Consider the following 913,820-nt stretch of genomic DNA (forward strand, 5'->3'; position numbering starts at 1 on the left):
GGCCCTCGCCCGGCGGGTCGGCGTCCGGGTCGAACGGCACAGCGTCGCCGAGGTCGGCGGGCGCGGTGACGCGGAGACCGAGCTCGTACCCGTCGGTCGTGGCCTCGACGCCCGCCGGCCACTGCGATCCGCAGGCGCCGAGGTTCTCGAGGGGATCGGCGGTGCCCACGCGGAGACCCGCGGGCGCCGAGAGGACCACGGACGGCGCGGGGTCCTCCACGTTGCCCGGGCGGGCGGCGACAGCGGCGACGAGCTCGTACTCGCCCGTCGGCACAGCCCCGGCGAGGCTCTCGCCGTCGCACCCCCAGAGCTGGTACGCCCCGTCGATCCACACGTCCGCCTCGGGCGTCACCGACGTCGTCTCGAGCTGACCCACGGTGTCCGGGACCGCCACGCCCACGACCAGACCGTCGTCGTCGACGAGCCAGATCGCGGCATACGACCCGTCCGCATCAGGCACGAGCTCGTAGGAGTCGACGCCGCTCGCGGCGTAGGAGACGCCGACGCCGACGGCGAGGTCGTCCCCGCTCTCGACCGTCGCGTTGGCGCCGGCGCCCACCGCAACCGGACCGTCCTCACCGAGGACCTCGGCGCCGTCGAACGCCTCACCCGCGGCAGTCTCGACCGGCCGCCCGCACGCCGTGCCGGACGCGGGCGTGGCCCCGTCGCGCCACAGCTGGACGGCGGGCGGCACGAGGAGCGCGGCGGCCGCGACCACTGCGACACCCGCCACGGCCGGCACGGTGCGGCGCACGACCCGACGTCGTCGGGCACGCCTGAGGACCTCGCCGACGGGCGCGTCCCCCGCCGCCCGGGCGGCGGCGTCGGCGAGCCCGTCCAGGCGCCTGCTCAGCTCGTTCATGGGACCCTCCCCGACGACGGGCGATCGGGATCGAGCCGACCCGCGTCGTCGACGGCGGTGCCGCCAGGGCCCAGGACCCCTTCGAGCCGCCGGACTCCCTGACTCAGGTACCGCTTCACCGCGCCCTCGCTGACGCCCAGCTGTTCGGCGATCTGCCGGACCGTGAGGTCGGAGTAGTAGCGCAGGACGACGCAGGCGCGCTCACGTCGGGGAAGCGTGCTCAGCGCGCCGCGGACGTCGAGCTGGGCCGCCGTGAGCTCGACGTCCCCGCCGTGCTCCTGGGTGACGACGAGGTGCCGGACGTCGAGCCATCGCCGTCGTCGGCGGTACCCGTCCACGTACAGGCGCAGGATCGACCGCCGGACGTACGGCTCGGCGTCGTGGACGTCGGCGCCGCGGCCGAGCCGCACGTACGTGCGCATCAGTGACTCCTGCACGAGCTCCTCCGCCTCCGCGAGAGACCCGCACAGCAGGTACGCGTACCCGACCAGCGCTCGCCGCCGCTCGCTCACGAGCACGGTCAGCACCTCGTCGGGCGTCATGGGTCTCCTCGCCGGTCGACCCGTGGCCGGGTCCGTCCACCCGTGTCGACGAACACGTCGGGCAGAACGTTGTCCGGGGCGGTTCAGGGAGGGAGCTGGGAGCCCGCCCCGCGGGAGGACGCCTCAGCTCGCGCGCGGGAGACGTCGGCGTGCATCGCGAAGAACAGGGAGAGCGGCTCGCCGTCGACGTCGTCGTCGCGGTCCGCGTACTCCTGGAACAGGGAGTTGAGACGTCGCCGCAGCTCGTCCCGGTGCTCCGGCGTGAGACGGACGCCGAGGCGGGTCATCATCGCGGCCTCGCCTCCGGCGAGCGCGAACTCGTCGAGGAAGGTCTGCACCATCGTGCGGGTGGTCCCCGGGGCGGACGGGGACCGCCACGACTTCCCGGTCGAGAGGTACGGCCGCTCACGCGACCCGCGGGCCCCTCGCCGGACCGGCAGCGACTCCAGGAACCCGCGCTCCACGAGGAGCCGGACGTGGTGCAGCAGCGTCGCGGGTGGCACGCCCAGGGCGTCGGCCATCTGCTGGTTGGTCAGGGGCGTGTCCTTGACGAGCCGGATGATGCGCAACCGGAGCGTCGAGGCGAGCGCCTTCGCGTCGGCGTCGCGCTCGTCCGCAAGGGCCTCCTCCGACACTGGCTCGGCACTCTTCTCCGCGCTCACACGCCGATCGTAGCCCGGATCGCGCGACTGATTGAGATTTCCCTACCAGTGGCGCTACGCTCCGTGACGTGAGCGCAGAACCCGTCCCTCCGCCGTCGTCCACCGAGGACGCGCCGCCCCGCCGATCGCTCCTGCACCACCGGGACTTCCGCCAGCTCTGGGCCGGGGATGCGCTGGGGCAGCTCGGCGCCCAGCTGACGGGACTCGCGATGCCGGTGCTGGCGGTCCAGGTGCTGGGTGCGAGCGAGTGGGAGATGGGCCTGCTCAACGCGGCCACGATGGCGGCGTTCCTCGTCATCGGCCTGCCGGCCGGCGCCTGGGTCGACCGCATGCGCAAGCGGCGCGTGCTCATCGTGGCCGACCTCGTCCGGGCCGTCGTCCTCGCCGGCGTCGTGGCAGCGGCCCTGACCGGCGTCGCCTCGATGCCGCTGCTCTACGTGGCCGCGCTCGCGATCAGCGCCGCCACCGTGTTCTTCGACGTCTCGCACCAGAGCTACGTGCCCGGCCTCGTGGGGCTCGACCACGTCGTCGAGGGGAACTCGAAGCTGCAGTCGACGGCATCGGTCGCGATGGTGGCCGGCCCGGCGCTCGGCGGCCAGCTGCTCCGCATCGTCAGCGCCCCGTTCCTCATCGGCATCAACGCCGTGCTGTACGCGTTCTCGGCCTTCTACGTCGCCCGGATCCGTCACGTCGAGGAGCTGCCGGCCCGGGAGAGCCGGCGGCCGCTCGTCGTCGAGATCCGGGAGGGGCTCGCGTTCGTGGGGCGCCAGCCGCTGCTGCGACGGATGGTGGCGTGCACGTCCATCGGGAACCTGTTCGGCAGCATCGGCGGAGCACTCGAGGCCATCTACATCTTGCGACTCCTCGGGATCTCCGAGGCGACGTTCGGCACGATCCTGTCCGCCGGCGCGATCGGCGGGCTGCTCGGCGCTGTGTCGGCGGAGCGCATCGCGCGCTGGGTCGGCGAGGCGCGCGTCATCCCGGTCACGGCGATCGGCTGGGCGGCACCGCTCGCCCTCGTGCCGCTCGCCTCCGTGCTCCCGATCCCGCGGGCCGTCACGCTCGTGGCCGCGCTCGGACTGACGTCGTTCCTGGTCGTCGTGTACAACGTCGCCACGGTGAGCTTCCGGCAGCGGCTGTGTCCCCCGGCGCTGCTCGGCCGCATGAACGCGTCAGTTCGCTTCATCGTGTGGGGCAGCGCGCCGCTCGGCGGCCTGCTCGGCGGGTGGCTCGGCACGTCGCTCGGCGTCGTGCCCGCGCTGTGGATCGGCGTCGCGGGCGCGCTCATCGCCGCCGTCCCGGTCCTGCCGCTGCTGCGGATGACCGAGCTGCCGACGCCGGAAGGGCCGCCGGCAGCACCGCCGCCCGTCGCTCCAGAGGCTCCGGTCGCCTGACGCCTATCGGACCCTGCCGAGGATCGCGAGCACGCGCGTCGACCGGTCGGCGTCCGTCGGAGCCTCGACCCCCGGCTTGCAGATCCCCTCGTCGTAGAGGTGCTCGCCGAAGCCGGCGACCGACGCCTCGATGGTGTCGAGCTCGGCGTCGGTGAACGGCAGGTCCCGGCCCGAGGCGCGGCCGACGTCCCACCGGTGGACCATGAGGTCGAACCCGTAGAACCGCAGGAAGCTCGCTCCGATCGTCGTCGGCCCGAAGAAGCCCTCGTACTCGGCGTCGGCGACGCCCGGATCGGCCAGGAGCTCTCCGACCAGCGAGGCGTGGTCGCGCCACGCCGCGCCGGGGCCGGTGGCGACGTCGGGAGCCGGCGGGAGCGGGACTCCACGTTCGGCGAGGAAGTCCCGCTCCGTCGTGATGAGGTGCGCGATGACGTCGGCGGCGCTCCAGCCCTCGCAGGGGGACGGCGCCGACCAGTCGTCGACCTCGTCGGCGACACGCTGGACCCGGTCGGCGAGCTCGGCGAACGCGGCGGACGGGTCGGTGGGGGTGGTCTGATCTGTCATGGCACGACCGTAGGCCGGTGGGGCAGGCTGGCGATTGATGAAACCCGACAGCCCGCTCGACGACGTCGGTCGCGCCCACCTGGTCGATCCGGACGACCACTCGTTCACGATCGCGCGACGAACACCCGCCAGGGACCTCACCGACCTCGCGCGGCGGTTCTGGATCCCGGTCTGGTCGGTGCCGGCCGGCCTCGAGGCCCCGCAGCACGTGCTGCAGTACCCGGTCTGCCTCATCGTCGTCGCCGCCCACTACGCGCGGTTCTACGGCGTCGCCAGCGGGCTCTCGACGACGACGCTCGTCGGGTCGGGCTGGGGCGTGGGGCTCATGCTGCAGCCTGCCGCCGGGCACCTGCTGACGGGCCGCCCCGTCAGCGATCTCACGGATCGCTTCGAGGACCTGGGCGACGCCGTGCCGGGCGGGGAGTCGCTGACGCGTGCCGTCCGCGCGGCGATGGCACCCGCCCCGCACGACCCCGCTGCGCAGGAGACGGCCGCTCACGCCGTCGAGGACCTCGTCCGCACCCACCTGCCCGTCGACGCGGAGGGTCTGCTCGTCAACCGGGTCGTCGCGCGGGCCGAGGGGGACCCGGGCATCACCCGCGTGGCGCACCTGTGCGAGGCCTACGACCTCTCCGAACGGTCGCTGCAACGACTCACGCGCCGCCGCGTGGGCCTCACGCCCAAGTGGCTCATCCAGCGGCGTCGTCTCCAGGAGGCGTCGGAGCAGCTGCGCGACCCCGAGCTGTCCGCCACGGCGATCGCGGCCGACCTGGGCTACGCCGACCAGGCGCACTTCACCCGGGACTTCCGCCGGGTCACGGGCCTCACGCCAGGCGCGTTCGCCGCCCGGTTCCGTGCTCGCGGGTAGTCAGCCCGCGGCGAGCACGTCGGCCAGGCTGGGCAGCCCGGCATCCTTCGCGGACAACCGCTCCCGGTCAGCGGGGTCGACGGCGATCGGCCACGCGATCCCCAGAGCCGGATCGAGCGGGTGCACCGCCCTGCCGGGCATCCCGGGCACCCACTCGGCGTCGAAGCAGTACAGGTACTGCGTGCCGTCCGCGAGCGCCTGGAAGCCGTTGCACACGCCGGGCGGCACGAGCACCTGGACGCCGAGCGTCAGCGGGACGGTGACGACGGCGCCGGCCGTCGCCGAGCCCGGCCGCGCGTCGACGTAGGCGCCGAACGCCTGACCCGCGACGACGGAGACGAGCTTCGTCATCTGCTCCCCGTGCAGGCCGCGGATCGCTCCACGTGACGTCTCGGTGAGGTTGAGCTGCTGCCACGCGCCTCCGTGCAGCCCTGCCTCGGCCATCGCGCTCGCGCGGAAGAACTCGCGGATCGTGCCGCGCTCGTCGTGGATCTCCTTGACGTGGAGCACGTGGAGCCCGTCGATCGCCGTGGGCTCGTGGCGACGGTCGACGATGCGCGGTGACGGCACGATGACGCTCCTTCGTGGGATCCGGTTCGTCCGCATCGTAGTGACGCCCCGGGTCGGGTTTCCCCCCGCACCGCCGCACCAGCAGGATGGAGGCATGACGCTCGACGACGCGCCCACACCCTCGCCCGCCGCTCCCGAGATCGACGGCCCGTGGGTCCGACCCTCCGCCGCGGAACCCGCCGAACCGCGCTGGGGCCACGCCGACGGCCTGCAGATCGGGCTGCACCCGCTGCGTGGTCCGCGTGGCCTGCTGCGCGTGTACGCCCCGTACCTCGGGCACGCGCGGGACCGGGTCGTGAACTTCGTGGCCGTGGAGCCGATCCCCGCCGGCGAGACCCGGCGCGGCTACTCCGAGCTCGAGCCGAGCGAGCTCGACGGTGTCGCCGGGAAGCGGTTCTGGAGCTGCGACGACGCCGACCAGGCCGCGTCCGGTGAGCCGCTGCGCCCTGACGCGCCCGCCCGCGGCGTCGTCGAGACGCGTGACGGCGTCGCACGCCTCAGCGTCTACGTCGGCGTGGAGCCTTTCGCCAACGGCTCGCGCGTGCACCTGCGGCTGACGTTCCGGGCCGACGCCCCGCACGAGGTGACGATCGCGACGTATGCGGCGCCGTCGTCGGCCCCGCTGGACTCCTGCATCGTGACGGCGACCATGGGGAACTACGCGCGGCTGCGGCGGCTGGAGCTCGCGGACCGGGTCGTCACGCCGGCCGAGCTGTGGCCCGACCTCGAGGGGGCCGGGTTCGCACCGCACGCGCGCTTCCCGCTCGGCGAGCTGAGGCGCGACGCGAACGGCGACGTCGTCGTCGATGCCACGCCCGACGAGGCGGACCCGAGCTCCGCGACGTACGCGGCCGCCGTCGCCGAGCACTGGAAGTACACGGGCGCCCTGGCGCGCCAGACGTGGCGGGCCGACGACCCGGACCCGGGGCTCCAGGCGTACGTCAACGGGCGGCGCGCCTACTGGGCGTCGACGGCCCCGATCCCCGGCGGGACGGCGTACGAGAACGTCGAGCTGGTCGAGCCGTTCCGGCAGGGCCGGGAGTTCACGTTCGCGGTCGAGCCGCTGGCCTGACTAGGAGGACGTTGCCAGCCACACCGGCGACGGCACCGACACCCGACCGCTCGGGCCTACGACGAGGTCGTCGTCACGCAGCGCGACGTAGGGCTTGTCGTCCTGCAGCAGCACGTGCTGGGGCCAGGCGCCGCCGACGTCGGTCTCCGAGTCCCATGACAGGCAGGCCGCGCCGTCCGCGACATCGAGCACGCCGAGAGTGCCGGCGCCGCGATTGGCGACGTACACCCGCCCGGTGCTCGCCACCACGATCTCGCCCGGATGGGTGAGCCGCTCGCCACCGTCGCGCGCCGCGCTGAGGTCGGTGCCGCTCGCAGGCACAGCGCTCCAGCCCGCCTCACCCGCCAGCACGTCGGCAAGCGGAGCGGCCAGGACCTCATTGGACAGCTCGGCGCTGGCCACCACCACCTCGTCGTAGATCGCGAGGTGCCGCGGACCGGACCCGGGCGGAGTAGCGCAGGAACCGGCCTGCTCGAGCGTGCCGTCCCGCCAGCGGAGCCGGAGCAGCCGGTCGCGGCCGAGGTCGGAGACCAGTACGTTCTCGTCGTCCACCACCAGCGCGAAGTGGGGATGCGGGGCCTCCTGCCGGTCGACCACCACGCCGGCTCCCGGCCCGTCGAGCGCGATGTGCTGCACGACCCGCGGACCTCCGGCGAGCGCGACCACCAGCACGGAACCCTCCAGGTGGTAGTTCACGACCACCAGGTGCTCGCCGTCCGGCAGCAGGGCCGCATGGCAGGGCTCACCGCCCCCGGTCGCGATCTCCGCGACGACGGCGTACGCGTCGCCTGTGCGCTCGAGGAGCCGGAGGTGACCCTCCTCCTCGCCGCCGAGGGTGACGACCCGACCGTCCGCCAGCGGCAGTGCGAACGCCGTGTCCGGCGCGACAGCGACCTGGCGCGCAGGTGCGTCACCGCCGTCCCAGCGCCACAGCCCGCCCGTCGGTGTGCGCGACGCAATCAGCATGCTCACCCCTGCGCCATGATGTCGTCGGCCAGCAGGGCGTTTCCTGCCAGGAGGCCGCCGTCGACCACGAGGGTCGTGCCGGTGATCCAGGACGCTTCGGCAGAGCACAGGAACAGCGCCGCGTGCGCGACGTCGTCCGGCTGGCCCAGGCGACCGAGCGGGTACCACTTCGTCGCCGCGTCGAGCACGTGCGGATCACGCTCCAACCGGTCGTCCCAGATCGGCGTCACGATCGTGGCCGGAGCGATCGCGTTGGCGCGCAAGCCCTGGGGACCGTAGGTGACCGCGAGCGACCGCGTGAGCGCCATCAGGCCAGCCTTCGACACCGAGTAGCTCTCGTTGCCGAAGTGGGTCAGACCGTTCACGCTGACGATGTTCAGGACGTTGCCGCGCGCCCGCAGCAGGTCCGGCAGCGCCTCCTGGACCAGCCGGTACGGCCCGCTCAGGTCGACCGCCAGGTCCCTCTCCCACTCGTGGTCGGGGATCCTGTCGAACGGCGTGTCCGAGCACGTCGCGGCGTTGTTGACGACGATGTCCAGCCTCCCCCACCGCTCGCGCACGAGATCCAGGGCCTCCCGGATCGCCGCTCGACTGCTGACGTCGACCCCGACCGCGAGTGCGTCGGGGAGCCGCTGCGCCATCGCCGTCGCACCGGCCTCGTCGACGTCGAGCAGCGCGACCCGCGCCCCCTCGGTGGCGAACCGTTCGGCGAGGTGGGCACCGATGCCCGATGCGGCGCCGGTGATGAGCACCACCTGCTCGGCGAAACGTTCTCTGCTCATCGGTGCACGCCCTCCACGTCGGCTGCTGGCTTCCATTGGTCAGTACGGCCGACGATCCGCTGCAGTCTCTGCATCAGTCGCACCGTCTCCTCCTTCGTGATCGGGTCCAGCCCGGCCATCCCGGGGCCGAACCGACGGGCTGAGGTGAACACCCCCTGCTCAACCAGCAGATGCTTCTCGACGGCGATGTAGCGGTCGAGAGCGGAGACGTGCGAGAGCAGCGCCGCCACCCCGGCACCTACCTCGTCCGCGCGCACCAGGTCGCCTGCCCGCAGTGCTCTCCACATCGCAACGATCGCCCATGCGACGTCGGATCCGGGCATGGTGCCGACCGCGCCACGACGCGCGCTCTCCACCAGCGCGAGCCCCCCGCTGCCTTCGAACACCCGGGCGCGGCCCCCGCTGGTCTCGATCAGCTCGCTGACGCGCGGTCCCAGCGGGATCGCCTCGGGCTTGAACTGCGCCTTGTCGGGCCCGAACTCGTCCAGCAGCCGGAGCATGAGCCGCATCGACAGCGGCCGCCCGACGTAGCCTGAAGCGTCCTGCACGACGACGGGCAACGCGCCGCTCGCCTCGGCGATCGCCACGAAGTGCGACTCCAGCGACGCGGGATCGGCGAGGCTCGTGATGGGAGCGTTCGCCATCACGGCGGTCGCGCCGATGCGCGCAGCGTGGGTGGCAAGCCTGGTCGCGCCCGGGGTCGACTCCGCGCTCACGGCGATCACCGTGGCGCCGCGCCCGCCGACCTCCGACACGACGAGCTCGGCGAACCGCTCCCGCTCGGCGAGATCGAGGCGCAAGATCTCCGACACCATGCCGATGACGACGCCGTCGCACCCGAGCTCGAGCAGCCAGTCGATCTCGCGGCGCAAGGCGAGCGAGTCGATCTGCCACTCCTCGTCCAGTGGCAGGCTGAGAACCGGCAGCACTCCACCCAGAGGTCGATTCTGCCGGTCAGCACGGTCTGTCACTTCGCGGTGCCTTCCCAGAGCTGACGCGCCTGCGCGAGCTCGGCGATCGCCGCGAGGTGGACGTCGAGGTGAGCGGGCAGCAGCGGCAGCCAGGTCGAGTGCAGGAAGCCGAGCACCTTGTCATGGGTGAGCCGCTCCTTGGCGAAGCGCACCGTGGCGAGCAGGTTCTCCTCCTCGTAGAAGGTGCTCGCGGTCGGAATCTGGTCGAAGCCGCGCTCGTCGAGGTCGAGGTAGGTCAGGTAGGCGGTGTTCTCGGCATGGTCGACCACCTTCGGCCGGCCGCTCTCGTCACCGGTGAAGACGTTGTTGTAGTACCAGTTCGACTGCACGACGTCCGTGCTCATCCGGTCGAAGTACTCGCCCGCCTTGCGCCATGCGGCGTCCGCCCACATCCAGGGCCGCGCGCCGGTGGCTCGCACCTTGTCCGCGATGAGCTCCAGGTCGTGCCACCACAGCTCGCCCTGGCGGATCACCACCAGGTCGAGCAGCGCCTGGTGCTCGTAGGTCTCCTCGTCCATGCCGATGTGGAAGAGGTCGGGCGTGCCGAAGATGTCCGCGACCTCCTCGATCAGGTCGCCCACGACCTCGTAGTACGTGCGGCTCGAGACCATGCGCGAGTACTCGCCCATCCAGACGTCGTGCCCGGCTCCGAAGTTCAGCTTGGGCTGCGGCTCGATGCCCAGCTCACGAAGGCGAGCCAGCTCCTCGCGCAGCCTGCTGACCGACCAGGCCCCAGGCGTCGCGATCTCCGGGTGGGAGTCGTAGACGACACCGTCGGCAGGCGCGATCACCAGGGAGTTCAGACCCGCGGCCGCGGTGGCGTCCACGACGGCGTTCCAGACGCCGTCGTCGATCCGGGCGTACGGCTTCCAGCGGAAGTAGTCGGCCGGAGCGTTGCGGGCCGCGAGCGCGTCCTCGTGAACGTCTTCGCGATCGAGGTTCAGGTTATAGCCGAGGTGGATGAGGTTCGACCAGAGCATGCAACTGCCCTTCGGGACGGGAGGCGAGCGGCGCAACCGCCGTCGCGTCGTGTGAATGTGTCGCTGAAGTTTCAGTGGTTGACATAGCCTTCCACACAGCGCCAGACTCTGGCAACCGGTGGTCGGCGCGGCGAGGATGCGCCCGGCCCGCACCCCAGCGAGGAGAGCTCATGCCATCCCACCGTCCGATTGCTGCCGTCTCAGCCGCCGCGGCCGCCGCCGCACTGGTCCTGGCTGGCTGCTCCTCGTCGTCCGGCGACGACGACACCTTGTCGGTCTGGCTCCCGCCGTTCGCAGCCGAGGATGCCGGGGTCAGTGACCTCGAGCTGTGGAACGAGATCATCACGCCGTTCGAGGAGGAGCACGACGTCGACGTCGACGTCACCATCGTCCCCTGGGAGAACTTCGAGGAGCGTTTCCTCACGGGCTTCTCGAGCGGCGACGGCCCCGACATCGGCTACATGTACGCCGAGATGATCGGCGACTACATCTCGCGCGGTCAGCTCGCGACGTTCACGGTCTCCGACGAGCAGCGGGAGACGTTCTACTTCACCGACATGGGCCAGTACGGCGACGGGCAGTACGGCCTCCCGATGGTCGTCGGTGGCGCCCGTGTCCTGTTCTACAACAAGGCGATCCTCGACGAGGTCGGCGTCGAGCCACCCCAGACCTGGGAGGACCTGGTCAGCGTCTCGAGCGCGGTGCAGGCCGCCGGGTACGACCCGCTGCTCATGGCGTGGGGCGAGCCTGGAGTCGGCGTGCTCGCCCAGAACTACGTCAACTTCCTGTGGCAGGCGGGCGGCGATCTGATCGACGAGGACGGAACCGCTGCCACGTTCAACTCGCCGGAAGGCCTCGAGGCCGCGCAGTTCCTCTACGACCTGCGCTTCACGAACGGCATCCTCCCCGAGAGCACCACGGCGCTGAACGGCGCCGATCTCAACGCCCAGTTCGCCGCGGGGGACGCAGCCTTCGCGTTCGGTGCAGACGGCGAAGCCACGACGTACGAGGAAGCGGGCATCGACGTCGGAGCCGTAGTCCTGGAGAACGCCGAGCGGTACACGTTCGTCGCCACGGACGTGCTCGTGATGGCCGAGTCCTCGCCCAACAAGGACCTGGCGGAGCAGCTGGCATGGTTCCTGCTGTCCGGTCCGTCGATGGACCAGTTCGGCACGATCACCTCCTATCCGCCGATCTCCACGGAGCAGACCACCGAGGCGCACCCGCTCTTCGCCGACCTGTACTCCGCCGATGCTGACGTGCTGCGCGAGTACCCGGTGGTCCCGAACTCGGCGACGCTGTACACGAGCCTGTACGAGAATCTGCAGCAGATGCTGCTGGGCAGCAAGACTCCCGAGCAGGCGTTGGCCGACGCCGAGGTCGCGGCGAACGAGTCGCTGGCCCGCAACGAGCAGTGACAGCGGACACCGCTGTGGGCTCGCCCCAGCGCTCCACGCGAACGTCTGGGGGCCGGTCCGTGCCGGCCCCCAGGCGGCACCGATGGTCCGGCCTCGCGTACGTGCTGCCGTCGCTGCTGATCCTGCTCGTGACGGCGCTCGTACCGGTGGTCATGACCGTCGGTTACAGCTTCACCGACTACTCGATCCTCGAGGACGGCGAGTTCGTCGGGTTCGACAACTACAGCCGGATGTTCTCCGATCCCGTCTTCCTCAGCGCGTTGCGGGTCACGATCGTGTTCACGCTGATCTCCGTGCCGTTGCAGACCATCGGCGCGCTCGTCCTGGCAGAGGCACTCGCCAAGCGGTTCCGGAACCGGTTCGGCCAGGTCACCCGCTCCGTGCTGTTCATCCCGTCGATCGCCTCGATGGTGGTGGCGGGAACCGTGTGGCGGATGCTGCTCGGCGACACGGGACTGATCAACGAGATGCTGCGCTGGGTCGGGTTCGAGGGCTCGAACTTCCTCGGTCGTCCGACGTCCGCGCTGATCGCCGTCTCGCTCATCGCGGTGTGGGCCAACGTCGGTTATTTCGTCGTCATCTACTACGCGGGCATCCTCGAGGTGCCGGCGTCGGTGTACGAGGCGTCCGCTCTCGACGGCGCCGGCGGGTTCCGCCAGTTCGTCCACATCACGATGCCGAGCGTGTCCGCCTCCACCGTCGTCGTGGTCGTCCTCGGGACCATCTGGTCGTTCCAGACCTTCGATCTCATCTACGTCATGACGGGGGGCGGCCCCGGCGGCGCCACCTCGACCCTGGTGTTTGCCATCTACCGGTTCGGGTTCCAGAACTTCCAGATGGGGTACGCCAGCGCGGTGGCCGTCGTCCTGCTCGTCGGCGTGCTCGCGATCAGCGTCGTCCAGAACCGCCTGCTGACGAGGAAGGCCTGACCCATGCTCCGACGCCTCTCGAGCGCCGCCCTCACCCTGGTGCTGGTGTCGATGGCGGTGGCCGCGGCGCTCCCGTTCCTGTTGATGGCGCTGACATCGCTGCGCACCACCCGGACCTTCACTCTCTCCTTCGACTTCGCTGCGTACCACCTGGAGAACTACGCGTCGTTGTTCAGCACGCACGAGTTCTTCCAGCGGTTGGTCACCACGATCGTGGTCGTGCTGATCGCCTGCGTCCTCAATGTCGGAACCGCGACGTTGGCGGCGTTCGGGTTCGCCAAGAAGCCGTTCCCCGGCTCGACGGCACTGTTCTGGGGCATCATCGCCTCGATGATGGTGCCCATCCAAGCGACCTTGATCCCGCTCTACACGATCATGCGCGACCTCGGTCTGCTCAACACCTACATCGGGCTGGCCCTCCCTCTCGTGGGCGGCTTCGGCGTCTTCCTGATGAAGCAGTTCGCCACGGGGATCCCGGACGAGCTCATCGACGCCGCACGCATCGACGGGGCACCCGACCGCACGGTGTTCCTGCGGATCGCGGTGCCTCTGATGCAGCCGGCGATCATCGCGCTGCTGATCTTCACCTTCCTGGCGGCGTGGAACGACTTCCTGTGGCCGCTGGTGTCGATCACGAAGCCCGACATGGCGACCATCACCTACGCGATCGCCACGCTGAGTGGCCGGTCATCGACCAACTACGGCTTGCTCACCGCGGCCGCGACGATCTCGTTCCTCGGACCGTTCCTCGCCTACGTGCTCTTCCAGCGCCGGTTCGTGGAGGGCATCGCGCTGTCGGGGTCGAAGGCATGACGGCGACCCTGCTGCTGTCGGGCGGGATCGTCGTCGCTGGTCCCGACTCCGTTCCCGGCCGCAGCGACCTGCTCGTGCGCGACGGCGTCGTGGTGGAGATCGGCCCGGCGCTCGACGCTCCCGGCGCCCATCGCGTCGACTGCACCGGCCGGGTGGTGATGCCGGGGTTCGTGGACGCGCACTCTCACGCGGACGGCGTCGCACACACCGAGGACGTCCAGCTGGCCAACCTGCGCCAGGGCGTGACGACGGTGATCACCGGTCAGGACGGCGTCGGTCAGGCGCCGGGAGACGGCACCTACGCCGACTCCTACTTCGGAGCGCTCAACGGCGCCAACCCGAGGTACCGGGGCGATGGTATCGCCGGTCTGCTCGCTAGCTACGACGGCTCCGGCTCGCTCAACGTCGGCTATCTCGTCCCGGCCGGGACGGTGAGGCACGAGGTGCTCGGCCTGGAGCGGCGGAGCCCGACCGCTCACGAGCTGCAGCGCATGATCGAGCTGGTCGAGCTCGGGATGCGCCAGGGCGCGCTCGGCCTCTCGACCGGGCTGGACTACGTCCCCGGCATCTTCGCCGACGCCGTCGAGCTGGCCGCGCTCTGCGGCCCGGTGGCACGGCATGACGGCGTGCATGTCTCGCACATGCGTGGCGGGTACGAGCAGGCGGCACCGCTCGGGATCGCGGAGCTGCGCACGATCGCCGACCTCAGCGGGGTCCGGACCCATGTCTCGCACTTTCACGGTCCGGCCCAACTGATCCGTTCGCTCATGGCGGCGTTCGCGGCGGCGTCGGAGGTCACGTTCGACGCCTACCCCTACCGGCGCGGTTGCACGCTGCTGGCGATGCCCCTGGTGCCGCCGGAGCTGCTCGAGCGCGGCCCCGACGCGGTCGCGGAGCACCTGCGCGATCCCGAGCTGCGCGCAGCCCTGGTGAGCAGCTACGGACCCGTGATCGCGGAGCGACCCGACATGGCGACAACCTGGGCGGAGCGGACCACCCTCGTGCACGTGGCGGACGCGAAGCACGCCTGGGTAGCCGGCCTGACGCTGGCCGACGCCGCCGTCCGGTTGGGGCGGCACCCGCTCGACCTCGCTTACGACCTGCTCGGTCGCAGCGCCCTCCAGGTGAGCGCGGTGATCGCGACTCCGGTACAACGCGACGTCGACGAGCTCGCGTCGATCTTCACCGACCCGCGCCACGCCGCCGGGTCCGACGGCATCTACGTGGGTGCGCACCCGCACCCGCGCGGCTGGGGCACGTTCGCACGGTTTCTGGGCAGGTACACCCGCGATCGGGGCGACTACGACCTCCCGACCGCGGCCGCTCACCTGTCCACCACTGCGGCGCGCGCCTTCAGGCTCGGGCGTCGCGGTCGGATCGCGCCCGGCTGGGTCGCCGATCTCGCCGTCATCGACCTCGCACGGGTGCAGGACGCGGCCGACTACGGTAACCCCAGGCAGGCGGCCCTCGGGATCGACGACGTCGTGGTGGCCGGGGCACACGTGCTCGCTGACGGTCGCCTCACGGGGATCCCGGCTGGGCGTGGTGTCCGACGAGAGCGACGCGAAGCGAGGACAAGATGACTGACGCGCAGCCAGACGCACCAGCCCTCAGCGCCCAGAACACCGGCTTCCAGGGCATCGACCGGATGGTCGCGATCGTCGACGGCGTTCGCGAGGCCCAGCCGGCGACACTCGCCCAGGTCGCTCGTGCCTCCGGCCTGAGCGAGCCGACGGCGCTGCGGTATCTCCACGCTCTGCGGGACCACCGCATCGTGCGCCGCGACCCTGAGACCGGGGCCTACACCCTCGGAATGCGCCTCTACGAGTGGGGCGAGTCGGCCGAGGGCGCCTACGACCCGATCCAGGCGGCGGGGCCGTTGCTGGAGCGACTGGTCGACGAGCACGGCGAGACCGTCGAGCTCGCCGGCCTCGAGTCTGGCGGTCGGCTCATCGTGCTCGATGCGCGACCCGGCACGCACGGCATCAGCAAGACCGCGCGCGTCGGCGACGACGAGGAGTGGCACGCCACATCTGTCGGCAAGGCGTTGCTTGCCGCCATGCCGATCGCCCAGTCCGACGCGCTGATCCGCGGTGTGCGGTTGCGTCGGTTCACCGAGAACTCGCTCACGAGCGTCGCCAACCTGCAACGCGACCTCGAGCTCAGCCGGCAGCGCGGCTACTCGATCGACAACGAGGAGAGCGAGATCGGGCTGCGCTGCGTCGGCGTCGCCGCGCGCGACCGGAACGGCGACCCAGCGTTCGCGTTCTCCGTGAGCGGTCCGAGCTACCGCATGACCGACACGGCGATCCCCCAGATCGCGCAGTCGCTCGCCCGCGCGGCTGCCCAGCTCGAACGCGGCTGGGGTCTGACGCCCCGCGCTCCCGAACCGGCCGACGACCAACCCGTCCAGCACGACGCGAAGGAGCAACTATGAAGTCCGCCGTCACCGGCTCGACGCCCTCTGGCGCCTACTCCCCGGGCATCTTCGCCGAAGGTCGCTTCGTGTTCGTCTCCGGGCAGGGTCCGCTGCGGGACGGCGAGGTCGTCGGCGACACCATCGAGACCCAGACCCGCATCACGCTCGACAACGTCCGTGCCGTCCTGGAGGCCGCCGGCCTGTCGATGGCCGACGTCGTCCGGTGCGGTGTCTTCCTGGCGGACCTCGGCGACTTCGACCGGATGGATGCCGTGTACCGGGAGCACTTCCCCGACCCCTTGCCCGCGCGCACCACCGTCGGTGCCGGCTTGCTGGACATCCTGGTCGAGATCGACTGCATCGCGCTCGCTCCCGGTGAGGGCTGAGTCGTTGGACCTGTCCGATCTCAGCCGGCTGCCGCCCGATCCGCTGGGCAAGGTGCTCGGCCCCGGCTTCGACGGCGTCGCGCGCGCTGACCTGAGCGCGACGACGCCGCCGGTCGCCGCGCTCACGACGCCGTTCCTGAGCCTCGACCGAACCGCCGTCACCGACAACATCGCCGCCCTCCAGGGCTGGTGCGACGAGCGCGGCTACCTGCTGGCGCCGCACGGCAAGACGACGATGGCGCCTCAGCTGTGGTCCCGACAGCTGCGGGCCGGCGCCTGGGGCATGAGTGTAGCGACCCAGGCACAGCTTCAGGTCGCGCTCACGTTCGGGGTCAGGCGCATCCTGCTGGCGAACCCGCTCACCACCCGGGCCGGAGTCGAACGGGCCAGGGCGGCGCTGGTTCGCGACCCGCAGCTCGAGATCCTGTCGTGGGTGGACAGCGAGGCCGTCGTCGACGTCCTGGGTTCCCGGACCGGACCCGACCTTCCGGTGCTGCTCGACATCGGTCGCAGAGGCGGCCGCACCGGCGTGCGCGACGTCGACGCTGCTCGCGCCGTGGTCGATCGTGTTCACGCCACCCCGGGTACTCGGCTCGCGGGTTCGGCCGCCTACGAAGGTGCGATCGGCGGCGATCCGAGCCGTTCCGCCATCGCGGCGTTCGCCACCCACGTGCTCCAGATGCACCGGGAGGTCGTGCTGCCGCGCGTCGGGCCGGGGGCGTACCTGAGCATCGGCGGGAGCGACCATCTCGCCGAGGTCGACGACGGGTTGGCGGACCTCTCCCCCGCGGACGGCCGGGTGGTGGTGCGTTCCGGCGTCAGCATCGCCCACGACGACTGGCACTACAGCCACGCGCAGGAGGAGGCACCGCCGAACGCACCGCGGTTCCGCTCCGCTCTACGACTGGTGGCCACCGTGCTCGCGGTTCACGACGACGGCGTCGCCCTGCTCGATGCCGGGAGGCGCGACGCCGGGCACGACCACGGGCTGCCGGTCGTACTCGAGCTCTGGCGCGCCGGCCAGGTCGTCGATGTGGTCGACGGTCCACTGCCGACGGCGTCGATGAACGACCAGCACACGTTCGTCGAGGCGGGCGTCTTCGGGACGCCCCCAGTCGTGGGTGACAACGTCGTGCTCGGGATCTCACACCCGTGCACAACCTTCGACAAGTGGCGCGACATCGTCGAGGTCGACGGTCGCCTGACGCCCCGCTCGGTCGCCGTGGGCCTCGTCCGCACCTACTTCTGAGCCGGCGTCAGTACGTGGCGCGACCGCCGCTGATGTCGTAGACCGCGCCGGTGGAGAAGCTCACGTTCTCCGAGCACAACCACGCGATCAGCTCGGCCACCTCCGTTGCCGTGCCGACCCGCTTCATCGGGATGAGGCTTGTGATGTGCGCCAGCACGTCCGGCGCCGTCGTCGCATTCATCGGCGTTGCGATGACGGCGGGCGCTACCGCATTGACCAGGACGCCGGTGGTCGCGAGCTCCTTCCCCGCCGACTTGGTGAGCGCGATCACCGCGGCCTTGGAGGCGGAGTAGATCGACAGGTTCGGGTTGCCGTCCTTGCCGGCCATGCTCGCCAGGTTGACGACCCGACCCCAGCCGGCGCCGACCATCCCAGGCACGAACGCCCGCATCATCGCCACGGTGCCGACCACGTTGACGTCGAGCACCTGCCGCCACTGCTGCGAGGTGGTCTCCACCAGCGGGGCGTTGGGTCCGACCACCCCGGCCGAGTTCACGAGCACGTCGACCGGACCCACCCGTTGCGCGAGTGCGGCGACCGCGTCGTCGTCGGTGACGTCCAGCACGTGGTCGGCCCCGTTCGCCATGTCGACGGTGACAACCTCCAGACCGTCCTCGGCAAGCCGGACGGCGGCGGCAGCGCCCAGGCCGCTCGCGCCGCCGGTGACCAGTGCTCGTCGCATCGTGCGTCCTCTCGAGTGTCTCGCGTCGGTGCTGCGGCCCAGCCTAGGGTTTCGCTTGTTCGAATCCAACTCCACCCATCGGAAGGCTGTGGTGACGGCCCCGCGACTAGAGGTCGTACGCGACGGCGAGAGGTGCGTGGTCGCTGAACCGCTCGGCGTAGGAGGAGGCGCGGTCGACGACGGCCTCCACGGCGCGCGCCGCGAGGTCGGACGTGGCGATCTGGTAGTCGATGCGCCAGCCGGCGTCGTTGTCGAACGCCTTGCCGCGCCAGCTCCACCACGTGTATGGACCGTCGACCTCACCGGCCTGGGCACGGGCCACGTCCACCCAGCCGTCGGCGAACCAGCGGTCGAGGTAGCCGCGCTCCTCCGGCAGGAAGCCCGCGGAGCGGAGGTTGCCCTTCCAGTTGCGGATGTCGAGCTCGCGGTGCGCGACGTTGACGTCGCCGGCGACGACGGCGAAGCCGCCGCGGGACGCGAGGTCGCCCATGCGGGTGGTCACCCGCTCGAGGTAGGCGTACTTGGCGGCCAACGACGGCGTCCCGACCGTCGCGGAGTGGAGGTAGAGCGAGGCCGTGGTGACGGTGTCGCCGGCCGGGAGCTGCACGTCCGCCTCGATCCAGCGGCCCGTGTCGATCGCCTCGTCCGTGACGCCGTCTCCGAGGCCGATGCGGACCGCAGTCACAGGCAGCCTGGACGCGACAGCGACGCCCGCCCGGCCCTTGGCGTCGCTAGCGGCATGCGCGATGTGCCAGCCCTCGCCCAGCAGCTGGTGCACGGTCTCGTCCGGCGCGCGCAGCTCCTGCAGCAGCAGCACGTCGGGCTCGCGCTTCGCGAGCCACTCCCCCATGCCGCGGCGGTAGGCGGCCCTGATCCCGTTGACGTTGACCGTCGCGACACTCAGCACACGGGTCATCCCATCACGGCCCGACGACAGCCCCGGACCGCCGGGTCACGGCATCTGCTCGAGGCTGACGATCTCGGCCGACCACGGGCAGTACTGATCGGACGTGACTGTCCCGTCCTCGACGAACGACGGCAGGCCGTCACACACCTCCGTCGTGGCGAACGCGAACTCCACAGTGGCGGGGTCGAGGTGCCAGGACCACGGGGAGTTGACACCGGGATCGTCTCGGACGACATCGCCCAGCGGGATCGCGGCGATGTCCTCGCCGTCGAGCAGCTGCTGCGCGTGCGCCACGAGCTCCTCGGTGACGAGCTCGACCCGGAACTCCTCGTCCACCACCGCGAACGTCGCGACGGCATGGTCGACGACGGCGTCCGTCGGGTCCGCCGTCGAGCTTGCCTCGTCCGAGGGGTCGGCTGTGCCGCCGTCGCCGTCCGGCGACGTGCACGCAGCGAGGACGGCGGCCGCGGCGCCGACGACGACGAGGGTTCGGGCCATGCGGCGCATTCTCATGGCTGCACCCTGTCGTCGATCGGCACGAGCCGCTAGTTCAGGCCCTCGATGATGCGGAAGTCGCGCTCGAAGCCTTCGGGGAGCGCGGCCAGCGCCTCTTGATAGGCCGCGCTCGCGCGTGCGGCGACCGCCTGTTCGAAGCTGTCGAACTCGATCAGGACGACTCGCTCCGCTATTCCGGCTTCGTGTGCGTCGACCCGGCTGCCGATGCTGGCGAGCACCCGCCCGCCCGCGGCCCTGACGGCCACACCCGCCAGTTCGTTGTAGACATCAAGCCTCGCGGGGTCCTCGATGGTGGGGTAGACGCTGACCCAGTAGCCCTTGGCCACGGTTCCTCCTGTGCTCGGAGTTGATGCTCAGAAACAACTCAGATCCATCGCCGGTGTGATCACCTACCGCGCCCGATCCGCAGCGCAGCGCCAGAACCGCCCGTCAGGCGACGCGGCGCTCCGCGGCCTCGACGGCGTTGCGGAACAGCAGCGCGATCGTCGTCGGCCCGACGCCGCCGACGCGCGGGGTGATCGCGCCGGCCACCGCCTCGCAGGACTCGTCGACGTCGGGCAGCAGCCGCCGTCCTTCGTACCGCACGCCGCCCCCGACCACCGTCACGCCCGGCGTCAGGTGCTCCGGTTGCAGGATCCCCGGCACGCCCGCGGCGGCGATCACGATCTCGGCCCGTCGCGTGTAGTCCGGCCAGTTCGGCACCCCGGTGTGGACCACCGTGACGGCGGCGTTCGCCGTCGGCCGCTTCTGCGACAGCAGCAGCGCAAGCGGTCGACCGAGCGTCGTGCCGCGCCCCAGGATGCACACCTCGCGGCCCGATACCGGGATCTCGTAGTGCGCGAGCAGCGCCTCGATCCCGGCGGGCGTGCACGGCACCGGTCCCGGCATGCCGAGGGCGAGCCGACCCATGTTGACCGGGTGGAGCCCGTCCACGTCCTTGTCCGGGTCGAGCTCGAGCAGCGCGGCGTCGAAGTCGATCTGCGGCGGGGTCGGGTGCTGCACGAGCACGGCGTCGACGTCGTCGGCCTCGTTGAACTCCCGCACCGCGGCCAGCAGGTCGGCCTGCGTCGCGTCCTGACCGAGGTGGATGTGCGGCGACGTGAAGCCGAGCTCGCTCGCCTTTTCCTGCTTCATGCGGATGTAGCCCGCGCTGGCGGAGTCGTCCCCGACGAGGATCGTGCCGAGCCCCGGACGATGCCCGGCCCCGACCAGCGAAGTGATCCGGGGCGCCAGGTCGGCGAACACGGCGTCCGCGACCGGGCGCCCGGGCATCATGCGTGCAGCCATCGGCGCGGCCCCCTACTGCTGGAGGCCGGGGTAGAGCGGGAAGGCCGCCGTCAGCCGGTCCACCCGGGCGCGCAGGCCTTCGACGTCGGCTCCGGCCCCGTCGGTGAGCGCCGTCGCGATGATGTCGGCCACCTCCGTGAACTCGGCGTCGCCGAACCCGCGGGTCGCGAGCGCCGGCGTGCCGATCCGCAGGCCGGACGTCACCCGCGGCGGGCGCGGGTCGAACGGCACGGCGTTGCGGTTCACGGTGATGCCGGCGTCGTGCAGGAGATCCTCCGCCTGCTGGCCGTCGAGCGCGGAGTCGCGCAGGTCGACCAGCACGAGGTGCACGTCGGTGCCGCCGGTGACGACGCTGACGCCCGCCTCCCGCACCTTCGGCTCCAGCAGGCGCTCGGCGATGAGGCGCGCGCCGGACAGCGTGCGGGCCTGGCGGTCCCGGAACTCCTCGCCCGCGGCGACCTTGAGCGCCACGGCCTTCGCCGCGATCACGTGCATGAGCGGGCCACCCTGCTGGCCCGGGAACACCGCGGAGTTGAGCTTCTTCCCCAGCGGCTCGGAGTCACGTGCGAGCAGCAGACCCGAGCGCGGGCCGCCGAGCGTCTTGTGCACGGTGGTGGAGACGACGTCGGAGTCCGGCACCGGCGACGGGTGCAGGTCGGCCGCGACGAGCCCCGCGAAGTGCGCCATGTCGGTCCAGAGGTAGGCGCCGACCTCGTCGGCGATGCTGCGGAACGCCGCGAAGTCCAGGTGCCGGGGGTAGGCGGACCAGCCGGCGATGATGACCTTGGGGCGCGCCTCGAGAGCCGCGGCGCGCAGCGCCTCGTACTCGATGCGGTGGGTCTGCTCGTCCACCCCGTACGCGGCGACCTGGTAGAGCTTGCCGGAGAAGTTGATCTTCATCCCGTGCGTGAGGTGCCCGCCGTGGGCGAGCGACAGGCCGAGGATCGTGTCGCCCGGCGTCGCGAGCGCGTGCAGGACGGCGGCGTTCGCCGTCGCCCCGGAGTGCGGCTGCACGTTGGCGTACCCGGCCCCGAACAGCGACTTCGCCCGGTCGATCGCGAGGTTCTCGGCGATGTCGACCTGCTCGCAGCCGCCGTAGTAGCGCCGGCCGGGATAGCCCTCGGCGTACTTGTTGGTCAGCACGCTGCCCTGCGCCTGCAGCACCGCGCGGGGCACGAAGTTCTCGCTTGCGATCATCTCGAGCGTGTCACGCTGCCGGGTCAGCTCGCCGTCGAGGACGGCGGCGATCTCCGGGTCCAGCTGGGCGAGCGTGGCGTCCATGACGGCGCTCGTGTCCGCTGGCGTGGTGGGGGTGGCAGGTGTCGTCGGGGGCATGCGCACTCCTAGCGTCCGGTCGGCTCGCGCGCACCGGCGTGCCCGCGAGTTGACCCTCGGCCCAGGCGGGCGACCTCGAGGTCCGTGCGTCCGGGTCCGTCCGTGCCGTGGCCGGTCCCGTCGGCGGTGCGTCGCTCCCCGGTGGTGATCCACCTCGGCGCCAGTCGCGACCCGGTCAGCGTAACAACTTCGGCCGCCCTCCGCGTCGAGCCTCAGGCGCTCGTCAGGCGGCCGATGACGGTCGTCCGTCCGCCGCCCGCTCTCGCCGAGTGCGTGATGTGTCCCGCCCGGCGTCGGCGTGTCGCGCGAGACATCACGCACTCGGCCGTGGGGAGACCTGGATCGCGCTCAGGCGTCCGACGACGGCCGCCGCTTCTGCGGGTAGATCGTCTCCCCGCGGGCGAGCATGGCGACGTCCTCGGCGATCCGGCGCTCCCGCGTCTCGGCCCGCTTGAGCGCGCCCAGGCGATGCAGCATCGCGAAGCGGTTCTGCGACGTCAGCACGTCGAACATCGCCTGCGCGCGCGGGTCGGCGGCGATCGCCGCCGCCAGCTCGGGAGGCACCTCGGCCCGAGCCGGACCCTCGTACGCCGCCGCCCACCGCCCGTCGGCCTGCGCTGCCCGAACGGCGGCACGCCCGGCCTCGCGCATCCGGCCCTCGCTCTCGAGCCGGTCGATGTACGTCACGTTCCGCGCGGACCACCGCGAGCGGGAGGTGCGCGGCGTGAAGCGCTGGAACGTGCTCGCGTCGTCGCGGCGGCGCGCCTGGCCGTCGATCCACCCGAAGCAGAGCGCCTCGTCGAGGGCCGCGGCATACGTCAGCTCCGTCACGTCGCCGCCCTTCTTGTGCAGCACGAGCCACACGCCGGGCGAGTCCGCGTGATGCTCGTCGAGCCACGCCCGCCACGCCGCCGCGTCCGCCACCACGAGCTCCGCCAGCTCCGCACTCATCCCGCAACCTCCGTCCGCAGCGCCCGCCGCGCCGCCGTCGTCGCCCGTGGCACGACCCCGCTCACGCGGGGGCGCCCTCGCCTCGCACCATCGCCTCACGTCGTGCGGTGAACGTCTCCTCCGGCCATGCCGTCCCACCGCCGATGCGCACGGAGCTGACGCTGACGCCGTCGTCGTCCTCCGAGAACGTGTACGTGATCCGCTCCCCCACGTTCCCAAAGCCCGGCTCGGGTCGCAGCCTCAGCGTGGCGTCGTCGATCACCTCGAGCTCGTCCACGGACTCGACCGGGTTCGGCGCGGTCGGGTGGAGCAGGACCAGCCGATCGCCGAGGCGGACCACGTCGGTGACGCCCCACAGGTTGACGAACCGGCCGGTGAACCGGTCGAGATCGACGCCGTCAGGCACCGCGGGGAGGTCGTCCGGCACGTCGAGCGCGAGGTCGATGATCCGGATGAGGCCCTCGGCCAGCTCGGTCGCCGGCCCTTCGAGCACGTTCGTGAGCACGCTGACGACGAGGCCGTCCTCCGGGTCGATCCACGTGCGCGTGATGTGGCCCGGATAGCCGCCGGAGTGCCCGACGACCTGCCGTTCGCCGACCTCGCCGAGCTCGATGCCGACGCCGTACCGCCCGACGTCCTTGCCGCGCCGCCGGACCACGGACTCGAGTCGCTGCATGAGTCGCTTGCTCCGGTCCTCCAGGAGCGCCTCGGAGCCGAGCACGTGGGCGGCGCCGTACGTCGTGAGGTCCCGGGCCGTGGAGTAGAAGCCCGTCGCGGCCGCGAGCGCGCGCGTGTCCACGTGGCGGATGGTCCAGCGTTCGTCGTCGCCGGCGATGAGTCCGGTGTGGCCGCCCGCGTACTCCGCGGCGCGCGAGTTGTCGAGCTCCGGACCGGTGCGCTCCAGGCCGAGCCGGTCGACGATGTGCTCGCCCACGTACTCCGCGTACGACTGCCCGGACGCCGCCTCGATGACGAGCCCGAGCAGCCCGTAGCCGATGTTGGAGTACTTGAAGTGCTCGTTCGGCGCGTAGACGACGCCGGCCTCGCGGGCGAGGGCGAGCAGCATCTCGCGGTCCGGGAATGGGCCGATGAGCTGCCAGAAGTCGCTGTCGGCGCCGTCGCGGATCACGCCGGCCTGGTGGCCGAGCAGCTCACGCAGCGTGACCGGGCCGACCTCCGCGCCGGCGAGCTCCGGCACCCACTGCTGTACGGGGTCGTCCAGGCGCAGGCGGCCGTCCTCGAGCAGCTGGAAGATCGCCGTCGCGGTGAACGTCTTCGAGTGGGAGGCGATCCGGAACAGGTGCTCGGTGGTGAGGGGCTCGCCGGAGTCGAGGTCGCTGAGCCCGAGCGCGACATCGAGCACGACCTCGTCGCCCGCGCGGATCGCCGCCTGGATCCCGGGCGTGCGACGCCGACGGCGCTGCAGCTCGAGCCAGGAGGCGAGGTAGTCGGAGAGGTCGCGAACCAGGTCGGGAGTCAGCTTCGTCACGGTTCGTCATCCTGCCGCATGCCCGGGGGCGTCAGCGCACGCTTTCTCTCGCTGAGGCGCCGGGCCTCTCGGCGAGAGGCGTCAGGCCGAGGCGACGTCGTCGGCCGCCGGACCCGTCGGCATCTCACCGAGGATCTTGCGCAGGTACGCGTACGTCAGGTCGCCCGCGTTCTGGTCGTACTGGTGCTCGAAGCCGTGCTTGGCGTACAACGACAGGTTCTGCTTGGAGTCCTGGCCCGTGAACACCCAGACCTCCTGCGTCTGCTCGGGCAGGTAGTGCAGGACGGCGAGCAGCAGCTGGGTGCCGATCCCCTGGCCCTGCAGGTCCGGCACGACGGCGAGCCGGCCGAGCAGCGCCCGGTCCTCCTCGAGTCCCACCCGGACCGAGCCCACGAGGCGCTGACCCATCCAGGCGCCGAGCGTGACCACGTCGGCCCGCGCGAGGTCCGTCTCGAGCTCGGCCAGCGTCTGCGTGAGCGCGGGGATGTTCGGGTCGTCGTACAGCTGTGCCTCGGTGACGAACGCCGCGCGGCGCACCGTGAGCAGCTCACCCGCGTGAGCTGTGTCGACGACGTCGATCCGCAGCCCGGCCGACGGCGTGGCGTCGTGGTCCGCACTCATGCGTTTGCTCCTGACTCGCGCGGGACGTCGAACAACCTCTCGTGCTCATCCTTCCATGTCACGGCCCGGTGCCCGGGTACCGTCGCCCGGCGAGACGCCCGGGGCTGCCCCGCCCGCGGCGGGTAGCCTCCATCCGGTGACGCACTGGGTCCTCACGTTGTCCTGCCCCGACCGTCCGGGCATCGTCTCGGCCGTGGCCGGTGTGCTCGCGGGCCTGGGCGGCAACATCACGGAGTCGCAGCAGTTCGGCGACGCCGACACCGGCCTGTACTTCATGCGGGTTCAGGTCGAGTGCGACGCGTCCCGCGAGGTCCTCGACCGCGCGGTGGGCGGCGTCGCCGAGCAGTTCGGCATGTCGTGGGAGCTCGACGTCGTGGGCCGCCCGGTGCGGACGGTGGTCATGGTCTCGACGGCGGCGCACTGCCTCAACGATCTCCTGTTCCGGCAGCGCTCGGAACGGCTGCCGATCGAGATCGTCGCCGTGGTGTCGAACCACACGATGCTCGCGGAGCTCGCCGCGTTCTACGGCATCGACTTCCACCACGTCCCGGTGACGCGCGAGACGCGCGTCGACGCGGAGGCGCAGCTCCTCGAGCTCGTGCACGCCCTGGACGCCGAGCTCGTGGTGCTGGCGCGGTACATGCAGATCCTGTCGGACGACCTGTGCCGCGACCTCGAGGGGCGGATCATCAACATCCACCACTCGTTCCTGCCGAGCTTCAAGGGGGCGCGGCCGTACGCGCAGGCCCACGAGCGCGGCGTGAAGCTCATCGGCGCGACGGCGCACTACGCCACCGCCGATCTCGACGAGGGCCCGATCATCGAGCAGGACGTCGAACGCGTGCGGCACGACGACACGGTGGAGGACCTCGTCGCGATGGGGCAGGACGTCGAGCGCCGCGTCCTCGCGCGCGCCGTGCGCTGGCACGCCGAGCACCGGGTGCTGCTCGACCGCACGCGGACGGTCGTCTTCCGCTGACCCCGGCCGGGCCGTCCGCCGTCAGCGCATCGTCGGCATCGCGTGCCGGTGGCTCGCGCTCGGCGGCGCGACCATGCGTGCACCCGTGATCGCGGCGATGATCTCCTCCGAGCCCGTGGACGGGCCGTGGAACGACCCGTTGTTGCGCCCGTGCCGCAGCACCTCGATCCGGTCGCCCACCGCACGGACGTCGTTCATGTTGTGGCTGATGAGGATCACCCCGAGCCCGAGCTCCCGCAGCCGCTCGATGTGCACGAGCACCTCCGCCGTCTGCGCCACCGACAGCGACGCCGTCGGCTCGTCGAGGACGACGATGCGCGGGTTCCCGATCAGCGTGCGCGCGATCGCGACGGACTGGCGCTGACCCGCGGACAGCTGGGAGAGCGGCGTCCGCACCGAGGCGATCTGCGAGGAGAGGTCACGCAGCACGCGGCGGGCGATCTGCTCCATGCGACCGTCGTCGAGCACGCGGCCGGTGCGCAGCTCCCGGCCGAGGAACAGGTTCGCCGTCACGTCGAGGTTGTCGCACACGGCGAGGTCCTGGAACACCGTGGCGATCCCGAGGTCGTGCGCGGCGGACGGCGACGGGACCTGCACCGGCGCGCCGTCGATCTCGATCAGCCCGGTGTCGGGCGTGAGGACGCCCGCGACGATCTTCGCCAGCGTCGACTTGCCGGCGGCATTGTCGCCGACGAGGGCGACGACCTCGTGGGCGTGGACGTCGAGGTCGACGTCCACGAGTGCCTCGACCGCGCCGAACCGCTTCCCGATCCCCCGGACCGAGAGCAGCGGCACGGGAACCTCCGTGATCATGACTGCCTCACCCGCCCGTCGTCGCGCACGTCCATCATCGGTCCTCACCTCGGATGTCGACATCGGTGGACTGCAGCACGTGCACGAGCGCGCCGAGCACCTCTGCCCTCGGCCCGAGCTCCGCTGCCACCACCTCGAGCGGGGCGATCTGGTTCCGCAGGACGCCGCGCCGGACGGCGTCGCGGAGCGGGCCGAGGAGGATCTCCCCGGTCTCCGCCAGCTCCCCGCCCACCACCACGACCTGCGGGTTCACGGCGGCGCACAGTCCGGCGACGACGGTGCCGATCGCCTCCCCCGCGTCCGCCACCAGCCGGGCGCAGCCCCGGTCGCCGTCGGTGGCGAGCGCGATGACGTCGCGCAGCGTGAGGTTCCCGTGGCTCGCCCGCAGCGAGGCGAGCAGGGCGTCCGCGCCGACGACGGTGTCGAGGCAACCCCGGTTGCCGCAGCGGCAGATCGCGCCCTGCGGGTCGACCTGCACGTGCCCGATCTCGCCGGCCGTCCCGGCGTACCCGCGGTACACCGCCCCGTTGAGGACGACGCCCGCCCCGATCCCGTACGAGGCGCGCACGTAGACGCTGTCCAGGTGCTCGCGCGACGCGCCGAGCGTGTGCTCGGCGAGGGCGCCGAGGTTCGCGTCGTTGTCGACGTGCACCGGGCGCGCGAGGCGCTTCGACATGACGTGCGCGAGGTGCTCGCCGTCCCACCCGCGCATCACGCCGCGCACCGAGATCATGCCCGTGGCACCGTCCACCGGTGCGGGCAGTCCGAGCCCGACGCCGACGAGCTCGTCGATCGGCGAGCCGACCCGCTCGAGCAGGTCGGCGATGAGCAGCGACGCCCGGTCGAGCCCGGTGTCGAGGAGGTGTTCGTGTGGCAGCGGCAGGGACTGCTCCGCCACGACCGTGTGGCTGAAGTCGCCGAGCACGACTCGCATGCTCCGGTGCCCGACCTGGACCCCGGCGGCCAGACCGACCCGCCGGGCGAGCGTCACCATCTGCGCCCGGCGCCCGCTGCGGGACGTCGGGCGCACCTCGACGACGCCCGCTCCGAGCAGCTCCTTGACGATCGTCGAGATCGTCGCGGCCGAGAGGCCCGTGGCGCCGGCGAGCTCGACCTGCGTCAGGCCGCCGAACTGCTTCACCGTGTCGACGATCAGCGACCGGTTCGCCTCCCGCAGGGAGGACTGCGACCCGGACGTCGCTGCTCGGCCGATCACGGCCGGAGCCTATCGGCCGGATGCCGCGGCACCGGCGTCAGCGCGCGACACCGGCCCGCCTCTTGTTGTACACGTCGAACGCGACGGCGAGCAGGAGCACCAGGCCCTTGACCACCTGCTGCACGGCGGTCTCGATCCCCATGAGCTGCATCCCGTTGCTCATCACGGCCATGATGAGGCCGCCGACCATGGCGCCGGTGACGCGCCCGACGCCGCCCGTCACCGCCGCGCCGCCGATGAAGCAGGCGGCGATCGCGTCGAGCTCGAACATGTTGCCCGCACCGGGCTGAGCACCGTTCGACCGCGAGGAGTAGACGACGCCCGCGATCCCCGCGAGGAAGCCCATGTTGACGAAGATCCAGAAGTTGACCCGGCGCACCTTGACGCCGGACAGCTGCGCCGCGTTGAGGTTGCCCCCGATGGCGTAGACGTGGCGGCCGAACACGGACTTCTGCGTCACGAGCGTGTACGCGATGATCAGCACGGCCAGGATGATGAGCACGTTCGGGAGCCCTCGGTAGTTCGCGAGCTGCCACGCGAACCACATCGCGATGATGCCGACGAGCACGATCTTCGCGACGAAGAGCCACATCGCCTCGACCACCTGCTGGTAGCGCAGGCGGGCCTGCCGGCTGCGCCACTGGCTGACGGCGTAGCCGGCCACGGCGATCGCGAAGATGAGCAGGGTGAAGACGTCGTAGCCCTGACCCCCGAGGAGCCCGTTCTGGAAGCCGTTCGCGATGAGGTAGTACGAACCGCCGAACGGTGAGAGCGACACGCTGTCGAGCACCTGATACGTCAGACCGCGGAACAGGAGCATCCCGGCCAGCGTGACGATGAACGCGGGGATGCCGACGACGGCGACCCAGAACCCCTGCCAGGCGCCGACGAGGAGCCCGACGACGATGGCCGCGGCGACGCCGACCCACCACGGGTACCCGTTCCGGACGACGAGGACGGCCGCGACAGCACCCGTGAGCGCGACGACGGACCCGACGGACAGGTCGATGTGCCCGCCGACGATGACGATGAGCATCCCGATCGCGAGGATGAGGATGTAGGAGTACTGCAGGACGATGTTGGTGAGGTTGCCCGGGCTCAGGAAGTTCGAGTTGAGCACCGAGAACAGCACCACGATCGCGACGAACGCGACGACGATGCCGCTCTGCCGCATGTTGCGGCGGGCGAGCTCACCGATGTTGGCGACGACAGTCATCTCTGGAGGACGTCCCTTTCCGTGGTGCGGCGTTCGGCGGTCATGAGCTCCATGAGCCGTTCCTGCGTGGCCCCTGCCACGGGGACGTCACCGGTGATCCGACCGGACGCGAGCGTGTAGATGCGGTCGCAGATGCCCATGAGCTCGGGCAGCTCCGACGAGATGACGACGACGGCCTTCCCCGCCGCGACCATGCGGTTGACGATCGTGTAGATCTCGTACTTGGCGCCGACGTCGATGCCCCGGGTCGGCTCGTCGAGGATGAGGACGTCGGCGTCCGTGTAGATCCACTTCGACAGGACGACCTTCTGCTGGTTCCCGCCGGACAGCTTGCCGACGACGGCGAGCACGCTCGGGGTGCGGATGTTCAGGCTCGAGCGGTACTCCTCCGCGACCTTGAGCTCCTCGTTGTCGTTGACCCACCCGCGCCGCGACACCTTGCCCAGTGCGGCGGCCGTGATGTTGTGCCGGATGTCGTCGATGAGGTTGAGGCCGTATCGCTTGCGGTCCTCGGTGGCGTACGCGAGTCCGTTCGCGATGGCGTCGTCGACCGTGCGGGTCGAGACGACGCGACCGCGCATCCGGACGGTGCCCGAGATGTCCCGGCCGTAGCTGTGGCCGAAGATGCTCATCGCGAGCTCCGTGCGGCCCGCACCCATGAGGCCCGCGATCCCGACGACCTCGCCCGCGTGCACCACGAGGTTGGCGTCGGACACGACCACGCGGTCGGACTGCGTGGGGTGGTGGACCGTCCAGTTCTCGACCCGCAGCACCTCCTCGCCGATGGCCGGCACGCGTTCCGGGAACCGGTGGTCGAGGTCCCGGCCGACCATGCCCCGGATGATGCGCGCCTGGGTGGCCTCCGGGGACGCCATGTCGAGCGTCTCGATCGTGCGCCCGTCGCGGATGACTGTCGTCGAGTCCGCGATCTCGGCGATCTCGGCGAGCTTGTGGGAGATCATGATCGACGTGATGCCCTGGGCCTGGAGCTGGCGGAGCAGGCCCAGGAGGTGCTCGGAGTCCGTGTCGTTCAGGGCAGCTGTCGGCTCGTCGAGGATGAGCAGCCGCACCCGCTTGGACAGCGCCTTCGCGATCTCGATGAGCTGCTGCTTGCCGACGCCGAGAGAGGCGACCTGCACGGTGGGGTTCTCGTCCAGCCCCACCTGCTCGAGCAGCTGCGCGGCCTCCGCGTTCGTGCGGTTCCAGTCGATGAGGCGGTCGGGCCCGCGCCGCTCGTTGCCGAGGAAGATGTTCTCGGCGACGGAGAGGTACGGCACCAGCGCCAGCTCCTGGTGGATGATGACGACGCCGCGCGCCTCGCTGTCGTTGATGGAGCCGAAGGCGACCTCATCGCCGTCGAGCACGATCTGACCCGCGTAGTCCCCGTGCGGGTACACGCCCGACAGCACCTTCATCAGCGTGGACTTGCCGGCGCCGTTCTCCCCGCAGATCGCGTGGATCTCGCCGCGCCGCACGGTGAGGGAGACGTCGTCGAGCGCGCGGACGCCCGGGAACGTCTTCGTGATGGAACGCATCTCGAGGATGGTGTCGGTCATCAGTGGGTCCTCGTCGCCTGGAGGGTACTCGCGTGGGGCGTCACGGACGGGATCGCCGCCCGGGCGCCGGCCCGGCTGCTGGCCGGACCGGCGCCGGCGACGGCGTCAGTCGGCGACGCCCGCGTCGATCTCCTCCTGCGTCCAGTACCCCGTGTCCACGAGGGCCTCGGTGATGTTGTCGGCCGTGACGACCTCGACCTCGAGCAGGTAGGACGGGACGACGAGCACGCCGTTGTCGTACGACTCCGTGTCGTTCGCCTCCGGCTCCTCGCCCGCGAGGAACGCCTCGGCGGCGACGATCGCCTGCTCCGCCAGCAGCCGGGTGTCCTTGAAGATCGTCGAGAACTGGACGTCGTCCTGGATGAGCTTCACGGACGCGATCTCGGCGTCCTGACCGGTGACGACGGGAAGACCCTCGGTGAGGCCGGGGCCCATGCCGACACCCTGGAGCGCGGTGATGATGCCGCGGGAGAGGCCGTCGTACGGCGCGAGGACGCCGTGCAGCTCGGTCCCGTCGGAGTACGCAGCGGTGAGCAGGTCCTCCATGCGGCGCTGCGCCGTCTCCTGCTGCCACCGGAGGATCGCCGCCTGCTCGATGTCCGTCTGACCGGACGGGACGACGAGCGTGCCGTCGTCGAGGTACGGCTGGAGGACCGACATGGCGCCGTTCCAGAAGAAGTGCGCGTTGTTGTCGTCCAGCGACCCGGCGAACAGCTCGACGTTGAACGGGCCGGCGGCGTCGCCCTCGGACCCGTCGGCGTTCAGCACGCCCAGGCCGACGAGCAGCGACGTCGCCTGCTCCACCCCGACCTGGAAGTTGTCGAACGTCACGTAGAAGTCGACGTTCTCGCTGTCCCGGATGAGCCGGTCGTAGGAGATCACCGGGATGTCGGCCGCCGCGGCCGCCTCGAGCTGCCCGGTGAGCGCCGTGCCGTCGATCGCCGCGATGATGAGGACGTCGGCGCCCTGAGTGATCATCTGGTCGATCTGCTGCGACTGGGTCGGGATGTCGTCGTTGGCGAACTGCAGGTCGACCTCGTAGCCGAGGTCCGACAGCCCGGCCTCGACGGCCTCGCCGTCCTGGATCCACCGCTCCGAGGTCTGGGTCGGCATCGAGACGCCGACCAGCACGTCCTCCGCGGCGGGAGCCTCGCCGCCGCCGTCCTCCGTGGGGTCCTCGCCGCTGCCGGCCCCGCCCCCCGAGCACGCGGCCAGGCCCAGCACGACTGCCGTGCCGAGTGCCGCGAATCCGAACTTCCGCATGCTGTGCTCCTTCGTCGTCGAAAGGACTACGTGCCGCCCGGCACGGGGCGTGCCGCCTAGCCGGGGTACGGCGTCGCCGACCGGGTCGGAACGTCACCGTTCCGAGCCGCTGGCCGACAGCGACACACTCTCCATCCGTTCACTTCTCGAAGTCAAGGGGTCAGATGGAGCAGGAGGTCACAGCTCGGTCACGATCTGCGGGCACAAGGGCCCGATAACGCCGCGACCCCTGGGGACAGAGCCCAGGGGTCGCGGTGGTTGTCTTCGAGGCGCGTACTCAGCGCTTGCGGTGAGCGCTCAGGCGCCGGGCCACTGCCCGGGCTGGGGCGCGGACGGCGCCGGGGCCGCCACACCGAGCTGCTGGCGGACCTTCCTCTCGGCCGTTCCCATCTGGATGGCACCACGGATCGCGTAGACGACGCCGACGAGGGGGAGGGCCCAGAACACCGAGAAGCGACCGCCGGCAGGCGTGCTGGCGTACGAGACGACGGTGATGACGACGCCCACGACGACGAGGCCGACGCCGATGAGGATCTGCTTGAGGCCGCTCGACCGGACCTGCGTGATCGCGGCCTGGACGTCGGCCTCGCTGGCTGTACCCGGGGTGCCCGCGTAGGGCGACTGACCGGCGTCGGTGCCCGCGTACGGCACCGCAGGAGTCGGTGCCATCGACGTCGGCGCCGCCGGGGACGCGCTCGTGACGGGCGGCGCGGCGGGCGTTCCGTCGGCGTTCAGCCAGAGGTTCCAGCCGGGAGGGGCCGGCGGCCAGCTCGGGTCCGGCTGCCAGCCCGGGGGCGGGGTCCACCCCGCGGGGGGGACGGGCCAGCCTGGTGCGGGGTTGAAACGCGCGTCGCTCACGGCCGGTGAGCCTACTCCCGGCCGCGAGCGGCGGGGGCACTCGCCGATGGGGACATCTCCCCGACGCGCGTGCGTACCGCAGCGTGACGATCTGGAACGGCCGCAACGCAAGATCCACGGCGCCGTCGTCCGCCACCGTGACGCCGGGCGCCTCTGCGTCGCGCTCCAGCAGGTCCGTCGCGCGGGCACCGGCGACGGCGAACGTCGGCGTGACCCGCGCGCTCGCCCGGCCGCCGCGCGACTCGTACAGCCGCACGACGACGTCGCCGCTCCCGTCCCGGGCCAGCTTCACGGCCTCGACGACGACGGCGGGGTCGCTCACCCGCAGCAGCGGCTCCACCTCGCTCGCCCCGCGCACGCGGCGCAGCGGCAGGTTGATCCGGTAGCCCTCCTCGACGGCGTCGGCGATCTCGGCGCCGACGACGAGCGAGCTGCGCAGCACGTGCTCGCCCTGGTCGGCGTCCGGGTCGGGGAACATCGGCGCGCGCAGGAGCGACTGCCGCACGAGCGTCGTCGTCCCGCCGTCCTCCCGCGTGGTCCGCGTGATGTCGTGCCCGTACGTCTGGTCGTTCCCGACGGCGACGCCGTAGCCCGGCTCTCCGACGTGCACCCAGCGATGCGCGACGGTCTCGAACCGCGCGTGGTCCCATGACGTGTTGACGGCCGTCGCGCGGTGGACGTGACCGAACTGGATCTCGGACGTCGCCCGGTCGGCGTGCACGTCGAGCGCGAACGCGAGCTTGAGCAGCTTGCGCCGCTCGCGCCAGTCGACGCTCGTCGTCAGGTCGAGCACGGCGGCCTCGGGCCGGAGGACGAACCGCTGCACGAGGCGGGACGTGCCGTAGGACCGCGCCACCTCGACGCCCACGGCGCCCGGCTCGCCGTCGACGTCGTCGAGCACCGTGACGGCATCGACGTCGACGAGGTCCGTGACGTCCCTGCGGTAGTGCTCGTCGATGTCCCACGCCTCCCACTCGTTCGGGATGTCGCGGTGCACCTGGAGCAGCCCGGCCACGGAGCCCGGGGCGAGCACCTCCCGGTCGGCGGCCAGGTCGCGCACCGACGTCACGAGACCGCGGGCGTCGACGCGGACGCGGATGCGGCCGTTGTCCAGCACCACGTCGTCGCCCTCGCGGGTGAGCGCGGCACCGGAAGCAGGCGCTGCCGGCGCAGTGGCTCCGCCGAGCGCCGGCACACCCTCCCGCGCGAACGGTCCGGCGTTGACGACGACGTCCCGCTCGCCGTCGCCGGCCACCGTCGCGATCGCCGTGGCGATCATCTGCTCCAGCTCCGCCGCGATCTCGGCGTAGTTGCGCTCCGCCTCGCGGTGCACCCACGCGATCGACGAGCCGGGGAGGATGTCGTGGAACTGCTGGAGCAGGACCAGCCGCCACAGCCGCTGCAGCGCCTCGTACGGGTACGCCGCCCCGGTGCGCACCGTCGCCGTCGACGCCCACAGCTCCGCCTCACGCAGGAGGTGCTCGCTGCGACGGTTGCCCGCCTTCGTGCGGTGCTGCGACGTGTACGTCCCGCGGTGGTACTCCAGGTACAGCTCACCGGACCAGACCGGCGGGCGGCTGTACTCGGCCCGGGCGACGTCGAAGAACTCCGCCGGGGAGGACAGGACGACGCGCGGGGAGCCCTCGAGGTCGGCGGTGCGGCGCGCGGCGGCGACCATCTCCCGGGTGGGCCCGCCGCCGCCGTCGCCGTGCCCGAACGGCGCCAGCGAGGTGTTCGCGCGACCCTTCTCGGCGTACTGCCGCTGCGCGCGGGCGAGCTCCTCGCCGGACAGCGACGCGTTGTACGTGTCGACGGGCGGGAAGTGGGTGAAGATCCGGCTCCCGTCCGTGCCCTCCCAGTCGAACGTGTGGTGCGGCATCGTGTTCGTGTCGTTCCACGAGATCTTCTGCGTGAGGAAGAACTCCTTGCCCGCCGCGCGCGCGATCTGCGGCAGCGCACCCGAGTACCCGAAGGAGTCGGGCAGCCAGACGTCGCGCGGCTCCACGCCGAGCTCGTCCATGAAGAAGCCCGTCCCCTCCACGAACTGCCGGGCCATGGCCTCGCTGCCGGGCATGTTCGTGTCGGACTCGACCCACATGCCGCCGACCGGCACGAACCGGCCCTCGCGCACGCGCTCCGCGATCCGCGCGAACAGCTCCGGGTAGTACTCCTGGATCCAGGCGTACTGCTGCGCGGAGGAGCACGCGAACGTGAAGTCCGGGTCGGCGTCCATGAGCGCGAGCACGTTGGAGAACGTGCGCGCGCACTTGCGGACCGTCTCGCGGACCGGCCACAGCCACGCGGAGTCGATGTGGGCGTGGCCGACGGCGTGCACCCGGTGGGCGCTCGCGTACGCCGGGGAGGCGAGCACGCCGGCCAGCGCCGCCCGCCCGTCGCGGGCGGTGCCGGGCAGGTCCTCGGGGTCGACGGCGTCGAGCATGTTCTCGAGGGCGCGCAGGATCTCGGCCCGGCGCGGCAGGTCGGCGGGCAGCACGCGCATGAGGCCGTCGAGCGTCCACACGTCCTGCGCCAGCTCCCACGTCGGCACGTCGAGCAGGGCGATGTCCACGGCCTTGAGCGTGTAGATCGGGTCCGGCCCCGCCGTGGCCTTGTCGCCCATCGGCGTCGGACGCCACCACGAGCCGCCGGGCACGTCCGGGTTCGCGGCCGCCTCGACGTACACGTCGATCTCGCCACCCGGCCCGATCGTCAGCGGGACGTACTGGTTGAGCGGCTCGACCGCCTTGAGGATCGCCCCGTCCGGCGCGTACACCGTGCCCTCGGCCTGGAAGCCGGGTCCGGCACCCGAGAAGCCGAGGTCGACGACGAGCTCCAGTCGGGAGAGCGCCGCGCCGTCGTCGTCGGTCGCCGCGAGCAGGTCGGCCCAGTGCGCGGGCACCGTCCCGGTCACGTGGAACCAGACGGTCCCCCACGGCTTCCCCCACGGCGTCCCGACCTCGAACGGCGTGTACTGCGCCTCGCGTGCCTGCGCGAACGGCACGGGCTCGTCCGGCACCTCCCAGGCGCTCACCGTCAGCTGGGCACGATCGCGATACGTGGCGGAGCTCAGCCAGCCCCGCACGAAGCGCTCGAGGCGCTGGGTGGTCCTGGTGGTCGTGTCGTGCATGGTTCTCCCCACGGGGGCACGTTGGCCCCCGGTTGTCGTCGGGCGGAGGTTCGACGCGGAGCCGGTGGTCGGCACCGCTGCGTGCATGGCCGCGAGCAGGCGCGGCGTTCGACATATCGAATCGATTCGTGCGCCGTCAGCCTAGCGCCGTCGCGGCGGGCGGAAGCACCCGCCCACCGCGACGGACGGCGTCAGGCTCCGGTGGTCCCGAAGCCCGGCGGGAGCTCGAACGGGCAGTACAGGTCCATCTGCGGCGTGACCCGCGCCTGCGCACGTTCCGCGGCCGTCTGCGCGTCGGCGGAACCGATGAGCACGCTCTGCTGCGCCTGCACCAGGGAGTCCCAGAACAGCGACCCGATCGGCAGCGGCGGGCGCGACGTCGAGAACTCCAGCTGGTCGGCGAAGAAGCTGAGGTTCTGGTCGAACCCTTCCGGGTCCGCGAGCACGTCCAGGTGCGTCGGGATCTTCTTGAGCGGAGTCATCGCGATCCGCTGCCCGGGGGCACCGCAGTAGAACTTGATGAACTCCCACACGGCCGGCGAGAGCGACGAGCCGCGCGGCGCCACCAGCGAGAAGCCACCCGACCACGTGTACGGGTCGTCCCCCTCGTTCCACAGCGGAAGGTACGTGAACCCGTAGTCCAGGTCGGGCACGTACGTCGCGATCGAGTTGATCGTGAACGGGCCGGAGATCTGCATCCCCTGCTGACCGCCGAAGAACGACGTCTGTGCCGGCGGGGCGTTCGGCGGCTGGTACGTCGCCTTGAACGCGTCGACGCGCGGGTAGTCCATCTCGCGCGCCCACGTGTAGAAGGAGTCGAGCACGCCGACCACCTCGTCGGAGCTGACGTCGACGGCGCACGTCGCGTCGTCGAAGAACACCGCACCCTTGCCGAACATCCAGGTGAGCGCCCACCCCTCGGCGTCCCAGGGGATGAGGCCGAGACGCGTGTAGTTGCCCCGGTCGTCCTCCTGGGCGATCTGGCCGTTCATCTCCAGGACCCGGTCGAGCGTCACCGGCCCGTTGGACGGGTCGAGCTCGTCCGGGTCGAGCCCGGAGTCCGCCAGCGTCGTCCGGTTGTAGAACACGCCGCGGGAGTCCGTGTCGAACGGCAGGCCGTAGATCTGCCCGTCGTAGCGCAGCTCGTTGAGCGCGAACGGCATCCACTGGTCGAGGAAGTCGTCGTTCTCGTGCTGCGCGATGAGCGGGTCCAGGGGTTCCAGGAGCCCGAGCGAGGCGTACTGCGCCACGGCGAATCGGTCCATGAGCCACAGGTCCGGCGCGGTGCCGCCGCGGACCGCGGTGATGGCCGCCGTCGCGTCGCCGGTCCCGGTCGAGGGCACGAGGCTCTGGCTCACCGTCACCGACGGGTTCTCGGCCGTGAACGCGTCCACGATCTGCTGCTGGGCCTCGGCCTCGACGCCGCCCATGCCCCAGAGCCGGACCTCGTTGGGACCGCTGCCCGACCGGTTCGCGCACCCGGTGATGAGCGCGCCGGCGCCGGCAGCGCCGGTGAGAGCGAGGAAGGTACGTCTGTCGATCACTTGAACCCTCCGATGGTGATGCCACTGATGAAGTAGCGCTGGAAGACGAAGAACAGGACGATCAGCGGCAGGATCACCAGGAACGACGCCGCCATGAGCAGGTTGAAGCTGATGTCCTGCGCGTTCGTCATGCGGAACACCTGCATCCCGATGGACAGGGTCTGGACGTTGGTCTCCTGCAGGTAGATGAGCGGTCCCATGAAGTCGTTCCACGCACCGACGGCGGAGAAGATCGCGACGGCGGTGAGCGCCGGGCGGGCCGACGGGAACACGATGCGCCACGCGATCCGCCACTCGCTGGCGCCGTCCACGCGCGCGGCGTTGAGCATGTCCTGAGGAACTTGCAGCAGGAACTGTCTCAGCAGGAACGTGAAGAATGCGGACGCGAACATGTTCGGCACGATGAGCGGCAGCCAGGTGTTCACCCAGCCGAGGTTGGCCCACAGGTCGAACATCGGGATGAGCGTGATGGGGAACGGCAGGAACAGCGTGGCGATGACGATGTAGAAGACCTTGTCCCGGCCGCGCCACTCGATGCACCCGAACCCGTACGCGACGACGAAGTTCGCGATGACGGCGAGGATCACCGACGAGACGGTGATCACCGTGGTGTTGCGGAAGAACAGCCAGAACGGCATGGCCGCGATCGCCTGCGAGAAGTTCTCCCACATCGGCGACGACGGCCAGAGCGTCGGCGGGTAGATCGCGAGCTCCTCGTTGCTCTTGAGCGCCGAGGCGACCATCCAGTAGAGCGGCGTGAGGAAGAGCAGGCTCAGTGCGATGAGCACGATCCGCGACGTGACGGACGAGTACCACTTCTGCCGTGAGCCGTCGGCGCGGCGGCCGCGCCGGTCCGGGGGCGGCGCGTCGGCGAGCACGTCGCCCGTGAGCTGCCGCGTGGCCTGAGTCGATTGCAGTGCCATGGTTCCTCCCTCAGCCCGCGGACACGTCGTAGTGGACGAACCGGCGTGACAGCCAGTACACGAGCCCGGCCAGCGCGATCCCGACGACGAACAGGAGCACAGCGAGCGCCGAGGCGTACCCGAGCTGGGCGTAGCTGAACGCGTTCTTGTACAGGTAGAGCATGTAGAACAACGTCCCGTTGTCCGGGCCGCCGGCGCCGTTCGTCAGGACGTAGGCCTCCGTGAAGATCTGCAACGCCCCGGAGATGCCGGTGATGAGGTTGAACAGGATCACCGGTGACAGCAGCGGCAGGGTGATCGACCGGAACTGGCGCCATGCGCTCGCGCCGTCGACGCGCGCTGCCTCGTAGAGCGTCACCGGGATGTTGCGGAGCCCGGCGAGATAGATGAGGGCTGCATTGCCCGCACCCAGCTGAGCCATGAGGACGATGACGATCTTCGCCGTCGTCGGCTCGCCGAGCAGGTTGACGTTCTCCCCGCCGAAGATCGACAGCACCTGGTTGAACAGGCCGAACTGGGGGTTGACGAACACGATGAAGATGAACGACATCGCGAACGCCGGCACCAGGGACGGCACGTACAGCGCCGTCCGATACACCGCGACCTCGCGCACGTTCCGGTTCATCGCCATCGCGAGAACCAGCGCGACGACGAGGCCGATCGGCACCGCGAGGCCCGCATAGAAGAGCGTGTTCCGCACCGAGATCCCGGTGAGCGGGTCGGCGAACGCCGTGATGTAGTTCCCGAGACCCACCCACACCGGTGTCTGCATGCCGGAGTAGCGCGTCAACGAGATGACAAGCGAGTACACCAGCGGATACAGGACGAAGACGAGCACGCCCACGAGCCAGGGGGAGATGAACAGCAGGCCCAGCCTGAGCTGGCGCCTTTCCCGGGCCGACCAGGGTCGTCGATGCTCCTTCGCTCCCCGGACGGCACGCGCCGCCGGGGCTGTTGCTGTGGCCGTGACCATGTCGCTCCTTCGCGCCGAGGATCGGTGTGTGGGACTATGGCACCAACCACGCCACCTGACAAGATCACTCGCGTAAATTATATTGAATATGCCTTCCCCTCGAGCCTCGCTCGCCGCCGTCGCCGACCACCACGAGGACGCTGCTGTGCACACTCCGGCCCCTGTCCAGATCACCCTCTCTGCGCCGGCTCCCGGGCCGTTCGGCGAGATCGACTCGGGCATCCTCAAGGTCCGCGCCGCCGCCGTGCCGGAGGGTGCACCCCCGGCCAGAGCCGTCCTCGACGGCGACCTCGATCTCCCGCTCGGCCCGCGCGCCGAGCTGCGCTACGCGGTGCGCCCGCACGTCTCCCCCGGCGACCCCGCGTACTCCGCGACCTGGGTCGCCGTGGACGTCGAGCTCGACGACGGCACCACGCTCGCCGCCAGCGGCGCCACGGATGCCCGCGGCGTGGCGCTGACGCCCGCGGCGCAGGCGGCGGCGCGGCACCTCGTGGCCGGGCAGTGGAACCTCGTGCGCGTCCCGCTCGGTCCCGTGGCGGGCCGGCGCGTGCGCGCGATCCACCTCGCGTGCTCCCCGCCCGCCGACGCGGAGCTCGACCTCGCCGCCGTCGAGGTCGTCGACTCCTTCGCCGCCGACGACGCGCGCTCTCTCGTCGATCGCGTCGAGACACGGCGCGGCACCCACTCCGACGGCTCCTTCTCGCGCGGGAACACCGTGCCCGCCGTGGCGAGGCCCAACGGGTTCCAGCTCGTCGTCCCCATGACCGACGCCACGACCGACCGCTGGCTGTACGAGTGGGGTCCCGCCGGCGGCCTGGCGCTCCAGGGCATCGGCGTCTCGCACATCCCCAGCCCGTGGATGGGCGACCGGAACCAGCTCGCGATCATGCCCGTGCCGCTGCCCGGGCCGGACGCGCGCGCGAGCGACGTGCCGCGCGAGCCCGGCGCCCGAGCCCTGCCGTTCTCCCACGCCGAGGAGGAGGCGCGGGCGCACCTCTACCGCGTGCGGCTGCATCCCGACTCCGGCGACGCGCTCGACGTCGCCGTCACGTCCGCCGAACGCGCCCTCGTGCTGCGCACGACGCTGCCGGCGGCGGGCGGCGCCGTCGTCCTCGATCTCGTCCGCGGCGACGGCGAGCTGCGGATCGCCGCGGACGGCACCGTGAGCGGGTGGGTCGACGGCGGCTCGCGGCTGTCCGCGGGCCGGAGCCGCATGTTCGTGGCCGGGTCGTTCGACACCGCGCCGGACGACGTGGCCGGGACGGACGACGCGCAGCCGGGCTCCGCCGTCGCGAGCTTCAGCGCGCCTGTCGTCGAGTTGCGCCTGGCCACCTCGTTCCTCGGCGCCGAGCAGGCGGCCGCGAACCTGACCGAGGTGAGCGGCTCGTTCGACGACGTGGCCTCGGCGACCCGAGCCGCCTGGGCGCAGCGGCTGGGCGGCTGGAGCGTCGAGGGCGCGAGCGACGACGAGCTCACGACCCTCGCGTCGAACCTGTACCGGCTGCACCTGTACCCGAACGCGCACCACGAGCCGGTGGAGACCGGCGGCTCGCCGGCACCGTGGCACGCCAGCCCGGTGCTCGACGGCGCCCCAGCGGTTCCCGGCGAGCTGTACGTCAACAACGGGTTCTGGGACACGTACCGGACGGCGTGGCCCGCGTACGCGCTGCTCGAGCCCACGCGCGCTGCGAGGCTCGTCGACGGGTTCGTCCAGCAGTACCGGGAGGGCGGCTGGGTCGCGCGCTGGTCCTCCCCCGGCTACGCGGACCTCATGACGGGCACGAGCTCCGACGCGGCGTTCGCGGACGCCGTGCTCAAGGGCGTCACGGTGCCGGACCTCCCGGCTCTCTACGCGGCCGCGCTGCGCAACGCCACCGTCGTGCCGCCGTCGCCCGGCGTGGGCCGCAAGGGCCTCGCCACGTCCGCGTTCCGGGGGTACGTCGACCGGCGTACGCCGGAGTCCGTGTCGTGGGCGCTGGAGAGCTACCTCAACGACGACGCGATCGCCCGCCTGGCCGACCACCTGGCGGAGCACGCGAGCGACGCCCTCGAGCGCCGGCGCCTCGCGGACGAGGCCGCGTACCTGCGGACCCGGGCGGCGGAGTACGTCACGCTGTTCGACGCCGGCACCGGCTTCTTCCGGGGCCGCTCCGTGGGCGGCGCGTTCGACCCTGCCGACGATCCGGCGTTCGACCCGAGGACCTGGGGCGGCGACTACACGGAGACGAACGCGTGGACGCACCTGTTCGGCGTCCCGCACGACGTCGCGGGCCTCGCGGCGCTGCTCGGCGGGCGCACCGCGTTCCTGGAGCGCCTCGGCGAGTTCCTCGGCACGCCGGAGACCGGGGACACCCCGGGTCACTACTCCGGCGTCATCCACGAGATGGTGGAGGCGCGCGAGGTCCGGCTGGGGCAGCTCGGGATGAGCAACCAGCCGGCGCACCACATCCCGTACCTGTGGGCGGCCGCGGGCGACCCGGCGACGACGCAGCGCCTCGTGCGGGAGATCCTGGACCGCCTGTTCGTGGGCAGCGAGATCGGCCAGGGCTACCTCGGCGACGAGGACAACGGCGAGATGTCGGCGTGGTGGCTCTTCTCGGCGCTCGGGTTCTACCCGATGCAGGTCGGCGCCCCGGTGTACGTGATCGGTTCGCCGCTGTTCCGGTCCGCGCGGGTGCGCCTGCCGGGCGGGGACCTGGTGGTGGACGCGCCCGAGAACTCGCGGGAGAACGTGTACGTGCAGTCGCTCCGCGTCAACGGTGTGGAGCAGGCGGACGCGTGGATCGCGCACGACGTGCTCGCCGCCGGCGCGCACCTCGAGTTCGAGATGGGGCCCACGCCGTCGGCCTGGGGGACGCCGGAGGCCGGCGCGACCCTGCCGCCGTCGCTCACCCCGTGGGGCTCGACGCCGGCCGCGCGCGTCGACCTGACGCGCGACGCCGTCGTGACCTGCGGTGGCGAGAAGGTGCCGTGGCTCGTCGACGACGACGCGACGAGCGACGGCGAGCTGCGCGGAGCCGTCGAGGTCGCGCTCGCCGCGCCCGCCGTCGTCGGCGCCTACACCCTGACGTCGGCGTCGGACGAGGCCGCTGATCCCGCGTCGTGGGTGCTGGAGGGCGCCACCGACGACGGCATCTGGCGGGTTCTCGACGCGCGCGACGGCGAGGGGTTCCCCTGGCGCCGTCAGGTGCGCCCGTTCGGGGTCGCGACGCCGGGCGGCCCGGTCGCGCGCGTGCGCCTGCGCGTGCTCGCGACGGCGGGTGGGGCGGCTCCCCGGCTCGCCGAGCTGGAGCTCACCGCCGGCTGACCGCCGCTACGGCGCGAGGACGCGGACGGCCGCGGCGACCGCGTCCGCCAGCACGTCGGGGTCCTCCACCTCCGGCAGGACGAGAGCGCGGGTGAGTCCGCCGACGGCGACCGCCGTGCGGACCCGCGTGCGCGACGAGGGCGTCGTCGCGGGCTCGGCGAGCAGGTCGGCGAGCGCGGCGAGCCACCGCCGGCTCGCGCCCTCGAGGTCGAGGTCCGCCGCCGCACCGGGGTCGCGCAGCATCGCGGCCAGGACCGCTCGGTGCGGCAGGAGTGCCTGCACGTACGCCGTCAGGACGTCCTGGCGAGGCAGCGTGCGGCCCGAGAGCTCCGCCAGCGTGCGGTCCACGTCGTCGATGAACGGCTGGAAGACGCTGCGCGCCAGGTCCGCCTTGGCCGGGAAGTGGTAGTAGAGCGCCGCCTTCGTGACGCCGAGCTCGCGGGCGATGTCCTGCAGGCTGGTCGCCTCGAAACCCCGCGTGGCGAAGAGCTCGAGGGCGACGGCCTGGGCCCGACGGCGGGTGTCGGTGGTGCGCCCGTCCCGTCGCGGCGAGGGGGTCGCGGTCATGCGCCACGGCCCGAGGGGTAGATTCCTAGCCGGTCGGCAAGTAATCTGACGTTCATGACCACGAGCGTACTCATCTCCGGCGCCGGGATCGCCGGATCAGTGGCAGCGTTCTGGCTCGCCCGCGCCGGGCTGGACGTGACGGTGGTGGAGCGCGCCCCGCGGGAGCGCCGGACCGGCGGGCACGCCGTCGACCTGGCGGACGCGGCGACCGAGGTCGTCGATCGGATGGGGCTCCGGGCCGCGGTCGAGGCTGCGCAGGTGCACCACGAGCGCCTCACGTTCGTCGGGCGGGGTGGCCGAACCCTCCAGATGTCACGGCTCAGCGACCGGATGTCGAACGACCACGTCGAGATCCAGCGCGACGAGCTCATCGCGATCCTGCGCGGTGCCGCGGACGTCGCGTACGTCTTCGACGACGAGATCACCGCGATGACGCAGAGGAGCGACGCCGTCGAGGTGACGTTCGCCCGGTCTCCCGGCCGCTCGTTCGACGTCGTCGTGGGCGCCGACGGCATCCACTCGGGCGTCCGGCGCCTCGCGTTCGGACCCGAGGAGCGGTACGCCGAACCGCTCGGCGCCGGGCTTGCCGTCTTCACGTACCCGAACACCGCACGGCTGGACGGCGAGGTGCGCGCGATCGCCGACGTCGACCGCGCCGCCTTCACCTACCCCGTGGGCGACGGGCGCGAGGCGCGCGCCCTGCTCCTGTTCCGGTCCGAGGAGCCCGCGCGCATCCACCACCGCGACTCAGGTCGGCAGCGCTCGTTCACCGCCGGCGTGATCGAAGCGCTCAAGCCGAGCCCGGTCTTCACCCGCCTCGACCTCGAGCAGGCGGACGACTTCTACTTCGACTCCATCACCCGGATCCGGATGCCGTCGTGGTCGACCGCCCGGGTGGCGCTGGTCGGCGACGCCGCGTGGTCGCCCGGTCCCGCCGTCGGGGGCGGTACGGCGCTCGCCGTGCTGGGCGGGTACGTGCTGGCCAACGAGCTCGTCCTCGCCGGCGGCGACCCCGCGCGCGGCCTCCGGAGCGCGGAGCGCATCATGTCCGGACCCGTCGCGGAGGCACGGAAGGTCGGGCCGGCGGCGCTCCGACAACTGGTCCCGGGCAGCCGGGCGGCGGCGTGGGCGCTACCCCGGACGATCCGGATGCTCACCCGGCTCCCGCCGGCCCTGTCCCGACTGGCATTCTCGCTGCGCGCCTCCGAGCGCCGCACGCTCGACGACTTCGCCTCCACCGCGGCGCCGTCGCCGCCCGCGGCGACCGCGCCGTCGTCGTCCGCGGTCTAGACGAGTCCCAGCGAGGCGACGGCGTCGCGCTCCTCGACGAGCTCGGCCACCGAGGCGTCGATCCGCTCGCGGGAGAACGCGTCGACCTCGAGGCCCTGGACGATCTGCCACGCACCGCCGGACGACGTCACGGGGAACGAGGAGATGAGGCCCTCCGGCACGCCGTAGGAGCCGTCGGACACGACTCCGGCGCTGGTCCAGTCGCCCTCGGGCGTGCCGTGGGTCCACGTGTGCACGTGGTCGATCGCGGCGTTCGCGGCCGACGCGGCGCTCGAGGCCCCGCGCGCCGCGATGATCGCGGCGCCACGCTTCGCGACGGTGGGGATGAAGTCGTCGGCGACCCAGGCGTCGTCGGACACGACCTCGAGGGCCGGGCGGCCGGCGATCGTCGCGTGGGTGAGGTCCGGGTACTGCGTCGCCGAGTGGTTGCCCCAGATCGCGAGGCGGGCGATGTCGGAGACGGCCGCGCCGGTCTTCGTCGCGAGCTGGCTGAGGGCCCGGTTGTGGTCGAGGCGCGTCATCGCCGTGAAGCGGTCGGCCGGCACGTCCGGCGCGTGGCTCTTCGCGATGTACGCGTTCGTGTTCGCGGGGTTGCCGACGACGAGGACGCGGACGTCGTCGGCGGCGCCGTCGTTGATCGCCTTGCCCTGCGGACCGAAGATGCCGCCGTTGGCCTCGAGCAGGTCGCCGCGCTCCATGCCGGCGGTACGCGGGCGGGCCCCGACGAGCAGGGCGACGTTCGTGCCGTCGAACGCGGCCGCGACGTCGTCGGTGATGTCGGTGCCGGCGAGAAGGGGGAACGCGCAGTCCTCGAGCTCCAGGGCCACGCCCTCGGCAGCCTGGACGGCGGGCGTGATCTCCAGGAGGCGGAGGCGGACCGGGGTGTCCGGGCCGAGCAGCTGGCCGGAGGCGATGCGGAACAGGAGCGCGTAACCGATCTGGCCCGCGGCTCCCGTGACGGTGACGGTCACAGGCGTGGTCATGGCGACAACTCTTCCACACCCACGACCGCGAGAGGTCCGTGGCCCGTCCCCGAGAGGGTCGTGGCGCCACGACCCTCTCGGGGACGCGCCACGACCCTCTCGCGGATGGTCAGGCGAGGCGCGCGGCGAGGTTCTCGTCGAGCGTGGCGAGGAACTCCTCGGTCGTCTGCCACGCCTGGTCCGGGCCGACGAGCAGCGCGAGGTCCTTCGTCATGGCACCGGCCTCGACGGACTTCACGACGACGTCCTCGAGCGCCTCGGCGAACCCGGTCACCTCGGGGGTGCCGTCCAGCTTGCCGCGGTGCTTGAGGCCGCCCGTCCACGCGAAGATCGACGCGATCGGGTTGGTCGACGTCGGCTTGCCGGCCTGGTGCTGCCGGTAGTGGCGCGTGACGGTGCCGTGCGCGGCCTCGGCCTCGACCGTCTGGCCGTCCGGCGTCATGAGCACGGAGGTCATGAGGCCGAGCGAGCCGAAGCCCTGCGCCACGGTGTCCGACTGGACGTCGCCGTCATAGTTCTTGCAGGCCCAGACGTAGCCGCCCTCCCACTTCATGGCCGAGGCGACCATGTCGTCGATGAGGCGGTGCTCGTAGGTGAGGCCCGCGGCGTCGAAGTCCGCCTTGAACTCGGTCTCGAACACGTCGGCGAACAGGTCCTTGAAGCGGCCGTCGTACGCCTTGAGGATCGTGTTCTTCGTCGACAGGTACACGGGGTAGCTGCGCTGCAGGCCGTAGGAGAACGACGCCCGGGCGAAGTCCCGGATCGAGTCGTCGTAGTTGTACATGCCCATCGCGACGCCGCCGTCGGCTCCGTACTCGGCGATGACGTGCTGGATCGGCTCCGAGCCGTCGGCCGGCGTGAACGTGACGGTCAGCTCGCCGGCACCGGGCACGCGGAAGTCCGTCGCCTTGTACTGGTCGCCGTGGGCGTGACGGCCGATGATGATCGGCTTCGTCCAGCCCGGCACCAGCCGCGGCACGTTCGAGATGATGATCGGCTCGCGGAAGACGACGCCGCCCAGGATGTTGCGGATCGTGCCGTTCGGGGAGCGCCACATCTTCTTGAGGCCGAACTCCTCGACGCGCGCCTCGTCCGGCGTGATCGTGGCGCACTTGACGCCGACGTGGTGCTCCTTGATGGCGTTCGCCGCGTCGATGGTGATCTGGTCGTCCGTCGCGTCCCGGCTCTCGATCGACAGGTCGTAGTAGCGCAGGTCGACGTCGAGGTACGGGTGGATCAGGCGGTCCTTGATGAACTGCCAGATGATCCGCGTCATCTCGTCGCCGTCGAGCTCGACGACCGGTCCCGCGACCTTGATCTTCGCCATGCGTCCTCACTCCTGCGCCGCTCGGCGCTCCTCGTGGTGGTCCGCGCCCGACCCGCGAGCGCCGCCCCAAGATTACTCGACGTCAAGATATCTGCTCCCGAGACGTCGGCGAGTGGGCGTGCGCCCTGTACGGGCATGGTGGGAGGATCATCGCCGGTGCCGCGCGGACGGCGCCGGCACCGCATCGACGAGGGGACGACCCATGGCAGACGCGACCACTCCGCGCCCGCTGAGCACCGACGCCGAGCTCCCTGACGAGCTCGAGGATTACGACGAGGAGTTCGTCGTCGAGGAGGCGCCCGCCTACGGGCTCGGCGCGAGGCTCGGCGCGGAGGCCTTCGGCACGTTCGTGCTCGTCTTCATCGGTGTCGGTGTCGCTCTCTTCTCCGGAGTCAGCACCGGCGTCGGCGCGCTCGGCATCGGGCTCGCGTTCGGCATCGCCGTCCTCGGCGCGGCGAGCGCCGTCGGCCACATCTCCGGCGGCCACTTCAACCCGGCGGTCACGCTCGGGGCGGCGATCTCCGGTCGGACGTCCTGGGGCGACCTCCTCCCCTACTGGCTGGCGCAGCTCGTGGGCGGCGCGGTCGCGGCGGGCGTGCTGTTCGTCACCGTCCCGTCCGGCCTGCCCGGCCTGTTCGCCCAGGACGGCACGGCGCGCGGCTTCTTCTCGGCGGTGAGCAACGGGTTCGGCGAGCACTCGCCCACCTACGCCCTCATCGCGTCCTCCGGGCAGATCCCCGCCGAGCAGGCGACGGCCGGCGCGTTCGGACTGCTGGGCGCCGCGGTCATCGAGATCGTCGGCACGGCGATCTTCGTCGGCGTGATCCTCGGCGTCACCGACGTGCGCAGCAACGTGAAGTTCGGCCCGGTCGCGATCGGCCTGACGCTGGCCGCCGTGCTCCTCGTGGCCATCCCCGTCACGAACGGCTCGATCAACCCGGCGCGCTCCACGGCCACGGCGATCTTCTCCGAGGGCTGGGCGTTCGGGCAGCTGTGGCTGTTCTGGGTCGCCCCGCTGCTCGGCGCGGCGATCGCCGGGCTCGTCTACAGCGCGTTCGCCCCGGCGCCGGTCACCGAGTACGCGTGGGCCGAGGACGGTGCCGAGGAGGATGCGGTGGACGACGCCGACGCGCTGGCCGAGGCCGAGACCGCTGTGCGTGACTCCGACGCCGCCGCGTCGACCGCCCTCTTCGACGAGCCCGAGGAGCCGGAGGAGGGCGAGGAGCCCGAAGAGGCCGACGTCGAGGTGATCGAGGTCGTCGAGGTCATCGAGGAGCCCGACGGCACGGAGACGGTCGAGGTCACCGAGGTCGTCGCCGTCGAGGAGCCGGAGACGGGCGAGGAGGCCGACACGGACGAGGGCACCGACGGGAAGCCCGCGGGCGGCTCGAAGGCCTGACACCGCCGGCCGTCACGGCCGGACGACGCCGCACCCGGACGGGCGCCACCTGCACAGGTGGCGCCCGTCCGGCCGTCTCAGGCCGGCGCGATGTTCGGCGCGAGCGACAGCGCGAGCACCGCGAGCGCGGCGACGGCGAGGAAGACGACGTCGAACGCCTTCGACCGCGCGGTGACGCCGACCGGCCCGGGCGGCGGGGCGACCAGGCGGACGACGGCGAGCACCGCGAGCTCGACGCCGAGCACCCGCACGGCGACCAGTGCGTCGACGAGCACGGCGAGCGCGCACACGAGCAGGACGCCGGCGAGCGCGCACCACATCACGCGCTGGCTCGGCGCGGAGGGCGCGGTCCGGCCGGCGCCGGATCGGGGTGGGGCGGACGTGGTCATCGAGGTCAGACCCTATCCCCGCGGCGTACGGTGAGGACGTGAGCCGAGATCCCCGCGCGCCGCGGCGCGTCGTCGTCGTCGGTGCCGGGCTCGCAGGGTTGCGCACGGCCAGCGAGCTACGGACCCAGGGGTTCGGCGGCCACGTGGTCGTGCTCGGGGCGGAGGGCGTCCCGCCGTACGACCGGCCCCCGCTGTCGAAGCACCTGCTCGACGTCCCCCAGCCGGTCTGGCTGGCCGACGACCTCGGCACCGACCTCGCCGACGTCGCGGACGCCGTCCATCTCGACGACCCTGCCGAGCGGCTCGAGGTCGGCGACGGCCAGCGCCCCGCCACCGTGACGACCCGCAGCGGGGCGGTGCACACGGCCGACGCCGTCGTGCTCGCGTGCGGCTCGCACCCGGTGCGGCCCGCGGGGTGGGACGGCGCGCTCGTGCTGCACACCGCCGCCGACGCCGCCGCCCTCCGCTCGCGGATCGCGGCCGGCGCCCGCCTGGTGATCGCCGGGGCGGGCTGGATCGGGGCCGAGGTCGCGACGGTGGCCGCGGCCGCCGGGGCCGACGTCACGGTGCTCGAGGCCGGCCGGACTCCGCTCGAGCGTCAGCTCGGCCCGGCGGTCGGCGGCCGGTTCGCGCGGTCGTACGCCGCTGCGGGCATCGACCTACGCCTGGAGACGCCGGTGGCCTCGGCGACGGCCCGCGAGGCCGGCGTGAGGGTGACGGCGGCGGACGGCACGGAGCTCGACGCGGACGTCGCGCTCGCCGCGGTCGGCGTGCGGCCGGCGACGGCGTGGCTGACGGGCGTCGTGCCCCTGACGCCGTCCGGGTACGTGGCGGCCGGGCCGGACGGCGCGGTCGAGGGGCTCGAGGATCGCGGCGTCTGGGCGGTGGGCGACTGCGCGCTGCGCAACTCGACGCGGCACGGCCTCGTGCCGGGCGGGCACTGGACGGCCGCCCTCGAGGACCCGGCCCGCCTCGTCCGGTCACTCCTGGCCGGGTGGGCGGGTGGCGACGTCGGCCCCGCGCCGGGCGTCGTGCCGCCCGAGCCTGCGCCGTACGTCTTCTCCACGCAGCTCGGACACGAGGTCGCCGCGTTCGGACGCACGAGCGCCGACAGCCGGGTCGTGCTGCGCGGGGAGGATCCCCAGGAGTGGACGGCCCTGTACCTGGAGGCCGACGCCGATCTCACCGAACGGCTGGTCGGCGTCGTCGTGGTGGACCGCCCGCGGGACGTCGGACAGGCGCGCAAGCTGCTCGCCCAGCCGGAGCCGCCGGCGCTCGACCTCGCCCGTGCCGCCGACCCTGCCGTGCCGCTCCGCTCGACCGTGCTCGCCTGACGCGTCTCGCTCGCGACCGGCCCGCCGCGAGCCGTCGACTGCTCGACCCCTCCCGCGACACGCCCCCAGCGGCGGGAGGGATCACGCAGTCGACGTCGGGCTCAGTGCGCGAAGTGGCGCGTGCCGGTGAAGTACATCGTCACGCCGGCCGCCTGGGCGGCCGCGATGACCTCCTCGTCGCGCACGGAGCCACCGGGCTGGACGACCGCGCGCACGCCGGCGTCGAGCAGCACCTGCAGGCCGTCGGCGAACGGGAAGAACGCGTCCGAGGCGGCGACGGCCCCACGCGCCCGCTGCGCGCCGTCGGCGAGCGTGTTGGCGCGCTCGACGGCGAGGCGGCACGAGTCGACCCGGTTCACCTGGCCCATGCCGACACCGACGGCAGCACCGCCGTCCGCGAGCAGGATCGCGTTCGACTTCGCGGCCCGGACGGCGCGCCACGCGAAGGCGAGGTCCGCCAGCGTCGAGGGGTCCGCGGCCGATCCCGCGGCGAGCGTCCAGGTCGCCGGGTCGTCGCCCGGCGCGTCCAGCGCGTCCTTCGCCTGCATGAGCATCCCGCCGGAGATCGGTCGGGTCTCGACGCCGCCGCGCCCGGGGGCCTCGGCGGTGAGGATCCGGAGGTTCTTCTTGCGCTGCAGGATCTCCAGCGCCTCGGGCGAGAACGACGGCGCGAGGATCACCTCGGTGAACACCGGCGCGAGAGCCTCGGCCAGCTCCGCCGTCACCTCACCGTTCGCGGCCACCACGCCGCCGTACGCCGAGACCGGGTCGGTGGCGTGCGCCTTCCGGTACGCGTCGGCGACGTCGGTCCCCGTGGCGATCCCGCACGGGTTCGCGTGCTTGATGATGGCCACCGCGGCGTCGTCGTGGTCGTGCGCGGCGCGCCAGGCGGCGTCGGCGTCGACGTAGTTGTTGTAGCTCATGGCCTTGCCGTGCAGCTGCGTCGCCTGCGCGAGACCCGGCGCCCCGTACCCGTGCGTGTACAGCGCGGCCCGCTGGTGCGGGTTCTCGCCGTAGCGCAGCACGTCGGCGCGGTCCCACGTGGCGCCCACCCAGCCCGGGAAGCCCGTGCTCGTGCCCTCGACCTCGTCGTCGGGGGCGACGACGTTGCCGAGCCACGAGGCGACGGCCACGTCGTAGGTGGCGGTGTGCCGGAACGCCGCCGCGGCGAGCGACTGCCGCTGCGCGAGGGTGAACCCGCCGCCCGCGACGGCGCTGACGACGTCCCCGTAGCTCGCCGGGTCGACGACGACGGCGACGTTGGCGTGGTTCTTCGCGGCGCCGCGCACCATGGAGGGCCCGCCGATGTCGATGAGCTCGATGCACTCGTCCTGCGACGCGCCGGACGCCACGGTGGCGGTGAACGGGTACAGGTTGCTGACCAGCAGGTCGAACGGGGCGATCCCGTGCTCGGCGAGCTGGCGCACATGGTCCGGCAGCCGCACGTCCGCGAGCAGGCCGCCGTGCACGCGCGGGTGCAGCGTCTTGACGCGGCCGTCCAGCATCTCGGGGAAGCCGGTCACGTCCTCGACGGCGGTGACGGCGATCCCGGCGTCGGCGATCGTCCTGGCGGTGGAGCCCGTGGAGACGAGCTCGACGCCCGCGTCCGCGAGCGCGCGGGCGAGCTCGACGAGGCCGGTCTTGTCGTAGACGGAGACGAGCGCGCGCCGAACGGGGCGGCGCTCGTCGGCGGGGCTGGCGGGGGCGGTGGTGGTCATCGGGATCCTCCTGATCGCGGACGCGGTCTCGCCCGTGCGGGGCGTGGACCCGGCGCCCAGGCGGACGACGACGGGATCAGGACTCCTCGGCCGCTCCCCGGTGGTCGGTCCCACCCGCGCCAGTCACGGCCGAGACGAGTCTAGCGGCGGTCGCCTACCCGCCGGCCGCCCGCGCGACGTGCTCGACGAACCGGACGAGCGTCGGCACGTAGTCGGGCGCCAGCTCGTCGGTCTCGGGGTGCTCCAGGCGGTGCCCGCCGTCCAGCACGACGACGTCGAGCAGGTCCGGGCGTACCTCCTCGCGCAGCACCTCGAGGCTGCGCTGCACGGGGACGGCCGGGTCCTGGGCGCCGAAGACGGCGAGCAGCGGCACCCGCAGCGCGCGGAGGTCGGGCGCCGGGTCGGCGTCGACGAGCCGCACCGCGAGCCCCCACAGGTCGTCGCCGTCGGGCACGAACGCCCCGAGCGCACGCAGCCGGTCGAGCCCCGGCGCGCGATCGGGCTGCTCCAGCCACGCGCGCGCCTCGCTCGCCGACGCACCGGCCGAGGCGAGATCCATGAGCTCGTCGAAAAGGGCGGCGTCGGCGGCGGCGTGCGGGGCGTCCCCCAGGTGGCGGCGCGTCGCGTGACGCTCCTGCACGCCGGGACTCACCCCGGGTCCGGAGCTCGTGACGACGGCGTCCGCGCCCGCGGCACCGGCCGCGGCGAGCACCACCCACCCGCCCTGGCTGTGCCCGAACAGGATCACGGGCACACCGCCCACGTGGGGCCGCGCGGCCGCGAGACCCGCGACGACGTCGTCCGCCTGCTCCGGGATGCCGGCGGTGAGCCAGTCTCCCCCGGAGCCGCCGACGCCACGCTTGTCGTAGGAGCAGACGGCGGCGCCCGCCGCGAGCAGGGCGGCCCGGATCGGCGGGAAGAAGACGTCGTTGTGCCGGTCCGACGGCCCGGACCCCGGGTGCATCAGCACGAGCGCGCCCGGGTCGCCGTCCGGGAGCCACAGGCTGCCGGCGAGCGTGACGTCGCCGGACGTCGCCGTCAGCTCGCGAGCGGGGCTCATGCGCCGAACCTGACGTGCCGACCGTCCACCGTCCAGCCCTCGCGGGCGAGCCGCCCGACGGCGTCGACCAGCTGCGCGCGTTCGGCGACCTTGATGCGCTCCGTGAGCGTCTCGACGTCGTCGTCGTCGAGCACGGGCACCGCGACCTGCGCGACGATCGGGCCGGCGTCGACCCCGGCGTCGACCACGAACAGCGTGGCACCGGCGACCTTGACGCCGTGCACGAGGGCGTCGGCCGGCGCGCGCATCCCGGGGAACGCGGGCAGCAGCGAGTTGTGCGTGTTGAGGTAGCGCCCCTCGAACCGCGCGAGGAACGTGGCGCCGACCAGCTTGAGGAAGCCGGCGGAGACGACGAGGTCGGGCGCGTGGGCGGCGACCTGGTCGGTGAGGGCCGCGTCCCAGGCCTCGCGGCTCGCGTGGTCCTTGACCACCTCCACGAACGTCGGGATGTCGCGCTCCTGCGCCATCGCGGCGCCGCCGGTGCCGGGTCGATCGGCGCCGACGCCGACGACCTGGACGCCGTAGGCGGGCTCCTCGGCGGCCGCGAGCAACGCCGCGAGGTTGGATCCGCCGCCGGAGAGGAGGACGACGACGCGCGCGGGGGCGCCAGGGCTGCTCAGTGGTCCGGGCACGAGACCCGAGCCTAGCCGCCGCCCGCGGGCGAGAGCGGCCTGGGCGTACGCGAGAATGGGAGCGACTCCGCGCCGCCTCCGGCGCACGAAGGGACGAGACGACGTGAGCGACCCGCACACCCGGGCCGAGGCCGACGACGCAGGCGGTCCCGACCCCGCGGACGTCGTCGCACCGCACCTCCCGCAGGCCTACCCGCCGGCCCCGGACCGCACCGCGGCGCCCCCGCCGGCCGCGCCGCCAGCACCCGCTCCCGCCCCGCCGGCACCCGAGGCTGAGCCGCGAGCCGGCCACGCGCCGCCGAGCCCGGCTCACCACGCGCCCCGCGCCGCTCTCCCGCCCCCGCCCGAGACCGGGCCGCAGCCGACGTGGCGGCCGCCTGCCGCGCGCCCCGTGCCGCCCGCCGTGTCTCCGGAACGCCCGGCGCCGACGCCGGAGGATGCGAGAGCCTTCGCGCGTTCGGTCGGCCTCTTCGCGCTGCTGGTCCTCGGCGCCATGCTCGCGGGGACCCTCCGCCTGCCGTGGCTCGTGATCGCGCCGGTCGTGGCGGTCGCCGCCATCGTGGTGGGCGTCCGGGCGCTCCTGGCCGGGCGGCGGCTCGGGTCCCGCGGAGCGATGGCGCTCCTGGCCGTCGGGCTCGTGCTCAGCACGATGTTCCTGGTCTCGTCCGCGTCGACGCTCGTGCTGTGGCCGGTCCAGGTCGAGCGCCAGGAGTGCCTCGACCGTGCCCTGACCCACGGCGCGCGGGACGCGTGCGAGGCGACCTACACCGAGAACCTCAACGACCTGCTGGATCGGGTCTCCGGCTGACGGGCCAGCGCAGGCCCGTCGGCAGCAGCCTGGCAGCCGCGGCACCGGCGGCGACGCCGACGGCCACCTCCACGGCGAGCGCCGGCATCACGAGCAGGGCCGACGGCCCCACCGCCACGAGGGGTCCGACGACGCCGCTCGCGGCCCAGCAGGCCAGCCCCACGGCGGCGACGACGACGCCGAGGGCGACGCCCGCCGTCGTCGCCTGCTGCCGCCACGTGGCGGACCGCCCACGCGTGGCACGCCACGCGGCGACGGCGGCGAGCAGCACCGGGACGAGCACGACCCAGCCGGCGGACGCCCACGCGGTACCGGGCTCCGGCAGCGCGGCGAGCGCCGGGATCGCGGGCAGCGGTCCGGCGACGACGGCGTCCGGGGCCACGGAGACGTCGGGGCCGAGCGTGAAGCCCGGTCCGGCGAGCCACGCCACCGCCCAGACGGCCGCCGTCGGGAGCACGAGGAGCTGCGCGCCCACGAGCACGACGGCGCTCACGGCGTCGGGGGCGAGGGCGTCGTGCACCTCGCGCACCTCACCGGCGGCGCCGAGAAGGGCGGCGACGACGACGACGGCGCCGGCCGCGCCGAGCAGGACGAGCACCCGCACACCGAGGCGCATGCCCGCGATGACGTCGGTGGGGATCCGGCCGGGCACCCGGAGCGCGTCGGGCCAGCCGGACCTGGCAAGTCCGATCGCGATGCCGCCGGCGACGACGGCGAGGGCGCCGACGACGCCCCGCACGCCGGGTGTGACGTCGGCGAACGCGTAGGCGCCGACGACGACGGCGAGCCCGGCCCCGGCGGCGGACGCCACGCCGGCGAGGCTCGTCAGCCGTGCCCGGCGCACGCTCGCCGCCAGGAGCACGAGGCACAGCAGCGTGACGCCCAGCGGCACCACCGACACCGGTGCACCGAGGTCGAGCACCTGGCCCAACCCCAGCAGCCACGCAGCCGCACCGGCACGCGCGGCGTCGATCCAGCTCGCCTCGCCGAGCACCGGGGAGCTCACGGTGGCCACGTACGTCGCGACCGCGGGGATCGCCACGATGAGCAGCGACCCGAGCATGCCCTCCAACCCGGCCAGCACACCGCGCGGCAGCTCGTCGGGGACACGCAGGCGCCGGACCGCGTACTCGGTCGTGGCGTCGGGCGCCTCGACGACGCGGCGCGCGTCGGTCCCGCCGGGTCGGACGGGTGAGGTGGGGCGCGTGGGCGTGGACGTCATCGCTCCCATGGTCCGACGGCGCACGGGAGTTGCGCGGGACGCTCGGCTCCGGCGTGTCCCCGGCGGTGCGCGACACGGACGCAGAACGCCCGGGACGCGAGGCGCGTCCCGGGCGTCCGGAAGATCCGGCTACCAGCTCAGGACAGCAGCGCCCGCACGAGCTCGGCGGTCTCGGACGGCGTCTTGCCGACCTTGACGCCGGCGGCCTCGAGGGCCTCCTTCTTGGCCTGCGCGGTGCCCGACGAGCCGGACACGATGGCTCCGGCGTGGCCCATCGTCTTGCCCTCCGGCGCCGTGAACCCGGCGACGTAGCCGACGACCGGCTTCGTGACGTTGGCCTTGATGAACTCGGCGGCCCGCTCCTCGGCGTCTCCCCCGATCTCGCCGATCATGACGATCGCCTCGGTCTCGGGGTCCGCCTCGAACGCCGCGAGGGCGTCGATGTGCGTGGTGCCGATGACCGGGTCGCCGCCGATGCCGACGGCCGTCGAGAACCCGAAGTCCCGCAGCTCGTACATCATCTGGTAGGTCAGCGTGCCGGACTTCGAGACCAGCCCGACCTTGCCCGGGCCCGTGATGTTCGCCGGGATGATGCCGACGTTCGAGAGCCCGGGGCTGATCACGCCGGGGCAGTTCGGACCGATGAGCCGCACGCCGCGCTCGTGCGCGAGCGTGAAGAACTCGGCGGTGTCCGCGACCGGCACGCCCTCGGTGATGATGACGACGAGCGGCACGCCGGCCTCGATCGCCTCGACCACCGCCGCCTTGGTGAACGCGGGCGGGACGAAGATCACGGAGACGTTCGCGCCCGTGGCGGCGACGGCGTCGGCCACCGTGCCGAACACGGGCACGTCGACCTCCCCGCCGTCCGGCGCCGGGAACGTCTGCGACTGGCCGGCCTTGCGCGGGTTGACGCCGCCGACGATGTTCGTGCCGGACGCGAGCATGCGCGTCGTGTGCTTGGTGCCCTCCGAGCCGGTCATCCCCTGGACGATGACGGTGGAGCTTGCGTCGATGAAGATCGCCATGAGTCTGTCGTGGTCCTCGTGTCTCGTTCGGGCGGGATCAGGCGGTGACGGCGGAGTGGGCCGCGGCGGCGGCAGCGTCGGCCCCGCCGTCCATGGTCTCGGCGAGCGTCACCAGCGGGTGGTTCGCCTCGGCGAGGATCGCCCGGCCCTCCTCGACGGCGTTGCCGTCCAGCCGCACGACGAGGGGCTTGTTCTCCTTGTCGCCGAGGATCTCCAGCGCCTGCACGATGCCACGGGCGACCTCGTCGCACGCGGTGATCCCGCCGAACACGTTGACGAACACGCTCTTGACCTGCGGGTCGCCGAGGATGACGTCGAGACCGGCGGCCATCACGGCCGCCGAGGCGCCGCCGCCGATGTCCAGGAAGTTGGCGGGCTTGACGCCGCCGTGCCGCTCCCCCGCGTACGCGACGACGTCGAGCGTGCTCATGACGAGGCCCGCGCCGTTGCCGATGATGCCGACCTCACCGTCGAGCTTGACGTAGTTGAGGTCGTGCGCCTTCGCCTTGGCCTCGAGCGGGTCCGCGGAGGCGGCGTCCTCGAGCTCCGCGTGCTCCGGGTGCCGGAACTCGGCGTTGTCGTCGAGCGTCACCTTGCCGTCGAGGGCGATGACCCGGCCGTCGGTCGTCCGCACGAGCGGGTTGACCTCGACGAGCGTCGCGTCCTCGGCGTCGTAGACGGTCCACAGCTTCTGGATCACGTCGGCGACGGCGCCCGCGACGTCGTCGGCGAAGCCCGCCGCGGCCACGATCTCCGCCGCCTTGGCGGCGTCGATGCCGACGAGCGGGTCGACGGCGACGCGCGCCAGCGCCTCCGGACGCTCGACGGCGAGCTGCTCGATCTCCACGCCGCCCTCGACGCTCGCCATGGCGAGATAGCTGCGGTTCGCGCGGTCGAGCAGCACGGAGAAGTAGTACTCCTCGGCGATGCTCGCACCCTCGGCGATCATCACGCGGTGCACCGTGTGCCCCTTGATGTCCATCCCGAGGATCTGCTCGGCGGCCTCGGCGGCCTCCTCGGGCGAACGCGCCAGCTTGACGCCACCCGCCTTGCCACGGCCCCCGGTCTTCACCTGGGCCTTGACGACCACGACAGAACCGGCGCCGCTCGTCAGCGTCTCGGCCGCCGCCCGCGCCTCGTCGACCGTCGTGGCGACGATGCCGCCGAGCACGGGGACACCGTGCTTCTCGAACACGTCCCGTGCCTGGTACTCGAACAGGTCCACCGGTGCCTGGTCCTTCCGTCGCCGCGACCGCAGGTCGCGGCCGTGTCTGGTGCCTGGAGCGATGCCTCGACGTCGAGACATCCCTCGGAAGGGTAGTCCCCTTCCGCTGCGCGAGGACACGCGGGGCGGACGACGGCGGGTGTTCCGTTGGCCACATCGCCGCCAGAACCTGCCGGCACAGCGGCCCGGCAGGAGCGTCAGGAGTCGGCGACGACGAGCGCCACGACCAGGACGGCGAACGCCACCAGCAGGGCGCCGACGGCGAGCAGCACCACGCCGAGCGCGCGGAGGCCGCCGCCCGGCGGCGTCAGCGAGGCGACGGCCGGCCGTCGCGGCGAGACGTAGACCGGCAGGACGGCCCCGGGCTGCGGCGCACCGGCCGCCCGTGCGTCGAGGGCCACCCGGCGGGGCACCCCGCGCGGGTCGACGAGATCGACCTGGACGTGCCCGGCCGGGGCGCCGGGCACCGAGCCCGCGACGCGGGCCGGGACGACGCCCACCACCGCGGCGCTCGAGCGCCACAGGAGGTACCATCCGAACCCGACAGCCGCCAGCACCAGCGGGCCGACGACCACGACGAGGCCAACGATCACGTAGGCGATCGCCTCGCCCGAACCCGGCGCGCGCATGGCGCCCTCCTCTCGCTCCCGTCCGGCGCGTCCGTCCCGCCGGGTCGCTCGATCGCCCATCCTGGCGCACCCGCCCACCATCCGGCCGTCAACCGTAGTTGACATCTCGAGCGGTGTCAACCTAGATTGACGCTATGACCACGGAGATGGATGCGGCGACGAGCGACGACCCGGCCGTCGGGCTCCGCGCGGTCCGCTCGCTGCGGGAGCTCGCGGACCGGCTCGAGTCCCTCCAGGTCGAGCGAGCCCGCGCGCTCGGCTGGTCCTGGCAGGACGTGGCGGAGGCGCTCGGCGTCTCCCGGCAGGCGGTGCACAAGAAGCACGGGGCCCGCGGCCCCCTCGGCAGGAAGGGCTGACATGTTCGAGAGGTTCACGGACCCGGCGCGGGCCGCCGTCGTCCACGCCCAGGAGCGTGCCCGCGCGATGCGGGCGCCGCGGGTCGGGTCGGAGCACCTGCTCCTCGGAGTCGCCGACACCGGCGGCGCCGGCGGCGCGGCCCTGCGCACCGCCGGGCTCGACACCCCGCGTCTCGCGGAGCTCGCTGCCGGAGCCGCCGAGGACGACCTCGACCCCGAGGCTCTCGCCACCCTCGGGATCGACCTCGATGCCGTGCGGGCGCGCACCGACGCCCTCTTCGGATCCGGTGCGCTCGAGCGCGCCGGATCACGGCGCCCGCGCGGCGGGCACATCCCGTTCGAGCAAGAGACGAAGAAGGCCCTCGAGCTCGCCCTGCGGGAGGCCATCCGGCTGCGCCAGCGGCACATCGACACGGGGCACCTGCTCCTCGGGATCCTGCGCGCCGACTGCACCGGCCGCCGCGTGCTGCAGCGTGCAGGCGCGGACGTCGACGACCTCCGCGCGATCACCGTGACGGCGATCGCCGAGGCGGCGGCCTGAGGTGCCCGCCTACCGCGTGCGCCTCCGCCGGTACGACGACGCCGGCGTCGCCCGCTGGGCGCGCACCGTCCGCGCCGCCCGGCTCGAGGACGCCGTCGACCTCGCCTGCCTCGGAGCGGGACTGCGGCGGCGGGACCCCGCCCACGCGGACCCGCTGCAGCTCGTCGGGACGTGGAGCGCTCGCCGCGTCGGGCCTGCCGGCCGACGCGACCGGCGCGTGGGCCAGCTCGTCCGCCGCGAGCCCCCGGCACTCGTGCTGGCCGCGCTCGCTCGCGGAGGTCCTGGACCCGGACCGCTGCGAGCCGCCCGGCGTCGGCGCCGTCCGCGGTCCTGACGCCGCGCCCTCAGCCCTGCGGCGTCAGCCCTGCGGCGGCGGCCCGAGCTCGGCCAGTGCCGCCTGGACGACGTCGGCGTACACCTCGGTCCCGGCCATCGTCGGGTGCGTGCGGTCGGAGTGGAGCAGCTCCGGTCGGTCGGCGACGGCGGCGTGCCAGTCGGCGACGACGACGTTCGGGTAGTCAGCGGCGATCGCCGCCAGGAGTGCGTTCGCGTCAGGCACCCAGTAGCTGACGCCGACCGTGTTCACGAGCACGACGCGGCGCTCGGGCCCGATGAGGTCGAGCACCTGGCGCATCGCGTCCTCGGACCCGTCGAACTGGAACCCCCCGTTCGTGCCGAAGTTCAGCACGACGACGTCCCGCAGGGTTCCGGCGTCGAGCGCCGCCTGCACGAGCGCGGGGGCGTCGAGCCACTTGCGGATCGGCTCGGCGTCCAGGGCGATCCCCGGGAACCTGGTGAGGACGGCCGGCGCGGCGCCGGACAGCACCGAGTCGCCGAAGGCGCTGATCTGCTCGCCGGTGACCGGCGGCGGCGCCTCGGGCGCGGCGTCGGGTGGCGTGCCCGCTGACGGCGCGGCATCCGGCGGGACGTCCGTGCCGGGGTCGGCGGCGGCGTCGCCGTCGGGAGACGAAGCGGAGGAGTCGGCGATCGCGGCGAGACCCGCCTCCACGGACTGCTGAGCGCCCGAGGAGCGGGGCGCCGTCGCCGTCGCCACCATCGCGCAGACGACGGCGAGCGACACGAGGGCCGCCGCGAGCCGCGGGGCGGGGCGGCGCGAGGCGGTGGCGACCCTGGCGAGAGTCGCGCGAAACCCGTCGCGCCGCACGGGCGCCTCGACCCACCGGTACGACGCCGCGGCGAGCCCGAACGTGGCAGCCAGGGCGAGCGCCGTCGTCGCCCACCAGGAAGGCGAACGCGGGGGCGCGTCCGCGGCCGCCGCGACCACGAGGAGCAGCGGCCAGTGCCACAGGTAGATCCCGTAGGAGCGCTCACCCACCCACACGAGAGGTCGGGACTCGAGCACGCGCACGTACGGTCCGCGACCGGCGGCGCAGCCGAGCACGGCGAGCAGCGCGAGCACGGAGGCGAGCAGGATGCCGCCGCGGTAGGTGAACGCCGCGTCGCTGTGCAGGAGCGCCATGAGCGCGACGAGGGCGACGACGGCCACGGGCGCGAGCCGGCGCAACGGCAGCGGGAGGCCACGCCCCGCGCGTCCGGAGAGCCAGAACGCGGCGCCGACGCCGAGGAGCAGACCCACGACGTGGGTGTCCGTGCCGTAGTACACGCGTGTCGGGTCGGCGCCCGGCGCGTAGAGCACCGCCATCGCCACGGCCGACGCGAGCGCCGCGGCGCCGGCCACGGCCACCCGGGCGCGCCAGGTCCGGACCACCGCGAGCAGGACGGCGAGCGCCACCGGCCAGATCAGGTAGAACTGCTCCTCGATGGCCAGCGACCAGAACGTCGCGAACAGCTGCGGCGCGGTCTGGTCGAAGTAGCTCGCCTCCGCGGCGACGGCGAGCCAGTTGCTCGAGAAGGTCGCGGCGCCGAGCACCTGCCGCCCGATGCCGACGAGCAGATCGGGCTCGACGAGACGTGCGAGCAGCACCCCCGTCACGACGACCGTCGCGAGAGCGGGCAGCAGCCGCCGCGCCCGGCGCGCCCAGAACCGGCGCAGGTCGAGGCGACCCGCGTCCCGCACCTCCCGGAGCAGGAGGGTCGTGATGAGGAACCCGCTCACGACGAAGAACACGTCCACGCCGAGAAAGCCGCCAGGCAGGGCCTGCGGCCACGTGTGATAGACGAGCACGGCGAGCACGGCGAGAGCGCGCAGCCCGTCGAGACCCCGGATCCGGGACGACGACGGCCGGCTCGGAGCGTGCGGCGCCGTCGTCGTGCGCCCCGACCGCCCCGGCGACGGCGCGGCAGGCTCGGGGCGGGCGCGAGTCAGCGTCGTGCTCACACCGACCTCCCGACACCGCGGCGACCCATCGCGACTCCTGGCCCGGGCGCACGCTATCGCCAGTGCACCCGCATCGTCGGCGCGACGCGGCGGCGGAGACCGGATCGTGTCATCGGCGTTCTGCTAGGCCGGAGTGTGACATCGGCGGGCGCCCGGCCTGGTGCGCCTCAGAGCTTGGTGACCGGCGAGTAGCGCAGCAGGAGGCGCTTCACGCCGTCCGTCCCGAAGTCGATCTTCGCGACCTGGCTCGACCCGGCGCCCTCGAGCGCGACGACCGTGCCGAGGCCGTACGCGTCGTGCGTCACCCGGTCGCCGACGTCGAGGCTCGGCACGTCCGCGCGCGGCGTCGCGGACCCGAACGTCGCCCCGGTGGCCTGGCTCGGCGCGGTGCGCGGCCCCGTCCCTCCGGTGACGCCCGACCGGACTCGGCCGGACCCGACGCTGCCGCTCCCCCACGACCCGCGGAGCTGCTGCATGCTCGACTCCGCCCGCCGCCAGTCCAGGAGCTCGTCCGGGATGTCGTCGAGGAACCGGGACGCCGGCAGCTCGTGCGGTACGCCGAACGCTGTACGCACGGCGGCACGCGAGATGTACAAACGCTCCCGGGCGCGGGTCAGGGCGACGTAGGCCAGACGGCGCTCCTCGCTGAGCTCCGCCGGGTCGGCCAGCGACCGGGCGTGCGGGAACGTGCCGTCCTCCAGCCCGGTCACGAACACGACGGGGAACTCCAGACCCTTCGCCGTGTGGACCGTCATGAGCGTGACCACGCCGCCCGACGCGTCGTCGTCCGGGAGCTGGTCGGTGTCTGCGACGAGCGCCACGCGCTCGAGGAAGTCGCCGAGGTCGCCGTCCGGGTCGGCCTCGGAGAACTCGGCCGCCACCGCGTGCAGCTCGGCCAGGTTCTCGACACGCGTGGCGTCCTGCGGGTCGTCGCTCGCGCGCAGCTCGGCGAGGTATCCCGACCGGTCGAGCGCGGAGTCCAGCACCTCGGCAGGCGTGGCACCGCCGGCGGCCATCGCACGCAGGTCGGCCAGCAGCCGCGCGAACTCCGTGACGATGCCGAGAGCGCGCGTCGCCAGGCCGGGCACGTCGGCGGCCGCCTCGAGCGCCATCGCGACCAGGTCCCCCGTGATCGCGACTCGTAGTAACCACTCCGCGTCGAGAACGTTGTCGGCCGTCGCGGAGGCGTCACCGGGGACGATCAACCGCGGGAGCACCTGGACGGTCGCCGTGCCGGCGATGACGAGATTGACCAGGTACAGCCAGCCCGTGACCCGGTACAGGGAGCGCGCATCGGAGAACGAGCCGCGCATCCGCGTGCTCTCTTCTCCTCCGACTCCAGCGTGGGCACGCACGAGGTCAGCTCGACCGCACGGCGCGAGCCGTCGTCGCCAGCACGACCGCCGCCACGGCGTCGGGGGCGTCGGGCATCGGGACGTGTCCAGCGCCGCGGAGCTCTGCGGCGATCGTCTGCGGAGGCAGCTCGTGGGTGAACCGGCTCTGCCACGGGAGCAGGATGCGGTCGCGCGTGCCGAACGCCAGCGTGACCGGAGCGTCGATTTCGCCGTGCCGGACGAACCGGATCGGGAGCGTGGCGGCGAGCGTCGAGCGGAAGCCCCCTCCGGTGCCCATCGCCGTGACGAGACCCTGCGCGCCACCGGGCGTGGCCAGCTCGGGGTGACCGAGGATCTGCCAGAAGACGAGTCGCCGGGACCACGGCCACCGCGACAACGCATGGAGGACGCCGGCGCCGCGGCGGCACGCCCACCAGGTGCCGAGCAGGCTGACCCGGCAGTACGCCGGGGTCCGCCGTCGCCAGAGCCCGGCCGGGCTGAGGAGCGTCACGCTGGCGACCGGCCGCCGCTGGGCGAGCTCGAGCGCGATCCAGCCGCCGAGCGAGTTCCCGACCAGATGGGGGCGCTCGATGCGGAGCTCGTCGAGCGTCGCGGCGACGGCGGCGGCGAGGCGCCTCGGGCTCGGCTCGTCACCGGGCGCGAGAGTCGGCGAGTCGCCGAAACCCGGGAGGTCGACCGCCAGCACGTCATGGTGCCCGGCGAGCATCGGGATCACGCGGTCCCAGACGCCGCGGTCGCCACCGATGCCGTGCAGCAGGACGACGGGCTCGCCGCTCCCGCGCCGCACGTGCGCCAGGACCGTGCGGCCGGCGGGTGCGGTGCTCATGATGCCGCTCCGCTGCGCCAGGCGCGCTCGAGCTTCGCCGGCGCTCGTACGAAGTCGACCCGCGAGACGAGCCCACCGGAGACCGTGAGCGCGATGACGTCCGTGAGCGCGGCGGCGCGGAACACGGCCAGACCGGGCGCTCCGTTGACCGAGACGACGACGACGCGTTCGTCGGGTCGGACCCGCCCGGCGATCCCCACCAGGAACCGGGCGACCCGATCCGCGCCGACGACGGGGCGCCGGACCGCGCTGACCTCCCCGCCGCCGTCACTGGTCAGCACGACGTCGGGGTCGAGGTATCTGACGAGATCGGCGAGGCTGCCGCCCGTCGCGGCCGCGAGGAACCGCTCCACCACCGCACGGTGCTCCGCCGGGGCGATGTCGAACCGCGGAGCACGCTCGGCCACGTGCCGGCGTGCGCGGGCTGCGAGCTGCCGCACGGCCGCCGGCGATCGACCGACGACCCGAGCGACGTCCGCGAACGTCAGCTCGAACAGGTCGTGCAGCACCCACGCCGTCCGCTCGGCCGGCGAGAGCGACTCGAGGACGACGAGGAGCGCGTAGCGGAGGCGATCGTCGAGCGTCACCCGGTCCGCAGGGTCCGGGTCCGCCGCATCGACCACCGGCTCCGGCAACCAGGAACCGGGATACGACTCGCGGCGATGGTGAGCGGACCGCAGGACGTCGATCGCCGCGCGCGACACCGCGACGATCGACCACCCCTCGACGTCCAGCACCGGCTGACCCGCGTCCGCCTCCACGAGCCGCATCCAGCACTCCGAGACGATGTCTTCGGCCTCGGCGTAGCTCCCGAGGATCGCGTAGGCCACGCCGACCAGCCGCGGCCGCGCCTCGTCGTAGAGCTCCGCGAGGATCTGGCAGCGCGCACTCACCGTGCCACGTCCGGCTGTCGCGCGACGAGACGGAGAGGCGGAGTCGTGTTCCGTGCCGTGCTCTCACTCATGGCTACAGGACGAGACTGCTAGGCCGGAGTGTGACATCGGCGGGCGCCCCGGCCTGGTGCGCCTCAGAGCTTGGTGACCGGCGAGTAGCGCAGCAGGAGGCGCTTCACGCCGTCCGTCCCGAAGTCGATCTTCGCGACCTGGCTCGACCCGGCGCCCTCGAGCGCGACGACCGTGCCGAGGCCGTAGGCGTCGTGCGTCACCCGGTCGCCGACGTCGAGGCTCGGCACGTCCGCGCGCGGCGTCGCGGACCCGAACGTCGCCCCTGTGGCCTGGCTCGGCGCGGTGCGCGGCCCCGTCCCTCCGGTGGCGCCCGACCGGACTCGGCCGGACCCGACGCCGCCGCTCCCCCACGACCCGCGGAGCTGCTGCATGCTCGACTCCGCCCGCCGCCAGTCCAGGAGCTCGTCCGGGATGTCGTCGAGGAACCGGGACGCCGGCAGCTCGTGCGGTACGCCGAACGCTGTACGCACGGCGGCACGCGAGATGTACAAGCGCTCCCGGGCGCGGGTCAGGGCGACGTAGGCCAGACGGCGCTCCTCGCTGAGCTCCGCCGGGTCGGCCAGCGACCGGGCGTGCGGGAACGTGCCGTCCTCCAGCCCGGTCACGAACACGACGGGGAACTCCAGACCCTTCGCCGTGTGGACCGTCATGAGCGTGACGACGCCGCCCGACGCGTCGTCGTCCGGGAGCTGGTCGGTGTCTGCGACGAGCGCCACGCGCTCGAGGAAGTCGCCGAGGTCGCCGTCCGGGTCGGCCTCGGAGAACTCGGCCGCCACCGCGTGCAGCTCGGCCAGGTTCTCGACACGCGTGGCGTCCTGCGGGTCGTCGCTCGCGCGCAGCTCGGCGAGGTATCCCGACCGGTCGAGCGCGGAGTCCAGCACCTCGGCGGGCGTGGCACCGCCGGCGGCCATCGCACGGAGGTCGGCCAGCAGCCGCGCGAACTCCGTGACGATGCCGAGAGCGCGCGTCGCCAGGCCGGGCACGTCGGCGGCCGCCTCGAGCGCCGCGCCGAAGGAGATCCGCTCCCGCTCCGCGTACGCGGCGATGACGGCCTCGCTGCGCTCCCCCAGGCCGCGCTTGGGCACGTTGAGGATGCGGCGGACGTTGACGGCGTCGTCCGGGTTCGCGATGGCCCTCAGGTAGGCGATCGCGTCCTTGACCTCACGCCGTTCGTAGAACCGCGTGCCGCCGACCACCTTGTACGGGATGCCGGCGCGGATCAGGACCTCCTCCAGCGCCCGCGACTGCGCGTTCGTGCGGTAGAAGACGGCGACGTCGCCCGGCCGGACGCCGCTCGCGTCGCCGAGCCGGTCGATCTCCTCGGCGACGAAGCGCGCCTCCTCGTGGTCGGAGTCGGCGACGTAGCCGATGATCTTCGGCCCGGCGCCGGCCGCCGTCCACAGGTTCTTGGCCTTGCGGTCGGGGTTGCGGGCGATGACGGCGTTCGCCGCGGAGAGGATGTTCTGCGTCGAGCGGTAGTTCTGCTCGAGCAGGATCGTCGTCGCGTCCGGGTAGTCGGCCTCGAACTCGAGGATGTTGCGGATCGTGGCGCCGCGGAACGCGTAGATGGACTGGTCGGCGTCGCCGACGACGGTCAGCTCCGCGGGGAGCACGGGCGCCGGGCCACGGTCGAGGTCGGAGTCGCCGCCGTCGTCGTACGCCTGCGTGGCGACGCCCGCGAGCTCGCGCACCAGGACGTACTGCGCGTGGTTGGTGTCCTGGTACTCGTCCACGAGCACGTGGCGGAACCTGCGGCGATAGTGCTCCGCGACGGCCGGGAACGCCTGGAGCAGGTTCACCGTGGTCATGATGAGGTCGTCGAAGTCCAGCGCGTTCGCCTGCCGCAGCCGCTGCGCGTACATCCGGTAGGCCTCGGCGAGGTTCTCCTCGTACGGGTTCGAGCCACCCACGCCCGCCGCGAACGCGTCCGGGTCCACGAGCTCGTTCTTCAGGTCGGAGACGCGGTGGATGAAGGCCTTGGGCGGGTACCGCTTCGGGTCCAGACCCAGCTCGCGGCACACGAGGGTCATGAGACGCAGGGAGTCGGCGGCGTCGTAGATGGAGAAGCTCGACCGGAGGCCGAGCACCGCGTGCTCGCGGCGCAGGATGCGCACGCAGGCGGAGTGGAACGTCGACACCCACATCGCGCGGGCCGGTGGACCCACGAGCGCCTCCACCCGCTCGCGCATCTCGGCCGCCGCCTTGTTCGTGAACGTGATCGCGAGGATCTCGCCCGGGCGCGCGCGCCGCGTCGCCAGCAGGTACGCGATGCGGTGCGTGAGCACACGCGTCTTGCCCGAGCCGGCACCGGCGATGATGAGCAGCGGAGGGCCGGAGTGCACGACAGCCGCCCGCTGGTGCGGGTTCAGCCCCTCGAGCAGCGCCTCGGCGTCGCGGCCGCGGCCGCCGCGGACGGGCTCGGGTTGTGCGTCTTCCCGGGGCGGGACGAGGCCCGGGAGGCGCGCGCCGTCGGCCGTCACGGCGCTGTGCGCCGTCGCGGTGTCGGCGGCGAGAGCGCCGGTGAGCGGGAGGTTGTCGAAGAGCGAGGTCATGGCGGTCCCAGCGTAGGCGCCGCTGCCCACATCGCGGCCCGCGCCCGGCACTAGCGTGGATGCCGTGACGACGTCGGATGCTCGGGACGCGGCCGCCACGAGCGTGCCCCCGAACGACCCTGCCGCCGTCGTCGGCCGCGCGCATCCACCCGCGCCCGAGGGCGCCCCGGATCCGGAGACCGCCGAGTGGCGGCGGCCGCCGGCCACGCCGGCGCAGCGACGGAACGACGCGCTCGGCGCCGCCGGGCTCTTCGCCGGCGCCGTGCTCTCGATGCTCCTGTACCGCGCGACGAACATGCTGCCCGACCCCGCGTCGCCGCAGGTGTCCGTGCTGGTCCTGGCCGCGGCCATCGCCCCTCTCGCGTGGCGGCGCCGGTGGCCGAGCGCCGTCGCCGGCGTGGTGGCCGCCGCGTTCGTCGTCGCGGGCGAGATCGCGGTCCCGGAGACCGTCTTCCTCAACATCGCCCTGTTCTGCGCCATCTACACGGTCGGCGCGTGGGAGCTGAACCGCCGGCGGGCGGTCGTCGTCCGGGCGCTCGTCGTCGACCTGATGCTGCTCTGGCTCCTCACCAGCTTCTTCCGCGTCGCCACCGACCCGCCCGAGGGCGAGGAGGTGGCGTTCGGACCCGGCGGCCTGACGCCGCTGGCGGCGTACCTGCTCATCCAGCTGATGATCAACGTCCTGTACTTCGCCGGCGCGTACTGGTTCGGCAACCACGCGTGGGCGGCCGCGCGGAACCGGGCGCGGCTCGAGGAACGGGCCCGCCAGCTCGTCGCGGAACGCGCGAAGGTCGAGGCGCAGGCCGTGACGATCGAACGGCTCCGCCTCGCGCGGGAGCTGCACGACGCCGTCGCGCACCACGTCTCGCTCATGGGCGTGCAGGCCGCCGCGGCGCGCACGCTGGCGGCCACCGATCCCGCCCGCTCCGCGGTCGCCCTGGAGCATGTCGAGGACTCCGCCCGCGAGGCGGTCTCCGAGCTCCACGGCCTGCTCGGCACGCTGCGCGAGGACGCTCCCGCTCCCGGCGGCGACGAACCCGTCGGCTCCCTCGGCGTCGAACGCCTCGAGGAGCTCGTCGCCGACGCGCGGGTCGCCGGCACGCCGGTGCGGTTCGAGGTGGTCGGCGAGGAGGTGCGCCTGCCGCCGCTGGTCTCGCTCAACCTGTACCGCATCGCGCAGGAGGGGCTCACGAACGTCCGCAAGCACGCCGGCCGCGGCGCGAGCGCGGACGTGCGCCTGCGCTATCTCGTCGGTGCCGTGGAGCTGGAGGTGACCGACGACGGCGCCGGTCGCCGTCGCCGGCAGGCACCCGCGGGGACGGGCGGGCTGGGCGTGCTCGGCATGCGCGAACGGGTCGCCGCGGACGGGGGCACGCTCCACGTCGGCCCGCGGCGCGGCGGCGGCTACGTCCTCCGCGCCCACGTGCCGCTGCCGACCGGCGGGCCCGCGTGAGCGCGCGGGCCGACGCCGTCCGCATCGTCCTCGTCGACGACCAGGTGCTGCTCCGCGAGGGCATCGCGACGATCCTCGGCGCGCAGCCCGGCCTCGAGGTCGTCGGGCAGGCGGGCTCGGGTGCGGAGGCGCTCGACGTCGTCGCGGGCACACAGCCCGACGTCGTCTGCATGGACGTGGAGATGCCCGGGATGGACGGCATCGAGGCGACCCGACGGATCGTCGCCGACCCCCGCTCCCACGCACGTGTGCTCGTGCTCACCACGTTCAACCGCGACGACTACCTGCACGCGGCCCTGGCCGCCGGCGCCAGCGGGTTCCTGCTCAAGACGTCCCGCCCGGACCAGCTCGCGGCGGCCGTCCGGTCGGTCGCCGCGGGAGACGCGCTCCTCTCGCCCGAGGTGACCCGCGCCGTCATCGAACGCGCTGTCGCCCGCGAAGCCGGACCGCCGCCGGCACCGTCGCCGGCAGCGCAGGCGCTCACGGAACGTGAGCTGGTCGTCCTGCGCCTGCTCGCCCGCGGGCTCAACAACGACGAGATCGCCGCCGAGCTCGTCGTCGGGCGGGCCACGGTGAAGACCCACGTCTCGAACGTGCTCGCCAAGCTCCAGCTGCGGGACCGGGTGCAGGCCGTGGCCTACGCCTACCGGCACGGTCTGGCCGGAGGGGACTGAGCCGCCCTCTCCGCCGCGCGGCGGAGAGGGAAGATCCGTCGCACGCCGGAGGCGCCGCCACGCCGTCGCGCCCTACCGTCGAGGTACCACCCGACGAGAGGCGAACCATGCTGCGCTTGGACGGCATCGACCGGTCCTTCGGGGACCGGCAGGTGCTCCACGACGTGTCCTTCACCGTCGAACGGGGCTTGCTGACGGGTTTCGTGGGCGGGAACGGCGCGGGCAAGACGACGACGATGCGGATCATCCTCGGGGTGCTCGCCGCGAACGCGGGGTCGGTGACGCTCGACGGCCGGCCGCTCGGCGGCGAGCAGCGGCGCACGTTCGGGTACATGCCCGAGGAGCGCGGGCTCTACCCGAAGATGAAGGCCGCGGAACAGCTCACCTACCTCGCCCGCCTGCACGGGTTCGAGCGGCACGCGGCGGAGGACCAGGCGCGCGCGCTGCTGGACCGGCTCGGCCTGACCGAACGGGCCGACGACCCGCTCGAGTCGCTCTCGCTGGGAAACCAGCAACGCGTGCAGATCGCCGCGGCGCTCGTGCACGACCCCGCCGTCCTCATCCTCGACGAGCCGTTCTCCGGGCTGGACCCGCTCGCCGTCGACGTCGTCGTGGCGGTGCTGGCCGAGCATGCCGAGCGCTGCGTCCCCGTGCTGTTCTCCTCGCACCAGCTCGATCTCGTCGAGCGGCTGTGCGACCGGCTCGTCATCATCTCGGGCGGACGCATCCGGGCCGCCGGCTCCCGCGACAGCCTGCGCGACCAGTTCTCCGCGAGCCGGTACGAGCTCACCGCGGCGACCGACGTCGGTTGGGTCCGAGGCGTGCCCGGGGTCGAGGTCGTCGAGTTCGACGGCGGCTCCGCGCTCTTCGAGGCCGACGACGCCGCAGCCCAGCACGTGCTGCGCGCTGCCGTCGAGCGGGGTCCCGTCACGTCCTTCACGCCGATCCGGCCCACGCTCGGCGAGATCTTCCGCGACGTCGTCACCGACGAGTCGCCCGACAGCGATGAGAAGGGTGCCGCATGACCACGCAGACCCCCACGCGGGAACGTACAGGCGCCGGGGGGCGCCGCCCCATGTCGTTCGGCGCGGCGTCGCTGCTCGTCGCCGAGCGGGAGATCACCACGCAGGTGAGGAGCAAGTCGTTCCTCATCTCGACGGCGATCACACTCGTCATCGTGCTCGGCGGCATCATCGTCTCGAGCCTCATCGGCGGCGGGCCGCAGGACGACACGCGGGTCGCCGTCGTCGCGGGGACCGCTGACGCCGTCTCCTCCGTCGAGGGCATCGAGGCGGTTCCCGCCGACGACGCCGCGGCGGCCGAGGAGCTCGTCCGGTCGGGCGACGTCGCCGCCGCGCTCGTGCCGGACGCCGAGTCCGAGCTCGGGTTCACCGTGGTCGCGCTGACCGAGGCGCCGGCCGACGTGCTCTCCGCGCTGTCGGTGACCCCGCCCGTCGAGCTGCTCGAGGAGACGGCGACCAACGACGGCATCCGCTACCTCGTGTCGCTGGCGTTCGGGCTCGTCTTCATGATGTCGGCGATCGGCTCCGGCTCGATGATCGCCCAGAACACGGTCCAGGAGAAGCAGACCCGGATCGTCGAGATCCTGCTCTCCGCCGTGCCGGCGCGCGCGCTGCTCGCGGGGAAGGTGCTCGGCAACAGCGTCGTCGCCGTCGGGCAGACGGCGGCCATCGGCGCCGTGGCCGCGCTCGGCCTCGTGCTGACGGGCCAGAACGAGCTGCTCGACCTGCTCAGTGCGCCACTCGTGTGGTTCGTCGTGTTCTTCCTGGTCGGCTTCGTGCTCGTCGCGGCGATCTTCGCCGCCGGGGCGTCGCTCGTGTCGCGGCAGGAGGACATCGGGTCGGTGATGATGCCGGCGATGATGCTCGTGATGATCCCGTACTTCGTGGTCGTCTTCCTCAACGACAACCCGGTCGCGATGACCATCGCGTCCTACGTGCCGTTCAGCGCGCCGGTCGCGATGCCGGTGCGACTGTTCCTGGGCGAGGCCGCGTGGTGGGAGCCGCTGCTCTCGCTGGCCGTCCTCGTGGTGACGACGCTCGGCGTCGTCGCCGTCGCCGCCCGGATCTACACGGGATCGCTGCTACGGACGGGGCCGAGGGTGTCGGTGCGCGCGGCGCTCGGCCGCGACTGACTCCTGCGGGAGCCGCCGGCACGACGTCCGTCGGCCCGAACGCCGTCGAGTGCGTGATGTCTCCCGATCCCGCCCGGCGGGTCGCGCGAGAGGTCACGCACTCGGCGGAGCGCTCAGCGCCAGAGGACGGCGATCGCGATGTTGACGACGGTGAGCCCGGCGATCGAGCCGAGGAGCCCAGCGGTGACCTTCTCGGGCCGGCGGGCGCCGAAGATCACGAGGCCCGTGACGAGCAGCGCGATGACGAGCTTGACGCCGATCTTCATGTTGTTCGGGTCGTCGACGGCGTCGCTGGCGGAGGCGATCCCGACCATGAGGATGCCGGTGACGAGAGCCGTGAGGATGCCGTGCATGACCCCCGTCGCGATCCGTGGCGGGCGGAAGTTCACGAGCACGCCGCCCAGCGTGATCGCCCATCCGATGAGGTGCAGGACGAGGAGGACGTAGTACAGGGTCTGCATGGCCGTGACGCTACGCCAGGGGGCGCGGCAGCCGCCATTCCGTGCGGCGTCACGGCGGCCGGGCCGTCGGTCTGCCGGGCGACGGCGAGGGGACGGCGAGGCGACGGCGAGGCGACGGCGACCGGTACGGTCGGACCCGACGCGAGGAGGAAGCGTGCAGCGACGCGACGTGATGGTGCTGAACGGGCCGAACCTCAACCGGTTGGGTGTGCGGCAGCCGGAGATCTACGGCACCGCGACGCTCGCCGACCTGGCGCGCTTCTGCCGGGAGTGGGGCGACGCGCTGGGTCTGACGGTGCGCTTCGAGCAGACGAACCACGAGGGGGTCATGGTCGACCTGCTCAACGAGGCGGCCGACGGCGCGCTGCCCGTCGTCCTGAACGCGGCGGCCTGGACGCACTACTCGTACGCGATCGCTGACGCGTGCGCTCAGCTGGTCGCGCCGCTCGTCGAGGTGCACCTGTCCGACCCCTCGTCGCGCCCGGAGGTGTGGCGGCACACGTCGGTCGTGACGCCGTACGCCTCGAGCGTGATCGCGGGTCGCGGCTTCGACGGGTACCGGCTCGCGCTCGAGCACCTCGCCGGCGCCTGAGGCGGGCAGCGTCGTCGGCCCGCGCGCCACCTCACATGCCGCCCCCGCCGTTCGCCGTCGCTTCCTCCCCCTGGTTGAAACGATCCAGTGGGCTCACGTGGTCGCTTGCGCGCCGTCCAGGCCGCAAATCGCGACGTTTGGATCGATTCGCCGCCTACAGGAGCCGGCGCTGCGCCGCCCACCGCGTCAGCTCGTGCCGCGACGACAGCTGCAGCTTCCGCAGCACGGCGGAGACGTGCGTCTCCACGGTCTTGATCGAGATGAACAGCTCGCTCGCCACCTCGCGGTACGTGTAGCCGCGGGCGATGAGCCGCATGACCTCGCGCTCCCGGGCGGTCAGCTTGTCGAGCTCGTCGCCGGTCGCGACGTCGCCGCCGATCGCCCCGAACGCGTCCAGCACGAACCCCGCGAGCCGAGGCGAGAACACCGCGTCTCCCCCGGCGACGCGCACGACGGCGTCGGACAGGTCCGTCCCGGTGATCGACTTCGTCACGTACCCGCGCGCGCCGGCGCGGATCACGGCGACCACGTCCTCCGCGGCGTCGGACACCGAGAGTGCGAGGAACCGCACGTCGGGCGCCAGCTCCGCGCACGCGCGGGCCACCTCGGCCCCGCCCCCGCCGTCGCCGCCGGGGAGATGGACGTCGAGCAGCACCACCGGCGGCCGCAGCGAGCGGACGAGCGCGATCGCCTCGTCGACCGTCTCGGCCTCCCCCACGATCCGCACCCGCTCGTCGAGGGAGGCGCGCACGCCGGTGCGGAACATGAGGTGGTCGTCCACGAGCACCACGTCGACGGGCAGCTGCGCCGGGGCGGCTCCCTCCGTCGGCCCGTGGCCGGTCGGCTCCGTCATGTCTCCTCCTCCTGGCGGCCTGCGGCCGTGGCGGTCGTCGCCGCGGGTCCGGCGCTCCCGTCCCGCGCCGGCGCCGGGACGCGAAGACGCACCTCCGTGCCGGCGTCCGACGATCGTACGGACGCGTCGCCACCACGCCGTCGCACCCGGCCGATGATCGACTCCCGCACCCCGAACCGGTCGGACGGGACGGCGTCGAGATCGAAGCCGTCACCGCGGTCACGGACGAACACCTCGACGTCCTGCGCGCCCACCTCGACATAGAGCGACACGGGCGGGCGGCCGTGCGCGACGGCGTTCACGAGCGCCTCGCGCGTCGCGAGCAGCAGGGCGTGGGTCGTCTCGTCCGGGATGCAGTCGCCGACAACGACGGTCTCGACGGCGACGGCGCTCCCGTCGGGCGCGGACCGGGTGTCCTCGACGTGCGCGACGACGTCCGCCACCTCCGCGGCGAGCGACGTGCCGGGGGCCGAGCGGTCGTCGTAGAGCCACGTCCGCAGCTCGCGCTCCTGGGCCCGCGCGAGCCGCGCGACGTCCGCGTCCGTCGCCCGGGCGCGGATGAGGGCGAGCGTCTGGAGCACGGAGTCGTGCAGGTGGGCGGCGATGTCGGCGCGCTCCGACTCGCGCGCCCGCGCGGCGCGTTCGTCGCCGAGCTCGCGGACCAGCCGGAGCCACCACGGTGCGAGCACGAGCGCGACACCCGCGAGGACGGCGAGCGCGGCCACGGCCGACTGCAGCAGCAGCGCCGGGTCGGCCTCCTGGCCGACGAGGAGCAGGACCCCCGCGGCTGCGATGACGAGACCGCCGACGAGGCGCAGCCGGCTGACCCGCGGGCTGTCCGCCCCCGAGCGCCGCGCGTCGAGCTGGCTCCACGCCAACGCGGTACCGGCCAGCAGCAGGAGGACCGGCACGTACCAGCGGGTCTCCGTGCTCATGCCGGAGCGCTGCGCCAGGACGACCACCGCGACCGCCAGCAGCCCCAGCGCGATCCCGATGTCGGCCACGCGGATCCGGCGCGGCGGCACGGCGGCGGCGTCCGGGTCCTGCGGTGGGCGCACGAGGCGGGTCCACGTGCTCGGCCGTTCCCGCGCGAGCGCGTCGGCAGGGTTCCCGGGCGGGATCGTGACCCACCAGAAGACGTACAGCACGAGGCCCGCACCCCCGAGCAGGCCGAGCGCCACGAACGCCCACCGGACGAGGTCCACGCGGATCCGCAGGTGCACGGAGAGCCCGCGGGCGACACCACCGATCCACCGGCCCTCATCGGGACGGCGCAGCGGGAGTCGGGCCTCGGTCATCCCCCGATCGTGGCACGAGGTGCGAGGCCCGGACCCCGGGCTCGGGGTCGAACCAGGGTGCGTGCCGGCCGAACTCAGGGGGAGGTTCAGGGTGTCCCCGGATGTCCCGACGGCGCCCCGGAGCGGGACGATCGTGGCATGAGCACGAACCTGCCCCCCGACCCGCCGACCGACCCTGCCGCGCCCGGCGTCCCACCGGCCGCCACCAGCGCCACCGGCCCCGCCACCGGCTTCTTCGACGCCGTGCGCCGGGTGGGCGTCACGCGCTCGGAGGATCGCTGGATCGGCGGCGTCGGCGGGGGGCTCGCCGACCGGTTCGGCGTCGACCCCCTGCTCGTCCGGGGGATCTTCGCCGTCAGCGTGCTCTTCGGAGGCCTCGGGCTCGTCCTCTACGGCGTCGCCTGGGCGCTGCTCCCGGAGCGCCGCGACGGCCGCATCCATCTGCAGGAGACCCTGCGCGGCACGTTCGACGTCGCGATCCTCGGTGCGCTGGCCTTCGTGGTCGTCGGCCTGAGCGTCGGCAACCGGTGGGTGTGGTGGTGGACGCCGCCGGGCTTCGGCTGGGTGTGGACGCTCGGCTGGATCGCTACCGTCGCCGTCGCGATCGTGCTCCTGGTCGCCCTCGTGAGCGGCCGACGCCGGGATGGCGGTGGCGGTGGCGGCACGCAGGTGCCGACGCCGCCCGCCGGACCGAGCCCGTGGGCCGGCGCCGGTCCGGCGCCGTCGAGCTCGTCGCCCGCCACGGGCCAGCCCCCGCTGGGCGGGACGACCTCGCCCGTGCCGCCGCCTGCGCCCGCCGGGCCGGAGCGCACCTCGGCCGCGTTCGCCGCGCCGACGTCCGCGGCCTCCGGCTCCCCGGCGCCGCAGGTCTCGTACCCGGTCCCGGGTGCCGGCCGGACGCCGCAGCCGCCCCGGCCGCCGCAACCGCCCCGACCCCCGCGCCCCCCGCGGCCCCCGCGACCACCCCGCCCGCGTCCTCTGGGACCCGGATCGACGACGGTGGGTGTCGTCGTCGCCCTGGCGGTCCTCGCCACCGCCGCCCTGCTCGTGGCCGACCGCATGAACGTGCTCGACGGCCGCGTGGTGCCCCTGGCCGTGGCCGCCGCGGTCGTCCTGATCGGCGCCGGGATCGTCGTGTCGGGCTTGCGCGGCCGGACGAGCGGAGTGCTCGGCTTCCTCGCGATCGTCGGCATCCTGCTCGGGTTCCCGGTGGCGTACAGCACCCACCGCCCGTGGTCCTGGGCGGACGCCGAGGGGCACGTGGCGGGCACCACCGACGTGACCTGGACGTCGCGGGACCAGGCCGCGGACGGATTCTGGCTGGGCGTCGGGTCTGCCCGGCTCGACCTGAGCGAGATCGAGCTCACGACCACCCCGCTCGACGTCCCGATCCGGGTCGCTGCCGGCGACGTCACCATCGTCGTCCCGCCGGACGCCGCCGTGCGTGCGGAGGTCACCACCGCCGACTCGACAGTCCTCTGGGCCGTCGACGACGACGTCGATCGCGTCAGCGACGTCACCGGCACCCGGCACTTCGTCAGCGACGAGGTCGCTGACGGTACGCCCGCCGAGCTGGTCCTGACGGTCGACGTCGGGGCCGGCAACGTCACGATCACAGAGGAGGACCGATGAGCAGCGACGACCGCACCCCGCCGGCCGACGAGGCGAACGAGGCGAACGAGCTGAACGAGGCGAATGACGAGCGCGCGACGGCGGCGGAGCCTGCGGCGGGGCACGAGCTCGCGCCCGAGGAGCCCACCGACGTCCTGCTGCCCACGCCTGAGCCCTACCCGCAGCCCTACTCGGAGCCCGAGCGGCCTCCGGAGCCGGAGCCGGAGGCAGGGAGCGAGCCGATCTTCCCGACAACCCCGACGCCCGTGGAGCCGACGGCGTGGGATGTGCCGCCCACGGGCGAGGCGACACCGTCGACACCCCCGGTCCGTGACGAGCCGGTCGTCATCACGCCCCCCGTCGCGCCGGTGCTCCGGTCGCGGGGTCCGCGCCCCGGGACCGTCGTGTGGGGCCTCGTCATCATGGCGGTGGGGATCGTGCTGATCGCGATCGCCTCCGGCGCGCGGATCGACCTGCAGCTCACCTTCATCGTGCTGCTGACCGGCGCAGGGCTCGCGCTCCTGATCGGCGCGCTGCTCGCCGGCCGACGCCGCGGCGCAAGCCGGGACGACGCGTCCGGTCCGCGGGTCACCGTCACTCGCGACTGACCCCGACTCCACCTTTCGCGACTCAGACCCCTGCGGCCGAGTCAGACCCTCGGGAGGGTCTGACTCGGCCGCACGGGTCTGAGTGAACGGGGCGGCGGCCCAGGTGTGGCCAGCGGGCGCGGGCCGGCCGGGCTCAGTAGCGCACGAGGCGCCGCGCCCGCGCGTACTCCCGCTCCGCGGCGGCCAGCACGTCGAGCCAGTCCGCCTCGGGAGGCGTGGCCGCGTTGTGCGCGTGGATCGCGGCCCGGAGGTCGGGCTCGGTGGCGAGGCGCACGACGGCGTCGGCGAGCGCGTCGTCGTCGTCGGCCAGCAGCCCGTCGCGGCCGTCGGCGACGAACCCGCTGATCCCGGTGCCCGTCCGCGCGACCACGGCAAGTCCGGCGGCACGTGCCTCCAACGCCGCGATGCCGAAGGCCTCGAGCTGCGCGGGTGAGAGGAACGCGTCCTGCTCCCGGTAGAGCGCCGGCAGGTCGGCGCGCGGCACTCGGCCGAGCAGCTCGACGTCGTCGGCGACGCCCAGCCGGGCGGCCTCGGCCCGCACGGCGCCGGCGTCGGGGCCGTCGCCGGCCACGGTGAGCCGCACCCGGCCCGGGCCGATGCGTTCCGCCACGTCGGCGACGACGCGCACGAGCACGCGTGCCCTCTTGCGCGGCGCGAGCCTCTGGGTCGCGACCACCCGGAGCGGCGCATCCGCCGCTCGGTCCGCCCGCGGGCCGGTCGGCGCCCACACCGCGACGTCGAGCCCGTTCGGCAGGACGCCGACGTCGGCCGGCTCGCCGTCGGGGAGCGGGAGCGCCCGCGCCACGCGCTCCGCCGCCACCGCGCTGACCGCCGACAGGGCGGCGCTCTCACCGTCCCAGCCGATCAGGGACGCGCCTCGGCGCAGCACCCCCTCGACGCCGTCGAGCATGCAGTGCCACGTGATCGCGAGCGGCAGGTCCAGGTCGCGCGCCGCCCGCGCGCCGTCGAACGCGAACGGGCTGAGCACGCCCGCGTGCACGTGGACGACGTCCGGGGCGAGCGCCGAGAGCGCCCGCGAGACGAGCGCGTGCCCCCGCGGGTGGATCGGCACGCCGAACGTGACGCGCGAGGCGACGCGATGCACGCGGACGCCGTCGGCGCTCGTCGCCGTCGACCGGTACCTGTTCCGCCCGCGGTGCGGCAGGGCCGCCGTCGCCGTCAGGACGTGGACGTCGTGACCGGCGCGGGCCTGGTGAGCGGCGAGGTCACCCACCTGCGTCTCGATGCCGCCGACCCGGGGCGCGAAGCAGTCGGAGACGTGGACGATGCGCACGTCACTCCCACTCGATGGTGCCCGGCGGCTTGCTGGTGACGTCGAGGACCACGCGGTTGACCTCGGCCACCTCGTTCGTGATGCGGGTCGAGATCGTGGCGAGGACGTCGTATGGGACGCGCGTCCAGTCCGCCGTCATCGCGTCCTCGCTGGAGACGGGCCGGAGCACCACGGGGTGGCCGTACGTGCGGCCGTCGCCCTGGACACCCACCGACCGCACGTCGGCGAGCAGCACCACGGGGCACTGCCAGATGTCGCGGTCGAGGCCCGCCCGGGTGAGCTCCTCGCGCGCGATCGCATCGGCGGCGCGCAGGACGTCGAGCCGGTCCGCCGTGACCTCGCCGACGATCCGGATGCCGAGGCCGGGGCCCGGGAACGGCTGGCGCCAGACGATCTCCTCGGGCACCCCGAGCTCGAGGCCGACGGCGCGGACCTCGTCCTTGAACAGGGTGCGCAGCGGCTCGACCAGCTCGAACTCGAGGTCCTCGGGCAGGCCGCCGACGTTGTGGTGGCTCTTGATGTTGGCCGCGCCCTCGCCGCCCCCGGACTCGACGACGTCGGGGTACAGGGTGCCCTGGACGAGGAAGCGCACGTCGGCGCCGTCCTCGCCCGCCTGGGCCACCAGGTCGCGCGCCGCCGCCTCGAACACCCGGATGAACTCGCGGCCGATGATCTTCCGCTTCTGCTCCGGGTCGCTGATGCCGGCCAGCGCCGTCAGGAACCGCTCCCGCGCGTCGACGACCATGAGGTGCACGCCGGTCGCGTCGACGAAGTCGCGTTCGACCTGCTCCGCCTCGCCGGCGCGGAGCAGCCCGTGGTCCACGAAGACGCACGTGAGCTGGTCACCGATCGCGCGCTGCACGAGGGCGGCGGCGACGGCGGAGTCGACGCCGCCCGAGAGCCCGCAGATCGCCCGCGCGTCACCGACCTGCGCCCGGATCGCCGCCACCTGGTCGGCGATCACGTTGCCCGGCGTCCAGTCCGGGCTCAGGCCCGCACCGTCGTACAGGAACCGCTCCAGCACCTCCTGGCCGTGCGCCGAGTGCCGCACCTCCGGGTGCCACTGCACGCCGTACAGCCGCCGCGCGCGGTCCTCGAACGCCGCCACCGGCGAGCCGGACGACGTCGCCAGCACCTCGAACCCGTCCGGCGCCCGATGGACGGCGTCGCCGTGGCTCATCCACGCCGTCTGGCGCTCGGGCGTCCCGGCGAGCAGGACGCCGGCGGCGCACACCTCGACCTCGGTGCCGCCGAACTCACGCAGCCCGGTCTGCGCCACGTCGCCGCCGAGTGCCTGCGCCATCGCCTGGAACCCGTAGCAGATCCCGAGCACCGGCACCCCGGCGGCGAACAGCTCGGGGTCGACGAACGGGGCCCCGGTCGCGTACACCGAGGACGGCCCGCCGGACAGGATGATCGCCGCGGGGTTGCGTTCGAGCATCTGGGCCGGGGTCCACGTGTGGGGCACGATCTCGGAGTAGACGTTCGCCTCGCGCACGCGCCGGGCGATGAGCTGGGCGTACTGGGCCCCGAAGTCGACGACGAGCACGGGCCGCGGGGTCGCCGGCGAGGGCGGTGGCGGCGGGGTCGGGGACTCCGACGTCGATGTGGCCGGGACGGTCTGCGCGGATGCGGTCACGCACCCAGGATAGGCGGCTGCTCTACCCCTCGGTCGCGGCTCCGGAGCGCTGCGCCAGCGTCTCGGCGACCCAGCCCTTCGCCCGGTGCTCGACGACGAACGACAGCACGGGGACGATGCCGCCGGCGATCATCACGGCGAGCCGCCCGAGGGTCCACCGCATCCGCGACCAGAGGTCGAACACCGTGACGGCGTAGATCACGTAGATCCAGCCGTGCACGATCGCGATCCAGTTCCCGATCACCGGCCGGGCCGCTCCGGTGGCCGGGTCGACGCCGCTCGCGTGGAACACGTACTTGAGCAGCATCTCCAGGCACAGCAGGAGCAGCATGCCGCCGGTGACGAACGCCATGATCCGGTACCGGCCGAACGCGCTCCGGACCTTCGTGGCGTCGTCGCGGACCTCCGCGCGCACCGCTGCGGCCTCGTCGCCCGTGAGCCGGTCCGGGTCGGACGGAGTGGACATGCGTACCTCTTTCGCCGGAGTCGTACCGCCATTCTCGCAGCCCGCGATGGCAGGCTGGTCGTCGATCCCGGCCCCCAGGAGAGGACGTCCCATGCCCGAGCCGACCAGGCGACGGCGCCTGCTGGCCGCGGGCGCGGTGCTCGGTGTCCTCGCGCTCGTGGCGGCTGGCGTGTGGTGGAACGCGCACCAGCGCGAGGTGCAGCGCCAGGCGGAGCTCCTCGCGACGTGGCAGGGCGAGCTCGACGCCTGGGAGGACGGCACGATCGCCCTCCTGCCCGACCCGCCGCTGCGGCTGTCCGCCCAGGTCGACGGCTTCGCCACGGAGCCCGTCGAGCAGCTGGACGAGATCAACGCCACGTGCGCGCGGGCGAACCAGCACGCCGAGGCGGTGGCGTCGGCTCCGCCGCCTCCGGGACCACCGGCGGAGCTGAGCGAGACAGCCGCGAACAGGGACGACGTCGAGGCCCGGGCTGCCGCCGACGACGACGCAGTGGCCGCCTACCAGTCGGCCGTCGCCGAGCCGAGCTCCGTGCTGGCCCGGTTCTGCGGCGTGTACCCGGCGATCGCCCAGGTGCATGCCGACCAGCGCGCCGCCCTGGACTCGTTCGGTGCCCTGCTCAGCGCGTGCGACGTGGCGACCACGGGCTGCCTGCCGGACGATCCCTCGTCCTGGCCGGAGGTGGCGGACGCCGTCGAGGCGGCCTACCTGGAACCGACCCGTCGGCTCGCTGAGATCTACGCCGGCGGGTGCCCGGTCGCAGAGCTCGAGCCGGCCTGCGCCGCACGGGCCGACGACGCGGACGCGAGCGTGCCGCTGTACGAGGAGTACGTCGCGGCGCTCCGGGACGGCGACCCGGCCGCTGCGGGCGCGGCACGCGACGCGATCGCGCAGCAGCGCGAAGCAGGGGCGACGGCGATCGCGGCGGCGGTGTCGGAAGCCGTCAGCGCCGCCGGGGGTGAGCCGAGCGACGACGCCGCGGCGGACGCGGCCGCCCTGGTGCGCTCGGTGCTCACGTCCGCGGAGAACGCGCTGCTCGACGCGGACGACGCCCTGGTCGCCACGCTCGCGTGACGCGGCGCCCGCTGGCCCCGACCCTGCGCCCGGACCGTCGGAGACCCCACAGCGGGCGGTGGAACGGGGGACGGAACCGACCTCGGCCGTCGGGGACATGGATCACGCACGCGCCCCAAGGTCGTCGCCGGTCGACCGGGCGTGACACCTCTTGACCTCAACCATGCTCGAGGTTGCACGCTGGGGCCTCGAGGACGTGCGGCTCGGGGGTCGCGGCGGTTCCCGGAACGCCATATGCTCTTCGGTGGCCCGCATCCGGTAGCCGGCCGATCCCCCCTTCGTGGCGACGCCGCATATTCCCTCGCCCTGCCCTGATCCCCTCCGTACGGTGGTCTCTCGTGCTCGACTTCGCCCGTCCCTACTCCGACCCCCCTCCGCTGACGGGGCCGGGGGCGTTCATCCGCTGGCAGGCACGCCACCAGTGGGGCCTCGTGCTCGGCGGCGCGCTGTGCGGCGTCGTCGGCGCCGTGGCTCAGGCGGCTGGCCCGTTCGTGCTCGGCAACACGATCGACGACGGGCTCACGCACGGCCTGTCGGAGCCCCTGTTCCGCTGGTGCCTCATCCTGCTCGCCGTCGGCATCGTCCAGGTCGGGGCGAACGTCATCGGTCACCGGATCGACGTCGTCAACTGGCTCCGTGCGTCTCTCGGCGCCTCGCGCCTCATCGGCCACCACGTCACCCGGACCGGTGAGTCGATCCGCCGCGAGCTGCCCACCGGCGAGGTCGTCGCGACCGTCGCGTCCGACGCACTGCGGCTCGGTGAGGTCTTCGCGTTCGCCGGGCGCGCGATCGGCGGCGGCGTGGCGTACATCGTCGTGGCGTTCGTGCTGCTGGACAGCTCGACGACGCTCGGGCTGTCGGTGCTCATCGGCCTCCCGGTCGTGGCCGGCCTGCTCGCGCTTCTCGTGCGCCCGCTGCAGCGGCGTCAGGCCGCCCAGCGTGAAGCGAACGGGCGGCTCACGACCCTCGGTTCCGACACCGTCTCCGGTCTGCGCATCCTGCGCGGCATCGGCGGCGAGGACGTGTTCACGGGCCGATACCGCGTGCAGTCGCAGAAGGTGCGGCACGCCGGCGTCGCCGTCGCGCAGACGCAATCGATCCTCGACGGGCTCCAGGCACTCCTGCCTGGCCTCTTCCTGGCGGGCGTCGTCTGGTACGGCGCGCGTCTCGCGATCGCCGGCGAGATCACGCCCGGTCAGCTCGTGACGTTCTACGGGTACGCGGCGTTCCTCACCGAGCCGCTGCGCTCCGCGACGCAGGCCGTGCAGATCCTCACCCGCGCGCGCATCGCGGCGGGGAAGATCGTCAAGGTCCTGGCCGTCACGTCGGCCGTGTCCGACCGCGCGAAGCCCGAGGCCATGCCGGAACCCGGCTCGGTGCTCGTGGACGAGGCGAGCGGGCTCGTCGTCCGGCGCGGCGAGCTGGTCGCGCTCGTCGACGTCGACCCGGACTCGAGCGCCGCGATCGCCACCCGCCTGGGCCGGTTCGACGACGACGCCGAGCGCGCCACCCCGGTGCGCCTGGGCGGCACGCTGCTCGCCGACCTGCGGGTGGAGGACATCCGGAACCGGATCGTCGTCGCGGAGGCCACGCCCACGCTGTTCACCGGCACGCTCGCCGACGAGATCGACGCCCGGAGCCACGCGTCCCGCGAGGAGATGCTCGAGGCGATGCGGATCGCTGACGCCGCCGACGTCCTCGACTCCGTGCCGGACGGCCTCGACGGCGAGATCGCCGAGAAGGGGCGGTCGCTCTCGGGCGGGCAGCGGCAGCGCGTCGCGCTCGCGCGGGCTCTGCTCACGGAGGCCGAGGTGCTCGTGCTGATCGAGCCGACGTCTGCCGTCGACGCCCACACGGAGGCGCGCATCGCGACCCGGCTCGCCGAGGCGCGGCGCGGCCGCACGACGGTCGTCGTCACCGCCAGCCCGCTCGTGCTCGACCAGTGCGACGACGTCGCGTTCGTCGAGGACGGGCGCGTCCGGACCCGCGGGACCCACCGCGAGCTCATCAGCGCCGGCGAGAGCGCGGCCCGCGGCGAACCCACGGAGCTCGGCATCGACCCCGACGCGGCGATCGCCTACCGGCGCGTGGTGAGCCGCGCCGTCGCCGACTCGCCCGCCGAGACACCCGGCACGCTCACCGAGGACACCCACGACGCCACCGAACCGGAAGGAGCCACGCGATGAACCTCCCCGTCGCCGACGGCGCCGCGCTGCGCGCGCGGACCGCCGAGATGCTCCGCGAGCACCGGGGCGGCCTGACCCGCGTCGTGCTGCTGCACATCGTCGCCGCCACGGCCGGCCTCGCCGGACCGTGGCTGCTCGGCCGGATCGTCGACGACGTCGCGGGCGGCACGAACGTCGCGGCGATCGACCAGGCCGTGCTCATCCTCGTGGTCGCCGTCATCGCGCAGACCATCTTCGTGCGGTACGCGCAGCGGGCGTCGATGATCCTCGGCGAGAGCGTGTTCGCGGACCTGCGCGAGTCGTTCATCCAGACCGTGACGTCGCTGCCGCTCTCGACGGTCGAGCGGGCCGGGACGGGCGACCTGGTCGCGCGCACCACGAACGACATCGACCGCGTGCAGTACACGGTGCGGTTCGGCGTCCCGCGGGTCCTCGTGGCCGTGTCGACGATCCTCCTCACGGTCACGGCCGGTGTGCTGACGAACTGGACGGTCGCCCTCGCGATGTTCCTCGGCGTCCCGCTGCTCGTCGCCGGGTCGCGGTGGTACCTCAAGCGCGCCACGCCGGCGTACCTGCGGGAGTCGGCGGCCTACGCGACGATCAACGGCACCATCACGGAGTCGGTCGAGGGCTCGCGGACCACCGACGCGCTCAGCCTCGGCGCCCGGCGGCGCGCGCGGATGGACGCCGACATCGACGAGACCCTCGACGCCGAGCGCAAGACGCTGTACCTGCGGACCTGGCTGTTCCCCGCCATCGACTCCGCCTTCGTGCTGCCGATGATCGGCGTGCTGGTCTGGGGTGCGTACCTGGTGTCGACCGGGCACGCGACGCTCGGTGCCGTCACGACGATCGCGCTGTACTCGATGCAGGTCATCGGCCCGATCGGCGAGCTGATCTTCTGGCTGGACGAGATCCAGGTCGGGACCGTCTCGCTCGCGCGGATCTTCGGCGTGTCCGACGTCCCGGCGGACCGGACCGCCACGGACGAGCAGCCGGAGGACGAGCACCTGGTCGCGCAGGACGTGCGGTACGCGTACCGCGAGGGCGTGAACGTGCTGCACGGCATCGACCTCGACCTGGGCGTCGGTGAGCGGCTCGCGATCGTCGGTCCGTCCGGCGCGGGCAAGTCGACGTTCGGCCGGATGCTCGCCGGGATCCACCCGCCCACCGGCGGCACGGTGAAGGTCGGCGGCGTCGACCTCGTGGACCTGCCGCTGGAGGACCTGCGCTCGCACGTCGCGCTGGTCACGCAGGAGCACCACGTGTTCGTGGGCACGCTCGCGGAGAACCTGCGCCTCGCGAAGGTCGGCGCCGACGACGCCGAGCTCGAGCGGGCGCTGGACGCCGTCGACGCGCTCGGCTGGGCGCGGGCTCTGCCCGACGGCCTCGAGACCGAGGTCGGATCGGGGGGCGCAGCACTCACGCCGGCGCAGGCACAGCAGATCGCGCTCGCCCGCCTCGTGCTGCTCGACCCGCACACCCTGGTGCTCGACGAGGCGACGTCGCTGCTGGATCCCCGCGCCGCGCGTCACCTGGAGTCGTCGCTGGCGGCCGTGCTCGAGGGCCGGACCGTCGTCGCGATCGCCCACCGGCTCTACACGGCGCACGACGCCGACCGGGTGGCGGTCATCGAGGAGGGCCGGATCGCCGAGATCGGCTCACATGACGAACTCGTCGTCGCCGGTCGCGAGTATGCGGCACTGTGGCACTCGTGGCAGCAGGACTGAACTCCCTCTTCCCCCGTCCGCGCAGCATCACGTCGCTCGACGGCGACGACGTCCCCGCCGGCGTCGTCGCCGTCGAGACGCCCGACGCGTCGCTGCCCCCGCAGGGCTACGTCCTGCGCGTGGCCGACGGCGAGGTGCGGCTCGCGTACGCCGACGACGCCGGACGGCGGTACGGCCGGGCGACGCTCGCCCAGCTCGCCGCGGGCGGCGAAGCCCTTCCCGCCGTCGAGATCACCGACTGGCCGGACCTCCCGGACCGCGGGTTCATGCTCGACGTCAGCCGCGACCGCGTCCCCACCCGGGAGACGCTGACCCGGATCCTGGACCTGCTCGAGGCGGCGCGGTACACGCAGCTCCAGCTGTACACGGAGCACACGTTCGCGTACGCGGGGCACGAGGAGGTGTGGGCCGACGCGTCGCCTCTGACGCCCGACGACGTCCGGTGGCTCGACGCCTCCTGCGCCGCGCGCGGGATCGAGCTCGTGCCGAACCAGAACGTGTTCGGGCACATGGAGCGGTGGCTCGCCCACGACACCTACGCCGACCGCGCCGAGTCCCCGGGCGGGTACACGCTCGCGGGGTCGGTCCGGAAGCCGGCGGTGCTGGAGCCGACGGCGGACAACGCGGCGTTCGCGCTCGGCCTGCTGGAGGAGCTGCTGCCGAACTTCTCCTCCCGGCGCGTCAACATCGGCGCCGACGAGACGTTCGAGCTCGGCCTCGGGCGTTCGCGGGACCGCGTGGCCGCCGAGGGGCGCGGTGCGGTGTACGTGGAGTACGTGCAGCGCATCCTGGGCCCGCTCGTCGAGCGCGGGTACGAGGTGCAGTACTGGGCCGATGTGCTCGCCCACCACCCGGAGTACGCGGCCGCCCTGGGCGGCGTGCCGATCGTGTGGCTGTACGACTCGCCGTCCGCGATCGAGCGGGCGCTCGACCTGCCCGCCGCGACCAAGGAGCGGATGGCCGCGTTCGACGCCTCCCCCGAGCAACAGCTCGGAGGGTTCGCGACTCGCGGCGCCGCCGTCATCGCGGCCGGCATCCCGTTCTGGGTGGCGCCCGGCACGGGCACCTGGCAGTCCATCGTGGGACGGCTGGACAACGCGCGCGAGAACATCCTCGACGCCGCGACCACGGCGCTCGCGCACGGCGGCACGGGCTTCCTGCTCACCCAGTGGGGCGACCACGGGATGGTCGAGCCGCCGCCGGTCGCGTTCGCACCGCTGCTGTACGGGGGCGCCGTCGCGTGGTGCTCCGCGGCGAACGCCGACCTCGACCTGGCGACGACGACGGCGGAGCTCGCCTTCGGCGACGCGACGCACCGCACGGGCGACGCGCTCGTCCGGCTCGGGACGCTCGGCACCGACCTGGGGATGCCGGCGCTCAACGCGACGCTGCTGTTCGCGTCGCTGTTCCCGGGTCGCTCCGGGATGGTGACGACCGACGGGTTGACGGCCGACGCCGTCGAGCGCGTGCTCGGCACGATCGACGCGCAGCTCGCGAGCCTCGACCTCGCGACGCCGCAGGGCCCCGACGCCGACCTGGTGCTCGCGGAGCTCCAGCACGCCGCGCGGCTCGCCCGGTTCGGGGCGCGGGTGCTGCTCGCGGACGTCGGTGGCGGTGCGCTGCCGTCGGTGGCGGAGCTCGACGACCTGCTCGTGACCCAGCGGGAGCTGTGGCTGGCGCGCTCGCGGCCCGGTGGGCTCTCCGACTCCCTCGCGAAGTTCGGGCCGCTGCGGGAGAAGCTCGCCGCCGGCTGACCCGACCGTGCGGTTCGTCCCCTGAACCGGCCCGACCGTGTGGTTGGTCCCCTGAACCGACCCGACCGTGTGGTTAGTCCCCTGAACCGGCTCGACCGTGTGGTTGGTCCCCCGAACCGACCCGCTCGGGGGATCAACCACACGGTGGACGTTGTGCCCGCAGCCCGCCCAACTAGCCAAACTCGGCTAGTAGCTCTAGCCTAGTTTGGCTAGCCGCGCCGCGCGGCGCCCACCCAGAAGGAGCGCACCCATGTCCGTGACCCCGTACCTCATGGTCCCGAAGGCCACCGAGCTCATCGCGTTCGTCGAGAACGTCTTCGACGCGGAGATCCTCGCCCGCGTCCCGCTCGACTCCGACCCGGAGCGCGTCACCCACGGCGAGGCTCGCCTCGGCGACGGGAGCCTGTTCTTCGCCGACGGCGGCGCGGACGGCAGTCAGTGCCAGGAGCTCCCCGTCGAACCCGCGCACCTCCAGCTCTGGGTCACGGTGCCGGACCCGACCGCGACGCTCGAGCGCGCCACGGCGGCCGGCGGCCAGGTGGTCGTCCCGGTGTCGGAGGACATGGGCGGCATGGGCGGCTTCATCGCGTTCGGTGCGCTGTGGTGGGTCAGCACGACGACGCCGTGAGCCGCGCCGGCAGACTCCCGCACCCGTCGCGCGGTTGGCCGACCCCGCTCGGCCGGCCAACCGCGTGCGCGCCGCCGTCGGGCAGGATGATCCCGTGTCGACGATCCGCCTCCTGACGCTCGGCGCTGTCCGGCGCCGGGGACGCGCCCACGGCTACCAGGTCCGTGCGGACCTGGAGTCGTGGGGTGCTCACGAGTGGTCGACCGCCCGCTCCGGGTCCGTCTACCACGCCCTCGGGATCCTCGCCCGCGACGGGCTCCTGCTGGCGCACGACGTCGCACCGAGCGAAGCGGGCGGGCCTCCGCGGGTCGAGTACGAGCTGACTCCCGACGGCGACAGCACCTACCTCGAGCTCCTGCGCGGGGCACTCGCGAGCCGTGACCCGCGCCTCGATCAGCTCTCCGCCGCCGTCGGCCTCATCGACGACCTGCCTCGGGAGGAGGCAGTGACACTCCTGCGGCGTCGCGTCGAGGCCCTCGACGCCTGGCACGCGACGATCGCCGACGCGGCGCCGGCCGACCTGGAGGCCCAGGAGTGGGGTCCGATCGGCGCCGTGCTCGGGCTGTGGCTCCACGAGGCCGCCAGCCGGGCGGACTGGACGCGCCGACTGCTCGAACGGCTGGAGGCGGGGGCCTTCACCATGGCCGACGAGCGCTGACCGCGCAGGGACGTCACGCGAGGGCGGCGCCGTCGTCCTCGCGCCGGTGCCGCACCTCGTCGCGCACGAGCCGCACCCACAGCAGCACGGCGAAGCCACCGAACACCCACCACTCGGCGGCGTAGGCGATGTTGCGCCAGTTCAGCCCGCCACCACCCTCGGCGGGCGGGGGCGGCGGCCCCACCAGGACCGCGGCGGCCGGCGCCGGGGACGTCTCCTGCGCCACGACGTACATCCCGTACATCGGCACGCCCCACGTGTTCGCCAGCTGAGCCGGGCTGACCGACAGCACCTCGCCGTCCCCCCGCTCCCCCGGTTCGTACGCCTCGCCCGAACCGAGCTGCCCGACGATCGACACCTCGCCCTCGGGGAGCTGCCCGGCGTCCTCGGGCGAGGCCACCCAGCCACGCACCACGGTGACCAGCGCGTCCGAGGACTCCACCACGAGCGGAGCCAGCACCAGGTACCCGGAACGACCGTCGCGCTCGACGCCCGGGACGAACAGCTGCTCAGCGGCGTCGAACGTCCCGGTGACGTCGACCCGCACCCCGATCATCGTGGCCAGCACCGGCTCACCCGGCCGGGTGACGTCGTCCAGCGGGACGGGCGCCGCGTTCGCCTCGGCGGCGTCGGCGATCTCCTGCGCCATCTCGGCGGACTGCCGCGCCCGGTCGAGCTGCCACGCGCCGAGCCGTCCGCACACCAGGGCGGCCACGAGGAACAGCGCGAGGAGCGCCAGCATGCGCGGCGTCCGGGCCGCCGACAGGAAGTCGGCAACCCCCGAACCGCGCGTCGAGCTCACCCAGCTAGCGTACGTGGGGCAGCGCTCACCCAGGACCTTCAGGGCTCGCGGCAGTCCATCCCGCAGGGCAGGCTGGGACCCGGTCACTCGACGACATCGGAGGACGGCATGACGACGACGGCGGATCCCGCCACCGCGTGGCGGCTCGGCTCGGGCGAGGGTGTGAGCGAGGAGACTCTGGAGCGCGTCGACCGCTGGTGGCGCGCGGCGAACTACCTGTCGGTGGGCCAGATCTACCTGCTCGCGAACCCCCTGCTGCGCACGCCGCTCACGCGGGACGACGTCAAGCCCCGGCTCCTCGGTCACTGGGGCACGACCCCCGGCCTGAACTTCCTGTACGCGCACACGAACCGCGCGATCGTCGAGCGCGACCTCGACGCCATCTACATCGCCGGGCCGGGCCACGGCGGGCCGGGCCTCGTGGCGAACACCTACCTCGATGGCACGTACAGCGAGGTGTACTCCCACATCACCCCGGACGAGGAGGGGCTGCGCCAGCTCTTCCGGCAGTTCTCCTTCCCCGGTGGCGTGCCCAGCCACGTCGCCCCCGAGACGCCGGGTTCGATCCACGAGGGCGGCGAGCTCGGCTACGCGCTCTCCCACGCCTACGGTGCCGTGTTCGACAACCCCGAGCTGCTGGTGCTCGCCGTCGTCGGCGACGGCGAGGCCGAGACCGGCCCGCTCGCCACCAGCTGGCACTCCAACAAGTTCGTCAACCCGGCGCGCGACGGCGTCGTCCTGCCCGTCCTGCACCTCAACGGCTTCAAGATCGCGAACCCGACGGTCCTCGACCGGATCACCGACGACGAGCTCGTCGCCCTCATGCGGGGGTACGGCCACGAGCCGTACCTGTTCGTCGGCGGGTTCGACGACGAGGACCACCTCACGGCGCACGCGCGGTTCGCGACGCTGCTGGACGAGGTGCTCGACGACATCGCCAGGATCAAGGAACGCGCGCGTGCCGGTGACCTGACCCGTCCGCGCTGGCCGATGATCATCTTCCGCACCCCGAAGGGCTGGACCTGCCCGCCCGAGATCGACGGCAAGCAGACCGAGGGCTCCTGGCGGGCGCACCAAGTGCCGCTCGCGAACGCACGGGACACGCCGGAGCACCTCGACGTGCTGCGCGGCTGGCTCGAGTCGTACCGGGCGGAGGAGCTGTTCGACGCCACCGGGCGACTGGAGCCGGACATCGCGCAGCTCGCCCCGCACGGTGAGCGCCGGATGGGTGCGAACCCGCACGCCAACGGCGGCCTGCTCACCCGTGACCTCCGCCTGCCCGACTTCCGCGGGTTCGCCGTCGACGTCCCGACGCCGGGCGGCGCCATCGCCGAGGCGACGAAGGTCCTCGGCGAGTGGCTGCGGGAGGTCATCCGCGCCAACCCCGACAACTTCCGCATCTTCGGACCGGACGAGACGGCGTCGAACCGGCTCTCCGCCGTCTACGACACCACGAGCAAGCAGTGGAACGCGGAGTACCGCCCGATCGACGACGACGACCACCTGGCCCCCGAGGGTCGCGTCATGGAGATGCTGTCCGAGCACCAGTGCCAGGGCTGGCTCGAGGGGTATCTGCTGACCGGACGGCACGGCCTGTTCACCAGCTACGAGGCGTTCATCCACATCGTCGACTCGATGTTCAACCAGCACGCGAAGTGGCTCAAGGTGACGCAGCGCATCCCGTGGCGTCGGCCGATCCCGTCGCTCAACTACCTGCTCTCGAGCCATGTGTGGCGCCAGGACCACAACGGCTTCAGCCACCAGGACCCCGGGTTCATCGACCACGTGATGAACAAGAAGGCCGAGATCGTGCGCGTCTACCTGCCGCCGGACGCGAACACGCTGCTGAGCACGTACGACCACTGCCTCCGCAGTCGCGACTACGTCAACGTCGTCGTCGCCGGGAAGCAGCCCGCGCCGCAGTTCCTCACGATGGAGCAGGCGGTCGCCCACTGCACCCGCGGGCTCGGGATCTGGGAGTGGGCAGGCACGGAGGTCGACGGCGAGGACCCGGACGTGGTGCTGGGCTGCGCCGGCGACGTGCCGACCCTCGAGACGCTGGCCGCCGCCGACCTGCTGCGCCGGAACATCCCGGACCTCAAGGTGCGTGTCGTCAACGTCGTGGACCTCATGCGGCTGCAGGACGAGCGGGAGCACCCGCACGGACTGTCGGACCGGGACTTCGACGGTCTGTTCACCGACGACAAGCCCGTCGTCTTCGCCTACCACGGCTACCCGTGGCTCATCCACCGCCTCACGTACCGGCGGGCGGGCCACGCGAACATCCACGTCCGCGGGTACAAGGAGGAGGGCACGACGACGACGCCGTTCGACATGGTCATGCTCAACGACCTGGACCGCTATCACCTCGTCATCGACGTCATCGACCGCGTGCCCGGGCTCGGCTCGCAGTACGCGGGGCTGCGGCAGCGGATGGTCGACGCGCGGCTCGCGGCGCGCCAGTACACGCGCGAGCACGGGGAGGACATCCCGGAGGTGCGGGACTGGGTGTGGCCGGACGCCGGCGACGCCGTGGGCCAGGAGGCGGCCGCCGCGCTCGACACGGGCGGGGACAACGAGTAGATGTCGCGCAACTTCTACGTGACCTCGCCCGAGGGTCACACGGGCAAGTCCGCCATCGCGCTGGGCCTCCTCGACCTGTTCGTGCGGCGCGTCAGCAGGGTGGGGGTGTTCCGCCCGGTGATCCGCGGCGGCGGCCAGCGCGACACCGTGCTCGAGCTGCTGCTCGCGCACGACGGCGTCGACCTCACGTACGACGAGTGCGTGGGCGTGACGTACGACGAGGTCCACGCGGACCCCGACGCCGCGCTCGACACGATCGTCACGCGGTTCCGGCAGGTCGACGCCCGGTGCGAGGTGGTCGTCGTGGTGGGGTCGGACTACACCGACGTCGTCGGCCCCACCGAGCTCAGCTTCAACGCCCGCGTCGCCGCGAACCTGGGCGCCGCCGTCGTCCTCGTGGTGCGAGCCCTGGACCGCACTCCCGACGACGTCCGGCAGGTCGTCGACGTGTCGGTGGCGGAGATCCGCAGCCGCCACGCGGCGGTGGGCGCCGTCGTCGTCAACCGGTCCGCCGAGGCCGACATGGACGACGTCCGTGCCGCTCTGATGAGCGTGGGGCCGGTGTGGGTGCTGCCGGACACCCCGCTGCTCGCGGCGCCGAGCGTGCGCGACCTCATGACGGCGCTCGACGGGTCGTTGCGGAGCGGCGACGAGCAGCTCCTCGACCGCGAGGCCGAGCACATCGTCGTCGGCGCCATGGGCATCGACCACCTGCTCGACCGGATCGTCGAGGGGTCGGTCGTGATCACCCCGGCCGACCGGTCGGACGCGATCCTCGCGCTGATGAGCGCCCACGCGGCGGACGGCTTCCCGACGCTCGCCGCGATCGTCCTCAACGGCGGCTTCGAGCCGTCCGCGCAGGTCGGCCGGCTCGTCGAGGGCCTCGGGCAGCGGCTGCCGGTGGTGACCACGCAGCTCGGCACGTTCGCGGCCGCGAGCGCGGCCGCCGGGGTGCGCGGGCTCCTCAGCACGGGGTCGCAGCGGAAGATCGACGTCGCGCGGTCGCTGTTCGAGACGCACGTCGACGGCGACGCGATCGTGTCGGCGCTCGACCTGCCCGCGACCGACGTCGTCACGCCGCTCATGTTCGAGCACACGCTCATCGAGCGGGCCCGGTCGCACCGACGGCACATCGTCCTGCCCGAGGGCGGTGACGACCGCATCCTGCGTGCCGCCAGCACGCTCCTCGCGCGCGGCGTCGCCGACCTGACGATCCTCGGCGTCGAGTCCGCCGTACGGTCCCGGGCCGCCGAGCTCGGGCTCGACATCGAGGCGGCGGACGTGCTGGACCCCGCGACGTCCGACCTGCTGGAGGAGTTCGCCGCCGAGTACGCCCGGGTGCGCGCCCACAAGGGGATGACGCCCGACCGGGCAAGGGAGATCGTGAGTGACGTCTCCTACTTCGGCACGCTCATGGTGCACACGAAGCGGGCCGACGGCATGGTGTCCGGCGCGCAGCACACCACGGCGCACACCATCAAGCCGTCGTTCGAGATCATCAAGACGGCGCCGGGCGTGGACATCGTGTCGAGCTGCTTCTTCATGTGCCTCGCGGACCGGGTGCTCGTGTACGCCGACTGCGCCGTGAACCCGGACCCGGACGCGACCCAGCTCGCGGACATCGCCATCTCCTCGGCGGACACGGCGCAGCAGTTCGGCGTGAGCCCGCTCATCGCGATGCTGTCGTACTCGACCGGCGAGTCCGGGACCGGCGCGGAGGTGGACAAGGTGCGCTCCGCGACCGGGCTCGTGCGCGAGCGGGCGCCCCAGCTGGTGGTCGAGGGGCCGATCCAGTACGACGCGGCTGTCGACGCCGGGGTGGCGGCCTCGAAGATGCCCGGGTCCGCTGTCGCCGGTCAGGCGACCGTGCTGATCTTCCCCGACCTCAACACGGGCAACAACACGTACAAGGCGGTGCAGCGCAGTGCCGGGGCCGTCGCCGTCGGGCCGGTCCTGCAGGGCCTGGCGAAGCCCGTCAACGACCTCTCCCGAGGAGCGACCGTCAAGGACATCGTCAACACCGTGGCCATCACGGCGATCCAGGCCCAGGCAGCAGAGGGCGCTGCCGACCGGGGCAGCGACGAGAGCTCGGGAGGCAGCGCGTGAGCGCGGGTCCGCACACGGCGTTCGGCGCGCACGACGCCGTCCTCGTCCTCAACTCGGGGTCGAGCTCGCTCAAGTACCAGCTCGTCAACCCGTCCGGCGGGGAGGCGGTCGCGTCCGGGATCGTCGAGCGCATCGGGGAGGGATCCTCGAGCGACATCCGGCACACGTTCGCCGGCAACACCACCTCGCGTGCGGAGCCGGTCGCCGACCACGGGGAGGCCCTGCGAGCGGTGCTCGGCCTGTTCGACGAGGTCGGGCCACGGCTGGCCGAGGCCGGCGTCGTCGCGGTCGGGCACCGGGTGGTGCACGGCGGGACGCGCTTCTCGCGCCCGACCGTCGTGGACGACGACGTCGAGCACGCCATCGACTCGCTCGCTCCCCTCGCGCCGCTGCACAACCCGGCGAACCTGCGCGGGATCGAGGTGGCACGCGAGCTGTTGCCCGACGTGCCGCACGTGGCGGTGTTCGACACCGCGTTCTTCCACACGCTGCCCGAGGCGGCGGCGACGTACGCGATCGACGCCGACGTCGCGCAGCGTCACGGCATCCGGCGGTACGGCTTCCACGGCACGTCCCACCAGTACGTCTCGGGCAAGGTCGCGCGCACGCTCGGGCGGCGTCTCGAGGAGCTCAACCAGATCGTGCTGCACCTCGGGAACGGGGCGTCGGCGTCGGCGGTGCGGGGCGGCGTCGCCGTCGAGACGTCGATGGGCCTCACCCCGCTCGAGGGGCTCGTGATGGGGACGCGGAGCGGCGACGTCGACCCCGCCGTCGTCTTCCACCTCGCCCGCAACGCCGGCATGTCGATCGACGACGTCGACGACCTGCTCAACCGCCGCTCCGGCATCAAGGGCTTCACGGGGCAGAACGACTTCCGCGAGCTGCACCGCATGGTCGCGGCCGGGGATCCCGCCGCGGCGCTGGCCCTCGACGTGTACGTGCACCGGCTGAAGAAGTACATCGGGGCGTACCACGCGGTGCTCGGACGCGTGGACGTCGTCGCGTTCACGGCGGGCGTCGGGGAGAACGACGCCGCCGTGCGTGCGCGCGTCATCGCCGGGCTGGAGCCGCTCGGGCTCGCCGTCGACGACGAGCGCAACGCGCGCGCCGCGGGTCAGCCGACGGTCATCTCGCCGGACTGGACGTCGACGATCGTCATGGTCGTGCCGACGAACGAGGAGCTCGCGATCGCGCGGCAGGCGCTCGCAGCCATCGGCTAGGCATCGCGCGCCCGCCTCTGCGCGGCGCCCTGGCGTCAGCGGCCGTAGCGGTCCTGGCGCTCCCACGGCCAGTCGGCGTCGATCCACGCGGAGACGGCGTCGGCGAGCGGCGTGTCGAGCTCGGCGTGATCCGCGCGCACCCACGACTGCACGCTGACGTCGAACTCCTCGGACCTCGTCGGGTACAGGTAGACGCAGCCGATGACGTCGCCGTCGGCGGGGTCGAGCACCGTGAACGTGAAGCCCCTGCGGGCCGCGAAGTCGGCAGCGTGGCGCGTGAGGTCGGCGAGGTTGGCCTCGGGGGTCATCCCGTCCGGCGGCGGCCAGCGGCCGTCCGGGAACCCGGGGGTGGTGCGGATGTGCTCGATGCTGGAGGTCCACGCCGCGAGGTCGGCGGCGTTGTTCCGCGGCCCCAGCGGTTCGAGCCGGAAGGAGTCGGTGACGAGCGTCGTCGGTGGCGTGAAGGCGTCCGGGACGAACGGATCCGCGGTCATGCGCCGAACGTATCCCCGGCGTCGAGGGCTTTTCGCCCGCGCACCTCGCTGACGGAGCTCAGCCCTGGCCGGTCATGGTGGTGACGTCGAGGGCGGCGTCGAGCTGCTCCTCGGTCACCTCGCCCCGCGCGACGTAGCCGAGGTCGATCGCCGCCTGACGGACGGTCGTCCCCTGTGCCACCGAGTGCTTGGCGATCTTCGCCGCAGCCTCGTAGCCGATGAGCCGGTTGAGCGGCGTGACGATCGACGGCGAGGACTCCGCGAGCTCGAGGCACCGCTCGACGTTCGCGGTGATCCCGTCGATGCACCGGGTCGCCAGCAGCCGCGAGGTGTTCGCGAGGAGGGTGATCGACTCGAGCAGGTTGCGCGCCATGACCGGGAGCATGACGTTGAGCTCGAACGAGCCGGACGCCCCCGCGAACGCGATCGCGGCGTCGTTCCCGATCACCTGGGCGCACACCATGAGCGTGGCCTCGGGGAGCACGGGGTTCACCTTGCCTGGCATGATGGAGGAGCCCGGCTGGAGGTCGGGCAGGGCGATCTCGCCGAGCCCGGCGCGCGGTCCCGAGCCCATCCAGCGCAGGTCGTTGCAGATCTTCACGAGGGAGACGGCGAGCGTGCGCAGCTGGCCCGACGTCTCGACGAACGAGTCCATCGCACCCTGCGCCTCGAAGTGGTCGCTCGCCTCGACGACCGGCAGCCCGGTCTGCTCGGCCACGAGCGCGATCACGCGCTGCGGGAAGCCGGCCGGCGTGTTGATGCCGGTGCCGACGGCGGTCCCGCCGAGCGGGAGCTCCGCGAGCCGGTCGAGCGTGCCGCGCACCCGGGCGATCCCGTGCCGCACCTGGGCGGCGTAGCCGCCGAACTCCTGGCCGAGCGTCACCGGCGTCGCATCCATGAGGTGCGTGCGGCCCGCCTTGACGACGCCGGAGAACTCCGCGGCCTTCGTCTCCAGCGACGCGGCCAGGACCTCGAGGGCCGGCAGGAGCTCGTGCGTGACGGCGCCCAGCGCCGCGACGTGGATCGACGAGGGGAAGACGTCGTTGCTCGACTGCGACGCGTTGACGTGGTCGTTCGGGTGCACGGGGCGGCCGAGCGTGCGGGTCGCGAGTGTCGCGAGCACCTCGTTGGTGTTCATGTTCGACGACGTGCCGGAGCCGGTCTGGAAGACGTCGATCGGGAAGTCCGCGTCGTAGTCACCGGCGACGACGGCGTCGGCAGCGGCGGTGATGGCGGCCGCCACGTCGGCGTCGAGCACCCCGAGCTCGGCGTTGGCCCGCGCCGCGGCCTTCTTGATCTGGGCGAGCGCCGCGATGTGGTGGCGCGCGAGCCGAGTGCCGGAGATGGGGAAGTTCTCGACGGCGCGCTGCGTCTGTGCCGCGTAGGCCGCATCCTTCGGAACCTTGACCTCCCCCATCGTGTCGTGCTCGATGCGGTACTCGGCCTGGTCGGTCATCACTGCTCCGTGGTCGACGGCGAACTCCTGCGTCGGCCAGTATCCCACCGGCAGCAGCCTCCCCAAGACCGCGGGCGGCGTCCCCGGGTCAGGCGCCGGAGCCCTCCTCGAGCCACCGACCCCAGACCGTGGTCTCCTGCCGCTCGTACCCGAGGTGCGGGTACAGCGACTCCGCGGGGTTGCCCGTGCGCACCATGATCTGGACCTTCCTCGCTCCGAGCTCCGCGAGCCACTGCTCCGCGGCTGCCACGAGGGCACGGGCGATGCCCCGGCCCCGCGCGGCCGGCGACGTCGCGAGGTAGTAGATCCACCCGCGGTGGCCGTCGAAACCCGCCATCACCGACCCAACCAGCCCGGCGCCGTCGTCGGCCACGAGGACCGTCGACGTCGGCGATCCGAGGGCGCCCGTGAAGTCCGTGCGCGGGTCGTTCCACGGCCGGGTCAGCCCGGCCGAGCGCCAGAGGGCGACGACGGCGTCCGCCTCCGCCGCGGCGGCGGGCCGGATCGCCGTCCCCGGCGCCGCGCTCACCGCGGGGTGTACGGCGAGACGACGACCTCGACGCGCTGGAACTCCTTGACGTCGGAGTAGCCGGTGGTCGCCATCGCGCGCCGCAGCGCGCCCACGAGGTTGAGCGTGCCGTCGGCGCGCCCACCCGGGCCGTGCAGGATCTCCTCCAGCGTGCCGACCGTGCCGACCCGCACGCGCTCGCCGCGGGGCAGCTCCGGGTGGTGCGCCTCGCTCCCCCAGTGCCAGCCCTTGCCGGGCGCCTCGACGCCGCGCGCCAGCGCCGCACCGAGCATGACGGCGTCGGCGCCGCACGCCACCGCCTTGACGAGGTCGCCGCTGCGACCGACGCCGCCGTCGGCGATCACGTGCACGTACCGGCCACCGGACTCGTCGAGGTAGTCCCGCCGGGCCGCTGCGACGTCGGCGACGGCGCTCGCCATGGGGGCGTGGATGCCGAGGCTCACGCGGGTCGTGTGCGCGGCCCCGCCGCCGAACCCGACGAGGACGCCCGCGGCGCCCGTGCGCATGAGGTGGAGCGCGGCCGTGTACGTGGCTGCGCCGCCGACGATCACCGGGACGTCGAGCTCGTAGATGAAGCGCTTGAGGTTGAGCGGCTCCGCCGCGCTGGAGACGTGCTCGGCGGACACGGTGGTGCCCCTGATGACGAAGAGGTCGACGCCGGCCGCCACCACCGCGCGCCACAGCTGCTGCGTGCGCTGCGGCGAGAGGGCGCCGGCCACCGTCACCCCGCCGCGGCGGATCTCGCCGAGCCGCTCGGTGATGAGCTCGGGGATGACCGGCGCGGCGTAGATCTCCTGCATGCGCCGCGTGGCATCGCCCGCGGGGAGGTTCGCGATCTCCTCGAGGAGGGGCTCCGGGTCCTCGTACCGGGTCCACACACCCTCGAGGTCGAGCACGCCGATGCCGCCGAGCTCACCGAGGCGGATCGCCGTCGCGGGGCTCATGACGGAGTCCATCGGCGCGGCCAGGAGGGGCAGGTCGACGTGGTAGGCATCGATCTGCCAGCCGACGGACACGTCCTCGGGATCGCGGGTGCGACGGCTCGGGACGACGGCGATGTCGTCGAAGGAGTACGCCCGGCGGCCGCGCTTGCCCCGGCCGATCTCGATCTCGTTCGTCACCCGGCAAGGCTATGCCACCCGGGGAGTCGGACGTGCGATGTCGGAGGCCTCTGCGATGCTCGCTCACATGCGCTGGACCGACGGACCGCTCGTGGGCTTCGACACCGAGACCACCGGTGTCGACGTCGCGCACGACCGCATCGTCACCGCGGCCCTCGTGGTGCGGCACGGGCTGCAGGGCCTTCCTCAGGAACGCACGTGGATCATCGATCCCGGCGTCGAGATCCCCGAGGCGGCGAGCGCCATCCACGGCGTCACCACCGAGCACGCTCGCCGGCTCGGCCGTCCGCCGGCGGAGGCGCTGGAGGAGATCGCCGCCGCGCTGGCCGCCGCGATCGCCGACGGCGCGGCCGTCGTCGCGTTCAACGCCTCCTACGACCTGACGATCCTCGAGCACGAGCTCGTCCGCCATCACCTCCCGACGTTGCACGAGCGGCTCGGCCGGCGGCCCGACGCCGTCCTCGACCCCCTGGTGCTCGACAGAGCGCTCGACCGGTTCCGCCCCGGCAAGCGCAAGCTCGTCGATCTCGCGGCGCTCTACGGGGTGAGCACCGGTGAGCTGCACGCGGCGGACGTCGACGTGACGGCGACCCTGGACGTCCTCCGGGCGCTCGTGGGCCGCTTCCCGGAGCTCGCCGAGGTCCCGCTGCCCCAGATGCACGCGCGCCAGATCCGCGCCCACCGTGGCTGGGCGCTCGGGTTCAACCGCTGGCTCCGGGAGCAGGGATTCGACCACCCGGGCGCGGAGACCACCTGGCCGTACCACGACCCGTTCGCACCGCCGTCGGAGGAGATCGAGGCGATCGTCGCCGCGGCTCGCGAGGCGGCGCTCGCGCGCTCGATCGGGCTCACGGCGCCGGCGCCCCGGCGCGCCGAGCCGCCGATGCAGGAGCCGCGGGCGAGCTGAGCGCCGGCTCCCGCTCGGCCGCTGGGAGGCTCGGGCGAGCGGAGCGCAGCCCGGCCCGAAGGCCCGCCCTCAGCGCCGGGTGTAGTTCGGCGAGTCGGCGATCATCTGGACGTCGTGCGGGTGGCTCTCGGTGAGCGAGGCCGACGTGATCCGGACGAAGCGCCCCTTCGACTGCAGCTCGGGGATCGTCCGGGCACCGACGTAGAACATCGACTGGTGCAGGCCGCCGACGAGCTGGTGGGCCACTGCCTGGAGCGTGCCCTTGTACGGCACCTGGCCCTCGATCCCCTCGGGCACGATCATGTCGTCGTCGGTGACCTCAGCCTGGAAGTACCGGTCCTTGGAGTAGGACTTCTTGCCGCGGGAGGACATCGCCCCCATGGAGCCCATGCCGCGATAGGCCTTGTACTGCTTGCCGCTGACGAGGATCGTGTCGCCGGGCGCCTCCTCGGTGCCGGCGAGCATCGAGCCGAGCATGACCGCCTCCGCGCCCGCGACGATCGCCTTGCCGATCTCGCCCGAGTGGCGCATGCCGCCGTCGGCGATCACGGGGACCCCGGCCGCGCGTGCGGACAGGGACGCCTCGTACACGGCGGTGATCTGCGGGACGCCGACGCCGGTGACGACGCGGGTCGTGCAGATCGAGCCCGGGCCCACGCCGACCTTGATGCCGTCGGCGCCGGCGTCGACGAACGACTGCGCCCCCTCGCGCGTCGCGACGTTGCCCCCGATGACCTGGACGTCGCGCGTCGCCGGGTCGCTCTTGAGCCGCTGCACCATCTCGATGAGCATGCGCACGTTGCCGTGCGCCGTGTCGGCCACCAGCACGTCGACGCCGGCCTCGACGAGCGTCGTCGCCCGCTTCCACGCGTCGCCGAAGTAGCCGATCGCCGCCCCGACGAGCAGGCGTCCTTGTCCGTCCTTCGAGGCGTTCGGGAACTGCTCGGACTTGACGAAGTCCTTGACGGTGATGAGGCCGGCGAGCCGACCGCCGTCGTCGACGAGCGGCAGCCGCTCGAGCTTGTGCTTGCGGAGCAGGCCGGTGGCCTCCTCGCGGGTGATGCCCGCCGGGCCGGTGATGAGCGGGGCCGGTGTCATGACCTCGGAGACCTTGGTCCCGGCCCACTCGGCGACCGGTGTGAAGCGCAGGTCGCGGTTGGTGACGATGCCGATGAGGCGACCCTCGGCGTCGAGCACCGGGAAGCCGGAGATGCGGTACTCGCCGGCGAGCGTGTCGAGCTCCTCGAGCGTCGCGTCCGGCCCGATCGTCACCGGGTTGGAGATGATCCCGGTCTGGGTGCGCTTGACCAGGTCGACCTGGTACGCCTGGTCCTCGATCGACAGGTTGCGGTGGAGCACGCCGATGCCGCCCTGCCGCGCCATGGCGATGGCCATGCGCGACTCCGTGACGGTGTCCATCGCGGCGGAGACGAGCGGCACGCGCAGCGAGATCTCCCGCGTCAGGCGCGACGTCGTGTCGATGTCCGACGGCGCCAGGTCCGAGTAGCCGGGGAGCAGCAGGACGTCGTCGTAGGTGAGGCCGGTGAAGCCGAACGGGTCATGGGCGGGGGTGACCGACTCGAGCACGCCCTCAGTCTACGTCGGCTCCGGGTGCCGTCCCGGCGGGGCGGGCGGCACCACCGTCAACGCCGCCGTCGGAGGCGGGGACGCCCGGCCGTTTCGAGGCCTCCGCGCCCCGCTGGGAGGCGACCAGCAGATCGCCGATCTCGTGCACCGCCGCAGCCAGCGTCCGCACGCGGTGGACCCCCGGAAGCCAGATGTCCGGCGATCGCGGACCGACGCAGACCACCTGCGCGAGACCCTCCGCGTGGACGTCGGCCACGAGGCTCTCCGCCCCGGGGGCGCGCCCGAGCACGACGAGCACGTCCGGGTCCGCCGATGCCACGGCGTCGACGGCGCGGCGCGCGCTCTCCTCCGCCCGGTTCGGCCGCAGGATGCGGCAGCGGGCGCCGATCGTCGCCAGGCCGGTGGCGAGCGAGTGTGCCGCGAGGGTGTCCGCGGCGCGGGCGTACAGCAGCACCCGTGGCGCGTCGGACGCGGGTGGGGTGGTGGTGAGCTCGCGCGCGACGGCGAGCACGGCCGCGGCGAGCACGGCCTCGGGCGCACGCCCGGGAGCGTCGGCGCGGTCGCGGCGGGCGAGGATGTCGACCGCGGGTTCGACCAGCTCGGAGAACGCCGCCACCATCCCGTTCGTCCGGGCGGCCCGGAGCAGGACGCGCCGCAACCGCAGCTCGTCCGACTCGATCGCCGCCGCCGCGAGCGAGAGAGGGTCGAGCAGGTCTCCTCCGCTCGGTTGATGCACCAGCGACGACGGCGCGCTCTGCGAGGCGATACGTGCCGCGTCGGCGGGCGCGACGCCGCGCAGCGTCAGCGCGCGCATGGTCTCGAGCCGGGCGACGTCGTCCGGGGTGTACCGCCGGTGGCTGCCCGCCTCCCGGCGGGACGGGCCGAGTCCGTAGCGGCGGTCCCAGGTGCGCAGGGTCGACGCCGCGACGCCGAGCCGAGCCGCGACGGCAGCGACCGTGAGGGGCGCATCCGCCCCGGCAGTGAGGTCTGGCCGCCCGCCTCGCTCGCCCGGGTGCGTCGGTGCCTCCACCGGCTTCACACCGTCTCCGTCCGTGGTGGGCCTGACCGGTTGATTCTGCCCTGTGGGCCGAGCGGTCACCACTCCACGTGCATCACTGCTGAACATCCCGATGCAGAAGTCCTGAACAAGGGGGTTGAACAACTTGTGACGCGTTTGTAGGGTGATCGAACGGATTGGGGCGACCGAAGGAGCTGATCGACCATGGCGGAGCTGTCGCGACTGCCCGGGCCAGTGATGGACCTGTGGGAGTGGCAGTACCAGGGCTCGTGCCGCGAGGCCGAGCCCTCGTTGTTCTTCCACCCCGAGGGCGAGCGAGGCTCTGCACGTCGCCGACGGGACGCCGCCGCCAAGGCGATCTGCGCCGCGTGCCCGGTGCTGCAGCAGTGCCGGGAGCACGCGTTGCGGGTCCGCGAGCCGTACGGGGTCTGGGGCGGCATGAGCGAGGACGAGCGCGTGACGTTCCTCGCCGGCATCGCCGGGGAGATGCCCGCCGCGAGCTGACGAGCCACCCGGCGCGGGCCGAGCACCGCCGTCGACCGAGCAGAGCCGCCGGTCGCGCACCCTCGGGAACGACGAAGCCCCGGTCCTCCGTGGAGGGCCGGGGCTTCGTGCGTGAGACTGCGCCTCAGTGCGTGCGCGTCACTTCTGGACGACGGCGAGGACGTCGCGCGCCGACAGGATGAGGTACTCCTGACCGGCGTACTTCACCTCGGTGCCGCCGTACTTGCTGTAGATGACGACGTCGCCGACCGCGACGTCGACCGGGACCCGGTTGCCGTTGTCGTCGACACGGCCGGGGCCGATCGCCAGGACCTCGCCCTCCTGGGGCTTCTCCTTGGCGGTGTCAGGGATGACCAGGCCGGATGCCGTGGTCTGCTCGGCCTCGAGCGTCTTGACGACGATCCGGTCCTCGAGCGGCTTGATGGAGACCGACACTGCGGACCTCCCCTTCGCATGAGTCAGAGGTGGACTAGGTGGGGCCACATCGCATCCACACCACCACCCGCCGTCGCGGGGGTCGGGCGGTCCGCGGATCCGTTGCGACCGGTGCCGGGCGAGCCCGGCTCCGCGACAAATCTAGGCATCCGATTAGCACTCGGTCAAGGCGAGTGCCAACGAGCTCGTCGTCAGCCGCCGGCGAGCTGGACCCAACCGCACGGCCACAGCCGCTGCTGGTCGGAACCCGGGACGCCGTCGACCGCGTAGCCCACCTGGTTCCAGCCGTCCCGCTCGATCGCCGCGCCTCCGGACGGTTCCGCGCCGAGCACCACCAGGCCCGTGAGCTCGCCGGCCTCCGCGGCGAGCGCACCGCCGGGCACGGCGGCCACGCCGTCCGGCGCCTGCTCCCCCGCCGCGGCGTCGCGCATGATCTCCGACGCCGGGAACCCGCACACGCCACCCCACCCACCGGGGCCGTCGATCCGCACGGGGACACCCTCGGCGATGCCCACGACCCGCGAGCGGTCGAGAGAGCCGGGATCCTCACAGTTCAGGACGTTCCAGCTCTCGGTGAGGGACTCGGCGATCGAGAACCCGCCGTTGGCGGGCGCGACCGAGCTCACGGCGTCGTGGCACATGCCTGCCTGGGCGACGACGTCCACGAGCTGGACCGCCTGCTCAGCCTCGGCGTCCCACTCCCACGCGTACCACTGGGTCGCCGTCTCGTTGCCCATCATGATGAAGAGGGAGGCGAGGGCGTCCTCGTCGCCGTCGCCGTCCGCGTCCGCGTAGACGACCTCGCGCGCCTCGTAGCTCCAGCCCTCGACCGTGCCGGCGCCGTCGGCGAGCGCGACCTCCGCGGGAGGGTTCAGCGGCCAGGCGAGCGGCGACTGATCGAGCGACCACGTCGTGTTCGCCAGGTCCGCGTCGCGGATCGCGCCGGGGTCGGCCGTGGGCTCCGGGCTGGGCGTGGGAGTGGGCGAGGACGACGACGGCGGCTCGGTGGCCTCCGGATCGTCGCCTCCGGAGCATGCGGCGAGCGAGCCGAGCAGCGTCGCGGCGGCGACGAGCGCCGTCGTCCGGGCGCGGAGACGAGTGGACGGTCGTCGTCCCATGCGGGAGTCCCCCTGGCGTGTCGTCCCGACCGGTCGGTGCCGGCCTCGTCCCACACAGCCTGCCACGAACGGCCTGCCGATCCGGGACGGCCGTCGGCCTGGCAGGATCGAGGCGTGGATCCGGAGTCGTTCGCCCAGCTGCTCACCCCGCCGGGGTGGGCGCTGCTCGACGGCCTCCCCCCGTACGACGAGGGGACGGCCATGCACCTCGGTGAGGCCCTCCGCGCGCAAGGGCTCGACCCCGGGCTCGTCGCCGCGGCGCTCACGCAGTCGCGGCTGCGCGCCAGGGCGACGAGCAAGTTCGGGGAGTTCGCGTCGTCGATGCTCTTCACGCCGGACGGCCTCGAGCAGGCGACGCGGCTGTCCGTGGCGGTGCGGCACGCGCGGCGGTACCTCGACGCCGGACTGTCGTACGTCGCCGACCTGGGCTGCGGGATCGGGGGCGACGCGATGGCACTCGCCGGGCTCGAGCTCCGCGTGCTCGCCGTCGAGGCCGACGAGATGACGGCGGCGATCGCCACGGTGAACCTGCGGCAGCTCCCGGAGGCCGAGGTGCGTCACGGCGACGCGTTCGAGGCGGACCTCTCGGGCGTCGACGGCATCTGGGCCGACCCCGCCCGGCGCACCTCCGCCGGCGCGCGGCTGCGGGATCTCCGCTCCTACTCGCCGTCGGTCGAACGCCTGCTCGCCCTGCGCGAGAGCGTGCCGGCGCTCGGCCTCAAGCTCGGCCCCGCGATCGCTCACGGCGACGTCCCGGACGACGCCCACGCCCAGTGGGTCAGCGTCGACGGCACCGTGCTGGAGGCCGACCTGTGGTTCGGTCCGCTCGCCCCTGAGGGGCCCGGGCGCAGCGCGCTCGTGGTGACCGGCGACGACGCGGCCGTCCTCGCCCAGGAGGGGACGCCGTCGTCGCCGGTCGTCACGGCGCCGAGCGGGCCGGTCGCCGAGTACCTCTACGAGCCGGACGGCGCCGTGATCCGTGCGGGCCTCGTCGCCGACCTCGCGCGCGACCTGGACGGGCACCTCCTCGACCCGCGGATCGCCTACGTGACGACGTCGCTGGCCCACCCGACGCCGTTCGCGCACGGCTTCCGGGTGCTCGACGAGTTCGCGTTCTCGCTCAAGCGGCTGCGGGCCTACCTGCGGGAGCGCGACGTCGGCACGCTGGAGATCAAGAAGCGTGGCACGGCCGTCGTCCCCGAACAGCTGCGCTCCCAGCTGCAGCTGCGCGGACGCGCCTCCGCGACGGTGGCTCTCACGCGGATCGGCGGCGCGCCGCGTGTCCTCGTGCTCGAACGACTCGGCCGGGACGGCTGATGGCCGCCCGCCGCGAGCTGGAGTTCGCGCACTCGGAGCGCTCGAGCGTCGGGATCGAGTGGGAGCTCGCGCTCGTCGACGCCGACTCGGGCGACCTGCGGCAGGTCGCCCAGACCGTGCTCGACGCCGTCCGGCCCGACGGCGCGGAGGAGCACCCGCTGATCAAGCAAGAGCTGCTGCTCAACACCGTCGAGGTGGTGTCCGGCGTCCAGCGCACGGTGGCGGACGCGGGCCGCGACCTCGAGCGCGCGATCGACGCGATCCGCGAGGTCACCGACCCCCTCCGTGTCGAGCTCATGTGCGCCGGCAGCCACCCGTTCGCCCGGTGGACCCAGCAGAAGGTCACGAACAAGGAGCGGTACGCGACGCTCATCGACCGGACGCAGTGGTGGGGCCGCCAGATGCTCATCTACGGCGTCCACACGCACGTCGGCATCGAGGACCGCTCCAAGGTGCTGCCGATCGCCCGCGCGATGCTCACGGTGGCGCCGCACCTGCAGTCCCTGTCGGCGTCGTCGCCGTTCTGGGGCGGGAAGGACACCGGGTACGCGTCGAACCGGGCACTGATGTTCCAGCAGCTGCCGACGGCGGGCCTGCCGTTCGCGTTCACCGAGTGGGCCGAGCTCGAGCAGTACGTGGGCGACATGCTGCACACGGGCGTGATCGACGACGTCACCGAGATCCGGTGGGACATCCGGCCGTCGCCGCGGCTCGGCACGCTCGAGGTGCGGGTGTGCGACGGGACCCCGACCCTCGGCGAGCTGCTGGCCCTGTCGGCGTTCACGCACTGCCTCGTGGAGCACTTCTCCTCGATGCTCGACGCCGGGGAGCAGCTCCCCGCGATGCCTCCGTGGTTCGTGCAGGAGAACAAGTGGCGCTCCGCGCGCTACGGCATGGACGCGATCCTCATCCTCGACGCCGACGGCGACGAGCGGCTCGTGACCGACTCCGTGCACGACTGGCTCCAGGTGCTGGAACCCGTCGCGGAGCGCCTGGGGTGCTCCGCCGAGCTCGACGACGTCCGCGCCATCCTCCGCGACGGCGCCTCCTACCAGCGCCAGCGGGCCGCGGCGGAGCGGGCTGGCGGCGAGCTGGACGCCGTCGTCGACCTCCTCGTGCGGGAGATGCGGGCCGGGCGGCCGGCGCCCGGCACTCGGACGTCCTGACGCCGGGGCTTCCACGCCCGCACGCGCGCCCTCGGCCACGCGGCCAGGCGCTACCCGTAGCGCTCGAGGAGCTCCGCCCCGAGGCGGGCGAGCTCCGCGCGCACCTCCTCGGGTTCGACGACGTCGACCGCCCCACCGAACCCGGCGAGCTCCTGGGCCACCCCGACCGGGAGGTGTGCGGCGACCCGGACACGGACCCGCCCGCCGTCGAGCTCCTCCAGCTGTTCGCAGTGCCGGCCGAAGCGGTCCCGCAGCACCGGCAGCAACCGCGCGTCGGTGAGGACCGTCGCGGGGACGAGGGAGCGGCGCTCCTCCATCTCGGCCACGACGCTCTCCCAGACCCGCTCCAGCTCGAGCTCCGCCGGGCGCTCCGCCGCCTCCTCGCTCAGCGTCACGCCGGCGATCCGGTCGACGCGGAACGTCCGCCGACCCTTGTCCGTGCCGGCCACGAGGTACCAGACGTCGTCCTTGTCGACGAGGCCCCAGGGGTCGACCAGCCGCCGGCTGCGCCCGCGCCCGGGGCTGACGTAGTCCAGCGTGACCTTGCGCCGTCGGACGACGGCGTCCTGGAGCGTGTCGACGAGCGGCGGGCGGGTGCGGCTGCGCTCTCCCCACCCCGCGGTGTCGACGACGACGGCGGCCGCGGCCGCTTCGGCGTCGGCCCGGAACGGTGCGGGCAGCGCCCCCACGAGCTTGCGCAGGGCCGACCGCGCACCCGGGTCGCGGGACGCCGCCGGGCCCGCGAGCAAGAAGAGCGCCCGCGCCTCGGACGACGTCAGTCCCGTGAGGTCCGTGCGCGCCCCGCCCACGAGCTGCCACCCGCCGCCACGACCCGGTTGCGGGTAGACGGGAACTCCCGCTGTCGACAGCGCCTCGAGGTCGCGGCGAGCGGTGGCCACCGACACCTCGAGCTCGTCGGCCAGCTGGGCGGCCGTGATCCGCCCCCGGGTCTGCATGAGCAGGAGGGCGGCGACGAGACGGTCGGCGCGCATGCCGACGATCCTCGCAGGAAACGTGCTCACTTGGTGAGCACTTATCGGGCGCAGGATGGACATGTTCAGCAGCGGCCCGCCGAGTCACGCGGCCGCCCGACCCGAGGAGAACCGATGTTCCGAGGATTCGCCACCATGAGCTTCTACGCCGACGACCTCGCCGCCGCGCGCGACTGGTACGCCGAGCTGTTCGGCGTCGAGGCGTACTACGCGTTCCCGCCGGCCCCCCAGGCGCCGGCGTACGTCGAGTTCCGCATCGGCGACGACGCCGACGAGCTCGGGATCATCGACCGCCGGTACGCCCCCGCCGCCGCGCCCCGCGAACCCGGCGGCGCCGTCATGCACTGGCACGTCGACGATCTCGAGGGCACGCATCGCCGGCTGCTCGCGATGGGCGCGACGGAGTACCAGCCGATCACGGAGCAGGGCGGCGGCAGCGGGTTCGTGACGGCGGCGGTCGTCGATCCGTTCGGGAACGTGCTCGGCATCATGCACAACCCGCACTACCTCGAGATGCTCGAGGCGCGGGGCACGGTGGACGGCGTCAGCTGATCCCGAGGAAGTCCCGGACCGCCTCGACGCCGTGCAGCCGCACGTCGTCGAGGCGCACGCCGGCACCCGACTCCCAGTCCGTGCGGTCCAGCCGGTAGTTCTGGTGCTCCGCGGGGCTGCCCTCGCGGGCGTCGACGACGCGTCCGTTCTCGCGGTACCCGATCTTGCGGCTGACGGCGTTCGACGGCGCGTTGTCGGCGAACGCGGCGGTCGTCGCGATCTCGGCGCCGAGTCCGTCGAACGCGAGGTGCAGCACGAGGGCGCGCATGCGGGTGCCGATCCCGCGGCCGTGGACACGGCGGCCGAGCCACGACCCGGTGCCGACGGTGCGCGTGATCGGGAAGTCGCGGGCGCCGATGTCCTGCAGGCCGACAGGCTCTCCGCCGACGAGCACCGCGAAGTGGAAGCTCCACTCGTCCGGCGTCATCGCAGGGCGGCGCGACCAGTTGAACGTCAGCACGCTGCGCGCGACCTCGTCCGGCGTCCCGCGCGTCCACGGGACGTTGAACGGCATCCTCTCGGGTGCGTGCACCCCGCCCTCGCCAGCCAGCCGAGCGAGCGCCACGAGCAGGTCGTCGGAGGCGAAGCGCAGCTCCAGGTCGCCCGAGACGGCGCGCACGCCAGTCGGCGGCCAGAGGTCGACGAGATCGGCGGGCGGGAGCGGGAAGGTCATCGCGGGAGCCTCGCGGGAGGTGGCGAGCGCCGTCAAGCGCGATTCCGGTCGCTCGGATCGCGCCGTCGTCGCCGCCTCGCACCGGCGGGCGTTTCGGCGTGACCCGCTACTTGTCTATACCGGATAGTAGGTCTAGCATGGCACCGTGACCAGGCCGTCCCTCGACCCAGGCGGGCAGCACCACGAGCCCCTCCGGGACACGCAGCTCCTCAAGGGGGTGCTGCCGATGCTCGTGCTGGCGCTGCTCGCCCACTCCGAGTCGTACGGGTACGCGCTCGTGATGCGCCTGCGCGACGCCGGGCTGACCGACATCGCGACGGGCACCGTGTACCCGGTGCTCACCCGCCTCGAGCGCGAGGGGAGCCTGAGCGCGCGGCTCGTGCCGTCGTCGAGCGGTCCGGCCCGGAAGTACTACGCGCCCACCCCCGCCGGGCTGGCTGCCATGGCAGCGCAGCGCACGCAGTGGGACCGCCTGAGCGGCGTCGTCGACGCGGCCGTCCCACGCCCGGCCGGCACCGACCCGGCACCGTCGTCCACCCGCACGGAGGAGTCATGACCCAGTCCACGGTTCCCGCGCCGACGGCCCAGCCGCGGCTCCCCGCACGCGAACGCGCCCGCCGCGAGTGGTACCTCGCCCGACTCGAGCTCTGGCTCGACGCCTACCCCGGGCGGCGCCGGCGCGCGGTCCTCACCGAGCTCCGCGTCGCGATCGACGACGACGCCGCGCGCCGCGGCATGCGGGTGGCGCTGCGGGCGCTCGGGTCCCCCCGCCAGCTCGCGCGCGACTACCTCGAGGCCGAGCCCGGCGACCACCCCCGCTGGAGCCTCGGCGGCGCTGCCGCGCTGGGCGTGCTCCTGGCGTGGTTCATCGCGACGTGCCTGTACGCGCTCGGGATGTTCGGCGCGCTGGAGAGCGTCGGCGGCGGGGTCGCGGAGGCGGGTTTCCTCGGTGTCGGACTGGAGGTCGTGCTGGCACCCGGTGAGCTCGGGGTCGCCTTCACGTACGGGACCTGGATCCCGCTCGCCGTCCTCGCGGCGGTGCTCGTCGTCGTCGCGCAGCCGTGGCGGACGTGGACGTCTCGGGCCGAGCGGCGACGTCGCTCGGCCCTCGGATGAGGCTCGGCGCTCGGACGAGGCGGAGTTCTCACAGCCGGGTCGGGCCGGCTGAGCGAACTCGTTAACCGGACCGACGTCGTGCCCGACACGTGAGGGAAACGAGCGGCTCCTAGCGTCGGCGGCTACCGGCACGCGCCGTCGTCCGCTCCCCGAAAGGCTCAGCGATGTCCTACGTGAAGCCAGCCGAGCTCGTCCCGACGCTCATCGACGCCGGCGTGTCCAAGATCTTCCTGTCGGCCCGGGACACGCTCATCCGCTCGTACATGGGCGGCGCGATCCTCACGCTCGGCGCGGCGTTCGCCGTGACCATCACCGTGCAGACGGGCTCGGCGCTGATCGGCGCCCTCCTGTTCCCCGTCGGGTTCATCATGCTGTACCTGCTCGGGTACGACCTGCTCACCGGGGTGTTCGTCCTCGGCTCGCTGGCCTGGCTCGACAAGCGCCCCGGCGTGACGATGCGGGGCGTCCTGCGCAACTGGGGCCTCGTGTTCCTGGGGAACTTCGCGGGGGCGTTCACCGTGGCGCTGATGATGGCGATCGTCGTCACCTACGGGTTCGACACCCCGCCCAACGAGGTCGGCGAGGCGATCAGCCACATCGGCGAGGGACGCACCGTCGGGTACGCGGAGCACGGGGCGTCGGGCATGCTCACGCTCTTCGTGCGCGGGATGCTGTGCAACTGGATGGTCTCGACCGGCGTCGTCGGCGCCATGCTCGCGAAGGACGTGCCCGGCAAGGCCATCGCCATGTGGATGCCAGTGATGCTCTTCTTCGCGATGGCGTTCGAGCACTCGGTCGTCAACATGTTCCTGTTCCCGTCGGGCCTGCTGCTCGGCGGCGACTTCACGATCATGGACTACCTGGTGTGGAACGAGATCCCGACGGTGCTCGGCAACCTCGTGGGCGGGCTCCTCTTCACGGCACTCCCCCTGTACGCCACGCACGCCCGGACGGCGGCCCGGCGCGACGCCGAGGCAGAGGCCGGGAGGGCCGGCGCCGAGGCCGGGCGGGCCGACGAGACGCTCGAGGCCCCCGCACTCACGCCGAGTGCGTGACACCTCTCGACGTCCTCGGCGAGTCGCCGGGAGGGATCACGCACTCGCGGCGACGCGGGCTCGCCCGCTCGCCGGTGCGGCTCAGGCGACGGCACCCATGACGACCTGCTCGAGAGGCATCTGGGAGTCGGTCGCGAGGTCCAGCGGGGAGGGGGCGACGCCGGAGCGGACGACGGCGGAGCCCAGCGCGGCGATCATGGCGCCGTTGTCGGTGCAGTAGCGGATCGGCGGGATCCGCACGTCCACGCCGGCGGCGGCGCAGCGTTCCGCGGCGAGCTCCCGCAGCCGCGAGTTCGCGGAGAAGCCGCCGCCGATCACGAGCGTGTCGACCTCGTGGGCGCGGCACGCCGCGATGGTCTTGGTGACCAGGACGTCGGCGACGGCCTCCGAGAACGAGGCGGCGACGTCGGCCACGGGCACTCCGGCGCCCGAGTCCTCGCGGGCCTCGACATAGCGCGCGACGGCGGTCTTGAGGCCGGAGAACGAGAAGTCGTACGGGTGGCGCGCGAGGTCCTTGCCGCGGGAGAGTCCGCGCGGGAACGCGATGGCGTCCGGGTCGCCCTCGCGGGCGAGGCGGTCGACGTGCGGTCCGCCCGGGTAGGGCAGGCCGAGGATCCGCCCCACCTTGTCGAAAGCCTCGCCGGCGGCGTCGTCGAGGGTCTGGCCGAGCTCGACGACGTCACGTGCGATGTCGCGCACCATGAGCAGGCTCGAGTGGCCGCCGGACACGACGAGCGCCAGGAACCGCTCGGGGAACGGGCCGTGCACGAGCTCGTCGACGGCCGCGTGCCCGACCACGTGGTTGACGCCGTACAGCGGGACGCCGAGCCCGAGCGCGAGGGCCTTGGCCGCGGCCGAGCCGACGGTGAGCGAGCCCACCAGGCCGGGCCCGGCGGTGACGGCGATCGCGTCGACGTCCGACAGGCCCACCCCGGCCTGGCCGAGCGCCGCGTCGAGCGTCGGCTCTATGGCCTCGAGGTGGGCGCGCGAGGCGATCTCCGGGACGATGCCGCCGAACCGCGCGTGGGAGTCCATGGAGGAGGCGGTGACGTCGGCGAGCAGCTCGCGGCCGCGCACGAGCGCGAGCCCCGTCTCGTCGCACGACGTCTCGATCCCGAGCACGAGGGGTTCCGCTGGCACGGCGTCCAGGGTAGTGCGCCGGCGCGCGTCCGCCGGTGGTCGGGCCGAGGACACGGCTCAGGCCCCGGTGGCCGCCGGACGGTCCGGGTCGTTGGACCACTGCGACCACGATCCCGGGTACAGCGCGGCCGGGATGCCCGCCGCGGCGAGGGCCGCGATCTCGTGCGACGCCGTCACCCCGGAGCCGCAGTACGCGGCCACGGGGACGTCGCCGTCGATCCCGAGCGCCGCGAACCGCGCGCGGAGCGCCTCCGCGCCGAGGAACCGGCCCGCGGGGTCCAGGTTGTCCGACGTCGGCGCGCTGACCGCGCCCGGGATGTGCCCGGCGCGCGGGTCGATCGGCTCGCTCTCGCCGCGGAACCGCTCCCCCGCCCGCGAGTCGAGGAGGATGCCCGCCCAGGCGGCGGCGCCGTCGGCGTCGATGGTCGGCATCCCACCGCCGGCGAGCTCCACGTCGCCGACGTGCGGGCGCACGTCGCCGTCCTCGAGGATCCCGCCGACCCGCGCCCAGGCCGCGAGACCGCCGTCGAGGATCCGCACCGAGGGGTGCCCGCCCCACCGCAGCAGCCACCACGCGCGGGCCGCCGCGGTGCCCCCGGCGTCGTCGTAGACCACGACGTCGGCGCCGTCGTCGACTCCCCAGGAGCGCGCGGCGGCCTGCAGGTCGGCGAGCGTCGGGAGCGGGTGGCGGCCGGCCTCGGGTGAGCCCGGACCCGCCAGCTCGTGCTCGAGGTCGACGTAGACGGCGCCGGGCAGGTGGCCGGCGGAGTACGCCCGGCGGCCGTCCGGCTCCGCGAGGGTCCATCGCACGTCGAGCAGCACGGGGTCCTTCTCGCGCGCCGACGAGAGCCGGGTGTAGAGGTCCGTCGCCGAGACGAGGACGTCGCTCATGGGTGCTCCTTCTCGGGGATGGTGCCGACGGCGTCGGCCCGCAGCATCTCGGCGCCGACGACGCCCGGTGGCGCCGCGAGGGAGAGCCGCATGACGACGGCGTCGGCTCCCTCCGGCTGGTAGTAGCCCTTGCGGATGCCCAGCGGCACGAATCCGGCCCGCTCGTAGAGCCGCTGCGCCCCGGCGTCGTGCGCGCGCACCTCGAGGTAGACCTCGCGGGAGCCCGCGCGCCGCGCCGCGTCCAGGAGCGCGGCGAGGAGCGCGGCGCCGATCCCCCGACGACGGTGCCCCGGCGCGACCCCGACGGTCATGATCTCGGCCTGCGCGGCGACGGCGATGCCGGCCCACCCGACGAGCGCGTCGTCGTCGTCGACGGCCGCGACGTACCGGCGGTCGGGTCGGGCGAGCTCGGCGTCATACGTCGCGCGCGACCAGGCACCCGCCCCGAAGAGCACGGGCTCGAGCTCGACGACGCGATCGAGGTCACGGGCCGTGAGCCGGCGGAGCCGGACGGGTGGGGTCACGAGGCCCTCTTGCGCGGCGCCCGGGGCGCGACGTCGGGACGGCGCAGGTACAGCGGCGTGAGCGCGACGTCGTCGCCGGCGGCGGCGCGCTCGGCGCCGATCCGGGCGAGGAGGGCCGCGTCGAACTCCTCCGGCGCTCCGGGGACCGTCGGCAGCGCGTCCGGGTAGAGGCCGGTCGCCGGGCCGACGCACGGCTCGGCGAGCGTGAGCCGGTCGGGTGCGACGACGTCGGGCCCGTCGGTCCGGACGACGGCGCCGTCGCCGTCGCGCACGTAGCGAGCGGTGTAGACCTCGCGCCGGCGAGCATCGGCCACCACGCGCACGGCGCCGTCGGCAGCCCTGCCCTCGCCGTCGAACCAGGCGCGCGCCCACACGTCCAGGCTCGGCACGCCCCAGACCTCGACGCCGGCCGCCCGGCCGAGCATCCGCGCGGTGACGATCCCGACCCGCAGGCCCGTGAAGGGAGCCGGGCCGGTGCCGACGGCGATGCCGGCGAGGTCGGGAGCGCTCAGCCCCGCGGCGTCGAGCACCTCGGAGATCAGGGGCGTGAGGACCTCGGCGTGGCCGCGCGGGTCCGGGGAGCCAGCGACACCCAGCTGCGTCCAGCCCGCCGCGGCGTCGACGAGGGCGACGGACGTCCCGCCGGAGGTGTCGATGCCGAGCACGGGGCCGGCGACAGGTGGAGTGGGCACGCGCCCAGCGTAACGAGCGAGACTCCGACAGCGAGGAACGAGCGATGACTCAGGCGAGGGCGCCCGCGAGGTCGACCCCCGCCCACCGGCGGCCGTGTGCCCGCAGGACGGCGCGGCGCGGCACGTCCTCGGCGTCGCCGCGGGGCCGGACGAGGTCGATCTCCAGGCGGTCGCCGGCGAGCTGCTCCACGAGTCCAGCGCCCCACTCGACGACCGTGACGGAGTCGGCGAGGGACGTGTCCAGGTCGAGGGCGTCCACCTCGTCCAGGCTGCCGAGGCGGTAGGCGTCGACGTGCACCAGGGCGGGGCCGTCGCCGAGCGAGGGGTGCACGCGTGCGATGACGAACGTGGGCGAGGCGACCTGGCCGCGCACGCCCAGGCCCTTGCCCAGGCCCTGCGTCAGCGTGGTCTTGCCGGCGCCGAGCTCCCCGGTGAGCACGACGAGGTCGCCGGCGCGCAGCAGCGTGGCGAGGCGGCGTCCGAGCGCGCGGGTGGCGTCGGCGTCGGCCAGCTCGAGCTCCACCTCAGGCATCCCGCCCTCCCACGTGCACGCGAGGGACGCGCGGGCCGAGGCGGGTGACGATCTCGTACGTGATGGTGTCGGCGGCGCGCGCCCAGTCGGCCGCCGTGGGTTCGCCGTCGGCGCCCGACCCGAACAGGACGGCGACGTCCCCCGCGTGGGCGTTCGCACCGGCGCCGAGGTCGAGCACGAACTGGTCCATGCAGACCCTGCCGGCGATCCGCGACCAGGTGTCGCCGACCTGCACGGGGCCCGCCCCGCCGGCGTGCCGCGGGATCCCGTCGGCGTACCCGAGCGGGACGACGGCGAGCGAGGTCGCCTCCGACGTCGTGTACTCGTGCCCGTAGGAGACGCCCTGGCCGGCGGGGGCGTGCTTGACGATGGTGAGCTCGGCCTCCAGCCGCATGGCGGGCGTGAGGCCCAGCTCGTCGGCCGTGCGGTCGCCGAACGGGCTGAGGCCGACGACGGCGATGCCCGGGCGGACGAGGTCGAAGTGGGTGGCGGCGTGCGCGAGCGTGCCGGCGGAGTTCGCGAGGTGCCGTACCTCGAGGTGCGCCCCGGCGTCCTCGGCTCGCCGGACCGCCTCCGCGAACACCCGGGTCTGCTCGGCGGTGAGCCCGCTCTCCGCGTCGTCGGCGCTCGCCAGGTGCGACCACACGCCCACGACGTCGATCTCGCCAGCGGCCTGCGCTCGCACGGCGGCGTCGAGCAGCCCGCCCCACTCGTCGAGGAACAGGCCGGAGCGGCCCATCCCGGTGTCGACCTTGAGGTGCACCCGGGCCACGACGCCGCTCTCGCGGGCCGCCCCGACGACCTCGTCGAGGGCCCACGGGGCGGCGACCGACAGGTCCAGGTCGGCGCGCAGGGCCTCGGCGAGCGGAGCGCCGGGGGCGTACAGCCAGGTGAGGGTGCGGGCGTCGACGCCGGCCGCCCGCAGCGTGAGGGCCTCGCCGAGCTGGGCGACGCCGAGCCAGGTGGCCCCGGCGCCGAGGGCGGCGCGCGCGACCGGCACGAGCCCGTGCCCGTAGGCGTCGCCCTTGACGACGGCCATCACCTCGGCGGGGCCGGCCACCTCGCGCAGCCGGGCGACGTTCCCGGCGATCGCGCCGAGGTCGACGACGGCGCGGGCCGGGTAGGTCATCACCCGTCCATCATTTCACCGGTGAGCAGGTCGCGGAGCGTGCCGGGGACGGCGTCGGCCACGTCGAGCGCCGCGATCGGGCCGCCTGCCGAGGCGGCTCGGGCGGCGCGGCCGTGCACGAGGGCGGCGGCGGCGGCCAGCTCGGCGGCGAGCGCCGGCCGCTCGACCACGTCGCCGGACCTGCCCGCGAGCAACGCGCCGAGGACGCCGGCGAGCACGTCGCCGGCCCCCGCCGTCGCGAGCCAGGGCGTCGCGTCGGCCTGCGCGTAGACGGGCGTGCCGGGACCGGCGACGAGCGTGGTCGCACCTTTCAGGAGCACCGTCGCGCCGGTGATCTCGACGGCGCGCCGCAGCGCGGCGACGGGGGCGCCCTCGACGTCCGCACGGCTGGCGTCGTCGCCGGCGTCCGTCAGGAGGCGCGCGAGCTCCCCGGCGTGCGGGGTGAGGACGGCGTGCGCCGGCAGCCCGTCCGGCAGGAGCGGGAGGGCCCCGGCGTCGAGCACCATCGGGACACCTGCGCGGAGGGCGTCCTCGAACGTCCGCTCGACGTCCTCGGCCCGGGCGCCGTCCGCCGGGTCGATGCCCGGCCCCAGCACCCAGGCCTGCACCCTGCCGCGGCCGGCGACGACCTCCGGGTGGCGCGCCTGCACGGCCGCCGTGACGGGTGTCGACCCGAGGTAGCGCACCATGCCGACGCCGCACCGCACGGCTCCGCTCGTCGTGAGGACCGCGGCGCCGGGATAGGCCCCCGAACCGGCGACGACGCCCAGCACCCCGCGGGTGTACTTGTGGTCGTCCGCCGTGGGGACCGGCCAGAGGTCGGCGACGTCCGCTCCCGTGAGCCGCACGGCGTCCGGCGGTTCCGCCGCGAGCGCGTCGAGGCCCAGCTCGACGACCTCGACGCGGCCGGCCGCACCGGCCGCCGGCGGCAGGAGGAGTCCAGGCTTGGCGGCGCCCATCGTGACCGTGCGGTCGGCGACCAGCACGGGACCGGGGACGGCGCCGTCGTCGACGCCGATCCCGCTCGGCACGTCGACGGCCACGACGACGGGCGGTGCCGGCGCCGCGTCGACGGCGTCGCCGAGCGCGGTCACGAGGCCGGCGGCCGGTCCACGCAGGGGACCCCGCGCTCCGATGCCCGTGATCGCGTCGACGACGACGTGCGAGCGCAGGGCGAGGCGGACGGCGACGCTCACGCCGTCGTCGTCGCCGGCCAGGTGGATGCCGACGCCGGCACGGCGGGCGGCGGCCAGGCCGCCCGCGTGCGGGTGCGTACCGACGAGGACGACGTCGCACGCCACACCGCGCCCGGCGAGGAACGCTGCCGCGAACAGCCCGTCACCGCCGTTGTTGCCGCTGCCGACGAGCACGCACACCCGCGCGCCAGCGACGCGACCGCGGGTCACCGGTGCCGTCGGTCGCGATCCTGCTGCGCTCGTCCCGCGCTCCGGAGTCCCCGCTCGGATCTCCTCACGGACCGCCCGCGCGAGGGCGCCCGCGGCCTCCTGCATCAGCGGAGCGCCGGCGGCGAGCAGCGGCTCCTCGGCTCGGCGGACCTGGGCGGCGGAGTAGGCGCGCATCACGCGCCCATCATCCCGAGCCGAGCCCGGCGGCGCAGGGGGACGGCCCTCAGGCGCTCTCCCGCACCACGAGCGTCGCGGGGAACGTGACGGACTTCTGCGGACCCCCGTCGATCACGCTCAGCAGCAGGCTCACGAGTTCGGCACTGATCTGGTCGAAGGGCTGGTGCATGGTGGTGAGCGGCGGATCCAGGGTGGCGGCGAGCCCGGAGTCGTCGAAGCCGCCGACCGCGACGTCACCCGGTACCGATCGGCCGGCTCGGCGCAGGGCGGCGAGCGCGCCCGCGGCCATGACGTCGGAGGCCGCGAACACGGCGTCGAGGTCACTCGCCCGTGCGAGCAGCTGCGAGATCGCGGCAGCCCCGGACTCGGCGCTGTAGTCCCCGTAGGCGACGAGGCGCTCGTCGAAGTCCTCACCGAGCTCGGTCCGGTACCCCTCGAGGCGGTACCGCCCGCCCGGGGTGTCGAGCGGACCGGTGATCATGGCGATCCGGCGTCGGCCGCTCCGACGGAGATGGGCGACCATGGTCCGCGCACCCGCGACCTCGTCCACGGACACGGACGGCACCTGCCGCGCGTGGCCCATCGGGATGCCGCAGGCCACGAGCGGGATGCCCTGCTCCTGGAGCGACTCGAGGAGCGGGTCGCTCTCGTGCGAGGAGATGAGCAGCACGCCGTCCACGTGCCGGGCTCCCACGTAGTGGGCGACGTTCTCGCGCTCCTCGGGCGTGCCGGCGACCAGCAGGATGAGCGTCATGCCGCGGCTCGCGAGCGCTTCCGCCGCTCCGCGCAGGAGGATCGAGAAGGTCGGGTCGGCGAACAGCAGGTGCTGGGGCTCGGTCAGCAGGAACGCGAGCGAGTTCGACCTCCCGGTGACGAGGCTGCGCGCGTGCTGGTTCGCGCGGTAGCCCGTGGACCGGATCGCGCGCTCGACGGCGTCACGCGCCGTCGGGGAGACCCAGTGGCCCCCGTTGATGACCCGCGAGACGGTGCCGCGCGACACGCCCGCGGCGGTGGCGACGTCGCGGATCGTCGGACGCCGAGGGGCGGTTGCGAGGGGGTCCACGGCCTCGACTCTAGACCGCTGTGACGGCGCCGCAGCGGTACAAACGGACCGATTCCTGTGCACGATCACGGTTCGGTCACGAACGCTGTCGGAACGTGACACATCGTGCTCGGTGCTGGATATGCTGTGCACGGTCCCAGCCCGGGACCGTGCCGACTCATGGTGGAGCGGCACGTGCCGTACTGACTCGACGGAGCGTCATGGCGACGAGCACGACCTGGCCCGGTGGCTCCGTCGTCGCGTTCGGTGGCGACTACAACCCCGAGCAGTGGCCGCGCGAGACGTGGGCCGAGGATCTCGCGCTCATGCGCAAGGCCGGTGTGACGCTCGTCAGCGTCGGCATCTTCGCCTGGGCGGCGCTCGAACCTCGTGAGGGAGCGTTCGACTTCTGCTGGCTCGACGACCTTCTCGACCTCCTCCACGCGGGCGGGATCGCCGTCGACCTCGCGACGCCGACGGCGTCACCTCCCGCCTGGTTCTTCGCCACCTACCCCGAGGCACGGGTCGTGACGCGCGACGGCACAGCGCTCGGGTTCGGCTCGCGCGGCATGGCGTCGCCCAGCTCCCCCGCCTACCGCCGGGCGTCCGTGCGCATCGCGACGGCACTCGCGGAGCGCTACGCCGACCACCCTGCCGTCGTCATGTGGCACGTCCACAACGAGTACGGCGCGCCCGTCGGGGAGGACTACTCCCCCGCCGCCGTCACCGCCTTCCGCGCCTGGCTGCGGGCGCGGTACGGCTCGCTGGACGCACTCAACAGCGCCTGGGGCACGGCGTTCTGGGGGCAGACCTACGGGGCGTGGTCGCACGTCGGGGCGCCGGCCGCCACCGCGTCGGTCGCCAACCCCGCGCAGCGACTCGACTTCGCCCGCTTCACCGACCACCAGCTGCGGGCGTGCTTCGTCGCGGAGCGGGACGCGATCCGTGCCCACGCCTCGCAGCCGGTGACCACGAACTTCATGGCAGCCGAGTGCCTGACGACGGACCTGTGGGCCTGGGCGCGCGAGGTCGACATCATCTCGAACGACCACTACCTGACGGCCGCCGACCCGCGGGGACACGTCGGCCTCGCCCTCGCGGCCGACCTGACCCGGTCGGTAGCCGGTGGGCGGCCGTGGCTCCTCATGGAGCACTCGACGTCGGCCGTGAACTGGCAGCCCCGGAACATCGCCAAGAGGCCGGGTGAGATGGCCCGGAACTCGCTCGCGCACCTGGCGCGCGGCGCCGACGGGATCCTCTTCTTCCAGTGGCGGGCGTCACGCGCGGGGGCGGAGAAGTTCCACTCCGCGATGCTGCCGCACGCCGGCACGAGCTCGCGCGTGTGGCACGAGGTGACGGCGCTCGGAGCCGACGTCGCCCGCCTCGCGCCGGTGCAGGGCTCGCGTGTGCGGGCGGACGCCGCGATCCTCTGGGACACGGAGTCGCTCTGGGCCCAGGGGCTCGACTGGCACCCGTCCGTGGACGTGCGCGCCCAGGAACGGATCCGCGCGTACTACGAGCGACTCTGGCTCGACGGCGTCACCGTCGACTTCGCCCATCCGGCGGCCGACCTCGCGAGCTACCGGCTCGTCGTCGCCCCGGCGTCGTACCTGCTCACCCAGGCGGCGGCCGACAACCTGCGGGCGTACGTCGCCGGGGGCGGCACCCTCGTCGTCTCGTTCTTCTCGGCGATCGTCGACGAGAACGACGCGGTCCACCGCGGCGGCTTCGTCGCGCCGCTGCGCGAGGTCCTCGGCCTCACGGTCGAGGAGTTCCTGCCCTTGCGGGCCGCGGAGACCACCCGCCTGGCCTGGGCCGACGGCGACGGCGACGGCGGGCGCGAGCTGGTCGCTGACGTCTGGCAGGAGCACATCGCCCTGGAGGGGGCCGACGTCGTCGCGACGTACCTCGACGGACCGGCGCGAGGTCGCGCGGCGATCACCCGCCGTCGTCACGGGTCCGGCACCGGGTGGTACGTCTCGACCCGCCTCGGGATCCCCGAGCTCGCCCCCGTGCTCCGCGCCGCCTACGCCGACGCGGGGATCGCGCCGTCGGACCGTCCTCAGGACGTCGAGATCGTGACCCGCCACGGCGACGACGCCGACTTCCTGGTGGCGATCAACCACGGCGACGAGGACGTGAAGGTGCACCTCTCCCGCGGCGTCGAGCTGCTCTCCGGTGACCCCGTGACCGGGGCGCTGGACCTCCCGGCCGGCGCCGTCGCCGTCGTACGCGTCGAGCAGGCCGACGCCGGCGGGGGTGGTCGATGACCCTCCCCGCACCACCGCCTCGCCCCTGAGGGCTCTCATCCCCGTCGCAGTGTCGCGATCCCCGATGCGCACCGCGGCTCAACCGGAAGGACACCCACCGCATGCGCAAGACAGCCATCCCGGTCGCCCTCGCGGCGGCCGTCGCCCTTCTCGCCGCCTGCAGTGGCGGCGGCGACCCGGGCAGCGAGGAGACGTCGGCCGAGGAGACGACCGAGGCCGCCCAGTCCGGCGAGGGCGTCGAGCTCACGATCTGGGTCGACGAGAACCGCGAGCCGGCGGTCGCCGCCGCAGCCCAGACGTTCGAGGAGCAGACCGGTGCCACCGTCACCCTGGTCCAGAAGAACTTCGAGGACATCCGGGCGGACTTCCTCGCCCAGGTGCCGACCGGCGAGGGCCCCGACATCACGGTCGGCGCTCACGACTGGCTGGGCTCGTTCATCGTCAACGGGGTCGTCGACTCGGTCGACCTGGCCGACAAGACGTCGGAGTTCCAGGAGGTGGCCCTCGAGGCGTTCACGTACGACGGACAGCTCTACGGCCTGCCGTACGCCGTCGAGAGCGTGGCGCTGATCCGCAACACGGCGCTCGCCCCCGAGCCCGCACCCGCGACGTTCGACGAGATGGTCGCGGCCGGCGAGGCGACCGGCGCCCAGTACCCGTTCCTCATCAAGACCGGTCCCGAGGGTGACCCGTACACGTACTACGGCTTCCAGACGTCGTTCGGGGCGCCGGTGTTCGAGCAGTCGGACGACGGCTCGTACACCTCGACGATCGGCATGGGCGGCGACGCCGGGCACGCCTACGCCGAGTGGCTGGCCGCGAACGGTCCGAACGGCACAGGCGTGTTCAGCACGGACATCACGCTGGACATCGCCGAGGCCGAGTTCATGGCCGGCAACGCGCCGTACACCGTGGACGGGCCGTGGAACATCACGAAGTTCGAGGACGCCGGGCTCACGCTGGCGATCGATCCGATCCCGTCGGCCGGGCCGGAGACGGCGGCGCCGTTCGTGGGCGTGCAGGGCTTCTACCTGAGCGCGCAGAGCGAGAACGCGCTCCTCGCCAACGACTTCCTCACCAACTACATGGCCACGCCCGAGGCGATGATGGCCATGTACGAGGCCGACCCCCGGCTGCCCGCGATGACGTCGGTGGCGGACGAGGTCGCGTCCGACCCGATCATGGAGGGCTTCCTCGCGGCGTCGGAGAACGGCGTGCCGATGCCGTCGATCCCCGAGATGGGTGACGTCTGGGCGTTCTGGGGTGTCACGCAGGCGAACATCATCTCCGGCGCGGCCCAGCCCGTGGAGGCGTGGGACACGATGGTCGCCGACATCGAGGGAGCGATCGGCTGAGGTGCGGGGGCGCCGCGACGACGAGCGGCGCCCCCACCACCGCCCACGCATCGCCGGGCGCCGTCGTCGGCGTTCGCCCGAACCGGAGGGATGAGATGTCCCGGCAGGACACGATCGACCTCACCGGACCCATCGACGTCGAGCCCCCGCTCGGCGAACGAGGCACCGGGGAGTCGCACGCGCGGCGTTGGACCGGGGGGTGGGGGTTCGTCGCGAAGCTCACCCTCATGGCCCTGGTCAACGCGGCGGGGGTCGCGCTCGGCTGGTCGGCGTACGTCGAGGGGTCGTGGGGCATCCTGCTCGGCGCCGTCGCGATCCTCGTCGTCACGAACTGGGTGTACTTCAGCCGGCGCGCGCTGCCGCTGAAGTACCTCCTCCCGGGCCTGCTGTTCCTGCTCGTCTTCCAGCTCTTCACGATCGTGTACACGGGCGTCGTCGCGTTCACCAACTACGGCACGGGGCACAACAGCACTCAGGAGCAGGCCGTCGACGCCGCGCTGATCCAGAGCGAGCGGCGGGTCGAGGGGTCCGAGACCTACCCCCTCACGGTCGTCGAACGGCTCGGCACCGTGGGCTTCGCGATCGTCGACGGAGACGAGGTCCGGGTCGGGACGGCGGAGAGCCCGTTGGCGGCAGCACCGGACGCGAGCGTCGACGACGCAGGCCGGGCCTCCGACGTGCCGGGCTGGGACGTGGTCGCCTACCAGCGGCTCCTCGAGGACCAGGCGCTCCAGGAGGAGGTGCTCGAGCTCCGGGTGCCGGTCTCGGACGACGCGGAGGACGGGTCGATCCGGACCCGCGAGGGGACGACGGGGGCGATCTACCTCTCCACGCTCGAGTGGGACCCCGACGCCCAGACGATGACGGACACGGCGACGGGCGTCGTGTACCGGGCGAACGACGACGGTCAGTTCTCCTCGGACGACGGCGAGACGCTCCCCGTCGGGTGGCGCGTCGGGGTCGGGTTCGAGAACTTCACGCGAGCCATCACCGACACCGACTACTCGGGTCCGCTGCTGCGGATCACGGCATGGACGTTCTCGTTCGCGATCCTCACCGTGGCGACGAGCTTCCTCGTCGGGCTCGTGCTCGCCCTCGTGTTCAACGACGCGCGCGTGCGAGGGCGGAACGTGCTGAGGACGCTGTTCATCCTGCCGTACGCGTTCCCGGCGTTCCTCTCGGCGCTCCTGTGGCAAGGCATGCTCAACCCGAACGCGGACTACGGGCTCATCAACGACTGGTTCTTCTTCGGCGCCTACATCCCCTGGTTGACCGACCCCTGGCTCGCGAAGCTCTCCATCATCCTCGTAAACCTGTGGCTGAGCTTTCCGTACTGGTTCCTGATCTGTACCGGGGCGCTGCAGTCGCTCCCCGACGACGTGCTCGAGGCGGCAAAGATCGACGGGGCCGGGACGTGGCGGACGTGGCGGACCATCATCATGCCGTTGCTGCTCATCTCGACGACCCCGCTGCTGATCGCGTCGTTCGCCTTCAACTTCAACAACTTCGCGATCATCTACCTGCTGACCGGGGGCGGGCCGCGGTTCCCCGACACGTCAGCGCCTCTCGGGCACACCGACATCCTCATCTCGATGATCTACCAGATCTCCGGCGTCGCCGGCGGGCGAGCTGACTACGGGCTCGCGAGCGCCCTGTCGATCATCGTCTTCGTCATCATCGGCACGATCTCCGGGTTGGCCTTCCGGCGCACCCGCAGGCTCGAGGAGGTGCTCTGATGGCCGGCCCGGTCACAGTTCCCGCGCAGACGGCGGCGCCCCGGCGCCGGCGCACCCGCGAGCGCCGGTCCCGATGGCTCCGGGAGGTCGGGTGGAAGTACCCGTTCGCCGCCGTCGTGGTCTTCTACGCGGCCTTCCCGCTGGTGTACGTGCTCTCGGCGGCACTGGCCACGACAGGGACGCTCACCGGCTCGACGTCGCTGTTCACGTCGATCTCCACCGCCAACTTCGAGGCGCTGGGCGGCACGCTGTTCTGGGTCTGGGCCGTGAACTCCGTCGTGATCGGCCTGGCGACGGCGATCGGCTCGGTGCTCATGGGGGCGACGGCGGCGTACGCCTTCTCGCGATTCAGCTTCCGCGGCCGACGAGGCGGACTGACCGCGCTCCTGATCGCGCAGATGTTCCCGCAGATGCTGGCGTTCGTGGCGATCTTCCTGCTGCTCATCGCGCTCGGGAACGTGGCGCCCGTCCTCGGTCTCGACAGCAAGATCGCGCTGATCTGCGTCTACCTCGGCGGCGCGCTCGGCACGAACACGTTCCTCATGTACGGCTTCTTCAACACGGTGCCGAAGGAGCTGGACGAGGCAGCGAAGATCGACGGCGCCACCCACGCGCAGATCTACTGGACGATCATCCTCCGCCTCGTCACGCCGATCCTCGCTGTCGTCGGGCTCCTGAGCTTCATCGGGACGTTCGGCGACTTCATCCTGGCCCGCATCATCCTCACGTCGCAGTCCAACTGGACGCTCGCCGTCGGGATGTACACGTGGGTGTCCTCGCAGCTCAACGCGAACTGGGGCCTGTTCGCGGCCGGGTCCGTGATCGCGAGCATCCCGGTGCTGCTGCTGTTCCTGGGCCTGCAGAAGTACATCGTGGGCGGCCTGACCGCGGGCTCCGTGAAGGGCTGATCGAGACGAAGGGAATGGGACAGTGCACCAAGGAGTGCAGGTCACACGGGCTGCCGCTGCGGCCGTGGCGGCGAGCGCGATGATCCTCCCGGCCCAGGCGGCGTCGGCGCACCGCGACCCGCGGCCCGTCGAGGCGGGGATCGTCGTCGAGCGGGTCGAGGGCATGCCGGAGGACTTCGTCAACGGCGTCGACGTCTCCTCCGTCCTGTCGCTCGAGGAGAGCGGTGTCACCTTCCGCGACCGCCGCGGCCGACCCGCCGACCTCTTCGAGGTGCTGGCGGACGCCGACGTCACGCACGTGCGGATCCGGGTCTGGAACGACCCGTTCGACGCGGAGGGGCACGGGTACGGCGGCGGGAACGTCGACGTCGCCCGGGCCGTGGAGATCGGCCGGCGGGCGACGGCGGAGGGCCTGAGCGTGCTCGTCGACTTCCACTACTCCGACTTCTGGGCCGATCCCGGGAAGCAGCAGTCGCCCAAGGCCTGGGAAGGGCTGGCCATCGAGGCCCGGGCTGCGGCCGCCGGCGAGTTCACCACGAGCGCCCTGACAGCCTTCCGCGACGGCGGCGTCGACGTCGGGATGGTCCAGGTCGGCAACGAGACGAACAACGGCGTCGCCGGCGTGACCGCCTTCGCGGACATGGCGCAGATCTTCAGCGCGGGCAGCGCGGCGGTCCGGACGGTGTTTCCGGACGCGCTCGTGGCCGTGCACTTCACGAACCCCGAGACCGCGGGTCGCTACGCCGGCTACGCCGCCGAGCTCGAGCGGTACGGCGTGGACTACGACGTGTTCGCGAGCTCGTACTACCCGTTCTGGCACGGGACGCTCGAGAACCTCACGTCGGTGCTGTCGCAGGTCGCGACCACCTACGACAAGAAGGTCATGGTGGCCGAGACGTCCTGGAACTCGACGTTCGACGACGGCGACGGTCACCCGAACACGATCACGTCGTCGTCGGGCTTCACGCAGTACCCGGCGAGCGTGCAGGGCCAGGCCATGGCGGTGCGGGACGTGATCGAGGCGGTCGTGAACGTCGGCGACGCCGGGATCGGTGTCTTCTACTGGGAACCGGCGTGGCTGCCGGTCGGCCCGCCCGAGGAGGTCGAGCAGAACCGCCTGCTGTGGGAGCGGGACGGCTCCGGCTGGGCGACGAGCTACGCCGGTGAGTATGACCCGGAGGACGCCGGCGTCTGGTTCGGTGGCTCGTCCTGGGACAACCAGGCGCTGTTCGACTTCTCGGGTCGGCCGCTGGAGTCGCTCATGGTCTTCGCTTACGCCCGCACCGGGGCGACGGCGCCGCGGGCGGTGATCGCCGTCGAGCAGGTGGAGGTGGTGGTCACCGAACGTGAGCCGATCGTGCTGCCTGACGCCGTGGAGGTCACCTACAACGACCGGTCCGTCGAGACCCAGGCCGTCACATGGAGCGACGCGGTGGACTGGATCCGCGGGCCGGGTGAATACCGCATCACCGGGCTCACCGGTGCCGGGGTGCTCGCCGAGGCGAGCGTGACCGTCCAGGCGGTGAACCACGTGCGCAACCCCGGCTTCGAGGATCCTGACCTCAGCATGTGGGTGATCACCGGCGAGGGCGCCGAGGTGGCCGACGATCCCGATGCGTTCGAGGGGTCGCGGGCGCTCAAGTTCTGGGCCGCCACCGACTACTCGTTCGCGATCAGCCAACGTCTCGAGGGAGTTCCGGCCGGCACCTACGCGCTCTCGGCCACGACGCAGGGCGACGACGCCGGGGAGACCGACTCCATGCTCCTGAGCGCGAGCACGGCCGCGGGGGAGGTCAGCGCGCCGCTCGAGCTCGCCGGCTGGCGGAACTGGAGCACCGCGACGATCGATGAGGTCGTCGTCGGCGACGACGGCGTGGTGACGGTGAGCGCGGCCTTCACGGTGCAGGGTGGTGCGTGGGGCAACGTCGACGCCGTCACGCTGTCGCAGGTCGACCGGACCGAGATCGACACCACGGCGCTCGAGGCCGCGCTCGCCGAGGCATGGGCCGTCGACCGCAGCCTGTACACCGCGGAGTCGCTCCGGGTCCTCGACGACGCCGTCGAGAAGGCGGAGGTCGTCCTCGCCGGGAGCCGGGCCGAGCAGGCGGACGCCGATGCGGCGACGTCGCTCCTCGTCGAGGCGTTGGCCGGCCTCGAGCCCGCCGACGACGGGCCCGGCCGGCCGTGCCGCCCGGGTGGCGGTGGGCCGGGGCACCCCGGGCATCCCGGCGGACCCGGGCACCCCGGGCACCCCGGGCACCCCGGACACCCCGGACACCCCGGACACCCCGGACACCCCGGCGGACCCGGACACGCTGGTCATCCGGGCGGAAGTGACGTCGAGCACCGAGGCGGCCCCGGCCATCCCGGAGGCCCCGGAGGCCCCGGCGGCCCTGGCCGCCCCTGCCGGTAGCGAACGCCGAACCACGGAGCTTCGGACCGAGGCCGGCCAGTCACGGCGGGCTGCCAGCGGCGCCGTCCCCTCGAGCGTAAGGAGCGTGTAAGCCCGACCCGTCAGGCTGGGCATGTGCCGAGGAGGAATGCCATGCCCACTGTGATGTCTGCCGAGTTCACCGACCGCGCCCGGACTGCTGCCACGTGCCCGATGTGCGGGACGCAGATGGGTCCGGCCGGCGGGGCACCGCGACGCCACTGCCCCACATGCCTGGCCGCGATCCACACCGGCGAGGCCGATCCCGCGGGCGGGTGCGGCGCGCCGATGTTCGCAACCTGGACGCGCCGCCTGCACACCTGGGTCATCGAGCTGCGCTGCTCGGGATGCGGCGCAGTGGTGCACCAGCAGGCGGAGCTCGACGGGCCGCAGCCGGACTCCATGCGCCGCATCATCGAGCTGCTGCGGATGTGAGGCCGAGGGGACTCGCCCCGACCCCCGCGACGCCGACGCCAGCGCCTCAGGCCGCCTCCCCAAGCCCGACCACCGCTCCGCCAACCCCCGCGACGCCGACGCCAGCGCCGGCCGCCTCCCCAAGCCCGACCACCGCTCCTCCAACCCCCGCCGAAGCGAGCGCCAACGCCAGCGCCTCAGGCCGCCTCGCCAAGGCCAACCGCCGCTCCGCCGGCCCGCGCGGACGCGGCCTGGCGCGTCGTCCCGGCGTATGCCCTCAGTCCAGACTGCCGCGACCATCGCCCTTCGGTGCTGCGGTGGAGCTCCTGCCCGAGCGGGGAGCTCCACGTGAGGGAACCGTCGGGCTCGATCGTGAGCCGGTGCCCTGCGTGGGTCTTCAACAGGTGGTGGCGTCGGCACAGCGGGCGAAGGTTCCATGCATCCGTGGGCCCGAGCGGGAACTCGATCACATGGTCGATGTCGCACGAGGACGACGGCACGGTGCATCCAGTGCCCACGCACGTCGGATCCCGCAAACGCACGAACCGCGTCAGCGCCGCGGGCGGATCGTGGCACTCGCGACCGACGTCCCAAGGAGTTCGTGACCTCGGCACCGCGCTCGCACGCCGACGCGCCTCCTCGACGGGGTCCCAGACCACGACCCGCATCCCACCCTCGGCGGCGAGCATCCGCGCCGTCGCCGGGTCGAGGGCCCCGTACCCCACCAGTTCTGCCACTTCCGGGAGCGCCGCCATCCCCGGCGACGCAGCCGTCCCCGGTAGGTCATCGCTCCCCGGCCCCTCGCTCGCCATCCTGTCTGGCGGTGGTGCCCCGTGCATGTCCGCGAGGAGGTCATCGATCTCTTCTGCGATGTCGGCGGCGGGTCCCCGTTGGGCCTCGCCCTGCAGCACTGCGAGTGGGATCTGCAGGTACAGCCGCGACGCAGGTCCGGAGAACCGGAACCGCTCCGACTCGAGACGGGCCAGCCGCGCCGGCCCAGGTGGGCGGAACGCGAAGCCGCCGACGGGCTCATCCGGCTCAGAAGCGGGCTCATCCGGCTCAGAAGCGGGCTCCTCCAACGCAGCACCGACCGCGTCGTCGGACGCGGCAGCGGGGTCATCGGGCGCAATACCGCCAGCCTGCCCGAGCGTGGTCCCGCCCGGCTCACCGGCTGCGGCCGGGGGCTCCTCGAGAACGGGGTTCTCATCACCGCGCCCGGCAGCGGACGACGTCGCCTGATCCGCGCCCATCACTGCCCCGCCGTCGTCCGGCGGGGCGACCCGCTGATCCTCTGTGCCAGCTCCCGCGCCGTCGTCCGGCGGGGCGACCCGCTGATCCTCTGTGCCAGCTCCCGCGCCCTGGCCCGCCCCGCGAACCACGGACGTGGCGGGGCCGATCCGCCCCTCGACGAGCGCCTGCGCGCCCATGGCGGAGATCGCGTCCGCGCGCAGCTGCTCGAGCGTCCGCCCATCGCCACCCGCCCGGGCCGCGCGTGCTGCCGACTCACACGCGGCCCAGACCCCGGCCGCCTGTGCGGCCGTCAACACGGCCGTGAGCCGGGCCATCCCGTCTGCCATCGCCCGCGGACGCTCCAGACGCCGGCGACTCGCCGCTCGAGCATGGCGCTCGGCTGCCCCGTCCGGATCCACCTGGATGATCGCCCGTTGGATCGCCGCCGCGACTTGCTGTCGCGTCATCGCGGACGCCTGCGGGAGCACCTCCTCGGAGACCGCGAGTGCCGTCGCCGGTTCCTGCTCAGCGAGAGCGTCCACGAACACCCGAGCCTTCCCGGCATCGATCACGCCGCTGCTCAGGGCCTCGCCAACCTCGCCGAGCACGCCCCGGAACGCCTCCCCCTCGGCGATCAGACGTGCCCCCTCCCACCGCGAGACGCCGAGGCGCATGCCGATCTCGTCGCCGGCGACGCTCGGCATCCCGACGCGCCCGCCCCTCAGCAGCCAGTCCGGGCTCATCGACGTGCGGTGCGCGAGCGCGGCCGACCACCGGCGCAGCTCCGCCGCTGCGTGCGCCTGGATCGCCGCCCAGCCGGCGATCACGTCGAGAGCCTGCGCGTCCGACAAGGGCCGGCCGTCGCCAACTGCCAGCGCCGACAACGACGCGAGCGCCTCGAACTCCGCGACCATCCTCCGCGCGGTCGCAGCAACCTGGTCATCGCGGTCGTCGCCCAACCCAGGGTCAGCGGCGCCATCGGGCGCCTCCAACCGATTCCCGGACCCCGCTGCGGGCACGCCGGGCGACGCCGGCGCGGCGGCGTCCACGCGCCGTCCAGAGATCGCCGACACCTCGCCCTTCGGCAACGCGACCACCCCGTCCTCGAACATATGAACGATGATGCCACCGCCGTCCGACACTCGATGGACGTCATCCACAGGGCGACGGGTCACGAGTCCGCGGGGCCTACCTCGACGGCACGCTCGCACTCGTGATCGGTCAGGGCCGCGCGCGCCGGGAACGTGGTGCCGGCAGGCCGGGCGCGACTCCTCAAGCCCCACCCCTGCCCACGATCGCGCGCTGACGTCGCCGTGCGCTCAGCCGCTCAGCCTCACCCGCACCGGCGCCCACGGAGGATCTCAGCCATACGTGAGTCTCAGCCGAGCCTCTCCCCCAGCACCTGCCCGCCCAGCACATGCAGGTGCGGATGAACGATCCGCTGCCGCGTCGCCGGCCCCCAGTTGTACGTCAGCCGGTATCCGTCATGTGCCATCCCCACCGCGCGCGCCGCGTCGTCCGCAGCGACGATCATCTCCCCGGCGAGCTCCGGCGCCGACCGCGCCATCGCGGCCACCGAGTCGAAGTGCTCCCGCGGCACCACCAGCAGATGCACGCGCGCGTGCGCGACGAGCGGTTCGATGACGACGACGGCGTCCGTCGCGTGCCGTACGGTCGCCGGCTCGGTCCCGGCGACGATCCGGCACAGCACGCACGCGGCGACGCCTGTCACCGGCTCACCCGCGCCGTCCGGGCCCACGGGCGCTACCGCTCGGCGACGGCGATCGCCGACGCGATCCCGGCGTCGTGCGACAGCGACAGGTGCCACGAGGTGATCCCCAACCCGTCCGCGACGGCGAGCACCGTGCCGCGCAGCGACACCGCCGGCGCTCCACCGGGCACCCGAGCGACGGTCGCGTCGTGCCAGCGCATCCCGCCCGGCGCCCCGAGCGCCTTCGCGATCGCCTCCTTCGCGGCGAACCGCGCGGCGAGCGACCCTCCCACGAGGTCGCGTTCCTCGGGCGTGAACAGCCGGTCCCGCAGCCGCGGGGAGCGGTCGAGAGCCGCGAGGAAGCGCGCGACGTCCACGACGTCGATCCCGACCCCGACGATCATCGGGCCAGACTACGGCCACGGCGAGAGTCACCTACGGCGGGCGCCACCCCGACCCGTACGCTCCGCGCATGGACTCCCGGGTGCTGCAGCGCGCCGTCGACGCGCTCCGCCGGCTCGGAGAGGACCCGGGAGAAGTGCTCGGTGCCGGGGTCGAGGGCGCGGTGCTGGCACTCGGCCCGGATCGGGTGGCGAAGATCTGGACCGGCCGCTCGGCCGACGAGGTCGAACGACTCCAGGAGTTCACAGCGAGCCTGGACGCAGCGAGCGTGCGACTCGCCACGCCCCGGATCCTCGCGGTCATCGACGACGACGGCCTCCTGCTCACGATCGAGAGGCGGTTGCAGGGCCGCCCCCTCAGGGTCGAGGGTGCGGACCCGACCCCGGTCCGCGACGACGAGACGGCCGTCCTCCTCGACGTGCTCGAGGCACTCGCAGGAGCGGCGGTGCTCCCGGGACTGTCGGCGTTGCCGGTGCTCCCCGGCGAGCGACCGTTCGGCCTCGGTCGCACGTTTCCCGCCAACCTCGCCGACCTCGTCGCACACCGCGTCGAGCGCTCCCGCGACCTCCTCCGACGGCACGTACCGGACATCGACGAGCTGACGGCACGGACGGTCGCGGGCCTGGGCTCGCTCGGACAGCGTCGCGTGGCCCTGGTCCACGGCGACCTCATCCCCGCCAACGTGCTCGTGACCGGCGCGCGCGCGAGCGCCGTGCTCGACTTCGGCTTCCTCACCACGCTCGGCGACCCCGCGTTCGACGCAGCCGTCACGGCCAGCGTCTTCGACATGTACGGCCCGCACGCTCGGCTCAGCGAGTCCCTGCTGGACGACGCGATCCAGGAGCGGTTCGGCGTGGAAGCCCAGGCACGTGGCCTCTACCGGGCCGCGTACGCCCTGGCCACGGCGACGTGCTTCAGCTCCTCGGGCTCGGACGGTCACTTCGCCTGGTGCCTCCGCATGCTCGCTCGCGACGACGTCCGCGACGCCCTGGAGCCCTGAGCGCGCCCTGCGTCGGCGCGACCCTTACGTGCGGGTGACGACCCGCACGCTCCCCTGTGAGACGCCGCCACCGGCGAAGTACCGTCGAACCGTGGCCACCATGCTCCCGGACGAGCTCGCCGGCCGGAGGGTGCTCATCGTCGACGACGACGATGCCCTCGTCGGCGTGCTCGCCGAGTACCTCCGTGCGGCGGGATTCGTGACGTCGGTCGCCGGGGACGGCCTGGGCGCCGTCGAGCGGACCCGCAGCTGGGAGCCGGACCTGATCGTGCTCGACCGCATGCTTCCCGGCATCGACGGCCTCGAGGTGACCCGCCGCGTCCGGGCCATCTGCGACGCCCCGATCATCATGCTCACCGCGCTCGGCACCGGCGACGACCGCATCGCCGGCCTGGAGGTCGGCGCCGACGACTACGTCACCAAGCCCTTCTCGCCGCGGGAGCTCGTGCTGCGCATCCAGTCCGTGCTCCGGCGGGCGCTCGGCCCGCTGAGCGCGCCGAGCGACGCGACCGCGGGGCCGCTCGACCTCGACGGCGCCCGCCGCCGCGTGACGCGCGACGGCGACGTCGTCCCGCTCACGACCCGCGAGTTCGACCTCCTCGCGTTCCTCATGCGCCATCCCGATCGCGCCTTCAGCCGCGAGGAGCTGCTCGAGCACGTCTGGGGCTGGACGTTCGGCGACCTGTCGACGGTCACCGTCCACGTGCGCCGCCTCCGCGCCAAGATCGAGGACGACCCCACCCGGCCGCGGATCGTGCAGACGGTCTGGGGCGTCGGCTACCTCCTGCGGAGCGAGCCGTGAGGCCCGCCGACGTCCTCATCGTCGCCGCCGCCGTCGCCGGGAGCGCCGTCGCCACCGCCCTCCTCGCCCTGCTCGCCCTCCGCCCGACGCGCCGAGCGCCGCTCGCCTGGCGGATCACGCTCGCCGCCGTCGCCGCCGTCGTCTCGACGGCCATCGGCGTCGTCGCCATCGCGCAGGCGATGTTCATCTCGCCGCACGACCTGGCCGTCGTGCTCGCCACCGTCGGCCTCGGCGCGCTCGGCGGCGCCGTCGTCGCCTGGGTCCTCGGCAGCCGCGTGGCACGGGAAGCGCGCGACGTCGCCCGGCTGGCGCACCGGCTCGGCGAGGGCGAGGTGCTCGACGGCGCCACGAACGAGAGCGCCGACGTCGCCACGAGCGCGGAGCTGCGCGTGGTCGCCGCCGAACTGATCGCGGCGAGCGAGCGGCTCGAGGAGGCGCGACGCGCGGGCGAGCGGCTCGAGTCCGCCCGTCGCCAGGTCGTGTCCTGGGTCTCGCACGACCTGCGCACCCCGCTCGCCGGCCTGCGCGCCATGGCGGAGGCCCTGGAGGACGGGATCGTCGACGACCCCCGCCCGTACTACGCCCGCATCCAGCAGCAGGTGGCGGCCATGTCGGCGCTGGTCGACGACCTGCTCGCGTTCTCCACGATCCAAGCCGGCACGCTGCGACTCGCGCTCGAGGACGTCGCCCTCGGCGACCTCATCAGCGACACCCTGGCCGAGGTCTCCCCGCTCGCGGCGGCCGGCGGCGTCCGTGTCGACGGCAGCTCGGCCGACGCCGTCACCGTCCTCGGCGACGCACGCGAGCTCTCGCGTGTCCTGCGCAACCTCGTGACGAACGCGATCCGCTTCACCCCGCCGGACGGGACGGTCGAGATCTCCGCATTCGTCGCCGGCTCCCACGCCGTGGTCCGGGTGACGGACGCCTGCGGCGGCATCGCCGACGACGACGTCCCGCGACTGTTCGAACCCGGCTGGCGGGGCGATGCCGCCCGCACCCCGTCGACGGCCGTGCGCGGGGGCGCCGGCCTGGGCCTGAGCATCGTGCAGGGCATCGTCGAGTCCCACAGCGGGACGGTCGTGGCGCGCAACGTGGACGGGGGCTGCTGCTTCGAGGTCCGGCTGCCGGTGGCCGAGGCCGGGACGTCCGGACGTCGACGCGCGCCCGCGACCTGAGGTCTCAGCGCCCTGCCCGGGGAGCTCCGCCGTCGACGCGGGCCGCGACGTCGGGCGTGCCCTCGCCCGGAAGGGCGAACGGCAGCTCGAAGCCGTCGAGGGCGTGACGGCACCCGCACCCGCCGTCGTGCGGCAGCGCGGTCACCACGTCCGTGAGCGACGCGCGCAGCACCGCCAGGTGCCGGGCGAACTCCTCGAGCACCGCCGCGTGCGTCACCGACTCGCCGCCGTCGACCCCGGCGTCCGCGTCCGTCACGAGAGCGAGGTTGGTGCAGCACATCGCCAGCTCGCGAGCGAGGGCTGCCTCCGGCATGCCCGTCATGCCCACGACCGTGCCTCCGGCCGCCACGTTGCGTCGGGACTCCGCCCGCGTCGAGAACCGCGGGCCGTTGATGACGACGAGCGTTCCGCCGTCCCGCACGTCCAGCGCGCGCCCGCCCAGCGCCGAGAGCGCGGCCGCGCGCCCCCGCGGACAGTACGGGTCGGCGAACGGCACGTGGACGACGGTCCCGACGCCGTCGAACACGGTGTGCTCCCGGCCGCTCGTCAGGTCGATGATTTGGTCCGGGACGACGACCGCCCCGCGAGCCAGGTCCGGCACGAGCGCACCGACGGCGCCGACCGTGACGACCTGACGCACGCCCAGCGCCCGCAGCGCCCACAGGTTCGCGCGGTACGGCACGCGGTGCGGTGGGAAGCGGTGGTCGGCGCCGTGGCGCGGCAGGAACGCCACCTGCCGGCCGCCGAGCTCGCCGAGCACCGGCGCCTCCGACGGCGTCCCGAACGGCGTCGTGACGTCGACAGGAGCCGGGGAGGCGAGCAGCTCGTACAGACCGGAGCCTCCGATGACGCCGATCGGCCGCCGATCTTCTGTCGTGCCCGGCGTGCCCGTACCGACGCCTCCGTCCACGTCCGCCTCCCTCGCTCGTCGCCGATCCTGCCGCTCGCGCCGCCCACGGTAAGCGAGGGCGCCGGCCTCCGGCGCGCCGGACCCCCCGCCATCCCGACATCCGTCACCGACTCGTCATGTCTCCGCGCGCCCACCGGGCGGCCCCCGCCGCCAGGAGCAGCGATGCTGGGAGACGTGCGCATCCTCCTCACCGGCGGCCTCGGCTTCATCGGCTCGCCCACCCGGCGAGCCCTCGTCGCCGCGGGGCACGACATCGTCGTCCTCGATCGGGCCGACACGGCGGATCGGAAGGGCCGGACGGGCCGGACGGAGCCTGCCCCGCCACCGGTCCCGGACGGGGTCGAGGTGATCCGAGCGGACGTGCGCGACCTCCCCGCCGTCCGCGCCGCGACGACGCACGCCGACGCCGTCGTCCACCTCGCCGCCAAGGTCGGGCTCGGCGTGAGCCTCGCCGACCTCGACGACTACGTCTCCGTGAACGACCTCGGGACCGCCGTCGTGCTGCGGGCGGCCGCGGAGGCCGGTGTGGGCGACGTCGTGCTCGCCAGCTCGATGGTCGTCTACGGGGAGGGTCGGTACACGTGCACGAGCGACGGCGTCGTCGCGCCGCTTCCCCGCCGCGCCGCCGACCTGGAGGCGGGCGAGTTCGAGCCCCGGTGCCCGCACTGCGGCGGAACGCTCGAGCCGGGTCTCGTCACCGAGGACGCCGCGCTCGACCCCCGCAACGTGTACGCCGCGACCAAGGTGCACGACGAGCACCTCCTCGCCGTCTGGGCGCGCGAGACGGGTGCGCGGGCCACGGCGCTGCGCTTCCACAACGTGTACGGACCCGGCATGCCGGCCGACACCCCGTACGCCGGCGTCGCGTCGATCTTCGCGTCCGAGCTGGCCGCCGGGCGCCCGCCGCGGGTGACGGAGGACGGTGCCCAGCGGCGCGACTTCGTCCACGTGGACGACGTCGCGGACGCGGTCGTGGCCACGCTCTCTCGCCCCGGCACGCCCGGGACGCTCCGGGCCCTCAACGTCGGCTCCGGCCGGGTCACGACCGTCGGCGAGCTCGCCGCAGCGCTCGCGGACGCGCGCGGCGGTCCTCGCCCCGTCGTCACGGGCTCCTACCGGCTCGGCGACGTGCGGCACGTCGCCGCGTCCAGCGAGCGCGCGGCGCGGGAGCTCGGCTGGCGTGCGCGGATCGCCCTGGCCGACGGCGTGGCCGACCTCTGAGCCGAGGCGCGGGGAGCGCCGTCATCGTTTCGTCACGATTGGCGCGCGCGGCGCACCGGCGAGGACCCTAGCGTCAGGAACGTGCCAGCCGCGCCCCGCGTCGACGTGATCCTGCCGTGCCTGGACGAGGCGGCCGGGCTCGCGTGGCTCCTGCCGCGGCTCCCCGCCGACGCCCGCGCGATCGTCGTGGACAACGGCTCCACCGACGCCTCGTGCGTCGTCGCCCGAGCGCACGGAGCGCTCGTCGTGCACGAACTCCGCCGGGGGTACGGTGCCGCGCGCCACGCCGGGCTGCTCGCGGCGTCAGCCGACGTCGTGGCGTTCTGCGACGCCGACGGCTCCCTCGACCCGGCCGACCTCGCCCGCGTCACCCGGCCGGTGCTCGACGGCGAGGCGGACCTGGTCGTCGGACGGCGCATCCCCGCGCGAGGCGCGTGGCCGTGGCACCTGCGGCTCGCGAACCGCGAGCTCGCGCGGCGCGTCCGCCGTCGCACCGGCGTGCGGCTGCTCGACGTCGGGCCCCTGCGCGCCGCTCGCCGCGTGCCGTTCCTCGACCTGGGCCTGCAGGACCGGCGCTCCGGCTACCCCGTCGAGACGGTCGTGGCCGCCGCGGCAGCCGGGTGGCGGGTCCGCGAGGTGCCGGTGCGGTACCGCCCGCGGTCCGGCCGGTCGAAGGTGACCGGAACACCGCTCGGGGCATGGCGCGCCGTCCGGGACATGACCCGGATCCTGCGGACGCCGCCGGCGCGCGCCAGCGCAGGCGGCGCCGTCGAGCCCCCGCGCACGACGATCGTCCTCGCCAAGGCACCGGTCCCCGGCCGCGCGAAGACCCGCCTCATCGGCGCGTTCTCGCCCGACGACGCCGCTCAGCTCGCCGCCGCCGCCCTCGCCGACACGCTCGACGCCGTCCTGGCCTCCGGCGTCGAGCACTGCGTCCTCGTGCTCGACGGCGAGCCAGGTCCGTGGGTCCCGGCCGGCGTACGCGTGCTCCCGCAACGGCCCGGCGGCCTCGACCGCAGGATCGCCCACGCGTTCGACGACGTCCTGCGCACCTGCGCATCGCCCGCCCTCCTCGTCGGCATGGACACCCCTCAGCTCGGCACCGTCCTGCGCGACGTCGACTTCGCCGGTCACGACGCCGTGCTCGGCCTGGCGGCCGACGGCGGCTTCTGGGCCGTCGGCCTGCGCGAGGCCGACCCGGACCTGTTCCTCGGGGTCGAGATGTCGACGGAGCGCACGGGTGCCGAGCAGCTGGACCGGCTGCGCGCGGCGGGGTTGCGGGTCGCCCTGCTGCCCCCGCTGCGCGACGTCGACGTCCCCGACGACGCGACCGACGTCGCGCGGGCCGCTCCGGGCACCCGTTTCGCCCGGACGTGGCGGGCGCTGACGGGCACGGCGGATCACCGGGTGGGGCACTCGGACGACGAGGTCGAGGCAGGGCCGTGGACATCGCACCGGTGAGTGCCCTCGCCCTGTACGAGGAGGCCCTGCACGGCGCCACGGTGCACGCGGTCCACGCCGTTCACGCGGTGCGCGACCCCGGACCGCGGCTGCTGGACGTGCCCGCCTGGACCGGCGCCCTGACCGGTGCGGACGAGAGCCTGCTCGAGCGGTGCGAGGGGCCGGTCATCGACATCGGGTGCGGACCCGGGCGGCTCGCCGCCGCTCTCACCGGTCGCGGCGTCCCGTGCCTCGGGATCGACATCTCGCGCCGCGCGGTCGCCCGGGCCCGCGCGCGCGGCGCCTCGGCCCTGCTCCGGGCGGTCGAGCGGCGTCTCCCCGGCGAGGGCCGGTGGGGGACGGCGCTGCTCGCCGACGGCAACATCGGGATCGGCGGAGACCCGGAGGCGCTGCTGCGCCGGTGCGCCGACCTCGTGCGCCCGGCCGGCCTCGTGCTGGTCGAGGCTGACCCCGATCCGACGCTCGACGTGCGCGGGCCACTGGTGCTCGAGGCCGCGGACGGGCGCCGCAGCCACCCGGTCCCGTGGGCGCGCCTCGGCGCCACAGGGATCGGGTCCAGGGCCGGCGCCGCTGGCCTGCGCGTCGTGGAGGTGTGGACCCACGACGCGCGGACCTTCCTCAGTCTCGGCCGCGATCGGCAGCGCGCCGACGACGCCGGTCGGTGAGCCGGCCGACCAGCCAGCCGGCCGCCGTCGTCACGGCCACGACGGCGCAGGCGGCCGCGATCGCTGCCCAGGGATCGCGCGGGACGACGCTCGGGTCGCGGCGGCCGGCCGCCCCGGCGAGCACGGCCAGGCCGACCAGGGCCACGATCCCCCACCCGAGCAGTGCGCCACGCAGCGGGGAGCGCCATGCCACCGGCACGCGGGGCAGGAGCGCGAGACCGAGGACGATCGCGAGCGGCGCGAGGAGGACGTCGTGGACGGCGACGCCGCCCGCGAACCACAGCAGCGCCGAGGGCCACTGCCGTGTCGGGACCGTCGCGACGACGAGGTACGCACCCATGCCCATCAGGCCGACGCCGAGGACGCCCAGGGTGTAGCGCCAGGCGCTCACGGCGGCCGACGACTCGCTCACGCGTCGCCGCCGGAGCCGAGGACCTCGATCCGCGCCACCCACTTGGTCTGGCGGACGCCGGGCCGGTTCGGCGCGATGAGGCGGGCCGGAAACCCGTGGTCGAGGTGGAGGTCCTCGCCGTCGATGCGCAGCGCCAGCAGGGTGTCGGGATGCCAGACGTACTCCGGTGCGAGCTCCGACGCGCGGTACAGCCCGCTCTCCTGCAGGCTCTCGACGAGCACGGCGGCATCCTCAGGGGCGCCGACGAGGGCGACGAGGTCCCGCAGGCGGACGCCGCTCCAGGCGGCCGTCGCGCTCCAGCCCTCGACGCACGCGATCGGCAGCACCGCTTCGTGCCGCGGCATGGCCAGCAGCGCGTCGCGGTCCAGGCGGAGGACCCGGTCGGGCCCGACCAGCTCGAGCCGCCAGCCCGGCCCTACGGCCTCCGGGCCGATGCCCGCCCCGCGCGCCGTCTTGTTCACCGGCAGTCCCTGAGGGCCGATCCGGGGATCGCGGGGAGCGAGGACTGCCAGCGGGGCGAGCGGCCGAACCGTCTGTCCGAGCGTCAGTGCGCTCAGTCCCAGCACCCCGGCGCCGATGGCGGCCAGGAAACCGCGGCGTGCCGCTCCGGCGCGTTCAGCGGCGCCGTCGGCCGGCACGCTCGGCTCGGCGACGGCGGGGCTCGCCGTACGCGGCCCAGCCGTGTCTCCCGAGCGCGGCGCGTCGTCGTCGAGCCCGGCGCGGACCACCCGAAGGATGGTCGGCAGCTTCACCGCGACGTGCACGAGCATGCTGCCGACGAGCACCCACGCCACGGCGAAGTGCACCCGCCGGAACGAGAACTCCCACGGGTAGACCTGGAACGTGTTCAGCACGCCCGTGACGACCTGGAAGGACGCCGACGCGACGAGCAGCGCCACCGACGCCCGCTCCAGCGCGTGCGCGGGTCCCCGCACAGCCGGCCGGGCGAACAGCGCGGGATACGCGGCGTACAGCTTCCCCAGCAGGAGCGGGAGGCACACGAGCCCCGCGGCGACGTGCACCCCTTGCGTGACGCGGTAGACCCAGGCGAGGTGCGGGGAGAACGGGCCTTCGCCGAGCGGGAGCCACGGCACCGGATCCTGGGCGAGGTGCGAGAAGACCCCCGTGAGGAAGGCGAGGAGGACGGCGATCCCGAGCCACACCCCCACGCGCGCGACGACGCGCGGGTCGTGGATCGGCGAGGCGAAGGACTCCGGCACCGGTCGCAGAGACCGGGCGGTGTCCCGCACGGACGCGGCTCTACCTCCGGGCTCGCTCCCGTGGACGCCGTCGGACGTGCTCCTGGGCATGTCCCCCATCGTCAGCCGCGGACGACGGCGAACCCAGCGCGGGCGGTGACGATCCGGTGACGCCTCACCGCGGCCCAGCGGCGCCATGCCGGTCGCACTACGGTCAGCGGATGGAGTACGGCGCGCATCTGCCGCTGGTCGATCTCGACGACCGGGGCTGGACGCTGAGCGGCCTGACGTCGTACGCCCGAACAGCACAGCAGCTGGGCTTCCGTGCCCTGGTGGCCAACGACCACCTGGCCTTCCAGCGCCCGTGGCTCGACGGCCTCGTCGCGCTCGCGAGCGTGGTCGAGGCCAGCGGCGACCTGACGCTCGCCACCACCGTCGCACTCCCCGTCGTCCGTGGGCCGGCCGCGCTGTCGAAGGCCGCGGCGGCCCTCGACGTGCTGTCCGGCGGCAGGTTCGTGCTCGGGATGGGACCGGGATCCTCGGTGGCGGACCTCTCGCTCGCCGGGGTGGACATCGGGGAACGCTGGCCGCGGTTCGAGGAGGCGGTCCGCGCGGTGCGCGTCCATCTCGGCGCCCAGGGATGGCCCGAGCCCGATGGTCGGTTCTACCCCGGCGCGGAGGCCCTGTCACCCGGACCGATGCGCCCCGGCGGCCCACCGGTCTGGATCGGCAGCTGGGGCTCCCCGGCCGGCTTGCGACGCGTGGTCCGGCTGGGCGACGGCTGGCTCGCGTCCGCGTACAACACCACACCGCCGCAGGTGGCCGCCGGCCGCACCACCCTGTACGACGCACTCGCCGCCCAGCCGGGCCGGACGCTCACGTGCGCCGTCGCGACGATGTGGACGTGGGTGACGGAGGACGAGCGTGACCGGGCCGAGGTGCTCGCGCGGCTGTCGAGGCTGCTGAACCGCCCCGAGGAGGAGCTGGGCCCTCGCCTCCTCGTCGGATCGGTCGAGACCTGCGCCGAGCTGGCGAGGGCATACGCCGATGCGGGCGTCGACCTGCTCCTGGTGTGGCCGCTCGCCGACCACGAGCGGCAGCTGGAGCTCCTCATGCGGGAGGTCGTGCCACTCGTGCGGCCGGCCGGGGACGAGTGACCGCCCCTCACCACGGCGACAGCAGCACGGTCTCCAGGAGGAGGGCGGTTCCGCCCTGCGCGACGAGCCAGCCGCGGATCCGCGCCCGACCGGACCCGCCGCCGACCGCGCCGGCGCCGGCGCCGTCGCCACCGAGCGTCGCCGCCGCCGGAAGGACCCAGAACGCCAGCGGCAACCAGATGCGCTCCACCTCGCCGCGTTCGAAGCCCCCCAGCGCGCCGATCAGCGCGGCGACGACCGCCACAGCCACCAGCGCCCGCGCAGCTCTGGGCAGGCGCCGCCACCGCGCGAGGCCGCCCACCCCGGCCGGGCCCACGAGCACCGCGAGGAGCACGAGATCGACGACGAGGAAGTACCAGTAGGGGCGGCCCGTACCGGTGCCGGCGTTCCACTCCGCGTGGGTCGCGGCGACGCCGTCCCAGATCCAGAACCCTGCGGCACCCCATGCCAGCACGGCGACGAGCACCAGCGCGCCGGCCGCGAGCGTCGGCCCCCAGCGCCGCGTGACGAACGCGGGGACGAGCGCCAGGAGCCCCATGGGGAGCAGTCCGTAGGACAGGAACGGGCACAGCCCGAGCAGCATGCCCGCTCCCACCGTGGCGACGTTCCGCACCCACGGCGGCTCCGCCGTCGTCGCGATCGCCAGCAGCGCCACCCCCCAGGTGAGGACGGCCGCGAAGAAGGCGTCCGGCGACGTCGCGATCCACAGGGCCGCAGGCGCGAGCACCGCCGCCGGCAGGGCGCGCCGGGCGACCAGCTCCCCGTCGCGACCGCCCAGTCGGCGCAGCGTCACCGCGACGGCGACGACACAGCTGCTGCCCGCGAGCACGATCAGGGCGGCGGCGCACCACTCGCCGCCCAGCCCGATCCGGTCCATCGCCGCGAGGATCACCACGAGGCCGGGCGGGTGGCCGCGCACGTGCAGCGGGTACTCCGCGATCCGGTCGGTGAACGTGCGCACGAACGCGCCCAGGTCCTCGCGCGCGAGAGGCACCGCCGCCAGGTAGTCGTTCGCGTTCCGCAGGGGCTCGACGAGCGTCGTGAAGCGCTGCGTCCACGCGAGCACGACGCACCAGAGCAGGGACGTGCCCCAGCCGGCGAGCAGGAGCGCCGGCCATCGCAGCGTCAGCGAGACCCGGGGACCGAACGCCACCACCGCCGCCAGGATCGCCACGGCCACCGCCGTCGCCCAGCCCCACCGCACCGCCCACCATCCGGTGAACGGCTCCGCGCCGGTGAGTAGCGAGACGCCCGGAACGCCGTCGAGCTCCCGGCCCCACAGCCACAGCAGCCAGACCGCGAGCGCCAGCCCGCCGACGACGGCGAGCGGCTGCCACACGACACGGGCGCGCACCGGCGACGTCCTACTCCGGCCCGGGCGGGAGTGCTACCGGAACGGGCATCTACTCGACGGTGACGGACTTCGCGAGGTTGCGCGGCTGGTCGACGTCGAGGCCCTTCGCCCCGGCCAGTTCGCACGCGAAGATCTGCAGCGGCACGACCGTGACGAGCGGCGCGAGGAGCGTCGGCACCTGCGGCACCCGGAACACGACGTCGGCGTACGGCACGACCGCCTCGTCGCCGTCCTCCGCGATCACGAGCGTCCGTGCCCCGCGCGCGCGCACCTCCTGGATGTTCGACACGACCTTGGAGTGCAGCACGTCCCGCCCGCGCGGCGACGGGACGACGACGAACACCGGCTGCCCCTCCTCGACCAGCGCGATCGGCCCGTGCTTGAGCTCGCCCGCCGCGAACCCCTCCGCGTGGATGTACGCGAGCTCCTTGAGCTTGAGCGCCCCCTCGAGCGCCACCGGGTACCCGACGTGCCGGCCGAGGAACAGCACCGTCGGCTCGTCCTTCATCGCGACGGCGACGTCGCGGACCTCGTCCCACGCGTCCAGCACCCGCTGGATCCCGTCGGGCAGCTCGTGGAGCTGGGCGAGGATCTCCTTCAGCTCGTCCGGGAACTTGTTCCCGCGGATCTGCGCCAGGTACAGGCCGAGCACGTAGCACGCGGTGATCTGCGCGATGAACGCCTTCGTGGACGCCACGGCTACCTCGGGCCCGGCGTGCGTGTAGAGGACGGCGTCGGACTCGCGCGGGATCGTCGACCCGTGCGTGTTCACGATCGCGAGCACCGTCGCGCCCTGCTCCCGCGCGTGCCGCACGGCCATGATCGTGTCCATCGTCTCGCCGGACTGCGAGATCGCGACGACGAGCGTCCGCGAGTCCACGATCGGGTCGCGGTAGCGGAACTCGTGCGCGAGCTCGACCTCCACCGGGATCCGGCACCAGTGCTCGATCGCGTACTTCGCGACGTGCCCGGCGTACGCTGCCGTCCCGCACGCGACGACGACGATCTTGTCGACGGCGCGCAGCACGGCCTCGGAGATGCGCAGCTCGTCGAGCACGAGGGCGCCGGACGGATCGGTCCGCCCCAGCAGCGTGTCGGCGACGGCGTGCGGCTGCTCGTGGATCTCCTTCGCCATGAAGCTGGGGTACCCGCCCTTGACGGCGGCGCTCGCGTCCCAGTCGACGGTGAACTCGCGCGGCGTCACCGGCGCCCCCGCGGCGTCCGTCACGGTGACGCTCTCGGCGCTGATCGTGACGATCTCGTCCTGCCCGAGCTCGAGCGCCGTCGACGTGTGCGCGATGAACGCGGCGACGTCGCTGCCGAGGTAGTTCTCGCCGTCGCCCAGGCCGACGACGAGCGGCGAGTTCCGCCGGGCGCCCACCACGGTGCCGGGCTCGGAGGCGTGCACCGCCAGCAGGGTGAACGCTCCCTCCAGCCGTCCGACGACGGCACGCATCGCCTCGGTCAGCGATCCGTCGTAGGCGGCGGCGAGCAGGTGGGCGACGACCTCCGTGTCCGTCTCGGACGCGAACGCGGCGCCGTCGGCCTCGAGCTCGGTGCGCAGCGCCGCGAAGTTCTCGATGATGCCGTTGTGGATGACGGCGACGTCCCCCGCGAGGTGCGGGTGCGCGTTGACGTCGTTCGGGGCGCCGTGCGTGGCCCACCGGGTGTGCCCGATCGCGGCCGTCGCCGGCGGCAGGGGGTGCTCCGTGAGGTCGTCGAGCAGGTTGGTCAGCTTGCCCGCCCGCTTCGCGCTCGCGATCCCCTGCGGCGTCACGAGGGCGACGCCGGCCGAGTCGTACCCGCGGTACTCCAGGCGTCCGAGCCCACCGAGCACGACCTCGAGAGGGCGCTGCGACGGCGCCGCGGCGCCCACGTACCCGACGATTCCACACATGGCGCTCAGCGTAACCGCGCGGACCGCGATCCCCGGTCGAGGCCGGTGGCCGGCGTCACATGCCGTCGAACGCGGGCAGGTCCTCGGGCGGCTCGCCCCGCATGACCTCGTCGGCGTCCTCCCGCGTGATCCGGCCGAGCTCGATCAGCAGCTCGAGCGAGTCCCACCGCTTCTCTCGCGCGTGTGCCGACCGGCCGACGGCGTCGAGCGCGTTCGCGTGGTTCCACAGGTACAGCGCCGCGTAGGAGGAGATGCCGAGCCGCCGGAACTCCGCGACGCCCTCCTCGTACAGGGGCAGCGCCTGCTCCGAGCGGCCGGCGCGACGGTGGTTGACCGCGATCCCGACGAGGTGCTGCGCCCGGGTGAGGTCTCCGACCCGGTCGAGGTCGGCGGCGTACAGCGCGATCGCGTCCTCGTACCGCCCGAGCGCAGCCACTGTCTTCGCCATGTTCGCCCGGACCACCGGGACCGTGTGGTCGAAGCGCCCGGCGAGCGCCAGCGAGAGTCCTTCCTCCTGCGCCGACAGCGCCGCCTCGAGCCGACCGGCCTTGAGATGACTGGACCCGATCTGGTCCAGGGCGGCGACCGCGAGCTCGCCGTCGCCGAGCGTGCGAGCACCGGCGAGCGCCCGCTCCCCGTAGCCGAGAGTGACCTCCGGATCGGTGCCGACCGAGGCCGCGTCGAACAGCATGAGCACGTCCGCACGGGTCAGGGGCGGACGCGCGGACGTGAACGGCAGGAACAACCGATCGGCGACGGCGTACATCATCTTCGCCTTCAGCACGACCGTGAGCGGGGTGAGCAGGGCCGCGACGTCGGTCCGGTCGCCACCGTGCGCGAGCGCCGCATCCGCCACGGCCTCCACGTTCCCGATCTCCGAGCGCGCCCACCCGGCCGCGGCCGCGCCGTCGGCGAACTCCACGGCGAGCTCGCCCGCGGGGTCCACGGGCGGGACGAGGGAGAACCGGACCGCCCAGGTCCGGCGGTTCGTCGCTCGCGCGACCGACTGCGCCGATGCGAGGTAGTGGGCGTACAGACGGCGGACGGCGAGGCGCCGTTCCTCAGGCGCCAGACGTGCGTCCGCGTGCTCGCGGCCCACGAGGCGCACCAGGTCGTGCCAGCGGTACCGCTCCTCGGCGTCCACGTCGAGGAGTCGCGCGAGCGCGAGGTCGTCGAGCCGGCGTCGCGCGACGCCGAGCGGGAGGTCCGCGAGCCGCGCAGCCGCGGCCGGCGTCACCCACGTCAGACCGACGAGACCGAGGAGCGCGAAGAGGCGGCGGCCGTCGTCGTCCAGCGCCTCCAGCCCGACGGCGAGGCTCGACCGGACGGCGACCTCGTCCAGGGCCAGCTCGTCGAGCCGGGCCTGCGAGTCGTCGAGCCGGTCCGCGAACACGCCGAGCCGGCGGGCCGGCGTGGCGGCCAGGCGCGCGCCGGCGATCCGCACCGCGAGCGGCAGGTGGGCGCACGCGGCGACGATCCGCGCCGCGGCCTCGGGCTCCGCGCCGACGCGCTCCGGTCCGACGAGCCCCGCGAGCACCTCGAGGGCGTCGGCAGGGCTGAGGACGTCGAGGTGGCGACGCGCATCGGACCGGCCGAGCCCACCGAGCACCGGACGCGAGGTGACGACGACGGCGGAACCTCCCGCCGGGACGAGCTGACGGACCTGGGTGGCGGAGGCGGCGTCGTCGAGCACCACGAGCACCCGGGTGGCGGCCGTCCGGGTCCGGTACTCCGCGACCGTCCGGTCCAGGTCGGACGACGTGGCGCCCCCGAGCGCCGCGACGAACCGCTCTAGCACGACCGCCGGGTCGCGGGGAGCGACGCCGGGCGTCGCGCCGCGGAGGTTGACGTACAGGACACCTCCGTCGAACTCCTCGGCGACGGCGTGCGCCACCTCGATCGCGAGCGCCGACTTCCCGACGCCGCCCGGTCCGTCGACCGTCACGACGCCGCCGCGACGCACGCACGCCACGAGCTCCGCGACGTCGCCGTCGCGACCCGCGAACGCCGGGTCGCGCGGCGGCAGCTCCGCCGGCCGGGCGACGTCGCGGTGACGCACCGCGGCCGGGGGCGCCGACAGCGCGGCGTCCTCCGTGAGGATCGCGTGCTCCAGGTCCCGAATCGTCGCACCCGGCTCGACGCCCAGCTCCTCGACGAGCAGGGCACGCGTGGTCCGGTAGGTCTCGAGCGCGTCGGCGGTCCGGCCGGCGCGATAGAGCGCGAGCATGAGCTGCGCCGCGAGCCCCTCGTGCAGCGGGTGCTCCGCCACGGCGGCGACCAGGTCACCGACCAGGTCACCGGAGCGGCCGGCGTCGAGCGCCGCCGAGAATCGCGCCGTGACGCCGTCGAGATAGGTCTCCCGCAGACGCGCGGCCCCGAGCGCGAGCGTCGGCGAGTCCGCCGCCCACGGCGTGTACGGCTCTCCGCGCCACAGCCGCAGGGCCTCGCCGAGCGACGCCTCGCGTGCCCGGGCGTCCTGCGCCGACCCCCGGCCGCGCAGCACCGCCTCGAACGCCTCGGCGTCGACCTCGGCGGTCTCGGCGCGGAGCCGGTACCCGCCCGGCTCCAGCAGCACGCGGTCGGGGCCGAGCCGCCGGCGCAGCCGGTGCACGAGGACCTGGAGCGCAGCACGCGTGCCGGTCCCGTCCGGCCAGATCTCCCCGAGCAGCCGCTCGAAGCCGGCGGGATGCGGCCGCGCGTCCACCAGCAGCGCGAGCAGCACCTGCGAACGACCGGGCGGCAGGCGCACCGCGGCGCCGTCGTCGCCGCGCACCTCGACCGGACCGAGGACGCCGAACCACACCTCAGGCCTCCGATCCTGCCGGGCCGCTGCGCGGCCGACGCCGGCGCGTGGCCCGGTCAGATCTGGCGGAAGACATCGAGCTCCTCGGGTTCGTCCGGCGGGTCGTCCGCGAGGATCCGGTCGGCCTCCTCGGCGGTGATCCGTCCGACGCCGACGACGAGGTCGAGGGAGCGCCGTCGAAGCTCCTGAGCCTCGTCGAGGCGCCCGAGCCGCTTCACGGCTGACGCGTGGTGCCAGGTGTAGATGGCGACGAGCAGGGTGTGCCCGGAGCGAGTGAGCTGCTCGATCGCGTCGGAGTAGAGCGGGAGCGCCGCCTCGGGCCGCCCCACGGCCAGATGGCTCCCCGCGAGGCGCCCGAGATGATGGGCACGCAGCCGTCCCTCGAGACCCTCCAGCTGACTCTCGAGGAGCGTGACCGCCTCCTCGTGCCGGCCGAGGTGCCCGAGCGACTTCGCGAGGTTCGGCATGACCGTGCGCCGGGCGTGCTCGAGGCCCGCTCCCGTGGCGATGTCGACGGCCTCGCGGTACCGCTCGAGGGCGTCGGTGTGCCTGCCGTCCCGGGTGAGCCCGATCGCCAGGACGTTGAGGCAGTGCGCGACCATCTCGTCGTCGCCCAGCGCCCGCGCCGCGGCCAGCGGCCGCTCGGCGGCCCGAGCCATGGCACCCGGTGCCTCACGCATGACGGCGGAGTCCAGCAGCATGAGCACGTCGGCCCTCGTCCGCGCGTCGGGCGCCTCGACGAAGGGGACGTAGAGCTCCGCCGCCGAGGCTCCCATCCCCTGACTGCGGATCGCCGCGAAGAGCGGAGCCAGGAGCGCCGCGACGTCGCTCCGGTCGTGGGTGGCGGCGAGCGTCGCCTGCGCGACGGCGGCGACTGTCGCGATCTCGCCGGTTACCCAGTGGGCGGCGGCGATGCCGTCGGCGACGGTCACCGGCAGGTCGGCCTGGGGATCGGTCTCCTCACCGAGGGCGAGCCGCACCTCCCAGACGTCGGGGTCCATCGCCAGTGCCACGGCTCGCGCAGACGCGAGGTAGTGCCGGTACAGGCGGAGGACGGCCGCGCGGCGCTGCTCGTCGTCGAGGGCCGCCGTCGCCCGTTCGCCGGCGACGAGGCGCACCAGGTCGTGCATGGCGAACGTCTCGTCCCCGAGCTCCACGAGCATGCGCGCCCGCGCGAGGTCGTCCAACCGGCGGCGGGCCACGCCGAGCGGCAGGTCCGCGAGGCGCGCGACCGCGGCGGCCGTCACGCTCGGCAACGGGACGACGCCGAGATACGCGAACAGCGTGGCCGCCTCCCCGGAGACCGCCGACAGACCGAGCTCGAGGGACGAGCGCACCGCGAGGTCGTCGGCCGCCAGCTCGTCCAGCCGCGCCCGCGAGTCACCGAGCCGCTCGGCCGTCGCGGCGAGGCGCCGACGCGGCGCACCGAGCAGCTGGGCGCCGACGATCCGGATCGCCAGTGGCAACCGCCCGCAGGCCGCGACGATCTTGGCCGCGGCCTCGGGCTCGGCCCCGACCCGGTCGTCCTCGAGGATCTGCGCCAGCATGCGGACGCCCACCTCCTCGTCGACGACGTCCAGGTGCACGCGGGCGGAAGCGGTGAAGCCCGTGAGCACGGGACGCGACGTCACCACCGCCGCGGACCCGTCGCCGGGCAGGAGCGGCTGCACCTGCGCGGGCGAGGCGGCGTCGTCGAGCACGACGAGCACCCCCGCGCCGGTGGTCCTGGTACGGAGCTCGGCGGCGGCGTCGTCGACGTCCCCGGTGCCCGCCGTCGTGACGCCCAACGCGTGCAGGAACCGCTCCAGCACCACCGCCGGGTCGCGCGCGGTCACGCCGGGTGTGGCGCCGCGCAGGTTCGCGTAGAGGACCCCGCCCGGAAACTCCTCGGCGACGGCGTGTGCGGCGTGCAGCGCGAGCGCGGACTTCCCGACTCCGCCGGGTCCGTCGATCGCGACCACGCGCCCGCCGTTCGTCAGCGCCCGGGTGAGGACCGCGACGTCGTCGTCGCGACCGACGAACGCCGGGTCCGACGGCGGCAGCTGCGCCGGGCGGACCGGCGCATCCGGACGCGCGAACGGCGCCGGCGGGGCCGAGAGCACCGGGTCCTCGACCAGGATCGCCTGCTCCAGGTCCCGCAGCTCCGTCCCCGGCTCCAACCCCAGCTCCTCCACCAGCACGCCGCGCGCCGTCCGGTAGGCGTCCAGCGCGTCGGCGGTGCGCCCCGACCGGTACAGCGCCAGCATCAGCTGCGCGTGGAACCTCTCCCGCAACGGGTGCGCCGCCACCACCTCACGCAGCTCCCCCACGAGCTCCGCAGACCGGCCGAGCGCCAGCGACGCCGAGAACCGCGCCTCCTCGGCGTCCAGCCGATGACCCTCGAGCCGGACCGCCTCCGTCGCGAGCGTCTCGCTCTCCAGGCCGATCCCGTCGTAGGCCGACCCGCGCCACAGCGCAAGTGCCCCCTCCAGCGTGGCGATCGCCCGCGCCGGATCGAGGTCGACGTCGGACCACGCGGCCTGCACCGCCTCCACGAACACGACGGCGTCCACGTCCCCGGGGTCCGCGACCAACCGGTACCCGCTCACGTCGAGGACGAGGCGGTCCTCCCCGATCCGACGCCGCAACCGGTGGACGATCACCTGGAGCGCCGAACGCGACCCGTCACCCCCCGGCCACAGATCCTCCACCAGCGCGTCCACCGGGACCGGCCGCGGCACCGCCGCCACCAGACGCGCCAGGAGCAGCCGCTGCCGACCCGCCGGGACCGGCACCAGCCCGCCGCCCCCGTCGTCGTCGTCGATGACGCCCAGCTCGCCGAGCACCTCGTACCGCACGCTCACAGCCTCTCGAACCAGTCGAGGTCCTCGGGCGGGTCGCCCGCCATGACCTCCTGCGCCTCGTCGTCCGTCATCACCCCGAGCTCCACGGCTGTGCGCAGGACGTCCCACCGCTTCGCGGTCTCCTCCTCGTGGCGACCGAGCTCCTTCAGGGCGACGGCGTGGTTCCACTCGTACAGCGCTGCCTGGAGCACGTACCCCGCCTCGCGGAGCGCCGGCACGGACTGCGCGAAGATCTCCGCCGCTCGATCCGGCCTGCCCGCGAGCTGGTGCGAGGTCGCGATGTTGACGAGATGGTTCGCGCGGCTCGCCTCGTCGAGCGTCGAGAGGTCCAGCTCGAGGACGGCGATGGCCTCGTCGTAGCGGTGCAGGTCCATCAGGACGACGGCGCTGTTCACGCGCACGGTCGGGACGTGCGTCAGGTCCCCGTCCTCGATCAGGACGGCGAGCGCCGTCTCGAGCTGTGCCAGGGCCTCGTCGAGCCGCTGGAGCCGCCAGAGAGCGAGTCCTTGCTGGTTCAGGGCGTTCGCGACGAGCTGCGGCTCGCCCACCGCGCGCGCGATCGCCTCGGCACGGACCGAGTACTCGTACTTTCGCGCGTGGTCCATCCCGCTCGCCGCGTCGACGAGCACGATCGCGTCGGCGGCGCTCGGCTCGGCCCCCTCCTCGAGGAACGGCTCGTAGAGCGGCGCCGCCTCGCCGTCGAGCGCCTGGTTCCGGATCGTCAGGTGCAGGGGAGCCACCAGCGCGGCCCGGCGGATCCGCCCGGCGGGCACCTGATGGAGCGCCTCCGACAGCGCGAGGAACGTCCGCAGCTCGGCACGGACCCACTCGTCGGCTGCCGCACGATCCGTGAACGTCACGGCGAGCGCCTCGCCGGCGTCGATCGGCGGGCCGATCTCCTCGCGGGCGCTCCACAGCGAGGTCCCGCCGGCCCGCGCCGCGTTCCGGGCGGAGGCGACGGCGTGCTCGGTCAGCCGAACCACCGCTGCCTCCCGCTCACGGGCGGTCAGGCGTGCGCCACGTTCGACGGCCACGAGGCGCACGAGGTCGTGCATCGTGTACCGCTCGTCCTCGTCGACGGCGAGCAGCTGGGCGGCGGCCAGGTCGTCCAGCCGGCGCCGCGTCACACCGAGCGGGAGGTCCGCCAGCCGCGCCGCGGCCGCGGCCGTCGCGTGCGGCAGCGAGACGACACCCAGGTGCGCGAACACGTGCTCCGCCTCGTCGCCGGCGACGTCGAGGCCCACCTCGAGCGAGGACCGCACCGCGAGGTCGTCGGCCTCGAGCTCGTCCAGCCGGGCACGTGAGTCCGCCAGCCGGTCGAGCATGGTGGACAGGGAGCGCCGGGGCGCGGCAGACCACCGCGCGCCGACCACTCGGATGGCGAGCGGGAGGTACCCGCACGCCCGGAGGATCCCGTCGGCCGCGTCCGGCTCCGCCGCCACCCGCTGGCGTCCCACGAACCGCGTGAGCATCGCGAGCGCCGAACCCTCGCCGAGGACGTCGATGTGCAGCGCGTCCGGCGTGAGGTTCGCGAGCACGGAACGCGACGTGACCAGGGCCGCCGAACCCGCACCAGGCAGCAGCGGACGCACCTGCGCTGCCGATGCGGCGTCGTCGAGCACCACGAGCACGGGCCGGGCGCCCGTCGCGGAGCGGAACTGCGACGCCAGCTCCTCGAGGCCGCGGCCATCGGCATCGCTGCCGAGCGAGCGCAGGAACCGCTCCAGCACGACCGCGGGGTCGTGCGGGGCCGTCCCCGGCGTCGCCCCGTGCAGGTTCACGTACAGCACCCCGCCGTCGTACCGGTCGGCGGCGTCGTGGGCGACCTCGAGCGCCAGCGCGGACTTGCCCACGCCCCCCGGGCCGTCGATCGCGACGACGCCGGCACCGCCGGCGAGCGCGGCGACCAGCTGCGCACGTTCGGTCTCCCGCCCGACGAACGCCGGGTCCCGCGGCGGGATCTGGACCGGGCGCGCCGGCGCCCCGCGCCCGGCCAGCGGCGGGGGCACGGCCGCGAGCACCGGGTCCTCGACCAGGATCGCGTGCTCGAGGTCCCGCAGCTCGGGACCCGGCTCGATCCCCAGCTCCTCCACGAGCGTGGCCCGCGCCGCGCGGTAGGCGTCCAGCGCCTCCGCCGTCCGCCCCGACCGGTACAGCGCGAGCATGAGGTGCCCGTGCAGCCGTTCCCGCAGCGGCGCCTCGGCCACAGCTGTCCGCAGATCGCCCACCAGGTCACTCGAACGACCCAGCGCCAGCGCCGCCGCGAACCGCGCCTCGACGGCCTCCGCGTGCAGCTCCTCCAGCCGCGACGTCGCGACGGCGAGGACCTCGTTGCCGCCGCCGAGTCCGGAGAACGGCGTCCCGCGCCAGCGCCCGAGCGCGTCCTCCAGGCGCGCCAGGGCGCCCTCCGGGTCGTGCCCGAGCAGCTCCCGGGCCGCGCACACCTCGGTCTCGAACACCGCCGCGTCGACGTCCTCCGCGGCCACCACGAGCCGGTACCCCGCGGGTTCCAGCACGAGCCGCTCGGCGCCGAGACGTTTGCGCAGCCGGTGCACGAGCACCTGCAGCGCCGCCCGAGAGCCGCTTCCCTCCGACCAGACCTCCGCCACGAGCCGGTCGGCGCTCACCGCTCGGGGGAACGCCTCGACCAGGAGCGAGAGCGCGAGCGCCACCCGACCGGAGGGCAGCACCGACGCAGCGTCGTCGACGACGACGAGCGGCCCCAGCACCCCGACCCTCACGCGCGATTCCCCACCCCGATGCCGCCTCGACGCGGCGGCTCCTGGCGCACGAGGCTATCGGGGTGGGCCACACTATTCGGCGTGGCACTGCCCAAGGACGCCTCCGTCGAGTCCGTACCGTCGTCCACGACGCCGTTCGTGGAGCTGGACCGCGCGGCCTGGAGCCGCCTGTCGGCGTCGACCCCCCTGCCCCTCACGGACGACGACGTCGCCCGGTTGCGCGGCCTGGGCGACCCGATCGACCTCGCGGAGGTGGACACCGTCTACCGTCCGCTGTCCCGCCTGCTCACGCTGTACGTGGACGCCGTCGGCAGCCTCCACCACGCCACGTCGACGTTCCTCGGCGAGCGCACCCACCGCACCCCGTTCGTCATCGGCGTGGCGGGATCCGTCGCCGTCGGGAAGTCGACGGCGTCACGCGTCCTCGCGGAGATGCTGCGCCGCTGGCCGGGCACCCCCCGCGTCGAGCTCGTCACGACCGACGGGTTCCTCTACCCGAACGCCGAGCTCGCCCGCCGCGGGCTGATGAACCGGAAGGGCTTCCCCGAGTCGTACGACCGGCGCGCGCTGCTCCGCTTCCTCGCCGAGGTCAAGAGCGGGGCCGACGTCGTCGAGGCGCCCGTGTACGACCACCTCACGTACGACATCGTGCCGGAGGGCCGCGTTCGGGTGCAGCGCCCCGACGTCCTCATCGTCGAGGGTCTCAACGTGCTGGCACCCGCGCGGACGACGGCGCAGGGCCGCCGCAGCGTGGCCGTGTCCGACTACTTCGACTTCTCGATCTACGTCGACGCCCGCACGTCGGACATCCGCCGCTGGTACGTCGACCGCTTCCTCCGGCTCCGGGAGACCGCGTTCGCCCAGCCGCAGTCCTACTTCCACCGCTATGCGGGGCTCGACGACGCCGAGGCGCGCGCGACGGCGCAGCGCATCTGGGCGGAGATCAACGAACCGAACCTGCGCCAGAACATCCTGCCGACGCGCGGCCGCGCCACGCTCGTCATGACGAAGTCCGCGGACCACCGCCTGCACCGGGTGCTGCTGCGCAAGCTCTGAGGAGCCCGGGCGGCCGAGGGGTCAGCTCATCCCGAAGGCGTCCTCGGCCCCCGACGGATCGGCCAGGGCGGACTCGCCGGCGGCCGGTGTCAGCAGGCCCAGCTCGACGGCGAGGCCGACCGCCTCGGCGCGCGTCTGACGTGCCTCCTCGGTGCGCCCGGCGTCGCCGAGCACCGCGGCGTCGTGCCACAGGCACCGCGCCGTCATGTGCAGGTCGCCGGAGTCCCGCAGCTCCCGCGCGGCCTCGCGGAACTGCTCGTGCGCCTCGTCGAGGCGTCCGCTGCCCGCGCGCAGCATCGCGAGGTTGCACCTCGTGATGGCGCGGGGCATCCCGGTGGACGAGGCGATGTTCGCCTCGGCCACCGCCGCCGCCTCGTCGAGCCTCCCGAGGCCGGTCAGCGCGTCGACGAGGTTGGTGCGCGGATAGGCCGCCGCCGTGTCGTGCCCCGCCGTGGTCAGGATCTCGATGCTCTCCGCGAACGCCTCGGCCGCACGGTCGAACCTGCCGGTGCGGTTGCCGCGGATCCCCCGGACGTTGAGCGCGGTCGCCAGCGCCCTGGCGTCACCGCCGGAGCGCAGCACCTCCAACGCCGCGTCGAGGCGGTCGTCGTTCGCGGGGTCGTGCTGCCGCACGACCACCGAGTCCGCCCACACCAGCGCCTCGGCGGGCGACGTCGGCGCGTCCCGCTCGAGGACGGGCGCGTACATGCGTGCCGCCGGCCCGTGCAGCGCCTGAGCGTCGAAGATCCGGACGAGGGGTGCGAGCATCGCCGCCACGAGCTCCGGGCCGTCGGGCAGGCGCGCGACGCCGTCGACGACCGCCTGGAGGTTCGCGATCTCGGTCCGGACCCACGCGAGTGCGGCCTGCGCGTCGGCGAACTCGACGGCCAGCACGGCGCGCGGCTCGACCGAGGGGCCGACACGCATCCGGAAGTCCGGCAGGTCCGGCGTGAATGCGTGGCTCGCGGCACGCACGGACGCCAGGTAGTGCTCGTACCCGCGGCGCACGAGCGCCGCCCGCTCGTCGTCGTCGAACTCCACGCCGGCACGCTCGGACGCGAAGAAGCGCACGAGCTCGTGCATCGTCACCGACTCGTCGGCACCGGTCACGAGCAGCCGCGCCTCGGCGAGGTCGTCGAGGCGCCGGCGGGCCACGGCCAGCGGGACGTCGGCGAGCCGCGCGGCGGCGACCGGGCTCACCGACGGCATGTCGAGGACGCCGAGCGCCGCGAGCATCCGCGGAGCGAGGGGGTCGAGCCCGCGCAGACCGACGGCGATGCTCGCCCGGACGGCGAGGTCGCCATGGCGCAGCTCGTCGAGCCGGTGGCGCTCGTCGCCGAGGCGGTCCGCGAGCACCGCGAGCCGGCGGTGCGGCGCCGCGGCCAGGCGTGCGCCGGCGATCCGCAGCGCGAGCGGAAGTCGCCCGCAGGCGTCGACGATCCGTCGCGCCGCCGCCTCCTCCGCCCGCACCCGGTCCTCGCCTGCCGCGCGAGCGAGCATCTCGAGGGCCTCGACGTCCGACAGCTCGTCGAGGTGCACGAGCAGGGAGATGGGCAGGCCGAGGACCGGGCGTGACGTGACGATCGCCGCCGACGGTGCGCTCGGGAGCAGGGGGCGCACCTGGGCCAGCGACGCGGCGTCGTCCAGCACCACCAGCACCGGGCTGAGCGCCGTGCGCGTGCGGAGCTCCGCCGCCGCCTCCTCCGGGTCCGACGGCGCGCGCGGCAGGCCGAGCGCGCGCAGGAAGCGTTCCAGCACCTCCTCCACCCCGCGCGGCTCGCCGTCCGGCATCGCCCCACGCAGGTCCACGTACAGCTGCCCGCCGGGGAAGGCGTCGGCGACGGCGTTCGCGACCTCCAGCGCGAGCGCCGACTTCCCGGCACCGCCCGGGCCGGCGACGGCTACGAGCGAGGAGCCGGACCGCAGCTCCCGGGCGAGCAGGTCCACCTCCTCGGGGCGGCCCGTGAACGCGGGGTCGGGACCCGGCAGCTGCGCCGGGCGGACCGGGCGTTCCGGCCCGGTGAGGGGCGCGGGCGGCGCGGCGAGCACGGGATCCTCGAGCAGGATCGCCCGCTCGAGGTCCTTGAGCAGCGGCCCGGGCTCGAGGCCGAGCTCGCCGACCAGCTCACCGCGAGCCGCCCGGTAGGCGTCGAGGGCCGCCGCAGTGCGCCCCGCGCGGTACAGCGCGAGCATGAGGTGGGCGTGGAGGCGCTCCCGCAGCGGGTGCGCCGCGACGGCGTCCCGGAGGTCCGGCACGAGCTCCCCGGCCATCCCCGCCGTCAGCGCGGCCTCGAACCTCGCCTCGAGGGCGTCGACGTGGAGCTCCGACAGCCGGGCGGACTCCGCGGCCAGCTCCGGCGAGGCCGCGGCCAGCTCGCCGAACGGTTCACCCCGCCACAGCCGCAGGGCCGCGTCGAGCTCGGCGAGCGCCTCCCTCGGGGCGACGTCGACCCGGTCCCGGGCGTGCCCGGCCCGCAGCGCGAAGTCCTCCGCCACGAGCTCGGCGGCGCCGAGCCGGTAGCTCTGGCCGACCGACTCCACCGCTCCCTCGCCCAGCCGGCGCCGCACACGGTGGACCAGCACCTGCAGAGCGCCCCGCGTCCCGCCGCCGTCGTCCCAGAGCGCTTCGAGGAGGCGGTCCGCGGACACCGGGTCGGGGGCTGCCACCGCGAGGAGGGCGACGAGCTGCACGCTGCGGCCGGCGGGCAGGGCGACGTCCTCGCCGTCCTGGGTGACGACGAGCGGACCCAGCACATCGACTCGCACTCTTCCCGCAGCCCCCGGCTCGGGCCGGACTCCCCGACCCGCCAGGGTAGCGCGGCAGGGAAGCGCCGCAAGGGGCCGGTTTCGGGTCAGTCCGTGGGTTCCGTGGACCTCGTCGCCGGGACCGGGGCGGCGTCGCCCTCCACGGCCCCGCCTTCAGTGGCGTCACCCTCGGGGGCCTCACCCTCGGCGGGCTTGTCCTCGGTGCGTCCGGAGCGCCGGGACAGGATCGAGTCGACGAGCGTCCCGATGAGGACGCCGCCGACGATGCCGACGACGACGCCCAGCAGCGGGTAGTCGTGGAAGAACCGGCCTGCCGCCAGGCCGATGACCGTGGAGTACACCGCCCAGGTGATCGCCGCCAGGGCGTCGAAGGCGACGAAGCGGCGCAGCGGGAAGCCGACGGCGCCCGCCGTCATGTTGACCGCGACCCTCCCGACCGGGATGTAGCGCGCCGAGAGGATGAACGTGCCGCCACGCCGGGCGAGCTGGCGCTCCGCCCAGGCGAGCGTCGCCTTGCCCTTCCCGGACGAGAACAGGCGCATCGTCCGTACCGGCACACGGCGGCCGATGGAGAAGGCGATGAGGTCGCCGGTCATCGCCCCGGCCGCGGCGACGGGGATGATCGCGAGGATCGGGACGCCGTCGCCCGCCACGGCCAGTGCCGCGAGCGCGATGACGACCGACTCGCTGGGGATCGGCGGGAAGAACCCGTCGATCACGCAGAACGCGAACAGAGCGAGCAGCACCCATGGGGACTCCGCCATGCCGATGACGGCGTCCTGGATCGTGCTGAGGATGTCCACGCGGTGCTCCGGTCTGGTTCTGGACGATCGGGGGACTTCGGTTCGCGCGCCCCCGCTGACGTCTCCCCCATCATCGCCTGCCACCACCGGTGTGGCGCGTCATCCTCAGGTCGGAGCCGACGGTCCGCACTCCCTAGGGAACGCCCCTGGTCCGCCGCGCGTTCCCGACGGCTACGCCCGAGGGGTCGGCTCAGCGCCCTCGAGCGGGAAGCCCAGTACCGTTGCCGCGCCGCGCGGGACGGCCTCGCTCGCCCACCGGGGCGCGTGCGCGTCCGAGGCCAGCGACCGTGGCGCCGCGGCGTCGAGGTACAGCTCTCCCGCGAGGTGGTCGACCTCGTGCTGGACGATCCGCGCCGGCCAGCCTGCGAGCTCCTCGGCGACGGCGTTCCCCGCCTCGTCGGCGGCGAGCAGCCGCACGCGCCGCCATCGCGCCCGTACGGCCACATAGCCGGGCACCGAGAGGCAGCCCTCGTAGAACGACACGCGTTCCGGTCCCGCGGGCGTGTACGTCGGGTTGACGAGCACACGGAACGCGACGGGCACGCGTTCGCGCGCGGCCGCCGTCGCGTCGTCGTCGACGCCTGGGTCCTCGATCACGGCGATCGCGAGCGGCAGCCCGATCTGAGGGGCGGCGAGGCCCACACCCGGTGCGGTGCGCATCGTGACTCGCATCGCCTCGAGGAGCCGGTGGAACCGCTCGGCCCCGAGCTCCCCGCCGTAGCGCGCGGCGGGCGCCCGCAGCACCGGCGCGCCGGCGCTCACGATCGGCAGCACGCCGTCCGGGTGCGCCTCGAGAAGGGCGTCGACGGCAGGGACCAGGTTCACGCGGCGCTCAGAGCGACAGCCGGGTGCGGACCACGTCCGCCAGGGAGGTGGCGACCGACTCGGCCCGCTCGGGCGTGTCGGCCTCCACCATCACGCGCACCAGGGCCTCCGTGCCGGAGGGGCGCAGGAGGACTCGACCCGCGTCGCCGAGGCCGGCCTCCGCGCGCGCGACGGCGTCGGACACCACCTCGTCCGACAGCGCCCGGGAACGGTCGACCCCGGTGACGTTGAGCAGCACCTGGGGCAGCCGGCGCACCGGCGCGGCGAGCTCGGCGAGCGACGCGCCGGTCGTCGCGACCCGCGCCGCGACCTGCAGCGCCGTGAGCAGACCGTCGCCGGTGGTCGCGAACTGCGACATGATGATGTGGCCGGACTGCTCGCCACCGAGCGACGCTCCCGACCGGCGCATCTCCTCGAGCACGTACCTGTCCCCGACCGGGGTCTGGACCGTGCGGATCCCCGCCTCGCGCATCGCGATGAGCAGCCCGAGGTTGCTCATCACCGTGACGACCAACGTGTCGTCGGCGAGGGTGCCCGCATCGCGGAGCGCCACGCCGAGCAGGCCCATCACCTGGTCGCCGTCCACCAGCGCGCCGCTCGCGTCCACGGCGAGGCACCGGTCGGCGTCCCCGTCGAGCGCCACGCCGAGGTGGGCCTCCGAGGCGACGACCGCCGCCTGCAGCTGCTCCGGGTGGGTGGACCCGCACTTCTCGTTGATGTTGCGGCCGTCCGGCGAGGCGTTGATGACGACGACGTCGGCGCCCGCCTCGCGCAGCACCACCGGGCCGACCTCGCTCGCCGCGCCGTTCGCGCAGTCGATGACGATGCGCAGGCCCGACAGGTCGGCGTCGATCGTCGACAGCAGGTGCGCGACGTAGTCGTGGCCGCCGAAGCCGGGGTCGATGCTGATGCGTCCGACGTCGGCCCCCGTGGGCCGATCCCACTGCTGCTCGAGCAGCGCGGTGATGGCGTCCTCGACGTCGTCGCCGAGCTTCTGCCCACCGTGGCCCAGGAACTTGATGCCGTTGTCGGCCATCGGGTTGTGCGATGCCGAGATCACCACGCCGATCTCGGCGTCCTGCGCACCGGTCAGGTAGGCGACGGCCGGCGTCGGGAGCACCCCGAGGTTGGTGACGTCGACCCCGGCGCTCGCGAGGCCGGCGGCGACGGCGGCCGACAGGAACTCACCGGACGCCCTCGGGTCGCGCCCGATCAGCGCACGAGGGCGTCGGTGGAGGTCGGCGCGGGCAGCGGCACCGGTGCCGAGCACCCGCGCCGCCGCCACCCCGAGGTCGAGGGCAAGCTCGGCGGTGACGTCGGCGTTCGCGAGCCCGCGGACACCATCGGTGCCGAAGAGCCTGCCCATCCGCGCGTGCGCGGTCAGCGCTTCGAGTACTGAGGCGCCTTGCGAGCCTTCTTCAGACCCGCCTTCTTGCGCTCCGTCACACGTGCGTCACGCGTGAGGAAGCCGGCCTTCTTCAGGGCCGGACGGTTCGACTCCTCGTCGATCGCGTTGAGCGCGCGCGCGATCCCGAGACGGAGGGCACCGGCCTGGCCGGAGACGCCGCCGCCGTCGATGCGCGCGACGACGTCGAACCGCTCCTCGAGCTCGAGCAGCGTGAACGGCGAGTTCACGAGCTGCTGGTGGAGCTTGTTCGGGAAGTAGTCCTCGAGCGGCCGCCCGTTGATCGTCCACGCGCCGCTGCCCGGCACGAGCCGGACGCGCGCGATGGCCTCCTTGCGACGGCCGATGGCCTGGCCCGGCGCGGTGATGCTCTCGCCGCGGCTGGCGGCGGTCGCTGCCGGCGTCTCGGAGGTGTAGCTGCTGGGGGCGTTCTCGTCCAGCTCGTCGATGGTGGTCTCAGCCACGGTTCTCCTCGTGATTCTTCTGGCGGACGGCCGCGCGACTACTGCGCGATCTGCGTGATCTCGAAGGTCTGCGGCTTCTGCGCGCCGTGCGGGTGCTCGGCACCCGCGTAGACCTTGAGCTTGCGCATCTGCGCACGGCCGAGGCTGTTCTTGGGCACCATGCCGCGGATCGCCTTCTCGACGGCCCGCTCCGGCCGCTTCTCGAGCAGCTCCGCGTAGGACGTCGCCTTGAGGCCCCCGGGGTAGCCCGAGTGGCGGTAGGCGAGCTTCTGCTGCTCCTTGTTGCCCGTGAGCGCCACCTTGTCGGCGTTCACGACGATGACGAAGTCACCGGTGTCCACGTGCGGGGCGAACGTCGCCTTGTGCTTGCCGCGGAGCAGCTTCGCGACCTGCGACGCGAGACGGCCGAGCACGACGTCGGTCGCGTCGATGACGTACCAGGTCCGCTCGGTGTCGGACGGCTTCGGGGTGAACGTACGCACGGTCGTAGCCTTCGTTTCTCTTGCATGCTGGCGGCGCTGCGGCACCAGGCGCTTGTCACGCCAGGCGCCCGACGACACCGAGGTCGGTTCGAGCCTTGCGAGTGCGTCCCCCGCGCGCTGGCCCAGGCGAGTGGGAGACACCCGAGGAGGCGCGGCGTCTCGGCGCGCCGGAGCGACGCCGCCGAGGTCATGGACGCACAACGACGTCCCAGGGTACTCCGGCGCCGGCGGTGCGGTCAAAACGTCCCCGGCGGCGCAGGGTCGCGCGGCGACGACGGCGACCCCACGAGCTCTCATCGGGCCCAGCATCTCACCTGGCACGGCCGGGTCTGCGGTGCGAACCTGGGCTCATGAGCGAGACACCGGGCACCTCCACCGACCCCGCGCTCGGGACGGAGGGCGACGACGACCAGCTGACCCGCGAGGACGCGCTGCTCGACTCCCCCGTCGACGACGTGCTCGACGAGGGCTATTCACCGCCCGAGCGGGACCGCTCGAACCGCTGGGGCGAGACGGCGTACGAGGAGTCGGTGGGGGAACCGCTCGAGCGCCGGCTCGGGGAGGAGGAGCCCGAGGTGTGGGAGGCCGACTACAGCACCCGCCGCGGCCGCGAGTCCGACCGGTCCGGTCGGATCGAGGACACCTCCGACGGCTGGCGCCGGCAGGACGCGTTCGCGCGCGACGCCGGGATCTCGGGCGGCGCAGCGAGCGCCGAGGAAGCGGCGATGCACACGCTCGACGACGACGCCGAGGTGGACGAGCTCGGCGAGGACGAGGAGGACGGCGCCGGCGCCGAGGAGTCCCGCGAGCGCTGAGCGCTCTCCGTCCGGGCTCAGCCCCCGGGTGCCACGTCGTCCCGTGGAGCGCCGACCAGCTCGGCGCTGTCCGCCCACAGCGCGTCGCACAGCGCGTCGTCGCGCGCCAGCTCCGACGGCTGGACCCAGGCGAGGCCTCGCGCCGTCATCCGGCCGTAGTACTCGCCGGGCGGCGGGGCGTCGCCGAGGACGACCTGCGCCAGGCCCGCGCCGGCCGCTGCCGGCGTGGACATCGTCGGCACCAGGCGGCCGAGCCGCCCACCGAACATGGCCCACGGCGGCCGGAGGACGGGCGAGGTCGCCTGGAAGAGCGCCGTGCCCGGCGTCGGACCGGGGTCGTAGCCGATCGCGACGACGTCGCGACCGTCCGACGCCGACCGTGCCATGAGTGCGCGCACGGTCATGATGTTGCACAGCTTCGACGCCGTGTAGGCGTGCTGGCCCGCGTCGCCGGCCCGACGGTGCCGGCCCGGGTCGCGCTCCGGATGCGCGAGAAGGCTCGCGTCGGCGTGCCGCGGCCGCACGATCCGGACCTTCACCGCGGGGTCGTGCGTGCCGCTCGTCGTGAGCACGACCCGCGCGCCGTCGGCCAGCTGCCGGCGCAGCAGCCGGAGCAGCAGGAAGTGGGCGAGGTGGTTGACGGCGAACGTGGTCTCGAACCCGTCCGGGGTGCGGCCGTCGGCGTCCGCGCAGAGCACCCCGGCGTTGAGCACCAGGGCGTCGATCGGAACCTCGTCGAGCGTGCGTCGGACGTTCTCGGCGAACGACCGGACGTCGTCGAGCCGCGTCAGGTCGAGCCGCAACGTCTCGGTTCCTGGCGGACCGGTCCGGCGCGCACCGACGATCACCCTCGACCCGGGTGCGGCCGCCATCGCCGAGGCGGCCACGAGGCCGATCCCCGACGTTCCGCCGGTCATCACGACTGTGACCATGCCCTCTCCCGTGGGACGAGACCCGGTGCGCCGAGCACGAGCGTATCCCGGCGACCTCGAGGCCCCGCGGGCCGTCAGCCGGCGGGCTGGTCCGGCAGCGTCCGCACGGCGCGCGCCGTCCGCGCCCGCTCCGCGAGCTCCTCGTCCGGCGGGTAGCCGATCTCCTCGAGCACGAGCCCGTGCGCGGGCGCGACCTGCACCGCGCTGTCACGGCGCGCGGCGTCGAGGACCGCACGTGGCCACCCGACCTCTCGCCGCGACTCGCCGACCGCGAGGCACGCACCGACGAGCGCGCGCACCATCGAGTGGCAGAACGCGTCGGCCCGCACGTGCGCCACGAGCAGCCCGGCGTCGTCGCGGACCCACGTGAGCTCCTGGAGGGTGCGGATCGTCGTCGCGCCCTCGCGAGGGCGGCAGAACGCGGCGAAGTCGTGCTCACCGAGCAGCCGCCGGGCCGCGGCGTCCATCGCGACGACGTCCAGCGGGCGACGGTGCCACACGGTCCAGCCGCGCCGCAGCGGGTCGTGCAGGGCGCCGTCGTCGGCCACGCGGTAGGCGTACCGGCGCCAGATCGCGGAGAACCGGGCGTCGAATCCCGGCGGGGCCGGCGCGACGTGGCCGACGACGACGTCGGGCGGCAGGACGCCAGCGAGCCGGGTCCGCAGTGCCGCGCCGGGGTCGCGTTCGCTCCGCCCGGGGGCCGCCAGGTACGCCTCGCGCGGCAGGTCGACGTGGGCCACCTGCCCGCGGGCGTGGACGCCGGCGTCGGTCCGCCCCGCCACGGTCAGCCGCGGGGGCTCCGGGAGGCGCAGGACTCGGCCCAGAGCCTCCTCCAGGTCGCCCTGCACCGTGCGCAGGCCGGGCTGCCGCGCCCACCCCGCGAACGCCGCACCGTCGTACGCGAGGTCGAGCCGGACCCGCAGCACGTGCGTCACGACACCCGAGGGTAGCGGCCGACGGCGGTACCCTCGGTGCACCATGGAGCCGATCTCGACGCTGGCGGTCGACTGCGGCGGCGGCGGGATCAAGGCCTCGGTCCTCGACGTCGCCGGCACGATGCATGCCCAGCCCGTGCGCACCGCGACGCCGTATCCCCTGCCCCCCGACCGGCTCGTGGAGACCATCGTCGAGCTGGCCGGCCGGCTGCCCGACGCCCAACGGGTGACCGTGGGCATGCCGGGGATGATCCGCCACGGCGTCGTCGTCGCGACACCGCACTACGTCACGCGGGCCGGGCCCCGCACGAAGGTGCTGCCCGAGCTCGTCGACGCCTGGAGCGGCTTCGACATGGCGAGCGCCGTCTCCCGGGAGCTCGGCATCCCGGCGCTGGTGCTCAACGACGCCGAGGTCCACGGGGCGGGCGTCGTGGCGGGGGCGGGCCTCGAGCTCGTGCTCACGTTCGGCACCGGGCTCGGCAACGCCCTGTTCGACGGCGGCGCGCTCGCTCCTCACCTGGAGCTGAGCCAGGGGCCGGTGCGCTGGGGCCTGACGTACGACGGGTACGTGGGCGAGCACGAGCGCATCCGCCTGGGCGACGCGATGTGGTCGCGGCGGATCCGGCGCGTCGTCGAGGCGCTCCGGCCGATCTTCGTGTGGGACCGGGTGTATCTCGGCGGCGGCAACTCGCGTCGGATCACGCCGCAGACGCTCGACAAGCTCGGGGACGACGTCGTCGTCGTCCCGAACAGCGCCGGGATCATCGGGGGCGTACGGGCCTGGACGCTGCGGACCCCCTGACGCTCACCGGTCGCGGTCGAGGATCCCCAGCAGGGCGCGGTCGTACGCCAGCGGCCGGTGCAGGCTCACGAGGTGCGTCGCGCGTGGCACGACGACGACGTCGCCCCGCCGTGCCGCGCGCTCGAAGGCGCTTTGCTCCGTGCGGAAGTGGTCCCAGCCGCCGAGCAGGAACGTGACCGGCACGTCGATCCGGGCGAGGTCGTCCAGCGGCCGCACCGCGAGCAGTGCGCGGAGCGTCGCGAGCTGAGCCTCGACCGCCACCCCTCCCGCGGCGACGTCCTCGGCGGCGCGCCGTCCGACGAGACCCCGCGCGGCGGCATCGCTCAGCCGCGTCGCGCCGTCGGCCGGGAGCCGGCCGATGACGTCCGACAGGCCGAGGTACGCGCGGTGACCCCACCCCCCTGGGAGCGCCGTGCAGGACGACACGACGAGCCGCGTCGCGGGGTGCGTCGTCCTGGCCGCCCAGTCCAGCGCCAGGTACCCGCCGAGCGACAGGCCGACGACGACGGCGTCCTCCGCCATGCCCGAGCGCGCGCTCTCGATCGACTCGCGCGCGGCGTCGAGCGTGAACGTCTCGCCGCGTCGGGCACCGTGCCCCGGCAGGTCCAGTGCCTCGGCACGGAACCCCAGAGCCCTCAAGACCTCCAGCTGGTGACGCCACATCGTCGACGACGTCCGGATCCCGTGCACCAGGAGCACGTCCGGCCGCCGCTGCCCGTCCGCGGACGCACGCGGGGCCCGGACCGAACCGGTCCGGGCCCCGCGTGCTGCCTGCTGCACTACTTCTCGGTGTCGCTCGACTTCTCGGCGTCGGCCTCGGCGTCGTCCGCCGGGGTCTCGTCCGCCGCGGCCTCGACCTCGTCGGCCGAGTCGTCCTGCGCGGGCGCCTCGTCCTCGACGGACTCGTCGGCGTCGGTCGCCTCGTCGGCGACCGGCTCCTGCGGCGCGTCGGCCTTCTTCGCGGCGCGCTTCGTGGCGGCCGTGGCCTCCGCGACGGTGGCCTGCTTCGGGCTGAGCGGCTCGAGCACGAGCTCGATCACGGCCATGGGGGCGTTGTCGCCCTTGCGGGGGCCGACCTTCGTGATCCGGGTGTAGCCACCCGGACGCTCGGCCATCGCCGGCGCGATCTCGGTGAAGAGCGTGTGCACCACGCCCTTGTCCTTGACGACCGTCAGCACGCGACGACGGGACGCGAGGTCACCGCGCTTCGCGAACGTGATGAGCCGCTCCGCGAGCGGACGCAGACGCTTGGCCTTCGCCTCCGTCGTCGTGATGCGCTCGTGCTCGAAGAGAGCCGTGGCCAGGTTGGCCAGCATCAGCCGCTCGTGCGCCGGTCCACCACCGAGACGGGGGCCCTTGGTGGGCGTAGGCATGGAGTCTCCTTCTCGTTCGTTCGCCGTGGTCCGGCGTCAGTTGTACTGCTCGTCGGCGTAGTCGGCGTCGAGGTCGCCGTCGTACGCGTCGGTGACGAGCGAGGGGTCGAAGTCGGCCGGGCTGTCCTTGAGGGACAGGCCGAGCGCCGCGAGCTTCTCCTTGACCTCGGTGATCGACTTCGCACCGAAGTTCCGGATGTCGAGGAGGTCCGCCTCGCTGCGAGCGACGAGCTCGCCCACCTGGTGGATGCCCTCGCGCTTGAGGCAGTTGTACGAGCGGATCGTGAGGTCGAGATCCTCGATCGGCAGCGCCAGGTCGGCAGCGAGCGCGGCGTCCGTCGGCGACGGGCCGATCTCGATGCCCTCGGCCGCGGTGTTCAGCTCGCGGGCGAGGCCGAACAGCTCGACGAGCGTCTTGCCCGCCGAGGCGACGGCGTCACGCGGCGAGATGGCCGGCTTGGACTCGACGTCGACGATGAGCTTGTCGAAGTCGGTGCGCTGCTCGACACGGGTCGCCTCGACCTTGTACGTCACCTTGAGCACCGGCGAGTAGATCGAGTCGACGGGGATCCGGCCGATCTCGGTGTCGTACGCCTTGTTCTGCTGCGCCGAGACGTAACCGCGCCCACGCTCGACGGTCAGCTCGACCTCGAGCTTGCCCTTGCCGTTGACCGTCGCGATGTGCAGGTCGGGGTTGTGCACCTCGACGCCGGCCGGCGGCGTGATGTCCGCGGCCGTCACGACGCCGGGGCCCTGCTTGCGCAGGTACATGACCACCGGCTCGTCGTTCTCGCTGGAGACGACGATGTTCTTGATGTTGAGGATGATCTCGGTGACATCCTCCTTGACCCCCGGCACGGTGGTGAACTCGTGGAGCACACCGTCGATCCGGATGCTCGTCACCGCTGCGCCCGGGATGGACGACAGCAGGGTGCGGCGCAGGGAGTTGCCGAGGGTGTAGCCGAAACCGGGCTCGAGCGGCTCGATGACGAAACGCGAGCGGTTGTCGGCGACGACCTCTTCGGTCAGGGTGGGGCGCTGTGCGATGAGCACGAGGTGTTCCTTTCAGCGACATCCGCTATATGACGTCGCGGTGAGCCCCGCCGTCCCTCGGTCCGGCCGGCGGGGGTGATGCATCGCCCTCGCGAGGCGAGGGCGCGACTCTCAGACCCGGCGGCGCTTCGGCGGCCGGACCCCGTTGTGCGCCTGGGGCGTCACGTCGGAGATCGAGCCGACCTCGAGGCCGGTGGCCTGCAGCGAACGGATCGCCGTCTCGCGGCCCGAACCCGGGCCCTTGACGAACACGTCCACCTTCTTCATGCCGTGCTCCTGCGCACGGCGGGCGGCGGCCTCGGCGGCGAGCTGCGCCGCGAACGGCGTCGACTTGCGCGAGCCCTTGAAGCCGACCTGACCGGACGACGCCCACGCGATCACGGCACCCGACGGGTCGGTGATGGAGACGATCGTGTTGTTGAAGGTCGACTTGATGTAGGCGTGGCCGTGGGAGACGTTCTTCTTCTCCTTGCGGCGCGTCTTGCGCGCGCCGCCGGCGGTGCGGGACTTGGGAGGCATTCTCTTCGTTCCTTGTGTCGTGGAGGTCGTCGGACCGCGCACCCGGCCGGGCAGGCCGGGGAAGCGGCTACTTGCGGCCGGCCTTCTTCTTGCCGGCCACCGTGCGCTTCGGCCCCTTGCGGGTACGCGCGTTCGTCTTCGTGCGCTGGCCGCGCACCGGCAGGCCGCGGCGGTGCCGCAGACCCTCGTAGCTGCCGATCTCGACCTTGCGCCGGATGTCGGCCGCGACCTCGCGACGGAGGTCACCCTCGATCTTGTAGTTGCCCTCGAGGTGGTCGCGCAGGGCGACGATCTCGGCGTCGCCGAGGTCCTTCACACGCAGGTCCGGGCTGATGCCGGTCGCCTTGAGCGTGTCGGCGGCGCGGGTCCGTCCGACGCCGTAGATGTAGGTGAGCGCCACCTCGAGCCGCTTGTCGCGGGGGAGGTCGACGCCGACGAGTCGTGCCACTCGGGGCCTCCATACAACATCCGGAGGTCTGCCGCTCCACCGTCCCGCTGCTGCGGGCCCCGGCCTCCGGACCGGGGGTTGCGCCGCGCCTGTGGCGCGGAGCGCTGGTGGACCGCTGGTGACGACCCTGGCGGGCCGTCGGGTGGTTCAGCGTGCGTGAGGGCTCAGCCCTGACGCTGCTTGTGACGCAGGTTCTCGCAGATCACCATGACACGACCGTGCCGACGGATCACCTTGCACTTGTCACAGATCGGCTTGACGCTGGGCTTGACCTTCATGACCGTTCCTTGCCGCCGCGCGCTGGGTGCAGCGGCTTCATCCGAGGCGAGATTCTGACTTACTTGTAGCGGTAGACGATGCGGCCGCGCGTGAGGTCGTACGGCGTCAGCTCCACGACCACCCGGTCCTCGGGGAGGATGCGGATGTAGTTCTGGCGCATCTTGCCCGAGATGTGTGCGAGCACCTTGTGACCGTTGCTCAGCTCGACGCGGAACATCGCGTTCGGCAGAGCCTCGATCACGCTGCCCTCGATCTCGATGACACCGTCCTTCTTGCCCATGTCCTCCGCTAACTCCTGATGATCTGGACCGGGTCCGCGACGCGCACCACGCAGGCCGACTCCCGGGTCGAAGACCGGGGGGTGGACGAGCGAGGGCACACGGGTGGCAGGCCCAGCGGTTCATCATACGCGATCGGTCGGGCGAACCCAAACTGCCCCTGGTTCGACGGCGTCGGGCGCCCCGCGGAGCCCGCAGGTCCGGTTGCGTCGGCGCTCCGGCGGTACCCGGGGCACACCCCGGGGGCCTGCCCCCGCATCGGGGGAACGGGGGCAGGCCGTCCGTGGCTCGGCCGAAGCCGATGCATCAGCCGGCGCTGATGCTACGAAGCCGTCCACGCGGGGTCGCGGATCGGCTTCGCCGGACCCGATCGGCGATTCGGGGGAACGCCGACGGGTCGATCTGGTCCCGGCCTGTGGCCGGTGTCCCGGGGCTCACGGTGCCCCGGCCCCGGTCCGCCCGCTGAGCGCGGCCACGAACCACGTGGCGTGCTCCTCACGGCAGACGAGCAGGTGTGCGAGCTCGGCGCTCGCGGTGTTGAACGTGAGCTCGGAGCCGTCCCAGTGGCTGACGTGCAGCCCCACCGCAGCGGCGAGCGCGATCCCGGCCGCGGCCGAGCACTCGGAGACCGGGTCGGCCGAGACGTACGCGTCGACCTCGCCCCGCAGCACGGCGCCGATCCGGTAGCCGACGGATCCCATGGGCGCGAGCTCGACGTTCTGCCGCACGCGAGGCGGGAGCGCCGGCGGCCGCGTGCGCGAGACGGCCACGCGCAACGGCCCGGGGGCGCGGTCCGGCACCTCGAGCGGCGCCGACGTCCCGAAGACCTCGCCCAGTCCGGGCAGGGCGAGCGCACCCGCGCGGAGCTCGCCGTGCTCCCACAGGGCGACGTCGACGGCGAAGTCGGGCCGACCCTCGACGAACTCGGCCGACCCGTCGAGCGGGTCGACGATCCACAGCCGGTCGGCCGCGAGCCGCGCCGGGTAGTCGATGACCCCGGGCACGAGCAGCGCGTCGGACGGCCGCTTGCGACGCAGCGACGCCGTCAGGTACTCCTGCGCCTGGAGATCGGCGCTGCCGCGCAGCTCGGTGCTGCCCAGCAGATCCGTGCCGGCGTCCCGCTGGATCTCCAGCAGCAGCATCCCCGCCCGCCTGGCGAGCAGCTCCGCGAGCTGCCCGTCGGCGCTCGCCGTCCGGGGGATCGTCTCACCCATGTCAGTACGCACCGCGACCTCCGATCACCGCTCCGACCGTGGAGGCGAGAATACGCAGGTCGGTCCAGGTGGTCGCCCTGTCGACGTACTGGAGATCGAGCCGCACGGACTGCTCCCAGGCGAGATCGCTCCGCCCGCTGACCTGCCAGAGTCCGGTGAGGCCCGGCCGCGCGTGCATCCGGCGCGAGGTCGTGGCGTCATAGCGGGCAACCTCGGACGGCAGCGGCGGCCGCGGCCCGACGAGGGACATGTCGCCGCGGACCACGTTCACGAGCTGGGGCAGCTCGTCGATGGAGAAGCGCCGCAGGACGCGCCCCACGCGCGTGAGCCGTGGGTCGCGCCGCATCTTGAACAGCGGGCCGTCGGCCTCGCTGCTGGTCTCGAGCTCGCTCCGCCGGGCCTCGGCGTCCGCCACCATCGTGCGCAGCTTGAGCATCGTGAAGGTGCGGCCGCGCTCTCCGACGCGCTGCTGGCGGAAGATGACCGCACCCCGTGAGGTCAGGCGCACCGCCAGCGCGGCCGGGACGAGCACGACCGACGCCGCGGCGAGCAGGACGACCCCGACGACCCGGTCGAACCACACCTTCGACCGTCGCCGCGCGGGCCGGGCGCCGAGGTCGACCTCGAGCGCCGGCAGGGTGGCGACCCGTCCGAGGCGCAGTCGCGGTGCCGCCAGATCGGCGAGCTCGGGGACGAGGACGAGCTGGGCGGCGGTGCGCTCGAGCTCCCAGGACATCCGCCGCAGCTCGGTCTCGCCGACGTCGCCGGCGACCACCACGACGTCGACCCCGCGTTCGACGACGAGCTCCGGCACGTCGGTGAGCGGGCGGGACGGGGTCCAGAGGGTCGCGACGACCACAGCGCCGTCGGCCCGGGCGGCGTCGAACGCCGAGACGACCCGCGCGACCGCGGCGCCGTCGCTCCCGACGACGAGGACCCGGCGCAGCAGTGCGCCCTCGCGGCGTAGCCGACGCACGACCGCCCGCTGCGTGGACCGCGCCGCGAGGACAGTCGCGACGACGAGGGGCAGTGCGACGAGCAGCAGGACAGGCGGGACGTCGGTCCCGGCGTAGTCGACGACGAGTCCGAGGGCGGCCACCGCCGCGCCCGCCTTGACCGGGGCGAGCAGCTCGCGCCGTCCCGTGGCCAGCGACTCGCGCGAGTAGCCACCGCAGGCGGCGACGGCGACGACGAACAGCGCGGCGGCGACGGCTCCGGCGAGGACCGTGCGGTCGCTCCCCCACCCGGCGACGGCGACCGAGCCCACGAGCGCGAAGGCGATGAGGGCATCACCCCCGGCGGCGATCCGACGGTAGACGCCCTGGGCCTGCGGCCACGTCACCGGGGCAGCCACGCCGGCGACGCGCACGCCCGACGCACCGAGGCGGTCGGCCAGCAGGGACATCCGCGCTCCTCCCGTGCGTCGTTCGTCGGCCCGGTCGGCCGGCAGGGAAGAAGTCCATCAGGTCCGGGCCGCGACGAGCAGACCCTGGCGGGGTGAAGGTGCGGGGCGCCAAAGGTGAAAAGGTCGCGACGCTCAAGGTGAGCCCCCCGGACCGCTCGTGGGTGAGCGGGTCGGCGCGCTCAGACCGACGCGTCGGACGGGTCGAGGAGACCGGCGTCCCGGGCGCGCTGCAGCGTCTCCTCGCGGCTGTGGGTGCCGAGCTTGCGGTAGATCCCGCGGAGCTGCGTCTTCACCGTGTTGGGCGAGACGAACAGCCTCGTCGCGATCTCCGGGACGGACGACGTCGACGCGAGCTCGCCGAGGATCGTCCGCTCCCGCTCGGTCAGGACGACGGCGCTCACCGCCGGGGGCATGACGTCGCCGAACGCCTCGAACGCCGGCTCGCCGAGAAGTTCCCCGAGGTCGGGAAGCTCCGTCGCCAGCGTGGCGAGCTGAGCCCTCGGCACGAACTGGAACGGACGGCGCTGCCCGGTGCCGTGCGCGACCTGGAGTGCCTGCCGCGCGTAGCTCAGCGCCGAGGCGCGGCGGTCCCGGTCGAGGTCGAGCACCGCCATGAGGACCAGGAGCTCGAGCCGGGAGCGCTGAGTGATCGTGGGTCGCTGGAGCGCGTCGACGGCGATCGTCCGCGCCTTGACGCCGTCGCCGTCCTGCCACGCCAGCCGTGCCTTCGCGACGGCGAGGATCGGCGAGTCGGTCGCCGACGCCAGGATCCGGCGGAAGCGGGCGCGTTCGCCCTGGGCCACGAGCACCTCGCCGAGCGTCGAGACGAGGAGCGCCTCGGCGATCCCGCCCCGCGGCGCGCGGGCGAGGCCCTCCTCGCACGCGTCCGCGCACGCCAGCATCGCGCCGGGATCGCCGCCGCTCGCGATGATCTGACCGCGGACGAACGCGACGAGCGCCCAGAGCTCGTCCGGCGACGACCGCTCCGGCAGGTTGTCCGCCAGGAGGGCGGCCTCGTCGGCCAGCATGTCGACGCCGGCGAGCGCCTCCGCGATCACGACTGCGGCGCGTGTCACAGGTTCCTCGACGTCCTCGTCGAGCTCCACGCGGCCGAGCCACTCGTGCGTGAGGAGCGGGACGCCGTTGATCGCGTGCGTGAGCGCGAGGCCGACGGCGCTCGTCCGCCGCACGAGCGCGTCCCCCATGCGCTGCGCCCAGGCGAACGCCTCCGAGAACGCGTACCGGGACCCGATGACGTCGCCGGCGGCGAGGCGTGTGCTCCCCCACTGGAAGAGCAGCGTCGGCACCTCGTGGTCGACGTCGCCGGGCGCCGCCCCGCTGACGTCGGCGGCGCGGCCCCACTGCTGGGCGACCTCCTGCGCGATGTCGACGTAGCCGGTCGCGGACAGCGCGATGACCGTGCTCACCCGGGTGCGCACGGCGTCGCTCTCCGTGCGCGGCGCGACTCCGGCGAGCTCCGCGCGGTGGGTGGAGGCGAGGTCCGTGGGATGGGTCAGCGGCAGGATGAACTCGTGTGCGACCCGGAGCTTCGGGTTCGACGCCACCAGATCCACCGGCATCCCCCGGATCGCGTGGCTCAGGGCGTCGGGGTGCTGGGCGACCAGCTGCACCCAGTGCCGGTCGACCGCGCTGACCGCCTGGTCCCAGTCCCGGGCCCGGACGGCGTGCACGAGGGCGCCGCGCGCGTCGTCCCGGTCGGCGAACCACCGGGTCGCGATCCCGAGGAGCGCCTGGCGCAGCTCGGGGTCGGACTCCGCGAGCAACCGGTCGATCGCGAACCGCACCGCGCGCGGATACGTGTAGACCGGGACGCCGTCGATCACCTGCACGCCGAGCAGGTGCGCCTCCACCATGCGGCTGAGCAGGAACGTCACGTCGCGGTCGGGGTACAGCTCCTGGGCGAGCTCCCGGGTGAACTCGTCGGCGACGGACGTGCGTGCCATGAAGGAGCGCACCGACTCGTCGACGACGCCGGCGAGGACCTCCCGGACGAACAGGTCGACGAGACGCCAGTCGACGTACGTGAACGACTCCCCGACGACGTCGCGCTGCTCGATGCCGTGCAGCAGCGCACGCACGAGGGCCGGCCACCCCCCGACCTCCCCCGCGACCCGGTCGATCTGTGCGCGCGTGAGGTCCAGCCCGATGCCCGCGGCGAGCTCGCCGATCGCGTCGGCGTCGAGCGCGAGGTCGCTGGACAGCACGAGCACCGCGTCGAGCGCGATCACGCCCAGCCGCTCGAGGTCACGGTGCCGGTGCCCGGCGACGGCGAGGTGGATGAGGTCGGACTGCTGGACGAGGTCGACGAGGTCGCCGTCGAGGCTCTCCGGCACCGACGGGAAGTTGTCCATGACCAGCACGAGGCGCCGGGTGAGCGACCGGACGGCGTCGTGCACGGAACGACGAGCGGACGTCGCGCCCACGCCCTCGGCGAGGCCGGCGGATCGGAGCCCGGCGAGCAGCAGCTCCCAGAACTCCGCCTCGGTGACCGCGTGGCGGTCGAGCGTCAGCCAGACGACGTCGTGGTCGGTGTGCTTGGTCGTGCGCAGCCACCAGGACAGCAGGCTCGTCTTCCCGAACCCGCGTGGTGCGCGCACGATGACGAGCGGCGCGAGACGTTCGAGGCGGGCGAGCACGCGAGGCCGCGGCACGTAGCTCTCGGCCACCCGGGGCAGCCGGGGACCAGGGTGCGTACGCCGCACGCGCAGCCCCTCATCCACCATCGTGACCACCGTTCGAGCCCGCCTCGCCGGGTGCGGGCCACGCCGGAGTCTATCGCCAGCGCCAGCCTGTCAACCGACCGGGACGGGCCGGACGCCGTACGGTGCGAGGCCCGCCGTTCCGCCGTCGGCAGCGGTCAGGACCCAGATGCCGCCGTCGTGCACGGCGACCGTGTGCTCGACGTGCGCCGCACGGGAGCCGTCGAGCGTCACGACCGTCCAGTCGTCGTCCAGCACGCGGGTCGCCGGGTCGCCGGCGACCAGCATCGGCTCGATCGCCACGACCAGCCCGGGCACCACCCGCGGCCCGCGGTCCCGCGTCGCGTAGTTGGGGACGTCCGGGCTCTGGTGCATCGCCGTCCCGATGCCGTGACCGACGTACTCGGTGACGATCGCGAAGCCGTCGCCGTCGTCGGCAGCGCCGGTGACGCTGGCCTCGACGGCCGCTCCCACCTCGCCCAGCCGACGCGCGGAGGCCAGCGCCGCGACGCCGGCCCACATCGCCCGCTCGGTCGCGGCGACGAGCGCCGCGTCACGAGGCGCCGCAGCGCCGATCACCGTGGTGAACGCGGAGTCGGAGTGCCAGCCGTCGACGATCGCGCCGGCATCCACCGAGACGACGTCGCCGTCGGCGAGCGGGCGGTCCGACGGGATGCCGTGCACCACCTGGTCGTTGACGCTCGTGCAGATCGTCGCGGGATACCCGTGGTAGCCCAGGAAGTTGGACGTCGCACCGGCGCGCGCCACCGCGGCGGCCGCGACGGCGTCGAGCTCGCGTGTCGTGACACCTGGGCCGAGGTGCGCGCGCACCTCGTCGAGGACACCGGCGAGCACCAGCCCGGACCGCCGCATCGCGACGATCTGCTCGGGCGTCTTGAGCTCGATCCGGGGACTGCGGAACATCAGCGGGCGTGGGCCTCGAGGGCTCCGGCGACCTGCTCGGTGATCGCGTCGACCTCGCCGACCCCGTCCACGCGCACGAGCAGCCCTCGGGCGGCGTACGCCTCGGCGAGCGGCGCCGTCTGCTCGGCATACACCTCGAGCCGACGCCGGATCGCCTCCTCCGTGTCGTCGTCGCGACCCTCGAGCTCCGCGCGGCGGGCGAGCCGCGCGAGCAGCTCCTCCCGGTCCGCGACGAGCTCGATGACGGCGTCGAGCGCCTCGTCGTGCTCCGCGAGGATCCGGTCGAGCTCCTCGACCTGCGCCGCGTTCCGCGGGTAGCCGTCGAGGATGAAGCCGGCCCGGGCGTCGTCGCGGGCGAGCCGGTCACGCACCATGGCGTTCGTGATCTCGTCCGGGACCAGGTCGCCCGCGTCCATGATCGCCTTCGCGGTCCGGCCGAGCTCCGTGCCCTCGGCGACGTTCGACCGGAAGATGTCCCCCGTCGAGATCGCGGGAACCCCGAGGCGGCCGGACAGCCGCGCTGCCTGCGTGCCCTTGCCGGAGCCCTGCGGGCCCATGATCACGTACCTGGCGCTCATCGCAGGAAGCCCTCGTAGTGTCGTTGCTGGAGCTGGGAGTCGATCTGCTTGACGGTCTCGAGCCCGACGCTGACGACGATCAGCAGCGACGTCCCGCCGAACGGGATCGACGTGGAGATCCCCAGGAGCACGAACGCGATCGTCGGCACCATCGCGACGAGCGCGAGGTAGATCGCGCCGGCCGAGGTGATGCGCGTGATCACGTAGTGCAGGTACTCGGCCGTCGGCCGGCCCGCCCGGATGCCCGGGATGAACCCGCCGTAGCGCTTCATGTTGTCGGCGACCTCGTCCGGGTTGAACGTGATCGACGTGTAGAAGAACGCGAAGAACAGGATGAGCACCACGTAGATCGCGAGGTACATCGGCGCACCCGGATCGACGAGGTTCGCCTGGACCCACTGGACCCAGCCCTCGGTCGGGTCCCCGAACTGGGCGGCGAGCGTCGGCAGCGCGAGCAGCGACGACGCGAAGATCACCGGGATCACGCCGGACATGTTGATCTTGATCGGGATGTACGTGCTCGAGCCGCCGTACATGCGACGCCCGACCATCCGCTTCGCGTACTGCACCGGGACGCGACGCTGTGACTGCTCGACGAACACGACGAGCACCACGATCACGAGGGTGAGCAGCAGCACGAGGCCGAACTTCGTGGCGCCGCCCTCGCCCGTGGCGACTGCCCACAGCGCGGTCGGGAAGCTCGCCGCGATCGACGTGAAGATGAGCAGCGACATGCCGTTGCCGACGCCGCGCTCCGTGATGAGCTCGCCGAGCCACATGATGAGCCCGGTACCCGCCGTCATCGTCACGATCATCAGCAGGATCGTGGTGACGCCGTCGTTCGGGATGAGCGGCGTGTTCGAGTCGGACGCCCCGCACCCGTTGAACAGCACGCCGGTGCGCGCCGTCGTGATGATCGTCGTGGCCTGCAGCACCGCGAGGAAGATCGTGAGGTAACGGGTGTACTGCGTGAGCTTCGCGGTGCCGGACTGCCCCTCCTTGTGGAGGGCCTCGAAACGAGGGATCACCACACGGAGCAGCTGGATGATGATGCTCGCCGTGATGTACGGCATGATCCCGAGCGCGAAGATCGACAGCTGGAGCAGCGCACCGCCGCTGAACAGGTTGATGAGGCCGAGGACGTCGTTGTCCTGCGAGGCCGCGGCACAGACCTGCACGTTCGCGTAGTCGATGCCGGGGGTCGGGATGAAGGACCCGAGGCGGAAGATCGCCATGATCCCGAGCGTGAAGAGCAGCTTGCGCCGCAGGTCGGGCGTCCGGAACGCCCGGGCGAATGCGCTCAGCAATGGTCCTCCAGGTCAATGGGATCGCGACGGCGGTGCGTCGGGTAGAGCGTAGCCGTCACGACGTCGTGCCACGGCTGGACCGTGGCCGGAGACGCCGCAGGCGGCGGGCGGAGAGCTCCGCACCGCCGCCCGCGCCGCGTCAGGCCTGCTCGAGCGAGCCGCCCGCCGCCACGATCTTCTCCTTGGCCGACGCGGAGTACGCGTCGACCTTCACGTCGAGCTTCACGTCGACGTCACCCGTGCCCAGCACCTTGACAGGGCGACCGGAGCGCACGGCGCCCTTCGCCACGAGGTCGGCGACGGTGACCTCGCCACCCGTCGGGTACAGCTCGGCGAGCCGACCGAGGTTGACGACCTGGTACTCCGTCCGGAACGGGTTCGTGAACCCGCGCAGCTTCGGCAGCCGCATGTGCATCGGCGTCTGGCCGCCCTCGAACGCTGCGGGCACGTTGCCGCGCGCCTTCGAACCCTTGGTGCCGCGACCAGCGGTCTTGCCCTTGGACGCCTCGCCGCGACCCACGCGGGTCTTGGCGGTGCGTGCGCCGGGGGCCGGCCGCAGGTGGTGGACCTTGAGGGCGTTCGGACGGGTCGCCTCGGCGACCTGCTCGTCGGCCTTCTTCTTCGCCGCGGCCTTCGTGGCCGCGGACTTCGTGTCCGTGGACTTCTCCGTCATGACTCGTCGACCTCCTCGACGCTCACCAGGTGGGCGACCACCCGGATCATGCCGCGCACGCCCGGGGTGTCCTCCTGGACGGTGGACTTCCCGATCCGGCCGAGGCCGAGCGTCGCCAGCGTCTCACGCTGGTTCTGCTTGCCCCCGATCGTGGACCGGGTCTGCGTGACCTTGAGCTGCGCCATCACGCCACTCCCGTCGATGCCTTCGCGGCGGCGTCGGCCCGTCCGCGCGCCTGAGCGCGCAGGATCGGGCCGGGGACGACGTCCTCGAGCGGGAGGCCACGCCGCGCCGCGACAGCGGCCGGCTCCTCGAGCCCCTGGAGCGCCGCGACCGTCGCGTGGACGATGTTGATCGCGTTCGACGAACCGAGCGACTTGCTGAGCACGTCGTGGATCCCCGCGCAGTCGAGCACGGCGCGCACCGGGCCACCGGCGATGACTCCGGTACCCGGGGACGCGGGACGCAGGAAGACGACCCCGGCCGCTGCCTCACCCCGCACCGAGTGGGGGATGGTGCCCTGGATGCGCGGGACGCGGAAGAAGTTCTTCTTCGCCTCCTCGACACCCTTCGCGATGGCGGTCGGGACTTCCTTCGCCTTGCCGTAGCCGACGCCGACGGTGCCGTCGCCGTCGCCCACGACCACGAGTGCCGTGAAGCTGAAGCGACGACCGCCCTTGACGACCTTGGCGACGCGGTTGATCGTGACGACGCGCTCCACGAACTGGTTGCGGTCGTCACCGCCCCGGCGGTCGCCGCCGCGGCGGTCCCCACCCCGACGGTCGCCGCCGCGCCCGCGCTCGTTCTCGCTGGGGCCGCCGCTGCTCGGGGCGCCAGTGGTCCTGCTGCGCTGCGGTGCAGCCATCAGACGTTCCTCTTCATGTCGTGGTTGTGCAGTTCCGGGGTGCTCACAGGGTCAGTCCCCCTTCACGGGCACCGTCGGCGACGGCGGCCACGCGACCGTGGTACGCGTTGCCACCGCGGTCGAAGACGGCAGTCGTCACGCCGGCTGCGGTGCCACGGGCGGCGAGAAGCTCGCCGACCTTGTGCGCCTTGTCGACCTTCGCCCCGTCCGAGGCGCGCAGGTCGGCCTCGAGCGTCGAGGCCGACGCGAGCGTCGTCCCCGTCGAGTCGTCGACGAGCTGCGCGACGATGTGCCGCGACGAACGCGTCACGACGAGGCGGGGGCGCTCCGGCGTCCCGACGATGCGCTTGCGGACACGCAGGTGACGGCGCTTGCGTGCCGTCGCCGTGGACTTGCCCGCTGACTTGATCGTCACAGCCATGGCTACTTCCCAGCCTTTCCGACCTTGCGGCGGACCTGCTCGCCCGCGTAACGCACGCCCTTGCCCTTGTAGGGCTCGGGCTTGCGGATCTTCCTGATGTTCGCGGCGACCTCGCCCACCTGCTGCTTGTCGATGCCGGCGACCGAGAACTTGGTCGGCGACTCGACGGCGAAGGTGATGCCCTCGGGGGCGCTCACCGTCACGGGGTGGCTGAAACCGAGCGCGAACTCGAGCGAGCTCCCCTTGGCGGTCACGCGGTACCCGGTACCGACGATCTCGAGGTTCTTCTGGTAGCCCTGCGTCACCCCGGTGACGAGGTTCGCGAGCAGCGTGCGCGTCAGGCCGTGGAGCGAGCGCGACGTGCGCTCGTCGTCCGGACGCGTGACGACCAGGGCACCGTCGTCGCCGCGTGCGACGACGATCGGCGCCGGCACGCGGTGCGTGAGGGTGCCCTTGGGGCCCTTCACCGTCACCACGCGGTCAGCGATGTCGACGTCGACGCCGGACGGGACCTGGACGGGGATCTTCCCGATGCGGGACATGAGCTCTCCTCCTTACCCGTTCACCAGACGTAGGCGAGGACTTCCCCACCCACGCCCTTCGTGGCCGCCTGACGGTCGGTGAGCAGGCCGGAGGACGTGGACAGGATGGCCACGCCCAGGCCGCCGAGCACCTTCGGCAGGTTGGTCGACTTCGCGTACACCCGCAGACCGGGCTTCGAGACGCGCCGGACACCGGCGAGCGACCGCTCGCGGTTCGGCCCGTACTTGAGGAGGAGCACGAGGTGCTTGCCCACCTCGGCGTCCTCGACACGCCAGCCGACGATGTAGCCCTCCGCCTGGAGGATCTCGGCGATGTGCGACTTCAGCTTCGAGTACGGCATGGTCACCGTCTCGTGGTACGCCGAGTTCGCGTTGCGCAGACGCGTCAGCATGTCTGCGATCGGATCAGTCATTGTCATCGGGCTCGTGCCCTTCCTCACCGCGGTTTCACGCGTCCCGGTGCGGGACGGCGGACCTACGGCGTAGTCGTTACCAGCTGCTCTTCGTGACACCCGGGAGCTGACCGGCGAGGGCCATCTCACGCAGGCAGATCCGGCACAGGCCGAACTTGCGGTACACCGAGCGCGGACGGCCGCACCGGTTGCACCGGGTGTAGGCGCGCACACCGAACTTCGGCTTGCTGTTCGCCTTCTGGATGAGGGCGGTCTTCGCCACGTCAGTTCTCCTTGAACGGGAAGCCGAGACGACGCAGGAGCGAACGGCCCTCGTCGTCGGTGCTGGCCGTGGTCACCACGGTGATGTCCATGCCTCGCACGCGGTCGATGGAGTCCGGGTCGATCTCGTGGAACATCGACTGCTCCACGAGGCCGAACGTGTAGTTGCCGTGCCCGTCGAACTGCCGCGGCTCGAGGCCCCGGAAGTCGCGGATGCGCGGCAGCGCGATCGACAGCAGCCGGTCGAGGAACTCCCACATCCGGTCGCCGCGCAGCGTCGCGTGCGCGCCGATCGGCTGACCCTCGCGCAGCTTGAACTGCGCGATGGACTTGCGGGCCTTCGTCACCTGCGGCTTCTGGCCGGTGATGAGGGAGAGATCGCGGATGGCGCCGTCGATGAGCTTGGAGTCGCGTGCCGCGTCCCCGACGCCCATGTTGACGACGATCTTGGTGAGACCCGGGACCTGGTGGATGTTCGCGAAACCGAACTCCTCCTTCAGGGCCGAGCGGATCTCCTCGCGGTAGCGCAGCTTCAGCCGCGGCGCGGGCGCCGCCGGAGCGGTCGAGCCCTCGACGGCGGTGTTCTCGGTGGTCGTGGCCATCAGACGTCCTTACCGGAGCGCTTGGCGACGCGGACCCGGACGGTCCTCGCGCGCCCGTTGCGCTCGACTTCCTCGGTGCGATAGCCCACCCGGGTGCCCTTCTTGGTCTCCGGGTCGACGAGCATCACGTTGCTGACGTGGATCGGCGCCTCGATGGTCTCGATGCCGCCGGTGCGGCTGCCACGCTGCGTCTGCGACACCTTGGTGTGCTTCTTGACGCGACGGACACCCTCGACGACGACCCGGTTGCTGTCCGTGAGGACCTCGAGCACGCGGCCCTGCTTCCCGCGGTCGTCCCGGTTGCCCGAGATCACGACGACGAGGTCGCCCTTCTTGATCTTCGCCACTCAGATCACCTCCGGAGCCAGCGACACGATGCGCATGAACTTCTTGTCGCGGAGCTCGCGCCCCACGGGACCGAAGATGCGCGTGCCGCGCGGTTCGCCGTCGCTCTTGAGAAGCACGGCAGCGTTCTCGTCGAAGCGGATGTAGGACCCGTCCGGCCGGCGGCGCTCCTTGGCGGTGCGCACGACGACGGCCTTGACGACGTCACCCCTCTTGACGTTGCCGCCCGGGATCGCGTCCTTGACGGTGGCGACGATGACGTCGCCGATGCCGGCGTAGCGGCGTCCGGACCCACCGAGCACACGGATGCAGAGGATCTCCTTCGCACCCGTGTTGTCGGCGACCTTCAGCCGCGACTCCTGCTGGATCATTCCCTACTCCTGTCGTCGTGCCGGTTCTCGCCCGACAGATGCCGGCGCGAGCCTGGCCGAACGGATAGTTACTTGGCCTTCTCGAGGATCTCGACCACACGCCACCGCTTGGTGGCGGACAGCGGCCGGGTCTCCATGATGAGGACGAGGTCGCCGACGCCGGCCGTGGAGGCCTCGTCGTGCGCCTTGACCTTCGTGGTGCGCCGGATGACCTTGCCGTAGAGCGGGTGCTTGACCCGGTCCTCGACCTCCACCACGACGGTCTTCTGCATCTTGTCGCTCACCACGTACCCACGCCGCGTCTTGCGGTTGGGGCGGTGCTCGGCTGCCGCGCTCTCGGCCACGGTGTCCTTCGTCTCGTTCGCCATCGTCTCGCTCACTTCGCGCTCGTCGGAGCCGTGCGGATCCCGAGCTCGCGCTCACGCAGGATCGTGTAGATCCGGGCGATGTCGCGCCGGACCTCCTTGAGGCGTCCGTGGCTCTCGAGCTGGCCGGTGGCCGAGGCGAACCGCAGGTTGAACAGCTCGTCCTTGGCCTTCTTGAGCTCGGCGCCGAGACGCTCGTCGTCCATGCCGTCCAGCTCGGTCGGCGTCAGGTCCTTCGAACCGACTGCCATCACTGGTCACCACCCTCGCGCCGCACGAAGCGGGTCTTCATCGGAAGCTTGTGCTGCGCGCGACGCATCGCCTCGCGCGCCAGTGGCTCGTCGACACCGGCCAGCTCGAACAGGACGCGGCCGGGCTTGATGTTGGCGATCCACCACTCGACGGAACCCTTGCCGGAACCCATGCGGGTCTCGGCCGGCTTCTTCGTCAGCGGACGGTCCGGGTAGATGTTGATCCACACCTTTCCGCCACGCTTGATGTGCCGGGTCATGGCGATACGTGCGGCCTCGATCTGGCGGTTCGTGAGGTACCCGCCCTCGACGGCCTGGATGCCGTAGTCGCCGAACGCGATCGTGGTGCCGCCCGATGCCGCGCCCGTGCGCCTCGGGTGGTGCTGCTTGCGGTGCTTGGTCCGCCGGGGGATGAGCACGGCTCAGGCCTCCGTTCCGGTGGTCGCTGCCGGAGCAGCAGCCTGCTGGGGCGCAGCGCCCTCGTCGCGACGGCCGCGCGGACGGTCAGCCCGACCGCGGGCGCGCGGAGCGGCGCTGGCCTGCTCGCGAGCGAACTCGCGCTCGGTCATGTCGCCCTTGTAGATCCACACCTTCACGCCGATGCGTCCGAAGGTCGTGCGGGCCTCGAAGAACCCGTAGTCGATGTTCGCGCGCAGCGTGTGCAGCGGCACACGACCCTCGCGGTAGAACTCCGAACGGCTCATCTCGGCACCGCCGAGGCGGCCGGAGCACTGCACGCGCACGCCCTTCGCGCCGGCCCGCTGCGCGGACTGCATGCCCTTGCGCATGGCACGGCGGAACGCGACGCGGCTGGCGAGCTGCTCGGCGATCCCCTGCGCGACGAGCTGGGCGTCGAGCTCGGGGTTCTTGACCTCGAGGATGTTGAGCTGCACCTGCTTGCCGGTGAGCTTCTCGAGCTCGCTGCGCAGGCGGTCCGCCTCGGCGCCGCGGCGACCGATGACGATGCCCGGACGCGCGGTGTGCAGGTCGACGCGCACGCGGTCACGGGTGCGCTCGATCTCGACCTTGGAGATCCCGGCGCGCTCGAGCCCGGTGGACATGAGCTTGCGGATCTGCACGTCCTCGCGCACGTAGTCGCGGTAACGCTGACCCGGCTTCGTCGAGTCCGCGAACCAGCGCGAGCGGTGGTCGGTGGTGATCCCGAGTCGGAACCCGAGAGGGTTGACCTTCTGGCCCATCAGCGAGCTCCTTCCTTCTGCCGCTCAGCGACGATCACGGTGATGTGGCTCGTCCTCTTGAGGACCTGGTTCGCACGCCCCTGGGCGCGCGGCCGGAACCGCTTGAGTGTGGGCCCCTCGTCCACGTACGCCTCGGCGATCACGAGATCCGCCGGGTCGAACCGGACGCTCGCCGTGTCCGCCTTCACGCGGGCGTTGGCGACCGCGCTCTCGACGACCTTGCGCACCGTCTCGGCGGCTGCCTGCGGAGCGAAGCTCAGCACGGCGACGGCCTCGGCAGCGCCCTTGCCACGGATGGTGTCCACGACACGGCGAGCCTTCTGGGGCGTGACGCGCACGAATCGCGCCTGCGCCTTGGCTTCCATGGTTGTCCTGCCTGTCTTCTCGTCTGGTCCGTCAGGTCCGCGCCGCCTCAGCGGCGGCGGGCCTTCCGGTCGTCCTTGTCGTGGCCGCGGTACGTGCGGGTGGGGGCGAACTCGCCCAGCTTGTGCCCGACCATCGCCTCGGTGACGAACACCGGGACGTGCTTGCGGCCGTCGTGCACGGCGAAGGTGTGGCCCAGGAAGTCCGGCGTGATGAGCGACCGACGCGACCAGGTCTTGATGACGTTCTTCGTGCCCTTGGTGTTCTGGTCGTCCACCTTCTTCTGCAGGTGGCCGTCGACGAACGGGCCCTTCTTGAGGCTGCGAGGCATTGTCCGTACTCCCTATCAGCGCTTCTTGCCGGTACGCCGACGGCGCACGATGAGCTTGTCGCTCGGCTTGCCGGGGCGGCGGGTGCGGCCCTCAGGCTGCCCCCAGGGGCTCACCGGGTGACGCCCACCGGACGTCTTGCCCTCGCCACCACCGTGCGGGTGGTCGACCGGGTTCATGGCGACACCGCGGACGGACGGGCGCTTGCCCTTCCACCGCATGCGGCCGGCCTTGCCCCAGTTGATGTTCGACTGCTCGGCGTTGCCCACCTCGCCGATCGTCGCGCGGCAGCGTGCGTCGACGTTGCGGATCTCGCCGGACGGCATGCGCAGCTGCGCGTACGGCCCGTCCTTCGCCACGAGCTGGACGGACGAACCGGCCGAACGCGCGATCTTCGCTCCGCCGCCGGGGCGCAGCTCGACGGCGTGGATCACGGTGCCCGTCGGGATGTTGCGCAGCGGCAGGTTGTTGCCCGGCTTGATGTCGGCGGCCGGCCCGTTCTCGATCCGGTCACCCTGCTTCAGGCGGTTCGGCGCGACGATGTAGCGCTTCTCGCCGTCCGCGTAGTGCAGCAGCGCGATGCGTGCCGTGCGGTTCGGGTCGTACTCGATGTGCGCGACCTTCGCGGGCACGCCGTCCTTGTCGTGACGGCGGAAGTCGATCACCCGGTAGGCGCGCTTGTGCCCGCCACCCCGGCGACGGGACGTGATGCGCCCCGTCGAGTTCCGGCCGCCGCTCTTGCTGAGCGGACGGACGAGCGACTTCTCCGGCTCCGAGCGGGTGACCTCGACGAAGTCGGCGACGGACGAGCCGCGCCGGCCCGGCGTCGTCGGCTTGTACTTGCGGATTCCCATGTCCTGCGGTCCTTACCTCTCCTGCGATCTGGCTGACTGACGGCGTCAGCCGATCGGCCCGCCGAAGATGTCGATCGTGCCCTCGCGCAGCGTGACGATCGCGCGCTTGGTGTCCTTGCGCTTGCCGATCCCGAACCGCGTGCGGCGGGACTTGCCCGGCCGGTTGGCGGTGTTGACGGAAGCGACCTTGACCCCGAAGACCTGCTCGACGGCGATCTTGATCTCCGTCTTGTTCGAGCGGGGGTCCACGAGGAACGTGTACTTGCCCTCGTCGAGGAGCCCGTAGCTCTTCTCCGAGACGACCGGCGCGATGAGGACGTCGCGCGGGTCCTTGGCGTGGATCGGGCTCGCGGTCACTTGCCGGCCTCCTCGGCGTCGCCGCCGGCGGCCGGAGCGAGGAACTGCTCGAGCGCGCCGCGGGTGAAGACGACGTCGTCGCTGACGAGGACGTCGTACGTGTTGAGCTGGTCAGGGTGGATGAGGTGCACAGCCGGCACGTTGCGCAGGCTGAGCCACGCGGTGGTGTCGGTGCGCTCGAGCACGACCAGCACCCGCTCCGCCTCCGTGACCTGGCCGAGCACCGCGAGGGCCGCCTTGGTCGACGGCGCGTCGGCGACGAACCCGGAGACCACGTGCACGCGGTCGGCCCGCGCGCGGTCGCTGAGCGCGCCACGCAGCGCGGCGGCCTTCATCTTCTTCGGGGTCCGCTGGCTGTAGTCGCGCGGGACGGGCCCGTGCACGACGCCACCGCCGGCGAACTGCGGAGCGCGGGTCGAACCCTGGCGGGCGCGACCGGTGCCCTTCTGGCGGTACGGCTTCTTGCCGCCGCCGCGGACCTCGCCGCGCGTCTTGGTCTTGTGCGTCCCCTGCCGTGCCGCCGCCAGCTGCGCGACGACGACCTGGTGGATCAGGGGCACGTTCGTCTGGACGTCGAACACGTCGGCGGGCAGGTCGGCGGTGCCGGACTTCTTGCCCTTCGCGTCGATGACGTCGACGGTCAGTGTGCTCTCGGCAGCCATGCTCAGGCCTCCTTCGAGGCGGTCTTGACGACGACGAGCCCGCCGCGCGGGCCGGGGAGGGCCCCGGTCACGAGGAGGAGACCCTTCTCGGCGTCGACCGCGTGGATCTTGAGGTTCTGGACGGTGTGCCGGTCGTTGCCCATGCGACCGGCCATCCGGAGGCCGCGGAACACGCGCGACGGCGTCGAGGCGCCACCGATCGATCCGGCCTTGCGGTGGTTGCGGTGCGCACCGTGCGAAGCCCCGACACCGGAGAACCCGTGCCGCTTCATGACGCCTGCGGTGCCCTTGCCCTTGGTGGTGCCGACGACGTCGACGCCCTGGCCGGCCGCGAACACCTCGACGGTGAGCTCCTGGCCGGGCGTGTACTCGGCGGCGTCGCCCGTGCGGATCTCGGCGACGTGACGGCGAGGCGTGACGCCCGCCTTCGCGAAGTGGCCCTTGAGAGGCTGCGTCACCTTGCGCGGGTCGATCTGGCCGAACGCGAGCTGGACGGCGGAGTAGCCGTCGGTCTCGGGGGTCCGGACCGCGCTGACGACGTTGGTGCCGACCTGGACGACCGTCACGGGCACCAGCCGACCGGCGTCGTCCCAGACCTGGGTCATGCCGAGCTTGGTCCCGAGCAGCGCCGTCACGGCGGCTGCACTGGTGGTGGGTGAAGTCATGGGTCGGATCCTTAGAGCTTGATCTCGATGTTGACGTCGGCCGGGAGGTCGAGGCGCATGAGCGAGTCGACCGCCTTCGGCGTCGGGTCGATGATGTCGATCAGCCGCTTGTGCGTGCGCATCTCGAAGTGGTCGCGGCTGTCCTTGTACTTGTGCGGCGAACGAATGACGCAGAACACGTTCTTCTCCGTCGGCAGCGGCACCGGACCCACGACCGTCGCACCAGCGCGCGTCACCGTGTCGACGATCTTGCGCGCCGAGCTGTCGATGACCTCGTGGTCGTAGGACTTGAGCCGGATGCGGATCTTCTGTCCCGCCATGGCGTCGTCTGACTCTCTCTCGTCGTAACCGCTTGCTTTCACCGACCCCCGCGCTCGGGCGTGTCGCCTTTCAGCGCAGTCCCCGACCGCGGTGCACCGGCAGGTGCGGGCCTGAGTTGTCGATGGGTGCGGCCCCGGTCCCGTTCGGGACCCGCGAGCCACGCGATCGCACTCGCACCGCCGTTGTCCACATCACCGCTCCGGTCCTGCCAGAGCGCACGCGGACCCCGTTCCCACGAGGCAACCTGGACAGTTTGCCACAGTCCTGGCGCTGTGACCAATCCGAGCAGCCCCGGCCGGACGCGACGTCCGTCACTCCGGGGTTCGGGGTCGGGCTCGGGTCAGGCCGTGACGACGCTCCCCCGCTGGGCGGCGCTGCGTGAGACACCACGGAACAGCAGGCCGACCTCCTGGCCGGCCTCCGACGACGGCGGGCCCGGACTCGACCGTGACCGCCCGTGATCCGGCGGAGTGGGGTGGATCCGGGAGCGATAGGCTCCCGGATCCACCCCACTTCCCCAAGGCGACCACGGCGCCGGACACAGACGCACGAAGGGCCCGGCGGCCGAAGCCGCCGGGCCCTTCGTTGGTGATCAGCGAGTGATCACCGATGCCACATCAGGCGAGGATCTTGGTGACCTTGCCGGAGCCGATGGTGCGACCACCCTCACGGATGGCGAACCCGAGGCCCTCTTCCATGGCGATCGGCTGGATCAGGTCGACCGTCATCTCGGTGTTGTCGCCCGGCATGACCATCTGCGTGCCCTCGGGCAGCGTGATGACGCCGGTGACGTCCGTGGTGCGGAAGTAGAACTGCGGGCGGTAGTTCGAGTAGAACGGGTTGTCACGCCCACCCTCAGCCTTGGACAGGATGTAGACCTGCGCCTCGAACTGGGTGTGCGGCGTGTTCGTACCCGGCTTCACGACGACCTGGCCGCGCTCGACGTCCTCACGCTTGGTCCCGCGAAGAAGCAGGCCACAGTTCTCGCCGGCCCACGCCTCGTCCATCTGCTTGTGGAACATCTCGATGCCCGTGACGGTGGTCTTCTGCGCCGGGCGGATGCCGACGATCTCGACCTCGGAGTTGATCGCGAGCTTGCCGCGCTCCACCTTGCCGGTGACGACCGTGCCACGACCGGTGATCGTGAAGACGTCCTCGATCGGCATGAGGAACGGCTTGTCCATGTCGCGCACGGGCTCCGGGACGGACTCGTCCACGGCGTCCATGAGCTCCTCGACGGTCTTGACCCACTCCGGGTCGCCCTCGAGGGCCTTGAGGCCCGAGACGCGGATGACCGGGGCGTCGTCGCCGTCGAAGCCCTGCGACGACAGCAGCTCGCGGACCTCCATCTCGACGAGCTCGAGGATCTCCTCGTCGTCGACCATGTCGGACTTGTTGAGCGCGACGAGCAGGTACGGCACGCCGACCTGGCGGGCGAGCAGCACGTGCTCGCGCGTCTGGGCCATCGGGCCGTCGGTCGCCGCGACCACGAGGATCGCGCCGTCCATCTGCGCGGCACCCGTGATCATGTTCTTGATGTAGTCGGCGTGACCCGGCGCGTCGACGTGCGCGTAGTGACGCTTCTCCGTCTGGTACTCGACGTGCGCGATGTTGATCGTGATGCCGCGCTGCTTCTCCTCCGGCGCCTTGTCGATCTCGTCGAACGGCGTGAAGGGGTTCAGGTCGGGGTACTTGTCGTGCAGCACCTTCGAGATGGCGGCCGTCAGCGTCGTCTTGCCATGGTCGACGTGACCGATGGTGCCGATGTTGACGTGCGGCTTGGTCCGCTCGAACTTGGCCTTCGCCACTTTGGGTTCCTCCTGGAACTCGGGTAGTCGTCTCTCTCCGGTGCGGGATGCCGCCGGTGAGTGGTCCTACGGGTCGGTGTTGATGGTGTGTCGGGTTCGACCTGTGGGACTACTCGCCCCGGGTCTTCTTGATGATCTCCTCGGCGACGTTCCGAGGAACCTCGGCGTAGCTGTCGAACTGCATCGAGTACACCGCACGGCCCTGCGTCTTGCTGCGCAGGTCGCCGATGTAGCCGAACAGCTCCGACAGCGGCACCAGAGCGCGAACAACCTTAACGCCGCTCGCGTCCTGCATCGACTGGATGTGTCCACGTCGCGAGTTCAGGTCGCCGATGACGTCGCCCATGTACTCCTCGGGCGTGCGCACCTCGACGTCCATGAGGGGCTCGAGGAGCACCGGGTCGGCACGCCGCACGCCTTCCTTGAGGACCATCGAGCCGGCGATCTTGAACGCCATCTCCGAGGAGTCGACCTCGTGGTAGGCGCCGTCGAGCAGCGTGGCCTTGACGCCGACGAGCGGGTAGCCCGCCAGCACACCTGCCTGCATCGCGTCCTGGATCCCGTGGTCGACGCTCGGGATGTACTCCCGCGGGATGCGACCACCGGTCACCGAGTTCACGAACTCGTACAGCTCGCCCTCGGCGGTGTCGAGCGGCTCGAACGTCATCTGGACCTTCGCGAACTGGCCCGAACCACCGGTCTGCTTCTTGTGCACGTACTCGACCTTCTCCACCTTGCGGCGGATGGTCTCGCGGTACGCGACCTGCGGCTTGCCGACGTTCGCCTCGACCTTGAACTCGCGACGCATGCGGTCGACGAGGATGTCGAGGTGGAGCTCGCCCATGCCCTTGATGACCGTCTGACCGGTCTCCTGGTCGAGCATGACCTGGAACGTCGGGTCCTCCTCGGCGAGCTTCTGGATCGCCGTGGAGAGCTTCTCCTGGTCACCCTTGGTCTTCGGCTCGATCGCGACCTCGATGACCGGGTCCGGGAACGTCATGGACTCGAGGACCACCGGGTTCGCGATGTCCGAGAGCGTGTCGCCCGTCGTGACGTCCTTGAGGCCGATGAAGGCGTAGATGTGCCCCGCCGTCGCCTCGTCGACCGGGTTCTCCTTGTTGGCGTGCATCTGGAAGAGCTTCCCGATGCGCTCCTTCTTGCCCTTGGTCGCGTTGATGACCTGCGTGCCGGGCGTGACCTTGCCCGAGTACACGCGGACGTAGATGAGCTTGCCGAAGAACGGGTGCGTGGCGATCTTGTACGCGAGCGCCGCGAACGGCGCGCTCGAGTCCGGAGCCCGCGTGATGGTCTCTTCCTCGTCCTTCACCGAGTGGCCCTCGACAGCCGGCACGTCGAGCGGCGACGGGAGGTAGTCCACGACGGCGTCGAGCATCGGCTGGACGCCGCGGTTCTTGAACGCGGAGCCGCACAGCACCGGGTAGATCTCGCTGGCGACGGTGAGCTTCCGGATGCCGGCCTTGATCTCGGCGACCGTGAGCTCCTCGCCCGCGAAGAACTTCTCGAGCAGGGCGTCGTCGGTCTCGGCGACCGTCTCGATGAGCTTGGCGCGGTACTCGTCGGCCTTCTCACGCAGGTCGGCCGGGATCTCCTGCACCTCGTACTTGGCGCCCATGGTCGTGTCGCCCTTGGAGTCCGCGGGCCACACGAGCGCGCGCATCTCGACGAGGTCGACGACGCCGATGAAGTCGTTCTCGGCGCCGATGGGGAGCTGCAGCACGAGCGGACGGGCACCCAGGCGGCCGACGATCGTGTCGACCGTGAAGTAGAAGTCGGCGCCGAGCTTGTCCATCTTGTTGACGAAGCAGATGCGCGGGACGTCGTACTTGTCGGCCTGCCGCCACACGGTCTCCGACTGCGGCTCGACACCCTCCTTGCCGTCGAAGACGGCGACAGCACCGTCGAGCACGCGCAGGCTCCGCTCCACCTCGACGGTGAAGTCGACGTGGCCGGGCGTGTCGATGATGTTGATCTGGGTGCCGTTCCAGAAGCAGGTCACGGCGGCCGACGTGATCGTGATGCCGCGCTCCTGCTCCTGTTCCATCCAGTCGGTCGTCGAGGCGCCGTCGTGGGTCTCGCCGATCTTGTAGTTGACGCCCGTGTAGAACAGGATCCGCTCGGTCGTCGTCGTCTTGCCGGCATCGATGTGCGCCATGATGCCGATGTTGCGGACCTTGGTCAGGTCCGTCAGCACGTCCAGTGCCACAGTTGCTCTCTTCTGGTCGTCTCGAGCGGGGTGCTCCGCCGGTGCCGGGTGGGCGCCGTGGAGGGGTGTCCTACCAGCGGTAGTGCGCGAACGCCTTGTTGGACTCGGCCATCTTGTGGGTGTCCTCGCGACGCTTCACCGCCGCGCCGAGCCCGTTCGAGGCATCGAGGATCTCGTTCATGAGCCGCTCCGTCATCGTCTTCTCACGACGGACGCGGGAGTAGTCGACGAGCCAGCGCATCGCGAGCGCCGTGGCGCGCGACGGGCGAACGTCGACCGGCACCTGGTAGGTGGTGCCGCCGACCCGGCGGGACTTGACCTCGAGCGAGGGGCGGACGTTGTCCAGCGCGCGCTTGAGCACCGTCGCCGGGTCGCCCTGCGTCTTGTCGCGCACACCCTCGAGGGCGCCGTAGACGATCCGCTCGGCGGTGGACTTCTTGCCGTCCACGAGCACACGGTTGACGAGCTGCGTGACTGTCGGCGATCCGTAGACCGGGTCGACGACGAGCGGCCGCTTCGGGGCGGGGCCCTTGCGAGGCATTACTTCTTCTCCTTCTTCGCGCCGTAGCGGCTGCGGGCCTGCTGGCGACCGCGAACTCCCTGGGTGTCCAGTGCGCCGCGCACGATCTTGTAGCGCACGCCCGGCAGGTCGGCGACCCGGCCGCCGCGCACGAGCACGATCGAGTGCTCCTGGAGGTTGTGGCCCACGCCCGGGATGTAGGCAGTGACCTCCATCTGGCTGGACAGCTTGACGCGAGCCACCTTGCGCAGCGCCGAGTTCGGCTTGCGCGGGGTCGTCGTGTACACGCGGGTGCACACGCCACGACGCTGGGGCGAACCCTTGAGCGCCGGGGTCTTCGTCTTGGTGGCCTTGTCCTTGCGGCCCTTGCGGACCAGCTGCTGGATCGTGGGCACTACATCTCCGTCTCGCGAGACCTGCTGGTGTTCTGTCGGTGGTGCGTTCAGTTCGTCGAACTGCTGACCACGCCGACGTCGTCCCCGCGCTCGGGCGTGTCGCCGGGCCGGGGCGCCCGAGAGCCGTCACGATGAGAAACGGTCGGGAGCGCCTGGCGGCGACGGCCACCCGCGCTCACTCCGGGCCGAGTCGATCAGACTCACCGATAGGAGTTCGCGCGCACGCGAGGACCCGCCTTCGCGGGCACTGTCGACCAGGGTACCTGCCGCCGTGCCTGCGGTCAAAGGATGGGACGCGCGTCACGGTGCGGCGGCCCGACGCCGTCGTCGTCGTGCGGCGCCATCATCTCCGCTGCCAGCTCCGCCGGTCCGGGAGCGGCATGCGGACGGCGGCGTGTCCTCCCCTCGGACCCTACCGCGCCGCTAGCGTGAGACCGGCCGCGCCCGTGCGGGCGCCGCGGACGGAGGCCGGCATGACGAACAGCGCCGGGGCCCACGCCCCGTCCGGCGGGGGCGCCCCCGCCGTGGTGGACCCGCGACGCGGTGCGAGCGCACTGCGGTACGGCGTCGGCATGTTCGGCACCTCGCTGCCGATCAATATGTTCCGCGCGTACATGACGATCTACTACGTCGACGAGCTGGGGCTCGACACGTACTGGTACGGGATCGTCATGGTCGCCTACGCGATCATCGACGCCGTCGACAACCCGGTCTTCGGCTACCTCACGGACCGGACCCGGAGCCGATGGGGCAGGCGGAAGCCCTGGCTGGTCGTCGGCGCACCGGTACTGGCCCTCGCGCTCGTCGTGTTCTTCTCCCCGCCCGAGAACGCCAGCGACGTCGTCATCCTCGTCTGGTTCGCGGTGTTCGCGATCGGGATGGAGACCGTCGACTCCCTGATCAACGCGAGCTACGGCGCCCTCCTGCCCGAGATGTTCCCCGGCGAGCGCGAACGGGCGAAGGCCAACGCCGTCCGGCAGGCGTTCCAGCTCGCCGCCATGGTGATCGGCATCGCACTGACGCCGATCGTCGTGGACCTGCTCGGTTACGCGACGACGGCGATCGTGTACGGAGTCGTCGCCGCGGCGGTCATCCTGTGGTCGGCCCTCGGGGCGAAGGAGAACCCCGCCGTCCAGACCGAGCCGGGTCCGCGCATCTGGGACTCGGTCAAGGTCATCTTCAGCACCGCGAAGTTCTGGGCGGTCGCGATCACGGGTGGCCTGTACGCGGGTGCCACGGGACTCATCATCGCGGCCATCCCGTTCCTCGCGGAGTACACGCTCGTCCTGGCCGCCTGGCAGACGTCCGTCCTGTTCGCGTCCGTGCTGCTCGTGGCGGTGGCGTGCCTCCCGCTGTGGACGGCCGTGGTCCGACGGCGCGGCGCGCTCTGGACGTGGCAGTGGGCGCTCGTCGCGTTCGCCGTCGCGATGCTCCCGATGCTGCTCGCCCGCGACTTCGTCGTCGCGGTCGTCTGCGGCATCGTCATCGGTGTCGGGTACTCGGGCGTCCTCGCGACGGCGGACCTCGTCGTCGCGAAGCTGCTGGACGAGGACACCCTGCGGACGGGCGTGCACCGCGAGGGCATGTTCCTCGCGGCGATCGGGTTCTTCAACCGGCTCAACGGACTCGTCCGCGGAGCCGCGTTCGTGCTCGCCGGCGCGCTGTTCGGGTTCCGGAGCGGCGACAACCCCGGTGACCGCCCGGACCAGGCGGGCCTGTTCCTGGCGGTCGTCGCTCCCGCGGCGTTCCTGGCGCTCGCCGCGATCGCCGCCCGGTTCGTCCGCTTCGACGACGACGTCACGCCGCCGGACATCGACGCCGTCATCGCCGCCGAACGGATGGACGAGCAGCGATGACCCGGGAGCTCATCCTCACGGCCGACGACTTCGGCATCGACCCCGAGTCCAACGCCGCCATCACGTCGCTGGCGCGCGACCGCCTCGTCACGGCCACGAGCATCATCACCGTGGCCGACGCCGCCGAGGAGGCCCTCGCCGTCGCCGGCTCGCTCGAGATCGCCGTCGGCCTGCACGTGACGTTCACGTCGACGGCGCCGCACACGCGGTGGCGACCGGCGTCGGGCAGGAGCGCGCTGGCCGACGCCGACGGCTACTTCCCGGTCGAGGTCCGCGACACGCTCGCCACCGCGACCTCGGCCGACGTCCACGCGGAGATCGAGGCCCAGCTGGGCCTGCTGCGCGACGCCGGCATCCGGGTGACGCACCTGGACCTGCACACGGTCGCGCTCTACGGACTCACCGGGCCGGGCGTCGTCGCCGAGGCGCTCGACATCGCCGCGCGCGAGCGCCTCGGGTTCCGCCTCCCCCGCATCTTCGCCGCGTTCGCCTCACCCGATGACGACGAGCCGTCCGCGCCGCACGCGGCCAGCGTCGTCGCCGCCGACGGCCTCGGCGTGCGCCTCCCGCGCATGGTCACGAGCGACCCGCGCCCGGCCGGGCTCATCCCGGACTACGAGAGCCTGCGCGCCTCCTACCTCCTGCAGCTGGAGATGCTCCCCGAGGGACTGAGCGAGATGTTCCTCCACCCCTCGCTCGCCAGCGACCGCCTGGCCGACGACGACGAGGCGCGCAAGCGCGCCTGGGAGCACGCCGTGCTGCGCGACCCCGTGTTCCGGACGGCGCTCGAGGCCTTCACGCTCACGCACTGGTAGGCACCAGCGCACCCGAGGGCCGGGCCGACGACGGCGACACGCCGACACCCTTGACCGCCCCGGGGCGCGCGAGTAAGTTCTCGCGCTCGTGTCCCTGACGCCGCTCCTGGCCCGCCCGCGCGCCCTCGGAGCGTTGACGAGGACGGGCTTCCGGCGCTGGTCCACCTACCGCGCGGCGGCCGCGGCCGGGGCTTTCACCAACACCGTCTTCGGGCTCATCAAGGCAGCCATCACCATGGGCGCGATCGGAGCCGCGGGGGGAACGGTCGCGGGGTACGACCCGATCGCCGGAGCGACGTACGCATGGCTGGCACAGGCGTTCCTCGCGCCGGTCAACGTGTTCGGGTCCTCGGACCTCGCGCAGCGCATCCGCACGGGCGACATCGCCATCGACCTCTCGCGGCCGGTCGACCCGCAGGCCGCGTACCTCGCGGCGGACCTCGGGCGCGCCGCCTACCAGCTCGTGCCGCGCGGGGCTCCCCCGCTTCTCGTCGGCGCGCTCGTCACGGGCCTCGCGCTCCCGGCCCAGCTCCTACCGTACGTGCTCGGCGCGCTCAGCCTCGTGCTCGCCGTCGTCATCTCGTTCGCGTGCACCTGGCTCGTCAACCTCGCCGCGTTCTGGCTCGTCGAGCTGCGCGGGGTCACGACGCTCTACCTCGTCGCGAGCAACGTGCTGTGCGGGCTGATCATCCCGGTGCACTGGTTCCCGGACTGGCTCGCACGCATCGCCGCCGCGACGCCGTTCCCGTCGATGCTGCAGCACCCGATCGACATCGTCATGGGCCGCGCGCAGGGCTCGGCGGCACTGGCGCTGCTCGGCGCGCAGGCCGCCTGGGCGATCGGGCTCCTCCTGGCCGGCCGCTTCCTGCTGACGGCGGGCGCCCGGAAGCTGGTGGTGCAGGGTGGCTGACGGCTTCGCCCCGTACCGCGCGATCCTCGCCAGCCGGCTGAGGTCCCAGCTGACCTACCGCACGTCGTTCGCGATGGACCTGCTCGGCTCGCTCGCGATCGGGCTCCTCGAGTTCGCCGAGGTGTACATCATCTTCGCCCAGGTGGACGTGCTGGGTGAGCTCGACTTCGCCGGCGCGGTCCTGCTCTTCGCCCTCGCGAACATCGGGTTCAGCGTCGCCGATCTCGTCGTCGGGCACATCGACACGATCCCGACGTACATCCGCACGGGCACGCTCGACGCGTTCCTGCTGCGCCCGCTCCCGGTGCTGGCGCAGCTGATCACGAGCGACCTGCAGCTGCGACGGCTCGGCCGCACCGCGTTCGCCGTCGCGATCCTGTTCGTCGCGCTGCCGCTCAACGACATCGACTGGGACGCCGGCCGCGTCGTCCTGCTCGTCCTGACGCCGGTGACCGGGGCGGCGATCTTCGCCGCCCTGTTCGTGTGCGCGGCTGCCCTGCAGTTCTGGCTCGTCGAGGGCCGGGAGTTCGCCAACGCGTTCACGTACGGCGGCTCCTACGCCGCTGGCTACCCGACGAGCATCTTCACGCTGCCGATGCGGGTGCTGTTCACGTTCGTCGTGCCGGCGGCGTTCACGGCGTACCTGCCGACCCTCGCCCTCCTCGGGCTGCCCGGGCCGTTCGGTACGCCGTCCTGGCTGGGCTGGCTCACCCCGCTCGCCGCCATCGGCATCTGGGGCGTCGCGCTGCTCGCGTGGCGTGCGGGACTTCGTCACTACACGGGAGCCGGATCATGACCGAGGCCATCATCTCCGCGCGCGGCCTCGGCCGCGACTTCGTCGTGCGGTCCGGCCGTGGCCTGCGCCGCACGCGCCGGGTGGTCGAGGCCGTGCACGACCTCACGCTCGACGTGGCCGACGGCGCCGCGATCGGCTACCTCGGCGCGAACGGCGCCGGGAAGTCGACGACGATCAAGATGATCACCGGGATCCTCGTGCCGACGGCGGGCACGATCCGCACGTGCGGCCGGGACCCGCACCGGGAGCGCCGCGCCCTCGCCCGCGAGATCGGCGTCGTGTTCGGGCAGCGCTCCCAGCTGTGGTGGGACCTGCCGCTCGCCGAGTCCTACCGTGCGCTCGGCGCGATCCACGGTCTCGCACCTCAGGCGCTGCGACGGCGCACCGACGAGCTCGTCGGCCGCCTCGACCTCGGCTCCTTCCTCGACACCGCGGTGCGCCAGCTGAGCCTCGGGCAGCGGATCCGCGGCGAGATCGCCGCCGCGCTGCTGCACGACCCGCGGCTCCTCGTGCTCGACGAGCCGACCATCGGCCTCGACGTGCTCAGCAAGGAGCGGCTGCGCGAGTTCCTCGTGGAGCGCCGCGCGGAGCACGGCACGACCCTGCTCCTCACGACGCACGACATGGACGACGTCCAGCGCCTCACGGAGCGGATCGTCGTCGTCGACCACGGCCGGTGCATCTTCGACGGCACCCTGCCCGGGCTCGTGCAGCGCGTCGGCGCCGACCGCGTGCTCGTGCTCGACCTGCTCACGCCCACCCGCCCGCTCGACGACATCCCGGGCACGCAGCTCGTCGGCACGGAGTCCGACGGCCTGCGGCAACGCCTGGCGTTCTCCCCCGACGCGACCAGCGCCGTCGACGTCCTCACCGCCGTCACGCCGCGGGCCGCCGTCCGTGACCTCTCGATCGAGGAGCCCGACATCGAGGACGTCGTCCGGCGGCTCTACCTCTCGGCCGGCGGCTGAACGAACGCCGACGACGACGGCCCGGTCACCTTCGGAAGGTGACCGGGCCGTCGTCGTCAGGGACTGTGCGCCTCAGCGATAGTCCGCCTCGTAGCCGCGACCGAGGTCGAGCTCCTCCAGCGCGATCGCCTCGCCGGAGCCGGTGCCGAGGGGGAGGTAGTCGATCTCGTCGTACCCGAAGCTCGGGTACAGCTCGGCCTTCGCCTCCTCGGTCGGCTCCACCCGCACGTTGCGGTACCGCGGAAGACCGGTACCCGCCGGGATGAGCTTGCCCAGGATGACGTTCTCCTTCAGGCCGAGCAGCGAGTCGCTGCGCCCGCTGAGGGCCGCCTCCGTGAGCACCTTCGTCGTCTCCTGGAAGGAGGCCGCCGAGAGCCACGAGTCCGTCGCGAGCGACGCCTTCGTGATGCCCATGAGCTCGGGCCGGCCGGAGGCCGGGGTCCCGCCCTCGGACACGACGCGCCGGTTCTCGTCCTCGAAGCGCCCACGCTCGGCGAGCTCGCCGGGCAGCAGGTTCGCCTCACCGGAGTCGAGCACGGTGACCCGCCGCAGCATCTGCCGGACGATGACCTCGATGTGCTTGTCGTGGATGTCCACGCCCTGCGAGCGGTAGACCTCCTGCACCTCGTCGACCAGGTGCTTCTGCACGGCACGCGGGCCGAGGATGCGCAGCACCTTCTTCGGGTCGACCGCACCGGCGATGAGCTGCTGGCCCACCGCCACGTGGTCGCCGTCGTTCACGAGCAGCCGCGACCGCTTCGTGATCGGGTACACGATCTCCTCGGCGCCGTCGTCCGGCGTGACGACGATCCGACGCGTGCGGTCGGTCTCGTCGATCGCGATCCGGCCGGCGACCTCGCTGATCGGCGCCTCACCCTTGGGGGTGCGGGCCTCGAACAGCTCCTGCACGCGCGGCAGACCCTGCGTGATGTCGTCCGCCGAGGCGACGCCACCGGTGTGGAACGTGCGCATCGTCAGCTGCGTGCCCGGCTCACCGATCGACTGGGCGGCGATGATGCCGACCGCCTCGCCGACGTCGACGAGCTTGCCCGTCGCGAGCGACCGGCCGTAGCACTTCGCGCACGTGCCGACCCGCGAGGCGCACGTGAGGACCGAGCGCACCTTGATCGTGTCGACCCCGGCCTCGACGAGGCGCGAGATGAGCACGTCGCCGACGTCGTCGCCGCCCTCCGCGAGCACGGTGCCGTCCTCGCTCGTGACGGTGGTCGCGAGCGTGCGGGCGTACGCACCGGTCTCGACGGTCTCGGAACGGCGACGGACGCCGTCCGGGCCGACCTCGGCGATCGTCGTGACGAGGCCACGGTCGGTGCCGCAGTCCTCCTCACGGATGATGACGTCCTGCGACACGTCCACCAGACGACGCGTGAGGTACCCGGAGTCGGCGGTCCGCAGCGCGGTGTCCGCCAGACCCTTCCGAGCGCCGTGCGTCGCGATGAAGTACTCGACGACCGACAGACCCTCGCGGTAGTTCGAGAGGATCGGGCGCGGGATGATCTCGCCCTTCGGGTTCGCCACCAGGCCACGCATACCGGCGATCTGGCGCACCTGCATCCAGTTGCCTCGCGCCCCGGAGCCGACCATGCGGTTGACCGTGTTGCGCTCCGGGAAGTTCTCCCGCATCGCCGCGTCGACGTCGTTGGTCGCCTGGGTCCAGATGTCGATGAGCTCCGTACGGCGCTCCTCGTCGGTGATCAGACCCTTCTCGTACTGACCCTGGACCTTGGCGGCCTTCTTCTCGTACGACTCGACGATCTCCTTCTTGCGGGACGGCGTGACGACGTCCGAGATCGCGATGGTGACACCCGACCGGGTGGCCCACGAGAAGCCGGCCTCCTTGAGCGCGTCCAGGCTCGCGGCGACCTCGACCTTCGGGTACCGCTCGGCCAGGTCGTTGACGATCACCGAGAGCTCGCCCTTGCCGACGACCCCGTTCACGAACGGGTAGTCCACGGGCAGCGCCTCGTTGAACAGCGCGCGACCCAGGGTGGTCTCGAACAGCAGCGACTCGCCCTCGGTCCACCCCTCGGGGGCCTCGAACCCGGTCGGCGGCACGAGGTCCGTGAACCGGATCTTGACGACCGCGTTGAGGTCGAGCCCTCCGGCGTCGAACGCCATGATCGCCTCGGCGATCGACGAGAACGAACGCCCGGCGCCGAGCGCCTCGTCCTTGTCGCTCGTCAGGTGGTACAGGCCGATGATCATGTCCTGGGAGGGCATGGTCACCGGACGGCCGTCCGACGGCTTGAGGATGTTGTTGCTCGAGAGCATGAGGATGCGCGCCTCGGCCTGCGCCTCGGCGGACAGGGGCAGGTGGACGGCCATCTGGTCGCCGTCGAAGTCCGCGTTGAACGCGGCGCAGACGAGCGGGTGCAGGTGGATCGCCTTGCCCTCGACGAGCTGCGGCTCGAACGCCTGGATGCCCAGACGGTGCAGCGTGGGCGCCCGGTTGAGCAGCACGGGGTGCTCCGTGATGACCTCTTCCAGCACGTCCCACACGACCGACCGCGCGCGCTCCACCATCCGCTTCGCGGACTTGATGTTCTGCGCGTGGTTGAGGTCGACGAGCCGCTTCATGACGAACGGCTTGAACAGCTCGAGCGCCATCTGCTTCGGCAGGCCGCACTGGTGCAGCTTCAGCTGCGGGCCGACGACGATGACGCTGCGGCCCGAGTAGTCGACGCGCTTGCCGAGCAGGTTCTGGCGGAACCGCCCCTGCTTGCCCTTGAGCATGTCGGAGATCGACTTCAGCGGGCGGTTGCCCGGACCGGTGACCGGTCGGCCGCGGCGGCCGTTGTCGAACAGCGCGTCGACGGCCTCCTGCAGCATCCGCTTCTCGTTGTTCACGATGATCTCGGGCGCGCCGAGGTCGAGCAGACGCTTGAGCCGGTTGTTCCGGTTGATGACCCGGCGGTACAGGTCGTTGAGGTCGCTCGTCGCGAACCGGCCACCGTCGAGCTGCACCATGGGGCGCAGGTCCGGCGGGATGACCGGGATGCAGTCGAGCACCATGCCGAGCGGCGAGTTCGTCGTCGTCATGAACGCGTTGACGACCTTGAGCCGCTTGAGAGCGCGCGTCTTGCGCTGCCCCTTGCCGGAGCGGATCGTCTCGCGCAGCGCCTCGGCCTCGGCGTCCAGGTCGAACGTCTCGAGACGCTTCTGGATCGCCGCGGCGCCCATCGAGCCCGTGAAGTACGAGCCGTAGCGCTGCTCGAGCTCGCGGTACAGGAGCTCGTCGCCCTCGAGGTCGGCGACCTTGAGGTTCTTGAAGCGGTCCCACACGCGCTCGAGCCGGTCGAGCTCGGCGTCGGACCGCTTGCGGATCTGCGCCATCTCGCGCTCGGCGGAGTCGCGCACCTTGCGGCGTGCGTCAGCCTTCGCGCCCTCTGCCTCGAGCTCGGCCAGGTCGGCCTCGAGCCGCTGGGCGCGCGCCTCGATGTCGAGGTCGCGACGCTTCGCCACCTCGCCGCGCTCCAGGTCGATCTCGTTCTGGAGGCTCGGCAGGTCGGTGTGCCGGCGCTCGTCGTCGACCTCGGTGATCATGTACGCCGCGAAGTAGATGACCTTCTCGAGGTCCTTCGGGGCGAGGTCGAGCAGGTAGCCGAGGCGCGACGGGACGCCCTTGAAGTACCAGATGTGCGTGACCGGCGCGGCGAGCTCGATGTGGCCCATCCGCTCACGGCGCACCTTCGAGCGGGTGACCTCGACGCCGCACCGCTCGCAGATGATGCCCTTGAAGCGGACGCGCTTGTACTTCCCGCAGTAGCACTCCCAGTCCCGGGTGGGGCCGAAGATCTTCTCGCAGAAGAGTCCGTCCTTCTCGGGCTTGAGGGTGCGGTAGTTGATCGTCTCGGGCTTCTTGACCTCGCCGTGCGACCAGGCACGGACGTCGTCGGCTGTCGCGAGACCGATGCGCAGCTCGTCGAAGACATTGACGTCGAGCAAGTTCTCCTACTTCCTTCGGTGTGACACCACGAGTAAGGGTGATGACCTGGGCCGCCGGCGTCCGCCCGTGGCGGGCGGACGCCGGACGCGGCTCAGATCTCTTCGACGCTGCTGGCGTCGGGTCGCCGCGAGAGGTCGATCCCGAGCTCCTCGGCGGCCCGGTACACCTCCTCGTCGGTGTCGCGCATCTCGATGGACGTGCCGTCGCTGGACAGCACCTCCACGTTCAGGCAGAGCGACTGCATCTCCTTGATGAGGACCTTGAAGGACTCCGGGATGCCGGGTTCGGGGATGTTCTCCCCCTTGACGATCGCCTCGTAGACCTTCACGCGGCCCGGGACGTCGTCGGACTTGATGGTGAGGAGCTCCTGCAGCGCGTAGGCCGCGCCGTACGCCTCGAGCGCCCACACCTCCATCTCGCCGAACCGCTGACCGCCGAACTGCGCCTTACCGCCCAGCGGCTGCTGCGTGATCATCGAGTACGGACCGGTCGAGCGCGCGTGGATCTTGTCGTCGACCAGGTGGTGCAGCTTGAGGATGTACATGTAGCCGACGGCGATCGGCTCCGGGAACGGCTCACCGCTGCGACCGTCGAACAGCAGCGCCTTGCCGCTGGAGTCCACGAGCCGCTCGCCGTCACGCGTGACGAGCGTGGAGTCCAGGAGACCCGCCAGCTCGTCCTCGCGAACGCCGTCGAAGACCGGCGTGGCGACCGGCGTACCCGGCTCGCCCTGGAGCGCGCCACGGTCGAGGTGCTGCGCCCAGCTCGGGAGCTTGCCCTTCTTGGCGTCCTCGATCCCGGCGTCCCAGCCCTGCTTGGCGACCCACCCGAGGTGCGTCTCGAGGACCTGGCCGACGTTCATCCGGCCCGGCACGCCGAGCGGGTTGAGCACGATGTCGAGCGGCGTGCCGTCGGACAGGAACGGCATGTCCTCGATCGGGAGGATCTTCGAGATGACGCCCTTGTTGCCGTGACGGCCGGCGAGCTTGTCGCCGTCGGTGATCTTCCGGCGCTGCGCCACGTACACCCGCACGAGCTGGTTCACGCCCGGAGGCAGCTCGTCGCCGTCCTCCCGGTTGAACTCGCGCACGCCGATGACCGTGCCGGACTCGCCGTGCGGCACCTTGAGGGACGTGTCGCGGACCTCGCGCGCCTTCTCGCCGAAGATCGCGCGGAGCAGCCGCTCCTCCGGGGTCAGCTCGGTCTCGCCCTTCGGGGTGACCTTGCCGACGAGCACGTCGCCCGCACCGACCTCGGCACCGATCCGGATGATGCCGCGCTCGTCGAGGTCCGCCAGGACCTCCTCGGAGACGTTCGGGATGTCCCGCGTGATCTCCTCGGGGCCGAGCTTCGTGTCGCGGGCGTCGACCTCGTGCTCCTCGATGTGGATCGAGGAGAGCACGTCCTCGGCCACGAGGCGCTGCGACAGGATGATCGCGTCCTCGTAGTTGTGCCCCTCCCAGGACATGAAGCCCACGAGGAGGTTCCGGCCGAGCGCCAGCTCGCCCTCGTCCGTCGCCGGGCCGTCCGCGAGCACCGAGCCGACCTCGACCCGAGCGCCCTCGGAGACCAGCACACGCTGGTTGTAGGAGGTTCCCTGGTTCGAGCGGTGGAACTTCGCGACCTTGTACGTGAACGTCGTCCCGTCGTCCTGGGCGACGACGATCGCGTCGGCTGACACCTCGGCGACGACGCCCGGCTTCGCGGCGACGATGACGTCGCCGGCGTCGACGGCCGCACGACGCTCCATGCCGGTGCCGACCAGCGGCGCCTCGCTCCGGACGAGCGGCACCGCCTGCCGCTGCATGTTCGCGCCCATGAGCGCGCGGTTCGCGTCGTCGTGCTCGAGGAACGGGATCATCGCCGTCGCGACCGACACCATCTGGCGCGGCGAGACGTCCATGTAGTCCACCTCGGCGGCCGGGACGAGCTCCGCCTCGCCGCCACGGGTGCGCACCAGGACGGTGGCCTCGACGAACGTGCTCTTCTCCGACAGCGGCGCGTTGGCCTGGGCGATGACGTGGCGGTCCTCGTCGTCGGCCGTGAGGTAGACGACGTCGTCCGTCACCTTCCCCTTGACGACCTTGCGGTACGGCGTCTCCACGAACCCGAACGGGTTGATGCGCGCGTACGTCGCGAGCGAACCGATGAGGCCGATGTTCGGGCCTTCCGGCGTCTCGATCGGGCACATGCGGCCGTAGTGCGACGGGTGGACGTCCCGGACCTCCATCGAGGCGCGGTCACGGGACAGCCCGCCGGGGCCGAGGGCCGACAGACGCCGCTTGTGCGTCAGGCCCGCGAGCGGGTTGTTCTGGTCCATGAACTGGGACAGCTGCGACGTGCCGAAGAACTCCTTGATCGACGCCACCACGGGGCGGATGTTGATCAGGGTCTGCGGCGTGATCGCCTCGACGTCCTGCGTCGTCATCCGCTCGCGGACGACCCGCTCCATGCGCGACAGCCCGGTGCGGACCTGGTTCTGGATGAGCTCGCCGACGGCGCGGATGCGGCGGTTGCCGAAGTGGTCGATGTCGTCGGTCTCGACGCGCAGGGCGACCTCCTCGCCGGAACGCGTGCCGGTGAGCTCCGTGACGCCCTTGTGCAGCGCGGCGAGGTACTTGATCGTGGCGACGACGTCGGCGACCTGCATCACCGAGTCGGTGAGAGGCGCGTCGAGGCCGAGCTTCTTGTCGATCTTGTAGCGACCGACCTTCGCGAGGTCGTAGCGCTTCGGGTTGAAGTAGAAGTTCTCGAGCAGCGCGGCGCCGGCCTCGACCGTGGGCGGCTCGCCCGGCCGGATCTTCCGGTAGATGTCGAGCAGCGCCTCCTCACGGGTGTTGACCGTGTCCTTCTCGAGCGTCTCGATCACGACCGGGTAGTCGGCGAACTGCTCGCGGATCTCCGCCTCGGACAGGCCGAGCGCCTTGAGGAAGACGGTGATCGACTGCTTGCGCTTGCGGTCGACGCGCACGCCGACGGCGTCACGCTTGTCGATCTCGAACTCGAGCCACGCGCCGCGGCTGGGGATGATCTTCGCGGTGAAGACGTCCTTGTCGGACGTCTTGTCAGGCGTGCGCTCGAAGTAGACGCCCGGCGAACGCACGAGCTGGCTGACGACGACGCGCTCGGTGCCGTTGATGATGAACGTGCCGCGCTCGGTCATCAGCGGGAAGTCGCCCATGAACACGGTCTGCGACTTGATCTCGCCGGTCGTGTAGTTGACGAACTCGGCGGTCACGAAGAGCGGCGCGGAGTAGGTGAAGTCCTTCTCCTTGCACTCCTCCGGCGTGTACTTCGCCGGCTCGAAGCGGTGGTCGCGGAACGAGAGCGACATCGACCCGCCGAAGTCCTCGATCGGGGAGATCTCGGAGAAGATCTCCTCGAGGCCCGACGACGAGGGGACCGAGACGTTCTTGCTCGCCGCCGCGTCGACCCGAGCGCGCCAGCGCTCGTTGCCGAGCAGCCAGTCGAAGCTGTTGGTCTGGAGGCTCAGAAGATCCGGTGCCTGGAGCGGCTCCGTGATCTTCGCGAAGGAAACCCTTCGCGAGGCAGTACGGGTAGCGATGGCGTCAGCGTTCGAAGGGGTGCGCGAGGCAGCCAAGAGGGGTCCTTCCCTGCGAAAAGGGGGTGCACGCGCGCCGTCAGGACCCCGCAGGACCGCACGCCCCGACACGGACCGGACCCAGGGCGCGGGGCATGGTCACGAACCGGACGGAGAGCGGGGAGGCGGGGCACAGGACAGCGCAAAGCGACAGCATACCTGCGGAGCGAAGCATTGTCTACCTCGCGCCGCGATGTCGGTGGGAGCGACACGCGGGCGAACACGCGGCGAGGCCCGCACCGCGTGACGCGGTGCGGGCCTCTGCGCTGTGTCCCCCGGCGCCGCAGCGCCGGGGAGCGGTTCAGCGAGGAGTCACTTGACGGTGACCGTGGCGCCGGCGCCCTCGAGGGCTTCCTTCGCCTTGTCGGCGGCCTCCTTGGTGGCGGCCTCCAGAACCGGCTTCGGCGCGCCGTCGACGAGGTCCTTGGCCTCCTTGAGACCGAGACCCGTGATCGTGCGCACCTCCTTGATGACGGCGATCTTCGCGCTGCCGACCGTCTCGAGGACGACGTCGAACTCCGTCTTCTCCTCCTCGGCCTCCTCGGCGGCGCCGCCTGCCGGAGCGGCGACCGCGACGGCGGCCGGAGCAGCGGCGGTGACCTCGAAGGTCTCCTCGAACTGCTTGACGAACTCCGAGAGCTCGATGAGCGTGAGCTCCTTGAAAGCCTCGATCAGCTCGTCGGTGCTGAGCTTCGCCATGATGGCGTTCCTTCCTGTCGTGTCCCGTGCCTGCTGCGCGAGCACCGGGTGGTGGTGATGGTGGAACGACGTCGCTTACGCGGCGTCTGCCTGCTTCTCGCGCAGGGCGTCGATGGTGCGCACCGCCTGGGACGCGGGCGCCGTGAACAGGTACGCGGCCTGGTACAGCTTGGCCTTGAACGCACCCGCGGCCTTCGCCAGCAGGACCTCACGCGACTCGAGGTCGGCGAGTGCCGTGATCTCGCTGGACGTGATCGCCTTGCCGTCGAGCACGCCGGCCTTGATGACCAGCGCGGGGTTCGCCTTCGCGAAGTCGCGCAGGCCCTTCGCCGCGGCGACCGGGTCGCCCTCGACGAACGCGATCGCCGTCGGGCCGGACAGCTGGCCCTCGAACGCGTCGATGCCGGCCTCCTTCGCCGCGATGGCGGTGAGGGTGTTCTTCACGACGGCGTAGTGCGCCGAGCCCCCGAGCGAGGTCCGCAGCGCCTTGAGCTGCGCGACCGTCAGGCCGCGGTACTCCGTGAGCACGGCGGCGCTCGAGGAACGGAACTTCTCCGTCAGCTCGGCGACGGCGGCCGCCTTGTCAGGCCTCGCCATGGCATTCCTTTCCGGTGGTCGTCCACCGGACGCTCCGACGAGAAGAGCCCCGCGCCGGCGCGGGGCTCGTGGGCGGGCGACACGTCCGGGGACGCGACCCTTCGTCGAGCTCGCACCTGCGCTGGCTTCCCGGAGGAACTTCGCACCCGCCGCGCTTGTGCGCAGCCGGGCGACCGGCGGTCTGAGGTACAGCCGAGAAGTCTACCGGACGCGCGGCGATGCTCCGGACCGGTGCTCGCACCGTCGGCTCGCCGCCGGACCCATCCGTCCGGGGCGCGGCTCCGAACCCAGGGCGAGCCTACGGGCTCCGCCGACCCAGGACGGGCGGCGCGCTGCCGGGCCCGGCCCGGCATGAGGAGAGGAACAGGACATGTCCAGCAGCCCGAATCGCCTGCTCGCCGCCATCTTCGGCAGCGTGTACCTGCTCGTCGGCCTGGCGGGCTTCGCCGTGACCGGCGGAGTCGGCTTCGCGGGAACCGAGGGTGCGACGCTCATCGTCTTCGACGTGAACCCGTTGCACAACATCGTGCACGTCGGCATCGGCGCCGCGCTGCTGATCGCGTCGCGCTCGGTCGCCGGCGGCCGTGCCACGAACACCACCATCGGCGCCGTGTACCTTCTCGTCGGTGTGCTCGGCCTGTTCCTCGCGTCGTCGAGCCTCAACATCCTGGCCCTCAACACGGCCGACAACGTGCTGCACCTGGCCAGCGCCGTCCTCCTGCTGGCGGTCGGACTCAGCCAGGACCGTGCCGCCGTCACCGAGGCGAGCGCGTGAGATGACGACGACGGCGACACTCTCGCCCGCTCGTGGGGCGCCGGAGGCGCAGCCCGCCCAGCGGCTCCGCACCGGCGCCCCGGCGATGGTCGGGTGGCAGGCGCTCAGCGCGCTCGGGGCCGGGCTCGTCGCGTTCGCGTGCGGGGCCGAGCTCGCGTCGTCGTCGGCCATGCTCGCGGCGGTCGCGACCCTCGCCCTCGGGGCGGGCGCCGTCTGCTCGGCGCTCGCCACCCTGGCCACAGGACGCGTCGTGCGTCCCCGCACGGTCGCCGGCCTGGCGGCAGGGAGTGCCGCCGTGTGGGCCGCCGCCTACGCGCTGGCGCCGGGGGCCTTGCTCGTCCTCGTCCCCTCCGCCACGCTGCCGGGTTCCGACGACGCCGCGGCGATCGCGCTGCTCCTGCTCACCGCGTGGTGCTCCGCCCGGTCGGTACGTCACGTGCCGCGCGGCGCCCGGCCGGCGGGCGGCCCGCGCACCCTGGCCGCCCTCACGATCGGGGCGCTGCTCGTCGCCGCGGTGACGACCGCGGGGCTCGCGGCGACCGACGCCGGCGAGCTCGCGGTCCCCCACGGCCACACGGACCACGGCGGCCACGGCTGAGCTCCACCCGGACGGCCGACGGCCCGGACCCTCGCGAGGGTCCGGGCCGTCGGCCGTGGGTGGGGCGACGCCTCAGGCGGCGTCCTCGCCCGTCAGGTTGCGGGTCTTCGACGCGTCCAGCGGGATGCCCGGGCCCATCGTCGTCGACAGCGTGGCCTTGACGATGTACCGGCCCTTCGAGGACGACGGCTTGAGCCGGAGCACCTCGTCGAGCACGGACGCGTAGTTCTCCACGAGCGCCGTCTCGTCGAACGACGCCTTGCCGACGACGACGTGGAGGTTGGCGTGCTTGTCGACGCGGAAGTCGATCTTCCCGCCCTTGATCTCCTCGACGGCCTTCGCCACGTCCATCGTCACCGTGCCGGTGCGCGGGTTCGGCATGAGGCCACGCGGGCCGAGCACGCGGCCGAGGCGGCCGACCTTGCCCATGAGGTCCGGCGTCGCCACGGCGGCGTCGAAGTCGACGTAGCCGCCCGCCACCTTCTCGATGAGCTCGTCGCCGCCGACCTCGTCGGCGCCGGCGGCGCGGGCCTGCTCGGCACGCTCGCCGACGGCGAAGACGAGGACACGGGCGGTCTTGCCCGTGCCGTGCGGCAGGTTCACCGTGCCGCGGACCATCTGGTCCGCCTTGCGGGGGTCGACGCCGAGGCGGAACGCGACCTCGACCGTCGAGTCGAACTTCGTGCTCGCCCCGGCCTTCGCGAGGCGCACGGCCTCGAGGGGGGCGTACAGCCGGTCGCGGTCGATCGCCGAGGCGGCCTTGCGGTAGTTCTTGCTCTGCGCGGTCATGCTCTGCTCCTTCGTTGCAGTCGTGGTCTCGTGGGTCCGCGCGGACCCTGCCACTTCTCGCCCGCCCCGGGTGGGCGGGCGAGGGTCTCGCTGGTGGTGCTGTGGTGTCAGTCGGTAACGGTGACACCCATCGACCGGGCGGTGCCGGCGATGATCTTCTCGGCGGCGTCGATGTCGTTCGCGTTGAGGTCGGCGAGCTTCGTCTGCGCGATCTCACGGACCTGCTCACGAGTGAGCGAGGCGACCTTCGCGGTGTGCGGCGTGGCCGACCCCTTCGCGACGCCGGCGGCCTTCTTGATGAGCTCCGCGGCCGGCGGGGTCTTCGTGATGAACGTGAACGAGCGGTCCTCGTACACGGTGATCTCGACGGGGATGACGTTCCCGCGCTGCGCCTCGGTCGCGGCGTTGTACGCCTTGCAGAACTCCATGATGTTGACGCCGTGCTGACCGAGCGCGGGGCCGATCGGCGGCGCCGGGTTGGCCGCGCCGGCCTGGATCTGGAGCTTGATGAGGCCGGTGACCTTCTTCTTGGGGGGCATGCGTGGTTCCTTGCTGTTCGTGGGCCGACGCCGTGGGCGATGACCCGGTTGCAGTGCCTGACGTGTGCTGTCGTGCGCCGCCTGCGGCGGTCAGATCTTGGCGACCTGGTTGAACGACAGCTCGACCGGGGTCTCCCGGCCGAAGATGGAGACGAGGACCTTGAGCTTCTGCGACTCCGGGGCGATCTCGGAGATCGTCGCCGGGAGTGTGTCGAACGGGCCGTCCGTGACCGTGACGGACTCACCGACGGTGAACTCGACCTCGATCGGCGCGGCGGCCGGAGCGGCACCCGGCTTGGTGGCGGGCGCCTTCGCCTCGAGCGTCGGGGCCAGCATCGAGACGACCTCCGACGTCGTCAGCGGCACGGGCTGGTGGGTGTGACCCACGAAGCCGGTGACGCCGGGCGTGTGCCGCACCGCGCCCCACGACTCGTCGGTGAGGTCCATCCGCACCAGCACGTAGCCGGGGATCCGCACGCGGCGGACCACCTTGCGCTGCGCGTTCTTGATCTCGACGACGTCCTCCTCCGGGACCTCGACCTGGAAGATGTACTCCTCCATGTTGAGGCTCTGCGTCCGGCTCTCGAGGTTCGCCTTCACGCGCTTCTCGTAGCCCGCGTAGGAGTGCACGACGTACCAGTCGCCCGGCTGCGCCTGGAGCTCGCGACGGAACGCCGTCAGCGGGTCTTCCTCGACCTCGACCTCTGCCTCTGCTGCGTCGTCCGCTGCGGGCTCGTCGGAGGTGGGCTCGTCGGAGGTGGGCTCGGCCGGGGTGGGCTCGGCCACATCGACGCCGGCCTCCGCGACCGGGGTCGCGGCAGCGTCGTCGAGGGACTCACCGGTGGTGGGCCCTGTTGTGGACTCGGACACGTCCTGACCTGCTTTCTATCTCGGATGCCGTGAGGGCTGGGTGCTGCGGGACTCTCGGGCCGAGCGGCTACGCGCTGTCCCGGCCGAACACCCAGAGCACGAGCTTGCCGATCCCGAAGTCCAGCACGCCGACGTACAGCATCACGGCGAGGACGAACACGATCACGACCGCCGTGTACGTCATGAGCTCCGACCGGGTGGGCCGGACGACCTTCTTGAGCTCGGCGATGACCTGACGCACGAACAGTGCGATCCGCGCGAAGAGGTTGCGCTTCGCCGGCGGCCCCGCCGCGGGCCGCGACGTGCGGGCGGCATTCGCGGAGTCGGTCACGGGTCCTCGTCTCGGGTCGGATCGGGATGCTGCGTGTTCGGGCGTTCGCTGTTCGAGCGTGCGATCCGCTCGAGCAGGGCAGGCGGGACTCGAACCCACAACCGCCGGTTTTGGAGACCGGTGCGCTACCAATTGCGCCACTGCCCTACGGCGGGACGACCCACCCCGAAGCTGCCTCCAGGGCGCGCTTCAGCGTGATGGTCGGGACCACCGGGGGTCCACTGTACGCGAAGCGGACGGTCGCGGTCGAACCGGTCCACGGGTGCCGAGCGGGCTGCCCGCCGGGAGACGACCGGGCCGCGGACGGGCCGGCGTCTGCCACGATAGAGCACGTGAGCGACGTCACCGCGCAGCCCTCCGCCCCCGTCCACGCCGGCACCAGGAACCGTGTCTCCGCGCGCCTCGCCGCCATCGCGGAGTCGGCGACGCTCGCCGTCGACGCGAAGGCGAAGGCGCTCAAGGCCCAGGGCCGGCCGGTCATCGGGTTCGGCGCGGGCGAACCGGACTTCCCCACGCCTGACTACATCGTCGCCGCCGCTGTCGCCGCCGCGCAGGATCCCGCCAACCACCGGTACTCCCCCGCAGCCGGGCTCCCCGCGCTGCGCGAGGCGGTCGCCGCGAAGACGCTGCGCGACTCCGGCTACGAGGTGTCGCCGTCGAGCGTGCTCGTGACGAACGGCGGGAAGCAGGCCGTGTACCAGGCGTTCGCCGCGATCGTCGACCCCGGCGACGAGGTGCTGCTCCCGGCTCCGTACTGGACGACCTACCCGGAGGCCGTCCGGCTGGCGGGCGGCGTGCCGGTCGAGGTCTTCGCCGGCGCGGACGCCGGGTACCTCGTGACCGTGGAGCAGCTGGAGGCGGCGCGGACCCCCGCGACGAAGGTGCTGCTGTTCTGCTCGCCGTCGAACCCCACCGGCGCCGTGTACTCGCCCGAGCAGACGGCGGCGATCGGCGCCTGGGCGCTCGAGCACGGGATCTGGGTCATCACCGACGAGATCTACGAGCACCTCGTGTACGACGACGCGGTGTTCACCCCGATCGTGCGCGCCGTGCCGGAGCTGGCGGACACGTCGATCGTGCTCAACGGCGTCGCGAAGACCTACGCGATGACCGGGTGGCGCGTCGGCTGGATGATCGGCCCGACCGACGTCGTCAAGGCCGCGACCAACCTGCAGTCGCACCTCACGTCGAACGTCGCGAACGTCTCCCAGCGGGCTGCGATCGCCGCGCTGACCGGGGACCTGTCCGCCGTCGAGCACATGCGCGCCGCCTTCGACCGGCGCCGCCGCACGATCGTGGCGAAGCTGTCGGCGATCGACGGCGTCGTGTGCCCGACGCCGAAGGGCGCGTTCTACGCGTACCCGAGCGTCGAGGGGGTGCTGGGGCGCACGATCCGCGGCGTCACGCCGACGACGTCCGCAGAGCTCGCCTCGCTCATCCTCGACGAGGTCGAGGTCGCCGTGGTGCCCGGCGAGGCGTTCGGCCCGAGCGGGTACCTGCGCTTCTCCTACGCCCTGGGCGACGACGACCTGGCCGAAGGCGTCGACAGGGTCGCCGCCCTGCTCGCCGAGGCCGGCTGAGCCTCTCATCTGCTTCTCATCGCCCGCGTGGATACTCGCGATGTGAGCTCCGGGCCGACGCTGGGACGCCGCCTCGCGACAGCGCTCGCGACGGCGGCGCTCGTCGGCGCGCTCGTGTTCGGGATCGCGCGGGCCGTCGACGGCGTGCGCTCCGGCACGCAGGACGTCGACCTCGGCGAGGTCGTGGTGATCGACGCCCCGACGGTGACGCCGACACCCGACCCGACGCCGACGCCCACGCCGTCGACGACGCCGACGCCGTCCCCCTCACCCACGTCCCCGACGACCGCGCCCGTGCCGGTGCCGCCCCCGCCGCCCGTCGACGACGACGACGATGACGACGACCCCGACGACGATCTCGACGACGACGATGGCTGAGCGGTCGACGGGCCGGACCGAGCCGGCCGAGGCCCCGGCGGCGCGGCGCACCTGGTCGCGCCGCGGCTGGAGCGTGCGCGCCCGGGTGCTCGCCGCGCTGGTCGCGCTGTCGGGCCTGGCCCTCGCCGCGGCCGGAGTGACGGCGTACGGCATCGAGCGCGCCAGGCTGGACGACCGGCTCGACGACACGCTCGAGCGCACCGTCGAGGAGCTGCGGGCGATCGCCGCCGGGGACGTCGACCCGAGCACGGGCGAGCCGTTCACGTCGGCCGAGCAGGTGCTGCGGGTGTCCCTGCAGCGCGTCGTGCCCGCGCGGTACGAGGGCGCGTTCTCGATCGGGACGCGCGCCGACGGCTCCTGGGGCGTCCTGCAGTTCGCCGAGGTCAGCGGCATCCAGCCCCACACCGACGCCGCCTTCGTGAGCGAGCTGGAGGGCGCCGAGCTCGCCGAGCGGGCGACGATCACGCGGACGGTGACGCCGACCGCCGACTACCGGTACGCCGTCGCCCCCGTGCGGGTCGGCGATGCGCCGCCCGCCGCGCTCGTCGTCGCGTTCGATCGCGGCTCCGAGCAGGCCGCCCTGGCCGCGACGTACCGGCAGTACGCGGCCATGGCCGCCGTCGCCCTGGCCGGGATCGCGCTCGTCGGCTGGCTCGTCGTCGGCCGCGTCGTGCGACCGATCCGGCTGGTGCGACGCACGGCGCAGGAGATCTCGGAGTCCGACCTGTCCGCGCGCATCCCCGTGGTCGGCAACGACGACCTCGCCGACCTCACCGTGACCGTCAACGACATGCTGGACCGCCTCGAGACGTCGTTCGCGGACCAGCGGCAGCTGCTCGACGACGTCGGGCACGAGCTCCGGACGCCCCTGACGGTGGTCCGCGGGCACCTCGAGCTCATGGACCCGGCGGATCCCGAGGACGCCGCGCAGACCCGCGCGCTGGCGATGGACGAGCTGGACCGCATGTACGGCCTCGTCGACGACCTCGTGACGCTCGCCCGCGCCGAGCGGCCGGACTTCGTGCGGCGCCGGGAGGTGGACGTGGCGGTGCTCGTGGACGAGGTGCTGGCGAAGGCCCGCCCGCTCGGCGAGCGACGGTGGCGGCTGGACGCGCTTCCCGAGGGCACCGCCGAGCTCGACCCCCAACGCCTGACGCAGGCGCTGCTCCAGCTCGCCTCGAACGCCGTGCGTTTCTCCGACGACGGCTCGACCGTGGGGCTCGGCGGCGCGTGGTCCGGTGACGGCGCGCTCGAGCTGTGGGTGCGAGACGAAGGCATCGGGATCGCCGAGGAGGAGCAGGCCCACGTGTTCCAACGATTCGCTCGAGGCTCGACCGCCCGCGCTCGCGGCGACGGCTCCGGCCTCGGGCTGGCCATCGTCGCCTCCATCGCCCACGCGCACGGCGGGAGCGTGACGCTCGACAGCGCGCCCGGGCGCGGCACCACGGTGACGCTGCGGATCCCGGACGCCGGCCTGCCCGACCCCGACGCCGACGCCCCCCACGACGCCGCGGACCCCCCGGCCAGGCAGCAGGAGGCCCCATGAGCCAGATCCTCATCGCGGAGGACTCCGAACGGATCTCCGCGTTCGTCGCCAAGGGTCTGCGTGCCGCCGGGTTCGTCCCGACGGTGGTGCCGACCGCCCGCGAGGCGTTCGACCTCGCCTCGACCGGCGACTTCGACCTGCTCGTGCTCGACCTCGGGCTCCCCGACGGGGACGGACTGTCGGTCCTGCGGCGACTGCGCGCCCAGGGCAACCCGATCGCCGTCGTCATCCTCACCGCACGGGACTCGGTGACCGACACCGTCGCCGGGCTCGAGGGCGGCGCCGACGACTACATGGCGAAGCCGTTCCGGTTCGAGGAGCTGCTCGCGCGCGTGCGGCTGCGCCTGCGCGGCGCCGTCGCCGACGAGCCGACGGTGCTGCGCCACGGCGAGCTCGAGCTCGACCTGCGGTCCCGGCGTGCCCGGGTCGACGGACGCGAGGTGGACCTCTCGGCGCGCGAGTTCGCGCTCGCCGAGACGTTCCTGCGGCACCCCGGGCAGGTCCTCAGCCGGGAGCAGCTCCTCTCGCGCGTGTGGGGCTACGACTTCGACCCCGGGTCCAACGTCGTGGACGTGTACGTCCGGTACCTGCGCCGCAAGCTCGGGGCCGACCTCGTCACCACCGTCCGCGGCATGGGGTACCGCCTCGACTGACCGATCGCTCGCCGCCCGCGGCAGGATGTCCGGTTCGACCTCGGCAAGAGCGAGGTCTGCGGCCCGCGCGGGGACCCGGACCAGTCCTCAACGCCGCAGCTGATCAGCTCCGCGGCGCGGAGGCACGGCGAACGGCCCCCGGGACTCGCGTCGCCGGGGGCCGTTCGGTTCGGGGTGGCCGGGGCGTCAGTCGCCCGAGGCCGGGCTGGCGGCGGACGTCGCGCTGGCCGGGCTCGCCGGGGTGACCGGTGAGACCGGGCTGGCCGGCGACTGCGCGGTCGCCGGGCTCGCCGGCGTGGCCGGGCTGGCCGGGCTCACTGCCGTGGCCGCGCTGGCCGCCGTCGGCGCCGAGGTCACGGTCACGGCCGTCACCGCGCTGTCCGGTCCGACCTGCGTGGGCGAGACGCTCGGCGTCGTGCCCTGCTCCGCGTTCGAGGCCTCGGTCCCGCTCGACGTCGGGCTCGTCGTGGCGTCCGGGGTGGCCGGCGCGTCGACGACGACGTCGTCACCCGCGTCGCGGTCCGGCAGACCGTCCGCCATCGCTGCCGCCGCGGTCCCGACGACGCCCAGGACGCCGAGGGCTCCGGTGACCATCCAGGTGGTGCGCTTCATGAACTGCTCCTTCTCGTGAGGTGGTGCATCAGGGGGTCGAGACGTGCGGTCTCCGCGCTCACGCACCAGGCGCGCGCGAGTGCGAGGAGTCGCCACCGGTGCGCCGCGCTGGCAGCGACACCGACGAGGGAGAGGACGACGGCGCCCGCACGGGCCGCGAGCGCGGGATACCCGACGCCGCGGGGCAGGTGGGCGACGGCGTCCGGCAGCCAGGCCGTGAGCGTCCGCAGGGCGCCGACGTCGGTCGTGACGGCGGCCTGGCTGAGGTGCGCGAGCAGGCAGGCGACGTCGTCGACGCGGTGCCCGGGGCCGAGGGAGTCGACGTCGATGAGCGCGCTGACCTCACCGTCGGCGACGAAGAGGTTGCCGGGATGGAGGTCGCCGTGCGTCGCGACGAGCGGGCCGGCGTCATGAGCGTCCATGACCCGGCGCAGCCGCGCCGCGAGCTCGAGCGGGCGGGACGACGGCGTCCCGAGAGCTGCGACCGCGCCGTCGGCGTGGACCTCGACGCGGTCCGCCCAGGACGGCCGCGCGGGCAGAGCGAGCGGCTCGGTCCCGAGCTCCTCCAGCACGTCGAGGACGTCAGCCATCCGCGGTCGCACCGGGGCGTCGAGCAGGGGCGTTCCCGGCGCCGGCGTGAGCAGGACGACGCCGGGCGTCGGCGCGGTCAGCACGAGCGGCGCCGGGACGCCTGCGTCGGCGAGCAGGTCGTGCCTCCGCACCAGGTCCGTGGCAGCTCCGGGCCGCACCACCTTGAGGTACCCGACGGCAGCGCCGTCGGCGCCCACGGCGCGCACCACCGCCCGCCGCAGCGGCCGGTACGAGCAGAACTCGAGCGTCGCCGTGCCCGGCAGCCAGCGCGCGACGGTCGCGACGTCGCACGCGGCAGCGAGTCCGGGCAGCGCCGGGTCGTGCGGGTGTCGCCAGGCGTGGAGCACGAGGCCGTCGCGCTCGAGCCGGGCCAGGCCCGCGCCGTCGAGCGGCGCCGACGAGACGACGAGGTAGTCCTGCGCCGCGCCGTAGCGCACGTCGTACCCGACGCTGACACCGAGCCCGACGCGATGCTGCACGCGGTCGACGCGCACGGCGACCGGCTGGTCCGGGCGGGCACCGAGCGCGGCGCGGACGACGTCGTCGCGGCCCGCACCGGTCAGCAGCCCACGCACCCGCGCCTCCGTGGCGACGACGGCGCCCGGCCTGCTCCCGCTCGCGTCTGTGGTGATCATGTGCCCCAGCACATCGCGCGGACGTGAGGCCACGATGAGCGGCCGATGAGAGCCTTCTCATCGCGCGTTCACCGTCGCGTCACGCGGCGCACGGTCCTCACGTCGATCTGTCCTGGCCACGATCGACGTGCCAGAGTTGACCATGGTCAGCGTCGAGGAGGTCGCCGAGCTCGCGACCTCGCTGCCCGAGGTCAGCGAGGGCACCTCCCGTGGCAACCGCTCCTGGGAGGTGGCGGGCACCGGCTTCGCCTGGGTGCGCCCGTTCAGCAAGGCCGACATCAGACGGTTCGGCGAGCACCCGGTGCCGGCCGGACCGATCGTCGCCGTCATGACCGCGGACCTGGCCGAGAAGGAAGCGATCCTCGCCGAAGGGCGGACGGGCTTCTTCACCATCGAGCACTTCGACGGCTACGCCGCGGTCCTGATCGACGTGACGACGGCGAAACAGCGGTGGGTGCGGGAGGCGATCGTCGACGCCTGGCTGGCCAAGGCACCGCGGGAGCTGGCCGATGCCTACGCAGAGCGCGAACTGAGAGGCTGAGGCCCCCGGCCCTCCACCGAACGGTGGAGGGTGCCCCACCGACCGGTCGGTGCTTCGCGGCCACCCGGCGGCGAGGCTGGATCCCATGACCGAGCAGGCCATCCGGGTGCGCCGCCTGACGAAGCGCTACGGCGGACGCCACGCCGTCGCCGGCATCGACCTCGACGTCGACGACGGCGAGATCGTCGCCGTCCTCGGACCGAACGGCGCCGGGAAGACCACCACCGTCGAGATCCTCGAGGGGTACCGGCGTCGGGACTCCGGCGACGTGCGCGTGCTCGGCGAGGACCCCGGGCGCGCGGGCCGGCGGTGGCGCGCCGGGATCGGCGTCGTGCTTCAGTCCACCCACGACATGGCCGAGATGACCGTCCGCGAGCAGGTGCGGCAGTTCGCGCGCTACTACCCCGACCCGAGGGACCCCGACGAGGTGATCGCCGCCGTCGGCCTCGCCGCAGATGCCGGCACCCGCAGCCGGCACCTGTCCGGCGGGCGCCGGCGCCGCCTCGACGTCGCGCTCGGGATCGTGGGCCGGCCCCGCCTGCTCTTCCTCGACGAGCCCACCACCGGCTTCGACCCCGAGGCGCGGCGGGCGTTCTGGGCGCTCATCGGGGAGCTGCGCGCGGCGGGCACGACGATCCTGCTCACCACCCACTACCTCGAGGAGGCGGAGGCGCTCGCCGACCGCGCCGTCGTCGTCGCCCGCGGCCGCGTCGTCGCGACCGGTGCCCCGGCCCGGCTCGGCGACCGGGCGGCGCGCCGCGCCACGGTGCGGTGGACGGAGGGCGGCCGGCGCCACGAGGTCCTGACGGACACCCCCACGCGCGAGGTGTCCAGGCTGGCCGATCGGCTCGGCGCCGAGATCCCGGGCCTCGAGGTGGTCCGACCGACGCTCGAGGACGTGTACCTGGCGCTGGTCGGGCCACCCGCCTCGATCGACTCCGGCGCCGACGCGCGCGAGGCGGCGTCGTGACGACCCGGACAGAGCGGCGCCCGGCCGCGCTCCCGACACCGCTCGCCGTCGGCGGCGCCCGCACCGCGTACGAGCTCCTCGCGTTCGTCCGGGAGCGCGACGCGATGATCTTCATCTTCGGCTACCCGCTCCTCATGCTGCCGATCTTCGCGACGGTGTTCGCCGGGCAGGCCCAGGGCGGCCAGGGTGCGAGCATCCCGTTCGCGCAGTACTTCCTGCCCGGGATGGTCGCGACGGGCGTCATGCTCTCGAGCTTCCAGACGCTGGCGATAGGGATCGCCGCCGAGCGCGACGACGGCACGCTCAAGCGCCTGCGCGCCACGCCCGTGAGCGCCGTCGGCTACTTCCTCGGCAAGACCGGCCAGGTGCTCGTCGTCGGGGTGGTCCAGACGACGCTCCTGCTGATCCTCGCCGCCGTCGCCTTCGACGTCCCGCTGCCCGACTCCCTCGACCGCTGGGCGACGTTCGCCTGGGTCTTCGTTCTCGGCACGGCGACCGGCGCCGTCTGCGGCGTCGCGTTCTCGTCGGTGCCGCGCTCCGGGCGGTCCGCGAGCGCCGTCGTCACGTCGGTCGTCCTCGTGCTGCAGTTCATCTCCGGCGTCTTCTTCCCGTTCTTCGACCTCCCCGGGTGGATGCAGGCCGTCGCGTCCGTCTTCCCGCTGCGGTGGATCGCACAGGGCATGCGCGCCGCGCTGCTGCCCGAGCAGGCGGCGGCTCTCGAGGTCGGCGGCGAGTGGCAGCTCCCGGTGGTCGCGGCGGTCGTGCTCGCCTGGGGCGTCGTGGGGCTCGTGGCCGGTGCGCGCACGTTCCGGTGGCGCCGGCGCGACGACGGCTGACCAGCCCTAGACTCGCCGGGATGCGCGACCTGGCGACCCTCCCCAAGGCGCATCTCCACCTGCACTTCACCGGGTCGATGCGCGTCGCGACCCTGCGCGACCTCGCGCACGAGCAGGGGATCCGCCTCCCGGAGTCCCTCCTGGACCACGACCCGCTGCGCGTGCCGGCCGACGAGCGCGGCTGGTTCCGGTTCCAGCGCAGCTACGACGCCGCGCGCGCCGTCGTCCGATCGGAGGCGGCCATGCGCAGGGTGCTCCGGGAGGCGGTCGAGGACGACGGCGCCGAGGGCTCCCGGCGTCTCGAGATCCAGATCGACCCGACGTCGTACGCCCCGTTCGTCGGTGGCCTCACCCCGGCCCTGGAGATCGTGCTCGACGAGGCGCGGGCGGCGAGCGCGGCGACCGGCGTGAGCGTCGGCGTCGTCGTCGCGTGCTCACGCATGCGGCACCCGCTCGAGGCGCGCACGCTCGCCCGGCTCGCGGCGCGGTACGCGGGCGACGCGCCCGGCGAGGTGGTGGGGTTCGGGCTGAGCAACGACGAGCGGCGCGGGCGGACGAGCGAGTTCGCCCCGGCGTTCGGGATCGCTGCGCGCGCGGGCCTCGCGTCGGTGCCGCACGGCGGCGAGCTGCTCGGGGCCGACCACGTGCGCGTCGTGCTCGCGGAGCTGGCACCGCGTCGCCTGGGGCACGGCGTCCGCGCGAGCGAGGACCCGCGGCTCCTCGAGGCGATCGCGTCGGCGGGGGTCGCGTGCGAGGTGTGCCCAGCATCCAACGTCTCTCTGGGCGTGTACGCCGACGTCGCGTCGGTGCCGCTGCGCACGCTCCTCGACGCCGGCGTGCGCGTGGCGCTCGGCGCCGACGACCCGCTGCTGTTCCTCTCGCGGCTCGTCGACCAGTACGAGGCCGCCCGCACGGAGCACGGGCTGGACGACGCCGCGCTCGCCGGCCTGGCGCGGTCGTCGATCGCCGCGAGCCTCGCCCCTCAGCCGGACCGGTCCCGGTGGTTGGCGGAGGTCGACGCCTGGCTCGCGACGCCCGCGCCGGACGGTCTCGATGCCTCGAGCTCGTACATCCGCGGCGAGCTCGCACTCCCAGGAGTACGAGCTCGGCGGGAAGGTACGAGCTCGTCGTCGGGCGACCGGCAGCTCGGAGGCTGATCGTGGAGCTCCGGCTGGGGGTGCGGGCGGCGGACTACGCGTACGTCGTCGCGCGTCAGCTGGAGAGCGCACGGCACGGGGGCGACGCCGTCCTTCGTCTCGCTCACGTCTCGGCACCGTCCGGCGCTGCCGTGGTGCTGCTGCCGGGGGTGTACGAGACGTGGCACGTCATGGCGCCGCTCGCCTGGGCGCTGCACGACGCCGGGCACCCGGTGCACGTGGTGCCGTCGCTCGGGCGGTCCGGGGCTCCGATCGAGGCGCTCGCGCCGCTGGCGGCTGCGGCGCTCGCCCGCGCCGACCTCCGCGACGTCGTCCTGGTGGCGCACAGCAAGGGCGGGTTGGTGGGAAAGTCCCTCATGGTCGCCGAGGCCGCGGGGGCAGCGGCCGACCGCGGGCAGGAGGCCGCGGCGGCAGCCCAGGTGGCACGGCCGGCGTCCGACGTCCCCGTCCCGCGGATCCGGGGTCTGGTGACGGTGGCGACGCCGTGGGCGGGTTCGCGGTACGCCCCGTGGATCCCGATGCGGGCGGTACGAGCCCTGGGTCCGCGCGCAGCCGCCCTGGTCGCGCTCGGCGCGGAGGTGCACGTCGACTCGCGCATCGTCGCCGTCCGGCCCTCGTGGGACCCGCACATCCCGGATCCGCACCCGCCCGCGGCGGCGCGGGACGTCGTCGTCGACGCGACCGGCCACTTCCGCATCCTCGCTGACCCGGACGTCCACGCGGCGGTGCTCGACGGCGTCGCGAGCCTCAGTCGCTGAGCCCTACTGGGCGAGGCGCCGCACGAGCGGCAGCCGTGACCGCGTCGTGAGCCACGCACCGGCGACGGCCAGTGCCGGGATCCCGAGCGCGATCGCCGCGAGCGCGGGCCACGGCCAGACGAGCAGCCAGGCGCCGCGGTCGTCATAGAGGTTCTCGACGTTGCTCGCCTGCCACGTCACGAGGACCCAGCCCAGCAGCACCCCGGTGAGCACGCCGAGCGCGACGCCGAGGACGGCGATGATCCCCGCCTGGGCGCCGGCCACGCGACGGCGGGTGCGCGGCGAGGCACCGACGGCGGCGAGCGTGGCGAGGTCCGGGCGGGACTCCGCGGCGGCCAGACCGACGCTCATCCACGTCGCGCCGAGCCCGATGATCGCCGCGACGCCGACCACGGCCAGCAGGATCAAGCCGACCTGCGAGCTGTACGCCTCCTGCACGTCGAGGGTGGCGACGCCGATCTCCCCCAGGTCGGCGTTGGCCGCGTCGACCTGCGCCTGCGTCGGCGGCGCGACGGGCTGCGCGATCGCTCCGGACAGCACCGCCACGATGTCGTCACGGGCCTCCACGGCGCTGGTCGGCAGCACGAGCGCGTACCGGTGCCAGTCGACGACGTGCGCCGGGATCTCCAGCTCGATGTCCCGGCTGACTCCGGTGGCGTAGTCGTACGTCGAGACGGTGAGGTGCGCCGACCCGTCCTCCCAGACGTAGCGCTCGTCGGGCACGAGCACCTCGCCGCGCGCCAGCGCCGCAGCGGCGTCGTCGGAACCCGGCAGGCCCCACAGCGCGGCCGCCGACCCGTCGTCGACCACGGTGCCCGATCCCCCGGCGCTGGTCCAGGTGCCCCCGCTGGACCAGCCGGGATGATCGTCGCACCGCGGATCGTCGGCGTACTGCTCGCGCTCCGCCGAGGTCGGTGGGAGCGCGAAGTTGAAGAGCGGGCACACGTGCTCGGGCGCGATCTGGGGCGAGGCGAACACGTGACCCGGATACTCCGCGGCGGCGTCGTCCTCACGGGGCATCTCGAGCGTGTGGACGTTCGCCACGTCGGCGAGCGGGACGTGCCGCCCGAGGACCGCGAGGTCGGCGGCCACGCGCTCGGACGTCAGCGGCGAGCCGTCCGGCGTCCCCGACGTCAGTGCGACGGTCCCGATCCCGAACTGCGGTTCCCACGCGGCCTCCTCCCGGGCCCGGTCGGCGGAGAAGTACATCGCCCCCGCCGTCGCGCCGGCGATCGCCGCGAGCACGGCCGCCACCGCGGGCGCCGTACGGCCCCGCTGCCGCGCGGCGTCCCGAGCGGCGATCCGGCCGGCGAGGCCGAGTCGCCCGGCTGAGCGCCCGACGAGCGTCACGACGCCGCCGACCGCCATGACGAGCCCGATCTCGAGGACGACGACGCCGACGACGAGCGCGACCACCTGGGTGGTCACCGCGCCGACGACGGCGCCGACCAGGCCGAGGACGGCGATGCTGACACCGACCCACGGCACGGCTCGGCGCGGCCGGGCCTCGGCACGGCGCCCAGCGAGCGCAGCGGTGACGTCGGACCGCGCCGCGCCTCTCGCCGGCACCCACGATGCCGCCAGACCGAGCAGGGTGGCCAGGACCACCGCCGCCGCGGCCTCGGGCCAGGGCAGCACGAGGTTGGGCATCGACCCGCTCCCGGTCGCCACGGCGACGGCGTACAACGCGGCCCCGCCGAGCAGGCCCAGTGCCGATCCGACGATCCCGGCAGCGAGGCCGAGTACCAGTCCGGACGCGAGCACGACGCGCCGCATGTCCGTCGGCGCCCCGCCGCTGGCCGCGAGCAGCGCGAGCTGCCGCGTGCTGCGCCGGGCACCGACGGCGAACGCCGGCCCGATGAGGAGCACGACCTCCAGCAGCCCGATCGCCGCGATCGCCGCGACGATGCCCACCGTGCCGAGGTTGGCCGGGCTCCCGACGTCGAACGTCTCGTAGGCAGGGACGGCGCTGCGCGGTGGCGGGTGGAGGATCACGTCTCGGCTCATGACCTCCGCGCCGACCTCGTTGAGCGCGAGCACGTCGTCCCACGTGAGCGGCGCGTCGCCGAGGACGAGCCAGCGCGAGGGCGCGGCGCTCGGGAACGTCCCCTCCACCGTGAGCGCCTCGGCCATCGGGACGTTGCGCGTCCGCAGGATCCCGACCACCCGCGCGTCGAGGCTCGTCTCGCCGGCAGTCAGCTCCACGGCGTCCCCGACACCCACGTCCAGCCGGTGCGCCAACCGCGGGTGCAGGGCGACCTCACCGGGAGCGGTCGGCAGGGCGCCGTCGTCGACGACGTAGATCTCGGGCAGCGCCTCGGCGTCCAGCTGCTGGGTCCACTGCATGCCGGCGAGCCGATCCGCGGTGCCGACGCTGACCATCGTGCCCTGCTCCTCGACGAGCCGGAGGCCGTCCGGCAGGAGGTCCGCGAGCTGCTCCGACGTCAGGTCGGGAACCTGCGTGCCGGTGCATCCGCCGCCGCCGCCGTCGGGCATCTGGAGGTACGGGACGCAGCCGCCGGACCGGATGCTCGCCTGGGCACCCGGACCGAGCTCGATGCTGGCCCGCGCCTCGGGTCCTGGGGCGCCGGAGCGGATCACGGTGGCCAGGAACACGGCACCGAGGACGGGAAGCGCGATCATCGCCAGCACGAGCGCCGTGCGCCCCCGGTGGCGCGTCGCGTCCCGCCGGGCGATCCGCAGGGATGCGCCCCAGCGGGCGATCAGTCGTCCCACGTCGGGTCCTCGCCGGCCGCGCCGGCCGCGGCTCCCACGAGCAGGTCCTCCGCGTCGTCGTCGCGCGAGGCGTCGACGACGACGCCGTCCCGCAGGTACACCGTCCGGTCCGCCCAGGCCGCGAAGCGCGGCTCGTGCGTCACGAGCAGGCCCGCCGCGCCGGCGTCGACCCGTGCGCGCAACAACCGCATGACCGCTTCCCCGGTGTGCGAGTCGAGCGCGCCGGTCGGCTCGTCGGCGAGCACGAGCCGGCGCGGACCGACCAGCGCCCGCGCGATCGCGACCCGCTGCTGCTGCCCGCCGGACATCTCCTCGGGGAAGCGATCCGCGAGATCGGCGAGCCCGACGTCGTCGAGCGCCGCGAGCGCCTCCTTCCGCGCCGCCCGCGCACGCACGCCGTCGAGCTCGCGCGGCAGCGCCACGTTCTCGGCTGCCGTGAGCGCGGGGATGAGGTTGAGGTCCTGGAAGACGTAGCCGACGCGACGACGGCGCAGCGCGGCCCGCTCGGTCGCGCTGACGTCCGAGAGCACGTCCCTGCCGAGCGTCACTCTGCCCGACGTCGGGGTGTCGAGGCCGCCCGCCAGGTTGAGCAGCGTGGACTTCCCCGACCCGGACGGCCCCATCACGGCGACGAGCTCGCCCATCCGCACCCGCAGGTCGACGTCGTCGAGCGCGTGCACGGCCGTCGGCCCGGTGCCGTGGACGCGCGAGACACCCGCGAGCGCCAGGAGCACGGGACCGGTCGCGGCGCCGTCCGGCGAAGGCTCGCGCTCCGCGGCGCGCCGCCCGCGGGTCACCGGCGTGCCCGGTTCGTGACGGCGGTGGCGTCGTCGGTCGCGCTGTCCCCCTGCGACAGCGCGACCACGCCGTGCGCGGCACGGGTGACGACGACCTCGACGTGGTCGAGCCATCGCACCTCTGCCTCGGCGGCGAAGGTGAGGTGGTCGAGCACGAGCGACCAGGCCAGCGTGTCGCGGTCCGCCTGCTCCGGCGCCGGCCCCCCGGCCTTGAGGCGCGTGAAGTCACGGAGCGCGCGCATGGACTCCGCCCGCTGGGCCTGCACGACGGCGCCGACGTCGACCCCGGGCGCGGACACCGCCAGCGCGAGCTTGATGACGAGCTCGTCCCTGCCCGGTGCCGACCGGTCGACCGGGGCGGCCCACCACGCCTCGGCCGCGACATAGCCCGCCTCGGTCAGCCGGAAGAACTCGACGTCGCTGGCGACCTCGTAGTCCTCCGGCAGGGGTTCGACGAGCTCGTCGCGGACGAGCCGCTGCACGGTGGCGTACACCTGACCGATGTTGACCGGCCAGGTTCCGCCGGTGCGCGCGTCGAACTCCTTGCGAAGCTCGTACACGCCCATCGGACGCTCGCTCAGCAGCGCGATCAGCCCGTTCCGCACGCTCATGGCGCTCCCTCCGCCGGCCGTCATGACCGGTAGTTGCCCGGTAACCCGGGCTCATAGTTGCCGAGAAACCTGCACGCGTCAAACAGTGCGTGGCCGCGCGTCGCCGCGCCGCGACGGCCGGCACAGGACAGGGCGACGGCGTCCGGGCAGGTCGATCCGGCGGCGCGGCCTGGGCTACAGCGAGACGCCCACGAGCACGGGCTCCGGCTCGAGCACGACGCCGAACGAGGACTCCACCCCGGACCGCACCTCGCGGGCGAGCCGCACGAGGTCGGCGGTCTTCGCACCGCCGCGATTGGTGAGCGCGAGGACGTGCTTCGTCGACAGCGCGGCCGGACCGGGCAGGCCGTGACCGCGGTCGAACCCGGCGTGCGAGATGAGCCAGGCGGCGCTGGTCTTCACGCGCCCGGATCCGGCGTCGAAGCGCGGCGCGCGCTCCGGGAGGAGAGCCGCGGCGTCGGCGTCCAGCACCGGGTTCGTGAAGAACGACCCGGCGCTCCACGTGTCGTGGTCGGCGCCGTCGAGCACCATGCCCTTCCCCCGCCGCAGCGCGAGCACGGCCTCGCGCACCTCGGCGGCCGGAGCGCGCGCGCCGAGCTCGACGTCGAGAGCCCGCGCGAGCTCCGCGTACCGCACCGGCCCGCTGAGATCGGCGAGGCGGAACTGGAACCCGACCTCGAGCACGACCCAGCGTGGCGTCGGCCCCCACGTGACGCCGTCGTCGTCGGCCACGAGCGACCGCTTGAGCAGCGAGCTGCGGTACCCGAGCCGGAGGTCGCCGACGGCGAGCATCCGCACCCGCCGCAGGGCGCGGTCGTACACGCGGACGGTCGCGAGGACGTCGCCCACCTCCTGCCCGTACGCGCCGACGTTCTGCACGGGCGTGGCGCCCGTCGAGCCGGGGATGCCCGACAGCGCCTCGATCCCGGACCACCCCTCCGCGACGGCGCGGACCACGACGTCGTCCCAGGGCGCGCCCGCGGAGACCACCACGCTCGCGCCGGCGCACGCCGACGCGTCCTCGACCCGCGTCGCGGTGCGGACGTCCCGGACGACGACGCCGTCGAACCCGGCGTCGGCGACCAGGAGGTTCGATCCTCCGCCGAGCACGAGCACCGGCTCGTGGGCGGCGTCGGCCTCGGCCACGGCGGCGACGAGCTCCGCCTCGCTGGCCGCCTCGACGAACCGCGCGCACGGACCGCCGACGCGAAGGGTCGTGAGGTCGGCGAGCAGCGGCACAGCTGCGAGCCTAGCCCCGGGCATCCGGCCGCTCCGGCTCGGGACCCGGCGGTGCCGCCGACCGCGTGACGAGAAGGCTGATGGCGAGCGGGACGAGGATCGCCAGCAGCGCGTTGCGGTACCCCACGTGCTCGGCGAGCAGCCCGAGCAGCGGCGGGCCCGCGAGGAACGCCGTGTAACCGATGGACGCGACGACGGAGACGCGCGCCGCCGCGTGCGCGGGGTCGTCGGACGCGGCGCTCATCCCGACGGGGAACCCGAGCGCGGCGCCGAACCCCCACAGCACAGCACCCGCGACGGCGACCGGCATCCACGGAGCCAGCGCGAACAGGGCGAGCCCGACCAGGGCCAGCGCGATGCACAGCCGGAGCACGGCCACCCGCCCGAACCGGTCGAGGAGCCCCGTGCCGAAGAAGCGCATGCCGGTCATCGACGCCAGGAAGACGGCCAGGACGAGGGCGGCGGCGTCGTCGCGCAGCTCGAAGCCCTCGATGACGGCGAGGCTCAGCCAGTCGTTCGCCGCCCCCTCGGTGAGCGCCGCCGACAGCACGAGGAGCCCGATGAGGAGCGTGCGGGGCTCGAGCCAGGCGCCGAACACGCTGCGGCCCGCGCCGTGCTTCTCGGTCGCCGCGGGTTCCTCACCCGCGTGCTCCAGCGCCGCCGGCAGGAAGAACCGCACGGAGGCGACGACGGCGAGCGCCACGACGGCGAGCACGACGACGAGGTGCACGCTCACGTCGAGACCCAGCCGGGCGCTGAGCGCCCCGAACCCCGCTCCCGCCACGGTGCCGACGGAGAACCCGGCGTGGTACCGCGGCATGATCGCGCGGCCGAGGAGCCGTTCGACGGCGGCTCCCTCGAGGTTCATGGCCACGTCCCAGCCGGCGATGCCGATCTGCGCCACGAACAGGCACGCCGCGAGCATCGGGGCGAGGCCGAGCGCCACGGCGAGGGCCACGAGACCCATCCCCAGGCAGGCGACGCCGGCGGCGACGAGCACGGTGCGCGCGGTCCCGATCCGGACCACGACAGCCCCGGTGAGCGGGAGTGCGAGCACGGAACCGGCGGAGCCGACGAGCAGGATGAGCCCGATCTGCGCCGGCGACAGGCCCAGGAGGTCGCGGACCGCCGGGAGCCGCGAGACCCAACCGGCGAACAGGAACCCGTTGAGCGCGAAGACGGCGAACACCGCGTACGACGCGCGCCCCACCAGCGCCGCCGCGGCGGTCGAGGGGGCGGACGGCGCGCTCATGCGCGGACCTCGAGCTCGGGGGGCATCGCCTCGACCCTCTCACGGACCGGAACGGCGTCCGCGACGGCGGTTCGCCCGGTCTCGGCCACGTCGTCGCGCTGCTGCCGCACGCTCCCGGCGACGAGCAGGGCGAGCGCCAGCGGGACGGCGATCGTCAGCAGCGCGGGCCGGATCCCGACGTCGTGCGCGAGGAGCCCGAGCAGCGGCGGGGCGACGAGCGACGCGAACGACGAGAAGCTCGTGATCACCGACACGCGGCCGGCCGCGCGGAGCGGGTCCTCGGAGGCCGCGGCGACGGCGAGCGGCACGGCGAGCGCGGCGCCGCTCCCCCACGCGATCGCGCCGGCGACGGCGAGCGGGAGCGACGGCGCGAGAGCGAACGCGACCAGCCCGACGAGCGCCACGGCGCCGCTCGCCCGGAGCACCGGGACCCGGCCGTACGTGTCGACCGCGCGCGCGCCGAGCAGGCGCACCGCCGTCATCGCGGAGACGAACGCGGCGAACACCAGGGCGCCGCTCGCCTCGGTGACCCCGAACGCGTCGACGACGCCGAGGCTCAGCCAGTCGTTCGCGGCACCTTCCGAGAGTGCGGCCGCGAGGACGACGACGCCGAGCAGCAGCGTGCGCGGCTCGAGCCACGCGCCCAGCGCGGCACCGGGTGAGCGCCGCCGGCTGCGCACCGCGACCTCCACCCGGTCGAGCTCGGGTGCGGCGTCGGGCGGCAGGAGGTGCCGGACGGCGGCGAGGCGCCACACGAGCGACGCGATCGCGACGCCCGTGAACTGCACGAGCAGCCCGACGCCGAGCGCGGCGGCCGCCGCACCGAGCAGCGAGCCGCCGACGGCCCCGATCGAGAACGCGGCGTGGAACTGCGGGAGCACGGTGCGCCCGAGCCGACGTTCCACGCGCGCCGACTCGAGGTTGAGCGGCACGTTGAGGATCGCGAACGCCACCCCGCTCACGGCGAGCCCGGCAGCGAGCACCGGGACGCTCCGCAGCGCGGGGCCCAGCCCGATCAGGAGGTACGCCACGGCGAACGCGATGCCGCCGAGCCGGATCGCCCAGGCGCTCCCGATCCGCAGGCACAGGGCGCCGGCGAACGGCACGGTGACGAGCGCGCCCGCTGCCCCGAACAGCAGGACGCCGCCGATCTCGGCCTCGGTGAGCGCGAGCGCGTCGCGGACGGCGGGGAGCCGGGCCAGCCAGCTCGAGAACGTGATGCCGTTGAGCGCGAACAGGCCCATGAGCATCCAGCGGGCGCGGGCGAGGCGCGGCGGGTCGGGGTGGCGGGCGATCCAGGCCGGCAGGGTGGCGCGGCGGCGGGGCGACGAGGGCACAGGAATTCCAGCGGTGCGGGCGCCCGGGGGCGCGAGCTGATCGGGGAGGGAGCCGGATCGCCGCTCGTGGTGCCGGCGCCGGTGGTGAGGACGGGACCGTTCGAGGGCGCTGCTGCTGGTCGCTCGAATCGATTCGATCCCGGAGGACAGTGTGCGGTCACCAGGCCCGTCCCGTCAATCCCGAGCGCCGTCCGCGCCTCCGCGCATTCCCGGCCGCTCGCCGAGTCAGACCTTCACGGTCGAGTCAGACCCTCCGGAGGGTCTGACTCGCCCGCTGACGCCTGACTCGGCACCACGGCACGCCGTCGCCACGCCTCGACCGCCAGAACGTCGAATCGATTCGCGCGCCCTGGGCTAGGGTGGCGCTCCGGATGCCGGGAGGCACGCAACGAGAGGTCGACGTGCTCGGCCGCGCCCCAGGAGGTGGCATGGGTCGACCCACGCTGGCCGACGTCGCCGCCGCCGCCGGAGTCTCCCCGTCGACGGCGAGCCTCGCCTTCTCGGGCGCGGGCCCGGTCGCCGCGGCCACCCGCGAACGCGTCATGGCGGCCGCGGCGCAGCTCGGCTACACCGGGCCCAACCCGATCGCCCGGTCGCTGCGCCGGGGCCAGAGCGGCGTCGTCGGTGTCATCACGGGCCGGCACCTCTCGCGCAGCTTCCGCGACCCCGTCTCCGTCCAGACGCTCGACGGCATCGCCGATGCGCTCGGCGCCCGCGACCTCGGCATGCTGCTCATCCCGTTCGACGACGCCGCCCCGGGCGTGCCGCAGCTGGTGGCCCACGCGGCGATGGACGCCGCGATCATGATCGCCACGCCCGCCCCCGGCGACCGGGCTCTGCGCACCCTCCTCGCCCGCGACGTCCCGACGGTCACGCTGGACTCGCGGCACCGCGGCACCGCGAGCGTCCGGATCGCCGACCGCGCCGGGATGCGCGACCTCGCGAGCGAGGTGGTCGCGCTGGGGCACACGCGCATCGCCGTCCTCACGCTCCCGTTCGCACCCGGTCGCGGCACCGGGGAGCTCGACCCCGATCACCTGCCCCGCCCCACCTACACCCCCACGCGGAACCGCCTCGCCGGGGTGCGCGACGCCGGCATCCGGCCGGTCGCCGTCGTCGAGGCGGGTGCGTCGCTCGTCGAGGAGGGGTTCGAGGCCGCTCGGCGGCTGCTGGCGCGCGATCCGCGCCCGACGGCGATCATCGCGTTCTCCGACCTGCTCGCCGCGGGCGTGGTGCTCGCCGCGCGCGAGCTCGGGCTCGACGTCCCCGGGGACCTCACGGTGACGGGGTTCGACGGCGTCGACCTCCCCTGGCTCGCGCCGGACGTGCTCGCCAGCGCGATGCAGCCGTTCGTCCACAAGGGCACGCTCGCCGCCGAGGCAGCGGCTGCCCTCATCGCCGGCGAGGACGTGCGCACCCCGGACCTCACCGTCGTCCCGCGTCCGGGCACGACGACCGGCCCGCCCCCGCACTGACCGCCGGGGCCCCGGACGCCGCCCCCCGCCGAGTGCGTGAGGTGTCCCGCGGACACGCCGGCGATTGCGGGAGAAGTCATGCAGTCGACGCTGGGGAAGCGGACGGCGGACCGCCGCGCGTCAGAGCGTGATGGTCGCCTGGGCCTTGCCGAGCACGGTGACGCCGTCGCACACGGCCCGCAGGTCGACGCGGGCGGTGCCCGCCTCGTCGTCGCGCGCGCCGAGCGTCCCGGTCACGACGAGCGTCGTCGACCCGAGCGCCGGCACCACGATCGGCCGCGAGAACCGCACGCCGTACCGCACGACACGCGCCACGCCGTCGTCGTCGAGGCCCGCGAGCCAGTCCGTGAGCGCGGAACCCGCGAGACCCATGGTGAGCATGCCGTGAGCGATGACGCCGGGCAGACCGGCGGCTTCCGCGACGGCGTCGTTGTAGTGGATCGCGTTGACGTCGCCGCTCGCTCCGGCGTAGCGCACGAGCAGCTCGCGGGTGATCTCGACCTCGCGGACGAACAGCTCCGCCCCGACGTCGGTGGTGCGCAACGGGCTCACGACTCGGCCCCCCGCACAGCGAGCGTCGAGACCACCGTGGCGACGGCGTCGTCGCCGGAGGTGATCTCGGTCCGCGTGGTCACGAGGGCCAGGCCGCCCCGCTCGGTCACGGAGTCGACGTGCACGGCGGTGCGCAGCACGTCGCCGGCGACGATCGGGCGCACGTGCGTGAAGCTCTCCTCCGCGTGGACCACGCGGGAGAAGTCGATGCCGGACGCCGGGTCGGCCACGTACTCCGACTCGGCGCCCTGGGCGATCACGACGGCGAACGTCACCGGGGCGACGACGTCGGCGAAGCCTGCGGCGCGCGCCGCAGTCGGGTCGTGGTGCACAGGTGCGGTCGCCCCGACGACGCCGGCGAACGCGCGGATCGCCGAGCGATCCACCTCGAACGGCGGCGTGGCGGTGAAGACGCGCCCGACGAGGCTCGCGTCGACGCCCGACGTGCCCACGTCGTCAGCGGGTCTCGCGGTGCGCCGTCTTCGCCGTGCAGCGCGGGCAGAACTTCTGGAGCTCGAGCCGGTCGGGGTGGTTCCGACGGTTCTTCGTCGTGATGTAGTTGCGCTCCTTGCAGACCTCGCACGCGAGCGTGATCTTCGGGCGGATGTCAGCCGACTTGCTGGCCACGGGAGTTCCTTCTTCTCGGGTGGCGCTCGCCCACATCGGACGCGCGCCGGCAGGGGACGGAGCCGGTAGCGGGGGCGGGGATCGAACCCGCGACCTCACGATTATGAGTCGTGCGCTCTGACCATCTGAGCTACCCCGCCGCGAGGTTGGCGCTCGGCTGCGGACACAGGTGTCCGCAGCCGCTCACCGACCGGAGCCCCGATAGGGAATCGAACCCTAGACCTTCTCCTTACCATGGAGACGCTCTGCCGACTGAGCTATCGGGGCAGCCATGGAAGGGTACATGGCGGACGCGGCCCAGGCGAAATCCGCTGACCCGCCCGGCGCCGCGGTCTCACTCCGGGGCGAGGCCGACGCGCGCGGCACCCTGCCCGGCGGCCAGGTCGAGGGCCGCATCGACGTCCCGCAGCGGCAGCACGTCGCCGACGAGGCCCTCGAACGGGTAGCGCCGCCAGGACCGCTCGAGGAACGCCACGGCCGCGAGAAGATCCTCGGGCGCGTAGTTGTGGACGCCGCGCACGGTGAGCAGGTTCCGCACGACGCGCTCGGGGTCGAGGTCCACGGTGCCGGCCGGGGAGACCGAGCCCACGAGGACCGCCACGCCGCCCACGCCGAGGTGCTCCAGGGCCGCCGCGACCGCCGCCTTCGCCCCCGACATCTCGAACGCGACGGTGTGCGCGTCGCCGCCGGGGTCCGCGTCGGCGAGCGCGGCCGCCGTCGCCCCGGGGACGGCGGGATCGACAGTGGCGACGGCGCCGAACGCACGCGCGGCCTCGCGACGGCGCGGGTCGGGATCGGACACGACGACGGCGGCTCCCCGGTCGGTCGCGGCGGCGGCGGTCGTGAGGCCGAGCATCCCGGCGCCGGTCACGTGCACGACCTGCCCGGCGAGGGGCTGCACGCGCTCCGCCGCGCGCACGGCCGCGAGCACGGTCGCCGTCGCGCACGACGCCGGGGCGAGGACGCTCGCGGGGACGTCGTCGGGGACCACGACCAGCGCCGTGCCGGCGAGCACGTGCACGTGCGTCGCGAAGCCGCCGGCCAGCTCCCAGTCGGGAGACCACGCGGAGTGGCCGTACTTGCGCAGGTGGGCGCACTTCTGGCCGATCCCGCGCCGGCACCGGGCGCAGTCGCCGCACGAGGCGGCCACCGACCACACGACGCGCGTCCCCGGGGTGACCTGTGCGCCGTCGGCGGTCCGCGCGTGCGGGCCGGCGGCGACGACGCGGCCGACCTGCTCGTGCCCGAGCACGCTCGGCGCCGGGCCGGATCGGTGGCCGAGCGCCGTGTGCACGTCCGAGCCGCAGACGGTGGCGAGCTCCACGCGCACCAGGACGTCGGCGGCGGCGAGCTCGACCGAGGACACGGGGCGCGCCTCGTGCGGCTCGCCGACGCCCGGCCACACCATCGCGACGGCGTCGACGTCCGTCCGGCTCACGCGCCGGACCGGGCGAGGCCGAGCTGCGCCGGCAGGTCGGCGACGGAGTCGAGCACCACGTGGGCACCCGCGGCGAGCAGGTCGTCGTCGGGCACGCCGCCGGTCCGGACGCCGACGACGAGGCCCGCGCCGGCGGCCGCACCGCTGCGCGCGTCCGACGGCGTGTCCCCGACGACGGCCATCGCGCTCACCGCCGAGGCGCCCGTCCGCAGGAGCGCCGTCAGGGGCATGTCCGGGCTCGGCCTGCCGCGGATGCCCTCGCCTGGGCAGAGGACGACGTCGACGACGCCGCCCCACTCGACGGCGGCGAGGATCGCCTCCTGCGTCGCCGACGAGAACCCGGTGGTCAGCGCCGTCGCGACGCCTGCCTCCCGGAGCGTGCCCAGCACCTCGCGCGCGCCGGGGATCGGCTCGCACGCACCGCCGTCGACGAGGTCGGCGTACGCGCGCTCGAACGCTGCGTTCCCGCGCTGCGCGAGCTCCTCGTCACCCGCGGTGAGGTGGCGGAACACCTCGATCTTCGACTGGCCCATCGTGGCGTGGACGTACGCGAGCGCGGTCGCGAGCCCGGCGTCGTCGTCGGCCAGGCCGCACTCCCGCGCGGCGCGCTCGAACGCCGACGTCACCAGTCCGTCGTCGGCGATCGTCGTCCCCGCCATGTCGAAGACGACGAGCTCGACCTGTTGCTTCATGTGGCGTCCTCCTGCGTGGTGGGCCGCGTCGCGGCGGCCCGCTGGGTCGGGCACGCGGTGAGTGCGCGTCCGGTGATCTGATCCGGGAGCGGCAGGCCCAGGGTCACGAGCGCCTGGGCCGCCACGTCCTCGTGGGTGAGGTCCCGCCGGACGGCGGCCTCGCGGAGTCCCGGCCCGCACGCACGGATCCATGCGGCCCGCTCGTCGTCGCTCCGCCCGCCGTGTCCGCCCTCGGGGCGGTGGCCGTGGTCCGTCAGCGCGATCACCGTCCACTCCTCGCGCCCCCGCGAGGGCCTCGACGCGACGGCGTCGAGCACCCGCCCGACCCGGGCGTCGGTGGTCTCGATCGCCGCACGGTAGGGCTCGCCGGTACCGACGTCGTGCCCGACGGCGTCGACGAGGTGGAAGTACACGAACGCGAACGCCACGTCCTCGGCGGCGAGCCGGTCGCAGGCGTGCCTGGTGACGCGCTCGTCGGCCGCGTCGACCCCGCCCACGTCGCCGGGCCAGTACCCGCCGGTGGCGAACAACGGCCCACCGGAGGCCCCCGTCACCAGAGGTGCCCAGTGCGCGGCGACGAGGGTGCGCAGCCCCGGGTCGGCGTCGCCGAGGATCGTGGCGACGTCCGGGTGCTCGCGGCGCGTGTACCGGCTGAGGTCGTTGTCCCGGACGCCGTGGGTCGCCGAGGGCACGCCGGTCATGGCCGAGGTCCAGATGGGCCCGCTGATCGTCGGCTCGCCCTCGCGGATGCGGATGTCGCGCGCGAACCCGCGGGCCGCGACGCCGTCGAGGTGCGGGGTGGCGCACGTCGCGAGGATGCCGGCGTGGACGCCGTCGAGGGCGAGCACCAGCACGTGCTGACGCACCCTGGCCTCCCCTGCCCGATGCCGGCGACGGCGGGGGTCGACGCACCGCCGTGGCGACCCTATCCGGCGATGCCGGCGAGCGGGGAGGCGCGACGCGCCCGGAACGCCGAACGGGGCGCCCGCTCGGGCGCCCCGTTCATCGGTGGCAGGTGAGGGATTCGAACCCCCGAAGCATGACGCGGCTGATTTACAGTCAGCTCCCTTTGGCCGCTCGGGCAACCTGCCGTGGTCGCATCGGACCGGGAGACAGAGTACCAAGCGGCGCACCGTGGGGATGACCACCGCAGGCGCGCCGCATAGGGTGCTGGCATGGCCAGCGACTCCTCGTTCGACATCGTCAGCAAGCTCGATCGGCAGGAGGTCGACAACGCGCTCAACCAGGCGGCGAAGGAGATCTCGCAGCGGTACGACTTCCGCGGCGTCGGCGCGTCGATCACCTGGAGCGGCGACGACGCGATCGTCATGGTCGCGAACTCCGCCGAGCGGGTCCTCGCCGTCCTGGACGTGTTCCAGACCAAGCTCGTCAAGCGCGGCGTGTCCCTCAAGGCGATCGACACGGGCGACGACGAGCCGAAGCCCTCCGGCAAGGAGTACCGCCTCGCGGCGAGCCTCAAGGAAGGGCTCAGCCAGGAGAACGCCAAGAAGATCACCAAGCTCATCCGCGACGAGGGCCCGAAGGGCGTCAAGACGCAGATCACCGGTGACGAGGTGCGGGCGAGCTCGAAGAGCCGCGACGACCTCCAGGAGGTCATCGCCCTGCTCAAGGGCGCCGACGACATCGACGCCGCCCTGCAGTTCGTCAACTACCGGTAGCCCGTCCGGTCACCCGGGCACGCCCGCAGGCCCGGCGTCGGCGCTCGCGCCGGGCCGCCGCGGCACGCTCGGCAGGCTGCCGAGTGCCAGCGCCGCCCCGAAGATCGCGAACGGCACAGCCGCAGCCGGGACGTAGACGAGCACCCACCCGACGGCCTCGTGCAGCCCCCCGCCGAGCACACCGGCGATCGGGTCGCCGTCGATCGGGTGCACGCCCGCCCGGTAGTAGCGAGACGCCTCGACGACGTACGCGGCGAATCCGAAGAGGCATGTGGCCATCAACGCCCACACCGCGCCCTGGAGTCCCGCACGGATCGACCGGTCGGCCAGGCCCACCCCGAGTGCCGTGAAGAAGAGCGCCGCGACCGGGACCGCGAGCACGTACAGGCCGATGCCCTGGCCGGCGTCGATGTCGTTCAGGCGAGCGGCGACCACCAGGCCGCCGGCGACCGCCACGCCGACCCCGATGCCGACGCGCCTGGCACGGCGGCTCGTGGTGAGCGCCCGCGGCGGGGCGAGCGCCAACCAGGTGCCGAGGGCGAGCACGGCCGCGAGCGTGACGGCCGCGACCGGGTCGAGGACCACCACGCCGTCCGTCCCGAGGAAGTAGCCGATGACGGCGATGCAGGCGACGACGCCGGCTAGTCCCATGATCGTGGTGAGCGGGTCGGCCCTGGGAAGGTGCGGCGTCCGCGACACCCCGACGACAGCCAGCACCCCGAGCAGCGCGGCATAGGTCACCGCGAAGACCTGCAACTCCGGCAGCCCGCGGCCGACGGCGACTCCCGCGCCGACCACCAGCGCCGCCGCCAGCGCGGCGACCGCGAGCGCCGGCACCCCGCGCCCGCGCGGCGGCGCCAGCGCGGCGCGGGCGCAGCCGACCGCGAACCGCCACCGCTCCCGGCGACCGGACACCTGCGCGAGCTCGGCGCGCATCGCGGAGCCCCACTCGCGCCGATCGGCGGGCACCGTCGCCGTTGCCGCGGCGAGCAGGCGAGCCGGGGCATCGAGGCCCACCGTCCGGACGCCGATCCGCCGCCACCACACGATCCAGAGCAGAACGCCGGCGAGTGCCGCCGGCCCCGCGAGCGCGGCGCTCGTGACGAGGTATCCGACGAGGTCCTCGCCCGGCGACGGTGGGCTCGCCAGCCAGAGCAGGAACGCGTACGCCACCTCGACGGCCACGAGCACGCCGGCCACACCCCACCACGCGGACCTGCTCATGCCCCCTCCCACCGCGGACGCAGCCGTGCCGGGCCGGCGGCTGCGCGGCTCGCCTGCTCGGCGAGCTCGGTGGCCAGCGCCACTCCCGGGCCGGTCAACCGGTACATGTGCCGGGGCGGGCGGCCGGCCGGCGAGTCTGTCTCCCAGACGGCGTCGAGGAGGCCGCGGTCGCTGAGCCGCATCAGGATCGGGTACATCGACCCGGCCTTGATGTCGAGCAGGCGGCACAGCTCGTAGCCGTAGCGCCAGGTGGCCGGCGACTCGGCGAGAGCCAGCACCACAGCGACGGTCTGCGCCGAGGGTCGTCGGGATCGAGCCATGCTTAACTCTATATACCTAGAGTTGACTCGGCAAGACCTACCAGGACCAGCCCCGCGCGGCGAGCTCCAGCTCGAGCGTGAACCGATCTGCGGAGTCCGCCGCGTCCTCGTCCAACCCGGCCAGTACGCACGCCTCGTGCAGAGCGCCCTCGTACGCGCCCTGGTAAGCGCGCCAGTGATGCACGCGGGCGTAGAGGTCCGGCGTGTTCTCGATCCGGGTGATCGCGCGGGCGAGCTCCGACAACCGCGTCTGCACGTCGAGCGCGCGGAACGGATCCATCGGCGCCGGGTGCCGGCGCGAGCGCGTGATCACGGAACCCTCCAGGCGGGTGACGCAGCGCGAGAAGGCGCACGTCACGCGCCGCTTTCAGCGTACGCCTGTTCGGACGCCGCCGCCCAGGCCATTCCCGACGTCGGCGCCCGGGCCGCTCCGAACTTCACGCCACGAGGTAGCCCAGGAGAGCAGCTACGAACCACGCCGCTCCGATCCAGACGGACGCCGAGACCGGCCGGCGCGGAACCGCCAGGACATTCGGCTCAGCGGACCCGCGTGCAGCTTCCAGCACCACAGAAGCCCGTCTCGGATCGCGCTCGCCGGGCAGGATCACGGGTGCAAGATCGTCATCAGCACGAAGGACGAGGCAGCCGTCGCCGAAATAGACGACGAGCATGGACTCATCGGCCACGGTTCTCAACACGTCCTGCCAGGGCGCCAGGTCGTCGCGCCACGCGCCGACGACCAGCAGCCCGTCCGGACGGATGACGAGGCCGGGCCGACCTTCTCGGGACCATCGCTCACCGAGCGACCCGGCGACGCTTGCGGCCGCGATGACGCCGATCCACTCCAGATCCGCTGAGAGGACGAACGTCGTGACGAACGCGAGACCGGCCCCGAGGATGGTCACCCACATGGGAGTTCGCCGAGCGAGGCGCAGCGCATGTCGCGCCACCGGATGCAGGTCAGGGGCCGCCGTCGGGTCGTCCGGGCCCGCCCCGTCCCCTCCGACCACCACCGCCACGTGCCGACCGGAGGTCCGTCGGACCCACCAGGAACGCCACAGCCGAGCCGGAGTCCTGTCGTCGGTGGACGGCGGACCCGCGAGGCACCATCGTCCGTCGATCAGCAGGACGGGTCGATCCCCGACGGCGCCGAGCCCGACGACGAGAACGTCCGAACGTTCAGACGCGGCCGCAAGCCGCTCGCCGGCGTCCTGCCATGGCGCGTGCGACGCCCACGCCAGAACCTCTGCATCGGAACTCGACGAGGGCTCCGGTGGAGCGTCGTCGCTGCCATCGTCGCTGGAGTCGCCGGATGGCCCGACCCACCCCAGACGCACGTAGGCCAGCGCTACGCCCGAGCCCGGGTCGATCGACTCGAGGCGGTACGCGGCGCCGTCCGGAATCATCGAGACGGAGGCAGCTGGGCCGCCGCGGGTGAGGAGGACTCGCGCTGCGCGCCTGCGCGAGCGTTCGGTGAGGATCGCGGTTCCAGCGAAGCCCGCTGCCGCCGCAGCCGGTACGACGGCTCCCGCTGGGTCGAACACGTCGTCGACCAGTTCGGCCCGGTCGCCCGTCGGGTCGACGCGTACGGCCACGCTCTGGCCAGGTTCGAGATCGAGGACGAGGACCGGGACACGTAGCTCTCGGCCGTCGACCTCCACCACCGCCGCTCCGCCATCCTCCGTCATCGTGACGACCATCCCGGTCCGCACCTCGGCCCGTGCCCGAAACTCGTTGGCCGCTGCGGCGTCGTACCACCAGATGCCGAGCGCGACAGCACACGCGACAAGCGCAACCCCGCTGACGAGACGTGGACCGAGCCGGGGAGCGAGGAGCTCCCGACGCGTCGCGTCGTCAAGCTCCGGCGCGCGGTTTGGCCCCCATGCCGTAGCAAGGGCACGCTGACGAGTGACCTCCCACGCGTCCAGGAGGATCACGCCGACAACGAGCAGCGCCACAGTCACCCAAACCGGGCGCATACCTTCAGTGGTGGGCAGGACGGCGAGGGTGACGGCTCCGAGCGCACCGAGCCAGGCCGCCCAGCGCGGTCGCCACCAGCCGAGCAACAGAGCAGCGAACACCCACCCTTGTCCCGCGGCGTTCACGGCGCCGTCCCATCCCACGTCCGCAAGTCGGATCGGCGAGGTGTCCCCGCGCTCGAGCACGATCGAGATAACGGCGGCGACGAGGAGAGTCGCCGGAAGACCGATCTGGAGGACGGCAGCCGGAACCCGCGGCCGCCACGCGGCAATATCGGCCCCGCTCAGGAATCCTCGATCGGACATGGCGGGACTCTAGGACTCACCGGGGTGCCCCGGCGCCCGTTTCGTCGAGCCGAGTCCTCAGCGCGGGTAGCCCGCCTGCTGCTCGAGGCGCGCGATGCGCTCCGCCATGGGCGGGTGGGTGGCGAACAGCCGCGCCACACCGGCGGCCCGGAACGGGTTCGCGATCATCAGGTGGGAGACGTTCTCGAGCCGCGTGGTCGGCGCCAACGGTCGAGCCGCCGTGCCGGCCTCGAGCTTCCGCAGGGCCGACGCGAGCGCCAGCGGCTCCCCGGTGAGCCGGGCGCCGTCGGCGTCCGCGTCGTACTCGCGGGTACGCGAGATCGCGAGCCGGATGAGCGCGGCCGCGAACGGGGCGAGCAACGCGGCGAGCAGCGCACCGATGAGAGCGATCGGGTTGCCGCCGCGGTCGGAGCTCGAGCCGCCACCGCCGAAGAAGAGGAAGAACTGCGCCACCGAGGAGATGACCCCGGCGACGGCTGCCGCGACCGACGACGTGAGGATGTCGCGGTTGTACACGTGCATCAGCTCGTGCGCGAGCACGCCCCGCAGCTCACGTTCGTCGAGGATCGCGAGGATCCCCTCGGTGCAGCACACCGCGGCGTTGCGCGGGTTGCGACCCGTCGCGAACGCGTTGGGCGACGCCGTCGGGGAGACGTACAGCCGGGGCATCGGCTGGCGGGCGGCGGTCGAGAGCTCGCGGACGATCCGATACATGGCCGGCGCCTCGGCCTCGCTGACCGGCCGCGCCCGCATCGCAGCGATGGCGATCTTGTCGGACCGCCAATAGCCCACGAACGTCGAGAGCACACCGATCCCGGCGAACAGCCAGATGAACGACGCCTGGCCCGTGCCGTTCGCGATGAGCGCGCCGATCCCCAGGAGGATCGCCCACAGCACACCGAACAACCCGACAGTCTTCAGGCCGTTGAAGTGGCGGCGTACCACGGTCCCTCCATCTCGATCTCTCGTCGACATCGTCGCGCATCTCTACGCTCCCCGTATGACGACGCCGCCCCCGCCACAGTTCCCGGCAGCGCAGGTGCCCGCCCGGAAGAGCAGCCGCGGCGTGCTCGTCGCAGGCGCCGCGCTCGTGGTGCTCGCCGTCGCTGCGGCCGTCGGCGTTGCCGTCATGGTCCTCGCGCCCGGCCGGCAGCTCGACGCCCGGGCACCGATGGGCACGGAGATCACCGTCACGCTGCCCGACGACGACGTCCGCACGCTCTACACGACCCATGAGACGTGGGGCGACTTCACGTGCGACGTCCAGGACGGTGCCGGCGCGGAGGTCCAGCTGCGTCCGGACATGACGTCCCTGCCGCTCCCCGGGAGCACGACCTGGTACCCCCGCGGCGGGATCCTGGCGACCGGCGAGGTGACGGTCCGGTGCGACGGCGACGCCGGCGAGTTCGCCGTCGGCCCCACGCTGGCCTTCGTGGACGTGTGGCGGATCTACCTGGTCGGGTGGCTCGGCGGGACGCTCGGCGTCACCGGGATCCTGTGCCTGGTCGTCGGCGTCGCGAGGCGAGCCGGGGTCCGCGGCGCGTAGCCGCTCAGGCTTCCCCGAAGGACACCGCGGTCATCTCCTCGCGCGGCACGACCTTGATGCGCTCCCGGCCCTCGGCAGCGCCGAGCGACCGCTCGTACGCGTCGAGCAGCTCCCAGCCCTGCCAGGTCGTGTAGCGGACGCCCGCGTCGGCCAGGTTCGAGAGCAGCGCCTCGCCGTCAGCGTCCTCGGCGGCGCCCGGGACGCCGTCGCGCAGGCCCGAACCGCCCTCGAGGTCGGCCGCCAGGTGGCGGATGGTCTCGCTCGCGTCGGACTTCGTGTGGCCGATGAGACCCACCGGGCCGCGCTTGATCCAGCCGGTCGTGTAGACGCCGGGGATGTGCCGGCCGTCGAGGTCGAGCACGCGGCCGCCCTCGTTCGGGATGACCCCGGCCACGTCGTCGAACGGGATGTCCACGAGCGGCGAGCCGAAGTACCCGACGGCGCGGTAGACGGCCTGGACCGGGGTGTCGGCGAAGCGGCCGGTCCCCCGCGCGGTGCCGTCGCCGACGAGCTCGGTGCGCTCCGTGCGCAGCCCGGTGACCCGGTCCGTGCCGAGGATCTCGACAGGCCGGTGCAGGAAGTGCAGGTGGATGCGGCGTGACGCCGTGAGCTCGCTCGGATCGCGCAGCGCCCAGTCCGTGAGCGTCTTGACGACCTGCTTGGTCTGGTTGCTCGTCCGCATCGCCTCCTCGGACCCCTCGTCGAAAGCGAAGTCCTCGGGGTACACCACGATGTCGACGTCGGGCACGTGGCCCAGCTCGCGCAGCTCGAGCGGCGTGAACTTGGCCTGGGCCGGCCCGCGCCGGCCGAAGACATGGACGTCCGTCACCGGCGACGCCTCGAGACCGGCGACGACGTTCGCCGGCACCTCGGTCGGCAGCAGGTCCTTCGGGTGCTTCGCGAGGATCCGCGCGACGTCGAGCGCGACGTTGCCCGCGCCGAGCACGGCGATCTGCTCGGCCTCGAGCGGCCACGTCCGCGGGAAGTCCGGGTGCCCGTCGTACCAGGAGACGAAGTCGGCCGCGCCGTAGCTGCCGGGCAGGTCCGCGCCGGGCAGCGCGAGCGGGGCGTCCCGGATCGCGCCGGTGGCGAAGATCACGGCGTCGTAGTGCTCGCGGAGGTGCTCGAGCTTGAGGTCGACGCCGTAGTCCACGTTCCCGATGAGCCGGATGTCGCCGCGGGCGAGCACCTTGTGCAGCGCCACGATGATCTGCTTGATCCGCGGATGATCGGGTGCGACGCCGTAGCGCACCAGCCCGAACGGCGCCGGAAGCCGTTCGAACAGGTCGATCCGGGCGCCGGGGACGGAGCGGGACAGGATGTCGGCGGCGTAGATGCCGGCAGGGCCGGCACCGACGATCGCGACGTGGGCGGGGTGGGAGCTCACACGCACCTTCTCGAGTGGACAACGCATGGACCGCTGAGCGGCCACCAGTGTACGTCGAGGGTTAGGTAGCCCTCACCCATCGCTCAGACGACGGGGCCGCCGAGCGCCGCCTCGGCGGCGTCAGCGACGGCGAGCGCCGAGGCGAGCCGCCTCTCGCCGTCGACCCGGCCGCGCCCCTCGAGCCCGTACACGGTGACCCGGTCGGCGGAGACGACGACGGCGTCCCTCGTGCCGGCCAGCTGCGCCACGATCGGCGCGATGGCGGGCAGGACCGCCTCGGCTCCGGCGTCGAGCCGCGCCACGAGCCCCGCGGGAAGACCGGGCACCCGGTTCGACTCCGCGACGTTGGCGACCGCGGCCGGCGCCCGCCAGCGCGGCTCCGGCCACTTTCCGTCAGTGACGGCGACGACGGGCAGCCGGCGGCGCGTCGTGACGCTCACGAGCTCGACCGCCGCGTCGAGCACAGCTGCCCCGCCGGCGCGCTGCGGCACCTTGGCGGTGAGGCTCGCGACGACGACGTCGCGTGCGCCGATCCGCCCGAAAAGCACGTCGCGCACCTCGCCCGGCCGTGCGACGTGCGGCAGCACCAGCGTCCCCAGCTCCGACGGCGCCGGAGCGCTCTCCGGGGCGAAGGACCAGCCCTGCTCGCGTGCCCACTCCGGGCGTTCGGCAGTCACGACCGCCTGTTCCGCGGCGCGCGTGCGGGCGACGGACCGCCCGTACGGCACGGCGACGGCGACGAGCACCCCGAGCAGCGCGAGTGCCGTGAGGACTCCCGGCCACGGAGCCGGGACTCCGGCGAGCACGCGGGGCAGGCCGAGGCCGACCACGAGCATCCCCGCGACGAGGGCGACGACGGTCAGCACGCCGCGCCGGCGCAGCACGGCGCCCGGCGCCGAGGGATCCGTCACTGCTCGAGCTCCGCGAGCCGCCGACCCACGGTGTCGCGATACGTCGTCACCAGGGAGGCGCGCAGGGGGTCGCCCTCGTCCAGCTCCCGCTCGGCGAGCGCGTCGACGCGCCGCTGCAGCTCCGCGAGGGCCGCGGCGTGTGCCGCACCGACCGATCGACCGAGCGCGAGCGGGGACGACGCCGGCGCCGCCTCGGTGAACTCGACGTCGCGGATCAGGCCCGCCGAGTCCAGCTCGACGCGGACGTCCCGGCGCGGTGACCAGCCCTCGACGACGGTGCGCTCCAGCTCCGCCTGGACCCGGTCGATCGCCGTGACCCTGCGCCGCGAGATGTCCGCCAGGGCCTCGATGTGGGCGAGGCTCGCCTCGTACCCGTCGCGCCAGGACCCGGCGGGGGGCGCCGCGCTCACGCGTTCGCCCCCTGGGCGCTCGTGTTCCCCTGCTGCAGGGCGGCGTTCGCGGCGTTCACCAGGTCGCTCGCACCCCGCTCGAGGTTCTGCAGGATCGTGCCGATGCGCGGGATCGACTGCGCCAGCGCGTCGTTGATCTCGTCGACCTTCGTACACAGGCTGCTGATGGCGTTCGTGAGCTTCGTGATCCACTCCCGGCACCGCTCGACCCACTGGGCGATCGCCCGTACCGCCTTCGGCACCACCCAGGTGGCACCGACGCCGACCGTCGCCGCCACCTGGGCCGCCCACGAGATGAGCTTGCCCACGAGGTCGGCGATGAGGTCGCGCACGAACTGCCGGACCCCGGCCACGACACCGCTCGCGACGGTCATGGCCCCGGACGTGCCGGCCGCGAGCGCCGCGACCTGGTCCATGAAGGACGCCCCGGCGTCGGCGAACGGACGGTACGAGTCGGCGGCCGGGCCCTCCCAGCCGGTGAGCGCCCGAGAGACCTCGTCCCGGTAGTCCTGCGCGACCTGAGTCACGCGTTCGCTGACGTTCATCCAGGTCCCGGCCTTCGCCGCGACCTCCTGCGGCGAGCCCGCGAGCTCGTCGAGGAACTGCGGCAGCGGCGGCATGTAGTCGAGCAGGAACCCGGCGACGCTCGACGCCATCGACGCGATGGGGTCCAGCACGAACTCCGCGATGTCGGCCGCGGTGCCGACGACCCCGGCGAGCCCGTTCACCGTCGCGAACCCGCCGTCAGCGGAGTCGGTGGCGGCCGTGACTCCTGGGCCGATGATCTTCAGGCTCTTGTACCACTCGTCCAGCCCGGGGCGGTCCGCCGGGGCTTCGATCAGGTCGTTCACAACCCCTCCAGGAATCGACTCAGGCGGCCACCGAGTGCCTCGTCCGTCGCGTCGTACAGCTGCGCCGAGCCCGCGACGACGTCGCGCACCCCGCCCATCGCCGACGCCGTCGCCCCGACGGCGGTCACGGCCGCGGCCTGGACCGGCGTCGTGATCGGGACCAGGAACTGGCACAGGAGGCCGAAGGCCTCGTTCGACATCGCGGTCTCGAGCCCGGCCGCCGTGGCCTCGTCGAGCGAGCTGGCAAGCGCCCCCACGTTGGTGGCGTGCGTCCGCATCGCGTCGGTGTCGACGACGTATCCGTCGCCCATCAGTCCTCCCCGGTTCCGTGTGCCGGACGCTCGCCCCGCAGGATCGCGTCCAACGCGTCGATGATGCTCGTGTCGGTCAGGTCCACCGGCCGCGCGACCGGCGGCGACTCGCCCCGCAGGTCGTCGCGCGCCGCCTGGAGCGCCGCGAGGAACACGGTCCGCAGCTCGGCGGCGTCGAGGTCCGCGATGCCGGCGCTGAACTGCACGTCCGCCAGGAAGCCCTGGTGGTCCACGGCGACGCGAGCCACGCCGTCGTCGGAACGGCCCACTCCCTGTGCCGACGCCGGGACGGTCAGGTCGTCCGAGGCACGAACGGCCTCGGCCAGCTGGTCCTCGATCCGCGCACGCAGCGCCGCGTATTCGTTGGGTCCTGTCACAGCGAGCGACCGTAGCCGACCCACCGGCGGCTCGACCATGGGGAGTTCTCCACCTGCCGGGCCCGTAGGCTGGCCGACGTGCCTCCTGCGTCACCGCCGGACCGGTGGGGCGTCCCGCTCGGCGTCTCCGCCTACGTGCTGTGGGGCGTGCTCCCGCTGTACCTCGCGCTCCTCGAGCCCGCCGGGCCGGTCGAGATCATCGCCCACCGGGTCGTGTGGAGCCTGCTGTTCTGCCTGGTGGGCCTCGCTCTCGCCCGCGGGATGCGCTCGTACCTCACGGTGCTGCGCACGCCCCGGCTGCTGCGCCCGCTCGCGGTGGCCGCCGTCCTCGTCGGCGTGAACTGGACGGTGTTCGTGTTCGCCGTCCAGGCCGGCCACGTGATCGACGCCGCCCTGGGCTACTTCATCAACCCGCTGGTCACGGCGCTGCTCGCCGTCCTCGTCCTGCGCGAGCGGCTCCGCCCCGTGCAGTGGGCGGCCCTCGGGCTCTCCGGCGTCGCCGTCGTCGTCATCACCGTCGGCTACGGCACGCTGCCCTGGGTCGCGCTCGCTCTGGCGGGGTCGTTCGGGCTCTACGGGCTCGTGAAGAACCGCGTCGGTCGCGACGTCGGCGCCCTGCCCGGCCTGGCGGCCGAGACGACCGTCCTCGCGCCTCTCGCGCTGGGCTACCTCGTCTGGCTCGCCCTGACCGGGACGGCCGCTTTCGGTCAGCCGGGAGCGGACGCCACTCCGGTGGGGTACGCCCTCCTGCTCATGGCCGCCGGACCCGCGACCGCGATCCCGCTCCTGCTCTTCGCCGGGGCGGCGCGTCGCCTGCCGCTCGCCTCCATGGCGTCGTTGCAGTACCTGGCGCCGCTCATGCAGTTCGGGCTCGGCGTCGTCGTCTTCGGCGAGGAGATGCCGCTCGCCCGGTGGGTCGGGTTCGTGCTCGTGTGGGTGGCGCTCGCGGCGCTCACCGTCGACGGCCTCCGCGCGGCGCGCGCGACCCGGCTGCTGCGCCGGAAGGCTCAGGAGCCCGCGGAGCCCGACGGCCCCGACGGCCCGGCCGTCAGCGCCGGTTCGCCGACGGCCGACGCGTGAGGAGCACGGCACAGACGACGACGGCGCCCACGCCGAGGACCACCCACAGCGTGACCTCCCGGCCGCGCGTCAGAGGGTCGTCGGGGCGCTCGATGACGGCCGGCGGCGCGGTGGACGGCGCCTCGGACGGACGCTCGTGCGTCGGGCTGTCCGGACCGCGCGCCGTCCCGTCGTCGACGAACGTCAGCGCCGCCCACGGCTGGACGACGCCCCACCCGACCGTGTCGTCATGGGTGTCCGGGTCGAGCCGCGACGCCGTCGCGGTCAGCCGGAACGTCCACTGCGCGGGCGTCTCGTCCGGGTACCGCTCCGCGACGAGCGCGGCGGCCGCCGCGGCGTAACCCGTCGCCCAGCTCGTGGTGCCGCCCTCCTCGCCGAAGTCGCAGTCGATGCCCGCGTGGTGCGTCGTCGGCACCGCGACACCCGGCGCAGCGACGTCGGCGTGCGGGCCGACGTGCTGGTCGGGCACGGGCACGAAGCCCTCCGCCACGCTCCCGACGGCGAGCACCCCCGGGTAGGCGGCGGGGAACCGCTCGCGCTCCGGGGTCGGTGCGTCCTCCGTCACGTTCCCCATGCTCGCGACGACGAGGCTCCCCGCGGCCGTCGCGTCGGCGACGGCCGACGCGATGCCGGGGTCGTCGGTGTACTGGCTGATCGCGACGGCGATGATCTGCGCCCCGGCGTCAGCGGCCGCACGGATCCCGGCGGCGATGCGCGCCGACGTGAGCTGGGTCCCGTCGCGGTCGGCCTGGTCGCCGGTCGCGTAATAGACGCGCACCGGGAGGATCCGCGCCTGCGGGGCGAGCCCGACGACCCCGGACCCGTCCACGCCCTGCGCGGCGATGAAGCCGGCCACGGCCGTGCCGTGCCCGAAGGTGTCCGTGCGAGCGTCGTTCGCGATCCCGACGACGTCGATCCCCGGCAGCACGACGTCGCCCGCGAAGTGCGGGTTGCTCGCCTGCACGCCGGAGTCGACGACGGCGACGGTCACGCCGCGTCCCGTGGCGAGCTCGTGCGCCTCGTCGGCGCCCAGCGCGTCGAGCGCCCACGGCCGATCGGGGAGCAGGATCCCCTCGTCGCACTGCCCCGTGGGCTGCGCCGCCGCCGGAGCCTGGGCCGCCGGGGCGAGCAGCGACCCGCCCACGAGCCCCGCGGCGAGCAACCCGACCGCGGCCAGGCGTGCCGGGGCCCGGGCTGGCCACCGCGGCGTCACTCGTCCTCGCCCGCCGCCGGGATCTCCGTCACGCTGTTCTGCGCCGCCGCCGTCGACAGGTTCGGCCCCGCCGCGAACAGGTCGCCCCACGCGTACGGCACGACGGCGACGTCGTCCGTCGCGTAGCCGAGGCGCGCGAGCGTCCCGGTCTGGTCCTCGCCGGTGATCGCATACATCGTGCCGTTCTCGTCGATGAAGCGGACCGGGCCGGACGTCGTCCCCGGGTCGGCCACGAACCGGGCGAGCGCCCCCGCCCCCGGCGCCATGGCCACCCCCGTCCGCTCGGGCACCGGACCCGCGACGAGGGCGGTGCTCCAGTCCTCCCCGGAGGTCAGCAGCGCGCACGGCGCGGCGCCGTCCTCGACGGGCAGCGGCGTCAGCGTCGGCCACGTCTGCGGCACCGGGCTGTCCGCCTCCGGCGTCGTCGCGATCGACGAGATCTCGTTCGTCGTCACCTCGATCGGCGCACGCTCGCCGCCCGGGCCGATGAGGTACATCGCCCGCGCGAACGGCGTCAGCGGCGCCAGCTCGCCGGCGTCGTCGATGACGAACGCGTCGTCGGTGCCGCTCTCGACGAGCACCGAGCCGACGAGCGCGTCCTGGACGTCCCCCGCCGCGCCGGGTGCGGGCTCCCCCGCGCCCGGCACCGTGAACGGCTCGATCGGCTCGCCCTCGTCGAACAGCTGCAGCCAGCGCGGGTCGACCTCCGGGGCGCCCGCACCGTCGAGCCCGAGCTCGCGGAGCACCCCGCCGACGAACTCCGACTCCGGCACCGGGTAGCGACGGTCGCCCTGCACGAGGACGAGCTGCCCGCCCGCCCGGACGAGGGTCCCGACGCCGTCACCGCCCTCGGCGCCCTGATCGGCCTCGGTCTCCCCCTCGGCCGGCAGGTCCAGCGAGGTCAGGAACGCGCCGTTCCCATCGAGGCACGAGCGCCAGCGGTCGCCCACGAGGTCGGCCGGTTCCGGCAGCGCGTCCGGCGCTCCGACGATCCCGACCCGCTCGCCACGCGGGACGTCGGCCAGGTCGGACTCGCTCACGGTGTACATCGGCGCGTCCTGCGGCGCCACCAGCCGGGCGCTCGCCATGTTCTCCACGGGCAGCAGGACGCCGTCCTGGCTCACGTACCGGGCGCCGTTCTCGCTCACCACGATGATCGCGCCGTTCTCCCAGTCCTCGGGAAGGCCCCTGTTGAACAGCCCGAACGCGAGGCTTCCCCCGATGACGAGCACGCTGAGCACCACGCCCGCCACCACACCGCGCATCGGCTTCGCCGGCTCGAGCTCGCGACCGCCAGGCGCACCTGACGTGAACGCGGTGAGCAGGCGCCGTCGGCTGAACGCCTGAGCCTCGACGAGCTCCTTCTTCGTCGCCATCGCTGACCTACAGCAGCCCGGCAGCGACGACGGCAGCCGGCAGCACGAGCGCCAGCAACAGCAGCTCCGCGGTGTCGGCGAGGCGCGCCAGGCGCAGGTGCCGGCCGGGCGCGACGAGCCCGAGCGCCACGACGATCGCCGCGAGCGCCGCGACGGCGACGGCGAGCGCGGAGCGCCACTCCGGGAACAGTGCGGCGGCGGAGATGCCCGTGACGACGACCCCGACGATGCCTGTCGTCATCACGATGACGACGTCCTGGCGCGAGTACGTCTCGCGGACGCTGAGCAGCACGCTGGAGAACGCGAGACACGCCAGGACGACGCCGAACACCCCGGTGCCGACGGCCCACGGCGTCAGCGCCAGCAGCAGCACGCCGGCCCCGGTCCGCAGAGCGATCTGCAGGCGGTGGCCCCCGCGGTACTGGGAACGCACGTCGTCCGGCTCGACGGGCGGCGGGACGGCGAGGATCTCGGCGTCGTCGCGGGGCGAGAGCACGCGCAGCGGCGTCGAGGCGAGGGCGAGCCACGGCACGCCCACGAACCCGAGCGTGACGACGGCGACGCCGATCGCCGCCGCTGACCCGACGGCGTCGGCCCCGAGCAGTCCGGTCGCGAGCCCGATGCCGAACGCGCCGAGCCCGACGAGCAGCGGGCCGGCCATGACCTCCCGCTCGCGGGGCAGGGCCAGCAGCCCGCAGCCCGCCGCCACGACGGCCCCCGCTCCGGCCCAGGCGAGCGGCCAGCCGGTCGGCGCACCGCCACCCGCGCCCAGGTACCCGGCCAGTGCGCCGTACAGGCTCGCGACCACCCCCAGCGTGCCCGGCGCGGAGCTCGGCGCCCCGGTCCGGCCGACGACCGACGCGGCGACCAGCAGCACCGCGGCCACGACGCCGCACACCGCCGCCGCCGTGACGGCGGCCAGCCCGGCGGCCACGACCAGCACCGCGCCCGTCACGAGCAGCGCCGCGGAGGCGAACACCGCCGTCCGGGCGGCGTCGCCGGACGTCCACGCCTGGTGCTCCGACTCGACCGCGTCGGCGACGGCCTCGACGACGTCGTCGTAGGTGCGCTGCTCCGCCTGGTCGAGCCCGGACTCGATGCTCAGCACCGCGCCGTCCTCGACGCCCTGGGCCTGCAGGCTGCGGTCGGGGTCGAGGACGACGCCGTCCGCCCGGACCAGCCCGTACCCGCCGTAGACCGTCTCCGGATCGAGGAGCCCGAGCCCGCGGGCAAGCCCGGGCACGAGCTCCGCGACCGGGATCGCGCCGGGGGCTCCGACGTCCAGACGCCGGTCGCCCGCCGCGATCGTGACACGGACCAGCTGCCCCGCCATGGTGGGCGGCGGCTGGAGATCGGTCATGCGGGAGCCCCTTGTCTCATCCGTGTCGGCGCGCTGCGCGCCCCAGCATAGGAGCCTGCACCACCCCACGATGGGGAGTGGTCCCCATTCCGGGTGTGGTGGGGGTGGTTCTAGCCTGTGGTTCGTTGCCCGTTTCGGGGGCGACGGCGACGCCGGGTTCGGTGGTCGTAACGGAGGCCGCACAGGCCCGGAAGAGGAGAGGTGACGTATGGCTGGCGAGATCAGCGCCGCCGATGGTGCACTCAAGGCTGGTGCCGACGTCGTGGCGACCACGCGCACGGAGCTGCGCAGCGAGCTGTCCGCGCTCGAGGGCAAGCTGTCCGGCCTCGGCGCACAGTGGCAGGGCCTGGGCGCCGCCGCGTTCACGAACCTGATGAACCGGTGGCGCGAGGACGCGACGAAGATCATCGACGCCCTCAACGAGTTCGAGGCCAAGCTCAACGAGTCCCAGACGGCCTACACCAGCACCGACGACGCCTCGCAGGCCACCATGAGCCGCCTGCAGGGCCGGCTCGGCTGACCGCGAGAACGAGGAAGGAACCCACGACATGGTGGACATGAGGGTCAACTTCGGCGCGATCGCCACGGCCGCCGCCGACATCCAGTCCGGCGCCAACGAGGTCCAGTCGACACTCGACTCGATGGACCAGCAGCTCCAGCCCCTGCGGGCCAACTGGACCGGTGAAGCGTCCCAGGCCTACGAGGCCGCCAAGGCCAAGTGGTCCACAGCGATCACCGACATGAAGACCCTGCTGGCCGACATCGGCCGCGAGGTCCAGACCGGCGGCGAGGACTACCAAGCCACCGAGTCCCGCAACACCGCCCGCTGGTAAACCAGCACACGCACCACATCGACCCGTCGGCATGGTCGACGGTCCGTGTCGAAACCACCACACTTCGACACGAGGCCGCCAGCACGCCGGCACGAACTGAGACCACGGAGGAGACGCAGTGGTGGGCAACGGGGTTGAGCTGACGCCGGAGGTCGTCGCGAAGCGGGTGGAGGTCCTCGAGGACCTCCTCACCGACGTCGACACGCACTACGGCAACCTGCTCGGAGCGCGGCAGCGTCAGGGTGACGCGATCTGGACCGACATCTCGTCGTGCCAGGGCTACGCGTACGCCCTGTCGAGCGCCGTCGGCACCTACGCCGTCGCGCTGGACGGCGCACGCGGGCGCATCGCGTACCTGCAGGAGAGCCTCCAGGAGACGGTCCGCACGATGACCGGCCTGGACGAGTCGATCCAGGAGCGACTGACCACTCTCGCCAACCGGATCGCGGAAGGACCGCCCACGGGTCCGGGCCAGTGCACGATCTACGACATCCCGGGTGCGTACGAGACGCCGACAGTCGAGCAGCCGGGACCGACCGTCGTCCCTGAGGTGCCGGAGGCAGGCGACGAGTCCGCACCGGAGCCGCCGACGCCCGAGCCGTCACCCTCGCCGTCGCCGTCGCCGGAGCCCACCCCGACGCCGTCACCCGAGCCGACGGCCACGCCCAGCCCGACGACGACACCCACACCCACCCCGACGCCGTCGGGCAGCGGGTCGTGGTGACGGCGCTCTGACGAGGAGGAGACACAGATGGGTCAGAACGCCGACGAGCTCGCGAAGACGGCGCAGATCAGCCAGGACGCGGTGGACCAGAGCGAGGAGGACGTCGCGAACCTGCGGACGGCTGCCACGTCGTTGGACCAGATGTCGCAGGACCTCCACCGGATGTCCGCAGACCTCGGTATCGAGGGCGACTCCGCCGACGCGGCCGGCATCGCCTTCCGGGACCTCGCGAGCACCCTCGCGACAAACGCCGACGACCTCGACCGCGCGGTCGGCAGTGCCACGTCCGCCCGGCAGGCCATCGTCACGGCCCGGCAGTCGTTCGCCGAGCTCCCGGGTGGTGACCTCAGCCCCGCACAGAAGGCGGCCATCGCTGCCGGCGGGACGATCGTCATGCCCGGCGTGGGCACCGTCGTCGCCGCCGTGGCCGCGGAGATCTGGGGCAACCAGCGCGAGGAGGAGCGCGAGAGCGCGGCGCAGCAGGCGCTCCTCGCGCTGCAGCAGGACATGTCGAGCGCGCAGGGCCAGCTGTACGGGACCGACGTCGCCGACGGCCGCGAGAACGACCCCACCGACCTCCCCGACCGCCCCGGCCCGGACGGCCCCGGAACGGGTCCGTACACGCCTCCCGGTGGTCCGGGCGGTCCCGGAGCCCCCGGCGGACCGGGCGGCCCCGGCGGACCCGGCATCCCCGGCGGACCGGGCGGCCCCGGCCTGCCGGACGGCCCTGGCGGTCCCGGTGGCCCGGACGGTCCCGGCGGACCCGGCATCCCCGGTGGTCCCGGTGGCCCGGACCTGCCGGAGCTGCCCGACTGCCCGCCCGGCCCCGACGGCCCGCCGGACGACGGCGGCCCCTCCCCCGACGGTGAGATCCCCGGCGGCCCTGCGCTGCCCCCGGGCGGTCCGGGCCTGCCCCCGGGAGGTCCTGGGCTGCCCGGCGGACCCGGGCTTCCCGGTGGACCTGGGATCGGCGGGCCCGGCGGACTGCCCGGCGGCGGGGCGGCCGGCATCGGCGGCCTCGCGGCGGCCGGCGTCGGCGGTCTGGCCGGTCGCGGCGTGGGCTCCCTGGGTGCCGCGGCGCCCGGTGGCCTGAGCGGCGCCGTCCTCGGCAGCAACGCGATGGGCAGCGGTGGTCGCGGACCGGGTGCCGGGGCAGGCGCCGGCGGACGCGGCTCCACCGGACCCGCCGCGATCGGCGCCGGCGGCGCGGGCGGCTCCTCACGGCGCAAGAAGAAGCGCCGCGGTGCGGGTGGACTGCTCGGCCCCGACCTCGACGAGGACGAGAACGAGACGTTCGACCAGGGTGCCGGCGCGAGTGCGGGCGGGCGCGGACAGACCCCCGCCCCGATCGCGTTCGAGTCCGACGAGGACTGGTGACGGCGCCCGCGTTCGTGACGCAGCACCGCCCGCAGCGGCGTACGGGAGCATCCCGTGCGCCGCTGCGGCGTGTCACGGCGGCGCTCGCGGTGCTGACGGGCGTCGCCGTTCCGGCGGGGGCGGCGGCTGCCGCCCCGGACGACCCCTCGCAGGGTGGCCTCTGGTACGTCGACGCGATGCAGCTCGACGAGGTCCACGCACAGGCCACCGGGGCGGACGTGACGGTGGCGGTGATCGACTCGCCGGTCAACCCGGACGTCGCCGACCTGGCGGGCACGGATCTCACGGTGAGCGACGAGAACTTCTGCCAGCCCGGCGCACCGGTCACGGGCACCGACGACCGCGCCTCGCACGGCACGAACATGGCCGCCCGGATCGTCGGCACCGGCGCGGGGATCGCCGACCAGCCGGGAATCCGTGGCGTCGCACCCGATGCCCGGGTCCTGTACTACACGGTCGGCGCGGAGGGCGAGACCTGCGAGGGCACGCTGTTCACGGAGGCCGTCGGGCGCGCGATCGACGACGGCGCCGACGTCATCTCCATGTCGACCGCCGTGGGCTTCCGTCCGGCGCTGGCGGAGGCGCTCGCCGAGGCCCAGCGGGCGGGCGTCGTCCTGGTCGCCGCCGTCGCGAACGAGGGCACGCTCACCCCGGACGACTGGCCCACGTACGCGAACGGCGTCGTCACCGTCGAGGCCGGCGACGTCACTGCCACCGTGCAGCCCCCCCGCCTGACCTCGCCCCTGCTCACGCTCGTCGCCCCGGGTGACGAGCTCCTGTCCGTCTACCCGGACGAGGCCAGCGGGGAGTGGACGCACTACATGCTCGGATCGGGGACGTCGCACGCGACGGCGACGACGGCGGCCGCTCTGGCGGTGGCGTGGTCGGCGCACCCGGACGCCACGGCGAACCAGATGATCCAGGCGCTCGTCCGCAACACCGGCACGGAGCCGAAGGCGGACGAGCTCGCCCGGGACGACGACGTCGGCTACGGGTTCCTGTCCCTGCCGCGCATGCTCGCCGCGGACCCCACGACCTACCCCGACGAGAACCCGCTGATCCGGGACGACGCCGACGCGCTGCCCACCCGCGCCCAGATCGAGGGTGACGCGTCCGGCGAACCCACCGGGGAGGGCGGCGAGACACCGGCGGAGGGCGAGCAGCCGTCGTCGGAGGCCACCGACGCCTCCGACAGCTCCGGCTCCGGCTCCGTCACGTTCGTCGTGATCGCTGTGGTGGCCATCGTGCTGGTCGCCGGCGTCGTCGTCGGCCTCGTCATCCGTTCCCGACGCCGCGCCTGAGCCGATGGGGAGTGGTCCCCATTCCGGGTGTGGTGGGGGTGGTTCTAGCCTGTGGTTCGTTGCCCGTTTCGGGGGCGACGGCGACGCCGGGTTCGGTGGTCGTAACGGAGGCCGCACAGGCCCGGAAGAGGAGAGGTGACGTATGGCTGGCGAGATCAGCGCCGCCGATGGTGCACTCAAGGCTGGTGCCGACGTCGTGGCGACCACGCGCACGGAGCTGCGCAGCGAGCTGTCCGCGCTCGAGGGCAAGCTGTCCGGCCTCGGCGCACAGTGGCAGGGCCTGGGCGCCGCCGCGTTCACGAACCTGATGAACCGGTGGCGCGAGGACGCGACGAAGATCATCGACGCCCTCAACGAGTTCGAGGCCAAGCTCAACGAGTCCCAGACGGCCTACACCAGCACCGACGACGCCTCGCAGGCCACCATGAGCCGCCTGCAGGGCCGGCTCGGCTGACCGCGAGAACGAGGAAGGAACCCACGACATGGTGGACATGAGGGTCAACTTCGGCGCGATCGCCACGGCCGCCGCCGACATCCAGTCCGGCGCCAACGAGGTCCAGTCGACACTCGACTCGATGGACCAGCAGCTCCAGCCCCTGCGGGCCAACTGGACCGGTGAAGCGTCCCAGGCCTACGAGGCCGCCAAGGCCAAGTGGTCCACAGCGATCACCGACATGAAGACCCTGCTGGCCGACATCGGCCGCGAGGTCCAGACCGGCGGCGAGGACTACCAAGCCACCGAGTCCCGCAACACCGCCCGCTGGTAAACCAGCACACGCACCACATCGACCCGTCGGCATGGTCGACGGTCCGTGTCGAAACCACCACACTTCGACACGAGGCCGCCAGCACGCCGGCACGAACCGCCCCGGAGCGGCAGATCCTCAGGCCTGCCAGCGCTCCACGACGATCCGCCGTTCGCCGAGGCGGATCTCCCCGCCGCTGACGACGTCGACGCGGCTCCCCTCGCGCACCTGGGTGGTCGCCCCGTCCGGCGCCGCGACCCACGTGCCGTTCGCCGACCCGGCGTCCTCGACCCAGAAGGACCCGTCCGAGACGCCGAACCGGATGTGCGTCCGCGACAGCGACCGGCCCGGGTCCTCCACCTCGATGACGTGGTCGGCCTTCTCGCCGGAGCGCGGCTGGGGGCGGCGGCCCAGCACGCCGGACCCCGTGATGGTGATCGTGCGGCCGGAGTCGAGGGTGAGCACGTAGACGACAGTCAGCTGGTCGTCAGCCGATGCGGGCTCGTCGGGCACGTCCGCAGGTGCGTCGGCCGGGGGCGACGGCTGCGGCGCGACCGGCGCCGGGGTCGGCGCCACCGGGGCCGGCGCCGGCGGCACGGGGGTCGAGACCGTCGGGATCGGGGCCGTCGGTGGCGGGGCGGTCCGCGGGAGGGGCGACGGTGACGCCGGTGCGGTCGGCTGCCGAGGCTGCTCGACCCGCGGCGCGGGCGTCGAGGGCGGGGGCGGCACCGGCGTCCCCGCGGCCGGCGGCGTCCCGGTGCCGCCCAACCGGGCGGCGTAGGGCGGTGGGGACTGCTGCTGCGGCTGCTGCTGCCCCAGGATGCCGGCGGCGATCCGCCGCGCCTCCTGGCCCGACGTCGTCTCGTGCGGGGCAGGGGTCGGGAACGGCAAGGCTCCCGCCGGGGCCGGCGCCTGGGCGGACGGCGCCTGCGGGATGGCGGGCACCACCGGACCGGGGCGCTGCGGCGCCGGGGCGGAGCCCGGAGGTGGGGGCAGGACGACGGGCCGGTGCGCCGTCGCCGGCGCTCGCCCGGCTGGCACCGGAGCGGTCCGGGCGCGGACACCGGGCCGGACGTCGACGACGCGCGTCCGAGCCACGCGATCGTGCCAGCCGCGTCCGAGCCCTTGCCGGTCGCCGGCCGCGCTGAGGATCAGCACGAGCTGCCCGATCCCTGCCACGAGGTGGCCCAGGGCGAGCAGCGACGCACGGACGAGCTCTCGGCCGAGGCCGGGTGCGTACGGCCGATCGACCTGCGCGGCGCGGATCCCGAGCAGGTGCTTGCCGACGGTCCGCCCCGACCTGGCCTCCCACACGACGAGCGCGACGGCGATCTCGGCGCTGACGACCGCCGCCAGCAGCACGCTGGACGTCGCGAACCACACGCCGAGTCCCGGCACCGCGACGACGAGCGCGTCGACGAGGTAGGCGACGAGGCGCCGTCCGACCCCGCCTGCCGGGACGTAGCCCGCGTCGGGTGGGGCAGCTGCCGCGCTCCGGGCCCGTGGCGGCGCCGGCGGTGCGATCGTCATCACCCGGACGCTAGCAGGCGCATCGCTGCCACGACGCCGGCCGCGACGAGTCCCAGCGGGGCGGCGAGCACGACCGCGGTGCTCTCGAGGATGTCGGCGGTGCGGGACCACCGCACCGACCGCCAGCCGGAGGCGAACGGGCGCACCCACGCGGCTGCGAGCAGGCCGGCCCCGATCATGACGAAGGCGGCCGGCGCGACCGCGACGTCGAGCCCGTCGGACCAGCCGACGGCGATCGCCAGCTCGACGAGCAGGGCGAACGCCGCGAGCCGGGGCGCGACGGTCGGGATGATCCCGCGCGCGGTCCGCGGCCCGAGCGCGAACGCGATCGCCACGGCGGCGACGACGGCGAGCGCGGCGTAGGCGGCGAGGCGGTCGACGAGCGGGGCGCTCGCCGGCGCCGCGGAGCCCGCGAGCGTGACGGCGCCCAGCACCGGAGCGAGCACGGCGACCACGAGCGCCCCGGTGTGGCGGCGGGCCTGAGCGGTGCGCACGGCGTGACGCACCGACGCTGCCCGGACCCGCCCCGGCGGCCTGGCCGCGGGCTCGCGGACCGAACCCGCGGTTCGCTGCACGACGCCGACGTCGAGGAGCAGCGCGTCGGGCACGTCGATCGACAGGCTGGGCAGCGCCCGCAGCACGAGCGGCATGGCCCCCAGCAGCACGGCCGCCGCCGACGCGCCCGGGAAGCCGGCGAGCAGCCCGACGCTCGCGAGCGCGGTGCCCACCAGCGTGAGAGCCAGGACGACGCCCGGCGCGGCGGCCGCATCCGGTCGACGCCGGTAGGTGGTGACGTAGCGCAGAGCGACGGCGAGCGAGGCGCCGAGGAGACCGACGACGACGCCGAGCTGGCCGGCGGCGTACGCGGTCGGGTCGACGGCGAGGCAGCCCGCGGCGAACGCGAGGAGCGGGGCCGCCGCGAGCGCTGCCCCTCCGGCGCGGCCCACGGGCGGGGCGGCGAGCGCCGTCACGAGAGCGGCGAGGAACAGCAGAGCCGCCGCAAGGAGCGCGAGGTCACGCTCCGGCCCGGTGCCGTCCAGCACCGACCAGCCGGCGACACCGGCCGCCACCACGCCGAGCCCCGCGGCGAGCACCCACCACGGCGCGCCTCGGTCGGCTCGGGCCTTCGCGGCGCGTCCACCGTCGCGGCGACCGGACCGGGCCGGCGCGCGGGGGGCAGTCGTCACCACGTGGACGAGCGCACCGGTCGCGACGGCGTCGCCGAGCTCGGCGTCGAGCTCGAGGACCCGACCGTCCGAGGCCACGACGCGCAGTCCCGCCGCGCGGGGGTCGACGCCGATCGCGCCGACGAGCGCCCCGACGGACGCGTGCGGCGCCACGACGACGTCGTGTCGCGTGGCGCCCGCCTGGACGCCGACGCGCAGCGAGTCGACGGGCGGTGCTGTCACGTCGCTCTCCTCCTGCCGGGAGGTCCGCGAGCGGACCGTCGGGAAGCCGCGCTCATACTAGTCTGAGGGGTCGCCGCAGGATCGGCTGACCCGGCCTGGGCGACACGTTTCCCGACGGCAGAGGGGTAGCTGCATGACGGTCGCTGCGACGAGCGCGCCCACGCGGCGGGTCGAACCGCCCCGCCTCCCCAGCGGTCAGGTCACCCTCCAGCCGCCCCCCGAGATCATCAAGCCCGAGGGCGCGAGCAACACCCTGACCACGATCATGCCGATGCTCGGCAGCGTCGGGTCCATCGCGATCATCATGCTCGGCTCGGGCGGGGGCGGCCCGCAGCGCATCATCATGGGCGGGGCGATCCTCGTCGCGTCGCTGGGGTTCGTCGTCGTCAACATCATGCGGCAGCGCTCGCAGCACAAGGCCGACGTCATGGCGAGCCGTCGCGAGTACCTCGCCTACCTCGCGGAGCTGCGGGAGACCGTGCGCAAGGCCGGGCGGATGCAGCGGCGGCACGCGGAGTGGATGCTCCCGGACCCTGCCGCGCTGCCCGTCGTCGCCGAGGAGGGTTCCCGGGTCTGGGAGCGCGGGCCCGGCGACCCGGACGTGCTGCACGTGCGGGTGGGCCGCGCGACTCTGCCTCTCGCGCTCGAGCTCCTGCCCCCGGAGACCCCGCCGCTCGCGCAGCTGGACCCGGTCTCGGCGTCCGCCGCGCACCGCTTCCTCGTGACCCACGAGGAACAGCGCGACCTCCCCCTGCCGCTGGACCTGCAGTCCCTGGCTCGCGTGGAGGTCGCCGGCGGCGAGACCGAGGCTCGCGCGCTCACCCGGGCGATGCTCGCCCACCTGGCCACGTTCGTCTCCCCCGAGAGCCTGCAGATCGCCGTCATCGCGAGCGACGCCGCGCTCGGCGAGTGGGAGTGGGCGAAGTGGCTCCCGCACACGTACTCGACGCGCGAGCGCGACGGTCTCGGCGCCGCCCGGATGATCGCGTCCTCGCTCGCCGGCCTCGACGGCATGCTGCCGAAGGGGCTCGAGGAGCGCGGGCGGTTCTCCGTCGCCGGCGCACAGGCCCTCCCCCACGTCATCGTCGTCGTCGACGGCGGGGACGTCTCGGCGCCGCACCCGATCTTCTCGGCCGACGGCGTGCAGGGCGTCACGGTGATCGAGCTCCCGGAGCGGTGGGACGAGCTCACCGACCCGATGACGGCCCGCCTGCTGCTGCACCCGGCGATCGGCAGCGGTCCACAGGCCGGGCGGACGCCGCTCGAGCTGCTCCGCGTCGGCGCGCCGCCCGTGCAGGGGCTCGCCGACCGGCTGTCCGTGTCCGGCGCGGAGGCCACGGCGCGGCGTCTCACCCCGTTGCACGTGTCCGGCGGCGAGGAGGGCAGCGGCCCTCGGCAGCAGGTGTCGTCGGAGCTCGTCGACCTGCTCGGGATCGGCGACATCCGCGACCTCGACGTCGACGTGACCTGGCGTCCGCGGCTGCCGCGCGACCGGCTCCGCGTCCCGATCGGGCTCACCACGCAGGGACAGCCCATCCACCTGGACATCAAGGAGTCGGCCCAGGGCGGCATGGGCCCGCACGGGCTCATCATCGGCGCCACCGGGTCCGGCAAGTCCGAGGTGCTGCGCACGCTCGTCATGGCGCTGGCCGTCACGCACTCGTCGGAGGACCTCAACTTCGTCCTCGTCGACTTCAAGGGCGGCGCCACGTTCGCCGGCATGGCCGAGATGCCGCACGTCTCCGCCGTGATCACCAACCTCGGCGAGGAGCTCACGCTCGTCGACCGCATGCAGGATGCGCTCAAGGGCGAGATGGTCCGCCGCCAGGAGCTGCTGCGCGCCGCCGGGAACTTCGCGAACGTCAGCGAGTACGAGAAGGCGCGCAAGGGCGGCCGCACCGACCTCGCGCCGCTGCCCGCGCTGCTCATCGTGGCCGACGAGTTCTCCGAGCTCCTCGCCGCCAAGCCGGAGTTCACCGAGCTGTTCGTCGCGATCGGGCGACTCGGGCGGTCGCTGCAGATGCACCTCCTGCTCTCGTCGCAGCGCCTCGAGGAGGGCCGCCTGCGCGGGCTCGAGTCGCACCTGTCGTACCGGATCGGCCTGAGGACGTTCTCCGCGGCGGAGTCGCGCACGGTGCTCGGCGTCCCCGACGCGTACACCCTGCCCGGCGTTCCCGGCATGGGGTACCTCAAGCCCGACACGACGACGATGATCCAGTTCCGTGCGTCCTACGTGTCGGGTCCGCCGCCCGCGCGGCGACGCGCCGTCACCGCGTCCGGCGCCACGGGCGGTGTGCGGATCGAGCCGTTCACCGCCGCACCGGTCCTCCTGCCGGAGAGGCCGGACGAGCCGGAACCCGCCGCGCCCGGCGAACCCGCCGAGACCCGGGCGACGTTCGACATCGCCGTCGAGCTGATGGAGGGCCGGGGACCGGCCGCCCACCAGGTGTGGCTCCCGCCGCTCGTCATCCCCAACACGTACGACGACCTCATGCCGGACCTCGCCGTCGACCCCGTCCTCGGTCTGCACTCGGCGGGCTGGCGCGGCGCCGGCGACCTCGTCGTCCCCCTCGGCATCGTCGACCGTCCTCTCGAGCAGCAGCGGGACACGCTCACCATCTCGCTCGGCGGCGCGGGCGGCCACATGGCGATCGTCGGCGGCCCGCGTACCGGGAAGAGCACGGCGCTGCGCTCCGTCGTGACCGGCCTCGCTCTCACCCGCACGCCGGCCGAGGTGCAGTTCTACGTCCTCGACTTCGGCGGCGGCGCGTTCACCCCGTACGCCGACCTGCCCCACGTGGCCGGCGTCGCGAGCCGCGCCGAGCCCGACGTCGTGCGGCGCATCGTGGCGGAGATCGACGGCCTCATCGACGCCCGCGAGCTGTACTTCCGCGAGCACGGCATCGACTCGATCGAGACGTACCGGCAGCGCCGGGCCGCTGGCCGCGTCGACGACGGGTACGGCGACATCTTCCTCGTCGTCGACGGCTGGTCCACGCTCCGCGCGGAGTTCGACCAGCTCGAGATGGAGATCCAGACCCTTGCTGGCAGGGGGCTCACGTTCGGGCTGCACCTGCTCGTCGCGGCGAGCCGCTGGCTCGACTTCCGCACCCAGATCAAGGACGTGTTCGGGACCCGGCTGGAGCTCCGGCTGGGCGACCCGATGGACTCGGAGTTCGACCGCCGGGTCGCCGCGAACGTGCCGAAGGACCGGCCGGGCCGCGGGCTCATCGCGTCGAAGCACCACGTGCTGACGGCCCTGCCGCGGATCGACGGCGACGGCGACGCCGCCACGCTGGGCGGCGGCGTCGAGCACCTCATCGAGGCGGTCACGAAGTCGTGGACCGGGCCCGCCGGGCCGAAGCTGCGCCTGCTGCCCGAGCGCATCGACCTCGACGCCATCCGCGCGACCGCCGGCCCGGAGGATCGCCGCATCCTGCTCGGGATCGACGAGTCCGCCCTCGCTCCCGTGGGCCTGGACCCGCGTGAGGACGCGCACCTGTACGCGTTCGGCGACGGCGGCTCGGGAAAGTCGGCGCTCTTGCGTGGCGTCGCGTCCGAGGTGCGCCGGCTGTACACCCCGGAGCAGGCGCAGATCTTCGTCGTCGACTACCGGCGGTCACTCCTCGCGGAGATCCCGGACGAGTACCTCGCCGGGTACTTCACGACGAACGACCAGGCGCTCGGCGAGATCGACGGTCTCGCGGGCTACCTGCGTGGCCGTCTGCCAGGCCCCGACGTGACGCCGGCGCAGCTCCGTGCCCGCTCCTGGTGGACGGGCGCCGAGGTGTTCGTGCTCGTGGACGACTACGACCTGGTCGCGACGACGCAGGGCAACCCGATCTCGCCGCTCATCACGCTGCTGGCTCAGGCGGGCGACGTCGGGCTCCACCTCGTCGTGACCCGTCGCACGGGCGGCGCGAGCCGGGCGATGTACGACGGCGTCCTGCAGAACCTGCGCGATCTCGCCGCTCCGGGCCTGGTGCTCTCCGGTGACCCGTCGGAGGGTGCCCTGGTGGGGACGGCGAAGCCGCGGCCCGGCGTCCCCGGGCGCGGCCAGCTCGTCACCCGCGAGCACGGCCTGCAGGTCGTGCAGATGGCGTTCTCGCCCCCGACGACCCTCTGACTCCGGACCGAGAGCGACTCGCTCCCGACCACGGCGAGCCCCCACGAAGGCGCAGAGAACCCCTCGCGCGAAGGCGCACAGAACCTCTCGCGGTGCCGCACACAACCTCTCGCGGTGACACACAGAACCTCTCGCGAAGGTGGGACGACCGCGAGGGGTGCGGGCGTCAGGCGAGGCGGTCGACGACGAGCGAGGCGAAGACGGCGAGCGCGCGCTTCACGGGCGAGTCGGGCAGGCCGTCGAGCTCGGCGACGGCGTCGGCCGCCCACGCCCGCGCGAGGTCGCGCGCCTCGTCGAGGACGTCGTGCGCGCGCAGCTCCGCCAGGACGGCGTCGAGCGCGGCGTCGTCGGACAGGTCGCCGTCGAGGCGCTCCAGGACCGCCCGACCCGCGTCGTCGACGGCGCCCCGGTCCGCGCGGGCGCGCAGCAGCAGCACCGGCATCGTGGCGACGCCCTCGCGCAGGTCGGTGCCCGGAGTCTTGCCGGTCACGTCGGCGTCCGAGAGGAGGTCGATGACGTCGTCGGCGAGCTGGAACGCGACGCCGACCTTCTCGCCGTACCTCACGACGGTGCCGAGCGCGTCCGCGCCCACCCCCGAGAACATCGCGCCGTACTGCGCGGAGGCGGCGATGAGCGACCCCGTCTTGCCCGCGAGGACGTCGAGGTAGTGCTCGACGGCGTCCTCGCCGTCCTGCGGCCCGATCGTCTCGTGCAGCTGGCCGAGGCAGAGCCGCTCGAACGTCTCGGCCTGCACCCGGACGGCGTCCGGGCCGAGCTCGGACACCAGCCGGGACGCCCGCGCGAAGAGCAGGTCGCCCGTGAGGATCGCCACCGAGTTCCCCCACACCTCGTGGGCGCTGGGCGCGCCTCGACGCGTGGGGGCGGAGTCCATGACGTCGTCGTGGTACAGGGTCGCGAGGTGCGTGAGCTCGACGGCGACGGCCGCCTCGAGCACGGCGTCCGACGTCCCGCTCCCGAGCTGCGCGGTCAGCAGGGCCAGCGCCGGGCGCATCCGCTTCCCGCCGGCGTTGACCAGGTGGCGCGACGGGGCGTCGGCCAGGATCTCGGTACTGCTCACAGCGGCGGCCAGGCGTCGCTCGACCTCGACCAGGCCGTCGGCGACGACCCGTTCGAGCGCGGCGTCGCCGAGCGGTAGCGGTGCGGTGGTCACACCACGAACTTAGTGGCCTGCGCGAGCAGGTCGAGCACGGGCGTCGGCCAGACGCCGAGCACGAGCGTCGCCGCCGCGGTGAGCGCGACGGCCACCGCCGTGAAGCCCTGCGAACGGACGACGGTGGTGGACGGCGCGCCCGCCTCCTCCGCCGGCGACGTGAAGAACATCAGCACGATGATGCGGACGTAGAAGAACGCGGCGGCGGCACTGGCGAGGACGCCGACGACGACGAGGGGCCACGCGCCGCCGTCGATCGCCGCGGCGAACGCCACGAACTTCCCGACGAAGCCGGACGTGAGCGGGATCCCCGCGAACGACAGCAGGTACAGGGCGAAGACCGTCGCGACCACGGGGCTGCGGCGGCCGAGGCCCGCCCACTGGGCGAGGTGCGACGCCTCGGCGGTCACGTTGCCCTCGGCGTCCCGCTCCCGCACGAGCGCCACCAGGGCGAACGCCCCGATCGTCGCGAGCCCGTACGCGAGCAGGTAGAAGAACACCGACGAGATGCCCTCCGGCGACATCGCGACCACACCCACGAGGAGGAAGCCCGCGTGAGCCACCGAGGAGTACGCGAGCGTCCGCTTCATGTCGGTCTGCACGATCGCCAGGACCGTCCCGACCACCATCGTGAGGACGGCGACGACCCACAGGAACGGCTGGATGTCCCAGGTCATGGCCGGCGCGACGACGTAGACGACGCGGAGCAGCGCGCCGAACGCCGCGACCTTCGTGCACGCGGCCATGAAGCCGGTGATCGGCGTCGGGGCGCCCTGGTACACGTCCGGCGTCCACGCGTGGAACGGCACGGCGCCCACCTTGAACAGCAGGCCGGAGATGAGCAGCACGAGGCCGACGACGAGCAGGCCGTCCATCCCCGTGGTCGCCTGGGTCGCGGCGTGGATCTCGCCGATCGCCACCGACCCCGAGTACCCGTACAGCAGCGCGATGCCGAACAGCAGCAGGGCTGACGAGAACGCACCCAGCAGGAAGTACTTCATCGACGCCTCCTGCGAGAGGAGCCGACGGCGTCGGGCGAGTCCCGAGAGCAGGTACAGCGGCAGCGAGAGCACCTCGAGCGCGATGAACAGCGTGAGCAGGTCGCCGGCCGCCGGGAACACGAGCATGCCGCCGACCGAGAACAGCACGAGCGGGTAGACCTCGGTCTGCACGAGTCCGGCGCGCCGGGCGCGGTCCTCGTAGTCGGAGCCCGGCACCGACGCCCCCTGCGGGGCGAAGGCGTCCTCGCTGCCCGGGGCGCCACGCCGGCCCCGCTCCGCGATGACGAGGATGCCGACGAAGGCGAGGATCGCGATGATGCCCTGCGCCGCGAGGGCCGGCCCGTCCTCGACGAGCTGCCCGACGACGACGGTGCTCGGGGCGCCGCCGCCGCCACCGATGACCTCCGCCCAGCGCCAGGCGATCGCGCCGAAGGCGCCGGCAGCGGCGAGCAGGGCGAGCGTGACCTGGACCGGGCGACGCACGCGGCGCGGCGCGAACGCCTCGATGAGCACGCCGAGCACGGCGGCGCCGAGCACGATGAGGATCGGAGCCAGCGAAGCCCACTGGATGACCGGCTGGACGAAGTTCATCGGGCGCCTCCCGCCAGAGCGAGCACGTCGGAGATCGGCGTGAGCACGTCGAGTGCCGGGGCCGGGTAGAAGCCGAGCACGAGCATGGCGGCGACGATCGGCACCATGACCCACCGCTCGCGCCCGCCGAGGTCGGGCAGGCTCGCGAGCGGTCCGTCACCCGGTGGCGGCCCGGTGAAGATCCGCTGGTAGGTGAGCAGGACATAGATGGCGGCGATGATCACGCCGGCGGTCGCGACGACGCCGGCCACCGCCGACGCGTCGAACGACCCCAGCAGCACGAGGTACTCCGGCACGAAGCCGGACAGTCCGGGCAGCGCGATCGACGCCAGACCGGAGACGAGGAAGATGCCGGCGATGACGGGTGTGACCTTCTGGAGGCCGCCGTAGTCGTCGATCCGGCGGGACTTCCCGCGGTCCGTGAGGAACCCGCTGACGAGGAACAGCCCGGCGGTCGAGATGCCGTGCGCGAGCATGTAGAGCATCGCGCCCGTCAGCGCCACCGAGGACCCGACGTAGATGCCGAGCACGATGAACCCGAAGTGGGACACGGACGTGAACGCCACGAACCGCATGAGGTCCTGCTGGCCGATCGCGACGAGCCCGCCGTAGATGATCGACACCAGCGCGAGCACGATGATCGCCGGGGCCGCCCACGCGGACGCCTCCGGGAACAGCGGCAGGCAGAGCGCGATCATGCCGAACGTGCCGACCTTGTCGAGCACGCCCACGAGCAGCGTCGACGTCCCCGCCGGCGCCTGAGCCGCGGCGTCGGGCAGCCAGGTGTGGACGGGCCACATCGGCGCCTTGACGGCGAACGCGATGAAGAACGCGGCGAACAGCCACCGCTGCAGCACCGGGTCGGCGACCACGCCGGAGAGGTTCGCGATGAGGAAGCCGTCGGGCCCGCCCGGACCCTGGAAGTACACGGCGATGACGCCCGCGAGCATGATGAGCCCGCCGGCGAGCGAGTACAGCAGGAACTTCACGGCGGCGGCGCGACGGGCCGGCCCGCCGTACAGACCGATCAGGAAGTAGACCGGCAGCAGCATCGCCTCGAAGAGGACGTAGAACAGGAACACGTCCTGCGCGGCGAAGACGGCGATCATCATCGCCTCGAGGGCGAGGACGAGCGCGACCATCCCGGCCTGCCGCCGCAGCGCGGCGCGGCTGCCGGGGGCGCCGACGGCGTCGTCGCGCGCGTCGTTCCACCCCGCCGCCAGCACGAGCGGCACGAGGAACGTCGCGAGCAGCACCATGAGCAGGCCGAGGCCGGTGAGGCCGACGGCGTAGCTGGCGCCGATCGCGGGGATCCAGCTGTGCGTCTCGGTGAACTGCGGGACGGCGGCGTCGGCCACCTCGAACTGCGTGGCCATCGCGATCGCCCCGCCGAGGACGGCGACGGAGACGACGAGCCCGATGATGCGGGAGGCCCGGTGCAGGGCAGGGACCAGCCACACCAGCACGGCGGCGACGAGCGGGACGACGATGAGCGTCGTGATCCAGGGCAGGGTGCTCACGACGTCCCTCTCAGACCCGCGCCGCGAGGAGCGCCGCGGCGGCGATGACGGTTCCGGCCAGGATCAGCGCGGCGTAGGAGCGGACGTAGCCGTTCTGCCAGCGACGCCAGCGCTCGCCCGCGCCGACGGTACCGGACGCGAGCGAGGCCACGGCCCCGTCGACGACGGCGGTGTCCGCGTACACGAGCGAGCGGGTGAGGTACTGGCCCGGCCGCATGAAGATCCCTTCGTTGACCTCGTCCTGGTACAGGTCGCGCCGAGCCGCCCGCGTGAGCACGGATCCGGTGGGCGCGAGCTGCGGCACCGGCGCGGCGCCGTACTGCCGCCAGGCCAGCAGGGCTCCGGCGGCGACCAGCACGAGCGTGGCCGTCATGATCGCCGGCACGGGCAGCACGGGGTCGTGGTGCTCGACGTGCCCGGTCACCGGCTCGAGCCACGTGCTGAACCGGCCCCCGGCCGACAGCACCCAGCCCAGGCCGGCGGAACCGATCGCGAGCACCACCATCGGCGCCGTCATCAGCCACGGCGACTCGTGCGGGTGCCGCAGCGGAAGGGCGGTGCCCGGGTTCGCGGATGCGGCGACGACCTCGCGCTGGTCGGTCCAGCGCGCCTTCCCGTGGAACGTCATGAAGAAGACGCGCGACATGTAGAACGCGGTGATCCCGGCGCCGAGCAGGGTGACGGTGCCGAACACCCACGGCTGCCAGCCGTCGCCCACGAACGCGGACTCGATGATCTTGTCCTTGCTCCAGAACCCCGAGAACGGGGGGACGCCGAGGATCGCGAGCCAGCCGAGGCCGAACGTGGCCCAGGTGACGACCATGACCTTGCGCAGCGCCCCGTACCGGCGCATGTCGGTGTCGTCGTCCATGCCGTGCATGACGGAGCCGGCACCGAGGAACAGCCCGGCCTTGAAGAAGCCGTGCGTCACCAGGTGGAAGATCGCGAACGCGTACCCGATCGGCCCGAGGCCGGCGGCCAGCATCATGTACCCGATCTGCGACATGGTCGACGCCGCGAGAGCCTTCTTGATGTCGTCCTTCGCGCAACCGACGATCGCCCCGAACAGCAGCGTGATCGCGCCGACGATGACGACGACGAGCTGCGCCGTCGGCGACGCCTCGAAGATCGGACCGGACCGTACGACGAGGTACACACCCGCCGTGACCATCGTCGCGGCGTGGATGAGCGCCGAGACCGGCGTCGGGCCTGCCATCGCGTCGCCGAGCCACGCCTGCAACGGGAACTGCGCGGACTTGCCGCACGCGGCGAGGAGCAGCATGAGGCCCATCGCCGTCAGCGCACCCTCGGAGAGACCCGGAGCGGCGTCGAGCACCTCGGAGAAGCCCACCCCGCCCACGTGGTGGAACATCAGCATCATCGCGATGAGCAGTCCGACGTCGCCCACGCGGTTCATGACGAACGCCTTCTTCGCCGCGACCGCGTACTCGGTGTTGTGGTTCCAGAAGCCGATGAGCAGGTACGACGCGAGACCGACGCCCTCCCAGCCGACGAACAGCAGCGCGAACGAGTCGGCGAGCACCAGCAGCAGCATGGCCGCGACGAACAGGTTGAGATACGCGAAGAAGCGGCGGCGAGCGGCGTCGTGCGCCATGTACGCCACCGAGTAGACGTGGATCAGGGTGCCGACGACCGTCACGAGCAGCACGAACGTCACGGACAGCGGGTCGATCCGCAGGCCCGCGTCGACGTCGAGGGCACCCGCCGGGATCCACGAGAACAGGTGGACGTCCTGGACGCGCTCGTCGGCGGGCAGGCCGGCGACCTCGAGCGCCACGAGCACCCCGACGACGGCGGCGGCAGCGGAGGCGGCGAGGCCGAGCCAGTGGCCCCACCGGTCGGCGGCGCGGCCGAGCAGCAGGAGCACGCCCGCCGACGCGAGCGGCAGGGCGACGAGCAGCCAGGCAGAAGCGATCATCGTGTCCTCATCAGTTCTTCAGCAGGCTGAGCTCGTCGACGGAGACGGACCTGCGGGCGCGGTAGATCGACACGATGATCGCGAGACCCACGACCACCTCGGCCGCCGCGACGACCATGACGAAGAACGCCACCACCTCGCCGGTGAGCGTGCCGTGCAGCCGGCCGAAGGCCACGAACGCCAGGTTGGACGCGTTGAGCATGAGCTCGACGCCCATGAACATGATGATCGCGTTGCGGCGCACGAGGACCGTGGCGGCCCCGATCGTGAACAGGAGGCCGGACAGCACGAGGTAGTTCACCAGGGTCATCGCTGCTCCCCCTGCTCGGGTTCCGGTGCGGCTGGGCCGGGTGGTTCGTTGCCCGGGACGTCGATCGTGGCGACGAACGGCCCGGCGGCGATGTCGGCCACGCGGCTGTCGATCTGCTCGGGCGTCAGCTCCTGGCCGCGGATCCGGATGACGCGCGGCACCGACTCCTCGATCGGCCGGCCCTGGGCATCGAGCGCGGGCGCGTCGGCCGCGTTGTGCGTCGCGTACACGCCCGGTGCCGGCAGCGGGGTCAGCACCTTCGAGCCCTCGCCGGCGCCGTAGGCCCGCATCCGCAGGTCGAGCGTCGCCCGCTGGTCACGCTTGCGGCCGAGGCGCTCCCGGTGGGTGAGCGTGATCGCGCCGAGCGCGGCCGTGATGAGGAGCGCGCCGACGAGCTCGAACGCGAACACGAACTGGCCGAAGATCAGGCGCGCGACGCCGACCGGGTTGCCGTCGGTGTTCACCTCGGCGAGACCCTGCGCATCCGGCAGCGTCGCCGTCGCGATGACGCCGATGAGGACGCTCGCCAGGCCGACGCCGAACAGGACGGCGATCCACCGCTGCCCCTGGAGCGTCTCGACCACCGAGTCGGACGCGTCGACCCCGACGAGCATGAGCACGAACACGAACAGCGTCATGACGGCGCCCGTGTACACGACGACCTGGGCGACGCCGAGGAACGGTGCCTCGAGCGCCGTGTAGAGGAACGCGAGGGCGACCATGACGAACACGACGCTGATCGCCGCGTGCACGGCCTTGCGAGCGAAGAGCAGCCCGAGGGCGGCGATGACCATGAGCGGCGCGAGGACCCAGAACAGCACCGCCTCGCCCGTGCTGATCTCCAGGGCGCCGCTCACCGGGCGGCCTTCGCGCGTTCGGCGGTGGCCTCGGCGTCCGCGGCCGCTCGGGCGGCGGGCAACGTCGGGTCGTCGGGGCGCTGCTCGGCGACCCAGTCGACCTGGTCGGTGGTGGGGCCGGTGACCTCACCGCGGTAGTAGTCGTCGTCCACCGTGCCGGCGACCATCGGGTGCGGCGCGGCGAGCTGGCCCTCCCGCAGCGGCGCGAGCAGCTCGTCCTTCGTGAAGATGAGCCCCTCGCGCGTCGGGCCGGCGAGCTCGAAGTCGTTCGTCATCGTCAGGGCCCGGGTCGGGCACGCCTCGATGCACAGCCCGCAGAAGATGCACCGCAGGTAGTTGATCTGGTAGACGCGGCCGTACCGCTCGCCCGGGGAGAACTGGGCGTCGGGCGAGTTGTCGGCGCCCTCCACGTAGATCGCGTCGGCCGGGCAGGCCCACGCGCACAGCTCGCACCCGATGCACTTCTCGAGCCCGTCGGCGTACCGGTTCAGCTGGTGCCGCCCGTGGTAGCGCGGCTGGGTCGGCTTCTTCTCGAACGGGTACTGCTCCGTCATCGACGGCCGGAACATCGACGAGAACGTGACGCCGAACCCGGCGACGGGCGCCAGGAGCTCCCCGAGCCCGCCCTTCTCGCCGGACTCCGGCTCGGGTCGCGCGGGCGCCTGGCGCTTCGCGGGCGGCGCTGCGGGACGACGCCGGGCCGGCGCAGCGCCCTTCGGCTGCGGGCGGCCGGTCGCCGGCCGCTTCTTCGGCTCAGCCATCGCTGACCTCCTCCTCGGTCCCGCCGGGTGCGACGGGGCTGGCGCTCGCCCTGGCCATCGGCCGCCGACGCGAGGCGGGCAGCTCCTGACCGGGCAGCGGCGGCACGGGGTACCCGCCGGCGAACGCGTCGAACGGTTCCTTCCGCGGGCGTCTCGGTTCGGGTGGTGCCTTGCGCTCCGGCCACAGGAACGTCGCCAGGAAGACGGCGGCCAGCGCGACGGCGACCACGATGAGCAACGTCCGCAGGTCGACGTCGAGGAACTGGCGGACGGCCTGCACCACCGACACGGCGACGACCCACACGAGCGCGATCGGGATGAGGATCTTCCACCCGAGGTTCATGAACTGGTCGTAGCGGAACCGCAGCAGCGTGCCGCGCAGCCAGAAGAAGAAGAACATGACGAGCCAGAGCTTCGCCAGGAACCACAGGACGGGCCACCAGCCGGTGTTGAGCACGCCGTCGCCGATGAGGTGCAGCGGCGGCGGCACGCGCCAGCCGCCGAGGAACAGCGTGGTCGCCACGGCCGAGACGTTGATCATGTTGATGTACTCCGCGAGGAAGAACCACGCGAACTTCATCGACGAGTACTCGGTCATGTGTCCGGCGACGAGCTCGCCCTCGGCCTCGGGGAGGTCGAAGGGGAGCCGGTTCGTCTCCCCCACCATCGACACGATGTACACCACGAACGCCGGGATGAGCGCGAGCCCCCACCACAGCTGCGCCTGCGCGTCCACGATCTGCGACGTCGACATCGAGCCCGAGACGATGAACACGCTCACCAGCGACAGGCCCATCGCGAGCTCGTAGCTGATGACCTGCGCCGTCGCCCGGACCGAGCCCAGCAGCGGGTACGTCGAGCCGGACGCCCAGCCGCCGAGCATGATCCCGTACACGCCCACGGCGGTGACGGCGAGGATGTACAGGACGGCGACCGGCAGGTCCGTGAGCTGCAGCGGCGTGATGATGCCGAACAGGTTGACCTCGGGGCCGAACGGGATGACGGCGAACACGAGCAGAGCCGAGAAGACGGCGATCAGCGGGGCGAGCAGGTAGACGAACTTGTCGGCCGCCTTGACGGTGATGTCCTCCTTGAAGAGGAGCTTCATCGCGTCGGCGAGGGACTGCAGCAGACCGAACGGACCGTGCACGTTCGGCCCCGTCCGGGTCTGCATCTTCGCCAGGACCTTGCGCTCGGCCCAGATCGCGAACAGCACCGACACCAGCAGGAAGACGAGGATCGCGACACCCTTGACGACCCAGATCCACCAGACGTCGTTGCTGAAGTCCGCGGCGACACCAGCCAGCTGCGAGTTCACCGGACCACCTCCACGACGTCCCCGGCCCCGGCGCCGAGGTCCGAGTGCACCGAGACTCCGGGTGCGTGCTGCGGGAGCCACACGACGTGCTCGGCCATCGGCACGAGCACCAGGGGCAGCGTGACGGCACCACGCGGACCGCGCACGGTGATCTCCGAGGCGTCGGCCAGGCCGAGCGCCTCCGCGGTGCCCGGGGCCAGCCGCGCCACCGGTCGGTGGGCCGTGCCCGCGAGGTGCGGCTCCCCGTCCTGCCCGCGCCCGGCGTCGAGCAGCAGGCGCCACGTGGCGAGCACGACGTGCCCAGCGGGCGGGGCCACCGGCTCGGGCGCGGGGACGGCGGGCGCGAGAGCACGTGCGCCGGTCCAGGCGGGCCAGACCGGGGCGGGAAGTGCACGCCCCATCGCCGCTGCGAGCTCCGTGAGCACGCCGGCGTCGGAGAACGCCGCCGTGTCGAAGACCGCGCCGAACGACCTGGGTCGTCCCTCCCAGGTGAGGAACGTGCCGGCCTTCTCCACCGGCGGGGCGACGGGGAGGACGACGTCGGCGAAGGGGGTCACCGCCGACCTCCGCACCTCCAGCTGGACGACGACGCCACCGGACGCCCGCACGGCCTCCAGCGCCGCACGGGCCGCGGCGGGGTCGGGCAGGTCCTCGAGGTCGAGCCCACCGACGACGAGCCCGGCGAGCTCGCCGGCCTGCGCTGCGGCGAGGATCCCGGTCAGGTCACGCCCGGGCTCGGAAGGCAGCGACGGCACGCCCCAGCGCGCGGCGGCGTCGGCACGGGCCGCGTCGTCGGCGACCGGACGACCGCCGGGCAGCAGCGTCGGCAGGAGGCCCGCCTCGACGGCGCCGCGGTCGCCGGCCCGCCGCGGCACCCACGCCACGCGGGCACCGGTGCGCTGCGCCAGCCGCGCCACGGCCGAGAGCGCGCCCGGCACGGCGCCGAGCCGCTCGCCGACGAGCACGACGGCGCCCGACGGGTCGTCGCCGAGGTCGGCACCGCTCAGCGCGTCCAGGACCTCCGCCTCGGTGCCCGGCGCCGCCGGGAGCCAGCGGGCGCGCAGCTTGCTGGCACCCCGCGAGACGAGCGGCGCGAGCGTGGCGACCTGCACCCGCCCGGCCAGCACCCCCTTGCGGAGCCGCAGGAAGATCGTGGCCGCCTCCTCCTCGGGCTCGAGCCCCGCGAGCAGGACGAACCCGGCGCGCTCCAGGTCGGCGTACGTCACCCCGACGCCGGCCCCGGCGACGGAGGCGGCCAGGAAGTCCGCCTCCTCCGCGGAGTGCGTCCGGGCGCGGAAGTCGACGTCGTTCGTGCCGAGCACGGTGCGGGCGAACGCCCCCCACGCGTGGGCGTCCTCCACCGTGACGCGACCGCCCGGCAGGGCGGCCACCGGTCCGCGCGCGAGCGCACCGGCGAGCGCCGTGGCGGCGGTGTGGAACGCGTCGGGCCAGCTCGTCGGGATGAGCGCGTCGTCCTCCCGGACGAGGGGCGCCTCCAGCCGGTCCGGCATGGTCTGCCAGCGGAACGCGAACCGGTCCTTGTCGCTGATCCACTCCTCGTTGACCGCCGGGTCGTCGCCGGCCAGGCGACGCAGCACGACGCCGCGGCGGTGGTCGATCCGGATCGCGGAGCCGCACGCGTCGTGCTCGGCGATCGACGGCGTCGAGACCAGGTCGAACGGACGCGACCGGAAGCGGTACGCCGCGCTCGTCAGCGCGCCGACGGGGCAGATCTGGATCGTGTTGCCGGAGAAGTACGACGAGAACGGGCGGCCCGACGTGTCCAGCTGTGCCTCGCCTCGGGGCAGCTCGCCCTCGAACCCGAGCACCTGCTCGTCGAACCGGCCGATCTGCTGTGCCGCGCCCCGCATCTGCAGGTCGATGAAGGGGTCGCCGGCGATCTCCGCCGAGAACCGGGTGCACCGCTGGCAGAGGATGCAGCGCTCCCGGTCGAGCAGGACCTGCGTCGAGATCGCGAGCGGCTTGGCGTACGTCCGCTTGACGTCGTGGAACCGGCTCGTCGCGCGGCCGTTCGACATCGCCTGGTTCTGCAGCGGGCACTCGCCGCCCTTGTCGCAGACCGGGCAGTCGAGCGGGTGGTTGATGAGCAGGAATTCCATGACGCCGTGCTGCGCCGTCTCCGCGACCGGCGACGTCAGCTGGGTCTTCACGACCATCCCCGCCGTGACCTCCATCGTGCAGGAGGCCTGGGGCTTCGGCATCGCCGCCAGGTTGCCGTCGCGGCCCGGCATCGCGACCTCGACGAGGCACTGCCGGCAGGCACCCGCGGGAGCGAGCAGGGGGTGGTCGCAGAACCGCGGGATCGCGATCCCGATCTGCTCGGCCGCCCGGATGATCAACGTGCCCTTGGCGACGTGCGTCGTGACGCCGTCGATCGTCACCTCGACGAGGTCGGCAGGGGCGACGTCGGCCTGGGAGCCGGACTGCGTCGTCGTCATGAGCTCACTCCGGAGAAGACTGTCGACGCCGTGTACGGGAAGAGCTCCCGCGCAGGCGTGTGGGTGCCGGCCTCGAACTCCGAGCGGAAGTACTTCATGCCGCTCTGGATCGGCGTGACGGCGGCGTCGCCGAACGCGCAGAAGCTGCGGCCCGCGATGTTCGCCGTGATCTCGTCGAGCGTGTCGAGGTCCTCGGCCGTGCCGCGGCCCTCCTCGAGCCGGTGCAGGATCTGCTTGAGCCAGTACGTGCCCTCGCGGCACGGGGTGCACTTGCCGCAGGACTCGTGCGCGTAGAAGTCGGTCCACCGCGCGACGGCGCGCACCACCGACGTCGTCTCGTCGAAGATCTGCAGCGCCCGCGTGGCGAGCATCGACCCGGCGCCGGCCACCGACTCGTAGTCGAGCGGGACGTCGAGGTGCTCGTCGGTGAGGATCGGCGTCGAGGAGCCGCCCGGCGTCCAGAACTTCAGCTCGTGGCCGTCGCGGACGCCGCCGGCGAGGTCCAGGAGCTCACGCAGCGTGATGCCGAGCGGGGCCTCGTACTGGCCCGGCCGCGTCACGTGCCCCGACAGCGAGAACAGGCCGAAGCCCGCCGACTTCTCGGTGCCCATCGACGTGAACCACTCCGGCCCGCCGAGCACGATGGACGGGACGCTGGCGATCGACTCCACGTTGTTGACGACGGTCGGCCGCGCGTAGAGACCCGCGACGGCGGGGAACGGCGGCTTGAGGCGAGGCTGCCCCCGGAGGCCCTCGAGGGAGTCGAGCAGCGCCGTCTCCTCACCGCAGATGTACGCGCCGGCTCCGGCGTGGACGGTGATCCGCAGGCCGCCCAGCAGGCCGGCGGCCTCCGCCTCGCGCACCGCTGCGAGCAGCCGCCGGTACACGTGCACGACCTCGCCGCGCAGGTAGATGAACGCGTGGTCGCAGCCGATCGCGTACGACGTGATCGCCGAGCCCTCGATGAGCGCGTGCGGGTTCGCGAGCATGAGCGGGATGTCCTTGCACGTGCCCGGCTCGGACTCGTCGGCGTTCACGACCAGGTAGCGCGGCCCGCCGTCGGGCGGCGGCAGGAAGCTCCACTTGAGACCGGTCGGGAACCCGGCACCGCCGCGGCCACGCAGGCCGGACGCCTTGACGGCGTCGACGATCTCCTCGGGCTTGCGCGAGCGCGCCTCCTCGAGCGCGCGGTATCCGCCGCGCTCGCGGTAGGCCTCGAGCGTCCAGGACCTGGGGGCGTCCCAGATGTCCGACAGGACCGGGGTGAGCGTGGGCATGCCCGGCCGGCTCGGCTGCGTCGTCGGGGCGTCGGCCATCACGCGTCACCTTCCTCGGCGGTCGCGGCCGGTGCGTCGTCCGGCCGCTCGCCCGACGCCTCGCTCGGCGTGGGCGGGGTGTGCTGCGTGCTCGACTGCTGCTCCCCCACCGGCGCGGTGCCGGCCGCCTCGGCCGCCGCGACGTCGGCCGTCCCGGTGTCCTCGGCGGTCGCGGCACCCGGGTACTCCGGTGCCGACCAGCCGTGCTCCCGCGCGATCCGGAGCCCGACCAGCGACGCCTCGCCGGCGCCCGGGCCCTCGTCGGCGCGGCCGTCCTCGAAGCCGGCGAGCACGCGGGACGTGGCACGGAAGTCCTGCACCTGCGCCGCGCCCCGGGTCGGGGTGACCGGCTGGTCCGCCGCGAGCGCCTCGACCAGGTCGACGGCCGACGTCGGTGTCTGGTTGTCGAAGAACTCCCAGTTGACCATGAGCACCGGCGCGTAGTCGCACGCGGCGTTGCACTCGATCCGCTCGAGCGTGATCGCGCCGTCCTGCGTGGTCTCGTCGTGCCCGACGCCGAGGCGCTCGCTCACGCGGTCGAAGATCTCGTCGCCGCCCATGACGGCGCACAGGGTGTTCGTGCACACGCCGACCGTGTAGCGGCCGTTCGGGCGCCGCTTGTACTGCGTGTAGAACGTCGCGACGGCGGAGACCTCGGCGTTCGTCAGGCCGAGCAGGTCGGCGCACAGCGCGATGCCGGCCGGGCTGACGTAGGAGTCCTCCGCCTGCACGAGGTGCAGCAGCGGCAGCAGCGCGGAGCGCTGCTCCGGGTAGCGCTCCAGGATGACGGCGGCGTCGGCGCGCAACCGCTCCTCGACGTCGGGCGCGTAGGTCCGTGCGTGTCCGCTCATCGGTCGACTCCTCCCAGCACCGGATCGAGCGAGGCCACGGCGACGACGACGTCGGCCACCTGGCCGCCCTCGCACATCGCGGCGAGCGCCTGCAGGTTGTTGAACGACGGGTCGCGGAAGTGTGCGCGGTACGGCCGTGTGCCGCCGTCGGACACGAGGTGGACCCCGATGACACCGCGCGGGTGCTCCACCTGCGAGAACACCTGCCCGGCCGGGACGCGGAAGCCCTCCGTCACGAGCTTGAAGTGATGGATGAGCGCCTCCATCGACGTGCCCATGATGGTGCGGATGTGCTCGGCCGAGTTCCCCTGACCGTCGGGGCCGAGCGCGAGCTGCGCGGGCCACGCGATCTTCTTGTCCGCGACCATGACCGGGTGCGAGCCCGTCCGGTCCTGCGCGTCGAGGCGTTCGAGCACCTGCCGGACGATCTTGATCGACTCGCGCGCCTCGTCCAGCCGGAGCACGATCCGCGAGTACGCGTCGGAGTCGGTGGACGTCGGCACGTCGAAGTCGTACGTCTCGTAGCCGCAGTACGGCTGGGCCTTGCGCAGGTCGAACGGGAGGCCCGCCGAGCGGAGCACGGGACCGGTGACGCCGAGCGCCATCGCGGCCGAGAGGGACAGGTAGCCGACGCCGACCTGCCGGGCCTTGAAGATCGGGTTGGCGAGCATGAGCTTCGCCAGCTCGTCGAGGCCCCGCTCGATGCGGGGCAACGCGTCGCGGACGGTGTCGGTGGTGCCGGGCGGGATGTCCTGCGCGACGCCGCCGGGCCGGATGTACGCGTGGTTCATCCGCAGACCCGTGATGAGCTCGAAGATCCGCAGGATCTCCTCGCGCTCACGGAAGCCGATCGTCATGATCGTCGTCGCGCCCAGCTCGTTCCCGCCGGTCGCGATCGCCACGAGGTGCGACGAGATCCGGTTGAGCTCCATGAGCAGCACGCGGATGAGCGTGGCCCGCTCCGGCACCTCGACGCCGAGCAGCTTCTCGACCCCGAGGCAGTACGCGGCCTCCTGGAACAGCGGCGCCACGTAGTCCATCCGGGTGCAGAACGTCACGCCCTGCGTCCAGGTCCGGAACTCCATGTTCTTCTCGATGCCCGTGTGGAGGTACCCGATGCCGGCTCGGGCCTCGACGACGGACTCGCCGTCGATCTCGAGCACGAGCCGCAGCACGCCGTGCGTCGACGGGTGCTGCGGGCCCATGTTGACGACGATCCGCTCCTCGCCGAGGCGCGCCGCCTCTTCGGCGATCTGCGCCCAGTCGCCGCCGCTGGCGGTGAACTCGGGCACGTCGTCGTCGGTGGGCGTGGGTGGGGAGGTCTGCGTGGACATCAGCGGTACTCCCTCCGCTCGTCGGGGGGCGGGATCGTCGCGCCCTTGTACTCGACCGGGATCCCGCCGAGCGGGTAGTCCTTGCGCTGCGGGTGTCCCACCCAGTCGTCGGGCATCTCGATGCGCGCGAGCGCCGGGTGACCGTCGAAGACGATCCCGAAGAAGTCCCACGTCTCGCGCTCGTGCCAGTCGTTCGCCGGGTAGACGGCGGTGGTCGACGGGACGTGCGGGTCGGCGTCGGGCACCGCCACCTCGAGCCGCAGCCTGCGGTTGTGGGTGATCGAGTGCAGGTGGTACACGGCGTGCAGCTCACGGCCGGTGTCGGCCGGGTAGTGCACGCCGCTGACGCCGAGGCTGAGGTCGAACCGCAGGTCGGGGTCGTCCCGCAACGACAGAGCCACCAGCACCAGGTGCTCACGGCGGACGTCGAGCGTGAGCTCGTCACGGTCGACGACGACCTTCTCGACGGCGTCGTCGAACGCCACGCCGGCTTCGTCGAGCACCTCGGTGAGGATGTCGACGACCTCGTCGAAGTAGGAACCGTAGGGGCGCTCGGCCGGCGTCGCCGTGATGACCGTGCGGACGAGGCCGCCGTAGCCGGACGTGTCGCCCGTGTCTTGGGCGCCGAACATGCCGCGGCCGGTGGCCACGACGTCGAGACGACGGCGAACCTCGGCCGGCTCCCCGACCTCCGTGTTCGGTTCCTGAGGCAGATCGCTCACGCCAACAGCCCCGTCATCTCGTGCGTGGGCGTGGCGCGCAGGGCCGCCGCCTCGACGGCGCGGGCGGCCTCGGCACGGTTCGCGCCCAGCGGCTCGGACCGGATCTGCTCGTGCAGCTCGAGGATCGCGTTGAGCAGCATCTCCGGCCGGGGCGGGCAGCCGGGGAGGTAGATGTCGACCGGGAGGATGTGGTCGACGCCCTGCACGACGGCGTAGTTGTTGAACATCCCGCCGCTCGAGGCGCACACGCCCATCGACAGGACCCACTTCGGCTCCGACATCTGGTCGTAGACCTGCCGGACGACGGGCGCCATCTTCTGGCTGACCCGGCCCGAGACGATCATCAGGTCGGCCTGGCGCGGCGACGCCCGGAACACCTCCATGCCGAAGCGCGAGATGTCGAACCGCGGCGTACCGGTCGCCATCATCTCGATGGCGCAGCACGCGAGGCCCATCGTGACCGGCCACAGCGACGACTTGCGGATGAGGCCCACCAGGTCCGAGACCTTGGCGAGCATGAAGCCGGACGGTGCCTTCTCCTCGATGCCCATGGTTGCTCCTCTCAGTCCCAGTCCAGCCCGCCGCGGCGCCACTCGTACACGAACGGCACCGTGATGAGGAACAGGAACGCCATCATCGCGACCAGCCCGAACACCGCGAGCTCGGTGAACGCGACGGCCCAGGGGTACAGGAACACGACCTCGATGTCGAAGATGATGAAGGTCATCGCCACCAGGTAGTAGCGGACGTTGAACCGGCCGTGGCCGACGGCGTGGGGAGTCGGCTGGACGCCGCACTCGTACGCCTCGAGCTTCGCGCGGTTGTACCGCTTCGGCCCGATGATCATGCTCGTCGCGACGCCACCGATCGCCATGACGGCGGCGATCGCCATCATGATGAGGATGGGCACGTAGGGGTTCGTCATGCTGCGGGCACCACTTTCGTGAGCGCGGTGATGAGTCGGTCGATCGCATCGCCGCCGCGGCGGTCGTACGAGTCGGAGAGCAGCTTGAGGGTGAACCGCATGAGCAGCGGCCGCGGGAGCCCGTACTTCGTGCAGATCCGCATGACACGGGGGTGCTCGATCAGTCGGACGAAGTGACGGCCCAGCGTGTAGTAGCCGCCGAGGTCGTCGCGCATGCGGCGCGGGTAGGCGGCGAGCGCGCGCTCGCGGGACGGCGCATCGGGCCGGGCGAGCGCCTGGGCGACGACGTCGGCCGCCACCCGGCCCGCCTGCAGCGCGTAGGCGATCCCCTCCCCGTTGAACGGGGAGACCATGCCGCCGGAGTCGCCGACGAGCAGGAGCCCGCGGGTGTAGTGCGGCGTGCGGTTGAACGCCATGGGCAGGGCGGCGCTGCGCAGGTCGCCGACCTGGTTCTCCGGCGTGAAGCCCCACTCGCCGGGCACGTTCTGCATCCACCGAGAGAAGAGCGACTTGTAGTCCAGCTGGGTGGCGCGCGCCGTCGAGCTCACGCTGCCGAGACCCACGTTCGCGAGGCCGTTGCCGAGGCCGAAGATCCAGCCGTAGCCCGGGAGCAGGTCGGACTTCCCGGGCGGGCCGTCCCACAGCTCGAGGTGCGACTCCATCCAGTCGTCGTCGTGCCGCTCGGTGCGGAAGTAGGTGCGCACGGCGACGCCGAGCGGGCGGTCGGACCGCTTCTCGACACCCATCGCGGTGGCGACCCGGGCGGAGACTCCGCCCGCGTCGACGACGAGCGGCGCCGTGAACGTGCGCTGCGCCTCCCCGGTCGCGCGGCCGCGGGAGTCGACCGGCCGCGCCTGCACGCCGACGATCCGGCCGGCGTCGTCGGTCACGGGCTTCGTGACGGCCATCCCCTCGAGCAGCTTCGCCCCGCTGGCGCGTGCGTGGGAGGCGAGCGTGGAGTCGAGGTCGGAGCGGGCGCGGACGAGCCCGTAGTCCGGGTAGCTGGCGACCTGCGGCCACGGCAGCTCGAGCCGGTGCCCGCCGCCGATGACGCGCAGACCCTTGTTCCGGATCCAGCCGTCCTCGGGGCGGGTGGGAACGCCCATCGTGACGAGCTCGGCGACGGCGCGGGGCGTGAGCCCGTCGCCGCAGACCTTGTCGCGCGGGAACGTCGCCTTCTCGAGCAGGAGCACCTCGAGCCCGTGCTGGGCGAGGTAGTGGGCGGTAGCCGAACCCGCGGGGCCGGCGCCGACGACGATCACATCGGCATCGCCGGTGCGATCCGCGACCATCAGCTCACCCCGCCATCAGTGTGACCCTCGTGTGACCATGCCTGTGACCGTCGGGTGACGGTCGGTGGGGAATCAGGGTTCACGCCATGCCCACAACTCCTCGACGAATCACTCTACAAATCGCCCTCGGGGGTGTCTTGCAAGGCTGCCCTAACCTCGGTCCCTGCGCACGCGCCTCGGTCCTCGGACCAGCCCGGACGCGGGCGAGGGGGCCGGCCTCGGCCGGCCCCCTCGCCCACCCGGAGGAGCGACGACGTCACTCGAGCCGGTTCTTCGCCTTGTCCGCGGCGTCCTTGACCGTGTCCTTCGCGTGCTCGGCCTTCTTGCGGGCCTCGGCCTCGGCCTGCTGCGCCTCGCCCTCGGCCTGGAGCCGCTCGTCGTCGGTCGCCTTCCCGACGCCCTCCTTGACCTTGCCCGCCGCGTCCTCGGCGGCGTTCTTGATCTTGTCGCCCAGTCCCATGTCGACTCCCTTCGAGTGCCCGTCCTCGTGAGACGGGGCCGGCGGAGTCACCGACCGTTCCATGGGAACACCGGGCACCCGAGTCCGCATCCGCACCGGTGCGCCTCCCGCTGGGTGGGTGCGCTCGACGCGTTCGCCCCGAGCTCTAGCCGCGTCCCGCGCTCGTGTTCTCGGTCGCGATCTTCCTCGCTCGGTGCAGCGCCACGATGCCGCCGGTGAGGTTGCGGTACCCGACGCCGCGCCACCCGGCCTCGTGCAGGAGAGCGGCGACGCCGAGCTGGTCCGGCCAGTCCCGGATCGACTCCTCGAGGTAGTCGTAGGCCTCCGGGTTGGAGGACACAGCCTTGGCGAGCGGCGTGAGGAACGTCTGCAGGTAGAACCCGTACAGCGCCTCGAACGGCGCCCAGGGCGGGGTCGAGAACTCCGCGACGACGAGGCGCCCTCCCGGCCGCGTCACCCGGAGCATCTCGCTCAGGCCGGCGACCGCCGGCGAGACGTTGCGGAGCCCGAACGAGATCGTCACGGCGTCGAACGAGCCGTCGGCGAACGGCAGCCGCGTCGCGTCGCCGGCGACGAACGCGAGGTCGGGACGCCGTCGCTTGCCCTCCGCGACCATCCCGGTGGAGAAGTCGCAGCTGACGACGTCGACGCCGTCGTCCGCGAGGTCGGCGCTGGACGTTCCGGTGCCGGCCGCCAGGTCGAGCACGCGCTCGCCCGGCCGCGCCCCGAGCGCGTCGAGGGTCGCGCGGCGCCACAGCCGGTCCATGCCGAGCGAGAGCACGTCGTTCGTGAGGTCGTAGCGGCGAGCGACGTCGTCGAACATGCCGGCGACGTCGTGGGGGTCCTTGTCGAGCTGGGCGCGCGGCATGGGTGTCATCCTCGCCCATCGCGAGTGCGTACGCTGAACGCGATGACCGAGCTCGCACCCTCCGACGTCGCCGATCCGCTCGTCGTCCGGACGGTCGCCGTCCCCGACGTGGGTCCGCTCGCCGACCTCCTCCCGCACGACGACCCGCGCGGGGCGATGTCGTGGATCCGACGCGGTGACGGGCTCGTCGCCTGGGGCGAGGCCGCGCGGACCGACGTCGCCGGCCCCGACCGGATGGCCCGGGCTGACGCGTGGTTCGCCGACCTGGGCCGGCGCGCCGTCGTCCGCGACGAGGTCGGCGTACGCGGGACCGGCGCCGTGGCGTTCGGCTCGTTCTCGTTCTCGCCCGACTCCCCCGCCGGCGGATCGCTCGTCGTGCCGCGCGTCGTCATCGGCCGCCGCGACGGCGTCTCCTGGTTGACGACCATCGAGACGGGAGCCCGGGTCGGCCCTCGCCCGTCGCTCGCCCGGGAGCGCTCCGCCGCTGCGCCCGTGCGCGAGCCGCGCGGGGTGCGCTCGCTCGCCGGCGCGCTGGAGCCGGCGGCGTGGCGGCGCGCCGTCGCCGACGTCGTCGCCCGGATCCGGGCCGGGGAGGCGGCCAAGGTCGTGCTCGCGCGCGACTCCTGGGCGAGCGCCGACGAGCCCGTCGACGTCCGCTCCCTCCTCCGCCGGCTCGCCGGCGACTACGACTCGTGCTGGACGTTCGCCGTCGACGGCCTCGTGGGTGCGACACCGGAGCTGCTCGTGCGGCGCGAACGCGGCCTCGTGGCGTCGCGCGTGCTGGCGGGGACCATCCGTCGCACGGGCGACGACGACGCCGACCTCGCGCGTGCGGCGACCCTCGCGAGGTCGTCGAAGGACCTCGAGGAGCACGAGTTCGCCGTGTCGTCCCTCGCCGCTGCGCTCGCGCCGTTCGCGGCCACCGCGAACGTGCCGGAGGTCCCGTCCGTGCTGCACCTGCCGAACGTCATGCACCTCGCGACCGACGTCACCGCCGTCCTGGACGAGGTGGGCGACGAGGCGCCGTCGAGCCTGGCGCTCGCCGCCGCTCTGCACCCGACGGCTGCCGTGTGCGGCACCCCGACCGACGTCGCCGCGCGCATCATCGCGGAGGCCGAGGGCATGGACCGGGGCCGCTACGCGGGTCCCGTGGGATGGCTCGGGGCCGACGGCGACGGCGAGTGGGGCATCGCGCTGCGGTGCGCCGAGGTCTCGACCGACGACCCGCGGCGGCTGCGGCTGTTCGCCGGCTGCGGCATCGTCGCCGCGTCGGACCCCGTGGCCGAGCTGGCCGAGTCCGAGGCGAAGCTCGTGCCCGTGCGGTCGGCGCTCGGCATCGGCTGAGGGCCTCGCGCCGGCTGGGGAGCTGACGACGCCGGGTACCGGACACGGACGCAAAGGGGGAACGTCCGCGCCGACACCCGGCGCCGCTGCCTGAGGGACGGCGTCAGCCGTCGTCACCCCAGGGCAGACCGGGCAGCTGGGGAAGCTGCCCGGGGTCCTCCGACTCGCCCGAGCCCGGCGAACCGGAGTCGGCCGGCGCCTCGTCCGCGGGCCGTGCCGCGAGCGTCGCCGTGACGTCGATCGCCTCGCCGTCGCGGACGACGGTCAGCGTCACCTCGTCGCCGGCCGCGTACTGCCGGACGAAGCCGGTCAGGGACTCGGCCCCGCCGACGGGCTTGCCGTCGATCCCGACGATGACGTCGCCCGGCTGCAGGCCGGCGTCCGCCGCCGGCGTCCCGTCGGTGACCTCCTGGACCTCCGCGCCCTGGCGGGTCACGCCGTCGACTGTCGACGTCGCGTCGCTCAGCGTCACCCCGAGGAACGCGTGCTCGGCGGTCCCGTCCTCGATGAGCTGCTCGGCGACGTCGCGCACCTGGTTGACCGGGATCGCGAAGCCGAGGCCGATGCTGCCGGAGCTGCCGCCGGCCGCGTTCGGCATGGACGCGATCGAGGAGTTGATCCCGATCACCTCGCCGGCGGCGTTGAACAGCGGTCCGCCCGAGTTGCCCGGGTTGATCGCGGCGTCGATCTGGATCGCGTTCGTCACCACCGCGCTGGCGGCGCTGCCGTCCTCCGACGTCGACACGGGGCGGTCGAGCGCCGAGACGATCCCAGTCGTCACGGTGTTGTCCAGGCCGAGCGGGTTGCCGACGGCCATGACCGCCTCGCCGACGGCGACCGCGCCCGAGTCGCCGAGCGTTGCGGCGGCGAGGTCGTCCGGCGCGTCGACGAGCTCGATCACGGCGATGTCGGTGGTCGGGTCGGTCCCGACGACGTTCGCCTCGTAGAGCCGGCCGTCGGCCAGTCGGACCGTGATCTCGCCGTCTCCGGCCCCCGCCACGACGTGGTTGTTCGTCACGACGTAGCCGCTCGCGTCGATGACGACACCCGATCCGGCCACCTCGCCCTGCGCGCTGCTCACGGCGATCGCGACCACGGAGTCCTGGACGGCCGCCGCGACGGCCTGCCAGTCGACGGACCCGTCGGACTGCGTGGGGACGTCCGCCGAGGGCGCGCTGCCGAGGTCCGAGTACGAGGACGACGGCGTCTCCTCGTTGCTGAAGGCCCCGGTGGCCGCCGCCGTGCCGCCAGCGGCGAGCACGGCCGCCACCAGGGCCGCGGCCGCGACGGCCGGCCACGTGCGCCGCTGCTTCGGGGCCGGGGGCTGCTGCGGGGGCGTCGCCCCGCCGAACGTCCCGCCCGGGGGCGGGGGCACGGGGCCGTGCTGGGTCGCCGGGCCGTGCTGGGTCGCCGGTTCGTACGCGAACCCGAGCGGGCTCACGCCGGGGACGGGCTGAGGTGCGTGGGCCGGGGCCGGGTGTGCCTGGCCCGGCGCCTGGGTCGGGGCCGGGTGCTGACCGGGGTGCGCCGCCGGGTGGGCCTGCGGCCGCGCGGGGTGCGCGGCGACGTGCCCGAGCGGCTGCGGTGCCCCGGCGCCGACGAGCACCGGCTCGCCGGCCGGCTGGCGCGCCGTCTCGTGGGCCGCCGATGCGGCGGGCAGCTCCTGCGTGGGCGCGGCCTCGCGGGCGGGCAGCTCCTGAGTGGGCGCGGCCTCGCGGGCGGGCGGCTCCTGGCGCCCGCCCTGCTGGGCCGACGGGTCGACCGACTGCTCCGCAGGGCCGTCCGGCCGCGGCGCGGGGGTCTGGCCCTCGCTGTCGTGCTGTGCGTTCATCTTCGCCTCCGTGGGAAGTGGTCCGACGATGACGAGAAGTGCACACCGCCGGCCTGGCGGGGACCTGAGCGAAGCCTGAGAGCTACCTGGGAACGACTGCTGGCGCCGCCAGCGGCCGGCCGCCCGGCGTCTGCCGGGGTCTGGGCTCAGGAGCGCGGCCGGGTCGGGACCGAGAGCGCAGCCCGGGTCAGGGCTGTGGAGCGCGCCCACTGCGCGACAGGGCAGCTGTCGCCGCCGCGACGATCCGCGCGTCGAGCTCCTGGACGTCGGCGCGCACCTGATCCCGCGCCACGGGCACCTCGACGAGGCTCCGCCCGGGCGCCGGGGCACGCAGCGCGGACTCCAGCGCACGCCTGTCCTCCACACGCACGTGCTCGACGCCGTACGCGGCCGCGAGCGCCGCCAGGTCGACGCCCTGCGGCGTGCCGAAGACCCGCTCGAACTCCCCCGCGAGGCGCTGCTCACCCTGCTCGAGGGTCGCGAAGATCGCGCCGCCGTCGTCGTGCAGGACCACGAGCTGCACCGCGACCTCCCGCTCGAGCGGCCCGCGGGCGAGTCCGCCGGCGTCGTGCAGCAGGGTGAGGTCGCCGAGCAGCGCACGCACCGTCGTACCGGGGCGTGTTGCGATCGCGAGGCCGACGGCGGTCGACACCGTCCCGTCGATCCCCGCGAGCCCGCGGTTGGCGAGGATCTGGGCGTCCGACGGCGCGGCGGCCGTGTCGAGGTGACGCACGGCCATCGACGACCCGGCGAGCAGCACGTCGCCGGACCGCGCGGCAGCGGCGGCCACGAGGCGGGCCACCCCCGGCCCGGTGAGGGCGGCGCGAGCGGCGACGTCGTCGAGCACGAGACCGGCGGCGTCGGACGCGGCACCCCACCGCGCCAGCCACGCCGGGTCGCCGGGCTCGAGCGCGAGAGCGTCAGCCGGCACGTGGAGCGCCCGGGGTGGCGCGAGCCACGGCATCCCCGCGGGGTCGGCCACGACGACCTCGACGTCCGCCCGCCCCAGCAGCCGCGACACCGGCCGGGAGAGCGTCGGCCGGCCGAGGACGACGACGCGCCGGACGGCGTCACCGAGTCCCGGTACGCCGAGGAGCTGTGCCGGGCTGACGACGGCGTTCGGGCCGCCGCGCGCCCCGGACGACGGTTCCGCGAGCAGCGGCAGGCCCGCGGCCTCGGCCAGCCGGCGGGCGGCAGGGCCGGCGGCGTCGCCAGCGATCACGATCGTGCCGGACCCGGCACCGGGCACCGCCCTCGCCGAGAAGTGCGCCGACGCCGACGCATCGGCCGACACCGGCACCGACGCGGAAGGCTCCGTCGGCACGGGGGCCGGCCGCTCCCCGCCCGCCAGCGGCAGGTCCGGCACGAGCGGCTCCCGGAAGGCGACGTTGACGTGCACCGCCCCCGGAACGCCGTCGAGCTCCCGCGCGGACGCCGCGCCGGGAACGCCGCGAGCCGCCGCCACCGCCCGCGCGACGACGTCCCGCACGTCCGGCTCGTGCCCGGGCTCGCCGGGCTCGGCCGGCTCGGACCCACCCGGAGCCGGCATGTCGACGCTCCACCGCGGCCGCGAGACGTCCGTGCCGACCCCGAACAGGTCGACCTGGTCGGTGGTCTGGTTGGCGCCGGTCCCGCGCAGCTCGAGGGGCCGGTCCGCCGAGAGCACGAGCAGCGGCACGCGCGCGTGCCCGGCCTCGAGCACCGCTGGGTGCAGGTTCGCGACCGCCGTGCCCGACGTCGTCACCACCACCGCCGGCTTCCCCGACGCCTTCGCGATCCCGAGCGCGACGAAGCCGGCGCTGCGCTCGTCGATGCGCACGTGCAGCGCGAGGCGCCCGGCGCGTTCCGCGACCAGCAGGGCGTACGCGAGCGGCGCGCTGCGCGAGCCCGGCGCCAGGACGGCGTGCCGCACGCCGTGCTCGACGAGCGCCTCGACGAGCTCCCGCGCCGTGCGCGTCGACGCGTTCTCGCCTCCCGCCGGGGCGCTCACCCGGCCACCTCCGCGAGTCGCGCCCGCCACCGCCGCGCCGTGGCGTCGTCGGCCCCGAGGCCGGCGCTCGACGCCGCCCGCGGCACGACGCGCCGGACGTCCAGCGCACCGTCCGTCGGCAGGAGCGGGTCGGCGACGGCGTCCCGCTCGAACAGGTGGACGGTGGCCAGACCGCACGCGTAGGGCAGCTCCGGCAGCGCGGCGGCGAGCGCGACGCCGGCGGCGATCCCCACGGAGGACTCGAGCGCCGACGACACCACGACCGGCAGCCCCACCTCCTCGGCCAGCCGCAGGCACGCCCGCACGCCACCGAGGGGCTGCACCTTGAGGACGACGACGTCCGCCGCGTCCGCCCGGCGCACGGCCATCGGGTCCGCGGCCCGCCGGATCGACTCGTCGGCGGCGATCGGCACGTGCTGACGACGGCGCAGCGCGGCGAGGTCGGCGACGGCGGCACAGGGCTGCTCGGCGTACTCGAGGCCCCCCGCGGCGCGGTCGAGGAGCGGGAGCCGGTCCAGGGCGGTGCCGAGGTCCCACGCGGCGTTGGCGTCGATCCGCACGGCGCCCTCGGGGCCCAGGGCGTCCCGCACGGCCTCGAGCCGCGCCTGCTCCTGCGCCACGTCCTGCCCCGGCTCCGCGACCTTGACCTTCGCCGTCCGGCAGCCCCCGGACTCGCGGACCAGGCGCGCGGCGTCGTCCGGCCCGACGGCGGGGATCGTGACGTTCACCGGGACCCGGTCGCGCAGCGGCGTGGGCCACCCGACGTCCGCCGCCTCGCGCGCCGCCGCGAGCCACGGCCGCGAGGTGTCGGCGTCGTAGTCCCAGAACGGGGAGAACTCGCCCCACCCGGCGTCGCCGCGCAGCAGGACGCCGTCGCGCACGTCGATGCCGCGGAACCGCTGCCGCAGCGGGGTCGAGTAGACGAGCAGGTCCGCTGGCACGTCCGTCACGATAGGCGGTCGGTACGCCGCACCCGGACGCGGACGATGCGCCGGCCGTCCGTCTCGACGACCTCGAGCACGTGGTCGCCCGCCGGGACGACGTCGCCCGGCTCCGCGACGCGGCCCAGGCGGTCGAGCACGTACCCGCCGACGGTCTCGTAGTCGCCCTCGTCCGCGAGCTCGAAACCGACCTCGTCGGCGAAGTCCTCGAGGTTGAGGCCGGCGTCGACGACGATGTCGCCGTCGCCGGCCTCGTCCGCGACCACCGCCTCGGCGTCGTGCTCGTCGTGGATCTCGCCGACGAGCTCCTCCACGAGGTCCTCGAGCGTGACGATGCCGTCGGTGCCGCCGTACTCGTCGATGACGACGGCGATGTGGATGCGGGCGCGACGCATCATCGACATCGAGGGCAGCAGCGCGTTCGTCGAGGGCAGCACGACGATCTCGCGCACGAGGTCGCGGACGGTGCGGGCCGGCCCGGCACCGGGGGGCGTCAGCGGCAGGGCACCGGCGTCGTCGTCGCCGGCGTGGGTGCCGACCTCGGCGAGGAAGAGGTCGCGCACGTGCACGAAGCCGAGGACGTCGTCGAAGTCCTCGCCGATGACGGGATAGCGCGAGTACGGCTGGCCGACGACGGACCGCGTGGCCTCGTCGATCGCCAGGTCCGCGTCGAGGAAGACGACCTCGTGCCGCGGCCGCATGACCTCGCTGATCGACCGCTCAGCGGCGTCGAAGACGTCCCGCAGGATCCGACGCTCGTCCTCGGGAAGCCCTTCGTGCGCGATGACGAGGTCACGCAGCTCCTCGTCGGACATCTCCTCGCCGGTCGCCGACGGGTCGCCGCCGAACAGGCGGACCACGGCGTTCGTCGAGACCGACAGCAGCCAGATCACCGGCCGCATGAGCGTCGCGAACCGGTCCAGGGTGGGGGCGACGGTGACCGCCACGGAGGACGAGCGCTGCAGCGCTATCCGCTTCGGCACGAGCTCGCCGAGCACCAGGGAGAGGTACGCGATGACGAGCGTGAGGCCCACGAGGGCGAGGGTGTCGGCAAGCGCGTCCGGCACGCCCCAGCCCGCGAGGACGGGGGCGACGTCGGGCGCGATCGTCGAGGCCCCGTAGGCCGCCGAGAAGAACCCTGCGACCGTGACGCCGATCTGGACGGCGGCGAGGAACCGGTTCGGGTCGCGCGCCACGTCGGCGACGCGCGCACCGCGGGCGCTCTTCTTCTCCAGCTGGTCGATCTGGCTCTCGCGGAGCGAGACCAGCGCGATCTCCGTCCCGGCGAAGACGCCACCGATGAGGATGAAGAGCAGGACGAGGCCGACGTTGGCGAGCGTTCCGCCGTCCATCAGGTCCACGCTCCCGTGCGCTCCCGCGGTCCGACAGGGTCGTGGGGTCTTCGATGCGGAGGGTCGTCCATCGCCCCATCGAAGAGCACCACCGGCTCGGCGTGCAACCGCGCCGCCGGTCCGCCCGGACACGCGCCCGGGCGGACCGACGAGGTCAGGCGCCGGGGGCGGCGGTCCCGGACGTGACGGGCTCCGCCGCGCCGTCGCCGGTCACCGCGCGGCGCTGCACCTCGCGGACGACGCGCTCGACGCGCCCGCCGAGCGTCACGTCGACGCTGCTCCAGTAGGCGAACGCCTTGAGCAGGATCGGCTCGGAGACGCCGGCGAGGAGGTGGCCGGCGATGTTGCCCACGAGCCGGTCGCGGGCGGCGTCGTCGAGGACCTCCCGCACGAGCGTGCCCGCCTGGCCGAAGTCGTCGTCGTCCGGCCGCAGCGTGTACGCCCGTCGGACGAACTCGGCGTCGGCGCTCCACGCGTCCGTCTCGGTCACGGCCGCGGGGTCCGCGTGCGGCCCGCCGAAGCTGTTCGGCGCGTACGTCGGGCGGCTCGGCGGGTAGTTCGTGTGCCGCATCGGCCCGGCCTGCGTGTACGACCTCACCTCGACCTCGGGCGCGTTCACCGGCAGCTGCGCGTAGTTCGCCCCGATCCGGTAGCGGTGCGCGTCGCCGTACGCGAAGACCCGGCCGAGCAGCATCTTGTCCGGGGAGAGGCCGATGCCGGGCACCAGGGTCGACGGCGAGAACGCGGCCTGCTCGATCTCGGCGTGGAAGTCCTCGGGGTTGCGGTCGAGCCGCATCGTGCCGACGTCGATGAGCGGGTAGTCCTTCTGCGACCAGACCTTCGTCAGGTCGAACGGGTTGAACCGGTACGCCGCGGCGTCCGCGTACGGCATGACCTGCACCTTGACGCTCCAGCTCGGGAACTCGCCCCGCTCGATCGCCTCGACGAGGTCGCGCCGGTGCGCGTCGGCGTCGATCCCGGCGGTCGCGTCCGCGTCGTCCTGGGTGAGGAACTCGATGCCCTGGTCCGTCTTGAAGTGGTACTTCACCCAGAACCGCTCGCCGCCGGCGTTGACCCACTGGTACGTGTGCGAGCCGAAGCCGTCCATGTGCCGCCACGTGCGCGGGATGCCCCGGTCGCCCATGAGCCACGTGACCTGGTGCGCGGACGCCGGCACCCGCGTCCAGAAGTCCCACTGCATGTCGTGGTCGCGCAGGCCGGTGTCGCTGCGCCGCTTCTGCGAGTGGATGAAGTCCGGGAACTGGATCGAGTCGCGGATGAAGAACACCGGCGTGTTGTTGCCGACGAGGTCGTAGTTCCCCTCCGACGTGTAGAACTTCAGCGCGAAGCCGCGCGGGTCGCGCCACGTGTCCGGCGAACCCTGCTCGCCCGCGACCGTCGAGAACCTGGCGAGCGCGCGCGTCGTCGTCCCGGGCTGGAACAGCGCCGCCTTGGTGTAGCGGCTGACGTCGTGCGTGATCTCGAGCGTGCCGAACGCGCCGCTGCCCTTCGCGTGCACCACGCGCTCCGGCACGCGCTCGCGGTTGAAGTGCGCGAGCTTCTCGACGAGGTAGTGGTCGTGCAGCACGACTGGTCCGTCGGGTCCCGTCGTGAGCGAGTGCTGGTCGCTGCCGACGGGCGCTCCGAAGTCGTTCGTCGTGGCCGGGTGGTGGGACTGGGCGGTCATGTGATCCTTCCGGTGGGAGGTGGCGTCGACGGGGCGCCGACGTCGGCTGGGTCGGTCGAGGAGCTGGCGTCGGCCTGGCAGGCGGGACAGATCCCCCAGTACGTGACCTCGGACTCGGTGAGCGTGAACCCGTGGTCGAGGGACGGCGTCAGGCAGGCGGTGTGCCCGACGGCGCACGGCACATCGACGACGGCGCCGCACCGGCGGCACACGAGGTGGTGGTGGTTGTCGCGCGTGTCGATCTCGTACCGGGCGGACGTGGCGCCGGCGGGGTCGACCCGCCGGACCAGGCCGCCGTCCGTGAGCACGGCGACGACGTCGTAGACGGCCTGGACCGACACGTGCCCGAGGCGGGCGGCGACGTCGCGCACGAGATCCTCGGCCGAGGCGTGCGGGTGCTCGCGCAGGCTGGCGAGGACGGCCACCCGCGGCCGCGTGACACGCAGCCCGCGGGAGCGCAGGGCCGCGACGTCGGCCACGTCAGCGGTCGCGCCCAGGTCACCGCCGCCGTCCGCCATGCTCGCCACCCTACGGACAGAACTGGAATCATTCCACTTTGACCGACCGCCCGGCCCGCGCTAGATGCCCAGCACCGCCCGCGCCGTGAGGAAGTAGATGATGAGCCCGGTGGCGTCGACGAGCGTCGTGACCATCGGCGCCGACACGACGGCCGGGTCGATGCCGAGACGCCGCGCGAGGAGCGGCATCGTGCCGCCGACCGTCGCCGCCCAGGCGCAGATCAGCACGAGGGCGAGGGCGACGACCGCCGCGATCTGCGGGCCGACGAACAACGTCCCGAGGCCGAACGCGAGGGCAGCGAGCAGCAGGCCCAGGAGCAGCCCGACGCGGCACTCGCGCCAGATCACGGCCACGAGGTCCGAGGTGCGCACCTCCCCGACGGCGAGCGCACGCACGCACGACGTCGCCGCCTGGGCGCCGGTGTTGCCGCCCGTCCCGATGAGCAGCGGGATGAACAGGGCGAGCTGGGTCACCTGCTCGAGCGTGCCCTCGAACACCTGCGTGACGCTGACGGTCAGCGTCGCCGCGACGAGCAGCAGGAGCAGCCAGACGACGCGGTAGCGCGCGAGCCGCCACACGGACGCCGCCATGTAGTGCCCGGTCCACGGCTCGGTGCCGGACTGGCGCGCGACGTCCTCGGTGTCCGCGGCCTCGATGACCTCGAGCGCGTCGTCGATGGTGAGGAGCCCGACGACGCGGTCCTCGCTGTCGACCACCGGGAGGTCGAGCACGTTCGTGTCGCGCATCAGCCGTGCGGCGTGCTCGGCGGGGTCGGTCGCGTACGCGCGGGGCGCCGCGGCGTCGACGAGGTCGAGAACGGAACGGTCCGGCGCGCTCAGCACGAGGTCACGCAGGCCGATGACGCCGCGCAGACGGCGCCCGGCGTCCACGACCGGGAGCGTGTACACCGTCTCGGCCGCGTCCCCCCGGTCGCGGATGCGCTGGAGCGACTCGCCCACGGTCAGCCCGTCCGGGAGCGTGAGCACCTCCGGCGTCAGGTAGCGACCGACCGAGCCCTCCGGATAGCCCAGGAGCGCAGACGTCATGTCCCGCTCGCGCGGGCTGAGCCCCGCGAGGACGCGCGTGACGATCGTGGCAGGCGCCTCCTGGAGCATCCGGACCCGGTCGTCCGGATCGAGTCCCTCGACGAGGTCGGCGAACGCCGAGTCGCGCAGGCCGGCGAGGATCGCCTGCTGGTCGATCGGCTCGAGCTCCTCGAACACGGAGATCGCCTGGTCCTTGCCGAGGAGCCGGAAGGCGACCACGGCCTCGACGTTGCTCATGCGGGCGATCTCGTCGGCCACGAGGTGGGCGGGGCGATGATCGAGCAGGTCCTGCGCGCCGCGCAGGTCATGGCGCGCCAACGCGTGCCGGAGGTCGGTGGGCAGGTCGTCGGGCAGCTGGGAGTGCGTCACGGGAGTCACCTCGGCTCATCGGGCTGGTGCCGGCGCGGCGCGGCCGGCGTTGGCTGCAGCCACCGCGCGTCGCCCCGGCAGGAGCGGTCGAGCGAGGTCCCGCCTCGACGGAAGATCAGCGAGGGGTGACGGCGGTGACGAGTAGTCGACTGGGGGGCTCAGCGCGCATCGCCGACCACCTCCTCACACGTCCGCGGCCCGGACTCCTCGGGCCGTCGCCCAGGGTACCCCGGGTCACCACCCGTCGCCGTCAGCGGCGAAGCTCCCGCCGCACCAGCTCCCGGGCCCGCGTGCGCGGGTCGGATCCCTCGCTCAGCGCGCTGATCACCGCGCCGTCGACGACGGCGACCGCCACGTCGGCGTCGAGGCTCACCGCCCCCGCGCCGAGGATCCTGGTGACCGCGGCGTCGATCGCCGGTCGGTGCTCGGCGTACGCCCGCGCCAGGGCGGGCATCGACGCGGCCGCGACCAGGTGCGCGTAGTGCCCGGCGATCTCGCCGTCCGCCGGGAGGATCGCGTCGAGAAGCGCCTCGACGACGTGGCCCTCACGGGCCGGCCGCGCGTCGCCGTCGCGCTCCGCCACCACGCCATCGGCGACCCGCTCGGCACGCTCGACCCAGCCGGCGGCGATCCGGGCCCCGGCGGCAGCGAGGATCGCGTCGAGGTCGGCGAAGTAGTAGGTGGTCGCGGACAGCGACGAGCCCGCGGCCTCCGCGACCGCTCGATGACTGACCGGGGCGCCCGCGAGGACGAGCTCCGTGGCCGCCGCGACGAGCGCGGCCCGCCGGCGCTCGCCCTTCGCGGTCACCATCAGTGCCCGTTGCCGGCGAGGTTGAGGCCGACGATGCCCGCGACGACGAGCACGAGCGACACGACCTTGAGCACCGACACCCCCTCGTCGAGGAAGATCATGCCGACGATCGCCGTGAGGACGGCGCCGACGCCGACCCAGACGGCGTACGCGGTGCCGACGGGCAGCGTGCGCAGGGCGTAGGCGAGCCCGCCCATCGACAGGGCGAGCGTGACGAGGAAGGTGACGGTCGGGACGGGCTTCGAGAAGCCGTCCGACGCCTTGAGGCTGAGTGCCCACGCGGTCTCGAGCATGCCGGACAGGATGAGGACGAACCACGCCATGGGAGTCTCCCGGGGAGCGTGCCGGGGGCGGAGCACGGGGGTCGTGCTGCTGGGCCGGACCGACGCGAGCGACGTTAGCACATTCTGGTACGTTCGTACTAGATCTTGCTCCCGGATACCCTGACGACCGTGAGCGCGCTCCCCTCGGTCTCCGACACGTTCGACCCCACCCGGTGGCGCGAGGTCGACGGGTTCGACCTGACCGACGTCACCTACCACCGCGGGATCGAGCACGTCGGCGGGGACGACGTCGTCCGCGACCTTCCTGTGGTCCGCGTCGCGTTCGACCGGCCCGAGGTGCGCAACGCGTTCCGCCCGCACACCGTGGACGAGCTGTACCGGGTGCTCGACCACGCCCGGATGTCGCCGGACGTGGCCGCCGTGCTGCTGACCGGCAACGGGCCGAGCCCGAAGGACGGCGGCCACGCGTTCTGCTCCGGGGGCGACCAGCGCATCCGCGGCCGCGACGGGTACCGGTACGCGGCCGGGGAGCAGGCCGCCGGAGACGACAGGGCCGCCGGCCCCGATCCCGCACAGGCGGGGCGGCTGCACATCCTCGAGGTGCAGCGACTCATGCGCACGATGCCCAAGGTGGTGATCGCCGTCGTCAACGGCTGGGCGGCCGGCGGCGGGCACAGCCTGCACGTCGTGGCCGACCTCACGATCGCGTCCCGGGAGCACGCCCGGTTCAAGCAGACCGACGCGAACGTCGGCTCGTTCGACGCCGGATACGGCTCCGCGCTGCTGGCGCGGCAGGTGGGCGACAAGCGCGCCCGGGAGATCTTCTTCCTCGCACGCCCGTACGACGCCGAGACGGCGCAGCGGTGGGGTGCGATCAACGAGGCCGTGGATCACGCCCGCCTCGAGGACGTCGCGCTCGAGTACGCGGCGACCATCGCCACGAAGTCGCCGCAGGCGATCCGGATGCTGAAGTTCGCGTTCAACCTCGCCGACGACGGCATGGCCGGCCAGCAGGTCTTCGCCGGCGAGGCAACCCGGCTGGCGTACATGACGGACGAGGCGGTCGAGGGCCGGGACGCGTTCCTCGAGCGGCGCGAACCGGACTGGTCCGCCTTCCCCTACCGCTACTGACGCAGGCAACCTGCGGACCAGCACGCGGGCTGGGCCGATCCAGATCCCCTCCCGCCTCGAACCAGAGGTGTGTGCGCTCATCCCTGGCGCACCCGAGGGACGGAGCACAGTCATGAGGATCATGCGCCGCCGCACCGTCGGGGCGATGCTCGTCAACGGCGCTCTGGTCGCCGGCTCGGTGCTCAGCTCACTGGGGCAGGGCGCTGCGACCGACGTGAGCCCCCAGCACGCACCACGGGGCGACGGGGCGCGCCTGTCCGAGATCGACAGCGGCGTGGACGTGGGTTCCGTCGAGCCGCGACACCTCCCCATGAACGCCGAGGCGCTCGTGGGCCCTGTCGACGACTCGTTCGACGTCGACCTCGGCGTGTGATGAACCGGGCCGTCACGTCGATCTGCGCGGTCGGCGAGCCACGACTCTCGGCCGGCGGGTCCCTCAGCGCCCGCCGAGGAACCTCAGTGCGGCATCGACGAGCATCCCGCCGGCACCCAGCCCGAGGGCGGCGACCCCCGCGAGGATGCCGACCGACAGCACCACCGGCAGCACCGTGCCGAGGCGGCTCGGACGCTCGCCGTCGGAGTCGTCGAGGACCGGGCTCGGGTGTGCGCTCGTCGTGGCCATGCCACGAGCCTCCGCCGGGGCGGCGTGCCGCGTCGTCGGCCCCGAGACCGAACGCTCAACGGCTCCCTCAGCACGGAGGAGGACGGCGCCGTCCACCCTCGGGATGAGGCCGGCTCAGGAGCCCACGGTCGCGATCCTCCTGCGCTCGTCCCTCGCTCCGGGGTCCCTCGCTCCGGAGTCCTCGCTCAGGAGACCTCGACGCTCCCGCCGCTCACCGGCACCAGCTCGACCCACGTGTTGCCGGGCACGAGCTGCACGTCGTTGCCGTCCGCGTCCGTGAGGCGCAGGGGCGAGGCGGTGTCCTCCTTGGACCACGTCACGGCGACCGTCTGTCCCCCGGCCGCCACGAGGCCCTCCCCCTGGCCCGTCATCACGGTCTCGGGCACCGGGTTGCCGCCCGGGTCCAGCGTGCCCGTGTCCTGGACCTGCACGCGCAGCACCACGACGTTCGCCGCCGACAGCTGCTCGCCGGCCGCGGAGACGGCGGCGGAGTCGCCCTCGGACCGCAGCCACCGGCCGGCGTCGGCGCTCCACGCCCACGACGGCCGCGACGACGGGAAAGCCGTGACGATCGTCGACGCCGGGCTGCCGGACCGCACGGCCGTCGCGAGCTCCGGGCGCAGCGCGAACGTGAACTGCGCCGGCGGCGGCGACGTGCGCTCGGCGTCGGCCTGGGCCAGGAAGTCGCCCATGGTGCCGTACACGTTGTGCGGTGCCACCCGGTCGCCCGTGCGGTACATCCCGGCGGCGCCCTCGTCGTGGCTGATCACCTGCAGGCCGGCGTCGCGCATCTGCTGCACGAACTGCGGCTGCCCGCCGGAGAACACGATGAGCCCGTGCAGCGGCCCCGCGATCCCGGCGTCCATCGGGCGCACGGACCGGATCGGCCCCACGGTGTCCGGGATCGTCGAGTGGTAGACCGCGTTGAACCGCGTGATCCCGCCCTCGACGAGCTCCTCCCAGACGACGTCAGCCCCCTCGAGACCCGTCTGCGGCCTGGCCTGCGGGGAGTTCTCGATCTTGACGGCGACGGCGGGGCGGGCCTCCGGCTCGCCGGCCACGCCCGTCAGCGGCCAGGTCGCCGGGATCTCGGGCGCGGGGGGTGCCGTCTTGTCCGTGACCACGGTCGGCTCGATCGTGGTCGGCGGATCCTGGGGAGCCTGCTGCGAGCACGCGGCGAGCGCGAGCGCCCCCGCGAGCACGACGACCCATCCGGCGGCACCTCGGACCTGAGATCTGTCTCGCACGCCCGCCACTGTAACCAGGCGCCACGGGCAGCCTGCTTAGGCTGGCCCGCGTGGGCCACACCGCGTCCGACGACGCCTCGACACTCGACGAGCTCCGCCGCCGCCTCGAGCCGGCGCTCGCCGGCGAGGCGGTGCTCGACCTCACCGAGGAGTCCGGCGGACGCACCGTCGCGCTCCCGGACGGCACGGCCGTCGTGCTCGCGACGTCGGGGTCGACGTCCGGCACCGGCCACCGGGTGGCACTCAGCGCCGACGCGCTGCTCGCCTCGGCGCGAGCCACGCACGCCCGCCTCGGCGGCCCCGGCACGTGGATCCTCGCGCTCGACCCGCGGCACGTCGCCGGGCTGCAGGTGCTGGTCCGGGGCATCGTGGCGGGGAGCTCCCCGGTGGTGGCCGCGGCGTCGCCGTTCGACCCGCACGCGCTCGCCGCGGCGGCCGACGCCGTCCCGGGCGACGGGCCGCTGTACACGTCGCTCGTGCCCACCCAGCTCGTGCGCGCCCTCGCCGCCGGCCGCGACGTCGTCGACCCGCTGCGGCGCCTCGACGCGATCCTGCTCGGCGGGGCCGCCGCGCCGTCCGACCTCCTGGCCAGGGCGGCCGACGCCGGCCTGCGCGTCGTGACGACGTACGGCATGACCGAGACGTGCGGCGGCTGCGTGTACGACGGCGTCCCGCTCGACGGCGTGGATGTCGCCGTCGATGCGGCCGGGCGCATCTCGATCGGCGGTCCGACGCTCGCGCTCGGCTACGTGGGTGGCGACGACGCGGCGGCCGCGACCCGCTCCTCGTTCTCGGACGGCCGGTTCCGCACGTCCGACCGCGGGGAGTACGCGGACGGCGTCCTCCGGGTCCTCGGACGGGTCGACGACGTCGTGGTCACCGGCGGCGTCAACGTCGACCCCCACGTGGTCGAGGACGCTCTCGCCGGCGACGACGCCGTCGGACACGTCGCCGTCGTCGGCGTTCCCGATCCCGAGTGGGGTGCGGTGCTCGTCGCGTGCGTCGTGCCGGCTCGCGGGCCGGCCGCGACCGGGCCGGCCGCGACCGGGCCGGACGCGGCGGAGCTCCTCGCATCGCTGCGGCGCCGCGCCGCCGCAGCGCTCTCCCCCGCGCACGCCCCGCGGCACGTCGTCGTGCTGGACGTCCTGCCCGAACGCGGGCCGGGGAAGGTCGACCGCCGCGCCCTCGCCGCGCTCGCCGCGGCCCGGCTCGCCGAGGGACGGCGCTAGGGTCGTCCGGGCCGATTGCCACGTCCGGCGCGGCCCACGCACCAGGAGGGACACCCGATGGCCTCTGCCGCCCAGTGGATCGAGGGGGCGCGGCTGCGCACGCTGCCCGCGGCGCTGGCGCCCGTCGCCGTCGGTACCGGTGCGGCAGCGGGGATCGACGGCGCCGACGTCCTCACCGCGCTCCTGTGCGCCGGGGTGGCGCTGGCCCTGCAGGTCGGCGTGAACTACGCCAACGACTACTCCGACGGCGTGCGGGGAACCGACGACGTGCGCGCCGGACCCCTGCGCCTCGTCGGGTCGGGTGCGGCGACGCCGGGCGCCGTGCGGAGCGCCGCGTTCGCCGCGTTCGCCGTCGCCGGGATCTTCGGCCTGGCGATCTGCTGGCGTTCGGGCGCCTGGTGGCTGCTCGCCGTCGGAGCCGTGTGCGTCCTCGCGGCGTGGGGCTACACGGGGGGCCGGTCGCCGTACGGCTACCGGGGCCTCGGCGAGGTGGCCGTGTTCACGTTCTTCGGACTCGTCGCGACTCTCGGCACCACGTACGTCCAGGCGCTCACCATCTCGCTCGCCTCCGTGGCCGGCGCGGTCGGGGTCGGCCTGCTCGCGTGCGCCCTGCTCATGGCGAACAACATCCGCGACATCCCGACGGACACGACGTCCGGGAAGCGGACGCTCGCCGTCCGGCTCGGCGACCCACGCGCCCGCGCGACCTACACGTGGTTCCTCGTGATCGCGTTCGCGATGGTCGTCGTCGCCGCGACGCAGCACCCGTGGGCGCTGCTAGCCCTGGCGACCGTTCCCTGGGCCCTCGTGCTCGTGCGGCGCGTCCGCGGCGGGGCCACCGGCCGCGACCTCATCGTCGTCCTGCGGGACACCGGGCTGCTCGAGCTCGGCTACGGCGTCCTGCTCGGCCTCGGCCTCCTGCTCTGACGGACCGCCCGCCGGCTCGTCCAGTGCCGCGTCCTCCGCGAGCTCGTCGGCGCCGTCGTGCGCGGGTTCGCTCCGCCGCTGCGAACGCGCCGCGAGCTCCTCGGCCGCGGCGTCGCGGGGGGCCTTGAGGAACAGGTAGGAGCCGGCGGCGGCGACGGCGATCGCCGCGATGGCGAGGAGCCAGCTGCGCAGTCCGAGCAGGTAGAGGACGCCGGCCGCCACGGCCAGGATGAGCAGGCGCCAGAGGGTGTAGGTCAGCAGGCGCATCGGCTCAGCCTACGACGGCGTCGCAGCCGGATCCGTCGGGACGTCGAGGTCGCGGGCGAACCCGGCTCTCACACGCCCGAATCGGGCATACGCTCGAGGTGTGGGTCGATATCTGCTGGCACTTCTCCTCATCGGCCTCGTCGTGTTCGCGCTCATCGACTGCATCCGCGCCGCCGACGACACCGAGCGCTACGGCCTGCCCAAGGTCGTGTGGGTGATCGTCATCGTCCTGACGGGACCGCTCGGAGCGATCCTCTGGCTCGTGGTGAGCCGGATGGCCGACGCACGAGCGGCGCGCACCGGCGGCCCGTCGGGCTGGAGCGGGCCCACGAGGGGACGCGCACGGCCCCTCGCCCCGGACGACGACCCGGACTTCCTCGCCGGGCTCCGGCCGGGCACCGCCGCGCCGGAACCGGACCGCGGCGACGACACGCCGTCCCCCGATGCCTCCCCCGGACCAGCCGGACCCGCCGACGGTCCTGCTGACGACGCCGGGAACGGCACCACCCCGGAGAACGACCGGCCGAAGAACGGCGACGAGCGACAGTCCTGACCGCCGGCGCCGCGCGGCGTCAGACGCCCGAGTACGTGTGCAGGCTCGTGAAGAAGAAGTTCACCACGTAGTAGTTGATGAGGATCGACGCGAACCCGGCGAGGGAGAAGTACGCGGCACGGCGCCCCTCCCAGCCACGGGTGCTGCGCGCGTGCAGGTACGCCGCGTAGACGACCCAGACGACGAACGTCCAGACCTCCTTCGCGTCCCAGCCCCAGTACCGACCCCAGGCGTGCTCGGCCCAGATCGCCCCGGCGATCAGCGTGAACGTCCACAGGATGAAGCCGACGGCGTTGAGCCGGTAGGAGAACCGCTCGAGGTCGTCGGCGGACGGGAGCGAGGCGAGCACCCGCCGGGCGACGGTCCCGCCACGGGTCGGCCGCGCCGCGGGGGCCCCCGTGGCGCCGCGAGCCGCCTGGCCACCGCGCCCGGCAGTCGCGTTGCGGCCGGGCCGCCCGTCGACCCGTGCGGAGCTGGTGGTGACCGACGTCGCCCCCGCGAGCGCCACGGCCGGCTCGTCGGCCGCGACGGGTGCTGCCGCCCGTGCCGACGCTCGCGTGTCGGAGACGTCCTTCGCGAGCTGCAGGCCCGACGCCACCGCGGCCAGCGCGAAGACGCCGACCGCCGCAGCGGCGATCGACACGTGGATCACGAGCCAGTAGCTCTGGAGCGCCGGCATGACGCCGTCGGGCGCGACGTACAGCACCGACAGCGCGAGGAACAGCGAGAGCACCGACACCAGGGCCACGAACGTCCCGAGGTAGCGGATGTCGCGACGCCGCTGCACCGCGAGGAAGACGGCGACGGCGACGAACGTCGAGGAGATCGTGAACTCGTACATGTTCGCCCAGGGCACCCGGCCGGCGGCGAGCCCGCGGGTCAGGAGGCCGGCGAGGTGGAAGATCGCCCCGAGCCACATCGTGGCCATCGCGATCCCCGCCGCCTTGCGGGGCCGGGCGTCCTCGACGCCGGACCGCAGGCGGGAGAGGTCGATCGCGAACGCGATCATCGCCACCAGGTACGCCGTCATGGCGCCCGTGATGAGGAGCAGGCTGAGGTCGCCCAGGTCGGTCACGCGTCACCCTCTTCTTCCGAGCCCGACGCCGGCGGCGGCGGGACGTCCAACTTCGCGAGCACCCGGCCGAGCTCGCGCCGCAACCCTGGGTCGTCCCCGCGCGCGAGAGCGGCGGCGCTGACCACTGTATTGCTCGCGTCCACCGCGCTCCCACCCGAGCCCTTCCCGCCGGGCTCGAGGCGCACCCAGATGCGGCGCCGGGGCAGGAACAGGGAGGCGGCCAGGCCGCCGAGCGCGAGGAGCGCGAAGACGAGCACCCACCCGACGGTCGGGTCGTACCGCAGGTCCAGCGCGACGAAGCGCGGCAGCTCCCCGAACGCGATCTCCCCCTGCCCGTCCGGCAGCGTGAGGCTCTCGCCGGGCCGCAGCACCACCCGGTACGGCTGCGACGCGTCGTCGGGGTCCATCACCTGCTCGAGGCCGTCGGTGTCGAGCTGGTACACGTTCTGCGGCACGCCGGCGTCCAGGCCGAGGTCCCCGGTCCACATCTCGAGGACCAGCACCGGATCGTTCGGGTTCGGGTCGGTCGAGACCGCGATCTCGCCGTCCGCGAGCAGCTCGCCCGTCGGCAGGAACCAGCCGTTGAAGCCGAGCTGGTCGAGCCCTTCGCTGACGTCCGGGACCTTCACGACCCCCCGGGAGGCGTAGAACGTGTCCTGCGGGAGGAACGGCACCGGCCCGCTGAACGCGATCTCCCCCGCGCCGTCGGTCACGGTGATCTGCGGCGCGTACCCGTTGCCCTGCAGGTACACGGAGGCGCCGCCGAGGCCGAGCGGGTGGTTGACCTTGATCGTCTCGACGCTGGAGGCGCCGTCCGGGTCCGTGACCGTGACGTGGGCGGTGAAGTCGCGGGCCTGGCCGAGCTCGTCGAACTCGGAGTCGAAGCGGTCGAGCGTGAAGCGGAACGGCTCGAGGCTCTCCGGCGAGAACCAGGCGCCGGCGTCGAACGAGTCGTAGTGCACCTGCGAGTTCGCGAAGCTGCGGCCCTCGACGACGATCGCCTGACCGCGGTAGTGCACGAGCGAGCCGAGGGCCACGCTCACGAGCACCCCGACGAGCGCGAGGTGGAACACGATGTTGCCGGTCTCGCGCGCGTAGCCCCGCTCGGCCGAGATGGCCGTGGCCCCGGTTCGCTCGGTCTCGGTGCGCACGCGGTAGCCCCGCAGGCCGGCGACGACGGCGGCGCTCGCCTTCTCCGGCGACGTCGCCACGACCCCCTCCGCACGCACGGGGAAGCGGGTGAACCGGCGCGGGGCCTTCGGGGGCGGCGTGCGCAGCGCCCGGATGTGCACGGCGGCGCGCGGGATGATGCACCCGATCAACGACACGAACAGCAGCAGGTAGATCGCGGAGAACCAGGGCGACGCGTAGACGTCGAAGAACCCGAACCGGTCGAGCCACGGGTAGGTGCCCGGGTTCTCGACGGCGTAGGCCGAGACCTCCTCCGGCGCCTGAGGGCGCTGCGGGAAGAACGTGCCGGGCAGGGCGGCGACGGCGAGCAGCAGCAGGAGCAGGAGCGCCACCCGCATGGACGTGAGCTGCCGCCACATCCAGCGGAGCCAGCCGACGACGCCGAGGCGCGGGCCTGACGGGCCGCCGCCCGCGCTGCCGCCGTCGCTCTCCAGAACCTCGTCGACGTGGCCCACGGGCCGGTACGACTTCACCTCGGCCATCAGACCACCGTCTCGAATCCGTCGACGAGCCCCTGCAGGTACTGCGACCACTGCATCCACAGACCGGACACGAGGGCGATCCCGAGCAGGATGAGCAGGCCGCCGCCGATCCGCATGATCGCCAGGCGGTGCCGGCGGAGGAAGCCGAGCGCGCCGGCGGAGCGACGGAACGCGAGGGCGATGAGCACGAACGGCAGCCCGAGCCCGAGGCAGTACGCGAGCGCGAGCACCGCGCCGCGCGCCGGCTCACCGGTGGGCAGCGCGAGGATCGTGATGGCGCCGAGGGTCGGCCCGATGCACGGCGCCCAGCCGAGCCCGAACACGACGCCGAGCAGCGGCGCGCCCCAGAGCCCGGCGCGGGGGCTGACGTGCAGACGGCGCTCGCGCTGCAGGAACGGCACGAACCCCATGAACGCGAGGCCGAGCAGGATGACGACGACACCCAGCACGCGCAGCACGACGTCCATCCACGGCTGCACCGACGCCCCGATCTGCACGAAGACGAGGCTCAGGGCGACGAACACGGCGCTGAACCCCGCGACGAACATCAGCACGCCCGCGAGCAGTCGGCCACGGGACGCGGGGCCGACGCCCGAGCTGCCGCGCGTCTGCGCAGCGCCCAGGTCGATCCCGGTCATCCCGCCGACGTATCCGAGGTACCCGGGCACGAGCGGCAGCACGCACGGCGACGCGAACGACACGAAGCCGGCGATGAGGGCGACCGGCAGCGCCGCGAGCAGGGAGCCCGAGAGGATCGTCCGCTCGAACGCCGCCGCCACACCGCCGAGGTCCATCAGGCGGCCTCGGCCAGCACGTCGTCGATGAGGAGGCGCAACGTCGTCGGGTCGGCGATCCCGATGACGCGCGCCGCGGGACGACCCTCGGCGTCGAGCACCACGGTCGTGGGCATCGCGCGCAACGGGACGACGCCCTCGAGCGCGGCGACGACGGCGGCGTCGCGGTCGTCGAGGCTCGGGTACGGCACGTCGAACGTGGTCTGGAACGCGAGCGCCGTGTCGGTGTCGTCGGTGCCGTTCACGCCGAGGAAGCGGACGCCGTCGGCGGCGTAGTCGTCCGAGATCTCGGCCAGGTCCCGCGCCTCGGCGCGGCACGGCGGGCACGCGGCGTACCAGAAGTTGAGGACGACGACGTCGCCGCGCCAGTCGGCGAGGTCGACCGCCTCGCCCTCGAACGTGGTGCCGTCGGCCTCCACGGCCGCCGAGCGCTCGCCCTCCGCCCAGCTGGTGAACGTGCCGTCGCCGGCCTGGTAGCCGGCGTCCGGCACCTCGTCCCCGGCGACCGGTCCGCCGTCGTCGCCGGTGGTGCATCCCGCCAGCAGCGCCGCCGCGGCGAGTGCCGCGACGGCGAGCCGGACCAGCCCCTTACGCACCGGGCACCTGCGCCGTCGCACCGATGAGGTCGGCGGCCGGTTCGGCGTAGTCGTGCGCGACGAGCGTGGCGCCGTCGAACGTCAGCGACGTCACGGACGCGAGGGCGCACTGGCGCGCCCGCAGGTCGTGCCACAGCGGGCGCCCGGCGATGGCGAGCCGCGTGATCCAGATCGGCGACTGGTGCGAGACGAGCACCGCCTCGTGGCCGGCCGCGCGCCGCCGGGCGTCGTCGATCGCCGCGAACATCCGCTGCTTCTGCTCGACGTACGGCTCGCCCCACGAGGGCCGGAACGGGTTGCCCGCGTGGCGCAGCACCTCCCAGCGCAGCACGCCGCGCATGCCCTGCCCGAGCCGCATGCCCTCGAGCCGGTTGCCGGCCTCGATGAGTCGGTCGTCGCTGCGCACGTCGAGCCCGTACTCCGCGGCGATCGGCGCCGCCGTCTCCTGCGCGCGCTGCAGCGGGGAGGAGACGACCGTGACGACGTCGGCGCGCGGGTCCGCGACGAGTCGCTCGGCGACGCGTCGCGCCATCGCCTGCCCACGCTCGGACAGACGGTAGGTGGGAAGGCGGCCGTAGAGCACGCCGTCAGGGTTGTGCACCTCGCCGTGGCGCACGAGATGGACGATCGTCCGGGGCATGGGACCTAGTGTCGCAAACCCGCAGGAGTGCTGTGTCGCGCCGTCGGCGGGCCCGCTGTGCAGGCGGACTCAGACGTAGCCGGTGCCGATCGCGTCCTCGTCCACGCCGCCGGCCCGGGCGACGGCGGCCATCGCCTCGCCGAGCGCCTCCATCTGGTCGGGGGTCACGGCGTCGACGAGCCGGTCCCGCACCGAGGCGACGTGGATCGGCGCCGCGGCGACGAGGCGGTCCCAGCCGGCGGGGGTCATCGTCGCGAAGACGCCGCGCCCGTCGTCGCCGCACCGCGCCCGCTCGACCAGCCCAGCCCGCTCCATCCGCGTGATCGTGTGGGTCATCCGGCTGCGCGAGTGCACGAGCCCGTTCGCGAGCGAGGACATGCGCAGCGTGCGCCCGGGCGCCTCGGACAGACGCACGAGGACCTCGTACTCCGGCATCGACAGGCCGGTGGCGGTCTCCAGATCGTGCGACAGGGCTGCCATGAGATAGGTGGTGCCGGCGATGTACGCCCGCCAGCTGCGCTGCTGGTCGGCGTCGAGCCAGCGCACGTCCTCCTGGTGCGCCGCAGTGTCCGACATCACGTACCTCCGGTGCTCGTGAACCCCTTGCCGGGAATGATGACGCCATGATACTAGTTGAGAGTTCAACTACTTTCTCTGGAGGACCACCCATGAGCACGATCCCCGCCGGCACCTACGCCATCGACACCGCCCACAGCGACGTCGCCTTCACGATCCGGCACGCCGGCATCGCCAAGGTCCGCGGCCGCTTCACCGAGTTCGACGGCACCCTCAACGTCGCCGACGCGCTCGCCGACTCCGGCGTTCAGGTGACCATCGCCGCCAGCAGCGTCGACACCGGGAACGACCAGCGCGACGCGCACCTCAAGAGCTCCGACTTCTTCAGCGTCGAGTCGAACCCCACCTGGTCCTTCGTCTCGAAGGCCGCCTCCGGCTCCGACTCGGAGTTCACCCTCGACGGCGAGCTCACGATCAACGGCGTCACCAAGCCGATCGCGCTGGACGTCGAGTTCAACGGCGCCGCCACCGACGCCTTCGGCGCCGAGCGCGTCGGCTTCTCGGCCACGGGCGAGCTGACCCGCGCCGACTTCGGCATCACGTGGAACGCACCGCTCGAGGCGGGCGGCTTCCTGCTCGGCGACAAGGTCAAGCTGCTGCTCGAGGTCTCGGCCGTCAAGCAGGCCTGAGACGCTCCGCGGGGGCTTCCGAGCCCACCCGTTCATCGACGCTGATGGACGGGTGGCTCGACTCCCCACCGTAGTCGGGGCCCGCGGGTGCGTGTGACGAAGATCATCTCGATCCGGTCACGATCCCGTCACATCGACTGCCGCCGCGACCTTGGCCGGGTCGATGCGCCACTGACCGCGCGGGACGCCGTCGACCAGCACCACCGGCACGAGCTCGCCGTACGCGGCGACCAGGTCGGCGCTCTCATCGACGTCCACCGGCACCCAGCGGATCCCACGGGGTCCGCAGACGCCGGCGAGCACCTCACGGGCCTCGGCGCAGAGATGGCATCCGGTGCGCTCGAGCAGCAGCACGCGCACGTCCGGCGGGGCGGGGACGTCCGGGCTGCCGATGGGGGCGGTCATGCGTCTCACTGTAGGAGCGCCTCGGCACCGAGCGCTCGTATCGGGGATCCGCGTCGACGCGCCCCGTCTCGGTCCGCAAGACCGTCTCCCCGGGCCGACGTCCGCCAGCCACCGCCGTCCAGGAGCCGCCGTTACAGTGGCCGGGTGCAGTCGCGAACGGATCGCCCGGCACCGCGCCCGGCGCCCGTGCCGGCCGCCGACCGACCCGCCGTGGCGTTCTTCGACGTCGACAACACGGTGATCCGCGGTGCGAGCGCCTACCACCTCGCGCGCGAGCTGTACCGCCGGCGCTTCTTCACCGCCTGGGACATCCTGTGGTTCGGGGCCCACGCGTTCGCGTACTTCCTGTTCGGGGAGAACAACGTCCGGATCCAGAAGGTGCGACGGCGCGCGCTGGACATCATCGCCGGCCGCACCGAGGCCGAGATGATCTCGATCGGCGAGGACGTCTACGACCAGGTCCTCGGCAGCCGGGTGTTCCCCGGTGCCCGCGCGCTCATCGGGGCGCACCTGGCCGCCGGTCACGAGGTCTGGCTCGTCACCGCCACGCCCCGCGAGATCGGCGACCTCATCGCCCGGCGTCTCGGCGCCACCGGCGCGGTGGGCACCGTCGCCGAGTCGCGCGACGGGATCTACACCGGGCGACTTGTCGGCGACATGATGCACGGGGAGCACAAGGCGGACGCCGTGCGCGAGATCGCGTCCCGGGCCGGCGTGGAGCTCGAGGACTGCTCCGCATACGGCGACTCCATCAACGACGTCCCCATGCTGTCGATCGTCGGGCACCCGTGCGCCATCAACCCGGACCCGAGGCTCCGGCTGCACTGCGCCGGCACGGGCTGGCCGGTCCGCGACTTCCGCCGCCGGAGGCGCTCGGTGAAGCGCGGTGTCACGACGGCGAGCTGGGCCGGCGCGGCGTGGGCGGCCGCCGTCGTGGCGCGCGCGATCCACCGACGGCTCTTCGGCCGCCGCCCCTGACCCCACCCCCTCCGCGAGAGGAAGTCTGCGCCACCGCGAGAGGATGTCTGCGCCACCGCGGGAGCCGCCCGTAGTCGCCCAGCGCATCGCAAGAGGCCTGTGTGACACACCGCACGGCGTCGGAGCCTGGCAATATCTCAGATCCGGTATAGCGTGGCCCGCATGACGGTGATCGACGACACGCAGACCTCACTCGCCGAGATCGGCGCGCTCATCCGCGGCGCCCGCCAGAACAAGGGCCTCACGCAGGCCCAGCTGGCTGAACGCCTGGGCACCAGTCAGAGCGCGATCGCGCGGATCGAGCAGGGCAGCCAGAACCTCTCGGTCGAGCTCCTCACGCGCATCAACCGCGCGCTCGAGGCCGACCTCCTGTCGATCGGCGGCGCCCGAGCGTCGCACCTGCGCGTGACCGGCGGGCACCAGCTGTCCGGCACGATCACCGTCAAGTCCTCGAAGAACGGCGCGGTCGCGCTGCTGTGCGCGTCGCTCCTCAACTCCGGTCGCACGCGCCTGCGCGGCGTCGCCCGGATCGTCGAGGTGGACCGCATCGTCGACGTCCTGCGCTCGATCGGCGTGGTCGTCACCTGGTCCGCCGACGGGCGCGACCTCGACATCCAGCCGCCGGCCAAGCTCGACCTCACGTCGATCGACACGGACGCCGCGCGCCGCACCCGCAGCATCATCATGTTCCTGGGCCCCCTGCTGAACCGGGAGCAGACGTTCGAGCTCCCCTACGCGGGCGGCTGCGACCTCGGGACGCGCACCGTCGAGCCGCACATGATCGCGCTGCGCCCGTTCGGGCTCGACGTCGTCGCGACTGCCGGCGAGTACCACGCCACCGTCGCCACCGACCGGCCCACCGACCTGCGCGTCGTCCTCACCGAGCGTGGCGACACCGTCACCGAGAACGCGATCATGGCCGCCGCCCGGCACGTCGGGACCACCACGATCCGCAACGCGAGCTCGAACTACATGGTCCAGGACCTGTGCTTCTACCTCGAGCTCCTCGGCGTGCGGATCGAGGGCATCGGGACGACGACGCTCGTGGTCCACGGCTCACCCGACATCCGCGCGGACGTCGAGTACGCCGTCTCCGAGGACCCGGTCGAGGCGATGAGCCTGCTCACCGCCGGCATCGTGACGAACTCGGAGATCACCGTGGCCCGGGTGCCGGTCGAGTTCATGGAGATCGAGCTGGCCACGCTCGCGGAGATGGGCCTGCGCTACGCCCTGTCCCCCGAGTACACCGCCGCCAACGGGCGGACGCGGCTCGTCGACATCACCGTCCAGCCGAGCGAGCTGCACGCCCCGATCGACAAGATCCACCCGATGCCGTTCCCCGGCCTCAACATCGACAACCTGCCGTTCTTCGCCGTCATCGCGGCGTGCGCGAGCGGGACGACCCTCATCCACGACTGGGTCTACGACAACCGGGCGATCCACCTCACGGACCTCACGCGTCTCGGCGCGGACGTCCGCATGCTCGACCCGCACCGCCTCGACGTCACGGGCCCGACGCACTGGTCCGGCGCGGAGATCTCGTGCCCGCCGGCGCTGCGCCCCGCCGTCGTCATCCTGCTCGCGATGCTCGCCGCGAAGGGCACGTCCGTGCTGCGCGGCGTCGACATCATCGCCCGCGGCTACGAGCAGCTGCAGGAGCGCCTCATCGAGCTCGGCGCACAGATCGAGACGTTCCGCGACTGAGGTCCCCATTCCGGGACGACGACGGCGCCCCTCACCTTGGGTGGTGAGGGGCGCCGTCGAGCTCGTACCTCGGCGGCGAGCTCGTACTCCCGGGCATACGAACTCGCCGCGGAGGTACGAGCTCGCGCACGGCCTGCGCGGGTCAGCCGAGGCGGACGACGCTCCACGACACGGGCGGGAGCTCCACGCTCAGGCGGCCCTCGGCGATCGCCGCGCTGCCGTTCGCCTGCGGGAGGACGGAGTCGGCGTCGTCGGCGGTCGCAGCCCACGTGTGGTCGGGGTTCGCCAGCGTGAGCGCCTCGAGGACCGACACGTCTCCGACGCCGCGCAGGTCGACGTCGAGCGTCAGCGGCGCGTCGGTCGAGCGGTTGACGACGAACAGCGTGACGGCGCCGGACTCGGCGTCGTGCGTCGCGACGGCGTCGAGCACGCTGACCTCGCCGAAGCGCGACGTGGAGTACGTCGGGGCGTCCAGCGCGACCTGCAGCACCTGGCCCTTCGCGTGCTGTGCGGTCAGCGCGAACGGGTGGAAGATCGTCTGCCGCCACGAGCGGCCGCCGGGCTCCGTCATGATCGGCGCGATGACGTTGACGAGCTGGGCGAGGCTCGCGGCGTGGACCCGGTCGGTGTGCCGCAGCAGCGACACGAGCAGGTTCCCGACGACGACGGCGTCGGCCACGTTGTAGGTGTCCTCGAGCAGCACCGGCGCCACGGGCCAGTCGTCGCCCGACGGCGGGCGTGACTCGGCGCGCTTCTGGTACCAGACGTTCCACTCGTCGAAGCTGATGTGGATCCGCTTCGTGTGCTTGCCGGCCGCCCGCACGGCGTCCGCCGTCGCCGCGACGGAGTCGATGAAGTGGTCCATGTCGACGGCGGAGGCGAGGAACGAGCCGAGGTCGCCGTCGACCTCGTAGTAGTACGCGTGCGCCGACACGAGGTCGACGTGCTCGTACGACTCGGCCAGCACGGTGTGCTCCCAGGCGCCGAACGTCGGCATCGACGAGCTCGACGAGCCGCAGACGACGAGCTCGAGCTCCGGGTCGATCATCCGCATCGCGCGGGCGGCCTCGGTGGCGACGCGGGCGTACTCCTCGGCCGTCTTGTGGCCGATCTGCCACGGGCCGTCCATCTCGTTGCCCAGGCACCACATCTTGATGCGGTACGGCTCGGGGTGGCCGTTCGCGGCGCGCAGGTCGGCGAAGTGCGTGCCGACCGGCGCGTTGCAGTACTCGAGGACGTCGAGCGCCTCCTGCACGCCGCGCGTGCCGAGGTTGATCGCCATCATCGGCTCGACGTCGGCCTTGGCGCACCACGCCATGAACTCGTCGATGCCGACCCAGTTCGGGTCGCTCGAGTGCCAGGCAAGGTCGAGCCGGACGGGCCGCTTCTCGCGCGGGCCGACGCCGTCCTCCCAGCGGTACCCGGACACGAAGTTGCCGCCGGGGTAGCGCACCGTCGAGACGCCGAGCTCACGCGTGAGGTCGAGGACGTCGCTGCGGAAGCCGTCCGCATCCGCGTCCGGGTGCTCCGGCTCGTAGATGCCGGTGTACACGCAACGTCCGAGGTGCTCGACGAACGAGCCGAACGTGCGGGGGCGGACGGGGCCGACGGCGAACGCCGGGTCGATCGTGAGGGTTCCGCGCAGCAAGGGGTTCTCCGTCTCGTCGTCGAGCCGCTGGGCGACCAGGGCCGTGAGGGGTGCTGGACTGCCCGGGTGCGCACAGCGTACGACCGCCCGGGTTCTACATCGATGTAACCGTGGCAGGACGGGCGGTCGTCGTCAAATCGATTCGAGGGTTCGAGTCTCCGGGGTGACGGAGCCACGATGGGACCACCGTGTCGTGGGTCCCCTCAACACCCGGGTTCGAGGGACCAACCACACGGTCGACCGAGCGGGACCCGACAGCGCCCAGGCGGCGGAGACGACTCAGGCCCGGCACATGGCCGGGCCTGGACGTGGAGAGCGCCACCACGCGCACGCCTCGAACGGGCGTGCGCGGTGGCTCACTTCTTGTTGCGACGCTGGTGGCGCGTCTTGCGCAGCAGCTTGCGGTGCTTCTTCTTCGCCATGCGCTTACGGCGCTTCTTGATGACGGAGCCCACGGGACCTCACTCGAGTCGGAATCGGCGACGGGATGACCCGCACGCTACGAGCCGCGGGACAACGATCGCGGTCGATTCTACTCGCCCTCGGCGTGCCGGCGGTCCGCGAGCGGTGCCAGACCGTCGGAGACGAGCGCGTCGACGGCGGCCGCCGGCACGCGATAGGACTTGCCGACGCGGATCGCGGGCAGGTCGCCGGCCTGCACCATGCGGTACACGGTCATGCGGGAGACACGGACCAGCTCCGCCACCTCGGCGACGGTGAGGAAGCGCGGGGCCTCGTCGACTGTCGGCTCCTCAGCCATGCTCACCTCCTGCGCGCCGGTGCGTCCCACCGGCGGCGTGGAGCAGCCTGCCGGATACCAGGGAAGAACCTTACGGCCCCAAGGCATCGCGCGGGAAGTCGGCCGCCCGGCGCGGCGCCGATGACCGGGGTCGCGCCCGCCGCCCGGGCCTGGCGGCTGCGATGATGGTCGGCATGCTCGTCGCGTTCTCCGTCGCCCCGCTCGGCTCGGGCGAGTCCGTGTCCGACGCCGTCGCGGACGCCGTGCGCATCGTGCGTGCGTCCGGCCTCCCCAACCGCACCTCCGCGATGTTCACCGAGATCGAGGGCGAGTGGGACGAGGTGATGGACGTCGTGCGGCGGGCGACCGACGCCGTCGTCGCGCACGGCCACCGCGTGTCGCTCGTGCTGAAGGCCGACATCCGGCCCGGCCACAGCGGTGAGATCGACGGCAAGGTCGCACGGCTCGAGGAGCGCCTGGCCGACTGAGCGCCTCGAGCCGCCAGGGTGCGCCGATACAGTGCCTCGATGCCCGCCATCGCCTGCTACGGCCCGCTCGGCGCTGGACACATCAACCCGACGCTCGGCATCGTCACGGAGCTGGTCCGTCGTGGTCACGACGTGACGTACTACGCTCCTCGGCCGTTCGGCGAGCGGATCACGGAGACGGGCGCCCGGTTCGTCCCGGTGACGTCGACCTGGGAGAGCATGGGCCGGGACACGCTCCCGCAGATGCACGGCGCCGAGCTCGTCCGAGCGATGGGTCTGCTGCTCGACGAGACGCGGGCGCTCGTGCCGACACTGGTCGACGCGAAGGTGCCGGACGTCGTGCTCCACGACGGCACTCTCGCCTGGTGGGGCAGGATCCTCGCCCATCGTTGGGGCGTGCCCGCGATCGAGACCTGGCCGAACCTGGTCAGCAACGGGCACTGGTCGATGAATGCGTACGCCCGGATCAACCCGCTGAGTCCGCGATTCCTGCGGATGGTCCTCCGCATCGGCCGGTACCTCCGCACCCAGGGCATCAAGGACGTCGGCGGGTTCCTGCAGGGCACCCGTGCCGACCTCCGCATCGTCACGATCCCGCGCGCGTTCCAGTACGCGGGCGACACCTTCACCGACGGGTACGCCTTCGTCGGACCCGGCCTGACGGAACGTCGGTTCCAGGCCGCCTGGTCACCACCCGCCGGAGACCCGGCCGTCCTGCTCGTCTCGCTCGGCACCGCGTACAACGACCGCCCGGACTTCTTCCGGATGGTCGCCGAGTCCGCGCGCGGCAGGCCGTGGCACGTCGTGCTGGCCGTGGGCGACCTCGTGGAACCCGAGTCGATCGGCCCGGTCCCGCCGAACGTCGAGGTCCACGCGCAGGCGCCCCAGCTCGCCGTGCTGGAGCACGCGAGCGCCTTCGTCACCCACGCCGGGATGGGCAGCACGATGGAGGGGCTGGCCTTCGGCGTCCCGCTGATCGCTCTCCCGCAGATGGCCGAGCAGCGCGCCAACGCCGACCGGATCGCCGAGCTGGGCCTCGGGCGACGTCTCGATCCTGACGCCGTGACCGCCGAGGAGCTCTGGCGCGCGGTGGACGACGTCGCAGCGGACCCGGGCGTCCGCGACCGCCTGGCCTGGATGCGCGGCGAGATCGAAGCGGCGGGCGGCGCGGCCGCGGCCGCCGACGCCGTCGAGCGAGTTCTGGACCGGTAGCCCGGCCACGGTCTCGGCACCGTGCCGGCGCTCGCCGCCGGTCAGAGCGCGGCCGGCAGCCCCAGCGACGCGAAGTGCTCGACGCCGATGAACGACGTGATGCCGGCGATCCGGTCGCCGCTCAGCGTGAGGACGTTGATCGACCAGGCGTCGTGCGGGCCGTCGGCGTCGTCGCGGCTCAGGTACGACGCCACGGCCGGCTGCCCGTTGGCACGCGTCACCCGGTGTCGCCAGAACCCGCACCGCGTCATCGGCACGCGTCGGGCGAAGTCCAGCACGCGATCGCGCCCGGAGTACCAGTGCGGCAGCGGCGGCATCGACCACGTGACGTCCTCGGTGAGGAGCGCCGCGAGCGCCGCCGTGTCGCCGCGCTCGAACGCACCGGCGTAGTCGGTGACGACGGCGCGGAGCTCGGCGTCGTCGATGGTGCGCAGCACCTGCGCCTGCGAACGCGGCGGCACGCGATCCGCCACCGTGCGGCGCGCACGCTGGAGCGCGCTGGTGACGGACGCCGTCGTCGTGTCCATCAGCTCGGCGATCTCGGCAGCGGAGAAGCCCAGCACGTCGAACAGCAGCAGCGCCGCCCGCTGGTTGCCGGGCAGGTGCTGGCACGCGGCGACGAACGCGAGCTCGACGGCCTCCCGCTGCTCGTACCGGGCAGCCGGTTCCCGGCTCCCGGTCACGTCCGGATACGGCGTGAGCCATGGGACGTCGTCGCGCGGGACGTCGTCGAGCACCGTGTGGTCGCTCGCCGGCCCGAGGTCCATCGGCAGCGCGCGACGACGGCGCCCGGCCACGGCGTCCAGGCACGTGCGCGTCGTCACCGAGTACAGCCACGACCGCAACGAGCTGCGACCCTCGAACCGCGACAGGTGGCGCCACGCCCGCACCATGCCCTCCTGGAGCGCGTCGTCGGCGTCGTGCGCGGACCCGAGCATCCGGTAGCAGTGCGCGTGCAGCTCCCGTCGCAGCGGCGCGACGAGGCGGGTGAAGGCGTCGTCGTCCCCGGCGCGCGCGAGCGCGAGGTCGTCGGTGGCCGAGGAAACGTCCGTCACAACCGATGATTCTGCCCGACGGCGTCGGTCCTACCTGGTGACAGCATCGAACCGAGGAGGAACCCATGACCGAGGCACGGACGACCCAGCCCGTCGCGAGCGACACGCTGCGCACTCCCGACGGCACCCTGTACTACGAGTCGCGCGGCTCCGGCCCGCTCGTGGCCCTCGTCGGCGCGCCGATGGACGCCGCCGCGTTCGCCCCGCTCGCCGACCTGCTGGCAGCCGATCACACGGTGCTCACCACGGACCCCCGCGGCGTCGGCCGCAGCGTCCTCGACGACCCCGGGCAGGACTCCACACCGGCGCTGCGCGCGGCGGACCTGGCCCGGCTCGTCGAGCATCTGGACGCCGGACCGGCCGCGGTCCTCGGGTCCAGCGGAGGGGCCGTGACGGCGCTCGCGCTCGTGGAGTCCCGGCCGGACCTCGTGACGGCGGCGATCGCCCACGAACCGCCGCTGGTCGAGCTCCTCCCCGACCGCGACGAGCTCCACGCCGGCACCCGCGAGCTCATCGCCACGTACGCGTCCGGCGACGTGCCAGGAGCATGGGGCCAGTTCCTGCGTCAGGCGAACATCTACATGCCCGACGAGCTCGTGGCGGAGATCTTCGCCGGCGAGCGCTCGGCGCAGACGGTGTCCGACCAGGACCACTGGTTCCACCACGAGCTGCTGGGGACGACGGCGTGGCGTCCCGACCTCGACGTGCTGCGCTCGGCCGCGACCCGGATCGTCATCGGGATCGGCGCCGACTCCGCCGGTCAGCTGTGCGACCGGGCGTCGCGAGCCCTGGGCTCGGAGCTCGGGCTGGAGCCGACGATCTTCCCGGGCGACCACACGGGCTTCGTGGACGACCCGGCGGCGTTCGCCGAGCGGCTGCGCGGCGTCCTGGCTGCGTGAGGCTCAGAGCATCGGGTCGAGGCCGTGCGCCGGGAACACGGCGTTCCTCGTGGCGAGGACGACGCGGTCGACCGGGTCGTCGGGGTCGAAACCACGGCTCCACGGCACGTACTCGCCGCCGCCCTCACCGAGCGTCTCCGGCGCCGGCACCCGGCACAGCCGGGCGACCGTCTCGCGCCAGAGCGCCGGAGTGGGGGCGGCCGGGTCGACGCCGACGCCCGCGCTGACAGCGGTCAGCGCCGCCCACGCCCGGGGCACCACCTCGACGACGGTGTAGCCGCCCCCGCCCGCGGCGAGCCAGCGGTCCTCCGCGCACTCGGCCGCGAGCCCCGCGACCAGCTCCGCCGCCGCGCGCTGGTGGTCGAGGGAGATCCGGAGGTTCGTCAACGGGTCGGAGCCGTGGCAGTCTGCGCCGTGCTGGCTGACGATCACGTCGGGCTCGAACGCCCGCACGAGCGGCGGGACGACCGCCTCGACGGCGCGCAGCCACGCCGGCCCGCGCGTGCCGGCCGGGAGCGGGATGTTGACGGCCGTGCCCTCGGCGCCGGCACCGCCCGTGTCGGTCGCGTAGCCCGTCCCGGGGAAGAGGGTCCGTCCGCTCTCGTGCACCGACACGGTCAGCACCCGCGGGTCGTCCCAGAACGCGCGCTCGACGCCGTCGCCGTGGTGCGCGTCGAGGTCGACGTACGCGACCCGGCGGGCGCCGGCGTCGAGCAGCCAGCGGATCGCGATCGCGAGGTCGTTGTACACGCAGAACCCCGCCGCGGCGCCGGGCATCGCGTGGTGCATGCCACCCGCGACGCTGACGGCGTGCGTCACCGGCGTCGTCCACACCGAGCGCGCGGCCGCCACCGACGCACCAACGATCCGCGCCGACGCCGAGTGGATCTCCCCGAAGATCGGTGTGTCGGTGGTCCCGAGCCCCCGCGCCGGGTCGGGGACGCCTGACTCGGCCGCCCGGACCGCGGCGATGTACTCGCGGTCGTGGACGGTGGCGAGGAGGTCGTCGTCGACGTCCGCCACGTCGATGACATCGACGACGGCGCCCGGGCCGTCGGTCAGGCCGAGCCGGTCCACGAGGTCCTTCGTCAGCGTGAGGCGCACGGGCGCCATCGGGTGCGCGGGGCCGAAGTCGTAACGGGGCAGGTCCTCGGACCACGCGAACCGTGAACGCGGCGTGCTCGCGGGAGCGGACCGGATCTCGGGCTCGGTCCCGGGCTCGAGGGCTGGCGCAGGCATGGGGTCCAACCTAACTCGCGTGGTGGGCCGCGCCGACGGGCCAGCCGTGCCACAGTAGGCCGGGCCGCCGCCGGGTGGCCCGCGACGACGGAGAGCAGACGTGGAGGGCAGGCGTGGAGGTCCCGGCCGTGCTGCAGGCCGCGCGCGACACCGTCGACCGTGTCGCCCGCCGCTCCCCCGCCAGGCTGGCGCTCGCGACGTTCGCGTCGGTCGTCGCCATCGCGACGGCGCTGCTCTCGCTGCCCGCGGCGACGACGACGGGCGAGCGTGCCCCGTTCGCCGACGCCGTGTTCACGGCGACGTCCGCCGTCTGCGTCACCGGTCTGGTGTCGGTGGACACGGCCACGTTCTGGTCGCCGTTCGGGCAGGTCGTCATCATGATCGCCATCCAGATCGGCGGGCTGGGCGTGATGACGCTCGCGTCGATCCTCGGCCTGGCGGTCTCGCGGCGGATCGGTCTCACGCAGCGGCTCCTCACGGCGTCGGAGACGAAGACGACGCGGCTCGGCGAGGTCGGCAGCCTCATCAGGGCCGTCATCGCCGCCTCGCTGACGCTCGAGATCCTGCTGGCCCTCGTGCTCGTGCCCCGGTTCCTGACGCTCGGCGAGGAGCTCGGGCAGGCGATGTGGCACGGCTCGTTCCTCGCGGTGTCGACGTTCAACAACGCCGGGTTCGTCATCATCGAGGGCGGCATGTCGCCGTACGTCGGCGACTGGTGGATGTGCCTGCCGATCATCGTCGGGACGTTCATCGGCGCCGTCGGCTTCCCCGTGATCCTCAACGTCGCGCAGGCCTGGCGGCGCCCCCGCCGGTTCACGCTGCACACGAAGCTGACGCTGACGACGCACGCCGCCCTCGCCGCCACCTCCGTGCTCATCATCGGCGGGTTCGAGTGGTTCAACGACCGCACGTTCGGTGGGCTGCCGGTCGCCGACCGCATCCTGGCGTCGCTGTTCGCGGGCATCATGCCCCGGTCCAGCGGGTTCTCGACGGTCGACGTCGGCGAGATGCGCGAGGCGACGTGGTTCATGACCGACGCGCTGATGTTCGTCGGCGGCGGCAGCGCGTCGACGGCGGGCGGCATCAAGGTCTCGACGCTCGCCGTCATGCTCCTCGCGATCGTGGCCGAGGCCCGTGGTGATCGCGACGTCGAGGCGTTCGGACGCCGGATCGACCGAGCGACCCTTCGCCTCGCCGTCGCCGTCTCGTTCATCGGCGCGACCCTCGTCGGCATCGCGACGCTGGCGCTGTTGACGATCACCGACCTCCCGCTCGATGTCATCCTCTTCGAGGTGATCTCGGCGTTCGCCACGTGCGGGCTGTCGACGGGCATCACGCCGACCCTGCCCGACTCCGCCCACTACGTGCTGAGCGCGTTGATGTTCGCCGGACGCACCGGCACCATGACACTCGCGGCCGCACTGGCGCTGCGCAGCAGGCGCAGGGTCATCCGGCTGCCCGACGAGAGGCCGATCATTGGCTGAGCCCAGCCCCACTCCCCGCGAGAAGCGCAGCGCGGCCGACGAACGCTCGATCCTCGTCATCGGGCTGGGCCGGTTCGGATCCGCGCTGGCCGTCACGCTCGAGACGCTCGACCGCACCGTCCTCGGCGTCGAGAAGGATCCCGACCTCATCCAGGCGTGGTCCGGCCGCCTCCCGCTCGTCGAGGCGGACGCCACCAACCCCGAGGCGCTCGAGCAGCTGGGGGCGCGGGACTTCGGCACCGTCGTCGTCGGCGTCGGCACGGAGCTCGAGGCGAGCGTCCTCATCACGGGCAACCTCGTCGACATCGGCACACCCCAGATCTGGGCGAAGGCCGTGTCCGCGGAGCACGGCCGCATCCTGCGCCGGATCGGAGCGCACCACGTCGTGTACCCGGAGTACGACGCCGGGCAACGTGTGGCTCACCTCGTCTCCGGCAAGATGCTCGACTACATCGAGATGGAGGACGGCTTCACCATCGTCAAGATGCGGCCGCCGCGCGAGATCCAGGGGTTCACCGTCGGCCAGTCGCAGGTGCGCAAGAAGTACGGCGTGACGATCATCGGCGTGAAGACGCCGGGCCACCCGTTCGAGTACGCCACCGACGAGACCCGGATCGACGCCGAGGACCTCGTCATCGTGTCCGGGGACACCACGCTGCTGGAGCGGTTCGCGGCGCGGCCCTGAGGCCGAACCTGGCCGCACCGGCCTCAGTCGAGGCCGATGACGACCTTGAGCCCGGTGCGCTCGACCGCCTCGGCGAACGCGCGCGGCGCCTCGTCGAGCGGGATGCGCGCCGACACCAGCGAGCGGACGTCCACGATCCCCGTCTCGGCGAGGCGGATCGCGCGCGGGTACATCTCCTTCATCCGCCGCACGAGCAGGAACGTCAGGCCCTTGCGGCGGGCCGTCGACGCCGTGAACGTGGACGTGTCGTCGTCCGGGATCCCAGCGAGCACCACGCGGGCGCCGGGCTTCACGAGGCGCATCGACGTCTCGATCGCGTCGTTCGTGCCGGCGACCTCGAACGCCACGTCCACGCCGAGCTCTCCGGCCCCGAGCTCGGCGACGTCGATCGCGGCGGCCTCCTGGGGCGTGAGCGCGAGGTCGGCGCCGTACCGGAGGGCGGCCTCGCGGCGGTGCGCCAGCGGCTCGACGGCGATGACGCGGCCGCCCGCGAAGTGCCGGGCCAACTGCACGAGCAGCAGGCCGATCGGGCCGGTCCCGACGACGACGACGTCGGACGCCGCGCGCACGTGAGCGAGGTCCCAGGCGTGCAGGGCCACCCCGAGCGGCTCGAGCACCGCGCCGTCGGCGCCGGTCATGCCGTCCGGGAGCGGGAAGAGGCGGTCCGTCGGCCACGCGAGCAGCTCCTGCAGCCCGCCGTCCAGCGCACCGTGCCCGGAGAACCGCACCGTCGGGCAGAGGTTGACCTCGCCCTCCAGGCACATCTCGCACCGCCCGCACGGGATGGCGGGGTCGACGGCGACGAGCCGGCCCGCGTACGGCCCGTCCTGCGCGATCCCGGCCTGCTCGTGCCCGGGCACGATCGGCCGGGTCAGCCGCGCGTCGCCGATACCGCCTTCGCTGAACCAGTGCAGGTCGCTCCCGCACAGACCGACGTCGGTCATCCGGACCAGCGTGAAGCCCTCCGGGACCTCGGGGTCGGGACCTTCCTCGAGTCGCAGGTCCCCGACTCCGTGCAGAACGGCGCGGCGCATCGTCACATCCCTTGGGCGAGGCGGTAGTAGGCGGCGTTCCACCGTAGTTCCTTGCGCAGCTCGCGCAGCCGCGTGTCTCGGTCGATGAGCACGAGCTCGGTGCGGGCGATCTCGGCGAAGTCCTCCCACGCCTCGGCGCCGACCGCCGTGGTGAGCACGGTGTGGTGCGCCCCGCCGGCCGTCAGCCACGCCTGGGCCGACGTCGCGAAGTCCGGCTCCGGGACCCACACGGCCGAGGCCACGGGAAGGTTCGGCAGCGGGGCGTCCGGGCCGACGACGTCGACGACGTTCGCCACAAGACGAAAGCGCTCGCGCAGGTCGGCGAGCGAGACGACGATGCCCGGGCCGGGGTCGGTGTCGAACACGAGGCGCACCGGGTCCTCGCGCCCGCCGATGCCGAGCGGGTGGATCTCGACGCGCGGCTTCGCCGTCGTCAGCGACGGGCAGATCTCGAGCATGTGGGCGCCGAGGATCTTCTCCTCCCCCGGCGTCAGGTGGTACGTGTAGTCCTCCATGAGGGAGGCGCCGCCGGGCAGCCCGTGGCCCATGACCTTCGCGGCGCGCACGAGCACCGCCGTCTTCCAGTCGCCCTCGGCGCCGAAGCCGTAGCCGTCCGCCATGAGGCGCTGCACGGCGAGCCCCGGGAGCTGCCGCAGCCCGCCGAGGTCCTCGAAGTTCGTGGTGAACGCGCCGAACCCACCCTCCGCGAGGAACGTGCGCAGGCCGGCCTCGATGCGGGCGGCGTAGCGCAGGGACTCGTGCCGCTCGCCGCCGCGGCGCAGCTCGGGGGCGACGTCGTAGGCCAGCTCGTACTCGGCGGCGAGCGCGTTGACGATGCCCTCGGGTGCGGCGTCGACCCGCTCCACCAGGTCGTTCACGCCCCACGTGTTGACCTGGACGCCGAAGACCCGCTCCGCCTCCGTCTTGTCACCCTCGGTGACGGCGACGAACCGCATGTTGTCGCCGAACCGGGCGAGCTTGAGCCCGCGCACGTGCGCCCACGCCGTCGCCGCCCGCGCCCACGTGCCGACCTCGCTGCGCACCCGCGCGTCGGACGCGTGCCCGACCACCGTCTTGCGGGCCACGCCGAGCCGCGTCGCGACGTACGCGAACTCGCGGTCCCCGTGCGCGGCCTGGTTGAGGTTCATGAAGTCCATGTCGATGTCGGCCCACGGGAGGCCGACGTTCGCCTGCGTGTGCAGGTGCAGCAGCGGCGTCCGCAGCGCGTCCAGCCCGGTGATCCACATCTTCGCCGGGGAGAACGTGTGCATCCACGCGATGACGCCGACGCACGCCGGGTCCGCGTTCGCCTCGTCCGCGATGCGCCGGATCGCCTCGGTGTCCGTGAGCACCGGCTTGGCGACGATCCGCACCGGGATCTCGGCGGCGTCGTCGAGCGTCGCAATGATCGATCCCGACTGGGAGGCCACCTGCTCGAGCACCTCCGGCCCGTACAGGTGCTGGCTGCCGGTGAGGAACCAGATCTCACGACCGGCGAACGGGTCCTGGGCGGTCGGGTCGGTGGCGGGCACCGCGGGTGACGCTGTCATCGCTGTCCTTCGTGTTGGCCGTAGACGTTCTGGTAGCGCGCGTACAGGGAGTCGACGTCGCTCTGGTCGACGGGGTGCGGGTCGCCGAGCTGCCGCGCGATGTGCACGGTGCGCGCGACCTCCTCGCACATCACGGCGGCCTTGACGGCGGCCCGCGCGTCGGCGCCGATGGTGAACGGTCCGTGGTTCGCCATGAGGACGGCCGGGCTGCGGGAGGAGCGCAGCGTCTCGACGATCCCCCGGCCGATGGAGTCGTCGCCGATGAGCGCGAACGGGCCGATCGGGATCTCGCCGCCGAACTCGTCGGCCATCATCGTGAGCACGCACGGCACGGGCTCGCGACGCGCGGCCCAGGCCGTCGCGTACGTCGAGTGCGTGTGCACGACGCCGCCGACGTCGCGCATGTGGCGATACACGTACGCGTGGGCGGCGGTGTCGGACGACGGCGACCGGTCGCCGTCGAGCAGCTCGCCGTCCAGGTCGCACACGACCATCGCCTCCGGCGTGAGGTCGTCGTAGGAGACGCCGGACGGCTTGATGACGAGGAGGTCGCTGCCGCCGCTCGCGTCGGTCTCGTCGCGCACGCGCTCGGAGACGTTCCCGGCGGTCCACACCACGAGGCCGTAGCGCGGCAGCTCGGCGTGCAGGGCGGCGACGCGGACGCGGGCGGCGGCGACGACGTCGGCCAGGTGGGCGGGGACGCTCATCGAGCGGCCTCGACGGCTGCGTCCGCCGGCGCCGAGCCGCCCTGCGCCGAGGCGACCCGCGCCTCGTGCGCGTCCCGGCGGATCGCCTTGAGGCGGTGCATGACGTCGTTCTCGCCGCGGCCGAAGTAGTCGTGCAGTCGGCGGTACTCGGCGAACAGGACGTCGTAGCGGGCGGTGGCCTCGGCGTCGGGCAGGTAGGCGTCCCGCGTCCGCCCACCCATCGCTCCCCCGGCCGCCGCGACGTCCGGGTACGCCCCGGCCGCGACCGCCGCATGGATCGCCGAGCCGAGGGCCGGGCCCTGCTCGGACGTGATCGTCGAGAGCGGGAGTCCTGTCACGTCGGAGTACATCTGCATGAGGAACGCGTTCTTGAGCAGGCCACCGGCCACGACGAGCTCGGTCACCCCGACGCCCGCCTCCGCGAAGGCCTCGATGATGACGCGGGTGCCGAACGCCGTCGCCTCGAGGAGCGCCCGGTACGTCTCGTCCGGGCGGGTGGCGAGCGTCTGGCCGACGACGACGCCGGACAGGTTGCCGTCGACGAGGACCGAACGGTTGCCGGAGTGCCAGTCGAGCGCGACGAGCCCGTGCTCGCCGATCTCCTGGGCGGCGGCGCGCTCGGTGAGCACGTCGTGCACGGAGACGCCGCGGGCCGTCGCCTCCTCGGCGACCTCGGCCGGTACGTGCGTGGCGGTGTACCAGGCGAAGATGTCGCCGACGCCGCTCTGCCCGGCCTCGTACCCGAACAGGCCGTCCACGATGCCGCCGTCCACCACGCCGCACATGCCCTGCACGGCGTGCACCTGCGGCGCGTTCGTCATGTGGCACGTCGAGGTACCCATGATCATCGTCATGAGGCCGGGCTCGAGGGCGTCCGCGGCCGGGACCGTGACGTGGGCGTCGACGTTGCCGGCGGCGACGGCGATGCCCTCCGGCAGCCCTGTCCACGCGGCGGCCTCCGCCGTCAGGCCGCCCGCGCGGGCACCGAGCGGGATGATCTCGCCCGCGAGCTTGTCCGTGACGAAGCCCGGGAAGCCGGGGTTGAGCGCGGCGAGGAACTCCGGGTCCGGGTAGTGGCCGTCCTGGAGGATGCCCTTGTAGCCGGCCGTGCAGGCGTTCCGGTCCCGGCTGCCGGACAGCTGCCACACGATCCAGTCGGCCGCCTCGACGAAGTGCGTCATCTCGGCGTACAGCTCCGGGTCCTCCTCGAGCAGCTGCAGCCCCTTCGCGAACTGCCACTCGCTGGAGATCGCCCCGCCGTAGCGGGCGAGCCACGACTCGCCGCGCTCGCGGGCGAGGTCGTTGATGCGGTCGGCCTGCCCCTGCGCGGCGTGGTGCTTCCAGAGCTTGACGTAGGCGTGCGGCCGGTCGGGGTGCACGTCGCTCAGCGGGGTGCCGTCCGCGAGCGTCGGGACCATCGTGCAGGCCGTGAAGTCGGTGCCGATGCCGACGACGGCGCTCGGGTCGATCCCCGCGGCGCTGACGGCCGCGGGGACTGCCTGCTTGAGCACGTCGATGTAGTCGCCCGGCACCTGGAGCGCCCACTCCGGGGGCAGCGGCGTGCCGTCCGGCAGGGCGCGGTCGAGGACGGCGTGCGCGTACTCGTGGACGGCAGTGGCGAGCTCGGCGCCGTCGCGCACGCGGACGACGACGGCCCGGCCGGACAGGGTGCCGAAGTCGACCCCGACGACGTACGTCTCGTCGGGTGCCCGGCTCGGCGCCGGCGTGCCGGGCGACCGGTCCGAGGCGGCCGGCGTGGCGGGGTCGGGAGCCCTGTGCTCGGACGACGTCATCGTGGTCTCTCCTGGATCGACTGACTGGGGCGGCTCCGGCGCTCGCGGACACCGTGGTTCGCTGGCCGGCTGCTCACCCTATCGGATGTGAACGTTAACACTTCGCGAGCGGACGGCCCTCGGCGATCGGCCGTGTGGTTCGTCCCCCGGAGCCCGCTCGACCGTGCGGTTCGTCCCCCGAACCCGGCCGGACCGTGCGGTTCGTCCCCCGAACCCGGCCCCACAGGGGACGTTCCACACGGTCGACCCCCCACCACCCACCAGAACCGGCCCGACCGTGCGGCTCGTCCCCCGAACTCCGCCCACACGGGACGTTCCACACGGTCGACCCCCCACCACCCACCAGAACCGGCTCGACCGTGCGGTTCGTCCCCGAACCCGGCCCGACCGTGCGGTTCGTCCCCCGGACCCGGCACCACAGGGGACCTTCCACACGGTCGACCCCCCACCACCCACCGGAGCCGGGCCACGCCAGGCGACGCCCGGAGGGACTCAGCTCGAGGCAGACGGCGGCCCGGTGCTCGACCTGACCACCAGCTCGGGCGCGACGGGCTCGGGAGCGGCGGACGCCGTCGTCGACCCCGCGGCGATCGCCGCCAGCAGCACCTCGAGGCACACCTCGCCGAGTCGGGTGAAGTCCTGCCGCACGGTCGTGAGCGGCGGGAAGAAGTGGGCGGTCCCCTCGATGTCGTCGAAGCCGACGACGCTCACGTCGCCCGGCACCGCCACCCCGGCCTCGGCGAACGCGCGCAGGAGCCCCAGGGCGAGCTGGTCGTTCGCGGCGAAGATCGCGCCCGGGACGCCGTCGGCCACGAGCTGCCGCCCGGCGGTGTAGCCGACGTCGGCCGTCCAGTCGCCCTCCACGAGCTCGCCCTCGAGACCGGCCTCCGCGAGCGCGGACCGCCACCCGGCGAGACGCTCGCGCGCGTCGAACCAGTCGTCCGGGCCGGACACGTGGGCGACCGTGCGGTGCCCGAGCGACACGAGGTGCTCGACGGCGAGCCGCGCACCGCGCGCCTGGTCGACGCTCACCGTCGCGAACCGCTCGTCCGTCCCCACGCCCGCCGCGACGAGGATCACCGGGGCGCGCGAGTCGACAGCCCGGAGCGCCTCGACCGCCGTGGCGCGGGGTGCGATGACGACGACGCCCTCAACCGCCTGCTCGTCGAAGCTCGCGAGGACGGCCCCCATGGACTCCTGCGTCGGCGAGCGCACCACCGCGACGTTCACGGCGTAGCCGGCCGCCCGCGCCGCCTCCTCGACGGCGATGAGCGTGCTCATCGGCCCGTACTTCGCCGACCCGCTGGTCACGACGCCGAGCAGCCCGGAACGTCGCGTCACGAGCGCGCGCGCCAGCCGATTCGGGGTGTACGCGAGCTCCGCCATGGCGTCGAGCACCCGCTGCCGCGTCGCGGGCCGCACGCTCGGGTGGTCGTTGAGCACGCGTGAGACGGTCTGGTGGGAGACGCCGGCGAGCTTCGCGACGTCGGCCATGCCGGCCCGGCGGCGTCGTCCGGGCGGCGTGCTCACCGCGGGGGCCCGGGGTCGAGGTCGGCGGCGAGCTCGCCGGCCCGTCGGACGGCGGCCCGCACGGCCGCGGCGTAGGCGGCGCGCACGCCGCGGTCGTCGAGCTCGGCGAGGGCGGCGAGCGTCGTCCCTCCCGGCGAGGAGACCTGCTCGCGCAGGATGGCCGGGTGCTCCCCGCTGCTCACGGCGAGGGCCCCGGCGCCGGCGACGGTCTGCGCGGCGAGGCGCAGCGCCGTCGCCCGCGGGAGTCCCCCCGCGGTGCCGGCCTCCGCGAGCGCGTCGACGAGGTGGAAGACGTACGCGGGCCCGGAGCCCGAGACGGCGGCGACGACCGACTGCTGCGACTCCGGCACCCGCACCACGAGCCCGGTGCCGGCGAGCAGGCGCTCCAGGAGGGCGAGGTGCGCATCGGTCGCCGCCGCTCCCGCGCTGAGCGCGCTGACGCCCTGCCCGATCGTCGCCGGCGTGTTCGGCATGACGCGGACGACGGGCGTCCCGGCGGGCAGCCGCGCCTCGTAGAACGTCGTGGCGAGCCCGACGGCGAGGCTCGCGACGAGCGTCTCGCCGCCGATCGCCGGGCCGATCTCGTCGAGCAGGGCCGCCATGCCCTGGGGCTTGACGCCGAGGACGACGACGTCGGCGTCCGTCGCGGCCGCCCGGTTGTCGGTTCCGGCGGCGACGCCGAACCGGCTCGCGACGGCCTCGGCTGACGCGTCGCGCGACGTGGTGACGACGACGTCGTCGGCCCCGACGCCGTCGGTCGCCAGGATCGACGTCAGGACGGCACGACCCATGGTCCCGGCGCCGAGCAGTGCGATCCGCATGTCACATCCCGAACGCGTCGTAGAAGGCGACGACGGCGTCCGCGGGCCCGGTGACCTGGAACACGGCGGTGGCGTTCGACCAGGCCGCGACGGCGCCGTCGTCCTCGGTGGCCGAGATCACGACCTGTCCGGCCTCCTCACCGCCGACGAGCACCGGTTCCGCGCGGAGGCTCTCCCCCTCGACCGTGAGCGACTCGCGGGCGGCCGCCGCTCCCTCGGGCGTGGTGAGCTGGGCGGTGCGCAGCACGAGCTCGGTGCCGTCGCCGTCGGAGTAGGTCAGCGTCCACGCCTCGACCGCGCCGGCGTCGAGCAGCCCGGCGTCCTCCGCCTGCGCCGTCACCGCGTACTGCAGCAGCGTGCTGGGCAGGACGGCGAGGAACGCCGTGCCCGTGTCCCGTTCCGCGGGGGTGATCGCCGGGGTGGGCGTCGGCCCCGCCACCGTCTCGCCGGGGGTCGGCTCGGGGTCGGGCCGGGTCAGGAGGAGCACGAGGACCACGACGAGGGCGATCACGACGACCGCTCCGATCCCGACCACGATCCGCCGGCGGCGGATCACCTCGGGCGGGACGGGCGCCGTCGTCGCTCGCTGCGCGCCGTCGCCGTCGTCGGCGGTCTCGTTCGTGTCGTCCTGGCTCACCGTGTCTCCCCGCTGTCGTGGGCGGCAGCCTACCCACGGCGCACCCCGCGCCCGGCGCGAACCGCTGTGCGGCGTCGCCCTCGGTACGGTGGCCGGATGCCCGATCTGCTGACCCTGGTGAACGGCCTGCCGGGATCCGGCAAGACGACCCTCGCGACGGCGCTCGCCCCGGCGCTGAACGCGGCCCTGCTGTCGAAGGACACGGTCAAGGACGCCCTCGTCCCGGTGGTGCCCGCGGCTGCGGCGCCGTGGACCCTGGGGGCGGCGTCGATGGAGGCGATCTGGACGGTGGCCTCCGGGACCCCCGGCGACGTCGTCGTCGAGAGCTGGTTCTTCGCCTCGCGCGACAGCGGGCACGTCGCCGCCGGCCTCGCGCGTGTGCGGCCGACGGCGGTGGTCGAGGTGTGGTGCGACGTCCCCGCCGATCTCGCCGCGAGCCGCTTCCTCGCTCGGTCGCGGCCCGACTGGTACGCCGACCAGGAGCGGTTCGACGGCGACTGGGCCGACTGGGCGGACCGGGCCGAACCCCTCGACGTCGGTCCCGTCGTGCGGGTCGACACGTCTCGCGCGGTGGACGTGGCGCGGGTCGCCGACCTGGTCCGGCTCGCGGCCGTCCACAGCGCGGGCCTGTCCCGCTCGTGATGTCGGCGCCGGGCGTTAACGTCACGGCCATGACCACCACCCCGCGCACCGCGCGCACGCCGAAGGCCGAGTACCGGTGCGCGGAGTGCGGGTGGCAGACGGCGAAGTGGGTCGGCCGGTGCGGTGAGTGCCAGGCCTGGGGCACCGTCGAGGAGGCAGCCGGCGGAAGCGTCGCCGTCGGCCGGGGCACGGCCGCGCTCGCCCCGGCGTCCCCCGCCGTCCCGATCGACCAGGTCGACACCGACCTCGTGCGGCTGCAGCCGACCGGCGTCGGCGAGCTGGACCGCGTGCTCGGGGGTGGGCTCGTGCCCGGGGCTGTCGTGCTGCTCGCCGGCGAACCCGGCGTCGGCAAGTCGACGCTGCTGCTCGACGTCGCCGCCAAGGCCGCGACGAGCGGCACCGGTCGCCGCGTGCTGTACGTGACGGGCGAGGAGTCGGCCTCCCAGGTCCGGCTGCGCGCCGAACGCATCGGTGCCCTGCGGCCGCGCCTGTACCTCGCCGCCGAGTCCGACCTGGCCACCGTGCTCGGCCAGATCGAGGCGTGCGATCCGCAGCTGCTTGTGCTCGACTCGGTGCAGACGATCGCGTCGGCGGACGTCGACGGCGCCGCGGGCGGTGTCGCGCAGGTGCGGGCCGTCGCGGCCGCGATCATCGCCGTCGCCAAGCGCAAGCACCTCCCGGTGCTGCTCGTCGGGCACGTGACGAAGGACGGCGGGATCGCCGGGCCGCGCGTGCTCGAGCACCTCGTCGACGTCGTCTGCCAGTTCGAGGGCGACAGGCACTCCCGGCTCCGCATGGTCCGCGCCGTCAAGAACAGGTACGGCCCGACCGACGAGGTGGGGTGCTTCGACCTGACGGACAGCGGCATCGAGGGTCTGCCGGATCCCAGCGGTCTCTTCCTGTCCGGCAGCGGCCTCGTCCAGCCAGGCACCTGTGCCACCGTCACGCTCGACGGCCGCCGACCCATGCCGATCGAGATCCAGGCTCTGGTCACGCCGGGCACGGAGAAGCACCCGCGCCGGGCGACGTCCGGCGTCGAGTCCTCCCGTGTCAACATGACCCTCGCGGTGCTCCAGGCCCTTCTCGACGTCCGGCTCGGGGGCTGCGACGTGTTCGTGTCGACGATCGGCGGAGCCCGCGCCGTCGAGCCCGCTGCCGACATCGCCGTCGCCCTCGCCGTCGCGAGCGCGGAGACCGGTCGCGTGATCCGAGCCGGCCTCGTCGCGATCGGCGAGGTCAGCCTCGCCGGTGAGCTGCGCCCGACGGTCGGGATCGACCGGAGGCTGGCGGAGGCCGCGCGCCTCGGCTTCACCTCGGCGGTGGTCCCGGCGCGCACCGCCCGTGAGGCGCGGGCTCCGGAAGGGCTGCGCCTCCTCCCCGCGGCGAGCCTCGCCGAGGCCGCTCAGCACGCTCTGGCGGGGCTGTCGCTCGCGTAGAGTGCGCGACATGTCCGAGCTCGTCGCCGATCCCACCGGCCGCGCCGTCCTGCGCGCTGTCGCGCCCGGCACGGAGCTGCGCGACGGCCTCGAGCGCATCCTGCGCGGCCGCACCGGCGCGCTCATCGTGCTCGGGTACGACGAGGTCGTCGAGGAGATGTGCTCCGGCGGCTTCGTGCTCGACGTCGCGTTCTCGGCCACGCGGTTGCGAGAGCTGGCGAAGATGGACGGGGCGATCGTGCTGGACCGCGGCGCGACGCGGGTGCTGCGCGCCGCCGTCCAGCTGCTGCCCGACGCAGCGATCGAGACCGGCGAGTCCGGCACCCGGCACCGCACCGCGGAGCGCGCCGCGAAGCAGACCGGCTTCCCCGTGATCTCCGTCAGCCAGTCGATGCGGATCGTCGCCATCTACTCCGACGGCCGGCGCTGGGTCCTCGAGGACTCCGACGCGATCCTGTCCCGCGCCAACCAGGCGCTCGCGACGCTCGAGCGGTACAAATCCCGGCTCGACGAGGTGTCGGGCACGCTCTCGGCCCTCGAGATCGAGGACCTCGTCACGGTGCGTGACGTGGCGTCGGTCGTGCAGCGCCTCGAGATGGTCCGCCGGATCTCCGTGGAGATCGCCGGGTACGTCGACGAGCTGGGCACCGACGGTCGCCTGCTCTCCCTGCAGCTCGACGAGCTCATCGGCAACGTCGGCCCGGAACGCGAGCTCGTCGTCAGCGACTACGTCGACGCCCGCCGGGCCGCCGCCCTCGACGACGTCCTCGCCGGCCTCGCCCGGCTCGACTCCACCGACCTCATCGACCTCGTCAAGATCGCGCAGGTGCGCGGCCTCGGCGGGCCGGGCGGCGATGCGCTCGACTCCGCCGTCGGGCCGCGCGGCCACCGGATGCTCTCGAAGATCCCCCGGCTCCCCTCGCCGGTCATCGGCGCGATGGTGGACCACTTCGGCACCCTGCAGAAGATGCTCTCGGCGAGCGTCGAGGATCTCCAGCTGGTCGACGGCGTCGGCGCGCTGCGTGCCCGGTCCGTCCGGGAGGGTCTGTCGCGGCTCGCCGAGTCGTCCCTGCTCGAGCGGTTCGTCTGAGCGAGCCGCCCCCCGCTCGGCCCGGCTCACTCCAGCGTGAGCGCCCGTTCCGCGGTGAGCTCCGCGCCGTCCCGCGTCGCCGTCGCGACCACGCGGTAGGCGCCGGCCTCGGCGACCGGGGCGTCGTCCGGGCATCCCTCGGCGGAGCGCCGCCCGGACCACGGCACCGCCTGGTCGTCGGTGCTGTCCGGACCGAGCAGGAGGTCGCGGCTCGTGGGCGTGAACGGGCACTGCGCCGTGGACCAGACGAGGTCCTCGCCCGAGAACACCTCGACCACGAGGTGCTCCGAGCCGAGGTCCACGAGGCAGGTCGCATCGGCGGTCGTCCGGACGCTCACGCGCACGTCGACGCGCCCGCCCGCAGTCGCCGACGCCGGGGCCTCGATCTCGAGCTGGGCCTGCTGCGACGTGCAGGACGTCGGCAGCGGCGGCGTGGCCTGGTTCGTCGGGGTGGGCGACGGCGTCGGGCTGGGCGTCGTGCTCGGCGACGGATCCGGCGTCGCCGAGCCCGTGGCGCCCGGGCCGGCGTCGTCGTCACCGCTCAGCGCCGTCACGAGGCGGACGGCACCGAACGCGACGAGCGCCACGACGAGCGCGGCGAGCACCAGCACGAGCAGCCGCCGGCGGCGGTACACGGCCGACGACGGACGCCGGCCCGCGGCAGGACGTTTCCCGCCCGACGGCGCGGAACTGCGGCGGGCAGCCGACGTCCCCCCGGACGACGTCCTACCCGGCTTCCCAGCGCCCGACGTCCCGGACGACGTCCCACCCGGCTTCCCGCCGGGCGGCCGACCGCTGCCGGGCTTCCGGCCCGAGGACCCGCGCCCGGCGCCGCCGCCCCCACGGCCGGGAGGGGCGGAGCGCGTCACTGTGCGACCGTAGTACAGACTGACGGCGATGGATCCGACCACCCGCGCGGGTGCCAGCACCAGCGCTCTGCACGCGCGGCTGACCGCGTGGTACGCGGCGCACCGGCGCGACCTGCCCTGGCGCGGCGACGGGACCGACGCCTGGGGCGTCCTCGTGAGCGAGGTCATGCTCCAGCAGACCCCCGTGTCGCGGGTCGACCCCGTCTGGCGGGCCTGGATGGAGCGCTGGCCCACGCCGTCGGACCTCGCCGCGGCGAGCCCCGCGGACGTGCTCGTGGCCTGGGACCGCCTCGGCTACCCGCGGCGCGCGCTGCGGCTGCGCGAGTGCGCGACGGCGATCCGGGACACCTGCGGCGGCATCGTGCCCGACGACGAGACGGCCCTCCTCGCGCTGCCCGGCATCGGCCCGTACACGGCAGCGGCGGTGCGGGCGTTCGCGTACGGGCGCCGCGCCGTCGTCCTCGACACGAACGTCCGTCGGGTCCTCGCGCGTGCGCTCGGTGGCGAGGCGCTCCCGGCGCCGTCCCTCACCCGGGCCGAGCAGGACCGCGCAGCGGCGCACCTGCCGCTCGACGACGCGGGGAGCGCGCTGTGGAACGTCGCCCTCATGGAGCTCGGGGCACTCGTGTGCACAGCGCGCTCCCCGCGGTGCGACGTCTGTCCGCTGCGTGAGCTCTGCGCCTGGCGAGCCGCAGGGCACCCGCCGGACGTCCACGCGCACCGGCGCCGGACCCAGGCCTGGCACGGCACCGACCGCCAGGCGCGCGGCGCACTCATGGCCGTCCTGCGCGAGCGGCGGGACGTCGCGCCGGAGACGCTGGCGGACGCGTGGCCACCGCCCGAGCAGCGTCGTCGGGCGCTCGCGTCGCTCGTCGCCGACGGCCTGGTCGTCGCGGTGACCGACGACGACGGCGCCGCCCTCAGCTACGCGTTGCCCTGAGCGGGTGGCACCCGGTGCTCAGGCTGAGGATCGTGTTCGCCGCCATCCCGAAGACGATCTGCCCGCCCCACGCGTCGTGGGCGACGATCTCGACGTCGCGCGGCCGGTTCGCCGTCGCCTCGACGCGATCGAAGCCGTGCGCGGCGGCGGCGGCCGTGACCACGTCCACGGCGAGCGGCCACTGCGCGTCCGGATAGGTCCCGGGGTACGACCACCGGCCGAGCTGCGCGCGCTCCCCGCCGGGGTCCTCACCGGCTCCGCAGCCCGAGCGGACCAGTGATCCCCCGGTCGCCGACGGTGCCCACGGAGCCGGTCCGAGCTCCGTCTCCAGTGCCGCGAGGATCTCCCCGCGCATCCGGGCGTACGCGTCGATGACGTCCTCCAGGCAGGGTCGGGCCGGCGTCGTCATGCGGTCCTCCGTCTCTCAGTAGGTGCCGGGAACGGGCCAGCTGAGCACGTCCCCGGCGCCGCGCCCGTCGTCGTACACGAGCCGGTCGCCCGCGCCGCCGACGACGGCGGCGAGGTTGTGCTGACTCGTGGACGACGCGTCGAGGTAGCCGCTGTGGCCGGTCGACTCGCTGTACAGCGTGCACCCGTCGTCGCCGGTGAGCGCTGCCTCCTCGGCCGACAGCCCTCTCACGCCCTCCAGGTGCGACGGGTCGATCCCGAACCGGCCGAGGTCCGCGACCGGGTCGCCCTTGGCCTCCACCCGGTACAGGTTCCCCTCCGGCACGGCGAGGTAGCCCGCGTCGCTCGTGCCGAGGCCCGGCGAGCCGAAGACGGCGGCGTCGTCGACGCCCGTGGGCTCGGCCAGCGCATACCCCGTGGTCGTCGACCCGTAGGAGTGCCCGAGCGCCGTGAGGTGCGGGTCGTGCTCCCGGGACGCGTTGATGCCGCGCAGGAACTCCGCGAGGTCGGCGCCGCCGCGCTGCGCGAGCTGCGCGCTCGCGACGCTCGTCCGCTCGTCGCCCAACACGTCGAGCACGCTGCCGTCGAGCTGAGGCGCGCGGTAGGCGAGCCACGCGACCGTGGCCACCGTGCCGCCGGTGCCGTACCGCTCCGCCTCGTCCGCGGCACGCTGCGCGAGCGCCGCCATGTCGGCGTCGTACCCACGCAGGCTCGCCCCCACGGTGGTGTCGAGCCCGGGGGTGAAGACGGCGACGTGGTCCGCGGCGTCGACGTCCCCGACGGCGACGGCGGCGAGCAGCTGGTCGCCGTCGTGCGGATCGAGCACCAGCAGCTGCCGCCCACCCCGCGCGAGCGTCGCCTCGACGGCGTCGAGCCCCGCGAGCTTGCCCTCGACCTCGGCGAGCCGGTCGTCGGCGTCGGTGAACAGAGAGCCGAACACGTTGTCGGCGAGGTCCTCCCGGAGCCGCGCCGCCTCTGCCTCGAGCTCGGCCCGGTAGTCGTCGATGAGCGACCGGTTCGCCTCGTCCCGGACGCCGCCCGGGATGCCGTCGAGGTTGCCCACCCACTCGGGGTGCTCGGCGAGCACGCGCGTCCGCTCCCCGTCGGTCAACCCGGCCCACCACCCGGCCGCGTCGCCCGGGCGCGCCTCCTCGGGCGGCGCCAGCAGATCGCGCCGACCCGCGTCCGCTCCGTCCTGCGCGGACGCCGCCAGGTCCGGGCCGCCGTCCAACGCCCCGCGGGCGGCCCTGTCGAGCAGGCCGGCCAGCTCCGCGTCGGCGTGCGCGGCCGTGCGCAGCGCCTGCTCGATCCGGTCCTCGATCTCGGCGGCCAGGATCGACCGCTCGCCCGCCGCCCCGGCGTCGGAGACGGACTCGGGATCGACGACGGCGCCGGTCGAGACGTCGACGTCGTAGCCCTGGCCGCGTGCGAGGCCGAGCACCTCGTCCAGGTCCGCACGCGCCGCGCCGAGGGACTCCGCGGCGTCGTCGAGCGCCGTCACGACGGCGGCCACCTCCGCGACGACGTCGCCCAGCCCGTCCAGGAGTCGTCCGTGGGTCCGCCGGGCCGCTCCGGCCGCCGGGCCCCCCCACCCGGGCGGCGGCGCGCCGTCGTCCATCTCGTCCTGCAGCGCGAGGAGGGTCTGCCGCCGGCCGGCGAGCGCGTCCGCGGCTCCGCCGAGCGCCGTCGGGTCCCAGGACAGCAGGCGCTCGAGGGTCACCGTCACGACGGCGACCCCGCGAGCGCGGACCCGGTGCCGACGTCGCTCGCCTCGTAGGCGTCGGCGGCGCCGGTGAGGGACGCCGCGTGCTCGTCGGCGTCCTCCGCCCAGGCGCGGAACCTCGCGTCCCACGCCTGGCCGAGCCGCCGGGCGGCGGACGAGGCGAGACCGTCAGCGATCGCCGCGGGAACCCCCGACAGGTCGGCGGCGGCGTCGCACGCGCCGACCGCCGAGGCAGCCTCGCCGAGACGCGCCGCGGCTGACCGCAGGGCAGGTGGGTCGACGTCGAACCCCGCCACGTGACGCTCCTTCTCCCGGCAGTCCCCGGCCGCATGCCGGGCCCACGCTAGCCACGGCCGCCGCGGCGGGCGAGCCCCGGCGGGCCACGGACGATGGGGAGAACTCCCCGGCGCAACTACGCTGCGGAGCGTGTCCGACGAACGTGCCATCCCCCCGGACGTCGCCCTCGCCAGATCCGTGCGGGCGGCGACCCAGGCGCTCGGGGTGCTCGCCGCGACCACGCTCGTGCTCGGGCTCGTCGGCGCCGGCGCGCTCCGGATGGCGGGGGTCGAGGCGTCCGCGTCGGACCCGGCGGGCGCCACCCTCCTGCCCGGCGTGACGATGCTGGGTCTCGGGCAGCTCACCGCCCTCGTCGGCGCGGGACTCGCCGGCTGGGTGCTCCTGTACCTCCTGCGCGACCGGGTGACCGACCCGACGCGCGCCGTGCGCGGGCTGTCCCGGGCCCTCGGGATCTGTGCGTGGGTGTGCGTGGCGGCCTGCGTCGTCGGCATCGCCGCCTGGGCGATCGTCCGGCCCGGCGCGATCCTCCCGGCGGTGCTCGGCTCGCTCGTCAGCGTGCAGGTCGCCGTCGTCATCGGTGTGCTCCGCACCCGCGTGCTGCCGCAAGCGACGGCGGCCGCCTGACCCGAGCGGCTCAGGCGAGGGTGAGCAGCATCCGCGTGTTGCCGAGCGTGTTCTGCTTCACGTGGGCGAGGTCGAGGAACTCAGCGACGCCGTCGTCGTGCGAGCGGACGAGCTCGGCGAAGACCTCCGGCTCGACCGGAGCGCCCTCGATGGCCTCGAACCCGTGCCGGGTGAAGAACTCCACCTCGAACGTCAGGCAGAAGACCCGGCTCAGGCCGAGCGCGCGGGCGCGCGCCAGCAGCTCCATCAGCAGCAGGTGACCGATCCCCCGGCTGCGGAAGCCGCCGTCGACGGCGAGAGTGCGCACCTCACCGAGGTCGCTCCACATGACGTGCAGCGCGCCGCACCCGACGACCCGGCGGCCACCGGCGCCGTCGTCGACCTCGGCGACCACGAACTCCTGGATCGCCTCGTAGTACCCGATCATCTCCTTCGCGAGGAGGATGCGAGCCTGGGCGTACGGGATGACGAGGTCGCGGATGGCTCGCGCGTCGCGGGGCAGAGCCGGGCGGATCGTCACGGCGCCGCCGGGCGTGCGGCTCGGCGGGGCCTCGGTTTCGCTCACGCCGGGGATTCTCCCAGGGGCAGGGCGCTGCGGCGCAGCAGTGCCCGCGCCGTGGACTCGTCCACCACCAGGTCGGTCGCCGCTCCGGCGCGCAGCGCCGCGAGGAGCGGCACCACCTTGCTGTCGCCGGCGACGACGCACACGCGCCGCGGGATCCGCCGCAGCTCACGGGGCGTCGGGCCGGTCGCCCTGGCGTTGATCGCGATGTCCTCCCACGAGCCGTCCTCCCGCAGGAAGACCGTGCACACGTCGCCGACCACCCGGTCGCCGGCAAGGGCGCGGCGGTCGGCGTCGTCCAGGTATCCCGAGCTGTACACGTGCGACGGCACGGTCCCCGCGAGCGCGCCGACCCCGAACAGGGCGACGTCCGCCTGCGCCTGGACCTGGAGCACGTGGCGCACGCTGCGCTCGCGCCACATCATCTCCTTCGTCGCCGCGTAGTCGAAGAACGCCGGCACCGGGAAGTGGTGGATCGTCGCGTCGAACGCGCGCGCGATCGAGGACACGAGGTCGTTGGCGTAGGCGAGCCCGCTCGAGTGCGTGTTCGCCGCACCGTTCAGCTGGACCACCGTGGCGTCGTGGATCGGCGTCGGGACGAGCTGCCGGCTCACCGCAGCGACGGTGGTCCCCCACGCGACCCCGAGCGTCATCCCGGACGCGAACCACTCCGCGAGCAGGCGCGCACTCACCCGGGCCACCTCGTCCAGGCGTGCGGCCTGGGACGCAGACGCCCGGATCGGGACGACGTGCGCCCGCACCCCGAACGTGCGGCGCAGGCGTGCCGCGGTGCCCGTCCCCGACGACGGCGAGCGCAGCGAGATCCGCACCAGTCCCTGCGCTCGGGCGGACTTGATGAGCCGGCTCACGGTGGACCGCGAGACCCCGAGCCGGCGCGCGATGCCCTCCATCGTCTGGTCCTGGAGGTAGTACATCGACGCCACCTCGTGCATGAGCTCGTCACGGGCGTCCATCCGACCTCCTTGTGTGATGCACGTTCGTGCAGTCCGGTTGCGCACAGTTGCGGGCCCGAGAAGCATACGAACGTCCGGGCGTGACCCGGTTCATCCCAGGGGAAGGACACCGGTGACCGCATCGACCGTGACGGGGCAGACCCGTCTCGAGGCACTCGCCAGGATGAGCAGCGACGAGCCCCTCGACGTGCTGGTCATCGGAGGCGGGGTGACCGGTGCGGGCATCGCGCTGGACGCCGTGACCCGTGGGCTGCGGACCGGGATCGTCGAGGCCCAGGACTGGGCCAGCGGCACGTCGAGCCGGTCGAGCAAGCTCGTCCACGGTGGCCTGCGCTACCTGCAGATGCTCGACTTCCACCTCGTCCACGAGGCCCTGACGGAGCGCGACCTGCTCATCACGCAGCTCGCGCCGCACCTCGTCAAGCCCGTGTCGTTCCTGTACCCGCTCGAGCACCGCGTGTGGGAGCGCGCCTACGTGGGCGCCGGCGTCGCCCTCTACGACACGCTCGCCTCGATCAACGGACGCCGGCGCGCGCTCCCCCTGCACCGGCACGTGACCCGGTCCGGCATGGAGCGGCTGTTCCCCGACCTGCGCCACGACGCCGCGATCGGCGCCGTCCGGTACTGGGACGCCTCGGTCGACGACGCCCGGCTGGTCATCACGCTCATCCGCACAGCGGCGTCGTACGGCGCTCTCGCGGCGAGCCGCACCCAAGTCGTCTCGCTCACCAAGTCCGGCATCGGCCGCGTCGACGGCGCCATCGTCGCCGACCTGGAGACCGGCGAGCAGCACACGATCCGCGCGACCCACGTCGTCAACGCGACGGGCGTGTGGACGGAGAAGACCGAGGCGCTCGCCGGCACGGAGGGCGGGCTGCGCGTCCTGGCGTCCAAGGGCATCCACATCGTCGTCCCGCGCGAGCGGATCAAGGGCGAGGTCGGACTCATCCTCCAGACCGAGAAGAGCGTCCTGTTCGTGATCCCGTGGTCGCGCTACTGGGTGATCGGGACGACCGACACCCCCTGGGACCTGGACCCGACCCACCCGGTCGCGACCGCAGCGGACATCGACTACGTGCTCGACCACGCGAACGCCGTCCTCGCGGACCCGCTCACGCGCGACGACATCATCGGCACGTGGGCCGGCCTGCGCCCGCTGCTGCAGCCCGGCACCAAGGAGGGGACGTCGTCGGCGAAGGTCTCCCGGGAGCACACGGTGGCCTCGCCCGCGCCCGGGCTGACGGCGATCGCCGGCGGCAAGCTCACGACGTACCGCGTGATGGCGAAGGACGCCGTCGACTTCGCGCTCGGGGAACGGGCTCGCCACCTGCCCTCGATCACGGAGCGGATCCCGCTGATCGGGGCCGTCGGCCTGCAGGCGATGCGACGGCGGTCGCGCGCTCTCGCGAACGAGCACGGCTGGACCAAGGAGATGGTCGCCCATCTCCTGCACCGGTACGGCTCCGGGATCAGCGATCTGCTCGAGTCGATCGCCGACCAGCCCGATCTCGCCCGCCCGCTCGAGCACGCCCCGGCGTACCTGCGCGCCGAGATCGCGTTCGCGGCGACCCACGAGCAGGTGCTGCACCTCGAGGACGTCCTCCTGCACCGCACGCGCCTCAACTACGAGGTCGCCGACCGCGGGCGTGCGGCGCTGCCCGAGATCGCCGAGGTCATCTCGCCGATCCTCGGGTGGGACGACGAACGCCGCGCCGCAGAGATCGCCGCCTACACCGCCCGCGCGGACGCCGAGGACGCCGCCGAGAAGACCTGGTCCGACGCCGACGGGGAGCGCGTCCGGCTCGGCGCAGGCGACGTGGCCCCGATGATCTCTCTCGACGCGCCTTCGACCACGAGGTGATGCCCCACGGCATGATGCGTTCCGTCGGGGTCGCGCCCGCGGCCCTTGCGTACAGATCGCTGTGCGAGAGAGTGAGGGTTGTTCGATGGACTTCTCCACGATCGTGATACCGGAGGCCGCCGGCACCGCCATGCTGGTGCTTCTCGGGTGCGGTGTCGTCGCGAATGTCGTCCTGCCGAGGACGAAGGGCTTCGACGGCGGTTGGCTGCTCGTCAACTTCGGCTGGGGCCTGGCCGTGTTCGCCGGTGTGTACGTGGCGTTCAGCACGGGTGCGCACATCAACCCGGCCGTGACGTTCGGCATCTGGGCGTCCGGGGCCGAGGACTTCTACGTCCCGCCGGAGGGAACCGAGGGCCAGGAGGCGATCCCGGTCACGGCGGGGAACGGCTTCGCGTACATCTTCGCTCAGATGCTCGGGGCCTGTATCGGCGCGATCGTCGTCTACCTCGCGTACAAGAAGCACTTCGACCAGGACGCCGACCCCGCCTCGAAGCTCGCCGTGTTCTCCACCGGCCCCGCGATCCGCTCGTACGGGTGGAACCTCGTGACGGAGATCGTCGGCACGTTCGTCCTCGTGTTCGTGATCCTGCACTTCGCGAAGACGCCCTCCGGGCTCGGACCGCTCGCCGTCGCGCTCCTCGTGCTCGGTATCGGCGCGAGCCTCGGTGGCCCGACGGGGTACGCGATCAACCCCGCGCGTGACCTCGGTCCGCGCATCGCCCACGCGCTGCTGCCCATCAAGGGCAAGGGTTCGAGCGACTGGTCCTACGCCTGGGTCCCGGTGCTCGGCCCGATCCTCGGCGGCGTCCTCGGCGGACTCGCGGCTGCGGGTCTCACGAGCTGACCGATCGACCGCGGCCCGCGCCTGCGAGGTCGTCACACGACGAAGTGGAAAGGAACACCATGGCCGACTACGTCCTCGCTATCGACCAGGGCACGACGAGCTCGCGCGCCATCATCTTCGACCACAGCGGCACCATCGTCGCGACCGGGCAGAAGGAGCACGAGCAGATCTTCCCGAGGGCGGGCTGGGTCGAGCACGACCCGGAGGAGATCTGGACGAACGTGCGCGACGTCGTCGGCCAGGCTCTCGGTCGGGCGAGCGTCCGAGCGTCGAACATCGCCGCGATCGGCATCACCAACCAGCGGGAGACCGCCGTCGTCTGGGACCGCACCACCGGCAAGCCGGTCTACAACGCGATCGTCTGGCAGGACACGCGCACCCAGAGGATCGTCGAGGAGCTCGGGGGATCGGAGGGCGCGGAGAAGTACAAGGCGCGGGTCGGCCTGCCGCTCGCGACGTACTTCTCCGGCCCGAAGATCAAGTGGATCCTCGACAACGTCGACGGCGCCCGCGAGGCGGCGGAGCGCGGCGACCTGCTGTTCGGGAACACGGACACGTGGGTGCTGTGGAACATGACCGGCGGCGTGAACGGCGGCGTGCACGTCACCGACGTCACGAACGCGTCCCGGACGATGCTCATGGACCTCGACACGCTGTCGTGGAACCCCGACATCGCGGCGGACATGGGCATTCCGGTGTCGATGCTGCCGGAGATCAGGTCGTCCTCCGAGGTGTACGGCAAGGACCGTGAGGAAGGACTGCTCGCCGGCGTCCCCATCGCGGGCATCCTCGGCGACCAGCAGGCGGCCACGTTCGGCCAGGCGTGCTTCGAGATCGGCATGGCCAAGAACACGTACGGCACCGGCAACTTCATGCTCATGAACACGGGCACGGAGCAGGTGGCGAGCGAGAACGGCCTCCTGACGACCGTCTGCTACAAGATCGGCGACCAGCCGCAGGTGTACGCGCTCGAGGGATCGATCGCCGTCACCGGCTCGCTCGTGCAGTGGCTGCGCGACAACCTCAAGGTCATCAGCACGGCGCCCGAGATCGAGAACCTCGCGCTGACCGTGGAGGACAACGGCGGCGCCTACTTCGTGCCGGCGTTCTCCGGGCTGTTCGCGCCGTACTGGCGAGCGGACGCGCGCGGTGCTCTGGTGGGTCTCACGCGGTACGTCTCGCTCGGGCACATCGCCCGCGCGGCGCTGGAGGCGACGGCGTTCCAGTCCGCGGAGGTGCTCGACGCGATGAAGGCGGACTCCGGCGTCGATCTCACGGAGCTCAAGGTCGACGGCGGCATGGTGGCCAACGAGGTCCTCATGCAGTTCCAGGCGGACATCCTCGGCGTCGACGTCGTGCGGCCGAAGGTCGCGGAGACGACGGCGCTCGGCGCCGCCTACGCCGCGGGGATCGCCGTCGGGTTCTGGAACGGCGAGCAGGACGTCATCGACAACTGGGCCGAGGACAAGCGCTGGACGCCGCAGATGGACCGTGGCGACCGGGACCGGCTGTACCGGAACTGGAAGAAGGCGGTCACGAAGACGTTCGACTGGGTGGACGACGACGTCGAGAACTGACGTCGCTCGGTTGCCTCACGCGGCGGCCCGGCACCCGTTCGGGTGCCGGGCCGCCGCATGTCGAGCGCACCGCCGTCGACGAGGCGCTGCGCCCCGTCCTCGACCTGTGACCCCTCAGCGGCGCGCGCCCCACACGGACGTGCCGGCGTCGGACACCGCGGAGAACGTCACCGACCACGCCTCGAGATCGGGGTCCCACTGCGTCGCGGCGACACCGGAGTACGTGACGTCGTCGAGCTCGAGGACCACGTGCGAGCGGCCGGTGAGCCGCCAGCGGCCGGTGTGCTCCCCGGTGACGCGTCCGTTCCGCGTCAGCGTCACCGGGCGGGACTCGGCGATCTCGGGGCCGATGGGCTTCGCCATCGTCACCACCTCGTAGTCGCCGGCGACGTCGTGGCGACCGAGGCCACCGAGGCGCTCCCCGGCGTACCGGAACGGGAGGACGACGGGCCAGCCGGACCGGGTCATGGCGAGCCGGTGGACGCGCACGTTGTGGATCTCGCCCGTGCCGGGGAAGCGGGTGTGGAACGCGAGGAACGCGTCGCCCGACTCCTCGTCGTACCAGGGCGAGCAGCCGCCGGGCGAGACGTATCCCGTTCCGGGTGCGCCGTCCGGCGTCCGGAAGCGGACGTTGCCGGCGATCTTCGTGCCGTGGGGCGCGATCGTGACGTCGTCGAACAGCGGCAGGTCGGGATCCGCCTTGACCGTCGACATGTCCGTGCCGGAGATGTCGAACCACGGACCCTCCGGCGTCCGCGCGCGGGACACGCGGATGTTGTAGCCGCCCGCGGCGTCGAGGCCGCCGAACGTCACGAACAGGTAGTAGTAGCGGGTGCCGGGGTGGTACATGATCGCCGGGCCCTCGATGCGGGCGTGGTTGCCGCCCATGAGGTGCCGCCCGTACCCCTGCCCCGGGACGGGCTTCGCCGTCGCCGGGTCGAGCTCGAGCAGGAGGATGCCACCGGAGAACGAGCCGTAGACCATCCACCAGGTGCCGTCGTCGTCGGCGAACACATCGGCGTCGATGACGTTGGGGTGGACCCACGGGTCGTACGCCTCGCCCGGCTCCTCGCTCGTGCCGTCGTCCTGCCCGGAGCGCAGGATGATGCCGAGGTCGCGGTACGGGCCGGTGACCTCGTCGGCGACGGCGACGCCGAGCCCTGACCGCGGCGACGTCCCCTCGCACGCGCAGTAGTAGTAGTAGAAGCGGCCGTCCGGGAGCCGGCTGACGTCCGGCGCCCAGAGCGTCGTCGTCCGGGCCCACTCGAGCACCTCGGCGAGCTCGACGGTGACGTCGTCGAACAGCGGGTTCTCCGGCGTCACGCCGTCGTAGGCGATCTGGTCCCAGGCGAACAGATCTTCCGTGGAAGCGGCGGCGGCGTGGGAACCGAAGACGTAGTAGCGGCCGCCGGTTCGGACGACGTCGGGGTCGTGGACGGTCGCGTCCACATAGGTGGGCGGATGGCCGGGGCGGCCCCCTCCGGCGTGTGCGGCGGCCGGACCGAGGGCGAGAGCGCCGGCGGCTGCGGCCGTGCCGCCGAGCATCACGCGGCGAGTGAGCGGGGCGTCGATCGAGGGCATCTCAACAACTCCTTCGGTGCTGGTGCGATGAGTCACCACCGTAGGAGTCTGGATTACATCGATGCAAGGGTTCGCGGGCGGCCGGATCACGGACCCCGGGGGCGGGGCCACCCGGTCACCCCGCCGTGACCGTGTGATTCGTCCCTCGAGGGCCCGACACGGAGGACGAACCACACGCTCGCACCACCGCCCACACTGACCGTGTGGTTCGTCCTGCGAAGGCCCGACACACAGGACGAACCACACGCTCGCACCACCGCCCACACTGGCCGTGTGGTTCGTCCCGCGAAGGCCCGACACACAGGACGAACCAGAGGGTCGCGCAGGGTGAGAACCCGATCCCTGGACCGCCCTGCGCTTTGACACGTTTCATGACTAGGGTGCTCACAGACAGCACCGGCGCGCGCGCGCCGACCCCAGCCGACGGTGAGGCATCGATGGTCCAGCGCCAGCTCCCGAAGTGGCAGGAGCTCGCACCGCTCCTGCGGACGAAGCCCTTCGACCCCGACCCGGTCCGACGGCGCCTCGCGAAGGCGCTCACGATCCCCGAGCTGCGCCGGCTCGCGCTGCGCCGCACGCCGCGGTCGGTGTTCGACTACACGGACGGTGCCGCCGAGGCCGAGATCAGCCTGCGCCGCGCCCGCGCCGCGTTCCGCTCGGTCGAGTTCCAGCCGTCGATCCTGCACGACGTGTCCGACCTCTCGACGGCGACGCCGATGCTCGGCGTCGACTCGGCCCTGCCGTTCGCGTTCGCCCCCACCGGCTTCACCCGCATGATGCAGACCCAGGGCGAGTCCGCCGTCGTCCGGGTCGCCGGGCGGCGCGGCATCCCCTACGCCCTCTCCACCATGGGCACCACCTCGATCGAGGACGTGGCAGCGGCGTCACCGGAGGCGCGCAAGTGGTTCCAGCTGTACGTGTGGCGCGACCGGTCGGCGGGCGAGGACCTCATGGCCCGCGCCCGCGCGGCCGGGTACGAGGCGCTCGTCCTCACCGTCGACGTCCCCGTGGCGGGCGCCCGGCTGCGTGACGCGCGGAACGGCTTCTCGATCCCGCCGGCGCTCACCCTGAAGACGATCGCGGACGGCGCGACGCACCCCTCGTGGTGGATCGACCTCCTGACGACGCCGCCGCTGCAGTTCGCGTCGCTCGAGTCGTGGGACGGCACCATCGCCGACCTGCTCGACGCGCTGTTCGACCCGACGATGACGATGGCGGACCTCGAGTGGATCCGCTCGCAGTGGGACGGCCCGCTCGTCATCAAGGGCATCCAGACGCTCGACGACGCGCGGCGGGTCGCCGATGCGGGCGCCGACGCGATCATCCTGTCCAACCACGGCGGCCGGCAGCTCGACCGGGCACCGGTCCCGCTGCGGCTGGTGCCGGACACGCGCGAAGCGGTGGGCGACCGCACCGAGGTGTGGGTCGACACCGGCATCCTCTCGGGGGCCGACGTCGTCGCCGCGATCGCTCTCGGCGCCCACGCGACCCTCGTCGGCCGGGCGTACCTGTACGGGCTCATGGCGGGCGGGGAACGCGGCGTCGAGCGCGCCGTCGACATCCTCGAGGCGGAGGTCCGGCGCACGATGAAGCTGCTCGGCGTCAACGACATCGCGTCGCTCGGGCCGCAGCACGTGCGCCTGCCCTGAGCGCCACGTCCCGCGCCGCTCAGTCGGTGGCGAGCTCGGCGAGCCGTTCCGTCGCGAGGCACGAGACGAGGCACCGCTCCTTGCGGTCGCCGAGCAGCTGAGCCGTCCACGTCGTCAACCCGCCGTCGCCGATCTCGGCGGCGCCGTCGTCGGCCACCAGACGCAGCGCGACGCCCGTGTAGTAGCCCCGACCTCGTTCGCGCGACGCGTCCTCGACGACGGGAACCTCGCCGTCGGCCACGGCCGGCAGCACGGCATCGCGCCAGCGTTCCGCGACGACGGCGTCGTCCCCGAGCACCGTGAACTCGATGCGCGGCCGCCGGTGCGGGATCGTGCTGCCGAGCATCGTCTGCCAGACCCGGACGTGCCGCGTCAGCAGCCCCGCCTCCGTGCGCCCGGACCCGGTGTCGCGCGCGCTCGAGACGAGCGCGAGGAGCCGGAAGTGGGACGCGGCGCCCGGGCCGAAGTCCTGGGCGCGGAGCTGACGGTGGATCGCCGCGAGGTGCACCTGCTCGCCGCGAGGCGCTCCCGACCGCCGCGCCGCCGCTTCCACGGCCAGCACGTTCGTGGAGTCGCTCACGACCTCCGTGAGCCGGGTCGTCGTGACGATGCGGCGTTCGCTGACCGGGCCGACGGCGACGGCCGTGCCCAGCGGCGCGACGGGAGAGAGCTCGACGCCGGCGACGTCGTCCGGCACGAGATCCCACAGGCGCGCCTCCAGCGCGGCGACGCGCCGAGGGTCGGACGTCGCCGGGCGGACGAACCGGTCCTGCTGCCATCGCGCGACGACGTCGGCCGGTCGGGTGGCGTGCGCCCGGGCCGCCGTGACGTCCTGCAGCAGCGTGCGAACGTCGGCGGCACCGAGCCCGGCCTCGAGGAGCTCGCGTGTGCCCGGGGCCACCTCGCGCCAGACGCGCGCTGACGCCTGCCGGCCGGTGTTCTCGTCGTCTCCGCGCATCGGGCCATCCCAGCACGCCGACGTCGCCAGGTCCCGCCGATATCGCCGCCACGCGCACGGCCCGCCCGGCCGGGTCGACGCGCGGCGCCCGATGCCGTGGACCCAGCACGCGTGCCGGGAGGCCGCTGCGGATGCCGCGAGCACGCGTTCGCACCAGCATGGGGCGATGACCGACGCCGAGGCACAGCGAGGGGCAGGGGCAGACGCAGGGCCGGAGGACGCGAGTGCGGCGCGGCCGGGCGAGGCGCAGGCGGGCGAGGCGCAGGCGGGCGCGGCCGCCGACGAGGCGCAGACCGACGAGGCGCGGGCGGGCGAGGCGCAGGCGGGCGAGTCGGCCGCCGGCGTGGCGCGGCCGCAGGCGGCCGACGACACCCCCCGCACGACGGACCGCGTCCGGCAGGTCGCCGTCGCCGCGAGCGCCGTGCTCGCCGTGGCCGGCTCCGCGCTCGGCTCGGGCGCCTTCGGAGGCACGCAGATCCAGGACGCGGCGGGCGGCGCGCTCGCCGCCGACGCGACAGTCCTCGCGCCCGGCTCCGGAGCCTTCGCGATCTGGACTGCCGTGTACCTCGGCCTGGTCGCCGTCGCCGTCGTGCAGCTCCTGCCCGGGCGCGGGACGGACGAGGCTCATCGCGCGACCGGCTGGCTGCTCGCCGCCTCGATGCTCCTCAACGCCGCCTGGATCCTGCTCGCCCAGGCGGGTCAGCTCGTGCTGACGGTCGCCGTCATCGTCGTGCTCGTGGTCGTGCTCGGCGCGCTCGCGCACCTCCTGGTGACGCGTCCCGCGCGGCGCCGGCTCGACGTCGTCGTGCTCGAGGCGACCACGGGGCTGTACCTCGGCTGGGCGAGCGTGGCGACGGCGGCCGACGTCGCGGCGACGCTCACCGACGCCGGGCTGACCGCCGAAGGGGCCGCGGAGCACGTCTGGGGAGTGGCCGTCGTCGCGCAGGTCGCCGCGGTGGCCGTGGCCGCGTGCCTCGCGACGGCGAGCCGGCGCCTCCTCGCCGCAGCGATCGGGATCGCCGCGGCGTGGGGACTCGGCTGGATCGCCCTCGGCCGGCTGGCGGCGGGACCCGAGTCGCCGCCGGTGGCGATCGCGGCGACTGTCGCTGCCCTGGTCGTGCTCGTCGTCGCGGTCACCGCCGTCGTCAGGCGGCGGTGACAGCGGTCGCCCGACGGCGCACGCTCAGCGCGTGAGGTCGTCCTTCGCGTCCGTCGCAGCCTCCCGCGCCCCGGCGGCGGCGTCCTGCGCCGTGTCGGCAGCGCCGGCTGCGGCGTCCTGCGCCGTGTCGGCGGCCCCGGCCGCGGCGTCGTCCGCACCGTCGAACATGCCGGACACCTTCTCCTTGGCGTCGTCGAACGCGTCGCTCGCCTTCTCCTTGGCGTCGTCGAACGCGTCGCTCGCCTTGTCCTTCGCCTCCTCGAAGAAGTCGCCGGCCTTCTCGGCGGCGTCTCCGATGGCGTCCTTGGCCTTGTCGAAGAAGTTCTCGGACATCGCCCATCCTCCCGCTCGGTCTCGTGACGAGAGCAAGCATGGAGGTGGGGGCGGTGGGCCACAACCGGAGCGCGGGAGGTCGTCGCCACGGCGGCGGGCGCCGTCGGTGTCGCCGTCGCTCGGTAGACTCCCGTGGTGCCCTTCCCGACGACGCCCGAGCCCGCGTCGCCGGCCGATCCTCCCCTCTTCGACCTGCCGTCCGGCGCCCGCGTCCCGCGCCGCCGAGTCGTGCTCGTGACGGGTCCGTCGGGTTCCGGGAAGACGTCGCTCGCACGCCGGCTCGGCCTGCCCGTGGTCAACCTCGACGACTTCTACCGCGACGCCGACCACCCGGGCCTGCCGCGCCGGCACGGGATCGTCGACTGGGACTCGCCGGCCACCTGGGACGTCGAGGCGGCCCACGCGGCCCTGCTGGACGCCTGCCGGTCCGACCGCGTCGACGTGCCGGTGTACGACATCCCGACCTCGCAGCGCACCGGGACGCAGACCGTCGACCTCGACGCCGCCCCGCTCGTGCTGGCCGAGGGGATCTTCGCCGCCGAGCTGGTCGACCCGCTGAGCCGCGACGGCGTGCTCGCCGACGCCGTCCACCTCACGCAGGGCAGGCTCGTCACGTTCTGGCGGCGGCTCGCGCGCGACGTCGGCGAGTCGCGCAAGCCGATCGCGGCCCTGCTGCGCCGCGGCACCCACCTGCTCCTCGCCGAACCCCGGATGGTGCGCCGGTGGGAGTCCCAGGGCACCCGGCCGCTGGCCGTCGAGGCCGCCGAGCACGAGCTGCGCGCCCTCGCGGCGCACGAGAGGACGCGACATGAGCGCCACCCCACCTGAGCCCGCGCCCGCCGTCGGGCCGGCCCCCGCGACCTGGCCTCTCGGCCTGCCCGGCATCGGGTACGGGGGCGACTACAACCCCGAGCAGTGGCCGCTCGAGGTCCGCGTCGAGGACGTCGAGCTCATGCGCGAGGCCGGCGTCACCATCGTGTCCGTCGGGATCTTCTCGTGGGCGATGCTGGAGCCGCGCGAGGGCGACTACGACTGGGCGTGGCTGGACGACGTCCTCGACCGCCTGGCCACGGGCGGCATCCGCGTCGCGCTCGCGACGGCGACGGCCACGCCGCCGCCGTGGCTGACGACGGCGCACCCCGAGATCCTGCCGCAGCGCGCCGACGGCACCGTGCTGCACCCCGGCGGGCGCGGGGCGTACGCCGTCACCCACCCGACGTACCGCGCCCACGTCCTCCGCATGACGCGCGCCGTCGCGGAGCGCTACGCCGCGCACCCGGCGCTGGCCCTGTGGCACGTGGACAACGAGCTCGGCTGCCACGTCCCGCGCGACTACTCCCCCGCCGCGGCTGCGGCGTTCCGCGCCTGGCTGCGCCGCCGCTACACCGACGTCGACACGCTCAACGCGGCGTGGGGCACCGCGTTCTGGTCGCAGCGCTACTCCGCGTTCGACGAGATCCTGCCGCCGCTCGCCGCGCCGACCTACGCGAACCCCACCCAACAGCTCGACTTCGCCCGGTTCTCCTCCGACGCCTGGCTCGACCACTACCGCGCGATCGTCGGCGTGCTGCGCGAGGTCACCCCGCACGTGCCGGCGACCACGAACCTCATGATGAGCGGCGCCGTCGCGATGGACTACCTGCGGTGGGGTCCGGAGCTCGACGTCGTCGCGAACGACCACTACACGCTGGCAGCCGAGCCCCTGCGCCACGTCGACCTCGCGCTCTCCGCCGACATGACGCGCGGCGCCGCGCGGGGAGCTCCGTGGATCCTCATGGAGCACTCGACCTCGGCCGTGAACTGGCAGCCCCGCAACCGGGCGAAGGCTCCCGGCGAGATGCGCCGCAACTCGCTGGCGCACGTCGCTCGCGGCGCGGACTCGGTGATGTTCTTCCAGTGGCGAGCCTCCGCCGCGGGCGCCGAGAAGTACCACTCGGCGATGCTGCCGCACGCCGGCACCGACACGCGGGTGTGGCGGGAGGTCGTCGCTCTCGGCGAGGACCTGCGCGCGCTCGCGCCGGTGGCGGGATCGCGCACCCAGGCACGGGCCGCCGTGGTCATGGACTACGAGGCGTGGTGGGCGGTCGGGCTGGACTCGCACCCGAGCGTCGACGTCACGCATCGCGACCAGCTCGACGCGTACTACGTGGCGCTGTGGGAGCGCGGGATCACGGTCGACGTCGTGCTCCCGGACGCTGACCTGGCGGGCTACGACCTGCTCGTGGTGCCCACGCTGTACCTCGTGGGCGACGACGGCGCCGCGAACCTGGCGGCCGCGGCGGCGCGTGGCGCCACGGTGCTCGTCACGTACTTCTCGGGCATCGTCGACACCAGCGACCACGTGCGGCTCGGCGGGTACCCCGGGGCGTTCCGCGACGTCCTCGGGGTGCTGACCGAGGAGTTCGCGCCGCTCCAGGAGGGCGAGACGGTCACGCTGGACGACGGCACACGGGCGGACGTGTGGACCGAGCACGTGCGCCTCGACGGCGCTGAGGCCGTGCGCTCGTTCGCCGACGGTCCCGCGGCGGGCGGTCCCGCCGTGACGCGTCGCGCCGTCGGGTCGGGCGCTGCGTGGTACGCCGCGACCCGGTTGGCCGACGACGGCGTGGGGCGCCTGGTCGAGGCGCTGCTCGCCGAGTCCGGGGTCGCTCCCGCCGCCGCGGCGCCCGCCGGGGTCGAGGTCGTGCGGCGGCGGCACGCCGACGACGGCGCGTCCTACCTGTTCGCGATCAACCACACCGGCTCCGACGCGCGCGTGGCGGCGTCAGGCACCGATCTGCTGACCGGCACCGCCTGGGACGGCGAGACGCCCGTGCCGGCGGGCGGCGTCGTCGTCCTCGCCGAACCCGCCTGAGAGCGTCGGACTGGGGTCGATCCGGGAGTCATGTGCTCCCGGATCGACCCCGGTCCTGACCTCCGGGCAGGTCAGCGGTCCCGCCGGCGACGGCGTCCATCCGGAGGAACTCGGTCACGCGGAGAAGTCCCGGCGGGTGCGCCCGGCTGGGGAGGTCTCGGAACGCCTCGACCCGGCCGACCAGGCGCGGGGCGTCCAGGTCCACGTCCGCGCCGTCGACCCGCAGCCGCGCGCGGCCGGACGCCAGCACGTTCCGCACCCAGTCGGAGCCGGATCCGTAGACGAGCACGAACAGATACCCGCCGTCGACCGGGTACGCGTCGAGCGGTGTTCGGTACGTCGTTCCCGAGGTCCGGCCGACGTGGGTCAGCACCGGCCACTTCCCGCTCGCGAGCGCTCGCGGGTTGAAGATGCGCTTGTTGATGTGCCCCCACCAGCCCGGCATCGGCATGTGCTCTCTCCTTCGTCCACGCGTGGTGGGTGCCTCCGTAACAGACGCCCACGTGAGCCTTACAAGCGTAAGGATGACTTACGCATGTAAGGTCGTCAAGACGTCGACCCCCGGGAGCCCTCGTGCCGCCACCTCGCCCGCTGAGCAGGGATCGCGTGCTCCAGGCCGCGATCCGCGTCGCCGACCGCGGCGGCGTCCAGGCGATCACCATGCGGAAGGTGGCACAGGAGCTCGGCGTCGAGGCGATGTCGCTGTACCACCACGTGCCGGGCAAGGAGGCGCTGCTCGACGGCGTCGTGGACACGGTCTTCGCGGCGATCGACCTGCCCGCCACCGGCGGCGACTGGCGCGACGCGATCCGCGCGCGGGCCGCCTCCGCCCGCACGGTGCTGACGGCGCACAGCTGGGCCCTCGGGCTCCTGGACTCGCGTCGCGACCCGGGACCGGCGACGCTGCGCCACCACGACGCCGCCTTGGGCGTCCTGCGCGGCGCTGGCTTCGATCTCCCGATGGCCGCGCACGCCATCTCGCTCATCGACAGCTACGTCAACGGGTGGGTCCTCGCCGAGGCGAACCTGCCGGTGATGACGCCGGGCGACGTCGAGGACGTGGCCGGTGGCATCCTCGAGCACCTGCCGGCGGACGAGCTGCCCCACCTCACGGAGATGATCGTCGACCACGCCCTGCGGCCGGGCTACGACCACACGGCCGAGTTCGGCTGGGGCCTCGACCTCGTGCTGGACGCGCTCGAGGAGCGCCGGACGTAGCGCAGGTCAGTTCACGGGACCGCGCGTCGAGATCTGGTCGAGGTCCTCCTCGTCCGGACGCGGGGTCCGGACGCCGAGCGCGCGGTTGATCAGCATCGTGATCCCCCACAGCACGAGGCCGAGGACGAGGAGCACACCCGCGACGCCGTACTGCGCCGGATCGCGCCCGGTCCACGGCCCGACGAAGTACGCGCACGCCATCGCACCGATGACCGGCACCGCCGTCGGAGCGCGGAAGTGCGCGTGGTCGACCGTGCGGCGCCGGAGCACGAGCACAGCGATGTTGACGATCGTGAACACACCGAGCAGGAGGAGCGCCGTCGTCCCGCCGAGCACCGCCGTCGCCTCCGAATCCGCGAACGACACGTAGACGATGAGCCCGAACGCGAGAGCCGTCGTGAACAGGATCGCCGTCCACGGCGTCCGACGGCGTTCGTGCACCTTCCCGAGGATCGGGGGCAGCACGCGCTGCCGTGCCATCCCGTACAGCAGCCGGCTCGCCATCAGCATGTTGATGAGGGCCGAGTTGGCGACGGCGAACATCGAGATGAACGGGAAGATCTGGTCCACCGGGAGGCCCGGAGCCCCGGCGCGCACGACCTCGAGCAGCGGCGTCTCGCTCGCGGCGAGCTCGCCGACCGGCACCAGTGCGACGGCGGAGATCGCCACCAGCACGTAGATCAGGCCCGTGATCGTCAGGCCCGTGAACATGATCCTCGGGAAGATCCGCGTGGGCTCCTTCGTCTCCTCGGCCATGTTGACCGCGTCCTCGAACCCGACCATCGCGAAGAACGCGAGCGTGGTCGCGGCCGTCACCGCGAGGAACGCGCTCTTGTCGTCAGGAGTCTCGAACGCGACCACCCGGGAGAAGTCGGCCGTCGTCCCGAAGAACGCCCAGATGCCGACGAGGATGACGAGCAGCAGACCCGACAGCTCGATGCACGTGAGGACGACGTTCGCCTTGACGCTCTCGGAGACGCCACGCAGGTTGACGAGCGCCACGAGCGCCATGAAGCCGAGGGCCACCCACACGATCGTGGACGTCGACGGCTCCTCGACGCTCGTGAAGCCGACGATCGCGTTCGCGGCGAACGCCCGCGACGCCGTCGAGGCCGACGTGATGCCCGAGCTCATCACCGTGAAGCAGACCATGAACGTCAGGACGTGGATCCCGAACGCCCGGTGCGTGTACAGCGCGGCGCCGGCGGCGTGCGGGTACTTCGTGACCAGCTCGAGGTAGGAGAACGCCGTCACGAGCGCGACGGCGAAGGCGACGACGAACGGCAGCCACGCGGCGCCGCCCACCTCCGCGGCGACGTCGCCCGTGAGCGCGTAGACGCCCGTCCCGAGGATGTCGCCGACGATGAACAGCAGGAGCAGTCCCGGACCCATGACCCGCTTGAGGCTCGGCCCGTCAGGACCCTGCGCCGTCGTCGTGGTGCCGCCGGACTCCGCCATGTCGCCCTCCGCATCCCGGGGCGACCCTGCCCCGACCGGCCTCAGGATGGCCCCGGTGCCGCGGGTTGTCGAGGACCCGCGCCGATCACTCCTTGACGGCTCCGGCGGTCAGGCCACCGCGCCAGTACCGCTGGAGCACGATCATCGCGATGGCCAGCGGGACCACCGAGACCAGCACCCCGCCCGTGGTGAGCTCGTAGAACTCGGGCAGCCGGTCGACCTGCGCGCGCCAGTTGTTGAGCCCGAGCGTGATCGGGTAGAGGGACTGGTCGGCGAGCATCACGAGCGGCAGGAAGTAGTTGTTCCAGATGCCGACGAGCTGGAACAGGAACACGGTGACGAGTGCCGGCGTCAGGGCGCGCAGACCGAGCTGGTGGAAGATGCGCAGCTCGCCCGCGCCGTCGATCCGGGCGGCCTCGACGATCGAGTCCGGCACGGTCGCCGTCGCGTAGATCCGGCACAGGAACAGCCCGAACGGTGAGACGAGCGACGGGATGAGCACGCTGGCGTACGTGTTCGCGAGGCCGAGCTGGCTGAACAGCAGGAACAGCGGCAGCGCCGTCGCCGTCCCGGGGACGAGCACGCCGCCGAGGATCAGCCCGAACACGAGCTCCCGGCCCCGGAAGGAGTACTTCGCGAGCGCGTAGCCCCCCGCCGCGGCGAAGTACGTCGCGATGAGCCCACCGACACCGGCGTACAGCACGGAGTTCGCGAACCAGCGGACGAAGATCCCGCCGTCGTACGTGAAGACCTGCGCGATGTTGGACCACAGGTTGAACGTGGGCGCGAACCAGAAGCCGTTCGTGGCGAACAGGTCCTCGGTGGTCTTCGTCGCGGCGACGAACACCCAGTACACCGGGACGAGGAAGTAGAGGGCGACGACGACGAGGATCCCCGTCACGATGATCGTGCGGGCCGGGGAGGTGCTCCCGTGCTCCGGGCCGACGTGCCGGCGCTGACGGGTGGGCGTCGCCGTCCGGGTCGTGGCCGGGGCCGACGACGCCGCGGTGCCCGAGGTCGCGGTCACGAGCGTCCCTTCCGGTTCACGAAGCGGAGGAACGCGAACGACAGGATGAACGCGGCGAGCGCGATGATCACGGACTGCGCCGCGGCCACGCCGTACTCGTTGTAGTTGAACGCGGAGTTGAACGCCGAGAGGTTCGGCGTGTAGTCGTTGTTGATCGCCGGCGACACCGTCTGCAGCACCTGAGGCTCCGCGAACAGCTGGAGCGTGCCGATGATCGAGAAGACCGTCGCGAGGACGAGCGCGGGGCGGATGAGCGGGAGCTGCACCGACCGCGCGATCCGCCACGTGCTCGCGCCGTCGACCCGGGCCGCCTCGTACAGCTCGCCCGGGATCGACTTCAGCTGCGCGACGATGATGAGCATGTTGTAGCCCGTGTACGTCCACGTCACGATGTTCGCGATCGACCACAGGACGGTGCTCGGCCCCAAGAAGTCGACGGTGATCCCGAGCCGCTCCGCGAGGTCGACGATCGGGCTCAGGCCGGGCAGGTACAGGAACGACCAGAGGATCGTCGCGATCACGCCGGGCACGCCGTACGGCATGAAGTACGAGGCACGGAAGAACTGCGGCCAGCGAGCCGACGCCGTCTCGAGCAGCAGGGCGAGGATCGTCGCGAAGATGATCATCACCGGCACCTGGACGATCCCGAACAGCAGCACCCGCCAGATCGACGCCACGAACTCGGCGTTCCCGAGAGCCGACGCGTAGTTCGCGAAGCCGACGAACGCCGTCGTGATCCCCTCCTCGCCGAAGAGGCCCTCGCGCTGGACGCCGACGAAGCTCTGCACGATCGCGTAGCCGATCGGCAGCACGAACGCGAACAGGAAGAAGAGCAGGAACGGGGCGAGCAGGATCCACGGAGCCCGCGTCATCGCGGCGTGCTTGCGGCCGGTCACGCCGACCTCACGTTGAGCCCGGAGTCGGCCAGGATGCGGATCGTGGCGTCCTGGGCGTCGCGCACGGCCTGGACGAACGTGTCGCCGGCGGTCAGCTTGCGCCGGAACCCGTCCGCGAGGACGTTGAAGATGCGTTGCGTCGGGGGCGCCCACGTCCAGTCGGTGTTCTGCTCCTGCGCCGCCGGCACGAAGATCTCCTCGTTGTAGCTCTGGCCGCCGAAGAACTCCGACGGCCCCATCCGCGGCGTGCCGATGAAGTCGCGCGCCGGCGACCAGCCGATCCCGCAGTGCTCGATCATCGCGTCGACCCCCTCCTCCGACGTCGTCATCCACACGCAGAAGTCGAGCGCCTCCGCGGGGTGTCGCGAGTTGGCCATGACGGCGGCCGTGGACCCGCCGAGGTAGGTCGAGCCGTAGCCCTGGGGCCAGGTCTGCATCGGCGCGACCTGCCACAGCCCCTCGGTGCTCGCGGCGCTCTGGATGAGCGCGTCGCCCCACGACGCGCTCGTCACCGCGTAGATGCCGTCGTTCGCGACGGCGGCGTACCAGCCGGGCGAGAAGGCGCCGAAGCCGGTGTCCAGCAGGTCCTGGTCGACGGCGCGATCGAAGAAGTCGGCGACCTCCAGCGTGACGTCGTCGGCCATGTCGACGACCCAGGCGTCGCCGTCGATCTGCCACCAGTTCGCACCGGCCTGGGTGGCGAAGGAGCAGAAGCCTGACGTGTCGCCGACGTTGAACGACTCGAGGTAGGCGTCAGCCGACCGGACCTCTGCGGCGAGCTCGGCCCACTCGTCCCAGGTGGTCGGGGCCTGCGCGCCGATGCCCTCGAGCAGGTCGGTGCGGTAGTAGAACGCGCACGGGCCGGAGTCCTGCGGGACGCCGAAGATGCCGTCGTTGAACGTGACCTGGCTGACGAGCGCCTCGTCGTAGCGGTCGGTGACGTCGTTCATCCCGTACCGAGCGACGTCGACCAGGCCGTTGACCAGCATGAACGCCGGAACCTGGCGCAGCTCGACCTGGCCGATGTCCGGTCCGCCGCCGGCCGCGAGCGCCGAGAACATCTTCTGGTAGCCGCCGCCGTTGCCGCCCTGGATCCAGACCGCGTCGACCTGCACGTCCGGGTTCGCGGCGTTCCAGATGTCGCACACGTTCTGCAGGTCCTTGAGCCACGCCCAGTACGTCAGACGGACCGGTCCGTCCGCCCGCGGGATCACCGGCTGGGTGTTGGGGTTCGCCGTCGCCGGCGCACAGGCGGCGAGCGCCGCTCCGGCGCTCGCGCCGAGGCCCAGCTGGAGCGCCCTACGCCTCGAGATGCCGCCCATGTCTCCCGCCGCCGTCGTCCCTCGACCACCTCGTCGGTCCGCTGACGTGTCGACGTAACCACGCGAGCATGGCCCGCGCACCCCGGGGCGGCGTCCGCACGGCCGCGGCAGGGCAGACGGCGCCCGCCCGTCGACGCGCGCCGCTCGCCCTCAGGCGCCGAGCAGCCAGCGCACCTCGCGGAGGAGCAGCTCGCGCCGGTCCGGCGAGTCGTAGGACGTCGCGCCGTGCCCGAGCCCGTCGTACACGGCCCGGCCGTGCGCGCCGTCGTGCACCCAGGCGCAGACGTGGCGGAGCCCGTCGTGGGCGTGGTCGAGGAGCGGGACGACGAACGGGTCGGTCTCGAGACGGCTGTACCGCTCGTCGTCGGCGACGTGGAGCGTGTGCAGGCCGGCGACGATCGGGTGCGGTGGCATGACGACGTCGAACCGCGACTCGCCGCGCTCCGGGTGCATCGACGTCCCCACCACCCAGCGGCCCCCGAGCCTGGCGTGCCACGCGGGCACGTCCGTGAACGTGTTGGCGGCCGCATGGACGCCGAGCACCGGCATGCCGATGGAGAGCGTGGTGGTGAGCGCCGCGTGGGCAGCCGCCCACTCGGTGCCGCCCGTGTCCTCGTGGAGACCGCCGCCCGCGTTCACGACCAGGAGATCGGCGCCGGCGAGGTCGAACGCGTCGGGCTCGGTGGGACGGACCTCGACGGCGTGACCCTCCTTGCGCAGCACGCCGGCGATCGCCTCGCTCGTGCCGGGGAAGTCGTGCCACGGGTCGGCGTACCTGCCCGTACCCGCCAGGACGACGATGCCCACTCCCGCCTCCATGCCCGCGTGTGTCAGCTGCGCTCCACGGTCAGCTCGCGAGCCCGAGCGTAACGCTCGCGGACCTCGGGGGCCTGGGCGGCCTCGTACGTCCTCGAGCGCGACGCCGTCCACTCCGGCGGGGCCTCGCCGCCGGCGAGCACCCACGCGGCCTGACGCGCGGCGCCGTCGGCCACGAACTCGCTCGGCTGCGGGACAACGACCGGCCGGCCCAGCACGGTCGGGGCGATCGCGGTCAGCGCGCGCGAACGTGCCGCACCCCCGACCAGCTGGATCGACGCGACGTCCAGGCCCTGCGTGCGCACGGCGTCGAGCCCGTCGGCGAGCGAGCACAGGACGCCCTCGAACGCGGCCCTGGCGAGGTTCTCCCGGGTCGCGTTCCCCAGCGTGAGGCCGTGGAACGCGCCGGTGGCGAGCGGCTTGTTCGGCGTGCGCTCCCCCGCGAGGTACGGCACGCACACGAGCCCGCCGGCGCCGGGGGACGCCGCGAGCGCGAGCTCGGCGAGGCCGCCGTGGTCGACGCCGAGCAGCCCCGCGACACGGTCGAGCACCTGCGAGGCGTTGAGCGTGACGGCGAGCGGGAGGTATCGGCCGGTGGCGTCCGCGAAACCCGCGACGAGGCCGGTGGGGTCGGCGACCGGGTGGTCGACGACGGCGCTCACCACGCCGGACGTGCCCACGGACAGCGCGACGTCGCCCGGGCCGAGCCCGAGGGCCAGCGCCGCCGCCGCGTTGTCGCCCGCACCGGGGCCGAGCACCGCAGGACTGCTCGCGCCCTCCGCCGTCCCCGCGCGCTCGGCGGGCGCCAGGACGCGCGGGAGCACGACGTCGTCACGGCCCAGCGCACGCGCGAGCAGGTCGGGCCGGTACGCACCCGCGCCCCCGTCGGCCGACGCGTCGAAGTAGCCGGTGCCGGAGGCGTCGGAGCGGTCGGTCGTCAGCTCCTCGACGTCGGTCCCTCCGGACAGCTTCCACGTGAGCCAGTCGTGCGGGAGCGCGAGCGCCGCCACCCGCGCCGCGTGCTCCGGCTCCGCGTCCCGCAGCCAGCGCAGCTTCGTGATCGTGAGCGACGCGACCGGGACGGTGCCGACGGCGCTCGCCCACGCCGCGGCACCGGCCGCCCGGTCGCCGTCGCCCAGCTCGTCGATCAGGTCCTCGGCGGCCGCGGCCGAGCGCGTGTCGTTCCACAGCAGGGCGGGCCGGATCACCTCTCCGGCGGCGTCGAGCGCGACCATGCCGTGCTGCTGCCCGCCGACGGCGACGGCGGCGACGTCGTCCAGCCCGCCCGCGATGCCGATCGCCGCGCCGAGCGCGTCCCACCACGCCGCCGGGTCGACCTCGGTGCCGTCCGGGTGCGGCGCCTGCCCGAACCGGGCGAGCGCGCCCGTCCCGGCCTGCCGGACGACGACCTTGACGGACTGCGTGGAGGAGTCGATGCCCGCGACGAGAGTCATGCGGCCATCCTTCCGGTCATCGTCCCCCTCAGCCGACGAGGTGCGCGATCGCGAGCTGGTTCAGCTCCACGAAGTTCGTCTCGCGGGCGCCGGCGGCGTCAGCGTCGTAGTCCTCGAACGCGCCGCGGTCCGCGAGCAGGTCGGCGATCGACTCGCCGTCGGACAGCGTCGGGGCGCTGAGCTCCAGGACTCCGGACGCCGCGAACGCCTCCTGCACGCGTGGGTCGGCGCGATAGGCGCGCGCCTTCTCGGCGAGCAGGAGGTACGTCTCCATGTTCGCGCGCGCGGACGCCCACACGCCGTCGAAGCCCTCGGTGCGGGACGGCTTGTAGTCGAAGTGGCGCGGGCCGTCGTACGTAGGGCCGCCGGACGGGAAGCCGTTCTCCAGCAGGTCGACGGTGAAGAACGCGCTCAGCAGGTCGCCGTGGCCGAACACGAGGTCCTGGTCGTACTTGATCGAGCGCTGCCCGTTGAGGTCGATGTGGAAGAGCTTGCCGCTCCACAGCGCCTGCGCGATCCCGTGGGTGTAGTTGAGGGCGGCCATCTGCTCGTGCCCGACCTCCGGGTTGAGGCCCACGATGTCGCCGTGCTCGAGCTCGGCGATGAAGCCGAGAGCGTGCCCGACCGTCGGGAGGAAGATGTCGCCGCGCGGCTCGTTCGGCTTCGGCTCGAGCGCGATGCGCAGGTCGTAGCCCTTCTCCTTGATGTACGCGGCGACGGTGTCGATGCCCTCGCGGTACCGGTCGAGCGCCGCGTTCACGTCCTTGGCGCCGTCGTACTCGGCGCCCTCGCGGCCGCCCCACATGACGAACGTCGCCGCGCCGAGCTCGGCCGCGAGGTCGACGTTGCGCAGCACCTTCCGCAGGGCGAAGCGACGGACGCCCCGGTCGTTCGCGGTGAAGCCGCCGTCCTTGAACACCGGGTGGCTGAACAGGTTCGTGGTGACCATCTCGATGACGAGACCGGCGTCGTCGGCCACCTGCTTGAAGCGCGTGAGGATCTGCTCACGCTCGGCGTCGGGCGTGCCGAACGGGACGACGTCGTCGTCGTGGAACGTGATGCCCCACGCACCGGCCTCCGCGAGCGGGCCGAGGTAGTCCCACGGGTCGAGCGCAGGGCGGCTGGCCTCGCCGAACTGGTCGCGGCCGGTCCAGCCGACCGTCCACAGGCCGAACGAGAACTTGTCCTGGGTCGTGGGGGTGCGCGTCATGGTGGGCTCCTCGTCGAGTCGTTCCTGTGGGCGGTCCGATTAGTTGATTGGCTGAATTTATCGCCGTGTTCGGCTACCGTCAACGCCGTGGACGAGGATGCGCGGCGGCTGGGCCGCGGGCGCGGCGGCGAGCCGGCAGCCCGGCAGGCCAGCCTGCGGGCGCACAACCTCTCGCTGCTCCTTCGGCACGTGCCCGCCGGCGCGCCGGGGATCTCGCGCGCGGAGCTCGCGAACCGGACCGGGCTGACGCGGGCGACCGTCTCGACGCTCGTCGAGGCCTTGCTCGCGGCGCGGGTGCTCGCCTGGTTGCCGTTCGCGAGCACGGGGTCGGCCGGCCGGCCGCCGACGCCGGTCGCGCTCGCACGCGGCACCGTCGCCGGGCTCGGGCTCGAGGTGACGCCCGAGCACGTGGCGGCGTGCGCCGTCGACCTCGCCGGCGAGGTCCTCGCCCTCGAGCTGCGCCCCCTCCCCGCGGGAGGGGCCGCGGACGTGCTCGCGGCGACCGCGGCGCTCGGCGCCGACGTCGCGCGGCGCACGTCCGACGGCGGTGCGCGCCTCGTCGGGACCACGCTCGCCGTCCCCGGGATCGTGCGGGACGGCGTCGTCGTCGACGCCCCGAACCTCGGGTGGACGGACGTCGACGCCGACGGCGCGCTGCGGTCCGCTCCGGAGTTCGCGCCGCTCGCGGCGCTCCCGCTCGACGTCGGGAACGAGGCGAGCCTCGGGGCGCTCGCCCAGGCCGACGCGCTCCGGTCGGACGTGCGGACCTTCCTCTACGTGTCGGGCGACGTCGGCGTGGGCGGGTGCGTGGTGCTCGACGGCGTGGCGCTCGGCGGGCAGCACGGCTGGGCCGGGGAGGTGGGGCACGTCGTCGTCGACCCGTCCGGACCGCTCTGCCGGTGCGGCTCGCAGGGCTGCCTGGAGCAGTACGCCGGCGCGGCGGCCCTGAGGCGCTGGCCGACCTCGCGGGTGGGCTCGGCTCTCGGGATCGCGCTCGCGTCGACGATCAACGTGGTGGACGTGAGCACCGTCCTGCTCGGCGGGACGCTGGCGCCGCTCGTGCCCGAGCTCCGGCCCGCTCTCGAGGCGGAGCTCGCACGGCGCGTGCTCGCGTACCCGTGGTCGCCGGTCGCGGTGCTGGCCGCGCCGGTCCGCGAGCACGCCGCTCTCCTCGGCGCGGCGCTGGCGCAGACCTCGGCGGTGCTCGCCGACCCCTCCGGGCGGCTCCTCACCTCCTGACTCCCTCCGCGAGAGGATCTCTGCACTCCCTCCGCGAGAGGATCTCTGCGCGTCCGCGAGAGGATCTCTGCGCGTGACCTGGCGGGTGGGGCCGGGGCACTCGGCGCTACGGCACTGACCCGCCCGGTGGGTCGGCGCCGTAGCACGCTGACAAACGACCACGACCCGGCGCGGACCCATGGTGTGCGGGCCGGTCGCCGTGATACTCATGCGAGATGACCTCCCCCACCCCCGTCGCCGGCCGCTTCGACGGCGCCGTCGCCCTCGTCGTCGGCGCCGCTCACGGCATCGGTCGGGCGTGCGCCCACCGCCTCGCCGCCGAGGGCGCACGGGTCGCCGTCGCGGACCTGGACCACGACGTCGCCGTCACCGTCACCGACGCCCTGCCCGGCGCGGGGCACCTCGCCGTGACGCTCGACGTCACGGACCGCGCCTCCGTCGATGCGGCGGTGGCCGACGTCGTCGCCCGCGCCGGCACGCTCGATCTGCTCGTCCACGTCGCGGGCGCGGACTCCGCGCACCCCGCGTTCGAGGAGACCGACGACGACGTCTGGCGCGCCATGCTCGACCTCAACCTCGTGGGCACCGCACGCACGTGCCGGGCCGCGGTCCCGCACCTGCGGCGCAGCACGTGGGGTCCGGCGATCGTCACGACGAGCAGCGTCAACGCCCTGCTGGCGCTCGGCAGCGAGCCGTACTCGGCGGCGAAGGCCGGCTTGTCGTCGCTCACCCAGAACCTCGCGGCGACGCTCGGCCCGGAGGGCATCCGGATCAACACCGTGGCCCCCGGCACGATCCGCACCCGGAACTGGGACAACCAGCCCGGCGGCGCGGACAGACTGCGCGGCCTGTACCCGCTCGGGCGGGTCGGCGAACCGGAGGACGTGGCCGCCGCCGTCGCGTTCCTCGCCTCGCACGACGCGGCCTGGATCACCGGCGTCACGCTGCCGATCGACGGCGGGCTGCTCACCGGGCCCGGGCTCATCCCCGGCGACGAGCGCACCTGAGGTCAGGCGTCGCGCGCCGGTTCCGGGTCGCCCGCGCGCACGAGGAAGGGCTCCAGCAGGCCGGGCACGGCGTCGGCGGCGACCTGGAGTCCCTGACCCGAGCCGGCATCGACGACGGCGTAGTGCCCCCGGCCCGCCGCCGTCGTCGCCTCGAGCGTCATCAGACCCATCCGACGCTGGAACACCGACTGGCGGATCCGCCAGCCGATGATCCCCGGCCGGTCGAGGTGGACCGTCGCCCGGCGCACGCTCCCCGACCGCGCCACGAGGTGCCGCTCGGTCAGCGCGTGCCCCAGGGAGGCGTAGGCGTCGACGGCGATCGCCACGGCGCCGACGGCGAGGAGCAGCGCAGCGCCGATCGTCACCACGCTCCAGAACGCCGAGGGCGACCACAGCACGTGCACCACCACCGCGACCAGCGCCAGGCCGAGCACCACGACCGCCGCCCACCGCAGGCGCCGCGTGCGGGCTGCGCGCGGGTGCCCGCTCAGCTCCACGTCCACCGGGCCGACGACCGCCTCCGCCGCCGCCAGCGTGACGGCGCGCGGCGCCGGCGGCACCAACGTCGTCAGGTCGCTCCGGCCCTCGTCGGTCTTGAGCCCGATCGCGACGACGTCGAGCCTCGCCGCGCGGGCTGACCGGATCCCGATCGGCTCCACGATCTCGACGCCGCGGATCCGCTCCTCCTCGAGGCTGAGCGACCGCGAGACGAGCAGCCCGCGGCGCACTCGCAGCGTGCCGCCCGGCTCCCGGTCCAGGCGGTGGTTCCACCACGCCTCGGCGTGGATGGCGAGGCTCCCGATCGCGCCGAGCACGACGAACGCCCCGAAACCCAGCAGGAGCACGGGCCACGGCCCGTACGTCTCGACCCAGCCCGCCACGATCTCGACCGGGAGACCGCCGCGACCGAACCAGTCCGCGACCTGGAACGTGAAGCCGACGAGAGCCGTCGGGATCAGCGGCGTGAGGAACGACAGCGGCGCGTAGCGCAGCCACACCGGCTCCCAGGTCGCCAGCCGCTGCTCGTCGGGCGCCGCGCCGTCGCCCTCCACCCCGCGCCGCAACAGCTCGGCGCGCAGGCGATCGCCCTCGGCGCGGGCGACGGAGTCCAGCACCAACGAGCGCTCGGTGGCCGAGCCGGACCCGCTGCCGGTCTCCGCCGTCCCCACCTTGACGGTGACGAGGCCGAAGACGCGCTGCAGCGGGTTCGCGTTGACGTCGACGGAACGGATCCGGTCCCGGGCGAGCGACCGCCGTCGTCGGAACAGGATGCCGGAGCTCATCTCCACCCGGGTCTCCGCGACGCGGTAGCGCGTGAAGCGCACGCGGAGCCCGTCCAGCACGGTCCCGACGGCCACGAGGAGGACGGCGCCGGGCAGGACCCACGCGAGCGCCACGCCCCAGGACGTCCCCGCCGCGACACCCATCGCCGTCGGCACCCCCGCCGCGATCGCGACGCCCACCATGAACAGCGCCGTCACCTTGAGCGTGTCGCGGTGCAGCGCCACCCAGGGGACGCCGTCGTCGGCGGTCTCGGTCTCCGACGGCGCGGCCTCGGTCATGTCGCGTCGCCCGGCGTGGCGTCGGTCAGTCGGGTCAGCTCCGCGGCGAGCTCCGCCGCGGTCTCGGCGTCGAGCCCCTCGAGCTTCACGGCGCCCGCGGAGGACGCCGTCGTGACGACGAGCGTCGCGAGCCCGAACGCGCCCTGGACCGGGCCGCGCGTCGTGTCGACCGTCTGGATGCGCGACATCGGCGCCACGCGCCACGTCCGCCAGAAGTACCCGGTCAGGGCGTACACGGCGTGGTCGGTGATCTCCCAGCGGTGCACGCGGTGCCACCAGATCGGCAGCGCGACCGTCGCCGCCAGCCCGATGACCCCCACGACGGCCGCCGGGAGCAGCAGCCACGTGCGCGCCGGTGCGATGAGCACGCCGAGCACGACGAGCGGCACGACGACGACGGCGGTCGCGATCGCGAGCTGCGTGCGCCACCAGCCGACGGTGCGTGGGTCGTAGCGGTTGCGGGGAGGTCGGAGCGTCACGCCTGACGTCATGCGCCCCACGGTAACGACGGAGGCCGCTCCGGGAATCCTCCTCACGAGGGAGAGGAGTCCTCTCGGGGAGTGCTACTCGAGGCGGAAGACCCGGCGCGGGAGCGGCGCAGCGAGGTCGACGGCGATCGCTGCCGCCTCCTCCTCGCTCAGCTGGTGCGTGACCACGAGCGAGGCGAGGAAGCCGGCGTCCATCCGGCGGGCCATGTCGTGCCGCGCGGGGATCGAGCAGAACGCTCGGGTGTCGTCGATGAAGCCGGACGTCTTGCCGAAGCCGGCGGAGTCCGTGACCGCGCCGCGGTAGCGGGCGATCGCCGACGGGGTGTCGAGGAACCACCACGGCGCCCCGGCGTACACGCTCGGATAGAAGCCGGCGAGCGGCGCGATCTCCCGGGAGAACGTCGTCTCGTCCACGGTGAAGAGCACGAGCCGGAACCGCTGGTTCGTGCCGAACGCCTCGAGCGCCGTCCGCAGCGGCCGCGTGAACGCCCCGACGTCTGGCAGGTCGTGACCGGTGTCCGGCCCGTACCGCTCGAGCGTCGGGCCGTGGTGGTTGCGGATCACGCTCGGGTGCAGCTGCATGACGAGGCCGTCCTCGCTCGCCATCCGCATGAGCTCGAACAGCATGTGGCGGCGGTACGCCGTCGCCTCCTCGGGAGTGCCCGAGGAGGCCAGGAACGCGGCATGGATGCGCTCGGCCTCGGGCGCCCTGAGCGGCAGCGCCCACGCGTCGACGGGACCGGTGTCGGTCGCCGTCGCCCCCCTCTCGGCGAAGTACGCGCGCCGGTTCTCCAGCGCCGCGACGAGACCCGCGTGCGTCCCGGTGTCGATGCCGGCGGCCGCGCCCAGCCGGTCGAGCCGCGCCGGCCAGCCGGGCACCCCCGGGTCGAGGTAGGCGTCGGGGCGGAACGTCGGCAGCACGCGCCCGGCGAACTCCGGGTCGTCCCGCAGCGCGGCGTGATCGGCGAGGTCGTCGGCGGGGTCGTCGGTCGTCGCGAGCACCTCGATGCCGAACCGCTCGAACAGGGCGCGGGGGCGGAACTCCGGGCGCGCGAGAGCGGCGACGAGCTCGTCGTAGAGGGCGTCGGCGGTGGCCGACGACGGCGTCAGGTCCGTGCCGAAGACGTCGGCGAGGATCGCCGTGGTCCAGTACCGCACCGGCGTGCCGGCGAACGCCCCCCAGTGCGCGCAGAACGTCCGCCAGATCTCGCGCGGGTCGGCGCCGGGGGAATCGCCCCGCGGGGCGCGCCCGAGCGCTCCGAGGTCGGCGCCGTGCGCGTGCAGCAGGCGCAGCACGTAGTGGTCGGGCACGACGAGCAGGTCGGCCGGGTCCGTGAACGGCTCGTCGCGCAGGAGCAGCCCGGCGTCGACGTGTCCGTGCGGGGACACGATCGGCGCCGACGCCGCGGCCGCGTACAGGGTGCGCGCCACTCCGCGCGTCGCGGGGTCGGCCGGGAACAGGCGATCGGGGTGCAGGGCCACGGGTCCTCCGGTCATGGGTTGGGCTGGTCACGAGTCGGCAACGGGGTGCGAGGTTCACCCGCACCCGCAGCCAGCGGTCCGCCGGCGGGGCCGGTGGAGGCGCGGATCGTGAGGTGGGTCGGCAGCGCGAGGCGCGGGGCGGCGTCGTCGCCGGTGACCCGCGGCGCGCCGTCGTCGAGCCGCGCGAGCAGCATCGACGTCGCCGCCCGCCCCGCCCGCTCGACGGGAGCCGTGATCGTCGTCAGCGGCGGGTGGGCGAAGTCGGCGCCGAACACGTCGTCGCACCCCACCACGCTGAGGTCCCGCGGCACGGCGAGGCCACGGTCGGCGAGCCGCGCGAGGATCCCGATCGCCATGAGGTCGTTGAACGCGACGACGGCGCTCGCCGCCGCGTGCACGGCGGCGTCGGCGGCGGCCGCGCCGGAGGCCTGGAGCGGCGCGTACGGCCCGAGCACCACGAGCTCCACCCCCAGCCGGCGCGCCCGCGCCCGCGCGACCCGCCGCCGTCGGGCATCCGACCACGATTCAGGCGGCCCGCCCGCGTACGCGATCCGCCGGTGGCCGAGCGAGGCGAGGTGGTCGAGCGCGTGCGCGACGCCGCCGGGCGTGTCGAGCGTGACGCCCGGCACGCCGGGCACGTCGCGGTTGAGGGTGACGAGCGGCAGGCGCGACGCGCGAGCAGCGATCGCGGCGTCGGACAGGCGCGACGCCGCGAGGACCGCCCCGTCGACGCTGCGCTGCAGCCGGTCGAGCCACGCCGCCTCGACGTCCGCCGACTCCTCGGTGTCGACGAGCACGTGGACGTACCCGCGGTCCCGCAGCTGCGCCTGCGTGCCCCGGATCACGCCGAAGTAGAACGGGTTCGTGACGTCCGGGACGACGAGCGCGATCATGCCCGTCCGCCCTGAGCTCAGCGCCCGCGCGGGGCCGCCGGGCGAGTAGCCGAGCTCGTCCGCCGCGGCGCGCACCCGCTCCCTCGTCGCCGCGCTCACGCGGCCCGGGTTCGCGAGCGCGCGGGATGCCGTCGAGATCGCCACTCCGGCGCGCTCGGCGACGTCGCGCAGCGTCACCTGACCCGCACCGGTCACCGCGGGCTCCCGGGGCGGTGCACCGCACGCGGATCGGCGCACGCCGGGCCGAGGGCGGTGCGCGGTGGCGGACGGGTCGACACGGCGGCAAACATACGGCAATCGGTTGCCAGCCGCTAGAGCGACGCCGTACGGTAGCGCCATGACCGACGCGCCACGGTGGCACCTGTCCGGCTTCGGCGACGAGATCGACGCCGACCCGCGCGTCCAGGTCGCGGTGCTGCAGGCACTCGGTGCCCGCCACCTCGAGGTGCGCAGCGCCTGGGGCACGAACGTCGCCGACCTCACCGACGCCCAGGTCCGCGAGCTCGCGCAGATCCTCGACGCCGCCGAGCACCGCGTGAGCGCCATCGGCTCGCCGATCGGCAAGGTCGACATCAGCGAGGCGGCTGGGGAGGTCGCGCGACTGCGTCGGATCGCGGAGATCGCCCACACCCTCGACACCCGCTACGTGCGGATCTTCTCGTTCTACCGCGCCGAGGGCGTCACGCCGGAGCAGATCCGCGACGACGTGATCGCCGCTCTCACCGAGCTCGCCGGCGTCGCCGAGGACGAGGGCCTCGTGCTCCTCCACGAGAACGAGAAGGACATCTACGGCGACACCCCGGACCGCGTCGCCGACCTGGCCCGGCACGTGAGCAGCCCGGCGTTCCGCCTCGCGTGGGACGCGGCGAACTTCGTGCAGGTCGGCGCGCGCCCGCACACCGACGGCTGGGCGGAGCTCGCCCCGCACGTCGAGTACCTGCAGGTCAAGGACGCCGACCTCGCCACCGGCGCCGTCCGCCCCGCCGGCGACGGCGACGGCGAGGTGGAGGCGACGGTCCGTGCCCTCGCCGCGTCCGGGTACGCCGGCTTCGCCTCGCTCGAACCCCACCTGACCGAGGCCGGCCGCATGGGCGGCTTCTCCGGACCTGCCGCGTTCGGGGTCGCCGCCCGCGCGTTCGCCCGCATCACCGACCGAGTAGGAGTCCAGCTCGTATGAGCACCCCATCCACGTCCGCCGGTCCCACGAGGGACGACGGCGCGGCGTCGCCCGCGCCGCTGAAGCTCGCCATCGTCGGGTGCGGCGTCATCGGCCGCCTGCACGCCGAGGTCGCGGCGGCCAGCCCCGACCTGGAGGTCGTCGCCGTCGTCGACCCGCACCCGGAGCGGGCCGGCGAGGTCGCCGCCGTGCTGACCGCCGCAGGCGAGAGGGAACCGCGCAGCCACGGCGACCTCGGCGAGGCCCTGGCCGCGGGCGACGTCGACGTCGTCGCGGTCTGCGTCCCGAGCGGCGAGCACGCCGAGATCGCGATCCAGGCGCTCGAGGCCGGCGCGCACGTCGTCGTCGAGAAGCCGCTCGACGTCGCGCTCCCCCCGGCCCGCCGCCTGCGCGAGGCATCGGCCCAGCGGCCGGGGCAGGTGGTCGCCGTGATCAGCCAGCACCGCCACGACTACTCCTCGCTCGCCGTCCACCGCGCGCTGGAGGCCGGCCGGTTCGGCCGCGTGACCTCCGCCGTCGCCAACATCGACTGGTACCGCACCCAGGAGTACTACGACTCCGGCGACTGGCGCGGCACCTGGGCGCTCGACGGCGGCGGCGCGCTCATGAACCAGGGCGTGCACACGCTCGACCTGCTGCTGTGGTTCCTCGGCGAGCCGATCGACGTCGTCGCGCACACGGCACGCCTCGGCCACGAGCGGATCGAGGTGGAGGACGTCGCCGTCGCGATCATCCGGTTCACGTCCGGCGCGCTGGCCACGCTGCACGCCTCGACCACCGTGTACCCGGACCTCGGCGTGCGGCTCCACGTCCACGGCACGGCCGGGTCCGCCGTCATCGAGGGCGACGACCTCGCGTTCTTCCACGCGCTCGACGCCGAGGACGGCGAGTGGAAGGCGAACCAGGCGCACCTCGAGGTGTCCGAGGCGGGCACGGTCGCGAGCCCGCGCGGCAGCCTCGACCCGTCCGGCTCGCACGCCAGCCAGTACGGCAACTCCCATGCGACGCAGTGGGCCGACGTCGTCGCGGCGATCCGCGAGCACCGCGCCCCCTGGGTGACGCTCGACGACGGCCTGCGCGCCCTCGCCACCGTCCGCGCCGTGTACCTGTCGGCCACGCTCGGCAAGCCGGTGCGCGTGACGGACGTGCTCGACGGCGTCTACGACGACGTCGCCACCCGCACCGGGTCGTCCGACCCGGTCCCCGCCGATCAGCGCACGGAGGTGCTGCGATGAGGTTCTCCGTCTTCACCGCGTCGACGCCGGAGTGGACGCCCGCCGAGGCCGTCGCCCAGCTGGCGGCGCAGGGCTGGGACGGCGTCGAGTGGCGTGTCGTCGATCAGCCGGCGCCCGCGGGCGACGCCGGGTTCTGGTCCGGCAACCGCGCCACCTGGCCGCTCGCGGGCGTCGCCGACGCCGCCGAGGAGATCGCGCGCACGACGACGGACGGCGGCCTGGTGATCTCGGCACTCGCCGGGTACGCGCGCTGCTACGAGCGCGACGACGTCGAACAGCTCCTGCTCGCGACGGCGCGCTCCGGCGCGCAGCGGGTCCGGGTCACAGTCCCGGCGCTCGGCACCGGCACGTACCCGGAGCTGTTCGCGCAGGCGCGCGAGGACTACACCTGGGTCGCGGAACGCGCCGCCGCACACGGCGTCAAGGCGCTCGTCGAGCTGCACCACCAGACGATCACGGCCTCGGCGTCGGCCGCCCTGCGCCTGCTCGACGGCCTCGACCCGGCGCACGTCGGCGTCATCCACGACCTCGGCAACCTCGTCATCGAGGGCTGGGAGGACCCGCAGCCCGCGCTCGAGATGCTCGGCGACTACCTGGCCCACGTGCATCTCAAGAACGCGGTGTGGCGGCCCACGGGCGAGCGCGACGCGAGCGGCGCGACCGTGTGGGAGCACGCGTGGGCGCCGCTGCGCGAGGGGCAGGCGAGCGTGCTCGCGTACTTCCGCGCCCTCGCCGCGGTCGGGTACGACGACTGGGTGACGGTCGAGGACTTCTCGACCGAGGTCCCGCTCGCCGAGCGCACCGCCGACAACCTCGCCTACCTGCGGGCCACCTGGGACCTCTCCCGTGGGTGACGCGTCCGCCGAGTGCGTGATCCCTGCCGCCGACACGCCGGTGATGCCGTGAGCGACCACGCACTCGACGGCGGGGGCGGCGTCGCACGGGTCGCACGGGTCGGTGACGGCGGAGGCGCGCCGGTCCGGATGGTGCACCTCGGGCTCGGCGCGTTCCACCGCGCGCACCAGGCCTGGTACACCCACCGTGCCAACCTCGCGGCGTCCGGTGCCGGCGGACACCCGGCGGACCCGTCGGATGCCGCTGGCGCCGCGGACGCCGCGGACCTGTGGGGCATCGCGGCGTTCACCGGCCGGCGCCCCGACGCCGCCCGCGCCCTCGCGGCCCAGGGCTGCGCGTACACCCTCCTCGTGCGCGAGCCGGACGGCGACGCCGCCGAGCGCATCACGTCGATCTCAGGGGCTTACGACGGCGCCGACACCGCGGCCTGGCGCGGCGCCGTGGCGAACCCGCGGGTCGCCGTCGTCACGCTCACGATCACCGAGCCGGCGTACGGGGCGACGTCGGCGATGCGTCGCCTCGCCGACGGGCTCGCCGCCCGCCGCGACGCCGGGGCGGGCCCGCTCGCCGTCGTCAGCTGCGACAACCTCCCCGCCAACGGGGCGCGCACGCGCGACGCCGTGCTGGGCGCCGCCGACGACCCGCGCCTCGCCCAGTGGATCACCGACCACGTCTCGTTCGTCGACACGGTGGTGGACCGGATCACGCCGGCCGCGACCGACGACGACCGTGCGGCCAGCGGCGACCCGTGCGTCGTCGTGACCGAGCCGTTCACCGAGTGGTACCTCGCCGGCGAGTTCCCGGCCGGCCGTCCCGCGTGGGAGGTCGAGGGCGCCCGGTTCGTGCCGGACGTCGAGGTCTACACGCGCCGCAAGCTGTGGCTGCTCAACGCGGGGCACTCGCTGCTCGCGTACCTCGGGCTCGCCCGCGGGCACACCAGCATCGACGAGGCGATGGCCGACGGCGAGTGCCGGCGTGCGCTCGACGCGCTCTGGGACGACGCCGCACCGGTCCTTCCGCTGCCCGAGCGTGAGATCCGCGACGCGCGGGCGGCGCTGGTGCGCCGGTTCACCAACCCGCGGATCAGGCACCTGCTCGAGCAGATCGCGAAGGACGGCTCGGCGAAGCTGCCTGCGCGGTCGACGCCGGTCGTGGCCGCCCGGCTCGCCGACGGTGCGACGCCCGGCGACGGACAGCTCCGGCTGTGGTCGGCCTGGCTCGCCCACCTCCGCTCGGGCTGGACGAGCGACGCCGACCCCGGCGGCGCACCCCTCGCCGCGCGCGCCCGCACCTCCCTCGCCGACGGTGCAGCCGCCGTCGTCGACCACCTGCTCCCGGCCGCACGGCCCGAGACCATCACCAGCATCGTCGACGACGTCGCGCGCGGCGCGGCGCAGATCGAAGGAACGAGGAGTACCGCATGAGCAGCAGGATCACCGAGGTCGAGGTCCTCGTCACGAGCCCCGACCGCAACTTCGTGACGTTGCGGCTCACGACCGACGACGGCGTCACGGGTCTCGGCGACGCGACGCTCAACGGGCGGGAGCTCGCCGTCGCGAGCTACCTCTCCGACCACGTGGCGCCCCTGCTGGTCGGGCGGGACGCGCACAACATCGAGGACACCTGGCAGTACCTCTACCGCGGCGCGTACTGGCGGCGCGGGCCGGTGACGATGGCCGCGATCGCCGCCGTCGACGTCGCCCTGTGGGACATCAAGGCGAAGGTCGCGGGCCTGCCCCTGTACCAGCTGCTCGGCGGCGCCTCGCGCGCCGGCGCGCTCGCCTACGGGCACGCGTCGGGCCGGGACGTGCCGGAGCTGTTCGACTCGATCCGCGCGCACCTCGAGAAGGGGTACCGCGCGATCCGCGTGCAGACGGCCGTCCCGGGGATCGACGCCGTGTACGGCGTCGCCGCGCAGCCGACGGCCGAGGGTGCGCGCTACGACTACGAGCCCGCCCAGCGCACGGCGCTGCCCGTGGAGGAGGACTGGGACACGCGCGCGTACCTGCGCCACCTCCCGACCGTGTTCGAGGCGGTGCGGAACGAGTTCGGGCCCGAGCTGCCGCTGCTGCACGACGGCCACCACCGCATGACGCCGATCCAGGCCGCGAAGCTCGGCAAGGCGCTCGAGCCGTACGACCTGTTCTGGCTCGAGGACTGCACGCCCGCGGAGAACCAGGACGCGCTCCGGCTGGTGCGGCAGCACACGACGACGCCGCTCGCCATCGGCGAGATCTTCAACACGGTGTGGGACTACCAGACGCTCATCCGCGAGCAGCTCATCGACTACGTGCGCTCCGCCGTCACGCACACGGGCGGCATCTCGGCGCTACGCAAGATCCTCGACTACGCGGCGCAGTACCAGATCAAGTCGGGCATCCACGGGCCGACCGACATCTCGCCGGTCGGCATGGCCGCCGCGCTGCACCTCGACCTGGCCATCCACAACTTCGGGATCCAGGAGTACATGCCGCACGGCGAGCGGACCAACGAGGTGTTCCGGCAGTCGTTCACGTTCGACGGCGGGCTGCTGCACCCGGGCACCGAGCCCGGGCTGGGGATCACGTACGACGACGACGCCGCTGCCGGCTTCGCGTACACCCCGGCCTACCTGCCGGTGAACCGCCTCAAGGACGGCACGATGCACGACTGGTGACGGACGGCGCTGCCCGCCGGCGCACGATCCGAAACTATCGGCTTCGTGCGCCGCGAGCCCGTCCGGCGGATCGCTGATCTCGGACCACGGGTGGTAGCGTCAGCCCGAAAGTTCCGGAGCGAGGGCGGGGTCGATGGCTGAGGACGCGCCACGCGCGACGATCGCGAGCATCGCCGCTGAGGCGGGCGTCTCCGTGCCGACCGTCTCGAAGGTGCTCAACGGCCGGCCTGACGTGGCGCCGGCGACCCGGGCGCTCGTCGAGGAGGTCATCGAGCGGCACTCCTACACGCGCCGGGGCGCCCGCGGGCGGAGCCGGTCGAAGCTCGTGGAGCTCGTGTTCCACGAGCTCGACGCCGGCTGGGCCGCCCAGATCATCCGGGGCGTGGAGCGCGTGGCGGCGGCGGAGCGCCTCGGCGTCGTGCTGTCGGAGCTCGGCGGCGCGCACCGCCCGAGGCAGGAGTGGCTCGACGACGTGTTCGCCCGCGGCTCCATGGGCGTCGTGTTCGTGCTCAGCGAGGTCGACGCCGGGCAGCGGCGCCAGCTGCTGTCGCGGGGGGTGCCGTTCGTCGTCGTCGACACGGCCGGCGAGCAGCCCGCCGACGTGCCCACCGTCGGCTCCGCGAACTGGAGCGGCGGGCTCGCCGCGACCCGCCACCTGCTCTCGCTCGGGCACCGCCGCATCGCCGTCATCTCCGGGCAGCCGGACGTGCTGTGCTCGCGGGCTCGCGTGGACGGCTACCGCAGCGCTCTCGAGGAGGCGGGGATCGCCGTCGACGCCTCCCTCATCCGGTACGGCGACTTCGCCCTCGAGGGCGGCTACCGGCACGGGCTCGAGCTGCTCGGTGCAGCGGACCGCCCGACGGCGGTGTTCGCCGGCAGCGACATGCAGGCGGTCGGGCTCCTGCGAGCGGCGCGCGAGCTCCGGCTGCGCGTGCCCGAGGACCTCTCGGTGGTGGGCTACGACGACCTCCCCGTGGCGGAGTGGATCGGGCCGGCCCTGACGACGATCCGGCAGCCGCTCGGCGAGATGGCCGCCACCGCCACCCGCATGCTGCTCGCGCTCGCGCGCGGCGAGACGCTGCGGAACCCGCGGATGGACCTCGCGGTGGAGCTGGTCGTGCGCGGGAGCACCGCCCCTCCCGAGTGACGGCCGGGCGTGGTGGGCTACGGTGGCCGCCAGGAGGGGGACTGTGCCGGAGCTCGAGACGGCGGGTGCGCACGCCGACGACGAGGCAGCGATCCGCGCCGTCGTGGCCGAGCAGACCGCCGCGTGGAACGCCGGCGACGGCGTCGGCTACGCCCGCCACGTCGCACCCGACGTCTCGTTCACGAACGTCTTCGGGGCGCTCCTGTACGGGGCGTCCGCGTTCGCGACTCGGCACAGCGAGATCCTGGCGACGTTCTACCGCGCGACCACGAAGCACCACGTCATCCGGCGCATCCGATTCGTCACCCCGGACGTCGCGCTCGTCGACGTCGAGAACGAGGTGCGCGGCGTCGTCGAGATGCCGCCCGGGGTCCCCGTCCCGCCGGACGGCGTCCTCACCACCCGGCTGCTCGAGGTGTTCGTGCGGCGGGACGGGCGGTGGTGGGTCGAGGCGTACCACAACGTGCAGGTCGGGACCGGCGCCGGCTCGTGACGCCTGGTCGGCCGCTCAGGACGCCGTGAACGTCGCCTCGGCGTGGGCGAGCACGGGCCGCGCGGCCCGCAGCACGAGCGCCGCGAGCACCGAGGCGAGCGCGGCGAGCACCCAGTCGGACGTCAGGACGACGACGCCGCCCGCCAGGATCGCGAACGACGCGTACTGCAGGGTGACCAGCGGCTTCGCACCGAGGTAGTACAGGGCGAGTCGGGCGACGTCGCGGGTCCGGAACGACATGAGGGCCGCCAGCACGACGGCGTGCACCAGCCAGAGCGCAATGCCCGCCGCGAGCACCGCCAGGACGACGCCGCCCGCCGGCGGCAGGCCCGTCGCCTCCAGGTGGGTGAGGTTGATCCCGAGGACCGCGAGCACGGCCAGGCCGGGGATCCAGATCCTGAGCACGTCGCCGAGGCCGAGCCGGTAGCCGCGGCGGAAGTGCCGCCACGGCGCCAGGTCCCGCTCCCGGGCGGAGGCCCGCCAGGCGAAGACCGTGGCGGCGAACGCCGGGCCCACCGGCACGAGCGCGAGCGCGACGAGCGGGATGTTGCTCGGGTCGGGGACGAGCAGGAACAGCAGCACGAGTCCCGGCGACGCCGCCAGCAGGAAGAGTGCCTCGAGCGCGAGGGTCCAGTACACGACGGCGGAGGCGCGCGAGAGCGGACCGGCGCCGACGATCGGCGATGGTGCCGCCCCGTCGGCCATGGCGCTCACGTCCTTCCGGCCCGCCCCTGGCCCGCTGCTGCTGGGTCAGACGCCTCGACGGTACCGGCCGGCGTCGGCATCGACGCTGCGTCGGCATCGTCGCGGGCGAGGACGACGACGTCGGTCGGCTCGAGCGTCAGGGTCGCCCCGTGCTCGATGCGGCCTCCCGTCAGCAGGTCGGTGCCGCCGGCGTGCGCGACGACCTCGACCGCCTCGTCCCCGTGGTGCAGCACCAGGTCGTACGTGGTCCCGTCGACCTGGCGGACCGCGTGCTCGACGCCCGGCGCGTCGGCGTACGGACCCAGGAGCCCGTGACGCGCGAGCACGCGGCGCACGACCCAGGCGACGCCGTCGCCGTCGAGCATCGTGCCGACGTACCACGCCTCGCCGTCGCCGAAGGTGTTCCGCGTGACCGCCGGCGACCCGGCGTAGAAGTCCGCACCGTACGTGCCGACCACGTCGGCGCCGTCCGGGATGACGAGGTCGAAGACCAGGGTGCCGTCCGAGACCAGGCGGGCCGCGCCGTCGTCCTCCGTCAACGTCACGGAGTTCGCCGCGGCGGGAGGCCGGGCGTCGGTCTCGTCCACCCGGACGCCGAGCAGGCGGGCGAGCGGGCCAGGGACGTCGGAGAGGAACGCGTTGGCGGCCTCGTCCACGCGGCCGGACAGCACGGTCGTCACGACGCTGCCGCCGCGGGCGACGACGGCCTCGAGCCGCGAGGCGAGGTCGCCCTTGACCATGTGCAGCAGCGGGGCGACGACGACGTCGTAGCCCGTGAGGTCGGCGGTCACCGGGACGACGTCGAGCTGAGCGCCCGCCTCCCAGAGCGCGCGGTGGTAGTCGACCAGCACGGCCGGGTACCGCACGTGCCGGTTCGGGCCGTCGGAGATCTCGACGGCCCACCAGGAGTCCCAGTCGAACAGCAGCGCGACCCGGGCCGGTGTACGGCCGCCGAGGAGGGCGTCGCCGAGCCGCTCGAGCTCCTCGCCGAGCGCCGCGACCTCGCGGAAGGAGCGGGTGTCCGTGCGGCCGGCGTGATTGAGGACGGCGCCGTGGTACTTCTCGCACGCGCCGCGGCTCTGGCGCATCTGGAAGAACAGGACGGCGTCGCCGCCGTGGGCGACGGCCTGCCACGACCACAGGCGCATGACGCCGGGCCGTTTCAGCGGGTTCACGTCGCGGCTCGCGGTGACGGTCGGGGTCTGCTCCATGAGCCAGAACGGCTGCCCGCCCTTGAGCCCGCGCATGAGGTCGTGGGCGAGGGCCATGCGCGAGGCCGAGCGCTCGTCGGGCGGGTAGTTGTCCCACGAGACGACGTCGAGGTCGTCGGCCCACCGGTGGTAGTCGATCGGGCGGTACATGCCCATGAAGTTCGTGGTGACGGGGGCGTCGGAGTGCTCCCGGATCGCCGCCTTCTCCTCGCGGAACGTGCGCAGGAGGTTGTCGGAGGTGAAGCGCAGGTAGTCGAGCGTAATGCCCTGGAACGCCGTGTGGTCGGGGCCGCGCCAGTGCTCCGACAGCGCGTTCGGCGGCACGATCTCCTCCCACGCGGTGAAGCGGTGGGACCAGAAGGTGGCGTTCCAGGCGTCGTTCAGCGCGTCCAGGCTGCCGTGGTGCTGACGCAGCCAGGCCCGGAACTCGGCGGCGCACAGGTCGCAGTAGCAGGCGCCGCCGTACTCGTTGTTGACGTGCCAGGCGAGCAGGGCGGGGTGGTCCGCGAACCGCGCGGCGACGGCGCCCGCCAGTGCCGCGGCCAGGCGGCGGTAGGCGGGTGAGCTGGGGCAGGCGTTGTGGCGCTGACCGTAGACGTGGCGCCGGCCCTCGAAGTCGGTGCGGCAGACCTCCGGGTAGGCGCGCGCGAGCCACGGGGGCAGGGCTCCGGTGCCGGTGGCGAGGCAGACCTGGCGGCCCTGCGCGTGCGCACGGTCGAGGATCTGCGCGAGGAGATCGAGGTCGTAGACGTCCTCGCGCGGCTGGGTCAGCGACCAGGCGAAGACGCCGACCGTGAGGGTGTCGATGTGCGCGAGGTCGAAGGCCGCGTCGTCCTCGGCCCAGACCTCCTCGGGCCACTGCTCGGGGTTGTAGTCGCCGCCGTACGGGATCCGGCGTGTGCTCGGCAGGATCATCGGGTCCTCTCCGCGGGCTGGAGGCCCGCCTCACTGGTGTCGCCCGCAGAAACCTCTCGCGGTGGCGCAGAAACCCTCTCGCGGTGACGCCAACTTCCTCTCGCGGTTGCGCAGAAAACCTCTCGCGGTGGCGCAGACTTCCTCTCGCGGTGGCGCAGAGAACCTCTCGCGAAGGTGGGGCGCCCTGCGAGGGTGCGGCGGTGGCGGCCCGTCCCGGAGTGGCTGGGCGTGGGGCGCGACGAAGGAGCGCCCGGGCAGGACGGGCCGCCACCGCCGCACCCGACCCGGGCACGGGCCGCGACCGCCGCGTCCGACCCAGGCACCCCGGCCGCCACCGCCGCACCCGACCCAGGCACCCCAGCCGCCGCACCTACTCGGAGCTGCTCTCCGCGAAACGCTCCTGCGCGGTGTTCGCGACGTCGAGGTACTGCTGCACGTTCAGGCCCTCGAGCTCGGCGACGTAGGCGTCCCACTCGTCGAAGGACCGCTGACCGAGGATGAACGCCGCGGTGTTCTGCCAGACGTGGTCCTTGAGCGCGGTCTGCAGGAGCGAGACCTGCTCGCGTTCCATCTCGTTGAGCGGCCACGGCGGCGGCAGCGTCAGCTCCTCGCGGTTCGACATCGACTCGACGAAGTCGATCACCTCGGGCCGGAGCATCGACTGGTCGAGGTCGTCGGTGGAGCCGTGCTCCAGCATCCACACCCCGTTGTGGAAGCCGTAGTCCACGTTGAGCTGCGTGGGGGCGCCGGGGTTGAGGCCGTTGATGTCGATGTCGTCGACGAGGACGCGCGTCTCGCCGTCCCAGGTGAAGGTCTCGCCCTCGACGCCCCACTTGGCGAACTCGAGGCCCTCGTCGGAGTAGTACAGCCAGTCGATGAACTGCAGCAGCGCGAGGAAGTGGTCGCTGTCGGCGGCGTCGGCGGAGATCATGAGGCCGCTCTGCAGGCGCGTGCCGGCGGGCACGTTGTCACCGGCCGGGCCGGCGGGAACCCGGATCAGCGCCGTCTCGGCGTCCGTCCCGAGCTCGGTGAACGTGTCGCGGTAGCGCAGGATCTCCTGGTCGTTCGCGGCGATCGCCATCGACTGACCGGAGCCGAACTTCTGGATGGCCTGGTCGTCGTCCTGCGTCAGGCTCTCCGGGTCCATGAGGCCGTCGGTGATGAGGCCGTTGTAGTACTCCAGCAGAGCGCGGTACTCCTCCGTGGCCCCCGTGTACACGAACTCCTCGGCGTCGGCGTCCCACGTGACACCCTCGCCGTAACCCCACCCGGCGGACGTGCCGAAGTTCGGGGCGGCGAAGTTGAGGGTCGCCTCGAGCGGCCCGTTCGCGGACCAGCGGTCCGAGAGCGGCCACACGTCCGGGTAGGCCTCGTGGACGGTGCGCAGCTGGTCGGCGAACTCGTCGAAGCTCGCCGGCTCGAGGCTGAGGCCGAGCTCCTCCCAGACGTCGGCCCGCACCGCGTACGTGTACATGGGACGGTCCGACTCCCGCAGGCCGGGCAGCATGTAGAACTTGCCGTCCTCCTGACGGCGCTGGTCGAGCGCCTCCTCGAGGCCCCACTCCTCGACCTTCGCCGTGAAGTTCGGCAGGTACTGCAGGTAGTCGCTGACGGGCAGGATCGCCCCTCCGGCGACGAACTGGACCTCCTGGCCCGGGTAGGTGACCGAGATGATCTCGGGAGCGTCGCCCGCGCCGATGAGCAGGCCCTTGCGCTGGTCCCACTCGGCGAGCGGCGCGCTCGTGATGTCGAAGCTGACGTTGTGGTCCTCCTCGAGCGACTGCAGGAGGAGCCAGTCCTCCTGCAGCGGGTAGTTCGGGTGGTCCCGGTACAGGAGCCCGAACTCCACCGGTTCGGTCGCCACGAACGTCGTCCCGACGTCGTAGTCCTCCATCGCGCCGACCTGACCGAGCTCGCTCTCGTCCGGCGTCTCATCCTCGGATCCCCCGTCGCTGGAACAGGCCGCCAGCGTGATCGCCAGCGCCGCGGCGACGACGGCCGCCGCGTTGCGTCTCCTCGTCGTCCTCATGGTTCTCCTCCTCGGTGATGCCCCGGCTCCGCGATCGAAGCCCGGGCGTGCGGGTGCCTCTTGGCGTGGGTCACTGCTTCACCGCGCCGAGCATCACGCCCGACACGAAGTACTTCTGGATGAACGGGTAGACGCAGATGATCGGCAGGACCGTGAGCAGCATCGTCACGGCCTGCACGTTCGAGGCGATCTGCGCGGCTGAGTCCGAGCCGGCCGCGCCCTGCACGACGGTGGCCGCCGCGATGAGGTTCCGCAGGTACACGGTGACCGGGTACAGCTCCGCGCGGTCCATGTACAGGAACGCCGAGAACCACGAGTTCCAGAACGACACGGAGTAGAACAGCACCATCGTCGCGATGACAGCCTTGCTGAGCGGCAGCACGACGCGCCACAGCTTCCCGTAGGTGCTCAGGCCGTCGATCTCGGCCGCCTCCTCCAGCTCGGTCGAGAAGTTCTCGAAGAACGACTTCATGACGAGCAGGTTGAACACGCTGATCGCGTTGGGGATCACGATCGCCCACAGCGTGTTCTTCATGCCGAGCGTGTTGATGAGCACGTAGTTCGGGATGAGGCCGCCGTTGAAGAACATCGTGAACACGGCGATACCGATGAACACGGTGCGCCCCTTGAGGTGGCGCTTCGAGATCGCGTACGCGAACGTCGTCGTCAGCACCATCGCGATCGCCGTCGCGACCACCGTGTAGACGACGGTGTTGCCGTAGTTGCGCCAGAACATCGGGTCGCTCGTCACGATGTCGAACGTCGTGAGGTTGAACCCGCGCGGCCACAGGTTCACCTGGCCCGAGCGGATGAACGCCTCGGAGCTGAACGCCTGCGCCACCAGGTTGATGAACGGGTAGAGCGTGAGCGCCGCGACCAGGAGCAGGGCTGTCCCGTTGACCACCCGGAACACCGTGTAGCCGCGGGTGTCCTTGATCACCGTCCCCACCGGTCGTTCGACGCGCGGCGCGGAGGCTGGCAGCTCGGTGGTCACCACAGGCTCGCTCCCACCACTCGGCGCGAGATCGCGTTGGCGGACAGGATGAGCGTCAGGCCGATCAGCGCCTCGAAGAGCCCGATCGCCGTCGCGTAGGAGAAGTTGCTCGAGATGATGCCGACCCGGTACAGGTACGTCGAGATCACGTCCGCCGTCGGGTAGAGCAGCGGGTTGTACAGCAGCAGGACCTTCTCGAAACCGACCGCCATGAACGTGCCGATGTTGAGGATGAGCAGCACGACGATGGTCGGCCGGATCCCGGGGAGCGTGACGTGCCAGGTCTGCCGCCACCGGCCGGCGCCGTCGATCCGGGCGGCCTCGTACAGCTGCGGGTCGATCGTCGTGAGCGCCGCGAGGTAGAGGATCGTGCCCCACCCGACCGTCTGCCAGATCTCCGAGCCGACGTAGATGGAGCGGAACCACTCCGCCTGCTGCATGAAGAGGATCGCGTCACCGCCGAGCGCCGTGACGATCTGGTTGATCGTGCCGCGGGCGGCCGTGAGCTGGAAGACGAGCCCGGCGACGATCACGACCGACATGAAGTGCGGCAGGTAGGAGATCGTCTGGATCGACCGCTTGAACGTGCGCGACCGGAGCTCGTTGAGCATGAGCGCGAGGGCGATCGGCAACGGGAAGATGATCACCAGGCTCAGGGCACCCAGGATGAGGGTGTTCCGGAACACGTTCCAGAACGTCGGGTCCTGGATGAACATCTGCACGTAATACAGGCCGACCCATTCCTCGCCGAAGATCGAGCCCCCTGGTCGGAACCGGCGGAACGCGATGACGTTCCCGGCCATCGGCAGGTAGCGGAAGATCACGAAGAACAGGACGGGGAGGATCAGCAGCGAGTACAGCTGCCAGTCCCGGCGGACGGCCTTGCGCCAGCCCTGCCGGATCCGGCGCGGCGGCTGCTGCACCCGCTCCTCGCCCACCGGTTCTCCCATCGCGGCCTCGACCACGGTGGGCGTCATCGCCTTCGGCACGGGCGTCGTCATGCCGGCACCTCCTCGGCGAGCGGGTCCAGGACCCGCACGTCGGCACTCGCCCGGCGTCGACCGGGTCCGACCCGCCGGAGGGCGCCGGTCAGCTCGAGCGGCACGACGGCGTGGACGTCGGCGCTCGACCGCGCCACCCGGAGCTCCACCCCGCCGGGCTCCACGATCCGCTCGCGCCTCAGCCCGGTGAACGACGCGGCGTCCGCGGGCACCGTGAAGCGCACGCGCGCCGAGGCGCCGGCGTCGAGCTCGACACGCGCGAACGCGACGAGGCGGACGACCGGCTGCACGACCTGGGCGGCGACGTCGTGCAGGTACAGCTGCACGACGTCGGCGGCGGCTCGTGCACCGTCGTTGCGGACGGTCAGCTCCAGCGTCACGTCGCCGTCGACCGGCCACGCGACGCGCCCGCCCGCCGGACCGCTGCCCGAGGCTGCGGCGTCGTCGTCACCGAGCACGCTCACGTCACCCCACGCGACGCGCGTGTAGCCGATCCCGTGCCCGAACGGGTACTGCGGCGTGGGATCCGTGGCGGAGACGCCGCTGCGGCGGCCGAGCGGCGCGGCGAGGTACGTGCCGGGCTGGCCGCCGGCGTCGCGCGGCAGGCTGACCGGCAGGCGGCCGGAGGGGTTGACGGCTCCCGTGAGGACCTCCGCGATCGCCTGTCCGCCCGCCTGCCCGGGGAAGAAGGCCTGCACGACGGCGGCCGCGTCGTCGGCGAGGTCGTCCAGCGCGTACGGGCGGCCGCTGAGCACGAGCAGCACCACCGGCGTGCCGGTGTCCAGGACCGCCCGCACGAGGTCGGCCTGCACGCCGGGCAGGCGCAGGTCGCTCGCGTCGCACCCCTCCCCCGACGTGCCGCGGCCGAACAGGCCGGCCCGGTCGCCCACCGCGACCACGCACACCTCCGCGTCCCGCGCCGCGGCGACGGCGGCGTCGAACCCGGACGTGTCGCGCGACGTGACGTCGCACCCGGGCGCGTACGTGACGCCGTCGGCCCGCTCGCGGAGCGCACCCAGCACGGACGGGACCTCGATCCCCATCGGCAGCTCGGGATGACGCACGCCCACGTGGACCGGGAAGGAGTAGCAGCCGAGCATGCCGAGCGGGTCGTCGGCGAGCGGGCCGACGACGGCGATGCGCGCCGCGGGCGGCAGCGGCAGCGTGCCGTCGTTCGCGAGGAGGACGACGCCGCGGCGGGCGATCTCGAGCGCGACGGCGCGGGAGCGCCGGTCGTCGAGCGTCAGCTCCGTGCCGTTCCTCCCTGCGGGATCCCGCACCGCCTCGGGGAGCGGCTCCCAGTCGGCGTCGAGCAGGCCGAGCTCGCACTTCTGCGTGAGCACCCGCCGCAGGGCCCGGTCCACGAGCGCCTCGTCGATGCGGCCCGCGGCCACGCCCGCGCGCAGGAAGTCGCCGTACGCGTGGACGCTCGGCAGCTCGACGTCCACGCCCGCGGCGAGCGCGAGCCCGGCCGCCTCCTCGAGGTCGGCGGCCACGCCGTGCAGGGTGTGCAGGAACGCGATGCCGTAGTAGTCGGCGACGACCGTCCCCCCGAAGCCCCAGCGCTCGCGGAGCAGGTCCGTGAGGAGGTGGACGTCGGCGGCCGCCGGGACGCCGTCGACGTCCGCGTACGAGTGCATGACGGAGCGCGCGCCGCCCTCGCGGAGCGCGACCTCGAAGGGCGGCAGGATGACGTCGGCGAGCTCGCGCGGGCCGAGTCCCGCCGGCGCGAGGTTGCGACCGGCGCGCGAGGCCGAGTAACCGGCGAAGTGCTTGAGCGTGGCGACGACGCCGGCGGACTCGAGCCCGCGCACGTACGCTGCCCCGATCTCCCCGACGAGGTGCGGATCCTCGCCGATGGTCTCCTCCGTGCGACCCCACCGGAAGTCGCGCGTGACGTCGAGGACCGGGGCGAGACCCTGGTGCACGCCGACGGAGCGCATCGAGGCGCCGATCCGGCGGGCCATCTCCTCGACGAGGCCCGGCGAGAACGAGGCGCCCCACGAGAGCGGGACCGGGTAGGCGGTGGCCTGCCAGGCCGCGAACCCGGCGAGGCACTCGTCGTGCACCTGGGCGGGGATGCCGAACCGGTTCGCGGCGACGATCTGCGCCTGCGAGCGGGCGAGCGACCGGGCACCCTGCACCGGGTCCACGGGCGCCGTGCCGAACGGCCGCGTGAGCTGACCGAGCCCGCCGGCGATCACGTCGGCGAACGCCGGGACGTGCCCGCTCATGTCCGCCTGGTGCGGAGCCACGTCACCGCCGTCCGGATCCGCGCCGACCCAGAGGCCGACGAGCTGGGACAGCTTCTCGTCCAACGTCATCGCGCCGACGAGGTGCTCGACGCGTTCGGCCACGCTCCGACCGGGGTCCTGCCACGGGCGCGCGTCTCCTCGCTCGCCCGGACCCGCCGGGTCCACGTCCTGCCCTTGCGCCACCTGGACCCTCCGCCACCGCTCTGTGGTTCGTTCCTGAGGTCGCGATCCTCCTGCGCTCGCTGGCGCTCGCTCCGGATTCCCGCTCGAAACTATCGACGTCCTGATCGATAGCCCGACGGTAAGCGCTCGCCCGGCGATGCGTCAACCCCTCGACCGCAGGTCGGCCGGACGGCAGGCTCGACGGCGTGCGTCGACTGAAAGTTGCGACACGCGTCCGGCAGCACGCGCGGAGGCCACGCCGCGCGGGTCGACGGCGGATCAGCCGCGTCGGAGCCCGTCCGTCAGCACGGCGAACACGCGCTCCCGCACGCCGTCGTCGTCCGCCACCCCGACCGCCACCAGAGCACCCTTGAGCAGCGCGACGAGATCCCTCGTGCCGACGTCGGCGCGCACGGCGCCCGCCGCCTGCGCCCGGGCGAGGAGGACGCCGAGCGCCTCCTGCAGGCTGGGGGCGGACGTGTCGAACGAGGGGCCGGCGTCGAACCCCGCCACCGCGAGCGCGTCGGCAAGGTCTCGCCGCGCGCCCGCCTCCTCCCCGAGGCGGCGCAGGTAGCCGAGGAACGCGTCGCCGGGATCGTCGGACGTCGCGAGCTCGCGCGCGTCGGCGAGAAGGCGGGCGACGTCGTCGTCGATCACCGCCGCGAACAACGCCTCCTTGGAGGGGAAGTGGCGGTACACGGTGCCCGCCCCGACGCCCGCCCGCCGCGCGATCTCGTCGAGCGGCACCGCCGCGCCGTCGGCCGCGAACGCCTCCCGCGCCGCCGCGAGCACGCGCTCACGGTTGCGTCGCGCGTCGGCGCGCGGCTGCCGGGTCACGACGACGCCGCCGTCCGTTGACAAGCGGGGCGCGCGTTCCGTATCGTCAAAGCGGGGCCACCGTTCCGTTTCGCTCCGGTCCCATCGAACCAGGAGGACCGCATGACGTCACAGCCTACGAAGGCCGGCTCGCCTCTCGACGTCGCCGAGCAGGTGCGTCGCATGGTGACCGGCAGGTACGGGATCGCCTTCGCCGACCTGTTCGCGGCCGACGGTGTGCTCGAGTACCCGTTCGCCGCCCCCGGGACGCCGACCCGCCTGGCCGGGCGCGAGCAGATCAGGGCGTACGTCGACGCCGTCTCGGCCCGGTCGCGGCGCGCGATCGAGATCGACGACGTCACCCTTGTCGCGCACGAGGGCGTGGACCCGGAGGTCGTCGTCGTCGAGATCGCGCACTCCGGCACGTCGCACGCCCTGGGCGGGCCGTACCGCTTCGAGGCCGTGGGCGTGATCCGGGTCCGGGACGGCGAGATCGTCCACTACCGGGACTACATGAACCCCGTGGCCATGGCCCAGCTGGTCGGCGCCACCGCGGAGCTCGCGACGGCGCTCGGGGCGGGTTGACGACCGATTGCGGGCACCGCGGCGACGGGTGAGCATCGGTGCATGGACCGAGCGCAGGTCATGGCCTGGGTCGCGGAGTACGAGCGCTACTGGCGTTCGGCTGAGCTCGCCGGCGTCGAGCGGCTGTTCACGCCGGACGCGCGGTACCGGCCCTCGCCGTACGAGGAGAGCGAGGTCGGCCACGACGCCATCAAGGCGTTCTGGGCCGACGACGCCGGCCTGGACTTCACCGTCCGGGCCGAGCCCGTCGCCGTGGACGGCGCCACCGCCGTCGTCCGCCTGGAGGTGCGGTACGGCGATCCTGCACCCCAGGAGTACCGCGACCTGTGGCTCCTGACGTTCGCCGAGGACGGCCGTGTCGCCGACTTCGAGGAGTGGGCGTACTGGCCGGGCAAGCCGTACACCGCGAGCGCCGAGGAGCCGGACGGCGCCACCTAGGTCGGCGGCAGCCCGCCGGCGCCGTCGCTCGTCCTCCGGCGGCGCTACGGTGCTGGCAGGAGCAGCCCACCTGAGGAGCACGCGCACGTGCCGTTCGAACGCGCCACCGCCCGACACCCGCTCGCCGTCCGGCGCGTGCACGTGCACGCCGTCCGCGACCTCACGCCGACCGTGCGCCGGGTGACGTTCCGCGACGGCAGCCCCGACCTCCCGCCGCTCGCGACGATGGTCGCCGACGGGCCGGAGGACCACGTCAAGGTGTTCTTCCCGGACCCGGTCACGGGAGAGCTGCACGCGCCGTCGATCACGGCCGACGGCGGGCTGCAGCGCGCCGTCGGCGGGGTGTCGATCTCGCGGGACTACACGGTGCGGTCCCTGCGGCCGGGCGACGAGGTCGGCGACGACGGCGTCGAGACACCCGGGTACGTGCTCGACGTCGACGTCCTGCTGCACGGCGACGAGGGCCCGGCGTCCGCCTGGGCGGCTCGGGCGTCGGCCGGGGACGAGCTCGCGATCGCCGGGCCGCGCGGCTCCGTCCTCGCGCCGGACGGCATCGCGCGCCTCGTCGTCGTCGCGGACGAGACGGCGCTGCCCGCCGCCGCGCGCTGGGTCGCCGCCGTCGGCCCGGACGTCCCGGTGACGGCGATCCTCGACGTCGCCGACGAGAGCGTGGAACCGTACGGCGCCGAGCTCGGCCACGCGTCGATCGAGTGGCTCTACCGCGAGGACGGTCCGGGGCAGGTGCTCGACGCCGTCCGCTCGCTCGGGCCGCTAGCCCCCGAGGACGTCGTGTTCGCCGCCGGCGAGGCGACGACGCTCGTGCCCGTCCGGGCGTACCTGCGCCACGAGGCCGGGGCGCGGGCCGACCAGCTGTCGGTCAGCGGCTACTGGAAGCGCGGCGTCGTCAACCTCGACCACCACGAGCCGCTCGACCCGTCCGACCCCGACTGAGGTCAGTGCGCGGGAACGGACACGCACACGAGCGTCGTGTCCTCCACCGCCTCGAGCTCACCCGGCGTCTCGCGCGGCACGTGCAGGTACTCCCCGGCCCCGGCGGTGACCACGCCGCCCGGCCCCACGATGCGCAGCCGGCCGCTGACCACCACCCACACCTCGTCGTAGGGCGCCGGGACGTCGGCCCGTTCGCCGCGGCCGAGGTGGGCCGTGTACGCACTGAGCGGGCCGCCCTCAGATGCCTCGACGGCGGGCGTCATCGTGATGCGGCGATCCCCGAGGCGCGGTCCGTTCGCGAGCGCCGAGTCGAACGAGCGGACGGCGGGCTCAGTCATCGTGGTCCTCCTCCAGTCGGGCGTTCCGCAGTCCACGGAACGTCATGAGCGCGACGGCGAGGAGCCCCGCCACCGCGACCAGGTACGCGTCTCGCGTCGCGACCGTGAACGCGGTCTGCGCGGCCTCGGTCAGCTGCGCGGCGACGTCGGGCGGGAGCGCCTCGGCGGCATCGAGCGCGCCCCCGACGCTCTCGACGCTCTGCCGGGCCAGCTCCTCGTCCATCCCGACAGGGAGATCGTCACGCAGCGTGCCCGAGTACGCGAGGTAGGCGACAGTGCCGCCGAGCGCGAGACCCGCGGTGTTGCCGAGGCTGCCGCCGACCTCCTGCGTCGCCTGCGCCGAGCCCGTCCGCTCCACGGGCGCGCTCGACAGGATGACGCCGGTCCCGAGCGCGAACACCGGCGCGACGCCCGCGGCGACGAGGGCGGCCGCCCCGACGAGCAGCGCCGTCGACGCCTCGGTCCCGGCCGTCACCGCCACCACCATGCCGAGGGCGCCGAGGAGCGCGACCCCGGCACCGAGGGCGATGGCGTGCCCCGGGCGCAGCCACCGCAGCAGGGCGGGCGAGGCCGCCGTCGCCGCCACGGACGCCAGCGCGGGCACCACCAGCAGCGCGCCGGCGGTGAGAGCCGAGTGACCGAGCACGACCCGAAGGTGCTGCGCGAACTGGAGGTCGGCGCCGGCGGTCGCGGTGATGACCAGCCAGATCGCGAGCACGCCGAGCGCGAATGGCGCGTACCGGAACAGGCCGAGGTCGAGAAGCGGGTCGGGGAGCGTGCGCTGGCGCAGCACGAAGGCGACGACGAGCACCAGGCCGGCGGCCAGGGCGGCACCGCTCCACGGGTCCCACCCGGTCGCGGCGAGCTCCTGCCCGCCGTAGACGAGACCCGCGATGCCGAGCGAGGAGGCCAGGACGCTCGCGAGGTCGATCCGGCCCTGTCCGGTCCCGGCCACCGCGGGCAGAAGTCGCGGGGCGAGCACCGCCACGGCCACGGCGATCGGCACGTTGACGAGGAAGATCGAACCCCACCAGAAGTTCTCGAGCAGCAGCCCGCCGAGGGGCGGGCCCAGCGCCATCCCGCCGGAGAACGCGGCCATGAACAGCGCCAGCGCTCTGGTGAACTGGCGGGGCGCCGGGAACATGTGGCGCAGCAGCGCCATGCCCGCCGGCGCCATCGTCACCGCCGAGGCCCCGAGGAGCATCCGGGCGAGAATGAGCAGCTCGACGGACGGCGCGAAGGCGGCCATCGCGGAGGCCGAACCGTAGGCGAGCATCCCGACGACGAGCAACGTCCGCGGCCCGAACCGGTCGACGAGCCGCCCCGCGGTGAGCACGAGGCCGGCGCCGGCGATGTCGCCCACGTGCAGCACCCACAGCTGCTGGGTCCCGGTCGGCAGGAGCTCCGCGGCGATCGTCGGGATCGCCAGGAACAGCACGGTCATGTCGAGGGCGGCCATGAAGATCGGCACCATGAGCAGGGCGAGCCCGGCCCGGGCGGGGGTGCTCGTTCCGACGTCCGCGGTCCTGCTCGTCGACATGGATCCCCATTTCCGATACGGTACGACTCGGATCTATTTTATCGACGGGAGGCGGCATGGTCACGGGGCGAGGGCGTCCTCGCGACGCGCACATCGACGAGGCGGTCCTCGAGGCCGCGGCCGGTCTCCTGGACCGGGAGGGCTACGGCGGCCTCGCGATCGAGGAGGTCGCGCGCCGCGCCCAGGTGAGCAAGGCGGCCGTCTACCGCCGCTGGCCGAACCGGCGTCATCTCGCGCTCGCGGTGCTCGGAGACCGGCTCGGCCGGGTCTCGGCGCCGGACTCCGGCTGCACGCTCTGCGACCTCCACGAGTGCCTCGTGCTGGTGACGGAGGCGTTCTGCCGCCTCGGCCCCGGGACCCTCGCGCAGCTCATCGCGGAGGGCGCCGGCGATCCCGCGGCGCACGAGCAGCTGGAGGAGGTCGTGCTCGAGCCGCCGCGGCGCGCCGTGCACCGGACGTTGTTCGCCGCGCTGCGGCGGGGGGACCTGAGGGACGACGTCGATCTGCCCCTCGCCGTGGACGCCCTCACGTCACTCGTGTTCTACCGGCTCCTGCTCGGTGGTGAGCCGATGGAGCCGGACCAGCTGGAGGTCGTGGTCACGGCGACGCTCCGCGGCATCGCGAGCGACGGCGACGCACTCCTGCGCGAGTACAGCGAGCACGAGCAGCACGAGCAGCACGAACCCGCCTGAGCCGTCGCCTGGCTCGCGACGCTCAGCTCTCCCAGGTGAGCGGGACCCGAGCAGGCGCACCGACCACGAGGTCGTAGACGTAGCCGCCGTCCGCGTCGTCGGGATCGGCGAGCCCGCGGACCAGGGTCTGCGCGCCGAGCGACAACCGGAGCCGGTCCCGCCCGGCGAGCCGGGCGCTCTCGATGCGGTAGCTCCCGTTGCGTTCCCCGTCCGTGTCGATGTGGACCCACGCACCCGTCAGGCGGCGGAGGGTGCGGCCCACCCCGCCGCGGATCGGCTCGATCTCCAGCACGACCTCGTTCTCCGGCTCGAGGCCCTGCGTGAACGTCGCCACCACGCCGCGGACCTCGGCGAGCGCCGTCGGGCGGTGCTCGTCGAGCAGCTCGAGGATCCGCGCACCGTGCAGGTGGCGGAGCTCGACCGTGCCGTCCGGCGCGATCCTGATGACGCCGAGCCGGCCGCGGAACCGGATGCGGTCGTCGATGACGTGCTCGACGTCGTCGTCCAGCGAGCTGACGACGTAGTCGACGCGACCGTCCTCCAGCTCGACCCGCACCGCGCTGACGCTCGACGGGTCGGACCCACCGCCGAGCGAGGCGCGCCGCACCGAGCGCAGCCGCGAGGCGCCGACGCACGGCTCGAGGACGCTGGTGAACGTGCTCTCGAGGTCGTCCTCACCGTCGCGGCGCACCAGGGTGTACCGCAGCGACTCGGGGTTGCCGGGCTTGTTGCGCGGGGGGATCCCGTCGGCCAGCGCCACCTCGTGGGACTCGGTGAGCATCGTGAGCCGCAGGTGCGCGTCCGGGTCGCTCGCGTGCACGTCCCACTGGTCCCGGACGGCCCAGTCCACGCTCCAGGTGGCCGGCGGCGCCTGGTCGCGCTCCACCCTGGTGAGGTAGTTGAAGCCGCTGCGCGCCGCGCTGTTGTAGTCCGGGTCCTGGAACGGGACGTCCGGGCCGGCGTACGAGCCGCCGTCCTGCGCCACGAGGGCGAGACCGTCGGCGCTCGCCTCCCCGGGGCCGCCGTGGAAGCTGAACACGTGCGAGCGGCCGCCCCGCACGCGGAACACGTCGACGGCGTAGGCGGCGTCGTCGTCGATCGTGACCAGCGCCGTCGTCCGGCGATAGCGCGAGACGTGCGGGTAGCAGTGGGCCGCCTCCACCTCCGCCGCCGAGACCACCGACCCCGCGTCCAGCAGCGTCGGGACCCCCACCCACTGGGGCGCCTGGGACGCGGCGTCCACGACGACCGTGTTGTGCGAGACGGTGGCGGCCGTCCAGTTCAGACGCTCGGGATCGGTGCCGGTGACCTCCGGGTAGCCGAGGTCGGGCGCCAGGTCCATCCCCGCCCCGAACACGCCGAGGTTGAGGCAGTCGAGGTGCCCGTGCCCCTGGGACCGGCCGTAGTACATCCAGACAGCGCTCCGGGCGTCCCCCGATCCGCTGCGCAGGCCGGAGAACCCGTAGCCGGCCTGGTGGACGGTCGCCGGGTCGAAGGGCCCGTGCTCGGCCACCACCTGGGCGACCTCCGCCTGCACAGCCTCCGGCTCGGCGTCGAACACCGAGCCGTGGACGCCGCTCAGGTCGCCCTGGGCGAGGAGGTGGATCAGCTGCGCCTGGAGCGGGTCGCCCGTCTTGAGGAACCCCGTGGTGGTGGTGGCGAGATTGGCGACCACGCCCGGGCTGCCGGCCTTCCCGCTGTCCCCGATGCTCGGTGTGTAGCGCGAGAGCATCGTGATCGGCGGGTTCGCCCCGAACATCCGCTGGAACTTGAGGTGGCCGAACAGGTCGTAGTCGGGATAGCGCTGGTAGCCGTCCACCGCGTCAGCCATCGGGAGCAACGAGTTCAGCCACAGCACGTTGTAGCCGGGCGCCGCCTCGTTGCCCCAGCCGTCCCTGTCCACCTCCTCGACCAGCAGCCGAGCGAGATCGCCTCCGGTCACCACGCAGCGGCGCCCGTACGGCGCGTCCGGGTCCTCGACCTCCTCCAGACCCCCGGGCTGGAAGCAGAAGTCGAGCATCGCGTCGCTCTCACCGGCTCGGTCGAGGACGACGGCGGCGAGGGCCAGTGTCGCGTGGTGCATCCCCGTGTTGCCCCGGATCTGCGAGTTCTGCACGGCGGGCAGGACCAGCCGCAGCACGTGGTCCTCGATGTGGGCCCGCAGCTCGGCCGGCGTCGACTTCGGCGTCGGGATCCCGAACTCTGCGGTCTTGGCCGCGACGAAGGCCAGCAGCTCGGGGTCCGTGTCGATCGCGGGCCAGAACGCGTCGTACGCCTGGATGAGGTAGTTGGCGACGCCGGTCTCCCAGATGTCGTTCACCGTCTTGCCCTGGGCGGTGTGGATCGCGGGGTCGCCGTTGTCGAAGCCCTCCTCCCACGGGAAGGCGGTGACGTCCATGGCCGGCCACACGTCGGCGATCCGGTCCAGGAGGACGAGGCCCTTGTGGGCGTAGCGCGCGTCGCCGGTGTAGAGGTACGCGTCGCGCAGGGACTGCAGCGCGTGCTGGAAGAGCCCGTACGTCGTCGCCCCGGTGCGGTACCACAGCCCCCAGTGGCAGTAGTAGGCGATGAACGTCCAGACGTTCCCGTCCGGGTCCTGCCAGCCGGAGCCGTCGTCGACGCCCCAACCCTCACCGCGCTCCGGGTACAGCTCGTTGACGAGGTACTGCGACCCGTTCTCGCGGGCGAGCTCCGGGTCGAACTCGCCGTGCTCGTCGATCCCGGCGGCGTAGAACGAGGCGAAGTCGTTGCTCGGGTAACGCTCGCCCGTCACCGGGCTCGTGATCTTCCAGGGCTCGGCGAACTGGTCGATCAGCCAGGGGTAGTTGCCGAACCTGTTGATCTCCGGGCCCTCGGGACCCGGGCTCCCCAGGAGCCTGGCCTGGTAGCGGATGAGCACGCCGAGGCTCCGGCCCACGGTCTGCGCCGGGACCATCGACCACAGCTGGTCGTCCGGCACGGCCAGGTAGGGATCGGCGGCCGTGACCGCGGCGTCGCGCAGGGCCGCCGCCCAGTCGAAGCGCGCGACGTTCGCCCGGGCGTTCGCCACCTTGTCCGGGGTGAAGTAGGTCGGCCCGGTCTTGCCGTCCGCGGCGAACGCCGGCCGGTGCCCCGGGAGCCAGGGTTCGACGCCGACCATCGCGACTCCGGCGGTCGTCGCGCCGAGCCCGAGGAAGGTGCGACGGGCGAGGCCCCGAGGGGCGGGTGTACCGGGCATCGGACTCATCTCCGTGATCGGGGGGGAGGCGTCAGGGGTCGATGCCGAGCGCGGCCCGGCGCGTCGTCGTGTCCCCGGTGTCAGCCGACGGCGCTGGGATCGATGCGCACCAGTCGGGTCGAGGCGTAGGGGACGTAGAGGTTGCCGTAACCGTCCGCGGCGATCCCCGCGTTGGCCCCCGTGAGGAGCACCCGGACGTCCGGTCCGTCGGTGAGGGCGGCGGCGGGATCGAACGCGAACACCCGCCCGGCGGCGTTGCCGTACACGACGCCGTCGCCGCCGAGGATCATCGACGCGTAGTTGCCCGGGATGCGGTCGCCCGGCTTGAGGTCGGGGAACACCTCCTCCTGCACGAGCCACTCGCGCGTGTGCGGGTCCATCGCGAGGAGCCACCCCTCGGCGTAGAACCAGACGGTCCCGTCCGGGGCGGTCACCGCCGCGTTGATCGAGCGGGTGCCCGCGACCGGCCACTCGACGAGCTCGGAGGAGCCGGTGGCCTCGTCGACCACGAGCAGCACGGCCTCCGTCTCGGTCGGCGTGCCGTCGTAGGAGAAGAAGATCGATGTGCCGCCGAACACGAGGCCCGCGCTCGACGTGATCGTGTTGACGGAGCGGTCCCCGGCGATCCCGCGCGACGTGTGGCACTCGCCGGTGGCGAGGTCGACCCAGCCGAACGCGCCCTGGTGCGCGCCGTACGTCGCCTCGGAGCCGTAGTAGAGCCGGTCGCCGACCCCGTGCAGGGCGTACGGCCGGTTCTGCTCCTCGCCGATCTCGCACACCGTGGGCGGCTGGGACGACCCGTCCTGGGTGAGCGGGTCGAACGCGCGGATCTGGCCGTACGGGTAGATGCCCTGGTACACCAGCCCGTCGTGCGCGAGCATGCCCTCGGCCTGGCCGCCGACGGCGTACGAGGTCTGGCGGTCCCCCCGCATCGGGGAGTAGGTGCCCAGCCCGCCGGTGAGGTAGCCCGACGTCCAGATCCGCCCGTCGGGCGCCCCCACCACGGAGTTGATCCCGATGGAGACGTCGGGGATGCCCGTGACGGCGCCCCGCCGGAAGTTTCCGGTCTCGAGGTTGTACATCGCGAGCACCGCCCCCGAGTTCTGCCCGACGATCGTGACGCCCGGCCAGGCGGGGTCGTCGAGCTCCACGACCTCCCACGACCGGGAGAAGATGCCCGTCGGCGCCGCGGCGATCCGCTCCTCCTGGCCCGTGGCGAGCTCGTAGGAGTGCAGCGCCGACTCCGGGTCGCCGGCCTTGGTGTAGTAGATCTTCCCGTCGACCACGCGACTGGACCCGTTGAAGACGACGCCGGGGATCTCGGCGCTCACCTCCGCCTGGAGCGCCCCGGCGGCGTCGCGGGTCACGTCGAGCACCACGAGCCAGTCGTTGCCGAGGCTGTTGCTGTCGCCCGCCCAGACCATGACGTGGCCGTCGCTCGCCGTGCCGCCGTAGACCCACGGCTCGGCCAGGATCTCCGGGCTCAGCAGCTGCGTGAGGTCCACGCACTCGGCGTCGGCGCCGGTGTCGCAGCCGTACAGGTGCGGCACGGTCCCGGTACCGGTGAAGACGGCGTCGGTCGTCTCCTCGTACGCCGTCCACCGCGTGTAGTTGGCGTCGGTGGTCAGCGGGTCGTCGCCGTGCACGCCGAGGAAACCCGCGCTCTCGTCGTACGACCAGAGCACCGCACCCTCGTAGCCCGCGGTCGGCTCGCCCCAGCCGCCGCCGTAGACCGTCCCGTCCGCGCCGAAGCTCAGGCCGTAGACCATCCCGAGGTGCGGCACCGGCGGCGTGCCGATGCGCGTGGCGGACTCGCTGCCGGGCTCCCACGACCACAGCGCGGCGCTCTGGTACGTGCCGATGTAGACGAGGCCGCTCGTCGGGTGCTGGGACACCGTCCACGACCCCGTCGCGCCCGGCAGCGGCACCGTCCGCGTGACCTCGCCGGTGAGGATGTCGCTCACGACGAGCTGGGCGGGCTCCGCCGCCGAGCCCGTGGCCACGGTGAACGTCACCGCCCGGCCGTTCTCGTCGACGCCCGCCTGCGCGGCCAGGAACGTCGCCGGCTTCGTCACCTGGTTCGGCAGCAGCGTGTACGGCGCGGTGAGCAGGACGTTGTCGACGACGGTCTCGGTCCCGGGCCGCCCGGGCCACACGGCGACCTCGACGGCGAGCGCCGCGGCGTCGTCCGGTGCCTCGCCCTGCACCTCGACCACGCCCTCGTGGCGCGCCGGGCGCGGCTGGACGGACGCGACGACGTCGCCGTCGTCGGACAGCCACCGCAGCGCGACCTGCGCCTGCGTGCCGGACCGGACGTCGACGAACGCGCTGTAGGTCTCCCCCGCCACGACGTCGACCGGGGAGCTGAGCAGGCCGAGGCGCCCACATCCCGGCGTCGCCGAGACGACGGCGCTCGCGGCGCCGTCGGCGGCCTGCTCGTCCGACGTGGTCACCGCGTCACCGCACCCGGCGTCGGCGTCGCCGCCGCGCCCGTCGGTGACGCGCCACGCGTCCAGGCCGGACTCGAAGCTGTGGTTCTCGACCAGGACGTCGCCCTCGTGCAGGACCTCGCCGTCCGGCGGACCGGCGACCGCGGGGACGAACGCCGTCGTCGCGGCGAGGGCCGTGAGCGCGAACGACCCCGCGAGCAGCCGCAGCGTGCGCGCGCGGTGCGTCCGCGCTCCCGCGTTCATCGGACGGCGCCCTCGGTCTCGATCCCGAGCGCCGCCCGCCGTGTGGCCGCGTAACCCGGCGCGAACTCGCCGCCGTCGACGTCGCCGGCCGCCAGCCGCTCGTCGTCGCCGTGCAGGCCGATCCAGGCACCGTCGTGCGCCGCCGACGCGCGGGCCGCGAGGATCGCCAGCTCGGGCTCCACGAGCTCCGAGAACGTCAGGCCGAGCTCCGCCTCGCCGTCGAGGTACGCGCACGTGACGTCGAGGAACGCCCCGTAGAGGTCGTCCTTGGACGCGTCCAGCTGGCTGACGCCGCCCTCGCCGACGACGGTGGCGTAGAAGCCGTACCCGCCGCCCGGCTCCTCGACGACGACGACGGCGGTCCGCCCGTCGGCCCACCGCAGCTCGGCTCGCCGGCCCGCGCCGTCCAGCGCGCGGACGGCCTCGATGCCCGGCCCGACCATCCCGTGCACGAGCGAGTACGCGTGGATGCCGTAGTCGAGCAGGTGCCCGTACGTGACGGCGAAGACCGTCCGCGGCGCGAGCGCCGCACCCGCCCGCGCCGTGGCCGACCAGCGCAGGGCCGACCCGCCGGCGATGCGGGCGCCGTCGGCGGCCCAGGCCTCGAGCTGCCGGATGTCGGCGACCCGGCCGGCGAACGGCTTGCACACGTGGACGCCGACGCCGGCCTGGACGAACGGCCGGATCCGCTCGACGTGGTCGTCCCAGTCGACCGAGTGCACGAAGGCGACGTCGACGTCGCCCACGAGGGCCGCCGGGTCGTCCTCCACACGCTCGATGCCGCGCTCGCTCGCGTACTGGGCCGTGTACTCGGGGGTCGCCACGGTGTCGCCGCCGACGACGGCGACGACGTCGTGCCCGCGGGCGAGGAGCAGCGGGTGGAAGGAGGACGGGTGGGAGGTGTCGAGGTCGACGACGCCGATGCGCATGGCGTCGACCCTATGAAGGCCTGTCGTGATTCACAATAGGGCGTGCCCGAAATTCAGCCACGGAAACGCCCGGCGCACAGGACCAGCGCCCCTGCGCCGTCTGCCGCCGCTACGCTCACCTCGTCCGGACGGGAAGCGAGGTTGATGATGGCCGCACTCCACGGTCCTGCGCCCGAGGACGTGACCATCGGGGTGATCGGCGCGGACAAGTTCGTCCATCGGATCGCCGCCGTGGCCCGCGAGGAGACGCGGACCCCGCACCGCCTCCTCACGGCCGTGTACGAGCGGGAGTCCGACGCGCGCGAGAAGGCGATGCGCATCGTCGGCGACGTCGACGTGCTGCTCTTCGCCGGGCCGCTCCCGTACGACGTCGCGATGTCCGGCGGGCCGCTGCCCGTCCCCGCGACGTTCGTGCCGACGGGCGGCGTCGCCCTGCCGACGGCGCTGCTGCGCGGGTCGCTGAGCGGCACGGTGGACCCGGCGCGGGTGAGCATCGACTCCGCGCTCGAGCGCGACGTCCGGGAGACGTACGCGGAGCTCGGGGTCGACATGCGCCACGTGCACGTCATGGAGTACCACGAGTCGGTCGCCCCGGAGCAGTTCCTCGCGTTCCACCGCGACCTCTTCCACGCCGGCCGGACGAGCGGCGCGATCACCACCGTGCCCTCCGTGGCGGCGGCGCTGGCCGACGCCGAGATCCCGAGCCTCACGATGGCGCCGGCCGCGATCAGCCTGCGCAACGCCCTGCGGACGGCCCGGCTGCTGGGCAGCGGCGCCCGACTCGAGGACTCGCGCATCGCGATCGTCATCGCCCGCCTGCCCGCCTCGGCGCTGCCCCACCGCACGAGCTCGAGCAACTACTGGTACCAGGAGCTCAAGCTCTCGCTGCACCGCGCGCTCCTGCACGACGCCCGCCGGATGGACGCGGCGGTGCTCCAGCGCGACGAGCACAGCTACCTCGTCATCACGACCATGGGGTCGCTGCGCTCCGGGACCGACGACCTCACGCGCGCCCCGTTCCTCGCGTCCGTCCGCGACGCGCTGGGGATCGACGCCGAGGTCGGCATCGGGCTCGGCCGCACCACGCTCGAGGCGGAGGAGAACGCCCAGTCGGCCGTCAACCTCGCCGTCGAGTCCGGCGGTGACCTCGCCTACCTCGTCGGCCCGCAGGGCAGCCCGATCGCCCTGCCGGCATCGCACGACGGCGAGGCGCCGGAGCCCGCGCCCGTCGCGGACCGGCAGAACGACACGCTCCGCGAGATCATCACGCTCCTCGACGGCCAGGGCGACGAGGGCCGCGTGGTCGACGCCGAGCGCGTCTCCCAGCTGCAGGGCGTCACGCTCCGGACCGCGCGCCGGACCCTGCGCTCGCTCGTGGACGCCGGCCTCGCGTGGCCGATGCCGCCGGCCCGCGTGCAGAAGGTCGGGCGCCCGCCGGTGCGCTACCAGCTGCTGGACGAGCGCCTGACGGGGTGAGCCCGCCTGCCCTTCGCGACCACCGCGTCCGTGATTACGCATCGTCCAGAACTGTTATTCAGCCCTGTACTTATGCCGCTCGCTCCGGCAGGCTGAGCCAGTGACCACCGCACACCAACACGCCGAAGCCGCACCCACCTCGCCCTCCGCCGTCGGGCCGACAGTGACGATCTGGGCGGCCCAGCCGCCGCCCGGTCCGGCACAGGAGTGGGCGGAGTACGCGACGGAGGTCCTCGCGCACGCCGGGATCTCCCACGCCGGCTCCGACGCCGGCGACGCCCCGTCGGGCGTCGTGCTCGTCACGTCGCCCGTCACGCCGGCCGACGCCGAGACGCTCGCCGCCTGGGTCGAACAGGGCGGCGCGCTCGTCGTCACCGCCGAGCCCGGCCCGCTCTCGGCGCTCGCCGGCGTCACGACCGGCGCGGCGTCGTCGACGGCGCAGGTCACCGTGCACGGCGACGGCACCGACGTCTGGACGCACGTGCCGCCGCGGCCGCTGCGCGCCGTCGGCGGCCTCGCCCTGACCCCGGCCGAGGGCACCACCACGCTCGCCTCGTGGCCGGACGGCAGCGCCGCGATCACGGCGCGGCGCCACGGCGACGGCGTCGTCGTCACGTTCGGCGCCGACGTCCTCCAGTCGATCGTGCGCATCCAGCAGGGCTTCGCCGTCGTCGCCGACGGCGTCCCCGCCTCGGACGGCACCGCGCCGATCGACGACGACATCCTCAAGGCCGAGGACGGGATGGCTCTCGACCTCGAGACCGACCGCGCCCTGCCGCCCGGTGAGGGCCCGGTGCCCGACGACTACACGCACACCTACCCGCCGCCGTCGGCGGTGCCGATGTTCGACCAGCCGCACGCCGACTGGTGGCGCTCCCTGCTGCTGCAGTCGGTGTGGTGGGCCGCCGAGGAGACCGGCGTGCTCGTGCCGTGGCTCGGGTACTGGCCGGAGGGGATCTCGGCGATCGCCCACATGTCGCACGACTCCGACGGGAACAAGCCGGAGGACGGCCAGGCCGCGCTCGACGCGTTCGCCGACGCCGGCGTCCAGGTCACGTGGTGTCAGGTCTTCCCCGGCGGCTACGGGCCCGAGATCTACGAGGCGATCACCGCCGCCGGGCACGAGCACGCGCTGCACTACAACGCGATGCACGACGCCGACCTCGCCTCATGGGGATGGCCCCAGATCCGCGCGCAGTACGCCTGGGCGCAGGCGGTGACGGGCCGCGAGCGCATCGTCTCCAACAAGAACCACTACACGCGCTGGGAGGGCTGGACGGAGTTCTACACCTGGTGCGAGCGGCTCGGGATCGAGATCGACGAGTCCCGCGGGCCGAGCAAGCAGGGCACGGTCGGGTTCCCGTTCGGGACGGCGCACGTGTCCTTCCCCCTGGCGGAGGCCGGCGCGGGGCGCACGTTCCACGACGTGCTCAACCTCCCGCTGCACACCCAGGACCTGGCCTGGGCTGGGCACGCGTCGATCCGCGACGTGATCCTGGACGGCGCGCAGGCGCAGCACGGCGTCGCCCACTTCCTGTTCCACGGCCCGCACCTCAACATCCGGCCGATGACCCGCGCCGCGTGCGTCGAGCTGGCGGACGAGGCCCGCAGCCGCGGCATGCAGTGGTGGACGGCGGAGCGCATCAACACGTGGGAGCGGACCCGCCGTGGTGTGCGCCTCGACGTCACGGCGACGGACGAGGGATGGACGCTGCGCGTCGAGGCGCAGACGCCGGTGACGGGCGCGGCGATCCTGCTCCCGGCCGGCGTGCGGGTGACCGGTCCCGACCACACGCTCACGCAGGCGGTGCGCCACGGCCGGACGTTCACCGAGCTGGCCGTCGACCTCCCGGCGGGCGCCACCACGTGGTCGCTCACGAGGTGACCGCCGCCGACCTGCGGATCGGGACGGACCGGACGGACATCACGCCGACGGCGCCGGTGCCGCTCGCGGGCTACGCGTCCCGCGCGGGGCTCGGCCCGGCCAGCGTGGTCCTCGCCCCGCTGCACGTCCGGTCGCTCGCGCTGCGGGCCGGCGGACGCCCCGCCGTCGTCCTCGTGAGCGCCGACCTGCTGTGGTGGGCCGACGACGTCGTCGCGCCGCTCCGCGCGGCCTTCGCGGAGCGGTTCGGGCTTCCGCCGACGTCGCTCGTGCTCCACGCCACCCACAACCACTCGGGGCCGCAGACGTCGCGGCTCATGACCCCGTCGCTCGGCCCGCCGGACGACGCCTACCTGGACCACCTCGTCGAACGCACCCTCGCGAGCATCGGACGTGCGCTCGACGGTGAGGTCCCGGTGTCGGTCGAGACGGTGCGCACCCCGACGGAGGCCTCGGTCGACCGGCGGTGGGCGCGGACCGCCGGCGAGGTGCCCCGCTCGCCCATCGACCGGGACCTCACGCTCGTGCGGTTCGTCGACGCCTCGGGCGCGACGGCGGCCCTGCTCGCACATTTCGCGTGCCACCCGGTGGTGCACCACGGCAACGCCGTCACGTCCGACCTGGCGGGGACGCTCGCCGACGTGCTCGAGCGGGAGACGACGCCGTTCGCGATGTACCTGCAGGGCTGCTGCGGCGACGTCAACCCCGCCCGCTACGCCGCGGACGGGACGTTCGCCAACGGCGGGCAGGACGACGTCGAGGCGATCGCCGCGGAGCTGGCCCACCTGGCCGCCCGCGCGCTGCCACGGGCGACGTCGGCCGGGCACGCCGCCGTCGCCGTCACGCGCCGCTCGCTGCCGCTCCCCCTGCAGGACCGCCTCCCGCTCCCGCTCGTCGAGCGGATGACAGCCCGCGGCGACGTGCAGGGCGAGTGGGCGCGGATCATGGCGCAGGATCCCGATCGGTACCGGCGTGATCCCGTGCTCGAGCTCGTGAAGCTGCGGCTGACGCCCGACCTGGCGCTGCTCGGCATGTCGGGCGAGCCGGTCAGCAGGTTCGGGCTGCACGCGAAGGAGGTCAGCGGTGGCCGCTGCCTCCCGATGGGGTACACGGACGGCATGACGACGTACCTCGTGACCGCCCGGCACCTCGAGGAGGGCGGGTACGAGCCGTGCGAGGCACCCGTCTACTTCGCGATCCCGGCGCCGCTGGCCCCGGGTGCCGAGCGCGCGGTGCTCGCGGAGATCTCCGCCCTCGCGGCCGAGGGCACCATGGCCGGGTCGACGGTCGGCAACGAGAAGTTGACCTGAAGGTAACCGGAGGTCACACGGAAAGCGTTGACGCCGCCCCCGCCGACGCCATAACGTCAGGGCAGTACCAGATTTACGGACAGACCGAATCTGATCCGAGAGTCGAGGAGGACTCCATGGAACCGTCGACCGAGAGCGAGACCCCGATGCCCGGCACTCCCCGTCTCCGCCGCAAGGTCCAGGCGACTGCCGTCGCCGCGGCCGCAGCGCTGGCACTCACGAGCTGTTCCCTGTTCGGCGACTCCGGAGGCGGAGGCGGTGGCGGCGGCGAGGGCGGTGAGGCCGACGGCGGCAGCATCACCGTCCAGGCGACGAACTTCGCCCACATCGACCCGCAGAGCATCACGTTCGGCATGTGGCTCGTGCAGATGGGCCTTCTCGAAGGGCTCGTGCTGCAGACGCCGGACGGCACCGACGTGCGGCCCGGCGTCGCCGACGAGTGGGAGGTGAGCGAGGACGGCCTCACGTACACGTTCCACCTGCGCGACGGCGTCACGTGGTCCAACGGCGAGCCGCTGACCGCTGCCGACTTCGAGTGGACGTACCAGCGCCTGCTCGACCCGGCCCGCGGCGACAGCGGGGTGACGACCGGAGCGTCGTCGTACCAGGTGCCGCTCGGCATCCTCAACGCCGAGGAGTACAACACCGGCGTCGTCACCGACTACGACGAGGTCGGCATCGAGGCCGTCGACGACCAGACGCTCGAGTTCACGCTCGCGGCGCCCAACCCCGGCTTCGTCATGGGCCTCACGTACCCGTCGATGCTGCCCCTGAACCCGGACGCTGTGGAGGGCGAGGGCGATTGGCAGCAGCCGGAGAACTGGGTGGGCAACGGCCCGTACAACCTCGCCGCGTGGACCGCCAACTCGAGCATGCGTCTCGAGAAGAACCCCGAGTACTGGGACGCGGAGAACGTCGCGCTCGACGAGATCAACGTCCAGCTCATCGAGCAGGGCTCGATCACGACGACGGTCCCGTACGAGAACGGCGAGGTCGACATCCAGGGCCTCGGCGAGCCCGCCGAGATCACGCGGTTCCTCGCCGACCCGGTGCTCAGCGAGCAGATGTACGTGCTCGAGAACTCCGGTACGGCCTACCTCGCGCCGCTGCACAGCTCGAACCCGATCATCGAGGACCCGAACATCCGCCGGGCGCTCAACCTCGGCCTCGGCCGTGAGGAGATCGCCGGGATCAGCGAGATGACGGCGCCCGCCTCGACACTCACGTCGCCGATCGTGCCCGGGTGGAGCGAGGACATGGCCGCCCACGACGCGATGTGGGGCGAGGACGCCGTCGCCGAGGCGCAGCAGCTTCTCGCCGACGCCGGCTACCCCGACGGCGAGGGCTTCCCGACCCTGACGATCCTCGCCGGGTCTGACTTCCCGCAGCTCGACGCGATCATCGACACCTGGGAGACGAACCTCGGCATCCAGGCCGTCAAAGACGTCGTCGAGGTCGGCGTCTACGTCGAACGCCGCTACGAGATGCACGACGACGGCTACGTCGGCTTCTGGTACGGCTCGTTCTCCGGCATCAGCACGTGGCCCTACCAGGTCGAGCAGCTCTGGTCGCCGGACATGATCCGCCAGGCCGGGCTGGACGGCGCGAGCTACGAGCAGTTCCTCGCCGTCCAGAACGACGAGGCCATGAGCCCCGGCGACCGCACCGCGCAGATCGAGGAGATCCTCAGCACGGGCACCATGCCGGAGGCCCAGGCGTTCGCGGAGCGGGTCGCCGAGACCCGCGAGACGAGCGACGAGGCCGAGCAGCAGGAGATCTTCTTCGACGCCGCCAGCCTGCGCGAGGACACGGAGCTGCTGCTCCCCGTCGCGTGGAACCACGTGGTGTACGTCGCCCAGCCCCGCGTCCAGGGCCTGGAGATCCGCGCGCAGGCAGACCGGTACTACTTCAAGGACCTCTGGGTCGACGACTCGGCGGAGTGAGCATGGGTTACCTGGAGTTCGTCGGTCGGCGCCTGCTGCGCATGGTGCTCTCGCTCGTCGTCATCTCGGCGCTGACGTTCACGCTGCTGCAGCTCGCACCGGGCAGCTTCGCGGACATCCAGCGGGCCAACTCCGGCTCGACCGGGATGGCGGGGGCGGCAGCGCAGGAGGTCGCCGGGCAGTTCGCGACGCGGTACGGCGACGACGTCCCCGCCTGGCAGCAGTACCTCGTGTTCATGAAGGGGGCGCTGACCTGGGATCTCGGGCCGTCGTACAAGTACCCGGCCCAGTCGGTGGAGAGCATCATCGCCCAGGGGTTCCCGGTGTCGGCGACGCTCGCGATCCTCGCCACGCTGCTCGCCCTCGCGATCGCCATCCCGATCGGCGTGTTCGCGGCGCTCAAGCAGCGCACGGCGTGGGACACGGGCTCGATGTTCGTGCTGACGCTGGGGCACGCGCTGCCGAGCTACCTCACGGCGGTGTTCCTCGTGCTGATCTTCGCGGGAGCGCTGCACGTGCTCCCGGCGGCGGGGTGGAGCGGGCCGCAGAGCCTGATCCTGCCCGTGGTGGCTCTCGCGATCGGCCCGCTCGCGGTGCTCGCCAGATACGTCCGCTCCTCGATGCTCGACACCCTGAGCGAGGAGTACGTGACGGCGGCCATCGCGAAGGGCGGGCGGCCCGGCGTCGTCATCCGCAAGCACGTGCTGCGCAACTCGCTCATCCCGCTCGTCACGGTGACCGGACCGATGCTCGCCGCGCTCATGACCGGCACGGTGTTCATCGAGACGATGTTCCGGATCCCCGGGCTCGGGCTCTCGTTCACCCAGGCCGCGTCCAGCCGCGACATGCCGCTCCTCATGGGGACGACGCTCTTCTTCGCGATCATCCTCATGGCGACGAACCTCGTGGTCGACCTCGTGTACGGCCTCCTCGACCCGCGCGTGCGCGCAGAAAGTGGGCGAAAGCTCCGTGGCTCTCGTGTCAGCAGGAAGAACGCCGGCGACGCCGGCGCCGGTGGCGGTGAAGGCGGCAGGCCCGTGGTCCAGAGCCTGGGCTAGGTTCCGGGGCAACCGGATGGCCTTCATCAGCCTCTGGGTCGTCCTGCTGCTCTTGCTCGTCGCGATCTTCGCCCCGCTGGTCGCCCCGTACCCCCCGGATGCGACCGACTACGGCCAGCAGCTCGCGCCGATCGGCACCCCGGGCCACCTGCTCGGGACCGACACGCTGGGCCGGGACATCCTGTCCCGGCTGGTGTTCGGCTTCCGGACGGCGTTCCTGGTGGCGTTCGTGGCCGAGGTGATCTCGGTGGCCGTCGCGCTGAGCGTCGGCGTCGTCGCCGGCTACCGCGGCGGCCGGGCGGACGGCGTGCTCATGGCCGCGACCGACGTCATGTACGCCTTCCCGACGTACCTCTTCGCCGTCCTGCTCGTGACGGTCTTCGGCCGCAGCTTCTGGTCGGTGATGGCGGCGATCGCGATCGCCGGATGGGTCACCCAGGCCCGGCTGGTCCGCGCGCAGGTGATGACGCTGAAGAAGCGGGACTTCGTCGAGGCGGCCCAGGGCATGGGCGCGAAGGGGCCGACGATCGCCACCCGCTACATCCTGCCGAACGCGCTCGGCCCGCTGCTCGTGACCACGAGCTTCGCCGTCCCTGCGGCGATCACGACCGAGGCTGGCCTGTCCCTCCTGGGGCTCGGGATCGCCGACATGCCCTCCTGGGGAGCGATGATCAACGAGGGGGTCCGGTTCGCGACGTCGTCGCCGCACATGATCATCTCCCCGGCCATCGCGTTCGCCGTCACGCTGCTCGCGTTCACCTGGATCGGCGACGGCGTCCGCGACGCGTTCGACATCACGTCGGAGGCCCGCGCATGAGCCGCGCGAGCCGCACCGCCCGGATCCGGCTGGACGAGAACGCGCCCCTACTCGACGTCGCGGGGCTGCGGACCGGCTTCCGCCGGGCCGACGGCGACGAGTTCATCGCCGTCGACGGCGTCACGTTCACGCTGCGGCAGGGTCGCGCTCTCGCGATCGTCGGCGAGTCCGGCAGCGGCAAGAGCGTGACCGTGCGCTCGCTGCTGCGGCTGCTGCCGCGCACCGGCCGGATCCTCGACGGCCAGGCGCGGTTCGGCGGGACCGACCTCGTGGGGGCGTCGGACCGGACCCTGCGCACGATCCGCGGCCGCGAGGTCGGGATGGTGTTCCAGAACGCGATGGAGGCCCTCAACCCGACGATCCCGGTCGGCCGCCAGCTGGCCGAGGCGCTGACGTGGCACCGGCTGTGCTCGCGGTCCGAGGCCCGGGAGCGCGCCGTCGCCACGCTCGGCGACGTCGGGATCCCCGACCCGGAGCGCCGGGCGCGGATGTACCCGTTCCAGCTCTCGGGCGGGATGCGGCAGCGCGCGATGATCGCGATGGCCATCATCGCCGGCCCGCGCCTCGTCGTCGCCGACGAGCCGACGACGGCGCTCGACGTCACCGTCCAGGCGCAGGTGCTCGACCTGCTCGCCGAGATCAAGGACAGCGGCACCGGCATGATCATGGTGACCCACGATCTCGGCGTCGCCCGGCGGTTCTGCGACGACGTGCTGGTGATGAACCAGGGCAAGGTCGTCGAGAGCGGCACGATCAGCGAGGTCCTGGACGCCCCGCGCGAGCCGTACACGCAGATGCTCCTCGACGCGACGCTCGAGGTCGGCGACGTCGCTCGCGCGCCGGACGGGTCGGCCACCGCTCCCCCGCGCCTCGTGACGGCGTCGGCCCCTCAGGTGGCGTCCGACGACGACGCGCCGTCGCCGACGCCCATGGCGGCGTCCCTGGTGACGCCCGCGGCGGCGTCCGACGACGCGAGCGCGCCGATCGTGGTCGCGGAGCACCTCGACAAGACCTTCCACTCCCGCGGCGGGGACACCCACGCCGTCCGCGACGTCAGCCTGACGATCGAGCGCGGGCGCACCCTCGGCCTCGTCGGAGAGAGCGGTAGCGGCAAGTCGACCGTCGCGCGCCTCGTCATGGGCCTGTACGAGCCGGACTCCGGGCGCGTGCTCCTGGACGGCCACGACCTGCACGACGAGACGTCGAACGCGCAGCGGCGGCGGATGCAGATGGTGTTCCAGAACCCGTACGGCTCGCTCCTGCCGCACTACACGGCGGGCGCCAACATCACGGAGTCGCTGCGGCTGCAGGACATCGGGACGCCTGCCGAACGCACGGAGCGGGCCGCTGAGCTGCTGCGGCTGGTCGGCCTCTCGCCGGACGACGCTCGGCGCTACCCGCAGCAGTTCAGCGGTGGCCAGCAGCAGCGGATCGCGATCGCCCGGGCGCTCGCCCCGGAGCCCGAGGTGCTGGTGTGCGACGAGCCGACGTCGGCGCTCGACGTCTCCATCCAGGCGCAGATCCTCGACCTGCTCTCGGAGATCCAGGAGCGGCTCGGCGTCGCGTATCTGCTCATCTCCCACAACCTCGCGGTCGTGGAGAGGATGTCCGACGAGGTCGCCGTGATGAAGGACGGCGCGATCGTCGAGCGTGGGGACCGGCGGGCGATCTTCGCCACCCCGCAGCACCCGTACACCCACCAGCTCCTGGACGCGATCCTGCCCGTCCGAGGGGTCGGCGCCACCAGCGCCGCGTTCGCCTGATCACGAGGCCTGGGGTCGGCCGGTCTCGTCGACCGGCCGTCCCGGGCCGTTCGATGACGAGGAGTGCACGTGACGAACGACCCGACCCTCCCCCAGCAGGTGCCCGGCCTGACGCTCAGCCGCCGGACCCTGCTCCAGCTGGCCGCGGCGACCGCCGGCGCCTACGGACTGACGACCCTCACCACGAGCACGGCCGGGGCCGCGCCGGGTGGCGGCGCCGCGCCGTCGACCACGCCGGTGAAGACCCGCGCGACGTACTACACGCCCGAGAAGGTGGCGGCCGCCCGGGCGAACGTCGCCCAGCTCGACTGGGCGGCGGCGATGCGCGACGAGGCGGTGGCGGGCGCGCAGCCGCTGGTCGACGCCGGCGACGACTGGCTGTGGCGCTCGGTCACGAGCCAGGGCGTGCCGCGCAGCTACGCCGTCAACCAGGACCTCGGCTCCCCGGTCACGGGTGAGGAGATCTTCGAGTTCGGCAACTACCCGTGGATCGCCGACCCGTACGCGCGGCCGTGGAAGCTCGAGGACCCGTCCAGCGGCTACCTGTTCCCGACGAACGACTTCGCGGCGTTCTACGCGAGCGCGCTCGACGAGAACGGGAACTTCCAGCGCGAGCTCGGCGACCCGGCGCACCTCGTCAACACGCTGTACCCGGAACGCGGGCCGACCTGGGGTGTCGACGACGGCTGGGGCTGGATCGACGACGACGGCGCCAAGTGGACGTTCTGCGCGTACTACGTGCACTGGTTCGGGTGGTACGGCCCGCCGGCTGACGTCGCCGGCCAGAAGATGACGAGCCTGCGGCAGGGCCTGATGCGGCTGCGGGACGCGTACCTGCTCACGGGCGACGCGCAGTACGCGCGGCTCGGCGTCATCCTCCTCGACCGGTTCGCCGACCTCTACCCGGCCATGGACACCTCGGCGTACCCGCGCGCGGAGGGGTACCTGCACTCCGACGGCCTGCGCGGCGTCGGCAAGGCCGTGGGCTGCATCTGGGAGACGGGCCTCGCGCGGACGCTGGTCGAGTGCTACGACGCGTTCTACCCGGCGATCGCCGAGGGGGACGACGCGGGGGTCGTCGAGTACCTGTCGGCGCGCTCGACCGAGTACGGGCTGGCGCCCAAGGCGAGCGTGGCCGACATCCGCGCGAACATCGAGAACGGCATCCTGCGGCAGATCTTCCCGGCGGTGCAGGACACGTCGATCTTCGGCAACTTCGGGATGCACCAGGCGACGCTCGCGATGGCGGCCGTCGTGCTCGACGAGCCCGCGTCGGGTGTCGAGTGGCTCGACTTCCTGTTCGCGGCCGGCGGTCTGACGGGCAGCGCGGGATCGTGGCGGAACACGGGCGGGAACATCGGGCCGACGCTCGTCGACCAGGTGGACCGGGACGGCTGGTACGGCGAGGGCGCACCGGGGTACAACATCCTGCCGATCGGGAACCTGCAGTCGGTCGCGGACGTGCTCGCGGGGTACGACACGTATCCGGCGGCCGACCTGTACGAGCACCCGAAGTACGCGGCGATGTTCACGGCACGCCCGAGGCTGACGATGCTCGGCGCGTACACGCCGTCGATCGGGGACTCCGGGCAGACGGGCAAGCCGTACCTGCTGGGCCTGGCGACCCAGTACGTCACCGCGTTCGAGCGCTACGACGACCCGGTGGACGCCCAGATGGCGTACCGCATGAACGGCGACTCGACCGACGGGCTGCGGGGCGACGTGTTCAGTGCCGACGCCCCCGGTCTCACGGAACGGATCCAGGCGGTGATCGACGCCGAGGGTCCGCTGGCGCTGGAGTCGGCGAACCTCACCGGGTTCGGTCTGGCGGCGCACCGCACGGGCACCGGGGCGCATGCCCGCGGGCTCACCACGTACTACGGCACGAGCCTGATGCACGGGCACCGGAACACGCTCGCACTGGGGCTGTTCGGCCACGGTCTCGACCTGGCCCCCGGCCTCGGCTACCCGGAGTTCGCCGACAACAAGGCTCGGCGCCGCGAGTGGGAGAGCAACACCGTGGCGAGCAACACCGTCGTCGTCGATGCGACGCCGCAGACTCCCCAGGTGGTGGGGCGGCCGCTGGCGTTCCGGAGCGGCGACGGCGTGCACCTCAGCGACGTCGAGGCGCCGGCCGTGTACCCGGGGGCGTCGCGCTACCGGCGGACCTCGGTGCTCGTGGACACGGGCGAGGAGCGCAGCTATGTGCTCGACGTGTTCCGGGTGAGCGGCGGCGGCGAGCACGTGTTCTCGTTCCACGCGGCCGAGGGGCCGGCGACGGCGAGCGGTGTCTCGCTCGTCGCGCAGCCCACCGGGACCTACGCGGGGCCGGACATCGAGCCGCCGAACCCGACCGGGACCCCGCGGCCAGGGGCGAGCGGGTTCGACTGGCTCACGCGGGTCGAGCGTGGGGCGCCGTCCGGTGCGTTCTCGGTCGACTGGGACGTCACCGACACGTACGACGTCCACGAGGTCGACCCGGACGTCCACGTGCGGCTGACGATGCTGACACCGGTCGAGGAGGTCGCGCTCGCCGACGGCATCCCGCCGCGGAACAAGCCCGGGAACCCGGAGTCGCTGCGCTTCCTGCTGGCGCGGCGCACGGGAGCGGACCTGACGAGCACGTTCACGTCGGTGGTCGAGCCGTATGTCGACGCACCCGTGGTCACGGAGGTGCGGGCGCTGAACGTCAGCCTGTCCGACGGCGAACCTGTCGACGCCGACGACGTCACGGCCGTCGCCGTCACCCTGGCCGACGGGCGGGTCGACTGGCTCGTGCACGACGCTGTCGGCGGTCGGAGGCTCGTGGTGGACGAGCGGATCGTCGTGGACGGCGCGTTCGCTCTCGTGCGGTTCAACTCGCGTGGCCGGCCGGAGCGGGCCGTCGGGTTCGACGCTGCCGAGGTGCGCGACGGACGGCGCGTCCTGGTGCGTCCGCGGGGCGGCGCCGACGGCGTCGTCGTCGAGCGGACGGCGGAGCTGGCGGCGTCGAGCACGCTCGTCGTCGAGCTGGACCGGCCGCGGGACGATCGTGACGTGCAGGCGTTCGTGGGCCGGTACGTGTACGTGGAGGACGACGGCGCCCGGAACGCCGTGTACCGCGTGGCCGCGGCGCGGTGCTCGGGCCGCCGGCTCGAGCTCGACGTGCCGACGACGTTCGTGCGTTCGTACGTCGATGCCGCCGACCCGGATGCCGGGTTCCGGTACGACGTGGAGCCGGGCCGCCGCGTGCGGATCCCGGCCGACGGCGCCTGGGTTCGCTGAGCGCGCGTTCCCCGGCGGAGGACGACGGCGGTGACGGCGGCGGCGGCGTGCGAGTGCACGTCACCGCCGCCGTTGCTGGCGCTGTCGCCGTCGTCGTCATGTGGCGGTGGTGTCGGTGGCGGCGGACGGGTTCGCGGTGGCATTCGCGCGTAGGCCTAGGTACGCCGGGGAGGCACCGGGGGCCGGTGGTAGGTGTTGCGCCGCGGTGCCGATCGTGGGTGGGAGGGGTCGTTCCAGGGCGGCCGGAAGCGCGGCATCCCGGCGACCATCTCGATGCGCCAGTGTCCGTCGTGGACGAGGTGGTGGTGGTAGCCGCAGAGCAGCACCCCGTTGTCGATCGAGCTGACGCCGTCGTTCCACCACTCCTGGACGTGGTGGGCCTCGCACCATGGTGCGGGCATCTGGCACCCCGGGAAGGCGCATCCGCCGTCGCGGGCGACGAGCGCCCTACGGATGCTGTCGCGAAAGAGCCGATTGGCCCGGCCGACGTCGAGCACCCGGCCGCTCGTGCCGAGGACGACCGGGATGACCCCCGCATCGCACGCCAGCCGTCGCACCGCGCGAACCGGCACTGGCCCCGTGTAGGGCAGGTGCGCCGAGCCCAGACCAGCGCGCAGCTCCTCCAACGACATGGTGACCATCACCTGGGTGGGGAGCCCGCCCGTCGCGGGCAGCTCGGCCGACCGCAGCGCAGCACCGCACGCCGCCAACAGGGCGTCCAGGCGGCGCCGCGCCAGGGAACGCCCGTCCCGCGCAACGGGTACCTCCGCAGCGGCTCCGCCCGCGAGGTCTGCGTCGCTCGCCGCGTCTGAGGCGGCGCTTGAATCACTCGAAGCGCCTGAGGCGACACCTGCGTCGCTCGCCACGGGCGAGGCGGCACTTGCATCGCTCGCCACATCTGAGACGTCACCTGCCAAGGTCGCCGCATCCGTACCTGGACCCGGACCCGGACCGGCTGCGGCAGGAGGGACGGCACCGGCCGTGTCCGCGGCGGCGGCGTCCACACCGTCTGCCGCCGCGACGTCGCAGGCGCCGTCGTTCCCGGGCAGGGGTGCGTCGGGGTCGCAGGTCGTGGTGACCACGCGCGGGTTCGTCCCGGTGGCGAAGATCGTCTCGAGGACCTCCCGACCGGCGTCGTCGGTGATGATCCGGATCTGGTGCAGCCCGTCACGCCGACCGCTGAAGAACACACCCTGCAACCGTTCCAGCTCCCCCTCGCTCGGAGCCGGTCCGTCCTGGTCCAGCAGGTGCAGGCATCGATCCGTGAGGCGCCGCACATCGTCCGCGTCGACCTCACGGGCGGCGTCCACCAGCACGCGCTCCATGGCCGCAAGCTGCGCGGAACCGTCCACCGCCTCCGTGCCGCTGGCGCCGTCGCCGTCGTCGCCGGCCTCGCTGTCGCCGTCCGAGACCGTGCCGGACGCGGAGGACGTGCTGGCACGGACGATCCGGCGCGCCTGCGCCAGGCCACGCAGGATGTGGGCGACCGCGTCGACGTCACCGGCACCGTCGCCGACCAGCTCCCCCACGAGCGGGCACACCGGCGCGATCGTCTGACCCACCATCACCGACCCAGGAAGCAGGTCGCGTGCCTGCGCCACTCGCCGCCGCGCCTCAGCACCGGACAGCCGCAACCGCACCCGCAGGATCTCCGCCGGCGACCGGTATCCCGCACGACGACCAGCCGGGCGTGCGCTCGACCGCGCCGGCGCGCGCGTCCCGTCGGGCTCCTCTGACCGCCCCGGCGCGCGCGTCCCGTCGGGCTCCTCTGACCGCCCCGGCGCGCGCGTCCCGTCGGGCTCCTCTGACCGCCCCGGCGCGCGCGTCCCGTCGGGCTCCTCTGACCGCCCCGGCGCACGCGTCCCGTCGGGCTCCTCTGACCGCCCCGGCGCACGTGCCGCGCCTGCTTCTTCCAGCCGCGCTGTGGTCGTGTCCGGGGTGCCTGCAGCGTCGCCCGCCGCCGCGGAGCCGGCCGCCGTGACCGTGGTGTCCGCCGGCTCCGGAGTCGCGAGCGGTTCGCGCGCGGCACCATCACGACGATCCGCACTGGTAACCAACCGGGACGCCGGGCCGAACGTGAGTGGCCCGACGTCCTCAGGTGCGTCCCCGCCGCGCAGCCCGCTCGACGCGAGGTCCGTGGGGCGTTCGTACGCGTCGGCGACAGCACCGGCCGCCACGAGCTGCGCGTGGCGCAGAACGCGAGCAGCGTCCTCCACCGCGGCCGCGAGATCGAGCGCAGCACCCAGCGACAGCCCGCCAGCGCCACGGACCACGGCGTCACGCACGATCCGGGCTTGTTCGACCAGACCCGGCACCACTGCACCCACCCCCAAGGGCGCGCCCACTACCGAAGAAGAGGGCGAGGGTGAACCACTGGACCCCCTCACAGCGTCATCGCGCGAGCGACCGGTCGGATCGGAATCCGAATCCGACGTCGGGACGCTCTCGAGGGCCATGCTCCATTCTGGCGCTTCGAACACCCGTTCGCAAGCGGTTGGCGCGTATTCGCCTGTTAGCGAACAACCATCCACAGAATGTGGAAAACTCCGCTGTCATCACGACCTGGGGACAACTCGTCCCCACCGCACCCGCACTCCCAACGGGCCGGCACGCCAGGCTTCGCAGGCTCACCCGACGACGCGCACTCCACGGGAGCAATCCGTCCGTGCGGGCCTACTTGGCTCCCAAGCCGTATTCCAGAGCCGGTAAGAGCTGCGAACAGATCGGGCACCCGCGACTCACTGGCACCCCAGCATTCCAACGCGCGAACCCGGCAAAGGAAACGGCGCGTCGCGGAATGGCAGCGCTATCGCACAACACATCGCCGCGTGCCGCGAACTCAGTCGAGGCGAAACACCACGAACGGCCGCGAACGCCGCGACACAGCGCATCGACAACGCACCCTCAAGTGCCGCGAGACGACCGCATCCCCACCGCCGGCCGAGCGGCGCGAGACGACCGCACCGGCACCGCCGGCCGAGCGCCCCGCGAGAACCACGCCTCGCCTGGCGCTCACACGCACTCGGCGAGCGCCGGAGGCGACCACCCGCCACGAGCTCGGCGCGGCCGCTTCCAACGCCGCGAGACCACCCGCGCCGCCTCACGCCCCGCTGGGCAACGCGCGGCTCGCGCCCCGTTCGATGGGTGGGCCTCTATCTAGTCCGAGCGCATCCACTTCGCTCGAGCGCAGGTGCCGTACGCCTCGGTCCGCCGAGGCCGCGCCCCGCCGCCCGCGCCGACCTTCGCACTCCACGTCGAGCCTCGTAGTTCGGGGTACGAGGTTCGACGCGGAGTGCGAGGTTCGGCGCGATCAGGCCCGGGAGGCGTGCACCTTCTCGAGCGCGGCGGCGATGTCGGCGACGTCGTCGGAGGTGTACTTCTCGTTCCACGCGATGACGAGCAGCCGCGCGCCGATGAGCTCCTCGGTCACGGGGCAGAGTCCGGGCGCGTACTCCGGCACGGAGTCCGCCGGCGGAACCGAGAGCGGATACCCGGAGGACCCGTACGTCCGGCGCTCGGTGAACACCGGCGTCAGGTAGAGCGGCCGCTGGATGTACCCGCCCGAGGCCGGGATCCCCTCGGCAGCGAGCGCCCGCGCGTACCAGTGCGCGTCGGCGCCCGCGACGTCCGGGTCGATGAAGACCGGGAACTGCCAGTAGCTCATGCCCTCCGAGGCGGCCGCGGTGAGCCCGGCCAGACCCGTCACGACGTCGGTCAGTGCCTTCGCCGAGCGGCGGCGGTCCTCGACGACGCCTGCCAGCTTCGTGAGCTGCACGCGCGCGACGGCGGCCTGCAGCTCCGTCATGCGGTAGTTGAGCCCGAGGAAGAGGTGCGTGCGCTCGTCCGTGTCGCGGGGCCAGGCCTTGTCGGCGAAGAGCCGCGCCCGGCGCGCGAGCGCGTCGTCGGACGTGATCGTCAGCCCGCCGTCGCCGGCGGTGATGTGCTTCGACTGCTGCAGGCTGAAGCAGCCGAGGTGCCCCACGGTGCCGGCGAGCGCGCCGTCCGGGCTCACCGCCGTGAGGTACGCCTGCGCGCAGTCCTCGATGAGCACGATCCCGTGGTCGTCCGCCAGCGCGCGCAGCTCGACCACCGGCGCCGGCTGGCCGAAGAGGTGGACGGCGATGATCGCGCGGGTGCGGGAGGTGATCCGGGCCCGCACCGACTCGACGTCGAGGTTCCCCGTGGCCGGGTCGACGTCGGCGAACACGGGCACCGCGTTCTGCGCGAGGATCGGCAGCACCGTCCCGGCGTCGCTGAGGCCGGTCGTGATGATCTCGTCGCCGGGCTCGGGGTCGACGGCGGCGACCGCCAGGTGGATGGCCGACGTCCCGGAGCCGGAGGCGACCGCGTGCGGCACCCCGTAGTACCTGGCGAAGTCCTGCTCGAAGCCGCGCGTCACGCCGCCGACGGTGGAGTTGAGCTGGCCGCTGCGGACGACGTCGACGACGGCGCGCTCCTCCTCCACGCCGAGCGTGCGGCCCGCGGGCGAGGACACGGACGGGAAGGGTGCGGTGCGGACCGGCGCGCCGCCGTCGAGCGCGAGAACATCGGACATGGGATGGACCTCCGGGTGGACGAGTTCGTCACGACCACCCTATCGACGCCGACGAGTATTGTCGCTAGCCTAATCCGCAATCCGGTACGCCGAAATGGAGCGACGATGACCGTCACCACCCCGTCCCTGGCCGTGCACGGCGGACGCGCCGAGCTCGACGGCCTCCCCGACTTCCCGACCTGGCCGCAGTCCGGCGCGGAGGAGGAGCGCGGGATCCTCGACGTGCTGCACTCCGGGAAGTGGGGCAGCACGCACGGCGACGTCGTCGCGACCTTCGAGCAGGAGTTCGCGCAGGCGCAGCAGGCGAGGCACGCCATCGCCCTGTCCAACGGCACCCTGGCCCTGGCCGCGGCTCTGCGCGCCGCCGGCGTGGGGGTGGGCGACGAGGTGATCGTCCCCCCGTACACGTTCATCGCGACGGCCGCGGCCCCCCTGTTCGTCGGCGCCGTCCCCGTGTTCGCCGACGTCGACGCGTCCACCCACCTGCTCGACCCGGCCGCGACCGAGGCCGCGATCACCGAGCGGACCAAGGCCGTGATGCCCGTCCACCTCGCCGGGAACGTCGCCGATATGACGGCGTTCGCCGAGCTCGGCCGCCGGCACGGGATCGCCGTCATCGAGGACTCCGCGCAGGCGGTCGGCGCGCAGTGGGGGGGCCGCGGCGTCGGCACGCTCGGCGACCTCGGCACGTTCAGCTTCCAGACCTCGAAGAACATGAGTGCCGGCGAGGGCGGCATCGTCACGACCGACGACGACGAGCTCGCGGGCGCCGTGTACTCGCTCGTCAACGTCGGCCGCGTCCCCGGCGGCGGCTGGTACCAGCACGCCGCCGTCGGCTACAACCTGCGCCTCACCGAGTTCCAGGGCGCGATCCTGCGTGCCCAGCTCGCGCGCCTGCCCGAGCAGCAGGCCGTGCGCGAGACGAACGCTCGGGCACTGCAGGAGCAGCTCGCCGGCGTCGAGGGCGTCGCCGTCGCACCGCTGGACCCCTGCGTCACGGCGCACGGACGCCACCTCTTCATCTTCCGCGTGCCGGAGCTCGGCGACGCCGGGCTGCGCGACGCCGCCGCCCGGGCGCTCGCCGCCGAGGGCGTGCCGGGCGTGTCCACCGGGTACGTCCCGCTGCACCGCAACGCAGCGCTCGTCGCCGAGACGCGTGCCCTCGCCCAGCGGCTCGGGCAGCCGGTGCCGGAGGCCGCGTGCCCGCGCGCCGACCAGGTCAGCCGCGACACCCTGTGGCTCCCGCAGCACGTGCTGCTCGGCTCCGCGGAGCAGGTGGCCGCCGTCGGGCGGGCCATCGCGAAGGTCGCGCGCTCGGCCCACGAGCTCGCGTGAGCGAGGTCTCCGGGGACACCGTCCGCGTCGGCATCCTGGGGCTCGGGAGCATCGGACGCACGCACGCCGCGGCGCTCGCCCACCTCGCGGCGGGCGGCGTCGACGTCCGCGTCACCGCCGCGAGCGGCGGCACGCCCGAGGCCCTGCGGACCTCCGGCTGGCCCGACGCCGCGCACGTCCCGGCCGGCGAGCTCCTGGGGCGTGAGCTCGACGTCGTCGTCGTCGCGACGCCGAGCGGGCAGCACGCGGAGCACGCCGTCGCCGCCCTGGAGGCGGGTGCCGACGTCGTCGTCGAGAAGCCGCTCGCCACGACGACGCCCGACGCTACGCGCGTGCTGAGCGTCGCCCGCGAACGGGGGCGCCGCGTCTTCCCGATGGCGCAGCGCCGGCTCGAGGCCCAGCACGTCGCCATCCGGCGCCTGCTCGACGACGGCGCGCTCGGCACCCTCGTGCTCGGTGAGGTGCTCGTGCCGTGGGTGCGCGACGCGGCGTACTACGACGCCGCACCCTGGCGCCGCGAGATGCCCGCGGGCGGCTCGCTCATGAACCAGGGCCTGCACTCCGTCGACCTGCTGTCGTGGTTCCTCGGCCCCCTCGCGAGCGTGACGGCCCAGACGGCGGTACTCGGCGACGGCGGGCCGGCGGAGGACACGGCGGTCGTCACCGTGCGCTCCGCGGCCGGGGCGCTCGGGATCGTCGCGACCTCCACGGCGACCCCGCCCGGCGACGCCGCACGCCTCACCCTGCGCACCGACCGCGGAGTGATCGAGCTCGCGCACACCGACGTCGTGCGGTGGGAGATCGACGGCGTCGACCGGCCGAGCGCGTCCTCCGACGTCGCCGCCGGCTCGAGCGACCCTGCCGCGATCGGCATCGCCGGGCACGTCGAGGCGTGGCGCGACGTGCTCGAGGCGCACGCGACGGGCCGCGAGGCCCGCGTCCGCGCGCTCGACGGGTGGCGAACCGTCGCCCTGATCGACGCCGCGTACCGGTCCGCCGCGACCGGCCGGCTCGTGGACGTGCCCGCCGCACCGGACGGGGCATGATGCGCATCGCCGTCGCCGGCATGGCGCACCCCCACGCCGCCTACGTGCTCGACGAGCTGGCGCACGGGCCGTACGAGCTCGTCGGCACGAGCGACCCCGACCCCGCGAACCGCGAACGCTGGACGCCGCAGGGGGTGCCCAGCTACGCGGACCACCGGGAGCTGCTCGCCGCTCACGCGCCGGACGTCGTCGCCGCGTTCGGGGTGTACGGCGCCCGGGCGGCGATCGTGATCGACGCCCTCGACGCCGGGGCGCACGTCGTCGCCGACAAGCCGTTGTGCACGGACCAGGCCGACCTCGACGCGATCGAGCGGGCCGCCGCGCGGGCGGACCGGCACGTGTCCGTCGTGTTCGAGAAGCGGTGGCACCCGGTGACGCTCGCGGCCCGCAGGCTCGTCGGCGAGGGGGTGCTCGGCGACCTCGCCCTCGTCGCGGCGACCGGTCCGCACAAGCTCCTCGCCCCGACGCGGCCGCCGTGGTTCTTCTCGGCCGACGGGTACGGCGACCTCCTCGGGGACCTGCCGGTCCACGACATCGACCTCGTGCTCGAGCTCACGGGAGCCCGGTCGGGCACCGTGAGCGGGATCGCGGGGCGGCGTCCGCTCCCCGACCACCCCGGATGGACCGACAGCGGTGCCCTCGTGCTCGCCGCCGGCGACGTCGCCGCGACGATCGAGGCGCACTGGCTGTGGCCCGAGGCGTCCGACGTGCACGGGCACTACCGGATGCGGCTCACCGGCACCCGAGGTGTCGCCGAGCTGGACTGGGCGCGGTCCCGCCTCACCGTCCTCACGCACGAGCGGGAGCCCTGGGACGAACCGTTGGGGCCGGGACTCCGGCCGGCCGAGCAGGCCCTTTCGGCACTGGCCGAGGGGCGGGCTCCCGAGGTCACGACCCAGGCGAGCGTGCTCGCGACCCGGGTGGCGCTCCTCGCTGCGCGCAGCGCGCGCGACGGCGGACGTGCGGAGCGGTGGGGATGAGCAGCACCGTGGGGACCGAGACGCAGCGCCCGGTCTGTGATTAGATACAGCAGTAATCGGACGTTATGGACCGCCGCTAATCACGGCAGGGTAGGAGAGCAGATGCGCACGGTCGACGAGCTCGAACGCACGCTCGCCACCCCCAGCGCCGGACTTGTGGCCGATCTGGCCGCGCTCGAGGGCGACATCCTCGTCCTCGGCGCCGCCGGCAAGCTCGGCCCCAGCCTCGTGCGGCTCGCCGTCAACGGCGTCGAGCAGGCCGGCACGGGCGCGCGAGTGACGGCCGTCTCGCGGTTCACGACGCCGGGCTCCGCCGAGCAGCTCGAGGCCGCGGGCGCCCACACGGTCACCGCCGACCTCACGGACGAGACGTCGCTCGCCGGGCTCCCCGACGCCGCGAACGTCGTCTTCCTCGTGGGCGCGAAGTTCGGCTCGGACGGCAACGAGGCCGCCACCTGGCACACGAACACGTACCTGCCCGGGCGGGTCGCCGAGCGGTTCTCGGGTTCCCGCATCTCCGCGCTCTCCACCGGAAACGTCTACCCGCTCGTGCCGGTGGACGGCGGCGGCTCCCGCGAGGGCGACGCCCCCGCCCCGGTCGGCGAGTACGCCATGTCCTGCCTCGGCCGGGAACGGGTGCTCGAGGCCATGGCGCGCCGCAACGGCACGCCGACGGCGATCATCCGGCTCAACTACGCCGTCGAGATGCGGTACGGGGTGCTCGTCGACCTCGGGCAGCAGATCCTGGCAGGGGAGCCGATCGACGTCACGACCGGCGCCGTCAACCTCGTGTGGCAGGGCTACGCGAACGAGGTCACGCTCCGCGCGCTGCGGCACGCGGACGTCCCGCCGTTCGTCCTCAACGTCACCGGCGCCCAGACGCTCCGCGTGCGCGACCTCGCGCTCGCGCTGGGCGAGCGGCTCGGGCGCGACGTCGAGCTCGTCGGGTCGGAGGCGGACACCGCTCTGCTGTCCGACGCGACGGCGAGCCACGAGGAGTTCGGCGAGCCGGCGATCGGCGTCGAGGCGCTGCTGGACCACACAGCCGCGTGGTTGACGGCCGGTGGGCCGGTCCACGGCAAGCCCACGAAGTTCCAGCGCCGCGACGGGAAGTTCTGATGACCGCCACCAGCACCGGCACCAGCGCTGCCGCGAGCATCCCCGCGCGGACCGCGGCGCCCTCCGCAACCGCCGACGCCGTCGGGCGGTTCCGCGCCGGCGGTGTGATCCCGGCGCACCCGCTCGCGCTCACAGCCGAGGGCCGCATCGACGAGCGCCGCCAGCGCGCCCTTAGCCGCTACTACGTCGAGGCGGGCTCGCTGGGGCTCGCCGTCGCCGTCCACACCACGCAGTTCGCCGTGCACGACCCGGCGCGCGGGCTGCTCGCACCCGTGCTCGAGCTCGCCGCCGAGACGGTCGCCGAGTACCCCGAGCGGGACGTCGTGCTCGTCGCCGGGCTGAGCGGCCCGACCGAGCAGGCCGTCGCGGAGGCGGAGCTGGCCGCGTCGCTCGGATACGACCTGTGCCTGCTCGCCCCGCACGGGGTCGGCGACGTCGACGAGAACTACCTGCTCGAGCGCGCCCGCGCCGTGGGCGAGGTGCTCCCCGTGATCGGGTTCTACCTGCAGCTCGCCGTCGGCGGCCGGTACCTCTCGCGCGACTTCTGGCGCCGCCTCGCCGACGTGCCGAGCGTCGTCGGGATCAAGGCTGCGCCGTTCGACAGGTACGCGACCCTCGACGTCGTCCACGGGCTCGCATCCTCCCAGCGCGGCCGCGACGTCGCGCTGTACACCGGGAACGACGACCACATCGTCATGGACCTGCTGACGTCGTTCACCGGCTCCGCGCCGGGCGGCGGCGTCGAGCGGTACGAGATGGTCGGCGGCCTGCTCGGCCAGTGGGCCGTCTGGGTGCGCGAGGCGGTCCGGATGCACGGGCTCGCGCGCGCCGCGAAGGCCGGCGACGGCGGTGCGCTCGCCGAGCTGCTGCGGCTCAACCCCGCGCTCACCGACGCCAACGGCGTGCTGTTCGACGCCGCGAACGCGTTCGTCGGCTGCATCGCGGGCGTGCACGAGGTGCTCCGCCGCCAGGGGCTGCTCGGCAACCTCGTGTTCCTCGACCCGCGCGAGGGCCTCTCGCCGGGGCAGCTCGAGGAGATCGACCGGATCTGGCGCGCCTACCCCGAGCTCCGGGACGACGCGTTCGTGGCGGAGAACCTCGACCGCTGGCTGCGCTGAGCTCACGCCGCACCCACCGGCCCTCGGCCGATCCGGACGCCGCCGACGACGACGTCCCGCACGCCCAGCGAGTCGGCACCCGGTTCGTGGTCGACGAGCAGGACGTCGGCGGGCGCGCCCGGCGTGAGCACGCCGCGTCCGCCGACGACGCGACCCGGGTTCGTCGTCGCGAGGCGCAGCGCACCGGCGAGGTCGAGCCCGGCGAGGCGGGCGGCGCCGGCCACGCCGTCCGCGAGCGTGCGCGCGGCGCCCGCGAGGAACGGCGTGCCGACCTCGGACAGCCGCCCGTCGGCGGACAGGTGCACGCGGCCGCCGACCGGGGTCGTGTACTCGCCCGGCGGCAGGCCGGCCAGCGCCACCGAGTCGGACACGAGCACGGCGCGGTCGGGACCCTTCGCCCGCAGCATCGCCGTCAGCGTGTCCGCCGGGAGATGGTGCCCGTCGGCGATGAAGCACCCCGTCAGCCGGTCGTCGGCGAGCTGGGCCCACACGTAGTTCGGGTGCCGCGGCAGGACCGCGTGCGCCCCGTTGCCGAGGTGGGTCGCGAGGCTCGCTCCGGCCGCGGCGGCCTCGTGCACCTGCTCCGGCGTCGCGTGCGTGTGGCCGATCGCGATCCGCACCCCCGACGCGACGGCGTGGCGCACGTACGCCGTCGAGGCGTCCCAGTGCGGGGAGATCGTCACCAGGCCCACGAGCCCGTCCGCTGCCTCCTGCCACCGCCGCAGCTCGGCCGGGTCCGGCTCGCGCACGTGCTCAGCGGGGTGCACGCCGCGCGGGCCGTCCTCCGCCGAGATGTGCGGACCCTCGAGGTGCACGAACGGGATCGCGTGCCGAGCGCCGTCGTCACGGCGGCGCGCCTCGGCGACGGCGCGCAGCGAGCGCAGCAGGTCGCTCTCGGCGGAGGTGACCACGGTGGGGACGAACGTCGTCGTCCCCGCGCGGGCGAGCGCGCGGACCAGCTCGACCACGACGTCCGGCGTGACGTCCGGACCGTTGACGTCCAGGCCGGCGAAGCCGTTGACCTGGAGGTCGACGAGGCCGGGCACCAGCCACGGCTCGCCACCCGGCTCGGATGACGCCTCGGCGCCGAGCGCGCGCACCTGCGCCACCACGCCGTCGTCGACCAGCACCTCGACGAGCCGGCCCGTGCCCGGGTCCCGCCCGACGACGCGGGCCACCTGCCCCGTCATCCGCCCTCCCGTTCGAAGGCCTCCCGCACCGGTGCGGGCGGGGCCGCGTCGGCGTCCACGTACAGCGTGACGTCCGGGTGCGTGCGCAGCGCCGTCGCCGGGTGCGCCGCCGAGACGGGCTCCGTGAGCGCGTGCTCGACGGCCGCGCGCTTCGCGGGACCGGGGACGACGCAGAAGAGCCGGTCCGCAGCCAGCAGGCGCGGCACCGTGAGGGTGATCGCGTGGGTCGGGACGTCGTCGAACGTCGGGAAGCACTCGTCGTCGACCTGCTGCTGCCGGCAGGCGTCGTCGAGCTCGACGACCTTGACGTCCAGCGGGTCCGCGAGGTCCGCCACGGGCGGGTCGTTGAACGCCAGGTGGCCGTTCTGACCGATGCCGAGGCAGACGACGTCGATCGGCGCCGCGGCGAGTGCCGCCGCGTACTCCTGCGCCGTGCGCTCCGGGTCCGGACCCGGCTCGATCGCGTGCACCGCCGCGAACGGGACGACGCCGAAGATCGCCTCACGCAGCCAGGCGGCGAACCGCTCCGGGGCGTCGGCGGGCAGGCCGAGGTACTCGTCCATGTGGAACGCCTCGACGCGGGTCCAGTCGATCCCCTCGGCCGCGACGAGCGCCTCGAGCACCTCGCGCTGGCTCGGCGCCGCCGCGAACACCATGCGGACCCGCTCCTGCGTGGCGAGCCGCCGACGCAGCTCGGCGGCGACGTCTGACGACGCCGCGGCACCCATCTCCGCGCGCGTCTCGAACACCCGCAGGCGCGGCATGCCGGGGACGACGTCGGTGGGCGTGCCTGTGGGCGTGCGGGTGGACCTGGCGGTCATGCGTGCTCCGATGCTGGTGCTGTCACGGGGAGGCCTGCGGGTGGGTCGAGCTCGACGAGCATGAGCAGCGCACGGGCGATGTGGAAGGGGTCCTTGACGGGCAGCGCGACGGTGCGCGCGTCCGGAGCGCCGGAGCGGTCCCGGATCTGGGTCCACTCCCGGCCGGACCCGTCGGGGAACGTGGCGAACGTGTAGCTCTCGACGCGCTCCGCCCAGGCGGCCAGGGCGGGATCGCCGGTCGCGGACGCGAGCAGGCGCGTCGTGTAGAGCGCCTCGGCGTGCGGCCACCACAGCTTGGTGTCCCACGTGGCGACCACCAGCTCGGTGTACGCCTCGCCGTCGCGCTCCCCCGCCGGCGCGCCGCCCGCCGCGTCGACGTAGCGGAAGAGGCCGCCCCGCTCTTCGTCCCAGCCGAGCGCGAGGGCGCGCCGCGCGATCGCCGCGAGCTCGGCGTCGTCGGCGAGGCGGGCCTCGCCGAGCAGGTCGCGCGCGTGACGGAGGAACCACAGCGCCTCGAGCACGTGACCGGGCGTGCGGTGCCGCGCCAGCAGCGACGGGTCGTCGACGCCGCCCGGGCCGGGCATCTCGACGACGTCGTCGCCGCGCACGAACCGTGCGCCGATGTCCGCCGCGGCAGCACGCACGATCGCTGCCGCCTCCGTGTCCGCCGTCGCCCGGTACACCTGCTCCCCGACGCCGACGAGGATCATCGGCAGCCCGAACGAGCCGTAGCCCGGCGGGACCGGGTAGGGGTCCGAGCGGAACTCCCCCGAGGCGATGCGCTCGGCCGCGGCCCGGAGCACCTCGAGGGAGAGCTCGCCCCAGCCCTCGCCCGGGCGCACGTGCTCCACCCCCGCGAAGCCGAGCGCCGCGAACAGGTCCGCGAACACGCTCGTCGCGAGGCCGCGCCCGGGCACCGGCTCGAACGGCTCGCCGGCCCGCGTGGTGACGTACGCCGTCGTGCGGTCGGCGCACAGCGCGCGGTCGCGGACGAACCGGGCCGTGCGCTCGGCCTGCTCGGCGTACGGCTCAGGGTCGACGGCGAGGACGCCGGCGCGGGCGGCCTGCGCCACCCGGGCGGTCAGCCACGCCCACCGCCCCTGCGACCACGTGTACTTGTCGTGCGAGACGAGCCGGGCGCCGTCGTTGGACCAGCACGTCAGCACGCCGCCGTGCTCGGCGTCCGGGCCGTGCGACATCCACCAGGCGAGGACGTCGTCGACCAGGTGCGCCGCGTAGTCGGCGCCGTCACGCACGGGTGGCCGCCCGCTCGTCGCCGGTGCGCTCGTCCCCGAACACCACCGACGCGTCGATCTCGACGGCGATCGAGTCCACGAGCTCGTCGGACGCGGCGTTGCGCCACGGTGCCACGAGGCCGATCACGAGGAACGTGACGATCGAGCACACGACCGGCCCGCCGACCTGCACGGCCGTGACCTGGTCCGGCGCGAGCGAGGCGATGGCGCCGTCGAACACGTAGCGCGTCAGGGCGAAGACGGCGAGCCCGACGGCCCACGAGGAGATCGCGGCGACCGGCCCGCACCGCTTGAACGCCGGCAGCAGGCCGAGCAGCATCGGGACGGCGATCGGTCCGACCAGCCCGCCGAACCACAGGATGATGAGGCCGAGGACGCCGCCGAAGCTGTCGGCGGTGAGCGCGATGACCATGCTGAGCGCGATGAACGCCGCCACCGCGATGCGGCCGACGGCGAGCTCCGTCCGGGTGTTCATCGCGCGGCCCCGGCGCCAGATCGCCGGGATGATGTCGCGCGTCACGACGGAGCTGATCGCGTTCGCGTCGGACCCGGTCATGGCCATCGTGTGCGCGAACAGGCCGGCGAGCACGAGGCCCACGAGCCCGACCGGGAGGAGCTCCTGCGTGAGCAGCGCGTACGACTGCTGCGGGTCCTCCAGGTCCGGCAGCAGGATCGGCGCCGCCCACATCGGCAGGAACATGACGAGCGGCCACACGAGGTAGAGGGAGGCGGAGAACAGCGCGGCGCGGCGGGCGGTGCTGCCGGTGGGCGACGCGATGAACCGCTGCGCCAGGTTCCACGTGCCGCCGTTGTACGAGAGCGTGTTGATGAGCAGGTACACGAGCACGAACAGCAGCGTGTACTGACCGTTGAACGGCTGGGAGTTCCCCTCCGGCAGGCGGTCCCACATCGTCCAGAGGGTCGGGACGCCGTCGAGCGTGACGAGCACCGTGACGAACATGACGATCCCGGCCACGAGCTGCACCAGGAACTGCCCGAGGTCGGTCAGCGCGTCGGCCCACAGTCCTCCGATGGCCGAGTAGATGAGCGTGACGCCGCCCGTCAACAGGACGCCCGCGGCGATCGGGACGCCGGCGAACACGTTGAGCAGCAGCGCCGTCGCCGTCCACTTCGCGCCGACGTCGAAGACCTTGAGCAGCGTGCCGCTCCACGCGAGCAGCTGCTGCGTGGGCAGCCCGTACCGGGTCTTGAGGTACTCCAGCGGCGAGATGATCCCGAGCCGCTGACGCAGCCGCGGCCAGCGCGGCACGAACAGGAACGCGCCGATCACCATGGCGGCGGAGATCCCGAGCGCCCACCAGATGTAGAGCACGAAGCCCTCGGTGTAGGCGATCGCGGCGTACCCGACGAAGACGGCGGCGCTGTAGCCCGACATGTGGTGCGAGATGCCGGACAGCCACCACGGCATCCGGCCGCCGGCCGTGAAGAAGTCGCGTGAGTCGTGCACGCGCGCCTTCGCCCACCAGCCGATCCCCACCATCAGGAGGAAGTACCCCCCGACCACCATCCAGTCGAGCGCGCCCATGCTTGCTCCGTCCGTGGGGGGCGCCGACGACGGCGCCCGGTTGTCCCGCGATGCTTCCGTGCAACCGGTTGCACGTCAAGGGGTTCCGCCTAGGGTTCTCGTGTGTCCCCTGCCCGGACGCCGCCCGGCGACGGCGGCCCCCGCGTGACGATCCGCACCGTCGCGGCCGCGGCCGGCGTCTCGACGTCGACCGTCTCCCGCGTCTTCTCCCACCCGCACCTCCTGCGGGCGAGCACCGTGGAACGCATCACCGCCCTCGCGGCCGAGCTGGGTTACGTTCCCCACCACGCCGCCCGCGCGCTCAGCACCGGCCGCCTCGGCACGATCGGCGTCGTCGTCCCGGACATCGCCAACCCGTTCTTCCCGCCCGTCATCCGCGCCGCGCAGGCCCGCGCCGCGGACGACGGCGTCAGCACCCTGCTCGCGGACACGGACGAGAGTGCCGAGCGCGAGGCGGACCTGCTGCGCACCCTGTCCTGGCGCACGGACGGCGTCGTGCTCGTCTCCTCCCGACTGCCGGACGACGACGTGCGCGCCCTCGCTGCGCGACGCCATGTGGTGCTCGTGAACCGGGACGTCGACGGCGTCACGCGCGTGCTGCTCGACACCGCCGTCGGGATGGCGCAGGCCGTGGACCACCTCGCGGACCGCGGCCACCGGCGACTCGCCTACGTGGGCGGTCCGGCGCCGTCGTGGTCGGACGACACCCGGCGCGCCGCGGTGCTCGCGCGCGCGGCGGAGCGGTCCGTCGATGTCGTCGACCTCGGCGCGCACCGGCCGGAGCACGACGTCGGCCTCGCCCTCGCGCCCGCTCTGGTGGCCTCCGGGGCGACGGCGGCGATCGCGTTCGACGACGTGCTCGCGCAGGGCGTGCTCGCCGGCCTGCTCGCGGCGGGCGTCGACGTCCCCGGCGACGTGTCGGTCGTCGGCTGCGACGACATCCTTGCGGTGCGGACGGTGCCGCCGCTCACCACGATCCACGGCCCGAGCGACGAGGCCGGCGCCGTCGCCGTCGAGCTGCTGCTCCGCCTCGTCCACCGCGAACCCGGCACGGGCTCGGCTGAGCGGGTGGTCCTCCCGGCGGAGCTCGTGGTCCGTTCCACCACGGGGCCCGCGCCGCGCTGCTGACTCAGCGGTTGGGGCGTACCAGCGGGAACAGGATCGTGTCCCGGATGCTGAGGCCGGTCAGGTTCATGACGAGCCGATCCACGCCGAGGCCCATCCCACCGGTCGGCGGCATGCCGTACTCGAGCGCCTGGATGAAGTCCTCGTCGACCTGCATCGCCTCGGCGTCACCGGCCGCCGCCAGCAGCGACTGCGCGACGAGACGCTCCCGCTGGTCGACCGGGTCGATGAGCTCCGAGTAGGCGGTGCCCTGCTCGGCGCCGAAGATCACGAGGTCCCACTTCTCGCTCAGCCGCGGGTCGCGCCGGTGCTTCCGCGTGAGCGGAGCGTTCTCCGTGGGGAAGTCGGTGTAGAAGACCGGCGTGGTCGTCTGCCCCTCGCACAGCTCGCCGTAGATCTCCTCGAGGACGAACCCCCCACGAGGGGTCGAGGTCCAGCTCGAGCCCGATGCTCTCGGCGTGGCGCAGCAGCTCCGGGAGCGGTGTGTCAGCCGTGATCTCCTCGCCCAACGCCTCGGAGACGGCCTCGCACACCGTCTTCACGGGCCAGTCGCCCGAGAGGTCGTACTCGACCACCGTGCCGTCCGGCCCGGCTCGTCGCGCCGTCGGCGAGCCGTAGACCGCCGTCGCCGCTTCCTGGATCAGACCCTGGGTGAGCACCCGCATCGTGTCGTAGTCGCCGTACGTCTCGTACACCTCGAGCGAGGTGAACTCCGGGTTGTGCTTGAAGTCGACGCCCTCGTTGCGGAACTGGCGGCCCACCTCGAAGACCTTCTCCATGCCTCCGACGAGAAGTCGCTTGAGGTGCAGCTCCGTGGCGATCCGCAGGTAGAGGTCCATGTCGTAGGCGTTGATGTGCGTCTCGAACGGGCGGGCGTTCGCACCGCCGTGGATCGTCTGCAGGACCGGGGTCTCGACCTCCGTGAAACCGCGCGACTGCAGCGAGTCGCGGATGCTGCGCACGACCGCCGAGCGGTGGTACGCCACGGAGCGCGCCTCCGGCCGGACGATCAGGTCGACGTACCGGGTCCGCACCCGGGCGTCCGGGTCGTTGAGGCCGAGGTGCTTGTCGGGCAGCGGGCGCAGCGCCTTGCACGTCAGGGTCGCTTCCTCGGCTCGGACGCTGAGCTCGCCCTTGCGGGTGGTCACGACCTCACCCGTGACCCCGACGTGGTCGCCGAGGTCGATCGAGTGCTCCCAGAACGCGAACACCTCCGGGCTGAGGCGATCGGCCTGGAGCATCACCTGGAGGTCGCCGCTCCCGTCCCGCAACGTCGCGAAGCCGAGACCCCCCATGTCGCGCTTGAGGATCACGCGGCCGACGACGGACACGCGCCGCCCGGTCGCCGTGTCCGGCGGCAGCTCACCCGCCTCCCGACGGACGTCGGCGAGCGTGTGCGTGCGGGGATGCCCCACCGGGTACGGATCCACGCCCGCCGCGCGGATCCGGTCCAGCTTCTGGCGCCGGACCCGCACCTGCTCCGGGAGGTGATCGGTGGCGAGCGCCTCGGCGACGACGTCGCGGGGCGGCGGGATGAGCGCGCGGACCTCGGCGGCGTGCTCCGGTCCGCCGGGTTCGAGGGCACCGCTCGCCGCGCCGGCCTTCCGGCGGAGCATCGCGACGGACGGCCGGGTGAGGAAGCCCTCGGCGCTGCCGGCGGCGACGCCCACCCGAGGCAGGTCGGACGCGAACTCGAAGCCGAGGTACCGCGGGCGCCACTCGGGGAGGTACTTGGCGTTCGACCGGTACAGCGACTCGAGCTGCCAGGTCCTGCTGGCGAGGAGCAGGCCCTGCCGCCACACCCGCGCCAACGGGCCGGCCCCGATCTCGGCGCCACGCTCGAACGCCTCCCGGAACATGGCGAAGTTCAGGGAGACGTTGCCGACGCCGAACGTGGCCGACTTCTCGGCGAGGCTCGCGACCATGAGCTCGACGAGACCGTTGTCCGCCGTCGGGTCGCGGCGCATGAGGTCGAGGGACAGCCCGGTCCGGCCCCACGGGACGAAGCTGAGGAAGCCCCGCAGCCGTCCGTCCGCGTCCCGGGCCTCCACGAGGACGCACGCCTCGTCCAGCGGGTCGTCGAGCCGGCCGAGCGCCATCGAGAAGCCGCGTTCGTCCCCGCCGTCACCACGCCACTGGTCGGCGGCCTCGCCCAGCGCCGCGAAGTCCTCCGCGCCGAGCGCGGCATGTCGCACGACCCGGACGACGTAGCCCCGACGCCGGAGGCGGGCCACGGACTGCCGGACCGCCTTCATCCCGGGCCCGTTGAGCGAGAAGTCCGCGAGGTCGACGATCGCCTCGTCCCCGATGTCGAGCATGGTGAGGCCGGCGCCGTCGTAGGCCACGGCGCCCGCGTGCCCGGCGGCCATGACGGCGAGCGACCACCCTCGCGAGCGGGCCTCGAGCCGCCATCGCTCGATCGCGTCGCCCCAGAACCGCGGATCGCCGAGGGGATCGCCGCTGGCCAGGGACACGGAGCCGATCGCGCGGTAGGAGATCCCGGCCCGAGCGGTGGCCGGGTCACCGGTGTCCCACACGACCCCCTTGTCGCGCCGGGTCGCGAAGTAGCCGAGGGAGTCGTCGTCGCCGAAGTCCCGCAGGAGGGAGCGCACCCTCGCCTCGTCCGGCGGGTCGAGCGTCTGGGAGTCCCGCGGAGCACGGAAGAGGAGATGCGCTGCCGCGAGGACGACGAGCGCGCCCGTCACGCCGATCAGCGCGTGGACCCACCACGGGGCGGTGACCCCGAGGTCGACTCCGACCCGACCGATGTCCGCCAGCATCGCCGACAGGACGAAGACCGCGGACGTCCCGCCGTCCGGGGAGTCGCCGTACGCCGAGACGAGCACCGCCCCACCGACCAGGACGACGAGGCCGCCCACCAGGAAGACGGCGAGCGCGGCCGGCAGGCTCCCGGGCACGCGGCGCGCCACGAACTGCGGCCGGGACCGGATGGCGAGCACGAGGACCACCGCGACCACTCCGAGGCCGACGGCGTTGAGGACGGCGTCGACACCCGCGAGCGACCCGGGCAGGAGGTCCAGCGCGCGGCCGAGGGCGGGCAGGGCGAGCCACCACAGGACCAGGACCCACCAGGCGGCCCGCAGCCTGCGCCGGAGGCCGACCGCGACCACCAGGCACAGGGCGGCGTAGACCAGGCTCGGCACCACCGGGACCAGGAGGAGGGAGACCGCGTCCGTCGTGTGGGCGAAGTACCGGTGCCAGTGCGGCACGACGGCGACGAGCGCCACGAACGCGCTCAGAAGGAGCATCGCGCCGGCGAAGCGATCCGGCCACCGGTCGTCGGCCGGCCGCCGCGACGTCGGGCGGAACGGTTCGTGCGGCCCCCGGTCGTCGGCCGGGTGCGCCGGCGCGCTGTGCGTGGCCGGTCCAGGTGAGTCGGACATGCTCGACCTCGTCTCCCGATGGGACCGTGCGCGGACGCTATCGGACCTCCGGCTCCACGCGCGCGCCGAGAGCCGTAGCGCCGCCGGGCCCGTCCGCCCGTGCCGCGAGGACGCCCAGGCAGACCAGCCACGCGCTCACGGTGAGGATGTGGAGCCGCTGACTGAGCGCGGCCGCGGTGGACGACGTCCCCGGCGTGGCGGTCCACGTGAAGTAGGCGAACATCAGCGCGGACACGACGCCGCCGAGCACGAACACCCACTGCGCGGCGGCGTGGAACCAGGCGGGACCGTCGCGGCGGGTCGCGAACCAGGCTCCGAGCACCCCGCCGAACAGCCCGACCTCCGACACCGCGCTCGCCAGGTCGTGGATCACTACCTCGAGGTCGCCCGAGCCGACACACCTCGTGCCGAGCGGACACGTGCTCGCGGCCAGGGCCGCACCGATGGCGCCCACGGCGAACGCGACGGTGCCCCACGTGACCACCTCGCGCCACGGCCCGGGGCGGAGGGCACGGCGGACGGGCACGACGAGGACGAGGACGAGGACGGCGCACGCCACGTCCGTCGCACGGAGCAACGTCGCGTTCGGCTGCCCGGGGGCGGCGAGCTGGCTGACGATGTACTGCATCCCGTCGCCGCCGCGCAGCACCCAGTCCAGGAGGAAGTTCGCCTGGAACACTGCGGCGAGCGCGGCGACGACGAGGAGCGCCGCGCGCCGCGGCGACCCGTCGCGACTCGTCACAGCCACCAGTCTCACCGCGGATGCGCTCCCACGCCCGCCCACCTACGGTCGTACCGCTCGAGGGCCGCACTCGGCCGCGTCCCCGACGACCCGGGAGGTGCTCGGTGATCCTCGGTCTCGTCACCGCCTTCGCGGCGGCCGTCTGCTACGGCGTCGGCTCCGTGCTCCAGGCGGTCGCCGCACGTGGCACGGACGCCGTCGAGGGTCTCGACCCGCGCCTCCTCGTCCGGCTCGCCCGCTCGTGGCGCTACCTGCTCGGCGTGGGCCTGGACGCACTGGGGTTCGCCCTGTCGCTCGTCGCCGTCCGCACGCTCCCGCTGTTCGTCGTCCAGTCGATCGTCGCCAGCTTCCTCGCGATCACGGCGGTGCTCGGCGCGCTCTTCCTGGCCATGCCGCTCCGGAGGGCCGATCGCATCGGGCTGACCGTCGTCGTCGCCGGCCTCGTCCTCGTGGGCTCCTCGGCGTCGGAGGACTCGGCGGTCGAGGTGGTCCCCGCCGAGCAGTGGGGTGTCCTGGCCGCGGCGCTGCTCCTCGCCGTCCTCGCGATCCCCCTCGGCCGCGTGCCGGGTCCACGCGGTGCCGCAGCGCTGGGCGGCGTGGCCGGTCTCGCGTTCGGTGCGACAGCCGTGGCGTCGCGCATGCTGCCCGGCGCTCCTGGCGGTGGCGGCCTCCTCGCGGAGATCGAGGAGCTGATCGCCTCCCCCGCGCTCTACGCGCTCGCCGTGGCGGCCGTCGTCGCCCTCCTCACCTACTCCATCGCGCTCCAGCGAGGATCCGTCACCCAGGCGACGGCGCCTCTCGTCGTCGGCGAGACCGTCGCTCCCGCACTGGTCGGCGTCCTGCTCCTCGGGGACCGCCCACGCGCCGGCTGGGAGTGGGCGGCGATCCTCGGGTTCGTGCTCTCCGTGTCCGGGGCCGTGGCGCTGGCTCGACACGGCGAGGTCGAGGCACCCGCCGAGGACCCGACCGACGCGCCGGATCCGGGGACGACGTCCCCCCGCGCGCCGTGACGTGGCTGGGCCGGCTCCGCCCGGCCCGACGCGCTGGCTGCCGGCGGGTCGTACGCTGTGCCGGTGCGCACCCGGCCGACCCTGAGCGACGTCGCGCGCGAAGCGGGCGTGTCCCTCGCCACCGCCTCCCGCGCGATCAACGGCTCCCCCACGCGCACCGTGCGGGCCGACCTGCGCGAGCGGGTGCTCGAGGCCGCCGCCCGGCTCGAGTACACCCCCGACGCGAACGCCCAGGCGATGGCACGCGGCCAGACGACGTCGGTCGGCCTCGTCGTGCACGACGTCGCGGACCCGTACTTCTCGACGATCGCCGCCGGCGTGACCGCCGCCGCTGACGACGTCGGCCTCGCCGTCACCCTCGCCGAGACCCGGCACGACCCGCGGCGGGAGGTCGACCTCGTCGAGCTCCTCCACCGCCAGCGCGCCCGGGCCATCGTGCTCGCGGGCGGGCGGCTCGGCGGCGCCGACCGCGCCGAGGAGCTCACCCGCGCGATCGCCGGGCACCGGCGGTCCGGCGGCGGCGTCGCGCTCATCGGCCAGCCGCTCCCCGAGGTGCCGGCCGTGGCGCTGGACAACTCCGGCGGCGCCGCCGCGCTCGCGCGGGCGCTGCACGACGCCGGGCACCGCCGGTTCGGTGTGATCGCCGGCCCCGCCGACCACCTCACCGCACGGCACCGCCAGGCGGGGTTCCGGGAGGCGCTCGCGGAGCTCGGCACGGCCGCGGCGCCCGAGCACGTCGTGCCGTCGGAGTTCAGCCGCGACGGCGGGTACGCCGGGATGACGGCGCTCCTGCCGCACCTGGGCGAGCTGGACGTGGTCTTCGCGGTCACCGACCTCATGGCGGTCGGGGCGATGGCGGCGGTGCGCGATGCGGGGCTCACGGTCCCGACCGACGTCGGAGTCGCCGGGTTCGACGACATCCCGACGCTGCGCGACATCACCCCCGGGCTCACGACGGTCCGGGTCCCCCTCCGCGAGATCGGGGCGCAGGCGCTGCAGCTCGCGCTCGCCCTGGAGCAGGAACCACGGGTGGTCGTCGTGCGGGGCGAGGTCGTGCTGCGCGACTCGACAGCGCGCCCCTGACCCACCTTCGCGAGAGGCTCGTGGCCCCACCGCGAGAGGTTCGTGGCGCCACCGCGAGAGGTTCGTGGCGCTGTACTCCGCGACTGCGCTCGGGCAGGCTGGCGGCGTGGCCACAGCACCGCACCTCCTCGAACCGGTGCCGAGCCCCGGCACGACGACCGACCCGACGCCTGCCGCGCCAGGCGTGACGCTCTGGGCGTCCGACGCCCCGGGCACCCGAGCCCCGTGGGCCGCGTACGCCACCGAGGTCCTGGCGCACGCCGGGATCGCCCACACAGTCTCGTCCGACGCCAGCGGCGTCGTCCTCGTCACGTCGCCCGTCACCGACGACGACGACGCCGCTCGGCTCAGCGTGTTCGTCGCGGCCGGCGGAGCGCTCGTCATCGCGACGGCGCCCGGCGCGCTCGCGGCCCTGGCCGGGGTCGAGGAGGGCGCGACCGTGGAGACCGCCCGGGTGGCGGTCGTGCCGGACGAGGCCTGGACGCACCTGCCGCCGCGACCGCTGCGCGCCGTGGGCGGTGTCGAGCTCACCCCCGCACCGGGCACCCGCACGCTCGCCACCTGGCCGGGCGGAGCGGCGGCGGCGACCGCCCGGACGCACGGCGGCGGCGTCGTCCTCATGTTCGGCGCCGATCTCCTGCAGTCCGTCGTCCGCATCCAGCAGGGCTACCCCGTGACGCAGGACGCCGCGCCGGCGTCCGACGGCACCGCCCCGCGCGACGACGGCGTCCTCAAGACCGAGGACGGGATGGCGCTCGACCTCGAGACGGACCGCGCCCTCCCGCCCGGCGCACCCCCGGTCGGCACCGACTACGGGCACACGCTGCCCGCGCCGTCGCCGGTGCCGATGGTGGACGTCCCGTACGCCGACTGGTGGCGTTCACTCCTGCTGCAGGCGATCTGGTGGGGCGCCGACGCCACCGATGCCGCGGTGCCCTGGCTCGGCTACTGGCCGTCGGGACTCGAGGGGATCGCGCACATGTCGCACGACTCCGACCACAACGAGGCCGCCGACGGCCGCGCGGCTCTCGACGCGTTCGCCGCGGCCGACGTGCGCGTGACCTGGTGCCACATCTACCCCGGCGGATACCCGGCCGAGATGTACGAGGAGATCGCCGCGGCCGGGCACGAGCACGCCCTGCACTACGACGCCATGCACGGTGACGCCCTCACCTCGTGGGGCCGGCCGCAGCTGCGCGCGCAGCACGCGTGGGCGCAGGCGGTCACCGGCCGCGAGCGCATCGTCTCGAACAAGAACCACTGCACGCGATGGGAGGGCTGGTCGGAGCTCTACGCCTGGTGCGAGCAGGTGGGCATCGAGATCGAGGCCTCCCGCGGCCCGAGCAAGCAGGGGCTCGTCGGGTTCCCGTTCGGCACCGCGCACGTCGCGTTCCCCCTCGCCGACGACGGCGTCCGCCGGCACGACGTGCTGATGCTGCCGCTCCACGCGCAGGACCTCGCCTGGGCGGCGCACCCCAGCGTGCGCGACGTGATCCTGGACGGCGCGCAGGAGCAGCACGGGGTCGCGCACTTCCTGTTCCACGGCCCGCACCTGCGGCGGCCCGCGACCCGCGCGGAGTGCCTGGCCCTCGCCGACGCCGCACGCGAGCGCGGCCTGGAGTGGTGGACGTCGGACCGCATCAACTCGTGGGAGCGGAGCCGGCGCGGCGTGCGGGTCACGACGGCGCACGACGGCGGACGGCGGGTGCTGCGGGTCGACGCGGCGGCGCCGGTGGCGGGAGCGTCGATCCTGCTCCCGCCGCGGCTCGCGCCGGAGGGCGTGCCCGTCACGCACGTCACCCGGCACGGCCGCGCGTTCGTGCAGCTCGTCACAGACCTGCCCGCGGGGACCACGACGTGGACCCTCGAGCCGTGAGGTCAGGCCCGGACGTCACGCACCGGCGGTGAGCGCGGTCTCGGAGAACGTCAGCCCCCCGTAGTTGTGGATCTCGTTCGCCTCCTGGTGCCCGTCGACGGCCAGTCCCACGTACGCCTTCTCGGCCAGCGCGATCTCGGCCGTGCCCACGTCGTGCCACGTGACGCCGTCGGCGGAGATCGCCCCGGCGACGAGCGTCCCGGTACGCCGCAGCCGCAGCCAGTACGGCGCCGCGATCGGGTACTCCTCGGCTCTGGCGGGGAACTGGGTCCACTCGGCGGCGGCGCGTTCCGTGGCCCGCGTCACCACACGGGAGACGAGTCCGTTCCCGACCCAGGTGAGCGCGAGCGTCGCGCTCGGCGCCGACGGACCCAGCCCGCGGCGGATCATCAGGCCGCCGAGCAGCTCCGGGTACGCCTTGCGGTAGGAGTCCACGCGCGTGACGAGCTCGCCGTCGCCCACCAGCTCGCGGTACACGAACTGACAGGTGTCGGCGGTGCCGCCGATCGAGCCCGAGCCGCGCACGGCGATCGTCCGGGGTGTGCCGTCCGCCCCGAGCTCCGCGCCGACGGCGCCCGCGGCACCGCGGATCGGGACGCCGCCGAGGTCGTGCGAGCGCCACGGGCCGAGGTCGGTGCCCCGCACCACGTGCACGGCGATCGCGGAGGAGCCGGTGGCGGATCCCGTGGCGTCGATCGCCGTCGCTGTGACGTAGTGCGTGCCCTCCGGCGCGTCGGCCCAGGTCACGGCGTAGGGCGGCGCAGATGCCGTGCCGAGGAGCCGGTCGCCGGCGCGGACCTCGACGGCGGCGATCCTGGCGCCCTGCCCTCTCGCGACGGCCCGCACCGTGAGGGCCGTCGTCGCCCCGGGGTCGGCGCTGCGCAGCCGGACGACGGAGTCGAGCACCGGGGAGACGATCCGCACCTCCGGGTTGGGCGCGCCGATCGCCGTGATCGAGTTCAGGTACCGCTCGAGGTTCGTGTAGCCATCGTCCCCGACGGCGGAGCCGTCGCTCGGGTCGAACGGGTCGAGGCCGTGGGCGATCTCCCACTCGTCGGGGATCCCGTCGCCGTCGGTGTCGAGCAGGGCCGGGGCGGAGTGCAGCTCCGGCCACCCGCCCACCTCGGACTGCGAGTTGATGTGGCGTCCCCGGCCGGCACGCACGTCGGCGACGATCCGCGCGTCGACGGCGTCGCGGCGCGGCAGGATCGCGCCCACGCCGTCGAGCACCCGATCGAGGGCGACGGCGGCGTCGTCGGTCTCGACGCCGTCGGACAGGGTGGCGGGTGCGTCGAGCCGGATGTAGGGCACGTCGCCGTGCACGCCGAGCCAGTTGTCGGCGGTGACGTCGGGGAACCCCTCGACGACGTTGCCGTCGACGAACCAGTCCCCGGGTCCCCCGAGGTTGGTGATGACGGGCTCGACGATGCGCCCCTCCACCTCGGTGAGCGTGTTCGGGCCGGGCCGGTAGTAGTTGCCGATCATGTTGATGCCGTCGGAGCTCTCGCCCCCGTAGGAGGAGTTGAAGCCCCAGTTGTAGATCACGTTGTTGCGGTGGTCGACGAGCAGCGGGGCGTCCACGCCGCTGTCCGCCCGCGGCGCGAACCGCGGGTTGCGGTTCGTGTGATGGGCGATGAGGTTGTGGTGGTACGTGACGTTGTCGCCGCCCCAGATGCCGCCGTAGCCGTGGCGCCCCTTGTGGTTGACCGACATGGTCAGGCTCTCCGCGACGAGGCACCACTGCACCGTGACGTTGACGTTCTCGTACACGGAGAGCGCCTCGTCGGTGCTCCAGGTGAGCGAGCAGTGGTCGATCACGACGTCCTGGGTGCGGCGCGCCCACATCGCGTCCTCCTCGACGCCCGTGACGTCGCCCATGCGGCACCGCAGGTAGCGGACGACGACGTTGCTGCCGGCGACGCGGGTGGGGTAGCCGGCGATGCAGATGCCGTCACCGGGCGCCGTCTGGCCGGCGACGGTGACGTTCGAACCCTTGATGTCGAGCCGGGAGGCCAGCTCGATCGTGCCCGAGACGGCGAAGACGACCGTCCTGTTGCTGGCAGAGACGGCGTCGCGGAGCGATCCCGGGCCGGAGTCGGCGAGCGTCGTGACCACGTACACGCTCCCGCCGCGACCCCCCGTGACCCAGCGGCCGCAGCCCTCGGCACCCGGGAACGCGGGGACGCGCACGGCGTCGTCCGCCTGGGCTGTCTGGAGACCGACCGGCGCCAGGGCGGCGCCGACGCCGAGCGCCGCGCCGATCGAGAACGTGCGGCGGGTGACCGAGAGGCTGGAGTCGGATGACGGCGGTTGCTGCAAGTTGGTCACGAGTCCTCCTTGACGTTGACGTCCTTGCATCATTCCGAGTGCACGGTATTGAAGTCAACGCCTAAGGCGATTGTGGCCTGGTCATAACTTGCAGCAAGAAGGCGCGGGCCCGCGTCCGGTCACCCGGGCGGGAGTGACACCGGGGCGGAGCGATGGCCGGCGGGCCCGACACCTCAGGCGAGCTGCGCCGCCAGGGCGGCAGCGCCGTCGTCGTCGACGATCCCGTCGGCCACGACGACGGCCCAGGCCTGCCGGCTGCTGGACCCGACGGGCACGGTGCGCGGCGCATCCCAGGCCAGGGCGAGCCCGACGCCCGGGTAGCCGGCGACCCGGACGAACCACGGGTCGTCGCCCTCGCGTCGCACGAACACGAGCGTGAACGGCCCCTCCGCCCCCGTGGCCGACCACGCGAGCCACGGGTCGCGCGAGCCGTGCACGCCCTCCTCGCCCCGCGCCGTCGCGGTGCGCACGTCGGGGTCGGAGCATGCGGCGACGCGCCAGAACAGACCGCCGTACCCGGCGCCGTCGCGACCGTTGCTCGCCGGACTGCCCAGCACGAGGGGCTGCTCGCCCGCGGGAGCGACCTGCGACGCCATCTCGAGCACCCGCACGGCGTCGTCGCGGGTCGTCGGCAGGCTCCGCACCGCGAGGGTGCGCGACTCGTGCGCCAGCTCCTCACCGGACGAGGACAGCCACGTGAGCCGTTCGACGACGCCGCTGGCCTCGTGCTGGTCGAAGGCGTCGTGGCGCATCCGGCCGTTGTCGCCACGCCAGCGGTATCCCTCGCCCAGGCGGAACGTGCCGCCTCCCCACAGGTTCGAGCTGCCCACGCCCGCCGAGACGTCGGGCACCGCGACACCCGCCCCGAGGTGCCACGCGTGGTCCGAGGGGGCGACGTCGGTCGTGACGACGCCGTTCGGTGTCCACACGGGGTGGAGGAACGGGCGCGGGCTCACGCCCTGCTCGAGCACGTCGCCGGCGACGTACCTCGCCACCGGCCGGGCGCCGTCGTCCTCCAGCTCCGCGAGCACGCGTTCGGACCGCGCCCACGGCGCGCCGAGCGCGGCGAACGTCGCGAGCTCGGAACCGACCCTGCCGCACCACTCCTCGATGTCGGCGATGACCGGGTGCGCGTCCGGGCCGGAGCCGTGCCAGGTGACGACCTCGTCGGGCATGCGGGCCGGCTCCGGCCCGACGCGCAGCGCCTCGAGCACCCGCATGAACGCGCCCGCGTTCGCGATCGGGTTGAGCAGCTCCGCACCGGTGCCGACGTGCGCGAGCAGGTTCTCGAGCAGCGAGTCGCGCTCGACGGCGATCTCCTCGCGACCCTGCGGCGTCGTGACGACGACGACGTCCCGTCCGTAGTAGAACGCGATCTCGCCCGCGGTCCCGAGCACCGTCACGACGGGGTCGCTGTGGGTGGGAGCGCACGTCGTGAGGCCGAGCGCGAGCCGGGTCCCACGGGTGGTGGTGACGACGACGGCGGTCGTGTCGTCGGTCTCGATCGGGTGGGCGCGGTACGGGTCGACGGTGAGCGCGGCGACGTCCTCGGCGCGCGAGGATCCGTCGAGGGCGAACGCGATGTCGACGGAGTGTGCGAGCGGGTTCGTGGTCACGCCGTCCATGACGATGCGGCCGTCGAGCACGCGGTGGCCGGCCCACGGCGCGCGGTCGTAGTACGCCTGCGTGCGCACCCACGTGCCGACGCCGCCGATCCCGCGGACGTCACCGATCCGGCCGTCCGCCACGAGCTCGCGCACAAGGGAGACGCCGTGGCTGCCGCGCGCCTGGAAACCGACCTGCACGGCACGACCGCACGCCGCGGCGTGGTCCCGGAGCGCCTCGAACTCCGCGAACGACGCCGTGGGCGGCTTCTCCAGGTACACGTGGGCACCGGCGGTGAGGGCCGCCGTCGCGATCGGGGCGTGCGTGTCGATCGGCGTGGCGATCGTGACGACGTCGGGGACCCCCTGCGCGAACAGGTCCTCGAGCGTCGCGAACCGTGGCGTGCCGGCGGGGATCTCCTGGACGTCGTCGGTCGGCGCCGGGTCGACGACGCCGGCGAACCGCGCGCGACCCTCGGCGACGAGCGTCGCGACGGCCACGGCGTGGTTGCGGCCGTACCCACGGGCGCCGACGACGGCGATGCTCGGCGTGCTCGGTGTGCTGGGCGCTGAAGTCATGGTCGCCACCCTAGGGGGAACGCGGCCCGAGGGTAAGCGCCTTCCGGGATCGCCGGACGCGGCACGTCCCGGACCGGGACCGCGGCACGGGACACCGGCGCGGCGAACCCCAGCGGACGGATAGGGTCGCCACGGCACCAGTCGTCGCGAGCCCCTTCGAAGGATCATGACCACCACCACATCGCCCTCGTCCCCTCCCCTGCGCGCCGGCGTCATCGGCCTCGGCTGGGCCGGACAGCAGCACGTCAACGCGTACGCCGCCGCGCCCGGCGTCGAGCTCGTCGCCCTCGCCGCGAAGGAGGAGGAGCTGCTCGCCTCGATCGGTGACGCGCACGGCGTCGCCGGACGGTTCACCGACTGGCAGCAGATGCTCGCCGAGGCGGACCTCGACGTCGTCAGCATCGCGACGCCCACGTTCCTGCACTCTCCGATGACGGTCGCCGCGCTCGAGGCCGGCCTCCACGTGCTGTGCGAGAAGCCGATGGCGGAGAACGCGACGGCGGCGGCGCGCATGGTCGCGGCCGCCGAGTCCGCCGGACGCGTGCTCGACATCGCGTTCAACCACCGGCAGCGCGGGGACGTGGCGGCACTCCGCTCGGTGGTCGAGTCCGGGGTGCTCGGCAAGATCTACTACGCCAAGGCCGGCTGGCTGCGCCGGCAGGGCATCCCCGGCCTCGGGACCTGGTTCACGCGTGCCGACAGCGCGGGCGGCGGCGCGATGATGGACATCGGTGTGCACATGCTCGACATGGCGCTCCACCTCATGGGCGAGCCGACGGTGACCGCCGCCTCCGCGTCCACGCACGCGGAGTTCGGTCCGCTCGGGCGCGGCGGCTCCGGGTTCGGCATCAGCACGGTCGAGGAGGGTGTGCCGTTCGAGGTCGAGGACCTCGCGACGGCGTTCCTGCGGCTCGACGGCGGCGGCACGCTCCTGCTGGAGTCGAGCTGGGCGCAGTGGATCCCGTACGACCAGTGCTACGTCGCGCTCTACGGGTCCGACGGCGGCGCCAGCGTCGAGTGGGGCGGCTCGGCCCAGGAGCCGTACCAGCGGCTGCACGTGTGGACCGAGGTGGCCGGTGTGCCGGCCGAGCTGCAGCCGGCCGTCGGACCGCACGGGCAGCACGCTGCGTCAGTGACGCAGTTCCTGGCGAAGGTGCGCTCCGGCGACGCCGCCGCCCACACCGGTGCGCAGGCGTTGGCGCGGGCTCGCGTGCTCGACGCGTGCTACGCGTCGGCGGCTTCTGGCGCCGAGGTCCCGGTCGGCTGACCCTGCGCCGTGTGGTCGGTCCCCTGACCCCGACCGTGTGGTTGGTCCCCTGAACCTCGAGCTCGCGGGACCAACCCCACAGTCGACCCCTCGCTGACCTCCCCGAGCCCGCGACCGTGTGGTTGGTCCCGCGAGCAGCGAGTTCGAGGGACCAACCACACCCTCGACCCCCTCGCCGACCCTCCCCGAGACCCCGACCGTGTGGTTGGTCCCCTGAACCTCGAGCCCGAGGGACCAACCCCACCGTCGACCCCTTCGCCGACCTGCCCCAGACGCCGACCGTGTGGTTGGTCCCGCGAGCAGCGAGTTCGAGGGACCAACCACACGGTCGAACCCGAACCCGATCCCGAACCCGACCCCGGCTCCGATTCCGACCGCGGTTCGGGCCTCGACGCCGAACCCGAAACCCGACCGCGGCTCCGACTCCGGCCGCGACCCCGACCCCGAGCTGGCGCACCGGCCCCTTGACCGCCGGAAAGCGCATTCCCTAGACTCCGACCTATGACCACCCGCACCCTGCGCATCGCCATGAACGGCATCACCGGCCGCATGGGCTACCGCCAGCACCTGCTCCGCTCGATCCTGCCGATCCGGGACGCGGGCGGCCTCGACCTCCCCGACGGCACCCGCCTCGCCGTCGAACCGGTGCTCGTCGGCCGCAACGAGGAGCGCATCCGCCGGATCGCCGAGCAGCACGACGTCAAGGAGTGGTCCACCGACCTCGACGCGGTCCTCGCGGACCCGAGCATCGACGTCTACTTCGACTCCCAGGTCACCTCGCAGCGCGTCGCGGCGCTCACGAAGGCGATCGACGCCGGCAAGCACATCTACACCGAGAAGCCGACCGCGGAGCGCCTCGACGAGGCCATCGACCTCGCGAAGCGGGGCGCGGCGAGTGGGCTCACGATCGGCGTCGTGCACGACAAGCTCTACCTGCCCGGCCTCGTCAAGCTGCGGAGGCTCGTGGACGAGGGCTTCTTCGGCCGCATCCTGTCGTTGCGGGGCGAGTTCGGGTACTGGGTCTTCGAGGGGGAGATCCAGAGCGCCCAGCGCCCGAGCTGGAACTACCGCGCCGAGGACGGCGGCGGTATCACCACCGACATGTTCTGCCACTGGAACTACGTGCTGGAGGGCATCGTCGGCCGGGTCCGCACCGTGAGCGCGCAGACCGCCACCCACATCCCCACCCGCTGGGACGAGCGCGGCGAGGCGTACCCCGCCACCGCCGACGACGCCGCGTACGGCACGTTCCAGCTCACGACTCCCGACGGCGACGACGTCGTCGCCCAGATCAACTCCTCCTGGGCGGTGCGCGTGCACCGCGACGAGCTCGTCGAGTTCCAGGTCGACGGCACGCACGGCTCGGCGGTCGCCGGCCTGTTCGGCTGCGTCGCGCAGCAGCGCGCCCACACGCCGCGCCCGGTGTGGAACCCGGACCTCCCCACCACGGAGCGCTTCCGCGAGCAGTGGCTCGACGTCCCCGACAACGCCGAGGTCACCAACGGCTTCCGCGTGCAGTGGGAGGAGTTCCTGCGCGACGTCGCCGCGGGGCGTCCGCACCGCTACGACCTCCTCTCCGCCGCGCGCGGGGTGCAGCTCGCCGAGCTGGGCCTCGCGAGCTCCGCGCAGGGCCGGCGGCTCGACGTCCCGGAGATCGTGCTGTGACGGCGACGACGGCGCCCGGCGGCGAGGTGAGTCCGTCACCCGCCGCGGAGCTCCCCGGCAGCGGGTTCCACGTCGATCTCCCGACGGCCGACGGCGGCTGGGAGCATCGCGAGGTCCGCGTGCCTGGGCCGTGGACGACGCCGGATCGTCCGCTCACGTCGCGGGTCGCCTTCGCCGCGGCGCACGTCGTGCCGCGCGCGGCCGCCGACAACACGCCGGGGGCGCCCGCCGACGTCGACTGGGACGCCACGCTCGCGTTCCGGCACCGGATCTGGGACCACGGGCTCGGCGTCGCCGACGCGATGGACACCGCACAGCGGGGCATGGGCCTGGACTGGGCCGCCACCGGCGAGCTCGTCCGCCGCTCGTCGGCCGAGGCCCGGGGCCGCGGGGCGCAGATCGCGTGCGGCGCCGGCACCGACCAGCTGGACCCCGCCACGTACGCCCCCGGCGTCGACCCCGCAGCGGCGCTGGACGCCGTGGTCACCGCGTACCGCGAGCAGGTCGCTCTCGTCCAGGACGCCGGCGCGCAGGTCGTCCTCATGGCCTCCCGGGCTCTCGCGGCCGCGGCGCGCGATCCCGAGGACTACGCCGAGGTGTACGACGCCGTGCTCGAGGACGTCGAGGCACCGGCGATCCTGCACTGGCTCGGCCCCATGTTCGACCCGGCCCTCGAGGGCTACTGGGGCGCGACGGACGTGGCGTCAGCGACGAACGTGTTCGTCGATCTCGTGCGCGCGCATGCCGATCGGATCGACGGCGTCAAGGTCAGCCTCCTCGACGCCGAGCACGAGGTGGCGCTGCGCCGCCGCCTCGCCGCGATCGACGTACAGGGACACCCTGTGCGGTTGTACACGGGCGACGACTTCAACTATCCCGAGCTCATCCTCGGCGACGAGCTGGGCCACTCGGACGCCCTGCTGGGCATCTTCGCGGCGATCTTCCCGGCCGCGTCCACGGCGCTGCAGGCCCTCGACGCGGGCAGCGGCGTCCGGGCCCGCACGATCCTCGACTCCACGCAGGCGCTCGGCCGGCACGTCTTCGCGGCGCCGACGTACTACTACAAGACCGGCATCGCGTTCTGGTCCTGGCTGAACGGCTTCCAGCAGGGGTTCCAGCTGGTCGGCGGCCTGCACGCGGGCCGGTCCGCCGTCCACCTCGTCGAGCTGTTCCGGCTCGCCGACGACGCCGGCCTCCTGCTCGACCCCGCCCTCGCCGCGAGCAGGATGCACGCGTTCCTCGACGTGAACGGGCTCGAGCCGTGACCGGAGCGGGCCTCGAGCGCCTCTCCCTCAACACGGCGACGGTCAAGCGCGCGACTCTCGGCGAGGCCGTGGACGTCGCAGCGCGCGCCGGGTACGGCGCCGTCGGACTGTGGCGCGACCGCGTCGAGGAGGCGGGGGTCGCCCCGACCGCACGGATCGTGCGCGACGCCGGCCTGCGGGTCTCGTCCCTGTGCCGCGGCGGGTTCCTGACGGCGTCGACCGACGACGGCGTCCGCGCGGCTCTCGACGACAACCGTCGGGCGATCGACGACGCGGCAGCGGTGGGGACGACCGAGCTCGTCATGGTCGTGGGCGGGCTGCCCGCCAGCGGCGAGCCCGGTGGCCCGCCGCGCGAGGGCGCCGCACCCGGCGACCGTGACGTCGTCGCCGCCCGCGCCCGCGTCGCGGACCGCCTCGCCGACCTCGCCCCCCACGCGGCCGACGCCGGCGTCCGCCTCGCCCTCGAGCCGCTGCACCCGATGTTCGCCGCGGACCGGGCGGTCATCTCGACGCTCGCCCAGGCCCTGGACCTCGCCGCGCCGCACCCGGCGGACGTCGTCGGCGTCGTCGTCGACACCTACCACGTGTGGTGGGACCCCGCCCTGGAGACGTCGGTCGCGAGAGCCGGCGCGGAGCGCCGGATCGCGTCGTACCAGGTCTGCGACTGGAACCTGCCGCTCGCCGCCGACCCGCTCCTCTCCCGCGGCTACCCGGGCGACGGCTACGTCGACTTCCCGGCGATCACGCGCCTGGTGGCCGACGCCGGCTACGACGGCGACGTCGAGTGCGAGATCTTCCACGCCGACGTGTGGGCGACGCCGGCAGCGGACGTGGCCCGGATCGTCGCCGAGCGGTACGCCACGCACGTGGCACCGCACCTGACCCGAGGGTGACGGGTCAGGTGCGGCACCGGACGGGCGAGAGCGGGTGGCTCAGCCCATCCCCTTGAAGTCGTCCTCGAAGTCCTCGACGAGGCCGTTCTTCCACTTGCGCACCTTCTGCATCGAATAGGCGAAGACGGTCTTCGGTTCGAGGGTGACGAGCGCGTCCTCGTCGCGTCCGCCGCCCTTCGTCGACGTCACCGTCAGGCCGAGGCCGTCGACGATCTCCGCGACGACCGACCCCGCGCTCGTGCCGGCCGCGCTGAACGACTCTGCGATCTGACCGGACACGACGACCCACACGCCGTCGACGACCCTCCCGTCGTTCCCCTCCTTGTCCAGCTCCTTGCGGGCGTGGTCCGCCTCGGTGTTGAGGATCCGCTTGAGCGGCGAGGCCTCGACGACGAAGTGCAGCAGCTCGAGCTGCGCGCTCTTCGCCTTGCCGTAGTCCGCCGTCATGGCGGCCGTGGCCCCGTACTCGAAGTACTTCACCTCGCCCTGGGCCTCGTAGTCCGCCTCGGTCTGCCTCGACCAGTCGATGCGCGCCCGGTTGATGCGCCGGACGTGACCCCGCAGGAGCGAGGGAGCGATGCGCCCCTCGGCCGCGAGGTACGCCTTCGCGCCGATGGGATCCTTCTTCTCGCCCCACGACCCGAGCGTCACTGCCGGCGCGTTGCCCCGGAAGTACCGCTGCGTGCCGTAGACGAACACGTGCTTGCCGACTCTCGTTTCCATGTCTCCACTGCTTTCGGTGTGGCCGGGCCCTGGAGCGGGTCCGGCTGGAGACACGACGCTAGGAATCGGCAGCCAGGGGCCGACACCGTAGGGACTACTCAGATCCGGGCTCGGCACTACCCAGCGTCCGGGCGGACTGCTCATGCCGGCGGAACGTCGCCACCGCGTCGCGGCGGGAGGGGACGCCGAGCGCGGCGAGGACGTCGGCCACGTGGTTGTCGACCGTGCGACGCGACAGGTACAGGCAGTCGGCGATCTCAGGGCTGGTGAGCCCCCGCGCCACCAGGCCGAGGATCTCGTGCTGCCGCGGCGTCAGCCCGAGCGCGGTCGTCGCGCGGGCGGGCGCACTGCGGCGGGGGACCGGCCCGACACCCCGGACCCGGAGATCCTGGCGCACCCGGTCCGCCGTCGCCCGGGCGCCGAGCCGATCGAGGATCGTCACGCCGCGGCCCGCGATCGCCGGATCGTCCGACTCGGCGAGCTCGAGCGCGCACTCGTAGGGGTTGCCCGCCTCCTCCCACGCGGCCGCCGACGCCGCGTGGTCCCCCCGGATGCCCGCCGCGAACCCCTCGGGACAGCCCGGGAACACCTCGACGTCGTCCCCGGCGCGGCGCAGGTACCGCAGGACCTCGCCCCCGAGGTACCGGAGGTGGCCCTGGGCGGCGACGTCGAGGGCATGCTCGCCGAGCGAGCGCACGGCACCCGGATCGCGGCGCAGCCAGGCACGCTCGGTGCGGATCGCCGCGACGGGCGCGATCCGGCGGACCTGGCCGGTGGCGAGGGCCAGCGGCCACGCCTCGTCCACGAGCCGGTCGCCGTCCGCGTCGCCGCGGCGCAGCAGGATGCGTCCGAGAAAGGCCAGCGGGAGCGGGTTGATCGCCGCCCCGAGGTCGACCTGGAGGAGGGGGCGCAGCGCCGCCTCGGCGGCGTCCCACCGGCCCTGGAGCGTGTGGGCGTGCGCCCGGATCGCCACGCCGTGAAGGCGGAGGAGGTCGAACCCGTGCTCCGACGCCACGCGGTCGGTCAGGTCCAGCCACTCGAGCGCTTCCGCCACGCGGCCCCACCAGACGAGCGTGACGGCCATGGCGCCCGTCGCGCGGGCATAAGGCTCGGGGGCGTCGAGCAGCGCCAGCGTCTCGACCGAGCGCCGCAGCGTGCTGAGCGCCTCGGCGTCCTCCCCCAGCCCGGCCAGGGCGATGCCGAGATGCATGTCCGACCGCGCCGCGATCAGGCGTTCCCCGAGGTCGACGGCCATCGCCCGCGCGCGCTCGGCACTCCCCATCGCCGACTCGCTGTCGCCGGCGATCGACTGCAGGTTCGCGAGCATCTCGTGCGCGGTCGCGAGCAGAGGGCTCGCGCCGGCGGGCTCGAGCACCTCGAGCGCACGCCGCACCTGCGCCAGAGAGCTGTCCGGGCGGGCGACCATCGTCTGCATCCGGGCCGAGGTGAGCAGGGCGGCGCCGTACTGGGGATCGGACGGATCGCGCCGTTCCCAGATCGCGACCGCACGATTCGCGCTCCGCGCGGCGTCGGGCAGGCGGCCCGCGGCGTACAGCGCGCGTGCGGCGATGCCGTGCAGCTCAGCCTGCTCCGCGTGGGTGAGCAGGTCCGGACGGCGGAGCGCCAGGCCGCAGATCGTCACCGCCTCGCGGTGCGCGTCGCCGTGGGCGGCGGACCTGGCCGCCTCGGGCGCGTGCCGGGCGACGGCGTCGTCCTCCGACGCCAGGACGGCGTGGTGCAGGAGCACCGCCGGGTCGGCGCGTCGGTCCTCGAACGCGCCGAGGATGCGGCGGTGCAGGTGGACGCGCCGGCTCTGGGGCAGCGACGCCTCCAGCGCCCGCCGCGCGATGTCGTGGCGGAACGCGACGCGGCCCTCGGTGACGCGCACGAGCCCGCTCCGCTCGGCCCGCTCCAGGCTGGCGGTGACGTCTGCGGCGAGCCCGTCGAACAGGCCGAGGTCGGCGTCCCGCGGGACGAGCGCCAGCATCTCGAGGAGGTCCCTGGTCGGGGCAGGCAGCCCGTGCACGCGCCCGACGATCGCGTCGCGCACCGCGCCGGGCAGGTCCGAGTCCGGCGCGGCGAGCACCTCGGTCAGGTAGAACGGGTTCCCGCCCAGACCCGCGAGCCGAGCCGGATCGAGCCCCGAACGTTCCGCGAGAGCCGCCACGGCACCTTCGGACAACCCGTGCAGCTCGAGCCGGTGGACGTGCGCCCCGACCAGGACGCCGAGCGCCCGGCGCATCGGGTGGTCCGCACCGACCTCGTCGGGGCGGTACGCGAGCACGAGCACGAGCGGGAGCGTCTCGGCCCGGCGACCGAGCGACCGGAGAACCTCGAACGTCGCCGCGTCGGCGAGGTGGGCGTCGTCGACCACGAGGGCGAGCGGCCCGGGGCCGGCCCGAGCCTCCGCCTCGACGGCCGCGAGCGCGGCTCCGGGTTCGTGCAGGTCGCGCACGTCCGGGAACATCTCCCGCAGCGGCCCGAGCGTTCGGGCGGCGACGAGGTCCTCGGCGAGACCGACACGTGACCGGACGCCGTCGGCGTCCGCGAGGAACCGGCGGACGAGGCTGGTCTTGCCGACACCGGCCTCACCGGTGATGAGGACGACGCCTCCCTCGCCTTGGCGCGCGCGATCGACGACGGCGGCCAGCACCGCCAGCTCCCGCTCGCGTTCGAGCAGCTGCGGCCCCGTCACCGCACCGCTTCCGGTCACCCGCGACCTCCCCGGCGTCCGGTGTCCATCCTTCCGCGCGTCGGCCGCTGGGTCATCAGGGTTTTCCCGGCTCGGCCCCCAGCTCGCCCCGGCTCCGCGATCAGGGGCTCACCGCGCTCAGGGCCTCAGACCGGCGCCGTCTCCACCCGGCCCGCGACGCCGTCGCCCAGGAACGTCGCCAGCGCGCACCCCTCCGCCTCGACGTCGTCCCGCTCGGTGCGCGAGAACCGGCGCAGCTGTTCCACCTTCACGGTGACGGCGCCGTCGTCGTCCGTCGTGGTGGTCCACGAGCCCGCGACCCGGCCGTCGACGAGCACGAACCGCGTGCCGAGGACGCTGAGCCCGCGGTGCGAGGCGTCGATGAGGCGGGAGCGGTCGTCGTAGCCGAGGACGGCGTTGTCGAACGCGGGCAGGAAGCGAGGCGGTGCCGGCGTGTCCGGATCGGGGAGGTCGAGGCCGTCGACGTCGAGCAGCTCGCGGCCCCGCTCGTCGCGGTAGCTGCGCAGCTGCGGCCGCAGCCGCGCGATGACGGCCGGCAGCCCGGTGAGTCCGGACCACGCACGGACGTCGGCGCTCGCCGCGGGACCGTACGCGCGGAGGTAGCGCAGGACGACGTCGTCGAGCTCCACGGCAGCGGGGGCGTCGGGTGTGGGGTCCGGCCCCCACCACGCGTCGTACGTCGTGAGCCGGGCACGCCCGCTGGCCGCCGGGTCGCCCCACACCCCGCGCGGCGGCACCTGGACGAGCGGCACCCCGCTGGACAGGGCGTCCGCGAGATCACGGACCGAGACCTCGGGCCACCGGTCGGCGAGCGCCCGTGCCACGTCGCCCGAGATGCACGGCTCCTGCTCGAACAGCGCCGCGCCAGCGGCGGCCAGCTCGACCAGGTCGACGCCGGGCATCCGCGGGCCGAGCGTCCCGCGCACCCGCGCGAGGAGCATCACCTCGTGGAGCGGCCGCAGCCCGCGCACGTCGTCGGCCGCGAGGAGGTGCAGCGTGCGGCGCATCATGAGGGCGCGGGCCGCCTCCTTGCGTTCGAGCAGCCCGGCGAGATCCGCGGGGGCGAACGCTGCGAGGCGCGACCAGAGCCCGGTGTACGGCTCGAGCGGCTCCTGCGCCTGGATGCCCACGAGGTGCGCGATCGCGTCCAGCGCCGTCCGGTCCTGCCGCGCGAGCAGCCACTGGCGATCGAGCGTCGCTCGGTTGAGAGTGCGTGCGTCGAGCGTCGTCACGTGCCTACTGTGCCAGCGAGAACCGACATCTCACGGCCCGCCGACCGTGCGCCTCCGGGTCACGACGCCATGTCCTCGCTGACGCGCCACGCGTTCGCGAGCACGGTGAGCACCGGGTTCACGCCGCCGTTCGTGACGTGCGTCGACGCGTCGACGACGCGCACGTTCGCGTGTCCCCACACGCGCCCGGTCGGGTCCACCACCGAGCGCGCCGGGTCGTCGCCCATGCGGCACGTGCCGGCCTGGTGCTGCCCGGTGCTCGGCCCGCCCCCGGCCCGCATCGGACGGTTCGGCACGACGGCGGCGGCGCCGCTCGCCTCGAGCCACGCCGCGGCGCGGGCGGTGAGCTCGTCGTGCATCCGCCGGTCCTCGTCGTGCACCGTTCCGGCGAGGCGGACGACGGCGTTGCCGAAGCGGTCCCGCACGTCGGGGTCGAGGCGCACGCGTGACGACGCCGACGTCACTTCCTGCACCGGCCCGACGACGCGCTGCACGCGCCGGAACAGCTCCCGCATCCCGCGCGCGGCGCGCGGCCCCGTCGCCGGGAGGAGGCCCGCGTCCACCAGGTGCGTGTACGTCGTCGCCGGGGTGGGCACGAACTCGTTCGCGATCATCCCGCCGCCCACGAACCCGGCGTTGCCGTGCCGGAAGTCGGTCGTCGCTATCGCCGGGCCCGGGCCGACGAGGTCCACGACCTCGTCGTCGAACACCCCGAGCGCGCCCGCGTACACGTGCCCCTGCAGGTGCCGCCCGACCTGGTCGGCGCCGTTGCCGACGCCGTCGGGCTCGACGTCGGACGTCGACGCGAGCAGCAGGCGCGCCGTCTCCGTCGCCCCGGCGGCGAGGACCACCTCACCCGCCGCCACCTCGCGACGCCAGACGGCGCCGTCGTCGTCAGCACCCACGAGCGCGACGCCGACGACGGCGCCGGCACCGTTCGTCACGAGCCGCTCCACGGCGGTCCCGGCCAGCAGCGTGGTGCGGCCGGTGGCGAGCGCCCGGGGCAGCACCGTGTTGTGGGTTCCGGCGCGCGCCTCGACCGGGCAGGCGAACCCGACGCACTGCGCGCAGCGCAGGCACGCCGACCGCCCGGCGTACGGGACGGAGTTGGCCAGCAGCGGGACGGCGAGCGTGCCCCAGCCCAGCGCGCGGGCACCGGCGGCGAGCACGGCGGCCGACCGCGTGTCCGACAGCGGCGGCATCGGGTAGGGCCGCGAGCGCTCACGGATCCACGGGTCGCCCGCGACCCCGCTGACGCCCAGCTCCCACTCGACCCGGGTGTAGTACGGCTCCAGGTCGTCGTACGTGAGGGGCCAGTCGGCGAGCGCGCTGCCGTCGGGGACGCCGTAGGTCGAGGCCATGGCGAGGTCCTCGGGGCAGAAGCGCCACGCCTGGGCGCCGTACACGCGCGTGCCGCCGCCGAAGGTCGACGCGTTGTTCCCCCACCCGGCGTCGTGCGGCAGGAGCGTCATGACGTCGCCGGAGCGCTCGAGCGTGCGCGGTCGGCCGGCGGACGGCAGGTCCGCGAGCGAGGCGAACCCGAGGCCGATCCGCGGGTTGCGCAGGTGGTCGTGGGCGATCGCGGACGCGGATGGAGCCTCGCCCGCCTCGACCACGAGCACCCGGCGTCCCGCCGCGGCCAGCACGTACGCCGCGACGCCGCCTCCCGCACCCGACCCGACCACGACGACGTCGTAGCGCGGCGCGAGATCGGCCGGGCTGGCGAACGCCTCGGGCGGGACCGGCGGCGCCGGCAGTGGGTCGGGCCACCCACCCGGAGGGCCGGGCTCCCAGTCGACCTGCGCCCAGGCGTCGGAGGCGGCCATCCCGCCGCCGCCCGCGGCGTAGTAGCCAGCGGCGACGAGCCGCACGAGCCAGGCGGCGTCGGCGTCCTGCGCCGCGGCGGCGTCCACCAGCGGCGTGAGCTCGGCGGCCGCGAGGTCCGCGAGAGGGGCGCCGGCGCCCTGGCTCTCCACCGCGCGGACCGCCGCATCGATCCGGGGCGACCAGTCGGGGCGCTCGCGCACCAGCGTCGCGAGGTAGGCAGCGCTCCCGGACCGGGTGGCGGACGGGTGCGCGTCGTCGCCGGGGACGACGGCGTCGGCGATCGCGTCGAGCGCCGTGCGGTGCGCTGCCCCGGCGCTCGGCTCGTTCACGCCGTCTCCCCCGCGGCGAGGCGGTAGACCCGCTCCGCCGTCGCCCGGTCGATCGCGGCGCGCTCGTCCTCGGTGAGCTCAGCCGTCAGCTCGTCGTAGGCGAGCACCCAGCGCGCGTACCCGCCCGCGAGGTTCACCACCGGCCAGTCCGAGCCGAACACCAGCCGGCCCGGTCCGAACGTGTCGAGCGCATGGACGACGGCGGGGCGCAGGTCGGCCGTCGACCATCCGTCCCAGCGCGCCTCCGTCACGAGCCCCGACACCTTCGCGACGACGTTCGGCGCCTCGGCGAGCGCGCTCAGGTCGCGGCGCCACGCCGCCAGGTCGCCGCCGGCGAGATCGGGTTTCCCGAGGTGGTCGAGCACGAGCCGGACCTGGGGCACCTCGCGCGCGAGGCGCACGACCTGCGGCAGCTGCTCGTGCCGGATCACGACGTCGAACGCGAGACCCGCGTCGGCGACGGCCGCGACGCCCCGCCGCACCTCGGGCCGGTCGAGGAAGCCCGGGTCGTCCTCCCCCTGCACCTGGTGGCGCACGCCGACGAGAGCCTCGCCGCCGGGCGAGCGACGCATCGCGGCGAGCCGTGCGGCGACGTCGTCGGCGGCGAGATCGACCCACCCGACCACGCCGGCGATCAGCCGATCGGTCGCCGCGAGCGCGAGCAGGTCGAGCGTCTCGGCCTCGGAGCTGACCGTCTCGACGACGACGGCGCGGCTGACGCCCTCGGCCGCGGCGAGCGGGGCCAGGTCGGAGATGCCGAAGTCCGCGTCGATCGCCGCCATCGACCCGGGGTCGATCCAGTGTTGCGGGTGGCGCGCACGGTCCCACACGTGGTGGTGTGCGTCGACGCGTCGTCGCTCAGTCGGCACGCACCGACCCTACCGAGCCCGGGAGCCCGCGACCGTCAGTGCGTGACCGCCTTCTCGGCGCCGGCGCCGGTGAGCGACCGCACCTCCATCTCCGCGTACTTCGGGGCGTTGAACTCCTTCGACAGCCGCGCCCCCAGCCACCCGAAGAAGAACCCGGCGGGGATCGAGATGATGCCCGGGTTGTCCAGCGGGAACCAGTGGAAGTCCACGCCGTCGAGCATCGACGCGCTCCGCCCGGTGGCGGGATTGTCGGGCTTGCCCGAGACCACCGGCGAGAACACGATGAGCGTGACGGCGGTGATGAGGCCGCCGTAGATCGCCCAGACCGCACCGCGCGTGTTGAACCGCTTCCAGAACAGCGAGTACAGGATCACCGGGAGATTCGCGCTCGCGGCGACGGCGAACGCGAGCGCCACGAGGAACGCGATGTTCTGCCCGTTCGCGAGCACGCCGCCGACGATCGCGACGGCACCGACGACGAGCGCCGTCGATCGCGCGACCCGCACCTCCTTCTGCGGGCTGACGTCGCCCTTCTTGATCACGTTGGCGTACACGTCGTGCGAGAACGACGCCGACGCCGTGATCGTCAGACCCGCGACCACGGCCAGGATGGTCGCGAACGCGACGGCGGAGATGAACCCGAGCAGGAGAGTCCCGCCGAGCTCGTAGGCGAGCAGCGGTGCCGCGGAGTTCACACCGCCCGGCGCCGCCAGGATCTCGTCGGCACCCACCAGCGCGCCGGCGCCGTAGCCCAGCACGAGCGTGAATAGATAGAACAGCCCGATGAGCGCGATCGCCCAGGTCACGGACTTCCGCGCCGCCTTCGCGGACGGCACCGTGTAGAAGCGCATGAGCACGTGCGGCAGCCCGGCGGTACCGAGCACGAGGGCCAGCGCGAGGGAGATGAAGTCGACCTTCGTCAGCGCGGACGCGCCGTACTGGTTCATGGGCTCGAGCAGGTGCGCGCCCTCGGCTCCCGCGGCGTCGACGGCGGCACCGAGCACGGCCGACAGGTTGAAGTCGTACTTCGCGAGGATCCACAGCGTCATGCCGCCGGCCCCCGCGATGAGCAGCACCGCCTTGACGATCTGCACCCAGGTCGTGCCCTTCATCCCGCCGACCAGCACGTAGAAGACCATGATCGCGCCGACGACGGCGATCACCAGCGACTGCCCTCCGCGATCGGTGATGCCCAGCAGCAGCGCCACGAGGCCGCCCGCCCCGGCCATCTGCGCGAGGAGATAGAAGAACGAGACCGCGAGGGTCGACGTCGCCGCCGCCATCCGCACCGGACGCTGCCGCATGCGGAACGACAGGACGTCCGCCATCGTGAACCGGCCGGTGTTGCGCAGGAGCTCCGCGACGAGCAGGAGCGCGACGAGCCAGGCGACGAGGAACCCGATCGAGTACAGGAACCCGTCGTAGCCGTAGACGGCGATCGCGCCGGCGATGCCGAGGAACGACGCCGCTGAGAGGTAGTCGCCAGCGATCGCTATCCCGTTCTGCTGGCCGGTGAACGCCCGTCCGCCGGCGTAGAAGTCGGCTGTCGTGCGGTTGTTGCGGGAGGCGCGGATGACGATGATCAGGGTCAGTGCGACGAAGCCGCCGAAGATCGCGATGTTGACGACCGGGCTGCCGATGTCCATCAGATCTCGCCCCTCTCCATCTCGTCGCGGATCCGGTCAGCCGCCGGATCGAGGCTGCGGTTCGCGTGGCGCACGTAGAGCCACGTGATGAGGAACGTGCTCACGAACTGCCCGAGCCCGAGCAGCAGCCCGACGTTGACGTTTCCCCACACGGGCGTCGACATGAAGTCGACGGCGTACGTGGACAGCAGCACGTAGAGCAGGTACCAGGCGAGGAAGGCGCCGGTCATCGGGAAGGCGAAGGTGCGGAACCGTCGGCGCAGCTCCTGGAACTCCGGCGACGCCTGCACGCGTTCGTACTCCTCGGGCGACAGCGCGATCGGTGGCGCGCCCGCAGGCGGGTCGGCTGGGGTTGTCACATCGGGCTCCCTCGCTCGAGACGGCGGGCCAGGTGGCAAGCACCCCCGCCGCGGAGTGTGATCGGCGTCACGCTATGGCCGGCGTCGTGCTCGGTGCGAGGGAGCGCGCGGCCCCTCTCGTCGGACGGTGGCACCCGGTCGACGGACGTCGCACGAGCCGCGACGAACGGTCGGTCCCGTACGACGAACGGTCAGCTGCGCTGCCGGCGGAAGCGGGCCTCCGGGTCGAAGTCGCCGCGGTCGAGATGCACGTCCTCCGGGGTGTGCAGCCGCACCATCGAGCGACGCATCCCGACGGGCACCCGGCCCGGCGTCGCGAGCGACACGACGATCATCGTCGCGAACGCGAGAGGGACCGACCAGGCGGCGGGCTGGGCCAGCAGGGCCCCGGCGACTCCGGGTGGGGCTCCGGACACGATGGTCACGAGGACGGCGGCGGACGACGCCCCGCCGCCCACCGCCAGCCCGGCGAGGGCTCCGACGTCGGTGAGGCGCCGCCACCAGATCCCGAGCACGAGGAGCGGGCAGAACGACGACGCGGCGACGGCGAAGGCCAGCCCGACGACGTCGGCGATCCCCAGCGTCGGACCGAGCAGGGCGCCGCACACGGGTGCGACGAGCGCGAGCACGGCCCCGATCCGGAACGCGGTGACGGGCGAGCGCACCCGAGCCGCGAGCATGTCCTGCGAGATCACGCCGGCCACGCTCACCGTGAGCCCGGACGCCGTCGAGAGGAACGCGGCGAACGCGCCGGCCGTGACGAGCACCGTGAGCGCCTCACCCCCGGGACCGTCGACGAGGGCGCCCGGCAGCAGCAGCACGACCGCCTCCGTGCGGCCGGTGAGCAGGAGCTCCGGGGTGTAGAGGCGGCCGAGCGCGCCGTAGATCGTGGGGAACAGGTAGAAGACGCCGAGGAGCCCGAGGACGGTCAGCGTCGTGCGCCGCGCCGCCCGGCCGTCCGGGTTCGTGTAGAACCGCACGAGCACGTGCGGCAGCCCCATCGTGCCGAGGAACAGGGCGAGGATGAGCGAGTACGTGGCGTACAGGGGGTACTCGGAGGCCCCCTGCAGCGGCAGCGTCCACGCCTCGCCGTCCAGCGGGCGGAGCTGCTCGGCGTGCGGGACGGGCGTGCCGGGCTCGAGCACCAGGGTGGTCCCGGCGCCGATCTCGACCGTGCCCGGCTCGAGCGTGACGGTCCCGGCCACGGGGTCGCCGTCGAGCGTGCCGTCGACGGTCAGCGTCGTGGTGTCGGCGACGTCGAGCAGCACCGGGGTGCTCACGCGCACGGTGGTCTGCTCGACGGCACGGACCGGCCCGTCGGGGGCGACGTCGGGAGCCCCGTCCGCCCGCCAGACGACGATGAGCACGAGCGCGGGGATCGCGATCGCGGTGAGCTTGAGCCAGTACTGGAACGCCTGGACGAGCGTGATGCTGCGCATCCCGCCGATGACCACCGACCCCAGGACGACGCCGGCCACCGTGAGCGGGCCCACCCAGTGCGGCGCGCCGGTGACCGTGGTGAGGGTCAGGCCGGCGGCGTGCAACTGGGGCAGGAGGTAGAGCCACCCGATGGCGACGACGAGCAGCGTCGCCGCGCGGCGAACCCGGATGGACTCGAGCCGCGACTCCGCGAAGTCCGGCAGCGTGTACGCGCCCGACCGCCGCAGCGGTGCCGCCACGAGCACGAGCAGCAGGAGATAGCCCGCCGCGTAGCCGACCGGGAACCACAGCATGTCGGCGCCGTAGGCGAGCACGAGGCCGGCGATCCCGAGGAACGAGGCGGCCGACAGGTACTCGCCGCCGATCGCCGACGCGTTCCACCACGGTGTGACGGACCTCGAGGCCACGTAGAAGTCGCTCGTGGTGCGCGAGGCGCGCAGCCCGAACGCGCCCACGAGGAGCGTGAGCAGTGCCGTGCCCACGATGGCGACCACGCCGAGGGCTGAGCTCACGGGCTCACCCGCTCACTCGCTCACCCGACCCACTGGCTCACCGGCTCACCGGCGGTCGACCAGCTCGGCGAAGTCCCTCTCGACCCGCTCCGCCTGGCGCACGTAGATCCAGGCGACGCCCACCAGCAGCGGGTAGACGCCGGCGCCGAGGATCAGCCACGGCATGCCGATGCCGAGCACCGTCCGCTGCGCGGTCTCCGGCGCGAGCGCGAACACGAGCGGCAGGGCGGCGAGCAACCCGAACGTCACGCCGGCCACGGTCAGCCCGAGCCGGAGCTGCGTGCGGACGAGCGAGCGCATGTACACGTCGCCGAGGTGCGTCTGCTCGTCGATGTCGGCGGTCGCGGCTCGACGCCGGGCGCGGGCGGGGTGCCGACGCGGCCCGGTCACCGTGACGCGCTGGTTCATCGCGCCTCCCTCCCTCGCGGGGCGTACGCGGGCGGCCCGCTCCCGGGACCCGTGCGCGCTCCCGCCCGCGCTCCGGCGTCGCCGCGGCGCAGCAGCGACTCGCGCAGGTCGCGAGCGTGTCGCCGGCTCACGGGCAGCGTCTGCCCCGCGACGACGACGGACCAGTGCCCGGAGTCGGAGTGCAGCTCGCGCACGTGCGCGAGCTGCACCAGATGGCTGCGGTGGATGCGCACGAAGCCGGCGTCGACCCACCGCTCGGCGAGCGTGCTGAGCGGGATGCGCACGAGATGCTCGCCCTGCGGCGTGTGCAACCGGGCGTAGTCGCCGTGCGCGCTGACGAACAGGACGTCGCCGCGGCGCACGAACCGGGTGACGCCGGCGAGCTCGACGGCGATCGTCTCGCCGTCGGCCTCCTGCTCGACGACGGCGCCCGCCGCGGCCGCGCGGCGCACCGCGGCGGCGAGCCGCTCGGGGCGGTACGGCTTCATCACGTAGTCGACGGCGCGGACGTCGAACGCGTCGACGGCGTGCTCGTCGTAGGCGGTGACGAACACGATGGCCGGGGGGTGCGCGAACCGGGCGAGCACGCGGGCGAGGTCCAGACCGGACAGGACGGGCGTACGGATGTCGAGGACCGCGACGTCGACGTCCTGGGTCTCCAGCAGGCGGAGCGCCGCCGCGCCGTCGCTCGCCGTCAGCACGCGACCCACGAGCTCGTCCGCCTCGAGCAGGTAGGCGAGCTCCCGCAGGGCCGGCGGCTCGTCGTCGACGGCGAGGACCGTGAGCATGCTCGCGAGCCTAGCGAGCGAGACTCCGACAGCGAGGAACGAGCGCAGGAGGATCGCGACCGAGAAGAACGGCGAGACTCCGACAGCGAGGAACGAGCGCAGGAGGATCGCGACCGACGGCAGCGAGCGAGACTCCGACAGCGAGTGGCGCCGATCCGCGGCCGGCACGTCGGCACTGCCGGCTGCGTCAGGACGCGTGGACGCCCGGGTGGTACTTCGGGACCCGCACGATCACCTTCGCGCCGGCGCCCGGCGCCGTCTCCACGACGAGGCCGTACTCGTCGCCGAACGTGGAGCGCAGGCGTTCGTCGACGTTCGCCAGGCCGAGGTGCTCGCCCGTCTCCTCGCCGGCGAGTCGGGCGCGCAGCCGCTCGGGGTCCATGCCCGCGCCGTCGTCCTCGATGCTGAGGACGGCGTCGTTCCCGGCGTCCTCGGCGATGATCGTGATGTGGCCGCCCTCGACGCGCCCCTCGAGCCCGTGCCGCACGGCGTTCTCCACGAGCGGCTGCAGGCAGAGGAACGGCACCGTGACGGGGAGCACCTCGGGCGCGACCCGGAGCGTGACGTGCAGCCGTCCGGAGAACCGCGCGCGCTCCAGGGTCAGGTAGCGCTCGATGGAGCCGAGCTCGTCGGCCAGCGTCGTGAACTCGCCGTGGCGGCGGAAGGAGTACCGCGTGAAGTCGGCGAAGTCGAGCAGCAGCTCGCGGGCGTGCTCCGGGTCCGTGCGCACGTAGGAGGCGATCGCGCCGAGCGAGTTGTAGATGAAGTGGGGCGAGATCTGGGCGCGGAGCGCGCGCACCTCGGCTTCCGCGAGCGCCGCGCGCGACCGGTCCAGCTCGGCGAGCTCGAGCTGCTCGGACACGAACGTCGCCACCTCCTCGACGGCGCGCACCACGCCAGCCGTCGGCCGCCCCGTCGTGTACGCCACGAGCGCGCCGACCACGTGTTCCTCGGTGGTCAGCGGCGCGACGACGCCGTGCCGCACGGGGCAGTCCCCCTCGGCGCACGCGACGGCGTCCGGTCCGAGCACCTGCACGGTGTCCTGCTCGAGCGCCGCCCGCGCGAGGGTGGGCGCGTCGGCCGCGTGCGGCTCGCCCGGACCGTCCCAGGCCAGCGTGCGCTCGCCGTCGGTCAGGGCCAGCGCAGCGGTCCCCAGCAGCGTGCGCAGGTGCCGGACGGCGCGCGGGGCGCCCACCGCGAGCCCCTCCCGCAGCGGCGGTGACGCGAGCGACGTCAGGTGCAGCGTCCGGTACGTGGCCTGGTCGCCGGGCGAGCCCAGGACGGCGCGGGCGCGCAGCACGCGCACGAGCGCCCACGCGGCGCCGGCGACGAGCAGCGCGGAGCCGATCGCGGCCAGCGCCTCGGGGCCCATGATCCGCGTACCCTAGCCGCTCGCCTCCCCTTGGCGGGGTCGGCCGCGGCGCCGCCGCGCCCGCCCAACCTCAGCGCACGGCGGTGAACCTCAGCCTCAGCTGCGCGGGCGCCGGCCGGAGCACGGCGTTCGGCAGCACCCCGGGCCCGCAGGCCGCCGAGCCCAGCCCGTGCTGGGCGGCGTCGAGATGCAGCCACAGCACGTCGCCGGCGACGAGGTCGTGCGGGTGCGCCGCCGCCGCGAGCGCCGCGTCGGTCCACGGCCGGGCCGACAGCTCGAGGCCGGTCGACGCACGTCCGCCGACGCTCACGCCGTCCGACTCCACCCGCAGCCTTCCCGCACCGAGCACCAGGTCGGCGCGCGTGACGCCGCGTCGCGCGCCGTTCTCCTGCGGGTGCGTGTACCGGGTCTGCAGGTCGGCGACGGTGTGCTGCCACCGTCCGGTGAGCGCCGCCACCTTCGAGTCCGCGTACGACTCACCCGGGCCGAGCCCCACCCAGTCCACGAGGACGTCCGACGGCGCCCCCTCGGCCAGGCCGAGCAGCATCCCGATCCGGGCGAGCGAGCCCGGCCACTCGCCCTCGGGCACGATGTCCAGCTCAAGGTCCACGGCGTCGTCACCGGCGGGTGTCCACCGGTACGTGACGGCGAACCCGCAGTCCGTCGCCGCACCCGCGGTGCGCGCGGTCACGACGAGCGCGTCGCCGTCCACCTCCACCGAGTCCAGCCGCTCGTGCACCCGGTCGAGGCCGGATCGGCGCCACGCCTCGGCGTCCGACATCGCCTCGCCCCACGAGGCGGCCCGGTCGTTGTCCGTCGGCGCGCGCCACGCGTCCACCCGGGCGAGCGTCACCTCGGCACCGCCCAGCCGCACGAGGCGACCCGCGCCGTCGAAGGCCGCCGGGCCGACGGCGTACCCGCCGTCGTCGGACGCCCGCACCTCTCCCCCGACCGCGGCGGGAAGCGGCGCGGCCGCGCGGACGAGGACCTGCCCGGCGCCGAGCCCGAACCCTTCCTCCGCCCACGGCGCGTCGATGGCCACGTCGGGTCGCAGCCGCGCCCGCACGGTCCACCACACGGCCGGCCCGGCAGGTGCGGTCTCCAGGGCAGCGGACGCCTCCGCGGGCAGCTCGGTGAGCAGGAACGCCTCGCCGGCTTCGAGCACACCGAGGTCGTCGTAGTCGCCCGAGGCCAGCACCTCGCCGTCGGCCTCGAGCGCCCACGTGAGCTGCGCGTGCTCGGTGGACCGGAACGCGTACCGGTTCCGCACCAGCAGGGCCGGCACGCCGGCGTCCGGCTCGACGTCGATGCGCACCGGCGCGTACACCGCCGCCATCTCGACCATGCCGGGCGACGGCGTCCGGTCCGGCAGGAGCATCCCGTCGGCGATGAAGGTGCCGTCGTGGATCTCCTCGCCGAAGTCGCCGCCGTAGCCGAAGAACTCGACGCCGTCGGGCGTGCGCGTCGCGATGCCGTGGTCGATCCACTCCCACACGAAGCCGCCCATGAGGCGCGGGTACGTGTCGAACAGCTCGTCGTAGTCGGCGAGGCCGCCGGGGCCGTTGCCCATCGCGTGCGCGTACTCGCACTGGACGAACGGCAGACCCCGACGGCGCGCGTCGAGCTCGCCGTCGGTCAGCTGGTCCTCCTCGCCGCGCCCGATCCGCTCCGTCTCGCCGACCGAGGCGTACATGCGGGAGTAGACGTCGACGTCGGCGCTGGACCGGTCGCCCTCGTAGTGGATCGGCCGCGAGTCGTCGAGCTCGCGGATCGCCGCCGCCATCGCGGCCAGGTTGCGCCCCTCGCCCGCCTCGTTGCCGAGCGACCACATGACGATGCTCGGGTGGTGCGCGTCCCGGCCGATCATGCGTCGCACGCGATCGACGAGCAGCGGCTCCCAGGCGGCGTCGTCGGTCGGGTTGCCGCGCCAGTCGATGACGCCGAAGCCGTGGGTCTCGAGGTCGTTCTCGTCGATGACGTACAGCCCGTACTCGTCGCACAGGTCGAGGAAGTGCGGGTGCGGCGGGTAGTGCGAGGTGCGGACGGCGTTGACGTGGTGCCGCTTCGCGAGGACCACGTCCTCGAGCATCGTCTCGGGCGTGACGGCCCGCCCCCGCGTGGGCTCGAACTCGTGCCGGTTCACGCCGCGCAGCTTGACGGCCGCCCCGTTGACCCGGAACACGCCGTCGTCGATCGTCACCGTGCGGAACCCGACCCGCAGCCGGACGGTCTCCGCGTCGGTGCTCACCTCGGTGTCGTACAGGCGCGGGACCTCCGCCGACCACGGCTCGACGGCGAGCGTCGCCTCCTGACCGGAAGCGAGGTCGATCCCGAGCTCCGGGATCCGGACGCGGGCCTCGCCCAGCGTGGTGACCTCGGCCCGGAACGTGCCCTGACCGCTGGTCGGGTCGTACTCCGCGGCGACGCGCACGTCCGTGATGCCGCCCGCCGGGCGCCGAAGCAGCGCGACGTCACGGAAGATGCCGGAGAGCCACCACTGGTCCTGGTCCTCCACGTAGCTCGCCGCCGACCACTGGTGCACGCGGACCGCGAGCAGGTTCTCGCCGGCGACGACGACGTCGGTCACGTCGATCTCGGTGGGCAGCCGGGAGCCGGACGACGTCGCCAGGGGCGTGCCGTTGACGGCGACGGCGAACCACGAGTCGACGCCCTCGAAGCGGAGGACGACGCGCCCGCCGTCGAGCCACTCCGACGGGACGGCGAACGTGCGTCGGTACTCGCCCGTGGGGTTGTCGCGCGGGACCCGCGGCGGGTCGACCGGGAACGGGAACACGACGTTTGTGTAGGCCGGCGAGCCGTGGCCCTGGAGCTGCCAGTGACCGGGCACGGCGATGCTGCCCCACCCGTCGCCGGTGCCGGGATCGTCCGCGGCGACGCCGGTGACGGCCTCGTCGAACAGGCGGAAGCGCCACTCGCCGTTCAGGTCGGCGCGCGGCGCGTCGCTCGCGAGGTGCGAGCGGGGCGACCGGACGCCGGTCGGCGGCGTGGGGGTCTCGTGCGTGGACGGGGCGGCGGACGCGTCGGCCATGACTGTGCTCCTGGAGCCCTGGGGGCGGTCGATCGTGGTGCGGATCTGTTGCACGGATACGCGCGAGGGCGCGTTCTCGGTCCCGAGCCTAGCCGCGATCCGGCTCCGCCGTGAACGTTCACGGCAGGGTGTCGGCGCAGCGGGGCGCTACCTTCGCCACGGCTCGGTCGCCACCCCTGCCGAGTGCACGCTTTCTCACGCCGACACGCCGCGCGACGCGAGAGATCTCATGCAGTGGGCGCGGGAGTGGGGGCTCGATACGGTCGCGACCATGACTGAAGACACCGACGTCACGCCGTCCACACCGACCCTGCCGACCGGCATCGGTCGCCGCGCCGTCCTCGGCCTCGCCGCCGCCGGCGCCGTCGGCGCCACCGCGCTGCGCTGGGCACCGCCTGCCACGGCCGCCGACGGGACGCCGGTCGTGCTCGACCCGACGAGCTTCCGCCTCGTCGAGTCCGAGCGCAACGCCGGTGCGATCAACAAGCTGCGGCGTGTCCTGCGGCGGGCGAGCGTCACGGAGGTGCTCGACTCCGGTGACCGGACGCTCGCGCCGACCACCGTCGGCCTCCCGCACGAGGTGCGCGCGTGGGCCTACACCGACGACGACGCCACGACCACCGACTGGTACCCGCAGGGGATCACCTCCACGTTCGACGCGACCGGCGAGGACGTCGCCGACGGCCGCTCCGCGCTGCTCACGAGCTGGTACGACAAGGCCGACGTGCAGGGAGCGCGGATCGCCTTCATCGACATCACCGACCCCGACGAGCCGACCTACCGGTACGTCCTCCTCGTGGAGCCGTACATCCGCGAGGACGGGCGCGGTGACTTCCGCCCGGTGCCGGTCCATGCGGGCGGCCTGGTCTGGTACGGGCACTGGCTGTCGGTGGTCGACACCTGGAACGGGGTCCGGGTGTTCGACATGCGCCACCTGTTCGAGGTCGACACCGATCGGCCGGACGCGGTGGGTCGCGCCGACGACGGCACCTACCACGCGTTCGGCCACCGCTACGTGCTCCCGCAGGCGCTGCACCACACCAGCGACGTCGTGGGCGACGAGACCGACTTCCGGTTCTCGTCGATCTCGCTCGACCGCTCGAGCAGCCCGCACAGCGTCGTCATGGCGGAGTACCGCGCCGCCGCGGACGAGGCCGCCGGGCAGGCGGCTCGCGTGATCCGGTTCGACATGCATCCCCGGACGGGCCTGCTCAAGGCGTCCGACGACGGCGTCGCCGTCGCCCGGGAGGTCGCCGACGTCGACATCAACTCCATGCAGTCGGCGACGGCGATCGACGGCGTGTTCGTGATCTCCCGCAGCGCCGGAACGTCGGCGAACGGCCACCTCGTCACGTACACGCCGCCCGAGGAGGTCACCTGGTACCGCGGCCACTTCCCGGTCGGCACCGAGGACCTGACGACGTGGGGCTCGCGTGACGAGCTGTGGACCCTGGCCGAGCACCCCGGGCAGCGCAGCATCGTCGCGGTGCGGGCGTCGGCCTACGTGTCCTGACAGCGGCCGCGCACCTGCCGCGCACCCGCCACCGACAGCCCCGCCGGGACCTCACCGGCGGGGCTGTCGGCGCCGCGGGGCACACTGGGGCGGTGACCGATCGCCCCGACGTGCCCGACCCCTGGATCGACCGCCTCGACGCGACGCTCACGGCGTTCCCGGAGTGCTACCAGGAACGCGCCTGGACGGGCGTGCGGTGGAGCGTCCGCGGGTCGACTGTGGCGCACGTCTTCGGCGGCGAGGACGGCAGGTTCCGGATCACGTTCCGCGCCGAGCCCGACGAGCTGCACGCGCTCGAGCACCTCGGCGAGCCGTACTTCCGCGCCGGATGGGGAGCGAACGTCGTCGGCATGCTCCTGGCCGAGGGCACCGACTGGCAGGAGCTCACCGAGCTGCTGACGGACTCCTACTGCATCCAGGCGCCGGGAGCCCTGGCCGCGCTGGTGGAACGGGGACCGGCCGAGATGTCCTCGGACCGGTAGCGCGCCGGGTTCGCCGGTCTCAGGTGCCGGGCGCGACGACGCGGAGCCCAGCGGCGACGGCGGCCTCGCTCAGCCTCGCGTCGTAGCTGACGACGCTCTCTGCCCCTGCGACGACGGCGCTCGCCACGTGGATCGCATCGAGCGTACGCAGGTTGGCAGGAGCCGCATCGGCCGCCGCCCTGGCGATCGACTCCGTCAGGGCGATCGTGCCCAGGCGGGCGGCGAGGTCGACGGCGCGGAGTCGCTGGGCCGGCCCGAGCCGGGCCCCGACGCGCAACAGCTCGACGATCCCGACGACTGACGTCACGGCCTCGGCGTCGGGCGACGCGCGGAGGTAGTCCGCCAACGCCGCGGACTCGGCTTCCACAGCGATCAGCTTGGCTGACGCCGAGGTGTCGAGGTAGGTCAGCGCCACTCGGCGCGCTCCGCGGCGAGCGCGTCCTCGGTGCTGACGCTGGCCGGCACCGGCGGCACGTCCCACACGCGGCCGCTGCCAGGAGTGAGCACGCCGTCGGCCACGAGCGACTCCCGATGCGAGTGCGCGACGTCGATCGGCGTGATGACGGCGCGGGGCCGCCCGTGAGACGTCACGGTCACCGGCACCTGTGTTCGCATGACGTCCTCCAGGATCGACGAGGCGTTCTGCCGCAGCTCGCGAACACCGACGGTGCGCTCCGGTCTGCCCATACGAGCGAATGTAGCACTTGATGTGCTACACCCTTCGGTACCCGCGCGACACGCCGCACCCCGCGGGACACACCCCGCACTCGGCGGCACGCCAGCCCGAACCGCGCCCTCCCGCGCGCCACACCCCGCACTCGGCGGCACGCCAGCCCGAACCGCGCCCTCCCGCGCGCCCAGTGCGGGATACTTCCCCGCGACACGCCGCACGCCGCGCGACACACCCCGCACTCGGGGGCGCGGGAACGAACGGCGCCGCTCCCACCGCGCAGACGTGACGTTACGTCTACCATGACGCGATGGGCACCCAGAAGGAGATCGCGCGCCGCGCCGGGGTCTCGGTCTCCGTCGTCTCCGCTGTCATCAACGGCACCAAGCACACCCGGATGAGCGACGAGACGCGTGCCCGCGTCGAGGCTGTCATCGAGGAGCTGGGGTACGTCCCGAACGACGCCGCCCGCGCCCTGCGTCGACAGCGCTCGGGCACGATCGCCGTCGTCGTCGAGAAGATCGAGAACCCGATCTACCGCGACATGTTCCACGGCATCTACGACGCCGCCGAGGCGCGGGGATGGGCGGTCGTGCTGGGCGACGCGCGCTGGATGCGCTCGGGGAGCCACTTCCTCGCGCGCCTCCTCGGCCAGGGCTCGATCGACGGCATCATCCTGCGCAGCGAGGGCCTGGTGGACGACGAGGTGGTGGCACACCTGCGCGCCCGTCCCACGCCGGTGATCATGGTCGAGGGTCGGCACGGACTCGACGGGCGCTGGCTCGCCATCGACGACGCCGCTGCGGGGCGGGTGGCGACGCAGCACCTCATCGACCTCGGGCACCGGCAGATCGAGTTCGCCGGCGGCGAGCGCTGGGTCCCGACCGTCGAGCGGCACCGCGGGTACGCCGACGCGATGCGCGACGCCGGGCTTGAGCCGCGTGACGCCATCCGTACCGGGTACGGGTCCCAGGCCGGGACGGAGGCGCTGACCCAGATCATCGCGTCGCGGCGCCGGCCCACGGCGCTCGTGGTCAACAACGTGCTATCCGGGCTCGGCCTCTACGCCGCCGCCCACGACGCCGGCATCGCGATCCCCGACGACCTGTCGGTGGTCGCGATCCACGACGCCGACATCGCCGACGACCTGCGTCCGCCGCTCGCGACCGTGCGGATGCCGATGGCGGAGCTGGGCGCTCGCGCGGTCGAGGCCATCGCGGCGATCCTCGAGGATCAGTCGACCCGGTTCGGGCTCGTCGACGATCCCGCGCCGGTGCTGCTGCCGCGCGCGAGCACGGCTCCGCCGCCGTCGTCGCCGCGCCCCTGGTGACCGTCTGACGCATCGTCGCGTCGCGATTCGGTCACGGCCTTGACGTATCGATGCGTCACCCCATACGTTGACGCATCGATACGTCAGCGTCGTCCATCAGGCTCGGCGCCGAACCCGCGGCACGGGTGCCGCCCCCGGAAGGACACCGTTGACCTCCAGCACCGCCACGCCCCGCTCCGTTCTCCTGCGCTCGTCGTGGGCCAACGTGAACATCGGCGACGTCGCCCACTCGCCCGGCCTGATCACGGCGCTGCACGACGCCGATCCCGACGCGCGCATCACGCTCTGGCCGGTCCGCCTCGGCGAGCGCGAGGAGGCGATGATCCGCCGGGCGAACCCGGGCGTGACGATCGCGAGGGGCGACCTGGACGACAGCGGCGTGCCGACGACGCCGGAGCTCGCCGCCGCGTGGGACTCCGCCGACGTGATGGTGCACGGCTCGGCCGCGAGCGCCACGCTCGCCCCGGAGCTCGCCGCCTGGCGCAAGCAGACCGGTCGACCGTACGGCTACGGCGGCGTGACGTCCGACCCCCTCTGCCCTCCCGGGTGGGGTTCCCTCGACTCCCTGCGCGTCATGACGCAGGACCTGCCTGCGACGTTCCTCGAGGACGGCCCCCGCGAGATCCTCGACGGCGCCGAGTTCCTGTTCGCCAGGGACTCCATCAGTCTCTCCTTCCTGCGCTCCCAGCACGTGACGCCCGGGGTCCTCGAGTTCGGCCCCGACGGCACGTTCGCCTACCGCCACCGCGACGACGCCGCTGCCGACCGCTTCCTGGCGGATCTCGGGCTCGCGGCCGGAGCGTTCGGGTGCTTCGTCCCGCGCCTGCGCTACACCCCGTACCCCGACATCTACGGCACGGAGCGCACGCGCGACTTCGACCGCAAGTACGCGATCAATGCCGGCACCGTGGGGCTCGACCTCGACACGCTCGCCGCCGCGATCGCCACCTGGGTCCGCTCCACCGGCCAGCGCGCCGTCGTCGTCCCCGAGATGAGCTACGAGGTGGAGCTCGCGCAGGACGACCTGCTCCCGCGCGTCCCCGCTGACGTCGTCGAGCACGTCACCGTGCTGGGGCGCTACTGGCCGCTGGAGGAGGCGAGCGCCGTCTACGCACGCGCCCGCGCCGTCGTCAGCATGGAGTGCCACTCGCCGATCCTCGCGTCGGTCCACGGCACGCCGACGCTGTACCTGCGCCAGCCCACCGACACGGTCAAGGGCGAGATGTACGCCGATCTCGGGGCACCCGACGTCGTCGTCGAGATCGAGCCCGACGGGCCCGAGGGCGCCGCCGCGGCCGTCGAGGCGCTGCTGGAGGACGAGGACGCCGCCCGCGCGACGTCGTCGGCCATGAACACCGCGGCCGTCGGCCGCCTGCGCGACGTCGCGCGCACCATCCTGTTCGGCGAGGGGGCATCGGAGTACGCACCAGGCGCCCAGGAGGCAGATCTTGTCCCAGCTCGCTGAACGACCACGCGTGTCTGCGCGGAAGGGCTCGCCGGCGCCGAAGACCGGACCGGCGCGCCCCGCGCGACGCCCTGGTCAGAGCCTCGCCCGGTGGCGGCGCGACAGGCTCCTGCTGCTGCTCGCGCTGCCCGGCGTCGCCGTCGTCCTGCTGTTCCACTACGTGCCGCTGCTCGGCAACGTCATCGCGTTCAAGGACTACCAGCCGTTCCTCACGATCGCCCAGGCGCCGTGGTCGGGGCTCGCGAACTTCGAGGTCATCTTCAGCGGCGACCCGGTCTTCCTCAACGCGCTCGCGAACACGCTCATCATCACGCTGATCCAGGTGCTGTTCGTGTTCCCGCTGCCGTTGGCGCTCGCGCTGCTGCTCAACGAGGTGATCTCGGAGCGCATGCGCCGCACCGTGCAGTCGGTGCTCTACATGCCGCACTTCCTGTCGTGGGTCATCGTCGTGGCCCTGTTCCAGCAGATCCTCGGCAACGCCGGGATGCTCAACTCGTTCCTGCGCGAGCAGGACCTCGCGACGTTCTCCATCATCGGCGTCCCCGAGCTGTTCAAGGTGCTCATCACGAGCCAGGTGATCTGGAAGGACACCGGCTGGGGCACGATCATCTTCCTCGCGGCGATCTCGCGCGTGGACACGTCCCAGTACGAGGCGGCGGCGATGGACGGCGCCGGCGCCCCCCGGCGGCTGTGGCACGTGACGCTCCCCGCCATCCGCTCCGTGTTCATCCTGCTGCTGATCCTGCGGCTCGGGGACGCGCTCACCGTCGGCTTCGAGCAGATCATCCTGCAGCAGGGAGCCGTCGGGTCGACGGCCAGCGAGGTGCTCGACACGTACGTCTACAACCACGGCATCGTCGGCGGGAACTGGGGCCAGGCCGCAGCCGTCGGCCTCACGAAGGGCGTGATCTCCGTGCTGCTCGTGCTCGGCGCGAACAAGCTCGCGCACATGTTCGGCGAGCGGGGGGTGTATCACAAGTGACGACGACGACGTCGCCCCTCGGGCTGCTGGAGAAGCCTCGCCAGATCAGGCCCTCCAACCCGTCCGGCCGGCCACCGTGGATGGGTCGCCCCAGCCGGGTGCTCATGGCGTTCCGCGGGCTCATCCTCGCGATCGGCTGCGCCGCCGTCATCCTGCCGTTCGTCGCCGTGGTCTCCACGTCGCTCGCCACGCAGGAGGAGGTGACGGCGAACGGCGGCTTCGTGTTCCTCGTGCGCGAGCCCACGCTCGCCTCGTATCACGCGATCCTCTCCGGCGGAGTCGTGACCCGGGCGCTGCTCATCAGCATCGGCGTCACGGCGGTCGGCGCCCTGCTCTCGCTGGCGTGCACGATCGGGCTCGCGTACTCGCTGTCGCGACCCGGATCGCTCGGGTCTCGACCGATCCTGCTCGCCACGCTGTTCACGATGCTGTTCAGCCCGGGCATGATCCCGATGTACCTCGTGGTCAAGCAGCTCGGCCTGCTCGACAACCTGCTCGCGCTGATCCTTCCCGTGCTCATCAACGCGTTCAACGTCATCGTGATGCGGGAGTTCTTCCTCGACATCCCGAGCGAGCTCCTCGAGAGCGCCCGCATCGACGGGGCGAACGACCTGACGATCCTCGCGCGCATCGTCCTGCCGCTGTCCAAGGCCGTCATCGCCGTCATCGGCCTGTTCTACGCGGTCGGGTACTGGAACGCGTTCTTCAACGCGCTGCTCTACATCAGCTCACCTGATCGCTGGCCGCTCCAGCTCGTCCTGCGCACGTACGTCGTCAACGAGACGCCGATGGGGGTGGACGAGATCTCCGCCGGGTCGGACTCGCTGCCCCCGCAGCTCTCGATCCAGATGGCGATCCTCGTGATCTCCATCGTCCCGATCCTCCTCGTGTACCCGTTCCTCCAGAAGCACTTCACCAAGGGGCTCATGATCGGCGCCGTCAAGGGCTGATCGTCCGTTCCACCCACCCACTCCTCCTCGATGTAGCGGAAGGACCTCCATGTCCAGCACCCTGTCCCGTCGCACGTTCTTCGGCGTCACGGGCGCCCTCGGCACGATGGGCCTCGCGGCCGCGTGCTCCTCCGGCGGCTCCGGCGACTCCGGGGGCGACTCCGACGCCACCTCAGGCGGTGAGCGCGGCAGCGGCATCCTGCCGACGTACCAGCCGAACGACTCGTTCCCGCCCGACCTCGCCTCCGACAACGCCGACGTCTCGCCGGCGTACTTCACCTACCCGGACCCGCCCCAGGCCGTGACGGACGGCGCCCCGGGCTCGGGCGGCTCGATCAGTGCTCTGACTTTCACGTACGACCCCGTCGCACCGGAGCTGAACAGCAACGCGCTGTGGCAGAACCTCAACGAGGCGCTCGGCGTCGAGCTCGACCTGCAGTACACCCCGGCGGCCGACTACGACGCCCGGTTCGCCACGACGATCGCCGGGAACGACCTGCCCGACCTCGTCGCCATCAAGGGCGCGCAGCAGCAGATGCCCGCGCTGCTGGCGGCGAAGTTCACGGACCTCAGCGAACACCTCGCCGGCGATGCCGTCCTGGACTACCCGAACCTCGCCGCGCTGCCCACCCCGAGCTGGCTGAGCACCGTGTACGAGGGGAAGATCTGGGGCGTCCCGGTGCCGCGCTCCCTCATCGGCACCGTGCTCTACACCCGTGCGGACCTGCTGGAGCAGGCCGGCCTGTCGCTGCAGCCGGAGTCGCTCGAGGAGTTCATCGCAATGGCCGAGGCGCTCACGGACGAACGCTCCGGGAAGTGGGCGTTCGGCCAGACGCCGATCAACGTGATGCTCGAGGTCAACGGCGTGGCGAACGGCTGGTCCGTCGACGACGCCGGCACGTTCACGTACAACAGCACCCGTCCGGAGTACGAGCAGGCTCTCGCCGACGCGCTGGACCTCAACACCCGCGGCGTCGTGCACCCCGACGGCAACGCCGCTCAGAACACGCAGCGCAACGAGTGGATGATGGCCGGGACGACGGCGTTCCAGATCGGTGGGTACGCCGGTTGGGGCAAGTTCTACGTCCAGGGCGCCGGGATCGACGGCTTCCGCCTCACGGGCATGCTGTCGCCGGCCCGCGAGGCGGGCGGCACGATGGTCCGGGCCGCCGGCAACCCGGCGTCGCACTTCTCGGCGATCGCGAAGCAGGACGACCCCGAGCGCCTGCTCGAGATCCTCCGGGTGCTCGACTGGCTGGCCGCGCCGTTCGGCAGCTCGGAGTACGTCACCCGCCGGTTCGGCGTGGAGGGCGAGACGTTCAACTTCGACGGCCCCGACCCGGTGCTCACGTCCGCGGGCGTCAACCAGGCCACGCTCCCGGTCCGCTACGTCACGGAGAACTCGCCGGTCATCTACGAGGCGAACAACGAGCAGGCTGTGCAGGACCAGTTCGACTTCCAGGAGGCGGGGCTCCAGTACACGGTGCCCGACCCGACTGTCGGCCTGTACTCCGAGACGGCCGTGAGCTCCGGTGCGGGACCCTCCACGGAGCTCAACGACGTGCAGACCGAGATCCTGCTCGGCAACCAGCCCGTCTCGACCTGGGCGCCGGCCGTCGAGAAGTACATGGCCGCAGCTGGTGACGCGATCAAGGCCGAGTACGAGGAGGCGTGGGCCCAGCTGAACGGCTGACGACCCGCGTCACGCGGGTAGGTCGGCGGCGGGACCCGCCGCCGACCTACCCCCGCTGTGCCCTGCTGTGGGAACACCGACGTCCGACGCACGGAAGGTGAGCACGATGACGAGCTCCGCGTCCCGCACCACCCAGCACCACCCGGCCGGTCCGCCCGGTGCGACAAGGCGCCGCCGCCGGAGCGGGAGCGCCCGTGCCCGTGCCGTCGCGGCCGCGGTGGTCGGACTGGCTCTCCTCAGCCCAGGACTCGTGTCCGTCCCCGCCGCCGCGCAGGGCGAGTCTGACCTCGGCGAGCTGCTCGACCTGACCCGTCCGGAGCTTGCCGCCGTGGCGGCGCGCCTGGCCGACGGCGACGAGGCGGGAGCCGCTGACGAGGTCCTGCAGTTCTACGCCCATCGCACGGGCATCGAGTTCCCCGCCCCCAGTGGCGGAGGCCTGGGAGACGCGACGGCGGACGAGCTGGCCGCCGGGATCTTCCGCTTCGGAACGGAGACCCGGGACTTCTACGACGACGCCGCGCAACGGATCGACGTCGACTGGCAGGACACCTGGGGAGGCACCGAGGACGTTCCCGGCGGTGCGCAGGTGCTGATGACCGATCTCTCCTTCATGCCGACGCTCGTCTATGCCAGCCTCCACGAGACGGATCCGGAACGACGGCAGGCGTATGCCACCGCGTGGATGCAGATCTCGCTCGACCTGTTCGAGGACGTCACCAGCTGGCCGACGAACAGGAACCTGTCGGCGGCGAAGCGGCTGGCCCAGCTCGTCAGCGCGTTCTCGGTCTTCCGCACCGAGCCGACCCTTGCTGCCGGCGATCTCGTGACGTACCTCGTCGGTGTGCACGCGACGACCGATCGCCTCACCGTGGTCCTGCCGATCCATGGCGGGAACAACCAGTACTTGTCGATCGCCCGCTCGATCTACTACTCGGCGGTGTACTTTCCCGAGTTCTCGGCATCGTTCGTCTGGGAGCCCAACGCCGCACGAGCCGTCGAGTGGTTCGTCGACCGCCATATCAAGAGTGACAGCGTGTACAGCGAGCCCACGGTCAACTATCAGGCGTACGCGGCGGACCTGCTCAACGGCGTCATCACCATGGCTGACCTCAACGGGCGTACCCTGCCGGCTTCGATCGCCCGAGCCTCCGACTGGATCGCTGACTCGCTCTTCGCCACCCGGATGCCGAACCTCCAGGCCGCTCTGGTCGGAGACGCAAAGGATCCCGATGCCGGGATCGGCGCCATCCGGACCAGCGGCGAGCGGAACGGGTGGTCCGACTTCGCTTGGGTGGCCTCCGATCGCACGGAGGGGAGCGCGCCGACTCTCGGATCCACGGTGTACCCCGTCAGCTTCGCGGTCCAACGCTCTGGCTGGGACTCCGACGCCAGGTACATGCTGATCAACAACCAGAACACGACCTACACCGCGTCGCACCGACACCCGGACGACCTCAGCGTCGTCATGGCCGCATACGGACGCCCGCTCATCGTCGACCCCGGGGCGCATGAGTACACCGCCACGCCGACGAACGACTGGATGCGGAAGACGACAGAGGCGCATAACACCGTCGAGGTGGACGGTCTGCCGCAGCGGGCGGGCGTCACCCGAGCCACCTGGCTGTGGCGCTCGAACGCCGGTCTCGACGTCTACCGTGGCGAGGCACTCGGCTACGACCCGGTGTCGCACGACCGCGTCGTGTACTTCGTCAAGCCCGGCTTCTGGATCGTCTCCGACAGCCTGACCGGTGATACCGCCGCGCACGACTACCGACAGCTCTGGCACTTTCCTGGCGACCCGGTCGTCGTGAACCCGAGCACTCACGCCGCCACTGTCGGTTTCGACACCGTGCCGGGCGCCGACCCGGTCGCCGGGGTCCAACTGGTGCCCGTGGCGTCCGGAGGCGCCGATCTCACACCGACCGTCCACGACGACGGCGCCGTGCAGCTGGTGGGTGGCGAGCTGCTGACGGACGTCGACTTCCTGTCGTACGACTGGTCGGCGACCGGGGCGACGGGTGTGGACACGGTCGTCTTCCCCGGCGAGGCAGGCCCCGCCCCGTCCGTGTCCGCGACCCGCATCGAGCTTCCGGGCGTGGATCACTCGGTGGCCACGGCGATGCAGATCGAGCTGCCGGAGTCGGTGGGGCGCTTCTACCTCTCACGAGAAGCGACCCCGACGCCACGAACGTTCGGCACCGCCGCGACCGACGGCGAGTCGGCCTACCTCGAGCGGGACGCGGCGGGCGCGCTGACCAGGTTCGCGCTCACCTCGGGCACGACGCTCGCCGACGACGGAGCGAGCCTCGTCGAGGCCTCGGACGTCGTGTCGGACCTCGATGTCGGGCTGCAGGGCTCGACGGCCACCGTCTCGCTCGGCGACCCCTTCAGCGGCACGATCTCGATCCACGCGCCCGCCGCGAGCGTCGTCATGGTCAACGGGAGCCCGACGACGTTCACGCGGACCGGAGACCTCGTCACGATCACGCTGGCCCCGGATCTCGACCTCCCCACAGTGCTCGAGGAGGAGTTCGACGACGCCGGCCTCGACAGCACCGTCTACGACTTCGCGGACGGCGACCTCGAGGGCTGGACACCGCAGCAGGCCACGTGGTCGCTCGGTGGCCCCGACGGCTCCCGGCTCGCGCAGAGCTCGACGGAGGACGTGCAGTCGTTCGCCGTCCAGCAGGACGTGCCCACCGACCTGGTCATGAGTGCTGAGATCGAACCGGGTGCGGCCGGTCAGGCCACCACGCGGACCGGGCTCGCCTTCAGGTACCGCGACTCGCGGAACTACTATCGCGCGAACCTCCTGAACACGCGGGAGGACGTGACGCTGCAGATCGTCAAGGTCTACAACGGCGAGCAGGAGGTTCTCGCAGAGCGCGGTGTGCCGCTCGACGTCGGTGCTGCGCACCTGTTGACCGTCTCGGCGGTGGGCAGTCATCTCACGGCGACGGTAGGGGACACCTCGATCGCCGCCGACGACACGCGGCTGACGAACGGCGGTGTCGCTGCCTACACGCACCGGCGCGCCGCCACCTTCGACGACATCACGATCTCGGAGGCGATCGACGGGAGCACGTGGCAGGGCATCGGCGGCGAGGTCTCGGTCGAGGAGGGGCAGCTGCACGTCGCGCCCTCGGACGGCCGCGCGCACGTGCTGGCCCGCTCGACCATGCCCGAGCGCTTCTCCGAGCAGTGTGACTACGCGGCCACCGCGACGATCACGCTGGGTGGCGTCGGCCAGGCGGGCATCTCCCTGCGGGACTCCACGGACTCCTACGGGTACCGGATCCACGTCGGAAGGACGAGCGCAGGCACCTGGTACGCGAGCGTGATCCGCGAGGCCCACCGTTCGGGTCCGGTCACGCTGGCGTCGGTGTCGATCCCCGAGCGACCCGACGGCCCGGTCGAGCTCGGCACCACGGTCCACGGCGACCTCATCACCGTGACGATCGACGGCGCCCAGGTGGCCCAGGTGCGCGACACGGTCGTCAGGAGCGGTGGGGTCGGGCTGTACGCCACTGTCGCGAGCACCGTCGACGACCTGACCGTGGCCCGGTCGTGCGGGTCGGACGAACCGGTGCTCGTGCCCGAGCCAGAGGGCTGGGAGGCGGCCACCGCATACGGGGCCGGTGACCTCGTCGCCCACGACGACGCGACCTGGCTGGCGTCGTGGTGGACGCAGGGCGAGGAGCCCGGCCAGCCCTACGGCGCCTGGCAGGAGATCGGTGTGGCCGACGACGGCGCCGCGCTGTGGACGCCGTCGCGCGTGTTCGTCGCGGGCGACGTCGTGGAGCACGAGTCGCTCCGGTACCGGGCGGCGTGGTGGACGAGGAACCAGGTGCCAGGCGACCCCCATGGCCCCTGGCAGCCCACGGATTGACACAGGTCCGTGCCGGTGGTGCACGGACCACGACGTGAGGAGACGCGGATGAGACGAAGGATCGGATGGGTCGCGCCCGTCGTGGCGGGCGCGCTCGTCGTGTCGCTCGCCGGACCTGCGCAGGCCGAGGGTGGCTTCACGCCGGAGATCCCGGAGAGCGTGACGGCGTTGGTCCGCCCCGAGCACCCACGGCTGATCGCCGACGACGACCGGTTGGTCCAGATCCAGCAGTGGGTCACCAGCGACCCGGGTGCCGCAGCCGTGCGGGACGAGCTGCTCGCCGAGGCCGGTGCCATTCTCGAGCTGCCTCCGACCGAGTACGTCTTCTCGAACGGACGGAGCCTGCTGTGGGCCGCGCGCCAGGTCAAGACCCGCGTCTGGACGCTCGCGCTCGCGTACCGGCTGACGGATGACGCGACCTACGCCGAGCGGGCGTACGAGGAGATGGCGGCTGCCGCGGAGTTCCCGGACTGGAACCCGGAGAGCTTCCTCTCCGTCGCCGAGATGCTGAACGGCTTCGCCATCGGGTACGACTGGCTCTACGGCTACCTCGACGAGGAGCAGAGATCGGTCGTCTCCACGGCGATGATCGAGATGGGTCTGCAACCGGCGATGGACGGGTACGAGGCCGGGGACGGGTGGACGACGGCGACGAACAACTGGCAGATCGTCTGCGTGGGCGGCATCGCGATGGCCAGCCTCGCGCTGGCCGACGTGGAACCCGAGCTCGCCGAGTCGCTGCTGCAGCTGGGCCTGCAGCACGTCGGTCCTGCGATCGACGAGTACGCCCCCGACGGCGGCTTCCCCGAGGGGCCCATGTACTGGCGGTACGCGACGCGATTCCTCGTGCAGTACGTCGCGAGCCTGGAGTCCGCCACGGGGACCGATCTCGGGTTCTCGGACGCGCCGGGTCTCGCCGACACCGGCGCGTTCAGCATGAACATGAACGGTGCGAGCGGGCGCAGCTTCAACTTCGCCGATGCGTCGTCGTCCTACGGGGGTCCGCCCGAGCTCTACTGGATGGCCGGTCACTACCAGCGCCCGGAGTATGCCTGGTGGGCGGACGAGGGGCTGGGCCTGAGCGGGAACGACGAGGCGGCCGACACCGCAGCAGCCATGGTCTGGTACGGACTGTCGGAGCGAGCCACGCCCGGGATGGCGGGACTCGATCAGGACGCCCGCTACGACGACGTCGGCGTCGTGCTGTCCCGGTCTGCATGGGCGACGCCGACCGCCTTGTTCACCGGGTTCCGGCCAGGCAACAACGGGGGCAGCCACGGCGACCTCGACATGGGGACCTTCGTGCTCGACGCGTGGGGGATGCGCTGGGCGGACGAGCTGGGCAGCGACTCCTACAGCCTGCCGGGCTACTTCGGCAGCGAGCGCTGGACCTACTACCGCAAGCGCGCGGAGGGACAGAACACGCTGGTCGTCAACCCCGGCAGCGGACCGGACCAGTCGGTGACGGCGACGGGTGAGGTGATCGCGCAAGGCTCCTCCCCCGACGGGGCGTTCACTGTCGCCGACCTGAGCTCGGCCTACGCGGACCGCGGCGTCGAGACCTGGCAGCGGGGCGTCGCGATGGTCGACGGCCGCTCCCGCGTGATCGTGCAGGACGAGGTGGAGGCGTCGGAGCCCGCCGACGCGTTGTGGTTCATGCACACCTCGGCGGACGTCGAGATCGCTGCCGACGGACGATCGGCCGTGCTGACGCGGGACGGCCGGAGCCTGTTGGCCCGCATCGCCGACGGACCCGGGGACGCGGTGTTCTCGGTGATGGCGGCCGAGCCGCTGCCGACCTCCCCCAACCCGGAAGGGCAGGCCGCGAACGGCCAGTCGAAGCTCACCATCCGGGTGAGCGACGCGGCGAGCTTCCGGCTCGCCGTCACGTTCGACCCGGTCGTCGACGGCGTGCCGGTCCCGGACCTGCCCGACGTCACCGCCCTGGCGGACTGGAGCGTGCGCGACGGCGGCTCGGCCACGCTGGCCGACCTCCGGTACGACGGCGTCACGGTGCCCGGGTTCAGCGCCGACACCCGGTCGCTCGCCGTCGAGACGGCGACGCTGGGCACCGTCGAGGCCGTCGCGTCCGACCCGAGCCACGCCGTCGATATCCAGCTGCCCGACTCGGTCCCGGGCATGGCGACGATCTGCGTGGACGACGGGGCCGACGTCTGCGCGACCCGGTACCGGCTCTACCTGATCGGCCAGGCACAGGGCCCGATGACCGGGAGCATCGTCGGGACCAACCCGACGGTCAACGCGATGGACGGCAACCTGGGGACGTTCTGGTCGGCCAACGGCGACGGCCAGTGGCTGCGGGCGAACCTGCCCGCGCCCACGGAGGTCTCCGGGGTCCGGGTCGCCTGGAGCCAGGGGGCCAGCCGGATCTACACCTTCGACGTCGAGACCTCGACGGACGGGGAGACGTGGAGCACGGTGTGGCAGGGGACCAGCAGCGGGACGACGCTCGAGATGGAGGACGTCACGTTCGATCCGGTGACGGCGCGCTACGTGCGCATCGTGAGCCACGGCAACTCCGCGAACACGTGGATGAGCCTGTCCGAGCTGCGGGTCGTCACCGCCGACGGCGTCTGGCCCGAGGTGTCGACGGAGCCGGTGCCGACTGCGCTCACGCTCGACGCCGCCGCCACCATGTCCGTGCAGTCGGCGCAGGCGGTGACCGCCGCCGTCGTCCTCAGCGACGGGACGACCGTGGAACCGGACGGCACTGTCGAGGTCAGCTCCAGCGACCCGGGTGTCGTGCAGGTGGTCGGCGACCTGCTGGTCGCCCGCTCGACGGGTGTCGCGACGGTCGTGGCGTGGTGGCGGGCCGCGAGCGGCCAGCTGCTCCATGCGTCGGTGGAGATCACCGTCGAGGATCCGGGGACCTCGACGCTCCTCGCGACGCAGGACGCGTTCGTGCGGGACGGGACGTACGCGGACGAGACGTACGGCTCGCGGGACACGCTGACGATCAAGGGGGTGGCTGCCGACGACACCGGCTACGAACGGGAAGCGTTCATCGCGTTCGACCTTCCGCACCCCGAGGCGGAGCTGGTGAGCGCCGAGCTGGTGCTCACGACGTACGTCGCCGAGGGACGCACGATGGCCGTCGACCTGTTCAGCGCGGCGGCGGGCTGGGACGAGCACGCGCTCACGTGGAACACCCGCCCAGCGGTCGGTGATCGTCTCGGTGGCTTCACGGCCGGTGAGACCAGCGCACAGGTCGCGCTGTCCGTCACTGACGCCGTCGCCGCAGCTCTGGACGACGGCGCGGTGGGGTTCGCGCTGCGGCAGGACGTGAACGACACCCAGGCGTTCGGGGCGACAGTCATGGCGCACGAGGCCGGCGCTGCCAGTCCGACGCTGAACCTGACGTGGGCGCTCCCGCAGGCCTGCGAGGAGCCGGTCACCGGTGACGTGACCGGACCGCTGCAGCTCTCCGGTCCCTCGGCCTGCCTGGTCGGAGCGGACGTCGGCGGACCCGTCACCGTCGCCCCCGGCACCGCGTTCTCGATGTCCGGCTCGAGCATCGACGGCCCGCTCTTCGCCGCCGGTGCCGCGCTCGTCACCGTGCAGGACAGCACTGTCTCCGGCCCGGTGACGGTGTCCGGTCCGGGGGCGACCTGGTGGGAGAACGTCACAGTGACAGGGCCGGTCTCCCTGGCCTCCGACGACACGGTGGTCCTGATCGACTCCAGCATCGAGGGGCCGCTGAGCTGCGGGCCCGGGGTGTCGGCGCTGATCGACACCACAGTGACCGGTCCCGCGAACGGGTGTGGCTGAGGCATGTGGACACGTGGCGGCTTCACGCCGCAGGCCCCCGCCAGCGTGGTGGAGCTGGTCCGGACCGAGCACCCGCGGCTGATCGCCGACGACGGCCGGCTGGCAGAGATCCGCGGATGGGTCTCCTCCCGCGCGGGTGCGGCAGCCCTGCAGGAACGGCTGGTGGCCGGCGCCGACGCCCTGCTGGACGAGCGGACGACCACCTACGAGTTCACCAACGGGCGGTCGCTGCTGTGGCCGGCGCGCCAGGTCAAGACGCGCGTGTGGCTGCTCGCGCTGGCCTACCGCCTGACCGGGACCGGCGCGTACGCCGAGCGCGCCGCCGTCGAGCTCGAGGCTGCCGCCGCGTTCCCGGACTGGAACCCGGAGAGCTTCCTGTCGACGGCCGAGCTGCTCAACGGCTTCGCCATCGGCTACGACTGGCTCCACGGCTACCTCGGCGAGGAGCGGCGATCGCGCATCGCGACGGCGATGCTCGACAAGGGTCTGAGTCCCGCGCTGGCGGCCTACGAGAACGGAGCCGGCTGGACGAGCGCGACGAACAACTGGCAGATCGTGTGCGTGGGCGGGGTCGCGATGGCGAGCCTGGCCCTGGCCGACGTCGACCCGGAGCTCACGGAGACGCTGCTCCATCTGGGCCTGGCGCACGTCGGTCCGGCGATCGACGAGTACGCGCCGTCCGGCGGGTTCCCGGAGGGGGTCGTCTACTGGAAGTACGCGACCAAGTACCTCGTCCAGTACATCGCGAGCCTGGAGTCGGCAACCGGCAGCGACTTCGGGATCTCGGACGCGCCGGGCCTCGCGGAGACGGCGGGCTTCGGCATCCACATGGCGGGGCCGACCGGCCTCAGCTTCAACTTCGCCGACGCCTCCCCTGCCCAAGGCGGACTCCCCGAGCTGTACTGGATGGCTGATCGGTACGGCCACCCCGAGTACGCGTGGTGGGCGGACGAGGGACTGGCGGTGGCCGATCCCGCCGTCGCGATGGTCTGGTACGGCCTCTCGGCCCGGGCGACGCCGGCGGCGGCGGGGCTGGCACCCGACGCCGTGTACGACGACGTCGGCGTCGTGCTCTCTCGCTCGGCCTGGGGCAGCACGGACGGCCTGTTCGCCGGGTTCCGGCTCGGCGACAACGCGAGCAGCCACGGCGACCTGGACATGGGGAGCTTCGTGCTCGACGCCGGTGGCGTCCGATGGGCGCGGGACCTGGGCGCTGAGTCCTACAGCCTGCCCGGCTACTTCGGGAGCGAGCGCTGGACGTACTACCGCAAGCGCCCCGAGGGCCACAACACGCTCGTCGTCAACCCGGACGCGACGCCGGGCCAGCGGGTCGACGGCGTCGGGACGCTCGTCGCGAGCGGCTCGAGCCCGGAGGCGAGCTTCGCCGTCGCCGACCTCTCCCAGGCCTGCACCGACCAGGGGGTGACGCGCTGGCAGCGCGGGATCGCGATGGTCGACGGGCGCTCCCGCGTCGTCGTCCAGGACGAGCTGACCGCCACCTCGCCCGTCGAGCCGTGGTGGTTCATGCACACCGGCGCCGACGTCACGGTCGACGCCGACGGCCACGGGGCGACGCTCACCCGCGACGGACGGACCATGCGCGCGTCGCTCCTGGACGCCCCTCCCGGCGCCCGGTTCTCGGTGATGGACGCCGTGCCCCTGCCGACGTCACCGAACCCGGACGGCCAGACGAGCAACGACGGCGTCCGGAAGCTTCTGATCACGTCGGACCCGACCGCGCGGTTCCGCCTGAGCGTGCTCCTCGAACCCCTGCAGACCGGCCACCCCGCCCCCAGCCCCACCGTGAAGGACCTCGCGGACTGGTCCGCCCCGATGACGCGCGACGGGAGCGGCGCGTGAGACTCGCCAGCCTGACCACCTACCTCTGCGACGCCTATCGCACCAACTGGGTCTTCGTGCGGCTCGAGACCGACGACGGCCTCGTCGGCTGGGGCGAGGCGACGCTCGAGTACCGCGAGCACACGGTCGAGGCCGCGCTCCGGGCACTCGAGCCGAGCCTCGCCGGGCGCGATCTGGAGGACATCCAGGGCTGGTGGCAGGACGCCTACCGCGACGCGTACTGGCGGGGCGGCGCCGTGCTCACGAGCGCGCTGTCCGGGATCGAGATGGCGCTGTGGGACCTCAAGGGCAAGCTGCTCGGCGTCCCGGTGCACCAGCTACTCGGCGGCACGGTCCGCACGGAGGTGGAGTGCTACGCGAACGCGTGGTTCGCGGGAGCGCGGACCGCGGCGGAGTTCGCCGAGCGCGCCCGGGACGCGGTCGAATGGGGTTACCGGGCCGTCAAGTGGGACCCGTTCGGCTCCGCGTTCCGCACGGTGGACCGCGGCGAGCTGCGCTCCGCCCTGGCTGTCGTCGACGCGGTCGCGGAGGCCGTGGGCGACGACGCGGGGCTCATCGTCGAGGCGCACGGCCGCTTCGAGGTGCCGACGGCGCTGCGCGTCGCGCGGGCACTGGAGCCGTTCGACCTGCTGTGGCTCGAGGAGCCGCTGATCCCCGGCAACACAGCGGCCCTCGCCGAGGTGCGCGCCGCGACATCGACACCGATCGGCGTCGGCGAGCGCCTGTACACGCGGTGGGACTTCCGGGAGGTGTTCGACGCCCGCGCGGCCGACGTCGTGCAGCCGGACGTCTCGCACGTGGGCGGCATCTGGGAAGCCCGGACCGTCGCGAGCCTCGCGGAGCTGTGGCAGGTGGGCTTCGCGCCGCACAACCCGTCGGGCCCGATCGCCAACGCCGCCACTCTCCAGCTCGCGGCGTGCGTCCCGAACTTCACCCTGCTCGAGACCATGGCGACCGACGTGCCCTGGCGCGCCGACGTCGTCGTCTCTGAGCCGTCGATCACGCACGGACGGGCGCCGATCCCGACCGCGCCGGGGCTCGGCGTCGAGCTGGATGCGGAGGCCCTAACGCGCTTCCCGTACGTGCGCCACGACCTGCGGCACTACACCGGCGCGCTGACCGAGATCCGGCCCGAGGACTCGGTGGGCCGGCACGAAATGCCGGCGCCAAGTCTGACAGGATCGCCGTCGTGACTCTCACCATCCCGCGCGGCGGCACCGTCGTGCTCACCGGAGACTCCATCACCGACGCCGGCCGCCGCGAGGACGCGCGCGGGCTCGGCACGGGCTACGCCGCGCTCGTCGCTGACACGCTCGCCGAGCGCCACCCTGACGCCGGGCTGCGCGTGGTGAACACCGGGATCAGCGGCAACAGGGTGGCCGACCTCCGCGGGCGCTGGGCCGACGACGTGCTCGCCCACTCGCCCGCCGTCGTCTCGGTCTTCATCGGCATCAACGACACGTGGCGCCGCTACGACTCGGACCTGGTCACGTCCGTCGCGTCCTACGAGGAGGACTACCGGGCGCTGCTCGAGACGCTGCGCGACGCCGGCGTCGGCATCCTGCTCATCGAGCCGTTCCTGCTGCCCGTCCGCGACGACCAGTGGGCGTGGCGCGAGGACCTCGACCCCCGGATCCAGGTGGTGCGCCGCCTCGCCGCGGAGTTCGACGCCGGGCTGCTCGCGGCCGACGGCCTCTTCGCGGAGACGGCGCGCGACCGCGGCGGCCCCGAGCTCCTCGCCCCGGACGGCGTGCACCCCACGCCGGAGGGCCACGCACTGCTCGCGAACGCGTGGCTGCGCCGGGTCGCCGTCGCTTGACGCGCCGGCCAGCCCGTCAAGCGGGCGGAGTGGGGTGGATCCGGGAGCGCATCGCTCCCGGATCCACCCCACTCCGGGCCCGGGCGGGTCAGGTCTCGGTGGTCGGCGTCGCGACCGTCACGTAGACGTCGCCCTCCTGGACCCAGACCCGCTGACCATCGCGGAACACGTGCAGGCGGCCGCCGTGGCCGCGCGGCTCCGCGAGGTCGTGCTCGGCCGGGTCGTAGCCCGCCGCCTCGAGGACGTCACCCGCGGTGTGGCGCCCCTCGGCGATCTCGCCCGCAACGCCGTCGACGGTGATCGCGACAGCGTCCCTCGCGTCCAGCGGCGCCCCGTAGTGCCGCGTCCCGGCGGACGTCCCGACGGCGAGCCACGGCTCGTCCCTCCGCTCCGGCTCCGGCAGCGACATGCGCTGGCTGACGCTCCCGGCGTCGTCCGCCGTGGCCTCGCCCAGGTAGAGGACGTCGTCCACCGTCGGACGCCGTGCGTCCGAACGGTCCTCGAGGACGAGCAGGCTGACCTGCGCCCCGGCCGCCTCGGCGCCCGCGTGGACGGTGACGGTCGTGACGCCGTCCTGGCCGAGGACCGCCTCGTGGGTGACACCCCGCGGTCCCGGATGATCGACCTGCACGATCGCCGCCCCGGCGTCGGGCTGCGCCGCCGCCCCGTCGACGGACTCCGCGCCCTCCGCGGGCTGCTCCGCGCCCTCCGGCGTCGGCTCCGCCTCAGGTTCGGTCGGCTCCTCCGACGGCGCCGGCTCGCTCGGCGGCTCGCTCGGCTCCTCCGCAGGCTGCGCGCTCGGCTCCTCCGACGGCGCCTGCTCGCTCGGCGCCTCGGCCGGCGCCTCACCGACCGGCGGGGCGTCCTCGACGGCGGTGCGCAGGACGGGCCGGGCGCCGTCTGCGTCCCACTGCCACACGGCGTCGAGGTCCCAGCCGAGCGCGTCTTGCCACCACGCCTGGCTCCGCGCGTCCGCCACGGTCAGGGTCGCGCCGTTGAACGTCGTCGGCCCCACGTCCGTGCTCGTCTGGACGGACGCGACGAGCGTCTCGATCGCATGGTTGTCCGCGAGCGTGCCCGCCTGGCCGGAGGCGAAACGCGCGACGACGCGGTGCGCGATCGACGTCGCCGTCACCGTGGGGTTGAGCGCGACGCTGCTGCGCACCACCGTCTCGCTGTTCCGCGCGTACCCGGTGATCCCACCCGCCGTCGTCCCGGCCGCCTCGACGGCGCCCGTGGCGTAGACGCGCTCGGTCAGGCTCGGGCTGTCCGCGACGCCGATGATGCCGCCCGCGTAGTTCGTCGCCGTCGTGGCGACGTCGGCCGTCGAGTACGCGTCCCGGATCGTCCCGAACGACGTGCCGGCGACACCGGCCGCGTAGCTGGGCCCGCTGACCGTCCCGGCGGTGAACACGCGCTCCAGCGTCCCGCGGTGGGTGTCCACGAGGATCCCGACGATGTTCACCGCGCGCGACACCGTGCCCACGACGCCGAGATCGTGCACCGAGCCCTCCGGACCGATCGCCGCGAACAGGCCACCCTCCGTCGACGTGAAGGAGGTGAGCACGTGGCCCGCGCCGTCGAGCTCGCCCGTGAACGGCGCCTCGGCGCCCAGGCGCGGCACCGCGACACCCGTCAGGTCGAGGTCGGTCGTGAGCCGGAAGCGCTCCGCGGGCCACGCTGCCACCTCGGCGAGGTCGGCGGCGTCGTCGAGCAGGTAGAAGCCGTCGACGTCCTGCTCGAGCTCCGGCGCGGTGGGCTCCTCCGGGGGTGGCGGCACGTCCTCGGGGGCACCGCGCAGGATCGGCCGCAGCCCGTCGGCGTCCCAGTCCCAGACGGAGGCGAAGTCCCACCCGAGGCCCTCGAAGAAGGCCTGGGTCCGGATCTCGGCCACCGGCACGATCGCGCCCTTCCAGTTGTCGGCGGCCGGCGCGTCCGGCAGGCTCTCGCCGTTCACCGGCACGGCGGCGCTCGTGTGGTTGTCCGCCAGCAGCGCCACCTGTCCGTTGGCCACGCGGCCGACGACGGCGTGCGCGTAGCTCGGCGCCGAGACCAGCGAGTTCAGCGAGACGGCGTGCTGCACCCAGGTCTCGTCGTAGCCGTAGCTGACCACGCCGCCCGCGTTGCGCGTGTCGGCGGTGACGGCGCCCGTCGCGAGCACGTTCTCCGTCACCGAGCCGCTCTGGGCGATGCCGACGACGCCGCCGGAGTAGAGCGTGGTGGCGTGCACGTCAGCCGTGGAGTAGCTGTCGCGCACCACGCCGTGGTGGTCGCCGACGATGCCGCCGACCCGCGTGGTGGCGGTGATGGATCCCGACGTGCGGACGCTCTCGATCGTGCCGCGGTTGACGTCGGCCAGCAGACCGGCGTTCGTGGCCTCGGACGTCACCTCGCCGTGGAGCACCAGGTTGCGGATCGTGCCCTGGTTCACCGCGAACAGGCCCACCCCCTGGTCCGGCGGCGCGGTGTACCCGGTGATCGTGTGCCCGCCGCCGTCGAGCACGCCGGTGAACGGCACGAGCCGGCCGAGCTGCGCCATGGGCACGTCGGTGAGATCGAGATCCGTCGTCAGCAGGAACGACCCCGCCGGCTCCTGAGCGATCTTCGGCAGGTCGGCCGCCGACTGGATGAGGTACGGATCGTCAGGCGTGCCGCCGCCGTCGAGACCCTCGCGCACCGTCATCGCCGGTTGCAACGGCACGCCGGACGTGAGCGAGTCCCAGACGAACACGCGCACCGTCTCGCTGGTGTCGACCGGCAGCGGGCTGTCGAACTCGACGAACTGCTCGATCCCCCGGTGGTCGAGCCGCACGTCCTCCACCCGCAGGTCGACCATCGTCTCCTGCGCCCGGTCGTACGTCGCCGCGGCCACGGTCAGCGTGTCCCGGCTTCCCGGGTAGCTGAGGAGGCCGACGCCGTCCATCTCGCGGTCCGCGATGTCGGTCGAGGTCACCTGCCAGTGACCGGCCGGCTTGCGCACGGTGACGGTGTCCACGGGTCGGCCGTCGAGCGTGTACGTGGACATCACGAGGCCGTCGTCCGTCACCTCGAGGACGCTCCCGACCTGGGTGTCCTCGTCGAAGACGACGTCGTCCCACCAGTGCGCCACGTTCTCGTAGAACTTCGGCCCGGCCGAGCCCATCGTCACGAACGTCGTGCCGAGCGCCTCCTCCTCGGGTGTCGTCGCCAGCCGGCCGTCGTAGATCGTCGAGCGCTTGTACAGGTGGTCGTGCGCACCGATGTAGAGGTCGACGCCGAGCCGGTCCAGGGCCGCCGTGATCTTGGGTCGGTCGGCCGCCAGGTCGGCGTCGTCGCCGTGCCGTCCGCCGTAGTACGAGTAGTGGCCGACGACGACGTTCCACTGCCGCGTCGACGCGCGGATGTCCTGGGTCAGCCACTCGAGCTGCGCGTCGATGCCGACGGTGGAGTTGAGCACCGCGATGTGGATGTCGCCGCGGTCGAAGCTGTAGCTGCTCTCGCCGACGGCCCCGCCCTCGGGCAGGTCGTACATGTTGGAGAAGATCGCCGTGCGTTCGGTCGAGAGCGTGTTGTAGTCGAGGTCGCCGTACGTCTCGTGGTTGCCCGCCACCGGGGCGACCTGGACGTCGAGCCCGTCGTAGACGTGGTCGAACACCTCGTCCCAGTACTGCCCGCGGCCGCCGTTGTCGACGAGGTCGCCGGTCTGCAGCACCGTCCCGCCGCCCGGCACCTCGGTCTGCAGACGCCCCAGCATGTCGCGCATGAGGCCGAGCTCGTCGGGGTCGTGCGACGTCGCCTGCAGGTCGCCGAGCACGTACACCGGCTCGTTCCCGGTGCCGCCGGCCACGAACTCGCCCTGGACGTCGGTCCACGCCGCGGCATCGGCGGCCTCGGGCGCCTGACCGTCGGTGGCGACGCCGAAGCGGTACTGATACCGCTCGCCGCCCTCGAGCCCGGTGACGTCGAACTCGTGGCTGCGCAGCGTCTGGCCCGTGATGGAGTGCTGGTACTCCGGCTCGTCGTTGCCGATGGTGTTGACCTCGTACGGCCGGTCGTTCGTCGAGGTGAGCACGTCCGCCGTGGACCAGTCGCTCCCGCCGGCCGGCATGACCTGGGCGTAGACCTGCGCGATGCTCCGGTCGGTCGACACGGCGATGCCCGCCCCGCCGGGCTGCTCCGCGACCGCCGCCGTGCTCCCGAAGTACTGGAACACGCCGTCGGGATCCAGCACCGTCTGGTCCACGGTGATCCGGAACAGCTCGGCGTTCGTGTTCCCGCCCGAGTCCGTCGCCTTGACCACCACGAAGTGGTCGTCGTAGCTGCGCACCTGGAACGTGCCGTCCGTGACCGGGACCTCGCCGGCGGCGTCGTACACCTCGTACGCCACGTCCGGCGTCTCGCCCGAGTCGTCGACGGCGCTCGCCTCGGGGAGGTCGATGGTCTCGCCGTACGCGGCCTGCGCCGGCACGTCGTCGGCGACGGTGATGACCGGCGCGTAGTCGGCGCCGCGCGTCGTCTCCCCGATCCAGATCGGTGCCGAGACCACGAAGTCGCCGTCGGCCTGGTCGGCGCGGACGAAGTAGTAGTCGCCGTCGGCGACCGGGAGGTCCACCGCGAGCACGAGCTCGCTCCCTCCGACACCGTCGAACGTGTGCGCCACCTCGCCGTCGTTGGTGAGCAGCTGCACCGAGGTGAAGGAGTCGCCGTCGTCCGGGTCGCTGAGGTTGACGTCGAAGGACAGCGAGGCGGTGTCGCCGGGGAGGATCGCGCCCATCAGCGCGTCGCCGGCGCCGAACGCCAGCACGGAGTTGACGTCCTGGGTCGTGAAGACGCTGCGCTCCTGCATCGCGCCGTACAGCCCGTCGAGCGACTGCTCGGTCGCCCAGATCCCGGTGATCGACGGGTTCGACGTCACCCAGTTGGCGGCGTGCTCGTCGCCGTTCCAGACCGGACCCAGGTGCCAGCCGGAGTCGAGCGCCGCGAGGAACTCGGCGTACTGGGCGTCGTCCTTGACCTCGATGAGCTCCATGCGGTCGTCCACGACCGGGTCGAGCCCGTTGAAACCGAAGAAGTTCCCCTTGCCCGTCGCACGCGGGTGGTTGAACTGCCCGATCGCGTCCTCGTCGAGCTTCAGGCGGGCGAAGAACGTGTACATGTCGTACTTCATGTCGCCCGTGCCGAACGAGTTGCCGAAGCCGTCGTTGCTCCCCTGCTCGGTCGCGCGGGCCGTGGCGTGCCAGTCGGTGTTGAACACGTTGATGTGGCCGGTGCCGTCGTACCACGTGTTCTCGATCGCGGGGACGACGACGAGCTCGTCCTGACCCGCGTTGTACGCCTCGGACTGCTCGTGCAGCCAGCGCCACTCCTCGGACTCGGCGTCCCGCCAGTCGTCGACGAAGTCGTCGCCGTTGCGCAGGTCCCACATGACGTCGTGCTCGGTGACGGCGAAGAAGTCCGCGTCCGTCTCCCCCGCCACGTGCTCGAACGCGTCGTCCGGCAGCTCGACGCCGTCGCTCACCGACGTGTGCGCGTGGAACTCCCCCGTGTAGAACTCCCGGCCGAGGAAGGTCGGACGCTCCGCCTCGCCCTCGGCAGCAGCCGGCGCGGCGAACGGCACGAGCACCGACACCCCGACCAGGCTCCCGACTGCGAACGCGGCTGTCGCTGCTCGTCGCATGGATGCACCCTCCCCGACCCGCGGCGACGCGGGATCCTGCGGACCGACCGTGCGGCCGAGACCCACCACCGGACCTTAGGGGCGTGCCGGAACCTTGACCAGGGGCTGATCGATTATTAGCCGAGGGTTCATGTTCCGACGACGCCGACCGGCGCGGGTTCGCCGCGTGGCGTCAGCGCGGCGGGAGCGAGCGGGCGTGCGCCCAGCGCTGCTGCACGTGCTCCCCGACGCCGAACCGGCCCTCGAGGTTGACGAGCCCGATGACCAGCCGCGGCCGCGCGGCCCGCGCCCCGTTCAGCTCGTACCCGTGCGGCGTCTCGAGCGAGACGGCGTACGGGCCGACCTTGACGTCGGCGATGTCGTTCCACGCCGCGAACGCCCGGAACGGCCACCCGGTGCGCCGCACCCCAGCGGCGTCGATGACCCAGACGGCGCCGACGTTGCGCCAGCCGAACACGGCGGCGAACGCCCCGACAGCGAGCAGCACGACGCCGAGCACGAGCGAGCCGACCTGCATGTCGGCCGCGACGTCGACGAGCACCGCGACCGCGAGCAGCAGGATGAGCACCGGACCCGCGATCAGCGAGACGCGCGTCCTCGTGCGCATGCGCAGCCGGACGACGTCGCCCGGCGGGCCGACGGGCTGGCCCTCCGCCGTCGGCCGATACTGCTGCTGCTGGTACGGCTGCTGCGCGTGCCGCTGCCCGTACGGCTGCTGCTCGTGCTGCTGCTGGTGCGGCTCTGGCCACTGAGACATGGTGATTTCCCCCTGCGTGATGCTGCTCGACCCGGGCGCCATCGTGCGCCCGGCCACCGCACGCTACCCACCCCCACCTCGCCGGGGCCAGGGAACTTCTCCCCACGACGAACGGCGACGGCGCCGCCCATGCCGGGCGGCGCCGTCGTCGTTGGTGCGGAGGGCTCAGAGCGTCGCGGCGCTCGGGTCCCAGTCCTCGGGCAGGATCGCGCTCGGCTGCACCGTCGAGAGCACGCTCACCGTCTCGCCGGACGCGATCGACTCGCCGATCGCGTCCATGACGTCGAGCACGTGGAACGCGAGCTCCGCGGGGGCCTGCTCGCGCACGCCGGCGCGGATCGACCGGGCGAGGTCGAGCACCCCGGACCCGCGCCCGAACTCCGAGCCGGAGTGGGGCACGACGTCGCCGTCCGGCGTCTCGGACGTGAAGACCGTGCTCGGCCCGGTGAAGGTATTCGGGTCCGGCAGCGTGACGGTCCCGAGCGTGCCCATGACGTCGATGGCTCCCGCGCGGCGCAGGTGCGAGTCGAAGCTGAACACGGCGACCGCCGACGCCCCGGACTCGAACACGAGGAGCGCGTTGACGTTCGTCGGCACCTCCACGGGGAACTCGGTCCCCGCCTTCGGCCCCGAGCCGATGACCCGTGCCTCGCGGGTGCGGGACCCGGTCGCCGTGACGGAGGCGACCGCGCCGAGGTTCTGCACGAGCGCCGTCAGGTAGTACGGGCCGATGTCGAGGAGCGGCCCGCCGCCGACGGCGAACAGGAACTCCGGGCTCGGGTGCCACGACTCCGGGCCGGGCGACTGGAACAGGAACAGCGCCGACTGCGGCTCGCCGATCCGCCCCGACGCGATGACGCGGCGGGCCGTCTGGAGGCCGGCGCCGAGGAACGTGTCCGGCGCGCACGCGACGCGCACGCCCGCCTCGCGCGCGGCCTCGAGCACCTCCTGCCCGGAGGAACGGTCGAGCGCGAACGGCTTCTCGCTCCAGACGTGCTTGCCGGCCGCGATGATCTGGCGGTCGACGTCGGCGTGCACGGCGGGGATGGTGAGGTTGACGACGATCTCGATCTCGGCGTCGGCGAGCAGCTCCTCGACGGTCCCGGCACCCGGCACGCCGAACGCGTCGGCCTGGGTCCGCGCCCGTTCGACGTCGAGGTCCGCGACGAACCGCACGTCGAGGTCGGGGAACGCCGTGAGGTTCTCCAGGTACTGCTTGCTGATGACGCCGGCCCCGATGAGCCCGACGCCGACGCGGCCGGTGCCGCTCATGAGATCCCGTGCTCGCGCAGGTACGCGACGGACGCGGCGATGCCCTCGAGGCGGTCGCCGTCGTAGTCGTCGAACTCGATGACGCGCAGCGCGTCCGGCGCGGCGGCGAGGATGTCGAGCACCGGCACGTCGCCCTGGCCGGCGGGCTGCTGCTTCTTGGTGTCGCGCGAGCGGTCGCCGTCCTTGACGTGGATCGCCACGACGCGCTCGCCGAGACGCCCGAGCAGGCCGACGGCGTCCACGCCACCGACCTCGGCCCAGTACGTGTCGACCTCGAGGACGACGCCGTCGTCCAGCCGGGTGGCGAGCGCCTCGAGCGCCGGGACGCCGTCGACGGTGTTCTCGAGCTCCCACCAGTGGTTGTGGTACCCGACGCGGACCTCGTGCTCGGACGCGAGCGCCGCGGCGGCGTTGAGGTCGGCGGCGATGCCCTCGAGCCCGGCGGCGTCGGTCCACCGCTCCTGGGCGCTGCTCGGCAGGATCACCGTGCGGACGCCGGCGTGCGCGGCGGCGGCGAAGAGCTCGGCCTGGTCGGGGGCGTCGAGGATGCCGGCGTGCGTCGTCGGCGCGGACAGCCCGGTCTCGGCGAACGCCTGCGAGTACGTCAGGGCGACGTCCGGGGTGAACCCGAACGGCTCGACCTGGGTGAACCCGAGGTCGGCCAGCGCGCGCAGCGTGCCGAGGAAGTCCTCGTCGAGGCGCTCACGTACCGAGTAGAGCTGGACGGACAGGGTCGAGGTCGAAGCAGACACGGGTCTCCTCATCGAGGTAGGGGCAGCACGATCCAAACATATGCCGGAGGGCAGGCAAAAGTCTGCGACGAGAAGCAGCTCGCGCGCGGACGACCGACGGGCGTCACTCGCGACCGCCCCGCACCTCGAACGGCCGGTCGGCGTGGGCGGACCTCGGGAGCACGAGCTCCCAGGCGCCCGGCTCGTCGGTGGCCGCGAACGGCACCCCGGCGCCGTCGGGAAGCACCGCACGGGGCGCCTGCGCCAGGTCGCGCAGCCGCACGACGTCCTCCGACTGGGTGGGTGCGAGCCGCAGCACGCCGTCGCCCGCCTCGAGCAGCTCCGCCGTCGAGAAGGCGACGTGCCAGCCGCCGACGCGCAGCCCGATCGGCAGCATCAGGCCGGTCCGGGCGGCGACCTCGACAGCTCGGCCGCCGGCGACCGGGGCGCCGTCCAGGCTCAGGGCAGGCGCGAGCGGGTACCCGGCGACGTTCACGAGGTGCAGCACCCGGCCGTCCGGGTGGGCGCTGGTCGTGGCGACGAGGCCGGGGTCGACGGCGTCGTGCCCGATGCGAGGCCGCACCCCGAGCACCCCGAGCAGCTCGCGCCACACGTCGAGGTGGCACGGATAGTCGCAGCCGACGACGACGGCGCTCCCCCGGCCGGCGCGGACGTGTGCGGCCACGGGGCCGCCCCGACCCACCTCCGTCAGCAGGACGTCCGCACCCTCCGGGACGTCCAGTCGCTGCAGGCCGCTGACGCGGACCTCGACGTCGCGCACCCGCGCGAGCGCGCCGGCGGTGCGCACGGACGGGAAGTACCCCGGCGCCTCGGCCGCTTCCCCGGCGTCGGCCACGCCGAGCGCGTCAGCGAGGATGCGGCACGGCGCGCCCGCGTCGTCGACCTCCGGGAGCCGCCCGACGAGCAGCAGCCGCCCGCCGGCGAGCACGTGGCGGGCCAGCAGCTCCTGGACGGGCGCGCCGAGCACGCGGGACGTCGCGAGCGCCACCACCGGCCCGGACCCGGGCTCCCACGAACGCAGCGCCGCCCCGGCGGCCCAGGGTCCGCCCGGGTCGGCGTGCGCCTGCAGGTCGAGCGCGCCGAACGAGAAGCCGCCGTAGAGCAGGCCGCGGCCCAGCACCGACCGCTCGCCGAGCCCGCGGTACCGCTCGACGGCGGTGCGCTGCTCCTGGCGACCCGTCGCGTCGGGGTGGGCGTACTCCGTGAGGTAGTGGTCGCCGACGAAGCCGAGCACGACGTCGTCGTGCTCCTCCTGCCCCGCGGCCAGAACCCCGCCGAGCGCCCGCGCCCGCCGCACCACGTCCCGGACGCCGTCGAAGCCCGCGGTCCGCCGCCCCTCGGGGTCGATCGGGGCGGCGAAGCCGTGCCGCTCGCCGGTGAACGCCAGCCGGTCGTTGCCGTCGCCGACGGCGACGTCGAGGCGCGGGTTCCGCCCGCCGGCGAACAGGTAGTAGTTGAGCAGTCGCGTCTCCTGGGCGAGCGCGAGCCGCGTCTTGAGGTCCAGCGCCGACGGCGGGACGAGCCGCTCCAGCGCCTCCCCGTAGTCGCCGTTGCCGGCCTCGAACTCCAGGGCCGTGAGCGGCTGGTCCGGGTCGTTCACCGCATGCAGCTGCGCGCCCACGACGTAGAGGTCGGCGGCGTTGCCGACGTCGAGGTCCCCGAGGTACAGGTCCCACCCGGCAGCGACCTGCGGCCGGCCCCGGTACGCCTGGGCGAGCTGGCTGATACCGATCCCGAAGGTGGTCGCGCGGCCCGCGTCGGAGCCGTGGACGTTGACGACGAGCGGGACGTCGACGCCGCGTTCCCGCGCCCGGTCCTCCAGGGCCCGTAGGTACCGCGCGAACCGGTCCCGGTGGAACAGGCCCACGTCGTGGTGCAGCGCGAGCTCGTCCCCTCCGTCCGTCCCGCCGGCGCGGACCGCAGTGGCGAAGTCGGCGTCCGAGGCACCGACGGGCGCGCCCGTCCGGCGGGCGATCTCGGTGGCGTCGTACCGCTCCGAGAGCCAGCCGCGCAGGTCCGCGCACGCGGCGTCCGTGAGGTGCGGCGTGTTCGTGACCCAGGCGAGCATCCCGACCTCGTTGTCGAGCTGGATGCCGGTGACCGGCCCGCCGCGGCTCGCCAGGCGGGGCAGGACGACGTCGAGCACACCGTCGAACCAGGCGAGCCCGGCCGTCAGGAACGCGGGGGCGAGGAGGTCCGCGTCGCGCGTCGGCGCCGGACGGCCCGACCAGCCGACCGGCTGGATCTCGGGGTGGTCGGCGTACACCCGGTACGGGATCCCCTCGTTCTTCAGCTCGGCCATGACGAACGGCCCCGGGCGCACGAGGACGTCGAGGCCGGCCGCGTTCGCGAGGTCGAGGTACGCCGCCAGGTCCCGCTCCGGCCGGGTCGCGCCGCTCAGGTCGAGGGTCCCGTCCGGCAGCTCGTGGAAGATCCACGGGACGTACGTCGCCACGGTGTCGAGGCCGGCGTCGACGACGTCCCGCAGGCGGGCCGGCCACTCGGCCCGCTCGGTGCGGAAGTAGTGCACCTCGCCGGCGAGCACGAGGCGCGGCACGCCGTCGATCTCGATCCGCCCCTGGGCGAGGCGGACGGTCCTCGGACGACTCACGGACATCGGCGTCTCCTGCCGTTCGGCGACGCCGGTCGAGGCGCGCGTCGGGGGTGGGTGGTTGTGAGGGGGGCCACACGTGTGCCACAGTGTCGCCCGCAACTGTAACCGGTTACAGCGAGCCGCGGAAGGAGACGACGATGTCGCCGGAACGTCCCGGAGTCCGCGAGATCGCTCGGCTCGCCGGCGTCTCGACGGCCACCGTGTCGCGCGTCTACCGCGGGGTCGGACAGGTCTCGCCCGAGATGCGCGAACGTGTGCTGTCGGCGATCGAGACGCACGGCTACCGCCCCTCGTCGTTCGGCCGCGCGCTCTCGCGCCGGCGCCACGAAGCCGTCGGGATCGTGTTCCCCGGCCTGTCCGGTCCGTACTTCGCCGAGCTCATCCAGGGCTTCGAGGCCGTCGCGCTCGAGGCCCGGGCGAGCGTCCACGTCGTCGGCACGCACCTGCTCCGCAGCGCCGACGCCGACGTGCGGGCCCTCGCCGACCACGTCGACGGCATCGCCGTGCACGCCGGCACCCTGCCGTCCGAGGTCGTCGACGAGCTGGCCGAGCTCATGCCGCTCGTCGTCCTCGGCGCCACCCCGGACGAGCGCCACACATCGGTCCGCACCGACCATGCACCGGTGCTCGACCTCGTCGAGCACCTCATCACCGACCACGGCCTGCGGGACCTCGTGTTCTTCGGCGACCCGGACGGGCCGCCCGACGTCGCCGCCCGGTGGGACGGCTTCCGCGCCGCGCACGAGCGGCACGGCCTGGTCCCGGTCCGGGAACCCCTCGACCTCGGCCTCGCGTTCGACGACGGGCTGCTCGCCGCCGACGCGGTGCTCGCGCCCGAGCACCGGCGCATCGACGGCGTCGTCTGCGCCAACGACGAGACGGCCCTCGGCTTCCTCATGGGCGCCCTCGGCCGCGGTGTCCGCGTGCCCGAGGACGTCGTCGTCGTCGGGATCGACGACGTGCCGATGAGCTCCGTCGTCCGGCCCGCCCTCACCACCGTCGCCCGACCGCTCCGCGAGCTCGCGGAGACGTCGGCACGGCTCCTGCTCGATCTCGTCGAGGGACGGGACGTCCCCGGCGAGACCGTGCTCCCCAGCTCGCTCGTGATCCGCACGAGCTGCGGCTGCCCACCGGCCGCACCCGCACCGGCGTAGCCGGCGCACCACCGGACGCGCCGAGCCCGGCGCACCCGACACGAGGAGGTGTCTCGAGATGAGCAGTGCACGCAGATGGGGCAGACGTGCGATCGCCGCGATGACGGTGGCCGCCGTCGTCGGCCTGGCCGCCTGCACCGGCACCGAGGGCCAGGACGACGCGACCACCGCCGAGGAGGGCATGGTCCCGTATCTCAACTTCGGCGGCTTCGGCGGCGGGGCGAACCCGCAGGCGAACTACAACCCGTACACGCCGACCACGCGGCTGTCGGCCGTCGACTACGTCTACGAGACGCTGTTCGTCATCAACGACTACACGTGCGAGGAGGTCCCCTGGCTCGCGACGGAGTACGAGTGGGTCGACGACCGCACGGTCGACCTCACGATGCGTGACGGCGTGACGTGGAACGACGGCGAGGCGTTCGACGCCGAGGACGTCGTGTTCACGTTCCAGATGCTCAAGGAGTACCCCGCCCTCGACGAGCAGGGCGTGTGGCGCGTGCTGGAGGACGTCGTCGCCTCCGACGACGGCACCGTCCGGATGACGTTCACCGAGCCCGGTCTCGCGTTCTTCACGCAGATCGCCGTCGTGAAGATCGTGCCGGAGCACATCTGGTCGGCGGTCGAGGACCCGGTGACGTTCACGAACTCCGAGGCGCCGGTCGGCACGGGCCCGATGACCGTCCAGTCGTTCAACGGGCAGCAGCTCGTCATCGAGCGCAACCCCGACCACTGGAACGCCGACGAGATCCGGGTGCAGGAGATCCGGTTCTCCAAGGCCGACGACGGCGGGCAGGTCGACCAGCTCAAGCTCATCCGGGGCGACTACGACATGAACGCGATGTTCATCCCGAACATCGACGAGGTCTACGTGGCCGAGGACCCGGAGAACAACCACTACTGGTTCCCCGCCGGCTCGCCGATCTCGCTGTACCTGAACCTCGAGATGGCGCCGTTCGACGACGTCGCGTTCCGGCAGGCGATCGCCCAGGCGATCAACCGCGACGAGATCATCGAGCGCGCCCAGCAGGGCTACGTCGACGCCGCGAGCCAGACCGGGCTGGTGCTGCCCGGCCAGTCGGACTGGCTGCCCGAGCAGTACGCCGACGGCGCGTACGTCGGCTTCGACGTCGACAGCGCCGCCGCGGACCTCGACGCCGCCGGCTACACCACCGACTCGCAGGGCCGCCGCCTCGACGCCGACGGTCAGCCGATGACGTTCGAGCTCATCGTCCCCGGCGGCTGGAACGACTGGGTGATCGCCGCGGAGGTCATCCGCGACAACCTCGCCGAGGTGGGCATCGGCGTCGACGTCCAGACGCCGACGCCGGAGGTCGTCACGCAGGACCGGCTCCGCGGGAACTACGAGATGACGTTCGGCGTGCGCGGCGGCTCGTGCCACATGCTGCGCAACTTCGCGGAGCCGCTGGGCAGCGCGTCGACGGCGCCGATCGGCGAGGAGACGACGCCGAGCGGCCAGCCGGTCACGAACGAGGTCCGCTGGGTCGACGAGGAGACGGACGCCCTGCTGGAGGAGCTGCGCGTGGCCACGGATCCCGAGGACCAGCGCGCCGCCGTCGCCGGCCTGACCGAGATCATGGTCGAGGAGATGCCGTACATCCAGCTCTGGTACGGCGCCAACTGGTTCCAGTACTCCACCCGGAACGCCGTCGGCTGGCCGAGCGAGGACGACCCGTACGCCAAGCCCAGCAACATGCTGCTCGTCCTGCAGAACCTGCGCCCGGCCTCGACCGGCGACTGAGGGAGCGGCCGTGCTGTACTTCCTGCGCCGGCTGGGGTTCTTCCTCGCCACGCTGTGGGCGGCGGTGACGCTGAACTTCGTCATCCCCCGCCTGCAGCCGGGCGACCCCGCCGAGGCGCTCGTGCAACGGCTGACCGGTGAGGGCACCGCCCTGGACCCGCAACAGGTCCAGGCGGTGCGCCTCATGCTCGGCATCGAGGGCGAGGGCATCGTCCAGCAGTACCTCGACTACCTCGGCGCGGTGGTGCGAGGCGACTTCGGGCCGTCGTACACGTACTTCCCGTACTCCGTGACCGAGGTCATCTCGCAGGCGTTGCCGTGGACGCTCGTGCTCGTCGGGACGACGACGATCATCTCGTTCGTCGTCGGCACGCTGCTCGGCACGTGGGCGGCCTACCGCCGCGGCACGCGCGTGGACTCGGTGCTGACGCTCGGGTCGACGTTCCTCTCGACGCTGCCGTTCTTCTGGATCGCGCTCATGCTCATCTACGTCTTCGCGTTCCAGCTGCAGTGGTTCCCGGAGAGCGGCGGCTACGGGCCGGGATCCACCCCCGGCTGGAACTGGACGTTCATCTCGGACGCGTTCCAGCACTCCGTGCTGCCGGCCCTGTCGCTGCTCATCACGGGGCCGCTCGGCTGGATCCTCGCGATGCGCAACAACATGGTGCAGATGCTCGGCGAGGACCACACGCGGTTCGCCCGCGCCCGCGGGCTCCGGGACCGGCGCATCGCGCTCACCTACGGGGGCCGGATCGCGATCCTGCCGAGCGTCACGGGGTTCGCCCTGGCGCTCGGGGGCCTGCTCGGCGGCACCCTCCTCGTGGAGACGATCTTCAACTACCCCGGGCTGGGCCGCCTGCTGCTGGAGTCGGTGAACAACCGGGACTACCCGCTGCTCCAGGCGCTGTTCCTGCTCACGACGACGGGCGTGCTCCTCGGCAACCTCATGGCCGACTTCCTGTACGGCGTCCTCGATCCACGCGTCCGACGGGAGGTCGCGACATGACCGCCAACCTCACGACCGAGGTCCAGCCGCCGCCACCGGAGGACGAGGCGCGCGTCGACGTCGCGTTCGCCGACGCGGGCCGGCACTCGTGGGTCCCCGGCTGGGCCGTCATCCTCTGGCGGAACAAGAAGTGCCGCGTCGGGCTCCTCATGGTGCTCGCGTTCTGCCTGGTCGCGCTGTTCGCTCCCGTGATCGCGCCGTACGGGCCGCGGGAGGCGACCGGCGACATCAGCGCCGACCCGAGCGGCACGTACTGGCTGGGCACGACGAACCGCGGTGAGGACATCTTCAGCCAGCTCGTCTACGGCGCCCGGACGTCGCTCCTCGTCGGCATCGTCGCGGGGGCGATCTCCACGGTGATCTCGCTCGCCGTCGGCCTCACCGCCGGGTACCGGCAGGGGCTCGTCGACGAGGTGCTGAGCTTCGCGACCAACCTGGCGCTCGTCGTCCCCGTGCTGCCGCTCATCGTCATGCTCGCCGCGTACTCACCGGTCCGCGGGCTGTGGCTCATCATCGGGGTCATCTCGATCACCGGCTGGGCGTACGGCGCCCGGATCAAGCGGTCCCAGGTCATCACCCTGCGCACCCGGGACTACGTGACGGCGGCCCGGCTCGCCGGCGACTCGACGGCGCGGATCATCTGGCGGGAGATCCTGCCGAACATGACGTCGCTCGTCGTCGTCGGGTTCATGGGTGCGGCCCTCGGCGCGATCGGCGGCGAGGCGGGGCTGGCGTTCCTCGGGCTCGGCGACCCGCGCACGACCAGCTGGGGCACGATGCTCAACCAGGCGAACGTGGGCGGCGCGCTCATCACCGGCCAGTGGGCGTGGCTCGGCGCGCCGGGGCTCGCGCTGGCGCTGCTCATCTGCAGCTTCACGCTCATCAACTTCGGCGTCGACGCGCTGAGCAACCCGCACCTGAGGGAGGACTGATGGCGCTCCTCGAGGTCGACCACCTGTCGGTCACGTACGCCCCGCGCGACGGCGTCCCGGTGGACGCCGTGCGCGACGTCAGCCTCGTCGTCGACCAGGGTGAGTTCGTCGGCCTGGTCGGCGAGTCCGGGTCGGGCAAGTCCACGCTCGGCAACGCGATCCTCCAGCTGCTCGACAAGCCGGCCCGGCGCACGGCCGGGTCGGTCCGGTTCGACGGGCAGGATCTCGCCGACCTCGACCCCGAGGAGCTGCGCCGGCTGCGCTGGGTCGACCTGTCGACGGTGTTCCAGTCGAGCATGAACTCGCTGAACCCGGTCATCACCGTCGCGGCGCAGTTCGAGGACACGTTCCGCGCGCACGACGAGCGGCTCTCCCCCGCCGACCTCCGCCGGCGCGCCGTCGAGGCGTTGGCGATGGTGTCGCTCGACGAACGGACGCTCACGTCGTACGCGCACGAGCTGTCCGGCGGGATGCGGCAGCGCGTCTCGCTCGCGCTGGCGCTCGCGCTCCGGCCCCGCTTCGTGCTGCTGGACGAGCCGACCACCGGGCTCGACGTGCTCGTGCAGCGGCGGATCCTCGACCGGCTGCGCGCCCTGCAGGCCGACCTGGGCTTCGCCGTCCTGTTCGTCACGCACGACATCGGCGCCGTCCTCGAGATGGCCGACCGGATGCTCGTGATGACCGAGGGCGAGATCGTCGAGGACGCCGCGGCTGCCGACGTGCTGCTCCGCCCTGCGCACCCGTACACGCAGTCGCTCCTGGCGTCGTACGCAGCGACCCGCACCCCGGTCCCCCACCGGGCCGCGGACGCCGTCGAGCCGGAGGTCGTGCTGCGCGTCGAGGACGTGCGGCGCCGGTACGTCACCGGGCGCGGCCGCAACCGGACGGCGGTCCAGGCTCTCGACGGCGTCTCGCTCGAGCTGCGCTCGGGGAAGGTCACGGCCCTGGTCGGGCAGAGCGGGTCGGGCAAGTCGACGATCGCGCGCATGGTGCTCGGCGTCGAGCGGCCGGACAGCGGCCGGGTGCTGTTCGGCGACGTCCAGGTCGATGCGCTGCGCCGGGCGGGGCTGCGCGACTACCGGCGCCACGTCCAGATGGTGTTCCAGGACCCCTTCGCCTCGCTCAACCCCACGGTACCGGTGGGGGCCGCGCTCGCGCGCCCCCTGCTGAACTTCGGCGGGGCCACACGTGCGGACGTCCGCGACCGCGCCGCGGCCCTGCTCGAGCAGGTCGGGCTCACGCCGACGGCGCACTACCTCGAGCGCCTGCCCCACCAGCTGTCCGGCGGGCAGCGCCAGCGCGTGGTGATCGCCCGGGCGCTCGCGCCGGACCCGGCGATCCTCGTGGCCGACGAGCCCGTCTCGATGCTCGACGTGTCGATCCGCGCCGAGATCCTCGCGCTCCTCGCCTCGCTCGTCGCGGAACGCGAGCTGGCGATGCTGTACATCACCCACGACCTGCTGTCCGCTCGCGCGCTGGCCGACGACGTCGTCGTCCTGTCCGAGGGCGCCGTCGTCGAGCACGGGCCGACGGCGCGGGTGGTCGAGCAACCCGAGCACCCGTACACGCGGGAGCTGCTCGCGGCGATCCCGGACCCGTACGCCGACGCCGGCTGACGGCTCCGGCTGGCGGACGCCGAGTGCGGGGTCAGCGTCCGAGTGCGGAGCGGTGCGCACCGCACTCGGACGCACGCCCCGCACTCGGGCGCGCGTTCGCGAACGGGCCCGGATCCTCGAGCGAGGATCCGGGCCCGTTCTCGCACCGTGCGTGCGGGGCTCAGTCGAGCCGCGGCAGCTCCGCGTCGGTCACCGTGCCACCGGGACCGGCGCCGACGGCGACCGGCTCGGCGTCCGCCGACCGCGGCGAACCGACGAACGTGAACTCGCCCAGCAGGCCTTCGCCGACGGCGTCGACCGTGACCTTCTGGCCGGCCTTGAGCTCCCCGAACAGGATCTTCTCGGACAGCTGGTCCTCGATCTCCCGCTGGATCGCGCGGCGCAGGGGCCGTGCCCCGAGCACCGGGTCGTAGCCCTTCTCGGCGAGCAGGGCCTTCGCGGCGGGCGTGATCTCGATCGCCATGTCCTTGTCGGCCAGGCGCTTGTCCACCTTCGCGATCTCGAAGTCGACGATCGCGAAGATCTCCTCCTGCGAGAGCGTCGGGAAGACGATCACGTCGTCCACGCGGTTGAGGAACTCCGGCCGGAAGTGCTGCTTGAGCTCGTCGTTCACCTTGGCCTTCATGCGCTCGTAGCTCGTCGACAGGTCACCGCCGGCCTGGAACCCCGTCTGGAGCCCCTTGGCGATGTCCCGCGTGCCGAGGTTCGTGGTCATGATGATCACGGTGTTCTTGAAGTCGACGACGCGGCCCTGGCTGTCCGTCAGGCGACCGTCCTCGAGGATCTGCAGCAGCGAGTTGAAGATGTCCGCGTGGGCCTTCTCCACCTCGTCGAACAGCACCACCGAGAACGGACGGCGCCGCACCTTCTCCGTGAGCTGGCCGCCCTCCTCGTACCCGACGTAGCCGGGCGGGGAGCCGAACAGCCGCGAGACCGTGTGCTTCTCGGAGAACTCGCTCATGTCGAGCTGGATGAGCGCGTCCTCGTCGCCGAACAGGAACTCCGCGAGCGTCCGCGCGAGCAGCGTCTTTCCGACGCCGGTCGGGCCGGCGAAGATGAACGACCCACCCGGGCGCTTCGGGTCCTTGAGGCCGGCCCGCGTGCGGCGGATGGCCTGCGACAGCGCCTTGACGGCCGCCTCCTGGCCGACGATCCGCTTGTGCAGCTCGTCCTCCATGCGCAGCAGCCGCGAGGACTCCTCCTCGGTCAGCTTGAACACGGGGATGCCCGTCGAGGCGGCGAGCACCTCGGCGATCAGCTCCTCGTCGACCTCCGCGACGGCGTCGAGGTCACCCGACTTCCACGCCTTCTCGCGGTCGAGACGGCGGTTCGTCAGCTGCTTCTCCTCGTCGCGCAGACGGGCGGCGCGCTCGAAGTCCTGGTCGTCGATCGCCGACTCCTTCGAGCGGCGCGTCTCGGCGATCTGGTCGTCGAGCTCGCGCAGCTCCGGCGGGGCCGTCATCCGGCGGATGCGCAGGCGCGCGCCCGCCTCGTCGATGAGGTCGATCGCCTTGTCGGGCAGGTAGCGGTCGTTGACGTACCGGTCGGCGAGCGTGGCCGCCGCGACGAGCGCGGCGTCGGTGATCGAGACGCGGTGGTGCGCCTCGTACCGGTCGCGCACGCCCTTGAGGATGTCGATGGCGTGCGTGAGGCTCGGCTCGTTGACGGTGATCGGCTGGAACCGACGCTCGAGCGCCGGGTCCTTCTCGACGTACTTGCGGTACTCGTCGAGCGTCGTCGCGCCGATCGTCTGCAGCTCGCCACGCGCCAGCATCGGCTTGAGGATGCTCGCGGCGTCGATCGCGCCCTCCGCGGCGCCCGCCCCGACGAGCGTGTGGATCTCGTCGATGAACAGGATGATGTCGCCGCGCGTGCGGATCTCCTTGAGCACCTTCTTCAGGCGCTCCTCGAAGTCACCGCGGTAGCGCGACCCCGCGACGAGCGCGCCGAGGTCGAGCGTGTACAGCTGCTTGTCCTTGAGCGTCTCGGGCACGTCGCCGCGGACGATGTCCTGCGCGAGGCCCTCGACGACGGCGGTCTTGCCGACGCCGGGCTCGCCGACGAGCACGGGGTTGTTCTTCGTGCGGCGGGACAGGACCTGCATGACCCGCTCGGTCTCCGTCTCGCGCCCGATGACCGGGTCGAGCTTGCCCTCGCGCGCAGCCTGCGTGAGGTTGCGGCCGAACTGGTCGAGCACGGCCGAGCCCGAGGGCTGACCCTCGGTGGGACCGCCGGCTGCCACGGGCTCCTTGCCCTGGTAGCCCTGGACCAGCTGCAGCACCTGCTGGCGGACGCGGTTCAGGTCGGCGCCGAGCTTGCCGAGCACCTGCGCCGCGACTCCCTCGCCCTCCCGGATGAGACCCAGGAGGATGTGCTCGGTGCCGATGTAGTTGTGGCCGAGCTGGAGCGCCTCGCGCAGCGAGAGCTCGAGCACCTTCTTGGCGCGCGGCGTGAACGGGATGTGCCCGGTCGGGGCCTGCTGGCCCTCGCCGATGATCTCGATGACCTGCTGGCGGACGATGTCGAGCGAGATGCCGAGCGACTCCAGCGCCTTGGCGGCGACCCCCTCGCCCTCGTGGATGAGGCCCAGGAGGATGTGCTCGGTCCCGATGTAGTTGTGGTTGAGGAGCCTCGCCTCTTCTTGGGCGAGGACGACGACCCGGCGGGCTCGGTCCGTGAACCTCTCGAACATGGTGCACCTCTCAGGGCGGCTCTGGCCGGGTTCCGACGACGACGGACCCGGCAGCGGCTGCGTTCATCCAGGCTAACCGTGCCGAGGGCTGCGTGATGCCCGTGTTCGCCCGTGGCGTGATATCGCAACGTCACGATCTGGTGAACGCCCGCGTGTCGCCGCCGGGCGGCTCAGCCGGCGCTGCGCTCGTCGTCGTCGTCGCGCACGATGCCCAACGCGGCCTCGAACGCCGCGAGCGCCGCCGCCGAGAACAGCACGAACCGCACGAGCTCGAGCGCGCTCGCCGCCGGGTCGGCACCGTCGAGCCACGTGTCGACGGAGTCGACGGCGATGCGCGCGACCACGTCCACGTCCCACCCGAAGACTCCGGCGCTGACGGCCGGGAACGCGACGGAGCGGGCGCCGAGCCCGCCCGCGACGTCGAGGCTGCGCGTGAAGCACGAGGCCAGGAGCGCCGGGTCGCGCTGGCCGACGTGGGCGTTCGGACCGACCGTGTGCACCACCCATAGCGCGGGGAGGTTGCCGGCGCCGGTGGCGACGGCGTCGCCGACGCTCAGCCCGCGCGGCAGCACGGTACGCCGCAGGTCCTGGCACTCGGCGAGCAGGCTCGGCCCGGCCGCCCGGTGGATCGCGCCGTCGACGCCCCCGCCGCCGAGCAGCGAGGGGTTCGCGGCGTTGACGACGACGTCCACGTCCTGGGCGGTGATGTCGCCGAGCACTGCCTCTCGTCGCACGACCGTCCCGGGGCTCATCCCCTCATCGTGCCCCGGCGACGGCCCGGCCGCCCGTCCGGGTGGCCCGCCGCAGCAGGATCGCCGTGACGATCGCCGCCCCGACGAGGATCACGGCGCCGATGGCCGACGTGAGGTCGACCCCGCGCGAGAACGCCTCCCGCGCCGCGTCGAGCACCGCCTCGCCGAAGGGCACCTCGCCCGCGACGGCGACGGCCCCGCCGAGCGTCTCGGTCGCCGTCGTCGCCTGCTCGGCACTCAGCCCGGCCGGCAGGTCGAGCGCGCCGCGGTACGTCGCGGAGAGGACGCTGCCCAGCACCGCGACCCCCGTGGCCGCCCCGAGCTCGTACGCGGTCTCCGAGATCGCCGACGCCGCCCCGGCCCGCTCGGTGGGCACCGACGCGAGGATCGCGTCGTTCGTGAGCGTCTCGGCGAGCCCGGCCCCCGCGCCCACGAGCGCGAACACGACGACGATCGTGGCCTCCGACGTCGACGTCAGCGTCGTGGCCAGAGCGTACCCGGCCGCCGACAGCAGCAGGCCGGCCGGCACGAGCACGTACAAGGGCGCGTGCCGCGCGAGGACGACGGCGAGCAGACCCATCGCGATCGCGGCCAGCGCGCCCGGGACCAGCCGCAGCCCGGCGTCCATGGGCTCGAGGCCGAGGACGAGCTGCAGGTACTGCGACACGTAGAACACCAGGCCGGCGAGCGCGAAGACCGCGAGCAGGTTCGCCAGCACCGACGCCGTGAACACGCCGCGCGTGAACAGGCGGACGTCGAGCAGCGGCTCGTCGCGGCGGAGCTGCCGCCGGACGAACAGCACCCCGGAGGCGATCGCGACGGCGAGCGCCCCGATCCCGACGCCCGTGACGCCGTCGTGCACGATCGTCTTGATGCCGAACACGAGCGGGAGCATCGCGAGGATCGACAGCGCGACGCTCACGAGGTCGAACCGGCCGGCGCGCGTGCCGCGCGACTCACGCAGGAGCAACGGCGCCGTCACGAGCAGCACGGCGAGCACCGGCACGTTGATGAGGAAGACCGAGCCCCACCAGAAGTGCTCGAGCAGCCATCCACCCACCACGGGGCCGAGCGCCGAGCCGCCCGAGAACGCGGCCGCCCAGACGGCGATGGCGAGGCGACGCTGACCGGCGTCGAGGAACGTCGAGCGCAGCAGGGCGAGGGTCGAGGGCATGAGCGTCGCACCGAACACCCCGAGCAGCGCCCGCGCGACGATGAGCTGCCCGGCGTCGGTGGCGAACGCGGCGTACACGCTCACGAGGCCGAAGCCGGCGGCCCCGACGAGCAGCAGCAGGCGGCGGCCGACCCGGTCGCCGAGCGTGCCCATCGTCACCAGGAGACCGGCGAGGAGCAGCGCGTAGATGTCGACGATCCACAGGAGCTGCGTGGCGCTCGGTCCGAGGTCCTGGCTGATCTGCGGCAGCGCGAACGAGAGCACCGTGTTGTCGATGCTCACGAGCAGCACGGGGAGCATGAGGACGGCGAGAGCCAGCCACTCCCGGCGCCCGGCGCGGGGCGGGGCGCCACCGCCGCGCGCGTCCGCGTGCGCCGGCGTGCTCGTCGCGAGGCTCGTCGACGCGACCTGACTCATGGCTCTGCTCCGTCTGCTCGTACCCGCCGTGCCACACGGGTTCTCTGTACCGTCCGCCCGGTACAGTAGCACTCAACCGTCCAGCCGGTACAGTGCCCTAGGCTCGTGACATGCGCGACACACGGGACCGCCTGCTCGACGCCGTCGAGACGCTGCTCATCGAGTCCGGGCCCGGGTCGACGACCCTCGAGGCGGTAGCCGCGGAGGCCGGGGTCTCCAAGGGCGGGCTGCTCTACCACTTCGGCAGCAAGCGCGACCTCTTCACGGGGCTGCTCGACCGCCTGAACGACGTCGGCGAGCAGGACTTCGCGGCCCTGCGCGCCGCCCCCCGCGGTGCGGTCGCCGGCTTCCTCGAGAGCTCACGCGTCGCCGACGACGGCTTCACCCGGACCCTCCTCGCCGCCACCCGGCTCATCGGGGTCCGCGAGGTCGACGCCGCGGCGGCGCTCACCGCGTCCATCGACGCGTGGGCCGGGGTGATCGCCGACCAGGTGAGCGACCCCGTGCTCGCCCGCCTCGTCCAGCTCGTCGGCGACGGGCTCTACCTGCACGCCCTGCTCGGCGCCGACAGCGAGCCGCTCGACTCCGCGGTCGTGGAGCGCGTCATCGCACTCGTGCCGGCCGCCGGCGACGGTCCCGACGCCTGAGCCGTCGCCGCGCTCTCACCTGCGCCGGAGCATCACGCCGGCACCCACCGCCGCCACGAGCGTGAGCACGAGGCAGACGGCGGACGTCGCCTGGACGCCCGAGGCGAACGCCTCCCGCGCGGAGACCATCAGCTCGTCGCCCAGCTCCGGGTTCCGGTGAGCCACGCCCGACGCGCCGCCGAGCGTGCGCGCGGCCGCGTCCGCGTCACCGGCCGGCAGCGCGCCCGGCACCACGAGTCGCGCCCGGTAGCACGCCGCGAGCACGCTGCCCAGCACCGCGACCCCGAGCGCAGCCCCGAGCTCGAACGCCGTCTCCGCCATGGACGCCGCCGCCCCGGCGCGCGACGGCGGCACCGCGCCGAGGACGGCGTCGCCGGTCAGCGCCTCGGCGAGGCCGGCGCCGAACCCCACGCACGCGAGGATGACGGCGACACTCGCCGCCGACGCGACGCCCGCCGTCGTGAGGGCGTACCCCGCACCCGAGACGAGCAACGCTCCCGGCAGGAGGACGCGCAGCGGGAGGCGCCGCGCGAGCGGCACGACGAGCAGCCCGGCGACGACGGCGCCGGCCGGTCCCGCCACCAGGCCGCGGGCAGCCTCCGCGGGCGTCAGCCCGAGCACGAGCTGCAGGTACTGCGACGTCCACAGCGCCAGGCCGACGAACGCCGCCTGGCTCAGCAGGTTGACGCCGACCGACGCCCCGAGGGCCGGGCAGCGCAGGAGACGCAGGTCGAGCAGCGGCCGAGGCAGGCGGAGCTGGCGGCGCACGAACAGCGCGCCCGCCCCGAGCGCGACGGCGACCGTCGCGACGCCGTCCGGCCCGCCCGCGGCGAGCGACGTCGCGCCGTGGACCAGCGCCGCGAGCGCCACGACGACGCAGACGACGCTCCACCCGTCGAGCGCCCCGGGCCGCTCGCTCCGGGACTCGGCGACCAGGCGGGGCGCGGCGAGCACCACGCCCAGGGCCAGCGGGGCGGCGAGCGCGCGCACCGCGCCTCCGCCCGCGACGTCCAGCACGGCGGCGCCCACGAACGGCGCGGCGCCGGCGCCCACGGCGAACGTCGCCGCCCATGCGGCGACGGCGGCCCGACGGCGCCCGGCGTCCGGGAACGTCGCGCGCAGGAGCGCGAGGGAGGCCGGCATGAGCGTGGCGCCGCACACCCCGAGCAGCGCTCGGGCGACGATGAGGTGGACGGGGTCGGACGCCGTCGCCGCTGCGAGGGTGACGACCGCGAACCCGGCGCACCCGAGCACGAGGAGCCGGCGTCGGCCGATGCGGTCGCCCACGGCCCCCATCGGCACGAGGAGCGCCGCCAGCACCATCGGGTAGGCGTCGGTGATCCACACGAGCTGGGCGGCGGACGGCGCGAGGTCACGGCTCAGCTGCGGCAGCGCGAACGTGAGGAGCGCGCCGTCGAGGCTGACGGCGAGCACGGGCAGGACGAGCACCGCGAGCGCCGCCCACGGCCGCGGGGCGGCGGGCGCGGCACCGCGACCGGCGGCCCGTCCCGCGGGGCGGCGTCCGACGACGACGGCGCCCGGTCGCATCGACGCCGGCGCGGCACCGTCGGCCGTGGTGGCGACGGGCATGGCGTGCCCCCGAGGTTCTCCTGGCGACCGGAGTCGGACCGGTCGGGCGTCGCTGGCCGGCGCCGGGTCCACCGTGCCGAGGCGCGGTTACGCGGCACTTTCAACCCCCCCGGGAGGGGTCCGGGGGACCGTCAGGCCTCGAGGAGGATCGTCACCGGCCCGTCGTTCGTGAGCTCGACGGCCATGTCCGCGCCGAACACGCCGGTCGCGACGACGACTCCCCGTTCCCGGAGCGCCTCCACCAGGGCGTCCACCACCGGCTCGGCCACCGGCCGGGGCGCCGCGGCGCTCCACGTCGGCCGACGGCCCTTGCGGGTGTCGGCGTACAACGTGAACTGGCTGACGACGAGCACGCCCGCACCGGCGTCGAGCACCGACCGCTCGTCGCGGAGGACGCGCAGCTCCGCGATCTTGCGCGCGAGGAGCGCCACCTCGCCCGCGCCGTCGCCCGGCGTCACGCCCACGAAGGCGACGAGTCCCTCGCCGCTCACCTCGCCCACGACCTGCCCGTCCACGAGGACCCGGGCCCGCGAGACCCGCTGCAGCACGACCCTCACGGGAGCTGTTCGTCCCAGGCCAGGACGCTGCCCACGCGCCCGCCGCGGCCGAGGACCGGCGCGTCGGCCCACTCCGTCGGAACCTGGGCGCCGACCGAGCGCAGCGCCGCGGCGACGGCCGGGGCGCACGGGCGCATCGCGCCGTCGGCGGCCTTGACGGCTACGGCGGTGCCGTCGGGGAGCGCCACGGCCAGCACGCCGTCGGCGCCGTCCTTCGCGATCGCCCCGGGCACCGCCGTCATGATCGACGTGGCGAGCCGCCCCGTCCCGGCGACGAGCCACGGCTCGGCCCGCATCGCCGCCGCGACGGCCGCCTCCGGCGTGCCGGCCGGGGCGACCGCGAGCCGTGCGAACGCCCGCGCGAGGCCCGTCAGCGACGCCACGAACGCGGGGGCGCCGCACCCGTCCACGGCGACGCCGCGCGGGTCCTCACCCAGGAGATCGCCCAGGGACTCGCGGATCGCCGCCTGCAGCGGGTGACCCGGGTCGCGGTACGTCGCGGTCGGCCACCCGGCGGCGACGCAGGTCGCGAGCATCGCCGCATGCTTGCCGGAGCACGTGTGTGCGATCGGCTCGGGCCCGCGCCCGGCGGCGAACCACGCCGGCAGGCTCGCCGTGCTCCCGGGCAGCGACGGCGGCGTCTGGAGGTCGGCCGGGCCGAGCCCGGCGCCCTCCAGCGTGGAGCGGGCGACGTCCAGGTGCCGCGGCTCGCCGGCGTGCGACGCCGTCGCGAGCGCCAGCTGCGGCGTCGTCAGCGCCACGCCGGCGCGCAGCATCGCGACGGCCTGCACCGGCTTGAGGCTGGACCGCGGGAGCACGTCCGCGTCCGGCTCTCCCCGCCGCTCCAGGACCCTGCCCGCGGCGTCGACGACGACCACGTGCCCGCGGTGCTCGGACTCGACGTACGAGGCGCCGACCCCGCCGCGCACGACGCGGGCGAGCAGCGCCGCGCCGTCGAACACCCCCGTCACCGCCGCCTCACCAGCCGCGCGGCGGACGACGGCCGCCACCGCCGCCGTACTGCCGCAGAGCCGGGCGGACGTCGGCAAGGTACACGCCGGCGGGCACGATGGCCGCGAGCGTGAGGATGATCGGGAGACCGACGCCGATCGGGGCGGGGATCCCGAGGAACCCGATGACCACGGCGGCCACGAGGATCGCCACCCACTTGCCCTTGGTGAGCTTCCCGGCGGCGGTGTACGTGCCGCTCTTGTGCCGCGCGGCGTCGACGAGAGCCCACACCTCGAGCCCGAGCCCGACGAGTGCGATCGCGAGGAAGAGATAGACCTGGATCGACCCGACGAAGCTCATGCGGCCCAGCGTACGGGCCGATCAGGGCAGGACGCGCAGCCCCTCGGACCGGGCGGCGTCGGCGAGCCGGCCGTCCCAGACCGCCAGCACGGGGTCGACCGGCGCGAGCAGCAGCGCGCCGGCGAGGACGACGGCGTCGCCCGCGCGGATCCCGTGCCGCAGGGCCAGGTCGCCGGCGGTGTCGGCCAGCTCGGGGGTCACCTCGACGACGCGCACCGAGTCGCGGCACTCCGCCCAGCGCTCGAGCGCGGCGTCCCGGGCTGCCTCGCTGAGGTGCCCGGTGCGGCGCCCTGCCTCGAGGACCGCCCGGAGCTCGGCGTCGGCGAGGCGGGACGCGACCACGGAGTCGGCGCGGTTCCAGAGTGCGCAGACGAGGTCGTGACCCGGTTCGGGGTGCACGAGTCGCAGCAGCGCGCTCGTGTCCATGACCACTGTCGCCATGAGCGGTCGCCGTTCAGCGCCGCAGCCGGCGGACCAGCCCGGAGACGCCGGCCGGGCCGGCCGGGCGCGCCTCGACCCGTGGCCGCGGCGTGGTGGGGGCGGCGAGCAGGCCGTCGCGCTCCAGGTCGGCGATGAGATCCGCGCCCGCGACGGGCGTCAGCCTGGCGACCGGCACCCCCCGCTCGGTGATGACCACGTCCTCCCCCTCCCCGGCCAGCGCGATCCAGTGCTTCAGCTCGGCCCTGAGGGTGCTCACCGGCACGTCCATCGCCCCACCGTACATCCGCACGTCTCGGCGTGGTACGTCACACAGCGGGCGACGACGACGGCGGTGGCGCGGCGCCGTCGTCACCCGGGCCGCCGGGGAAGGTGGCGCGCGCCTGGGCGTACGGCATCCCGGTGAGCTGCAGGAGGTCGGTGGTGAGGGACCTCATGAGGATGACGAGCGACTGCTGGCGCCATCCCTCGAAGTCCTCCGGGCGCAGGTGGGCGGCGACATCGGCGAGCGCCGACCGTGCGGCCGCGGCGTCGCTCCCGCTCCCCACCGCCTGCGCCAGCTCCCGGGCGGCGACGGACAGCGCGTGCGTCTGGGCCGGGACGGGACCCGGGTCGAAGCCGTCGCGCACGGCCACGGCGGCGCGGCGGGCGAGCACGCGGGCGTTGCGGATCGCTCGGTCGGCGAGCGTGCACGCGCGGTCGAGCTCCGCGATCTCGCCGGCCCGACGCCGCCAGGCGGGCGAGATGCGTGTCGTCTGCTGGGCCGACGTCACGGCCCCGCGCCAGGAGTCGATCGGGGTCTGGGTCCCGCGCGCCGCGACGAGGGCGTCCTCGATCCGGTGCGCGTCGCCGAGCCGCAGGCCCTCGGTGAGCGCGCCGAGCACGTCGGCGAGCTCGAGCAGCACCTCACGGCCGAGCGCGCGCGGGCGCGTGCGCGGGTCGCCCGGCAGGAACGCCGAGAACAGCAGCGCCACCCCGCCGCCGATGAGGGCGTCGGTCCAACGCCCGACCGGCCCGGACGAGACGGCGATCGCCGGCAGCCCCACGACGACGATCGCCTGGACGCCCGACTGGGTCGTGAACATCTGCCCGGCGTCGAGGAACCGCGCCACGAGCGCGGCCAGGAAGAGGACGACGGCGATCTGCACCGGTCCGGTGCCGAACAGATGGGCGAACAGCTCCCCGAGGCCGACGCCGAGCGAGACGCCCAGCGCGAGCTCGCCGACCCGCCGCGGCTGCACGTCCGGGCTGAAGCCGAGGCAGACCCACGCCGCGATCGCCGCGAAGAACGGGTAGGTGTGGCCGAGCCCGACGTACGCGATCGCGACAGCGACGCCGGCGGCCAGCGACGCCCAGAGCACGGGCACGAACGCCGTCCGGACCCGCACGACACCCTGGCGGGTCCGGGAGCGCGCCGCGACGCGCCACGCTCGCAGCCGGCCGGGCATGCCCGCAGACTAGCCGCGGGGTGTCAGATGACGCGGCGCCGCAACGGCGGCAGCGTGCTCTCGCGCGGGGCCGGGCGGCCGACGGCGATGCCGTCCGTGCCGACGACCTCCTCCTGGGAGGCGGCCACGCCCCCGACGACGAGCTCGGTCTCGAGCGGGAGCGACCGCTTGACGACGGCGAGCCCGATCGGGCCGAGCTCGTGGTGGCGCACGACCGACGTCAGGGTGCCGACGGGCCGCCCCTCGGCCAGCACCTCCGTGCCCGGCTCGGGCAGCACGTCCTCGGACCCGTCGAGGTGCAGCAGCACGAGGCGCCGCGGCGGGCGGCCCATGTTGAACACCCGCGCGACCGTCTCCTGGCCGCGGTAGCACCCCTTGTCGAGATGGACGGCGGTGCGCAGCCAGTCGAGCTCGTGCGGGATGGACCGCTCGTCGACCTCGCGGGCGAACCGGGGCCGGCGCGCCTCCACGCGGAGCGCCTCCCACGCCCACGCCCCGGCGAGCCGCAGCTCCCCCGCCTGCCGCGCGCCGTCGACGACCTCGTTCGCCGTCTCCCACGGCACGAGGACGTACGCACCGGCGAACGCCTCGCCGGGGTGGCTCTCGGCCGAGTAGCGGGTGCCGCCGGCGACGACGGCGGGCCACGGGTCGCGCCAGACGCCGAGCAGGGCGCCGCGCTCCTGCGCCGCAGACGCGATCTTCCGCGCGGCGTCGCCGACCGCGCCCAGCACGGCGACGTCGTCCCGGACGGCCACCTCGACGCGGAGCGTGAAGCGCATGGAGTCGAGGAAGGCGGCGAGCGGCGCGGCGTCGTCCGCCTCCGTGACGAGCCAGGTGGTCGCGCCGTCGTCGACCACCGCCGCGGCGTGCTCCACGTGGCCGTGCGGATCGAGCAGCAGGAGCTCGGCGCCGACGCCGGGGGCGAGGTCGCGCAGCCAGGCGGAGCTCAGCGTGTCGAGCCACGTGAGCCGGTCGACGCCGGCCACCGTCACGACACCGAGGTGCGAGAGGTCGACGACGGCGCGGCCGGCCGCGAGGGCGCGCTGCTCCGCGTAGGGCTCCCCGTAGTGGGCGGCGACGCCCGCGTCCGGGCCGCCCGCCGCCACGGCGCCGGGGGCGGTCAGCACCGGCCGCCGCGTCGCTGCGGGCGGGGCGTCCGAGGTGCGCGCAGAAGTGTCCACGACAGTGCCAACCCCGACGCCGGGGTCAGGCATTCCCTCCTGGGGCACGTCAGGCCATCCGGGCGAGGCGCCCCGAGGAGTAGGACTGCATCTCGTGCCCGAACGCGGCGAGGTCGGTGGCCCACATGAGGTCGCCCTGGACCAGGCCGTACATCCGGGTGGCGGCCGTGACCTCGGCCGCGGTCGAGGTGCGGGCGACGAGGTCGGTGGCGAGGTCGATGCGCGGGCCGCGGACCGAGCCCACGAACACGCTGACGTGCCCGCTCGGCTCCGCGAGCAGCACCTCGACCTCGGTCGACGGGGCACGCCGCCCCGCGGGATCTGGCTCCGCGCCGCCGGGTTCGGTCCTCGTGTCGGAACCCTCCTGGACCACGCCGAACGCGCTCCGCCGCGGGCCGCCCACCACCGGCCGCCAGTAGCCCGACTCGGCCGCCCACAGCTGGCCGGCGGCGAGCGCCTCGGGGTCGAACGGCCGGTCGAGCCCCGCGAGCTCGCCGTCGAGCAGCCAGGTGGTCGACGCGTACGCGAGGTACGGGCCGCCGTCGTGCGTGAACTCCGTCTCGACGACGACCGGCCGCTCCGGGATGTCCGGGTAGGCGAGGAATCCCGGCCCGCGCCAGCGTCCCAGCAGCCACGCGAGCGGGTAGACCTCGGGGGCGAGGTCGTCCGGGATGGCGAACGTCATGTCCTCAGCGCTGGCCCTTGAGCAGGCGGTAGACGACGTACCCCGCGAACCACGCGGAGCCGACGCCGACCGCGATGACCAGGGCGGTGAACACGGCCTCGAGCATGCGTCGATCGTACCGGCCGTGCCGGCGCCCCGAGACCTACAGGAAGAGCCGGTCGACGACGTACACCGGGATCCCGACGACGACGATCGGCAGCATCGCCGCCGCCAGGCCGGCGGGGAAACGCCCCGCGGTCGGGTACCGCCCGAGCAGGATGTGCAGCGCCGCGGTGAGCGTGCCCGTCGCGAGCCCGACGAGCGCGCCGGTCAGGGCGCCGATCGACGTCAGGAGGGCCAGCCCGGCGACCGCGCCCACGACCGTCGTCACGCCCATCGTGATGAGCGCCTCCCGCCACGGCCCGAGCCGGATCGCCGTGCAGGCCGACGCGGCGGCCAGCGCGATGGCCGCGCACAGCACCAGCGCGACCTCGATGACTCCCGGGCCGAGCGCCGCCCAGCCCGCTCCCGAGCACACGACGGCGAGCCCGGTCACGGTGCCGGCGAGCGACTCCACGAGGCGTGGGCGGCCGTCGCGGCGCGCGAGCTCGTGCACGAACGCCGCACCCACCCCGAGCGCCATGACGACGGCGAGGTAGCGCAGGTCGCCCCCGACCAGCACCGCGCCGAACGCGGCGAGCGTCGCGCCGACCAGCACCACGATCGTGCCCCGCGCCGCGGGCAGGCCGAGCAGCATCGCCCAGCCCACGGCGAAGATCAGCGTGGCCGCCCCGGCGGCCGCGACGAAGCCCGGCCAGCTCAGGTACGCGGCCACGGCGAGCCCGGTCGCCGCCAGCGAGGTCAGCACCGCGCGCGTAGAGCTACCCATGAGAGCGGACACGCGCGCTCCTTCGTGTGGTCGGTCGAATCGTCGGTCGCCCGCGGCCGCCCACGGGGCCGGGCAGGCGGTGACGTTCCGGCCCCGGCACTGCAATACAGTAAGCCGACGGTCGGAAGGAGTCCCAGGTGGCGGACCTGTTGCTGCTCACGTCCGAGCCGGGAGGCTCCGCCCAGGTCCTGCCCGCCCTGTCGCTGCTCAACCACCGCATCCGCGTCCTGCCCGTCGAACCCTCCGCTCTCCTCGACGCCCCGGACGCCGACGTCGTGCTGCTCGACGCGCGGCGGGACCTCGTCACCGCGCGCACCACGTGCCGCCTGCTCCGCTCGACGGGCCTGGCCGTGCCGCTGCTCCTCGTGCTGACCGAGGGCGGGCTGACGGTGGTGACGGCTGACTGGGGCACGGACGACATCATCCTCGACACGGCGGGTCCGGCCGAGCTCACGACCCGGCTCCGCCTGCTCGCGGAGCGCGGCGCCACGCAGCGTGGGGCGGACGAGCCGACCGAGATCGAGGCCGGCGAGCTGATGATCGACCCCAGCGGGTACACGGTCCGGCTGCGGGGCCGGCCCCTCGACCTCACGTACAAGGAGTTCGAGCTCCTGAAGTACCTCGTGCAGCATCCCGGCCGGGTGTTCACCCGGGCGCAGCTCCTGCAGGAGGTGTGGGGGTACGACTACTACGGGGGCACGCGCACCGTGGACGTCCACGTGCGGCGGCTGCGCGCGAAGCTCGGCACCGAGCACGAGCAGCTCATCGGCACGGTGCGCAACGTCGGCTACCGGTTCGACCCTCCCCGGGAGCGGCGCGTCGCGGAGCCGCCGCCGGCGTCCGACGGACCGGCCGCCTGATCCGCTGCCCGGGCTGCGAGGGACCGGCCGACGGCGTCCGGACAGACCCCGGCAACCTCCCCGACGGCTCGCCGTCGCCCGAGGGTCGTTCGCGGGTACAGTGTGCAGCGACGTCGGGCCGCGGTAGCCCCGGGCTCCACATACAGCCGCTTCGAGCGGCCACGCGCCGAGAGGCGCTCTGCGGTCCGGCGTCACCTCTGACGTGACAGACGACCCTCCCGTCCCGTCCCCGACGCGAAAGCCCCCGACAGTGCGCCTGCGACTCACGCCCCGCGATGCGACGTTCTTCGACCTCTTCGCCGGCCAGGCGCAGTACCTGGTGACCGGTGCGGACCTGCTGGCACAGATCGTCGGCGCCGACCCGGAGGAGCGCCCCACGATCGCGGGCCGCCTCCGCGACGCCGAGCACGACGCCGACGAGGCCACGCACACGATCATGCGGCGGCTCAACCAGACGTTCGTGACGCCGTTCGACCGGGACGACATCTACGAGCTCGCGTCGAGCCTCGACGACTGCATGGACGAGATGGAGGAGGCCGGCGACCTCATCGTCCTGTACCAGCTCGGGGACCTCCCGAAGCAGGTCGTGCGCCAGGTCGGCGTGCTGCAGCGGTGCGCCGAGCTGACCGCCCTGGCGATGCCGCGCCTGCGGTCGATGCAGGACCTCAGCGACTACTGGGTCGAGGTGAACCGCCTCGAGAACGAGGCCGACCGCGCCTACCGCAAGCTGCTGGCCGGCATCTACGAGGGGAAGACGCCGGCGGGCACCGACCCGCTGGCGATCATGAAGCTCAAGGAGGTCATCGACGTCCTCGAGTCCGCGGCCGATGCGTTCGAGAAGGTGGCGAACACCGTCGAGACGATCGCTCTCAAGGAAGCCTGACCGCGTGGAGATCGCGCTCGTCGTCCTCGTGGTCGCGCTCGCCCTGGCGTTCGACTACACCAACGGCTTCCACGACGCCGCGAACGCCATCGCGACGTCCGTGTCGACCCGGGCCCTGACGCCGCGCGCGGCTCTCATCATGGCCGCGGCGATGAACTTCATCGGGGCGCTCCTCGGCACCGAGGTCGCGGAGACCATCGCCACGCAGATCGTCGCGTTCGACCTCAGCGACTCGGAGCACGCCCACGTGGCGCTCGTCGCGATCCTCGCGGCCCTCATCGGCGCGATCGTGTGGAACCTCATCACCTGGTGGCGCGGCCTGCCGTCGTCGTCGACGCACGCCCTCATCGGCGGCCTGGTGGGTGCGGGGATCGCCGGGAGCTTCATGGTGAAGTGGGACGCCGTCGTCGACAAGGTCGTCCTGCCGATGATCTTCTCCCCGCTCGTCGGCTTCTCGCTCGCGTTCCTGCTCATGGTCGGCGTGCTGTGGCTCTTCCGGAACTCCGCGCCGGCGAAGACGTTCCGGCGCTTCCGTGCGGCGCAGACTGTCTCCGCCGCCGCGATGGCCCTCGGGCACGGGCTGCAGGACGCGCAGAAGACGATGGGCGTGATCTTCCTCGCGCTGCTCACGGCGGGCTGGGCGGAGCGCGAGGACGGCATCCCCCTGTGGGTGAAGCTGGCGGCCGCGGCGGCGATCAGTGCCGGCACGTACTCGGGCGGCTGGCGCATCATGCGCACGCTCGGTCGGCGCATCATCGAGCTCGACCCGGCCCGCGGGTTCGTGGCCGAGTCCGTGGCCGCGGGCGTGCTCTACACGACGGCGTTCTGGCTGCACGCGCCGATCTCGACGACGCACACGATCACCTCGGCGATCATGGGCGTCGGGGCCACGAAGCGGGTCTCCGCGGTGCGCTGGGGCGTGGCCGGCAACATCGCGACGGCGTGGGTCCTCACCATCCCGGCCGCCGCCGCCGTCGCCGCGCTCACGTACTTCCTGCTGAGCCTGGTGCTCCTCTGAACGCCGCCTGACACCCGGGCGAACGCTCGGCGATGGGGAGAACTCCCCTGCCGCGAAGCCGTTCTGGGGGTGAGCACCCGGCCCTTCCTCCGCTACGTTTCTCTCGGCACAGCGCGTGCCGCCCCACGAACTCGAGGAGCTCCATGAACACCCGACGACTCGGCCGCCTGGTCGGAGCCACCGTCGCCGCCGCTGGAACGATCGCTGCGATGTCCGCGTGCGGGATGCTCGGAGGCTCCGTGCCCACCGCAGAGGTCGGCGACTGCACGAACGCCGACGACCTCAACACCCAGTTCACGGAGTTCCCGACGGTCGACTGCTCCGAGGAGCACGACGCGGAGGTCTTCTACAAGTTCGAGATGCCCGACGGCGACTTCCCCGGTGACGACGCCATCTCGACCGAGGCCGAGGCGCAGTGCACCGGCGACGCGTTCACCGACTACGTCGGCGTCGCGTACGCCGACTCCGAGATCTACGCGAACTTCGTGCCGCCGAACGAGGACACCTGGAACGACAACAACGACCGCGAGGTCATCTGCATCCTCGTGCTCGACGGCGAGACGACGACCGGCTCGCTCGAGGGCGCGAACCGCTGAGCGGCTGACGCACCACGTACGACGGCGGGGTCCCCACCCAGGTGGGGACCCCGCCGTCGTACTCTCACGGGCCGCGAGCGCCCGGGCGCTCAGCCGAAGCGGCCGGAGATGTAGTCCTCCGTGGCCTTCTGGCTGGGTGAGGAGAACATCGTGGCGGTGTCGTCCATCTCGACGAGATGGCCCGGGCGGCCGGCGCCGTCGATCGTGAAGAAGCCGGTCCGGTCGGAGACCCGCGCCGCCTGCTGCATGTTGTGCGTCACGATGACGATCGTGTAGCTCTTCTTGAGCTCGGCCATGAGGTCCTCGATGGCGAGCGTGGAGATCGGGTCGAGCGCCGAGCACGGCTCGTCCATGAGGAGGACCTGCGGCTCGACGGCGATCGCGCGCGCGATGCACAGCCGCTGCTGCTGGCCGCCGGACAGCGACGAGCCCGGCTTGTCGAGACGGTCCTTGACCTCGTTCCACAGGTTCGCGCCGCGCAGCGACCGCTCCACGAGCTCGGCGGCGTCCGGCTTCGACAGGCGGCGGTTGTTCAGCCGCACGCCGGCCAGCACGTTCTCCGAGATCGACATCGTGGGGAACGGGTTCGGGCGCTGGAACACCATGCCGACCTGCCGGCGCACCTCCACGGGGTCGACGCCCGGGCCGTACAGGTCGAGCCCGTCCATCACGGCCTTGCCCTCCACGCGGGCGCCGGGGATCACCTCGTGCATGCGGTTGAGCGTCCGCAGGAACGTCGACTTGCCGCAGCCGGACGGCCCGATGAGCGCCGTCACGGTGCGCGGCTCGATGGCCATCGTGACGCCCTCGACGGCGCGGAAGTCGCCGTAGTAGACGTTGAGGTCACTGACGTCGATGCGCTTGGACATACGGGTTCCTTCTTCTTCAGCGCGACGCCGTCGAGAACCGACGGCTGATGAGGCGGGCGATCAGGTTGAGGGCCATGACGATGAGGATGAGCGTGAGGGCGGCTGCCCAGGCGCGGTCGATCCCCGTCCCGCCCTGCTGGTACTGGCGGTAGGCGAACACGGGCAGGGTGGCCATCCGGCCCTCGAACAGGTTCGTGTTGACCATCGTGACCAGACCGACGGTGAGCAGCAGGGGCGCCGTCTCGCCGATGATGCGGGCGATCGAGAGCATGACGCCGGTGACGATGCCGGGCAGCGACGTCCGGAGCACGACCTTGACGATCGTGCGCCACTTCGGCACGCCGAGCGCGTAGGAGGCCTCCCGCAGCTCGTTCGGGACGAGGCGCAGCATCTCCTCCGTCGAGCGGACGACGACGGGGATCATGAGGACGGCGAGGGCGGCGGCACCCATGATGCCCGCCCGGTAGGCCGGGCCGAGCAGCAGGGTGAACAGCGCGAACGCGAACAGGCCGGCCACGATCGACGGGATGCCCGTCATGACGTCGACGAAGAACGTCAGCGCCCGGGCCAGGGGGCCGCGCCCGTACTCGACGAGGTAGACGGCTGCGAGGAGCCCGATCGGCACGGAGATGATGGTGGCCGCCAGCGTGATGAGCAGCGTGCCGATGATCGCGTGCCTCGCACCGCCCGACGTCATGTCGCCGAACACGCCGGTCATGTCCGTCGTCAGGAACTCCCAGCTGAACGACCGCAGCCCGTTCGAGACGGCGGTCCACAGCAGGGAGACGAGCGGGACGAGAGCGATGAGGAACGCGAGCGTGACGAAGATGGTCATCGCGTGGTTCGTGAGGCGGCGGCGCAGGCTCAGTCGTCCGACGCCAGGGGCCGGAGCGTTGCCGCGGGGCTGCGAGGCGCCCCGCGCGGGCGCGGTCGTCTGCGTGGCCATCAGTTCGCTCCCGAGAACTCGGCCCGGCGCGCGATGATCCAGCGCGCGAGCATGTTGACCCCCAGCGTGATGACGAACAGGCCGAGCCCCGTCGCGATCAGCACGTTCGTCGCGAGGCCGTGCGCCTCCGGGAACTGCGCGGCGATGTTGGCGGCGATGCTCTGGTGCTGGCCCGGCTGGAGCAGGTAGAAGGAGAACAGGTACCCGGGCGACAGGACCATCAGCACGGCCATCGTCTCGCCCAGGGCGCGCCCCAGGCCGAGCATCGAGGCGCTGATGACGCCGGACCGGCCGAACGGCAGCACGGCCATCCGGATCATCTCCCAGCGCGTGGACCCGAGCGCCAGGGCCGCCTCCGTGTGCAGCGGCGGCGTCTGGAGGAAGACCTCGCGCGAGACGGCCGTGATGATCGGCAGGATCATCACGGCGAGCACCACCGACGCCGACGCGATGTTCCGCGCCGGGGCCGTGTAGCCCTCGAAGAGCGGGATGAACCCGAGCGTGTCCGTGAGCCACCGGAACACCGGGTCGAGCACCGGGAGCAGCCAGAACGTGCCCCAGAGGCCGAAGATGACGCTGGGGATCGCCGCGAGCAGGTCGATGAGGTAGCCCATCCCCTGCGCGAGGCGGCGCGGGGCGTACTGCGTGATGAACAGCGCGATCCCGACGCTGAGCGGCACCGCGATGATCAGGGCGAGCACGCTCGAGAGGACCGTCCCGAAGACGAGCGGCCCGAGGTACCCGAGCAGCGAGGAGCCGCGGAAGAAGGAGACGCCCTCGAGGTCGGCCTGGGACGCGGAGATCGCCGGCCACGCCTGGACGAGCAGGAAGGCCGCCACCGCGGCCAGCGTCACGAGGATGAGCACGCCGGCGCCCGTGGACAGGCCGGCGAACACGCGGTTGCCGACGCGCCCGGGATGGCGGCCCGGACGCGGCTCGCTGGGCGGCGCCGTCTCGGGCGGGGAGGTCACAGCCACTGCCGGCTCCGTTCGCTGCGGTGGTTCTCGGTGGACACCCCTCCGCGCGGGCCCGGCCGGAGCCGGACCCGCGCGGAGGATGGAGCGTGGGTGGTGATCAAGCGGTCCCGATCTCGGCGATCGCCGCCTCGACCCGCGTGCGCAGGTCGTCCGAGATGGGCGCGGAGCCGGCGACGTCCGGCTGCGCCGAGCGCTCCTGACCCTCCGGGCTCGCGATGTAGGAGAGCAGCGCGGCCACGTTCGCGGCGTCCTCCTCGTTGTCGTACGTCGAGCACGCGATCGAGTACGAGATGAGCACGAGCGGGTAGGCGCCCGCGGCGGTCGTCGTGCGGTCGAGCTCGACGGTCAGCCGCAGGTCGGTCGCGTCCTCGGTGGCCGGGGAGGCGTCGACGACGGCGGCAGCTGCCTCGGCGGAGTACGGCACGTACTCCTCGCCGACCTGGAGGGCGACGGTGCCGAGGTCACCGGCGCGCGAGGCGTCGGCGTACCCGATCGTGCCCTCGGCCGAGTTCACCGTGTCGATGAGGCCGGACGTGCCGTTGCCGGACTGCCCGCCCTCGACCGGCCACGCGTCGCTCGGCTCGTGCGGCCACGCGCCCTCGCTGGCGGCGGCGAGGTACTCGGTGAAGTTCTCCGTCGTCCCGGAGCCGTCCGACCGGTTGACCGGGATGATGGCGAGGGCGGGGAGCGTCGCGTCGGGGTTCGCCTCGGCGATCGCCGGGTCGTCCCATGAGGTGATGTCACCGTTGAAGATCTGCGCGATCGTCGCGGCGTCGAGCTGGAGGTTCTCCACGCCGAGGTCCGGGAGGTTGTAGACGACGGCGATCGGCGAGATGTAGAGCGGGAGCTCGAGCGCCTCGCCGCCGAAGCAGCGCTCGGTCGCGGCGGCCAGCTCGTCGGGGTCGAGGGCCGCGTCGGAGCCGGCGAACTGCACGCCGCCCGAGAGGAACTGCTCGCGGCCGCCGCTGGAGCCGACCGCGTCGTAGCTGAACTGGACGTTCGGGGCGAGGTCGCCGAACCCGGCCTGCCATCCGGCCATCGCCGCCTCCTGCGAGGAGGCCCCCGCGCCGGCGAGCACACCGCTCAGGTCGGCGGCGTTGCTGCCGCCGTCCGTCGTCTCCTCGCCGTCGGTGCCGTTCTCCGACCCGTCGGCGTTGCCGCCGCAAGCGGCGAGGAGCAGGGCGGCACCCGCCGCGACTGCGGCCAGGGCGGCGCCGCGCGAGCGCCGCGTCGAGACAAGCTTCACAGTGGTTCCCTCTCGTCTGCGTGCGCGGGCTGGTGCCCGCGACGCTGCTGACGCTAGGTCGGCCGGGTGACGCAGACCTCGGACGAGGGTGAACGCACGGTGAACGACGGTCGACGGCTTGCGACCGGGCGTGCGGCGCACCTCACGCCCGTGGGACGCGCCTGGTTCGATCCCGCGTCGACGCCGGGCGCCGGGCCCTGTCGGCCGGGCGCGCTGGTCCGGGCTGTGCGGCTCAGGGGCGGTGCCGCTCGACGGCGATCACGCGCGTCTTGCGGCGCTGGCGCGGCCACAGGTGCACGACGAGGATCTCGCCGGGCTTGAGGTACGGGTCCGCCGACGGGAGCACCTTGCGCACGCGGCTCGGCGACCTCGCCTCGAGCACCTCGACGAGGGTCGGCAGCACGGGCCGGTGCGTGCACAGCGCGATCACACCGTCCGCCGACGGCGCGAGCCCGCCCGGGTTCCCCTCGCCGGCGGGAGACGCCGCCCGTGCCGCGGCGGCCCGCACGAGCTGAGTCACCACACCCCGCACGCCCGACCGCGAGCGCTTGTGCGCCGCCTCGGTGAGCTCGTCGCGGGTCTCGACGGCGAGCCGTGCCGACGACGCGTACGGCTCGAGCGTCGCCGTGCAGCGCCGCCACGGGCTGCTGACGAGACGCCGGACGCCGAACGCCGCCAGCAGCGGGGCGAGGGCAGCGGCCTGCGTCGCACCGGCGCGCGTGAGTGGCCGCGTGTTCTCCCCGCGGTTCCAGGCGGCGCGCTTGCGAGCGCGGGCGTGGCGGACGACGACGAGCGTGCGCGTCGTGAGCGCACCCTCGTCCCAGAGGTCGACGAGGGCGTCGAGCGGCGCACGGTCGTCCGCGCGGGTGAGCATCTTGCGGGCCGTGCGCACGTCGACCCACCTGGCCTCGTCGATCTCCGTCGGGTGGCACGGCGTGACGGCGGGACGGGCGCGCAGGGAGGGGTCGCCGTCGTCGGCCGCCTGCGCCGCCCAGTAGTGGCACGCCTTGAGGCGGCCGTCGGCCACGCGATAGCGCACCTGCGGCAGCGGCACCCCCAGCACCACCTGGAGGCCGGTCTCCTCCGCGACTTCGCGCACCGCGCACGCCGGGAGCGTCTCACCGGGGTCGAGCTTCCCCTTCGGCCAGGACCAGTCGTCGTAGCGGGGGCGATGGACGAGCAGCACCTGCAGGGTGCGGCGCGAGCGACGCCAGACGAGCGCCCCGGCGGCGTGCACCGTCGGGCGGGAGCGGGACACCGGGCGCTGTCCTCAGCGCGCCGGGGTGCGCCGCCGTTGGCGGGCCATGAGGATGTCTTGCAGGTCCTGCAACGGCTCGCCGTCAGCCGAGCGCGCGTGCCGCTCCCACACCTGCCTGCCCCCCTCGTCGGTCAGGTGCCACGACGTCGTCCCGGGATCCATCGACAGGTCGAGCAGCTCGGACATCTCCGCGAGGTGGTCGGGGTCCGTGAGCCGCACCAGGACCTCGACGCGCCGGTCGAGGTTGCGGTGCATGAGGTCGGCGCTGCCGATGTACACCTCGGGGTCGCCGCCTCCGGCGAACGAGAACAGCCGGGCGTGCTCGAGGAACCGGCCGAGGATCGACCTGACCCGGATGTTCTCGCTGAGGCCCGGGACGCCCGCGCGCAGCGCACAGATGCCGCGCACCACGAGGTCCACCGGCACGCCTGCCTGGGAGGCGCGGTACAGCGCGTCGATGATCGCCTCGTCGACGATCGAGTTGACCTTGAACCGGATGCCCGCGGGCAGGCCGGCGCGGTGGTTGGCGACCTCCCGCTCGATCCGCTCGACCAGGCCGATCCGGATGGACCTCGGCGCCACGAGCAACCGGTGGAACCGGCTCTTCGGCGCGTACCCGGACAGCTGGTTGAACAGCCGGGTCAGGTCCTGGCCCACCTCGCCGTCGCACGTCAGCAGGCCGAGGTCCTCGTACAGCCTGGCCGTCTTCGGGTTGTAGTTCCCGGTGCCGACGTGGCAGTAGCGACGCAGACCGTCGGGCTCCTGCCGGACGACGAGCGCCAGCTTGCAGTGCGTCTTGAGACCGACGATCCCGTACACGACGTGCACGCCCGCCTGCTCGAGCTTGCGCGCCCACGAGATGTTCGCCTGCTCGTCGAAGCGCGCCTTGATCTCCACGATCGCCAGCACCTGCTTGCCGGCCTCGGCGGCATCGATCAGGGAGTCGACGATGGGCGAGTCGCCGGACGTCCGGTACAGCGTCTGCTTGATGGCGAGCACCGCCGGGTCGGCGGCGGCCTGCGCGAGGAACTGCTGCACGCTCGTCGAGAACGAGTCGTACGGGTGGTGCACCAGCACGTCCTTCTCGCGGATCGCCGCGAAGAAGTCCGTGGGGGTGGCGCTCTCCACCTCCGCGAGCGCCCGCGGCGTGCCGCCGACGAACCGCGGGTAGGACAGCTCCGAGCGCTCCAGGTCGGCGATGACGTCGAGCCCCGTGAGGTCGAGCGGCGCCGGCAGCTCGTACACCTCGGCCTCGGTGATCCCGAGCTCGCGGATGAGCAGCTCGCGCACGGTCGGCGTGATGTCGCGAGCCACCTCGAGCCGCACCGCGGGACCGAAGCGCCGCCGCAGGAGCTCCTTCTCGAGCGCCTGCAGGAGGTTCTCGGCGTCGTCCTCCTCGACCTCCAGGTCCTCGTTCCGCGTCACGCGGAACGTGTGCTGCTCCACGACGTCCATGCCGGGGAACAGGTAGTCGAGGTGCACGGCGATGACGTCCTCGAGCGGCACGAACGACGTCGGCCCCTCGTCGTCGCGGCGGTCGTCCGGCCGGTGCGGGCGCCCCGACGCGTCGACGGCGATGAACCGGGGCAGCAGCGGCGGCACCTTGACCCGGGCGAAGTGCTCCTTGCCCGTCGCCGGGTTGCGGACGACGACGGCGAGGTTGAGCGACAAGCCGGAGATGTACGGGAACGGGTGTGCCGGGTCGACGGCGAGCGGCGTCAGCACCGGGAAGATCTGCTTGCGGAAGAACTTGTGCAGGCGGTCCTGCTCGGCGGCGTCCAGCGCGTCCCAGTGGACGAGCGTGATGCCCTCGAGCGCGAGCGCCGGCTGCACCTTGTCCGCGAACACGGCGGCGTGCCGCTGCGTCAGGTCGTGCGCCCGGATCGAGATCGCCTCCAGCACCTGGCGCGGGCTGAGCCCGGAGGCGGCAGTGACGGCGAGGCCCGTCGCGATGCGACGCTGCAGCCCGGCGACCCGCACCATGAAGAACTCGTCGAGGTTCGACGCGAAGATCGAGCAGAAGCGCACGCGCTCCAGCAGCGGGAGCTGCTCGTCCTCGGCGAGCTCGAGCACCCGCTCGTTGAACGCGAGCCAGCTCAGCTCCCGGTCCGCGAAGCGGCCGTCGGGCAGCTCGGCGCCCACCGGTTCGGGAAGGTCGGGGGCGTCGCTCAGGTCGACGGGGGCTTCCGAGAGGCCGGACTCGGTCATGCGCCCATGGTGACACCCTCGGGGGCCGAAGGACACCGGGTCGTGGGGTCGTCTCGGACTCGCGACGCTACGGGATCCCGTACTGGGCGTGGACCGCCACCGGCGTGAAACCGGAGTGCTCGTACAGCGCCCGCGCGCGAGCGTTCTCGCCCTCGACGTACAGCTCGACCCGGTCGACACCCCGGGCCCGCAGCACGTCGAGCGCCCGGTCCGTCAGCGCCCGTCCCAGGCCGCGGCCCTGGGCGCCGGGGTCGACGCCGAGCACGTAGATCTCCCCGGTCGCCGCGTCCGGCACCTTCAGCCACATGGACGCGAGCAGGGCGCCGTCGCCGTCGTCGTGCACCAGCCACAGCAGGCTCGGGTCGAACCACGTCTCGCCCTCGCGGACGCGCAGGTCCTCCAGCGTCATCGCACCCTGTTCCGGGTGGGACGCGAACGCGCGGGCGTTGAGCGCGAGCCACGCGTGCTCCTCCGCCTCGGTGCCCCCGAACGTCCGCAGCCGCTCGCCGCCGGGCAGCGGGGTCGCGAGCAGCGCCGCCTCGTCACCGCCCGCGCCGGCCGGCGCGAGGTCCCGGCCGAGGTGCCACAGCTCCCGGACCCGCCGCAGGCCGATCGCCTCGGCCAGCTGCGCCGCGCCCGGGAGGTCGCCGTGCGCCCAGAACGCGAGGGTGGGCTCGACGGCGAGCGCCGCCTCGGCGAGCCGGTGGCCCACGCCCTCGCCGCGATGCGCCGCGTCCACGAGCATCTCGACGGACGACCCGAGCACCGACGCGTACCCGACCACGGCGCCGGCCGGATCGGTGACCACGAGGTGGTGCGCGCGGAGACCGGGATGCTCCAGGGCCAGGCGGTGCTGCTCGGAGAGCGCCTCGACGCCGTCGGCGGTCCGGACCCGGTCCGCCAGCGCGAGCACGTTCGACGCCAACGCTGTCCCGACGATCTCGTCGTCGTAGGCCTGCATCGCCCTCCCCCTCACTCCAGCGTCCCGGCCCGACTGCGCCGCGCGGCGACCGCGAGCTCGTCGGCGGTGCGGGCCAGTGCGTCCGCGCGTCGGGTCAGCCGCTCCGCCGAGCTGCCGTGCGGCACGTCCTCCGTGTCGGCGTCGAGCGCCGTCCCGACGGCGGCGACCCGGTAGAACGCCGCCGCCCGGTCCAGCGCCACGTCGAGGTCCGACGTGAACACGCCGGTGAGCACGGCGTCGGCCAGCTCGGCCACCTCACGCGGACCCGGCGGGCTCACGACACCCGCGACGGCGTCGGCCACCTCCGCCCGTTGCGCACCGAGCCGGTACCGGTTCGCCGCCTGGGACGGGTCGCGGCGGATCCACTCCCGCAGGGCGTAGAGCCGCCACAGGGCGCCGGGCAGCGAGTCCGCCGGAGCCTCCGCCCACAGCGCCGCCACGGTCTCCAGTCCCTCCGACTCGACCAGCGTGACGAGCCGGGACACGACGTCGTCGTCGCCCGCACGCCCCCGGCCGCGCTGCACGAGCGCCGCCGCCGTCGCATGCGCCGCCTCCGACCGCACGGCAGGGTCCACGTCGCCCACGAGCTGGTCGGCCTGGTACGGCTCCAGCCTCGCCGGCCGCCGCGGTGTCCGTCGATGCGTCACGGATCCATCCTCCCACTGCCCCCCATCCGGACGCCGATCGGCTCCGAACCACCTGCGACAGCACAGCTGCGACAGCGCGGCCCATCTCGGCCGCACGAAAGGACGTTCTCATGCGTTCCACCACGATCCCACGCGCGACACTCGCGTTCGGCGCCGCGCTCGCGCTCGGCGTCGGGCTCGCCGCGTGCAGCCCCGACGACGCCCAGGACCCGGAGGAGACGGGCGATCCTTCGCCGTCGGAGTCCATGGATCACGAGGACATGACGGACGACGCGGGGGCGCTCGAGCCGTCGGGCACCGGTGACCCGTTCGCCGACGCCCGGACAGCCGCCGCGCACATGCCCGAGACGGCGGCCACGCTCGCCGACGGGTTCGTCGCCGCGCTCGACATCCCCGGCGACGCGACGTCGCCCGCCGCGGACCTCCGCGCCGGCATGACGCACCTCCTCCAGGAGCACGTCTACCTGGCGGGCATCGGCGTCGCGACGGCGTACGTCGCCGGGCCCGACTCGCCGCAGTTCGAGGCGGCGAGCGCCGCGATCGACACCAACTCGGTCGACCTGGCGGACGCCGTGACGGAGCTCGCGGGCGCCGAGGCCGGCGAGACGTTCCTCATGTCCTGGCGCGCCCACATCGGTGACTTCGTGGACTACGCCGTCGCCGTGCAGGCGGGCGACCAGGCCGCGGCGGACGAGGCTGTCGCGAACCTGACGGCCTACACCGAGACCGCCGGCGCGTTCTTCGAGGAGGTCTCCGGCGGCGAGCTGCCGGCCGCCGACGTCACGGCCGCGCTGCAGCATCACGTCATGACGCTCGCCGCCGCCGTCGACGCTCTCGCCGCCGGCAGCCCGGACGCGTTCGACCTGCTGCGCGAGGCGGCGACCCACATGCCGGCGGACGCGGCGGTCCTGGCCACGGGCCTCGCCACCGCCGTCGGTCTCGAGGGCGACCCGAACGACGAGGCGTCCTCCCTGAGGTCCGACCTCACGGCCATGCTCGGTGAGCACGTGTACGCCGCAGGCGTCGCCGTCTTCGCCGCGTACACGAACGAGGGCGGCACCGAGTCGGAGCCGTTCACTGCCGCAGCGGCCACGCTCGACGCGAACTCGGTCGCACTGTCCGAGGCGATCGGCTCGCTCGCGGGCGAGGAGAACGGCACCGCGTTCCTCGAGCTGTGGCGCGAGCACATCGGGTTCTTCGTGGACTACGCCAACGCCCTGGCCACGGGTGACGAGGCCGCCGCGACCGACGCGCTCGCCGCCCTGGACGGGTACCGCGGTGGCGCCGGCGCGTTCTTCTCGGAGATCTCCGGCGGCGAGCTGCCGGCGGACGCGATCGCCGACGGGCTCGCGATGCACGTCGAGACGCTCGCCGGGACGATCGACTCGCTCGCGGCTCAGCTCGTCACCGAGTGAGAACGGCCCGCACGTGCTGCGCCTCGCTCGGCCTCCGGCCACACTGGGCCGAGTGAAGCCGCAGCCGACCAGCACCGCCGCGGGTCACCCGGAGCTCCTGCTCCAGGTGGCCCGCGGCGATCGGGACGCGTTCGCGGTGCTCTACGACGAGACCTCCCCCGTGGTGTACGGGACGGCCCTCCGGGTGCTGCGCGATCCCGACCTCGCGGCCGAGACCACGCAGGACGTCATGGTCGAGCTGTGGCGCACCGCCGCCCGGTTCGACCCGGCCCGCGGCAGCGTGCGGGCCTGGGTGGCCACGCTGGCCCACCGCCGGGCGGTGGACCGGGTCCGCGCCGAGCAGGCGCACCGCACCCGGGACGAGGCGGACGCCGTCCGCGACTACCGTCCGCCGGTCGACGACGTGGCCGAGGAGGTCGAGCGGCGCGACGACGCCGACCGGGTCGCGCGGTGCCTGGACGGCCTGACGGACCTGCAGCGGCGTTCGATCCTCCTCGCGTACTGGGGAGGCCTGACCTACCGGGAGGTCGCGGAGGATCTCGGGGCGGCGCTCCCGACGGTGAAGAGTCGCATCCGCGACGGCCTCGAACGGCTGCGCGCCTGCCTGGGGGTGCGCTGATGAGCAAGGAGGACGAGCCCGTGGACCCCTCGGAGCGGGGCGGAGGAGACGGTGGGCACCGTCACGACCTCGGGGCGTGGGCGCTGGGCGCGCTCGACGACGTCGAGCGCGCCGCCGTGGATCGTGCCGTCCGGGCGGACCCGGAGCTGGCCGAGGAGGCCCGCGTGCTGCGTGAGACGGCCGCGGAGCTCGCGTGGTCGTCGTCCGCACCGCCCCCGCCGGACCTGCGCCGGGCCGTGCTCGACCGCGTGGCGTCCACCGAGCAGGACCCGGCCCCCGGGGCGTCCACCTCGGCGTCGGAGTCGCGGGGGGTCGACGGCGCACCGGGCAGCGCCGGCCCGCGGCCGGTCCGCCGTCGGTCCGCCGCCCGGTGGCTCGCCGCGGCCGCTGCCGTGGCCATCGCGATCGCCGTGCCGACGGTCGTCGCCGTCCGGGAGTCGCAGCGCGCCGCCCGCGCCGAGGAGCAGGTGGCAGCGATCTCGGAGGCGCTGACGACGCCGGGCGCCGAGCTCGTGGCCTCCGACGTGAGCGGCGGCGGCCGCGCCGTCGCCGTCGTCTCCCCCTCCGAGGCGCTCTTCACCGCGACCGAGCTGCCCCAGCTCGACGGCGAGGTGTACCAGCTCTGGCTCGTGGACCCGGCCGGCGCCCGGTCCGCGGGCGTGCTCGAGGTCAGGGACGGCGCCGTCAGCGCCACCACGCAGGACGTGCGTGCCGGCGACGCGCTCGCCGTCACCGTCGAACCGCCCGGCGGGTCCGACGCGCCGACCAGCGACCCGCTCGTCGTCCTCGCGACCGAGGGCTGAGGCGCAGGCGCCGGCGCCGTCCGCGAGGCGGGTCCGGCCCGGCACCCGTGCCCGCACCGGGGCCTGGAACGACGAAACCGCACGCCCGGGTCGGGCGTGCGGTTCGTCGGTTCAGGTTCTGCGCCGGAGTCCGGCGCCGGGCCGGGCATGCGCCCTGGCCCGGGTTCGGGCGGCTCAGGCCTCCGGCGCCTGCTGGCGCAGGGTGAAGGCCGGCCCCTGCTCGGTGAGTCCGGCGTCGAGCTCCTGGGTGTCGAGCAGCGGCGCCGCGGTGTCCGCGACGAACACGTGCGTGCCGCCCGCCTCGATCTCGGCGTCGCCTGGCTGTGCCTGCGGCACGACCGACAGCTCGAGCTGGTTGCCGGCGTCCGCCAGCGCGATCCGCATGCCGCCCTCGGGCGGCAGTCCGGCGTCGTCCACGATCCCGCGGACGGCGCTCTCGGCGTTCTCGGTCAGAGTCAGCATGGTGCTCCCTCTCGGGTCCTTCTCACTTGGCGCTGCGTCCGCAGACCCGCCGCGCCGGCACGTGTCGCCGGCCCGCCGGAGGCCACGCCGCGTGCGCCTCGGGCCCTTCCACCGTCACGCAGACGCTCCCGGGACGCAAATCCGCGCATCCCGGGCGTGTCGTACGCCTGCCGGAGATCAGGACGGCGAGGGGGCGGCGCCGGTCAGCGTGAAGCGCAGCTCGACGCCGTCGCCGGTGAGCAGGAGCTCGTCGCCGTCGCGGGAGCCGGAGTCGACCTCGTCGAGCGCCTCGAGGAACGGCCCTTCGACGTCGCTCGTGCCCTCGCAGAACATCATCGTGGAGATCAGCTCGCCGAAGTCGACGCTGTTCTCCTCGACCTCGACGGACCCGCCGTAGCCGTTGCACCCGCCGTGGCCGCTGACGACACCGTCGCCGTCGACCCCGAGCACGACGGGCGTGCCGTCGATCGGCGTGATCTCGCCCTCGGCGCCGGACCCGCTCACGAACTCCCAGGTGCCGGTGAGGTCAAGCGGCTCGTCCGACGGCGCGTCGGACGTGGTGCCCTCGTCCGGCTCCCCGGTGTCGCCGGAGTCCGTCGGCGAGGCGCAGGCGGCGAGCAGCGCGCCACCTGCGAGAGCGGCGGCACAGACGGCGGACAGTCGACGGCGCATGGGGTCCCTTTCGCTCCAGGCACGCGGGCGCGCACCCTGCGACCTCATTGTGTCGCGGGCGTCGTGTCTCTTGCACGCCCGTCCTGTGGAATCGCTGGGCGCGCTCCGTGCCCGTCTCGGCGTGGCGCCTCCGCTCAGCCGAGCGCGCGCCGCGAGCTGATCACCCCGGTGTCGAACCCCGCGAGGTGCAGCCCGCCGTGGAAGCGGGCGTGCTCGATCTTCACGCACCTGTCCATGACCACCGTGAGCCCGGCGTCCTCGCCGCGCCGCGCGACGTCTTCATGCCACGAGCCGAGCTGCAACCACAGCGCCGGGGCGCCGACGGCGAGCGTCTCGTCGAGCACGGTCGGCAGGTCGTCGTGCCGTCGGAACACGTCGACGAGGTCGGGCACCACCGGCAGCGCCTCGAGCGAGGGATACACCGGCCGACCGAGGATCTCCTCGGCCCGCGGGTTGACGAAGTACACGTCGTACGGCGAGCTCGACAGCAGGTACGTCGCCACGAAGTAGCTCGCCCGGGCCGGGTTCGCCGAGGCGCCGACGATCGCGATGCTGCGGGTGCGCCGCAGGAGCGCAAGGCGTTCGGGCGCGCTCGGACCACGCCACGTCCGAGCGGGCGCTGCCGATGACGACGACGTGCCCACCTCGGCCGGCACCGCGCCGTTCGCGCCGCTCATGCGCGCACGCCGCTGGCCACGGAACCGACGGCGCTCCGGGCGGCGTCGAGAGCCTGATCGAGATCCCAGAGGATGTCCTCGGGGTCCTCGAGCCCGACGCTGATCCGCACGAGGTCCTCCCCCACGCCCCCGGCGACGAGCTGTCCGGGTGTGAGCTGCCGGTGCGTCGTCGACGCCGGGTGGATCACGAGCGTGCGAGCGTCGCCGACGTTCGCCAGGTGGCTCGCCAGCTGGAGGCTCTCGATGAATGTCGAGCCGAGCGCGCGCACGTCCGCTCCGTCCGGCGTCGCGAGCCCGAACGCGAACACCGCGCCGGGTCCGAGCGGGAGGTAGCGCGCGGCGCGCTCGTGATGCGGATGGGACGGCAGCCCCGCCCAGTTGACGTACGCGACGCGCGGGTCGGCGTCGAGCCACTCCGCCACGATCCGGGCGTTGGCCAGGTGCGCGTCCATCCGCTGCGGCAGCGTCTCCACGCCCTGCAGCAGCTGGAACGCCGCGAGCGGCGACAGCGCCGGTCCGATGTCCCGCAGCTGCTCCGAGCGCAGCTTCGTGAGGAACCCGTACTCGCCGAAGTTCTCCCACCAGCGCACGCCGCCGTAGGACGGCACCGGCTCGGTCATGTGCGGGAAGCGCCCGTTGCCCCAGTCGAACCGCCCGCTCTCGACGACGACGCCGCCGAGCGTCGTCCCGTGCCCGCCGAGGAACTTGGTGGCCGAGTGGACCACGATGTCGGCGCCGTGCTCGATCGGCCGCACGAGGTACGGCGTCGCGAGCGTCGCGTCCACCACGAGCGGCACCCCGGCGTCGTGCGCCACCGCCGCCAGCCCCGCGAGGTCCGCGACCTCGCCGGACGGGTTCGCCACGACCTCCGTGTACACCGCCTTCGTCTCCGGTCGGATCGCCTCGGCGAACGCCGCCGGGTCCGTGCCGGGCACGAACGTGGTGTCGACGCCGAAACGTCGCAGCGTCACGTCGAGCTGCGTCACGGTGCCCCCGTAGAGCTGCGACGACGCGACGATGTGGTCGCCGGCTCCCGCGAGCGCCGCGAACACGAGGAACTCAGCGGACATGCCCGACGCCGTCGCCACCGCCCCGATGCCGCCCTCGAGCGAGGCGATCCGCTCCTCGAGCGCGGCGACCGTCGGGTTCCCGATGCGCGAGTAGATGTTGCCGTACTTCTGCAGCGCGAACAGGTTCGCGGCGTCGTCGGTGCCGTCGAACACGAACGACGTCGTCTGGTAGATCGGCACGGCACGCGCGCCGGTCGTGGCGTCGGGGATCCCACCGGCGTGCAGCGCGCGCGTCCGGAAGCCGAACGTCCGCTCGCGGGGCGGCGTCGGCGGCGCGGTCTCGGTGGCGGGCTCGTGGTCGGCCGACGTCATGTCGCGGCTCCTTCAGGGTCGGACCACCGGCGCAGCAGGTACCGCTCAGCGAGGCCGACGACGCCGTCCGTCGCCTTCCCGAGCACGGCCAGCAGCACGATGGCGAGGATCATGCGGTCGACGCGGCCGTTCTGGCCGGAGTCGAGCAGGAGGAAGCCGAGCCCCATCGAGGAGTTGAGGAGCTCGGCGGCGACGAGGAACAGCCACGCCTGCGCCAGCGCGAGCCGCAGGCCCGACACGACCGCGGGGACGACGGCGGGCAGCTGCACGCGCGCGAGCAGGCGGGGGCCGCACAGGCCGTACGCGCGGCCGGCCTCGACGAGGTGCGGGTCGACGTGGCGCAGCGCGCCGGCCACCGTCGTGTACACGGGGAAGAACGCCCCGATGGCGATGAGGATCACCTTGGAGTCCTCGTTGATGCCGATCCACAGCACGAGCAGCGGCACCCAGGCGAGCGACGGGACGGCGCGCGCCCCGGCGAGCGTGGGCGCGAAGAGAGCGGCGCTGAGACGCGAGAGGCCCACCACGGATCCGACGGCGAGGCCGAGGAGGCCGCCGATGGCGAACCCGATGAGCACGCGCTGGGTGGAGATCGCCACGTACTGACCGAGCACACCGCGCTGCGCGAGGTCGACGGCGGCATCCCACACCGAGCCCGGCGAGGGCAGCTGGTAGGCCGGGACGACGCCGGTGGCCGTCACGAGCTGCCAGGCGGCGAGCAGGAGCAGCGGCACGATCAGGCCGACGGCGGTGCGCCACCAGCGCGAGCGCCGCGTCGTCGCGCGCCCGTGCGGGCGGCCGGGATCCGCCCCGTGGGGCACGCTCAGCGCCACGGCCGTGGCGACGTCACTCGTGGCGGTGGCCGTGCCGAGCGCGGTGTCGGACGGCGTCACCGTGGGCATCTGTGTCACGCGGCACCCCGGCTCATCCGCCGGCCCGCGCGGGGTCGGCACCCTCGGCGTACGTCGGCTCGAACAGCTCGTCGAGGGCCGTGTCGATGGCGTCCTGCGTCTGGACGTCGCCGGACTCCACGAAGATCGGCCCCACCACCTCGAGGACGGCGCGCTGCGTCTCGCCCGGCACGGGGTCGAGGTCCAGCACCGTGCGTTCCGTGATGACGGTCTCGGCGACCTCCGGGGCGATCCCGGCGACCTCGGCGAGGATCGCGACGACCTCGTCCGGGTTCTCCGCCGCCCAGACCCGCGCGCGCTCGTACGTGTCGACGACGAGCTGCGCCAGGTCCGGGCTGGTCTCGAGGAAGTCCTCGGTGGCGTTGAGGAAGCCGTACGTGTTGAAGTCGATGTTGCGGTAGACCAGCCGCGAGCCGGCCTCGGACTCGCTGGCGGCCATGAGCGGGTCGAGCCCGGACCAGGCGTCGACGGCGCCGGTCTCGAGCGCCGTCCGGCCGTCGGCGTGCTGGAGGTTCTGCACCTCCACCTCGTCGAGGCCGATGCCCGCCTCGTCGAGCGTCTGCAGCAGGAAGAAGTACGGGTCGGTGCCCTTCGTGGCGGCGATCGACGCGCCGCGCAGGTCCTCGACGCTCTGGATCGGCGAGTCCTCCGGCACCACGATCGCCGCCCACTCCGGCTGGGAGTAGAGGTCGATCGCCCGGATGGGCGACCCGTTGGCCCGGGCGAGCAGGGCGGCGGAGCCGGCGGTCGAGCCGACGTCGACGGCGCCGGCGCGCAGGGCCTCGTTCGCCTTGTTCGACCCGGCGGACTGCACCCAGGTGACCTCGACGTCGTCGCCCAGCGCCTCCTCGAGCCAGCCCTGGTCGCGGATCACCAGGCTCAGCGGGTTGTACGTGGCGAAGTCGAGCGTGAGCGTGCCGGCGCTCCACTCGGACTCCTCGGCGGCCGCCCCGGGGTCGGCGGCACCCCCTTCGCCGCTCACGCAGCCGGCGAGCACGAGCGCGGCGACGGCGCCGAGTGCAGCGAGGGCGGCGGGGCGGAACGTTCTCATCGGTTCTCCTGGGTCGGGGTGTGGTGGCTGTCGACGCCGAGCCGGGCGAGCAGGTCGACCCGGAGCTCGGCGAGGGTGGAGTCCGCGCGGTCACGGGGGCGTGGGGCACGGACGGGGACGACCGACCGCACCGAGGCACCCGCGGGGGCTGCGCCGTCGAGCGCCCCGAGGAGCACCACGCGATCCGCGAGGTACAGGGCCTCCTCGACGTCGTGCGTGACGAGCAGGATCGTCGTGGGCTGGGCGGCGTGGACGTCGAGGAGGAGGTCCTGCATCCGCAGTCGCGTGAGGGCGTCGAGGGCGCCGAACGGCTCGTCGAGGAGGAGCACCCCGGGGTCCCGCGCGAGGGCGCGGGCGAGCGACGTCCGTTGCGCCATCCCGCCGGAGACCTGGCGCGGGCGCAGCGTCGCGGAGGCGTCCAGGTCGACGAGCGCGAGCAGCTCGGCGACCCGACGGCGGCCCGCCGCCCGGTCGATCCCGCGCGGCAGGCCCACGGCCACGTTCTGCTCGAGCGTGCGCCAGGGCAGGAGGCGCGGTTCCTGGAACGCGACGGCCGTGCGGGGGTCGTAGCCGCGCACCGGTGCGGCGTCGATGACGACGGCGCCGGCGTCGGGGCTGTCGAGGCCGCCCACCTGGCGCAGGAGCGTGGACTTGCCGCAGCCCGAGGCGCCGAGGATCGCCACGATCTCGCCGGGGCCGACCTCGAGGTCGACGGCCGCGAGCACGGGGCGTGGCCCGGTGGGTGTCGCGAACGTGCGGCCGACGTCGCGGAGCCGCACGGGCAGCGCCGTGCCGCGCACGGGCGGGGCGGCGGTGAGGGCCATGGGTCTTCTCGCGATCTCGTGGTGCGGCTGGTGCGGTCGTGGCACGGCGACGTCGCGCGCGCGGGGCGCTCGGTGCCGGCACGAGGATCGCGGGGCGCGCGAGGTCGGCGCGACCACCCCCTCGTTCGTCTCGCATCGCGAGACGCGACGTCCACGGGATGCGGCGGGCGCCGTCGTCGGCCGCGTGCGCATCCACCGAAGCTCGCACTCCGCGTCGAACCTCGTACACCAGGGTGCGAGGTTCGACGCGGAGTGCGAGGTTCGGCGTGGCCGGCGCCGTCGTGCGACCGCGCGCGCCGCGACCTACGGTGTCCTCAGCGGCGCCGGTCCAGCCCGGACCCGCGCCGGACGCGGAGGTCGACATGAGACGCGGCATCGCCCGTGCGGCCGGCGCGCTCCTCCTCGCCGGGGCGTTCGCGGCCGCGGCCGCCTGCGGCTCGGACGACGGCGACGACCCCGAGCCCGGCGGCGACGGGGACGCCGCGACGACCGGCGAGGCCGGCCCCACCGAGACCCGGACCGTGACCGCCGACGAGGACGTCCGCGTGAGCGAGCCCGACGCCGAGGTGAGCTGCGAGGGCGGTGGGGACGTCGTCGTCGCCGCCGACGACTCCGTGGTCACGATCACGGGGTCCTGCGAGGAGGTGAGCGTCGAGGCGACGCGGGCCACGGTCGTCATCGACGTCACTCGTGACCTCGACATCGAGGGCGACGAGAACCAGGTCACCGCCGGCGACGTGACCGACCTGGACGTGCCCGGGAGCAGCAACACGGTCACCGTGACGGGCGTGGCCGAGATCGACGTCGACGGCGACCACAACGTCATCACCTACGGCGGGAACCCCACGGTCGAGGACGACGGGTCGGGGAACCTCATCGCCACCGGTTGACGTCACCCGCGACCGGCGGGGCCGGCGAACGCGGAACTGGGGTCGATCCGGGAGCACATGGCTCCCGGATCGACCCCAGTCCGTGGGTGCGTCAGCTCGCGGCGGGCTGCGTCTCGCGGCCGGCGCGGATCGCGGCCCGGCCGGACGGCGTCCGCACTGCCAGGGTCATCACGGCGATCGTGGCGACTCCCCCGATGACGAGGAGCGACTGCACGCTCATGACGTCGGCGAGCGGGCCGAACGCGCTCATCCCGATCGGGGCGGCGAGCGCCATCACGATGCCCACGTAGCTGAACACCCGGCCCTGCATCTCGGGGGCGACGGTCTCCTGCACGAGCGTCATGAACGGCGTCGAGAACAGCGGGACGCACAGGCCGAAGGCGAACATGAAGCCGTAGAAGATCCAGAGGTTGGGGCTCAGGCCGAGGGCGATGGTCGCGGCGGCGAACCCGAACGTCGAGACCAGGATGAGGCCGATCCGGCTGTGCTTCGCGAGCACCGTGGCCACGGCGACCCCGCCGAGGATCATCCCGACGCTGAACGCGACCTCCAGCACCGTGACCATCCAGACGTCGCTGCCGAACGTGCGCGCCACCATGAGCGGCGTGATGAACGACGGCGCCCCGGTCAGCAACATCATGATCGCGAACACCCCCAGGAGCCACCGCACCACCGGGTTGTGCCGGACGTACCGCAGCCCGCCGACCAGGTCCTCGCGGTAGCTCGACGTCTTCTCCGCGACGGCGGTGAGCGTCGGCACGGCGACCCGGGCCAGGAGCGAGATGCCGATCGCGGCCGTCACGACGTCGAGGAAGAAGATCGGGACGATGCCGAACGCGCCGTAGACGCCGCCGGCCACCGCGGGAGCGAGGAGCGCCATCGCCGACTGGATCGTGGAGAAGGTGCCGTTGACCCGCATCAGCTGATCCTCCGGCGCGATCTGCGGGATCATTGCCTGCACGGCCGGGGTCTGCACGCCCGCTCCGAGCGACCGCACAGCGACGGCCAGCAGGATGATCCAGAGCTCCGTGACTCCGGTGAGCATGATGAGGGCGAGCGCCAGGGTGACGGTCGCGATGACGGCGTCGGCGGTCATCGCCAGCACGCGGCGGTTCATCCGGTCGGCCAGCACGCCGCCGAAGATCGAGACGAGGCCCTGCGGGGCGAATGCGGCGATCGCGTAGAGGGCGACGGCGAAGCCGGAGCGGGTCTCGAGCGTGACGTACCACATGACCGCGTACTGGACGACCATCGAGCCGAACAACGAGGTCGTCTGGCCGACGAGGAACTTCGTGACGTTGCGGCTGAAGCCGCGGGTGCGGGGCTGGGTCTCGGGGGTCTCGACGCCGTCGGTGGCGTCGGCAGGGACTGTCTCGATCTCTGTCGCGTCAGTGGCGACGGCGGTGGCGGTCATGTCGAGCTCCAAAGTCTGGTGTCGGGTGCCTTCACCGATACGTCGAACGGCGTGGCGCCCGATCGACACGGACGGACGAGAAGTTTCTGGGGAGCCCCCGGACGGCCGTCGAGGTGGCGCAGATGGTCGCCCGGGCTGCCCGCATACCGCCATCTGCGCCACCTCGCCGGGTCGACCACACGTCGACCTGGCGCGAACGGTCCCCTGAACGGACGACAGACCGCCATCTGCGCCAGCTCGGCGCCGGGATAGCGGCCGCAGCCGCGTAGCCTTGCGGGTGCACGACGGCGGGGCGTCACGTCCCGTCGTCGTCGGGCCTCTAGCTCAACTGGCAGAGCAACGGACTTTTAATCCGTGGGTTCAGGGTTCGAGCCCCTGGGGGCCCACGCCCGAGCGAGACTCCGACAGCGAGGAACGAGCGCAGGAGGATCGCGACCGAGGGGAAGCGAGCGAGACTCCGACAGCGAGGCCTCGCCGAGTTCGTACCTCGGCGGCGAGCTCGCACACCCGGGTGTGCGAGCTCGCCGCCGGGGTACGAGCTCGGGCAGTCGTGCGTCGAGCGGCTCCGCGAGGGCTATGAGGTCGGGCGCTGGGCTCACCGACCGGCGACGGTCCGCGACGAGCGACCTACGGTGCGAGTCGCGCCTCGACGTCGCCGACGCCGTCGATCGAGGCGGTCACGACCAGCCCCGCCTCGTACTCCCCACGCGTCACGCGGATCCGCGCCGACGTCGCCCCGAGCGTGACGACGTCGCCCGGGAACAGCGTGATCCGCGCCGAGATCGTGCGCACCAGCTCGTCCGGGCCTGCCACGTAGTCCGACGTCGACGACGTGACGGTGCGGTCCCCCACGCGCAGCGTCATCGACCGCCCGCGCCAGTCGCCGCCGAGCGGCGTCGGCGCGGGCAGCACGACGTTGAACCCGTCCGCCCAGCGCCCGTACACCGCCGGGATCCCTCGCTCGCCGACCCGCGCCGGCTCGGCCACCGCCTCGGCGAACGACTGGTCGCACAACGAGATCAGCGGGGTGAACCCGAGGAGCACACCGGACGCGTCGGACGCCCGCGAGGTCAGCGCCCGCACCACGAACGCCAGCTCCACCCCCACGACGAGGTCCGTGGCCCGCGGCGGGATCTCGACGTCGGCCCCGCTCGTGCCGAGCGCGCTGGAGGGACCGTTGAGGAAGCGCGGCACCTCCAGCCGGGGCAGCCCGTCCAGCCGCTCGGACTCCTCGTGGTTGCCGAACGACGTCCACAGGTGCCGGACGCCGGACGCCGACCACTCGTCCGGACTCATGAGCACCTCACCGGACTCGACCACCTGGCGCACCGCGTACGACGGGTGCGGATCCACGCCCTGCCGCCCGCCGCCGCCGTCGTCCTCGGAACGCTGCCCCACCCGCACGGGGTTCGCGAGCGCCCCGACGCCCTCCACCTCGACCTCCAGCCGGAGTCCCGGGTCCGCGACGTCGTCCGGATGCACCGGCAGCCCGTCCACGCCCATCGTGCCGAGGTGGATCACGTCGCCGGGATACAGCGTCGCGAACGACGAGTACCACTGGATGACCCGCTCGATGCCCATGAGCGTCGCGCCGCTGTGGGCCCGGTCGCGCGCGAGCCCCGACTGCCGCGTGTACATGAGCAGGTCGTACGGGTCACTCACCGACTCACGGGTCACGAGGTACGGCCCCATCGGGGCCAGCGTGTCCGCCTTCTTCCCGCCCCACGAGGCCGTGGCCTGGTACAGCCAGTCGTCGTAGCCCGGCGGCAGGCCGTACCCGACGCCGTCGTTCCCCGGCACGATGTCGTAGTAGTACGTGCTCGAGACGTCGTTGACCACCGTGTAGCCGGCAACGTGCTCCATGGCCCGCTCCAGCGGGATGTACCGGCCCTGCTTCCCGATGACGACGGCGAGCTCGACGTTGTACGCCAGCCGCGGCACGTCGTCGTCGGCCGGCACGGTGATGGCCGCGCCGTGACCGATCGCCGCGCCCTGCGGCCTCTGGTGCGCGAGCGGGAACAGGTTGAGGACGCCGATGCCGGGCTTGCTCCGCACGAACGACGGCGAGTTCGTCACCAGCCCCCAGTACAGCCGGGGCCGCGGGATCGGCGCGAGGAGCTCGACGTCGTCCAGCCGGTGACCGGCGCGCAGCAGGAGCGTCGCGTCCACGCGGGCGATGAACCGCTCGACGTCGGCCGCCAGGCGCCCGAGCGCCGTCATCCCGGCGTCCTCGAGGGCGAGGAGCTCCACCAGGGTGGCCGGCCAGGCCCCGCCGGGCGGCACGGGCCGGGCACCCACCGGGAACGACGACCCGATCGCCGCGTAGGCGTCGAGGAACGCCGCCGCGCGCGCCGGGTTCACCACCCAGCGCGTGCCGGCGTCGTCGAGGACGACGCCCCACTCCTCGCGTCCGGAGACGACGTAGCTGGCGAGTCGCACGCGGCCCCCGGCCTAGATCCGGCCGCCGAGCGGCAGTCGCCGCCAGGTGGTGCCGTCGGCGACGGCGAGCGCCGTGCCGCCGGGACCGTCGACGAGCACGACGGCGCCCGCCGTGGGCTCCGGGAGCTGCCCGGCCGACGCCGTCGCGAGCTGGAGCTGGTGGGCGAACACGGTGCGGATCCGGTTCTCCGCGGATCCCACGTCGCGCACGTTGTCGGCGCTGGGGACGAGCCCGGTGATGTCCACGCGCATGGACGTGACCCCGTTCGAGCTGTTCGTCGAGCACAGCAGCTCCGTCGCGGCGGCCCCGGAGTCGTTCGCCGGGACCACGCGCACACCGCCCTTCACACCAGGTCCTGCGCCCGTCGCGGCGTCCGACGCCGCCAGGAAGCTGCCGTACGCGTCCTCGCCCACCGACGGTGTGCCGGTCGCGCGGACGACGAGCGCGCCGTTCGCGGCGGCCGTCAGCTCGTGCCCGTTCGCACCGGCGGTGCGGCGCTCGACGTAGCTGTCGGCGCCCAGGGCCTCGGCGTACAGCACGCCCGCCGTGTTCTCGAAGACGTTGCCGACGATCGTCGACCCGGTCACGGCACCGATCACCCGCACCGGCGGCGCGCCAGCCACCGTGTTGGCGGCGAACGCGTTGCCCGTCACCGACAGGCCCGCCGCGTCGCCGTTGACCCGGATCGCCGCCCACCGCTCCTCGGCGTCGAGGTTCCAGTGGTCGAACGAGTTGGCCGAGACGGTGACCGCCGACGCGCCGGCCGCGAAGTAGACCGGCGACCCGCTCACCCAGTTGAACGAGTTGCCCGTGATCGTCACGTTGCGGGCCGTCGCCTCCGGCCGGAACTCGATGGCGTGCGTCGGCCGGCCGCCGCCGCCCGGCTCGCCGCCCCCGAGGACGTTCCCCGTGAACGTCAGGTTCGTGCCGCCGGACGTCACGGCGATGATCGACCCGTTCGAGCCGTTCTCGACGACGTTCCCGGAGAACGTCGAGTTCACGATCCCGCCGGCGAACAGGCGACGCCCGATGTCCAGCAGGTTGTTCGCGATGATCGCCCCGCGGAAGTTGTGGGCGTCCGCGCCCGTGGTGATCACGGCCGTCCCCATGCTGTGGAAGTGGTTGCCCTCGATGAGCCACTTCCGCATCCCGTACGGGAGGAGGTGCACGCCACTGCCGGCGACCCCCGCCGTCGGCCACGAGATGTCGAGCCCGTAGTCCCCGACCGCGACGAGGTTGTTCGTGAACACGAGGCCGCGACCGACGTGCTTCACCGCCGTGTAGAACTCGACGAACGTGCACTCGGTGATCGTCGGGTCGACGTCGTCGGTGTTCGGGCTCACGGCGTCGGGGTCGCGCGCGATGTGCAGCGCGACGGTGTTCTGCAGGCTCGCAGGCGCGACGAACGCCAGCCCCCGGATCCCGGCGAGCGGCGCCCGCAGGAGGATCGCCGTGCCGTCGAAGTCCGCCTTGATGATCGACGAGCGCACGCCCATCGTCCCCGCGCCGGTCAGCACGATCCGGTTGAAGTTCGTTGCCCCGGCCCCCTCGGTGTCGGGGACGACGAGCGTGGCGGTGGTCCGGTACGTGCCCGGCGGGAAGTACACGATCTTGTTGAGCTTGCTCGCCTGGGCGTCGATCGCCTGCTGGATGGCGGCGGTGTCGTCAGCGACGCCGTCGCCGACGGCGCCGAAGTCCTGCGGTGTCGTCGCTCCGGCGACGTCGACGGCGGGCGTGGCCCCGGCGGCGGCGTCGCCCGGCGTGGCGCCGTCGTCGGGGGTGGCGCCCGCGGGCGCGCTGCCGGCCGCGAGCGCCGCGACGCCCAGGCCGGCGATGCCGGCCGCGCGGAGGAGGTGACGCCTGTCGACTGCCGTGTCCATGCTGCTATCCCTTCATCGGGTGGAGCTGGTCGGAATGCGTGACGACGAACTGCTGGAACGCCTCGCTCTCGGCGGGCACGCTGGCCAGCAGCGGCGGGGCCACGTGCGGCGGGCAGAGGCCGAGAACTGACAGGACCGCCTTGACCCCTGGCGTGCCCCGCCGGATCGCGTGGAGCGCGGTGAGCGCGGTGGTGACGTCCTGGAGGCGGTCGACGGCGGCCGCGTCGCCGGCGGCGTGCGCGGCCACCAGCTCGAGCGAGACGCGGGGCGCGATGTTCGCGACCCCGGGGACGACGCCGTCGGCTCCCGCCGCGAGGCCGGCGGCCAGCTGGGTCTCGGCCCCCTGGCTCACGGCGAATCCGGGGCGACGGTGGCCGATCGCGACGGCGTCGGCGAACAGCTCGAGGTCCCCGGAGCTGTCCTTGAGGCCCACGACGTGCTCGAGGTCGAGGAGCGCCTCGAGGATCTCGCGCGTCAGCGGGTTGCTGTACCGCGGCGCGTTGTACGCGATGACCGGGAGCCCGACGGCGCCGAGCGCCGCGTAGTGGGCGACGATCTCGTCGGCGCGGTGGTGGAAGTAGATCGGCGGGCTCATGACCAGCGCGTCGGCGCCCGCGGAGGCCGCGATCTCGGCCCGCTCCAGCGCCTCGAGCGTGCCCGCAGCCGTCACGTTCACGGTCACGACGCCGTCGGCCACCGACGATCGCCACCGATCGACCGCGCCGTCGACGAACGGGGCGATCGTCGACGTCGGGAGCAACGGACCCTCGCCGTTGCTGCCGAGCAGCATGAGCTTCTGCACGCCGACGTCGGCGAGCGCCACGAGCAGGTCGCCGGACGCCTCCGCGGACGGCCGCCCGCCGGGGTCCATCGGCGTGACGAGCGGGACCGTGACCCCACCGAGCAGGCGCGTGCCGTCCGTCATCAGTACCCCTTGATCTCGGGCCACGCGAGCTCGAACCCGTCGCCGACGAGCTCGTGCTGGAACGCCTCGAGCCGGTTGTCGTCGGCACGGACCTGCTCCGGGGTGAGGCCCTGGTCCAGGCAGTGCGCGGCCAGCGCCCCGGCGGCCTCGCCGATGTTCCACTCCACCGGGTGCAGGCGGTAGCAGCCGTTGGTGATGTGGGTGGTCCCGATGTTCTTCCCGGCGGCCAGCAGGTTGCCGAGCCGGACCGGAAGCAGCGCGCCGAGCGGGATCTGGAACGGGCTGCTGGGCACGTCCAGGTAGTTGTCGCCGCCCGTCGAGGGGTGCAGGTCGATCCGGTACATCCCGACACCGACCGAGTCCCGGTACGCGACCGCGCCGGCGTCGCCGCGGACCGCCATCGACAGGTCCTGCTCCACCACCGTGGTGCGGGCCCGGATGCGCCGCGACTCCCGGATGTACGGCGCGATCGCCAGCCCGTCCTCGGAGCCCATGAGGTCCGGCCGCAGGCGCAGCCCCGGCCAGCCCGTGCCGCCGTCGGGGCGGGGAGCCTCGGTCTGCAGCCAGTAGAGCATGCTGAACGACAGCTGGCGGGCGCCGTCCAGGTGCTTCTCCCGCTCCTCGTCGGAGACGCCGACGAGCGGCCCGGGCAGGTAGTCGATCATCGGCCAGTTCACGACCGTGACGTCGCTCCGGGCGAAGCCGGGCGTGAACTGGTCCCGCGCCAGGATGCGCCGGAACAGCCAGAGGTCGCGGTCGCCAGGGTCCTTGCTCTGGTCCGCCAGCACCGGACCGGAGTCGCTGTGCGGCACGAACGTCCGGGTCAGCGTCTCGAGCGTCCGGGGGTCCGGGGCGGTGAGGCTCAGGAGCCGGTCCGGCCAGACCTCCGGCTGGTACTCCCGCCAGAAGCCGTAGGAGTCCGGGCGATCGATCGTGTGGTCCGCCCCCTCGTCGTGCTCGACGGCGAACACCCAGGAGAACGCCTGCTGGTTCCAGGGCTGGGCCTCGGCCGGAGCGCTGGGCTCGCCGGTCTCGGCCTGCGACTCGAAGCCCGTCACGTGCTCGGCGTCCGTCAGCGGCAGCAGGTCGCCCAGCTCCGTGGCGTCCAGGACGAACGGGGCCTCGATCGTCACGCGCTCCCCTGCGGCGTCGGCCACCGTCACGGCCCGGACCCGGTCGCCGTCGACGTCGGCCGCCACGGCGACGTGCCCCGTCAGCACCCGGAGCAGCCCCGCGGAGCGGTACGGCGCCAGCATCCCCTCGAGGACGGCGAGCGCGACGCGCGGCTCGTGGCAGAGCCGGCTCACCTTGCCCAGGCCCGGGTTGAGGTCCGGCGCCCGCCGCGCGGCCTCCGTCAGCGGGTACCAGGTGCGGTAGTAGTCGCGCACCCCCTCCCGGAACGCCCGGTAGGTGCGCGTGCACCCGAACTGCTCGATCCAGGTGTGCTCGTCCGGCGGCACGGCCTGCGTGGTCAGCTGGCCGCCCAGCCAGGCGTACTCCTCCGTCATCACCACCGACCTGCCGCGACGCAGCGCGGCGAGCGCCGCCGCCACGCCGCCGACGCCACCGCCGACGATCAGGACGTCGGCCCGGAGGTTGTTCTGTCTGCTCAACTCATCTGCTCCTGGGTTTCCCGGAACGGCGCCTCGACGCCCTCCAGGTCGTAGGCGGCGGCCAGCAGGCCCTTCGTGTACGGGTGGGACGGCGAGGTGAAGAGCTCGCCGGCCGGTGCGAGCTCCACGAGCTCGCCCTTCCTCATGACGGCGACGCGGTCGGCGATCTGCCGCACGACGGCGAGGTCGTGGGTGATGAAGAGCACCGTCAGGTCGTGGCTCGCCTGGAGGTCGATGAGCAGGCGGAGGATCTGCGCCTGGACCGAGACGTCGAGCGCCGACACGGCCTCGTCGCAGACCAGCAGCCGGGGCCGCAGGGCGAGCGCCCGGGCGATGCTCACGCGCTGCCGCTGCCCGCCGGACAGCGCCGAGGGCCGGCGTTCCGCGACGCCCGGGTCGAGGCCGACGTCGGTCAGCACCGCGGCCAGCGCCTCCCGACGGTCGCCGGCCGGGGCGACGGCGGGATGCACCTGCCACGCCTCCCGGATGATCGCCCCGACGCTCATGCGCGGGTTCAGCGACGAGCCGGGGTCCTGGAACACCATCTGCACCGCGCGCTGCAGCTCCGGGGGGCGCTTGTCCACGGGGCCGAGCTCGCGTCCGTCGTACCGGATGGTCCCCGCCTGCGGGCGGACGAGACCCAGCACGCAGCGAGCGACGGTGGACTTCCCGGATCCGGACTCGCCGACGAGCGCGAGGGTCTCGCCGGCGCGCACGTCCAGGCTCACGCCGTCGACGGCGCGGACCACCGTGGGAGGCGTCCGCAGCGACCGTCGCGGACCCGTGAACGTGACGTCCAGGTCGCGGATCTCCAGTAGGCTCGCCCCGCCCGGCGCCGTCGTCATGAGCCGACCTCCTCGGCGAAGTGGCAGGCGCTGAAGCGGCCCGGCTCGACCTCGCGCAGCTCCGGCGTCGTCGTGCGGCACACCGCCTGCGCCAGCGGGCACCGCGGGTGGAACGCGCAGCCGGGTGGCCGGTCGAACGGGTTGGCGGGGGCGCCGCGCAGGGGCTCCGCGATCGCTGACTTCGTGGTGACGGCCGGGACGTTGTTCGCCAGCGCCCGGGTGTACGGGTGGCGCGGCCGCGCGAGCACGGCGTCGGCGCGCCCGCGCTCGGCCACGCGGCCCGCGTACATGACGACGACGTCGTCGGCCACGTGGGCCATGACGCGCAGGTCGTGGCTCACCAGGAGCATCGCGACGCCGTCGCTGTCGCGCAGGTCGGCGAGCAGCCGCAGGATCCGGGCCTGCGTGGTGACGTCCAGCGCCGTCGTCGGCTCGTCCGCGATGATCAGCCGCGGAGATCCGGCCAGCGCCGTCGCGATCATCACCCGTTGGCGCATGCCCCCGGACATCTCGTGCGGGTAGACGCCGATCCGCTGCTCCGGGTCGGGGATGCCGACCCGGTCGAGGAGCTCGAGCACCCTGGCCCGCACCTGGGCCCGCGGCATGCCGCCCCGCCGCAGGGTCTCGCCGATCTGCTTGCCCACCGTCTGGAGCGGGTTGAGCGCCGAGAGCGGGTCCTGGAAGATCACGCCGATCTCGTGGCCCCTGACCTCGCGCATCCGGCGCGCGGGCGCCTCGAGCAGGTCCTGCGTCCCCCAGATCACCCGGCCGGACGTCTCGGCGCCCTCCGGGAGCAGCCGGACGATCGCCATCGCGCTCATCGTCTTGCCGCTGCCGGACTCGCCGATCAGCCCGGTGGTGCGCCCGGCTCCCACGGAGAAGGACACCGAGTCGAGGACGACCCCTCGCGTGGCACCCGAGGACAGGACCACCGTGAGGCCCTCGACGCGGAGCAGGGGTGCCTGCTCCGCGCCGGGGGTCGACGGCGCCTCGGGTGCCACGACGGCGGGCGTACGGTAGTCAGTCACCCGAGACCGTGACCTCGTCGAAGTAGGGGATCCCGTCGGACACGGGCGTGAATCCCTCGACCCGGTTCTGCCACGCGTACGGCGTCTCGACGAACATCGGGTACATCCCGACGGCGTCGTTCCAGATGATCTCCGTGGCCTGCGCGTACAGGTCCTCCCGCTCGGCGGTGTCGCTGGTCGACCCGGCCGCCGCGAGGAGGTCGTCGAGCTCGGGGTTGCAGTAGCCCATCCGGTTCGCCTCGCACGTGTAGAGGCGGCCGAGGTTGGTCGCCGCGTCGTACCCCTGCGACCCGAGCTGCTGCATGTTCATGTCCCAGTTCAGCGCCAGCAGGTCCTCGAGGAAGACCGCCTGCTCCTTCTCCAGCGGCTCGACGGTGACGCCGATCTCCGCCAGGTCGGAGACGACGGCGTTCATGAAGTTGCGGAAGCTGGCCTGCGAGAACTGCCACCGCAGGACGGTGTTCTCAAAGTCGAAGCCCGCGGCCTCCAGCGCGGCCCGGGCGGCGTCCGGGTCGTACGCGACCGGCTCCTGCGGGGCGTAGCCCAGGACCGTGGGAGAGACCGGCGCGTCGGCCGGCGTCCCGGTCTCCGGGTAGAGCGAGGCGATGATCTCCTCGAAGTCGACGGCCTGCCAGAGCGCGCGCCGCACCGCCGGGTCCTCGAGCGCCGGCGTCGAGCTGTTGAACCACATCGTGAACACGCCCGGGCTCGGCACCGTCTCGACGGTGAGCTCCGCGTTCGTGCGGAGCTCGGCGATCTGGTCGTCGGGCATGCTCCAGGTGATGTCGACCTCGCCAGTCTGGAGCGCCGTCATCCGCGCCGCCGTCTCCGGGATCGACTGGAGCTCCAGCGAGGCGATCTCCGGCTCGCCGTCCCAGTAGTCCGGGTTCGGGCTCAGACGCAGCGTGGCGCCCGGCTCGAAGGACTCCACGAGGAACGGGCCGGAGCCGACCGGGTCGGAGAAGAAGCCGTCCTCCGCCGCGCCGGCGGGCGTCACGAAGAACGACGAGATCTTGCCCAGGAACGCGGCGTCCGGCGTCGGCGACGTGAAGACGACCGTCGCGTCGTCGGGGGCGGCGACCGTGTACCCGCCGAAGTTCCCGGCGAGCGGACCCTCGGCGGCGAGGACCCGCTCGAACGAGGCGACGACGTCGTCCGCCGTCACCGGCGAGCCGTCGGAGTACGTGACGCCGGCGCGCAGCGCGAACGTCCACACGCTCGCGTCGTCGTTCGACTCCCACGACTCGGCCAGCTCGCCGTCGAACTCGCCCTGCCCGGTGCTCACGAGCAGCTGGCTGAAGATCGCCCGCGCAGCGAGCTGGGTGCCGGCGTCCATGCTGGCCGCGCCGTGCGGGTCGAGGTTCTCGATGGGGATCGGGCCGGCGACGACGAGGTCGCCACCGCCGCCGTCGCCCGTCTCGTCCCCGGTGGTGTCACCGGAGCCGTCGGTCGACCCACCGAGCGAGCACGCGGCGATCGACGTCATCAACGTCAGCGTGGCTGCAGCCGCGATCAGCGGCCGGCGCCTACGGAGCGTCATGGGAAGGTCCTTTCCGTCGTTGGAAGAGAGGTCGCACGCGCTAGTCGCGCTTGCGGGTGTAGCGCTTGGTGAGCCGGTCGCCGATCAGCCCGATGCAGACGACCAGCACCGTGAGGGCGATCCCGGGGAAGACGGTGATCCACCACGCGGTCCCGAGGTACTCCCGGCCGTTCGCGATCGTCTGCCCCCACGAGACGACGTCGGGCGGCAGGCCGAGCCCGAGGAAGCTCAGCGCGGCCTCCGAGAGGATCGCGCCGGCGAGCTCGATCGTGGCGAGCGCGATCACCGACCCGGCGAGGAACGGCGCGATGTGTCGCGTGAGCGTCGCCGTCGTCGAGACGCCCATGATGCGGGCCGCCGCGACCCAGTCCCGCTCGCGGGTGGACATCGAGATGCTGCGGGACAGCCTCGCGAAGCCGACCCAGCCTCCGACGGACAGGGCGAGGATCACGACGTCCATGCCGCGGTCGAGGAGACCCGCGATGAGGATCGCGAGCAGGATCCCCGGGAACGCCATGAGGATGTCGATCGCGCGCGAGACCACGGCGTCGGGCAGCCGCCGGAAGTAGCCGGCGACGGCGCCGAGCGTGACGCCGACGATCCCGCAGATGCCGACCACCGAGATGCCGATCACGAACGACGTGCGGGTCCCGGCCACGATCTGCGCGAAGACGTCCCGCCCCACGGCGTCGGTGCCCAGCCACGCGGTGCCCGACGCCGTCGCCGAGCCGGGCGGCAGCAGTCGCTCGGTGACCTCGGTGGCAACCGGGTCGTACGGCACGAGGACCGGCCCGATCGCGGCGGCGACTAGGTAGATCGCCACGACGACGTACGGCAGGGCCGCGAGCGGCCGGGCACGCCGGCGGCGGGAACCGGCACCGGTCGGCGCCGCCGCTGCGACCATCACATCCGTCTGGCTCACCGTCGGACCTCCAGCCGGATGCGCGGGTCGAGGCGGGCGTTCACGACGTCGGCCGCGAGGTTCAGCAGGACCACGCACATGGCGATGAGCACCGACGCCGCCTGGACGACGGCGTAGTCGCGGTTGCCGACGGCGCCCACGAGCAGCAGGCCGAGGCCCGGCCACGCGAACACCGTCTCGATCACGACGGCGCCGCCGAGCAGCGTCCCCACCTGGAGCCCGACCACGGTGACGACCGGGACCAACGAGTTCTTCAGCACGTGACCGCCGAGGACCTGCCCCTCGGTGAGCCCCTTGGACCGCGCCGTCTGCACGAACGGCTCCGTCATCGCGTCGGCGACGCCGCTGCGCGTCATGCGCGCGACGAGCGCGGTGAACGGGATCGACAGCGTGAGCGCGGGCAGCACCAGGTGGGCGAGGCTCCCGCCGTTGGCGCTCGGCAGCACCTGCAGCCGCAGGGCGAAGACCAGGATGAGCATGATGCCGACCCAGAACGGCGGCGCGGCCTGCAGCCCGAGCGTGAACGTCGAGACGGCGCGGTCGACGACGCTCCCCGGGTTCCGCCCGGCGAGGACGCCGAGCAGCAGGCCCGCGGCGACGGCGATCACCGTCGCCGTGAGGGTGAGCGTGATCGTGGCCGGGAACCGCTCCAGGACAGCGTCCATGGCCGGCCGGCCGAAGCGGTACGACTCGCCGAAGTCGAGGCGGAGGACGTCGCCGAGGTACGAGACGTACTGGACGAGGACCGGGCGGTCGAGCCCGAGCGAGTGCCGGAGCGCCTCGACCTCCGCCGTCGTGGCGTCCGGGCCGAGCGCCACTGTCGCCTGGTCCCCGGGCGCCATCCGGACCACGATGAAGACGGCGGTGACGACGCCCCAGATGGTGAGGAGCCCGATCGCGAGCCGCTTGGCGATGTAGAACGTCATCGCGGGCCCACGCCGTCCGGGGCACCCGAGGGCGGCGCTCCGACCGAGGCACCGGGAACCGGCGTGCAGGCGAGGCTCAGCTGGCGCGGCTCCCGGTCGTCGGAGTCGAGGAGGTCGAGCAGCAGCCGGACCGCCTCCCGGCCCATCTCCTCCCGCGGGAGCGAGTAGCGGGTCCAGTCGGGGCTGCTCTCACCGAGCGGCGGATCGCCGAGCAGGACGACCGAGCAGTCGGAGGGGATGCCGATCCCGGCGGCGTCCGCCGCGGCCGCCACGGCGGAGATCGTCGCGTCGTCCTCGCCCGGCTCCACCAGGAGCGCCGTGACGCCCGACGAGACCCAGTCGCGCAGGAGGTCGCTCGTGATCGAGTGGGCGTCCCCGACCGGGTGCACGCGCGCGTCGCCGGCGGCGATCCCGGCGTCGTCGAGACCGAGCCGGAAGCCCTCCTCGCGGTCGCGGGTCGGCTCCAGCTCGTCGCTCAGCTTGAGGTAGGCGAGACGGCGGTGGCCCTGCGCCACGAGCATGCGGACCATGTCGCGGGTGGCCCCCACGTAGTCGGCGCCGACGTAGGAGAGGTTCCCGCCCGGGACCTCGCGTCGGCCGATGAACACGAACGGGAAGTCCTCGTGCACGAGGTCGGCCAGGTCGTCGCGGTCGAGGTGGCGGCCGAGGAGCACGCAGCCGTCCGCGACCTTCAGCCGGTTGACGCCGTCGGTGTAGATGCGCCGCGAGTCGGCGCCGGTGGTCGAGCTGAACAGCAGCAGGTCGTACCCCTGGCGTGCCGTCGCCTCCTCGACGCCGAGGAGGAACGGGAAGTAGAAGTCCCGCTGGTCGACCGGGAACACGGATTCGAACGTGTACAGCCCGAGCATCCGGCTCCGCCCGCCCTTGAGCCTGCGGGCGGCGGCGTTGACCGTGTACCCGAGCTCGGCCGCGGCCTGGAGCACGGCCTGGCGCGTCTCCTCCGCGACGTTCGAGCTCGCGGGTCCGCCGCTGATGACGAGCGAGACCGTGGCCTGCGAGACGCCGACACGACGAGCGATGTCCACCTGGGTGGGGCGCCGTCGTTGCGCGTTCATCGCGGATCCTTAATACGTATGAAGGGGTGCTGGAGTGAGACGTTACGGCTCGACGTCCGCCGTCGTCAACACCCGGCGCGAATCGGTGGCACGATCCGCCGCATGAGCGACGACGTCGAACCCTGGACCGTCGAGCGGCACCTGGCGGCAGCCTCGGCGCCGTCGGCGGCCTTGTACGAACGCCTCGACGCCGTGCTGCGGTCCTTCGGGCCGGTCCGGGTGTCGGTCTCGAAGACGGCCGTCACGTTCAAGGGCACGCGCCGCGGGTTCGCAGGCGCCCGGCCGAAGGGCGACGGCCTGGTCGGCTACCTCGACCTCATGCGTCGCCTGCCCGAGGATCCGCGCATCCGCAGCGCCGTGCCGTACCAGCGCAACCTGGTCGTCCACCAGTTCCGCCTGCTCGAGGACGCCGACCTCGACGACCAGTTCGTCGCCTGGCTGCGTGAGGGGTACGACGTCGGGTGCGGCGCCCACCTCCAGGCGTAGCGCCCGGAGTGACGCCGCGACCCGGGTGGGCCCGCCGGCAGGGCAGCGGGCCTGCGACTCCGGCAGGATCGGTGCCATGGCCGACGACGCAAGGGTCCCGCGCGACCTGACCGCGCTCGCCCGCGCCAGCACGTGCCGGATCGCGACCACGGGCCGCGTCACCGGCCGCGAGCACGTCGCGACCGTCTGGTTCGCGCTCGTCGGGCGCACGCTCTACGCCCCCTCCAGGCACGGCCTCGACGGCGACTGGCTGCGCAACGTCGTCGCGTCGCCCGACGTCGAGGTGCGACGGCGACGCCGGACCTGGGCCGGCGTCGGCCACGTCGTCGTGGAGCCGGACGAGCTCGCCCGCGCCGTCGACGCCCTGGTCACCACGTACGCCCGCTATCGAGAGATCACCGACGCCTGGCGCTCCCACCCACCCGTCGTCGTCGGGATCGCGCTCGCGGATCCCGCGTGAGACGCCGGTCCGGCGCCCACCCGCGCGCCACGTTCCCGACCGCCCGACCGAGGAGGCACCCGTGCCCCACCTGAAGCGCTTCGCGATCCTCCTGTACGAGGACGAGTCCGTGTGGGCCGCCGCCACCGACGAGGTGCGGCAGGACCACATGGCACGCCACGACGCGTTCTCCGACGCGGTCGGCGCGGCCGGACGGATCGTCTCCGGCGAGGCGCTGAGCACCGTCTCGACGGCGACCACCGTCCGCAACGATCGCGGCGGCGTCGTCACGAGCGGGCCGTTCGCCGAGCTGACGGAACAGCTCGGCGGCTTCTACGTCGTCGACCTGCCGGACCTCGAGACCGCCGTCGACATCGTCCGGCTGCTGCCGGCGTACACGGTGGAGATCCGCCCCGTCATGGACGTCGAGGACCTGTAGCGGTTGCCGCCGTCTCAGATGCCGCACCGTTACCGAACTGTGATCTGAGCCGAGCGGGCCATGCGCCAGGTGCGCGTTTGCGCTGGTGGATGCGTGGTCCGCGCACACAAGCGTCCCGCCCGTCACGCCAGCGCCGGTGAACATGGGGAGAACTCCCCGCGAAGGGCCCCCCGGGTGAGGGTGCCCTTCGATAGGGTCCGTTTCGGCACGCCGCAGGGGGACCTGGTATTTCCGCCACGTCGCGTGGTCGTGCCACGCCATGACGGAGTACCAACCTGGGAGTGCCTGTGTCGACACCCTCGACAATCGCGCGCCGCCTTGCGGCGACCGGAGCCGTAGCGACGCTCAGCCTGACCACCGTTCTCGCCACGAGCGCGTTCTCGGCTCCCGCCGACGAGCCCGCTGCGCCGGCGGCGACCGAGTCGACCGACGGTGCGACCGCCGGCCAGCTCGCCCCCGGCATCGAGGAGGCCCTCGGCCGCGACCTCGGCATCACGTACGAGGAGTTCGTCGCCAACGGCGACCTCGCCGCGGCGCTGGACGCCGCGCTGCCCGCGCTGCAGGAGATCGACGTCACCGTCTCCGGTGCCCTCGTCGACGGCGAGATCGTCGTCTACGCGGACGCCGCGAACGGCGACCTCACCGCCGCGGTCCAGGCTCTCGGCGGCCGCGTCGAGGTCCGCACCGACGCCCAGGCGCCGGCCGACGACGACGCGACGACGTCTCCGGAGCCGACCGACGTCCCCGAGGCGACGGAGCCGGCCACGTTCGACGCCGTCCTCGCCGAGGTCAACGGCAGCTCGCACGCCCGCACGTTCGCCGCCGGCTCGTCCGACAGCCTGTGGGCTCAGGGCGTCACCGCCGTCACGGTGGACGCCGCCGGCCAGGTGACCGTCGCGCACAGCGGCGAGTCCGTCTCGCCCGAGGTCGAGGCACGTCTCGAGGCGTTCACGGGCATCACGTTCGAGCAGCGCGAGGTCGCCCAGCCGCTCGCCCAGGACCAGATCGTGGGCGGCGCCGGCTTCGCTGCCGGCCCGGACGAGGACGGCTTCTACGCCCTGTGCTCGGTCGGTTTCCCGGCGTTCGACGGTTCCCGCGACAACCCGGCGATCATCACGGCCGGGCACTGCACGCACGACGACGCGGCGAACCCCGTCGTCCGCACCGTGCCGTCCGCGGACGACGCAGCGTTCTACCCGGACCCGTCGCCGCAGCCGGAGCTGTGGGACGACCTCGGTGAGTACGTCGCCTCGCAGTTCGGTGGCCCGGGCCACGCGCCGGGCGTCGCCGGCACCGACGGTGCGCTCATGGAGGTCACGAACAGCGCGCTCAGCCTGCTCCCCCGCGTGTCCGACTGGACGACGGAGGCGGACGACGACCTCGCCGCCTCGGGACCGGACGTCCGTTCCACCGCCCACGCGACGATCGGCGCCGACACGTGCCGCTCCGGTCGCACCACCGGGTGGCACTGCGGCGAGATCCTCGAGGAGGGCGTCTACCAGGTCGGCGGGCACAACTACCCGGCTGACCCGAACGACATCCGCCTCGTGCGCGGCTTCGCGACCCTGGCTCTCGCTGACCAGGGCGACTCGGGTGGCTCGTTCATCTCGGGCACGACCGCTGTCGGCGTCCTGAGCGCTGGCGGGGAGTTCGACGACGGCACGCCGTACACGATCGCCGCGCACCTCGACGAGGTGCTCGAGACCGTGGCCCCGAACGCGGAGGTCGTGCTCCTCATCGACGTCCCGACCGTCACGACCACCGGCGACGTCCAGACCGGCGCCGCCATCACGGGCACCGGCGTGGCCGGCGACACGATCGTCGTGACGCCGACCACGGGCGCCCCGTTCGAGGTCACCGTGGCCGGCAACGGCACGTGGAGCTTCTCGGCCCCGGCCGAGGAGGGCGCCTACACGTTCACCGTCCAGGCGGTGCGCAGCCTCAACCAGTCCGAGGTGTCCGAGCCGATCACGGTGAACGTCGTCGAGGCGCCGCTCGCGGCCCCGGCGATCACGTCGCCGGCCGACGGCGCCACGGTCACCGAGCCGGTTGCGGCGATCACGGGCACCGGCGTCGCCGGCGCCACCGTCACCCTGGGTGGCGACGTGACCGGTGAGGCCACGGTCGAGGCGAACGGCAGCTGGAGCTTCGCCCCGGCGGAGGCTCTGTCGTACGGCACGTACGAGATCACGGCGTCCCAGGCGGTCGAGGACCAGACCTCGCCTGAGGCGGCTGCCTCGTTCACGGTCGCCCCGGTGGCCCCGACGATCACGGCTCCGACCGCGGGTGAGTACGCCCAGGACGAGCTGCCCACCGCCGTCACCGGCACGGGCATCGACGGCGCCGAGGTCACGGTGCTCCTCAACGGCCAGCCGCTCGAGGCGCCCGAGGCCGCGACGGACGTCGCGTCGACGTTCGCCGCGGTGACCGACGGCGCGTTCTCGGTGGCCCTCCCGACGCTCGCGCCGGGTGAGCACACCGTCACGGCTACGCAGACGATCAACGGCGTCACCTCGGTTCCGACGGAGGTCGTGCTGACCGTCCTCGCGGCCGAGGAGCCCGCACCGGACGGGGAGCTCCCCGAGACCGGTTCGAACGACGCCGGTCTGCTGATCGGGATCGCCGCGTCGCTCGTCGTCGCCGGTGGCCTGACAGTCGTGGTCCGGCGCCGGATCGGCCAGCGCGGCTGATCGGTAGCTCCTAGCACCACCCGAGCGGCGGTGCACCTGGTCCCCACGGGCCGGGTGCACCGCCGTTCGGCTTTCCGCGCTTTGTCCGGGTTCCGAGCGCCTTGAACGACGATGCCCAGCGCGCTCAGAGTCTGCACGACGAGGACGCCACCGAAGACCACAAGGCCCCAGATGAGCATGGAGGTGGGAATCTCGGACCCGAGTGGTCGTTGTCGTCTCATCATGTGCGACCGTCACGGCCCCGCGGCCTCCGCGGTCCCGCCGCACCCGACTGCACGAGTTCAGCCGGCTCGTCGCTGGTGGTCGCTGGACGCGCGCCCCCTCACGAGGAAGATCGCGACGATCGCGACGACGACGAAGATGCCGTTGAACGACCCCGCCAACGAGTTGAGCGCCTCGGATCCGGCGTGGGCACCGGTGCTGTCCACGCCGCCGGTCGCGAGGAACGTGGTCGGGTCGGTGGCGGCGTGCAGCAGGATCGCCGGCACGATGCTGCCGGTGACGCGCATCGAGAGGTACATCATCGTCCCGAACCCAAAGGCGTAGACGAGCGTGACACCCACCGTGGTGATCTCCTGGCCCGAGGTCAGGTTCGAGGCGTGCAGCAGCGCGAACAACGCCGACGACAGCACCATCACGACCTTCTCGCCGTACCCCGCGCTGCGCAGCATCCTGACGGCGATGCCGCGCGTCAGCACCTCCTCCGCGAGCCCGATGCACAGGCCGAGCGCCAGCACGGTGAGCACCACCGTGACGTCGTAGGACGCCCAGCTCGTCCCGACGACGTGCACCACGATCGGCACGAGCACCAGGACGACGGCGATCCACATCCAGGGGCGTCCCGAGACGGGCTGCGGACCGAAGACCTCGCGCCGCCAGCCCACCGTCGCCAGGAACACGAGCAGGAGGAGGCCCATGACGAGGATCGGCAGGAGCAGCCCGAAGAACACCGAGCCCGCGGACTCGAGAACCTCGTCGAGGCTGTCCGGCCCCAGCCCCAGGGTGCCCACGACGGCGCTGACGCCGAGGAAGACGGCGATGTACAACACCGCGAGAAGGAGCGCGCGCCACCATCCGCCGCGGTCCCAGAACCGTTGCCAGGCCGACGCCGGGGGCGATGCCTCCTCGACCGACCCTGTCACCTCGGTCATGCCTCTCACCCGCCTCGGAGTGCGCGCCCGTCGACAACCATGCCGCCACGGCACCTGCACTGACGAGATCGAGCGTAGGTATCTGCTGCTCGCCACGCACGCCGAGGACTGGGGTTCTTGGGGTCATCCGGCACGGGCGCCGAATTTCACTGCCGGCATTCGTCCGGAAGCGCGATCCCCTTCCATGTGGTGGGATCTGTTCGCCCTCAGCGTCGGAGGTACGCTGCGGTTTGGGCGAGGCGGCTCGTCCTGCGACCAGCCAGGAGGTCCATGATGTTCTGCGCCTCAGTCGTCTACCCCGCGGACGCCGAGAGGTTCGACGCGGAGTATTTCGCCACCCAGCACGCCCCGATGTTCGCGCGGCTGCTCGGCGAGAATTGCGTGCGCTGGGAGGTGCACCGCGCGCTCGCCACGCCAGGCGCCCCGACGTCACCATTCCTCGCAGCGGCGTACTTCTGGGTGACGTCGGGCGAGCTGTTCGGCGCGACTCTCGCCGAGCATGGCGAGGAGATCTACGCGGACATCCCGCGATTCAGCGCGACGCAACCCGCGCGCGGATGGGCCGAAGTCCTCTAGAAAAGGATCGCGGTGGGAGGTGAGGCTCATCGACGCCCGGGAACGATTGCGGCTGCTGGTGGAGGTTGTGTCCCCTTGCCGGGCTAGGGGCCGTCGGGCGGCGTTTCATTACTTCTCCCTCTGTGTCGTTTGTCCCGTCCGGTGAGCCGGCGCCACAGGAGCCAGCCGTAGAAGCCCATGATCCCGGCCGCGCCGACCATGAGCACCAACCACCCCCGTGCGAACGGGCTGTCGCCGACGAACGCGAGAATGCCGGAGGCCTGGGAGGGAGGAGCCGCTCGAGGGCATTCGAGACGGCCGGGCGCGGTGAAGCTCGCACCGGGCTCGTGGACTGAGCTGAGCCATCCTCGCGCCCTAGGCGGTGTCCTCGCTGACCTGGCTTCACTGGCCGTCACGTCCGCTCAGCCGACGCCACAGGATCCAGCCACTCATCCCCGCGGCACCCGCCGAGCCGACCCCCACGAACAGCCACAGCCCTAGCGTCAGTGGGTCATCGCTGATCGGACGTGCGACGCTGACGATCCCCATCACCGCGAGGCACGCTTGCAGCACGGCGAGAGTTGCGAGCATCGGGGTCGGGATCTGCGAACCCAAGGGTCGTTGCCGTTTCATGACCACTCTCCAGCGGTGTGGTCGCAACCGTAGTCCGGCTGGGTTCGAGCGCTCTTCGGGACCACCCACTGCGGTCGATTGAGTACCGGACGTACGGTTCGGGGCATGGCCACGAACGACGACGAGAACTGGCGTCCCACTCTGGGGGCAGCGCCGGGCGCGTTCTGGGTGCCAGGGTTGGGCTTCGTGCTGGGCCTCGCCGGACTGCTCGTCGGCGAGCTCTGGCTCGACGAGACCTGGCCGTGGATCGTCGGACTGATCGTCGGCAACCTGATCGGCGGGTTGCTGCTCCTGCTGCGAAGGCGGCGGGAGCGTGGTCAGGCGCCGCCTTCGGAGCCCGGGGAGGTTCCGTGAGACGCCGGGACCCGAGCGACAGCAGCTGAGCCGCCGCCCGCACCAGCCGGCCAGGTTGACGATGACGGCGTCGATCACGGTCCCCTTCGCGTCGGGATGTCTGAGAAGGGCGACCCCCGCCGATGAGCCCAGGGGTGGTTCGTCGCGCAGGCCTCAGTCGACGCGAGTGAGGGCGCGCCCGCGTCGAGCGACCTTCACGATCACGCGGGACCCGTAGCCAGTGACCGAGAGCACCTGCGCCGCGCGAGCCAAGCTCTCCTCCACGTCGGAGACCGTGGTCGCGAGTTCCGCGGTCGGTTCGACGGTGGCGACGAGCACGAGGACCTCGTGCTGCGCGATGACGCCGCGGGCGTCGCGCACGGCACGGGAGGCCTCGAGGTCTGTCGCCGCGGCTCGCGCCACCGCTGCGCCGTCGAGGCGCAGCCGGGAACCGGGTGTCGCGCTCGGCAGGACGACGACTGCGGACGCTCGGCGCGGCAGGTGCGCGATCAGCCACCACAGAGCGAGGACGCCGATGACCACGGCGGCCGCCGCCGCGACGCCAGTCCACCACGACGCCTCGAGCGTGTCGGTGACGCCGCCCGCATCCACGGCGTCCGGGGCGTCGACGCCGAGACGGTCGACGGCGCTCGGCCCTGCCCATGCCCAGACGGCGAGGGCGGCTCCCACCACGAGCAGCGCGAGTCCGAGGACGACGGCGACCGTCCTGTCGACACCGCGCACGCCTCGGCTCACGGAGTTCCCTCGATCGTCGGAGTCGGCTCCGGCCGCGGCGGAGAGGTGGTCACGGGCGCCTGGGGTCGGACGCTGATGCGCAGCGGGGCCAGTGGCGCCAGCGCTGCGTGCAGGCGACTCTCGACTGCTGCCGCGATCTGCGTGTCTCCGGTCGTGCGCACCTGGACGCGCACCCCGCGGCGCGAGGCGACAGTCGAGGCGTGGAGCACGCCAGGAACCTCACGGGCCTGCGCGGAGGTGAATCGGGCGAGGTCGGCGAGGGGCATCCAGATCCCCGCGTCGCTGCGGAACCGCACGGCGCGACGGGGGCGTCGGGCGAGCCCGGCGATGAGCAGGGTGAGGCCGAGCAGGCCGACGACAAGCCCGATGGCGCCGACCGCTGACGTCGGCTCCTGCCCGTCGACGGCACGGGCACCAGCCACGAGCCAGGGGCTGCCGCCGAGCCACCCGAGCCCGACGAGGGCGTCGTGCGCCAGCACCAGGGCGAGCGCGAGGACGGCGACGGCGAGGAGCGGCCCCACGACCGCCGTCGCACCGGCTCCTCGTGGCGCGGGCGCGGCTGGCAACGGTGCCTGGCGTGGCGCGTGCGGCTGCGACGTCATTCGACTCTCCGGGTGGCCGTTGCGGCCGGGGCGACGACGTCGACCACCGTGAGCTCGATGTGGTCGGGCTGGAGGCCGGCCTCGCGTGGGAGCCGCGACCGCAGGGCGTCGACCACCGCCTGGCACACCTCGACGGCCGGTCGTGGCCACTCGATCGCGACGTCGACGTCGATCCGGGCACGGTCACCCGCGATGTCGCACGCGACCCGCGGGGCGTGGGACGTCGCGACACCCGGTGCGTCGCGCAGCACATGGCGCACCACTTTCCCGAGCGCGCGCTCGGTGACGACCAGCCGGCCGCGGGACGCCGGTGAGGGCATCTCAGCCACGGCGTCGGCCGACGAAGATGGCGCGGATGTCGACCTGCCCCGACAGCTGGGCGGCCACGAGCCAGCCCACGGCTCCGAGCACGACCGCCAGCAGGAAGCCGGTGAAGCCTCCGGTCGTCGCCGCGATCGCCAGCAGGATCCCGGCGATGAGGCCGGTGGAGGGAACGGACATGGGAACTCCTCGTCACGTGGTGGACGTCGGGGCCGGGTCGGCCGGCGTGGCGGGGCCGCGCGTGGTTGCTCCGGCGGCGTCGGCCACCGGGGGGATCGGGACGACGTCGTCGATGTGGACGTCGATCCGGAGCGAGGTCTCGGTGCGTAGCGCCTCCCGCACAAGGGCCACGACCTCAGGCACCGCCGTGTCCATGCTCAGGACCAGGTGCACCTCGACGCGGTCCTCACGCAGTCGGACGCCGGGCACCCGTCGGCCCGGCAGGTACGTCGCCACCTCACCGAACGGGCCCGGTGAGATGTCGACGACGCCGGGCACATCGCGCACGAGGCGGAGGACCCGATCGGCCGGCTCCTCCTCGAGCGCGGCCGCGAGAGGTGCGCCGCGCCCCGCTGGCACCGGTGGGATCGGCGCCGGGACCGCCGGCGCCGCCGGCGGGCTCGGGATGTCGGACGGGGTCACTGGACCCTCGCCGGCGTGTTCTCCTCCTGCCCACCCTGGTCGCGCTGGCCACCCTGATTGCGCGGGGCGGGCGCCGGCTCCTCGTCGGGGATGTAGACGTCGTGCACGGTGATGTTGACCTCGGTCACCCCGAGACCCGTCATCCGTTCGATGGAGCTCACCACGCTGCGGCGCACGGCCTGCGCGAGGTCGGCGATCGAGACGCCGTAGTCCGCCACGAGGTCGAGATCGACCGCGGCCTGGCGCTCGCCCACCTCGACGCTGACGCCCTGGTTCTCCTGCCCCGGGACGAAGTCCCTGATCGCCCCCGCGAACCGGCCGCCGCCTCCGAGCTCATGAACTCCGGACACGTTGCGCGCGGCGATCCCCGCGATCTTGGTGACGACCTGATCGGCGATCGTCGTCGTGCCGCCGCCGTCCGACGGGGCCGTCCCCGCCTCGGGCGACGTCGCCCCGGCGCGTGTCACCGTCGGGCGCTCGCTCTTCTCGGCCATGGCCATCTCCTTCGATCCTTGACGCTCTGGTCGCGTCCCACGTGTCATCTATGAGTGCCGAGTCGCACCAGATCGTCACGCGCCTCTCGGGGTGAACTTCTCCGCCGTCTCCGGGTGTGCAGCACGAGGCGCGGCCTTACCGTCGACAGATGTCCGAGACCGCGCCGCGCGCCGTCTCGGACGCCGCGCTCGCCCGGCGCGCCGCGCTCGGTGACCGGGACGCGTTCGCGCAGCTCGCAGACCGGCACGGCCCGGCGCTCTACCGGTACGTGCGCCGCCTCGTCCGCGACGACGACCAAGCCGCGGACTGCCTGCAGGAGACGTTCCTCGCCGCGTGGATGTCGCTGCCGGGGTTCCGCGGCGACTCGACGGTGCGGACGTGGCTCTTCGGCGTCGCGACGCGCCAGGTCTACCGCTTCCGGTCGCGATGGGTGCGCTACCACGACCCGCTGCCCGAGGACCTCGCGCTCGTCGACCCCGGCGCACGGCCGGAGGACATCGCTGTCGCGGCCGGACTCCTGACGGCGTTGGAGGCGGGTCTGCGACGATTGCCCCCGACGCAGCGCGCATGCTGGCTCCTGCGAGAGGTCGAGGAGCTCAGCTACGAGGAGATCGCACTCGTGCTCGGGACGAGCACGGGGGCCGTCCGGGGCCAGCTGCACCGCGCCCGCGGCGCACTGTCGACGATGCTGGAGGAGTGGCGATGAGTCCGCGAAGCGACCAGACGTCGCGGCTCGCGGCGGCGACGTCGATGCTGCGAGAGCACACCGACGACGGCTGGATCCATGCACGCCCCACGGTGCTCGAGCGCCTCCGAGGCGCCATCCGCCCCTCGCAGGAGCTGCGCGGCCGGACCGACGACGGCGACGCCTACGCGGTCTCCGCCAGCGTCGTGGAGCAGCGGCTGCGGCACCGGGTCGACGACGGCGAGCGCGTCGCGGTCTCGAGGACCGCCTTCACCGCTGACGACGACGGCCGGCTGACGTCCGTCGCGCTGCACGTCGTGGTCAGGTTCGGCGAACCGGTGCTCGCCCTCGGCGAGGACGTGCGCACGATCGCGCGCGCGGAGCTCGAGCGGATCCTCGGCCCCCACGCGGGACGGGCGGAGATCCTCGTGGACATCGCCGTCACGGACGTCACGGACGACCCCTCGGACCTCTGACCGCGCGAAAGGCTCGCCAGTTCCGCTGGTCACCGACGCACGCGCCGCGGCTAGGTGAGCTCCCCGCGCGCGATGCTGTCTCCCGAGTGCGCGGGGTCGCCGTCGAGCGGTTCCGCTGAGACGTCGACGATGGCGAAGTCGTCGAGATCGATGCCGTCCGGGATGTCGAAGCGCCCGGTGGTCCCGGTGAGGACCCCGAGGCTGATGAGTCGTTCGAGGTCGGACGAGATCAGCCAGACCTCCCGATAGCCCTCGTCCGGCGCTGTGGCGAGATCGACGGCGAGCACCCGCCCTTGGCCCTCGACCTCCAGGTCGGCGCGGCCCGCATCGTCCCAGCCGGGCAGAGGCACCAGCTCGGCCGTGGCGATGATCTCCGCGGGGCCGGGTCGGAGGGCGCGTTCGACGAGGACGGCGCCGATCGCGCCGACGGCGAAGGCGGCCGCCGCGATCCATGCGGTGGGTCGTCGCCACCACGCTCTGGGTCGGGTCTCCGCTGCGGGGTCGCCGCCATCGCCGTCGGGTCGGCCCGTGGTGGGTGGTGGCGCCGCACCGTCCGGCTGAGCGGAGGGGGCACTGAGCGCGAGCTCCGCGGCGATGCGATCCCAGACATGGGGCGCGGGTGTCGCGAGCTCACCGGATCGCATGCGTCCGGCTTCGGCGATGCGGCGGAGAGCAGCGAGCTCCTCCTGGCACTCGTCGCAGGAGTCGACGTGGAGATGCGCGTCGTCGGGCATGGTGCCGTCGACCGCCCACGCCGAGAGGTCCTCGCGGTCAGGATGTGACATCGGGCACCTCCAACGTCGAGCGCAGGCGTTCGAGGCTCCTGCGGAGGTGACTCTTGACGGTCCCCAGGGGAAGACCGGTGTGCGCTGCGATCTCGGTGTGCGTCAGCTGCTCGTAGAACGCCAGGGCGACGACGCGGCGCTGGGGCTCGGGCAGCCGGCCGAGGGCATCGGTGATGATCACGGAGTCGAGGACCTGAGTGACGTTCTCCGCGTGACCGTCGCCGGCGGCCGGGGAAGCCTCGACGGCACGGCGTTCGCGGGCCCGGACCTCGAACGCGTCGGCGATGCGTCGCCTCGTGATCCCGACGAGCCACGCCGGAAGCGGCCCGAGATCGGATCGGTAGGAGGTTCGGCTCCGCCACGCCGACACGAAGACCTGCTGCGTCACGTCCTCCGCCTCCGCTACGTTGCCCAGCGCCCGCACGGCGAGCGTGTACACGAGTGGTGACCACCGGTCGTAGGCGATCCTCACGGCGTCCGGGTCACCGTCGCTGAAGGCAGTCTCGAGCTCGGCGTCCTCGTCGACGACGATCACCTCCGGGCATCCGCGGCCGTGCGCATGCTGGTGCACCAGTCCTAGATACCCGAGAGCGTAGCGGTCACGAGCACGTTGCTGAGGTAGCTCTGGGCGGAGTCGTCCCAGACCCCTCCGCAGGTGATGAGGATCAGGTGCGGAGGGCCGGAGCGGACGAAGTACGGGCCGAGGTCCAGACCGTCCTTCTCCAGCAACTCCACCGCCGTCACCGTGAACGAGGCAGCCGTCCCGTCGTCGAGCTCCACGTCGATCCGCATCCCGGGTTCGGCGTCGGTGAGCGTCGAGAACGGGCCGAACGGGGTGATGTAGGACCCTGCATGCGCGACGATGACGGACGACCCGGCTTCGCTCGGGGCCGGGCCGAACCGGTACCACCCGGCACGCAGGGCATCGGGCGGCACCTCGACCTGGCCGTCCGGAGCCACACCAACGGGGTCGACCGGGACCGCGATCTCGAGCTCGTCCACCGTGACCCGCACCGGCGCGGCTGCGTCGTCCGCCCGGTCCAGCACCGTCGCATCCTGAACCGGCGGATCCTCGGTCGCGACGTCCCCAGGCCCGACGGCGGTGGCGGTCGGTGAAGCCGGAGAGCTGGCGCTGCTGCCGTCGCCGAGCGTCTCCGGAACCGGTCCCGACGCCGAGTCCGTCGTCGCACAGGAGACGAGCGACGCGGCCGCGAGGGTGCCGGCGAGCACCCTCACGGCCGCGCGCAACGACGGCCGGTCGGCGGTCAGCGGGCGTCCTTCGACGTCCGGCGCAGCACACCCGCCACGACGACCGCCACCAGCACGAGTCCGATCGCGGCGATGGTGAACACCGTGGTCCCGGACGGCCCCGAGGGCACCTGGACCTGCCCCGTCGGGACGCCGCCGGGCGGGGAGTGGAGTCCCTCGACCGTCTGCGTCGCGAGGGCGAGGTTGCCGGCCTCGAGGCTCCCCCAGGCGTAGACCACCGTGAGCGCGCCCTCGGCCACAGTCACGTCGGCCGGGCCGATCACCGGATCGGTTGTCCCGGTCGCCGCGACGGAAGCGCTGACCGTGCCGGCCGGGAGGTCGAGCGACTGCTCGCCGCCGTTCTCCAGGGCGGTCATGACGGCCTCTCCGCCCGCGAGGACGTCGACCGCCGGAGCGGCCGCGACGTGGCGCACGGTGAGCCTGCCCTGCCCGGCCTCCGTGGCCGAGGTGTCGTTGGTGAACAGTGCAGCGGTCGGTTCACCGGCGGCGTCCAGGAACGCTGCCGCGGTGTAGTTGCCGCCGGCCTCCAGCGGCAGGTCGACCGGCCCGATCACCGGGGCGCTGGCGTCGGCCGCGTCGGCGGCGGTGATGGCCACGGTGTAGGTGCCGGCGGGCAGCTCCAGCGGACCGGCGAGCTCGCCGGGCTGGAAGTCGTCGAGCGTCAGCTCGTCGTTGACGTAGACGTCGACCGGGGTGTCGGGAACGCCGTGCAGCACGGAAAGCATGGCCGGTGAGGACCCCTGAGCCGCGGCTGGCCCGGCGGCCAAGCCCATGGCTGCGGCGGCGAGGACAACCGGGATGACGTGCACTCTTCGCATGACTCCTCCATCAACTGGTCCCGCGGTGAGCGGATCTACGGACACCCCTACTACAGGCGGAGGGCGGCGATCGGATGCAGGAGTTCGGGTGCATCCGTGGTGGCGGTTCGCCCGGAAGAGTAGATGGACGCACGACCGGCGTCCGGTGGCCACGGCCACCTCCACCGTGTGGATGACGAAGGGACTCGATGATGAAGCTTCGACGCGCACTCGTTTCCGTGGGCCTCGGCGTGGTCGCGCTGACGGGCGCCACGCTCGTCGCCTCGCCCGCCGCTGCGGCACCTGCCGGGACGACGAGCCTCGCGGCCGTGCTTGCGGCTGACGGAGACACGTTCGATCGCCACTGGTACGACTTCGACATCGCCGACCAGGCGATCGCCGCGGTGCTTCAGGCCAAGCCCGACAGCCCTGTGGCCGTGCTCGCGGACGGCTCGGTCCCCCTGACCGCGTTCCTCCCGAACGACCGAGCGTTCCAGCTGCTCGCCCTGGACCTGACCCATCAGTGGCTGCGCACCGAGGAGCAGGTTCTCACCGCCGTGGCCGGGGCGGTCGGCATCGACGCCGTCGAGCAGGTGCTGCTGTACCACGTGGTTCCCGGCGTGACGATCGACTCCGGCACGGCGCTTCGATCGGACGACGCCGTGCTGACCACCGCGCAGGGCGCGACGTTCCGCGTCGACGTCCTCAGCCGATGGTTCTCGCTCGTCCGGCTCGTCGATCAGGACCCCGACGCTTTCAACCCGTTCCTGATTCGAAGCAAGCTGGACATCAACGAGGGCAACGTTCAGATCGCCCACGGCATCACGGCCGTCCTCCGTCCGATCAACCTGTAGCGGTGCACGGGCGGCGGGCCGGGTGTTCTCGGCCGGCCCGCTGCCCAGCGCCATCGGCGGGCGAGTCGGAGCCGCCTTCGCCTCGGGTCAGGTGGGCCGCCGTCAGGCAGAATGACTCAGATGACCGACAGCGAGGGTGCGGCCGGCGCGGACGGTGGCGGCGCCGTCGTCGTCCACGTCCCGCAGCACCAACGGTTCGAGATCCGCCTGGGCTCCGAGACCGTGGGTTTCACCGCGTACGTGCCCGACGGCGACAGGCTCGTCTTCGTGCACACCGAGATCGACGAGCGCCACGAGGGGCAGGGACTGGCCGGAGAGCTGGTGCGCGAGGCGCTCGACGACGTCCGTGCGGCCGGCAGGCGGATCGTCGCTGTCTGCCCGTACGTCGCGCGCTACGTCCGTCGCCACCACGACTGGGACGACCTCCTCGACCCGCCGACGAGCACCCGGGCGTGACGCCATGACCAACCTCGAGACCCATCCGCACGAGACCGAGTGCACAGCCACCGGCGCTGCCGGTCCTGTGCGCGAGCGGTACGAGGCCCGTCAGGTGCCGCTCGGCGGGCTCCGCGCCGCCGTCGTCAGCCGGACGCTGCCGCACCGCGAGCTGTCGACAGTGGGCGCGTGGTGCTTCCTCGACGCGTTCACGCCCGGCGACGCGCCGATGAACGTCCTGCCGCACCCGCACATCGGGTTGCAGACGGTGACGTGGCCGCTCGAAGGACGCATGCTCCACCGGGACAGCCTCGGCTCGGAGCAGCTCCTGCGGCCCGGCGAGCTCAACCTCATGACGAGCGGGGCGGGCGTCTCCCACTCGGAGTTCACCGTCGACGACGTGGGGGCACGCGGCCTCCAGCTCTGGGTCGCCCTGCCGGACCCGGACCGGCACGCCGATGCCGCGTTCGAGCACGTCGGCGCGGACGACCTGCCCGTGGTCGAGACGGGGGGTGTGCGCGCCCGCGTGTTCGTCGGCGAGCTCGACGGCGTCAGCTCGCCCGCCCACGTGCACACGCCGCTCGTGGGGGCGCAGATCGACCTGAGCGCCCGCTCCTCCGCGGCGGTGCCGCTGCGACCCGACTTCGAGTACGCCGTGCAGACCATCGACGGCGAGGTGCGCGTGGCGGGCGAGCGGCTCGAGCCGGGTCCGCTCCTGTATCTCGGCACCGGCCGCGAGGAGCTCCCGCTCGCCGCCGACGGCGTCGCCCGCCTGCTCCTGCTGGGCGGTGAGCCGCTCGGCGAGGACCTCCTCATGTGGTGGAACTTCGTGGGCCGCACCCACGCGGAGATCGCCGAGGCACGTGAGGACTGGGAGGCGCACAGCGTCCGTTTCGGCACGATCCCCGCGCACGGCGACGAGCGCATCCCGGCGCCCGCGCTGCCGAACGTCCGCCTGACGCCGCGCCGTCGTCGCCACCGCTGACCCCGGCGAGCGTGACCCGATCGTGACTGGGCTGTGACCGTGTCGTGCCGCGGTTCGGCGTGCATGCGACCTCACCCGCTGCGAGGCTCCTCCTTGCGCAGACCCCTGTGGACTGCCGGACGAAGGGAGAACACCGTGGGCATCATCGGCTACATCATCGTCGGCCTGATCTGCGGAACGATCGCGAAGGCCATCCTCAAGGACCGCGCCGTCGGCGGGTGGGTCGCGAGCCTCGTCATCGGCATCGTGGGCGCGATCCTCGGGGGCTGGATCGGCAGCCTGATCTTCGGCGGCGGACTCGGCGACTTCTTCGACATCCGCACCTGGCTGCTCGCGCTGCTGGGGTCGGTCATCGTGCTGTTCCTCTACACCGGACTGACCGGCAAGCGCCGCACGGCCACCTGACGGCCCGCCGTCCCGCGGCGTCGAGGGGGGTCACGGCGGCGCCGCGGTGACCGGCCGGGGTCGCGCCGTCGTGATGGCGACGGCGACGCTGATCGCGACGAGCCCGGCGACCTCACCCCACGACGGCACCTGCCGCAGGCTGATGACGCCGACGAGGGTCGCCGTCGCCGGCAGGAGCGCGTTGAGCAGGGCGAACACCGGCGTCGACAGCCGGCGCATCGCGACCTGGTCGATGGCGTACGGCACGGCGCTCGAGAGCACCCCGACGGCGACGGCGAGGAGCGCGAGGTCCCACGACGCGAGGAGCGGACCCACGAACGGCGCCCCGACGGCCGCGTAGACCAGCGCCGCCACGCCCATCCCGACGGCGAGCGACGTCGTGCCGTCCCGCTGCACGGCGATCCGCCGGCCCAGCACCATGTAGACCGCCCACGACGCACCCGCCGCGAGCGCGGCGGCGATCCCGAGCGCGGTGCCGTGCGTGTCGGAGCTCCACTCCAGCCCGACGACGCTGATCGCGAGCACCCCGGCCACGGCGAGCACGATCGCGAGCCGCGCCCGCGCCGTCCGCCCGCCCCAGGCCGCGAGCGCCACCGGTCCGGCGAACTCGATGGCGACGGCGGCGCCGAGGGGCAGGTAGGCGATCGCGACGTAGAACAGCAGGTTCATCCCGCCGAGCACGAGGCCGAAGAGCGCGCTGGCGAGCAGCTCGCGCCGGGTCCAGGCCACGCGCCACGGGCGCTTCCATGCCAGCAGCACGACGGCGGCGACGAGCAGCCGGACCCACGCCACGGTGGTCGGGAGCGTGACGGCGAACAGTCCGATCGCGAGCGCCGCGCCGTAGTACTGCGAGACCCCTGCCGCGATGAACAGGGCCGGGGCCGGCACCCGGTCGGCGACGCCGGTGGGGCGCGTCACGTCAGCACCGCCGCGACGGCCAGGATCACGGGCACGGAGGCGATCGTGCTCACGAGGATCGCCTCGCGGGCGAGCGCGACGCCGGAGCCGTAGCGCATCGCGAACGTGAACACGTTCTGCGCGGTCGGGAGCGCGGCGACGACGACCGCCGCGAGCAGGGCGGGCCCGGTGAGCCCGAACGCGAACGTCCCCAGCACCCACGCGAGCGCCGGCTGGCCGGCGTTCTTGAGCGCGACGGCGAGGACGAGCGGACGGCGCAGCTCGGTGCGCCCGGGGATCGGCGCCCCGTGCAGCGAGATGCCGAACGCGATGAGCATGACGGGGACAGCGGTGGCGCCAAGCATGTCGATCGGGCCCATGACCACCTCGGGCAGCTCGACGCGCGCGAGGGACACCCCGATCCCGGCGAGCGCGGCCAGCAGCATCGGGTTGAGCAGCGGCACGACGGCGGAGCGGAGCCCGGAGCGGTCGCCGCGGCCGGTCAGCACGTCGAGCACCACGAACGCCGCCGGCGCCAGCACCACCATCTGGAACATCATCGCGGGAACGACGGCGGCCGCACCGCCGAGGGCGTAGACGGCGATCGGGATGCCGAGGTTCCCGGCGTTGACGTACCCGGAGCACAGCGCCCCGATCACGCTCTCGGCGCCGGGGCGCCGCAGCCACCAGCGGGCGGCGACGGCGTACACGACGAGCATCGCGCTCGCGCTCACCCAGCCGGTGACCGACTGCGCCGAGAAGACCTCGCTCGCCCGCGACGCCGCGAGCGTGCTGAACAGCAGCGCCGGCGTCGCGACGAAGAACGCCAGCCGGGACAGCACGAGAGGCGCCGCGTCGCCGAGCACCCGGAACCGGCCGAGCACGTAGCCGATGGCGACGATGGCGGCGATCAGGGAGAACCCGGACAGGACGCCGCTCACGCCCACGACCGTAGTGCGAAGCCCCGCGGTCCCCGACGGGCATCCGCCATCCGGCACGGCTCGTGTCAGCGATATCCACGGGCGGGGGCGGACGGGAGGCCGAGGGTGACGGCGACCGGTCGGTGGTCGGCGACGTCGAGCGCGGGAAGCGGCGCGCCCGGCCCCTCGGGCAGCGCCCACCCCTCCCCCAGCACGTGGTCGATCTCGCGCGTCGGTGCCCACGACGGGTAGGTGTCGCCGCGCGCGAGCGGGGCGAGGTCCGTCGCGAGCCGCACGGACGGCGTCCTCAGGTTGAGGTCGCCGCAGACGAGCCGCGGGCCGGGCATCCCGCGCACCAGCCGCACGACGCGGCGCAGCTGGCCTGTCGCCGTCGCCGGGAACGTCGAGAGGTGCGTCGTGGCGATGCTCACCGGCCCGCCCGCCACGTCCAGCACCGCCGCCAGGGCGACGCGGGGCTCGTCGATCGCCACGCGCCAGCGCCCCGCGCGTCGTCGCGGCCACCGCACCCAGCCGCCGGGCAGCGGCTGGGCGAACGAGGCGAGCACCGGGAACGCGCTCAGCAGGGCGACGCCGTATGACTCCGGGTGCTCCGCGCCTGCCCGGTCGGGGCGGACGACGCCGGCCCGCACGTTCCCGACGAGCGCGGCCGCCTGCCGCACGTGCGGCAGGCCGAGGGCGGCGGCCACGACCGCCGCCTGATCGAGACCGCCGCTGCGCACCTGCCCGCGGTCGACCTCCTGGAGCGCGAGCACATGCGTCCCGGCGAGCGGGGCGACGGCGGCCGCCAGCGCGTCGGCGTCGAGCGCCCCGCCGCCCGTCCCGAGCCCGTGCTGGAGGTTGAGCGTGACGAGCCGCATCGGTGCGACGCCGTCGTCCTCCGCACTCCCGGGGCTCACGCGGACGGTGCGAACGTCATCGCGATCGAGTTCATGCAGTAGCGGTCGCCGGTCGGCGTCTGCGGGGCGTCGTCGAACACGTGGCCCAGGTGCGACCCGCACGTGGCGCACCGCACCTCCACGCGGACCATCCCGAGGGTGCGGTCCTCGATGAGCTCGACGGCGTCGGAGTCCTGCGGCGCGAAGAAGCTGGGCCAGCCGCAGTGGCTGTCGAACTTCGTGGTGGAGCGGAACAGCTCCGCGCCGCACGCCCGGCACGAGTAGACGCCCACGCGCTTCTCGTCGAGCAGCTCTCCGGTCCACGGGCGTTCGGTCGCTGCCTCCCGGAGCACCGCGTACTCCGCGGGCGCGAGCTCCGCGCGCCACTGGTCGTCGGACTTCGTCACGTGCTCGGTCATGTGGGTCCTCTCCTCGGCCAGGACAACGGTAGGACGCCCCGCGTCATTCCGCGGCTCCGGGCTGCGCATCGCGGGGGCGTCCCCAGGACGGTGCGGCTGCGGCGGGACCCGGGTAGCGTCGCGGCCGAGGAGGTGGCGATGAGCGGGGACGACGACGGCGTGCCGCCCCCCGTCGAGCAGCCTCACCGCATCTCGATCGTGGGGCGCCTCCGGCGCGCGATCGAGGCGCTCAACGAGGACACCGGGTCCCTGACTCCCGTCGCCGACACGTTCCACGGCGACCCGCAGCTCGTCCCGCTCCTGCGCGACGTCGGCGAGGCCGAGCTGCGCGCGGGACGCTCGGTGATGGACACGGCTGACGTCGTCGAGGACGTGGCGCGCGCCTACGGCGTCGCGTCGGTGCGCACGATCGTGCTCCCGACGGCGATCTTCGTCCGCGTCCAGCAGCGCACCGACTCGCAGGTGGAGATCGACCTCGGGAGCCCCAGCGGCGACACGCTGAGCCTGCGCCAGGTGGGCGACGTCCACGCGCTCGAGGACCGCCTGCGCCGCGCCGAGGTCTCGCCCGCGGAGGGACGGACCCTGCTCGCCGCGATCCTGGCGCAGCCGCCGTCGCTCGGCGCCGGCTCGCTCGTGCTCGGGCACGCGACGCTCGCGCTCGGGTTCGCCCTCATCCTCAACCCCACGCTGAGCGTGCTGCCCGTGACGGCGCTGCTCGGCGCCGTCATCGGTCTCCTCCGGGTGGTCGCGAGCCGCTGGTCCTCCCTGAGCACCGGCCTGCCCGTCCTCGCGACGTTCGTCGTGACGCTCATGGGCGTCACGTGGTTCGCGCCGTGGCTCGGCGTCGACCCCGTGCTCGTCATCGCGCCGCCGGTGGTCAGCTTCCTGCCGGGAGCCCTGCTCACGATCGCGGCGATGGAGCTCACGAGCGGTCAGGTCGTCGCGGGCACGAGCCGGCTGGGACACGGGCTGGCGCAGCTGCTGCTGCTCGCGTTCGGCGTCGTCGCGGGCGTGACGATCGCCGGCCCGCTGCCGCAGGGCACGTCCGACACGACGCTCGGCACGTGGGCGCCGTTCGTCGGGATCGCCGTCGTCAGCATCGGCTACTTCTTCTACGCCGCGCCGTCGCCGCGCGCCCTCCCGTGGATCTTCGTGCTGCTCGTGGCCGTCTACGGCGCGCAGCTCCTCGGCGCCACGGTCCTCGCCGGACCGCTGTCCGGGTTCGTCGGTGGGCTGGTCGTCGCCCCGCTCTCCGAGCTGATCGCCCGCCGCCCGTCCGGGCCGCCCGCCGTCGTCACGAGCCTGCCGGCGTTCTGGCTGCTGGTGCCCGGCGCTCTCAGCTTCGTCGGCGTCTCCGAGCTCGCCGGCGGGAACGCGGCGGGCGTCGAGGACGCGGTGCAGGCGGTGATCGCCCTCTTCTCGATCGCGCTCGGTGTGCTCTTCGGCACGGCGCTCGCCCGTGACGCCCGGCGGGTCACCCGGTCCATCGCCGCCGCCGCCCGCGACAGCGGCGCGCCGGGCGGGCGGTGACGGACGCTCGGCGCACCGGTCCGGCGTCGCGTCGATAATGGCGCGGGTGAAGATCCTCCTGCCGACCTCGCTCCCCCTGCACCCCACGTTCGGCGACGGCGTCACGGCCGTTCCGTACAACGTCGCCGCTCCTCTGCCGTCCGAGCACCACGACGCCGCCGCGCTGGTGGTGTGGGCGAACGCCTCCGACCGGCTCGCGGACGCGGCGCATGCCCTGCCGGGCCTGCGCTGGGTCCAGACGCTCGCGGCCGGTCCCGACCAGGTGCTCGCCGCGCCGTTCGGGCCTGACGTCACGATCACCGCGGGCCAGGGCCTGCACGACGGGCCCGTGGCCGAGCACACGCTCGGGCTGATCCTGGCCGCCGCCCGCCGGCTCGACGTCGCCGACGAGGCGCGGCGCGCACGGCGGTGGGCGAGCGAGCTGTCGCTCGGGCAGCCGCTCGACAACGCCGAGCGGTTCACCACCCTGCACGGCGCGCGCGTGCTCGTGTGGGGGTTCGGCGGGATCGGTCAGCGGCTCGCCGGGTACCTGCGGGCGCTCGGCGCCTCGGTCACGGGCGTCGCCCGGTCCGCGGGCGAGCGGGCCGGCGTGCCGGTGGTCACCGACGCCGAGGTACCGGGACTGCTGCCCACCCTCGACGTGCTGGTGAACATCCTGCCCGCGACACCCCAGACCGCCGGCGTCGTCGACGCGTCCGTGTTCGCCGCCCTGGCGCCGAAGGCGTGGTTCGTCAACGTGGGTCGCGGGGCGACCGTCGACGAGGGTGCCCTCGACGACGCGCTGCGCTCGGGCTCGATCTCCGGGGCGGCACTCGACGTGACGGCGACCGAGCCGCTGCCCGCATCCTCGCCCCTGTGGGACGCACCGAACCTCATCCTCACGCCGCACTCCGCGGGTGGGCGGCCGCAGGGCGCCGAGGCGCTCATCGAGGACAACCTGCGGCGCCTGCTCGCCGGGCAGGAGCTGCGGAACGTGGTCCGGGCGGCCGGCTGACGCGCTGCACGCTCGGGGCTCAGCCCCTCGATGGCCCACGCCGACGTGTCGGCGAGGATCATCCGCCACCGCGCGGGACGACGTCGTCGGGGATCTCCTCGATCGCGTGCGCGCCGCGCATCGCGAGCGCCTCCTCGACCGTCAGGTGTATCGACCTCTCAGGCGGCGCGCGAGATGCGCACCTCGCGTGCGCCGTCGCCCGGTGCGAGGAACCTCAGCAGCGCGTCCACCTCGCGGCGCAGCGCCGCCCGCTCGCCGGCCGCCGGACGCCGCACGAGCTCCATCTCGATCCGCGCGGCGTCCTCGGGGCGGCCTCTCCCGTCACGGAGCAGGCGCCACCACCCGGCCGTGGTGCCGTCGAGGGTGACGGCACCGGGCACGATGCCGTTCGTGTCGCGCGGCCACGCGGCGCGCACGGCGTCGTCGCCGACGCGTGACCGGTCGGCGTGCGACAGGAACGTGTTGTCGAAGTCGTACATCACGCGCGGCGGTGCCGGCGTGTCCGCATCCGGGAGCGGTGCGCCGTCGACGTCGAGCAGCTCGCGGCCCTTCTCGTCGCGGGTACGCACGAGGTCGTCCATGCGGTCGGTGGTCTCCGCCAGGCGCGTGAGCGCTGTGAACGCCTGGACGTCCTGCACCGTCGCCGGACCGAGTGCCGCCAGGTAGCGGCGGATCAGGGCGCGGAGCTCCGGGGAGTCGTCGGCGGCGCGCAGCGGGCGCTCCCCTGGTCGCCCGCGGTCGAACCAGGACGTGCACGACGACGAGACGACGTCGCCCACCTCACGCGCCAGTGCCCAGGCGGGCGGGGTCTTGCCGCGGCGCTCGGCCGTCTCGACGACCCAGTCGTGCAGCACCCGGTAGCGCGTGGCGCCCGGCTTGCCCCAGACACCACGGGGCGGAACCTGGACGAGCGGCATGGCGTTCCGGGCCGTGTACGCGATGGTCCGTGGCGCGACGTCCGGCCACCTCGAAGCCAGGCGCTCGCTGAGCTGCTTCGCGGTCAGCGCCTCGTCGGCGAGCACCTCGCGCGCCGCCGACGCGATGGCGAGGGCGTCGTGATCGGCGAGGTGCTTGTGCTGCGCCTGCCAGAGCTCGCTGTCGAGCACCGGCTGCAGGGCGCGCCGCCAGGCGTAGGCGTCGTCCGGGCTCACGAGGTGGATCGTCGAGCGCATGACGGCGATCCGGACCAGGCGGCCGTCCTCGATCATCCGGCCCACGGACGTCGGGTCGAAGTCAGCGATCCGGTTCCACAGCCCCGCGTACCAGGTCTGCGGCGTCTGCGCCTGGAAGCCGGCGACGCGGGCGACGAGCGCGACGACGTCGTCGTCACCCGCCACCTCGGCGCGCTCCAGGAGCTGCTGGCGCGCCAGCGTCGCGCGGCCCAGGGTGCGGGTGTCGAGGACGGCGTCGGTCGGGCTCTCTGTCACGTCCGGACTCTACGGCTCCGCACCGACGTCCCGGCGGGCAGACCTGAGCTCGACCGGTCGCCCGACCGTGCGGTTGTTCACCCCAACACCGCCCGACACGGGACCAACCACACGGTCCGGCCCCGCCCGCACGCCGACCACTCACCCGAGCGTGCGGTTGCTCACCCCAACACCGCCCGACACGGGACCAACCACACGGTCCGGCCCCGCCGGCACGCCGACCACTCACCCGACCGTGCGGTTCCTCACCCCAACACCGCCCGACACGGGACCAACCACACGCTCGACCATTGACCCGGACCCGGACCCGGACAGGGACCCGGACCCGGATCGGGCGGGGCGGCTCAGCGGGAGCGGCCGCCGCCGCGCTGCGACATCTGCACGATCCCGCCCGCACGCGAGCCCGACCCCCGACCGCCGGAGGACCCGGAGCGCTGGCCGTTCCGGCCGCCGTTCGAGCCGCCGTAGCCACCCGAGCCGCCGTTGCCACCACGGCCACCGGACGAACCCGAACCGCCGTAGCCACCCGAGCCGCCGTTCCCGCCACGGCCGCCGGACGAACCCGAACCGCCGTAGCCACCCGAGCCGCCGTTCCCGCCGCGACCACCGGACGAACCCGAACCGCCGTAGCCACCGGAGCTGGAGCCGCCCGACGAGCTCGACCACGCGAGGCTCGAGCCGCCGCTGCGCGCGCCGCGCCCACCGCGCGCGGGACGCTGCCCGGACCGGCCGTCGACGGCGCTGCGCTGGTTGTCGCCGCGGCGAGCGTCGCCCTGGCGCGCACCCCGCTGCTGGCCGCCGTCACCGGCGGGGCCACCCTGGCCACCGCGACCCTGGCCACGACCCTGGCCGCCGGCGCCGCCGGCGCCGTTGGCGGACGCCCCCGTGGACCCGCCACGGCGACGACGACCGCGGCCGCCCCCGTCGCGCGCGTCGTCGGACGCCGCACCCCGGCCGCGGCGCGGCTGCGGCGCCGCCGACGGCTTCACCGCGGCACCCTCGGGCGCCCGAGCCGGGTCGACGCGCGGGGCGACGTCACCGACGAGCGCGCGCACGTCGTCGTCGGACAGCGAGACCCGACGCGGCTGAGCGCTGATCTTCGCGGCACGCGTGAGCGACCGGACGTCGGAGCGCTGCTCGGGCAGCATGATCGTGACGACGTCGCCGCCGGCGCCCGCGCGGGCCGTGCGACCGGACCGGTGCAGGTACGCCTTGTGCTCGGCAGGCGGGTCGACGTGCACGACGAGGTCGACGTCGTCGACGTGGATGCCGCGCGCGGCGATGTCCGTGGCGACCATGACCTTGAGCTCGCCGGACGTGAACGCCGCGAGGTTCCGCTCGCGGGCGTTCTGCGACAGGTTGCCGTGCAGGTCGGCGGCGGGGATGCCGGACTCGGTCAGCTGGCGCGCGAGCTTGCGGGCCTGGTGCTTCGTCCGCATGAAGAGCAGTCGGCGGGTGCTGCCGGACGCGAGCAGCTCGACGAGCTCCCGCTTCGCGTCGGCGTTCGCCACCTCGAAGATGTGGTGCGTCATGCGGGCGACGGGCGACGACGCCGAGTCCACCGAGTGCGTCAGCGGGTCGCTCAGGTAGCGCTTGACGAGCACGTCGACGCCGTTGTCCAGCGTCGCGGAGAACAGCATCCGCTGGCCGCCGCGCGGCGTCCGGTCGAGGATCCGCTTCACGCCGGGCAGGAAGCCGAGGTCGGCCATGTGGTCGGCCTCGTCGAGCACGGTGATCTCGACGGCGTCGAGCGTCAGGAGGCCCTGGCCGAGGAGGTCCTCGAGGCGGCCGGGGCACGCGACGAGGATGTCGACGCCGTCGTTCAGCGCCGTCACCTGGCGCCCCTGGGACACGCCGCCGAAGATGACGGTCGTGCGCAGGCCGAGCGCCTGAGCGAGCGGGGTGAGCGTCTCGGAGATCTGGGTGGCGAGCTCACGGGTCGGCGCGAGCACCAGGCCGCGCGGGCGCGCCCGGCCGACGGCGCTGCCGCCGGCGAGGCGGGCGACCATCGGCAGGGAGAACGCGAGCGTCTTGCCGGAGCCGGTACGGCCCCGGCCGAGCACGTCGCGGCCGGCGAGCGTGTCGGGCAGCGTCGCCGTCTGGATGGGGAAGGGCATGGTGATGCCGCGCTCGGCGAGGGACCGCGCGAGCGGTCCCGGCACGCCGAGGTCGGAGAACGACGGCGTCGCCTCCGTCGCGGTGGTGGGCGCCGCCGCGCTGTCGTCGCGCGTGCGGGCAGGGCTGAGTGAAGTCACGAAGAGATCCGTCTCGATGGTGCGGCCAGAGCCGCGGAGGATGCGATCGCGCTCGGACGCGAAGCCTGTGCTCGAGGAGCTGGCGTTCGCCGGCGCGGAAGAAACTCGCGGCACGGGCCCCGGGTGCGGGGCGCCGTCGTCGGACATCCTCTCACGGTTCCGCGCGACGCCGGTGTGGGCTGCGCAACGCGAGGCGCGCAGACCGGCGCACGACGAACGTGTGGCCTCTCGACGCCGTCAGCGCGACGAAGCTCGCGGACCGGCCGCCGGCCCTCGCTCCCACGCAGCTACCGGGCCGGCGACGACGCGGAACGACGGGTGCGGGTCCGGCAGCTGGACGGCGCTCCACCGGTCGAGGAGCTGGGGCGATCGCCGCTGCAGCTTGGCCACGAGGTGCGCCCACTCGTGCCTCAGCTGCCCGTCCGTGACGAGCATGGTCGGCACGTCCGCGCCCGGCTCGCGCACGCGCCCGAGGTCGAACGTGTAGCCGCGCGCGGACGCCTCGACGTGCACACCGGTCAGGTAGGCGCCGATCGTCCGCACGGGCGCGGCGGTCGCGCGGAACCGCTCGAGCTGGGGGTGTCGCGTGTACCCGCGCGTCGCGCCCACGAGCACCGCCTGCGCCAGCAGCCCTTCTCGCCAGCACGCCGTCAGTCCCTGGCGGTCGAGGTACCGCGGATGGACGGACCACAGGCGCATCCCGCGAGACTACGCAGCACCCCGTTCCGGCACGGCGTGCGCGGCCGAGGCCGCGAGCGCGATGTTGCGCTGCATGCCCCCGAACACGACGCCGTGGAACGGCGTGACGGCCCGCCAGTACACCTGGCCCAGGAGACCCCGCGGATGATACGTCGCCAGCTGCCGGAACAGGGTGCGTCCGCGCTCGTCGACGCTCACGGCGAGGTCGAGCCACGCGAGGCCCGGCAGCCGCATCTCCGCTCGCAGGCGCAGGAGCGAGCCGGGTTCGATCACCTCGACGCGCCACCAGTCGAGGGCGTCACCCACGGCGAGCCGGTGGGGGTGCCGGCGGCCGCGGCGCAGGCCCGGACCGCCGAAGACCCTGTCCATCAGGCCGCGAGCCACCCACCCGAGCCGCCAGGAGTACCAGCCGTGGGCTCCACCGATGCCCTCGATCACCTCCCACAGCTCTTGCGGGCTGGCGTCGACGGCGATCTCCCGTTCGTCCACGAACAGGCTGCCTCCGGCCCAGTCCGGGTCGGCGGGCAGCGGATCGCTCGGCGCCCCCGGCGTGGACGCCGACGCCCAGGACGTGGCCACGTCGTGATCCCGGATCCGCTTCAGCGCCAGCTCGACGGCGCGGGTGAAGGAGGTGAGACCGCCCGGAGGGTCCGGGACGTACGCGCGGATGTCCTGCTCCTTCACCACGACCTCGTGGATCAGCGACTCGACGAGCGGCTTCGCGATGCCCGTCGGAACGGGGGTGACGAACCCGACCCAGTGGCTGGCCAGGCGAGGCGTGAGGACCGGCACCGTCACGATGACCCGCCGCGGGAGCCCGGCGACCCGCGCGTACTCCTGCATCATCTGGCGGTAGGTGAGCACCTCCGGGCCGCCGATGTCGAAGGTGCGGTTCACGTCCGCCGGCAGGTCGGCGGCCCCGACGAGGTAGTGCAGCACGTCGCGGACGGCGATCGGCTGGATCCGGTTGTCCAGCCACCTCGGCGCGACCATCGCGGGCAGCCGCTCGGTGAGGTACCGCATCATCTCGAAGGACGCACTGCCCGAGCCGAGGATCACCGCGGCCTGGAGCACCGCCGTCGGCACTCCCGAGGCGAGGAGGATCTCGCCGACCTCGCGCCGCGACCCGAGGTGGGGTGAGAGCTCCTCCGTGTCGGGGTGCATGCCGCCGAGGTAGACGATCCGCTGGACGCCGGCGGCCCGCGCGGCTGCGCCGAAGCGGAGGGCTGTGGCGCGGTCACGCTGCTCGAACGTGGCACCCGACCCGAGCGAGTGGATGAGGTAGTACGCCACCTCGATGCCGTCGAGCGCCCGACCGAGCTGCTCCTCGTCCCGGGCGTCGGCCTTCACGGTCTCGACGTCGTCTGCCCACGGCCGGCCCTCGAGCCGCTCGGGGTGCCGCGCCATCGCCCGCACGGAGGCGCCGGCAGCGAGCAGCTCGGGCACGAGTCGGCCACCGATGTACCCCGTGGCGCCCGTCACGAGCACGCGCCTGCCGCTCGTCATCACGCCAGTCTCCGACGCGCCCGCGGAACGCGCGAGCAGTGGGCACCGGTCAGTGGTTCGCGGCGAGCAGCAGGATCGTGACGGCCGCCCCGGCCACGAGGTTGAGGCGGAGGAAGACGCGCCAGCCGGCGTTCGCGCGCTCGCAGTCGTCGTCGGTGACGTCGAGGAACCGCGCCGCGTTCGCCGCGTACGCCAGGGGCAGCACCGCCGCCAGCCAGCCCGGCCACGGCAGCACCGCGAGCGCGGCGGCGGAGAGCACGTACGCGCCGACCACCAGCCGCACCGTCGTCCGCGCGCCGAGCGCCGTCGCCACCGACGCGATCCCGCCGGTCCGGTCCGCCCGCACGTCCTGCACCGCGCCGAACGCGTGCGACGCCATCCCCCACACCACGAAGGCGACCACGGCGGGCCACACCGCTCGCGCCGTCAGCGGCGCGCCGACGAGCACCAGCGCGTACAGCAACGGCCCGGCAAAGTGCATCGCCGACGTGAACGAGTCGAGCACCGGGCGTTCCTTGAACCGCATCTCCGGCGCCGAGTACGCGACGACACCGAACACGACGACGAGCAGCGTCAGCGACGGCCACGGCGGCACCCCGCCCAGCCTCCCGCCGGAGCCGAGCGCGAGGAGCGCGACGACGAACGGCGTCGTCGTCGCCACGCTCGCGACGACGATCCGCCGGTGCACCACACGCGCCCGCTCCGGCGCGACGAGGCCGCCCTCGATGCCGCCCTTGCGGGGGTTCGCGAGGTCGGACGAGTAGTCGAAGACGTCGTTCACGCCGTACATCAGGAGGTTGTAGGGCACGAGGAAGAAGAGCGTGCCGACGGCGAACGTCACCCAGCCGGCGACGTCGAGCCGGCCTTGGGTCGCCACGAGCATCCCCGCGGCGAACGGGTACGCCGTGTTGATCCACGAGAACGGCCGCGACGCGGCGAGCACCTCCCTCACCGGCCGGCACCGCCCTCGGGGGTGGCGCCGTCGTCGTCGACCGGTCGCCCACGGACCAGGCCGGCCCGGCGGGCGCCGCGGGCTCGTCGCCCGAGCGCGATCCACAGCGCCGGGGCGAGCGCGAGCACCGCGAACGTGTACGCGAAGTCCTCGAGCGGCGCGAGACCGACGCGCACTCCGAGCAGCGCAGCCTCGTCGTAGGCGATGACCCCTGTCGCGATGAGCAACGAGTCGAACACCGCCGTCATCGCGACGAGCACCAGGGCCGTGAGAGCCAGGGGTCGCCCGAGCTCGCGGCGTTCGGCGCGCGTCGGCCGCGCCCGCCGCAGCAGGAGGGCCGCGGCGAGGACGACGACGGCGAGCACGGCCGCGTTGAGGAGCAGGTACCTCACCGCTCCTCCCGTCGCCACGGCCTCGGCTCGCCGCCACGCGTCGCGAGGAGGCGCCACGTCAGCAACGTCACGTACACGAGCAGCGTCAGGAACACGACCTCCTCGACCGGGATCTCGGGCGCGACCTGCCACCCCAGGAGGTGGTCGCCGTCGCCCCGGAAGAAGAAGCCGGCGGCGACTCCGGCGAGATCCCACAGCAGCAGCACGGCGACGACGAGCGCGATCGTCACGAGCCCGCGCGCCGGCCCGCCGCGGTCCGCGACCACCAGGCGCCGGTGCCAGTCGAGCAGCCCCAGCCCGCCGAGCGAGAACAGGAGCAGGGCCAGGTACGCGCCGCTCATCGCGCGGCTCCGCGATCGTGCGCGCCCCAGTGGCGATGCCCGGACGGGCGGGCCGCGTCCAGGTAGCCCGGGCGCAGGGGCGCGGGCAGCGGGTGCGCCGACGTCTCGCCGAGCAGGCGCTTCACGACGAGCTCCGCGCTGATGAGGCACATCGGCAGGCCGACGCCCGGCGTCGTCGATCCCCCGGCGTACAGGAGGTTCGGCACACGGGCGCTGACGCCGGCCGGGCGGAACATCGCCGACTGCGCGAGCGTGTGCTCGAGGCCGAGGGCGCCCCCGCGCCAGGCGCCGTACCGACTCGCGAAGTCCGCCGGCCCGACGACGCGGCGCAGCACCACCCGCCCGCGCAGGTCAGGGATGTGCGCCCAGGCGCCGATCTGGTCGAGGTAGCGGTCCGCGAGCGCCTCCAGGTGAGCGCGGCCGTCCGCCCCGGCGCCGAGCGCGGGATCCGACGGCACCGGCACGAGCACCACGAGCGCCTCGTGGCCGGGCGGCGCGAGCGCCGGGTCGGTGGCCGTGGGCCGGGAGACGTACAGCGAGGCGGGATCGGGGACGCTCAGCCGCTCGGCGCCCACGCGGCGCGGGCCGGGTGGCCACACGCGGTGCCGCCCGGGGCCCAGGACCGCCTCGAAGTTCGCGTCCCAGTCCCGGGTGAAGAACAGCGAGTGGTGGGCGAGCTCGGGCAGCTCGCCGCGGACCCCGGCGTAGACCAGCAGCGCCGACACTCCCGGGTTGCGCCGCGCCCACCGCCGCTCCGGGTGCGTCCGCCACGGCGCGTCGAGGAGCGCCGTCTCGACGTGGTGGAGGTCCGCCGCGCCGACGACGACGTCGGCCGGTACGTGCACCGTGTCACCTCCGCCGCGCGAGGGGTGCGTCAGCACGCCGGTGGCGGTTCCGCCGTCGACCACGATCCGCCGGACCGTCACGCCCGTGCGGACGTCGACGCCCTCCTCGCGGGCCGCGGCGGCGAGCGCCTCGACGACGGCGTAGATCCCGCCCTCCGGGTAGAGCACGCCGCCCGCCGAGGTGCCCAGGTCCAGGTGCGACATCAACGAGTAGAGCGCGGGGACCCGCCCCGGCGCCGAGCCGAGGAACACCGCGTGGTAGCCGAGCAGCTGGGCGAGCAGCGGGTGCGTCGTCGTGGAGGAGACGTGGTCGGCCAGCGACGACGTGAGCAGCCGTCGGAGCTCGGCGCCGCGGGCGAGCACCACGGGGTCGGCGGTGCGGGCGGGACGCTCGAACGTGCTGTACAGGAAACGGTCCAGCGCGATCCGGTACGTCTCGGCCGACTCCTCGGCGTACCGGCGCATCCGCGCCCCGGCGCCGGGCTCGAGCGCCTCGAACGCCGCCCAGTTCGCCGACGCGTCAGCGACGACGTCCAGCGGCTCGCCGGCCTCCGGGAACACCCGGTACGCCGGGTCCAGGCGCCGCAGCGCGACGGCGTCGGACCACCGCCGCCCGAGCAGCGCGAAGACGTGCTCGAACACCTCGGGCATGAACAGCCACGACGGACCCAGGTCGAACGTGAAGCCGTCCTGCCGCCACTGCCCGGCCCGGCCGCCGACGTCGTCGTGCTGCTCGAACAGCGTGACGTCCGCACCCCCGCGGGCCAGCAGGGCGGCGCTCGCCAGGCCGGCGACGCCGCCGCCCATTACGACGACACGCGGCCCGGCCGGCCGGGCGCGCGCCGCCGGGTCAGTCACGGTGGTCAGCGAGCCAGCTCCGGCTCATCGCGCGGCCCGCGACGAGCGCCTTCCGCACGTCCGGGACCCGCACCCGTGTCGCGCGGATCTCCTCCGGGGTCATCGCGGAGAGCGTGTCGAACAGCTCCGTGTAGAGCTCGAGCGTGACGGTGACGGCCGCCCGCGGGCGAGGCGGCAGCGCCGCCAGCGCATCGCGCGCGAGCGCCAGGTCCTCCTCGATCTCGTCGAGGATCTCGAGCAGCGCGCCGTGGTCGAGGACCCCGCCGTGCGCCGCCGGGAAGTAGTCACGCCCGAGGCGCCCGGCGTCGTCGCCGAGGTCGCGCAGGAAGTTGACCTTCTGGAACGCGGCGCCGAGTGCGCGAGCGCCGGTGAGCGCGTCGTCGTCGGGCTCGAGGGCTGCGGCCCCCGCGGGCCGGCCGGCCGTGAGGAACGCCCGCAGGCACATGAGGCCCACGACCTCCGCCGAGCCGTACACGTAGCGCTCGTAGCTCGCTCGGTCGTGGTCGCGGACGTCGAGGTCCATCGCCATCGACGCGAAGAACGGGTCGGTCTCCGCCCGGGTGATCCCGACGCGGGCGGCGGTGAGCACGAACGCGTGCACGATCACGTTCGTGGACCAGCCGCGTTCCAGGGCTGCCTCCGTCTCGGTCCGCAGTGCCTCGAGCTGGTCGCGGGACTGCCCAGGACTCGCGGGTCCCTGCGCCGCGAACGTGTCGACGATCTCGTCGGCGATGCGCACGAGTGCGTAGATCGACTCGACGTAGGCGCGGGTGCGCGCGTCCAGGAGCCGCGTGCCGGCGCTGAAGGACGTCGAGTAGTCGGCGAGCACCACGCGCGCGCACCGGTACGCGGTGGCGTCGTACCGGCGGCGGGGGCTGGGCTGCGTCCTCACTCCCAGCATCATGCCCGGACCGTCGGCGCGCGGCACCCTCCCGGGTGCTGCCCGACGCCGTCGCGCACCACCCGGCGCCGCCCTACGCTCTGCCCATGAAGGCCGAGGAGCACGCACCGGTACTGTGCGTCGTCGCGCCCGCGCCGCTCCTCATGGTCGAGATCGAGCCGACCGGCGACGCCGACGACCCCACCGTCGCCGACGTCCACACGCACCTCGGCGGGCAGGGCCTGTGGGTCGCACGGATGGCGACGTCGCTCGGCGCGAAGGTGGTCGTCTGCGGGCCGATCGGCGGCGAGATCGGCGCTCTCCTCGCGCCCATGATCACCGGGATGGGCATGACCCTCCAGGCGTCGCCGTCGGGCACGGGCAACGGCGCGTACGTGCACGATCAGCGCTCCGGGGAGCGCGAGACCGTGGCGCACATGCCGCCGGCCCGACTGACCCGGCACGAGGTCGACGACCTGTACGGCACGGTGCTGGTCGCCGCGCTCGACGCCGACGCGTGCGTGCTCACCGGGGCGCAACCGGCGCGGGTGCTCCCGAGCAGCTTCTTCGCGCGGCTCGTGCGGGACCTGCGCGCCGCCGGGAAGCCCGTGGTCGCGGACCTGTCCGGCGGGCACGCGAAGGCTGCTGCGGACGCGGGCCCGTCGGTGCTCAAGATGTCGGACGAGGAGCTCGTCGAGGCCGGGCTCGCGCCGGGCGACGGCGAGGAAGCGCTCGTCGACGCCGCGCAGCGCCTCGTCACGCGCGGCACGGGCGCCGTCGTCGTCTCGCGGGCGGGCAACCCGGCTCTCGTCGTCACGGCGGAGGCGGTGGTGCGGGTCGTGACGCCGGTCGTCACACCGCTGGACCACCGCGGCGCCGGCGACTCGATGACGGCGGGGATCGCCGTCGCGCTCGCGAGGGGTGAGGTCATCGCCGACGCCGTACGGTTGGGAGCGGCGGCGGGTGCGCTGAACGTGACACGCCGGGGCCTCGGGACCGGGCGGCGCGAGCAGATCGAACGGTTCGCCGCGCGGATCAGGGTGGAGGACCTGGGCTGATGCGGGCGCTGGTGACGAACGACGACGGCGTCGCCTCCCCCGGCCTCGCGGTGCTCGCCGACGTGGCCCGCGAGGTGGGCTGCGACGTCGTCGTCGCCGCCCCGAACCGCGAGTACTCCGGCGCGAGCGCGTCGCTCATCGGGCACGAGGCAGAGGGTCGGCTGCGGCTCGCCGCGGCCCGGCCGCCCGGGCTGCCAGACGACGTCCCCGCGTTCGCCGTCCGGGCGGCCCCGGCGCTCATCACGTTCACGGCGTCCTACGGGGCGTTCGGCCCGAAGCCCGACCTCGTGCTGTCCGGGGTGAACCTCGGCGCGAACACCGGGCACGCCACGCTGCACTCGGGCACGGTCGGGGCAGCGCTGTCGGCGGCGACGCAGGGCATCACGGCGATGGCCGTGTCGATCGCCTCGCCGGCGCCCCGACACCTCGAGACGGCGCGGGCCTACACCCGGCGGGCGCTGGACTGGCTGCTCGAGCAGCCCCCGCTCGGCGACCGGGTGCTCAACCTCAACGTGCCCGACCTCCCGATGGACGCGGTGCGCGGGATGCGCCCGGCCCGGCTCGCGACGTTCGGCGCCGTGCAGGGCCGCGTCAAGGAGAAGGGCCACGACTACGTGACGCTCACCTACTCCGGCCTGGGCGCCGGCACCGAGGACGGCAGCGACGCGTTCCTCCTCGCGCGCGGCTGGGCGACGCTCACGCTGCTGCGGGCGCCGGTGAGCGACGACGCCGGCGTGCAGCTCCCGCGGGTCGACGGGCACCGGGCCGCGGACTGGGTCGACGGCGGCGAGCTCGGCGAGGTCTCGGCCGGGCGCACGATGTCACCCGGCGCCTGACTGACCCCTTCGCGAGAGGATCCGTGCGCCACCGCGAGAGGATCCGTGCGCCACCCCGAGAGGATCCGTGCGCCACCGCGAGAGGATCCGTGCGCCACCGCGAGAGGATCTTCGCGGCGTGACGCCGACGACGACGCCGCGCATGTTCGATCATGGTAGTTTGTGTTCGGTTTAGTTCGAGACGAGAGGACGACTGATGACCTGGCTCGTGACCGGCGGTGCCGGCTACATCGGCGCACACGTGGTGCGGTCGTTCCGCGAGGCGGGCATCGACGTCGTCGTGCTCGACGACCTCTCGAGCGGGCACGCGAGCTTCGTGCCCGACGGCGTCCCGTTCGTGCGCGGCACGATCCTCGACACCGCGCTCGTCGAGCGCACGCTGCGCGAGCACGAGGTGACCGGCGTCGTCCACGTCGCGGCCTTCAAGTACGCCGGAGTCTCCGTGCAGCGCCCCCTCCACACGTACGCCCAGAACGTCACCGGGACGGCGAGCGTGCTGGAGGCGATGGAGTCGGCCGACGTGGACGCCGTCGTCTTCTCCTCGTCGGCCGCCGTGTACGGGACGCCCGAGACCGACCTCGTCACGGAGTCGACGCCGACGGCGCCGGAGTCGCCCTACGGCGAGTCGAAGCTCGTCGGCGAGTGGCTGCTGGCCGATGCCGGCCGGGCGAGCGGGCTCCGCCACACGTCGCTGCGGTACTTCAACGTCGTCGGCTCCGCGTCGCCGGACCTGCCCGACACGAGCCCGCACAACCTGTTCCCGCTGGTCATGGACGCCCTCGCGGAGGATCGCACACCGCGCATCAACGGCACCGACTACCCCACGCCGGACGGCACGTGCGTGCGCGACTACGTGCACGTCGCCGACCTCGCCGCCTCGCACGTCGCCGCCGCCCGCGCCCTGACCGAGGGCTGCACCCTGCAGCCGGTGTACAACCTCGGCAGCGGTGAGGGGGTCTCGGTCCGGCAGATCATGGACACGGTGGCCGAGGTCACCGGGATCGCGTTCACGCCCGAGGTGGCGCCACGCCGTCCGGGCGACCCGGCGCGCATCGTCGCCGACGGTTCCGCCGCCGCCCGCGACATCGACTGGGCGATGCGCCACACGCTCCGCGAGATGGTGGCGAGCGCGTGGGAGGCCCGGGGGGCCGACGACCCCGCCTGAGTGAACCTGCGCCGCGGTCCGACCGCAGAGATCCTCTCGCGGTCGCGCAGAGATCCTCTCGCTGTCGCGCACAGAACCTCTCGCGGTCGCGCAGAGAACCTCTCGCGGTGGCGCAGAGATCCTCTCGCGGTGGAGTCAGGCGTGGACGCCGCGCTCGGTGTGCGTGGCCGGTTCGAGCTGCAGGGTGGAGTGCTCGACGTCGAAGTGGCCGCGCAAGCAGTGCTGCAGCTCGTCGAGCACGCCGCAGAACCGCGCCGGGTCGAGCACGTCGTCGTCGACGACGACGTGTGCGCTGAGCACCGGCACGCCCGAGGTGATCGTCCACGCGTGCAGGTCGTGCACGGCGACGACGCCGGGCACGCCGGCGAGGTGGCGCCGCACGGTGTCGAGCTCCATCTCCTTGGGCGTGCCCTCGAGCAGCACGCGGGCGACGTCGCGCAGCAGGGAGAACGCGCGGGGCGCGATGAGCACGGCGATCGCGATCGAGGCGACGGCGTCGGCCTGCACCCACCCGGTGGTGGCGATCACGAGCGCGGCGGCGATGACCGCCACGGACCCGAGGAGATCGCCGAGCACCTCGAGGTAGGCGCCGCGCACGTTGAGGCTCTCCTTCTGCCCGGCGGCGAGGAGCCGCAGCGCGACCAGGTTCGCCACGAGTCCGAGCGCGCCGACGGCGAGCATCACCGGTGCCTCGACCTCGCCCGGCGTGGAGAACCGCCGCAACCCCTCGATGAGCACGGTGACGGCGACGACGGCGAGGATCACCCCGTTCGCCAGGGCGGCGAGCACCTCGGCGCGCTGCCAGCCGAACGTCCAGCGGTGCGACGTCGGCCGCGCGGCGAGCCACGTCGCGATGAGCGCGAGCGTGAGGCCGGTGGCGTCGGAGAGCATGTGCCCGGCGTCGGCGAGGAGCGCGAGCGATCCGGTGAGCCACGCCCCGATGACTTCGACGACCATGACCGTGACGGTGATCGCGAGGGCTGCGGCCAGCCGCCCGCGATGCCGCCCGGACGCCGTCGGCGCGTGCGAGTGACCCATCAACCGACCCCTTCCGCGTGGCTGTGGACGACGGCGTGGAGCCCGTCCTCGAGCAGCTCCTCCGCCCGGTGCACGAGTGCGACGAGCGCCGTCGTCGTCAGCGAGTAGTACGTCGACCGCCCCTCGACGCGAGGCGCGACGAGGCCGGCCTCCCGCAGCACCGCGAGGTGCGCGGACGTGGTCGACTGCGCGAGCCCGACGGCGCCGACGAGGTCGACGACGCGCTGCTCGCCACTCGCGAGGCTGTGCACGATCTGGAGGCGCGCCGGCTCGCCCAGGGCACGGAAGACCGCGGCGACGGCCTCGTGGTCGTGGCGGTCGCTGACCGGGGCGCAGTCGGCGGCGTCCGCCCGATTCATCGTCATGTGACGATGATATCGGCAGATTCCGATGCCGGCTACACCGCAGCGGCGCCCACGGTGTGGCCTGGCACACGCCGAGGGAATACCGCCGCCCGCGGCGTGCTTAGGTTTGCTGCAGACGCCCATCCGCCCCACCCGAGGATCGTCCGTGCCCCTGCCTGCCCGCCGCTCCGCCGTCCGCCACCCCGCGACGCGACCGGCCGCCGTCGTCGTCTCCCTCGCCGCTGCACTCGTGCTCGCGGCCTGTTCGTCGGGCACCGACCCGGGCGACGCCGACGCCGGCGACGCCACACCCGTCACCGGCGGCACCCTCACGTACGCCTCGGGCGACGCGGAGCCGACCTGTCTCGACCCGCACGTCGGCGGCAACTACCCGCAGGCGCTCGTCGCGACGCAGTTCCTCGAGCCGCTGGTCGGCCGGGACTCGAGCGGCGAGATCACGCCCTGGCTCGCCACCGACTGGGAGGTGAGCGACGACGGCCTGACGTGGGACTTCACGCTCGCGGACGACGTGTTCTTCCACGACGGCACGCCGCTGGACGCCGCGTCGGTGCAGGCGTCGATCGAGCACCTCCAGGACCCGGCGACGGCGTCCTCCACCGGGTACCTCGCCGTCGCCAAGGTCGAGAGCGTGGAGCCCGTCGACACCCAGCACGTGCGCTTCCACCTCAGCGCCCCGGACAGCGCCCTGCTGGAGTCGCTCTCGCAGCCGTGGACGGCGATCCAGGCCGCCTCCGGTCTCGCGCGCAGCCAGGAGGAGAACTGCGCGGCACCCATCGGCACCGGCCCGTTCCAGGTGACGGACTGGGTCACGCAGGACCACGTGGAGCTGACCCGCTACGAGGGGTACACGTCGCCGCCCGCGGATGCGGAGCACGACGGCGCCGCGTACCTCGATCGCATCGTGTGGCGGTTCATCCCCGACTCGGCCACGCGCTACGCCGCGCTCGTCGCCGGCGACGTCGACGTCATCGACAACGCACAGCCCGACACGATCGCCCAGGCCGAGAACGACGACGCGATCGAGCACCTCGACGCGCCCCGACCCGGGTCCGTCAACCGCCTCGAGCTCAACAGCGGCCGCGCACCGTTCGACGACGTCCGCGTCCGCGAGGCGTTCCTCCATGCTGCCGAGGTCGACCCGGGCATCGAGAGCCTGTTCTTCTCCACGGCGACGCGCTCGCACTCGCCGCTGTCGAGCGTCGAGTCGATGGCCGTGAGCGACGAGGACCCGCTCCCGTACGACCCGGACGCCGCCGCGGCCCTGCTGGACGAGGCCGGCTGGGTGGTGGGTTCCGACGGCGTGCGCGTGCGCGACGGCGAGCGCCTCACCGTGCGGATCCCGGTCAGCACGAACCAGTCCATCCCCGCCGAGGTCTCGCTGCTGGAACAGATCCAGGCGTCGGCGCGCGAGGTCGGCTTCGACGTGCAGCTGGACCTGCTCGACCTCTCGAGCTGGTACGCCGCCCTCGCCGCCGACGACTACGAGGCCGTCACCGCGCCGTACACGAAGGTCGGCCCCGACGTCCTGCGGATCCTCTACCACTCGGACGGCATCGTCCCCGCGCCCAGCGGGTACTTCGCCAACCTGTCGCAGGTCGCGCTCCCGGAGCTCGATGCCCTGCTCGACGAGGCGTCGCTCGAGACCGACACCGACGCGCGCGCGCAGCTGTACGCCGAGGCCCAGCGCCTCGTGCTCGAGGGCCGCTACATCCTGCCCCTCTACGACCAGCAGAACCACTTCCTCTACCGGTCCGACGTCCGGGGCCTGCGGGCGCTCGCCACCGTGTCGACGCCCACGTTCGCTGACGCGTGGCTCGCCCAGGGGTGAGCCCTCGCGCGGCGCGCGGAGATCCTCTCGCGGATGCGCGCACATCCTCTCGCGGTCGCGCCGATCACCTCTCGGGGAGGGGTCGGGGCACCGCGGGGTCCGGCGCCCGCGCCGCGCGCGGCACCCCCGCCGTCCGGGGCGTCCGGGCGGTCGCGTGGCGGCTGGCCGGCGCCGTCGGCGTCCTGTGGGCGGCCGCGACGGTCACGTTCGTCGCCATCCGGACCGTGCCCGGTGACCCGGCCCAGGCGATCCTCGGCGGGCCGGGCTCCCAGGCGTCGGCCGAGGCGCTCGCGCAGGCTCGCGCCGACCACGGCCTCGACCGGCCCGTGCTCGAGCAGTACCTCGCCTACCTCGGACGGCTCGTCCGCGGTGACCTCGGGACGTCCTACGCCAGGCGCACGCCCGTGGCGGAGCTCATCGGCGACCAGCTGCCCGGGACGCTCACCCTCGCGGCCCTCGCGCTGGTGCTCGCGTGGGCGCTCGCGCTCGTCTCCCTCCTGGTGACCACGCGACAGCGGGGCGGCTGGGACGCCGTCGGGAACGCGATCGACACGTTCGCCGCCGCACTCCCCGCCTACTGGCTGGGCGCCGTCGGAATCCTCGTGTTCAGCACGTGGCTCGGGTGGCTCCCGGCCATCGCCGGGCAGAGCGCGGCGAGCCTCGTGCTGCCGACCCTGACGCTCGCGATCCCGCTGGCCGGCTTCCTCGCCCAGTCCATGCGCGAGACGCTGACCGACAGCCTGCACGCGCCCTACACGCTGTCGGCGCGGGCACGCGGCGAGGGCGAGGCGGGCGTGCGCCTGCGGCACAGCATCCGCCACGCGAGCCTGCCGGGCATCGCGCTGTCCGGCTGGGCGCTCGGTCACCTCGTCGGGGGCGCCGTCGTCGTCGAGACGATCTTCGCGCGGCCGGGCCTGGGCCGGACGCTCGTCGCGGCGGTGACGGCGCGGGACGTGCCGCTGGTCACCGGCGTGGTCCTCGTCTCGGCGCTCGCGTACGTCGTCGTCACGATCGTGGCTGACGCCGTCACGCGCCTCGCGGACCCGCGTCCGGAGGCCGCCCGATGAGCGGCGTCGTCGTCCCGACGCGCGGGACGGCGTCGCGCCGCGGCGCCGGTCCGGCCGTGTGGCTGGCGGCGGCGTTCCTCGTGCTGCTCGCCGTCGCCGTCCTGGCCCCGCAGGTGCTCGCGCCGGGCAACCCCCTGGCGACCGACCCGCCCGCCGCGTTCACGCCGCCTGGCCCGGCGCACTGGTTCGGCACCGACGCGTCGGGGCGCGACGTCGCCACCCGCGTCGTGCACGGCGCCCGCGCGTCCCTCACGATCGGCGTGCTCGCCACGGCGATCGGCGTCGGGCTCGGCCTCGCCCTCGGCCTCCTCGGCGCCCGCCTCGTGCCGGGCCTCGCCGGCCGCGTCCTCGACACCGCGAGCACCCGCTTCACGGAGGTCATGCTCGCGTTCCCCGGCCTCGTGCTCGCACTGTTCGTCATCACGCTGTACGGGCCCGGCCCCGTCACGGTGACGATCGCCGTCGGACTCTCGACGGCGCCCGGGTACGCGCGCATCATCCGGGCGCAGGTGCGCCAGGTGGCGTCCTCCGGCTACGTCGAGGCGGAACGCCTGCTCGGGCGCCCCTGGCCGGGGATCGTGGCGCGCACGATCGTCCCGAACGCCGTGTGGCCGCTGGTCGCCGTCGTCACGCTCGGCATCGGGCAGGCCGTCGTGTGGGCGTCGGCGCTCAGCTACCTGGGGTTCGGTGTCGCGCCGCCAGCGCCGGAGTGGGGCGCGATGCTGTCGGACGGCCGCACCTACCTGACGACCGCCTGGTGGATGAGCGTGTTCCCCGGGCTGGCGATCGTGGCGACGGCGCTCGCGACGGCGTCGCTCGGGCGGTTCTGGCAGCGCCGGGTGCGTGAGCGATGAGCGCGGGGACGGCGACGGGCTCAGCCGCCGGCGACGTGCTGCGGGTGCGCGACCTGCGGGTCTGGTTCGACGGCGCGGCGACGCCGGCCGTCGACGGCGTGACCTTCGACCTCGAGCCCGGAAGGTGCGTGGCGCTCGTGGGCGAGTCCGGGTCCGGCAAGAGCGTGACGGCGCGCACGCTGCTCGGCCTGGCCGGTCCCGGCGCGCACGTGACGGCGTCCGAGCTGAGCCTCGGCGGCCTCGACCTGCGCGCGGGAGCTCCGTGGCGGCAGATCCGCGGGCGGCGCATCGGGTTCGTGCACCAGGACGCCCTCGTCGCGCTCGACCCGCTGCGCCGCGTCGGTGAGGAGGTCGGCGATGCGCTCCGGCTGCACCGCGGCATGTCCCGCACCGACCGCCGTCGCGCGGCGACCTCCCTCCTGGAGGACCTCGGGGTCGACGACGCCGCGAACGCCGTCGCGGTCCGCGCAGGCGAGCTCTCCGGCGGGCAGCGCCAGCGCGCCCTCCTCGCGTCCGGCCTGGCCGCCGGGCCGGCGCTGCTCGTCGCCGACGAGCCGACGTCGTCGCTCGACGCCATCACGCAGGAACGCCTCGTGGAGCTCCTCGGCCGCCTGCGCGACGCCGGACGCGGCCTGCTCCTCATCACGCACGACCTGCCGCTCGTGGCCCGGCTCGCCGACGACGTCGTCGTCCTGCGCGCCGGACGGGTGCAGGAGTCCGGCCCGGCGGCACGCGTGATCGGCGCGCCGTCGTCCGCCTACACGCGGGAGCTGCTCGACGCCGTCGGGTCGCTGGAGCCGCGGGCGGCTGGCTCCGCGCGGCGCGCGACGGCTGCGGCGGCCGGGGCAACGGCGGCGGCCGGGGCACCGGTGGTCGTCGAGCCCGTCCTGTCGGCGCGCGGCGTCACGCGATCGTTCCGCCGCGGGGCCGGCACGATCGACGCCCTGCGCGGCGTCGACCTCGACGTCGCACCGGGCGCCTCGCTCGGCGTCGTCGGCGAGTCCGGGGCCGGCAAAACGACGCTCCTGCGGGTGCTCCTGGGCGTGACGACCCCGGACTCCGGCAGCGTGACGTTCCTCGGCCGCGACTGGTCCGGCGTGCCGGAGCGTGCACGACGGGACCTTCGCCCGCTCCTGGGCTTCGTGCCGCAGGACGTGCTGGGCACCGTGAACCCGCGCCACACCGCCGGGCAGGTGCTCGAGGGCGCGATCGCCGCCGCCCCGGCCTCACGGGCGCTCGGGCGTCGCGCGCGAGCGGCGCGCGTCGCGGAGCTGCTCGACGCCGTCCGCCTGCCCGCGCACGTCGCCGGTCAGCGCCCGGCGCACCTCTCGGGCGGCCAGCGGCAGCGGATCGCCGTCGCCCGCGCCCTTGCCGGCGACCCACGCGTGCTGCTGTGCGACGAGCCGGTGTCGGCGCTCGACGCGAGCGTGCGCGGCGCCGTCCTCGACCTCCTCGACGACCTGCGGCGCGAGCGGGGCGTGGCGCTCGTGCTCGTGTCGCACGACCTGCGCGCCGTGGCGCGGCTGGCCGACGAGATCGCCGTGCTCGAGCACGGCCTGCTCGTGGAGCGCGGCCCGGCCGAGGCCGTCCTGCGCACGCCCGCACACCGCTACACGCAGCGGCTCGTCGCCGCCTTCGGCGGCTGACCGGGGCGGACCGCGGCGGCTCCTCTCGGGCCGTCCCCGGCGTGACCCATCCGCCACGGCCGCCGCTCCGAACCAGGGTCAGAAGCTGACCCGAGGTTCGGGAGGTCCGAGTGAGTCCCCGTGCGATGCCCGAGCGAGACGAGCCCGGTCGCCACGCGCCCGAGCAGGGCGCCCCCGAGCACGGTGGTCGTCCCAGCGGCGACCCCGGCACCCGGCGGCGGTTCCTCGGATGGCGCACCGCCGTCACCGGCGCAGCCGTGGCCCTCGGGGCCGCCGCCCTGGTCCTCCTCCCGGGCGCCGCCGACGACCCGGCGGACTCGCCCGTGGCACGCGCGCTGGAGGAGCGCGAGGACCAGCAGCCGCCCACCCGGGAGACGGTCGACGACCTCGCCGCCGACCTCCGCGACATCGCCTCGGAGGGCTACGACCAGCCGATCGACCCCGCACGGGTCTCGGCCGTCGTCACGCAGCCCGGGCCGTACGAGGCGATGGGTCGGATCCAGATCCCCGCGATCGGCCTCGACGCCGAGTACGGCAACGGCGTCCACGAGTCCGCGCTCGCGCGTGGACCGGGTCACTGGCCGGGCACGCCGGCGCCCGGTCAGGCGGGCAACGCCGTGATCTCGGGCCACCGGACCACCCACACGGCGCCGTTCCGCGACCTGGACGACCTCGTCGAGGGCGACGAGATCGTCGTGTCGACAGGCGCTGCGGAGCCTGTCACCTACGTCGTCGTCGACACCGTCGTCGTCCCGGTCGAGAGCTACACGGAGCACGTCCTGGCCCCACCCGACGACGCGACGTCGCGCGAGCTCACGCTCTTCGCGTGCCACCCCGAGGGAAGCCTCGCGAACCGGATCGTCGTCCACGCGCGCGCAGGCGGCGCGGGCGATGCCTGACCACCGAGCCACCGACGAAGGGAGCGCCCGCGCACGTCCGACGACGGACCCACCAGGCACGGCACGCGCCGTTCCTCAGGAAGAAGGTGTGAGATCCATGCACGACACCCACGAACCACCGACGGCCGATCCCGGCCGGGCGGCACGCGCCCGCAGGTCGAGCAAGCTGTTCGGCGGGGCGCCAGTGATGCAGTTCCGGACCGAGGCGAGCCGACGGACGTTCCTCACCGGAGCGGCCCTCATCGGCGTCGGGGGAACGTTCGTCGCTGCCACCCGCAACGACCCGCGGGCGTTCGCCCTGTCCGAGGGCGACCTCGAGATCCTCAACTACGCGCTCACCCTGGAGTACCTGGAGGCCGAGTTCTACACCCAGGGCATCTCCGGCGGGGTTCTCGTCGACCGCGAGCTGGAGCTCGTGACGCCGATCCGCGAGCACGAGCAGACGCACGTCACCGGCATCACGCAGCTCATCACCGACCTCGGAGGGACGCCCGTGGAGTCCCCGGTCTTCATGTTCCCGGACGGCACGTTCACCGACCGGACCATGTTCCTGGAGGCGGCGTCGATGTTCGAGGAGCTCGGCGTCGACGCCTACCACGGCCAGGTCGCCCTGATCGAGGACGCGGAGATCCTCGCCACGGCAGCGTCGATCGCCGGGACCGAGTCGCGGCACGCCGCCGTGGTCGCGGACCTGCTCGGCGGCGACCCGTTCCCGGCCCCGTTCGAGAACAACCTCCCCATGGAGGACGTGCTCGAGGCCGCCGGTCAGTTCATCGAGGGCTAGGAGGATCCCATGTTGAAACGCAAGGACCTGATCCGCGACGCCGGGCTCGTGATCCCCGGCGCGATCGCACTGACCATGATCGGAGCCAAGTTCGCGTTCGCGGACGACGGCGACTTCGACGGTCCGCTGGACGTGCTCAACTACGCGCTGACCCTGGAGTACCTGGAGGCCGAGTTCTACCGCCAGGGCAACGAGGTCGGGCTCCTGGACGGCAAGGCCGCGGACTACCTCGCCACCATCCAGACCGACGAGGAGACGCACGTCATGACGCTCCAGGACACGATCGCCTCGCTCGGCGGCACTCCCGTCCCCGCTCCGCAGGTCGACTTCGGGGAGTCGTTCGCCACGGCGGACAGCTACCTCGAGACGGCGTACACGTTCGAGAACCTCGGCGTGCAGGCGTACCTCGGGGCCGCACCGTCACTGTTCCAGGAGAAGGAGCTCCTGACGGCGGCCGCGAGCATCTTCGGGGTCGAGGCGCGGCACGCGGCGATCATCGGGGTGCTGCAGGAGAAGCCCGCCGAGGGTGGCGTGTACCAGGGCGCCTTCGAGACCCCCTTGGCGCGGGCGGAGGTGCTGCAGGCCGCCTCGCCGTTCATCGTCAGCGCGGAGACGCTCTGACGCCCGGTCCGCCGGGACAGAACGCCGGCGTGGTGACGACTCTCCTCGTCACCACGCCGGTCCGTCAGCCCCAGCCGAGCTCGTGCAGCCGCTCGTCGTCGATCCCGAAGTGGTGCGCGATCTCGTGGACCACCGTGACGGCCACCTCCTCGGCGACGTCGTCGCGCGTGTCGCAGATCGCCAGGGTCGGATTGCGGAAGATCGTGATGCGGTCCGGGAGCGAGCCGGCCGCCCACCAGGAGTCGCGCTCGGTGAGCGGCGTGCCCTCGTAGAGACCGAGCAGCTCGGGGTCCTCCGACGACGGCGGATCGTCCTCGACGAGCACCACCACGTTGTCCATGAGCTCGGTGAGCTCGGTCGGCACCAGGTCCAGGCCGTCGGCGACGCACGCCTCGAACTCCTCGCGGGACATCTCGATCACGCGTGCCATCTTCCCGGGAAGAGACCCGCGGCGCCGAGTATGGGCCGTGCGTCCGAGTGTGGCCCGGCACGCACCGCACTCGGACCTCCACCCCACCCTCGGCGAAGCGCAGCGAAGGGACCGGTGGTCGCCGGAGCCCTCAGCCGGCCCGGAGGAGCTCGAGCCCGAGCCAGCCTGCGAGGGCGGCGATCTCGGCGTCGACGTCGTCGCGCACGGCACCGCTGAGCGGGACGTCCTCGTGCACCGCGTTCACGGTGAACGTCCCCGCCTTGCGGTCGGCCTTCGCGTCCAGCTTCCCGACGAGCCGGTCGTGGTGCAGGATCGGCAGCGCGAAGTACCCCCAACGCCTCTTGGCCGCCGGCTTGTACATCTCCAGCAGGTACTCGAAGCCGAACAGGTCCAGCGCCCGCTCGCGGTCGTGGATCAGCCGGTCGAACGGCGACAGCAGCGCCGTCCGGCCGGTGAACTCGCCGTCGAAGGCGTCCGGGTGGACCCGCCACTCGCCGTCGACGCCCTCGACGACCACGGGGACGCCGAGCTCGCCCGCGGACGTCGGTTCCCCGGGCACCGGTTTCCGGCCCGGCCGCGCGATGCCGAGCGCGCGCAGCCGTCGCTCGTCGCGCCGCCGTTTCGCCGCCTCCGGGGACAAGGGCTCGAACGGCGGGTACACGCGCTCGGGCACGTCCCAGACCCGCTGCCGGCCGACCCGCCCCGCGACGGCCACCTCGCCGCGCGCCGACAGGAACTCCAGCATCTGCGTGACGTTCCGGTTGTTGGTCCACCCGGTCGAGCCCCACGGCACCTGCGCCGTGTCCGGCACGTCCCGCGAGGGCAAGGGCCCGGCGTCGCGCAGCAGCGCGAGCACGTCGCGGCGGAAGGCGTCGTTGGCCTCGATCCAGTGCGCGATCGACGGCTGCGCGAGGTAGTCCGTGACCTCCGGCACCTGCCACGGCAGCGCCGTCACGGGGCGGATCATCGCGCGCAGCTCGAACAGCGAACGCTCCACCTCCTGCGCCCGCGTCAGGTCCGCGGGTCGGTAGCCGGCGCCCAGCCGGCTCCACGCGACCAGGTCCGCGTTCGGCGCCACCGCCGCCGTCGGGTCGATCTGCAGCAGCGTCAGGCGATCCACCATGTCGACCAGCTCCGTCGGCTGGGGCACGTCGAGCAGCTGCGCGCGCACGGCGATCCGCCGCGCCTCGTCGCGATCCAGCCGTCGCATCGTCACGGCGCCAGGCTAGCGACGCCCGCCGACACGCACCCGGTCCCGCCGAGTGCGTGATCCCTGCGTGCGACACGCCGGTGGGACCGAGACAGGTCATGCACTCGACGGGAAAGGCGGCGGCGGGGGCGGGGCGCCGGCGGGAGCGGCACCGGCGGGAGGGAGCCCGGCGGGACCGTGGCCGCGCGCGCACGGGCAGATGGCGGGAAGCCCTTGCGCTGGAGTGCACTCCAGCTCCTAACGTCAAGGCATGACCGCGACGATCGCACCCGAGGTCCTCATCCTCGCCACCGAGGACGACGGCGCCCCTCCCCTGGGCATCTCCGCCGTCGCCGAGCGGACGGGGCTGAGCGCCGACACGCTGCGCTGGTACGAGCGCGAGGGCCTCCTCCCGCCCGTGGCCCGTTCGCCGGACGGCAGACGCCGGTACGGCGCCCGCGCCGTCCGGATCGTCGAGCTCGTGAGCCGGCTGCGGCGGACGGGGATGCCCGTGGAACAGATGCGCGAGTTCGCGCAGCTCGTCCTGCGCGGGCCGGAGTCCTACGAACGCCGCCTCGACCTGCTCGCGGAGCATCGCACCCGGCTCCTGGCGAGCATCGCCGAGCTGCAGGCCGACCTCACCGCGCTGGACGAGAAGACGGCGCACTACACCCGGCTCATCGCCGAGGGCAGCGACTGCCTCGACGAGCCGACCACCCACGACCACACGAGCGGAGCCTCCCGATGACCAGCACCCCGGCGATCCCCACCACCACGCTCGGCGACGACCTCGAGGTCAGCGTCATCGGCTACGGCGCGATGGTGCTCTCGCCCACCGTGTACGGCGAGGTGGACGACGACGCCTCGCTCGCCACCCTGCACCACGCCGTCGACGCCGGCGTCACGTTCCTCGACACGGCCGACGTCTACGGCGCCGGGCACAACGAGCGCCTGATCTCCCGGCTCCTCGCCGACCGCCGGGACGACGTCCAGCTCGCCACCAAGTTCGGGATCGCGGGCAACCCGGCCGACCGCGCCGCCGGGACACCGCCCACCCGGGGCGACGCCGCGTACGTCCGGGCGGCCGCGGACGCCAGCCTGGAGCGGCTCGGCACCGACGTCATCGACCTGTACTACATGCACCGGCGCGACGCGCGCGTCCCGATCGAGGAGACGGTCGGTGCGATGGCGGAGCTCGTCACGGCCGGGAAGGTCCGCCACCTGGGCCTCTCCGAGGTCACCGCGACCGAGCTGCGCGCCGCGCACGCGGTGCACCCGATCGCTGCCGTCCAGTCCGAGTGGTCGGTGTGGAGCCGCGACGTCGAGGGGTCGGTGGTGCCGACGGCGGCCGAGCTCGGCGTCGGCTTCGTGCCGTACTCGCCGCTCGGCCGAGGCTTCCTCACGGGCACCCTCGCGTCCGGGTCGGACCTCGGCGAGCGGGATTTCCGCCGCCTGCTCCCCCGCTTCGGCGAGGCGAACCTCGAGGCGAACCTCGCCGTCGTCGACGGCATCCGCGCCATCGGGACGGAGCTCGGCGCCACGCCGGCCCAGGTCGCGCTCGCGTGGCTCTACGCGAAGGGCCGTGCGCTGGGCCTCCCCGTCGTCCCGATCCCCGGCTCGCGGCGCGCGGCACGGGTCGAGGAGAACGCGGGCGCGCTGCGCCTCACCCTCACCCCCGACCAGGTGAGCGGCCTCGACAGCCTGGCGGACGCCGTCGTCGGACACCGCAGCGAGGACCCGAACTGGGTGTCCGAAGGGCGCGAGCGCACGGTGTGAACGAGGTCTCCACGACGCGAGTTGGGCGAAGCGCCGGGCATCCCGTATGCTCCTCTAGGTCTTGGGGCGTGAACAACGCCACGGGCGCTCAACGCACGGCTCGGGCCCCCATCGTCTAGCGGCCTAGGACCCCGCCCTTTCACGGCGGTAGCACGGGTTCGAATCCCGTTGGGGGTACGGTTCGTGCACGTGGAAAGGTCTCACCACGAGGCCCCGTAGCGCAGTTGGTTAGCGCGCCGCCCTGTCACGGCGGAGGTCGCGGGTTCAAGTCCCGTCGGGGTCGCCGATCATCGGCGCCGGTCGTCCGGCCGGCGCCACCGGCCCATGTAGCTCAGTTGGTAGAGCGTTCGACTGAAAATCGAAAGGTCAGCGGTTCGACCCCGCTCGTGGGCACCAGCGCAAGCCCCGTTCCGTCACTCGGAGCGGGGCTTCGTCGTTCCTCCGCCCGAGCTCGCCGGAGCACCCGTCGCCGAGTGGAATCGCGTGTAGGTGTCGAAGCGCTGCACGGCGACGAAGCCCGCCCGCCGCAGGACGGCGGCGCTCGCCTCGTTGCCGTGCGTGACCCCGGCGTACACGTCGCTGGCGCCGAGCGACGCTCCCGCGTACCCGACGATCGTCCGGACGGCGATGGTCGCGAGCCCGCGTCCGGTCGCGTCGGCGGCGAGCCAGTACCCGAGGCCGTACCGGGGTGGGTCCACCGGCACGAGCTCGACGGCGCCGACCAGCCGGCCGGCCTCGACGATCCCGAACGCGAGGGCCGGGCCGCCGGCGCCGAACTGCTCGGCATACTGGCCGGCGTCGGCGCTCACCTGGTCGCGGAAGTCGCCCCGCGACGTCAGGTGGGCCTCGTTCGCCTGCATCAGGTCGGTGTACGTGCCCGCGTCCGCTCGGGTCAGCCGGCGGAGCACGACGCCCTGCCGTTCGGTGTCGAGGATCACGAGCGACATCCTCCCGCGCGCATCCCCCGCCGCCGTCCTGGGCCGAACGTCCCGGTCGCGTGTGCGCTCGGCGGACGTACGGTCGAGACATCGGAAAGGAGCACATCATGGGACAGTTCGACGGCAAGGTAGCGATCGTCACCGGCGGAGGCTCCGGCCTCGGCGAGGCGATCAGCACCGAGCTCGCGGCGAAGGGCGCGCAGGTCGTCGTCACGGACATCGACCTGGCGTCGGCGCAGCGCGTGGTCGGCGCGATCGAGGCGGCGGGCGGCACGGCGACAGCGATCCAGCAGGACACGGCGAAGCCGGAGGGCAGCGAGCGGGTGGTCGACCACGCCGTCGCGACGTACGGCGGCCTCCACCTCGCCGTCAACAACGCCGGCATCGGCGGGCGTCAGGCCCCGGCCGGCGACGTCGACCTCGCCGACTGGGACCGCGTCATCGCGATCAACCTCAACGGCGTCATGTACGGGATGCGCTACGAGATCCCGGCCATGCTCGCGACGGCGGACGGCGCCGGCTCGATCGTCAACATGGCGTCGATCCACGGCACCGTCGCCGCGCCCGGGAACGGCGCGTACACGGCGGCCAAGCACGGCGTCGTCGGCGTCACCAAGAACGCGGCGGCGGAGTACGGGGCGCAGGGGTTGCGCGTCAACGCCGTCGGCCCCGGCTACATCGACACGCCCCTGCTGCGGGACCTGCCGGCGCAGGCGCGGGAGTTGCTCGTGACGAAGCACCCGCTCGGCCGGCTCGGCCGTGCCGAGGAGGTCGCGCACCTCGTGTGCTTCCTGCTGTCCGACGACGCGAGCTTCATCACCGGCAGCTACCACCTCGTCGACGGCGGCTACACCGCCGTGTAGGCGTCACGCGGCGCGGGCGGCCAGCGCCTCCACGAGCCGCGAGACGGCGCCCCCGAGGCCCCACCGCTCGGCCAGCGCGTCGAGCGCGTCGGGGTCGGCGGGCGCCGTCGGCAGCGCGTCGTCGACGACGCCGACCGGCACGTCCCGCGCCACCTGGACGACGGTCGGTGCGACGTCGAGGTAGCCCGCCGCCTCAGTCAGGCGCTTCCGCTGCGTCGCCGACAGGCCGGGATCGCCGTCGTCGCGGGCCCGCAGCACGCCGGCCAGGTCGCCATACCTGTTGAGGAGCGCGACCGCCGTCTTCTCCCCGATCCCGGGCACTCCGGGCAGGCCGTCGCTCGGGTCGCCGCGCAGCGCGGCCATGTCGGCGTATGCAGCCCCCGAGGCGACGCCGTAGCGCTCCCGCAGCCGGGCGACGTCGACCACGTCCAGGTCACGCATCCCGCGTGCCGTGTACAGCACGCGGATCGGGGCGTCGTCGTCGACCAGCTGGAACAGGTCGCGGTCGCCGGTGACGATCTCGACGGCGGAGCGCTCCCCGTCCGGGCGGCCGGCCTCGAGCGTGGCGAACGTGCCGATGACGTCGTCCGCCTCGTACCCCGGCCTCCCGATGCGCGGGATGCCGATCGCGGCGAGCGCCTCCACGATCACCGGCACCTGCACGGAGAGGGCATCGGGGACCTCCTCCTCGCCCGTCGTGCCCGGGACGTCCCGCGCCACGCGGTGCGCCTTGTACGACGGGATGGCGGCGACGCGGAACGCGGGCCGCCAGTCGTCGTCCCAGCACGCCACGAGCCGGCTCGGCGACCGGGTCGTCAGGAGCAGCGTGATGGCCTCGAGGAACCCACGGACGGCGCCGATCGGCTGGCCGTCCGGCGAGCGCACGGAGTCCGGCACCCCGAAGAACGCACGGAAGTACATCGAGGCGGAGTCGAGCAGGAGGAGAGAGCCGCGGGACGTCACACGACGAGTCTGGCAGCCGGGCCCGACACACGCCCGCTTGCCCGCACCCCCGCGGCGCGGTTGGCTGGGTGGAGCACCCCACCCGAAGGGCCTCCCATGGCGAACGACTCCCCTATCCAGCCGACGATCGGCGAGCTGGTCGGCAAGCTGACCAGCCAGCTCTCGACCCTCGTCCGGGACGAGCTGCAGCTCGCCCAGGCTCAGCTTGCGGAGAAGGGCAAGCGTCTGGGCGCCGGCGCGGGAGCGTTCGCGTTCGCGGGAGTCCTCGCGTTCTTCGCCGTGGGGGTTCTCATCGCCGCAGCCGTCCTCGGTCTCGCCGAGGCGGTGCCCGCCTGGCTCGCCGCACTCATCGTCGGGGTCGCGCTCCTGCTGCTGGCCGGCGCCGTGGCGTTCGTCGGCAAGGTCCTCATCGACAAGAGCAAGGCGTTCAAGCCGGACCCGGTGTCCGGGCTCAAGTCGGACGTGTCCGCGCTCAAGGACGGGTTGAGCTCATGACGACGACGCCGCCCCCCGTCACCAACGCCGTCTCCGACGACGCCCCGAAGCCCCCGAAGCGGTCCGCGGCCGAGATCGAGGCAGACCTGCAGCGCACGCGGGAGGACCTGACCCGCACCGTCGACGAGCTGGCGGGGCGCGTCGACCCGCGCGAGCAGGTGAGCCGAGCCACCGAGAAGGCGACCTCCGCCGTGTCGGGGTTCGTGGACGACGTGCGGGCGGGCCAGCCGCGCGCCCTGGCCATCCTGGGCGGGATCGTGGCTGCCGTCGGCGCGGTGGTAGCCGTCTCACGGCGCAAGCGATAGCGTCTCACCCCACGCGCGTGACCCGCTCCCACCTGCGCATTGGGTGGATCGGGGAGTGTCGTTGTACCTTTGACCCGCGCACAAATGACCAATCCCCGGGGTCACTACGTCCTTGACGATGTCTCCCCGGCACCTACGGTGGAGGGGGTCGAGTCCATGGGACGCGGCCGTCAGAAGGCGAAGCAGACGAAGGTCGCCCGGCAGCTGAAGTACTACAGCCCGGAGACCGACTACCGAGCCCTCGAGAAGGAACTCACGTCGCCCGGAACCGACACGGACGTGGTCGACCGGAACGACGAACCCGACACCGAGGACGAGGACTGGAGCTCCGACAACCGTCGGTGACCTCCCGGCGCTCCGCCTGACGTTCCCCGCGGTCGGCACACGATGCCGACCGGTCGATGGGTCGCGCCCGCGCTGCCCACGCCCGGACCCCCGCGGAGCGGCGTCAGGCGGTGCGGTAGCTCCCGTGCAGGCGCACCGCGCCGCCGGTCACGCCCTTCGTGCCCCGCACGAGAGGCGACGCGGCCGCGCCGGGGGCGTCGCCGTCGTCCTCCGCACGAACGCTGCCGAGCTCCCAGGCCTGCACGCCGCGGTCGGCGCACACCCGCAGGGCCTCGTCGAGATCCTCCGGGGCGACGACGGCGACCATGCCCACCCCGAGGTTGAGCGTGGCCTCGAGGTCGGACCACGGCACGTCGCCGCCGCGGCGGACGACGTCGAAGATCGGCGGGACGACCCAGGTGGTGCGGTCGACGTCGGCCACGAGGCCCCCGGGCAGGATCCGGGCGAGGTTCGCGGCGAGGCCGCCGCCGGTGACGTGAGAGAACGCGTGGACGACGCCGGCGTCGGCGAGCGCGAGGCAGTGGGCGGTGTACAGGCGGGTCGGGACGAGGAGCTCCTCGCCGAGCGTCCGGCCGAACTCCCCGACGTGGGTGTGCAGCGACCAGCCCGCGACGTCGATCACGCGGCGCACGAGCGAGTAGCCGTTCGCGTGCAGACCGCTGGACGCCATCGCCACGAGCACGTCGCCCGCGCGCACGCGGTCAGGGCCGAGCAGCGAGTCGGCCTCGACGACACCCGTGGCCGCCCCGGCGACGTCGTACTCGTCCGGCTCCAGCAGGCCGGGGTGCTCGGCCGTCTCGCCGCCGACGAGCGCCGTCCCCGTCTCCTCGCACGCCGCCGCGATGCCGCGCACGATGTCCGCGATGCGCTCCGGCACAACCTTGCCGCACGCGATGTAGTCGGTCATGTAGAGGGGCTTCGCGCCGACGACGACAATGTCGTCGACCACCATGCCGACCAGGTCCGCACCGATCGTGTCGTGCACATCGAGCGCCTGCGCGATGGCGACCTTCGTGCCGACGCCGTCCGTCGACGTCGCCAGCAGCGGCCGGCGGTAGCGCGTCAGCTCCGTCGCGTCCCACAGCCCGGCGAACCCGCCGACGCCCCCGAGCACCTGGGGTCCGTGGGTCGCCCGCACGGCATCCTTCATGAGCTCGACGGCCTTGTCGCCGGCCTCCGTGTCGACGCCGGCCTCGGCGTAGGTGACCCGGGTCATGGCTGATCGAGCGCGCTCGCGCCACCGGTCGCGGGCACGAGCGAGAGGAGCTTGTCCTCGGGCGGACCGAGCGGGAGCTCGTCCTGCTCGAGGCCGAGATCCTTGCGGTGCGCCAGCCGCTCCTGGTCGGTCAGCTCGACCGGGTAGGTGCCGGTGAAGCACGCCGAGCACAGCTTGGACGCCGGCTGCTCCGTGGCCTCGATCATGCCCTCGAGCGAGATGTAGGCGAGCGAGTCGGCCCCGAGGCTGGCGCCGATCTCGTCGGGGCTCAGGCCGTTCGCGATGAGCTCCGCACGGGTCGGGAAGTCGATGCCGTAGAAGCACGGCCACTTCACCGGCGGCGAGGAGATCCGCACGTGGACCTCGGCCGCGCCCGCCTCGCGCAGCATCCGCACGAGGGCGCGCTGTGTGTTGCCGCGGACGATCGAGTCGTCGACGACGACGAGCCGCTTCCCGCGGATCACCTCGCGCAGCGGGTTCAGCTTGAGCCGGATGCCGAGCTGCCGGATCGTCTGGCTGGGCTGGATGAACGTGCGCCCGACGTACGCGTTCTTCGTGAGGCCCTGCCCGAACGGGATGCCGGACTCCGTGGCGTAGCCGATCGCTGCCGGTGTGCCCGACTCCGGCACCGGGATCACGAGGTCGGCCTCCACGGGGGCCTCCTGCGCGAGCGTGCGGCCCATCGCGACGCGCGCCGCGTGCAGCGACCGGCCGACGATCGTGGTGTCGGGCCGGGCGAGGTAGACGTACTCGAACACGCAGCCCTTGCGGTCGGCGGGTGCGAAGCGCTCGGTGCGCAGGCCGTCGGCGTCGATCGTGACGAGCTCGCCGGGCTCGACCTCGCGCACGAACGAGGCACCGACGATGTCGAGCGCCGCCGTCTCCGAGGCGATGACCCAGCCGCGCTCGAGGCGGCCGATGACGAGGGGGCGGATGCCCTGCGGGTCGCGGGCGCCGTACAGCGCGTGCTCGTCCATGAACACGAGCGAGAACGCGCCGCGCAGCCGCGGCAGGACCTCGAGCGCCGTGGCCTCGAGCGTGTGGTCGGGGTCGCCCGAGAGCAGCGCGGTGATCACCGTGGTGTCGGTCGCACAGCCGTCCGCGAGGTCGTGGCGCATGCGCGGCCCGTAGCGTTCCTCGACGAGCTCGACGAGCTCGGAGGTGTTCGTCAGGTTGCCGTTGTGGCCGAGCGCGACGGTGCCCGACGCCGTCGGGCCGAGCGTCGGCTGCGCGTTCTGCCAGGTGCTGGCGCCCGTGGTGGAGTACCGGGTGTGGCCCAGCGCGATGTGGCCGGTGAGCGACGAGAGAGCGACGTCGTCGAACACCTGGGACACGAGGCCCATGTCCTTGTAGACGAGGATCTGCTCCCCGTTCGACGTCGCGATGCCCGCGGACTCCTGGCCGCGGTGCTGCAGTGCGTAGAGCCCGAAATAGGTGAGCTTCGCGACCTCCTCGCCGGGAGCCCACACGCCGAAGACGCCGCAGGCGTCCTGGGGGCCTTTCTCACCGGGGAGCAAGTCGTGGGTGAGCCGTCCGTCTCCACGCGCCACACCTCTATGGTCGCACAGCCGGTGCCATGATGGCCCCAGCACCACCCGCACCCGCCCGAGCACCGAGGGAGGGCATGTGTCGAACCTGACCGTCATCCAGACGTCGCCGGATCCTGAGCAGCAGGTCCCGGGACAGCGCGCTCGCCCGTCGATCGCCGATCGCATCGGCGGGATCGGGCAGAACCGCCTCAGCGCGCTCCTCCTGGTGCTCGCGACGCTCGTCGCGATCGTGTGGGCGAACGTGGCGCAGGACTCGTACTCCTCGTTCTGGGAGACGCACCTCACGCTCGGGGTGGGCAACGATCTCGAGCTGGACTTCACGCTGCACGCGCTCGTCAACGACGCCCTCATGGCGATCTTCTTCTTCACGGTGGGACTCGAGGTCCGCCGGGAGTTCGCCATCGGCGAGCTGACCAGCTGGTCGCGGGCGGTGGTCCCGGTCGTGACGGCGATCGCCGGTCTCGCGGTGCCCGCGGCGCTCTATGTCCTGCTCACCTCCGGCACCGACTACTCCGGCGCGTGGGGCATCGTGATCTCCACGGACACCGCGTTCCTCGTCGGTGCGCTCGCTCTCATCGGGCCACGCGCCTCCGGCCGGCTCCGCGTCTTCCTGCTCGCGCTCGCCGTGGTCGACGACGTCGGCGCGCTCAGCATCATCGCCCTCGTCTACACCGAGGACTTCAACCCTCTCCCGCTCGTGATCGCCGCCGTCGGGCTGCTCGGCGTCTACCTCACGCGGTACCTCAACAGCGGACGCGGTCCGGTCTACGCCACCCTCGCGATCATCGTGTGGCTGGCGTTCCTCGCGTCCGGCGTCCACCCGACGCTCGCCGGCGTCGCCATCGCCCTGCTCGTCCCCGTCTACCGACCCACGCGGCGCGACGTCGACCATGCGCTGGATCTCGCGCGCACGTTCCGGCAGTCGCCGAACAGCGAGTACGCGAGGGCCGCCGCGAACAGCCTGCGCGAGTCGATCTCGATCAACGAGCGCCTCCAGTCCGCGTACTCCCCGTACGTCGCCTTCGTGATCCTTCCGCTGTTCGCGCTCGCGAACGCAGGCGTCCTGCTCGACGCCGAGATCCTCGCCGCCGCTGCGCGCTCGCCGATCACCTGGGGCATCGTCGTCGGGCTCGTGGCCGGGAAGTTCGTCGGGATCTTCGGGGCGTCGGCGTTCATGAAGACGTTCCGGCTCGGCGACTTCGGTGCCGGCCTCACCCTCGACCGCATCGCCGGCGGCGCCGCGCTCTGCGGCATCGGCTTCACCATCTCGCTGTTCATCGTCGAGCTCGCCATCGACGACCCTGCGGTACAGAACGAGGCGCGCGTCGGCGTCCTGTCGGGCTCCGTCCTCGCCTTCGTGATCGCGACGGTGATCTTCCGGGTCTCCGACCGGATCCGGCCGCCCGGGGAGTCGGCCCGAAGGCTGGCGCGCCCCATCGATCCCGAGCGCGACCACATCTTCGGCGCCCTCGACGCACCGTTCACGATCGTGGAGTACGGCGACTTCCAGTGCGGCTTCTGCCTCAAGGCCTCCGGTTCCATCCAGGAGGTGCACCGCGAGCTGGGTGACCGCCTGCGGTACGTCTGGCGGCACGCGCCGCTCACCCGCTACCACCCGAACGCGCTCGCGGCGGCCGAGGCCTCGGAGGCCGCGGCGCGGCAGGGCAAGTTCTTCGAGTTCGAGCGGAGCCTGTTCGCGGACCAGGAGCACCAGCTGCCGGTGGACATCATCCGCCGCGCCGAGGAGCTCGGGCTCGACGTCGAGCAGTTCGAGGCGGACCTGACCTCGCCCGAGGTCACGGCGCGCGTCCAGGACGACATGCTCGACGCCGAGGCGATGGACATCACCGCCGTCCCCACCCTGTTCGTCAACGGGCGGCTGCACGTCGGGCCGTACGACGCGCAGTCGCTGATCAGGGAGCTCATGGAGACGGCGCCGTCGGCCGACGCGCGGCGGTCGGAGGGCTAGCCGGTCCTGGTCGGGGCCACGGAGCGGTGCTGCTGGCGGCGGAACTCGCTCGGTGGAGCGCCCACGCGGCGGGCGAAGAGCCGCGAGAAGTAGGCCGGGTCGTCGTACCCGACCCGAGCGGCGACGGCACCCACGTCGAGGTCGCTGCCGGCGAGCAGCTGCTGGGCGGTCGCGAGACGGGTGCGCAGGACGAGCTCGTGCGGGGTGAGGCCGGTCTCGGCACGAACCTCGGCGCGCAGCCGGTCCGGGCTCACTCCCGCCCGCGCGGCACGCTGGGCGACGGACAGCGGCTCGGCAGCGGCGTCGATGACGGCCTGGACCGCCGACGTCGTCGGCTCCCCCGCCGCCGCGCGGGCCGAGACCGTGGCACCGACGAGCCGATGGACGAGCGAGGCGGCGACGAGCTGGTCGCGCAGCCCGGCACCCGCCGTCGCCGCCCGCAGCCCCTCGAAGCAGGCCGCGAGCTCCTCGGCTGGCAGGCCGCCCGCGTGCACGGGCGGGTCCCACGCGGTGTGCGCCGCGTACCCGCGGGCGGCGACGCCGTCGAACAGCACCCAGTGCTCCGACCAGCCGTCCGGTCCGGGACCGTACGCATGCCACCGTCCGGGGAACAGCCAGAACCAGGCCGGGGCGACGACGTCGACGTCCCGCTCCACGTCGCGGTACCGACCGCGCCCGGACGTGACGACGACGAGCGCGTGAACCGGCAGCGTGCGCCGCCCGGTCGCGGTGAGGTGGCCCGCCTGCTCGCCTGCGCCGAGGCACGTGAGTGACGTGTCGCGCAACGACCGGGCCGGCGGGACGTAGTTGGCCCAGCGGTCCATGCCTCCCGACGATAGTCCAAGCGAGGAGCCGGCATGAGTCCATGGACGGCGCCCTCGTGCGCACGCACACTGGTGTCGTGCTGACGTCCAACGGCTACGTGCTCGACGAGAGTCCAACCCGGCTGGGCAGGCTCGCGCCGGTCCCCGCTGCCGACCGCTCCGACCGCGACGCCCTCTGGAACCGGCTCCGGCGCGACGGCTACCTGTACCTGCCCGGCTTCCTCGACCCGGCCACCGTGCTGGACTTCCGGCGGTTCTACTTCTCGCGGCTCGACGGCACCGGGCTCGTGCGCACCGGAACCGACCCGCTCTGGGGGATCGCCGGCGACGGCGAGCCCGACCGCGCGAAGCTGCGGCACGCGCTGTTCTCGGACCTCGTGCCGTCGGACGAGTACGCCGCGTTCTGCACGCAGCCCGCGATCCGCGACTGGTTCGCCTGGTTCCTCGCGGACGACGTCCACCTCCACCGGCGCAAGATCCTGCGGCACACCCGCCCCGGAGAGGCCGGTATCGGCACGGCGACGCAGGCGCACTACGACCTCGTGTACCTGCGCGAGGGGACCGACCGCGTGCTGTCGATCTGGATCCCGCTCGGCGACACCCCGGAGCGCCTCGGCGGTCTCACCTACCTCGAGGGCAGCCACCACGTGACGCTGGCCGAGGAGCGCGAGGGGCGACTGAAGCGGCCCGCGGCGTCGATCACCGCCGACCTGCCGAGCCTCGCGGACGCGCACGACACGCGCTGGCTGACGACCGACTACCGGGCCGGCGACGTCGTCGTCCACTCCGCGTACATCGTGCACGCAGCGCTCGACAACGTCGACGACGCCGGGCACATGCGCCTGTCGACGGACATCCGCTACCAGGCCGCGAGCGACCCGATCGACTGGCGCTGGCAGAACCACTGGCACGCCGACGACGGGCTCTGAGCGCCGCACGAATCCTCTCGCGGTCGCGCACGGAACCTCTCGCGGTCGCGCACGGAACCTCTCGCGGTCGCGCACGAATCCTCTCGCGAAGGGGTGGGTCAGGGGTGGTCAGGGGTGGACGACGTGGCCGAGGTCGAGCGCGTGCGCGGCGACCTCCTCCGCCTCGAGCAGCCACACGTACTCGTTCTTGAGCTTCGCGCCGTCGCCGGCGAACGGACCGGTCCGGTAGTCGTAGAACGCGATCGTCGGCCACGTGTGCGACGGCGCGGTGCGGATCGCGTTGTGGAAGTCACCGTTGAGGCGGCGCAGCTCGGCCGGGACCTCGTCGCGCCACGCCGCGACGTCGTCCGCGCTGACCGGAGCGCCGCCGTCGCCTCCCGTGCCGCTCGCCCGCGGCGTCAGCTGCAGCGCGATGTGGAGCTGCCGGTCGCCGTCGTCGTCCTCGTACGCGATGAGCCGGTGGCTCTCGACCGCCTCCGCGAGCTCGGCGCCGGCGTTGATGACGTCGCGCAGCGCGTCGGGGGCGACGACGGCGCCGTTGTAGTCGACCGACAGATCGCTGCGCCCGTAGTGGAACAGCAGCGGCAGGTCGAGGAACTGCTCCTTCAGGACCGCCGCGTGGCCGAGCTCCTTGAGGACCGGCTTGAGGTCGCGCACGCGCAGCACGTGGCCGCGGTCGTGGATGTTGTAGCGGATGCGCGGGTTGATGTTCTCCTTGCGCGTGATCGTGACGAGCAGCTCGCCGCCGTCGTTCGTCTCGATGAGGTAGTCGTACGGGTTGAACTGGAAGATCATCGGCAGGACGCCGTAGGTGGCCTGCTTCGTGAGCCGGGCGGAGAGCGCCGGGTCGGTGGCGACGGCGCGGCGCAGCGCCACCGTGAAGTCGGTCTCCAGCGCGAGGTTGATCTCGAGGTCGGACGCCCCGTACGAGCCGAACACGCTGTGCGCGTGCTCCAGGATCCGGGTCCGCATGTTCTCGCTGATCCCCTCGCCGCCGAACGCGGCCACGACGTCGTAGGCCGCCCAGTCGAGGCGGTCGTCGTCGAACAGCGCCTTCAGGAACGGCGGGTAGCCGAGCACGATGTACGTGTAGCCGGTGCCGAACTCGCCCATCGTGGCGATGATCTTGTCCCGGTCCGGGCCGATGGACTTCATCATCGTGATCTCGGTGAGCGACGTCGTCACGTTCATCCCCGTGGCCCAGGCGCCGAGCGAGAACGCGTTGAGCACGAACGGCTGCTTCGTCAGCGTGCGAGCGGTGCGCGCGAAGCCGACCTGCAGCAGCATGCGCGTCGCGAGGCGCTCGTCCGGGCCGCGCACCCAGCTCGTCGGGACGCCGCTGCTCCCCGAGGACTCGTCGACGACGACGCCGCGCCGCGGCAGCCGCCCGCCGATCGACCGCTCCGTGATCGACCAGCGCTTGATGTAGGACGCCTTGTCCATCTCCGGGACCCGCGTCAGCGCGGCCGCGACGCCGTCGTCCAGCGGAAGCCGGCGGGGCGTGCCGTGCTCGGCAAGGAACGCGCGGTAGGCCGGGACCTTGCGCGCGGCGAGCTCGAACGTCCGCAGGGCCCGCCAGCGGCCCAGCTTCCAGCGCAGCGGCTCGATGCCGGGCGCCAGCAGCACCTTGTGGGTCGTGACCCGGCGCGCGAGGAACCACACCACGGCGTCCTGCACGGCGATGAACGCGAACATCAGCAGGCGCTTCATGCGGTCTCCTCCAGGGTCGGCGCGGCGGGAGCCGCAGCCTCGAGTGCGAACGTCACCGCTGCCGCGTGCCCGGCTCGAGCATCGTCGACGCGAGCGGACGGCGGTGCGCGAGCGGCGGCTCGGGGCTGTGCCCGAGACGGAACAGCATCCAGGCCATCCGCCCGTCGGCCTCGGCGATCCCGAGCCGCTCCACGAACGCCGCGTGCGAGCGCGGGTTCGTGATGACCGTGCCGAACGGGTGGAGCACCGCCCCGTTCCGCTCGAGGTGCAGCCAGATCCCCAGGAACACCCGCCCGGCCTCGAGGTAGTCGTGGGGCGAGTCGAACGGGCCGGTGAGCCAGGCGAGCTGCCGGACTCCCCGCATCGTGCGCAGGTACACCGACCTGATGAGCGCGCCGACCACCGGGGCGTCCCACAGCCCGCGGTGCCGCATCGCGAACCGCAGCACCCGGCCCGGCACGAGCATCGTCTCCGCGCTCAGCCCGTCACCCGTGGCCGCGGCCTCGGCCTTCGTGAACCGCAGCCAGTGCATGATCTCGCCGTAGACGGCGTCGTTGCGGAGGTCGTCGAACAGGGTGCGCTGGTTGATGTGCACGAGGGCCTTCACGTGCGCCGGGTCGGCGGTGACGCCGAGCGCGTGCCCGGCGTCCGCGGCCAGGCGAGCGGCGCCGTCGAGCACCTCGGGGCCGACGAGACGCGGCGTGTACGGACGGCGCGACGTCCGCCGCTCGAGGAACGCCCGGTGATCCGCTGCCGCCTGCGCGGCGGACGGACCGCCGTCGTCGTCGCTCGCCGGGACCAGCGTGACGCGCCCGATCCGGTGCAGGCGGTCCGCGGCGGCGAAGTCCATGTCCGCGTCGTCGAGCTCCTCGACCACGCGCCAGCCGCGGGCGCGGGCCACGACGCCGAGCCCGTGGAGGAACACCCCCGCGCACACGTGGCCGAACGGGATGCCGAAGGACTCCGCCGGCAGGCCGAGGTCGAGGTCGTAGAAGACGTCGGCGCGCTCCGCGTCCAGCGGGCGGACCTTGATCGGCTGGGAGTTGTGCGGCGAGGGGTAGTGCCGCGCGTCGTCGAGGATCTCGGGCCAGGGCGACGGCGCGGGGTGGCTCACGCGCGTCACTCTAGTTCGCGCCCTTCCGGTCCCAGGCCGAGGGACGCGCTCTCCCCACGCCGAACCTCGCACTCCGCGCCGAGCCTCGCACCCTGGGGTACGAGGCTCGACGCGAGGTGCGAGGTTCGGTGGGCAGCCTGGCCATGAAGCTCGAGGTTCGGCGCAGGGCGTCAGCGCACGGGCGGGAGCGCGCAGACCTCCTGGTCGGTGAAGCCCTGGGCGGTGATCCCGAGGGCGTGGTTGAAGCGCGAGCGCTGGTTCTCGACGGCGACGTGGTACGTCAGCTCCACGAGACCGGCGTCGCCCCAGGTGCGGCGCAGCGCGGCGACCTGCTCGTCGGTGACCCTCGGCGGCTGCGCCGTCATCGCGTCCGCGTACGCCATCGCCGCCTTCTCGGCGGCGGTGAACAGCGGCGAGTCGGCGTAGTCCGGCACCGCCATGACACGCTCCGGCGTGAGCCCGGCGTGCAGGCTCTCCATCGCGCCGAAGTCGATGCACCACGGGCACCCGATCAGCACCGAGACCCGGTGCACCACGAGGTCCTTCACCTCGACGGGCAGCACGGCGCGCATCCGCGCGTTGCCGAGCTCGCCGAGCATGCTCGTCCAGAACACGCCGCCGTGGTGCGCCCACACCTGCATGGGCTGCAGCACCTCGCCGAACTTCCGGCGGCTCATCCGGTACAGCGCTCGCTTCACCCGGCTCACCCGCTCGGCGGGCAGCGCACTCACACGTGGCATCCGTCGGTCCTCCCGTCCCGGCGGACCGCCCGGCTGCGGCCCGCTCTCCCCTGGGACGACGTACCGCCGTCGGACGTGACAGCTCAGGCGGGCTCGAAGAGCACGCGGCGCGCGGCGACGTCCACGTCCACCAGGCGCACCCGCACTCGTTCCCCGAGCACCAGCTCCGTGCCGGCGGGCGCCTCGACCCGCGCGTCGACGGCCGGGTCGGCGATGACGACGGCGCCCCGCACCGTCCCGTCCGCGGCCGCGCCGTCACCGCCCCGCGGCTTCGCGACGTCGACCACCACGCCGTCGAACACCTCGCCCACGCGTGACGCGAGAAGGACCGCCTCGACGACGTCGAGACAGCCCCGCTCGTACGCGCCCGCCTTCTGGCCGGTCCGGGCCATCGTCTTCGGCAGGGCGTCGAGCGCCTCGCGCACCCAGGCGGGCACGGGCGTTCCCCCGCTCGTGGCGAGCGCGATCTCCAGCCCGTACCGGTCGACGAGGCGGCGCAGCGGTGCCGTCACGTGCGCGTACTCCGCCGCGATCGCGCCGTGGGCGGCGCCGTGGGGCACCTCGCCGTCGAACGCCGCGTAGCCGGCACCCCGGAACAGCGTGGTCGCCTCCTGCGCGAACGCCGCATGCGCCGGCACCGAGGAGTCGAGCGTGCGCACGAACGCCGCGTAGGTCTGGTCGTCCGACCAGTCGAGCCCCAGGCCCCGCGCGGCACGGCGCAGCCGCCGGATGTCGGACTCGCGGGCGGCGTCGAGGGTGCGGAAGACGCCGATCCGGGCCTCCCGCATGAGCCGAGCCGCCGCGATCCCCGTGAGCAGCGAGATCTGCGCGTTGTGCTGCTCGACGGGCAGGGTGCGCCGGTAGACCAGCCGGTACCCGCCGTCGTCCACCTCGATCTCCTGCTCCGGGATCTCGAGCGAGACTCCGCCGCGGTCGAGCTCGCGCTCGGCGCGCAGCGCCCCGATGACGGGCAGGAGCTCCAGCATGGCGCCGGCCCGGCCGGCGTCGAGGTCCGCCTGCACGCCCGCGTAGCTGAGCTTCGCGCGGCTGCGTACGAGCGCCCGCCGCGCGTCGACGTCGGCGATCTCACCCTCGGCGTCGAGGGCGATGCGCCACAGGACCGCCGGGCGGTCGACGTCGGGCAGGAGGCTCGCCGCGCCCTCCGAGAGCTCCGGCGGGTGCAGCCCGAACCGGCCGTCCGGCCCGTAGTACGTGACGCCGCGGCGGTGCGTCTCGGCGTCGAGGGCGCCGCCGGCCGGGACGAACGCGGCGACGTCGGCGATCGCGTAGTGCACCACGTAGCCGGCGCCGTCGCGCGCCAGGTGCAGCGCCTGGTCGAGGTCCATCGACTCGGGCGGGTCGATCGTGACCAGCTCGAGGTCGCGCGCGTCGAGGCGGTCGCCCTGCTCCGGCCGGGCGGCGTCGGCCTCGGCGAGCGCCGCCGGGTCGTAGGACGTCGGGATCTCCAGCTCGCTGCGCAGCCGCTCCAGCTCCGGGTGGATCCGCGCCGCCGCCGCTGCCTCTGCCCGGAGGTACCGGCGTGCCGCCGCGGCCATCAGCGCCTCCTCATCGAGCGCCGGTCGAGCCAGAGGGCGAGGCCGAGGCCGACGAACGCGCCGAGGATCCCGAGATACACCCACGTCAGCAGGAACAGCCCGCCGGCGTCCAGCGACGGACCCGGCGGTGGGATGACCACGCGCAGCGCGCGGAACTGGACGAGCAGCAGCGCCAGGATCCCGCCCACGACGATCCCGGCGAACGCGAACGACCCGTACCGCGGCGCGCGGCGCACGTGACCGGGGTCGGCGACGTCGGAGATCACCACGCGCTCGCCGTCGTCCGCCTCGTCCGCACCGGCGGTGGGCTCCTGGTCCTCGGGGCCGGCGCCGGCAGCGTCTTCGGGGGCGGTGCCCGCGGCCTGCTCGGGGACGGCGCCCGCGGCGTGCTCGACGGCGGCGCCCGCCTCAGGCGTCGGGGCGGCGGCCTCGCGGGGGTCGTCGGGCTGGGGAGACGTCACGCCTTCACGCTACCGCCGCGCGGGGCGAGGAACGGCAGGTAGTCCGTGAGGTCCGCGCGGGTGCCGGACGCGCTGAGCCCTCCGTCGTCGAGCGGCCGGTTCAGCACGTCCGGCCAGCGCGTGCGCCCGGTGGCGAGCGCGAGCCACGTGTGGGGCCGCATCTCGACGACGTTCGGTGGGGTGCCGCGCGTGTGGCGTGGGCCCGCGATCGCCTGCGTCGCGCCGGCGGGTGGGACCCGCACCTCCACCGAGTTCCCGGGGTGCAGCGCGGCGAACTCCTCGAGGCTGAAGCGCACGGCGGTCAGCAGGTCCGCGCGCGGGAGGGCCTCGCCCTCGACCAGCCACCGGTTGACGGCGGCGAGGCCGACGGCGGGGTCGGTTCGACGGCGGGGCGGCACCGCGTCAGCGTACGGCGCCCGGCGCGAGGGGTCGCGGGCGCGTCGGGCGCACCGCCGATGCGAGCCGCCTACCCCGCGACGCCGACCGGCGGACGGACCGACGTGCCCTGCGAGCCGACGCGACGCCGTCGAGCCGGGTACGGCAGCGCGGTGCGCGACGCGGGCAACGCGAGAGCGGCGCCCCGGCAGATGAGCTCCTTGTACCGGGCGGCGAGGCGCCCACCGAACGCGGCGGACCTGGCTCGGTCGTCGAACGTGACGAACTGGATCAGCCCGTCGCGCCGCCCGAGGCTGATGCACTGCTGGACATAGCCCAGCGGCATGTGCGGGAGCCGGCCGCCGGTCAGGCGCGCCACGATGGAGTCGGCGGCCTGCCAGCCCATCGGGACGCCCGACGCGCACGACATGCGCAGCGTCGTCCCCCGGGGCCCTGGGGCACGGGCGGAGTCGCCGACGGCGTACACGTCGGGGTGCGAGAGGGACCTCATGGTCCGGTCGACGACGATTCGCCCGTCGCCGCCGACCGTCAGGGACGAGGCGGCCGCGATCGGGTGGGTCACGAACCCGCCCGTCCACACGGTGACGTCGCTGCGCACGCGCGCTCCGCCGTCGGTCGTCACCTCGTCCCCGTCGACGCCCGTGACAGCGGTGCGTTCGTGGACCGTGACACCGAGCCTGGAGAACGTGGCCCGCAGGTGCCGCTGGCCGGCCGGCGAGAGCCAGTCGCCGAGGCCACCGCGGACGAGGAGGGCGACGTCCAGCTCGGGCCGTGCCTCGGCGATCTCGCTGGCCGCCTCGATGCCGGTGAGGCCGCCGCCGACCACCACCACACGCCCACCGCGTCCGAGTGCGGCCAGCCGGTCGCGCAGCCGGATCGCACCGGGCCGGCTCGCGACGTCGTACGCGTGCTCGGCGACGCCTGGGACACCGTGCCGCGCCACCGAGCTGCCCAGGGCGTAGACGAGCGTGTCGTAGCCGAGCCTGTCGGCGCCGCTCGCACCGTCGGGCCCGGTGAGCATGACGGCGCGGGCATCGGCGTCGACGGCGGCGACGCGAGCGACTCGCAGCGTCACACCCGTGCCGGCGAGCGCGTCGGCCAGCGCGCGGCGGCGCAGCTCCTGCCCGGCGGCCACCTGGTGCATCCGGATCCGCTCGACGAAGTCGGGCTCCGCGTTGACCAGGGTGATCTCGACGTCGTCGGGGTGCAGGCGCGCCGCGAGACGTCCGACGGCGGACGCGCCGGCGTACCCGGCTCCCAGGATGACGATGCGGTGCTTCATGGTGGCTCAGCTCCCTGTGGTGGACTCGCTGTGCCCCCTGAACCAGGTGGCCCACCCATCCCTGACGCGCTCGGGGTGTGACACCGGTCACTCCCGCGCCGGGACCGCGCCGTCACCAGCCGACGAGCACCGGATCGCCGTGGTCCGACTCGGCCCACGCGCGGGCGAAGCGACCGAGCTTGTCCGGGTTGACCTGGCTCAGCACCGAGGCGATCCCCGTGTCCGTGACCTCGAGGCTCATGACGCCGATCAGGCGGCCGCCCGCCACCGCCACGACCGCGGGGCTGCCGTTGGCCGTCGAGGCGTACAGGTCGAGCCGCCCGTCGAAGAAGGCGCGCTTGGAGTCCGCCGGGCGGAACAGCCCGCGCAGGAACCGCGCGACTGTGACCGCGCCGACGAACGGCGTCCCCCGCGCCGGGACCCGGCCACCGCCGTCGCCCACCCCCATCGCGTCGTCGGTGAGGAGCCGCACGAGCGGCTCGGTCTGCCCGCTCATCGCCGCGAGGAGGAACTCCTCCACGACCTCCCGCGCCGTCGCGGAGTCGACCTGCACGCGGGACCTCCCGGTGGCCACCCGCTGCTTCGCGCGGTGCAGCAGCTGCTGGCTCGCCGCCTCGCTGATGCCGAGGAGCTCGGCGATCTCGGCGTGGGGGTACGCGAATGCCTCCCTGAGCACGTACACGGCGCGTTCCGGAGGCGTCAGCCGCTCGAGCAGCATCAGCACGGCCGTCGACACGGAGTCGCGCTGCTCGGCCGTGTCGGCGGGCCCCAGCATCGGGTCGCCGTCGAGCACGGGCTCAGGGAGCCACTCACCCACGTAGACCTCCCGCCGGGCCCGCGCGGACGTCAGCTGGGTGAGGCACAGGTTCGTCAGGACCCGGGTCAACCACGCCTCCGGCACCCGGACCTGGTTCCGGTCGGCACGCTCCCAGCGCAGGAACGTCTCCTGGACGGCGTCCTCGGCCTCGACGGCGGAGCCCAGGAGCCGGTACGCGATCGCCTCGAGGCGGTCCCGCGAGGCCTCGAAGACGGCGACGTCCTCCTGGCGGACGGAGGCGCCCTCCGCGTCCGCGCCGTCCCCTGACCGAGCGTGCTCGACCGGACTCCCCATGTCCCGACCCTACGACCGCCGTCGGCGGACCGACCGCCGTCAGCGTCCGCGGGCGCGCTGGTACTCGCGCATGCCCTGCACGCGCTTCTTCCACACGTCACGCTGCTGGGCGGCGATCCGCGCGTCGGAGCGTGCCGCCTGCCGCAGCATCTCCCGCTGGAGCGACCGCCAGGACGCCAGGCGCCGCTCGTCGAGCGTCCCGTCCTCGACGGCGGCGAGGACGGCGCAGCCCGGTTCCGTGTCGTGCGCGCAGTCCGAGAAGCGGCACTGCGCGACCAGGTCCTCGACGTCGCTGAACGTCTTGGCGACGGCGTCCGGCGTCGCCACGAGCCCGACGGCCCGCAGCCCCGGGGTGTCGATGAGCGTCGCGCCGCCGGGCAGCGGCACGAGCTCGCGGTGGCTCGTCGTGTGCCGGCCCTTGCCGTCGCCGCGCCGGTCGCCCGTCGCCATGACCTCCGTGCCCGCGAGCGCGTTCACGAGCGTGGACTTTCCGGCGCCCGAGGGGCCGACGACGACGAGCGTCGTGCCCGGCGCGATCCGTTCCCGGAGCTCGCTCATGCCGAGGCCGGTGGTCGCGGAGACGGCGAGCACGTCGACGCCGAGGGCCACCGCCCCGACGTCGGCGACCCAGTCCGCGGCGTCGTCCACGAGGTCCGCCTTCGTCAGCACGACGAGCGGCGTCGCGCCGGACCGCCACGCGAGCGTGAGCAGGCGCTCGACTCGCCCGACCGCAGGGTCCGGGTCGAGGTGCTCGGCGATGACGACGACGTCGACGTTCGCCGCGATCACCTGCTCGCGCGACGTCCTGTCCGCGCTGTCGCGGGCGAGCTCCGACCGCCGCGGCGCCACGAGCACCCGGTCCGGCAGCTCCGGCGTCGGCGCGGCGAGCAGCACGTCGCCGACGGCGGGCACGAGCGGTTCGCCGACGGCGGCCGGCAGGGTGCCGTCCCGGTCCGTGACGACGGTGGTGCCGTCGCCCGGGGCGAACGCGCCGCCGTCGTCGAGCGGCAGCGCGCGGACGCGCTGCCGGTCCACGCGCGACACCAGCCAGCGGCCGGGCGCGGCGGAGCCGGGGTCGGCACTCTCATCCGCACTCATGACATCGACGCTACGCAGCACGGCAACGCCATTTCCGAGCGCGCTCGCCCCGTCCCGTGCTCAGTGCGGGGCGAACGCGCGACTGCGGTGCGCACCGGCCCGCACTCGGACGCAGGCCCCGCACTCGACGCGGGAAGCCGCCGCTCAGGTGGTCGCCTGCGCCGCCTCCTGCACGGCCCGCGCGACAGTCGTGTGGACCTCCGGGTGGAACACGCTCGGCACGATGTACGTGGGGTTGAGCTCCTCCGGGGTGACGACGGCGGCCAGCGCTCGCGCAGCGGCGAGCAGCAGGTCGTCGGTCACCTTGTGCGACCGGGCGTCGAGCAGCCCGCGGAACACGCCCGGGAACGCGAGCACGTTGTTGATCTGGTTCGCGAAGTCGCTGCGCCCCGACGCGACGACGGCCGCGTAGTTCGCGGCGATCGCCGGGTCGATCTCGGGCACGGGGTTCGCGAGCGCGAAGACGATCGAGTCGTGCGCCATGCTCGCGACGTCACGCTCGGTGAGGATGTTCGGCGCCGACACACCGATGAACACGTCGGCGCCGACGATCGCGTCGGACAACGTGCCCCGAGCACCCCGCGGGTTCGTGAGCGCGGCGATCGCGGCGAGCTCCGGAGCGAGGCCGGGACGCTCGTGGTGGATGACGCCCTCGACGTCGAGCACCGTGACGTCCCGCGCGCCGGCGGCGAGCAGCAGGCGCAGGATCGCCGACCCCGCCGCCCCCGCGCCGGACTGCACGATCCGCACGTCCTCGATGCGTTTCCCGACGACGGTGAGGGCGTTCGTCAGGGCCGCGAGCGCGACGATCCCGGTGCCGTGCTGGTCGTCGTGGAACACCGGGATGTCGAGCTCGGCCCGCAGCCGGGCCTCGATCTCGAAGCACCTCGGCGCGGAGATGTCCTCGAGATTGATGCCCGCGAACACCGGCGAGACGTGGCGCACGGTGGCGACGATCTCGTCGACGTCCTGCGTGTCGAGGCACAGCGGGAAGGCGTCGATGCCGGCGAACCTCTTGAACAGGGCGGCCTTGCCCTCCATCACCGGCAGAGCGCCCAGCGCGCCGAGGTTCCCGAGACCGAGCACGGCCGACCCGTCGGAGACCACGGCCACGGTGTTGCGCTTGATCGTCAGCCGCGACGCGTCCTCCGGGTGCGCGGCGACCTGCTGGCTCACCCGGGCGACGCCGGGCGTGTAGATGAGCGACAGGTCGTCGCGGTGCCGGATCGGCACCCGTGACTCGATCGAGAGCTTCCCGCCGAGGTGCGCGAGGAACACCCGGTCCGAGACGCGGCCGATCGTGACGCCGTCGACGCCGCGCAGCGCCTCGACGATCCGCGCGGCGTCGTCCTCCCCTCCCGTGGCGCACGTGAGGTCGAGCTGCAGGCGGTCGATGCCGGACGCGGACACGTCCACCGCCGTCACCACACCGCCCGCCCGCTCGACGACGGCCGTCACCGTGCTCACGGCCGCCGGCTGCGCGGTGATCTCGAGCCGGATCGTGATCGAGTAGCTGACGCTCGGTGCGCTCACGGTGTGCGCCCTCCTGCGGGTCCTGGTGAGGCGAGGTCGGCGGGTGTGGCGTCCTCCGCCGGCGCGTCGGGCATCTCACCCGGCGGCTCGACGGCGGCGTCCCCCGAGCCGCCGCTGTCCGGCTCGGCCGCGGCGTGCGCCGCCCGGGTGAAGTCGACCGGGTCGCTCGTGGACGGGCGCCGCATCCCGACGAGGTTCTCCGGTGCGAGGATCTGCGCGAGCACGTCGGGCTCGACGAGCCCGTGCTCGAGGGCGAGCTCCGCCACCCCGGCGCCGGTGGCGAGCGCCTCCTGCGCGAGCGCCGTCGCCGCGGCGTACCCGATGTACGGGTTGAGCGCCGTCGCGAGACCGATGGAGTGCAGCACCTCACGTCGGAGGTGCTCGCGGTTGGCGACGATCCCGTCGACACACTTGCTGGCGAGCACGAGCGACGCGTTGCGCAGCCGGTCGATCGACATGAAGAGCCGGTGCACGATCACCGGCTCGAACGCGTTGAGCTGCAGCTGACCGGCTTCCGCGGCCATCGTGATCGTCACGTCGTTGCCGATGACCTCGAACGCGACCTGGTTGACCACCTCCGGGATCACCGGGTTGACCTTGCCCGGCATGATCGACGACCCCGCCTGCACGGCGGGCAGCGTGATGTCGCCGAACCCGGCGCGCGGCCCGGACGAGAGCAGCCGCAGGTCGTTGCAGGTCTTCGACAGCTTGACGGCGATGCGCTTGAGGACGCCCGAGAGCTGGACGAACGCGCCGGCGTCCTGCGTCGCCTCGACGAGGTCGGGTGAGGTGACGAGCGGGATGCCCGTGATCTCGGCCAGGTGCGCGCGGGCGAGCTCCGGGTACTCCCGCGGCGCGTTGAGGCCGGTCCCGACGGCGGTGCCCCCCAGGTTGATCTCGGTGATGAGGGCGCGGGCCTCCGCGAGGCGCCGCCGGTCCTCGTCGATCGTCTCGGCGTACGCCCCGAACTCCTGCCCGAGCGTCATCGGCACGGCGTCCTGGAGCTGGGTGCGGCCCATCGCGACGACGTCGGCGAACTCCACGGCCTTGGCGGCGAAGGAGCGCTGCAGCGTCTCGAGCGCGTCGAGCAGCCCGCCGATCGCGACGTACGTGGCGACCTTCGCCGCCGTCGGGTAGACGTCGTTGGTCGACTGGGACCGGTTGACGTCGTCGACCGGGTGCAGGAACTCGTACCGCCCGCGCGCGTACCCGAGGACCTCGAGGCCCCGGTTCGCGACGACCTCGTTGGCGTTCATGTTCGTGGACGTGCCCGCGCCGCCCTGGATGACGTCGACGACGAAGTGGTCGTGCAGCGCCCCCGCGCGGATCTCCTGGCACGCCTCCACGATCGCGTCCGCCTTCTCCTGCGGCAGCAGCCCGAGCTCGGCGTTCGTGAGCGCCGACGCCTGCTTGACGGCGGCGATCGCGTTGATGAGCTCGGTGAGGCGGCGCAGCCGTACCCCGCTGATCGGGAAGTTCTCCACGGCCCGCACGCTGTGCACGCCGTAGTACGCCTCGAGAGGAACCTGGCGATCCCCGAGCAGGTCGTGCTCGGTCCTCGTCAGGCCGCTCGTGGCGGCAGGAAGCGGATCGATCAGATCCTGTGGCTGGACCTTCACCCTCGTTCTCTCCTCACAGCAGGTCGCGGCCTCGTCGCCGGCGACCGGAGCCCATCGTGCCACCCGGCGCGGGTGCTGCCCTCCGGGCGGCGTGTCACCCGAGGTCGAACCGCCCGATGCCCCTCAGCGCGAAGGCGAGGTAGTCCTCGACGACGGCGGCCGGGTGCCCGTGCCGGATCGTCCAGTCGACCTGGCGCAGGGCCATGTGGGCCCAGAGCTGGCGACGCCGGTCCGGCTCGATCGCGCGGACCCGGGCCTCGACCGCGCCCACGGCGTCCTCCGTGAGCCCGGCGTAGCGCGGGTCGAACCGCCGGCCGTGGGCCAGGTCGAACAGCAGCGTGACGACGCCGATCCGGGCGTCGCCGCGGCCCGCCGCGTCCCAGTCGACGACGGCGGTGAGGCGGCCGGCGTCGTCGACGAGCACGTTCGCGGGGTGCAGGTCGAGGTGGACGAGGTCGTCACCGGGCGTCGTCGTGCCGTGGGCGCGCCCGACGTCGTGCACCCACGCGAGCAGCCGGCGCGCCTGCGGCCCGTGCCGCTCGAGGGTGCCGTGCACACAGAAGCCCGGCCCGTCGTCGAGCAGGTACAGGTCGGGCGTCGGGACGTCGGGCTCGTCGGCGAGCACGTGCCGCAGCCGGTCGACGACGCCGAGGATCGCCCCGACCAGCGCGTCGTCGACCCGCTCCGTGACGTGGCCCGGCATCCGCTCCTGGAGCAGCGCGACGCCGCCCGGCACCTCGACGACGTCCGTGTAGCGAGGAACGGGGAGGCCGCGTGCGCGTGCGGCGTCCAGCGCCGACGCCGCGCGACGCAGACCTGCGACGTTCGCGCCGCGCGAGAGGACGGCGTCCGTCCCGTCCGCCCGGCGCACGAACGCGGCCCCACCTCGCCCGCCGCCGCCGTCCCGAGCAGCTCCAGCGACTCGCCCGTGGCCGCGGTCACGGCGGAGACCCAGCGTGCGGCGTCGAGCCGGGGCACGGGAGCGGCGGCGGGGGCCGCGGCGTCGGTCGAGGTGGGGTCGGCGTCGGGAGCCACCGGCCCACCCTGCCACGCCGCGACAGGCGCGCCGTCGTCGCGTCGTGCTACACCTGCACCGGTGACCACCACCCCCGCCGAGCGCGACACCCGATGGCCGGCGTTCGCCGTCTGCCTCGGCGCGGGGTTCATGACGCTGCTCGACGTGTCGATCGTCAACGTCGCGCTGCCGTCGATCGAGACGTCGCTGGACGCCGGTCCGAGCGCCCTGCAGTGGATCGTGGCGGGCTACGCGCTCTCGTTCGGGCTGGCCCTGGTGCCGGCCGGGCGGCTCGGCGACGTGTACGGCCGCCGCACCCTCTTCCTGGTCGGCCTCGCGGCGTTCATCGTGACGAGCGCCGCGTGCGGGTTCGCGACCACCGACACCATGCTCGCCGTCACCCGCATCGCGCAGGGGTTCTCGGCCGGCATCCTCAACCCGCAGGTGATCGGGTTCATCCAGGACCTGTTCCGCGGTCCCGAGCGCGGCCGTGCGTTCGGCCTGTTCGGCGCGACGATCGGGGTCTCGACGGCGATCGGGCCGCTGGTGGGCGGGCTCCTCATCGCGGCGTTCGGCGCGGAGCAGGGCTGGCGGTCCGTGTTCCTCGTGAACGTCCCGATCGGGCTCGTGCTCCTCCCCATCGCGTGGCGGCTGCTGCCCCGGCCCCGCGCGCGGGCGTCCGGCGTGCGGCTCGACGGCGTCGGCGCCGCCCTCCTCGGCGTCGCGGTGCTGGCGATCATGTACCCGTTCGTCACCGGGGCCGAGAGCTCGGACGGGGCGAGCACGCCGTGGTGGCTCGTCGCCGTCGGCGCGGCCGTGCTCGCGGTGTTCGCGTGGTGGGAGCGACGGCTGGAGCGGCGCGGCGGGTCGCCGGTCATCTCCGCTGCGCTGCTCCGGATCCGGAGCTACACGTTCGGGGGCGCCGTCACGACGCTGTACTTCGCCGGGTTCAGCGGCATCTTCCTCACGTCGACGCTGTACCTGCAGCAGGGTCTGCTCCTCGAGCCGTGGGAGGCGGGCCTCGTGCTCACGCCGTTCGCCGTCACCGGCGCGGTCTCGGCCGCGCTCGGCGGCCGGTGGGTCAACGTGTGGGGGCGGCGCCTCGTCGTCGTCGGCATCGTGATCGTGCTCGTGGGGCTGGTGGCCGTCGACGTCGCCGTCATGCGCTTCGACGGCGACTCCGCCGCGTGGTGGGTCGCGGGCATCCTCGCCGTCGCCGGCTTCGGGAACGGCGTCGTCATCAGCCCGAACCAGACGCTCACGCTCGCGGAGGTCCCGGTGTCGTCGGCCGGCGTGGCCGCCGGGTCGCTCCAGACGCTGCAGCGCGTCGGCGCCGCGATCGGGCTCTCGATCACGTCGGGCGTGTTCTTCACCACGCTCGCGTCCAGCGGCGACTACAGCGAGGCGTTCGCGCTCGGGATCCGGATCGTGCTGCTGTTCATCGTCGGGTCGCTCGGCATGGCGATCGCGGATCTCGCGCGGCGTTCGCGAGAGCCCGAGCCCGCGCCGGCGACGGCCGGCTGACCGCCGCGCTCACCACCCTTCCGTCCCGCCGAGGAGCGGCACGCGCACGTCGCCGCGGAGCGCGTCCCACGCGTCGTCCAGGTCGGCGTCGTCCGCGCACGTCAGCCGCAGCGCGGCGTCGACGCTGAAAGGGACGCCGTCGTACGTGGTCATCGAGTCGGAGCGCGCGGCCACCCGCACCGCTCCCTCGCCGGCGTCCCACCGGCCGCCGATCACGGGGGCGAGCGGGCTCTCTCCCGTCAGCACGTCCGGGGCGCCCACCGGGAGCTCGTCGTCGAAGGGCTCCATGGCGACGCCGTCGCGGGCGGCGAGCTCCTCCACGAGCGCCGTCGACGCCGCCCGGTCGTCCCGCGAGAACCACTCCTCGCCGTCCGTCCCGTCCGGTGCCGGGGTGACCCGCGTGAACGTCGCCGCGGTGCATCCGGTCGGGCTCGTCAGCTCCTCCCGCCACTGCCCGTTCGGCACGTCCGTGGGCTGCACCTGCCACTCGCCGACCGACTCCCAGCCGTCCGGAGGCGCGAGGATCTGCATCCGATAGGTCGGCAGCTCGTTGACGAGCTCGTCGGGGAGCGCCGGGATCGCCTCCGGCGGCGGCCGGAGGGCCTGCACCCCGAGGACGACGGCGGCCCCGATCGCGAGCGCCGCAGCCGCGGTGCCGAGAGCGCGGGTGCGCCGGCGGGTCCGGCCACGGCGCAGCACCTCCTGGGCGTCGACGCGCACGTCGGGTACGGCGCGCAAGGCCCGCTCTCGCAGCTCGGTGTCGCTCATGACGTCCTCCCCGCCTCGCGCTCGGGTTCCAGGTGCCCGCGCAGCACGGCCAGCGCCCGCGACGTCGTCGACTTCACGGTGCCGACCGAGACGCGCAGGTCGCGCGCCACGTCCGCCTCCGGCAGCCCGAGGAAGTACCGCAGCACGACGGCGCGGCGCTGGCGCGGGGTCAGCCGGGCGAGGGCAGCCGCGAGAACGGCGCGGTCCTCGACGACGGCGGCTCCGCCGTCGTCGGACGCTCGCTCCGGCATCGTCTCCGGTCCCCGCAGCGTCTCCCGCCGCCGCGCCCGCCAGGTGTCGATGCGGAGGTTCGCGAGCACGCGCCGCGCGTAGGCGAGCGGCTCGCCGGCCCTCGCCCGGTGCCAGTGCACGTACGTCCGCACGAGCGTCTCCTGCACGAGCTCCTCGGCGCGGTGCGCGTCGCCGCACAGGAGCCAGGCCGTGCGGCCGAGCGCGTCGCCGTGGAGCTCGACGAACGCGGTGAACTCGGCGTCGCGCCCTCCGTGCGGCTCGATCGCCGCGGGCGCGACCCCGGGCTCATCCGCCGACCCGCTTGCGGGCACCCCCTCGGACCCCGTCATACCGGCATCCTCGCGTTCGAGACGGGCCTCCATGACGTGTTCACGGGCCAACCGTCCGAAAAGTTGCGCCAGAACCCCGCCCAGGGCTGCGAGCCGGCTGTCGCACCCGCGACCGCGGGTGGGCTCGTCGGCCCCCGGCTATCCCTCGAGCAGTCCGTGCTCCCGGAACATCCGGTCGTAGATGTCGCGGATCACCGGTTCCTTGTGACGGTTGTAGGCGGTGACGATCTCGCCAACGGCGTTCGTGGCGGCCGCCGCGGCCAGCTTCGCGTCGCGGTACCGCGCCAGATCCTCGGGGTGGTCGATGAGCCACTGACGGAACATCAGCTGCCGTGCGACCTCCGGGCAGTCCGGGCCCCACACGTGCAGGTTCGTGTTCGGGTCGGCGAGCTTGAGCGCACGGTGCTCGTGCCAGCCGGGCTCGCGGATCACCAGCACGAAGCCTGCCGCAGCCAGGTCCGGGACGTACGCCGCCTCGTCCGCCGGGTCCGCGACGGTGAGCGCGACGTCGATGATCGGCTTCGCCGGCAGTCCCGGGACCGAGGTGGAGCCGACGTGCTCCACGGCGAGCGCCCGCCGCCCCAGAGCCGCCCTCACGCGCGCCGCCACGCGGTCGAACTGTGCGGGCCAGCTCTCGTCGTAGTCCACGACGGTGATCGGTGTCGGCTCGGGTCGGCCGTGCACCCACATCCTGTCGTCCCCGGGGCTGTCGTGGTGTCGGGTCAGCTCGGCGTTCGGGACGTGAGGCCCCATGAGTTCACTCCTCCGCTGTGGGCATCAGAGGATGATAACGAGGCTGCGCCGGGCCGCTCCGACCTCAGACCCCGGCGTAGAGCCGCAGCAGCCGCGCGGCCTCGTCGCGCACCGCCGCGTTCCCGGCCCGGAACCACGTGCGCGTGTCGACGACGTCGGGGTGCTCGGCCAGGAACTCGCGCACCGCCCCGGTGAAGATCCCGTTGAGATGGGTCGCGACGTTGATCTTCGTCATGCCGGCGCGGATCGCCGCGACCATCCCGTCGTCGGGCACGCCGGACGAACCGTGGAGCACGAGCGGCACAGGCACCTCCGCGTGGATCGCGGCGATGAGGTCGGTGTCGAGCGCCGCCGACCGCGACGTCATCGCGTGCGAGGAGCCCACGGCCACGGCGAGCAGATCGACGCCGGTCGCCGCCACGTACCGCGCGGCGTCGCCAGGGTCGGTCCGCGCGGACGGGTCGTGCACCCCGTTCTTCCCGCCGATCTCACCGAGCTCCGCCTCGACGCTCACCCCGGCGTCGTGACACAGACGCACGACGGCGGCCGTCGCCTCGACGTTCTCGGCGTCACCGAGCGCCGACGCGTCGAACATCACGGACGTCGCCCCCAGCGAGACGCCCTCGCGCACCAGGTCGACGCGCGTGACGTGGTCGAGGTGCACCCCCACGTCGACGCCGGCCGCACGCGCCACGGCGAGCGTGCCGAGCAGGATCGGCTCGAGCCCGCCGTGGTAGGCCACCGCGTTCTCGCTGATCTGCAGCACGACCGGGGTCCCGGCGTCCTCCGCGGCCTGGGTCAGCACCCGGGCCGTCTCCAGGTGCACGACGTTGAACGCACCCAGCCCGCGGTGCGCCTCGGCGGCGGTCCGGGCGAGGGCGGCGGCGTCAGTGAGCGGCATCGGTGTCCTCCATCTCGTGCACGACGACGGCGGCGCGCAGCCGCTCGTACGTCGCGGCGTCCACGTCTCCGGCGAGCGGCGCGACGACGGCCGCCCCCGACAGTGCGACGGCATCCGCCAGCGCGTCGTGCGCACCGGCTCCGCCGTCGAGCCCGCGCGCGAGGGCGGCGACTGCGGCGTCCCCGGCGCCGGTGGGGTTGCCGCCCAGGCGCTCCGGCGCGGCCACCCACCACGCGCGATCGGCGCTCACGCCCACCATCCCCCCGGCGCCGAGCGAGACAGCGGCGAACGTGTGCGCGGCGTCCCCGGTCAGCACGCGCCGGGCGGCGTCGACGACGGCGGCTCGCGCCACGGCGGTCGCGTCGCCTCCGTCGTCGCTCAGCAGCGTCGGGAGAGGGCCGGCGCGTTCGACGAGCTCGACGAGCTCGTGCGCGTTCGGCTTCACGACGTCCGGCCCGGCCGCCAGGCCCGCCGCGAGCGCCGGTCCGGACGTGTCGAGCACGACCTTGGTGCCGCGCTCGCGCAGGTGGGTCACCAGGTCCGCGACGTCCCGCGTGCCCACGCCGGCGGGGACCGATCCGCTGACGACGAGGACGTCGCCCGGTCCCGTGACGTCGTCGAGCGCCGCGAGCACGGCCGCCCACTCCCCCGCGCCGAGCACGGGGCCGGCCTCGTTGAAGACCGTCGCGTCGCCGTCGCCGGTCACGGCGATCGACCGGCGCGTCTCGCCGGCGATCGGCACGGCGAGCAGCTCGAGCCCGGCCGCTGCCGCGTCCGAGGCCACGCGTTCGCCCGTCGCCCCGCCCAGCGGGGCCACCGCCCGGACGCCGACGCCGAGCGCGTGCAGCACCCGCGCCACGTTGAGCCCCTTGCCGCCGGCGCGCTCCGTCACGTCGTGCACGCGGTGGCTCGCCCCGGGCCGCCACCCCGGCACGCGGTAGGTGACGTCCAGCGCGGGGTTCGGCGTCAGGGTGACGATCACGCCGGGGCCGCCGCGTCGTCGTCCGCACGCTCCATGCCGAGGAGGGCGGCGCCGAGCGCGCCGGCCAGCGGCCCGAGCCGCGCGGGCACGACCCGCACGTCGAACCCGGCACCGGCGTCGAGATGCGCCTCGACCGCCGCGGTGATCCCGTCGAGCGCGAGCGTGCCGGCCTCCGCGAGACCGCCGCCGACGACGATCGTCACGTCGCCGAGCAGCGCGACGACGCCGGCGAGGACGCCGCCCAGGGCGTCCCAGGCCTCGTCGAGCACCTCCGTCGCGACGGTGTCGCGGTGTGCGCGCGCGACGACGTCGAGCGACCCCTCGACGTCCAGCCCGGAACGCTCCGTGTACCGCCGCGCGATCGCCGACGCGGAGGCCACGCGTTCCAGCGGCGCATGCCCGCCCGTGCCGGGCTCCGGCACGAGGACCTGCCCGATCTCGCCGGCGCGACCGCCGCCGTGCACGATCAGCCCACCGTGCACGAGCCCCAGCGCGATGCCGGTGCCGAGCGCGACGAACGCCACGTTACTCATCTCGTCATGGGCGCCCCACCTGGTCTCGGCGAGCGCCCCGGCCCGCACGTCGTGGCCGAACGCGACCGGTTCCTCGAGCCGGTCGCGCAGCAGCCGGGCGAACGGCACGTCGCGCCAGCCGAGGTTCGCGGAGTAGACGCCGACGCCGGCCTCCTCGTCCACGATCCCGGGGACGACGACGCCCGTGCCGCGCAGCTGCGCGTCCGGTCGCTCCCGTCCGACGACGGCGCGGGCCCAGTCGCGCCGGCCGGTCACGGCCTCCAGCAGCCCGGGAACGCCGCCGGGCGTCGGGACGGTGCTCGAGGCGAGCACCTCGCCGTCGCCGTCGACCACGACCGCCTTCGTGCTCGTCCCGCCGACGTCGATGCCGACGGCGAGGGCGGGGACGACGCGCAGCCCGGCGCCCTGCTGGCTCACTGCTCCTCGTCGTCCAGCACGACGGACCGGGTGAGGTGGCGCGGCGCGTCCGGGTCGAGGCCTCGCGCGAGCGCCGTGGCGACGGCGAGCCGCTGCGCCAGGACGAGCTGCGCGAGCGGCGGCTCGTCGCTGGTGACGAGCTCGGCGCCGGTGGCGGCGACCTGTTCGGCCAGCCCGTCGGGCACCGGCCCGAGGACCCAGACCACGCGTCCCGGCTGCGCGATGGCGATCGGACCGTGCCGGTACTCCATCGCGCTGTAGGACTCGGCCCACTGCTGGCTCGCCTCGCGGAGCTTCAGTCCGGCCTCGTGCGCGAGCCCGATCGTCCAGCCCGTACCGAGGAACGTCACCTGGTCGGCGCCCGTCCACGATGCAGCGACCGGTGCCTCGAGCGTCGCCGTCGCCGAAGTGGCCGCGGAATCCACGTCGTCACCGAGCGTCGCGAGCAGCAGCACGAGCGCCGACGTCGCGAACCGCGTCTGCACCACCGAGGACTCGTCGGCGTAGTCGAGCACGACCGTGGCGTCCGCGAGATCGGCGGCCGGCGCTGTGCCGACGGCGGTGAGCAGCGTCGTGGACGTCACGCCGCCGGACGGCGCTCCCGCCTCGTCCCGCAGCCGCGCCAGCACGTCGATGATCTCCGTGGTCGTGCCGGACCGCGAGATGGCGACGACCCGGTCGTAGTCCCGGGCGTACGGGAACTCCGTGGCGGTGAACGCGTCGGTCACGCCGTGGCCGAGCTCCTCGCGCCGCGACGCGTACGCCTGCGCCATGAACCAGCTCGTGCCGCAGCCGACGACGGCGACCGACTCGCCGTGCGCGGGCAGCAGCCCGATCACCTCGCCGGCGTGGGCACTGGCACGCCGCCAGAGCTCCGGCTGCGACGCGATCTCCGCCGACGTGAACCGATCGGGACCCTGCTCCGACATCCGCGCTTCCTCCTGGCTCGATGCGTGTGCGCACACGGTGTCACACCAGCGCTCGCGCAGCCCAATCCGTGACGGGTTCGTCGGCTCGACCGGCTCAGCCCTGCCGCAGGGCGCCGATCGCCGCGAGCCGCTCGACCTGCGGCTCGGGGATCCGTCCCTCGGGGGTCGGGCCGACGTTGAGCAGCAGGTTGCACCCGACGGCGTTCGCCCGCTCCAGCGCGGAGGCGAGCTCCTCCGCGGACTTGTAGTCGTGGTCGCCCGTGTTCCAGCCCCAGCTGCCGTTCATCGTCAGGCACGTCTCGAGCGGCCCGCCGCCGATGGCCACGTCGTTGAAGCCTGCGGTGTTCTCGCCGGGCAGGTCCTGCTCGAAGCCCTGCACGTCCTCGCCCGGCAGCAGCGGCAGGACGTGGCGATTGTTGAGGACGACGGCGTCCGGCTGCAGCCGGTGGATGACGCCGTACAGCGTCTCGTACGCGAACGAGCCGCCGGGCGCGAACCAGTCGGCGTCCTCGCTCGCGTGGCCCGCGTGGGGCCAGTCGCCGTCGAACCAGAACTGGGCGATCTCGCCGTACTGCGACGCCAGCTCTGCGATCTGACCGTGCAGGAAGCCGACGTAGTCCTCCCAGGCGAGCTTCGAGGTCTCGCGGAACCGGTACGCGGGGTGGTGCCAGTCGACGAGCGACGAGTAGACGCCGAGCTTCACGTCCGTGCCCTGCACCGCCTCGGCGAGCTCGGCGAACGGGTCGCGGCCCATCGGGGACCGCGTGACCTTGTAGTCGGAGAGGGCGGTGTCGTACATGGAGAAGCCGTCGTGGTGGCGGCTCGTCACGGTGATGTACTTCTGGCCGGCGGACTGCGCGGCGTCGACCCATGCGCGGGCGTCGAAGTCCTGCGCCTCGAACCGGGCGGCGAGCGGCTCGTACTCGGCAACGCCGATCCGCTCGTTGAACATCACCCACTCGCCGCGGCCGAGGAGCGAGTAGACGCCCCAGTGCACGAACATCCCGAAGCCCGCGTCGCGGTACCAGGCGAGGCCCTTCTCGGAGACCTGCCCGGGCGGTGTCGGTGCGAACGTGGCGGGGCCTGCGACGTTCGACTCGGGCGCATGCTGGGTCATCCGGTCCTCCTCGACTCCCGCGCCGGACGTCGGCGTGGCGGCTCACCAGCCTAACGACGGCGCCACCGGCCCCGGGAACGCCGTCCGGCCGCTGGACCCGGCACCGCGGACGGGGCTCAGCCCTCGGCTCGAGGCTGCAGGTAGCCGCGCGAGAACGCCGTGGCGACAGCCGCCGCCCGGTCATTGACGCCGAGCTTCGCGTAGGCGTGCAGCAGATGCGTCTTGACCGTCGCCTCGCTGATGAACAGGTGCTTCGCCGCGTCCCGGTTGGTCGAGCCGCGGGCCACCAGCTCCAGCACCTCCAGCTCGCGTCGCGACAGCGGTTCCGGCGCCGGCTGCCGCATCTGGCCCATGAGCCGGGTCGCGACGGCGGGCGAGAGCACCGCCTGCCCCTGCGCCGCTGCCTCGACCGCGCGGAACAGCTCGTCCCTCGGCGCATCCTTCAGCAGGTAGCCGGTGGCGCCCGCCTCGATGGCCGGGAGGACGTCGCTGTCCGTGTCGTACGTGGTGAGCACGAGCACCCGGGCCGTCACGCCACGCTGCGTCAGCTCGCCGATGGCGGTGACGCCGTCGACGCCGGGCATCCTCAGGTCCATGAGGATCACGTCGGGCCGGAGCCGCTCCCCCGCGACGACGGCCTCGGCGCCGTCGCGGGCCTCCCCGACCACCTCGAAGCGCGGGTCCGCACCGAACATGCTCCGCAACCCGTCCCGCACCACCGGGTGGTCGTCGACGATGAGCAGCGAGATCACTGCGGACCTCCCGCCGGGCCCGCGGGGACCGCCGGGGTCGCCGGGATCGCCGGCACCGACGCGGAGATCGCCGTCCCGCCGCCGGGCTCCGACTCGACGTCCAGCCGGCCCGCGAGCCGCTGGACGCGCTGGCGCATCCCCGCGAGCCCGAACCCGCCGTCCGCGTGGCCCTGGCCCCGCGTCGCATCGGGCTCGAAGCCCACGCCGTCGTCCCGCACGTCCAGCGTCACCAGATCCTCCATGTAGGACAGCGTCAGGCCGACGCGGCTCGCCCGGGCGTGCTTCGCGACGTTCGCGAGCGCCTCCTGCGCGGCCCGCAGCAGCGTCACCTCGACGTCCACGTGCATCGGGCGGGGGTCGCCGGTCGTCGTCAGGTCCGCGCGGACGTCGTTCACCTCGGACCAGCGCCTGGCCACGTCACCGATCGCCTCCGGAAGACGCGCATCCGCCAGGGCCTCGGGCTCGACGGCGTGGACGGTCCGCCGGGCCTCGGCGAGGCTCTCGCGGGCCAGGTCGGTCGCGTTCGTCACGTGCCGGCCCCACGCCTCGGGCTCGTGCGCCGCCTGCTCCGCCGCCTGGAGCTGCGTGAGGATGCCGGCGAGTCCCTGGGCCAGGGTGTCGTGGATCTCGCGCGCCATCCGCTGCCGCTCGTCCAGCACCCCGGCCTCGCGCGCCTGCACCAGGAGCTGCGCGTGCAGGCCGGCGTTCTCCTCCAGTGCCGCTTCGAGCCTCGCGTTGGCCTCGTGCACCTCGGCGAGAGCCTGCCGCTGCTCCGCGGCGTGCCGGTCGCTCACGTCGAGGAACTCGAAGCACAGGCTCGCCAGCACCGAGCTGACCACCACGATCGCGCCCCACAGCCACCAGTCGCCGTCGATCTCCGCGAACCCGCCCAGGTAGACGACGGCCATGATCGCCGACGTCACCGCTGCGCCGACATGGCGCCAACCGCCCACCAGGTGCTCGTACGCGTGCACATACCCGACGAAGGCGAAGATCCCGTACCAGGGCGCCAACCACACCAGCCCGCCGGCCGCGATCATGAGACCCGCGTAGTACACCGCGGCGAGCGGAGCGGGCGAGCCGCCGCCGGATGCCCGGATCCGGACCTGGAACCCGGCGACCCAGGCGACCGTCGCGGCGGTGAGGGCGAGCACGGGTGCCACCGGCACGGTGAGGTCGTCCTGCACCAGCGTGACGACTGTGCTGACCGCCAGCAGGACGTACGGGAGCGCTGTGACGATCGCCTGCGCCCGCCGCTCGGTCTGGGCGTCCGGCTCGACGTCGACGCTCACCACTCACTCCCAGCGGAAGGTCCGTGCGGCCAAGCCACCCGCGAGGATCGTCCATCCGAGCAGGACGATCAGGTGCAGCGGCTGCGGCCAGTCCCCGGCAGCCGCGTCCTGCAATGATTGCACGCCGGCTCCGAGCGGGGTGAGGTCGCTGATCGTGCGCAGAGCGTCGGGCATCGCGGCGCGCGGGATCCACAACCCGGCGAAGAACAGGCTCGGGAACAGCAGCACGATGCCGATCGCGCCGGCGCTCGTGCCGGTCGGCGCGAGCGCCGCCACGAGCAGGCCGAGCGCCAACATCGCCGATGACGTCAGGGTGAACGCGAGGAGGAAGGCGAGCGGCTGCAGGGGCAGGTCGACGTCGAACACCAGGCGGGCGACGGCGAGGACCACCAGCGTCGTGCCGGCCGACAGCAGCAGGGACATCAGGAGCCGCGCGCCGAGCAGCAGGCTGGGTCCGGCCGGCGTGATCCGCAGGCGCCGCAGGATGCCCTTCTCGCGGTAGGTCGCGAACTCCTGGGGCAGCGTGGTCAGCGCGAGCATCGTGATCCCCATCGCCACCACGATCGGGGCGTACAGGTCGATGACCCGGAGACCGCCGACGTCGGCGTCCGGCTCGCGGAACGCCGGGATCGCGCCGAGGACGACGAGCAGGATCGGAGGGATCGCCAGCGCGAAGAGCACGTTCAGCGGCTCGCGGAAGAAGAGTTTCGTCTCGACGGCGGTGAGCCGGAGCAGAGCGGACATCGTGAGTCTCCTCAGTCGTCGATGGATCGGTGGGTCAACGCGACGAACGCGTCGTCCAGAGAGGTCTGCTCGACCCGCAGGTCCGCAGCGGCGACCTGGTGACGGGCGAGCACCGTGGTCACGGCGAGCAGCAGGTCGCCGACGCCCGTCACGACGAGCTGGCTGCCCGCCCGCGCGACCGAGCTGACCTCGGGAAGCGCGGTGAGGACGGCGTCGTCGAGCGGGGCGGACGGCCGGAACCGGATCCGCTGCCGGTCGTCGACCCTCGCGACGAGCCCGGCCGGCGTGTCGAGCGCCACGAGGCGGCCGGCGTCGATCACGGCGAGCCGGTCGCACAACCGCTCGGCCTCCTCCATGAAGTGCGTGACCATGAGGATCGTGACGCCGCGGTCGCGCACACCCTCGATGAGCTCCCAGGTATCGCGGCGCGCCTGCGGGTCCAGACCGGTGGTGAGCTCGTCGAGCACCGCGACCCTCGGGTTGCCGACCAGCGCGAGGGCGATCGACAGGCGCTGCTTCTGCCCGCCGGACAGCTTCCGGAACTGCGTGTCGACCTTGTCGGCCAGGTTCAGGACCTCGACGAGCTCTCGCCAGTCGGCCGGGTCGCGGTAGAACGAGCTGAACAGCCGCATCGCCTCGCCGACCGTGAGCTTGTCGGGCAGCTCGCTCTCCTGGAGCTGCGCGCCCAGCAGCTGCCGCAGCTCGCCGTCCTCATGCTGCGGGTCGAGGCCGCTCACGCGGATCGACCCGCCGTCCGGGGTACGTAGTCCCTCGATGCACTCCACGGTCGTGGTCTTGCCGGCCCCGTTGGGGCCGAGGATGCCGAAGATCTCGCCCTGCTCGACGGCGAAGCTCACACCGTTCACTGCGGTGTGGTCGCCGTAGCGCTTGACGAGGCTGTCTACCTCGATGATCGCCATGCCTCGAGCCTGCTGCGCGGGCCTGGCGCGGCGGATCGACCGCGCGGCCACACCTGCGGCCAGGCTCGGTGGGCTCCGGCGTCAACCGATCGGTGGACTCACGCTCGACGCCGGGCCGCGCCGCGCCGCGTCGAACCTCGTACCTCCCGTCGAACCTCGCGCCCTGCGGTTCGAGGTTCGACGGGAGGTGCGAGGTTCGGTGTCGGTCAGCCGAAGTGGCGCGGCAGCGTCCCGGTGTGGGCCTCGCGCAGCTGGGCCAGGCCCAGCGCGAAGGTGCCGTCCACGACCAGGGCCGGCCCGCCGTCGTCGGCCACCGCCCCGGTCGTGCCGAGGCGCAGGTGCGAGACGCCGTGCGCGCCGCAGACGTCCGTGAACCGAACGGCGTCCTCCGGCCGGACTGCCACGAGCGCCCGGGCGCCGGACTCCGCGAACAGCGCGGTGGCGACGTCGACGCCGTCGCGCTCGGTCACCTCGGCCAGCGACACGGCGGCGCCGACGCCGAACCGCAGCACGGCGTCGGCGAGCGCCTGCGCGAGGCCACCCTTCGCCAGGTCGTGCGCGGCCGCCGCGAGGCCGTCCCGCGAGGCCGCGACGAGCACCTCCGCGAGCGCACGCTCGGCGTCGAGGTCGACGCGCGGCGGGCGGCCGCCGAGGTGGTCGTGGACGACGCGCGCCCACTCGGACCCCGACAGCTCCTCGTGGGTCACGCCGAGCAGGTGGATCTCGAGCCCCGCCTCCCGCCAGCCGGACGGCGTGGCGCGCGCGACGTCGTCGAGCACGCCGAGCACGCCGACGACGGGCGTCGGGTTGATCGAGGAGTCGATGCGGCCGGGCTCGCCCGTGCCGTTGTACAGGGACACGTTGCCGCCGGTCACGGGGACGCCGAGCTCCGCGCACGCGTCGGCGAGGCCGGTGATCGCCTCGACGAGCTGCCACATCGAGTCCGGGTCCTCGGGGCTGCCGAAGTTGAGGCAGTCCGTCACGGCAAGGGGGCGGGCGCCGACCGTGGCGACGTTGCGGTACGCCTCCGCGAGCGCGTGCTGCGCGCCCGAGTACGGGTCGAGCTTCGCGAATCGGCCGTTCGCGTCGGTGCTGATCGCGACGCCGAGTCCGGTGGTCTCGTCGACGCGGACGACGCCGGCGTCGTCGGGCATCGCGAGCGCCGTGTTGCCCTGCACGAAGCGGTCGTACTGGTCGGTCACCCACGCGGCCGAGGCGAGGTTCTCGCTGGCGACGAGCGTCAGCACCTGGGCGCGGATCTCCTCGGGCGACGTCGGACGGGCGAGCCGGGCGGCGTCGTCGGCCACCAGCGTGTCCTGCCAGGCCGGCCGCGCGTACGGGCGGTCGTAGACCGGACCCTCGTGCGCGACGGTGCGCGGGTCGACGTCGACGATCCGCTCGCCGTGGTGGTCGATCGTGAGGCGACCGGTCCCGGTGACCTCGCCGATGACGGCCGTCTCGACGTCCCACTTCCCGGTGATCGCGAGGAACGCCTCGAGCTTCTCCGGCCGGACCACGGCCATCATCCGCTCCTGCGACTCCGACATGAGGATCTCGCCGGCCGTCAGGGTCGGGTCGCGCAGCAGCACGGTCTCGAGATCGACGTGCATGCCGCCGTCGCCGTTGCTCGCGAGCTCGCTCGTGGCGCAGGAGATGCCGGCGGCACCGAGGTCCTGGATGCCCTCGACCAGGCCCGCCGCGAACAGCTCGAGGCAGCACTCGATGAGCACCTTCTCCATGAACGGGTCGCCGACCTGCACGCTCGGGCGCTTCGACGGCTTGGCGTCGTCGAACGTCTCCGAGGCGAGGATCGAGGCACCGCCGATCCCGTCGCCCCCGGTGCGGGCGCCGAACAGCACGACCTTGTTGCCGATGCCCGACGCGTTCGCCAGGTGGATGTCCTCGTGCCGGAGCACGCCGAGGCACAGCGCGTTGACGAGCGGGTTGCCCTGGTAGGACGCGTCGAACTCGGTCTCGCCGCCGATGTTCGGCAGGCCGAGGCTGTTGCCGTAGCCGCCGATGCCGCCGACGACGCCGTGCACCACGCGTGCCGTGTCCGGGTGGTCGACGGCGCCGAAGCGCAGCTGGTCCATGACGGCGACCGGCCGCGCGCCCATCGAGATGATGTCGCGCACGATGCCGCCGACTCCCGTCGCGGCGCCCTGGTACGGCTCGACATAGCTCGGGTGGTTGTGGCTCTCGACCTTGAACGTCACGGCCCAGCCGTCGCCGATGTCGACGACGCCGGCGTTCTCGCCGATGCCGACGAGCAGGTGCTCGCGCATCGCGTCGGTCGTCTTGTCGCCGAACTGGCGCAGGTGCTTCTTGCTGCTCTTGTACGAGCAGTGCTCCGACCACATCACCGAGTACATGGCGAGCTCGGCGGCCGTGGGGCGGCGGCCGAGCAGCTCACGGACGCGCGCGTACTCGTCGTCCTTGAGCCCGAGCTCGCGGTACGGCAGCTCCACGTCAGGGGTGGCGGCGGCGTGGGCGACGGTGTCCGGCGTGACGGCGTGCGTGGGCGTGGCGCTCAATGTGGTCCTCGGTGTTCGGCCGGTCGCTGACGGCGGCATGCGTGCGCGGCTCTAGGCTATCCGCCTGCCGGCGCGCCGCCGTCCTCGGCGGGCTCCACCGCACGGACGCCGAGCCCCGGCGAGTGCATGAACCGTCCCGCCCGGGCTCGGAGCGTCGCGCGAGGGATCACGCACTCGGCGGCCCGGCGTACGCTCCCCCCGTGCCACGGCCCGACGCTCCTGTGGACGTCACCCCGATCGACGTCCTCGCGTTCGTGTGCGAGATGGCGATGCTCGCCCTGCTCTCGGTGGCCGGCTGGCGCCTGGGGCCGACCACGCTCCTCTCCGTCGTGCTCGCCGTGGCCCTCCCCGGCGTCGCGATCCTGATCTGGTCGCAGTGGATGGCGCGGACGTCGCGACGCCGGCTCCGCCGCCCGCCTCGTCTCGCCGCGGAGATCGCCCTCTTCGTGGCCGCGGGCGCGACGGCCGCCGCCGCTGGGCTGCCCTGGTGGGGCGCGACGTTCGCCGTCGTCGCCTCGGCGACGTTCGCCCTCGCCCGCGACGCCTGACGGCTGCTTTGCGGGTCGGGTGGATCGGGGAGGACTGCCTCGAACGCTGATCGGGGTTACTTCGGGAGCGTATGACTCCCGAAGTAACCCCGATCAGCGAACATGCGGCACGGTGCCGATTCCCGGCCGCCCGTAGGAGGAGGACCTACGCGGACCGCTGGCGCGTCCGGAACGCCTGCGTGGCGACCCACGCCATGACGACCGTCGCCCCGGCGAGCAGCCCCACGTGACCCCAGACCTCCCCTGCGGACGCCGTCCCCTCCAGCGCGCCCCGGCCGACCCGCACGGCCCAGTCGAACGGGTTGAACCTGGCCACGGTCTCCACCCAGGACGGGGAGAGCCGCGGGTCCATGATCGCGGAGCTGAGGAACATGAGCGGCAGGGTGATGAGCTGCGACAGCCCGATCAGCGCCTCCTGCTGCCCCGTGAGCAGCGCGAACGCGTTGGACAGGGCCGAGAACGTCGCGGTCAGCAGGACGACGCCGAGCAGCAGCACCGCGATGCCGCCGATCCCGCCGTCGAACCGCGCGCCGCACAGCCACGCGACGACGAGGACCACGAGGGCCTGCGCGACGGCGATGATCGCCTGGCACGCCATCGACGCCACCATGAGGCCGCCCCGCGACGTCGGCGACGTCAGGAAGCGGTCCATCACACCCCGCTCCATGTCCTGCACGAACGTCGTCCCGGCCCACGCGGCGCCGAACATCGCCGTCATCATGACGATCCCCGGCGTGATGAACTCGAGGTAGGTCCCACCGGTACCGAACCCGGGGATCTCGATGACGGACTTGAACAGCGAGCCGAACAGCAGCAGCCAGAACATCGGCTGCACGAGGTTCATCACCATGAACATCGGCATGCGCCAGACAGCTCGCAGCGCGCGGGCGGTGAGCAGTCCGGTGTGCGTGAGGGCGGTGCTCATGCCGCCACCCCCTCGAGCGCCGCGGACGAGTCCGCGATCTCGAACGCCCGCCCGGTGAGGCTGAGGTAGACGTCGTCGAGGCTCGGCCGGGCCAGCGTGGCCGAGGCCACGCGCACCCCGGCGGCGTCGAGCGCCACCAGCAGCTCCGGCAGCACCACCGCCGACGACGCGGACGTGCGCGCCCGCACGGTCCGCCCCTCAGAGGTGATCTCGCTCAGGTTCGCGAGGCGTGCGGCGACCTCCGCCGCCCGGGACGCGGCGCCGTCGTCGAGCACCTCCACGACGACGGCGTCGCCGCGCAGCGAGTCCTTGAGCTCCGACGGCGACCCGGCCGCCACCACGCGCCCGCGGTCCACGATCGCGAGGCTGCCGGCGAGCCGGTCCGCCTCGTCGAGGTAGTGCGTGGTGAGCAGCACCGTCATGTGCTCGGCGCGGGTCATCCGCTCGATCTCCGCCCACATCTCGGCCCGCGCCTGCGGGTCCAGGCCGGTGGTCGGCTCGTCGAGGAACAGCACCTCGGGGGTGTGGACGAGGCCGACGGCGACGTCCAGCTTGCGCGCCATGCCGCCGGAGTACGTGCGGACGAGACGGTCGGCCGCCTCGGTGAGCTCGAAACGCTCGAGCAGCTCGGCGGCTCGGTCACGCGCTGCCCGCGGGCGCAGCCCGGCGAGACGTCCGGCGAGCACGAGGTTCTCGCGCCCGGTGTCCATCGGGTCGGTGACTGCTTTCTGCGCGACGTACCCGATCCGGCGTCGCACCTGCTCGGGGTGAGCGGCGACGTCGACCCCCGCCACGTGCGCCTCGCCCGCGTCCGGGCGGGCGAGCGTCGTGAGGATCTTCAACGTGGTGGACTTTCCGGCACCGTTGGGGCCGAGGAGCCCGAAGACGGCGCCGGACGGAGCGGCGAAGCTGACGCCGTCGAGCGCCCTGACCGGCGGCCGGCCGCGGGCGGCGTACGTCTTGACGAGGCCCCGCGCTTCGATCGCGGGCATGGTGGTTGACACAGAGGTCTCCTTCGGTGGTGACGCTCCGGAAGGACCCTGCGGGCAGCGCGTTAGCATGTCGGCGACCCGGACTGTGGCAACAGGGTTCCTCGCGGAACTACTCGGGTTGGGCGGCCCGGATGTTCGAGCATCCGGGCCGTCGTTCTTCGTTTTCGACGGGGGCGACGGGGGCGACGACGGCGTCCGTCGTCAGGCGGTCGGGTCACCTCCTCCGGCGCCGGAACGGGGGCGCAGCGCCTCGGGGAGGACGTTCGCGATCGCCGTGCCGATCTCCTCGGCGGTGGCGCCCGAGGTTCGCAGGCGGTGCATCTCGCGCCAGCCGTCCTGGCCTTCGACGTCGCCGCGACCCAGGCGCTCGACCAGTGCGTGCACCCAGTCGCGCTCCGCCTGGATCATGGCCACCCGGTAGTCGGACTCGATCGTGAACACCTCCGGCAGTCCGATCGCAGCGGTCTCCGCGAGCGCCGCCCGCCGGGTGTCGAGATCCGCATCGAGCGCAGCGACCCGAGAGCGCAGGAGCGCCGCGACCTCGTCCGGGGAGAGCATCGGCACGAGGGAGAGGCCGGCCTCGACGTCCGGGTACTCACGCGTGGGGACGGCGAGGATCTCGCGCAGCCACGAGATCGCCTCCGAGCGGCCCTGCTGGGTGATCTCGTACACGACGCGCTCGGGACGGTTTCCCTCCCGCTCCGCGCGAGCCTCGGTGATGAGGCCGTGCTTCTGCAGTGACTTGATGACGGAGTACAGCGACCCGAAGTTGAGGCGGATCGAGTCGTCCTTGCCTCGCTCACGCAGCGTGGTGGTGATCTCGTAGGGGTACATGGGCCGCTCGTACAGGCACGAGAGCACGGCCAGCGCCAGAGGGTTGGAGATCGGTCGCCGTGCCATGGGTCCTCCCTCACTCAATCACTCGGGGACGATTACTCGACTCAGAGTACTCGTGCTCGAGCGATGAGGCAACCACGACTCGACGACGGCGTCGCGCCCGTTTCGCTGGCGAGATGGTGGACGGCGCGCGCGGCGTGACCGACCCCGGGACCGGGACCGGGACCGGGACCGGGACCGGGACCGGGACTAGGGTCGCGGCGTGCTCATCGCGATGGCAGGCCTGCCCGGCGCCGGGAAGTCGTACGTCGCGGCGCGGATCGCCGAGGCGACGGCCGCCGTCGTCGTCAGCGTCGACCCGATCGAGGCGGCGATGTGGCACGCCGGGGTCGGCGGTCCAGACCGGCCCGACGTCCCCACCGGGTACGCGGCCTACGTCGTCGCCGAGACCGTCGCCGAACAGGCTCTGCGGGGCGGGGCGGGTGTCGTCGTCGACGCCGTCAACGCCGTCGAACCGGCGCGCGCGCAGTGGCGCGGGCTCGCCGCGCGCACCGGCGTGCCCCTGATCTTCGTCGAGGTCGTGTGCTCCGACGCCGCGACGCACCGATCGCGCCTCGAGGCACGGCGGCGCGACATCCCGGGTTTCCCCGAGCCGACGTGGGACGACGTGGCCTCGCGTCAGGTCGACGCATGGACCCACGAGCGCGTCGTCGTCGACACCGCCGGCGATCCCCGCCGGGTCGACGACGACGTCGCTCGCCTCGTGTGCGACCTTCGCACGCGGCGCGCCTGACGCGCCGAGCGGCCGGGCCTGACCGGGCGGCCGGGCCCGAGCGGGCGGCCGGGCCTTAGCGGGAGGCGCCCGCCGCGACGGGCTCGCGCGCAGCCTCGCGCAGGGGCGCGAGCGCCTCGCTCCACGCCACGACCTGGTCGAGCAGCGTCTCGACGGCCGCCTCCTGGGCCGGCTGCGGCGTCAGCGTCGCGAACGCCTCGAAGTCGGTATAGAGCGACAGCGCCACCTGGGCCTGGACGTCGGCGAGCTGCAGCTCGCCGGCCACCAGGCGGAGCTGCTCGACGGCCCGCGCCCCGCCGACGGCGCCGTACCCGACGAACCCGACCGCCTTGTTGGCCCACTCGTGGAACAGGAAGTCGAGGGCGTTCTTGAGCACGGCCGGAGGCGCGTGGTTGTACTCGGGCGTGACGATGACGAAGCCGTCGAACCGGCTGATGTGCGCCGACCACTGACGCGTGTGCTCGCGCTCGTACTGGACGAGCCGGGGCGGCATCGCCTCGTCCAGGTGCGGCAGGGGGTGGTCGACGAGATCGATGATCTCGAACGTCGCGTCGTGCCGCTTCGACGCCTGGTCGAGCACCCAGTGCGCGACGTCCGCGCCGCGCCGTCCGGGCCGCGTGCTGCCGATGATGATGCCGATGTGGACCATGAGTCCCGCTCTCTTTCGTGACGTGTCACCTATGTAGGTGATGCGTCACCGTACCTCATCAACGTGACACGTCACGCTCTCGCGTACACTTTCCGGATGGCGAGACGACCCGTGCTCAGCGACTCCGAGCGCGAGACCTGGACGACGTACATCACCGCGGCCACCCGGCTGCAGCGCGCGATCGACGTCGACCTGCAGTCCCGCTCCGGGATCTCCGCATCCGAGTTCGAGATCCTCAGCTCTCTGTGGGACGCCGCCGAGCACCGCCTGCGGATCTCGGAGCTCGCCGCGCGCATCGACTGGGAGCGCAGCCGCGTGTCGCACCTCGTGAAGCGCATGTCCGGACGCGGCCTGCTCGAGCTGGCCAGCTGCGACGAGGACGGACGCGGGACGTGGGTGCTCCTCACGCGCGAGGGCCGGCTCGTCCTGCTGCGCGCCCTCCGCGGACACGTCGAGTTCCTGCGCCAGAGCTTCTTCGACTCCGTCGAACCTGACCAGCGCGAGGCGCTCACCGCGGTCTCCCGGCGGATCCTGGACGCCGTGGAGCCCTGAGGCTGCGCCCGTGGGCTCGGTCTCCGGGGGCTCAGTCGACGAGCACGCGGTCCACCTGGTGGGCGCGGAGATACGCCCAGTCGTACTCGATGCCCAGGCCCGGGCCTTCCGGGACGGCGACGCAGCCGTCCTCCCCCACGGCTGACGCGTCCTCCACGTAGTCGCCGGCGTACACCGGCGGGTGGAGCGGGTTCCCGCTCGTGGGATCGAGCAGACCCAGCTCGTAGTAGTTCGTGTTGCGGATCGCCGCCATGCAGTGCCGTTGGGCGGGACCCGAGGCGTGGACCTCCAGGTCCAGCCCGATCGATTCCGCCGCGTGCGCCGTCTTCATCACGCCCGTGATGCCCATGTCCAGCTCGGGGTCCGCGCGCAGGAAGTCAGATCCTCCGCCGAGCGCCACCGCCATCCGCTGGTCCAGCCCACGGACGAACTCCGTGATGAGCACCGGCGTGCGGATCCGCTCCCGGAGGATGCGGTGCGCGAACGGGGCGTCGGCGCGCATGGGATCCTCGAGCCAGAACGCACCCACGTCGTCGCAGGCACGCCCCAGCTCGAGCGCCTGGGCGAGCGTCGGCAGCCCGTTCCCGGGGTCCGTCATGACGTGCATCTCCCCCGCCGCCCCGTCCGCGCTCGCCCGTAGCGCGGCGATCTCCTCCCGCAGGCCGGCGTTCACCGGGCCGTGCAGCTTGAACCCCGGGAAGCCGAGCTCGCGGCACTCCCGCGCGAACTCCGCGTACGTCTCGGGTGAGCTCAGCGTCCCCAGTCCACCGCCGCCCGAGAGGGTCGACGCGTAGGCGGGCAGCCTCGTCCGGTACCGCCCGAGCATCGCGCTCACGGACATGCCGGCCCGGCGGCCGGCAAGGTCCCAGAGCGCGATGTCGATCGCGCCGGCACCGATGCGGTCCGTCTTGGCGAAAGACTCGTTCGCCCGGTCCCACACGAGCTCCCGGTCGTCGCTGGACATCCCGACGAGCGAACGCGCGAGCGCCTTCGTGACCGTGACCCCGAACGGGGGCGCCGACCACAACGGGGCGTACGACCCGACGGCACCGGAGGAGTCGGTGATGCTCACGACGAACCTGCGCTGCGTGCGCGTCGTCGGCACCGCGAGCCTGCGCCCGGCGGCGTCGAACCCGATGGGGACGTGGTGCTCGTACTCCACGACCTCGACGGACGTGATGCGGGACATGGACGACCTCTCCGCGCGCCAGGGACGCGCTACTTGATGCCGGTGGTGGCGATGCCGCGGGTCAACGCCCGCTGGGCGAACAGGAACACGATGAAGACCGGCACGAGCGACAGGATCGACATCGCGAACAACGCGCCATAGTTGCTCAGCCCGGTCGAGTCCTGGAACGTGCTGAGGCCGACGGGCACCGTGTAGAGATCCGGCTTGCTGAGGTACAGCAGGGGCGTGAAGAAGTCGTTCCACGTCCAGATGAACGTGAACACCGTCGTCACGCCGATGGCCGGGATGCACAACGGAAGGATGACGCGGAAGAACGTCCGGAACGGACCGCACCCGTCCAGAGCCGCGGCGTCGTCGAGCGTACGCGGTATCCCGCGGATGAACTGCACCATGAGGAACACGAAGAACGACTCGACGGCCAGAAACTTCGGCAGCACGAGCGGAACGTACGTGTTGATCCAGCCGAGCGTGTGGAACAGGATGTACTGCGGGACGATCGTGACGTGGAACGGGAGCATGATCGTCGCCAGCATGAGCCCGAAGAGCGGCCCTCGGAGCCGGAACTGCAGGCGGGCGAACGCATACGCCGCGAGCGTGCAGGACGCGAGATTGCCCACGATGCACAGAACGGCCACGAGCATCGAGTTCGCCATGAACCGGCCGAACGGCACCGTCAGGGACGTCCAGCCCTCGATGTAGTTCTCGAACGTGAGACCGTCGAAGGAGAGGGCCGCGTCGAGCGTCGCACTCGGAGTGAGGGACTTCACGAACATCCAGATCAGCGGATAGATCATCACGAAGCCGAAGCCGAGGAGCAGCAAGTGTTTCCACCCCTGGCTCGTCGCCCAGGTCATCACGGTCGAGGATTGCTCACGTCTCATAGTGCACCCAGTACTTCGAGGCGATGAAGTTCACGGCGGTGAAGGCGCCGATCACGATGAAGAGGATCCAGGCCATGGCACTGGCGTAGCCCATGTTGAAGGCCTGGAATCCCGACTGGAACAGGTACAACGAGTAGAAGAGGGTCGAGTCGGCCGGTCCGCCCGTCCCGGAGCTGATGATGTACGCCGGCGTGAACGCCTGGAACGCGCCGATCAGCTGCAGGACGAGGTTGAAGAACACGACGGGCGACAGCAGCGGCAGGATCACCGACCAGAAGCGCCGGAGGGCACCCGCGCCGTCGACCCGGGCGGCCTCGACGAGGTCGTTCGGGATCTGGCGCAGGCCGGCCAGGAAGATGACCATCGGCGACCCGAACGTCCACACGTTCAGCACGATGAGCGTGTCCAGCGCGTGCGCCGGATCGGCGATCCAGCCACCCATCGTGATCCCGAACCAGTCGGCGACCTGCACCACGAGTCCCTGGCTGGAGAAGATCTGACGCCAGAGCACGGCGACGGCGACGCTCGATCCGAGCAGCGACGGCAGGTAGTAGATCGATCGGTAGATGGCGAGCCCCCGCACGCCCCGGTCGAGGAGCACGGCGATCGCGAGCGCGAACACGAGCTGGAGCGGCACCGACACCAGGACGTACCTGGCCGTGACGCCGGCTGAGGCGATGAACCGGTCGTCCTGCGTGAACAGGCGCACGTAGTTCGCCGCGCCGACCCAGGACGGCGTCGAGCCGAGCCGGTAGTCGGTGAACGACAGGTACAGCGAGGCCAGCATCGGCCCGAGCGTGATCCCGATGACGCCGATGAGCCACGGGATGAGGAACACGTAGGCGACCGCGCCGCCACGGCGTCGGGGGGCCCGGGCTCCGGCTCTCGACCGACGGTCGAGAGCCTGAGCCGGGTTGCCGAGGGCGACCATGACTAGACGCCGACGGCCGGGCTGTCCGCGTCGAGCGGCTGCCAGAACTCCGCCGTGCCCTCCCACTCACGGACCCCGTCGGCCACGGCGTCGAGCCGCTCCATCGTGGCGCCGTCGTAGTGCCCGAGCGACAGACCGTCGGCCCCCGCCTCGACGGCCGCCTTCACGCTCAGCCGGAGGGTCTCCGGTGTGGCGTTGGGACGGACGCCGAGAGCGGCGATGAGCTTCTGGTCCTCGCGGAGGGAGCGACGCACCTTCATGAGCTTCGACCGCTTCCAGCCGACGCCTTCGAGGGTGCCCCGCTGGTCGGAGTAGTCGGACTCCCGCACCGAGTCGACGTGCGCGAACGCCGAGCGGAAGTCGAGGCCCGCCTTCTCCGGGTTGGCCATGTACGTGTTGTAACGGAACTCGACGTCCCGGCCCGCTGCGCGCGTCGCCTCCCGGACCATCCCGAACACCCGGTTGACCGAGCGCTTCCGGAACTGCAGCCAGGCGACGAACGCGTCGTTCTCCAGCAGGAGCGTCGACTGCGCGACGTTCGCCTCGTCCAGCAGCTGACGCTCGTGCTGGGCGGCGAGCCCGTCCATCCGGGCCATGCTCGCGAGGTGGCGCACCTCGTCGGTGATGGCACCCCAGTCCAGGCCCTCCGACTCTGCCTGCGCCTTGCAGGCGGAGCAGAAGCACCCGCCCGTCGCGACGTTGAGCCACCCGACCCAGGACTCGTCCACCGGGCCGAGGGTCCCCGCGTCCGACGTGCCCGGCCCGAACAGGATCAGACAGGTCTGGACGTAGTCGACGTCGTAGTTGAGGACGAGGTCGCGGAACAGGCCGACGAGGTAGGTCTGCACCTCCGGGTGGTTGAGGCACGGAAGTCCCCGTCCGCCGGTCCGGCCTCCCCAGACGCCGAGGATCTCCCCGAACACGTCCCGTTGGAGCACGTGCGGGAACTCCGCCCGGGCCACCGCAGCATCCAGGATGGTGTGCGAGATCTCGCATCCGGTCCGCATCCCGCGAGCGCGGGCGCCGTCGATGAGGACCTGCAGCCAGTCGGTCCCCTTGAGGAAGTCCCGGTCGCTGGTCAGCGGCTTGATCTCGCCCGGGTACTGCGCGGGATCGGGCTTCCAGTACGCACGGCTGTCCTCCGGCATGTACATCCGACGGACCGGGTTGTGCGGGTAGAACCGGGCATGCAGAGGGCGCTTCTCCTCGTGCATGAGACCCACGAGGTAGGCCGAGTTCACCCGCGATCGGCTCGCGAGCACGTCGAGGCAGTGGTCCACCCCCTCGTCGGCGAGGTCCCAGGCGTAGAGGCTGGCAGCGATCTCGTCCAGAGGCATCGAACAGGACTCCTTCGTCGGTGGTGTCGGGTGGTGCGGGTCTGAGGGGTGGTGCGGACGGTGCGACGCCGGTGTGTCAGCCCGCGCCGAGCGCGTCCCGGAGCTCGCCGAACACGCGAGCGGTCGCGTCGTCGACGGTGAGCTGCCCGTAGGCGAGCTCCTCCATCGTGCGGGTCATCCCGGAACCGAAGGCGGCACCCGTGGTCGGGGTCGCCGGAACGGGGTCGAGCTCCGCGGTCGCCTCGAACTCGATGTAGTCGAGGAAGATCGCCTCCGGCTCGCTGATGGTGGGCTTGATGTGCTCGCGGATCGCCGAGGTCGGCGGCGCTCCGATGGTCGTCCCGATGATCTCGGCACGCTCGGGGTCGTTGAGCATGAAGTCGGTGAACAGGATCGCGGCCTCCGGGTTCCGCGTGTCCGCCGAGATGGCCATGGTGTTCGGGTCGAGGCCGATGTAGCGGTTGCCCTCACCCCCGTTGCCGGGTGATGGCATGAGCGTGAGCTCGTGGTCGGTGAGCGTCGAGAGCTCCGCCATCTGGTTCGAGTTGCGCATGTGGAACGCGGCCATCCCACGGATCATCGGCGCGCCCTCGAAGAACGGGTTCTGCTCGAGCGCGAGAGCGACCGGGACGGCGGCGCCGGCGTCACGCATCCGCGTCCAGTACTCCGCCCACTCCCGGAACGTGGCCTCCGTGAAGCCGATGTCGCCGTCGTCGGTCCAGAGCTGCTCGCCGCGCTGGCGCGCCCATGCCCGGAAGTAGTTGCCGGCCCCCGCGTACGTGGGCTCGTCGGTGCCCCAGAAGTCGGGACCGAGAGCGTCGTGCACCTGCAGCGAGATCTCCTCGTACTCGTCCCAGGTCCACGCCTCCGGATAGCTGGGCGGCACGATGCCGAGGGGCTCCAGCACCGTGAGGTCCGCGAAGACGCCCACGGACTGCAGCCCGTGCGAGATGGCCCACTGCGCGCCGTCCACCTGGCCACCGGCCGCCAGCGTGCTGTCGGTGAAGCCGGACGCGTCGATCCCGTCGCCGAAGAGCGGACCGAGCTCCATGAGCTTGCCCTCGGCGACCATCGGAGCGAAGAGGTCGCCGTGCACCCAGAACACGTCCGGGAGGTCACCGCCGGACATCGCGACGCTGAGCTTCGTCTTGATCGCGTCGATGTCGGCGTACTCGGGGCTCACCCGGATGTCCGGGTGCCGTTCGTGGAACAGGTCGATCGCACCCTGGAAGCGCTCGACGCGGTCACCCGAGCCCCAGAACATGAAGCGGAGCGCCGCCGAGCCCCCGGAACCGCTCGAACCACCCCCGCTCCCGCCCGACCCGCAACCCGCGAGGGACATGGCTCCGAGCACGCCTGCTCCGGCGAGACCCCATCCGAGGAGGTCGCGTCGTCCCAACCCTGAGGACATCCTGCACATCCCTTCCGCGTCGCCCGTGACGCTTCGGACCATGCGGCCCGCCTGAGCCGGCCGCCCGCCGACCGGTGACGTCGATGGCGATGTCTGCCGGCGGTGTAGACAATCGTCCACACTGTACGATTGTCTGTCAAGTGTACGAGCCCTACAGTTCACATCACCTGACATCAGGAGGCTTCGATGCCCGACCCCCTACTGGCAGCCAACGTGTCGCTGCTCTTCACCGAGGTTCCGCTGCTCGACCGCCCCGCTCGCGCGGCCCGAGCGGGGTTCGACGCGATCGAGATGTGGTGGCCGTTCGAGAGCCCCGTCCCGGCGGCCAGCGATCTCGCGGACCTCCTCCTCGCGATCGAGGACGCCGGGACGGCGCTCGTGGCGATGAACTTCTTCGCCGGGGACATGCCCGCCGGGGAGCGCGGCGTGGCGTGCGACCCGGCTCGTGCGGCGGACCTGCGCGCCAACGTCGACGTCGTCGGCGCGGTCGCGGAACGCACCGGCTGCCGGCGGTTCAACCTGCTCTACGGCAAGCTCGCCCCGGAGCTCGACCCCCCCACGCAGCACGCCGCGGCCGCCGACGCCGTCGCCGAGGCCGCGGCGACGCTGCATCCGACGGGCGCCGTCGTGCTGCTCGAACCGCTCGCGGCCGAGCTGAACGGCTCCTACCCGCTGCACACGCTCGAGGATGTGCTCGCCGTCATCGACGGCCCGCTGCGGGAGCGGTCGGCACTGAACGTCGCCCCGCTCTTCGACACGTTCCACCTCGGCATGAACGACGTCGACATCGTTGCTGCCGCCGTCCGGCACGGAGCGCGCATCGGGCACGTCCAGATCGCCGACGCACCCGGTCGCGGCGAGCCCGGATCCGGCGCGCTGCCGATCGCGGCGGCGCTCAGGTCGCTCCGCGACGCCGGCTACGCCGGACCCGTGGCCGCCGAGTACGCGCCGACGACGACGACCGAGTCGACGCTCGGCTGGCGGACGACGCTGTGACGCCGCAGTCAGTCAGTCGCGGCGCCGTTGCTGACCCGGCGCGACACCGAACCGAGGTGCTCGGCCACGAGGCGCTCGGCCGCCTCCGCGTCGCCGCCCGCGATCGCCGTGAGGATCGCGCGGTGCTCGGCGGCTACGCCCACCGCCTGCTCCAGGAGCAGCACCTGGTCCTGGATGATCGCGAGCTGTGCCTCGCCCATGACCTGCTGGTGGGCGCGATCGCGCCGCAGGCTGCCCGAGGCCGAGACGAGCGCCCGGTGGAAGGCGACGTCGGCCTCCACGAGGCGCGCGACGTCGCCGGTGGCGTCAGCCGCCTCCATCTCCGCAAGCGCACGCTCGGCGTCCGTCGGGACGGACTTGCCGGACGCCAGGGCGACGACGGCGACGCGCTCCAGGAGCTCCCGCAATGCGAAGACGTCCTGGATGTCCGCGGCGTTGAGCACGGGCACGTGGGCACTGCGGTGCATCGTCCGGACGAGCAGCCCTTCCGTGACCAGGCGCTCGACGGCGGCCTTGGCGGTGGGGCGGGCGATGTCGAACCGCGTCGCGAGGCCCTGTTCCGTCAGCGGCTCGCCCGGGGGGATTCGGGCCGCCAGGATCTCCGCGCGGAGCGCGGCGTACGCCGCATCGACGAGGGAGACGCCGCGGACCTGCTGTACCTCCATGAGGACCCCTTTGTTGTCTGACAACCGTACCTGACTGACCATAACAGTCTCATCCTACGGGACGCCGTCCCCACGCGAAGGAGCTACAGCATGACGAACATCGGGTTCATCGGAGCGGGCGTCATGGGCGCGCCCATGATCGCCAACCTCGTCTCGGCCGGGCACTCGGTCCGCGGGTTCGCGAGATCAGCGGCGTCGCGCGAGCGGATCGCCGCGGCCGGCGCCGCCGTGGCGACGGCCGCTGACGACTGCCTCGAGAGCGACGTGCTCATCTCGATGCTCCCCGACTCGCCCGACGTCGCCGCCGTCTACCTCGGCGAGCGGGGCCTCGCCCGGTCGGTGTCACCGCAGCAGATCGTCGTCGACATGAGCACCGTCACCGCCGAGACCGCGATCGCCGTGCACGACGCCGTGGGTGCCGCCGGCGGCTCGGCGCTCGACGCTCCGGTGAGCGGCGGCGAGCAGGCCGCCGTCGAGGGTTCGCTCAGCATCATGGTGGGCGGCGAGCCGGACGTGATCGAGCGCGTCCGCCCGCTCCTGGAGGCGATGGGCTCCGCGATCACGCACGTCGGACCCCCTGGTTCGGGGCAGCTCACGAAGGCCGCCAACCAGCTCATCGTCGCCACGAACATCGCCGCCCTCGCCGAGGCGGTGGTGCTCCTCGAGTCGTCGGGGATCGACGTCGGCGCCGCACTCACGGCCATCGGCGGCGGGCTCGCCGGGTCCACGGTGCTCGAGCGGAAGCGGGCCGCGATCCTCGCCGGCACGTACCGACCAGGGTTCCGCGCGGCGCTGCACGACAAGGACCTCGGCATCGTCGCCGCGGCCGCTCGCCGCGAGGGGATCGCGCTGCCCGTCACGGCGGTGGTGTCCCAGCTCATGGCCGCGCTCCTCGCCCGCGGCGACGGCGAGCTGGACCACCTCGCGCTCCTCAAGCTCGCGCGCGAGCTGAACGGCCGGGCGGGCTGAGGCAGCGTCAGGCGGAGGTGCGCTGCGTCTCCTCCGCCTCGACGGCGGCGTTCCAGTCACGCTTGCGCGCGCGCCACTCCTCGTCGCTGCTCCCGCGACGCCAGTAGCCCGAGATGGAGAGCCGCTCTCGCGGCATGCCCCGGTCGAACCTCAGGTACGAGCGCAGCTCACGCACGAATCCGGCATCGCCGTGCACGAACGCGTGGACGTCGCCGTCCGGGAGGTCCGCGGCCCGGACCGTGGCGGCGAGCTCCTCCCCGGGCGGCAGCGCCGAGCACGCCCGGTGGACCCACCGCAGCCGGACGTCGGCCGAGGTCGTGAGCGTCAGCTCCTCAGCGCCGTCGGCCACCTCGACGAAGACGTCCGCCCGGGCGCCGACCGGCAGTCGATCGAGCGCCGCGGCGATGGCGGGAAGCGCCGCCTCGTCGCCGACCAGCAGGTGGGCGTCGGCCTCCGGGTCCGGGGCGTACGCGCCGCCCGGGCCGAGCGCCTGCACCGGGTCGCCCACCTCGGCGCCCGCCGCCCACGGCCCGGCGATCCCCTCGTCGCCGTGCACGACGAGGTCGATGGCGAGGCGACCGGCGTCGTCGTCGAACCACCGGATCGTGTACGCGCGGAGCACCGGCCACTGCTCCGGCGGCCGGGTGGCCCTGACCTCCTCGAGGTCGTACGGCTCGGCGTAGTCGGCGCCTGGCCGCGGGAACGCGAGCTTCACGTACGTGTCGGTGAACTCCGGCATCGGGAAGTCGGCGAGCGGCGCGCCGCCCGGGCCCGCGAACACGAGCCGAACCAGGTGCGGCGTGAGCCACTGCTTCTCGACGACCTCGAGGCGGGTCACGCGCCCTTTGTTGTTCGGCATATTCGGTAAGCCTACCCTCACTCGGCCCCACGACGGACGCCGGCGACGCCGTGGGCGCCCGGAGTCGCCGTCACCGGAAGCGGTCCGCCTCGAGCAGCCGCAGCCACACCTCCGACACCGTCGGGTACGCCGGCACCGCGTGCCACAGGCGCGACATCGGCACCTCGCCGACGACGGCGATCGTCGCCGCGTGCAGCAGCTCCGCGACGTCCGGACCGCAGAACGTCGCACCGACGACGACGTCCCGCGCGTCGTCGATCACGAGCTGCGCCCAGCCGGCGTAGTCGTCGGCGTAGAGGGACGACCCGGCGACGGCGATCTCCAGCTCGACGGTCCGCACCTGCAGCCCGGCGTCGCGCGCGGCGTCGGCGGAGTGCCCGACCGACGCCACCTGCGGGTCCGAGAACACGACCTGGGGCACGGCGACGCCGTCAGCCGTCGCCGCGACGTCGGACCACGCCTCCACCGCACCGTCGAGCTTCCCGGCCGCGCGCTGCGCGATCGCCGTCCCGACCGCCCGCGCCGCGTACTTGCCCTGGTGCGTGAGCGGGGCGCGCCCCGTCACGTCACCCGCGCCGTACAGCCACGGGACGTCGGGAACGCGGCCGGAGTCGTCCACGTCCAGCGGGTCTCCGGGCTCCAGCCCCGGGCGCGCCCACTCGAGGCCGACGTCGCCGGTCGCCGGGCGCCGGCCGGTCGCCACGAGCAGCTCGTCGGCCAGGATCGTTGAGTCGTCGTCGAGGTGTACGAGGACGCCGCCTGGCTCGTCGTCGTTCGCGCCGACGCGCCGCTCCACGCGCCGCACCGAGACGCCGAGGCGCACGTCGACGCCGTCCGCCTGCAACCCGGCGGCGACGAGCTCGCGCGCCGGGGCGGCGAACGCCCGCAGCACCGCGTCGCGAGCGAGCAACGTCACGTCGGACCCGAGCCGCGCGAACGCCTGCGCGAGCTCCGTCCCGGCCACACCCGCCCCGAGCACGACGAGCCGCCCCGGCACTGACTGCGCCGCCGTCGCCTCGCGCGTCGTCCAGAACGGCGCCTCGTCGAGGCCGTCCAGGGACGGGATCACCGGCACGGACCCGGTCGCGACGACGACGGCGTGCCGCGCCTCGATCGTCACCTCACCGCCGTCGGGCGTGCCGACCGTCACCACGCGCTCGCCGGTGACCCGGCCGTGCCCGCGCACGACCCGCAGCCCCGCGCCCTCCGCCCAGGCGACCTGGCCGGCGTCGTCCCACCCGGCGGCGAAGCCGTCCCGCCGCGCCAGCACCGCCGCGACGTCGAGCCCGCCCCGCACGGCCTGCCGGGCGCCGTCGACCCGGCGGACGCCGGCCAGCGCATCACCCGGCCGCAGCAGCGCCTTCGACGGCATGCACGCCCAGAACGAGCACTCGCCCCCGAGCAGGTCCCGTTCCACGATGACGGCGTCCAGGCCGCCCTTGTGCGCGTAGTCGGCGACGTTCTCGCCGGTCGGTCCGCCGCCGAGGACGACGACGTCGGTCGTGAGAGAAGAGTCCATGCCCCGAGCCTCCCGCGCGCCGGGCCGGCGTGCTACTGCTGGGTCATCGGGCCCGAGCCCGTCGGGGCACAGTCACTGGTTCGGGGGCGCGGGCGGCGGCGCGGGCGGCGGCGGGGGCGGCCCCGGCGGGTAGGGAGGCTGCTGGGGCGGGTACGGCTGCGGGCCCGACCGGGTACGGTCCGCCCGCTGGCCGCGCCTCGTCACGACGACGATCAGGCCGACGACCACCACGACCGCCAGGAACCCGGCGAGCACGACGAGCACGGGCAGCAGGAAGGGTCCCTCGTCCGCGTCACCAGCGTCCTCCGCCTGGCCGGCATCCCCTCCGGCCGCCCCGTCGTCGGCCGTGCCCTCGATCTGCGCGATGGAGGGCACCGCGTCCGGGTCGTCCCGCAGCAGCGGATTGACGTCCTCGAATGTGGTCGGGTCCGTCGCCATCAGGGCCGGAACCGAGATGAGTCCGTAGCCGGTGTCGTCGTTCCGGGCGGGCTCCTGCACGGATCCGCCGGTGGTGCGGATCAGCGACTGGATGAGCTGGTTGCCTGTCGCCTCCGGGTAGGCGGACTTGACCAGGGCGAGGGCGCCGGAGGTGAACGCGGTGGCCTCCGACGTCCCCGACGAGAGCCACTGAGCGTTCCAGGCGCCGCCCTCCCACCCGGTGCGGACGATCTCGACGCCGGGTGCCACGACGGTCAGCCGTGGGCTCACGACGGGGTTGTCCATGAGCTCGGAGTTGATGTCGTGCGCCTCCACCGAGACGATCCCGTTCGCCGTCGCGGGCCAGCCGAGCTCGCTCGGCGGGTCGTTCGGCATGGCGTTCACGATCACGACGCCGGCGCGAAGCGCTTCGGCGAAAGCCTCGCCGTTGTCCTCGGTGAAGGCGCCGCTGAACGACATGCTGATGATGTCGGCGCCGGCCGCCACGGCCGCCCGGACGGACTCGTCGACCCGGCCGGTGCAGCTCCGGTCGTTGATGACCGTCACGTAGCTGAGGATGGTGGCCTCCGGGGCGATCCCCTGCGAGCTCGGGAACCCGCCCACCTCCGCGCCGTTTCCGACCAGGAGCTCCGCCATCGCCGTGCCGTGCTCGGCCTCCTCCCCGGTGCTCGTGCCCGGGAAGGGGGTGCCCTCGTCGGGGCACACGTAGTCGGGCTGGGTCCGGATGTCCGCCCCAGCGAGCGTGGGGACCTCGACGTTCACCGGGCTGTCGAGCAGCGCGATCGTCACCCCGGCGCCGGTGGCGCTCTGGTGCGCCTGCGGTACTCCGGTCTCGCTGAAGTACCAGAGGCCGCCGAGGCTCGTGTCCCAGTCAGCGGAGGCGGGCGGCGCCGCCACACCGATCAGGAGCGCGGTCGTGGCGGCGGCGGCGAGCGCCGTAGCCGCTCGGCGCCGGGTCGCGACACCCCGCGGGACGATCTCGGTCTGTCTCATGACGGTGATCGTCGCTCCGCGTCGTGGCCGATCGAGTGGGCTGCCGACACCCTCCCACACGAGCGACCCGGGCCCCGACGATCCGCGGCCGGCCCGGGCAGCGCCGGCGACGCCGTCAGCCGCGACGGCGCGAGATCGTCCGACCGAGCCACACCAGCGGGTCGTACCGCCGGTCGGCGACCCGCTCCTTCATCGGGATTAGGGCGTTGTCGGTGATCTGGATGTGCTCCGGGCAGACGTCGGTGCAGCACTTCGTGATGTTGCACAGCCCGAGGCCGTGCTCCTCCTGCGCGGCCGGCACGCGGTCCACCACGTCGAGCGGGTGCATCTCGAGCTCCGCGACCCGCATGAGATAGCGCGGGCCGGAGAACGCCTCCTTGTTCTCGTCGTGGTCGCGCACCACGTGGCACGTGTTCTGGCAGAGGAAGCACTCGATGCACTTGCGGAACTCCTGCGAGCGCTCGACGTCCATCTGCTGCATGCGGTACTCGCCCGGCGCGAGGTCGGCCGGCGGCGTGAACGACGGGACCTCGCGCGCCTTCGTGTAGTTGAACGACACGTCGGTCACGAGGTCGCGGATCACCGGGAACGTCCGCATCGGCGTGATCGTCACGACCTCGTCGGGCGTGAACACGGACATCCGCGTCATGCACAGCAGGCGAGGTCGGCCGTTGATCTCCGCGGAGCACGAGCCGCACTTGCCCGCCTTGCAGTTCCAGCGCACCGCGAGGTCCGGCGTCTGCGTCGCCTGCAGCCGGTGGAGGACGTCGAGCACCACCTCGCCCTCGTTCACCTCCACGTCGAAGTCGCGCAGCTCGCCGCCGTCGTCGTCGCCCCGCCACACCCGGAACCGGCCCGTGTAGCTCATGCGCTCGCTCCCTGCTCCGGGTGCGAGGCCAGCTCGCCCCCGGTGTAGTACTTCTCGAGCTCGGTGAGGTCGAAGAGCGCGAGCAGGTCGTCGCGCATCGGCGCCCGCTCCTCCGGCTCGACGACGACGCGCGGCACCACCGGGTCGCCGCCGCCGTGGTCGGCGCACCGCGTGACGAGCACCCGGTGCCGCCACTGCGCGTCCATCCCCGGGTGGTCCTCTCGCGTGTGGCCGCCGCGGCTCTCCGTGCGCAGCAGGGCCGACGACGCGACCGCCTCCCCCACCATGAGCATGTTCCGCAGGTCGAGCGCCAGGTGCCATCCCGGGTTGTACTGCCGGTGTCCCTCGACGACGACGCCGCGCACGCGCTCCCGCAGCTCGCCGAGCCGCTCCAGCGCCGCCTGCATCTCGGCCTCGGTCCGGATGATGCCGACGAGGTCGTTCATCGCCGTCTGCAGCTCGGCGTGCAGCGTGTACGGGTTCTCCCCGGAACCCCCGTCGGCCGCGGGGTCGAAGGGCGCGACGGCCATGGCCGCGGCGTCGTCGACGGCGGCGGCGCGCACGGCCGGACGTGACTCGAGGCCGGAGACGTAGTCGGCGGCGCCGAGCCCGGCACGCCGCCCGAACACGAGCAGGTCCGAGAGCGAGTTGCCGCCCAGCCGGTTCGAGCCGTGCATCCCGCCGGAGCACTCCCCTGCCGCGAACAGCCCGGGCACGCTCGAGGACCCCGTGTCCGGGTCCACCTCGATGCCGCCCATGACGTAGTGGCACGTGGGGCCGACCTCCATGGGCTCGGCGGTGATGTCGACGTCGGCCAGCTCCTTGAACTGGTGGTACATCGACGGCAGCCGGCGCTGGATCTCGTCCGCCGGCATCCGGCTCGCGATGTCGAGGAACACGCCGCCGTGCGGCGAGCCGCGACCCTCCTTGACCTCGGTGTTGATCGCCCGTGCCACCTCGTCGCGCGGCAGGAGGTCCGGCGTCCGGCGGTTGTTCTCCTGGTCGGTGTACCAGGCGTCCGCCTCCTCCACGGTCTCCGCGTACTGACCCTTGAACACGTCCGGGACGTAGTTGAACATGAACCGCTCGCCGGCAGAGTTCTTGAGCACGCCGCCGTCGCCGCGCACGCCTTCGGTGACGAGGATCCCCTTCACGCTCGGCGGCCACACCATGCCCGTGGGGTGGAACTGCACGAACTCCATGTCGATGAGCCCGGCTCCGGCGCGCATCGCCAGGGCGTGCCCGTCGCCCGTGTACTCCCACGAGTTCGACGTCACCTTGAACGACTTCCCGATGCCGCCCGTCGCGAGCACCACGGCCGGCGCGGAGAACACGACGAATCGGCCGGACTCCCGCCAGTACCCGAACGCCCCGGCGATCGCGCCGTCGTCGCCGGTGAGCAGCTCGGTGATGGTGCACTCCGCGAACACGCGCAGCCGCGCCTCGTAGTCGCCGGTGGCCGCGTAGTCCTCCTGCTGCAGCGACACGATCTTCTGCTGCATCGTGCGGATGAGCTCGAGGCCGGTGCGGTCGCCGACGTGCGCGAGCCGCGGGTACGTGTGCCCGCCGAAGTTGCGCTGACTGATCCGGCCGTCGGCCGTGCGGTCGAACAGCGCCCCGTACGTCTCGAGCTCCCAGACGCGCTCGGGTGCCTCCTTCGCGTGCAGCTCCGCCATGCGCCAGTTGTTGAGGAACTTCCCGCCGCGCATCGTGTCGCGGAAGTGCACCTGCCAGCTGTCGTTCGAGTTGACGTTCCCCATCGCCGCCGCGCAGCCGCCCTCCGCCATGACGGTGTGCGCCTTGCCGAACAGGGACTTGCAGATGACGGCCGTCCGCAGGCCACGCTGGCGTGCCTCGATCGCGGCCCGCAGGCCCGCACCACCAGCCCCGATGACGAGGACGTCGTAGTCGTGTCGTTCGGTCTCGGTCAACGCGTGTCCCTTATCCGATGAGGCGGAGGTCGGTGATGGTCCCGCTCGCGACGAGAGCCACGTACAGGTCGGTGAGGATGAGCGAGGCGAGCGTGATCCACGCGAAGAGCATGTGCCGGGTGTTGAGCGCGGAGATCCGCGTCCAGAACCAGTACCGCACCGGATGCTTCGAGAAGTGCGTGAGCCGCCCGCCCATCACGTGCCGGCACGAGTGGCACGACGCCGTGTAGCACCACAGCAGCACGACGTTCGCGAGCAGCACGAGGTTGCCGATGCCGACCACGAACCCGTCGCTCGGGTGGTGGAACGCGATGATCGCGTCGTACGAGTTGACGAGCGAGATGAGCACCGCGAGGTAGAAGAAGTACCGGTGGACGTTCTGCATGACGAGCGGGAAGCGCGTCTCGCCGGTGTAGCGACCGTGCGGCTCCGGCACGGCGCACGCCGCCGGCGCCAGCCAGAACGACCGGTAGTACGCCTTGCGGTAGTAGTAGCAGGTCAGCCGGAACAGCAGCAGGAACGGCAGGCTCAGCGCCGCGTACGGGATCAGCGGGTTGTCCGGCAGGAACATGCCGAAGTGGCTCGATCCCGGCTCGGAGGCGCAGCCGAGCGAGACGCACGGCGAGTAGAACGGCGTCAGGTAGCGCTCGTCGGCGAAGAAGTACTGCTGCTGGAACGCCCGGACACCGCCGTAGATCAGGAAGATCGACAGGCCGATCACGGTGAGGATCGGCTCGCGGCGCCAGTTGTCGGTGCGCAGCGTCCGTGCGTCGATCTGGGCGCGCCCGGGAGCGTCGACCCCTCGCGCGGTCGTCGTCACGACCGGTCGCCGTGGTAGCCGCCGATGCCTTCGTCGTCAGCGTCGGCGAACATCGCCTCGTCGTGCGGGGTGTCGGGGACGACGACGGCGTCCGGCACCTCCGCAGGCGTGCTCGCCTGCCGCACGAGCCGGGCCGAGGCGAGCTCGGCGGCGTCGATCTCGAGTCGTTCGAGGTCGTTGACCAGGCGGCGGACCTCGGCGCTGTCGCCGTACGTCTGCCGCACCCCCTGCACGCTGTGGCGCAGCTGATCGATGGAGCGTCGCAGCGTCGCGATCTCGGCGGTCGTCACCCAGGCACCTCCTCGGCGACGCGCCTCACACCCCCGTTGGCGTGAGGTGCGTCACTCACCGACTCTGCCGTGAACGCCTGCAGGGGGCAAGGGCACCGCGCCGCCGAGATCCGGCTCCCCGCCATCGCTCGAACCCGCGAGGTAGGACCGCCCGGCCGAGGTAGGAGGTCCGGACTCCTCCCTCGTCCGGGCGGCCCTACCTCGACGGCGTGCCGGGCGTCAGGAGGCTCGAGCGGCCCTCGCGGCCTTCTTCTCGCGCGCCCGCAGCGCCTTCTCGGTCACGGGCTCCTGCCCGGACGCCCGCAGCTCGCGGTAGTACGCCTGCGCCTCGTCCTGCCGCTCACCCTCCGCGCCGGTCCCGATCGGTGCGCCGATGAGCTCGGCGGAGTAGCCGAACGCGTCGACCAGGTCCTCCGCGTGCGGCCGCAGCCGGACCAGGAGCCGCTCGATGTACGACGTCACGGTGCGAGCCCGCTGCGCGGAGAGCCGGCCGTTGACGAGGTACCACGCGAGGTTCTTCTCGATCGTGGCGAGCCCGAAGAGGTCGCGCAGCCACGTGAGCACCTGCTTCGTGGTCGGGTCGCTCGTCCGCGCGATGCCGGCAGTGAACGCCTCCCACTGCATGAGCTCGCCGTGCGCCCGGGCAGCCTCGATGAGCTCGTGCTGGTGCGCGTTGAACGCCGCGGCCTGCTCAGCGGCGCTGGCCTTCTGCACGGCGCGCAGCTTGCCGGCGATCACCTCGACCATGGCCTCGACGCGGTCCTCCAGGAGCTCGCGCTGGGTGGCCGGCTCACGCAGCTCCTCCGCGGAGCGGGCCCTGGAGCCCCAGTCGCGGATCGACTGCGAGGCACGCCGCAGCGGCGTCCGGTGCAGGGCCATGTCGCCGGCGCGGTCGGCCACGTACCGGACGGCCCCCGCGACGTCCATGGTCGCCATCTCGCGGCCGTAGTCGGTGAGCAGCCGCTTCCCGACGAGCTGCAGGAGCACGGTGTTGTCGCCCTCGAACGTGACGTACACGTCCATGTCCTGGTGCAGGCCGACGAGCCCGTTCTCCGCCATGTAGCCGGCACCGCCGCACGCCTCGCGGCTCGTCTGCACGACGTCGAGCGCGAGCCAGGTCGAGAGCGCCTTCGACGCCGCGGCGAGCGTCTCGAGGTCCTCGCGGTCGGCGTCGGTCTCGTGCTCACCGCTGAACACGCCGTGGAACCGCTCGAGCAACGTGTCGTGCAGGAACGCGGCGGCGTACGTCCGGGCGAGCAAGGGCAAGAGGCGACGCTGGTGCGCGCCGTAGTCGAGGATGACCGACTCGGTGTGCGGGTCCGACGTCGTGAACTGACGCCGCTCGTTCCCGTACCGGATCGCCGTCGACAGTGCGATCTTCGACGTCGCGACGCTCGACCCGCCGAGGGAGACGCGGCCCTGGACGAGCGTGCCGAGCATCGTGAAGAAGCGCCGCCCGGGGCTGTCGATCGGCGAGGAGTACTCGCCGTCCGCCGCCACCTCGGCGTACTTGTCGAGCAGGTTCCGGCGCGGGATCCGCACCTGGTCGAAGTGCAGGCGGCCGTTGTCGACGCCGAGCAGCCCGCCCTTGAGCCCGTCGTCCTCGCCCCCGACGCCGGGCAGGTACGGGTACGCGCCGTGCTCGTCCCGCTCGCCGGCGGTGTCGCGCAGCGGCACGTAGAAGGCGTGCACGCCGTGGTCGACGCCGCGCGTCACGAGCTGCGCGAACACGACCGCAGCGACGCCGTCGACGGCCGCGTTGCCGATGTACTCCTTCCACGCCGAACGGGTGGGCGTGTGGATGACGAACTCCTCGGCGTCGGCGTCGTACGTGGCCGTCGTGCCGATGCTCGCGACGTCGCTGCCGTGGCCGGTCTCCGTCATCGCGAAGCAGCCCGGGACGGCCATGCTCATGATCCCCGGCAGGAACTCCTCGTGGTGGTACGCGGTGCCGAGGTGCAGGACCGCGGCGCCGAACAGGCCCCACTGCACGCCCGCCTTGATCTGCAGCGACGGGTCGGCGACGACGAGCTCCTCGAAGCCCGCGATGTTGCCGCCCGGGTTGTCGGCGCCGCCGAGGCGCGACGGGAACGCGCGCTGCACCTCGCCCGAGTCGGCGAGCGCCTGCGCCTGCTCGCGGACGCGCGCCCGGTGCTCCGCCATCGACAGACCGAGGGTCCGGCGGTACCGCGGTTCGAGCGCGAGGTTGCGCGTGCGACGGCGGATATCGGCCCACCGGCCGTCGAGCAGGTCGGCGAGCGCCCCGACGTCGATCCGGGCGTTCGTGGGCAGGGTGGTGGTCATGGTGCCTCCCGGGAGGGTGCCGTCGGTTCGCTCGCCGCGGGGGGCGAGCCGTTCATGAGGTCGGTGCGCGGGGCGCCGGCACCGGACCAGATCCAGTCGGTGAGCAGGGCGGTGAGCGCCTCGAGGTCCGGGCGAGTGGACGGCTCCTCCGCGAGCCACGTCTCCCCGGCGCCGCGGACGAACCCGATGACGCCCGAGGCCCACACCCCGGCGAGCTCGCCGTCGCGGCCGGTCTCGACGAGGACCTCGGCCAGCGGGGTCGCGACGAGGTCGGTCGCGTCGTGCGCCAGGGTGCGCAGCGGAGCCGTCGCGTCGTGAGCGACGTCGCCGCCGCGCGTCACGAACGCGTAGACGTGGGGCGAGGAGGAGATCATGCCGAGGTAGACCTCGACCATCGCGGCGATGAGCTCGCGGGGGCCGCGCGCGGTGCGGGTGGCATCGGCGAGCGCGGAGCGCATGTCCTCGAGGACCGCCTCGCCGACGGCGTTCTGCAGCCCGGTCTTGTCCGCGAAGTAGCGGTAGACGATGGACTTCGACGTGCCCATCTCGGCGGCGATCTCGTCCATCGACAGGTCGGGGCCGCCGTGGTGGATGGCTCGGCGGGCGGCGTGGGTGAGCTCGCGCCGGCGCGCGATCCGGTGGTCCTCCCACCGGGTCGACCGTCCGTCCTCGCGCACCGCGGCGTCGCCTGTGACCCGACTCACGGGACTGAGAGTATCAGGTACTTTCGGTGCGGCGAACCCTCAGTCGAGGTGGGCGAACAGCGGCCAGATCTCTGCCCACGACGACGACCGCCCGGCGCACACGGCCACCGGCACGCCCTGCTCCTCGTTGTCGACGTCGACGTCGTTGTCCAGCCGCGCGCGCACCTCGCAGGAGTCGAAGACCCGGCGGGCGAGCTCCACCTGCTCCCCCACGACGACGACGACGTCCGCGTCCTCGGGCGGCGCCGCGCCGCTCAGCGCGTTGTGGCCGCTGTACGGCGCGGGCAGCCCGAGGTCCGGCCCGAACCGGGCGATCGCCCCGGCCTCCCCGTAATTCGTCGCGATGATGGCGGGCGCCGCGGCACCGTCCTCGACCGCCCCCTCGTAGACCGCCGCTACCTGCTCGACGTACCGCGGCCACCCCACCTGGTCCCCGACGGTCCCGTTCATGGCGGGCACCGGCGTCTCAGCCAGGCGCTCCTCCGGGAGGGCCGGCAGTGACACGACGACGGCGACCGCCGCGTTGGCGAGGACGCCGCCCACGACCAGCGCGCGTCGCGAGCGCCCGGCTCGCGTGGCCCACTCCCAGACGGGCACGCTCCCCGCAGCGAACAGCGCTCCGACGACGCCCACCGGGTAGTACGGCTGGGACCCCGCCGCGAACGTGAACGCCACGACGACGGCGAAGGCGACGGCGACGCACCGGCTCGGCCGCCACGCGGGACGCCGCAGGAGAGCGACGAGGCCGGCGACCCACACCGGCACGAGCAGCGGCCCGAGCATCACGAGCAGGAACCACCACATGTCCAGGCGCACGTCGCCGGCGTTGCTCTCGCCCAGCGCCGCACCCATCGCGAGCTGCGGGAAACCGTTCGCTGCCTGGTAGACGATCGCCGGGAGGGCGAGGACGGCGGCCACCGCGGCGCCGACCAGCAGGCCGCGCGAGCGCAGGTGCCGGCGCGGGCCGAGGACCGCGAGGCCGAGCAGCAGGCCGGCCACGAGCACGCCCACCAGCAGCTTGTTCGACGTCGCCAGTCCGGCGACGACGCCGGCCGGCACCCACCAACGGTCGTCGTCGCGCTGCAGCGCGCGCACCGCGAACAGCAGGACGGCCGGCCAGACGAGCTGGTCGATCGCGCTGGTCAGCATGAGGTGCCCGAACGCGAGCGGCAGCACAGCGAAGGCGTACCCCCAGGCGGCGAGCGTCTGCGCGCCCGCTCCACCGCCGAGCTCCCTGGCGAGGAGGGCGACGACGACGACCGTCGCCGCCGCGCACAGCGTCGCCGGCACGCGGATCGCCCAGGCCTCGTCGACGACGCCGCTGATCGCCTGCACGAGCAGCGGCGTCAACGGCGGCTGGTCCACGTATCCCCAGGCCGGCTCGAGCATCCGGAAGTACAGCTCGTCGCGGTGGTACCCGTAGCGCGCGCTCGTGACCGTGAGGACGACGACGAGCGCGAGCACCGCCGCGCCGACCGGGCGCCAGGCGACGGCGGGCCGCGTCACCGACGACTCAGCGCCGGGGGCACCTTCTCGCGCCGCGCGGCCCAGGGGCGCAGCCCCGCGCTCCGCCCGCCCGGGGGACGCCTCGTCGCGCGCCGCTCGCGCCGTCGTCATCCCACCATCCGACCACCTGCCGCCCGGGCGCGTCCCTCCCCCGATCGGTGGACCCGGCCCCGGCACGCCGGACCCTGCGGTCCGCGCCCGTACCGCCGACGTCGAACCTCGAGCACCACGGTTCGCGGCTCGACGTGACGTGCGTGCTCCACGGGGGTGGGCGGGCGGAGGGACGAGCGGGGTGGCGGGTCTCGATTGGAAGCGCTACCATCCCGTCCATGGAAGCGCTTCCGGAGCGCGGCAACGACGCCTCTGCCGCCGAGAGCCGCCCCGCCGCGCCGTCGGCCGGGCACGCTTCGCGCGGCACTGCCCGCTCGGAGCGCCGGCTCGCGAACCGGGAGGACGCCGCCCGCGGCGCCGGAGCCGGCCGCGTGACGATCTACGACGTCGCCGAACGGGCCGGCGTCGGCATCGCCACCGTGAGCCGAGCGATGCGGCCCGGCGGCTCCGTCTCGGAGCGCACCCGAGGCCGCGTCCAGGCGGCGATCGACGAGCTCGGGTTCCGGCCGAGCCACCTGGGCACGTCCCTGGCCTCCCGCCGGCACGCAGCGAACGGCATCGTGTTTCCCGACCTCTCGGGCCCGTACTTCGCGGAGGTCATCCTCGGCTACGAGGAGACCGCCACGCGTCTCGGCCGCAGCGTGCTGATCCTGTCGACGGAAGGCCGCGACGACCCCGTCGCCGCCGTCCGCGACCTCGCCGCGCGGGTCGACGGGCTCGTGCTGCTCGGTCGCACTGTCCCCGACGACGTCGTCACGCAGCTCGCGCGGAGCGGGCTGCCGGTCGCGTTCATCGCCCGCCCGGCGACCGACGGCGTCGCCACCGTGCGCGTCGACAACGCCGGCGGGGCGCGCGAGCTCGCGGCGCACCTCCTCGAGCGCGGCTTCACCGCCCCGCGGTTCCTCGGCGACCCCGACGCCAGCCCCGACGTCGAGGAACGGTGGGACGCGCTGCGTGCCACGCTCGCCGCCGGCGGCGTCCACCTCACGCTCACGCGCGCCGGGTTCTCCGTCGCCTCCGGCCACACCGCCGCGCACCAGGTCCTGGGTGAGACGGCACGGCCCGACGTCCTCGTCTGCGCGAACGACGAGGTGGCGCTCGGCGCGATCGACGCCGCCGAGGAGCTGGGGCTCACGGTCGGCCGCGACGTCGCCGTCACCGGCTGGGACGACATCATGGCCGCCCAGTTCTCACGCCCCGGGCTGACGACCGTCCGCCAGCCGATGCGGCGCCTCGGCGCCGTCGCCGCCGAGCTGCTCGACGAACGCCTGCGCGACCCGTCGACCCCCGCACGTTCCGACGTCCTACCCGCACGTCTCGTGGTGCGACCAAGCACCACGAGCGCCCCACCAGGAGGAAAACCATGAGAAGCAACGCGCGCGCCACCGTCGGCGTGCTGGCCGCGGCGACCGCTGCGGCGCTCGTCCTGAGCGCCTGCGGTCGCAGCGAGACGCCGGAGGGCGAGGGGGAGCCCACGGCGAGCGCGATCGAGGAAGGTCCCGCCACCGGCACGATCGAGGTCTGGGCGATGGGCACCGAAGGCGAGGCGCTCGAGGAGTTCGCCGCCACGTTCGAGGAGGCCAACCCGGACGCGACGGTCAACGTGACGGCAGTCCCCTGGGACGCCGCTCACGACAAGATCACGACGGCCATCGCCGGCGGCCAGACACCCGACGTCTCGATGATCGGCACCACGTGGATGGGTGAGATGGCGCTCACCGGCGCGCTCGACCCCACGCCCGACATCATCGACTCCAGCACCTTCTTCCCCGGCGGCTGGGACTCCACGGTGGTCGGCGGCACGTCCTACGGCGTCCCGTGGTACGTCGAGACACGCGTCCTGTACTACCGCTCCGACCTCGCCGAGCGGGCCGGCGTCGAGGCTCCGACGGACTGGGAGGGGCTCACCGAGTTCGCCACGGCGATCCAGGACGGCGGCGCGGAGTGGGGCATCAACCTGCAGCCCGGCCAGACCGGTGCGTGGCAGACGTTCATGCCGTTCGCGTGGCAGGCCGGCGCCGAGATCACGAACGACGACGAGACGGAGTTCACGTTCGACTCCCCGGAGTTCGTCGCGGCCCTGGAGAAGTACCAGTCCTTCTTCACTGACGGCCTCGCGCCGACCGACCTGCCCGAGGGTTCGCTCGAGCCTGGGTTCGTCGACGGCACGATCGGCTCGTTCGTGTCCGGCCCGTGGCACGTCGGCATCCTCCGCGACACCGGCGGCGAGGAGTTCGTGACGAACGACCTGGCGCTGACGCCGCTGCCCGCGGACGCCCAGCCCGCGTCGTTCATCGGCGGGTCGAACCTCTCGGTCTTCGAGTCCTCCGAGAACCGCGACGCGGCCTGGAAGTTCGTCCAGTGGCTGAGCGAGCCCGAGACGCAGGTCGCGTGGTACGAGACGGTGAACGACCTGCCGTCCGTGCAGAGCGCGTGGGACGACCCGGCGATCGCCGACGACCCGTTCCTCGGCGTCTTCGGCGACCAGCTCGACTCGGCCCAGGCCCCGCCGGCCGTCCCGACCTGGGAGCAGATCACGTCCGTGATCGACACCGAGCTCGAGAAGCTGTGCAAGACGGGCGCCGACCCGCAGGAGGTCGCGACGGCGATCCAGACGCAGGCGAGCGCCATCGGGACGGGGCTGTAAGCGTGTCCTCCCGGACCGAGGCCGGCCCCGGCGCGGCTGCGCCGGGGCCCGGCCCCTCGCCCGAGACCTCCCCGCGCATCGGCCCGGGGCGGGACATCGCCGTCCGCGCGCACTCCCCGCTGTACCGGCGGCGCACCCGGATCGCGTGGGGGTTCGCGATCCCGTTCATGGTGCTCTTCCTCGCGTTCACGCTCGGGCCGGTGCTCATGTCGCTCGGGATGTCCGTCACGGACATCCGCAGCGCCGACCTGCGCAACCCGTTCGACGTCAACTTCGTCGGGCTCGACAACTTCGCCGCGGTGTTCGCCGACGAGATCTTCCGCAAGGCGGCGCTGAACACCGCGTACTTCGTGCTCGTCGGGATCCCCCTGACGATCGCACTGTCGCTCGCGATCGCCGTCCTCCTCAACATCGGGATCACGCGCCTCAAGGCGTTCTTCCGCATCGGCTACTACATGCCGGTCGTGACGAGCATCGTGGCCGTCGCCGTCGTCTGGCGGTTCCTGCTGCAGCCGGACAACGGCCTCATCAACGAGGTCCTCGGCTGGTTCGGTATCGACGGTCCGAACTGGCTCGCTAGCACCACCTGGGCGATGCCCGCCCTCATCGCCATGGCGACCTGGCGGTCGATCGGGACGCTCATCATCATCTTCCTGGCCGGGCTACAGGCGGTCGACCCGGCGCAGCACGAGGCGGCAGCGCTCGACGGCGCCGGCGGCTGGCAGCGATTCCGGTTCGTGACGCTTCCCGCGGTCCGCCCGACGCTGCTGTTCGCCGCCGTCATCACCGGCATCGGCTACCTGCAGTTCTTCGAGGAGCCCTTCGTCATGACGCAGGGTGGCCCGCTCAACAGCACGATCTCCGTGGCCTACTACATCTACAACCAGTTCGGGTTCGGCAACTACGGCTTCGCGGCCGCGATGAGCTACGTCCTGTTCGTCGCGATCATCATCCTCACGCTGGTGCAGTTCCGGGCGCTCGGGGACCGTGACGAGACGAAGAGGCGCCGACGCCGCAAGCCGGCGCGCGCCGTCGTGCCCGCCACCCCAGGAGGTACGCGATGAGCGCGTCGGCAGCCGCCGCACCGACCACACGGCGCGGGGAGCGCCGCATCGGCGAGGCGAACCCGCGCTGGTGGGCCTACACGATCCTCGGGGTCGGCCTGGTCGTGGTCATGGCGCCGTTCGTGTGGATGCTGCTCGGGTCGGTGAAGTCCGAGGGCGAGCTGCGTCAGGTGCCGCCGACCTGGTGGCCCGAGCAGATCACGTTCGACAACTTCCGCGAGCTGTTCGCGCGGCTCGACTTCCCGCAGTACTTCACGAACTCGATCGTCGTCGCGGTGGCGGTGACGCTCGGGAACCTCGTGTTCTGCTCGATGCTCGGCTACGCACTGGCGAAGATGGAGTTCGCGGGAAGGAACCTGCTCTTCAAGCTCGTGCTCGGGATGCTCATGATCCCCGGCATGGTGACGCTGGTCCCGATGTTCGTGCTCGTCTCGAACATGGGCCTGGTCAACACGTACTGGGGGCTGATCCTGCCGTTCCTGGCAGGGCCGTTCGGCGTGTTCCTCATGCGTCAGTTCATCGGCGGCCTTCCGGACGAGCTCATGGACGCCGCCCGCGTCGACGGCGCGAGCGAGGTGCGGATCTTCGCGCGCATCATCATGCCGCTGTGCAAGCCGGCGCTCGCGACGCTCGCGATCCTCACGTTCCTCGGTTCGTGGAACAACTTCCTGTGGCCGCTGGTCGTCGCGACGACCGAGGACAAGTACACGCTGCCCGTCGCTCTGGCGCTCGTGAGCGTGGGCCAGAACCAGACCCGGTACGGCCTGCTGCTCGCCGGCGCCGTCGTCGTGGTGGTCCCCGTGCTCATCGTCTACTTCTTCCTCCAGCGCCACTTCGTCCAGGGCATCGCCGTCACCGGCATCAAGTGATGCTGCCTCGCCCGTGGCCTCCCGGGAGGTGAACGTCGCCCACCCAGCCCGCTCCCGCCGTCGTCGACGGCCGACCGGCCGACGCACGGCACTGCTCGCAGCACACGAAAGGGACTCGACGATGAGACACCGATGGTTGACCGCGTCCGGCGCGGCACTGGTCGCGGGCGCGATGGCGTTCGCGGCACCGGCGGTCGCGGCACCGGCCGCACCCGAACCGCAGGGGGGCGGCGGAGGCGGGGGCGGTGACGACGGCCTCGACCGTCGTGACCGGCGCGAGCTCATGCGCTGGGCGAACGACACGTGGGCGTCGTTCGTCGCCATGACCGACGAGGAGACGGGGCTGCCGGCCGACAACATCGAGGGTGACCTCGACACCGGCACCCGGTCCGGCTACACGTCGCCGACGAACATCGGCGGCTACCTCTGGAGCACGGTCGTGGCCGACGAGCTCGACATCATCTCCCACGGCGAGGCGCTGCGCCGGATGCGGCAGACGCTCCGCACGCTGAACGAAATGGAGAGGCACGAGCCGAGCGGCTTCTTCTACAACTGGTACGACGAGGCCACGGGCGAGAAGCTCACCGCGTTCCCGAACGGCGAGACCATCTACCCGTTCCTGTCGAGCGTCGACAACGGCTGGCTCACGGCCGCCCTGATGGTGGTGCGGAACGAAGAGCCCTCGCTGCGGCGGGCGGCGGACCGGCTGCTCGACGACCAGGACTACGGATGGTTCTACGACCCGACGTTCCGCGGTCCCGACCGGCCCGGCCTGCTCTTCGGCGGGATCTTCGTCGACACGCCTCCCGACACGCAGTGCGCCAACCTCGGGCCGGCGCCCGGTGCGAACGGCGGCGAGGGGTCCGAGGAGGAGGTCTGGCTGACGTGCCACCACTACGACCTGCTGAACTCCGAGCCGCGGATCGCCAGCTACATCGGCATCTCCCGCGGTGAGATCCCGCGCGAGCATTACTTCGCCGGCTACCGGACGTTCCCGGCCACGTGCGACTGGGACTGGGCCGAGCAGCAGCCGAGCGGCTTCGACGCCGAGCACCTCGGCCAGCCCGTGTTCGAAGGCTCCTACACGTACCGCGGCATGCAGATCGTGCCGACCTGGGGCGGGTCCATGTTCGAGGAGCTCATGCCCGACCTGTTCGTCCCCGAGGCGGACTGGGCACCGAACAGCTGGGGCGTCAACCACCCGCTCGCCGTCCGGGCGCACATCGAGCACGGCCTCGAGGAGACCGGGTACGGCTACTGGGGCTTCTCCCCCGCCTCGCACCCGTTCGGCGGCTACTCCGAGTGGGGCGTCGACGCGATCGGGATGCAGAACGAGGGGTACCCCTCGGACGTCGAACGCACCAACTGGGACGGCGGCTTCGGAGACTGCCGCCCGGCCGCGAACCCCGATCCGGACTGGGGCGACGGCGTCGTGACGCCGCACGCCGCCTTCCTCGCGCTGCCGTACGCGCCGCAGGAGACGATGTCCAACCTCCGCGGCATCGAGGACGAGCTCGAGGCCTACGGCCCCGGCGGGTTCTACGACGCCGTGGCCGTCCACTCGGGACAGTCGGCGGAGCGCTACCTGTCCCTCGACCAGGGCATGATCATGGGTGCGCTCGGCAACGTGCTGGGTGACGGCGTCCTGCACGACGCGTTCACCCGCGGCGACGTCCGCGAGCACATCCGCCCGCTCCTCGCACTCGAGACGTTCTCGGCCGGCGAGGGCTGACACCGCCGTCCGTCCCGGGCCGCGGCATGCCCGCCGCGGCCCGGGACGGAGCGGTCGACACACCGACATCACAACGAGCAGGAGACCCACGCGTGACGAACCCCCCACCCCCGTGGACGCTCGACGGGGGCCGGCTGCGCGCCGTCGTCGCCGACGGCGGGGCCATCGCCCGGCTCGCCACCGACGACCTGGAGCTCGTGCAGCACGCGGGCTCCGCGCTCGAGCCGGGTCTGCTGGGGCTGTGGGTCCGGGACGCGCGGCACGGGCTGCACCCGCTGCTCGGGCCCGGCAGCGGGTCACGCGTGGCTGTGAGCGGGGCCGGGTCTCAGGCGCCGGCCGCGGAGGCGCAGGAATCCTCTCGCGGTGGCGCCGAGAACCTCTCGCGGATGGAGGCGGCCGGCGAGTGGGACGACGGCGGGCTCGCGTGGCGCGTGCGGTTCTCGCTGGTCCCCGGGGAGCTCGCGTGGGCGTGGGACGTCGAGCTCTGGCCCACGGACGGTGAGCCGCACGACGTCGACGTGGTGCACGCGCACGACGTGGCCCTCGCCCCGGCCGGGATGCTGCGCGCCAACGAGCTGTACGTCAGCCAGTACCTCGACGTCACGCCGCTCGAGCACCCGACGCACGGCTGGGCGCTCGCCGTCCGGCAGAACCTGCCCGTGCCGGGCGGGCACCCGTGGCTCGTGCTCGCGTGCACGGACCGCGCGGCCGCCTACGCCACCGACGCGATCGACGTGCACGGCCTGGCCGCGCGGGCAGCCGAGCCGCCGCCGCTGGCGGGTGGGCTCCCGTCGCGTCGGCGGCAGCACGAGCACACGCTCGCTGCCCTGCAGACGCAGCAGCACCGGCTCGACCCCGACGGCGCCTGGCGCGTCTCGTTCGCCGCGCTGCTGCGCACGGACCACCCGGCCGCGACCGGCGAGGCCGACCTGGCCGCCGTCGAGGAGGCGATCGCCCTGGCGCGCGGCGTGCGCGGAGCGGCAGGCGAGGCGCCGACCGCGCCTCCGCGCCCCGCCGTCGCGAGCGTCTACGCGCCCGCCCGCGTCGTGCCCGTGCGTGACCTGCGGACGGCGGAGGTCGCCGAGCGGTGGGGCGTGCCGGAGCGCGGCGTCGAGACCGCCGACGACGGCGCGCTGCTGGCGTTCGCGCCCGACGCCGAGCGGCACGTGGTGCTCGGCGCGAAGGAGCGCGCGGTCCTGCGGCCGCACGGCACGATCCTGCGCGGCGGCCACGGGCTCGCCCCCGACCCCGGCACCGTGGCCGTGACCGCGTGGATGACCGGCTCCCCCCTGTCGTACCTCACGCGCGGGCACGCGAGCTCCGCGCGCGCTCTCACGACCGTGCGCGGCTACCTCGGGCTCCATCGGGCGTACGGCGTGCGGGTGCTCGTCGAGGACGTCACCGACGGCGGCTGGCACCTGCTGGACGTCGCGTCGGCCTTCGAGATGACGCCCGACGGCGCACGCTGGGTCTACGTCACCGACGGCGTGACGATCGAGCTGGCGACGTCCCTCACGTCCGACGGCGCCGTCCTCGACGTCACGAGCTCGGTGCCGCGGCGCTTCCTCCTCGCGTGCCACCTCGCGACGTCGGGTACGGACAACGCCCCGGCGCCGGGCGAGCTGGAGACTCGCGTCACGCCCGACGGCGCGAGCGTGGTGTTCGGCCCGGCGACCCCGCTCGGGTCCGTGGCCCCCGGAGCGAGACTCACGCTGGTCGCCACGGAGAACCCTCAGGCTCCGAGCTCCTCTCGGGAAGCCTCGGACAACGTCTCGGGAACGGTAGGGGCGGGCGACGACGGCACGCTGTTCGACGACGGCGCCTCCCGCGGTCTCCCGGTCGTCACGTTCGCGAGCGGCCCGACGACGTCCCTGCGGCTCGACGCCCGCCTCCACACCTCGCGAGAGGTTCGTGACCCCTCCGCGAGAGGTTCGTGGCCCGACGAGGAGACGCTCGTGGCGGCGGAGCGAGGCGCAGAGGCAGGTTCCTCGAGCGCGGACGCCCCACCGGCCCCGGAACCCGAGCCCGCCGCCGTCGTCCTCCCCTCTCTCGCGCTGCCCTCCACGGCGGACGCCGCCGCCGCGGCGGACGTCGACGCCGTCGCGCTGGCCGTCCCGTGGCTCGTGCGCGACGCACTCGTGCACTACCTGGCCCCCCGCGGCCTCGAGCAGTACACCGGCGGCGCGTGGGGCACCCGTGACGTGTCCCAGGGACCGGTCGAGCTGCTGCTCGCGCTGGACCGCCCTGACGACGTCCGCGCGCTGCTGCGCCGTGTGTTCGCCGCGCAGAACGCCGACGGCTCGTGGCCTCAGGCGTTCGGCTTCCTCCCCGGCGACGAGGACTTCCGGCACGAGCCGCCCCACGGGGACGTCGTGTTCTGGCCGGTCCTCGCGCTCGGCCGCCACCTGGTGACGACCGGCGACGCCGGCGTGCTCGACGACGTCGTCGGCTACCACGCCGGCGCGCGGGCGGAGGAGTCGGTGCTCGAGCACGCGCTGCGCGCGCTCGACGCCGCACGGGCCGCGACGCTCCCCGGCACCCACCTCGCGGCGTACGGCCACGGCGACTGGAACGACTCGCTCCAGCCCGCCGAGCCCGGGATGACCTCGACGCTGACGAGCTCGTGGACGGTGACGCTGCACCACCACGCGCTGCAGATGCTCACCGAGGGGCTCGCGGGCGCGGGCGTCCACGAGGAGCTGGCCGACTCGCTCCGTGCGGAGGCGGCCGCCGTCGCCGCCGACGCCCGGCGCCACCTCCTCGTGGACGGAGAGCTGGCGGGGTACGCGCAGCTCGCCCCGCCGGAGCCCGCCGGTGACGACGGTGCGGCGGCCACGCCGGCGCACGTCACCCGCCTGCTCGTGCACCCGCGCGACGACGAGACCGGTCTGACGCACAGCGCCCTGCCGATGATCCACGCGATCGCCGAGGACTTCTTCACACCGGACGAGGCCTGCCACCACGTGCAGATCCTCCGCGAGCACCTGCTGGGCACCGACGGCATGCGCCTGTTCGACCGCCCGGCGCAGTACTCCGGCGGCCCGATGGTGCACTTCCAGCGGGCGGAGAGCGCGACGTTCGTCGGGCGCGAGATCGGCCTCATGTACGTGCACGCGCACCTGCGGTGGTGCGAGGCGCTCGCCCGGCTGGGCGACGCCGACGGCCTCTGGCTCGCGCTGCGGCAGGTGCTCGGCGGTGCGGTCGCCGGCGCCGTCCCGGGCGCCCGGCCCCGCCAGACGAACACCTACTTCTCCAGCTCGGACGCCGCCGTCGCCGACCGCCCCGAGTTCGCCGCGCGGTACGGCCAGGTCCGCTCCGGCGAGGTGGCCGTCGAGGGCGGGTGGCGGATCTACTCCTCCGGCCCGGGGATCACGGTGCGCATCCTGGCCGAGGTGCTGCTCGGGATCCGTCGGCGCGGGGCGTGGATCGAGGTCGACCCGGTCCTTCCGCCCGAGCTCGACGGCCTGGAGGCGCGCGTCCCGTTGCTGGGCGGCGAGCTGGCCGTGACCTACCGCGTCGGCACCCGCGGCGCCGGCCCTTCGGAGATCCGCCTCGGCGGCCGGACGATCGAGTTCGAGCGGCTCGCGAACCCGTACCGTGAGGGCGGCGCCCGGGTGGACCTCGAGCCGCTCCGGGACGCCGTGACCACCCACGAGACCCTGGAGATCGTGCTGCCGTGACCGAGACCGCCGCCTCCCGGCCCTGGCTCGACACCTCGCTGGACGTCCGCGAGCGCGCCGGCCTGCTGCTCGCCGCGATGACGCTCGAGGAGAAGGTCGGCCAGCTGCACCAGATCCCGAACGCCGACCCGGTGCGCGACGCCGAGGCGCTCGCCGCGGGCGCGATCGGCACCACGCTGGTGGCGAGCGGTGAGCACGCCGGCAACGTGCGCGACGCCGGGACGCGGGCGCGCGCCGTCACCGGGCTGCAGCGGGCGGCGGTGACCACGTCGCGGCTCGGCATCCCGCTGATCGTCGCCCGCGACGTCATCCACGGGCACCGCACCGTGTTCCCGATCCCGCTCGGCCAGGCGGCGTCGTTCGACGCCGGCCTGGTGCGCGACGCCGCCCGCGCCGCGGCCGTGGAGGCGAGCGCCGACGGCGTGCGATGGACGTTCGCGCCCATGGTCGACGTCACGATCGACCCCCGCTGGGGCCGCGTCGCCGAGGGCTACGGCGAGAGCGCGTGGCTCACCGCGCACCTCGGGGCGGCGGCGGTCCGCGGCTTCCAGGGCGACGACCTGGGCCGGCCGGACGCGCTCGTCGCCTGCGCGAAGCACTACGTCGGGTACGGCCTCGCGCAGGGCGGGCGCGACTACGCGGAGGTCGACGTCGGCCCCGTCACCCTGCACAACCGGCACCTGCGCCCGTTCGCGGCCGCGGTCGATGCCGGCGTCGGCACCGTGATGACGGCGTTCCACACGCTCGACGGGACGCCGATGACGGCGCACCGGCCGCTCGTCCGCGAGCACCTCAAGGGAACGCTCGGGTTCGACGGCGTGGTCGTCTCGGACTGGGACGCCGTCGGGGAGCTTCTCCGCCACGGCGTCGCCGCGGACCTCGGCAGCGCGACGCGGCTCGCCCTCGGGGCCGGGGTCGACGTCGACATGGTGACCGGCGGGTACGCGCGGCACCTCGCGGAGCTCGTGCGGTCGGGTCACGTGCCGGAGGCGTTGGTGGACGACGCCGCCCGGCGGGTCCTCGAGCTGAAGCTCCGGCTGGGCCTGTTCTCCTCCTGGGAGGTCGACGACGCCCGCGCCGCGACCGTCCAGCTCGCTCCGCCGCACCGCGAGCTGGCGAGGCGCGCCGCGGCGTCGTCGCTCGTGCTGCTCGAGAACTCCGGCGTCCTGCCGCTGGCGGCGCCGCGGCGGGTCCACGTGACGGGTGCGTTCGCGCAGGCGCGCGAGGAGCTGTTCGGTACGTGGACGCTCGACGGGCGCGGCGAGGACGTGACGACCGTCGAGGAGGCGCTGCGCGAGCGGTACCCCGACGCCGAGATCACCGCCGACGACGGCCGGTTCCCTGACCGCACGCTCGTCGCGGCGCGCGAGGCGGACGTCGTCGTCGCGTGCGTCGGCGAGCACCCGTCGCGCAGCGGCGAGGCGAACTCCGTGACGTCGCTCGACCTGCCGCCCGGGCAGACGGAGCTGCTCGTCGCGCTGGCCGGCCTCGGCACACCGGTGGTGGTCGTGGCCGTGACCGGTCGGCCGCTCGCGCTGGGGCGGGTCGCCTCGCTCGCCGACGCTCTGCTCATCGCGTTCCACCCGGGCGTCGAGGGTGGCCGCGGGATCGTCGACGTGCTGAGCGGCGACGTCCCGGCGTCGGGCCGGCTGCCCATGACGCTGCCGCGCAGCGTGGGCCAGGTCCCGATCCACGTGGGCCAGCTCCCGACCGGGCGACCGATCCCCGCGGCGAGCGACGTCGTCGTCGGCCGGTACCGCGACTCCTCCGACCTGCCCGCATACCCGTTCGGGTTCGGGCTGGGGTACGCGGACGTCGCCTACGGCGAGCTCGACGTCGTCCCGCTGGACGGCGCCGCCGACGGCGCTGTGCTCGAGGCGGGCGTCACGGTGCGGAACGTCGGGTCGCGAGACGCCGTCGAGACGGTGCAGCTGTACGTGCGCGACCACGTGGCGGCGGTGTCCCGGCCGCTCACGGAGCTGGCCGGCGTCGTCCGCGTGCCGCTCGCGGCCGGCGCCGCGGAACGCGTGACGTTCCGGCTGGACCGCGGGTCCCTCGGGTACCGGGACTCCTCGGGCGCGCTCGTCGTCGAGCCGGGCGAGTTCACCGTGCGGATCGGGCCGCACGCCGGGGCCGGGCCGAGCTCGACGCTCTCCCTCGAGCTCTGAGCCTGGGGCTCACCCACTGGCGCCGGAGCTCACCCACTGGCGCCGAAGCTCGCGCATCCCGTCGAACCTCGCACCCTGCGGTTCGAGGTTCGACGGGATGTGCGAGGGTCGCGGCGCGCAGCGAGGGTCGGACCGCCCGCTAGGCGGCCTGGGCGGCGAGCCGACCCGGGGTGTCGTCGGTGAAGTCCGCGAAGAAGCCCGCCACCCGGTCGGTGAGCTCGCTCATCCCGTCGCACGCGAACAGCGTCGGCTGGTAGTGCGTGATGTCGTACTCGACCGTGCCCATGGCGTGGAAGTCGATCGGCCGGATGATCGCGTCCCGGAACTCCTCGATCTCGCCGTACGACGAGAGCAGTCCGGCTCCGTAGCAGCGCAGCTCGCCGTCCTCGTGCATCACGCCGAACTCGATCGTGAACCAGAACACGTCGGCCACGAACTGCAGGCCCTCGGGCGTCTCGCACCGCCGCGCGGCCTCACCGGCGCGCCGCTTCACGTCCGCGATCGCGGGGTTCCCGAGCAGATTGCAGTGCCCCACGACCTCGTGGATGATGTCCGGCTCCGGCGTGTACAGCGGCGTCGAGCCGTGCCGCAGGTACTGCGTGGAGTGGAAGACGCCGTCGGCGAGCGAGCCGTAGAACTGGTCGAGCGGGACGAGCCCCGCCGCCGGGTAGAGCTGGAACCCGCTCAGCCGGCTCAGGCCCGCGGAGACCTCGTCCAGCTGGGGCACGCGGTCCGTGGGCAGGCCGAGAGCCTCCTTGCCCTCGAGGAACCCGCGGATCGCGAGCCGCTCGTGCTTCGGTGCGAGCTCGGCGCTCACGGTGCGCCAGATCTCGTTCTCGGCGTCGGTGTACTCGACCTGCGGCACGGGCTCACCCGGCTTCCACCGCAGCGCCGGTCCGGCGATGACCTCCCGGCGGCGCCGGTAGTCGGGATCGTTCGCACCGGGGTGGTCGGGCGCCAGGTGGACCTTGACGCCGTCGTCGTCCTCGGTGACAGGGGCGTAGAGCTGACCTTCCTCGAACATGGCCCGGTTCTACGCCGGAGTGTCGCGCGTCACAACGCCTGTGTGCCTATCGTGTCGTGACATGGGCACGACGGAGCGCCTGGACGACGCCGATCGGAAGATCCTTGCGCTCCTGCGCCGGGACGGGAGGCGCTCGTACGCCGACATCGGCCGCGAGATCGGCCTCTCCACGCCGACCGTGAAGCGCCGCGTCGACCACCTCGAGTCCACGGGGGTGATCCGGGGGTACGCCGCCGTCGTCGACACCGCCCGCCTCGGGCAGGGCATCGAGGCCATCACGGAGATCTACTGCGCGGACCGGACCACGCCGAGCGACGTCGTCGCGAACCTCGCCGGGATCGACGAGGTCGTCAGCGCCGTCACGGTCTCGGGCGAGCCGGACGCCGTGCTGCGGCTCCAGGTCGACGACGTGCGACACCTCGAGCGGGTCATCGAGGACCTGCGGCACCGGCCCGACGTCGTCCGCACCCGCACGATGATCGTGCTGTCCGTGCTCGTGGACCGGCCGACGGCGCTCGGCCGGTAGGCGCGCGCCACCGCAGCACCACGCGGCGCGCCGGCGGCCCCGCGGGGCCGGCTCCGGCCGCCGCCGCGGGTCAGGTCGCGCGGACCTCGACGAAGCCCGACCCCGGCTGGTAGTCGGGCGACTGGTGCCGGAAGTAGGTGTTGTACACGTCGCAGTACGCCCCGCCGGACGCGAGCAGCTCAGCGTGCGTGCCCTCCTCGACGATGGCCCCGGACCGCATGACGATGATGCGATCGGCGTGCTCGATGGTGGAGAGCCGGTGCGCGATCACGATCGACGTGCGACCCGCGAGCACGACGTCGAGGCCCTCCGAGATCTGCGCCTCCGTGAGCGGGTCGACGCTCGCCGTCGCCTCGTCGAGGATGACGATCGAGGGGTCCTGGAGCAGCAGACGCGCCAGCGCGACGAGCTGCCGCTGGCCCATCGACAACGCAGAGCCGTGCTCGCCGACCTCCGTGTCCAGGCCGTCCGGCAGGGCAGCGATCCAGTCGCCGCGCGCCACCTGCCCGGCGGCCGCGCGCACGTCGTCGTCGGAGGCGTCGGGCCGCGGGTAGCGGATGTTGTCGGCCACCGTCCCGGAGAACAGGAACGGCGTCTGCGGGACGACGCCGAGCTGGTGGCGGTAGCCGGCGAGGTCGACGGTGCGCAGGTCGATCCCGTCCACGAGGACCTGCCCGCCCTGGAACTCGTAGAAGCGCATGAGCAGCCGGCCGATCGTCGACTTCCCGGCGCCTGTGTGCCCGACGAGCGCGACGGTCTCCCCCGCCTCGATCGTCAGGTCGAAGTCGCGCAGCACGAGGTGGTCGGCCGTGTAGCCGAACGACACGTCGCGCAGCTCGATCCGGCCGTCCAGCCGCTCGACCGGCCGGGTGTCGTGCTGCCGGACCGCCGGCTCGGCGTCGATGAGCGCGAACACCCGCTCCGACGCCGAGAGGCCCTGCTGGAACTGCGACCAGAACGACGCGATCGACGTCAGCGGCATCCAGAACAGGGCGACGCTCTGCAGGAACAGGTACCAGTCTCCGGCGGAGATGTCGCCGTCGAGCGCCCGGCCGCCCCCGACCTGCACGAGCATGACCGTCGCGAGACCGGCGACGGCGAACAGCGCCGGGAAGATCGACGCGAACACGAACCCCTGCTTGAGCGTCACCCGGTAGTTCTGCGCGTTGATGGGCCGGAACTCGTCGTAGATCGTCTGCTCCTGGCGGAAGTTCTTCGCCACCGAGATCCCGCCCATGGTCTCCTGCAGCGTCGCGTTGACCCGGGCCAACGACCGCTGCTGGTGCCGCGTGGTGTCGCGGGCGATGCGCCGGAAGCCCAGCGCCAGGGCGACGACGACGGGCACGACCCCCATGACCATCAGCGCGAGGGTGACGTTGCGCGTGAACAGCAGGGCCGTCACGAGGCCGACCATGAGGACCTGGCTGACGACGTTGAGCGTCAGCGTGACGACTGTCGCGAAGTCCTCGGTGTCGGACGTCACCCGGCTCACGACCTTGCCGGACGGGTTCTCGTCGTAGAACGACATGTCCCGCTCGAGCACCGCCGCGAACGCGTCCTCGCGCAGGTCGAGGACGACGTCGCCGACCACCCTGGCGGTGTACCAGCGCTGGATGAAGTTGAAGACCCACCCCAGGACGCCCGTCACGGCCACCGCCGTCACCAGCGCCACCACGATCGCCGTCGAGCGATCGGTCACGATCCGGTCCAGCCCCGCGCTGATGATCACCGGCATCGCGGCCTGCATGAGCGCCTGCGCCGTGATCCCGAACGCGACGAGCGCCATGAGACCGCGCTTGGGTCGGAAGTAGGCGACGATGCGGCGCAGCAGGTCGCGGTCGTCGTACGTGCGGTCGTACTGCTCCGCGTCGAGGCCGTCCATGACGAACGCCATCAGCGCACCCCCTCCGCCACCGGCGCGAAGATGCGCCGGTACAGCTCGCACCGGGCGAGCAGCTCCTCGTGGCTGCCCTCGTCCACCAGGCGCCCACCCTGCAGGAGCAGCACCTTGTCGGCCCATCGGATCTGCGACAGCCGGTGGGTGATGAGCAACGTCGTCCGGCCCTCGAGCACACGCTGGATCGCGCGCTGGATCTGGTCCTCGGTGGCGCTGTCGATCGCGCTCGTGGAGTCGTCGAGCACGAGGATCGCCGGGTCCGTGAGCAACGCGCGCGCGATCGCCAGACGCTGCCGCTGCCCGCCCGACAGCGTGACGCCCCGCTCCCCGATGACCGTGTCGTAGCCGTCGTCGAGCTCGGTGATGAACGCGTGCGCCTGGGCGTCCTGCGCCGCGCGGATCACGTCGTCGCGGTGCACCTGCTGGCCCAGGCTGAACCCGATGTTCTCGGCCACCGGCCGGGAGAACAGCACGATGTCCTGCTCGATCGTGGAGATCTGCGAGCGCAGCGAGTCGAGGTTCCAGTCACGCACGTCGACGCCGTCGACCATGACGCGCCCGGAGGTGACGTCGTAGATCCGGTTGACGAGCTTCGTCAGGGTCGTCTTGCCGGCGCCGGTCTCCCCGACGACGGCGACGGTCTGGCCGGGTTCGATCTCGAACGACAGGTCCTCCAGCACCGGCTTGCCGCCGTAGGAGAACGTCACGTTCTCGAACCGGACGGCGCCCCGCATGCCCGACGCGTGACCGCCGGCGTTGTGGTCGAGCTCGGTCTCCTCCCGCATCAGCTCCAGGAGCCGGTCGGCGCTCGCGATGCCGTTCTGCACGAGCGAGAAGGAGAAGATCGAGATGAACGCCGGGAAGCCGAGCAGACCCAGCAGACCCATGTAGGTGATGAGCTGCCCGATCGTGAGCTCGCCGGCGTCGAGCAGCTGCAGCCCGTGCAGGAGGCCGCCGGCCATGGCGACGGCGAGCAGCAGCGTCGGCAGGTAGCGCGCCTGGATCAGGCCCTGCTCGACGAAGGCGTCGCGGTAGCGGCTGGCGTTGCGGTGGAAGCGGCGCTCCTCCTGCGCCTCCTGGCCCGTGGCCTTGACGACCTCGATGCCACGGATCGTCTCGTTCAGCCCCGCGTTGAGGTTCCCGTAGTCCTCGCGCAGCCGCGCGGAGACCGGCTCCAGCCGCCGCACGAACCACCGCACGGACACGATGAACGTGACGGCGAACGCAAGCGGCGCCACGAGCAGCCGCGGGTCGAGGATCGCGATGAAGACGAGCGGGACGATGCCCTGGCTGAGCGAGTCCACGAGCAGGTCGATGCCGGGCGAGAACATCGTGCCGAGCTGGCGGACGTCGCCGGCCCCGCGCGCCATGAGGTCGCCGACGCGCTGCCGGTTGTGGAACGTCTGGCTCTTCCCGAGCAGGCTGACGTACAGCTCCTCGCGGGCGCCCCGCTCCATCCGCTTGGCCAGCACCTCGGACGAGAACCGCGCGACGAAGTCGAGCACCGTGCGGGCCGCCACGATCGCCAGCAGGACGGCGGCGACACCGGTGAGCGCGACGCCCGCGTCGGGTCGCCCGCTGAGCACGATGTCGAACGCCTCGCCGATCTGCCCCGGCATCGCGGAGTTCAGCACGACCATGGTCACGGAGCCGACGAGGAAGCCGATCACGTGCCAGGGGTTGCGCAGCTGGTGGGACAGGATCCAGCGCACCGGGCCGCGGCGGTCGAACACAGGGCTGCCGGCGACGGTGAACTCGGTGCGTGCGGTTGTCACCGTGGGAGTGAACCACGGCACACCGACATCCCGTCAGGGCAATCTTCGGGGGCGAGCGCGTGCCTGCCGGTGCGGCGCTCCAGGGCGACGAGAACGGCTCCGGCCGGGCCACCGCGGGCCCGGCCGGAGCCGTGAGCGGGAGGTCAGCGCAGCCAGCGGTGCTTCCTGACGACGTCCCGCTTGGCCCACCAGCGGCCGAGCCCCCACGTGTCACCGGCGAGCGTGACGGCGGCGATGATGAGCAGCAACGCCTCGTGCCAGTGCGAGTCGACGAGGGGGTTCGTGGCGCCGCGGACGAGCTCGCCGTCCACCATCGTCGTCGCGCTCGGCAGCGCCGCGAGGAACATGAAGAGCATGAGCAGCGTGCCGCCGACGGCAGCGATCCGCAGGCCGGCGCCCGCGATCATCGCGACGCCGATGCCGAGCAGGCCGAGCATGAACAGCCAGTCGCCGAGGGGGTTCGCGAAGAGGCCGAAGAACCCGGCGAACGGCCCCTCGATGCCGTTGATGAACCCCTGGGCGGGCGTGCCGCCGGCCAGCCACGACGCCTCCGGCGGCGTCGAGAAGTTGAGGCCGAACAGCTTGTCGAGGAAGGCCCACAGGAACGTGAACCCGATGACGATGCGGGCGACGGCGAGAACCTTCCGCGCGCCCGGGCGCGTGACGACGGCCTCCTGGGTGGTGACCTCGCGCACGCCGCTCGCCGCGTGGCCGGTGGTCTCGCTCGCGAGCGATGCCCTGGGGCGGTCGATGGTGGTCATGTCGGTGATCCCTCCGGGAACGTGGTCCTCATCTGGTGGACCGCTGACACCATCGTCCAGCGCCGTGCGGGCGGATTCGCGGGGCGAAGGTCCCGCCTGGCAGCCGCGGGATTCCGCGGCTCCTGGGGCTTTGGTCCCGGTTCGTCTCGGCGGCGAGGACGACGACCGCGTCCCCCGGCGGGGGGAGGTCCCTCACCGTCGTCGCGCCTAGGCTCGGGCGGTGCTCACCGAGTTCACGCGCGACGCCCTGTTCACCGCCGGCTGGTTCGGCCTCATGGCGATGGTCTGGTTCGGCTGGGCGCAGGAGGCGCCCCCGAGGTCCTGGCGGGTCTGGCTCGGCGCGGGCTCCGTCGTCGGCACGCTCCTCGCCGTCGGGTGCGGCGTCGCCGTCCCGATGAACTGGGACAGCCCGAGCGCCCTCGAGGGCAGGTACGCCTGGTTCGGCGTGCTCGTGGCCGTCGATGTCCTCGCCGCGGGCGTCGGCTGCTGGGTGCTCGCGCGCCGCGGCGCCGCGCGGTGGATGGCGTGGTGGGTCGCGCTCGTCGTGGCGGTCCACTTCCTGCCGCTCGCGTGGCTGCTCGAGGACGCCGGCATGGCGCTCGTCGGCGCCGGGCTCACCGTCGCCCTGCTCGTGCTGCGCCCGCGGCTGCGCGACCGGCCCGGCCCCACGAGCGCCGTCGTCGGCGTCACGATGGGCGCGACGCTCCTGGCCGCCGGGCTCGTGGCCGCTGCGGTGGGCGTTCCGCAGATCCTGGGCTGACGGCGCTCAGCGCCCAGGCTCCGCCCTCCGCGATCGAGGTCCTAGAGGTACATGCCGGGAGCGCGGTCGTCCTGCAGCGGCGCGTACGCCGGGAGGTCCTGCGGGAGCAGTGTGCGGATGTCGTCCGACGTCGGAGCCGGCAGCTCGATGATGCGCTGGGCCTGCAGCGCCGTGGCCTCCTCGAACACGTTCCGCACGAACCGGCCGTTGCCGAACGCGTTGGGCCGCGGCCTCGGGAGCAGGGACCGCACGGCCTGCTCGACGCCGTACGCCAGCGTGAACCCGCTCTGCGCGGCGACGAGCCGGAAGATCGACCACAGCTCGTCGTCGGAGTAGTCGCCGAACGCGAGGGTCTTCGGGAACCGCGACGCGACGCCCGGGTTCGACTCGAGGAAGCGCTGCATCTCGGCCGGGTAGCCGGCCACGATGACGACGACCTCGTCGCGCCGGTCCTCCATGAGCTTGATGAGCGTGGCGACGGCCTCCTGGCCGAAGTCCCGGGCGGAGTCGCGCGGGACGAGGGCGTACGCCTCGTCGATGAACAGCACGCCGCCGCTCGCGCGCTCGAACACCTTCCGGACCTTCGGCGCGGTCTGACCGATGTACTCCCCCACGAGGTCCATGCGGCTCGCCTCGACCAGGTGGCCCCGCTCGAGCGTGCCGAGCTGCGCATAGATGCGGGCCAGGATGCGCGCGACAGTCGTCTTCGCCGTCCCCGGGTTCCCGACGAACACCAGGTGCCGGGAGCGTCCGGGGTCGGGCATGCCGGCCTCCCGGCGCAGGACGTCGGCCCGCGCCTCGGCGGCCAGCCGGCGGACCTGCTCCTTGATCGGGTCGAGGCCGATGAGCTCGGCGAGGTCAGCCTGCGGGTCGCCGATCACGACGTCCGGAACGTCGTCCGGCGAGCCCTCGTCGTCGTCCCCGCCGTCGGCGAGCGCCAGCGGCACCCCCGCCTCCGGACGCTGCTGCGGGCCGCGGGCTGCCACCCGCTCCGCGATGCCGTCGAGGTACGGGTTGCGCCCCCGGCGCGCCGTGTACGTCTCCTCGACGTCCTCGAGGAACAGGTTCGTGCCGAGCCCTCGACCGTGCCGGGGGACGCCGGGCAGGCCGGCGATCCCCACGCACATCTGGCTCGCGAGCTGCATCCACGTGCGGCACAGGTGGATCTCGCCGGCCATCAGGCCGCGGGCGATCCAGTCGCGGTGCCGGGTCTCGGCGGCGTCGACGTCGAACCCCCGGCGCTGCCGCTCGACGGACGCCGTCACGTCGGCGTAGACCTCGGGCCCGAGGCTCGTGCCGAGTGCCGCCGGCGGTGCGTCGTGGCCGTTCGCGAGCACGAACGCGGCGAGCACGTCGGCGAGCGGCAGCGGACGGGCGACGACGTCGTCGAGCGCCTTGTGCACCTCCGCGAGACCTTCGTAGGACCATGCGACGGCATCGACCCACCCGCTGAGCTCCGGGAGGACGTCGTAGACCTGCGTGTCGAGGTCGTTGCGCCAGAACGCGGTGATGCGCGTCCAGTCGCCCTCGAGATGGAGCTCCCGCATCGACGCGACGTCGAGGATCTGGGTGTACAGGTTCAGCAGCTGCTCGCGGGCCGGCGCGAACGGCGTCACCTCCGCGTACAGCTGGAGGCACTCGATCGAGGCGTGCAGGGCGTTCTCCCGCGCCTCGGGGTCGGTGCCGGCCCAGTCCAGCAGCCAGATCGGCCACGTCACGAGCTCGGCCCGGTACCGGTAGGAGAGGCTCGGCGCCAGCATCTTGCCGGGCTTGAGGAACGGCTCGACGACCTGCCAGGGGAACCTCGAGTGCTCACCGCTGAGGATGGTGCTCCACCCGCCGAGGCACTGCCCGGCCATGAACGCGAAGTGCACGGAACGACGCGTGCCCGGCACGTACGCGTCCCAGTCCTCGCGGGTGCCGGTGGTGTCGGAGGCGGCCAGCCGCGCGAGCGACTCGTGCGTGCGTGCCCACCAGTCGTCGGGGATCCGCCAGGGCGGCAGCGCGCCGACGACGTCGACGTACGGCTCCGCGGACTGGAGCAGGGCGAGGTCGTCGGGCAGGGACAGTCGGGGCACGCGTTCTCCTCGGCGTTCGACGGGGCCTGGCCACAGTCTGGCAGCCACCACCTCGAGTCAGACTCGAGCGGTCGAGTCGGACCTTCCCGCGGGTCTGACTCGACCGCTCGGGACTGACTCGGCGGGAAGGAGGGGGCGCCCGCTGCGGGGAACCAGATATCCGATACCATGAGTCCTAGTTATGCGGCCCGTCGGTCGCGGACGTCTCCGGCCCCCGAGACCCGGCTCAGAGAAGAGGCACCATGGCGCGCTCGACCTCCTCCCGCACCACCCGACCCACGACCGGCTCGGTGAACCCGGCGCCGGCGCGGGCCGCCGTCGTCGGCGGGAACCGCATCCCCTTCGGCAAGGCGGGCGGCGCCTACGCGAGCGCGAGCAACCTCGACATGCTCACCGCCGCGCTCGACGGCCTGATCGCCCGGTTCACGCTGCAGGGCGTGCGGATCGGGGACGTCAGCGCGGGCGCCGTGCTCAAGCACAGCCGCGACTTCAACCTGACGCGCGAGGCCGTGCTCGGCACCGCGCTCGACCCCCACACCCCCGCCTACGACGTCCAGCGCGCGTGCGCCACGAGCATGGAGGCGGTCTGGGGTCTCGCGAACAAGATCGCGCTCGGCCAGATCGACTCCGGCATCGCCGGCGGCGTCGACTCGACGTCGGACGCCCCGATCGTCGTCAGCGACCGCCTGCGCCGCACGCTCGTCAAGCTCAGCCGGGCGAAGACCCTCCAGCAGCGGGTCACGCTCCTCGCCGGGCTGCGTCCGAAGGACCTGGCGCCGGTCGCCCCGAGCGTGAACGAGCCGCGCACGGGGCTCTCGATGGGCGAGCACCAGGCGCTCACCGCCGCGCAGTTCGGCACCTCGCGCGAGGCGCAGGACGAGATCGCCCTGGCGTCGCACCACCAGCTGGCCGCAGCGTGGGAGTCCGGCTTCTTCGACGACCTGGTCACGCCGTTCCGCGGTCTGACCCGCGACGAGGCGCTCCGGCCGGACACGTCCGCCGAGAAGCTGGCCACCCTCCGGACGGTGTTCGGGAAGGGCGAGGGCGCCACGATGACGGCCGGCAACTCGACGCCGCTGTCCGACGGCGCCGCCACCGTGCTGCTGGCCTCCGACGCGTGGGCCGCCGAGCGTGGGCTCCCGGTGCTCGCGCACGTGGTCGACGCCGAGGCGGCTGCCGTCGACTTCGTCCGCGGCGGCGAGGGCCTCCTCATGGGCGGCGCCTACGCCGTCCCCCGTCTCCTCGCGCGCCAGGGCCTGACGCTGGACGACTTCGCGTTCGTCGAGATCCACGAGGCGTTCGCGGCGACCGTCCTCACAACGATCGCCGCGTGGGAGGACGACGCCGAGACCCGCGCCCGCGTCGGCGTGCCCGGGCCGGGCACGCTGGACCGGTCGCGCCTCAACGTGGTCGGCTCCTCGCTGGCGGCGGGGCACCCGTTCGCCGCGACCGGCGCCCGGATCGTCGCGACGCTCGCCACGCTGCTCGCCCGCCGCAAGGCCGAGCTCGGCACCGATGAACCCGTCCGCGGCCTCATCTCCGTCTGCGCCGCCGGCGGCCAGGCCGTCGCGATGATCCTGGAGGCCTGAGCGATGGCAGCGAGCACCCGGGAGAAGGGCGCGCCCCAGATCGCCGACGGCTACCTCGACCTCGTGAACGGCGGCGCCGGGAAGTCGCTCGCGAAGAAGCTCGGGCTGCCCCAGCCGGTGCGGCTCCGGCGCACCGACCCCGCGTCGGTCGACGTGCCGCTGACGCCCGGTCCGGTGCTTGTCGTCGGCGACGGCGATGACGCCGACACGCTCGCACGCACCCTGCTCGGCTGGGACGTCGACGTGCGCCGCGCGAGTGCCGGCGAACCGGTGCCCGACGCCGAGCGGTGGGGCGCCGTCGTCGTCGTGCTGACCGAGCTGGCCACGCCCGCCGACGCCGCGGGGCCGGTGCTGACGACGGCGTCCGTGCTGCGCTCCCTGGCGCGGTGCGCGCGCGTCGTCACCGTCTCCCGGCGAGCCGACGCGACGGACGAGCCCGCGCTCGCTGCGGCCCGCCAGGGCGTCGACGGGTTCCTGCGCTCGCTCGCCAAGGAGCTGCGAGCCGGCGCGACCGGCAACGGGATCGTCGTCGCCGACGGCGTCCCGCTCGCCGCGCCCTCGGTGGCCGGGGCGCTGCGGTTCCTGCTCTCGGCCCGGTCGGCGTTCGTCGACGGCCAGCTCGTGCAGGTCGACTCCGCCGCCGGCGCTGTCCCGGCGGACTGGACGCGCTCGCTCGAGGGGAAGGTCGCCGTCGTCACCGGCGCCGCCCGCGGGATCGGCGCGTCCATCGCGCACGTCCTCGCGCGAGACGGCGCCCGGGTGCTCGGCGTCGACGTGCCAGCGGCCGGCGAGTCCCTCGCGGCGGTGATGAACGAGGTGCGCGGCACGGCGCTCCAGCTCGACATCACGTCCGACGGCGCGGGCGCCGCCATCCTGGAACGCGCGCGGCGCGCCTACGGCGGGCTCGACGTCGTCGTGCACAACGCGGGCGTGCTGCGCGACAAGCTCCTCGCGAACATGAAGCCGGAGCAGTGGGACGCCGTCGTGGCCGTGAACCTCACCGCACAGCTCGCGATCAACGCGGACCTCATGGCGGCGGGGCTGCCCGGGCTCTCGATCGTGTCGCTGGCCTCGACGAGCGGCATCGCCGGCAACCGCGGGCAGACGAACTACGCGTTCTCCAAGGCCGGCGTCATCGGCGCGACCCGGTCCTTCGCGCCGCTGCTGGCGACCAGCGGCGGGCGCGCGAACGCCGTCGCCCCCGGGTTCATCGAGACCGACATGACGGCGTCGATCCCCTTCGTGCCGCGCCAGATGGCGCGCCGCGCCAGCTCGCTCGCGCAGGGCGGACTGCCGGTGGACGTCGCCGAGACGGTGGCGTTCCTCGCGTCGCCGCAGGCCGGCGGCATCACCGGGCAGGTGCTGCGGGTCTGCGGCCAGAACCTCGTGGGCCAGTGATGACGGCGCCCACCGCGGAACGGGTGCTGGACGCCATGCCGTCGCTCGGCGCCTCCTACGGCGCCGTGCTCGGGCGGACGGCGCGGGCGATGGTGACGCGCGAGCGCGTCCCGACCGCTCTCCCGGACGTGACGTTCCGGGTCGACGGCGTCCGTCCCGATCCCGAGCGCCTCACCGCGTACGCACGGCTCGTCGGGGAGAGCGCCGGCGACGCCCTGCCGGCGGGCTCCGTGCACGTCCTCGCGTTCCCGCTCGCGATGGCGGTCATGGTGCGGGAGGACTTCCCGCTCCGACCGCTGGGACTCGTGCACGTCGCGAACTCGATCGCCCAGCTCCGGCCGGTGACTCTCGCCGACTCGCTGCGCGTTCGGGCCTGGGCCGAGCGCCTCGAGCCGCACCGGTCTGGCACGCAGGTGGATCTGGTCGCCGAGGTGTCGACCCTCGACGACGGCGTGGCCTGGCGAGGGCGTTCGACCTACCTCGCGAAGGGCGTGCGCCTGGCGGGGCTCGGCGCTCCCCCCGAGGCGGAGGCGCCGGCGGAGCTCGTCGCGCCGGCACCGACCGGCGAGTGGCGGCTCCCGGCCGACACCGGGCGCCGCTACGCCGCCGTCTCCGGGGACCGGAACCCCATCCACACGTCGTCCCTGGCCGCGCGGGCGTTCGGGTTCCCCCGCGCGATCGCGCACGGGATGTACACGGCCGCGCGCGCGCTCGCGACGGTCGGTCCCGCACGCGGGGACGCGTTCGACTGGGACGTCGAGTTCGGCTCGCCCGTCCTGCTACCGGGGACCGTGAGCGTGCGGGTGGCGCCGCTGGCCGGGGATCAGGGATCGGGCTCCGTCGCGTCGGACGCCCGGGCCGGCTATGGCGTGGTCGGTTGGAACGCGAGGTCCGGCAAGCGACACCTCGACGTGCGGGTGACGCCGCGCCGCTGACGACCCGGGGCCCCCGAGCTGTCACGAATGGCGGTTCGGCCGCCTTCCGGGCCGCCATGTGCGCCCGCTCGCCGGGGGGCTCGGCGTGGGGCCGCTCCCGGCCGCACGCCGGTAGGGTCGCTGCCGTGAGCGACGCACCCGACTTCGGCAGCATCGTCCCGGACACCAAGGACTGGACCTGGGTGCTGCGCCGGCCGTGCCCGGAGTGCGGGTTCGACCCGGCCGAGGTGGACCCCGCGGCGATCGGCGCGCAGGTCCGCTCGTTCACGCCCCGCTGGCGGGCGGCGCTCGGTCGCGAGGGCGCCACCGTGCGGCCGGACCCGGCGACGTGGTCGCCGACCGAGTACGCGTGCCACGTCCGCGACGTCTACCTGCTGTTCGACACGCGCCTGACGGCGATGCTCACCGACGACGACCCGCTGTTCGCGAACTGGGACCAGGACGTGAGCGCCGTCGAGGAGGACTACGCCCACCAGGAGCCGGACCGCGTCGCTGACGAGCTCGCCGCAGCGGCGGAGGTGATCGCCGCCCGGTTCGACGTCGTCGCGTCCGACGACCTGGAGCGCACCGGGCGACGGTCCGACGGGAGCGTCTTCACCGTGCGGACCTTCGGCCAGTACTTCCTGCACGACGTCGTCCACCACCTCCACGACGTCGGCGCCTGATCCGAGCACCCCACCCGTGTCCACCATGTGGACGCTTTCGGGTGACTTATCCACGGATTTCGTCAACAGGGCTGGGGACAGCTCTAGCGATCCGCAGCGCTGGGCCGGGGCGAGTGTGGACGAACCTGTGCGCGATCTGTGCACGAAGAATTGGTCCCCGTGAGGGGTTGTGACGCCCGCCACGGCCGAGCAAGATCTCCACATCGGCCAAGCCGGAGAGCAGGACCGGGGAGACCCGGACCAGCACGAGGGCCCAGCCGATGCGGTCAAGGTGATCGACGTCGGACCGGGGCAACCCGGATCGACGCGTCGGACCGGGGCAACCCGGATCGACACACCGTGACGGGGAGACCCTGATCGGTGCACCGTACCGGGGCAACCCGGATCGGTGGTCGTGACTCTCGGCCGGAGCGAGATGGCAGGTCACCGAGCCACTCCCGTCGGGGAAACCCGGCAGGAAGACGATCGACGACGTCGGCACGGCAGGCACCGGATCGCAGATCGTGGTTCGCACCGCTCTCGGTGAACCGGGTTTCCCGGGACGTGGAGCGTCGGTGCGGAGCTGCTCCGTCGGGCAGTGTCCAGGTCGGGACGAGGTCACACTCGTCGCGACGAGGATCAGCGGTCACAGAAGGGCCCCTCGGACGCCTACTCCGAGGGGCCCTTCGCCTGTCCGTGACCGGGCGCGTGCGGCTCAGGAGACCCCAGCCCCGCGCCGGCGGTCCCTAGGCTCTCACGTGCCACCTTCGGTCCAGGCCACGGGGCGGCAAACACGTGGTTACAGTCTCCTCGTGCACACCTCGTCGGCCGGGCGACGGCGCCCGGCGGTCGCGCCGCTCCTTCTGGCAGCGGGGCTCGCCGTCGCCACGCTCGCGGCGTGCGGGGACGGGACCCCCGGCGGCCCGGTCGACCTCGACGGAGACTGGCGCCTCGTCTCCGCGACGATCGACGAGGCGGCGCTCGTCCTCCGGGACGACTACCCCGTGACCCTGCAGGTCGAGGGCACCGAGGCGTCCGGTACCTCCGCGTGCAACGGCTACTTCGCGACGGTCGAGCCGACGTCGGACTCGGTGCGCTTCACCGGGATCGGGGGCACCGAGATGGCGTGCGAGGACGACGTCATGTCGCTCGAGGCGACCTACCTCGAGGCGCTCGGCAGGGTGACCGAGGCGACGCGGGACGGCGGGCTCACGCTCGAGGGCGACGGCGTCACCCTGGCGTTCGAGGCTGTCCCGCCGCTCGACGCGACGCCGTTCGTCGGCCCGGAGTGGCTGCTGCTGACGCTCGTGGAGGGCGAGACGGCGTCGAGCCCGCTCGCCGGCGCGCAGCCGGCCACGCTGCGGCTCGCCGACGACGGCTCCCTCGCCGCCACCACGGGCTGCCGGTCGATGACGGGGACGTGGGAGGAGCGGGCCGGGGAGATCGTGCTCACCGATGCCGCTCTCGACGGCGACTGCCCGACGGCGCTCGCCCGCCAGGACGCCCTCGTCGTCGCCGTCCTCGGCGACGGGTTCACGGCAGAGGTGGACGACCTCGGCGAGCTGCACCTGCGCTCGTCCGGCGGGTTCGGGCTGGACTACACGACGGCGGTCCGGCTCCCCACGACGCCACCCGACGACGAGATCAGCACGCCGTCGCCGGCACCGACGAGCTGAGCCGCCGGGCGAGGCACAGCGACGTCGGGTCCCCGGCGTACGGGGGATACGTCTCGATCGGCGTGAAGCCGAGGCCGGTGTAGAGCGCGATCGCCTCCGGCTGCAGGCGTCCCGTCTCGAGCACGAGCGCCCCGACGCCCGCCCGCCGCGCGTGCCCCTCGGCGCTCGCCATCAGCGCCCGGGACAGACCACGACGGCGGGCGGCGGGCGACACGTACAGCCGCTTCACCTCGGCGGCCCGCACGTCGCCGAGCGTGTCCCGCACGCTGCCGGCGGCCGCGGCCGAGAGCTCGCACACCGCCACCGTGCCGACCGGTTCGTCGCCGATGCGGGCGAGCAGCGTCGTCACGGCCCGGGCTCCCACGCCGGCGTCGGCCTCGAGCGGGTCGCCGTTCACCGCGTCGCCGGTCGCTCCCTCGACGTGCAGCAGCGTGTAGCGCCGGCGCAGCTCGTCCTGCTGCGCCGCGCGCAGGCCGCGCACGCGCCCGTCCGCCCAGGTGACCACGTCGAGGACCGCCGCCCCGGCGGCCACGCCCCGGCCGCCGTCGTCACCGTCCAGGTGCAGCACGCGGGCCAGGAGCGCGTCCGTGCCCTTCGGCCCGGTCGAGCGCACCCGCACGTCGACGTAACCCTCGCGCTCGTACAGGGCGCGAGCCCGCACGTTCTCGACGTTCACGGCCAGCGCCGCCAACGGGATCCCGCGCGCCGCGATCCGCTCCTCCGCCACGCGCAGGAGCGCGCTCCCGATCCCCCGGCCGCGCGAGGACGGGCGCACGTAGAGCCCGGAGATCTCCGGGACACCCGGAAGCGCTGCGGCCTCCTCGGGGCGTCCGAAGCCCTGCCACTTCACGCCGACCGACCCGAGCGGCGTGCCGTCGTCGGACGCCGCCAGGAACGCGTCGAGCGTGTCGGTGGACTCCTGGAGCGCGATCCTCATGCGCGACGACCCGGTGCGTCAGGCAGCGATCAGCGAACCGAGCACCGAGGTGAAGAAGCGCAGGCCGTCGGTGCCGGCGCGCGGACCGTCCGCGCCCGCGGGGCCGAACCCCGGCTCCACGGCGTGCTCCGGGTGCGGCATGAGGCCGACGACGTTCCCGCGCTCGTTCGTGACGCCCGCGATGTCGCGCCGGGAGCCGTTCGGGTTGACGCCGCCGTAGCGGAACACGACGCGCCCCTCCGCCTCCAGCGCGTCGAGCGTGCGCTCGTCCGCCATGTACTGGCCGTCCTGGTTCTTCAGGGGGATCGTGATGCGCTCGCCCTCGGCGAAGTCCCGCGTCCAGGCCGTGCCCGCGTTCTCGACGACGAGCTCCTGCTCCCGGCAGACGAACGTCAGGGCCTCGTTCTTGATCATCGCGCCGGGCAGGAGATGCGCCTCACACAGGACCTGGAACCCGTTGCAGATGCCGAGCACGGGCAGCCCGCCTCTCGCGGCGTCGACGAGGGCCCCCATCACCGGCGCGAACCGGGCGATCGCCCCGGCGCGCAGATAGTCGCCGTAGGAGAATCCGCCCGGCAGGACGACGGCGTCGACGCCGGCCAGGCCGCCGTCCGCGTGCCAGAGGGCCACGGGCTCGGCGCCGGCGAGGCGGACGGCGCGGAGCGCGTCGCGGTCGTCGAGCGACCCGGGGAAGGTGACGACGCCGATCCGCGCGCCGGACGGCGTCGTCATGCCGGTCCCTCGGCCGCCGCCGGCAGCGGCGCCGCGCCCTCGTCCTCGATGGCGGCCACCCGGACGACGTCCTCGATGACCGGGTTCGAGAGCAGTGTCTCGGCTGCCCGCTGCACGAGGTCGAGCACCTCGGCGGTCACCTCGCCGTCGACCTCGAGCTCGAACCGGCGGCCCTGGCGGACCTCGGTGATCCCGGCGAACCCGAGCCGCGGCAGGGCGCCGAGCACGGCCTTCCCCTGCGGGTCGAGGATCTCGGGCTTCGGCATGACCTCGACGACGACGCGTCCCATCGGCGTAGCTCTCCGGGGTGGGGGATGACGGCGGCCCGAGTCTATCGCCCGGCCCACCGGCACCGGGACGCGGGGAGTTCTCCCCTGCCTGGAGCTCGCCGTCCTCGGCACCGGACGTCGCACGTGCCCGCGCGTACTGCGAAGATGACCGGCATGGACATCGAGCGTCAGCAGCAGCAGCAGATGGACGCCGCGCGCGCCCTGCACGCTGCCGTGCAGAGCCACGACTTCGCCGAGGCCACGATCGAGTGGTCGCAGGCCGGCGCCCAGCACAGCGGTCGCGCGCACGTGCACACCCGGGACGGCGGGGTCGTGCGGATCGACGTGCCCGACGGCGCCGTGACAGCGCTCGGGCAGCTCCGCCGCGAAATGGCCGAGCCGGAGAAGGGCACCTGGCTCTCGACGACGCTGACGCTCGCGCGCGACGGGCGGACGTCGATCACGTTCAACTACGACGAGCGCCCGTACTGGAACTCGCCCGGCCCGACGATGGCGCAGGCGCCGGCCGGCGAGCCGATCCCGACCGACGAGCAGTGGGACGCCGACCTGCGGTACTACCCGCGGGAGCCGTCGCTCGTCCCGCCGTGGCTGCGCGACTCGGTCGCGACGCCGGGCGCGGCGTCGCGGGCGCTGCGCACCCGGCTCGACGCGAGCGGGTACCCCCCGTCCGGCGTGATCCTGCTCGGCGAGAAGCCCGAGACCCCGCCCGTGGAAGGTGCGATGGAGGTCCGCCAGACCGGCCCGCACCGGTTCGCCGCCGGCACCCGCGACTACGGGGTGTTCGAGCAGTACTTCGAGGGCACCACCGAGAAGCAGGCGTGCGACTGGCTCTGGGACTACCTCGTGCGGCCCGTCGCCCCGGCGACGGTCGTGCCGGCGCACGACCTGCAGCAGAGGGCAGCCGGGTACCAGCACGCCTACGCCGGCGTCTACGCGCAGCTGCAGCAGATGGGCCAGGGCGCCACCGTCACCACGCTGCAGCCGGGTGTGGCCCTGGATCGGCTCGGGGCGATCGACGGCGTCTACCTGTTCCCGTGGGGCACCCCGTACGAGAACCGTTCGCTGCCGCCGTCGGCCGTCACCGGCGACGCGCGGCTCTACCAGTTCGTGACGGCCGTCCCGCTCCACGTCGAGGCCGAGATCGTGCCGCCGTGGTTCGGGCGACCCGGCGGCGCGCTGCGCTTCAGGATCGCTCAGAACGGGACGGGCGTGCGGCAGCTCGTCCAGAACGGCACGCTGCTCGAGGTCCGCGTCCAGGGCTGAGGTTCCGTGAGGGGGCTCCCCGAGCCTCCGCGAGCGGGTCCCGAGGCCCCGTCGCTAGAAGGCGCGCCCGGTCAGCCGCTCGTACGCCTCGACGTAGCGCGCGCGGGTCTTCTCGACAACGTCGGCGGGCAGCTCGGGCGGCAGCGCGCCGCCCGTGCGGTCCCAACCGGACGCCGGCGAGGCGAGCCAGTCGCGCACGTACTGCTTGTCGAAGCTGGGCTGCGGGCGACCGGGCTGCCAGGTCTCGGCGGGCCAGTAGCGCGAGGAGTCCGGCGTCAGCACCTCGTCGCCGAGGACGATCTCGTCAGTCCCGGGCCGCCGTCCGAACTCGAACTTCGTGTCGGCGAGGATGATCCCCCGGCCAGCGGCGATCTGAGAGGCGCGCGTGTAGAGCTCGAGCGTGAGGTCACGCAGCCGGGTCGCGACGTCCTCACCGACCTCCGCTGCCGCCTTCTCGAACGTGACGTTCTCGTCGTGCTCACCGAGGTCGGCCTTGGTGGCCGGCGTGAAGATCGGCCTCGGGAGCTTCGACCCCTCGACCAGGCCTGGCGGCAGCTCCACCCCGCACACCGCGCCGGTCTCGCGGTACTCCGCGAGCCCCGAACCGGCCAGGTAGCCGCGCGCCACGCACTCGACCGGGTACATGTCGAGGCGGCGGCAGATCATCGCGCGGCCGGCGACGGCGCCCGGCACGTCGAGGCTGACGAGGTGGTTCGGGACGACGTCGGCGAGCTGCTCGAACCACCACACGCTGAGCGCCGTGAGGATCGCGCCCTTGTCGGGGATCGGCGTCGGGAGCACGTAGTCGTACGCGCTGATGCGGTCGCTCGCGACGAGGAGGACGACGGCGTCGGCCGGTTCGACGGCGAGCGATCCGGCCGGCGGGGCGTCCGGCACGTACAGGTCGCGGACCTTGCCGGAGGCGACGTGCCGCCAGCCGGGGACCTGAGGGGCGGCGGGCGGCGGGGCGTCACTCACGCGGCTCAGTCTGGCAGGTGGTCCGTCCCGCCGCGGCGACGCGACGCGGATCGCCGCCGCCTGCCACGACGGAGCGCACTCTCCGCTCCTCGCCCGACGTCGCCGTCACCGGGGTTGCGCGGGGTCGGCTATGTCTATTAGCTTTTTCGCTATGCCCATGACCCCAGGGCGCGAGACGCCCTCCTCGTCCGCTCCGCTCAGCGCCACGACGCGGATCGGTGCCCTCGCCGCCGCCGTGTCGGGCGTCCTCTTCCTGGCCTTCCCGCTGCTGCGCCCGTGGCCGGACGAGGCGACGGCGACACCGGAGCTGGCGGCGGCGTTCGCCTCGGATCGCTGGATGCTCGCCCACGTGAGCGGCGCCGTCGCGCTCCTCCTCGTCCCCGGGGCGCTGCTCGCCGTGGCCGGGCTCACCCGCGTGACACCCGGGGCGACGGCGGCGCGCGCCGCGACGGTCGCCGCGTGGCTGAGTCTCGCCGGCATCCTGCTCTTCTTCGGCGCGGAGACGTTCGGCATCCACGTCATCGCGGCCGAGGCCGTCCAGACGTGGGACCCGTCGTTCCTCGACGCCGTGGAGGATCTGCGCAACCAGCCTCTGGCGGTGACCCTGTTCGGGGCCGGCCTGGTGCTGCTCGCCGCGGCCGGCGCGCTCCTCGCCGTCGCGGTCTGGCGGTCCGGGTCCCGGCGCTGGGCGGGCCTCGCGTTCGGGGCCGCACTCGTGGGTGTCCTGCCGCAGTTCTTCACCCCGCCGTCGGTCCGCATCGCGCACGGGGTGCTCTACGCCGTCGGCGCGCTGATCCTCGCCGCATGGTTGACTCGCGCCGCCGCTGCGCGATCCGGACGCCGACCGTCCGCATGACTGCCTACCGTGGCCGCATGACGACGACGCGCCCGTTCGAGCTCCATGTGCCCGACGCCGACCTCGCCGACCTCGCGCGCCGCCTCGACGTGTTCCGCCCGCTGCCGGACTCCCCCCGCCGCCCGGCGTCCGGGATGACGAGCGCCTACCTCACCGAGCTCGTCACGTCGTGGCGAGCGCTCGACTGGCGGAAGCGCGAGGCGTGGCTCAACGGACACCCGCAGTTCCTCGCGGACGTCGAGGACACCACGATCCACTTCGCCCATCTCCGCTCGGCGGACCCGGACGCACCCGCCGTCCTCGTGATGCACGGGTGGCCGCACACGTTCGCGCTGCAGCTGGACTTCGCGGACCTCCTGCCCGACGTCCACGTCGTCGTCCCGAGCCTGCCCGGCTTCGCGTTCTCGTCGGCGTACTCCGGCAACCCGATCACCGAGGCCCGCCTGGCGCACACCATGCACCGCCTCATGACCGACGTGCTCGGCTACGACCGGTTCGTCACGTACGGCGAGGACGTCTCCGCGAACGTCAACGACCTCATCGCCGCGAGCTACCCCGAGTCGGTGGCCGGCATCCTCGTGACGCACTCGCACTTCCCGAGCCGTGAGGAGCGAGCACGGCTCACGGCACCCGACGAGGTCGCGTTCTTCGACCGGATCGACGCGTGGGGCGGAGCGAACGGCGCCTACGGCCACGTGCAGGGCACGCGGCCGGACACGCTCGCCGCAGCGCTCAACGACTCGCCCGCCGGCCTGCTGGCCTGGATCGCGGAGAAGCTCGTGGAGTGGAGCCACACGCCGCCCGGCGACCCCGCCGCCGTCGAGCGGCGCATCTCGCGCGAGCGGATCCTCACGGAGGCGATGCTCTACTGGGTCACGCAGAGCATCTCCACGTCGTTCCGTCCCTACTACGAGGGAGCCGACCAGCCGGACGCGATGCCGCCCGTCACGGTGCCGGCCGCCGTCCACGTCCAGCGTCACGAGGGCGACTACCCGGAGTCGCTCGCGCGGGCGTACTACTCGGACCTGCGCACGTTCTCCCGGCTCGAGGAGGGCGGCCACTTCGCGGCGGCGGAGGTCCCGACGGTCATGGCCGAACGCCTGCGGACGTTCGTCGCGGGCCTGGAGCTCCGCTAGCCGGCTCCGCCGGCGGGGCCTCAGGGCAGGAGGACCACCTTGCCGCGGTGCGCGCGCGACGCGAGCGCCTCGTGCGCCCGGACGGCGTCGTCCAGCCCGAACGTCGTCACCGGCGGCAGCACGACGTCGCCGTCGATGACCATCGCGACGAGCCGCTCCAGCACGGCGGTGTTCTGCTGCGCCGCGCCACCGGACAGGAACGGGACGCCGACGTCGCCGGCCGCGCCGTCCGCCAGCGTCACCACCCGCTCGGTCCCGCCCCGCACGACGACGAGGTCAGGCAGCATGCCGGCGCCCGCCAGGTCGAGCGCGGCGTCGATCCCGTCCGGTGCCGCCGCGCGGACCCTGTCGACCATCCCGTCCCCGTACGCGACGGGGATGGCGCCGAGGTCGGCGACATCGTCGAACCAGTGCGGCGCCGTCGTCCCGACGGCCCGCGCCCCGCGCAGCAGCACCAGCTGGAGCGCGAAGGAGCCGACGACGCCGGACGCTCCGGTCACGAGCACCGTCTCGCCCGAGCGCGGGTCGAGGGCCGCGACCGCCCGGACGGCCGCCTCGCCGGCGATCGGGATCGTGACGGCGTCGGCCCAGTCCAGACCCGGCGGCTTCGCCGTCCACGCACGCAGGAGCGCGTGCTCGGCGTACGCGCCGCCTGCCGTGTAGCCGAGCACCTCGTCACCCACGCCGGTCCCTGACACGTCCGGACCGACGGCGTCAACGACGCCGGCCGCCTCCTCGCCGGGAACGAACGGGAGGTCGGGCGCGCGCATGATCCCGCTGCGCACCTTCGCGTCGTAGTTGTTGACCCCGGCCGCCCGGACCGTGATCCGGACCTGGCCGGCCCCCGGCCGGGGGACGTCGACGCGCTCCGCCCGCAGCACCTCGGGTCCGCCGAGCTCCGGGACGACGACCCCGAGCATCCGATCGCCGGCGTGATCCGCCGCACCAGGCTCCATGCCCCTCATCGTCGTCCCGGCGCGCGGGCCGCGCATCCGGGCCATGGACGGCCTGGGCGCCGGCCCGCGCGCGGCGGCACAATGGCCGCCATGAGCAACGACACGACCGCCGTCGCCGACATCGGCGTGACCGGACTCGCCGTCATGGGCCGGAACCTCGCGAGGAACCTCGCGCGGCACTCCTACACCGTCGCCCTCCACAACCGCACGCACGCGCGCACCGTCTCGCTCGTCGAGGAGCACGGCGACGACGGCACCTTCGTGCCCAGCGAGCGCCTGGAGGACTTCGTCGCGTCGCTGAAGCGCCCCCGCACGGTGATCATCATGGTCAAGGCCGGCGCCGCGACGGACGCCGTCATCGACGAGCTGGTGCCGCTGCTTGAGGAGGGCGACATCGTCGTCGACGCCGGCAACGCGCACTTCCCGGACACGATCCGGCGCGAGGAGGCGCTGCGCGCGCAGGGGCTGCACTTCGTCGGTACCGGCGTGTCCGGCGGCGAGGAGGGTGCGCTCAACGGGCCGAGCATCATGCCCGGCGGCACGCGCGAGTCGTACGCCACGCTCGGCCCGATGCTCGAGGACATCTCGGCGAAGGTCGACGGCGTCCCGTGCTGCACGTACGTCGGCCCGGGCGGCGCCGGGCACTTCGTCAAGATGGTGCACAACGGCATCGAGTACGCGGACATGCAGCTCATCGCCGAGGCGTACGACCTGCTCCGGCAAGGCCTGGGGGCCTCCGCCGCGGAGATCGGCGACATCTTCGCGGAGTGGAACACGGGGGACCTCGAGTCGTTCCTCATCGAGATCACCGCGGACGTGCTGCACCACGTCGACGCCGCCACCGGGTCGGCGTTCGTGGACGTCGTCCTGGACCAGGCGGAGCAGAAGGGCACCGGTCGCTGGACCGTGCAGAACGGCCTCGACCTCGGTGTCCCGATCACGGGCATCGCGGAGGCGACGTTCGCCCGCGCCCTGTCCGGCTCCGTGCCGCAGCGCGAGGCCGCCCGCGGCACGCTCCCCGCGCACACCGCCGCGTGGGAGGTGAAGGATCGCGACGTGTTCGTCGAGGACGTGCGCCGCGCGCTGTACGCGTCGAAGGTCGTCGCCTACAGCCAGGGCTTCGACCAGATCGCCGCCGCGAGCGCCGAGTACGGCTGGGACATCGACCGCGGCGCGATGGCCCGGATCTGGCGGGGCGGCTGCATCATCCGGGCACGGTTCCTCAACCGGATCACCGAGGCGTACGAGCGCGACGCCGGGCTGCCGCTGCTGCTCGCGGACCCGTACTTCACCGATGCCGTGGCCGACGGGCTGCAGTCGTGGCGGCGCATCGTGGCCGGGGCGGCGCAGAACGGTGTGCCGACGCCGGCGTTCAGCTCGTCGCTCGCGTACTACGACGGCGTCCGCGCCGAGCGCCTGCCGGCCGCGCTGATCCAGGCGCAGCGCGACTTCTTCGGGGCGCACACCTACCGGCGTGTCGACTCAGGCGGCGTCTTCCACACGGAGTGGTCCGGGGACCGCTCCGAGACCCAGGAGTCCTGACCCCGTCCGCGAGAGGATCTCTGCGCCACCGCGAGAGGATCTCTGCGCCACCGCGAGAGGAAGTCTGCGCCACCGCGAGAGGAAATCTGCGAGATGAGCACGAAGGTCTGCGTCACGGGGTCGTCCGGGCGGCTCGGCCCGCACGTCGTGGCCGAGCTGGCCGCGCACGGCTACGACGTGCTCGCCGTCGACGTCGCACCGGCGCCGCCCGCGGTGACCGATCTCGACGTCGCCACGGTGCGCGCCGACCTGACCGACGCCGCGCAGGCGGTCGACGTCCTCGCCGGCTGCGACGCCGTCGTCCACCTCGCGAACATCCCGGCTCCGGGGCTGCGGCCCGACGGCGTCACGTTCACCACGAACGTCACGATGAACCACGCGGTGTTCGCGGCTGCCCGCACGCACGGTCTCCGCCGGGTCGTGTGGGCGTCGAGCGAGACCACGCTCGGTCTGCCGTTCGTGGACCCGCCCTGGTACGCGCCGGTCGACGAGGCCCACTTCCCGCGGGCGGAGAGCACGTACGCACTCTCCAAGGTCGTCACGGAGCAGGTCGCCGCGACGTACGCCCGGTGGACCGGCGTCGCCCACGTCGGGCTGCGGTTCTCCAACGTGCTCGGGCGGGACGACTACCGCAGGCTCTTCCCGGCCGCGTGGGCGGACCCGCACGCGCGGAAGTGGAACCTGTGGAGCTACATCGACGCCCGTGACGCGGCGTCGGCCTGCCGGCTCGCGCTCGAGGCACGCGACGAACAGCTGGGCGCGGGCGCCTCGGCCGGTGCGCCGAACCTCGTCATCGCGGCCGCCGACACGTGCATGACCCGCCCGTCCGCCGAGCTGCTCGCGGAGGTGTTCCCGGGCGTGGAGCTGCGCCGCCCGGTGGAGGGCACCACGTCGCTGTTCGCCGTCGACGCCGCCCGCGACCTCCTCGGCTGGGAACCCGCGCACACCTGGCGGGACACGCTCGAGGCCTGAGCGGGCGTCAGTCGCCTTCGTCCGCTGCGGCGGGGAGGACGACGGCGCCCGCCGCGGCCGCTGCGGCGATGTCGCCCCGGTGCTGCGCTCCGTCGAGCGAGATCCGCGCGAGGGCGTCGTACGCCACGGCCCGGGCGGCGTCGAGATCCTCGCCCGTGCCCACCACCGACAGCACGCGGCCGCCGGCGCTGACCAGGGCGCCGTCGTCGCGACGCCCCGTCCCGGCGTGCAGCACCCACGCGCCCGGCACCTGCTCCGCCTCGTCGATCCCCGTGATCTCGCCCCCGGTCTCCGGCGCCGCCGGATAGCCGGGTGACGCGACGACGACCGTGACGGCCGCGTCGTCCCGCCAGCGGAGCGGCGCGAGCGACTCGAGCTCGCCCGTCGCCGCGGCGTACAGCGCCTCCCCCAGCGGCGACGCGAGCCGCGCCAGCACGACCTGCGTCTCCGGGTCGCCGAAGCGCGCGTTGTACTCGATGACGCGCAGACCCCGGCTGGTCAGGGCGAGCCCGCAGTACAGCAGGCCCACGAACGGCGTCTCCCGCTTGAGCAGCTCGTGGACGGCGGGCCGGGCCACGCGTTCGACGACGTCCTCCACCAGCTGCGGCGGCACCCAGTCGAGCGGCGTGTACGCGCCCATGCCCCCGGTGTTCGGCCCGGCGTCGTCGTCGCCGAGCCGCTTGAAGTCCTGCGCCGGTGCGAGCGGGACGACGTTCTCGCCGTCCGACAGGCAGAAGAGCGACACCTCGGGGCCGTCGAGGAACTCCTCGATGACGACGGCGGACCGCCGGCTGCGGCGCACGCACGCGAGAGCGTGCTCGACCGCCGCCTCACGGTCCGACGTGACGACGACGCCCTTGCCGGCGGCGAGCCCGTCGTCCTTGACGACGTACGGCGGGCCGAACGCGTCCAGGGCCGCGGCCACCTCGTCCGGCGTCGTGCACACGTGCGCCATCGCCGTCGGCACCCCGGCGGCCGCCATGATCTCCTTCGCGAACGCCTTCGACCCCTCGAGCCGCGCGGCCGCGGCGTCGGGACCGAACACGGGGATGCCGACCGCCCGGACGGCGTCGGCCACCCCGGCCACGAGCGGCGCCTCCGGGCCGACGACGACGAGGTCCGCCTCGATCTCCGACGCCAGCGCCGCGACGGCAGCGCCGTCCTCCGCCTCGACGTCGACGTTGGTCGCGAGCTCTGCCGTGCCCGGGTTGCCGGGCGCGGCGAACAGCTCCGCCGGGTCCGGGTCGAGGCTCAGGGTACGGACGAGCGCGTGCTCTCGGGCGCCGGAACCGATGACGAGGATCCTCACGGCGGACGAGCCTATCCGCCCGCGTCACCTGCCCCGTCGGCGAGGCGGGCGCGCAGCGCGGCGAGCTCTCCCCGCAGCGGTGCCGGCACCGGGTAGCCGCCCCCGGTCTCGGCCGCCGCGTCGAACGAGTCGAAGTAGGCAGCGATGCTGTCCGCCTCAGCCGCCCACTCCTCGGGCGTGACGGCGAGCAGCTCCTCGAGCGCGTCCTCGGAGACGTCGATGCCGTCGAGCCGCAGGCCGCCGCGTTCCGGCACCCACCCCACGGGCGTCTCGCGCGCCGGCGCCTCGCCGGCCACCCGGTCCAGGACCCACTCGAGCACGCGCGAGTTCTCGCCGAAGCCCGGCCACAGGAACGCGCCGGCTGCGTCCCGGCGGAACCAGTTGACGCCGAAGATCGCCGGCGCGCCGTCCCCCAGGGCGTCGCCGACCGCCAGCCAGTGCGCCCAGTGGTCGGTCATCGCGTACCCGCAGAACGGCAGCATCGCGAACGGGTCCCGGCGCAGCTCCCCCACCGTGCCCTCGGCCGCCGCCGTGCGCTCCGACGAGATCGTCGCGCCGGTGAACACGCCGTGCGCCCAGGACCGCGCCTGCCACACGAGCGGGACCCGCGACCGGCGTCGACCACCGAACAGGATCGCGTCGAGCGGGACGCCGCCCGGGTCGTCCCAGTCGGCGGCGAGCGTCGGGCAGCGGGTCGCGGCCACGGTGAAGCGGGAGTTCGGGTGCGCCGCGGGGCCGCGATCGTCGGCCGCGTCGTCGGCTGTGCCGCCGGTACCGGACGACGCCGCCAGGTCCTGTCTCGCGCGGCCGTGCCAGTCGATGAGCCCCGGCGGTTCGGTCGCCGTCATCCCCTCCCACCACACGTCGCCGTCGGCAGTCCGCGCGACGTTCGTGAAGACGACGTCGGAGGCGAGCATCTGCATCGCCACCGGGTTCGAGGCGACGCTCGTGCCCGGGGCGACGCCGAAGAACCCCGCCTCGGGGTTGATCGCGTACAGGCGGGTGCGCCCGTCCGGCGCACGGCGCGGGACGAGCCACGCGATGTCGTCGCCGAGCGTCTCGACCTGCCACCCCGGGATCGTCGGTCGCAGCATCGCGAGGTTCGTCTTGCCGCACGCGGACGGGAACGCCGCCGCCACGTGGAACACCCGCCCTGCCGGCGACGTCACCCGCAGCAGCAGCATGTGCTCAGCGAGCCACCCCTCGTCGCGCGCCATGACCGAGGCGATCCGCAGCGCGTAGCACTTCTTCCCGAGCAGGGCGTTCCCGCCGTACCCGGACCCGTACGACCAGATCTCGCGGCTCTCGGGGAAGTGCACGACGTACTTCGTCTCGTCGCACGGCCACGGCACGTCCGCGCGCCGCACCTCGGCGCCGTCGTCGGGCAGCACGAGCGGGTACCCGACCGAGTGCACGGCCGGCACCCAGTCGGCGCCGTCGTCGATCGCCCGCAGCGTCGCCGCGCCGGCGCGGGTCATCACACCCATGCTGACGACGACGTACGGCGAGTCGGTGATCTCGATCCCGTACCGGGTCATCGGGCTCCCGATCGGGCCCATCGCGAACGGGACGACGTACATCGTGCGGCCGCGCATGGCGCCGTCGAACACGCCGCGGAGCTCGGCGCGCATGAGCTCCGGATCGCGCCAGTTGTTCGTGGGGCCGGCGTCGGCCTCGCGCTCGGAGCAGATGAACGTGCGCGCCTCGACGCGGGCGACGTCGGACGGCGCCGAGCGCGCCAGGTAGCTGCGCGGCCGGAGGACGGGGTCGAGCGGTTCGATCGTGCCGGCGTCGACCATGCCGTCGAGCAGCTCGGCGGTCTCGACGTCGGAGCCGTCGCACCACCGCACGGCGTCGGGTCGGGCGAGCCGCGCGATGCGGTCGACCCAGGCGCGCACGTCGGGCCTGCTGCTCTCGGCCCCGGACGTCGTCCGGCGCGGTTCGACGGCGACCATCGTGATCTCCTCCCGGCCCACCATCAGCCTGCTACCTCGGGTCGAGATAGCGCGGGTACGCGGGCGGACGCTCTCCCCGAGTCTTGGACGGATCGCCGCACTCTTCAACCGCCGTCGGCCGTGAAGAATCGATGTTCTTTCGCTAGCGTCAAGACATGGCGCCCGCTGCGGAGACCTCCCCGCTCACCGTCGGACGGCGGATCCGGCACTTCCGGACCGAGCGTCGCCTGACGCTGGACGACCTCGCCCGCCTCACCGGCTCCGCCGCGAGCCAGCTGTCGCTCGTCGAGAACGGCCGGCGCGAGGTGCGGGTGTCCCTCCTGCAGCAGATCGCCAGGGCTCTCGACGTGTCGCCCGCGGACCTCCTCGAGGCGGAGCCGCCCACCCGCCGCGCCGCGCTCGAGATCGCGCTGGAGGAGGCACAGCGCGGGTCGCTCTACGCCACGCTCGGGCTGCCCGCGGTCCGCGCGAGCAAACGGCTGCCCACCGAGGCGCTCGAGGCGCTGGTCGGGCTCCACTCGGAGCTCGCGCGCCGCGAGTCAGAGGCGAGCGCCACCCCGGAGGAGGCGCGGCGCGCGAACACCGAGCTGCGCCTGGCCATGCAGGCGCGCGACAACTACCTGCCGGAGATCGAGGACCTCGCCCAGGACGTGCTGCGGGCCGGCGGCCACACATCGGGGGCGCTCACGCACCGCACCGTCCAACGGATCGCGGCGAACCTCGGCTTCCAGCTCGTCCACGTGCGCGACCTGCCGTCGTCGACCAGGTCCGTGACCGACGTCGAGCACGGCCGCATCTACCTCCCGCCGCAGTCGATCCCGGGCGGCCACGGCCTGCGTTCGCTCGCGCTGCAGGCGGTGGCGCATCGCGTACTGGGGCACGGCAAGCCCGCCACCTACGCGGACTTCCTGCGCCAGCGGCTCGAGATCACCTACTTCGCGGCGTGCTGCCTCATGCCCCGCGACGCCGCTGTCGCGTTCCTGTCCTCCGCCAAGAAGGAACGCGACCTCGCGATCGAGGACTTCCGCGACGCGTTCGGCGTCACGCACTCCCATGCCGCCCAGCGGTTCACGAACCTCGCGACGTCACAGCTGGGCATCCGCTGTCACTTCGTGCGCGCCACGCGCGACGGCACCCTCGTGCGGGGGTACGAGAACGACGGCGTCACGTTCCGGACCGACGTGACGGGCGCCGTCGAGGGTCAGGCCGCCTGCCGCCACTGGGCGGCGCGCACCGTGTTCGACCACGGCGAGCGGGCCGGCGAGTTCCACCAGTACACCGACACACCGTCCGGCACCTACTGGTGCAGCGCCCAGGCGGGCGAGGGCACGGACGGCGAGTTCTCGATCACGATCGGTGTGCCGTTCGACGCCGCGCGGTGGTTCCGCGGGCGGGAGACGGCGTCACGCTCGACGTCGACGTGCCCGGACGAGCGCTGCTGCCGACTGCCGTCCGCCGACCTCGCGAGCCGCTGGGCGGACGCGTCGTGGCCGAGCGCGAAGATGCACGCGCACATCCTGTCGCCGCTGCCTCGCGGCACGTTCCCCGGCGTCGACGACGTCGAGGTGTACGAGTTCCTCGACGCCCATGCGCGGGGTGAGGGCCGCGCTACACGCCCCTAGACGGTCACCTGCACGAGGTTGCGCCCGGTGATCGTGTACAGCCGACCGTCCTCCTCGTCGTACGCCACCATCGGGAAGCTCGTCGGGTCCGCGGCCAGGGAGTCGACGACGACGTCGACCTCCAGCGTGCCGGGCGTGATCCGCATGAGCCGCTGATGGCTCACCGCGTACAACGCGTCGCCGGCGCTCACGAGGTCGACGCGGCCCTTGGCCACCTCCGCGGTCGCCGTCACCTCACCCGTGCGGGGGTCGGCAGCGAACAGGACGCCGGCGTTCGTGGTGCCGTACAGGACGCCGTCGTGCACGAGCAGGTGAGGGATCGACGCGGCGCCCGGGACCGGGACGAGCTCGCCGACCTTCTCGCGGGTGGCCAGGTCGAGGACCGCCACCGTGGCTGACTGGGCAGTCGTCGGCCGCTCGCTTCCGGCGAAGGCCAGGCCGTGGCCGACGTGCACGGCCGTCGAGACGATGGCGTGCCCGACGACGATGTCGCGATGCACGTCAAGGTCGCTCGACTCGAGGTCGTAGATCGCCAGCGTGCCTCCGACCCTGCCGTAGTCAGGGCTGGTGGCGGCGAGGAGCAGCCGGCGCCGGGGGTCCAGCGTCAGGTCGTTGGGCCGGTTCTGCTCGTGGCCGATGACCGCGAGCGTCCGGGTCCGCTCGTCGCGGGTGTCGAGGCGGACCAAGGAGCCCGACGGGTACATGGCCAGGTACAGGTACGGGCCGTGCGCCGCGATGGACTTGGCCTCGCCGCTGAGCTCGATCCGATGCGTGACGCCGGGCTCGTCGAGGGTGTGCACCTCGACGCCGCCGTGCCCGCCGACGTAGACGCGCTCCGCGTCGTGAGCGCGCACCGACTGCGGCAGCTCGGGCGCGGGCGGCATCCCCGCGGCCTCGAGGTCGGACCGGGTCAGCGACTGCGTCGCGATGTCGTACGTCCACATCTCGGCGGTGTTGGTGAACGCCACGACAGTGCCCCCGCGCACGTGCAGCGCCGCGACGAAGTCCCCGGGCGACGTCCCGGCCACCTGCGTCGTCTCGCCCGTCGCCACGGAGAGGTGCCAGACGGCGTCGGCAGCGGCGAAGTACACCTCGTCCGCGCTCGCCGCCGCCATCTTCCCGATCGTGATGACGCCGTCCGGGTGGGCGATGCGGTAGTCGGCGGGGTCGTCCTTCGCGACGATCGCGATCTGGCCGGTGCCGTGGGTCCCGGCGATCACGTGGGTGGCGGTCTGCGTGAGCTGGTAGACGAAAGACTCGCCGACCAGCTCCGCGGGCGTGATGTCCTGCTTCTCGCCGGTGGCCCGGTCGATCGCGACGAGACGTGCGTGCGCGCCCACGCCTGCGTACACGGTGGTCTCGTCGGCGACGACGCTCCGCACGTACTTCTCGCCGGCGACGGCCACGCCGAGGTCGCGCAGGGCACCCGTCGCGGGGTCGTACTCCCAGACCTTCCCGTCCGGGTAGGTGCCGAGGTAGAGCATGCCGTCCGGCGCCCGGCTCATGTCCCACACGTACGTGGCGCCGGGGATCGAGCCGAGGTGGGTGAGCGCCGACGCGGCGGTGTCCAGCCGGTACAGGTCCGCCACGGTGTGCGTCCCGATGTAGACGGCGTCGCCGTCGACGACGCTCGCCCACGCGCCACCGCCGGTCGGCAGGTCCGTCAGACTGACGAGCTCCGTGGCACCGGCGTCGAACACACCGACGCGCGCGGGCTGCAGGAGGTGCGACACGATGTACGGCCGGTCCCCGACGAACCCGCCGGTCAGGGTGTTGCAGGTCGAGGCGGCCGGTCCGAGGTCGACCGTCGTCGCCGTGGGCGCCACACCGAGGCCCGCGGCCGACGGCGCCACCATGCTCACGCCGCCCAGGACCGGCGCCACTGCCGCCGCCGTGCGAAGGAACGTCCGACGATTCATGCCGACCCCCTTGATTGTGGCCGCAATCTGATTTACGACCTGCCCGAAAACCTAGAGTGGTCGGACCCGATCGTCAACGGTCGGATCGGCGTCGACGACGTGCGCCAGGATGTCCACGTGACGATGGTGCGCGTGAGGTACACGAAGTACGACGGCGGTGCCCACTGGGCGCTCGACGCGCGGCTCCTCGGCGAGGACGATGCCGGTACCTGGGTCTTCATGCCCCGTGGCACCGTGCAGGTACGCCCGGGGGTGTCCTTCGAGGCTGCCGCGGACGCCGTCGGCCTGTTCCCCCACGACCAGCCGTGGGTCGCGTGGTTCTCCACCCCGGTCGATGCGCTGCGGCCGATCTCGCACCAGACCTACGTCGACGTGTCCACCGTCCCGGTGTGGACGGCGGACGGACGCGAGGTCACCATGGTCGACCTCGACCTGGACGTCATCGCGCCGTTCGACGGCGAGCCCTTCGTCGACGACGAGGACGAGTTCGCGGAGCACCGCGTCCGGTACGGGTATCCGGACGACGTCGTTGCCCTCGCGGAGCGTTCCGCCGAGGACGTGCTGGCCGCAGTCCGGACCGGCGCCGAGCCGTTCGGCTCGGCCTGGCGACCCTGGCTCGACGGCGCACTCGCACGCTGAGACTCGCGGACCCTCCCGAGGAGCCTCGGCACACCTCTCGGGACGGGTTCAGAGGAACGCGACGGGCACGACCATCGCCGCGCACGCGAGCAGCGCGAGCGTCGGCGGCACGGCGAGGCACCAGGGGGTGCGGCGCAGCAGGACGAGTCCGACGATCCCGCCCACCAGGTAGCTCAGCGCGCCCGCGAGGGGCATCGCCGTGAAGAAGCCGTTCGCCAGCGGGTACTCGCAGTACTCCGGGGCGTCGCGACGTCCGCAGGCCTCGAACGCGCCGGCGGTCAGGTCCGCCGTGGCGATCGCGACGGCGACGACGAGCGCACCGCCCGCGACGAACAGCACCCACGCGAGTGCGACCCACCAGGCACGTGCGCGCCGTCGTGCCCGTGGCTCCTGCGCCGCCGTTGGCGAGGCCATACCTCCGAACGTACCCGCACCGTTCCCGGGCCGCCGGACCTCAGAGCAGGAGAAGCTGCGCGATGAGCACGACGGCGGCCAGCACGGCGAGGACGAGCGGCACGACGACCGACGCCGTCGAGCGGCGCAGGACGACCACGCTCACCGCGCCCGCCACGACGTAGCCGAGGAAGGCGAGGATCGGCACCAACGGCAGCAGGGCCGTCGCGACGTCGCTCCCGCAGTACCACGTCGCCGGCGCCAGCTCCGGCGGGCGCGAGCACGCGATCACCGACCGGAGGGACTGGACGAACGTCGCGACGGCGAGCACCCCCAGCGCGACGAGCCCGACCGCGTACCCGAGCCACGCCGCCGCGCCGCGTCCGGGTTGCCCCGCTTCCCTGCCCGCCGGCGGGACGGGCGACGGACCGGGCGGCGTCGGCGTCGTCACGTCTCGAACCTACGAGCCTCCGCCGCCGCGAGAGGGAGCACTCGCCGTCAGCTGACGAACACGAGCGCGCCGACGAGCGCGGCGAGCGCCAGCAGGAGGAGCCCCACCGGCACGGCGACGACCCAGGCGCTGCGGCGCAGCAGCACGATCCCGATCGGGGCGCCCACGAGGAAGGCGCCGATCGCACCGAGGGGCACGAGCCAGACGGCGGCGCTCACCACGGGTGACCCGCAGAAGTCGGGACGCGCCCGCGGATCGGCCAGGTCGCACCCGCTGCTCGCGTGCGCCACCCCGAACAGCGCGATGATCGCGACCAGCAGGACGAGGAGCGCTCCGGCAACGAAGACCACCCAGGCGCCGATCACTCTCGCGGTGGCCGCGCGATCGGGGACGACGGCGTCCGCCGGCGCCTCGTACGGCCCGACCTGGGCGGGCAGCGGCTCGTACGACCCGGGGTGCCCGGAACCGGGAGGCGTCGCTGACATGCGGAGACGGTACCCCCGCCACCGTGACGCAGGGGCGTCGATGGTACGTTTCACGCACGTCGGCAGGAGGAGACGAGATGGCGGCGCGGACGGTCAGTGTCAAGGACGTCGCGCAGCGTGCCGGCGTCGCGCTCGGCACGGTGTCGAACGTCCTCAACCGGCCGGAGGCGGTGTCCGAGTCGACCCGGGCCCGCGTGCTCGCGGCCATCGACGAGCTCGGGTACGTCCGCAACGAGTCCGCCCGCCAGCTGCGCGCCGGCCGGAGCACGACGATCGGGTTCGTGGCCCTCGACCTGTCGAACCCGTTCTTCACCGACGTCGCCCGCGGGGCGGAGGCGGTGATCCGGGAGGCGGGCAGCGTCCTGCTGCTCGCGAACAGCGACGGAGGCGCGCTCGAGGCCCGCTATCTCGACGTGTTCGAGGAGCAGCGCTTCCAGGGCGTGCTGCTGTCGCCGTCGGGCGACGTCGCGGCGCAGCTGACCCGTCTGCGGCAGCGCGGCATCCCGGTGGTGCTCGTGGACGCGCAGGCGCCGTCGGCGGAGATCTCGTCCGTCGGGGCGGACGACGTCGCCGGCGGCCGACTCGCGGCGTCGCACCTGTTGGCCGCGGGCCGTGAACGGCTCGCGTTCGTCGGCGGACCCGGCACGCTGCACCAGATCCGCGACCGCATCACCGGGGCCCGCGAGGCGCTCGCGGAGGCCGGCCGCGATCCCTCCTCGCTCGAGGTGCTCGGCACGGACGCGCCGACCGTCGTCGCCGGCCGCGAGGTCGGCTACCGGATCGCGGCGATGGAGCCGGCCCGGCGGCCCGACGCGATCTTCGCCGCGAACGACCTCCTCGCGCTCGGGCTGCTGCAGGCGATCCTGCTCGAGGAGAGGCTCCGCGTGCCCGACGACGTCGCGATCGTCGGGTACGACGACATCGGGTGGGCGGGCTCCGCCGTCGTCCCCCTCACGTCGGTGCGGCAGCCGGCGGAGCTGATCGGGCGTCGCGGGGCCGAGCTGCTGCTCCGCGAGGCCGGCCGCGACCCCAGGTACGCGCCGGAGCACGTGCTCTTCACGCCGGAACTCGTGGCGCGGGCGTCCTCGGCTCCGTGAGCGGGGCGACGAGCGGGGTCATGAACGTCCAGAGCTCGCCCTCCGGGCCGCGCGCGCCGTACTCGCGGACGCCGTACGGCTGGTCCGTCGGCGGATAGTCGATCGGCGCGCCCGAGGCCGCCGTGCGCGCGTGGTGTGCGTCGACGTCGCCGACAGTCACGGCCAGGATCCCCGTCGCCGCGCCGAGGGTCGCCGGCGACGCGAGACCCCACTCCGGGGCGACCCGGTGCAGCCACACCACCCCGTCACCGGTACGGACCTCGCCGTGGTTCGCGACGCCGTCGTCGTCGCGGGTGACGCCTCCCGGCGCCAGGCCGAAGACGTCGACGAGGTAGCGGTAGGCGGCGTCGATGTCGGCGTAGACGAGGACGGCCGTCCGGCGCACCGGCTCGGTCTCGCCGATCCCCATGTCCGCCAGGACCGCGAGCAGCCGCTCGCACGTCTCGACGTCGGCCGCGCCGGCGGAGTCACCCGATCCGCTGCCCCGAGCGACGGCGTCCCGCGCGTCACCGAGGCCCTGGCGCAGGCGTTCCATGCGGACCATCCGGCGCTCGAGCTCCTCGCCGTGCCGACGCAGGGTGTCGTCCAGGCTCCAGGCCGGGTCGTCGAGCATCGCCGAGATGCGTGCCAGCGGCAGGCCCAGCTGCCGCAGCACGTTGATCCGGTACAGACGCTCCAGGTGCCGCCGCCCGTAGGTGCGGTAGCCCGACGGCGTCCGGTCAGCGGTCAGCAGGCCGATCTCGTCGTAGTGGTGCAGGGTGCGCACCGTGAGGCCGGTCGCGTCGGCCAGCTCGCCGACGCGCCACGGAGGCGGCGACCCGGACACGTCAGGACGGGGCGGGGGACTCGATCGCCCAGTGGTGGCCGAACGGGTCGAGGATCCAGCCTCGGCGGTACCCGTCCGGCCCGGGGTCGCGCGGCTCACGGTCGATCGTCGCGCCCGCGGCCACGGCGCGGGCGAAGGACGCGTCGACGTCGTCCACGTCGAGCACCACGGAGCACGTCGTGCGCCCACCGAGCGTCTTCGGCGCCCACGCGTGGTACTCGTGGGCCTCGTCCGAGAGGAAGATCGTCGCGCCGTCGATGGTCAGGGTCACGTGGCCGATCGAGCCGTCCTCGTTCTCGTAGCGCTCCACCTCGACGGCGCCGAACGCCTGTGCGTAGAACGCGATCGCGGCCTTGCCGTCGTGCACGGCCAGATACGGGGTCGCCGTCGCCATGACGTTCCTCCTCGTCGTCGGGGGTCGTGACCGCGACGCTAGACCCTCACGTCGCGTCAGGGTCAAGGCGCACGTGCAGATCGGCCCGTACCCGCGAACGCTCGACCAGGACGGCGTTCCGGCCGTCGACCTCCTGCGCCCAGCTCCGCGCCTCCTGGGGTGAGCGCCCGAAGGCTTCGTGCCGGCCGAGGAGGCGCGCGAGGCGGAGCGACTCCGGGACGTCGAGGTACCAGCACTCGTCGAGCAGACCGCGCAGCCCCGCCCACGGTCCCTCGTCGAGCAGCAGGTAGTTCCCCTCCGTGATGACGAGTCGGGCGCCGCCCACGCGGATGGCACCGGCGACCGGTTCCTCGATCGCACGCTCGAACGTCGGCGCGTACACGTGGTCACCACGGCGGATCCGCTGGAGCATCGCGACGTAGCCCGCGGCGTCGAACGTGTCCGGAGCACCCTTGCGATCCCCGAGCCCCTGCTCCGCGAGCTGACGGTTCGCGAGGTGGAAGCCGTCCATCGGCACGACCACGGCGGTCGGCCCGAGTCGGGCGGCGAGCCACGCGGCGAGCGTCGACTTGCCGGCACCCGGGGCACCGACGATGCCGAGGACGGCTCGCGGCGCCGCACGGGCCGCGAGCGCTCGAGCGCGTTCGAGAAGGGCGTCGAGGCTCGCCGTCACGAAGACCCGAGCGCGGCGAGCTGGTCCTCGAGGTGGAACACCTCCGTGAGGGCCACCGCCGACGTGTCCGCCGCACCGCTGTCGAGCGAGACGAAGTACTGCGCCATGTCCGCCTGCCAGCGCGCGTTCACCTCGGTGGCCGCCATCGCGGCGAGCACCGCGTCGAAGTCGTGGACGACGGCGTACCCGACGAGGAGCCCGTCGTCCCGCAGGAAGAGAGAGTAGTCGCGCCATCCCGAGGCCGACAGCGCGCGGAGCATCTCCGGCCACACGTGGGCGTGGCGCTCGGTGTACTCCGCGAGACGGTCCGGGCGGACCTGGAGCGTGAAGCAGATCCTGGGCATCGCTGAGCGACCTCTCGTCGGGTGGGCGGCGTACCACCGCACGCTCCCACCGTGCGGCACGCGCCGTCCACACGCCTCGCGTCGGCCCACCGGGACGATCCGGCCCACTCGGTGGACATTCCGCTCACGCGGGCAGGCGCGGCGTTGACCGTGCCGCGCCCGCGTCGGTCGGATGAGCACGACACACGCTCCCACGGCAGGTCGCCGCCCACGCAGGGACGGGAGTCGAGAGACGGGGAGCACACCCATGCGACGAGCCACCACACGCTGCGCGGCGCTCGGCCTGGCCGCCGCCGTCGCGCTCGCAGCCGGCGCCTGCAGCCAGATCGGCGGCGGGGGCGAGGACGAGAGCGTCACGATCACGCTCGGCGTCGGGACTGTCGACACGGTGGCGGAGGCCATCGTCGAGGCGTTCGAGGAGGCGCACCCGGACATCGACGTCGAGATCGAGACGATGGCGGACGAGGCGCAGACCCGGACCCGCCTGGCGAGCGGCGACCTCCCCGACCTGTTCGCCGCGAACTCCGGCTCGTACTTCCACTCCCTCGACCCGGCCGAGCACTTCGTCCCGCTCACGGACGAGGCCTTCATGGAGCGGGTCGACCCCGCGTTCCAGGAGGTCGTCACGAGCGGGGACGACGTGTACGGCGTCCCGTGGAAGGGCATCGTCGGCGGCGGGTTCATGTACAGCCGGGCCATCTACGACGCGCTCGGGCTCGAGATCCCCCGGACGTGGGACGAGTTCATGGCGAACAACGCCGCCATCTCCGAGGCGGGGATCACGCCCGTGATCCAGACGTACGGCGAGCCGTGGACGGCGCAGATGCCGCTCCTCGCCAACTACTTCAACGTGCAGTCGCAGGTCCCCGACTTCGCCGAGAGCTACACCGCGAACGAGGTGCACTTCTCCGACACCCCCGAGGCGCTCGAGGGCTTCGAGAACATCCAGGCGATCCACGACGCCGGCTACCAGAACGAGAACTTCGCGTCGGCCGCCTACGAGGACGGGCTGGTCATGCTCGCCGAGGGCGAGGGCGCCCACTACCCGATCCTCAGCTACGCGATCGCCACGATCGCGCAGACGCACCCTGACGCCGTCGGCGACCTCGGGATGTTCCCGGTTCCCGGCCGTTCGGCCGACGTCCACGGCATGACCATGTGGATGCCCGCCGGCCTCTACATCCCGACGTCGAGCGACCACGTGGAGGAGGCCAAGACCTTCCTGGAGTTCCTCGTCGGCGCCGAGGGATGCGACGTCGTCAACGCGCAGGGCGACGGCGGCCTCGGCCCGCAGCCGATCGCCGACTGCCCGCTCCCGGAGGACGCCCCGCAGGTGTCGCTCGACGTCGAGTCGTACCTCCAGGACCCCGAGACGTACAGCCTCGCGCTCGAGTACCTCTCGCCCGTCAAGGGCCCCGCCCTGGCCCAGATCTGCGTGGAGGTCGGCTCCGGCACGCGCACCGCCGTCAGCGGCGCGGAGCTGTACGACGAGGACGTCGAGAAGCAGGCCCAGCAGCTCGGGCTCGAGGGATGGTGAGGATCCGACACCAGTACAGCTACTGGTTCGCGGCCCCCGGGATCGCGCTCTACCTGTTCTTCTTCGTCGTCCCGTCCCTCACGTCGTTCTTCTTCTCGCTGACGCGGTGGAGCCTGACGGAGTGGACCTTCATCGGGCTGGACAACTTTCGCGCCTTCCTCGACGAACCGTTCCTCAGCAAGGCGATCGCCAACACGTTCGTCTACGCGCTCGCCACCATGGTCCCGAAGGTGCTGATCGGGCTGCCGTTGGCCGCGTTCCTCGTGTCCGGCTTCCGCGCCGCCGGGTTCGTCCGCTCGGTGATCTTCTTCCCGACCCTCGTGTCGACGGTGGGGATCGGCATCACGTTCCGGGTGCTGATGAACCCCACGTACGGCCTCATCGACCAGGCGCTCGGCGCCGTCGGCATCCGGGGTCCCGAGTGGCTGAGCGATCCCGACCTCGCCCTGCTGTCCGTGGCGGCGGTCGACGTCTGGTCCGGGATCGGGATCGCGACGCTGATCTTCGTGTCCGGCGTGGTGTCGATCCCCCAGCAGTACTTCGAGGCCGCGACCGTCGACGGCGCCGGGGCGCTCCGGCGGTTCTTCGCGATCACCGTGCCGCTCACCCGCCCGGCCACGGCGACTGTCGTGATCCTCGCGCTCATCGGGGGGCTGCGGGCGTTCGACCTCATCTGGGTGATGACCGGAGGAGGGCCCGGGTTCGCGTCCGACGTCCTCGGCTCGGTGATCTTCAAGCAGTACACGGCGGGGTTCTACGGGCTGTCGACCGCCGGCAACGTGATCATGTTCGTGATCGTGGCGGCGATCGCCTACCCGGTCTCCCGGCTCCTGACCCGGCGGGAGGTCGACCTGTGAGCCGGCGCGCACGGCCGGCGGGGCGGGGGCGCGACGTCGTCAAGAGCATCGTGTCCCTGGCGGTCGTCCTCGTGCTGTTCGTCGTGCCGTTCGCGTTCATCGTCGTCACGGCGCTCAAGAGCCGCTCCGAGTCGGCCGAGCTGCGCTTCACGTGGCCGTCCGAGCTCCACCTGATCGACAACCTCGTCACGGTGCTCGAGACGCGGCAGTACATGCTGGTCCGGGCGTTCATCAACTCGACCGTCCTCACGGTGGCGACGGTCGTCGTCGTCGTCGTGCTGGCCGCGATGCTCGGCTACGTGCTGGCCCGGCGCCACCCGAGCCGCGTCCGGTCGGCGATCAGTGCCATCATCCTCGCCGGCCTCATCGTGCCCGCGGCGATCGTTCCCACGGTCTGGCTGCTCCAGGCGATCGGCCTCTACCGCACCATCCCCGGTCTCACGCTGGTGCTCGTCGCGTACGGCCTGCCGTTCTGCACCGTGCTCTACCGCGCGTTCGTCTCGACGATCCCCCGCGAGCTGGACGAGGCGGCGATGATCGACGGCGCGGGCCCTGCCCGGCTGTTCTTCTCCGTGATCTTCCCGCTCCTGCGCTCCATCACGATCACCGTGGTGATCATCCAATCGGTGAGCGTGTTCAACGACTTCCTCCATCCCCTGTACTACCTTCCCGGGAACGAGAACGTCACGGTCCAGCTCACGCTCTACAACTTCCAGAGCCAGTTCAACACGCAGTGGAACCTGCTGTTCATGAACATCCTGCTCATCACCGTCCCGCCGCTGGTCATGTTCATCCTGTTCTCGCGTCGCATCGTGAGCGGGATGACGTCCGGCGCCCTCAAGTAGGAGCCCGCGATGTCCTCATCGTCCTCAGCCGCGGCGACGCCGAGCGCCCGCGTCGCCGTCGTCAGCGGCGGCCTCGGCGCGTACTGGCCGCAGTTCGCCGAGCTCCGCCCGGCGCTCGAGACGGCCGCCGGCAGGCTGCGGGCACGGCTCGCGGCGCTGGGCGCCGAGGTCACGGACGTCGGGTTCGTCTCGGCAGCCGAGGACGCCGACGGCGTCGTGCGCCGGGTGCGGGAGCTCGACCCGGACCTCCTGGTGGTCAACGTCGCGACGTACCTGACGTCGTCGATGATCCTGCCCATCGCGCAGCGCGCGGGCTGCCCGGTGCTCGTGGTCGATCTCCAGCCCACGGCGCACATGGACCACGAGCGGGTCGACACCGGCGGGTGGCTCGCGTACTGCGGCCAGTGCGCGGTGCCGGAGCTCGGGAACACGTTCCGCCGCGCCGGCATCGGGTTCCGGTCCGTGACCGGGCACCTCGAGCACGAGCCCGCGTGGGAGCGCATCGGGAGGTGGGTGCGCGCCGCCGGGGCGCACGGCACCCTCCGCTCGGCCCGGCACGGGCTGATGGGCCACCTCTACCCCGGGATGCTCGACGTCTCGACGGACCTCACGCGGATCTCGACGACGTTCGGCTCGCACGTCGAGGTGCTCGAGCTCGACGACCTGCGCGAACGCGTGCCCGCGGAGGGCGACGGCGAGGTCGTCGCTCGCGTCGACGAGGTCCGGCGGACGTTCGAGCTGGACGCGACGGTCGACGAGCAGGACCTCGACTGGGCGGCCCGCGTGTCGATCGGTCTGGACCGGCTCGCGTCCGACTTCCGGCTCGGCTCCCTCGCGTACTACCACCGGGGACTGGGCGGCGAGCTGCACGAGCGGCTCGGCGCCGGGATGATCCTCGGCGCGACGCTGCTGACGGCTCGCGGGGTCCCGGCGGCCGGCGAGTACGAGCTGCGCACGAGCGTCGCGATGCTGGTCGCGTCGCACCTGGCCGGCGGCGGGTCGTTCACCGAGATCCAGGCCCTGGACTTCTCCGCCGGCGTGGTCGAGATGGGGCACGACGGACCGGCGGACCTCCGGGTCGCCGCGGAGCGCCCGATCCTGCGCGGGCTGCCGGTCTTCCACGGCAAGCGTGGGTGGGGCGTCTCGGTCGAGCTCACCGTGGCGCACGGCCCCGCGACGTGCCTCGGCCTGGGCCAGGAGCAGGACGGGTCGCTCACGCTGCTGACGTCCGAGGGGACGGTCGTCGACGGCCCGCGCATGCGCATCGGCAACACGACGTCGCGGGTGGACTTCGGCGTCGACCCGGGTGTGTGGGTGGACGCGTGGAGCGCGTCCGGCGTCGGACACCACTGGGCGCTGGTGCCGGGTCATGTGGCCGACGACGTCGCCGCCCTCGCCCAGCTGGCCGGCGTCGAGCACCGCGCCTGCCGGCCCGTGTGACGCCCGCGCTCCCCCACCCGCCGCCCGTTCGCCGCCCGTCCGACCAGGGATCCTCGTGACCGACCCGCAACTGCGCGCGCTGCTGACCGACCCTCCGACCCGCTTCGGCCCCACCCCGCTGTGGTGGTGGTCCGGCGAACGCGTCACGCGCGAGCGCCTCACGTGGCAGCTGGACCGCCTGCGGGAGGGCGGCGTGCACGACGTCGTCGTCATCAACCTCGCGCCCGCCGGACCGGTGTTCGGCGCGACACCGGACGCCCCCGCCTGGTTCAGCGACGCGTGGTGGGAGCTGTTCCAGCATGTGTGCGACGAGGCCGGCACGCACGACATGCGCGTCTGGTTCTACGACCAGATCGGGTTCTCCGGAGCGAACGTCCAGGGGCGCGTCACGCTCGACCACCCGTGGGCGGCGGGGCGGCAGCTGCACGCCGCGACGCGGCGGCTGACCGACGGCGTCGTCCCGCTGCTGCCGGGCGAGGAGCTGCTCGCCGTGTTCGACGAGACGTGGCGTGAGCGGATCCGGGCCGACGACGGCGCGGTGGGCGGGCGCCGGGCCCGGGACGGCGAGACCGTGCGGGCGGTGGTCACGGCGCCGACGGCGTTCGACTACCTCTCGCCCGACGCCGTCGCCGTGCTCCTCGACCAGGTGCACGGCGAGTTCGACCGCCGCGTCCCCGAGCACCTCGGCAGCGTCATCGTGGGGAGCTTCCAGGACGAGCTGTCGGCGATGGGCACGTGGACGCCCCGGTTCGCCGAGGAGTTCCGAGCGCTCGCGGGCTACGACCTGCTCGACCACCTGCCCGCGCTGTTCACGGGCACGGACCGGAGGGCGCGCGGGGTGCGGGCCGACTACCAGCGTGTGCGCGCCCGGCTCGCGGAGGACGCGTTCTTCCGGCCGCTCGCGGCCTGGCACACGGAGCGGGGCATGGTGGTCGGGGCGGACCAGAGCCATCCGGCTCGCGCCGGGTACCCGGCGCAGTCGGTGCAGATCTACGGCGACTACGCCCGCACCCACCGCTGGTTCGGCGCCATCGGCAGCGACCACGAGGGCGACGCCAAGGTGCACAGCTCGCTGGCGCACCTGTACGGGCACGAGCGGGTGTGGATCGAGGCGTTCCACTCCAGCGGCTGGGGCGCGACGCTCGAGGAGACGTACGACTGGCTGCTGCCGTACCTGCGCGCCGGGGCCAACCTCTACAACCCGCACGCCACGTACTACTCCACGGTCGGCGGCTGGTTCGAGTGGGCGGCGCCGGCCACGGACTGGCGGCAGCCGTACTGGCCGCACTACGCGGCGTTCGCGCGGGCGGTCGCCCGGATCGCGGCCGCGATGTCCTGGGGCACGTTCAGCGCGCACGTCGCCCTGCTCGACCCGACCGCCACCGCCCAGGCCGTGCTGCCGGTCGACCTCTCGATCGACCATGCCGGGCGCCGTCCGTTCACCGGCGCCGAGGCCGACGCGCAGGAGGCGCAGCGCCTCTACCTGGAGCTGCGGGGCGTCACGGACTGGTGGGCGCCACGCACCGGCACCCTCGACGACGCCGGCGTGGCGTTCGACGTGATCGACGACGACTCCCTCCAGCGCGCGTCCTCCTCCTCGCCCGGCGTCCTCGCGATCCGCGAGCAGCGCTACGACACGGTGCTCCTGCCGGGGACCCGGACCCTCGAGACGGGCACGGCCGAGGCCCTCGTCCGCCTGCTCGACGACGGCGGCCGCGTCGTCGTCGTCGGCCCGGCGCCGCAGGAGGCGGCCGGGCTGCGCGGGGCGGACGACGTCGTCGCGCGCCTGGCTGCACACCCGCGTCTCGAGAGGGCGCCCGACGCCGGGACGGCGGCGCGCCTCGTGTCCGGTCAGGGCGACTACGCGACGGCGGACGTGCCGGTGCTCGTGCGCCGGAGCGGGGTCAGCGCCGCCGCGCTCGTGACCACGGCCAGCCCGCGGGCGTCGGACGTGCTCGGGCGGGGGGCCGACGCGTACCGCGCCGCGGACGTGACGTTCGACCGCGCGCGCTACGCCGCCGAGGTCGAGCTGCGCGTGGCCGCCGCCGTCGCGGACGTGGAGGTGTGGGATCCGGCAACCGGGGAGTCCTGGCCGGCCGACGCCGTCACGAGGGCCGGCGGCGCCACGATCCGCGTGCGCACGGGCGGGGCCCCGGCTCTCGTCGTGACGTGGAGCGAGGCGGGCGCCGCTGCTCCCGTCGGCGCGCGGGCCGACGACGCCGCGGGCAGACCGCCGCTCGCGACACGGGACGGCGCCGCCGTCGTCGATGTGAGTTACGGCTGGACCGGCACCCTCGAGCCGATGCCGGACGACCGGTGGGGAGACCTCGGCCGCCCCACCGGAGCCCGCCGGGACGAGGTCGAGGTGTGGGACCTGGAGGTGGACGAGGGCGGGACCTGGGCCCCGTTCCGTGCGACGTTCGGCGAGACCGTCCGCGTCCGGACCCTCCCGGCGGACGCCGCTGACGACGTCGCACTCGACGCCGCGGCGTGCTCCGCCGTCGTCGGCGGCGTGCGCCCGCTGGCGGACGAGTCGTGGGCCCGCGTCACGTACTCCGCGAGCCGCGGGCGCTCCCGCGACACGACGAGCCCTCTCGGCGGCAAGGGCCGGGTGCTGAGCGAGTTCCTCGCCGTCACCCCGCCGGACGACGGCGAGCGCGTCGCCGTCCGCGTCGTGGTGCGGACCGACCACCGGGGACCGGCCGACCTCGTGCTCCTCAGCAGCGCCCCGAAGCGCGTCTGGTGGAACGGCGTCGAGCAGGCCGTCGACGACGCGTACGCGGCGGTCGCGCGCGTCGAGACGACGCACGAGGTCAACGTGCTCGAGTACCACCTCGGGCGCTCGCGCACCCGGCGCTCGAGCCTCGGGGAGCCGGTGCTCGGCTCCGGCTTCGGGCTCGGGGCACCCGGCACGTGGGACGGTCGACCGGAGTACCTGTCGCCCGCGCTCGTCGCAGGTGCTCCGAGCGGCGGGGCCGTCCGCTTCCGAGGGCGGCTGCACCTGGCGTCGGATGCGGAGTCGGCGCGCCTGGTCGTCGGGGCGACGACGGCGGCCCGCATCCGGCTCGACGGCCGCACCGTCGCCCGGCAGGAACGCGTCGAGTACTACGCGGACCACGACGAGAAGGTCCCGATGTTCTTCGGGCACGACCTGCCGGGCCTCGCCGCCGGCGACCACGTGCTCGAGCTGCTCCTGGAGCACGGCACGTGCGACGACGTCGTGTACGCCGACCTGGTGGCGTTCGGCCCGGGCGGGGCGTCGGTGCTCGCGAGCGACGGCACCTGGAGCGTCACGATCGACGACGTCGAGGTCGGAGCCCGCGTCCGAGGCGACCAGTGGACGGACGTCGACGCGGCGCACGCCGCCCGCCGCGCGCACCCCCTGCCGCGCACGGACTGGCTGCTCGGACCGCCCGAGATCGGCGCCCCGGCGCTCGCCGTCTCGGTCTCCGACGCCGCGACGCCGCTCGGCCGCCGATTCCGCGTGCGGCTCCCGGCGGGGACCGTGCGTGTCGCGCTGCCCGTCGACGGCGTGCGTCGCGCCACCGTGGACGGTCACGAGCTGGAGGTCGTCGACGGCGTCGTCCGCCTCGACCCCCTGCCCGAGCCGACGTCGATGCTGCTCGAGACCGGACCCTCGCCCGTCGGGGCGGGCTCCCTCTGGCGGGGACCGGCTCGCATCCGGACCACGACCGCGCCGCTCCCGCTCGGGGACTGGCGGGACCTGGGGCTCGCCTCCTGGAGCGGCGGCGTCACCTACCGCAGGAGCGTGGCGCCGCCGCCGGGCACTCCCTGGGTGCTCGATCTCGGGCACGTGCGCGGCGCCGTGCGGGTGAGCGTCGAGGGGGAGGTCGTGGCCGAGGCGTTCTGCGCTCCGTTCCGCTTCCCGATGGCCCCGGTCGCCGGGTCCGTGGAGGTGGCCGTCCGCGTGGTGAACACGCTCGGGCCGCATCTCCACGCGTCGACGGCGTCGGCGTGGACCTTCCCCAGCCAGCTGTCCTCCGGCCTGTTCGGCCCCGTGACGATCGCGGCGGCGGGCGACGACGTCCGAACGGCACGATCCGCCCACCTCGTGGACGCATCACCCACCCGTCCCGCCTCACGCGTCGGGCAACCTTGACCGGGTCCGCGACCCCCAGGATCGTCCCGGGCATGAGCAGCCACGAGAGCAAACCGACGTCGTCGCACGGCGGACTCACCCGCCGCACCGCCCTCACGCTCGGCGCCGTCACGGCGCTCGCGGGCGTCACGGCCACGGCCGCCCAGGCCGCACCGGCGCCGTCCCGCCGTCCCCTCTTCGACGTCCGCGACTTCGGCGCCGTGGGCGACGGCGTCGTCGACGACACCGACGCCTTCAACCGCGCTCTCGACGCCGTCGAGGCGAACGGCGGCGGCACCGTGTACTTCCCGCCCGGCACTTACCCCGTCTCCGGGAACGAGCCGGCCATCATGCGCGACAACCTGGACATCGTGGGCGAGGACGCCACGATCCTCAAGGCGGTGCGCAACGGCTCGACGTTCATCTCGCTCTCCCGCGGCCGCACGGGGTACGGCTCCGGGGTCCGCAACCTGCGGGTCCGGGGGCTGCGCTTCCTCGGTTCCTACGCCGGGGTGCGGCTGCAGTGCCCGTTCGCGCTGCACCACGCGTCGAACGTCGTCATCGAGGACTGCGTGTTCGAGCAGGTGCAGGGCTCCCGGCACTGCGTGGACCTCGGCGGCTGCGAGGACGTCGTGATCCGGCGCTGCACGTGGCTGGGGTTCTACAACAACGAGGGGCCCGCCTACGCGGGTGCCGAGTGCATCCAGGTGGACTACAGCTACTCCGGCGCCCTCTCCTACACGGACTCGCCGGGATCCCACGACGGGCTGCTGTCGCGCCGGATCACGGTGGAGGACTGTGAGTTCCTCCCGCTGGTGGCCGACGGCGTGACGTACCCGTGCCCGAACCCGCTCGGTATCCACGGGGTGAAGGAGGACGCGCAGTACTCCGACATCGTGTTCCGCCGGAACCTCGTGCTCGATCCGGGCGAGGGGCCGGCGGCGGCGTGGCCGGACGACCCGACGAAGGAAGCCACCGCCTACGCGCGCGGCGTCGTGCACCTGCCCACCACCCGCCGGGTCCGCATCGAGGGCAACACGTTCCGGCAGACCACGGGCCGCGTGACCCGGGCGCTCTCGTTCGGGGCGGCGTCGTACGTGATCACGACCGGTTCCGACCCCAACACGTTCCCACCCACGAAGACGGTGCTGGCGTCGCCCGTCGGGTGCGACGACATCCGGATCACCAACAACGTGTTCGAGGGCTTCGCCCCTGGGCACGCTGACGCACCGGCACAGGAGGCCGTGTGGTTCCACGGCCTGCCGAACGGCGGCGAGATCCGCGACGTCGTCGTGTCGGGCAACACGTTCCGCGACCTCGACGCCGGCGGGATCCCCACGGCACCCGCGATCTCGGCGACGCACGCCACGGGGCTGCGTGTCGAGAACAACGCGTTCTCCTCCGCCAGCCGCGCGATCTGGACCGCGGAGACGACGTCGGACGTGCGGATCCGCGGCAACAGGGTCGTCGGCGCGACGGGCGCCACCGGTGCGGACCCGGCCGTCGCCGTGCACTCCACGGGCTACTCGGTCATGCACAACGACCTCGACGGCGGCTCGCCGCGCCCCGGCGTCGCCATCGAGATCGGCGCCGGCACGCACGGCCGCGTGATGCACAACGCGGTCAGCGACTACGACGTCGTCGTAGTCGCTCCCGACCCGCTCCCCCACGACGTGGTCGTCCGGCACAACGGCTGAGCGCAGGGCGGCGCCTCAGGTCTTGCCCTGCAGGCGCCGCCACTCGCTGGGCGCCATGTGGTGCCGTTTGCTGAACCACCGCGCGAAGTAGTGCGGGTCGGCGAAGCCGACCTGGCGCGAGACCTGCCGGATCGTGAACATCGACTCCACGAGGAGCTCCTCCGCCCGCGCCATCTTCAGGTCGTGGACCCACGACAGCGGGGAGGCGCCGAGGTGCTGCCGGAACAGTCGTCCCAGCGTCGACGGGCTGACGTCGGCGGCGCTGCAGAGGTCCTCGATCGTGACCGACAGGTACAGGTGTCCACGCGCCCACGCCATGGCGCGGCGTAGCCGTGGCGGGAGGCTCGGGTCCTCGTGCGGCTGGCGCGAGGAGGCTCCGCGGTTCAGCTCGGACACGAGCAGCGCGCCGAGGTGGAGCGCGATCGTGGGGGTCGCGTGGCCACCGGTCCACGTGTGGGCGATGTAGTCCAGCAGCATCGCGAGGCCGGGACGTTCCTCCGCGTCCGTGAGGAACGGTTCGTCCGGCACCCCGAGCGGGGCGTCGGACCGCCACTCCACGCCGGCGAGCGGCTCGTCCGGACGGTGCGGGACGCACAGCTCCAGGTCGTGGTCGAGCCGGTGGCGGACGATGAGGTGGGCGCTGTTGATGACGAGCGGGTCGCGCCGGCTCGGCAGGTACGCGACGCGGTGGCCCCACGGCATGCCGACGATCACCTTCGGGTGCAGCTCGAGCTCCGTGCCGTTCACCCGCACGGCGCCGCTGCCGGCGACGACGCAGAAGAACATCCGGGACTCCACGCGCGGGAACCAGAGCTGCTCGGAGTACGTGAGCCTGGTCCGGGCCGCGTACACCACGACCGGGGCCGTGGCGTGCTGCGCCCGGGGCGCTTCCGCGCGGGACGGCCGGGGCAGCACGATGCTCGCTCGCGCATGCGTGATGTCCGGGGGCGGCGTCCGGAGCCGGAGCCCGGTCGTGGACATCTGCGCACCCTTCTCCCCGGGCCGGACCGACGGTGGCCAGACCCCCAGCGCGCTCATCGTAGGAGCGTGCCCTCCTTCGGGGTCCGGGCGGCGTCGCGCCCGAGGACGGGGACGAACCGGACGTCGAACTCGTGGTGTCCCGGCCCGACCTGCTCGGCAGGGCCGTCGCTCGGCAGGGCGACCGTCGCCGTCGTCCCGGCCGGGACGGTGACGTCGCACACGAACCGGTCGCCGTCGATCCGCCACGCGACGCCCGCCTCGCCGTACGGCGTCTGCACCCGCGCCGACGCGTGGGTGAGCTGCCCGGTCGCGAGCGGACGCACCTCGATCTCCCGGTATCCCGGCGCCGCGGGGGCGAGGCCGGCGACGGACCGGTACAGCCAGTCGGCGACCGCCCCGTACGCGTAGTGGTTGAACGACGTCATCTCGCCCGGGTTGATCGAGCCGTCCGGCAGCATCGAGTCCCACCGTTCCCAGATGGTCGTCGCGCCCATCGACACGGAGTACAGCCACGACGGGTTCGTCCGCGTGAGCAGCATCGAGTGCGCGAGGTCCGGGTATCCGGCCAGGCACAGGGCGTCGAGGATCACCGGGGTTCCGAGGAAGCCCGTGCTCACGTGGAACGCCGCCTCGCGCACCAGCTCCGCCAGCCGGTCACCGGCGCCCGAGCGCTGCTCGTCGGTGGCGAACAGGTCCCACGTGATCGCCAGCGCGTAGACGGTCTGGCAGTCGCTGTGCACGCGGCCGTCGTCGCTCACGTAGGCCGCTCTGAAGGCGGCAGCCACGTCGGCGGCGAGCGTCTCGTACGTCGCGGCGTCGTCGTCCCGGCCCAGCACCCGTGCGGTGCGCGCGAGCAGGTCGGCCGAGCGGTGGAAGTACGCCGTGGCGACGACGGCGGGGTCCGCCTGCGCGTCCGCCGGCCGGTCCGGCGGAGCGGTCGGGTCGAGCCAGTCGCCGAACTGGAAGCCGGTGTCCCACAGCAGCGAGGGTCCGGCGAGCGCACGCTGCTTCTCGACCCAGGCGCGCATCGAGTCGTACTGGCGCTCCAGCACACCCGTGTCGCCGTAGCGCTCGTACAGCGTCCACGGCACGACAGTGGCGGCGTCGGCCCAGCCGCAGGCGGCGTCGGGCCGTTGCCTCGGCAGCTCCGTCTCGCCCTCCGAAGGCTCCTGCTCCGTCTCGTGGAGCACGTCGGGGATGACGAAGGGCACACCGCCGTCCGGGCGCTGGTCGGCGGCGAGGTCGGCGAGCCAGGAGCCGAGGAAGCCCTGCACGTCGAACAGCGTGCTCGCGGCCGGCGTGAACACCTCGATGTCGCCGGTCCAGCCGAGCCGCTCGTCGCGCTGCGGGCAGTCGGTCGGCACGTCGACGAAGTTGCCGCGCATGCCCCACACGACGTTCTCGTGGAGCCGGTTCACGTCGGCGTCGGAGCAGGTGAACTCGCCCGTGCGGCGCAGGTCCGAGGAGACGACGACGGCGGTCAGGTCGCCGAGATCGGGTCGGGCTCCGGTGATCTCCGCGTACCGGAAGCCGTGGAACGTGTACGCCGGCTCGAGCACCTCGTCGCCCCCGGCGAGCACGTACGTGTCGATGGCGCGCGCCTTGCGCAGCGGCCGGACGCCGAGCTCACCGTTCTCCAGCACCTCCGCGTGCCGCACCGTCACCTCGCTGCCGGCAGCGCCGTCGCGCACGCGCAGCCGCACCCAGCCCACGAGGTTCTGCCCGAAGTCCACCAGGAGCTCACCGCTGGGCGAGGTGAGGATCTCCCGCGCGGGCAGCGTCACCACCTCCCGGACCGGCGGACCGAGCGGCGCGACGAGACGGCCGATCAGGGCGTCGTCGTCCAGGACGTCGACGGCGCCGCTCGCCCCGGCGGCGGCAGCGGCGCCGCGCGGCTCCCGCAGGTCGGTGCGCTGCCCCTGGTACAGGTCGTCGGCGAGCACCCCGGTGGGTCCCGCGCGCCACGTGTCGTCGGTGCCGACGACGTCGACGCGGCCGTCCGTGTACGTGATCTCCAGCTGGGCGAGCAGGGCGAGCCGGTCGCCGTAGCGGTCCCGCCGGAGGTCCCACGTGAGCTCGCCGCGGTACCACCCGTTGCCGAGGACGACGGCGATCGGCACGTCCCCGTGCTGGCCCCGCAGGAGGTCAGTGACGTCGTGGGTCTGGTACCGCAGCCGCTCCTGGTACGCGGTCCAGCCCGGGGCGAGGACGTCGTCGCCGACGCGCGTGCCACCGATCCAGGCCGTGTACGTGCCGAGCGCTGTGACGTACAGGCGGGCGCTCGCGACCTCGCCGCTCGGGGCGACGTCTGTCGTGAGGACCGGGGCGCCGTCGTCGAGACCGCCCAGATCGCGCGGACTGATGAAACGCGCCGACCAGTCGGCGTCGTCGAGCAGCCCCGCCTCGACGACGAGCGGCGCGCTCCACGGCGACCACGCGCCGCCGACCTCCGCCCGGACGCGCAGCTCGAGCCGCTCGCGCGAGGCCAGCGGCTCGAACGGCCACGGCACGAGCACGCTCTCCGGCGACGACGCCGCGTGCGTCACGCTCGCCCCGCTCGGCCGGCGCGCCTCGAGCTCGTAGGCGGTCTGCGTGCCCTCGCCGGCGCCCGTCAGGGTCCAGGACAGGCGCGGGGCCGCGACACCGGTCCCCAGCTCGGGGTGGCCGTACTCCGCGACGAAACGGTCGATCTGCATGCTGTGAGCACTCCTCGGGTTCAGCCTTTGACGGAGCCGGACGTCATGCCGGCGACGATCTGACGGTTGAAGAACAGGAACATGACGAGCGGCGGGATCGTGATGAGCAGGATGTTCATCGCGAGCAGGTTCCACTGCGTCTCGAACTGGCTCTGGAAGTTGTAGAGGGTGAGCTGGACGGTGGCGTTCTCGTCGCCCGGCAGGAAGTACAGCGGGTGGACGAAGTCGTTGAACACCGCCACGGACTGCACGACGATCACCGTGACCGTGACCGGCTTCAGCAGAGGCAGGATCACCTGGAAGAACACCCGGAGGCCGGATGCGCCGTCGATGATCGCCGCCTCGTCCAGCTCTCGCGGCACCGTCGAGATGAACGCCCGGAACAGCAGCACGGAGAACGCCAGCCCGAACGCGATCTCCACGAAGATCAGCCCCGGCAGCGTCTTGAAGAGACCGACGGTCTGCAGCACCCAGATCGTCGGCACGACGGCGGGAGGGACGATGAGGCCGAGCAGCACGAGGAAGCTGACGAGCGGGTTGATCCGGGAGGCGCGGCGCTGCAGGACGAAGCCGACCATCGCGGCCATGACGACCATGGCGGTGACGCTGGCGACGGTGAGGATGGTGCTGTTCACGAACGCCGTGATGAGCATGTAGTCGCGCGCCTCGACGACGTCCTGCAGGTTCTCGATCAGGTGGATCGACGACGGCCACGTGAACTGCAGCTGGGACGCCTCCTGCCGGTCCTTGAGCGACGTGACGACGATGAACGCGAACGGGACCAGGAACAGCACGGCCGCCACGATCAGCGAGGCCACGCCGCCGACCCACCGCCCGGTGCGGGTCATCGGTCCACCTCCTTCCGGTTGAGGAGGATCGACAGCGGCAGCACGATCGCCGTCACGATGAGGAACAGGACGACGTTCCCCGCGGTCGAGAGCCCGTAGAAGCCGGCCTGGTACTGCTTGTAGATCACCGAGGCGATGACGTCGGACGTGAAGCCCGGACCGCCACGCGTCATCGTCCAGATGAGGTCGAACGTGCGCAGCCCGCCGATGAGCGAGAGCACGATGACCGTCGTCGTCGCCGGCCTGGCGAGCGGCAGCGTGAGGTGCCAGAAGCTCTTCCACGCGTTCGCGCCGTCGACGCGGGCAGCCTCGAAGTACTCCTGCGGGATCGACACGATGCCGGCGATGTAGATGACTGTCGCGAGGCCGACCCCCTTCCAGACGTCGACGAGCGCCACGGACAGGAGCGCCCAGCTCGGGTCGGTCAGCCACGCCGGCCCGGTGATCCCGATCGTCGCGAGCGCCTCGTTGATGAGACCGTCCCGGGGGTCCATGAGCACCTGGAACGTGATGCCGACGCCGACGGTGCTGACGAGAACCGGGAAGAAGAGCACCGAGCGCAGGAACCCGCGGGCGATGATCTGCGTGGTCAGCAGCACGCCGAGCAGGAGCCCGATCACCACCTTGAGCCCCGACGTCACGACGGCGTAGATCGCCGTGTTCACGAGGCTCTGGCGCAGGAACGGCTCGGCGAAGAACGTCGCGAAGTTCTCGAACCCGATGAACTCCCAGTCGAAGAGGGTCCACCGGGTGAGGCTGAAGAAGAACGACGCGATGGTCGGCACGACGAAGAAGACCAGGAACAGCACCGCCGCCGGCACGTAGAACCACAGCGGGTAGGAGTTCCGGATCTTGCTCGACCTACCGGAGCGGGCGTCCGAGGACGATCCCGCGGCGGACACGCGAGGCGCGGCTGTCACGGTCATGCGATCTCCGTCTCTGCAGATCGTGCGTGTCGGGGTGCGAGTAGCGGGCGGGGGTGGCGGCGGGCTGGGCGCCGGCGGGTGGGCGCCGGCGGGTCGGCGGGGGCGGGTCGGCGAGGGCGGGACGACCGCCCCCGCCGCCGACCGTCACCAGCCTTCGAGCCCCAGCTGTTGGGCCTGCTTCTCCACGTCCTCGTCGTACAGGGCGGCCCCGTCGGCCGCGCTGCGGATCCCCGACCCGATCTCGACGGTGATCTGCTCGAGCGACGGGCCCTTGATCGGGGAGAGGAACTCGAGGGCCGGGGTCATGGCGCCCTCGTCCACGTACACCTGGAGGTCCTGCACCATCCGCGGGACGTCGTCCGGGAGCGTGTAGTCGTTGAGCAGGTACGGCCCGTTCGCTCCGACCGCCTCGACCTCCGCCGTCGCGCCGGCCGCGCTCGCGATGAAGTTGACCCACTCCTTCGCGGCCTCGAGCTGGGCGCCCTCCGTCGTCGTCGGGATGTACCAGCCCGCCGGGAGCCAGACGGTCGCCCCGTTGGTCTCGGCGTCCTCGCCGGGGATGGCGAAGAAGCCGACGTCGTCCACGTTCTCGGGGTGGTTGGCCTTGATGTTCGCCAGGGCTCCGGTGAGCATCGGGTAGTGCGCCCCCTCGCCGGTGGCGAGCATCGCGAGACCGTCGTTGAACGTCGCGGAGGCGAAGTCCTCGTTCAGGTAGCCGGCGTCGTGGACCTCCTGGAGCTTCTCGAAGCTGCGCAGTCCCGCCGGGTTCGTGCCGTACGACGTCTCGTTGGCCGTGTACTCCTCGGCGAAGTCCGGGTACTCGGCGGCCACGTTGTGGAAGTCGCCGAGCATGAGCACCTGCGACGTCCACGTCTCCTGATAGCTCTGGATGACGGGCGTGTAGCCGGCCTCGGCGATCGCGTCGTTGTTCTCCATGAACGCGTCCCACGTGGTCGGGACCTCGAGTCCCAGCTCCTCGTAGATCGGGATGCTGTACATGATCCCGCCCGACGAGAGCACGCCCGCCGGCGCACCGTAGATGGTGTCGTCGACGGAGACGACCGGCCAGAACGACTCGTCGACGTTGTCCACGAACGGCTCGTCGCTCAGGTCGACGAGGTTCTGGACGGGGTTGATCGCCTGGAACAACGAGCCCGAGTTGTAGACGAACGCGTCCGGCATGTCGCCGGTCGAGAGGCGCGTCTTGACGATGTTGTCGCCCTCCGTGCCGCCCGGGCGGGTCTCGAGCTCGACCTCGATGTTCGGATGCTCCGCGGTGAACGCCTCGACGAGCGCCTCGTTGACGAGGAGGTCCGTCTCCGTGTTGCCCACGAGGACGGTGATCGAGACGGCCTCGTCCTCGCCCTCGCCACCGCCGCCCCCGCCGCCCCCGCTGCTGCAGCCGGCGAGCACGAGGGCTCCGCCGGCTACCGCCACGAGCGCTCCGAGTGCCCCACGTCGTGTTCGCCTCATCTGTCGGCCTCCTCACCCCGCGGGACGACGTCGTCCGGCGGCTCAGCGGGCCTCGTTGCCCGGATCGGTTGAAACGAATCAACGCGTTCACCGTACGACTCGGTCGGGTCGCGTGTCAACGGTGTTCCACATCGATGTTCCAGGACCGTCCGTCGCCCACGGGCGGCCCCCCGGGGCCACGAAATCGTGCGGGTTGCGCGGGGAAGCAGGCGGAAGCAGGCACGGGTAAGCGCCATCCCATCAGGCGGCGTGCCGAACCGCGCGCGAACCCGGACCGGGTGCGCCGCGGTGCGCTGCCGAGCTCGGCCTTGCCGCGCCGCTCGCTCGCGGCACAGGCGAGGGCCGGCCGGCGAGGCCACCCGACCTGCGCACCCTTTGCTCCCCGGAAGCACCGGCACCCACCCCGCCCACCTGCGCAGACCCGGCCCACCACACGCCGGCACCCACCCCGCCCACCTGCGCAGACCCGGCCCACCACACGCCGGCACCCACCCCGCCCACCTGCGCAGACCCGGCCCACCACACGCCGGCACCCACCCCGCCCTACCCCTGGGTTGACAGCCCACGCCCGTGCTGGGCTACAGTGCTATGAATCGATTCAACCTCGGATGAGTCTCGTCGCCGAGACCAGCCCGGAAGGACCCCATCGTGAGCCTCGCCCCCGCCGTCGCCGAACGGCTCGCCGTCCAGGAGATCGAGCTGCCGTCCTGGGCGTTCGCCAACTCCGGCACACGCTTCCGCGTGTTCGGGCAGCCGGGCGTCCCCCGCACACCGCAGGAGAAGATCGCCGACGCCGCGCAGGTGCACGCACTGACCGGCCTCGCTCCGCGGGTCGCGCTGCACATCCCGTGGGACCTCGTCGACGACTTCGGCGCGCTGGCCACCTTCGCCGCCGACCACGGCGTCGGCATCGGGACGATCAACTCCAACACGTTCCAGGACGACGCCTACAAGCTTGGCAGCCTGTGTCACAGCGATCCCGGCGTGCGGCGGAAGGCGATCGACCACCACCTCGCCTGCGTCGACGTCATGGACGCCACGGGTTCCACGGACCTCAAGATCTGGCTGGCGGACGGCACGAACTACCCCGGCCAGGACGACATGCGCGCCCGGCAGGACCGCCTCGCAGAGGGGCTCGCCGAGATCTACGCCCGGCTGGGCGAGCACCAGCGGATCGTGCTCGAGTACAAGTTCTTCGAGCCGGCGTTCTATCACACGGACGTGCCCGACTGGGGCACCTCGCTCGTCCAGTGCCTGGCCCTCGGCGACCGCGCCGTCGTCTGCCTCGACACCGGGCACCACGCGCCCGGCACCAACATCGAGTTCATCGTCATGCAGCTGCTGCGCCTGCGAAAGCTCGGCGCGTTCGACTTCAACTCACGGTTCTACGCCGACGACGACCTCATCGTCGGCGCGGCCGACCCGTTCCAGCTGTTCCGCATCCTCCTCGAGGTGGTCCGCGGGGGCGGGTACGGCCCGGACAGCGGCGTCACGTTCATGCTCGACCAGTGCCACAACATCGAGCAGAAGATCCCCGGCCAGATCCGGTCGGTGCTCAACGTGCAGGAGGCGACGGCGAAGGCTCTGCTGGTCGACCGGGCCGCGCTCGACCGAGCGCAGCGCGACGGCGACGTCCTCGCCGCGAACGGCATCCTCATGGACGCGTTCGCGACCGACGTCCGGGCCGACCTCGCCGACTGGCGGGAGAGTCGCGGCCTGCCGGCCGACCCGATGGCCGCCTATGCGGCGAGCGGCTACCAGGCCAGGATCGAGGCAGAGCGCGTCGGCGGCGAGCAGGCCGGCTGGGGCGCCTGAACCGGCCCCACGCGCCGGTGATCCGGCGCGCCGACCCGATGCCGCGCCGTCGGCCATCCCATCCGGCCGCGGAAGCGGCCACCACCCGGAAGGACCTCAGATGACGACGGCGCAGCCCGCCGACACCGTGCCCGCGCCCGTCGCGGAGCTCGTGGCCCGCAGCAACCGGCTCGGCGCGGACCCGACGACCACGAACTACGGGGGTGGGAACACGTCCGCCAAGGGGACGGCGTCGGACCCCGTGACGGGCGAGGACGTCGAGCTCCTCTGGGTGAAGGGCTCGGGCGGCGACCTGGGCACGCTCACCGCCGGCGGGCTCGCGGTGCTGCGGCTGGATCGCGTCCGCGCGCTGACCGGGGTGTACCCGGGCGTCGAGCGCGAGGACGAGATGGTCGCAGCGTTCGACTACTGCCTGCACGGCAAGGGCGGCGCGGCGCCGAGCATCGACACGGCGATGCACGCTCTGGTCGACGCGCCGCACGTCGACCACCTCCACCCGGACGCGGGCATCGCGATCGCGACGGCTGCCGACGGCGAGCGCCTCACCGCGGAGATCTTCGGCTCCCGCGTGGTGTGGGTGCCGTGGCGCCGACCCGGGTTCCAGCTGGGGCTCGACATCGCCGCGATCCAGCGCGAGAACCCGGACGCCGTGGGGTGCGTCCTCGGCGGCCACGGGATCACCGCGTGGGGCACCACGAGCGATGAGGCGGAGCAGCGTTCGCTCGAGATCATCCGCACCGCTCAGGCGTACCTCGACTCGCACGGCGCCGCTGAGCCGTTCGGCCCCGTGCGCGAGGGGTACCAGGCGCTGCCGGCGCCGGAGCGCCGGGCGAAGGCTGCGGCCCTGGCCCCGCTGCTGCGCGGGCTGGCGTCCACCGATGCCCCGCAGGTGGGCCACTTCACCGACTCCGACGACGTCCTGGACTTCCTCGCCCGCGCCGAGATGCCGCGGCTCGCCGCGCTCGGCACGAGCTGCCCCGACCACTTCTTGCGCACGAAGGTCCGCCCCCTGGTGCTCGACCTGCCCGCCGACGCGAGCATCGACGACGCCGTCGTCGTGCGCCTGCGCGAGCTGCACGCCGCCTACCGCGATGACTATCGCGACTACTACGAGCGGTACGCGGAGCCGGACTCCCCGGCGATGCGCGGCGCCGACCCGGCGATCGTCCTCGTGCCGGGCGTCGGGATGTTCTCCTACGGCCGCGACAAGCAGACCGCGCGGGTGGCCGGCGAGTACTACGTCAACGCGATCCACGTGATGCACGGCGCCGAGGCCGTGTCCGCCTATGCCCCGATCGACGAGTCCGAGAAGTTCCGCATCGAGTACTGGGCGCTGGAGGAGGCGAAGCTCGCGCGCCGTCCGAAGCCCAAGCCGCTGGCGACGCGCATCGCTCTCGTCACGGGTGCGGCGTCGGGCATCGGCAAGGCGATCGCGACACGCCTCGCCGCGGAAGGGGCGTGCGTCGTCGTCGCCGATCTCGACGCCGAGAAGGCGCGCGAGGCGGCGGCTGAGATCGGCGGGGCGGACGTCGCGATCGGCGTCGCCGCCGACGTGTCCGACTCCGCTGCGGTGCGGGCCGCCGTGGACGAAGCGGTCCTCGCGTTCGGCGGGCTCGACCTCGTGGTCAACAACGCCGGCCTCTCGATCTCCAAGCCGCTGCTCGAGACGACCGAGCGCGACTGGGATCTGCAGCACGACGTCATGGCCAAGGGCTCGTTCCTCGTCTCCCAGGCGGCCGCGCGCGTGATGATCGAGGCGGGCCTGGGCGGCGACATCGTGTACATCGCCTCGAAGAACGCCGTGTTCGCCGGTCCGAACAACGTGGCGTACTCCGCGACGAAGGCCGACCAGGCGCACCAGGTCAGGCTCCTCGCCGCCGAGCTCGGTACGCACGGCATCCGCGTCAACGGCATCAACCCCGACGGCGTCGTGCGCGGGTCCGGCATCTTCGCCGGCGGGTGGGGGGCGCAGCGGGCCGCGACCTACGGGATCCCGGAGTCCGAGCTGGGCGCGTTCTACGCCAAACGCACGTTGCTCGGGCACGAGGTGCTGCCCGAGCACGTCGCGGCCGCCGTCGTCGCCCTGTGCGGTGGGGACCTCACGCAGACCACCGGGCTGCACGTCCCGGTCGACTCCGGCGTCGCCGCCGCGTTCCTGCGCTGAGGACGACGGCGATGGGTGGGCTCCCGGGCGACGCCGTCAGTGTGGTCGCCGTCGACCTCGGGGCGAGCAGCGGACGGGTCATGCTCGCCCGGGTCGGGGCCGACGAGCTCGCGCTCGAGGAGGTCTCCCGCTTCGACAACCGCCCGGTCGCACTGCCGAGCGGACTCCACTGGGACACGCTGGGGCTGTACCGGAACGTGCTCGACGGCGTCGCGTCGGCGCTCCGAAGCGAGCCGGCGGTGCGGTCCGTCGGGATCGACGGCTGGGCGGTGGACTACGCGCTGCTGCGCGCGGGTCGCCTGATCGGGGCGCCGTTCCACTACCGCGACCAGCGGACCGCCGACGCCGTCGACGCCGCCCACGAGCTGGTGCCGTTCGCCGAGCTGTTCGCCGCGAACGGGCTGCAGCACCTGCCGTTCACGACGGCGTACCAGCTGACCGCCGATCGCCTCGAGGGGGCGCTCGCGGGTGCCGACGGGCTGCTGCTGCTGCCCGACCTGTTCGCGTGGTGGCTGACCGGGGTCCGGGCAGCGGAACGGACGAACGCCTCGACCACGGGTCTGCTGGGTGCGCGCTCACGGGAGTGGGACACCGACCTCGCGGCCCGGCTCGACGTTCCGGCCGGTCTTCTGCCCCCGCCCGTCGACCCAGGGACCGTCCTGGGACCGCTGCGGCCGGAGGTCGCCGCGGAGCTCGGCGCGGGCAATGGCGTCACGGTGGTGGCCGTCGGCTCGCACGACACGGCATCCGCCGTCGTCGCCGTGCCGATGCGGGACCCGGCGCGCGCTGCCTACATCTCCTCGGGCACGTGGTCGCTCGTCGGCGTCGAGCTGGAGGCGCCGGTGCTCACGGACGAGGCGCGCGAAGCAGGCTTCACGAACGAGCTGGGCGTGGACGGCCGGGTCCGGTTCCTGCACAACGTCATGGGTCTGTGGCTGCTCAGCGAGTCGGTGCGTACGTGGCGGGCGGCCGACGGCGACGACGACTCGGCATCCGACCTTCCGCGCCTGCTCGCGGAGGCGGAGCTGATCGACGGCGACGGCGTCCCTGCCTTCGACGCCGACGATCCCCGATTCCTCCCCGGCGGCGACGTGCCCGCGCTCATCGACGCCGTCTGCCGCGAGACGGGGCAGGAGACGCCGCGGTCGCGAGCGGAGTACGTGCGGGCGATCTGCGAGGCGCTGGCGACGGCGTACGCGCGGGTGATCGCCGACGCCGCCCGGGTCACGGGTCGGGCGGTCGAGGTGGTGCACGTCGTCGGGGGCGGGGTCCGCAACGCGCTCCTGTGCCGGCTCACGGCCGAGCGGACCGGGCTGCCCGTGCTCGCCGGCCCGGTGGAGGCGACGGCGCTCGGGAACGCACTCGTGCAGGCGCGGGCGCTCGGTGCGCTCGAGGCGCTGCGGCCCGGTGCGCTCGAGGCGCTGCGGCCCGGGTCCCACGACGCGAGCTCCGGGACGACCCGCGTCTCCTTGGAGGACCTTCGTGCCCTCGTGGCGCGCACCCATCCACCCCGGACCTACCTGCCGACCTGAACCGACCCGCCCAGCCCGCAGGACATCCGGCCCAGCCACGCACCCACCCGCCCCGGACCTACCTGCCGAGCTGAACGATCCGCGCGGCCCCACAAGCCACCCCCGCGCATCCGGCCCCGCCGCGCACGCATCCACCCCGGACCTACCTGCCGACCTGAACCGACCCGCCCGGGTCTCGGTCTCAGTCTCCCGGCTCGGTCGGTACGTCACGCAGCCTCGCTTGCCCCGAGCCTCCTGTCTGTGTCCCAGACCCTCCGCGGCTGAGCCCGGGCGTCGAGCCGAGACTCCCACGACCCGTCGACGGCACGACGGCGGACCTGGCCCAGGGCCGTGATCCACGTCGTCGATCCGTCGGGCTCGACGGTGAGCTCGTGGCCCGCATGGGTCTTGAGCAGATGGTGCCGCCGGCACAGGGGGCGCAGGTTCCAGGCATCCGTCGGCCCCAGCGGGAACTCGATCACATGATCGAGGTCGCACGACGCGGACGACACCGAGCATCCCGGGGCGACGCACGTCGGGTCCCGGAGCCGCACGTATCGAGCGAGTGCCGCCGGCGGATCGTGCTGCACTCGACCCGCATCCCACGGAGTCGGGGAGAGCGGCATCGCACTGGTGCGTCGACGTGCCTCCTCCTCGGGATCCCGGACCACGACCCGGATACCCGGCTGGACGGCGAGCATCCGCGCCGTCGCCGGATCGACCGCCCCGTAGCCCACGATCTCCGCAGCGTCCGCGAGCGGGCAGGCGGACGCGGCCCCCGGATCGCCGGACGGGGCCAACTCGCGGGGCTCGCCCGGTTCAGGTCGGTCGGCGCCGTGTGATGTCCCCGGCGCGGCACGCTCCTCGACCTGCCCGACCGGGGCACCTCGCCCGTCGGCGAGGAGCTCCTCGAGCTCGTCGGCGATGTCCACCGCCGGGCCACGCTGCGGCTCGTGCCGCAGCACGGCCACCGGGAGATCGCGCGTGAGGACCGCAGCCGGACCCGAGAACGTGAACCTCTCCGCGGCCACGAAGCCGCGCTGTGCACCGGTCCGAGGCGCAGGCACAGGCGACGGCGCTGGCGCGGGCGGTGGCGGTGGCGCGGGCGAGGTCGCTGCCTCCGCTGTCAGCGCGGGCGGGTCCCCGGCCGCCGGAGCGGGCGCGGCGGACGACTCACCCTCCGCAGAGGCGGACGCCCCTGCCGGCTCGACCTCCGCAGAGGCGGACGCCGCCGTCACCTCAGCCACCGCAGATACCGGCGCCGGCGCCGGCGCGACCTCTGCCGATCCCGACTCCGCCACCGGCGCAACTCCCGCCGATCCCGACTCCGCCACCGGCGCGACCCCCGCCGATCCCGACTCCGCCACCGCCGCGACCCCCGCAGATCCCGGCGTCGCCGCCGGGAGCTCGCCCTGTGCAACCCCTGACGCGGCTGCCGGCTCAACCTCCGTCGCCGCGGGAGGGACAACTGGCCCCGGGTCGGCCGGCCCGATGCGGCCCTGGGCCAGCGCACTCGCTCCCATCGCGGAGAGTGCATCGGCTCGCAGCTGCTCGAGCGTGCGCGCGTCTCCAGCAGCACGTGCCGCCCGGGCCGCTCCCTCGCATGCTGCATAGACGCTCGCGGCCTGGGCCGCGGTCAGGACCGCGGAGAGTCGCGCCATGCCGTCGGGCAGGAGGCGCGGCCGGTGGAGCCGACGACGAGTAGCGGCTCGCTCGTGACGTTCCGACGCGCGCTCCGGATCGACCCGGACGACCGCCCGCTGGATCGCCGCCGCGAGCTGGCGCAGCGCCAGCACGGGAGCTTGAGGCAGGACCTCGTCGATCACCGCGAGCGTGACGGGCAGATCCTGATCCTGAAGTGCGTCGACGAACTCACGCGCTTTGCCCGCATCGATGAGGCCGTCGCGCAGCGCCTCCCCGACCGCCGCGAACTCGCGGCAGAAGAGGCTGCCCTCCCCGACCAGCCGGGCGGCACTCGGCCGCGAGATCCCGAGTCGCACGGCGATCTCGTCACCGGCCACGCTCGGCACGTTGATCGGCCGGCCCAGCGCACGCCAGTCCGGGATCATCGACGCACGCCGACCGAGAGCTCCGGCCCACGCCCGCTTGGCAGCAGCGGCGCGTGCTTCGAACGCCGACCAGGCCGCGATCACGTCGAGCACCTCGGCGTCGGACAGCGGCACGCCATCCTCGAACTCCGCCAGACCGTCCATCGACAGCAACGCGTCAAGCTCGGAGACGAGCATCCTGCGAGCCGCCTCGCCCATCCCGGGCACGGACGTCGACGCCGGCTCGGAACCTAGGTCTGCACGCGGCTGCTCCGCGCGCAGCTGACCAGCCTCACGCGCCTGCTCCTCGCGCAGCTCACCTGGCTCTCGCACCTCGGCGAGCGGGTTGACGCCAGCCTCGAGCACGCGCGGCGCGACCGCCTCTCCACCCTGGCCTGGCGACTCGTACATGTGATCGATTATCGCAGGAGGCTCCGACATCGCGGAGGTCTATCCACAGGTCCCACATGAGTTCGGAACTCCGTGAACGATCCTGACGACGGGCGGACGCGGTCCCGCATCGCCCAAACGGCGGGACAGACCGCCGCCGCCCCGAACCGGACAGCACCAGACCGACGACGACCGAGCACCACCTGACCCCCGACCCCGCCATCCGGTCGCCACCACACACCTGCCCACCGACGCAAGTCGCATGCCACCGACTCCGCAGCGATCCGTAGACCACCTGAGCCACCGACTCAGCCATCCGACCACGGCATCGCCGTCGCGATCCGTACCGCCCGACGGACACCATCCGATGACCACGCGGCCCGCCGCCGTCGCGCATCAGACCACCCGAAGCCCCGCCGTCGCCGAGAGGCACCCCGCCCCGAACCGGCCCACGACCACAGTCCTGCCAGACTGGCGCCGTGGCCCACGTCTACGAAGAGATCACCGACCGCCTCACCGCGTTCGTCGAGGCCCAGCCCGTCTTCTTCGTCGCGACGGCACCGCTCGACGGCGACGGCCACGTCAACCTCTCGCCGAAGGGCATGGCGGGGACGTTCGCCGTCCTCGGACCGCATCGCGCCGCCTACCTCGACTACACGGCGTCCGGCGCCGAGACAGCCGCCCACCTGCGGGAGAACGGGCGCATCGTGCTCATGTTCTGCGCGTTCTCCGGCCCGCCGAAGATCGTGCGGCTGCACGGTCGGGGCCGGTACGTCGAGGCCGGCACGACCGAGTTCGCCGAGCTCAGGACCGCGTTCCCGAAGGAACGTGAGCTGGGGCAGCGCGGGATCGTCGTCGTCGACGTCACCCGCGTGTCGGACTCCTGCGGCTTCGCCGTGCCGGTCCTGGACTTCGTGGCGGACCGCGACATCCTGGACCGCTCCCACGAACGCCGGACACCGGAGTACTTCGAGGCCTACCGGCGCGAGCGCAACGCGACGAGCATCGACGGGCTGCCGGCCGTGGGCGCGGACGTCGGGACCTCCGCCGAGAGCTGACCGCGACCCCGCCCGCGGCGAGCGAGCGGCGCGCGATCCGCCCCAGCCCGAGCCGCGTCACACCCGACTCAGCGTCCGCCGTCGATCCGCCGCGAGCGCTGGTTCTCCCCGGCCGGGCCGTACGGGTAGTCGTCGAAGCCGGGGTCGCTGGCGTCGTCGAGCGCCCGAACCTGCTCGTCCGAGAGCACGACGTCGACGACGGCCAGGCTCCCTCGGAGCTGCTCCAGCGTGCGAGCGCCCAGGATCACCGACGTGACGGCGGGCCGTCCGAGCAGCCACGCGAGCGCCACCTGCGCGGGAGTGGCACCCACCGAGTCGGCGACGGAGCGGACGGCGTCGATGACCCGCCACGTCCGCTCCTGGGCGCTGCGCTTCGCGTACGCCTCCATGCCCCGCTCGGGGTCCTCACCGAGGCGCGACGCCCCGGCGGGCGGCTCGTCGCGCGAGTACTTGCCGGTGAGCCAGCCCCCGGCCAGCGGCGACCACGGCAGCAGACCCATCCCGGCGTCCTGCACCGCGGCGACGATCTCGGCCTCGATCCCGCGGACGAGCAGGTTGTACTGCGGCTGCAGCGTCACGGGCGCCAGCCAGCCCCGCGTCGTCGCCAGGTCGTGCGCCTTCGTGAGCTGCCAGGCCGTGTAGTTCGACAGGCCCCAGTACCGGATCTTCCCGGCGCGGGCGGCATCGTCGAGCGTGCGCACCGTCTCCTCGAGCGGAGTCAGCGCGTCCCAGGCGTGCACCTGGTACAGGTCGATCGTCTCCGTCTGCAGGCGGCGCAACGAGGCGTCGAGCGCCTGCGTGAGGTGCTTGCGCGAGAGACCGAGAGCGTTCGGGTCGCCGTGCGTGGGGAAGCGGCCCTTGGTCGCGATCACGAGGTCGTCGCGCGCGGCCGCCCCGCGTGCCGCGAGCCAGCGCCCGATGATCGACTCGGACTCGGTGCCCGAGTAGACGTCGGCCGTGTCGACGAGGTTGCCCCCGGCGGACACGTACTCGTCGAGCTGCGCGTGCGACCCGGCCTCGTCGGTCTCCCGTCCGAACGTCATCGTGCCGAGGGCGAGCGACGACACGGCGGCGCCGCTCCGACCGAGCAGGCGGTACTCCATGGTTCTCCTTCCGGTGCCCGACGCCGGGCGCACCCCAGCCCATCACCGCGGAGCCCGTGACGTCTACTCTGAACGGCATGTCGAGCAGCGCCCGCCCCGAGCCGGCGGACGCCCCGGCGAAGCGCACGGGACGCCGGCCGGGCACCCCGGACACGCGCGGCGAGATTCTCGACGCCGCACGTCAGCTTCTCGCGGAACGCTCGCCCTCCGGCGTGACCGTCCGGGCCGTAGCAGCTCGGGCCGGCGTCGACCCGGCCCTCGTGCACCACTACTTCGGCACGAAGCGTTCGCTGTTCACGGCCGCGCTCGAGCTGCCCTTCGACCCTCGGATGATCGTCCGCTCGATTCTCGACGGACCGGTCGCGGAGCGCGGCGAGCGCATGACCCGCACGTTCTTCGGCGTGTGGGAGGACCCGTCGGGGCGCGAGCCGTTCCTGGCCCTCCTGCGCTCCGCGCTGAGCGCAGGGTCTGGCGCGGGACTGCTCGCCGGGTTCATCCAGCAGGTGATGCTGCCGCTGGCGGAGCACGAGGCGGGACTCGACGGGCGGCGTGTCGAGCTCGCCGTCTCCCACCTCGTCGGGATCGCCGTCCTGCGCTACCTGATCGCCGTGGAGCCGCTCGCCTCGACACCGGTCGAGGAGCTCGTCGCCGCCGTCGCGCCTTCCGTGCAGCGCTACCTCGCACCCTGACAGCGCGCCCGACGGCGGAAATCACCTCGCCTGGACGGCGCCCCGCTCCGTACGCTCGTCGATCCACCGCGTCCGGCGCCGCCGTCCGGTCGCGCAACCCCAAACACCCAGCCCCGCCCGGGGCTGGCCGAACCGTGTCCGGAAGGAGGACACCCATGACTACGACCATGAAGCGACAGATGCTCGTCGTCACCCTGCCCCAGCACCTCGTCTCGCCCATCGCAGGGCGGCTCGCCGTCGCGACGGCGATGCGGCGGTCGCCGGTGCGCCGACCGGACACCGTGGTGCTCACCGGGCGGGACGACCTGCTCGTCAACCACCTCGGCCTCGAAGCACTGCTGGAGGCTGCCGCGCGCGTGGGCGCGACGCGCGTCGTTGCCGTCAACCTGCCCGACGAGGCGTGGCACGAGCTGGACCGGCACGCGGACCGCGCCGGCCTCGCCGTCGAGCGGCGCTCCGTCGCGGAGGAGGCGCTCCTTCGCACGTGAGCGGCGTGCACCCCGGGACGCCTGACCCGCACTCCAGGGCGCCCGAACGGGAGACCGCTTGACGCCGTCGTCGCCCCCTCTCATAATTCATCACATGGTGAATTCGAGCGGGGCGACGACGGCGGTGGCGCTCGAGGGCGTCGACGTCACCAGGAGCGGGACTCACGTGCTGCACGGAGTGGACCTCGCGATCCCCGCGGGTTCCATCACCGGACTGCTCGGGCCGTCCGGGGCCGGCAAGACGACGATCATGCGCACGATCATGGGCGTGCAGGCGCACGTCACGGGTTCCGTGACGGTGCTCGGGCGGGCCGCCGGGCACCCCGAGCTGCGCCGCCTCATCGGCTATCGGACGCAGGACCCGAGCGTCTACGCCGACCTCACCGTCGGCGAGAACCTGCGCTACTTCGCGTCGGTGCTCCGGCTGACGGACGTCGCGGGCGAGGTGGACCGGGCGCTCGCCCGCGTCGACCTCGTGAGCATGCGGGACCGACTCACGTCGCGCCTCTCCGGCGGGCAGCACTCGCGGGTCACGCTCGCCGCGGCGCTGCTCGGTTCACCCCCGCTGCTCGTGCTCGACGAGCCGACCGTCGGCCTGGACCCCGTGCTCCGGGACTCCCTGTGGACGCTCTTCGCGGAGCTCGCGGCCGAGGGTCACACGTTGCTCGTGTCCAGCCACGTCATGGATGAGGCGCAGCGCTGCGACCGCCTCGTCCTCGTCCGCGACGGCCGGATCCTCGCCGACGACAGTCCGGAGGGGCTGCGCGCCGCGACCGGGACGCCGTCGGTCGAGGACGCGTTCCTCGCGCTGGTCCAGGGCGGGAGGCACGCCGCATGATCGCGACATCTACCAGGGTGCTGCGTCAGCTGCGGCACGACCCCCGCACGATCGGCATGGTGCTCGTCGTCCCGTGCCTGCTCATGACGCTGCTCTGGTGGATGTTCCAGGACTCCCCCGGCGGTGAGCAGATCTTCACGGCGGCCGCCCCGGCGCTGCTCGCGATGTTCCCGCTGCTCATCATGTTCCTCATCACCTCGGTCGCGACGCTCCGGGAGCGGACGACCGGCACGCTCGAGCGCCTCCTCACGCTCCCCCTCTCGCGGGGCGGCCTCATCGGCGGGTACGCGCTGGCGTTCGGGCTCGTCGCGGTGGTGCAGGCGGCAGCCGTGTCGGCGCTGCTCATCGGCGCCCTCGACTTCGACCCGGCCGGGCCGTTCTTCCTGCTTCTCGGCGTGGCGGCCCTCGACGCTGTGCTGGGGGTCGCGCTCGGCCTGTTCGTCAGCGCGTTCGCGCGCACCGAGTTCCAGGCCGTGCAGTTCATGCCGGCGATCCTCGTGCCGCAGCTGCTGCTGTGCGGGCTCTTCGTGCCGCGCGGCGACCTGCCCCCCGTCCTCGAGGTCATCTCGAACGCGCTCCCGCTGTCCTACGCCGTCGACGCGATCACCGAGGTGTCCACGCAGGCGGAGCCGGACATCCTGGCGCAGGTCGGGATCCTCGCGGCGTTCACCGTCGGGGTGCTCGTGCTCGGGTCGCTCACGCTCCGGCGGCGCTCCGACTGACGGCGGCGGAGTCGCCTCGACCCCGGAGCCGGGTGCGGGTAGCGGTCGATCCCGCCGCCAGCTGCACCGAGGCGCCGGCGACCCGGACCCGGACCCAGGACCCCGGCGTCAGCCGATCGGCTGACGCGTGTCGCAGTCGATCTTCGTGTACGGGCGACCCTGCTCGTCGACGGCGTTCGGGACGTAGCCTCCGCCGTAGGCGCGGCAACCCGTGTATCCGTCGTAGCCGCCGCCTGACCCCGGGTCTGGCGCGGGCGCGGGGTCTGGTGCGGGCGCCGGGGCGGGTGCGGGCGCCGGAGCGGGTGCGGAGCCGCCGGAACCGCTCTCCGCCTCACGCTCCGCATCGGCGGCCGCGTCGCGATGGGCCTGCTCTTCGGCAGCCTGGCGGGCCGCCTCTTCCTCCGCCGCCTGACGCGCTGCCTCCTCCGCGGCGACGCGCTCCGCCTCGAGTCGGTCCCGCTCCGCGGTGATCGCAGCGTCGTTCGCCACGGCATCGGCGTCGAGCTGGTCGACCTGGCTGGACACCTCCTCGCGCATGGCGTCGAGGCGACCCGAAAACGGCAGGAGCGGGAAGCCGCTGCGGTCGCCGTCGAGAACCTCGCCCAGGCCGACGCCGATCGCGAGAGCCGCCGCGAGCGCGGCACCGTGTTGCTCGAGGGCCGCGACGTCGGTCCCCGCCGGGGTGGCCGGCACCGACTCGGCGGCCGAGGTGAACGCCGCCATCTGCGCCGGAACGGTGCACTCGATCGCGGGGTCGAACAGCCCGACCTGCGCGGCCGCCGCCTCTTCCTGCGCAGCGAGGACGTCGTCGTAGAAGCGGTCGTTCGGCTCGTACAGCACGGCTGCACCGAATCCTGCGCGAGCGATCTCTGCATTGACCAGCGTCCCGTCCAGGAACACCCCGGCGAGATCCCGGCCGTAGGAGTCCTGTCGTTCACGGTCGTACTCGAGCGTCACCTCGGCGCCGATCGGCAGCAGGTCGGCGAGGTACGTCGTCGCCTCCGCTCCTAGGCACTCGGGTGGGGTGTTCGGGTCCACGCTCTCCGGCGTGTCCACGTTGAGCAGCCGGACACGGCGCTCCTCGCCGTCCACGGCGACGTCGACCGTGTCGCCGTCGACGATTCGGGTGACAACGGCGGTCGCCGCATCCGGAGCGGACGAGGCCGTCGCGACGACGGCCACAGCCGCCACGACCGCGCCACTCGCGAGGACAGCAAGGAACTTCTGGGCAGCACTCAGCCCGGCGAGGAAGGACAAGGGAACTCCGACGATCAAGGGGGACGCGCGAGATGCGCGGCGTCACCGTACGCGCCCCGTGACGATCCACACGGACGCCCACCGCCGTCGGCGCAACACCTGCACGACCTCTCCCGCGGTTCTGCACGTCGCAGGTCGACCCCGGAGCCGGGTGCGGGTAGCGGTCGATCTCGCCACCAGCTGCACCCAGCCGCCGCACGAGTCAGCCGGAGAGCAGGTCGTACCGCGGGATCGTGGCCTCGCGATCCGGTCCGACGCCGATCGCCGAGATCCGCGTGCCGGACACCGACTCGAGGTGCTCCACGTACCGCTGCGCGTTGACCGGCAGGTCGTCGAACGTCCGCGCGTGCGTGATGTCCTCCCACCAGCCGTCCAGGTACTCGTAGATCGGCGTGGCGTGGTGGAACGCGCTCTGGTCGGGCGGCATCTCGTCGAACCGCTCGCCGTCGACGTCATACGCCACGGCCACCGGCACCTTCTCGAGACCCGTCAGCACGTCGAGCTTCGTGAGGACGAAGTCCGTCAGCCCGTTGACGCGCGACGCGTAGCGCGCGATCACCGCGTCGTACCACCCGGTGCGGCGGGCACGTCCCGTGGTGACGCCGTACTCGCCGCCGGTCTTGCGCAGGTACTCGCCGTCGTCGCCGTCGAGCTCGGTCGGGAACGGCCCTTCCCCCACCCGGGTCGTGTACGCCTTGATGACGCCGATCACCCGGTCGATGCGCGTCGGTCCGATCCCGGACCCCGTGCACGCGCCGGCGGCCGTGGCCGACGACGACGTCACGAACGGGTACGTGCCGTGGTCGACGTCGAGCATGGTCGCCTGGCCGGCCTCGAACAGCACCGTCTCGCCCCGGTCGAGCGCCTGGTTGAGCACCAGCGACGTGTCCACGACCATCGGCCGGACCCGATCGGCGTACTCGAGCAGCGCGTCCACCGTCTCGTCGATCGTGACGGCGCGGCGGTTGTAGACCTTGACGAGGATCTGGTTCTTCAGCGTGAGGGCGCCTTCGACCTTCTCGCGGAGGATCTTCTCGTCGAAGAGGTCCTGCACCCGGATCCCGACGCGGCTCATCTTGTCGGCGTACGTCGGCCCGATCCCGCGCCCCGTGGTGCCGATCTGACGCTTGCCGAGGAAGCGTTCTGTCACCTTGTCGAGCGTGCGGTTGTACGGCGGGATGAGGTGCGCTCCCGCGGAGATCTGCAGCCGCGACGTGTCCACGCCGCGCGTGTTCAGGTCGCGCAGCTCCTCGAAGAGCACCTCGAGGTCGACGACGACGCCGTTGCCGATCACCGGCGTCACGTCCGGCGTGAGGATCCCCGAGGGCAGGAGGTGGAGCGCGTACTTCTCGTCGCCGATCACGACGGTGTGGCCGGCGTTGTTCCCGCCGTTGAACTTCACGACGTAGTCGACCCGCGAGCCGAGCTGGTCGGTCGCCTTGCCCTTCCCCTCGTCGCCCCACTGGGCGCCGACGACGACGACTGCTGGCATGGGTGTCCCTTCTCGGACGTCGCGGCCGGGCGGTGCCCGGGCCGGGGTGGACGACGGTGACGCTACCGGAGCATGTCGGCGGCGGTCGGGTCGGAGTCGGCGAGGAACTCCACGATCCGCTCCGCCTCCTCCGTCTCGCCGATGGCCGCGGCGGCGTCGCCGAGGGCCAGCAGCGCGAGCAGGAAGCCCTGGTTCGGCACGTGAGAGACCGGGACGGGGCCGCGCCCGCGCCATCCGGCCTTGCGCAGCGCGTCGAGGCCGCGGTGGTACCCGACCCGGGCGTACGCGTAGGCGGCGACGGCGTCACCCGGCGCGGCGTCGTCGTCGAGACCGGCGAGCTCCGCCCGGGCGAGCAGCGCCCACGCGAGGCTCGACGCCGGGAAGCGGGCCGCGAGCTCGCGGACCACCCGCGGGTCTGCCGCGCCGTCGCCCAGCTCGGCACGCACGCTCATGTCCGGGTGGTCCGCCGGGAGCAGCGTCTGCTCCGGACCCACCGACAACCGTTCACCCAGCGACTCGCTCATCCCCCCATCCTTCCATCGCGCCGCGCCGCGCCGTGCACAGCTCTGTGCACGGAGCGCGCCGACTCGTTAGCCTCAGGGCTCGACAGGCTCGCCCCCCAGCCGGAGCCAGGCGATGATCGAGATCTCCACGTCCGCGACGTCGACAACTGTGACGATCGAAGGCGATCTCGACCTCTCCACGCGCCCACAGTTCCATGCGGCGACGGCGAAGCTCGGCGCCGTCCGCCGTCCGCTGCTCGTCATCGACGCGAGCCGGATCACGTTCCTCGACTCCACCGGCGCCGCGTTCCTCATCTCGCTCGCTGACGCCACGCGCAAGCGCGGAGGCGCAGCGGTCCTGCGCGGGGCCGACGAACGGGTCCTGTTCGTGCTCGAGACCTGCGGCGCGCTGGACTTCTTCCGCCTCGACCCCGAACCGGGCCTGCAGGAGGGCGACGGCGGGACGCGGCTTCGCGGCTGAGCTCACCCGCGAAGTCCCGCCAGCGGGTCCTCCTCGCCCGAGCGCGGGCGCACGAGCGCCCACACGACCTTGCCGTGGCCGGACGGGCGCCAGCCCCAGTCCGCCAGCCGCTCCACGATCTGCATGCCGAACCCGCCGAGACCGCTGGCGTGACCGCCGAGGAGCGTCGGTGGCGTGGGGTTGCCGTCCTCGACCTCGACGCGCAGCCCTGACGACGTCGCGCGCAGCCGGAGCGCCACCCTGCCCCACCCGTGCATCACGGCGTTCGCGACCAGCTCGGACGTGACGAGCTCGGCCGCCGGGGCGTCCCGGACTCCCCACTCGTCGCACACGCGCACGACCGCCTCGCGAGCCCGTGCGGTGGACCGCACGTCCGGCTCCAGCTCGATCCGCCACGAGCGCACGCCCGGGTCGATCTCTCGCTGGTCGCACCGCGGGATGCGCACGACGACGATCGCGACGTCGTCCTCCGGCTCCTCGGCGAACGCCGCGAGCAGCGCCTCCCCCACGCCCGCGGCGTCGTCGGCGCCGTTCGCCCCGAGTGTCCGGCAGGTCTCGACGAGCTCGGCGATGCCGGCCCGCAGTGCCCGGGCGCGCCGCTCGACGAGCCCGTCCGTGTAGAACACCAGGACGTCGCCGGCGACGAGGTCGACCCCCGCCGTCGCGCGGCGCACGGAACCGAACCCGACGAGCACCCCGGCGGCGCCGTCGAGCTGCGTCACCTCACCGTCCCGGACGAGGAGCGGCGGCATGTGGCCCGCTCGTGAGTAGTCGAAGCGCCAGCGGCCCGACTCCTGATCGACCGGGGTGAGCGCCCCGTACACGAGCGACGCCGACCGGGCCAGGCGCATGCTGGCCACGAGGTCGTCGACCCGCGACAGCACCGTCCCGGGGTCCACCAGCTCGCAGGCGTAGGAGCGGACGACGGAACGCAGCTGGCCCATCGCCGCAGCCGCCTCCATGTCGTGCCCGACGACGTCCCCCACCACCACGCCGACGGTGTCCGGGTTCACGTAGAGCACGTCGTACCAGTCGCCGCCGACCTGGGCGTGCTCCGCGTTCGGGGAGTAGTAGGTCCACACGTCGAGGCCCGTGACCTCGGCCTGCTCCGGCAGCATCGCCCGCTGCAGCGTCTCGGCCATGAGGTGCTCGCGCTGCAGGAGGCGGGCGTTCTCGATCGCCATCCCCACCCGCCGCGCGACCAGACGCGCGACGGTGTGCCGGCCGTCGGCGTCCTCGAGCGGGACGAGCACCATGACGCCGAGACTCTCCACCCGCCCGAGGACGGGCAGGACGACGACGCTCGTGACGTCGTCGGGCAGGTCAGCGTGCCTGCGCAGGGCCGTGACGAGGTCGCCGGTGGCCGTGAACGGCGCCGGTTCCTCCTCGAGGGAGAGCTCGATCTCCTCCACCCTGGAGCCCTCGAGGAGCCGCAGCACCGGATCGGGCGACCCGTGCCAGATCGACCGTCCGCGCCGGTCCGACGACGACGGCTCGAGCCCGTCGATCGGGTGCATCCCGCCGTCGGCGGCGAAGAAGGCGCTCCACCGCACGACGACGCCGGAGAGCAGGTGGGTGACGGCGCGCAGCGTGCCGGCGTCCTCGACGTCGATGAGCAGGTCGGACACGCGCGAGACCGCGTCCAGGCCGAGACGGACCCGCCGCTCCGTCACGAAGAGCATCGCGTCGTCGTCGAGTGCCCGCATGTCGTCGGTGATGTCGCGCAGCGCGATGATCGCTCGGCCGGGCCGCACCGGGCTGATGACGAACCGGCCCCAGAACGGGGCGCCGTCGCGCGTGTAGCACAGGGCTCGGATCATCAGCCCGTCGCCGTCGAGGACCGAGCGCTTGAAGCTGTCCCGCGCCGACTTCTCCGGCATCCCGTTGAAGATCGCGCGCGCGTCGTGGCGCAGCGCGTCGAGGTCGTGGCCGGTCAGCTCGGTGAAGCCGCGGTTCACCCACGGGATCCTCGGCTCGCCGTCGACGACGTCGAGCACGAAGAACGCGACGTCGCTCGCGGCGAAGGTCGTGAAGAACTCCTCGGGCGTGAACTCGTCGCCCGACGCGGGTGTGGTGGTCGTCACAGGTGCCCAGCATCCTCTAGCGTGGGCCGGAGCCGGCCCCGCCCGCGCCGGACGACCCCTGCAGGAGGCCGTACGTGGACACCACACCCCCGGGACCCGTGTCGGGGTCGCAACCCGGATCGGTGCGCGTGCGCACGACCGACGACCGCACCCGCATCGTGCTCGCCGGCGAGATCGACGTCAGTCTCGCGGGCGACCTCGCGGACGCCGTCGGGCGCGCGGAGCTCGCGGGCAACCCGACCGAGATCGACGCCGCCCAGGTCGCCTTCATGGACTCCTCGGGGATCGCGCTCCTCGCGCGCGTCGCGACGCGGACCCCTGGTCGCCTGGCGATCATCTCGCCGCCCGACGTCGTGCGGTTCCTGCTGGAGGTCACACGGATCGGCGACATGGTCGACGTGCTCGACATCGACCCGGGCTTCCCCGACTCCGACGGCGACGCCGGACCGTCCGTCGCCTGAGCCTGGGCTGCGGCGTCCGTCGACGGGGCAGTTGCACCCGGGCAGCACGACGAGCCGCCCGCGGGTCCTCCCGCGGGCGGCCGCCCGATGGCTCAGCGGATCTTCTGACCCGCGCTGCGCAGCTGCTCGCACGCCTCGACGATCCGAGCGGCCATCCCGGCCTCGGCGAGCTTGCCCCAGGCGCGGGGGTCGTACGCCTTCTTGTTGCCGACCTCGCCGTCGATCTTGAGGACGCCGTCGTAGCTGGTGAACATGTGGCCGACGACGGGCCGCGTGAACGCGTACTGCGTGTCCGTGTCGATGTTCATCTTGATGACGCCGTTGTCGACGGCCTCCGCGATCTCCTCGGCGGTGGAGCCCGAGCCGCCGTGGAACACGAGGTCGAACGGCTTGGCCGTGCCGGTCTCCGCGCCGACGGCGTCCTGGATCTCCTTGAGGATCTCCGGGCGGAGCTTGACTGCTCCCGGCTTGTAGACGCCGTGGACGTTCCCGAACGTGAGCGCCGTGAGGTAGCGCCCCTTCTCACCGGCGCCGAGGGCGCGGACGGTCGCGAGCCCGTCGTCCACGGTGGTGTAGAGCTTGTCGTTGATCTCGGCGGTGTGGCCGTCCTCCTCGCCACCGACGACGCCGACCTCGATCTCGAGGATCGTGCGGGCCGCGGCGGAGAGCTCGAGGAGCTCGGCGGCGATGACCAGGTTCTCTTCCAGCGGGATGTTCGAGCCGTCGAACATGTGCGACTGGAAGGTGGGGTTCTTGCCGGCCTTGACCTCGTCGGCCTCGATCGCCAGCAGGGGACGCACCCAGGAGTCGAGGTTCTGCTTCGTGCAGTGGTCGGTGTGCAGGGCGATGGTCACGGGGTAGCTCTTCGCGACCTCGCGCGCGTAGGCGGCGAGCGCCAGCGAACCGGCGACCCGGTCCTTGATCGTCGAGCCCGAGGCGTACTCCCCGCCGCCGACCGAGACCTGGATGATGCCGTCGCTCTCGGCCTCGGCGAAACCCTGGAGCGCCGCCGTCACGGTCTGCGACGACGTGACGTTGACCGCGGGATAGGCGAAGACGCCCGCCTTCGCGCGGTCGATCATCTCGGCGTAGACCTCGGGGGTGGCGATGGCCATGGGTGCTCCTCGTGTTCCGGCGTGTCCGTGACGGACCTGTATCGGCCCAAGTCTGGCACGACGACGGCGATGGGCGTGGGGGCCGTTCGTCCCTCAGGCCCAGGCGCTCGGGTCCGCGTGCTCCTGGACCCAGGCGTGCATCGCGACGGCGGCTGCGGCGCCGGCGTTCACCGAGCGCGTCGAGCCGAACTGGGTGATGTGCCGCACCTCGGCGGCCGCCTCGAGGGCGTCGGCGGTCAGGCCGGCACCCTCCTGACCGAAGAGCAGGACGCAGGCCCGGGGCAGGCCGCCCCGTTCGAGCGGCGTCGAGCCGGGGACGTTGTCGATCGCGACGATCGGCAGGCCAGCCAGCTCGGCCCAGACGGCGAGCGCGCCGGCGTCGGCGTGGTGGTCGACGTGCTGGTACCGGTCGGTGACCATCGCGCCGCGACGGTTCCACCGCCGTCGGCCCACCACGTGCACCCGCGCGGCGCCGAACGCGTTGGCGCTGCGCACGATGGAGCCGATGTTGAGGTCGTGCCGCAGGTTCTCGATCGCGACGTGGAACGGGTGCCGGCGGGTGTCGAGGTCGGCGACGATCGCCTGCAGGCGCCAGTACCGGTAGGCGTCGACGACGTTGCGCCGGTCGCCGTGCGCGAGCAGCTCCGGGTCGTACCGGGGATCGTCGGGCCAGGTGCCGCGCCCGCCCGGCCACGGCCCGACGCCGACCTCGCGCTCCTGGTCCTGCGGCCGCTCGTGCCCCGACTCGTCGTCACGCTCCATGTCGTCATTCTCAGGCAGCCTCGTCGCGGGGCCTCTCCTGCACCGTCCCCAGGAACGGCAGCGGCCTCTCGAACTCTGGTGGCATTCGGTCTCTGACGCGCCGCAGAGCGCGGTCGGCGAGCTCGCCGACCGTCGGGTGGTCGGGCGGCGTGGCCGCAGCGGTCCTCAGGAAGTTGCGGGCGGCGCGGCGGTGGTACCAACCGCGGGGCGGCTTGCGGTCGTACCTCGGGGAGGCGATCGCCTCGTACGGAAGGACGTCGGGAGGCTGGACGTCGAGGTGCGCCGGAAACCGTCGGCCGGCATTGTCCCGCACCGCGTCCGACGGGAACGGGGCCACCTCGCGCCCGTCCTCGTCGAGGACCGCCAACCGCAGCCGCGCGACGTCGAGGATGCGCACCAGGGTCGCCACAGCGACCGGTCCATCATTCTCGATGCGTGTCACGACCGGCTGCGACAGTCCCGCGGCGGCCGCGAGCTCGCGTTGACTCACGTCGGCGAGCCGCCTCACGCGCACCACGTACTCGGCAGCCCTGAACGGTGAGACCTTCCACGACGGCGTGGTCATCGGTGCTCCTTCCCTGTCACATTGCCGGGATCGTGAACCCTTCCACGGGGGTCCGACACGGGCGCTGGCGTCGATCCAGAGAGGGGGCCCGAGGTGCTTCCGGCCGGCTACGTCACTGATCCACCCAGCGAATCAGCGACGTAGCCCACCGCACGCACGCTCTACGTCACTGATCCACCCAGCGAATCAGCGACGTAGCCCGCCGCACCGCACGCCCTACGTCACTGATCCACTCAGCGGATCAGTGACGTACGGCGCCGACACTTCCCTCCCGCCGGGTCTCCGGGTCGGACTTCGGCGGCGTCCGGCCCGGCGCGGCGTACGCCGTCCGCGTCCCTACGCTGGGCACATGGAGTCCCACCCGATCGCCGCCTGGCTCACGGACATGGACGGCGTGCTCGTGCACGAGGACCACGCGCTCCCGGGCGCCGCCGACTTCATCGGTGCCCTGCGCGAGACCGGCACGCCGTTCCAGGTGCTCACGAACAACTCGATCTTCACGCCGCGCGACCTGCGAGCACGCCTGGCGGCCACCGGGATCGACGTGCCAGAGGACGCGATCTGGACGTCGGCCCTCGCGACGGCGCGGTTCCTCGCCACCCAGGCGCCGGGCGGGAGCGCCTACGCGATCGGGGAGGCGGGACTGACGACGGCGCTGTACGAGGTCGGCTACGTCCTCACTGCCGCGCACCCGGACTTCGTGGTCCTCGGCGAGACGCGCACCTACTCGTTCGAGGCGATCACGACGGCGATCCGGCTCATCGCGGCCGGCTCGCGCTTCATCGCGACGAACCCGGACACCACCGGCCCGTCACCGCACGGACCGCTGCCGGCGACCGGCGCCGTCGCCGCCCTCATCACGAAGGCGACCGGCCGCGAGCCGTACTTCGTCGGCAAGCCGAACCCGGTGATGATCCGGACGGCGCTCAACCGGATCGACGCCCACTCGGAGACGACGGCGATGATCGGCGACCGGATGGACACCGACGTCGTCGCCGGCATGGAGGCGGGCCTGCGCACGTACCTGGTGCTGAGCGGATCCACGAACGTGACGCAGATCGAGCGCTACCCCTTCCGTCCCACGCAGGTCTTCGACGGGATCGGCGACCTCGTCAGCCTCGTGCGACGGGACTGAGCCGGACCCGCCTCCTCGGGAGCCGTCAGATGACGAACGAGGCCACCACGAGCAGAGTCGCCCCGACCACGACGGCGCCGACCACGATCCACGCCGTCCACCACGGGTGCTTCTCATGGAACCGCATGGCGCCCGGGTGGCGGGCCTCCACGTCGAGCGGCCGCATCGGAGCGGCGTAGACGGCGGGCTGCGGCGTCAGCGCGTACGCGAGCGCCAGCAGGTCCGCCGGCGACCACAGCGGCGAGCTCATGGCGAGCATCCGCCGCCCGGCGCGGTCACGCACGACGAGGAACGGTGGCGCCACGGCCTGCCCCGACTGCGCCCGTTGGAACAGGACCACCTCACCCACGTCCGCCAGCTGGTGGATCCGGCCGCCGCTGCCGAACGCGGAACGCTGGACGGTCGAGTACGTCACCACCGTCCGAGCCCGCCAGGCGACCCAGACCGCGAACCCGAGCGCGATCACGATCGTCGCCACCGTGATGATGCCGCCGACCGTGTCGAACCGCCCGAGCCCGAGAACGGCGGCGAGGACGAGCACAACCGGGCCGACGACCATGAGCCTGCGGCGATTCTCGGGCGATGCCACGATCACCGCGACGCCGTCGGGACCGCGGACGAGCGCGGGAGGCGTCCACGCCGGCGCCGCTCCCGGCGGAGGAGCGGCCGGCGGCTGGAGCCCCGAAGGCGGAGGGAGGTACGGGTTCGGCGGGGGGTGCGTCACGACCGACTGCTTACCACGAGAGCTGCCCGCCGGCGGTCAGGACGACGGCGATGACGCCGCCGACGCATCCGCTCACCCCTGGGGCGGCCGCTCACCCCTGGGGCGGCCGCTCACCCCTGGGGCGGCTGCGAGCGCGGGTAGCCGGGCTGGCCACCGCCCTGGCCGGGCTGGAACGACCCAGGCTCCCCACCATGGCTCGGTCCACCCGTGCTGTAGCCGGGCGCACCCGGGCCGGCGGGCGGGGGCGGGGTCGGCGCATAGGAACCGACGTTCCCTGCCGTGTCCTGGAACGAGACGCTGGGCCGCGCACGAACGGTCGGGTCGTTCGCCTCGAAGTACTCGGCGCGGCGGAACCCGAACATGCCGGCGATGACCGACGGCGGGAACGACTCCACCTTGGTGTTGAGCTCGCGCACGTTCGCGTTGTAGAACCGCCGGCCCGCCGCGATGCGGTCCTCCGTGTTGGTCAGCTCGGCCTGGAGCTGCGCGAAGTTCTCGGCCGCGCGCAGCTGCGGGTACGCCTCGGCGACGGCGAACAGCCGCCCGAGCGCCTGCTCGAGGACGTTCTCCTGCTGCGCCTGCTGCCCGGGCGTCGCGCCGGGCGTGGCGGCCAGCGCGCGGGCGCGGGTGACCTCGTCGAAGACGGCGCGCTCGTGCGCCGCGTAGCCCTTGACCGTCTCGACCAGGTTCGGGATGAGGTCGTACCGGCGGTGCAGCTCGACGTCGATCTGCCGCCACGCCTCCTGCACGAGGTTGCGCAGCCGCACGAACGAGTTGTACGTGGCGATGCCCCAGATGAGCAGGATGAGGACCAGGATCGCGAGGACGATGCCGATGATCCCGAGAGCGGTCAGGTCCATGCTGAGGTCCCCTTGGTCGCGGTCTGCGGAGCGTGCATCGTACCGTGCGGCCCTCGGGCCGACCGGAGCCGGCGCCCGCGGCCGCGAGCCGGCCGCGCGGTCAGGCGAGCCCGAGGTCGGCGGCGTCGAGCACCCAGTGGTAGGGCAGGCCGGCCTCGGAGAGACGTTCGCGCGCGCCGGTGTCCCGGTCGACGACGACGGCGACGCCCAGCACGTCAGCACCCGCCTCCCGCAGCGCCTCGACCGCCGTCATGACGCTGCGGCCGGTCGTCGAGGTGTCGTCGACGACGACGACGCGGCGACCGTTGACGTCCGGACCCTCGACGCGGCGCCCCATGCCGTGCTGCTTGGCGCTCTTGCGGACGACGAACGCGTCGAGCGCCAGTCCGCGCGACGCCGCCGCGTGCAGCAGCGCGGCCGCCACCGGGTCGGCGCCCATCGTCATGCCCCCGACGGCGTCGATCTCGCCCGGTCCGAGGCCGGCCTCCTCGAGCACGTCGAGCAGCAGGTGCCCGATGAGCGGGGCCGCCTCGTGGTGCAGGGTCGCGAGGCGCATGTCGACGTAGTAGTCGGCCTCGAGACCACTGGTGAGCGTGACCTTCCCGGACACGACGGACAGGTCGGCGACGAGCGCGGCGAGCCGCGCTCGCGGGGTGTCATCAGTCACCCGGAAAGCGTAACCGCCGCACCCGGGATTCCCGATCCCGCGCCATGGGGAAACGCCTCAGGCGCCGCGGGGCGGGCGGCGGTGATCGATGCGGCGCACGAGCGACCGGGGCAGCACCCGCAGCGCCGCCGAGGCCGCCTTGTAGCGGAGCGACGGCGTCGAGATGACGACGCCGCGGCTCACGTCCCGCAACCCCGCTGCCACCACCCTCTCGGCGTCGAGGAACCCCACCTCGGGCAGCCACGACATGCGCAGCCCGGCCCGCTCGTGGAACTCCGTGTGGGTGTAGCCCGGGCACAGGGCGGTGGCGGTGACCCCGGAGCCGGCGAGCTGGGCGGCGAGCGTCTCGGTGAACGTCCGCACCCACGCCTTGTGCGCCGCGTACGTGCCCGACGCCGTCAGTGCCGCCACCGAGGCGACGTTGCAGATCGCGCCGCGTCCGCGGTCCGCCATCGCGCCGGCCGCCGCGTGGCTGAGCACCAGCACAGCCCGGACCATGACGTCGAGCGCGCGCTCCTCCGCCGCCAGGTCACCCCCGACGAACCGCTGCCGCAGGCCGAACCCCGCATTGTTGACGAGCAGGCCGACGGGAGCGACGTCGTCGCGCAGGCGCTCGGCGACGCGCTCGACCTGGGCACGGTCCGCGAGGTCCGCCGGCAGCACCTCGACGTCGACGCCCCCGGCCGCGCGCAGCTGCGCGGCGTGATGCTCGAGCCGTTCGGCGTCCCGGGCGACGAGGACCAGGTCGTGACCGCCCGCAGCGAGCTGCCAGGCGAACTCCAGACCGAGCCCGGCGCTCGCGCCGGTGATGAGGGCGCGTCCCATGTGCCCAGCCTGGCACGCTGCGCCGGTACGTTGGGCACCGTGCGGATCGCCACCTGGAACGTCAACTCGATCCGGGCGCGCGCGGAACGCGTGGCGGCCTGGCTCGAGCGCTCCGACGTCGACGTCCTCGCCCTGCAGGAGACCAAGGTCCCCGACGAGCAGTTCCCGGTCATGTCGTTCGCGGCGGTGGGCTACGACGTCGTGCACCACGGGCACTCGCAGTGGAACGGCGTCGCGATCGTGTCGCGGGTGGGCATCGACGACGTCGAGCTCGGCTTCCCCGGCCAGCCCACGTGGGGCGACCCCGCCGTCGCGGAGGCGCGCGCGCTCGGCGCGACGTGCGGCGGCGTGCGGCTCTGGAGCCTGTACGTGCCGAACGGCCGCACGCTGGAAGACCCGCACTACGCCTACAAGCTCGACTGGCTGCGCGCGCTGCGTGACGCCGCCGCCACGTGGGCGGCCGAGCCGGGCGCGCAGGTCGCCCTGGCCGGCGACTGGAACATCGCGCCGCTCGACGAGGACGTCTGGGACATGAGCCTGTTCGACGGCGCCACGCACGTCTCCCCCGCGGAGCGTGCGGCGTTCGCCGCTCTCGACGACGCCGGGTTCGCCGAGGTCACGCGGCTCCACGTCCCGCAGGCGTACACGTACTGGGACTACCAGAGGCTGCGCTTCCCGCGGAACGAGGGCATGCGCATCGACTTCGTGCTCGCGACCCGGGCGCTCGCCGAGCGCGTCGCGGCCGTCGGGATCGACCGCGAGGAGCGCAAGGGCAAGGGCGCGAGCGACCACGTACCGGTCGTCGTCGAGATCGCGGGGAGCGCCGCATGACGCAGACCCCGCCCCCGTTCGGGCCGGTTCCCGGGTCCGTCCCGCAGCCCGGCCCTCCGCAGCCCGGCCCTGCGCCGCAGCCCGTGCCCGGAGCGACGCCCGGCCCGGCGCAGGCGCCCCCGGGCTCGGAGCCTCCCCCCGTTCCGCTGGCCCCGACGCCCACGACGTCCGCGGACCGCAGCCGCAGCCCGTACGGGGCACCGTTGCCTCCGGGGGCCGCTCCCACGCCACCGCCGGACCGCTTCACGATCCCGCAGATCGCGCGGCCGCCGCTCGACGCCGTGAGCGTGGCGTCCGTCGTCACCGGGGTGCTCCTGCTCGGGCCGGTGGCGCTCGTGCTCGGCATCCTCGGCGTGCGGCGCACGACGCGCGCGTGGCGCCGCAGCCCGCGCATCGCGTGGACCGGCGTCGTCCTGGGGATCGTGACGACGCTCGGCTGGGTCCTGCTCGGCCTCACGGCGTGGCTGAGCGGCGGCCTGTCCGGCGGCGGCGAGGCCGTGCCGGGCGACGTCGACGCACCCCGCACCGTGCACGCCTCCAGCCTCGCGCGGGGCAACTGCGTGGAGTTCCTCCCGCCGGACCAGCAGATCGGCGAGGTCACCCAGGTGCCGTGTGCACAGCCGCACGCCGCGCAGGTGGTCGACGTCGTCGAGCTCGACGGCGGCGCCTATCCCGGGCCGGACGCCGTCCTCGCGGCGGGCGAAGAGGCGTGCACGTCCCTCGCCGAGGGGCTGGACGTCGGCGACGCCCAGGTGCGCCCGTGGTGGCTCGTCCCGAGCGAGTCCGGGTGGGAGCAGGGCACCCAGGTCGCGGTGTGCCTGGTCCGCACGACAGCCGCCCCGCTCGAGGTCGACCTCGTGAACTGAGCCGGGGAGTTCTCCCCCGGTACCGCTCCCGCACCGCCGGGACGACGCTTGTAAGGTGCGCGGCATGACCACACCCTGGAACTCCTCTGCTCCGGGGTCGTACGGCGGCCCACCGGGACCTCAGCAGCAGCCCGGCCACGGCGGTCCGCCCGGCCCTCCCGCCTACGGCGGGACCCAGCAGGGACCCCCGCACGGCGGCCCTCCCGGCGGCGGGTGGCAGGGGCCACCGTCACGGCAGGCGAACCCGGGGGCCGCCCTCGGGTGGGCGGGCGTCGGGGCGGGGATCGTGCTGGGGCCGGTGGGCCTCGTGCTCGGCGTCATGAGCTTCACCAGGTCGCGCCGGGCCGGTGCGTCCACCGTGCCCGGGGTGATCGCGATGATCGTGGGCACCGTCTGGACGGTCGCGGTCGCGGCGATCGTCGTCGTCACAGCCGTCGTCACCCTCTCCCAGGACCCGCCGCCGCCGCCCGAGCCGACGCAGACGGAGACGGAGCCCGAGACACCGGGGCCGGCCGCCGGTGAGAACCCCGGTGACACGGACACCGAACGGGAGGTCCGCGACGTCGACATCGACCTCGGCAACTGCATCGACGACCTCGAGAACCCGGTCTCGCCCGGCACGTTCCTGCACGTCCCGTGCGCGCAGCCGCACCACGCCGAGGTGGTGGCCGAGTACACCATCACCGAGCCCGACTTCCCCGGCACCGACGCGGTGCAGCAGCAGGCGGACGACTTCTGCTCGACGGAGGTCCCGGAGGCGCTGCCGACGGAGATCGACCGGACGAACCTGACGGTGTACTACCTCTACCCGACGCAGACCACGTGGGACGACGGCGACCGGATCATCAGCTGCTTCGTGCTCGGGAAGGACGACACCCGGCTCGTCGGGAGCGCGATCGCGGGCGACATCCAGATCTCCGAGTGAGCGCAGGGGCCCTCAGCGGAACAGCCCGACGTTCTCCACCGCCCACTGCGCGAACGACCGCGCGGGCCGGCCCGTGACGCGCGGAACGGTGTCCGTCACCGTGTAGCCGACCTCGGGCGGGTCGCCGTAGACCCACCGCATGAAGCCGATCGCCTCGTCGTCCATGCCCTGCGCGCGCCACCGCGCGACGCCCTCGTCCTCGCTGAGCGGCGTCAGGCGGAGCTCGCGCCCGAGCGCGGCGCCGATCGCGTCGAGCTTGTCACGCAGCGTGAGCACGTCCGGCCCGGTGAGCGTGTACGTCCGGCCCGCGTGGCCATCCTCGGTGAGCGCGAGCGCCGCGACGTCGCCGATGTCAGCCGGGTGCACCGGCGCGCTCCGCCGGTCCGCGTACGGCTCCTCGACGCCACCGGCCTCCTTGATCGGCTCGGCCCACTCCGCGTAGTTCGCCATGAACTCCACCGGCAGCAGCATCGTGTGCGCGACGCCGCTGTCCGGCAGCGCCTCCTCGAGCGGGCCCGGGTAGCCGTTCTGCAGGACCGTGACGCGGCCGACGCCGTGCTCGCGGATCGGGCGCAGGACGGCGTCCGGGTCCTGCAGCGGCGCTCCGCCCCCTCCGCGGCGCGGCCCGTCGAACGTGATGAGGTGGACGGCGTCGACGCCGGCGAGCGCCCGGTCGACGGAGGCCGGATCGGTGAGATCACCGCGCACCACCTCCACGGAGCGATCGAGACCGGCGGTGGCGGGCTCCCGGCTCAGCGCACGGACGGCTGCGCCACGCTCCAGCAGGGCGCGGACGACCTCGCGGCCGACGGTTCCGGTGGCTCCGGTGACGAGAACGGTCATGGGGTGGACTCCTCTTCGGTGGGTGACACGGTCACGGTAGGACCGGAAGGGGACACGCTCCGTCCGCTTCTGCGAGCCGTAGCATCACGGGATGCCCGAGGACCGGATCGCCCGCGACGCGGGCCGCGACCTGTTCGGCGCGGACCCGGCGGCCTACCTGCAGGCGCGACCCGGGTACCCCGACTGGGTCTACGACGAGCTCGTCGAGCGGTGCGGGCTGCGGCCCGGTACCGCGACGTTCGAGATCGGCCCGGGGCCCGGTACGGCGACCGGGCGCCTGCTCGAGCTCGGCGCCGACCCGCTCGTCGCCGTCGAGCCCGACGCCCGGCTGGCCACGTTCCTCCGCGAACGCTTCCCCGACGCCCCGCTCGACGTCGTCGCCGCCTCCTTCGAGGATGCCCCGCTCGAGCTCGGCGCGTTCGACCTCGGCGTGAGCTTCACCGCCTTCCACTGGCTACCGGAGGAGGCGGCTCTGGCCGAGGTCGCACGGCTGCTCCGTCCGGGCGGTTGGTGGGCGGCGTGCTGGAACGTGTTCGGCGACGACGCGCTGCCGGACCCGTTCCACGACGCGACGACGCAGCTGCTGCGCGGCCCGACCGGTCCGGCCGCCGGGACGCGAGGGACGCCGTTCGGCATCGACACCGACGCCCGGCTCGACGCGCTGCGCCGAGCGGACGCGTTCGACGTCGTCGACGCGCGCACGTCCACGTGGTCGCTCGAGCTGGATGCCGAGCGCACCGTCGCGCTCTACGCGACCTTCTCGAACGTCGTCGTGCGGCCCGACGCCGGGCACGTGCTCGCCGAGCTGGGGCGGATCGCACGCGAGGAGTTCGGCGGCCGCGTCGTGCGGAACATGACCACGAGCCTCGTCCTGGGTCGGCGCCGCGGCTGAGGGCGCGAGTTCGGGATCCCTCCCGCGGACACGCGGCGTGTCGCGGGAGGGATCACGCGCCCGGCGTCAGTGCACGCTGATGACCAGCCCTTCGCGCGTGACGTCCTCGGCCCGGTCGACGACGACCGTCGCGCCGTCGACCACCTCGCCGGCGAGCAGCATCCGGGCGAGCTGGTCGCCGATCTCCCGCTGCACGAGACGCCGCAGCGGGCGCGCTCCGTACGCCGGGTCGTACCCCTCGAGGGCGAGCCACTCCCGGGCCGCCGGCGTGACGTCGAGCCGCAGCCGACGGTCCGCGAGCCGGGCGCCGAGCCGGTCGACCTGCAGGTCGACGATCGCCCCGAGCTCGTCCACGCTGAGCGCGTCGAAGATGACGACGTCGTCGAGCCGGTTGAGGAACTCCGGCTTGAAGCTCGCCCGGACCGCCGCCATCACGCCCTCGCGCTTGGTGGCGTCGTCGAGCGCCGGGTCGACGAGGAACTGCGACCCGAGGTTCGACGTCAGCACGAGGATGACATTGCGGAAGTCGACGGTGCGGCCCTGGCCATCCGTCAGCCGGCCGTCGTCGAGCACCTGGAGCAGGATGTCGAACACCTCGGGATGCGCCTTCTCGACCTCGTCGAGCAGGACGACCGAGTAGGGACGACGCCGCACGGCCTCCGTGAGCTGTCCGCCCTCCTCGTACCCCACGTACCCGGGCGGGGCACCGACCAGCCGCGCGACGGAGTGCTTCTCGCTGTACTCCGACATGTCGATCCGCACGATCGCGCGCTCGTCGTCGAACAGGAAGTCCGCGAGCGCCTTCGCCAGCTCGGTCTTGCCGACGCCGGTGGGCCCGAGGAACAGGAACGAGCCGGTGGGCCGGTCGGGGTCGGCGACGCCGGCACGCGCGCGGCGGACGGCGTCCGACACCGCGCGTACCGCGTCGCCCTGCCCGATGAGCCGCTGCCCGATGACGTCCTCCATCCGCAGGAGCTTCTGGGACTCGCCCTCGAGCAGCCGGCCGGCCGGGATGCCGGTCCACGCCGCGACCACCTCGGCGACCTCGTCGGGCCCGACGCGGTCGGCGATCATGGGCACGGCGCCGTCGCCGGCCGCGGTGTCGATGGCCGCCTCGTCGCGCTCGGCCGAGACCAGCTCGCGCTCGACCTCGGGGATCTCGCCGTACCGGATCTCCGACGCGCGGGCGAGATCGCCCTCGCGCATGGCCCGCTCGGCCGCCGTCGTCAGCTCGTCGAGGCGCGCCTTGAGGTCGCCCACCCTGTTGTGCCCGGCCTTCTCGGCCTCCCACCGAGCGGTGAGCCCGGCGAGCTCCTCCCGCCGGTCGGCGAGATCGGCGCGCAGCTTCTCGAGCCGTTCGGCCGACGACGGGTCGTCGGCCCGCTCGAGCGCGAGCTCCTCCATCGTGAGGCGGTCGACGGCGCGCTGCAGCTCGTCGACCTCGATCGGCGAGCTGTCGAGCTCCATCCGCAGCCGCGACGCCGACTCGTCGATGAGGTCGATGGCCTTGTCCGGGAGCTGACGCCCGGTGATGTAGCGGTCGGAGAGCGTGGCCGCCGCGACGAGCGCGGAGTCGGCGATCGTCACCTTGTGATGCGCCTCGTAGCGGGGTGCGATGCCACGGAGGATCGCGATCGTGTCCTCGACGCTCGGCTCGCCCACGAAGACCTGCTGGAAGCGCCGCTCGAGCGCCGGGTCCTTCTCGATGTGCTCGCGGAACTCGTCGAGCGTCGTCGCCCCCACCATGCGGAGCTCGCCGCGCGCGAGCATCGGCTTGAGCATGTTGCCGGCGTCCATCGCGCCCTCCGACGCACCGGCGCCGACGACGGTGTGCAGCTCGTCGATGAACGTGACGATCTGCCCGTCGGAGCTCTTGATCTCGTCGAGCACCGCCTTGAGACGCTCCTCGAACTCGCCGCGGTACTTCGCACCGGCGACCATCGCGCCGAGGTCGAGCGCGACGAGGCGCTTGCCCTTGAGCGACTCGGGCACGTCACCCGCGACGATGCGCTGCGCGAGGCCCTCGACGACGGCGGTCTTGCCGACGCCGGGCTCGCCGATGAGCACGGGGTTGTTCTTCGTCCGCCGGGACAGCACCTGGATCACGCGCCGGATCTCGGAGTCGCGGCCGATGACCGGGTCGATCTTGCCCTCGGCCGCGCGCGCCGTGAGGTCCTGCCCGTACTTCTCGAGGGCCTGGAACGTGCCCTCCGGGTCGGGCGACGTCACGCGCGCGCCTCCGCGCACGTTCGGCAGGGCGGCGAGCAACGCCTCGCGCGTCGCGCCGGCCGAGGTGAGCAGCTCACCCGCCGCACCGGAGCTCGCCGCCAGGGCGACGAGCAGGTGCTCGGTGGAGACGTACTCGTCGCCGAGAGCCTGCGCCTCCTCGCCGGCGGACTGCACCACGGTGAGCGTCGCCCGAGACGCCTGCGGCTGGGCCGTGGACGCTCCGCTCGCGCTGGGCAGCGTGGCGAGCACGCCCTTCGCCCGCGCGGCGAGCTGGTCGCGGTCGGCGCCGACGGCGTCGAGCAGCGCGACGGCGACGCCGCCCGCCTGGTCGAGCAGCGCGGCGAGCAGGTGAACGGGCTCGAGATGCGGGTTGCCGGCGGCCGACGCCGTCTGCAGGGCAGCGGCGATCGCCTCTTGCGACTTCGTGGTGAGCTTGGTGTCCAAGCGGGTCCTCCCTGGTGGCGGGCCGGCGCGCAGCCGGGCGTGTGTGTCTCCGTCATGGACAACCCGGATCAAGGTTGAGTCTATTCCGCTCAACTTCGAGCGCATCCGGAACGGCCCCGGGGATCGGTCGCGATCCTCCTGCGCTCGCCGGCGCTCGGTGTCGGAGCCTTGTTCGACGAACGGGCCGGCACCCCGAAGGTGCCGGCCCGTCCGCCGTCGGTATCGCTCGGGATCACATCGGCGCGCTGATGTCCTGCGCCTCGTCCCACGCGGTCACGGTGATGACCGTGTCGATCGTCGTGCCGCTGACGTCGGCGCTGCTCTCGTTGCCGAGCACCGCGTAGTCGGCAGTCACGTACATGACGGTCGACACCGCCGCGCCCTCGACCTCGCCCTCGCCGGAGATCACGAAGACCTCCTGGTCGAGCCGCGTGTCGGTTCCGGTGACGGTGAGCTCGACGCCGGTCATCGCCGCCGCCTGCGCGGCCGGGTCGAGCGAGTCGATGTTCTCGCCCGCGGCGCTCAGGCCGGCGATCAGCGGGTCGCTCGACTCCGGGTCGCCCTCCTGCCACTCGCCCGTCGTCCGCACGTACGTGACGCCGTCGACGACCACGACCTCCCCCATGGCGGACGTCATGTGCAGCGCCTGCGGGTCCGTGTTCACCCGCACCTGGGACGCGGATCCACCCAGATCCGTCTCAGCCGCGTAGCCGGCGACCTGCGCCGTCGCGTCGGCCGCGCACTGGGCGAGCACGGCGACGTCCACCGCCTCGCCGACGGCCAGCTCCGGGCAGTCGGACGCCGCGTCGTCGTCCGGCTCGTCCTCCGCCGACTCCTCGGCGCCGCCGGACTGCTCGTCGGCGGCACTCGTCTCGTCCGCCGGGTCGTCGCCGCCCTGGGCACACCCCGCCAGCAGCAACGCCGACGCGAGCGCGAGGCCCGCCCCTGCTCTCGTGACTCGCATGAACTTCCTTCCTCGTGATGGAGATCCCATCCCCGGTGGGGGAGTCTGGCACGAACGTCGCGGGGGCGACGGAGGCGCCCACAGGCGATTCGGGTGCCCGGCGCCTCGATGTGTGCCACCCTGACGCCATGCGCCGGGGGATGGCCGTCGCCCTGATCGTCCTGGTCTCAGGGCTGCTGACGGGGTGCGTGCGGGTGATCGGGGACCTGCGCGTGAGCGAGGCCGACACGGTCTCGGGGACTCTCGTGATCGCCGTCGCCCTCGTCGACGACACCGACGACGCCAAGGAGCGCGCCGCCGGCCAGGCGAGAGAGATCGAGAACCGCCTGCTCCCGGAGATCCGGCAGGCGCAGGGCGTGCGCAGCGACGCCTACCGGCAGGGCGACTACCTCGGGACGCAGCTGACGTTCTCCGACACCCCGCTCGACGTCTTCTCGCTGACGAACGTCCTGCCGCCTCCGGAGGCGCCCGCGGACGACGCCGCCGAGGCCTCCGAGGAGCCGACGGCGGCCGACGTCCCGCTCCTCATCACACACGAGGGCGACGACTACGTGGTGAACGCCGAGATCGACCCCATGGTGCTCGACGGCGCACCGCGGGCCGAGGAGGGCGAACGCCCGGACGGCGCCGACAGCTCCCGGGTGTCGATCTCGATCTCGTTCCCCGGCGACGTCGAGTCGCACAACGGGGAGCTCGCGGACCGCACGGTGACGTGGACGACGACCTACGACGAGCCGCTCGTCATGTCCGCCCGCGCGGGGGACGCCCGGCCCGAGGGGCCCGCCTATCTCTGGACGGTGGTCGTGGTCGCGCTCGTCGGCATCGTCGTCCTGTGCACGACGGCGCTGGTGCTCATCGGCGCGAGGTCCCGCGGGGACTCGCGGGCGCCGCGGAAGCCCGCAGTCAAGATGCAGTGACGGCGCTCAGCGCCGTCCGTCGCGCTCGGCCTTGAAGCGCGCCCAGTCCTCGAGCATCCGCCGGTGGTAGCTGCGCAGCCACTCCATGTAGTCGCGCATGTTCTCGAGCCGCCGGCGCGCGTCGTCGGTCAGCGACTCGTCGAGGTCGACCAGGGCGCGGGCGGCGAGATCCGCCTGCCGCACGAGGTAGCGCCTCTCCCCCGCGAGGAACGAGCCCCAGACGTCGTCGTCCATCCGGAAGTAGTGGCTGCGATCGCCAGGCACGTGGTGACGCTTGATGAAGCCCGACTCGACGAGGCGCCGCGTCGTCGTCGAGATCGATCCGCTGCTCGCCCCGAGCGCGGCGACGAGCTCGGTGGAGGAGACGTAGGGCCGGCTCGTCACGAGCAGGTAGCCGATCACGCGACCCTCGATCGCCGGGGCTCCGCCGGCCGACCACAGCGCCGTGAAGTCGTCGACGAACCACCAGCGGTCGGCGTCGTCGTCAGCGGCCTCAGGCACGGGTGCGACCTCGTCCCGCACACCCTCGTCGGTGCTTCGGACCATGGACACCCCTGAGTAAAGATCTCGTAACTTTCAGTCGCTTCTGAAAGTTCTGTATTGACTCAGCGCTCGGCGCGCTCCACGATCACACCACGCCTACCGGCACCCGAGCAAGCAACGCGCACGCCGCCTCAGTCCTCGGCCACGTGCATCGAACCGCCGCCTCACCCGCCCCACCCCGGCGGGAGCCGACGGTCCAGCGTCCGCGTCCAGCAGCACGCCCGCCCCCTCGAGGAGTCACGATGCGCCACCGACTCGTCCCGCTCGCCGCCACCATCGCCGCACTCGCGCTCCTGGCCACCGCCTGCTCCTCGGGCGGAGGCACCGGGGACGACGACGGCGCCGCCTCCGGTGAGCCGACGTCCTTCTCCATCGCGATCAGCGAGCCGGACCACCTCGTCCCCGGCAACCAGTACGTCAGCTACGAGGTCGTCACGTCCGTGTGGTCCTCGCTGACCACCATCGACCCCGACAGCGCCGAGGGCTGGGTGCCGCTCGTCGCCGAGTCCGTGACGAGCGACGACAACGTGACCTGGACCGTCACGCTGGCCGACGGCTGGACGTTCCACGACGGCACCCCCGTCACTGCGCAGAGCTACGTCGACGCGTGGAACTACACGGCCTACGGCCCCCACGCCCAGGTCAACGGCGGGCAGCTCGCCCGCGTGGCCGGCTACGACGAGCTCAACCCGGCCGAGGGAGAGCCGACGACCGAGACGCTGTCCGGGCTCGCCGTCGTCGACGAGCGGACGTTCACCGTCACGCTGGTGGGCCCGGACAGCCAGTTCCCGCTGCAGCTCTCCGACGCCCAGACCGCGCTCTTCCCCCTCCCCGAGTCGTTCTACGACGACCCGGAGGCGTTCGACCGGATGCCGATCGGCAACGGCCCGTACGCGATGACCGAGCCGTGGGTGGACAACGAGCCCATCGTGCTCGAGGCGTACGCCGACTTCCCCGGCGAGGCCCCGCTGTCCGACCGGGTCGAGCTCAAGCCGTACCTCGACATGAACACGGCGTACACCGACGTCCAGGCCGGCAACACCGACATCGTGTTCGTCCCGGCCAGCCGGATCGGCCAGGTCGAGGCCGACTTCGGCGACCGCGTGCGCTCCTACCCCTCACCCGGGATCTCGACGCTCGGGTTCCCGCTCGAGGACCCGCGGTTCGCCGACCCGCGCGTGCGGCAGGCCATCTCGATGGCCGTCGACCGGCAGGCGCTCTCGGACGCGATCTACGGCGGCTACTACACGCCGGCGTCGGCCGTCACGCCCGAGGCGATGATCGGCTCGCCCACCGGCCTGTGCGACTTCTGCGACTTCGACCCCGACGCCGCCCGCGACCTGCTGGCCGAGGCCGGCGGCTGGGAGGGGCCGATGGTGGTGGAGTTCCCCGGCGGGTCCGGGCTCGACGAGCTGTACGAGGCGATCGCCAACCAGATCCGGCAGAACCTCGAGATCGACGACGTGACGGCGCAGCCCACGACGGACTGGGCCGAGTGGTCGGCGAAGGTCGAGGCCTGGGAGGTCACCGGACCGCACTTCGCCCGCTGGGGTGCGCTGTACCCGTCGATGCAGGACACGCTGCGCAACATGTACACGTCGGCCGGCGGTTGCTACAACTGCACGCAGTATTCGAGCCCGGAGGTGGACGACCTGCTCACGCAGGCCGACGCCGCGCCGAGCAACGAGGAGGCCACCGAGCTGTACATCGCCGCCCAACGCGAGATCTTGAGTGACTTCCCGACCGCCCCGCTCTTCAACGACGCGTACACGTTCGCGCTGTCGGAGCACATCGAGGAGGTCGACGCGATCTCCGGCAGCATCGTGCTGTCCCGTGTGAGCGTCCATGAGTGACCCGATGAGCACGACGACGACGTCCGCCGCCCCCGGCCGCGCCCCGGAGTGGTTGGCGGACGTCGTCGCCCGGTCCGGCGAGGTTCCGCCGACCGACGTGTTCCCGACGGTCGACGAGCTGCTCGCCTCCTTCGAGGAGCTGCGCGCCGCCTCGTCGGGTCGGCTGACCCGACGGCGGATCGGCACGTCGCGCCTCGGTGAGCCGATCTGGTGCTACTCGGTCGGCACCGGCTCGCGCGCCCACGTGATCGTCGGCGGCGTCCACCCGAACGAGCCGATCGGGTCCGTCACCGCCCTGCATCTCGCCCGCACCGCCGTCGAGGACCGGGACCTGACGTCCGGCACGTGGGACGCGACGTGGCACGTCGTGCCCACGATCGACCCGGACGGGATGCGGCTCAACGAGGGGTGGCTGCACGGGCCGTTCACGCGGTCGCACTACTCGCGCCACTTCTACCGGCCGGCCCCGGCGGAACAGGTCGAGTGGTCCTTCCCGCTCGAGTACAAGGACCTGTACTTCGACGCCGTCATGCCGGAGACGCTCGCGCTCATGCGGCTCCTCGACGACACGCGGCCCGAGCTCCTCATGACGCTGCACAACGGCGAGCTCGGCGGCGTCTACTACTACCTGACCGAGGCGCTGCCGAGCGTGTACGGCGCCCTGGCCGCGATCCCGGAGGCGCAGGGCCTGGAGCTCGACGCCGGGGAGCCGGAGGCGCCGTTCATCCCCGTGCTCGCGCCCGCGATCTACGCCGAGATCGACCCGGGCGCGGGGTACGAGCACCTCGTCTCGCTCGGGCTCGACCCGCTCGCCGGTGCGCCGTCGGGCGGATCCTCCGGGTCGTACGCCAGCCGTCACGGCACGTTCTCGTTCGTCGCGGAGCTGCCGTACTGGTCGCACCCGGACTCCTCCGACGACAGCGTCAGCTCGCACTCCTACGCGGACGCGCTCGCCCGGGCCGGCGTCGAGCTCGGCGAGGTGGCGGACCTGCTGCTCGGGCTGCTCGCGGAGGTCGACGGAGAGCTGCCGGACTCGTCGCCGCTCGTGCGGGGATCGCGCGCGTTCCTCCCGTTCCTGCGCTCCGACGCCGACGCCCTGGCGCTCCGCGCGGTGGAGCCGGAGGCGGACCGACCGGCCACCGTGGCCGAGGTGTTCTCGGTCGCGGACCAGGTGCGGATGTTCCGGCTGCGGTTCGGGGGCATGCTGCTGCGGGCCGTCGACGGGATCTGCGCGCTGGGCACGGCGAGCCCGACGGCGCGCCGGGTCCACGCCCGGCTCACGGACGTCCTGGCGGAGTGGGGCCGCGAGGCCGACGCGCACCCGCTGACGCCGCACCCGATCGCCGCGCTGGCGGGCGTCCAGTACGCGTCGCTGCTCGCCGTGTCGCGCGCGCTGCAGGACCGGGCGCGCCAGGAGCGGACTCCGCAGCGCGACGAGGATCCGGGGCCGCCGTGACCCGGGTCGTGCTGCGGCGGGTCCTCGAGCTCGCGATCGTGTTCCTCGGCGTCACGTTCGTGATCTTCGCCGCGGTCTGGGCGCTGCCGGGCGACCCGATCCGGGCGATGGCCGGCGAGCGCCCGGTGTCTGACGCCGTCATCGCGACGATCCGCGCGCAGTACGGCCTCGACGACCCGCTGTTCGTGCAGTACCTCAACTACCTCGGCGGGCTCGTGCGTGGCGACCTCGGCATCGACTTCACGGGCCGCTCGGTCGCCGCGCAGATGGCCGACCGGTGGCCGGTGACGATCCAGCTCGCCCTCACCGCCTGGGTCATGGAGATCGTGCTCGGCCTCGGCCTCGGGATCTACACGGCCCTGCGCCGCGGCCGCTGGACGTCGACGCTCATGCTGTGGACCGCCGTCGCGATCTCCTCGGTCCCGGTGTTCGTGCTCGCGTACCTCGGGCAGCTCACGTTCGGGATCCGGTGGCAGATCTTCCCGATCGCCGGGACCGGCGACGGCTGGCCGATGGGCTACCTGCTCCCGGCGTTCGTCATCGCGCTGCTCGGGATGGTCGCCGTGTCACGGCTCGCGCGGGGGTCGATCCTCGACAACCTCATGGCCGACCACGTGCGCACCGCCCGCGCGAAGGGTCTGCCCGAGTCCCGCGTGTTCACGCACCACGTGCTGCGCAACTCCCTGCTGCCCGTGCTGACGTTCCTCGCCGTGGACCTCGGCGCCCTGCTCGGCGGCGCCGTCATCGTCGAGGGCATCTTCAACATCCCCGGGGTCGGCCAGCTGCTGTTCACCGGGATCCAGCAGCACCAGGGACCGCTCGTCGTCGGGGTCGCGACGGCGCTCATCGTCATCTTCCTGCTCGTCAACCTGCTCGCGGACCTCCTCTCCTCCGCCCTCGATCCCCGGATCCGCCATGACTGACCTGGCCACCGCCGTCGGCTCCGCCGCCCCGACCCTCGACGACGGCACCGGACCGCCGCGAGCGCCGCGCAGCCGGGGGGCGTGGACCCGGATGCGCCGCCGCCCGACGTTCTGGGGTGCGACAGCCGTCCTCGGCGTGCTCACGCTGATCGCGCTCGTGCCGGGTCCGTTCGCCGGCTTGTTCGGCAACGGCGACCCCCGCGTGTGCGACATCTCGCGCCGTGCCGGCCTGCCCGAGCCCGGCCACCCCTTCGGGTTCGACGTGCAGGGCTGCGACCTGTACGCCGGCGTGATCCACGGGGCCCGCTCCTCGCTCGTGGTCGGCGTCGTGGCGACGCTGCTCGCCGTGACGATCGCTGTCGCGCTCGGCAGCACCGCCGGGCTGGCCGGGCGGGCCGTGGACACGGTCGTGGTCCGCCTCACCGACATCTTCCTCGGCTTCCCGTTCCTGCTCGGCGCCGTCATCGTGCTCAACTCGATGCCGAGCCGCGGGCCGCTCACCGTCGCCGTCGTGCTCGCCGTCTTCGGCTGGCCGACGCTCGCCCGGCTCATGCGCTCGTCCGTGCGCAGCGTGCGGTCCGCCGAGTACGTGGAGGCCGCCCGGGCGTACGGCGACCGCGGCTTCCACCTGTTCCGGCGGCACATCCTCCCGAACGCGATCTCCCCGGTCGTGGTGCTCGCGAGCAACTCGATGGGCGCCGTGATCGTCGCGGAGGCGGCGCTGACGTTCCTCGGCGTCGGGCTGCGCGCGCCGTCGATCTCATGGGGGCTGCAGCTCAACGCGGGGCAGAACCAGTTCACGTCGCACCCGCACCTGCTGCTGTTCCCCAGCCTGTTCCTCGTCGTCACCGTGCTGTGCTTCATCGTGCTCGGCGACGTGCTGCGCGACGCGCTCGACCCGAAGGTCGACGCGCGCGCATGATGTGCGGACGCGATCTGGAGGTGGGCAGGTGCTCGACGGCGTCGACCATCGGGTGACGGACGTCGCCTGGGCGCGGGCGCTGGTGCGCCGGGTCGGGTGGGGGACGCTCGTCTCGACGACGTCCACCTCGCCGCCGTCGCCCGTGGCGAGCCACCTGCCGCTCCTCCTCGACCCCGGAGCCGGGGAGCTCGCCGTCCTGTCGCACCTGGGCCGGCCCGACGACGTCACGCACGAGCTCGCCGACGCCGCGCGGATGGGCCGCGAGGTGCTCGTGACCGTCGAAGGACCCTCGGGCTACGTCTCCCCGTCCTGGTACTCGTGGGGACCGGCCGTCCCGACGTGGAACTTCCTCGCCGTGCACCTGTGGGGGGTGCCCGAGATCCTCTCGGCGTCCGACACGTTCGACGTGCTGCGGGCGACCGTCGCGCGGTTCGAGGACGAGCGCCCGTCGCCGTGGGTGCTGCCGGACGACGGCGACGGCGGCGCGTACGCCCGGCGGCTCGCGCCCGGCACGCTGGGCTTCCGGGTCCGGGCCACTCGCTGGCAGGGCAAGGCGAAGCTCAGCCAGGACAAGCCGCCCGAGGTCGTGGCTCGCGTGATCGCTGCGCTCGAGTCCGACCCGGTGCACGGCAACGCGGCGCTCGCGGCGGCAATGCGGGACGTGCACGGGTCGTCTGCGTCGACCGGCCTGGAGGCGACCCGGGGAAGGTCGGTTGCCGCGGAGGTCACCGATGATCCACACCGAGGGGACGGCAGCTCATGAGCACGGTGCTGCGGAACGCGCGGCTGGTCGACGCGGGCGGGGCGGCGCACGGCTCGCTCGTCGACGTCGTGCTCGACGGCGGCTCCGTGGTCGCCGTCGCCTCGGCGCGTGGGGCCGGTGCTGGGCCGTCGCGTGGAGGATCGGTTGCCGCCGGCGCAACGAACATTCCACGCGCCGGGGGCGGGACCCGCGCGGATGCCCCGGGCGACGTCGACGTGGACGTCGAGGGACGCTGGGTGGCGCCCGGCCTCTGGGACGCGCACACGCACCTCGTGCAGTGGGCGCTGGTGCGGGCGCGGCTCGACGTGTCGGCGGCGGCGTCGGCGGCCGGCGCGGCCGACCTCGTGCGGGAGCGGCTGCGGTCGGCGCCGCCGCCCGCGGGCACGGTGCTCGTCGGGTACGGCTTCCGCGACGCGCTCTGGAGCGACGCCCCGCGGCAGGACGTGCTCGACGCCGCGGCCGGCGACGTTCCGGTGGTCCTGGTCAGCGGCGACCTGCACTGCGGCTGGTTCTCGTCGGCCGCGCTGCGACGGTTCGGCGCCCCGGCGACGCCGGACGGCGTGCTGCGGGAGGAGCCGTTCCTGCGGATCCAGAACGACCTCGACGCCAGCACCGACGCGACGCGCGACGCGGGCGTGCTCGACGCCCTGCGGGAGGCGGCGACCCGCGGCGTCGTCGGCGTCGTCGACCTCGAGATCGCCGATGCGCTCGACGCGTGGCCGCGTCGCGCGCCCGCCGGGTCGCCCGCGGTCCGGGTGCGGGCGGGCGTCTGGCCGCAGCACCTCGAGCGGGTGCTCGACGCGGGGCTGCGCACCGGTGACCCGATCCCGGGTGCCGCCTCGGGTGTGACGCAGGGGCCGCTCAAGGTCATCGTCGACGGCTCGCTCAACACGCGCACCGCGTACTGCCACGAGCCGTACCCGCCGGGCGCGACGGGCCGCGGCGTGCTGTCGGTCCCGCCGGACGAGCTGGAGAGCCTCATGGCCCGGGCGCACGCGGGAGGCCTCGCGTGCGCGATCCACGCGATCGGCGACGCCGCGAACACGCTCGCGCTCGACGCGTTCGCGCGCACCGGCGCCCGGGGGTCGGTCGAGCACGCGCAGCTGCTGACGTGGGACGACGTCGCGCGCTTCGCAGAGCTCGGCGTCGTCGCGAGCGTGCAGCCGGAGCACGCGCTGGACGACCGCGACGTCGCCGACGCCGTCTGGGCCGGCTGGACGGACCGCGCCTACCCGTTCGCGGCGCTGCACGCGGCCGGGGTGCGGCTCGCGCTCGGCTCCGACGCGCCGGTCGCGCCGCTCGACCCGTGGGTGGCGATGGCGGCCGCCGTGCACCGCTCGCGCGACGCCCGGCCCGAGTGGCACCCGGAGCAGCACCTGGACCCGGCCGTCGCGTTCGCGGCGTCCACGGACGGCGTGCCCCGCCTCGCGCCGGGCGGCCCGGGCGACGTCGTCCTGCTCGACGACGACCCGCTCGCCGCCTCCCCCGCCGCGCTCCGGGCGTTCGCCGTCGCCGCCACGATGCGCGCCGGCGCGTGGACGCACGTCGGCGCGGACCTCGCCGGCCTGCTGCCCGACGCCGCTCCCACGGCGACGGGGCCCGCCTGACGTGCGCGCCGTCGTCGTCGACGCGTTCGGCGCTCCCCCGCACGTGCGCGAGGTGCCGGACCCGACGTGCCCGCCGCACGGCGTCGTCGTCGACGTGCGCGCGACGGGCGTGTGCCGCAGCGACTGGCACGCGTGGGCCGGGCACGACGACGACGTCCGCGTCCCGTACGTGCCGGGGCACGAGCTCGCGGGCGTCGTGACGCAGGTCGGCCCGGACGTGCAGGGCTGGCGCGGCGGGGAGCGGGTCACGGTGCCGTTCGTGTGCGCGTGCGGGACGTGCTCGGCGTGCGCGGCCGGCGAGCACCAGGTGTGCGAACGCCAGGAGCAGCCGGGTTTCACGTACGACGGGTCGTTCGCCGAGCGGGTGGCGGTGCCGTGGGCGGACGTCAACCTGGTCGCGCTGCCGGACGCCGTGTCCGACGACGCCGCTGCTCTTCTCGGGTGCCGGTTCGCGACGGCGTACCGCGCGGTGCGCACCCATGCCCGGGTCGGCGCCGGCGAGTCGCTGGTCGTGCACGGGTGCGGCGGCGTCGGGCTCGCGGCGGTGATGGTCGGCGTCGCGGGCGGGGCGCGCGTGGTCGCCGTCGACCCGTCACCGGACGCCCGGGCGGCGGCCGAGGCGCTCGGCGCCGGCGCCGCGCTCGATCCAGCGGGGATGACGCCGGACGGCGTCGCCTCCGCCGTCGTCGACCTCACCGGAGGCGGTGCGCGGGCCTCGATCGACGCCGTCGGCCACCCCGACGTCGCTCGCGCGTCGGTGCTCTCGCTCGCCCGCCGCGGGCGGCACGTGCAGGCGGGCCTGCTCCTCGGCGACGCCGCCGCCGCGCCGATGGCCATGGACCGCGTCATCGCGTGGGAGCTCGAGCTCTACGGCTCGCACGGCATGGCGGCCCACGACTACCCGGCGATGCTCGCCGAGATCGCGTCCGGCGCGCTCGACCCGGCGCGGCTCGTGGGCGCCGTCGTCGGCCTGGACGACGCCGCCGGGGCACTCGTCGCCATGGGCGGAGAGCCGGAGCATGCCGGGGTGACCATCGTCAGGCCGTAGGGCGGCCCATCGCCTCGCACGCGGAGCGCAGGCTCACTCCGAGACCAGATCGTCGCTCAGGTGCGGCATCCAGTCGACCCGGAGTGCCGTCACGGTGGAGTAGTCGGTCACCGCGGCGTCGGCGAACAGGCTGATCGCGGTGTTGTGCTTGAGGACCCACCCGCTCATCTGCTCGATGCCGAGCAACGCGCGGAACAGGTGCTGGAAGAACGCGCCGTGCGTGAGCAGCGCGACCACGTCGCCGTCGTCGTGCTGGTGGCGGAGACTCGAGATCAGGGCGCGCGCCCGCTCGGCGTGCACCTCGTACTCGTGCTCGTAGGGCCTGGTGTACCAGCCGTCCGGTCCCACGCCCACGGGCAGCACCAGTCGCGCGCTCACCGCCTGGAGCGCGTCCGCCGTCGCCCCGGGGTGCGGCACGGGCGTGCCGTCCTCGTTGGCGATGAAGACGCCGTCCGTCTCGTAGGCGTCCAGGTTGCCGAGCAGCGGCAGGTTCAGCGCGTCCGCGAGCGGCGCCGCCGTCTGCACCGCCCGCGTCATGAGGCTGGTGTGGAGGTGCGTGATCTGCCACGGCAGCGCGCCCTCCGCGACGGCGTCGGCGAGCCGGGCGGCCTGGGTGCGTCCGAGATCGGTCAGCTCGGGGTCGTGGTGCCGGCCGACCGAGGCGCCGGTCCGTTCGTACAGGAGGTTGTTGGCGGACTGGGCGTGCCGGATCACCACGAAGCGCATGGGCGACGATTCTCCCTGACCCGAGCGACCGGTCGCCAACCCGGCCGCCCCGCCGACTAGGGTCTGTGGATGAGCCAGCAGACCGTCTCGCGGTACGACCCCCACGCCGACTGGTACGTCGAGCACACCGGCGCGTGGGACTCCGCCGCTGCGGACGTCCTCCCGTCCGATCTGGCCGGTCAGCGGATCTTGGACCAGGCCTGCGGCTGGGGCCAGCTCAGTCGCATCCTCGCCGAGCGCGGCGCCCGGGTGAGCGGGGTCGACCTCTCCGAGAATCTCGTCGGCCATGCCCGGGAGCTCGAGGCGGCTGCGCCGCTCGGGATCGAGTACCTGGTCGGCGACGCCACGACCACGAGCTGGTGGGACGGCGAACCGTACGACCAGGTCGTCTGCAACATGGCGCTGATGGACATCGACGACCTGCCGGGGGCTCTGTCCGCGGCCGCGGCTGTGGTGGCTCCCGGCGGGCTGTTCACGCTCACGGTGTTCCACCCGTGCTTCCCCGGCCGAGCCGACGACCCGGACACGCTGCCCAGCTGGCCCCCGGACCGCGGCTACGCGGCCGAGGGCTGGTGGACCACGGGGCGCAGCGGCGTCCGCGGTCACGTCGGCGCGAACCACCGGATGCTCTCGACCTACCTCAACGCCGTGCTGGCGGCCGGCTTCGAGCTCGTCGCCGTCGGCGAGGAGGCGGGCGAGCTGCCCCGGATCTTCTGGGCCCGCGGCCGCCGCCGGGGCTGACGACGGCGGCCGCGAGCGTGGCGGTTACGCGGGCCGCACGTTGTGGTTGCGGGAGAACACGTTGCCCGGGTCGTAGCGGCGCTTGACGGCGGCCAGGCGGTCGTACGTCGCGGGCGGGTACACGGCGGCGACGGCCGCCTCGGCGGTGGACGCGAGGAAGTTCGCGTAGGCGCCCGTGACGTGCGGGGCGAGCCTGGCCCACGTCGCGTCGAGGGCGGGCAGGGCCGCCTCGACCACCGGCTCTGGGCCGGCGGTGACGGTCACGACGAGCAGCTCCGCCGACCGGTGCGCGTACGCGGTCGCGTCCGCCGGGATCCGCGACACGGCACCGCCGACGCTACGGAGCGTGACGAACGGCGACTGCCCCGACGCCCCGACCTCGGCGAGGACCCGCACCGCCGCGGACACCGACCCGCTGTCGACGAAGGCGCTCCGGACCACGAACCGGATCCCGGGTGGGGGCGTCGCACCCGGCTCGAGGACGTCCGCGTACGGCTTGCGCGAGACGTCGTCGTCGATCACCGTGCCGAGGCGGCGGATCGGGTCGATCGCCCGGGCCGCGGCGTCGGCGTCGTCGCCGTCGAACGCGACGAGGATCTCTACGGGCGCGTCCGGCCCGCCGGCGAACGGGTTGGCGAAGCTCACCACGGACGTCAGCTCCTCCGGTGCGCCGCGCAGGTAGTCGGCCCAACCGGCGAGCACGTCGGCCGCTTCGGACGCCGGGAAGGTGATCCGGCCGTGGACGACGTCGGTCGTCGGGTGAGCCACGAAGTCGAAGGCCGTAACGATCCCGACGTTCCCGCCGCCACCGCGCAGGGCCCAGAACAGGTCGGGGTTCTCGTCAGCGCTCGCGCGGACCACGTGGCCGTCGGCGAGCACGACCTCGGCCGCCACCAGGCTGTCCAGGGCGAGGCCGTGCTTCCGGACCTTCCAGCCGATCCCGCCGGAGAGCGTCAGCCCGCCGACGCCGACGCTGGCCGTGTCCCCCGAGGAGATCGCGAGCCCGCGTGGCCCCAGTGCGGCCGCGACCTGACCCCACGTGGCCCCACCGCCGATCCGCACGAGGCCGCGGTCGGCGTCGAGCACCTCCACCTGCGCGAGATGACCGAGATCGATCACGACGCCGTCGTCGACGGTGCCGAAGCCCGCGAACGCGTGGCCGCCGCCGCGCACGGCGAGCGGGAGTCCGGCGTCGACGGCGAACCGGACGCCGGCCTGCACCTCCGCCTCGTTCGTGGGCCGCAGGACGTACGCCGGGCGCGCCGAGGCGAGGACCGTGCGGCTGGCCGCCTCGTACCCGGGGTGCGCCGGCTCGATGATGTCGCCGCCGAAGCCGCGACGCAGAGTGTCGACCGTTGAGGTCATGATGGTCCTCCCGCTGTGATGTGCTGATGGACACCAGATGCCGGTGAGCCCATCGGCGTGACACGGTGTGACGTGAGTCACAGGGCACCCGACCGCTGTCGCGGTGTCACAGAACGGACGCGCCCGGCGTCTTGTGAGGGTGAGACACATCGACAGCGACCGCCCGGATCCCGCGACCGAGGCGTTCGTCGCCCACCGCAACCTGCTCTTCACCGTGGCGTACGAGATGCTCGGCTCGGCGGCCGATGCCGAGGACGTCCTGCAGGAGACGTGGCTGAAGTGGGTCGGCGTCGACCTCGCGCTGGTACGCGATCCGCGCGCGTACCTCGTCCGGATCACGACCCGCCAGGCGCTGACCCGGCTTCGGTCGCTCAGCCGACGCAAGGAGTCGTACGTCGGCACCTGGTTGCCCGAACCGTTGCTGACCGCGCCCGACGCCGCACAGGACGTGGAGCTGGCCGAGAGCGTCTCGATGGCGATGCTGCTGGTGCTGGAGACGCTGAAGCCGACCGAGCGGGCGGTGTTCGTGCTGCGCGAGGTGTTCGACCTGTCCTACGACGAGGTCGCCGAGGCCGTCGGCAAGACGCCGGCCGCCGTCCGGCAGATCGCTCATCGGGCTCGGTCGCACGTCGCGGCGCGACGACCGCGCGAGCACGTCTCCCCCGCCGAGACGCGGGCCGTGCTCGCCGCGTTCCGGAGCGCGCTCGAGACCGGTGACCTGCGACGTCTGCTGGACGTGATGGCGCCCGACGTCGTCTTCCTCGCCGACGGCGGCGGCGTCGTGCGGGCCGCTCTGGAACCGGTCGTCGGCTCCGATGACGTGGGGCGCTTCCTGGGGGGCGTCGCCGAGCGCATGGGGTCGCTGCGGATCGTGGAGGTCAACGGCCACCCGGCGCTGCTCTTCGAGCGCGACGGCGCGGTCGAGACCGTCATGGCGGTGCGGGTGGAGCGCGGCCTGATCTCCGGGCTCTACGCCGTGCGCAACCCCGCCAAGCTGTCGCACCTGGGGCAGGAGACGACCCTGAGCCGCTGAGCCGCGGCCGGCCCTGAGGCGGGGCCTCAGTCCCCGAGCGCCGACGCGATCGGGACGCGTCGCAGCCCCGGGACGCCGTCGAAGTCTCGATCGAACGCGACGGAATTGTGCGTGCCGCATCGCGACCGGACCTCGGCGGACCCGGGGGCAGGCCGCCGTCGCTCCGCCGGGAGCGAACGCGGGCACGATCCACCGCGCCACAGCGCTGAACCACACGTGGAGGAACCGCTCGACGCGTACTCGCGCGCCGTCGTCGCCGTCGCCGAGACGGTGCTGCCGAGCGTCGCGAGCCTCCTGGTGCGCACGCGCGACGGCGCCGGGGCGGGCAGCGCGAGCGTCATCTCCGACGACGGCGCCCTGCTGACCAGCGCGCACGTCGTCGCCGGGGCGGACGCCGCCGACGCGGGCTTCGCGGACGGCACCCGGGTGCGGGCGCGCGTCGTCGGTCGGGACCCGCTGTCCGACCTCGCCGTGCTGCGCGCGGACGACGCCGTCCCGCCACCCGTGCGACTCGGCGACGCGACGGCGCTGCGGGTCGGGCAGCTCGTCGTCGCCGTCGGCAACCCCCTCGGGCTCGCCGGGAGCGTGACGGCGGGCATCGTGTCGGCACTCGGACGCTCGCTGCCGACGGGCGCGGGCCGCGTCGTCGACGAGGTGATCCAGACCGACGCCTCCCTCAACCCGGGCAACAGCGGCGGCGTTCTCGCCGACAGCGCGGGGCGCATGGTCGGCGTCAACACCGCGGTCGCGGGCATCGGGGTCGGGCTCGCCGTCCCGATCAACGCGACCACGCGCGAGATCATCGACGTGCTGCTGGAGCGCGGGCGCGTACGTCGGGCGTGGCTCGGCATCGCCGGCGCGGAGGTCACGCTGCCGTCGGAGGTCGCGGCGCGTGTCGGCTCCGCCACGGGCCTGCAGGTGGCGGCCGTCATGCCGGCGAGCCCCGCCGCGGAGGCCGGCCTCCGGCGCGGCGACCTGGTCATCGAGATCGATGGGCAGCACGTCACCACCACGCGTGGCGTGCAGCGCCTCATGGTCGAGGACGCCATCGACCGGCGGATCGAGATCACCGTCTGGCGCAGCGGCGCGCTCGTCGACGTCATCACGCAGCTGCAGGAGCTGCGAGCCTGAGACGTCAGGCTGGACCCGGTGCGCCCGGCGGCGCGGGCCAGGGGTCGGCCGCCTCGAGCTGGGCCGCGAGGGAGAGCAGCAGCGCGTCGTCGCCGAACCGGCCCGTGAGCATGGCACCGAACGGCAGCTGGACCCCGTCGACGGCCGCCCGGTGGATCGGCACGGAGATCGACGGCGCGCCCGTCAGGTTCGCGATCGACGTCCACGGGGTGAAGCGCTTCTGTGCCTCGAAGTCGGCGGCGGGGTCGGCGTCGTCGCGGATCGAGCCGATCGGCGCGGGCGGCTGCGCGAGGGAGGGCGTGACGACGACGTCGAACGCGTCCCACGCCGTCGCCACCTGGCGCGTGAGGCGCTGGATGCCGGCGATCGCCGTCGCGTACTCGACGGCCGTGACGCCGCGACCCGAGTCACGCAACCACCGGGTGAGCGGCGTCAGGAGCTCCTCGGCCGCCTCCGGCACCGGCGCCGAGAGCGCCATCGTGGCCCAGATCGGGAAGAACGCGTTCCACTGCTCGGCCTCGAACGGCACCGGAGCGACGTCGACGGCGTGGCCGAGGCCCTCGAGCACGCCCGCCGCACGCTGCGCCGCGGCCGCCGCCTCGGGATGGACGACGGCGTCGGCGGCCACGACCGGCGTCGTCAGGATCCCGATCCGCAGCGGGCCGGGCGCCGCGTCGCACGCGGCGAGGAACGACGTCGACGGCGCGGCGGGGCGGGCGGCGTCGCCCGGCCAGCCGACCGACAGGACGTCGAGAGCGGCGGCCGTGTCGCGGACCGTGCGCGTGAGCACGCCGCCGGTGGCGAGGCCGGCACCCTCCACGCCGTAGGGCCCGGGGCTGACGCGGCCCCGGCTCGGCTTGAGCCCGACGATCCCGCAGCTCGCCGCCGGGATGCGGATCGAGCCGCCGCCGTCGGACGCCTGGGCGATCGGCACGATGCCGGCGGCGACGGCGGCCGCCGCACCGCCGCTCGAGCCACCCGCGCCGCGCGTGAGGTCCCAGGGGGTGCGTGCGGGCGGGCCGACGTCGGGCTCCGTGTAGCAGGGCAGGCCGAACTCCGGCGTGCTGGTCTTGCCGATCATCACCGTGCCGGCCTCGCGCAACCTGGTGACGATGCCGTCGTCGTACGGCGCGACGAAGCCGGCGAGCGCCGCGCTCCCGCCCTGCATCGGGAGCCCGACCACCATGTTGAGGTCCTTGATCGGGCACGGGACGCCGAGCAGCTTCAGGTCCGCGGCGCCGTCGTCCGCCAGACGCCGATCGAGTGCCGCGGCCTGCTCGGCAGCGAGCTCCGGGGCGAGGGTGACGAAGGCACCGACCTCTGTCCCGGCCTCCTCCGCCGCCGCGAGCGCGGCCTCGGTCACCTCGGCCGCCGAGACGTCGCGACGCCGGACGGCGGCGGCCAGGTCGAGGGCGGACAGGGCGTGGAGGTCTGCGCCGGCGGTCATGGCCCTCGACCCTACGCGCGCCTCGCCGCTCGCCGACCCGACGTCCGGTAATCCGTTGACGTCGGCCCGGACGCCCTGGTGAGGTGGGGTCGTCGCCGGATGATGCCGGCCCAGGACCCAGGAGGTGTGCCATGTCGACGTTGACCTGCATCCACCTTCTGAAAGGTCCTATCTCGTGGCTTACGCACGATCCTTCGACTGCGACCACTGCGGCGTAGCCGTCTCGCTCGACGCCCCCGGCACGTCCCACCGCAACCACTGCCCGAGCTGTCTGTGGTCTCGGCACCTCGACCGCAACGTCCCCGGCGACCGGCAGGCCGGCTGCTCAGGCGGCATGGAGCCCATCGCCGTCACCGTCCGGGGCGAGGGCCGCTGGGTCCTCGTCCACCGTTGCACCAGCTGCGGCCGCCTCCGGCTCAACAAGACGGCCGGCGACGACAACGTGCTGCAGCTCATGCGGCTCGCCGCGCTGCCGCTGACCATGCCGCCGACGCCGCTGCCGCGCGGGTAGCGCGGGCCGGCGAGTGGTCGCGAAGGGTCGCCGGCCCGGCAACCCGGACCACCGTTCGCGACCACTCGACACACCGGCCCGGTCCGCCGGCCCGCACGTGACGCGGCGCCGTCGAGACCTTCGGGGTTCGTATCAGGGCGCAGATTGTCCGCATTCGGTTCTACGCTCGCGCCGTGACCGATGACGGCACCCGCGCCGAACCGCTCCGCTCCGTGTCTCGGAGGACGGCGTGGTGGTGACGACGGCCCGGCGCCAGGTGCTGGCGTTCCGGCTTCGCCGGCAGCACCTGACGCGGAGGCTCGGCGCCGCGCGGATGGGAGAGGCGACGGCATCCCGCGGCGTGCGCAACAGCCCGGCCGGATCGGCACCGGTCGCGCTGCTGGCCCGAGGGTCGAGGTGACGCACCATGATGCTCACTGACGTCTCGCGCGATGTGAGGCTCCAGATCGACGGCGGCACGCTGGTGCCGTTGGTACCCGGGCACGCGCCGGCGATGGCGGAGGCCGTGGCGGAGTCGGGGCTCCTTCTCCGGGAGACAGTGCCGTGGTATCGCGACGGGATGACGGTGGATGACTTCGGACGTTGGGCGGAAGCTGCCAAGACCCTCTGGGCGGACGGGTCCGGCTTCGTGTTCTCCGTGCTGGCCGACAGCACCGGCGGATTTCTGGGCGGCGCCTCTCTTGAGGCTGTCCACGCGGGGAGACTCTCGGCGAACCTGAGCTACTGGACCCGCGCTGCCGCATCGGGTCGTGGAGTGGCGACCCGCAGCGCGCGGCGACTGGCGTCATGGGGATGCGTCGACCTTGGCCTGCAGCGCATCGAGGTGTCGATCGTGACCACCAATGCCGCAAGTCTCGCGGTGGCCCAGAACGCCGGCGCGGTCGTGGAGGGAACCCTCCGCAACGCCGCCCGGTGGGATGGAGTCAGCCGCGACATGGCGGTGTTCTCCTTCATCCCGGCAGATTTCGCCCACCGACAACACGGCTGAACCGCACCAGCTGCTCACCACCGCCGGACAACCCGCACCGGATGCTCGCGGACGGCTGTCCGCACCGTGCGGCGCCACCCCGCCCTGCCGGCACGTCGGCACGTCGGCCCGGCGGCCCGGCGCCCCTGCCGGCACGTCGGCCCGGCGGCCCGGCCGAGTTCGTACCTTGGCGGCGAGCTCGTACTCCCGGGAGTACGAGCTCGCCGCCAAGGTACGAACTCGAGCCCGGCCGCATGACTACCGCCGCCGGCGCCCGGGTTGACACGATTCAATCGCGGTGCCTATGCTCCCGTGCACTGCCAAGCTCGAATCGCGTTCGACAATGTCGAACGCACGCGACGGCCGCCAGGCGGTGGCCCTCGCACCGACCCGAGCAGCGGACGAACGAGAGAGCGACGATGCCCGAGACCCGACCAGCCGCCCCGCGCCGCGACACGACGTCGCCCACCCCGCGCACGGCGATCCAGGCGATCGACCGCAGCGTGGCACTGCTCGACACGATCGCCGACGCCGGCCCGCACGGCGCCGCGCTCGGCGCGCTCGCCGAGTCCACCGGGCTCCCGGCGTCGACGGCGCGCACCCTGCTCTCCTCGCTCGTCGCGCACGGCCTCGTCGCCCAGGGCGGCAGCGGGCGCCGCTACCTGCTCGGCTCCCGGTTCTTCGAGCTCAACCGCCGGTTCGTCGCCCAGACCGACCTGTCCGCCGTCGCCGCACCCGTGCTGCGCGCGCTCTGGGAGCGCACCGAGGAGACGGTCCACCTCGCCGTCCTCCAGGGGACCCGCCGCGTCGACATCGCCGTGCTCGTCGGTCCCCAGCTGCTCACCGTCAGCCCGACGTCGGCGCGGTTCACCGACTCCTCCGCCACGCCGCTGTACCGGACCGCAGCCGGGAAGGTGCTGTTCGCCGGGCTGAGCCGACCGGACCGCCTCTCGATGCTCGACGACGCCCCGTGGGACCCGCAGGACCGGCCGGCCGCGGAGGACCTCATGGCCGCGATGGACGACGTCGCCGCCGGCGGGTTCGCCACGAACCTCCAGGAGGAGGCCGCCGGCGTCTGCGGCGTGGCCGCACCCGTCCAGGACCAGGGCGGCCGCACGATCGCCGCGGTCTGCCTCGGGTACCCCGCCGTGCGGCACACGGAGGCCCACGCGGCGTGGTTGCGGGACGAGGCCATGGACGCCGCAGCCGAGCTCACCGTGCTTCTCGGCGCCGCCACCGGGGAGGCCAGCGCATGAGGGAGCACTACGACGTCGTCGTCGTCGGCGGCGGTCCCGCCGGCTGGCCCGCCGCGACCCAGGCCGCCCGGCTCGGCGCGCGCACCCTGCTCGTCGAGAAGAACGGCATGCTCGGTGGGACCACGACGGTGGCCGGCGTCGCGCTGCCGGGCCTCTTCCACGCGTGGGGCCAGCAGATCATCGGCGGGATCGGCTGGGACGTCGTCTCGCGGTCAGTTGCGGAGGTCGGCGGCACGCTGCCCGACTTCGCGCGCTGGGACCTGCGCCACTGGCGCCTCCAGATCCCCGTTGTCCCGGGGATCCTGGCCGCGCTCATCGACGACGCCGTCGTCGGCTCCGGCGCGGACCTCCTTCTGCACGCGATGGTTGGCGAGGCCCGCTGGGACGGTTCCACCTGGCGGCTCACGCTCGCGACCAAGGAAGGCCTGCGCCCGATCACGGCCGGCGCCGTCGTCGACTGCACGGGCGACGCCGACATCGTCGCCCTCGCCGGGCTGCCGCGCCGCACCAACGCGGACCGCCAGCCGGGCACGATGATGATGCGGCTCGAGGGGTACGACGTCGCGGCGCTCGACGCCGACGCGCTGCAGGCGGCGCACGACGACGCCGTCGCCCGCGGCGACCTCCTGCCGGCCGACCTGGCACACAAGAAGGTCGTGTCGTTCCTGCGGAGCCACGGCGAGAACGCCACGCACGTGGTCGGCGTGCAGGGCGGCACGAGCGAGGACCGCACCGCGGCCGAGCTCGCCGGCCGCCGGCTCCTGCGCCGCGTGCTGCGCTTCCTGCGCGCACAGCCGGGTCTCGAGGACGTCCGCCTGGCCTGGGTCGCCACCGAGACCGGCATCCGCGAGACGTGGACCATCGACGGCCACGTCACGATCACGCACGACGACTATGCGAGCGGGCGCGCGTGGCCCGACGCCCTGAGCTACTCGTTCTACCCGATCGACGTGCACCGACCCGACGGCAACGGCATCGACGTCCGCCCGCTCGCCTACGGCACGGTGCCGACGATCCCCCGCCGCGCTCTCGTCCCGCGGGACAGCCACCGCCTGCTCGTCGCCGGGCGCGCGATCAGCGGCGACCAGGAGGCGTCGTCCGCGTACCGCGTGCAGGCGTCGTCGATGGCCATGGGGCAGGCGGCCGGCGCGATCGCGGCCCGTGCGAGCGCCACGGAGACGGACGTGCTGGACGTCCCGATCGACGTCGTGCACACCGACCTCCGCGCCCACGGCGCGATCGTGCCGGGCGACGTCGTCGTCCCACCGCTCGAGCAGAACGACCCGCACCACACCCCCACCCCCGCCTGACCGGATCGAAGGAGACCCGCATGAGCATCCGCCTCCCGAGGGCCCGCAGCCCTCACCAGCACGGCACGCGCCGCGCGCGCACCGCCTGCGCGGCGCTCGCCACAGCAGCCCTGGCGACGTCGCTCGCCGCCTGCGGTTTCGTCAACAGTCCCGACGAGGGGGGCGAGGAGACCGGCGGCGGCGAGGGCGGCGGCACCGTCACCGCGTACGTCAACACCGAGCAGAACACCGGGCTCGCGCCGTTGATCGACGCGTTCGAGGAGGAGACGGGAACCACGCTCGACCTCTCCTCGGCGACCACCGACGAGCTCAACCAGCAGCTCCGCGTCCAGCTCACCTCCGGTACCGCGGCGGACCTGATCCGCGTGTCCCCCGGCAACTCGAGCCCCGTGGCCGCCGGGGTGCTCGGCCGCGAGGGCGAGCTGGCGGACGTCTCGGACGCCGCGTGGACCGAGAGCCTCACCGACGACACGCGCTCGCTCGCCCAGGTCGACGACCAGGTCGTCGCGTTCCCCGTGAGCCGCAACGCGATCGTCATGGCGTTCAACCGGCAGGTCTTCGAGGACGCGGGCGTGGAGGTCCCGACCACCTGGTCGGAGCTGCTCGACGCGTGCGCCGCGCTCGACGCCGCCGGCGTCACCCCGATCGCGACGCCGTTCCAGGGCGGCATCTACTTCCAGTTCTGGGTCTACGCGCTCGCGGCGACGCTCGTGTACGCGGAGAACCCGGACATCGACGCGCAGATGGCCGACGGCGAGACGTCGTTCGTGGACAACGCCGAGTGGAACGAGGTGTTCGACCGCATCGCCGAGCTCAACGACGCCGGATACTTCTCCGACGGCATGCTCGGCATCCCGCCGGACCAGGGCCTCCAGTCGGTCGCGACCGGTGAGTCCGCCATGGTGCTGCTCGTCTCCGCGGGTCTGCCGCAGCTGTACGGGTACAACGAGGCCGGCGCCGAGGCGTTCGACGTGTTCGCGCTGCCCGGCAACGACGACGCCGCCTCGACCTACGTCCCGATCGCGCCGGACTTCCTCGCCATCAACGCCAACGCCGAGAACCCGGACGGCGCCCGCGCGTTCCTCGACTTCCTCGCGGAGCCGGAGAACGTCGAGGCGTACGCCAACGAGATGGGCGTGCTGCCCGGCCTGGGCGTCGACGTCACCCTCGATTCCGACGCCCTCGAACCGATCATGCCGATGTTCGACGAGGGCCGGACCGCGGGGTACGCGAACTACCTCTGGCCGAACGGCGACGTGCAGCAGACGATGCTCCAGTCCGGCCAGGAGTGGCTCGACGGCTCGATCGACACGGCGAACCTGCTCGGCCAGATGGACACGGAGTACGCGAAGGGCACTCCGTGACGCTCGCCGTCGAGCCGCGCGTGGCGCCTCCCGGTGCGGCAGTGCCGCGCCGGAGGCGCCACCGCTCGGCCGTGCCGTACGCACTGATCGTGCCGGCGCTCGTCTTCTACGCCGTCGTCGTCCTCTATCCGACCGTCGCGGGCGGCGTCTACGCCTTCACCGACTGGACCGGTCGGCGCGTGGCCCCGCAGTTCGTGGGTCTGGACAACTTCGTCGAGCTGTTCTCCGCGCCGGCGGCCCGGTCGGCGTTGCGCAACACGCTGGTGATCGCCGTCTCGACGACGATCGTCCAGACGCTCCTCGGGCTCGCTCTCGCCCTGGCTCTGCACAGCGTGCTCGCGAGCCGCAACGTGCTGCGCACGCTGTTCTTCGCGCCGGCTCTGCTCCCGCCCGTGATCATCGGTTTCCTCTGGCAGTACATCCTCACGCCGGCCGGCCCGCTCAACGACGCGCTCGAGGCGATCGGGCTGGGTGGGCTCACCCAGAACTGGCTCGGGGACGCCTCGGTCGCGCTGGCGAGCGTGATCGGCGTCATCATCTGGCAGAACGCCGGCCTGACCATGGTCATCTACCTCGCCGGGCTCCAGGGCGTGCCCGCCGAGCTGCTCGAGGCGGCAGCGATCGACGGCGCGAGCCGGTGGCAGCGCCTGCGCCGCGTGACGATCCCGCTGCTCATCCCGGCGACGACGATCGCGATGTCCCTCACGCTCATCGGCAGCCTCAAGCTGTTCGACCAGGTCTACGTGATGACCGGGGGCGGGCCCGGGTACGCGACGGAGACGCTGTCGGTGGTCATGTACAAGGAGGCGTTCGTGTCCGGGCGGTACGGCTACTCGGCGGCCATCGCGCTGGTGCTGACGATGATCGTGTTCGCGTTCGCGTTCGTGCAGCTGCGCGGCCTGCGCCGGTTCGAGGTGGACGCATGAGCACGCTGTCGCCGCAGGTGAGGGCAGGATCCGGGACGCCGGGAGCGCCGTCGTCCGCCGCTGGAGCGCCCCGACGCCGGGCCGCCCGGAGGCGCTGGTCGCTCGGCCGCGTCGGCGCCGAGCTGGGCATGCTCGTGGTCGCCGCGGTGTTCTTCTTCCCGTTCTACGTGTTCCTCGCGGTCGCGCTGAAGACGCCCGCCGACCTCGCGGCGTCACCCCTCGCGTTCCCCACCGACCCCGCCCTGGCCAACTTCGCCGAGGCGTGGCAGCGCGGCGACCTCGGCCAGGCGATGGGGAACTCCGTGGTGGTCACGGCGCTGAGCGTCGCGCTCCTCGTGCTCGCCGGCTCGTTCGCCGCGTACGCGCTGGCGCGCCGGGCCTCGCGCCTGTCCTACGGCCTCTACCTCGCGTTCCTGCTCGGCCTGATGATCCCGCTGCAGCTCGGCATGGTGCCGCTGTACCAGCTGATGCGTGACGCGAACCTGCTGCAGACGTACACGTCGCTCATCATCTTCGAGGTCGGGCACCAGCTGCCGCTCGTGGTGTTCCTCTACACGGGCTTCCTGCGGGCGCTGCCGCGCGAGTACGAGGAGGCGGCGCGGGTCGACGGCGCGGGCACGATCACGGCGTTCCGCAAGATCGTGTTCCCGCTGCTGCGCCCGATCACCGGGACGGTCGTCATCCTGACGTCGATCAACATCTGGAACGACTTCCTCACGCCGCTGCTCTACGTCGGCGGGAGTGCGCAGCAGACGCTGCCGGTGGCGATCTTCGCGTTCCGCGGCGAGTTCGCGAGTCAGTGGCAGATCATCTTCGCCGGGATGGGGATCGCGATCCTGCCGATCCTCGTCGTCTACTTCCTGCTCCAGAAATACATCATCAAGGGCTTCGCGAGCGGCATCAAAGGCTGACCCGACGGGCCGCGTCCGCGGCGCCGCACCGATCGAGGAGGATCGCATGACGGAGGAGTCGAACGCTGCGCGCCCGGGCACGGGAGCGTCGGTGAGCCGGCGCACGGTGCTGGCAGGGGGTCTCGCCGGTGGCCTGGCCCTGGCCGGGGCGCCGCTCGCGGCGGCAGCGCCGCGCGGGCCGGGCGGCCCCGGACGTCGCGACCTGCGGGTCATGACGTGGAACATCCACACCGCCGTCGCACCCGATGCCCCCGGCGTGGTGGACGAGCCCCGCATCGCCGCCGTGATCCGCGCGGAGGCGCCCGACGTCGTCGTCCTCAACGAGGTGCACCGCGATGCGCCCGGCCCCGGCAGCCACGGGGACCAGCCCGCGCGCCTCGCCGAGCTCCTCGCCGCCGACGGGTACGTCCACACGTGGTTCGGCCTGACGGAGGTGGACCTGCCGCACGAGGGCGCCGTCCTTCCCGGGTCCAGCAACGGGAACGTCGTGATGTCGCGGCACCCGTTCGTCGGAGGCGGCGTGGTGGTCCCGCTGCCGAACGAGAACTACGAGCCCGGCGGGAAGCTGCGCCGCAGCCTGCTCACGGTGACGGTCGACGTGCCCGGGCTCGGCGACGTCGTCGTCCACGCCACGCACCTCAGCACGCCGGGCAGCGCCGTCCTCGTCGAGGACCAGAAGGAGCAGCTGCGGATCGTCCTCGACCACGTGGACGCGCGCGTGCCGAGCGTGCTCGCCGGCGACCTCAACATCTGGACCACCGACGTGCCGACGCAGCCGTACTCGCAGAACAACCTCATGCAGTCGTGGATCGCCGAGGACCACCTCGCCGACACGTGGCGTCAGGTGAACGACCCGGGCGCCGGTCCGACGATGACGGCGTCCTACGGCCGGCCCGAGTCGCCGCACCCGGACCGCCGGATCGACTACGTCTTCGCGACGCCGGCGTTCGACGTCGTCGCCGGCCACGTCTCCCTCGTCGACCGGTTCGCCTCCGACCACCTCGGCGTGGTCATGGACCTCCGGCTCGGCGGCGCACCGGTCGCGGCCCGCACGGTGCTCGCCGGTGAGGACGGGCTCGACGGCTGGGCGCAGCTGACCGCGTCGCGCCCCGGCCGCCTACGGCTGTCCGTGTGCAAGAACCGCGGCCAGGCCGACGACGACGGGACCGCCGTCCGGGCAGTCCTGCGCAACCGCGCGGGCGTCGCCCTGCGGACCGTCACCGACTCCGGCACGTCCCGCGACCGGTGCACCGTCGAGACGTGGCGCGGTGCCCTGCCGCCGGGGGCGAGGCTCGAGGCGTGCCTCGTCGGCGCGGACGGGACGATCCTCGCCAGCCGGACCGAGACCCTGCACGCCTGACCCGCCGGACCGCCCGACTGACGGACTGACCCACCCGCCTGGCCCTGTACGGCCCACCCCGCACGGCTCACCGACGTGAATGGAGCACGGCATGACGACGTCGCACGACCTCCCCACCCTCGCCCGGCGCACGGTGCTCGCCGGCGGCCTGGCGGCCGGTGCCGCCGCGCTCGCCGCCGCCCCGGCGCGCGCCACTCCACCCGCTGTCGCCGTCCCGCGGCAGGCGCCGGCGACCAGCGGCCCGCTGCCGCTCGTGGCTCCCCTGGCGGCCGAGCCCGACCGGACGGCGTTCGAGCCGCAGGAGCAGCGCTACGCGGCGTACCTCGTGACCCTCGCCGCCATGGCGAACGACATCGACGACTCCGACACGGAGCTGCGCGGCTACCAGGCGGGCGGCTGGTGGCGCACGCCGTCCGAGCCGTTCAACGCGCGGATCAGCGAGCACGTCGCCACGTTCGCGTGGTTCCTCACCGCCGACCGCGGGTGGAACCCGTACCGCGGCGACGCCGCGCTCGCCGGCCGCCTCGACGCGGCCATCGACTACTACCTGCGCCTGCAGCACGACGACGGCTCCTGGCAGGAGTTCTCCGCCGAGGAGCGCTCCCGCGCGGCGACGGCGTTCGCGCTCGGCTACCTCAGCAAGACGCTGGCGCTGCTCCGGGACGCCGACCTCCTGCCGGAGCGCCGGGACGCGATCAGCTCGGCGCTGCACCGTGCGATGACGTGGTTCCTGGACCCGGCCAACGACGGCGTCTGGACCGGCGAGATCGTCGAGTTCGCCAACCAGCCCGCCGCCGGGCTCGCGGGCTCCGCCAAGGCGCTGGCGCTCGACCCCGATCCCGCGCTCAGCCGCCTGCTCTGGGACCGCGTCCGGCACTATGCCGAGCGCGCTCAGAGCCCCGCCGGCTTCCTGTACGAGCCGCGCGGGATGGACATCGCGTACAACCTCAACGTCACGCTCACGGAGTTCCACGAGCTGCACACCGAGCTCAAGGTTCCCGTGCTGCTCCCCGTCGTGCGCCGCCTCGCCGACTGGCTGACGTACACGGTGGTGCCGGAGCCCGACGGCGCCGGGCTCGTCTCGTTCGCCTCGGGAGCCGCGCGCACGCCGATGTACGTCCTGGACGCCGTCACGCTGGACCGCCAGCAGCGGGATCTCGGCTCCGTGTTCAGCCGGCTGGTGCCCGACCTCGGCGCGTTCTACCCGGCCCGGGAGGACCGCGACGCCCAGCGGGCGGCCTGGGCGGCGTCGTCGGACCCGATCGAGCCGTTGGCACCCGGCGACACGAACCCCCGCATCCCCGCGAACATCCCCTTCGGCGAGGGCTTCCCGAGCCGACGACGACGCGACGTCGCGCTCCGGACGCTCCCCGCCGTGCGTCGCGAGCGCTTCACGGAGCTGCGCACGGACCCGTTGGACCAGCACTACCTGTTCGTGCGTCGACCCGCGCACTATGTCCAGGCGTTCTTCGGGACGCGTCCGAACGGCGTCGTCCGGGCCGGCCTCGGCCTCCTGTGGCACCCGCGCGCCGGGACGTTCGTGCACGGCGGGCAGAACTCGAACACGGAGTGCTGGGCGACCGTGCTGCCCAACGGCGGCACGGACGGCGCGTCGAACCTGGCGGCGACGTACTACGACGGCCCGGTCAGCGACGGCCGGGTCGTGGCGCCCGACGACGCGGCGCGCGTGCGCGGCGACCTCGGCGTGGCGTGGACCACCACCGGGGGCAACGTCGCCGGGTCGGTGCTGCTGCACGACGCCGGGCTGGTGCGGGAGATCACGACGGCGGCGGGCGGCGTCGAGCAGGTGCCGCTCGTGCTGCGGGCCGACGACGTCGTCACCTGGGCGTCCGGCGACGGCGCCGCGGTCGGTGCGCCGTCGTCCGCGCACACGTCCGGGATCGCCGTGCGCCGCGGCGACGTGACGCTGACGATCGACTGGGAGGTCGACGCGGACGCGACGCTCACGCCGACGGAGCGGACGTACTTCGCCGACGCCTCACGCCGGGCGCACATGCTCCGCGTCCCGCTGGGCGCCGCGGCGCGCATCGCGTACGCGTTCGCCTGATCCCGCGCGCCTGCGCAGCGGCGTCACTACCCTGACGCGATGCCGCTGCGCAACGGGCCGGGCGGGTACGGCGTCGTCACGAAGGTGCTGCACTGGGTGACGGTCGTGGCGCTCGTGGTCCAGTTCCTGCTCGGGTACGGGATCGAGGCGGCGTCCGAGCTCCTCACCGGGACCGACGACTCCGACCACGACGAGGCGGCTGTGTTCGTCCACGGCTGGCTGGGTGGCGGGATCCTCGTGCTGACAGCCCTGCGGCTCGTGTGGCGGACGACGACGCCGCTCCCGCCGTGGTCGGACCGGCTCACCTCGGCCGATCGGAAGGTCGAGAGCTGGATCGAGCGCGCGCTGTACGTGCTGCTGTGCTGGATCCCGCTGAGCGGCATGGCGCTGCTGCTCGCGTCCGGCGAGGTGCGGGACGTCGCGGAGGACGGCGAGTGGGTGCCGCCCCTGGACCTGGTGGACGACGACGTCCTCCTCGGCCTGCACGTCGCCGGGCACGTCCTGTTCTACGTGGCGCTCGCGATCCACGTGGGGCTCGCGGTCCGTCGTCGGACCCTGTCGCGCATGTGGTGAGCCGTCAGCGCCCCACCTCGACGCCGTCGGGCGCGTCGACGCGCACGTCGAGCGTGCCGTCGGCGCGCCGCTCCCACGCCACCTCCACCCGCCCGCCGCCGGGGAGCGGGATCGCGCCGCGCGCCCAGTCCAGGCCGAGCGGCTGGGGGTCGACGACCACGCGGCGAGGACCGTCCAGGCGCACGCCCAGCACGACGTTCGGAAGGAACGCGGCCGGCGCCGCCGACCAGGCGTGGCAGTGGCTGCGGGTCAGCGATGCGCGGTCCGGCGCCGGGAACATCTCCCAGCAGGTGACCGCGCCGGCGTCGAGCATCCCGCCGTAGTCCCGGCGCAGGTCGGCGAGCGCCACGTCCGCGCGCCCGGCCGCGACGAGGGCGTCGTACCGGAAGATCGACATCCACGGGCTGCCGATCTGCACGAGGTCGTGAGGCGGGTCCACGACGAGCGACGTCAGCCGGGCCAGGCGGGAATCGTCGCCGACCCCGGCGAGCAGAGCGAACAGCTGCGTCTGCACGCTGACGACGTCGGACCGGCGGCCGTCAGCGTGGATCGCGTCGAGGTACGCCTCCCGCTCGGGGGACCACAGGTGCTCCGCGATCGCCGCCCGCACGGCCGACGCCCGCGCCCGCAACCGCTCCCCCACGTCCAGGCCGACGGCGTCCGCGAGCCGAGCCGCGCCGTCGAGCGCCATCACGTACAGGCAGTTCTGGTGCGCGACGACGCCGGAGTTCGGCTGGTCCATCGGCGCCCAGTCGAGGAGGTTCCACGCGTCGATCGCCAGCAGTGAGCGCTCGTCGAGGTGCTCGGCGAACGCGTCGAGCGCCGCCACGACGTCGGGGGCGAGGTCCCGCGCGAAGCCTGGGTCGCCCGACCGCACGGCATGCTCCTCGCACGCCAGCACCCAGAAGAACGTCCACGCCGGGATCACGTTCGTCCAGCCGGACGGCACCTGGGACCCGAGCAGCGGGGTCTGGCCGCGCGAGCCCGGCACGAGCCGCAGGCAGCGTTCCACGAGCGGGCCGACGTCGGCGAGCGCCGACGCGAACCGTGCGCTCGAGTACGCGTCACCCACCCAGTACGCCTGCTCGTAGGCGGGGCAGTCGACGAACGTGTCCTCCGCGCAGGCCACGACGGTCCGCCGCGACATCTCCCAGATCGCGTCGAGCCGGGTGTCGCTGCACGAGAACTCGCCCGTCCGCGGCATCGGGTAGTGGGCGCTGCGTACGGCGACGTCGTGCAGCACGACCGGCCCCGCGGCGTCGTCGGGCCGGCGCACGACGAGCTGCAGATACCGCAGTCCGCGCCGCACCGGCGAGACGTGCCGCTGACGGCCGGTGCGCGTGGTGTACCGCAGCGCGTTCTCCATGCCGGTCGTCTCCTCGCGGTAGCCGTCGCGGAGGTACTCGAAGCCGTAGACGTCGACGACCACGCCGGGCGGTGCGGTGAGCTCCAGCTCGACGAAGCCGGACGCCTCGACGCCGAGATCGAGCACGAGCTCCGTGTCGCGCCCGGGCCGGTGCGGCACGGCCGCCGACCCGCCCCCGGCGAGCGCCTGCACGGCGCTGGGGACGACGACGGCGTCCCGCTCGCTCGGGTGCACGACGACGCCGTACAGGCTGGCCGGGAACGCCAGCTCGGCCGGGACGGTGCGCGCCGCGTGCGGCCAGGCACCGAGCTCGCGGGCAGCTGTCGCCTCGACGACGGCGCCCCGCGTCTCGGGCGTCGGCGTCATGCGTTCCAGGGCGGGGTGCGCGAGCGGCCGCTCGAACGCCGGGTCGGGTGCGCCGACCGGGCCCAGCGCGACCCACGGCGTCGCGGCGTCGCCCTGAGTGGGGTGGACGAGCGCGACGTCGGCGCCGTCGAGCGCCTCGAGCATCACCGGCACCGGGTACCCGTGGTCGTACGCGGAGACGTCGAGCGCGAGCCAGTGGTCGCCCGAGGCGAGGTCGACGTCGAGCGTCCGCAGGTCCGCGTGCCCCGCGGCGAGGTCCGAGACCGGGGTCCACGCGCCGTCGAGGGCCACTCCGGACACGCGGCCGTTGGACGTCGCCAGCGGCAGGGCGATCCGCACCCGCGCGGGTCGGTGCACGCGGATCGCGGTGAGCAGGAACCCGACGTAGGAGCTGGGGTTCGCGTGATGCTCGGAGCTGGGGTCGAACAGGGCGCGGGCGTCGAGGGTCCAGCTCGTCGGCGCGGCGCGCACGAACGCCAGCGACCCGACCCGGACGGGGCGCACGAGCTCCTCCGCGAGCGCGGGCACGTCCCGTGCGACCAGGCGCGACCACGGCCCCTGGCCCGGCTCGCCGACGACCGTCGCCGGCGCCCAGCCGTCGTCGGTCGCCGGCTCGGCGACGTCCGTCGTCCACGTGGGCTGCCACGCGCCGTCCACGACCTCGACGAACGCGAGCTGCGGGCAGATGCGGGGGGAGCGTGCGTCGAACCCGGCGTGCGTCGCGACCTGCCAGCTCGGGTCGCTCACGACGTGGGTCGACGACGCCGGGAGGTCGAGCTGGGCGAGCAGCCCACCGCGAGCGCGCAGCGACGAGAACGTCGCGACGCCGTCGTGCCGGACGAGGACGGCGACGACGTTCGCCCCGGGCCGGAGCAGGTGCCCGACCTCCCAGTCGTCGACGAACCAGTGCTCCGGGAAACCGCGCACCGGTCCGTGCCCGACCCGGACGCCGTTGACGTACGCGACGTACCGGGTGTCGGCGGTGACGCGGAGCCGGGCGTCCGGCTCGTCGTCGTCGATCGTGACCGTGCGCCGGAAGCACCGCCAGGCGTTGCGGGGCGACGGCTCGCCGTCGTCCCAGATCCAGCGTGCCGCGGGCGCGAAGCGGGCGTCGTCGCTCATCTCCCCACGATCCCGCGCCGGGCGGGTACGCGGGCGTCCTGCCCGCTCGCCGAGACGGCTGCGCTCAGCCGCAGCCGACGCAGGTCCGCGCCGCCGGCCGGACCTCGAGCCGCGCGGCCGGGATCGGCCGCCCGCACCGTTCGCACACGCCGTGCGTCCCGTCCTCGATCCTGGCGAGGGCGGCGTCGAGCTCCTCGCGCTCGTGCTCCGCGCTCGCGATCAGCGCGCCGACCTGGGCCCGGTCGTACGCGATCGTCGAACCCTCGGGGTCGTGCTCGTCGTCCGCGTTCGACGATGCGGACGCGGCGATGATCTCGCCGCGGGTCGCGCGCAGCGCGCGCAGGCGCTCCTCGAGCGCGGCCCGTCGTTCGGTGAGCCGTCCGCGGTGGTCAGTGGGCACGCGGACGCAACGCGCTCGCGCCGTCGAGCATTCCGGGCGCGGGGCCCTCCGCCCCGCGCCCGGACGCCGTCGCGGCCCTCAGGCGGCGGACCGCTCGGACGGCTCGGATCCCGCGCGGCGCAGCTCGGCTCGACGCGGGCGCTGTGCGAGGTGGTGCAGGTCGGCCCCGGAGACGACTGCCTCGGGGAGGGTGATGACCGGAAGCTCGCGCGCCGTCCAGCGCTCGGCGGCGGCCCAGACGGCCTCGATCGCGCGCCGCTCCTCGCGACGACGGCGCCACCACTGCAGCAGCGCTCCCGGCACACCGGGGGCCTCGGCAGCGAGTCGCTCCTGACGGTAGGCCACCTCGGCTGCGACGGCCTGGTCCCAGAGATACATCGTGATCCTCGTTCCCCGGCGGGTTCCCACCGACAGATAGGACTCTGCCGGTGAGGACCGGGGCACCGGATCCGGCACTCGACCACGTTCTCGTGCCGTGCCCGCGCGTAGCGCCTCAGACGCCCGCGCCGTCCGGCGTCTGAGGTACCTCAGACGCCGGACGAGGCCACGGGATGCTCAGATCCGGGCCGCGCGTGCCCGGCGCAGGAGCAGCGCCCCGGTTCCCACGGCGAAGGCCGCGAGGAGGGCGACGAGGGCGGGTGTGCCCGCGCCGGTCGACGGCAGCGAGCCGCCCGGCGAGGCGGCGCCGTCGTCGTCGGACCCGGCGGCGAGCACCGTGAACGTCACCTCGGCGACACCCGAGACCGGTCCCTCGACGCGCAGCGTGTGGGCGCCCGGGGCGACGTCCGCCGGCACGGTCCACGTGAGGGTCGCGACGCCGTCGGCCCCGGCGGTCACGGTCCCGACGTCGAGCGGGTCGGAGAACATGGTGGCCGCGAGGTCCTCACCGGCGGCCGCGCCCGAGACCGTCGCCGACGCCTCCTCGCCGGCGCGGACCTCGCCCGGCACCGCGACGCGGAGCTCGCCGGCGGTGGGCTCCTGCGTCGGCTCGGCGGTCGGCGACGGCGTCGGCTCGCCGGTGGGCTCCTGCGTCGGCCCGCCCGTGGGCGACGGCGTGGGGGTGGGCCCGCCGTCGTCCCCGACGGCGTACAGCGTCGTCGTGCCCGACACCTCGTTGCCGACGGCGAGCAGCGGGCTGCCGGTCGGCGAGTCGTCGGCGCTCACGAACGCGAGCCCCTCCGGCCCCAGGTCGCCGGCGGAGTCCAGCACCGCCTGCGGGTCGGCGGCGTCCTCGAGCGACACCGCGAAGTCGCGATTGTTCACGTACGTGACCCAGCGGACGTCGTCGGGCCGGGTGACGTCGAAGACGGCGATGCCGCCCACCCGCTCGAAGGCCACGAACGCGTACGTGCTCCCGTCGACCTCGCCGACGGCCACCGCCTCGGGCTCCGGCCCCTTGTCGTCGCTGCGGCCCTCGAGGTTCGCCTCCGTGTGGTTCGAGTTGAAGAACTCGGGCAGCGCGTCCGCGACGAGGCGTTCGAGCTGGTCGCCGGAGTCGAACACGAGCTCGCCGTCCGTCGTCCAGATGGAGAACGAGCGTGCCCCGAACGCGAACAGCTCCTCGTAGCACGAGCCGTCGTCGGACAGGCCGTCCGCCGTCGTGACGTTGAGGCGGCCGAGCGCGTCGTCGCCGGTGAGGGCGGCGGCCGGCGCGTCGTCGCACACCGGCGGGAGCCCGTCCGAGCCGAGGTCGCCCACGCGCGCGGGCTCGACGTAGTCGCCCCACTCCCGCGCGTCGCCCTCGTTCGCCGTCACGAGGTACGTGGCGCCGTCGGCGGCGTAGGACGTGATCGCGTCGGGCAGGTACAGCCCGCGCACGGGCCACGTGCCGATGGCGATGCCGCCGTCCCGGTCGCTCGGGTCGAGGCCGGCGCCGTCGACCGAGTGGTCCTTCGAGCCGAGCGGCAGGATCCGCGACACCTCGGCGTCGGCCAGGTCGACGACGGCGATCGCGTTCGCCTCCTGCAGCGTCACGTAGGCGTGGGCGCCGTCGGCGGAGATCGCCGCGTACTCCGGCTCGAGGTTCGCGGAGACCGGGTACTCGGCGTTCACCGTCGGGCCGAACACGCGCACGCCCTCCGGGAGCGCGCCGTCGGCCTCGTACGCGTGGAAGTCGGCGATGCGGACGGCGTCCTGCGCCGGTGCGGCGACGTCGTCCGGGAGGTCGACGACGGCGACGGAGCCCTGGGGGTCGACGGAGAAGTCGTCGGCGGGCTCGCCCTCGTTAGCGACGACGGCGCGGCCGCCGTCCGGGGTGAGCGCCACCATGTCGGGGAGCGCGCCGACACGGACGGCGCCCAGCGCGGGGGCGTCCGCCTGCGCGGCGTCGAAGAACACGAGCCAGCCGGCGTCCGTCTTGACGTCGGACTCGACAGCGACGACGACGAGCCCGTCGGCGCGCACCGCCACCGAGTTCGCCACGGCCCCGGCCGGGACCGTCGACCCGTCGGCCGCGAGGGCGCCCGCCGTCGTGAGCGTCCCGATCTGGGTCGGCGCGGACGGGTCGGCGCCGTCGAGCACCTCGACGACGCCCGCGTCCGCGTTGACCACGAACAAGCGGTCGGTGCCGGGGTGGAACGTGACGATCTCGGACGCGCCGGCGTCGATCACGCCCGTGCGGTACGTGCCGAGCGGGGCGAGCTCGAACGGCGCGTCCGGGGCGGAAACGACGATCGGCTGCTCGACGGCGAGCGCCCGTTCAGCGGTGGCGAGGATCGCGACGGCCGGCGCGGCGAGAGCGGCGAGAGCGGCGAGAGCGGCGAGAGCGGCGAGAGCGGCGGGACGACGACGGCGACGGCGGGCGGCGGCGTCGCCGGCAGCGACGACGGGCGCACCGCCGGGACGCGGTCCGAGCTGGGACCGGGACTGGGAGATGGGCACGATCGGAGGCTAGGGACGGCCGGCGGCGCGGCGGCGACAGGTCGTTGAACGTGCGATGGCTCACGGGCGTCCGATCGGCGCGGACTGCCTGCCTCCGCCCGTTGCCTCGATGCCTCGGTGCCTCGGTGCCTCGGTGCCTCGGTGCCTCGGTGCCTCGAGGTAGTAGTACCGGGACGAGGCAGTACGTCGGAGCTACTTCCTCACCCCGCAGCTACTACCTCGGCTCACGGGGGGACCAGCACAGGGCCGGACCAGCACAGAGGCCCACGAGGACCAGGTCCCGACCAGCACAGGGGCCGGACCCGCACTGGACACACGCCGACGCCCGTGCCTACTATTCCGCTCGGAATATTCACCACGGAACACCGGGACCCATGCCCCAGCTCTCCCCCGTCGCCACGCTCGTGCTCAGCCTGCTGCGCGAGCGACCGATGCACCCCTACGAGATCCTCGGCACGCTGCGCGCCCGCCGCAGCGACCAGCTCGTCCGGCTCAGCCCCGGCGCCGTCTACCACGCCGTCGAGCGTCTCGAGGCGGACGGCCTCGTCGCGTCCCAGGGCACGGATCGCGCCGGCAACCGGCCCGAGCGCACGACGTACGCCCTCACCCAGACGGGCCGCGACGCCCTCGCCGACCGGGTCCGTGAGCTCATCGGCGACCGCTCGCCCGAGTACCTGCGCCTCCCGGTCGGACTGTCGCTGGCGCACGACCTCCCGCTCGCCGACGCCGTCGCCCACCTGCGCAACAGGCGCGACGACCTCGCCGCGGAGGTCGAGGCGATCCGCGCGAAGCTCGACATGCTACTGACGCGCGGCCTCCCGCGCAGGTTCCTTCTCGACGTCGAGCACCGCGCCCACATGCTCGGCGCCGAACGCGACTGGCTCGACGACGTGCTCGGCGACCTGACCACCGGCGCCCTCAGCTGGGACGCCCTGCCACCCGACGACTACCCGTACCCCGCCGACCCGGAGACCGCATGAGCACCACCACGACAGCACCCGGCAGCCCCGCACCGGGCGGCGCCGTCGACCTCCACGGCCGCAGCCCGTGGAGCGTCATCCCGCCGCTCGCGCTCGGCTTCTTCATGATCATGGTCGACACCACGATCGTGAACATCGCCGTCCCGACGCTGACGGCGGAGCTCGACGCCGACCTCGTCTCGATCGGCTGGGTCAACAGCGCCTACCTGCTCAGCTACGCCGTCCTCCTCCTGCTCGCCGGCCGCCTGGGCGACAGGTACGGGCCGAAGCCCGTGTTCGTCCTCGGACTCGTCGTGTTCACGGCCGCCTCCGCCTGGTGCGGTCTGGCCGGCACCGTCGAGATGCTCATCGTGGCGCGAGTCGTGCAGGGCATCGGCGCCGCGCTCATGACGCCGCAGACGATGTCGATGATCACGCGGGTCTTCCCGCCCCGGGGCCGCGGCGCGGCGATGGGACTGTGGGGCGCCGTCGCCGGGGTCGCCACGATCACCGGCCCCGTGCTGGGCGGCTTCCTCGTCGAGACGTGGGGCTGGGAGTGGATCTTCTTCGTGAACATCCCGGTCGGCGTCATCGCGCTCGTCATGGCGTTCACGAACCTGCCACGCCTCGCCACCCACAAGCGCTCGTTCGACCTGCTCGGCGTCGCCCTCTCGATCATCGGCCTGTTCGCGTTCGTGTTCGGGCTGCAGGAGGGCGAGACGTACGACTGGGGCCGGATCGGCGTCGTCAGCGTCGGACCCGTGGACGTGCCCGTCACGGTGGTGGGGCTGATCGTCGTCGGGCTGCTCGTGCTGACCGGGTTCGTGCTGTGGCAGCACCACCTGCGCGACCGCGCGCTGCTCCCGCTGTCGCTGTTCTCGCACCGGAACTTCTCGCTGGCGAACGTCGGCGGGATGGCGGTGTCGTTCGCGATGATCGGGATCTTCTTCCCGCTGACGATCTACCTGCAGACGATCCTCGACCTGTCCCCGCTGCACGCCGCGCTGCTCAACCTGCCGGGCTCGCTCGTGTCCGGCGTGGTCGCACCGATCGCCGGCCGCCTGTCGGACCGCATCCCCGGCAAGTGGGTCGTCGCGGCCGGCTTCGCGGCGATCGCGGGCGCGGTGGTGTGGCTCTGGGCGATCGTGTCGCCCGACACCTCTCCGCTGGCGTTCCTCGCACCGATGGCGCTGTTCGGCGTCGGAACCGGCGCGGTGTTCTCGCCGCTGGCGAACCTCGCGACGTCGGGCCTCGACCACCGCACCGCAGGCGCCGGCGCGGGCGCGTTCAACACCACCCGCCAGGTCGGTGGTGTCATCGGTTCGGCCGCGATCGTGGCGATGCTGACGGCGCGGCTGTCGGTCACGCTGCCGGCTGCCGCGCGGGACGCCGCCGCCGGGCTCCCGGCCGAGCTGCGCGAGCCGTTCGTCGAGGGCTTCTCCCAGGCTGGCGGTTCGTTCGGTGGCACGATGCCTGCGCTGCCGCCGGGGATCCCCGACGACGTCGCTCAGCTGCTCCAGGACGCCGCCACCTCCGCGTTCCACTCAGGCTTTGCGACGGCGACCGGCCAGACGTTGCTGCTGGCGGCGGGCGTGCTCGTGGTCGGGATGCTCGCTGCGCTCGCGATGGACCGCGGGCACCACGGCGGTCAGCCCTAGACCGGCGCGTCGCCGAAGCCGGACCCCGGCAGGGCCGGCGTGAGCACCGCCTCGACGACCATCGGCAGCGCCTCGAGCCGCCGTTCCAGCTCCCGGAGCCGGACGGCCACGTGGGACTCGACGTCGTCGCCCTCGAGGTCCACCGCGGCGACGACGTACAGCTGGCGCGGCCCGACGAACTCCGCGTGCAGGTACGTCACGCTCGCGACGCCGGGAAGCGCCGCGACGGCGTCGGCGATCGCCTGCCGCGTGGCCCCCGTCGGCTCCTCGCCCACGAGGAACCTGCGGTTCCGGTCGATGAGCACGACGGCGACCACGCCGAGCAGGATCCCGACGCCGATGGAGCCGAGCGCGTCCGGCACCGCCGAGCCCGTGATCTGGTGCAGCCCGATGCCGGTCGCGGCGATGAGGAGCCCGATGAGCGCGGCGGCGTCCTCGGCGAACACGGCTCGCAGCGTGGGGTCGGAGGTGCGCAGCGCGTGGTCGAGCACGTCCCGGTGCGCCTTCCGCGCGCCGCGCCGGACCTGCCGCCACGCCTGGAGGAACGACGTGCCCTCGAGCACGAACGCGATCGCGAGCACGGCGTACGCGACCCCGAAGCTCTCCGCGGGCTCCGGGTTCAGCAGCTCGGTGACGCCGTGCGTGATCGAGACGGCGCTGCCCGCCGCGAACAGCCCGATGGCCGCGAACATCGACCACACGTAGGCCTCGCGCCCGTACCCGAGGGGGTGCGCGGCGTCCTTCGGCTTGGCGGCGCGCCGCCCGGCGACGAGGAGGAAGACCTCGTTGCCGGCGTCGGCCCAGGAGTGCGCCGCCTCGGCGACCATCGAGGCCGACCCGGTCACCGCGCCAGCCACCGTCTTCGCGACGGCGATCAGCAGGTTCGCGGCGAACGCGATGACGACGGTGAGCGTGCTCTCGGACTCCGGGGCCGCCGCCGTCTCCGTCTGGGATCGCGCCATGGGTTCCTGGATAGCACCCGCGCCGGCCGGCGGCCACGGCTCGCACCGCGGGCGGCGCTACGGGTCGCCGACGGCAACGCCCGCGAGGTCCGTCGGCGGGCGGCTCCTGCGCAGCTCCCCGAGCCGCACGAGGACCACGCCGATCAGGACGGCGACGCCGCCCAGCAGCTGGACCGGCGAGGGCACCTCCGCGAGCAGCAGCCACGCGAAGACGACGGCGAACAGCACCTCGGTCAGGCCGAGGAACGAGGCGGTGGTCGAGCCGAGCCGACGGCTGGCGACGACGCCGGCCACGTACGCCAGCACCGCCGTCACGAGGCAGAGCCACAGCAGGACGACGACGGCGGGGATCTCGTTTCCGAGGAGCGTCACCTCGGCCGCGCCGATCACCACCGGCATGAGCCCGACGGCGCCGAGCAGGCCGAGCGCCACGGCACCGACGACCATGCCGGAGCTCACCATGACGATCGGATGCACGCCGTCCTCCGTGCGCGCGCCGATCACGAAGTACACGGCGAGCCCGACGGCGGCACCGAACGCCCACAGCACCCCGGTGGCGGAGACCTCCGCGCCGCCGAAGGCGTCGAGCACGAGGGCGAGGCCGACGACGGCGATCGCCGCTCCCGCGAGGGTGATCCGCGCCGGGACGAGGCCGCGCAGCCAGTTCCACGCGACCACGAGGAGGATCCCGGAGTACTCGATGAGCAGCGCGACGCCCACCGAGAGGTGCTGGACGGCGTTGAAGTAGCAGACCTGCGCGCCGGCGACGCCGAAGACGCCGAACAGAACGAGCAGCCGCACCTTGCCGCGCAGGCCGGCCACGCCGTCGCGCCGCAGGATCCAGACCGCCGGGCCGGCCAGCAGCAGCGCCGCGACGCCGATCCGGACGAGGACGGCGGCGGTCGGCGACCAGCCGGCGTCGAGCAGCGGTCGCGCCGCGATCCCGGACGTGCCGAACGCCGCCGCAGCGACCAGGCCGAGCGCGACGCCGGACAGCGACGCCCGCGGGCCGACCCCCGCCGCCGTCGGTCTCTCTGCCGCACCCGCGCTCACGTCCGCGAGCGTAGGCCACCGCCGAGTGCGTGATCCCTCCCGCCGACACGCCGATGAGGGCGGGAGAGGGCACGCACTCGGCGATGCCCCGGGCGCGAGGACGGATCAGGCAGTCGACGCTCGGGTCAGGTCGTGGCCGGGACCGGCACGTCCGACGCCGGCTCGCCGTCCCGAGCCTCGCCGGCCACCGCCTCGTCGTGCGGGGCGCCGACGCTCGCGTCGAGCCGCAGCGCGGCAACCAGCTCCCGGTACAGCTCGTCCGCCTCGAGCAGCTCCGCGTGCCGGCCGACGGCGCGCACGCGCCCGCGCTCGAGGAGCACGATCTGGTCGGCGTCGACGACCGTGGAGAGCCGGTGCGCGATCGTGACGACCGCCCCGGTGGCCGCGACCTCGCGGATGGCCCCCGCGAGCGCCGCCTCGGTGAGGCCGTCGAGCTGCGCCGTCGCCTCGTCCAGCAGCAGGATCTCCGGCTGCGCCACGAGCGCCCGGGCGACCGCCACGCGCTGCCGCTCCCCCCCGGAGAGCTCGGCCGACGTCACCTCGGTGTCGAGACCGTCCGGCATCGTGGCGACCCGTGCACTGAGGCGCAGGGCGTCGACGGCGGCCCACACCCGCGCGTCCGAGGCGTCCGGAGCGGCGTACGCGAGGTTCTCCCGCAGCGTCCCGGGCACGATGGGCGTGTCCTGCTCCACGTACGCGATCCGCGACCGGATCTCGTCGGTGGTCCACTCCGCGTACGGGCGGCCGTCGAGCTCGATCCGCCCGTCCTCCGGCGTCAGGAACCGCAGCAGCAGCGACATGATCGTCGTCTTCCCGGCGCCGGACGGTCCGACGATCGCCGTGTGGCCGCGGCGCGGCACGCTGATCGAGACACCGTTCAGGGCCGGGGCGACGCCGTCGGCGGTCTGGTAGCGGTACGTCACGTCGCGCAGCCGGAGCGCGGGCGGCTCGGGCGGGCTCGCCCCAGCCGAGCCTGTCGCGACCTGACCCGCACGATCGGTGACCTGCGCGCGCGAGGCGACGGCGCCGTCGTCGTCGGCCTCCAGCTCCATGTCCTCGACGTCGCTGATCCGCGCGGCAGCGGCAAGGCCGGACTGCAGCGACGTCAGCGCCATCGTCAGCAGCATGACCGGCATCATCAGCTGGAAGACGTAGAGCAGGAACGCGACGAGCGTGGTCACGGTGATCGCCCCGGTGGACACGCGCCACGCCCCGACGCCGAGCAGCAGCATGACGGCGAGGTTCACCCCGGCGCCGGTGATGGTCCAGGAGACGTTCTCGAGCTTGACGGCGCGGATCCCGGCCCGGGCGGAGTCCTCCGCGTGCGCCGAGATCCGGCTCGTCTCGCGCGTCTCCGCGCGGGCGGACTTCACGGTACGCAGGGCGCGGACGACGCCCTCGAGCCGCCCGCCGAGCTTGCCGACGTGCTCCTGGGCCTCCTGCTGGGCCTTCGAGAGGCGCGGCATGAGCACGACGACGCAGATCCCGACGAGCACCAGGACCGCCACCGTCGTGCCGAGCAGCACGACGTCGAGGTAGGCCATGAGCACGATCGCGCCGACGAGCCCGATGAGGCCGTTGACGAAGTTGACGACGCTGGACGTCGTCGCCTCGCGGATCAGCAGCGTGTCGGAGGTGACCCGCGTGACGAGCTCGCCCGGCGGGCGCGCGGTGACCTCGGGCACGCGCGCACCCAGGAGGTGACGGACGATCCCGGTGCGCGCGGCCAGGATGATCCGCTCCGCGAGCGTGCCGAGCATGATCCCCTGGATCAGCCCGACGACGGAGCCCGCGACGAGCAGCACCGCGAGGATCGTGATCGGCGTGCGCAGCGACGCGGACATCTCGAGGCCGTCGAGCACCGCCTTCGTGACGAGCGGTGTGGCGAGCTCGGCAGCGACGCCGAGCGCGCCGAGCACGAGGGCGACGGCGAGGACGCCCTTGTGAGGGCGGGCGTACGCCCACAGGATGCGGGCCTTCTCCCGCGTGGTCCGTTCGGGCACACCCTGCTCGGTGTTCTCTGCCGTCTGTCCGCTCATCGGCCCTCTCCTCGCTTGAACGCTCCCGAAGCAGTATGCGACACATCTGTCGCATTTCGCAACCCGACTGTCCCTCAATCGGAGATCGGCGTACCCTCGGCGGCATGACGGCGGAGAGCGAGACAGCGGAGGGCGTCGAGCGTGGGGTCCGCGCGCGCACCCGGCACGCGATCCTCGACGCCGCGGCCGCGGTCTGGGCACGGGACTACTCCGCGTCGCTCTCGACGATCGCAGAGCGCGCCGAGGTCAGCCGCTCGACGCTGCACCGCTACTTCACCGACCGCCAGGCGCTCATCGACGGGCTGCTGCTGGACTCGTTCGCGCAGTTCGAGACGATCGACGCCGTCCTGGCGCCGTACGCGACCACGATGGACGGACTCGAGCAGTTCCTGCGCGCCGGCATCGACATGGGCGACCGGGTGATCTTCCTGTTCTCCGACCCGAGCAGGTTCGACGGCAACCCGAACTGGGACGGCGACGACGGCGGCGACGAGATGGTGGCGGCCATCGAGCGCGCCCGCGCCGAGGGTGGCATCGCGCCCGAGATCCCGACGGCCTGGGCCGTCAACCTCTTCTACGCCGTGCTCTACACGGCCTCCGAGGTGAGCAACGAAGGGGTGCCGCGGCATGTCACCGCCGACCTCGCGGTGCGCGCGTTCCGCCGCGGCGTCGCTCCCTGATCCAGGCTCGGCGCCCGGGGGACACCCTCATCCGCGCCCTGGCGGCCAGACCCCGGTCTCGGTGTGCGTGGTGACCATCCGGGTGAACAGGTCGGGGTCCTCGACGCTCCAGGTGTGGTGCATCCGCGGCGCGATCCACGTACGCAACTGCGGGATCGCGGCCCCCAACCGGGCGAACGCCCCCCGGACCGAACGGCTCTCGCGCTCGCCGCTGACCGCGAGGACCGGCCCGTGGAAGTCGATGCCGCCGGACGGCATCGTGCCGGCGGCGACCTCGTGGAACATCCGCCGGTTCGTCTCGGGGCGCACGCTGCTGCCGGAGGTCACGAACAGCTCGCGGCCGTCGGCGGGGATGCCGAACGCCACCGCCTGCGCGGCCCAGTACCAGCGCCGGTTCCACAGGGGCACCTGCGGCGTGATGAGGAGTCGTTCGAGCCGACCGAGACCCGCCGCGGCGACGCCGGTCACGGTGACGGTCCGCACCAGCTCCGGGTGCCGCTGGATGAGATGCATCGCGACGTGGCCCCCGAGCGAGAGCCCGACGACGTGCGCCCGCCCGCCGACCGCACGATCGCGGACGAGGCTCGCGACGTCGTCGGCCACACCGGCCAGGCCGGGCCAGATCACGTCGGTGCGCGCCCCGTATCCCGGAAGGTCCGGCGTCAGGAGGTGCCGCCCGGGCAGGCGCTGCACCTGCGGTTCCCACATCCACCCGGCCACGTTCCCGCCGTGGAGCAGGACGATGGTCTCGCCCTCGCGAGGGCCGTGCTCGAGCGGGTAGTCGGTCGCCGCGGCCGCCTGCGTCATGACTGCTCCACCGCCCCGGCGTTGCGGCGCCGGGTATCGGCGAGCCACTCCAGCTCGGCCTCGGCGTGGGCGATGCCCGAGCTCAGGGTGGCCTGCTGCAGCACCGCGGCACGGTCACCGGCGGGGACCGTGATCGCGCGCAGCCGCTCGAGCACCTCCCTGGTCTGACGCTCGCGCTCCTCCAGCAGCCGTTCCACGCCCTCGACGCCGAGCTCGGCCGCGAAGAACAGCCTCGCGAGGAACGGCTCTTTGGGGCGCTCCGGCTCCAGCGGCGACGTCAGCCATGCCGTCAGCTCCGCCCGCCCCCGGTCCGTGAGGGTGTGCACCTTCCGATCGGGGTGGGTCTGCTGCCGGATCCGCTCGGTCTCGATCGCGCCGTCCGCCGCGAGGCGATCGAGCGTGCGGTAGATCTGCGACTGGTCGGCGTACCAGAAGTGCGCCACCGTCCCGGCGAACGCGCGCCCGAGGTCGTAGCCGCTCAGCGGCTGGATCGACAGGAGGCCGAGGATGGCGTGTCTGAGCTCCATGCCGTCACGGTACCGGCTCGCCTATAGGACTGTACATATAGGTGCGCGCACGAATACGAGATGGCACTCGCTGGCACTCGCGGCGCCTCGAGTGCGTGAGTGCTACCCGCGCCACGCCGCCGAGAGCGCGAGACCTCACGCACTCGGCGCGAGACGGCCCCCGCTCACGCGCTGCGACCCTCTCCGCCCGCCGCCGGCCGGCCCTCGGCGCGACCCGCCGCCGCCGGCCGGCCCTCGGCGCGATCCGCCGTCGCTGCCCGACGGCGTTCCCGCCGCCCGCGGGCCAGCTCCGTCGCAAGGGCGTCGAGCGGCTGGGAGAAGGCGCCCTGGAACCTGGCCAGCCAGTCCTGCACGGCGTCCAGCCCGTCCGGGTCGACGGCGTACAGCCGCCTGGTCCCCTCGGCGCGGACGTTCACGAGGCTCGCCTCCCGCAGCACGCGCAGGTGCTGCGACGTCGCCGGCTGCGAGATCGCGAACTCCGCCCGCGCGAGGTCGCTCAGCACGCCCGCGGCGGCCTCGCCGTCGGCCAGGTGCTCGAGGATCCGGCGGCGCACCGGGTCCCCGAGCGCCTCGAAGACGCCGGCCACGTCAGCGCGCCGGGGTCTCGCCCTCGGATCCCGACGCGCCGTCGTCGCCAGCGGGCGCCTCCTCGGGCATCGTCGTGTAGAACGCGATCGCGCGCTCGGACGCCGTGTGGGCGACGGCGGGGTCGGCTCCGTCGGCGACGTCCGCCCGCTCCCAGTCCTCACCGGCCGCCCGATGGAAGGCGACACCCTCCGGGCTGAGCACCCAGGCCATCACTGCCTCCGGGTCGAGCCCGGCGCCGGAGTCGAGATGCAGGCCCAGACCACGCAGCGCGCCGTCCCACCCGAGGCCGACCGCCCCCGGCCCGAACTCCTCCCACATGTCCGGATCCACGACGGCCTCGTGCCGCAGCTCGAGGACCGTCCCGCCGTCGTCGGGCGTGAGCGTGACCGTGAGCCAGCTGACGCCGCCACCGAACTCCCAGGTGACGTCGAAGCGGTCGGGCCGCTCGCACGCCTCGACGACGCCGCCCGCGTTGCCCTCGAACTGGTACCGGCCGCCGACGGTCAGATCGCCGCTGACGGGCAGGAACCAGCGGGGCAGGCGCTCGGGCATCGTGAGCGCATCCCAGACGTCGGCGGGTTCGGCGGCGTACGCGCGGCGCGCGACGGCGATCTTGGTCGTGGCGCCGTCCTTCTCGGCCGTGTGCACCTCGCGCGTGACGAGGCGCGCCTGCTCGATCGGGTCGATGGTCGTGGTCATGGTTCCTCCTGAGTCATAAGTTCCCGCTTATATTACTCGCTCCCCGGGCGACGTCAACGTCACCCGAGTGCATGAGTTCTCCCACGACACGCCGACGACCGGCGGGACGGATCACGCACTCGGTGGGCTCCGAGAGGGCGAGGGAGTCCGCCTAGAGTCGGACCATGACGTCGGACGCCATCGAGACCGCCACCGGAACCCCCGCCCCCGCGACCGCCGGCGATCCGGCCGCCGCAGACCGCTACGCGTGGCTCGAGGACGTCGAGGGCGACGACGCCCTGGGCTGGGTCCGCGAGCGCAACGCCGAGACTGACGGCTCGCTGGCCGCGAGCGACGACTTCGCCGCGACCAAGGCCGGCATCCTCGGCGTCCTCGACTCGACGGACAAGATCCCCGAGGTCGCCAAGGTCGGCGAGCACTACTACAACTTCTGGCGCGACGCCGACCAGGAGCGCGGGATCTGGCGCCGCACGACACTCGACTCCTACCGGAGCGACGACCCCGAGTGGGAGGTCGTGCTCGACGTCGACGCCCTCAACGAGACCGAGGGTGAGAACTGGGTGTGGCACGGCGCGAGCGTGCTGCGCACCGGCCCGCTCGCCTTCCGGCGGGCCATCGTCGACCTGTCCCGCGGCGGCGCGGACGCCGACGTCAGCCGCGAGTTCGACCTCGGAGCGCTGGCGTTCGTCGACGGCGGCTTCCACCGCCCGGAGGCGAAGGGCGGCATCAGCTGGATCGACGAGGACACCCTCTTCGTCTTCACGGACTTCGGCCCCGGCACGATGACGCCGTCCGGCTACCCCCGCCTCGCCAAGCGCTGGCGGCGCGGGCAGGACCTCGCCGACGCCGAGCTCGTCTACGAGGGCGCGTCCGAGGACATGTACATCGCGGCGTTCCACGACCGTACGCCGGGCTTCGAGCGCGACTGGGTGAGCCGCACGATCGCGTTCTACGACGACGAGCTGTACCTGCTCGGTGCCGACGGCGAACTCACCAAGGTCGACGTCCCCAACTCCGCGATGGCCGGCGTCAAGCGCGAGTGGCTGCTGGTGGAGCTGCGCGAGGACTGGACCCTGGAAGGTGGCGACGCCGTCGGCCCGACCTTCGACGCGGGCTCGCTGCTCGCGATCCGCTTCGAGGACTTCCTGTCCGGCTCGCGCGCGTTCGAGGTCCTCGTCGAGCCCACGCCGACGACGGCGCTCGTCGGGGCGACGTGGACCGCGTCGCACCTCGTGGTGAACGTGCTCGACGACGTCAAGAACCGACTCGAGGTCCTCACGCCCCCGAGCGCGGCGAGCGGAGCAGGCGGGACGTGGGCACGGACGCCGTTCACCGCGGCGCCGGACTTCGGGACCGTCGAGGTCTCCGCCGTCGACGACGACGAGCTCGACCAGGTCTGGATGGTCGCCACCGACTACCTGACCCCGACCACGCTGTCGCTCGTCGAGATCGGGCCGGACGGCGCGAGCCGCGCCGAGCAGCTCAAGCACCAGCCGACGTTCTTCGACCCGGACGGGCGGGTCATCGAGCAGCACTTCGCGGCGTCCGACGACGGCACGCGCGTGCCCTACTTCGTGGTGCGGCCCGCGGATCTCGCGTTCGACGGCACCGCGCCGACGCTGCTGTACGGGTACGGCGGGTTCGAGATCTCGTTGACGCCGGCGTACTCCGGCACGCTCGGCCGCTCGTGGATCTCCCGGGGCGGCGTCTACGTCGTCGCGAACATCCGCGGGGGTGGCGAGTACGGCCCCACCTGGCACCAGGCCGCGCTGAAGGAGAAGCGGCACAAGGCGTACCAGGACTTCGCGGCCGTCGCGCGCGACCTCGTGGCGCGCGGCATCACGTCGCCGGCGCGCCTCGGCATCCAGGGCGGCTCGAACGGCGGGCTGCTGACCGGGAACATGCTCACGCAGTACCCGGAGCTGTTCGGCGCCGTCGTCGTGCAGGTGCCACTGCTGGACATGAAGCGGTACAGCCACCTGCTCGCCGGGGCGTCGTGGATGGCGGAGTACGGGGATCCCGACGACGACGAGCAGTGGGCGTTCCTCCGCACGTTCTCGCCGTACCACCTCTTCGACGCCGAGCGGACGTACCCGCCGGTGCTGTTCACGACGTCGACGCGCGACGACAGGGTGCACCCGGGTCACGCACGGAAGATGGCCGCCCTCATGCTCGCCGCCGGCAAGGACGTGACGTACTGGGAGAACGTCGAGGGCGGGCACGGCGGCGCGGCGACGAACGCGCAGGCGGCGCACATGGCGGCGCTCGCGTACCGGTTCCTGTGGGAGCGGCTCGCATGATGCCCACCGCGGAGATGCTGTGGGAGACGTCCGAGGCCGACGACGCGCTGAGCAGCCGGTTCCGGTTCTCGGGCGCGTCGGCTGCGGCGGACTGGCTCGTCGCGGCACTGCGGGCCACGCACGGCGTCGAAGTCACGAACGTCGACCGGCTCGTGATCAGCGCGGGCAACATGATCGCGTTCCTGGCGTCCGACGTCGGCGAGCTCGTCGTCAAGTGCTCGGCGATCGAGGCGCTGCACCCCCACCTCGCCGCTGTCGGACGGCTGCTCGTGTGGCTCGACGACCACGACCTGCCCGTCTCGGCGCCGCTGCTCGCGACGTCGGGCGAGCCTCAGGTGCTCCACGAGCACCTGTCGATCGGGGTGCAGCGGCTCCACGCTGGGGTGCTCCTCGACGCCGACGACACGGTGCAGGCGCGCGCCGCCGGCGAGGTGCTGGCGCGCCTGCACCAGTCGATGGCCGCGTACGACGGCGCGGCGGCGTTCCCGCCGGCGCGCCCTGGGGCGCTGGGGCAGCCGGCGAGAACACCACGCGCGCTCGTCGAGACCTGGACCGAGCGGCCGGCGCAGGACCCGCGCCTGGAGCCGGTGACGCGCCGGCTCGCCGCCGTCGTCGCCGCGCTGCCCGACGACGAACCACGCGCGCAGCTCGTGCACGACGACATCCGCTCGGCGAACCTCTTGTGGGCGGGCGACGCCGTGTCAGCGATTCTGGACTTCGAGGAGACCCACCGCGGCCACGCGATGGGCGAGGTCGCCCACTCGAGCGTGTTCCTGGCCACCCGGTACCACGCGTGGGGACCGCCGACGCCGCAGGCGCGCTCGGCGTTCCTCGCGGGCTACCTCGACGTCGCGCAGCCCTCGGACGCCGAGCGCGCCTGGCTCGAGGCGCTCATGCTCGCCGCGGCGCTGGAGGCCGCGGCCGGCTCTCAGGGCGAGGAGTCGTGGACGGCCAACGCCGTCAGCCTGCTGCGGCCCTGAGCGGAGCACCGCCGGACGGGCTGGTACCCGTGCACGGCGTGTCGCCGACGTACCTGTGGCCTGTGGGCCTGCGAGGAGCGCGCTCCCTGCTCTGTCGGGGCGCCTTTCCCGGGCCGCACGTCGTACCCTCACCGCATGCGCGCCGTCGTGCAGGACGGATACGGCCGGCCGGACCGGCTGCGGGTCGAGAACCTCCCGGTGCCTCAGCCCGCGGCCGACGAGGTGCTGGTGCGGGTCCGGGCGAGCTCGCTGCACCCGGACGTGTGGCACGTCGTGGCCGGGCGGCCCCTCGTGCTCCGCCTGATGGGCGCGGGAGTGCGGGGGCCGCGGCAGGTCGTGCCCGGCACGGACCTGTCCGGCGAGATCACCGCCGTCGGCAGCGGCGTCACCGGACTCGCCGTGGGCGATGACGTCTTCGGCGAGACCCTGCGAGGGATCCAGTGGGTCAACGGCGGCGCGTGGGCGGAGTACGCGGTCGCGCCCGCAGCGGCCCTCGCGCGCAAGCCCGACGGCGTCACGCACGAGCAGGCAGCGAGCGTGCCGACGGCCGGGCTGATCGCGCTCGCGAACCTGCCCGACCGCGGCCGCTCGCTCGCGGGGCAGCGGGTGCTCGTCAACGGCGCTGCGGGCGGCGTCGGGTCGATCGTCGTCGCGGTGGCCGTGGCCTCCGGGGCGACGGTGACCGCCGTCGACGCCGCGGACCGGCTCGAGATGGTGCGGTCCCTCGGCGTGGATCGGGTCCTCGACTACCGGGTGGAGGACTTCACCGCTGGCCCGGACACGTACGACCTCATCGTGGACATCCCCGGCAACCACTCCTACGCCGCGTGCCGACGCGTCCTGACGCCGCAGGGCCGCTACGTGCTGATCGGGCACGACGGCTACGGCTCGTACGGCCACCGGTGGCTCGGCGGGGTGCCGCGCCAGCTCGGCCTCATGGCGCGGGCGCCGTTCTCCCGGCACCTCGACGCCGGTGTCACGCAGCCCGCGAAGGCCGACTCGATGGCCGACCTGCGGGCGCTGCTCGAGGACGGTCGGCTCCGGCCCGCCGTCGGCCGGACGTACCCGCTGGAGGAGGCCGCGCAGGCGCTCGCCGCGCTGGCCTCGGGGTCGGTCCACGGCCGCATCGTGCTCGTCCCCTGAGGCCTCCGCTCAGGCGGGCTGCGCGCGGGAGCCCCACTGGCTCCGCGCGCTGCCGCGCCCCGCGCCCGCGCGCAGCTGCACCACGAGGCCGACGACCGCGAGCACGACGAACGCGAGCGCCCACAGCCCGCCGATCTCCGCGACCTCCAGCACGTCGGCCTGGCGCACGTCGCCGGCGAGCACCATCGCGCCGCGCACGATGAGCGCGGCTCCGACGAGCGCGCTCGCGACGGCGAGCAAGAGTCGCGGGACGTTGAGCGCGATGCCGACGACGGCGAGCACGATCGCCCCGGCGATCGATGCGAGCAGGAGGCCCCCGCCGTCGGTCACCCCGAACGCGCCAGCGACGGCCGCACCGAGCACGAAGCCGAGCGACCCCAGCGCGAGGATCACCCCGATGGCGTAGAAGACGTAGGCCAGCAGCGCGAAGACCACCGCGAGGAGCAGGCCCACGATCCATGAGGCGGGCGTGGCGAGGAACGCACCGGCGTCGCCACCCGCGCCGAGGGCGGCGCCGATGTTGAGCCCGACGAGACCGCCCCACACGGCGATGACCACCCGGAGCGCGACGGCGCCGCGCAGGCACAGCAGGAGCCCGACTCCGATCGCGACCACTCCGACGACGACGTACGACATCCCCGAATCATCACATCCGTTGCTGGGTGCCGCGCTGCATCCTCGCTCCGGAGTCCTCGCTCTGCTCACAGCAGATCCGCCCCCGGCAGCGCCCGCTACGCAGAGCGGGCGCCGCCGTCGCACGCTGAGGCCATGCCACGCGAACAGACACCCACCCGCCCCCTCGACGACGAGCTCGCCTCCCGGCTCCTGCACCAGCGGATCATCGTGCTCGGCACGGGCCTGGACGACGTCGTCGGCAACCGTCTGTGCGCCCAGCTGCTCCTGCTGTCCGCGGAAGACCCGCGCGCCGACATCAGCCTCTGGATCAACTCGCCCGGCGGTTCCGTGCCCGCCATGCTCGCCATCCACGACGTCATGCGCCTCATCCCGAACGACGTCAGCACGCTCGCCATGGGCATGGCGTACAGCGCCGGGCAGTTCCTCCTCTCGGCGGGCACCCCCGGGAAGCGGTTCGCGCTGGAGCACGCCCGGGTGCTCCTGCACCAGGGCTCGGCGGGGATCGGCGGCACCGCCCTCGACATCGAGGTGCAGGCCGACGACCTGCGCCACACCCGCGACACGGTGCTCGGGCTCATCGCCGCGCACACGGGGCAGCCGATCGACCGCGTCGCGGAGGACTCCCAGCGGGACCGCTACTTCACCGCCGACGAGGCGCTCGAGTACGGGTTCATCGACCGCGTGGTCACGGACCTCGCGAGCGTGCAACCGGGTCAGCAGCGCCGCGTCGGACTGGGGGCGAGCGCATGAGCAGCTACACGATCCCGTACGTCGTCGAGAAGCGACCCGGGTCGGAGCGGGCGATGGACGTGTTCAGCCGCCTGCTGTCGGACCGGATCGTCTACCTCGGCACGGCCATCGACGAGGGGGTGGCGAACGTCCTCATCGCGCAGCTGATCCACCTCGAGTCGGACAACCCGGACCTGCCCATCCACCTCTACATCAACTCGCCCGGTGGCGACATCCCGGCCACGCTCTCCGTCTACGACGCGATGCAGTACGTCCGCCCGCCGGTCGCGACGACGTGCCTCGGCCAGGCGGCGACGACGGCGGCCCTGCTGCTCGCCGGGGGCGCGAAGGGGCAGCGCTCGATCCTGTCGCACGGACGCGTGGTGCTGCACCAGCCGACCGGTCAGGGCCGCGGCACGGTGCCGGACCTCATCCTGGCCGCGGACGAGATCGTGCGGGTCCGCTCCCAGCTCGAGGAGGTGCTCAGCGCCCACACCGGGCAGTCCGTGGAGACGTTGCGGCGGGACACGGACCGGGAGCTCATCCTCGACGCCGAACGCGCGAAGGCGTACGGCGTCGTCGACCACATCCTCACGGAGCGGCCCGACTGACGACGGCGTCAGGCGGCGAGGAGGACGGCGTCGCCCGACCGGGTCGCCCGAGCGCCACCGGAGGACGTCGGCGGAGCCGCACGCCGCGGATCCACGCCGCTGAGCTCCACGACCCGCACCCCGCCGGGCACGGACGTCAGCCGGCGCGGCTCGAGGGCGCGTCCGAGGCCGTGCGCGAGGTCGACGAGCGTGAGGCCCAGTGCCGTGGTCACGGCCGCGAGCACCTCGGACGAGGGCTCCTTCCGGCCGCGCTCGACCTCGGACAGGTACTGCGCGGAGACACCCGCGCGGACGGCGACGTCGACGAGCCGGAGCCCGAGCTGCTCCCGCCGGCGGCGGAGCAGGCGCCCGATCGCGTGCCGCCACGCGGACCCCACGGTCGGTGCCGTGCCGATCGCGCGGACCCGTGCGCCGTCGTCAGTCGTCGCCATGACGGCACGCTATCCGCGCCGCGGGCCCGACGGCGGCCGATCCGCTCTCGGCAGAACCGCACCTGGGCTCGGGCACGCTCGCGCACTACGCTGGGATCCCCGCCCAGGAGGCCGGACATGGTCAGTGCGACGACGCAGCGGATCCGCAACGTGGCCGTCGTCGGCCACAGCGGCGCCGGCAAGACCACGCTCGTCGAGGCGCTGCTGCATCGTGCGGGCGCGATCGCCCGCCCCGGGCGCGTCGAGGACGGCAGCACGGTGTGCGACCACGAGCCGGAGGAGGTCACGCACGGGATCTCGATCGGGCTCGGCGTCGCGTCCGCCGAGTGGACCGCCTCCGACGGCGAGACGTACGCCCTGACGTTCCTCGACACCCCCGGCTACGCGGACTTCGTGGGTGCCCGGGACGCAGCGCTCGGCGTCGCCGGTCTCGCCCTCGTCGTCGTGAGTGCCGTCGACGGCGTCCAGGTCGGCACCGAGGCGGCGTGGCGCGCGTGCGCGGAGGCGGGCCTGGCGCGGCTCGTCGTCGTGACCCAGGAGGACAAGGCGCGCGCGGACTTCCACCGGGTGCTCGACGAGCTGCGTGCCGCGTTCGGCGACGCGATCCTGCCGCTGGAGCTGCCGCTCGGGGAGGAGTCGGCGTTCCGCGGCGTCGCCGACGTGCTCAGCGACCGGGCGTACGCCTACGACGGAGCGAACGGCGACGGGAGCGGCCGCGGGCACGACGAGCCGGTGCCTCCCGAGGTGGCCGACGAGGAACACCGCCTCCACGAGGAGCTCACCGAGGAGATCGTCACGCACGACGACGACCAGCTCGAGCGCTACCTGGCCGGGGACGCCCCGGCCGCACCGGAGCTCGAGCGCACGTTCGCGCGCCAGGTGGCCGCCGGTGAGGCCGTCGGAGTGCTGTGCTGCTCCGGCGCGACGGGGGTCGGCGTCGACCGGCTCGCGGACCTCCTGTGCGAGATCGGGCCGTCCCCCGCCGCGCGGCCGGCCGCCGTCACGATCGCCGGGGAGGCGAGCGCCGTCGAGCCCGACGCCGCGGCCGACCCACTGCTTCACGTGTTCCGGACCGTGGCCGACCCGTTCGTCGGGCAGGTGTCCGTGTTCAAGGTGCTCTCCGGGACGGTCCCCTCGGGCGGCCGGCTGGCGAACGCCGCGACGGGTGCGGAGGAACGCCTGCACGGGCTGTTCCGGCTGCGTGGGCGCGAGCACCTGCCCGTCGAGCGGCTCGTGGCGGGCGAGATCGGCGCCGTCGCAAAGCTCGCCGCCACCTCGACCGGCACGCTGCTCGCAGCTCGCCGCCTCCCCGTCAGCGTCTCGGAGCGGCCCCGCCGCGCCGCCGTGTACGCGCTCGCGCTCGAACCCGTGTCGCAGGCGGACGACGACAAGCTGTCCTCGGCCCTGGCCCGCCTCACGGCCGAGGATCCGACGCTGCGGAGCGAGCGCGTCGACGGGCAGAGCGTGCTCGCGGGCCTCGGCGACACCCACCTGGCGGTGGCGCTGGAGCGCCTGGCGCGCGTGTTCGGGGTACGGGTCACGACGGCGCCCGTGCGGATCCCCTTCCGCGAGACGATCGCGCGGTCCGCCTCGGCCCAGGGCCGGCTCAAGAAGCAGTCCGGCGGGCACGGGCAGTTCGCGGTGGTCGAGCTCACGGTCGCTCCGCTGCCGCGGGGCGGCGGGTTCGAGCTCATCGACTCCGTGGTCGGCGGCGCGATCCCGCGCTCGTACCTGCCCGCCGTGCGCCGGGGGCTCGTCGAGGCGATGGCCGACGGCGGCCCCCACGGGTACCCGGTGGTGGACGTCGCCGTCGAGGTCACGGGCGGCAAGTCCCACTCGGTCGACTCCTCCGACATGGCGTTCCGCACCGCCGCCGCGCTCGGGCTGAAGGAGGCGCTCGCGGCCGCCGGGACGATCGTCCTCGAACCGGTGAGCGAGGTGGCCGTCGTCGTCCCGTCGGCGACGCAGGGCGACGTGCTCGGCGACCTGTCGGCGCGACGCGGGCACATCACGTCCTCGGTGGTCCAGCCGGACGGGTGGGTGCGCATCGAGGCCTCGGTCCCGGCGTCGGAGCTCGTCCGCTACGCGCTCGACCTGCGTTCGCTCACCGGCGGGCGCGGTGAGTTCACGGCCCTGCCGGCGTCCTACGACGTCCTGCCCAGCCACCTGGTCGGCGCCTGAGCGCGCCCTACCCGCCGAGTGCGTGACTCCTCCCACGACACGCCGGACGGCGCCGGGAAGAACCATGCACTCGGCGGGCGACGACCGTCACAGCGCCGCGGCGAGCTCGGCCAGTCGGGCGTAGGAGTCTTCGATGCCGCTCGTCATGCCGCTGGCGGCGGCGCCGTCACGCGCGGCCTCGGAGTCGAAGATGGTCCGAGCCACGAGCCGGGTGCGCCCGTTCCCGAGGTCCTCGTAGCGCGCCGTCTCGAGCGCCACGGAGTCCGGGTAGCCCTCGAACTCGAACGTCTGCACGGTGTACTCGCCCGGCCGCGCGGTGTGCACCACGCCGCGGAACCCGTACGTGCCGCCGTCCGGAGCGTGCTGCACGTACCGGTACGAGCCGCCGGGACGGATGTCGTAGTGCTCGATCTCCATCGTCAGCTCACGCGGGCCGAGCCACTTGCTGACGAGCTCCGGGTCGGTCGTCGCGCGGTAGAGCGTGGCCGGGTCGACGTCGAACTCGCGCACGGTCTCGATGTACGCGGTGCCGGGCTCGGCGGTGATGGTGGTGGGGTTGGTGCTCATCGTTCCTTCTCCTTCATCTCGGACAGGACGGCGTCGAGCCGGCGGTTCCGACCCTCCGCCACCAAGCGATAGCGGTCGATCCAGGCCGTGAGGCGCTCCAGGGCCGCCGCGTCCAGGTGGACCGGTCGGCGCTGGGCGTCGCGGCTGCGCGTGACGAGGCCGGCCTGCTCGAGCACGTGGATGTGCTTCGAGACTGCCTGCTTCGTCATCGCGTGCGGCTCGGCCAGCTCGGTCACGGTCGCCGGCCCGCGGGAGAGCCGGGCGATGATCGCTCGGCGCACCGGGTCGGCAAGCGCCAGGAACGCCTTGTCGAGCTCCGCACTCTCGGACATGTGGTCAACCTTCTCGTTGTTCAATCACTTGGTTGACTACGAACTTAGAAGGCGTCGGCGCCGTTGTCAACCCCTGGGTTGACTACGTCGCCGGCCGACGAGTGCGGGATTTCTCGCGCGACACGCGGCACAGATGCGGGAGGGATCACGCACTCGGCGGGGAATGCCGCGCGTCGAGGAGGGCGACGAGCTCGTCCGGGTCCCCGGTGGGCCGGGCACACACGAACTGCCGGCACACGTACGCCGCCGGTGCGCCGTCGAGCAGCGGGCGGTCCCGCAGCAACGGGACGGCGTCCGCCCCGAGGTCGTCCGGATCGGCGGCGACGACGACGGCGCCCGGCGCCCCGGCGCCGCGCGCTGCGGCCAGGAGGGTGTGGGTGCGTGGGTCGTCGCCGGGGCCGACGACGGCGACCTCGGCCGGTCCGGCGAGCGCCGCCTCGGCGACGGCGAGCGCCCAGCCCGCGAACCTGGGCGCGCGCTCGGCGAGCGGCGCGACGGCGGCGAGCGCGGCCTCGGCCGCCGCGCGGTGGGGCCTCGATCCCGTGAGGGCGGCGTACGACAGGAGCGCCCCGGCGGCGGCCGAGCTCCCGGACGGCGCGGCGTTGTCGGACGGGTCCGCCGGACGACGGATCGTGGCGAGCCGCGGATCGGTCGCGTCGTCGGCCGTGTCGAAGAAGCCGCCGCCCGGCGCGGCGAACCGATCGAGGACGACGTCGAGCAGCGCCCCCGCACGGGTCAGCCAGACCGGGTCACCGGTGGCCTGGAGCAGGGCGAGGAACCCGTCGGCGACGTCGGCGTAGTCCTCGAGCACGCCGGCGGCGGTGCCGGGGACGCCGTCGCGGGAGACGCGACGCAGGCGGCCGTCGTCGAGGTGCACGTTCACGAGGAGCTCCGCGCACGCGACGGCGGCGTCGACCCAGTCCGGGCGGTCCAGGAGCGCGCCGGCCTCGGCCAGGGCCGCGATGGCGAGGCCGTTCCAGGCGGCCACGACCTTGTCGTCGCGGGCCGGCTGCGGCCGGGTGTCCCGCGCCGCGAGCAACGTCGCCCGCACGCGGAGCCAGCGCTCGCCGTCGTCGGGATCGGCCGGGAGCCGCAGGGTCGAGGCGCCGCCCTCGAACGTGCCCGCCTCGGTGACGCCGAGCGCGGCGGCCGCCCAGGCGCCGTCGTCCTCCCCCAGCACGTCGACGAGCTGCACCGGCGTCCAGACGTACGACACACCCTCCTCGGGGCGGCCCCCCGGTTCGGCCGGCGCGTCGGCGTCGAGCGCGCTCGCGAACGCCCCCTGGCCGGTGCGCAGGTCGCGGAGCAGGAACTCGGCGGTAGAGGTGGCGACGCGTCGGGCCAGCTCGGCCGTCGGGCCGCCCGGCTCGGCGCTGCGGTGCAGGTGGGCGTGGAGGCGGAGCAGCTGCGCGTTGTCGTACAGCATCTTCTCGAAGTGCGGCACGGCCCACGTGGCGTCCACGGAGTAGCGGGCGAAACCGCCGGCGAGCTGGTCGTGGATGCCGCCGCGCGCCATGTGCTCGCAGGTCGAGGCGACCATGGCCAGCGAGGCGTCGTCGCCGGTGCGGGCGTGGTGGCGCAGGAGGAGCTCGAGCGCCATCGACGGTGGGAACTTGGGCGCGCCGCCGAAGCCGCCGTGCCGGGCGTCGAACTCGGCCGCGAGCGTCGCCGCGGCGGCATCGAGCGCGGCGGCGTCGAGGGCGGGCTCGGAGGCCCGCACCGCGACGATCGGACGCCGGGCACCCACCGCTCCGCCGTCGTCCGCCCCGATCGCGCCGGCGATGGCCCGCGCCTGCTCGACGACGCCGTCGCGCCGGTCCGTCCACGCCTCGGCGACGGCGTCCAGCACCTGCCGGAACGACGGCATCCCGTGGCGCGGCTCGGGCGGGTAGTACGTGCCGGCGTAGAACGGCTCGCCCGTGGGCGTGAGGAAGACGGTCATGGGCCAGCCGCCCTGGCCCGTGAGGCCCTGGACGGCGGCCATGTAGACGGCGTCGACGTCAGGCCGCTCCTCGCGGTCGACCTTGATCGCGACGAAGCGGTCGTTGAGCCCCGCGGCGGTGTCCGCGTCCTCGAACGACTCGTGCGCCATCACGTGGCACCAGTGGCAGGCGGCGTAGCCGACGCTGAGCAGCACCGGGACGTCCCGCCGCGCGGCCTCGACGAAGGCGTCGTCGCCCCACTCCCACCAGTCGACGGGGTTGTCCGCGTGCTGCCGGAGGTACGGGGAGAGGCTGTGCGCGAGCCGGTTCGCCACGACTCGACCGTAGTCCTCGTGGGCGCGAGAGGATGGCGCCGTGGCGGGGCCGGCTCGCCCGCGCGTGGCGTCAGTCGCGGCGGCCCCAGATCACGAGGGCGCCCCGGCCGGACGCCTGTGGGGCACTCGCCCCGGCGCGTTCCGGCCGGCGTCCCCGCGGCACGGCCACGACGTCGCCGCTCGCCGACGCCGCGAACACCCGGCTGCCCGGGTCTATCGCGGCGCGCAGCTGCTCGAGCACGGCACGCAGCTGCGCGACGTCGTCCTGCAGCTCCAGGATCCGCTTGATCCCGGCGAGGTTGACGCCCTCGCCGGACAGCCGCTGGACCTCGAGCAGCACGTCGACGTCGCGCATCGAGTACCGCCGCCCGCGGCCGCGCGCGCGACGGGGCGTGACGATCCCGAGGCGGTCGTACTGACGCAGCGTCTGCGGGTGCATGCCGGCGAGGCGCGCCGCCGCCGAGATCGTCAGGGCCGGTGCGTCGTACGCCTGGGGCTGGGCCATGGCCGCCACCTCACCGCGCGGCTTCGGCCGCGAGCGCGGCACGCGGGTCCTCGCCGTTCGTGGCGGCGGCGAACGCCTCGACGGCCGCCTTGGCGTCGTCGGTCAGGCGGGCCGGCACCGCCACCTCGATGGTGACGAGCAGGTCGCCGGTGTGCTTCGCCGTCGAGATCCCCCGGCCCTTCACGCGCAGGGTCCGGCCCGACGGCGTCCCCGCCGGCACCTTGACGCGCACCGTTCCGCCGTCGAACGTCGGGACGTCGATCGCGGCCCCGAGCGCCGCCTCCGCGAACGTGACGGGCACGGTGATGCGGAGGTTGTCGCCGTCGGCGGTGAACACGGGGTGCGGATCGACGCCGACGGTGACGACGAGGTCGCCCGGCGCGCCCCCGCCCACGCCGGGGAGGCCCTTGCCGCGCAGGCGGATCTTCTGGCCGTCGCGCACCCCGGGCGGGATGCGGACGGTCATCGAGCGGCCGTCCACGGTCAGCGTGACGGTCGCGCCCTCGACGGCGTTCCGGAACGGCAGACGGGCCGACGTCGTCAGGTCGGGACCGCGTTCCGGTCCCGCCGTGCGGCCGCCCGGGCCGAAGCCGCCCCCACCGAACATGCCGGAGAGGATGTCCTCGAAGCCCGCCGCGCCGCCCGGCCCGGCCGAGCCGCCGGGTCCCGTGGTCGAGTAGCGGACCCGCGTCCCGCCGGGTGCGGCGCCGCCGAACATGCCGCCGAACAGGTCCTCGAAGTTGGCGCCCGACGCCCCGCCGGAGCCGGCGGTGAACCGAGGCCCACCGCCGGCCATGGCGCGCAGCGAATCGTACTGCTTGCGCTGCTCCGGGTCGGAGAGGACGGCGTACGCCTCCCCGACCTCCTTGAAGCGCTGCTCGGCGACGGCGTCACCCGGGTTCTGGTCCGGGTGCAGCTTGCGCGCGAGCTTCCGGTACGCCTTCTTGACGGCGGCGGCGTCGGCGTCCTTCGACACGCCCAGCACCTGGTAGAAGTCCTTCTCGAGCCAGTCCTGGCCGGTCATGCCTCACCGCCTCCTTCCGGCGTCGTCCTCGTGATGATTCTCGTCGCTTCTCTCGTCGCGCGCCGCCGCGTCACTCGGGGCCGACGACGGCGACCCGGGCCGGGCGCACGATGCGCTCGCCCGCGCGGTACCCGGGCTGGAGCACCCGCTGCACCGTCGTCGTCGTGGCCGCGGGGTCGTCGGCGTGCATGAGCGCCTCGTGCAGCGTCGGGTCGAACTCCTCGCCCTCCGCGCCGAACCGCTCCACCTCGAAGCGCGAGGAGAGGATCTGCTCGAGCTTCTCCGCGATCGCCGCGAACGGCCCCACGAGCTCGCCGTGCGCCCGAGCGAGCTCGATGTCGTCCAGCACCGGGACGAGCGCCTCGGCCACATCCACGCGACCGCGGGTCCGCTCGGCGGCGGACTCGCCCCGGGTGCGCTTCACGAACGCGTTGAAACGCTGATCCGTGTTGTACGTCTCGGCCTTGGCACGGGCGAGCTGGTCCTGCAGGTCGAGGATCTCGGCCCGCGCCGCCTCGAGCTCGCTGTCACCGGCGGCCTGGGTGGCGTCGGTGGCTCCGGCCGGGGCGCCGGCCCCGGACACCTCGTCGGTGCCCGGGGTAGCGCCGGTGGCCCGGAGCTCACCCGTCGTCGGGTCCACCCTCCGCTTGTCGCGGATGATCGGCTCGCCCTCGTACGGGTTCTCGGTCACTTCTTCTCGTCCTCGTCCACGATCTCGGCGTCGATGACGTCGTCATCGGCACCCTCGGGGGTGCCGGCGCCGGCGGCCGCCTCGGCGTCAGCCTCCGCCGCACCCGGGTTGCCCGCCGCCTGCTCCTGCTCGGCGGAGGCGTAGAGGGCCTGGCCGATCTTCTGGCTGGCGGTGGCGAGCGCCTCCTGCTTCGCCTTGACGGCGTCGATGTCGGTGCCCTCGAGCGCCGTCTTGAGCTCGGCGACGGCGGCGCGCACCTCGGAGGCGACGTCCTCGGGGAGCTTCTCGGCGTTCTCGGTGAGGAGCTTCTCCGTGGAGTACACGAGCTGCTCCGCGGTGTTGCGGACCTCGGCCTCCTCGCGGCGCTTGTGGTCCTCGGCGGCGTGCGCCTCGGCCTCCTTGATCATGCGGTCGATCTCGTCCTTCGGCAGGGCCGAGCCGCCGGTGATCGTCATCGACTGCTCCTTGCCCGTGCCGCGGTCCTTCGCGGACACGTGCACGATGCCGTTGGCGTCGATGTCGAAGGTGACCTCGATCTGCGGCATGCCGCGCGGGGCCGGCGCGATGCCGGTCAGCTCGAACGTGCCGAGGGCCTTGTTGTCCGAGGCGAAGTCGCGCTCGCCCTGGAAGACCTGGATGAGCACGCTCGGCTGGTTGTCCTCCGCCGTCGAGAACACCTCGGAGCGCTTCGTCGGGATGGCCGTGTTGCGCTCGATGAGCTTGGTCATGACGCCGCCCTTGGTCTCGATGCCGAGGCTCAGGGGGGTGACGTCGATGAGCAGCACGTCCTTGCGCTCACCCTGGATGACGCCGGCCTGGAGGGCCGCGCCGACGGCGACGACCTCGTCCGGGTTGACGCCCTTGTTCGGCTCCTTGCCGCCCGTGAGCTCCTTGACGACGTCGGTCACCGCGGGCATGCGGGTCGAGCCGCCGACGAGGACCACGTGGTCGATCGCGGAGAGGGAGATCCCGGCGTCCTTGATGACGTTGTGGAACGGCGTCTTGGTGCGCTCGAGGAGGTCCTCGGTCATCTGCTGGAACTGGGCCCGGGTGAGCTTCTCGTCCAGGTGGATGGGGCCGTTCTCGCTCATCGAGAGGTACTGCAGCGAGATCGTGGTGCTGGTGGCCGAGGAGAGCTCCTTCTTGGCGGTCTCGGCGGCCTCGCGCAGGCGCTGGAGCGCGATCTTGTCCTTCGACAGGTCGACGCCGTCCTTGTTCTTCACCTGGCTGACGAGCCAGTCGACGATGCGCTGGTCCCAGTCGTCGCCACCGAGGCGGTTGTCACCGTTGGTGGCGCGGACCTGGATCGTGGAGAAGTCGTCCTCGTCCTTGCCGACCTCGAGGAGGGAGACGTCGAACGTGCCGCCGCCCAGGTCGAAGACGAGGATGAGCTCGTCCTCCTTGCCGCGCTCGAGCCCGTAGGCGAGGGCGGCAGCGGTCGGCTCGTTGACGATGCGCAGGACGTTGAGGCCGGCGATCTGGCCGGCGTCCTTCGTCGCCTGACGCTCGGCGTCGTTGAAGTACGCGGGCACCGTGATGACGGCGTCCGTCACCGGCTCGCCCAGGTAGGACTCGGCGTCCTTCTTGAGCTTGCCGAGCACGCGCGCGGAGATCTCCTGCGCGGTGTAGCTCTTGTCGTCGACGGACACCTTCCAGTCGGTGCCCATGTGGCGCTTGACGGAGGTGATGGTGCGGTCGACGTTGGTGACGGCCTGCCGCTTGGCGACCTCACCGACGAGCACCTCCCCCGACTTGCTGAAGGCCACCACCGAGGGGGTCGTCCGTGAACCCTCGGCGTTGGCGATGACGGTGGGCTCCCCGCCCTCCAGGACGGCGACCACCGAGTTCGTGGTTCCGAGGTCGATCCCGACCGCTCGTGCCATGGTGTCGTGCTCCTTCCGGCTCGTCCCTCGCGGGACCGCAGCCACGTTGAGTCTTCCGTGCTCAAGTCTGGTCCGCTCGTCGCGGGTGTCAAACTCGAGGCACTGATTCTTGAGTCCACCAGGCTCAACTCTTGCGCGGGTCCGGTTGTTCCCGTGAGGCGCGCCACAGTCCGCGGCCCTGCAGCCGTGGACCTACCAGGCAAGTCCATCCAGATGGTTGTGGCCAGAGAGCAGGCGACCGATACGGCGATGCGCGGTCTCACGTACGTCGTGCTGGGGGTGATGTGCGTAGATCGCGAGCTCCACGTACATGTCATGGAAGTTCAGCCGCTCGCGCAGATCCGCACGCTCGAACAGTCCCGGGTACGCATCGCGCAGCAGTCCGGGGACCTCGGTGAGGGTGGTCTCGTCGAGCCCTCGTGCGCCGGGTGTGGGTGGGTACTCTCGCGATCTCGCGCACCAGCGCAGGATGGTGTCGAGCTCGACGTCTGCTGGCTGAGCCAAGGCTTCCGCGAAGTCGATCAGACCTGTGACGCGTCCTTGGTCGACCATCACGTTGGACCCATGCACATCGCCATGGACGAGGACGGGTTCGTCGGCGGCGAACAACGCCTGTCGTTCCTGGACCCACTCAGCCACCTCCGTGAGCAGGCGCTGGTCGTGTCCGGGCAGCAGCCGAGCAGCCTCGACCTGCTGGAGAGCCGCACCCACGACGGGTGGGTGGAACGCGGGCCACGGCTTGCCGGAGAGCGCGTCGGCCAGCCAGGGCGGCAGCAGGTCGTCGGGGACACGAACCTGGTGCAGAGCTCGCAACGCGGCACCAAGGCTCTCGATGAGCGCCTGGCGTGTGGACGAGTCCGCCGTCGGCCAGGTGTCGTGCAGGGTTCCGCCGGGCAGGCGTTCGGAGACGTACCAGGACCCGTCCGGACCGTCGCCGTGAGCGATGTGCCGGGCGTGTGGGACCTCGCTGCCGGCGAGCACGTCGACGACCCTGGCTTCGTGGCGATGCGCGTCGCGGAACACTTCGCGGGTGTTCAGCCGTACGACATAGTCGTCGCCGACCCACGCACGGCTCACCCAACCCGACTTGGAACGAAAACGCCCGGTTGCCGGCAGACCAGCGGCCTCCAGCGTCCTCAGCAGTGCCGGGTCGGTCGCCGGCTCGTCGACGAGCGGCGCTGGTTGGCTGGACACGTACCAAGGCTCGCACGCATCGGTTCGCACACGTCAGCCAGGAATCGCTCCTCGTTCAGGGCACGCTCCGCTTGCTCGAGAGCAGCGTCCAAGCACGAGGATCCGACACGACTAGGAGAGAAGCCGCGCCCCTCGCCGGTAAGTCGAAGCGCTGGTCGCCGCGGCGGCCCACGTTCCGAGTCCCGCCCATTCAGGGCGCCGGCACGACTCGATCGATGGCCGCCGTGATCGCGGAGGCGACGTCCGGGAGCATCTCGCGAGGGAGGCGAGCACTCGGAGCCGAAAGACTGATGGCGTTGTGCGTCCCGTCGACCGGGAGAGAGACGGCCACGGCTCGCATCATGTCCGCGCTCTCCTCGTCGTCTATCCCGTAGCCGCGCTCACGAGTGAGCGCCAGGTCCTCGTGCAGCTCCTCGAGGCTCCGGATGGTCCGCTGCGTGAGGACCGCGAGGTCAGTACCGAGCAGCGACTCGATCTCGGCCGCGTCCATGGTCGCGAGCATGGCCTTGCCCATGGCCGTCGCGTGGGCGGGGAGCCTGCGCCCGACGGCGCTGAACATGCGAAGTGGATGCGTGGACTCCCGCTTCGCGAGGTACACCACCTCGGCACCGTCGAGGCGACCGAGATGGGTGGCCTCCTCGAACTGCCCTGACAACGCCGTCAGGATCGGGTCAGTCAAGCGCACCACCTCGTCGGCGTCGACGAAGCTCGTGCCGGCTCGGAGGGCCCGTAGACCGACGCGATACCGCGTATGGGTGAGTTCGTCCGTCTGGACCCAACCCCGGCGCTCCAGCGTGCCGAGCAGCTTGTGCAGGCTGCTCTTGGGCACGGAGAGTCGCCTGGAGATCTCGGTCATCGTCAGCGGCTCAGGCGACTGCGCCAGTAGCTCGAGAACGTCCAGCGTGCGTTCGGAGGACTTCACTCCGGCAGGCAGCGCCGCCCCAGCCGTCACCTTCTCGCCCATGCCGAGCACCTTAGCACTCGTTCCCGTATGCGAACTGTGTTCCACAGAGTGTTGACGTGGTGCATCGAGAGTGCCTAACGTGGTCTCTGCATGAATCCTGTTTCCATATGGGAACCGAGCAGAGGAGCTCCACGTGCACGTCCGCCGTCAGGCCGCCGTCGTTGCAGGCCTCGTCATCTCCAGCGTCGCTCTCGCAGCGTGCTCCGGCTCCGATCAGGGCGGCGGGGGCACGGTCACCATCACCTACGCGACCCCAGCCGAGGACAACATCCTTGAGATCGGTGAGGAACCCATCATCGAAGCCTTCGAGGCCGCACATCCCGACATCGACGTCGAGATCGAGCAGCTCCCGTTCGCCGACTACAACACGTCACTGACCACAGAGATGCGCGGAGGCGGGGGCCCCGACATCGGCCGCGTCAACCACACGGACATCCAGATGTACTCAGCCGCCGGGTTCCTCCGGCCGCTCGACGATGCGATCGACACCGGCCCGTTCATCCCGGGGCTGGTCGAGGTGGGACAGGTCGGCGGCGAGCAGGTGACGCTCCCGCTGACGACCGATGCCCGCGTGCTCTACGTGAACCTCAGGCTCCTCGAGAGCGCCGGCATCTCGTCACCTCCCGCCACGTGGGACGAGCTGCTCGACGACGTCGCCGCTTTCGCGGGCACCGATGCGTACGGCTATGGGTTCCCCACCGACAACGACTACTCGCTGGCCTACGAGGCGGCGGGGCCGTACATCGCGGCCGCGGGCGGACAGATCCTGAGCCCCGACGGCGATCCGGCCGCGTCGGGCGACGAGGCGACGGAGGCAGCGCTGCAGCTGCTCCAGGACATCGTGGCCACCGGCGCGGTCCCGCCTGGCCTCGACAACCTGTCCGGCGACACCCTGGCTCAGCTCTTCGCACAGGACAAGCTCGCGATGATGCTCGGCGGACCCTGGGTGCGCAGCCAGATCGAGGACTACGGAGACCTGACGTACGGCGCCGACTGGGTGACGGTCCCTGTGCCGGCCCGGGAGGCGGGCGGAAGCTCCGGGTCCGCTGCCGGCGGGTGGCAGATCGGGGTCTTCGAGAACTCAGAGCACCCCGAGGAGGCGCTCGAGCTCCTGGCATGGATCACCGAGGCGGAGAACCTGCAGGCCCTGAACGAAGGTGAGGCCTTCCCGCCCACGAACGACGGCCTCGAGGTGGCCCCGTGGAGCGAGGACGAGTTCTACGACGCGTTCGCCACGGTGCTGCCCAACTCCGCCGTCCCGATCACCCCCGTGCCCAGGGTCGCTGAGATCGCTGCGGCCTTCGAGTCGAACCTCGAGCCGGCGGTCACGAATCCCGCCGCGTCGATCGCCGACGGACTCTCGGCGTTCGACGCCCAGGCCGCGGAGATCCTGCAGTGAGCGGCCACCGTGTCGAGAGTTCGGACGTGTCGTGACCGAGCTCGCCGTCGGTCGGCGGGCGCCCACGGTCCGCCGCCCGACGGCGTGGCCCTATGCCCTTCCGGCATTCGTCGCCCTCGCCGTCCTGCTCCTGTACCCGCTCGGGTACAACGTCTGGCTGAGCCTCCACATCGACCGGCTCAGCCCGGAGGACGGCACGTTCGTCGGGCTCGCCAACTACGCGGAGGTGCTGCGACAGGGTGCGCTGCTCGGAACTCTCGGCCGGACGTTGGTGTTCACGCTCGGGTCCCTCGTGCTCCAGTTCGTGGTGGGACTCGCGGCCGCTCTGGCGCTCGAGCGCTTTCCGCGGGGCAGTCGCGTGCTGCGACCCCTGCTCCTCGCCCCGTGGGTCATCCCGGCCGTCGCGGTCGGTGCCATCTGGCTGTCGATCCTGAACCCCACGAACGGCATGGCGAACGCGTTCCTCGCGACGGTGGGGATCGGACCGGTGGAGTGGCTCTCGGACCCCGTGCTGGCGATGGGTGCGCTCATCGTCGCGAACACGTGGAAGTCCGCGGCGTACTGGATCCTGATGATCTCGGCCGGACTGAAGACAGTCCCGAAGGAGGGCGTCGAGGCCGCCCGGGTCGATGGCGCGAGCTATCCGCGCATCGTCTGGCACGTGCTGCTGCCGGGGATCCGCCCGGTGCTCGTGACGACGGCGCTGCTCGCCTTCATCTGGACGTTCAACTACTTCGACCTCGTCTACCTCCTGACCAACGGAGGCCCTGACAACGCGACGACCACCCTGCCGTTCGCGATCTGGCAGTCCTCCCTCAAGTTCAGCAGGTTCGACCAGGCGGCCACGTACTCGGTCCTGTCGGTCCTGGTGACAGGGATCGCCATCGGCGCATACTTCCGCGTCGCACGTCGGGAGGTCCGCTGATGACCGCCGTCCGCACCGCGACGCCCCCGAGCACGGCTGCCGTGCCCTCCCGCTCTCCTCGCCGGAGGACACGGCGGCGCCCGTGGGGCGCGGGCGCCGTCATCTCCGTGGTGCTCCTCGGTTCTCTGCTGCCGCTCTACTGGATGGTGGCCACAGCACTGAAGCCGACCACGGAGCAGGCGGCGATACCCGCCACGCTCTGGCCCCACGAGATGACGCTCGAGCAGTTCGGTGCCGTCTTCGAGAACGGCACCATTCCTGCCGCTTCCGTGCGGTCACTCGGGATTGCGGTCGCCACCACGATCGCGGTCGTCGTGCTCGGCTCCCTGTCCGCCTACGCGGCGACCCACCTGCGGTTCCGAGCGTCGTCGAGCCTGTTGTCCATGAGCTTCGTGACCCAGCTCCTGCCGCAGGCAGCGACGCTCGTGCCCGTCTTCATCATGTGGCGGCAGCTCGGGCTCATGGACTCCCTGCCCGGCATCACGCTCGTGTACGTCGCCTTCCAGCTCCCGGTCGCCGTCTGGATCATCACGGGGCACTTCGCATCGGTGCCCCGGGAGGTCGTGGAGGCGGCGAGCGTGGACGGAGCGCGGCCCCTCACGACGCTCTTCCGCATCGTCGTCCCGATGGCGGCACCGGGGGTGGCAGCCGTCGCGATCTGGTGCGTCATCGGGGTGTGGAGCGAGCTGTTGTTCGCACTCGTCCTGCTCAGCAGCAACAACCAGACGGTGCCCGTCGCGCTCGCGTCGGTGATCGGCCAGCACACCACCAACTGGGGCTACCTCCTCGCCGCGGCGAGCATCGCCTCCCTCCCACCGCTCCTGCTCTTCTTCCTGCTCCAGAAGTACTTCGCAGACGGCATCTCCGGCGCCGTCAAAGGCTGACAAAGAGAGGCTCCCCGCATCGTGCTCGATATCGACCGCATCAGTGTCATCCCGACGTCCCACCTCGACCTGTTCTGGCTCGGCGACTACCGCAACTGCCTCGCGCGCGGCGACGACCTCATCCGGCGATACCTGGACCGGGCGGAGGAGTCAGGCGACGAGACGTTCGTCGTCGACACAGCGATCTTCGCGGAGCACTTCCTCCGGACCCACCCGCATTACGAACCGCTCGTGCGTCGGCTCCTGGCCGAAGGGCGCCTCGAGATCGGCGGCGCGTACATCGACAGGTGGGAGAACCTCGTTCTCGGCGAGTCCATCATCCGCAACATCCAGATCGGGCGCCGGTGGGCGAAGGAGCGCCTCGGGATCGAGACCCGGCTTGCCGCTCACCCCGACCTACCCGGTCTCAACGCCCAGACGTCGCAGCTGTATGCGCAGGCGGGCGTCGAGTACTACGTCACGTCGCGCAAGGTCTTCCACGAGGGACGGATCTGGCGTCACGTCGCACCCGACGGCACCGCGCTGCACATGCTGACGTGGCCGGTGCACTACGTCTTCGTCCCCTTCCTCCCCGACTCGCTCGAGCCGACGGCGGAGGGACTCTTCACAGGCGGAGCCACCCTCTCTCACGAGGACCTCCGCGGACGGTACCCGCACGGCACGGTTGCCATGTCCGGTTCAGCGGGCGACCTCACGGGGCCAGAGGACTTCATCACGCGGTACGGGAAGGACCAGCGCGCCTACATCGAGCAGTACCGGGGAGGGCTCCCGGAGGTGACGATCGACTACGCCGTCCCGGCAACGGTCATGCAGCCGTACCTTGACGACCCGGTGCCCCTCCTGGAGCACACGGGCAGCTTCCCCAGCGTGTGGGGCGTCGCACCCGACGAGGAGATGCGGTTCTTCCACCGTGTCCGTGCTCTCGAACGGGACCTGCTCGACGCGGAGACGGCCGCCGTGCTCGCGGCAGCCGCTGGCCGAACGCCGCTCCCGGAGAGCGCGAGCCGGTGGCGTGGCCTCTACGGCGAGGACGCCTTCTTCGCGACGGATGACCTCGCCCCGAGCGGGCGCGAGTTCGAGTGGCTCTGGCGGATGCACGTCTTCACCCAGGACCACAACGGGGGAGGCGAGGACGGCGCGCTCTCCGTCTTCCAGAAGAAGGTGCGCCACGATCGGGCCCGTGTCTACGCCCGCGAGGTGCTCGCGCACGCGGCCTCGTCCGGCGGCGCGGACCGACCGCTCGTGCTCACGACCCGGTTCGGGGGCGCCGAGCTGCTCGTCGCCGAGCCCGAGCTGACGATGCCGCTGCGTACCGCCGTGGACGCGCTCCCGGCTGACCACTGGCAGGAGGTTGCCTCGGCGAACGGGGATGCGCGCCTCGCCCTCCTGGCCGACGTCCCGGCCGACATCGGCCTGCACGAGCTCGTCACGCGGGCTGCGGCGGACCGGCTGGACGTCCGCGAGGACGACGACGCCGTGGTCGTCGCGACCGCCCACACTCTCGTGCACATCGACCGGGCCACCGGAGCGACCACCATCTCCGACCCTGCGACGGGCACCGAGACGACCGTCGCAGAGCTCCCGTACGCGGTCCGCGAGCTCGGGAACGACGTCACGCTCGCCACCGACGAGTCCGAGCGCACGCGCGCGACGCTCGACTCCGTGCGCATGCTCTCCTCCGGACCGCTGTGCGCGCAGGTCCTCCTCGGGTGGGACCTGTTGGGGGTGAGGTGGCGTCAGGTCGTGACGACCTGGGCGCACAACGGCACGGTCGACGTGGACATCGACGTCGAGTGGCCGGCGCTCGAGGACTGGCAGGTCAGGCTTCCGATGCTCGGCGGCAGCCCACGCTCCGCCGTGCGCTACGGGACGCCGTTCCACGGTTCCGACTGGGACGCTGTTCCGGACGGGTCACGCCCCTTCCAGCGCGACGAGATCTCGCCCGAGGACCGCGCGTCCTACCGCGAGGTCCAGCACTGGGTGGCAGGAACCTTGCGTCCCGCCTCCGGACCGCTCACCGTCGCCGTGCTGACGGAGCACCCGGCGTTCCGCAGCCACGACGGCGAGACGTCCGCCGTCCTGCTGCGGACGCCGGCGTCGTGCGGCGACCGCCGCCTGCACTGGACGAATCCCGGTCGCACCACGTGGCAGTTCCAGTTCCAGCTCGTCCCGGGAGACGACCCCCTGGTGCCGGCGCGCCTGGCCGACGAGCGATGGCGCGCACCGCGCGTCGTCCTCGGCGCGGCCCAGCCGATCAGCGTCCTGGGCAACGCCGGCGACGACGTCCGGGTGTCGGCCCTGTTCCTGGACGAGGAAGGGGCGGCCTGCGTGCGGCTGGTCAACCAGAGCGAGACGGACGCCGCCGTCGTCCTCACCGGGACGCTCGCACGCGACGACGTCGCCCTCGTCGACCTGCAGGGCGTGGTCGTGGGCAACGCCCCGTCGGCCGGCGGCCGTGTGAACCTCACCCTGCCGCCGTGGCGGGTCCAGACCGTCCGCCTCGCCCGACCCGCCTGATCTCGAAGGGACCCGACATGACCGACCCCCGACCGGACGTCGACCTGACAGCAGTCCGCACCCACCTCACGTCCGCGTTGCTGTCCGACGCCCTCGACGCGCAGGGGCTACGCCATCAGTGCCTGGGCACCGGCCTCGCGCTGCTCGACCCGACCCGCGTGCTCGCCGGGTACGCGTTCCCGGTCACGATCCAGCGCGTCTACGACGTGCCGGCCGAGCCGTTCCGCGGCCTCGTCGCAGCCCTGGACGCGATCGGGAGGGACGAGGTCTTCGTGACCGCCACACATCGGGCCGCGGACATCGCGGTCTGGGGTGAGCTGCTGTCGACCGTCTGCCTCGCCCGCGGCGCTGCCGGCGCCATCACGGACGGGCTGGTGCGCGACACCCGGGCGGTCCGCGAGCTCGGGTTCCCCGTGGTCTCCGCGGGGACGATCCCGTACGACAGCATGGGACGGCACGAGATCGTCGCGCACGGCGTGCCGTGCGTCGTGGACGGCGTGCGCATCGAGCGCGGCGACCTCATCGTCGCCGACTCCGACGGCGTCGTCGTCGTCCCGCAGGCCGTCGCAGCTGGGACGGTCCGAGCCGCTCTCGACAAGCGGCGAGGCGAGAACGCGTTCCGTCGGGCCGTCGCCGAGGGCATGTCGGCCACCGAGGCGTTCGCCACGTTCGGTGTGCTGTGACGGCACGGATCTCGTGAGCATCGACGAGCTGCTCCGGTTCACGGCGCACGACGACCAGCTGGCCGATGTCGCCACCTTCCGTCGCGACGACGGGACCGGCTCGGGCAGCCGTGTGATGCACGTCGCGCCGGCGGGCGGCATCCATGCTCGCCTGCTGCTCGACCGCGGCATGGACCTCGGCCGGGCGTGGTTCGCAGGTCAACCCATCTCCTGGACCGCAGCGCCAGGTCCCCGTTCCCGGGGCTACGCGGACGACGATCAGGGCTGGCACCTCGGGTGGGAGGGCGGTCTCGTCACGACGTGCGGGCTGCAGAACGTGGGCAGCCCGGCCGACGGCCACGGTCAGCACGGGCGCTTCACGGAGAACCCCGCGGAGCGGGTCACGGTCTCGGGAGGTGCCGGCGACGGCCGCCTCGTCGTCACGGGTGTCGTCCACGAGAACAACGGCATCGGACGCCTGCTGCGAGTCGACAGGACGTGGACGTTCCACCTGGGGTCAGGTCTCGTGGAGCTCGAGGATGTCACGCGCAACGAATCGCCCCGAGCGGTCCAGGCGCCTGTGCTGTACCACGTCAACGTCGGGTACCCCTTCCTCGGACCCGCCTCCGAGGTGGCCACACGTGGGGACGGCGACGCCGTCGTGTCGACGATGGGCGAGCCGGAGGACGCGGCCGACGACGTGGTCGAGCTCGACGTGGACGCCGACGACGAGGGGTGGGCCGCGGCGACTGTGACGTCTCCCCGGCTGGGGATGTCCGCGACGATCCGTTGGCTGTCGGCGACGCTCCCGCGCGTGCACCGGTGGCGACGGCGCGCGCCAGGGGCGTACGTCATGGCGATCGAGCCGGCGAACTGCGGCGTGGGCGGGGCGGCGCACGACCGCGCGCAGGGCTGCGCCCCGATCCTCGAACCCGGGACGGATCGCACCACCCGACTCTCGATCCAGCTGGAGCAGACATGACGGACCACACCGAGCTCGCCGGCCGCCGCGTCCTGGTGACCGGTGCCACCCACGGCATCGGCAGGAGCATCGCGCGAGCCTTCGCCGCCGCGGGTGCCACCGTCGTGCTGCACGGGCGCGACGCCGACGCCGGGAACCGGCTCGCTCTCGAGCTCTCCGGCAGCTTCGTCGCTGCCGACCTCGAAGACCCTGGCGCGCCCGCCCGCATCGTCGATGCGGCGACCGAAGGCGGCCAGCTCGACGTTGTCGTGAACAACGCGGGTTTCGAGGTCGAGGCCGCCGTCGACGCGCTCGTGCCCGAGATCCTGACGCGACTGCTTCGCGTCAACGTCCAGGCGCCTGTCGAGATCATCAGGCTCGCGCTCCCGCACCTCGAGCGGTCGGACGGCGCGGCGATCGTCAACGTGACCTCGATCCACGAGTCCGTGCCGGTCGAGGCCAACGGCGGCTATGCCGCCGCGAAGGCCGCGCTCGCCGCGTTCACCCGTACCGCAGCGATCGAGCTCGGCCCCCGCGGGGTCCGCATCAACAACCTCGCCCCGGGCGCTGTCCGCACCTCGATGAACGACCACCTCATCCACCAGGTGGGCGAGGAGCGGTTCGCTCGCTGGATCCCGCTGGGACGCGTGGGTGACGTTGACGACGTCGCCCAGGCCGCACTGTTCCTCGCCGGCCCGGCCAGCCGGTACGTCACCGGCACGACCCTGACCGTCGATGGCGGCTACTCCCAGCACCTCGTGCGATACGCACCCGATCCCGGTACCGCGTGACGCCGGCCCGCCACGACCCTCCCCGTTCGCCAACCGTTCGATCTGAGAGAGCCCATGTTCCAGCTGAGTGAGTTCCTGTCCCCGCGGCCCGAACCGTGGTGGCCGCTCCTGCGCCAGGTCGGCGTCGAGCACGTCGTGGCCGTGATGCGCGGCGCCGAACAGGAACAGCGGATGTATGCGGCGGTCGGCGGCGCAGCCGGTACGACCTCCTGGGCCGTCGGTGAGGAACCGTGGACCGAGGCGTCGCTCCGAGCGGACATGGAGCTGTTCGCGACCCATGGCTTCACCGTGGCCGCGATCGAGGACACGGCACCGATGGACGCCGTCCGCCTGGGACTGCCCGGCAGGGACGAGCAGATCGAGCACATTCTCACCCAGGTCCGCGCCATGGGTCGCCTGGGGATCCCGGTGCTCTGCTACAACTGGATGGCCTTCTCCAGCTGGGCTCGGACCCGGAGCGCCGTCCCCACACGGGGCGGAGCCCTCGTGACCGGCTTTCGACTCAGCGACACGGCGGACCTTCCGCCGCTCACTGATCCCGCCGGGGTGACGCCCGACGTGCTCTGGGACGCGCTCGCCTACTTCCTGGACGCCGTGCTCCCCGACGCCGAAGAGGCAGGCGTGCGCCTGGCGCTCCATCCCGACGACCCGCCGCTCCCGGCGTTGCGGGGGGTACCCCGAATCATCAGCTCGCTCGACGCCTACCGAAGGCTCCTGCGGACGAGCTCCTCCCCGAGCAACGCCATCACGTTCTGCCAGGGCAACTTCGCGCTCATGACCGACGACGTCCCAGCCGCCATCCGCGAGCTCGGCGGAAGCGACGCGATCGCGTTCGTGCACTTCCGCGACCTACGCGGACGGGCTGACGACTTCGTCGAGGCGTTCCACGACGACGGGCAGACCGATATGGGCGCGTGCCTCCGCGCGTACCGGGACGTCGGGTTCTCGGGCCCCCTGCGGCCGGACCACGTGCCGACGCTCGAGGGCGAGTCGAACGACCGTCCCGGCTACGGCGTCCTGGGCCGTCTCTTCGCCACCGGATACATCCGGGGGCTCCAGCACGCGATCTACGGTCGTCCGGGTGCGAGCCCGCTGGCCGGGACCTCAACTGGTTGAGGCCGGCGCCCAGCAACGCAGCCCAGCGACCAGTGGCCTCACGCCATCGGATGCGTGCCCGGTCAGGTCCCCTCGTCACCGGGCTCCGGCCACGACACCGGCGGGCCGAACCGCCCCGGAATGCTGGCCAGCGGTGCGATCGCCGCAGGCGGGAAGTCGGTCGGCTCCGCCTGCGGAAACCGGGCGGCGTGCACGTACCGGTCGAGGAACCACTGCCACCGGCGCAACGCGTCGAGTAGCTGCTCGGTGCTGATCCACCCCGCGTCGTGGGCGTCGGCGATCTCGTCCAGGTCGAGGGTCCGAGGCTGCCTGCCGGGCGTGAGCATCATGTCGATGAACAAGTCGCGGACGACGATCGTGCCCGGGTCAGCGTGCTCGACGCTGACGAGATCGACATACCACGCGCCCTCCGCCTCGGCGGGGAGCTCGAACACCGTGCCGTCGGGTCGCCGGAAGCCCGACCAGCAGGGCAACCCGAACGAGACCCCCACGTCCAGCAGCAGGAACTTGCGCTCGACGCGGTCCCTGCCCGGCCACGTCGTGTAGCTCGGCGGCGCCGATCTCGTAGGAGACGACGTCGCCGAGTCGGCGTCCCGGAAGTGGCCCGAAGGTTGCGGGATCAGATGGGTCGTGCCCACCCAGGTGGACAGCCACGTCGTGGATCTCCGGGGCGCTCATCACGCTCACGCCTGACGACCGCCCTCGCCCTCGCCCTCGGCGTCGGCGTGGCGCTTGCCCTCCTCCGCGGACGCGTTCGCCTCGTCGACGATCCGCTCGACCGTCTCGTCGGTGAGCTCGACGGTCCGCCGCTTCATCGCCTTCACATCCTCGCCGTCGGCCCGGGCCCACTCCGCGGACAGCCGGTCCTCGAGCTCGCTGGTGAGCCGTTCGATCCGCGCGCTGCTCGCCTCCCGCTCGGCGTCCACGGCCCGCCGCACGGCCTTCGCGGCCGTGTCGACGATCCGTCGTTCCAGGAGCACGACGATCCCGACGAGCAGCAGCGTCGTGCCGACTCCCGCGAGCACGCTCGCGACGTACCCCCGGCGATCACCCGGCGCGATGAGCCCGAACCCCACCGAGATCCCCGCGAGACCGAGCACGATGCACCCGATGATCCAGCCCCAGCGGATGCGCAGCCGCGGCTCCGACGGCGTGGACTCGGTCACGCGATCATCGTAGGAGGGCTGCCCGAACTCCCGTGCGCCGCCGACGAGCGCCGAGGCAGTCTTCCGGGTGTGGAGGATCGAGACGCGGAGCGGCCGCGCTATGCCGAGGCCGGTCGATCGGTGCTCACGCCGCGCCTGCGGCTCGAGCCGGTCGGCCCGGCGAACGCCGCCGACCTGTGGCTCGTCCACGACGAGGTCTCGCGGTGGTACGGCACCGACCGGCCGAGCCGCGAGGACGTCGAGCAGTGGGCGGCGTCCTGGGGCGAGGCGTGGCGCGTCCACGGCGTCCACAAGTGGATCGCCTACGACCGGGTGACGGGCGACGTCGTCGGCCGCGGAGGTCTGTCTCGCACGCCTCTCGACGACGACTGGGGCCAGCTCTACGCGTTCCTCCCGGCGGAGCCGTGGGTGCGCGCCGCTCACGAGAGTCGGCACCTCGGCACCGTGCACGCGAGCTGGCTCGAGATCGGGAGGCTGAGGTACAGCGCACCCGTCAGTGCGGCTCGTTCGCGAAGAGCGCGGCGTTGAGGAAGTCGGCGCCGAAGGTGCCGTCCACGTCGTCCCGCACGGCGCGGACCTCGAGCGGGTGCAGCGCTCCGCCGAAGATGGCGGCGAGGTCCCCCTCGGAGAACGACATGCCGCCGCCGGTGTCGCCGCTGACGACGATCTCGGCGTCGGCCGCGCTGGGCTGCCGCTCCTGCGCGAACGCGACGATCCCGTACCGCCCTCCGGCGGCGACGAGCGGCATCACCCGGTCCAGATAGGTGATCCGGCGGTGCGGCGCCAGGTGGTGGAAGCAGCCGGAGTCGTAGACCAGGTCGAAGACGCCGTCCGGCAGCTCGTCGCGCAGGACGTCGGCAGGGATCAGGGTGACGCCGTCGGGCATGCGGGGCCGGACGGCGTCGAGCAGGCCGGCGGCGATGTCGATGCCGGTCACGTGCGCACCCTGGCCCGCCAGCCAGGCCGCGTTCCGCCCGTTGCCGCACCCGACGTCGAGGACCCGCGCGCCGTCGAGCTCGCCGAGCAGGCCGCGAGCGAGCCAGTCGACGAGGGGCTCGTCCGGGAGCGTGGTGGCGAGAGGGTGCCCGGGCTGCGTCAGCATCCGCTCCCAGAACGGCGCGGCGTCCCGCGAGGTGCGGTCGCCGCGCTCGTGGGCGGCGACCACGCCGTCGAGCAGGTCGAGGAGCTGGTCGACGGTGCTCAGACGCATGGGGCGACCCTCCCACAGCCGTGAGCGCCGGCGGCACCTGCTGCGGCTAGGAGATGCGCGTCAGGAACGCCCGCGTCCGCTCGATCGCGAGAGCCGCTGCCTCCGGGTCGTACGACGCGAGCGAGGAGTCGGCGAACAGGTGCTGGTCGCCGGGGTAGACGTACAGCTCGGCGAGCTCCGGCCCGATGGTCGCGACGATCTCGCGGGCGGCATCGATGTCGCCCTCGTGCGCGAAGAACTCGTCGTCCTCCTTGCCGTGGATCTGCACCGGGACGCCGTCGGGCCACGGACCGAACGCCCAGTCGCCGGTGAGCGGGAGGCACGAGTCGAAGAACACGCCCCCGCGGGCGCCGTCGCGCGTCTGCGTGAAGCGCTGCGCGTACTGGACACCCCAGGAGAACCCGATGTACGCCAGATCGGCGGGAAGCGGATCGATCACGGCGGCGACGGCGCGCGCCGTCTCGTCCTCGTCGAGGGACTGCTGAAACGCGATCCCGTCGGGGATCGTCTCGAACGTGCGGCCGCCGAACAGGTCGGGCAGGTGCACGGTGTGCCCGTCGTCCTCGAGGAGTGCTGCCAGGCGACGCAGCCCCTCGGTCAGCCCTTGCACGTGGTGGAACAGCACGATCTCGGCCATCTCGAGGCCCCTTCCTGTCATGATGAGCGAACGTCCCACAACCGTAGAACGGTCCGCATATGTCGATCAATACCGGGATCCCGGACTACGAGCTCGACGACCTCCTCGTGGTCACCGCCCCTCAGGCGCTCAAGGCCATGGCCGACCCCCTGCGCGGCAGGCTCCTGGAGCTGGTCCTCGAACGTGCCGCGACGGTGACCGAGATGGCTGCCGCCGTCGGCCGCCCGAAGAGCACCGTCGCGCACCACGTCGCGCGGCTCGTCGACGCCGGCCTGCTCCGCGTCGTCCGCACGCGTCGGGTCCGCGCGATCGACGAGCGGTTCTACGGCCGGGCCGCGCGGACGTACTACGTCGGGGCGCTCTCGTCCGACACCGACAAGGCCACCGTCGCGACCATGAACGGGCTCGCCGAGGCCGCCCGCGAGGCCGCTCCCGCCCATGCCGCCGACGACCTGCGGTGCCTGTTGGTCCACGCTCGGATCCCGGTCGAGGAGGTCCGGACGTTCTGGGCCGAGGTCCAGGAGGTGGCCCGCCGATTCAGCCAGATCCCACGGTCCGGCGACCAGGTCTACGGCTTCGTCGCCGGCCTCTACCCCACCGACGTGCCGACGCTGCCGCCCGCCGGCGTCGGGGAGTCGCGCGCCCGCTGATCGAGCGCTCGAGTCAGCCCTGCCAGGCGCGCCACAGGCGGGCGTACTCGCCGTCGGCGTCGAGGAGCTCGTCGTGGGAGCCGAGCTCCAGCACCCGTCCGTCGACCACCACCGCCACCCGGTCGGCGTCGGCCGCGGTCTGCAGACGATGCGCGATGGCGACGACGGTGCGCCCGGCGAGCGCGGCGGACACCGCACGTTCCGACGTGCGCGCGCTGGTCGCGTCGAACATCGACGTCGCCTCGTCCAGCACGAGGATGTCGGGATCCAGCAGGAGCACCCGAGCGAGCGCCACCTGCTGCGCCTGCACCGGCGTGAGCGCCAGGCCGCCGGCGCCGACCGAGGTGTCGAGCCCGTCGTCCAGCTCCCCCTGCCAGTCGACGCCGACGGCGCGCAGCGCCCCCTCGAGCTCGCCGTCGGTGGCGCCGCGGCGGGCCAGCCGCAGGTTCTCCGCGAGCGTGCCGACGAACACGTGGTGCTCCTGGGTCACCAGGCACACCGTGCGCCGGACCTCCTGGGCGCCGAAGCCCGCGAGGTCGACGCCCCCGATGCGCACCGCGCCGGTCCGGGGCCGGTCGATCCCGCTCATGAGCCGCGCGATCGTGGACTTGCCCGAGCCGGAGGGCCCGACGACGGCGAGGCGCTCCCCCGGCGTCGTCGCCAAGGACACACCGTGCAGCACGTCCTCGCCCGGCCGGTAGGCGAACGTCACCCGGTCGAGCTCGAGCGCGCCCTGCAGGCTCGCAGCGTCCTCCGACGCGGCGACCCCGCGCTCGACGTCGGACTCGACGCCCAGGATCCGGGCGTACGACACCCAGCTCTGCTGCAGCTCGTCCACCCAGTCGATGAGCTGCTCCACGGGCCGCGCGAGCTGCCCGTTGTAGAGCACGACGGCGGCGACGGCGCCCGCCGTCGCCATCCCGCGCTCCGCGAGCCACCCGCCCCACAGCAGCGTGACCACGAGCGGCACGGAGAACGCCAGGTTCGTCGACGGGATGAGCACGGTGCGGAGGAAGACCTCGTGACGCCGCGCCCGATACAGGCCGCGGAGCGAGGAGTCGACGGCGTCGCGACGGACGCCGTCGAGGCCGAGCAGGTCGATGTCGCGGGCGGATCGCGCGTTGGCGGACACGTCCTCCCCGACGTCCGAGAACGCGGCGCCGACCCGCTCCCACACGGGACGGGAACGGCGCAGGTACCAGACGACGACCGGCCCGACGAGCAGGATCACGAGCATGGCCAGGCTGACCCGCGCGTCGACGAGGACCGCCGCCACGACTGTCGCGACGACGGTGACCACCAGCTGGAGGAGCTGCGGAAGGCCGAACCTGACGGTGTCGGAGACCATGCCGACGTCGCGGGTGGTCCGGGTCACGAGGTCGCCCGTCCCCGCGCGTTCGACCGCGCCGAGCGGCAGGCGGGTCACGGCGGTCATGAAGCTCTCGCGCAGGTCGGCGAACACGCGCTCGCCGGTGCGCATGCCGATGAGCCCGGCGAGCGCCGAGAACGCCGCCTGGCCCGCGAGGGCGATCGCCATCACGACGCCGTAGCGCGCCACGGCGTCGACGCCGCCGTCGCCGCTCACCTCGTCGACGATCCGGCCCACCGCCCACGGTCCGACGAGCCCGCACCCGGCCGCGAGCAGGAACGTGGCGGTGACGACGGCGAGGCGCCCCCGGTGCCGGCGGACCAGGGCACGGCCGGCGCGCAGGACGGCGGCGGGCGGGGCGACGGCGAACGCTGTCTCAGCCATCGCCGTCGCCCACCGCGCTCGTGGCCTGGGCGCGCAGCACGGCGCGCCGGTACCCGGCGTCCGCACTGAGCTCGGTGTGCGTTCCGGTGAGCACGCGGCCGTCGTCGAACCAGTGGACGACGTCGGCCCGGCTCAGCACCACGGGGCTGGTGGTGGCGACGACCGTCGCTGAGTCCGCGCGGCGGTACGTCACCAGGCCGGCAGCGATGCGGTCCTCGGTGTGCGCGTCGACGGCGGAGGTCGGGTCGTCGAGCAGGAGCACCTCGGGGTCGGCGAGCAGGGCGCGCACGAGGCCGACCCGCTGCCGCTGGCCGCCCGAGAGGTCCCGGCCGCCCTCCAGGAGCTCGCCGTCGATCCCGTCGGGGCGGGAGTCGAGCACGTCGTGCGCCGAGGCGGCGTCGACGGCGTCGAGCACCTGCCGCTCGGTGTGCCGCCCGAACGGGTCGACGGCGTCGCGGAGCGTGCCGGCGTACAGGTGCGGGTGGCTGTCGACGAGCATGATGCGGGCGCGGACGTCGCGGAGCGGGATGTCGCGGGTGTCGACGCCGCCCCACCGCACGGGACTGGTCGCGAGCGCCGCATCGTCGGTGCGCGCGAGCCGCTCGAGCAGGCGCCGCGGCTCGACGAGGTCGGAGGAGACGAGCCCGACCAGGCCGCGCGGCGGCACCTCCACGCCCGTTCCGGCGTCCGCGAGGGCGGCTCCCGGCGACGGCGGCGCCGCCGTCCCGACGTCGTGGGTCGCGCTGCGGGTGCGCAGGAGGCCGGTGAGTCGGCCGGCGCCGACGACGGCGGGCACGACCGTCATGAGGTTGTCCGCGACCAGGTTCACGGGAGTCAGGAGGAACGCGGCGTACCCGTAGAACGTGACGAGCTCGCCGGGCTGCAGGTCGCCCCGCACCACGAGCACGCCCCCGACCCAGGTCAGGACGACCACGAGGATCCCGCCGAGCAGCACCTGGAGGCCCTCGAGCAGCGCGACGGGGCGAGCCATGGCCCATCCGGTGCGGAGCGTGCGCGCCGACCGCTCGCGGTACCGCTCGAGGAACTGCGGCTCGCCGCCGATGCCCCGCAGCACGCGGAGGCCGGCGACGGCGTCGGCCGCCACCTCCGTCATCTCGCCGCTGGCCTTGCGCTGCGCCTGCTGGGCGCGGTGCAGCGGTCGTGCCACGAGCGAGACGAGCGCGCCGAACACGGGCACACCGACCAGCACGAAGACCCCGAGCGGCACCGAGGTCCGCAGGACGATGACGGCGACGACGACGTAGCTCGCGATCGCCGACGTCAGGCCGCCGAGCAGGAAGTAGGCACGGGCCAGCGTGAACGCGTCGCCCTGCACCGCGAGGACCTCGCCCACGGCGTGTGTCCGGTTCACCGCCCCGCCCGTGCGCGTCAGGTGGTGCCCGAGAAGCTGCACGGACCGGAACGCCGCCTGGTTCCAGTTGGAGATCCCGGCGCGGTTGCGCATCGCCTCGGCCCAGGCGCGCACGAGCGCGACCACCAGCAGCAGACCGGCCCAGCGCAGGAGGGCGTCGTAGTCGCCGCCGAGGATGCCGTCGTCGATCGCACGCCCCACGGCCCACGGCGTGACCGCCAGGCCGAGCAGCCACACGAGGTCGAACGCGACGCCGCAGAGCATGGTCGGCCACTGACGGCGCGCCAGCCAGAACAGGTACGCGACGCCGCCCCGGTCACCGGGCGACGGCAGCTCCTCGTCGGGCAGCACGCGCACGTCGTGACCGTAGGGCCTGCGCAGGCGGCCAGCAATCGTTTTCAGGCCTCGGATCTCGCGTTGGGGCCGGAGCCGGGCAGGTGGGCGTGTGACCGGCTCGCCAGCGCCACCGTCGCGACGGCGCCGCCGGCGACGAGCGTGATCACGTCGACGGGGTCGAAGCTCCGCCCGAGGAGGAGCGACACGGCGGGCACGTGTGCCGCGAGCGCGGCCGGGATCCCCGTGAGCTGGGCGAGCTCGACGGCGGTCGCGGCGCCGGTGCCGACCACGCCCGGCAGCAGGGCACCGCGGCGCGGCCACAGCACCCCCGCGAGGCCGACGGCCGCGACGCCGTAGGCGAGGGTGCCGGCGACATCGCTCCCCGGCAGGTCTCGGACGAGCTGGATCGCGAGGCCGACGACGACGGCGCCCGCCAGCACGAGCGCCGCCCGCCGCCGACCCGGTCCCGGCAGCGCCGCACTGGTCTCTCCTGGATCGCCCACGTGGGCACTCCACCAGGCGAGACGACGCTCCAGAGCCGCGGGACGCACGTCGTCGGCGGATCTGCGCCCGATCCCCACAGCCCGTCCACGCACGCGGGCGGATCCGGGTCGGAGCCGGCGGCTGTACCATCGATGGTCGCCGCGCGGATCAGGACGCCCGCGGCAGTGTCGGACGAGGAGCGAACGCATGCGGAGCGTCACCGCGGGCTGCGGGGTGGCCCCTCGGGCCTGCTCAGGCTCGCCGCGTCCCCGCGACGCGCACCGCTGACACCCGCACGACCTCGCTCCACCCGCGCCGATGGCGCCCTCGGGTGGATCCGGCGTGCGGACGCGGCGGTCGCGGCCTCCCCGACCGCCGGCGGAGGCCCTGCGTCGCGGGATCCCCGATCCCCCACGTGACCCGCGCGCTCGCGGCATGCTGCCGCGCCGCCGTCGGGCACCTGGTCCGACGACCCGGAGAGAAGTCCTGACATGAACCCCCTGACCGAGAAGCAGATCCGCGACTCCTTCGTGAACGCCTCACGCCGCGAGGTCGCCAACGCCGTCCTCCCCGACCTCGGCGCGCTGCGCTGGGACCGCCTCGACTACCTCGGGTGGCGCGACCGCAAGGCGGCGCTCGTCGCCTACGTCGTGCTCGAGCTCGACGGCGCACCGGTCGGGGTCCGGCTCCGCGCCGCCGACCCAGGCGCCGGGCGCGTCCGCCGCCGCGCCGTGTGTGCCTGGTGCGAGGACATCGTGGTGACCGACGACGTCACGCTGTACGTCGCGCGCCGGGGCGGAGCCGCGGGACGACGCGGCGACACGATCGGCACGCTCATCTGCACCGAGTTCCGGTGCTCGCAGAACGTGCGCCGACCGCCGACGAGCGCCGAGGCGGGTTCGAACGTGGAGGCCGTCCGCGTGGAGATGGTCGAGCGGCGGACCGCGCACCTGCGGGAGGCGTCCACCAGGTTCGCGCGCGAGGTCCTGCGCACGGCGTGAAGCGGCCGCGCGTCAAGACCGACCTCAGCGGTGCTGGTGCGCGGAGTCGTGGTGGGCGAAGACGCGGCGGGTCGTGAGGTCGGCGCCCGTGAGGATCCCGGCGCGCGCGAGGAGCCGCCCGTGCTCCCAGTTCGAGAGCCCCAGCTCCGGCTGCGCGAGGGCGTACTGCCCGTCCACCCAGCGCGTGAAGCCGTCGCCGACGAACGGGGCGTCGACGGCGTCCCGGAAGTCCGCGTGGGCGGCGGCGTCGGAGCTGATGAGCGACGCGACGAAGTGCGGGCTGTGGCGGTTGAAGAGGGCGACGGCGTCGGCCACGTCGTCGACGACGACGAGCGTCAGCTCCGGCGTGTCCTCCCACTCCCACTCGGTGCCGAGCTCCGCCTCGGGCAGCAGGCTCGCGCGGGGCTCGGTGTGCACGCCGTCGGCGCGGTGCACCTCGATGCGGCGGTCGAGCTCGCCCGCGGGGAGCCAGCGCTCGCTGCCCGCGACGACGTGCACGCGGGCCGTGCCGGAACGTGCGGCAGCGGCCTCGTCGGCGGCGGCGAGCAGCACGGGCACGAGCTCGGCCGCCCGCTCGGCGACGACGGCCGCCACGTTGAGCGTGTTGCACACCTTGCGATCCAGGGAGTGCCGGACGGCGCCGGCGAACCGCTCGACGTCAGCCGTGGCGTCGGCCACGAGCCAGGCGCCGCCCGTGCCGTGCGCGCTGACCGGCACGCCGGCGGAGCGTGCGACTCCGCTCAGCTGGGTCACGGCCGGACCGGACCCACGCGCGACGGCGAGGGCGAGCCGGGCGTCGGAGAAGAGGGCCCAACCGGCGGAGCGGTCACGCACGGGGAGGAGGCTGACGGCGCCCTCGGGCAGCCCGGCCGCCGCGAGCGCGGGACGCAGAGCGCCGTCGCGGATCGCCTCGGCGGTGCCGAGAGCGTCGCCGCCGATGCGCAGGACGGCGGTGTTCCCGGTGGCGAGCACACCCGCGGCGTCGGCGAAGACGTTCGGCCGCCCCTCGAACACGAACGCGACGACGCCGAGCGGCGCCGGCACGACCTCGACCTCCCAGCCGTCGTGGCGCACGAGCTGCACGTCGCCGCCGAGCGGCGCACCGCCGTCGTCGTCCCCGGATGCCGCGATACCGGCGTCGTCTGCGCCGGCGCCGCCGCCCCCGAGGATCGCGTCCCACTCGCGCAGCCCGGCGACCATGTCCTCGCGCATGCGGGGGGTGACGGCGAGGCGGGTGGTGCTGCGGCCGGCGTCGTGGGCGCGCTCGACGTCGGCCGCGTTGGCGGCCTCGATGCCGGACCAGACGGCGTCGTCGGCGAGGGCGTCGGCGAACGCCGTGAAGAAGGTCCGCAGCCGGGAGCGGGGGGCGGCGCGCACCGTCTCGAACGCGGCGACGGCGGCGTCGACCTGCTCCGTGACGACGCGCCGCACCTCGCCCGGGACGTGCAGGAGCTGGCCCGTGGCGGGATCGACGTGGAGGGCGTCGCCGGGGGCGAACGCCGCGGCGAGGGCGTCGTCGACGACGGTGAAGCGGTCTCCGCCGAACGGCACGAGGGTGCCCGCGGTCAGGGACTCGAGGGCGCCGGTGGTCATCGGGCCATCTTAGGATCGCCGTCGTGATGTGGCTGATGGTGGGCTTGCCGGGCGCGGGGAAGACGACCCGGGCGCGGGCGCTCGAACGCGAGCACGCCGCCCTGAGGCTGACCCCGGACGAGTGGGCGATGGCGCTGCTCGGCACGCTGCAGATCGGCGACCTGCGCGACACCCTCGAGGGCTTCCTGCTGGACCTCGCGGTGCCGGCGCTGACGGCGGGGACGAACGTCGTCGTGGACTTCGGGCTGTGGGGACGCGACGAGCGCAGCGCCCTGCGCTGGATCGCCCAGCAGTGCGGGAGCCCGTGCGTCGTCGAGTACCGCCCGGTGGGCGCCGCGGAGCAGCGCGAGCGGGTCGGCGCGCGGGTGCGGAGCGACCCGTCGCAGGAGCTGCTGACCGACGCGGAGCTCGACGCCGGCCGCGCTGTGTTCGAGGAGCCGGACGGGGCGGAGCTCGACGGCGGGGCGGTGCCGCCGCCGCCCGAGGGGTACGAGAGCTGGGGGCGGTGGGCGGCGGTGCGGTGGCCCGGACTGCGCGTTGTCGGTACCCACGCGTAGCGTCCAGCCATGGTGCGCTTCACCGCCGACGACGACCTGGTGGATGCGGAGTTCTTCCGCGCGGATCTCCACGGCGCGGTGTTCCGCGACGCGAATCTCGCCGGGATCAGGGTGCGTGGCTCGTTCCTCGCGGGGGCGGACATCGACGGGATGATCGGTGGCCTCACGGTCTGGGGTGTCGAGGTCGCGCCGCTCGTCATGGCGGAGCTCGACCGGCGCCACCCGGAGCGTGCCGTGTTCTCGGCGACGACGCCGGAGGAGCTCCGATCCGGGTGGGCGGCGCTCGAGGCGATGTGGGAGACGACGCTCGAGCGGGTCGGAGCGATGCCGCCCGGGACGCCGGAGAGGTCCGTCGACGGCGAGTTCTCGTTCGCGCAGACGCTCCGCCACCTGGTGCTGTCCATCGACGGCTGGCTCCGGTACGCGATCCTCAAGGACGAGTCGCCGTTCAACCGGCTGGGGGTGCTGTTCTGGGAGGCCCAGGGCCATGAGGAGGAGTTCGGGCTCGTGGCGAAGGATGCGCCCGTCTCGTTCGACGAGGTGCTCGAGGCGCGGGCGGGGCGCGTGGCGATGGTGCGCGAGTTCCTCGCCCGGGTCACCCCGGAGGAGCTCGCCCGCGTGTGCGGGTCGGCGATGTGGGACGACGCTCCCAACGCCGACACCATGACGGTGCTCGACTGCCTCCGGGTCATCTTCGACGAGGAGTGGAACCACCACCGGTACGCCGTGCGCGACCTCGACCTCATCGCCGCCGGCTCCGGGGACGGAGGCCCTGCCGGCTAGCACCGACGCCGTCGGGGATGCACGACGTGTCGGGATACCCCCCGTCCGGCACATAGACCCGGCATGAGACGCGCTCAGGGTTCCGAGGACGGCACCACCACCCGGACCGCGGTCACGCTCGCGCCTCGATTCGGTGTCAACTCGGCAACGACCGACCCGCCGCGCGAGCGCGCCCCCTACCGTTCCGGCATGACTCAGGGGCACAGGGTGGTGCGAGGCGTCGGCGGCGCGGTGGTCGCGATCTTCCTCGGGGCGATCCTGCTGGTGGGGTGCAGCGGTGGTGGCGGCAGCTCGGGCGACGACGGCATCGAGGGCGCCGACGGCGGCGGCGACATGGGCGCGAACGAAGGGGCCGGGGCCGAGGAAGCCGCAGCGGATCGCGAGGCGCCGGCGCAGGACACCGACGGCGAGGTGCGGCAGGTCATCACCACGGCGATGGCGTCCGTGCTGGTCGAGGACCCGGCGGCGGCGGCGGACGAGCTCGCCGACACGGCGGAGGGCGCCGGCGGTCGGGTGGAGCGCCGGAGCGAACAGGCCGGCGACGACGTCGCGGCGGTCTCGCCGTCGGCGAGCGTGACGGTCCGGGTCCCCTCCGACGACCTGACCACGGTCATCGACTCGCTCGACGACCTCGGTGAGGTGCGCGACCTCAACCAGGAGAGCACCGACGTCACCGAAGCGGCACAGGACCTGGACGCGCGCATCGCCGCGCTCGAGACGTCCACGGACAGGCTGCTCGAGATCATGGCCGGTGCCGAGGACTCGTCGGACCTGCTGGCGGCCGAGTCGGCGCTCAGCGAGCGGCAGGCGGAGCTGGAGTCGCTGCAGTCGGAGCGGGACTACCTGGCCGACCAGGTGGCGATGTCGACGCTGGACGTCACGTTCGTCGCGGAGTCCGAGCCGACCATCGAGCCGAGCGGCTTCACCGGGGGCATCGCGAACGGGTGGCGTGCCCTGGTGTCGTTCGTGGGTGTGGTGCTCGCGGTGACGGGCGCGCTGCTCCCGTGGCTCCTGGTGATCGGGGTGCCGGCTGCTCTCGTCACCTGGGTCGTCCGACGTCGTCGGGGCCGGGTCGCTGTCGCTCCCGGTGGCTCTTCGGTCGTTCCGAAGGACGACGGCGGCGCCTGAGTGTGGGCAAGAGCCCCCTCGGCGACAGAGACACGGTGTGAGACGTCTCGGTGCGGTGACGCTGGTCCTCGTCGGTGGCGCGATGGCGCTCGGCGCGTGCGGGGTAGCGCCCGACGGTTCTGACTCCCCGGGTGCGCCCATCGTCCGGGGCGAGGAGGCGCCGTCGGCCGCTGAGGAGGAGGCGGCCGAGGAGCCGGCCGGCTTCCCGGAGGTGCCGCCCGTGGTGCTCACCCTCGCCGACGGCGAGGTGCCGCTCAGGCCCTGGACGTTCTGTCTCGAGGGTGGGTGCGCGGACGGCATGCGGCCGGAGGACCCGTACGACGTCGGTAGTCCCGGGTCGGTGGAGTTCTCGTTCGAGCGCGCTGGGTGGGAGTTCGAGGCGACGTTCACGGACGACCGGGACGCGGACTGCCCGCGCGCCGTCACCACGGAGGCGGAGGCCACGAGCCCGACCACGTTCCGCCTGGAGCCGGCCGGTCCGGCCGGAGCGTGGACCGTTGACCTGTTCGGGAGGAAGGACGGCGAGGGCGACGTCGTCGTCTCCTTCGACTGGACGACCCCCGTCGACGGGACGATGCCGGACGCCGCGACGGGCGTCGCCGCCGTCCTCGCCGACCACGACGGCGCGCTCGACAGCTACGGCGTCGAGGTGTCGGTGCGCGACCTCGCCTTCACGCCCGCCGAGACCGTCGCGACGATGACCGTGACGAGTGCTGTCGGCGAGGCGGTGGTGATCGACCTCGCGGCCCTGGGCGACGGATGTATCGGCGCGGGCGCGCTCTACCTGACGGCGTCGCCGGACGAGGGCCGACGGGCGACGCTCATCGGGGACGGGCCGTTCACGTATCGGGTGGACCTCGTGCTCGACGGCGTCCCGTACGTCGGCGTCGGGACGTGGCCCGACGGCGTGGTTCCCGAGCTCGAGCCGTTCGTCCCGCTGACCTGGACGCCGGAGCTGCCCGTCTACCGCGGCTGAGGTGCCATCGCCTCACGGGTTCGCTCGCGTGGACGGGCGGGGTGCCGGCGCCGGGCATACGGCGTCGAGCCCCACGCCCTGCGTCCGGTCGGCGAGGTCGTAGGCTCGCGCGATGTTCACTGTCGCCGAGCGGGTGAGGGTGCGGGAGTCGCTGGTCGAGGCGGCGCGGGCCGATCCCCTGGTGACGGCTGCCGCGCTCACGGGTTCGGCGGCGCGGGACGCCGAGGACGCCTGGTCCGACATCGACCTCGCCCTGCGGATCGACGGCGCCGCCGATCCGATGGAGGTCGCCGCCGCGTGGACCGCTCGGATGTACGCCGACCACGACGCCGTTCATCATCTCGATGTCTGGGCGGGCGCCACCCTGTTCCGGGTGTTCCTCCTGCGCAGCTCCCTGCAGGTGGACATCGCGTTCTGGGCGGACGGCGACTTCGGCGCGAAGGGGCCGAGCTGGCGCCTGCTCTTCGGCACGGCCGGGCCGCCGGTCGACCCGCGCCCGGCGGACCCGGAGTCCCTCGTCGGAACGGGCTGGCTCTACGCGTTGCACGCCCGCGCGAGCATCGCCCGCGGACGGGTGATTCAGGCGGCGTACATGCTCGACGGCGTCCGCGACCAGGTCGTGTCGCTCGCCTGCGCGCGGCTTGATTTGCCGTTCGTCCAGGCCCGCGGGGCGGACGATCTGCCCGCCGAGCTGCGCGCCGCCGTCGCCGACACGATGCCGCGCTCGATCGAGCGTCCCGAGCTCGAGCGAGCGTTCGCCGTCGTCGCGCGACTCCTTCTGGACGAGGCGGCGCACGTGGACGAGCTTCTCGCCGAGCGCCTGGCCGAGCCGGCGGGATCCTCGCAGGGCTCGAATGACGGGCCGCGTCCGACGCTGCGACTGACCCGCGGCGACCTTCTGGCGGCCTACTGGCGCCGCGGTGGCAGCGGAGGCCGGTGGTAGGCGTTGCGCAGCGGCCCGCCGCGCCCGGATCCGCGGCCCGTTCCGGCGTCGGGCCGCCGGAACCACGGCAGGCCGGAGCGCATGACGATGCTCCAGTGGCCCTCGTGGACGAGGTGGTGGTGGTACGGACAGAGCAGGACGGCGTTGTCGAGGCTCGTCGCGCCGTCGTTCCACCACGGGACGACGTGATGCCCTTCGCACCAGGTGGCGGGGATGTGACAGCCGGGGAACGCGCAGCCGCCGTCCCTGGCGATCAGTGCCTTGCGCACGTGGGTGCGGAACAGCCGCTTCGTACGGCCGACGTCGAGGACGGCGCCGCTCGAACTGAGCACGATCGGCGTGATTCCGGCGTCGCATGCGAGGCGGCGCACCGCGTGCACCGGAACCGGGCCGGTGTACGGCAGCTGAGCCGACCCGAGTCCGGACCGGAGCACGTCGAGATCGACGGTGACCATGACCTGGGTGGGGAGCCCGCCCGTCTCGGGGAGGTCCGCCGACCGGAGCGCGGCACCGCACGCGGCGAAGAGTGCATCGAGGCGCCGTCGGGCGACGGGACGGCGGTCCGGCTCGGGCCGCTCCGTCGCGATCGCCACCGTTCGCGCCGACTTACCACTCGGCTCGTTCGCCGCCACGGCCGCGGCCGCGGAGTCGGCGGCTCCCGCTGACCCGTCGGCGTCGCCGCTACCTCCGGCCACGACGTCGCCCAGGGCTGCCGACCCCGCAGCTGACCCCACGCCGTCGAGCGCCTCGGAATCAGCCCCGACCGAACTGGACGATGACCTGGCACCGTCGGGCACCTTGGATGCCGCACCGGCCGAACCTGCAGCCGACCCGCCGTCGTCGGCCTGTGCGACGCCGGTGCCTGGCAGCGCCCCGCCGCGCGGGTTCGTGCCCGTGGCGAAGACGGTCTCGAGGAGCTCCCGGCCGACGTCGTCGGTGAGGATGCGGATCTGCGTGAGTCCGTGCCGGCGTCCGTCGAAGAAGACGCCTTGGCGTGCTGACAGCTCGGCCTCCGACGGCGCGGGACCGTCCTGGTCGACCAGGTGGACGCAGCGATCGACGAGGCGGTGGACGTCGTCGGCATCGAGCTGCCGTGCAGCATCGGTGAGGATCGCCTCGACCTCGGCGATCTCCGCATCCGGATCCGGATCCCGGTCTGCCGTGTCGTCGGCGTTCGTGCTCGCGGGGCTTTGCTCGGACACGGCCGCGGTGCCGGTGCCGCGAGCTGCGGCCCGGATCGCCCGGTCGACCTGGCGCATGCCGCGCAGGATGTGCCGGACGGCGTCGGGGTCGCCGCTGCCCTCGGCGACGAGTCCAGCGACGCCAGGGAACCGCACCGGCAGCTCAGCGCCAGTGATGGTGACGCGTGGGAGCAGATCCGCGGCGGCAGCCACCCGACGGCGCGCTTCTGCACCTGAGAGCCGCAGGCCGACTCGCAGGGCGTCGGCCGCCGACCGATACGCCGGGCGACGCCGTCGCGAACGACCTCTCGTGCCGGGCTCCGACCACCCGCACGCGAGGTCCGGCACGCTCGTCGCGCGCCCGGTGGCGCCCGTGTCAGTGCAGTCGCGGCGGTGAGCACTCGTGACGCTCTGTGACGCCTCGGCTCCCGTTCCGGCGCCGAGCCGGGCGTCCGCTCCGAACGTGAGCGGACCGTCCTCCACGCCGAGCGCAAAGCTCGCCCCGCCCTCGACCTCACGCTCGTGCGCCTCGGCAACGGCGTGCGCCGCCACGAGCTGCACGTGCCCGAGTGCGCGGGCGAGGTCCTCGACGGCAGCCGCAGCAGCGAGCGCAGCCGCCAAGCCACCACCGGACGATGCGATCAGTTCTGCCGCGCACGCGACGGACGACTGCGCCCTTCCGAGCGTTGCCTGCAGGCCCCCGCCGGCACCCGCATCCGGCACCACGCGTTCCCGCGCGGCGCCTCGGGGGTCGTCGATCTCGGCCATACGTCATTCTCACCGCTCGAACACCCGTTCGCAAGTCTGATGACGCCTCTTCTTGCATTCTGGACAAGAATCCACAGGATTTCTCAGACACGCTCGTGAAGTTGTTCTGGGGACAACTCGTCAAAGTGCCGACGAGGCAGGCAGAGGTGGGGGTGGGCACGGCACGGCCAGTAGAGCTGGGGCGGGCCAGACGGACGGCCCGGCCCGGGCCGGCCAGATCACAGAGCCAACGGGCAGGCCACGCCTCCCACTCGCCCATCAATGAGAGCCCGGAGAACACCAGCAGAACACGAAGCTCGCCGAAATCCGATGAGCGACCCCGCGCCGTCGTCGTCCTCGATATCCGACCAGCCCCGCCCCGTACATCCCCAGCGCCTGAAGCCCACCCTGAGAACACCCCGCGACAACAAACCCCGGAAACCGAACGAAGAACCCCGAAACCCCGAGCCCCAACCACCACCTACGATCAGGAGGTGAGAATCCGCCGCGCGATCGCCCGCGCCTTCTGGGCCGTGAGTCGCTGGCGCCTCCGCACCGAGGGCCCGCCGACCGGCCCGAGCATCCTGCTCGGCGTCCCGCACACGTCCAACTGGGACTTCGTGCTCATGCTCGCGATCGCCTGGGAGGCGGGCATCCACGTCCGCTGGCTCGGCAAGAGCTCGCTCTTTCGCGGCCCGGCGGGACCCGTGATGCGCGCCCTGGGGGGCATCCCCGTCGACCGCGGCGACCCGAGCCGCGTGGTGCGCGACGTCGTCGCCCGGGTCCACGCGGGCGAGACGTTCTCGCTGGTCGTCACACCCGAGGGCACCCGCGGCGCCGGCACCTACTGGAAGTCCGGCTTCTACCGCATCGCCCGCGAGACCGGCCTGCCCGTCACACTGGGCTACGTGGATCGCACCACGATGACCAGCGGCCTCGGCCCGACGATCGTGCTCACCGGCGACGTCCGCGCCGACATGGACGTCATCCGCGCCTTCTACGCCGACAAGTCCGGCATCGTCCCCTCTCGTCGCACCGAGCCCCGCCTGCGCGACGAGGACCAGCCCGAGCCGTGAGCCCCGCCCGCGTCGCGGCCGCGGGAACGCTGGCGCTCGGGCTCGCTGCCGCACTCGCCGTCGTCGTGCTGACCGCCGACGACGCCGCAGCGCACGTGCGCACGACGGCCGTCGTTCTCGCTGTCATGGCTGCGGCCGTCCCGGCGTCGACCCTCCTGGCGCGCCGGCCGCCGACGGTGGGCCCGGCCGACGGCGTCACGCTCGCTCGCGCGGTCGGCGCCGCGGCGTGCGCCGCTCTCGTCGTCATCGGTCTCGTCGTCATCGCTCCCGCCAGCGCTGGCGCCGGCGACGACGGCCCGACCGGCAGCTCGGCCGGCGCCACCGACGTCCGCACGTGGGTCTTGCTCGGCATCGCGGCCCCGGCGCTCGCCCTCGACGCCGTCGACGGCGTGGTCGCGCGGCGCACCGGCACCGCGTCTGCCGCGGGCGGGCGGCTGGACGTCGACGCCGACGCCGTCCTGCTCATCGTGCTGTCCGTGGCGGCGGCCACGGTCGTCGGCTCCTGGGCGCTCGTGATCGGCCTCGCCTACCCCGCGTTCCTCGCGGTCGGCCTGCTGCGCCCCGCCTGGCGGCACGCGCTCCGGCCCGATCCCGACCGCCGCACCATCGCGGCACTGCAGGCGGTGGCGCTCGCCGTCGTCCTCGTCCCGGCCGTCCCGCGGCCCGTGGCGTCGATCGTCGCGGCCCTCGCCTCGGGCCTGCTGCTGGCCTCCTTCGCTCGGGACGCCGTCGCGCTCGACCACGCCCATCGAGCGGGCGACGTGGCGCCCGCCTGAGAACGCGCGAACGGCGGGCCCGCCGAAGCGAACCCGCCGTCCGTGCGATGCGGCGCCGTCTCCGACGCAGCGGCTCAGCCCTGCGTGGACTCCTCGGCCTCGACGGCGTCAGCGCTCCCCGCCTCAGCGGCGCCGGCAGGCTCGGCCTCGACGGCGTCGACGACCGGCGCACCGGTCGCCCCGGTCGTGACGGCGATCTGCCGCGGCTCCGTGCCCGCGTAGGCGCCGGCGACCCGCACCGAGAGCACGCCCGCGTCGTACGACGCCGAGACGTCGTCGGCGCTGACGCTCGCCGGGAGGCGGAACGAGCGCTCGAACGTCCCGTAGCGGAACTCACGCACGGTGCGCCCCTCGGCGCCGCGCACGTCGCGACGCTCGCCGCGCACCACGAGGCGCCCGTTGGTGACCTCGACGGTCACGTCCTGCTCGGCGTCGACACCCGGGAGCTCGAGACGCACGACGGCGTCCGCGCCCTCCCGGTACGTCTCCGCGGCCGGCCGGTAGCCGGCCGGGCTCCCCGAGGGGCGCAGCGCGCCGGGTCCGAAGCTGCGGGCGATGAGACCGTCGAACTCCGTGAACGGGTCGCGGCGCGTCCAGACGGTCCTGGTGGGAAGAGTGGTCATGGTGATGCTCCTCGTCGGTCGTGTGCGGTCGTCCAGCCGATCGCAGCTATCCGGCCCAACGTGAGCCGACCCGACTCAATTCCGGTGCACGCTCACGGCGAACACGTCCATCCCGCGACCGTCGCCGCCCCGCGGTCTACCGTGACGGGTGGGTCCGGACCCTCGGTCGGGGGACCCGCACGGCACGAAGGAGTGACCGGCATGGACGCACGCGAGAGGGCGCTGTCGCGGGCCCACGATCACGCCGTGGACTGGCTCGCGTCGCTCGGGTCCCGTCGCGTTCCGCCGCGGGCGACGACGGACGAGGTCGCCACGGCTCTCGGCCGCGATCTCCCGGACGGTCCCACCGACCCGGCCGACGTCGTCGACCTCCTCGCCGCGGCCAGCGACCCAGGTCTCACGGCGATGCCCTCGGGCCGCTTCTACGGCATGGTCATCGGCGGCACTCACCCGGCGGCGCTCGCCGCGGACTGGCTGGTCAGCGCGTGGGACCAGAACGCCGCCCTGAACGCCGTCACGCCAGCCGCCGCCGCGGCAGAACAGGTGGCGACGGCGTGGCTCCTCGACCTCCTCGGCCTCCCGGGAGACGCGGCCGTGGGCCTCGCGACGGGTGCCACGATGGCCAACTTCACGTGTCTCGCCGCCGCACGCGACGCCGTCCTGCGCCGGCACGGCTGGGACCAGGTGACGCGCGGCCTCACAGGCGCGCCCCGGATCCGTGTGCTCGTCGGTGCCGAGAGGCACGACAGCATCGACCTGGTCCTGCGCTACCTCGGCCTCGGCACCCCGCACGCGGTCGCCGTGGACGACCAGGGGCGCATCCGCCCGGACGCGCTGGCAGCCGCGCTCGGCGACGGCCCCGCCGACGGCCCGGCGATCGTCGCGCTGCAGGCCGGGAACGTCCACTCCGGCGCGTTCGACCCGTTCGACGACGCCGCCTCGCTCGCCCACGAGCGCGGCGCCTGGGTGCACGTGGACGGCGCGTTCGGCCTCTTCGCCGCCGCCTCGCCGCGGCTGCGGCACCTCACCCGCGGCCTCGCCGACGCCGACTCCTGGGCCACCGACGCCCACAAGACCCTCAACGTGCCGTACGACTGCGGGCTGGCGATCGTGCGTGACCGCAGTGCGCTCACGACGGCGATGAGCATGCACGGCGACTACCTCATCCAGGACGCCGCCGGGGACCCGTTCGACACGGTGCCCGAGCTGTCGCGGCGCTCGCGGGCCGTGCCGGTCTGGGCAGTCCTGCGATCCCTGGGACGACGCGGCGTCGCCGAGCTCGTCGAGCGCATGGCGGACCACGCCCAGGCCTTCGCGGAAGGCGTCGCCGCGATCGACGGCGCCGAGGTCCTCAACGACGTCGTCTTCACGCAGGTCTGCGCGTCGTTCGGCTCGGACGAGCGCACGCGCGAGGTCGTGCGTCGCGTGCTCGACGACGGCACCGCTTGGATGTCCGGATCACGCTGGCGCGACCGCGCGGTGCTGCGGATCTCCGTGTGCAACTGGTCGACCACCGACGACGACGTCGGGCGCAGCCTCGACGCCCTTCGGCGGGCCGCGGCGGGCTGAACGCAGCGAGGGCCGGCGTCAGGTCCAGTGCCCCGGACGCTGCACCGTGCTCGGCAGCCGGGTCGACGCGTCGCCGTGCGCCGCGTCGAGCTGCGGCTGGGTGAGGTACAACGTCCCGCTCAGGTCGGCGCCGCGCAGGTCGGTGTCCCGCAGGTCGGCGCCCGCGAGATCGGCGAGCCGCAGGTCGGCGCCGCGCAGGTCGGCCGCCACGAGCAGAGTGCCGCGCAGCAGCGCACCGGCGAGCCGCGCGCCCGCCAGCTGCGCGCCCAGCAGGTCCCGCCCGCGTCGCTCCGCCCGGACCCGGGCCCGCGACGGCTCGCCCGCGGTCGCCCGCACGAGCTCGCTCGCGCGCCCCAGCAGCGCACGCACCCGCGCCGCGTGCGGGGCGACGTCGTACGCGAGCAGCGCCTCGCCGTCGAGCATGGTCACGGCGCGGGTCTCGGCCACCGCGCGTGCCAGCTCCGCGCGCAGCGAGGCGGCATCCGGGCGGTCGAGCGCGTCGGCGAGGTACCAGAGGAGCTCGTGCAGCTCCCGCATCCGCGGCAGGGCGGCGAACATCGCGCGGCCGACGCCGTCGTCGTCGCGCCAGCTCGCCCCGCCGAAGCTCACCTGCGTGACCTGCTGACCCGCACCGAGGCAGTCGTAGACGGTGCACCCGCGCCACCCCTCTCCTCGCAGGCGGTCGTGGATGCGGCACGTGTCGTCGGCGGCGAGGTTGAGGCACGGCGTCCCGGCCGGCTTGTCGACCGGGAAGTCCGCGGAGCGCGTGAGCGCCAGCCCCACGCAGCACAGGCCGACGCAGCTCGCGCAGTCCGCACGCAGGCCCGCGCGCAGCGTGTCCGTGTCGATCGTCTCGGTCACGCCGTCACCGTACGCTCGACGGCTCCGGGCGCCGCACCGGCGTCGTCACATCCGCTCGAGCCGGCGCAGGAACGCCCGGGCCTCGTCGTCGTCCGGATCCAGCTCGAGGGAGCGCGTGAGGTGCTGCCGCGCATCCACGAGGTTCCCGTCCTGGAGATCCGCCCACCCGAGCGCCGCCCACATCTGCGCATCTTCCGGCTGCACGGCGCGCCAGACGTCGAGCATGGGCCGCACCGCCTCGGTCTCGTACATCTCGACGGCGCCCCACACCGACTCCATGAACGCGTCGGGTGACGCGTCGTAGCCGTCGTCGTCGGCGTGACGGCGATACGCCTCGATGCCGGCGTCGACGCCGCCGTCGGCGATCGCCGACCCCACCGGCACCGTGATCGGGATCCTCAGGACCGCGGGATCGACCTCCTGCTCCACACCGAGGACGACGTCGAGCGCCGCGTCCCCGAGCCCGAGGACGGGAGCCGTGTTCGCGTTGGCGAGGACGACGACGGCGCCCCGCACGTCGGGCAGGAGCGCCCAGTACGCGTTGAATCCCGGGTCCTCGCCCTCGTGGCTCACGACTCGGTGTCCGCGGTACGTGCCGACGAACCAGCCGGTCGCCATGGAGCCCGCCCTGTCGGACCAGCCCGTCGCCAGCTGCGGCCTCCACATCGCCTCACGGCTCGCTGCGGAGAGGAAGGGAGCGCCGGTCGTGGCGTCGGGGGCCTCGTTGAGGAGCGCGATCGCCGCCTGGCACAGCTCGACGGCGCTGGAGTGCAGGGTCGAGCTCGGCGCGTGCCCGCGGTGGTAGGGGTAGGTCCCGGGGATCCGATGCGGCGGGGCGCCCAGGTGCGGTCCCGTCGCGAGCTCGGGAGGCACGCTCCGGGCGAGGAACGTGCTGGTCGGCATGCCCAGCGGTGCGAGCACCTCCTCCGCGAGGCACCGTTCGAACGTCCGGCCGCTGACCTTCGCGACGACCGCGCCCGCGACCTCGTAACCCGCGTTGCAGTACTCGAACCTCTCCCCTGGCGGGTGGAGCGCGTCGACGTCGGCGAGCGTGCGGACGAAACGCTCGAGGGCGCCGTCGTCGACCTCGGGTTCGTGCCAGCGGTAGTCCTCGACGTCGGGGATCCCGACGGTGTGCGTCAGGAGATGGCGCGTCGTGATGACGTCGGCGTGAGCGCCGCCCACGCGGACGTACGGCAGGTAGCGCGACACGGGCGCGTCCAGGTCCAGCACCCCGGCGTCCACCAGACGGAGCGCCGCCATCGCCACGAACGGCTTCGACACCGAGGCGACGTGGAACAGCGAGTGCTCCGTCACGGGACCTCCGCCGCCGAGATCCGCGACACCGAACCCGCGTGCGGCGACCACGGCGCCGTCGGCCACGACCCCGACCGCCATCCCCGGCAGGTGGCGCGCCGCCATCACCCGGTCGACGAGCGGCCACAGCCGCGCCTCGACCTCGGCCAGGACGTCACGCGCCATCGTGGGCCACGCGCTCGCGCTCGTCATAGGCCGCGCGCGCCGCCGCGATCTGCATCTGGTGCTCCTCGGTCCAGCCCACGAGCGCCGTGATCGTCGCGTGCAGCGACCGCCCCATCGGCGTGAGCGCGTAGTCGACGCGCGGCGGCACCGTCGGGAAGACCGTGCGCTCCACGAGCCCGTCCCGCTCGAGCCGGCGCAGCGTGCGCGTGAGCATCCGCTGGCTGATGCCGTCGATCTCCCGCTTGAGCTCCATGAACCGCAGGGTGCGGCGGTCGAGGAGCGCGATCGCGAGCAGCGACCACTTGTCGGCGACGCGGTCGAGGATCTGGCGGACCTCGCACCCCTCGCGCACGTCCCACTGCCAGACCTCGTCGTCGTCGCACAGGGACGCAGCCGGGGTAGTGACCGCGAGGGAACCGAGGGACCGAGAAGTGCCGTCTTCCATGGTTCCCCATGGTGACTGACGATGTGGTCGGTAACAAGAGGTAACCGAGAGGACCACCGATGACCACACCCGCCCTGAGCCCTGGCCACCTGAGCGGCCGCGACTGGGCAGCGCTCCTCGTGCTGTGCGGCGCGATCTTCCTCGAGGGCAGCGACGTCGCCATGCTCACCGTCGCCCTCCCGTCGATCCGGACGGACCTGGGCCTCGCGACGAGCGAGCTGGGGGGCGTCCTCACGGCCTACGTCGTGGGCTACGGCGGCTTCATGCTGCTCGGCGGGCGGGCGGCGGACCTCTACGGGCGCCGTCGGATGTTCGTGCTGTGGCTCGTGGTCTTCCTCGTGTTCTCCGGGCTGGGCGGCCTCGCCACCGAGGGTTGGATGCTGCTCGTCGCCCGCCTCGTCACCGGGATCGCCGCCGGCTTCCTGACGCCGGCAGGCCTCTCGCTCATCACCACGCAGTTCCCCGAGGGACCGCGACGCAACCGTGCGCTCATCATCTACGGGGCGGCGGGGGCGGCCGGCTTCTCGCTCGGCCTCGTCGTCGGCGGCCTCCTCAGCGCGATCCACTGGCGCTGGGTGTTCTTCGCCCCGGTCGTCCTGTCGGTCGTCCTGCTCGTGCTCGCGGTCGCCGTGATCCGCCGCGACGCACCCGACCGGGGCCGGGGCCGTCTCGACGCCGGTGGTGCGCTCACCGCCACCGGCGCCATGGTCCTGCTGGCGTTCGGGATCGTCCGCCTCGAGCACCTGGGCGACGAGCCCGTCCCGACGCTCGGCGCGCTCGCCGGTGGCCTCGCGCTGCTCGTCGTCTTCGTGCTGCTGCAGCGCCGATCGCCGGACCCGCTCGTGCGGCTCGGGCTGCTGCGCTGCGGCGTCCTCGTCCGCGCCAACATCACGGCGCTCGCGTTCGCCGGGGCGTTCTACGGCTTCCAGTTCCTGCTCACCCTGTACCTGCAGGAGATGCGAGGCTGGACCCCGCTGCAGACCGGCCTCGCCATGCTGCTCATGGCGATCGACGCCGTCCTCGCCCCCACGCTGACACCCCGCCTCGTCGAACGCTTCGGCGTGGCTCGGGTCATCGTGGGTGGCGGGCTCGCGGCGTTCGCCGCCGTCGCGCTCTTCGCGTTCGCCCGGCTCGACTGGGTGTACGCGCTCATGGTCCCGTCGATGCTGCTCGTCGGCGTCGCGTTCGCCCTCGCCTACGGTCCGCTCGCGATCGCCGCGACCGACGGCGTCGCCGAACGGGAGCAGGGGGTGGCGAGCGGGCTGCTCAACACGTCCTTCCAGCTCGGCGCCGCGATCGGGATCTCGACGGCGACGCTCGCGTTCACCGTGACGCTCGCCGGCCAGGGGTCGGCGGCCGTCCAGCTCGCCGCGTTCCGCGTCGCGCTCGTGGTGCCGGCGGCGCTCGCCCTCGTCGCCGCCACGACCATGGTGCTCCGCGCGCGCCGTCGGCCGCTCGGGGCAGATGCCCCCGACGCACCCGAGACCCGGGCCGAGGTACGCGTGCCGGGCTGAGCCCGCGAGAATGGGCCGATGTCGTCCGACCTGACCGACACGCAGCGGCGGGCGCTCGCCCACGTGGCGAGCCACGCCGTCGGCGACCCGATCGACCCGGCGCTGCGGGTCACGCTGCACTTCCACCCCGACCGCGGCGGCCTGCTCGACGATCTCGCCCGCCGCCGCCTCTACCGGAACCAGTTCGAGACCGGCACGAGCAACGGCGGGCTGACGGCCCACCCGGGCGGCGACCGGTGGCGCTGGGAGCAGCGCATGTTCGCTGGCGCTTACGACGGCGCGGCACCGGGCGATCGGCCGAAGTACGGCGCGCTCGACGTCCGACGGCGCAGCGTCGGCGCCGCTCCGCGCTTCGGTTCCGCGTTCCTCCGGCTGCGCCCGGAGGTGCTCGACCGCACCACGTTCTGCTTCCCGGACAGCGTCCAGGAGCCGACCGACGTCGGGGTCCGCGCCCGCGGGAGCCACGTCGTCGCGCTCGCCCTCGGCGCCGTCCACGATGCGCTCGACGACTACGTCGAGGCCCAGGTGCACGGGCCGGTGCGCCTGCCCGAGGACGTCGAGGCGATCGTGCTCGACCCCGCCTATCGCGGTACCGAGGTGGAGGTCGAGGCGCACCGTGCCTGCCCGGACGTCGCCTGGCACGCCGGCTTCCGGCTCGGCCTCGACGCCCTGCGGGCGCACCCGGACTACCGCGGCCCGGAGTTCGTCGAGCTCGGCATCGAGGTCGTGCGGCGGTTCGGCGACGGCACGACGCTCGACCCGCGGGTGCTCGGCCACGCCGTCCGCACGGGCGAGTACGACCTCCAGGACCTCAAGCGGGTCTGGCACCTGCTCGCCCGTTTCGGGACGCCGGAGCTCGCCGGAACGACGAGCGGGCGGGCTGAGGGATGAGCCCCGTGGAGGTCCCCACGTCGTTCCGCGCGTCGCCGCGCTGGTGGCACGACGCCGACGGCGCCGCCTGGCTCGACGCGCTCCCCTCGCTCGTCGAGGCGGCAGCCCGCCGCTGGGACCTCGAGATCGACGGGCGGCCGTCGCACGGCTCGAACGCCCTCGTGGTCCCGGTCCGGCGTGCGGGAGAGCCGTTCGCGCTGCGCCTGACGCCGCCGGGCGACGGCGTGGCCGCCGAGGTCGCGGCGCTGCGGTTCTGGGCGGGGCGCGGGACCGTCCAGCTCGAGGACGCCGACGTCGACGCCGGCGTCACGCTGCTGGAACGCCTCGACGCCACCCGGAGCCTCGCGAGCCTCCCGCTCGACGACGCCGTCAGGCACCTCGCGCGTCTCATGCGCCGGCTCGCGGTCCCGGCGCCGGCGTCGGCGCGCTCCACCGGCGACGTCGTCCGCGACCGGCTGCCGGAGCTCACGGCCGACTGGGAACGCCTCGGCCAACCGTTCGAGCGCCGCGCGCTCGACGCGGCGCGCGACGCGGGCGCGGGGCTGACGACTCCCGCCGCCGACGTCGCCGTCGACGGCGACCTGCACCACGAGCAGGTGCTCGCCGGCACGCGGGAGCCGTGGCTCGCCGTCGACCCCGTGCTGCTGCGCGGCGACGTCGAGTACGACCTCGCCCGGATTCTCTGGACCCGTCTCGACGAGATGGCCGACGACGACGTCCCGCGGCACGTGCGGACCGTCGTCGAGGTCGCCGACCTCGAGCCGGAGCGGGCCCACGCGTGGGTGCTGTTCCGCACCGTCGACTACTGGCTGTGGGGCCTCGCGCACGGGCTCACCGAGGATCCGGTGCGCTGCGCGCGGATCGTCACTCTGCTCGCCGGCTGAGCTCTGCCCGGTGGCTGACGGCGCCCGCCATCGGTCCGACGTAGCGTCCGGTCGGGCGCAGGCGCAGCGGCGGTCGCGTGTACTCGTCCAGCGCGTGTGCCACCCACCCGACGGTCCGCCCCAGCGCGAAGACGACCTCTCCCGCCTCCGGGTCCGCGCCGATCGCGAGGGTCAGCGCTCCGAGCGCGAGGTCGACGTTCGGGGCCAGCCCGGCGCGCCGCTGGACCGCCGCGGTCACGGCGTCGTACGCCCGGACGACGTCGCCGACCCGGGCGGCGTCGTCGTCCTGTCTCGCGCCGTCGCCGTCCCCGGCGGCGGCGCCGGCCCACGCCCGGAGCGCGTCGAGCAGCACGACGGCCCGCGGGTCGGCCCCGCGGTAGAGCCGGTGTCCGAAGCCGGGCACGCGGCCGACGCCGCGCACGGACGCGGCGACGGCGCCCGCGACGTCCCCCGTGGCCAGCGTCCGCGCGAGGAGGTCGTGCGCCGGCGAGCTCGCCCGGCCGTGCAGCGCGGAGTCGAGGGCGCCGAGCCCGGCCAGGACGACGCCGTCGACGTCCGCGCGGGCCGACGCCGCCGCCCGCGCGGCGAGCGTCGACGCGGCGAGGTCGTGGTCCACCAGTGCCACGAGCGCCGTCTCGAGCGCCAGGACGCCCCCGGGCTCGGGCGGCCGGGCGGTGAGCCGCGGCCAGAGCCGCGCCGCGAACCCTTCCCGAGAGGATCTCTGCGCGTCCGCGAGAGGAAGTCTGCGCCTCCGCGAGAGGATCTCTGTCGGATGCTCGCCGATCCGCGGCAGCGCGGCCGGGAGCGCCCCGAGCAGCACTCCCGCGCGCCGGGCGACGGCGCCGGGATCGAGGTCGCCGCGCGTCGGGTCCGTGGCGGCGACGGCCGGCACCGCCGCCTGCAGGCGCTGCACGAGCCGAGCCGACACCGGCATCGCCGCACCGACGCGTGCGGCGGCCGCGGCGCCGTCGTCGTCCTCCGCGAGCGACACCCCGGGATCGGACCACAGCCACGCCGCGACGTCGTCGAACCGGCTGGCCACCAGCTCGGCGAGCGGGACACCGCGAACGAGCAGCTCGCCGTCGACGACGGCGGCGACGTCCGTCTCGAGCACCATGAGCGGCGTCCCCGCGAGCGTGCCGCCCTCGGACGGCGGCGGAGGGCGACGGCGCGACGCCGCCACCCGCTCGATCTCGAGCGGGTCGAAGAACGACCCCTCCGGTGTCCGGGTGCGCCGCACGCGGCCTCGCGAGACGTACGCGTAGAGCGTCTCGACGCGAACCCCGAGCCGGGCGGCCGCCTCGCCGCTGGTCAGCAGAGGGAGCGCCGGATCGACCTGTGTCACGCCTCACCTCGCACGTTGACGGGATCAACGTTGACGAGTCTAGTAGCCCGGCGGACAGTGGCAGGCGGACCCGAGACCGGGCACTGACGCGAAGGAGAGACCCGTGAGCACCGTCGCACGCGATCGGCTCGACACCACCACCATCGACGCGCCGCCCGGCCTGGCCGGCGTCGTCGTCGCCCCGACAGCCATCGGCGACGTCCGGGGGCTCGAGGGCTACTTCCACTACCGCGGCTACTCCGCCGTCGAGCTCGCGAGCCGCACGAGCGTGGAGGAGGTCTGGCACCTGCTCGTCGACGGCGAGCTGCCGACGGCTGCCGAGCTCGCCGCCTTCTCCGCGGACGTCCGGCGACGGCGGCAGCTGCCCCCGCAGATCGCGCGCCTCCTGCCCGGGCTGGCCGAGGCGGCCCGGGGCGGCGACCCCCTGGCCGGGCTCCGCGCGGCACTGAGCGTGGTGGGCGCCGAGCTCGGGCTGCGTCCGCTGTACGACTCCGACCCGGCCGAGCGCCGCGACGCCGTCCTCACGCTGGGCGCGCTGACTCCCGTGCTGCTCGCCGAGCTCTCCCGCCGGCAGCGCGGCCTCGCCGTCGTGACGCCGGACGACGGCGCCGGCTTCGTGGCCGACTACCTGTGGCGCGTCACCGGGGCCGAGCCGGACGCGCGGCACGTCACGGCGCTGTCCACCTACCTCGTGGCGACCGTCGATCACGGCTTCAACGCCTCGACGTTCACCGCCCGGGTGATCGCCTCGACCGGCGCCGATCCCGCGGCGTGCCTCGTCGGCGCGCTCGGCTCGCTCTCCGGGCCGCTGCACGGCGGGGCGCCGAGCCGCGTGCTGGACGCGCTCGACGAGATTGCTCATGCGCGGAGGGCCCGGGAGTGGGCACGCGACCAGATCTCGGCCGGACGGCGGGTCATGGGGTTCGGGCACCCGGTGTACCGGACGGAGGACCCGCGCTCCGCGATGCTCCGCGAGGTGGTGCTGGACCTCGGTGCGCCGCGCGCGGAGCTGGCGGTCGCCGTCGAGCGCGAGGTCCTCGCCGCCCTCGAGGAGCTGAAGCCGGGCCGCGCGCTGCACACGAACGTCGAGTTCTACGCGTCGGTGCTGCTCGAGGCGTGCGGCATCCCGCGCGAGGCGTTCACGGCCACGTTCGCGACGGCGCGCACGATCGGGTGGTCGGCCCACGTGCTCGAGCAGGCCGCCGACCCGAAGATCATCCGGCCGTCCGCGCGCTACGTCGGGCCGACGCCGCCCCGGCCCCTGCCCTGACCTGGTGGCACCCGACCTGTTGACACCCGACCGGGTCCGGAGCACCCTGGAGCCGGGCGCCGTCCAGCGCCTGACCTCCATCCCGGTGCTCACGCCACCGGCTCCGCGGGGGTAAAGGTGACCTCGAGTCATCGGGCGTGGTTCGTCAGCCCCTTCGGCGGGGCGCCGGGAGCGTGGGTCCGCGGTGTCGTCCGCCGGCGGAGGAGCATGACGCATGACCACGCAGAAGACCTTCAAGCGCCGCGTTCGCGAGCGCATGGCCAAGACCGGCGAGAGCTACACGTCCGCACGCCGCAACCTCGTGCCGGACGGCGACGACGCGGGCGCCGACGGCCCTGGGGCCGGCCCGCCGGGCTCCCCCGGCGGCCCAGCGGGTGACGCCGACGGCGCACTCGTGCTGACCGCCGAGGAACCGCTGGTCGCCGCCACCGGCCACGGCTGGGACCACTGGTTCGCCGAGCTCGACGCGTGGGGTGGCACCGCCCACACGCACACCGAGATCGCCCGCTACCTCACGGGCGAGCTCGACGTGTCCGGCTGGTGGGCACAGACCATCACCGTCAGCTACGAGCGCGCCCGCGGGATGCGGGCGCCGGGCGAGCACGCCGACGGCTTCTCGGTGAGCGCCGCGAAGACCGTCGGCGTCGGCGTCGAACGGCTCTTCGCCGCGTTCGACGACGTGGCCGTCCGTGATCGGTGGCTGCCTGGCGTGCCGCTCAGCCGCCGCACGGCGTCGGCGCCGAGGTCCGCCCGCTACGACTGGGGCCACGACGGGAGCCGCGTCCTGGTCGGGTTCACCGCCAAGGGTCCGGACAAGGCCACGATCGCCGTCCAGCACGAGCGGCTCGCCGACGCCGGCGCCGCCGAGACGCAGAAGGCGTACTGGCGCTCTGCCGTCGCCGCGCTCAAGACGTACCTCGAGAAGGGTGAGACCGATGACTGACAGCACGCAGCCGGCGACGGCCGGGAGCACGGGTTCGGGCGGCGGCCTCACGCACGTCCGCACGGTCGCGATCGCCGTGGACGACCAGGACCGGGCGCTCGCGTTCTACAGCGACGTGCTCGGCCTCGAGGTCCGTCTCGACGCCGAGTTCGCGCCCGGCAACCGGTGGATCGAGGTGGCTCCGGCCGGCGCCGAGACGTCGGTCGCGCTCGTCCCCGCGACCCGGGAACAGCCGGCGGGCGGCGACACGGGCATCCGGTTCACGACGGCCGACGCCGCCGCGGACCACGCCCGGTTCGCGGCGGCGGGCGTCGACGTCGACGACGTGCTCCGCTGGGAGGGTGTGCCGCCGATGTTCCAGTTCCGCGACGTCGACGGGAACCTGCTCACCGCCGTCGAGGCCTGACGGCGGCTGCGTGGGCGGGCCGCCGTCAGGTCACCGGACGGCGGCCCGCTCCCCGCAGAGCTCCCGGCAGCGGGTAACGGTCGCCGCGAGCTCCTCGGGCGTCCGTCCCGGTGCGCCGAGCAGCTCGTCGACGCCCTCGAGACCGGCACGCGCCAGCAGCTGCTTGTCGTTCGTGACCCAGACGCCCCGCGCCGCGACGACGGCGTGCGCGGCCTGCGCCGTCGCCACCGCAGCGAGGCCCACCGCCTGGGTCACCCTGCCGCGCCGCGCGTGCCCGTCGAGCGCATAGCCGAATGTCACCTCCGCGCGTCCCCACCACTCTCGCGGCGCCTCCCGGCGCAGCGCCTCCGGGTACTCGGGCCGCGGGAGCGGTTCGCGCTCGCGCAGCACCTGAGCCTGCGCCAGCTCCGCGAGCAGGAGGTACGTGGGGATGCCGGCGAGGTGGAACATCAAGGGCTCGACGGCGAAGCGTCCGTCGCGCGCGTCGGCGAGCACCCGCTCGGTGACGGCGAGGTCGCGGTAGTGGACGTCGACCCGGCGGTCGTCGATCTCGAGCCACGCCCCGCCGTTGAAGATCCCGCCGCCCCAGCCGCCGAGCTCGGACACCTCGCCGCGCCAGCCGACGTCGCGGAGGTCCTGCGGGTCGAACGACCCGCGGTAGTGGACGGCGAGGTCCCAGTCGCTCTCGGGAGCGTGCGTACCCTCCGCACGTGACCCGCCGAGCGTGACGGCGCGGACGCCGGGCAGCGCGGCCAGTCGGTCCGCGACTCCCCCCAGGAACGCCTCGTCGTCCGCCTCACGGTCCGTGTTCACGACGGCGACCGTAAGGCGCCGTCCGCACGACGGTCCACCGCTTTCAGGTCGCCGCGCATCGCGGGCGCGTGCTCCTTCCCCGCACGTGAGGCCGCGAGCTCGTACCTGGGCGGCGAGCTCGCACCTCCGGGAGCTCGATCTCGCCGCCGGCGTACGAGCTCGGCACGAGCCAGGCAGCCTGCGAACGCCGGGTGCGACGATGGGCCGGTGAACGGACCTGCGCTGCCTGGTGCCGCGTTCGCGCGGCGCGCTGCCGAGGGCCTCGCCGAGCGCCGGCTCGAGCGTGCCCTCGCCGGGGCGCCGGTCCCGCGGCACGTCGGGCTGGTCATGGACGGCAACCGACGGTGGGCGCGCCTCGCCGGCTCGCTCGACCCGCGCGTCGGCCACCGGGCCGGCGCTGAGCACCTGAGCGTCGTCCTCGGCTGGTGCGCCCGAGCGGGCATCGACCGCGCGAGCGTCTACGTGCTGTCGGCGGCGAACATCGCCAAGCGCGGCCCGGACGAGGTCGCGCACCTCATGACGCTGCTCGAGACCACGATCGCCCGGCAGCGCCGGGACGACGCCGAGTGGTCGCTCGCCGTCGCCGGCTCGCTCGATCTCCTTCCCGACCGCACCGCTCACGCGCTCAAGGAGGCGATCGACGCGACGGCGGGGCGGCCCCGCTCCCTCACGCTCGCGATCGGGTACGACCCGCACGAGGAGATCGCCGCCGCCGTCCGGGCCCATCTCGCGGATGCTGCCGACGACGCCGGACGGCCCGGCGCGACGCTGACCGACCTCGCGCGCGCGTTCGACGCCGACGACCTCGACGCGCGGATCCCGGGCGGCTCCGACATCGACCTGGTCATCCGCACGAGCGGCGAGCGGCGGCTCTCCGGTTTCTTCCCGTGGCGCAGCGCGGGCGCGGAGCTCGTGTTCTGCGACGTGTACTGGCCCGGGTTCCGCCGCCTGGACTTCCTGCGGGCGCTGCGCACGTACGCGCAGCGGGTCGGCACGCGCTGAGCGGACCGGCTCAGCGCAACCGGACGAGCCCGGCGGGCGTGGGCTCGAAGCCGCACGCCGCGTAGAAGGGCTCGAGCTCCGGTTCGTAGTCGACGTGCAGCCACTCGCAGTGCGCGTGCCGGGCTCCCGACGCCGCCCGCGCCACCAGCCCTCGCCCGATCCCCCGGCCCCGAACCGCCCGAGCGACCATCGTGTCGAGCACGAACGCGTGCACGCCGCCGTCCCAGGCCACGTTGACGAACCCGACCGGGTCGTCGTGACCGTCGTCGTGCGCCGTCACCCAGCCGAGGCTGTGGCCCTTGAGCTGCGCCGACCATCCGATGTCGACGTAGGCGTGCTCGAACGCCTCCGCGTGCAGCTCGCCCAGCGCGCGGTCGTCGACCGCTCCGCGCCATACGTACGTCGTCATGCGGCTCAGGGTCGCTCCCGCGCGTCGCCCGAGTCCAGGGGATTCCGGCGCGCTCGGGCTCGCTCAGCCCGTCCGCAGGTCGCGCCTCGCGAAGCGGGCGAGCCCGAGCGCAACCCCGGCGGCGGCGAGCGCCGCCAGCACCACGAGCGGCGCGGCGTCCATGGACTCGAGCGGCTGGTACGGCGTCGCGGAGAACGGCATGCCGTCGAGCACCCAGTCGGGCAGGTTCAGCGCGTCGCCGACGAGGACCAGCAGCCACATGAGGCCCAGAAGCGACCACGTCACCGGGATCGCGACGCGCGGTAGCCACCCGAACAGCGCCACGGCGATGCCCACCAGCAGCATCACGGCCGGCCAGTACGCGAGCGCCGCACCCGCCAGGACCCAGGTCTGCCCGCTGTCGCCGACGAGCGACCCGTATCCGGCCCCCATCGCCGCGCCGCCCAGCAGCAGCAGAACGGCGCTCCCGACGGCGGGCACCAGCAACCGCTCCAGGGCCCACCGCGTCCGCGAGAGGGCGCCCGCGAGCTGCGGCTCGAGGATCCCTGTCGCCTCGTCGGCGCGCAGCGTCATCGTGGACTGCAGCGCGAACACGGCCACGATGAGGGCCACCAGCATGACGAGCAGCGAGACGAGGGCCTCGACCCCGGAACCGCCGATGAGGACGTCGACGTCGCCGCCGGCGTCGTCCACGAGATCCGTCATCGCCTCGACGACGGAGCCGAACAGCAGGGATGCGAGCACGACGGTGAGCGTCCACGCGAGGATCGCGCCACGCTGCAGGCGCAGCGCGAGGCCGAGCGGGGACGCGAGCTGCGCCGCGGCGTCTGAGGGTCCGGGGCGGTCGGGAAGCAGCCCGCTCGCGAGGTCGCGGCGCGCCTCCAGGCGGGTCGCGACCGCGAGCAGCACCGCGGCGAAGCCGACCAGCAGCGCGAACGGCCACCAGCTGTTGGCGCTCCAGGGCTCCATCTTCTCGCCCCAGCCGATCGGCGAGAGCCACGTCAGCGTGCCGTCGCCCAGGTCACCCATCATCCGCAGCACGTAGAACCCGCCGATCACGACCGAGGCGAGCATGTTCGCCCCGCGGGCGGTCGACGCGAGCTGGCCGGCGACGGCCGCGACCCCGATGGCCACGAGCCCGACACCTGCCACGGAGGCGCCGAACACCACGGACCCGACGACACCCGCGCCGTCCGGATCCAGCCCGTTCGCCATCGACACGAGCGCGACGCCCGCCCCGCTCGCCAGGCACACGACGGCCAGCACGAGGTACGTGGCGAACGACTGCGCGTGGATCCCGAGCGCTCGAGAGCGCAGCAGCTCGGTGCGGCCGAGCTCCTCCTCGGCGCGCCCGTTCCGCGTCACGAGGAACGCGACGCCCAGCGCGAGAGCGACGGCGCACGTCATCCAGATCTTCGTCCAGACGGCGCCGCCGAGCGTGGCAGCCGCCGCGGCGAGGCCGGTCAGGGCCCGGATCGACGGCGTGTCGCTCAGTGCGGCGAAGTCGTCGAGCGCCTGCTGCGAGTCGAAGACGGTCGTGTAGTAGCTGCCGACGTAGGCCACGAGCCCGACGATCACGACGAACCAGGCCGCGAGCCGGACCCGGTTGCGCCGGAGCACGAGGCGGATCATCGCGCCGGTGCCGGCAGCGCCGCGCGCGGCGGGGCGGAACGCGCGCCGCACCGGGAGACCGCCCCGGGTCAGCGTCGCGGAGGTCATCGTGCGGCTCCGCTCAGGGCCGCGAGCTCGTCGCCGTAGTGCGACAGGAACAGCTCCTCGAGAGACGGCGGCGCCGCGACGATCGACCTCGGCCGCAGGCGCGCCAGCTCGGCGAGGAGGGCCGGCAGCTCGGCGTCGTCGACGGCGAACGTCACGTGCCCGTCCGTCGAGCGCAGGTCGTGCACGCCCGGGAGCGCGGCGAGCCGCTCGGCGCCGTCATCGATCGCCACCGTGACCTGCGAGCGTGTGAGGTGGCGCAGCTCGGCGAGCGTGCCGGACTCGACGGCGACGCCGTTCCGGATGATCGTCACGCGGTCGGCGAGCTTCTCCACCTCGGCGAAGATGTGGCTCGAGAGCAGCACCGACCGCCCGGCGGCCTTGACCTCCTGGATCGACGCCGTGAAGGCCGCCTCCATGAGGGGGTCGAGGCCCGACGTGGGCTCGTCGAGGACGAGGAGCTCGGCGTCGGACGCGAGCGCCGCGACCAGCGCGACCTTCTGCCGGTTCCCCTTCGAGTACGTGCGCGCCTTCTTGGTCGGGTCGAGCTCGAAGCGGGCGAGCATCTCGGCCTTGCGGCGGGGGTCGAGCGGCCCGCTGAGCCGCCGCAGGATGTCGATGGCCTGACCGCCGGTCAGGTTCGGCCAGAGGTTGACGTCGCCCGGCACGTACGCGACGCGTCGGTGGAGCTCGACCGCGTCGGCCCACGCATCCTTCCCGAGCACCGTCACGCGGCCGGCGTCGGCGCGCAGCATCCCGAGGAGGATCCTGATGGTGGTGGACTTCCCGGCGCCGTTCGGGCCGAGGAAGCCCGTGACCTGACCTGCCGGTACCTGCAGGTCGAGGCCCTGGAGGGCACGCACGTGCCCAAAGCTCTTCGTGAGTCCGGTGATCTCGATGGCCGTCTCGCGCGTGGACATGCTTGTCTCCCTTGGAGCGTGGTGAGGGGCGCCGCGGCGAGTGGTGGCGCTCGTCAGGCGCTGGTGGGTTCGGGATCGGCGGACGACGGCGGAGCGTGCGTGCGCGCTCCACCGTCCGTCCCGTGCCGGCCTTCCCAGACGTTCTCCAGGTAGCTGTCGAGGTACTCGCGACTGGCCAGGTAGCCCTCGGTGCCGACCTCGAGCATCGGGAGCAGGAGGTCGCTCGACCGTTGGCGCATCCGGGCGACGAACACGCCCGGATCGCTGCCGCCGTCGAGCATGAAGTCCACGAGCATCGCGCCCACCGTCTGGTACGTCAGGTAGCGCAGGCGCGCCTCCTCGTCACGCGACGGACGCACCAGACCACGCGCCACGCCGTCGGCCATCGCGTCGCGGGCGTCGTCCATGAGGTGCGTGAGGAACGCTCGCGCAGCCGGGCCGCCCGCGTGCACGGCCCGCAGGATGTACACGAGCAGGGCGGCGTCCGGGCCCGGGTCGGCGAGCGCCTCGAGCAGGTGCGGGGTGGGACGCTCGACGGCGTCCTGCTTGACGAGCCGGTACCTCCGCAGGACCTCCGTGTCGCACTCCGCCCGGAGCTTCGCCTTCGACCCGAAGTGGTGCGTGATGAGCCCGGCCGAGACGCCGGCGCGATCGGCGAGCGTGCGCACGGAGGCGTCGAACCCATCGCGCGCGAAGCACTCGATCGCCGCATCGCGGATGCGTGCCCTGGCCGTCAGGTCCTCGGGGCGGACCTGCGACGAGCCTGACGCCGAGGCGACTGTACGCACGACCAGCATGCTATACGCGTGCATAGCCGGAGGGCAACCGCGGCGCGCCGGCTCGCGGACCTCGGACTAGGGCCCGGACCTCGGCCCCGACCCGTGCCCGATGCCGGACCCGGCCCCCGGCCCTCGGCACGGCCGTGCGGTTACTCCCTCATCCACCAACCTCGGGAGGAACGACCGCACGGTCGACCGGGGGTCGGAGGCCGACCAGCGGGAGGACGTGATGCTCCGTGAGCGGCGCGAGCGTCAGGCGCCGGAGGTGGTCGCCGTCGTCGGGCCGCACCCATGCGGTCTCCGCGATCTCCCGCGCGGGTGCGACGCGAGCGGCGTCGTCGTCGTCGAGCGGGACGTCGAAGACCTCGGCGTCGACGACGTGGTCCGGCTCGTTCGCCGCCGGCGCCCGGAACGTGCCGAGGTGCCGGCGCACGACGACGTCGACCCCGAGCTCCTCCGCGATCTCGCGGGCGAGCGCCTCGGCCGGCGCCTCCCCCGGCTCGATCTTCCCGCCCGGCTGCATGAACGCCGTCGTGCCCGCCTTGCGCACGAGGAGGACGGCGCCCCGCGCGTCCCGGACGAGTCCCGCCGCGACGCGGATGGTCCGGGCGGCACGGCTCATGCCCCCATCGTGACTCACCGCTGCGGCGGACTCCCCGGAGGCGCGCTCGGCGCATCGGGTCGGGCCGACGGTGGTGGCGGCGCCTGCGGGAGGCCGTACCCGGACACGGGCGGCCCGGCGTCGGCGCCGACCGGCGGGACGCCGTAGCCGGACGTCGCCGGCCCGCCGTAGCCGGGCGCCGTCGCGCCACCGTAGCCGGGCGCCGTCGCGCCGTGACCCGGCCACGAGGCCGCGCCGTACGCCGTCGCCGCCGCGGCTCGGCGCTCCCCTGCGGCCGTGACGTTCCCCAGGATCAGCACGATCAGCAGCCAGATCCAGGCCGCCGCAGCGAGCGCGCCCGTCACGATCGTGAGCGTCCAGGACAGGTCGATGAACTGGCGTCCGACCAGCTGGGTGAACGCCGAGGACTCGCTGTCCGTCGTGTCGCCGAAGTCGACGAGGAAGAAGCCGAAGCCGAGCAGGCCGACCCAGGTCAGCAGCTGGGCGAGCGTCTGCTGCCCGGTGATCCGACCGACGACGGCGTCGCGGCGCTGCGTGAACGCGAGCACGGTCGTCGCGGCCAGCACCGCCGCCAAGATCGGGACCACCGACACGAGCAGGATCAGGAGGAACCAGCCGCCGGACCCGAACAGCATCCGGCCGATCCACACCCACGCGATCATCAGGACGTTCACCGGGATCATCGCGTAGAACACCCCGTTGGCCACGGACCTCATAGCCGGGAGGCTACGCCGTCGGTCCCCGGCAGGCGCTGTGGCTCTCGCCGCCACGTGATGGGACCATGCCGGATGGACTTCCGCCTGCGGGAGCTGGGGCCGGACGACGAGCATCTGCTCCTCGCCTGCGCCGGCGCCGACGTCTTCGACGCCGACCCCACACCGGAGTGGAGCCGGCGGTTCCTCACGAGCCCCGGCCACCATCTCGTGCTCGCGACGGGCGACGACGGCGCACCGGTGGGCTTCGTCTCCGGCGTCACCATGACGCATCCCGACAAGGGGACGGAGATGTTCCTCTACGAGCTGGGCGTCGCCGAGCGTGCCCGTCGCCAGGGCATCGGGCACGCCCTCGTGGAGCGGCTCGCCGACGTCGCCCGACGCGAGGGGTGCGTCGGCATGTGGGTGCTCACGGACACCGACAACGACGCCGCGCAGCGCACGTACGTCGGCGCCGGCGGGTCCGTGGAGGACCCGCCGGCGCTGATGATCACGTGGACGTTCAGCGAGGACCCGACGCCGGGGCACCGCTGACCGACGGCGCCACGAAGCGCGCGCCCAGGACCTTCGCGGCGACCACGAGACCCGCGGCCGCGAGCACGATGTCCTTGAACACGTACTGCGCCTCGAGAGTCGGCAGCCCGCCCGGGAACAGCTCGGCCGTGAACAGGACCAGCGGCGACATGATCCCCACGAGCGCGCCCGCCAGCACCACGAGCCCGACCTTGAGGAACTTGCCCGTGACGAGCGTGACCCCGATGACCACCTCGGTCACCGCCGTCAGCAGCAGAGCGGCCTCGCCGCTGACGATGCCGAGCGTGAGCCGGTCGATCGTGGCGACCGCCAGCTCCTCGGCCGGGCTCGCGCCCGGGAAGAACTTGAGGACACCGAACGCGAGGAACACCAGTCCGAGGCTCACGCGGAGCGCATCCACGCTGTACCGCGCCAGAACCTGCGTGAGCGAGTCGATCGCGCGCCGCACGGGCGTGGACACGTGCCCCGGAACCGGACGCGGGGACTGCAGCTGAGTAGCCATCTGAGAACTCCTTGATCAGGCGATCCGGAGCGGATCGGCGTGCCACCCAGAGTTCTCGCCAGGCCCCTGCCGGCGCGTCCGGCCGGCGATGACAGTTGCGCTACCTCTGTGGCGTGAGTCGGCGGACGACGCCGTCCCCTCCTGTCGTACTCGGCTGCGCCCCAGGCGGTGGTCGCGTACCCCGCTGGACCCATCCCCGTGTCACCCCTGGGCGAACGCAACAGGCGCCGTCGTACCCCGCAGGTACCCTGCCGAGACCGACCGCCCCTACGGGACCACCCCGTGGTCACCCCTGGGGCGACGTTCGTCGACACGAGGGAGCGCACATGCCGCAGCTGAAGGCGTTCAACATCAGCATGTCCGTGGACGGGTTCATGGCCGGACCCGGCCAGACGCAGGAGGATCCGCTCGGCGCCGACGGGGAGAGCCTGCACGAGTGGGTCTTCGACTCACCGGGCCCCGTCGACTCGCGCTACCTGGCGCAGCGCACCCAGGGCGTCGGCGCCACGATCATGGGTCGCAACATGTACGGGCCCGTGCGCGGCGAGTGGGGCGAGGAGATGTGGCGCGGCTGGTGGGGCGAGGACCCGCCGTACCACCACCCGACTTTCGTGCTCACGCACCACCCGCACGAACCGGTCGAGATGGACGGCGGCACCACGTTCTACTTCGTCACCGACGGTCCGGCGGCGGCGCTCGAGCTCGCGTTCGACGCCGCGGGCGGGGCCGACGTCGCACTCGGCGGAGGAGCGTCGACGATCCGCCAGTTCCTCGACGCCCGTCTGCTCGACGAGCTCAACGTCGCGATCGCCCCCGTCCTGCTCGGCGCCGGAGAGCGGATCTTCGACGGCCCGCTGCCTGCCGGGTACGGCGTCGTCTCGAGCGAGCCCGGCGAGGCCGTGCTGCACGTCGTCATCGGCCGCACGAGCTGACTCCCCTCGAGCGCCGGCCCGCAGAGTGGGGTCGATCCGGGAGCGCGGGGCTCCCGGATCGACCCCAGTCCGCCTCCGGCACGGGTCTCCTGGTGGACCCGCGCCGTCCTCAACGCGCGCGGCCGGCCGCCTCGGCACGTCGCGCCTCCAGGTGGGCGCGCTCGGCGTCGTTCCCGCACTGCGCGATCGCCACGTCGTACTGGGCGAGCGCCTCGGTGGGGCGGCCGGCGCGCGCGAGGAGCTCCGCTCGCGTGGCGGCGAGCCGGTGATGGTGCGGCAGGTCGGCGTCGAGCCCGTCCAGCAGCACCAGCCCGGCCTCCGGGCCGTCGGCCTCGGCGAGCGCGACGGCGCGGGCCAGCCGCACCACGGGTGAGCCGGTCAGCGCCTCGAGCCGCGCATAGTGGCCGTGGATCGCGCTCCAGTCGGTCGCCTCTGCGGCGTGAGCGCGGGCGTGCTCGGCGGCGACCAGCGCCTGCAGCCGGTACTCCTCCGCCTGCCCGTTCTGTGGCGGGAGCGACGCCGCTAGCTCGAGCCCCTCGTCGATCTCGTCGTGGTGCCAGCGGGACCGGTCCTGGTCGTCCAGCAGCACGAGCTCACCGTCCGGACCGACGCGGGCGTCCCGGCGGGAGTGCTGCAGGAGCATGAGCGCGAGCAGGGCGCGGATCACGGGCCGGCCGGGTAGCAGCTCGTCGAGCATCCGCACGAGGCGGATCGCCTCGCCCGCGACGTCCGAGCGGACGAGCTGCGGGCCGGTGCCGGGCGAGTACCCGGCGGTGAACGCGAGGTACAGCACCGCCGCGACGACGTCGAGCCGCTCCGCGAGGCGCTCGGGCGGCGGCACCTCGAACGGGATGCCCGCCGCCGCCACCTTCTTCTTCGCGCGCGTGATGCGGGCGGCCATCGTCGTCGTCTGGACCAGGAAGAGCCGAGCGATCTCGTCGACCGGGAGTCCGGCCACGAACCGCAGCGTCAGCGCGACCCGGCCCTCCGGTGGGAGCGCGGGGTGGGCGCAGGAGAACACCAGGCGCAGGCGCTCGTCGGGGATGTGGCCGCCCGGGTCCGTCTCACGCGCGGCGCGTTCGCGCAGCTCCGCGTCGACGACGACGAGCGGCTCTTTGCGCCGCGCCAGCGCCTCCCCGCGGAGCTGGTCGAGCGCCCGGCGGCGGGCCGCCGTCCGCAACCAGGCCGCCGGGGACGCCGGAACGCCGTCGCGCGGCCACGTGCGCGCCGCCGCCACGAACGCCTCGGCGAGCGCGTCCTCGGCGACGTCGAACCGCCGGAACTGACCGACCAGAAGCGCGAGCAGCCGTGCCCAGTCCTCGCGCATCGCCGTCGCGAGCGCGGCCTCCGTCGCGTCGGGTGCTGCGCCGTCGCCGATGTCCACGGCACGCAGCATGCCGCACGGGGGTGACACGGTCCCCGCGTCGGACACGACGGGGACCGTGAGCGTCACGACGTGGGGTCCTGCTCCTCGCTCGGCGTCGTCGGGCGGATCTCGAACAGCCCGCGGTCCTCGCGGAAGCAGTCGGCCACGAGCCTGGCGAGACCGTCGGCGTCCGCCGTGCGCACGACGTACAGGCCGCCGAGCTGCTCGGCCAGCTCGGCGTACGGCCCGGCCGTCACGCCGACCGTGCCGCCTCGGACGAACGTCGCCGTCGCGATCTCGCGCAGCTCGGCGCCGCTCGTGAGCTCGTGGCCCTCCTCGCCCGCTCGCCGGGCGAACTCCTCGTGGCGGCCGTACTCCTTCGCCCGCTGCTCCGGCGTGGCGCTCGTCCAGCCGGACTCGTCCCCGTAGATCAGGACGACGTAGGTGGTGGCCGGTGTCGTGGTGGTCATGGCTCTCCTCGCTGGTTCCCTCGGTCGAGCGACCGGAGCACCTTTGCGGTGCTCTGTCCCCTTGACGCACGAGAGTGCGCTGGATCGACAGCGAGCGCGAGGCGGCGTCAGGCCGAGGTCGCGTGATCGCCGCTCTGCGGGACCACGCGGCAGTCCGGGCCGGGGACGATGGTCGAGGTGTGCCCGTCGTCGTCCCAGCGGACCACGTACGGACCGTCCTCGCCGTGGACCTCCACGACTGTCCCGTCCCGCTCGGTCTGGTCCAGGTGGGCCGTCGCGATCCGCACCTTGTCACCGAGGACTGCCTTCATCGTCACTCCTCCCATGGCGTGACACGTGCCGACCGGTCGCGTCGTCGCCGTCGGTCGCCGAACCGTGCCTGCTCGACCAGCGTACGACGGCGCCGCCGGGCGCGCAGCGCCCGATGTCGTACGCGCCGGGGCCGTTCCGGGCCGATGTCGGGGTCCGGTGCCACGATCGGCGCAGGGGCCCACGGCCGCGACCCGTCCTGACTGCGTGGCCGCGCAGGAGGAGAGGAGGAGCGAGGATGCGAGCCGACGAGAACGTCTGGCCCGACGAGCGCTGCGTCGACTGCGGTGACCCGCTGCGCTTCGGTGACGAGGTCACCTGCCGGTGGTGCGACGCGCACCGGGCGGAGCGCCCGGAGGTGGCGAAGAAGAGCGCCTAGCAGGTGCGCGAACCTCAGGGGTGCCCGCGGAGCCGGTCGAGCTGACGACGCTCCCGCTTGGTCGGCCTGCCCGTCCCGGGGTCACGGATCGCCACCTGGATGCGGATCTCCCGCGGCGGGGGCGGTGGGCTGTGGTCGACGTAGCACTCGACCGCCACCGGTGCGCCGACCCGCTTGACGATGAGCCGGCGCACCTCGAGCACGCGCTCGGCGTGGCCGCCGCGCACCCGCACCGAGTCGCCGACGCGCACCGGGCTGGCCGGCTTCGCCCGCTCCCCGTTGATCTGGACGTGTCCGGCGCGGCACGCCGTCGACGCCGCCGAGCGACTCTTGAGGATGCGCACGGCCCACAGCCACGCGTCCACGCGCACCGACTCGGCCATGGTCCCGACCCTACGACGTGGGCGCGGGCTCCGGGACTGCCGAGCGCAGCATCTCCAGCGCCGCCCGCGCGATCTCGACGCGCTCCGCGACGCTCCGGCTCGCCGGCCCCGCCGTGACCTTCATGCCCACGTAGGACGGCGCGGTGCCCGCGCACGCGGCGAGGGTCCGGCGCATCCGGTCCGCGTCGAGCAGGCTGTCGCGCCAGTCGTCCGGCGTCGGTCCCGCGCCGCGCGGCGCGACGTGCCAGTCCTCCCAGGCGCCGCCTCCCACCCCGGCGACGGCGCTCGCACCGGAGAACATCAACCCCGCCAACCGGCCACGCGACGCGGCGAGGGCGACGTGCTCCTCCGGCGTCGACGCTGACCGCCCCTCGATCGCCGACCTGCCCCAGTTGACCGTGAGGCCCACCCGCGGGTCGTCGACGGCGTCGATCGCCGCGAGCTCGTCCTCGATCTCGAGGAACCCCTTCTCGGGGCGCCGGCCGGGCCGGGCGGCGTCGCAGTGCTCGATCGCGAGCTGTGCCCCCGCGCCGTCCACGCTCAACAGCTCGGCGAGCGAGGCGGCGAGAGCCGTCGCCGACCCTCCGCCGTCGCGCGGGGCGCTGTGGATCTCGACGGCGCGCACGCGCTGCCGTCCGCTGAGCTCAGCCGCGCGACGGGCGACGTCGAGCGCCCGGCGCACATCCGCCACCGCGACCGCGCGGCCGTCCTCGTCCGTCGATGCGATGCCGTACCGCGGGTCCGCGGCCAGCCGGCCCATCACGGCGGGGATGCACGTGACGACGACGCCCCAGCCGGCGGGCACGAGGGTCGGCAGACCGTCCGGGCCGACGTCGAACCCCGGGGTCTCACCGCACACCTCGGCGAGCGGCATCTCCAGCGCACCGGCCGTCGTCAGCCCCTCGAGCGCGCGGTAGGCGGCGGGCAGCTCCTCCGGCGGGCGCCCGGCGAACAACGCGTACGCGCCGACGACGACGCCGCCCGACTCGGGTGGGGTCATCGCCCGGCCGCCGGTACGTGCTGGTCGAGCGAGCGGACGAGTGGTTCGTAGTGGCGCAGCACAGCCGCACGATAGCCGCCCACGTCGCCCGACTCGGCGGATCGAAGCATGTCCTCGTGCGCGCCGGCCGTCTGCACGAGATCGGTGGGCAGGGACACCCCGAGCCGGGGCATGACGGCGGTGTGCACGTCCCAGAACGCCCCGACCAGCGGCGCGATGATCGAGTTGTCGATGCGGCTGAGCAGGTCCGTGTGAAAGGCGCGGTCCTGCTCGGTGAAGGTGCACCCGTCAGCGCTCAGGCGGACCATCTCACGCACCATCGCCCAGAGCCCGGGATCGTGCGTCCCCGCGACGGCGCCGGTCACGCGCTCCGCCATCGCCAGGTCCAGCGCCTGCCGGATCTCGATGATCTCGCGGAGGGCGCGCAGGTCGTCCCCCGGTTGCAGCGCACCACGGAACACCAGCGTCTCCACGAGAGCGTCGAGCGACATCTCCCCGACGTACGTGCCGTACCCGTGCCGCACTTCGACGATCCCGAGCGTCGCGAGCGTGCGCATCGCCTCACGCAGGCTCGAGCGGGACACGCCGAGGGCCGTGCCGAGCTCCGCCTCCGTCGGCATCGCATCCCCGGGCCGCAGGCCGTTGACCAGGATGAGGTCCTTGATCTGCGCGGCCGTCTGCGCGCTGCGCGTACGTGGACCAGCCGCCCGCGCATGCGCGCCGTCGTCCACTCCGGCCCCTGTCCACTCAGTGCTCGTCATCGCGTTCCCCTGCTCCCTCGCCCGGGTGTGACCGGGCCTCCTGCACCGCTCGGGCGAACCACGACGTGATCGTCGTGGGATGGGTGATCGCCGTGCCGACGCACACGGCGTGCGCGCCGAGCGCCATGGCCGCCGCCGCCTCATCCGGCGTGTGCACCCGGCCTTCGACGACGACCGGCACCCGGCAGGCTCCGACGAGCTCCGCCACCAGCTCGAGGTCCGCCCCCGTGGTGCGCGCCCGCTCCCCCGTGTAACCGGCGAGGGTCGTGCCCACGAGGTCGGCACCCGCGACCTGCGCGGCGAGCGCGTCGTCCAGCGATCCGCAGTCGGCCATCACGAGGACGGCGGGAACCTCCACGCGCAGGCGGCGGATCGTCTCCACGAGCGTCAGCCCGTCGGGCCGGGGTCGGCGGGTCCCGTCCAGAGCCACGATGTCCGCGCCCGCTCGGGCGATGCCGACGGCGTGCTCGAGCGTCGGGGTGATGAACACGTCCGCGTCGCCGTGCTTCCACAGCCCGACCACCGGGACGTCGAGTGCGTGGCTCGTCGACTCGACGTCCTCGAGCCCCTGCACGCGCACGCCGGCGGCGCCCCCGGCGACGGCGGCGCGGGCGACCTGCGCCGTCGTGCGCGGGTCACGCATCGGCTCGCCCGGATACGCCTGGCACGAGACGATCAGTCCGCCCCGGAGCCGCTCGACGGCGTCCGGCGGCACACTCGCCGCCGTGGTCACACTGCCTCCCAGACGTCCCGCGCGGCGCCGACCACAGCGGCGCCGGCGCCGAGCATGGCCGGCCGGAGCGGCACCTCGCGCAGCACCCCGATGAGTTCGCCTCGAGCTGCCTGTTCCATCGGGGTCCACCACTGCTCGCCGGCGCCGGCGAGGCCGCCGGCGACCACCACGACCTCCGGGTCGAGGGTCGTGACGAGACCCGCCACCATCCGGCCGACGGCGCTCGCGGACTCCTCGACCGCCCTGCGGGCCAGCGCGTCGCCGTTCGCGGCGCGGCCGACGACGGCGCGGGCGTCAGCTGTGCCCGTGTCGCCGCCGAGGGACAGGTAGTGGCGCAGCAGGCCCGGACCCGCACCGATGGCCTCGACGTGGCCCATCCGGCCGCACGCGCACCGCAGGTGCTCAGCACCGGGCACCGGGACGTGCCCGATCTCCCCGGCCACCGAGTGCGCCCCGCTCCAGACGCGCCCATCGGTGACGATCGAGCCGCCGATGCCCGTCCCGACCGCGACGACGACAGCGCTGCTCGCGCCGGCCCCCGCACCGACCCACGTCTCGCCACGGGCGTGGGCATCGACGTCGTTGCGCACCGTCAGGGCCGGCGGCGGAACCCCGCGGTCGGCCAACCGCTCCCGCAGCCCTCCCGCGACGTCCGTGCCGGCCCAGCCGGGCATGCTGTCGGTCGCGGAGAGCACGCAGCCGGAGACGGCGTCGAGGACGCCCGCCGAGCCAACCCCCACGCCGCCCAGCCGAGCACCTTCGCTCCCCCGAGCGGCCCGCTCCAGCACCTCGCCCACGAGTGCGGCGACGGCGTCGAGCACCGCGTCTGGCCCGGCGGACGCGGGCGTCGGGCGGCTCAGCAGCTCGCCGGCGCGTCCGGACGCATCGACCACCCCCGCGGCGGTCTTCGTCCCACCGAGATCGACTCCCACCACGATCACGTGCGCGCGACCTCCCGCAGCCCGGCGGCGCGCACGATGCCCGTGATCCGCGCGACGGTGTCGGCGTCGAACGGACCGACCGGTGGCGCCATGGTCGGCGCATCGAGCAGACCCAGCGCGTGCATCGCCACCTTGAAGGCACCGACGCCCGCGGCGTCGCCCGAGCGCCCGCTCGCCTGGAACACGATCTCGAACAGGGCCGCCAGCCGGTCCTGCTCGGGGCGCACCTGCTCCCAGTCCCCGGCCTGCGCGAGGTCCCACATCCGCACGTACGCGCCCGGGTCGACGTTCCCGAGGCCGGGGACCACGCCGTCGGCGCCGAGCAGGAGCATGCCGTCCACGACGACTTCGTGGCCCGTGAGGACGCTCAGCGGTGCCCCGGCGGCGGCGTTGGCGGCGACCAGCCGGCGGAACCCGACGTCGTCGCCGGAGGAGTCCTTCACCCCCGCCAGCACGCCCTCGCTCCCGAGCGCGACGACCATCGCCGCGTCCAGCTTCGTCCCGACGCGCACGGGGATGTCGTACGCGTAGACGGGCACCGGGCTCCCGGCCGCGATCGCCCGGAAGTGGTCGGCGATCTCGGCCCGGTCGTTGCGGGCGTACACCGGCGCGCAGGTGACGACGCCGTCCACGCCGGCGCCGACGGCGTCGTCCACCTGCTCGAGGACGCGGCGGGCCGTGAGGTCGATGGCGCCAGCGAGTACCGGGACGCGGCCGGCCACCGTCCGCACGACGGTGTCGAGGACGACAGACCGCTGCTCCCGTCCGAGGTACGCGACCTCGCCGCTGGAGCCGAGTGCGAACACCCCGTGCACGCCCGCTCCGACCAGGTGCTCGACGACGCGAGCGAGCGAAGCGGTGTCGACCTCCCCGTCGGCGTGGAACGGGGTGATCACCGGCGGGACGATCCCGCGGAGATGGGAGGCGCTCACTGAGGGCTCCGTTCGGGTCGCGCCGGCGTCCGGCGTCTGGTCGGGGGTCATGTCGGTCCCGCTCACGCGTTCGACCCGACGACGACGGCCGTGACCTCGGCTACCGCCACCTTCCGTCCCTCGCGCAGGGAGCGCGTGAGCGCGTCGGCTGTCGCGATCGACGCGGTGGCCGCGCTCCCGTCGGTCAGGGCGGCGAACTCCGGTAGCGCGTCCGCGCCCTGGACGAGACCGTGGAAGTAGGTGAGCTCCTCCTCGATGATCCCGCGGAGCCACATCGGCGGGCGACGGTGCGGGTTGCCGTACTGGATCGCTCCGTCGGTGCTACTGCCCCGGTAGATGGCTGTCCGGTCGGCGTCCTCCTCCTCGCTGCGGTGCAGCAGGAAGCGCTGGGAGCCGCCCGGCGTGCGGAGCTCGACGCCCGTGTCCTGCAGGTCGATCCGGATCGCGCCGAGCGTGCCCTGGATGAGCACGTAGTGCTCGGGCCACCGGAACGCCGACCCGTACTCGAGCGCCGCAAACCGCTGACCGGGGAACTCGAGCGTGATGAGGAGCAGGTCGTCCTCGTCGCCGAACTGCGGGCCGTCGTGCGCGACGTTGCCGCCGGCCATCGTCACAGTCTCCGGGGAGCCCATGATCGACTGCACGAGGTCGAGCTCGTGGATGTGGTGGTAGAGGTGGCCGCCGGAGAGGTCCCGCCGCTTCTTCCAGCTGACGGACTCCTGCGGCTCCTCCCAGCCGTTGCGGATCGCCCGGCAGAACAGCACGTCACCGATCGCGCCCTCCCCGATGAGCCGCTTCGCGTGGCGGACCCCGGCCATGAAGTTCATGACGTGCCCGGCCATGAACAGCACCCCGGCCCGAGCGGTGGCGTCGATCATCGCCGCGCAGTCGGCGTAGCTCAGTGCGATGGGCTTCTCGGAGAACACGGGCTTGCCCGCCCGGGCGGCGGCCAGGACCGCGTCGCGGTGCGCCCAGTTCGGCGAGGCGACGATGACGACGTCGACCTCGGCGTCCTGGCACAGCTCCTCGACCGAAGGCACCACGCGGGCACCGACCTCCTGCGCGACCGGCTCGGCGAACTCCGGGTCGTGCACGGCGACGACGCGCGCGCCGCCCAGGCCGGAGAGGTAACGGGCGATCTCGCCACCGAAGTATCCGGTGCCGACGACTCCGTACCTGACTTCACTCACGGGTGCTTCCTTTCGGGTGCTGGGGCGTGCGCGCAGGCGCGCGGCGGTCACTTGACCGACCCCTCGGCGAGACCGCCGGCGATGTACTTCTGGATGGACATGAAGAAGAGGACCGAAGGCACCACGACCAGGACCGACGCGGCCATCATGGCTCCCCAGTCGAGCACCTCGGACCCGGTGAGCGAGTACAGGGCGACAGCCACCGGCATCCGGTCGGTGCTGTTGATGAACAACAGCGCGTAGAGGAACTCGTTGAACGTGTTGATGAACGTGTAGACGGCTGTGGCGACGATCCCCGGCAGCACGATCGGCGTCGCGATCTGCCAGAAGATGCGTACCTTCCCGGCGCCGTCCATCTGCGCACCCTCCTCGATCTCCAGAGGCACCGTCTGGTAGAAGCCGACGAGCATCCAGATCGCGTACGGGAGCGCGAACGAGAGGTAAGCAAGGATCAGCCCGGCGTACGTGTTGATGAGCCCGAGCTTGACCATGATCGCCGCGTACGGCACAGCGAGCAGGATCGGCGGGAACATGTATGTCGCGATGAGCACACGGGTCAGGCGCTGCCCGAACCGCGGGAAGAACCGGACGATGCCGTAGGCGGCGAGGGTCGACAGCACGATCGTCACGGCCGTCGCGACGACGGCGATGAGCACGCTGTTGCGCAGGTTCTGCAGGAAGCCGAGATCCTCGAGCACCCGGCGGTAGTTCGCGAGCGTGAACTCGTCAGGGAGGACGTCCAGGGGATTGTTCGCCAGCTCCGCACCGGTCTTGACGGACGAGAGGATGATCCACGCGAGCGGGAAGACGAACGCGATCGATGCGACGGCGAGGACGACGTGCCGGAGCGCCCCGGCGCCGCTCTTCGTGAGACGGGCGGTGCTCATCGGTCCTCCTTCTCCCACCTGCTGAGCACGGCGAACGCGACGCGCGACGCAACGAGCAGGAACACGAGCAGCAGGACTGTCACGGCGGAGGCCATGCCGAGCTGGTGCAGCCCCCAGCCCGTGCGGTACGCGAAAATCGGCAGCGTGGTCGTCATCTCGCCAGGACCGCCACCAGTGAGCAGGAACAGCAGGTCGAAGTTGTTGAACACCCAGATCGTGCGGAGGATGACGAGGAGCCCGATGACGTTGCGGATGTTGCGCAGCGTAATGAACGAGAACTGCTGCCACGCGTTGGCGCCGTCCATCGTGGCTGCCTCGTACTGCTCCCTCGGTATCGTCTTGAGCGCCGAGAGGATGTTCACCATGAACAGGGGCGCCCCGAACCAGACGTTGATCGCGAGCACCGTCCAGAACACTGTGGTCGGGTTAGCGAGGAGGCTGACGTTGCTGTCCGTGAGGCCGAGCCGGGTGAGCAGGTTCGGCAGCACGCCATAGACGTCGTTGAGGATCCACTTCCAGCCGAAGGCGATGACGATCGGCGGGAATGCCCAGGGAACGATGAGCAGCACCCGGTACAGGCCCTGGAGCCGGCGGACCTTGTCGAGGCAGAGTGCGAGAACCATCCCGACGGCGAGCTGACCGACGATCGATGCCGCCGTCCACCGGATCGAGGTGGCGAACGCGTTCCAGAACGCGTCGCTCGTCACGAGCTGCCGGAAGTTTTCCAGCCAGACGAGATCGTGGCTCGGGCGCAGCAGGTTCTGGTCGGTGAGGCTGTAGTAGACGCTCGACAGGACCGGGTAGATCAGCAGCCCGAGCACGGCGACGGCGCTCGGAAGGACGAATGCGACACCGACCTTGTCGATCCGGGTCAGGCGGGCCCACACCGACGGTCGAGTCGGTGCGGGGCCGCCGGACGGTGCCAGCGCGGGCCGCTGCTCGGCGAGGGCCGTCATCCTCAGCCCAGCTCGGCGCCGGCCGAGGCGAAGAGGCTGTCCAGCTGCTCCTGGGCCGCGATTGCCGCATCCTCGACTGGCTCGTCATTGAGGATGATCGACTGGAACATCCCCTCGATGACACCCTGGCTGGTAAGGATGCCTGCCTGGATCCGCGGGCCCTCCTCCATGCCGATCGCCGTCCCGAGCGGGACGGCCTCCTCAATGACGTCGACCGTGTCGGCGAACTGCTGGAGCGTGGGCTCGTCGAGGTACGCCGGGTCCTCCGAGATGTCCGACAGCGCCGGGAGCATGCCACCCGGCACGGAGTGGATGAAGTCGATGTAATCGGAGTCCTGGTACAGGAACTCGAGGAACGCCTTCGCCTCTTCCTGCACGTCGCTCGCTTGCCAGACGACCATCGGCGTGTTGGACGTCTCGCCGCCATAGATCGGGTCATCGGCGTCCATGCGCGGCAGCGGGGCAGCAGCGATCTGGTCAAGCAGGTCCGGCGACGTATCGGCGACGCCGGAGATCTGGAACCCGGAGTTGAAGTCGAACGCCGTCTTGCCCTGGTAGTACAGCGTCGCCTGGTCGAGCACCGCGTAGTTGATCGAGCCCTCGGGGGAGGTCGTCTCGTACATGTCGACCCAATACTCGATGCCGTCCAGCGCGGCCTGCGACGTGAGGTTCGCGGTGCCGTCCTCGTTGAGCAGCGTCTCGCCGTTGGACTGCACGTAGTAGTTGAGGAACCGCGTGGCCATCATGTCGTTGGAGCCGAGCGGCACGGACAGCCCGTACACGTCGTCGCTCGTGAGGACCTCTGCAGCCTGGCGCAACTCGTCCCAGGTCTGCGGCACCTCGAGCCCGGCGGCCGCGAGCAGGTCCTTGCGGTACCACATGACCTGCGCGTGGGTGTAAATCGGGACGGAGTAGCTGACGCCATCGACCTGCCCCTCCGCGAGAGCCGCCTCGGAGAACCGGTCGCGGCCGATCGAGTCGATGACGTCGTCGACGGGGACGAGCGCCTCGGCCCCGATCATCTCCACCACGTGGGTGGGCAGCGCGCTCGAGAGGTCGGGCACCTGGCCGGAGGCGAGGCCGGTGGTCCACTTCGTGTAGAACTCCGGCCAGGCGAACGTCTCGATGGTGATCGAGACGCCAGGGTTTTCCTCCTCGAAGCGCGCGGCCATGTCCTCCATGTACTCGGCGCGCGGGCCCTGGGTGAAGCTCGTCCACATGAGGACGTCGCCGGCAAGGGTGCCGTCGCCCTCCTGCTCCTCGGAGCTCCCCGCGGAAGCACATGCGGCGAGCCCGGCCAAGAGACCGACGGCGGTGGTGGCGCTGAGAGCGCGACGGATGGTGCGAAACCCCGTGGGGGGACGTGCGGTGCTCCTCGACAACGGGACCTCCGGAGACTGGTGACCTGACGCCTGACGTCTGATGTCTGACGTGTGAGGCACCGTAGACTCCGAGGCACCCCTCGGTCAAGGAGCGTTCGTTCGATGGTGGATCGGTCAGCCAGAACGGTGACGACGTCAGGTGACGGTCTCGGCGTCTCTGCACGCACGGACGGCGGCGCGCTCGCCCAGACCCCCAGCCCGCCGCCGATCGCTGCCCGGAGCCGCAGAGCGGCAACCGTGGACCAGATCAAGGAGTACATACTCACCGAGGGCCTGCGGCCGGGCGACGCATTGCCCACCGAGGCCGCGCTGTGCTCGCTGCTCCACGTCTCCCGGTCCAGCGTCAGGGAGGCCGTGAAGACCCTCGCCACGCTCGGCATCGTCGAAGTCCGGCACGGATGGGGCACGTACGTCGGCACGATGAGCCTCGACGCCCTGGTCGAGACGCTCGTCTTCCGCGGCGTCCTCAGCCCGGGCGACGATCTCCGCGCTCTGCGCGAGGTCCTCGAGGTGCGCCAGGCCCTCGACGTCGCGATGACCGACAAGATCCTGGCGTCGCTCGCCGGGGAGCAGCATCCCGCCCTCCACGACCTGGTCGACGAGATGACTGCTCTCGCGGAGCAGGGTGTGCCGTTCGGGGACCAGGACCGCGCCTTCCACACTCTCCTGCTCGACGGCGTCGACAACTCGCTCGTCCGACAGCTTGTGGCTGCGTTCTGGGACGTGCACGTCGCCGTCCTGCCGCGGCTCGACGTGACGCTTCCCGACGCGCTCGCGGAGACCGCGCGAGCCCACGCGGAGATGCTCGACGCCGCCGAGCGAAGCGATCCGGACGCCTACCGGGCCGCCGTCGCCGCGCACTACGCTCCGATCGAGCGAGCGATCGCGGCGGCCGCCGCGGGCGCGGGCTGAGCCGCGGCCGTGGCGCCAGGAGCGGACACGCAGCCGAGCGTGCACCGCGCACCCTCGCTCCAGGGGTGAGGATGGATCGATGCGCCCCATCCGCTCGCACGCCCGCACCGACCGCAGGGCCCGCCGCGCCGCGCGGGTGCCGGCCATCGCCACGACCGCCGCCCTGCTCCTGGTCACCGCGGCGTGCACCTCGCCCGCGAGCGGACCCACGCCCGAGCCGAGCCCCACCGCCACGACCAGCCCGACGCCGTCGGCCACGCCCACCCCGAGCCCGACGGCCGACCCGCTCGCCGACCTCAGCCTCGAGCAGCGCGTGGGGCAGCTCTTCATGGTCGGCACGGACGCCGCGACCGCCGAGCAGGTGACCCTCGACGCGATCACGGCCTCGCACGTCGGCAACGTGTTCCTCGCCGGCCGCTCCAACGCTGGTGTGGACGCGACGGCCGCCGTCGTCGAGCAGCTGACCGCCGCCGTGACCGACGAGGCGACCGGCGGCGTCCCACTCCTCGTCGCCACCGACCAAGAGGGCGGCAACGTGCAGGTCCTGCGCGGGCCGGGCTTCTCCGACATCCCCACGGCGCTCGACCAGGGCGCTCTCGACCCGGCCACGCTCCAGGCCGACGCCACCACGTGGGGAGCCGAGCTCGCCGCATCGGGCATCAACCTCAACCTCGCCCCGGTCATGGACGTCGTCGCGAGCCCCGAGGCCGCGGCGGCGAACCCGCCGATCGGGTACTTCCACCGGGAGTTCGGCTACGACGCCGAGACCGTCGCCTCGCATGCGAACGCCTTCAGCGCCGGCATGCGCGCCTCCGGCGTCGAGACCGTCATCAAGCACTTCCCCGGGCTGGGCCGGGTCACGGAGAACACCGACACCACCGCCGGTGTCGTCGACGACGTCACGACCGCCGACGACGCCAGCGTCCAGGCGTTCGCCGCCGGCATCGACGCCGGCGCCGCCTTCGTCATGACGTCGACGGCGGTGTACAGCCAGATCGACCCGGACGCGCCGGCGGCGTTCTCCCGGGAGATCGTGAGCGACCTGCTGCGCGGCCAGCTCGGCTTCGACGGCGTCGTGGTCACCGACGACGTCTCCGCCGCCGAGCAGGTCCAGGCGTGGTCGCCCGCCGACCGGGCCATCCTCGCGATCGAGGCCGGGACCGACATCGTGCTCGTGTCCGCCGACCCGAGCATCGCCGCCGAGATGGTGGCCGCCGTCGTCGCGAAGGCGCAGGCCGATCCCGACTTCGCCGCCATCGTCGACGACGCCGCGCGCCGCGTCCTCGCCGCGAAGGGTGTGGCGTAGGGCACCTGTCTCGATCCTCCTCCGCTCGTTCCTCGCTACGGAGTCCTCACTCCTCGAAGCGGTAGCCCATGCCGGGGCTCGTGAGGATGTGACGGGGCGCCGCGGCGTCGTCCTCGAGCTTGCGCCGCAGCTGCGCCACGTACACGCGGAGGTAGTGCCCCTCGCGGGTGGCGGTCGGGCCCCACACCTCCCGCAGGAGGTGCTCCCGACCCACCACGCGGCCCCGATGCTGGACGAGCTGCTCCAGCAGCGCCCACTCGGTGGGGCTGAGGCGCACCGGCTCGCCGGACCGCCGCACCTCGCGCCGAGCGAGGTCGATCTCGAGATCGCCGGCGCTGACCACTGGCTCGTCGGGCTCACCGACGAGCGCGGAGCGCCGGACGGCGGCACGGAGCCGGGCGAGCAGCTCGGGCATCGCGAACGGCTTCGTCACGTAGTCGTCGGCGCCGGCGTCGAGCGCGTCGACCTTGTCGTCGCCGAGCTGGCGCGCGGACAGCACGATGATCGGGACCTGGCTCCAGCCGCGGATGCCCTCGATGACCTCGAGGCCGCCGATGTCCGGCAGCCCGAGGTCGAGCAGGATCACGTCGGGATGGGCGCGGCCCGCGGCGTCGAGACCGGCCGCGCCGGTGGCCGCCGTCGTCACCTCCCAGCCGTGGGCGCGCAGGTTGATCCCCAGGGCGCGGAGGAGCCCGGCGTCGTCGTCCACGACCAGGATGCGGTTGCCGTCCCCACTTCCGCTCACGAGCGCCTCACCCTCCGGCCATGGGGACGGTCAGCACCATCGTCAGGCCGCCGCCCGGCGTGTCCTCCGGGGCGATCGTCGCACCCACTGCGCGCGACAGCCCTGCCGCCACGGCGAGGCCCAGCCCGAGGCCCGTGCCGCTGACGTCGCCGAGGCGCTGGAACGGCTCGAACATCCGGGCCTTGCGGGCGTCGTCGAGGCCGGGGCCACGATCCTCGACCCGGAGCTCGACGGAGTCCCCGGCCCTCGCGGCGAGCACCCGCACCGGCACGCCGCCGGGCGCGTGCCGGACGGCGTTGGCGACGATGTTCGCGACCACCCGCTCCAGCAGCCCGGGATCGGTGTGGACGAGGGGGAGATCGTCCGGCACCTCGAGGCTCACGTGGTCGGCGAACGGGTCGACGGCGAGCGGCACGATCTCGTCGAGCGACACGTCCCGAAGCACCGGCGACAGCGCCCCGGACTCCAGCCGCGACGCGTCGAGCAGGTTGTCGATGAGCTGCTCGAGCCGCGCCGTCGAGGTTGCGGCAGTGTCGACGAGCGCCGCCTCGTCGTCGGGATCCAGTGCGACGGCGTCGGAGCGCAGGCCGTCGACGGCGGCCCGGATCGAGGCGAGCGGCGTGCGCAGGTCGTGGGAGACGGCGGCGAGCAGCGCCGTCCGCGTCGCGTCCGCCTCCTCGAGGATCCGCGCCTTCTCGGCCCGCGCGCTGAGGCGCCGGTGCTCCAGCACGATGCCGGCCTGGGTGCCGAACGCCTCGAGCACCTGCCGGTCGCCCGCGGGGAGGGGCCGCCCGGTGAGGACGAGGCGGCGGGTGTCGTCGATGCGGACGATGGTGCGGTCGTCGTCGGAATCAGAGCCGGAGCCGGAGCCGCCGCCGCCGGGCGACGCCGTCGACCGCGCCGCCTCGGCGATCGTCGTCCACGGTGCGCGCTCCGCCACACGCTCCTCGAGTGCCACGTGCGCGAGCTGGAACGTCTCGGCGAGGCGGGAGACGACGGCGTCGGCCGTGTCCTCGCCCGACAGCACGGACCGGGAGAGCGCGGCGAGCGTCGAGGCCTCCGCCCGCGCCCGGTACGCCTGGGACGCCCGCCGTGCGGCGAGGTCGACGACGGAGGCGACGGCGGCTGCCACGAGGACGAAGACTACGAGCGCGAGCAGGTTCTCCGGGTCCGCGATCGTGAACCTGCCGGTCGGCTCCGTGAAGAACCAGTTCAGGCACAGGAACGAGGCGGCGGCGCACGCGACGGCGGGCCACCGGCCGCCCACCAGCGCCACGCCCACCGCCGCCGCCAGGAACAGCATGAGCTCGGTGGACGCGCTGACGTCCTCCTGGACGAGGACGAGGAGCCCGGTGAGCGCGAGCGGCGCCACGAAGGCGAGCACCCACCCGGCCAACCGCCGGCTCGGCGAGAGCGCGCTGGACGCGAGCGGGCGCGCGCCGGAGCGGGCGCGTTCGTGGGTGACCAGGTGCACGTCGATCGCGCCCGCGAGCCGGGCGATCTCCGTGGACGTGGACCCGAGGAGCGCCTCCCGCCAGCGCGAGTGCCGCGAGACGCCTACGACGACCATCGTCGCGTTGGCGCCCTGCGCGAAGTCCACGACCGCGGACGGCACGTCCTCGCCGACCACGGTGTGGAACGTCCCCCCCAGCGACTCGACGAGCGCACGGTCCGCGGCGATCACGGCCGGCGGCGCCGTCGGCAGCCCGTCCGTGGCAAGGACGTGCACCGCCAGCAGCTCCGAGCCCGCGGCGCGTTCCGCGATGCGCGCCCCGCGCCGCAGCAGGGTCGCGCTCTCCGGACCGCCGGTGACCGCGACGACGATCCGCTCGCGCGCCGGCCAGACCCCCGCGATCGCATGCTCGGTGCGGTACTGCGTGAGGGCGTCGTCGACCCGGTCCGCGAGCCACAGCAGCGCCAGCTCGCGCAGCGCCGTGAGGTTGCCCTCGCGGAAGTACGACGCAAGAGACGCGTCGATCTGATCCGCACGGTAGACGTTCCCGTGGGCCAGTCGTCGGCGCAGCGCCTGCGGCGACATGTCGACGAGCTGGATCTGGTCGGCCGCACGCACGACGTGGTCCGGCACGGTCTCCTTCTGCCGGACGCCGGTGATCGCCTCGACGTCCTCGTTCAACGACTCGAGGTGCTGCACGTTGACGGTCGTGACGACGTCGATGCCCGCCGCGAGCAGGTCGGCCACGTCCTCCCACCGCTTCGGGTGCGGCGAACCGGGCGCGTTCGTGTGGGCGAGCTCGTCGACCAGCGCGACCTCAGGCCCGCGGGCGATCACGGCCTCGGTGTCGAGCTCTGTCAGCTCGACACCCCGGTGCCGCACCACACGGCGCGGCACGATCTCGAGGTCGCCGATCTTCTCCAGCGTCGCGGCCCGGCCGTGGGTCTCGACGAGGCCGACGACGACGTCCGTGCCGCGCGAGCGGCGGCGTTGCGCCTCGTCGAGCATGGCGTAGGTCTTGCCGACGCCCGGGGCGGCACCGAGGTACACGGTGAGCCGCCCCGGGCGCCTGCCCGGCTCCGCGCCCGCGGACGGCGCGGAGCCGGGGTCGACGGCGGGGTCGCTCATGCGTGTAGTCGACCAGCCCGGCCGTGATCAGCCAAGTCGCACGAGCGCGAGGTTGAGCTCGAGCACGTTGACGCGCTCCTCACCGAGCACCCCGAGCACGCGCCCGGCGAGCGCCTCGTCGACGATCGCCCGGACCTGGTCGCTGGTCAGGCCGCGCGCCTCGGCGACGCGGTTCACCTGCTGGAGGGCGTACGCCGGGGAGATGTGCGGGTCGAGACCGGACCCCGACGCCGTGAGCGCGTCGGGGGGAACGGACGCCGGGTCGACGCCGTCCTCCGCGGCGACCGCGGCGCGCCGTTCCTCGATCATCGCCACGAGATCCGGGTTGTTCGGGCCGAGGTTCGAGCCGGCGGAAGCGAGGGTGTCGTACCCCTCTCCGGCCGCCGAGGGGCGCCCGTGGAACCACTCGGGGGACTCCCCCGGCGCCCCGAACGCCTGACCGATCAAGACGGACCCCACGACGGGGGCGCCGTCGTCACCGTCGCTGTCGACGGCATTGGCATGGGTGCCGTCGGAGCGGACCAGCGACCCGTTCGCCTGCCACGGGAAGACGACCTGGCCGATGCCGGTCACGGTGAGCGGGTAGATCAGGCCGAGGACGACGGTCGCGAGGAGCAGGACGCGGAGCCCTGCCCACGACTGGCGGACGAGGGCGACGAGGGTGCCGGCGCCGGACGGCTGGACGGCGGGGGCGGAGTCGGACGATGCCATGAGAGAAGTCCTTCGTGCGGTCGAGGCGGGTCAGAAGCCCGGCAGGGCGCTGACGACGAGGTCGATGAGCTTGATCCCGATGAACGGGGCGATGAGGCCGCCGACGCCGTAGATCAGCAGGTTGCGTCGCAGGAGGTCCGAGGCGGACGACGGCCGGTACTTCACGCCCCGCAGGGCGAGCGGCACGAGCACGAGGATGATGAGCGCGTTGAAGATCACCGCCGAGAGGATCGCCGACTCGGGGCTCGACAGCTGCATGATGTTGAGCACCCCCAGCTGCGGGAACAGCGCGAGGAACATCGCCGGCAGGATCGCGAAGTACTTCGCGATGTCGTTGGCCACGGAGAACGTCGTGAGCGCACCGCGCGTGATGAGCAGCTGCTTCCCGATCTCGACGATCTCGATGAGCTTCGTCGGGTTCGAGTCGAGGTCCACCATGTTCCCCGCCTCCTTGGCGGCGGTGGTGCCCGTGTTCATCGCGACGCCGACGTCGGACTGAGCCAGCGCCGGCGCGTCGTTCGTGCCGTCGCCGGCCATCGCGACGAGCCGCCCGCCCTCCTGCTCGCGGCGGATGAGCGCCATCTTGTCCTCCGGCGTCGCCTCGGCGAGCACGTCGTCGACGCCGGCCTCCGCGGCGATGGCCCGTGCCGTGATGGCGTTGTCGCCCGTGACCATGACGCTGCGGATCCCCATGGCGCGCAGCTCGTCGAACCGCTCGCGCAGGCCGTCCTTCACGACGTCCTTGAGGCGGACCACGCCCAGCACGCGCGCCGGCCCGCGGCCGACCTGCTCGGCGACGACGAGCGGCGTCCCACCCTGGGAGGACACCGCCTCGATGTGGGCGGCGAGCTCCGCCGCCGCAGCATCGGACACGTGGGCGCCGCTGGCGTGCACCCAGCGGCCCACGGCGCTGCCGGCGCCCTTGCGGATCCGACGCAGGTCTCCCGGCCCGGCGTTCGGGCCGGACGTGGGCAGGTCGATCCCGGACATGCGCGTCTGCGCCGTGAACGGCACGAGCTCCGCGTCAGCGAGCTCGCCGCCGTCGTGCGCCTCCGCGGCGACGCTCGGGTAGACGCGCTCGACGAGGTCGACGATGCTGCGCCCCTCCGGGGTCTCGTCGGCGAGCGAGGAGAGCCGGGCCGCGGCCGCGAGCTCCTGCGCCGTGACCTGCCCGACAGGCATGACCTCTGTCGCGAACCGGTTGCCGTGCGTGATGGTGCCGGTCTTGTCGAGGAGCAGGACGTCGACGTCGCCCGCCGCCTCGACGGCGCGGCCGGACATCGCGAGCACGTTGCGCTGCACCAGCCGGTCCATGCCGGCGATGCCGATCGCGGAGAGCAGCGCACCGATCGTCGTCGGGATGAGGCACACCAGGAGCGCGATGAGCACGAGCAGCGACTGCCGCTCGCCGGAGTAGATCGCGAACGGCTGGAGCGTCGCGACGGCGAGCACGAACACGATCGTGAGCGTCGTCAGCAGCACGTTGAGCGCGATCTCGTTCGGCGTCTTCTGCCGCTCCGAACCCTCGACGAGCGCGATCATGCGGTCCACGAACGTGCTGCCCGCAGGCGCGGTGATGCGCACGACGATCTGGTCGGACAGCACCACCGTGCCGCCGGTGACAGCCGAGCGGTCGCCACCCGACTCCCGGATGACCGGGGCCGACTCGCCCGTGATCGCCGACTCGTCGACGGACGCGACGCCCTCGATGACGTCGCCGTCGCCCGGGATCGTCTCACCGGCAGCGACCACGACGACGTCGCCCACAGCGAGCGAGGAGGACGGCACCTCGACCGTGGGCAGCCGGTCGAGCCCGGTGCCGGTGGCGAGCGTGTCGGCGGGCGCGTCCACGCGCCGCGCCGTCGTCTGCTTCTGCGTGGCGCGCAGGCTCGAGGCCTGTGCCTTGCCGCGGGACTCGGCGATCGCCTCGGCGAGCGTGCCGAAGAGAACCGTGAGCCAGAGCCAGATGGCGATCGCGATCGCGAACCCGCTCGGCTCGACGACGGCAAGCACGGTCGTGACGACGGCCCCGAGCTCGACGACGAACAGGACCGGCGAACCCAAGAGCTCGCGCGGGTCGAGCTTGCGCAGCGCCGCCGGCAGGGACGAGCGGACCTGGGCCCAGGTCAGCGCTCGCGCCCGCCGCTTGCCGGGCTTGGCCGAGGCCGGGGCCGGGGCCGGTGGGACCGGACGGGTCGGAGTGAGGGACGTGCTCATGAAAGGGACTCCACGATCGGACCGAGGGAGAGAACAGGGATGAACGTCAGACCGACGACGACCAGCGCGACGCCGGAGGTCAGCCCGACGAACAGCGGGCGGTGCGTCGGCAGAGTGCCGGACCCGGCGGGGACGGCCTTCTGCGAGGCCAGGCGGCCGGCGAGAGCGAGGACGAGGGCGATCGGCACGAACCGGCCCGCGAGCATCGCCAGCCCGAGCAGCGTGTTGTAGTACGGCGTCCCGGTCGTCAGACCGCCGAACGCCGAGCCGTTGTTGTTGCCGGCCGACGTGAACGCGTAGAGCACCTCGGACAGGCCGTGCGGCCCCGACTCCTGGATGCCGGCGAGGCCGGCGGGGAGGACGACGGACGCCGCGGTCCCGAGGAGCACGATCGCCGGCATGGTCAGCACGTAGAGCGCGACGAGCGTGATCTCTCTCTGGCCGATCTTCTTGCCGAGGTACTCGGGCGTGCGGCCGACCATGAGGCCGGCGATGAACACGGAGACGACAGCGACGATGAGCATCCCGTAGAGGCCGGCACCCACCCCGCCGGGCGCGATCTCGCCGAGCAGCATGTTGAACATGACGACGCCGCCGCCTGGTGCGGTGAACGAGTCGTGCATCGAGTTCACGGCTCCGGTGGACGTGCCGGTCGTCGAGGCTCCGAAGAGCGCTGACGCGGCCAGACCGAACCTGGCCTCCTTGCCCTCCATCGCGGCGCCAGCAGCTTGCGGTGCAGCGCCGGGCCCGGCCATCTCGGCCCAGGTCGTGAGCGCGAGACCCGCGGCGAACAGCGTCGCCATCACACCGGCGATCGCGGCACCCTGCCGGCGGTCGCCGACCAGGATGCCGAAGGTGCGCGGCAACGTGAACGGGATCACCAGGATCAGCAGGATCTCGAGCAGGTTCGTGAACGGGTTCGGGTTCTCGAACGGGTGCGCGGAGTTCGCGTTGAAGAAGCCGCCGCCGTTCGTGCCGAGCTCCTTGATGGCCTCCTGCGAGGCGACCGGGCCACCGAGCGCGCTCTGCGAGTCCCCCATCAGCGTGTCGAGGGGCGTGTGCGGGAGCAGGTTCTGGATGACGCCGTTGGCCATGAGGATGATCGCGGCCACGAAGGCGATCGGCAGCAGGATCCGGGTCACGGAGCGCGTCAGGTCGGACCAGAAGTTTCCGATCCGGCCGTCGGCGCGGGACCGGGCGAAGCCGCGGACGAGCGCGATCGCGACGGCCATCCCGACGGCGGCCGAGACGAAGTTCTGCACGGCCAGGCCGGCCATCTGGTACAGGTGGCCGGCGGCCGCCTCGCCGGAGTACCACTGCCAGTTCGTGTTGGTCACGAAGGAGACGGCGGTGTTCCAGGCGCCCGCCGGGTCGAGGCCGACGAAGCCGAGGTTCCACGGGAGGTACTCCTGGAGGCGGCCGAGGCCGAACAGGAAGAGCACGCTCACGAGCGAGAAACCGAGGAGCGAGAGGAGGTACGTGCTCCACGTCTGGTCGGCGTCGGGGTCGACCCGGGCGAGCCGGTAGCCCGCGCGCTCGACGCGCAGGTGCTTCGGCGAGCTGTAGACGCGCGCCATGTAGGCGCCGAACGGCACGTGAACGGCGGCAAGCACCGCCAGCACGAGGGCGATCTGGGCGAGCGCGGCCCAGACCACCACGGATTCGGTGGTCATCGCAGGGCTCACCGCACCTTGTCGCTGCGGAGCAGGGCGACGACGAGGTAGCCCAGCAGGACGACGGTCAGGACGATGCCGGTCCAGTCGGCGGCGCTCATCGCCTGCTCCCGGAGGAGGAGCCGCGGCGGCGGGCCACGAGAGCGATCGCGGCGAAGAACGCCACGGTGAGGAGGATGTAGGCCAGGTCGGCCATGCGTATGCGCCTTCTCGACGACGGTCGGTCGTCAGCGCACGGCGCCCCCGCCGCGCACTCACAACCGGCGCACCCTCGCGGTGCGCATCGACCGTTCTACGCCCGCCGACCGGCGCCAGAGCCGGCTCTTGACGGACCTCTGACGCCTCCGCCGTCGTCCTTGACGGCACTCTGACGCCTCGCTCCCGCAGGCGTCGTCAGCGCGAGGCGAGCGACGCCGTCGCCGTCGTCGTCGTCAGCGGGCGGCGGGGTCGTACCCGTGCGCCTGCCAGACGAACCGCGGGATCGAGTCGACGATCGCGTCGAGCACGACGAGGTACCTGTCGATCTGTCGCACGTCCTGGTGCCCGGACGCCCAGACCAGGATGTCCGAGCCCTCGATCCGGATGTTGAGCCCCAGGGCGTCGGGCCACAGCAGACGTTCCATCAGGCGCGGGTGCACCACGTCGTACGCGTACTTGCCCGCCGGGCCCTCCACCCGCCAGCGCTCGTTGAACGCGATCGACTCGAACTCGATGTCCTGACCGCCGAAGAACTTCGCCACCGACGTCCCGAATCCTTCCGGCCGCAGCTGCAGCCAGCTCAGCGGCACCGGGAGGGAGAGGGCGACGACGTGGAACTGGTACGTGGTGCTGTTCTTGCCCGACTGCACCGTGTACTGGTACCCGAACGACACGACCTGCCGCCCCTGGACCACGCCCGTCAGCGCGTTGTACGCCTTGCGTCCGCTGCCGGTGCCGAACGGCGGCCCCTTCCAGCGTCCGACGAGCTGGGGCACGTTCTGCGTGAACGTCCAGCCGCGGGAGTGCGCCCAGGCCTGCAACGCCTCCCGGCGCTTCTTCGCGCTCAGGTACGAGAAGACGAGGACCAGCGCGACGATGACACCGAACCCCAGGAACATGAGCACCATGAAGGCGCCGCCCGCTTCCATCCATGGCCTCCGTCTCGCCCGACACCTCCAGCGAGGGTAGGGGATGGTCGTTAATGGCGTGACGGCGGCGCCGTCGCACGTCACCCTCGAGACATGAGCGATGTCGAGATCCGACCGGTCGCCGTGCCCACGGCCGTCGACGCCCCGGAGGCGTGGGCGGTGCGCGGCGCCGTCGACGCCGAGACGGCGGCGTCGCTCCACGACATCGGCGACGCCGACTACGTGCCGACCGCCCTGCAGGTGGTGGTCAGCCTCAACACGACGACGTACTACGAGAAGGACTGGTTCGTCGCCGTCCGACCCGGCACGCCGGAGATCGCGACGCCGGACGACGTGCTGGGCGCGGCGTCGGCGCAGTACCCGGTCAAGGACAACCAGCACCTCGCGTTCATCGGCGTCTTCGTACGGCCCGAGCACCGCCGTCAGGGCATCGGCGCCGCGCTGTACGACGCCGCGCTGGCCACAGTGCGCGAGCACGGCCGGCGGACCGTCATGGTGACGACGGACCACACGGCCGAGGAGCCCACCGACCCGGCGGCGCGGCTCGTGCCGAGCACCGGGACCGGCGTCGTCCCGCGGACCGACAGCACCCGCTTCGCCCTCGCTCGCGGCTTCTCGCTCGAGCAGGTCTCGCGCCGGTCGAGGCAGGAGCTGCCGGTGCCCGACGACGTGCTGACGCCCCTGCAGCGGCAGGCGGACGCCGCCGTCGGCGACGCCTACCGACTCGTCCAGTGGCGCGACGACACCCCGGAACGGTGGATCGACGACTTCGCGCTCATGGAGACGCGGATGAGCACCGACACCCCGATGGGCGGCCTCGAGTTCACCGAGGACGCCTGGGACGCCGCCCGGGTGCTCGACTACGAGAAGAACCACCGCAGGCGCGGCCAGGGCTACTGGCTGACGGCCGCACAGCACGTCGAGACCGGCCGGCTCGCGGCGTTCACCATGCTCATGCGCACCGACGGGAAGCCGGGCATCGCGCACCAGGAGGACACGCTCGTCCTCAAGGAGCACCGCGGGCACCGGCTGGGCCTCTGGGTCAAGCTCGCGAACCTGGCGTACCTGCAGTCCGAGGCGGACGGGATCTCCCGCGTCGGCACGTGGAACGCGGAGGAGAACTCGTACATGCTCGCGATCAACGTGGCCATGGGCTACCGCCCGGCGGGCGCGTCCGGGGAGTGGCAGCTCAAGCTCTGACGCTCCCCCGCGTCAGGGCAGGTAGAACGCGACGTCCGGCTCCACGGGCACCGAGACGAACCCGCACGCACGGAACAGCTCCCAGCCCTCCGGGCTCGGCGCCGTGACCACGAGGCCCGCGCCGCGCCGTCGTCCCTCCGCCTCGGCGTGGGCGACGACGGCGCGTCCGATCCCCCGGCGCCGCTGCGCCTCGAGCACCGCCACGTCGACGAGCTCGAGCGCCGCGGCGGAGGCGTGGAACGTCGTCGCCATCGCCACCGGGTCGCTCCCCGCCCACGCGACCCAGGACGCGAGATCCGGGTGGCCGAGCCCGATGCCCTGGGACAGGCGGGCGACGGCGGCCCGGTCGTCGGGGTTCTCGACCCAGCCGCACGCCTCGGCGACGTCGAGCCACGCGGTGAGCTCCGCCGTCGTCGTGACGCGCCGGATCTCCGCCACGGCGCCGACGTCGCCGTCCGGGACGGCGCCGGCGAGCTCACGGCCGGCCCAGTGGCCGGTGCGTTCGGGCACCGCCCCGGCCGCCACGAGCGCCTCCGTGAGCACGGGGTCCGGCCGCGCGGCGAGCCAGGACGCCGGGACCCCGGCGGCGCGGAACCACGTCGCGAGATCGGCGACGACGGCGGCGTCGGGGCGCAGGCCGCCCTCGCTCACCACGCCGTTGTCGCTGTTGGAGTCGACGCCGGTGACGACGGCGAGCCACCCGTCGCCGTGGCGGACCCGGGAGCCGGGTGCGTCAGCGGCGAGCCGCAGCCGGGCGCGCGCCGCCCCGTGCCCGGCGGCGGCGATCCGCCGGGCGACGTCCGCACCCTCCGGGCGCACCGCCGTCGTCGTCCTCAGTCCCCGATGGAGATCGAGGTGTCGATGAACTCGTTCGTGTACAGCGACTCCGGGTCGATCTCGGCGTCGGGGATCGTGCCGGCGTCGACGAGGATCGGTGCGAACGTCTCGACGATCTCGGCCATGCGGTCGGGGTCGATCTGCCCGAAGACGCCGGACGCCGGGTCGTCGGTGACGAGGCCGAGCTCCTGCTGGGCCTGCACGGAGAACTCCGCGACCTCCGGCGAGTACGTCCACCCCGTCTGGTACGCCTCGACCAGCTCCACGATCAGCGCGTTCGTGGCGTCCGGGTCGGCGAGGAAGTCGATCTGCGCCTGCTGCAGGATCGGCACGAGCTTCGCCAGGCAGTCCGCCTGCTCCGTCACGTCGGCCTCGCGCACGACGATCGGCTCCGGGTAGATCGCGTACCCGACCTCGGCGAGCAGCTGGTACGCGATCGGCCGCCCCCACTCGGTGATCTCGTTCTCGTACACGTACGGCTCCGACGTCGCGAAGCCCTGCTGGAGGATCGACGGGTCCGAGACGAACCGCTGCGGCGTCCCCTCGTAGGAGGAGTCGCGCTGGTCGGGCTGGATGATCCCCTGGGAGACGAGCAGGCCGCCGATGAGCTCCCCCGCGGTCACCACCGGCGCACCCCCGGCCGCTGCCTCCTCGATCGTCGTCGCGTCCGGGTACGTCTCCGGATCCCACATGAGCATCTGCGGGCTCACCGTCATCTGCGACGTGACGGCGACCGTCGGGTGCTCGGCGTGCGCGGCGATCGCGCCGTCCGTGTTGACCGCGCCGACGAGGATGTCGGTGTCGAGGTACATGAGCGCGGAGACCGGCTGGAACCCGACGCTCGACCCGCCGGGACGCACCTCGACGTCGACGCCGGTGTCGGTGCCGTCGACCACCAGCGACCCGGTGACGCTCTTCGCGTCGCTGTCGATCTCGTAGTCCTCGCCGACGAGGTGGTACATGGCGCCGTGCTCGGACTCCGGCTGCCAGTCCTGCTGCATGACGACCGTCGCCGGGCAGACGTCGGAGAGGTCGAGCGGACCGCCGGCCTCCGCCTGCTCCCCCACCGGTCCGCTCGTGCCGGCGTCCTCGGGCTCGCCGCCTCCGCCGCACGCGGTGAGCGCGAGCGCGGCCGCGAACCCTGACGCGGTGACGACGGCGATCCTGCGCTTCATGCGGCCTCCTGGGCTCTGCGGCTCTGCGGGTGGGCGGTGCTGTCGGTCAACGAGCTGTGTGGCCGTACCACCGGCCGATGACGGCGCGGTCGAGGGCTGCGAAGATCGAGAAGACGACGACGCCGAACACGGCGGTGAGGATGATCGCCATGAACAGGGCGTCCATGTTGAGCCGCAGCGTATAGGTACGCAGCAGGCCGCCGATCCCGGGGCTCCCCTGCTGGAAGAAGAAGTCGCCGACGATCGCCCCGATCACGCTGAGCCCGGCGGCGTTGCGCAGCCCGGTGAAGATCGAGGGCAGCGCCGCGGGGAACTGCAGCTTCCCGAGTCGCTGCCAGCGGGTCGCTTTGTTGAGCGTGAACAGGTCGTGCGCGGCAGGGCTCGCCGAGAGCAGCCCGAAGAGCGTGTTCGAGATCATCGGGAAGAGCGCGATGATCACGCACACCACGATGCGGGCCGGGAAGCCGTAGCCGAGCCAGATCCCGATCAGCGGCACGAGCGCCAGGATCGGGATGGTCTGCAGGATCACCGCGTACGGGTAGAGGACGCGCTCCGCCCACACGGACTGGGACATGACGACGGCGTAGGCGAGACCCAGCACGACGGCGATCGCCAGCCCGGCGAGCGCCACGAGCACGGTCTGGCCCAGGGCGGCGAGCATCGGTCCCATGACGTTCGGGTTCCCGAGCGTGTTCGCCACGACCTCGTGCGGCGGGGGCAGCAGGAACCGTCGGTCGGGGCTGAGCACGACGAGACTCACCAGGTACCAGACGGCGACGATCCCGGCGAGCGCGGCGACGATCGGCCCCACCTTTCCGAGCAGGTAGGCGCCAGCTCCGCCGGAGCGTCCGGTGGCGTGGTGCGGCATCGTCAGCGAGACGTCCGCTCCCGAGATCGCCGACGCCGCCGCCTCCTCCCGCATGACGGTCTCGGCGTCCGGGTCGATCGGCGGGTCGGGGCGGCTCACGCGGGCTCGCCCGACGCCGCTCGCCCGCCTCATGCGTGCTCCCCGAGGGCCGCGGAGACCTCGCCGGTGAGCGCGGCGAACTCGCCGGTGAACCGCAGCTCGGCCGGCCGCGGGTACGCCCAGGGCACCGGGATCTCGGCCACGAGCCGGCCCGGCCGCCCACTCATGACGAGCACCCTCGTGGAGAGGTAGACGGCTTCCGAGACGGAGTGCGTGATGAACAGGCCGGCGAACTGCTTGAGCACGAACAGGCGCTGCAGCTCGGTCTGCATGTAGAGACGGGTGATCTCGTCGAGGGCTCCGAACGGTTCGTCGAAGAGCGCGAGGTCCGGCTCGGCCACGAGGGCGCGGGCGATCGACACCCGCATGCGCATGCCGCCGGACAGCTGGCGCGGGTGCTGCTTCTCGAAGCCGGTGAGCCCCACGAGGTCGAGGGCATCCTGGGCGGCCTGCCGCCGCCGGGCACGGGGCACCCCGCGCAGCTCGCCGACGAGCTCCACGTTCTTCGCGGCGCTGCGCCACTCGAGCAGGGTCGCATCCTGGAACACGTAGCTGGTGGCGGCCGCGTTCACCGCGACGGCGCCGCCCGTCGCGTCCTCGAGTCCGGCGGCAAGGCGCAGCAACGTCGTCTTCCCGCAGCCGGACGGGCCGACCACCGTCACGAACTCCCCGGCGGCGAGGCGCATGCTCACGTCCTCCAGCGCGACCGTGCCGGTCGGGAACTGCTTCGTGACGCCGTCGAGCGCGAGCGCGACGTCGCCGCCCGGGCCGCCGGGCTGCGGTTCAGCGCTCATCCGGGCCACCTCGTGGGTCGCTCCACCTGGATCACCGTCCAAGCATCGAGCACGCGGTGCCCGACCTCCAAGCCGCGACGAGCCGTTCTCGCCCGGCGGAGGCATACTCGCGACGAGGAGGCCGACATGGCGGAGGAGATCTCCGGGAACCCGCTCGAGGTGCTCGCGCGCTGGGTGGAGGACGCAGCCCAGGCTTCGATCCCCGCGCCCTCGACCATGACGTTCGCGACGGCGGACGCTGCGGGAGTGCCGCACGCGCGGACGGTGCTCGTGACGGCGATCGACGACACAGCGCTCCGGTTCCACTCCTCCGCGCCGACGACGAAGACCCGCGATCTCGCCGCCCGGCACCAGGCCAGCGGCGTGTTCCACTGGCCGGCCCTCGGGCGGCAGGTCGTGGTGCACGGGCCGGCGCGCGAGCTCGACGCGGCCGTCGCCCGGGCCGCGTTCGGCGAGCAGCCGCGGCAGCTGCAGCTCGTCGCCTGGGCGTACGACGAGCTGCTGCCGACGCTCGACGGTCCCGAGCCCGAGATCGGACCCGGCGAGTTCCGGCGGGCCTTCGACTGTGCGGCGCTGCGCGACCCCGCTGACCGCGGTGTCCCGGAGAGCTGGACGACGATCGAACTCGCGCCGTCGCGCGTCGACCTGTGGCAGGCCGGGGACGACCTCACGCCGCCGAGCCGGACGCGGTTCGTGCTCGGGCCGGCCGGGACGTGGCGCCGGTTCCCCGTGCTGCCCTGAACCGCGGCAGCGTCAGTTCTTCAGGCCGGTGAGCGCGATCCCCTCCACGAAGTACTTCTGCGCGATGGCGAACAGCAGGATGATCGGGAGCAGGACGACCGTCGCGGCCGCCATCAGGTATCCCCACTGCGCCGTGTACGTCCCCTGGAACGACGCCAGACCCATCGCCAGGGTGTACATGTCGGAGTCGTTGAGGTAGATCAGCGGGCCGAGGTAGTCGTTCCAGACGCCCAGGAACGTGAAGATGCCGACCACCATGAGCGCTGGCTTGGACAGCGGGAGCACGATCCGCCAGTACACCTGGAACGGGTTGGCGCCGTCGATGTACGCCGACTCGTCCAGCTCGTACGGCAACGACAGGAAGAACTGGCGCAGCAGGAAGATGTTGAACACCGCCGTCCCGAAGAACGCGGGCAGGATGAGCGGGACGTACGTGTTCACGGCGCCGACCGCCTGCCAGAACAGGAACGTCGGGATCAGCGTGACGGCGTACGGCAGCATGACGCCGGTCATCAGGAGACCGAAGACGACGTTCTTGAAGCGCCACCGCAGCCGGGCGAAGCTGAACGCCGCGAAGCTGCAGGACAGCAGCGTGCCGACCAGCACGCCGACCTCGATGATCATCGTGTTGACGAAGTAGCGCCCGAACGGCACGGCGGTCAGGGCGCCGGCGAAGTTGTCCCAGGCGACGGGGTCCGGGATCCACTCCGGTGGCGAGATGAAGATCTGACCCGACGTCATGAGCGCACTCCGGACCAGCCAGATCAGCGGCAGCAGTGTCGGGATCGCGCCGAGCACGAGGAACGCGTAGATGCCGACCCGCTTCAGCCGACGGGATCTGCCCGTCCCGGCCGGGCGCCGTCGCTCCGCGGGCACCTGCTGCTCGGACGCGGTGCGTGCGATCACTGCGGTCATCGTCCCGTCCCTGCCTCGTAGTAGACCCACTTGTTGGAGTTGCGGAAGAGGAGAACGGTGATCGCCATGATGATGAGGAACAGGATCCAGGCGAGCGCGCTGGCGTAGCCCATCTCGTTGTTCGTGAAGGCCGTGCGGTAGAGGTAGTAGACGAAGAACAGCGTGGCGTCGTTCGGCCCGCCCTCCGTCATGACGGCGGCCTGGACGAACACCTGCAACGCCCCGATGACGCCGGTCACGACGCTGTAGAAGATGACCGGCGTCATCATCGGCAACGTGATGTGCCGGAACTTGCTCCACGCGCCGCCGCCGTCCACCGAGATCGCCTCGTACAGGTGCCGCGGCACCCCCTGGAGCCCCGCGAGGAAGATCACGGCGATGTTCCCGAAGCCCCACGTCGCCATGAGGATGAGCGACGGAACCGCCGTCTCCTCGGCGAAGATCCAGTCCGACCCCGGGAGACCGACGCGCGCCAGGGCCGAGTTCAGGAGCCCGAAGTCCGGGTTGAACAGCCAGATCCACAGCATGCTGTTCGCGACGATCGGCACGATCGCGGGGATGTAGTAGATGACGCGGAAGACGCTCTGGCCCCGGACGTTCGCGTTGAGCAGCAGCGCGACGACGAACGCCACGATGATCGACAGCGGAACCGCACCGAGCGTGTAGTACACCGTCGCCCAGAGCGACGAGAAGAAGCTCGAGTCAGCGGAGAACATCCGCACGTAGTTCTCGACGCCGACGAACTGCGGGGCGGCACCGATCGTCCAGTCAGTCAGGCTGATGAACAGGGACGCGATCATCGGGGCCAGCGTGAACGCGACGAACCCGATGATGGCCGGGAGCGCCATCATCACTCCCCAACGGCCCTCGATGCGGCCGGCCTTGCTACGTCCGCGCGTCGGGGGTGACGACGGCGTGCGCGGCCTGGCGTCGACGGTTGCGGTCATGTGAACCTCACGCCCTTCGGGAGCCACGGCATCGATCTCACAGCTCCTGGACCGGCCACGTGCCCTCCAGGAGCGGCTCGATCTCCTCGCGCAGCCCCTGGGCCACCTCCTCGGCCGTCGCGTCGCCCGTCTGCAGGCTCTCCATCGCCGGCGTGATCTTCTGCCACAGCGAGTCGGAGTTCTTCGTCTGCTGGTCCCAGTTCGTCACGCCGTGATTGAGGGTCGTGTCGATCGCGACCTCGCGGAAGTGCTCCGGGAAGTCGTCACCCACCCACTTCGCGATCTCTGCCTCGTCCGTGTAGTACTTCTCCTGGAGCGGCGCCCAGAGGCCGTTCTGGAAGAGGTCCACGTTCTCCGGGTCGTTGTAGTAGAGGTAGAGCTCGACGGCCTCCTCCGGGTGCTCGGTGGCGGCGAAGATCGCCCCCGCGGCACCGCCCGTCGCGGTCAGCGGCACCTGGTACTGAGGGAGGACGGCGACGCCGAACGGAACCTCGCTCTCGAGCAGGTCGAGCATCGCCCAGTTGCCGTCGACGATCATGGCGACGCGTTGCGTCTGGAGCTGGACCGACGTCGTCGGAGCGTTCTTCCCGAGCTGGGCCGGCGAGGGCGCCACCCGGTGCTCGTAGACGAGGTCCTGGATGTTCTGCAGGACCGTGATCGCCTCCGCCGAGTCGAGCGTGTACTGCAGGCCGTCCTCGCTGACGTAGCCGGCGCCGTTGGACGCGAGCAGCGCGTTGAGTCCGCCTCCCCCGAACGGCGCGATCGTGCCGAACTGTGCGACGTTCGACGCGTCGAAGCCGCTCTCCGACGGGTTGCGCCCCTCGTCGTCGAGCGTGAGGGCGATCGCCGCCTCCACGAACTCGTCCCACGACCAGGCGGAGGTCGCTTCGAACGGCGGCCGCTCCAGCCCTGCCGCCTCGAACGAGTCGGTGTTGAAGTACAGGATCTGCATGCCCATCGCGAGCTGGTTCGCCGCGAGCTTGTCCGGCCCGTACCAGAAGTACGAGCTCGGCAGTCGGTCGGTCAGCTCGGGGTACGCGTCGACGTAGTCGTAGAGGTTGAGCAGCTGGTCCTTGCCGGCGAGGTCGTACATCTGCCCGACGCCCAGGTACCCGATGTCGGGCGGGGTGTTGGCCGCGACGAGGCTCGAGATCTTGGTCTCGTAGTCACCGACGGGTGTGTACTGCCCGTTGACCGGGACCTCGTTGGACTTCTCCTCGTTGTACTTGCCGAGCATGTCCTTGATGGCCGTCTGCTCGTAGGCAGAGCCCCAGTACATGAACGTGATGTCGTCGCCACCGCCGCTGCAGGCGGTCAGAGCCGGCCCGGCAGCGGCGACCAGGGCGGCGCCGCCGCCGAGCTGGAGAAAGCCGCGGCGAGAGAATCCGCGGGGGGCGGGTGGGTGCTGGATGGTCACGGTGGTCTCCTCGGTACGTCGTCGTACAGGTATCGGTGGGGTCGCTGGGAAATGACGTTGATTGGTCCCGTTATTCAGGTGTTCGTCGGGCTAATACAGGGGCGTGCTGATGGCCGGCCCTCGCCACGCGCGGCGATCGACGGCTAGGCGTACTGCGGGACGGTGACGCGTTCGCCGTCGCGCAGGGCGCTCTCGTGGGCGCAGATGCCCGGTGCGGTCCACGCGGCGGAGGTCGCCGTGCCGATCGCCGGCTCGCGGTCGGCGACGACGGCGCTCACGAACTCGTGGACGAGGTGCGGGTGCGAGCCGCCGTGCCCCGCGCCGAGGCGGTACGGCGCGCTGCCGTCGACGGGGCGGATCTCGTGTGGCGCGACGAACGGCGACAGCGACGCCGGGAGCAGGTCGGCGCCCCGCTCCTCGGCGACCTCCGCTGTCGACGCCGGCCTGCCGCGGTGACCGGCGGGGACGTCGAGCAGGTCGTACCGACGCGGCGGCAGGTGCTCGTCGAGCGGCCACTCCACGCCGGCCGCGGTCCCGTACACGCTGAAGCCCTCGATGTACGGCCGAGCGACCTGGAAGAACGACATGGTCACCTCGGGCACGAGGTCGTGGCCGTGCAGGCGGAACAGGCCGACCTCGGTCGGGAACGGGTTGCCCGACTCGCCCACCCGATCGGGCGAGAGCCGCCCCGTGCCGTACGCGACGACGTCGCGCACGGTCGTCCCGGTCAGCGAGAGCGCCGGGGAGAGAGCGTGCGTGAGGTACTGCATCGGGGGGTAGCCCTGCCAGTACCGCGGGAAGCCGTCGAGGTTCTGGATGTGCACACCGTGGTAGAGCGTGAGATCGCCGAGCTCCCCGGCGGCGAGCATCCGCTGCGTGGCGCGGAACTGCCACTGGTAGACCGACGTCTCCATCATCATGTAGCGCCGGCCGGAGGCGACCTGGACACGGACGATCTCGTCGATATCGTCGAGCTCCGTGGCCATCGGCACGGCGCAGGCGACGTGCTTGCCCGCCGTCAGCGCGGCGACCGTGTACCCGGCATGGAACGACACCGGCGCGAGCACGTGCACCGCGTCCCAGGTGGGGTCGTCCAGCACGTCCTCGTAGCGCGTGTACCGGTCCTCGATGCCGAACACGCGGCCGGCGCGGTCGAGCCGGGCAGGATCGAGATCGACGACGCCGACCCGTCCCACGTCGGGGTGCGCCTGGTAGAGCGGCACGAAGTCGCCGCCGAACCCCAGTCCGACGACGGCGATGCTCAGCCCGGCGCTCACGGGAGGCTCACCTCGACCTCGTCACCGAAGACCATCGTCGCGCCGCCGGTGGCGAACACGGCGACGTCGTCAGCGGCGGCCCGCCCCTCCGGCGAGGCCAGGGCCGCCGTCAGCGCGTCTCGGGACTCCGCGTACAGGTCAGCGATCAGGTACGCGTCGGGGAGCGGTCCGTCCGTCCGATCGGCGCGCGTCAACGTCCACCGGGTGAGCCCGGGGATCTTGCTGGCCAACGGGATGTGCACCCGCTCGTAGTAGTCGTCGAACGCCTGCGGATCGTCCGGTGCGCCGTAGACGACGCTCACGCGATACATGTCGTCGGACTCCTCTCTCGGTCAGGCCCGCTCGGCGGCGAGCCGGAGCCGGGTGAACGAGCTCATGTGGTCGACCATCGCGACCTCGGTCGGCAGGCGCTCCATGCTCGAGGCGCCCAGGAACCCGTGGACGCCGGGGACCTGCTGGATGACGAACGTGGCGTCGTCGGGCGCGGCGATCGGGCCGCCGTGGCACAGGACGATCGCGGAGGAGCGGACGCCGACGATCGCCTTGCGCAGGATCGCGACCCGCTCGGCGGCGTCCTCGAGCGTGAACGCCGTCCGGGCGCCGATCATCCCGGACGTCGTGAGCCCCATGTGCGGAACGAGGATGTCCGCCCCGGCCTCGGTCATCGCGACGGCCTCGTCCTCGTTCGCCACGTAGGCCATCGTCGCGAGGCCGCGCTCCCGAGCGGCCGCGATCATGTCGACCTCCTTGTCGAACCCGAGGCCGGTCTCCTCGAGGTTCGCCCGGATCATCCCGTCGAACAGGCACACCGTCGGATAGTTCTGGACGCCGGTGAACCCGGCCCGCACGACGTCGTCGAGGAACCGCGGGATCGAACGGAACGGGTCGGTGCCGCACACGCCGGCGAACACGGGGATCCGGTCGACGACGGGGAGGACCTCGTCCGCCATCTCCATGACGATGGCGTTCGCGTCGCCGTACGGCATGAGTCCGGCCATCGAGCTGCGACCGGCCATCCGGTACCGGCCCGAGTTGTAGATGACGATGAGGTCGAGGCCCGCCGCCTCGGCGCACTTCGCGGAGAGCCCGGTTCCCGCGCCCCCGCCGATGATCGCGTCCCCGGCGGCGATCTTGGCGTTCAGGCGATCCAGGAGCTCGGTACGTCGGTCAGACACGTGCTTCCTCCATGAGGCTCAGGGTGGCGCGGGACATCGCGTCCGCGACGAGTGGGTCGTTGATGTCGACGTCGAGGACGACGCTCGTGACGTCGTCGTCCAGGGCACCGAGCAGGGCGTCGACGAGGGCGCGGTCCGCGTGAGGATCCTGGAACGGCTCACCTGGTACCGACAGCGCGGAGAAGCCGCGTGCGGGCACGACGACAGTCCGGGGTCCGAGGGCGGCGTTGAGTCGCGCGGCGAGCACGCCACCGAGCTCCGCACACTCCTCGGCGTTCGTCCGGACGAGCGTCACCTCGGGGTTGTGCTCGTGCCAGAGCCGGCCGCGCAGGTGCTCCGGGAGGGCCGCGGCGGCGCCGAAGTTGATCATGTCGAGCGCACCGAGGCTGACGACCTGCGGCACGCCCAGCCGGCCCGCCGCCGTCAGCCGGTCCGGCCCCGCGCTGCACACGCCTCCGAACAGCTCGTCGGCCAGCTCCGTGGTCGTCATGTCGACCACCACCTGGATCGCACCCGACCCGGCCAGCGCCTCGAGGGAGCGGCCACCGGCGCCGTTCGCGTGGAAGCTCAACGGCTCGAGGCCCGCGGCGTCGAGGGTCGACGCGATCCGGCTCGCGCACGGGGTCGTGACGCCGAACATCGAGATCGCGGCGACCGGGCGGTCTGTCCCGTCGTCGGGGACCCGACTGGTGACCATGCCGACGACGGCGTGGATCGCGTTGCCGAGGACGGATCGGGTGACCCGGTTCAGGCCGTTGACGTCCACGACCGAGTTCATCATCGTGAGGTCGGTCGAGCCGACGTACCGGGCCGTGTCGCCCGAGGCCATGGTCGAGACGAGGACCTTGGGGAACCCCACGTCGAGCCGCTCGCTGACGCGCGCCATGACGTAGGCCGCGTTGGAGCCGCCCGCACCGATCACGCCGTCGATCCGGCCCTCGTCAGCGAGTGCCGCCGCCAGCCGGGCGGCCCCGCGGGCCATCGCGCTCACCGCCACGCTCCGGTCCCCGGTCGAGACCAGAGCCCCGAGCTCCGCACCGGCGGCGTCGGCGACCGCCTCGCGCGGGAAGTCCGCGAGCACCGCCGGCGCCCCCAGCACCCCCACGTCGAGCAGCAGGACGTCGCAGCCGAGACGCAGCCCTTCTGACCGAAGGAACTCGAACTCGGGGCCCTTCGTGTCGAGGGCACCGACGAGAAGGACGCACGGTCTCTCGTGCTGGGCACCGGCGACGTTGCTCACGGCTCCATCCTCTGTCGATGTTTACGTTGACGAGCAACGTATTAACGTTGCACTCCGATGTCAACCCGTCCTTGTGCGGCACAATGGAGCCCGCACCACCCATCGCCGTCGCAGAGGAGATCACCGCGTGGCCATCTCGGCACACATCGACAGCAGGGGGCCCGGAGGCGCCGACGGCGCGCCGGCCCGGATCGCGGGCGCCGGCTCGATCCTCCAGCTGATCCGCTCCGGAAGCGCCGTCACCATCTCGAGGATCGCCGCCACCCTCGGGGTATCGCGCTCCACCGTCACGGAGCGAGTCGACCTGCTGATGTCGTCCGGCCTCGTGGAGTCGGACGGAGAGACCCAGATGGGACGGGGCCGACCGTCGGCGCGCTTCGCGTTCCGTCCTGACACCGGACTGACGGTGGGGATCCAGCTGGGCATGTCCGGGAGCCGGGTCGCCGTCACCGACCTCGCCGGCGAGGTGCTGACCAGCCGGACCGTGGACGTCGACGTGGCGACGGGGCCACACGTCGTGCTCGACGCCGTCTGCGAGGCGGTCGACGACGAGCTGGCCTTGGTCGGCCGGGAACGGGAGGAGCTCTGGGGAGCAGCTGTCGGCGTTCCGGGCCGGGTCGAGCTCGCGACAGCGGACGTCACCCCTGACTCCCCGAGCTGGGCCGGCTTCGACGTCGCGGCGCACGTCGGTGCCGCGCTGGGCGTCCCTGTCCGCATGGGCCGAGACGTCAGCATGCTCGCCCTGGCGGAGCACCGGTACAACTGGCCCGACGCTCGCGTCCTCCTCTGCGTCAAGGTCGGTACGGCGATCGGGTGCGGGATCGTCGTCGACCACCGGACGATCGACGGCGGCGCCGGGCTCGCCGGCGAGATCGGCCACACGGCGGTCTCCGGCAGCACGGCCCAGTGCCCGTGCGGGAACCGCGGCTGCCTCAACGCGACGTCGGCGGGCGCGGCGCTCCTGCCGCGCCTGGCCGAGATGGGCGTGACGGCGTCGTCGACCCGCGAGATCATGCGGCTCGCACTCCAGGGCGATCCGACGACGGCACAGCTCGTCCGGCAGGCGGGGCGCGAGGTCGGCGAGGTGCTCGCCGGCGCGATCAACCTGCTCAACCCGGACGTCGTCGTCGTGTGGGGATACCTCGCCGACGCCCGCGACAACCTCCTGGCCGGGATCCGGGAAGCCGTCGCCACGCGTGCGGTGCCGCCGGCCACCGAGTCCCTCACGATCGCGCGGGCGTCCCTCGGCGAGGACGCCGGGACGCTCGGCGCCGCCACGCTCGCCATCGAGATGCTCCTCGAGCCGGCGGCGATCGACGCGCGCCTCGCGCGCCGCGCGGGCTAGAGCTACCCGTGTTCGGACCTGACGTGTGACGGAGGCCACAGCCGGTACGGGACCGAACGGGACCTACGTCCCCCAGATCGGGGTCGGGGCGAATGTTGCACTCAGTGCACGCCGCTGGATCAGCCGGTCGGCACAGAACATTCGGAGTCCCCGTGAGCATCACCCGCCGGGCGCACCACCCCGCGCGCGTCCTGACCAGTGCACTCGTCGGCGTCCTCGCTCTCGCGGGCGTCGCCGCTGCCGCCGCGCCCGCCTCGGCCGACGACCCGGACGGCTTCAACCCGTTCGTCGCGGCAGGCGGATACAGCGTCTACGCGCGCGAGGACGCCGTCCTCGGCAACGCGGAGACGGAGGGCGCGATCGCCGTCGGCGGCACGCTCCGCATCGACAGCGACGGGTACTCCGTGCTGCATCTCGCGGCCGGCACCGGCGCCTACACGATCCCGACCGTCGACGGCGATCCCACCCGGCTCCTCATCGGCACGCTCGACGAGTCGAGCCCGGGCATCGTACGCATCACGAACGCGGGCGCCCCGGCGGGTACCGCCGAGGCCGAGGGGTACCTCAAGATGACGACGGCGGACCCGGCGTTCACCGTCGTCGACCGTGCTGGCTTCATCCGCTACCTGCGCCTCGGCGCCGACGTCGACGCGGCGCCGTACATCGACGCGATGGCGCAGGCCTATCCCGCGCCGCCCGCGGATCCGATGGCGTCGGTCCTGACCGAGCAGAGCTCGGTGGCGGCGTACGTCGAGGCCGGCATGACGTGGACGTACGACCAGGCGGCGCAATGCCTCGCCTCCGTCGCTGATCCCGGGACCGGCCTCGCGCACCACGTGGGCGTCGCGGAGGACGTCGGCGACCGCGTCGTCCTCGAGCCGCTCTCCGACGCGCAGCCCAACGTCGTCTCGTACTCCGACATCGCCGGCGCCGGGCTCCTCCAGTTCAGCGGCTCGGTGACGCCAGGTGCCGCCAACCCGCTCGTCATCCGCGTGGACGCCGGCACGACGGCGGTCTCCACGCCGCGGACGGACTCGGTCGCGTACGCGCCGTACATCATGTGGGATCTGTCAGCCGTCACCGGCCCGGTCACGGTGAGCGCGGCATCGTCCCGGATCGACGGCTCGATCTACGCGCCCGACGCCGCCGTGACGGTGCTCGCGCAGCCTCTCGACGGGCAGGTCATCGGGCGGGACGTCCACCTAGCCGACCGCTCCGGCGAGGCGCACGCCTACTTCTTCGCCGGGACGCTGCCGTGCGGCACGGTGACCCCGCCCGTGACCGGCGGCTTCACGGTGGCGAAGACCGTCACCGGCGACGCCGCGGCCGCGGTGCCCGCGGACACCGCCTTCACCGTGGAGTACCGGATCGACGGCGGCCCGGCCGTGGCCGTGGAGCTCACCGCGGGCGCGGTGTCCGACCTCGTGGACGCGCTGCCGGTGGGCACTGTCGTGTCGGTGCGCGAGGTGACGCCGCTCCCCGTGGTCGACGGCGTCGCCTGGGGCGCACCCGCGTGGACCGTCGACGGCGTCGCCGTCGAGGCGGACGCCGACGGCTGGGTGACGGTCACGATCACCGGGGCCGACGCCGTCGAGCTCGCGCTGACGAACGTCGCGACGCCGGACGATCCGACCGACCCGGTGGACCCGACCGACCCCGTCGACCCGACCGACCCGAGCGACCCCGTCGACCCGGCAGAGCCGAGCGACCCGGCGGACCCCAGCGCTCCGCCATCGTCCTCGACGGACGGGACGCTGCCGGGCACCGGCGTGGACGCGGGATGGGCGCTCGCGGCGGTCGGCGCGGCGGTGCTCGCCGGAACGAGCCTGGTGCTCGTCGCGTGGCGGCACCGGGCCTGACGGTCCGGCGCGTCGTGCGCACCTGCCGAGGTGCCCGACCAGGCGATAGCTCGCGTTCGTGGCCGCTCCGACGCGACTCATCGCCTGGTCGCGGCCCGACACGCGACTCATCGCCTGGTCGCGGCCCGACACGCGAGTCATCGCCTGGTCGCGGCGTCAGCCGGCGGCGAGGACCTCGAGCTCCGCGACGGACGTGAACGCCCCGCTGCCGCCGGGCCGCCCGACCACCCGCACGCCGTCGACGGTCACGGCGTCGAACGTGAACCTGTACTCCTCGGCGTCGGCGGCGCTCGCGTCGAACGGGTACTCCGGGTCGACGCGGACGCCGTCCAGCACCTCCCACTCGCCGTCGCGCCGCACCTCGATCGCGAGGTCGCCGGCGAACCACCCGCCGGCGTCGGTCACGTCGCCCGGGGCCATGACGATTCGGTCCACCGTGACAGGCTGCGGCCACGTGTAGCCCCACACGTCGCGCGTCTTGAGCGTGCCGTTCCAGGAGGACACCGACGTCGCCGGGTCGCCGTCGTTCAGCGCACCGATCGCGCCGAGCTGGGAGTGCGTGTCCGTGGCGACCACCCCGGAACCCGATGACGACGCCGCGACGTTCGTTCCGCCGTCGGCCTCGAAGGAGGCGTCGGCGGAGTCAGCACGCAGCGTGAGGGTGATCGGCCGCAGCGCGTAGTGGTACGTGTTCTCCTCCGGGGTCAGCGCACCCACGAACCAGTTCGCCTGGGCCCAGAGGTGCAGGCCGTCGTCGGAGATGAACTTCGAGGGCATCGTGACGGCGTACCCGCCGTTGATCCTCCCGTCCGCGTTGCCCTCCCCGAGCCACGGGTACGGCCCGAAGTCGCGGCTCGCGAACAGCGTCCACGGCCCCCAGGCCGCCGGCGCCTCGTACAGCTCCCACGTGAACTCGGTCCACGACGCGTAGAGGTACCGGTCGATCGCCTCGTCGTAGACGACGCCGCTCTGGGACAGCACCGACATGTACGTCGGGCCGTCGACGGCGAGCTCCGGGTAGACGCGCCGGTCGTCGTGGAGCACCGCCACCCGGTCGGCGACGTCGGCCGACCAGCGAGGCTGATCCCGGTCGCTCCCGGCGAAGAACTCCCACGCGTCGCGGTCCTGGATCGCGCCCTTCGGCGCGCGGGCGAGGTACAGGTCGACGGGGTCGGGCACGACGTCGGAGAACGAGTCGCGCCAGTTGTGGTCCAGCCCGTACGCGTACACGTACTCCTCGCCGCCGGGCTCGACGGCGCCGGCCCGGGAGTTGCTCTGGCCGAGATCGAGGAACATCACCGTCGTGAAGACGTGGTCGGTGAACATCGGCAGCTCCGGCCACGTCCACGTGCGCCCGTAGTCGTCGGACCGCACGATCGTCGCCGTCGGGGCGTCGTTGAACGCGTGCTCGGACGGCGGCATGCGCAGATCCTGGACGGCGAGGTACAGCTCGTCGCGGCCGTCGCCGTCGCCGTCCACCGCCACCATGCCGGTGGGCTTGCGGTTGTACTGGCTCGGGTCGGACCAGATCGGCGCGACGGCGCCGGAGTGCTGCAGGCGTTCACCCGTCAGTCCTTCCTCGGGCGTGCCGTCGATGCGGTTGACCACGATGTCGGCCCAGGCCAGGTCCGAGAAGCCGCGCCCGTCACCGTTCGCGCTGTAGAGCGCGCCGTCGTCGGCCCACGCAGCCGGCCACAGGTCGCCGTCGCTGTCGGTGCGGACCGTGGAGTGGTACGGGATGTCGACGGTGGCGAAGAACGTCGAGGTGGGTTCGTGCACGTCGTCGGGCCTCTCGGTGGGGGTGGGGAGCTCGCTTCCGGCCGGCGCGCACGCGGCGAGGGCGAGGAACGTCAGGCTCGTGGCGGCAGCGGCTGCGACCCGCCTGCGCGCCGAGTGCGTGATCTCTGCCGGCGACACGCCGCGCGACGGCGGAAGGGTCGTGCACTCGGCGTGCGGATGGGGCACGTCACTCCTCGACGAGCGGGCGAGCAATCGATTACCGGACCGTACGGGAGGGCGTCCGGCAGGGTCAAGGCCCCGCGGACGTGGGCGGGAGCCGCGAACGCCTGACGGCGCATGCTGCCGCCAGGCGTTCACAGCTCTGCCGAACGGAGGCCGCGCCGTCGACCGGACGCCCCTCACTCCCAGCGGAAGAAGCGCGCGGCCACTCCTCCGCTCACGACGACGGTGACCGCGAGTGCCACCAGGTGCTGCGGCTCCGGCACCTGACCCACCCACGCGGCGCTCAGGGCCTGCACGGACGCGCCGAACGGCAGCATCTCCCCCACGCGGGCGACGCCGTCCGGCAGGTTCGTCGTCGGTCCGAACATCCCGCCGATCGCACCGAGGGCGAAGAACAGCCCCAGACCGGTCGCCGTCGCCGCGTTTCCGGACGGCGCGAGCGCCGCGACGGCCATGCCGAGCGCGTACATCGCCGCGGCGGCGAGAGCCAGGACGCCGATGGCGAGCCCCGGTCGCGCCGGCAGCTGTGCGCCGAGCCAGAGCACCGCCACGCCGAGCGCGAGCGCGATGCCGACGATCGTCTGGAGGGCGCTCGTGATGACCTGGGCCACGAGGATCATCCCGGGCGACGCCGGCGTGACGGCCAGCCGGCGCAGCACGCCGCCCTTGCGGTAGTACGCGAGGAAGCTCGGCATGTTGACCACCCCGATGGTCGCGATCACGATGGTGAGGATGAGCGGCACGACGAAGACGTCGAACGCGGACATCCCGCCCGCGCCCGGGAGCGGATCGGTCGGGACGCCGAGGCTGTTCATCACCAGGAACAGCAGCGGGAGCGCGATCGGGACGACGAGGCCGGCCGTGTCGCGGACCACCATGCGGGACTCGGCACCCACGAGCGCGACCCAGGCGCGCGGCCCGGGTCGGCGCGCCGGGATCGCCTGACCACCGGGGTAGATGGAGGCGGCGGGAGCGGTCATCGGGAGACCTCCTGGTTGTGGCGGGCGACGCGCGGGCCGGCGTCGCCGCCGGCGTCGGGATCGCCGTCGGCATCGGTGTTCTCGAGCGCGCTCCCGGTGAGCGCGAGGAACGCGTCGTCGAGCGTGGCTCGTTCGAGGCGCGTCTCGGTCGCGACCACCCCCGCGCGCACGAGGGCGGTGCTCACCTCACCGAGCAGGTCGCCGCCGCCGTGCACGCTCACCTCGTCGCCGCGGACCTCCACCTGCTCGACCTGGGGCAGGTCCCGCACCAGACCGGCGTCGAACGGTGCACCCGACGCCACCCGGAACCGCACGCGCTGGCCGAGGCCCGCGCGCTCGACGAGGCCCGAGGGCGTGTCAGTCGCGACCAACCTCCCGCGCTCGAGCAGCGCGACCCTGTCGCACAGCCGCTCGACCTCCTCCATGAGGTGGCTCACCAGGAGCACCGTGACGCCGTCGTCGCGCAGGTCCTCCACGATCGCCCAGATGTGGCGCCGAGCCTCGGGGTCGAGGCCCGACGTGAGCTCGTCGAGGATCACGACGCGCGGCCGGCCGACCAGCGCCAGCGCGATCGACAGCCGCTGCTGCTGGCCACCGGAGAGCCGCTCGAAGCGCACGTCGCGGTGGGTGCTGAGGCCGACGGCCTCGATGAGGTCGCTGACGACGGCGCCGCTGGCGTAGAACGTGCGGTACAGGCGGACCAGCTCGTGGACGGTCAGCGCGTGGTGGAGCTGGGTGTCCTGGAGCTGCACGCCGAGCACCTGCCGCAGGCGCAGCCGGTCGCGCCACGGGTCGAGGCCGAGCACGCGGACCGTGCCGGCGTCGGGCCGTCGCAGGCCGGCGATCGCCTCGACGGTCGTGGTCTTGCCGGCGCCGTTGCGGCCGAGGATCCCGAACACCTCGCCCGGCCGCACCGTGAGGCCGACGCCGTCGACGGCGACGCGCGGTCCGTACCGCTTGCGCAGCTCGTGGACGTGGATCGCTGTCATCGCAGGCTCCTCCTGGGCCGGTGCGCACGGGCGGCGTCCGGTCCCTCGACGTTAGGGACGACGACGCCGCCGGCGCGCGTGCCGGACGTCACCGACTTCCGCCATGACTTCCGGCACTCCCGTCCGCCAGGGGTGCGCCGTACGCTCGAGCGGTGGACAGACGCGACCCGAACCTCTGGGCGGGAGCGTTCGGCACGCTCATCTGCCTGGCGGTGGGCGCCGTCCTCCTGACCGTCCAGCTCCAGGGCGGGCAGATCTCGGTGCTCCCCGGCGGCATCTGGTGGGCGTGCTACGTGGGGTATCTCGTCGCGCTCGTCGTCTCGTCGTGGTTCCAGCACGAGGTCCGACGGCGCGTCGCACTCGCGGCGTTCGGCGCGCAGGTGGCCTTCGGCATCGTGCTCGTCGCGTCGGCGCCCGGCGCCGGCTGGACGCCGATCCTCCTGGTCTACACCGCGGCGGCGAGCGCGTACCTCGTGCGGTGGCGGACGACGGCGGCGGTCGTCGTCGCGAACTCGGCCACGGTGGCGTTCACGGCCTGGGCGGCGACCGGGCAGGTCCTCGACGCCGTGCTCGGCGGCGGCCTGTACACGCTGCTCCAGCTCGGCTCGTACTTCGCCGTCCGCGCGCAGCTGCGCGAGGTGGAGATGCGCAGTGCCCTCGCCGTCGCCCACACGGAGCTCCGCGCGACCAGCACCCTCCTCGCCTCGGCGACCCGCGCCGACGAACGGCTCCGCATCGCCCGCGAGCTGCACGACGCCGTCGGGCACCAGCTCACGGTGCTCGCCCTGGAGCTCGAGATCGCCTCGCACCGGAGCGCCCCGCCGGCCGCCGAGCACGTGGTCCGGGCGCGTGGGATCGCCCGGGACCTGCTCGCGGACGTGCGCCAGGTCGTCGGCGAGCTGCGGGAGCGTGCGCCCGACCTGCGCCGCACCCTGGCGTCCCTGGTGGCGGACCTGCCGGCGCCGCGGGTGCACCTGGACGTCGCCGACGACGTCGAGGCGGACGAGATCCGCACGATCGCGCTCGTGCGCTGCGTCCAGGAGGTCGTGACGAACGCGATCCGCCACTCCGGCGCCGAGCACCTGTGGATCGAGGTGCGGCTCGGCGACGACGGAGCACTCGTGCTGGAGGCGAGCGACGACGGCCGCGGTGCGGAGCGGATCGTCGTCGGCAACGGCCTGCGCGGACTCGCCGAGCGCGTCGCCGACCTCGGGGGCGAGGCCACGTTCTCCGCGCGCGGCGGGTTCCACGTGCGGGCGCGGGTGCCGGCGTCGTGATCCGCCTCCTCGTCGTCGACGACCAGACCCTGGTGCGCCAGGGGATCCGAGGGCTGCTCGAGCTCGCACCCGACGTCGACGTCGTCGCCGAGGCCGACGACGGACTGGCCGGCCTCGCCGCCGTCCGCGAGCACGACCCGGACGTCGTGCTGCTCGACCTGCGCATGCCCCGGCACGACGGGCTGTGGCTGCTCGAGGCCCTGCGCGCCGGGGAGCTCGACGTGCCGGTGCTCGTCCTCACGACGTTCGACGACGACGAGCTCGCCCTGGCGGCGATCGCCGCCGGCGCACGCGGCTACCTGCTCAAGGACGTCACGCTGGACTCCCTGGTCGACGCCGTGCGGACGCTCGCCGGGGGCGGCACGCTCGTCCAGCCCGCGATCACCGAACGCGTGCTGCGGGCCGTGCGGGCCGGGTCCGTCCCGCTCGACGACGCCGC

At 73.3% G+C, this 913,820-nt stretch carries 834 protein-coding genes, 8 tRNA genes, 4 pseudogenes and 1 riboswitch (2 of these 847 cut by a window edge); of the genes and pseudogenes, 326 read left to right on the top strand and 520 right to left on the bottom strand.

Features of this window, described 5'->3' with window-relative positions:
- The 3 genes from BCAV_RS14940 to BCAV_RS14950 all read right to left on the bottom strand — a co-directional run.
- On the bottom strand, window positions 1-862 hold the 5' portion of the coding sequence (locus tag BCAV_RS14940) for a hypothetical protein (RefSeq protein WP_015883450.1). 371 nt of this gene lie to the left of the window's left edge; the window shows 862 of its 1,233 coding nt (coding positions 1-862); the start codon lies at window positions 860-862; the stop codon falls past the left edge of the window.
- On the bottom strand, window positions 859-1,404 hold the full coding sequence (locus tag BCAV_RS14945; protein ID WP_015883451.1) for a sigma-70 family RNA polymerase sigma factor: 546 nt from the start codon (window positions 1,402-1,404) through the stop codon (window positions 859-861). The genes BCAV_RS14940 and BCAV_RS14945 overlap by 4 nt, the downstream gene beginning before the upstream one ends.
- Window positions 1,405-1,487: 83 nt before the next feature.
- The gene (locus tag BCAV_RS14950) at window positions 1,488-2,066 is read right to left on the bottom strand and encodes an ArsR/SmtB family transcription factor (RefSeq protein ID WP_245528864.1); all 579 of its coding nucleotides are present in this window, start codon (window positions 2,064-2,066) and stop codon (window positions 1,488-1,490) included.
- Between the two features lie 68 nt (window positions 2,067-2,134).
- Here BCAV_RS14950 and BCAV_RS14955 point away from each other — a divergent pair, with 68 nt between their 5' ends.
- Window positions 2,135-3,460, top strand: a complete 1,326-nt coding sequence (locus BCAV_RS14955) for an MFS transporter (RefSeq protein WP_015883453.1) — start codon at window positions 2,135-2,137, stop codon at window positions 3,458-3,460.
- 3 nt (window positions 3,461-3,463) lie between these two features.
- On the opposite strand, the gene BCAV_RS14960 is transcribed toward BCAV_RS14955, so the two are convergent.
- Window positions 3,464-4,024 carry a TIGR03086 family metal-binding protein gene (locus tag BCAV_RS14960; protein ID WP_015883454.1) on the bottom strand — a complete coding sequence of 187 codons (561 nt, stop codon included), beginning with the start codon at window positions 4,022-4,024 and terminating at the stop codon, window positions 3,464-3,466.
- 37 nt (window positions 4,025-4,061) lie between these two features.
- Between BCAV_RS14960 and BCAV_RS14965 the strand changes: the two genes are divergently transcribed.
- The gene (locus BCAV_RS14965) at window positions 4,062-4,892 is read left to right on the top strand and encodes a helix-turn-helix domain-containing protein (protein WP_015883455.1); all 831 of its coding nucleotides are present in this window, start codon (window positions 4,062-4,064) and stop codon (window positions 4,890-4,892) included.
- Here the strand turns inward: BCAV_RS14965 and BCAV_RS14970 are convergent, their stop codons facing one another.
- Complete coding sequence (locus BCAV_RS14970) at window positions 4,893-5,462, bottom strand: dTDP-4-dehydrorhamnose 3,5-epimerase family protein (protein WP_015883456.1); 570 nt, start codon at window positions 5,460-5,462, stop codon at window positions 4,893-4,895. It abuts the gene before it with no gap.
- 94 nt (window positions 5,463-5,556) lie between these two features.
- On the opposite strand from BCAV_RS14970, the gene BCAV_RS14975 reads away from it, so the two are divergent.
- Window positions 5,557-6,534: a hypothetical protein gene (locus tag BCAV_RS14975; RefSeq protein ID WP_015883457.1), complete on the top strand. Its 978-nt coding sequence runs from the start codon at window positions 5,557-5,559 to the stop codon at window positions 6,532-6,534.
- On the opposite strand, the gene BCAV_RS14980 is transcribed toward BCAV_RS14975, so the two are convergent.
- Genes BCAV_RS14980 through BCAV_RS14995 form a run of 4 tightly spaced genes read right to left on the bottom strand, consistent with a single transcriptional unit; the run spans window position 6,535 to window position 10,233 of the window.
- Window positions 6,535-7,500, bottom strand: coding sequence for a lactonase family protein (locus tag BCAV_RS14980; RefSeq protein ID WP_015883458.1), 966 nt, complete (start codon window positions 7,498-7,500; stop codon window positions 6,535-6,537).
- A gap of 2 nt (window positions 7,501-7,502) precedes the next feature.
- Window positions 7,503-8,282: an SDR family NAD(P)-dependent oxidoreductase gene (locus tag BCAV_RS14985; RefSeq protein WP_015883459.1), complete on the bottom strand. Its 780-nt coding sequence runs from the start codon at window positions 8,280-8,282 to the stop codon at window positions 7,503-7,505.
- A complete protein-coding gene (locus BCAV_RS14990) occupies window positions 8,279-9,253 on the bottom strand; it encodes a dihydrodipicolinate synthase family protein (RefSeq protein WP_043347319.1) in 975 nt (324 codons plus the stop codon). The genes BCAV_RS14985 and BCAV_RS14990 overlap by 4 nt, the downstream gene beginning before the upstream one ends.
- A complete protein-coding gene (locus BCAV_RS14995; RefSeq protein WP_015883461.1) occupies window positions 9,250-10,233 on the bottom strand; it encodes a hypothetical protein in 984 nt (327 codons plus the stop codon). Before BCAV_RS14995 ends, BCAV_RS14990 begins: the two co-directional genes overlap by 4 nt.
- A 170-nt stretch (window positions 10,234-10,403) precedes the next feature.
- Between BCAV_RS14995 and BCAV_RS15000 the strand changes: the two genes are divergently transcribed.
- From BCAV_RS15000 to BCAV_RS15030, 7 genes are read left to right on the top strand one after another with little or no spacing between them, the layout of a single operon-like run.
- Window positions 10,404-11,651 (top strand): ABC transporter substrate-binding protein, encoded by a 1,248-nt coding sequence (locus tag BCAV_RS15000; RefSeq protein WP_015883462.1) that lies wholly within the window; start codon window positions 10,404-10,406, stop codon window positions 11,649-11,651.
- A gap of 59 nt (window positions 11,652-11,710) precedes the next feature.
- The gene (locus BCAV_RS15005; protein WP_015883463.1) at window positions 11,711-12,580 is read left to right on the top strand and encodes a carbohydrate ABC transporter permease; all 870 of its coding nucleotides are present in this window, start codon (window positions 11,711-11,713) and stop codon (window positions 12,578-12,580) included.
- Window positions 12,581-12,583: 3 nt separating this feature from the next.
- Window positions 12,584-13,393, top strand: coding sequence for a carbohydrate ABC transporter permease (locus tag BCAV_RS15010; RefSeq protein WP_015883464.1), 810 nt, complete (start codon window positions 12,584-12,586; stop codon window positions 13,391-13,393).
- Complete coding sequence (locus BCAV_RS15015) at window positions 13,390-14,976, top strand: N-acyl-D-amino-acid deacylase family protein (RefSeq protein ID WP_015883465.1); 1,587 nt, start codon at window positions 13,390-13,392, stop codon at window positions 14,974-14,976. The genes BCAV_RS15010 and BCAV_RS15015 overlap by 4 nt, the downstream gene beginning before the upstream one ends.
- The gene (locus BCAV_RS15020) at window positions 14,973-15,830 is read left to right on the top strand and encodes an IclR family transcriptional regulator (RefSeq protein ID WP_015883466.1); all 858 of its coding nucleotides are present in this window, start codon (window positions 14,973-14,975) and stop codon (window positions 15,828-15,830) included. Before BCAV_RS15015 ends, BCAV_RS15020 begins: the two co-directional genes overlap by 4 nt.
- Window positions 15,827-16,198, top strand: coding sequence for a RidA family protein (locus tag BCAV_RS15025; protein WP_015883467.1), 372 nt, complete (start codon window positions 15,827-15,829; stop codon window positions 16,196-16,198). Before BCAV_RS15020 ends, BCAV_RS15025 begins: the two co-directional genes overlap by 4 nt.
- Window positions 16,199-16,202: 4 nt before the next feature.
- Window positions 16,203-17,447 (top strand): type III PLP-dependent enzyme domain-containing protein, encoded by a 1,245-nt coding sequence (locus BCAV_RS15030; protein WP_015883468.1) that lies wholly within the window; start codon window positions 16,203-16,205, stop codon window positions 17,445-17,447.
- A 7-nt stretch (window positions 17,448-17,454) separates the two neighbouring features.
- Here BCAV_RS15030 and BCAV_RS15035 read toward each other — a convergent pair whose 3' ends face one another.
- The 9 genes from BCAV_RS15035 to BCAV_RS15075 all read right to left on the bottom strand — a co-directional run bounded on the left by BCAV_RS15035 (window position 17,455) and on the right by BCAV_RS15075 (window position 25,235).
- Entirely contained in the window at window positions 17,455-18,129 is a 675-nt protein-coding gene (locus BCAV_RS15035; protein WP_015883469.1) for an SDR family NAD(P)-dependent oxidoreductase, read from the bottom strand.
- Window positions 18,130-18,235: 106 nt separating this feature from the next.
- Window positions 18,236-19,045: an exodeoxyribonuclease III gene (locus BCAV_RS15040; RefSeq protein WP_015883470.1), complete on the bottom strand. Its 810-nt coding sequence runs from the start codon at window positions 19,043-19,045 to the stop codon at window positions 18,236-18,238.
- A gap of 36 nt (window positions 19,046-19,081) precedes the next feature.
- Window positions 19,082-19,534 carry a BP74-related protein gene (locus BCAV_RS21720; protein ID WP_050761747.1) on the bottom strand — a complete coding sequence of 151 codons (453 nt, stop codon included), beginning with the start codon at window positions 19,532-19,534 and terminating at the stop codon, window positions 19,082-19,084.
- Window positions 19,535-19,581: 47 nt separating this feature from the next.
- Window positions 19,582-19,878 (bottom strand): DUF1330 domain-containing protein, encoded by a 297-nt coding sequence (locus tag BCAV_RS15050; protein WP_015883472.1) that lies wholly within the window; start codon window positions 19,876-19,878, stop codon window positions 19,582-19,584.
- A gap of 103 nt (window positions 19,879-19,981) precedes the next feature.
- The gene (locus BCAV_RS15055; protein ID WP_015883473.1) at window positions 19,982-20,839 is read right to left on the bottom strand and encodes a bifunctional 5,10-methylenetetrahydrofolate dehydrogenase/5,10-methenyltetrahydrofolate cyclohydrolase; all 858 of its coding nucleotides are present in this window, start codon (window positions 20,837-20,839) and stop codon (window positions 19,982-19,984) included.
- A 12-nt stretch (window positions 20,840-20,851) separates the two neighbouring features.
- Window positions 20,852-22,120, bottom strand: coding sequence for a serine hydroxymethyltransferase (glyA, locus tag BCAV_RS15060; RefSeq protein WP_043347321.1), 1,269 nt, complete (start codon window positions 22,118-22,120; stop codon window positions 20,852-20,854).
- A gap of 402 nt (window positions 22,121-22,522) precedes the next feature.
- Complete coding sequence (locus tag BCAV_RS15065; protein WP_015883475.1) at window positions 22,523-23,125, bottom strand: YdeI/OmpD-associated family protein; 603 nt, start codon at window positions 23,123-23,125, stop codon at window positions 22,523-22,525.
- 61 nt (window positions 23,126-23,186) lie between these two features.
- The gene (locus tag BCAV_RS15070; protein ID WP_015883476.1) at window positions 23,187-24,614 is read right to left on the bottom strand and encodes a serine hydrolase domain-containing protein; all 1,428 of its coding nucleotides are present in this window, start codon (window positions 24,612-24,614) and stop codon (window positions 23,187-23,189) included.
- A gap of 81 nt (window positions 24,615-24,695) precedes the next feature.
- On the bottom strand, window positions 24,696-25,235 hold the full coding sequence (locus BCAV_RS15075; protein WP_015883477.1) for a GNAT family N-acetyltransferase: 540 nt from the start codon (window positions 25,233-25,235) through the stop codon (window positions 24,696-24,698).
- Between the two features lie 136 nt (window positions 25,236-25,371).
- Between BCAV_RS15075 and purU the strand changes: the two genes are divergently transcribed.
- A complete protein-coding gene (purU, locus tag BCAV_RS15080; protein WP_015883478.1) occupies window positions 25,372-26,214 on the top strand; it encodes a formyltetrahydrofolate deformylase in 843 nt (280 codons plus the stop codon).
- 21 nt (window positions 26,215-26,235) lie between these two features.
- Here purU and BCAV_RS15085 read toward each other — a convergent pair whose 3' ends face one another.
- The 9 genes from BCAV_RS15085 to BCAV_RS15125 all read right to left on the bottom strand — a co-directional run bounded on the left by BCAV_RS15085 (window position 26,236) and on the right by BCAV_RS15125 (window position 39,703).
- Window positions 26,236-27,027, bottom strand: a complete 792-nt coding sequence (locus tag BCAV_RS15085) for an ATP-binding cassette domain-containing protein (RefSeq protein WP_015883479.1) — start codon at window positions 27,025-27,027, stop codon at window positions 26,236-26,238.
- A gap of 34 nt (window positions 27,028-27,061) precedes the next feature.
- Complete coding sequence (locus BCAV_RS15090; RefSeq protein WP_015883480.1) at window positions 27,062-28,243, bottom strand: ROK family transcriptional regulator; 1,182 nt, start codon at window positions 28,241-28,243, stop codon at window positions 27,062-27,064.
- A 37-nt stretch (window positions 28,244-28,280) separates the two neighbouring features.
- Window positions 28,281-29,459 (bottom strand): multiple monosaccharide ABC transporter permease, encoded by a 1,179-nt coding sequence (gene mmsB, locus BCAV_RS15095; RefSeq protein ID WP_015883481.1) that lies wholly within the window; start codon window positions 29,457-29,459, stop codon window positions 28,281-28,283.
- Entirely contained in the window at window positions 29,456-31,015 is a 1,560-nt protein-coding gene (gene mmsA, locus BCAV_RS15100; RefSeq protein WP_015883482.1) for a multiple monosaccharide ABC transporter ATP-binding protein, read from the bottom strand. The genes mmsB and mmsA overlap by 4 nt, the downstream gene beginning before the upstream one ends.
- A gap of 105 nt (window positions 31,016-31,120) precedes the next feature.
- Window positions 31,121-32,278, bottom strand: a complete 1,158-nt coding sequence (gene chvE, locus BCAV_RS15105) for a multiple monosaccharide ABC transporter substrate-binding protein (protein ID WP_015883483.1) — start codon at window positions 32,276-32,278, stop codon at window positions 31,121-31,123.
- A gap of 277 nt (window positions 32,279-32,555) precedes the next feature.
- Complete coding sequence (locus tag BCAV_RS15110; RefSeq protein ID WP_015883484.1) at window positions 32,556-36,263, bottom strand: alpha-mannosidase; 3,708 nt, start codon at window positions 36,261-36,263, stop codon at window positions 32,556-32,558.
- A gap of 191 nt (window positions 36,264-36,454) precedes the next feature.
- Window positions 36,455-37,807, bottom strand: a complete 1,353-nt coding sequence (locus tag BCAV_RS15115; protein ID WP_015883485.1) for an ABC transporter substrate-binding protein — start codon at window positions 37,805-37,807, stop codon at window positions 36,455-36,457.
- Window positions 37,804-38,730, bottom strand: coding sequence for a carbohydrate ABC transporter permease (locus BCAV_RS15120; RefSeq protein WP_015883486.1), 927 nt, complete (start codon window positions 38,728-38,730; stop codon window positions 37,804-37,806). Before BCAV_RS15120 ends, BCAV_RS15115 begins: the two co-directional genes overlap by 4 nt.
- Before the next feature lie 10 nt (window positions 38,731-38,740).
- Window positions 38,741-39,703 (bottom strand): carbohydrate ABC transporter permease, encoded by a 963-nt coding sequence (locus BCAV_RS15125; protein WP_015883487.1) that lies wholly within the window; start codon window positions 39,701-39,703, stop codon window positions 38,741-38,743.
- Window positions 39,704-39,791: 88 nt separating this feature from the next.
- Here BCAV_RS15125 and BCAV_RS15130 point away from each other — a divergent pair, with 88 nt between their 5' ends.
- Window positions 39,792-43,010: a GH92 family glycosyl hydrolase gene (locus BCAV_RS15130; RefSeq protein WP_083770057.1), complete on the top strand. Its 3,219-nt coding sequence runs from the start codon at window positions 39,792-39,794 to the stop codon at window positions 43,008-43,010.
- 6 nt (window positions 43,011-43,016) lie between these two features.
- On the opposite strand, the gene BCAV_RS15135 is transcribed toward BCAV_RS15130, so the two are convergent.
- Window positions 43,017-43,577 carry a TetR/AcrR family transcriptional regulator gene (locus BCAV_RS15135; RefSeq protein ID WP_015883489.1) on the bottom strand — a complete coding sequence of 187 codons (561 nt, stop codon included), beginning with the start codon at window positions 43,575-43,577 and terminating at the stop codon, window positions 43,017-43,019.
- 54 nt (window positions 43,578-43,631) lie between these two features.
- On the opposite strand from BCAV_RS15135, the gene BCAV_RS15140 reads away from it, so the two are divergent.
- On the top strand, window positions 43,632-44,867 hold the full coding sequence (locus BCAV_RS15140; protein ID WP_015883490.1) for an FAD-dependent monooxygenase: 1,236 nt from the start codon (window positions 43,632-43,634) through the stop codon (window positions 44,865-44,867).
- Here the strand turns inward: BCAV_RS15140 and BCAV_RS15145 are convergent.
- Window positions 44,864-45,850, bottom strand: coding sequence for a malate dehydrogenase (locus BCAV_RS15145; protein ID WP_015883491.1), 987 nt, complete (start codon window positions 45,848-45,850; stop codon window positions 44,864-44,866). The two genes, BCAV_RS15140 and BCAV_RS15145, sit on opposite strands and share 4 nt — an antisense overlap.
- Window positions 45,851-45,959: 109 nt before the next feature.
- Window positions 45,960-47,177 carry an NADP-dependent isocitrate dehydrogenase gene (locus tag BCAV_RS15150; RefSeq protein ID WP_015883492.1) on the bottom strand — a complete coding sequence of 406 codons (1,218 nt, stop codon included), beginning with the start codon at window positions 47,175-47,177 and terminating at the stop codon, window positions 45,960-45,962.
- A gap of 202 nt (window positions 47,178-47,379) precedes the next feature.
- On the opposite strand from BCAV_RS15150, the gene BCAV_RS21725 reads away from it, so the two are divergent.
- Window positions 47,380-48,576, top strand: a complete 1,197-nt coding sequence (locus BCAV_RS21725) for an aquaporin (RefSeq protein ID WP_015883493.1) — start codon at window positions 47,380-47,382, stop codon at window positions 48,574-48,576.
- 77 nt (window positions 48,577-48,653) lie between these two features.
- On the opposite strand, the gene BCAV_RS15160 is transcribed toward BCAV_RS21725, so the two are convergent.
- Complete coding sequence (locus BCAV_RS15160; protein WP_043347329.1) at window positions 48,654-48,965, bottom strand: DUF3017 domain-containing protein; 312 nt, start codon at window positions 48,963-48,965, stop codon at window positions 48,654-48,656.
- 38 nt (window positions 48,966-49,003) lie between these two features.
- Between BCAV_RS15160 and BCAV_RS15165 the strand changes: the two genes are divergently transcribed.
- Window positions 49,004-50,299 (top strand): NAD(P)/FAD-dependent oxidoreductase, encoded by a 1,296-nt coding sequence (locus BCAV_RS15165; protein WP_043347332.1) that lies wholly within the window; start codon window positions 49,004-49,006, stop codon window positions 50,297-50,299.
- A 101-nt stretch (window positions 50,300-50,400) separates the two neighbouring features.
- On the opposite strand, the gene purH is transcribed toward BCAV_RS15165, so the two are convergent.
- From purH to purN, 3 genes are all read right to left on the bottom strand, one after another.
- Window positions 50,401-52,017, bottom strand: a complete 1,617-nt coding sequence (purH, locus tag BCAV_RS15170; protein WP_015883496.1) for a bifunctional phosphoribosylaminoimidazolecarboxamide formyltransferase/IMP cyclohydrolase — start codon at window positions 52,015-52,017, stop codon at window positions 50,401-50,403.
- A 47-nt stretch (window positions 52,018-52,064) separates the two neighbouring features.
- Window positions 52,065-52,154: riboswitch (ZMP/ZTP riboswitch) on the bottom strand.
- A 17-nt stretch (window positions 52,155-52,171) separates the two neighbouring features.
- A complete protein-coding gene (locus BCAV_RS15175) occupies window positions 52,172-53,077 on the bottom strand; it encodes an alpha/beta hydrolase (protein ID WP_015883497.1) in 906 nt (301 codons plus the stop codon).
- Window positions 53,074-53,709, bottom strand: a complete 636-nt coding sequence (purN, locus tag BCAV_RS15180; RefSeq protein WP_015883498.1) for a phosphoribosylglycinamide formyltransferase — start codon at window positions 53,707-53,709, stop codon at window positions 53,074-53,076. Before purN ends, BCAV_RS15175 begins: the two co-directional genes overlap by 4 nt.
- A gap of 103 nt (window positions 53,710-53,812) precedes the next feature.
- Between purN and BCAV_RS15185 the strand changes: the two genes are divergently transcribed.
- On the top strand, window positions 53,813-54,517 hold the full coding sequence (locus BCAV_RS15185) for a hypothetical protein (protein WP_015883499.1): 705 nt from the start codon (window positions 53,813-53,815) through the stop codon (window positions 54,515-54,517).
- Here BCAV_RS15185 and BCAV_RS15190 read toward each other — a convergent pair.
- From BCAV_RS15190 to BCAV_RS15205, 4 genes are all read right to left on the bottom strand, one after another.
- Window positions 54,486-55,739, bottom strand: a complete 1,254-nt coding sequence (locus tag BCAV_RS15190; protein WP_015883500.1) for a cell division protein PerM — start codon at window positions 55,737-55,739, stop codon at window positions 54,486-54,488. The genes BCAV_RS15185 and BCAV_RS15190 overlap by 32 nt on opposite strands.
- 137 nt (window positions 55,740-55,876) lie before the next feature.
- Window positions 55,877-56,767 carry a succinate--CoA ligase subunit alpha gene (gene sucD / locus BCAV_RS15195; protein WP_015883501.1) on the bottom strand — a complete coding sequence of 297 codons (891 nt, stop codon included), beginning with the start codon at window positions 56,765-56,767 and terminating at the stop codon, window positions 55,877-55,879.
- A gap of 37 nt (window positions 56,768-56,804) precedes the next feature.
- A complete protein-coding gene (gene sucC / locus BCAV_RS15200) occupies window positions 56,805-57,992 on the bottom strand; it encodes an ADP-forming succinate--CoA ligase subunit beta (RefSeq protein ID WP_015883502.1) in 1,188 nt (395 codons plus the stop codon).
- 197 nt (window positions 57,993-58,189) lie between these two features.
- Window positions 58,190-58,621: a hypothetical protein gene (locus BCAV_RS15205; protein WP_015883503.1), complete on the bottom strand. Its 432-nt coding sequence runs from the start codon at window positions 58,619-58,621 to the stop codon at window positions 58,190-58,192.
- 134 nt (window positions 58,622-58,755) lie between these two features.
- Here BCAV_RS15205 and BCAV_RS15210 point away from each other — a divergent pair, with 134 nt between their 5' ends.
- From BCAV_RS15210 to BCAV_RS15220, 3 genes are read left to right on the top strand one after another with little or no spacing between them, the layout of a single operon-like run.
- On the top strand, window positions 58,756-58,977 hold the full coding sequence (locus BCAV_RS15210; RefSeq protein WP_015883504.1) for a hypothetical protein: 222 nt from the start codon (window positions 58,756-58,758) through the stop codon (window positions 58,975-58,977).
- A 1-nt stretch (window position 58,978) separates the two neighbouring features.
- Window positions 58,979-59,518 carry a Clp protease N-terminal domain-containing protein gene (locus BCAV_RS15215; RefSeq protein WP_015883505.1) on the top strand — a complete coding sequence of 180 codons (540 nt, stop codon included), beginning with the start codon at window positions 58,979-58,981 and terminating at the stop codon, window positions 59,516-59,518.
- 1 nt (window position 59,519) lies between these two features.
- Window positions 59,520-59,852: a hypothetical protein gene (locus tag BCAV_RS15220; RefSeq protein ID WP_015883506.1), complete on the top strand. Its 333-nt coding sequence runs from the start codon at window positions 59,520-59,522 to the stop codon at window positions 59,850-59,852.
- A gap of 24 nt (window positions 59,853-59,876) precedes the next feature.
- Here the strand turns inward: BCAV_RS15220 and BCAV_RS21730 are convergent, their stop codons facing one another.
- The 6 genes and pseudogenes from BCAV_RS21730 to pcrA all read right to left on the bottom strand — a co-directional run bounded on the left by BCAV_RS21730 (window position 59,877) and on the right by pcrA (window position 67,515).
- Window positions 59,877-61,817: an acyltransferase family protein gene (locus tag BCAV_RS21730; RefSeq protein WP_015883507.1), complete on the bottom strand. Its 1,941-nt coding sequence runs from the start codon at window positions 61,815-61,817 to the stop codon at window positions 59,877-59,879.
- Between the two features lie 167 nt (window positions 61,818-61,984).
- A pseudogene (locus BCAV_RS15230) lies at window positions 61,985-62,926 on the bottom strand (3'-5' exonuclease); the annotation flags it as partial.
- Window positions 62,927-63,130, bottom strand: a pseudogene (locus BCAV_RS23435) (DUF4386 family protein); the annotation flags it as partial.
- A gap of 46 nt (window positions 63,131-63,176) precedes the next feature.
- Window positions 63,177-63,998 (bottom strand): alpha/beta fold hydrolase, encoded by an 822-nt coding sequence (locus tag BCAV_RS15235; RefSeq protein ID WP_015883508.1) that lies wholly within the window; start codon window positions 63,996-63,998, stop codon window positions 63,177-63,179.
- Window positions 63,995-64,891, bottom strand: a complete 897-nt coding sequence (sigJ, locus tag BCAV_RS15240) for an RNA polymerase sigma factor SigJ (RefSeq protein WP_015883509.1) — start codon at window positions 64,889-64,891, stop codon at window positions 63,995-63,997. Before sigJ (BCAV_RS15240) ends, BCAV_RS15235 begins: the two co-directional genes overlap by 4 nt.
- Window positions 64,892-65,025: 134 nt before the next feature.
- Window positions 65,026-67,515: a DNA helicase PcrA gene (gene pcrA, locus BCAV_RS15245; protein ID WP_015883510.1), complete on the bottom strand. Its 2,490-nt coding sequence runs from the start codon at window positions 67,513-67,515 to the stop codon at window positions 65,026-65,028.
- A gap of 64 nt (window positions 67,516-67,579) precedes the next feature.
- Between pcrA and BCAV_RS15250 the strand changes: the two genes are divergently transcribed.
- From BCAV_RS15250 to BCAV_RS15265, 4 genes are all read left to right on the top strand, one after another.
- On the top strand, window positions 67,580-68,968 hold the full coding sequence (locus BCAV_RS15250) for a sensor histidine kinase (RefSeq protein WP_245528866.1): 1,389 nt from the start codon (window positions 67,580-67,582) through the stop codon (window positions 68,966-68,968).
- Entirely contained in the window at window positions 68,965-69,642 is a 678-nt protein-coding gene (locus BCAV_RS15255) for a response regulator (protein ID WP_015883512.1), read from the top strand. Before BCAV_RS15250 ends, BCAV_RS15255 begins: the two co-directional genes overlap by 4 nt.
- 107 nt (window positions 69,643-69,749) lie before the next feature.
- The gene (locus BCAV_RS15260) at window positions 69,750-70,667 is read left to right on the top strand and encodes an ABC transporter ATP-binding protein (RefSeq protein WP_015883513.1); all 918 of its coding nucleotides are present in this window, start codon (window positions 69,750-69,752) and stop codon (window positions 70,665-70,667) included.
- Window positions 70,664-71,797: an ABC transporter permease gene (locus BCAV_RS15265; RefSeq protein ID WP_015883514.1), complete on the top strand. Its 1,134-nt coding sequence runs from the start codon at window positions 70,664-70,666 to the stop codon at window positions 71,795-71,797. The genes BCAV_RS15260 and BCAV_RS15265 overlap by 4 nt, the downstream gene beginning before the upstream one ends.
- A 113-nt stretch (window positions 71,798-71,910) precedes the next feature.
- Here BCAV_RS15265 and BCAV_RS15270 read toward each other — a convergent pair whose 3' ends face one another.
- Window positions 71,911-72,258 (bottom strand): hypothetical protein, encoded by a 348-nt coding sequence (locus BCAV_RS15270; protein WP_015883515.1) that lies wholly within the window; start codon window positions 72,256-72,258, stop codon window positions 71,911-71,913.
- 154 nt (window positions 72,259-72,412) lie between these two features.
- On the opposite strand from BCAV_RS15270, the gene BCAV_RS15275 reads away from it, so the two are divergent.
- Window positions 72,413-72,850, top strand: coding sequence for a type II 3-dehydroquinate dehydratase (locus BCAV_RS15275; protein WP_015883516.1), 438 nt, complete (start codon window positions 72,413-72,415; stop codon window positions 72,848-72,850).
- 154 nt (window positions 72,851-73,004) lie between these two features.
- Here BCAV_RS15275 and BCAV_RS15280 read toward each other — a convergent pair whose 3' ends face one another.
- Together BCAV_RS15280 and BCAV_RS15285 are read right to left on the bottom strand one after the other, a co-directional pair.
- Window positions 73,005-73,703, bottom strand: coding sequence for a LuxR C-terminal-related transcriptional regulator (locus BCAV_RS15280; RefSeq protein WP_015883517.1), 699 nt, complete (start codon window positions 73,701-73,703; stop codon window positions 73,005-73,007).
- On the bottom strand, window positions 73,700-75,001 hold the full coding sequence (locus BCAV_RS15285; protein WP_015883518.1) for an ATP-binding protein: 1,302 nt from the start codon (window positions 74,999-75,001) through the stop codon (window positions 73,700-73,702). Before BCAV_RS15285 ends, BCAV_RS15280 begins: the two co-directional genes overlap by 4 nt.
- 138 nt (window positions 75,002-75,139) lie before the next feature.
- Here BCAV_RS15285 and BCAV_RS15290 point away from each other — a divergent pair, with 138 nt between their 5' ends.
- Window positions 75,140-76,633 carry a PspC domain-containing protein gene (locus BCAV_RS15290; protein ID WP_015883519.1) on the top strand — a complete coding sequence of 498 codons (1,494 nt, stop codon included), beginning with the start codon at window positions 75,140-75,142 and terminating at the stop codon, window positions 76,631-76,633.
- A complete protein-coding gene (locus BCAV_RS15295; protein ID WP_015883520.1) occupies window positions 76,630-77,220 on the top strand; it encodes a hypothetical protein in 591 nt (196 codons plus the stop codon). The genes BCAV_RS15290 and BCAV_RS15295 overlap by 4 nt, the downstream gene beginning before the upstream one ends.
- Before the next feature lie 133 nt (window positions 77,221-77,353).
- On the opposite strand, the gene BCAV_RS15300 is transcribed toward BCAV_RS15295, so the two are convergent.
- Genes BCAV_RS15300 through BCAV_RS15310 form a run of 3 tightly spaced genes read right to left on the bottom strand, consistent with a single transcriptional unit; the run spans window position 77,354 to window position 80,619 of the window.
- A complete protein-coding gene (locus BCAV_RS15300) occupies window positions 77,354-78,514 on the bottom strand; it encodes a glycosyltransferase (RefSeq protein ID WP_015883521.1) in 1,161 nt (386 codons plus the stop codon).
- Window position 78,515: 1 nt separating this feature from the next.
- Window positions 78,516-80,153 carry a glutamine-hydrolyzing GMP synthase gene (gene guaA, locus BCAV_RS15305; protein WP_083770058.1) on the bottom strand — a complete coding sequence of 546 codons (1,638 nt, stop codon included), beginning with the start codon at window positions 80,151-80,153 and terminating at the stop codon, window positions 78,516-78,518.
- Between the two features lie 22 nt (window positions 80,154-80,175).
- Window positions 80,176-80,619, bottom strand: coding sequence for a DUF3817 domain-containing protein (locus BCAV_RS15310; protein ID WP_015883523.1), 444 nt, complete (start codon window positions 80,617-80,619; stop codon window positions 80,176-80,178).
- A 91-nt stretch (window positions 80,620-80,710) separates the two neighbouring features.
- Here BCAV_RS15310 and BCAV_RS15315 point away from each other — a divergent pair, with 91 nt between their 5' ends.
- The 6 genes from BCAV_RS15315 (at window position 80,711) to BCAV_RS15340 (ending at window position 88,647) form a co-directional block, all read left to right on the top strand.
- Window positions 80,711-81,691, top strand: a complete 981-nt coding sequence (locus BCAV_RS15315) for a hypothetical protein (RefSeq protein WP_015883524.1) — start codon at window positions 80,711-80,713, stop codon at window positions 81,689-81,691.
- Between the two features lie 338 nt (window positions 81,692-82,029).
- A complete protein-coding gene (locus BCAV_RS15320; RefSeq protein ID WP_015883525.1) occupies window positions 82,030-83,877 on the top strand; it encodes an ABC transporter ATP-binding protein in 1,848 nt (615 codons plus the stop codon).
- Window positions 83,874-85,607: an ABC transporter ATP-binding protein gene (locus BCAV_RS15325; RefSeq protein ID WP_015883526.1), complete on the top strand. Its 1,734-nt coding sequence runs from the start codon at window positions 83,874-83,876 to the stop codon at window positions 85,605-85,607. Before BCAV_RS15320 ends, BCAV_RS15325 begins: the two co-directional genes overlap by 4 nt.
- Window positions 85,592-87,361, top strand: coding sequence for a glycoside hydrolase family 20 zincin-like fold domain-containing protein (locus tag BCAV_RS15330; protein ID WP_015883527.1), 1,770 nt, complete (start codon window positions 85,592-85,594; stop codon window positions 87,359-87,361). Before BCAV_RS15325 ends, BCAV_RS15330 begins: the two co-directional genes overlap by 16 nt.
- A gap of 250 nt (window positions 87,362-87,611) precedes the next feature.
- On the top strand, window positions 87,612-87,989 hold the full coding sequence (locus tag BCAV_RS15335) for a VOC family protein (RefSeq protein ID WP_015883528.1): 378 nt from the start codon (window positions 87,612-87,614) through the stop codon (window positions 87,987-87,989).
- A 94-nt stretch (window positions 87,990-88,083) separates the two neighbouring features.
- On the top strand, window positions 88,084-88,647 hold the full coding sequence (locus BCAV_RS15340; protein ID WP_015883529.1) for a PadR family transcriptional regulator: 564 nt from the start codon (window positions 88,084-88,086) through the stop codon (window positions 88,645-88,647).
- Between the two features lie 13 nt (window positions 88,648-88,660).
- Here the strand turns inward: BCAV_RS15340 and BCAV_RS15345 are convergent, their stop codons facing one another.
- A complete protein-coding gene (locus BCAV_RS15345) occupies window positions 88,661-89,449 on the bottom strand; it encodes an SURF1 family protein (protein WP_050761749.1) in 789 nt (262 codons plus the stop codon).
- Between the two features lie 108 nt (window positions 89,450-89,557).
- Here BCAV_RS15345 and BCAV_RS15350 point away from each other — a divergent pair, with 108 nt between their 5' ends.
- The 3 genes from BCAV_RS15350 to BCAV_RS15360 are packed head-to-tail and all read left to right on the top strand — an operon-like array spanning window position 89,558 to window position 95,358.
- On the top strand, window positions 89,558-92,032 hold the full coding sequence (locus tag BCAV_RS15350) for a phosphoketolase family protein (protein ID WP_015883531.1): 2,475 nt from the start codon (window positions 89,558-89,560) through the stop codon (window positions 92,030-92,032).
- Window positions 92,033-94,138, top strand: a complete 2,106-nt coding sequence (pta, locus tag BCAV_RS15355; protein WP_015883532.1) for a phosphate acetyltransferase — start codon at window positions 92,033-92,035, stop codon at window positions 94,136-94,138. It begins immediately after the preceding gene.
- Complete coding sequence (locus tag BCAV_RS15360; RefSeq protein ID WP_015883533.1) at window positions 94,135-95,358, top strand: acetate/propionate family kinase; 1,224 nt, start codon at window positions 94,135-94,137, stop codon at window positions 95,356-95,358. The genes pta and BCAV_RS15360 overlap by 4 nt, the downstream gene beginning before the upstream one ends.
- A 35-nt stretch (window positions 95,359-95,393) precedes the next feature.
- On the opposite strand, the gene BCAV_RS15365 is transcribed toward BCAV_RS15360, so the two are convergent.
- The 4 genes from BCAV_RS15365 to BCAV_RS15380 form a co-directional block, all read right to left on the bottom strand.
- Window positions 95,394-95,852, bottom strand: coding sequence for a GNAT family N-acetyltransferase (locus BCAV_RS15365; RefSeq protein ID WP_015883534.1), 459 nt, complete (start codon window positions 95,850-95,852; stop codon window positions 95,394-95,396).
- Window positions 95,853-95,910: 58 nt separating this feature from the next.
- Window positions 95,911-97,308, bottom strand: coding sequence for a class II fumarate hydratase (locus tag BCAV_RS15370; protein ID WP_015883535.1), 1,398 nt, complete (start codon window positions 97,306-97,308; stop codon window positions 95,911-95,913).
- 88 nt (window positions 97,309-97,396) lie between these two features.
- Window positions 97,397-97,837, bottom strand: a complete 441-nt coding sequence (locus BCAV_RS15375) for a GNAT family acetyltransferase (RefSeq protein ID WP_015883536.1) — start codon at window positions 97,835-97,837, stop codon at window positions 97,397-97,399.
- The gene (locus BCAV_RS15380; RefSeq protein WP_015883537.1) at window positions 97,834-98,958 is read right to left on the bottom strand and encodes a GuaB3 family IMP dehydrogenase-related protein; all 1,125 of its coding nucleotides are present in this window, start codon (window positions 98,956-98,958) and stop codon (window positions 97,834-97,836) included. The genes BCAV_RS15375 and BCAV_RS15380 overlap by 4 nt, the downstream gene beginning before the upstream one ends.
- A 67-nt stretch (window positions 98,959-99,025) precedes the next feature.
- Between BCAV_RS15380 and BCAV_RS15385 the strand changes: the two genes are divergently transcribed.
- On the top strand, window positions 99,026-99,865 hold the full coding sequence (locus BCAV_RS15385; protein WP_144016796.1) for an exonuclease domain-containing protein: 840 nt from the start codon (window positions 99,026-99,028) through the stop codon (window positions 99,863-99,865).
- 69 nt (window positions 99,866-99,934) lie between these two features.
- Here the strand turns inward: BCAV_RS15385 and guaB are convergent, their stop codons facing one another.
- Window positions 99,935-101,452 (bottom strand): IMP dehydrogenase, encoded by a 1,518-nt coding sequence (gene guaB, locus BCAV_RS15390; protein WP_015883539.1) that lies wholly within the window; start codon window positions 101,450-101,452, stop codon window positions 99,935-99,937.
- Between the two features lie 4 nt (window positions 101,453-101,456).
- Window positions 101,457-102,491, bottom strand: a complete 1,035-nt coding sequence (locus BCAV_RS23225; protein WP_015883540.1) for a MerR family transcriptional regulator — start codon at window positions 102,489-102,491, stop codon at window positions 101,457-101,459.
- A gap of 183 nt (window positions 102,492-102,674) precedes the next feature.
- Between BCAV_RS23225 and BCAV_RS15400 the strand changes: the two genes are divergently transcribed.
- The gene (locus tag BCAV_RS15400; protein WP_015883541.1) at window positions 102,675-102,974 is read left to right on the top strand and encodes a WhiB family transcriptional regulator; all 300 of its coding nucleotides are present in this window, start codon (window positions 102,675-102,677) and stop codon (window positions 102,972-102,974) included.
- Between the two features lie 138 nt (window positions 102,975-103,112).
- Here BCAV_RS15400 and groES read toward each other — a convergent pair whose 3' ends face one another.
- Together groES and BCAV_RS23000 are read right to left on the bottom strand one after the other, a co-directional pair.
- On the bottom strand, window positions 103,113-103,409 hold the full coding sequence (gene groES / locus BCAV_RS15405) for a co-chaperone GroES (protein ID WP_015883542.1): 297 nt from the start codon (window positions 103,407-103,409) through the stop codon (window positions 103,113-103,115).
- A 191-nt stretch (window positions 103,410-103,600) separates the two neighbouring features.
- A complete protein-coding gene (locus tag BCAV_RS23000) occupies window positions 103,601-104,527 on the bottom strand; it encodes a hypothetical protein (protein ID WP_015883543.1) in 927 nt (308 codons plus the stop codon).
- 114 nt (window positions 104,528-104,641) lie between these two features.
- On the opposite strand from BCAV_RS23000, the gene BCAV_RS15415 reads away from it, so the two are divergent.
- Window positions 104,642-105,844 carry a class I SAM-dependent methyltransferase gene (locus tag BCAV_RS15415; protein ID WP_015883544.1) on the top strand — a complete coding sequence of 401 codons (1,203 nt, stop codon included), beginning with the start codon at window positions 104,642-104,644 and terminating at the stop codon, window positions 105,842-105,844.
- Complete coding sequence (locus BCAV_RS15420) at window positions 105,844-107,010, top strand: glutamate--cysteine ligase (protein ID WP_015883545.1); 1,167 nt, start codon at window positions 105,844-105,846, stop codon at window positions 107,008-107,010. The genes BCAV_RS15415 and BCAV_RS15420 overlap by 1 nt, the downstream gene beginning before the upstream one ends.
- Window positions 107,011-107,060: 50 nt before the next feature.
- Here BCAV_RS15420 and BCAV_RS15425 read toward each other — a convergent pair whose 3' ends face one another.
- Window positions 107,061-108,002 (bottom strand): helix-turn-helix transcriptional regulator, encoded by a 942-nt coding sequence (locus BCAV_RS15425; protein ID WP_015883546.1) that lies wholly within the window; start codon window positions 108,000-108,002, stop codon window positions 107,061-107,063.
- Between the two features lie 135 nt (window positions 108,003-108,137).
- On the opposite strand from BCAV_RS15425, the gene BCAV_RS15430 reads away from it, so the two are divergent.
- Entirely contained in the window at window positions 108,138-108,554 is a 417-nt protein-coding gene (locus BCAV_RS15430) for a VOC family protein (protein ID WP_245528868.1), read from the top strand.
- Here the strand turns inward: BCAV_RS15430 and BCAV_RS15435 are convergent.
- A complete protein-coding gene (locus BCAV_RS15435) occupies window positions 108,547-109,227 on the bottom strand; it encodes a GNAT family N-acetyltransferase (RefSeq protein ID WP_015883548.1) in 681 nt (226 codons plus the stop codon). The genes BCAV_RS15430 and BCAV_RS15435 overlap by 8 nt on opposite strands.
- Before the next feature lie 145 nt (window positions 109,228-109,372).
- Between BCAV_RS15435 and BCAV_RS15440 the strand changes: the two genes are divergently transcribed.
- The 3 genes from BCAV_RS15440 (at window position 109,373) to BCAV_RS15450 (ending at window position 111,398) form a co-directional block, all read left to right on the top strand.
- On the top strand, window positions 109,373-109,783 hold the full coding sequence (locus BCAV_RS15440; protein ID WP_015883549.1) for a PadR family transcriptional regulator: 411 nt from the start codon (window positions 109,373-109,375) through the stop codon (window positions 109,781-109,783).
- The gene (locus tag BCAV_RS15445) at window positions 109,780-110,343 is read left to right on the top strand and encodes an HAAS signaling domain-containing protein (protein ID WP_015883550.1); all 564 of its coding nucleotides are present in this window, start codon (window positions 109,780-109,782) and stop codon (window positions 110,341-110,343) included. Before BCAV_RS15440 ends, BCAV_RS15445 begins: the two co-directional genes overlap by 4 nt.
- Window positions 110,344-110,507: 164 nt before the next feature.
- Window positions 110,508-111,398 (top strand): formate/nitrite transporter family protein, encoded by an 891-nt coding sequence (locus tag BCAV_RS15450; RefSeq protein WP_015883551.1) that lies wholly within the window; start codon window positions 110,508-110,510, stop codon window positions 111,396-111,398.
- A gap of 81 nt (window positions 111,399-111,479) precedes the next feature.
- On the opposite strand, the gene tsaD is transcribed toward BCAV_RS15450, so the two are convergent.
- From tsaD to BCAV_RS15490, 8 genes are read right to left on the bottom strand one after another with little or no spacing between them, the layout of a single operon-like run.
- Window positions 111,480-112,538 (bottom strand): tRNA (adenosine(37)-N6)-threonylcarbamoyltransferase complex transferase subunit TsaD, encoded by a 1,059-nt coding sequence (tsaD, locus tag BCAV_RS15455; RefSeq protein WP_043347344.1) that lies wholly within the window; start codon window positions 112,536-112,538, stop codon window positions 111,480-111,482.
- A 57-nt stretch (window positions 112,539-112,595) separates the two neighbouring features.
- On the bottom strand, window positions 112,596-113,429 hold the full coding sequence (locus BCAV_RS15460) for a sulfurtransferase (protein ID WP_015883553.1): 834 nt from the start codon (window positions 113,427-113,429) through the stop codon (window positions 112,596-112,598).
- Window positions 113,426-113,953, bottom strand: coding sequence for a ribosomal protein S18-alanine N-acetyltransferase (rimI, locus tag BCAV_RS15465; protein WP_015883554.1), 528 nt, complete (start codon window positions 113,951-113,953; stop codon window positions 113,426-113,428). Before rimI ends, BCAV_RS15460 begins: the two co-directional genes overlap by 4 nt.
- Window positions 113,950-114,645: a tRNA (adenosine(37)-N6)-threonylcarbamoyltransferase complex dimerization subunit type 1 TsaB gene (gene tsaB / locus BCAV_RS15470; protein ID WP_245528869.1), complete on the bottom strand. Its 696-nt coding sequence runs from the start codon at window positions 114,643-114,645 to the stop codon at window positions 113,950-113,952. Before tsaB ends, rimI begins: the two co-directional genes overlap by 4 nt.
- Window positions 114,646-114,694: 49 nt before the next feature.
- Complete coding sequence (tsaE, locus tag BCAV_RS15475) at window positions 114,695-115,177, bottom strand: tRNA (adenosine(37)-N6)-threonylcarbamoyltransferase complex ATPase subunit type 1 TsaE (protein WP_015883556.1); 483 nt, start codon at window positions 115,175-115,177, stop codon at window positions 114,695-114,697.
- Window positions 115,170-116,306, bottom strand: a complete 1,137-nt coding sequence (alr, locus tag BCAV_RS15480; RefSeq protein WP_015883557.1) for an alanine racemase — start codon at window positions 116,304-116,306, stop codon at window positions 115,170-115,172. The genes tsaE and alr overlap by 8 nt, the downstream gene beginning before the upstream one ends.
- Window positions 116,306-117,886: an NAD(P)H-hydrate epimerase gene (locus BCAV_RS15485; protein WP_015883558.1), complete on the bottom strand. Its 1,581-nt coding sequence runs from the start codon at window positions 117,884-117,886 to the stop codon at window positions 116,306-116,308. The genes alr and BCAV_RS15485 overlap by 1 nt, the downstream gene beginning before the upstream one ends.
- Window positions 117,887-117,935: 49 nt before the next feature.
- Window positions 117,936-118,952, bottom strand: a complete 1,017-nt coding sequence (locus tag BCAV_RS15490; RefSeq protein WP_015883559.1) for a LacI family DNA-binding transcriptional regulator — start codon at window positions 118,950-118,952, stop codon at window positions 117,936-117,938.
- A 200-nt stretch (window positions 118,953-119,152) separates the two neighbouring features.
- Here BCAV_RS15490 and BCAV_RS15495 point away from each other — a divergent pair, with 200 nt between their 5' ends.
- The 6 genes from BCAV_RS15495 (at window position 119,153) to BCAV_RS15520 (ending at window position 128,066) form a co-directional block, all read left to right on the top strand.
- Window positions 119,153-121,201, top strand: a complete 2,049-nt coding sequence (locus tag BCAV_RS15495) for a beta-galactosidase (RefSeq protein ID WP_015883560.1) — start codon at window positions 119,153-119,155, stop codon at window positions 121,199-121,201.
- Window positions 121,202-121,302: 101 nt separating this feature from the next.
- Window positions 121,303-122,556 carry a sugar ABC transporter substrate-binding protein gene (locus BCAV_RS15500; protein ID WP_015883561.1) on the top strand — a complete coding sequence of 418 codons (1,254 nt, stop codon included), beginning with the start codon at window positions 121,303-121,305 and terminating at the stop codon, window positions 122,554-122,556.
- A 95-nt stretch (window positions 122,557-122,651) separates the two neighbouring features.
- Entirely contained in the window at window positions 122,652-124,292 is a 1,641-nt protein-coding gene (locus tag BCAV_RS15505) for an ABC transporter permease subunit (protein ID WP_015883562.1), read from the top strand.
- Window positions 124,292-125,200 (top strand): sugar ABC transporter permease, encoded by a 909-nt coding sequence (locus tag BCAV_RS15510; protein WP_015883563.1) that lies wholly within the window; start codon window positions 124,292-124,294, stop codon window positions 125,198-125,200. Before BCAV_RS15505 ends, BCAV_RS15510 begins: the two co-directional genes overlap by 1 nt.
- 34 nt (window positions 125,201-125,234) lie before the next feature.
- Window positions 125,235-127,613 (top strand): glycosyl hydrolase 53 family protein, encoded by a 2,379-nt coding sequence (locus tag BCAV_RS23535; protein WP_280956269.1) that lies wholly within the window; start codon window positions 125,235-125,237, stop codon window positions 127,611-127,613.
- 132 nt (window positions 127,614-127,745) lie between these two features.
- On the top strand, window positions 127,746-128,066 hold the full coding sequence (locus BCAV_RS15520; protein ID WP_015883565.1) for an RNHCP domain-containing protein: 321 nt from the start codon (window positions 127,746-127,748) through the stop codon (window positions 128,064-128,066).
- 176 nt (window positions 128,067-128,242) lie between these two features.
- Here the strand turns inward: BCAV_RS15520 and BCAV_RS15525 are convergent, their stop codons facing one another.
- The 3 genes from BCAV_RS15525 to BCAV_RS15535 form a co-directional block, all read right to left on the bottom strand.
- A complete protein-coding gene (locus tag BCAV_RS15525) occupies window positions 128,243-130,417 on the bottom strand; it encodes an HNH endonuclease signature motif containing protein (protein ID WP_043347353.1) in 2,175 nt (724 codons plus the stop codon).
- A gap of 236 nt (window positions 130,418-130,653) precedes the next feature.
- Window positions 130,654-131,007 (bottom strand): HIT domain-containing protein, encoded by a 354-nt coding sequence (locus BCAV_RS15530; RefSeq protein WP_043350132.1) that lies wholly within the window; start codon window positions 131,005-131,007, stop codon window positions 130,654-130,656.
- A 32-nt stretch (window positions 131,008-131,039) separates the two neighbouring features.
- Window positions 131,040-131,390 (bottom strand): holo-ACP synthase, encoded by a 351-nt coding sequence (locus tag BCAV_RS15535; RefSeq protein ID WP_015883568.1) that lies wholly within the window; start codon window positions 131,388-131,390, stop codon window positions 131,040-131,042.
- A 68-nt stretch (window positions 131,391-131,458) separates the two neighbouring features.
- Between BCAV_RS15535 and BCAV_RS15540 the strand changes: the two genes are divergently transcribed.
- From BCAV_RS15540 to BCAV_RS15550, 3 genes are all read left to right on the top strand, one after another.
- Window positions 131,459-132,388 (top strand): phosphotransferase family protein, encoded by a 930-nt coding sequence (locus BCAV_RS15540; RefSeq protein WP_015883569.1) that lies wholly within the window; start codon window positions 131,459-131,461, stop codon window positions 132,386-132,388.
- 100 nt (window positions 132,389-132,488) lie between these two features.
- A complete protein-coding gene (locus BCAV_RS15545; RefSeq protein WP_015883570.1) occupies window positions 132,489-133,190 on the top strand; it encodes a response regulator transcription factor in 702 nt (233 codons plus the stop codon).
- Window positions 133,187-134,365, top strand: a complete 1,179-nt coding sequence (locus BCAV_RS15550; protein ID WP_015883571.1) for a sensor histidine kinase — start codon at window positions 133,187-133,189, stop codon at window positions 134,363-134,365. The genes BCAV_RS15545 and BCAV_RS15550 overlap by 4 nt, the downstream gene beginning before the upstream one ends.
- Window positions 134,366-134,369: 4 nt before the next feature.
- On the opposite strand, the gene BCAV_RS15555 is transcribed toward BCAV_RS15550, so the two are convergent.
- The gene (locus BCAV_RS15555; protein WP_015883572.1) at window positions 134,370-135,275 is read right to left on the bottom strand and encodes an S-methyl-5'-thioadenosine phosphorylase; all 906 of its coding nucleotides are present in this window, start codon (window positions 135,273-135,275) and stop codon (window positions 134,370-134,372) included.
- Between the two features lie 162 nt (window positions 135,276-135,437).
- Here BCAV_RS15555 and BCAV_RS15560 point away from each other — a divergent pair, with 162 nt between their 5' ends.
- From BCAV_RS15560 to BCAV_RS15570, 3 genes are all read left to right on the top strand, one after another.
- Window positions 135,438-136,496: an NAD-dependent epimerase/dehydratase family protein gene (locus tag BCAV_RS15560; protein ID WP_015883573.1), complete on the top strand. Its 1,059-nt coding sequence runs from the start codon at window positions 135,438-135,440 to the stop codon at window positions 136,494-136,496.
- Window positions 136,497-136,577: 81 nt separating this feature from the next.
- Window positions 136,578-137,957 (top strand): glycosyltransferase family 2 protein, encoded by a 1,380-nt coding sequence (locus tag BCAV_RS23590; RefSeq protein ID WP_015883574.1) that lies wholly within the window; start codon window positions 136,578-136,580, stop codon window positions 137,955-137,957.
- Window positions 137,939-138,622: a methyltransferase domain-containing protein gene (locus BCAV_RS15570; RefSeq protein ID WP_015883575.1), complete on the top strand. Its 684-nt coding sequence runs from the start codon at window positions 137,939-137,941 to the stop codon at window positions 138,620-138,622. The genes BCAV_RS23590 and BCAV_RS15570 overlap by 19 nt, the downstream gene beginning before the upstream one ends.
- Here the strand turns inward: BCAV_RS15570 and BCAV_RS15575 are convergent.
- Entirely contained in the window at window positions 138,576-139,034 is a 459-nt protein-coding gene (locus BCAV_RS15575; RefSeq protein ID WP_015883576.1) for a hypothetical protein, read from the bottom strand. The two genes, BCAV_RS15570 and BCAV_RS15575, sit on opposite strands and share 47 nt — an antisense overlap.
- A complete protein-coding gene (locus BCAV_RS15580; RefSeq protein ID WP_083770060.1) occupies window positions 139,031-140,344 on the bottom strand; it encodes a molybdopterin-dependent oxidoreductase in 1,314 nt (437 codons plus the stop codon). The genes BCAV_RS15575 and BCAV_RS15580 overlap by 4 nt, the downstream gene beginning before the upstream one ends.
- A gap of 110 nt (window positions 140,345-140,454) precedes the next feature.
- Between BCAV_RS15580 and BCAV_RS15585 the strand changes: the two genes are divergently transcribed.
- The gene (locus BCAV_RS15585; RefSeq protein WP_015883578.1) at window positions 140,455-141,390 is read left to right on the top strand and encodes an LLM class flavin-dependent oxidoreductase; all 936 of its coding nucleotides are present in this window, start codon (window positions 140,455-140,457) and stop codon (window positions 141,388-141,390) included.
- Between the two features lie 7 nt (window positions 141,391-141,397).
- Here the strand turns inward: BCAV_RS15585 and BCAV_RS15590 are convergent, their stop codons facing one another.
- From BCAV_RS15590 to BCAV_RS15610, 5 genes are read right to left on the bottom strand one after another with little or no spacing between them, the layout of a single operon-like run.
- Entirely contained in the window at window positions 141,398-142,744 is a 1,347-nt protein-coding gene (locus BCAV_RS15590; protein ID WP_015883579.1) for a hypothetical protein, read from the bottom strand.
- Window positions 142,745-142,793: 49 nt separating this feature from the next.
- Complete coding sequence (gene glmS, locus BCAV_RS15595; protein ID WP_015883580.1) at window positions 142,794-144,641, bottom strand: glutamine--fructose-6-phosphate transaminase (isomerizing); 1,848 nt, start codon at window positions 144,639-144,641, stop codon at window positions 142,794-142,796.
- 55 nt (window positions 144,642-144,696) lie between these two features.
- Window positions 144,697-147,444, bottom strand: coding sequence for an AfsR/SARP family transcriptional regulator (locus tag BCAV_RS15600; protein ID WP_015883581.1), 2,748 nt, complete (start codon window positions 147,442-147,444; stop codon window positions 144,697-144,699).
- 56 nt (window positions 147,445-147,500) lie between these two features.
- Window positions 147,501-150,281: an AfsR/SARP family transcriptional regulator gene (locus BCAV_RS15605; RefSeq protein ID WP_015883582.1), complete on the bottom strand. Its 2,781-nt coding sequence runs from the start codon at window positions 150,279-150,281 to the stop codon at window positions 147,501-147,503.
- Between the two features lie 2 nt (window positions 150,282-150,283).
- Entirely contained in the window at window positions 150,284-153,028 is a 2,745-nt protein-coding gene (locus BCAV_RS15610; RefSeq protein WP_050761752.1) for an AfsR/SARP family transcriptional regulator, read from the bottom strand.
- Between the two features lie 18 nt (window positions 153,029-153,046).
- Here BCAV_RS15610 and coaA point away from each other — a divergent pair, with 18 nt between their 5' ends.
- Window positions 153,047-154,084, top strand: coding sequence for a type I pantothenate kinase (gene coaA, locus BCAV_RS15615; RefSeq protein WP_015883584.1), 1,038 nt, complete (start codon window positions 153,047-153,049; stop codon window positions 154,082-154,084).
- A 21-nt stretch (window positions 154,085-154,105) separates the two neighbouring features.
- Here the strand turns inward: coaA and BCAV_RS21735 are convergent, their stop codons facing one another.
- From BCAV_RS21735 to rplM, 6 genes are all read right to left on the bottom strand, one after another.
- Window positions 154,106-156,838 carry an AfsR/SARP family transcriptional regulator gene (locus BCAV_RS21735; protein ID WP_015883585.1) on the bottom strand — a complete coding sequence of 911 codons (2,733 nt, stop codon included), beginning with the start codon at window positions 156,836-156,838 and terminating at the stop codon, window positions 154,106-154,108.
- Window positions 156,839-156,936: 98 nt separating this feature from the next.
- Complete coding sequence (locus tag BCAV_RS15625; RefSeq protein ID WP_015883586.1) at window positions 156,937-157,653, bottom strand: DedA family protein; 717 nt, start codon at window positions 157,651-157,653, stop codon at window positions 156,937-156,939.
- A gap of 171 nt (window positions 157,654-157,824) precedes the next feature.
- A complete protein-coding gene (locus BCAV_RS15630) occupies window positions 157,825-158,478 on the bottom strand; it encodes a peptide deformylase (protein WP_015883587.1) in 654 nt (217 codons plus the stop codon).
- Window positions 158,479-158,485: 7 nt separating this feature from the next.
- Entirely contained in the window at window positions 158,486-159,844 is a 1,359-nt protein-coding gene (gene glmM / locus BCAV_RS15635; protein WP_015883588.1) for a phosphoglucosamine mutase, read from the bottom strand.
- A 14-nt stretch (window positions 159,845-159,858) separates the two neighbouring features.
- Window positions 159,859-160,347, bottom strand: coding sequence for a 30S ribosomal protein S9 (gene rpsI, locus BCAV_RS15640; protein WP_015883589.1), 489 nt, complete (start codon window positions 160,345-160,347; stop codon window positions 159,859-159,861).
- 38 nt (window positions 160,348-160,385) lie between these two features.
- Window positions 160,386-160,829, bottom strand: a complete 444-nt coding sequence (rplM, locus tag BCAV_RS15645; RefSeq protein WP_015883590.1) for a 50S ribosomal protein L13 — start codon at window positions 160,827-160,829, stop codon at window positions 160,386-160,388.
- A 350-nt stretch (window positions 160,830-161,179) separates the two neighbouring features.
- Here rplM and BCAV_RS15650 point away from each other — a divergent pair, with 350 nt between their 5' ends.
- Entirely contained in the window at window positions 161,180-161,644 is a 465-nt protein-coding gene (locus BCAV_RS15650; RefSeq protein ID WP_015883591.1) for a DUF5709 domain-containing protein, read from the top strand.
- A gap of 17 nt (window positions 161,645-161,661) precedes the next feature.
- Here the strand turns inward: BCAV_RS15650 and BCAV_RS15655 are convergent, their stop codons facing one another.
- A complete protein-coding gene (locus tag BCAV_RS15655; RefSeq protein WP_015883592.1) occupies window positions 161,662-162,576 on the bottom strand; it encodes an SDR family NAD(P)-dependent oxidoreductase in 915 nt (304 codons plus the stop codon).
- A 74-nt stretch (window positions 162,577-162,650) separates the two neighbouring features.
- Complete coding sequence (truA, locus tag BCAV_RS15660; RefSeq protein WP_050761896.1) at window positions 162,651-163,556, bottom strand: tRNA pseudouridine(38-40) synthase TruA; 906 nt, start codon at window positions 163,554-163,556, stop codon at window positions 162,651-162,653.
- Here truA and BCAV_RS15665 point away from each other — a divergent pair.
- Window positions 163,555-164,313, top strand: a complete 759-nt coding sequence (locus BCAV_RS15665) for an ROK family protein (protein ID WP_015883594.1) — start codon at window positions 163,555-163,557, stop codon at window positions 164,311-164,313. The genes truA and BCAV_RS15665 overlap by 2 nt on opposite strands.
- 3 nt (window positions 164,314-164,316) lie before the next feature.
- On the opposite strand, the gene BCAV_RS15670 is transcribed toward BCAV_RS15665, so the two are convergent.
- The 38 genes from BCAV_RS15670 to rpsL form a co-directional block, all read right to left on the bottom strand.
- On the bottom strand, window positions 164,317-165,093 hold the full coding sequence (locus BCAV_RS15670) for an alpha/beta fold hydrolase (protein WP_015883595.1): 777 nt from the start codon (window positions 165,091-165,093) through the stop codon (window positions 164,317-164,319).
- Entirely contained in the window at window positions 165,093-165,686 is a 594-nt protein-coding gene (gene rplQ, locus BCAV_RS15675; RefSeq protein WP_015883596.1) for a 50S ribosomal protein L17, read from the bottom strand. The genes BCAV_RS15670 and rplQ overlap by 1 nt, the downstream gene beginning before the upstream one ends.
- Before the next feature lie 36 nt (window positions 165,687-165,722).
- The gene (locus BCAV_RS15680) at window positions 165,723-166,739 is read right to left on the bottom strand and encodes a DNA-directed RNA polymerase subunit alpha (protein WP_015883597.1); all 1,017 of its coding nucleotides are present in this window, start codon (window positions 166,737-166,739) and stop codon (window positions 165,723-165,725) included.
- 111 nt (window positions 166,740-166,850) lie between these two features.
- Window positions 166,851-167,258 carry a 30S ribosomal protein S11 gene (gene rpsK, locus BCAV_RS15685; protein ID WP_015883598.1) on the bottom strand — a complete coding sequence of 136 codons (408 nt, stop codon included), beginning with the start codon at window positions 167,256-167,258 and terminating at the stop codon, window positions 166,851-166,853.
- A gap of 67 nt (window positions 167,259-167,325) precedes the next feature.
- Window positions 167,326-167,706: a 30S ribosomal protein S13 gene (gene rpsM, locus BCAV_RS15690; RefSeq protein ID WP_015883599.1), complete on the bottom strand. Its 381-nt coding sequence runs from the start codon at window positions 167,704-167,706 to the stop codon at window positions 167,326-167,328.
- 164 nt (window positions 167,707-167,870) lie between these two features.
- Complete coding sequence (rpmJ, locus tag BCAV_RS22300) at window positions 167,871-167,984, bottom strand: 50S ribosomal protein L36 (RefSeq protein ID WP_015883600.1); 114 nt, start codon at window positions 167,982-167,984, stop codon at window positions 167,871-167,873.
- A gap of 59 nt (window positions 167,985-168,043) precedes the next feature.
- Window positions 168,044-168,265 (bottom strand): translation initiation factor IF-1, encoded by a 222-nt coding sequence (gene infA / locus BCAV_RS15695; RefSeq protein WP_015883601.1) that lies wholly within the window; start codon window positions 168,263-168,265, stop codon window positions 168,044-168,046.
- Window positions 168,266-168,697: 432 nt separating this feature from the next.
- A complete protein-coding gene (locus tag BCAV_RS15700) occupies window positions 168,698-169,477 on the bottom strand; it encodes an inositol monophosphatase family protein (protein ID WP_043347358.1) in 780 nt (259 codons plus the stop codon).
- Window position 169,478: 1 nt separating this feature from the next.
- Entirely contained in the window at window positions 169,479-170,882 is a 1,404-nt protein-coding gene (locus BCAV_RS15705) for an exopolysaccharide biosynthesis polyprenyl glycosylphosphotransferase (protein WP_015883603.1), read from the bottom strand.
- A gap of 179 nt (window positions 170,883-171,061) precedes the next feature.
- Window positions 171,062-173,626 carry a LuxR C-terminal-related transcriptional regulator gene (locus tag BCAV_RS15710; protein WP_015883604.1) on the bottom strand — a complete coding sequence of 855 codons (2,565 nt, stop codon included), beginning with the start codon at window positions 173,624-173,626 and terminating at the stop codon, window positions 171,062-171,064.
- A gap of 69 nt (window positions 173,627-173,695) precedes the next feature.
- Window positions 173,696-174,526 carry a type I methionyl aminopeptidase gene (gene map, locus BCAV_RS15715; RefSeq protein ID WP_015883605.1) on the bottom strand — a complete coding sequence of 277 codons (831 nt, stop codon included), beginning with the start codon at window positions 174,524-174,526 and terminating at the stop codon, window positions 173,696-173,698.
- Window positions 174,526-175,104, bottom strand: a complete 579-nt coding sequence (locus tag BCAV_RS15720; protein WP_015883606.1) for an adenylate kinase — start codon at window positions 175,102-175,104, stop codon at window positions 174,526-174,528. The genes map and BCAV_RS15720 overlap by 1 nt, the downstream gene beginning before the upstream one ends.
- Window positions 175,101-176,411 carry a preprotein translocase subunit SecY gene (gene secY / locus BCAV_RS15725; RefSeq protein ID WP_015883607.1) on the bottom strand — a complete coding sequence of 437 codons (1,311 nt, stop codon included), beginning with the start codon at window positions 176,409-176,411 and terminating at the stop codon, window positions 175,101-175,103. Before secY ends, BCAV_RS15720 begins: the two co-directional genes overlap by 4 nt.
- Before the next feature lie 139 nt (window positions 176,412-176,550).
- Complete coding sequence (gene rplO, locus BCAV_RS15730; RefSeq protein ID WP_015883608.1) at window positions 176,551-177,084, bottom strand: 50S ribosomal protein L15; 534 nt, start codon at window positions 177,082-177,084, stop codon at window positions 176,551-176,553.
- Window positions 177,081-177,269: a 50S ribosomal protein L30 gene (gene rpmD / locus BCAV_RS15735; RefSeq protein WP_015883609.1), complete on the bottom strand. Its 189-nt coding sequence runs from the start codon at window positions 177,267-177,269 to the stop codon at window positions 177,081-177,083. The genes rplO and rpmD overlap by 4 nt, the downstream gene beginning before the upstream one ends.
- Window positions 177,269-177,949, bottom strand: coding sequence for a 30S ribosomal protein S5 (gene rpsE / locus BCAV_RS15740; RefSeq protein ID WP_015883610.1), 681 nt, complete (start codon window positions 177,947-177,949; stop codon window positions 177,269-177,271). The genes rpmD and rpsE overlap by 1 nt, the downstream gene beginning before the upstream one ends.
- 43 nt (window positions 177,950-177,992) lie before the next feature.
- Window positions 177,993-178,370 carry a 50S ribosomal protein L18 gene (gene rplR, locus BCAV_RS15745; protein WP_015883611.1) on the bottom strand — a complete coding sequence of 126 codons (378 nt, stop codon included), beginning with the start codon at window positions 178,368-178,370 and terminating at the stop codon, window positions 177,993-177,995.
- A 2-nt stretch (window positions 178,371-178,372) separates the two neighbouring features.
- On the bottom strand, window positions 178,373-178,912 hold the full coding sequence (rplF, locus tag BCAV_RS15750; RefSeq protein ID WP_015883612.1) for a 50S ribosomal protein L6: 540 nt from the start codon (window positions 178,910-178,912) through the stop codon (window positions 178,373-178,375).
- 20 nt (window positions 178,913-178,932) lie between these two features.
- Window positions 178,933-179,331: a 30S ribosomal protein S8 gene (rpsH, locus tag BCAV_RS15755; protein ID WP_043347364.1), complete on the bottom strand. Its 399-nt coding sequence runs from the start codon at window positions 179,329-179,331 to the stop codon at window positions 178,933-178,935.
- Between the two features lie 70 nt (window positions 179,332-179,401).
- Entirely contained in the window at window positions 179,402-179,587 is a 186-nt protein-coding gene (locus tag BCAV_RS15760; protein WP_015883614.1) for a type Z 30S ribosomal protein S14, read from the bottom strand.
- Window position 179,588: 1 nt separating this feature from the next.
- Window positions 179,589-180,188 carry a 50S ribosomal protein L5 gene (gene rplE, locus BCAV_RS15765; protein WP_015883615.1) on the bottom strand — a complete coding sequence of 200 codons (600 nt, stop codon included), beginning with the start codon at window positions 180,186-180,188 and terminating at the stop codon, window positions 179,589-179,591.
- Window positions 180,188-180,535, bottom strand: a complete 348-nt coding sequence (rplX, locus tag BCAV_RS15770) for a 50S ribosomal protein L24 (RefSeq protein ID WP_015883616.1) — start codon at window positions 180,533-180,535, stop codon at window positions 180,188-180,190. Before rplX ends, rplE begins: the two co-directional genes overlap by 1 nt.
- On the bottom strand, window positions 180,536-180,904 hold the full coding sequence (gene rplN, locus BCAV_RS15775) for a 50S ribosomal protein L14 (RefSeq protein ID WP_015883617.1): 369 nt from the start codon (window positions 180,902-180,904) through the stop codon (window positions 180,536-180,538).
- Between the two features lie 68 nt (window positions 180,905-180,972).
- Window positions 180,973-181,272 carry a 30S ribosomal protein S17 gene (rpsQ, locus tag BCAV_RS15780; RefSeq protein WP_015883618.1) on the bottom strand — a complete coding sequence of 100 codons (300 nt, stop codon included), beginning with the start codon at window positions 181,270-181,272 and terminating at the stop codon, window positions 180,973-180,975.
- Window positions 181,273-181,280: 8 nt separating this feature from the next.
- Window positions 181,281-181,520 carry a 50S ribosomal protein L29 gene (gene rpmC, locus BCAV_RS15785; RefSeq protein ID WP_015883619.1) on the bottom strand — a complete coding sequence of 80 codons (240 nt, stop codon included), beginning with the start codon at window positions 181,518-181,520 and terminating at the stop codon, window positions 181,281-181,283.
- Window positions 181,520-181,939 (bottom strand): 50S ribosomal protein L16, encoded by a 420-nt coding sequence (gene rplP / locus BCAV_RS15790; RefSeq protein ID WP_015883620.1) that lies wholly within the window; start codon window positions 181,937-181,939, stop codon window positions 181,520-181,522. The genes rpmC and rplP overlap by 1 nt, the downstream gene beginning before the upstream one ends.
- 3 nt (window positions 181,940-181,942) lie before the next feature.
- Window positions 181,943-182,719 carry a 30S ribosomal protein S3 gene (gene rpsC, locus BCAV_RS15795; protein WP_015883621.1) on the bottom strand — a complete coding sequence of 259 codons (777 nt, stop codon included), beginning with the start codon at window positions 182,717-182,719 and terminating at the stop codon, window positions 181,943-181,945.
- Complete coding sequence (gene rplV / locus BCAV_RS15800) at window positions 182,719-183,084, bottom strand: 50S ribosomal protein L22 (protein WP_015883622.1); 366 nt, start codon at window positions 183,082-183,084, stop codon at window positions 182,719-182,721. Before rplV ends, rpsC begins: the two co-directional genes overlap by 1 nt.
- Before the next feature lie 47 nt (window positions 183,085-183,131).
- Complete coding sequence (rpsS, locus tag BCAV_RS15805; RefSeq protein WP_015883623.1) at window positions 183,132-183,413, bottom strand: 30S ribosomal protein S19; 282 nt, start codon at window positions 183,411-183,413, stop codon at window positions 183,132-183,134.
- Between the two features lie 15 nt (window positions 183,414-183,428).
- Window positions 183,429-184,265, bottom strand: a complete 837-nt coding sequence (rplB, locus tag BCAV_RS15810) for a 50S ribosomal protein L2 (protein WP_015883624.1) — start codon at window positions 184,263-184,265, stop codon at window positions 183,429-183,431.
- Between the two features lie 45 nt (window positions 184,266-184,310).
- Window positions 184,311-184,622: a 50S ribosomal protein L23 gene (gene rplW / locus BCAV_RS15815; RefSeq protein WP_015883625.1), complete on the bottom strand. Its 312-nt coding sequence runs from the start codon at window positions 184,620-184,622 to the stop codon at window positions 184,311-184,313.
- Window positions 184,619-185,284: a 50S ribosomal protein L4 gene (gene rplD, locus BCAV_RS15820; RefSeq protein WP_015883626.1), complete on the bottom strand. Its 666-nt coding sequence runs from the start codon at window positions 185,282-185,284 to the stop codon at window positions 184,619-184,621. The genes rplW and rplD overlap by 4 nt, the downstream gene beginning before the upstream one ends.
- A gap of 2 nt (window positions 185,285-185,286) precedes the next feature.
- Window positions 185,287-185,949, bottom strand: coding sequence for a 50S ribosomal protein L3 (gene rplC, locus BCAV_RS15825; RefSeq protein WP_015883627.1), 663 nt, complete (start codon window positions 185,947-185,949; stop codon window positions 185,287-185,289).
- Window positions 185,950-185,960: 11 nt separating this feature from the next.
- The gene (gene rpsJ / locus BCAV_RS15830) at window positions 185,961-186,269 is read right to left on the bottom strand and encodes a 30S ribosomal protein S10 (RefSeq protein ID WP_015883628.1); all 309 of its coding nucleotides are present in this window, start codon (window positions 186,267-186,269) and stop codon (window positions 185,961-185,963) included.
- Window positions 186,270-186,887: 618 nt separating this feature from the next.
- Window positions 186,888-188,078, bottom strand: a complete 1,191-nt coding sequence (tuf, locus tag BCAV_RS15835; protein ID WP_015883629.1) for an elongation factor Tu — start codon at window positions 188,076-188,078, stop codon at window positions 186,888-186,890.
- Between the two features lie 109 nt (window positions 188,079-188,187).
- Complete coding sequence (gene fusA, locus BCAV_RS15840) at window positions 188,188-190,302, bottom strand: elongation factor G (RefSeq protein WP_015883630.1); 2,115 nt, start codon at window positions 190,300-190,302, stop codon at window positions 188,188-188,190.
- 70 nt (window positions 190,303-190,372) lie between these two features.
- Window positions 190,373-190,843: a 30S ribosomal protein S7 gene (gene rpsG / locus BCAV_RS15845; RefSeq protein ID WP_015883631.1), complete on the bottom strand. Its 471-nt coding sequence runs from the start codon at window positions 190,841-190,843 to the stop codon at window positions 190,373-190,375.
- Window positions 190,843-191,217, bottom strand: a complete 375-nt coding sequence (rpsL, locus tag BCAV_RS15850) for a 30S ribosomal protein S12 (protein WP_015883632.1) — start codon at window positions 191,215-191,217, stop codon at window positions 190,843-190,845. Before rpsL ends, rpsG begins: the two co-directional genes overlap by 1 nt.
- A gap of 473 nt (window positions 191,218-191,690) precedes the next feature.
- Between rpsL and BCAV_RS15855 the strand changes: the two genes are divergently transcribed.
- The 5 genes from BCAV_RS15855 to BCAV_RS15875 all read left to right on the top strand — a co-directional run bounded on the left by BCAV_RS15855 (window position 191,691) and on the right by BCAV_RS15875 (window position 196,562).
- Complete coding sequence (locus BCAV_RS15855; RefSeq protein ID WP_015883633.1) at window positions 191,691-193,073, top strand: MFS transporter; 1,383 nt, start codon at window positions 191,691-191,693, stop codon at window positions 193,071-193,073.
- Entirely contained in the window at window positions 193,070-193,888 is an 819-nt protein-coding gene (locus BCAV_RS15860; protein ID WP_015883634.1) for a polysaccharide deacetylase family protein, read from the top strand. Before BCAV_RS15855 ends, BCAV_RS15860 begins: the two co-directional genes overlap by 4 nt.
- Window positions 193,889-193,976: 88 nt before the next feature.
- A complete protein-coding gene (locus BCAV_RS15865; RefSeq protein ID WP_015883635.1) occupies window positions 193,977-194,798 on the top strand; it encodes an ABC transporter permease in 822 nt (273 codons plus the stop codon).
- On the top strand, window positions 194,791-195,594 hold the full coding sequence (locus tag BCAV_RS15870; protein WP_015883636.1) for an ABC transporter permease: 804 nt from the start codon (window positions 194,791-194,793) through the stop codon (window positions 195,592-195,594). Before BCAV_RS15865 ends, BCAV_RS15870 begins: the two co-directional genes overlap by 8 nt.
- On the top strand, window positions 195,591-196,562 hold the full coding sequence (locus tag BCAV_RS15875) for an ABC transporter ATP-binding protein (RefSeq protein WP_015883637.1): 972 nt from the start codon (window positions 195,591-195,593) through the stop codon (window positions 196,560-196,562). The genes BCAV_RS15870 and BCAV_RS15875 overlap by 4 nt, the downstream gene beginning before the upstream one ends.
- A gap of 72 nt (window positions 196,563-196,634) precedes the next feature.
- Here BCAV_RS15875 and BCAV_RS15880 read toward each other — a convergent pair whose 3' ends face one another.
- From BCAV_RS15880 to rplJ, 4 genes are all read right to left on the bottom strand, one after another.
- Entirely contained in the window at window positions 196,635-200,525 is a 3,891-nt protein-coding gene (locus BCAV_RS15880; RefSeq protein ID WP_015883638.1) for a DNA-directed RNA polymerase subunit beta', read from the bottom strand.
- A 92-nt stretch (window positions 200,526-200,617) separates the two neighbouring features.
- A complete protein-coding gene (rpoB, locus tag BCAV_RS15885) occupies window positions 200,618-204,127 on the bottom strand; it encodes a DNA-directed RNA polymerase subunit beta (protein WP_015883639.1) in 3,510 nt (1,169 codons plus the stop codon).
- A gap of 312 nt (window positions 204,128-204,439) precedes the next feature.
- The gene (rplL, locus tag BCAV_RS15890; RefSeq protein WP_015883640.1) at window positions 204,440-204,826 is read right to left on the bottom strand and encodes a 50S ribosomal protein L7/L12; all 387 of its coding nucleotides are present in this window, start codon (window positions 204,824-204,826) and stop codon (window positions 204,440-204,442) included.
- 75 nt (window positions 204,827-204,901) lie between these two features.
- A complete protein-coding gene (gene rplJ / locus BCAV_RS15895) occupies window positions 204,902-205,423 on the bottom strand; it encodes a 50S ribosomal protein L10 (RefSeq protein ID WP_015883641.1) in 522 nt (173 codons plus the stop codon).
- A gap of 370 nt (window positions 205,424-205,793) precedes the next feature.
- Between rplJ and BCAV_RS15900 the strand changes: the two genes are divergently transcribed.
- Together BCAV_RS15900 and BCAV_RS15905 are read left to right on the top strand one after the other, a co-directional pair.
- A complete protein-coding gene (locus BCAV_RS15900) occupies window positions 205,794-206,198 on the top strand; it encodes a DUF4383 domain-containing protein (protein WP_015883642.1) in 405 nt (134 codons plus the stop codon).
- A gap of 1 nt (window position 206,199) precedes the next feature.
- Complete coding sequence (locus tag BCAV_RS15905; protein ID WP_015883643.1) at window positions 206,200-206,796, top strand: hypothetical protein; 597 nt, start codon at window positions 206,200-206,202, stop codon at window positions 206,794-206,796.
- A gap of 72 nt (window positions 206,797-206,868) precedes the next feature.
- On the opposite strand, the gene rplA is transcribed toward BCAV_RS15905, so the two are convergent.
- From rplA to BCAV_RS15930, 5 genes are all read right to left on the bottom strand, one after another.
- Entirely contained in the window at window positions 206,869-207,585 is a 717-nt protein-coding gene (rplA, locus tag BCAV_RS15910; RefSeq protein ID WP_015883644.1) for a 50S ribosomal protein L1, read from the bottom strand.
- Between the two features lie 107 nt (window positions 207,586-207,692).
- On the bottom strand, window positions 207,693-208,124 hold the full coding sequence (gene rplK, locus BCAV_RS15915; RefSeq protein ID WP_015883645.1) for a 50S ribosomal protein L11: 432 nt from the start codon (window positions 208,122-208,124) through the stop codon (window positions 207,693-207,695).
- 90 nt (window positions 208,125-208,214) lie between these two features.
- Window positions 208,215-208,994: a transcription termination/antitermination protein NusG gene (nusG, locus tag BCAV_RS15920; protein ID WP_015883646.1), complete on the bottom strand. Its 780-nt coding sequence runs from the start codon at window positions 208,992-208,994 to the stop codon at window positions 208,215-208,217.
- A 67-nt stretch (window positions 208,995-209,061) separates the two neighbouring features.
- Complete coding sequence (gene secE, locus BCAV_RS15925) at window positions 209,062-209,325, bottom strand: preprotein translocase subunit SecE (RefSeq protein WP_015883647.1); 264 nt, start codon at window positions 209,323-209,325, stop codon at window positions 209,062-209,064.
- Between the two features lie 74 nt (window positions 209,326-209,399).
- Window positions 209,400-209,472 (bottom strand) — tRNA-Trp (locus BCAV_RS15930).
- A gap of 185 nt (window positions 209,473-209,657) precedes the next feature.
- On the opposite strand from BCAV_RS15930, the gene BCAV_RS15935 reads away from it, so the two are divergent.
- Genes BCAV_RS15935 through BCAV_RS15950 form a run of 4 tightly spaced genes read left to right on the top strand, consistent with a single transcriptional unit; the run spans window position 209,658 to window position 213,482 of the window.
- Entirely contained in the window at window positions 209,658-210,905 is a 1,248-nt protein-coding gene (locus BCAV_RS15935; protein WP_043347367.1) for a pyridoxal phosphate-dependent aminotransferase, read from the top strand.
- A 42-nt stretch (window positions 210,906-210,947) separates the two neighbouring features.
- The gene (locus BCAV_RS23010) at window positions 210,948-211,283 is read left to right on the top strand and encodes a hypothetical protein (protein WP_015883649.1); all 336 of its coding nucleotides are present in this window, start codon (window positions 210,948-210,950) and stop codon (window positions 211,281-211,283) included.
- Window positions 211,240-212,829 carry a sensor histidine kinase gene (locus BCAV_RS15945; RefSeq protein WP_245528873.1) on the top strand — a complete coding sequence of 530 codons (1,590 nt, stop codon included), beginning with the start codon at window positions 211,240-211,242 and terminating at the stop codon, window positions 212,827-212,829. The genes BCAV_RS23010 and BCAV_RS15945 overlap by 44 nt, the downstream gene beginning before the upstream one ends.
- Entirely contained in the window at window positions 212,826-213,482 is a 657-nt protein-coding gene (locus BCAV_RS15950) for a response regulator transcription factor (protein WP_015883651.1), read from the top strand. Before BCAV_RS15945 ends, BCAV_RS15950 begins: the two co-directional genes overlap by 4 nt.
- Window positions 213,483-213,668: 186 nt before the next feature.
- On the opposite strand, the gene BCAV_RS15955 is transcribed toward BCAV_RS15950, so the two are convergent.
- The gene (locus tag BCAV_RS15955) at window positions 213,669-214,094 is read right to left on the bottom strand and encodes a hypothetical protein (RefSeq protein ID WP_015883652.1); all 426 of its coding nucleotides are present in this window, start codon (window positions 214,092-214,094) and stop codon (window positions 213,669-213,671) included.
- Window positions 214,091-215,320 (bottom strand): aminoglycoside phosphotransferase family protein, encoded by a 1,230-nt coding sequence (locus BCAV_RS15960; protein ID WP_015883653.1) that lies wholly within the window; start codon window positions 215,318-215,320, stop codon window positions 214,091-214,093. The genes BCAV_RS15955 and BCAV_RS15960 overlap by 4 nt, the downstream gene beginning before the upstream one ends.
- A gap of 127 nt (window positions 215,321-215,447) precedes the next feature.
- On the opposite strand from BCAV_RS15960, the gene BCAV_RS15965 reads away from it, so the two are divergent.
- The 5 genes from BCAV_RS15965 to BCAV_RS15985 all read left to right on the top strand — a co-directional run bounded on the left by BCAV_RS15965 (window position 215,448) and on the right by BCAV_RS15985 (window position 219,582).
- Entirely contained in the window at window positions 215,448-215,861 is a 414-nt protein-coding gene (locus tag BCAV_RS15965) for an MmcQ/YjbR family DNA-binding protein (protein ID WP_245528875.1), read from the top strand.
- An 85-nt stretch (window positions 215,862-215,946) separates the two neighbouring features.
- Window positions 215,947-216,831 (top strand): ABC transporter ATP-binding protein, encoded by an 885-nt coding sequence (locus tag BCAV_RS15970; protein ID WP_015883655.1) that lies wholly within the window; start codon window positions 215,947-215,949, stop codon window positions 216,829-216,831.
- Window positions 216,828-217,667: an ABC transporter permease gene (locus BCAV_RS15975; protein WP_015883656.1), complete on the top strand. Its 840-nt coding sequence runs from the start codon at window positions 216,828-216,830 to the stop codon at window positions 217,665-217,667. Before BCAV_RS15970 ends, BCAV_RS15975 begins: the two co-directional genes overlap by 4 nt.
- A gap of 20 nt (window positions 217,668-217,687) precedes the next feature.
- Window positions 217,688-218,824 (top strand): adenosine deaminase, encoded by a 1,137-nt coding sequence (locus BCAV_RS15980; RefSeq protein ID WP_015883657.1) that lies wholly within the window; start codon window positions 217,688-217,690, stop codon window positions 218,822-218,824.
- Between the two features lie 2 nt (window positions 218,825-218,826).
- On the top strand, window positions 218,827-219,582 hold the full coding sequence (locus BCAV_RS15985; RefSeq protein ID WP_015883658.1) for an esterase/lipase family protein: 756 nt from the start codon (window positions 218,827-218,829) through the stop codon (window positions 219,580-219,582).
- A 3-nt stretch (window positions 219,583-219,585) separates the two neighbouring features.
- Here BCAV_RS15985 and BCAV_RS15990 read toward each other — a convergent pair whose 3' ends face one another.
- From BCAV_RS15990 to BCAV_RS16015, 6 genes are all read right to left on the bottom strand, one after another.
- Complete coding sequence (locus BCAV_RS15990; protein ID WP_015883659.1) at window positions 219,586-222,318, bottom strand: FtsX-like permease family protein; 2,733 nt, start codon at window positions 222,316-222,318, stop codon at window positions 219,586-219,588.
- Complete coding sequence (locus BCAV_RS15995; protein ID WP_043350209.1) at window positions 222,306-223,052, bottom strand: ABC transporter ATP-binding protein; 747 nt, start codon at window positions 223,050-223,052, stop codon at window positions 222,306-222,308. Before BCAV_RS15995 ends, BCAV_RS15990 begins: the two co-directional genes overlap by 13 nt.
- Before the next feature lie 59 nt (window positions 223,053-223,111).
- A complete protein-coding gene (locus BCAV_RS16000) occupies window positions 223,112-223,726 on the bottom strand; it encodes a PadR family transcriptional regulator (RefSeq protein WP_015883661.1) in 615 nt (204 codons plus the stop codon).
- A gap of 174 nt (window positions 223,727-223,900) precedes the next feature.
- On the bottom strand, window positions 223,901-224,989 hold the full coding sequence (locus BCAV_RS16005; RefSeq protein ID WP_015883662.1) for a UDP-N-acetylmuramate dehydrogenase: 1,089 nt from the start codon (window positions 224,987-224,989) through the stop codon (window positions 223,901-223,903).
- Entirely contained in the window at window positions 224,976-226,217 is a 1,242-nt protein-coding gene (locus tag BCAV_RS16010) for an MFS transporter (RefSeq protein ID WP_015883663.1), read from the bottom strand. The genes BCAV_RS16005 and BCAV_RS16010 overlap by 14 nt, the downstream gene beginning before the upstream one ends.
- Window positions 226,214-227,554, bottom strand: coding sequence for an MFS transporter (locus tag BCAV_RS16015; RefSeq protein WP_015883664.1), 1,341 nt, complete (start codon window positions 227,552-227,554; stop codon window positions 226,214-226,216). Before BCAV_RS16015 ends, BCAV_RS16010 begins: the two co-directional genes overlap by 4 nt.
- Before the next feature lie 428 nt (window positions 227,555-227,982).
- Between BCAV_RS16015 and BCAV_RS16020 the strand changes: the two genes are divergently transcribed.
- Window positions 227,983-229,029, top strand: coding sequence for a LacI family DNA-binding transcriptional regulator (locus tag BCAV_RS16020; protein ID WP_015883665.1), 1,047 nt, complete (start codon window positions 227,983-227,985; stop codon window positions 229,027-229,029).
- A 120-nt stretch (window positions 229,030-229,149) separates the two neighbouring features.
- On the opposite strand, the gene BCAV_RS16025 is transcribed toward BCAV_RS16020, so the two are convergent.
- The 9 genes from BCAV_RS16025 to BCAV_RS16065 all read right to left on the bottom strand — a co-directional run bounded on the left by BCAV_RS16025 (window position 229,150) and on the right by BCAV_RS16065 (window position 233,429).
- Window positions 229,150-229,581: a MaoC/PaaZ C-terminal domain-containing protein gene (locus tag BCAV_RS16025; RefSeq protein ID WP_015883666.1), complete on the bottom strand. Its 432-nt coding sequence runs from the start codon at window positions 229,579-229,581 to the stop codon at window positions 229,150-229,152.
- The gene (locus tag BCAV_RS16030; RefSeq protein ID WP_015883667.1) at window positions 229,578-230,033 is read right to left on the bottom strand and encodes an FAS1-like dehydratase domain-containing protein; all 456 of its coding nucleotides are present in this window, start codon (window positions 230,031-230,033) and stop codon (window positions 229,578-229,580) included. Before BCAV_RS16030 ends, BCAV_RS16025 begins: the two co-directional genes overlap by 4 nt.
- A 4-nt stretch (window positions 230,034-230,037) precedes the next feature.
- Complete coding sequence (rpmG, locus tag BCAV_RS16035; protein WP_015883668.1) at window positions 230,038-230,208, bottom strand: 50S ribosomal protein L33; 171 nt, start codon at window positions 230,206-230,208, stop codon at window positions 230,038-230,040.
- A 66-nt stretch (window positions 230,209-230,274) separates the two neighbouring features.
- A tRNA-Met gene (locus BCAV_RS16040) sits at window positions 230,275-230,348 on the bottom strand.
- A 54-nt stretch (window positions 230,349-230,402) separates the two neighbouring features.
- Window positions 230,403-230,475, bottom strand: a tRNA-Thr gene (locus tag BCAV_RS16045).
- A 67-nt stretch (window positions 230,476-230,542) separates the two neighbouring features.
- On the bottom strand, window positions 230,543-231,646 hold the full coding sequence (locus BCAV_RS16050; RefSeq protein ID WP_015883669.1) for a zinc-binding dehydrogenase: 1,104 nt from the start codon (window positions 231,644-231,646) through the stop codon (window positions 230,543-230,545).
- Window positions 231,643-232,338: a phosphonatase-like hydrolase gene (locus BCAV_RS16055; RefSeq protein WP_015883670.1), complete on the bottom strand. Its 696-nt coding sequence runs from the start codon at window positions 232,336-232,338 to the stop codon at window positions 231,643-231,645. The genes BCAV_RS16050 and BCAV_RS16055 overlap by 4 nt, the downstream gene beginning before the upstream one ends.
- Window positions 232,335-233,204 carry an alkaline phosphatase family protein gene (locus BCAV_RS16060; RefSeq protein ID WP_015883671.1) on the bottom strand — a complete coding sequence of 290 codons (870 nt, stop codon included), beginning with the start codon at window positions 233,202-233,204 and terminating at the stop codon, window positions 232,335-232,337. Before BCAV_RS16060 ends, BCAV_RS16055 begins: the two co-directional genes overlap by 4 nt.
- 143 nt (window positions 233,205-233,347) lie before the next feature.
- Window positions 233,348-233,429: transfer RNA gene (locus BCAV_RS16065), tRNA-Tyr, on the bottom strand.
- Window positions 233,430-233,513: 84 nt separating this feature from the next.
- Here BCAV_RS16065 and BCAV_RS16070 point away from each other — a divergent pair.
- On the top strand, window positions 233,514-234,017 hold the full coding sequence (locus tag BCAV_RS16070; RefSeq protein ID WP_015883672.1) for a YajQ family cyclic di-GMP-binding protein: 504 nt from the start codon (window positions 233,514-233,516) through the stop codon (window positions 234,015-234,017).
- Window positions 234,018-234,026: 9 nt separating this feature from the next.
- Here BCAV_RS16070 and BCAV_RS16075 read toward each other — a convergent pair whose 3' ends face one another.
- The 5 genes from BCAV_RS16075 to htpX form a co-directional block, all read right to left on the bottom strand.
- A complete protein-coding gene (locus BCAV_RS16075; RefSeq protein ID WP_015883673.1) occupies window positions 234,027-235,241 on the bottom strand; it encodes a hypothetical protein in 1,215 nt (404 codons plus the stop codon).
- Window positions 235,238-235,561: a PadR family transcriptional regulator gene (locus tag BCAV_RS16080; protein ID WP_015883674.1), complete on the bottom strand. Its 324-nt coding sequence runs from the start codon at window positions 235,559-235,561 to the stop codon at window positions 235,238-235,240. The genes BCAV_RS16075 and BCAV_RS16080 overlap by 4 nt, the downstream gene beginning before the upstream one ends.
- A gap of 37 nt (window positions 235,562-235,598) precedes the next feature.
- Window positions 235,599-235,874: a hypothetical protein gene (locus BCAV_RS16085; protein WP_015883675.1), complete on the bottom strand. Its 276-nt coding sequence runs from the start codon at window positions 235,872-235,874 to the stop codon at window positions 235,599-235,601.
- 124 nt (window positions 235,875-235,998) lie between these two features.
- Window positions 235,999-237,846, bottom strand: coding sequence for a hypothetical protein (locus BCAV_RS16090; RefSeq protein WP_015883676.1), 1,848 nt, complete (start codon window positions 237,844-237,846; stop codon window positions 235,999-236,001).
- Window positions 237,847-237,903: 57 nt separating this feature from the next.
- Window positions 237,904-238,791 (bottom strand): zinc metalloprotease HtpX, encoded by an 888-nt coding sequence (htpX, locus tag BCAV_RS16095; RefSeq protein WP_015883677.1) that lies wholly within the window; start codon window positions 238,789-238,791, stop codon window positions 237,904-237,906.
- A 55-nt stretch (window positions 238,792-238,846) separates the two neighbouring features.
- Here htpX and BCAV_RS16100 point away from each other — a divergent pair, with 55 nt between their 5' ends.
- A complete protein-coding gene (locus tag BCAV_RS16100) occupies window positions 238,847-239,392 on the top strand; it encodes a hypothetical protein (RefSeq protein ID WP_015883678.1) in 546 nt (181 codons plus the stop codon).
- A gap of 4 nt (window positions 239,393-239,396) precedes the next feature.
- Here BCAV_RS16100 and BCAV_RS16105 read toward each other — a convergent pair whose 3' ends face one another.
- The 6 genes from BCAV_RS16105 to BCAV_RS16130 form a co-directional block, all read right to left on the bottom strand.
- The gene (locus BCAV_RS16105; protein ID WP_015883679.1) at window positions 239,397-240,779 is read right to left on the bottom strand and encodes an FAD-dependent oxidoreductase; all 1,383 of its coding nucleotides are present in this window, start codon (window positions 240,777-240,779) and stop codon (window positions 239,397-239,399) included.
- Between the two features lie 83 nt (window positions 240,780-240,862).
- Window positions 240,863-241,690 (bottom strand): hypothetical protein, encoded by an 828-nt coding sequence (locus BCAV_RS16110; protein WP_015883680.1) that lies wholly within the window; start codon window positions 241,688-241,690, stop codon window positions 240,863-240,865.
- Window positions 241,687-242,100, bottom strand: coding sequence for a YbaB/EbfC family nucleoid-associated protein (locus BCAV_RS16115; protein ID WP_015883681.1), 414 nt, complete (start codon window positions 242,098-242,100; stop codon window positions 241,687-241,689). Before BCAV_RS16115 ends, BCAV_RS16110 begins: the two co-directional genes overlap by 4 nt.
- Entirely contained in the window at window positions 242,097-242,951 is an 855-nt protein-coding gene (locus BCAV_RS16120) for a WXG100 family type VII secretion target (protein ID WP_015883682.1), read from the bottom strand. The genes BCAV_RS16115 and BCAV_RS16120 overlap by 4 nt, the downstream gene beginning before the upstream one ends.
- A complete protein-coding gene (locus BCAV_RS16125) occupies window positions 242,948-243,262 on the bottom strand; it encodes a type VII secretion target (RefSeq protein ID WP_015883683.1) in 315 nt (104 codons plus the stop codon). Before BCAV_RS16125 ends, BCAV_RS16120 begins: the two co-directional genes overlap by 4 nt.
- Window positions 243,262-243,639: a hypothetical protein gene (locus BCAV_RS16130; RefSeq protein WP_144016798.1), complete on the bottom strand. Its 378-nt coding sequence runs from the start codon at window positions 243,637-243,639 to the stop codon at window positions 243,262-243,264. The genes BCAV_RS16125 and BCAV_RS16130 overlap by 1 nt, the downstream gene beginning before the upstream one ends.
- A 78-nt stretch (window positions 243,640-243,717) precedes the next feature.
- Between BCAV_RS16130 and rarD the strand changes: the two genes are divergently transcribed.
- The gene (gene rarD / locus BCAV_RS16135; protein WP_015883685.1) at window positions 243,718-244,719 is read left to right on the top strand and encodes an EamA family transporter RarD; all 1,002 of its coding nucleotides are present in this window, start codon (window positions 243,718-243,720) and stop codon (window positions 244,717-244,719) included.
- On the opposite strand, the gene BCAV_RS16140 is transcribed toward rarD, so the two are convergent.
- From BCAV_RS16140 to eccD, 3 genes are read right to left on the bottom strand one after another with little or no spacing between them, the layout of a single operon-like run.
- The gene (locus tag BCAV_RS16140) at window positions 244,688-245,932 is read right to left on the bottom strand and encodes a S8 family serine peptidase (RefSeq protein ID WP_015883686.1); all 1,245 of its coding nucleotides are present in this window, start codon (window positions 245,930-245,932) and stop codon (window positions 244,688-244,690) included. The genes rarD and BCAV_RS16140 overlap by 32 nt on opposite strands.
- Window positions 245,929-247,308 (bottom strand): type VII secretion protein EccB, encoded by a 1,380-nt coding sequence (eccB, locus tag BCAV_RS16145; RefSeq protein WP_015883687.1) that lies wholly within the window; start codon window positions 247,306-247,308, stop codon window positions 245,929-245,931. The genes BCAV_RS16140 and eccB overlap by 4 nt, the downstream gene beginning before the upstream one ends.
- A 7-nt stretch (window positions 247,309-247,315) precedes the next feature.
- Window positions 247,316-248,668 (bottom strand): type VII secretion integral membrane protein EccD, encoded by a 1,353-nt coding sequence (gene eccD, locus BCAV_RS16150; protein ID WP_015883688.1) that lies wholly within the window; start codon window positions 248,666-248,668, stop codon window positions 247,316-247,318.
- Window positions 248,669-248,876: 208 nt separating this feature from the next.
- On the opposite strand from eccD, the gene BCAV_RS16155 reads away from it, so the two are divergent.
- The 7 genes from BCAV_RS16155 to BCAV_RS16185 all read left to right on the top strand — a co-directional run bounded on the left by BCAV_RS16155 (window position 248,877) and on the right by BCAV_RS16185 (window position 253,670).
- Complete coding sequence (locus BCAV_RS16155) at window positions 248,877-249,188, top strand: WXG100 family type VII secretion target (protein ID WP_015883689.1); 312 nt, start codon at window positions 248,877-248,879, stop codon at window positions 249,186-249,188.
- A 28-nt stretch (window positions 249,189-249,216) separates the two neighbouring features.
- Window positions 249,217-249,501 (top strand): WXG100 family type VII secretion target, encoded by a 285-nt coding sequence (locus tag BCAV_RS16160; protein WP_015883690.1) that lies wholly within the window; start codon window positions 249,217-249,219, stop codon window positions 249,499-249,501.
- A gap of 121 nt (window positions 249,502-249,622) precedes the next feature.
- Window positions 249,623-250,225 (top strand): hypothetical protein, encoded by a 603-nt coding sequence (locus tag BCAV_RS16165; protein ID WP_144016799.1) that lies wholly within the window; start codon window positions 249,623-249,625, stop codon window positions 250,223-250,225.
- A 27-nt stretch (window positions 250,226-250,252) separates the two neighbouring features.
- Window positions 250,253-251,602 (top strand): hypothetical protein, encoded by a 1,350-nt coding sequence (locus BCAV_RS23015; protein ID WP_015883692.1) that lies wholly within the window; start codon window positions 250,253-250,255, stop codon window positions 251,600-251,602.
- Complete coding sequence (locus BCAV_RS16175) at window positions 251,599-252,903, top strand: S8 family serine peptidase (RefSeq protein WP_015883693.1); 1,305 nt, start codon at window positions 251,599-251,601, stop codon at window positions 252,901-252,903. The genes BCAV_RS23015 and BCAV_RS16175 overlap by 4 nt, the downstream gene beginning before the upstream one ends.
- Window positions 252,904-253,045: 142 nt before the next feature.
- Entirely contained in the window at window positions 253,046-253,357 is a 312-nt protein-coding gene (locus BCAV_RS16180) for a WXG100 family type VII secretion target (protein WP_015883689.1), read from the top strand.
- Between the two features lie 28 nt (window positions 253,358-253,385).
- On the top strand, window positions 253,386-253,670 hold the full coding sequence (locus tag BCAV_RS16185) for a WXG100 family type VII secretion target (protein ID WP_015883690.1): 285 nt from the start codon (window positions 253,386-253,388) through the stop codon (window positions 253,668-253,670).
- Between the two features lie 117 nt (window positions 253,671-253,787).
- Here the strand turns inward: BCAV_RS16185 and BCAV_RS16190 are convergent, their stop codons facing one another.
- Both BCAV_RS16190 and BCAV_RS16195 read right to left on the bottom strand, forming a co-directional pair.
- Complete coding sequence (locus BCAV_RS16190; protein WP_015883694.1) at window positions 253,788-255,179, bottom strand: RDD family protein; 1,392 nt, start codon at window positions 255,177-255,179, stop codon at window positions 253,788-253,790.
- On the bottom strand, window positions 255,179-256,588 hold the full coding sequence (locus BCAV_RS16195; protein ID WP_015883695.1) for a hypothetical protein: 1,410 nt from the start codon (window positions 256,586-256,588) through the stop codon (window positions 255,179-255,181). Before BCAV_RS16195 ends, BCAV_RS16190 begins: the two co-directional genes overlap by 1 nt.
- A gap of 133 nt (window positions 256,589-256,721) precedes the next feature.
- On the opposite strand from BCAV_RS16195, the gene BCAV_RS16200 reads away from it, so the two are divergent.
- Window positions 256,722-260,714: a type VII secretion protein EccC gene (locus BCAV_RS16200; RefSeq protein ID WP_015883696.1), complete on the top strand. Its 3,993-nt coding sequence runs from the start codon at window positions 256,722-256,724 to the stop codon at window positions 260,712-260,714.
- Window positions 260,715-260,880: 166 nt separating this feature from the next.
- Here the strand turns inward: BCAV_RS16200 and BCAV_RS16205 are convergent, their stop codons facing one another.
- The 18 genes from BCAV_RS16205 to BCAV_RS16290 form a co-directional block, all read right to left on the bottom strand.
- Window positions 260,881-261,885: a polyprenyl synthetase family protein gene (locus BCAV_RS16205; RefSeq protein WP_015883697.1), complete on the bottom strand. Its 1,005-nt coding sequence runs from the start codon at window positions 261,883-261,885 to the stop codon at window positions 260,881-260,883.
- Complete coding sequence (nuoN, locus tag BCAV_RS16210) at window positions 261,882-263,477, bottom strand: NADH-quinone oxidoreductase subunit NuoN (protein ID WP_015883698.1); 1,596 nt, start codon at window positions 263,475-263,477, stop codon at window positions 261,882-261,884. Before nuoN ends, BCAV_RS16205 begins: the two co-directional genes overlap by 4 nt.
- On the bottom strand, window positions 263,474-264,997 hold the full coding sequence (locus BCAV_RS16215; RefSeq protein ID WP_015883699.1) for an NADH-quinone oxidoreductase subunit M: 1,524 nt from the start codon (window positions 264,995-264,997) through the stop codon (window positions 263,474-263,476). The genes nuoN and BCAV_RS16215 overlap by 4 nt, the downstream gene beginning before the upstream one ends.
- A gap of 10 nt (window positions 264,998-265,007) precedes the next feature.
- Entirely contained in the window at window positions 265,008-266,936 is a 1,929-nt protein-coding gene (nuoL, locus tag BCAV_RS16220; protein ID WP_015883700.1) for an NADH-quinone oxidoreductase subunit L, read from the bottom strand.
- A gap of 10 nt (window positions 266,937-266,946) precedes the next feature.
- Complete coding sequence (gene nuoK / locus BCAV_RS16225; protein WP_015883701.1) at window positions 266,947-267,246, bottom strand: NADH-quinone oxidoreductase subunit NuoK; 300 nt, start codon at window positions 267,244-267,246, stop codon at window positions 266,947-266,949.
- Window positions 267,243-268,103, bottom strand: coding sequence for an NADH-quinone oxidoreductase subunit J (locus BCAV_RS16230; RefSeq protein ID WP_015883702.1), 861 nt, complete (start codon window positions 268,101-268,103; stop codon window positions 267,243-267,245). Before BCAV_RS16230 ends, nuoK begins: the two co-directional genes overlap by 4 nt.
- Complete coding sequence (gene nuoI, locus BCAV_RS16235) at window positions 268,100-268,864, bottom strand: NADH-quinone oxidoreductase subunit NuoI (protein ID WP_015883703.1); 765 nt, start codon at window positions 268,862-268,864, stop codon at window positions 268,100-268,102. Before nuoI ends, BCAV_RS16230 begins: the two co-directional genes overlap by 4 nt.
- Complete coding sequence (nuoH, locus tag BCAV_RS16240; RefSeq protein ID WP_015883704.1) at window positions 268,857-270,182, bottom strand: NADH-quinone oxidoreductase subunit NuoH; 1,326 nt, start codon at window positions 270,180-270,182, stop codon at window positions 268,857-268,859. The genes nuoI and nuoH overlap by 8 nt, the downstream gene beginning before the upstream one ends.
- Entirely contained in the window at window positions 270,179-272,641 is a 2,463-nt protein-coding gene (locus tag BCAV_RS16245; protein WP_015883705.1) for an NADH-quinone oxidoreductase subunit G, read from the bottom strand. Before BCAV_RS16245 ends, nuoH begins: the two co-directional genes overlap by 4 nt.
- Complete coding sequence (nuoF, locus tag BCAV_RS16250) at window positions 272,638-273,957, bottom strand: NADH-quinone oxidoreductase subunit NuoF (RefSeq protein ID WP_015883706.1); 1,320 nt, start codon at window positions 273,955-273,957, stop codon at window positions 272,638-272,640. Before nuoF ends, BCAV_RS16245 begins: the two co-directional genes overlap by 4 nt.
- Complete coding sequence (gene nuoE, locus BCAV_RS16255) at window positions 273,957-274,808, bottom strand: NADH-quinone oxidoreductase subunit NuoE (protein ID WP_015883707.1); 852 nt, start codon at window positions 274,806-274,808, stop codon at window positions 273,957-273,959. Before nuoE ends, nuoF begins: the two co-directional genes overlap by 1 nt.
- Complete coding sequence (locus tag BCAV_RS16260; protein WP_015883708.1) at window positions 274,805-276,142, bottom strand: NADH-quinone oxidoreductase subunit D; 1,338 nt, start codon at window positions 276,140-276,142, stop codon at window positions 274,805-274,807. Before BCAV_RS16260 ends, nuoE begins: the two co-directional genes overlap by 4 nt.
- Complete coding sequence (locus tag BCAV_RS16265; RefSeq protein ID WP_015883709.1) at window positions 276,142-276,864, bottom strand: NADH-quinone oxidoreductase subunit C; 723 nt, start codon at window positions 276,862-276,864, stop codon at window positions 276,142-276,144. The genes BCAV_RS16260 and BCAV_RS16265 overlap by 1 nt, the downstream gene beginning before the upstream one ends.
- Window positions 276,861-277,415 carry a NuoB/complex I 20 kDa subunit family protein gene (locus BCAV_RS16270; protein ID WP_015883710.1) on the bottom strand — a complete coding sequence of 185 codons (555 nt, stop codon included), beginning with the start codon at window positions 277,413-277,415 and terminating at the stop codon, window positions 276,861-276,863. The genes BCAV_RS16265 and BCAV_RS16270 overlap by 4 nt, the downstream gene beginning before the upstream one ends.
- An 11-nt stretch (window positions 277,416-277,426) precedes the next feature.
- A complete protein-coding gene (locus tag BCAV_RS16275) occupies window positions 277,427-277,789 on the bottom strand; it encodes an NADH-quinone oxidoreductase subunit A (protein WP_015883711.1) in 363 nt (120 codons plus the stop codon).
- Complete coding sequence (locus BCAV_RS16280; protein ID WP_015883712.1) at window positions 277,786-279,081, bottom strand: geranylgeranyl reductase family protein; 1,296 nt, start codon at window positions 279,079-279,081, stop codon at window positions 277,786-277,788. Before BCAV_RS16280 ends, BCAV_RS16275 begins: the two co-directional genes overlap by 4 nt.
- A 256-nt stretch (window positions 279,082-279,337) precedes the next feature.
- On the bottom strand, window positions 279,338-279,541 hold the full coding sequence (locus BCAV_RS16285; RefSeq protein WP_015883713.1) for a CsbD family protein: 204 nt from the start codon (window positions 279,539-279,541) through the stop codon (window positions 279,338-279,340).
- A gap of 145 nt (window positions 279,542-279,686) precedes the next feature.
- Complete coding sequence (locus BCAV_RS16290) at window positions 279,687-280,409, bottom strand: demethylmenaquinone methyltransferase (protein WP_015883714.1); 723 nt, start codon at window positions 280,407-280,409, stop codon at window positions 279,687-279,689.
- A 42-nt stretch (window positions 280,410-280,451) separates the two neighbouring features.
- On the opposite strand from BCAV_RS16290, the gene BCAV_RS16295 reads away from it, so the two are divergent.
- On the top strand, window positions 280,452-281,753 hold the full coding sequence (locus BCAV_RS16295) for an isochorismate synthase (protein WP_015883715.1): 1,302 nt from the start codon (window positions 280,452-280,454) through the stop codon (window positions 281,751-281,753).
- A gap of 103 nt (window positions 281,754-281,856) precedes the next feature.
- On the opposite strand, the gene BCAV_RS16300 is transcribed toward BCAV_RS16295, so the two are convergent.
- The 9 genes from BCAV_RS16300 to BCAV_RS16340 all read right to left on the bottom strand — a co-directional run bounded on the left by BCAV_RS16300 (window position 281,857) and on the right by BCAV_RS16340 (window position 292,622).
- Window positions 281,857-283,584, bottom strand: a complete 1,728-nt coding sequence (locus tag BCAV_RS16300; protein WP_015883716.1) for a S1C family serine protease — start codon at window positions 283,582-283,584, stop codon at window positions 281,857-281,859.
- Between the two features lie 187 nt (window positions 283,585-283,771).
- Entirely contained in the window at window positions 283,772-285,574 is a 1,803-nt protein-coding gene (gene menD / locus BCAV_RS16305; RefSeq protein WP_015883717.1) for a 2-succinyl-5-enolpyruvyl-6-hydroxy-3-cyclohexene-1-carboxylic-acid synthase, read from the bottom strand.
- Window positions 285,571-286,524 carry an o-succinylbenzoate synthase gene (locus BCAV_RS16310; protein ID WP_015883718.1) on the bottom strand — a complete coding sequence of 318 codons (954 nt, stop codon included), beginning with the start codon at window positions 286,522-286,524 and terminating at the stop codon, window positions 285,571-285,573. The genes menD and BCAV_RS16310 overlap by 4 nt, the downstream gene beginning before the upstream one ends.
- Window positions 286,521-287,867, bottom strand: a complete 1,347-nt coding sequence (locus tag BCAV_RS16315) for a hemolysin family protein (RefSeq protein ID WP_015883719.1) — start codon at window positions 287,865-287,867, stop codon at window positions 286,521-286,523. The genes BCAV_RS16310 and BCAV_RS16315 overlap by 4 nt, the downstream gene beginning before the upstream one ends.
- A gap of 154 nt (window positions 287,868-288,021) precedes the next feature.
- On the bottom strand, window positions 288,022-289,554 hold the full coding sequence (locus BCAV_RS16320; protein WP_015883720.1) for a catalase: 1,533 nt from the start codon (window positions 289,552-289,554) through the stop codon (window positions 288,022-288,024).
- Window positions 289,551-290,072 (bottom strand): Fur family transcriptional regulator, encoded by a 522-nt coding sequence (locus BCAV_RS16325; RefSeq protein ID WP_015883721.1) that lies wholly within the window; start codon window positions 290,070-290,072, stop codon window positions 289,551-289,553. The genes BCAV_RS16320 and BCAV_RS16325 overlap by 4 nt, the downstream gene beginning before the upstream one ends.
- Before the next feature lie 60 nt (window positions 290,073-290,132).
- Complete coding sequence (mgtE, locus tag BCAV_RS16330) at window positions 290,133-291,488, bottom strand: magnesium transporter (protein WP_015883722.1); 1,356 nt, start codon at window positions 291,486-291,488, stop codon at window positions 290,133-290,135.
- A gap of 250 nt (window positions 291,489-291,738) precedes the next feature.
- Window positions 291,739-292,299, bottom strand: a complete 561-nt coding sequence (locus BCAV_RS16335; RefSeq protein WP_015883723.1) for a TetR/AcrR family transcriptional regulator — start codon at window positions 292,297-292,299, stop codon at window positions 291,739-291,741.
- A complete protein-coding gene (locus tag BCAV_RS16340; RefSeq protein WP_015883724.1) occupies window positions 292,299-292,622 on the bottom strand; it encodes a DMT family transporter in 324 nt (107 codons plus the stop codon). Before BCAV_RS16340 ends, BCAV_RS16335 begins: the two co-directional genes overlap by 1 nt.
- Window positions 292,623-292,751: 129 nt before the next feature.
- Here BCAV_RS16340 and BCAV_RS16345 point away from each other — a divergent pair, with 129 nt between their 5' ends.
- Together BCAV_RS16345 and BCAV_RS16350 are read left to right on the top strand one after the other, a co-directional pair.
- Window positions 292,752-293,714: a 1,4-dihydroxy-2-naphthoyl-CoA synthase gene (locus BCAV_RS16345; RefSeq protein ID WP_015883725.1), complete on the top strand. Its 963-nt coding sequence runs from the start codon at window positions 292,752-292,754 to the stop codon at window positions 293,712-293,714.
- Between the two features lie 112 nt (window positions 293,715-293,826).
- Window positions 293,827-294,087 carry a hypothetical protein gene (locus BCAV_RS16350; protein ID WP_015883726.1) on the top strand — a complete coding sequence of 87 codons (261 nt, stop codon included), beginning with the start codon at window positions 293,827-293,829 and terminating at the stop codon, window positions 294,085-294,087.
- 63 nt (window positions 294,088-294,150) lie between these two features.
- Here BCAV_RS16350 and BCAV_RS16355 read toward each other — a convergent pair whose 3' ends face one another.
- A complete protein-coding gene (locus tag BCAV_RS16355; RefSeq protein WP_015883727.1) occupies window positions 294,151-294,336 on the bottom strand; it encodes a hypothetical protein in 186 nt (61 codons plus the stop codon).
- Between the two features lie 185 nt (window positions 294,337-294,521).
- Window positions 294,522-295,583 (bottom strand): DUF3048 domain-containing protein, encoded by a 1,062-nt coding sequence (locus BCAV_RS16360; protein ID WP_144016801.1) that lies wholly within the window; start codon window positions 295,581-295,583, stop codon window positions 294,522-294,524.
- Between the two features lie 50 nt (window positions 295,584-295,633).
- Here BCAV_RS16360 and BCAV_RS16365 point away from each other — a divergent pair, with 50 nt between their 5' ends.
- Together BCAV_RS16365 and BCAV_RS16370 are read left to right on the top strand one after the other, a co-directional pair.
- Window positions 295,634-296,812: an AMP-binding protein gene (locus tag BCAV_RS16365; protein ID WP_015883729.1), complete on the top strand. Its 1,179-nt coding sequence runs from the start codon at window positions 295,634-295,636 to the stop codon at window positions 296,810-296,812.
- Window positions 296,813-296,869: 57 nt separating this feature from the next.
- Entirely contained in the window at window positions 296,870-297,739 is an 870-nt protein-coding gene (locus BCAV_RS16370; RefSeq protein ID WP_015883730.1) for a 1,4-dihydroxy-2-naphthoate polyprenyltransferase, read from the top strand.
- Window positions 297,740-297,823: 84 nt separating this feature from the next.
- Here BCAV_RS16370 and BCAV_RS23450 read toward each other — a convergent pair.
- A pseudogene (locus tag BCAV_RS23450) lies at window positions 297,824-298,006 on the bottom strand (DUF4229 domain-containing protein); the annotation flags it as partial.
- A 100-nt stretch (window positions 298,007-298,106) separates the two neighbouring features.
- Between BCAV_RS23450 and BCAV_RS21745 the strand changes: the two are divergent.
- Window positions 298,107-298,559 (top strand): PLD nuclease N-terminal domain-containing protein, encoded by a 453-nt coding sequence (locus BCAV_RS21745; protein WP_015883731.1) that lies wholly within the window; start codon window positions 298,107-298,109, stop codon window positions 298,557-298,559.
- A 19-nt stretch (window positions 298,560-298,578) separates the two neighbouring features.
- Here BCAV_RS21745 and ccsB read toward each other — a convergent pair whose 3' ends face one another.
- The 6 genes from ccsB to BCAV_RS16405 all read right to left on the bottom strand — a co-directional run bounded on the left by ccsB (window position 298,579) and on the right by BCAV_RS16405 (window position 303,913).
- Window positions 298,579-299,634, bottom strand: a complete 1,056-nt coding sequence (gene ccsB, locus BCAV_RS16380) for a c-type cytochrome biogenesis protein CcsB (RefSeq protein WP_015883732.1) — start codon at window positions 299,632-299,634, stop codon at window positions 298,579-298,581.
- Window positions 299,631-301,307 (bottom strand): cytochrome c biogenesis protein ResB, encoded by a 1,677-nt coding sequence (gene resB / locus BCAV_RS16385; RefSeq protein ID WP_015883733.1) that lies wholly within the window; start codon window positions 301,305-301,307, stop codon window positions 299,631-299,633. Before resB ends, ccsB begins: the two co-directional genes overlap by 4 nt.
- Window positions 301,307-302,101, bottom strand: coding sequence for a cytochrome c biogenesis CcdA family protein (locus BCAV_RS16390; protein ID WP_015883734.1), 795 nt, complete (start codon window positions 302,099-302,101; stop codon window positions 301,307-301,309). Before BCAV_RS16390 ends, resB begins: the two co-directional genes overlap by 1 nt.
- Window positions 302,101-302,697: a TlpA family protein disulfide reductase gene (locus BCAV_RS16395; protein ID WP_015883735.1), complete on the bottom strand. Its 597-nt coding sequence runs from the start codon at window positions 302,695-302,697 to the stop codon at window positions 302,101-302,103. Before BCAV_RS16395 ends, BCAV_RS16390 begins: the two co-directional genes overlap by 1 nt.
- Window positions 302,690-303,337: a histidine phosphatase family protein gene (locus tag BCAV_RS16400; protein ID WP_015883736.1), complete on the bottom strand. Its 648-nt coding sequence runs from the start codon at window positions 303,335-303,337 to the stop codon at window positions 302,690-302,692. The genes BCAV_RS16395 and BCAV_RS16400 overlap by 8 nt, the downstream gene beginning before the upstream one ends.
- Before the next feature lie 69 nt (window positions 303,338-303,406).
- Window positions 303,407-303,913: a MarR family winged helix-turn-helix transcriptional regulator gene (locus BCAV_RS16405; RefSeq protein WP_015883737.1), complete on the bottom strand. Its 507-nt coding sequence runs from the start codon at window positions 303,911-303,913 to the stop codon at window positions 303,407-303,409.
- A gap of 92 nt (window positions 303,914-304,005) precedes the next feature.
- Between BCAV_RS16405 and BCAV_RS16410 the strand changes: the two genes are divergently transcribed.
- Window positions 304,006-304,542 (top strand): YceI family protein, encoded by a 537-nt coding sequence (locus BCAV_RS16410; protein ID WP_015883738.1) that lies wholly within the window; start codon window positions 304,006-304,008, stop codon window positions 304,540-304,542.
- A gap of 117 nt (window positions 304,543-304,659) precedes the next feature.
- Here the strand turns inward: BCAV_RS16410 and BCAV_RS16415 are convergent, their stop codons facing one another.
- Complete coding sequence (locus tag BCAV_RS16415; protein WP_043347390.1) at window positions 304,660-304,947, bottom strand: glutaredoxin family protein; 288 nt, start codon at window positions 304,945-304,947, stop codon at window positions 304,660-304,662.
- A gap of 144 nt (window positions 304,948-305,091) precedes the next feature.
- Here BCAV_RS16415 and BCAV_RS16420 point away from each other — a divergent pair, with 144 nt between their 5' ends.
- Together BCAV_RS16420 and BCAV_RS16425 are read left to right on the top strand one after the other, a co-directional pair.
- On the top strand, window positions 305,092-305,925 hold the full coding sequence (locus tag BCAV_RS16420) for an HAD family hydrolase (RefSeq protein WP_144016804.1): 834 nt from the start codon (window positions 305,092-305,094) through the stop codon (window positions 305,923-305,925).
- Window positions 305,926-306,087: 162 nt separating this feature from the next.
- Window positions 306,088-307,629, top strand: coding sequence for a UDP-N-acetylglucosamine 1-carboxyvinyltransferase (locus BCAV_RS16425; RefSeq protein WP_015883741.1), 1,542 nt, complete (start codon window positions 306,088-306,090; stop codon window positions 307,627-307,629).
- Between the two features lie 142 nt (window positions 307,630-307,771).
- Here BCAV_RS16425 and arfA read toward each other — a convergent pair whose 3' ends face one another.
- From arfA to BCAV_RS16435, 3 genes are all read right to left on the bottom strand, one after another.
- Complete coding sequence (gene arfA / locus BCAV_RS16430; protein ID WP_015883742.1) at window positions 307,772-309,277, bottom strand: arabinosylfuranosidase ArfA; 1,506 nt, start codon at window positions 309,275-309,277, stop codon at window positions 307,772-307,774.
- Window positions 309,278-309,633: 356 nt separating this feature from the next.
- A complete protein-coding gene (locus tag BCAV_RS22315) occupies window positions 309,634-309,732 on the bottom strand; it encodes a 30S ribosomal protein bS22 (protein ID WP_003792170.1) in 99 nt (32 codons plus the stop codon).
- Between the two features lie 77 nt (window positions 309,733-309,809).
- The gene (locus BCAV_RS16435) at window positions 309,810-310,037 is read right to left on the bottom strand and encodes a helix-turn-helix domain-containing protein (RefSeq protein ID WP_015883743.1); all 228 of its coding nucleotides are present in this window, start codon (window positions 310,035-310,037) and stop codon (window positions 309,810-309,812) included.
- Window positions 310,038-310,210: 173 nt separating this feature from the next.
- Between BCAV_RS16435 and BCAV_RS16440 the strand changes: the two genes are divergently transcribed.
- Both BCAV_RS16440 and BCAV_RS16445 read left to right on the top strand, forming a co-directional pair.
- Complete coding sequence (locus tag BCAV_RS16440) at window positions 310,211-310,504, top strand: MTH1187 family thiamine-binding protein (protein ID WP_043347394.1); 294 nt, start codon at window positions 310,211-310,213, stop codon at window positions 310,502-310,504.
- A 39-nt stretch (window positions 310,505-310,543) separates the two neighbouring features.
- On the top strand, window positions 310,544-311,716 hold the full coding sequence (locus tag BCAV_RS16445) for a macrolide family glycosyltransferase (protein ID WP_015883745.1): 1,173 nt from the start codon (window positions 310,544-310,546) through the stop codon (window positions 311,714-311,716).
- A 41-nt stretch (window positions 311,717-311,757) separates the two neighbouring features.
- Here the strand turns inward: BCAV_RS16445 and BCAV_RS16450 are convergent, their stop codons facing one another.
- Window positions 311,758-312,771 (bottom strand): sigma-70 family RNA polymerase sigma factor, encoded by a 1,014-nt coding sequence (locus BCAV_RS16450; protein ID WP_015883746.1) that lies wholly within the window; start codon window positions 312,769-312,771, stop codon window positions 311,758-311,760.
- Between the two features lie 65 nt (window positions 312,772-312,836).
- Between BCAV_RS16450 and BCAV_RS16455 the strand changes: the two genes are divergently transcribed.
- The gene (locus BCAV_RS16455) at window positions 312,837-313,670 is read left to right on the top strand and encodes an alpha/beta fold hydrolase (RefSeq protein WP_015883747.1); all 834 of its coding nucleotides are present in this window, start codon (window positions 312,837-312,839) and stop codon (window positions 313,668-313,670) included.
- Between the two features lie 3 nt (window positions 313,671-313,673).
- Here the strand turns inward: BCAV_RS16455 and BCAV_RS16460 are convergent, their stop codons facing one another.
- A complete protein-coding gene (locus BCAV_RS16460) occupies window positions 313,674-314,909 on the bottom strand; it encodes an acetoin utilization protein AcuC (RefSeq protein ID WP_015883748.1) in 1,236 nt (411 codons plus the stop codon).
- Window positions 314,910-315,022: 113 nt separating this feature from the next.
- On the opposite strand from BCAV_RS16460, the gene BCAV_RS16465 reads away from it, so the two are divergent.
- The gene (locus BCAV_RS16465) at window positions 315,023-316,393 is read left to right on the top strand and encodes a TrkH family potassium uptake protein (RefSeq protein ID WP_015883749.1); all 1,371 of its coding nucleotides are present in this window, start codon (window positions 315,023-315,025) and stop codon (window positions 316,391-316,393) included.
- Window positions 316,386-317,078, top strand: a complete 693-nt coding sequence (locus BCAV_RS16470) for a potassium channel family protein (RefSeq protein ID WP_015883750.1) — start codon at window positions 316,386-316,388, stop codon at window positions 317,076-317,078. The genes BCAV_RS16465 and BCAV_RS16470 overlap by 8 nt, the downstream gene beginning before the upstream one ends.
- Window positions 317,079-317,101: 23 nt before the next feature.
- Here the strand turns inward: BCAV_RS16470 and BCAV_RS16475 are convergent, their stop codons facing one another.
- From BCAV_RS16475 to BCAV_RS21750, 7 genes are all read right to left on the bottom strand, one after another.
- Window positions 317,102-318,112, bottom strand: a complete 1,011-nt coding sequence (locus BCAV_RS16475; protein WP_015883751.1) for a zinc-dependent alcohol dehydrogenase — start codon at window positions 318,110-318,112, stop codon at window positions 317,102-317,104.
- A 2-nt stretch (window positions 318,113-318,114) separates the two neighbouring features.
- On the bottom strand, window positions 318,115-319,662 hold the full coding sequence (gene araA, locus BCAV_RS16480) for an L-arabinose isomerase (protein WP_015883752.1): 1,548 nt from the start codon (window positions 319,660-319,662) through the stop codon (window positions 318,115-318,117).
- Window positions 319,659-320,369, bottom strand: coding sequence for an L-ribulose-5-phosphate 4-epimerase (locus BCAV_RS16485; RefSeq protein ID WP_015883753.1), 711 nt, complete (start codon window positions 320,367-320,369; stop codon window positions 319,659-319,661). The genes araA and BCAV_RS16485 overlap by 4 nt, the downstream gene beginning before the upstream one ends.
- Complete coding sequence (locus BCAV_RS16490) at window positions 320,366-322,162, bottom strand: ribulokinase (RefSeq protein ID WP_015883754.1); 1,797 nt, start codon at window positions 322,160-322,162, stop codon at window positions 320,366-320,368. Before BCAV_RS16490 ends, BCAV_RS16485 begins: the two co-directional genes overlap by 4 nt.
- Before the next feature lie 492 nt (window positions 322,163-322,654).
- Entirely contained in the window at window positions 322,655-323,656 is a 1,002-nt protein-coding gene (locus BCAV_RS16495) for a LacI family DNA-binding transcriptional regulator (RefSeq protein ID WP_015883755.1), read from the bottom strand.
- Between the two features lie 32 nt (window positions 323,657-323,688).
- A complete protein-coding gene (gene proC, locus BCAV_RS16500; protein WP_015883756.1) occupies window positions 323,689-324,513 on the bottom strand; it encodes a pyrroline-5-carboxylate reductase in 825 nt (274 codons plus the stop codon).
- 1 nt (window position 324,514) lies between these two features.
- Window positions 324,515-325,150 carry a hypothetical protein gene (locus tag BCAV_RS21750; RefSeq protein ID WP_015883757.1) on the bottom strand — a complete coding sequence of 212 codons (636 nt, stop codon included), beginning with the start codon at window positions 325,148-325,150 and terminating at the stop codon, window positions 324,515-324,517.
- Between the two features lie 96 nt (window positions 325,151-325,246).
- On the opposite strand from BCAV_RS21750, the gene BCAV_RS16510 reads away from it, so the two are divergent.
- From BCAV_RS16510 to disA, 3 genes are read left to right on the top strand one after another with little or no spacing between them, the layout of a single operon-like run.
- On the top strand, window positions 325,247-325,792 hold the full coding sequence (locus BCAV_RS16510) for an AAA family ATPase (RefSeq protein ID WP_015883758.1): 546 nt from the start codon (window positions 325,247-325,249) through the stop codon (window positions 325,790-325,792).
- A 29-nt stretch (window positions 325,793-325,821) separates the two neighbouring features.
- Window positions 325,822-327,228, top strand: coding sequence for a DNA repair protein RadA (radA, locus tag BCAV_RS16515; RefSeq protein ID WP_144016805.1), 1,407 nt, complete (start codon window positions 325,822-325,824; stop codon window positions 327,226-327,228).
- A gap of 10 nt (window positions 327,229-327,238) precedes the next feature.
- The gene (gene disA, locus BCAV_RS16520; RefSeq protein WP_015883760.1) at window positions 327,239-328,318 is read left to right on the top strand and encodes a DNA integrity scanning diadenylate cyclase DisA; all 1,080 of its coding nucleotides are present in this window, start codon (window positions 327,239-327,241) and stop codon (window positions 328,316-328,318) included.
- Window positions 328,319-328,344: 26 nt separating this feature from the next.
- Here the strand turns inward: disA and BCAV_RS23020 are convergent, their stop codons facing one another.
- On the bottom strand, window positions 328,345-329,187 hold the full coding sequence (locus BCAV_RS23020) for a hypothetical protein (RefSeq protein ID WP_187292823.1): 843 nt from the start codon (window positions 329,185-329,187) through the stop codon (window positions 328,345-328,347).
- Window positions 329,188-329,215: 28 nt separating this feature from the next.
- On the opposite strand from BCAV_RS23020, the gene BCAV_RS16530 reads away from it, so the two are divergent.
- The gene (locus tag BCAV_RS16530; protein WP_015883762.1) at window positions 329,216-330,127 is read left to right on the top strand and encodes an HhH-GPD family protein; all 912 of its coding nucleotides are present in this window, start codon (window positions 329,216-329,218) and stop codon (window positions 330,125-330,127) included.
- Here the strand turns inward: BCAV_RS16530 and BCAV_RS16535 are convergent.
- The 3 genes from BCAV_RS16535 to BCAV_RS16545 are packed head-to-tail and all read right to left on the bottom strand — an operon-like array spanning window position 330,108 to window position 332,554.
- Window positions 330,108-330,536 (bottom strand): LppA family lipoprotein, encoded by a 429-nt coding sequence (locus BCAV_RS16535; RefSeq protein ID WP_015883763.1) that lies wholly within the window; start codon window positions 330,534-330,536, stop codon window positions 330,108-330,110. The two genes, BCAV_RS16530 and BCAV_RS16535, sit on opposite strands and share 20 nt — an antisense overlap.
- 15 nt (window positions 330,537-330,551) lie before the next feature.
- A complete protein-coding gene (locus tag BCAV_RS16540) occupies window positions 330,552-332,261 on the bottom strand; it encodes an alpha/beta hydrolase (RefSeq protein ID WP_015883764.1) in 1,710 nt (569 codons plus the stop codon).
- Window positions 332,258-332,554, bottom strand: a complete 297-nt coding sequence (locus BCAV_RS16545; RefSeq protein ID WP_015883765.1) for a type VII secretion target — start codon at window positions 332,552-332,554, stop codon at window positions 332,258-332,260. Before BCAV_RS16545 ends, BCAV_RS16540 begins: the two co-directional genes overlap by 4 nt.
- A 130-nt stretch (window positions 332,555-332,684) precedes the next feature.
- Here BCAV_RS16545 and BCAV_RS16550 point away from each other — a divergent pair, with 130 nt between their 5' ends.
- The gene (locus tag BCAV_RS16550; protein WP_015883766.1) at window positions 332,685-333,179 is read left to right on the top strand and encodes a hypothetical protein; all 495 of its coding nucleotides are present in this window, start codon (window positions 332,685-332,687) and stop codon (window positions 333,177-333,179) included.
- A gap of 10 nt (window positions 333,180-333,189) precedes the next feature.
- On the opposite strand, the gene BCAV_RS16555 is transcribed toward BCAV_RS16550, so the two are convergent.
- A complete protein-coding gene (locus BCAV_RS16555; protein ID WP_015883767.1) occupies window positions 333,190-333,744 on the bottom strand; it encodes an amino-acid N-acetyltransferase in 555 nt (184 codons plus the stop codon).
- The gene (locus tag BCAV_RS16560) at window positions 333,741-334,715 is read right to left on the bottom strand and encodes a sugar-binding transcriptional regulator (RefSeq protein WP_015883768.1); all 975 of its coding nucleotides are present in this window, start codon (window positions 334,713-334,715) and stop codon (window positions 333,741-333,743) included. Before BCAV_RS16560 ends, BCAV_RS16555 begins: the two co-directional genes overlap by 4 nt.
- A 112-nt stretch (window positions 334,716-334,827) precedes the next feature.
- Between BCAV_RS16560 and BCAV_RS16565 the strand changes: the two genes are divergently transcribed.
- The 3 genes from BCAV_RS16565 to glpK all read left to right on the top strand — a co-directional run bounded on the left by BCAV_RS16565 (window position 334,828) and on the right by glpK (window position 338,997).
- Window positions 334,828-336,576: a glycerol-3-phosphate dehydrogenase/oxidase gene (locus tag BCAV_RS16565; RefSeq protein ID WP_015883769.1), complete on the top strand. Its 1,749-nt coding sequence runs from the start codon at window positions 334,828-334,830 to the stop codon at window positions 336,574-336,576.
- A gap of 85 nt (window positions 336,577-336,661) precedes the next feature.
- Window positions 336,662-337,420 (top strand): MIP/aquaporin family protein, encoded by a 759-nt coding sequence (locus tag BCAV_RS16570; RefSeq protein WP_015883770.1) that lies wholly within the window; start codon window positions 336,662-336,664, stop codon window positions 337,418-337,420.
- Between the two features lie 59 nt (window positions 337,421-337,479).
- A complete protein-coding gene (gene glpK / locus BCAV_RS16575) occupies window positions 337,480-338,997 on the top strand; it encodes a glycerol kinase GlpK (RefSeq protein WP_015883771.1) in 1,518 nt (505 codons plus the stop codon).
- Window positions 338,998-339,111: 114 nt separating this feature from the next.
- Here the strand turns inward: glpK and BCAV_RS16580 are convergent, their stop codons facing one another.
- On the bottom strand, window positions 339,112-340,578 hold the full coding sequence (locus tag BCAV_RS16580; RefSeq protein ID WP_015883772.1) for a glycoside hydrolase family 43 protein: 1,467 nt from the start codon (window positions 340,576-340,578) through the stop codon (window positions 339,112-339,114).
- A 437-nt stretch (window positions 340,579-341,015) separates the two neighbouring features.
- On the opposite strand from BCAV_RS16580, the gene BCAV_RS16585 reads away from it, so the two are divergent.
- Window positions 341,016-342,227: an alpha-hydroxy acid oxidase gene (locus BCAV_RS16585; protein ID WP_015883773.1), complete on the top strand. Its 1,212-nt coding sequence runs from the start codon at window positions 341,016-341,018 to the stop codon at window positions 342,225-342,227.
- A gap of 19 nt (window positions 342,228-342,246) precedes the next feature.
- Here the strand turns inward: BCAV_RS16585 and BCAV_RS16590 are convergent, their stop codons facing one another.
- Entirely contained in the window at window positions 342,247-343,185 is a 939-nt protein-coding gene (locus BCAV_RS16590) for a hypothetical protein (RefSeq protein WP_015883774.1), read from the bottom strand.
- Window positions 343,186-343,351: 166 nt separating this feature from the next.
- Between BCAV_RS16590 and BCAV_RS16595 the strand changes: the two genes are divergently transcribed.
- A complete protein-coding gene (locus BCAV_RS16595) occupies window positions 343,352-344,344 on the top strand; it encodes a tryptophan-rich sensory protein (protein WP_015883775.1) in 993 nt (330 codons plus the stop codon).
- Window positions 344,345-344,368: 24 nt separating this feature from the next.
- Here BCAV_RS16595 and BCAV_RS16600 read toward each other — a convergent pair whose 3' ends face one another.
- Window positions 344,369-344,677, bottom strand: a complete 309-nt coding sequence (locus BCAV_RS16600; protein ID WP_015883776.1) for a hypothetical protein — start codon at window positions 344,675-344,677, stop codon at window positions 344,369-344,371.
- A gap of 135 nt (window positions 344,678-344,812) precedes the next feature.
- Between BCAV_RS16600 and BCAV_RS16605 the strand changes: the two genes are divergently transcribed.
- Both BCAV_RS16605 and BCAV_RS16610 read left to right on the top strand, forming a co-directional pair.
- The gene (locus tag BCAV_RS16605) at window positions 344,813-345,505 is read left to right on the top strand and encodes a uridine kinase family protein (protein ID WP_144016808.1); all 693 of its coding nucleotides are present in this window, start codon (window positions 344,813-344,815) and stop codon (window positions 345,503-345,505) included.
- Complete coding sequence (locus BCAV_RS16610; protein ID WP_015883778.1) at window positions 345,486-347,531, top strand: beta-galactosidase; 2,046 nt, start codon at window positions 345,486-345,488, stop codon at window positions 347,529-347,531. Before BCAV_RS16605 ends, BCAV_RS16610 begins: the two co-directional genes overlap by 20 nt.
- Window positions 347,532-347,559: 28 nt before the next feature.
- On the opposite strand, the gene BCAV_RS16615 is transcribed toward BCAV_RS16610, so the two are convergent.
- Window positions 347,560-347,982, bottom strand: a complete 423-nt coding sequence (locus BCAV_RS16615) for a nitroreductase family deazaflavin-dependent oxidoreductase (protein WP_015883779.1) — start codon at window positions 347,980-347,982, stop codon at window positions 347,560-347,562.
- A gap of 155 nt (window positions 347,983-348,137) precedes the next feature.
- Between BCAV_RS16615 and BCAV_RS16620 the strand changes: the two genes are divergently transcribed.
- Window positions 348,138-348,749: a TetR/AcrR family transcriptional regulator gene (locus BCAV_RS16620; protein WP_083770072.1), complete on the top strand. Its 612-nt coding sequence runs from the start codon at window positions 348,138-348,140 to the stop codon at window positions 348,747-348,749.
- 6 nt (window positions 348,750-348,755) lie between these two features.
- Here the strand turns inward: BCAV_RS16620 and BCAV_RS16625 are convergent, their stop codons facing one another.
- From BCAV_RS16625 to xylA, 7 genes are all read right to left on the bottom strand, one after another.
- Window positions 348,756-350,207 carry an APC family permease gene (locus BCAV_RS16625; RefSeq protein WP_015883781.1) on the bottom strand — a complete coding sequence of 484 codons (1,452 nt, stop codon included), beginning with the start codon at window positions 350,205-350,207 and terminating at the stop codon, window positions 348,756-348,758.
- Window positions 350,208-350,292: 85 nt separating this feature from the next.
- A complete protein-coding gene (locus tag BCAV_RS16630) occupies window positions 350,293-351,234 on the bottom strand; it encodes a carbohydrate ABC transporter permease (RefSeq protein ID WP_015883782.1) in 942 nt (313 codons plus the stop codon).
- The gene (locus tag BCAV_RS16635) at window positions 351,231-352,106 is read right to left on the bottom strand and encodes a carbohydrate ABC transporter permease (protein ID WP_083770184.1); all 876 of its coding nucleotides are present in this window, start codon (window positions 352,104-352,106) and stop codon (window positions 351,231-351,233) included. Before BCAV_RS16635 ends, BCAV_RS16630 begins: the two co-directional genes overlap by 4 nt.
- Window positions 352,107-352,126: 20 nt before the next feature.
- Window positions 352,127-353,452: an extracellular solute-binding protein gene (locus BCAV_RS16640; protein ID WP_015883784.1), complete on the bottom strand. Its 1,326-nt coding sequence runs from the start codon at window positions 353,450-353,452 to the stop codon at window positions 352,127-352,129.
- 150 nt (window positions 353,453-353,602) lie between these two features.
- On the bottom strand, window positions 353,603-354,271 hold the full coding sequence (locus BCAV_RS16645) for a ThuA domain-containing protein (RefSeq protein ID WP_050761754.1): 669 nt from the start codon (window positions 354,269-354,271) through the stop codon (window positions 353,603-353,605).
- 11 nt (window positions 354,272-354,282) lie between these two features.
- The gene (locus BCAV_RS16650; protein ID WP_015883786.1) at window positions 354,283-355,722 is read right to left on the bottom strand and encodes a xylulokinase; all 1,440 of its coding nucleotides are present in this window, start codon (window positions 355,720-355,722) and stop codon (window positions 354,283-354,285) included.
- A gap of 28 nt (window positions 355,723-355,750) precedes the next feature.
- A complete protein-coding gene (xylA, locus tag BCAV_RS16655) occupies window positions 355,751-356,932 on the bottom strand; it encodes a xylose isomerase (RefSeq protein WP_015883787.1) in 1,182 nt (393 codons plus the stop codon).
- An 87-nt stretch (window positions 356,933-357,019) separates the two neighbouring features.
- Between xylA and BCAV_RS16660 the strand changes: the two genes are divergently transcribed.
- Together BCAV_RS16660 and BCAV_RS16665 are read left to right on the top strand one after the other, a co-directional pair.
- Window positions 357,020-358,171: an ROK family protein gene (locus BCAV_RS16660; protein ID WP_015883788.1), complete on the top strand. Its 1,152-nt coding sequence runs from the start codon at window positions 357,020-357,022 to the stop codon at window positions 358,169-358,171.
- A gap of 215 nt (window positions 358,172-358,386) precedes the next feature.
- Window positions 358,387-359,178 (top strand): SDR family NAD(P)-dependent oxidoreductase, encoded by a 792-nt coding sequence (locus BCAV_RS16665; RefSeq protein WP_015883789.1) that lies wholly within the window; start codon window positions 358,387-358,389, stop codon window positions 359,176-359,178.
- Window positions 359,179-359,180: 2 nt separating this feature from the next.
- Here the strand turns inward: BCAV_RS16665 and BCAV_RS16670 are convergent, their stop codons facing one another.
- The 4 genes from BCAV_RS16670 to BCAV_RS16685 form a co-directional block, all read right to left on the bottom strand.
- Entirely contained in the window at window positions 359,181-360,740 is a 1,560-nt protein-coding gene (locus BCAV_RS16670; protein ID WP_015883790.1) for a PH domain-containing protein, read from the bottom strand.
- Window positions 360,737-361,231 carry a PH domain-containing protein gene (locus BCAV_RS16675; protein WP_015883791.1) on the bottom strand — a complete coding sequence of 165 codons (495 nt, stop codon included), beginning with the start codon at window positions 361,229-361,231 and terminating at the stop codon, window positions 360,737-360,739. The genes BCAV_RS16670 and BCAV_RS16675 overlap by 4 nt, the downstream gene beginning before the upstream one ends.
- A 72-nt stretch (window positions 361,232-361,303) precedes the next feature.
- Window positions 361,304-362,725: a glucuronate isomerase gene (gene uxaC, locus BCAV_RS16680; protein WP_043347407.1), complete on the bottom strand. Its 1,422-nt coding sequence runs from the start codon at window positions 362,723-362,725 to the stop codon at window positions 361,304-361,306.
- Complete coding sequence (locus BCAV_RS16685; protein WP_015883793.1) at window positions 362,722-363,798, bottom strand: LacI family DNA-binding transcriptional regulator; 1,077 nt, start codon at window positions 363,796-363,798, stop codon at window positions 362,722-362,724. Before BCAV_RS16685 ends, uxaC begins: the two co-directional genes overlap by 4 nt.
- Window positions 363,799-363,940: 142 nt before the next feature.
- Between BCAV_RS16685 and BCAV_RS16690 the strand changes: the two genes are divergently transcribed.
- The 7 genes from BCAV_RS16690 to BCAV_RS16720 all read left to right on the top strand — a co-directional run bounded on the left by BCAV_RS16690 (window position 363,941) and on the right by BCAV_RS16720 (window position 371,166).
- The gene (locus BCAV_RS16690; RefSeq protein WP_015883794.1) at window positions 363,941-364,780 is read left to right on the top strand and encodes a sugar phosphate isomerase/epimerase family protein; all 840 of its coding nucleotides are present in this window, start codon (window positions 363,941-363,943) and stop codon (window positions 364,778-364,780) included.
- Window positions 364,777-366,015, top strand: coding sequence for a Gfo/Idh/MocA family protein (locus BCAV_RS16695; RefSeq protein ID WP_015883795.1), 1,239 nt, complete (start codon window positions 364,777-364,779; stop codon window positions 366,013-366,015). Before BCAV_RS16690 ends, BCAV_RS16695 begins: the two co-directional genes overlap by 4 nt.
- Window positions 366,012-366,869 carry a sugar phosphate isomerase/epimerase family protein gene (locus BCAV_RS16700; protein ID WP_015883796.1) on the top strand — a complete coding sequence of 286 codons (858 nt, stop codon included), beginning with the start codon at window positions 366,012-366,014 and terminating at the stop codon, window positions 366,867-366,869. Before BCAV_RS16695 ends, BCAV_RS16700 begins: the two co-directional genes overlap by 4 nt.
- Window positions 366,870-366,917: 48 nt before the next feature.
- On the top strand, window positions 366,918-368,294 hold the full coding sequence (locus BCAV_RS16705) for a mannitol dehydrogenase family protein (RefSeq protein ID WP_245528879.1): 1,377 nt from the start codon (window positions 366,918-366,920) through the stop codon (window positions 368,292-368,294).
- On the top strand, window positions 368,291-369,526 hold the full coding sequence (gene manD, locus BCAV_RS16710; RefSeq protein WP_015883798.1) for a D-mannonate dehydratase ManD: 1,236 nt from the start codon (window positions 368,291-368,293) through the stop codon (window positions 369,524-369,526). The genes BCAV_RS16705 and manD overlap by 4 nt, the downstream gene beginning before the upstream one ends.
- Before the next feature lie 133 nt (window positions 369,527-369,659).
- Window positions 369,660-370,673: a LacI family DNA-binding transcriptional regulator gene (locus BCAV_RS16715; protein WP_015883799.1), complete on the top strand. Its 1,014-nt coding sequence runs from the start codon at window positions 369,660-369,662 to the stop codon at window positions 370,671-370,673.
- 43 nt (window positions 370,674-370,716) lie between these two features.
- Complete coding sequence (locus tag BCAV_RS16720; protein ID WP_015883800.1) at window positions 370,717-371,166, top strand: SgcJ/EcaC family oxidoreductase; 450 nt, start codon at window positions 370,717-370,719, stop codon at window positions 371,164-371,166.
- A 15-nt stretch (window positions 371,167-371,181) separates the two neighbouring features.
- Here BCAV_RS16720 and BCAV_RS16725 read toward each other — a convergent pair whose 3' ends face one another.
- The 7 genes from BCAV_RS16725 to BCAV_RS16755 all read right to left on the bottom strand — a co-directional run bounded on the left by BCAV_RS16725 (window position 371,182) and on the right by BCAV_RS16755 (window position 381,299).
- On the bottom strand, window positions 371,182-371,871 hold the full coding sequence (locus tag BCAV_RS16725; RefSeq protein ID WP_015883801.1) for a DUF624 domain-containing protein: 690 nt from the start codon (window positions 371,869-371,871) through the stop codon (window positions 371,182-371,184).
- Between the two features lie 5 nt (window positions 371,872-371,876).
- Window positions 371,877-373,997, bottom strand: coding sequence for a beta-galactosidase (locus BCAV_RS16730; RefSeq protein WP_015883802.1), 2,121 nt, complete (start codon window positions 373,995-373,997; stop codon window positions 371,877-371,879).
- A 370-nt stretch (window positions 373,998-374,367) separates the two neighbouring features.
- Window positions 374,368-376,026, bottom strand: a complete 1,659-nt coding sequence (locus tag BCAV_RS16735; protein ID WP_015883803.1) for an ABC transporter substrate-binding protein — start codon at window positions 376,024-376,026, stop codon at window positions 374,368-374,370.
- A gap of 70 nt (window positions 376,027-376,096) precedes the next feature.
- Window positions 376,097-377,020 (bottom strand): carbohydrate ABC transporter permease, encoded by a 924-nt coding sequence (locus BCAV_RS16740; protein WP_015883804.1) that lies wholly within the window; start codon window positions 377,018-377,020, stop codon window positions 376,097-376,099.
- Window positions 377,017-378,021, bottom strand: a complete 1,005-nt coding sequence (locus BCAV_RS16745) for an ABC transporter permease (RefSeq protein WP_015883805.1) — start codon at window positions 378,019-378,021, stop codon at window positions 377,017-377,019. Before BCAV_RS16745 ends, BCAV_RS16740 begins: the two co-directional genes overlap by 4 nt.
- The gene (locus tag BCAV_RS16750; protein WP_015883806.1) at window positions 378,018-380,459 is read right to left on the bottom strand and encodes a beta-xylosidase/alpha-l-arabinosidase; all 2,442 of its coding nucleotides are present in this window, start codon (window positions 380,457-380,459) and stop codon (window positions 378,018-378,020) included. The genes BCAV_RS16745 and BCAV_RS16750 overlap by 4 nt, the downstream gene beginning before the upstream one ends.
- 258 nt (window positions 380,460-380,717) lie before the next feature.
- Window positions 380,718-381,299, bottom strand: coding sequence for a TetR/AcrR family transcriptional regulator (locus BCAV_RS16755; RefSeq protein ID WP_222836646.1), 582 nt, complete (start codon window positions 381,297-381,299; stop codon window positions 380,718-380,720).
- Window positions 381,300-381,377: 78 nt separating this feature from the next.
- Between BCAV_RS16755 and BCAV_RS16760 the strand changes: the two genes are divergently transcribed.
- The 3 genes from BCAV_RS16760 to BCAV_RS16770 all read left to right on the top strand — a co-directional run bounded on the left by BCAV_RS16760 (window position 381,378) and on the right by BCAV_RS16770 (window position 383,228).
- Window positions 381,378-381,839 (top strand): nuclear transport factor 2 family protein, encoded by a 462-nt coding sequence (locus tag BCAV_RS16760; RefSeq protein WP_015883808.1) that lies wholly within the window; start codon window positions 381,378-381,380, stop codon window positions 381,837-381,839.
- Between the two features lie 42 nt (window positions 381,840-381,881).
- Entirely contained in the window at window positions 381,882-382,277 is a 396-nt protein-coding gene (locus tag BCAV_RS16765; protein ID WP_015883809.1) for a YybH family protein, read from the top strand.
- 87 nt (window positions 382,278-382,364) lie between these two features.
- Window positions 382,365-383,228, top strand: a complete 864-nt coding sequence (locus BCAV_RS16770; RefSeq protein ID WP_015883810.1) for a siderophore-interacting protein — start codon at window positions 382,365-382,367, stop codon at window positions 383,226-383,228.
- 2 nt (window positions 383,229-383,230) lie between these two features.
- Here BCAV_RS16770 and BCAV_RS16775 read toward each other — a convergent pair whose 3' ends face one another.
- Both BCAV_RS16775 and BCAV_RS16780 read right to left on the bottom strand, forming a co-directional pair.
- Window positions 383,231-383,566 carry a cupin gene (locus tag BCAV_RS16775; RefSeq protein WP_015883811.1) on the bottom strand — a complete coding sequence of 112 codons (336 nt, stop codon included), beginning with the start codon at window positions 383,564-383,566 and terminating at the stop codon, window positions 383,231-383,233.
- Window positions 383,559-385,106 (bottom strand): MFS transporter, encoded by a 1,548-nt coding sequence (locus BCAV_RS16780; RefSeq protein ID WP_015883812.1) that lies wholly within the window; start codon window positions 385,104-385,106, stop codon window positions 383,559-383,561. Before BCAV_RS16780 ends, BCAV_RS16775 begins: the two co-directional genes overlap by 8 nt.
- Before the next feature lie 56 nt (window positions 385,107-385,162).
- On the opposite strand from BCAV_RS16780, the gene BCAV_RS16785 reads away from it, so the two are divergent.
- The gene (locus tag BCAV_RS16785; protein WP_015883813.1) at window positions 385,163-385,798 is read left to right on the top strand and encodes a TetR/AcrR family transcriptional regulator; all 636 of its coding nucleotides are present in this window, start codon (window positions 385,163-385,165) and stop codon (window positions 385,796-385,798) included.
- Between the two features lie 22 nt (window positions 385,799-385,820).
- Here the strand turns inward: BCAV_RS16785 and BCAV_RS16790 are convergent, their stop codons facing one another.
- The 3 genes from BCAV_RS16790 to BCAV_RS16800 all read right to left on the bottom strand — a co-directional run bounded on the left by BCAV_RS16790 (window position 385,821) and on the right by BCAV_RS16800 (window position 392,637).
- Window positions 385,821-389,015 carry a heparinase II/III domain-containing protein gene (locus BCAV_RS16790; protein WP_015883814.1) on the bottom strand — a complete coding sequence of 1,065 codons (3,195 nt, stop codon included), beginning with the start codon at window positions 389,013-389,015 and terminating at the stop codon, window positions 385,821-385,823.
- An 80-nt stretch (window positions 389,016-389,095) separates the two neighbouring features.
- Window positions 389,096-391,708: an NHL repeat-containing protein gene (locus BCAV_RS16795; RefSeq protein WP_015883815.1), complete on the bottom strand. Its 2,613-nt coding sequence runs from the start codon at window positions 391,706-391,708 to the stop codon at window positions 389,096-389,098.
- A complete protein-coding gene (locus BCAV_RS16800) occupies window positions 391,705-392,637 on the bottom strand; it encodes a Gfo/Idh/MocA family oxidoreductase (protein ID WP_015883816.1) in 933 nt (310 codons plus the stop codon). The genes BCAV_RS16795 and BCAV_RS16800 overlap by 4 nt, the downstream gene beginning before the upstream one ends.
- A gap of 147 nt (window positions 392,638-392,784) precedes the next feature.
- Here BCAV_RS16800 and BCAV_RS16805 point away from each other — a divergent pair, with 147 nt between their 5' ends.
- The 8 genes from BCAV_RS16805 (at window position 392,785) to BCAV_RS16840 (ending at window position 406,150) form a co-directional block, all read left to right on the top strand.
- Entirely contained in the window at window positions 392,785-394,113 is a 1,329-nt protein-coding gene (locus BCAV_RS16805; RefSeq protein ID WP_015883817.1) for a hypothetical protein, read from the top strand.
- 100 nt (window positions 394,114-394,213) lie between these two features.
- On the top strand, window positions 394,214-395,998 hold the full coding sequence (locus tag BCAV_RS16810; protein ID WP_144016810.1) for a hypothetical protein: 1,785 nt from the start codon (window positions 394,214-394,216) through the stop codon (window positions 395,996-395,998).
- Window positions 395,995-397,305 carry a hypothetical protein gene (locus tag BCAV_RS16815; protein WP_015883819.1) on the top strand — a complete coding sequence of 437 codons (1,311 nt, stop codon included), beginning with the start codon at window positions 395,995-395,997 and terminating at the stop codon, window positions 397,303-397,305. The genes BCAV_RS16810 and BCAV_RS16815 overlap by 4 nt, the downstream gene beginning before the upstream one ends.
- Before the next feature lie 116 nt (window positions 397,306-397,421).
- Window positions 397,422-399,248 (top strand): peptide ABC transporter substrate-binding protein, encoded by a 1,827-nt coding sequence (locus BCAV_RS21755; protein WP_015883820.1) that lies wholly within the window; start codon window positions 397,422-397,424, stop codon window positions 399,246-399,248.
- A gap of 2 nt (window positions 399,249-399,250) precedes the next feature.
- On the top strand, window positions 399,251-400,306 hold the full coding sequence (locus BCAV_RS16825) for an ABC transporter permease (RefSeq protein ID WP_015883821.1): 1,056 nt from the start codon (window positions 399,251-399,253) through the stop codon (window positions 400,304-400,306).
- Between the two features lie 16 nt (window positions 400,307-400,322).
- Complete coding sequence (locus BCAV_RS16830; protein WP_015883822.1) at window positions 400,323-401,123, top strand: ABC transporter permease; 801 nt, start codon at window positions 400,323-400,325, stop codon at window positions 401,121-401,123.
- Window positions 401,120-402,886, top strand: a complete 1,767-nt coding sequence (locus tag BCAV_RS16835; RefSeq protein ID WP_015883823.1) for a dipeptide ABC transporter ATP-binding protein — start codon at window positions 401,120-401,122, stop codon at window positions 402,884-402,886. The genes BCAV_RS16830 and BCAV_RS16835 overlap by 4 nt, the downstream gene beginning before the upstream one ends.
- Before the next feature lie 69 nt (window positions 402,887-402,955).
- Window positions 402,956-406,150 carry a heparinase II/III domain-containing protein gene (locus tag BCAV_RS16840; RefSeq protein WP_015883824.1) on the top strand — a complete coding sequence of 1,065 codons (3,195 nt, stop codon included), beginning with the start codon at window positions 402,956-402,958 and terminating at the stop codon, window positions 406,148-406,150.
- A gap of 155 nt (window positions 406,151-406,305) precedes the next feature.
- Here the strand turns inward: BCAV_RS16840 and BCAV_RS16845 are convergent, their stop codons facing one another.
- Together BCAV_RS16845 and BCAV_RS16850 are read right to left on the bottom strand one after the other, a co-directional pair.
- Window positions 406,306-408,465, bottom strand: a complete 2,160-nt coding sequence (locus BCAV_RS16845) for an HNH endonuclease signature motif containing protein (protein WP_245528881.1) — start codon at window positions 408,463-408,465, stop codon at window positions 406,306-406,308.
- A gap of 995 nt (window positions 408,466-409,460) precedes the next feature.
- Window positions 409,461-410,705, bottom strand: coding sequence for a DegT/DnrJ/EryC1/StrS family aminotransferase (locus tag BCAV_RS16850; protein ID WP_015883826.1), 1,245 nt, complete (start codon window positions 410,703-410,705; stop codon window positions 409,461-409,463).
- Between the two features lie 105 nt (window positions 410,706-410,810).
- Here BCAV_RS16850 and BCAV_RS16855 point away from each other — a divergent pair, with 105 nt between their 5' ends.
- The 5 genes from BCAV_RS16855 to BCAV_RS16875 all read left to right on the top strand — a co-directional run bounded on the left by BCAV_RS16855 (window position 410,811) and on the right by BCAV_RS16875 (window position 416,303).
- Window positions 410,811-412,040: a DegT/DnrJ/EryC1/StrS family aminotransferase gene (locus tag BCAV_RS16855; RefSeq protein ID WP_015883827.1), complete on the top strand. Its 1,230-nt coding sequence runs from the start codon at window positions 410,811-410,813 to the stop codon at window positions 412,038-412,040.
- The gene (locus BCAV_RS16860) at window positions 412,037-413,086 is read left to right on the top strand and encodes a Gfo/Idh/MocA family protein (protein ID WP_015883828.1); all 1,050 of its coding nucleotides are present in this window, start codon (window positions 412,037-412,039) and stop codon (window positions 413,084-413,086) included. Before BCAV_RS16855 ends, BCAV_RS16860 begins: the two co-directional genes overlap by 4 nt.
- Window positions 413,083-414,066 (top strand): Gfo/Idh/MocA family protein, encoded by a 984-nt coding sequence (locus BCAV_RS16865; protein ID WP_015883829.1) that lies wholly within the window; start codon window positions 413,083-413,085, stop codon window positions 414,064-414,066. The genes BCAV_RS16860 and BCAV_RS16865 overlap by 4 nt, the downstream gene beginning before the upstream one ends.
- Before the next feature lie 102 nt (window positions 414,067-414,168).
- On the top strand, window positions 414,169-415,185 hold the full coding sequence (locus BCAV_RS16870) for an NAD-dependent epimerase/dehydratase family protein (protein ID WP_015883830.1): 1,017 nt from the start codon (window positions 414,169-414,171) through the stop codon (window positions 415,183-415,185).
- Entirely contained in the window at window positions 415,185-416,303 is a 1,119-nt protein-coding gene (locus tag BCAV_RS16875) for a dihydrodipicolinate synthase family protein (RefSeq protein ID WP_015883831.1), read from the top strand. Before BCAV_RS16870 ends, BCAV_RS16875 begins: the two co-directional genes overlap by 1 nt.
- A gap of 2 nt (window positions 416,304-416,305) precedes the next feature.
- Here BCAV_RS16875 and BCAV_RS16880 read toward each other — a convergent pair whose 3' ends face one another.
- Genes BCAV_RS16880 through BCAV_RS22565 form a run of 4 tightly spaced genes read right to left on the bottom strand, consistent with a single transcriptional unit; the run spans window position 416,306 to window position 421,116 of the window.
- On the bottom strand, window positions 416,306-417,493 hold the full coding sequence (locus tag BCAV_RS16880; protein WP_015883832.1) for an N-acetylglucosamine-6-phosphate deacetylase: 1,188 nt from the start codon (window positions 417,491-417,493) through the stop codon (window positions 416,306-416,308).
- A complete protein-coding gene (locus BCAV_RS16885) occupies window positions 417,490-418,314 on the bottom strand; it encodes a glucosamine-6-phosphate deaminase (RefSeq protein ID WP_015883833.1) in 825 nt (274 codons plus the stop codon). The genes BCAV_RS16880 and BCAV_RS16885 overlap by 4 nt, the downstream gene beginning before the upstream one ends.
- Window positions 418,311-419,570 carry an AGE family epimerase/isomerase gene (locus tag BCAV_RS22560; RefSeq protein WP_015883834.1) on the bottom strand — a complete coding sequence of 420 codons (1,260 nt, stop codon included), beginning with the start codon at window positions 419,568-419,570 and terminating at the stop codon, window positions 418,311-418,313. The genes BCAV_RS16885 and BCAV_RS22560 overlap by 4 nt, the downstream gene beginning before the upstream one ends.
- A complete protein-coding gene (locus BCAV_RS22565; RefSeq protein WP_015883835.1) occupies window positions 419,563-421,116 on the bottom strand; it encodes a sodium:solute symporter family protein in 1,554 nt (517 codons plus the stop codon). Before BCAV_RS22565 ends, BCAV_RS22560 begins: the two co-directional genes overlap by 8 nt.
- Before the next feature lie 102 nt (window positions 421,117-421,218).
- Between BCAV_RS22565 and BCAV_RS16900 the strand changes: the two genes are divergently transcribed.
- Window positions 421,219-422,244: a LacI family DNA-binding transcriptional regulator gene (locus tag BCAV_RS16900; protein ID WP_015883836.1), complete on the top strand. Its 1,026-nt coding sequence runs from the start codon at window positions 421,219-421,221 to the stop codon at window positions 422,242-422,244.
- Between the two features lies 1 nt (window position 422,245).
- On the opposite strand, the gene BCAV_RS23240 is transcribed toward BCAV_RS16900, so the two are convergent.
- The 3 genes and pseudogenes from BCAV_RS23240 to BCAV_RS16910 all read right to left on the bottom strand — a co-directional run bounded on the left by BCAV_RS23240 (window position 422,246) and on the right by BCAV_RS16910 (window position 426,387).
- Entirely contained in the window at window positions 422,246-422,731 is a 486-nt protein-coding gene (locus BCAV_RS23240; protein WP_342618317.1) for an amino acid--tRNA ligase-related protein, read from the bottom strand.
- Window positions 422,730-425,645, bottom strand: a pseudogene (gene lysX / locus BCAV_RS22325) (bifunctional lysylphosphatidylglycerol synthetase/lysine--tRNA ligase LysX); the annotation flags it as partial. The gene BCAV_RS23240 and the pseudogene lysX, both read right to left, overlap by 2 nt.
- 37 nt (window positions 425,646-425,682) lie before the next feature.
- The gene (locus BCAV_RS16910) at window positions 425,683-426,387 is read right to left on the bottom strand and encodes a DUF998 domain-containing protein (protein WP_043347424.1); all 705 of its coding nucleotides are present in this window, start codon (window positions 426,385-426,387) and stop codon (window positions 425,683-425,685) included.
- 104 nt (window positions 426,388-426,491) lie between these two features.
- Between BCAV_RS16910 and BCAV_RS16915 the strand changes: the two genes are divergently transcribed.
- From BCAV_RS16915 to BCAV_RS21760, 3 genes are all read left to right on the top strand, one after another.
- Window positions 426,492-427,397: a hypothetical protein gene (locus BCAV_RS16915; RefSeq protein ID WP_015883838.1), complete on the top strand. Its 906-nt coding sequence runs from the start codon at window positions 426,492-426,494 to the stop codon at window positions 427,395-427,397.
- Window positions 427,398-427,460: 63 nt separating this feature from the next.
- Window positions 427,461-428,480, top strand: a complete 1,020-nt coding sequence (locus BCAV_RS16920) for a LacI family DNA-binding transcriptional regulator (RefSeq protein WP_144016812.1) — start codon at window positions 427,461-427,463, stop codon at window positions 428,478-428,480.
- 106 nt (window positions 428,481-428,586) lie between these two features.
- Window positions 428,587-430,356 (top strand): polysaccharide deacetylase family protein, encoded by a 1,770-nt coding sequence (locus tag BCAV_RS21760; RefSeq protein ID WP_144016813.1) that lies wholly within the window; start codon window positions 428,587-428,589, stop codon window positions 430,354-430,356.
- A gap of 15 nt (window positions 430,357-430,371) precedes the next feature.
- On the opposite strand, the gene BCAV_RS16930 is transcribed toward BCAV_RS21760, so the two are convergent.
- Window positions 430,372-432,684, bottom strand: a complete 2,313-nt coding sequence (locus tag BCAV_RS16930) for an Ig-like domain-containing protein (protein ID WP_015883841.1) — start codon at window positions 432,682-432,684, stop codon at window positions 430,372-430,374.
- 173 nt (window positions 432,685-432,857) lie between these two features.
- Window positions 432,858-434,867: a DUF6807 family protein gene (locus BCAV_RS16935; RefSeq protein WP_015883842.1), complete on the bottom strand. Its 2,010-nt coding sequence runs from the start codon at window positions 434,865-434,867 to the stop codon at window positions 432,858-432,860.
- Between the two features lie 166 nt (window positions 434,868-435,033).
- Between BCAV_RS16935 and BCAV_RS16940 the strand changes: the two genes are divergently transcribed.
- The 4 genes from BCAV_RS16940 to BCAV_RS16955 all read left to right on the top strand — a co-directional run bounded on the left by BCAV_RS16940 (window position 435,034) and on the right by BCAV_RS16955 (window position 439,957).
- On the top strand, window positions 435,034-436,134 hold the full coding sequence (locus BCAV_RS16940) for a Gfo/Idh/MocA family protein (protein WP_015883843.1): 1,101 nt from the start codon (window positions 435,034-435,036) through the stop codon (window positions 436,132-436,134).
- A 501-nt stretch (window positions 436,135-436,635) separates the two neighbouring features.
- The gene (locus BCAV_RS16945; RefSeq protein ID WP_015883844.1) at window positions 436,636-437,799 is read left to right on the top strand and encodes a Gfo/Idh/MocA family protein; all 1,164 of its coding nucleotides are present in this window, start codon (window positions 436,636-436,638) and stop codon (window positions 437,797-437,799) included.
- 26 nt (window positions 437,800-437,825) lie between these two features.
- On the top strand, window positions 437,826-439,064 hold the full coding sequence (locus BCAV_RS16950; protein ID WP_043350337.1) for a dihydrodipicolinate synthase family protein: 1,239 nt from the start codon (window positions 437,826-437,828) through the stop codon (window positions 439,062-439,064).
- A complete protein-coding gene (locus tag BCAV_RS16955) occupies window positions 439,061-439,957 on the top strand; it encodes a sugar phosphate isomerase/epimerase family protein (protein WP_015883846.1) in 897 nt (298 codons plus the stop codon). The genes BCAV_RS16950 and BCAV_RS16955 overlap by 4 nt, the downstream gene beginning before the upstream one ends.
- A gap of 39 nt (window positions 439,958-439,996) precedes the next feature.
- Here the strand turns inward: BCAV_RS16955 and BCAV_RS16960 are convergent, their stop codons facing one another.
- From BCAV_RS16960 to BCAV_RS17015, 12 genes are all read right to left on the bottom strand, one after another.
- Window positions 439,997-440,680, bottom strand: a complete 684-nt coding sequence (locus tag BCAV_RS16960) for a hypothetical protein (protein WP_015883847.1) — start codon at window positions 440,678-440,680, stop codon at window positions 439,997-439,999.
- A gap of 94 nt (window positions 440,681-440,774) precedes the next feature.
- Window positions 440,775-443,393, bottom strand: coding sequence for an ATP-binding protein (locus tag BCAV_RS16965; RefSeq protein ID WP_015883848.1), 2,619 nt, complete (start codon window positions 443,391-443,393; stop codon window positions 440,775-440,777).
- A 125-nt stretch (window positions 443,394-443,518) separates the two neighbouring features.
- Entirely contained in the window at window positions 443,519-444,625 is a 1,107-nt protein-coding gene (locus BCAV_RS16970; RefSeq protein WP_015883849.1) for a winged helix DNA-binding domain-containing protein, read from the bottom strand.
- Between the two features lie 59 nt (window positions 444,626-444,684).
- On the bottom strand, window positions 444,685-446,781 hold the full coding sequence (locus BCAV_RS16975) for a GMC oxidoreductase (RefSeq protein ID WP_015883850.1): 2,097 nt from the start codon (window positions 446,779-446,781) through the stop codon (window positions 444,685-444,687).
- Window positions 446,778-447,650: an amidohydrolase family protein gene (locus BCAV_RS16980; RefSeq protein ID WP_043347430.1), complete on the bottom strand. Its 873-nt coding sequence runs from the start codon at window positions 447,648-447,650 to the stop codon at window positions 446,778-446,780. The genes BCAV_RS16975 and BCAV_RS16980 overlap by 4 nt, the downstream gene beginning before the upstream one ends.
- Window positions 447,651-447,685: 35 nt before the next feature.
- On the bottom strand, window positions 447,686-449,296 hold the full coding sequence (locus tag BCAV_RS16985; RefSeq protein WP_015883852.1) for a solute symporter family protein: 1,611 nt from the start codon (window positions 449,294-449,296) through the stop codon (window positions 447,686-447,688).
- Window positions 449,296-449,655 (bottom strand): DUF485 domain-containing protein, encoded by a 360-nt coding sequence (locus tag BCAV_RS16990; protein WP_015883853.1) that lies wholly within the window; start codon window positions 449,653-449,655, stop codon window positions 449,296-449,298. Before BCAV_RS16990 ends, BCAV_RS16985 begins: the two co-directional genes overlap by 1 nt.
- A gap of 191 nt (window positions 449,656-449,846) precedes the next feature.
- Window positions 449,847-451,607, bottom strand: a complete 1,761-nt coding sequence (locus BCAV_RS16995) for a sodium/solute symporter (RefSeq protein WP_043347434.1) — start codon at window positions 451,605-451,607, stop codon at window positions 449,847-449,849.
- Between the two features lie 45 nt (window positions 451,608-451,652).
- A complete protein-coding gene (locus BCAV_RS17000) occupies window positions 451,653-452,015 on the bottom strand; it encodes a DUF485 domain-containing protein (RefSeq protein WP_015883855.1) in 363 nt (120 codons plus the stop codon).
- Window positions 452,012-452,971, bottom strand: a complete 960-nt coding sequence (locus BCAV_RS17005) for a LytR/AlgR family response regulator transcription factor (RefSeq protein WP_015883856.1) — start codon at window positions 452,969-452,971, stop codon at window positions 452,012-452,014. Before BCAV_RS17005 ends, BCAV_RS17000 begins: the two co-directional genes overlap by 4 nt.
- Before the next feature lie 19 nt (window positions 452,972-452,990).
- On the bottom strand, window positions 452,991-454,175 hold the full coding sequence (locus BCAV_RS17010) for a sensor histidine kinase (protein ID WP_015883857.1): 1,185 nt from the start codon (window positions 454,173-454,175) through the stop codon (window positions 452,991-452,993).
- Window positions 454,176-454,245: 70 nt separating this feature from the next.
- Complete coding sequence (locus BCAV_RS17015) at window positions 454,246-457,224, bottom strand: glycoside hydrolase family 2 TIM barrel-domain containing protein (RefSeq protein WP_015883858.1); 2,979 nt, start codon at window positions 457,222-457,224, stop codon at window positions 454,246-454,248.
- A gap of 271 nt (window positions 457,225-457,495) precedes the next feature.
- Between BCAV_RS17015 and BCAV_RS17020 the strand changes: the two genes are divergently transcribed.
- Together BCAV_RS17020 and BCAV_RS17025 are read left to right on the top strand one after the other, a co-directional pair.
- Window positions 457,496-458,737 carry a hypothetical protein gene (locus tag BCAV_RS17020; protein WP_144016814.1) on the top strand — a complete coding sequence of 414 codons (1,242 nt, stop codon included), beginning with the start codon at window positions 457,496-457,498 and terminating at the stop codon, window positions 458,735-458,737.
- A gap of 92 nt (window positions 458,738-458,829) precedes the next feature.
- The gene (locus BCAV_RS17025; protein ID WP_015883860.1) at window positions 458,830-459,219 is read left to right on the top strand and encodes an MmcQ/YjbR family DNA-binding protein; all 390 of its coding nucleotides are present in this window, start codon (window positions 458,830-458,832) and stop codon (window positions 459,217-459,219) included.
- 19 nt (window positions 459,220-459,238) lie between these two features.
- Here the strand turns inward: BCAV_RS17025 and BCAV_RS17030 are convergent, their stop codons facing one another.
- Both BCAV_RS17030 and BCAV_RS17035 read right to left on the bottom strand, forming a co-directional pair.
- Window positions 459,239-459,634, bottom strand: coding sequence for a type II toxin-antitoxin system VapC family toxin (locus tag BCAV_RS17030; RefSeq protein WP_015883861.1), 396 nt, complete (start codon window positions 459,632-459,634; stop codon window positions 459,239-459,241).
- On the bottom strand, window positions 459,625-459,906 hold the full coding sequence (locus tag BCAV_RS17035) for a type II toxin-antitoxin system Phd/YefM family antitoxin (RefSeq protein WP_043347436.1): 282 nt from the start codon (window positions 459,904-459,906) through the stop codon (window positions 459,625-459,627). Before BCAV_RS17035 ends, BCAV_RS17030 begins: the two co-directional genes overlap by 10 nt.
- A gap of 293 nt (window positions 459,907-460,199) precedes the next feature.
- On the opposite strand from BCAV_RS17035, the gene BCAV_RS17040 reads away from it, so the two are divergent.
- From BCAV_RS17040 to BCAV_RS17085, 10 genes are all read left to right on the top strand, one after another.
- Window positions 460,200-461,219, top strand: a complete 1,020-nt coding sequence (locus tag BCAV_RS17040; RefSeq protein WP_015883863.1) for a LacI family DNA-binding transcriptional regulator — start codon at window positions 460,200-460,202, stop codon at window positions 461,217-461,219.
- A 148-nt stretch (window positions 461,220-461,367) separates the two neighbouring features.
- A complete protein-coding gene (locus tag BCAV_RS17045; protein WP_015883864.1) occupies window positions 461,368-462,684 on the top strand; it encodes a polysaccharide pyruvyl transferase family protein in 1,317 nt (438 codons plus the stop codon).
- A 10-nt stretch (window positions 462,685-462,694) separates the two neighbouring features.
- Complete coding sequence (locus BCAV_RS17050) at window positions 462,695-463,666, top strand: ABC transporter permease (protein ID WP_222836649.1); 972 nt, start codon at window positions 462,695-462,697, stop codon at window positions 463,664-463,666.
- Window positions 463,663-464,616, top strand: a complete 954-nt coding sequence (locus BCAV_RS17055; RefSeq protein WP_015883866.1) for a carbohydrate ABC transporter permease — start codon at window positions 463,663-463,665, stop codon at window positions 464,614-464,616. Before BCAV_RS17050 ends, BCAV_RS17055 begins: the two co-directional genes overlap by 4 nt.
- Window positions 464,617-464,665: 49 nt before the next feature.
- Complete coding sequence (locus tag BCAV_RS17060; RefSeq protein ID WP_015883867.1) at window positions 464,666-466,309, top strand: extracellular solute-binding protein; 1,644 nt, start codon at window positions 464,666-464,668, stop codon at window positions 466,307-466,309.
- 106 nt (window positions 466,310-466,415) lie between these two features.
- Entirely contained in the window at window positions 466,416-470,198 is a 3,783-nt protein-coding gene (locus tag BCAV_RS17065; RefSeq protein ID WP_015883868.1) for a heparinase II/III domain-containing protein, read from the top strand.
- Window positions 470,199-470,246: 48 nt separating this feature from the next.
- Complete coding sequence (locus BCAV_RS17070; RefSeq protein WP_015883869.1) at window positions 470,247-473,987, top strand: CBM96 family carbohydrate-binding protein; 3,741 nt, start codon at window positions 470,247-470,249, stop codon at window positions 473,985-473,987.
- A 3-nt stretch (window positions 473,988-473,990) separates the two neighbouring features.
- Window positions 473,991-475,847 carry a heparinase II/III domain-containing protein gene (locus BCAV_RS17075; RefSeq protein ID WP_015883870.1) on the top strand — a complete coding sequence of 619 codons (1,857 nt, stop codon included), beginning with the start codon at window positions 473,991-473,993 and terminating at the stop codon, window positions 475,845-475,847.
- Window positions 475,844-477,040 (top strand): galactonate dehydratase, encoded by a 1,197-nt coding sequence (gene dgoD, locus BCAV_RS17080; protein ID WP_015883871.1) that lies wholly within the window; start codon window positions 475,844-475,846, stop codon window positions 477,038-477,040. The genes BCAV_RS17075 and dgoD overlap by 4 nt, the downstream gene beginning before the upstream one ends.
- A complete protein-coding gene (locus tag BCAV_RS17085; RefSeq protein ID WP_015883872.1) occupies window positions 477,037-477,666 on the top strand; it encodes an SGNH/GDSL hydrolase family protein in 630 nt (209 codons plus the stop codon). Before dgoD ends, BCAV_RS17085 begins: the two co-directional genes overlap by 4 nt.
- An 88-nt stretch (window positions 477,667-477,754) precedes the next feature.
- Here BCAV_RS17085 and BCAV_RS17090 read toward each other — a convergent pair whose 3' ends face one another.
- The 5 genes from BCAV_RS17090 to BCAV_RS17110 form a co-directional block, all read right to left on the bottom strand.
- Entirely contained in the window at window positions 477,755-483,322 is a 5,568-nt protein-coding gene (locus BCAV_RS17090; RefSeq protein ID WP_015883873.1) for a metallophosphoesterase, read from the bottom strand.
- 172 nt (window positions 483,323-483,494) lie between these two features.
- The gene (locus BCAV_RS17095; protein WP_015883874.1) at window positions 483,495-484,079 is read right to left on the bottom strand and encodes a hypothetical protein; all 585 of its coding nucleotides are present in this window, start codon (window positions 484,077-484,079) and stop codon (window positions 483,495-483,497) included.
- A gap of 165 nt (window positions 484,080-484,244) precedes the next feature.
- On the bottom strand, window positions 484,245-485,351 hold the full coding sequence (locus tag BCAV_RS17100) for a Gfo/Idh/MocA family protein (protein ID WP_015883875.1): 1,107 nt from the start codon (window positions 485,349-485,351) through the stop codon (window positions 484,245-484,247).
- Window positions 485,348-486,103, bottom strand: a complete 756-nt coding sequence (locus tag BCAV_RS17105) for a sugar phosphate isomerase/epimerase family protein (RefSeq protein ID WP_015883876.1) — start codon at window positions 486,101-486,103, stop codon at window positions 485,348-485,350. Before BCAV_RS17105 ends, BCAV_RS17100 begins: the two co-directional genes overlap by 4 nt.
- A gap of 103 nt (window positions 486,104-486,206) precedes the next feature.
- Window positions 486,207-488,720, bottom strand: a complete 2,514-nt coding sequence (locus BCAV_RS17110) for a beta-galactosidase (RefSeq protein WP_015883877.1) — start codon at window positions 488,718-488,720, stop codon at window positions 486,207-486,209.
- Between the two features lie 134 nt (window positions 488,721-488,854).
- On the opposite strand from BCAV_RS17110, the gene BCAV_RS17115 reads away from it, so the two are divergent.
- From BCAV_RS17115 to BCAV_RS17135, 5 genes are read left to right on the top strand one after another with little or no spacing between them, the layout of a single operon-like run.
- Entirely contained in the window at window positions 488,855-489,871 is a 1,017-nt protein-coding gene (locus BCAV_RS17115; protein WP_015883878.1) for a LacI family DNA-binding transcriptional regulator, read from the top strand.
- A 58-nt stretch (window positions 489,872-489,929) separates the two neighbouring features.
- On the top strand, window positions 489,930-491,633 hold the full coding sequence (locus BCAV_RS17120; protein WP_015883879.1) for an ABC transporter substrate-binding protein: 1,704 nt from the start codon (window positions 489,930-489,932) through the stop codon (window positions 491,631-491,633).
- A gap of 10 nt (window positions 491,634-491,643) precedes the next feature.
- Window positions 491,644-492,639 (top strand): ABC transporter permease, encoded by a 996-nt coding sequence (locus BCAV_RS17125; protein ID WP_015883880.1) that lies wholly within the window; start codon window positions 491,644-491,646, stop codon window positions 492,637-492,639.
- On the top strand, window positions 492,636-493,571 hold the full coding sequence (locus BCAV_RS17130; protein WP_015883881.1) for an ABC transporter permease: 936 nt from the start codon (window positions 492,636-492,638) through the stop codon (window positions 493,569-493,571). Before BCAV_RS17125 ends, BCAV_RS17130 begins: the two co-directional genes overlap by 4 nt.
- Window positions 493,571-495,187, top strand: a complete 1,617-nt coding sequence (locus tag BCAV_RS17135; protein WP_015883882.1) for a dipeptide ABC transporter ATP-binding protein — start codon at window positions 493,571-493,573, stop codon at window positions 495,185-495,187. Before BCAV_RS17130 ends, BCAV_RS17135 begins: the two co-directional genes overlap by 1 nt.
- A gap of 160 nt (window positions 495,188-495,347) precedes the next feature.
- Here BCAV_RS17135 and BCAV_RS17140 read toward each other — a convergent pair whose 3' ends face one another.
- From BCAV_RS17140 to BCAV_RS17150, 3 genes are all read right to left on the bottom strand, one after another.
- Complete coding sequence (locus tag BCAV_RS17140; RefSeq protein ID WP_015883883.1) at window positions 495,348-497,879, bottom strand: ATP-dependent Clp protease ATP-binding subunit; 2,532 nt, start codon at window positions 497,877-497,879, stop codon at window positions 495,348-495,350.
- Between the two features lie 170 nt (window positions 497,880-498,049).
- On the bottom strand, window positions 498,050-498,631 hold the full coding sequence (locus BCAV_RS17145) for an O-acetyl-ADP-ribose deacetylase (protein WP_015883884.1): 582 nt from the start codon (window positions 498,629-498,631) through the stop codon (window positions 498,050-498,052).
- Between the two features lie 4 nt (window positions 498,632-498,635).
- The gene (locus BCAV_RS17150) at window positions 498,636-500,222 is read right to left on the bottom strand and encodes an MFS transporter (protein ID WP_015883885.1); all 1,587 of its coding nucleotides are present in this window, start codon (window positions 500,220-500,222) and stop codon (window positions 498,636-498,638) included.
- Window positions 500,223-500,332: 110 nt separating this feature from the next.
- Here BCAV_RS17150 and BCAV_RS17155 point away from each other — a divergent pair, with 110 nt between their 5' ends.
- Window positions 500,333-500,869, top strand: coding sequence for a TetR/AcrR family transcriptional regulator (locus BCAV_RS17155; protein ID WP_015883886.1), 537 nt, complete (start codon window positions 500,333-500,335; stop codon window positions 500,867-500,869).
- A 15-nt stretch (window positions 500,870-500,884) separates the two neighbouring features.
- Here the strand turns inward: BCAV_RS17155 and BCAV_RS17160 are convergent, their stop codons facing one another.
- The 10 genes from BCAV_RS17160 to BCAV_RS23025 form a co-directional block, all read right to left on the bottom strand.
- Window positions 500,885-502,459 (bottom strand): MFS transporter, encoded by a 1,575-nt coding sequence (locus BCAV_RS17160; protein ID WP_015883887.1) that lies wholly within the window; start codon window positions 502,457-502,459, stop codon window positions 500,885-500,887.
- Window positions 502,460-502,590: 131 nt separating this feature from the next.
- Complete coding sequence (gene dtd, locus BCAV_RS17165; RefSeq protein WP_015883888.1) at window positions 502,591-503,016, bottom strand: D-aminoacyl-tRNA deacylase; 426 nt, start codon at window positions 503,014-503,016, stop codon at window positions 502,591-502,593.
- Window positions 503,013-503,987: an asparaginase gene (locus BCAV_RS17170; protein ID WP_015883889.1), complete on the bottom strand. Its 975-nt coding sequence runs from the start codon at window positions 503,985-503,987 to the stop codon at window positions 503,013-503,015. The genes dtd and BCAV_RS17170 overlap by 4 nt, the downstream gene beginning before the upstream one ends.
- Window positions 503,988-503,994: 7 nt before the next feature.
- Window positions 503,995-504,327, bottom strand: coding sequence for a DUF2516 family protein (locus BCAV_RS17175; protein ID WP_015883890.1), 333 nt, complete (start codon window positions 504,325-504,327; stop codon window positions 503,995-503,997).
- Between the two features lie 21 nt (window positions 504,328-504,348).
- Entirely contained in the window at window positions 504,349-504,768 is a 420-nt protein-coding gene (locus BCAV_RS17180; RefSeq protein WP_015883891.1) for a type II toxin-antitoxin system VapC family toxin, read from the bottom strand.
- Window positions 504,769-504,781: 13 nt separating this feature from the next.
- The gene (locus tag BCAV_RS17185) at window positions 504,782-505,036 is read right to left on the bottom strand and encodes a type II toxin-antitoxin system Phd/YefM family antitoxin (protein ID WP_015883892.1); all 255 of its coding nucleotides are present in this window, start codon (window positions 505,034-505,036) and stop codon (window positions 504,782-504,784) included.
- A gap of 37 nt (window positions 505,037-505,073) precedes the next feature.
- Complete coding sequence (locus tag BCAV_RS17190) at window positions 505,074-506,213, bottom strand: FUSC family protein (RefSeq protein ID WP_015883893.1); 1,140 nt, start codon at window positions 506,211-506,213, stop codon at window positions 505,074-505,076.
- Window positions 506,214-506,236: 23 nt separating this feature from the next.
- Window positions 506,237-507,427, bottom strand: a complete 1,191-nt coding sequence (gene ygfZ / locus BCAV_RS17195; protein WP_015883894.1) for a CAF17-like 4Fe-4S cluster assembly/insertion protein YgfZ — start codon at window positions 507,425-507,427, stop codon at window positions 506,237-506,239.
- A 16-nt stretch (window positions 507,428-507,443) separates the two neighbouring features.
- On the bottom strand, window positions 507,444-508,079 hold the full coding sequence (locus BCAV_RS17200; protein ID WP_015883895.1) for a nitrobindin family protein: 636 nt from the start codon (window positions 508,077-508,079) through the stop codon (window positions 507,444-507,446).
- Window positions 508,080-508,221: 142 nt separating this feature from the next.
- Window positions 508,222-508,959 (bottom strand): hypothetical protein, encoded by a 738-nt coding sequence (locus BCAV_RS23025; protein ID WP_015883897.1) that lies wholly within the window; start codon window positions 508,957-508,959, stop codon window positions 508,222-508,224.
- Between the two features lie 125 nt (window positions 508,960-509,084).
- On the opposite strand from BCAV_RS23025, the gene BCAV_RS17210 reads away from it, so the two are divergent.
- The 4 genes from BCAV_RS17210 to BCAV_RS17225 all read left to right on the top strand — a co-directional run bounded on the left by BCAV_RS17210 (window position 509,085) and on the right by BCAV_RS17225 (window position 512,304).
- The gene (locus BCAV_RS17210; protein WP_015883898.1) at window positions 509,085-509,807 is read left to right on the top strand and encodes a winged helix-turn-helix transcriptional regulator; all 723 of its coding nucleotides are present in this window, start codon (window positions 509,085-509,087) and stop codon (window positions 509,805-509,807) included.
- Between the two features lie 250 nt (window positions 509,808-510,057).
- Window positions 510,058-510,690: a DUF47 domain-containing protein gene (locus BCAV_RS17215; RefSeq protein WP_015883899.1), complete on the top strand. Its 633-nt coding sequence runs from the start codon at window positions 510,058-510,060 to the stop codon at window positions 510,688-510,690.
- A gap of 4 nt (window positions 510,691-510,694) precedes the next feature.
- Complete coding sequence (locus tag BCAV_RS17220; RefSeq protein WP_015883900.1) at window positions 510,695-511,708, top strand: inorganic phosphate transporter; 1,014 nt, start codon at window positions 510,695-510,697, stop codon at window positions 511,706-511,708.
- A gap of 143 nt (window positions 511,709-511,851) precedes the next feature.
- Window positions 511,852-512,304 carry a septum formation family protein gene (locus tag BCAV_RS17225; protein ID WP_015883901.1) on the top strand — a complete coding sequence of 151 codons (453 nt, stop codon included), beginning with the start codon at window positions 511,852-511,854 and terminating at the stop codon, window positions 512,302-512,304.
- An 89-nt stretch (window positions 512,305-512,393) separates the two neighbouring features.
- Here BCAV_RS17225 and pstB read toward each other — a convergent pair whose 3' ends face one another.
- The 8 genes from pstB to BCAV_RS17265 all read right to left on the bottom strand — a co-directional run bounded on the left by pstB (window position 512,394) and on the right by BCAV_RS17265 (window position 521,416).
- Complete coding sequence (pstB, locus tag BCAV_RS17230; RefSeq protein WP_015883902.1) at window positions 512,394-513,173, bottom strand: phosphate ABC transporter ATP-binding protein PstB; 780 nt, start codon at window positions 513,171-513,173, stop codon at window positions 512,394-512,396.
- Between the two features lie 16 nt (window positions 513,174-513,189).
- Complete coding sequence (gene pstA / locus BCAV_RS17235) at window positions 513,190-514,119, bottom strand: phosphate ABC transporter permease PstA (protein WP_015883903.1); 930 nt, start codon at window positions 514,117-514,119, stop codon at window positions 513,190-513,192.
- A complete protein-coding gene (gene pstC, locus BCAV_RS17240; RefSeq protein ID WP_015883904.1) occupies window positions 514,119-515,096 on the bottom strand; it encodes a phosphate ABC transporter permease subunit PstC in 978 nt (325 codons plus the stop codon). The genes pstA and pstC overlap by 1 nt, the downstream gene beginning before the upstream one ends.
- 97 nt (window positions 515,097-515,193) lie before the next feature.
- The gene (locus tag BCAV_RS17245) at window positions 515,194-516,342 is read right to left on the bottom strand and encodes a phosphate ABC transporter substrate-binding protein PstS (RefSeq protein WP_015883905.1); all 1,149 of its coding nucleotides are present in this window, start codon (window positions 516,340-516,342) and stop codon (window positions 515,194-515,196) included.
- Window positions 516,343-516,574: 232 nt separating this feature from the next.
- Complete coding sequence (locus BCAV_RS17250; RefSeq protein WP_015883906.1) at window positions 516,575-517,600, bottom strand: NUDIX hydrolase; 1,026 nt, start codon at window positions 517,598-517,600, stop codon at window positions 516,575-516,577.
- A 12-nt stretch (window positions 517,601-517,612) separates the two neighbouring features.
- On the bottom strand, window positions 517,613-519,808 hold the full coding sequence (locus tag BCAV_RS17255) for an RNA degradosome polyphosphate kinase (RefSeq protein WP_015883907.1): 2,196 nt from the start codon (window positions 519,806-519,808) through the stop codon (window positions 517,613-517,615).
- Between the two features lie 67 nt (window positions 519,809-519,875).
- Window positions 519,876-520,769 carry a mycothiol synthase gene (mshD, locus tag BCAV_RS17260; RefSeq protein WP_015883908.1) on the bottom strand — a complete coding sequence of 298 codons (894 nt, stop codon included), beginning with the start codon at window positions 520,767-520,769 and terminating at the stop codon, window positions 519,876-519,878.
- Window positions 520,770-520,780: 11 nt separating this feature from the next.
- On the bottom strand, window positions 520,781-521,416 hold the full coding sequence (locus tag BCAV_RS17265) for a hypothetical protein (RefSeq protein WP_015883909.1): 636 nt from the start codon (window positions 521,414-521,416) through the stop codon (window positions 520,781-520,783).
- Window positions 521,417-521,526: 110 nt separating this feature from the next.
- On the opposite strand from BCAV_RS17265, the gene BCAV_RS23455 reads away from it, so the two are divergent.
- From BCAV_RS23455 to BCAV_RS17280, 3 genes are read left to right on the top strand one after another with little or no spacing between them, the layout of a single operon-like run.
- On the top strand, window positions 521,527-522,831 hold the full coding sequence (locus BCAV_RS23455; RefSeq protein WP_015883910.1) for a hypothetical protein: 1,305 nt from the start codon (window positions 521,527-521,529) through the stop codon (window positions 522,829-522,831).
- Window positions 522,832-522,883: 52 nt separating this feature from the next.
- Complete coding sequence (sigK, locus tag BCAV_RS17275; protein ID WP_015883911.1) at window positions 522,884-523,450, top strand: ECF RNA polymerase sigma factor SigK; 567 nt, start codon at window positions 522,884-522,886, stop codon at window positions 523,448-523,450.
- Window positions 523,450-524,253 carry an anti-sigma factor gene (locus BCAV_RS17280; RefSeq protein ID WP_015883912.1) on the top strand — a complete coding sequence of 268 codons (804 nt, stop codon included), beginning with the start codon at window positions 523,450-523,452 and terminating at the stop codon, window positions 524,251-524,253. Before sigK ends, BCAV_RS17280 begins: the two co-directional genes overlap by 1 nt.
- A gap of 174 nt (window positions 524,254-524,427) precedes the next feature.
- On the opposite strand, the gene BCAV_RS17285 is transcribed toward BCAV_RS17280, so the two are convergent.
- The 7 genes from BCAV_RS17285 to BCAV_RS17315 form a co-directional block, all read right to left on the bottom strand.
- Entirely contained in the window at window positions 524,428-524,715 is a 288-nt protein-coding gene (locus BCAV_RS17285; protein ID WP_015883913.1) for a HesB/YadR/YfhF-family protein, read from the bottom strand.
- Window positions 524,716-524,892: 177 nt separating this feature from the next.
- Window positions 524,893-525,387 carry an META domain-containing protein gene (locus tag BCAV_RS21765; RefSeq protein WP_015883914.1) on the bottom strand — a complete coding sequence of 165 codons (495 nt, stop codon included), beginning with the start codon at window positions 525,385-525,387 and terminating at the stop codon, window positions 524,893-524,895.
- Window positions 525,388-525,521: 134 nt separating this feature from the next.
- Window positions 525,522-526,064, bottom strand: coding sequence for a CoA-binding protein (locus BCAV_RS17295; protein WP_015883915.1), 543 nt, complete (start codon window positions 526,062-526,064; stop codon window positions 525,522-525,524).
- Complete coding sequence (locus BCAV_RS17300) at window positions 526,061-527,446, bottom strand: O-acetylhomoserine aminocarboxypropyltransferase/cysteine synthase family protein (RefSeq protein WP_015883916.1); 1,386 nt, start codon at window positions 527,444-527,446, stop codon at window positions 526,061-526,063. The genes BCAV_RS17295 and BCAV_RS17300 overlap by 4 nt, the downstream gene beginning before the upstream one ends.
- The gene (locus BCAV_RS17305) at window positions 527,443-528,348 is read right to left on the bottom strand and encodes an ABC transporter permease (protein WP_015883917.1); all 906 of its coding nucleotides are present in this window, start codon (window positions 528,346-528,348) and stop codon (window positions 527,443-527,445) included. The genes BCAV_RS17300 and BCAV_RS17305 overlap by 4 nt, the downstream gene beginning before the upstream one ends.
- Window positions 528,349-528,370: 22 nt before the next feature.
- Complete coding sequence (locus tag BCAV_RS17310; RefSeq protein ID WP_015883918.1) at window positions 528,371-529,408, bottom strand: aliphatic sulfonate ABC transporter substrate-binding protein; 1,038 nt, start codon at window positions 529,406-529,408, stop codon at window positions 528,371-528,373.
- Complete coding sequence (locus BCAV_RS17315) at window positions 529,405-530,232, bottom strand: ABC transporter ATP-binding protein (protein WP_015883919.1); 828 nt, start codon at window positions 530,230-530,232, stop codon at window positions 529,405-529,407. The genes BCAV_RS17310 and BCAV_RS17315 overlap by 4 nt, the downstream gene beginning before the upstream one ends.
- A gap of 362 nt (window positions 530,233-530,594) precedes the next feature.
- Between BCAV_RS17315 and BCAV_RS17320 the strand changes: the two genes are divergently transcribed.
- The gene (locus BCAV_RS17320) at window positions 530,595-531,122 is read left to right on the top strand and encodes a DUF3060 domain-containing protein (protein WP_015883920.1); all 528 of its coding nucleotides are present in this window, start codon (window positions 530,595-530,597) and stop codon (window positions 531,120-531,122) included.
- A 91-nt stretch (window positions 531,123-531,213) separates the two neighbouring features.
- On the opposite strand, the gene BCAV_RS17325 is transcribed toward BCAV_RS17320, so the two are convergent.
- Window positions 531,214-532,536: an MFS transporter gene (locus BCAV_RS17325; RefSeq protein ID WP_015883921.1), complete on the bottom strand. Its 1,323-nt coding sequence runs from the start codon at window positions 532,534-532,536 to the stop codon at window positions 531,214-531,216.
- Between the two features lie 313 nt (window positions 532,537-532,849).
- Here BCAV_RS17325 and BCAV_RS17330 point away from each other — a divergent pair.
- A tRNA-Lys gene (locus BCAV_RS17330) sits at window positions 532,850-532,922 on the top strand.
- A gap of 241 nt (window positions 532,923-533,163) precedes the next feature.
- Here BCAV_RS17330 and BCAV_RS17335 read toward each other — a convergent pair.
- Genes BCAV_RS17335 through BCAV_RS17380 form a run of 10 tightly spaced genes read right to left on the bottom strand, consistent with a single transcriptional unit; the run spans window position 533,164 to window position 545,731 of the window.
- The gene (locus BCAV_RS17335) at window positions 533,164-534,975 is read right to left on the bottom strand and encodes a fumarylacetoacetate hydrolase family protein (protein ID WP_015883922.1); all 1,812 of its coding nucleotides are present in this window, start codon (window positions 534,973-534,975) and stop codon (window positions 533,164-533,166) included.
- A 12-nt stretch (window positions 534,976-534,987) separates the two neighbouring features.
- The gene (locus tag BCAV_RS17340) at window positions 534,988-536,856 is read right to left on the bottom strand and encodes a right-handed parallel beta-helix repeat-containing protein (protein ID WP_015883923.1); all 1,869 of its coding nucleotides are present in this window, start codon (window positions 536,854-536,856) and stop codon (window positions 534,988-534,990) included.
- Between the two features lie 4 nt (window positions 536,857-536,860).
- Window positions 536,861-537,781 (bottom strand): dihydrodipicolinate synthase family protein, encoded by a 921-nt coding sequence (locus BCAV_RS21770; RefSeq protein WP_015883924.1) that lies wholly within the window; start codon window positions 537,779-537,781, stop codon window positions 536,861-536,863.
- Window positions 537,781-539,394, bottom strand: a complete 1,614-nt coding sequence (locus BCAV_RS17350) for an FAD-dependent oxidoreductase (protein WP_015883925.1) — start codon at window positions 539,392-539,394, stop codon at window positions 537,781-537,783. Before BCAV_RS17350 ends, BCAV_RS21770 begins: the two co-directional genes overlap by 1 nt.
- The gene (locus BCAV_RS17355) at window positions 539,391-540,239 is read right to left on the bottom strand and encodes an ATP-binding cassette domain-containing protein (protein ID WP_015883926.1); all 849 of its coding nucleotides are present in this window, start codon (window positions 540,237-540,239) and stop codon (window positions 539,391-539,393) included. The genes BCAV_RS17350 and BCAV_RS17355 overlap by 4 nt, the downstream gene beginning before the upstream one ends.
- Complete coding sequence (locus BCAV_RS17360; protein ID WP_015883927.1) at window positions 540,236-541,267, bottom strand: ABC transporter ATP-binding protein; 1,032 nt, start codon at window positions 541,265-541,267, stop codon at window positions 540,236-540,238. The genes BCAV_RS17355 and BCAV_RS17360 overlap by 4 nt, the downstream gene beginning before the upstream one ends.
- The gene (locus BCAV_RS17365) at window positions 541,260-542,807 is read right to left on the bottom strand and encodes an ABC transporter substrate-binding protein (RefSeq protein ID WP_015883928.1); all 1,548 of its coding nucleotides are present in this window, start codon (window positions 542,805-542,807) and stop codon (window positions 541,260-541,262) included. Before BCAV_RS17365 ends, BCAV_RS17360 begins: the two co-directional genes overlap by 8 nt.
- 40 nt (window positions 542,808-542,847) lie before the next feature.
- On the bottom strand, window positions 542,848-543,729 hold the full coding sequence (locus BCAV_RS17370; protein ID WP_015883929.1) for an ABC transporter permease: 882 nt from the start codon (window positions 543,727-543,729) through the stop codon (window positions 542,848-542,850).
- Window positions 543,726-544,655 carry an ABC transporter permease gene (locus BCAV_RS17375; RefSeq protein ID WP_015883930.1) on the bottom strand — a complete coding sequence of 310 codons (930 nt, stop codon included), beginning with the start codon at window positions 544,653-544,655 and terminating at the stop codon, window positions 543,726-543,728. Before BCAV_RS17375 ends, BCAV_RS17370 begins: the two co-directional genes overlap by 4 nt.
- Window positions 544,652-545,731: a LacI family DNA-binding transcriptional regulator gene (locus BCAV_RS17380; protein ID WP_015883931.1), complete on the bottom strand. Its 1,080-nt coding sequence runs from the start codon at window positions 545,729-545,731 to the stop codon at window positions 544,652-544,654. Before BCAV_RS17380 ends, BCAV_RS17375 begins: the two co-directional genes overlap by 4 nt.
- A 102-nt stretch (window positions 545,732-545,833) precedes the next feature.
- On the opposite strand from BCAV_RS17380, the gene BCAV_RS17385 reads away from it, so the two are divergent.
- From BCAV_RS17385 to BCAV_RS17400, 4 genes are all read left to right on the top strand, one after another.
- Entirely contained in the window at window positions 545,834-546,217 is a 384-nt protein-coding gene (locus tag BCAV_RS17385; RefSeq protein ID WP_015883932.1) for a DUF5655 domain-containing protein, read from the top strand.
- Window positions 546,218-546,293: 76 nt separating this feature from the next.
- On the top strand, window positions 546,294-546,677 hold the full coding sequence (locus BCAV_RS21775) for a nitroreductase family deazaflavin-dependent oxidoreductase (protein ID WP_015883933.1): 384 nt from the start codon (window positions 546,294-546,296) through the stop codon (window positions 546,675-546,677).
- Window positions 546,678-546,738: 61 nt separating this feature from the next.
- Window positions 546,739-547,095, top strand: a complete 357-nt coding sequence (locus BCAV_RS17395; protein WP_015883934.1) for a YciI family protein — start codon at window positions 546,739-546,741, stop codon at window positions 547,093-547,095.
- Between the two features lie 287 nt (window positions 547,096-547,382).
- Window positions 547,383-549,785, top strand: coding sequence for a trypsin-like serine protease (locus BCAV_RS17400; RefSeq protein ID WP_015883935.1), 2,403 nt, complete (start codon window positions 547,383-547,385; stop codon window positions 549,783-549,785).
- A gap of 281 nt (window positions 549,786-550,066) precedes the next feature.
- Here the strand turns inward: BCAV_RS17400 and BCAV_RS17405 are convergent, their stop codons facing one another.
- Window positions 550,067-550,936, bottom strand: a complete 870-nt coding sequence (locus BCAV_RS17405; RefSeq protein ID WP_015883936.1) for a CPBP family intramembrane glutamic endopeptidase — start codon at window positions 550,934-550,936, stop codon at window positions 550,067-550,069.
- 273 nt (window positions 550,937-551,209) lie between these two features.
- On the opposite strand from BCAV_RS17405, the gene BCAV_RS17410 reads away from it, so the two are divergent.
- Both BCAV_RS17410 and BCAV_RS17420 read left to right on the top strand, forming a co-directional pair.
- The gene (locus tag BCAV_RS17410; RefSeq protein ID WP_015883937.1) at window positions 551,210-551,512 is read left to right on the top strand and encodes an EthD family reductase; all 303 of its coding nucleotides are present in this window, start codon (window positions 551,210-551,212) and stop codon (window positions 551,510-551,512) included.
- Between the two features lie 717 nt (window positions 551,513-552,229).
- Window positions 552,230-552,478 (top strand): hypothetical protein, encoded by a 249-nt coding sequence (locus BCAV_RS17420; RefSeq protein ID WP_015883940.1) that lies wholly within the window; start codon window positions 552,230-552,232, stop codon window positions 552,476-552,478.
- Window positions 552,479-552,631: 153 nt separating this feature from the next.
- Here the strand turns inward: BCAV_RS17420 and BCAV_RS21780 are convergent, their stop codons facing one another.
- Genes BCAV_RS21780 through BCAV_RS17450 form a run of 6 tightly spaced genes read right to left on the bottom strand, consistent with a single transcriptional unit; the run spans window position 552,632 to window position 555,272 of the window.
- Entirely contained in the window at window positions 552,632-553,213 is a 582-nt protein-coding gene (locus tag BCAV_RS21780; RefSeq protein ID WP_015883941.1) for a hypothetical protein, read from the bottom strand.
- Window positions 553,210-553,815 carry an Asp23/Gls24 family envelope stress response protein gene (locus tag BCAV_RS17430; RefSeq protein ID WP_015883942.1) on the bottom strand — a complete coding sequence of 202 codons (606 nt, stop codon included), beginning with the start codon at window positions 553,813-553,815 and terminating at the stop codon, window positions 553,210-553,212. The genes BCAV_RS21780 and BCAV_RS17430 overlap by 4 nt, the downstream gene beginning before the upstream one ends.
- Entirely contained in the window at window positions 553,812-554,144 is a 333-nt protein-coding gene (locus BCAV_RS17435) for an Asp23/Gls24 family envelope stress response protein (RefSeq protein WP_144016815.1), read from the bottom strand. The genes BCAV_RS17430 and BCAV_RS17435 overlap by 4 nt, the downstream gene beginning before the upstream one ends.
- Complete coding sequence (locus BCAV_RS17440; RefSeq protein ID WP_015883944.1) at window positions 554,137-554,316, bottom strand: hypothetical protein; 180 nt, start codon at window positions 554,314-554,316, stop codon at window positions 554,137-554,139. The genes BCAV_RS17435 and BCAV_RS17440 overlap by 8 nt, the downstream gene beginning before the upstream one ends.
- 12 nt (window positions 554,317-554,328) lie before the next feature.
- Window positions 554,329-554,778, bottom strand: coding sequence for an Asp23/Gls24 family envelope stress response protein (locus BCAV_RS23030; protein ID WP_015883945.1), 450 nt, complete (start codon window positions 554,776-554,778; stop codon window positions 554,329-554,331).
- Complete coding sequence (locus BCAV_RS17450; protein ID WP_015883946.1) at window positions 554,775-555,272, bottom strand: Asp23/Gls24 family envelope stress response protein; 498 nt, start codon at window positions 555,270-555,272, stop codon at window positions 554,775-554,777. Before BCAV_RS17450 ends, BCAV_RS23030 begins: the two co-directional genes overlap by 4 nt.
- Before the next feature lie 149 nt (window positions 555,273-555,421).
- On the opposite strand from BCAV_RS17450, the gene BCAV_RS17455 reads away from it, so the two are divergent.
- Window positions 555,422-555,979: an RNA polymerase sigma factor gene (locus tag BCAV_RS17455; RefSeq protein WP_015883947.1), complete on the top strand. Its 558-nt coding sequence runs from the start codon at window positions 555,422-555,424 to the stop codon at window positions 555,977-555,979.
- Window positions 555,976-556,434 carry a hypothetical protein gene (locus BCAV_RS17460; RefSeq protein ID WP_015883948.1) on the top strand — a complete coding sequence of 153 codons (459 nt, stop codon included), beginning with the start codon at window positions 555,976-555,978 and terminating at the stop codon, window positions 556,432-556,434. The genes BCAV_RS17455 and BCAV_RS17460 overlap by 4 nt, the downstream gene beginning before the upstream one ends.
- Before the next feature lie 50 nt (window positions 556,435-556,484).
- Here the strand turns inward: BCAV_RS17460 and BCAV_RS17465 are convergent, their stop codons facing one another.
- The 4 genes from BCAV_RS17465 to BCAV_RS17480 all read right to left on the bottom strand — a co-directional run bounded on the left by BCAV_RS17465 (window position 556,485) and on the right by BCAV_RS17480 (window position 559,306).
- Window positions 556,485-557,219 (bottom strand): anti-sigma factor, encoded by a 735-nt coding sequence (locus BCAV_RS17465; RefSeq protein WP_015883949.1) that lies wholly within the window; start codon window positions 557,217-557,219, stop codon window positions 556,485-556,487.
- Window positions 557,206-557,754: a sigma-70 family RNA polymerase sigma factor gene (locus tag BCAV_RS17470; RefSeq protein WP_015883950.1), complete on the bottom strand. Its 549-nt coding sequence runs from the start codon at window positions 557,752-557,754 to the stop codon at window positions 557,206-557,208. The genes BCAV_RS17465 and BCAV_RS17470 overlap by 14 nt, the downstream gene beginning before the upstream one ends.
- A gap of 41 nt (window positions 557,755-557,795) precedes the next feature.
- Entirely contained in the window at window positions 557,796-558,266 is a 471-nt protein-coding gene (locus BCAV_RS22335) for a class F sortase (protein WP_015883951.1), read from the bottom strand.
- A gap of 218 nt (window positions 558,267-558,484) precedes the next feature.
- Window positions 558,485-559,306, bottom strand: a complete 822-nt coding sequence (locus BCAV_RS17480) for a DUF4397 domain-containing protein (RefSeq protein ID WP_015883952.1) — start codon at window positions 559,304-559,306, stop codon at window positions 558,485-558,487.
- A gap of 188 nt (window positions 559,307-559,494) precedes the next feature.
- Here BCAV_RS17480 and BCAV_RS17485 point away from each other — a divergent pair, with 188 nt between their 5' ends.
- The 4 genes from BCAV_RS17485 to BCAV_RS17500 all read left to right on the top strand — a co-directional run bounded on the left by BCAV_RS17485 (window position 559,495) and on the right by BCAV_RS17500 (window position 561,964).
- Window positions 559,495-560,139 carry a fasciclin domain-containing protein gene (locus tag BCAV_RS17485; RefSeq protein ID WP_015883953.1) on the top strand — a complete coding sequence of 215 codons (645 nt, stop codon included), beginning with the start codon at window positions 559,495-559,497 and terminating at the stop codon, window positions 560,137-560,139.
- 120 nt (window positions 560,140-560,259) lie between these two features.
- Window positions 560,260-560,595, top strand: coding sequence for a GNAT family N-acetyltransferase (locus tag BCAV_RS17490; protein ID WP_015883954.1), 336 nt, complete (start codon window positions 560,260-560,262; stop codon window positions 560,593-560,595).
- 4 nt (window positions 560,596-560,599) lie between these two features.
- Window positions 560,600-561,559, top strand: a complete 960-nt coding sequence (locus BCAV_RS17495) for a pirin family protein (RefSeq protein ID WP_015883955.1) — start codon at window positions 560,600-560,602, stop codon at window positions 561,557-561,559.
- Between the two features lie 135 nt (window positions 561,560-561,694).
- Window positions 561,695-561,964: a GlsB/YeaQ/YmgE family stress response membrane protein gene (locus BCAV_RS17500; protein WP_015883956.1), complete on the top strand. Its 270-nt coding sequence runs from the start codon at window positions 561,695-561,697 to the stop codon at window positions 561,962-561,964.
- A 30-nt stretch (window positions 561,965-561,994) separates the two neighbouring features.
- Here BCAV_RS17500 and BCAV_RS17505 read toward each other — a convergent pair whose 3' ends face one another.
- The 4 genes from BCAV_RS17505 to msrB all read right to left on the bottom strand — a co-directional run bounded on the left by BCAV_RS17505 (window position 561,995) and on the right by msrB (window position 565,096).
- Entirely contained in the window at window positions 561,995-562,882 is an 888-nt protein-coding gene (locus BCAV_RS17505) for an EamA family transporter (RefSeq protein ID WP_015883957.1), read from the bottom strand.
- The gene (locus BCAV_RS17510; protein ID WP_043350414.1) at window positions 562,879-563,802 is read right to left on the bottom strand and encodes an AEC family transporter; all 924 of its coding nucleotides are present in this window, start codon (window positions 563,800-563,802) and stop codon (window positions 562,879-562,881) included. Before BCAV_RS17510 ends, BCAV_RS17505 begins: the two co-directional genes overlap by 4 nt.
- Window positions 563,803-563,867: 65 nt before the next feature.
- Entirely contained in the window at window positions 563,868-564,698 is an 831-nt protein-coding gene (locus BCAV_RS17515; RefSeq protein ID WP_015883959.1) for an endonuclease/exonuclease/phosphatase family protein, read from the bottom strand.
- On the bottom strand, window positions 564,695-565,096 hold the full coding sequence (msrB, locus tag BCAV_RS17520; protein ID WP_015883960.1) for a peptide-methionine (R)-S-oxide reductase MsrB: 402 nt from the start codon (window positions 565,094-565,096) through the stop codon (window positions 564,695-564,697). Before msrB ends, BCAV_RS17515 begins: the two co-directional genes overlap by 4 nt.
- Window positions 565,097-565,234: 138 nt before the next feature.
- Between msrB and BCAV_RS17525 the strand changes: the two genes are divergently transcribed.
- The gene (locus BCAV_RS17525) at window positions 565,235-566,626 is read left to right on the top strand and encodes a threonine/serine exporter family protein (protein WP_015883961.1); all 1,392 of its coding nucleotides are present in this window, start codon (window positions 565,235-565,237) and stop codon (window positions 566,624-566,626) included.
- A 37-nt stretch (window positions 566,627-566,663) separates the two neighbouring features.
- Window positions 566,664-567,620 carry a phosphoglycerate dehydrogenase gene (locus BCAV_RS17530; protein WP_015883962.1) on the top strand — a complete coding sequence of 319 codons (957 nt, stop codon included), beginning with the start codon at window positions 566,664-566,666 and terminating at the stop codon, window positions 567,618-567,620.
- A gap of 158 nt (window positions 567,621-567,778) precedes the next feature.
- On the opposite strand, the gene BCAV_RS21790 is transcribed toward BCAV_RS17530, so the two are convergent.
- The 9 genes from BCAV_RS21790 to BCAV_RS17580 form a co-directional block, all read right to left on the bottom strand.
- Window positions 567,779-569,047 (bottom strand): winged helix DNA-binding domain-containing protein, encoded by a 1,269-nt coding sequence (locus tag BCAV_RS21790; protein WP_015883963.1) that lies wholly within the window; start codon window positions 569,045-569,047, stop codon window positions 567,779-567,781.
- A 344-nt stretch (window positions 569,048-569,391) separates the two neighbouring features.
- A complete protein-coding gene (locus BCAV_RS17545) occupies window positions 569,392-571,302 on the bottom strand; it encodes a DEAD/DEAH box helicase (RefSeq protein ID WP_015883964.1) in 1,911 nt (636 codons plus the stop codon).
- A 237-nt stretch (window positions 571,303-571,539) separates the two neighbouring features.
- Window positions 571,540-572,001, bottom strand: coding sequence for a pyrimidine dimer DNA glycosylase/endonuclease V (locus BCAV_RS17550; RefSeq protein ID WP_015883965.1), 462 nt, complete (start codon window positions 571,999-572,001; stop codon window positions 571,540-571,542).
- Window positions 572,002-572,010: 9 nt separating this feature from the next.
- On the bottom strand, window positions 572,011-573,507 hold the full coding sequence (locus BCAV_RS17555) for an SDR family oxidoreductase (RefSeq protein WP_015883966.1): 1,497 nt from the start codon (window positions 573,505-573,507) through the stop codon (window positions 572,011-572,013).
- 49 nt (window positions 573,508-573,556) lie between these two features.
- The gene (locus tag BCAV_RS17560; protein ID WP_015883967.1) at window positions 573,557-574,459 is read right to left on the bottom strand and encodes a prenyltransferase; all 903 of its coding nucleotides are present in this window, start codon (window positions 574,457-574,459) and stop codon (window positions 573,557-573,559) included.
- Complete coding sequence (locus BCAV_RS17565) at window positions 574,456-574,851, bottom strand: lycopene cyclase domain-containing protein (RefSeq protein ID WP_015883968.1); 396 nt, start codon at window positions 574,849-574,851, stop codon at window positions 574,456-574,458. Before BCAV_RS17565 ends, BCAV_RS17560 begins: the two co-directional genes overlap by 4 nt.
- Entirely contained in the window at window positions 574,848-575,192 is a 345-nt protein-coding gene (locus BCAV_RS17570; protein ID WP_015883969.1) for a lycopene cyclase domain-containing protein, read from the bottom strand. Before BCAV_RS17570 ends, BCAV_RS17565 begins: the two co-directional genes overlap by 4 nt.
- Window positions 575,189-576,844: a phytoene desaturase family protein gene (crtI, locus tag BCAV_RS17575; protein ID WP_015883970.1), complete on the bottom strand. Its 1,656-nt coding sequence runs from the start codon at window positions 576,842-576,844 to the stop codon at window positions 575,189-575,191. Before crtI ends, BCAV_RS17570 begins: the two co-directional genes overlap by 4 nt.
- A 43-nt stretch (window positions 576,845-576,887) precedes the next feature.
- Window positions 576,888-577,796 carry a phytoene/squalene synthase family protein gene (locus BCAV_RS17580; protein WP_043350436.1) on the bottom strand — a complete coding sequence of 303 codons (909 nt, stop codon included), beginning with the start codon at window positions 577,794-577,796 and terminating at the stop codon, window positions 576,888-576,890.
- Window positions 577,797-577,882: 86 nt separating this feature from the next.
- Between BCAV_RS17580 and BCAV_RS17585 the strand changes: the two genes are divergently transcribed.
- From BCAV_RS17585 to galE, 3 genes are all read left to right on the top strand, one after another.
- A complete protein-coding gene (locus BCAV_RS17585; protein WP_043350439.1) occupies window positions 577,883-578,833 on the top strand; it encodes a 1-phosphofructokinase family hexose kinase in 951 nt (316 codons plus the stop codon).
- A complete protein-coding gene (gene surE, locus BCAV_RS17590; protein ID WP_015883973.1) occupies window positions 578,833-579,669 on the top strand; it encodes a 5'/3'-nucleotidase SurE in 837 nt (278 codons plus the stop codon). Before BCAV_RS17585 ends, surE begins: the two co-directional genes overlap by 1 nt.
- Before the next feature lie 196 nt (window positions 579,670-579,865).
- Complete coding sequence (gene galE / locus BCAV_RS17595) at window positions 579,866-580,834, top strand: UDP-glucose 4-epimerase GalE (RefSeq protein WP_015883974.1); 969 nt, start codon at window positions 579,866-579,868, stop codon at window positions 580,832-580,834.
- Between the two features lie 135 nt (window positions 580,835-580,969).
- Here galE and BCAV_RS17600 read toward each other — a convergent pair whose 3' ends face one another.
- Entirely contained in the window at window positions 580,970-581,872 is a 903-nt protein-coding gene (locus BCAV_RS17600; protein WP_015883975.1) for a cation diffusion facilitator family transporter, read from the bottom strand.
- Window positions 581,872-582,237, bottom strand: a complete 366-nt coding sequence (locus BCAV_RS17605; protein WP_015883976.1) for an ArsR/SmtB family transcription factor — start codon at window positions 582,235-582,237, stop codon at window positions 581,872-581,874. The genes BCAV_RS17600 and BCAV_RS17605 overlap by 1 nt, the downstream gene beginning before the upstream one ends.
- Before the next feature lie 145 nt (window positions 582,238-582,382).
- On the opposite strand from BCAV_RS17605, the gene BCAV_RS17610 reads away from it, so the two are divergent.
- The 7 genes from BCAV_RS17610 to BCAV_RS17640 all read left to right on the top strand — a co-directional run bounded on the left by BCAV_RS17610 (window position 582,383) and on the right by BCAV_RS17640 (window position 589,936).
- Window positions 582,383-584,065: an ABC transporter substrate-binding protein gene (locus BCAV_RS17610; protein WP_015883977.1), complete on the top strand. Its 1,683-nt coding sequence runs from the start codon at window positions 582,383-582,385 to the stop codon at window positions 584,063-584,065.
- A complete protein-coding gene (locus tag BCAV_RS17615; RefSeq protein ID WP_015883978.1) occupies window positions 584,062-585,132 on the top strand; it encodes an ABC transporter permease in 1,071 nt (356 codons plus the stop codon). The genes BCAV_RS17610 and BCAV_RS17615 overlap by 4 nt, the downstream gene beginning before the upstream one ends.
- A complete protein-coding gene (locus tag BCAV_RS17620) occupies window positions 585,129-585,986 on the top strand; it encodes an ABC transporter permease (protein WP_015883979.1) in 858 nt (285 codons plus the stop codon). Before BCAV_RS17615 ends, BCAV_RS17620 begins: the two co-directional genes overlap by 4 nt.
- Window positions 585,983-587,632 (top strand): ATP-binding cassette domain-containing protein, encoded by a 1,650-nt coding sequence (locus BCAV_RS17625; protein WP_015883980.1) that lies wholly within the window; start codon window positions 585,983-585,985, stop codon window positions 587,630-587,632. The genes BCAV_RS17620 and BCAV_RS17625 overlap by 4 nt, the downstream gene beginning before the upstream one ends.
- Window positions 587,633-587,757: 125 nt before the next feature.
- The gene (locus tag BCAV_RS21795; RefSeq protein WP_050761760.1) at window positions 587,758-588,531 is read left to right on the top strand and encodes a class E sortase; all 774 of its coding nucleotides are present in this window, start codon (window positions 587,758-587,760) and stop codon (window positions 588,529-588,531) included.
- 97 nt (window positions 588,532-588,628) lie between these two features.
- Entirely contained in the window at window positions 588,629-589,315 is a 687-nt protein-coding gene (locus BCAV_RS17635) for a ferritin-like domain-containing protein (protein ID WP_015883982.1), read from the top strand.
- A gap of 9 nt (window positions 589,316-589,324) precedes the next feature.
- Window positions 589,325-589,936, top strand: coding sequence for a ferritin-like domain-containing protein (locus BCAV_RS17640; RefSeq protein ID WP_015883983.1), 612 nt, complete (start codon window positions 589,325-589,327; stop codon window positions 589,934-589,936).
- Window positions 589,937-590,000: 64 nt separating this feature from the next.
- On the opposite strand, the gene BCAV_RS17645 is transcribed toward BCAV_RS17640, so the two are convergent.
- Complete coding sequence (locus tag BCAV_RS17645; RefSeq protein WP_015883984.1) at window positions 590,001-590,366, bottom strand: metallopeptidase family protein; 366 nt, start codon at window positions 590,364-590,366, stop codon at window positions 590,001-590,003.
- 130 nt (window positions 590,367-590,496) lie between these two features.
- Complete coding sequence (locus BCAV_RS17650) at window positions 590,497-591,576, bottom strand: DNA glycosylase AlkZ-like family protein (protein WP_015883985.1); 1,080 nt, start codon at window positions 591,574-591,576, stop codon at window positions 590,497-590,499.
- A gap of 250 nt (window positions 591,577-591,826) precedes the next feature.
- Here BCAV_RS17650 and BCAV_RS17655 point away from each other — a divergent pair, with 250 nt between their 5' ends.
- The 5 genes from BCAV_RS17655 (at window position 591,827) to BCAV_RS17675 (ending at window position 593,727) form a co-directional block, all read left to right on the top strand.
- A complete protein-coding gene (locus BCAV_RS17655; protein WP_015883986.1) occupies window positions 591,827-592,303 on the top strand; it encodes a MerR family transcriptional regulator in 477 nt (158 codons plus the stop codon).
- Window positions 592,300-593,331 carry an aldo/keto reductase gene (locus BCAV_RS17660; protein WP_015883987.1) on the top strand — a complete coding sequence of 344 codons (1,032 nt, stop codon included), beginning with the start codon at window positions 592,300-592,302 and terminating at the stop codon, window positions 593,329-593,331. Before BCAV_RS17655 ends, BCAV_RS17660 begins: the two co-directional genes overlap by 4 nt.
- A gap of 104 nt (window positions 593,332-593,435) precedes the next feature.
- Window positions 593,436-593,508 (top strand) — tRNA-Glu (locus BCAV_RS17665).
- Window positions 593,509-593,540: 32 nt separating this feature from the next.
- Window positions 593,541-593,614 (top strand) — tRNA-Asp (locus BCAV_RS17670).
- 37 nt (window positions 593,615-593,651) lie between these two features.
- Window positions 593,652-593,727: transfer RNA gene (locus tag BCAV_RS17675), tRNA-Phe, on the top strand.
- A 17-nt stretch (window positions 593,728-593,744) separates the two neighbouring features.
- Here the strand turns inward: BCAV_RS17675 and BCAV_RS17680 are convergent.
- A complete protein-coding gene (locus BCAV_RS17680) occupies window positions 593,745-594,269 on the bottom strand; it encodes a GNAT family N-acetyltransferase (protein WP_015883988.1) in 525 nt (174 codons plus the stop codon).
- Window positions 594,270-594,376: 107 nt separating this feature from the next.
- Here BCAV_RS17680 and BCAV_RS17685 point away from each other — a divergent pair, with 107 nt between their 5' ends.
- Window positions 594,377-595,132, top strand: a complete 756-nt coding sequence (locus BCAV_RS17685) for an SDR family NAD(P)-dependent oxidoreductase (RefSeq protein ID WP_015883989.1) — start codon at window positions 594,377-594,379, stop codon at window positions 595,130-595,132.
- 3 nt (window positions 595,133-595,135) lie between these two features.
- Here BCAV_RS17685 and BCAV_RS17690 read toward each other — a convergent pair whose 3' ends face one another.
- Window positions 595,136-596,095 carry a 5'-3' exonuclease gene (locus tag BCAV_RS17690; RefSeq protein ID WP_015883990.1) on the bottom strand — a complete coding sequence of 320 codons (960 nt, stop codon included), beginning with the start codon at window positions 596,093-596,095 and terminating at the stop codon, window positions 595,136-595,138.
- A gap of 96 nt (window positions 596,096-596,191) precedes the next feature.
- Between BCAV_RS17690 and BCAV_RS17695 the strand changes: the two genes are divergently transcribed.
- From BCAV_RS17695 to BCAV_RS17705, 3 genes are all read left to right on the top strand, one after another.
- Window positions 596,192-596,590: a phage holin family protein gene (locus BCAV_RS17695; RefSeq protein WP_015883991.1), complete on the top strand. Its 399-nt coding sequence runs from the start codon at window positions 596,192-596,194 to the stop codon at window positions 596,588-596,590.
- The gene (locus BCAV_RS17700) at window positions 596,587-596,895 is read left to right on the top strand and encodes a DUF3618 domain-containing protein (protein ID WP_015883992.1); all 309 of its coding nucleotides are present in this window, start codon (window positions 596,587-596,589) and stop codon (window positions 596,893-596,895) included. The genes BCAV_RS17695 and BCAV_RS17700 overlap by 4 nt, the downstream gene beginning before the upstream one ends.
- Before the next feature lie 156 nt (window positions 596,896-597,051).
- Complete coding sequence (locus BCAV_RS17705) at window positions 597,052-597,240, top strand: DUF3073 domain-containing protein (RefSeq protein WP_015883993.1); 189 nt, start codon at window positions 597,052-597,054, stop codon at window positions 597,238-597,240.
- Window positions 597,241-597,343: 103 nt separating this feature from the next.
- Here BCAV_RS17705 and purM read toward each other — a convergent pair whose 3' ends face one another.
- The gene (gene purM / locus BCAV_RS17710) at window positions 597,344-598,456 is read right to left on the bottom strand and encodes a phosphoribosylformylglycinamidine cyclo-ligase (RefSeq protein ID WP_015883994.1); all 1,113 of its coding nucleotides are present in this window, start codon (window positions 598,454-598,456) and stop codon (window positions 597,344-597,346) included.
- The gene (gene purF / locus BCAV_RS17715; RefSeq protein ID WP_015883995.1) at window positions 598,453-600,006 is read right to left on the bottom strand and encodes an amidophosphoribosyltransferase; all 1,554 of its coding nucleotides are present in this window, start codon (window positions 600,004-600,006) and stop codon (window positions 598,453-598,455) included. The genes purM and purF overlap by 4 nt, the downstream gene beginning before the upstream one ends.
- Window positions 600,007-600,082: 76 nt before the next feature.
- On the opposite strand from purF, the gene nhaA reads away from it, so the two are divergent.
- On the top strand, window positions 600,083-601,975 hold the full coding sequence (gene nhaA / locus BCAV_RS17720) for a Na+/H+ antiporter NhaA (RefSeq protein WP_015883996.1): 1,893 nt from the start codon (window positions 600,083-600,085) through the stop codon (window positions 601,973-601,975).
- On the opposite strand, the gene BCAV_RS17725 is transcribed toward nhaA, so the two are convergent.
- Complete coding sequence (locus tag BCAV_RS17725) at window positions 601,972-602,799, bottom strand: helix-turn-helix transcriptional regulator (protein ID WP_015883997.1); 828 nt, start codon at window positions 602,797-602,799, stop codon at window positions 601,972-601,974. The two genes, nhaA and BCAV_RS17725, sit on opposite strands and share 4 nt — an antisense overlap.
- A 77-nt stretch (window positions 602,800-602,876) precedes the next feature.
- Here BCAV_RS17725 and BCAV_RS17730 point away from each other — a divergent pair, with 77 nt between their 5' ends.
- A complete protein-coding gene (locus BCAV_RS17730) occupies window positions 602,877-603,728 on the top strand; it encodes a phytanoyl-CoA dioxygenase family protein (protein ID WP_043350464.1) in 852 nt (283 codons plus the stop codon).
- A gap of 108 nt (window positions 603,729-603,836) precedes the next feature.
- On the opposite strand, the gene BCAV_RS17735 is transcribed toward BCAV_RS17730, so the two are convergent.
- From BCAV_RS17735 to BCAV_RS23035, 12 genes are all read right to left on the bottom strand, one after another.
- A complete protein-coding gene (locus tag BCAV_RS17735; protein WP_015883999.1) occupies window positions 603,837-605,438 on the bottom strand; it encodes a phenylacetate--CoA ligase family protein in 1,602 nt (533 codons plus the stop codon).
- A 52-nt stretch (window positions 605,439-605,490) separates the two neighbouring features.
- Complete coding sequence (locus BCAV_RS17740; RefSeq protein ID WP_015884000.1) at window positions 605,491-606,552, bottom strand: nitroreductase family protein; 1,062 nt, start codon at window positions 606,550-606,552, stop codon at window positions 605,491-605,493.
- Window positions 606,553-606,722: 170 nt separating this feature from the next.
- Window positions 606,723-607,292 (bottom strand): carboxymuconolactone decarboxylase family protein, encoded by a 570-nt coding sequence (locus BCAV_RS17745; RefSeq protein WP_015884001.1) that lies wholly within the window; start codon window positions 607,290-607,292, stop codon window positions 606,723-606,725.
- Between the two features lie 83 nt (window positions 607,293-607,375).
- The gene (locus tag BCAV_RS17750; protein WP_015884002.1) at window positions 607,376-608,848 is read right to left on the bottom strand and encodes an RNB domain-containing ribonuclease; all 1,473 of its coding nucleotides are present in this window, start codon (window positions 608,846-608,848) and stop codon (window positions 607,376-607,378) included.
- Window positions 608,848-609,309, bottom strand: coding sequence for a nucleotide exchange factor GrpE (locus BCAV_RS17755; RefSeq protein WP_015884003.1), 462 nt, complete (start codon window positions 609,307-609,309; stop codon window positions 608,848-608,850). The genes BCAV_RS17750 and BCAV_RS17755 overlap by 1 nt, the downstream gene beginning before the upstream one ends.
- Window positions 609,306-609,707, bottom strand: a complete 402-nt coding sequence (locus tag BCAV_RS17760; RefSeq protein ID WP_015884004.1) for a sterol carrier family protein — start codon at window positions 609,705-609,707, stop codon at window positions 609,306-609,308. The genes BCAV_RS17755 and BCAV_RS17760 overlap by 4 nt, the downstream gene beginning before the upstream one ends.
- 68 nt (window positions 609,708-609,775) lie before the next feature.
- A complete protein-coding gene (locus BCAV_RS17765; RefSeq protein WP_015884005.1) occupies window positions 609,776-610,987 on the bottom strand; it encodes an NAD(P)/FAD-dependent oxidoreductase in 1,212 nt (403 codons plus the stop codon).
- A gap of 112 nt (window positions 610,988-611,099) precedes the next feature.
- Window positions 611,100-612,098, bottom strand: coding sequence for an RNA polymerase sigma factor SigJ (sigJ, locus tag BCAV_RS17770; protein ID WP_015884006.1), 999 nt, complete (start codon window positions 612,096-612,098; stop codon window positions 611,100-611,102).
- 39 nt (window positions 612,099-612,137) lie between these two features.
- A complete protein-coding gene (rsgA, locus tag BCAV_RS17775; RefSeq protein WP_015884007.1) occupies window positions 612,138-613,196 on the bottom strand; it encodes a ribosome small subunit-dependent GTPase A in 1,059 nt (352 codons plus the stop codon).
- 144 nt (window positions 613,197-613,340) lie between these two features.
- Entirely contained in the window at window positions 613,341-614,729 is a 1,389-nt protein-coding gene (locus tag BCAV_RS17780; protein ID WP_015884008.1) for an NAD-dependent malic enzyme, read from the bottom strand.
- Entirely contained in the window at window positions 614,726-616,348 is a 1,623-nt protein-coding gene (locus tag BCAV_RS17785) for an aspartate ammonia-lyase (protein ID WP_015884009.1), read from the bottom strand. Before BCAV_RS17785 ends, BCAV_RS17780 begins: the two co-directional genes overlap by 4 nt.
- A gap of 94 nt (window positions 616,349-616,442) precedes the next feature.
- Window positions 616,443-617,219, bottom strand: coding sequence for an aminoglycoside phosphotransferase family protein (locus BCAV_RS23035; RefSeq protein WP_015884010.1), 777 nt, complete (start codon window positions 617,217-617,219; stop codon window positions 616,443-616,445).
- A gap of 225 nt (window positions 617,220-617,444) precedes the next feature.
- Here BCAV_RS23035 and BCAV_RS17795 point away from each other — a divergent pair, with 225 nt between their 5' ends.
- A complete protein-coding gene (locus BCAV_RS17795; protein WP_015884011.1) occupies window positions 617,445-618,887 on the top strand; it encodes an MFS transporter in 1,443 nt (480 codons plus the stop codon).
- Between the two features lie 9 nt (window positions 618,888-618,896).
- Here the strand turns inward: BCAV_RS17795 and BCAV_RS17800 are convergent, their stop codons facing one another.
- The 13 genes from BCAV_RS17800 to purL all read right to left on the bottom strand — a co-directional run bounded on the left by BCAV_RS17800 (window position 618,897) and on the right by purL (window position 632,149).
- Window positions 618,897-619,655: a hypothetical protein gene (locus tag BCAV_RS17800; protein ID WP_015884012.1), complete on the bottom strand. Its 759-nt coding sequence runs from the start codon at window positions 619,653-619,655 to the stop codon at window positions 618,897-618,899.
- The gene (locus BCAV_RS17805) at window positions 619,652-620,236 is read right to left on the bottom strand and encodes a SigE family RNA polymerase sigma factor (protein WP_015884013.1); all 585 of its coding nucleotides are present in this window, start codon (window positions 620,234-620,236) and stop codon (window positions 619,652-619,654) included. Before BCAV_RS17805 ends, BCAV_RS17800 begins: the two co-directional genes overlap by 4 nt.
- 138 nt (window positions 620,237-620,374) lie before the next feature.
- Entirely contained in the window at window positions 620,375-620,989 is a 615-nt protein-coding gene (locus BCAV_RS17810) for a GrpB family protein (RefSeq protein WP_015884014.1), read from the bottom strand.
- Between the two features lie 64 nt (window positions 620,990-621,053).
- Window positions 621,054-621,890, bottom strand: a complete 837-nt coding sequence (locus tag BCAV_RS17815; protein ID WP_015884015.1) for a class II fructose-bisphosphate aldolase — start codon at window positions 621,888-621,890, stop codon at window positions 621,054-621,056.
- Window positions 621,877-622,872: a 1-phosphofructokinase family hexose kinase gene (locus tag BCAV_RS17820; RefSeq protein ID WP_015884016.1), complete on the bottom strand. Its 996-nt coding sequence runs from the start codon at window positions 622,870-622,872 to the stop codon at window positions 621,877-621,879. The genes BCAV_RS17815 and BCAV_RS17820 overlap by 14 nt, the downstream gene beginning before the upstream one ends.
- On the bottom strand, window positions 622,869-623,822 hold the full coding sequence (locus tag BCAV_RS17825) for an ROK family protein (protein WP_015884017.1): 954 nt from the start codon (window positions 623,820-623,822) through the stop codon (window positions 622,869-622,871). The genes BCAV_RS17820 and BCAV_RS17825 overlap by 4 nt, the downstream gene beginning before the upstream one ends.
- Window positions 623,819-624,751, bottom strand: coding sequence for an SIS domain-containing protein (locus tag BCAV_RS17830; protein WP_015884018.1), 933 nt, complete (start codon window positions 624,749-624,751; stop codon window positions 623,819-623,821). The genes BCAV_RS17825 and BCAV_RS17830 overlap by 4 nt, the downstream gene beginning before the upstream one ends.
- Window positions 624,752-624,845: 94 nt before the next feature.
- Window positions 624,846-625,868 (bottom strand): alpha-L-fucosidase, encoded by a 1,023-nt coding sequence (locus BCAV_RS17835; RefSeq protein ID WP_015884019.1) that lies wholly within the window; start codon window positions 625,866-625,868, stop codon window positions 624,846-624,848.
- Window positions 625,869-625,984: 116 nt separating this feature from the next.
- Window positions 625,985-626,620 (bottom strand): response regulator, encoded by a 636-nt coding sequence (locus BCAV_RS17840; protein WP_015884020.1) that lies wholly within the window; start codon window positions 626,618-626,620, stop codon window positions 625,985-625,987.
- The gene (locus BCAV_RS17845; RefSeq protein WP_015884021.1) at window positions 626,617-627,912 is read right to left on the bottom strand and encodes a sensor histidine kinase; all 1,296 of its coding nucleotides are present in this window, start codon (window positions 627,910-627,912) and stop codon (window positions 626,617-626,619) included. The genes BCAV_RS17840 and BCAV_RS17845 overlap by 4 nt, the downstream gene beginning before the upstream one ends.
- Before the next feature lie 3 nt (window positions 627,913-627,915).
- A complete protein-coding gene (locus BCAV_RS17850; protein WP_015884022.1) occupies window positions 627,916-628,656 on the bottom strand; it encodes an ABC transporter permease in 741 nt (246 codons plus the stop codon).
- Window positions 628,657-628,667: 11 nt separating this feature from the next.
- Window positions 628,668-629,576: an ABC transporter ATP-binding protein gene (locus tag BCAV_RS17855; protein WP_015884023.1), complete on the bottom strand. Its 909-nt coding sequence runs from the start codon at window positions 629,574-629,576 to the stop codon at window positions 628,668-628,670.
- A gap of 206 nt (window positions 629,577-629,782) precedes the next feature.
- Window positions 629,783-632,149, bottom strand: coding sequence for a phosphoribosylformylglycinamidine synthase subunit PurL (gene purL, locus BCAV_RS17860; RefSeq protein WP_083770085.1), 2,367 nt, complete (start codon window positions 632,147-632,149; stop codon window positions 629,783-629,785).
- 161 nt (window positions 632,150-632,310) lie between these two features.
- On the opposite strand from purL, the gene BCAV_RS23245 reads away from it, so the two are divergent.
- A complete protein-coding gene (locus BCAV_RS23245) occupies window positions 632,311-632,658 on the top strand; it encodes a YrdB family protein (RefSeq protein ID WP_222836653.1) in 348 nt (115 codons plus the stop codon).
- Window positions 632,659-632,803: 145 nt separating this feature from the next.
- Here the strand turns inward: BCAV_RS23245 and BCAV_RS17870 are convergent, their stop codons facing one another.
- The 3 genes from BCAV_RS17870 to BCAV_RS17880 form a co-directional block, all read right to left on the bottom strand.
- The gene (locus BCAV_RS17870; RefSeq protein ID WP_015884026.1) at window positions 632,804-633,583 is read right to left on the bottom strand and encodes an ABC transporter permease; all 780 of its coding nucleotides are present in this window, start codon (window positions 633,581-633,583) and stop codon (window positions 632,804-632,806) included.
- The gene (locus tag BCAV_RS17875) at window positions 633,580-634,587 is read right to left on the bottom strand and encodes a daunorubicin resistance protein DrrA family ABC transporter ATP-binding protein (RefSeq protein ID WP_015884027.1); all 1,008 of its coding nucleotides are present in this window, start codon (window positions 634,585-634,587) and stop codon (window positions 633,580-633,582) included. The genes BCAV_RS17870 and BCAV_RS17875 overlap by 4 nt, the downstream gene beginning before the upstream one ends.
- Window positions 634,588-634,776: 189 nt before the next feature.
- Entirely contained in the window at window positions 634,777-635,475 is a 699-nt protein-coding gene (locus tag BCAV_RS17880) for a PadR family transcriptional regulator (RefSeq protein ID WP_015884028.1), read from the bottom strand.
- 199 nt (window positions 635,476-635,674) lie between these two features.
- Here BCAV_RS17880 and BCAV_RS17885 point away from each other — a divergent pair, with 199 nt between their 5' ends.
- Entirely contained in the window at window positions 635,675-636,205 is a 531-nt protein-coding gene (locus tag BCAV_RS17885; protein ID WP_043347482.1) for a P-loop nucleotide/nucleoside kinase family protein, read from the top strand.
- A gap of 55 nt (window positions 636,206-636,260) precedes the next feature.
- On the opposite strand, the gene BCAV_RS17890 is transcribed toward BCAV_RS17885, so the two are convergent.
- On the bottom strand, window positions 636,261-636,854 hold the full coding sequence (locus tag BCAV_RS17890; RefSeq protein ID WP_015884030.1) for an NADPH-dependent FMN reductase: 594 nt from the start codon (window positions 636,852-636,854) through the stop codon (window positions 636,261-636,263).
- A 96-nt stretch (window positions 636,855-636,950) separates the two neighbouring features.
- On the opposite strand from BCAV_RS17890, the gene BCAV_RS17895 reads away from it, so the two are divergent.
- Window positions 636,951-637,406: a MarR family winged helix-turn-helix transcriptional regulator gene (locus BCAV_RS17895; protein ID WP_015884031.1), complete on the top strand. Its 456-nt coding sequence runs from the start codon at window positions 636,951-636,953 to the stop codon at window positions 637,404-637,406.
- A 31-nt stretch (window positions 637,407-637,437) separates the two neighbouring features.
- On the opposite strand, the gene BCAV_RS17900 is transcribed toward BCAV_RS17895, so the two are convergent.
- From BCAV_RS17900 to BCAV_RS17920, 5 genes are all read right to left on the bottom strand, one after another.
- A complete protein-coding gene (locus BCAV_RS17900; RefSeq protein ID WP_015884032.1) occupies window positions 637,438-638,595 on the bottom strand; it encodes an enolase C-terminal domain-like protein in 1,158 nt (385 codons plus the stop codon).
- Window positions 638,596-638,624: 29 nt separating this feature from the next.
- Window positions 638,625-639,449, bottom strand: a complete 825-nt coding sequence (locus tag BCAV_RS17905; RefSeq protein ID WP_015884033.1) for a carbohydrate ABC transporter permease — start codon at window positions 639,447-639,449, stop codon at window positions 638,625-638,627.
- 16 nt (window positions 639,450-639,465) lie between these two features.
- On the bottom strand, window positions 639,466-640,407 hold the full coding sequence (locus tag BCAV_RS17910) for a carbohydrate ABC transporter permease (protein ID WP_015884034.1): 942 nt from the start codon (window positions 640,405-640,407) through the stop codon (window positions 639,466-639,468).
- 2 nt (window positions 640,408-640,409) lie between these two features.
- Complete coding sequence (locus BCAV_RS17915) at window positions 640,410-641,744, bottom strand: alpha-amylase family protein (RefSeq protein WP_015884035.1); 1,335 nt, start codon at window positions 641,742-641,744, stop codon at window positions 640,410-640,412.
- Window positions 641,745-641,820: 76 nt separating this feature from the next.
- Window positions 641,821-643,155 carry an extracellular solute-binding protein gene (locus BCAV_RS17920; RefSeq protein WP_187292826.1) on the bottom strand — a complete coding sequence of 445 codons (1,335 nt, stop codon included), beginning with the start codon at window positions 643,153-643,155 and terminating at the stop codon, window positions 641,821-641,823.
- A gap of 186 nt (window positions 643,156-643,341) precedes the next feature.
- Between BCAV_RS17920 and BCAV_RS17925 the strand changes: the two genes are divergently transcribed.
- Window positions 643,342-644,151, top strand: a complete 810-nt coding sequence (locus BCAV_RS17925; RefSeq protein ID WP_015884037.1) for a hydroxypyruvate isomerase family protein — start codon at window positions 643,342-643,344, stop codon at window positions 644,149-644,151.
- A gap of 8 nt (window positions 644,152-644,159) precedes the next feature.
- On the opposite strand, the gene BCAV_RS17930 is transcribed toward BCAV_RS17925, so the two are convergent.
- Window positions 644,160-644,816: a GntR family transcriptional regulator gene (locus tag BCAV_RS17930; protein ID WP_043347489.1), complete on the bottom strand. Its 657-nt coding sequence runs from the start codon at window positions 644,814-644,816 to the stop codon at window positions 644,160-644,162.
- 90 nt (window positions 644,817-644,906) lie between these two features.
- Here BCAV_RS17930 and BCAV_RS17935 point away from each other — a divergent pair, with 90 nt between their 5' ends.
- Window positions 644,907-645,785: an NAD(P)-dependent oxidoreductase gene (locus BCAV_RS17935; protein ID WP_015884039.1), complete on the top strand. Its 879-nt coding sequence runs from the start codon at window positions 644,907-644,909 to the stop codon at window positions 645,783-645,785.
- A gap of 7 nt (window positions 645,786-645,792) precedes the next feature.
- Here BCAV_RS17935 and BCAV_RS17940 read toward each other — a convergent pair whose 3' ends face one another.
- From BCAV_RS17940 to BCAV_RS17985, 10 genes are all read right to left on the bottom strand, one after another.
- Window positions 645,793-646,623 carry a siderophore-interacting protein gene (locus tag BCAV_RS17940; protein WP_245528889.1) on the bottom strand — a complete coding sequence of 277 codons (831 nt, stop codon included), beginning with the start codon at window positions 646,621-646,623 and terminating at the stop codon, window positions 645,793-645,795.
- Between the two features lie 91 nt (window positions 646,624-646,714).
- Window positions 646,715-648,163, bottom strand: coding sequence for a dihydrolipoyl dehydrogenase family protein (locus BCAV_RS17945; protein WP_015884041.1), 1,449 nt, complete (start codon window positions 648,161-648,163; stop codon window positions 646,715-646,717).
- Window positions 648,164-648,235: 72 nt separating this feature from the next.
- Complete coding sequence (locus BCAV_RS17950) at window positions 648,236-649,594, bottom strand: S8 family peptidase (RefSeq protein ID WP_015884042.1); 1,359 nt, start codon at window positions 649,592-649,594, stop codon at window positions 648,236-648,238.
- Window positions 649,595-649,709: 115 nt separating this feature from the next.
- Window positions 649,710-650,462: a succinate dehydrogenase/fumarate reductase iron-sulfur subunit gene (locus BCAV_RS17955; RefSeq protein WP_015884043.1), complete on the bottom strand. Its 753-nt coding sequence runs from the start codon at window positions 650,460-650,462 to the stop codon at window positions 649,710-649,712.
- Window positions 650,459-652,393, bottom strand: coding sequence for a fumarate reductase/succinate dehydrogenase flavoprotein subunit (locus tag BCAV_RS17960; RefSeq protein ID WP_015884044.1), 1,935 nt, complete (start codon window positions 652,391-652,393; stop codon window positions 650,459-650,461). The genes BCAV_RS17955 and BCAV_RS17960 overlap by 4 nt, the downstream gene beginning before the upstream one ends.
- 10 nt (window positions 652,394-652,403) lie before the next feature.
- Window positions 652,404-653,213 carry a hypothetical protein gene (locus BCAV_RS17965; RefSeq protein WP_015884045.1) on the bottom strand — a complete coding sequence of 270 codons (810 nt, stop codon included), beginning with the start codon at window positions 653,211-653,213 and terminating at the stop codon, window positions 652,404-652,406.
- Window positions 653,210-653,503: a hypothetical protein gene (locus tag BCAV_RS17970; protein WP_015884046.1), complete on the bottom strand. Its 294-nt coding sequence runs from the start codon at window positions 653,501-653,503 to the stop codon at window positions 653,210-653,212. The genes BCAV_RS17965 and BCAV_RS17970 overlap by 4 nt, the downstream gene beginning before the upstream one ends.
- A 219-nt stretch (window positions 653,504-653,722) precedes the next feature.
- The gene (locus tag BCAV_RS17975) at window positions 653,723-655,807 is read right to left on the bottom strand and encodes an acyl-CoA dehydrogenase family protein (RefSeq protein ID WP_015884047.1); all 2,085 of its coding nucleotides are present in this window, start codon (window positions 655,805-655,807) and stop codon (window positions 653,723-653,725) included.
- On the bottom strand, window positions 655,804-656,511 hold the full coding sequence (locus BCAV_RS17980) for a TetR/AcrR family transcriptional regulator (protein WP_144016818.1): 708 nt from the start codon (window positions 656,509-656,511) through the stop codon (window positions 655,804-655,806). The genes BCAV_RS17975 and BCAV_RS17980 overlap by 4 nt, the downstream gene beginning before the upstream one ends.
- A gap of 39 nt (window positions 656,512-656,550) precedes the next feature.
- Window positions 656,551-658,128 (bottom strand): glycosyltransferase family 39 protein, encoded by a 1,578-nt coding sequence (locus BCAV_RS17985; protein ID WP_015884049.1) that lies wholly within the window; start codon window positions 658,126-658,128, stop codon window positions 656,551-656,553.
- 218 nt (window positions 658,129-658,346) lie between these two features.
- Between BCAV_RS17985 and BCAV_RS17990 the strand changes: the two genes are divergently transcribed.
- The 7 genes from BCAV_RS17990 (at window position 658,347) to BCAV_RS18020 (ending at window position 670,288) form a co-directional block, all read left to right on the top strand.
- A complete protein-coding gene (locus BCAV_RS17990; protein WP_083770087.1) occupies window positions 658,347-659,495 on the top strand; it encodes a LacI family DNA-binding transcriptional regulator in 1,149 nt (382 codons plus the stop codon).
- On the top strand, window positions 659,492-660,775 hold the full coding sequence (locus tag BCAV_RS17995; RefSeq protein WP_015884051.1) for a sugar ABC transporter substrate-binding protein: 1,284 nt from the start codon (window positions 659,492-659,494) through the stop codon (window positions 660,773-660,775). Before BCAV_RS17990 ends, BCAV_RS17995 begins: the two co-directional genes overlap by 4 nt.
- Before the next feature lie 2 nt (window positions 660,776-660,777).
- The gene (locus BCAV_RS18000; RefSeq protein WP_015884052.1) at window positions 660,778-661,839 is read left to right on the top strand and encodes a carbohydrate ABC transporter permease; all 1,062 of its coding nucleotides are present in this window, start codon (window positions 660,778-660,780) and stop codon (window positions 661,837-661,839) included.
- The gene (locus tag BCAV_RS18005; RefSeq protein WP_015884053.1) at window positions 661,836-662,708 is read left to right on the top strand and encodes a carbohydrate ABC transporter permease; all 873 of its coding nucleotides are present in this window, start codon (window positions 661,836-661,838) and stop codon (window positions 662,706-662,708) included. Before BCAV_RS18000 ends, BCAV_RS18005 begins: the two co-directional genes overlap by 4 nt.
- Before the next feature lie 121 nt (window positions 662,709-662,829).
- A complete protein-coding gene (locus tag BCAV_RS18010; RefSeq protein ID WP_015884054.1) occupies window positions 662,830-664,440 on the top strand; it encodes a glucoamylase family protein in 1,611 nt (536 codons plus the stop codon).
- 92 nt (window positions 664,441-664,532) lie between these two features.
- Entirely contained in the window at window positions 664,533-668,120 is a 3,588-nt protein-coding gene (locus tag BCAV_RS18015; protein WP_015884055.1) for a GH36-type glycosyl hydrolase domain-containing protein, read from the top strand.
- Window positions 668,117-670,288 (top strand): glycoside hydrolase family 3 N-terminal domain-containing protein, encoded by a 2,172-nt coding sequence (locus BCAV_RS18020; protein WP_015884056.1) that lies wholly within the window; start codon window positions 668,117-668,119, stop codon window positions 670,286-670,288. The genes BCAV_RS18015 and BCAV_RS18020 overlap by 4 nt, the downstream gene beginning before the upstream one ends.
- A 139-nt stretch (window positions 670,289-670,427) precedes the next feature.
- Here the strand turns inward: BCAV_RS18020 and BCAV_RS18025 are convergent, their stop codons facing one another.
- Window positions 670,428-671,312 carry a phenylalanine 4-monooxygenase gene (locus BCAV_RS18025; protein WP_015884057.1) on the bottom strand — a complete coding sequence of 295 codons (885 nt, stop codon included), beginning with the start codon at window positions 671,310-671,312 and terminating at the stop codon, window positions 670,428-670,430.
- Window positions 671,313-671,373: 61 nt separating this feature from the next.
- Here BCAV_RS18025 and BCAV_RS18030 point away from each other — a divergent pair, with 61 nt between their 5' ends.
- Window positions 671,374-671,838: an Lrp/AsnC family transcriptional regulator gene (locus BCAV_RS18030; RefSeq protein ID WP_015884058.1), complete on the top strand. Its 465-nt coding sequence runs from the start codon at window positions 671,374-671,376 to the stop codon at window positions 671,836-671,838.
- 70 nt (window positions 671,839-671,908) lie between these two features.
- On the opposite strand, the gene BCAV_RS18035 is transcribed toward BCAV_RS18030, so the two are convergent.
- From BCAV_RS18035 to BCAV_RS18045, 3 genes are all read right to left on the bottom strand, one after another.
- Window positions 671,909-673,732 carry an ABC transporter ATP-binding protein gene (locus BCAV_RS18035; RefSeq protein WP_015884059.1) on the bottom strand — a complete coding sequence of 608 codons (1,824 nt, stop codon included), beginning with the start codon at window positions 673,730-673,732 and terminating at the stop codon, window positions 671,909-671,911.
- A complete protein-coding gene (locus BCAV_RS18040; RefSeq protein WP_043350488.1) occupies window positions 673,732-675,510 on the bottom strand; it encodes an ABC transporter ATP-binding protein in 1,779 nt (592 codons plus the stop codon). Before BCAV_RS18040 ends, BCAV_RS18035 begins: the two co-directional genes overlap by 1 nt.
- Window positions 675,511-675,653: 143 nt before the next feature.
- A complete protein-coding gene (locus BCAV_RS18045) occupies window positions 675,654-676,271 on the bottom strand; it encodes a hypothetical protein (RefSeq protein WP_015884061.1) in 618 nt (205 codons plus the stop codon).
- 220 nt (window positions 676,272-676,491) lie between these two features.
- On the opposite strand from BCAV_RS18045, the gene BCAV_RS18050 reads away from it, so the two are divergent.
- Complete coding sequence (locus tag BCAV_RS18050; RefSeq protein ID WP_015884062.1) at window positions 676,492-677,031, top strand: hypothetical protein; 540 nt, start codon at window positions 676,492-676,494, stop codon at window positions 677,029-677,031.
- A 41-nt stretch (window positions 677,032-677,072) separates the two neighbouring features.
- On the opposite strand, the gene BCAV_RS18055 is transcribed toward BCAV_RS18050, so the two are convergent.
- A complete protein-coding gene (locus BCAV_RS18055; protein WP_015884063.1) occupies window positions 677,073-679,109 on the bottom strand; it encodes an AAA family ATPase in 2,037 nt (678 codons plus the stop codon).
- A gap of 242 nt (window positions 679,110-679,351) precedes the next feature.
- On the opposite strand from BCAV_RS18055, the gene BCAV_RS18060 reads away from it, so the two are divergent.
- The 5 genes from BCAV_RS18060 to BCAV_RS18080 all read left to right on the top strand — a co-directional run bounded on the left by BCAV_RS18060 (window position 679,352) and on the right by BCAV_RS18080 (window position 685,351).
- On the top strand, window positions 679,352-680,698 hold the full coding sequence (locus BCAV_RS18060; RefSeq protein WP_015884064.1) for an acetyl-CoA C-acetyltransferase: 1,347 nt from the start codon (window positions 679,352-679,354) through the stop codon (window positions 680,696-680,698).
- A gap of 3 nt (window positions 680,699-680,701) precedes the next feature.
- Window positions 680,702-682,096 carry a 3-oxoacyl-ACP reductase gene (locus BCAV_RS18065; RefSeq protein ID WP_015884065.1) on the top strand — a complete coding sequence of 465 codons (1,395 nt, stop codon included), beginning with the start codon at window positions 680,702-680,704 and terminating at the stop codon, window positions 682,094-682,096.
- Window positions 682,096-683,031, top strand: a complete 936-nt coding sequence (locus tag BCAV_RS18070; protein ID WP_015884066.1) for a MaoC family dehydratase — start codon at window positions 682,096-682,098, stop codon at window positions 683,029-683,031. The genes BCAV_RS18065 and BCAV_RS18070 overlap by 1 nt, the downstream gene beginning before the upstream one ends.
- 125 nt (window positions 683,032-683,156) lie before the next feature.
- A complete protein-coding gene (locus tag BCAV_RS18075; RefSeq protein WP_015884067.1) occupies window positions 683,157-683,696 on the top strand; it encodes a DinB family protein in 540 nt (179 codons plus the stop codon).
- Between the two features lie 791 nt (window positions 683,697-684,487).
- Entirely contained in the window at window positions 684,488-685,351 is an 864-nt protein-coding gene (locus BCAV_RS18080; RefSeq protein ID WP_015884068.1) for an META domain-containing protein, read from the top strand.
- Here BCAV_RS18080 and BCAV_RS21800 read toward each other — a convergent pair.
- Genes BCAV_RS21800 through purS form a run of 3 tightly spaced genes read right to left on the bottom strand, consistent with a single transcriptional unit; the run spans window position 685,320 to window position 687,310 of the window.
- Window positions 685,320-686,288, bottom strand: coding sequence for a GNAT family N-acetyltransferase (locus BCAV_RS21800; RefSeq protein WP_015884069.1), 969 nt, complete (start codon window positions 686,286-686,288; stop codon window positions 685,320-685,322). The genes BCAV_RS18080 and BCAV_RS21800 overlap by 32 nt on opposite strands.
- Window positions 686,289-686,306: 18 nt before the next feature.
- The gene (gene purQ / locus BCAV_RS18095; RefSeq protein WP_015884070.1) at window positions 686,307-687,020 is read right to left on the bottom strand and encodes a phosphoribosylformylglycinamidine synthase subunit PurQ; all 714 of its coding nucleotides are present in this window, start codon (window positions 687,018-687,020) and stop codon (window positions 686,307-686,309) included.
- Entirely contained in the window at window positions 687,017-687,310 is a 294-nt protein-coding gene (gene purS, locus BCAV_RS18100; RefSeq protein ID WP_015884071.1) for a phosphoribosylformylglycinamidine synthase subunit PurS, read from the bottom strand. Before purS ends, purQ begins: the two co-directional genes overlap by 4 nt.
- A gap of 153 nt (window positions 687,311-687,463) precedes the next feature.
- Between purS and BCAV_RS18105 the strand changes: the two genes are divergently transcribed.
- A complete protein-coding gene (locus tag BCAV_RS18105; RefSeq protein WP_043347498.1) occupies window positions 687,464-688,573 on the top strand; it encodes a TNT domain-containing protein in 1,110 nt (369 codons plus the stop codon).
- A 54-nt stretch (window positions 688,574-688,627) separates the two neighbouring features.
- Here the strand turns inward: BCAV_RS18105 and BCAV_RS18110 are convergent, their stop codons facing one another.
- A complete protein-coding gene (locus tag BCAV_RS18110) occupies window positions 688,628-689,551 on the bottom strand; it encodes a phosphoribosylaminoimidazolesuccinocarboxamide synthase (RefSeq protein WP_015884073.1) in 924 nt (307 codons plus the stop codon).
- 151 nt (window positions 689,552-689,702) lie between these two features.
- Between BCAV_RS18110 and BCAV_RS18115 the strand changes: the two genes are divergently transcribed.
- On the top strand, window positions 689,703-690,407 hold the full coding sequence (locus BCAV_RS18115) for a hypothetical protein (RefSeq protein WP_015884074.1): 705 nt from the start codon (window positions 689,703-689,705) through the stop codon (window positions 690,405-690,407).
- A 17-nt stretch (window positions 690,408-690,424) separates the two neighbouring features.
- Window positions 690,425-691,543 (top strand): epoxide hydrolase family protein, encoded by a 1,119-nt coding sequence (locus BCAV_RS18120; protein ID WP_043347503.1) that lies wholly within the window; start codon window positions 690,425-690,427, stop codon window positions 691,541-691,543.
- Window positions 691,544-691,563: 20 nt separating this feature from the next.
- Here the strand turns inward: BCAV_RS18120 and BCAV_RS18125 are convergent, their stop codons facing one another.
- On the bottom strand, window positions 691,564-692,499 hold the full coding sequence (locus BCAV_RS18125) for an NADP-dependent oxidoreductase (RefSeq protein ID WP_222836654.1): 936 nt from the start codon (window positions 692,497-692,499) through the stop codon (window positions 691,564-691,566).
- An 81-nt stretch (window positions 692,500-692,580) separates the two neighbouring features.
- On the opposite strand from BCAV_RS18125, the gene gndA reads away from it, so the two are divergent.
- Both gndA and BCAV_RS18135 read left to right on the top strand, forming a co-directional pair.
- Entirely contained in the window at window positions 692,581-694,041 is a 1,461-nt protein-coding gene (gene gndA / locus BCAV_RS18130) for an NADP-dependent phosphogluconate dehydrogenase (protein ID WP_015884077.1), read from the top strand.
- Window positions 694,042-694,134: 93 nt separating this feature from the next.
- Window positions 694,135-695,013, top strand: a complete 879-nt coding sequence (locus BCAV_RS18135; protein WP_015884078.1) for an NAD-dependent epimerase/dehydratase family protein — start codon at window positions 694,135-694,137, stop codon at window positions 695,011-695,013.
- A gap of 7 nt (window positions 695,014-695,020) precedes the next feature.
- Here the strand turns inward: BCAV_RS18135 and purD are convergent, their stop codons facing one another.
- Entirely contained in the window at window positions 695,021-696,322 is a 1,302-nt protein-coding gene (gene purD, locus BCAV_RS18140) for a phosphoribosylamine--glycine ligase (RefSeq protein WP_015884079.1), read from the bottom strand.
- A gap of 11 nt (window positions 696,323-696,333) precedes the next feature.
- Window positions 696,334-698,277 carry a phosphoenolpyruvate carboxykinase (GTP) gene (locus BCAV_RS18145; protein ID WP_050761930.1) on the bottom strand — a complete coding sequence of 648 codons (1,944 nt, stop codon included), beginning with the start codon at window positions 698,275-698,277 and terminating at the stop codon, window positions 696,334-696,336.
- Window positions 698,278-698,432: 155 nt separating this feature from the next.
- Here BCAV_RS18145 and BCAV_RS18150 point away from each other — a divergent pair, with 155 nt between their 5' ends.
- Window positions 698,433-699,899, top strand: a complete 1,467-nt coding sequence (locus BCAV_RS18150; RefSeq protein ID WP_015884081.1) for a helix-turn-helix domain-containing protein — start codon at window positions 698,433-698,435, stop codon at window positions 699,897-699,899.
- On the opposite strand, the gene BCAV_RS18155 is transcribed toward BCAV_RS18150, so the two are convergent.
- Window positions 699,896-701,818 carry a hypothetical protein gene (locus tag BCAV_RS18155; RefSeq protein ID WP_015884082.1) on the bottom strand — a complete coding sequence of 641 codons (1,923 nt, stop codon included), beginning with the start codon at window positions 701,816-701,818 and terminating at the stop codon, window positions 699,896-699,898. The two genes, BCAV_RS18150 and BCAV_RS18155, sit on opposite strands and share 4 nt — an antisense overlap.
- A 132-nt stretch (window positions 701,819-701,950) precedes the next feature.
- On the opposite strand from BCAV_RS18155, the gene BCAV_RS18160 reads away from it, so the two are divergent.
- On the top strand, window positions 701,951-702,457 hold the full coding sequence (locus BCAV_RS18160; RefSeq protein ID WP_222836655.1) for a ribonuclease FAU-1 family protein: 507 nt from the start codon (window positions 701,951-701,953) through the stop codon (window positions 702,455-702,457).
- Between the two features lie 48 nt (window positions 702,458-702,505).
- On the opposite strand, the gene BCAV_RS18165 is transcribed toward BCAV_RS18160, so the two are convergent.
- The 3 genes from BCAV_RS18165 to BCAV_RS18175 are packed head-to-tail and all read right to left on the bottom strand — an operon-like array spanning window position 702,506 to window position 703,786.
- Complete coding sequence (locus BCAV_RS18165; protein WP_144016820.1) at window positions 702,506-702,871, bottom strand: hypothetical protein; 366 nt, start codon at window positions 702,869-702,871, stop codon at window positions 702,506-702,508.
- A 40-nt stretch (window positions 702,872-702,911) separates the two neighbouring features.
- A complete protein-coding gene (locus BCAV_RS18170) occupies window positions 702,912-703,301 on the bottom strand; it encodes a hypothetical protein (RefSeq protein WP_015884085.1) in 390 nt (129 codons plus the stop codon).
- A 47-nt stretch (window positions 703,302-703,348) separates the two neighbouring features.
- Window positions 703,349-703,786 carry a hypothetical protein gene (locus BCAV_RS18175; protein WP_015884086.1) on the bottom strand — a complete coding sequence of 146 codons (438 nt, stop codon included), beginning with the start codon at window positions 703,784-703,786 and terminating at the stop codon, window positions 703,349-703,351.
- Between the two features lie 77 nt (window positions 703,787-703,863).
- Here BCAV_RS18175 and BCAV_RS18180 point away from each other — a divergent pair, with 77 nt between their 5' ends.
- Window positions 703,864-704,883, top strand: a complete 1,020-nt coding sequence (locus BCAV_RS18180; RefSeq protein WP_015884087.1) for a LacI family DNA-binding transcriptional regulator — start codon at window positions 703,864-703,866, stop codon at window positions 704,881-704,883.
- Here BCAV_RS18180 and BCAV_RS21805 read toward each other — a convergent pair.
- The 4 genes from BCAV_RS21805 to BCAV_RS23460 are packed head-to-tail and all read right to left on the bottom strand — an operon-like array spanning window position 704,843 to window position 707,120.
- Window positions 704,843-705,709 carry a MerR family transcriptional regulator gene (locus BCAV_RS21805; RefSeq protein ID WP_015884088.1) on the bottom strand — a complete coding sequence of 289 codons (867 nt, stop codon included), beginning with the start codon at window positions 705,707-705,709 and terminating at the stop codon, window positions 704,843-704,845. The genes BCAV_RS18180 and BCAV_RS21805 overlap by 41 nt on opposite strands.
- Before the next feature lies 1 nt (window position 705,710).
- Complete coding sequence (locus BCAV_RS18195) at window positions 705,711-706,103, bottom strand: VOC family protein (protein WP_015884089.1); 393 nt, start codon at window positions 706,101-706,103, stop codon at window positions 705,711-705,713.
- Between the two features lie 46 nt (window positions 706,104-706,149).
- Window positions 706,150-706,776 (bottom strand): nucleoside/nucleotide kinase family protein, encoded by a 627-nt coding sequence (locus tag BCAV_RS18200; protein ID WP_015884090.1) that lies wholly within the window; start codon window positions 706,774-706,776, stop codon window positions 706,150-706,152.
- Entirely contained in the window at window positions 706,773-707,120 is a 348-nt protein-coding gene (locus BCAV_RS23460; RefSeq protein ID WP_015884091.1) for an L-rhamnose mutarotase, read from the bottom strand. The genes BCAV_RS18200 and BCAV_RS23460 overlap by 4 nt, the downstream gene beginning before the upstream one ends.
- A 247-nt stretch (window positions 707,121-707,367) precedes the next feature.
- Here BCAV_RS23460 and BCAV_RS18210 point away from each other — a divergent pair, with 247 nt between their 5' ends.
- The 6 genes from BCAV_RS18210 to BCAV_RS18235 are packed head-to-tail and all read left to right on the top strand — an operon-like array spanning window position 707,368 to window position 717,595.
- A complete protein-coding gene (locus BCAV_RS18210) occupies window positions 707,368-708,657 on the top strand; it encodes an ABC transporter substrate-binding protein (RefSeq protein WP_015884092.1) in 1,290 nt (429 codons plus the stop codon).
- Window positions 708,651-709,514, top strand: coding sequence for a carbohydrate ABC transporter permease (locus BCAV_RS18215; RefSeq protein ID WP_015884093.1), 864 nt, complete (start codon window positions 708,651-708,653; stop codon window positions 709,512-709,514). Before BCAV_RS18210 ends, BCAV_RS18215 begins: the two co-directional genes overlap by 7 nt.
- The gene (locus BCAV_RS18220; protein ID WP_015884094.1) at window positions 709,511-710,359 is read left to right on the top strand and encodes a carbohydrate ABC transporter permease; all 849 of its coding nucleotides are present in this window, start codon (window positions 709,511-709,513) and stop codon (window positions 710,357-710,359) included. The genes BCAV_RS18215 and BCAV_RS18220 overlap by 4 nt, the downstream gene beginning before the upstream one ends.
- Window positions 710,360-710,368: 9 nt before the next feature.
- Entirely contained in the window at window positions 710,369-711,799 is a 1,431-nt protein-coding gene (locus tag BCAV_RS18225; RefSeq protein WP_015884095.1) for an L-fucose/L-arabinose isomerase family protein, read from the top strand.
- 55 nt (window positions 711,800-711,854) lie between these two features.
- Window positions 711,855-715,919, top strand: a complete 4,065-nt coding sequence (locus BCAV_RS18230) for a glycosyl hydrolase (protein WP_015884096.1) — start codon at window positions 711,855-711,857, stop codon at window positions 715,917-715,919.
- A 32-nt stretch (window positions 715,920-715,951) separates the two neighbouring features.
- Window positions 715,952-717,595, top strand: coding sequence for a glycosyl hydrolase family 28-related protein (locus BCAV_RS18235; protein ID WP_015884097.1), 1,644 nt, complete (start codon window positions 715,952-715,954; stop codon window positions 717,593-717,595).
- Window positions 717,596-717,610: 15 nt separating this feature from the next.
- On the opposite strand, the gene BCAV_RS18240 is transcribed toward BCAV_RS18235, so the two are convergent.
- The 5 genes from BCAV_RS18240 to BCAV_RS18260 form a co-directional block, all read right to left on the bottom strand.
- On the bottom strand, window positions 717,611-718,633 hold the full coding sequence (locus tag BCAV_RS18240; RefSeq protein WP_015884098.1) for a helix-turn-helix domain-containing protein: 1,023 nt from the start codon (window positions 718,631-718,633) through the stop codon (window positions 717,611-717,613).
- On the bottom strand, window positions 718,630-721,272 hold the full coding sequence (locus tag BCAV_RS18245; RefSeq protein ID WP_015884099.1) for an alpha-L-rhamnosidase: 2,643 nt from the start codon (window positions 721,270-721,272) through the stop codon (window positions 718,630-718,632). The genes BCAV_RS18240 and BCAV_RS18245 overlap by 4 nt, the downstream gene beginning before the upstream one ends.
- Window positions 721,273-721,292: 20 nt before the next feature.
- Complete coding sequence (locus BCAV_RS18250) at window positions 721,293-722,120, bottom strand: carbohydrate ABC transporter permease (protein ID WP_015884100.1); 828 nt, start codon at window positions 722,118-722,120, stop codon at window positions 721,293-721,295.
- Entirely contained in the window at window positions 722,117-723,046 is a 930-nt protein-coding gene (locus BCAV_RS18255) for a carbohydrate ABC transporter permease (protein ID WP_015884101.1), read from the bottom strand. Before BCAV_RS18255 ends, BCAV_RS18250 begins: the two co-directional genes overlap by 4 nt.
- Before the next feature lie 144 nt (window positions 723,047-723,190).
- Window positions 723,191-724,519 carry an ABC transporter substrate-binding protein gene (locus BCAV_RS18260; protein ID WP_015884102.1) on the bottom strand — a complete coding sequence of 443 codons (1,329 nt, stop codon included), beginning with the start codon at window positions 724,517-724,519 and terminating at the stop codon, window positions 723,191-723,193.
- Window positions 724,520-725,167: 648 nt separating this feature from the next.
- On the opposite strand from BCAV_RS18260, the gene rhaI reads away from it, so the two are divergent.
- The 3 genes from rhaI (at window position 725,168) to BCAV_RS18275 (ending at window position 730,030) form a co-directional block, all read left to right on the top strand.
- Window positions 725,168-726,334, top strand: a complete 1,167-nt coding sequence (gene rhaI, locus BCAV_RS18265) for an L-rhamnose isomerase (RefSeq protein ID WP_015884103.1) — start codon at window positions 725,168-725,170, stop codon at window positions 726,332-726,334.
- A gap of 100 nt (window positions 726,335-726,434) precedes the next feature.
- The gene (locus BCAV_RS18270; RefSeq protein WP_015884104.1) at window positions 726,435-728,498 is read left to right on the top strand and encodes a bifunctional rhamnulose-1-phosphate aldolase/short-chain dehydrogenase; all 2,064 of its coding nucleotides are present in this window, start codon (window positions 726,435-726,437) and stop codon (window positions 728,496-728,498) included.
- An 11-nt stretch (window positions 728,499-728,509) separates the two neighbouring features.
- On the top strand, window positions 728,510-730,030 hold the full coding sequence (locus tag BCAV_RS18275; protein ID WP_015884105.1) for a rhamnulokinase: 1,521 nt from the start codon (window positions 728,510-728,512) through the stop codon (window positions 730,028-730,030).
- Window positions 730,031-730,236: 206 nt separating this feature from the next.
- On the opposite strand, the gene BCAV_RS18280 is transcribed toward BCAV_RS18275, so the two are convergent.
- Window positions 730,237-732,468: an HNH endonuclease signature motif containing protein gene (locus BCAV_RS18280; RefSeq protein ID WP_015884106.1), complete on the bottom strand. Its 2,232-nt coding sequence runs from the start codon at window positions 732,466-732,468 to the stop codon at window positions 730,237-730,239.
- Between the two features lie 458 nt (window positions 732,469-732,926).
- Between BCAV_RS18280 and BCAV_RS18285 the strand changes: the two genes are divergently transcribed.
- Entirely contained in the window at window positions 732,927-733,505 is a 579-nt protein-coding gene (locus BCAV_RS18285) for a pyridoxamine 5'-phosphate oxidase family protein (RefSeq protein WP_015884107.1), read from the top strand.
- Window positions 733,506-733,573: 68 nt separating this feature from the next.
- Here BCAV_RS18285 and BCAV_RS18290 read toward each other — a convergent pair whose 3' ends face one another.
- Window positions 733,574-734,608 (bottom strand): aldo/keto reductase, encoded by a 1,035-nt coding sequence (locus BCAV_RS18290; RefSeq protein ID WP_015884108.1) that lies wholly within the window; start codon window positions 734,606-734,608, stop codon window positions 733,574-733,576.
- A gap of 77 nt (window positions 734,609-734,685) precedes the next feature.
- Between BCAV_RS18290 and BCAV_RS18295 the strand changes: the two genes are divergently transcribed.
- The 4 genes from BCAV_RS18295 (at window position 734,686) to BCAV_RS18310 (ending at window position 737,345) form a co-directional block, all read left to right on the top strand.
- The gene (locus BCAV_RS18295) at window positions 734,686-735,297 is read left to right on the top strand and encodes a TetR/AcrR family transcriptional regulator (RefSeq protein WP_015884109.1); all 612 of its coding nucleotides are present in this window, start codon (window positions 734,686-734,688) and stop codon (window positions 735,295-735,297) included.
- Window positions 735,298-735,452: 155 nt separating this feature from the next.
- The gene (locus tag BCAV_RS18300; RefSeq protein WP_015884110.1) at window positions 735,453-735,785 is read left to right on the top strand and encodes a hypothetical protein; all 333 of its coding nucleotides are present in this window, start codon (window positions 735,453-735,455) and stop codon (window positions 735,783-735,785) included.
- A 94-nt stretch (window positions 735,786-735,879) separates the two neighbouring features.
- Complete coding sequence (locus BCAV_RS18305) at window positions 735,880-736,623, top strand: ABC transporter ATP-binding protein (RefSeq protein ID WP_015884111.1); 744 nt, start codon at window positions 735,880-735,882, stop codon at window positions 736,621-736,623.
- The gene (locus BCAV_RS18310) at window positions 736,620-737,345 is read left to right on the top strand and encodes an ABC transporter permease (protein WP_015884112.1); all 726 of its coding nucleotides are present in this window, start codon (window positions 736,620-736,622) and stop codon (window positions 737,343-737,345) included. The genes BCAV_RS18305 and BCAV_RS18310 overlap by 4 nt, the downstream gene beginning before the upstream one ends.
- A gap of 108 nt (window positions 737,346-737,453) precedes the next feature.
- On the opposite strand, the gene BCAV_RS22570 is transcribed toward BCAV_RS18310, so the two are convergent.
- The 3 genes from BCAV_RS22570 to BCAV_RS18330 all read right to left on the bottom strand — a co-directional run bounded on the left by BCAV_RS22570 (window position 737,454) and on the right by BCAV_RS18330 (window position 740,618).
- On the bottom strand, window positions 737,454-738,602 hold the full coding sequence (locus BCAV_RS22570) for a thermonuclease family protein (protein ID WP_015884113.1): 1,149 nt from the start codon (window positions 738,600-738,602) through the stop codon (window positions 737,454-737,456).
- Window positions 738,603-738,804: 202 nt separating this feature from the next.
- A complete protein-coding gene (locus BCAV_RS18325; RefSeq protein ID WP_015884114.1) occupies window positions 738,805-740,094 on the bottom strand; it encodes an adenylosuccinate synthase in 1,290 nt (429 codons plus the stop codon).
- Window positions 740,095-740,156: 62 nt separating this feature from the next.
- Window positions 740,157-740,618 (bottom strand): DUF3151 domain-containing protein, encoded by a 462-nt coding sequence (locus BCAV_RS18330; RefSeq protein WP_015884115.1) that lies wholly within the window; start codon window positions 740,616-740,618, stop codon window positions 740,157-740,159.
- Window positions 740,619-740,730: 112 nt separating this feature from the next.
- Here BCAV_RS18330 and BCAV_RS18335 point away from each other — a divergent pair, with 112 nt between their 5' ends.
- A complete protein-coding gene (locus tag BCAV_RS18335; protein ID WP_015884116.1) occupies window positions 740,731-741,078 on the top strand; it encodes an STAS domain-containing protein in 348 nt (115 codons plus the stop codon).
- A 2-nt stretch (window positions 741,079-741,080) separates the two neighbouring features.
- Here the strand turns inward: BCAV_RS18335 and BCAV_RS18340 are convergent, their stop codons facing one another.
- Window positions 741,081-743,162, bottom strand: a complete 2,082-nt coding sequence (locus BCAV_RS18340; protein WP_015884117.1) for an ATP-binding SpoIIE family protein phosphatase — start codon at window positions 743,160-743,162, stop codon at window positions 741,081-741,083.
- Between the two features lie 74 nt (window positions 743,163-743,236).
- On the opposite strand from BCAV_RS18340, the gene BCAV_RS18345 reads away from it, so the two are divergent.
- Window positions 743,237-743,623 (top strand): STAS domain-containing protein, encoded by a 387-nt coding sequence (locus BCAV_RS18345; RefSeq protein ID WP_015884118.1) that lies wholly within the window; start codon window positions 743,237-743,239, stop codon window positions 743,621-743,623.
- Window positions 743,624-743,715: 92 nt separating this feature from the next.
- Here BCAV_RS18345 and fbaA read toward each other — a convergent pair whose 3' ends face one another.
- The 3 genes from fbaA to BCAV_RS21815 form a co-directional block, all read right to left on the bottom strand.
- Window positions 743,716-744,738, bottom strand: a complete 1,023-nt coding sequence (gene fbaA, locus BCAV_RS18350) for a class II fructose-bisphosphate aldolase (protein WP_015884119.1) — start codon at window positions 744,736-744,738, stop codon at window positions 743,716-743,718.
- 93 nt (window positions 744,739-744,831) lie between these two features.
- Window positions 744,832-745,500, bottom strand: coding sequence for a TrmH family RNA methyltransferase (locus BCAV_RS18355; protein ID WP_015884120.1), 669 nt, complete (start codon window positions 745,498-745,500; stop codon window positions 744,832-744,834).
- Window positions 745,501-745,510: 10 nt separating this feature from the next.
- Window positions 745,511-746,065, bottom strand: a complete 555-nt coding sequence (locus BCAV_RS21815) for a helix-turn-helix domain-containing protein (protein WP_015884121.1) — start codon at window positions 746,063-746,065, stop codon at window positions 745,511-745,513.
- Window positions 746,066-746,414: 349 nt separating this feature from the next.
- Between BCAV_RS21815 and BCAV_RS18365 the strand changes: the two genes are divergently transcribed.
- On the top strand, window positions 746,415-747,200 hold the full coding sequence (locus tag BCAV_RS18365) for an HAD-IIA family hydrolase (protein ID WP_015884122.1): 786 nt from the start codon (window positions 746,415-746,417) through the stop codon (window positions 747,198-747,200).
- 25 nt (window positions 747,201-747,225) lie between these two features.
- On the opposite strand, the gene BCAV_RS18370 is transcribed toward BCAV_RS18365, so the two are convergent.
- The 4 genes from BCAV_RS18370 to BCAV_RS18385 form a co-directional block, all read right to left on the bottom strand.
- Complete coding sequence (locus BCAV_RS18370; RefSeq protein ID WP_144016822.1) at window positions 747,226-747,924, bottom strand: hypothetical protein; 699 nt, start codon at window positions 747,922-747,924, stop codon at window positions 747,226-747,228.
- Between the two features lie 110 nt (window positions 747,925-748,034).
- Window positions 748,035-748,784, bottom strand: coding sequence for a LemA family protein (locus tag BCAV_RS18375; protein ID WP_015884124.1), 750 nt, complete (start codon window positions 748,782-748,784; stop codon window positions 748,035-748,037).
- 100 nt (window positions 748,785-748,884) lie between these two features.
- Window positions 748,885-749,451, bottom strand: a complete 567-nt coding sequence (gene pyrE, locus BCAV_RS18380) for an orotate phosphoribosyltransferase (protein WP_015884125.1) — start codon at window positions 749,449-749,451, stop codon at window positions 748,885-748,887.
- 57 nt (window positions 749,452-749,508) lie between these two features.
- On the bottom strand, window positions 749,509-750,276 hold the full coding sequence (locus BCAV_RS18385; RefSeq protein ID WP_015884126.1) for an SDR family NAD(P)-dependent oxidoreductase: 768 nt from the start codon (window positions 750,274-750,276) through the stop codon (window positions 749,509-749,511).
- 39 nt (window positions 750,277-750,315) lie between these two features.
- Between BCAV_RS18385 and BCAV_RS18390 the strand changes: the two genes are divergently transcribed.
- From BCAV_RS18390 to BCAV_RS18400, 3 genes are all read left to right on the top strand, one after another.
- On the top strand, window positions 750,316-751,107 hold the full coding sequence (locus tag BCAV_RS18390; RefSeq protein WP_015884127.1) for an exodeoxyribonuclease III: 792 nt from the start codon (window positions 750,316-750,318) through the stop codon (window positions 751,105-751,107).
- Window positions 751,104-751,973: a DUF4190 domain-containing protein gene (locus tag BCAV_RS21820; RefSeq protein WP_015884128.1), complete on the top strand. Its 870-nt coding sequence runs from the start codon at window positions 751,104-751,106 to the stop codon at window positions 751,971-751,973. Before BCAV_RS18390 ends, BCAV_RS21820 begins: the two co-directional genes overlap by 4 nt.
- Before the next feature lie 64 nt (window positions 751,974-752,037).
- Entirely contained in the window at window positions 752,038-752,898 is an 861-nt protein-coding gene (locus BCAV_RS18400) for a septum formation family protein (RefSeq protein ID WP_015884129.1), read from the top strand.
- Between the two features lie 12 nt (window positions 752,899-752,910).
- Here the strand turns inward: BCAV_RS18400 and BCAV_RS18405 are convergent, their stop codons facing one another.
- Window positions 752,911-753,741 carry an SDR family oxidoreductase gene (locus BCAV_RS18405; RefSeq protein ID WP_015884130.1) on the bottom strand — a complete coding sequence of 277 codons (831 nt, stop codon included), beginning with the start codon at window positions 753,739-753,741 and terminating at the stop codon, window positions 752,911-752,913.
- Window positions 753,742-753,832: 91 nt separating this feature from the next.
- Between BCAV_RS18405 and BCAV_RS18410 the strand changes: the two genes are divergently transcribed.
- Entirely contained in the window at window positions 753,833-754,633 is an 801-nt protein-coding gene (locus BCAV_RS18410) for a class I SAM-dependent methyltransferase (protein ID WP_015884131.1), read from the top strand.
- Between the two features lie 66 nt (window positions 754,634-754,699).
- Here the strand turns inward: BCAV_RS18410 and clpB are convergent, their stop codons facing one another.
- Together clpB and BCAV_RS18420 are read right to left on the bottom strand one after the other, a co-directional pair.
- Entirely contained in the window at window positions 754,700-757,306 is a 2,607-nt protein-coding gene (gene clpB, locus BCAV_RS18415) for an ATP-dependent chaperone ClpB (RefSeq protein ID WP_015884132.1), read from the bottom strand.
- A 232-nt stretch (window positions 757,307-757,538) separates the two neighbouring features.
- Window positions 757,539-758,270, bottom strand: a complete 732-nt coding sequence (locus BCAV_RS18420; protein ID WP_015884133.1) for a hypothetical protein — start codon at window positions 758,268-758,270, stop codon at window positions 757,539-757,541.
- A 128-nt stretch (window positions 758,271-758,398) separates the two neighbouring features.
- Between BCAV_RS18420 and BCAV_RS18425 the strand changes: the two genes are divergently transcribed.
- On the top strand, window positions 758,399-759,187 hold the full coding sequence (locus tag BCAV_RS18425; protein ID WP_144016823.1) for an LppM family (lipo)protein: 789 nt from the start codon (window positions 758,399-758,401) through the stop codon (window positions 759,185-759,187).
- Window positions 759,188-759,193: 6 nt separating this feature from the next.
- Here the strand turns inward: BCAV_RS18425 and BCAV_RS18430 are convergent, their stop codons facing one another.
- Window positions 759,194-759,733: a GbsR/MarR family transcriptional regulator gene (locus BCAV_RS18430; RefSeq protein ID WP_015884135.1), complete on the bottom strand. Its 540-nt coding sequence runs from the start codon at window positions 759,731-759,733 to the stop codon at window positions 759,194-759,196.
- Between the two features lie 239 nt (window positions 759,734-759,972).
- On the opposite strand from BCAV_RS18430, the gene BCAV_RS18435 reads away from it, so the two are divergent.
- The 7 genes from BCAV_RS18435 to BCAV_RS18465 are packed head-to-tail and all read left to right on the top strand — an operon-like array spanning window position 759,973 to window position 768,302.
- A complete protein-coding gene (locus tag BCAV_RS18435; protein WP_015884136.1) occupies window positions 759,973-761,583 on the top strand; it encodes a peptide ABC transporter substrate-binding protein in 1,611 nt (536 codons plus the stop codon).
- A 4-nt stretch (window positions 761,584-761,587) separates the two neighbouring features.
- Window positions 761,588-763,039 (top strand): M14 family zinc carboxypeptidase, encoded by a 1,452-nt coding sequence (locus BCAV_RS18440; RefSeq protein WP_015884137.1) that lies wholly within the window; start codon window positions 761,588-761,590, stop codon window positions 763,037-763,039.
- Complete coding sequence (locus BCAV_RS18445; protein ID WP_015884138.1) at window positions 763,036-763,962, top strand: ABC transporter permease; 927 nt, start codon at window positions 763,036-763,038, stop codon at window positions 763,960-763,962. Before BCAV_RS18440 ends, BCAV_RS18445 begins: the two co-directional genes overlap by 4 nt.
- Complete coding sequence (locus BCAV_RS18450) at window positions 763,955-764,884, top strand: ABC transporter permease (RefSeq protein ID WP_015884139.1); 930 nt, start codon at window positions 763,955-763,957, stop codon at window positions 764,882-764,884. The genes BCAV_RS18445 and BCAV_RS18450 overlap by 8 nt, the downstream gene beginning before the upstream one ends.
- Before the next feature lie 28 nt (window positions 764,885-764,912).
- On the top strand, window positions 764,913-765,647 hold the full coding sequence (locus BCAV_RS18455) for an FMN-binding negative transcriptional regulator (RefSeq protein ID WP_015884140.1): 735 nt from the start codon (window positions 764,913-764,915) through the stop codon (window positions 765,645-765,647).
- A complete protein-coding gene (locus BCAV_RS18460) occupies window positions 765,644-767,254 on the top strand; it encodes an amidohydrolase (RefSeq protein ID WP_015884141.1) in 1,611 nt (536 codons plus the stop codon). Before BCAV_RS18455 ends, BCAV_RS18460 begins: the two co-directional genes overlap by 4 nt.
- 1 nt (window position 767,255) lies before the next feature.
- A complete protein-coding gene (locus BCAV_RS18465; RefSeq protein WP_015884142.1) occupies window positions 767,256-768,302 on the top strand; it encodes a zinc-dependent alcohol dehydrogenase family protein in 1,047 nt (348 codons plus the stop codon).
- Between the two features lie 33 nt (window positions 768,303-768,335).
- On the opposite strand, the gene BCAV_RS18470 is transcribed toward BCAV_RS18465, so the two are convergent.
- Window positions 768,336-769,028, bottom strand: a complete 693-nt coding sequence (locus BCAV_RS18470; protein WP_015884143.1) for a histidine phosphatase family protein — start codon at window positions 769,026-769,028, stop codon at window positions 768,336-768,338.
- A gap of 69 nt (window positions 769,029-769,097) precedes the next feature.
- Here BCAV_RS18470 and BCAV_RS21825 point away from each other — a divergent pair, with 69 nt between their 5' ends.
- Window positions 769,098-769,769: a class I SAM-dependent methyltransferase gene (locus BCAV_RS21825; RefSeq protein WP_015884144.1), complete on the top strand. Its 672-nt coding sequence runs from the start codon at window positions 769,098-769,100 to the stop codon at window positions 769,767-769,769.
- A gap of 24 nt (window positions 769,770-769,793) precedes the next feature.
- Here BCAV_RS21825 and BCAV_RS18480 read toward each other — a convergent pair whose 3' ends face one another.
- A complete protein-coding gene (locus BCAV_RS18480; RefSeq protein ID WP_015884145.1) occupies window positions 769,794-771,134 on the bottom strand; it encodes an FAD-binding oxidoreductase in 1,341 nt (446 codons plus the stop codon).
- Window positions 771,135-771,267: 133 nt separating this feature from the next.
- Here BCAV_RS18480 and BCAV_RS18485 point away from each other — a divergent pair, with 133 nt between their 5' ends.
- On the top strand, window positions 771,268-772,167 hold the full coding sequence (locus tag BCAV_RS18485) for an RNA polymerase sigma-70 factor (protein WP_015884146.1): 900 nt from the start codon (window positions 771,268-771,270) through the stop codon (window positions 772,165-772,167).
- Between the two features lie 216 nt (window positions 772,168-772,383).
- The gene (locus BCAV_RS18490) at window positions 772,384-773,298 is read left to right on the top strand and encodes a S1C family serine protease (RefSeq protein WP_015884147.1); all 915 of its coding nucleotides are present in this window, start codon (window positions 772,384-772,386) and stop codon (window positions 773,296-773,298) included.
- 4 nt (window positions 773,299-773,302) lie between these two features.
- On the opposite strand, the gene BCAV_RS18495 is transcribed toward BCAV_RS18490, so the two are convergent.
- Window positions 773,303-774,745, bottom strand: coding sequence for an amidase (locus BCAV_RS18495; protein WP_015884148.1), 1,443 nt, complete (start codon window positions 774,743-774,745; stop codon window positions 773,303-773,305).
- A 175-nt stretch (window positions 774,746-774,920) separates the two neighbouring features.
- Between BCAV_RS18495 and BCAV_RS18500 the strand changes: the two genes are divergently transcribed.
- From BCAV_RS18500 to BCAV_RS18545, 10 genes are all read left to right on the top strand, one after another.
- Window positions 774,921-775,256 (top strand): RNHCP domain-containing protein, encoded by a 336-nt coding sequence (locus BCAV_RS18500; protein ID WP_050761764.1) that lies wholly within the window; start codon window positions 774,921-774,923, stop codon window positions 775,254-775,256.
- 406 nt (window positions 775,257-775,662) lie between these two features.
- Window positions 775,663-776,244 (top strand): GNAT family N-acetyltransferase, encoded by a 582-nt coding sequence (locus BCAV_RS21830; RefSeq protein WP_015884151.1) that lies wholly within the window; start codon window positions 775,663-775,665, stop codon window positions 776,242-776,244.
- Window positions 776,245-776,642: 398 nt separating this feature from the next.
- Window positions 776,643-777,479, top strand: coding sequence for an IclR family transcriptional regulator (locus BCAV_RS23040; RefSeq protein WP_015884152.1), 837 nt, complete (start codon window positions 776,643-776,645; stop codon window positions 777,477-777,479).
- The gene (locus tag BCAV_RS18515) at window positions 777,476-778,789 is read left to right on the top strand and encodes an FAD-dependent oxidoreductase (RefSeq protein ID WP_015884153.1); all 1,314 of its coding nucleotides are present in this window, start codon (window positions 777,476-777,478) and stop codon (window positions 778,787-778,789) included. The genes BCAV_RS23040 and BCAV_RS18515 overlap by 4 nt, the downstream gene beginning before the upstream one ends.
- A gap of 20 nt (window positions 778,790-778,809) precedes the next feature.
- Window positions 778,810-780,153, top strand: coding sequence for an ABC transporter substrate-binding protein (locus BCAV_RS18520; RefSeq protein ID WP_015884154.1), 1,344 nt, complete (start codon window positions 778,810-778,812; stop codon window positions 780,151-780,153).
- Entirely contained in the window at window positions 780,150-781,079 is a 930-nt protein-coding gene (locus BCAV_RS18525; protein WP_015884155.1) for a carbohydrate ABC transporter permease, read from the top strand. The genes BCAV_RS18520 and BCAV_RS18525 overlap by 4 nt, the downstream gene beginning before the upstream one ends.
- The gene (locus BCAV_RS18530) at window positions 781,076-781,990 is read left to right on the top strand and encodes a carbohydrate ABC transporter permease (RefSeq protein ID WP_015884156.1); all 915 of its coding nucleotides are present in this window, start codon (window positions 781,076-781,078) and stop codon (window positions 781,988-781,990) included. Before BCAV_RS18525 ends, BCAV_RS18530 begins: the two co-directional genes overlap by 4 nt.
- Before the next feature lie 46 nt (window positions 781,991-782,036).
- Window positions 782,037-783,350 carry an ig-like domain-containing protein gene (locus BCAV_RS18535; RefSeq protein ID WP_015884157.1) on the top strand — a complete coding sequence of 438 codons (1,314 nt, stop codon included), beginning with the start codon at window positions 782,037-782,039 and terminating at the stop codon, window positions 783,348-783,350.
- Between the two features lie 91 nt (window positions 783,351-783,441).
- Entirely contained in the window at window positions 783,442-785,418 is a 1,977-nt protein-coding gene (locus tag BCAV_RS18540) for a hypothetical protein (protein ID WP_015884158.1), read from the top strand.
- 39 nt (window positions 785,419-785,457) lie between these two features.
- Window positions 785,458-785,991, top strand: a complete 534-nt coding sequence (locus BCAV_RS18545; RefSeq protein ID WP_015884159.1) for a cytochrome b — start codon at window positions 785,458-785,460, stop codon at window positions 785,989-785,991.
- A 4-nt stretch (window positions 785,992-785,995) separates the two neighbouring features.
- Here the strand turns inward: BCAV_RS18545 and BCAV_RS18550 are convergent, their stop codons facing one another.
- From BCAV_RS18550 to BCAV_RS18565, 4 genes are all read right to left on the bottom strand, one after another.
- Window positions 785,996-788,845 (bottom strand): family 78 glycoside hydrolase catalytic domain, encoded by a 2,850-nt coding sequence (locus tag BCAV_RS18550; RefSeq protein WP_015884160.1) that lies wholly within the window; start codon window positions 788,843-788,845, stop codon window positions 785,996-785,998.
- 64 nt (window positions 788,846-788,909) lie between these two features.
- Window positions 788,910-789,245, bottom strand: a complete 336-nt coding sequence (locus BCAV_RS18555) for a TraR/DksA family transcriptional regulator (protein ID WP_015884161.1) — start codon at window positions 789,243-789,245, stop codon at window positions 788,910-788,912.
- Window positions 789,246-789,323: 78 nt separating this feature from the next.
- Window positions 789,324-789,623 (bottom strand): hypothetical protein, encoded by a 300-nt coding sequence (locus BCAV_RS18560; RefSeq protein ID WP_015884162.1) that lies wholly within the window; start codon window positions 789,621-789,623, stop codon window positions 789,324-789,326.
- A 177-nt stretch (window positions 789,624-789,800) separates the two neighbouring features.
- Window positions 789,801-792,125, bottom strand: coding sequence for a choice-of-anchor I family protein (locus tag BCAV_RS18565; protein WP_015884163.1), 2,325 nt, complete (start codon window positions 792,123-792,125; stop codon window positions 789,801-789,803).
- Between the two features lie 374 nt (window positions 792,126-792,499).
- On the opposite strand from BCAV_RS18565, the gene BCAV_RS23250 reads away from it, so the two are divergent.
- Both BCAV_RS23250 and BCAV_RS18575 read left to right on the top strand, forming a co-directional pair.
- The gene (locus tag BCAV_RS23250) at window positions 792,500-793,105 is read left to right on the top strand and encodes a PadR family transcriptional regulator (RefSeq protein WP_015884164.1); all 606 of its coding nucleotides are present in this window, start codon (window positions 792,500-792,502) and stop codon (window positions 793,103-793,105) included.
- Window positions 793,102-794,742, top strand: a complete 1,641-nt coding sequence (locus tag BCAV_RS18575) for a DHA2 family efflux MFS transporter permease subunit (protein WP_015884165.1) — start codon at window positions 793,102-793,104, stop codon at window positions 794,740-794,742. The genes BCAV_RS23250 and BCAV_RS18575 overlap by 4 nt, the downstream gene beginning before the upstream one ends.
- On the opposite strand, the gene BCAV_RS18580 is transcribed toward BCAV_RS18575, so the two are convergent.
- The 3 genes from BCAV_RS18580 to BCAV_RS18590 form a co-directional block, all read right to left on the bottom strand.
- Window positions 794,739-795,704, bottom strand: coding sequence for a cation diffusion facilitator family transporter (locus BCAV_RS18580; RefSeq protein ID WP_015884166.1), 966 nt, complete (start codon window positions 795,702-795,704; stop codon window positions 794,739-794,741). The genes BCAV_RS18575 and BCAV_RS18580 overlap by 4 nt on opposite strands.
- A gap of 57 nt (window positions 795,705-795,761) precedes the next feature.
- Window positions 795,762-796,757 carry an EamA family transporter gene (locus BCAV_RS18585; protein ID WP_015884167.1) on the bottom strand — a complete coding sequence of 332 codons (996 nt, stop codon included), beginning with the start codon at window positions 796,755-796,757 and terminating at the stop codon, window positions 795,762-795,764.
- A gap of 125 nt (window positions 796,758-796,882) precedes the next feature.
- Complete coding sequence (locus tag BCAV_RS18590; protein WP_015884168.1) at window positions 796,883-798,796, bottom strand: ABC transporter ATP-binding protein; 1,914 nt, start codon at window positions 798,794-798,796, stop codon at window positions 796,883-796,885.
- A gap of 104 nt (window positions 798,797-798,900) precedes the next feature.
- Here BCAV_RS18590 and BCAV_RS18595 point away from each other — a divergent pair, with 104 nt between their 5' ends.
- On the top strand, window positions 798,901-799,476 hold the full coding sequence (locus BCAV_RS18595; protein WP_015884169.1) for a TetR/AcrR family transcriptional regulator: 576 nt from the start codon (window positions 798,901-798,903) through the stop codon (window positions 799,474-799,476).
- 27 nt (window positions 799,477-799,503) lie between these two features.
- Here the strand turns inward: BCAV_RS18595 and BCAV_RS18600 are convergent, their stop codons facing one another.
- The 4 genes from BCAV_RS18600 to BCAV_RS18615 all read right to left on the bottom strand — a co-directional run bounded on the left by BCAV_RS18600 (window position 799,504) and on the right by BCAV_RS18615 (window position 802,097).
- Window positions 799,504-800,283, bottom strand: coding sequence for an alpha/beta fold hydrolase (locus tag BCAV_RS18600; RefSeq protein WP_015884170.1), 780 nt, complete (start codon window positions 800,281-800,283; stop codon window positions 799,504-799,506).
- Complete coding sequence (locus BCAV_RS18605) at window positions 800,280-800,810, bottom strand: PadR family transcriptional regulator (RefSeq protein ID WP_015884171.1); 531 nt, start codon at window positions 800,808-800,810, stop codon at window positions 800,280-800,282. The genes BCAV_RS18600 and BCAV_RS18605 overlap by 4 nt, the downstream gene beginning before the upstream one ends.
- 164 nt (window positions 800,811-800,974) lie before the next feature.
- On the bottom strand, window positions 800,975-801,397 hold the full coding sequence (locus BCAV_RS18610) for an ArsR/SmtB family transcription factor (protein ID WP_015884172.1): 423 nt from the start codon (window positions 801,395-801,397) through the stop codon (window positions 800,975-800,977).
- Between the two features lies 1 nt (window position 801,398).
- Complete coding sequence (locus BCAV_RS18615; protein WP_015884173.1) at window positions 801,399-802,097, bottom strand: SRPBCC family protein; 699 nt, start codon at window positions 802,095-802,097, stop codon at window positions 801,399-801,401.
- A gap of 164 nt (window positions 802,098-802,261) precedes the next feature.
- Between BCAV_RS18615 and BCAV_RS18620 the strand changes: the two genes are divergently transcribed.
- The 3 genes from BCAV_RS18620 to BCAV_RS18630 all read left to right on the top strand — a co-directional run bounded on the left by BCAV_RS18620 (window position 802,262) and on the right by BCAV_RS18630 (window position 806,520).
- The gene (locus BCAV_RS18620; protein WP_015884174.1) at window positions 802,262-804,397 is read left to right on the top strand and encodes a prolyl oligopeptidase family serine peptidase; all 2,136 of its coding nucleotides are present in this window, start codon (window positions 802,262-802,264) and stop codon (window positions 804,395-804,397) included.
- Complete coding sequence (locus BCAV_RS18625) at window positions 804,394-805,377, top strand: phosphotransferase enzyme family protein (RefSeq protein WP_015884175.1); 984 nt, start codon at window positions 804,394-804,396, stop codon at window positions 805,375-805,377. The genes BCAV_RS18620 and BCAV_RS18625 overlap by 4 nt, the downstream gene beginning before the upstream one ends.
- Window positions 805,378-805,512: 135 nt before the next feature.
- Complete coding sequence (locus BCAV_RS18630; RefSeq protein ID WP_015884176.1) at window positions 805,513-806,520, top strand: NAD(P)-dependent alcohol dehydrogenase; 1,008 nt, start codon at window positions 805,513-805,515, stop codon at window positions 806,518-806,520.
- A gap of 9 nt (window positions 806,521-806,529) precedes the next feature.
- On the opposite strand, the gene BCAV_RS18635 is transcribed toward BCAV_RS18630, so the two are convergent.
- On the bottom strand, window positions 806,530-807,156 hold the full coding sequence (locus BCAV_RS18635) for a hypothetical protein (protein WP_015884177.1): 627 nt from the start codon (window positions 807,154-807,156) through the stop codon (window positions 806,530-806,532).
- 132 nt (window positions 807,157-807,288) lie between these two features.
- Here BCAV_RS18635 and BCAV_RS18640 point away from each other — a divergent pair, with 132 nt between their 5' ends.
- Both BCAV_RS18640 and BCAV_RS18645 read left to right on the top strand, forming a co-directional pair.
- The gene (locus BCAV_RS18640) at window positions 807,289-807,906 is read left to right on the top strand and encodes a ClpP family protease (RefSeq protein WP_015884178.1); all 618 of its coding nucleotides are present in this window, start codon (window positions 807,289-807,291) and stop codon (window positions 807,904-807,906) included.
- The gene (locus BCAV_RS18645; RefSeq protein WP_015884179.1) at window positions 807,903-808,496 is read left to right on the top strand and encodes a ClpP family protease; all 594 of its coding nucleotides are present in this window, start codon (window positions 807,903-807,905) and stop codon (window positions 808,494-808,496) included. The genes BCAV_RS18640 and BCAV_RS18645 overlap by 4 nt, the downstream gene beginning before the upstream one ends.
- 8 nt (window positions 808,497-808,504) lie before the next feature.
- Here the strand turns inward: BCAV_RS18645 and BCAV_RS18650 are convergent, their stop codons facing one another.
- Window positions 808,505-808,927: a helix-turn-helix domain-containing protein gene (locus tag BCAV_RS18650; protein ID WP_015884180.1), complete on the bottom strand. Its 423-nt coding sequence runs from the start codon at window positions 808,925-808,927 to the stop codon at window positions 808,505-808,507.
- 117 nt (window positions 808,928-809,044) lie between these two features.
- Between BCAV_RS18650 and BCAV_RS18655 the strand changes: the two genes are divergently transcribed.
- Window positions 809,045-811,108, top strand: a complete 2,064-nt coding sequence (locus BCAV_RS18655) for an elongation factor G (RefSeq protein WP_015884181.1) — start codon at window positions 809,045-809,047, stop codon at window positions 811,106-811,108.
- A gap of 87 nt (window positions 811,109-811,195) precedes the next feature.
- On the opposite strand, the gene BCAV_RS18660 is transcribed toward BCAV_RS18655, so the two are convergent.
- The 9 genes from BCAV_RS18660 to BCAV_RS18700 all read right to left on the bottom strand — a co-directional run bounded on the left by BCAV_RS18660 (window position 811,196) and on the right by BCAV_RS18700 (window position 820,525).
- Complete coding sequence (locus BCAV_RS18660) at window positions 811,196-811,675, bottom strand: SRPBCC family protein (protein WP_015884182.1); 480 nt, start codon at window positions 811,673-811,675, stop codon at window positions 811,196-811,198.
- Complete coding sequence (locus tag BCAV_RS18665; protein ID WP_015884183.1) at window positions 811,672-812,007, bottom strand: ArsR/SmtB family transcription factor; 336 nt, start codon at window positions 812,005-812,007, stop codon at window positions 811,672-811,674. The genes BCAV_RS18660 and BCAV_RS18665 overlap by 4 nt, the downstream gene beginning before the upstream one ends.
- A gap of 145 nt (window positions 812,008-812,152) precedes the next feature.
- The gene (locus BCAV_RS18670; protein ID WP_015884184.1) at window positions 812,153-814,264 is read right to left on the bottom strand and encodes a thioredoxin domain-containing protein; all 2,112 of its coding nucleotides are present in this window, start codon (window positions 814,262-814,264) and stop codon (window positions 812,153-812,155) included.
- 70 nt (window positions 814,265-814,334) lie between these two features.
- Window positions 814,335-814,769: a heat shock protein transcriptional repressor HspR gene (locus BCAV_RS18675; RefSeq protein WP_015884185.1), complete on the bottom strand. Its 435-nt coding sequence runs from the start codon at window positions 814,767-814,769 to the stop codon at window positions 814,335-814,337.
- A 10-nt stretch (window positions 814,770-814,779) separates the two neighbouring features.
- Window positions 814,780-815,793 carry a DnaJ C-terminal domain-containing protein gene (locus BCAV_RS18680; RefSeq protein WP_015884186.1) on the bottom strand — a complete coding sequence of 338 codons (1,014 nt, stop codon included), beginning with the start codon at window positions 815,791-815,793 and terminating at the stop codon, window positions 814,780-814,782.
- 70 nt (window positions 815,794-815,863) lie between these two features.
- A complete protein-coding gene (locus BCAV_RS18685; RefSeq protein WP_015884187.1) occupies window positions 815,864-816,484 on the bottom strand; it encodes a nucleotide exchange factor GrpE in 621 nt (206 codons plus the stop codon).
- Window positions 816,481-818,367, bottom strand: coding sequence for a molecular chaperone DnaK (gene dnaK, locus BCAV_RS18690; RefSeq protein ID WP_015884188.1), 1,887 nt, complete (start codon window positions 818,365-818,367; stop codon window positions 816,481-816,483). Before dnaK ends, BCAV_RS18685 begins: the two co-directional genes overlap by 4 nt.
- A 192-nt stretch (window positions 818,368-818,559) precedes the next feature.
- On the bottom strand, window positions 818,560-819,561 hold the full coding sequence (locus BCAV_RS18695; protein ID WP_015884189.1) for a phosphotransferase family protein: 1,002 nt from the start codon (window positions 819,559-819,561) through the stop codon (window positions 818,560-818,562).
- Window positions 819,562-819,751: 190 nt separating this feature from the next.
- Complete coding sequence (locus BCAV_RS18700) at window positions 819,752-820,525, bottom strand: IclR family transcriptional regulator (protein ID WP_015884190.1); 774 nt, start codon at window positions 820,523-820,525, stop codon at window positions 819,752-819,754.
- Between the two features lie 133 nt (window positions 820,526-820,658).
- On the opposite strand from BCAV_RS18700, the gene BCAV_RS18705 reads away from it, so the two are divergent.
- Genes BCAV_RS18705 through BCAV_RS18740 form a run of 8 tightly spaced genes read left to right on the top strand, consistent with a single transcriptional unit; the run spans window position 820,659 to window position 829,780 of the window.
- A complete protein-coding gene (locus tag BCAV_RS18705; protein WP_015884191.1) occupies window positions 820,659-821,924 on the top strand; it encodes an ABC transporter substrate-binding protein in 1,266 nt (421 codons plus the stop codon).
- 31 nt (window positions 821,925-821,955) lie between these two features.
- Window positions 821,956-822,849: a carbohydrate ABC transporter permease gene (locus BCAV_RS18710; RefSeq protein ID WP_015884192.1), complete on the top strand. Its 894-nt coding sequence runs from the start codon at window positions 821,956-821,958 to the stop codon at window positions 822,847-822,849.
- Window positions 822,849-823,733, top strand: a complete 885-nt coding sequence (locus BCAV_RS18715; RefSeq protein ID WP_015884193.1) for a carbohydrate ABC transporter permease — start codon at window positions 822,849-822,851, stop codon at window positions 823,731-823,733. The genes BCAV_RS18710 and BCAV_RS18715 overlap by 1 nt, the downstream gene beginning before the upstream one ends.
- 21 nt (window positions 823,734-823,754) lie before the next feature.
- Complete coding sequence (locus BCAV_RS18720) at window positions 823,755-826,250, top strand: glycoside hydrolase family 38 N-terminal domain-containing protein (RefSeq protein WP_015884194.1); 2,496 nt, start codon at window positions 823,755-823,757, stop codon at window positions 826,248-826,250.
- Window positions 826,251-826,267: 17 nt separating this feature from the next.
- Entirely contained in the window at window positions 826,268-826,933 is a 666-nt protein-coding gene (locus tag BCAV_RS18725; RefSeq protein WP_015884195.1) for an RraA family protein, read from the top strand.
- A 13-nt stretch (window positions 826,934-826,946) separates the two neighbouring features.
- Entirely contained in the window at window positions 826,947-827,894 is a 948-nt protein-coding gene (locus tag BCAV_RS18730; protein WP_043347535.1) for an aldose 1-epimerase family protein, read from the top strand.
- Window positions 827,891-828,664 carry an SDR family NAD(P)-dependent oxidoreductase gene (locus tag BCAV_RS18735; RefSeq protein WP_015884197.1) on the top strand — a complete coding sequence of 258 codons (774 nt, stop codon included), beginning with the start codon at window positions 827,891-827,893 and terminating at the stop codon, window positions 828,662-828,664. The genes BCAV_RS18730 and BCAV_RS18735 overlap by 4 nt, the downstream gene beginning before the upstream one ends.
- A gap of 54 nt (window positions 828,665-828,718) precedes the next feature.
- Window positions 828,719-829,780, top strand: coding sequence for a mannonate dehydratase (locus BCAV_RS18740; RefSeq protein ID WP_015884198.1), 1,062 nt, complete (start codon window positions 828,719-828,721; stop codon window positions 829,778-829,780).
- 62 nt (window positions 829,781-829,842) lie between these two features.
- Here the strand turns inward: BCAV_RS18740 and BCAV_RS18745 are convergent, their stop codons facing one another.
- On the bottom strand, window positions 829,843-830,418 hold the full coding sequence (locus BCAV_RS18745; protein WP_015884199.1) for a ribonuclease FAU-1 family protein: 576 nt from the start codon (window positions 830,416-830,418) through the stop codon (window positions 829,843-829,845).
- Between the two features lie 45 nt (window positions 830,419-830,463).
- Window positions 830,464-830,946 (bottom strand): hypothetical protein, encoded by a 483-nt coding sequence (locus BCAV_RS21835; RefSeq protein WP_015884200.1) that lies wholly within the window; start codon window positions 830,944-830,946, stop codon window positions 830,464-830,466.
- 69 nt (window positions 830,947-831,015) lie between these two features.
- Here BCAV_RS21835 and BCAV_RS23045 point away from each other — a divergent pair, with 69 nt between their 5' ends.
- A complete protein-coding gene (locus BCAV_RS23045; RefSeq protein ID WP_187292828.1) occupies window positions 831,016-831,474 on the top strand; it encodes a GNAT family N-acetyltransferase in 459 nt (152 codons plus the stop codon).
- Here BCAV_RS23045 and BCAV_RS18755 read toward each other — a convergent pair.
- Together BCAV_RS18755 and BCAV_RS18760 are read right to left on the bottom strand one after the other, a co-directional pair.
- The gene (locus BCAV_RS18755) at window positions 831,440-832,156 is read right to left on the bottom strand and encodes a class I SAM-dependent methyltransferase (RefSeq protein WP_015884202.1); all 717 of its coding nucleotides are present in this window, start codon (window positions 832,154-832,156) and stop codon (window positions 831,440-831,442) included. The two genes, BCAV_RS23045 and BCAV_RS18755, sit on opposite strands and share 35 nt — an antisense overlap.
- Window positions 832,157-832,202: 46 nt before the next feature.
- The gene (locus BCAV_RS18760; protein WP_245528891.1) at window positions 832,203-832,814 is read right to left on the bottom strand and encodes a dienelactone hydrolase family protein; all 612 of its coding nucleotides are present in this window, start codon (window positions 832,812-832,814) and stop codon (window positions 832,203-832,205) included.
- 38 nt (window positions 832,815-832,852) lie between these two features.
- On the opposite strand from BCAV_RS18760, the gene BCAV_RS18765 reads away from it, so the two are divergent.
- Window positions 832,853-833,443 (top strand): ArsR/SmtB family transcription factor, encoded by a 591-nt coding sequence (locus BCAV_RS18765; protein WP_015884204.1) that lies wholly within the window; start codon window positions 832,853-832,855, stop codon window positions 833,441-833,443.
- 13 nt (window positions 833,444-833,456) lie between these two features.
- On the opposite strand, the gene BCAV_RS18770 is transcribed toward BCAV_RS18765, so the two are convergent.
- Genes BCAV_RS18770 through BCAV_RS23050 form a run of 3 tightly spaced genes read right to left on the bottom strand, consistent with a single transcriptional unit; the run spans window position 833,457 to window position 837,407 of the window.
- Complete coding sequence (locus tag BCAV_RS18770; RefSeq protein WP_015884205.1) at window positions 833,457-835,196, bottom strand: ABC transporter ATP-binding protein; 1,740 nt, start codon at window positions 835,194-835,196, stop codon at window positions 833,457-833,459.
- Window positions 835,189-836,925 carry an ABC transporter ATP-binding protein gene (locus tag BCAV_RS18775; protein ID WP_015884206.1) on the bottom strand — a complete coding sequence of 579 codons (1,737 nt, stop codon included), beginning with the start codon at window positions 836,923-836,925 and terminating at the stop codon, window positions 835,189-835,191. Before BCAV_RS18775 ends, BCAV_RS18770 begins: the two co-directional genes overlap by 8 nt.
- Before the next feature lie 41 nt (window positions 836,926-836,966).
- A complete protein-coding gene (locus tag BCAV_RS23050) occupies window positions 836,967-837,407 on the bottom strand; it encodes a DUF2809 domain-containing protein (protein WP_187292829.1) in 441 nt (146 codons plus the stop codon).
- Window positions 837,408-837,878: 471 nt separating this feature from the next.
- Here BCAV_RS23050 and BCAV_RS18785 point away from each other — a divergent pair, with 471 nt between their 5' ends.
- Window positions 837,879-838,388 carry an FBP domain-containing protein gene (locus BCAV_RS18785; protein ID WP_015884208.1) on the top strand — a complete coding sequence of 170 codons (510 nt, stop codon included), beginning with the start codon at window positions 837,879-837,881 and terminating at the stop codon, window positions 838,386-838,388.
- Between the two features lie 24 nt (window positions 838,389-838,412).
- Here the strand turns inward: BCAV_RS18785 and BCAV_RS18790 are convergent, their stop codons facing one another.
- The gene (locus BCAV_RS18790) at window positions 838,413-839,981 is read right to left on the bottom strand and encodes an aldehyde dehydrogenase family protein (RefSeq protein WP_015884209.1); all 1,569 of its coding nucleotides are present in this window, start codon (window positions 839,979-839,981) and stop codon (window positions 838,413-838,415) included.
- Between the two features lie 26 nt (window positions 839,982-840,007).
- Between BCAV_RS18790 and BCAV_RS18795 the strand changes: the two genes are divergently transcribed.
- The 5 genes from BCAV_RS18795 (at window position 840,008) to BCAV_RS18815 (ending at window position 844,368) form a co-directional block, all read left to right on the top strand.
- The gene (locus BCAV_RS18795; protein ID WP_043350610.1) at window positions 840,008-840,538 is read left to right on the top strand and encodes an ATP-binding protein; all 531 of its coding nucleotides are present in this window, start codon (window positions 840,008-840,010) and stop codon (window positions 840,536-840,538) included.
- Between the two features lie 9 nt (window positions 840,539-840,547).
- Complete coding sequence (locus BCAV_RS18800; protein WP_015884211.1) at window positions 840,548-841,321, top strand: DinB family protein; 774 nt, start codon at window positions 840,548-840,550, stop codon at window positions 841,319-841,321.
- A 189-nt stretch (window positions 841,322-841,510) separates the two neighbouring features.
- Window positions 841,511-842,449, top strand: a complete 939-nt coding sequence (locus BCAV_RS21845) for a DUF4349 domain-containing protein (RefSeq protein WP_187292830.1) — start codon at window positions 841,511-841,513, stop codon at window positions 842,447-842,449.
- A gap of 37 nt (window positions 842,450-842,486) precedes the next feature.
- Window positions 842,487-843,425: a hypothetical protein gene (locus BCAV_RS23055; RefSeq protein WP_015884213.1), complete on the top strand. Its 939-nt coding sequence runs from the start codon at window positions 842,487-842,489 to the stop codon at window positions 843,423-843,425.
- Between the two features lie 112 nt (window positions 843,426-843,537).
- Entirely contained in the window at window positions 843,538-844,368 is an 831-nt protein-coding gene (locus tag BCAV_RS18815) for a nucleotidyltransferase domain-containing protein (RefSeq protein ID WP_015884214.1), read from the top strand.
- Here the strand turns inward: BCAV_RS18815 and BCAV_RS21850 are convergent.
- Entirely contained in the window at window positions 844,332-846,317 is a 1,986-nt protein-coding gene (locus BCAV_RS21850; RefSeq protein WP_015884215.1) for an HNH endonuclease signature motif containing protein, read from the bottom strand. The genes BCAV_RS18815 and BCAV_RS21850 overlap by 37 nt on opposite strands.
- 473 nt (window positions 846,318-846,790) lie before the next feature.
- Between BCAV_RS21850 and BCAV_RS23465 the strand changes: the two genes are divergently transcribed.
- Window positions 846,791-847,372 (top strand): 1-acyl-sn-glycerol-3-phosphate acyltransferase, encoded by a 582-nt coding sequence (locus BCAV_RS23465; RefSeq protein ID WP_015884216.1) that lies wholly within the window; start codon window positions 846,791-846,793, stop codon window positions 847,370-847,372.
- Entirely contained in the window at window positions 847,369-848,148 is a 780-nt protein-coding gene (locus tag BCAV_RS18835) for a CDP-alcohol phosphatidyltransferase family protein (protein ID WP_015884217.1), read from the top strand. The genes BCAV_RS23465 and BCAV_RS18835 overlap by 4 nt, the downstream gene beginning before the upstream one ends.
- A gap of 74 nt (window positions 848,149-848,222) precedes the next feature.
- Here BCAV_RS18835 and BCAV_RS23540 read toward each other — a convergent pair whose 3' ends face one another.
- The gene (locus tag BCAV_RS23540; protein ID WP_015884218.1) at window positions 848,223-848,771 is read right to left on the bottom strand and encodes an Hsp20/alpha crystallin family protein; all 549 of its coding nucleotides are present in this window, start codon (window positions 848,769-848,771) and stop codon (window positions 848,223-848,225) included.
- A 201-nt stretch (window positions 848,772-848,972) separates the two neighbouring features.
- Here BCAV_RS23540 and BCAV_RS18845 point away from each other — a divergent pair, with 201 nt between their 5' ends.
- Window positions 848,973-850,340 carry a pyridoxal phosphate-dependent decarboxylase family protein gene (locus BCAV_RS18845; protein ID WP_015884219.1) on the top strand — a complete coding sequence of 456 codons (1,368 nt, stop codon included), beginning with the start codon at window positions 848,973-848,975 and terminating at the stop codon, window positions 850,338-850,340.
- Between the two features lie 18 nt (window positions 850,341-850,358).
- Here BCAV_RS18845 and BCAV_RS18850 read toward each other — a convergent pair whose 3' ends face one another.
- The 3 genes from BCAV_RS18850 to BCAV_RS18860 are packed head-to-tail and all read right to left on the bottom strand — an operon-like array spanning window position 850,359 to window position 853,128.
- The gene (locus BCAV_RS18850) at window positions 850,359-851,201 is read right to left on the bottom strand and encodes a pentapeptide repeat-containing protein (protein WP_015884220.1); all 843 of its coding nucleotides are present in this window, start codon (window positions 851,199-851,201) and stop codon (window positions 850,359-850,361) included.
- Between the two features lie 45 nt (window positions 851,202-851,246).
- Entirely contained in the window at window positions 851,247-852,710 is a 1,464-nt protein-coding gene (locus BCAV_RS18855; protein WP_043347547.1) for a serine hydrolase domain-containing protein, read from the bottom strand.
- The gene (locus BCAV_RS18860; protein ID WP_015884222.1) at window positions 852,673-853,128 is read right to left on the bottom strand and encodes a winged helix-turn-helix transcriptional regulator; all 456 of its coding nucleotides are present in this window, start codon (window positions 853,126-853,128) and stop codon (window positions 852,673-852,675) included. The genes BCAV_RS18855 and BCAV_RS18860 overlap by 38 nt, the downstream gene beginning before the upstream one ends.
- Before the next feature lie 59 nt (window positions 853,129-853,187).
- On the opposite strand from BCAV_RS18860, the gene BCAV_RS18865 reads away from it, so the two are divergent.
- Genes BCAV_RS18865 through BCAV_RS18875 form a run of 3 tightly spaced genes read left to right on the top strand, consistent with a single transcriptional unit; the run spans window position 853,188 to window position 856,417 of the window.
- Window positions 853,188-854,642 carry an MFS transporter gene (locus tag BCAV_RS18865; protein WP_015884223.1) on the top strand — a complete coding sequence of 485 codons (1,455 nt, stop codon included), beginning with the start codon at window positions 853,188-853,190 and terminating at the stop codon, window positions 854,640-854,642.
- An 18-nt stretch (window positions 854,643-854,660) separates the two neighbouring features.
- Complete coding sequence (locus BCAV_RS18870; RefSeq protein ID WP_015884224.1) at window positions 854,661-855,533, top strand: DUF3626 domain-containing protein; 873 nt, start codon at window positions 854,661-854,663, stop codon at window positions 855,531-855,533.
- The gene (locus tag BCAV_RS18875) at window positions 855,530-856,417 is read left to right on the top strand and encodes an aminoglycoside phosphotransferase family protein (RefSeq protein ID WP_015884225.1); all 888 of its coding nucleotides are present in this window, start codon (window positions 855,530-855,532) and stop codon (window positions 856,415-856,417) included. The genes BCAV_RS18870 and BCAV_RS18875 overlap by 4 nt, the downstream gene beginning before the upstream one ends.
- Here the strand turns inward: BCAV_RS18875 and BCAV_RS18880 are convergent.
- Window positions 856,398-857,762: a citrate/2-methylcitrate synthase gene (locus BCAV_RS18880; protein WP_015884226.1), complete on the bottom strand. Its 1,365-nt coding sequence runs from the start codon at window positions 857,760-857,762 to the stop codon at window positions 856,398-856,400. The genes BCAV_RS18875 and BCAV_RS18880 overlap by 20 nt on opposite strands.
- Window positions 857,763-857,865: 103 nt before the next feature.
- Here BCAV_RS18880 and BCAV_RS18885 point away from each other — a divergent pair, with 103 nt between their 5' ends.
- The 3 genes from BCAV_RS18885 (at window position 857,866) to BCAV_RS18895 (ending at window position 860,381) form a co-directional block, all read left to right on the top strand.
- A complete protein-coding gene (locus BCAV_RS18885; protein ID WP_015884227.1) occupies window positions 857,866-859,032 on the top strand; it encodes a citrate synthase in 1,167 nt (388 codons plus the stop codon).
- Between the two features lie 214 nt (window positions 859,033-859,246).
- The gene (locus BCAV_RS18890; protein WP_015884228.1) at window positions 859,247-859,975 is read left to right on the top strand and encodes a hypothetical protein; all 729 of its coding nucleotides are present in this window, start codon (window positions 859,247-859,249) and stop codon (window positions 859,973-859,975) included.
- Complete coding sequence (locus BCAV_RS18895) at window positions 859,968-860,381, top strand: VOC family protein (protein ID WP_015884229.1); 414 nt, start codon at window positions 859,968-859,970, stop codon at window positions 860,379-860,381. Before BCAV_RS18890 ends, BCAV_RS18895 begins: the two co-directional genes overlap by 8 nt.
- A gap of 30 nt (window positions 860,382-860,411) precedes the next feature.
- On the opposite strand, the gene BCAV_RS18900 is transcribed toward BCAV_RS18895, so the two are convergent.
- Window positions 860,412-861,194: a nucleotidyltransferase domain-containing protein gene (locus BCAV_RS18900; protein ID WP_015884230.1), complete on the bottom strand. Its 783-nt coding sequence runs from the start codon at window positions 861,192-861,194 to the stop codon at window positions 860,412-860,414.
- Between the two features lie 207 nt (window positions 861,195-861,401).
- On the opposite strand from BCAV_RS18900, the gene uppS reads away from it, so the two are divergent.
- A complete protein-coding gene (gene uppS, locus BCAV_RS18905; RefSeq protein ID WP_015884231.1) occupies window positions 861,402-862,196 on the top strand; it encodes a polyprenyl diphosphate synthase in 795 nt (264 codons plus the stop codon).
- Window positions 862,197-862,206: 10 nt separating this feature from the next.
- Here the strand turns inward: uppS and BCAV_RS18910 are convergent, their stop codons facing one another.
- The 6 genes from BCAV_RS18910 to BCAV_RS23060 form a co-directional block, all read right to left on the bottom strand.
- Window positions 862,207-862,605: a GNAT family N-acetyltransferase gene (locus BCAV_RS18910; protein WP_015884232.1), complete on the bottom strand. Its 399-nt coding sequence runs from the start codon at window positions 862,603-862,605 to the stop codon at window positions 862,207-862,209.
- Between the two features lie 63 nt (window positions 862,606-862,668).
- Window positions 862,669-864,324, bottom strand: coding sequence for an ABC transporter permease (locus BCAV_RS18915; RefSeq protein WP_015884233.1), 1,656 nt, complete (start codon window positions 864,322-864,324; stop codon window positions 862,669-862,671).
- Window positions 864,321-865,241: an ABC transporter ATP-binding protein gene (locus tag BCAV_RS18920; protein WP_015884234.1), complete on the bottom strand. Its 921-nt coding sequence runs from the start codon at window positions 865,239-865,241 to the stop codon at window positions 864,321-864,323. The genes BCAV_RS18915 and BCAV_RS18920 overlap by 4 nt, the downstream gene beginning before the upstream one ends.
- A 53-nt stretch (window positions 865,242-865,294) precedes the next feature.
- Window positions 865,295-866,038 carry a TetR/AcrR family transcriptional regulator gene (locus BCAV_RS18925; protein ID WP_144017001.1) on the bottom strand — a complete coding sequence of 248 codons (744 nt, stop codon included), beginning with the start codon at window positions 866,036-866,038 and terminating at the stop codon, window positions 865,295-865,297.
- Window positions 866,039-866,177: 139 nt separating this feature from the next.
- Window positions 866,178-866,642: an NUDIX hydrolase gene (locus tag BCAV_RS18930; protein WP_015884236.1), complete on the bottom strand. Its 465-nt coding sequence runs from the start codon at window positions 866,640-866,642 to the stop codon at window positions 866,178-866,180.
- 14 nt (window positions 866,643-866,656) lie between these two features.
- A complete protein-coding gene (locus BCAV_RS23060; RefSeq protein WP_015884237.1) occupies window positions 866,657-867,358 on the bottom strand; it encodes a hypothetical protein in 702 nt (233 codons plus the stop codon).
- Window positions 867,359-867,430: 72 nt separating this feature from the next.
- Here BCAV_RS23060 and BCAV_RS18940 point away from each other — a divergent pair, with 72 nt between their 5' ends.
- The gene (locus BCAV_RS18940; protein WP_015884238.1) at window positions 867,431-867,889 is read left to right on the top strand and encodes a GNAT family N-acetyltransferase; all 459 of its coding nucleotides are present in this window, start codon (window positions 867,431-867,433) and stop codon (window positions 867,887-867,889) included.
- On the opposite strand, the gene BCAV_RS18945 is transcribed toward BCAV_RS18940, so the two are convergent.
- On the bottom strand, window positions 867,858-868,391 hold the full coding sequence (locus BCAV_RS18945; protein ID WP_015884239.1) for a DoxX family membrane protein: 534 nt from the start codon (window positions 868,389-868,391) through the stop codon (window positions 867,858-867,860). The two genes, BCAV_RS18940 and BCAV_RS18945, sit on opposite strands and share 32 nt — an antisense overlap.
- A gap of 326 nt (window positions 868,392-868,717) precedes the next feature.
- Here BCAV_RS18945 and BCAV_RS18950 point away from each other — a divergent pair, with 326 nt between their 5' ends.
- A complete protein-coding gene (locus tag BCAV_RS18950) occupies window positions 868,718-869,323 on the top strand; it encodes a dihydrofolate reductase family protein (protein WP_015884240.1) in 606 nt (201 codons plus the stop codon).
- Between the two features lie 109 nt (window positions 869,324-869,432).
- Here the strand turns inward: BCAV_RS18950 and BCAV_RS18955 are convergent, their stop codons facing one another.
- The 3 genes from BCAV_RS18955 to BCAV_RS18965 form a co-directional block, all read right to left on the bottom strand.
- Window positions 869,433-870,776, bottom strand: a complete 1,344-nt coding sequence (locus BCAV_RS18955) for an RNA polymerase sigma factor (RefSeq protein WP_015884241.1) — start codon at window positions 870,774-870,776, stop codon at window positions 869,433-869,435.
- Window positions 870,773-871,159: a YciI family protein gene (locus BCAV_RS18960; RefSeq protein ID WP_015884242.1), complete on the bottom strand. Its 387-nt coding sequence runs from the start codon at window positions 871,157-871,159 to the stop codon at window positions 870,773-870,775. The genes BCAV_RS18955 and BCAV_RS18960 overlap by 4 nt, the downstream gene beginning before the upstream one ends.
- A 107-nt stretch (window positions 871,160-871,266) precedes the next feature.
- On the bottom strand, window positions 871,267-871,470 hold the full coding sequence (locus BCAV_RS18965) for a DUF1918 domain-containing protein (protein ID WP_015884243.1): 204 nt from the start codon (window positions 871,468-871,470) through the stop codon (window positions 871,267-871,269).
- A gap of 236 nt (window positions 871,471-871,706) precedes the next feature.
- Here BCAV_RS18965 and BCAV_RS23065 point away from each other — a divergent pair, with 236 nt between their 5' ends.
- Window positions 871,707-871,847: a hypothetical protein gene (locus tag BCAV_RS23065; RefSeq protein WP_015884244.1), complete on the top strand. Its 141-nt coding sequence runs from the start codon at window positions 871,707-871,709 to the stop codon at window positions 871,845-871,847.
- Window positions 871,848-871,861: 14 nt separating this feature from the next.
- Here BCAV_RS23065 and BCAV_RS18970 read toward each other — a convergent pair whose 3' ends face one another.
- From BCAV_RS18970 to BCAV_RS19015, 10 genes are all read right to left on the bottom strand, one after another.
- Entirely contained in the window at window positions 871,862-872,230 is a 369-nt protein-coding gene (locus tag BCAV_RS18970) for an RNA-binding S4 domain-containing protein (RefSeq protein ID WP_015884245.1), read from the bottom strand.
- Window positions 872,231-872,240: 10 nt separating this feature from the next.
- Window positions 872,241-873,230: a DUF4862 family protein gene (locus tag BCAV_RS18975; RefSeq protein ID WP_015884246.1), complete on the bottom strand. Its 990-nt coding sequence runs from the start codon at window positions 873,228-873,230 to the stop codon at window positions 872,241-872,243.
- A complete protein-coding gene (locus BCAV_RS18980) occupies window positions 873,227-873,991 on the bottom strand; it encodes a FadR/GntR family transcriptional regulator (protein ID WP_015884247.1) in 765 nt (254 codons plus the stop codon). The genes BCAV_RS18975 and BCAV_RS18980 overlap by 4 nt, the downstream gene beginning before the upstream one ends.
- Window positions 873,978-874,724: an N-acetylmannosamine-6-phosphate 2-epimerase gene (locus tag BCAV_RS18985; RefSeq protein WP_015884248.1), complete on the bottom strand. Its 747-nt coding sequence runs from the start codon at window positions 874,722-874,724 to the stop codon at window positions 873,978-873,980. The genes BCAV_RS18980 and BCAV_RS18985 overlap by 14 nt, the downstream gene beginning before the upstream one ends.
- The gene (locus BCAV_RS18990; RefSeq protein ID WP_015884249.1) at window positions 874,721-875,665 is read right to left on the bottom strand and encodes an ROK family protein; all 945 of its coding nucleotides are present in this window, start codon (window positions 875,663-875,665) and stop codon (window positions 874,721-874,723) included. Before BCAV_RS18990 ends, BCAV_RS18985 begins: the two co-directional genes overlap by 4 nt.
- Complete coding sequence (locus tag BCAV_RS18995; RefSeq protein ID WP_043350653.1) at window positions 875,662-876,597, bottom strand: dihydrodipicolinate synthase family protein; 936 nt, start codon at window positions 876,595-876,597, stop codon at window positions 875,662-875,664. The genes BCAV_RS18990 and BCAV_RS18995 overlap by 4 nt, the downstream gene beginning before the upstream one ends.
- A gap of 62 nt (window positions 876,598-876,659) precedes the next feature.
- On the bottom strand, window positions 876,660-877,787 hold the full coding sequence (locus BCAV_RS19000; protein WP_015884251.1) for a Gfo/Idh/MocA family protein: 1,128 nt from the start codon (window positions 877,785-877,787) through the stop codon (window positions 876,660-876,662).
- Window positions 877,788-877,834: 47 nt separating this feature from the next.
- The gene (locus tag BCAV_RS19005) at window positions 877,835-878,674 is read right to left on the bottom strand and encodes a carbohydrate ABC transporter permease (RefSeq protein ID WP_015884252.1); all 840 of its coding nucleotides are present in this window, start codon (window positions 878,672-878,674) and stop codon (window positions 877,835-877,837) included.
- The gene (locus BCAV_RS19010) at window positions 878,671-879,630 is read right to left on the bottom strand and encodes a carbohydrate ABC transporter permease (protein ID WP_015884253.1); all 960 of its coding nucleotides are present in this window, start codon (window positions 879,628-879,630) and stop codon (window positions 878,671-878,673) included. The genes BCAV_RS19005 and BCAV_RS19010 overlap by 4 nt, the downstream gene beginning before the upstream one ends.
- A 2-nt stretch (window positions 879,631-879,632) precedes the next feature.
- Window positions 879,633-880,931: an ABC transporter substrate-binding protein gene (locus tag BCAV_RS19015; protein ID WP_043347559.1), complete on the bottom strand. Its 1,299-nt coding sequence runs from the start codon at window positions 880,929-880,931 to the stop codon at window positions 879,633-879,635.
- Between the two features lie 318 nt (window positions 880,932-881,249).
- Between BCAV_RS19015 and BCAV_RS19020 the strand changes: the two genes are divergently transcribed.
- The gene (locus tag BCAV_RS19020) at window positions 881,250-881,924 is read left to right on the top strand and encodes a FadR/GntR family transcriptional regulator (protein WP_245528893.1); all 675 of its coding nucleotides are present in this window, start codon (window positions 881,250-881,252) and stop codon (window positions 881,922-881,924) included.
- Between the two features lie 79 nt (window positions 881,925-882,003).
- A complete protein-coding gene (locus BCAV_RS19025; protein ID WP_015884256.1) occupies window positions 882,004-883,230 on the top strand; it encodes a glycoside hydrolase family 3 N-terminal domain-containing protein in 1,227 nt (408 codons plus the stop codon).
- 46 nt (window positions 883,231-883,276) lie between these two features.
- Here BCAV_RS19025 and BCAV_RS19030 read toward each other — a convergent pair whose 3' ends face one another.
- The 7 genes from BCAV_RS19030 to BCAV_RS19055 form a co-directional block, all read right to left on the bottom strand.
- Window positions 883,277-883,975, bottom strand: coding sequence for a response regulator (locus BCAV_RS19030; RefSeq protein ID WP_015884257.1), 699 nt, complete (start codon window positions 883,973-883,975; stop codon window positions 883,277-883,279).
- 7 nt (window positions 883,976-883,982) lie between these two features.
- Window positions 883,983-886,556: a DUF4118 domain-containing protein gene (locus tag BCAV_RS19035; protein ID WP_015884258.1), complete on the bottom strand. Its 2,574-nt coding sequence runs from the start codon at window positions 886,554-886,556 to the stop codon at window positions 883,983-883,985.
- Window positions 886,557-886,583: 27 nt separating this feature from the next.
- Window positions 886,584-887,267 (bottom strand): potassium-transporting ATPase subunit KdpC, encoded by a 684-nt coding sequence (gene kdpC / locus BCAV_RS19040; RefSeq protein WP_015884259.1) that lies wholly within the window; start codon window positions 887,265-887,267, stop codon window positions 886,584-886,586.
- Between the two features lie 30 nt (window positions 887,268-887,297).
- On the bottom strand, window positions 887,298-889,484 hold the full coding sequence (gene kdpB / locus BCAV_RS19045; protein WP_015884260.1) for a potassium-transporting ATPase subunit KdpB: 2,187 nt from the start codon (window positions 889,482-889,484) through the stop codon (window positions 887,298-887,300).
- Entirely contained in the window at window positions 889,481-891,157 is a 1,677-nt protein-coding gene (gene kdpA, locus BCAV_RS19050) for a potassium-transporting ATPase subunit KdpA (RefSeq protein WP_015884261.1), read from the bottom strand. Before kdpA ends, kdpB begins: the two co-directional genes overlap by 4 nt.
- Before the next feature lie 8 nt (window positions 891,158-891,165).
- Window positions 891,166-891,258, bottom strand: coding sequence for a K(+)-transporting ATPase subunit F (kdpF, locus tag BCAV_RS22365; RefSeq protein WP_083770098.1), 93 nt, complete (start codon window positions 891,256-891,258; stop codon window positions 891,166-891,168).
- A 330-nt stretch (window positions 891,259-891,588) separates the two neighbouring features.
- Window positions 891,589-892,284, bottom strand: coding sequence for a type III secretion system chaperone family protein (locus BCAV_RS19055; RefSeq protein ID WP_015884263.1), 696 nt, complete (start codon window positions 892,282-892,284; stop codon window positions 891,589-891,591).
- 93 nt (window positions 892,285-892,377) lie between these two features.
- Here BCAV_RS19055 and BCAV_RS19060 point away from each other — a divergent pair, with 93 nt between their 5' ends.
- Entirely contained in the window at window positions 892,378-893,484 is a 1,107-nt protein-coding gene (locus tag BCAV_RS19060; protein WP_015884264.1) for a GNAT family N-acetyltransferase, read from the top strand.
- A gap of 12 nt (window positions 893,485-893,496) precedes the next feature.
- On the opposite strand, the gene BCAV_RS19065 is transcribed toward BCAV_RS19060, so the two are convergent.
- The 4 genes from BCAV_RS19065 to BCAV_RS19080 are packed head-to-tail and all read right to left on the bottom strand — an operon-like array spanning window position 893,497 to window position 897,257.
- Entirely contained in the window at window positions 893,497-894,303 is an 807-nt protein-coding gene (locus tag BCAV_RS19065; protein WP_015884265.1) for a GNAT family N-acetyltransferase, read from the bottom strand.
- A 14-nt stretch (window positions 894,304-894,317) separates the two neighbouring features.
- The gene (locus BCAV_RS19070) at window positions 894,318-895,496 is read right to left on the bottom strand and encodes a substrate-binding domain-containing protein (protein WP_015884266.1); all 1,179 of its coding nucleotides are present in this window, start codon (window positions 895,494-895,496) and stop codon (window positions 894,318-894,320) included.
- 46 nt (window positions 895,497-895,542) lie between these two features.
- Complete coding sequence (locus tag BCAV_RS19075; protein ID WP_015884267.1) at window positions 895,543-896,496, bottom strand: ABC transporter permease; 954 nt, start codon at window positions 896,494-896,496, stop codon at window positions 895,543-895,545.
- Window positions 896,493-897,257: an ABC transporter ATP-binding protein gene (locus BCAV_RS19080; RefSeq protein WP_015884268.1), complete on the bottom strand. Its 765-nt coding sequence runs from the start codon at window positions 897,255-897,257 to the stop codon at window positions 896,493-896,495. The genes BCAV_RS19075 and BCAV_RS19080 overlap by 4 nt, the downstream gene beginning before the upstream one ends.
- Before the next feature lie 126 nt (window positions 897,258-897,383).
- Here BCAV_RS19080 and BCAV_RS21855 point away from each other — a divergent pair, with 126 nt between their 5' ends.
- Window positions 897,384-897,998 (top strand): pyridoxine/pyridoxamine 5'-phosphate oxidase, encoded by a 615-nt coding sequence (locus BCAV_RS21855; RefSeq protein ID WP_015884269.1) that lies wholly within the window; start codon window positions 897,384-897,386, stop codon window positions 897,996-897,998.
- 12 nt (window positions 897,999-898,010) lie between these two features.
- On the opposite strand, the gene BCAV_RS19090 is transcribed toward BCAV_RS21855, so the two are convergent.
- The 7 genes from BCAV_RS19090 to BCAV_RS19120 form a co-directional block, all read right to left on the bottom strand.
- A complete protein-coding gene (locus BCAV_RS19090; protein ID WP_015884270.1) occupies window positions 898,011-898,913 on the bottom strand; it encodes a carbohydrate ABC transporter permease in 903 nt (300 codons plus the stop codon).
- The gene (locus tag BCAV_RS19095; protein ID WP_144016828.1) at window positions 898,910-899,860 is read right to left on the bottom strand and encodes a carbohydrate ABC transporter permease; all 951 of its coding nucleotides are present in this window, start codon (window positions 899,858-899,860) and stop codon (window positions 898,910-898,912) included. The genes BCAV_RS19090 and BCAV_RS19095 overlap by 4 nt, the downstream gene beginning before the upstream one ends.
- Window positions 899,861-899,897: 37 nt before the next feature.
- Window positions 899,898-901,277, bottom strand: coding sequence for an extracellular solute-binding protein (locus tag BCAV_RS19100; protein ID WP_015884272.1), 1,380 nt, complete (start codon window positions 901,275-901,277; stop codon window positions 899,898-899,900).
- Between the two features lie 143 nt (window positions 901,278-901,420).
- Window positions 901,421-902,554 carry a Gfo/Idh/MocA family protein gene (locus tag BCAV_RS19105; protein WP_015884273.1) on the bottom strand — a complete coding sequence of 378 codons (1,134 nt, stop codon included), beginning with the start codon at window positions 902,552-902,554 and terminating at the stop codon, window positions 901,421-901,423.
- Window positions 902,551-902,865, bottom strand: coding sequence for an EthD family reductase (locus BCAV_RS19110; protein WP_015884274.1), 315 nt, complete (start codon window positions 902,863-902,865; stop codon window positions 902,551-902,553). Before BCAV_RS19110 ends, BCAV_RS19105 begins: the two co-directional genes overlap by 4 nt.
- A 21-nt stretch (window positions 902,866-902,886) precedes the next feature.
- Window positions 902,887-903,729: a phosphoenolpyruvate hydrolase family protein gene (locus BCAV_RS19115; RefSeq protein WP_015884275.1), complete on the bottom strand. Its 843-nt coding sequence runs from the start codon at window positions 903,727-903,729 to the stop codon at window positions 902,887-902,889.
- Window positions 903,722-904,969 (bottom strand): Tm-1-like ATP-binding domain-containing protein, encoded by a 1,248-nt coding sequence (locus tag BCAV_RS19120; protein ID WP_015884276.1) that lies wholly within the window; start codon window positions 904,967-904,969, stop codon window positions 903,722-903,724. Before BCAV_RS19120 ends, BCAV_RS19115 begins: the two co-directional genes overlap by 8 nt.
- Window positions 904,970-905,096: 127 nt before the next feature.
- Between BCAV_RS19120 and BCAV_RS19125 the strand changes: the two genes are divergently transcribed.
- Complete coding sequence (locus BCAV_RS19125; RefSeq protein ID WP_015884277.1) at window positions 905,097-906,314, top strand: ROK family transcriptional regulator; 1,218 nt, start codon at window positions 905,097-905,099, stop codon at window positions 906,312-906,314.
- A gap of 152 nt (window positions 906,315-906,466) precedes the next feature.
- Complete coding sequence (locus BCAV_RS19130) at window positions 906,467-908,173, top strand: collagen-binding domain-containing protein (RefSeq protein ID WP_015884278.1); 1,707 nt, start codon at window positions 906,467-906,469, stop codon at window positions 908,171-908,173.
- 156 nt (window positions 908,174-908,329) lie between these two features.
- Here BCAV_RS19130 and BCAV_RS19135 read toward each other — a convergent pair whose 3' ends face one another.
- The 3 genes from BCAV_RS19135 to BCAV_RS19145 all read right to left on the bottom strand — a co-directional run bounded on the left by BCAV_RS19135 (window position 908,330) and on the right by BCAV_RS19145 (window position 912,104).
- Entirely contained in the window at window positions 908,330-910,138 is a 1,809-nt protein-coding gene (locus BCAV_RS19135; RefSeq protein WP_015884279.1) for a glycoside hydrolase family 183 protein, read from the bottom strand.
- 173 nt (window positions 910,139-910,311) lie between these two features.
- Window positions 910,312-911,115 carry an ABC transporter permease gene (locus tag BCAV_RS19140; RefSeq protein WP_015884280.1) on the bottom strand — a complete coding sequence of 268 codons (804 nt, stop codon included), beginning with the start codon at window positions 911,113-911,115 and terminating at the stop codon, window positions 910,312-910,314.
- Complete coding sequence (locus BCAV_RS19145) at window positions 911,112-912,104, bottom strand: ABC transporter ATP-binding protein (RefSeq protein ID WP_015884281.1); 993 nt, start codon at window positions 912,102-912,104, stop codon at window positions 911,112-911,114. Before BCAV_RS19145 ends, BCAV_RS19140 begins: the two co-directional genes overlap by 4 nt.
- Before the next feature lie 152 nt (window positions 912,105-912,256).
- Here BCAV_RS19145 and BCAV_RS19150 point away from each other — a divergent pair, with 152 nt between their 5' ends.
- Window positions 912,257-913,381 (top strand): sensor histidine kinase, encoded by a 1,125-nt coding sequence (locus tag BCAV_RS19150; protein ID WP_015884282.1) that lies wholly within the window; start codon window positions 912,257-912,259, stop codon window positions 913,379-913,381.
- Window positions 913,378-913,820: the 5' portion of a response regulator gene (locus tag BCAV_RS19155; protein ID WP_015884283.1), read on the top strand. 208 nt of this gene lie beyond the right edge of the window; only the first 443 of its 651 coding nucleotides appear in the window; its start codon is at window positions 913,378-913,380; its stop codon lies off the right edge, out of view. Before BCAV_RS19150 ends, BCAV_RS19155 begins: the two co-directional genes overlap by 4 nt.

Origin of the sequence: Beutenbergia cavernae DSM 12333 (assembly GCF_000023105.1) — a bacterium.
Taxonomy (GTDB): Bacteria; Actinomycetota; Actinomycetes; order Actinomycetales; family Beutenbergiaceae; genus Beutenbergia; species Beutenbergia cavernae.

Excerpts from the sequence above, each read along its gene's own strand:
- BCAV_RS18250 (WP_015884100.1), bottom strand. The coding sequence starts at position 722,120 with ATGACCCGCACCGGGCGGTGGGTCGGCGGCGTGGCCTCGCTGATCGTG.
- BCAV_RS18655 (WP_015884181.1), top strand. The coding sequence starts at position 809,045 with ATGGTCAGTGCGACGACGCAGCGGATCCGCAACGTGGCCGTCGTCGGC.
- BCAV_RS16765 (WP_015883809.1), top strand. The coding sequence starts at position 381,882 with ATGGACCGAGCGCAGGTCATGGCCTGGGTCGCGGAGTACGAGCGCTAC.
- BCAV_RS18405 (WP_015884130.1), bottom strand. The coding sequence starts at position 753,741 with ATGACCGTTCTCGTCACCGGAGCCACCGGAACCGTCGGCCGCGAGGTC.
- BCAV_RS18785 (WP_015884208.1), top strand. The coding sequence starts at position 837,879 with ATGAACCCCCTGACCGAGAAGCAGATCCGCGACTCCTTCGTGAACGCC.
- purS (WP_015884071.1), bottom strand. The coding sequence starts at position 687,310 with ATGGGACGCGTCGTCGTCGAGGTCATGCCGAAGCCCGAGATCCTCGAC.
- BCAV_RS23460 (WP_015884091.1), bottom strand. The coding sequence starts at position 707,120 with ATGCCCAGGATCTGCTTCACGCTCCAGGTCCGCCCGGACCGTCTCGCG.
- purL (WP_083770085.1), bottom strand. The coding sequence starts at position 632,149 with ATGCCGCCGTCAGCGACCGGCCGAACACCGAGGACCACATTGAGCGCC.
- BCAV_RS15210 (WP_015883504.1), top strand. The coding sequence starts at position 58,756 with ATGACCACGGAGATGGATGCGGCGACGAGCGACGACCCGGCCGTCGGG.
- BCAV_RS15450 (WP_015883551.1), top strand. The coding sequence starts at position 110,508 with ATGTCCTACGTGAAGCCAGCCGAGCTCGTCCCGACGCTCATCGACGCC.
- BCAV_RS16425 (WP_015883741.1), top strand. The coding sequence starts at position 306,088 with ATGACGGTGATCGACGACACGCAGACCTCACTCGCCGAGATCGGCGCG.
- rpsG (WP_015883631.1), bottom strand. The coding sequence starts at position 190,843 with ATGCCTCGCAAGGGCCCCGCCCCGAAGCGGCCGCTCGTCGTCGACCCG.
- rplE (WP_015883615.1), bottom strand. The coding sequence starts at position 180,188 with ATGGCCACGACCACCGAGAACACCGCCGTCGAGGGCTCGACCGCTCCG.
- BCAV_RS17060 (WP_015883867.1), top strand. The coding sequence starts at position 464,666 with ATGTCCAGCACCCTGTCCCGTCGCACGTTCTTCGGCGTCACGGGCGCC.
- BCAV_RS21800 (WP_015884069.1), bottom strand. The coding sequence starts at position 686,288 with ATGAGGATCGCGCTCCAGGAGTCCACCGACACGCTCGACGCGTTCCTG.
- BCAV_RS17530 (WP_015883962.1), top strand. The coding sequence starts at position 566,664 with ATGGCGCGGGTGAAGATCCTCCTGCCGACCTCGCTCCCCCTGCACCCC.
- BCAV_RS17935 (WP_015884039.1), top strand. The coding sequence starts at position 644,907 with ATGACGAACATCGGGTTCATCGGAGCGGGCGTCATGGGCGCGCCCATG.
- BCAV_RS18865 (WP_015884223.1), top strand. The coding sequence starts at position 853,188 with ATGACCACACCCGCCCTGAGCCCTGGCCACCTGAGCGGCCGCGACTGG.
- BCAV_RS18385 (WP_015884126.1), bottom strand. The coding sequence starts at position 750,276 with ATGGGACGCGCCCTCATCACCGGCGCGAGCGCCGGGCTCGGTCTGGAG.
- BCAV_RS16865 (WP_015883829.1), top strand. The coding sequence starts at position 413,083 with ATGATGCGCATCGCCGTCGCCGGCATGGCGCACCCCCACGCCGCCTAC.
- BCAV_RS21755 (WP_015883820.1), top strand. The coding sequence starts at position 397,422 with ATGGAACCGTCGACCGAGAGCGAGACCCCGATGCCCGGCACTCCCCGT.
- BCAV_RS17650 (WP_015883985.1), bottom strand. The coding sequence starts at position 591,576 with ATGCGACGGCTGGATCGCGACGAGGCGCGGCGGATCGCCGTGCGCGCG.
- BCAV_RS17420 (WP_015883940.1), top strand. The coding sequence starts at position 552,230 with ATGGCCACGAACGACGACGAGAACTGGCGTCCCACTCTGGGGGCAGCG.
- BCAV_RS18070 (WP_015884066.1), top strand. The coding sequence starts at position 682,096 with ATGACGGCGCCCACCGCGGAACGGGTGCTGGACGCCATGCCGTCGCTC.
- BCAV_RS18635 (WP_015884177.1), bottom strand. The coding sequence starts at position 807,156 with ATGTCGTACGTCGTCGTCGGAGTGGTCGCGATCGGAGTCGGGCTCCTG.
- BCAV_RS16805 (WP_015883817.1), top strand. The coding sequence starts at position 392,785 with ATGGCCGCACTCCACGGTCCTGCGCCCGAGGACGTGACCATCGGGGTG.
- BCAV_RS18375 (WP_015884124.1), bottom strand. The coding sequence starts at position 748,784 with ATGGACCTGACCGCTCTCGGGATCATCGGCATCGTCCTCGCGATCCTG.
- BCAV_RS18640 (WP_015884178.1), top strand. The coding sequence starts at position 807,289 with ATGCCACGCGAACAGACACCCACCCGCCCCCTCGACGACGAGCTCGCC.
- BCAV_RS17660 (WP_015883987.1), top strand. The coding sequence starts at position 592,300 with ATGACCAGCACCCCGGCGATCCCCACCACCACGCTCGGCGACGACCTC.
- BCAV_RS16870 (WP_015883830.1), top strand. The coding sequence starts at position 414,169 with ATGCGCACGGTCGACGAGCTCGAACGCACGCTCGCCACCCCCAGCGCC.
- BCAV_RS16510 (WP_015883758.1), top strand. The coding sequence starts at position 325,247 with ATGCCCGATCTGCTGACCCTGGTGAACGGCCTGCCGGGATCCGGCAAG.
- BCAV_RS19060 (WP_015884264.1), top strand. The coding sequence starts at position 892,378 with ATGAGCGATGTCGAGATCCGACCGGTCGCCGTGCCCACGGCCGTCGAC.
- BCAV_RS17855 (WP_015884023.1), bottom strand. The coding sequence starts at position 629,576 with ATGGCGATCATCGAGGTAGACAGCCTCGTCAAGCGCTACGGCGACCAC.
- BCAV_RS15010 (WP_015883464.1), top strand. The coding sequence starts at position 12,584 with ATGCTCCGACGCCTCTCGAGCGCCGCCCTCACCCTGGTGCTGGTGTCG.
- BCAV_RS16325 (WP_015883721.1), bottom strand. The coding sequence starts at position 290,072 with ATGGCGGACGGCGGCGGTGACCTGGGCGCGACCGCTGACGTGGCCGAC.
- BCAV_RS19025 (WP_015884256.1), top strand. The coding sequence starts at position 882,004 with ATGCGCCCCATCCGCTCGCACGCCCGCACCGACCGCAGGGCCCGCCGC.
- BCAV_RS17365 (WP_015883928.1), bottom strand. The coding sequence starts at position 542,807 with ATGACGCTCCGTAGGCGCCGGCCGCTGATCGCGGCTGCAGCCACGCTG.
- BCAV_RS15120 (WP_015883486.1), bottom strand. The coding sequence starts at position 38,730 with ATGGCACTGCAATCGACTCAGGCCACGCGGCAGCTCACGGGCGACGTG.
- BCAV_RS22565 (WP_015883835.1), bottom strand. The coding sequence starts at position 421,116 with ATGGGCGCGCTCGACTGGATGGTGGTCGGGGGGTACTTCCTCCTGATG.
- kdpF (WP_083770098.1), bottom strand. The coding sequence starts at position 891,258 with ATGAGCGCCGCCGACTGGACCGGCATCGTCCTGACCGTCGTCCTGCTG.
- BCAV_RS15125 (WP_015883487.1), bottom strand. The coding sequence starts at position 39,703 with ATGGTCACGGCCACAGCAACAGCCCCGGCGGCGCGTGCCGTCCGGGGA.
- BCAV_RS16640 (WP_015883784.1), bottom strand. The coding sequence starts at position 353,452 with ATGGGCGGCATCTCGAGGCGTAGGGCGCTCCAGCTGGGCCTCGGCGCG.
- BCAV_RS16125 (WP_015883683.1), bottom strand. The coding sequence starts at position 243,262 with ATGGGCGACGGATACGTCGTCGACACCGACGCGATGCGGACGCACGCC.
- BCAV_RS16730 (WP_015883802.1), bottom strand. The coding sequence starts at position 373,997 with ATGATCCTGCCGAGCACACGCCGGATCCCGTACGGCGGCGACTACAAC.
- BCAV_RS15135 (WP_015883489.1), bottom strand. The coding sequence starts at position 43,577 with ATGACCGCGACCCCCTCGCCGCGACGGGACGGGCGCACCACCGACACC.
- BCAV_RS18755 (WP_015884202.1), bottom strand. The coding sequence starts at position 832,156 with ATGCGTCTGAGCACCGTCGACCAGCTCCTCGACCTGCTCGACGGCGTG.
- surE (WP_015883973.1), top strand. The coding sequence starts at position 578,833 with ATGCGGGCGCTGGTGACGAACGACGACGGCGTCGCCTCCCCCGGCCTC.
- BCAV_RS14965 (WP_015883455.1), top strand. The coding sequence starts at position 4,062 with ATGAAACCCGACAGCCCGCTCGACGACGTCGGTCGCGCCCACCTGGTC.
- BCAV_RS17115 (WP_015883878.1), top strand. The coding sequence starts at position 488,855 with ATGTCGCCGGAACGTCCCGGAGTCCGCGAGATCGCTCGGCTCGCCGGC.
- rplC (WP_015883627.1), bottom strand. The coding sequence starts at position 185,949 with ATGACTTCACCCACCACCAGTGCAGCCGCCGTGACGGCGCTGCTCGGG.
- BCAV_RS18700 (WP_015884190.1), bottom strand. The coding sequence starts at position 820,525 with ATGGGCGAGAAGGTGACGGCTGGGGCGGCGCTGCCTGCCGGAGTGAAG.
- BCAV_RS18575 (WP_015884165.1), top strand. The coding sequence starts at position 793,102 with ATGAGCACCACCACGACAGCACCCGGCAGCCCCGCACCGGGCGGCGCC.
- BCAV_RS16340 (WP_015883724.1), bottom strand. The coding sequence starts at position 292,622 with ATGGCGTGGTTCGTCCTCATCCTGTCCGGCATGCTCGAGACCGCGTGG.
- BCAV_RS15235 (WP_015883508.1), bottom strand. The coding sequence starts at position 63,998 with ATGAGCACCGCACCCGCCGGCCGCACGGTCCTGGCGCACGTGCGGCGC.
- BCAV_RS18325 (WP_015884114.1), bottom strand. The coding sequence starts at position 740,094 with ATGCCAGCAGTCGTCGTCGTCGGCGCCCAGTGGGGCGACGAGGGGAAG.
- rplR (WP_015883611.1), bottom strand. The coding sequence starts at position 178,370 with ATGGCTGTGACGATCAAGTCAGCGGGCAAGTCCACGGCGACGGCACGC.
- BCAV_RS18420 (WP_015884133.1), bottom strand. The coding sequence starts at position 758,270 with ATGCGAGTCACGAGAGCAGGGGCGGGCCTCGCGCTCGCGTCGGCGTTG.
- BCAV_RS18870 (WP_015884224.1), top strand. The coding sequence starts at position 854,661 with ATGTCGTCCGACCTGACCGACACGCAGCGGCGGGCGCTCGCCCACGTG.
- BCAV_RS16570 (WP_015883770.1), top strand. The coding sequence starts at position 336,662 with ATGGACTTCTCCACGATCGTGATACCGGAGGCCGCCGGCACCGCCATG.
- BCAV_RS18005 (WP_015884053.1), top strand. The coding sequence starts at position 661,836 with ATGAGCGCGTCGGCAGCCGCCGCACCGACCACACGGCGCGGGGAGCGC.
- BCAV_RS18175 (WP_015884086.1), bottom strand. The coding sequence starts at position 703,786 with ATGTCAGCGACGCCTCCCGGTTCCGGGCACCCCGGGTCGTACGAGCCG.
- BCAV_RS16300 (WP_015883716.1), bottom strand. The coding sequence starts at position 283,584 with ATGAACGCACAGCACGACAGCGAGGGCCAGACCCCCGCGCCGCGGCCG.
- BCAV_RS23000 (WP_015883543.1), bottom strand. The coding sequence starts at position 104,527 with ATGGGACGACGACCGTCCACTCGTCTCCGCGCCCGGACGACGGCGCTC.
- BCAV_RS16390 (WP_015883734.1), bottom strand. The coding sequence starts at position 302,101 with ATGGACCTCGGCGGTGTGGCGGCGGCGTTCGAGCGGACGATCCTCTCG.
- BCAV_RS15400 (WP_015883541.1), top strand. The coding sequence starts at position 102,675 with ATGGCGGAGCTGTCGCGACTGCCCGGGCCAGTGATGGACCTGTGGGAG.
- BCAV_RS17035 (WP_043347436.1), bottom strand. The coding sequence starts at position 459,906 with ATGGGCAGACCGGAGCGCACCGTCGGTGTTCGCGAGCTGCGGCAGAAC.
- BCAV_RS19035 (WP_015884258.1), bottom strand. The coding sequence starts at position 886,556 with ATGAGCGACCCCGCCGTCGACCCCGGCTCCGCGCCGTCCGCGGGCGCG.
- BCAV_RS15020 (WP_015883466.1), top strand. The coding sequence starts at position 14,973 with ATGACTGACGCGCAGCCAGACGCACCAGCCCTCAGCGCCCAGAACACC.
- BCAV_RS18515 (WP_015884153.1), top strand. The coding sequence starts at position 777,476 with ATGAGGGAGCACTACGACGTCGTCGTCGTCGGCGGCGGTCCCGCCGGC.
- rplL (WP_015883640.1), bottom strand. The coding sequence starts at position 204,826 with ATGGCGAAGCTCAGCACCGACGAGCTGATCGAGGCTTTCAAGGAGCTC.
- BCAV_RS18260 (WP_015884102.1), bottom strand. The coding sequence starts at position 724,519 with ATGAGGCGAACACGACGTGGGGCACTCGGAGCGCTCGTGGCGGTAGCC.
- BCAV_RS17645 (WP_015883984.1), bottom strand. The coding sequence starts at position 590,366 with ATGGCACGCGTGATCGAGATGTCCCGCGAGGAGTTCGAGGCGTGCGTC.
- rpsS (WP_015883623.1), bottom strand. The coding sequence starts at position 183,413 with ATGCCTCGCAGCCTCAAGAAGGGCCCGTTCGTCGACGGCCACCTGCAG.
- nuoK (WP_015883701.1), bottom strand. The coding sequence starts at position 267,246 with ATGACCCTGGTGAACTACCTCGTGCTGTCCGGCCTCCTGTTCACGATC.
- BCAV_RS16635 (WP_083770184.1), bottom strand. The coding sequence starts at position 352,106 with ATGACGCGGGCTCCGTGGATCCTGCTCGCCCCGTTCCTGCTCTTCTTC.
- sucD (WP_015883501.1), bottom strand. The coding sequence starts at position 56,767 with ATGGCGATCTTCATCGACGCAAGCTCCACCGTCATCGTCCAGGGGATG.
- BCAV_RS18735 (WP_015884197.1), top strand. The coding sequence starts at position 827,891 with ATGACGGACCACACCGAGCTCGCCGGCCGCCGCGTCCTGGTGACCGGT.
- purM (WP_015883994.1), bottom strand. The coding sequence starts at position 598,456 with ATGACCCGGGTCACCTACGCCGAGGCCGGCGTCGACACGGAGGCCGGC.
- BCAV_RS15495 (WP_015883560.1), top strand. The coding sequence starts at position 119,153 with ATGGCGACGAGCACGACCTGGCCCGGTGGCTCCGTCGTCGCGTTCGGT.
- BCAV_RS18580 (WP_015884166.1), bottom strand. The coding sequence starts at position 795,704 with ATGGCGCGATCCCAGACGGAGACGGCGGCGGCCCCGGAGTCCGAGAGC.
- BCAV_RS17850 (WP_015884022.1), bottom strand. The coding sequence starts at position 628,656 with ATGTCCGCTCTGCTCCGGCTCACCGCCGTCGAGACGAAACTCTTCTTC.
- BCAV_RS17605 (WP_015883976.1), bottom strand. The coding sequence starts at position 582,237 with ATGACGATGAATCGGGCGGACGCCGCCGACTGCGCCCCGGTCAGCGAC.
- BCAV_RS15270 (WP_015883515.1), bottom strand. The coding sequence starts at position 72,258 with ATGCAGACCCTGTACTACGTCCTCCTCGTCCTGCACCTCATCGGATGG.
- BCAV_RS21825 (WP_015884144.1), top strand. The coding sequence starts at position 769,098 with ATGAGCCAGCAGACCGTCTCGCGGTACGACCCCCACGCCGACTGGTAC.
- BCAV_RS17985 (WP_015884049.1), bottom strand. The coding sequence starts at position 658,128 with ATGACGACGGCGCGAGCGGCGCGCGACGAGGCGTCCCCCGGGCGGGCG.
- BCAV_RS18035 (WP_015884059.1), bottom strand. The coding sequence starts at position 673,732 with ATGGCGTTCGTCATGGACGGCCTCGACGCGGAGCAGTACGACCGCACG.
- BCAV_RS15705 (WP_015883603.1), bottom strand. The coding sequence starts at position 170,882 with ATGTCCCTGCTGGCCGACCGCCTCGGTGCGTCGGGCGTGCGCGTCGCC.
- BCAV_RS17550 (WP_015883965.1), bottom strand. The coding sequence starts at position 572,001 with ATGCGCCTGTGGTCCGTCCATCCGCGGTACCTCGACCGCCAGGGACTG.
- BCAV_RS15520 (WP_015883565.1), top strand. The coding sequence starts at position 127,746 with ATGCCCACTGTGATGTCTGCCGAGTTCACCGACCGCGCCCGGACTGCT.
- BCAV_RS16270 (WP_015883710.1), bottom strand. The coding sequence starts at position 277,415 with ATGGGCATCGAGGAGAAGGCACCGTCCGGCTTCATGCTCGCCAAGGTC.
- BCAV_RS18970 (WP_015884245.1), bottom strand. The coding sequence starts at position 872,230 with ATGGCCGAGTCGGTGCGCGTGGACGCGTGGCTGTGGGCCGTGCGCATC.
- BCAV_RS21850 (WP_015884215.1), bottom strand. The coding sequence starts at position 846,317 with ATGGCCGAGATCGACGACCCCCGAGGCGCCGCGCGGGAACGCGTGGTG.
- BCAV_RS16180 (WP_015883689.1), top strand. The coding sequence starts at position 253,046 with ATGGCTGGCGAGATCAGCGCCGCCGATGGTGCACTCAAGGCTGGTGCC.
- tsaE (WP_015883556.1), bottom strand. The coding sequence starts at position 115,177 with ATGCCTGAGGTGGAGCTCGAGCTGGCCGACGCCGACGCCACCCGCGCG.
- BCAV_RS18440 (WP_015884137.1), top strand. The coding sequence starts at position 761,588 with ATGAGCACGACGACGACGTCCGCCGCCCCCGGCCGCGCCCCGGAGTGG.
- BCAV_RS15545 (WP_015883570.1), top strand. The coding sequence starts at position 132,489 with ATGCTCCCGGACGAGCTCGCCGGCCGGAGGGTGCTCATCGTCGACGAC.
- mmsB (WP_015883481.1), bottom strand. The coding sequence starts at position 29,459 with ATGACTGTCGTCGCCAACATCGGTGAGCTCGCCCGCCGCAACATGCGG.
- BCAV_RS17635 (WP_015883982.1), top strand. The coding sequence starts at position 588,629 with ATGCACGACACCCACGAACCACCGACGGCCGATCCCGGCCGGGCGGCA.
- BCAV_RS15145 (WP_015883491.1), bottom strand. The coding sequence starts at position 45,850 with ATGACCACGCCTGTGACCGTCACCGTCACGGGAGCCGCGGGCCAGATC.
- manD (WP_015883798.1), top strand. The coding sequence starts at position 368,291 with ATGAGCAGCAGGATCACCGAGGTCGAGGTCCTCGTCACGAGCCCCGAC.
- pstA (WP_015883903.1), bottom strand. The coding sequence starts at position 514,119 with ATGGCCACGCAGACGACCGCGCCCGCGCGGGGCGCCTCGCAGCCCCGC.
- BCAV_RS17640 (WP_015883983.1), top strand. The coding sequence starts at position 589,325 with ATGTTGAAACGCAAGGACCTGATCCGCGACGCCGGGCTCGTGATCCCC.
- BCAV_RS17890 (WP_015884030.1), bottom strand. The coding sequence starts at position 636,854 with ATGGTCCACATCGGCATCATCATCGGCAGCACGCGGCCCGGACGGCGC.
- BCAV_RS18815 (WP_015884214.1), top strand. The coding sequence starts at position 843,538 with ATGTTCACTGTCGCCGAGCGGGTGAGGGTGCGGGAGTCGCTGGTCGAG.
- BCAV_RS17120 (WP_015883879.1), top strand. The coding sequence starts at position 489,930 with ATGAGCAGTGCACGCAGATGGGGCAGACGTGCGATCGCCGCGATGACG.
- nuoE (WP_015883707.1), bottom strand. The coding sequence starts at position 274,808 with ATGAGCGGACACGCACGGACCTACGCGCCCGACGTCGAGGAGCGGTTG.
- BCAV_RS16675 (WP_015883791.1), bottom strand. The coding sequence starts at position 361,231 with ATGACGTCAGGCGTGACGCTCCGACCTCCCCGCAACCGCTACGACCCA.
- glmS (WP_015883580.1), bottom strand. The coding sequence starts at position 144,641 with ATGTGTGGAATCGTCGGGTACGTGGGCGCCGCGGCGCCGTCGCAGCGC.
- BCAV_RS17905 (WP_015884033.1), bottom strand. The coding sequence starts at position 639,449 with ATGACCTGGGCGACGAGCCAGGGGTGGAAACACTTGCTGCTCCTCGGC.
- BCAV_RS18760 (WP_245528891.1), bottom strand. The coding sequence starts at position 832,814 with ATGACAGGAAGGGGCCTCGAGATGGCCGAGATCGTGCTGTTCCACCAC.
- BCAV_RS16370 (WP_015883730.1), top strand. The coding sequence starts at position 296,870 with ATGGCCTCTGCCGCCCAGTGGATCGAGGGGGCGCGGCTGCGCACGCTG.
- BCAV_RS15970 (WP_015883655.1), top strand. The coding sequence starts at position 215,947 with ATGACCGAGCAGGCCATCCGGGTGCGCCGCCTGACGAAGCGCTACGGC.
- BCAV_RS18245 (WP_015884099.1), bottom strand. The coding sequence starts at position 721,272 with ATGCAGATCGACCGTTTCGTCGCGGAGTACGGCCACCCCGAGCTGGGG.
- BCAV_RS16415 (WP_043347390.1), bottom strand. The coding sequence starts at position 304,947 with ATGACCGCCCCCATCGGCAGCCCGGACGTCCCCGCCCCGCCGGACGTG.
- BCAV_RS16645 (WP_050761754.1), bottom strand. The coding sequence starts at position 354,271 with ATGGAGGCGGGAGTGGGCATCGTCGTCCTGGCGGGTACGGGCAGGTAC.
- BCAV_RS18930 (WP_015884236.1), bottom strand. The coding sequence starts at position 866,642 with ATGAGCCGTGCCGCCCGGACCATCCGCGTCGCGGCGGGACTCGTCCGG.
- BCAV_RS18550 (WP_015884160.1), bottom strand. The coding sequence starts at position 788,845 with ATGAGCGACGACGCCCGCTTCGCGCCCGCGGCACGCTGGATCTGGGAC.
- BCAV_RS17160 (WP_015883887.1), bottom strand. The coding sequence starts at position 502,459 with ATGCCCGTCGCCACCACGGCCGACGGTGCCGCGCCGGCGTCGATGCGA.
- galE (WP_015883974.1), top strand. The coding sequence starts at position 579,866 with ATGACCTGGCTCGTGACCGGCGGTGCCGGCTACATCGGCGCACACGTG.
- kdpB (WP_015884260.1), bottom strand. The coding sequence starts at position 889,484 with ATGAGCACGTCCCTCACTCCGACCCGTCCGGTCCCACCGGCCCCGGCC.
- BCAV_RS15665 (WP_015883594.1), top strand. The coding sequence starts at position 163,555 with ATGGAGCCGATCTCGACGCTGGCGGTCGACTGCGGCGGCGGCGGGATC.
- BCAV_RS18460 (WP_015884141.1), top strand. The coding sequence starts at position 765,644 with ATGAGCACGGTGCTGCGGAACGCGCGGCTGGTCGACGCGGGCGGGGCG.
- BCAV_RS17585 (WP_043350439.1), top strand. The coding sequence starts at position 577,883 with ATGAAGGCCGAGGAGCACGCACCGGTACTGTGCGTCGTCGCGCCCGCG.
- BCAV_RS18150 (WP_015884081.1), top strand. The coding sequence starts at position 698,433 with ATGGCGCCCGCTGCGGAGACCTCCCCGCTCACCGTCGGACGGCGGATC.
- BCAV_RS18650 (WP_015884180.1), bottom strand. The coding sequence starts at position 808,927 with ATGGCGACGACTGACGACGGCGCACGGGTCCGCGCGATCGGCACGGCA.
- BCAV_RS17725 (WP_015883997.1), bottom strand. The coding sequence starts at position 602,799 with ATGGACCGCTGGGCCAACTACGTCCCGCCGGCCCGGTCGTTGCGCGAC.
- BCAV_RS16320 (WP_015883720.1), bottom strand. The coding sequence starts at position 289,554 with ATGACCGCCCAGTCCCACCACCCGGCCACGACGAACGACTTCGGAGCG.
- BCAV_RS18960 (WP_015884242.1), bottom strand. The coding sequence starts at position 871,159 with ATGACCACCACGACACCGGCCACCACCTACGTCGTCCTGATCTACGGG.
- BCAV_RS15190 (WP_015883500.1), bottom strand. The coding sequence starts at position 55,739 with ATGACGTCCACGCCCACGCGCCCCACCTCACCCGTCCGACCCGGCGGG.
- glpK (WP_015883771.1), top strand. The coding sequence starts at position 337,480 with ATGGCCGACTACGTCCTCGCTATCGACCAGGGCACGACGAGCTCGCGC.
- BCAV_RS18365 (WP_015884122.1), top strand. The coding sequence starts at position 746,415 with ATGGAGTCCCACCCGATCGCCGCCTGGCTCACGGACATGGACGGCGTG.
- BCAV_RS16080 (WP_015883674.1), bottom strand. The coding sequence starts at position 235,561 with ATGGCTCGATCCCGACGACCCTCGGCGCAGACCGTCGCTGTGGTGCTG.
- BCAV_RS16650 (WP_015883786.1), bottom strand. The coding sequence starts at position 355,722 with ATGACTCTCGTCGCGGGCATCGACTCCTCCACGCAGTCCGTCAAGGTC.
- BCAV_RS16005 (WP_015883662.1), bottom strand. The coding sequence starts at position 224,989 with ATGCCCGGGGCTAGGCTCGCAGCTGTGCCGCTGCTCGCCGACCTCACG.
- BCAV_RS16775 (WP_015883811.1), bottom strand. The coding sequence starts at position 383,566 with ATGACTGAGCCCGCCGTCCGCTCGTTCGACTCGGCGCTCGCGAACGGA.
- BCAV_RS18270 (WP_015884104.1), top strand. The coding sequence starts at position 726,435 with ATGACGACGGCGCAGCCCGCCGACACCGTGCCCGCGCCCGTCGCGGAG.
- BCAV_RS17355 (WP_015883926.1), bottom strand. The coding sequence starts at position 540,239 with ATGACGACGGCGCCGGGCGGGGCGAGCCTACTGGAGATCCGCGACCTG.
- nuoL (WP_015883700.1), bottom strand. The coding sequence starts at position 266,936 with ATGATCGCTTCTGCCTGGCTGCTCGTCGCCCTGCCGCTCGCGTCGGCG.
- BCAV_RS16335 (WP_015883723.1), bottom strand. The coding sequence starts at position 292,299 with ATGGTGACCGCGAAGGGCGAGCGCCGGCGGGCCGCGCTCGTCGCGGCG.
- mshD (WP_015883908.1), bottom strand. The coding sequence starts at position 520,769 with ATGCAGGCCTACGACGACGAGATCGTCGGGACAGCGTTGGCGTCGAAC.
- rplV (WP_015883622.1), bottom strand. The coding sequence starts at position 183,084 with ATGGAAGCCAAGGCGCAGGCGCGATTCGTGCGCGTCACGCCCCAGAAG.
- BCAV_RS19070 (WP_015884266.1), bottom strand. The coding sequence starts at position 895,496 with ATGAAGCGCAGGATCGCCGTCGTCACCGCGTCAGGGTTCGCGGCCGCG.
- BCAV_RS15955 (WP_015883652.1), bottom strand. The coding sequence starts at position 214,094 with ATGAAGCGCACCACCTGGATGGTCACCGGAGCCCTCGGCGTCCTGGGC.
- BCAV_RS19145 (WP_015884281.1), bottom strand. The coding sequence starts at position 912,104 with ATGACAGCGATCCACGTCCACGAGCTGCGCAAGCGGTACGGACCGCGC.
- BCAV_RS17455 (WP_015883947.1), top strand. The coding sequence starts at position 555,422 with ATGTCCGAGACCGCGCCGCGCGCCGTCTCGGACGCCGCGCTCGCCCGG.
- BCAV_RS15140 (WP_015883490.1), top strand. The coding sequence starts at position 43,632 with ATGACCACGAGCGTACTCATCTCCGGCGCCGGGATCGCCGGATCAGTG.
- ygfZ (WP_015883894.1), bottom strand. The coding sequence starts at position 507,427 with ATGCCTGACCCCGGCGTCGGGGTTGGCACTGTCGTGGACACTTCTGCG.
- BCAV_RS16600 (WP_015883776.1), bottom strand. The coding sequence starts at position 344,677 with ATGTCCGAGAACTTCTTCGACAAGGCCAAGGACGCCATCGGAGACGCC.
- BCAV_RS16625 (WP_015883781.1), bottom strand. The coding sequence starts at position 350,207 with ATGGCGGAGTCCGGCGGCACCACGACGACGGCGCAGGGTCCTGACGGG.
- BCAV_RS18765 (WP_015884204.1), top strand. The coding sequence starts at position 832,853 with ATGTCGATCAATACCGGGATCCCGGACTACGAGCTCGACGACCTCCTC.
- BCAV_RS17075 (WP_015883870.1), top strand. The coding sequence starts at position 473,991 with ATGTGGACACGTGGCGGCTTCACGCCGCAGGCCCCCGCCAGCGTGGTG.
- BCAV_RS16245 (WP_015883705.1), bottom strand. The coding sequence starts at position 272,641 with ATGACGACGACGCAGTCCGGCTCCCAGGCCGACGTCGCCCCTGCCGAC.
- rpsQ (WP_015883618.1), bottom strand. The coding sequence starts at position 181,272 with ATGGCGAACGAGACGAAGGACACCGTGGCCGAGAGCGCGGCAGCCGAG.
- BCAV_RS17555 (WP_015883966.1), bottom strand. The coding sequence starts at position 573,507 with ATGACGAGCGGCAGGCGCGTGCTCGTGACGGGCGCCACGGGGTACATC.
- BCAV_RS15215 (WP_015883505.1), top strand. The coding sequence starts at position 58,979 with ATGTTCGAGAGGTTCACGGACCCGGCGCGGGCCGCCGTCGTCCACGCC.
- BCAV_RS21830 (WP_015884151.1), top strand. The coding sequence starts at position 775,663 with ATGATGCTCACTGACGTCTCGCGCGATGTGAGGCTCCAGATCGACGGC.
- BCAV_RS18335 (WP_015884116.1), top strand. The coding sequence starts at position 740,731 with ATGATCGAGATCTCCACGTCCGCGACGTCGACAACTGTGACGATCGAA.
- BCAV_RS16190 (WP_015883694.1), bottom strand. The coding sequence starts at position 255,179 with ATGACGATCGCACCGCCGGCGCCGCCACGGGCCCGGAGCGCGGCAGCT.
- BCAV_RS16350 (WP_015883726.1), top strand. The coding sequence starts at position 293,827 with ATGAGGATCATGCGCCGCCGCACCGTCGGGGCGATGCTCGTCAACGGC.
- disA (WP_015883760.1), top strand. The coding sequence starts at position 327,239 with ATGTCCGAGCTCGTCGCCGATCCCACCGGCCGCGCCGTCCTGCGCGCT.
- BCAV_RS18215 (WP_015884093.1), top strand. The coding sequence starts at position 708,651 with ATGGTGAGGATCCGACACCAGTACAGCTACTGGTTCGCGGCCCCCGGG.
- BCAV_RS17185 (WP_015883892.1), bottom strand. The coding sequence starts at position 505,036 with ATGGACGTGCCGGTGAGCACCCTCAGGGCCGAGCTGAAGCACTGGATC.
- BCAV_RS17930 (WP_043347489.1), bottom strand. The coding sequence starts at position 644,816 with ATGGAGGTACAGCAGGTCCGCGGCGTCTCCCTCGTCGATGCGGCGTAC.
- nuoN (WP_015883698.1), bottom strand. The coding sequence starts at position 263,477 with ATGAACTTCGTCCAGCCGGTCATCCAGTGGGCTTCGCTGGCTCCGATC.
- BCAV_RS16800 (WP_015883816.1), bottom strand. The coding sequence starts at position 392,637 with ATGCGCATCGGCGTCGTCGACCTCGACACCTCCCACCCGTCCTCCTTC.
- fbaA (WP_015884119.1), bottom strand. The coding sequence starts at position 744,738 with ATGGCCATCGCCACCCCCGAGGTCTACGCCGAGATGATCGACCGCGCG.
- BCAV_RS17380 (WP_015883931.1), bottom strand. The coding sequence starts at position 545,731 with ATGAACGCGCAACGACGGCGCCCCACCCAGGTGGACATCGCTCGTCGT.
- BCAV_RS17020 (WP_144016814.1), top strand. The coding sequence starts at position 457,496 with ATGACTGAAGACACCGACGTCACGCCGTCCACACCGACCCTGCCGACC.
- BCAV_RS14995 (WP_015883461.1), bottom strand. The coding sequence starts at position 10,233 with ATGCTCTGGTCGAACCTCATCCACCTCGGCTATAACCTGAACCTCGAT.
- BCAV_RS18715 (WP_015884193.1), top strand. The coding sequence starts at position 822,849 with ATGACCGCCGTCCGCACCGCGACGCCCCCGAGCACGGCTGCCGTGCCC.
- BCAV_RS15420 (WP_015883545.1), top strand. The coding sequence starts at position 105,844 with ATGGCCGCCCGCCGCGAGCTGGAGTTCGCGCACTCGGAGCGCTCGAGC.
- rpsK (WP_015883598.1), bottom strand. The coding sequence starts at position 167,258 with ATGCCTCCCAAGTCCCGCACCGCCGGCGGCGCGCGCAAGACGCGCCGC.
- BCAV_RS18615 (WP_015884173.1), bottom strand. The coding sequence starts at position 802,097 with ATGACCACGACCATCGACCCGATCGAGCAGGCGCGCCTCGTCACGCGC.
- BCAV_RS16795 (WP_015883815.1), bottom strand. The coding sequence starts at position 391,708 with ATGAACGCGGGAGCGCGGACGCACCGCGCGCGCACGCTGCGGCTGCTC.
- BCAV_RS17920 (WP_187292826.1), bottom strand. The coding sequence starts at position 643,155 with ATGTCCTCAGGGTTGGGACGACGCGACCTCCTCGGATGGGGTCTCGCC.
- BCAV_RS18740 (WP_015884198.1), top strand. The coding sequence starts at position 828,719 with ATGTTCCAGCTGAGTGAGTTCCTGTCCCCGCGGCCCGAACCGTGGTGG.
- BCAV_RS18965 (WP_015884243.1), bottom strand. The coding sequence starts at position 871,470 with ATGAAGGCAGTCCTCGGTGACAAGGTGCGGATCGCGACGGCCCACCTG.
- BCAV_RS17735 (WP_015883999.1), bottom strand. The coding sequence starts at position 605,438 with ATGAAGCGCCTGCTGATGTTCGCGTTCATCGCCGTGCAGGACGCCGTG.
- proC (WP_015883756.1), bottom strand. The coding sequence starts at position 324,513 with ATGCGGATCGCACTGCTCGGCGCCGGGACCATGGGTCGTGCCGTCCTG.
- BCAV_RS16595 (WP_015883775.1), top strand. The coding sequence starts at position 343,352 with ATGACCGACGCCGAGGCACAGCGAGGGGCAGGGGCAGACGCAGGGCCG.
- BCAV_RS15150 (WP_015883492.1), bottom strand. The coding sequence starts at position 47,177 with ATGGCGAAGATCAAGGTCGCGGGACCGGTCGTCGAGCTCGACGGCGAC.
- BCAV_RS17895 (WP_015884031.1), top strand. The coding sequence starts at position 636,951 with ATGGCGAGACGACCCGTGCTCAGCGACTCCGAGCGCGAGACCTGGACG.
- BCAV_RS16700 (WP_015883796.1), top strand. The coding sequence starts at position 366,012 with ATGAGGTTCTCCGTCTTCACCGCGTCGACGCCGGAGTGGACGCCCGCC.
- rsgA (WP_015884007.1), bottom strand. The coding sequence starts at position 613,196 with ATGAGTGCGGATGAGAGTGCCGACCCCGGCTCCGCCGCGCCCGGCCGC.
- BCAV_RS15720 (WP_015883606.1), bottom strand. The coding sequence starts at position 175,104 with ATGAGCGCCAGGTACGTGATCATGGGCCCGCAGGGCTCCGGCAAGGGC.
- BCAV_RS15370 (WP_015883535.1), bottom strand. The coding sequence starts at position 97,308 with ATGACCGACCAGGCCGAGTACCGCATCGAGCACGACACGATGGGGGAG.
- BCAV_RS17750 (WP_015884002.1), bottom strand. The coding sequence starts at position 608,848 with ATGGCCGCGGCGGCACGCCGGTACCTCCGGGCAGAGGCAGCGGCGGCG.
- BCAV_RS18925 (WP_144017001.1), bottom strand. The coding sequence starts at position 866,038 with ATGCTGGTCGTGCGTACAGTCGCCTCGGCGTCAGGCTCGTCGCAGGTC.
- BCAV_RS18255 (WP_015884101.1), bottom strand. The coding sequence starts at position 723,046 with ATGACCGTGACAGCCGCGCCTCGCGTGTCCGCCGCGGGATCGTCCTCG.
- BCAV_RS15860 (WP_015883634.1), top strand. The coding sequence starts at position 193,070 with ATGACCCGGGAGCTCATCCTCACGGCCGACGACTTCGGCATCGACCCC.
- BCAV_RS16985 (WP_015883852.1), bottom strand. The coding sequence starts at position 449,296 with ATGGACATCGGCAGCCCGGTCGTCAACATCGCGATCTTCGGCGGCTTC.
- BCAV_RS17440 (WP_015883944.1), bottom strand. The coding sequence starts at position 554,316 with ATGTCCGTTCCCTCCACCGGCCTCATCGCCGGGATCCTGCTGGCGATC.
- BCAV_RS16295 (WP_015883715.1), top strand. The coding sequence starts at position 280,452 with ATGACCGAGCTCGCACCCTCCGACGTCGCCGATCCGCTCGTCGTCCGG.
- BCAV_RS16835 (WP_015883823.1), top strand. The coding sequence starts at position 401,120 with ATGAGCCGCGCGAGCCGCACCGCCCGGATCCGGCTGGACGAGAACGCG.
- BCAV_RS18300 (WP_015884110.1), top strand. The coding sequence starts at position 735,453 with ATGACTACGACCATGAAGCGACAGATGCTCGTCGTCACCCTGCCCCAG.
- BCAV_RS17975 (WP_015884047.1), bottom strand. The coding sequence starts at position 655,807 with ATGACCACCACCCTGCCCACGAACGCCCGGATCGACGTCGGGGCGCTC.
- BCAV_RS23455 (WP_015883910.1), top strand. The coding sequence starts at position 521,527 with ATGCGTTCCACCACGATCCCACGCGCGACACTCGCGTTCGGCGCCGCG.
- BCAV_RS17015 (WP_015883858.1), bottom strand. The coding sequence starts at position 457,224 with ATGGCCGACGCGTCCGCCGCCCCGTCCACGCACGAGACCCCCACGCCG.
- kdpA (WP_015884261.1), bottom strand. The coding sequence starts at position 891,157 with ATGACCACCGAATCCGTGGTGGTCTGGGCCGCGCTCGCCCAGATCGCC.
- BCAV_RS15905 (WP_015883643.1), top strand. The coding sequence starts at position 206,200 with ATGACGACGACGGCGACACTCTCGCCCGCTCGTGGGGCGCCGGAGGCG.
- BCAV_RS16825 (WP_015883821.1), top strand. The coding sequence starts at position 399,251 with ATGGGTTACCTGGAGTTCGTCGGTCGGCGCCTGCTGCGCATGGTGCTC.
- BCAV_RS17255 (WP_015883907.1), bottom strand. The coding sequence starts at position 519,808 with ATGACCGAGTCCGGCCTCTCGGAAGCCCCCGTCGACCTGAGCGACGCC.
- BCAV_RS16455 (WP_015883747.1), top strand. The coding sequence starts at position 312,837 with ATGACCGAGGCACGGACGACCCAGCCCGTCGCGAGCGACACGCTGCGC.
- BCAV_RS15485 (WP_015883558.1), bottom strand. The coding sequence starts at position 117,886 with ATGCGCGCCTACTCCGCCGCCCAGGTCCGCCGAGCCGAGGAGCCGCTG.
- BCAV_RS17620 (WP_015883979.1), top strand. The coding sequence starts at position 585,129 with ATGAGCGGCGTCGTCGTCCCGACGCGCGGGACGGCGTCGCGCCGCGGC.
- BCAV_RS18590 (WP_015884168.1), bottom strand. The coding sequence starts at position 798,796 with ATGAGCGGACAGACGGCAGAGAACACCGAGCAGGGTGTGCCCGAACGG.
- BCAV_RS21770 (WP_015883924.1), bottom strand. The coding sequence starts at position 537,781 with ATGACGGACGGCACGCGCCTGCTCGGTGGGGTCACGGTCCCGCTCGTC.
- BCAV_RS23040 (WP_015884152.1), top strand. The coding sequence starts at position 776,643 with ATGCCCGAGACCCGACCAGCCGCCCCGCGCCGCGACACGACGTCGCCC.
- BCAV_RS18800 (WP_015884211.1), top strand. The coding sequence starts at position 840,548 with ATGGTGCGCTTCACCGCCGACGACGACCTGGTGGATGCGGAGTTCTTC.
- BCAV_RS16200 (WP_015883696.1), top strand. The coding sequence starts at position 256,722 with ATGACGGTCGCTGCGACGAGCGCGCCCACGCGGCGGGTCGAACCGCCC.
- BCAV_RS15025 (WP_015883467.1), top strand. The coding sequence starts at position 15,827 with ATGAAGTCCGCCGTCACCGGCTCGACGCCCTCTGGCGCCTACTCCCCG.
- BCAV_RS15460 (WP_015883553.1), bottom strand. The coding sequence starts at position 113,429 with ATGAGCGACGTCCTCGTCTCGGCGACGGACCTCTACACCCGGCTCTCG.
- BCAV_RS18120 (WP_043347503.1), top strand. The coding sequence starts at position 690,425 with ATGACGACGACGCGCCCGTTCGAGCTCCATGTGCCCGACGCCGACCTC.
- resB (WP_015883733.1), bottom strand. The coding sequence starts at position 301,307 with ATGGCCGAGGTGAAGTCGTACCGGCCCGTGGGCCACGTCGACGAGGTT.
- BCAV_RS15265 (WP_015883514.1), top strand. The coding sequence starts at position 70,664 with ATGACCACGCAGACCCCCACGCGGGAACGTACAGGCGCCGGGGGGCGC.
- BCAV_RS17915 (WP_015884035.1), bottom strand. The coding sequence starts at position 641,744 with ATGCCTCTGGACGAGATCGCTGCCAGCCTCTACGCCTGGGACCTCGCC.
- rpsJ (WP_015883628.1), bottom strand. The coding sequence starts at position 186,269 with ATGGCGGGACAGAAGATCCGCATCCGGCTCAAGTCCTACGACCACGAG.
- BCAV_RS17450 (WP_015883946.1), bottom strand. The coding sequence starts at position 555,272 with ATGGCCGAGAAGAGCGAGCGCCCGACGGTGACACGCGCCGGGGCGACG.
- rplD (WP_015883626.1), bottom strand. The coding sequence starts at position 185,284 with ATGGCTGCCGAGAGCACACTGACCGTCGACGTCATCGACGCGAAGGGC.
- BCAV_RS18105 (WP_043347498.1), top strand. The coding sequence starts at position 687,464 with ATGGACATCGAGCGTCAGCAGCAGCAGCAGATGGACGCCGCGCGCGCC.
- BCAV_RS18155 (WP_015884082.1), bottom strand. The coding sequence starts at position 701,818 with ATGAATCGTCGGACGTTCCTTCGCACGGCGGCGGCAGTGGCGCCGGTC.
- BCAV_RS15385 (WP_144016796.1), top strand. The coding sequence starts at position 99,026 with ATGCGCTGGACCGACGGACCGCTCGTGGGCTTCGACACCGAGACCACC.
- BCAV_RS15425 (WP_015883546.1), bottom strand. The coding sequence starts at position 108,002 with ATGCGCGCCGACCGTCTCGTCGCCGCCCTCCTGCTCATGCAGACCCGG.
- BCAV_RS17700 (WP_015883992.1), top strand. The coding sequence starts at position 596,587 with ATGACGACGACGCCGCCCCCCGTCACCAACGCCGTCTCCGACGACGCC.
- BCAV_RS17095 (WP_015883874.1), bottom strand. The coding sequence starts at position 484,079 with ATGTCTCAGTGGCCAGAGCCGCACCAGCAGCAGCACGAGCAGCAGCCG.
- BCAV_RS16075 (WP_015883673.1), bottom strand. The coding sequence starts at position 235,241 with ATGAGCAGGTCCGCGTGGTGGGGTGTGGCCGGCGTGCTCGTGGCCGTC.
- rplK (WP_015883645.1), bottom strand. The coding sequence starts at position 208,124 with ATGCCCCCCAAGAAGAAGGTCACCGGCCTCATCAAGCTCCAGATCCAG.
- rplQ (WP_015883596.1), bottom strand. The coding sequence starts at position 165,686 with ATGCCTACGCCCACCAAGGGCCCCCGTCTCGGTGGTGGACCGGCGCAC.
- BCAV_RS16885 (WP_015883833.1), bottom strand. The coding sequence starts at position 418,314 with ATGACCGCCAGGTCCACCCGCACGCCCACAGGCACGCCCACCGACGTC.
- BCAV_RS23540 (WP_015884218.1), bottom strand. The coding sequence starts at position 848,771 with ATGACCACTCTTCCCACCAGGACCGTCTGGACGCGCCGCGACCCGTTC.
- BCAV_RS15285 (WP_015883518.1), bottom strand. The coding sequence starts at position 75,001 with ATGACCGAGGCCCGACTCCCGCTGCGCCGTCCCGATGAGGGCCGGTGG.
- BCAV_RS16560 (WP_015883768.1), bottom strand. The coding sequence starts at position 334,715 with ATGGACGCCCGTGACGAGCTCATGCACGAGGTGGCGTCGATGTACTAC.
- BCAV_RS15000 (WP_015883462.1), top strand. The coding sequence starts at position 10,404 with ATGCCATCCCACCGTCCGATTGCTGCCGTCTCAGCCGCCGCGGCCGCC.
- BCAV_RS16070 (WP_015883672.1), top strand. The coding sequence starts at position 233,514 with ATGGCCAGCGACTCCTCGTTCGACATCGTCAGCAAGCTCGATCGGCAG.
- BCAV_RS17925 (WP_015884037.1), top strand. The coding sequence starts at position 643,342 with ATGCCCGACCCCCTACTGGCAGCCAACGTGTCGCTGCTCTTCACCGAG.
- BCAV_RS17130 (WP_015883881.1), top strand. The coding sequence starts at position 492,636 with ATGACCGCCAACCTCACGACCGAGGTCCAGCCGCCGCCACCGGAGGAC.
- radA (WP_144016805.1), top strand. The coding sequence starts at position 325,822 with ATGACCACCACCCCGCGCACCGCGCGCACGCCGAAGGCCGAGTACCGG.
- BCAV_RS17815 (WP_015884015.1), bottom strand. The coding sequence starts at position 621,890 with ATGCCGCTCACTGACGCCGCCGCCCTCGCCCGGACCGCCGCCGAGGCG.
- BCAV_RS15540 (WP_015883569.1), top strand. The coding sequence starts at position 131,459 with ATGGACTCCCGGGTGCTGCAGCGCGCCGTCGACGCGCTCCGCCGGCTC.
- BCAV_RS23065 (WP_015884244.1), top strand. The coding sequence starts at position 871,707 with ATGCGAGCCGACGAGAACGTCTGGCCCGACGAGCGCTGCGTCGACTGC.
- BCAV_RS18560 (WP_015884162.1), bottom strand. The coding sequence starts at position 789,623 with ATGTATCTCTGGGACCAGGCCGTCGCAGCCGAGGTGGCCTACCGTCAG.
- rplN (WP_015883617.1), bottom strand. The coding sequence starts at position 180,904 with ATGATCCAGCAGGAGTCGCGGCTGAAGGTCGCCGACAACACGGGTGCG.
- BCAV_RS16785 (WP_015883813.1), top strand. The coding sequence starts at position 385,163 with ATGGTCACGGGGCGAGGGCGTCCTCGCGACGCGCACATCGACGAGGCG.
- araA (WP_015883752.1), bottom strand. The coding sequence starts at position 319,662 with ATGACAGCGTCACCCGCGGTGCCCGCCACCGACCCGACCGCCCAGGAC.
- glyA (WP_043347321.1), bottom strand. The coding sequence starts at position 22,120 with ATGGACGCCACGCTCGCCCAGCTGGACCCGGAGATCGCCGCCGTCCTC.
- BCAV_RS17295 (WP_015883915.1), bottom strand. The coding sequence starts at position 526,064 with ATGAGCGGCGCGAACGGCGCGGTGCCGGCCGAGGTGGGCACGTCGTCG.
- BCAV_RS18290 (WP_015884108.1), bottom strand. The coding sequence starts at position 734,608 with ATGGAGTACCGCCTGCTCGGTCGGAGCGGCGCCGCCGTGTCGTCGCTC.
- BCAV_RS15500 (WP_015883561.1), top strand. The coding sequence starts at position 121,303 with ATGCGCAAGACAGCCATCCCGGTCGCCCTCGCGGCGGCCGTCGCCCTT.
- BCAV_RS18675 (WP_015884185.1), bottom strand. The coding sequence starts at position 814,769 with ATGGCCCAGCCCCAGGCGTACGACGCACCGGCCCTGACGATCTCGGCG.
- BCAV_RS17405 (WP_015883936.1), bottom strand. The coding sequence starts at position 550,936 with ATGACCGAGGTGACAGGGTCGGTCGAGGAGGCATCGCCCCCGGCGTCG.
- BCAV_RS15325 (WP_015883526.1), top strand. The coding sequence starts at position 83,874 with ATGAACCTCCCCGTCGCCGACGGCGCCGCGCTGCGCGCGCGGACCGCC.
- BCAV_RS18030 (WP_015884058.1), top strand. The coding sequence starts at position 671,374 with ATGGGCACGACGGAGCGCCTGGACGACGCCGATCGGAAGATCCTTGCG.
- BCAV_RS16880 (WP_015883832.1), bottom strand. The coding sequence starts at position 417,493 with ATGACGGGGCAGGTGGCCCGCGTCGTCGGGCGGGACCCGGGCACGGGC.
- sigJ (WP_015884006.1), bottom strand. The coding sequence starts at position 612,098 with ATGGGGAGTCCGGTCGAGCACGCTCGGTCAGGGGACGGCGCGGACGCG.
- BCAV_RS15110 (WP_015883484.1), bottom strand. The coding sequence starts at position 36,263 with ATGCACGACACGACCACCAGGACCACCCAGCGCCTCGAGCGCTTCGTG.
- BCAV_RS15900 (WP_015883642.1), top strand. The coding sequence starts at position 205,794 with ATGTCCAGCAGCCCGAATCGCCTGCTCGCCGCCATCTTCGGCAGCGTG.
- BCAV_RS21820 (WP_015884128.1), top strand. The coding sequence starts at position 751,104 with ATGACGCAGACCCCGCCCCCGTTCGGGCCGGTTCCCGGGTCCGTCCCG.
- BCAV_RS17135 (WP_015883882.1), top strand. The coding sequence starts at position 493,571 with ATGGCGCTCCTCGAGGTCGACCACCTGTCGGTCACGTACGCCCCGCGC.
- BCAV_RS16475 (WP_015883751.1), bottom strand. The coding sequence starts at position 318,112 with ATGCGCCGCGCCGTTCTGCACGGAGTCGGGGACCTGCGACTCGAGGAA.
- BCAV_RS17225 (WP_015883901.1), top strand. The coding sequence starts at position 511,852 with ATGAACACCCGACGACTCGGCCGCCTGGTCGGAGCCACCGTCGCCGCC.
- BCAV_RS17090 (WP_015883873.1), bottom strand. The coding sequence starts at position 483,322 with ATGCGACGAGCAGCGACAGCCGCGTTCGCAGTCGGGAGCCTGGTCGGG.
- BCAV_RS18225 (WP_015884095.1), top strand. The coding sequence starts at position 710,369 with ATGTCCTCATCGTCCTCAGCCGCGGCGACGCCGAGCGCCCGCGTCGCC.
- BCAV_RS14985 (WP_015883459.1), bottom strand. The coding sequence starts at position 8,282 with ATGAGCAGAGAACGTTTCGCCGAGCAGGTGGTGCTCATCACCGGCGCC.
- BCAV_RS18600 (WP_015884170.1), bottom strand. The coding sequence starts at position 800,283 with ATGACGCAGGCGGCCGCGGCGACCGACTACCCGCTCGAGCACGGCCCT.
- BCAV_RS15950 (WP_015883651.1), top strand. The coding sequence starts at position 212,826 with ATGAGCCAGATCCTCATCGCGGAGGACTCCGAACGGATCTCCGCGTTC.
- BCAV_RS16760 (WP_015883808.1), top strand. The coding sequence starts at position 381,378 with ATGACGTCACAGCCTACGAAGGCCGGCTCGCCTCTCGACGTCGCCGAG.
- BCAV_RS16735 (WP_015883803.1), bottom strand. The coding sequence starts at position 376,026 with ATGAGGACGACGAGGAGACGCAACGCGGCGGCCGTCGTCGCCGCGGCG.
- truA (WP_050761896.1), bottom strand. The coding sequence starts at position 163,556 with ATGGTGCACCGAGGGTACCGCCGTCGGCCGCTACCCTCGGGTGTCGTG.
- BCAV_RS15535 (WP_015883568.1), bottom strand. The coding sequence starts at position 131,390 with ATGATCGTCGGGGTCGGGATCGACGTCGTGGACGTCGCGCGCTTCCTC.
- BCAV_RS16530 (WP_015883762.1), top strand. The coding sequence starts at position 329,216 with ATGGATCCGACCACCCGCGCGGGTGCCAGCACCAGCGCTCTGCACGCG.
- BCAV_RS17140 (WP_015883883.1), bottom strand. The coding sequence starts at position 497,879 with ATGTTCGAGAGGTTCACGGACCGAGCCCGCCGGGTCGTCGTCCTCGCC.
- BCAV_RS17070 (WP_015883869.1), top strand. The coding sequence starts at position 470,247 with ATGAGACGAAGGATCGGATGGGTCGCGCCCGTCGTGGCGGGCGCGCTC.
- rpsE (WP_015883610.1), bottom strand. The coding sequence starts at position 177,949 with ATGGCTGCACCGCAGCGCAGCAGGACCACTGGCGCCCCGAGCAGCGGC.
- BCAV_RS18180 (WP_015884087.1), top strand. The coding sequence starts at position 703,864 with ATGGCGGCGCGGACGGTCAGTGTCAAGGACGTCGCGCAGCGTGCCGGC.
- BCAV_RS18545 (WP_015884159.1), top strand. The coding sequence starts at position 785,458 with ATGCCGCTGCGCAACGGGCCGGGCGGGTACGGCGTCGTCACGAAGGTG.
- BCAV_RS18435 (WP_015884136.1), top strand. The coding sequence starts at position 759,973 with ATGCGCCACCGACTCGTCCCGCTCGCCGCCACCATCGCCGCACTCGCG.
- BCAV_RS15365 (WP_015883534.1), bottom strand. The coding sequence starts at position 95,852 with ATGACCGCGGATCCGTTCGTCCCGGACGCCTTCACGCCACCGACGACG.
- BCAV_RS15335 (WP_015883528.1), top strand. The coding sequence starts at position 87,612 with ATGTCCGTGACCCCGTACCTCATGGTCCCGAAGGCCACCGAGCTCATC.
- xylA (WP_015883787.1), bottom strand. The coding sequence starts at position 356,932 with ATGACGCGCACCCCCACGACCCAGGACAAGTTCTCGTTCGGCCTGTGG.
- BCAV_RS18630 (WP_015884176.1), top strand. The coding sequence starts at position 805,513 with ATGCGCGCCGTCGTGCAGGACGGATACGGCCGGCCGGACCGGCTGCGG.
- BCAV_RS17110 (WP_015883877.1), bottom strand. The coding sequence starts at position 488,720 with ATGTCCGTGAGTCGTCCGAGGACCGTCCGCCTCGCCCAGGGGCGGATC.
- BCAV_RS17685 (WP_015883989.1), top strand. The coding sequence starts at position 594,377 with ATGGGACAGTTCGACGGCAAGGTAGCGATCGTCACCGGCGGAGGCTCC.
- BCAV_RS16715 (WP_015883799.1), top strand. The coding sequence starts at position 369,660 with ATGGCTGAGGACGCGCCACGCGCGACGATCGCGAGCATCGCCGCTGAG.
- BCAV_RS15290 (WP_015883519.1), top strand. The coding sequence starts at position 75,140 with ATGAGCACGAACCTGCCCCCCGACCCGCCGACCGACCCTGCCGCGCCC.
- BCAV_RS15160 (WP_043347329.1), bottom strand. The coding sequence starts at position 48,965 with ATGACCACGTCCGCCCCACCCCGATCCGGCGCCGGCCGGACCGCGCCC.
- nuoI (WP_015883703.1), bottom strand. The coding sequence starts at position 268,864 with ATGGCTGAGCCGAAGAAGCGGCCGGCGACCGGCCGCCCGCAGCCGAAG.
- BCAV_RS15855 (WP_015883633.1), top strand. The coding sequence starts at position 191,691 with ATGACGAACAGCGCCGGGGCCCACGCCCCGTCCGGCGGGGGCGCCCCC.
- BCAV_RS16695 (WP_015883795.1), top strand. The coding sequence starts at position 364,777 with ATGAGCACCCCATCCACGTCCGCCGGTCCCACGAGGGACGACGGCGCG.
- BCAV_RS18425 (WP_144016823.1), top strand. The coding sequence starts at position 758,399 with ATGCGCCGGGGGATGGCCGTCGCCCTGATCGTCCTGGTCTCAGGGCTG.
- uxaC (WP_043347407.1), bottom strand. The coding sequence starts at position 362,725 with ATGACCGGAGGACCCGTGGCCCTGCACCCCGATCGCCTGTTCCCGGCC.
- BCAV_RS17200 (WP_015883895.1), bottom strand. The coding sequence starts at position 508,079 with ATGACGTTCGCCATCCCGGACGACCTCGCCCCCGAGGTCTACCCGCTC.
- chvE (WP_015883483.1), bottom strand. The coding sequence starts at position 32,278 with ATGCGGAAGTTCGGATTCGCGGCACTCGGCACGGCAGTCGTGCTGGGC.
- BCAV_RS14975 (WP_015883457.1), top strand. The coding sequence starts at position 5,557 with ATGACGCTCGACGACGCGCCCACACCCTCGCCCGCCGCTCCCGAGATC.
- mmsA (WP_015883482.1), bottom strand. The coding sequence starts at position 31,015 with ATGACCGACACCATCCTCGAGATGCGTTCCATCACGAAGACGTTCCCG.
- BCAV_RS17765 (WP_015884005.1), bottom strand. The coding sequence starts at position 610,987 with ATGAAGCACCGCATCGTCATCCTGGGAGCCGGGTACGCCGGCGCGTCC.
- BCAV_RS16495 (WP_015883755.1), bottom strand. The coding sequence starts at position 323,656 with ATGGCCGACGTCGCGAAGCTCGCCGGCGTCTCCCACCAGACCGTCTCA.
- pstB (WP_015883902.1), bottom strand. The coding sequence starts at position 513,173 with ATGTCCAAGCGCATCGACGTCAGTGACCTCAACGTCTACTACGGCGAC.
- BCAV_RS15980 (WP_015883657.1), top strand. The coding sequence starts at position 217,688 with ATGCGCGACCTGGCGACCCTCCCCAAGGCGCATCTCCACCTGCACTTC.
- BCAV_RS17305 (WP_015883917.1), bottom strand. The coding sequence starts at position 528,348 with ATGCCCACGGTGACGCCGTCCGACACCGCGCTCGGCACGGCCACCGCC.
- BCAV_RS21765 (WP_015883914.1), bottom strand. The coding sequence starts at position 525,387 with ATGCGCCGTCGACTGTCCGCCGTCTGTGCCGCCGCTCTCGCAGGTGGC.
- BCAV_RS18025 (WP_015884057.1), bottom strand. The coding sequence starts at position 671,312 with ATGTTCGAGGAAGGTCAGCTCTACGCCCCTGTCACCGAGGACGACGAC.
- BCAV_RS15260 (WP_015883513.1), top strand. The coding sequence starts at position 69,750 with ATGCTGCGCTTGGACGGCATCGACCGGTCCTTCGGGGACCGGCAGGTG.
- eccD (WP_015883688.1), bottom strand. The coding sequence starts at position 248,668 with ATGACCGATCTCCAGCCGCCGCCCACCATGGCGGGGCAGCTGGTCCGT.
- BCAV_RS16010 (WP_015883663.1), bottom strand. The coding sequence starts at position 226,217 with ATGAGCGCGCCGTCCGCCCCCTCGACCGCCGCGGCGGCGCTGGTGGGG.
- BCAV_RS18790 (WP_015884209.1), bottom strand. The coding sequence starts at position 839,981 with ATGACCACCGGCGCCCTCGAGTCCCTGACCGCGGGCACCCTCGTGCCG.
- BCAV_RS18145 (WP_050761930.1), bottom strand. The coding sequence starts at position 698,277 with ATGGTCGCCGTCGAACCGCGCCGGACGACGTCCGGGGCCGAGAGCAGC.
- BCAV_RS16460 (WP_015883748.1), bottom strand. The coding sequence starts at position 314,909 with ATGCCTGCGCCAGCCCTCGAGCCCGGGACCGAGCCCGAGATCCGGTCC.
- BCAV_RS17525 (WP_015883961.1), top strand. The coding sequence starts at position 565,235 with ATGAGCGGGGACGACGACGGCGTGCCGCCCCCCGTCGAGCAGCCTCAC.
- BCAV_RS16445 (WP_015883745.1), top strand. The coding sequence starts at position 310,544 with ATGCCCGCCATCGCCTGCTACGGCCCGCTCGGCGCTGGACACATCAAC.
- BCAV_RS18115 (WP_015884074.1), top strand. The coding sequence starts at position 689,703 with ATGCCCATGACCCCAGGGCGCGAGACGCCCTCCTCGTCCGCTCCGCTC.
- BCAV_RS18845 (WP_015884219.1), top strand. The coding sequence starts at position 848,973 with ATGGACGCACGCGAGAGGGCGCTGTCGCGGGCCCACGATCACGCCGTG.
- BCAV_RS18480 (WP_015884145.1), bottom strand. The coding sequence starts at position 771,134 with ATGACCTCAACGGTCGACACTCTGCGTCGCGGCTTCGGCGGCGACATC.
- BCAV_RS17465 (WP_015883949.1), bottom strand. The coding sequence starts at position 557,219 with ATGTCACATCCTGACCGCGAGGACCTCTCGGCGTGGGCGGTCGACGGC.
- BCAV_RS16055 (WP_015883670.1), bottom strand. The coding sequence starts at position 232,338 with ATGAAGCAACAGGTCGAGCTCGTCGTCTTCGACATGGCGGGGACGACG.
- pcrA (WP_015883510.1), bottom strand. The coding sequence starts at position 67,515 with ATGACCTCGCTCTTCGACAACCTCCCGCTCACCGGCGCTCTCGCCGCC.
- BCAV_RS16440 (WP_043347394.1), top strand. The coding sequence starts at position 310,211 with ATGCTCGTCGCGTTCTCCGTCGCCCCGCTCGGCTCGGGCGAGTCCGTG.
- BCAV_RS21815 (WP_015884121.1), bottom strand. The coding sequence starts at position 746,065 with ATGACCACGCCGTCGTGGAAGGTCTCACCGTTCAGGGCTGCCGAGTAC.
- BCAV_RS18305 (WP_015884111.1), top strand. The coding sequence starts at position 735,880 with ATGGTGAATTCGAGCGGGGCGACGACGGCGGTGGCGCTCGAGGGCGTC.
- BCAV_RS15075 (WP_015883477.1), bottom strand. The coding sequence starts at position 25,235 with ATGAGTGCGGACCACGACGCCACGCCGTCGGCCGGGCTGCGGATCGAC.
- BCAV_RS16855 (WP_015883827.1), top strand. The coding sequence starts at position 410,811 with ATGACCGTCACCACCCCGTCCCTGGCCGTGCACGGCGGACGCGCCGAG.
- rpsH (WP_043347364.1), bottom strand. The coding sequence starts at position 179,331 with ATGACAATGACTGATCCGATCGCAGACATGCTGACGCGTCTGCGCAAC.
- BCAV_RS19010 (WP_015884253.1), bottom strand. The coding sequence starts at position 879,630 with ATGACGGCCCTCGCCGAGCAGCGGCCCGCGCTGGCACCGTCCGGCGGC.
- BCAV_RS16725 (WP_015883801.1), bottom strand. The coding sequence starts at position 371,871 with ATGGCCGACGGGGCGGCACCATCGCCGATCGTCGGCGCCGGTCCGCTC.
- BCAV_RS17490 (WP_015883954.1), top strand. The coding sequence starts at position 560,260 with ATGACCGACAGCGAGGGTGCGGCCGGCGCGGACGGTGGCGGCGCCGTC.
- BCAV_RS21845 (WP_187292830.1), top strand. The coding sequence starts at position 841,511 with ATGACTCAGGGGCACAGGGTGGTGCGAGGCGTCGGCGGCGCGGTGGTC.
- BCAV_RS16580 (WP_015883772.1), bottom strand. The coding sequence starts at position 340,578 with ATGCCCTCGATCGACGCCCCGCTCACTCGCCGCGTGATGCTCGGCGGC.
- BCAV_RS18450 (WP_015884139.1), top strand. The coding sequence starts at position 763,955 with ATGACTGACCTGGCCACCGCCGTCGGCTCCGCCGCCCCGACCCTCGAC.
- BCAV_RS15430 (WP_245528868.1), top strand. The coding sequence starts at position 108,138 with ATGAGCTTCTACGCCGACGACCTCGCCGCCGCGCGCGACTGGTACGCC.
- msrB (WP_015883960.1), bottom strand. The coding sequence starts at position 565,096 with ATGACCGAGCACGTGACGAAGTCCGACGACCAGTGGCGCGCGGAGCTC.
- BCAV_RS18010 (WP_015884054.1), top strand. The coding sequence starts at position 662,830 with ATGAGACACCGATGGTTGACCGCGTCCGGCGCGGCACTGGTCGCGGGC.
- BCAV_RS18665 (WP_015884183.1), bottom strand. The coding sequence starts at position 812,007 with ATGTCCGAGAGTGCGGAGCTCGACAAGGCGTTCCTGGCGCTTGCCGAC.
- map (WP_015883605.1), bottom strand. The coding sequence starts at position 174,526 with ATGTTCCGCAGTCCCCGGATCGAGCTCAAGACGCCCGAGCAGATCGTC.
- rplF (WP_015883612.1), bottom strand. The coding sequence starts at position 178,912 with ATGTCCCGCATCGGGAAGATCCCCGTCCAGGTCCCGTCCGGCGTCGAC.
- BCAV_RS16100 (WP_015883678.1), top strand. The coding sequence starts at position 238,847 with ATGACGACGCCGCCCCCGCCACAGTTCCCGGCAGCGCAGGTGCCCGCC.
- BCAV_RS16745 (WP_015883805.1), bottom strand. The coding sequence starts at position 378,021 with ATGACGACGCCCGTGCCGAAGGCGATGACGCCCACCGTGGTCGAGGCC.
- BCAV_RS18920 (WP_015884234.1), bottom strand. The coding sequence starts at position 865,241 with ATGTCCACGCGCGAGACGGCCATCGAGATCACCGGACTCACGAAGAGC.
- BCAV_RS18520 (WP_015884154.1), top strand. The coding sequence starts at position 778,810 with ATGAGCATCCGCCTCCCGAGGGCCCGCAGCCCTCACCAGCACGGCACG.
- BCAV_RS16790 (WP_015883814.1), bottom strand. The coding sequence starts at position 389,015 with ATGCCCGGTACACCCGCCCCTCGGGGCCTCGCCCGTCGCACCTTCCTC.
- BCAV_RS18530 (WP_015884156.1), top strand. The coding sequence starts at position 781,076 with ATGAGCACGCTGTCGCCGCAGGTGAGGGCAGGATCCGGGACGCCGGGA.
- BCAV_RS19090 (WP_015884270.1), bottom strand. The coding sequence starts at position 898,913 with ATGACCGCAGTGATCGCACGCACCGCGTCCGAGCAGCAGGTGCCCGCG.
- BCAV_RS16535 (WP_015883763.1), bottom strand. The coding sequence starts at position 330,536 with ATGACGACGCCGGCCCGACCCTGCCTGGAGGACGTCATCGACGCGTAC.
- glmM (WP_015883588.1), bottom strand. The coding sequence starts at position 159,844 with ATGGGCAGGCTCTTCGGCACCGATGGTGTCCGCGGGCTCGCGAACGCC.
- BCAV_RS17695 (WP_015883991.1), top strand. The coding sequence starts at position 596,192 with ATGGCGAACGACTCCCCTATCCAGCCGACGATCGGCGAGCTGGTCGGC.
- BCAV_RS17580 (WP_043350436.1), bottom strand. The coding sequence starts at position 577,796 with ATGCTGGGAGTGAGGACGCAGCCCAGCCCCCGCCGCCGGTACGACGCC.
- BCAV_RS15510 (WP_015883563.1), top strand. The coding sequence starts at position 124,292 with ATGGCCGGCCCGGTCACAGTTCCCGCGCAGACGGCGGCGCCCCGGCGC.
- BCAV_RS17310 (WP_015883918.1), bottom strand. The coding sequence starts at position 529,408 with ATGAGAACGTTCCGCCCCGCCGCCCTCGCTGCACTCGGCGCCGTCGCC.
- BCAV_RS18535 (WP_015884157.1), top strand. The coding sequence starts at position 782,037 with ATGACGGAGGAGTCGAACGCTGCGCGCCCGGGCACGGGAGCGTCGGTG.
- BCAV_RS17495 (WP_015883955.1), top strand. The coding sequence starts at position 560,600 with ATGACCAACCTCGAGACCCATCCGCACGAGACCGAGTGCACAGCCACC.
- BCAV_RS17995 (WP_015884051.1), top strand. The coding sequence starts at position 659,492 with ATGAGAAGCAACGCGCGCGCCACCGTCGGCGTGCTGGCCGCGGCGACC.
- nuoF (WP_015883706.1), bottom strand. The coding sequence starts at position 273,957 with ATGGCCGACGCCCCGACGACGCAGCCGAGCCGGCCGGGCATGCCCACG.
- BCAV_RS17300 (WP_015883916.1), bottom strand. The coding sequence starts at position 527,446 with ATGACGTCGGCCGACCACGAGCCCGCCACCGAGACCGCGCCGCCGACG.
- BCAV_RS15350 (WP_015883531.1), top strand. The coding sequence starts at position 89,558 with ATGACGACGACGGCGGATCCCGCCACCGCGTGGCGGCTCGGCTCGGGC.
- BCAV_RS18940 (WP_015884238.1), top strand. The coding sequence starts at position 867,431 with ATGGACTTCCGCCTGCGGGAGCTGGGGCCGGACGACGAGCATCTGCTC.
- BCAV_RS15315 (WP_015883524.1), top strand. The coding sequence starts at position 80,711 with ATGCCCGAGCCGACCAGGCGACGGCGCCTGCTGGCCGCGGGCGCGGTG.
- BCAV_RS16020 (WP_015883665.1), top strand. The coding sequence starts at position 227,983 with ATGGGTCGACCCACGCTGGCCGACGTCGCCGCCGCCGCCGGAGTCTCC.
- BCAV_RS17340 (WP_015883923.1), bottom strand. The coding sequence starts at position 536,856 with ATGGACACGGCAGTCGACAGGCGTCACCTCCTCCGCGCGGCCGGCATC.
- BCAV_RS15700 (WP_043347358.1), bottom strand. The coding sequence starts at position 169,477 with ATGGGTGAGACGATCCCCCGGACGGCGAGCGCCGACGGGCAGCTCGCG.
- BCAV_RS16410 (WP_015883738.1), top strand. The coding sequence starts at position 304,006 with ATGAGCACGATCCCCGCCGGCACCTACGCCATCGACACCGCCCACAGC.
- BCAV_RS17325 (WP_015883921.1), bottom strand. The coding sequence starts at position 532,536 with ATGACCGCCACCGCCGTCGCCACTGACGCGACAGAGATCGAGACAGTC.
- BCAV_RS16780 (WP_015883812.1), bottom strand. The coding sequence starts at position 385,106 with ATGTCGACGAGCAGGACCGCGGACGTCGGAACGAGCACCCCCGCCCGG.
- BCAV_RS18875 (WP_015884225.1), top strand. The coding sequence starts at position 855,530 with ATGAGCCCCGTGGAGGTCCCCACGTCGTTCCGCGCGTCGCCGCGCTGG.
- BCAV_RS17655 (WP_015883986.1), top strand. The coding sequence starts at position 591,827 with ATGACCGCGACGATCGCACCCGAGGTCCTCATCCTCGCCACCGAGGAC.
- BCAV_RS18210 (WP_015884092.1), top strand. The coding sequence starts at position 707,368 with ATGCGACGAGCCACCACACGCTGCGCGGCGCTCGGCCTGGCCGCCGCC.
- rpmD (WP_015883609.1), bottom strand. The coding sequence starts at position 177,269 with ATGGCGCAGCTCAAGGTCACGCAGACCCGGTCCACGATCGGGGGCAAG.
- BCAV_RS17805 (WP_015884013.1), bottom strand. The coding sequence starts at position 620,236 with ATGACGGGGTCCGAGGGGGTGCCCGCAAGCGGGTCGGCGGATGAGCCC.
- BCAV_RS15580 (WP_083770060.1), bottom strand. The coding sequence starts at position 140,344 with ATGCCCAGGAGCACGTCCGACGGCGTCCACGGGAGCGAGCCCGGAGGT.
- BCAV_RS15035 (WP_015883469.1), bottom strand. The coding sequence starts at position 18,129 with ATGCGACGAGCACTGGTCACCGGCGGCGCGAGCGGCCTGGGCGCTGCC.
- BCAV_RS18950 (WP_015884240.1), top strand. The coding sequence starts at position 868,718 with ATGCCGCAGCTGAAGGCGTTCAACATCAGCATGTCCGTGGACGGGTTC.
- purQ (WP_015884070.1), bottom strand. The coding sequence starts at position 687,020 with ATGACGACGCCGTCCGGCGCGCGGATCGGCGTCGTCACCTTCCCCGGG.
- BCAV_RS18915 (WP_015884233.1), bottom strand. The coding sequence starts at position 864,324 with ATGACCTCCGCGACGCTGACCCGGGGCGGTCTCCCGGTGCGGCGCGCG.
- BCAV_RS18795 (WP_043350610.1), top strand. The coding sequence starts at position 840,008 with ATGTGGCTGATGGTGGGCTTGCCGGGCGCGGGGAAGACGACCCGGGCG.
- BCAV_RS16960 (WP_015883847.1), bottom strand. The coding sequence starts at position 440,680 with ATGGAAACGAGAGTCGGCAAGCACGTGTTCGTCTACGGCACGCAGCGG.
- BCAV_RS18595 (WP_015884169.1), top strand. The coding sequence starts at position 798,901 with ATGACGGCGGAGAGCGAGACAGCGGAGGGCGTCGAGCGTGGGGTCCGC.
- BCAV_RS17625 (WP_015883980.1), top strand. The coding sequence starts at position 585,983 with ATGAGCGCGGGGACGGCGACGGGCTCAGCCGCCGGCGACGTGCTGCGG.
- BCAV_RS18275 (WP_015884105.1), top strand. The coding sequence starts at position 728,510 with ATGGGTGGGCTCCCGGGCGACGCCGTCAGTGTGGTCGCCGTCGACCTC.
- BCAV_RS18355 (WP_015884120.1), bottom strand. The coding sequence starts at position 745,500 with ATGGAGCGTGACGACGAGTCGGGGCACGAGCGGCCGCAGGACCAGGAG.
- BCAV_RS16935 (WP_015883842.1), bottom strand. The coding sequence starts at position 434,867 with ATGACTTCAGCGCCCAGCACACCGAGCACGCCGAGCATCGCCGTCGTC.
- BCAV_RS18975 (WP_015884246.1), bottom strand. The coding sequence starts at position 873,230 with ATGACCCCACCCGAGTCGGGCGGCGTCGTCGTCGGCGCGTACGCGTTG.
- BCAV_RS17460 (WP_015883948.1), top strand. The coding sequence starts at position 555,976 with ATGAGTCCGCGAAGCGACCAGACGTCGCGGCTCGCGGCGGCGACGTCG.
- eccB (WP_015883687.1), bottom strand. The coding sequence starts at position 247,308 with ATGGCGACGAAGAAGGAGCTCGTCGAGGCTCAGGCGTTCAGCCGACGG.
- BCAV_RS17100 (WP_015883875.1), bottom strand. The coding sequence starts at position 485,351 with ATGAGCGGCACCGGCCGCGTCGGCGTCGGGCTCATCGGGGCCGGCGTC.
- BCAV_RS18125 (WP_222836654.1), bottom strand. The coding sequence starts at position 692,499 with ATGGAGCCTGGTGCGGCGGATCACGCCGGCGATCGGATGCTCGGGGTC.
- BCAV_RS19140 (WP_015884280.1), bottom strand. The coding sequence starts at position 911,115 with ATGACCGCTCCCGCCGCCTCCATCTACCCCGGTGGTCAGGCGATCCCG.
- BCAV_RS18135 (WP_015884078.1), top strand. The coding sequence starts at position 694,135 with ATGAGCACGAAGGTCTGCGTCACGGGGTCGTCCGGGCGGCTCGGCCCG.
- dnaK (WP_015884188.1), bottom strand. The coding sequence starts at position 818,367 with ATGGCACGAGCGGTCGGGATCGACCTCGGAACCACGAACTCGGTGGTC.
- BCAV_RS17955 (WP_015884043.1), bottom strand. The coding sequence starts at position 650,462 with ATGAGCTACACGGGCCGGTTCCGGGTGTGGCGGGGCGACGACGACGGC.
- BCAV_RS16260 (WP_015883708.1), bottom strand. The coding sequence starts at position 276,142 with ATGTCCACGCAGACCTCCCCACCCACGCCCACCGACGACGACGTGCCC.
- coaA (WP_015883584.1), top strand. The coding sequence starts at position 153,047 with ATGCCGCCTCGACGCGGCGGCTCCTGGCGCACGAGGCTATCGGGGTGG.
- BCAV_RS18410 (WP_015884131.1), top strand. The coding sequence starts at position 753,833 with ATGCCCGAGGACCGGATCGCCCGCGACGCGGGCCGCGACCTGTTCGGC.
- BCAV_RS17000 (WP_015883855.1), bottom strand. The coding sequence starts at position 452,015 with ATGAACCAGCGCGTCACGGTGACCGGGCCGCGTCGGCACCCCGCCCGC.
- BCAV_RS21775 (WP_015883933.1), top strand. The coding sequence starts at position 546,294 with ATGGCCGACGACGCAAGGGTCCCGCGCGACCTGACCGCGCTCGCCCGC.
- BCAV_RS18855 (WP_043347547.1), bottom strand. The coding sequence starts at position 852,710 with ATGACGAGCGCGAGCGCGTGGCCCACGATGGCGCGTGACGTCCTGGCC.
- gndA (WP_015884077.1), top strand. The coding sequence starts at position 692,581 with ATGGCCGCCATGAGCAACGACACGACCGCCGTCGCCGACATCGGCGTG.
- BCAV_RS15055 (WP_015883473.1), bottom strand. The coding sequence starts at position 20,839 with ATGGCTGCACGCATGATGCCCGGGCGCCCGGTCGCGGACGCCGTGTTC.
- BCAV_RS17835 (WP_015884019.1), bottom strand. The coding sequence starts at position 625,868 with ATGACCCAGCATGCGCCCGAGTCGAACGTCGCAGGCCCCGCCACGTTC.
- BCAV_RS14980 (WP_015883458.1), bottom strand. The coding sequence starts at position 7,500 with ATGCTGATTGCGTCGCGCACACCGACGGGCGGGCTGTGGCGCTGGGAC.
- BCAV_RS17375 (WP_015883930.1), bottom strand. The coding sequence starts at position 544,655 with ATGACGTTCTACATCGCCAAGCGGCTCGCGATCGGGCTCCTCACCATC.
- BCAV_RS23015 (WP_015883692.1), top strand. The coding sequence starts at position 250,253 with ATGGGTCAGAACGCCGACGAGCTCGCGAAGACGGCGCAGATCAGCCAG.
- kdpC (WP_015884259.1), bottom strand. The coding sequence starts at position 887,267 with ATGGCATCGTCCGACTCCGCCCCCGCCGTCCAGCCGTCCGGCGCCGGC.
- BCAV_RS17155 (WP_015883886.1), top strand. The coding sequence starts at position 500,333 with ATGCGCGACACACGGGACCGCCTGCTCGACGCCGTCGAGACGCTGCTC.
- BCAV_RS18400 (WP_015884129.1), top strand. The coding sequence starts at position 752,038 with ATGACCACACCCTGGAACTCCTCTGCTCCGGGGTCGTACGGCGGCCCA.
- BCAV_RS19005 (WP_015884252.1), bottom strand. The coding sequence starts at position 878,674 with ATGAGCACCGCCCGTCTCACGAAGAGCGGCGCCGGGGCGCTCCGGCAC.
- BCAV_RS23250 (WP_015884164.1), top strand. The coding sequence starts at position 792,500 with ATGCCCCAGCTCTCCCCCGTCGCCACGCTCGTGCTCAGCCTGCTGCGC.
- BCAV_RS18310 (WP_015884112.1), top strand. The coding sequence starts at position 736,620 with ATGATCGCGACATCTACCAGGGTGCTGCGTCAGCTGCGGCACGACCCC.
- BCAV_RS17385 (WP_015883932.1), top strand. The coding sequence starts at position 545,834 with ATGAGCGACGACGTCGAACCCTGGACCGTCGAGCGGCACCTGGCGGCA.
- BCAV_RS15015 (WP_015883465.1), top strand. The coding sequence starts at position 13,390 with ATGACGGCGACCCTGCTGCTGTCGGGCGGGATCGTCGTCGCTGGTCCC.
- rplA (WP_015883644.1), bottom strand. The coding sequence starts at position 207,585 with ATGACCGCGCAGAGCAAGAACTACCGCAAGGCCGCCTCGGCGATCGAC.
- BCAV_RS16285 (WP_015883713.1), bottom strand. The coding sequence starts at position 279,541 with ATGGGACTGGGCGACAAGATCAAGAACGCCGCCGAGGACGCGGCGGGC.
- BCAV_RS15960 (WP_015883653.1), bottom strand. The coding sequence starts at position 215,320 with ATGATCACCACAGACGCGAGCGGGAGCAGGCCGGGCGCCGTCGTCGCC.
- BCAV_RS17065 (WP_015883868.1), top strand. The coding sequence starts at position 466,416 with ATGACGAGCTCCGCGTCCCGCACCACCCAGCACCACCCGGCCGGTCCG.
- BCAV_RS16160 (WP_015883690.1), top strand. The coding sequence starts at position 249,217 with ATGGTGGACATGAGGGTCAACTTCGGCGCGATCGCCACGGCCGCCGCC.
- BCAV_RS16315 (WP_015883719.1), bottom strand. The coding sequence starts at position 287,867 with ATGGACGGCGGAACGCTCGCCAACGTCGGCCTCGTCCTGCTCTTCATC.
- BCAV_RS17180 (WP_015883891.1), bottom strand. The coding sequence starts at position 504,768 with ATGGCGACAGTGGTCATGGACACGAGCGCGCTGCTGCGACTCGTGCAC.
- BCAV_RS17150 (WP_015883885.1), bottom strand. The coding sequence starts at position 500,222 with ATGAGTCAGGTCGCGTCGACGAGCCTCGCGACGAGCACGCCGGCGCAC.
- BCAV_RS16850 (WP_015883826.1), bottom strand. The coding sequence starts at position 410,705 with ATGTCCGATGTTCTCGCGCTCGACGGCGGCGCGCCGGTCCGCACCGCA.
- BCAV_RS18645 (WP_015884179.1), top strand. The coding sequence starts at position 807,903 with ATGAGCAGCTACACGATCCCGTACGTCGTCGAGAAGCGACCCGGGTCG.
- BCAV_RS18295 (WP_015884109.1), top strand. The coding sequence starts at position 734,686 with ATGTCGAGCAGCGCCCGCCCCGAGCCGGCGGACGCCCCGGCGAAGCGC.
- BCAV_RS15310 (WP_015883523.1), bottom strand. The coding sequence starts at position 80,619 with ATGTCCACTCCGTCCGACCCGGACCGGCTCACGGGCGACGAGGCCGCA.
- BCAV_RS16155 (WP_015883689.1), top strand. The coding sequence starts at position 248,877 with ATGGCTGGCGAGATCAGCGCCGCCGATGGTGCACTCAAGGCTGGTGCC.
- BCAV_RS18240 (WP_015884098.1), bottom strand. The coding sequence starts at position 718,633 with ATGAGCGCGCTGGGGGTCTGGCCACCGTCGGTCCGGCCCGGGGAGAAG.
- BCAV_RS17800 (WP_015884012.1), bottom strand. The coding sequence starts at position 619,655 with ATGAGCGACACCGAGCTGCGAGAGCGGGCCTTGCGCGCCGTACCCGAC.
- BCAV_RS15205 (WP_015883503.1), bottom strand. The coding sequence starts at position 58,621 with ATGCGCGCGCCGGGTTCGGGCGAGGCGATCGCCTACGTGATCGTTGGC.
- BCAV_RS17430 (WP_015883942.1), bottom strand. The coding sequence starts at position 553,815 with ATGACGTCGCAGCCGCACGCGCCACGCCAGGCACCGTTGCCAGCCGCG.
- BCAV_RS14960 (WP_015883454.1), bottom strand. The coding sequence starts at position 4,024 with ATGACAGATCAGACCACCCCCACCGACCCGTCCGCCGCGTTCGCCGAG.
- rplB (WP_015883624.1), bottom strand. The coding sequence starts at position 184,265 with ATGGGAATCCGCAAGTACAAGCCGACGACGCCGGGCCGGCGCGGCTCG.
- BCAV_RS16585 (WP_015883773.1), top strand. The coding sequence starts at position 341,016 with ATGGTCCAGCGCCAGCTCCCGAAGTGGCAGGAGCTCGCACCGCTCCTG.
- BCAV_RS16690 (WP_015883794.1), top strand. The coding sequence starts at position 363,941 with ATGACCGACGCGCCACGGTGGCACCTGTCCGGCTTCGGCGACGAGATC.
- BCAV_RS17900 (WP_015884032.1), bottom strand. The coding sequence starts at position 638,595 with ATGTCCCGCATCACGTCCGTCGAGGTCGTGGAGTACGAGCACCACGTC.
- rpsC (WP_015883621.1), bottom strand. The coding sequence starts at position 182,719 with ATGGGCCAGAAGGTCAACCCTCTCGGGTTCCGACTCGGGATCACCACC.
- BCAV_RS17175 (WP_015883890.1), bottom strand. The coding sequence starts at position 504,327 with ATGAGCTTCGTCGGGTCGATCCAGGTCTATCTCTTCCTCGCGATCGCA.
- BCAV_RS18770 (WP_015884205.1), bottom strand. The coding sequence starts at position 835,196 with ATGGCTGAGACAGCGTTCGCCGTCGCCCCGCCCGCCGCCGTCCTGCGC.
- BCAV_RS18890 (WP_015884228.1), top strand. The coding sequence starts at position 859,247 with ATGACCACGCAGAAGACCTTCAAGCGCCGCGTTCGCGAGCGCATGGCC.
- BCAV_RS14945 (WP_015883451.1), bottom strand. The coding sequence starts at position 1,404 with ATGACGCCCGACGAGGTGCTGACCGTGCTCGTGAGCGAGCGGCGGCGA.
- BCAV_RS15280 (WP_015883517.1), bottom strand. The coding sequence starts at position 73,703 with ATGACGGAGCCGACCGGCCACGGGCCGACGGAGGGAGCCGCCCCGGCG.
- BCAV_RS18680 (WP_015884186.1), bottom strand. The coding sequence starts at position 815,793 with ATGACCGGCCAGGACTGGCTCGAGAAGGACTTCTACCAGGTGCTGGGC.
- BCAV_RS15875 (WP_015883637.1), top strand. The coding sequence starts at position 195,591 with ATGACCGAGGCCATCATCTCCGCGCGCGGCCTCGGCCGCGACTTCGTC.
- BCAV_RS15175 (WP_015883497.1), bottom strand. The coding sequence starts at position 53,077 with ATGAGCCCCGCTCGCGAGCTGACGGCGACGTCCGGCGACGTCACGCTC.
- BCAV_RS17705 (WP_015883993.1), top strand. The coding sequence starts at position 597,052 with ATGGGACGCGGCCGTCAGAAGGCGAAGCAGACGAAGGTCGCCCGGCAG.
- BCAV_RS21725 (WP_015883493.1), top strand. The coding sequence starts at position 47,380 with ATGGCAGACGCGACCACTCCGCGCCCGCTGAGCACCGACGCCGAGCTC.
- BCAV_RS16485 (WP_015883753.1), bottom strand. The coding sequence starts at position 320,369 with ATGAGCGTCCCCGCCCACCTGGCCGACGTCGTCGCCGCCGCCCGCGTC.
- BCAV_RS19075 (WP_015884267.1), bottom strand. The coding sequence starts at position 896,496 with ATGAGGCGGGCGAGCGGCGTCGGGCGAGCCCGCGTGAGCCGCCCCGAC.
- BCAV_RS16945 (WP_015883844.1), top strand. The coding sequence starts at position 436,636 with ATGACCACCCGCACCCTGCGCATCGCCATGAACGGCATCACCGGCCGC.
- BCAV_RS15655 (WP_015883592.1), bottom strand. The coding sequence starts at position 162,576 with ATGGTCACAGTCGTGATGACCGGCGGAACGTCGGGGATCGGCCTCGTG.
- BCAV_RS15065 (WP_015883475.1), bottom strand. The coding sequence starts at position 23,125 with ATGAGTGCGGAGCTGGCGGAGCTCGTGGTGGCGGACGCGGCGGCGTGG.
- BCAV_RS16830 (WP_015883822.1), top strand. The coding sequence starts at position 400,323 with ATGGCCTTCATCAGCCTCTGGGTCGTCCTGCTGCTCTTGCTCGTCGCG.
- BCAV_RS18065 (WP_015884065.1), top strand. The coding sequence starts at position 680,702 with ATGGCAGCGAGCACCCGGGAGAAGGGCGCGCCCCAGATCGCCGACGGC.
- BCAV_RS16185 (WP_015883690.1), top strand. The coding sequence starts at position 253,386 with ATGGTGGACATGAGGGTCAACTTCGGCGCGATCGCCACGGCCGCCGCC.
- BCAV_RS15710 (WP_015883604.1), bottom strand. The coding sequence starts at position 173,626 with ATGGTGGATGAGGGGCTGCGCGTGCGGCGTACGCACCCTGGTCCCCGG.
- BCAV_RS18605 (WP_015884171.1), bottom strand. The coding sequence starts at position 800,810 with ATGGAGCTCAGACACGCCATCCTCGGCCTCCTGTCGATCCAGCCGCTG.
- BCAV_RS17040 (WP_015883863.1), top strand. The coding sequence starts at position 460,200 with ATGGGCACCCAGAAGGAGATCGCGCGCCGCGCCGGGGTCTCGGTCTCC.
- BCAV_RS18470 (WP_015884143.1), bottom strand. The coding sequence starts at position 769,028 with ATGCGCTTCGTGGTGATCCGGCACGCCCAGTCCGCCAACAACCTCCTG.
- BCAV_RS18660 (WP_015884182.1), bottom strand. The coding sequence starts at position 811,675 with ATGAGCACCAACCCCACCACCATCACCGCCGAGCCCGGCACCGCGTAC.
- BCAV_RS16875 (WP_015883831.1), top strand. The coding sequence starts at position 415,185 with ATGACCGCCACCAGCACCGGCACCAGCGCTGCCGCGAGCATCCCCGCG.
- BCAV_RS17315 (WP_015883919.1), bottom strand. The coding sequence starts at position 530,232 with ATGGCCCTCACCGCCGCCCCGCCCGTGCGCGGCACGGCGCTGCCCGTG.
- BCAV_RS17190 (WP_015883893.1), bottom strand. The coding sequence starts at position 506,213 with ATGCCCGGCCGGCTGCGAGCGTGGCGCGTCGCGGCGCGCTCCCGGACC.
- BCAV_RS18945 (WP_015884239.1), bottom strand. The coding sequence starts at position 868,391 with ATGGCTACTCAGCTGCAGTCCCCGCGTCCGGTTCCGGGGCACGTGTCC.
- BCAV_RS18495 (WP_015884148.1), bottom strand. The coding sequence starts at position 774,745 with ATGACCGCCGGCGCAGACCTCCACGCCCTGTCCGCCCTCGACCTGGCC.
- BCAV_RS18430 (WP_015884135.1), bottom strand. The coding sequence starts at position 759,733 with ATGGTCCGAAGCACCGACGAGGGTGTGCGGGACGAGGTCGCACCCGTG.
- BCAV_RS17485 (WP_015883953.1), top strand. The coding sequence starts at position 559,495 with ATGATGAAGCTTCGACGCGCACTCGTTTCCGTGGGCCTCGGCGTGGTC.
- BCAV_RS17870 (WP_015884026.1), bottom strand. The coding sequence starts at position 633,583 with ATGAGCACCGCCCTCACGCACACCGGACTGCTCACCGCCCGCGCGCTG.
- BCAV_RS18895 (WP_015884229.1), top strand. The coding sequence starts at position 859,968 with ATGACTGACAGCACGCAGCCGGCGACGGCCGGGAGCACGGGTTCGGGC.
- BCAV_RS15650 (WP_015883591.1), top strand. The coding sequence starts at position 161,180 with ATGAGCGAGACACCGGGCACCTCCACCGACCCCGCGCTCGGGACGGAG.
- BCAV_RS19055 (WP_015884263.1), bottom strand. The coding sequence starts at position 892,284 with ATGGAAGCGGGCGGCGCCTTCATGGTGCTCATGTTCCTGGGGTTCGGT.
- purH (WP_015883496.1), bottom strand. The coding sequence starts at position 52,017 with ATGACCACCACCGCCCCCGCCAGCCCCGCCGACGAGCGCCGCCCCGTT.
- BCAV_RS17830 (WP_015884018.1), bottom strand. The coding sequence starts at position 624,751 with ATGTCGGAGCAGGGTCCCGATCGGTTCACGTCGGCGGAGATCGCGTCG.
- BCAV_RS18725 (WP_015884195.1), top strand. The coding sequence starts at position 826,268 with ATGACCGACCCCCGACCGGACGTCGACCTGACAGCAGTCCGCACCCAC.
- BCAV_RS17480 (WP_015883952.1), bottom strand. The coding sequence starts at position 559,306 with ATGCGAAGAGTGCACGTCATCCCGGTTGTCCTCGCCGCCGCAGCCATG.
- BCAV_RS18625 (WP_015884175.1), top strand. The coding sequence starts at position 804,394 with ATGATGCCCACCGCGGAGATGCTGTGGGAGACGTCCGAGGCCGACGAC.
- rpmJ (WP_015883600.1), bottom strand. The coding sequence starts at position 167,984 with ATGAAGGTCAAGCCCAGCGTCAAGCCGATCTGTGACAAGTGCAAGGTG.
- BCAV_RS17320 (WP_015883920.1), top strand. The coding sequence starts at position 530,595 with ATGAGACGCGGCATCGCCCGTGCGGCCGGCGCGCTCCTCCTCGCCGGG.
- BCAV_RS16090 (WP_015883676.1), bottom strand. The coding sequence starts at position 237,846 with ATGTCCGATCGAGGATTCCTGAGCGGGGCCGATATTGCCGCGTGGCGG.
- BCAV_RS17010 (WP_015883857.1), bottom strand. The coding sequence starts at position 454,175 with ATGGGCCCCGAGGCGCTGGCCGCGATCGGCTCCGCGCTGCTCGTCGCC.
- BCAV_RS17910 (WP_015884034.1), bottom strand. The coding sequence starts at position 640,407 with ATGGTCGCCCTCGGCAACCCGGCTCAGGCTCTCGACCGTCGGTCGAGA.
- BCAV_RS18235 (WP_015884097.1), top strand. The coding sequence starts at position 715,952 with ATGAGCAGCCACGAGAGCAAACCGACGTCGTCGCACGGCGGACTCACC.
- BCAV_RS16275 (WP_015883711.1), bottom strand. The coding sequence starts at position 277,789 with ATGACGAACCCCTACGTGCCCATCCTCATCATGATGGCGATCGCCGCC.
- crtI (WP_015883970.1), bottom strand. The coding sequence starts at position 576,844 with ATGGGCGGCGGCGTCGCCGGCCTGGCGAGCGCCGCCCTGCTGGCCCGC.
- BCAV_RS21720 (WP_050761747.1), bottom strand. The coding sequence starts at position 19,534 with ATGGCCCGAACCCTCGTCGTCGTCGGCGCCGCGGCCGCCGTCCTCGCT.
- BCAV_RS16590 (WP_015883774.1), bottom strand. The coding sequence starts at position 343,185 with ATGCGCGGAGACGACGAGAACACCGGCCGGCAGGCGTCAGCGCGCGTC.
- BCAV_RS15085 (WP_015883479.1), bottom strand. The coding sequence starts at position 27,027 with ATGATCACGGAGGTTCCCGTGCCGCTGCTCTCGGTCCGGGGGATCGGG.
- BCAV_RS15945 (WP_245528873.1), top strand. The coding sequence starts at position 211,240 with ATGACGACGACCCCGACGACGATCTCGACGACGACGATGGCTGAGCGG.
- BCAV_RS15040 (WP_015883470.1), bottom strand. The coding sequence starts at position 19,045 with ATGACCCGTGTGCTGAGTGTCGCGACGGTCAACGTCAACGGGATCAGG.
- BCAV_RS17810 (WP_015884014.1), bottom strand. The coding sequence starts at position 620,989 with ATGGGGCCTCACGTCCCGAACGCCGAGCTGACCCGACACCACGACAGC.
- BCAV_RS16435 (WP_015883743.1), bottom strand. The coding sequence starts at position 310,037 with ATGGCTGAGGAGCCGACAGTCGACGAGGCCCCGCGCTTCCTCACCGTC.
- BCAV_RS15445 (WP_015883550.1), top strand. The coding sequence starts at position 109,780 with ATGACCCAGTCCACGGTTCCCGCGCCGACGGCCCAGCCGCGGCTCCCC.
- BCAV_RS18045 (WP_015884061.1), bottom strand. The coding sequence starts at position 676,271 with ATGACCACCATCGACCGCCCCAGGGCATCGCTCGCGAGCGAGACCACC.
- BCAV_RS17745 (WP_015884001.1), bottom strand. The coding sequence starts at position 607,292 with ATGCCACGTGTGAGTGCGCTGCCCGCCGAGCGGGTGAGCCGGGTGAAG.
- BCAV_RS16000 (WP_015883661.1), bottom strand. The coding sequence starts at position 223,726 with ATGAGCGTGCGGAACGGGCTGATCGCGCTGCTGAGCGAGCGTCCGATG.
- BCAV_RS19095 (WP_144016828.1), bottom strand. The coding sequence starts at position 899,860 with ATGACCGCAACCGTCGACGCCAGGCCGCGCACGCCGTCGTCACCCCCG.
- rpmC (WP_015883619.1), bottom strand. The coding sequence starts at position 181,520 with ATGGCAGTCGGTTCGAAGGACCTGACGCCGACCGAGCTGGACGGCATG.
- BCAV_RS17570 (WP_015883969.1), bottom strand. The coding sequence starts at position 575,192 with ATGAGCGGCGCGTACCTGGCCCTGCTCCTGTTCTCGCTCGGCGGGCTG.
- BCAV_RS15130 (WP_083770057.1), top strand. The coding sequence starts at position 39,792 with ATGCCTTCCCCTCGAGCCTCGCTCGCCGCCGTCGCCGACCACCACGAG.
- BCAV_RS16405 (WP_015883737.1), bottom strand. The coding sequence starts at position 303,913 with ATGTCGGACACTGCGGCGCACCAGGAGGACGTGCGCTGGCTCGACGCC.
- pta (WP_015883532.1), top strand. The coding sequence starts at position 92,033 with ATGTCGCGCAACTTCTACGTGACCTCGCCCGAGGGTCACACGGGCAAG.
- BCAV_RS18060 (WP_015884064.1), top strand. The coding sequence starts at position 679,352 with ATGGCGCGCTCGACCTCCTCCCGCACCACCCGACCCACGACCGGCTCG.
- BCAV_RS23060 (WP_015884237.1), bottom strand. The coding sequence starts at position 867,358 with ATGAGGTCCGTGGCCAACGGGGTGTTCTACGCGATGATCCCGGTGAAC.
- BCAV_RS16670 (WP_015883790.1), bottom strand. The coding sequence starts at position 360,740 with ATGACCGAGGCCGCGCCGTCGGAGACCGAGACCGCCGACGACGGCGTC.
- BCAV_RS16400 (WP_015883736.1), bottom strand. The coding sequence starts at position 303,337 with ATGCCCCGGACGATCGTCCATCTCGTGCGCCACGGCGAGGTGCACAAC.
- BCAV_RS17285 (WP_015883913.1), bottom strand. The coding sequence starts at position 524,715 with ATGCTGACTCTGACCGAGAACGCCGAGAGCGCCGTCCGCGGGATCGTG.
- BCAV_RS18280 (WP_015884106.1), bottom strand. The coding sequence starts at position 732,468 with ATGTACGAGTCGCCAGGCCAGGGTGGAGAGGCGGTCGCGCCGCGCGTG.
- BCAV_RS16280 (WP_015883712.1), bottom strand. The coding sequence starts at position 279,081 with ATGGTCGCGGATCGCACCGGCGATGCCGATGTGATCGTCGTCGGCGCC.
- BCAV_RS15560 (WP_015883573.1), top strand. The coding sequence starts at position 135,438 with ATGCTGGGAGACGTGCGCATCCTCCTCACCGGCGGCCTCGGCTTCATC.
- BCAV_RS17145 (WP_015883884.1), bottom strand. The coding sequence starts at position 498,631 with ATGAGCCCCGGGACGGTCGTGCGACGAGAGGCAGTGCTCGGCGACATC.
- BCAV_RS21795 (WP_050761760.1), top strand. The coding sequence starts at position 587,758 with ATGCCCGAGCGAGACGAGCCCGGTCGCCACGCGCCCGAGCAGGGCGCC.
- BCAV_RS17945 (WP_015884041.1), bottom strand. The coding sequence starts at position 648,163 with ATGGACTCTTCTCTCACGACCGACGTCGTCGTCCTCGGCGGCGGACCG.
- BCAV_RS17950 (WP_015884042.1), bottom strand. The coding sequence starts at position 649,594 with ATGAGACAGACCGAGATCGTCCCGCGGGGTGTCGCGACCCGGCGCCGA.
- alr (WP_015883557.1), bottom strand. The coding sequence starts at position 116,306 with ATGACCTACCCGGCCCGCGCCGTCGTCGACCTCGGCGCGATCGCCGGG.
- BCAV_RS18980 (WP_015884247.1), bottom strand. The coding sequence starts at position 873,991 with ATGACGAGCACTGAGTGGACAGGGGCCGGAGTGGACGACGGCGCGCAT.
- BCAV_RS16665 (WP_015883789.1), top strand. The coding sequence starts at position 358,387 with ATGACCTCCCCCACCCCCGTCGCCGGCCGCTTCGACGGCGCCGTCGCC.
- rplJ (WP_015883641.1), bottom strand. The coding sequence starts at position 205,423 with ATGGCGAGGCCTGACAAGGCGGCCGCCGTCGCCGAGCTGACGGAGAAG.
- BCAV_RS17280 (WP_015883912.1), top strand. The coding sequence starts at position 523,450 with ATGAGCAAGGAGGACGAGCCCGTGGACCCCTCGGAGCGGGGCGGAGGA.
- BCAV_RS16615 (WP_015883779.1), bottom strand. The coding sequence starts at position 347,982 with ATGCCGATGCCGGGCTGGTGGGGGCACATCAACAAGCGCATCTTCAAC.
- BCAV_RS15435 (WP_015883548.1), bottom strand. The coding sequence starts at position 109,227 with ATGACCTTCCCGCTCCCGCCCGCCGATCTCGTCGACCTCTGGCCGCCG.
- infA (WP_015883601.1), bottom strand. The coding sequence starts at position 168,265 with ATGGGCAAGAAGGACGGTGTCATCGAGATCGAGGGCAGCGTGATCGAG.
- BCAV_RS16610 (WP_015883778.1), top strand. The coding sequence starts at position 345,486 with ATGAGCGCCACCCCACCTGAGCCCGCGCCCGCCGTCGGGCCGGCCCCC.
- BCAV_RS18195 (WP_015884089.1), bottom strand. The coding sequence starts at position 706,103 with ATGGCGACGGCGACCCCGTATCTGGCCGTGCACGACGGCAAGGCCGCG.
- BCAV_RS17990 (WP_083770087.1), top strand. The coding sequence starts at position 658,347 with ATGGAAGCGCTTCCGGAGCGCGGCAACGACGCCTCTGCCGCCGAGAGC.
- BCAV_RS17880 (WP_015884028.1), bottom strand. The coding sequence starts at position 635,475 with ATGGCACGGCGACCGATCTCCAACCCTCTGGCGCTGGCCGTGCTCTCG.
- BCAV_RS21855 (WP_015884269.1), top strand. The coding sequence starts at position 897,384 with ATGGCGGAGGAGATCTCCGGGAACCCGCTCGAGGTGCTCGCGCGCTGG.
- BCAV_RS15585 (WP_015883578.1), top strand. The coding sequence starts at position 140,455 with ATGGAGTACGGCGCGCATCTGCCGCTGGTCGATCTCGACGACCGGGGC.
- BCAV_RS19110 (WP_015884274.1), bottom strand. The coding sequence starts at position 902,865 with ATGTATCGCGTGAGCGTCGTCTACGGCGCACCGGACGATCCGCAGGCG.
- BCAV_RS17600 (WP_015883975.1), bottom strand. The coding sequence starts at position 581,872 with ATGGGTCACTCGCACGCGCCGACGGCGTCCGGGCGGCATCGCGGGCGG.
- BCAV_RS18330 (WP_015884115.1), bottom strand. The coding sequence starts at position 740,618 with ATGAGCGAGTCGCTGGGTGAACGGTTGTCGGTGGGTCCGGAGCAGACG.
- BCAV_RS15295 (WP_015883520.1), top strand. The coding sequence starts at position 76,630 with ATGAGCAGCGACGACCGCACCCCGCCGGCCGACGAGGCGAACGAGGCG.
- BCAV_RS16355 (WP_015883727.1), bottom strand. The coding sequence starts at position 294,336 with ATGGCCACGACGAGCGCACACCCGAGCCCGGTCCTCGACGACTCCGAC.
- rplO (WP_015883608.1), bottom strand. The coding sequence starts at position 177,084 with ATGACGGAGAAGTCCACGGACACGAAGTCCGCGGCCACGAAGGCCGCG.
- BCAV_RS16940 (WP_015883843.1), top strand. The coding sequence starts at position 435,034 with ATGACCACCACCACATCGCCCTCGTCCCCTCCCCTGCGCGCCGGCGTC.
- BCAV_RS18540 (WP_015884158.1), top strand. The coding sequence starts at position 783,442 with ATGACGACGTCGCACGACCTCCCCACCCTCGCCCGGCGCACGGTGCTC.
- BCAV_RS18910 (WP_015884232.1), bottom strand. The coding sequence starts at position 862,605 with ATGACGACGTACGTATGGCGCGGAGCGGTCGACGACCGCGCGCTGGGC.
- BCAV_RS17410 (WP_015883937.1), top strand. The coding sequence starts at position 551,210 with ATGTTCTGCGCCTCAGTCGTCTACCCCGCGGACGCCGAGAGGTTCGAC.
- BCAV_RS19080 (WP_015884268.1), bottom strand. The coding sequence starts at position 897,257 with ATGAGCGCTGAACCGCAGCCCGGCGGCCCGGGCGGCGACGTCGCGCTC.
- BCAV_RS18860 (WP_015884222.1), bottom strand. The coding sequence starts at position 853,128 with ATGGAAGACGGCACTTCTCGGTCCCTCGGTTCCCTCGCGGTCACTACC.
- BCAV_RS15505 (WP_015883562.1), top strand. The coding sequence starts at position 122,652 with ATGTCCCGGCAGGACACGATCGACCTCACCGGACCCATCGACGTCGAG.
- BCAV_RS16290 (WP_015883714.1), bottom strand. The coding sequence starts at position 280,409 with ATGCCGCGCGCCCAGCTCGACAAGGACCCCCACGACGTCGCCGGCATG.
- BCAV_RS16490 (WP_015883754.1), bottom strand. The coding sequence starts at position 322,162 with ATGACGTCGTCCGAGCACAGGGCTCCCGACCCCGCCACGCCGGCCGCC.
- BCAV_RS18165 (WP_144016820.1), bottom strand. The coding sequence starts at position 702,871 with ATGGCCTCGCCAACGGCGGCGCAGGAGCCACGGGCACGACGGCGCGCA.
- BCAV_RS18620 (WP_015884174.1), top strand. The coding sequence starts at position 802,262 with ATGACGTCGGACGCCATCGAGACCGCCACCGGAACCCCCGCCCCCGCG.